The organism is Pseudomonas sp. BCA17 (genome assembly GCF_004519405.1).
Taxonomy (GTDB): domain Bacteria; phylum Pseudomonadota; class Gammaproteobacteria; order Pseudomonadales; family Pseudomonadaceae; genus Aquipseudomonas.
In genome coordinates, this window is record NZ_SGWI01000001.1 from 57672 (window position 1) to 980417 (window position 922746).

Here is a 922746-nt window from a genome sequence, read left to right on the forward strand (position 1 = left end):
GAGTGTTTCAGCCCGAACGTAGGTACCCAACACGAGATCCCACAGCGGTGACGATACCCCGAAGTTCTTTTCGACACCCTGGCGATGGTGCAGATCGTGATTGGCCACCAGCCCTGGAATAAAGCGGTAAGCCCAATGCTCGGGGCGGTGCATCACGTAGTGCACCGAGATGTAAAAGAAGTATCCGCTCACGGCCCCCACAAAAACCGAGGTCAGGCCGGTGAACCAGGCCAGTAGCAACAGCGCGGCAAACGTCGAGCTGGTTTTCCAGCTGGACACGCCGATGTAGGCGAGTACGTCGACATGGTGGGTCCAGTGCTCGCGGCGGTACAACGAATGGAACAGGAAGCGGTGCGCCGAGTACTCCACGAGCGTCCATGCCAACAGGCCCGCGAGTGCCAGGCCGACGTCAAGCGGCGCGAGGTAGAGGGCGAGGAGAACGAAGAGGGGAACGGTAAAGAAATCGAGGTAGTAAGCGACGGACGACATCAGCCATTTATTGGAAGCAGCCATGTGCAGAATATCCCTGTAGTGCCCGATGGTCGGGGGCGCGATTCTCGGGTATCGCGCCGTCGCCGACAACTGTTTCGCGTGGCACTGCGACGCAGGTCTCAGGCTGCGGTGGCCGTGACCTGCCGACCGGGGATGGCGGCAATCAACTCCCGCGTGTAATCGCTGGCCGGCTGAGTGAATATCCGCTCCACCGAACCCTGTTCAACCACCCGGCCATTGCGCAACACCAGCACCTCATGAGCGAAGTTGGCCACCACCGACAGGTCGTGGGACACCAGCACATAGGCAACGCCTATCTCGCGTTGCAGTTCTTCCAGCAGATCAAGAATGTGCGCCTGCACCGAGACATCGAGGGCACTGACCGGCTCGTCCAGCAGCAACACGTCGGGTTTCAACGCCAGGGCCCGGGCTATGGCGACGCGCTGGCATTGGCCGCCGGACAGTTCGCGGGGCAGGCGATCCAGGTAGCTGACCGGCAGGTGTACGCGCGCTATCAACTCCCGCGCCGCCTGTTCGAGGGCCTGGCCCTTGAGCAGACCGAATGACACCAGCGGCTCGACAATGCTCTCGAACACTGTGAAGCGCGGGTCGAGGGCGGCAAACGGGTTCTGTTGCACCAGCTGCAGGCGTTGGCGCAGCGGACGGAAGTCGCGCCAGCTCAGGTCGGTAACGTCCTGTTGTTCGAACCAGACCCGACCCTGTGTCGGTTTTTCCAGGCCCAGCGCAATGCGCAGCGCGGTGCTCTTGCCCGAGCCGGATTCGCCGACGATGGCCAACGTCTGGCCGGAATAAACCTGCAGGTTAAGACCTTCAAGGGCTACGAACGTCGAGTCCTCGCCCTTGACCTTGGGCAGCGCAAACGTCTTGCCCACGTTTTGCAAGCTCAGGATCGGGGGCTGCGCGGGATCTATGCGGGCCAAGGGCGCGCGCCGCCTGGCGAACGCGGGGGCTGCGGCAATCAACGCACGGGTGTAATCGTGTTGAGGCGCACCGAGGATCTGGTGTGGCGGCCCCTGCTCGACGAGTTCGCCTTGTTGCATCACCAGGATCCGATCGGCACGGTCGGCGGCCACGCCCAGGTCATGGGTGATGATCAGCAGCGAAATCCCGCGCTCGCTGACCAGGTACTGCAAGTGGTCGAGGATCTTGCGCTGTACCGTGACGTCCAGGGCGCTGGTGGGCTCGTCGGCGATGATCAACCGCGGGTTGCCGGCCAGGGCAATGGCGATCAGCACGCGTTGGCGCATGCCGCCGGAAAGTTCATGGGGATACTGGCGTGCGCGCAGCACGGGTTTGTCGATGCCCACCTGTTGCAGCAGCGCGACAATGTCGGCGTCCACTGCGGGGTAGCGTTTGCCCTTGGCCAGGATCAGTGCCTCGGCAATCTGCTGGCCGATGCGCAGTGTCGGGTTGAGGCTGACCATCGGGTCCTGGGGCACCAGGCCGACCGTACGGCCGCGCAGGCTGCGCTTCTGGCGCTCATTGGCGTGAGTCAGGTCGTTGCCGTCCACCCATAATTGTCGGGCGTTGATCTGTGCGTTGTCCGGCAGCAGGCCGAGGATCGCATTGGCCAGGGTCGACTTGCCCGAGCCGGACTCGCCGACAATCGCCACCGTTTCGCCTTGGGCGATGGCGAATGACAGCGTGCGCACCGCTTGATTGACGTGCTCGCCGGAGCGGTAGCTGACGCTGAGTTGGCGAACATCCACTAGAGCGCTCATCGCTGGATCTCCTCGAAGGTGCGGGCAATATGGTTGAGGCTGAACACCACGGCGACCAGGAACAACCCGGGCAGCAGTGACACCCACGGGGCGGTGATCAGAAAGTGCCGACCGTTGGCGATCAAGGTGCCCCATTCCGCCGCCGGTGGCGCGGCGCCGAAACCGAGAAAGCTCAGGCCGGCCGTGGCCAGGATGGCCGCGCCAAAGTCCAGGGTCGCCAGCACTGCCACCGGCCCCCAGGCGTTGGGCAGGATATGCCGCAGCAAGGTCCGCCCCCAGCTGGCGCCGCCCAGGCGTGCGGCTTCGACGTAGGGCAAGGTCTTGACCCGCAGCACTTCGGCGCGGGTGGTGCGGGCGAAGCCGGGGATGATCCCGACCCCTACCGCGATGGCGACCGGTACGGTGCCGAAGCCGATCGCGGTGACGATGGCCAGCGCCAGTAACAGGCCGGGCAACGCCAGCAGTACATCGACGATGCGCATGATCAGCGCATCGATGCGCCCGCCGGCAAAGCCCGACAGAATGCCCAGCCCCAACCCGCCCAGCAGCGCGATCCCCACCGCCAGGGAAGCCGCCAGCACTGACAAGCGGGCGCCGTACACCACGCGGGTGAACAAATCGCGGCCCAGTTCGTCGGTGCCGAACCAGTGGGTCAGGTTGGGCGCGCGAAGCTTGTCGACTGGCGCAGTCGCGTAGGGATCGAAGCTGCTGAGCCCATGCGGCAACACCGCCGCGATCAATGCAAACATCAGCACCAGCAACGCCAGGCTGAACCCCGGACGGCGCAACAGCCGCAGCACCCGCGTCGTTGTGCGTTGCAAGCGGCTGCGACGTCGCCACAGGTTAGGGCTGGCCGGTGCAGCTTTACCGCCCAGGTTCTGTTCAAGCATGGTCATGGTCTAGGACACCTTTGGCGTGTGGGAAATACGCGGGTCGAGCCAGGGATAGAGCAGGTCCACCAACAGGTTCACCAGCACAAATGCGGCCGCCGACACGGCGACAATCGCCAGCACCACGGGAATGTCTTGTCGCAGCACGGCTTCCTGGGCCAGGCGACCGATGCCGGAGCGGGCAAAAATGGTTTCCACCAGCACCGCGCCCGATACCGTATTGCCCACCTGCAAGCCGATCAGGGTCAGGATCGGCAGCGCTGCATTCTTGAACCCATGACGTGCCTGCACCTGGCCCCGGCTCAAGCCCTTGGCATAGGCGGTAGCGATGTAGCGCTCTTGCCACACGCCCTGGAAGCTGCGTTGCAACACCTGGGCATACACCGCTGCACTCGGAATCGCCAGGGTGATTGCCGGCAACACCAGGCTCTCAATGCCCCGACTGCCGGTGGCGGGAAACCAGCCCAGGCCGAAGGCAAACACTTGGATCAGCAACAGGCCCATCCAGAACACTGGCACTGAAAACCCCAGGGACGGCAGGCGGGTCAGGACTTTTTTCAACGGTTGCCAGCGAATGTATGCCGTCAGGTAGGCCAGGCCGATGCCGCCGAGTAACGACAGCACGATGGCGAATCCGGCGAGGGACAACGTCTGTGGCAAGCGCTCGGCGAGCAATTCGGCGACCGGACGATTGAGCGAAAGCGATTGCCCGAAGTCACCGCGCAGTGCACCCAGCAGCAGGTCGAAATACTGCTCGAACACGCCTTTATCCAGGCCGTAATACGTCCGCGCCTTGGCCAGGTCCGCCGCCGACAGCGAATCGGCCTCCATGCCCGCGGCGCTGAGCATGATCGACAACGTATCGCCGGGCAGCAGATACAGGATGAAGTAAGTGACGCTATAGGCACCCCACAGCACCAGCAACGCCTGGCCGACACGGCCGATCAGGTAGCGGCTCATGGTGTGCCGATCTCGATATCACCCAGCAGCGCGAAGCCCTCGGCGGTCCAGCGAAAGTTCTTCACTTTGGATGACGTGGCGGCCTGCCAGACCCGTTCGTATATCGGGAACGCCGAGCTTTCATCGATCAGCAGATCCTGCAGGTCGCCATAGGCCGTTGCGCGTTGCGGGCTTTGGGTGGCGGTGATGCCGGCATCGAACAGGGTCTTGGCTTTGTCCAGCACGGCGGGCGAGTAGAGGTTGGTGGCCAGGGTCGAACTGTTGGCGGTGCGTGGATCAAGAATGGTTTGCAGGATGATCGGGTCGGCGCGGGTCATGTAGGTGCTGGTCAGGTCGTAGTTGCCGGCAGAGTTGTTGGCGACCCATTCGGCACGTGTCACCACGCTGAGCTTCAACTCGATACCGACCTTGCGCAGTTGGTCCTGGATCAATACGTCGCCGGCGGTTTCAGCCGGGGTGAGGTTGTAGCTCAGGCTCAGGCGCTTGCCGTTTTTCTGGCGATAGCCGTCTGCGCCCTTGGCCCAGCCGGCTTGCTCCAGCAATTGTTCGGCGCCGGCGGGGTCGTAGGCCAGTTTGGAAGCCTGGCTTTTGAAATAGGGCGTGGTCACATCGAAGAGGCCGCCCACCACCGGGAATTCGGCGTTGTACACGGTGCTGGCGTAGCTCTTGCGGTCGATGGATTTCTGCACGGCCAGGCGTACTTGCGTGTCGGCCAGCGCGCGCTCACCACGGGTGTTGGGGTACAGGTTCAACGCAGGTCCCGGCAGCGATCGGCTCTGGATGGTCGCGCCCTTGGACTGGAGCAGTTTGAGATCCACTTCCGAGAACGGATTACGCGGCCACAGGATGTCGGCCTTGCCTTGCAGGAACAGGCCGTTGCGCACGCTTTCTTCGGGGATGTAGCTGATGTCTACCGCGTCCAGATGCGCCTCGCCCTGGTTTTTCATATTGGCCGAGGCCCAGGCATAGCCTTTGCGTTTAGTCAGGTGCGCACCGACTTCCGGGGTGTAGCTGGCCAGGACGAACGGGCCGGTGCCGATGATCTTGCCCAGGGACCGTTCCTTGACGCTGAGGGCGTAGGAGGCGGGCGCAAGGATCGCCAGGTTGGTGGTGGAAGTGGCTTGCAGGAACCCGGCATTCGGCTTGGCCAACACCAGTTTGATGGTGAACGCGTCGACCACTTCGGCATGGTCATAGCCCGCCAGATACGTCGCGCCGAAGGTGGCCGGCAGGTCGGTGGCCAGGGCCTTGTCGCTGTCGAACGCGATTTTTACCGCCTTGGCATCAAAGCGCTCACCGTTGCTGAAGGTGACGTCGTCGCGCAGATGGAAGGTATAGGTCAGCGCATCGTCACTGACTTCCCAGCTTTTGGCCAGCCAGGGAATGATCTTGCCGGTCGCCGGGTCCTGGTCGGTGAGGGACTCGGCGACATTGCGCAGCAGCACCCGATGCTCAAGCCAATAGACCTGGAACGGATCGACACTGACCAGGGTAGTGTTGTCGCCGAAGAAGGCGATGTTCAGGGTCTTGCTCGCCTGGGTGTCGTTCCCCGGCGAGCAGGCGGCCAGGCTCAGGGCCAATGCGCAAGGGGCCAGCAGACGGCTCATCAAGTTGGAGGTATTCAATGGGTTGCCCTCGTGTGGCGTATCGGGTGCGTGCAGGTGTGGATCAGAAGTCGTAGGCCAGCTTGGTGTACCAGTAGCCGCCGCCCGGATAAAACGGCGGGTTGCCGTAGGGCGCCAGGCCCAGGTTGCTGTAGACGGCATGCCGGTCGGGGCGCACGTCGAAGATGTTGGTACCGCCGAGGCTGACGGTGAGGTGATCGACGAAGGTGTAGCTCACGTCCAGGTCCGTGATCCATTTGGCGCCAAAGCTGCGATCACCCGTCGGGTTCACCGCCAGTGTCTTGACCGCGCCGTAGCGGCTGGTTTGCAGGGTGACGGCCAGGTCCTCGACCTTCCAGTTGGCGCCCAGGATCCATTTGGTCTTGGGTGTGGCGTCGGTGAGGTCGCCTTCGCGATCGCGGCCCACCAGGGTCACGCCGGAGTTGGCCAGCGCGCCGGGAGTGTCGCGGGCGCCTTCGATGGTGGTCTTGTTCCAGTTGAAACCCAGGCTCCAGCGCACATCGCCCCAGGCATCCAGCGGCGTGGTGTGATCGGCGACCACATCCAGGCCACGGGTGCGGGTGTCGAAGGCATTGGTGTAGTAGTTGACCCAAGTGCCGGTGGGCACGCCTTGGGCGGCGAGGATCGCGTTGATCGCGCCATTGCCGCGGTCGTAGATATTGCTCGTCAGGGCAATGCGGTCATCAATATCGATCAGGTAGGCATCGGCTGTGACGCTGGTACGCGGCGCCGGTTGCCAGGTCAGGCCGAGACCGAGGTTGCGGGATTTTTCCGGCTTGAGGTCATCGCCACCCAGGGCTTTGGCCAGGTTGCTGCCGGACGGGGTCAGGCGGGTCACGGCGGGCACCACGTTGCCATTCACGTCGGTGGCCACTCGGTTGTCCGCCACGGTATAGCCGATCTGCGTCAGGGACGGCGCCCGAAAGCCGGTGCCCACGGTGCCGCGCACGGCGACGGTATCGGTCAGGTCATAGCGTGAATTCACTTTCAGGCCGAAGGTGTTGCCCGAATCATCGTCGTAATGCTCGACCCGCCCAGCCACGTCGAGGAACCAGCGCTCGGTCAGGTCAAAGCCAAGGTCCAGGTAGCCCGCATAGTTGTTACGGATCAGGCTGACTTCATCTTCCGGCCGGATCGTCACGGCCGCCTGTGCGCCCGAGGCGGCCGGGTAGGTGCCGGTGATATACGCCGCGGGCTCGCCGGCGAAGGTACTGAAATGTTCCCAGCGATGCTCCAGGCCGGCCGATACCTGCACCGGCGCGGTCAGGTTGAACAGGCTGTCGTAGCGCCGGGTGACGTCCAGGTTGTTGACCCACTGCTCGAATCGGAAGGTCGCCAGGTTGTCGAATCGGGTCGGTGACGCAGTGCCCAGCGACGGGTTGATATTCAGGTCGCTGGAGTGATGGACGTTGTTACGCCCGTAGGTGGTGCTCAGGTCCCAGTTCCACTCGGCCAGTTGGCCCTTGCCGCCGAAGAGCAACTGATAGTCGCGGTCCTTGATGTTGTTGAGCGGGTAGTAGCCGTTGGGAAATACCTGCGGCACGGCAGCGGCGCCGGTGGGCAGGCGAAAGTAGTTGGCCGCTTCGGCATCGCGCTCGCCATAGGTGGAGAACGAATACAGCGTCAGGTCCTCCAGCGGCAGTTCGGCGTTGTAGGCCAGGTTGAACGCCTTGAGGTCGGGGTCGCCGTTCTTGATGGCCACGCGATCCCAGGCCGCCTCCTTGGCCGGATCGTTGAACGCCCTGACGCTGCTGTCTGCCTTGTCGTTCCACGCGGCGTTGCCGCGCTTGCGGGCATCAGCCGAAAAGTGGAAAAAGCCGCCATTACCGAGCTTGAAACCCTGGTCGCCGGCCACCTTGATGGTTTCACCTTGCCCGGAAAACAACTGTCCGTAGCTCGATTCCAGGTGCCCGCCGTTGTCGGTGGCCTTGAGGATGATATTGATCACCCCGGCCACTGCATCCGAGCCGTATTGAGCGGCCGCGCTGTCTTTGAGTACCTCGATATGATCCACCGCGCTCACCGGGATCAGGTCGATGTCCACGGCATTCGCACCGCTGTTGTCGATAGAGCCACGCTGGCCGGTGGCGCCGTTGTGCCTGCGTTTGCCGTTGACCAGCACCAGGGTGTAGGCCGGTCCCAGGCTGCGGTTGCTCAGGGGGCGCGTCACCGAGTTGTAGCCGGCGATATTGGTGCCGAAATTGAATGAGGGCAGCAGCCTGGCGATCGCCTCCGACAGCTCGGCGCGACCGGTCTTGAGCAACTGTTCACTGTTGATCACATCAATCGGTGCCGGGCTGTCGGCCACCGTTCGCGCCTGGCCGCGCAGGCCGGTGGAAATCACGGTGACGGTATCGAGCTTGGCGTCCTCGGCGAAGGAGGGCGCCGCGGCCAGCAGGAGGGAACTGGTCAACAATGACAGATGGAACTTGGGGAGGGGAAAGGCAATGTCTGGCATATCGAGCGAGTTCCCTTAAGCCTGGTTCAGGCTCCTGATGGTCGGAGGTTCGTCCTCCACCAGGTATGGGGTCGGTCTGTGATATGAAGATATTCCTATAAAAAACCTCAGTGAAATTCTTTTTTAGAATAAGCTAATTATCAGATATTGTTATTTTTGGTTTGTTTAAGATTCTTTATTTTTATTATTTTTGCGACGCCTCGGCATGGGTGCAACTGCGGAACGCGCGGTCGCATCCTGTTGGCGGCGCGCCTGCGCAGCACTGCGCCCTTGAGTTTCCATGCGCTGGGTCATCGCCCAGCCGCCTGGACTTCGGCGTGAACGTCGGTTGTTTATAAGGTTTCAAGAACCGTATGATCAGCCCACGCGCCCTATACGGGGCGCGCCGTACCAACCCCTCTGAAGGACAATCGCATGGAAAAGCACTTCGGTAATTCGGGCCTGTTCAAGGTTGCTTCGTATCGCTGCAACGCCTCCCTGGCGAACGGCATCGCCGTCTGGGAACTGAAAAACAGTGCGCTGAATACGAAGGAGTTTTTGATATGTCCAAAGAATTACTCGGAGTTTTTGCTCTAGGGTTGATGGTAATCGGTGAGTTTTGTGCCATTTACAGCGAGGTCGTCACGGCCCGGCTTGCCCAAACGGGAAACGGTTCGCCGGAGGCGTTTGTACTGCCCGTCGTCCTGATGTGCTTTGCAGGTTTATGCCTGCTGGGTGCCTATTGGTTGGGGTATGTCGCGGTGGGCGATATCTGGATCGTCACCGTGGTCTCGGTCACGTCGTTGCTGCTGCTTGAGCCTGTTGTAGTGTGGGCCTTGTTTCACGAGGCGCCGGGGCGGGGTGCATTGATCGGGTTTTGCCTGGGGGCGCTGGGCATGCTGTCCACGGTATTGCTTTGACGCAGTAGCTCGCGGGGAGGCATAAAACCGCATTGGGCGGGCGACCGGCCCCGCCCAATGCCTGACGACCCGATGGGGCTGTGCTTGAATCGATCAAGCCAGCGTGTTCAAGCACACCACCTTGGGCTGGGTCATTTCTTCATAGGCGAAACGCACCCCCTCACGGCCCAGGCTGCCGTATTTGGAGCCGCCAAACGGCATCGCATCGAAGCGATAGTCGGACGAATCGTTGATCATCACACCGCCGGCTTCGATCCGGCGTGCGGCGCTCATGGCCGTGGCCAGATCGCGGGTAAAGATCCCGGCGTGGAGGCTGTATTCGGGTTCGTTGGCCAGTGCGATGGCCTCATCGAAGGATTCAAAACGCTGCAGCACCACCACCGGCGCGAAGACCTCGTTGCGCCAGATCTGGCTGGCGTGATCGACGTTTTCCAAAACGGTGGCGGCGTAGCAGGCGCCTTCGCGTCGATGCCCGCAAAGCAATGTGGCGCCTTGGGCCAGGGCGTCAGCGACCACACGCTCGGCATTCTGTGCTGCTTGTTGAGTGATCATCGGGCCGATATCGGTGTTGGCGAGCATAGGGTCGCCGACCACCAAGGCTTCGGTTTGGCTGACGAAGCGCGCGCGGAACGCTGCATAAATGGACGCATGCACCAATAGCCGCTGAGTGCCGATGCAGTTCTGTCCCGCTGCCCAGAACGCGCCGGACACGCAACTCGCCACGGTGGCCTCAAGGTCACAGTCGTCCATGACTATCACCGGTGCATTGCCACCCAGGTCCATCGCGAGTTTCTTCAAGCCTGCAGTGCGGGCAATCTGCTCGCCGGTGACAAAGCCTCCGGTAAAGGAAATCATGCGCACTTCTCGCGCCGCCACCAGCGCCTTGCCCAGCTCCGCGCCGCCGGTGGCCAGCGTGACCACGGATTCGGGCAAGCCGGCTTCGACCAGGTACGACACCAGTTTTATCGCCGATAACGGCGCCAGCTCGGAGGGTTTGAGAATCACCGCATTACCGCCGGCGATGGCGGGGCCAAGCTTATGCGCCACGAGATTCAATGGGTCGTTGTACGGCGTGATTGCGACGATTAAACCGAGAGGCTCACGGGAGAACCAGCCCTGGCGCGACGCCGAGCCTTCATACGCATCAAAGGGGATCACCTCGCCGGCATTACGCTTGGCCTCTTCGGCGGACAGCTTGAGGGTGTTGACGCAGCGCTTGACCTCTTTTTCGGCCTGCTTGAGGGTCTTGCCGGCTTCCTCGACGATCAGTCGGGCAAATGCCTGAGCATCGCGTTCGACGTGCAAGGCTGTCTGTTCGAGAATCTGCGCCCTGCGATAACGCGGCAACCCCGCACACACCTGCACGCCGTCGCGGCCCCGCGCCAGCAACTGCGGTACCTGTGAGGCACACACATCAGCGACGCTGTCGATCAGCGTACCGTTGTAAGGGTTGAGGACTTGGATCTGGGGTGCCACGACGGCCCGGGCCAGGTTCGATACGTTCATGGGCTTACTCCCGGTTCTGTGCGGCAGCCTGATGCAGGCTGATGATGTCTGACAGCAGCGCGAAGGCTGTTTCCGTACGCCCGGCGCCCGGCCCTGACACCGTCACCGTGCCGATCAGGTCGGTGGTGAACGACACCGCGTTGGTGGCCCCGCCGATGCCGGCCAACGGATGAGCGTTGTCCAGCAGGCGCGGTTCGACGCTGGCACTGACCGAACCGTCGGCCTGACGTGTGGCGGCGCCGATCAGCTTCCAGCGTGCATTGTTCTGGCGGGCCTGGTTGATGTCGTCCAGGGTGAGGGCACTGATACCGCGGCAGCGCACGTCGCTGACACTGAGCTTCGCATCCAGCAGTTCGTTGGCGAGGATCACCACTTTGAGGCGCACGTCATGCCCCTCGACATCCGCTGTCGGGTCGGCTTCGGCATACCCCAGCGCCTGGGCCTGCTCGACCGCTTCGGTAAAACCCAGGCCACTCTCCATGCGGGTCAGGACGAAGTTGGACGTGCCGTTGAGAATGCCCTCGAAACCGCTGATCGTGCTGCCCGCCAGCAACTGCCTGGCCAGGCGGATCACCGGTGTGCCACTCATGACCGAGCCTTCATATTCAAAGGCCACGTGATTGCGCTGTGCCAAGGCTTTCAATTGAGCACCGTGCAGGGCAATCGGCCCTTTGTTGGTGGTCACTACGTGCTTGGCGCTCTCCAGCGCCCAGCGACAAAAGGACGTCGCCGGTTCGCCGTCCACCGGGTTGGTGAATGTCGCCTCAGCGATGATGTCCGCGCCGGAGTCCTTGATCACCACCTCGTTGAGCGCCAATGCGTTGCCACCCGGCAGTTGCGCCAGGGCGCCCTTGACCACCGGCAGACCTGCCAATAAGGCCGCGTCCAGCCCTTGACGATTGATCAGCGAGCCGAGGAACAGGTCGGTGACGCCGACGATTTTCAGGCTGAAGCCCAGTTCGGTTTTCCAGCGCTCATTGCGCTCGGCAATCAATTGCGCCAGGGCACGATTGACACCGCCAAAGCCGACCAGCGCGAGTTTATATTCAGTCATTTTTTTTATTGCCCTTGATCTGGGTGAGGAGGGGTAGGGCTCTAGATTAGGGGCGCGCCCAGGGCAGTGAAATATGCCGATTTGCTCTATTTCATGGGCGTTTTGACCAAGGGAAAGCACGCACGACCGGCATAAAAAAAGCCAACCGGAGTTGGCTGATGCCAGTCAGTTAAGAAGGGGAAAGGCTAAAAAGTAACCTGTGGCGAGGGAGCTTGCTCCCGTTGGACTGCGCAGCAGTCCCATGCTTTGTAAACAAAGAGCGGGGCCGCTTCGCGGCCCAGCGGGAGCAAGCTCCCTCGCCACACATACAGCGTTCACCCTTGACTGGCTGGCATTAACCGGAGTTGGCCTTTTTCCAAGCAAAAACCGGCTCAGACGACGGAGGACAAAACGAACGAAGTCACGGTGTTTTCCACGCCCGCCAGTGCCGAGATCTGAGTCCACACCTGATGCACCCGCTGCGGGCTGGTTGCGCCGACGCGCAGCATCAGGTCGAACTCGCCGCTCATGACATCGCACTGGATCACTTCAGGGATCGCGCGCAGGGCCTGCAGGACGTCCTCCCCGCGCATACGGTCATAGCGATAGACGAAAATCACTGCGTTGATCTGTGAGGAGACGTGTCGTCCGTCGCCCGTCTGGACGGTATAGCCCAGGATCGCACCGTCGCGTTCCAGCCGTTCGATCCGTTGGCGCACGGCGTTGCGCGACAGGTTGACCTTGGCCGCCAGCTCGGCGTGGGCCGCCCGTGCGTTAAGCCGCAGCTCGGCGATGATGCGCTCATCAAGAGGGTCCAGGATGCGCTTCATGGGGCCTCCACTTGCCACGCGTTCAAAGCGTGTCGAGCACGGTAAGAAGGGCGGTGATGTCATCGGGGGCGACCCGATGACATGGTGGGCGTAGCAGTTGCTCGCCCTGGCTGGCCGGCTGCGGGAGGCAGATCCCCAGTTCGGCGAGCAGCGCCGCCGATTTGAGCGGGGAAATTTCCCCCAGCGTAACCATCGGCGCCACCAGGCTGCGCCGGTACAGGCGAGCGGCAATCACGCCGGTGGCCGTGTGCGGGTCGACGATGTAGCCGGTGTCGCGATGCAGCGCGATCATCTCATTCAGGGTTTCCTCATCGCTGACTGCGTAGGAGTCAATGATCATCCGTGCGCGTAACCAGCTTTCGTTGGCGAGGGTGATCTCGCCATGGGTTTCCAGCTCGAGCATCAACGCGCTGACCGCCTGATGATCATGCTCATACACTTCCCAGAGGAAACGCTCCAGGTTGGAGAACGTCGACAGGTCCATCGCCGGTGACCGGGTCTGGTTGGCGCGCAGCCTGGAATAATGGTTCTTCAGGAACAACTGGTGCAGGGCATCGTTGGTATTGGTGGCGACGATAATCTGCGTGATGGGCAAGCCCATCTTCTGCGCTACGTAGCCTGCATAGACTTCGGCGAAACTCGCCGCCGGCACGCTGAAACCGATCGGCCGCTGACCGCCGCCCAGTTGCAGCACCGCGTGGAAATACATCACCAGTTGTGCCAGGACGTTGACCCAGTTGCTGGAGTTGAAACTGATCGCCTCGTACTGGGGGCACGGCCACTGTTTGAACAGGCGGCTGACAATGCCCTGGCACTCGTCGAAGCTGCCGTCGACCGCAAACAGATGCACAGTGGGCCGCGCCACCGCCCACAGCGCGTGCAACTGGTGCTGCGGCACCCCGCGCTCCGGGTAGAGCACTACCAGATGGGCCTCGTCACAGTTTTTGAACGCCTCGATCGCCGCCAGGCCGGTATCGCCGTTGGTGGCGCCGAGCATCACTGCGCGTCGGGCGCGCCGGTGCAGAAAGTATTGCACCAACTGCGCCTGCAACTGCGCGGCAAAATCCTTCGAGGAGCGGGTAGGGCCGTGGAACAGCTCCAGTACCCATTCATTGCGGTCGACCTGATGCAAAGGCGCTACGGCCCGGTGCTGGAAACGGCGGCTGGCCTCTTTGAGCAGGCGCTTGAGATCCGGCTCGGGAATGGCGTCCCCAATGAACGGACGCAAGATCCGATACGCCAATTCGTCGTAGGGCAAGGTAGACCAGTTCGCGATGTCCTGGGGTTCGAATTGCGGCAGGTCCAGGGGGACGAACAGCCCGCCGTCGTCGGCAATGCCGGACAATACGACCTTTTCGAAGTCGACCCGTACGGCGGCATTTCGGGTACTCACATAGTGCATGCTTTGGCTCCGGCCACTATTTGTATCGGTGTGCCTGCTCGACCAGCCAGGTTGAAAACATCACGGCGTCGGGATGCTCGTCGGCGCCTGAACCCCTTACCAGGTAAAACGATTCGCTGGCTTCGATGCGCTGGTCGAAGGGTTCGACCAGGCGCCCGTCCTGAAGCATTTCGTCGACCATCGAGGAGCGTGCCAGTGCAATCCCTTGCCCCAGCTCCGCCATGCGCAAGGTCGAGATCAGCGTGTCGAACTGCAAGCCGCATGACGAATCGACGGTGTCCGCGCCGACCATCTTCAACCAGTAACCCCAACCCTCCTCGTAGCCCAGCACATGCAGCAGTGTGTGCTGGGCTACGTCCTGGGCAGTGTTCAGCGGCGAACGTGCGATCAGGGCGGGCGAGCACACCGGAAACAAGGTGTCCCAGGTCAGGCGCTGTGAAACCAGGCCGGGCCATTGGCCATGGCCCCAGCGAATCTCCATATCGTCTTCGCCATCCAGCTCCTTGACCCAGATATTGCTGATGTAGCGGATATCCACATGCGGATGGGTCTGACGAAAGCCCACCAGTTTGGGCGCCAGCCAGTGCACGAAAAACGCCAGGCTGCCACGCACTTTGATCGGCCGGCGTTTGTGCTGGCCAAAAATCTCATTGGTGCCGACTGCCAGCCGGGTGATCGCATCCTGCACCACCGGCAGATAGGCCTGGCCTTCTTCGGTCAGGCCCAGGCCACGCGGCAACCGCTTGAACAGCGCCACCCCCAGATGGCTTTCCAACTGCCGGATCTGCTGGCTGACCGCACCCTGGGTCAAACACAGTTCGTCAGCGGCGTGAGTGAAGTTCAGGCATCGAGCGGACACCTCGAAGGCCCGTAGCCAATTCAACGGAGGGAGTGGCTTTTGCTTCATGGTCTGTACCTTATCGACGCTGTGCCGAGCACGCTGGGCCACACCGTCGAGCGCGCCTAGAACGCATCGGACGGTCGAACCGTGGAGGCGAGCGACAGGCGTCGCTCGCGGCTGTTGCGGGTAATGTAATACACGAAGTAGCACCAGGCGATGAAGGGCACACCGAAGTACAGCGCGACCCGCTGTTCCGGGTCAAACGCGATCCCCACACACGCCAGGGTGCAGCACACCAACGCGCCCAGCGGAATCCACGGGTAACCGCGCACCCGGAACTTGAGGTCGCGCACATCGCCGCCATTGGCCACATACTGGCGGCGAAAGGCGATCTGGCTCGCGGCGATGCTCATCCAGACCACCACTACCGCCAGCCCGGAAATGGAAACCAGCGCCAAGTACACGGTGTTGGCCGCGAACACACTGCTGAGCAGTGAGGCGCCGCCGCCGACCATGCTCAACACAATCGCATTCAACGGCGTGCCCATGCGGGTCAGTTGGGAGAACTGCTTGGGCAGATGGCCCTGGTCGCTCAAGGTCCAGAGCATCCGCGAGGCGGCGTACAGCCCGGAGTTGGCGGCCGACAACAGCGCAGTAATGATGACAAAGTTCATGATGTCGGCGGAGTAGGGGATGCCGATATAGGTGAATACGGTCACGAAGGGGCTTTCCACCAATCCGGCCTGTTCGCGGGGCAACAGGGTCGCCAGGACGAAAATCGTGCCGACGAAAAAGATCGCCAGGCGTAGCACGGTGGTGCGGATGGCCCGTGGCACATTGCGTTGCGGGTCTTTGGTTTCACCGGCGGCAATACCGATCAGCTCGGTGCCCGAAAATGCGAACGACACGGCCAGCAAGGTCATGGCAATCGACATGAAACCAGTGGGGAACAGGCCTTCGCGGGTGAAGTTACCCAGGCCGATGCTGTGGACCTGATCGATATTGAGCAGCCCGAGAATGGCGCCGCCGCCGATCAAAAGAAACACCACGACCGTCACGACTTTGATCAGGGACAACCAGAACTCGGTTTCGGCAAACAAACGGACCGACACCACGTTGGTGAAAAACACCGCGCCGGCGAACAGCGCACTCCAGATCCATACCGGCGTGTCGGGGAACCAGCGCGTCATCAGGATACCGGCAGCGGTGAATTCCGAACCGATGGCCACCGTCCACGTCAGCCAATACAGCCATGCCACGGTATAGCCGGTACCCGGGCCGAGAAACCGCGTCGCGTAACTGCTGAACGAGCCGGTTTCGGGCATCTGCACCGCCAACTCGCCCAGGCACATCATCACCATGTAGACCATGAGTGCGCCAATGACGTAAGCGATGACCGCACCGAGCGGGCCGGCCTGGTTGACGGTGTATCCGGAGGTCAGAAACAGCCCGGTGCCGATCACTCCACCGAGTGCCAACATGACGATATGGCGGGTTTGCATTTCCTGTTTGAAGCCGGCACGCGTGTTGAGTTTTTCTTCTTTTGTGGACATGGTTGTTCTCATGAAAGTTGTTAGGGCAGGTAGGAACGTTGCCGCTAAGTCTTATTATTATTCCTCTTCATGAAACGCCTCACAGACGGCCCTGTCGTGAGGTTTGAAAGGTCAGTTCGCGGCTTCGGCGCAGGTACTCCGCTGGCTGTTTTCCTCGCGCAGGCAGCGCACAAATGCGAACGCCTGCTTCAAATCATCAAGCAGATCATCGGTGTCCTCGATGCCGACCGAGACCCGCACCAGCCCCTCCGAGATGCCCAGCGCCAGCCGTTCCTCCAGCGTGTTCTCCACATGACTGGTGGTGCGGGCCGGGCCGTAAATGGTTTCCACCGCACCGAGGTTGCCGGCGCAGTGCGCAAATCGCAGGCGTGGCAGCAGTACCTTGACGGTGTCCATGCCGCCGACCAGTACAAAACTGACGATGGCGCCGAAGCCAGCCATTTGCGCGCAGGCCACCGCGTGGTTCGGGTGCCCGGGCAGGCCGGGATAATTGACGGATGACACCAAGGGTTCGGTGCACAAGAACTCCGCCAGGGCACAAGCGCTGCGTTGCTGTTGGCGCATGCGCAGTACCAGGGTTTTCATGCCGCGAATGATCAGGTAGGCCGAGAACGGGTCGAGTGTCGCACCGTTGATTTCGCGGTAATGCCGAACCTTGGCCATCAACGATTCCTTGCCGCAGACCAGGCCGCCCAGCACATCACCATGGCCACTGAGGAATTTGGTGGCGCTGTGGATGACCACGTCCACCCCCAGCGCCAGCGGGTTCTGATTCAGTGGCGTGGCGAAGGTGTTATCGGCAACCACCAGGGCGCCGACGCGCTTGGCCGCCGCGACCAGCCGTTGGATATCGAGGATTTTCAGGGTCGGGTTGGTGGGCGTTTCCAGGTACAGCACCTGACAGCCTTTGGCGATTTCGCGCTCGATCTGCTCATGATCGAACGTCTCGCACAGCGTGACCGCCACGCCCGTGCGCGGCAGGAACTCTTCGAAAATCTTGTTGGTGCCGCCATAGCTGTCCTTGGTGGAGACTACGCGGTCGCCATGGGCCAGGAAGGTGTAAAGCACGCTGCTGATCGCGGCCATGCCGCTGCTGAAGGCAACGGCGGATTCGGCCATTTCCAACTCGCCAATCTTGGCTTCGAGAGTCTCGACCGTCGGGTTGCTCATGCGGCTGTAGATAAAGCCTGGGGCTTTGCCCAATGCAACGTCATACCAGGCATCAATGTCGTCGTAGCCATACGCAGCGCTGGCCACGATAGGGGTTTGGGTGGCGTTGTAAGGGTGGCTGACTTGCTCCCCGCCCCAGACCGCCCGGGTCCCGGCGCCCGCATTATCAAGTCCTGCGCTGTCAGGTTTTTTGTTCATTGAGGCTACTCGCACTGAGGGGTGAACGTTGAGTCATTCACACAGATAGTGCGGGCCAATATAGGGATTGGTGGGGCGCCCGAGAAACGATGTTATCGGTGCCAAAGGGCTGCTTTTTTTAATGGGTGCTGCTGGTGGAGTGATCATTTCTGTTTGTCGATAAAATATTTTATTGACTAAAAAATAATTGCCGGTTAATTATTGCTGCGCATCTGCTCGCATGCAGAGTCACTTCCAGGGTTACACCATGGGTCAGAAAATCACGCGCTCATTGGCCAGTCTGTATGTCCAGACGGTCGAGTCCTTAACCGTGCCTCAGTGGGCACCCGAATTGATGCAGGGCTTTCCGGCTGAGCCGAAACACCGGGTCACGTGGAGCAATTGGATGCGTCCACCCTTCAGCCAGTGGGGGTTCCGTCATCTGGCGCGCCTGCGTCCCACCATCGATGTGCAGGCGGGCACCGCATCTGCGGGGCAACTCAAGCAGGCCCCAAGAGCACTGGACGCGCTGTGTTTCGACAGTGAGTGCGGACTGAGCATCAGCGTTATTGATCACCTTGTCGCCAGCCAGACCGACGCCTTTTTGGTGATGCAGGGTGACACGGTATTGTTCGAGCGTTACTTCAACGGCCAGCGCGCCGATGACCGCCACATCATGTTCTCGGTGACCAAGTCGCTGATCGGCACCCTGGGTGAACAACTGGTCACCCAAGGCGCGCTCAAGCCCGAGTTACCCGCTGCGTACTACGTGCCCGAGCTGGTGGGCAGCGCATTTGGCGATGCGACGGTGCGCCAGTTGTTCGACATGGCGGTGGGCATCGACTACAGCGAGGTCTATGACGATCCCAACTCCGAGAGTTCGCAATACGGTTATGCCTGCGGCTTTCAACCGGCACCCGCGCAGTACGCCCAATTCGAGTCGCTGTATCAATACTTGCCGTCACTCAGGAAGCGCGGGAGCCACGGTGGTTTTTTCCATTACGTGACGGCGACCACCGAAGCATTGGCGTGGGTCATGGAGCGCGCCTCGGGCAAGGCCTGCAGCCAGATGCTGGAGAGGATCTGGGAGCGCCTGGGGTGTGACCGGGACGGCTATTTCATGGCCGACCCGTGGGGGCGGAATGTGGCGGGCGCGGGTTTCAGTGCCACCTTGAGAGACATGGCGCGTTTCGGTCGACTACTGGCCAACGATGGCCGCCATGATGGCTGCGAACTCCTGTCGCCTGAGACCGTGGGGCGCATTGCCGCCGGGTCTGATCCAGCGATCTACGCGCAAAACACCGAGTTCTCCAACTGGACACCGGGTGCCTCCTACCGAAGCCAGTGGTACGTGTTCAATGACCACAGCCAAGCCCTGATGGCCGGCGGGATTCACGGCCAATACCTGTTCATCGACAAACCCTCCGGTGTGGTGATCGTCAAGCAATCGTCGTTGGCGGATGCGGTGAGCCCGTTCGATACCGACAGTGTGCGCATGCTGCGCGCCATTGCCGCTCACCTGAGCCACTGATACACGCCAAACAATAAGAATCTTGCGTTCTATTCACCCGGCCTCGCCGGGTGCTGGCGGCGCGCTGCGTCGCCATTGACTGCCCTGTAACAACAATAATTCCACAGGAGCTTCTTATGGTTTTCACCCCGCGTTTCTCTCGAGCGCTGTTGGCGCTTGGCTTACCCTTGATCCCCCACATCGCGTTGGCGGGCTACACCTTTGAGGACGGTAATCTCAAGGGCGAAGTCAACCTCACCGCAGGCGGCGCGACGCTGTTCACCCGTGGCGTCAACTTCGGCAGCGGTCAAGTCGATTCACGCAGCGGTAAAAATGGCGGCGCGACGATCAACTGGCAAGAGGTCTACGTAAAACCGGGCGTCAAGCTCGACTATGCGCTGCAACCCGACTTCAGCCTGCTGGCGGGCGGTTCCCTGGTGGCAGCCAGCACCTTCGGTGATGGCGATGCAGGCGGCTTCACCCGCAGCTCCGACGGCAAGGCGGCCGTCGAAGAACTCTACGCAGGTTTTCGCGCCGGCGAGTGGACGCTTACCGCAGGTCGCCAGAACTACATGATCGGTACGGGCTTCATCGTGATGGACGGCAATCTCGATCAGCACAAGGACGGCGCCTACTGGCTCGGCCCGCGCACGGCCTTCAAGGACTCGGCGATCCTGGCCTGGGATCACGGCGCGCTGAAATCTCAGGCATTCACCTTGCGCACTGACGATGATCTGGGTGATTGGCGCATGACCGGGGTCAACCTCGATTACAACGTCGATAACCAGGTGACGCTGGGTGCCATGGCCATGAAGGTCAATGCCCTCGGCCCCAGAGGGAGCACGCTGCCACGGCGCCGCGACGGGATGCTGGTATACAACCTGAGGGCGCTCAAGGCCAGTGTGCCCGGCGTGCCGGCACTCACCCTGAATGCCGAGTATGCGCTGGAGCGGGGCAGCGGCGAGGGTGTCGATTACGACGCCAGCGCCTGGTATGGCCAGGCCGACTATGCCTTCAATACCTTGCCGCTGACACCCGTGATCGGCTACCGCTACGCGAGCTTTTCCGGTGATGACAACCTCGCCGATAACCGCCAGAAAGCCTGGGACCCGCTGAGCAAAGGTTTCGTCGACTGGAGCACCTGGCTCGTGGGGGATGTGGTCGGCAACTACCTGCTGTTCAACAGCAACGAAAATGTCCAGCAGTTCTCCCTCAAGACCCACCTCAACGAAACCCTGACCCTCGGCGCGATTCACTACCAGTTCTGGCTGGATCAGAAAAACTACATGGGCGCGACGGTCAGTGACCGGCGTTTTGCCGATGAGAGCGTGGTATTCCTCGACTGGACGCCAACGCCATCGTTCTATACGTCGCTGTCGTACAACTGGGTCAAGCCACTGGCAGCCGCCAAGCAGGTTTTCGGCAACGACCAGCGCTTCAGTGCGCTGGAATTGTATTTCACCTATCGCTATTAAGTGCTGCGAGCCATCGTGGCCGCGCTGGAGTGTTTTTATATGAACAGGTTTTTGCGTAATACCTTGCTGGGCACTGTCGCTTCGCTGTTGATCAGTGGTTTTTGCCTGGCGCAAGAGCGGACCGTGCGGATCTACAACTGGATCGAATACCTGCCGCCGCAAGTGCTCAAGAGTTTCCAGGACGAAACCGGCATTCGTCCGATCTACGATGTGTTCGACAGTGCTGAAACCATGGAGTCCAAGCTGCTGACCGGCAACTCCGGTTATGACGTGGTATTCCCCGGCACCGCCAACCTGGGGCATCTGATCACGGCCGGCGCCGTCCAGCCCCTGGATCGCAAGCAGTTACCCAACTGGCAGCACCTGGACGCGCAATTCATGCACTCCCTGGAGGCTGTGGGGGACACCGGCAATCGCTATGCCGCACCTTACCTGTGGGGCACCACTTTGATCGGCTACAACGTCGACAAGGTCCGCAAAGCCCTCGGCCCCGATGTGCAGATGAACAGCTGGGACATCATCTTCAAGGAAGAAAACCTCGCCAAGCTCGCCAGTTGTGGCGTGGGCTTTCTCGATGCCGGCAATGAAATCCTGCCGATTGCCCTGCACTACAAGGGCCTGGACCCCAACAGCCAGAAACGCGAGGACTACCCGCAGGCCCAGGCCTTGATGATGAAAATCCGCCCCTACGTCACCTACTTCAACTCGTCGCGCTACGGCATGGACCTGGCCAACGGTGATATTTGCATCGGCGTGGGCTGGTCCGGCGGTGTGGCGTTGGCCAAGCGATTGGCGGATGCCGCCGGCAAGGGCGTCAAGGTCGAGATGGCATTGCCCAAGGAGGGCGCGCCGATGTGGTCGGACGTGATGATGATCCCGGCCAATGCGCCTGATCCGGAGGAGGCTCATGTGTTCATCAATTACATTTTGCGTCCGGATGTGATTGCCCGTATCAGCAATCAGATCGGTTACCCCAACCCGAACAAGGACGCCACTGCGTTGGTGGATGCCGGTATCCGCAACAACCCGAACATGTACGTGCCGGACGAGGCACGTAAGACTTTGTTCGCCCTGGAGCCGGTGCCGGCCGCAGTGGAGCGGATCCGTAACCGTACCTGGACGGCCATCAAGACCAACCGTTGATCTGTTGGCACGCTCCAAAGCCTGGGTTCGGCCGACGTGTTCGGCGGGTGCCTTAGATCAAAAGGAAAGCAAACGCAGCACTGCTTTTGCTTTCCTGTAGAAGCCTGCTTAGCTGTGCTCCACAACTTTGAAGTGGCCGTGACCCTGTGGCGAGGGAGCTTGCTCCCGTGACGGCCCGAAAGCCGGCGACTATCCAACTGCCCCTCCGCGAGGGAGGTCGCCCCGGTTGGCGGCCTTTGGGCCGACCAGGATGTTGGAATGGAACGAGTACATATCCATTGCTGCGGTAACGACGACTTAGGGTTCCGCCCTTACGGCGGGTCACTTTGGAAAAGCCCCAAAGTAACCAAAGGGCTCTTGCCCCACCACTCGGCACCTCGCCCAGGCTCGGTGTGCCCGCAATCCGACATTGATTTGGGGGGGCCGCCGCCACGCGCCATCCATGGCGCGGGGCGGCTAAACCGGCATCCCTGCCGGTTTACCCCCCAAATCAATATCGAATTCCGGCCAGCGTGGTTTGACGGGGCGCCTGAGATCAAGATCAAAAGCGACTCGCTTCGCATCGTGATGTGTGTAGATACCATGCTGCATTGCAGCTTTTGCTTGCCTGTGGGAGCTGGCTTGCCTGCGCTACACAACTTTGATGTGGCCATGAACCTGTGGCGAGGGAGCTTGCTCCCGTGACGGCTCGGAAGCCGACGACTATCCAACGGGCCCTCCGCGAGGGGGTTCGCCCCCGTAATCCGATATTGATTTTGGGGGGCCTGAGATAAGGATCAAAAGCGGCTAGCTTCGCATCGTGATTTGTGCAGACAACCATGCTGCGCTGCAGGCACGTCCTATCGGGCCTGCATGCCATAAAACAGTAGCTCGGTGATACGCCTGACCTGCAAGGAGTGCGCCTCGATATCCGGCTGTTCCTGGTTCACCAGCCTGAACAGCTGCAGGTGCGAATAGTCGTTCAACAGGAATGCGGCCAATTCGACATCGAGCTGCGGGCGCAATTTGCCGGCCAGTTGCAGTTCCCGCAGCAGTTGGCTGATTTCGGCCCTGAGCGCGTCGTTCATGGCGCGGTAGCCGGCAGGCAGTTCGTTGTTGCCGCCGAACAGGATCAACGGCAGCAGCTCGCGCCAAAGGCTCGGGTGCATGACTTCCAGGGCGTAGCCCGTCAGCAGCCGCTCCAAATGACACAGCGCTTCAACCGGGTCTTCGATTTCCTGGATCCGGCTGCGGGTGTCGGTAATGGCGCGTTGATCGGCCTGGTGCAGGATTTCCAGGATGATTTCCTGTTTGTTGCCGAAATACTTGAACACCGTGGGCGCCGAGACGCCTGCCTGGCCGGCGATCTGTTCGATGGTGGTGTTCTGAAAACCCTGGCGCTCAAACAGTTCGATGGCCGCCTTGCTGATGGCTTGCCGTCGTTCGGCTTTCTGGCGTTCACGCAGTCCGCTCACTGAAGGTCCTTGTCATGAAAATAAAAAACATGCGTAAGAAAGAGGGCGGTAGTCAGCCCGGTGCCCCTGCAAAATACTTAATTGGATAAAACTTTTAAAGCACTCATTCTCAGGTCAGGCCATTGCTCTCCCGTGCTTGAGGGGTTTGTCGTTGATATTTCTTCAAGCGGTACGCAAATTGCGCACGGCTGAGCCCAACGCGTCTGGCCGCGGCGGCCAGGTTGCCGGCGTGCTGTTGCAGCGCCTCCTGGATCAGGCGCGACTCAAGCCCTTCAATGGAAAAGCCCTGGTCGAGCTGGCCCAGAGTGTCCAGCAGGGCAGGGAGGCTTGCCGGCGCAGTGTTGGACAGGCTGCCGTGGTCGTCCAGGCCATAGGGATTCGCCGGCAGGGGCTCGTTGCGAAACAGATGCACCAGGTCAATGGCTTGGCCTTCGTCACTGGCGATCAGGCCGCGCTCGATCAGGTTTTGCAGCTCACGCACGTTGCCCGCGAAATCGTAGCGCAGCAGTACCTTGAGCGCGCGCATGGTCAAGCCGGCGGGTGTCCGGGCGTATTCCTGGCAGAAGCGCGTCAGGAACGCGTTGATCAATAGCGGGATGTCATCCCGGCGTTCCCGCAGCGGCGGCAGCGCGATGGGGTAGACATTCAGCCGGTAGAACAGGTCTTCGCGAAACGCGCCGTCAGCCACCGCTTTGCGCAGATCGATATTCGTCGCGGCCACCACCCGCACGTCCACCATGATGCCGCGCACGCCGCCGACCCGTTCGATCTCGCGTTCCTGCAAGGCCCGCAGCAGTTTGCTTTGCCCCGCCAGGCTGAGGCTGGTGATTTCATCCAGAAACAGCGTGCCGCCCTGGGCCCGTTCGAAACGCCCGGGACGCGAATGGGTGGCGCCGGTGTACGCGCCACGCTCGACACCGAAGAGTTCGGCCTCGATCAGGTTGTCTGGGATGGCTGCGCAATTGAGGGCCACAAACGGGCTCTCGCGGCGAGGGCTGAGTTGGTGCAGCTGGCGCGCAAACATCTCCTTGCCCACGCCGGACTCGCCGCTGATCAGCACGGTGGCGGGAGTCAGTGCGACGCGTTGCAGGGCTTGCATCGCGGCGTTGAACGCCGCACTGGCGCCTACCAAGGCTTGTGCCTGGCTGACGCCGGCAGGGTTGCCTGCCGGGCTCTGGCGCGCAGGGGCGGTAGTGGGGCCGGCGACGGCCTGGGACACATTCAGGTAGCGCAGGTCCTGCTCGACATCACCCCATTGTCCGGCCGTCTTGCCCACCACCCGGCAACTGCTGTGGCCCATGCCTCGGCATTGCACCTCGCGGAAAATCACCATTTGCCCGAAGAGACCGCTGACGAAACCGATGGCATAGCCCGTTTCAGTCCAGCACACCGGGTCCTGGCCAATTCCGTAGGCGCTCACATGTTCATCGGCCTCGCACGAGTGGTGCCACAGAAACTCGCCTTCATAGAACCCCGAGTCGGCGTCGAATTTAAAGTGCAACGGTTCGACCTTGGTCATGCCTTCCAGAGTGTGCAGGTGGGTGCCGGCGCGAAATACCGCCGCGGCATCGGCCTGGGGCCAGCGTTCACGGATCAAGCGAGCATCCCGCAAGCCCGAGGCATAACCGGTACGTGTGAACAGACCGCGCGCCTGCTCCAGTCCCAGGCGCTCGATGACCTCTGCGCGCAGGGCGACGAAGGCGGAACTGTGCAGCAGCAACATGCGCTGGTCGTTGAGCCAGATGCGACCGTCTTCCGGAGAAAAAAACAGGCAGTCGGTCAGTTCCGCAGGCGTGGGTGAGCTGCTGTCGCTGAGATGACGGCTGTCGCCTCGCGGATGATAGTGCGCAGTGGTCGCTCGGTTGTCGGGCTGCGCGCTATGGGGATTAGTCATTGTTATGCCCCTGCAAAGCGAGTGATCGATATGAGTCACTGCCGAGATAGTTATTAAACATAACCTTATCAATTGAACAAGTGGTGGTGGGGCGGTTTTTGCAATCGATCAGTGGGTGGACGCTGTACGGCACGTGGCAGGTCGCGATCCAGAACCCTCGGCGGTTTATGTCAGCGTCGTCTCGCGCAAGCGGCACAGCCTTTGCTCAAGGCTTGATGCGGCGTCTGCATGCGTGCAGGCGATGACAATTACAAGAACCGGGAGTTGCCATGTCAGTGTCTGAAACCACCCACCTGCTACAGCGGGCCATCGAGTCCGAATGTGTGTTCGATGGCGATTGGGTTCCCGCCTCGGGAACCGTGATCCCCGTGATCGAACCTGCCACCGGCGAGCCCCTGATGCACTGCGCCATGGCCAGCCCGGCCGACATCGCCGTGGCCAGCCGCCGTGCGGCCCTGGCCCAGCCGGCATGGGCCGCACTCGGCCCACGTGAGCGTGCCGAGGTGTTTCGCAAGGCTGCCGAGGTGGCGCAACGGTCATTCGCCGAACTGGCGTTGTATGTCGCTCGGGAAACCGGGGCTGCGCTGTTCAAGGGCGAGCACGAAGTACGTGAGGCGATCGTATTGCTGCACCAGGCGGCGGGCTTGCTGTCCCAACCCCACGGGGTGGTATTGCCCAGCGCGGCGGGGCGCCTGTCCTATGCCCGGCGTCAGCCCCATGGCGTGGTCGGGGTGATTTCCCCCTTCAATTTCCCCCTGGTGCTGTCGCTGCGTTCGGTGGCACCGGCCCTGGCCGCGGGCAATGCGGTGGTGCTCAAGCCCGATCCGCAGACCCCGGTCAGCGGCGGTTTTCTCATCGCCCGGCTATTCGAAGAGGCAGGCCTGCCCAAGGGCCTGCTGCACGTGCTGCCCGGCGCCGCACCGGCCGGTGAGGCGCTGTGTCGCGATCCGAATGTCAGGATGATCGCGTTTACCGGCTCGACGGCGGCGGGGCGCAAAGTCGCCGAGGTGGCTGGTCGTCACCTTAAAAAAGTGGCGCTGGAGTTGGGTGGCAAGAACCCGCTGATCATTCTCGAAGACGCCGACCTCGACCTGGCCGCGAGCAATGCCGCCTGGGGGGCCTGGCTGCACCAAGGGCAAATCTGTATGGCGACCGGGTTGGTGCTGGTGCATGAATCCATCGCCGCCAGCCTGACGCGCAAGTTAGTCGACAAGGCCCGGGCACTTACCGTGGGCAACGCTGCCCGCGGTGAAGCCGCGCTCGGCCCATTGATCAACCAGCGCCAATTGCAGCGCGTGCACGAGATCGTCGGCGACAGCCTGCAGGCGGGGGCGAAGCTGGAGGCGGGCGGTGACTATGACCGGCTGTTCTACCAGCCCACGGTGCTCAGTGGCGTGCGACCGGGCATGCGTGCCTTTGAAGATGAAATTTTCGGCCCAGTGGCGACGGTGGTCAGCTTTGCCTCCGATGAAGAGGCTATCGAATTGGCCAACCGCACGGAGTACGGCCTTTCGGCCGCCATCATCTCGCCGTCGGTGGGGCGTGCCATGGCCATTGGCGAGCGGCTGGACTGCGGCCTGCTACACATCAACGACCAGACCGTGGCTGACGAATGCATCAACCCCTTCGGCGGTCGCGGTGCATCGGGCAATGGCGGCAGCGTTGGTGCGCCGGCCGACTGGGACGAATACAGCCAGTGGCAATGGGTCACCGTGAAAAACGCGCCACCGGCTTATCCGTTCTGAGCCTTGGCTCACGCACGCCTGCATAACAATAAGAGGGCTTGAACATGAATCTGTACAACAAAACCTTGATCGTCACCGGCGTTGCGTCGGGCATTGGTGCGGAAGTGGCGCGACTGGCGCGTTTCCAGGGCGCCACGGTGCTGGGAGTCGATCGCCATGAGCCGCAGTTGACGCTGGATGGATTTTTCCATGCCGACCTGAGCGATCCCACGAGCATCGACGCGCTGGTGGCGCGCCTGCCGGCGCGGGTCGACGCGCTATGCAACATCGCCGGGGTGCCCGGTACGGCACCGGTGCAAACGGTGGCCGAGGTCAATTACCTGGGGTTGCGCCACCTCACTCAAGCGTTGCTGCCACGCCTGCCGGCGGGCGGCAGCATCGTCAATGTCGCCTCGGTGCTCGGCGCGCAATGGCCGCAACGCCTGGCGTTGCACAAAGCGTTGGCGGCCACCGAGAGCTTCCGGGCCGGGCAGCAGTGGCTGGCGGCCAATCCGGTGGAGCAGGGCACCTGTTATCAGTACTTCAAGGAGGCGCTGATTGTCTGGAGTGCGCTGCAATCCCACGCCTGGTTTCGTGATCACTCGGTGCGTATCAACTGCGTCGCGCCGGGGCCGGTGTTCACGCCGATCCTTGGCGATTTCGTCAGCATGCTCGGGCCTGAGCGGGTGGCCCAGGACAGCCAGCGCATGACCCGCCCAGCCTTGGCCGATGAGGTGGCGTCGGTGATCGCGTTCCTCTGCTCGGACGCGGCGCGTTGGGTCAATGGGGTCAATCTGCCGGTGGATGGAGGGTTGGCCGCCACCTACCTGTAAGGGTTGCAACAACGCTTAGCCCCGGTGCGGAGCCACCGTGCCGGGGGTCTTGAACAACAACAAAAATACAGGACATACAAGATGCCCAAGCCTATCTTGCGGACGGTTGCGGCCATGACTTTTGTCGCACTGTCATCGACTGCACACGCTTATGACTTGCCCGGACTCAACCTGGGCACCACCAGCTTCTATGACGGCTCACCTGCACCGGCCGGACCTGGTTGGTACCTGGAGGAATACCTCACGTACTCCCGCGCCAGCCGTTTCAATGATGCCAACGGCAACAAGCTCGCCTTGCCCAGGCAGGATGTGGAAGTGGTGGCGCCGACCACGCAGATCATCTACGTCGGCCAGCCCCTGGCCAATGGTGCGATGCCTGGTTTTACCCTGATCAACACCTCCCTGGCCCATGTGGCGGTTGACGATGGTTTGAATAACGCCGCACTGAGTTCCCGTGCAGGGTTTGGCGATGTGACGTTGGGCGCCTTCCTGCAACTGCCGACCCTGAGCCGCGCTGACGGCAGCCCTTGGTTGGCCCAACGGGTCGAGGCTGATATAGCGGTGCCGGTGGGGGCCTATGACCGCGGGCGCTCGATCAACCCCGGCAGCAACTTCTGGTCATTCAACCCGTACTACGCGGCGACGTACTGGTTCAGCCCGAAGTGGTCGACAAGTGGACGCTTCATGTACCTGTGGAATGGCAAGAATAACGACCCGCAGGCGAGCTTTGCGGATGCTTCCAGCACTCAGGCCGGGCAGGCGTTGCATGCCAACCTGACACTCCAGTACGCCATCGACCAGCAATTGAGCCTGGGCTTGAATGGCTACTGGTTGAAGCAGATCACCGACACCGAGGTGGATGGGCATGCGGTGAGCGGGCGTCGCGAAAAGGTCTGGGCCATCGGCCCAGGCCTGGTCTACGCATTCAACAAGGAAAATATCCTGTCGGTTAACGCGTACTTCGAGCAGCAGGCGCAAAACCGCACCCAGGGCAACAAGTTGGTGCTTAATTGGCTGCACCAGTTTTAGGCGCGGGTGTAGCGGGTAGGTTCAGTGGCGCCGTACGCACCATGACGCTGATGATGGTGAGTGCGGCGATCACGACGCCGGGGGAGGTCGCCAGCAGTACGCCGCTGGTGCCGGCGCCTGCCGCAAGAAGTTGCCCGGCTGCCAGCGGCCCGGCCACCGAGCCCAGTCGGCCGATGGCCACGGACGCCCCCACACCGGTGGCACGCACCGCGGTGGGGTAGGAAGGTGGGGCGCTGGCATACAGCACCAATTGTGCAGCCATCACGAACAAGCCAGCGGCGAAGCCCGCCATGGCCATAGGCACAATCCCCACCGACAGGCCGACACCGGCGAGTGCGGCGAGCAATCCGGCGTACACGAACAGCACCACTTTCAGTGCGTTGCAGCGGTCCAGCAGCACGCCGCCAAGCAGCGAACCGAGGGCGCCGCCGATATTGAAGAGCATCTGCACCATGCCCGCCTGGGGCTTGCTGAAGCCTTGTTCGAGCAGCAACGAAGGCAGCCAGTTAAGCAGCATGTACATCACGGTCAGGGTGAAGAAGTAACTGAGCCACAACGCCAGAGTGATGAGCGCGCGACCCTCGCCGAACAGCGCCGTGCCGGTGGAGGGGCGCAGGCTGCGGGTGTGTTCGGATTGCTGGCGAAAGGCGCTGGATTCGGGCAGCAGCAGGACCATCAACGGCACGACCAACAACGGGACCAGGCCGCCGATGATAAAGGTGGTTTGCCAGTGTTCACTGGAGAACATCGCCACCACCGCGGCCAATGCGCCGCCCAGTGGCACGCCGCAATACATGACGCTGATCGCGGTGCCACGGTTGCGTTCGCTGACCGCCTCGGCGCACAGCGCGATCAGGTTGGGCAGCGCGGCGCCCAGGCCCAGGCCGGTGAGAAAACGCACCAGCAGCAGGCTCGAGTAGCTTTCGACAAATGCCGTGCAGAGGGAAAACAACCCGAACAGCAGTACGGCGCTTACCAGGATTTTCTTGCGCCCAATGCGGTCGGCCACCCAGCCACCGAAGAACGCCCCCGGCAGCAGGCCAATGATCCCGACACTGAATACCCAGCCGAGCATTTTCGGGTCCAGGGCAAAACTCTGACGCAACCCTGCAGCAGCGGTGCCGGCGGCTTGCAGATCGAAACCCTCGATCAGCGCAACGATAAAGCACAACGCGATAGTCAACGTCGAACGACGCGATGGACTGTCCATGGGCAAACCTCATTGTTGTTTTTGTTGTGGTGCGAGCCGCTTGGGCTGCTGGCAATCAAGATAACAAATATAACTATAAAAAGAAGGGCGCAGACTCTGCCTCGGAAATCGTAAAGCAGGCCGTCTAATCCAGGCGTTTGCGATGAGAGCCTGTAGGTGTGATGAAAATAGATAGTTTTATTAACGTTCGATTATCGGTCAGTGTCGGTTGACGATTGCCTCCAGCTGTTTCCATTCTCTGCTCACGAGGCCCACTGGCCACGTGCATATCACCCCAAAAACAACAACAAAAAATGGACATCGAACATGCAAAAACTCCCCACGGGCGCTGTTGCGGCGACCTGCCGTGTGTCGAATCGCACTCCACGCCTGGTCAGTGCGCTGCTGATGTTGAGTGTTCTGCCCACCCCGTCGTGGGCGGCGGGGTTTATCGACGACAGCCATGGCTCCCTGACGCTACGCAATTACTACCTGGACCGAGACTACAAGGACGACGGTGCCAAGACCGCCGCGCGGGAATGGGCCCAGGCGTTTATCGTCAACCTGGAGTCGGGGTACACTCCGGGCACCGTGGGCTTTGGTTTGGATATGCGCGGGCTGATGGGGGTCAAGCTGGACTCTTCGCCAGACCGTAGCGGCACCGAGTTATTGCCGGTATCGGCCGGCGACAAGCGTGCCGCCGATGAATATTCACGGTTGGCGCCGACTGCCAAGCTGCGGCTTGCCCAAACCACGGTAAAGACCGGCGACGTGTCGATCTTTCTGCCGTTCGCCTTTGCCAGCCCGTCGCGCCTGCTGCCGCAGACCTTTCGCGGTACCACGTTGAGCTCCAGGGACATCGACGGGCTGACGCTGAATACCGGTTATATCGACCGTATCAACAAGCGCGACTCCACCGACTACCAGGCCATGACTATCGCGTCGCCCAATCACCGTTTCAACGCGACGGCGACCACCTCGCACCTGGCTTACCTGGGGGGCGATTACCAGGTGAATAAAGACCTCAGCCTGCGTGTCTATCACTCGGCGGTGGCCGACCTCTATCAACAGGACACCTTCGCGCTGCTGCACAACCTGCCACTGGGCGCCGGTGTGTTGACCAGCGATCTGCGCAGTTTTTTCAGCCGCGAGGACGGCAGTGCCAAGGCCGGGAAGGTAGACAACCGCAACCTCTCGGCGCTGTTCGGCTACCGCCTCGGCGGGCACCGTTTCAGCCTTGGCTACATGCATTCCAGTGGGGACACGGCCACGCCGTATATCTCGGGCACCGAGCTGATGGGCATGAGCGAACTGACCATGAGTTCGGACTTTCTCAACGCCAAGGAGCACACCTGGCAGGCCATCTACGACTATGACTTTGCGGCCTCGGGGTTGCCGGGCTTGAAGAGCCGATTGCGTTATGTGCGTGGCGACAATATCGAGTTGGCGGCTTTCAATGCGCAGGACCGCAAGGAGCGCGAGTTCCAGATGGAACTGGGCTACGTGATCCAGAGTGGCCCGCTGAAGAACGTCGGGCTGATGGCGCGCAAGTCGATCTATCGCAACGACTTCCCCGGTGGCGCGGCTTTTCGCGATGAAAACCAGACCCGCTTCCTGGTGCTCTACACCGTGGCGCTCTGGTAGGTCATTGGTCCTGATACACCTTCTTGAGCAAGCGCAACAGCTCTGCACGCTCTTCGACGTCCAGGTTGCTGGTGGCGTCGAGGTCGCTCTGTGCGGCGATTGCCTTGAGTTCCTTGAGCAGGGTTTCGCCAGGCTTGCTCAGGAAGATTCCGTAGGAGCGCTTGTCCGGTTTGCAGCGCACGCGCACGGCGAGGGCGCGGCTTTCCAGCTTGTTCAGCAAGGGCACCACCTGGGGCGGCTCGATGGCCAGGGCGCGCGCCAGGTCGGCCTGCATCAGCCCGGGGTTCTGTTCGATGACCGCCAGGGCCGAGAACTGTGCGGGGCGCAGGTCATGCTCGGAAAGCCGGCCGATCAGGTTCTGGAACAGCTTGAGCTGGGCGCGGCGCATGGCATAACCGATCAGATCGTCCAGCGCAGAGTCCAGCGGTGGCGGTGCCTCGTCGTTGTCGGGCAGGGCCTGGCGAGCGGCGGCGATATTGGAGGGTTTGGCCATTAGCAGTGCAATCCTCAGGAAATGGAGGTTAAGAAACCTATCTAGTTTGCCGGGGTTGGCTTGCCGTGGCTATGAAAGCTTTTCAACCCGTCCGAAAAAAGTACCGGCTACAGGCTGAAAAATATTGGTTATCCAGATTAATAGTTAATTGACATAACTATGTATGCGGTTTAATTTCGAATCATCTTCACACCCAGAACAAGAGCGTACCGCCATGAGCAATTACGAAGGCCGTTGGACCACTGTCAAGGTTGAGATCGAGCAAGGCATCGCCTGGGTCATTCTCAACCGTCCGGAAAAACGCAACGCCATGAGCCCGACCCTCAACCGGGAAATGATCGACGTGCTGGAAACCCTGGAACAGGACCCGGCCGCCGGCGTGCTGGTGCTGACCGGCGCCGGTGAAGCCTGGACCGCGGGCATGGACCTCAAGGAGTACTTTCGCGAAGTGGACGCCGGCCCGGAAATCCTCCAGGAAAAAATCCGCCGTGAAGCCTCGCAATGGCAATGGAAGTTGCTGCGCATGTACGCCAAACCGACCATCGCCATGGTCAATGGCTGGTGTTTCGGTGGTGGCTTCAGCCCGCTGGTGGCCTGCGACCTGGCGATCTGCGCCGACGAAGCGACCTTCGGTCTCTCGGAAATCAACTGGGGCATTCCGCCGGGCAACCTGGTCAGCAAGGCCATGGCCGACACCGTCGGCCACCGTCAATCGCTGTACTACATCATGACCGGCAAGACGTTCGGCGGGCAGAAAGCCGCTGAAATGGGCTTGGTCAACGAGAGTGTGCCGCTGGCCCAACTTCGCGAAGTCACGATTGAGCTGGCGCGCAACCTGCTGGAGAAAAACCCGGTAGTGCTGCGTGCCGCCAAGCACGGTTTCAAGCGTTGCCGCGAGCTGACCTGGGAGCAGAACGAAGACTACCTGTACGCCAAGCTCGATCAGTCGCGCTTGCTCGACACCGAAGGCGGTCGCGAGCAGGGCATGAAGCAATTCCTCGACGACAAGAGCATCAAGCCTGGCCTGCAGGCGTATAAACGTTGAAGTGGGCGGCCTGCGGGCCGCACCGCTGTCACCCTGCTTGAACGTGTTCCCGATAAAGATAATAAAGAGGAATCACCATGCTGGACGTGCCCCTGTTGATTGGTGGTCAGTCGTGCCCCGCGCGCGACGGTCGAACTTTCGAGCGTCGCAACCCGGTAACCGGCGCAGTGGTCTCGCGGGTAGCCGCCGCCACTCTGGAAGATGCCGACGCCGCCGTGGCCGCGGCCCAGGCTGCGTTCCCTGCCTGGGCCGCGCTGGCGCCCAACGAACGCCGCACCCGGTTGCTCAAGGCCGCCGAGCAACTGCAGGCGCGTAGCGCCGAATTTATCGCCGCCGCCGGCGAGACCGGCGCCATGGCCAACTGGTATGGCTTTAACGTGCGCCTGGCGGCCAACATCCTGCGCGAAGCCGCGTCGATGACCACCCAGATCACCGGCGAGGTCATTCCCTCGGATGTGCCTGGCAGCTTTGCCATGGCGCTGCGCCAGCCGTGCGGCGTGGTGCTGGGCATCGCGCCCTGGAACGCCCCGGTTATCCTCGCCACCCGCGCTATTGCCATGCCACTTGCCTGCGGCAACACCGTCGTGCTCAAGGCGTCCGAGTTAAGCCCGGCGGTACACCGGCTGATCGGCCAAGTGTTGCAGGATGCCGGCCTTGGCGATGGCGTGGTCAATGTCATCAGCAACGCGCCGGAGCAGGCTGCCGCGATTGTCGAAAGGCTGATCGCCAACCCGGCGGTGCGGCGCGTCAATTTCACCGGTTCGACCCATGTCGGGCGGATCGTCGGCGAACTGTCCGCACGCCATCTCAAGCCGGCGCTGCTGGAGCTGGGCGGCAAGGCGCCGCTGCTGGTGCTGGATGATGCCGACCTGGACGCGGCGGTAGCGGCGGCCGCCTTTGGCGCGTATTTCAATCAGGGGCAGATCTGCATGTCCACCGAGCGCCTGATTGTCGATGCCAAGGTCGCCGATGCCTTTATCGCCAAGCTGGCGGCCAAGCTTACGACCCTGCGTGCCGGTGACCCTGCTGCGCCGGACTCAGTGTTGGGTTCGCTGGTGGATGTCAGTGCCGGTACGCGCATCAAGGCCCTGATCGACGATGCGCTGAGCAAAGGCGCACGGCTGGTGGCGGGCGGGCAATTGGACGGCAGCATCCTGCAGCCGACCCTGATCGACGGCGTCACCGAACACATGCGCTTATACCGCGAAGAGTCCTTCGGCCCGGTGGCGGTGTTGCTGCGCGGTGACGGCGACGAAGCGCTGCTGCGACTGGCCAACGATTCCGAGTTCGGTTTGTCGGCGGCTATCTTCAGCCGCGACACCGGGCGCGCCCTGGCCCTGGCGCAACGGGTGGAGACGGGCATTTGCCATATCAACGGCCCGACGGTGCATGACGAGGCGCAGATGCCTTTCGGTGGCGTCAAATCCAGCGGATATGGCAGCTTCGGCGCCAAGGCCTCCATTGAGCATTTCACGCAATTACGCTGGGTGACTTTGCAGAACGGGCCAAGGCACTACCCGATCTGAGTAAGCCGCGCGACATAACAATAAAGGCGGCGGCTTTGATCCGCCTTGATGGAGGCATCCTTGTGAGTTCCGAATTCAGACCGCAACCTCAGTCCGAGCAGCACCTGCCGCGATACCGCGCCGTGTCCATCGGCCATGCGCCGGTCGAGGTCACTGAAGAGCAGGGCGTGCTGCATATGCGTTCCCTGGAGCCGTTGGCCGAGCTGCCGCCGCGCTTGCTTGATCGCCTGGTGCACTGGGCTCAGGTTCGCCCTGAGCAGACGTTCATTGCCGCACGCCAGGCCGACGGTGAGTGGCGGCGTGTCAGCTATGGGCAGATGCTCGACAGTGTGCGGGCCATCGCCCAAAGCCTGTTGGCTTACGGGCTGTCGGCGCACAAACCGTTGGCGCTGCTGTCGGGAAACGATATCGAACATTTGCAACTGGCCCTTGGCGCGATGTACGCCGGTATTCCCTATTGCCCGGTATCGCCGGCGTACTCGCTGTTGTCCCAGGATTTCGCCAAGCTGCGGCATGTGTGCGACCTGCTGCAACCGGGGCTGGTGTTTGTCAGCGATGCGGCGGCCTATCAGCGCGCGATCGATGCCGTATTGCCGCCTGAAACGCCGCTGATCAGTGTGCGCGGCCAGGTGCCCGGGCGCACCCATGTCAGCTTTACGAGCCTGCTGCAAACGCCGGGTGGCGCCGAAGCCGAAGCGGCGTTCAATACCACCGGCCCGGACAGCATCGCCAAGTTTCTCTTCACCTCGGGCTCGACCAAACTGCCCAAGGCGGTGATCACCACCCAACGCATGCTCTGCGCCAACCAGCAAATGCTGTTGCAGACGTTTCCGGTGTTCGGTGAGGAGCCCCCGGTGCTGGTGGACTGGCTGCCCTGGAACCACACTTTTGGTGGCAGCCACAACGTGGGCATCGTGCTCTATAACGGCGGCACCTTTTACCTCGACGACGGCAAACCCACGGTCCAAGGGTTTGCCCAGACCTTGCGCAACCTCAAGGAGATTTCGCCCACGGCCTACCTCACGGTACCCAAGGGCTGGGAGGAGCTGGTCAACGCGCTGGAACAGGATGCCGAGTTGCGCGAGTGCTTTTTTGCACGGATGAAGCTGTTCTTCTTCGCCGCCGCCGGGCTGTCGCAAAGCGTCTGGGATCGCCTCGACCGGGTGGCCGAACGGCACTGTGGCGAGCGCATCCGCATGATGGCTGGGCTGGGTATGACCGAAGCCGCGCCGTCCTGCACGTTCACCACCGGGCCGTTGTCGATGGCCGGTTACATCGGGTTGCCCGCGCCGGGTTGCGAGGTGCGGCTGGTGCCTGTGGACGGTAAGTTCGAAGGGCGCTTTCGCGGGCCGCACATCATGCCGGGGTACTGGCGGGCGCCCGAGCAAACCGCCGAGGTGTTCGATGAGCAGGGTTTTTACTGTTCCGGCGATGCAATCAAGCTTGCCGACCCCCAGCAGCCGCAGTGGGGGCTGATGTTCGATGGGCGGATCGCCGAAGACTTCAAGCTGTCTTCCGGGGTATTTGTCAGCGTCGGCCCATTGCGCAATCGCGCCGTGCTCGAAGGCTCGCCCTATGTGCAGGATTTGGTAATTGCCGCGCCGGATCGCGAATGCCTGGGCGCTCTGGTGTTCCCCAGACTCTACGAATGCCGTCGGCTGGCCGGCTTGAGCGCCGACGCCAGCGACGCCGAGGTCCTGGCCAGCGCGCCGGTGCGCGAGTGGTTCGGCGATTGGCTGCAGCGACTCAATCGCGAGGCCACCGGCAATGCCAGTCGCCTGGAGTGGATCGCCGTGCTCGACGAGCCGGCGTCCATCGACCGGGGCGAAATTACCGACAAAGGTTCGATCAACCAGCGCGCGGTATTGCAATGGCGCGCGGCCAGAGTCGAGGCGCTGTATCGCGGTGAAGACCTCACGATCCTGCGCGCCGGGCCCAAGCCTTGAGTCGCGTCGGGCAGTACGCGGCGTTTGCCGATGTGGCGATTTTCGACGCAGTGCGCACGCCCTGGGTCGACCTGGGAGGCGCGTTGTCCCAGGTGTCGCCTATCGACTTGGGGATCAAGGTCGGCCGTGAAGTGCTGGCCCGGGCCGGTATCGAACCGCAGGCGGTAGAAAGCGTGCTGGCCGGCTCCATGGCCCAGGCCAGCTTCGATGCCTATTTGCTGCCACGGCATATCGGCTTGTACAGCGGTGTGCCGCAAGCGGTCCCGGCGCTGGGGGTGCAGCGCATATGCGCCACCGGTTTCGAACTGCTGCGCCAGGCCGCAGGGCAGCTGCGCGACGGTGTGCAACTGGCCTTGTGCGTGGCTGCCGAGTCGATGTCACGCAACCCGATTGCCGCTTACACCCATCGAGGCGGTTTTCGTCTTGGGGGCGAGGTGCAATTCAAGGACTTTCTCTGGGAGGCGCTGTATGACCCGGCCCCGGCGATAGACATGATCGCCACCGCCGATAACCTTGCGCGCCTTTATGGCCTGAGCCGGGAGGCCGTGGACCGGTATGCCTGTGATAGTCATCAGCGCGCGTTGCAGGCGCAGCGTGATGGAACCTGGGCAAAAGAGCTCGTGTCGGTGGACAACCAGGTGTTCGAACTCGAAGGCTATCAACCGAGGCGTATCACCCTGGCGCGCCAGACCAGTGCCGTCCACGAGGACAGCCACCCACGGCCCACCGACCTTGATGCCCTGGCGCGTTTGCGCGCAGTGCATGCCAGTGGGGTGCAAACCGCCGGCAACAGTTGCGCGGTGGTCGACGGTGCCGCAGCGGCGCTGGTAGGGCGTGCCGGCGATTGCGCGCGGCCGGCACTGGCCCGGCTGCTGGCCAGTGCGGTGGTCGGTGTGGCCCCGGAGCACATGGGCATCGGGCCGGCGCCGGCGATCCGCCTGCTGTTGCAGCGCAGCGGGTTGAGTCTGGGCGATATCGGCCGCTTCGAGATCAATGAAGCGCAGGGCGCGCAGGTGCTGGCGGTCGCCCAGGAGCTGGAGCTGGACAGCACTCGCCTCAACGTCCACGGCGGTTCTCTCGCGCTGGGGCATCCATTGGCTGCCAGCGGCCTGCGCCTGGTGATGACCCTGGCCCGGCAACTGCGTCAGCACAACCTGCGCTACGGCATTGCCGCAGCGTGCGTAGGCGGCGGGCAGGGCATGGCGTTGCTGATCGAAAACCCCGTCTATTGCGCTTGAGCGCCCGCTTGTTTTTATTCGATGAGGTGTCCCGATGTGGAGCTATGAGGCGCCCCTGCGCGATATGCAATTTGTGCTTGAGCATTGGCTGCAGGCACCCGATGCGTGGCGCGGCAATCCGGCGTTCGAGGCGTTGGACCTGCCGTTGGCGTTACAGGTGCTGGAGGAGGCGGCACGCTTCAGCCAGGGCGTACTGGCGCCGTTGAACAGCAGCGGTGATCGCCAGGGCTGCCGCTGGCAGGCGGGCCAGGTCAGCACACCGGACGGCTTTGCCGAGGCGTATCGAGCCTATGTCGACGGAGGTTGGCCGGCGCTGGCCTGCACTGAAGCACTGGGTGGGCAGGGCCTGCCGCAATTGCTCGACGCCGCCGTGCAAGAAATGCTCTACGCCGCCAACCATGCGTGGGCCATGTACACCGGCATTGCCCACGGCGCCTACCTGTGCCTCAAGACCCATGCCGCTCCCTGGCTGCAGGCGCGTTATTTACCCGAGATCATCAGCGGCCAAGCCTTGCCCACCATGTGCCTGACCGAGCCCCAGGCCGGCAGCGATGTCGGTTTGCTGCGTTGTCGCGCCGAACCCCAGGCGGATGGCAGCTATCGACTGAGCGGCAGCAAGCTGTTTATTTCCGGCGGCGAGCACGACCTCACGGCCAATATCCTGCACCTGGTGCTGGCGCGCCTGCCCGATGCGCCACCGGGCAGTCGCGGTATTTCTCTGTTCCTGGTGCCCAAGCGCTTGGACGATGGTCAGCCTAACGGCGTGCGCTGTGACGGCATTGAACACAAGATGGGCATCAAGGGCAGCGCCACCTGTTCCCTGGTGTTCGACGCCGCCCAAGGCTGGTTGATCGGCGACCCTCACCGTGGCCTGGCCGCGATGTTCGTGATGATGAATTCGGCGCGCCTGCATGTCGGCCTGCAAGGCCTCGGGCATGTCGATGCGGCCTGGCAAAACGCCCGGCAGTACGCCGCTGAACGTTTGCAAATGCGCGCACCGTCAAGGCCCGAGGCAGTGACGGCCGCGGCCGCCGATCCCATCCGTTATCACCCGGCCATGCGCCGCGTGTTGCTGGAGCTGCGCACCACCAGCGAGGGCATGCGCGCCATCGGTTATTGGGCCGCGCACCTGCTCGATCAGGCTGAGCATCAACAAGACCCGCAGGCCGCCCAGTTGGCCTCGCTGCTGACGCCCATCATCAAGGCGTTTTTTACCGAACAGGGGTTTCGCCAGGCCAGCAATGCGTTGCAGGTCTTCGGCGGTTACGGCTATGTCGCCGAATTCGGCATCGAGCAAACCCTGCGTGACAGTCGCATCGCCATGATTTATGAGGGCAGCAATGAGATTCAGGCCAATGACCTGTTGCTGCGCAAGGTCCTGGGGGATGAAGGCCGGGCTTTTGGCGTATTGCTGGCCGAGTTGCGCGCTGAAGCCGGGCAGGGCAGCCAGACGGTTGAATGCGCAGGGTTCGCTCATGCGTTGGACCGTGTGTGCGACGCATTGGCCAGTGTGGTGAATGCCATACGCGAGAGGTCTGGCGAGGACTGCGAATATCCGTATCGGGCTGCGCCGGATTTCCTCCAATTGTGTGGCGTGGCGCTGTTGGCCTTTGCCTGGGCCCGGGCCGCACGGGTATCCGGGGCATTACCCGAAGAACATCCGTTACGTGCCGCCAAGCTGCAAAGCGCCGGGTTCTTTTTCGATTACCTGCCGTCCCGGTTGGCACAGCACCTGGGCGCAATCGAGGGTGCGCGCGCGGCGCTGGCGTTCGTCTGATTGCACGACGACTTGCGGTACTATGGCAGCCCACGTGTTCTGGAAGTTGCCTGGATGAGTAAGCCCGGTCAATTGGTGCTGATTGCACTGCGCAAGATGATTGCCAGCGGAGAGTTGGCGGCGGGCGAGCGCCTGATGGAAATCCCCACGGCGCAGCGATTCGGCGTATCGCGCATGCCCGTGCGCATGGCGTTTCGTACCCTTGAGCAGGAAGGATTGCTGGTGCCGTCCGGCGGGCGCGGCTATCAAGTACGTTCGGTCAGCCCCGGCGATATTGCCGACGGGGTTGAAGTGCGTGGCGTGCTTGAAGGCCTGGCGGCCCGTCAAGCCGCCGAGCGCGGTTTGTCCGATGAAGCGCGCAGGGCGCTTGAGCGCTGCCTGGTCGAAGGCGATCAACTGTTCGACAAGGGGTATGTGACAGAGGACGACCTTGAGGTCTATCACGACCTGAACATGCGCTTTCACCAGGTCATCGTTGAAAGCAGCCATAACCCGGCGATTGCCGATGCCCTGGCGCGCAACGATCACCTGCCATTCGCGTCGGTGACCGCGCTGGCGGTGGATCGCGGGGACATGGTCCGCGAATACCGGCGCTTCAACTATGCCCACATGCAACATCACTCGGTCTTCGACGCCCTGGTCAGTCGCCAGGGCGCGCGGGCCGAAGCGATCATGCGCGAACATGCCAATGCGACGTTGCGCTATGCCGAAATCTTCAGCTCAGCCACCGCCGACGCACGAATGAAGGTGATTTTGCCCGCGTCGTGACAGGGTTCAGAGATCGAGCACCAGCAAAGGGGTTTTCGAGCGTGAGCAGCAGGGCGTGAACTGGTCATTCAGCGCTTGCTCCTGCTCGGTGAGGAACAGATCGCGGTGCTCCGGCAGGCCCTCCAGCACGCGGGTCAGGCAGGTGCCGCAAATCCCCTGTTCGCAGGACACCGGAATCTCGATGCCGTGGCTTTCCAGGACCTGCACCACGCTCTTGTCGGCGGGGATCTCGAAAACCTCGCCGCTGCTGCCGAGTTGTACCGAAAAACACCCGTCGAGGCTGCCGTCCACCGGGGCCGCGCTGAAGTACTCGCGATGCAGGCAATCTTCCCGCCAACCCAGCGCACGTGCGCTGTCGAGCACATGTTGCATGAACCCGCCAGGGCCGCAGACATACAGGTGCACGTCGTCTGCCGGCGCCGCCAGCACCTCGGCGGCATTCAAGGCCGTGTCGGGCTGTTCGTCGAAATGCAGGAACACCCGCTCGGCAAACGACGACGCCTTGAGACGCTGGACAAACGCCGCGCGTTCGCCGGCACGGGCGCAGTAATGCAGTTCGAAATCGGCACCCGTATGGGCCAGGCGTTCGGCCATGCACAGGATCGGCGTGATACCGATACCACCGGCAAACAACACACTGCGCCGGGCGGCGTGTGCCAGGGGGAACAGGTTGCGCGGTTCGCTGATGGTCAGGCGCGAGCCTGGGTGCACCTGTTCGTGCAGGCTGCGGGAGCCGCCCCGTGAGGCGGGGTCCTTGAGCACGCCGATCAGGTAACGATGACGTTCCTCCGGATGATTGCACAGCGAGTACTGGCGGATCAGCCCGCCAGGCAAGTGCACATCAATGTGCGCCCCGGCGCTGAAGGCCGGCAGCAGGTTGCCATCGACACGGGCCAGTTCATAGCTGCAAATGTCCTGGGCTTCGTTGTTACGGGATACCACCACCACATCGATCATGTTCAGTCCTTCCAGCGTTGGCGTTATTCACGCAGTGGTGGTGGTGATCAGGTCGGGCTCGACGGCGCGTTCCCTGGCGATCAGGCGTTCCAGGATTTTTCGTGACTGCACGCCGCCGGCATCGATATTGAGCTTGAGCAAATTGCGTGTTGGGTGAGCGAGCAGGTTCTGTTGCTGGCGTTCGAGCATCTCCAGGTCTTCGCTGAAAATCTTGCCCTGGCCTTCGCGGATGCTGGCGGTCAGTGCCTCGTCGTGGGGGTTGAAGTTGCGCGCCATGCCCCAGAAGTACCAGATCGAGGTGTCGGTCTGCGGGGTGATGAAGTCGACCACAATGCTCGCAGCCTTATGCTCGGCAGCCGCGTGATATCCGCCTTTGCCGGCGTGGGCCACACCGACCTCGATCAACACATGGCTGGGTGGGGTGAAGCGGCAGATCTGCCAGCGGTCCACGGGCACATTATCGGCAAGGTTGTTGCCGCGCAGGGCCATGCGCCAGAACGGCGGAGCCATGACGTTTTCCATATGCCGGGCGGTAACCACTTCGTCGCCTTCAACGGTGGTCACAGGCGGTGCTTCGTCGATTTCCTTCTGGCCGATGCTGGAGGCATGGACGTAGGTTTCATGCGTCAGGTCCATCAGGTTGTCGATCATCAGGCGGTAGTCACACTGGATATCAAACAACCCGCCGCCATAGGCCCACTCATCACTCACGGCCCATTCCAGATGATGGATCAGCGCGGGATCGGCCAGGGCCTGATCGCCCGGCCAAACCCAGATGAAGCCGTAGCGCTCGACGGCCGCAAACGTCCTGTTGCAGGGAAACCCGCGCACCCGCTGCCCCGGCATGTCCACCGTCTTGCCATCGCCGCCCATCACCAGGCCGTGATAGCCGCAGACCAGGTTGCCATTCTCGACATAACCCAGTGAGAGCGGCGCACCGCGATGCGGGCAGAAGTCCTCGACCGCCACCACGGCGCCTTCCAGGCCACGATAAAACACCATTTTTTCGCCGCAGATCTGACGACCCAAAGGCTTTTGCGCAATTTCATCAGGGGTGCAGGCGACATACCACGTGTTTTTGGGGTACATGACGACTCTCCAGGCAATGCATTATTTTTATTCAGTGGATCCATTAGGCGGGAGGATAATGGGCGTGGTCAATATTTTGCGGTTTATATATGGGCGATTATCGGTCGCCTCACTTTTAATGGATCCATTGTCTGTTTTTTCAGAAATGCTTCAAGATTTGCCCGCCGCGTTGGGTGGAAGGGTGGTGGGATATCAATGTGAAAAAAATGTGAAGAGAGGGTGAGCATTTAATTGACGCCACTATATCGCCACCTTATTATCGCCGCCGATTGATGGCACAGAGCCATGTAGAGGGATCTAGTAATGTGGCGTTTTACACGTCGGACCAGGCTTGCGCTGCTGTCCGCTTTTTTTTGCCTGGGATTTGCCGGCACCGCTCAAGGCGCTGATCCACAGAGCACGCCGGGCGTTACCGACCTGATCCGTGATCGCCAGGATCGCCTGCTCGAAGAGCAACAACGTCGTCTCGAAGAGCTCAAGGACCTGCCCGGCAAAGCCACGACTTCCAGCAAGCCGGCAGCGCCCGTCGACGCGCGCTGCTTTGCGATCAAAACCATTGAGCTCGCTGGTGCCGACGCGCTGTCCGAGGGCGAACGCGCCCAACTGATCAAGCCTTACATCGGCCAATGCCTTGGCGTGCCCCAGCTCAATGAAGTGCTCAAGGTCATCACCGACCGCTACCTGGCCAAAGGCCTGGTCACCAGCCGCGCCTACTTGCCACAGCAGGATCTCTCCAGCGGCCATCTCAAGATCCAGGTGGTCGAGGGCAAGCTGGAAAGCCTGAAGGGCGCCCAGGGCAGCGGCATCACCGACCGCCAGTTGGCGATGAGTTTCCCCGGTAAGAGCGGTGAGCTGCTCAACCTGCGCGAAATCGAACAGATGGTCGACCAGCTCAACCGCCTGCCGTCAAACCAGGCGCAGATGGAGTTGGCGCCAGGCAAGGCCGTGGGTGGCAGCGACGTCCTGGTCAAAAACACCCCGCAGAAACCGTGGCGTGTCGGCTTGTCGCGCCACAACGGCGGCCAGCGCAGCACCGGCGAACAGCAGTGGGGCGCCAGCCTGGATTGGGATAATCCGCTGGGCCTCGCGGATCAACTGTCGCTGCGTGGTGGTCACGATGCGGTCAGCGACCACCAGAAAACCTCGCGCAATTCGATGCTCAACTACAGCCTGCCATTCGGCTGGTGGAACCTCAGTTACAGCTACACCGAGAGCGAATACCGCTCCCAGGCCGAGGCGAATAACTTCAAGTTCAAGCAGACCGGCGACAGCCAGAACCACCAGGTACGCCTGGAGCGCGTGATCCACCGCGATGCCGTCAGCAAAACCTCCCTGAGCACCGGCGTTGCCTATCTGCGCACCAACAACTTCATTGAAGACAGCAAGCTCGCGCTGAGCAGCAACCGTCTCAGCGAGGCCCAGTTCGGCATCAACCACGGACGGCGTATCGGTGGGTCTTTTCTCAACATCGATCTGGGGATGCAAGACGGCATCGGTGCCTTTGATGCCCAGGCCAATCACCATCCGAAACCCGGCCAGGCCGATGCGCGCTATCGCAAATACACGGCCACGTTGAGCTACCTGTATCCCTTCACGTTGTGGGGCGAGTCATTGAGCTTCAGCAGCCTGATGACCGGCCAGCACAGCGAAGACGTGCTGTTCAGCCCGCAGCGCATGAGCCTGGGCGGGCAGTCGTCGATCCGGGGCTACAAAGACCAGATGCTTGCCGGCGACAGCGGTGGCTACTGGCGCAACGACCTGCGCTGGAGTCGCCCGGTGACCTGGGCCTGGTTGCAGCCTGTGCTCAGTGAGTACGGCACCAGCGTCGGTTACGACCAGGGTGTGATCAGCCGCGACCGCTACAACGCCGAGCAGCATGGGCGCATGAGCAGCAACGCGGTGGAGCTGTTTGTCCGTGGCAAGAACGTCGCCGCCAGTGTGACCTTTGCCCACTCTTTGGAACGACCGGCCGCCATCACCGAGCGTGAAGCGCCGATCTATTTCCGTATGGATTTTTTCCTTTAAATTTTTGATCGCCTTCGGGCTCCGAGACATTACATGGACGTTCGTCAGCTCGCCTTCCTCGCGCGTCAGCCTTCTGCTGCCGTAGAAAACCGTTCCCACTTCCTGGGGCTGCCTAAGCGCGGTTTGGCATTGATCCTGGCCAACGCCATGTTCTGGCAACCGCTGCTGGCCCAGGCGGACGGTATCGTGGTCAGTGCACCCGGCACCACGCTCGGGCAAGCGGGCAATGGCGTGCCGATCGTCAATATCGCCGCACCCAACGCCAATGGGCTGTCGCACAACCAGTTCCATGATTACAACGTCGGTGCCAATGGGGTGATCCTCAACAACGCCACCGACCGCACCCAGGCCACCCAGCTCGGCGGCATCGTCGTCGGCAACCCGAATTTTCACGGCAGTGCCGCCAACATCATCCTCAACGAGGTGAACGGTGGCAGCCCCAGCCAACTGCGCGGCTACACCGAAGTGGCGGGGCAGTCGGCTCATGTCATCGTCGCCAACCCGTATGGCATCAGCTGCAATGGCTGCGGTTTTATCAACACGCCGCAAGCCACCTTGACCACCGGCAAGGCCGTGATCGAAAACGGCCAGATCAACCGTTATCAGGTCGACCAAGGCAACGTCGCCATCGAAGGCGCCGGCCTGAATGCGAGTAACGTCGACCAGTTCGAAATCATCACCCGCGCCACCACCATCAACGCGCAGATCCAGGCGAAAAAACTCACCATCGTCGCCGGTCGCAACGATGTGGACGCACGCACCTTGAATGCCACCGCGCGCGCAGCGGATGGCAGCCAGGCACCGGACCTGGCTGTCGACTCGTCGGCGCTCGGCGGGATGTATGTAGGCGCGGTCAAGCTGATCGGCACCGAGGCCGGCGTGGGCGTGCGGTTGTCGGGCGACATGGTTGCCGGTGGTGATATTCAGATTGATACGGCGGGCAATGTGGTGATGGGCACGACCTCGGCGGGCAGCACCGTTAACGTCAAGGCACAGAGTGTCGACGCGAAAGGGCCGGTCCTGGCGGGCAGCGCCCTGACGATGCAGACCCAAGGCGACCTGACCAACCAAAAAAGCCTGGTTACGCGTGATCGTGTGCAGCTGCAAAGCGGTGGTGTGCTGACCAACAACGGCATCATCGAAGCCGGCGTGAACGCGGACCAGACTCGCAATAACCAGGGCGATATCCAGGTAACTGCCGGGCAGTTGAACAACAACGGCAACACGCTCATCGCCAGCCGCGACCTCACGCTCAACGTCGATGGGACCTTGAACAATCAGGGCGGAACCCTGAGTGCGCAACACCAGCTTAAAGCCAGCGCTGCCACACTGGATAACCAGCAAAAAGGCCGCGTACTGAGTACGGCAAGCCTTGAACTCAATGCCGATCGACTGCTCAACTCCGATGCCGGGCTGGTCGCCGGCAACCTTGGCCTTAACGGTCGCGTCGGGCAACTGATCAACCGTAAGGGCGAGCTGTCGAGCCTGGCCGATGTCACCTTGCACGTCGACAATCTGGATAACGTCGCCGGCCTGATCTCTGCGGGCCAGGCGCTGTGGTTGACCGCCAGCGGGGCGATCAACAATCAAACCGGTCGCCTGGTCGCCGGGCAGCATCTGCAGGCGGACGCCGGGCAACTGGATAATAGCCAGTCAGGTGTTGTGAGTAGCCAAGGCAGCCTGGGCTTGAGCGTTGCCGGTACGCTGGATAACCAGCAGCGGGGCCGTATCGAGTCCGGCACTGCCGCGCGGGTCAGCGCCGGTGGTTTCAACAACGGGCAACAGGGCACCCTTACCAGTGGCGGGCCACTTGAGCTGACAGCCGGGCCGGTGAATAACAGCCAAGGTGGCTCGATCACCAGCGCCACAACCCTCAACGCCCGTGTCACCGGCCTTGACCAGCATGACAACGGCCGCCTTTACAGCAATGGTGACGTGAGCCTGGACCTGGGCAGCGGCCACCTCGATAACCGCAGTGGCGGCTTGATCAACGCGGCTGGTCAGTTGACGTTGACGAACCTCAACAGCGTGGATAACCGTAGCGGCGAGATCTCCAGTGCTCGGGGTTTTGAATTTGCCGCCAACAGCCTGGACAACCGCGCGGGTAAATTGCTCAGTGACCAAGCCTTGGGCCTGCGTATTGCTCAGACCCTGAACAATGGTGCCGGCCTGATCGCTGCCAACGGCCTGGATATTGATGTCTCCAGCCTGATCAATGACCAACGCGGGCAAGTGCACAGCCGTGATCGGCTGAGTGCCCGTGTCAGTGGCTTGCTCGATAACCGCGGCGGAAAGCTGAGTGCGGATACCCACGCGCAGTTGACGCTGGGCAGCCTGGACAACCGCAACGGTGCTCAGCTCTTCAGCCAGGGCGACCTGAGCCTGAACCTCAATCGTGGTGATCTGAACAACCAGGGCGGTTTGATCAACTCCCCCGGGCAGTTGCTGTTGACTCAACTCAACCGTGTCGATAACCAAGGCGGGGAAATCTCCGGCGTCCGGGCATTCGAGCTGGTCGCGGATCAACTCAATAACAGCGCCGGCAAGTTGCTCAGCGAGCAAGCCTTGAGTGTGCGCATCGCCCGCGCCCTGGACAACGCCAAAGGTGTGGTGACGGCCAAGGCGCTGGACGTTCGCGCGGGCTCGTTGAACAACCAGGCCGGTGGTTTTACGGCGGTGGACGGCCTCAACGTCCAGGTCGATACCGAACTGGATAATCGCGGCGGCAAGCTGCTGGGCCAGCGCCTTGAACTTGGGCTTGGGGCACTGAATAACGACCAGGGCCAGGTGCAAGCGGACTCGACGCTGGTACTTCGCGCAGGCGGCGCCGTGAGCAACCAGGCCGGTACGTTGGCTGCTGGGCAAGGCATGACCCTGGGCAGCGCGAGCCTGGACAACCGCCACGGTAACGTGACCACCGACGGGGCGTTGACAGCTCGTATCGCCGGGCAGTTGCTCAACCAGGCGGGGCTTTTGAGTGCGGGCACTGAGCTGCAGCTAAGCATGGCTGATCTCGACAACTCGCTCAAAGGCCGGATTGCCGCGCGGCAGGTCCGGGTCACCGGCCAAGGCGTGGACAACAGCGCAGGTGGCAGCCTGTATGCCAAGCAGCAGTTGGATCTGGTACTGGGCGGCCAGTTGAACAACGCCCACGGCGTGATCGGCAGTGATGGTCGGCTGGGCATTGAGGCCGCTGGTTTGAGCAACGATGACGCAACGCTGTCCAGTGCCGATGCGATGCAGATCACCACCGGCACGCTGAGTAATCAGGCCGGGCAGTTGAGCAGCGCCACCCGCTTGGGCGTGACCGTGACCGCGCTGGACAACAGCCGCGCCGGGCATCTTTCCAGCCAAGGCGACGTGAGCCTTGACTTGCAAGGCGGCCACCTCGATAACCGCAGTGGTTTGGTCAGCGCGCCGGGGCAGTTGTTGCTCAAGCAACTGGGCAGCGTGGATAACCAGGGCGGTGAAATTTCCAGCGCGCATGCGTTCGAGCTGGCGGCAACCGCCCTCAATACCACGGACGGCAAGATCCTCAGCCAGCAAGCTCTGGTCCTGCGTGTCGCGCAGGCGCTGGATAACACGCGTGGCCTGATTTCCGCCGCCGCTTTAACGGTCAACAGCGCGAGTCTGAACAACCAGAATGGCAAGTTGAATGCCGCTGGTGAGCTCAGCCTCGGCATCGATGGCGTACTCGATAACCAGCACGGTGAATTGCTGGGCCGGCACTCGACCGTCAATGTGGCTGCACTGGATAACCGTCAGGGCCGCCTCCAAGGTGATAACCGGTTGACCCTGACGAGCGTGGGTGCCGTCAGTAACAACAACGGCACACTGGCGGCTGGGCAAGCGTTGACGGTGACTGCCGCCAGCCTTGACAACAGTGCCGGCAAACTCACCAGTGACGGCGCCTTGACCGCTCGGATTTCGGCCAACCTGCTGAACCAGGCCGGGTTGTTCGCGGCCGGCACCGAGTTGCAGCTCAATGCCGCCAGCCTGGACAACCAGGCCAAGGGTCGCATCACCAGCAAAGGCAATGCACAGCTGCAAGTGGCGAGCCTGGACAACCGAGGGGGCAGCCTCACCTCGATGGGGCAGTTGCAGGTCAAGGGCGATGCGTTGGATAACCGCCAGGCCGGGTTGCTCAACTCAGGCCAGGCCATGGGGCTGACCGTTGGTACCGTGGACAACCGCGGCGGTGAGTTGTCCAGCGTGACCGAATTGACGTTGGCCGGGCGAGAGCTGGACAACAGCAACGGCGGTCGCGTGCTGGCCAACGGCGCACTTCAACTCACGCTCGATAAGCTGAACAACCAGCTCAAGGGCCTGATTTCCGGGCAACAGGACGTCAGCCTGAAGGCCGGCAACCTCGACAACAGCGCTCAAGGCAACCTCTACGCCAAGCGCAACCTTGACGTGAACCTGGCCGAATACATCAACAACACCCAAGGCGTGATGCGCAGCGACGCAGCCTCGCAGCTGCGCAGCGCCAGCCTCGGCAATGACGGTGGGCGTATCAGCAGTGGCGGGGCGCTGTTGCTGAATACCGGCGCGGCCATCAGTAACCAGAATGGCGAAGTGCTCAGCGCCGACGTCCTGACCGTAAGCGGCGCCAGTATCGACAACAGCCAAGGGCACATCATTGCCGACGGTGCATTGCAGCTCACGACCGGTGTGTTGCTCAACCAGCATCAAGGCCGTGTCACCAGCGCTGATCGCCTCAACCTCAAAGCGACCCGCGTCGATAACCGTTTCGAGGGCCGTATTGCCAGTGGCCAGGCGCTCGACGCCAGTGTCACCGGCCTTGACCAGCGCGATGGCGGCGAGCTTTACAGCAACAGCGAGCTGACGCTGGATATGAACCATGGGCAATTGAACAACGCCGATGGCTTTATCAATGCCCCCAACCGGTTGCTGCTCAAGAACCTCAAGGATGTCGACAACCGCAACGGTGAGATCTCCAGCGCCCACGCCTTTACCCTGGCCGCCGAGACGTTGGATAACAGCGGCGGCGACCTGCTCAGTGACCAGGCGTTGACGCTTAAAGTCGAACACGCCTTGCTTAACCTCAAAGGGCTTATTTCAGCGGCCGAGATCGGGCTTGAAGCCTCGCGCCTGGACAACCTCGAGGGCAGCGTCAGCAGCTCTGTTGACACACGCCTGGCTGTCACGGACGACGTGCTCAACGACCAGGGCGAAATCGTCAGCGCTGGTCGCACCGAGCTGACGGCGGCGAGCTTGAGCAACGCCAAAGGGCGTGTGCTCGCTGATGTCAGCCTAGACGCCAAGGTCAAAGGCGCTCTGGCTAATCAGGGCGGCACGCTGGGCGCCGGCACGTCACTGGACGTGCATGCCGCCAGCCTGGATAACCGTCAGGCTGGGCGAGTGGTGAGTAACGGCCAGCTCAACGCAAGCATCGACGGGTTATTCGACAATCAGGCCAAGGGCAGCGTGTTAGCCAAAGGCGCCATGCAACTGCGCACCGGCCAGTTGGATAACCGTGAAGGACGGTTGACGGGCCATGACCTGCTGACACTGCACAGTGCGAAGGTTGATAACCGGGGCGGGGTGATCCTGGCCCAGAAGGACCTTCAACTCACCGTGGGTGAGCTGGACAACCAGCAGGGCTTGCTGAGCAGCAAGGCGGCGGTGGGCTACACCGGGCAAACCCTGCGCAACCAGAAAGGCCTGATCAGCGCCGTGGGCCCACTGCAACTGACAGCCGATAACGTGCAAAACGCCGCTGGCCGTATCGCCAGCCAAAGTGACCTGCAGGCCACCGTCGGTGTGCTGGCTCAGCAGGGCGGTGAATTGGTTGCCCTCGGCGGGCTGAGCTTGAACGGAGCTTCTCTGGACAACCGCGATGGTGGCCTGGTAGGCGCTACAAAAGCGCTGAAACTGACGGTCGACAGCATTGATAACCGCGCCGGCGAGATTTCCAGCCAGAGCAGCATCGCCTTCAACGGTCAGCGCCTGGATAACAGTAGCGGCAAACTGGTGGCTGCGACGGCACTGGAGTTGGCCGTGGCCCACGTGATCAACCAGGCGCAAGGGCGGGTATTTGCCCAGGACAACCGCTTCAATGGCGCGCGCCTGGATAACGGCGAAGGCACCTTCGCCGGGCAACGCTCCCTGAGCATTGCACTGGCGGCCATTCCCGGCACGGAATTGGACGGGCGACTGGCTAACCAACAGGGTCACATCAGCAGCGAAGGTACGCTGCAACTGACCAGTGCCACCCTTAACAACAACGGCGGCGCAATCTCTGCGGCCGGCGCGCTTTCGCTGGTCGCCGCTGGGGCTGTCGACAACCTGGCCGGCCTTGTGGAGACCGATGCCAACCTCGGCCTCAGCAGCGCCAGCCTGGACAACGGCGATAAGGGCAAGCTCAACAGTCGTGGTGCGCTGACCCTGACCACCGGCGCCTTGAACAACAACGGCCGAATCACCAGCGCCGACACTTTGAGCCTGACGGCCGCGCAACTGAGCAACAGTGGGCGTATCGCCAGTGACCAAAACCTCACCGCCACAGTGACCGGCCTGAACCAGCAAGGCGGCGAGCTGTTGAGCAAGACCCGCCTCGATCTGGACCTCAATCACGGCCAGTTGAGCAACATCGGCGGCCTGATCAATAGCCCATTGCTGATGCTGAAAAACCTGGCGGATGTAAAAAACAGCCAGCTCGGCGAAATTTCCAGCCAGCAAGCGTTCACCTTGGCGGCGCGCAACCTCGACAACGGCGGCGCCAAGCTGATCAGTAACCAGGGCCTGACGCTACAAGTGGCAGAGGTGTTAGGCAACGCCAAAGGCACGATCAGCGCAGCCTCACTCAACGCCCACGCCGCCAAGCTGGAGAACAGCGACGGCCTGGTCAGCAGCCATGGCGCACTGGAGGTCTCGGCCGACCAACTGATCGATAACCAGCGCGGTACCTTGATTGCCGACGGCGCAATGTTGCTGAGCACCGCTCAACTCGACAACCGTGGCGGTGACGTGACGGGCAAGGCATTGGTGACCGCCAGGATTGGCCAGGTCAACAACCACGGCGGGCAACTGATCAGCACCTCACAGCTGGATGTGCAGGGCCGCATTCTGGACAACACAAAAGGCTTGGTCGGTGCGGAAAAAGCGCTGAACCTGCAGGTCGACAGCGTCGACAACAAGGGGGGCGAGCTGTCCACCAATGGCGACCTTAGCCTCACCGGGCAGACCCTGGATAACAGTGATTCCGGTCGTGTACTGGCCGGGCAAGCGTTGAGCCTTACCGTGGCGCAGCTGCTTAATCGCAACGACGGCAAATTCAATGCTCAGCGCCTGATGCTCACCGGCCAGGACCTGGACAACAGCAACGGCAAGCTGCTCGCGCAGCAACTGCTGCAACTGGACCTTAAGGGCCAGTTGAATAACACCCAAGGCGTGCTCAGCAGTGAAGGGCGCCTGGCTGTCACCGCTGCAGACCTGATCAACCGTCAAGGCCTTGTCTCCAGCGCTCAAGCGCTGGAGCTGGGGCTGGCAGGCGCGGTGGATAACGACGACGGTCAGTTGGTAGCCGACAGCACTCTCCAACTGCGCAGCACCCGTCTGAGCAACCAGAAAGGTGTGCTCAGTGGCAAAGGTGCGGTCTCGGTGAACACTGGCGCGTTGGACAACAGCAGCGGCCGCCTGAACAGCGGCGACACCCTGGAGCTGAAGGCCGGCTTACTGACCAACAGCGCCGGCAACATCGGCAGCGCCCAGGCCCTGACGGCCAGTGTCGCCGGGCTTGAGCAGCCCGGCGGCAAATTGTTCAGCAACGCCGGCTTGACGCTGGACCTGAACAACGGCCAGTTGAATAACCAGCAGGGCCTGATCAACGCGACCGGGTCACTGGTACTTAACCAACTCAATGGTGTGAACAACCAGGGCGGTGAAATCTCCAGCGGCCAGGCGTTCAACGTGGTGGCACGTGATCTGGACAACAGCAATGGTCGACTGCTGAGTAATCATGGCCTGGCGTTGCGCATCGAGCAGGCATTGACGAACATCAAGGGCCTGGTTGCGGGTGCCAGCCTGAGCGCGAACGCAGCCTCTTTCGATAACAGCGGCGGTACGTTCACCAGCCGCGGCAACCTCGAGCTGACCAGCACGGGCCTGCTCAACAACCAGCAACAAGGCCTGATCAACGCCGCGCAAGCCCTGACGCTGAACAGCGGCAACCTCAATAACCAGGGCGGCAGCCTGCTCGGCACCAGCGCCTTGACGCTCAATGCATTGGCCTTGGACAGCAGCGCCAAAGGCCTGATCAACAGCCAGGGCAGCCTTGCGCTGAATGCCCAGTCGCTGAACGCCAGCGACGACGGCGAAGTGTCGGCCAAGGGCGACATCGACCTCAACCTCACCTCGATGGCCCTGCGCGACGGCAAGCTGATCAGTGATCAACGCCTGACCGTGGACTTGGCCAACGGTGACCTGGACAACCGTAAAGGCCTGATCCTCGCCAAAGGCCCGCTGACCCTGAAGCGTCTGGGCGCCGTAAACAACCAGGGCGGTGAAATATCCAGCCTGAATGCCGTGAGCCTGATGGCGCGTAGCCTGGACAACAGTGCCGGCAAATTGATCAGTCAACAGCTGCTGACGCTCAACGCAGGCGACATGATCAATCGCGGCGGCCTGATGTCGGGATGGCAGGGGCTGAATGTTATCGGCAGTGGCTTGGATAACCGTGACAGCGGCACGCTGTCCAGCCGCAGCGGCGATCTTGATGTACGCCTCAGTGGCAGCCTGCTCAACAGCGGCGCAGGCGCATTGGCCAGCCTCGGTCGGTTGAGCGTCAGCGCGACCAGCCTGGATAACAGTGGCAAAGGCGTTGTCTCCAGCGGCGCGCAGCAGACGCTGAGCGTGACAGGCTTGCTGAACAACAGCCAAGGCGGGTTGATCGACAGCGGGGCCACGCTGGATCTGAGCGCGGCTGACCTTGACAACAGTGCCGGCAGTATTGCGGCCTTGCACGACCTGAACGTGTCCGGCGGCAATCTGGTTAACACCCATGGGTCACTGATGGGCGACGCGCATCTGGTGCTCGACCTGCAAGGCAACCTCGGCAACGTCAACGGCAAGATCGCCGGCACTGAGTCGCTGGCGCTGTTGCGTGCTATCGAGGTGGATAACCGTGGCGGCCAACTGGCCAGCCAGGGGCGACTGTCACTGGCGATGGGTGGCTTGAACAACAGCCAGAGCGGCACCGTCGCGTCCAAGGGGCCACTGGCAATTAACGCCAGCGCTGTCGTGCAAAACAACGCCGATGGCTTGATCTACAGCCAAGACGGCGACCTGCAGATCAACGCCCTTGGCCTGAGCAACGCGCAAGGCAAACTGCAAGGGCAAAACGGCCTGCGTGTCGAGGTCAATGGCGACCTCGACAATCAGGGCGGCAATATCATCAGCCAGACCGGGGACGCGCACCTTAAGGCCGGTAACCTCGACAACCGTGGCGGTGTACTTGCCGCGCTCAAGGGCAACATCGAGGCCGGTGTGGTCGGTGTATTGCGCAACGGCTATGACCTGAGCGGCAATCGCAAGGGCGGCGTGATTCAGGGGCAGCGTCTGCTGCTGAATGCCGGTCAGCTCGACAACCAGGGCGGCTATGTTGGTGCACAGTCCGGTGACGCGCTGCTGACCCTCGCCGCGCTGAATAATCAGCAAGGCGCGTTGTATGCCAAGGGCCTGATGCGGGTCAATGGCGGCAACCTGGATAACACCGGCGGGCAGATCGCCGGTGACCAGATAGCGCTGGGCCTCAATGGCCAACTGACTAACCAGAATGGCCTGATTGAAAGCAGTAATACCCTGGCAGTAACGGCCAATGCCGTCGACAACCAGGGCGGCAAGCTGCGTGCGTTGGGGCGTACAGGCAGCACGCAATTCCAGATCGGCAGCGTGTTCGATAACCGCAATGGCATCGTGGAAACCGCCAACCAGGACTTGAGCCTGGCAGCCGGCAGCTTCCAGAACATTGGCGGGCGCTTGCTGCACATGGGGGAGGGGACTTTCGACATTTCCTTGCCTAACGTGACCGGCGCCGGCGGCACCGTTGTTACCCGTGGCGGCCTGACCTTGAACGCCGACACCTGGACCAATACCAGTGTCATCCAGGCCGGGCGCTTGAACGTCAATGTCAATAACTTCACCCAGACCGAAACCGGGCAGCTGTTGGCGTCCTCGCACTTGGAAGGCAAGGGCGGCAGTTGGGTCAACAACGGGTTGATTGCCAGTGATGGCAGTCTCAATCTGGCGTTGACGGGCTCCTACAGTGGTAGCGGACGCGTCAGCAGCGCAGACACTCTGGGCATCACAGCGGCATCGTTAAGTCTCGATGCCGCCTCAAGCATCACGGGCGGTCGCGCAACGACGGTCAGCGTTGGAGGGCAGTTGACCAATCTGGGGCGTATCAGCTCCATGGGGAATTTGGCAATCAGCGCCGCAACCCTGAATAACTACGGCACCCTCGGCAGCGGTGAGGGGCTACAGGCTGACGCGCAAACATTGCTCAACGAGCGTGGGTCAATCATCAGCGGTGGTGACATGTCATTGCTGACCGATAACTTTACCAATCGATATGGCGACGTTTACAGCTTGGCCACGTTGTGGGTTGGGGGGGATAAGCAAGGGCGCTGGTCCAGCAGTTTGAACAATATCTCCGGCAACCTGGAAAGTGCCGGCGATATGACGCTGCGTGTTGGAACGATAGAAAACAAAAAAGACTTCTTTAATGTTTCCTCAGCACTGGTCTCTGGTGCCATCGGAATGAGAGGTACCGCCCCACGAGCAGGGCATATGGTTCTGATGGAGGAGTATGAGTCGAAGGTAGAGTCGGAAGCTGTTTCCGGCACTATATCGTCAGGCAGGAATTTGGATGTTCAGGGGCGTAGCCTCTTGAATTCCGCTTCGGTTATTTCGGCAGCCGGGAACATCACTGCCGCACTGGAAAACTTCAGCAATGTGGGCGCGACACTCGGCAAGTATTCGGTGCTCAAGTCGTTCAACCTACCGGGGGTTAAAAAAGAGAAAGACATCGCGCGACTCTGGCGTTCGATAATGGAATACAACGCTGCCAATGATCCGTCCTATAGGATTCAAGGCGCTGGTGCGAATCGAGCAGGCACACTGCGCTTCTGGGATGCAAATTGGAACGAGTCAACGGTAACTCCCACCGCGAGGACGGGTGGAACGGCCCAGCGACAAATTAACCTGACGTTTGGCTGGCAAAATTACACCGTATTCAATTTCAACCTCGCCGCACTGTTCCCTGAGCCTGCTTACAGACCGGGCAACAATCCGGCGCTGCCAAGCACGCTGAGCGGCGTCGGCTTCTATGATCAGAAAGTAATAACCAAGTCAGGTAGTGCAGGGTCGGCTCAAGCCATCGTTCAGGCTGGGGGAGCAGTTCAGATCACAGCCAGCAAGAACCTTGTCAACAGTGTTGTTCAAGAGGGGAAACCGGTATCGATCGGTGGCGGGCGAGGGGTTGATCCGACTCGCCCGGTGGCCAACGCTGTTGTAGTGATCGACGTGAATTCGCAGTTGCCACCCGATCTCGCCCAAAAACAAGTCAACCCACTAACCCTGCGCGGGTTCAGCCTGCCAACCGGCACCCACGGGCTGTTCCATCTCAGTTCCCAGGCGGTCGATGGCACCCAGGCTGCACAGGCCAATACCGGCCCGCAAAGCTGGACCATGGGCGGTGCCAGCGTGGGCCTGACGCAACGCCAGGACGTACAACCGGCTCTCGGGCTGCGTACATTCGATGTGGCGAAGGTCGCGCAGGAGAGCGCTGCGACTCGCCAATTGGACCCGATAGCACGCCAGGTCAGCGGCGTCACCGTCAGCACCAAGGCGTTGGACGTTTCCGCGCCAAACGATGTCGACAACGGCGGCGCCTGGACCCCTGGTCAGATCACCACGGGTGAAATCGCCCGCGGCGATAGCATCAACACCCAAAATCCGTCTGCAGGTTCGAACCTGCCAACGGGCAAGGTCACGGCGCCTGGTGACCTGCCGGATCTGGCGCTGACAGAACGCGATACCCGCGTAGCGCTCACTACACCGAGCGACCCATCGCGCCCCACCATCAACATTCCGGGGGTGACCCCGGTGATGCCAGGCATCCAGCCGGTGGTCAGCGTGGCCACCCCACAAAGCCAGGGCAGCCGCCCGACTCAAGTGGCCGCCGTTGTCGCCCAACCCCTGGACGCGGACGCGCAAACCACGCCGGTCGCCAGCCAGACCATCAACCGCGTACAAGGCTTTACGCCGACTGGGCCGGTGCCGCAGCCGCATAAATACTTGATCGAAACCAACCCGGTGCTTACTGAACTCAAGCAGTTCATGAGTTCGGACTACCTGCTTTCAGGCTTGGGCTACAACCCCGATGAGAGTGCCAAACGCCTGGGCGACGGGCTCTATGAGCAACGCCTGATTCAGCAAGCCGTGCAGGCACGCACGGGGCAGCGTTTTATCGACGGTCAGAATACCGACGAGAAACTGTTCAAGTACTTGATGGATAACGCCATCAGCAGCAAGCAACAACTGAACCTGGCAGTGGGCGTGTCCCTGACCTCACAGCAAGTTGCAGCGCTGACACACGACATCGTGTGGCTGGAGCAGCATGAAGTGAACGGTGAGAAAGTGCTGGTGCCGGTGCTTTATCTGGCGCAGGCCGACAACCGCCTGGCGCCGAGCGGTGCCTTGATCGCGGGTAACGACCTGAACCTGATTGCCGGCGAAAACCTGGAGAACGCCGGCACCCTGCGAGCCAGTAACAACCTCTCGGCCAAAGCCGGCAACGACCTGACGAACAGCGGCGTGATCGAAGCCGGTAACCGTCTGGACTTGCTGGCGGGCAACAATATTGTCAACAAGTCCGGCGGCATCATTGCCGGGCGCGATGTCACGCTGACGGCCGTCCATGGTGATGTGCTCAACGAGCGCGCCGTCACCCGTACCGGCGACGGCACGGCGACACGGCGTGATTACCTCGACAGCGTGTCACGTATCGAGGCTGCCAATGACCTGACCCTCAAGGCTGGTCGCGACGTGGCCAATACGGGTGGTGTGCTGCAAAGCGGGCGCGACACCCTGATCACTGCCGGGCGCGATGTGCGTATTGACGCCGTTGAACAGCGCAATGGCTTCGACATGGGCAGCCGCCTGCGCACAGAAACCGTGACACAAAACGGCGCCAGCGTGGAGGCCGGTCGTGACCTTACGGTGTCGGCAGGGCGCGACTTCTCCGCCATCGCCAGCCGCATCGACGCCAAGCGCGACCTGAATATTTCGGCCACCGAAAACCTGAGTGTTTCGTCTGCGGCCGACGAGCAGCATTCCTCCAGCAAATCCAAAAAGGTCACCCAGTCCCAAGACCACATCCGCCAGGTGTCCAGCGTGCTGACGGCCGGTGGCGACGTGTCGTTGAAGGCCGGCAAAGACCTGGAACTGACCGCCAGCCGAATTGCCGGTGGCGGCAACGTCGCGCTCGAAGCTCAGCGCGACCTCAGCATCCTCTCGGCACTCGACGAAGACGCATCGTTCTACTCGAAAAAGAGCAAAGGCTCGTTCGGTCGCAGCAAAAGCGAACAACGCGAAAGCTACGACAGCACCAACGTCGCCTCCGTGGTTGAAGCCGGCAAAGACCTCACCCTCAATGCCAGCAAAAAAGCTGATGGCGGCATGAACATCGAAGGCGGACGTGACGTTACCGTAATCGGCAGCCAGCTGAAGGCCGGCGGCGACATGTTGCTGGGCGCCACGGGCGATATCGCCGTGCTATCGGGTGTCGAGGAGCATGGCTCGTACAGCAAGAAGACCAAGTCCGGGTTCCTCGGGCTCTCCAAAAGCGGCAAGAGCCAGCTGAAAACCACCGCCAGCCAAGTCGGCAGCGAGTTGGAAGCGGGCCATGACGTGGTGGTGGCTGCGGGTAATGACGTGCGGTTGCGCGCAAGTGAGATCAGGGCTGAGAACGACACCGAGCTGCGCGCAGGTCTGGTGAACAGCACCGGCGACATCAACTTGGTTTCGGCAAATGACACCGCCTACAGCCGCAGCGAGGAATACAAGAAGAAATTTGGCTATGTGGAGAGGCCGACTTCGGTAGCGATCTCTTCGGCGAAAAAGGCTGGGCGTGAAGCGCAGAGCAGTACCAGCGTGGGCAGCCAGGTCAGTGCTGACCGTGACGCCACCTTGCAGGCCGAACGCGACATCAACCTGATAGGCAGCGGCATCAGTGCCGGGCGCAACGTCAGTCTGGACGCAGGTCGCGACGTCAACGTGGTCGCGGCTCAGAACACCAGCAGCGAACATAGCTGGGAGAAGAAAAAACAGACCGGCTCAAGTATTTCCAGTAACGGCAATGGCTTCAGCGTCTTTGCGGGCACCGAAGGCACCACGAAAAAAGACCGCCTGGAACACGAGACCGCCGCAGGCAGCCAGATCAGTGCCGGTCAGGACGTTGCGATCAACGCCAAACGCGATATTAACCAGCGCGGCTCCGACCTCAATGCGGTTAATGATATTGACCTGACGGCTGGGAGAAATATCAACATCGATGCAGCGCGTGAAAGCACGCTCACCGAGCAACTGCGACAAAAAGAGAGCAATGGCCTGGGAGCTTCGATCAACCACAACTACGCCAATACCAAGGACGCGGTGAGTGGAGCGGGGAAGGGCGAGGACAATGTCAGCAAGGGTTCCAGTACCCTTAAAGCGATTGATGGTGTCGCTCAGTTCGTCAATGGCCCGACAGCTGATGTGAAGTTTGGCAACAGCAAGCAGAGCTCCAGCGAGCAAGTAATTGAGCAGACCAACCGGTCCTCGACGCTCAATGCCGGCAAAGATCTCAACCTTAACGCTGGCAACGACGTGGTGGTGAAGGGTAGCCAATTGGGCGCCGGTCGCGACATCAACATTAAAGGTCGCGACGTGACCCTTGATATCGCCAAAGGCAGTGTCAGTGAGCAAACCACTAACACCCAGAGTTGGGGCGGTATTCATGGCGGCACCAGTGGCGGGATCAAGGTCGGTGTCGGCGGCAGTTATGGCACCGCCACGGGCGACAGTGCCCAGGGCACCTCTACGCCTACGCAACTTGATGCTGGTCGCGATATCAACCTCAAGGCAAGTAATGACCTCAACCTGATTGGTACACAGGCCAAGGCGCAACGAGATATTGAGCTGAATGCCGGCAAGGATTTGAATATCCGTTCGGCGCATAACGACAGCACCAGCGAGAACAATCGCCACAGTGGTGGCGGGGAGGCGGGTCTTACCTTTGGCTCCGATGGCATCGGCGTCTATGTCAGTGTGAGCTTGGGCAAAGGCAACCTGGAACGAGAAGGCCAACGTCAACAAGAGGCATACCTCTACGCAGGCGACCGCCTGGGGTTCAACAGCGGTAAGGACACCAACATCGGCGGTGCCAACCTACGGGGTGATGAAGTGCTAGGCCGTGTCGGTGGCAACCTCAACGTTTCCTCGGTGGCTGATACCGGCAAGGTCAAGGGCAAAGAGTTTGACATTAGCGTTACGGCTACCATCGGCCCGGGAGCGGGTGTCAGCGGTTCGGTCGGCTATGGCCAAACCACCGGCAAGACCGACTGGGTTGAAGAGCAAACCAGCATCACTGGCAAAAACAAAGTCGATATTCGTACCGAGAACCACACCCAGATCGACGGTGCCGTCATTGCCGCCGACAACGGCAACCTTAAACTGGACACCGGTACGCTGGGCTTCAGCGATATTGCGGGGCAGGACAAAGAGCACGGCTACTACCTGAACGTGGGCGGAACCTACAAAGCCGGGAGCAGTGACAGCAAAGGCAACACCGTACAAGACAGTAGCCAGACAGGTAAGGGCAAGGAAGGCAAGACGGGTTGGAGCGTTGAAGGATGGAACTACGAAAAAGACCGTGAGCAGATTGTCCGTGCAACCGTAGGGACCGGTGAGATCGTTGTACGCAAGGATGCCGAAACAGGTGCTGACTCCACGACCGGTTTGAACCGCGACGTGGGCAAGGCCTATGAAATCACTAAGGATGAAGAGAAACGCACCGATCTGTATGCAAGCAGTTCCTCGATTGATTCAGTGCTTAAACCGGGAGAAACGCTGAAGCAGTGGTCTGACGGACTATTGAACTACAACAAAACCGCCCTGGACAACTTCAACAAGGCGGCGGGGGCACTGAATGCGGTGGTCAATCGCGTGGATACCATGTTGGGCCGCCCCATGGATGCTCGCGCAGAAGCCATGGCCGGTAAAGACTTGGCGGAAAGCACGCTGGAAGCGCTGTTACTCTCTGGAATGAAGCCCAAAGCTGCTATGGCGAAGATGGGAGACCCTGAGTTTATTGATAGCGTTCTCGGGAGCGTGGCGTCGTTAAACGGGATCGAACCTCGCGTTCTTGAAGGTGCCAAGCAGTTGCTTGAGTCGAGCACTTATGTACCCGATCCCCAGGCAATCGTATTGAAAACGCAGGAGGTCAATCCGACCGGGATTGGTGAGCTTCACGATGTCATTCTTCAGCTGGGTGCGATACAGGCTTATAAAAACGCTCACCCTGAAAGTGCCGAAGCGATAGCCTATGTTATGGCTGCTGCTCAAGGGCCAAAAGGGGTTGCTCAATTTATTGTAATGAAGGCCGTAGAGGGGACTGAGGCGGGGCAGGTAATTTCAGACAATATGGACAGGGCAAGCGCTTTCGTAGGGCAAAAGGTCGCCCAAGTTATAGAAGGCACTGAATTAAATCCTGCGTTTGAAAACGACAAATATCTGATTGGCGGTGGTGAGCTGCTTTCCAGCATTTTGTTTGGGGCGATGCCTGCACGCAAAGGTAAGGGAGGGAAAGACTCGGATGTAAAGGATCGACCAGCCGATCACTTTAATGATAAAAAAGCCCCCGAAACTATTTTGGGCGGCGCTCACAAAGACACGAGCAAACCGGTTAATGATAAATTGGACTCTCATCATTGCCCAGCGAAAGGCTGTTATGTCGGGGCCCCGATAAGCTCGAAGGACGGTCCTGCGATAAAAATGGACCCCAAGGATCATGCGGACACGGCTAGCCATGGGCGTTCAAAAGAGGCAGACGCCTATCGTGCAAAGCAAGAAGAATTGCTAGGCCAAGGAAAGCTGAAAGAGGCGATCCAAATGGACGTGGATGATATAAGAGGAAAATTCGGCAATAAATATGATGATGCTATAAAGCAAATGCTCGATTATGCAGATACTTTGAATCCAGATGATTTCAAGAAAAGGTGATAATGTATGATTTTTGATTATTTGACGACGGGTTCAATTGGCCCCCTAGGCGTTGGTATGCCGAGAGCAGAAGTTCGCTCTTGCTTAGGTGAAGAGTTTAGAACGTTCAAGAAAACGTTTTTGTCGTCAAATACGCTGGACGCCTTTGATCATCATGCTGTGCACGTTTATTATGACGATGCTGATCTTGTAAAGGGCGTGGAGCTGTTTTCGCCGATAAACTTTTTCTGGCGTGGGAAAAGACTTTTAGGTGAAAGTTATGCTGAGCTGAAAAAATATTTGGTTCACCAGGGCGTCGTTTTTTCTTCAGATGATTTTGGAGTTGAAGTCGATGCGCTTGGGATGGGGTTCTATATTCCGGATATTAGTGATGATGGTGATTTTGCGACAGTTAAAAGTGTATATATTGACTTGACTGTCGGCTGAGTGGGTAGGCGACGGAAAAGGAAAAGAGAAGATAAATATTGGTAAGACCACGTTTTTGAGTTTTTTAGTTCAGTCGAGTTTTTTTAAAAAATAGGAGTAATGGTGGTCTTACCCTGAGAAATCCTTATGAAAGAATTGTTCGGTCAGCCATACGGTGAGCCCAATCCTTATTGGGCCGTTAAAGGGTATGTTGATAGAATGTATAATGATGGCCACTTCGTTGAAGCGGTCGGCTATATCGTTAAGAGGTGGGGGGTTCAGTACGGATGGGGCGTACTGTAACTTCCCTGATGAAAATAGTCCGTTTAATGAGGAGAATTTTGAGGGGGTTGAATTTGCTTATTGCTATCCGCCTAAAGATGAAGACATAGTTGTCGTGAGTGAAGTTGTTTGCTCTGAATACATTCGATTGGCTTGTGAAAAATATCTTCAACACCATCCTGAAGATGCTGAGAAAGTAAAAGAACTCTTGGATAAGATCTCTTTCTGGTTTCGAATAATAAATAGCCTAGGCCCAGCCGAGGCTATTTAGAAAGAATAGTGGTCTGACCCCTATTTTCGTTCCACAGGTACGACGTATAATCCAGAAATAAAATTCCTGATTGGAAAACCATAATGGACATTAAGTTTGTTGAAGCAATAGTGCGTAATTCATTTGGTCTGTGGATATCGGCTCTTTTCAGTGCCATTGGTTCATTGAATCCTGAACTATCATTCTCTCAGCAAAAAGATGCATTCTTTTCTGTGATCGAATATCTGCTTGTTACTGGAAAAATAAAATTTATCGCGCCAAATGCGGATTGCTATATTTCTTCGGATAATCCGCACCCCAGATTTTCGATTAATGATGAAGAGTCTCACTGGGGGTTGGATGCGAAGCAGATCGTGTCTTACTTGAAAGGTAAGTGGCCGGAAGGTGTTGTGAGTGAAAGTGACGAAGCACTCACACTGTATTTTTATAAAGTGCCAGGCATCATTTGGGTAGACGAAAACGGCTGTTTGTTTGCTTCATAATTTGTTGGTGCAAAAGACACCACTCGCTTCATCGATGACATCAAGGTTGTTGATCAAAAAACTGGTCAGATTCTCCAAGGCACAGTTGATCTTGGCCCTACCTTGGATCGGATAAAGTCAGGTGGATCTTTCCCTCATCGAAACGACGGCTCTATATTCCAGAATCGCGCATCGGATCTGCCGCAGAAACCAGCCGGTTACTACACTGAATACGTCCATCCTACGCCCGGTATTGCAGGATCAGGACCTCAGCGAATCGTCGTAGGTAAAGGCGGCGAAATGTATTACACAGCCGACCACTACAAAACCTTCATCCCGATAAAAAATTGAGGCCTGTCGAAAATGTTACCATTCAAGTTTGTGGATGTCCCGCCTTCATATGACGCGGCTGAGGTTTTTTATGTGCGGATTGACCCCTCCATTGGGATTGCGGAGGAATTGATAAGAGCGCTGTATTATCTACTTTGGCTGCCGGGATATTTTGGATTTAACTGGGATGCCTTATATGATTGCTTAAGAGATCTTAGCTGGATTCCATGCCACAAAATCGTTCTTGTACATGTGACCCTTCCAGAATTGCCAAGAGAGGATCTACAGATATACCTTGAGATTTTACGGGACGCGGTCCTAGATTGGGTTGGTGACGAAGGACACGAGATAGAAGTAGTCTTCAGAGAAATTGATAAACTTACGGTCGAGGATTTGCTAGGGGAATAGATTAAGTCGTTGGTGCAAAAGGAATACCTTCAATCGTGAAACCAAAAATTGCTCAGAGAAATAGGGGGCAGACACTGAGGAATCCCCACAAATCTACTCCAGTCTCTGAGCTTGCCGGTGCACTTCATCGCGCAGCAATAGCTCCATATCCGCCAATTTCGAGCAGGACAATCCGGTGGTGGAACATCTCAAGTCAAAAAATAGGGGTCAGACCACGTTTACGTTGACCACGTTTACGTTATCTAGAGCTCAGCCGATTTGTTATTTAAAACATAGGGGCAATGGTGGTCTGACCCCTATTTTACTCCAAGGTGCAGGAAAAATTACTCTGACAGGTCGCTATGCATCCCCAGAAGGCTCTAAGCTTGGGACAGGTAGTTTTGATAATGTAAATCAGAATTTTTCCTTTAGCTTTCCCGCGACTAAGGAAGGCTTGAGGGATTTTTTAAAAGAGGTTGGACAATGAAGGTTCGTCGAACACTTGAAAAAAGGATGAAAGATGTTGAAGCCTTAGGTCGTGGGTTCTTTCATGAGGAAGCTGAAGATGGTGACATTTTATTTTCTACTGGGATAGAGGGTGGAAGGTTAGATGTATATGTTGACGGTTTTTTCTTTGGAAATAATGAAGTTGCGAATAAGGTGTTGTTTGCTGATATTTCTAGTATTGAAAGTCACCTGACTGTAGAACTTTTTTCGAATTCGAGTCGCTCGGGGGATATTGATTTTTACGTTCCCTTAGATGTGAAATGTGGCTTGTCCAATTTTGCGTTATTTTTACCATTCTTGACTTACTCTAATGTTATGAATATTTTGGTTGGGCTTAGAGAGGATTGGATGAGGCAGATATCTCCTAAAGGATAGTTGGTGCAAAAGGTATTTCTCCGGTTGTCACCGCAGAGGGAAAAATTGGAGATGCGGCATTTACTGATGTAAACCAAACAGCTCGTCCAGTAGCTCAGGCAAATCCAGATGAGCCAACTCTGATAGCTGATCGAGTAACGGCCAAAACTGAAGCAACAGGAAAATCTTTGCCGAATGGAAATATGGCTGACGCTCATGCAGAAATTGGCGTCATACAGCAGGCATATAATGCTGGCAATACTCAAGGTGCTGATATGGTTATGAAGAAATAGGGGGCAGACCACGGTTTTGTAAAGGTAATCAAAATTGCTCTTCGAAACATGTGAATGGTGGTCTGACCCCTATTTCTTTCCTATTTCTTTCCTAGAGTTCTAGACGGCCATAACGGCGGGGCTTGGAAAGCAGCTAAGTCGGTTAAGGATCTTGGCTCTAGAGAAACAAGAACCGGAACGTTTGATGTGAATATGGAGCGCATAGGTGATTGATGTGAGTGAAACTAAAGTCCCAGATTGGGTTACGCGTGGGAAAACTATTTATCAACTAATTAAGGAATTGAAGACCTTTGAAAAATCAAAATTTCATGGTCGAAATTTCCGTTGATGGGGGGGGGCGACTAAGAAACCAATAAGTCTCGTCGGAAAAGAGGATGGTGTGTGTGTCTTATTAAATTGCGAGTCTGAAGAGTAATTAAAATTTAATGTTGCGGGGCGGCTAGAGATAACATGAAAAACGAAGTAAGACCCTGAGAAAAGAAATAGGGGTCAGACTACGGTTTTGTAAAGATAATCAGAATTGCTCTTTGAAATATGTGAATCGTGGTCTGACCCCGTCTCCCTTGCGATATTTCCGTCGAGGTTAGTTTTTTATGAGTTATTCATTTGTGGTAAATATTTTGGAGTCAGTGTTTTCGGTGGATGTTGGGTTTGACGATTTGGAAGCTCAGGCAGCTCTAAAGCGTATTTTGAATGATCCCGCACAGAGAGTTATTATTGAGCGGGAATTACTTTGTCTTTATAATGATGAATCTATTTCCTGGGTTAAACTGTTGGATAATGAAGATTATGTCGTTTATCCAGCGGATGACGACGATGATGCTAAAAGCTATATGACTTCTATATTTTGGAATCAGGTTTTTCCAAGAGGAAATTAGAGTAAAATAAGGGGCAGACCACGTTTTTGCGTTTTTTAGAGTTCAGCCGAGTTGCTCTTTAAAAATAGGAATAATGGTGGTCTGACCCCTATTTTCGCCTTGCTTGACCAAAACCCCTATTAAGCCAAAACAGTAATCCCCCACGGCGAATACAACAGTGCTTTCTTTGTTTTTTCCGTTGCCACGTCATCGTTTCTTTACGCAGGTCTAAAAGTTATTAGTACCAGGCTATATGTTGACACGGCACAGCCCAATAGCAAAAACAACGAGCCGCCGTTGGGCGTTACGACGGCTCGGTACTGCGTTAAAGGCTTAGCTGCCCGCTACTGCTGCCTCCCGCTCCATCAGCTTATCCATCAGCAACACCCCCAACTCACTCAACTGGTGTATTGCCAGCGCTACATCGCGTGGTTTCCCGGTTAGGTCCTCGGACAGGTCAAGCAGCAAGGCGCTGACTGAGGAAAAGGTTTCGTAGCTGTTGGTGATCAGGGTTTCTGAGCTGGTGTCGGGGGCGACACTGAATAACCCCGGCGGCGGCTGAGGTGCAGCCGTTTCTGGATTGAGGTAGTGATCTATGGCGCGATGCGCCGCCTGATTGAGTTTCAGGTCGGGCTTACTTGGAGGATTAGGCGTGACTTTGAACATACTTGGAATTTCCCACTTTAGGGCCGCCACCTCTGAGCTACTAAACTAAGGGGTGGCAGCTGTGCGCAGGTTAGTAGACCGGGGAATTCCAAGAAAGCCGGCGCGCCCGAGGACGCCCTGCACACAGCCACCATAAAGCACGGACGTTGTTGCCCGACAGATGAAGCTTATGCACTGATTGGAATAACCCCAGGCTACTAAACCCGATCGCTGAGTTTTCAGCGACCGAGCAACCTTAGAGACGCCCGCTCAAGCGCACAAGCCGGCGGATTCTGACGCAAGCGTAGGCAAGGGAGCAAGGCGCTGTCGCCTCGGACTTTCCTGTTTCAGGGCTTGTTGTAGGAAATGTACTCATTCGGCAAAACAATTGGGCGATCATTACCCTTTGGCGACACTCACCCGCCACTGCGCCGGCTGCTCCAGCCGCTGCGCCGCGTGCTGCGTGGTGGCTTGCGCGGTATACGCTTGGCTAGCGACTTCACCGATCACTCGCAGTAGTTGGAAAATAGGGGGCATACCACGCTTTTGTGTTCTTTAGAGTTCAACAGAGTTGCTATTTAAAATTATAGAAAGAATGGTGGTCTGACCCCGATTTTATGTACGATTCTGAAGTAGTTAACGGCGAGATAAGTTTTTTGGGGGGGGCAAGAAATGATTAAGCCTAATTCAAAATTGCAAGCGTTTATATTTTTGTTGGTTTATTTGATCTTATTATTTTCGTTGGTTGGTGTTATCGCGAAACTTATGGGGGCTTCAATTAGTTACTATAAGACTGGTGTATGGGGGGGTGGTTGGCCTGATTTTTTTGGTTTGTTTCCGAGTGCTTTGGCTTATGCCGTACCCGTAGGGTTCGGAGTCTGGGTCTTATCATGGCTGAAGAAACGCCACGGAGGCTGAGCGTCTCCCTCCATGGATAAAGGGGACAGATTTATTTAATCTATCAGGCCCAAAAAATAAGGGGCAGACCACGTGTTTGCTTTTTTTAGAGTTCAATGAAAAAATAGGAGGTAGACCCCGGAAAATAGGGGGGAGATCACGATTTTGTGTTTTTTAGAGTTCAGCAGAGTTGCTCTTTAAAAACATAGGAATACTGGTAGTCTGACCCCTATTTTAAGAAATCAAAATGTCAAAGGTGCTAGGCCTAACGTGCATCCAGATTACTAGGAGGGAATATGCGGCCACTTGAAATGAGCTTTGAGGGCATTGAGAAGCTTTCCATTATTTCAGATTTTGATTTTTATAATCTAAACCTCGTTCTGGGACTCAGCTTGCAGCGAGAAAATTTGGGGCACGCAGTTGATACTTACAGGGTTAGCCTGGAGATGCTTTATGAGTCTGAGCAGTCGCCGGCGTTTGAAGTTGTTTTAGGGTTTACAGGGGTTCGTCGTTTAGCAATTCCTGATTTGTGTGGGAGTTTTTACTTGAGCGAAATTGAAATGGATGACGTCTCAGCTGATCAGCTTGAAGGAGTTAAATATAGGCTGAAAGACTATGGAGGCACAGGGTTTGAAGTGCTTGCTCGGGAATTTTCAGTTGTCAGCTGTAAGCAACATTTGTGAAGCGAGTTGAACTCGAAATAGGCGCGAAATTGGGGGGCGCTACGGCTTTGCGTTTTTTAGAGTTCAGAAAATTCGCTCCTTAAAACATAGAGAGAATGGTGGTTCGACTTCTGTGTCCAAAACGAAATAGGGGCCAGACCACGGTTTTTTAAAAGTGATCAGAATTGCTCTTTGAAGTATATGAGTGGTGGTCTGCCCCCTATTTTACTTGACCCCTATTTTGCTCTGCTGGCTACCCTTGTGGTAGAGGCTCCGCGTATCCGATAAAATTCTGATAGGTGAAATATGTTTAAAGAGTATAAGTTTTTGCTGGATTCGATAGGGTCAGAAGATTACTGGTCGGATGTAGGGATTGATATCGCGGCCTCCAAGGTCTCTCAGTTTGATAGTTCAAGCTGGAACGAACTTGAATCGGCTGTTCTGGCGAAGTCTGACGCTTGGCGAGGTAGGTGCGCGGAGTCTCTCGGTGACTCGGATAATGAGGGGGCGTTGCGCGTTTTGCTCATGCTTCTGAAAACTGGAGAGGAGTCGGTTGTCATTCATGCAATTGAATCTATCGAGTCAGTTTTTTTGGCTGGCTGTATTTCTGATAGGGTGCAGGTTATACGCGCTCTAGATGACATAATTGAGGCAGAGAGCAAAACGTCGAAGCTAATGGCGGTTACGTTGGTCAGGAAGTTGAGTGGCGAGTAATTGAGAGATAGGAGTTAGACCAGAATGGCACTTACTTAACAGCCAACCAGCGGATATGGCTATGAAAAGTTAAAAAACTATTCTTGGTCAATGATGACACTTACAACCCACCAACCACTGCCTCAATTTCTATCGAATACCCATGATGCAACCCCGCCACCGGAACCACCGCACGCGCCGGCCGATGCTCTCCCAGATAACACGCATAAACCCGATCAAAAGTGGCCCAGTGTTCTACCCCCACGACATACACCGTCACCTTCAACAGGTCACTCGCACTCCGGCCCGCTGCGCTGAGGATCGCCATCAGGTTATCGAGCGCGATTGAGGCTTGCACCTCAAACGGCTGGTCGGCGCTGTGCTCGCCGTTTGCGCGCACCGGCAACTGCCCGGACACGTATAAAACGCCCTGGTGCAGTACCGCCTGGGAGTAGTGCCCGCCCGGAGCGGCCGCGTTGGTCGTGTGGATCAACTCGATCTTACCAGCCATGCAGGCGACTCCAGGTGTGCACGGCGCCTTCGGCGTCGCAGGCGTGATAGTGCGGGAATTGCGCGCCGGTGGCGCACGCGTGGTTGGGCAGGATGCGCAGGCGGCTGCCGATGGGGAAGCGCGCCGCGATGTCGGTGCCCTGGGCCGCTCCAAGGGTGATGATGCCGTGCTCCTGGTTGGCGCCAGTCACTCGCGCTCCCTCGATCCAGTCGCCCGCTTCGGTACACACCTGTCCGTAACCGAAATCCTTTCGCTGACGCTGAGTGCCGCGGTCACGGCTCATGGCCATCCAGCCGGCGTCGGTGATGATCCAGCCTTTATCTTGCTGATGGCCGATGACGGTGGTCAGCACGCTCAGGGCCAACTCGTCCGCCTGGCAAACGCCGATGTTGTACATGACCAGGTCGAAGAACACATAAACGCCTGCGCGTACTTCCGTCACGCCTTCCAGGCTCAGTGCCGACAGGGCGGTGGGTGTGGATCCGATGCTGACCTCGGGGCATGCGATACCGACTTCGCGGATTCTTTCAGCGGCGCTGACGCAGAGGTGGCGTTCCTGTTCGGCAAGGGTCTGCAGCGCTTGAAGGGTCTCGAGTTCATAGCTGGAGCCGGCGTGGGTCATCACGCCTCGCACGTGCATGCCTCCCTCGACCAGGACCCGTGCGACGTTTATGAGTGCAGGGTCTTCAACGGCCAAGCCTGAGCGATGGCCGTCGCAATCTATCTCGATCCAGACCTCGAATCGTTCGTCGTGTTGCTGTGCGAAGGTGACAATGGCCTGAGCTCCAATGACGCTGTCGGTGAGCAGACTCAGGTTGCAGCCCCGGCGCCGGAGTGCCAGTGCCTGCGCCAATTTGCCAGGCGCTATCGCGACGGCATAAAACACATCGCTGATGCCTTCAGCAAAACAATATTCAGCTTCTTTCAGGGTGGAAACCGTTACCCCACTCGCGCCGGCGGCTATCTGCGCTTTGACCACGGGCAGGCATTTGCTGGTTTTGATGTGGGGGCGCAAACGCACGCCCAAGGTGTCCATGCGTTGCTGCATGCGTTGAATATTGCGCTGCATTCGCGAGGCATCGACTAGCGCGACGGGGGTATCGAGGGAGGCAATCGGGACTGACATGACGGAACTCGGGTGGCTGGATACGGTGGCCACTCTACTCAGCTATCGTAAAGTTGTGGTTCAATCAATGGTCATCAATCATTAAGTAAAACTGAATGATCTCCGTCGAAGATCTACGTCTGGCTGCAACACTGGCGCGCTCCGAGTCTTTAAGTGCTGCCGCCAGGGTGCTCAACGTCTCGCCCCCCGCATTGTCCATGCGTCTGCGCAAGCTGGAGACGTTGATGGGGCTGACCCTGGCCAATCGCGATGCCCGGCGCTTGAGCCTGACTGCCGATGGTGAGCGTTTCTCGCGTGAATGTGCGCTGTTGCTGGAGCAGTTGGAAGCGCTCCCAGAGTCGTTCAAACGGCAGGACGAGCGACTGACTGGCACCCTCAGGCTGGCGGCGCCGTTCGGCTATGGACGCCAGCGCATTGCGCCGCTGCTGGCGCGCTTTGCCAAGTTGCATCCACAGCTGTGCCTGCACCTGGATTTGCGCGAAACGCCGTGGCCTGATCGGCACGACAGCGACGCGGTGATTCACATCGGTCACCTCAATGACAGCCTGTGGGTTGCCAGGCCCCTCACGCAAAACCACCGATGGTTGTGCGCAAGCCCGGCCTATCTGGAACAGTACGGTGTGCCCTCGTCACCGGAGCAATTGGCCGAGCATCGCTGCATTTGCATCCGGGAAAATGACGAAGATGTCACGCTGTGGCATATGCGCAAGGAACAGAAACGTAAAACACTGCGCATCGACCCGGTGCTGTTGAGTAACGATGGCAGCGTCGCACGGCGTTGGGCTGAGCAAGGTTTGGGGTTGGTGCTGCGTTCGCAGTGGGATGTCGGTGATGCAATTGCCAACGGCAGCCTGGTCCGGGTGTTGGCGGACTGGCAATTCGACAGTGCCCCCATCAACCTGTTGGTGCCCTCACGCAAACTGCGCAGCCCGCGGGTGGAGGCATTGGTGGCGTTTCTGGAAGATGCATTGAAAGCATGATCAGATTAGGGCAGCGCAAACCCCTTCATATGAATGACGGTTCGCGCCGTTCTTCAACCTGATGCCCGACCGCTCGTGCAGGGCGAGCGGTCGAGGCGAGCGGGGCAGTGCACAACCGCTATCAACTGAAGCGGATATCCAGTGAGCGAAGATAGGTCTGCAGCCCCGCATCCTGGATCGGGATCAGGAACGCTTCCTGATCCGACTCGTTGAAGTGGGCATGCCAGTAGCCGGGCGGCGTGACAAAAGCCAGCCCCGGGGCCCAATCCACGCGAACCGGGTTACGTATCTGGCCATCGGCATCCAGTTCGGTGCCGACCAGCGTGTAGCATCCTGCGGGGCAATCGACGATGAAATCCAGCGCAATGGACTGATGCCGGTGAGGTTTCTGGATCGAGCCGGGCGGCAGAATTCCATACATTGCCCAGAGCACGTGAGTGACGGTGCGGGTCTGCGGGAAATTGCGATTGCCCAACAAGATGCTGATACGGCTGCGGTCTTGCGCGCGCGGGTCATCGGCCGCTTCACGCAGCTTCGCGTTGGCGGTCTGCGCCGGATACAACGTGGGGATGAACCGGTCAGTGCTGCGGGTCACGCCGAGATAACGCAGCAACGGTTCGTCATGCACGTAGTAGAGGCGGGCATCCTCGGTCGCGCTGAAGCAGGCGCTCAGAAGACCTGGCAGCGCCATGAAGCAGCCTTTGGACCATTCAAGGGTGTGCTCGCCCTGGGTAACTTCGCCAGCGCCGGCAATCACATAAAAAACCTGCGAGGTGGCGTTGGGCTGTAGCGTCAGGCTGTCGCCCGCATTGAGGCGGATAAAGTTTGCACAAAGCCCGGGCCCGGTGGCCGGCCCTTCGCAGCCCAATGCTTCGCTCAGGTCCAGCGGCACGATTCGCGAGGGGCCTGATTCGCAGAGCGACGCTGGAAAGTTGTGGTAGGGAACGCCCGTAATGAGCTTGGCGCTGATCGGATTCGCCGCTTTGCTGTACTCGAAATATTCGGCTTCGCGCTCGTTTGGCGGCACGGCGTCTACTGCATCGATCCGGAATGTGCTGTTCACGGTTATCACCTCGATCTCTGATCCTTTGATGCAGCCTCTGCCGGAGTGCCGTCAGACGCTGCAAGGGTGGGACAACGGGAAGTGCTGACTGAACCAATGTAAACGATGTGCCCGGTTTGTGCCGACGGACCGTGCCCTGGGTGCCTGCTGATTAACCACTCAGGTTACAAAAGACATGAGCGAAAATTGGACGCCAAGATATCGGTGAATAGAGACTTTTTGCCTGCTCAAGATATCCATTGAAGTTCGCGTCCGTTGGCGTCCTGGCGTTATTCCCGCCTTTATTGGAATTGATGAATCAACTCAAAAAAGCGCCGGGGCTGCGACGAGGGTGGCAGATAAATTCTCTGTTTATTCACCTTAGTTGGTACTTTCGTTCAGCTTTCCTGATGTTCGTTTTATTGTTCAATTTTTATGCGAAAAATGTACGTATAAGAAGTTTTTCAAAAAAAGTTATTAACTTTTCATAGCGCTTGCCGATGGCTTTACACGTCAAAGAAGGTAGTAGTTATGAGAAATAATCAACCTGTCACTCAGCGTGAAGTTTCACTCGGGCCGCAGCAGAAACTTATCTCGACGACAGACGCGCGAGGCGTTATCACTTATTGCAATGACGCGTTTGTCGAGATCAGCGGTTTTGATCGTGATGATCTGATCGGTGCTCCGCAAAACATCGTACGTCATCCGGACGTGCCTCCGGCTGTGTTTGCCCACATGTGGAGTGCGCTCAAACAGGGTCGGCCATGGATGGGGATTGTCAAAAACCGCTCCAAAAATGGCGATCACTATTGGGTCAACGCGTACGTCACACCGATATTTGAAGGCAGCCAGGTAGTAGGTTTCGAATCGGTCAGGGTCAAGCCGACAGCGGATCAGGTCCGTCGGGCGCAAACGCTCTATAAGCGCATCAGCCAAGGAAAATCGGCCGTTCCTCAGTGGGAAAGCTTGAAGTGCGCTGTGCAGGATTGTCTGCCGTATCTGGTCACCGGGCTGGCAGGTGCGGTAGGCGGCCTGTTCTTCAGCGCGCCTTTGGCAATCGGTGTGGCGGCAGCTGTGGCGTTGCCGTTCGGCTTGGTTTTTTCACGTTGGCAAAGGCGGGGCACGCTGCGCTTGTTGCAGATGGCTGAACCCTCGACCTCCGACTCATTGATTGCACAGATGTACAGCGATGCCCAGGGCCCGCAAGCCCGCCTGGAAACGGCCTTCGTCAGTCAGGCCGCGCGTCTGAAGACTTGCCTTACGCGCTTGCAAGACACTGCCGAGCAGCTCAGTCACCTCGCCAGGCAATCCGAGGTGCTCGCCACTCAGGGCTCAAAAGGCCTGGATCGCCAGCGTGTCGAGACTGAACAAGTGTCTGCCGCGGTCAACCAGATGGCTGCGACTACCCAGGAAGTTGCCAGGCATGTCCAACGCACCGCGGATGCCACCCAGCAAGCCAACCAACTGACGGGACGCGGTCGTGAGGTGGCGCGGGAGACTCGCGAAGCCATTGAGCGCCTGTCGGCCGTCGTGAGTGAAACCGGCCAGACCGTGGCGCAGTTGGCTCGGGACAGCGACGAAATCGGCACGGTCGTCGATGTGATCAAAGGCATCGCCGATCAGACCAACCTGCTGGCACTCAATGCCGCCATCGAAGCCGCCCGAGCCGGCGATATGGGGCGAGGCTTTGCCGTGGTGGCCGACGAGGTTCGCCAACTGGCACAGCGTACTTCGCAATCGACCATGCAGATCCACCAACTGATTACCACGCTCCAGGTGTCGTCCAGCAAAGCCGTGCAAACCATGGAGAGCGGCTGCCGTCAGGCCGAAGAGGGTGTGGTTCAAGTGCTCGAAGCGGACAAGGCGTTGCTGGGGATCAGTGAAGCCGTCGCTAACATCACCGACATGACCACTCAGATTGCGAGTGCAACGGAGGAGCAAAGTGCGGTAGCCGAGGAAATCAGCCAGAACATCGCCACCATCGCCCAACTGGCCGATCAAACCTCGGAGCAGGCACGCGAATCGGCAGGGCTGAACACAGAGCTGACCAGGACAGCCGCCACGCAATACTCCCTGGTCGAGCGCTTTAACCGATAAGCGTACACATCCGTCCAGGAGGCCTGCCTGATGCAGGCCTTTTTTGTTTAGCCGACTGAGTTCACGCGCCGGGTGGCAGTCGACAAACGCCGCTACAAGTTCCGAAGCCACAAGGGGCGGTGCTGATAAGCCCTTGCTCCAGCACGTTGGTGAGCAAGGGGATGGGCGCTATCAATCACGTTGGACAGGAATGAGCTAGCGTCAGCATAAACATCCCTTGTTAAGACCTGTGCATCTGAAGACTTCAGCGAGCCGCGGTGGGCTTTTTCAGCAAGATGAAGCCTGAAATAAGGATAAGGGCCAGGCCGGCCGCAGTTCGGCCATTGAGTACTTCATTGAACAGCAGGGCTCCCCAGGCGATAGCGAAGATCAGGTAGGTGTAATCGAATGCGCCAATGACAGAGGTCTCGCCGATTTGATAAGCCCGCGCGATGCCGGTACTGACCAGTACCATCAAGACCGCCAGCAGCACCATTACGCCCCAGTCACTGATCGTCATAGGCGACCAGCCGCCCACCAGGAATCGCAGGCCCTCGTTGCCCGGTAGATGTGGGCCGGTCTGTGCGACGACAATGCTACCCACCACCCCCATCAACAGCAGGACAATGTTCAGCGCCAAGGCAAGGTGAATCGGTGACTCATTCGCGCATTTGCCTTTGGTCACGACCGCTGCGAGCGCATAGAAAATCGCAGCGAGAATGGGCAGCAGTGTCCATAAGTTGAAGTCACCCTGGCTTGGCCCGAGTGTGACTACCACCCCGACGAACCCCACCAGAATGGCCAGCCATTTGCGCGGTGTGACATGCTCGTTCAGGGTGATTGCCGAGAACACAGCGATAAACAGAGGTGTCGTATAAATTGCCAATGCGGCAATGGTCAGGCTGATGAAGGGCAGTGCGCTGTAAAAAGCGACCCACATTAACGCGAGCAGCAGGCTTCGTGTGCCGACCCACAAGGGGGACAGGAGCCATTGCTGCGTTGTGTCGCGGCGGTACATCAGCAAAGCGGCGAACATGCCAATGGCCAGGAGCGAGCGAATCACATAGAGCTGCCACATCGACGTCTCGGCACTGGTGGCCTTGATAAGCGCGTCTGACACTGACAACAGGAACACCGAAGCCACGACGATGAGAATGCTTTGTCGGTTTTCGGCGGCGGTAACTGTTGTAGTGGTTGCAGGCATGATGATTCCTTATTTGATCAACCTTGAATCGCCCCAAGGGGCGCTCTCCTAAAACCCAGTCGGCAAGATGTTACGCATTGGCCAACATTACTGCCTGCCTGGACGTTCGCCGTGCAAAAGCTCCCATGATCACCCTAAAGTGCGTACGATCGCGGTCGATAATTCAGAGTACGCATGGATTTTATCCTCCCTTATAACAACACATGCGACGTTCAGCGCTAGCGTTTCCCCTTGCCAAAAACTATAACTCGCGGGTGAAGTCATGAATATCAAGCAGAAGCTGACCTGGGCGTTCGCGGCTATTGCGTGCGTCCCGGTCATCCTGGTCGCCGTTTTGGTAGCGTTGAATCTGCGAGAAGGGGCCCAGGCCAATTTCCTCGAGAGCAGCGGTCGCGAGATCCGCCAGATCGAAAATGGCATGAAGCAGTTTTTCGACGGCATCAGCCAAAACGTCGATTACGTAGCCAAGGATCCGCGCGTTGTCGCGGCCAAAGACCTCAAGAGCTACGCAGGCGCCGACGCCGCGCAAATTCCGCTCACGCAGACCAACAAAGAGCTGCTGGCGATATTCGACCAGTTCGCCAAAAGCCATCCGAGTACGGCTTACCTGTCCCTGGGGCTGAGCGATGGCGGCTACGCCAGCTGGCCGGACGACACCAAACTGAACAACTATGACCCACGTGTACGCCCCTGGTACAAAGCGGCCATCGCCGCGCCAGGCGTCACCGTGCGCACCGGTGCCTATTATTGGGCGCCGGACGATGCGACGCTGATCGGCACGGTGCACACTGTCGCCGATACCGCCGGGAATATCCTGGGAGTGGTTGGGCTGGACGTGTCGCTCAAACAGCTCACCGAGCTGGTGCGCAACATCAAGCTGGGCGACAGCGGCTACCTGATGCTGGTGGAAGCCAACGGTAACGTTTTGGTAGACCCCAGCGACGCCAAGCACAACTTCAAACCCCTGGGCGACCTGGGCGCCAACTACGCCGAACTGGCCAAGCGAGGCGACGGCGTGACCCAGATCGAGATTGATGGCGTGCCCTACATGGCCAACGTGGTCAGTTCCAAAGACCTGGGCTGGCGCTTTATCGGCCTGATCAAGCGTGATGAAGTGATGGCCGCCGCCACCCGCCTGACGTGGTTGATCGCCGCTATTGCCGCGGCATTGGCGTTGGTGTTCGCGATAGTCGGCGCCAGCTTTGCCAGCGTCATCGTGCGTCCGATTCGCGGCGTGGCCGACGGCCTGCAAGAAATCGCCGAAGGAGAGGGCGACCTGACGCGTCAACTCAAGGTGCAGGGCAAGGACGAAACCTCCAGCCTGGCGGGCTGGTTCAACCAGTTCCTGGGCATGATCGCACAATTGGTGCAGCGCATCGGCAACGCCTCCTCCGACCTGCAGGCTGCCGCCACCGACACCAGCGAAGTGGCCAACAACATGAACCAGGCCGCCGGTCGCCAGCGTGAAGCCGTGGAGCTGGTGAGCACTGCGTTCAACGAAATGGTCGCTACCGCCAATGAAGTCGCGCGTTCATGCAGCGCCGCCGCGTCGAGTGCCGACGAAGGCTATCGCGACGTGCATGACGGCCAACAGCACATCGGCGAAGCCACCGGCAGTGTGCTCAAGCTCAGCGAAGACCTGCAAAAGTCTACCCAGACCATGCAGTTGCTGGAGCAGGACAGCCAGAACATCAACACCATTCTCGACACCATCCGCTCGATTGCCGAGCAGACCAACCTGCTGGCGCTCAACGCAGCGATTGAAGCGGCCCGCGCCGGCGACCAGGGCCGGGGTTTCGCCGTGGTTGCCGACGAAGTCCGCGCCCTGGCTCGTCGCACAGCCGACTCCACCGGCGAGATCGACAGCTTGCTGGGCAATCTCGCCCGCCGCACCCAGGAGGTCACGCAACAGATGCAGGGCAGCCTGCAGGTGTCCCACGCCAGTGTGGAACGCATCCAGCAGGCACGTGACAGCTTCGACAAGATCCGTGGTTCGGTGGACTCGATCCGCGACCAGAATACCCAGATCGCCACGGCTGCCGAGGAGCAGCACCAGGTGGCCGAAGAGATCAATCGGCACATCGCGCAGATCCACGCCGATGCCCAACTGGTCGAAGGCTTTGCCCAGTCCTCACAGGCAGGCTCGGGCCGATTGATAGAGATTTCCGGTCAGCTCAAAGGCTTGGTGGGTCGTTTCAAATATTAGTGAATATGAAGGCGCGAACGATGTCCGACCCCGAGAGTAACCCCATCACCGGCGCCGATCTGGGCGCGGGCGTTCAGGGGCAACCAGACGCTTGATGATCAGTACCGCACGCCGCAACGGCGTGTGGTCTTTTTAGGTAGGAAAGGACATGGCATTCTCCCCATCGTCCGCGAGAACTCCGCCTTTGAGGGAATAGCGCATGACAATTCAATCGCGACTCAGCGAATTGACCGAAGCGAGCATGGACGACGCTCAGCGCGCAGTTCTCAAGGACATTATTGCGGGACCACGCGGGAACCTGGATGGTCCATTCCTTGCCTGGATTCAAAGTCCGGAACTGGCCAATCATGCACAGCGCCTGGGGGCGTTCTGTCGGTATGGCACGCGGCTTGAACTACGCCTGACCGAACTTGCGATCCTGTTCACTGCCGCCTGGTGGCAGTCCCAGGCGGAGTGGCAGATTCATGAGCCTATTGCACGCTCTGCAGGCGTTAGTGACGCCGTGATCGAGGCCTTAAAGCGGCAGACGCCGCCGCCGTTTACACGAGCAGACGAGGAATTGGTCTACCGCCTCGGCAAGACGCTTTATGAGACTCGCCGTATCGATGACTCGCTCTACGCGCGGGCAATTTGGGCATTCGGAGAGCCGGCCGTAGTCGAGCTAGTCGGTGTTTTCGGATACTACGCGCTAGTGGCAATGACGCTTAATGTGTTTTCGGTGCGCCGTGATACCGATGCACCGCTGCCATTTGCTGAGCTATGAGTGCGTTGTTGAACTAACGAATGCTCGGGGTTGTGATCAAGCGCGGATAGAAAGTAGCAAGCGAGCGGCTAGGACGTGCGACCGGCTCAAGCTGGACTTTACAGCCGGACGCTTAGCCCTATGCGTAAGTGATAGAACTATAAAATGGGCGAAATCACTGACCCTGCTGGCTCAGCGACCTTCTTCGCCCTTATTGTCCACTAGGTGTTTAACAACACGCCGCTTTGGTCCAATTCGGCGAGAGGTAGGCTTGAATCACCTGGGGTGAGGATGACTTTCCTGCAGTCGTCTTGTTTCTTGTCGAATAACTTATAACCTTCAGCCGCCTGTTCCAATGACATCCGGTGACTGATGATCACCTCCGGGGCCAGGCGACCGGTCTCGATATGCTCAAGTAGTTCTGGCAGGTAACGCTGAACGTGAGTCTGGCCCATCTTGAATGTCAGACCTTTGTCGAACGCATCGCCGAACAGGAAGCCATGGATGAATCCAGCGTACACGCCAGGCACACTCACCACGCCACCGCGTCTGACGGCGGCAATGCACTGACGTAACGCCTTACCGCTGCTGCCTTCCAGTTTGAGCGTCGCAAGGAGGGTTTCGGTGGTGCTCCCTTTGGCCTCAAAGCCTACCGCGTCTACGACGCCGTCAACACCCCGCATGCCCTTGGTCTGACGAATGATAGTGTCCGCCGGGTCGTCGTCCTCATCAAAATTGATTGGAATCACACCGTAGGTTTTTTGCGCGTAAGCCAGTCGATAGGGGTGGTGGTCGACCATAAAGATCTGCTCGGCGCCGAGCATTCGGGCGCAGGCGGCACTCAATAAACCGACAGGGCCAGCGCCGTAGATGGCAATGCTCGAGCCGTTGCCGATACCCGCGTTCGTCACCGCTTGAAAAGCGGTGGGCAATATGTCCGAAAGAAATAACACCTTGTCATCCGAGAGTGCCCCCGGCACTTTGAAAGGGCCCGTATTCGCTTTTGGCACGCGCACGTACTCTGCCTGGCCTCCTGGGATACCGCCATATAAATGGCTGAAACCAAACAGCGCCGCGCCGGGTGGGATGGCCTTTTTATTCATTATCGCACCGCGGCCGGTGTTCGTCGTTTCACAGGCGGCGAACAAATCCATATCACAAAAGAAGCAGTGGCCACAGGCAATGACAAAAGGGATGACGACGCGGTCGCCGGGTCGAACTGCGGTGACATCTGACCCTGCTTCTTCGACGATACCCATAAATTCATGGCCAAAAATATCACCATGCTCCACTGCGGGAATTTTACCGCGGTACAAATGCAGATCGGATCCGCAAATCGCCGTCGCGGTAACTCGGAGAATGATGTCATCACTCTCTTCAATTATTGGATCGGGCACAGTGTCGACTTTAACGCTGTGCGCGCCGTGATAAGTGAGCGCTCTCATATTTTTTTCCTCTGATTAAATGCTGGTAAGTGGGAGAGCAGCGGCATAACGCGGAAGTTCATAGTTATACGGCGTCATGTGACTGACGGTCGCTATCACATGGAGAAAGAAATTCAGTTGTCGGGTGGGGCCGTAACCGCTGCAAAGGTTCAATTTAATCTGAATTTTTGAAATGGTTTCTTGTGATAAAAATAATTTCTGCATGAATTCAACTGCCTAGAACTAAAGGCGAGCGAATCCTAAATATATTGAACTACCTCAATGCAACCGTCGGTCACGTCGCGGGTGAATAAAAGAAATTAATAGTCGCGACACTTTTCACAATTCATACGTGCGGCAACAGACATTTAAGGTTGCCGTGTTCGAGCCTGTTTAGAGGAAGCTATTATGTTTTTACATAACAAACGACTGCAGTACACAGTGCGCGTTGCTCAACCCAATCCTGGGCTGGCGAATTTATTGCTGGAGCAATTTGGTGGTGCGAACGGCGAGTTGGCGGCTGCAGCGCGATATTTCACCCAGGCATTAGCGGAAGAGGACCCAGGGCGCAAAGATCTGCTTATGGACATTGCCACTGAAGAATTGAGCCACCTTGAAATCGTGGGGTCCATCATCGTAATGCTCAACCGCGGTGCCAAAGGTCAGCTGGCGGAAGGCGTCCAGGAAGAAGGGGAGCTTTACCGCGCTATAAATGGCGCCGGCAATGACTCGCATATTACCAGCTTGCTGTATGGCGCCGGCGCTCCGCTGGTGAACTCCGCTGGTGTGCCTTGGACCGCAGCCTATGTTGACTCGATCACCGAGCCCACAGCGGACTTCCGTTCAAATATCGCAGCGGAAGCACGTGCAAAGATCCTTTACGAGCGCTTAATCAACGTCACTGACGACCCTGGCGTCAAGGAAGCCCTCGGGTTTTTAATGACGCGTGAGATTGCGCACCAAAAGTCATTTGAAAAAGCCCTGCATGCCATTCAGCCGAATTTCCCCCAAGGCAAACTTCCCGGCATGCCGGAGTTCACCAGTAAGTATTTCAACATGTCAGGCGAGCCAAATGTTCGTGGCCCGTGGAACGAGGGCGGGGACTGGGAGTATGTTGAAAGTCCGGCACCGGCCGTCGACGGTGGGGATGGGTCGGCGACTGTCGATTTGTCGCCTGAAGATGCGAGCGTATTGGAAGATATGAAAATCAGGACTGCTTCTGATCCGCTCAGCGAGCCTTTAACAGGCGCTGAATTGGGCTCAGGTTTGGTACAGGGTAAAAATGCATAGTCGTTCAGGCGGCCCTTGGCGGGGCCGCCTTTTTGATCTCGAATATAAGCAGTACGGATTGAGCTGCATTGAACATTCATTAATACCACTTATGCCTATAAGTATTTTATAGCCAAACGCTTTGTGATGATGGGAACTTATGCCAATCTTTTGGAGCTGCTACCAGTTCGCCTGATTCAATCTCGTGCGTTTGTAAAGTCCGGGTTCCTCCTTAGTCCGCAGACTTTTTCTGAACTTCACTGTTTTGTCCTTCTCATACATTTAAGCATCCGGCGGTTGTTCGCACGTCTGGGCTATTTGTATTACAGATAAAACGAGTACTGACCATGTCAACTGCCAAACCCAAGACCGCGTTACGCCGAGCCGTGACGGTGCCTATGCTTTATTTGTTTATCCTCGGCGATGTATTGGGGGCGGGTGTATACGCATTGGTCGGGTCTATCGCAGGCGAGGTCGGGGGCGCGATCTGGCTCCCACTGCTGGTTGCGCTATTTTTCGCCATGCTCACTGCGGGCTCTTACGCAGAACTGGTGACCAAATACCCTCACGCGGGCGCTGCGTCTGTATTCGCGGAGAAAGCCTTCCATTCACCGGTGATCTCTTTTTTAGTCGGGTTCTGCATGTTGGCCGCTGCCATTACCAGCGCGGCTGGGCTGGCACTCGCGTTCGCCGGCGACTATCTCGCAGCGTTCGTTGATGTGCCTCCGCACATCGCTGCGCTGGTTTTTCTGGTAGCCGTCGCGCTGCTCAATGCTCGCGGCATTAAGGAATCCCTCAGCGCGAATTTGGTTATGACGGTCATCGAGCTCTCAGGGCTCATTCTCGTGGTCGTAGCGGCTGCTTGGTACTTCAGGACAGGGCAGGGTGATCTTGCCCGTACGATTGAGTTCAAGTCTGGAGTCAGTCCCATACTTGCGGTTCTTGGGGCCGCATTACTCGCATTTTATTCATTTGTAGGGTTTGAGACCTCAGCCAATCTTGCTGAGGAGATTCGAGACGTACGCACCGTTTACCCGCGTGCCTTGTTTGCCGCTTTAATCACAGCCGGGGTTGCCTATATGGCTGTAGGGGTCGCCGCCGCTTCGGTGCTGCCTATCGAAAGGTTGGTGGCAACTTCGGCACCACTTCTGGAAGTAGTGCGAGCCTCTGGATTAAGCATACCACCGCAAGTGTTTGCCTTTATCGCACTGGTGGCGGTAGCCAATGGGGCACTTCTAACAATGATAATGGCTAGCCGTCTCACCTACGGCATGGCCAACCTGGGCTTGCTGCCCGGCGTATTCGGCAGCGTGCTGTCCGAAAGGCGTACGCCATGGGTCGCGATTGTTGCGACCACGGCAGTGGCCATTGCATTAACGCTGACGGGAACCCTTGCGACTCTGGCCGAAACCGTCGTGCTGCTGCTGTTGTTCGTCTTCCTCAGTACCAACGTAGCAGTACTGGTACTGCGTCGCGACCCTGTTGCAGAAGCACATTTTCGCGTGCCCACCTGGGTACCCGTGCTGGCGGTGGTTTCTTGCCTGATCCTGCTCAGCCAGCAAGGCCTGGGTACTTGGCTCCGCGCCGGTGCTCTGGTACTGGTGGGCGTGTTGCTGTACGGCTGCACGCGCTTGGCTACGCGGCAAACCGTAACCTCCGTCTAGGGGCGCGACGCGATTTCGTCCAAGTGATGCAACAAGTCCGACGGGTCTTCGTAAACCCTGAGTGCGCCGGCCCGCTCGAGCTCGCCGATGTCGTAGCCTCCCGACAGCAGACCCACCCCGGTTGCCTTGCAACGCCTGGCGGCGAGCATATCCCAGATGGCATCGCCGACCACCAGGCAGTCTTCGATGGGGACCTCGAGTTTTTGCGCGGCGGCCAGGAACAGATCCGGGTCGGGCTTGCCGTACGTTACGTCATCACGGGTGATGAGGTTGATGTCCTCGGCCGTCAGGCCCAAAGCCTTGAGGTTGATCCGTGCAGTATCAACCCCGCCGCTGGTGGCGATGCACCACTTGATGCCGTCGCGGTCCAGCGTCTGCAGCAACTCCACCGCGCCAGGCAGTGCGATGATCTGACTTTGCAGGGCTTCATAGGCTGAGGCGTGTTTACTGCTCAACCGTTTGGCCTGCTCTTCGCTGATCGACACGCCGGTTTCGCGCGAGAGTGTCTTGAGCATCAGCCCGCCGCTCATGCCTATCTTTCGGTGAATCCGCCACATGGCCAGCGGGATACCTTCCGAATCCAGGGCGGATTTCCAGGCGGCTACGTTCTGGTAGACGCTGTCGGTGAGCGTGCCGTCCAGATCGAAGATGAAAGCTGTTTGAGGTCGCATGTCTGCTCCAAAGGTTGGGTGTTCAAGGATGATGTGAGGTGGCCGTCGGATCGGTGATCTGGATGATGTCGCCGTGTTTCCACGCATCCGCGCCCTGCGCTACGGGCGGCGCGACGATGTCGGCGCGGGCCTGTTTTTTCTTGGCGCTGTCGATGCCGAATCGGTGGTCTCGCTCGGCGACCATGTTCTGGTCGACTTGCCCATCGGCGGTGAACCCCATCATCAGTTGAGGCACCCCCAGCGGCAGGTCTTTGTTGAGGTCGGTATGCCAGGTGTGCCAGGTCTTGCCATAGGTGTGCACGAGTTTTTGCATCAGCGCGTGCTCGGCCACCTGTGGAATGCCAGGGGCGATGAGCTGACCCGATTTCACCTCATGCACGTGGCTGTGCCACAGCGCCTTTTCGGGCTCGGGCAAGCGTGCGAACAGCGGCTCACTGATGATGTATTCCACGCCCATCAGCTTGGCGTCCTTGCGGTTGCCGTCGTAGATCACGCACTGGATGACGTCCTCATTGAGGATTGAACAATAGTGGTGGGCTTCCATTTGTACGTCGGGGTGGCCGTTGTAAAAGTGGAAACCGTCGAGGTAGGCATTCAAGGCCTCCACGGGAGGGCGTGACTGGAGGAGGGCAGCGCCTGCGTCGAGCGAGCGGGTGGCAGGCGTTTTATCGCCGCCGGGCGCGACCACATTCGACGCTGAATTGTTGCCCGCGCACGCCGTGGTCAGGGTGATGAACGCCAGGAGGGAGATTGATCGAGTGGTGTTGAACGTGCTGCTCATTTCCGCTTCCTTTTTGATGAACTGCTTCCAAGCCTCGTTGAAGCTGACTACTGGTAGAAGTCACCAAACGCTACGCGTTCACTAATTTTCAGCCCGGGCCGGTGCGAGGCTCGCGTCGAACCGTCGGTCGCGTGTCGGCCTTTTTTATTAAATCTTTTGCCCGGCACGCGCTTCAGATGGCTATGCGCGCCGCTTCGGTTGTGCCTCATAACCATCAACCCTATGAGAGGTGAAAACATGGCTACCCCTGCATCCAGGTCACGTCCCCGTCCGCGACGCAGCCAGTTCGACAACAGCATCCAGTCGTTCGAACGTGAGGCCGCTGCGCTTGAACGGCAGTTGTTCAACGCAAGCACCAAAACCATTGAGCAGGCTTCACGGCAGCGGAAGGCCTGATGTCCGAGTCGAAAGTCAGCGCCCCATTGCGTAGCTGGATGAAACACGCGTCGAACCATGGATGGACAGGCACATTGTTCTGGTCGGTGTTGCTGGCCGTGACGGTTCTGCTGTTTGCCAGCGGCTACAGCGCTATCGTCGGTGCGGACAAGGCCAACTTGCGCCTCGCCCTGCTGGGCGGCTTGAGCGGGTTTGCAGCTACGGCCCTCGGTGCGGTCCTCGCGGTTGCCCTGCGCGAGATATCGACCCGCACCCAGGACGTCATGTTGGGTTTTGCAGCCGGGATGATGCTGGCCGCCAGCTCCTTTTCATTGATCCTCCCAGGGATCGCGGCTGCGCAAGAGATCAGTGGCAACCAGTTCATGGCGGCAAGCGTGGTGGTGGCGGGGCTGGCCCTGGGCGTGGCGCTGATGGTCGGGCTCGAGCGCTTTGTCCCCCACGAGCATGCCAGCACCGGCCGCAAGGGGCCTGATACCGAGCGCTTCAATCGGGTATGGCTGTTCGTGCTGGCCATCACGTTGCATAACTTGCCCGAAGGCATGGCGATTGGCGTCAGCTTCGCTCATGGCGATCTGAATGTGGGCATGCCGCTGACCACGGCCATCGCCATTCAGGATATCCCCGAAGGCCTCGCGGTGGCCTTGGCCCTGCGTGTCACCGGTGTGTCCGCGTTCAAAGCGGCACTCATCGCGATAGGTTCGGGGCTGATGGAACCCATCGGCGCGGTAGTGGGTTTGGGCATTTCCAGCGGGTTTGCCCTGGGTTACCCGATTGCGCTTGGCCTGGCGGCGGGGGCGATGATCTTTGTAGTGTCCCACGAGGTGATTCCCGAGACCCATCGCAACGGTCATGAAACGTCTGCAACACTTGGCCTGATGCTGGGTTTCGCGGTGATGATGTTTCTGGATACAGCCTTGGGTTAAACCCGTTGAATGCAAAACCCAATACGCCCCCCATGACGATGCCGGGCGTTGCCCGCTCCAGCCATGCCCGCATGGGGAATGCCATGCGTTTCAGTGCGCCAGCATCTTCAGGTGAATGCTGTTCATGATCCATAGCGATAACCCCACCAGCAGCAAAATGATAACCGCCGTAAACACCAGCGCGACCAGGTTCCAGCGTTGCTCGGCGGCGGTATCCAGGTGCAGGAAATACTTGAAGTGGACGAACACCTGGACCACGCCGCTGACCACCACCAGCCAGGAAGTGGTGCTGCGGGGCAGGGTGGGGAAGATCACCATTCCGAACGGGATCAGTGTCAGCACCAGTGACAACACGAACCCGACCAGGTAGATCCGGCTGTTGCCATGGCTGGAGCCGGCAGTACTCTTAACGTCACTTTGGTTATACATCTCAGACCACTCCCAACAGATAAACCACGGTGAACACGCAAATCCACACCACGTCGAGGAAATGCCAGAACAGGCTGAGGCAACTCAGTCGCGTCGCCTGTGTGGTGGTGATGCCTTGGCGACTGACCTGCCACATCAACACCGCCATCCACACGAGCCCCGTGGCGACATGCGCGCCGTGGGTGCCGACCAGAGTGAAAAACGCCGTGAGGAAAGCGCTGCGGCTCGGGCCATGGCCCTCGGCGATCAAGTGGTGGAACTCGTAGACCTCCATGCCAATGAATGCCAGACCCAGCCCGAACGTGATGCCCAGCCAGCGAATCAGCGCTTTTCGGTCATTGCGGTTCATTGCCAGCATCGCGTAGCCATAGGTGATGCTGCTGAACAACAGCAGCAGGGTCTCCATCAGCACATAGGGCACTTCGAAGATGTCGGCTGAAGAAGGTCCGCCAGCCACGCTGTCGCGCAGCACCGCATAGGTCGCGAACAATGTCGCGAACAGAATGCAGTCGGTCATCAGGTACACCCAGAAGCCGAAAATACGCATGGAACCGGCGTCTTCGTGGCCGTGGTCGTGGCTGTGGGCGATGTCTTTGTCCAATACGATGTCTGACATGATCACTCCTGCACCAGGTCGTTGAGCCTGGCGTGTTCGATCCGGGCCACTTCCTGCGCGGGGATGAAATAGTCGGTGTCTGCGTCATTGCTGCGAATGACCAGGGTCACGACCGTCGCCACCAAGCCCAAGATCGCCATCCACCAGATATGCCAGACCAGCGCGAAGCCGCAGACCAAGGTGAAACCGCTCATGATCAGGCCGGCGCTGGTATTGCGCGGCATATGGATTTGCCGATAGTCGGTCAGGCGCGTGACGCGGGTGCCGCGTTCTTTCATGGCCCAATACGCGTCCAGGTCATCGACCGTGGGTTGCTCGGCAAAGTTGTACAGTGGCGGCGGCGATGAGGTGGCCCATTCGAGCGTGCGGCCGTCCCAGGGGTCGCCGGTCTTGTCGCGATTCTTCGCGCGGTGCCTGATGCTCACATACAACTGCAATGCCTGACTGGCGACGCCGCACAGAATGATCCCCACACCGACCAACTCCAGCATCAGCCATGGGCGCCATTCCGGATTATTGAAGTGGTTGAGGCGCCGGGTCATGCCCATGAAACCCAGCATGTAGGAGGGCATGAACGCGAAGTAAAAGCCGATGATCCAGCACCAGAACGAGATCTTGCCAAGCCGGTCGTTGAGGGTGAAACCGAAGGCCTTGGGAAACCAGTACGTCAGCCCGGCCATGTAGCCGAACACCGCGCCGCCGATGATCACGTTATGGAAGTGCGCGATCAGAAACAGGCTGTTGTGCAGCAGGAAGTCCGCGCCCGGCACCGCCAGCAGCACGCCGGTCATGCCGCCGATGCTGAACGTCACGATAAAGCCGAGCGTCCACAGCATCGGTGTTTCAAAGCGGATGCGGCCTTTATACATTGTGAACAGCCAGGTGAAGATCTTCACCCCGGTCGGCACCGCGATGATCATCGTCATAATGCCGAAGAACGCATTGACGTTGCCGCCGGCGCCCATGGTGAAAAAGTGGTGCAGCCACACAATGAACGACAGCACCGTAATCGCGATGGTCGCCCACACCAGTGAGGCATAGCCAAACAGGCGCTTGCGGCTGAAGGTCGCGGCGATTTCGGAGAAAATCCCGAACGCCGGCAGGATCAGGATGTACACCTCGGGGTGTCCCCACGCCCAGATGAGGTTGACGTACATCATCGGGTTGCCGCCGGCCTCATTTGTGAAAAAGTGCATGTCCAGGTAGCGGTCCAGCGACAGCATGAACAGCGTGGCGGTGAGGATCGGAAACGCCCCCAGTATCAGGATCGAGGTGCACAACGCCGTCCAGGTGAAAATCGGCATCTTGAACAGAGTCATGCCCTTGGTACGCATTTTCAGGATGGTCACGAAGAAGTTCAGCCCCGTCAGCAACGTGCCTATCCCGGATATCTGCAGTGACCAGATGTAGTAGTCCACGCCCACGCCGGGGCTGTAGCCGATGCCGGATAAAGGCGGGTAGGCCACCCAGCCGGTCCGCGCGAATTCGCCCACGCCCAGGGAAATGTTCACCAACACCGCACCGACCACGAACAGCCAGAAACTCAACGCGTTAAGAAAGGGAAAGGCCACGTCCCGTGCGCCAATCTGCAACGGCACCACCACGTTCATCAGGCCGACCACAAACGGCATCGCCATGAAGAAAATCATGATCACACCATGCGCCGTGAAAATCTGGTCGTAGTGTTCCGGCGGTAAATAGCCCGGCCCGCCGCTGGAGGCCATGGCTTGCTGGGTGCGCATCATGATCGCGTCGGAAAACCCACGCAGCAGCATGACCAGCGCGGCAATGATGTACATGCAGCCGATTTTCTTGTGGTCCACCGAGGTAAACCACTCGCGCCACAAGTAGCCCCAATAACCTTTCCAGGTCACCCAGGCAAATATACCGACGCCAATCAAGGCGACCACCGCCAGCGTGTACATGATGATGGGTTGTTCGGTCGGGACGGCGTCCCAGCTCAGTTTTCCAAACATATCAACGCTCCTCCGCCATCCGATTTTGAGCAGGGTTGCCCGTTTCGCTTGCTGTGGTGCGCCTGGCTTTATTCATCCCTTCGTATTTGTCGACGATGGCCTGGAACAACCCGTGGTGGACGCTTGCGTAGTACGTCACCTGATGGCCGAGGGTTGGCTTGGCCAGTTCGTTGTAGGTTTTAGTGTCGAGGGTTTGCGGCGCGCTTTTGACGGTGTTCACCCAGGCCTCGAATTCGGCGGGCGTAGTGGACAGGGTGTTGAAGTGCATATCGGAGAACCCGGGCCCGTTGTAATTCGCGGCAATCCCGGGAAATTTCCCGGTTTCGTTGGCGATCAGATGCAGCTTGGTCTGCATGCCGGCCATCGCGTAGATCTGGCCACCCAGCGCGGGAATGAAAAACGAAGTCATCGCGGCGTCGGAGGTGACGGTAAAGCTGACCGGCGTATGCACCGGCAGCGCCAGCTCGTTCACCGTAGCGATGCCGAGGTCGGGGTAAATGAACACCCACTTCCAGTCCGTCGCCACCACCTGCACATTCAGCGGCGGTACATCCGAGTCGAGCGGTCGATAGGGATCGAGTCGGTGTGTGGTTTCCCAGGTGACGACGCCAAGAATGATGATGATCACCAGCGGCACGCCCCACACCACCGCCTCGATCTTGTGGGAGCTGGCCCAGTCCGGCGCATAGTCGGCGTTCTCGTTGGAAGCGCGATAGCGGTAGGCAAACCAGAACATCATCACGATCACTGGGACGACGACGATCAGCATCAATGCCGTTGCCAGGATGATGAGGTTGCGCTCCTCGATCCCGACCTGGCCCTTCGGGTTGAACAGAATGAAGTTGCAGCCCGACAGAAGCAGGCTTGCAAAGGTGATGAATAGGCAACGCTTGAGCGTACGCATCAGTGCTCTACCTCGACCAGAAACGGAAGGCGCCAGGCTCATTCAACCAGGTGCGGCGCGTGTGGAGTGCAGCCACCGGACAGTGGCGCATCCGGGGTAGAGGTCAGGGTGATATCGGATCGCTGGCGGGAAAGCTTTCTTCCAATGCCTGATCGAGTTGCGAATCGCTGACCTTGCGCTGCGAGGTGGCCACGCTTTGCTCGCAGGTGCAATCCACCGCCGGGCAGGGCTGCCCGCCGGGATGCATATCGGCACAGGCCTGGCTGCAAAAGTCTGCGCCGTCACGCGGGTAGACGCGGTCGGAATAAAGCGTGCACGTGCATGTCGAACAAGCGCATCTGAGGGAAGGTTCTGACATTTCTCGTCTCCTTGAAATTAACCGATAACGTCGCGCTGAAGCCCAAGCGCGTTTGCGGTTCACACACTCTTCGAAAGGCGTTGAAATAGTTAGTTGTAATTAAAAACGCCTCGGGAGACGAGCGGTATAACTAGCGAAGCGGCGAGTTCCAGTGATCGGAAGTTTGTGAAAGCTCATGAACTATCCATCGGTGTCCGCTCGTCCAGCCTTTGCAATTTATCTCAAACTTCACGACGTGGGAGTTACTCACAACTACACGAGTCGATGGCTCGTTAACTAACTCACGAGGTGAACTGACATGGCTAACAAAGGCAACGAGAATCCAGGCAACTTTGCGAACGACCCAGAGAAAGCCTCCGAAGCAGGTCGTAAAGGTGGCCAGGCATCGGGCGGCAACTTTGCCAACGACAAGGAGCGTGCGGCCGAAGCTGGCAAGAAAGGCGGTGAAAACAGCCACGGTGGCGGGCGTCAAGCCAGCGAATCTTCGGGCTCCGGCGGGCAGGGCAGCGGCAGCGGCGGCAACTTTGCCCAGGACCGTGAGAAGGCGTCCGAGGCCGGCAAGAAGGGCGGAGAAAACAGCCACGGAGGTGGCCGTAAATCGTAATGCGGGTTGAATGGATCAGGCCTCGTGATGTTGGCGAGGCCTGATCATCTTTAATTAGCTCAGCGTTTTATTGGTTCTGCGATAACTTTTATATATGTAACTAAGCATGCAGCCGGTTAAGACTGCGCACTTGAGTTTATTTTTTCGCTTCCAGCTCGGGGTCTTCGGATCGGGCGAGAAACGCCTCAGTAATTTCAGGCAGATGATCGAGAATCCATTTAGCCATTGCCTTTTCCTGCGGCAATATCTTCTCGCAGGCCGCTTGAGTCTGCTTATCGCCTGCGGCTTTCGCGGCGGCAATCAGCACCGTATAAGTTGCGATCTCGACGTTTTCAAACACGTAGCCGGCCATTGCGCCTTTGACCACTTCGTCGCTCATCAGCGAGCTCAAGCTTCCGGTTTGCCTAAGTTCGATGCAACTCAAGTGGATGCATTTGGTATCCATCGCTAAGAAGAGCGGCGCATTCAACATCTCGTCAGAACGTCACTTCACCCTTGAGTGGCCAGCCTTCAGGCACCAACGCCGGAGGTTTGCTCCAAGGTGCCTCGACCAGAGACTTCTGGAACCAGTCATCCCGTAGATTGGCGTGCTCGGTGATGATGATCTGGAAGCCTGGTACGTCTTCGACCGTGAACTGGTATAGCAGGTTGAACAGCTTGCGCACCGAATCCATGTCTGCATCGGATTGCTCAGTGTTCAATACCGTACCGTCGACCGCTTTGTACGACTCCTCTGAGGGGAAATACACTTGGGTCGGTTGATCGATCACCAAGAATCGCGGCATGGGTCGATTGCTCTTGACGCAGTACCAATGCAGGGCGAGCAGGGCAGAGAGATGATACGCCAGGTAGTTTTCGCCACCGCCTGTCCGAGCCATCGGCACAGAGCGCTCAGGACGATCGAAAATGATGGTCAGCTTCTTCAGGTCGAATCGCGCCGGGTAGGCACTGAATTCAGATTCGAAGCGTTTGTTGTACAGATTGAACTGTGCCGAGATGCTGTTCATGATCGATGCCAGGCGGTCGTCCACATCGACATCTGCCAGTGCCTTTTCAAGCTCCTGTACGCGCATTTCCCGACGACGATAGTCAGCCTCTTGCCGTTTTAGCGCATTGTCTGGGACGAAGCCCTCAAGGAAAAAACTGATGCGTCCCACCACATACTTGGCTGCGTCGCTTTGCTTCTGTGCGTTAGCCAGCACGGTATTGGCGGCGATGGCGGCTGTCAGCTCCGCTTCCTTCTCGACAATTGACTTGGTTGTGTCCTGAAGGCGTTGGTTTTCTTCCGCCAAGTAGCCCTGAATTTGCGGACGTTGCCCCATCACCGTCTGCATTTCTGCTTCCAGGGACGCCAGTTCACCGATGAGCGCTTGGGCTATGGGGGTTTCCATGGCCAGGTTCTTTTCTGCGAAAGGCCACTGCCATTCGCCTGTTGTTGCATTCTTCGGAAGCGACTTGATGGATAAGAGGCGGTCGATGTGTTCCGATGCCTCGCTCTGAAAGCCGCCGGCACGCCGTTCGAATATCTGGCCGGCTTCAATTTTGGATTTGATCTCGCGCTTGGTTTTCCTCAGCTTGGCCAGCTCAGTCTCCAACTTGGGGACCTTGTCCTCAGGCTGGGCGGGCGGTTTGGCGGGAGTCCACTGCGCTGCTGTTTTGAGGGCTGCAATGATCTCCTCGACCTCCCCAATGGAGGACTCTTGAGGGAGTATTCCTACCGCTTTGGCTTCAGTCAGTAGTGTGATGGCCTGGTTTCGGTTGTTGCCCACCGCTTGCTTTGCCTGCTCCAGCAGCTTTGCCTGGGCTCTTAGGTCTCGCTGGGCTGTCCGGAGCCTGGTCTGCAGCTCGTAACGCTCATTGGTTGAAGCGCCCAGCAGGATGGGAAGCGTATCTTTGATCGCCTGGGGTTGGAACGGCTCGTTCTGGCGATAGAAAAGCTGATCCTTATTGGTAACCAGGCCCTGCCTTTGGAACAGGTAGTAGTACGAATGCTTGATGGAGGCTTCGTAGCTATTACGCGTGTGCTCCTCCGCCACCTCTGTGCGGTTTTCCGGAATGCCAAGTTGACGTGACAGCAACGAGGTGACGGCGGTGTCGTCCGTGTTGACCACAAGCTCGGAAAACTCAGGGGGGGGCACAAACTCCCCGGTACGCGTCATAGCCAGGCTGCAGCTCGCGCCGCCTGACCGTGGGGCCGGCTTCGCGACCATGACCTGCACGTCCGGAAATTGATAGATCACTGCGAACCAAGACACCTTGTCCTGAATAACACCATCCGAAACGTTGAAGTTGGATTGGCCCATGCAGTATTCGATGATGTCCGAAAGGGCGGATTTACCTGTCGACGAGCGGCCCGTAATGATGTTAAGTCCGTCGACTTCGAAGTTGACATCGCGTCGCTGGCCGTCGTGGCTGTATACATGGATGGAGCTGATTTTCATGGTCGAATTCCAAAAGCGGTGTACACCGTAACCCTGTCTGCAATTTTAGCGAACTCTCTCCCCAGCAGAGCCGCTGCGCGTTGGCATGCCACTGATTCCTCGGTGCCCTCGATGTCTGCTTTAACCCTCCTGGCTTTCGGGAGAAATCGTCCGTGCGGGGTGACCTCGAAGCAGTCGGTGTAGTGCGCCAACGCAAATGCCTCGAACGTGAATGGCAGCATCTCGGTTACCCGCTCGGCCAGCCCGATTTGCATCTGGGGGTACGTTTCCACCGTCTTGAGCAGGTAGCCCTTGTAGTGCTTGAGCAGCGCGCTTCGAGATTCGTGATGGAGGCTCAGCGGCAATACAAGCAGTGACATCGAAAATGGCATCCCCTTGGGATCTACCACCGCATAGGCCTTGAGTGCACGCATCAGGACTACCGCGCAGAAGGCAGGGTTGAACAGATTTTTGGTCTCAAACGGACGCTCATCCCAGCGCATCATTCGGTCTCTCCAGCAGCCTTGGATAGGCGATCCAGAAGCTGTGGATGCCAGTAAACGGTGGGAAAGGGGCGCTTGTTGGCGAGAATCTGAAAGCTGCCGCGAAGTACGTAAGGCTCTGTCACGCGTGCCCGGATTTTCAGGTGAGCAAGCTTCTGAGCTTCTGTCTCAGCCCAGGTATACAGCTTCTTGCCAACGGCAATCAGTTCCTGGTCAGAGCAGTCCTCGATTGACGCACCAAGTGCATCATCGAATAGGACGTCTTTGGTGCGCTCCCACTCATTCGTCAGCCGGCGTTCATACTTCATGATTTCTTCAGAGCCCACCAAGCGGTGCCTTGCCCAGGCGGAGCGCTGCTCAAATGCTCGGTAGTAGTCCAGGATCGCATTCCGAATGCGGCTGGGGCTCAATTTCAGATCACGGAGTTGACTTACGAACAGCCGGTTATCGTTGCTCGCATCAATGGGGGATATGGGTGTCGCGTCCTCGAAGGTGATCGGAAGATTGTCATCCTTGTACTCCTCACTGAAGTTAAACAGCTTCTCCGAAACGTCTCGGGCATATGCGGGCTCACTCTGCGGGTCGCAGAGCATCTGGATGATTAGGTCATTCCACCATCCCTCCAGGCGCTCAAAGACTGCATCTCTGTGCTCAGCACGGATTGGCCGCATTTTCTGGGCCTTGATGAGTGCTGGGAGATCGCCAATCCGAGGCGTGCTGTCAATAATCGTGATTCTCGATACGAAGTCCTCTTTCTCCAGCGCTGTCAGCTTCGAGAGCAACTCCTTAATCTTGATGAACGATTTCGCCTTGCTGTTGGCGAGCGTGTTCTCTGTTAGTTGCCAAAGGCTGGGCTGAGCTTCCGTTGTATTGGCACCGTACAGAAAGAATCTCAAGAATGAATCCGGTGCGACGGACGAGGTGGTGAACAGAAAAAACTGATAATCAGACTCAACCCGCCCATTGGCTTGGTAACGAGTTAGCCAGATATTTACCGACTTCCAGAAGTCGACAGACAGGTCAGTCAGGCGTTCACCAACAGCCTTGTGCTTGAGAGAGGCCAGTGTCTTCTTTCCAGAGGACTCCAGGAAGTCGAGGTCATCTTCCTTCTCGATGAGGATCGCGGTGTCCTCTGGAAGCTCTAATGCCTGGTACAACGCAAAGCGAGGTTGGAAGATGTAGCCCAGCCCCTGTTCTCCGGCGCTGTAGGGATCGCTATCTTTCTTTTGATCTGCGGAATCGTTGCTTGCTACAGAACTCATAATTCAGCCCATGCTCCAAGATCGTTCATCCCAGGCCTGCTGTGCCAGGAATTGGGGGCGAGCCGATTCTATCGACCGCCTTCTGTTGTGGTCGTACATGCCGCAAGCAACGCCTGATGTGAAGTGGTTGGCTATTACTGTCTGAGTGGCTGCGAGCATTGAGGCGAGGGCTTGCTCACGGTGCCACCATATCTTGCGAGTGAAAGCTTGATGGTGCCGGGTAAGTGTGTGGAGACGACACCGGCACGAGGAGAGATTTGCGTGAGAGGGTATAGGTCGCGCTGGAGTGAAAGTAATTCGGTTGTTGGTGCTTTTACAGCGGGAAGTCGTGGCGCGATGTTTGATGCCAGTGGGGAGGCGCGAGATGAGCGGCGCTGCGACGTATACGCCTAGGGCGAACATTACCCTTGGGCTTTGCGCTCGTGCTGGCATCCTTTCCATGAACAACCTGACCTAACCGAAACTCCTTTGCGCATATTCTGACTTGAGTGATGGCACATGGCAACTACTTGCACCAGGCGCGATGACGTCCTGCCTCTGCCCCCGTAGCTGTGATTCGCCTAGCTCCGTCTTGAAGCTGGTGTAGATATCGCGTTCACCCTCGCTGTTGGTGTCTCGCACGCCTAGGTTTAAGGTTTTCACTGGCTAGGTAGGTTTCGCATAAGATGTCACAAGTTTTTCACTGAATAATAAGAGGGAAGTTAGTTTGCAAGGAGATACTTCTAGCTCCTTCACAAAGCAACTATCCCTCCTTTATCTTTATTTTTTCATTGGGCAGTTACGGGCATCATGACTGCGCCCACTGCAAATACTGCAACGTCTGGCATCCGGACACGTTTGAGCGTTATGCCCGGGTTTGCTGCATACAGAGCATCGATTAACGTTAGGGCAGTTCCGCAGTGTGTGATTACCAGCTCCGCATTGACTACACGACATATCTATACCTCTTGATCAGTTCCTTGGCGGTTTTTTAAAACGGCATTGGCTGCCATTTTCTCTTCGAGCCTGCCCGTGTCGCGCAGTTTCTGTAACTGTGCATCCGGCAAGTCTTGATATGTTTCTTTCAGTTCATTTGCTTCACGTACTTTCTTTACTGCCGAAGTCCCTGCGTAAAGAACGGAGTTGAACAGCCCCTTGCCGAAAAGCTTGGCTCCAGCCAAAGCAGTGTCTTTGGCACCTATCGCTCCAGATACCTCTTGATAAGCATCCTTTAGATCAAAATAGGGAGATTTCGATTTTTTTTCCTGTTGTGAAGCCTCGTCGCTATCCATTGCTAGCTATCCTGCGAGCTACTAAAAGAAGGCGATTTTAACCATTTTGAGATCATGGTGCCACTACCTCGGATTGCAACACACATCCAATAATCGGTGGATGTTGAAGGCACCCCTGGTCGATCTCAAGGCTATCCGAATCCCCCACCTTTATCTGATGGGCTTGGAATACACATCATGATGTCCTTGTATGGATGATGGGGGTTGGCGGCCGGGTGTGTAATAGCAAGCGCAAGCTCACGAACACATCCATTGATGGCTCCAAGCTATCATCATTGTCGAACACTCGATTATCCCCACTTCTTGTAAGGAGGTTCAGCCATTAACCGAGGTGATCGGATAACGCTCTACGACTGCAGGGAACACCAGCGGTGTGATTTTTCGCGAAGGGGGTGTTGGATCTTGAGCTTGTGGCATCCTTTTCAAACCATCCAAAGCATGCCCTCAAATATGCCCCCAAGTGTGGCAATACTCTGGAAGTGAATGGATCTTCATGGCCTATGAAAAGTCAGAAATGATCAGATTGAACAGCCCGCCCGACGACACTTATAGACTATCCGGGTCGCCAAAAAACATCTGAATCCGCGACCGCAACCACCGCTCCCCCGGATCGTTATCCTGTGAGCCACGCCATGCCATGTGCAGCTCGAAGCTGCGCACCGGCAGCGGCGGGTCTTCGGCGCGCAGGCCGCCGGCGGAGGTCAGGGCCTCGGCTGCGTAGTCCGGCACGGTGGCGAGGATGTCGGTGCCTGCCAGCAGTGTGCCCAGCCCGTTGAACTGCGGCACGGCCAGTACGACGTGGCGCTTGCGATCGAGCTTTTCCAACTCTTCGTCGATAAAGCCGCTGAGGTCGCCCGCGAACGATACCAGTGCGTGGGGGCGGGCGCAGAAGTCGTCCAGGCTCAGGGAGCCGGGTACGCTGTCGGCGCGTAACAGTTTCGGCAGGCTGCGGCGCAGTACTTTGCGCTTGGCGTTGGCCGGCAAGTCGGCGGTGTAGCTGACGCCGATGGAGATTTCGCCGGAGGTCAGCAGGCCCGGCATCAGGATGTAGTTGACTCGGCGCACCACCAGCACAATGCCCGGAGCTTCGGCGCGCAGGCGCTTGAGCAGTTGGGGCAGCAGGGCGAACTCGACGTCATCGGACAGTCCGATTCGGAAGACCGCGGTGCTGGTGGCCGGGTCGAACTCGGCGGCACGGCTGACGGCGGTCGAGATCGAGTCCAGGGCCGGGGAGAGCAGTGCGAAGATTTCCACGGCGCGGGCCGATGGTTCCATGCTGCGCCCGGTACGCACGAACAGCGGGTCATCGAACAACCCACGCAGGCGTGACAAGGCTGCGCTGATGGCCGGCTGGCCAAGGAACAATTTCTCGGCGGCGCGGGTCACACTGCGCTCATGCATCAAGGTTTCGAATACGATCAAGAGGTTAAGGTCGACACGACGCAGGTCGTTACGGTTCATCTTGTGTCCTGGAAGAGTCAGCAAACTTGACGAGAGCGGCCATATTCAGAACCTTGGATTCCATTCAAAAGCATGACCGGCATGAATCTTACGGGTAAAGACTGGTACTCTGCACCGGCTAATTGAGTTTCTTACGATCGTTGGGGTCTATTCCTCAGATGCGGAATCAATGGCAGGCATGTTGACTATTAATGGCGACCGGTGGCCTTGCCTGGAAAGCCCAGATAGAGTTCATGGCATTAGAGGTTACTTTGACGAGGTTTGCGATGTCCCGCACGATTCGTTTTCACAAGTTTGGTCCGGCCGAGGTGCTCAAGTGCGAAGAGCATGCAGCCGCACAGCCCGCACCGGGCGAAGTGCAGGTGCGCGTCGATGCGATCGGCATCAGTTGGTACGACATTCTTTGGCGTCAGAACCTGGCGTCTTCCCACGCTCGTCTACCGTCGGGCCTTGGCCATGAGATGGCCGGGGTGGTTGTCGCCCTGGGTGACGGCGTTGACGACCTGGCAGTGGGTGACAAGGTGGCCAGTTTTCCGGCCGAGAGCCCCAACGACTACCCGGTGTATGGCGAACAGATCGTTCTGCCTCGCTCGGCCTTGACCCGCTACCCGGACGTCTTGAGCCCCATTGAAGCCAGCGTGCACTACACGCCGCTGTTGATTGCCTACTTTGCTTATGTGGACCTGGCACGGGTCAAGCCCGGCCAGTTTGCCCTGGTGACTGACGCCAGCCACTGCGCGGGGCCTTCGTTCGTGCAACTGGGTAAAGCCCTGGGTGTGCGAGTGATTGCCGCGACCAAGGACAGCGCGGAACGCGAGTATCTGCTCTCCCTGGGCGCAGAGAAGGTGATCGTGACTGAAGAGCAGGACCTGCTCATGCAGATCAACAAATATACCGATAACCGCGGCGTGGATGTGGTGTTCGATGGCTTGGGTGGCCCACAGATGTCGCTGCTCGGCGATGTACTGGCACCGCGTGGCAGCCTGGTGTTGTATGGCTTGCAGGGTGGCAACCAGACGCCTTTCCCGGCCTGTGCTGCGTTCCAGAAGAACATTCAGTTTTTCGTCCACTGCATCGGTAACTTCACGGGTAAGCCGGAGCTGGGGATCATCCAGGACCAGGTGGCGCTGCAACGTGCGTTGCGCGATATCAACCAACTGACCGCCGACCGCGTGCTGGTGCCGTTGAAAACCACGGTGTTTCCGTTCAGCCAGTTCGTCGAAGCGCACCGCTACATGGACGAATGCCCGTGCCGCGAGCGGGTTGCCTTGCAAGTTGAGGCTGTTTGAGCTGTAGGAGTATTCGCAAATGAGCACGCCTGGGTCCGATTGGATGAGGCAAATACGCCATTTGTCAGGGCTTAACCTGCACCTGGGTTAAGCCTCCCCCGGGCCCTTGCGCCCTGCAAACAATACCTTTGCCCCTTGCGCCGCCCTGAATTCCAGCGCGGCGTTGTTGTGTGGGCGCCATTAAAGTCTGGCCGGTTGATCATCTGAACGGGTTTCTGACGCTCTTCTGTATCTGTTAATCATTATTTGAGTGCCGATAATTGTGCCTTCACTGTCATCTCAAGGACTGAGCAATGATTGACTATCTGAAACTCCCGCGTCGCCTCGTCAAAACTAATGTTGGCCTGCCTGTCTGTATAAAAAGTTTATCCGGGATGCCTGGGCGTTTATTCAGGAGTCGGGTGAGAGGGCAAATTAATATTGGTCGGATATTTCCCTAATCTATTAGTTAAAGGGGAGTAGGACGCTGTCGGAGTATTCCTAGGGCTAGTCCTGTTTTCGTTGTGGGGTGCGCAGGATCGCGGCCTTGCAGGGGGCTGGACTCTAAAGTACCGCCAGGGAAGCTCCGGTGGGTTTGTTGCAGGGTGCTAATGTTGATTCATCCTCATGCCCTGTAATGAGAAATAAACCTACAGATGTAATAGGTCAGGCAGTTGCTCTTGGCAGTTGCTTGAAACTGATATTTCAACTCGGGTAGTAGAGCAATGAGCGCAATTCACGAGCAAGCCATGAACTATGTTTATCATCAAGTTCTGCAACGGTTGATCGGACACTTTACGCGTGCCGAACGTACCGCACTTCAATTACTGATTCAGCGAATTGTGGTGGCCGCCGGCGGCATGGAGCAAGTAGGTGACTACAAGGTACTTGTCGCCCATGGCGGCGGTGCTGTCAGCAGTTACACGCTGGCGCTGCTTCGGGCGGCGCAATTGACCATCGCCGGGCGCGCGCCCAAGACATTTCATCTGCGCGTGGCAACCTTGCGGCATGCGGGCATGACCCAGGCAACCCTGGATACCCTGCAGCAAGGCTACAGCGCGTTGTTCTTCCACGACGACCCTCGCGTAGACCTGCTGCTGGTGGAGAATCAGGAGGTGTTGCCTTTCAATCATCAGCGCCCGGCGTCGAGTGCGGGGCGTGAGGTCAGCCGGCGCAATATGCTGATGATAGGGCACGTGACTACCGGCGATATCAGGGCGACATTGTGTAGCGACACCTACTTGCGCCTGGGGGATTTCTACCAGCGGGCCTCTACGTGGGGCGGTGGCGTGCATGCGGTGGTCAGTGGCGATTCTGCGCGCAAGCAAAGCCAGTACCTTGCCTGGCTCAAAAAGACCGCCATCGCGGCGGGTATCACCGTGGCGCCCGGCAGGCCGCTATCGCTCAATGCGTTGTATGCACGTATGGAAGAGTGGAGTACCGGTTGTTACCGCGAACTCTACGGCGAACAGTATGTGGAGAGCGACAGTGCGGGGCGGAGTGGGCACCGTCATCTGGCGTATATCGGCATCGACGATCTGCTGGAGGGCGTGGACGTTACCTCGGCACCGCTGCTGACGCAGTTCCTGGCCCGTAAACCGGACCCCTTCGCGTTTCATTTCAGTCATCCGGGATTCCCCAATCCTTTGCTGATGGCGCATATGCATGGACTGCAGGCGCAATGCCTGCGAGAGCTTTCCTACGAGGAAGGGGTGGATAGTTTTATCAGACAAGCAATGGACTACATGTACCGGCGACAGATTCCACACCACCTGATTGAGGAGGCAAGCGGTGACGACGGACGTATTCTGTCAGCCACCTATGCCCAGGAGTTTTTTGGCCTGGATGAAGGGCAATTGACTTGCCTGCTGTTCTCGCCATTCATTCACCACGGCGAGCGACTCGAAGGCTACCTGCGCCAATGCCACCCAGGCATGCTGGTGGCGCTCCCCGAACTGCACAACGTGTTGCAAGGCAAGCCTGCCGGCGATGTGTTGCAGCAATGGGCGGTCGACACCAGCGGGTTGCCGTTGCCGTTATTGCAACTCCTCTATCGCAAGCGGCCGATGCAGATCGGGCGGAGTGCCCAACTGTGCGACCGGCATTTGGTCCAGGCGCAGGCTGCACAGTTGTCAGGGCGTTAGCCGCGTGCATCGGTTTGTCAGTTCAGGTAAGCGGCAATGACCCTGCGCGGTGAGCGACAGGCGGATTTCGCTTACCAGGCGGTGTACCGCTACATGATCAACCTGATCAACGAAGTCAGCCTGGAAATACCGGTCAAACTGCCGTCCCTGCGGCAGTTGTCGGCACGGTTGAACGTGTCGATCTCGACGATTCAGTACGCTTACTCATTGTTGGAAAAGGAGGGACGGGTCTACTCGGTGGCCAAATCCGGCTATTTTGCCTGGCCTGTGACGGTCAAGCCGCAAGTGATGACCGGCGCCGATCTGCTTGAGCGGTTGTATGCGGCGGCGCGGCGTCCGGCGATGGTCGTACTCAGCGGTGATGAGCCGGCGCTGCTGGGCTCGCTCGACGGTGCATTGCTGATGCTGGAGCGCCAACTGGTGCGGCGGCATCCGCATCACCTGCAGCCCTGGTTGCAACCCTGCGGCGTCTGGGAGCTGCGCACAGCGTTGGCGGCGCGCTACACCTCGTCGCCCACACGGTGCTGGCAAGCCGATGACGTGTACATCGGCGCAGACTTGCAGGGTGTATTGGAGATCCTGATTGACGCTCTGGGGCTCAAGGGCAGCGTGGTGGTGGTTGAGTCCCCCTGTGATTATCTGATTTTGCGCCTGTTGCAGGCGGCCGGTGTGCGGGTCGTCGAGTTGCCTTGGCAGGCCGGCGGCAGCCTCGACCTGGACACGCTCGAACACTGGCTGCGTCACGAGCCGGTGCACCTGGTGCTGTTGTCATCGGTGGTCAGCATGCCGTCGGGCATTGCCCTGTCGGCCGAGGAGCGGCTGGGCGTGGCCCATCTGCTGGACCACTATGGCTGCTGGTTGCTGGAGAACGATACATTCGGTGAACTGAGCTTCGCGTCGTCCCCGGTCCCCTTGCGAAACCTGGTCAACCCGGAGCGGCTGATCGTGTTCTCTTCATTCGAAAAGGTACTCGGGCCGGAAGCCCCTTTCGGTTATGCCTTGTCACGGCACTTGAGCAGCGAGCTGCAGCGCCAATTCCTGTTGCGCTCATTCAGGCTGTCGTCTATCCGTCAGCGCGCCATTGCCCAGCTTTACCAGGATGGCCGGTTCGACCAGCACCTGCAGACGCTGCGCGAGCACTTGCGCGAGCAGGCACAGGCCATGAGCCAGCGCCTGGATGCGCGCATGGACGGGCGCGTGACCTATCGAATGCCCATCGCCGGCGCCAGCTTCTGGTTACAGTCGGTGGCGGCGGTGGATATGCGCCAGGTGTTCCAACGCATGGTTGCTCAACAGGTCGTGATTGGCCCGGGTGAACTGTTCAGTCTCAGTGGCTTGCACCATCAGCATATGCGGCTGAGTCACACGTTCAATGGGCACCTCAACCTGGATATCACCCTGGATTCCCTGGCGCAGGCACTGCGCGAGGCGCAGACCGACTAGCGTATGAAAAATCTCCAATGATTGTCGGATCGATATCGTCGCGAAGTAGTCCAACTCTCAGTAAACTGTCATTTTTTCCGAATCCTTCTTTTCGAGGTTTATGCATGACTATCAGTCCTTTTGCGGGCAAGCCGGCACCAGCCCAGTTGCTGGTGGATATCCCGCGACTGGTCACGGCCTATTACACCGGCCAGCCTGATGCAGCAATCTCCACCCAGCGTGTGGCTTTCGGCACCTCGGGGCACCGTGGCAGCTCGTTCGAGCTGAGTTTCAACGAATGGCATGTGCTCGCCATCAGCCAGGCCATCTGCCTTTACCGTGAAGCCCAAGGTATCAATGGCCCGCTGTTTGTGGGCTTGGACACCCATGCCCTGTCGACGCCGGCCGGCGCCAGCGCGCTGGAAGTCCTGGCCGCCAACGGCGTGCACGTGATGCTGGCCGAAGGGGATGAATACACCCCGACACCGGCAATTTCCCACGCCATTATTTGCTACAACCGTGGCCGCACCAGCGGCCTGGCGGACGGTATTGTGATCACACCGTCCCACAACCCGCCGCAAAGCGGCGGCTACAAGTACAACCCTCCCAATGGTGGCCCGGCCGATACCCACGTCACCAAGTGGATCGAAGCCAAGGCCAACGAACTGCTGGCCAACAAGCTGGCCGGGGTCAAGCGCATCACCCACGCGCAAGCGCTCAAGGCTGACACCACCCATCGCCATGACTACCTCAACAGCTACGTGGCCGACCTGGTCAATGTGATCGACATGGACGCCATCCGCAGCGCGGACCTGCGTCTGGGCGTTGACCCATTGGGCGGAGCAGGGGTGCGCTACTGGTCGGCGATTGCTGAACACTACCGCTTGAACCTGGACGTGGTGAACACCGAAGTCGACTCCACTTTCCGTTTCATGAGCGTGGACTGGGACGGCCAGATCCGCATGGACCCGTCGTCAAGCTACGCCATGCAAGGTCTGATCGGCCTCAAGGAGCGCTTCGACGTCGCCTTCGCCTGCGACCCGGATCACGACCGCCACGGCATCGTCACCCCGTCCGGCGGCCTGCTGGCACCGAACAACTACCTGGCGGTGTCGATTGACTACCTGTTCCAGAACCGCCCTGACTGGCGCGCCGACGCTGCCGTGGGCAAGACCGTGGTCAGCAGCGGCTTGATTGATCGCGTTGCGGCACGCATCGGCCGTCGCCTGTACGAAGTACCGGTGGGCTTCAAGTGGTTCGCCGATGGCCTGTTCGAAGGCTCGCTGGGCTTTGGCGGCGAAGAAAGCGCCGGCGCTTCGTTCCTGCGTAAAGACGGCAGCGTGTGGAGCACCGATAAGGATGGCCTGATCCCGGCCTTGCTGGCGGCGGAAATGACCTCGCGCAAAGGCCAGGACCCAAGCCAGATCTACCGTGGCCTGACTGACGCCCTCGGCGAACCGTTCGCGATCCGTGTCGACGCCAAGGCCACCCCGGCGCAGAAAGCGCTGCTGGGCAAGCTGTCACCAGAGCAGGTCACGTCCACGCAATTGGCCGGGGAAAGCATCCAGCAGATCCTCAGTCATGCGCCGGGCAACAACCAGGCGATCGGGGGCTTGAAGGTAATGACCGAAAATGGCTGGTTCGCGGCGCGCCCATCGGGTACCGAGGACATCTACAAGATCTACGCCGAGAGCTTTATTGGTGAAGATCACCTCAAGCAATTGGTGGAAGAGGCGCAGGTGCTGGTAGACGGCGCCATTTCCCAGTAACCGCAGTAGCAGTGTGGGAGGGGGCTTGCCCGCTCCCACATTGATGATGACGTGCAGGGATGAGGATCAGGCCAGATCGACCAGGACAATCTCGCTGTCCTCAATCGCCGTCACCCGCAACACCTGCTCATCCTCCACCGCAACGCCGTCTCGAGCGTGTGCGCGCAAGCCGTTGACTTCAATCACGCCGGTAGCCGGCACCAGATAAGCACGGCGTCCGCTGTCCAGCCGGTATTCGGCAGTCTCCCCAGCTTTCAGGTTCGCTGCCACCAGGCGTGCATCCGCACGAATGCGCAGGCTCTCGCTGTCGCCGGCCTTGCCGCTGGCCAGGGTCACAAAACCCTCGCGATCGCCTTTGGGAAACGGTTTGGCTCCCCAGGACGGTGCCAGCCCGGTTTGGTTCGGAATAATCCAGATCTGGAAGATCTTGGTCGGCGTGGCTTCCAGGTTGTATTCACTGTGGGCGATGCCGGTGCCGGCGCTCATCACCTGTACGTCGCCGGCCTCGGTGCGACCCTTGTTGCCGAGGTTATCGGCGTGGCTGATCGCGCCTTCACGCACATAAGTGATGATTTCCATGTCGCGGTGTGAGTGCTGTGGGAAACCGGTGCCTGGCGCGATGATGTCGTCGTTCCACACCCGCAGGTTGCCCCAGTGCATGCGCTCGGGGTCGTGGTACTCGGCGAATGAAAAGTGGTGATGAGCGTCCAGCCAGCCGTGATGGGCGCCGCCCAGGGTGTTGAATGGTCGAAGTTCAAGCATGATCGTCTCCTGTGTATGGCCCTATTTTCCGGGAGTGGATGATCGATAAAAAGCGTAAAAAGTGCCTGATTCCTATCAGCCGATTAGATGGGTTGCGCGCGTTTTGACTTTCACTTCATCGCCTAACTGCATGACGAAAAAGCAATTGGCTGGAACTGAACGCCGATTCCGGCGACCATGGCGCACTTGTCAAAGTCAAGCACATCGCAGGAGTCCGCGTGCCGCAACAAAAGCCCGATCTACCGCCCGAGCTGCGCCCAATAGCTGAAATGCCCCTGCTCAAGCGCCTGGCGGCGCGCCTGTTCGGGCATGGTCTGACCCGTTTGCGCGCCCAGCATCGGTTCTCCTGGCTGCATGGCCAGGCTGATGGTTTTCGCAGCGGGCACGAGGCGGGCGTGGAATACGGCTATCGCGAGGGTAAGGCCGATGGCATCGAAGAAGGCCGGCAAGTCCTGCTGATCCGCGACTTTCGCCCGGACGAGCATCGCGCACCAGGGATAGACGACAGCCTGTTCGATGATTGGCGCCTGCCCCTGACCGCCGAAGTGAAAAAGCGTATGAAGGCCGACGTGGCGCGACTGCTGCCGGAGCATGCCCAGCCCAGCGCGGCGCAATGGAAGATGATCTTCAGCGATACGCCCTCGACCTCGGTCATCGCCGGCGCGGGTGCCGGTAAATCCACCTCTCTGGTGCTGCGTATCCTGCTGCTGACCCATTATCTGGGCTTCGAGCTCAGTTCGATGACCGTGGTGACCTTCACCCGTGAATCACGCAAAGACTTCATTAGCAAGCTCATGGAGATTCTCAGCCTGTGGGGCCAACCCCTTGGCATCAAAGAGGCCCAAGCCGTGGTGCGCACCTTCCACTCGCGTATTCTGCCCATGGTGCGCAGCTTGCCGGGCTTTGAACGGCTGCAGGCTTTCGAAAACCTTGGCAGCGGTGTCGAGGAGGCCGACGGCAACCCGTTCGACCTGCGTATCAGCGATGCGCAGCGCCAACAGATGAATGCCTGCTACCACCGCCTGCATGGCCGCCATGAGCGCTTTCGTGAACTGATCGTGCCGTTGGCGCGCCAGGGCCTGCAACTCAAGGAGCTGGAACGCGATCACCCGGATGTGCAAAAGCGCATGGCGGTGACCGAACTGGCGGCCAAGCGCGATGAAGAACTCTGCGATGTCATCGAAGACCTGTGGTTTCGCGCAGGCGCCTGGCCGATAAAGGGTATCGAACCCAGCCGGCAGACCTTTGAGATCAATGGCGCGCAGTTTCATTGCCATGGCTACATCCCTGAGTTGGATGCCTGGGTGGTGTTGGGCTTCGATTCGCGGGAAAACCCGCAGATAACCCGCCCCAACGCCAAACTGGCAGTGCGCGCGGAATGGGCGGTGAAGCGAACCTTGTTTCAAGCTTTCTGCCGTAAGCCTTTGATTTGGCTTGATAGCTATGAGTCGTCTAAACGGCTTTTGGGCACCCTGGCGGGTGAAGCTACGGCGGGTCCCGGTTTCGACTACAAGGTCAAGGGGGAATTGGTCTCGGCGCCGTTGCTGGACAGCTTTGTCACGGCTGCCGGCTTCATCGAGAACCTTGGCCTGGACGTGCCCACCGCCGTGGGCCGGATGAGCTTCGCCAAGGACGACCCCGACCGGTTCTTCTTCGAAGCCTTGAGCATTTTCTGGAAAGCCCTGGAAGATCACTTGCTCGACCAATCGCCGCCGATCATGACTTACAACCGGATGTTCTCGCTGTTCGGCGAAAATACCCCCGAAAACCTCAAGTTGCTCAGCGACCCGCTGCTGCGCCCGATGTCGCACCTGATGATCGATGAGTTCCAGGACATCTCGCCGCAGATCGTGTCGTGGGTCCGTGCCAGCCTGCGCGAAATCCGCAGCCGCGGCCCGGCGATGCACGTGGGGCGTGGGGCGCAACGTTCTTCGTTATTGTGCGTGGGTGATGATTGGCAGTCGATTTACGGTTGGCGTGGCAGTTCGCCCCAATACTTCATGGCCTTCAACAAGGAATTCCCGTCGCCCACGACCACCCGTGTGATGCTCGGCGAGAACTACCGCAGCCATCAGCACATCATCGACGCCGCCGAGCATGTCGTGCGCAGCGCCCCGGCGATCCCCGGCAAAAAGGCCAAGGCCAGTGGCATCCCCAAGCCCTTGGTGCCGGTAGTGGTGCTGGAACGCGACGACGCGGCGCTGGGGCGTACGCTGCTGGAGCATTACCAAAGGGGCGATTCGGTGTTAATGCTGTATAGAAAAAGCAGCGATAAGCTATTGATTCAAGAGCATATTCAGTCGGTAGTTAATGTAGATTCCAGCTTGCCGCCGGCGGCGCGCAGATTGAAACAGCTGACTTATCACAGCGCCAAGGGGCTGCAGGCGGATGCGGTCTTCCTGCTGGGGGATTGCCAGCACGTCACCAGTTCGCCTTACAAGAACCAAGTCTACCGCATGGCCGGGCTGGGTAATGAGGGTGACAGCGAGCCTTATGACTCGGCGCAAAAAGATGAAGTATTGCGCCTGGCCTACGTCGGCATCACCCGGGCCGTCAGCCACTGCTATTGGTACGTAGAGAAACCGGAAGGCCTGGGTGTGAATGTACCCAGGGCCTCGGAACGGGTGGACGGCAAGAAAGCGTTTTTCGACGATCAGCGTGGATGAGCCACGCAGTGCCGCCCAGGTGCTCCGGCTGATTGACTCAGGCGCGTAAAGACAGCGGTGGTACAAAGGACTCCAACTCATCCTCCACCGCCTCGATAATTCGCTCCACATCGGAAGCATTCATCACGGTGGCGCAGGGGATGCCGGCGATGGCGATCAACGTCTCGCCACTGACCCGGTCGAACAGGCGCACGATCATGCTGCCAGGCGCATCCATGCTGCCTTCGAAGCCCATCGGATGAAAATGCCAGCGCATCAGCTGGCACGCGTTGGGGAACGTCACTTTATTCATGTTGCCCACCTTGTTCATTGAGCGCTTCCTTTAGCTCGCGGCAGGGCCAGGACCGTCTCTGGTCATGGTTGTAGAACTTCAAAATAGCATTCGTTCGCAACTGGCGTGTGACTTTTTTCCTTCCATTCGGCGGTTGTTTTCCGACTCTTTGACATAGATCAAGCCCGGCCTCAAATTAGGCAAAAGGCCACTAGTGATCAGCGCTGATCAACCCTTGAAGGGGTTGCTGAAATTCGGCAATCTCAACCGTTTACCCGCCGCAGAGTCCTAAATGCCCGACATCGCTGCAGCCGATGATTGCCAAAACACCCAGGCCACCGGTGACTTGGTGCTGCGTCACCACTTGTGCTGGCGCCATCGGGACCTGGACGGGGTCATGTCCTACTACCATCCGGACATCCAGTACCACGATTTCTTCCAGAACCGCGTAGTGCGTTACCCCGAACTGCGTGAGTACCTGCAGGCCAGCATGCCCCGTGGGCCGGACGAGGCCATAGAGCACACTGACCGCATTCGCGCCGACGGTGACACCGCCTTCATCCAGTACCGCATCACCTTGCGGGGTGGCCAGGGGTTGGTGTCTTTCCGCACCAGCGAAGCGATCACCGTACGTGACGGCTTGATCTGGCAGGTCAATGAGTACGCGTCGCTGGTGCATGAGCAACCGACCCAGGCCATACGCCCGACCGTCAGTCGCCTGGGCTTGTCGCCCCAGCAACTGGGGCATATGGCCAACGACCTGCAGCACTATTTTGAGCAGCAGCAACCTTATCTGGACCCGGCGCTGGATCTGCAACGGGTGGCCAAGGAATGTGGCTACAGCCGCAATCAGATTTCCTACCTGTTAAACCAGGTGCTGGGGCAGAGCTTCTACCGCTACGTCAACCATGCGCGGCTGCAACACTTGCTGGCCAGCCTGGACAAGGCCGTACCGCCGATAAAAGTCGATGACCTGGCGTTCGCTGCCGGTTTCAACTCGCTATCGGCGTTCTACAGCGCGTTTCGCCAGCACACCGGGCAGTCGCCCAAGGCGTACGTCAAACAAATTTCTCTGCGTGCACGCGCGCAAGACAGCCCATAACGTCACGCTCTAGGATCACCCCTATCGAAACGAGGCAGGGGAGCCTGGCATGCCGGCATGGCGAAATATCAGTTTATGGATGGACCAGTTGGACGACCCGCTGGCGGCGCGGCCGGCCCTGGCCCATGACCTGGACGTCAACGTGGCCATTATCGGCGCCGGTTATACCGGGCTGTGGACCGCGTATTACCTGAAACGCCAGGCGCCCGAGCTGAAAATCGCGATTATCGAGGCACAAACGGCGGGTTTTGGCGCATCCGGCCGTAACGGCGGTTGGCTGATGGGCAATCTGTTGGGTGAAGACCGTTTGTTGGCGGGGCTTCACCCGCAACAACGCCGGGCCTCATTCGATTTGTTGCACGGCATTCCCGATGAAGTGGCCCAGGTGCTGGCCCGCGAAGGGATCGATTGCGACTACCGCAAAGGCGGTGCGCTGTATTGCGCCGCGCGCTACCCCGAACAGGAAGTCAGCCTGCGCCGTTACCTGGATAAGCTTCACGCCCAGGGCCTCACTGAACACGATTACCGCTGGTTGAGCCCGCAACAGTTGGCCGAACAGATCCGTATCGCCAAGCCCTATGGCGGTATCTATGCACCTCATGTCGCGACGATCAACCCCGCCAAGCTGGTGCGCGGCCTGGCGCGGGTCGTGGAGAGCATGGGCGTGACGATCTACGAAAACAGCCCGGTGAGCCACTGGCAGTCCGGCAGCCTGCGTACCGCCCAAGCCAGTGTGCGCGCCGCCTGGGTAGTGCCGGCGGTGGAGGGCTACGCCAACACCTTGCCCGTGCTGGGGCGTTATCAACTGCCGGTGCAGAGTCTGATTGTCGCCACAGAACCGCTGTCCGCCGCCACCTGGGATGAAATCGGCTTGAACCATGGCCAGGCGTTCGGCGAAAGCAGCCGCCAGGTCACCTACGGCCAGCGCTCTGCGGACAATCGCCTGGTATTCGGTGCCCGCGGCGGCTATCAATTCGCCGGAAAGTTACGGCACGACTTCGATTTGACCGACAGCGAAGTCGAGCTGCGTCGTTACCTGTTCGGCGAACTCTTCCCACAGCTGAAGAACGTGCGGATTACCCACTCCTGGGGTGGCAACCTCGGTATGTCACGCAGGTTCCGGCCACACATGTTGTGTGATCACAAGACCGGTATCGCGCTTTCCGGCGGTTATGGCGGGGAGGGCGTCGGCGCCACCAACCTGGGCGGCCGCACCTTGGCTGACCTGATCCTGGGTCTCGACACGCCATTGACCCACCAGCCCTGGGTGATCCGCGAGCGTGGCCTGGACGCGCTCAAGCCCTGGGAGCCCGAGCCATGCCGCTGGCTGGGTTACAACGCGATTATTCGTAGTTTTGTCCATGAAGACCAAGTGTTGGCCAACCCCAAGACCGCGCCTTGGCGACGCAAATGCGCGACCGCTGTAGCCGGTTTCATGGAAGGTTTCATGCACTGATCGTTTCACTCACACGGGGAGTTACATGAGCATCACTCATTTCAAAGACACGCTGAACGCTCACCTGCCGGATGCTTCACCCGTGGCGGTGCCACTGGGCGAGCCCATCGCCATAGCCTCGACCTTGCACGTGGAGCGCGACGACGGCGTCGAAACCGGCATCTGGGAGTGCACCCCGGGGCGCTGGCGCCGGCAAATCAAATCCCAGGAGTTTTGCCACTTTATCCAGGGCCGCTGCACCTTCACCCCCGACAGTGGGGAAGTGGTTCACATACAAGCCGGCGATGCATTGATGTTGCCGGCCAACAGCACCGGGGTCTGGGATATCCAGGAGACCGTGCGCAAGACCTATGTATTGATTCTGTAACGCTTTGATCCTTGATCGCCTGCCATAAAAACAGCCCTAAAACCGCCAGGAAATCGAACCATGAAAGCCATTGCCCTGTTGCCCCTGATGTGGGTGGTCTCTATCAGCCAGGCCGCCGAAACGGTGAAAATCTACAACTGGTCGGATTACATCGCGCCGGACACCACCAAAAATTTCCAGAAAGAAACCGGCATCGGTTTCACCTATGACGTCTATGACAGCAACGAGACCCTCGACGGCAAGCTGATGACCGGTAAATCGGGTTACGACGTGGTGTTTCCGTCCAACCACTTCATGGCCCGGCAGATTCAGGGCGGCGCGCTGAAAAAGCTCGACAGGAGCCAACTGCCCAACTGGAAAAACCTCAACCCGGTACTGCTCAAGGCCCTGGAAAACAACGACCCGGGCAATGCCCACGGGTTTCCGTACCTGTGGGGAAGTACCGGCATCGGCTACAACATCGACAAGGTCAAGGCCGTACTGGGCGACAACGCACCGGTGGACTCCTGGGACTTGATCTTCAAACCGGAAAACATGGCCAAGCTGCAGAAGTGTGGGGTGGCAATCCTCGACAACGGACCGGAACTGCTGCCGGCCGCGCTGAACTACCTGGGTTTGCCGCATCACAGCAAGAAGCCCGAAGACTACAAAAAAGCTGAAAACCTGCTGATGAAAGTGCGGCCGTACGTGGCGTACTTCCATTCCTCGAAATACACCGCAGACCTTGCCAATGGCGACATTTGCGTGGCCGTCGGTTTCTCCGGCGACATTCTGCAAGCCGAAAGCCGTGCCAAGGAAGCCAGGAACGGCGTGAATATCGGCTACAACATTCCCAAGGAGGGCGCTGCGATCTGGTTCGACATGGTCGCCATGCCGGCCGACGCGCCCGACGAAAAAGCCGGCTACGCGTTCATGAACTACCTGCTGCGCCCGGAGGTAATGGCCAGCATCACCAACTATGTGCACTACGCCAATGGCAACAGCGCGGCCGACAGCCTGGTGGACCCGGCAATCAAGGCCGACACCAAGGTGTACCCGAGCCTGGACATGATGGGCAAGCTGTTTGCGCTGGAGGCGATGCCGTTGAATATCGACCGGGTGCGCACGCGGGTGTGGAACACCGTTCGTACCGGTCGATGATCTCTCTTTTTGGGCTCAGGGGTTCTCCAGGTCATGCCCCAGCGACTGGATAAACAACGAAAACAGTTCCGGCTGTGACGAGATATCCAGCTTTGCGTAGAGATGTCGCCGGTGCACCTTCACGGTGTCCGGCGAGATATTCAGGCGCTCGGCCATGGCCTTGGACGAGAACCCGCGCAACACCAGCCGAGCGACTTCCAGCTCACGTTCCGACAGCACGCCGCAACCGAACTGGCTCAGTGCATCCCTGATCTGGCTGTCCATCGCCGGCGCGCGTTGAGTGCTTTGCTGCCAATGCTGCTGCATCAACGGCAGCACCCACGCCGCCAGCAGGGTCATCAGCCCGCTTTCTTCAGAGCTGAACCGCCGCTGCATGCCCAGGGATAGCGACAAAGTACCTGCACCCGGCAGTTGCAGGATGAATTGCACCTCGTCTTCCAATACGTTGTCGTGGAAGTAGTTGAGGAAGTATTCACTCTGGCGAAAATGGTCCGGTGCCACTTCCTCCAGGCGGTACACGCCGCTGGCATAGCCTTCGCGGCACGCCTGGAAAAACGGGTCGAGCAAATACAAGCCATTGAGGTAAACCAGCATCGACGCCGGTTTGCTGCTGGGCTGGGCGTCGTATTCCTCCAGCGCCTGGGGTGGGCCTTCCAGTGGGTAGAAGATCGCCAGGGCGTTATCGAAGGGCAGGCACTCATGCAGCAACAGCACCAGCTGTTTCCAGAACCGCTCGGTGCCGATTTGTGACAGGGTGCGCCCCAGCCCCGCATGCATGCCGATTTCCCTGAACACGTTCATGTAACAGGCTCCCGGCCTCGAATAGTGGGGCCAAGGGTTCGGCTTTTGTCGGGTATCGTCAAGGGGAGTACGCCAATAGGGGAATTGGCTGACATGACCCCAGCCGATACCTTCGAGACCATTCAGCAGGAAACATATCCTGCAAAAGCCCGACTTTTCGTTTCTGCCTCCTACAAAAAACAACGACAGAGGATAACGATATGAGTGCTTCTCCCGCGCCAGACGGCGTGCTCAAGCCCACCTTGAGCGTCTTCGATGTGGTGGCCATCACCGTTTCGGCGGTCACGCCGGCCAGTTCCGTGTTTGTCATCGCGCCCTTTGCCATCCAACAAGCCGGCAGTGGGGTGTTTCTGGCCTTTGTAATGGCGGCTTTGCTCGCGCTGATGTTCGCCTTCTGTTACGCCGAACTGGGTCGTGCCCACAACAGCGCAGGCGGTGAGTATGTGTACGCCAAGCGCGTCTTCGGCGGTATGGCCGGTTATGCGACGTTTTTGACCGTGCTGGTGATGTTGCTGTTTATCCCACCGGTACTGGCAACCGGTGCAGCCACTTACCTGAATAACGCCCTCGGCACACAATTCGACTCGCAAACCGTGGCGCTGGCCATCGTGGTGTGCAGTTATGCCCTGGGCATTCTCAACATTAAGCTCAATGCCTGGATCACTGGCACCTGCCTGCTGTTGGAAGTGGCGGCACTGCTGGTGATCGTGTTTATCGGCTTCGGCAACCCGGTACAACCGGCCAGTGTGCTGTTCCAGCCGCAGATCGTCGAAAACGGCCTGCTGCATCTGGCCCCCTGGGGCCTGGTCATCGGCGCGGTCGGCATCGGCCTGTTTTCGTTCAATGGTTATGGCCCGGCCGTGCTGTTGGCCGAAGACATGAAGTGTGGCGGCAAGGGGGTGCACAAGGCGGTGTTGTGGTCCCTCGGGTTGGTGGTGGTGATCGAGCTGGTGCCGATTACCGCACTGCTGATTGGCGCGCCATCCCTGAGTGCGATGATCAGCAGCCCCGACCCGATCGGCTACCTGTTGACCAGCCACGGTAATGAAACCCTGTCACGGCTGGTCAGCGCGGGGATCTTCCTGTCGGTGTTCAATGCCATCGTCGCCATCGTCATCCAGATTGGCCGCGTGGTGTTCAGCAGTGGCCGCGATGCGCTGTGGACGCCCACCATCAACACATTGTTTACCCGTATCCACCCGCGCTGGGATTCGCCCTGGTTGGCTACGCTGTTCCTGGCCATTCCCTCGGCCTTGCTGAGTTTCAGCTCCAACCTGGCAGACCTGACTTCGTTCAGCGTGTTGCTGATCATGCTGGTGTACCTGGTGGTGGCGTTGAGTGCGTTGATGAGCCGGGTGCTGCTGCGTGATCGCGAGCATCCTTACCGCATGCCGTTGTGGCCGCTGCCGGCTTTACTGGCGGTGCTGGGTGCGGGCTATTTGTTGATGACCTTGATCGCGGCTGCGTCGATCCGGGACATCATGATCATCATCGGCTTGCTGGCCACGTCGGTGATTTTTTATTGCATCAGTGGCCGGTCGAGTCCGGCGTATCAGAAATTGTAAGGAGTGGTTATGCGTGCACGTCAATGGGGTATCACGCTGGGGCTGGGCACGCCCGGCGAATTGAATGCCATCACCGATGTTCCAGGTGTCCGGGTGGGCCATGCCACGCTCAAGACCTGTATCGACGGCAAGCAGGTGCGTACCGGCGTCAGTGTCATCCAGCCGCGGGCCGGGGAGGCACGCCATCAACCGTGCTTTGCCGGCTACCACGTGCTCAATGGCAACGGCGATGCCACCGGCCTTGAATGGATCAGCGAAGCAGGGCTGTTGACCACGCCGCTGGCCATCACCAACACCCACAGCATCGGCATTGTGCGCGACACGTTGATCGCCCTGGAGCGCGAGCGCCTGGAGGACCCGGCCATGTATTGGTGCATGCCGGTGGTGATGGAAACCTATGATGGCCTGCTTAACGATATCTGGGGTCAGCACGTCAAGCCTGAGCATGTGCGCGATGCATTGAATAATGCGGAGTCCGGCCCGGTCCAGGAAGGCGCGGTGGGCGGCGGTACCGGGATGATCTGCCACGAGTTCAAGGGTGGCATCGGCACCGCATCGCGGCGCTTGCCGGCAGAGCAGGGGGGCTGGACCGTCGGTGTGCTGGTGCAGGCCAACCATGGCAAACGCCAGGAGCTGCGTGTGGATGGCTACCCGGCGGGGCGCCACCTGATGGAGATCCCTTCACCGTTCGCCGAGCGCGGTACGCCCGGCATGGGCTCGATTGTGGTGATCCTTGCCACCGACGCGCCGTTATTGCCGCACCAGTGCCGGCGCCTGGCGCAGCGCGCGTCGATCGGTATCGCCCGCACCGGCGGCGGCACCGAAGACTCCAGTGGCGACCTGTTCCTGGCGTTCGCCACCGGCAATCAGGCTATTCCACCGGCCGATTACGGGCGCAAGGACTTGCCGCTGAGCACGCCGTTGCACATGGTGAATAACGACCATATCTCGCCACTGTTCAGTGCCGCGGCGGAGGCGGTGGAGGAGGCGATCATCAACGCCATCCTGGCCGGTGAGGACATGACCACGCAAGCGGGCATCACCGTGCCGGGACTTTCCGGCGAGACACTTCTCAGTGCGTTGAACAAGTCTGGCTGGAGTGTGGCCCGGTAATAGGGGACAAGGCACTTTAATAGCGCGGATAGTGGCTCTTTAATGTTGTAGATGACACCGTGACAATATATTGGATCCATTTAACCAAGTGTGCCGCTCAACTTGAGCGGCTTTACCCCTATTTAATATTTAAATAGCAGAGGGCGACAATTGGTCGCGCAACAGCAATAGCCCCCAATAAATGCTGGAGAGCACTTCCTCGAGTTGAATCTACGTCACATTTTCAGTGCGGAAATATTTGTAGACGAAAGATTTCAAGTTGTGTCAGTTTCGATACGCCTTCAAGAGAGGCGAGTGATAGGACGATCTCGCCCGCGAGGTTCCTATCGAACAAAGACTGATGCACTTGCAAACAAGGAAGTACGTTTATGTCAAAAGTAAAAGACAAAGCTATTGTTTCTGCAGCGCAAACCAGCACAGCGTATTCGCAGATCGATAGCTTCAGCCATCTGTACGACCGTGGCGGCAACCTCACGGTCAATGGCAAGCCGTCCTACTCCGTGGACCAGGCAGCTACCCAGCTGCTGCGGGATGGTGCCGCGTACCGGGACTTTGATGGCAACGGCAAGATCGATCTGACCTACACCTTCCTCACCTCGGCGTCTTCGGCCACCATGAGCAAACATGGTATTACCGGGTTCAGCCAATTCAACACCCAGCAGAAAGCACAGGCCGCACTGGCCATGCAATCCTGGTCGGATGTCGCCAACGTGACCTTTACCGAAAAGGCTTCCGGTGGTGATGCACACATGACCTTCGGCAACTACAGCGGTGGCCAGGACGGCGCAGCCGCCTTCGCTTACCTGCCCGGCACCGGTGCAGGCTACGACGGCACTTCGTGGTACCTGACCAACAACAGCTACACGCCGAACAAGACGCCGGACCTGAACAACTATGGCCGGCAGACCCTGACCCACGAAATCGGCCACACCCTGGGCCTGGCTCACCCTGGCGACTACAACGCCGGGAATGGCAACCCGACCTATAACGACGCGACCTATGGACAGGACACGCGTGGCTACAGCGTCATGAGTTACTGGAGCGAGAGCAACACCAACCAGAACTTCAGTAAAGGCGGTGTCGAAGCTTATTCCTCGGGCCCGCTGATCGACGACATCGCCGCGATCCAGAAGCTCTACGGCGCCAACTACAACACCCGTGCCGGCGACACTACCTACGGGTTCAACTCCAACACCGGGCGTGATTTCTACAGCGCCACGTCCAATGCCGACAAGCTGGTGTTCTCGGTATGGGACGGTGGCGGCAACGACACCCTGGACTTCTCCGGTTTCACCCAGAACCAGAAGATCAACCTCAATGAAGCCTCGTTCTCCGACGTTGGCGGCCTGGTGGGCAACGTGTCCATCGCCAAGGGCGTCACGGTCGAAAACGCCTTCGGCGGTTCGGGCAACGACCTGATCATTGGTAACAGCGCAGCCAACCTCATCAAGGGCGGTGCCGGCAACGACATCATCTACGGCGGTGGCGGTGCGGACCAACTGTGGGGCGGCGCCGGCAGCGACACCTTCGTGTACGGTGCCAGTTCCGACTCCAAGCCGGGTGCTGCGGACAAGATCTTTGACTTCACTTCCGGTTCCGACAAGATTGACCTCACCGGCATCACTAAAGGTGCAGGCTTGAGCTTCGTCAATGCGTTCACCGGGCATGCCGGCGATGCTGTACTGACCTACGCCTCGGGTACTAACCTGGGTACGCTGGCAGTGGACTTCTCCGGGCACGGCGTGGCGGATTTCCTCGTCACCACCGTTGGCCAGGCCGCTGTCACTGACATCGTGGCGTGATGTAAAGCGCGCGGCGCTTCGGCGCCGCGCTCTATAAGGGAGCAGCAGATGCCGCGTTTTTCCCATTTGATCGCCTGTGCTTCGCAGGTGATGTTCGTATTGGCAGGAGCCCAAGCAATGGCGAGCAGTCTCGTGTTACCCACTACCGCCCAATTGGCCGGGCATTGGGAGCTGAAACAACAGGATCAGGTCTGCGCGCTGGACCTGCTGGAACAGGCCAATGCCCTGGCGGGCGACGTCGCCTGCGTCGAGCAGTGGCTGGGCGATAAACCCCTGACTTGGTCACCGACCCCGGACGGTATCTGGCTGATGAATGCCGAAGGCACTGGCATTACTCATTTGAATCGCCAGAGAGAAGGTGAATATAAAGGGCGAACACCGTCAGGTTCGGAAGTTGTATTGCAACGAGCACTTTAGTTAACAGTTATAAGCCTATAACTCGATTTCATAGTTGGCCATCCCTTATCCAGGGCGTGGGCAACTATTGCGCGTCATTCGCTTCAGGGAAGATCAAAAGATATGGCGAAGTCCCATGCGGTTGCGCCCTTATTCAGGGCCTTGGGTGAATACAAAAGTATTTTGATCAGCATCGGCTGTTTCACCGCATTGATTAACCTGCTGATGCTGGTGCCGTCGATTTACATGCTGCAAGTGTATGACCGCGTGCTGTCCTCCCAGAATGAAACCACGCTGGTGATGTTGACGCTGATGGTCGTGGGGTTCTTTGCCTTTATCGGCACCCTGGAAGTGGTGCGCAGTTTTATCGTGATCCGTATCGGCAGCCAGTTGGAACAGCGTTTCAACCTGCGCGTGTACAAAGCCGCGTTCGAACGCAACCTGCAGCGCGGCCAGGGGCATGCCGGGCAGTCACTGGGCGATTTGACGGTTATCCGCCAATTCATCACCGGGCCCGCGCTGTTCGCATTTTTTGATGCGCCGTGGTTTCCCATCTACCTGTTCGTGATTTTCCTGTTCAACGTGTGGTTGGGCGTGTTGGCCACGGCAGGTGCGGTGATATTGATCGCGCTGGCCTGCCTGAACGAATACCTGACCAAAAAGCCGTTGGGCGAGGCCGGCGCGTTTTCCCAGCAGTCGACCCAGTTGGCCACCAGCCATTTGCACAACGCCGAGACGATCCAGGCCATGGGCATGCTCGGTGCGTTGCGCAAGCGTTGGTTCGCCGTGCATGCGCAATTTCTCGGTTACCAGAACAAGGCCAGCGACACCGGTTCGGTGATCACTTCCCTGAGCAAATCCCTGCGCCTGTGCCTGCAATCCCTGGTACTGGGCCTTGGTGCATTCCTGGTGATCAAGGGTGATATGACCGCCGGGATGATGATTGCAGGCTCCATCCTGATGGGCCGCGTACTCAGCCCGATCGACCAGTTGATCGCGGTGTGGAAGCAGTGGAGTTCGGCCAAATTGGCCTACCAGCGCCTCGACGGACTGCTGCGTGAATTTCCACCGGAAGTCGAGCAGATGGCATTGCCCGCGCCCAAGGGCCAAGTGAATTTCGAGCAGGTCAGCGCGGGTCCGCCGGGGCGGCGCCTGCCGACCCTGCATCAAGTCAGCTTCAGTCTCGAGGCCGGCGAAGTACTGGGCGTGCTCGGTGCGTCGGGCTCCGGTAAATCCACCCTGGCCCGCGTGCTGGTGGGTGTATGGCCGACCCTGGCCGGTACCGTGCGCCTGGACGGCGCGGATATTCACCGCTGGGACCGCGATGATCTGGGCCCGCATATCGGCTATCTGCCCCAGGACATCGAATTGTTCAGCGGCAGCATCGCCGACAACATCGCGCGCTTTCGCGATGCCGATCCGGAGCAGGTGGTGAAGGCGGCGCAACAGGCCGGGGTGCATGAACTGATCCTGCGCTTGCCCCAAGGCTACGACACGGTATTGGGCGACAACGGCGGCGGCCTCTCGGGCGGCCAGAAACAACGGGTGGCCCTGGCACGTGCCCTCTACGGCGGGCCACGGCTGATCGTGCTGGATGAGCCCAACTCAAACCTCGACACGGTCGGTGAAGCCGCATTGGCCAGCGCCATCGTGCAGATGAAAGCCCAGGGCTCGAGCGTGGTGCTGGTGACGCACCGTTCTTCAGCGCTGGCCCAGGCTGACAAATTGGCGGTCCTCAATGAAGGCCGGTTGCAGGCATTCGGACCGAGCCAGGAAGTGCTGCGCGCCTTGTCGGGCCAGCAGGAAGCACCACGGGAAAAGGCCGGTGTGAGCCTTAGCCGTCAGTATCAAGCCGCAAGGAACCCAGGCGCATGAGCAGCACGACTTTCGAATCACGTTTCAAGCAGCGAGACGCCGGTTTTTTCGTCAAGATGGGCTGGTTGCTGACGGTCGTCGGCGCCGGCGGTTTTTTCCTTTGGGCCAGCCTGGCCCCACTGGACCAGGGGATTCCGGTACAAGGCACGGTGGTGGTGTCGGGCAAGCGCAAGGCCGTGCAAACCCTGAGCCCAGGTGTGGTCAGCCGGATTCTGGTGAAGGAGGGCGAGGCGGTAAAACAAGGCCAACCGCTGTTTTTGCTCGACCAGACCCAGCATCAAGCCGACGTGCAGTCGCTGCAGGCCCAATACCGCCTGGCCTGGGCCAGCGTTGCCCGCTGGCAGAGCGAGCGTGATAACCAACCCAGCATCACTTTTCCTGCTGAATTGAGCGCGAACCCCGACCCGGCGCTGGCGTTGGTACTGGAAGGCCAGCGCCAACTCTTCAGCAGCCGTCGCGAAGCCTTTGCCCGTGAACAGGCAGGCATTCGCGCCAATATCGAAGGCGCCACCGCACAGTTGGATGGCATGCGCCGTGCCCGCAGCGACCTCACGGCCCAGGCGCAGTCCCTGCGCGAGCAGCTGAGCAACCTGCAACCGTTGGCCGACAACGGCTATATCCCGCGTAACCGTCTGATGGACTATCAGCGTCAGTTGTCCCAGGTCCAGCAAAGCCTGGCGCAAAACACCGGGGAAAGCGGTCGCGTCGCGCAGGGCATCCTCGAGTCGCGCCTCAAGTTGCAGCAGCACCAGGAGGAATATCAAAAGGAAGTGCGCAGCCAGCTGGCCGACGCCCAACTGCGCAGTTTGACCCTGGAGCAGCAACTGACCTCGGCGGGGTTCGACCTGCAGCACAGTGAAATCAACGCCCCGGCCGATGGCATTGCGGTCAACCTTGGCGTGCACACCGAAGGCGCCGTGGTACGCGCCGGTGAAACCTTGCTGGAAATCGTGCCGCAGGGCACGCGCCTGGAAGTGGAAGGGCATTTGCCGGTGCACCTGGTGGACAAGGTGGGCACCCATCTGCCGGTCGACATCCTCTTTACCGCCTTCAACCAGAGCCGTACCCCACGTGTGCCAGGCGAAGTCAGCCTGATCTCCGCCGACCAGATGCTCGATGAAAAAACCGGCGCCCCGTACTACGTGCTGCGTACCAGCGTCAGCGACGCCGCGCTGGAAAAACTCCACGGCCTGGTGATCAAGCCAGGCATGCCCGCCGAGATGTTCGTGCGGACCGGCGAACGTTCATTGCTCAATTACCTGTTCAAGCCGCTGCTCGACCGCGCCGGCTCCGCGTTGACCGAGGAATGAGCATGAAGTCAGTGTTCATCGCCTTGCTGTTGGCCTGCGGCAGTGCCCAAGCGGCCATGGGGCCGTTCGATGTGTACGAACAGGCCCTGCGTAACGACCCGGTATTCCTCGGCGCGATCAAGGAGCGCGACGCCGGGCTGGAAAACCGCACCATCGGCCGCGCCGGGCTGCTGCCGAGGCTGTCGTACAACTACAACAAGGGCCGTAACAACTCCGAGGCGCACCTGCCGGACGGGCGCGGCGGGTCTTATCGGGACGACCGCAACTACAACAGCTACGGCTCCACCTTCAGCCTGCAGCAACCGTTGTTCGACTATGAAGCCTATGCCAACTACCGCAAGGGCGTGGCCCAGGCGCTGTTTGCCGACGAGAGTTTTCGCGACAAGAGCCAGGCGCTGCTGGTGCGGGTGTTGAGTTACTACACCCAGGCGCTGTTCGCCCAGGACCAGATCGACATTGCCCGCGCCAAGAAGAAGGCGTACGAGCAACAGTTCCAGCAGAACCAGCATCTGTTCCAGCAAGGCGAGGGCACGCGCACCGACATCCTGGAAGCCGAGTCGCGTTATGAACTGGCCACCGCCGAGGAGATTCAGGCACTCGACGAACAGGACGCATCCCTGCGGGAACTGGGGGCATTGATCGGCGTGCAGAGCGTCGACATCCACGACCTGGCGCCGCTGAACCAGAGCTTCGCCGCCTTCACCTTGACCCCGGCCAACTACGACACCTGGCACGAACTGGCGATCAGCAATAACCCCACGCTCGCTTCCCAGCGCCAGGCCGTCGAGGTCGCGCACTATGAAGTGGAGCGCAATCGCGCCGGGCATTTGCCGAAGATCACCGCGTATGCCAGCTCGCGCCGACAGGAGTCCGACAGCGGCAACACCTACAACCAGCGCTACGACACCAACACCATCGGCGTCGAATTCAGCCTGCCGCTGTATGCCGGCGGCGCCGTCTCCGCGTCTACCCGCCAGGCCAACCGCGCCATGGAACAGGCCGAGTACGAGCTGGAAGGCAAGACCCGCGAAACCCTGATCGAGCTGCGCCGTCAGTTCAGCGCCTGCCTGTCGGGGGTGAGCAAGTTGCGCGCCTATCAGAAGGCCCTGGTTTCGGCTGAAGCGCTGGTGGTGTCGACCAAGCAGAGCATCCTCGGCGGTGAGCGGGTCAACCTCGATGCACTGAACGCCGAGCAGCAGTTGTATAGCACCCGTCGCGACCTGGCTCAGGCACGTTACGACTACCTGATGGCCTGGACCAAATTGCACTACTACGCCGGCAATTTGCGTGACACCGACCTGGCGAAAGTCGATGAGGCTTTCGGTCCGGTGAAATGAGCGTCTATAAAAACAATAAGGATGGTTTAGATGATCACCGATTCACCGCGTTTCAAACCCTTTACCGCAGGCTCTTTGCTGCTGTTGTCCGTTGCGGCACAGGCGGCCTACACCGAGACCGGCCAACCGGGTAACCCCGCCAGTTGGCGTACGGCCGAGTTCCAGAGTGACTGGGGGCTGGGGCGCATGAAGGCAGATGAAGCCTACGCCGCGGGTATCACCGGCAATGGGGTGAAAATCGGCGCCCTCGACTCGGGCTTCGATCCCAGCCACCCGGAAGCCGCCAAAGACCGCTTCCACCCGGTCACGGCCACCGGCACCTACGTCGATGGCAGCCCGTTCAGCACTACCGGTGCGCTCAACCCCAACAACGACTCCCACGGCACCCATGTCACCGGCACCATGGGCGCGGCCCGCGACGGCGTGGGCATGCACGGTGTGGCCTACAACGCGCAAATCTACGTGGGTAACACCAACGCCAACGACAGCTTCCTGTTCGGCCCCAGCCCCGACCCCAAGTACTTCAAGACGGTGTACAACGCACTGGTCGATTCCGGCGTGCGGGCCATCAACAACAGTTGGGGCAGCCAGCCCAAGGATGTCAGCTACCAGACCCTCGGCGATCTGCACGCCGCGTACGCCCAGCATTACAACCAGGGGACCTGGCTGGATGCGGCGGCGGACGTGGCCAAGGCGGGCGTCATCAACGTGTTCAGTGCCGGTAACAGCGGTTATGCGAATGCCAGCGTGCGCTCGGCGCTGCCGTATTTCCAGCCGGAGCTGGAAGGGCATTGGCTTGCGGTGTCGGGGCTGGACAAGGCGAATAACCAGAAATACAACAAGTGCGGCATCGCCAAGTACTGGTGCATTTCCACCCCCGGCGCGCTGATCAATAGCACCATTCCCGACGGTGGCTACGGCGTGAAGTCCGGTACCTCGATGTCGGCGCCCCATGCCACGGGCGCGCTGGCATTGGTGATGGAGCGTTATCCCTACCTGACCAACGAACAAGCGTTGCAGGTGCTGTTGACCACCGCCACGCAGCTCGATGGCTCGATCACCCAGGCGCCCAACACCACAGTGGGTTGGGGCGTGCCGGACCTGGGCCGGGCCATGCATGGGCCGGGGCAACTGCTGGGCGCGATGAACGTAAGCCTGGCGGCCGGGCAGGGTGATGTGTGGAGCAATGGCATCACCGACCAGGCGCTGATCCAGCGCCAGGCCGAAGACCGTGCCGAGCACGCAGCCTGGCAGCAAACGCTGCTCGACAGGGGTTGGCAAAACGGCGTGGCCGCCAATGCCAGCCAACAGGACAAGACGGACTACGCCATCGGCAAAGCGCGCGACCAGGCCGCCGCCAACCGAGTGTACGAGGGCAGCCTGATCAAATCCGGTGCCGGGCGGCTGCTGCTCAGCGGCGACAGCACCTATCGCGGCGCGACCACGGTCAACGGTGGCTTGCTGACGGTCAATGGTTCGCTGGCGTCGGCGGTGACCGTCAACGACAGCGCTACCCTCGGCGGCTCCGGGCGGATTGCCGCGTTGTCCGTCAATAACGGCGGCAGCGTGGCACCGGGCAACTCGGTGGGTACCTTGCAGGTGGCGGGGGATGTGAACCTGGGGGCCGGCTCTACGTACGCCGTGGAGCTGACACCTGCCGGCAGCGACCGCATTGTCGCGGGTGGTAAAGCCGTACTCGGCGGTGGCAACGTGACCCTGGCCCTGGAAAACAGTCCCACGTTGCTGAGCCAGAGCCAGGTACAAAGCCTGATCGGTCGCCAGTATTCCATCCTCCAGGCGGCGGGCGGTATCCAGGGGCAGTTCGGCCAGGTGCTGCCCAATTACCTGTTCCTGGGTGGCACACTCGACTACGCGGCCAACGGCGTGCAGTTGGATGTAGGCCGCAACAACGCCACGTTCGCCAGCGTGGCCGCCACCCGTAACCAGCGCAATGTCGCCGCTGCCGCCGAGCAATTGGGCGCAGGAAATCCGGTGTACGAAAGCGTGTTGCTGGCGGATTCGGCGGCCACGGCCCGGCAGGGCTTGCAGCAGCTGTCCGGCGAGATCTACCCGGCCATCGGCGCGATGTTGATCAACGACAGCCTGCAATTGCGCGACGCTGTGGGCGAGCGCCTGCGGCATGTGCCGGTCACCGGTGAACGCAACCTGTGGATCAAGGCGCTGGGGGCCTGGGGCAAGACCGACAGCCGCAGCGAAACGGCAGGGGCGACCCGCTCCATCGGCGGCCTGCTGGCCGGTGCGGACGGCGCACTGGATGAGCAGACCCGTATCGGCGTGGTCGCCGGTTACAGCGACAGTGGGTTGAACCTGGGCAACGGCACGCATTCATCGGCGTCCATCGACAGCTATCACTTGGGCGCATATGCCGGTCGGGAGCTGGGTGACTGGCGGGTCAGCGTCGGCGGCGCCTACAGCTGGCACCGTGGCGATGTGAAGCGGGACCTGCAATACGGTGCCGTCAGCGGCAAGCAAAAGACCAAGCTGGAGGCGCGCACGGCGCAGTTGTTCACCGAAGCGGCCTACCGCGTTCAGCTGCAACCCCTGGCACTGGAGCCGTTCGCCAACCTGGCTTATGTGCATCTGGACAGTGACGCCTTCCATGAAAAAGGCGATGCCGCCGCGCTGGAGCGCGGCAGCGATCGGCGTGACGCGGTGCTTAGCACCCTGGGTATGCGCGCGCTGAAAACCCTGCCGCTGAACGATCACCAGCAACTGGAACTCTCTGGCTCGCTGGGCTGGCAGCACAGCCTCACCGCTGTGCAATCCGAAGAACACCTGGCGTTTGTCGCCGGCGGGCCGTCATTCGCCGTGGGCAGTTCGCCGCTGCTGCGGGACGCGGCGCTGGTCGGCGTGCAGGCCAGCCTGGCGTTGAGCCCGTCGACGCGGGTCAACCTGGATTACACCGGCCAACTGGGGGGGCGGGAGACAACCCAGGGCGTGGGTTTGAGCCTCAATTGGCAGTTCTAAGCCCACCACAGATCAAAAAATGTGGGAGGCAACAGGCAACGATCTGATTTCCAGAAAAGTGCACTAAGAAAACTAAGGAAGGTCACCGTGAACAAACGAATCATCGCCACTCACACAGCCCCGGGCTACCCGCTCAAGGCGTTGAGCCGCGTGCCATACGGCGCGTTGCTGTGCTGCCTGGCAAGCCTGGGAACCGCCCAGGCCGCACCCTATGTGGAAACCGGCAAGTCGGGCGACGCCGCCAGTTGGCGCAGCAACGAGTTCAAGGCCGACTGGGGCCTGGGCGCCATACAGGCCGACAGCGCCTATGCCGCCGGTTACACCGGCAAGGGCGTCAAGCTGGGGATTTTCGATCAGCCGGTGTATGCCCAGCACCCGGAATTCGCCAGCCCCGGCAAAGTGGTGACGATTGTCACCGAGGGCATCCGCCAGTACACCGACCCGTACATTCCGGTGAAGGCGGGCGACGCGTTCCGCTATGACGGCACGCCGTCCCAGGATTCCAACGGCAAGCTAGGTAACCACGGTACCCATGTCGGCGGCATTGCCGCGGGTAACCGCGATGGCGGGCCGATGCACGGCGTGGCGTTCAACGCGCAGATCCTCAGCGCCGAAAACGGTGACCCGGGCCCTGAAGACGGCATTATCCTCGGCAACGATGGCGCGGTGTACAAGGCCGGTTGGGATGGGCTGGTGGCCAGCGGTGCGCGGATCATCAACAACAGTTGGGGGATCGGCATCGGTGCGCAATACGCCAAGGGTGGCCGTGATCCGGCGTTCCCGAATTTCACCGTCAACGAAGCTCAGGCGCAGTTTGACACTATCCGGCCGATCCTCGGCACACTGGCCGGGGGGGCTTATCAAGGGGCAATCGATGCGGCTCGCAGCGGTGTGCTGACCATCTTCGCCGCCGGTAACGACTACAACCGCAACAACCCGGATGCGATGTCGGGCCTGGCGTACTTTGTACCGGAAATCGCGCCGAACTGGCTGTCGGTGGCGGCGTTGCAGCAAAACCCGGATACCACGAGTTCCACACCCTATGTGATCAGTACGTTCTCGTCACGCTGTGGCTATGCGGCAAGTTTCTGCGTATCGGCGCCGGGTACCAAAATCTTCAGTTCGATCATCAACGGCACCAACCTGGACAACCTCACCACCGACTGGGCCAACAAGAATGGCACCTCCATGGCCGCGCCCCATGTTGCCGGTGCGGCGGCGGTGCTGATGGAGCGCTTCCCGTACATGAGCGGCGAGCAGGTCTCCACCGTGCTGAAAACCACCGCCACCGACCTCGGCGCGCCGGGCATCGATTCGCTGTATGGCTGGGGCATGATCAACCTGGGCAAGGCGGTCAACGGGCCGGGCATGTTCATCACGGCCGAGGATATTCCCGCCGAGTTCCGTATCAATGGGGCCTATGGCAATGGGCAGTTTGTAGCCGACCTGCCGGGTGTCGGTGCGGTGGTGGATGCCGGTAAACCCACCCAGCGCTTGTGCACCGATATACATTGCGGGCGAGATGTGTGGAGCAATGACATCTCGGGCCATGGCGGCCTGACCAAGCAGGGCATTGGTACGCTGGTGCTGACCGGCACCAATACGTACAGCGGCCCGACCCTGGTCAATCAAGGCTTGCTGGCGATCAACGGCTCGCTGACTTCCGACGTCAGCGTCAGCCAGGGCGGCGTTGTCGGCGGTTCGGGGCGTATCGGCTCGCTGGCCGTGAAAAACGGCGGCACCGTGGCGCCGGGCAACTCCATCGGCACCCTGAATGTGGCGGGCAATGTCACCTTCGACGCTGGCTCGACGTATGCGGTGGAGTTGTCGCCAACCAGCAGTGACCGCATTGTCGCCGGTGGCACGGCCACGCTCAATGGCGCCACCGTGACCCTGGCCCTGGAAAACAGCCCGACCTTGTTGAGTGCGGCGCAGGCCGACAGCCTGATCGGCCGCCAGTACAACATCCTGCAAGCCGCCGGTGGTGTGACCGGTGCCTTCGGTGCGGTACTGCCCAACTACCTGTTTATCGGCGGCACCTTGAACTATGCCGCCACCGGTGTGCAGCTGGACGTGGCACGCACCAACAGCTTCGCCAGCGTCGCCACCACCCCCAACCAACGTGCGGTGGCTGTGGCTGCCGAGCAATTGGGGGCGGGCAATGCGGTGTATGAAAGCCTGCTGTTGGCACCCAACGCCGCCTCGGCACAAGGTGCCTTCCAGCAACTGAGCGGCGAGATCTACCCGGCCCTGCAAAGTGCGCTGATCAACGACAGCCGCTACGTGCGTGAAGCCGTGGGCGAGCGCCTGCGTAACGGCGAGATGGGCGCCAGCAGCAATACCCTCGACAGCCGTGGCAACGTGTGGGTCAAGGCGCTGGGTGCGTGGGGCAAGACCGACAGCCGCAGCGACACGGCGGGCTACACCACCTCTATCGGCGGCATGCTCGCCGGGGTGGATGGCGCACTGGACGAGTCAACCCGTATCGGTGTGGTCGCCGGCTACAGCGACACCTCGCTGAACATGGGCAACGACACCCACAGCCGCGCCTCGGTCGACAGCTACCACTTGGGCGCTTATGCCGGGCATGAAATCGGCGCCCTGCGCCTGAGCGGCGGCGCGGCGTACAGCTGGCATCGCGCCGATGTGAAGCGTGACCTGCAATACGGCGACGTTTCCGGCAAGCAGAAAGCCAAGGTCGACGCCCGCAGTACCCAGGTGTTCGGCGAAGCGGCGTACCGCGTCAACCTGCAACCGCTGGCCCTGGAGCCGTTCGCCAACCTGGCCTACGTGCACCTGGACACCGATGGCTTTACCGAAAAGGGCGATGCCGCCGCGTTGAAAGGCCGCGACGACAGCCGTGACGTGGTGTTGAGCACCTTGGGCGCGCGTGCCTTGAAGACCCTCAACCTGAATGATCACCAGCAACTGGAACTGTCCGGTACCCTGGGCTGGCAGCACAACCTGAGCCGCGTGGGTTCCGAGCAGCACCTGGCATTTGCCTCGGGTGGCCCGTCGTTTGCGGTGCAAAGTGCGCCAATGGTGCGTGATGCAGCGCTGGTGGGGGCACGCGCCAGCCTGGCGTTGAGCAAGGACGCACGGTTGAACTTTGATTACAACGGCCTGCTGGCCAGCAAGGAGAAAGTCCACGGTGTCGGCTTGAGCCTCGACTGGGCGTTCTAAAGGTTTCACCCCTCGCGGGGCGGTGGTGGGCCTGCGTGCTTACCACCGCCCCGCGAGGGGTTACAGGTGTATTGGCTTTCTCTACAAATCCAACAACAGAGAGGCATTACCATGGGTATCTTTGACTATAAAAACCTCGGTACCGAGGGCTCCAAAGCGCTGTTTGCCGACGCCTTGGCGATCACGCTGTATTCCTATCACAATCTGGATAACGGCTTTGCCGTGGGCTACCAGCACAATGGCTTTGGCCTCGGCCTGCCGGCCACACTGGTCACTGCAGTGCTGGGCAGTACGGATTCGCAAGGCGTGATTCCCGGCATCCCCTGGAACCCTGACTCGGAAAAAGCCGCCCTTGAAGCCGTGCAAAAAGCCGGCTGGACGCCTATCAGCGCCAGCACCCTGGGCTACGGCGGCAAGGTCGATTCCCGCGGCACGTTCTTCGGCGAAAAGGCCGGCTACACCACGGCCCAGGTCGAGGTGCTGGGCAAGCACGATGACACCGGTAAGTTGCTGGAAATCGGCATCAGTTTTCGCGGCACATCGGGGCCACGGGAGCACTTGATCAGTGACTCCATCGGCGACCTGATCAGCGATCTGCTCGCTGCCCTGGGACCCAAGGATTATGCAAAGAACTACGCCGGCGAAGCATTCGGCAGCTTGCTCAAGAACGTCGCCGACTATGCCGGCGCCCACGGCCTGACGGGCCAGGACGTGTTGGTCAGCGGCCACAGCCTCGGCGGGTTGGCGGTCAACAGCATGGCGGACCTGAGCAACAGCCGATGGGCGGGCTTCTACAAGGACGCCAACTACGTGGCGTATGCCTCGCCGACCCAGAGCGCCGGGGACAAGGTGCTCAATATCGGCTATGAGAACGACCCGGTGTTCCGTGCCCTGGACGGCTCATCCTTCAACCTGTCCTCCTTGGGCGTGCACGACAAGCCCCATGAGTCGACCACCGACAATATCGTCAACTTCAACGACCATTACGCCTCGACGTTGTGGAACGTACTGCCGTTCTCCATCGTCAACCTGCCGACCTGGCTCTCCCATTTGCCCTTCGGCTATGGCGATGGCATGACCCGCATCCTCGAATCCGGCTTCTATAAGCAGATGACCCGCGACTCTACGGTGATCGTCGCCAATCTGTCCGACCCGGCACGGGCCAACACCTGGGTACAGGACCTCAACCGCAATGCCGAGACCCACAAGGGCAACACGTTCATCATCGGCAGTGACGGCAACGACCTGATCCAGGGTGGCAAGGGCGCCGACTTTATCGAAGGCGGCAAGGGCAATGACACCCTCCGTGACAACAGTGGGCATAACACCTTTTTGTTCAGCGGCCACTTCGGCAATGACCGGGTGATCGGCTACCAGCCCACGGACAAGCTGGTGTTCAAGGACGTGGAAGGCAGCACCGACCTGCGTGACCATGCCAAAGTGGTCGGCGCGGACACGGTGCTCAGCTTTGGCGCCGACTCGGTGACCCTGGTCGGCGTCGGGCATGGCGGCCTATGGACGGACGGCGTCAGCATCGGCTGATCAACGCCAATGGTGCCTCCGCCAGCCGCCGTCCCAGTGCGGCCGGTGGGGGTAGCCATAACCGTAGTAGGGGTGCGGATAGTAGTAGGGCCGCGGGCCGTAGCCCCAATGCCCGTAATAGACCGGTGGCGGTGGAGGCGGCACTACGATCACCCGTGGTGCCTGACGGATGATGATGGTGTCGGCAAACGCCGGCGCACTCGCCAGGGCCGCCAGGGTCAAGGGAATAAGTAAAAGCGCGCGTACCGCTCGGGACATGCGTGCCATGGCCGTGGTTCTCCGTGCTGCCGCCCTCGAAGGTGAAGGCGGCTTATCGGTTAAACGCAGCGGCGTGGAAAATCCTTCGCTGAATAAATCTTTAACTTCCCGTCGCGACGGATCGGCCGGTGCACGCACGTTTAATGGTCAAGCGAGCCGTTTCGCGTGCTGACGTGGGAGGAATCGAACATGTCCCGTTTGCGATTGTTGCTGTGTGCCCTGGTACTGTCGGGGTTGGGCGGGTGTGCGGTGTACCCGGCGTATCCCGCCCCGTGCTGTTATCGCCCGTACTACCACTCGTACTATTACCATCCCTACTATCACCCGTATTACCACCCGTACTACCGGTATTGAGCGGGTGATACCAGTCAGTCAAGGGTGAGCGCTGTATGTGTGGCGAGGGAGCTTGCTCCCGTTGGGCCGCGAAGCGGCCCCGCTCTTTGTTTACACAGCATGGGACTGCTGCGCAGTCCAACGGGAGCAAGCTCCCTCGCCACAGGTTACTTTTTAGCCTTCTCCTTCTTAACTGACTGGCAGTACGCATGGCGGGGCTGTTTTATTGTCATTTCTCTTTGATGACCGTGGCTACATCGGCCGCTTTCACACGGATATGCTTGCCGGCGATGTCGGTGAACTCGTAGAAGCCGTCGGCTGTTTTGGCATTGGGGACGTCCTTGGTCAAATATTGCGTGCCATTTTGCAATGTCACTACGGTTTGCGTCGCGCAACCGGTCAATAGCAGAAAAGTGAGTGCAACCAGCGGCAGACCCAAATTTTTCATGTTCATAACCCTTACCCTTAACCCTGAAAAATCCCGCAGCCATGGGCTGCGGGCCATAAATGTTACGTCATCAACTGAGCTATCTGATCACTTTTATTCAAAAAGTTGCGTGCGCCATTTATCTATTACCGATTGCAACAGCCGTTGGCTGACGGCACTCTGTATGCATAACCAGTACTTGATCAGCGCGTGACATGGCCAACCCCCTCGACGATCCCTTGTATTACCTGCATAACTTCCGCCAAGTACTGCTGTGGCTGGGGCAGCGCTATGCCGATTTGCTCGACGCGGACGAAGTGCATTTTATTCAGCGATTTGACAGCTTGCCCCAAGCATCCCAGGCGCTGCTGGTGCGCATGGTGATGCGCAAGGGCGTGCATTTTCGCGCGAGCAAACTCAATTACCTGGAAATTGGCTGCACCCACACGGCCGCGTTGGCCCTGGTGCAGCAGGGCTGGGTCGACAATCAGCACCCGCTTGGCGTTGAAGCGCTGTTTGGCGTACTGCAAAAAGGCGAAATCCTCGCGGCCTTCAAACCCTGGATCGAGCAACCCAAGGGCAAGAAGACCGACTGGCTGGACGGGTTGGCTGCGCGGTTTACCGAGCCCCGCCATTTTGCCCAATGGTGCCCGGACCTGGACGACACCCTCTACAGCCTCACCGTGATGGAACTGTGCGACCGCCTGCGGCTGATGTTCTTCGGTAATCTGCACCAGGACTGGTCGGAGTTCGTGCTGGCGGACCTGGGCATCTATACCTACGAAAAGGTCGAGTTCTGTGCGCAGTCCCGCGGCTTGCGCCACCGTGATGACGTGCACGGCTTTCTGTTCCTGCACCAGTGCCAACAGGCGTTTGAAGGGGGGGAGGCGCTGGACGCTGTACTGGCGCAAATCGCCACGTTTGCCACCGACAACCCCTGGCTGGAAAAGCGCCGCGCCAAACTGTTGTTCCAGATCGGCCAATATTGCGAACGCAGCGCCGAGCTGGACATGGCACAACGGATCTACCGTCAGTGCGCGCATCCCGGTGCGCGTTCACGGCTGATTCGCGTGCTGGAGCGTCAGGCCGATTATGCCCAGGCCATGGCCCTGGCGTGTGTGGCGCAACAGGCCCCGGAAAGTGCCGCCGAACAGCAACACTTGCTACGGGTGCTGCCGCGTCTGCGTCGCAAGCTGGGAGAGCCGCCCCTGCCTAAGAGCAAACCCCGGGCCATCACCCGCCTGGACCTGGCATTGGCACTCCCCGAACCGCTGATGGCCGTGGAGTATTGCGTCCAGGCCCATCTCAGCGAGCCGGATGCGCCGGTGCATTACGTCGAGAACGGGCTGATCAATTCGCTGTTTGGCCTGTTGTGCTGGGATGCGATCTTTGCGCCGTTGCCGGGTTCATTCTTCCACCCGTTCCAGCGCGGGCCGGCGGACCTGCACAGTGAAGATTTCCACCAGCGCCGCGCAGCGCTGTTCGCCGCGTGTTTCGAGCAGTTGCGGGATGAGCGCTACAAAACCAGCATCCGCCGGCGTTACGTGGACAAATGGGGGGTTCAGTCATCTTTCGTGTTCTGGAACCTGCTCAGTGAAGAACTGTTGGAACAGGCACTGGCGTGTCTGCCTGCCGAACATCTGCGCTACTGGTTCGAACGGTTGCTGCTGGACATCCGTGCCAACCGTACAGGCATGCCGGATCTGATCCAGTTCTGGCCCGCCCGCAAAACCTACCGCATGATCGAGGTCAAGGGCCCGGGCGATCGCCTGCAAGACAACCAGCTGCGCTGGCTGGAGTTCTGCGGCGAGTACCAGATGCCGGTCACGGTGTGCTACGTGCGTTGGGCAGAATCGGCTTGAGCTATAGCGTCGCCGTACGGGCGTTGTGTGAGTTCACGGCCAAGGTCGGCGACCTCGACCTGCGCTTCACGCCGTCACCCAGCGCCCAGGAAGGCATTGCCGGGCATCGCACGGTGGCTTCCCGGCGCAGCGCGCACTACCAGAACGAAGTCGCCCTGGAAGGCGAGTACGCGCAATTGAAGGTACGGGGCAGGGCGGATGGCTACGACCCGGACACCAATCGCCTGGAGGAAGTGAAAACCTATCGCGGCGACCTCGAAGCCCAGCCCGCCAACCATCGGCAACTGCATTGGGCCCAGGTCAAGGTCTACGGTTGGCTGATGTGCCAGAAGCTCGGCCTGCACGAAATCGACCTCGCGCTGGTCTACTTCGACATCGTCGGCGAAGGGGAAACGCTGCTCAACCAGCGTTTCCCGGCGACAGACCTGGAGCAGTTCTTCAACCGTCAATGTGCGCTGTTCCTCGGTTGGGCGCAGCGCGAGATGCAGCACCGCGACGCCCGTAACAGCGCCGCGCAACGCCTGGCATTTCCGCATGCTGCGTTTCGCCCCGGCCAGCGTCCGTTGGCCGAGTCGGTGTACAAGGCCGTCAGCACCGGCCGTTGCCTGATGGCGCAGGCGCCGACCGGCATCGGCAAGACCGTCGGCACGATTTTCCCGGTGCTCAAGTCCCTGGCGCCCCAGCAGTTGGACAAGGTGTTCTTCCTCACCGCCAAGACCCCCGGGCGCAAACTCGCCCTGGACGCGGCCCAGGTGCTCTACGACAGCAGCCCCGATCTGCCGCTGCGCGTGCTGGAGCTGGTGGCACGGGACAAGGCCTGCGAACACCCGGACAAAGCCTGTCATGGCGATGCCTGCCCATTGGCCAAGGGCTTTTACGACCGCCTGCCGGCCGCACGGGTGGCCGCGTCCCAGGTGCGCCTGCTCGATCAGCGCAACCTGCGCGAGGTGGCGCTGGCCCACGATGTTTGCCCGTATTACCTGAGCCAGGAAATGGCGCGCTGGAGCGATCTGGTGGTTGCCGACTACAACTACTATTTCGACTTCGGCGCCATGCTGTTCGGCCTGGCCCAGCTCAACCAATGGCGCGCCGCCGTGCTGGTGGACGAAGCCCATAACCTGGTCGAGCGGGCCCGTTCGATGTACAGCGCCAGTCTTGACGCCTATGCACTCAAGACGCTGCGCGATATTGCCCCCGAGCCCCTGAAAAAGCCGTTGCAGCGCCTCAACCGTGAGTGGAATGCGCTGCACAAGGACCAGCTCGCGCCCTATCAGGCGTATGCGAGCAAACCCGACAAACTGCTGCAGGCCCTGAGCCTGAGTACCAGCGCTATGGGCGAATACTTCAACGACCACCCCGAAGCCCTTTCCGGTGACCTGCAAACCTTCTACTTCGAAGCGCTGCAATTTGCCAAGGTGGCCGAGCTGTTCAACGAACACTTTCTCTTCGATATCAGCAAGCGTCAGTACAGCGGTAAACGCAGCACTTCAACCCTGTGCCTGCGCAACGTGGTGCCCGCCGAATTTATCCGGCCCCGGCTGACCGCCGCCCGTAGCAGCGTGCTGTTTTCGGCGACCCTGAGCCCACGCCACTATTACGCCGACCTGCTTGGCTTGCCGGCGGATACCGCATGGATAGACGTGGAGTCCCCCTTCAAGGCCGAGCAATTACGTGTACGCATCGTTGACCGGATCTCCACGCGTTTCGTGCATCGCCAAGCATCGCTGGAACCGATCGTTGAGTTGATTGCGCAGCAGTTTGCTGCGCAACCGGGCAACTACCTGGCGTTTTTCTCAAGCTTCGATTACCTGCAACAGGTCGCGCAGTTGATGGCCGAGAGGCACCCGCAGGTTGCGTTGTGGTTGCAGTCACGGGGCATGGCCGAGGCCGAGCGGCAGGCGTTTCTCGACCAATTCACCCAGCACAGCCAGGGGGTCGGCTTTGCCGTGCTGGGCGGTGCGTTTGGCGAAGGCATTGATCTGCCCGGCGCACGCTTGATCGGCGCGTTTGTCGCCACCTTGGGGCTGCCGCAACTGAACCCGATCAATGAGCAGATGAAAGCGCGCATGGGCGCGATCTTCGGTTCGGGCTACGACTACACCTATTTGTACCCCGGCCTGCAGAAAGTGGTGCAGGCGGCGGGGAGGGTGATCCGCAGTCGGCAGGACCGGGGTGTGGTGATGTTGATCGATGACCGCTTTGGCGAGGCCCGCGTGCGCCAGTTGTTGCCGCGGTGGTGGGTGGTTGAGTGAGTCCCGTCAACCGCATGCCCGGCCGGTCAACGCATTGATGTCCGGGCTTGCAGGGAGAACGTAAAGGTTGCGCCATAGCCTGGGCGCTCCACCAGTTGGATGCTGCGCCCGTGCAATTGCAGGATGCGGTGCACGATACGCAGGCCCAGGCCACCATCGCGTCGTGCGCCGCCGATGGTGAAGGCGCGCAGGAACAAGCCCTCACGCAATGGCGCGTCGATACCCGGGCCACTGTCGCTGACGGTAACGGCCACGCAATCGGCCCGGGGCGCCAGGATCACTTCGACTTCACCATTCTCCGGCGTGTGGCGCAGTGCATTGTCCAGCAGGTTGGTCAGCACCCGTTCGATCAGGCCCAGGTCGGCCAGCACCGTCGGCACATGGCGCGGCAAGGTCGCGGTAAGGGTAATGGTGCGGGCTTCGGCGGTGAGTTCGAACTTCTGGAAGATGTCCTGTACCAGATCCGGCAGTGAGAACCCTTCGATCACCGGTTGTACGAAGCCATGTTCCAGGCGCACCAGTTCCAGCAGTGACTGGGCCAGGCCGCCGACCTTGCGGCTCTGGTCCAGCGCGATGCCCAGGTAACGCCGGCGTTCTTCGGGGCTGAGGCTGCTGTCCTTGAGGGACAGGGTTTCCAGGTAGCCATGCAGGGAGGCCAACGGGGTGCGCAGGTCGTGGGAGATATTCGCGACCATTTCCCGGCGTTCCTGGTCCTGATGGGTAATGGCGCGCCATTGTTCGCCCAGGCGGTTCTCCATCTGTGCGAAAGCCTGGTCGAGCACGGCGATTTCATCGCTGCTGTCCAGCGCGGGCGCAGGCGTCTGCACCGGTTCAGGCGTGGCGTTGATGTCGAAACGGCCGACTCTATCGGTCAACTGGCGCAGGGGCCTTGTGATCCAGGCGAAGGCAATCAAACCGGCCATCAGGCACAGCAGCGCCACCAGGCCGATGGACCACAGGGCGATTTTCAGGGCCATACCCGTGGCGTCCTTGGCGTCATACACATCGTGGGCTTCACCCAGCAGCACCACGTACAGGAAGCCGATTTGCTGCCCATTGGCCTGCAGCGGCGCCGCGCTGAACACCTTGCGTGCGTCGACACTGCGCGGGTCGTCGCCGAGGATCGGCAACATCGCGCCGCTCAGGAAGCGCCGTATCGGTGCGAGGTCGACGTGATCACGCAGCAGATGCCCGGCGGGTGCGGCATTGCCGACCACGCGGCCGTCGATATCGAGCAAGTACACCTCTACGCTGGGGTTGACCAGCATCAGTTGGCTGAACAAGTTGCGCACGGCATCCGGCTTGAGGCCGTCGGCGTCCATCAGTTGCGTATCGCGGGCGATATGCGTCGCCAGGTCCCGGGACAAGCCCTGCACCACTTCCAGTTCGTGCATGCGGTTGGAGCGTACTTGCAGCCAGGCCGAGGTGCCGCTGCAGATCACCAGCAAGACGGCGAACACCAGTGACAAACGCTGGGTCAGGGTCAGCTTCATGGTGGGCTCTCGGCAAATTTGTAGCCGCGGCCCCATACCGTGAGGATGCGTGCCGGGTTGGCCGGATCGGCCTCGACCTTGGCGCGCAGGCGGTTGATGTGGGTGTTCACCGTATGTTCGTAGCCCTCGTGGCTGTAGCCCCACACGGCGTTGAGCAGGTCCATGCGCGAAAACACCTTGCCCGGCTGGCGGGCGAAGAAGTACAGCAGGTCGAACTCACGGGGCGTGAGCTCCAGGCGTTGGCCGCTCAAGGTGGCGTCGCGGGTCAGCGGGTTGATGAACAACTGGCCGAGGTCGAGGCTGCCGGCGTCCATCTTCAAGTTGCGCGCCATGGCATCGACACGGCGCAGCAGGGCCTTGAGCCGCGCCACCAGTTCCGGCATCGAAAACGGCTTGGCCAGGTAATCGTCCGCCCCCAGCTCCAGGCCGAGGATGCGGTGCATTTCGCTGGAACGCGCGCTGGTGATGATGATCGGCGTATAGCGCGCCATGGCGCGGGCGTGGCGGCAGATTTCAAGGCCGTCCACGCCAGGCAGCATCAGGTCCAGGATCAGCGCGTCCCAGCCGCCTTGCTCCAGCAGGCGCAGCCCCTGGTTACCGTCGGCGCTGTGGACGACGTCGAAGTGCTCGTCGCGCAGGTGCAGGCAGATCAAGTCGGCGATATGCGCATCGTCCTCGACCACCAGCACACGTTTTGGCTGTTCCATGTAGAAAAACCCTAGGAGAAATCTTCACTGTCAGTTCGTGCATTGTGCGGGTTTTGCACGCTTGTAGTTATCACGAATTGTTTAACTCTGCGTGAGGATTTCGCGACCGTCCGCCGCCCAGAATAACTTCATCGCCATGGCGAAAAGCATGTTGTGAAGGAGCTGTTGTAAAGGGTGAACGCTGTATGTGTGGCGAGGGAGCTTGCTCCCGTTGGGCCGCGAAGCGGCCCCGCTCTTTGCTTGCAAAGCATGGGACTGCTGCGCAGTCCAACGGGAGCAAGCTCCCTCGCCACAGGTTACTTTTTTGCCTTTCTCCTTCTCGATGTTTATTTCTACTTATAAGGGACGTTTCAATGTGGCTGCTAGTTCTCGCTTATCTGGGCGGCGTGCTGACTATCGTCAGCCCGTGCATCCTGCCGGTTCTGCCTTTTGTCTTCGCTCGCACCGGGCAGCCGTTTATGCGCAGTGGCTTGCCGCTGTTAGCGGGGATGGCGGTGACGTTCGCCCTGGTGGCAACGCTGGCGGCGGTGGGCGGCGGTTGGGTGGTGCAAGTCAATCAGTACGGTCGCTGGCTCGCGTTGCTGTGCGTTGCCCTGTTCGGTCTGACGTTGCTGCTGCCGCAACTGTCGGAGCGCCTGACACGGCCCCTGGTAGCCGCCGGCAGTCGTTTGTCGCAAGCCGCGGGCGTCGATGCCCAACCGCGGCCGGGTGCCTCGTTTCTGATCGGCGTGGCCACCGGCCTGCTCTGGGCGCCTTGCGCCGGGCCGATCCTCGGGCTGTTGCTCACGGGCGCCGCGCTGCAGGGCGCCAGTATCGGTACTACCTTGCTCTTGCTGGCTTACGCCGCCGGTGCTGCCACCTCCCTGGCCTTGGCGTTGCTGGTCGGCGGTAAAGTCTTTGGTTTCATGAAGCGCTCCCTCGGCGCCGGTGAATGGCTGCGCCGTGGCCTCGGTGCGCTGATGCTGACCGGCGTGGCTGCCATCGCCCTGGGCCTGGATACCGGCGTGTTGTCACGTTTGTCGACGGCTTCCACCAGTGGGTTGGAGCAACGTCTGGTCGAGCGCCTCAGCACACAACCCGAGCAAAAAACGCAGGGCGCGATGGTAATGGCCGCCAACCACACCGACAGCCTGCCGGTCGAAGGTACGCTGCCGTCGCTGGACGGCGCGGTGCAGTGGCTTAACAGCCCGCCATTGAGCGCCGAAGCCTTGAAAGGCAAGGTCGTGCTGGTGGATTTCTGGACCTACTCCTGCATCAACTGCCTGCGCACATTGCCGTACGTCAAAGCCTGGGCCGAGAAGTATCACGACCAGGGGCTGGTGGTCATTGGCGTACATGCCCCGGAATTCGCCTTTGAACGGGATGTGAATAACGTCACCAAGGCCATGCGGGACCTGGGCATCACCTACCCGGTGGCGATCGACAACAATTACAAGATCTGGCGCGCCTTCAACAACCAGTACTGGCCGGCGCATTACTTTGTCGATGCCAAGGGCCAGATCCGTTATCACCATTTTGGCGAAGGCGAGTACGCCGAGTCGGAGCGGGTGATCCAGCAGTTGCTGCGTGAAGCCGGGGCAACCCATGTTGCCGGTGGCTTGATCGAGGCCGACGCCAAGGGCGTGCAACGGGCGTCGGACGTGAACGAGGTGCAGTCGCCGGAAACCTACCTGGGCTTCCTGCGCGCCGAGCACTTCGTCAAGTCCGGCCCTCTGGCCCTCAACGACTGGACCCTGGGCGGCCAATGGAACATCGGTGGCCAGCAGGTCACGCTCGATCAGGCAGGCGGGCATATCGCCTACCGTTTTCATGCCCGTGACCTGCACCTGGTGCTGGGGCCAGGCGCGGATGGCAAGCCGGTGCGCTTCAAGGTCACCGTCGACGGCCAGGCGCCGGGCGATGCTCACGGCTCCGACGTGGCGCCGGATGGCAGCGGCACCGTGACCGAGCAACGCTTGTACCAGTTGGTGCGCCAACCGGGGGCCGTGCAGGACCGTACCTTCAGTATCGAGTTTCTCGACCCGCATGTAGCGGCGTACGCCTTTACGTTCGGCTGAATTGCAACCCGATCAATGGGGCAGGGAACAAGTCCCTCCCTCCGGGTTGACCGCGTTTATTCAATTGCAACGGAGTGAGTTTGATGACACTGCTCAAATATTTGCCCGCTCTTGCTTTCGCCGCCTTCATCGGCCAAAGCTCGGCCTTTTCGTTGGGCGGCGCTGAAGATGCCGTGATGGTTGCGCCGCCTGCCCTGGACCTGCCGGCGTCGGGCAGCCTGCAAACGGCGGTGTTCGCCGGTGGCTGTTTCTGGGGCGTGCAGGGTGTGTTCCAGCATGTGCAAGGCGTGACGAACGCGGTGTCCGGCTACGACGGCGGCGCCGCGAATACCGCCGGGTATGAATCGGTCAGCGAAGGCGACACCGGCCACGCCGAATCGGTGCTGGTGACCTACGATCCGAGCAAGGTCAGCTACGGCAAGTTGTTGCAGATCTACTTCTCGGTGGCCCACAACCCCACCGAATTGAACCGCCAAGGCCCGGACAGCGGCACCCAGTACCGTTCGGAAATCTTTGCGCAGAATGCCGAGCAGCAAAAAGTTGCCCTGGCCTATATCGCGCAGTTGAACGCCGCAAAAGCCTTCGATAAGCCGATCGTGACACAGGTGGAAACGGGCAAGCCGTTTTACCCGGCAGAGGCCTATCACCAGGACTTTCTGACCGAGAACCCGTCTTACCCGTACATCGTGATCAATGATCTGCCCAAAGTGGCGCAGTTGAAGAAACTGTTTCCCGACCAGTATCGCGCGGAGCCTGTCCTGGTAAAAAACCAGTAGCCGCTGCTCAGACGACTTCCAGGTACGAGCTGTGAATTGCCCGCGCCAACTCGCGCACGGTGTCGATAAAGTCCGTCAGGCGGCTGTGCAACCCGTCTTCCAGGATTTCATCGATACCGGTGTAGCGCAGCCGCGCCTCGAACTCCGCCGCCAGGCGCTGCGCCGTACGCCCATAACTGCCGGGCAGGTCCGCGAGGATATGGTTCAGTTCCTCGATGCACGCATGCAGCGAGCGCGGTACATCGCTGCGCAACAGCAGTAACTGCGACACCGAGCGTGCATTCAGCGCATTCGGGTACAGCTCGGTATAGGCCTCGAACGACGACAGCGCGCGGAGCAGGGCGCTCCACTGGTAATAACCGCGAGCCGACAGGTCACTGACTTCTTCCGACTCTTCGCCAAACATCTCGTAGCGCGCATCCAGCAGGCGCAAGGTGTTGTCCGCGCGCTCGACAAAGGTGCCCAGGCGAATAAACCGATAGGCGTCATTGCGCATGATGGTGCCCGACGTCGCGCCTCGGAACAGGTGCGAGCGCTGCTTCACCCAGTCACAGAAGTGGCTGATGCCATGGCGTGCCAGGCCACCGGCGGCGATGCTGCGCATTTCCAGCCAGGTGGCGTTGAGGTTTTCCCACATGTCGGCGGTGATGCGCCCGCGCACCGCATGCGCATTGCCCCGGGCCGCGCGCAGGCAGTTGTAGATGCTGGCGGGGTTTTCCGCGTCGAGGGCGAAGAAGTGCAGCATGCGCTCGGCGTCCAGCTGCTTGTGGCGTTCGAGATAGCTGTCCAGGGTGCCGCTGCTGAGCAACGACATCGCCAGTTCGTCCAGGCCATCGCTGCGCCCGGCCTGGGGCATCAACGACAGCGAATAACTGACTTCCAGCATGCGCGCCAGGTTCTCGGCGCGTTCCAGGTAACGGGACATCCAGTACAGATCTGCGGCGGTTCTACTCAACATACTCAGTCCTCCACCACCCAGGTGTCTTTGGTACCGCCGCCCTGCGACGAATTGACGATCAGCGAGCCTTCCTTCAACGCCACGCGGGTAAGGCCACCGGGCACCAGGCGAGTTTCCTTGCCCGACAGCACGAATGGGCGCAGGTCGATATGCCGTGGCGCGATGCCGTTTTCGACAAAGGTGGGGCAGGTGGAAAGGCTCAAGGTGGGTTGGGCGATATAGGCGTGGGGGCGGGCCTTGATGCGCTGGCGGAAGTCTTCGATCTCGGCGGCCGTCGAGGCCGGCCCCACCAGCATGCCGTAGCCGCCGGACCCCTGGGTTTCCTTCACCACCAGCTCGGCCAGGTTGGCCAGCACGTGGGACAGCTCATCCGGCTTGCGGCACTGGAAGGTCGGCACGTTTTGCAGGATCGGTTCTTCACTCAAGTAGAAGCGGATCATGTCCGGCACATACGGGTAGATCGACTTGTCGTCGGCCACGCCGGTGCCAATGGCGTTGGCCAGTACCACGTTGCCCGCGCAGTACGCCGCGACCAGGCCAGGTACGCCCAGCATCGACTCCGGGTTGAAGGCCTGCGGGTCGAGGAACGCGTCGTCGATACGCCGGTAAATCACATCCACGGCCTTGGGGCCGTCGGTGGTGCGCATGAACACCTTGAGGTCGTGCACGAACAGGTCGGCGCCTTCGACCAGTTCCACGCCCATTTCCCGGGCGAGGAACGCGTGTTCGAAGAACGCGCTGTTGAAGCGCCCCGGCGTCAGTACCACCACATTGGGGTTGTCCAGGCGGCTGGAGCTTTTCAGGGTCTTGAGCAGCAGGTTGGGGTAGTGGTCCACCGGCGCAATGCGCTGCTTGGCGAACACTTCCGGGAACAGGCGCATCATCATCTTGCGGTCTTCGAGCATGTAGCTCACGCCGCTGGGGGTGCGCAGGTTGTCTTCGAGCACGTAGTAGGTGCCGTCGCCGTCGCGTACCAGGTCCACACCGGAAATATGCGAGTAGATGCCTCGATGCAGGTCCAGGTCGACCATCGACTGCTGATAACCCTCGTTGCCCAGTACTTGGTCCGCCGGGATGATTCCGGCCTTGATGATGCGCTGGTCGTGGTAGATATCGGCAAGAAACAGGTTGAGGGCATTGACGCGCTGGATGCAGCCGCGTTCGATCACGCTCCATTCACTGGCGGGGATGCTGCGCGGGATGATGTCGAAGGGGATCAGGCGTTCGGTGCCTTGCTCGTCGCCGTAGAGGGTGAAGGTGATCCCGGCGCGATGGAACAGCAGGTCAGCTTCGCGACGCCTCTGGGCCAGCAGGTCGGGCGGAGTGTTGGCCAGCCAGCGCGAGAACTCCTGATAGTGCGCACGGCACGCGCCGTTTGCGTCATTCATTTCATCAAAGAAAGATCGAGCCATTCCAGTACCTTGTCAGTGCCGAGTAACGCTCGGATGGCACTGCCGCTTCAAAAAACGCATTTTTATAAGGCCGTGGCGCAGAGTGCCAACGGGCCTGGTCCTTACTTTCTTATGGGGTCGGCTCTGGGTCGGGGGGTAACGAAAGCTCCTGTTGGCGAGCGCGGCAGTGGGGTGATGAAAGGGTTAAGCAAAGCCTGTGCCGAAACGGCAGGCAGCGAGCGCACCTGCCTGGGCAGCGGCGCGGACGAGCGTTTGAGCGCCGCGCAAGCCAGCGCGAGCAGGCGCGCTCGCTGCCAGGGCAGGCGGCGTACCAAATTGGTGCATGACAATACTTGAACTTCACCGTCCCACGATTCTTCTAAAGAGACTCGACACCTTATGGAGCACCCCATTGCCCAGAATCATCTCGCCCGATACGCCCGAAGCAGCCCTGTCCGATCACAGCGAACACAACGCCAAGATCTTCGGCTCGCCCAAGGACCGCCTGGATTTCTATCGCCGGGAGATCCAATACGAAACCAGCATCCTCGCCAACCGCACCGATGCTTACCTCACTGCGCAGTCATTTCTGGTGATCGCGTTCGTCTCGGGCATGGGCAACCTCAATCCCGAGTGGGGCAAATTGTTCACCCTGGTAGTGCCGGTGTTCCTCGCCGCCCTGGGCGTGCTCAGCTCGTTGAACGCCTGGCCGGGTATCCGCGCCGCCTACGAAATCATCGACCATTGGCACTACAAGCAGAGCGAACTGCTGCGCAGCGAACCGGTGATGGGGCTCGCCTATGATGATTCGCCGCTGTTCTGCGAGACGGAGTCGTCGCACAAGGGCTACCGCAAGTCGTTGCTGTTTTCGATGCGCGCGCCATGGCTGTTCATGGTGTTCTGGGTATTACTGGGCGCCTATTCGATCTACATCCAGGTAGACAACCCCGTGTCTTGAACCGATGGAACTTCATCGCCCGAGGCGCGACCTTAACTCTACCCAGGTGATATTTTTCCAAGAGGTGACCCATGAACACACACAAACAACCTGCCAGCGGTGCCGACGCTCCCAAGGACCCTACGCCGGCCAAAGACCCCAAAGCCAAGGAAAACGACTACAGTCCAGACTTCAAGCCGGAGCGCGAGCCCAAGCCTGAAACCGATGCCGATATCGATACCCCCGGCGGTTAGAGGAAACAGTCATGTCAAATCACCCTGATGAAGAACCCAACGACCCAGGCAATGAAGACCCTGGGTCGTTGATGGATGATGCTCAAGTGCCACTAACGGAGCCGGATGAAGCGCAGGATGATGGCAATACAGACGATCAGGATTGATCCTGTACGGGTCAGGAATCGATCCAGGAGTGTTCGCCGCCAATCCTGACTCTGAACGTATGGTGAAGCGGGTAGTAATGCCGCTTCAGTTTATCCAACTGTATGCCCAGCGTTTCAGGGGGGACGATGCCCTGTCGGATGTAGTACTGACGGACATCGTTTTCAATATTGACTATCGGGCCGCGTAATTCGAGTTTCCCATTGACCAGCCTCGAGTCCTTGGGGGTGCCATCAAAGCCCAAGTCGTACATGTCAGGTCGTTTCGACTTGAGGACCTGGTTGAACAGCGTTGGACCGACAGTCTCAAAAACCTTCCTCTCGTAGGTAGTGAATTCGGGTGTGTATTGCACCCGGCCGTCAGCGTCCCTGCCCACTGTGGGCCGGTTCGCCGCGAAGTAGGGTTTGTTGGTGGCGAAGCGTTGTTTCATTTCGTCGATCATGGCGGTGATGACCGGATTCCCCGCCTGCGTGCCGAAATTGCTGGTGTTATAGAACGGCTTATCCGTAAGGCTGTGGGCAACCGGTCTGTTGAGCAGCACATCACTCGCGCCGGCATTCACCCCATCAGTGCCGACCTTTGCCTGGATCACATCATCCGTATCGAGATAGAACCCACCGTATTTGTTGACGATGGGGTACCTCGCGACGTCTGAAGCGGCAGCCAGGTTTTTCCCTTGCCCTTGTCGAAAGTAGTCGTACATTTCGTCGCCTTTCAACTGTTTGAAGACGTCATCCTCGCGAAGGTTCTTCACTTCCAGGCCCGGTGCCTTGGTTTCCAGGGTGTGTTTTATCTTTTGGAAAATGGCAGGCGTATCGGCATCCACGTGCAGGATGGACTTGTACCCGGGGGCCTGGGCGGCATTGTTGACCAGGGTGTCCATCAGCTTGGGGGGGATCTCCTGGCCCGCCCAGAAATAGTGAAGGTTTTTGGGGATCGGCTTGATATCGTTCGGGACCTTCACGGCCGAAGGCGGCATGACATCAACGAACGAGTAATTATGTGCATCTGCCTTTCTGGCTTTTACGAACTCGTTGAACGGTCCTCGTTGCCACTTGCCTTTACCGCTTCGCCAGAAGTACGCCGGGTTGAGCGGATCGACACCGGTGGACAGATTGCTTTCTTTCCAGGCTCCCGCCGAACTGTCGAAGATGACGTTATGCGCCACCCCCTTGTAGGTGAGAGTGAAGGGGGTTGTCGAGTTTTCCACGACTTTAATGTCGTCCATGGGCACGACATACGTGCTGTCGCCCAGTTTCCAACGCAAGGGGATGTCACTCATGCCGCCCAGCAAACGTGTAGCCCTGGTGGCGGGTTCCCACCCTGAAGCCCCCAGATCCTTCACCGGAATATCGGGCCCCGTGCCCTTGGGGGGCTGGATGACACGTTGTCCTTCTTTGAGCCGGGACTTGTAAAGCACCCCATCGACCTTCACGTATTCATTTTGGCCACGGCCCACATAGACATTGCCCTGTAAGCCCTTGGCCGCCAGTTCGTCGGCAGCGATGTACTTGGCTTCATAACCCAAGAGCTCTGTGTCCAGGGGGCGGACTTCACCGCCAGCCGCGATGCGGTCAGCGACGAAGTCTTTCAAAGGCGCCCCGAAGGGTTGTTTTTTGATCGCATCGTATCGGTGCCAGTTGCCTTGAAACATGACGGCGATGCCTTCCACCGTCTCGTGTCCAGCCTTGAACCGTCCTTTCGCCGCCAGGCCATGTTGCAGGCCGGCGGTCTTGACCGCATCAGCGCTGCCTATTGCTTGCAAACTGTCGGAGGTGCCGGCGCCGGGAGAATCAGCGATGAAGTTATCCAGCGGTTTGCCGAAGGCTTGCCGGGTGCGAGGGTCAAAGGCGTACCACTGACCTGACGCCTCATCGAATTTGGCCAGGGCTTTGTTTTCAACCGCGCTATTGAGTGCCTTGTAGGTGCCTTCGGCGACGTCCGGCTTTTTGGCCAGCTCAAGCAAGTTGACGCTACGTTGAGCGCGCAGCTGCCTGACGCCGTGGTACGAGACGCCGGCCAGCTGCTTGCCTGCATGCCAGGCGCCGCGCGCCAGGTCATCAAGGCCACTCAATGGGTTCAGCGCTCCCACCGCTGCCCGGCCAACGATCTTGCCCACATGGCCGACTTTCGAAAGGGTTGAAACGCCCGCGATAATGCCTTTGGCGCCTTTGAGCGCGCCACCCACACCGACGGCAAAACCGAACAGATCAACGACGACTTCAACGATGCCTTCCTTGAGGTTGCCGTTGATGATGTTCTCGATCCCTGACTTGAATGGAATCAGGCCCGTGACGATTTGCTCGATCTTTTCGTGCAGCGGTACTTGGGTATCGAAGGTGGTGGCCCCTTTGGCGTAGCGCTCCACCTCGGGCAGGTGCAGGTCGTCGAGCACCGCATCCACGATGTACCGGGTCCTGGCACTGTTGAAACTGTCGGGCGCGCCTCGTGCATCGGTTGTCTCATCCCTGACACCTGCCGGATAGTCACCCGCAGGTTTGATCACGTCGTAGCGCTTGCCGGGGTGAGGGATAGTGCCGTTGGTAGGAGCGTATTCGTGATAGGTCTGCCCGGGCCGGCGGGTGATGGTGCCCTTGCTCCGATCAATCGCATAGTGCATGACCTTGCCGTTGTACTCGGTTTCCACCAACAGCACGCCGTCTGCCACTCGTAGCGGGTGATCCGCCCTGTGGTAGCTGATTTCCTTGCGGATCGTCATTTTCCCGAACTGCAGATGCTGACGGTCCTCCAGCGGCAGTTTGGCCAGCAGGAGCTTGTACTGCGCCGCCGTGGTTTTCTTCAACGCGTTGGAAAAGCCGGAGAATTGTTGCTCGAACAGCTCCTGTGGGCGCGGCAGGCTTTTCAGCCGTTCGCGAACCTCATCGAAGTTGAATGCGCTGGATGAAGAAACCCAGGCGGCCGGCGTTTCATCAGGTTTCTGTTCGTTCTCCCTGGTTTTGAACAAATTGGTGAACTGGCGCGCTTCCTCGCTCCAGAACTCCGCGCGGTTCGGTGTCCAGAACAACGGTCGTCCATCGATGTAGCTGTCCAGTAGCGAATAAGGCCCTGGCAATCGTTTGTGGGCGGGCTGCACGGTGATGCATTTTTCATCGAACAACTTGGGGTCCATGTGCGGCAGGGCTTTTTTCAACTGCTCCAGTGCAATGGCCCGAGTGGTCGGCAGTGCCCCGAGGTCTGTTTGCGCCGCCTCTTTCAACTCGTTGATCTGGGCTGTGAACGCCTTGCGCACTTCGGCCATGGCCGCCTCGGTCGAGGGATATGTCTGGCCGTTGGCGACGGCCCAGGCCTTGAGTGCGTTGGCCTGGGCGGCATACTCCGTGGCGCTTTCCTCATCGCTGACCGGTGCGGTATTGCCTTCAAGCATGATCTGCGCATAGCTCATCGCTGCCGTCGCCCCTGGCGCCTTGGCTTCAATGCGCGCAACCACGGTGGCAAAGCTGACCCAGCTGTGGGTTCCCGGAACGATCGTGTCGGGGATGCCCCGGACCCGGAACTCCGGTGCCAGCCTGGCCAATATCAGATGCGCCTGGAGCATGGCTGTTTCAGGAGAGGATGCCTTCCCGCGGGCAACCAGATGATCGACCAGCTCCTTGAAAACCGTGGCGGCGGTCTTGCCCACATTTTCCGGTGAGACCAGGCGATAACCTTCGATCTTCAAGCCGTCTCCAGCGTCGCTATCCACTTGCAGATTCAACGCCGCCAGCAACCAATCGGCGCCAGTGCCCTTGACGCCGCGCTGCGCAAATACGGCCTGGATGGCTTCCCCCAGGGCTTTCCCCCTGGGGGAGTTAATCAAGGCCTCAATCAGCAGGCGCGGATGGCTGAGTTCGGCGGCAGAGATCGGCCGGTTGTCCAGCAGGTAATCCAAGGCATTGGCGTACGGGCTCAGCGTGATGCCGCCGAACGTGCCGCAGCGGAGATCCGCCTTGAGCTGTTGCAGGCTTTCCTCGTCAAGCCACCTCAAAGCTCCAGCGAGGTTGCCATGTACAGCGGCCTTTGGCGTGGGCGTGGAGAGGGCGGTTGCCAGGTTGACCAGCTCTTCGTGACTGTCGGGCAGGTTCAACCCATGGTCCGTGAGGTATTGCGACAGCGTGACGGTGTTCGACGTGCCGTGCTTTGACGGACGGTAGGCGCTGTCGGATGACAGGTTGAGTGTCCTGGCCTTGATTTCATCCGCAATCTGCCCGCTGTGCGCGCTGCCGTTTTCGACGGACGCCGCCAGGTGCCTGAGTTCACCGGCAGCGCTGTAGCGGTTTTCGATATCACCGATAAACGCTTTTTGCGCCTGGAGTGCTTCCTCGCTTCGCGATTGGATCACCTGTTTCGAGGTGCCTGGGTCGAGCGGGGTGAACCCCTGGTTTCTGTCGATCTCTTTCGCGCGTTCACGCAGCGCAGGCCCGGTGAGGTCCTGCGGTTCGTTGTAAAACCGGCCGATCAACCACCAGGGAACCGGCTCATCTGAAAGACTGGCCGGTGGCCTGAACGTTGTATCGGCGTGGCCCGCGGCAATAACCCTGGCGGCATGCAGAACAGGGCCACTGATAGCCGCCCAGCGCGCATCGTCCTGCCCGACCGTGTGGAGTTTCTGTGCGGGATCAAGTGCACGCTGCAGCGAAAAAGTAATCTGGCCCGACGTTGGGTTGAGCCTGATCGACGTCGTATCGATGCCTTTGTCCCGGACCCACTGACGCACGTCGGGTGACTGAAAGGCGTCATGCAACTGCGTCCACCACTGGCCAAAGGTCGAGTGCGGGGGAATAGTGCCCAGCGTGATGTTTCGCTCCCGATTGGCCGCCCGCAGCAGCGCGCTGTGATACTCCGTTATTGCAAGCTCACGATCACCTTCGGCGCGTGAGCCTTCACGCGGGGTCGAGGGTGCAGGCAACCCGCGCGTTTGCCCGGAGAGCGGCTGCGGATTGGCGGTGGCCAGGGCAAGGGGAAGGCGATGTGGCGTGACATTGGAAAGCGAAACGCTGGTCATGAGAACTGTCACCTGAAAGGGGTGGATGACGCCCGGCATCAACGACTACCGTGGCATTGTCCGTGTGTCGCGATGGGCGCCGTTTTGATTCCGCCCCTCGGTCGACAGCTCCTTTACCTTGTGTTTCCACTCGCACGCCTGGGCTTCACTCTTGTGCATTTGAGCGACTGTCGAGTTTGATCTATGTTGACCGCATCCTTGCGTTTGCACACAGACGCTCCAGCGCTTTTTCTACTTGAAGAGAGACTCAGGCATGCGGTTTTCCCCCTTCGTTAAGCGAATTGCAGGGCAGGGCGTGGCTGCCTGGGACATTCACCATGCCGCGTTCGACGCCGCCAGCCAGGGCGAAGACATCATCATCCTCAGCGTCGGCGACCCTGATTTCGCCACGCCATCCTTCATTACCGAGGCCGCCGTCGGCGCTTTGCGCGAAGGGGATACCCACTACACAGAGATCCCCGGCCGCCAGACCCTGCGCGAGGCCGTAGCGGCGCGCTACAGCAAAAGCCTGTCGCGCGCCCTGGGCGCCGAGAACGTCATCATCGTGCCCGGCGCGCAAAACGCGTTGTTCATCAGTTCACTGTGCCTGCTGCAGGCCGGGGATGAAGTGCTGGTGCTCGACCCGATGTACGTCACCTACGAAGCCACGCTCAATGCCAGCGGGGCGACGCTGGTGCGGGTACCGTGTTTGCCGGAGTCGGGGTTTCGCCCGGATGCGCAGGCGCTCGCCGCCGCGATCACCCCACGCACCCGGGCGATCTTCTTTTCCAACCCGAACAATCCCACTGGCGTAGTGCTGGACCGCCAGGAGCTGCAAGCCATCGCCGACCTGGCCATTGCCCATGACCTGTGGGTGGTGGTCGACGAGGTTTACGAAAGCCTCGTGTTCGACGGCCACTACCACAGCCTGGCCGCGTTACCGGGCATGGCCGAGCGTTGCATCGTGATCGGCAGTTTGTCCAAGTCCCATGCCATGACCGGTTGGCGCATCGGCTGGATCATCGCCGCGCCGCAGATGGTCCTCCACGCGCAAACCCTGGTGTTGAGCATGCTCTACGGGTTGCCTGGGTTTGTGATGCAAGCCGCTACGGCGGCGGTGTTGGCCCATGATGACGTGACCCACAGCATGCGCGAGATCTACCGGCGTCGACGGGATTTGGTGGTAGCCGGGCTGAGCGCTTGCCCGGGCATCAAGGTGCAGGCCCCTCAAGCCGGCATGTTTGTGCTGGTGGATGTCCGTGGCACCGGCCTCAGCTCACTGGATTTCGCCTGGCGATTGTTCCGCGAAGCGGGCGTGTCGGTCCTCGATGCGGCGGCTTTTGGCGAACCTGCCCAAGGGTTTGTGCGCTTGTCCTTCACCCTTGGCGAAGAGCGTCTGGCCCAAGCGTGCCGACGTATCGCAGGCTTTGTGGCCAAGCTGGCCGATGAGCCCCCGGCATTTGTCGGCAAGCCCCAGGGTTCGGTGGCGGCCACGTTCAAAGGTGCGTGATTACCCGACAGCACTGTGAACGGTTGCCGGCCCGTAGGGGCGGCTTCTGGCCGTTCAATATTGCAGAAATTGCACTTTTTGCGCTTGATGAAACGTTTAACCAAACGATAAACGGCACACGCAAGCGCTTGCGTAAGGAAATGTATCTGATCTAGAGTCGGGGCTATTCAACAACAAAAATAATAAATCCAGGAGCTCAGCCATGAGCCTTGATCCCTTGCTTGAGATGCAGGGCATCAGCAAAACCTTCAATGGTTTGCGGGTGCTCAAGAATGTCGGCCTGAAGGTCTACCCCGGGGAAATTCATGCCCTGATGGGTGAGAACGGCGCCGGCAAGTCGACCCTGATGAAAATTCTTTCCGGCGCTTACCAGGCCGATCCAGGCGGTGAAATCCGCATCGACGGCCAGCCCGTCGCCTCCTTCGACCCCGCCACCGCCAAGAACCTCGGCATCGCCGTGATCTACCAGGAACTGAGCCTGTGCCCGAACCTGAGCGTGGCCGAGAACATCTACCTGGGTCGCGAACGCCGGCGTGGCTGGACGATCGACCGCAAGGGCATGCAGGCGGGCTGCGTCGAGGTGCTGCAACGACTGGGCGCCGAGTTCAAACCCTCCACCCGCGTGAGCAGCCTGTCGATTGCCGAGCGTCAACTGGTGGAAATCGCCCGTGCGCTGCATGCCCACGCCAGGATCCTGGTGATGGACGAACCCACCACACCGTTGTCGTCCCGCGAGACCGACCGCCTGTTCGCATTGATCAAACAACTGCGCAGCCAGGGCCTGGCGATCATCTACATCAGCCACCGCATGGCGGAAATCTATGAGCTGTCGGACCGGGTCTCGGTGCTGCGCGACGGCCAATACATCGGCGAATTGACCCGCGAGGCGCTGTCGGCCGAGGTGCTGGTAAAAATGATGGTGGGCCGCGACCTCTCGGGCTTCTACAAGAAGGAACACGCCGCTTATAACCCAGGCGATGTGGTGATGCGCGTGCGCGACATGGCGGATGGCAAGCGCGTGCACGCTTGCAGCTTTGACTTGCACGCCGGCGAAGTACTCGGCATTGCCGGGCTGGTCGGGGCAGGACGCACGGAGCTTGCGCGGCTGATCTTCGGTGCCGACCCACGTACCAGCGGCAGCCTTGAAGTGGTCGGCAAAACCGTGACTCAACTGCGCACCCCGGCGGATGCCATTCGGGCCGGCGTGGTGTACCTCACCGAAGACCGCAAGGCCCAGGGGCTGTTCCTCGACATGAGCGTGGCCGACAACATCAATGTCTGCGCCTGCGTACCGGATGCCCGCGCCGGTGGCGTGCTTGATCGCGGCCGCGCAGCACAGCGCTCTGCCGATGCGATCAAGTCACTGTCGATTCGCGTGGCGTCGGGCAAGGTTAATGTCGGCGCGTTGTCCGGCGGCAACCAGCAGAAGGTGCTGCTGGCACGGCTGCTGGAGGTCAAGCCGCATGTGCTGATCCTCGACGAACCAACGCGGGGCGTGGACATCGGCTCCAAGTCGGAGATCTACCGCATCATCAATCAACTGGCGCTGGCGGGGGTGGGCATCGTGGTGATTTCCAGCGAGCTGCCGGAAATCATCGGCACCTGCGACCGCGTGCTGATCATGCGCGAAGGCGAGTTGGTGGCCGAAGTCGGCGGGGCTTCCGGCCACGCCATTTCCCAGGAACGTATTATTGACCTCGCCACTGGTGGCGATCAGGTGGCTGCCCATGGCTGAATTGACGGTTACAACAACGGATAAAACCGAACGCGTGCGTGAGTTGATGCGCACGGTGGGCATGTTGCCGGTGCTGGTCTTGCTGCTGGTGGGCTTTGCCCTGGCCAGCGAGAACTTCCTCACCGTGCAGAACCTGTCGATCATTACCCAGCAGGCTTCGGTCAATGTGGTGCTGGCGGCAGGCATGACCTTTGTGATTCTGACGGCGGGTATCGATTTGTCGGTCGGTGCGATTCTCGCCGCATCCGCCGTGGTCGCCTTGCAGGCGTCGATGTCGCCGCAGTTCGGCATGTTCGGAATCGCCGCCGGTATCGGTTTCGGGTTGTTGCTCGGACTGGTCAACGGCGGACTGATTGCCTTCATGCGCCTGCCGCCGTTTATCGTCACCCTCGGTGCACTCACCGCTATGCGTGGCCTGGCACGTTTGCTGGCGGACGACAAGACCGTGTTCAACCCCGACTTGCCGTTCGCGTTTATCGGCAATGACTCGATCCTCGGCGTGCCGTGGCTGGTGGTGATCGCCGTGGCCGTGGTCGCGCTGTCATGGTTCATCCTGCGCCGCACGGTGATGGGCGTGCAGATCTACTCGGTGGGCGGCAACCCGGAGGCGGCTCGGTTATCGGGAATCAAGGTGTGGAAGGTGCTGCTCTTTGTCTATGCAATGTCCGGCGCACTGGCCGGGCTAGGCGCGGTGATGAGCGCTTCACGCCTGTTTGCCGCCAACGGCCTGCAATTGGGCCAGTCCTACGAGCTGGATGCAATCGCCGCGGTGATCCTCGGCGGCACCAGTTTCACCGGTGGCGTCGGCACCATCGGCGGCACATTGATCGGCGCGCTGATCATCGCGGTACTCACCAACGGCCTGGTGCTGCTGGGGGTGTCGGACATCTGGCAGTACATCATCAAGGGGATTGTGATCATCGGCGCGGTGGCGCTCGATCGTTATCGCCAGTCCGGTGCGCGGACCTGATTTCACTCACACAACAATCACAAGAGAGACCGGCATGAACTTCAAACGAGTGTTTCCCGTCATTGCCTTGGCTGCCCTGATGTCCCAAGCCGTCGAAGCCCGCGAGCTCAAAGCCCTCGGCATCAGCATGGGCTCATTGGGCAACCCGTATTTCGTGACCCTGGCCGACGGGGCCACGGCCCAGGCCAAGGCGATCAATCCCAGCGTCAAGGTCACCTCGGTGTCGGCCGACTATGACCTGAGCAAGCAATTTTCCCAGATCGATAATTTCATTTCGTCCAAGGTCGACTTGATCCTGCTCAACGCCGTCGACCCATCGGCCATGGCGTCGGCGATCAAGAAAGCCCGTGACGCCGGGATTGTGGTGGTGGCGGTGGATGTGGACGCCAAGGGCGTGAATGCGACCGTGCAGACCGACAATGTCGAAGCCGGCAAGCTGGCCTGCCAGTTCCTGGTCGACAAGCTTTCGGGCCAGGGCAACGTCATTATCCAGAATGGCCCGCAGGTCACCGCCGTGACCGACCGTGTCAAAGGCTGCAAGGCGGCGTTGGCCTCCGCGCCGGGTATCAAGGTGCTCTCGGATGATCAGGACGGTAAAGGCTCGCGCGAAGGCGGCTTGAACGTGATGCAGGGTTACCTGACGCGCTTCCCGAAAATCGACGGGTTGTTCGCGATCAACGACCCGCAGGCCATCGGCAGCGACCTGGCGGCCAAGCAACTGAAACGCAGCGGCATCATCATCACTTCGGTGGACGGTGCGCCGGATATCGAGAACGCGTTGAAGAGCGATACCCAGATCCAGGCGTCCGCCAGCCAGGACCCGTGGGCCATGGCCCAGACCGCGGTGAATGTGGGCAACGACATTCTCAATGACAAGGCCCCGGCCGAAGCGGTGACCCTGCTCACGCCGAAACTGATCACCCGCGACAACATCAGTACGTACAGCGGCTGGTCGAGCAAACATTGATCGACTGAGAAGGGGCAGCGTCGTGGTCACCATGGATGACGTGGCAAGCCGGGCGGGGGTGTCGACCTCGACCGTCTCCCACGTATTGAACGGTACGCGCAAAGTCAACCCGAGCACGGTGCAGGCGGTACAGCGCGCCATTCAGGAGTTGGGTTATATCCCCAACACCCTGGCGCGTTCCCTGGCCCGCTCCAGCACCAGCACGATTGGCGTGGCGATCTCGGCGCTGTCCAACCACTATTTCAGCGAAACCGTGCACGCCATTGAAACCGAGTGTGCCAAGCACGGTTACATGATGTTGTTTGTCGACACCCACGATGACCCGGAGCAGGAGCTGCGCGTGGTCACGGCGCTGCATCATCGGCGGGTTGACGGGATGGTGCTGGCGCCCTCGAACGGCTCCAAGGCGCTGGACTATCTGCGCGCCAACCAGATTCCCACGGTGCTGGTGGACCGCATGATGAGCACGCAGTTTGACCAGGTCGGGGTGGAGAACGCCCAACCGACCCAGGCCCTCATTGAACACCTGATCGCCCATGGCCACCGCCGCATCGGCTTCATCGCCGGGCGCGAGGGCTTCAGCACCACGGATGAACGGGTGGCGGGTTATCGCGCCGCATTGCACGCGGCAGGGCTGGCGTTTGATCCGCAATTGCTGGTCAATGGCGGCTCCAACACGGAGCCGGCGCGCAGGGCCACGGCGCAGTTACTGGGTTTGGCGGCGCCGCCCACAGCGATCATGGCCGGTAATAACTTGATGACCCTGGGCGCCATGCATGCGTTGCGTGACGCGCAGATTGAGGTGCCGGGGCAGATGGCCCTGGTAGGTTTCGACGATTTTGACTGGGCGGATTTTTTTGTGCCGCGCCTGACCTTGATCGCCCAGCCGGTGCAGGCGCTGGGCGCACGTGCGGTCGACCTGCTGCTGCAACGCATGGCTGCGCCCGACGCACCGACCCAGAGCGTGCGGATGGCGCCCACCCTGCAACTTCGTCATTCATGTGGCTGTATTGGATTGGAATAACCCCCGTATGAGCAATCCTGTTTCCCTCGGCATAGACCTCGGCACCTCGGAACTCAAGGCGATCCTGATGGACGCCGATGGCGTCGTGCTGGCCCACGCCGGCGCGCGCTTGAGCGTGTCGCGGCGTCACAGCGGCTGGTCCGAACAGGCGCCGCAAGCGTGGTGGCAGGCCTGCGTGCAGGCGCTTGAGCAGTTGCGTGCCCATGAAGCCTATGCCCGCGTGGCCTGTATCGGCCTGTCGGGGCAGATGCACGGCGCGGTCTTGCTCGGGCAGGACGACCGCGTGTTGTACCCGGCGATCCTGTGGGATGACTCACGGGCCGTGGCCGAGGCCGAACAACTGGGCAGCGATTTTGCCGAAGTGACCGGCAGCCTGCCCATGGCCGGGCTGACCGCCCCCAAGCTGCTGTGGCTGCAACGCCATGCGCCTGAGGTATTCGCGGCGATTGATTGTGTGCTGTCACCCAAGGATTACCTGCGATTGCGCTTGAGTGGCGAGCGTATCAGTGACATGTCCGATGCGGCCGGCACGCTATGGCTGGACGTGGCGCAGCGTGAATGGTTTACCCCGATGGTGCGAGCCACGGGCCTGACGCCGCAACAGTTGCCCAGACTGGTCGAAGGCGGTGCCGCGAGTGCCTGGTTGTCGGCGGCGACGGCGAGCGAGCTGGGGCTGCCACCTGACGTGGTGATCGCCGGCGGCGGCGGTGACAACCCGGTAGCCGCCGTGGGCATTGGTGCAATCCACGCCGGCGACGGTTTCATCACCCTGGGCACCAGCGCGGCCATTGTCGCAATCACGGATCACGCAGCCGGCAACCCGGCTAGTGCGGTGCACAGTTTTTGCCATGCCTTGCCCAATCGCTGGTACACCATGGGCGCCATGCTGGCCGGGGCGAGTTGCCTGCGCTGGGTCACGCGGTTGACGGGCCTGCCGGATGAGCAAGCCTTACTGGACCAGGTCCAGGCGCAATGGCCGATCCAGCAGCCCGTGCCCGTGGATATGCCGCTGTTTCTGCCGTACCTGGCGGGTGAGCGCACACCCCACAACGACCCGCTGCTGCGCGGCGGCTTTATGGGCCTGGGTCACGACTGCACACCCGCCATGCTCGGTTACGCGGTGATGGAAGGTGTGGGCTTCGGCTTGCTGGATGCACTGCACGCGGTGCAATCGGCCGGCGCCCAGGTCGAGCGCTTTGCCTTGGTCGGTGGCGGGGCACGCAGCGAGTATTGGGCACAGCTGCTGGCCAATATTGTGCAGCGGGAAGTCTTCACGCTGCAGGGTAGCGAATTGAGCGCGTGTATTGGGGCGGCGAAGCTGGGGTTCCTGGCGATAGGGCAGGGCGACAAGCTGTTGGAGACCGGCATGCCGGTCAAGGCGCGGTACTGGCCTGACCTGACGCGACAGCCGCTGTTGAGCCTGCGTTATCGCAAGTTCCAAGGGTTGCTGGCGGCCGCCAAGGGGCTGCATAGCGTCAATCAGCCAAAGGCGGCAAACGTCGTTTGACCGGCGTTTTCTTGACGATGGCCGTGTTGGTTTCGGCATAGGCGTTGAGCCGGTCGAGCAGGGTGTCCAGTTGTTCCATGGTGCGTACGTGCAAACGGGCGATAAAGCAGTCATCACCGGTGACCTTGTCGCACTCGGTGAACTCGGGAATGGCCTGGATCTGCCGCTCCACTTCCTGCAATTTGCCGGGCAACGGGCGGATACGCACGATGGCTTGCAGCAGGTAGCCGAAGTGCCTGGGGTCGATGTCGACGGTGTAGTGCGTCAGTACGCCGCGTTCTTCAAGGCGGCGCAGGCGTTCGCCGACGCTGGGCGATGACAGGCCGGTGATGCCCGCCAGGGCCTTGAGGGACAGACGCGAGTCGTCCATCAAGGCGGCGATCAGTTGCTGGTCGATGGTGTCAATCATGAGGTTGGCCTAATAAGTAAAGGTGAATGGGGTATTTCGCCTTTTTTAGTCGCTGGAGCCGCCATCAAGCAGATTGCCATAATTGAGCCTCACTTGAGGAGCCTCAATCATGGATACATCCCTGCGTCGCGGGCCATGGGAAATGGTCGCCGCCATGCTGATTTCCGGCACCATCGGCTGGTTTGTGCTGGTGTCCGGCGTATCGGTCATCGAAGTGGTGTTCTGGCGTTGCGTGATAGGTGGGCTGACGCTGTTGCTGGTGTGCGCATTACTCGGCTATTTGCGCATGGACTTGCTCACCTGGGCCAAACTCGGGCTGGCAATGCTCAGCGGCGTGGCCATCGTCGGCAACTGGCTGCTGCTGTTCGAATCCTATTCCCGCGCCTCCATCGCCATCAGTACGGCGGTGTACAACGTACAACCGTTCATTCTGGTGATGTTGGCGACGGTGTTTCTCGGGGAAAGGATCACCGTGCAGAAACTGGCATGGTTGAGTGTGGCGTTCCTCGGCATGCTGGCGATTGTCAGCGCCCATGGCGAGCAACAGAGCGGCGGCGGTGATTACTTGACGGGCATTGCCCTGGCCTTGGGCGCGGCGTTTTTATACGCGGTTGCAGCGCTGATCATCAAACGGCTGAAGGAAGTGCCGCCACATTTGATGGCATTGATCCAGGTCATCACCGGCGCAGTGTTACTGGCCCCGCTGGTGCCCTGGAACAGCCTGCCGACAACGGGTAATGCGTGGGCGGCATTGGCGACCCTCGGTGCGGTGCATACCGGTTTGATGTATGTGTTGCTTTACGGCGCGATCCAGAAACTGCCAACGGCGATGACCGGCGCGCTCTCGTTCATTTACCCGATTGCGGCGATTTTCGTCGACTGGATTGCGTTCGGGCATCGCCTGGGCTGGCTGCAATGGTTGGGGGTGGCGGCGATTCTGATGGCTGCGGCGGGGTTGCAGCGGGGCTGGTGGTGGCACCGGAAAACCCATGCTCGAATGAAAAGGTGTGATGTGTAGGCCTATCTCTCACGAAGAGATGGAACAGATTCCTACGCAAGCACCACACAGGGTGGCGGATACCAGGCTGCGGGTTCTAACGCAGCCTCGAGAAAATTCCTCACCATGATGATCAACGATGAAAACCACCCTGTTAACTTTTCCAACCCCTGACTACCTGGCCGGGCATGTTCAAGCGGTAGCAGGCCCCAGCAACACCCGTCACGTGCGCGCGGCCGACTCTGCTCCAGCGGTAAAGCCTGAGTTGGCTCAGGCTCCGCCGACGCTGGGCAAAAATTCCATCCGCTGGGTGAATTTCCAGCACGGCGTCAATCTGGCCGAAGCCATCGAGCCGGGCTCGTCGAAGCGGATGACCCAGGAAGAACTGATCGCGTTGCCGGGGAAAATGAGTGCCACGGCCGTGACGCACGAGCAGGCGCTTTTCCTCGCCGCTGCCCGTGTGGGGCCAGCGTTGGAGTGGGCCGTGGCGAATGGAATCCTCGAGGAGAAAACCGAATATTCTCAGGCGGACATTCAAAAAGCCGTTGCCGCACTGGATAAACAGCTGGAGGTCATGGCGGGCGCCGTGAGCAGCCTGTCGACACCCATGCCGATGAGGAAGGACTATTTCATCGGCACGCAGCAGGTGTCCCCCATCAAAGGCCATGCCGACCCGGCTAACCCAACCTACCCGGTGGCGCGGTACGACGACAAACAGTTCGGTGAAGACTTCAAATCCGATCTGGCGACCAAGAAAGCCGCTTACGCCACGATCATCCAACACGTGCTCTCGACCCTGGCCGTGCCGGACCAGATTGCCATCGCCCAGGGTGAAGTCGGCGTGTATGCACTGAAGTCACCGGGCAAGGACGGCGAGTTCGAGCGCCGTACGTTCTTGCTTAAAGCCGTCCATAAGGGCAAGACCACCGTGTATGAGGTCTACCCTGAACAGGGGACGGTGGTTAAACGGGATGACTGTATCGGTGTATTCCAGGGCAACAGTGTCATCGGCAAAAAACGCCTGCCCGACGGTAATTACTCCGAGACGTTCACTGCCTGGGAAAAGCCAAATATTCAAGGCACTCAGTTCCAGGCCAAAGTGGACAAGGGGCCTGGTGCGCAGCCGGACAACACGCCTTTTTCCGCGCAGCTTTACACGCTGGAGCCCCTGGGGGTATTTCCCCCGCCTGTTCAAAGCGCGACACACCCCTCCAGCCCGCAGGCACTCTTTCAGGAGCGCAACCGGCAGATATCAACGGTGGTCGGTGAGAAGTTGTTTTATAGGAGCGATCTGGACTTGCTGCACTGGGCACAAGAGGACCCGGAACGCGTGACTGAGGCCGAGAAAAAGGACAGGGCAAACTATCAGGTATTCAAGGAACAAAGGGAAAACCGTCGCGAAGTGCTTAAAGGCTTTGTGCCTTTCTGGCACGGGGTCGAAGCCATTGTTGCGGGGCGCCCGATAGAAGGGCTCGCGCAAATATGGATCGATATTCTTCTAATGGTGCTGCCGGTCGAAAAAGCTGCTGCCGGTCTGGTAGAGGGTGGCATCCGCCTGCTTAAACCGGTCATTCCGAAATTCCTGAAACCTTCGGGCACCTTTGCCGGTTACACCTTCAACCCTGGCGCGGCAGGCGTCGCATGGGAAGGCGGTGTGCAGGGGGTGAAGTGGGCACCCAATAGCTCGAAGTCTGTAGCCACGGGCATCAACCAGTTCAAGTTCAACGCCACGCCTTTGTCCAGGGCCGGTTCGGGCATGCGCGAGATTGAGTACAACGGTGCCCGGTACTTTGCTGGTGCCAAGCCTGACGCCGGCGACAACGTGCACTATGTGCTGCGGGTACCCGACCCGAAAGACCCGACGCGGCTTGTGAGCAGCGGCATCATCGCCAGGCCGGACGAAACAGGCGTCTGGGCCAGGCGCGGGGTTAAAGGCGGTGAGCGCTCGGGCGCAAAGAAAGGGGAGGCATCGGAGGCAGGCTCGAAAGGTCGGCTCAAGGCGCCCGGCAACGCTGCAGTGAATCAGCGGTTGGTGAACCATCCACATTGGCAATCGGTGGTGGATTCGGGCACGTACAACGGGCAGCCCGTTTATATTCACTACACCAGCAAGGAAGGCGCAGAAGCGATCACCCGGCAGTTGAGCATCAACGATGCCTCGCGTGAAACCACGCGCGCGGGGGCAAAAGGCGGAGTGTACGTTAACCCTCCGGGCCAGCAATTCAATGGGGAGAATGTCGAAACCCTGTTGTTCCTGGGTAACAAACGCTATGAAGGGCGAGGTGACTACATGGTGATCTTCAGCACTGACCAGGTGCCGACGAATCTAGGCCCTGTCACCGCAGGCAGCCCGTTCGTTGAGTTGAAGTTTCAAAAAGGAATAAAACTGACAACGTCGAACTTTGTCTACGCAGGGCCCAACACGTTTGCAAACTACTTTGGTTGAAAGCCTCTGAACCCCCAGGCGTCGGTTTCTTCCGACGCCTGGGGGTTCATCTCGCCGGTTTGACTCAGTGCGGTGCGCGCGGAATGGTCTTGAGCAAGTCATCCGGGCTGATGTGACCGACCACACTGCCAGGCTGCGGCAGGCCGAGGATATGCCCCTTGATCTTGCCCACCACGTGCATCTCGCACGGCTTGCAATCGAACTTCAGCGTCAGCACTTCATCGCCATGGATCAATTGCATCGGCGCTACCTTGGTCTTCACGCCCGTCACACCTTTGGCCTGTTTAGGGCACAGGTTGAACGAGAAGCGCAGGCAGTGCTTGGTGATCATCACCGGCACTTCGCCCATTTCTTCGTGGGCTTCGAAAGCCGCGTCGATCAGCTTTACGCCGTGACGGTGATAGAAATCACGGGCTTTCTGGTTGTAGACGTTGGCCAGGAACGACAGGTGCGCTTCCGGGTACACCGGCGGCGGCGAGGTTTCAGCCTTGCGCCCGCCGCGTGGGTGAGCGGCAACGCGAGCGGCGGTCAGCGCTTCGATCACTTCGCGGCGCAATGCCTTGAGCTGCGAGTTGGGGATGAAGAACGCTTGCGGCGCATCCAGCTGGATGTCGGTGGCGTGGTACTCGGTGGTGCCCAGTTGGCCGAGCAGGTCACGCAAGGTCTCCAGTGCCTGTTCCGGCTTGTTGGCCACGCCGAACGGGCCGGGCAGGGTGACGCTGGCGCTGAGGCCTTCTTCGCTGGTGGCGGTGACTTGCAGTTGGTCCTCACGCAGGCGTGCCACCCACGACAGGCCGATACGGCGCTCGGCCGAGGTCTTGAGCAGTGCCTGTTGCCAGTTATGGTCCAGGTTACGGTTCAGCGGGTGGTTGGGGCGCAGTTGATGCAGACCGGCCGGCATTTCATTCGGTTCGACGCGGTAGCGGTAGCGCTTGGCACCGTCCTCTTCGAACTCGCCTTTAGGCTCGGCAATGTTGGCGCGAAAACCGACCACTTCGCGTTTGACCAGCACATTGAGGCCGTCACCGTTGGACAGCGGCTCATGGGTCACGACCTGCAGGTCGCGCTTGCCGGCTTTTTCCACCACGCCGACCGGCAGGCCGGTGAAGGTTGGGGTGTCGAAGGCACCGATGTCGATCTTGCGATCGCTGACGAAGTAATCGGTGCTGCCACGGTGGAAGGTTTTTTCCGGGTCGGGCAGGAAGAAATGCGCGGTCCGGCCACTGGACGCGCGCGCCAGGTCCGGGCGGTCTTCAAGAATGTCGTCGAGGCGCTGGCGGTAGTAGGCAGTGATGTTTTTCACATACCCCATGTCTTTGTAGCGGCCTTCGATCTTGAACGAACGTACCCCGGCCTCCACCAGGGCACGCAGGTTGGCGCTCTGGTTGTTGTCTTTCATCGACAGCAGGTGCTTTTCAAAGGCCACGACCCGGCCCTGATCGTCCTTCAACGTGTAGGGCAGGCGGCACGCCTGGGAGCAGTCGCCACGGTTGGCGCTGCGGCCATTCTGCGCGTGGGAGATGTTGCACTGCCCGGAGAATGCCACGCACAGGGCGCCGTGGATGAAGAACTCGATGGCGGCATCGGTTTCGTCGGCGATTGCACGGATCTCTTGCAGGTTCAGCTCACGGGCCAATACCAACTGGGAGAAACCGGCCTGGTCGAGAAACTTGGCGCGGGCCAGGGTGCGGATGTCGGTCTGGGTGCTGGCGTGCAGCTCGATGGGCGGAATATCCAGCTCCATCACCCCCAGGTCCTGCACGATCAGGGCATCGACGCCAGCGTCGTACAACTGATGGATCAGTTTGCGCGCAGGTTCCAGCTCGTTGTCATGCAGGATGGTGTTGATCGTGGTGAACACGCGGGCGTGGTAACGCCGGGCGAATTCCACCAGTTGAGCGATATCGCTCACTTCGTTGCAGGCGTTATGGCGCGCGCCGAAGCTTGGGCCGCCGATGTAGATGGCATCGGCGCCATGCAGGATAGCCTCGCGCGCGATGGCGACATCGCGGGCAGGGCTGAGCAATTCCAGGTGATGCTTGGGCAAGGACATAGTTTTTTTAGTCAGGCTTGTCACGGTTGAGGCGCGCATTGTAGCCGTGAAACGCCGGGCGGGCACCTACCATAGGGCTGGTGTGTAAACCACAATCCCTGTGGGAGGGGTTTGCTCCCTCCCACAGGGGGTTACGCGGCGTGCAGCACTCCAGCGCTCTGTCGGCCAGGGTTTTGGCGCTGTCGATCAGGTGTTCAGTGGCGCCGGCCATCTGAAACTGATCACTGCTCAGTGCCTGGCGAGTGGCGGCTGCAGCGACGGAGCGAAGGCTAGCCAGTGAAGTGAGCAGGCGCAAGGCGGTGGGATTGTCTAGGAAACGTCCTGCAAATTAAAGGGATATGACTTGCTGGCCTTTAACAATGCATGTCACCCACGCGGCACAGCTCGAGTGAGGGGGCTTGCTCCCGATAGCGGCTGGTCAGTCAGCTCATTTGCGACTGATGCACCGTCATCGGGAGCAAGCGCCCCCCATTGGGATCCCGCGTACTTTATCGGGGGGCTGCTCAGGCCTTGGCGGCCATCGCGGTGACTTCGACGCGCATGCCTTCTACGGCCAGGGAGGCAACGCCAACGGCCGCACGCACCGGCCATGGCTTGGCGAAAAAGCGTTTGTAGACCTCGTTGAACGCGGCGCGGTCGGCCATATCCGTCAGGTAAATGGTCAGGTGCATCACCCGGTCCATGGAACTGCCGGCCTTCTCCAGGGCGACTTTCAGCGCTTGCAGGGTGCACTCGCTTTGCAGGGTGATATCGCCCAGTTCCAGGCTGCCGTCGGCGCGGGTCGGAACCTGGGTGGAAACCAGGATGCCGTTGAAGCCGACGACGTCGGAGGAGATCGAATCGGCATCCGGATCGGGGGTAAAGTTCAGGTCGTGGTTGGCCATGATGTGCTCGGGTCGAGGAAGGGGGGCGCCAGTCTAAACACTGGCGCTGCACAGGTCACTTCCATGGGATTAATGAGCAAATACTTGGCGTCAATTAATAATTATTTTCTGCGCCTCAAGTCGCTATTTTTTTGCCGATACTACACTCAAGCACCAGTGAAACAGCGCTCGAGTGAGGGTACGTCATGTTCAATAAAGCATTGAAAACAGAACTGGCGGCCAGGACGGCCGAGGTGGCGCAATACAAAGGGTTGTTCAGCGCACTCGAACGCTCCATGGCAGTGGTCGAATTCGACCTGACCGGCAGAGTGCTGCGTGCCAATGAGGCGTTCCAGGCGACCATGGGATACAGCGCAGACCAATTGGTCGGCAAGACCCATCGTGATTTTTGCCTGCCTGAATTGACCGGCAGTCCCGCGTACACGGCGTTCTGGAATGATCTGAGGGCCGGTAAATTCGTCTCGGGTACTTTCAAACGTGTGGACTCCCACGGCAACACTGTCTGGTTGGAGGCCAGTTACAACCCCGTGCTGGATGTAAAGGGCCAAGTGCTGAAAGTGGTCAAGTACGCGCTGAACGTGACGCAAAAAGTCGAACAGGAAGCCGCCACCCGCAGCAGGCTGGTTGCACTGGACCGGGCGATGGCGGCTATCGAGTTCGATTTGAACGGGGTGGTACTCGACGCCAATGACAACTTCCTGCAGGTGATGGGGTATTCACTGCCGGAACTCAAAGGCAAACACCACCGCATGTTCTGCGAGCCGGCACTGGTCAACAGCAGTGAATACAGCGACTTCTGGCGCCGGCTGAACAACGGAGAGTTTTTTACCGGACAGTTCAAGCGTATCGGCAGAAATGGCCGTGTGGTGTGGTTGGAGGCCAGCTACAACCCGGTGTACGACGGCGATGGCAAACTGATCAAAATCGTCAAGTTCGCCAGCGACATCACCGAGCGCGTGGAGAAATTCGAGGAAGACTCACGCGGCGCCTCACGGGCCTATCATATTTCGTCGGAGACCGAGCGCTTTGCCGAGCATGGCACCGAGGTGATTCAAGAGACCGCCGCTGAAATGCGCCGCATCGCCGATAATATCGGTGCCTCGGCACGGCTGGTCGGGCAGTTGGGCGATCGCTCCGAGCAAATCACCGCAATCGTCAATACCATCCGCGGTATCGCCGACCAGACCAACCTGTTGGCGCTCAACGCCGCCATCGAGGCGGCCCGCGCGGGCGACCAGGGCCGTGGCTTTGCGGTGGTGGCCGACGAAGTCAGGCAACTGGCGGGGCGGACCAGCCGCTCCACGGCGGAAATTGCCGAGATGATCGGCATGATCCTGTCGGAAACCCGCGATGCGGTGTCCAGCATGAACGCGACCCAAGAGGGCGCACAGCGCGGCGTCAACCTGGCGGACCAGGCCGGCTCGGTAATTTTGCAGATCCGTACCAGTACCGGCGACGCCGTACGCGCGGTGAGCATGTTTGCCTCGAAACTGGACGAGTCCGAAGTCATTCCTAAAACAGCCGTCGGTTGGGTCGGGTAGTGCCTGGGTACCGTCCGGCCACTTGGCTGGCCGGTGCATTCAGCGGCTACAGTAGGGTGAACGGGTAATCGACGATCACCCGCAGTTCATTCAACTTCCCATCGCCCTGATCGGCGTTGGATGAAACCATGGCGTCACGTATGCGAAACGACAGGTTTTTCGCCGGGCCGCTCTGCAGTACATATTTGGCCTCCACATCGGTCTCGTGGTGGTCACCCTCGGCGCCGTAGTCGCCGGCATAGGCACTGTTGGCCGGCGTGTGCGTGCCATTGATGTCCGAACCGTTGACGTAGCGGGTCATGAAGCTCAGCCCGGGGACGCCGAAGCTGGCCATATTCAGGTCGTAACGGATACCCCACGACTGCTCGCCCGGGCCGTTGAAGTCACCCCACTGTATCGAGTTGGCCAGCAGCACCGAATCGCCGCCTTCGCCCGCGCCATTGTTACCCGTGCCGATGTAGTCGAACGGTGTGTCGCCATGCACTTTCTGGAACGACAGCGTCAGGGTGTGGGCCGCCAGGAACGAGTAGGCCGCGGCAACCGAGTAGGTCGTGTTGTTGATCGCCCCGGCCTTGGCGCTGCCGGTGTCGAGGGTACGGTACAGGTTGCCGTCCAATGCCAACGACTGGTCATTGCCCAGCGCAATGACGTAGTTGAGGTTGGTGTAGTACTGGCGCCAGATATCTTCCAACTCACCCGCATACAGCGTGGCGCTCAACGACGGTGTGAAGGTGTATTTGCCACCGACGAAGCTCGCACTGTTGGCCGCCACGTTGGCGTAGGTGGCGTAGATATCGTGGTCATGGTTGCTGGTCATGCCGCTGTTGGTGCTGGTGAAGTGCCCGGCTTCCAGGTCGAGCCCGGCGATCTCGCTGCTGGTCAGGTCAAAACCGGTGGCGGTCTGCGGCAAAATACGCGTACCGCCGGTAGCGAAGACGGGGGCGGTAGGCTGCATGTCACCGAATTTCAGCTGGGTCTTGGAGACCTTGAGCTTCACCGCTGCGCCCACTGAACCGTAGCCGTTTTCTGGGTCGCCATGACGGTCGGTCGGCAGGTCACCGGTGCCTGCATCGGCGTGCGTAGCGTCGAGCTTCATCGCGCCGTAGGCATAGGCATCCACACCAAAACCAATGGTGCCCTGGGTGAAGCCAGAGGCGTAGTTGAGCATCGCGCCCTGGGTCCAGTCGCGGTTGTCAGCCTTGCCGCTTTGGCGATCGCGGTCAAAGTAATAGTTGCGTAGCAGCCCGGTGAGGCTGCTGCCTTCGATAAACCCTTTGGAATCCGCCTGGTCGGTAACGGACTCGGCAAAGCTGACTTGGCTGATACTGACACCTATCGCCAGCGTTAACAGGCTCCACTTTTTGATCATGTTCTTATTTCCCCGGAATAATGAACGCGCACAGTTACACCGCACTTTATTGAAAAGGTGTACAGGTTTTATGGGCAGGTATTTCAGGTGAGCGCAGTGCCGTTTTTATTGTGTTCGACGTGTTTGTCGAGCTTGATTATCAGCAGATTTTTCGCGGCGCGCAGCCCTGTGCGGGATTAAACTCGATTAATTAAACTTCACATTATTTAATCGGTTACGGGTGTAGCGTGGTCAGGGTCTTAGCCGCTCTGCTTCGACAAACCCTTTGGTTTTCCGCCGCAGGTTCTGCGGCGGATTTTTTATATCCGCTTAACGTAGACGCAGGGTATTGCAGCGCCAACGATGAATGAAGGCAATCTGTGTGCGCCGCTGACGGTTACTCTTTCACATCCATGAATTTTTCAGCCCACGCTACATAGCTTTCCGGCAGCGTGTAGGTATGCGTCAGCTCGGTGGCACTCAGGTTCGAGGTGCTGTGGGTCAGCTTACGCTGGGCGCGCAGGCTGTCGTAGGTGGCCTTGATCGACGCAAAGTAGGCGCCATGGCCGGCCACCACGACACGCACGCCCAGGCTGGCGAGGCGCTCGCTGTCGTTGAGCTGGGGATTGCCGTAGGTCACCAGCATCAACGGCACCGTGAGGTTCGCCGCGATCTGCTCGAGGTGGGCGAAGTCTTTGACACCGACCATGCAGATGCCATCGGCACCGGCTTTTTCATAGGCCTTGGTGCGTTCGATAACGTCTGCGGTCGGCAATACACCGGCGTTGGTGCGGGCGATGATCGACAGTTCCGGATCGACACGCGCCTCAAGCGCCGCCTTGACCTTGCCGATGCCTTCTTCGATGGAGATCAGGTCGGTGGATTTGCGCCCGAACTGCGCCGGCAGCAGGGTGTCTTCAATCGTCAGCGCCGCGACGCCGGCACGCTCGAGTTCCTCGACGGTGCGCATCACGTTCAGGGCGTTGCCATAACCGTGGTCGGCGTCCGCGATAAAGGGCAACTGCGCCACGCGCCCGATACGGGTCGCCTGTTCAACGAACTCACTCAGGGTGATCAGCGCAAAATCGGGGGCGGCGAGTACCTGCAACGAAGCGACCGAGCCACCCAGGATACCGACCTCGAACCCCAGGTCGGCCGCGATACGCGCGGACATGGGGTCGAAAACCGAGGCGGTTTCAACGCACATTTTCTTGGCAAGCAATTCACGGAAGTTGCGGCGCAACGCTGAGTGAGAGATTTTCGGCATGTTCTTTCCTGGCTCTGTCGTCTTCAGTGACGATCAATGTCTATTCATGGTGGCGCGAGATTACCATGCAGACGGGCCGGGCATTATGACGTTTGAGCATGAGGTAGGCGCCGCCAACATGGGGCACCAATTTGGGGCGTAAATTCGGGAAAATCGGACACGCCTCCACGGTTTGCGCGAGACGTGTCATTTGCCCTGCGGAAGAGTCACGGAGCGTTCGCCGGCGCTGCCTCCTGCAGCGATTGCCCCGCGTCGTGAGCGTGCGTGGCCCCCATGAACATGTACATCGCCGGCACCATGAACAGGGTCAACAGCGTGCCGATCGACAAGCCGGCGAAGATCACCAGCCCCATGTCATGGCGCCCCGCAGCCCCGGCGCCGGAAGCCCACACCAGGGGCACCACGCCCAGCACCATCGCTGCCGTGGTCATCAGGATCGGGCGCAGGCGCACGGCGGCCGCTTCTTCAATCGCCTCACGCTTACTGTGGCCGGCGCGCTGCAACTCATTGGCGAACTGCACGATCAGAATCCCGTGCTTGGTGATCAACCCCAACAGCGTCACCAGGCCAACCTGGGTGTACACGTTGATCGAGGCGTAGCCCATGGTGATGAAGGCCAGCGCACCGAAGAGCGCCGGTGGCACGGAGAACAGGATCACCACCGGGTCGCGGAAACTCTCGAACTGGAACGCCAGGGCCAGGTAGACGATCAGGATCGAAAACATCAGTAAGCCGACGAAACCACCCGACTCCTGCATGAACTGCCGCGACTCGCCGGCAAAGTCCGAGGTGTAGCCGGAAGGCGCAACGTTGTTGAGGATTGTGTTCAGTTTCGCCAGCAGTTCACCCTGGGCCACACCGCTGACGCCGCCCAGCGTCGCCGAGTTGAGTTGCTGGAAGTGGTTGATCGATTCTGGCTGGGTCGAGGTCTCGATATGCGCCACCGTGCGTGCCGGGATCATGCTGCCTGTGGGCGTGCGGATGTAGTAATCGAGAATCTGCTCGGGGTTGAGACGGTTGACCTGCAACACCTGGGGAATGACTTTGTACGAGCGCCCGGCGGTGGAAAAGTAGTTCACGTAGTTGCCACCCAAGGCGGCCGACAACGCCGCGCCCACATCGGCCTGGGTCATGCCCAACGCGGCAATTTTCTCCCGGTCGACCACCAGCCTGGCCTGTGGTTTGTCCAGTTTCAAGTCCATGTCGGCGAACCAGAACAACTGTTGTTTGCGGGCCTCGGCCATGACCGCTTGCGCGACTTCGTTGAGGTTTTCCACCGAGTCGGTGGTCGTGATCACAAACTGCACCGGCAACCCCTGGGCGCCCGGCAGGGAAGGCAACGGGAAGGCCGCGATGCTGGCGCCCGGTACCTGGTTCCATTTTTGCTGCAGGTCCAGAATCAGTTGGGCCTGGGAGCGCGTACGGTCGGCCCAGGATTTGAGCAGCACGCCGCCCAGGCCCTGGTTGAGTGCCGGCAGGCCGGTCAGTTGGAACATCTGCGCATATTCGGGTTCTTTGTTGGCGATCTGGAAGGCCTGGTCGGCAATGCGCTCCATCTGCTGGGGCGAGGCTGTCGGCGGGCCTTTGATCTGCATGAACACCAACCCCTGGTCTTCGGTGGGCGACAGTTCGCTCTTGGCGGTCATGCCACTGGCGGCGACCAGCAGGAACAAGATAAAGCCAAAGGTCACCAACACCGGCCAGACGTTCAGCCCGCCGGACAGCACGCGATGGTAGCGCTTGCGAAGCCAGTCAAAGTAATGGTCGAGGCGACGGGCGAAACGGCCTTCCTCCTGGCCGGGCTTGAACAGTCTGGACGTCATCATCGGCGAGAGTGTCAACGCCACCACGGCCGACACGGTCACGGCGCCCGCCAGCGAGAAACAGAACTCCTTGAACAGGGCGCCAGTGAGGCCGCTGCGCAGCCCGATAGGCACATACGCAGCCACCAACACCACGGTCATCGCAATGATCGGCCCGCCCAGTTCGCGCGCCGCGATCAGCGCGGCTTCCAACACGCCTTTACCTTCCTCCTTGATATGGCGATCGACGTTTTCCACCACAATAATCGCGTCGTCCACCACCAGCCCGATCGCCAGCACCAGGGCAAGCAGCGTCAGCAAGTTGATGGAGTAACCCAGCAGGTACATGACGAAGAACGTGCCGACCAGCGACAGCGGAATCGCCACCAGCGGTACGATCACCGCGCGGAACGAACCGAGGAACAGGTAGATGACCACCGAGACGATGATCATGGCTTCGACCAGGGTCTTTACCACCTCATAAATCGACGTGTTGATGAACTCGGTGGAGTCATACACGATCTCGCCGCGCACCCCGCTGGGCAATTGCGATTGCAGCTCGGGGAAAGCCTCGCGCACGCTGTCGGCGACCGTCAGGATGTTCGCCGTGGGCGCCGCTTTGATGCCGATGAATACCGAGCGCTTGCCGGAGAATGCCACGCTGCTGTCGTAACTTTCGGCGCCAAGCGTCACGGTGGCCACATCCTCCAGGTACACCAGCGCATCGCCGTTGTGCTTGATGACCAGGCGCTTGAACTCATCCACCGTGTGCAAATCGGTGCCGGCCGTCAGGTCGATCGTCACCGATTGCCCACGGGTCGAGCCCACCGCAGACAAGTAGTTGTTGTTGGCCAGGGCGGTGGACACGTCCTGCGCGGTGACGTTATGCGCCGCCAGTTTGTCCGGGTCGAGCCAGGCGCGCAGGGCGAACTGGCGACCGCCGAGAATCTCTGCGGTTTGCACACCCTGGATCGAATCGAGCTTGGGTTTGACCACTCGCACCAGGTAGTCCGTGATGTTGTTGGTGGGCAGCGTGTCGCTGTAGAACCCCAGGTACATGGCGTCCGTGGTTTGCCCGACGGCCACCGTCAGCACCGGCTCCTGAGCCTGGGCGGGCAGTTGGTTCTTCACCGAATTGACCTGGGTATTGATCTCGGTGAGGGCTTTGCTCGCGTCGTAGTTCAGCCGCAGGGTGGCGGTAATGGTCGAGACGCCGGTAATGCTCGATGAGGACAGGTAGTCAATGCCTTGGGCCTGAGCGATAGCGGCTTCCAGCGGCTGGGTGATAAAGCCTGCCACGGTGGACGCGTCCGCACCGTAGTAGGCGGTGGTGATGGTGACCACGGTGTTTTCGGTGCGCGGCCACTGGTTCACCGGCAGTTCGAAGATCGAGCGCAGCCCCAGGATCAGGATGAACAGCGAGACCACCACGGCCCAGACCGGCCGGTGGATAAAGGTATCGGTAAGTTTCATGGGACACCTTTAATGTTCTTGGGGAGTCGGAGCGGGGTCGTTCAGCGGCGCGGCGCTGTTGTCGACCTTCACCGGCGAGCCATTCTTGAGCTTCATCTGGCCGCTGGTGATCAACAGATCGCCTTCCTTCACACCGGACACGATCGCCACCTGATCGCCGCGGGCCGGGCCGGTCTTGATGAAGGTCTGTTGCGCGCTGAGCACCTCTTCACCCTTGTCGTTTTTGCTCGAAGTGGCGATGAACACCGTGGTGCCGTAAGGGTTGTAGGTCACCGAGGTCTGTGGAACGGTGAGGTAGCGCTGGGGCGCGCCCGAATTGACCACGGCACGCGCAAACATCCCGGGTACCAGGCTTTGCCTGGGGTTCTCGACGGTGGCTTCGACCGTGACGTTGCGCGTGGCCGAATCGAATTGGGTGTCGACAGTGCTGATCCGGCCCGTAAAGGTTTGCTTGGAGAGGCCGTCGGCAGTCACCGAAACCCCCTGGCCGATGGCAATGGCCTCGAGCTGGGTCTGTGGCACCGTAAAGTCGATATAGATGGGATCGAAGGTCTGCAGCGTGGCAATTTTGTCGCCTGGGTTGAGGTATTGGCCCGGGTTGACGCGGGTGATCCCGATGCGCCCGGCAAACGGCGCGCGAATGGTCTTTTTCGCCACCAGCGCGCGTTGCTGTTCTACCGCGGCGAGTTTGGCCTTCAGGTCTGCTGTGTCGGTGTCGACCTGGGCCTGGGATATCGCATTGACCGCCAGTTGCGCCTTGTCGCGCTTGAGCACGATACCCGCCAGGTCGGCAGTCGCTTCAAGGGAGTGGAGTTGCGCGATGTCGGAGTCGGCATTCAGCTGGACCAGGAGCGCCTGGGCCGCCACCTCTTGCCCGGGCGTGAAGCCGAGGGTACGCACGATACCGCCGACTTCTGTGGTGACGTCGACCCCGCGAACGGCCTTCATCGAGCCCACGGCCGTCACGCTGGGCTGCCAATCGGCATAGGGCACGAGCATGGCGGTGACCACGGCGGCGGGCAAGGGCTGCTTTGACTGGGCGATCAGCGCGGAAATCTGCACGAATTTCACCGCGACGATAATCGCGACAATCACCAGCACTAACGCGAGCATGATCAGCATCGGCCGCCACAGTCGACGTTTGCGCGGTACGCCGGGCTCGGTGGGCAGGGGAGAGGCAGTCTGGACGTCGGCCATGGAGAGTCTCGCTGTTTCAATGATTCGGGGTTCAGTCCAACCACGCCGCTTTGGCGGGCGTAGCGATGGCGCGATGCGCGTTCTGCTTGTCGGCCGGTTTGAGCTCCTGCCACGACGGCAGCCCGAAGCGGTCCGGGTGACCGTGGGTGGCGGGGTCTACATCGGCGCGATTCCACCAGCCGCCGCCCAATGCCTGGAAGAGGGCCGTGGTATCGCTGTAGCGGGCAGCCTGCGCCCTGACGCGCGCCAGTACCGTGTTCTGGTAGGTCTGCTGGGCCGTGAGCAGGTTGATGTAAGCCACTGCACCCAGGCGGAATTGGGCCTGCACCAGGTCCAGGTTGGCTTGCGCGGAACGCTCGGCCGCGACCTGCTGGTTGAGTGTCTCGGCGTCGGCTTCCAACGCGCGCAGTGCATTGGCCACATCCTGGAACGCGGTCAACACGGTGCCGCGATAACGCGCCGCGGATTCGTCATAGGCCGCCACGGCGGCGCGTTTGCGATGCTCGAGGGCGCCGGCATCGAAGATCGGTTGGGCGATCGAACCCGCCAGGCTCCAGACGCCCGAGCCGGCGGAAAACAGCCGGCTCCCGCTCGCCACCGTGGAGCCCACGGAGCCGGTAATACTGAACTGCGGCAACTGATTGGCGACGGCCACACCGATATTGGCGCTGGCCTGATGCAATTGAGCCTGGGCGGAACGCACATCCGGCCGTTGGCCGACAATCGCCGAGGGCAGGCTGACAGGCAGTTCCTGCGGCAGGTGCAGGGAAGCGAGTTGGAAACGTTCGCCCCGGTCCTGATTGGGAAAGCGGCCCAGGTAGGCCATCAGTTGGTTGCGGGTCTGCGCCAATTGCTTTTGCAGGGGCGGCAGGGTGGCGCGGGTCTGGGCCAGTGCGGTCTGTTGGGTGAGCACGTCGGCATTGCCGATGGCACCCAGTTGCCGCTGGGACTGCAACACGTCGAGCTGGTCGCTTTGCAGGCGGATGATGGCCTCGGTGGCCGCCACTTGATCGCGCAAAGACGCCAGGCTCACCGCCGTGTTGACCACATTGGACGTCAGCGTGAGGTAGGTGGCCTCCAGCTGGAAACGTTCGTACTCGGCCTGGGCCGTGGTGGATTCGATCTGCCGCCGGGTGCCGCCGAACACGTCCGGGGCATACGACACGCTGAGCGACGCCGAGCTGACCGTGAGAATCGGCGACGACGGTGCGCCCGTCGTGACGCCGGATACTTTCTCCCGGGCTTTTTGCAGATTGGCGTCGACCGAGGGAAACAGCGATGCCTGGTCGGCGTACACCCGCTCGTTGGCCTGGCGCAAGGCTGCTTGCGCGGCACTCACATCCGGGTTGGCGCGCAGGGCCTCTTCGACCAGGTCATTCAACGTCGGTGAGCGGAACAGCGTCCACCATTGCCCCGGAATGTCCATCCCTGCGATCAAGCGTTGCGCTGCGCCACCGGTGTCGATGTCGGCCTTGGCAGTGGTGGCGAGCTTTTCCCTGGCGTAATCGGCCTCTGCGGGTACCTCGGGGCGGGCAAAATCCGGCCCGACCGTACAACCGGCAAGCACCAGGCACAGCAGGCTAAGCGGAGCCAGAGGATGTGAAACACGCCACCGCGGCTGCTCGTTCATATCGACTCGATTAATCAGTTGGGTCACTGTTTTTTTTGTTGAGCAATGCGTGCAGGTGGATCTAGGCGAGCCATGGAAAAGGCCCTCGGGGCGCTGGATTCAAATCAGTGTAGGTGGTGCAGGGCGCTAAGCAATATCGACGCGTTGTACCGGGCGTATAGACAGATCTGAAAATGCATACTCAGCATTATTGCAGCATTAGGTTATGCGTTATTGGTATTTTACAGGCTGGTGTGAGTCCCCCATCTTGTCGGTCTTACGAACAGGTACTGGAGATAAATGTGCGTTATCCGACAAAACTGGTGGCCGCGATGGCTGCCGCATTGCTGTGTCTGACTGCGCACGCGCAAACGCTGGTGGTGGGCGACCAAAGCTACAACGCTCAGGCCGTGATGGAGGCGGCGGGTGTGCTCGATGACCTGCCTTATCAGCTGGAGTGGAAACAGTTCACGGCGGGCTCGCCGGTCGCCGAAGCGCTCAATGCCAACAGCCTGGATATCGGTTTGCTCGGTGATGCGCCGGTGCTATTCCTGGGCGCGTTGGGCGCGCCGATCAAGGTCATCGCCGTCAGCCGGCAGAACCTCGACGGCGTGGCCATTCTGGTGAGAAAGGATTCGTCGATCCACAGCCTGGCGGACCTGGCGGGCAAGCGTGCAGCCGTTTGGAAAGGGTCCTGGAGCCAGCAACTGCTGCTGACGGCACTGGATAAAGCCGGGGTTTCGCGGGACTCGATGGAGTTGCGCTACCTCAGCGCGCTGGATGCTTCCCATGCACTGGAAGGCGGCTCAGTGGACGTCATCGCTACCTGGGAACCCTATGTCACGCAGCAGGAACGCCAAGGTGCGCGCGTGCTCGCGACGGCTGACGGCCTGATCCCGGCCCAGAGTTTTATTGCCGCCAACGCCAAGGCAGTGGATGCCAAGCGTGCGCCGATCAATGACTTTCTCCAGCGCCTGAAGAAAGCCCGTGACTGGACGCGCCAAAGCCCGGCCAACGCCGATGCTTATGCCGATGCCTGGGCCAAGCGCACCCGGGCCGACGCGGATATCGCCCGGGCCTGGTTTGCCCGGGCGCGCACCACCGTGGAGCCCGTGACAGCCCAATCGCCGGTGGAGGCGCAAAAAACCGTGGACTTCTTCGCCAGCCAAGGCCTGGTCAAGTCCTATCCGGCCGCCAGTCTGTTCGACACCTCGTTCTCGGCGGCCCTGCAACCCACCGTCGCTGAAACACAGCCCTGAATGCCGCAAGGAACACGTCAGACATGACCAAAAGACAGCTCAAACTGGGTGCCCTGACCATGGGGTGTGGCGGGCCGGGTCGCCATAACCTGTGGCTTGACCCGCAACTGCCCGCCGATGCCAGCGTCAACATCGACTGGTATATCAAGATCGCGCAACAGGCTGAAGCGGCGTTGTTCGACTTGATGTTTATCGTCGACAGCCAGTTCATTACGCCCGGGTCGCCATCCCACTATCTCAATCGCCTGGAACCGCTGACGCTGTTATCGGCACTGGCCGTGAGTACGCGGCATATTGGGCTGGTCGGCACCCTGACGACTTCATACAACTCACCGTACAACGTCGCCCGCCGCCTGGCCTCCCTGGATCTGATCAGCAAAGGCCGCGCCGGCTGGAACGTGGTCACCAGCGGAGACGCAGGTACCGCCGGCAATTACAGTCGTGATGAACATTATGACTACGACACCCGCTATACCCGCGCAGCCGAACACGTCCAAGTGGTGCAGGGCCTGTGGAACTCCTATGAGGACGATGCCTTTGTGCGCGACCGCGCCACCGGCCGGTTTTTCGACCCCGACAAGCTGCACAGCCTGAATCATAAAGGCGAGCATTTCTCGGTGGTCGGGCCGCTGAATATCCAGCGCTCCCCTCAAGGCCAGCCGGTGATCTTCCAGGCCGGCGACTCAGAGCAAGGCCGCGACCTGGGCGCCGCCACAGCCGATGTGATCTTTACCCATGCGGCGAGCATCGAGCAGGGCCAGGCGTTTTATCGGGATATAAAGGGCAGGGCGGTGCAGCACGGTCGCGATCCCGAACAGTTACTGGTAATGCCGGGCGCGGAGATCTATGTGGGCGACACCGATGAACACGCCCGTGAAATCGAACGGCACTACCATCAGGCCGACCATAGCTTTGAGTTGGCGTTGAAAGAGTTCGGGCGCAATTTCGGCTGGCATGATTTCAGCCAGTACGACCTCGATGCACCGTTTCCGCAGGAGAGCCTGGAGGCGGCACGCAGCAGCTTTTTCACCGCCGCCAAACGCATTGCCGACCAGGCCCGGGAGAAGGGCTTCACGCTGCGCCAGGCCGTCGAGTTCGGCCGGCAACTGCGCCCGGGGGCCTTTGTGGGGACGGCGGACACCGTTGCGCAGAAAATGGCGGATTGGTTTGGAGCGCGGGCGGTGGATGGGTTCAATATCTATATTGGGCACCCGGAGCAGTTCGAGCGTTTTACACGGGAAGTCATACCGCTGTTGCAGGCGCGCGGTGTGTATCGCACGGCCTATGAAGGGACGACGTTGCGCGAGAGCCTGGGGCTGACGGCGAGCACCTCATCCTTTCATCCATCGGCGAGGTGATCATTTGAGCGTAATCACCACCTTGCCCCTGGCCCGTCCCTGCTCGACGTAAGCCAACGCCTGCGCCGCGGCTTCAAAGGCGAAGGCGCGATCAATCACCGGCCGGATGATTCCGGCCTCAATCAACGCGCTGATGTGTTGCAGTTGTGCGCCATCGGCCCGCATGAACACGAACGCGTAGCGCACGCCCTGTTTGCGCGCCTTGCGCCGGATACCCAAACTCAGCAGGCGCATGACCTGCTGCAGTGGCCAGGACAGCCCTTGCTCCTGAGCGAATTGCGCAGTGGGTGGGCCAGAGATGGAAATGAGTTGCCCACCGCGCTTGAGGACCTTGAGCGACTTCGCCAATACGTCCGCGCCGAGGCTGTTCAACACCACGTCGTAGTCATGCAGGACGCTGTCGAAGTCCTGCTGTGTGTAGTCAATCACCAGGTCGGCTCCCAGCGCCTTGACCCATTCCACATTCGCCGTGCTGGTGGTTGCAGCGACAAAGGCACCGAGGTGTTTGGCGAGCTGGATCGCGAGGCTGCCGACACCGCCCGAGCCTGCGTGGATCAGCACTTTCTGGCCGCGTTGCAATCGGGCGGTTTCGACCAGTACTTGCCAGGCGGTCAGGGCGACCAAGGGGATGGACGCGGCGTGCGCCATGTCGAGATTGGCAGGCTTCAGGGCAATCGCGTTTTCGTTGACCGCGATGAGTTCAGCGAACGTCCCGATCCGTGCTTCAGGCGGGCGGGCGTAGACTTCGTCGCCCGGTTTGAAACGTTGCACGTGCGCGCCCACTTCCACCACGACGCCCGCCAGGTCATTGCCCAGCACCAGCGGAAGTGAGTAAGGCAGGATCAACTTGAAATCGCCTTTGCGGATCTTTGCGTCCAGCACGTTGACGCTGCTGGCATGCACCTCAATCAAGACGTCGTGGGCCCCCACGATCGGGGCGGGCGCTTCGCCAAGGCGACCGGCGCTCTTGCCATAGCGATCTATTACAAAGGCTTTCATCGTGGTGCGGCTCCTGTCGGTGGGTAGCGTCGATGCAGTGTCTGGTGCGCCTGCATCGACGCTTGCGCGTGATCGCAACTCAGTGATCACTGTCAGGGCAGGTAGCGCTGGGCAACCGCAGACTGACGGATGTGCTGAAGCAGGCCCTGACGCGCGGCCTGCAGGCCATCCCAGCGTTCGGCTTCGTGCAGCGGCGGAATAGTCACCGCTTCACGCCGGTCGAAACCGACCAGTGCGGCATCCACCAGATCATCCACCTCCATGATTTCGTTCAGGGTGTTGATGTCAATGCCGGAGCGATCCCAGATCTCCGTGCGGGTTGCGGCGGGCAGCACGGCCTGCACGTACACACCCAGCGGCGAAAGCTCCAGGCTCAGGCCTTGGGAAAGGAATAGCACAAACGCCTTGGTCGCACCGTAGACCGACATGCCGAACTCCGGCGCCAGGCCGACCACCGAACCGATGTTGATGATCGCGCCTTCGCCCGCCTTGGCCAGGCGCGGGGCGATGGCGCTGGCCAGCCGCACCAGCGCGGTGGTGTTGAGAGCGACCAGTTGCGCAACGCTGTCGGTGCTCTGGTCGACAAAGCTGCCGGACAAGGCTGCGCCGGCATTGTTAACGAGGATGCCGATACGGGCGTCGTCGCGCAGGCGGCTTTCCACGGTGGCCAGATCGCCAAGTTGGGTCAGGTCCGCCGGGATGATATCGATGTTGATCTTGTGTTCGTTGCGCAACCGGGCGGCGAGTGCGTCCAGGCGGGCCTGGTCCCGAGCGACCAGTACCAGGTCATGGCCGCGTTGTGCGAAACGTGCGGCGTAAACGGCGCCAATGCCGGTAGAGGCACCGGTGATCAAAACAGTGGGGCGATTGCTCATGGGTTCATCTCTCTTGCGGGAAGTGGGGAACAAAAAGCGCGATCAATGACTGCCCAGCCTGCGCTGGCGCTCGATTCAGCAGGCGTCGGTTGTCGATGCGCGCTGATGGAGGTCCTTGTTGCGTGTTTTTATGATGATGATCGAAATCTAAGCTGTCAACGGTTTTGATTATGACCAACATCAATGTATTATTGGTCGCCTGAACTCCAGCGAACGCGAGGTATTACACGTGAGAGTGACCAAGGCCCAGGCACAGGCCAATCGAGAGCACATCGTTGAAACGGCTTCCGAGCTGTTCCGTGAACGCGGCTTTGACGGCGTCGGCGTCGCGGACCTCATGGCCGCTGCGGGCTTTACCCACGGAGGCTTCTACAAGCATTTCGGCTCCAAGGCCGACCTGATGGCCGAAGCCGCGGCCTGCAGCCTGTCCAAATCGATGGTGGGGGCTGATTCGCTGGATGTTCCAGGCTTCATCAACGTTTATGTGACGCGAGAACATCGGGACAGACGTAGCAACGGTTGCACCCTGGCCGCGTTAGGGGGCGACGCGGCGCGTCAATCGGACGATCTGAGAACGACCTTCGCCGAAGGGATCGAACAGCTCGTGCGCACGCTGGGGGAGAAATATCCGACGGGGCCGGACACCGCGGACGAGGGCAGAAAGCAAATGATCGACCTGCTGTCGCGAGCGGTAGGCGCGATTGTTTTGTCGCGTGCTTGCCCGGACGATTCGGCACTGGCTGACGAGATTCTTGAGGTATGCCGGGCCGAGATGCTGGCCTCGTTACCGGGTGATGAGGTTGTCAGTGACAGTGTTGGCCCTTGATTGATTGGTGTGGGCCAGTGGAGCGTCTTTTTCGCCTGGATTGGTTAAACGACTGATACACAGTGGATACTCGAAAAACAGTTAATGAGAATCAGTGCCAAACAAGAATTATTGATATAAGATCCGCCGAATTCTTGCCAGGCTCACTTTCTCGTCGACTCGTCCACAAGGTCCAGCATCCATGCGTCGTACCCTGATTTCCCTCTGTGTGCTTCAAGCATTCTCCCCACTGGCGTGGGCGGAGGGGACCCCCACTGAAAATACCAGCCTCGAATTGCAGGCGACCACGATCACCGGCGAAATGGACAATGAGACGGCCCAGGGGCCGGTCAAGGGCTACCGTGCCACGCGCTCGGCCAGCGCGACGCGCACCGACACCTCGATTCATGAAACCCCGCAGTCCATCAGCGTCGTTCCCAAAGACGTGGTCGAGGACATTGGTGCGACTCGATTGCAGGAGGCCCTGGACTATGCCGGTGGCGTTGGCCGGGCCAACAACTTCGGCGGGCAAGGGCTGACCAGCTTCACGGTACGAGGCTTTACCACCGCCGAGTTCTATCGCAACGGTTTTCCGATCAATCGGGGTTACCCGAGCATGCCGGACGCCAACGGTATCGAGCGTCTTGAAGTGCTGCGCGGGCCGGCCACCATGCTTTATGGCCGGGGTGATCCTGGCGGTACCTTCAATGTGGTCTCCAAGCAGCCACTGGCCGAGCGCACGGTCACGCTGGGCAGCCAATTGGATGATCAGGGCATGAAACGCGGCACGCTCGATGCGTCCGGCCCGCTGGATGAGCAAGGCCGCCTGGCCTATCGGCTGAACGTGGTGGGTGAGGGCGGCGATACCTTCCGGGACCATGTCTCAACCGAACGCTACGGCGTGACACCGGTGCTGACCTGGCAGGCCACCGATGACACCAAGGTGATCTTCGAAGGCGACTTCATGCGTAACAATCACCCGCTGGATCGTGGCCTGACCCGTTTCGCCAACCAGCGCGGTACGCCGTCACGCGACACCTTCTGGGGTGAAAAATATGCCGGTGACCTGCACAACGACAACAACATGGCCCAGTTGCGTTTCGAGCACCTTCTTAACGACAACTGGACCCTGGCCGGTGGCTTCCAGTGGCTTGACGGTACGATGAAAGGCAATGGCGTTGAGGCGAACAACGCGACGAGCCTGAATGCCGACGGGCGTACCCTGCAGCGCAACTTCAACTACCGCAAGCTGGAATGGACCGACAAGGACTACCAGCTCAACCTGACCGGGCACTTCTCCACTGGGGGCCTGGAGCACACGCTGCTTACCGGCATTGAGTACGAAGACTACGATTACAAGTCAATCATCCAGCGTTCCAGCGCTACGGCTGGGACATTCCCGATCGATATCTTCAACCCGGTCTATGGTCAGCCACGGCCGGCCCTGACCCGTACGCCGACCCACGATAAAGAGAACCTCAAGACTTACGCGGCTTTCGTGCAGGACCAGGTGGCGCTGACCGAGCGTCTGAAGCTGCTGGCGGGCGCGCGCTTTGAGCGCTTCGAGCACGAATACGAATCCTACGTACCGAATGTCAAAAGCTGGAACGCCGCCGACAACGCGGTTACCCCACGGGTCGGCGTCATGTATGACCTCACCGACACCGTCGCGATCTACGCTGATGCCGCGCGCTCGTTCAAGCCCAACACGGGCGCGAGTCGCCAAGGCGGCGGGTTTGATCCGGAGAAGGGCAAGTCCTATGAGATGGGCGTGAAGTGGGAAGCGCTTGACCAGCAGTTGAGCGTCGATGCGGCGGTCTACCAGATCGACAAGAAAAATGTTCAAGGCGTCGACCCCGTTGACTCAGCCTTCAATGTCGCGACAGGGCAGGTGCGCAGTCGCGGCTTTGATCTGAACGTGGCCGGCAACCTGACGCCCGAGTGGCGGGTGATCGGCGGCTACGCCTATGTGGATGCTGAAGTGACCAAGGACACGACCGTTCGCACCGGTACGCGCCTGGCAAACATCCCGCGCAACAGCTTCAGCCTGCTTAACGTTTATGAGTTCCAGGACGGCGCACTTAAAGGGTTGGGCCTGGGCGCCGGGGGCAAATACGTAGCCGAGCGTGCCGGCCAGACTGCCAACAACACGTTCTCGATGGGGTCTTACACAGTCGTCGACCTGCTGGGTTACTACAAGGTCAACGAAAAGGTCAGGCTCAATCTTGACGTGAAGAACCTGTTCAATCGTGAGTACGAAGAAGGCTCGTTCCTGAACTTCTATGCCTATCCTGGTGAACCGCGTACGGTCCAGGTGGGGATTTCCTACACCCTGTAATCACTGGTCAATAGAACACGGCGTGCAATGCGCTGTCTCGGTCAGCGGTTGCCTCGTTGGGTAGCAAATCGATTGTTACGGCGCCAGGAGCATGCCCCCTCCTGGCGCATTCCGTGTGCTATTTGGTAGCACATTGTCTTAACCGCACTCAGCGCTCTTGCCCGACCTTTGCGTTTATTGGCACCAAATCAAACAGTTACCTTCCTCAACGATAGATGGCACGCATTCTGCTTTTGTGTATCCGTGGATAATTGGATACAAAAAACCAAAGGTGCAGCCCATGCAGTTTGCCCCCGCTTACGTTGATCGCCAGCCCCTGACAGCCGAGGAGGAGGCCTACAACTTTCTGCTGGAAGCCATTTGTAACGGCCGTTACCGCAAGGGTGACCGGCTGATTGCCGAAGATATTGCCAGTGAGATCGGCATGAGCCGCATGCCGGTGCGCGAGGCGTTCCGGCGCCTGGATGCCCAGGGCCTCGTCACCCTGCGGCCCAACCGTGGCGCTGTTGTCAGCGGTCTGGATATCGATGAGCTGCATGAGGTATTCGAGATGCGCAGTGCCCTGGAAGGGTTGGCGGTGCGCGTCGCGGTCGGCCATATCGGCGAGCGCCAACTGGCTGCCCTGGAACGCCTGCTGGACGAGATGGACGACTACCGCGACGAGAGCGCTGCCTGGGTCAGCCGCCACCGTGCGTTTCATGAATACCTGTGCAGCCTCAGTGGCCGACCGCGTTTGCTGAAGCAGATTTCGGCGCTGTACTCGCTGGTCGAGGCGCCCATGCGCTTGTGGTTGCAGCACGGTGAAAAACCCCTCAGCGCGCGCCAGGAGCATGCGGTGATCCTTGAAGCGATTCGCGCCGGTGACGCTGCCCGTGCCGAAGCCGTGGTGCGTGAGCACATCGAAGGCACGGTGCCGGCGCTGATTCAATTCCTGCAATCCGAAAAACAATAAAAAAGCTGTCGTGTTTTGACTTTGTGTCCTGCCCCGTTATTCAACGAACTGGAGTGTCTGGTCATGCATAAACGCCGCGTCTTGCTGGTGGCTTTCTCCCTCAGTCTTTTCAGCCAATGGGTGTTTGCCGCGCCCCAGGTGCCGGAACGTCTGCTCAAAGTCGACAAGCTCACTTACTGTTCGGGGATGGACTCTCCGCCCCTGGTGTCTTTCGATGAAACCCAGAAACCGCGGGGGCTGACCATCGATCTGGGCCTGGAAATCGCCAAGCGCCTGGGCAACAAGCAGGTGCAGTGGAAGGTGATTCCGTTCTCGGGGCTGGTGCCGGCACTGCTTGCGCAGCAATGCGACATGATCGTCGACCAACTGTTCGACAAGCCCGAACGGCGCCAGGTGATCGACATCGTCAACTACATGTATTCCAGCCAGTCGGTGGTGGTGCCGAAAGGCAACCCCAAGGGCATCAAGACCCTGGATGACCTGTCGGGGCACAAAGTCGCTGTGCTCAATGGCTCCACCATCAAGACCCTGCTGGATACCCAGAACGACAGCCTGACCAAAGCCGGCAAGCCGCCGATGAAACTGGTGGTCTACAACACCGATACCGATGCTTTCCAGGCCCTGCGCATCAACCAGGTCGACGCCTATGGCACCACCGTGGAAACCGCCGGTTATTACGCGGCAATGGCCCCGGACCTGTTCCAGGAGGGCGTGCCGGCGTTCAGCCGGATTCTCACCGGCCTGGGCATACGCAAGGATGACCCGCAACTGACCGCCGCTGTGCAACAGGTGATCAGCGACATGCGCAGCGACGGCAGCTACGTGCAGTTGCTGAATAAGTGGCATGTCAGCAGCGACACACTCGACTGAGGCACACCTGCGATGAATTTCAATTGGAGTGTGTTCTGGCTGTACCTGCTGCAGCCCAGCGGCGTGTACCTGACCGGGCTCTGGCTGACCTGCCTGATCGCGGTGTCGGCGATGTTGCTGGGCTGTCTGCTGGGGCTGGGGGCGGCGCTGCTGCGGCTGTCGAAGAACCCGTTGCTGCATCTGCCGGTGCGTTTGTATGTGTGGCTGATGCGCGGCACGCCGCTGCTGGTGCAGATCGTGTTTCTGTACACGGCAATGGCGGCGGGAGGGATTTTCCGTTTCGAGGATATCGACCTGTTCGGCCTGGTGATCCCGGGAAATATCCAGGCCGCAATCATAGCCCTGGGTCTGAACGAAGGCGCGTATATGGCCGAGATCATCCGGGCCGGTATCGGCGCGGTGGACAAGGGTCAGTACGAGGCCGGACGCTCCCTGGGCATGGGCTTTGCCAAACTGATGCGGCGCATCGTGCTGCCCCAGGCGTTCCGGGTGATCGTGCCGCCGCTGGGTAATGAGTTCAACGTGATGCTCAAGAACACCACGTTGGTCAGTGTCATCGGCGTGCAGGAGTTGCTGCTCAGTACGCAGATGGTCACTTCAGCGACCTTCCGCGTCTTCGAGCTGTACCTAGTGGTGGCGATCTATTTCCTGATGCTCACCACCCTGTGGGGGTTTTTCCAGCGTTGGCTGGAGGCGCGTTTCGGCCAATCCGACCGGCCCAGCGCGCCGCCGCCGGCATCCAGCCGGATGTTCGGGCGTAGCACCTTGAAATTGCTGAGGGGACGTTAAGCATGGCGCACCAAAGTGAAGAACTGATCATCGAAGCGCTGGACGTTCACAAGTCGTTCGGCGAGCTGCAGATTCTCAAGGGCATTACCCTGCAAGTGCGGCGCGGCGAAGTGGTGGTGCTGATCGGTGCATCGGGCTCGGGCAAGACCACCTTTATCCGCTGCATCAACCTGCTGGAAGACATCCAGGGCGGGCGCATCCGCGTCAACGGCCGCCCCATGGGCTATCGCGAGCGCAGTGACGGCAGCCTGGTACGCGATTCGGAACGCAACATCGCCCGGCTGCGCCGCGATATCGGCATGGTGTTCCAGCGCTTCAATCTGTTCCCCCATATGACCGCCCTGGAAAACATTATCGAGGCGCCGATCCAGGTGCTCGGCACACCGCGTGCCGAGGCATTGGAGCAGGCCCGTGGTCTGCTGGCGAGGGTCGGCCTGGCGGACAAGGCCGGCCATTACCCGTCGATGCTTTCCGGCGGCCAGCAGCAACGGGTTGCGATTGCCCGCGCCCTTGCCATGAAACCCCAAGCCATGCTGTTCGACGAACCCACCAGCGCCCTGGACCCGGAAACCGTCGGCGAAGTGCTGCAGGTGATGAAAGAGCTGGCCGAGGAGGGCATGACCATGGTGATAGTCACCCATGAAATGGGCTTTGCCCGTGAAGTGGCCGATAGGGTGGTGGTGCTCGATCAGGGCGAACTCATCGAGCAGGGCTCCCCGGAACAGATTTTCAGCCGCCCCACCCATCCTCGTACCCGAGCCTTTCTCAGTCGCGTGTTATGAGCATTGCGAGGAAAACCCTGGCGTGCGCACCGACCTGCTGGAAACGATCCAGCGCGTGATGAGGCAGGGAATGGACCTGCATCCAATCCGCCCAATGAATCCAAGCGTCTTTCAAGAGCCTTTGCCATGTTGAAATTTTCTGCTCACGAATACCCTTATCCGTCGCAACGCCAGAGTGTTTTTGCCCGTCGCGGCATGGTCGCGGCGTCGCAACCCTTAGCCGCGCAGGCGGGGATCGAGGTCATGCAAAAGGGTGGCAATGCCATCGACGCCGCTATTGCCACGGCGGCAGCCCTTACCGTGGTGGAACCCACCGGCTGCGGGCTGGGCGGCGATGCTTTTGCGTTGGTGTGGTGCAAGGGCCAGTTGCATGGCCTGAATGGCAACGGTCAGGCACCGGCCGCCCTGAGCATTGAGGCGGTCAAGGCGGCAGGCCATGAGCAGATGCCGCTGTACGGCTGGACTCCGGTCACCGTACCTGGCTGCCCGTCGGCCTGGGCGGAACTGTCGCAACGTTTCGGCAAGTTGCCTTTTGCCGAACTGCTGCAGCCGGCCATCAGCCTGGCGCGAGACGGCTTTCCAGTCTCGCCGGTGGTCGCCCATCAGTGGCAGCTCGCCCTGAATGAATTCACTCGCCATCGGGACGCCGCGATGGACGCCTGGTTCGACACGTTCCTGATCGACGGGCGCGCGCCGCTGGCCGGCCAGCTTTACCGCAACCCGGCCCAGGCACGTACCCTGGAAGAACTGGCCGTTACCCGTTGCGAGAGCCTGTATCGTGGCGCCCTGGCCGAACGACTGGACGCTCATTCCCGCGCCGGCGGCGGTTACCTGCGTGCCGGCGACCTCAAGGATTACCGTGCGCAGTGGGTGGAGCCGATCCACATCAATTATCGGGGGGTCGACGTCTGGGAAATCCCCCCGAGCGGCCAGGGGCTGGTGGCGTTGATGGCCTTGAAGATCCTTGAAGGCTTCACCTTCGATCACCGTGACAGCCAACAGACCTGGCATCGTCAACTTGAGGCGATGAAGGCTGCCTACAGCGACGGCTTACACCACATCACCGACCCCTTGCATATGCGCGTGGCGGTGGCCGACCTGCTGAGCGATGCCTACAGCAGCCGTCGCCGCGACCAGATCGGCGAACACGCGCAATTGCCCAAACCCGGCGACCCCCATGCCAGTGGCACGGTGTACCTGGCCACCGCGGACGCCGAAGGCAATATGGTCTCGTTCATCCAGAGCAACTACCACGGCTTCGGCTCCGGGGTGGTGCTGCCCGACAGCGGCATCGCCCTGCAAAATCGTGGGCAGGAATTCAGCCTCGATCCGGCTCACGCCAACTGCCTGGCGCCCGGCAAGAAGACCTTTCATACCATCATTCCCGGCTTTCTCACCAAAGACGGCCAGGCCCTCGGCCCATTCGGTGTGATGGGGGGCTACATGCAGCCCCAAGGCCATGTGCAGATGGTGATGAACCTGGTGGACTTCGGCCTCAACCCCCAAGCCGCACTGGATGCACCGCGTTGGCAATGGTTGGGCGGCATGAAGGTCGGGATAGAGCAGGGCGCCTCCCGCGACCTGGCCAACGCGCTGATACGTCGCGGCCATGAAGTACAGATTGCCAGTGACCTGACCGACTACGGTCGCGGGCAAATCATCCTGCGCGACCCCGTCAGCGGCGTGCTGTGCGGAGGTACGGAGCCGAGGGCGGATTCGCATATCGCGGTGTGGTGAACAAAGCTTGGCGTGTTCGTTGAACGCTGATGGGCACGTCAGGGATGCAGGGGATGGTGGGTCGTTACGGGTGATCAGGCTCGCTCGCGAAATCCTCGGCGATGGAGAAGCGCGTAAGAATGTACTTCAAACGCTTGGAGCCAGGGCCTCCTGGGTGGCGAGTTGTACTCGATCGCGACCACCGAATTTGGCGCCGTACATAGCGCCGTCCACCCGCCGGATAAAATCATCGAAGGACTCCGTGGGAACCCACGTCGCAACACCAAAGCTGCAAGTCACCTGTCCGGCTTCATCAAATGGCAGGGCATTTATCAGCACACGCAGCTTCTCTGCCAGCGTCCTCGCATCGTTCAATTGGCTATCCGGGCATATCAGTGCGAACTCTTCTCCTCCCGTTCGGCACAGCAGGTCGGTTTTACGTGTTGCCGCACTGATCCGGGCGCATAAAAGCTGCAGGACTTTATCACCGCACAAATGCCCCTTGCGGTCGTTGATGAGCTTGAAGTGATCGATGTCGAACATTATCAGCGATAACGGCCGGCTCTGAGTGTTTGCCTCAACGATCAAGCGCTCCATTGACGCTTCGAAGTAACGTCGGTTGTACGCGCCGGTGAGGTGATCGGTGATATTCATGGTCTGCAATTCTTGCGTGCGCTCCGCAACCAGCGACAGCGCCCGAGTGCGTTGTGTGATCAGCAAGAACACCATTGCGGTCATCAACAGCGTCAACACGGCTCCGAATACAATGATCAGGCTGCGGGAAAATACGTGGCTATTGGCGGCCGAAAAGGCCGGGCCGGGGCGAAATTGCATGACGTAGGTATTGTCGGCGACGTTGAGCAGTCGCCGTTCGTACAATGCTGAAGAGGCTGCTGGAACTGAGCTTTGATAAATATACTCATCGGGCGGCGCGTCAGTTGTCGAGAGCGTCACGTTCAGTCGTAGCATGCTTGCCAATGGGATATTTTGCTCCATCAGGAACGCCAGGCGTACGGTGGAAACAACGTACCCCTCCAGGCCGTCGTCACTATTGAGGGTCGTAGAGGCTGGGGGAAATACAGGGGCAACAAAGAACACGCCGGACTGACCGTTGGACATTTTCAGCGGGTCCGACACGACCATTTGATGGCTCTCGCGCGCCTTCGTGAACAGCGCCTCGCGGCTCGGGCTGGCCATGACGTCCATGCCTGGGGTGATCGTTACATCATCCAGAGACAGGAGGTAGAGCAATATCCAATGTTCGGCCCGTTCAGTGAGGGGGCGCTTCTCGCCATTGAGAGGGTTGACTTCATGATAGGAAAAGTCGGACGTTCCATTGAGCAGCGCGTTGGCACGAAAGGGTTCCAGATCCTTCTGAAGAATCCTTCTGACCCAGCCATAAGTTTCGCCTTCCTCCACCAGCGGCGTGACGAACCCCATAAACTCTTTTTCAGTCACGTCATCGGCATTGATGAAGAACCGCTTTACCGTGTCCAGTTTCAAGTCTTGTACACTGAACCGGCGCTGTACGCGGCTGAATCGCTCGTCAACCTCGAGTTTGAATGCAACGCTGGCTGTCGCTTGCTCGGTCCTTATATAGAAGGTCAGCACCAAGATTGTAACGGCTATTCCGGTGAGGCAGATCAGGGCGCACAGGATCATATCGGAGACCTTGAAAGCACCCAAATGAGAACGCATCTTCTTTGTTGTTCCTTGAACGTCGACGATAGAGCATGAGAAACGGCAATGCTCTATCTATCGGCACTTGCTCAGATTACTTAATCATCCGTGCGCTATGGGTCGTTGTGTTCGCCGCTGAACATCCACGCGCCTGGTTGCGTCAAGGCATTCAGGTAAAAGCGCTCAAGCGTGTTTTCGCTCGAAATTGGCTCTCAGCAGTTTCGTGCTCAAATCTTCCCAATGCTCGACAAAAGCGGCTCGCGCGGTCTCGAAATCCCGACTGCGCAGACACGCTATCAAGTGCTCATGGTCGGCGACGATTTGCTTAGGGTCCTCATAGCAGGGCTGTTGCAGCACCAAAAGGAGTTCAATCTCGCTCTCGAGCATGGCGTAGCTGCGCTGCAAACGTGCGCTGCCACTGGCGCGAATGATTGCACGATGGAAATCACCATCGGAGGTGACAATGTCTGAACGAGGCGCGTCCGGGGCTGCATTGCGCAGTTTTTCCACGGCGTTCAGCGCGTCAACGGGAACTGCGCCATTGAGAATAATCATGCGCACAGCCTCGGTTTCCAGTACGCCACGCAATCGAGCGATATCCACAATGTCATCCGGCCCGAACTCGGGTATGCAGAAGCCGCGATTGGGCACCTTCAACAACAAGCCGAATGACACCAGCAATTGCGCCGCACTGCGAAACGTATTGCGTGCCACCCCGTACTCTTCCGCCATCTTGATGTCCCGCAGGAACTCGCCTGGCTCAAAGTCACCGTTCAGGATCCTGGCTTTGAGCTTTACAGACAAGGCCTCGACCGCCGAGAGCTTTGTTGGGTTCGTATCAGGGATTGCGCTGGGAAAAATCATGTTAATCACGACCAGGGTAGGGGCTCGACAACGCGCGCGATTTTGATGTGCCCGGATCACTGCGCACCTGCAATGCTGCGGGATTCCATAAGCGTTGCGCAATAATTTTAAGCGCATCACGAACCTATCGGCACCGAGCAGCGGCTCATCAACCCGGCCTTTCGGCCTAATGCCAGTCAGCTAAGCGTAAGTGCTGTCTGTAGGAGCGAGCTTGCTCGCGAAGAACGTCAACGATAACGCGTGTTGCCTGAATGAACGCGGCGCCTGTGAGTTTTTCGCGAGCAAGCTCGCTTCGACAAAAAGCCTTTAACCTTTCGGCCCGCATTATGGGGTTAAAAACCTATTTTTCATAAATTGTTCTACAGAGAAAATATAGGCATGAATATGGTTTTTAATTTTTAACCTTATAAATCAAATATATAGATGCATATCACACAACCAAAGCCGAATTTTTTAAAAAACAGCTTTCAATCACAAAAATTGTAGCACAATATCTGCTCATCGACAGCGAGCACTATGTGGCTTGCCCAGGCCAGGAGTGCAACGATGAGCCTTATTCAACAATCCCCATTCGGTGTAGAACTTGCAGCATTGCAAGGCGATTTGGCGACCTCGTTCACCCCCGTATCCCTGGAGGAAGGTGCTCGAATTCTGCTCGAGCAATTTGGGATCGAAGCCGATCTGACGCGCTTTGCGACCGAAAAAGACGACACTTTCCGGTGTGACAGCGCAAGCGGCACATCCTACGTGCTCAAGATCGCTAACCCCCAGGAAGCACCGGTAGAGCTTTCTCTACAAATCGAAGTCATGCGCCACATTGGGCGCAAGGCGCCGCATTTGCCGATCCCCAGAGTGCATCAAGCGTTGGGCGGCGAGTACCTGGCTCAAATCGAAACGACTCAAGGCGAGCTCAGGCACGTGCGGCTGATGAGCTTTTTGCCCGGTACGCCCTTGGACAAAACAAGCGTAAAAGCGCAGGGGCGCGAACACATTGGCGAACTGCTCGCCCGGTTGAGGCTGGCCACCGCCGACTTTTCTCATCCGGGGGAGTCGCGCAAGGTCTGCTGGGACGTCCAGAACCTGGGAATGCTTGAACCGTTGATCAGCTGCGTGGGCGACCCTGGGCGTCGTCAGTTGCTGGAGAGGGCGCTTGAACGTTTTTTCGAGATTGAGCATTTGATCGCCGGCTGTCGAAAGCAGGTCCTGCATAACGACTTCAACACCTCAAACATCGTGGTAGATGCTGAACACCCGCAGTTTGTCAGCGGCGTGATCGATTTCGGCGACACGGTCAAAACGGCCATCGCCATTGATGTGTCCACGGCCATGATGAACCAATTGGGCGCGGTTGAAGATGACAACAACGTCGATATTTTCGCCCCGGCGAAAGACCTCCTGAAGGGGTATTTGCGTGTCGCCGATCTGACCGCTGACGAGCTTTCGCTTATCCCGCACCTGGCGATGGCACGCCTGATCACCAGGGCGCTGATTACGACTTGGCGGTCGCAGCTTTTCCCGCATAACAGCGCCTATATCCTGAGGAACGCCGCTCCAGGATGGCGACAGCTTGACTGGATGTTGAATCGATCACCGTCACATATGTCTTCGCTTCTGATGTCCTTCGCCGAATAACCCATCCTTGCTAGAGGGGATCCAAAATGAGCAACTCAAAAATCGAAGCGGTGCGCGGTGACATGCCCAACGGCTTCAACCCGGCCAATACCGACCATCTGGACACCTCCGCCCGCGAGCATATTCAGCGCCGAGCCAATCTTCTGGCCCCTGGCTATCGTCTCTTCTATAACGAGCCGGTGGGCGTTGTCCGGGCCAAGGGGGCGTACCTGTATGACAAGGACGGCACCGAATATCTGGATGCCTATAACAATGTGGTGTCGGTGGGGCATTGCCACCCGCGCGTCGTGGCCGCGATCACCGAACAAATGAATACCCTGTGCAGCCACACCCGGTATATGCAGGACGGGATTCTTGATTATGCCGAACAATTGCGCGCCACCACTGACGGTGAGATGGCGGCTGACGGCCAGATGATGTTCACCTGCAGCGGTTCGGAAGCGAACGACCTGGCCATCCGCATTGCACGTCACCACACCGGTAACACCGGCGTTATCGTGACGTCCGAGGCTTATCACGGTAACTCGGCCACCGTGGCTGCCTTTTCACCCTCGCTGGGTGTCAACGCCAAGCTCGATCCCTATGTTCGCCGGGTGCCGGCACCCGACTCCTACCGCATTCCGCGCGAGGCGCTGGGGCGCTATATGGCCGACCAGGTGGCGGCGCAGATCAAGGATATCCAGCGCCATGGCGGCGGCGTGGCGGCGTTCATTGCTGACTGCCTGTTTTCGTCCGACGGGCTGTTCTGTGATCCGGTCGATGTGTTCGGACCGATTGCCGAGGTGGTGCGCCAGGCCGGAGGCCTATTCATTGCCGATGAGGTGCAGTCGGGCTTTGGCCGCAGCGGCACGCATTTCTGGGGGCATCAGCGCCATGGGGTAGCGCCGGACATCATTACCATGGGCAAACCCATGGGTAACGGCTACCCGGTTGCGGGGCTGATGGTGCGGCCGGAAGTCGTCGCAAGTTTTGGACGTGACATGCGCTATTTCAACACCTTCGGCGGCAACAGTGTGGCGATCGCCGCCGCGCAGGCCACCCTCGATGTGATTCAGGAAGAGCAGCTCATGCTCAATGCCAATCGCGTGGGCGGCCTGATCATGGCAGGCCTCAATGACTTGGCCAGGCGCTATGAGCAGATTGGCGACGTACGCGGAACGGGTATGTATTTCGCCGTCGAACTGGTGACCGACAAGGCCCGCAAGACTCCCGACATGAAAAGCGCCCTAAGCGTGGTCAACCACTTGCGTGAAAAACGCGTACTCATCTCAGCCACGGGACCTGATGCGAGCATTCTGAAAATTCGCCCGCCATTGATATGGACCGCAAAGGAAGCGGGGCGGTTGCTTGATGCGCTGGAGAGCGCGTTTGACGCCCTGTAGGGCACACCTGAACCGACGCATTATCACCTCAATATCCCATCAGGACCGCACTCATGAGCTTTCTTCGCCCCAAGTACATCACCTTCGACTGCTATGGCACGTTGACCAACTTCAAGACCGCCGCCCTGACTCGCGAACTGTTTGCCGATCGCGTGCCGGCTGAGCGAATGGAGCAATTCATCAAGGACTACGCCGCCTACCGCCTGGACCAAGTGAGGGGCGACTGGCTGCCTTATGACCAGATCCTCAAGACTGCACTGGCACGCACCTGCAAGCGCTGGGGTATCGAATATCGCGAAGAAGGCCAGGCTTATTACGACGCCGTGCCGACCTGGGGGCCACACCCTGACGTGCCGGCGGGCCTCGCGAAAATCGCCGACAAGATTCCCCTGGTGATCTTTTCCAATGCCATGGACGAGCAGATCATGTCCAACGTCGACAAGCTCGGTGCGCCGTTCCACAAAGTCTTCACCGCCCAACAGGCTCAAGCCTACAAACCACGCCTGGCGGCGTTCGAATTCATGCTCGACAGCCTCGGCTGCGGGCCGGAAGACGTATTGCACGTGTCATCGAGTTTCCGCTACGACCTGATGTCGGCACACGACATGAAGATCAAGCACAAGGCTTTCGTGGCTCGCGGGCATGAACAGCCTGCCAACGCCGCCTTCGGCTACCACCAGATCCCGGATATCGGCGGCCTGCCAGGGTTGGTCGGGCTCTGAGGGCGGGGAAGGGGTCGTGAGGCAAAGGAAGGGCAGTGGGCGTGTGTGATTGAATTCCGAGTGGGCCTTTTGACGTGCATTCCTTGCAGAGGGTCTTATCATCGCCTCACACCCACTCTGGCTACAGGCGCTCCATGGACAAGCGAATCGATCCCACCTTAGGCAAGTCAATCTACGAGACGGCGACTGCGTATATGGCGACACTGGCTGTTATCGGGTCTTTTACGATGACATTCGCCGGCATCGCCAAAGCCGTTATCTCTCCAGCGGTAGCACTCACGATTGTCGCCGTCGTGGTTGCTCTCGCTTTTCTGCGTGGCGCTGAATACCGGCGTCGAGTCGACGAGTTCCTGGAGCGCGCAGACCTCATGACGCTTATAGAAATCTGCGCGAAAGCATGGCCATTCTGGCTGTCGACGATGTTTCTGATTGGCGTCGGGCTGGGGATCATCTCAATGATGCAGTACGACACATGGAAGCATGTCATGTCGGTTGGCGGCCTTGTGGCGCTCGGAGGCCAATACCTTGTGGGCCAGGTGTTCAAGTTCTGATTTGGCTGCATTCTGATGCGGCTTGTGCGGGAGGGAAATAGCTTTCGTCACAAGCCGTTCTTTCAGGCAGGAATGAGAACGAGCGAACTGGTTACGCAATTTAACTTATGGGCGGTGTGATACGTTCATAAGAATTGCAAGCCATTGATAGATAGGAAGACCTCGTGCTTATAACGAGCTAGAAGTTCACGAAAGTGTGTTCATAAGTAATCCGTCCTCTGAGCTAAACCCAAGAGCAAAGAGGGCGTTAATAACACCTTTGAGCACCTCGTAGTTTCTTGGCCGCAGCCTGTAATCAATCCCCTTTAATCGGTGATCCGGCGAGCAGTCAACGCCTTCTCCGTAGCTATCGCTGGATCAGCTTGGGCCGAAACACAACCTCTCTCTCATGCGGCGGCCAGCAGACCGCTCTTTATCGCGCAATTCTTGATGGTGTTGTAGAGAAAATCGACAATCTCTTGCGCTTCTTCGGCGGTTTTGTTGAAGACTGCAATCAGCATCTTTTCCACGTCCTCGGCAACATAGCCAACGGCTTGCAAAACGATGGCGGCCTGCTTCCACGCGAGTTTGAAGGTGTCTCTGAGGACCCTACCGATTTGCTCGATCCCTTCAATTCCTTTCAAGATGCCTTGGTAGACATATTCCAACCATTTCTTCGTGTCCTGGAACAATCCGACAAAGAACTGTTTGATCTTGTCCAGCAGGATGCCCGGCAGGTTGCCCAGCGGACCGACGTTGATATCCAGGTCAAAGGCAGCGATGTCATGAGTACTGCTGGCCACTGTGAAGCTGAACGAGGCGTTGGCAAATATTTCCTGTTTTGTGCAGCCAAAATCCAGGGCAGCATTAATGGTGTCGTCTATGGTTAGCGTACCGAGCGGTCCCAGACCGATGGACTGGTCGATGCCGACGCTGGCCGAACCCTGTGCGTTGATTGAATCAATACCGTTGATATCGGCCTGGAGGTTGAAGGTCGAACCGCCGAAAGTGGTGTCCTTGATTTCGAAATGACAACGGTCGGTCTGGATATCGATATCGATTTGCGGGCCGATCCCCAACAGATAAGCCTCGCCTGAGATCCGGAACGCGGGAACTCGATAGTGCGGCTCCGGGTTGTTAGCGTCCGAGAAGGTACACAGCAACACACTAGGGCCACCCAAGCCCTGGGCGCCGGTAAGCTTGAACAGTTTGTCATTGCCGATGACGATTGGCGCCATCTCGACATTGAAGCCGATGCCCTTGTTAGGCATGACCTCAACCTTGATCTGTTCTCGGATCAACAGGAACTGGATGTCGGAAAAGATGTGGAAACCCTGTGGGAACGTCAATGTGGCGATGCTGACTTGCTGAGGTACAACATACAGTTGCGCTTCGAGCGACACTGAGATCTGCTGTCCGTTACGCTGCATTTCATAGTGGTACATCATGGAAAGATCGAGCAGATACCATTCCTGGTCCGGGGTGTTCACGATCAGTTGGATCTGGCCGCTATCGGTAGGCAGGTTGATCCCGCCGGCGGCGAACATCTCGCGGATTTTGGCCAGGTCGTAGTGGTTCAGTGCATCATGGTAAGCCTGCCAGTCACTGTCGAAGCTGTGCAATCCGCCCACGGCTATCCGGGTTAGTACATCGCGCAGAAAACCGGGCAGGTCCGAGGCAACGGCGCCGGTCAGCTCGTCGAATACCTTGGCCAGGCTCAGGTTGCTGATGGCGCCGGCGACCATGGATTGACTAGGTTGCACGGTATCGATGAACACCGCCAAGGAGCTGTCGATGTCGGCGATATCCAGTTCGGCGGCAAATCCGATCGAGGGTTCACCTTCGAAGGAAATGCCAAGCTCGAATGCCAATGCCTTCAGCTTGAATACCGAAAAGTCGATGGTGCTTTTACCGCCTTCCACCACCATGTCGCCCGATACGAATGCTCCGTTTTCCACCACTGCCAAGCTGACATCAAAGCGCACCGATTGCGACTCGATGGTGGTGCGGGCGGTGGCGGTCAAATAGAACTCAACCTCTTCAGCCTGCATCTGCACGCCCAAGGCGCCGCTCAGCATCACCGACTGATTGATTACCGTGCTGATATTAGCGAAGAGCCGTGCGTTGGTGCCGGCATCGGTACCGATAAAGACTCCGGCATCCAGGCTTGTGTCTTGCGAAATGGACAGCATTTTGGCCAGATTCTGCAGGGTCTTGTTTTGATTCAATTGAGTTTGTGCGTAAAAGTAGAAACCTTTTTGCAGTCCGCCCGACCAGGCTGGAATAGTGATTTGCTTCGATTTGATCTGCGGATTTTGGAACAGGTCCAGCGCAGGGAAGGTGAAATCGGACTTCTTCAGCGTGGAAATGATCACCACCTGCTCGCCGGAGATAGGAAAGATATCCAGGAATGCCTGGATAGACGAAAGTCCGGGTAGCGCCGACAGTTTGCACAGGGACAGGTCCAGGCCCAGGGCGAAGCCCCAGGTACCCTGTTGGTCCAAGAGCTCGAAGGCCAGTGAGCCGGCGTTTGCGACCTGGGTCCCGAACGAGAGCTTGAATTGGTCTTCGGTCTTGGTGATCAACAGGGTCGAGTCGGTGAACGGCAAGTCGCCGAGCCCGCTGGGCAGTATGTCTTCGGCGTTGCATAACCAGCCGATCAGTCCGTTCAACGTGACTTGGGGGAGGGCACCACGCAACGCCAGCCCCTGAGTGGGGTCATAGGACATGGCCAGCGTCAGGCTTTCATCGAAGACCAGCCCGCCGGCAAACTGAGCCGAGGTCTTGCCGCTTGATCCGGTCCCCTTCGACAAGCCGAATTGAATGTCCTCGATGGTCAAACTGTGCGGCCCCAGTGGAATCACCCACCCAGGGGATTTGGCCATCTCGGTATAGAAGTTGTAGCCGGCCTGGGCATCGATGTTGACTGACAACTTGTCGATGGTCAGGTCCGTCGGAGGCTGGATCGCCGGCAGGTACTGCGTGACCAGCGCCTGCAGCGGCAGTGTCACCGAATCTTCCAGTTCGCCGGCAATAAAGAAGTCCGGATAACCGGCACTAACGTGAACCTGGGCGGCTTTGCCGATCAGGAACGATGCATCTATCGAAGCGCCAGGTGCTGGAGTGGCAAAGGGCGTGGTGACATAGAACTCGACGGATATGGATTCGAGCAAAAACTCATCGTCCAACAGTTTCCACTGGGCGTCCGGGATACCAACGGTCAAGTAGACGTAGTCGGTGCTAAGGCCGGTGGCCGACCCCGTCAGTGCGATCGCAGCATCCAGCAACTGCATTTTGCCGGCGTCATGCAGGGCGTCTTGCAGCGACTTGGGCAGGTAGTCGATCAACGTCGCGATGCCCGCCAAGTCCAGCAGGTCTGCCAGATTGTTCAAGCTGAAACCGCTGAATTCTCCGGTGATGACCAGCTTGCGAGTGCCCTTGGGAATCTTCGATGACAGCTCGATGGTCAGACCGGCACTGGGTATGGTCAACGCGCCACTGATCGCCATGAATGGCTCGTAGCTGGGGTTGGCCGTCCACCATTGCGCGCTCAATGGGCTGTAGATAGAGAAGATCGTCTGGGTAAGCGCAAGCTTGTCGGAAATGGATAGTTCCAGTCCAAGATCGGTGAACAGGCTGATGCCCGGTGGCGATTTGTGTTCTATCCATGGGAAATTGTTGACGCTGTCGCGCAGCGGAGGCACCTGCACGGTGGGTTCGATAATGTTGCCACCGATCGCGAAGCTATCGTGGACGTCCAGCAGACTCTCCAACGCCAGCAGTATGCCTTTGAGTTCAACGATGCCGGCAAAGCCTAACCCCGCGTCCAACGACACCGGCACTGTGCTGGTGCCCAAATCGATATCAACAGCAATGGCATCGGTCAGTGCATAGAACCACGCCGAGGTCAGTGCGAGGTCATCCAACGCCGAAGTCTGCGGATCGGTCACGCTGGAACTGAAGTCGAAGCTGACCGGCAAATCCGGGAAGCTGTCGGAGAATTTCCAGTTTTGTCCCGCGCCAATCAAGGTGAACATCAGCCGGACGCTGACGTCGCCGCTTTGCGGATCGAGCACAAAGGTGGCCGTTACCGGGGCGTTATCCACTCGGCGAAAAAGCGAGGCGGTGCCGACCCGCTGCACCGTATTGCCGCCGTCGTCGGGACCAGGGCTCGCATTGGAAATTGTCAGTGGTTGATTGTCGAAAATGCTCCCGTAAAAGCTGGCGAATTTCGCCGTGCTCACCGTGTCGGCCACGATGGTTGTCTTCCCGTCATGTCCTATCTTGAGGTTCTCGCGAAGCGTTTGGATATCCATGGCCATTTCTTCATCAGAGAGCGAAGTTCGCTGCGGTTATTCTTCGAGAGTCATTACGATAGGCATGTGGTCGCTGATGATCTTGGCATTCTTCATTGCCAGTTGCAGTTGCATGCGGGTGACAGTCATGAAGGTGAAGCTGTACATGATTTCCTGGAGGATGACGTTGGGAACACAGACCTTGAGCTCCCAATTGGAGGTGATGCCACGGATGAATATGTTGTCGTAGGCGCTTGCCAGGAAGGCGTCGTCAACATCGCCTTGCTGTATCATTTTTTCGCGATTGGCGATGTCATTGACGAACGACTTCAAGGAGGTAAGGGTGGTTTTTTCACCATCGAATACGCCGGAGAACTTCAGGTTGGTCAGAGGCGCATAGGTAGCCGCTTTGGCAGTGTCGTAGTTGAAGTCGCCAGAGATCAAAAAGGTCGCGTTGCCGTTGTTGATCTCGATCTCGGTGGTCAGATCTGCTAGCAGCTTGATGGTCGCATCTTTCTTGTGATACTTGGGTTGTGGGGCGTGCCAGAGCAGGCAGTTGAGCTCCTTGGGTTTGCCAGCGGTTCTGGCCTGCATGTTCCAGAACAGTGGATTTCGGTCAGCGAAGATCACCTTGGTGCTGGCGGCGACGGCCATATTGCTGACGCTGATGTTTGCGTCGTCCCAAAGCAACGCATACTTGTCGGCGCGCCGGGCGAAAGTATGGGCCACTTCAATATTTCGCTGCGACACGTCGTACTTCCACTTACTGCCTGAGCCTACAAGCTTCTTGCGATCGTTGATGGCCTGGGCCAGTACTTGCACGGCCTGTTCGCCTGTGCCCAGCGTTACTTCCATGACACCGATGACACTGGCCTGCATCTCGTCAATCAGCACGGCTATCCAGGCCGCAACGTTGACGTTGCGAAAGACGTCCTTGGCGCACTTCTTCGATGACAGGCTTTCGATATTCCATGACATGTAATCGGCGATTTCGGGCATGGGCGTCCACTCCATGTGATGGCGATTACGGTATCCCGGCGGTGCCTGCGCAGGCACCGCCGGAACATCGCTCAGTAGGCGGTGACGCTGGCGGTGCCTGTCAGCAGGATCTGATTGCCTACGCCCGTGATGTTCAGATTCTGCGGCGACACCTTAAGGGTAATGCCTTCGAAGTTGCCGCTTAGATCAGGGATTTGCAGCAGGCTCTGAGTCAACTGTCCCTGGATCGTTTCCTGAATCTGACCTTCGACTACATCATTGAGGATGGCCAGGGTGATGGCGGAAATTACACCGCCGCCCAACGTCGCCATCCACGCCCAGAAATTGGATGGGGTGATGCTGACCGAGGGGCGGGAAACATTGCCTCCGCTTATACGGATGTTGCGTTGTGCATCCACCACCACTTGCAGCGTCGCGGTGACCGGACTGATGGAGATATCCCAGTCTGCCGGGCCCAAGCTGTACTCACCGCTCAGATTGAGCGTCAGCGTCAGATTGCCGTTATTGACCGAAGCGCTGTAACTGTTCAGGTGTACGACAGCACCGCTGGCCGAGTAGGTCTTTTGTACTGTGCTCCACCACAGATTGGCGACAACCTGCTGGATCAGCGGTTCGGTGAGTACCAGGTTGAAGCCGCCGTCCGCCGGGGGCTGCTTCTGGCTGATCGCGACCGGCGAGCTCAGTCCGCCTGCCGCATAGGCATTCCCGCCTTCGATCAGCAGGGCGTATCCGGCAAAAGTGATACCGTTGATGGGCCCCAACGGTATGGAGATAGCGGATATCAGGCTGTCCACCTTGCTGGCGATATCACTCTTCTTGGCGTTCAGGACCCCGAGCACGAATGGATCGTTTGTGACAAAGCTGATATCGGTAACCGACAAACGCACCACACCGTTGCCATTTATCGTTGCCCGTGCGCTGGCATTGGCGCCAACCGTGCTACTGGTGGGATCCTGGCCGGTCACTGTCACCGTCAGGTCCACTGGCATGCTGACCAGGAAGGTCTGGCCGCTACCGCTGGCGGCTAAAGCGAATTTCGGTGGTGCTGACACGCTCCAGGTCAAGCTGGCGTTTATTTCGGGGATGCTTGTGGTGTCGCCCAGCTTTGGCCCTACAGTGGGAAAAATGGATTCGCTGGCATTGTTCAACAGCGATTGCGAAAGACCCGCGATGAAGTCGGTGGACATGGTCGAGACTCCTTGTCGATCAGATATTGGCCAAGGCCTTGCGGGCCTCTTGGGTGGCGATCTGCGACAGGCTGGCGAGCAGATCGGGATTGGAGATCTCGCTGTTGAGCGCGTCGATGATCTTCTTCTGGTTGGCGTCCTCATTGAGCAACTGGTTGATGGTGGCCTTGAAGACCGTGTCCAGGTCGACGACGATCGTCAGGTTGCCGTTACCGATGACCGGATTGATTGATAACGAGCTGAAGTTGACGACTGTTGTATCGAGCTGTCCATCCACCGCCTCGGTAGCACTGAAGACACCGGTCAAATCATCGACATGGTTGATGGTCAGGCTGATGGTGCCAGGCGGCATGTCGCTGTGGTCCAGCGTGACATGCAGCTCGCCATTGGCCAGAATCTGGTTGGGTACGGTGGCGGGCCGTTGATACCCGTCCTGCGTGTTGGGCTGTTTGGCATGGAAGGTCACCGTGCTGCCGTCGACGACGATCTCGGGGTTGGTTCCACTATCGAACTTCACCTGGCTGTTGCTCAACCCGCGAATATTCAGTTTCTTGATAACGATGTCGATTGGAACCCCTTCGAGCGAGAACGAGCCCAGATCCACTGCGGCGATGGTACGTGGGTCCAGGGCACTACCGTCCGCGTTGTAGAGAATCTTGGACAGGTAGAAGTCGGAAGAGGGCGTCAATAGCATGTTTTCCAGCAGTTGGACGAGTTGACTGTCAGACATGGTGTTCCCCTAGCTGTTGAGTTGGTTGAGGATGGCTTTACGCGCGATTTGGCTGAACTCTTCGGACAGTTGCGGCGCCTGAGCGCTGAGCGCGTTGTTCAACGCGTTGGCAATCTGCGACTGGACTTCGGGTTTCTGGAACAATCTGCCGATGATCTGTTCAAGTGCGGCGTCGTGAGGCGTCAGAGTCACCGACACACCTATCTGGGCGCTGTCCAGACGTGCGCTGATATCGCTGATCGTGAGCGTCAAGTCATTCACGTCGGCGCCTGATGGGGTGATCGTCAGGGCGCTCTGCAAGTTGACCAGGGTCGCGGTCAGGGTGCCCACCAGTGGGACGGGCTTGATGCCTTGCTGGATCAGCGAGAACCCGGCGTTCACTTTAAGCGGCGGCGCCGGCGGAACAGGCTGCCTTACCGGCGGACCTGGCCGATCGAGCTGACGCACCGGCCCTTGCGCCAGCCCGCCGAAATTGAGCGTGGCGGCGATCCGCGGTGTGCTGAGCGTGACCGCCGCCAGCGGGGCTTGAGCGTTTGAACCGCCCGTGAGCGTCAGGTTAGTCAACTGAATGTTGGTGTACTTCAGGCCCCCGAGCGTCTGATCGGGTACATTGACCTGAGGGTTGGAATAAGGCTCCAGCACCGGATCCGACGAGGACGCAAGCTGCCACGGGAGATACCAGTTACTGTCCGCTTCGTTCAACGCCACGCGCATGCGATCGAACAGGAACAGGTCCACGGGTGAGGCCGCGTCCTGGCCACTGTCGTCACCGGGCATGCCCTGGGCAGGGAGTGGTCCGAACACACTGGACATGAGGCTCTCGGTCTGTGTGCCGAGCATGTTGTTGACGCTTTGCAGGTTGGAGGGCGAATTCAACATGTTGCTTAACGTGCCGACCATTGCTGCCTGGCCTTCGGGATCGTTGAGCGCGTCCTTGATCGTTTCAATTAACTGATCTTTGCCCGTAAAGTCGCCATCCAGAGTGAGCTGTGTGAAGTTCAGTTTCACCGGACCGCCCTGCACGCCGGTAACTTGCAGTTCGCTCACCGCGATGGCCAGCGAACGCATTGCGGCGCTGCCTTCGATGGTCAAGCTGGCCTGCGCGTTCAACATGCTTTCGCTGAACACGACACTGAATGCACCGGTGCCGATGATGTCAGTGGTCGAGGTGTTGGGAGCGTCCCCGATCAGGAGGGACTGGTCGATGTGATAGTTGCCGGACATCGTAAGCTGCGGCAAGTCTTTCTGCCCTGAGGAGGCGTTATAGTAATTGAACAGCAATGGCAGGCTGATGGAGTAGCCTTGGCCCGTGAGTGTGGAGGCCGACGGATTGACGAAGATGTTTTGCAAGCCGTCCACCTGTATTGCTGACAGGCTCAGGTGCGGATACTGCTTGTTAGGATCGGGCACGCAATCTTGCTGGTTCACGATGGACCAATTCTCGGCAAACTGCTCGGCGATATAGCTGCCGTTGTCGCCGGTCAGATAGCCCAGATCCTGCTGGTCGGCATGCAGCGGCAGCACCAGATGGCCATCGCTCCCATTCATCTGCGCCAGTTGCCTGGGCAGCCACAACTTGGCATTGGCCGGGTCGTTGAGGCACGGTTGCAGGGTGTCGAGAAAAAAGCTCATCAAAGTGCTCATAGGTGCTCCGTTAGGTGCGGTTTCAGCCGTTCAATGGCCGATCAACGACGTGTAGCGTCAATTCCTCCAGAGCATCGCGATATCGGCCTGGAGGAAATGGCTCGAGATAGAACAACGCCTGCAAGGCTTCGCGCCGGGCGGCCGCGTAGGCCTTGTCGATACAGCCGCAATCACGCAAGTCGTCCAATGCATCGCCCAACAGATGACCACTCAATGGCGTGCCTTCGCGCAGTGATTTGCTGATCGCATGTGTCGGGCCCAGCGTCTCCATCGCATAGACCAGCGGCAGCGACAGTCGCCCCAGTGACAGGTCGATACCTGACTGCTTGCCCGCCGAACTTTCGTACTCCACCACATCGAGCACATCGTCCATGATCTGGAACGCGCGACCCAGGGCGCGGCCGAAGAAGCCGCCGCGGCGCGCGTCACGGCTGCGCCCGCCTGCCAGATCGATACCCCCCTGGCAGGCCAGGCGAAACAAGACCGCGGTCTTGCGGTCGATGGTTTGGTAATAGCGTGCCAGGCGTGCATCGTGATCATCGGGCAGGGTCCGATCCAATTCGTCCAACTCGCCCCGGCAGATATCGAACGCGGTATCCAGCACCAACCGCACCAAGGTCATGTCGCGCTCGGTATCCACCGCCGTGGCAAACCCGCGCAGTGCCTGTACGAATTGCAGATCGCCGATCAGTAGTGCGGTCTTGCTACCGCGAGCCGCCGACACCGATGGCAGCCCGCGTCGCAATTGCGCTTCGTCGACGATGTCGTCATGGATCAAGGTGGCCACATGCAGCATCTCCAGCGATGCCGCGCCTTTGTAGACCTTGTCGGGCAGAGCCCCGTCCTGCGCGATTAGCCGTGCCGACAGCAGCATGACCAACGGACGTATCTTTTTCCCGCCGGCAAACATTTGCCGTTCAACGTCGGTGAGATAGGGCGCCTGTGGTTGCAACGCCAGCTCAACTTCTTGCCGGAAGCGCACGAGGTCTTCGGCCAGTAGTTCTTCGCTGATGCGCGCGTACACTGATGCCGACGATGCTATCGGCCGCTGCGGGATGACAGCGGCAATGGAATTGCTTGCCGACATCATGCCTCCTGGCTGGCCAGCGTTCGCAGTACGCGAGTCAGTTGGCTGGCAATGCGGTCTTCGAGGATGCCTCGGATGAAGTTGGCGTTGCCCAGGCGCGAACGCGCGACCTCACCGGCCTGGCCCTGCCACTGCGCCCTGTCAAGGTCCAGTGTCGGTACGCTCAAACTGCTGCGTTGTAACTTGAGCGTCAGCGCGCCATCAGGCTGCTCGCTGAGGGTGAAGACGAAGCGGCTTTCGGCGAGCGAACTGGAGAATGGTCCGCTATGCAGAGGCAAGCGGCGCTTGGGATCATGCAGACGCAATGATTCGGCATAGATGGCTTGCACACGCACTATTGTGTCGGCGTCCATGATAAAACCGTGCTGGACACATAGATCCAGATCGGTATCGTCATGGCTATTGTCGGCAATCCGCGACAGCGCCTCCCTCAGGCTCTGGGTCTGCGACAGGAGATTTGCCTGACTCACGGGTGGGGCTGTATTGACGGTGTCGTAAACAGAAGCTGCGGTCATCGGCACCACCGTCTGCTGCGTGTTTTGAGTGTTGGTCGAAACTTGTGCCTGAAAGCTCAACGCGGCCAGCGCGGCATCGGGGTAGGGCGTTTGACAAGCGTAATAGACATGAAGCTTCTGCGTGAAAGCATTTCTGTTGTAGGACCACTGCTGAGTACCGAATAGCTTGTCCTGCGGATTTACCGGCATACCCGGTGTATCCAGCGCTAGCGACGTGTAGTCGGACATCTCTGCGGTGGCACCACCCCTTATCCAGGCCGTGCGCAATTGCGAATTGGTATTGAAAATCTCGGTATAGACGTCGTTGTGCTGGTTGAATGTATCCAGCAGCGAGCGACCGTTTGCAGTCTGATTCAATTGGGTGCGCTGATCGTTGGCTTGCTGCAGCTGGTCATACTGTTTCTCGGTGATAGTCGGTGGATCGGTATCATCAGCAGTACCCGCACCAATGGCAAAACTGGTCAGCGGCGCCATCAACCCGCCGGTATCCAATTGCACCCTCGCACTTTCCAGGCCGAACAGGTCATAGGTTCCGCTTAGTTGCATCGGCGCCAGGGTCACCACGATACGACTGGCGTCACGGTCGGGAACGATGGATACCAACTTCACTGGCGACACGGATATGTCGCTGAATGCCAGTAATAATTCGCCGCCGTTGGCATTGCCGGGAATGTCCACGTGGGTGGCCAGCGGATAGGGGCCGCAAGCCGATACCGAAAATTGCCGGGGCAGGGTAGCGGTCAAGGAGGCCGGGCCGGAGGCCGCCGTCAATTTCGGCAGGAAGTCGTCGATAGTAGGCATGCGATGAGTGCTCTCGTAGGCAGATCAGATGCTGGAAGAGGGGGTTGGAGTGGTGATCGCCAGCTTTGCGACGATTTTCAGCATCGGGGTGTTGCCAATGCTGACGCTACCAAAGGTCAGGGCGCTGGGGGCGATGCGGATACCATTGGTATCGTAGTTGGGCACAGAGCCGATGGGCTCGACTTTCCCTTGCAACGCGTCCTTGGGTTTGTCCTTGACCTCTGACGCAATGAGAGTCGCAATGGGATATGCGACTGCGGACAGGATCTTCTGGACCAGGTTTCCAGTCGGCGTCAATTTAAAGGTCAGTGAAGGCACCGACGTTATAGTCGCGCTGATGGCGACGCCATCGACTGCCACGGTCAGGTCGATTTCGGCAGGCGATGGGCTGATAGAGACATCGTAATCAAACATGCTCGACATGCGCGTTGCTCCGGCAAGGATTTTGAGGGTTACAGCAGGGCCGCACCGATGGCACAACCTGCCGCTGCCAGGGCCATGCCTGCCGCGGTGAGGGTGGCCTTCGCATTGAGCGAAGCGCTCAGTTGCGCATTGATGGTCAATGGGGCCACCTGCTTGACTGTGGCCGATAGCGAGGAAATCGAACCGCTGTAGCTCCAATCGGCCAATTTTTTGAAGTCGCCGCTATCGGAGAATGGATGCCCCTGGTAAGGCTGCAAGAAGGTAGCCATTGCCGTGTTGAGTAACGTATTGCTGGCGATCACGAACACGTCATCGGTGGGCCAGGTAACTCCTTCAATATCAAGCGCACTGGTGTTGCTGGTAAGCGTCGTCGCGCCGAGCAAATAACTTGTAGTCAACTGCAGCTGTATAGGATTGAGCGTCACACCTTTCCAATCGAGACTGGGCAGGTGCACGATTGCCAACGCCTGATTCGCAGAGGCGAAAATTTGTGGCAACAGCATCAGGTTGAATATGGCTTTGTCCCACGTGGAGAAACGACTCTCGTCCAATGACACCGCTACCAGGTCGAGTGCCAGTGTTCCCGGAGTAAAGGTGAGCGTTGCATAGACCACCACGCTCGGGGCAGTACCGCCTACGGAGGGCGCACTACCCAGCGTGTAGCTGGCCGTCAGCGTCGGCAAGGTGAGCTGGACCATCGGCAAACTGGGCAAAGGGATGCTCTGGGCGCCATTGGCTTTGCCGTTCGGCGCAAGCGCGGCATTCCAGATATCCAGGGTGGGAGGACCAAAAATAAGGCTAGGCGCAGCACCGACATCCCAAGTCAGCGTCACAGCTCCGAGGTTCGGCAGGGTCTTGGGCAGGCTACCCTTGAATGGGTCGTTGGTGCTAGGGGCGTTCTTGTAATACTCGCCCAACAAGGTGTTGAGCTCCGTCACGCTAATGCCTGCGGCCGCGTCGAAATTGGTCATCCCTGTACCTTCCTAATGTATGTGAGCATCCGTCTCACACTCGAATGTAGCAGGTTTTTAAAAAGCCACCTTTTTCAAACGGGAAAATTCAACTTGTTCTTCTGTAGGCGACGATAGCGGTGCTCATTGGGGCGCACACGAACACAAGATAGCTGTTAAAACGACGCCCGACAGCTGCCGCAACCTCAGTGAACGCAGAGTCAATTCAGAGAAGCACGTAGACGGCTGAGCACCTCGTTTAACATAATATACATTATGCGAACCTAGACAATCTCCTTGTGGGGCTCTTGCTTGATGCTTTTCACCAGATGATCAGGCTGGCCAGGCCGAATTTCTCGCATGCGAGAAAAACACCCTCACGAATACGATGATGGCCGCTGCGCTTCTTCATCTGCATTGATACGGATTTTGGCGCGTGAAACAACGACCATCGCTTCGGCAATGTAAGCCGCGTCACCTGTGTCGTAAGCGTCAGCCAAAAAGACTGTCATGCCTTCTGAATCAACCAGCGAGTCAGCTGGGTCATAATCATAAATCGGCTCTGTCATAACATGCTCCAGGGAAAATCCATTCGTGAAAAAAACGCCTGCGAGAAACTCCACCTCTGACCGATAGCGCCTCAAATTTGAACGGAGTGCTTGCCGGGCATCCGCAGATTTTTCACAGACTGACTGTCAAACTGCTTGGCGGCTATTTGTGCAGACCAACGTCTCAAATCATCCGAGAACCAGGCAAAAATGAATGCTTCACCATCTCATACCAGCATCACAGGTCTACGCCGTGCCGTAGCCATAGTCGGGTTAGCAAATCTGGCCTATTTTTTTGTGGAGTTTGGCGTTGCCCAACGTATAGGCTCAGTTTCATTGTTTGCTGATAGCGTCGACTTTTTGGAAGATGCCGCAATAAACTTTTTAATCTTCGGCGCGCTTGGCTGGTCACTACGTAATAGAGCCCGAATAGGCATGGTCTTAGCTGGCGTTCTCCTGATTCCTGCTCTTGCTCTGTTCTGGACTGCGTGGCAGAAATTTAATGCTCCAACACCTCCCGACCCGTGGGTTCTGTCTATTACAGGCCTTGGCGCGTTGACCATAAACGTGAGCTGCGCTTTTTTACTGGTCAAATTTCGTCACCACAGTGGCAGCCTAAGCAGAGCCGCTTTTCTGTCCGCTCGAAAAGCTGCACGGAATGAACACGCTTCAGCTGAGGCTTGAACATCGCTACTTCTCAAAAGAAATAAACTGTAGTAATAACTCAACTAAACAACCATTTAGTTGAGTTAATCAATAATACAACCCCACACCAATTACTTACTCTCGTCGGCCTTACCCTCCTGCATCTGCACAGAAGACTTGGTTCCACTTGAATTGTTCTTCGTAGCATTATCGGCATTATCAAAACATCCATGCAGCATGAATACACTGCACAAGCCCAAGCACATATAAAGCCTTTTCATAATCGTTCTCCTGATTGTCAGTAAGCTATATAAATTGCCACCGCAACGGTGATGAAGCATTCACACCTCACACCGTGCGGCCCGCAGCCCCCGCCCTCCTCCTTGTAAAAAACAACACCTTGAGGTAGCAGGCCCGCAGTAGTTAACCGTTCGTTTCAAGCTGCAGGCTTGAGTACAACCTTCGTCCAGCCTTCATCACGCGCGTCGAAATGCTTGTAGGCGTCTGGCCCTTCAGCGAGTTTGAGGCGGTGAGAGATAATCTGGGAGGGCTTGGCGCGTCCGTGATGGATGAGTTCGGCCAAGCGACGATTGTAGGCTTTGACATTGGCCTGCCCGGTTCGGATCTGCTGCCCCTTGAACCAGAATGCGCCGAAATCGAAGGCCATCTTGCCCTCCTTCGCCAGCTCGTTTTTTGCACCTGGGTCCTGCGGCACGAACACGCCGACGACGCCGATTCCGCCAGTCGCCTTGGTGGAGGCCACGAGATTATTCATGGTGAGGTGATTGGCTTCATGACCATGGCGGTCGCAGCATTGGTAACCGACGCACTCACAACCACGATCCGTACCTTTACCATGGGTCAGATTCAGTATCTGATCCACCGCTTCCTTTTCGAGCGCATTGATGGGCGTTGCGCCCATCTGGGCAGCCAGCTTCAAGCGATCAGGGTGACTGTCGACCACGAACACCTGGGACGCGCCCTTGATCATGGCTGAGTGGGCGGCCATCAAGCCCACCGGCCCGGCACCGTAGATGGCAATGCTCTCGCCAGGCAGCAGGCCGGCCAACTCGGTGGCATGCCAACCGGTCGGAAAGATATCGGAGAGCATGACGTAATCTTCTTCGCGCTCTTGCGCATCCTCGGGCAGCACCAGGCAGTTGAAGTCGCCATACGGCACCCGAAGCAGTTCGGCCTGGCCGCCCTGATAGGGGCCCATGTCGGCGAACCCGTAAGCGGCCCCTGCACTTCCAGGGTTAGCCGTCAGGCAGAACCCGGTCAGGCCCTTCTCACAGTTTTCACAAAAACCGCAGCCGATGTTGAACGGCAGACACACCCGGTCGCCGACCTTGACTCGATCTACGCCGGCGCCAATTTCAATCACCTCTCCCAGGTTCTCGTGCCCAAATACTCTTCCCGTTTCAAAGGAAGTTCGGCCCTCGTACATGTGAAGATCAGAGCCGCAGATATTGGTGGCGGTAACTCGCACCAGAACGTCGGTGGGCTTCTCGATTTTGGCGTCCGGAACATTTTGCACGCTGACGTCACGCGGACCATTGTAGACGATGGCTTTCATTATGTTCTCCCAGAGGCAAGACGAAAGAAGTTTCGCCAGCACATGTTTAATCTGTCTGAAGAGCAAATCGTATGTTCAAGAAAATCGCGTCATGACTGACGAGCGGTACCTTTTACAATGACTTCATAATTGCAAAAAAACTGAATTATCCGTCCCTGGATATCTCTGTTCAGTATCTGGGCAGCCTTCCCTGCTTTCATCTGTACAGTTGATAAACGAGGAACCTCTATGCCGAACGTTATTAACGCAACTCCACAATCGATCAAAATTGAATACCTGCTGGACACGCTGTTCGGGGTCAATGCACTCACCAGCGAATGCATGGCGCAGATGGTCAGCAAAGCCCCCAGCGTCCAACTACGTCTCACGCCGCCATGGCCGGCGCAACTGAAACATGCCCACAGAATTGCTTTCGAATGGGATGGCAGCGCCTACCGTGGCGTTGTGCAACACGCTGAGCTGATGCCCGGCGGCGACCTGCTGTTGGACATCGACACCGCAGGCCAGTGACCCCTTTCACGCGGTTGCCAGAAACTCCACCAGTGTCGCCGCGCATGCCTCAATCGCGCCCTCCACGATCAGTTCATAACCGTGGGTATTTTCCGTCGGGATGGCCACACAGCCGGCTTGGGCGGAAGTCCCGTTACTCATCACGGCACTCGCGTCCGAAGCAAAATCCACCAACAATGCATATTGCGGGCTGTAGCCGCACCGCTCGGCGGCAGCTGCCAGGTCCGTCACGACGGATCGGGTGTAATAGCCTTTTTGGTCCCCCGTGTTAATGATCGGATCAACGCCCAGGCGTGTGCCGTATTCCTCCATGACGGGCCCCACTTCTACAGCGATGGTGGTATCGCCAGGCAGCGTCGCTGCGGCGTACATGGCGCCCGCATTGCATTCCTCTTCAAGCGTGGTGAATACCAGGTAGATATCGCGGGCAAGCGCATGCCGGCGCGGTTGAAGGCGTTGTGCGGCATGCAAGACGGCGGCGATAGGCGCGCGGTCATCCAGGAAGTGCGCGGCAATCGCATCCCCGACCCGGAAGGGCTCGCGCCAATGACGGCTCAACACCACACGGCTTCCAGGTCGAACGCCCTGCTTGCGCAATGCCTCGACCGTACAACGGGTGATCACATGCACGTCGTTCCAGTGCACGTTGCCCGCCAGCACATCAGCCCCTTGCGCCGTATTTTTGGTGACGTGCATTGAGCCGAATGACAACACGCCCGGGATGATGTGCGCATCGCCCAGGATATCCACGGGGCACATACCAAAGTTGACGGGGTTCGCCCCACCGAGCGCCGTCACCCGCAGCGTGCCATCGGCTTCGACACGCTTGACCACCATGGCGATCTCATCCATATGCGCCATGACTTTAACTGCACGGCCACGGTTGCCATCGCTCTGTTTGCCCTTGATCAAACCGACGACATTCCCCGCTGGATCAACCCAGACCTCGTCACACAGAGGTTGCAGGCTCTCCAGGCAAATGGCACGGACTTCGTCTTCCTGGCCACCCGGCCCGCGTGCACGCAGTAGCCGGGTGAGTAATGCCGAAGATGGATTTTCGGTGTTTTGCATGGGATGACTCCCCTCCTTCGCGGATAAGTGAGTGCGCTGTCAACGCCACGCTAAAGACGACCGTTCAAACCCATCAGTGTTCAAGCGGATGTCGGGGCGCCCCGCAAACCGATAACGCCTGCAACCAAACGCCGATCGACCGCACCACTCGCTCATTTGGATTGAACGATCACGGGCCCGCCCTTCTCTATCGCAACATACGAACTCGGGAGCAACGGCCCGCTTACATGAGGTAACCCAGCATGTCTTACGACTTCCAAGGTACTGCCAGCGTGATTACGGCTTCGCGCCATTTGGGTACGCCCTCTGATGAGCGCCTGAATGAGTCAGTCGAGATCCGGATGACCAGCAGTGGCAAGCCGACCATTGCACGTTTGAACTTCGACACCCCATTGGATTGGCCGGGCCATCCCAACTTTGTCACCGTCAACCTGCCCGACGGCTCGTCTGTCAGCGGTGTCATCGTCGAGATCGAACGACCTGTGGATGCGCCCGGTTGGGTAGCGTTCACCGTGGATGATTGAGGTGGCGTGAGCGCCCGCGCTCACCTATCGAATTGTCGAACAATTACTTTGAATTTTTTTTGACGTCAATTATCTGTAGATCATGAGCATAGGGAGTCCTCATGAAACACAATGATCTATTCACTATCGAGTATCAGCTTCACGGCGAGCCGAAATCATTCATCGTGCGAGCGTCGCAGATGAACAATGCCGAGGCTTGGCATTGGGCAAGTTGCGATGCAGGGGTAGCCATCATCCCCAAATTTGGTCGAAACGCCCTCAAGCGTGTCTCCAAACCCATGGCGGAAAAATACGGCATAACCCAGGTACGCTGGAGCAGTGCGGCGCAGATTCAGTGGGCGGAGGGCTTGACATGATCCACAGCCAGACACTTGGTTACACAACAACACAAGAGCGAGATGACCAAGTCGCGCGCAACAACCAGATGTTTTTCGAAGCCGATCGACTGGATGCGCTAGCGTACAAAATCATTGAGTCCTACAGCGATGATGCGCAGACATGGGCGCGCTTCACCGAAGCCAAGAAGCTCGCGGATGCGCAACGCACTGCGGCGTATCGAGAGTGGATGCGCATCCATCGTACGATGCGAAAGTAACCGTCGTCCTGCCGGTAACGGGGCTGGCGGTCAGCTGACTGTCACGCCCCTGACTCAGGGTCGTTTGAAGGCCCGCCGGGGAGCGACGCCTCCTTGATCGACATCCGTCTCCCAAACACGCTCGACTGTCGGGTCCGCTGATGTGTCGCTGCGCTCAGTCGTCCCAGTTGATGTCGAGCCACGCAGACAGACGGCATCGCCCATCCAGCAATCTACTCGAACCTTTGCATCGCCCCGCCCGTCCCAACTGTATCCAGCCAATGCCCGGGAGCGCCCGATGCTTATCTACCCCAAGAGCCATTTCCAGCCCTACACCAATGCCGCCGGCGGTTGGGGATCGGCCAAGTCGGTGATGCAGATCCTATGGCGGGAACAGGCACTGGCCAAGGCTCCTGCTGCGCTGTTCAAACAAAACAAGCCGGACGGGTTTGCCTGTGTAAGTTGCGCCTGGGCCAAGCCCGGAAAACCCCACGCGCTGGAGTTTTGCGAGAACGGCGCCAAGGCCACCGCCTGGGAACTGACCTCGCTGAAAACAGACCCGTCGTTCTTCGCCGAGCACAGCCTCGGCGCGTTGCGTACCTGGTCCGATTACGCGCTGGAACAACATGGCCGCCTGACCCACCCGCTGCGCTACGACCCCGCCACCGACCATTATCGGGAAACCTCGTGGGAGGACGCCTACCGGGAAATCGGCGCGCAGCTCAAGGCCATGGACCCCGACAGCGTAGTGTTCTATGCCTCCGGGCGGGCCTCGCTGGAGACCTCCTTCATGTACCAGTTGTTCGCGCGCGCCTACGGCACCAACAACCTGCCCGACAGTTCCAACATGTGCCACGAGAGCACCTCGGTGGGGTTGCAGGAAAGCATTGGCGTGCCGGTGGGCACTGTGACTCTGGAAGACTTCGAGCACACCGACTGCCTGTTTTTCTTTGGCCAGAACGTCGGCAGCAACAGCCCTCGCATGCTGCATCAGCTGCAGGACGCGCGCCGGCGCGATGTGCCCATTATTACCTTCAACCCCCTGCGCGAGCGCGGCCTGGAGCGTTTCGTCAATCCGCAGTCACCCAGTGAAATGCTCACGCCCGGCTCAACGTTGATCAGCACCCAGTACCATCAGGTGTCCATTGGCGGTGACTCGGCGGCCATCGTCGGTATTGCCAAGGCACTGCTGGAAATGGATGACCGCGCCACCGAACACGGCACCCCCGCGGTCCTCGACTACGACTTCATCGCCAACCACACCGAAGGCTTCGAAGCCTTCACCACGTATGTGCGCAGCTGTGACTGGACGCAACTGGAACACCAGAGCGGGCTGACGCGCGGCGCACTGGAAGCGGCCGCGACCGTGTATGCCCACAGCCGACGCGTGATGTTCGTGTACGGGATGGGGCTCACCCAGCATCGACACGGCGTGGCCAACGTGCAGATGCTGGTGAACCTGATGTTGCTGCGCGGCAATATCGGCAAGCCGGGCGCCGGGATCTGCCCGGTGCGCGGCCACTCCAATGTGCAGGGGCAACGCACCGTGGGTATCACCGAAGACCCGAAAAAAGTCCCGGTGGACCTGATCGAACAACACTTCGGGTTCAAGGTGCCCGAGCAAATGGGCTTGTGCACGGTGGATGCATGCGAGGGCATTCTCAGCGGTCAGGTACGCGGTTTTATCGGCCTGGGTGGCAACTTCCTGCGCGCGATTCCCGACACCTCGCGCATGGAGCCCGCGTGGCAAGGGTTGCACTTGAACGTACAGATCGCTACCAAGCTAAACCGCACGCATCTGCTGCCTGCGCGTCACTTGTGGCTGCTGCCGAGCCTGGGACGTATCGAAATCGACCGGCAGGACGGAGTGGCGCAAGCCTATACCACCGAAGACAGCACCGGTTGCATCCACAGTTGGCGTGGCAGCAGTGAACCCGTCGGCCCACAGGTGCGCGCCGAAGCCAGCATCGTTGCCGGGCTGGCAATGGCCACCCTCTCCCCTGCCTGCACGATCGACTGGCATGCCTGGAGCACCGACTATGCCAAGGTTCGGGCAGCCATTGGGCAGATCTATCCGCAGATATTCCACGATATGGAGACCCGCATGGCCGAGCCCGGCGGCTTCCATCGCCCGATTGCCGCTGCGCAGCGCAAGTGGCTGACGCCGAGCGGCAAGGCCCTTTTCGTCAAGCCCACAACCCTGGCCGAAGATGACGACGTGAACCTTGCGCAACCGGCACGGGATGTCCTGCAACTGATGACGCTGCGCAGCAACGATCAGTTCAACACCACTGTCTATGGTTATGACGACCGTTTTCGCGGGGTCAGCGGCACCCGCGAGGTAATCTTCATGCACTGCAACGACATCGTGCGCCTGGGTTTTGCGGTCGGTGAGCACGTGATGCTGACCACGGCCATCGAGCCGGAGGTCAAGCGCCAGGTCGGCCCCTTCGAAATCATCGCCTACGACATTCCCGAAGGCTGCGCCGCCGCGTACTACCCTGAATGTAATCCGCTGGTGCCGCTCTGGCACCATGCCGAACGCAGCAAGGTGCCTGCCGCCAAATCGGTACCGGTGCGGCTCAGCGCGTCGCCGACTCACCCAGGATAAACGCCACCATCACCATGCGGCGCTGTGGCGATGAAATACAGGCTCACGAATAACTAAGCCGACGGCGCCCACCAGGTTTCGGAGCGCCGCAGCCGTGTCTTATTTTTTTGCGCTCCCCGCCAGTACGCCGGCCAACACTTGCTTCGCGGCCTGGACGATGACCCCGGCCTCATCCGGGTCGCCCTTGAGTAAGGTGGTGGCGAATTTCTTCGCTTGCTCCAACTTGATATGCGGTGGCAGTGGCGGCACGTTCGGATCGGTCTTGAACTCGATCAGCACCGGCACCTCGGATGCCAGCGCCTGCTCCCAGGCAGCCGCCACGTCGTCCTCGTGGTCGACGAAAATCCCCTTCAAGCCCAGTGAAATCGCAAACAGGTGATACGGCACATCGGGAATATTCTGCGAAGCCTCGAACTTGGGATCGCCTTCCATGACGCGCTGCTCCCAGGTGACCTGGTTCAAGTCTTCATTGTTGAACACCGCGCAGATCCATTTCGGGCTTTGCCACTGACGCCAGTATTTGGCGACGGTGATCAGCTCGGCCATGTTGTTCATCTGCATCGCGCCATCGCCCACCAATGCGATCACGGTGTTCTGCGGATGCGCGAACTTGGCGGCAATAGCATAGGGCACGGCCGCGCCCATGGAGGCCAGGCCGCCGGACAACGAGCACTGCATACCACGCCGGATCTTCAAATCACGCGCGAACCAGTTGGCACAGGAACCGGAATCGCTGGTGATGATGGCGCCATCGGGCAAGCGTGGCGACAGTTCATACACCACCCGTTGCGGGTTGATCGGCTTGGCCTTGACCAGGGCGCGTTTTTCCAGGGTTTTCTCCCAGCTCGCGCGCCAACCCTCGACCTTCCCGCGCCATTTGCGCCGGGTCTTGTAGGTAAGCAGCGGTAACAGCGCCGACAGCGTCTCTGCGGCGTCACCGACCAGGTTCACCTCCATGGGATAGCGCAGGCTCAACATGTCGGGTTGCAGGTCGATCTGCACACCACGGGCCTGGCCTTCCTTGGGCAGGAACTCGGCATAGGGAAAGCCCGAGCCGATCATCAGCAAGGTGTCGCACTCGGTCATCAACTTATAGCTGGGCTCGGTGCCCAACAGGCCGATACTCCCCGTGACCCAGGGCAGATCGTCGGGCAATACCGCTTTGCCGAGCAACGCCTTGGCAACACCGGCGCCCAGCGCTTCGGCAATGGCGATAACCTCGTCGGTGGCCGCCAACGCCCCCGCGCCGACGAGAATCGCAACCTTCTCGCCGGCATTCAGCACATCGGCTGCGCGCTGCAGGTCAGCCGCATAGGGAACCACCCGAGGCTTGGTATAACCGACCCCTGAATGCAGCGTGCCATGCGCCCTGGCGGGCGGCTCGTAGGCCGCCTCCTGCAAATCGTTGGGCAGGATAATCGCCGTCACTCGGCGCTCACCCACCGCCGTACGAACAGCTCGGTCCACCAAGTGACGCACCTGGGAGGGCACCGAAGCCTGCTGCACGAATGCTCCCGCCACATCCTTGAACATCGAGACCAGATCCAGCTCCTGCTGGTAATGGCCGCCGAGTGCCGCCCGGGCCTGCTGCCCGACAATCGCCAGCACCGGCATGTGGTCCAAGCGTGCGTCATACAGCCCGGTGATCAGGTGTGAAGCACCTGGCCCGGAGGTCGCGATGCACACGCCCAGCTCGCCGGTGAATTTGGCGTGGGCCGACGCCATGAACGCGGCCATTTCTTCATGACGTGCCTGGATGAATTCGATCTTGCCCTGCGCCCGGCTCAACGCGCCGAATACGCCATTGATACCGTCGCCCGGGTAACCAAAAATTCGGGTTACGCCCCATTGGCTGAGCCGTTCAACCAGGAAGTCACCTACTGTCGTCGTCATCGGTTGCCTCGCTTGACTCAAAGAATCGGTTTGCCACCCGTCACGCCGTAGCGTTCGCCGGAGATATAGCTGCCCTCATCCGACGCCAGCAGCACGTAGATGGGCGCCACTTCGACCGGCTGGCCAGGGCGTCCCAGCGGCGTGCTGCCACCGAAATTTTTTACAGAGTCCTCCGTCATCGTCGATACGATCAACGGCGTCCAGATAGGCCCGGGGGCTACGCTGTTAACGCGGATACCGCGCTCGCCGAGCATCTGCGCCAGGCCCGCGGTGAAGTTGGCAATCGCGCCTTTGGTCGCCGCATAGGGCAACAAACTGGGGTTGGGCGCGTCGGAATTGACCGAGCTGGTATTGATGATCGAACTGCCCTCGGCCATGTGCGGCAGCGCGGCCTTGCAGATGCGGAACATCGCGGTGACGTTGACGTTGAACGTCTTCACCCAGTCCTCATCAGGGATGTCTTCCAGGGTTTTATAGGTCATCTGGAATGCTGCGTTGTTGACCAGTACATCGATGCGCCCGAACTTCTCCACCGTGTCGTTGACGATCGCGGTGCATTGATCCGCGTTGCCCAGGTCACCGGGCAACAGCAGGCATTGACGCCCCGCTGCCTCGACCCAGCGTGCGGTCTCCTTGGCGTCTTCATGTTCATCCAGATACGAAACCGCGACATCCGCGCCTTCGCGTGCAAAGGCTATGGCCACTGCGCGACCGATGCCGCTGTCGGCCCCCGTGATCAACGCAATTTTATTGGCCATGCGGCCCGAGCCTTTGTAGGTCTGTTCACCACAATCGGGCATCGGGTCCATCTTGCCCTGGTCGCCGGGCACGGGCTGCTGTTGAGGTTTGAAGGGTGGTTTTGGATAGCTGTTCATCGTATTTCCTCCGGATGTGATTATCTTTGCGAGGGTCCGCGGGACGGGGAAGTTCAGACGGATTTGCATAAATCGGATAACAGCGCGGATGCGGCGTGGGCAAAAACAGTCGTGGCGAAAGACCTTGATTGCCGATCAGGCCGTATACGCATCAGGCGTCACGGCTTTCTTCCAGCAACAGGTCAGCCACCGCTTGCCGACCTACCAGGGCAGACGACGCTTGTGCACCGAAGACCCGTAGCTGACGCTCAGCGCTGCTGCCGTCGCGCAGCATTTGCCGTGCCTGGGCGAACACGCCCTCCTCGCCCAGTGCACGGGCGGTTTCGCCCAATTGCTGCTGCGCCAGCACCAGCCATTGTTCAAGCGATACGGGCTCTGTGTCCGGTGCCAGTACAAAGCGCCCGGCGCGGCCCCAGCGCCTCGCTTGAATGCGGTTTTCCTTGAGCAGCCAATGACGTTCAACACAGTATTGGCTGCCGGGTGCCGGCATCTGGCAGGCGTGTTTGACCATCACGCGGAACAGCCCGGCCAGGGCCAGCGCATCGCTCAATCGCGGGCATGCATCGGTCATGCGCAACTCCAGTGTCGGGTAGCTCAACGAGGGTCGGCAACCCCACCAGATATTCGCGTCACTGGCCAATGCCCCGCTACGTCTCAACAGACTCAGGTATCGCTCGAAGCCCAATTCATCCGATAGATATTCAGGAATACCCATGCGTGGCCACTCGTCACACAGCACCTGCCGATAACTGCAATAGCCACTGGGTTGACCCTGCCACAACGGCGATGAAACGCTGAGGGCCAGCAGCATGGGCAACCAGGGCAACACCTCGTTCAGCACGGCGATCCGATCGACCCCCACCGGGATTTCTGCGTGAACATGCAGCCCACTGAGCACGCTGCGCTGCGCAACGATCTGGAACTCATCGAACAAGCGCTGGAAATGCGCCTGGGGTGTCGCGCGTTGCGCTTGCCAGTCGGCCAACGGGTGCGCGCCGCTGCATATAAAACCCAGCCCGTGCCCGGCCAACGCCAGGCTCAATTCGCGGCGGACCCGGCCAAGGTAAGTGGCGGCTTCTGCGGAGCTGTCAAACACCGGCGACGCCACTTCGATCTGGCCCTGGAACATCTCATAGGAGAAGCCCTTGCCAATGGCCTCGCGGCATGCCGCTAGCACATGCGCCGACGGCTCGGCGAGCATGCGCCGCGTGCGCAGATCGGTGATGAAATATTCTTCTTCGATGCCGAAGCGCTGTGCGCGGTCCATAAGCGATCAACTCAGGCGGGTAACAGTAAGCGCCACCGCGGCGATGCGTTCGACGTGCTCATAGCCCGGTTGTTCCAGTTCTTCGCCGAACACATCGGGGTCCAGCTCCTGGTAGGTCCAGCCAAAAGCGTCGCTGGTCAGCAAAGCGCGGGCCGCCTCAAGAAACACATCGCGCCCCTCAACCATGGCTACCCCGGTGTAAAGCAGTAAGGTGCCGTCGCGCTCCAGGCGCGGCAGCGCTTCACGCAGGATACGCAGCGACAGCGCTTCGCCCAGCTCACCGCCGCCGTGGCGATAAGAACGCTGCTGGCTGTCTTTCATATAGGGCGGATTGGCGAGGATCAGGTCAAAGCAACCGTCGACGCTGTCGAGCACATCGCTGTGGTAAACGCTGACGTTCGGTGCCCCGGCCAGTTCCGCATTGACCGCACTCAGGCGCAGCGCCTTGGGGTTAATGTCCACCGCGAGCACCTCGGCGTCGGGACGCGCACGCGCCACCAGCAAGGCAGCGGCGCCCGATCCGCAGCCGATGTCCACGGCGCGGCGTATCGGCGCGAAGCGTTGGCGCAGGCAGCCTTCTATCACACTGGCAAAACGGTAGGTGTCGGGGCCGAAAAACACCGAATCAGCCTCCTCGGTAGGAAACGCCGAATGCGCCAGCAGCAAGGGCCCCAGGGTCGACCAGCGCACCGTGCTGTGCCAGCGGTCGTGGGCCTTGACGATGATTCCGGCCTGCTGCAGTTCCTCCCGTTCGGCAGCTTCGAACACCTGCGTATCGAAGGGCCGCGACCAACCGAAAATCCCCCGCATGTCACTGGCCGCTGCGTTATCCCAACGGGCAATGACCCGCTGGTGGGTCAGCGGCGTGGGCGTGATGAAGCGATAGCCCTGCGCCTGCAGGCGACGGCCCAGGTGCAGCAGCGCGCGGTCGGCTTGCGATTGGGCCGATATCACGGGGGGCGTTGAACACAGCAGCGATTCGAGCATGGTCGGGGTTCCTTGTCGGTCAGCGCAGACCTGCGCGCAATTCGATAAAACGACGGGTCGCAAACAAGCCGGCGGGACGATGATGGCGGTGAGGGCCAAGCCACGGCAGTAACAGGGCCAACTGCTGCTCACCATCGTGTTGTGCCAGTGCGTTGCGCAACGCGCAGGTTTCAGGGTCATCCGGCGTGTGCTCGTTCGCGCCTGACGACACCGGCCGCACTGGGCGTGGCCGTGCACTACTTTTTGCATCGCGCCAATCGCCTGCTATCCAGTCCCGCAGCAGTTGTTTTTCATAGCCGCTGAACACGCCAAACATCGCGGCGCCCGGGCCTTCGATCAGTTGCCAGAAACGACTGTCCTCGGGCGCCTGGTGTCGCTTGATCCAGCCCTTGTCCTCAAGGGCCTGCAAAAAACTGCGGATCTGCCCCGGCTGCGCCAACCATTGGTTGACACTCTTGCCGTCGAAGCGGCAGTAGTCCGAATGCATGTGCTGGGCGAACGGCCGCTTGCGTTCAAGCATGGCCACCACTTCTTCTTCCAGGTCGAACGCCTGGATCGCCGCCGTGGTGCCCTGTCCAAGGTCGTTCAACTGATAACCGCGGCGTACCCGTTGCCAATACTCGGTAGCGTCCATTCCGTTCGGCATCAAGGCCAGGACCGCCTGCACGGCCCGGCGGGCATGGCCGCTGCTGGCGTTGTCGATGGTCACATGGAGGCTGAAATAATAGGGGTCGATCCCCAGTTCCTTGAGCTCGTAGGCGCAGATCAGCAAGTGCAATGGCAACTGCTCATAACCCAGGTTGTAGCCGAGGATCTCCGGCATGTGCGAGGCGCCGCTCTGGCCGAGTGCCAACTGGATGGCGCCCTGGTGAAAATGCTGATCCTGCCAGCCGAAATCACCGTCGCAGCCTTGTTCGGCCAAGAGACGCTGGTATATCGCGACGTGGTTCTGCGTCGGCTCGCCATCGCCGAGCTCTTCCAGGTAAGTGGTCAAAAGTCCGTCATAGCGGTAGTCCCGCCAGTGCGCGAGCACACCGTAGAGCCAGGCACCATCCACCTGTTTGGTCGGCGCCACGCACTGCAGGAAGTACAGGGCGTGGGCTTTGTTCTGGAAATACCGGCGGCCGCCGCCTTGCTGCCGGTCTTGCAAGTACTGCGCATATTCCTGGGCAACGGCGGTGCAGTTGCGTTCGACCCAGTTCATCAGTTGGTCAGGCGACATGGGCAATGCGCTGTCGTCCGCGGCGCCGACGTGATCCAACTGCGCCTGCAGAAACTCCGCCGCCGCTTGCGCGGCCCCGGCGTCCCAATCGGCGAGCAGGCGCTGGTACTGGCTACGCAACGGCCCTTCATGCTGCCACTGAGAAGCACTTTGCAGGGTTTGAAAGACAGTCATGGCAGGCTCCATCTACAAGTTTTTCAGGCCTCGGCGACTGCCAACACCCGTTACGCGACGCTTTTTAGCGCCTCTATAACGAGAGAGCCGATCCTGGCTCAAATAATTCCATCGGCGTGCGCCAAGGTCTGACCAAGGGCACGTTGTCAGGGCTTCAAACGTTTCTCGTCTTCCGGGCCCGGTGTCACCCGCGCGCCTTCACCGTCTGCATTCATATCGCCCTCACCTTCTCTGGACACTCGCTCATCGTCGGTGAGTCCCTGGCCAATGTCTTTTTCCGGCAACTGCGCAGGGGGCTCCGTTGCAGGTTGGCTAGTAGATTGCGTTTTCATAGGCATGGCCTCCTCGGCTGACTCATAGGGAATGATTGAAATTTTTCCATTGCGTTCAAGAGTCGCGAATTTGATCCGGCTGATTTCAACAATGCACTTGGCGGATCGGGATGCTGCAAGAATGTCGTCTTCGTCCAATCGCGCCTGCTTCAGACGCCTGTGAAGCACGAACCCTGCTAACCCTTGCTGTGTTCAGGCGAGGATGGCCCCTTGGTGACACCGCGTGGGCCGGCAATAGCCCATATGGCTGCGCCTAAAAACGGCAACAGCACAACTATTGCAGTCCAGCCTGCCTTTTTCCCCGACCTGTTATCGCTTCGCCAGACGCTGTTGATGATCCACAGATCGAGCAATATGAGGACAACGGCCAAACCTATCCAAAAGTAAGTAGTTTGCATGGGTGCACCTCCGGGTTATGCACTGTTAGGTAATGCATAGACTCGCAGGGTTCATTATTTTTAAGCGCTGCCTCGCGCACTAGCGAAGCGGCGCCATGCCACTACTTCAGCATCACCGGCCGGGCAAAGTTATACGAAGCGGCGTTTTTCAAATGGTTTTGTACAAGTTTAACCATGGGTTTTACCGTTTATCGGCAATTCAGAAACTTCTCAAAACGATTAGCAAATTGGGCTTATCCGAATAGGTGTTCGCTGCACGAATGTGCAACTAGCGAAACGACAACTCATTGTGGAGATCTATCATGACTACCAGCAATAAGAACCCTGGAAATTTCGCCAACGATCAGCAAAAAGCTTCTGAAGCCGGCAAAAAAGGCGGTCAGTCGTCTGGCGGCAATTTTGCCAATGATCGCGAAAAGGCTTCCGAGGCCGGCCGTAAAGGTGGCCAGAATAGCCATGGCGGAGGGCGCAAGTCGTAAGTGATCCAACAGGGGCAGCTTCTGCTGCCCCTTCCTTTCAGCCGGAGAACCCACCATGCGCGCTGCACTCGAACCTCAGCGACACGCCCCCAGCTCTACGACCGCCAGTGACACCCCACCGGCAGGCGCTGCCAAGACATTGCCAAAAGCCCGCTCCTGTTATGAACGAATGGAAACGGTCGAGAACGCCGAAGCGACCATCCGGCCCGAGCAGACGCCTCCCGTTTGCGAACGAACGAGCTAGCACCGCTGTTCATTGACCGGCAGCCATATGTCCTGAACATCCGATCACCCGTGTCAGAGGTGCCTTATGCCTTTACATGTCATCCACTTCACCGGCCCGGTCAACGCCTCGACCTGCAGCCAGCTCATCGAAAAGTCCTCATTGGCTGTCCAGCAGAACGCCACCGGCCTGATCGTGAACATCGCGACCATGGGCGGTGAATGCAGTTATGGCTTCACGATGTACAACTTTTTACTCGCACTCCCGATTCCGGTGCATACGCATAACTTGGGCACCGTGGAGTCCATGGGCAACATTATTTTCCTGGCGGGCGAACGCAGGACGGCGTGCGAGCACAGCAAGTTCCTGTTTCATCCGTTTCATTGGCATGTACAGGGTGCCGTCGATCATTCGCGCATGTCGGAATACGCCATGAGCCTCGACTATGACTTGCAGTTGTACGCGCGCATCGTTGCGCAACGAACCGCACAGGCCGTCGAGAAACTGGACACCGAAAAATACTTGATCGCCGCGCCGCGCATTCTTGATCCACACCAGGCGATGGCCAGCGGCCTGATCCATGCGATCGAATCACCCGTCATCCAGGCGGAGTGTGCATGCAGTTTCATTCACTCCTAGCCAGGGAACATCAGATGCCTGCGAAAAATAAAAATTGGACGAGGAAACCCCATCACTCTCAAGAGGTGTGAAGGAGAGCGGCTTCAAACCCGGACACTTTCTGAGGTGATGACAACATTCAGAAGGAGCTCACATGAAAAACTCTTTATACATTATCGAGTATGAACTTCATCAAGTTCCCAGGTCTTTCATAATAAGAAGCGAAGCCATGTCCAATGAAGAAGCATGGCACTGGGCCTGCTGCGATGCAGGCATTGGCATCATCCCCCGTTCCCGCAACGACAAGATCAAACGAATAAGCAAACCGCTCGCTGAACGCTTCGGCCTTGAAAATGTAAAGTGGCGCCCGTCTGGAAGTATTCCATTTATCGCACAACCCTATATGCCCCCCCCGCCTGAATGAACACAGCGATTCGGTGTTTATATAAAAGCAAAAAAAAAGCCCGTACTCAGTACGGGCAAATCAGGAGTTACCTTGAGACTGCAGGAGTTAACAGACTCAGTATTAAGAAGTTAAAAGCACGGTAATGGTTTGTTTTCTTTTACTTATGACCGACGAACGGCACGACTCATAAAAAAAACGCAGATTTATTCGCGCAAAGGTGCAAATAGAGCACGCCTTGGCCAAGTAGCTGGAGCGCAAATAGAAAAAATGTCCAGCCGGTCCTTGCACTGTGAAACTAAAACTATGAATACGCTGATAATCGCCTTCCTCAACCGCTCTCCCCTGCCAATGCACGCTCGTAGAAATGGGAAAGACATTTCAAAGCGTGTTCTGCAGCGTACATCTGCACCTGCTCACGCGAGCCAGTAAAACGCTCTTTTCTGCTGAATAGGCGAAGGCCCCGAGGGGTACGGTAACCCCAGGCAAAACAGACAGTCCCGGCGGGAATACCCTCTACGTCATCTGGCCCCAGAATGCCGGTGGTGGCAACGGCGACATCGGCCGCGCTATCGCACAACGCACCCTGGGCCATTTCCCTGGCGACCTCGCAGCTGGTCAAGTTGAACGTTTCGATCGTGTATGCACGCACCTTCAACAGCCGCTGCTTCGCTTCGGGCGAGTAGACAATGTAGCCGCTGTCTATAAACGAGCCACTGCCCTCGACCTCTGAAAGCAGCGTGATAATTTTTCCGGCCGTACAGGATTCAGCGGTGGTAATCACCAAACGGTTGGATTTCAGGAACTGGACAGTTGAAGCAGCTATGGTCATTCCGCCCCCCTCGGCATATGCACATATCAACGCAAACGGCGCGGTTGCAGCGCCGCCTGAATGCACCTGCAACGTCACTGTATTCAACGAAGCCAGGTGAGTTGCACATGAAAAATGACAGGGGCATCTGGGCGGTTGTTCAAAATTTCTCCGCTGTTTTCGACGACGTCACCGCTTCCACCTGACCTGGAGTGATTGTGAACTCACGGCACTTGCACGCACTCGGATTAGAAGCCATGTGAACAAAGGAAGAAGGACGCCATGCAGAACCTCAAAATCGCCACGTTCAACATCAACGGCATAGGCGCGCGACTTCCAAACCTGCTGCAATGGCTCGAAAAAGAGCGGCCGGACATCGTTTGCCTGCAGGAACTGAAGGCACAGGACAAGGCGTTCCCCGCCGGCGAGCTTGAGGCGGCAGGCTATGGCTCATTGCATCACGGCCAGGCTGCATGGAACGGCGTGGCTATTCTCGCGCGCGATTCCGAGCCTCTTCTGATTCATAAAGGCTTGCCCGGCGCGCAGGACGATCCGCAGTCGCGGTACCTCGAAGCGGCGGTGCATGGCGTGATTGTCGGCTGCCTGTATCTGCCCAATGGAAACCCGCAGCCCGGCCCCAAATTCGATTACAAGCTCAAGTGGTTCGAGCAATTGATCGCGCATGCCGAAACGCTACAGGCCAGCGAACACCCGGTCGTCCTCGCGGGTGACTACAACGTGGTGCCCACCGACCTGGATATCTATAACACGCGCTCATGGCTCAAGGATGCGCTCCTGCAGCCGGAAAGTCGCGAGTGCTTTCACAGGCTGCTGGACCAAGGTTGGATCGACTCGGTGAGGCATCTGTATCCGGAAGAGCGCGTGTACACCTACTGGGATTATTTCCGTCAGCATTGGCAGAAGAATTCCGGTTTGCGCATTGACCACCTTCTGCTGAACCCGGTGCTGGCTCCTCACCTGAAGAATGCCGGCGTGGATGCATGGGTCCGGGGCGAAGAGCACCCCAGCGACCACGCTCCGACATGGATCGAGGTCGCATCCAGCCTGCCGCGCAAGCGCACAGCCGTGCAGAAGAAACGCTCGGGAAAATCGGCAGTGCCCAACCCTGCCGAGAAGCCCCCCGCGTCCCCTGCCAGGTCGGGACAGCCTCAGCTGACCAATGCCCAACCCTCCGCGCTGCCGGAAAGCCTGAAGCCGGAACTGGCCACGCTGGTGGATTCGGCCCCTGAGGGTGATTGGCGATATGAAGTCAAGTTCGACGGCTACCGCATCATGGCCCGGGTGGATAAGGGCAAGGTGCGCTTGTTTACCCGCAATGGCCATGATTGGACGCACAAGCTTCCTCGCCAGGCGCAGGCCATTGCCGGCCTCGCCTTGACGTCCGCATGGCTGGACGGCGAAATCGTGGTTGCCAATGAGCAAGGCGTTCCTGATTTTCAGGCACTCCAGAATGCTTTTGAGCTGGGCCGCGACGGCAACATTGTTTACCACCTCTTCGACATGCCCTTTCTCGACGGCATGGATTTACGCGAGGTGCCGGTCGAACAACGCCGGGAAGCCTTGTCCAGAGTACTGGAGAGCAATGAAGATGAGGCACTGAGGTATTCGCAGGACTTCGCCGAAACGCCGCAGGCACTGCTGGACAGCGCATGCCAGATGCAAATGGAGGGGCTCATTGGTAAACGCGTTGGCAGTGCCTATGTGTCCCGTCGCAGCGGCGACTGGATCAAGCTCAAATGTAAACGTCGCCAGGAATTCGTCGTCGTCGGCTATACAGAGCCAAAAGGTTCGCGCAGTAAGTTCGGCGCGCTGCTCCTGGGCCTGCACGACGTGGACAGCGGCCAGCTCAAATACGCCGGGAAGGTCGGCACCGGCTTCAACCAGGTAACCCTGAAGACGATCTACGAACAGTTAACCCCCCTCGAAACCGGGAAGCCTGCCGTGGTAAACCCGCCCACGGGTTTCGAGGCCAAGGACGTGCACTGGTTGAAGCCTTCGCTTCTGGCAGAGGTTGCCTTTGCCGAAATCACAAAAGAAGGGTCCGTGAGACAAGCCGTATTCCAGGGGCTACGCAACGATAAACCCGCAAAGTCGATCATTGAAGAACGCCCCGCCCATAGCCCCGACATCGCGAAAAAGCCCGAAAAAAAACCGCCATCTGCGGCGAAGGCCAAAGGTAAAGGCAGCGACGACGGCTCCACCACGATCCGACTCACCCATCCGCAACGGGTGATTGACCCGAGCAGCGGCGCAACCAAACGTGACCTGGCGGATTACTGCATCGGCATCTCTGACTGGTTGCTACCGCAGCTACTCAATCGTCCGGTCGCGCTGGTGCGCGCTCCCGACGGAATCGGCGCAGAGCTGTTCTTTCAGAAGAACGCGGAGCGTCTGGCCATCCCCGGCATCGAAATCATCGGTAAAGCAGAGACCGGCCATCCTGTGATGTTGATCAACAACATAGAGGCGCTGATAGGCGCCATCCAGATGAGCACCATTGAACTGCATACCTGGAATGCCGTTGCCAAGGACCTGCATCGCCCTGATCGATTTATTCTCGACCTCGACCCCGATCCTGCACTGCCATGGAAAAGCATGGTGGAGGCAACCCAACTGACATTAACGGTACTGGACGAACTGGGGCTTAAATCTTTCCTGAAAACCAGCGGCGGCAAGGGCATCCACATTGTTGTGCCATTGACGCCGAAAGCCGACTGGGAGGCGGTAAAGAGCTTTAGCCACGCGATTGTCAGGCATATAGCCAACCTGCTTCCCGATCGGTTCTCGGCGGTTTCCGGTCCCAAGAACCGGGTGGGACGGATTTTCATCGACTACCTGCGCAATGGCCTGGGCGCAACCACCATTTGCGCCTATTCGCCACGTACCCGCGAGGGTTTGCCGGTTTCCGTGCCGATCTTCAGAGATGAACTTAAAGAGATCAAAGGCGCTAACGCCTGGAACATCCACAACGTTCATCAACGTCTGGAAAACCTCGACGTTGACCCGTGGGCGGATATGCCTGGAACAAAGCAGACCATCACCGCCCAGATGCGCAAACGCATCGGTCTCAAGTAGCGCCGTCTCTGCCTCAGTTATCTCGAGACAGGTGATTACAGCCGGAACCGGTCCACCGACTGCGACAGCTTGACCGCCAGGCTGGACAACTCGTCCGTCGTCGAAGCGGTTTCACCGATCACCCGGCTGTTGGTTTGCGACATGCCGGCGATCATCTCCACCTGATGCGCAATTTCATTGCTGGCCAGGCTCTGTTCACCGATGGTGCGGGAGATATCCGTCACCAATTCAGTGGTGTTCAGCGTTGCCTGGAGAATCTCGCGGATGGCCCGTTCGACATCGGCGGTGACGGCCATGCCTTTATCCACTTGAGCGACACCCTCCTCCATACTCGTCACCGCTTCCCGGGTGCTTTGCTGGATTCGTCCGACCATGCTGGCAATTTCCTGGGTTGACGCACTGGTACGCCCGGCGAGGCTGCGCACTTCATCGGCGACAACGGCAAAACCGCGCCCCTGCTCTCCCGCGCGAGCGGCTTCGATGGCAGCGTTCAGGGCCAACAGGTTGGTTTGATCGGCAATCCCCTTGATCACCTGGATGATGCTGTAGATCGCTTCGGACTCCTTGTCCAGCGTACGAATGACCTGGGCCGACTGCTGCGCGGAACGCGCAATGCTGTCCATATCAGTCACCACCTGATGAATCACCTGGCCGCCGTCTTTGGCCAAGGCCTGCGCCTGATTGGCCATGTCCAAGGCGCGTTCGGCATGCCGGGTGATCTCCTCGATGCTGGCGGTCATTTCACTGGCTGCGGCGGCCATGGCGCTGGCGGCGGAGCTTTGTTGCTGGCTGCTGCCGGCTACTTCATGGCAGCCCTGGCTCAGTTGCTCACTCATGCCGTTGACGCCATGGGCGTTGCTGCGCACCACTTCGATCATGCGGCGCAAGTCCTGCTGCATGGTCGCCAGGCTGCGAATCAATGAGCTGGCTTCGTCCTTGCGGTTGGGTTCGACGATCGGCTCGCTCAGGTTGCCTTGAGCGATGCTTGCGGCAATGCGACTGGCCGTGCGCAAGGGCGCCATGATGCTCAAGGCAACCCAACGGCCCTGGGCCAATAGCAGCAACAGGCTGGCGATCAACACCACCGCCAGGGTGAAGTTGGCGTTACGGATGGTCTGACGCGTACCGACGCTGGCTTGTTGGGTATTGTGTTCGATCTGCTCGCTCAGCGTCGCCATCTGTTCTTCGAGCTGGCTGAAGATGCCATTGAATGTCGCCAGTTCTGCGCGTGCGGCCTCTGGGTTTTCCAACGCCAGCGCGACGATGCGCTCGCCGGCGCTGATATAGGTATCCAGGGTGGGTTTGATTTTTTCCAGGTTCGTCCTGAGCCCGTCGTCCAACGGCAACTTGAGGTTGTCGCTCAACACTTGCCGAAAGTGTTCGGCATGCTCCTTGAGGGAGGTATTGACTTCGGCCGGGGTGCTGGCGCTTTTCCCCAGGCCCACCAGCATGGCCGCCAAAACGTCGGCGCGCAGTGCGTCGTGCATCATGTCGGCTTCCATGTGGTTACGCAGCACCGTCATGCTCATTTCGCTGTCCTGCACGGCCCCGGCCATGCGCGTATTCCCCAGGTAACCGGCCAGGCTCATGATCAACGCCGTGAGCAATCCGGTCGCAATCAATAGCACCAAGCGTAATTTGATCGTCATGCTGATATCCCCTCAGGCAACTGCACTAACGTCACTGACCACGTTATCGGCAGCGTTTGTCGTCAGTGAAGACTAAGTTTGCGGATCTGCACGGTTCCTTTAAGCTGACCGGCCTCTGCTTCGCCTGGAACCGCACATGCCCCGTAGTCTTGCCCACCTCGCTTTGTTGCTGGGGTTGATCACCGCCATCGGCCCGTTCGCCATCGACAGCTACTTGCCCGCCCTGCCCACATTGGGTGCCAGCCTGCATGCTTCGCCTGCGGCGGTGCAGATGAGCCTGACTGTGTTCTTCGTAATTATCGGCGTGTGCCAGTTGTTCTATGGGCCGATCAGTGATGTATTCGGGCGCAAACCGCCTATTTATGCAGGCTTGGCGATCTTTGCCGTGGCCAGTGTCGGCTGTGCGCTGGCCCCCACTATCGAAGTGCTGATTGGCTTTCGTGCCTTGCAGGCCTTTGGCGCGTGCGCCGGGATGGTGATTCCCCGGGCGATTGTCCGTGACCTGTATACCGGCCATGAGGCCGCACGCTTGATGGCGTTGCTGATGCTGGTCATGAGTGTTTCGCCGATCCTGGCGCCCTTGGCCGGTAGCGTGGTGATCTCGCTCTGGAGTTGGCGCGAAGTGTTTGCCGTGCTGGCCGTCGTCTCGCTGTTGTGCCTGGTGATGACCATCGTGCAGTTGCCCGAAACCCATCCGGCCGAACGCCGCCTGGGCAGAACCCTGGGCAATGCCATCGGTAGCTATGGGGTGTTATTGCGCGATCCGGTATTCATCGGTTTGTCGCTGGTCAGTGGTTTTGGCCTGGCCACCTTCTTCGTGTTCATCGGCAGCGCACCGTTCGTGTACATCGAGTATTTCGGCCTGACACCGACGCAATTCAGCCTGTGCTTTGCCCTCAATGCCGCTTCGTTCTTTACGATGAGCCAACTCACGGCACGTCTGAGCGCACGTTTTGGGCTGGCGCCGCTGATTCGCTGGTCAGTGATCGCAGTGGCCGGCGTGTTGGGTTTGCTGGCGGTGACCACGGCCTGGAGCAGTAACCTGGCCTTGATGATGAGCCTGTTGTTTATCGGCTTCGGTTTCCTCGGCCTGCTGTTGCCGGCCGCCGGGGTATTGTCGCTCGAGGATCATGGCGCGGTAGCAGGCTCCGCATCGGCGCTGCTGGGAGCCATCCAGATGATCACCGGCGCGGCGTGTATGGCGCTGGTCGGCGTGTTTGCCGATCACACACCAGCGCCCATGTTGGTCGGCATCGCACTCTGTGCGGCAGCTGCGCTGCTTGTCACCTTGTGGACCTTGCGCCGCCTGCCGTCGCACCTGACAAGCGCACGGTCTTGACATCGTTTTCACTGATATCCGCTATCGGCCGGAATCCGTTCAGCCCGTGGGACCAGGGTTTATAGAATGGCGACCTAGTCAAACCACTCCCGATGGGGTTGGAGGTCGCCATGCGTTACTTGCTGATTGCCGTGCTGAGCCTGTTCAGCACCTTCGCCGCCGCCCAGGGTGAATCCGGCCCGGGCGTCAATACGCCGGTCAACCAGGCCGACGATTATTCGCAGGATCTGGACATCGCCAAGGCCGTGCGCAGCACGCGAGCGGCAGCGACCCCTTGCGGCCCGATCAAGGGGCATGTGGTCTACGTCGATAACCAGGGGGTGCGCCATGAACTGGACTACATTCGCGTCGGTGACGCCTGCCCCCACAGTTGACCCGATCTACAGATCGAAGCGATCCACTGCCCGGCGCCGTTCGTTGTCGTCGCGCATGTCATAACTGGCCGTGGTCTGGATATTGGTGTGGTGCGCCAGTTTCTGTGCAATCGACAGGTCATGCTCTTCAATCACACGGGTAATGAAGGATCGCCTGAAATCATGGGGCATGATCTTCACACCCACCTGCTCGCCCCGCTGGCGCGCGATGTAATAAATCGCATGTTTGGTAATGCGCTCCCGGGTGATATGGCTGCCCCGGCGAATGCGGTTGAACAGAAATGCATCGTCCTCTTCCCCTTCCTTGAGTTGCTCGCGCCGAAACGCCAGCCACGCTTGCAGCTTGGCGAAGGCCCAGTCCGGCGCGTACTTGATGAGTTCTTTATTGCCTTTGCCGGTCACGCGCAAGCTGCGTTCGCCGAAATCAACCTGGGCCAGATCAAGGTTGACCGATTCCGACTTGCGCATGCCTGAGCCATACAGAATGCCGATGACCGCGGCGTCACGCAGGCCCTGGGGGCGAGGGTCGGCGGCGCAGACTTCCATCAGTTCGCGGATCAGCGTACGGCGCAGGTTGCGGCCCTGGCCCAGGCGCGTGCCGGATGCGGCCTTGACCGAGCGCATCTTGAGCAGGTGGTCCTGGCTGATCAAGCTCATGCGCCAGGCTTCGTTCATCACCCCCCGCACTGCATTCACATACAGCGACGAGGTGTTCGGCGCATAGCCGTCCTCGCGCAATGCCGCCACCAGGGCGATCACGTGTTCCGGTTGCAGCAGGTGCCAGTCAATCTCTTCGAGGTTGATGTCTTCGAAGCCGAGACGGTCGGCGGCATCCTGCAGCACGTAACGCATGGTCAATTGGCTGGAGGGGGCCAGGCGGGTGAGGTAGACGGTCAACGGGTTGCGGATAGACTCAGTCAAAGCAGTTTAGCCTTTGAATTAAATACCTCTAGCAACCAATTGATTGATAAAGATATTTAGTGAATTGGCAAGGGCTGAGTCTAACGCAGGATCAGCCCTGGCACAAAATCACCGCTATTGTTCGTCCTCGACCGGGTCCTGGGGTTGGGTCTGTGACTGGCTCCAATCGGCATCTTGGGCCTGCATCAGGGCAAACCAATGCTGGCGCATGAATGCCAGGTAGCTGTCCGGCGCCTTGTCGAAGTCCTTCTCGTCGCTGTAACAGCCCGGCAGCGGCAGTTCGGTGCCCTGCTCCTTGTATTGGCTCACCAGCGCCTGTTGTGCGGCAACGCTGCAATCCTTGGGCAGCGGCATGCCGCGCAGCGCACCGGCCTCCTCGTCCCACCAGCTCGCACCCACGCGATCGACGCCGCGCAAACGGTATTTCCGGGATTTACCCGCATGCATGATCAGCTTGAATTCACGGGGGCTGACATCGCTGGTGCAGGTACGCGAATAGCCCACCGTGGCCTGGGTGACGCCGTCACCCGCAAGGTCGGTGACTTTGGTGGCAGCCATGTCAAACCGCAGCCCGGCATCGAACTCGCAATGCTGTACATCGTCGTAGAGCATCCAGACCCGTTTGGGGTGGCTGCCATCCAGCAAATACTGGGCGGCGTAGACAAAGGCCGACTGAGTACCGTCATCGTCCCGCTCGCTGACCTGTTCGGCGAGTACCAGCAGGTTTTTACCCTGGCGGTCGTCCCAGGTAAAAGCGGCGACCTGTTTGCCACGGACCTCGACGCCTTCCGGCACCTGGTCGATCGTGGTAAGCGTGACGCCGTCGTCGGCGCGCACGGTTGTGACACCGGCCACGCTCATCAATAACCCCATCAACGATCCCATCAAGGCGGGCCGTAACCGGCCGCTAAAGAGCTGCACGCTATTCATCCGAGTACCCTGGCAAGAGATGGCTTACTTTACCGGCACTTGAGGGCCAATGCAGAGAAGATTCTTGAATGTCGGTTAAAATCGCCAAGCGATTGCCTTGGGAACCTATCCCTTGGCCTGTCAGCTACTTAGCTGAACCCTGGCTGTCTATTTGTGAAAAAAACGAGTTTTTCATATGCCTTTCATATTCGTTGAACATTTTTCCGCTTAACCTTGGCGCAGGACTTGAGAAAAAACCGCGTTTTTCCCGACTAACCTGTTGATTCGGCTTTACCTTTCATATATTCCGTCTTTACTCTGCTAGCTCATGGAAGAAACTCGTGCCCGTTTTCAGGAAAGTCAAATGAATGCCGCAATCCCACGCTACGTCTAATCTGCCCGCTGTGCATCAGTCCGGATTACTGCTGTTTTCACGCTCCAATTGCTCTAGCCCCGAGGTCTTGAATCTTTGAAACCCTACCCTATTGATCTCGTGTCGATCGTTATCCCGGTCTACAACGAACAAGACAGCTTGCCTGAATTGCTGCGTCGCACGACGGCCGCTTGCAAGCAACTGGCCTATAAATACGAAATCATCCTGGTGGATGACGGTAGTCGTGACAGTTCGGCCCAATTGCTGGAAGACGCCGCCGCTGAAGACGGCAGCAACGTGGTTGCGGTAATCCTCAACCGTAACTACGGCCAGCACGCGGCGATCATGGCCGGTTTCGAGCAGTGCCGTGGCGATGTGGTGATTACCCTCGACGCCGACCTGCAGAACCCGCCGGAAGAAATCCCGCGCCTGGTAGAGCAGGCCGCCCTCGGCTACGACGTGGTCGCGACCGTGCGCAACAACCGCCAGGACTCGGCCTTCCGCCGCTGGCCTTCGCGCCTGATCAACCTGGCCGTGCAACGCTCCACCGGCGTGGCCATGACCGACTACGGCTGCATGCTGCGTGCCTATCGCCGCACCATCGTCGACGCGATGCTGGCCTGCCGCGAGCGCAGCACCTTCATCCCAATCCTGGCCAACGGCTTTGCCCGCCACACCACGGAAATCCTGGTGCACCACGCCGAGCGTGAGCATGGCGAGTCGAAATACAGCGCCATGCGCTTGATCAGCCTGATGTTCGACCTGCTGACCTGCATGACCACCACGCCGTTGCGCCTGCTGTCCATCGTCGGCTTCAGCCTGGCGGCGCTGGGTATGCTGTTTGCCTTCGCGTTGATCTTCCTGCGCCTGGTGTTCGGTGCCGAATGGGCCGGTTCAGGCATGTTCGTGCTGTTCGCCGTGCTGTTCGTGTTCACCGGTGGTCAATTCATCGGCATGGGCCTCTTGGGCGAATACCTGGGACGCATGTACAGTGACGTCCGTGCCCGCCCACGGTTCTTTATCGAAAAAGTGCTGCGCAACCAACCCGCAGCACCTGCTCCGGTCGTCGTGGTCGACGGCCTGGCAACTTCTCACACTTCCACTTCTCCTTCCGATCAGGTTTCGTCATGAATTCAAAAGCTGTTGTCTTCGCTTACCACGATATTGGCTGTGCAGGCATTGAAGCCCTGCTGACCGCCGGCTATGACATTGCTGCCGTGTTCACCCATGCCGACGACCCCAAGGAAAACAATTTCTACGGTTCCGTCGCCCAGCTCTGCGCACGCAATGGCATTCCGGTACACGCTCCGGAAGACGCCAACCACCCTCTGTGGATCGAGCGCATCGCCAAGCTGAACCCGGACTTCATCTTTTCCTTCTACTACCGCAACCTGCTGAGCGAGCCACTGCTGGCCACCGCCAGCAAAGGCGCGTTCAACCTGCACGGTTCGCTGCTGCCTAAATACCGTGGCCGCGCCCCGGCCAACTGGGTGCTGGTAAACGGCGAAACCGAAACCGGCGTGACCCTGCACCGCATGGTCAAGCGCGCCGATGCCGGCGCGATCCTGGCCCAGCAGAAAGTCGTCATCGACCGCACCGATACAGGCCTGACCCTGCACGCCAAACTGCGTGAAGCGGCCACCAACCTGCTGCGCGACGCCCTGCCACAACTGGCCCAGGGCAAATTGACTGAAACCGCCCAGGACGAAAGCCAGGCCACCTACTTCGGCCGCCGCACCGCTGCCGATGGCAAGCTGGACTGGAAAAAGCCGGCTGAAGAACTGTTCAACCTGGTTCGTGCCGTCACTCAACCTTATCCGGGCGCCTTCTGTGCCGTGGGCGAGCACAAACTGATCGTTTGGCAAGCCGATGTGGTCAAGGGCAATGAAGGCCTGGCGCCAGGCCGTGTGATCAGCGTCAACCCGCTGCGCATCGCCTGTGGTGAAGATTCCCTGGTGGTCAAGTTCGGTCAGCGCAACGAAAACGGCCTGTACCTGGCCGGCCCTTCCCTGGCTGACGAATTGGGCCTGGTGGACGGTTCCGTGCTGCGCGGCGCCGAGTCCGGCCGCAAGCCACGTCGTACCCGCGTACTGATCCTGGGTGTGAACGGTTTCATCGGTAACCACCTGTCCGAGCGCCTGCTGCGTGACGACCGTTACGAAATCTACGGCCTGGACATCGGTTCCGACGCCATCGAGCGCCTGCGCAGCCACCCGAACTTCCACTATGTGGAAGGTGACATCAGCATTCACTCCGAGTGGATCGAATACCACATCAAGAAGTGCGACGTGGTACTGCCGCTGGTGGCCATCGCCACGCCGATCGAATACACCCGCAACCCGCTGCGCGTATTCGAACTGGACTTCGAAGAGAACCTGAAACTGGTTCGCTACTGCGTCAAGTACAACAAGCGCGTGATCTTCCCGTCGACCTCCGAAGTCTATGGCATGTGCCAGGACCAGTACTTCGACGAAGACACCTCGAACCTTGTGGTAGGTCCGGTCAACAAGCAGCGCTGGATCTACTCGGTCTCCAAGCAACTGCTGGACCGCGTGATCTGGGCCTACGGCGACAAAGGCCTGAAGTTCACCCTGTTCCGTCCGTTCAACTGGATGGGCCCGCGCCTGGACCGCCTGGACTCGGCCCGTATCGGCAGCTCCCGTGCCATCACCCAGCTGATCCTGAACCTGGTGGAAGGCACCCCGATCCGTCTGTTCGACGGTGGCGAGCAGAAGCGTTGCTTCACTGACATCGCTGACGGCATCGAAGCCCTGGCACGCATCATTGATAACGAAAATGGTGTCTGCGACGGCCAGATCGTCAACATCGGCAACCCGGAAAACGAAGCCAGCATCCGTCAGTTGGGCGAAGAGCTGCTGCGTCAGTTCGAAGCTCACCCGCTGCGTGGCAACTTCCCCCCGTTCGCCGGTTTCCGCGACGTAGAGAGCAAGGCGTTCTACGGTACCGGTTACCAGGACGTGGCACACCGCAAGCCAAGCATCGAAAACGCCAAGCGCCTGCTGAACTGGGAGCCGACCGTGGAAATGAGCGAAACCATCGGCAACACCCTGGACTTCTTCCTGCGTGAAGCCATGCTCGAAATCGCGGACAAAAAGTAATGCAGGCAGGTCTTCGCATTGACGTCGACACCTACCGCGGCACCCGTGAAGGTGTGCCGCGGTTGCTCAAATCCCTGGATGAAGCCGGGGTAAAAGCGACGTTCTTCTTCAGCGTTGGGCCGGACAACATGGGGCGCCACTTGTGGCGCCTCATCCGTCCGCAATTCCTGTGGAAGATGCTGCGCTCCAATGCTGCCGGGTTGTATGGCTGGGATATCCTGCTCGCCGGCACCGCCTGGCCGGGCAAGCCGATCGGGCGTGACCTGGGGCATCTGATGCGCCAGGCCAAGGCCGCCGGCCATGAAGTCGGCCTGCATGCGTGGGATCACCACGGCTGGCAGGCCAATACCGGGCGTTGGAGCGATGCACAGCTGGTCGAACAGATCCGCCGTGGCGTCGATACCCTGAGCGACATCCTGGGCGAGCGCGTCGATTGTTCAGCGGCTGCCGGCTGGCGTGCCGATGAACGCGTGGTGCAAGCCAAACAAAGCTTCAACTTTCGCTACAACAGCGATTGCCGGGGCACCAGCCTGTTTCGACCGACCTTGGCCGATGGCAGCGCGGGCACCCCACAAATTCCGGTAGACCTGCCGACCTTCGACGAAGTCGTCGGGCCGGTAGTGGCTGCCAAAGATTTCAACAGTTTCATTCTTGACCGGTTTTCCCCGTCGAAACTGAATGTCTACACGATCCATGCAGAGGTAGAAGGGATTCTGATGGCTGATGATTTCCGCCAGTTGCTCGCCCAAGCCGAGCAGCGCGGCATCGACTTCAAACCTCTGGGCGACCTGTTGCCTGCGGATGTGACCACCCTGCCCCAGCAACAACTGGTGCGCGGTGTGTTGAGCGGCCGAGAAGGCTGGCTCGGAGTGCAGCAGGCATGATCCGGCGCTGGGCATTGCCCCTGCTCCTGTTGGCGTTTGGCGTGTTTTACCTGATACCGCTGGCCACCCACGGCCTGTGGATTCCCGATGAAACCCGCTATGCGCAGATCAGCCAGGAAATGCTGCTGACCGGCAAATGGGCCTCGCCGCACTTCATGGGCATTCGCTACTTCGAAAAACCCGCCGCCGGCTACTGGATGATCGCGCTGGGCCAGGCGATTTTCGGACAGAACCTGTTCGGCGTGCGTTTTGCTTCAGCCTTGAGTACCGGGCTGAGCATCCTGCTGGTGTATCTGGTCTCGCGTCGGCTGTGGAACGACCCGCAGAAAAGCCTGGTCAGCACCGTGCTGTACATGAGCTTCGTCAGCGTGGCCCTGCTCGGCGGTTATGCCAACCTGGACCCGCAGTTCACCTTCTGGGTCAACCTGACAGGCGCTGCGCTCTGGTTCTGCTTCGACAGCACCACTCGCGCTGGCCGCATGGGGGCCTGGGCCTTGCTCGGTGTCGCCTGCGGCATGGGCTTCATGACCAAGGGCTTCCTGGCGTGGTTACTGCCGGTGCTGATCGCCCTGCCCTACGCCATTTGGCAGAAACGCATGGGCCAATTGCTGGGTTACGGCGTCGTGGCCGTGGTCGTGGCCATCGTCGTCAGCGTGCCCTGGGCATTGGCCGTGCATCTGCAGGAGCCCGACTACTGGAACTTCTTCTTCTGGCATGAACATATCCAGCGTTTTGCCGGTGAAGATGCGCAACATGCAGAACCGTTCTGGTATTACCTGCCATTGATGGTCGCGTTCTCGCTGCCCTGGATCGCCCTGCTGCCGTCCACGGTCAAACAGGCCTGGGTGGAAAAGCGCCTGCCAAAGACTGCATTCCTGCTGTTGTGGCTGTTGATGCCCCTGGCATTCTTCAGCCTGGCCAAGGGCAAGCTGCCGTCCTACATCATGCCGTGCCTGTTACCGCTGGCGCTGTTGATGGGGTCGACCCTGAGCGACAAACTTGCCGCAGGCAAGGCGCGTGCATTGCGTATCAACGGTGGGTTGAACCTGGTCATCGGCTTCGTGGCCTTGCTGGCGATCAGCTGGTTCCAATTGAAAAAGCCGGTGTATGAACCCGGGCAGGAAACCCTCAGCCTGGTGCTGGTGTTTACCTTCCTGTTCGGTTGGATCGTCGTGAACCTGTTGCAAGCCGTACGGCCTTTGACGCTGTGGGCCGCCCCCGTCGTCGGCAGCTGGCTGCTGGTGGCGCTGGTCCCGGCTGCGTTGCCGCATTCGGTGGTTTATAACAAGACGCCGGACCAGTTCATCATCGATCACCTGCAGGAACTGCAACCGACCACCGCATTGCTGAGCAATGACCTGGGCGCGGCCTCGGCCTTGTCCTGGCGCCTGGCCCGCCCGCAAGTCACCCTCTACAACACGGTAGGTGAAGTGAAATACGGCCTTGCCTACCCGGACACCGCCTACCGCAAGATCGACCCCACCCAAGTCCAGCAATGGATGAGTGATGCGCGCAAGCAAGGCGCCGTGGGCGTGGTAATGCGGGTCAAGGGTGAAGACGAAGTCGCCGAAGTCGAGCTGCTGCCCAAAGACGGCAAGCGCTACGAACAAGGCAATATCATGATCATGATCTTCCCTCAGGTCTCGCAATGATCACACTGCTTCTATTGCTGAGCGCCTGTCTGCTCACCTGCATGGGCCAGGTCTCGCAAAAGTTTGCCGTCGAAAGTTGGCGCGATCTGCCAGAGGGTTGGGCACTGAAACTGCGCTCACCGTGGTTGTGGTCGGCGCTGTTTTGCCTGGGCCTGGGTTTGCTGGTGTGGCTGCTGGTTCTGCAACGCCTGGAAGTCGGTATCGCCTACCCCATGCTCAGCCTGAACTTCGTTCTGGTCACGCTGATGGCTCACTTTGTGTTTCACGAACATATCGATGGCCGTCACTGGCTGGGTGTCGCGCTGGTCATCGCCGGCGTTGTATTGCTGGGGCGCCAGGTATGAGCCAGGCGCGTGGTTTTGCCCTGGCCCTGGGGAGCGTCGGCCTGGTCAGCGCAGCCCAGTTGGGCATGCGCTGGAGCATGACACGCCTGCCGCTGCCCACTGAATGGCTGACGGCCTTCAATCACAACGCTATCGACCTTGGCGCCCTGGGTGTGGTGATCCTGGCGATCATCGCCTACGCGCTATCGATGCTCTGCTGGCTCGGGGCACTCAAAGACCTGCCCTTGGGCCGCGCCTATTCGTTGCTCAGTATCAGTTATGCACTGGTGTACTTATTGGCCGCCAGCCTGCCGGTGTTCAACGAACATTTTTCGCTTTCAAAAACCCTGGGGGTGGCGTTGGTCATCCTCGGTGTACTGGTCATCAACTCTCGTCGTGCTAGCAGCATAAGTCCCAGGAATGCCTCATGAAAATCAGTGTATTTGGTAGTGGTTACGTCGGTCTGGTGCAAGCCACCGTTTTGGCCGAAGTCGGTCACGATGTCATCTGCATGGACGTTGACAAGAGCAAGGTCGAATCGCTCCAGAAAGGCCACGTGACGATCTTTGAACCGGGCCTGGCAGCCATGGTCAAGGAAAACCTGGAAAGCGGCCGCCTGCACTTTACCTATGATGAAAAACTGGCCGTTGAACACGGTGAAGTGCTGTTCATCGCCGTAGGCACGCCTTCGGACGAAGACGGTTCGGCTGACCTGAAATATGTACTGTCGGTAGGCGACGCGGTTTCCCGCCATCGTGTGGAGCCGGTGATCCTGGTGGAGAAGTCGACTGTGCCGGTCGGCACCGGCGACACGCTGCGCGCCCATATCGAGAAGAACCTGCGCATTGCCGGCCGCCACCTGGAGTTCGATATCGTCTCCAACCCGGAATTCCTCAAGGAAGGCTCGGCCGTTGCCGACTGCCGCCGCCCGGACCGCATCATCATTGGCTGCGAACGCGAAGAAGTGCGTGAAGTGATGCGCGACCTGTACGCGCCGTTCAACCGCAACCACGACCGCATCATCTTCATGGACCTGCGCAGCGCCGAACTGACCAAGTACGCCGCCAACTGCATGCTGGCCACCAAGATCAGCTTCATCAACCAGATCGCCGAACTGGCCGAACACCTGGGCGCCGACATCGAAGCGGTGCGTTTGGGGATTGGTGCCGACTCGCGCATTGGTTACCACTTCATCTACCCGGGCTGCGGCTACGGCGGTTCGTGCTTCCCCAAGGATATGCGCGCCCTGATCCACAGCGCCAAGGAAGCCAACTGCTCCAGCGACCTGCTTGAAGCGGTGGAAGCCATCAACCAGCGCCAGAAGAGCAAGCTGTTCGAGCGTATCAACGCTTACTTCAAGGGCGAACTGAAGGGCAAGACCTTCGCGTTGTGGGGCCTGGCGTTCAAGCCCAACACCGATGACATGCGCGATGCTCCAAGCCGCGTACTGATGGAAGCCCTCTGGGCCGCCGGCGCCAATGTGCGAGCATTCGACCCGGAAGCCATGCAGGAAACTCAGCGCATTTATGGCGATGAATCACGCCTGACCCTCCTGGGTACCCCGGAATCCGCCTTGAGCGGCGCCGAGGCCCTGATCGTCTGCACCGAATGGCAGCAGTTCAAGGCGCCGGACTTCGATCTGATCCAGCAGCGCCTGAAAAACCCGGTGATTTTCGACGGTCGCAACCTGTACGACGGTGAGCGCCTGGCCCGCAAAGGCTTCAAATATTTCCCAATGGGCCGGGGTGACTCCTGCGAGTTGCCGATTCCCCAGCAAAACTGGGTCCCACAGGCCAAGGAAGGCTGATACGTGAACAAAGCTCAACCGCCCCTGCTGAATGCAACGATCCGTTACCAGTCGCTGGGGCTTGGGCTCTTGGCACTGGTGCTGTTCCTCGCCGGCAATTGGCACCAGGCGATCATCGGTTTCGACTCGCGCTTTGTAGTGTTTGCCCAGGAAATGCTGCGCCATGGGCCGAGCTTTTTCCCCACGACCTACGGCCAGCCGTATGCCGATTACCTGGCGACCTCGACCCTGCTGACCTGGCTGTTGTCCTTGCCGCTGGGCCAGGTCACCAGCCTCACCGCATGGCTGCCGACGGCCGTTGCCTCGGCATTGATTGTCATCCTGGTGTTTCGCCTGACAGCCCCCTACTCCACGCGATGGGGTGTGCTGAGCATTGCGATGTTGCTGCTCAGCAGCACGTTTATCAGCGAAACCCGTGCGGTCTCCCTGGACCAGATGCTCGCCGCTGTCGCACTGGCGGTGTTCTACCTGGGGTACGCCCATGACCATTTCGGCGCGGCGAAACGCCTGTATTGGGTGTTTCCGCTGCTGATCCTCGGTTTTGCCATTCGCGGGCCGATCGGCCTGGTGATCCCTACCGGCGTGCTGTGCAGCTATTACCTGATCAACCGCCAATGGCGGCAACTGTTCAGCTTTGGCCTGTTCGCACTGGCCCTGCTGGGCGCCTGTGTGGGGCTGTTGTTGCTGCTGGCCAAGCTCAGCGGCGGTGAAGTGTTCATGCAGGACGTCATTCGCATGCAGTTCCTCGGCCGCATGGATGGCACCGAAGGTTCCAGCGGCGTGCTGTATTACTTCACCAGTTCCATGGGCAACTACGCCTTGGCTTACCCGGTAGCGCTGCTGGTGCTGTTGGCCATCGTGGCCGGAGGTCGTCGAGCTCCTGACCCGGCGTTGAAGCTGGTGCTCTACTGCGCGGCGGCAGGTTTGCTGGTAATGCTCGGGCTGTCGGTACCGCAAGCCAAAAAAGCACGTTATATCCTGCCGATGTTGCCGATGGCGGCCATCATCGCCGCGTACCCTTTCCAGGTGACTCAAGGACGACTCTTCGCCGGGTTGCGCGGTTTGATGCTGGGCATCTGGACGCTGTTGCCGGCGCTGTTGGCCATCGGCCTGGTGGTTGCACGCAAACGTTACCCGGCGGAGCTGGACAGCCTGGGCCCGATCTTCACAGTACTGGGTGTGCTCCAGGTGTTGGCACTGGTGACGTTGGCCAAGGCTCACCTGCGTCCGTTCGGTCCGGCGCTGGCTGCGGTGCTGGCCATTTGGACGACCTACATTGTGGTGGTCGAGCCATTGGAGCGTTCGCTCTATGACACTCGCAGCTTCACCCTTGCGGCCAAAGCCCGGATCCTGGAGCAACCGGCTCCGCTGGTATTGCATGGCTTGGGTAAAGACGCCAAGGCCATCAAGTTCATGGTCAACTTTGATTGTGACAAGGTGCCGTTGTTTACCCAGCTGCCTGCGGAACTGGCATTGATCCAGGCACCCGCCTGGTTAGTGATGAGCCAGGCGGACTTCGAAAGCTTGACGGAACCACGCCTGCGCTCGATCACGCCGACCTTCATTGGGGCATTCGACAAGAACCCCTATGTGCTGCTGCATCTGGCAAAAACGTCGTCGCCTTGATGACGTTTCCAAAGGTCCCGTAAGAAACAACGCCCACTCCCTGAGGAGTGGGCGTTTTTCATTATGCCCACCAAGAAAACACCTACGGTGCTTTGCGTAACGGCCGGGGCACTGTCCCTTCCGGCGGCTGGGTCCCAAATGTAGACTCGCTTGCCAGGTGCATAACTATCTACTACCCCGCCATCCCGGCATACGGGTCTAAACGCCCGGTATAACAACAAGGACGCTGTAGGCCACTCGACACACAGTGGCGTACTCAATGAGAGGGCAATGCCGTGCGAGAGGATCTATTGCATATACCGGTACCGAGGCTGGACCGGCTGATGGGGCTACGTGATGCGCTGGTGGCGTTGAAAGGGCCGTTGGCCGACGACCCGGTGCTGCGGGAGGACCTGCAAAAGCGCTTGTTCAACGAAGAAGCTTACCGCCGCGTGTTGGGCGGCACCGGTACCCCGGCCGGGTACAAAGCGCCCTCAATCCGTTACGATGAGGTGCTTTGACTGCATTAATTTTGCACTCAACCCTCATCAATATGCATTGGCGACATTGTATCAAGGCAGGCAGACTGCACAGGTTCCTCCCCCACGTTCTGGAACGTTCCGAAGGCTTTTCCTGAAAACCAGGCAGGCCTTTTTTTTCGCCCGCTGTTTATGGACCCATTTTAAATGCTCGCTCGCTGGTTACCCGCTGCAATCAATACCCGACCCGCTGAATGGAGTCGCGCCGCTATCGGCATGGCCCTGGGCACGCTGCTCAGTGTATGGATGTGCGCCCAGGTGTTTGGCATGGACGTCGCCTTGCATCTGCTGGGGCCGCTGGGCGCCTCCGCCGTGCTGTTGTTTGCCGTATCGTCGGGGGCGCTGGCCCAGCCATGGTCAATCATCGGCAGTTACCTGTGTGCCGCTGTCGTAGCGCTACTGGTGGCCCGCGTATTGGGGCGTACGTTGGGCAGTGCCTGCCTCGCGGCGGGCATGACCGTTGTGCTGATCTGCTGGCTGCGCTGCCTGCACCCACCCGCCGGCGGCCTGGCGATGACGCTGGTACTGGCTGACCCGGCCTCCATCGCCCTCGGCTGGCAGGAACTGGGCCCCGTCATGCTCGGCGCGGGCGCGCTGCTGGCGTGCGCACTGGCCTACAACAATGCCACCCGTACGCGTTATCCCAAAGGGTTGGCCGAGTCGCCCATAGCGGTGGCGAGCAGCGCTGCCCAAGTGATCGACCCCATGATCAGCGCGGCAGACCTGAAGCTCGCCCTGGCCGAAATGGAGCAGTTTTACGACGTTGAACCCACTGAGCTTGAACAACTGATTCACGCGGCCCAGAGCCATGCACGACGGCGCAGTATCGGCGAAGTCCTCGCCAATCGCCCGGGGTGATCGCTGCTGCATAAATGCAAAAACGACCTGCAGGATTCCGGGTTGTACTGGGCAAATTTGCACTGGTACGATCACGAGATGGTTCGCCCGCGAATATCTTGATAAAGAACAATAAAAGCAGGGAGTTAGAGATGACTGCTCAGGTTTCATCCGAAGCATGCAGCGCTGATAGTCTTCAGGAAGAGGTAGTGATCGAGGTCCGCAACCACATTGGTCACCTCACCCTCAATCGCCCCGAAGGCTTGAATGCCATTACCCTGAACATGGTGCGGCGCCTGACGTCGCAATTGCAGGCATGGGCCGATGACCCGCAGGTATTCGCCGTGGTACTGCGCGGTGCCGGCGATAAAGCTTTCTGCGCCGGGGGCGACATCCGCTCCCTGTATGACAGCTTCAAGAGCGGCGACACCCTGCACGAAGACTTCTTCGTCGAGGAATACGCCCTCGACCTGGCTATCCACCGCTACCGCAAACCCGTGCTCGCGCTTATGGACGGCTACGTCCTGGGCGGCGGCATGGGCCTGGTGCAAGGCGCAGATCTGCGCGTAGTCACCGAACGCAGCCGCCTGGCGATGCCCGAGGTGGCCATCGGTTACTTCCCGGACGTGGGTGGCAGCTATTTCCTGTCGCGTATTCCCGGTGAACTGGGGATTTACCTCGGCGTCACCGGGATCCAGATCCGCGCAGCCGACGCCCTGTATTGCGGCTTGGCCGACTGGCACCTCGACAGCGCCAGGCTGGCCGAACTGGACCAGCAGCTCGATAACCTGAAATGGCACGACTCCCCGCTCAAGGATCTGCAAGGCGTACTTGCCAAGCTCGCGGTACAGCAATTGCCCGATCCGCCACTGGCGGCCTTGCGCCCCGCCATCGACCATTTTTTCGCATTGCCGGACATACCCAGCATTGTCGAGCAACTGCAAGCCGTGACCGTCGCCGATAGCCACGAGTGGGCGCTGACCACCGCCAACCTGATGCAAACCCGTTCGCCACTGGCGATGGCCGTCACCCTGCAAATGCTGCGCCGTGGTCGTCATCTGCCGCTGGAACAGTGCTTTGCACTGGAGTTGCACCTGGATCGACAGTGGTTCGAACGAGGCGATCTGATCGAAGGCGTGCGCGCCCTGATCATCGACAAAGACAAGGCCCCTCGCTGGAACCCTGCGACACTCCACGACCTGGACAGCCGCCACGTCGAGAGCTTTTTCCACCACTTCATGCAAGTTGCGAGATAAGCCATGCAAGATCTTGAATACACTGAAGAACAAGTGATGATCCGCGACATGGCCCGCGACTTCGCCCGTGGTGAAATCGCCCCGCATGCCCAGGCATGGGAGAAAGCCGGCTGGATCGACGACACGCTGGTGGCGAAGATGGGCGAATTGGGCCTGCTGGGCATGGTGGTCCCCGAAGAATGGGGCGGCACCTATGTCGACTACGTCGCTTATGCCCTGGCGGTCGAGGAAATCTCCGCCGGCGATGGCGCCACGGGCGCACTGATGAGTATCCATAATTCAGTGGGTTGCGGGCCAATCCTCAACTTCGGCACACAAGCACAGAAACAGACATGGCTGCCTGCCCTTGCCAGCGGCCAGGCGATTGGTTGCTTCTGCCTGACCGAGCCGCAGGCCGGTTCCGAAGCCCATAACCTGCGCACCCGTGCTGAATTGCGCGACGGTCAGTGGGTGATCACCGGCGCCAAGCAGTTTGTCAGCAATGGCAAGCGCGCCCAGTTGGCCATTGTCTTTGCAGTGACCGACCCGGACCTGGGCAAGAAAGGTATTTCGGCGTTCCTGGTGCCCACCGATACGCCCGGCTTTGTCGTCGATCGCACCGAGCACAAAATGGGCATTCGCGCCTCGGACACCTGTGCCGTGACGCTCAACCAGTGCACCGTGCCCGAGGCCAACCTGCTGGGTGAGCGCGGCAAGGGCCTGGCCATTGCCCTGTCCAATCTCGAAGGCGGCCGTATCGGTATTGCCGCCCAAGCCCTGGGTATCGCCCGTGCCGCGTTTGAGGCGGCGCTGGCCTATGCCCGTGATCGTGTGCAATTCAACAAAGCGATCATCGAACACCAGAGCGTGGCCAACCTGCTGGCCGATATGCAGACCCAACTCAATGCCGCTCGCTTGCTGATCCTGCACGCCGCACGCCTGCGCAGTGCCGGCAGGCCCTGTCTGTCGGAAGCCTCGCAAGCCAAGCTGTTTGCCTCGGAAATGGCGGAAAAGGTCTGCTCCTCGGCGATGCAGATACACGGCGGGTATGGCTATCTTGAAGATTACCCGGTGGAGCGTTACTACCGGGATGCGCGGATCACGCAGATTTATGAAGGCACCAGCGAGATTCAGCGCATGGTGATTGCACGGGAACTGAAGAACTACCTGCTCTAACCAACACGCACAAAATAATGGGAGCGGGCTTGCCCGCTCCCTCACTCCGCTTGGGTTTCCTCAGGGAAAACCGTATTACTTGTCCTTGAACTCAGGCGCACGCTTGCCCACAAACGCGGCCATGCCTTCCTTCTGATCCTGCGTTGCGAACGCCGCATGGAAGACGCGACGCTCGAAGCGCACGCCTTCGGACAGGCTCACTTCAAACGCACGGTTCACACTTTCCTTGACCATCATGCTGATCGGCACCGATTTGCCGGCAATCAGCGCCGCTACTTTCAGTGCTTCTTCCAACAGCTCATCGGCCGGCACCACACGCGCCACGATCCCGCAACGCTCCGCTTCGACGGCATCGATGAAACGTCCGGTCAGGCACATTTCCATGGCCTTGGCCTTACCCACCGCACGGGTCAGGCGCTGAGTGCCGCCCATGCCGGGCAGCACGCCGAGGTTGATTTCCGGTTGGCCGAACTTGGCGCCGTCACCGGCGAGGATAAAGTCGCACATCAACGCCAGCTCGCAGCCACCGCCGAGGGCGAAGCCGTTAACCGCGGCGATGATCGGCTTGCGGCGGTTGGCCACGCGGTCGCTGTCGCTGAACAGGTCGTCCAGGTAGATCTGCGGGTAGGTCAGCTCGGCCATTTCCTTGATATCGGCACCGGCGGCAAAGGCTTTTTTCGAACCGGTCAACACGATGCAACCAATGTTCGGGTCGGCTTCCAGGCCATCCAGCGCCTGGTTCAATTCGCGGACCAGCTGCGCGTTCAAGGCGTTCAGGGCTTGCGGGCGATTGAGGGTAATCAGCCCGACGCGGCCCTGGGTTTCGAGCAAGAGGGTTTCGTAACTCATGTATCGGCTCCTTAAAGATTGCGTGAGATGACCATGCGTTGAATATCGCTGGTGCCTTCGTAGATCTGGCAGACCCGCACATCGCGGTAGATCCGCTCCAGGGGGAAGTCGCTCAGGTAACCGTAACCGCCCAAGGTTTGCAAGGCGGCCGAGCAGACTTTTTCGGCCATTTCCGAGGCAAACAGCTTGGCCATGGAAGCTTCCACCAACGCCGGCTTGCCACTGTCGCGCAGGGCGGCGGCGTAATGCACCATCTGCCGGGCCACAGCGATTTGCGTGGCCATGTCGGCCAGACGGAACGCCACGGCCTGATGCTCAATCAGCGCTTTGCCAAAGCTTTCGCGTTCACGCGCATAGTCGCGTGCCGCTTCAAACGCAGCGCGGGCCATGCCCACCGATTGCGAGGCGATGCCCACGCGGCCACCTTCGAGGTTGGCCAGGGCGATCTTGTAGCCTTCGCCCTCCTCGCCCAGACGGTTGCCCACCGGAACCTTCACGTCTTCGAACAGGATCTGGCAGGTGTCGGAGGCGTGCTGGCCGAGTTTGTCTTCGACCCGCGCGACCGTGTAGCCCGGTGAATCGGTCGGCACGATGAATGCGCTGATCCCGCGCTTACCGGCGGCCGGGTCGGTGACCGCAAACACGATCACGATGCCGGCGTTCTGCCCGGAGGTAATGAACTGTTTGCAGCCGTTGAGCACGTAATGATCGCCTTCAAGGCGCGCGCGAGTTTTCAGGCTGCTGGCGTCGGAGCCGGCCTGGGGTTCGGTCAATGCGAAGGCGCCGAGCATGGCGCCGCTGGCCAGCGGCTTGAGGAATTGCTCTTTCTGCTGGTCGTTGCCGAACGTGAGAATCGGCACGCAGCCCACCGAGTTGTGCACGCTCATGATGGTCGAGCAGGCACCGTCACCGGCGGCGATTTCTTCCAGGGCCATCGCATAAGCGAGGTAGCCCGTGTCGCAACCGCCCCACTGCTCCGGCACCAGCATGCCGAAAAACCCCAGCTCGGCCATTTCGCCGATGGCCTGCTTGGGAAAACGGTGCTCGCGGTCCCACTCGGCGGCGAAGGGTTTCAAGCGTTCCTGGGCAAATTGCCGGGCCGCGTCGCTGATTTGTACGTGTTCTTCATTGGGCAGCATAGAGCGTCCTCAAACCAGGCATTCGATGGCCATGGCCGTGGCTTCACCACCGCCGATACAGATGGCGGCAACACCACGCTTGAGCCCGTTCTGGCGCAGGGCCGAGAGCAGGGTCACCAGGATCCGCGCGCCGGACGCGCCGATCGGGTGCCCCAGGGCGCAGGCGCCGCCGTGGATGTTGACCTTGCTGTGGGGGATTTCCAGCTGACTCATGGTGACCAGGCTGACCACCGCAAAGGCTTCGTTGATCTCGAACAGGTCGACATCCGCCAGGTTCCAACCGGTCTTGCTCATCAGCTTGCGAATAGCCCCCACCGGCGCCACTGGAAACAATCCCGGCTCATCGGCAAACGCCGCATGCCCATGAATCACGGCCAGCGGCTTGAGGCCACGCTTGTGGGCTTCGGACTGACGCATCAGCAGCAAGGCTGCCGCGCCATCGGAAATCGAACTGGAGTTGGCTGCCGTGACCGTGCCGCCCTCGCGGAACGCCGGTTTCAGGCTGGAGATCTTGTCCAGCTTGGCTTTGGGCGGTTGTTCGTCATGCAGGATGGTTTTCTGTTCTTTGCCCACGGTGACCTGCACCGGGACGATCTCGGCGGCGAAGTTACCACGGGTGATCGCTTCCTGGGCACGGGTCAGCGAGGCGATGGCAAAGGCATCCTGGGTTTCCCGGGTAAAACCGTTGTGCTCGGCGCAGTCCTCGGCAAAGGTGCCCATCAGACGGCCTTTGTCATACGCGTCTTCCAGGCCATCGAGGAACATGTGGTCGAGCACCTTGCCGTGCCCCATGCGGTAGCCACTGCGCGCACGGTCCAGCAGGTAGGGCGCGTTGGACATGCTTTCCATGCCGCCGGCGATTACTACATCGACGCTGCCGGCCACCAGCGAATCGTGGGCGAGAATGGTTGCTTCCATGCCCGAACCGCACATTTTGTTGAGGGTGGTGCAGCGGGTGGCCTTGTCCAACCCGGCCCCCAGCGCGGCCTGGCGCGCGGGTGCCTGGCCGAGACCGGCCGGCAGCACGCAGCCGAACAGCACTTCATCCACTGCATCGCTGGCAATCCCGGCACGCTCGACGGCGGCTCGAATTGCGGCGCTGCCCAGTTGCGGCGCGGTCAGGCCTTTGAGGTCGCCCTGGAAACCGCCCATGGGCGTACGCACGGCACTGACAATGACAATGACAATCGGATCAGTCATGGGAATACTCCTTACTTGGCAGCCATGCGCAAGGCACCGTCGAGACGGATCACCTCGCCGTTGAGCATGCTGTTTTCAATGATGTGACGTACCAGGGCCGCGTATTCGGCCGGTTTGCCCAGGCGCGGCGGGAATGGCACGCCGGCGGCCAGGGAATCGCGGACTTCCGGGGTCATGCCGGCCATCATGGGGGTTTCGAAAATGCCCGGGGCAATGGTCATGACCCGAATGCCGAAGCGTGCCAACTCGCGGGCGGCAGGCAAGGTCAGGCTGGCGATGGCGCCTTTGGAGGCAGAATACGCCGCCTGGCCGATCTGCCCGTCAAAGGCGGCCACCGAGGCCGTGTTGATGATCACCCCGCGCTCACCCTCGGCATTCGCCTCGGTTTCAGCCATGGCCGCAGCAGCCAGGCGCAGCAGGTTGAAGCTGCCGATCAGGTTGACGTTGATCACCTGGGCAAAACTGGCCAACCCATGGGGGCCGTTCTTGCCGAGGATCTTCTCGCCGCGAACCACGCCGGCGCAGTTCACCAGCCCATGCAACTGGCCAAACGCTGCGACGGCAGCCTGCACGGCGGATTGAGCAGCGTCTTCCTGGCTGATATCCGCCACGGCGCAACGGGCGTTATCCCCCAGTTGTCGGGCCTTGGCGGCGACTGCATCGGCGTTCAGGTCGACCAGCATCACCTTGGCGCCGGCCGCGACCAGCATCTCAGCGGTGGCCGCACCGAGTCCCGAGGCGCCGCCACTGACCAGGAATACCTTGTTTTCAATCTGCATTATTGCTTCCTTAAAGTGGATCAAGCGACCCCGGAATAGTCACTCCAGAGCCGCACAGCAGCAATGGTCAAAGCCATCAACCTAGCTGACTGGTTTGGCCAATGATTGATCCCGCTGATCGACCGGTCGGCCCAAGTGATTGGACGTCTTTGCGCGCGGCTTCTAACCTGAGGGCCTGCGCCACCGAAGAAGTCTTGCCGCGATGATCGTGCGTTCCAAACCCAATCTGCTGGGTATCCTGTTTTCCCTCAAAGGCTCAATTGCCAAGCGCATTGCTCTGCGCAGCCTGCTGGTGACCCTGCTGGCCTCCATGATCGTGCTGGTGGAAACCCTGCACCCCGCGTACTTCTCCAAGGTCAATGCCACGCCCTTCACGCTGCTGGGGCTATCGCTGTCGATCTTCATGAGCTTTCGCAACAACGCCTGCTATGACCGTTGGTGGGAGGGCCGCAAGCAGCTTGGGCAAATGATCATTGAGGTGCGCTCGCTGATCCGCGAAACCCAGGTGCTGGGTGACAGGCCGGAGCGGGCCGACCTCTTGCGTGGCGTGTGTGGTTTTGCCCATGGGCTTGTGGCGCGTTTGCGTCGTGAAGATGAAGCCCAGGCGATACAGCCCTGGATGCGTGTGGACGCCAACCACCCCAACGCTCCCGACAGCGTGCTGCAAAGCCTCGGCTCAGGTTTTTCCGAGCTGGCCCGGCGTGGCGTGATCAGCGACTGGCGCTACACCCAGTTGGAGACACGCCTGGTCGGGTTGAGCCAGGTCCAGGCATCCTGCGAGCGGATCAAACACACGCCGCTGCCCTTCCCTTACACGCTGCTGTTGCACCGCACCATCTACCTCTTCTGCATTCTGCTGCCGTTCGCCATGGCCGAACCGCTGGGATGGCTCACGCCGGTGTTCACTGCCATCGTCAGCTACACCTTCTTCGGCCTCGATGAAATCGGTGACGACCTCGAAGATCCTTTTGGCTTCGACGAAAACGACCTGCCGTGCAATGCGCTCGTACGCACCCTGGAGCGCGAGATCCTTGCCGCGCTGGGCGAAACCGACTTACCGCCGGCCCTGGAGCCGGTTGACTATGTGTTGAGCTGATGCGGGTTTGACACCCGCCTTGGTCTGACCGAAGCTGATGGCTTTGCAATAGCTGCCCGGACGCCTGCATGTCAAAGTCACGCCGTTACTCCATCGTCGGCCTGTGCGCCCTGTTGTTGATTGTGTCGATCACCTGGCATTTCTCCCGCACCACTCAGGTCGCCGTGCCGCCTGCGATTGCCCATGGCTATGGCAAAGCGCTGAAACAGGCGCACAACGGTGAACCCGGGGCCGCGCGCGTGTTGTACCAACAACTGGGGCGACCCGACCTCTCACCCGAACGCCGTGCCGCCCTGCACGTCGAACTGCCCAATTACCCCAGCCCCCAGGCGCTGAAGCTCGCCGACAAGGACCTGGCCAATGAATCGCCCCTGGTACGCGAAGCGGCGATTCACAGCATCGTCGGTCTGGTGCCCACCGGCCAGCGCACATTGCTGCTGGGCCCGGTACTCGAAGACCCGGAACAGAGCGTACGTTTTGCCGCCGCGAACGCCTTGCTCGGCCTGTCGCCGGACACCCTGGGCCTCTACTTCGGCCCACTACAGCAAGTACTCGACGAATTCGTGAAACACCTCAAGGCCCAGCCCGAAACGGCCGAAGCCTGGATTCAACTGGCGCGCCTGTACATCCACAGCGCCCTGCTGCCGGAAGCGCAGAATGCCCTGGAACAGGCCATGCGCCTGCAGCCGGACAATCTGCAAGCCGTGGTGGCGCAGATCGAGTTGCTGGACAAGCAAGGCAAAACCGATGAGTCCCGCCAGTTGCTGGCGCGACAATTGGCCGAGCACCCGGAGTCAGCCTACTTGCAACACGCCCTGGGCATGTGGCTGCTGCACCATGGTGAGCGCCCTTATGCCCTACTCGGCTTATCCAAGGCGGTGGAGCTGGAACCGGACAATCAGGATTACCGCTACGACCTGGCCACCACCCTGCACGCCCAGGAGGAACTGGAGGCGGCCCAGCGACAGTTGGAGGAGATCATTCAGCGCCACCCCGCCAACCGTAAGGCGCGGGTGTTGCTGGTCAATTACTGGAAGGAAAGTGGCCAGTTGCAAAACGTCCAGGTGCTGCTGGCACAGCTCGAACAGCAGAACCCGGACGATCCGGCGCTACAGCAAGGCCTCTGACCTGGCAACAAAAATGTGTAAAAACAGCGACTACGTCCACAAATACTTCAAACCGTTGAACCGCCACAGGCCCGCGACGGTCAAGTAAATATCGCGCGCTCAAAGCAGCGCGCACTTACTTGTACGTGACCTGAGGGCAGTCCTTGTCTACATCCAACGCGCTGTTCAGTGAAAAGGCGGCCACTGGCATCGAAGGTCTTGATGACATTCTTGCCGGAGGTCTTTCGCGCAGCCACCTGTTCCTGCTGGAAGGTGAACCGGGCACAGGAAAAACCACCGTTGCACTGCAGTTCCTGCAGGCCGGTGCCAAACAAGGCGAGCGTTCGCTGTATATCACCCTTTCCGAAACCGAGCGTGAATTGCGCCAGGGTGCCGAATCCCATGGTTGGCAGCTGGATGACAATATCCATATCTTCGAACTGACGCCGCCGGAAAGCCTGCTCAATGCCGAGCAACAGCAGAGCCTGCTGTACTCCTCGGACCTTGAACTCGGCGAGGCTACGCGGCAGATCTTCGAGGTGGTCGAGCGCGTCAAACCCTCGCGGGTGGTGATCGACAGCCTGTCGGAGATCCGCCTGCTGGCTCAAAGCTCGCTGCGCTATCGCCGACAGATTCTGGCGATCAAACATTACTTCGTGCACTTTGACACTACGGTCTTGCTGCTCGACGACCTGACCACCGAGGCGCTGGACAAAACCGTGCACAGCGTGGCGCACGGGGTTATCCGCCTGGAAGAACTCAACCCCAACTATGGTGCCGAACGCCGACGTGTCCGGGTGATTAAATACCGTGGGCAAAAATATCGCGGTGGTTTTCATGATTTCACCATCCTGCAGGACGGTGTGCATGTATTCCCCAGGCTGATCGCTGCCGAGCACCGCGCCGGTTATGTACGTCAAACCTTGACCAGCAGCATCAAGGAACTCGATGCGTTGCTGGGCGGTGGTATTGAAACCGGCTCAAGCACCCTGATTCTCGGCCCCTCCGGCACAGGCAAATCGCTGATCTCATTTGTTTTCGCCACGGCGGCGGTAGCCCGGGGCGAGAAAGCGGCGCTGTTTATCTTCGATGAGGAACTGGGCCTGCTATTCGAGCGCATGCGGCAGTTGGACATTGACCTTGAAGCGCTGCAAGCCACCGGCAATCTGTTGATTGAGCAGGTGGACGCCGCCGAACTCACGCCTGGCGAGTTCTCCCATCGCGTACGGCGTTGCGTGGACGAGCGTGGCATCAAGACGGTGGTGATCGACAGTCTGAACGGCTACGAAGCGGCAATGCCGGAAGAGAACGCGCTGATCCTGCACATGCACGAGTTGTTGCTGTACCTCAATCGTCGAGGCGCGGCAACGTTCATGACCGTCGCACAACACGGCCTGGTCGGGGACATGCAGGCGCCGGTGGATATTACCTACCTGGCCGATACCGTTATTTTGCTGCGTTACTTCGAAGCCATCGGCAGGGTTCGTCGTGCTATCTCGGTCATCAAGAAAAGGACCGGCGCCCATGAGTCGACTATCCGCGAGTACCGCATCAGCAAAGAGGGCATGACTATTGGCGCCCCCTTGGACAATTTCCAGGGCGTGCTGCGCGGTATCCCCACTTATGTCGGCACAGCCGGTCCGCTGCTTGAGGATAAGGGCCAGTGACAGGTTCTTCACCGGCCTCGGAGCGCGCGATCATTCTGGCGCCGCTGGGTCGGGATAGTGCATTGGCCTTGCAGATGCTCAACGAGGCCAACTACGGCGGCATTATTGCCGGCAGCCTGGGCGCCCTGTGCGAGGAATTGGAGCAAGGCGCAGGGCTGTTGATCATCGCCGCCGAAGCGCTGCGCGGGGTCGAGCTGGACCCATTGGTGGACTATCTCGCCCGGCAACCGTCCTGGTCCGATTTACCCATTGTGCTGATGACCCACCATGGCGGCAACGAGCGCAATGGTTCAGCGCACTTGAGTGCGCTGTTGGGCAACGTGACGTTTCTGGAACGGCCTTTCCATCCGGTGACCTTGATCAGCCTGGTCAGCGCAGCCTTGCGCGGCCGGCGGCGGCAATATGAGGCGCGGGACCGGCTGATAGAGCTGAGTGCGAGCGAGCGGCGCCTGCAAATCACCCTCGAGTCACTCGAACAGCAGGTGGAAGAACGCACGGCTCAGTTGCGCCACAACGAAGACGCCCTGCGGCAGTCGCAGAAAATGGAAGCGGTGGGCCAATTGACGGGCGGTATCGCCCATGACTTCAACAACATGCTCACCGGCATCATCGGCAGCCTCGAGATGCTGCGCAGGCGCGTTTCCCGGGGCAAGCTGGATGACCTCGACAGCCTGATCGATCTGGGTGTCACCTCAGCCAACCGCGCAGCCAGCCTGACTCACCGCTTGCTGGCTTTTTCCCGCCGCCAATCACTGGACGCCAAACCCGTCGACATCAACCAGTTGGTGAGTTCGATGGGGGAATTACTTAAACGCAGCATTAACGAAAGCATTGTCCTGGACATGCGCCTGTCCACCGACTTGTGGACCGCGGAAGCCGACCCCAACCAATTGGAAAGTGCCCTGCTCAACCTGGTGATCAATGCGCGGGATGCCATGCCAGCGGGCGGCAGGCTAGTGGTGGAAACCACCAATCGCCACCTCGACAGCGTGTTTACCGCCGCGTACGGCACCTTGGAACCCGGTGACTATGTCGAGTTGAGCGTCAGCGACACGGGCTGTGGTATCCCGGAGGGCCTGATTAACCGGGTGTTTGACCCGTTTTTCACGACCAAACCCATCGGCCAGGGCACCGGCCTGGGTTTGTCGATGATTTACGGTTTTGCCCGCCAATCCCACGGCCATGTGACGATTCACAGCGAGGTGGATAAAGGCACGACCGTGAGTTTGTTCCTGCCCCGATTCCTCGGTGAAATCACTCAGGCCGAGGCATCCGACCCTGCTCTGCTGCCGGTTGCCGGCGCGGAAGAAACCGTATTGATTGTCGAGGACGACCCGGCCGTACGTGTGCTGGTCAGCACGGTGCTCAAAGAACTGGGCTACGCCTTTGTTGAAGCGGGGGATGCCCCCAGTGCCCTGCCGATCATTGAGTCGGACCAACGCATCGACTTGATGATCAGCGACGTCGGTTTACCGGGCATGAACGGCCGGCAGTTGGCCGAGATCGGTCGACAGATCAGGCCGGGACTCAAGGTGCTGTTCATTACCGGGTATGCCGAGCATGCCGCGGTGCGTGGCGGGTTTCTCGATCCCGGGATGCAGTTGATCACCAAGCCGTTCACGTTCGACATGCTGACGGCGAAGGTGCGCGAGATGATCAACATCCGGCCCCAGGAGTAGGTCGCGGCTGAGCCCATGACGACAGGACGGTCATCATGGGCAGCGCTTATTGGGGCGCTGGCTGTGAGGTGGCTCCTGCCTGGCAACAGGATGGGTACTAAGCGACGTACCCTTTTATCAAGCCAGCAACTGCTGGATGTGCTCCTGCAGGGTATCGAGGTCGAACGGCTTGGCCAGGATCGGTGCGTTACGCGTGATCGGGCTATTGCAGTCGCGTATTTCCTGCGGGTAGCCACTGATAAAGATCACTTTCAGCTCAGGGCGCAGCTTGATCGCGGGCTCGGCGATCTGCACCCCCGAAATCCCACCCGGCAGACGGTAATCGGTCACCATCAGGTCCAGGTGCGGCTTGGTCGCGAGGATCTCGAAAGCCTGCTCGCCATCGGTCGCTTTCAAGACCCGATAGCCCAGCCCGCCCAGGTATTCACCCAATACGAACATAATGGATTCGTCGTCCTCGACGATCAGAACGACATCTTGCGCATCTTCACTCATGGGAAGCCTTTGTCCGGTCAATTGCTGCAGTTACGACCATGGGGTCACGCAGAGGTTGCGTCGAGGTGACGATTGATTTCATGCCGGCGCTGCCAATGGCAGGCACACACGAAACAAGGCGCCCTCGCCTATCCGGCTTTCCACTTCAATGGCACCGCCGTGCGCCGCAACGATCTGCTCGGAAATGAATAATCCCAGGCCGAGGCCGGCGGCCACCTGGCTGGCCGAGACGCGCTCGAACTGCTGGAAAATACGTTTCTGATTCTCCTCGCTGATACCAATGCCATGGTCGCGCACTTCTACCCGCGCCTCGCCATGCTCGGTGTACACCCGCACCTCTACCGGGCTCTTGGCCCCGTAGCGCAGGGCGTTGGTCAACAGATTGGTGACCACCTGTTCAATGCGGAACTCATCCCAGTTGCCCTCGACGGGCCCTTCACTCACCCATTGCAATGTCGAGCCGGCTGCCGCGACCTGCGGTGCGAAGTTTTCCACCAGGTCGCCCACCAGCCGGGCCAGGTCGAAGCGTGCCGGTCGAATCGAGAGTTTGCCGGTACGGATACGCGACACGTCGAGCATGTCTTCGATCAGGCGAATCAGGCTTTTGATTTGCCGCTCGTCGCGGTCGACCATGGCGTGCATCTTGTCCAGGGTGAACGCATCGGCATTCTCCCGAGCCAGGTGCATCTTGCGCAGCTGGGTTTCCAGGATCAGCCCATTGAGGGGCGTACGTACTTCGTGAGCGACGATCGACATGAAGTCATCACGCATGCGGACCGCCTGCTCCAACTCCGCCTGGGTAGCCTGCAGGCGCGCCAGCAGCAGCTCCTGTTCCCGTCGGCTCTGTTCCAGGGCTTCGACTTGCAGCTTCACGGCCTTGCTCTGGCGGTACAGGTCGACGAACACGTTGACCTTGCTCTTCACCGCATGGATATCCAGCGGCTTGTGCAAGAAGTCCACGGCGCCGCTTTCATAGCCCGTGAAGGCATAGTTGAGTTCACGGCCGGCTGCGCTGACGAACACAATCGGGATGTTCTTGGTCTTTTCGGTGCCGCGCATCATTTCTGCCAGCTCGAAGCCATTCATGCCGGGCATCTGTACGTCGAGAATCGCCAGGGCGAACTCGTGTTCCAGCAGCAGGGACAACGCCTGGTCGGCGTTCAAGGCCTTGAAGACCTGACGGTCCTCACGCTTGATCAGCGCTTCGAGGGCCAGCAGGTTTTCCGGCAGATCATCAACGATCAGCAGTTTGGCCTGGACAGTACTTAACATGAGGATTTTTCCAGGGTAGCCAGCAATGAGCTTATGTGGCTCAAAGTAAGAATATGGTCAGGTGTATGCAGTGACAGGGCCGCCAGGGGCATCACGGCAATCCGTGCTTCCGTGGGGTCCTGTACCACGGTGGTACCGCCCGACCGCTTGACGTGGGCCAGCCCCAGCGCGCCATCCTGATTGGCGCCGGTCAGGAGAATCGCCAGCAGGCCCTTGCCATAGGCGTCGGCGGCCGAGGAAAACAAGTAATCGATGGCCGGCCGGGAGTGGAATACACGGTCTTCCTGGCTCAGTGACAGGCTCCGGTCCTGTTCCACGGACAGGTGGTAGCCGGGCCCGGCGAAATACAACGTGCCAGGCTGGATCATTTCCTTATCCCGCCCTTCGCGTACGGGGATACGCAGGCGTCGCGCAAACACCTCGGCCAATTGGCTGCGACGCTCATCCGGCAGGTGCAGCACGGCGATGATCGGCAGGCCGAAACCCGCGGGTAATTCGCCAAAAATATGCAATAACGCCTCCACACCGCCGGCGGAGGCGCCGACGACGATGGCTTCAATCCCGTGAACCGGGTTGGCGGCAGCGTCGTTCATGATTTCCGGTAGATCCGCTCTTGCTTGACCAACGGCTCGAATTGCTTGCTGTAGGCGGAAAAGTCCAGGGTTTCCTTGCTGCCCAGCACCAGGAAGCCGCGATGACACAGCGACTCATGAAACAATCCAAACGCTCGATCCTGCAATTTTTTATTGAAGTAAATCAGCACGTTGCGACATGAAATTAATTGTGTTTCTGAGAATACACTATCGGTCGCCAAACTGTGATCGGCAAAGGTCACGTTCTCGCGAAGGGTTTTATCGAAAATCGCGTAATCGTAAGCCGCAGTGTAGTAGTCGGCAAATGAACGTTGCCCACCGGCCTGCTGATAGTTCGCCGTATAAGCGCGCACATTCTCCAGGGAGAAAATGCCCTGCTTGGCTTTATCCAGTGAGGCTGGGTTGATATCGGTTGCATAGATGATGGTGCGCTCCAGCAAACCCTCCTCACGCAGCAGGATCGCCATGGAGTACACCTCCTCCCCCGTGCTGCACCCGGCGATCCAGATCTTGATCGACGGGTAGGTTTTGAGTAGCGGCACCACTTCCTGGCGGATCGCCAGAAAGTGTGACGGGTCGCGAAACATCTCGCTCACCGGGATCGTCAGGAACTGCAACAACTGCATGAACGCCGCAGGGTCGTGCAACACCCGCTCCTGCAACGCCGAAATGGTTGCGCAGTCGAACTGGCGCATAGCATGGGCCACGCGGCGTTTGACCGATGCGCCGGAGTAATCGCGAAAGTCGTAGCTGTATTTGAGGTAAATCGCCTCGATCAGCAGGCGCAGCTCAATCTCGCTGCTTTTGTCCAAAAAACTGTGCTCCACTTAAATGCGTTCCATCTTGGGTAGCCACACGCGAATCAGTGAGAACAGGCGATCCAGGTCGATCGGCTTGGCCAGGTAATCGTTGGAACCGGCTGCAAGGCAGCGTTCCTGGTCATCCTTCATCGCCTTGGCCGTTACCGCAATGATTGGCAGCTTCTTCCAGCGCGGGTCCTGGCGGATCAAGGCGGTGGCCTCGTAACCATCCATCTCCGGCATCATCACGTCCATCAGCACCAGGTCGATATCCTCGACTTCATTGAGCTTGTCGATGGCCTCACGGCCGTTACGCCCGATCACCACCACTGCGCCCTTGTGTTCCAGGGCGCTGGTCAGGGCGAAGATGTTGCGCACATCATCGTCCACCAGCAGGATTTTGCGCCCCTCGAAGACCTTGTCGCGGCTGCGGGCGGTCTTGAGCATCTTCTGGCGATCATGGGACAGCTGGGATTCGACTTTGTGCAGAAAGAGTGTGACTTCATCCAGCAGACGCTCAGGGGAGCGCGCGCCCTTGATGATGATCGAGCGCGAGTATTTGCGCAGTTCGGCCTCTTCATCGCGCGTCAGGTTGCGCCCGGTGTAGATGATCACCGGCGGGAACGAGCAGATGTCTTCGGTGGCCATGCGTTTGAGCAACTCGTTGCCGTGCATGTCTGGGAGTTTCAGGTCGATGATCATGCAGTCGTAGATGTTGGTGCGCAGCAAGTCCAGTGCCGCCTGGGCGTAGCCGACATCGGTGATCTCGATGTCATCGTCGCCAATCAGGCGGGCAATGCTGTCGCGCTGCAGATCGTCGTCTTCCACCAGCAACACACGCTTGACCTTCTGGGTCAGCTTGGCTTCCAGGCGTGCGAAGACGTCCTTGAGCTCTTCGCGCGTCGTGGGTTTGACTGCATAACCAATAGCCCCCATGTGCATGGCAGCCTCAACGCGGTCTTCTACGGAAATCACATGCACCGGGATGTGGCGGGTGCTGGCGTGTTCCTTGAGGCGCTGCAGCACCGTCAGCCCGGAATGGTCCGGCAGGCGCATATCCAGCAGGATCGCGTCCGGCGTGAACTCCTCGGCCAGGCTGTAGCCTTCGTCCGCGCCGTGGGCCACCAGGCAGTGGTAGCCCAGTTCGTGGGCCAGGTCGAACAGGATACGCGCGAAATTCGGCTCATCTTCCACCACCAGAATGCACCGCGTGGCAAACGGGGCTTTGTCGCGATCATCGGCGAAGCGCGGAATCTGCTCGGCATCGACCACCGGCAGAGGGGACACCCTGACCGGTACCGGCACAGGTGCAGGCGCCGGCACGGCTTGGCGCAGGGGCTCGATCGGCGGACTGTCTGGCGTGCGTTCCACGTACTGTTCCGGCAGGACCAGGGTGAACACGCTGCCCTTGCCGGGCTCACTGGTCACACTGATATAACCGCCAAGCAAGGTGGCCAGGTCGCGGGAAATCGAAAGGCCCAGGCCGGTACCGCCGTAACGACGGTTGGTGGTGCCGTCGGCCTGGCGGAAGGCTTCGAAGATACTTTCCTGCTGGTCCGGGGCGATACCGATGCCGGAGTCGCGCACGGTGAAGGCAATGCCCTTCCCTGGCGCCTGGGAAACCGACAGGCTCACATCCCCCTGTTCGGTGAACTTGATCGCGTTGGACAGCAGGTTTTTGAGGATTTGCTCCAAGCGCTGGCGGTCGGTGAACAGCAGGGCCGGCGCGCCTTCCAGTATCTGCGCCTGGAAGCCCAACTTTCGATCAGCCGCCAGTGGTTCGAACATCCCACGCAGGCCATCCACCAAGCGAGCAACGCTGGAGCTCTCGGGGCGCACTTCAAGCTTGCCGGCTTCCACCTTGGAAATGTCCAGGATGTCGTTGATCAAGTTGAGCAGGTCATTGCCCGCCGAATAGATCGATTCGGCAAATTTGACCTGTTCGGCGCTGAGGTTTTCCTGGGGGTTCTCGGCCAGCAGTTTGGCCAGGATCAACGAGCTGTTCAGCGGCGTGCGCAGTTCGTGAGACATGTTGGCGAGGAATTCGGACTTGTATCGGCTGGAGCGCAGCAGCTCCTGGGCGCGGTCTTCGAGTTCCACCTGCGCCTGGTTGAGCTCGATGTTCTTGCGGTCCATGGCGTCGCGCTGCTCGGCGAGCGTCTGGGTCTGTTCGGCCAACTGTTCGTTGGTCTGCTCAAGCTCGGCCTGCTGGGTTTCCAGGTGGGCTTGGGATTCCTTGAGGATACGTGACTGCTCCTCCAACTCTTCGTTGGCGGTCTTGAGCTCTTCCTGCTGCACTTGCAGTTCTTCATTGAGCTGCTGGGTCTCCGCCAGCACCTCCTGCAAGCGCTGGCGGTAGCGGGCGGCTTCGATGGACGTGCCGATATTGTCGGCGATCAGTTCCAGCAACTCGATATCACGTTCTTCCAGCGAGCGCAGGAAGCCCAGTTCGATCACGCCGTTGACGCGGTCGTCATTACTGGTCGGCACCACCAGCACGCTACGGGCTGGCCCCTGGCCAAGTCCGGAGTTGACCTTGAAGTAGTCCACCGGCACATCGTCCAGGCGAATCAGGCGATCCAGCTGGGCGGCCTGCCCAACGATGCCTTCGTCGCTGTAAATCGATTGCTCCTGCTCTTCCTGTTCACGAGAAAAGCCATAGGTGGCCACACGCTTGAGGCCGCCGTGCTCTTCGCGCACGTACAGTGCGGCGACCGCAACCCCGGTGTACTGGGCAAAGAACTGCAGGATGTTGCGTCCCAGCATATTCAGGGTCAGTTGGCCGAGTACTTGTTCAGCCAGTTCGGTCTGGCCATTGCGCAGCCAGGCTTGCTGTTCGAGGCGGCGCGCGATCTTATGCTGCGACTCGAGGGTTGCGTTGTAACTCTTTGATAGAGCAACAAGATTTTTACGGCCGATATACGCCAGGAACGCGCTCAGGCCGAGAACAAAGAGCAGATACAGAGAGACACTGATCACCGTAGTACGGGTGACGTCTTCATTACGGGTGATACGGAACTGCTGCTCCATAGCCACCGCGTCGTCGTACTCCTTGCGAATCTCATCGGTCAGGCGTTTTCCACGGCCCGCCTTCACCGCACCGCGAAAGTCACCGCTGGTGCGCTGCATTTCAATCATCGACTGAGCGTATTGGTTCCACTCGATCTGCAACGCCTCAAGACGCTTGAGACGGTCCACCTGTTGGGGGTTGTCCGACACCAGGTCCTGGAGGTTGCGCAGGTCGGCAACGATGCGTGGCTTGGCCACTTCATAAGGGTCGAGGAAATGCTCGTCGCCGGTGATCAGAAACCCACGCATGCCGGTTTCCAGATCAACGGTCAGCTTGGAGGCCTCGTTAAGGTTATTGATGACCCGGTCGGTGTGCTCCACCCATCGAATGACTGATAACAAATAAGTGATCAGACACACGAAGAACACCGCACTGAGCACGCCCACAGCTAAAGGCAGCGCAACGTTTCGGCTCAGGAGGTTACGAAAGCTCTTTTCATCGACGGACGACGCAGGTGTCATGGGCATGCCTTGGCCAAGTGCGGAAAAAACGGGAGTTTGCCCCAAACTTGCCCATGAACGCCATTTTTCTACCGCACAACGACGAAAAGGACGACGCAGCTTTTGGAAAAGTCAGGCCGTCGCCCTGTGCATGCGGCGTTCGTCTTACTTCTCTTCACACTTCTTCGCACTCGGTACGGGAACGTCGACGCCCAGCCATTCCACCCAGGGACGCGCCATGAGAACAGGGAGGCTCCACCGCAAAGGCGCAACTTCATTCCCATAAAGGTGCTCCCAGATGACAACCTCCGTTCAACGTCTGTCACGCGCAACCCCGACGCTCCCCACACCTGTACCTGACAATACGCTGGCGCCCATACCCAGCAACGCGGCAGTCAAGATAAAGCCCAACCTCAAGACAGACCTGGCCGATAAACAAAACCTCCTCACCCTGGGCGATGCGCTGAGCCAACTGGCCAGGAGACTGGGCGCAGACGCCACGGCGCCGATGATAGTGGCGGCGCTGAAAACCACCTCGATGGCGATTGATCCTGACTCGCGCTACCCCCACGACGCCGGTCGCCAGGCCACCCTCGAGGATTTTATCGGCAGCCTCGGCTTACCCTTGCCTGACAGCCATTTCGCGCTCAACGGCCTCTCGGATGCAGTCATCGACCGTGGCCAAGTGCACCCCTTGGGCAATCTGGGCGGCGCGCTGTCGTGGCCGGTGCCGCTGAGCGCGGATGAGCAACGCCGCGTTCGGCTGATTACCATGAGCCATGTCGACCCCCACGGCCAACAACCGCAAGTGATGCAGACCAAGGGCCTGTTGCTGGAGTTTTTGCGACTACGCACGCCGCTCCCCGCGGGTGTACTCAACAATCCGGCCAAAGCGCTGGAAGCGCTGATCAGTTCGCCCGAAGGGCAATTGCTCGGCGAAACACTGCAGAAAACCATGCAGGGTGTCGCCACCGACAGCAGCACGATGGACTATCTGCTCGCCGCCGTGACCTTGCAACTGGACCCGGAGTCCATCATCGCGCCGCGTCGCAAAACGCTCGCCGGCTTCGATCTGGCCAGTGACAAGCACTGGGGCAAGCCGCTGTCCACAGTGGTCGATGGCCTCAAACAGCACCTGGTCGCCCAGGGAAAGACCAGCGCCGCCATGGCCGGCGTCGCTGCGCATGTCTTACTGGCGGGCCGCGCACCGGCCTTGCTGATCAAGGACATCCCGGCCAGCGTCACCTATGGCAGCCTGGCGTGGGTCAACCTGTCGGTGGCGGCGGCCACCATCGAAGCGCAAACGCCCGGCAAGGTCGCGAACATGACGTTCGCCGAAGTCATGCTTGCGGCTCGCAATGCCAGTCTGGCGGACCCCGCCGTGACCGAACGCGTGCAACGCGAAGTCCTGGTGGATTGGGGCGTGGCTAACGGGGTGTTGGCCAGGAAGGACGATCAACGCTATAGCCTCGATGAACTCACCACCCTGCTCCGTGAGTTCAATGCCCGTAGAACGCTGATAGGCACCGCTACACACGCCTTGGATGCAGACATTCCGTCGCGTAAAGCAATGGCGTTGGCCGAGCTGAAAAAACGCTTTCCCGAGCAACAGGCCCTGTTTGAAGAGAAGCTGATTCACATCAGCCGCAAGGAAACCACATCCGACGGCGGCGTTGGCTATCGAACCTTGGAGGTCGGGCCGCACTCGATGCTGGACGTCGCCATGATGGACTTGCCGGACGCTGATCTGGCATTCACCTGCGACGACACGCGCGTGCCGCTGGCGGCCTTGAACGCCAACCCTCGGTTTGGGGTGGCCAAGGCCTTCGAGTCGCAGTTCGCCAGCACCGTCAAAGATAAAAAGGCCGCCATCAACACCTACGTCAAACACTTGATCAGCCAGGCGCCCCTGGCTGTCCGCGAAGATCTCGAATACGGCAAGATCAGCTTCTTCCAGGAGCATTCACGTACCTTGGGGCCAGGGTTCACCGGGTCTACGTCACATCCCAAAAATGAGCAACTGCTGGTCAAGATCGAGCGCGATGGGGTGACCAAGGCCTACGCGATCAGCTTCAACAAAGGCACGATAGAACCGGTCGGGCCGTCGCGGGCAAGCGCCCAGAATCGCCGCGCCGCCAACGTTGTGCACGAAACAAAAGCCTTCACCCCCAAAGGCGACGTCGCCGTCCGTCGTGACGAACAAAAGCGCCCGGATCAATCTCCCCCGGACAGCTTCAACTCAGGGCGTACCGGCCTTATCGCCGACGCCTTCGTACAGCATGTCGACCTGGATGACGATGCGATCAAACAACAGGCCCGCGGCCTCACAACCGCCGACAACAACCGCAGGCGCGGCGAGGCGGTCAGCGAGGCCATACTGGACCTGATTCCCTTTCGCGCGGCGTTCAATAACTTTCGCAAAGGTAATATCGGCGAGGGTTTGCTCGACTTGGGCCTGGACTTGTTCGGCATCGTGACCGCCGGCGTGGGCACCGCCGGCAAGGTGATCAAGATCGCCGGCACCGCCACTTCAACCGCCACCAAGCTGGCACGCGCGGTCAAGGTGATCGGAATGGCGACCTTCAGCTCACTCAATCCTTTAGGAGGGCTGGGTGATGCGGCGCTGGGTGCCACCCGATTAGTCGGCAGCGGGTTCTCGAAGGGTGTCGAGTGGCTCAACCACGTGAGGGGCGCCACCGGTGGCTATGACTTATTAAAGGCTGCCAGCAAGGAACATGGGCCAACCTTGATCGGCACTTACAAGGTGAGCGGGATAGAGACCGAAGGGGTCGCGGTCCTGAAAAATGATCATTGGTATAAATATGACCCCGTCACCAATAAACCCTATGGCATGCCCATCGACGGTTTTTCCCCACGCGGCGCGCCTGAGCTTCATGCCCTGACCGGGGTGACCAGCGAGCCTGCGTATTTAAAGCTGCACAACAACATCGTTAACGCGACAAAAACGGAGAATTACCCTGCCTACAAACAAGGGTATTTGACCGGACGCCTGGAAGAGTTGCCTGGGTATCGGGATGGAATGGGCAGCTCACAACTCAGGAAACTGGCTGAGGCGCCCGGACGCCCGCCGCACGAGGTCGGTATTCTGAGCCGGGAATTGAAGCGTGCCTATGTCAGGGACGGTGAATACACCAGCGCATTACTCCTTCATGATGTGATGGGGCCTGGTGTGTCGGTGCTGCCTTTTTCACAGGCGCATTACAACGCATACGTTGACTTGCCCTCTGTCGGGGAGTGCGCCGGCATTTCCTATGCCATGGCGCTGGCGCTTCACCAGGGGACCGAGGAGCAGCTTGTGAAGAATTTGCTCAAGGTCGCCGAAGACCCTGCGAGTGCCGCCAATGCACCATTCGCAACGCATTTGCGCAACCTCCAGGACGCGGTGAAAAAGCCGAGTTCATTCCACTTCGGCGGGCAGGTGGAAGTCGGATACGACGAAATCATCGAGAAAATGCTCACGTCTGGAACCTCGACGACAATCAGGATCGGCACCGTGGACCATGCGATGCTGGCCGGGGTGCAAATCAAAAACGGTAAGCCGGAGTGGTTTTTTTTCGATCCCAACGCCGGCCTGGTCAAATTCACCAACTTGAAGTCGATGGAAAGAGGCATGGAAGAATTGCTCAACAGTGGCCAATCTGCGGCGCTGCGCAATACGCGCCGGACGCTTACGGGCAAACGAGCCTACAGCATCAGCATATTTGAGCCCGGCCATGTGAATAATCGACCCGGCATTAACCCGGATGTGGTGAGAGATCTCTCCAGTGTTGCGTTGTAAACCATGACGTACCGGGGCATTCTGCGCGCCTGACATCATGCGGCCAGTAAGTTTTTCGGAACTTGCTGGCCGCGTGACTACTCATTAGTTGAGTTGACTCAGCCCTGCCTGACCTCTGTACCTTTACTTTCAGGAATGTTCACTATGCCGTCCCCTGCCTCCACCATCCTTGTAGTCGAAGATGACGCCATCGTGCGCATGCTGATCGTCGATGTGCTTGAAGAGTTGGAGTTCCATGTACTGGAGGCCGCTGACGCCGCCGAAGCGTTGGCAGTGGTCAACACCGACCAAACCATCCACCTGATGATGACCGATGTCGGCCTGCCCGACATGGACGGCAAGGAACTGGCGACCCAGGTGCGTCAATTGCGCCCCACCCTGCCCATCCTCTTTGCCAGTGGTTATGCCGAAAACATTGATGTACCCGCTGGGATGCAAGTGATCGGCAAACCGTTCTCGATCGATCAATTGCGCGACAAAGTCAAATCGATGTTGCCCGACGCTTAACCCTTTCTTCGCGACGCAGTACACCCTAGACAGTGGTTTGCCCTGCATCAGGGCAAACAGGCGCGGCAAGCCTGCGGGCGTGGCGCCGTCTGCTACCCTGCACAACTGCGCCGTACCGTTACCACCCCAATAGTTCACCTGTTTGCTGGGATTAACGTGACGTTCGGCGAATAAAACTGGAAACTCAGCGTTTTAATCTCACGCCCTTTAAAAAGCACTCAGGAAGGACGCAACAACATGATTGGAAAACCGACGCGCCTGCTGTTGGCGAGCCTCTCGATATTGATGAGCACCGGTGCCTGGGCCGACTTCACGGCAACTCCGACTGAAGCCCGCGCCATCGCCAAGGAAGCTTATTTGTACGGCTACCCGGTGGTAGAAATGTACAAAACGCTCTACACCCAGGCCGTTGATAAAGGTGGCGCCAATTTCAAGGCCCCGTTCAACCATATCGGCAACACCGCCCAGGTCGTCACCCCCAAGGACACTGCGATACCCACTCCGAACCCGGATACGCCCTACTCCTTCGTATGGATGGACCTGCGCAAAGAACCCCAGGTACTGACCCTGCCCAAGATCGAAGACAACCGTTACTACTCGGTGCAGTTGATCGACCTCTACACGCAGAACATCGCCTACCTGGGCACCCGCAGCACCGGCAACAATGGTGGTCACTTCATGATCGCCGGGCCGGACTGGAAAGGTCAGCAACCGGTCGACATTGATCGCGTGATCTACAGCGAAAGCAACATTGCCTACGCCCTCTACCGCACGCAATTGTTCGATGAAAAAGACCTGGGCAAGGTCAAGCAGATCCAGAGCGGCTATAAAGTGCAACCGCTGAGCGGCTACGTGAAGCAACCCGCGCCGGCCAAAGTCGCGAAGATCGAATGGCCCAAGCCAATGGCGACCATGACCGAAAGCCCGCAGTTGTTCCGTTACCTGAACTTCATGCTCAGCTTCGCCTCCCCTCAGGACAGCGAAAAAGACCTGCTGGCCCGTTTTGCCAAGATCGGCATCGCGCCGGGCGCACCGTTCAAGGTCAATCAACTGACCGCCGAGCAGCGTAAAGCCCTGGAAGACGGGATCGCCGATGGCAAGGCGGAGTTCGCTGCCTTCAAGAAAGACAAGATCGACACCCACCAGGTCTCCAGCGGCGACCTGTTCGGCAGCCGTGACCGCCTGAAGAACAACTACCTTTATCGCTATGCCGGGGCCAACCTGCACATGTTCGGCAACTCGCCCGACGAAGCCGCTTACCTGACCTACTCCGTTGACAGCGAGGGCAAGCCCGCCAACGGTGCGCGCCACAGCTACACCGTGCATTTCGCCAAGGACCAGTTGCCGCCGGCCGACGCGTTCTGGTCGCTGACGATGTACGAGGCCAAAACCAAACTGCTGGTGCCCAACCACAAGAAACGCTACCTGCTCAATTCGCGGATGCTGCCCAACTTCAAGCTCGACGCCGATGGTGGCCTGACCCTGGCGCTGCAACACCACGAGCCGCCGAAAGCCGAACAAAGCAACTGGCTGCCGGCGCCGCCCGGCCCGTTTTATGCCGTGCTGCGGATTTACCTGCCCAAGCCCGAGGTGGCTAACGGCCAATGGCAGCTCCCACCGTTGACGCCGCTCAAGTAGCTTTTGCATAGGAGCGGGCTTGCTCGCTCCTACCTGCACAGAACTATCAGTGTCTGAACCTGGCGAAGGATTGATGCAGATCCGAGGCCCAACCATCGACGACGCTTTTCACATCATCAGCCTTCATTACCTGTGATTCATTGGACAGGGGCTTGCCGGTGCCTTTGTGTATCACCTGGGTGAGCGGTGAAACTGCACCGGTCATTTCGCGGGCAACTGCGTATGACTAATCCACGGCCGGTGGGTAAGGTGAAGCGACAGTCCTTGTCAGGAGCATCGCATGCGTACCATCGGCCTTATCGGCGGCATGAGCTGGGAGTCCAGCGCCGAGTATTACCGCATCATCAACCAGCGCGTGCGCGACCAGCTCGGCCCACTGCGCTCGGCGCAGCTGTTGATGTACAGCGTGGACTTCGGCCCGGTGGAACGCGCCCAGCATGCCGGGCGTTGGGATGACACCGCGCTGATCCTGGAAGATGCGGCGCGCCGCCTGCAGGCCGGGGGTGCCGACTGCGTGGTGTTGTGTACCAATACCATGCATTTGGTGGCGCCGCGGATCGAGGCGGCGGTGTCGATTCCATTCTTGCATATCGCCGACGCCACCGCAGCCGCAGCACGTGAAGCAGGCACCCTGACGGTAGGTCTGCTGGGCACGGCATTCACCATGGAGCAGGATTTTCTCAAGTCACGCCTGGCTGCCCAAGGCTTGACCGTGCTGGTGCCGGATGCGGACGAACGCAAGGCCGTGCACCGGATCATTTACGAAGAGTTGTGCGTGGGTGTCATCAGCGAAGCGTCCCGTCAGGTCTACCAGCGGGTGATCGACAACCTCGCCGCGCGGGGTGCCCAGGCAGTTATCCTCGGCTGTACCGAGATCTGCCTGCTGATCCAGCCCGAACACAGCGACCTGCCGCTGCTGGACACCACCGAGCTGCATGCGCGGGCTGCGGTGGCGTTTGCTTTGCAGGACTAAGCCGGCGTGCGTATGCGCGCCATGCTCAGCGCGTCGACAAAACCACCATCGCGCACGCCGTAATCGCGCAGACGGCCTTCAACCTCGAAGCCGAACTTACGATACAACGCGTGCGCGGCTTCGTTGTCGGCATAGACCGTCAATTCGACGCGGCGCAGGTTCATCCAGTTGTCAGCCACTTCCAACGCAGCGCTCAATAGCCTGGAACCCACGCCCTTGCCCTGCCACGCGGTAGCGACCCCCATGCCCAACCCCGCGATGTGGCTCTGACGAACGCGGGCATTCTGCTCCATTCCCAGATTGCCGATGACTTCACCGCCATGCATCGCCACCAATTGCAGCCGCCGTTCGTTGTCCATCACCAGGCGCTTGCGCCAAGCCTCCACCGATTGGAAAGGCATTTGCAGCACCTGACGGCAAACGGCCGGGTCGTTATAGAGCGCCGTGACGCCCTCAAGATGGGCTTCGGTAAAGCGCTGGATGACGATATGGGGTTCAGGTGCGTGCATTGTGTTTCATCCTTTGAAAGACAAGTGGCGGGCCAGTGTAGAGGCCAACCGCGCCCACTGGCTAGGGCGCTGGAACTGTCGACCACAGCGACGGCCAATCGCCCGGACCCACCCCGGTGCAGCGCGGCATCATCTGGAACTCACGCAGTTGGAAGGCCTTGCCGTCATACACCCAGACGCCTGCGGCGCCGCAATCGCCGATCCCCCGCTGTTTGTAGAAATAACTCAAGGTACCGGTGGCTTCGTCATACCCAACCGAGCCTTGCAGCGCTGCGCCGTCCAACGGCAACGGTTGGATAGTCAATGGGGTTTCGCCATAAGGGGCCTGACGCTCACGACGGGTGACCTCGTATTCGCAGTTGTAGGCGGCGCAGTCGTAACGCACCACGCTCATGGCTTGAGTTGCACTCAGCGCGCCGACTTCGGCCTGCGGCGCCATTTCGGTGTCCGTGTCCGTGATGGCTTTCAAGGCAGCGGCCGCCAGGGCGGTCTGTTCTTCGGCGGTCAGCGGCGGCGCAACCGGGAACTTGCGCAAGACCGGCACGGGCACGCGCGCCGGCACATGGCTGGCGGCCCCTTTGCCTGGCCGCGCCAGTGCCGTGACGTTATCCAGGCGTCCTTGCACCGCATCCATCAACAGCAGCGAAGCACTCAGGCCTTGGAGTGACACCTGTGCGCTTTTATCGCCCGGCACCTGCAAACGCTGACCATTGCGCAAGCGCTGCAACCACAGGCGAGCCGGTGCTTCTTCGAGCACACCGTAGGACTGTACCTGGTCATCACCGCCCTGATCGTCCAGCTCCACATGCAACGCCTGCGTCAGCTCCAGGCCCAACGGTTGACCATCCAACAGCAACGTAGAAAGGTCCACGGCCTCGCCACGATAATCAAAACGCAAACGCAGCGACGCCTGCGGCCCAGCCTGGTGCCAGATATGCAGGGTCAGAGAGCTGTAGTCCTCCTCATCGACCCCGCTGGGCGCGCTGAGGGCATGGCAATTGCGCAGGTTGTCGCAACCGATGACCCAGTTCTTGATTTCCCGTAGCAAGGGCACGGTTTCGGCGGGGGGTTGAGCGAAGGCTTGTGACGTGGCGCCGGCCAGCGACAGGGCCAGGAATACGGGGCGTAGCATGGGGGACTCTCCGTGTCTGAAAGGCGCGGATTGTCCCATGTTCACTGCATGGCGTCAGCGGCCGGAAGCGGTCCGCCACACCCGCGCGATATCTGCCGCGCGCTCGCGTAACAAGCGCGGCGCTTCACTGCAGGCACGCTCCAGGCTCATCGGTCCGTTCGGCAAGGCGAACGCTGCCGCCACGCCATGGGCGTACATCTGTTCATAGCCGTCGCCCAGGGTGCCTGCGATCACGATCACCGGCACCTGGTGCCGCTGGGCGATACGTGCCACGCCGAAGGGGGTTTTACCGCGCAGGGTCTGGGCATCGAAACGGCCCTCGCCGGTCATGACCAGGTCGGCACCGCGGACGGCATCGTCCAGGCCAACCAGCTCGGCCACTACGTCCACACCGGCACGAAATTGCGCGCCGAGAAACGCTTTGGCGGCAAAACCCAACCCACCGGCTGCGCCGCTGCCGGGTTCGTCGCGCACATCCTTGGGCAGGACCTTGGCGCAGTGGTCGGCGAAGTGGCCGAGGGCTGCATCAAGCTGTTGGACCTGTTCGGGGGTGGCACCTTTTTGCGGGCCGAAAATGGCGGACGCCCCCTGGGGACCGCACAGGGGGTTGTTCACGTCTGCAGCGATGTCAAAACGCACGCGGGCCAGGCGAGGGTCCAACTGTTCCAGGTCGATACGCGCCAGCCCCGCCAGCGCCAGGCCACCGGCAGGCAATGGCTGGCCGTTGCTATCGAACAGCTGCACGCCAAGGGCTTGCATGGCGCCGGCGCCGCCATCGTTGGTGGCGCTGCCGCCAATGGCCAGGATGATGCGCTGGGCGTCGAGGTCCAGGGCGGCACGGATCAACTCTCCAGTGCCGTAAGTGCTGCTGGAGCATGCATCACGCTGTCCCGGGGGGACCAACTGCAGGCCGCTCGCTTCAGCCATTTCGATAATCGCGGTGCGGCTGTCGGCCAACCAGCCCCAGCGTGCCTCTACTGTGCCGCCCAGTGGGCCATGCACCGGTTGGCGACGCAGTTCGCCGTTGCACGCGGCGAGTACCGCGTCCACCGTACCTTCACCCCCATCCGCCATCGGGCATTGGACCAGTTGCGCATCCGGCCAGACGTGGGCGAGCCCTTCGGCAATCGCCCGGGCAACGCCTTCAGCACTCAGGCTGTCTTTGAACGAGTCGGGGGCGATGATGATTTTCATGGGCTTTCTCCGATTTTTATAACGCCCATGCTGCCAGTTGCCTGCGGGGATGACGCCGGTCCGATGCACAAGTGTGAGTGAGGTTTGTTGTTCATTCCGACAAAGCCTGTGGCAACAGCTGTACGCCCAGGTAGAGAGCGAGCATGCCGTCCAGGGTCAGTGGGTCGACGCCGCTGAGTTCGGCGATACGCTCCATGCGATAACGCAAGCTGTTGCGATGGATGCCCAGGGCATCAGCGCACGCCTGGCTTTGGCCGTCGTGTTCGCACCAACTGCGCAAGGTGGCGAGCAACTGGCCATTGCTGTCCTTGGCCAGTACTTTGCGCAACGGGTTGAGCAATTCGTCCAGCGCATCGTCGTTGCGATGCCGCCAGAGCATCACCGGCAGGCGATAACGGTTGAGGGCCAGCAGGCGTGACTGGGGCAATACATCCCGACCGTAGGCCAGCAAATCGCTGACACGACGATAGCAACGACGCAGCCCGGCCAAGCCATCGGCCTGCCCGCCTACGGCCACACGAAGGATGTTCCAACCCAGGCCATCGAGTTTTTCCAGCAGGCGTGGGTTGTCCACCGGCACCGATGCCGGGCGACACCACAACAGGGAGAACTGCGCCGAGCTGACACACCAACTGTCCGGGTAGCGGCTGCTCAGCCAGGCACTCAACGCCTCGGCCGATTGCCCCGGACCCAGCTCGAACAGGTACGGCGTACGTGCCATCTGCGGCTTGAGGCCCAACTGCTGGGCTTCGTCCACCAGTCGCGGTGAGTCGCCGCTGTCGGCCAGCAGCAAGGCGAGCAGATCGTCACACCGCTGGCGGCGCCATTGCTGTTCGGCCTGCTGGTGCCGATGGCTCACCAGCATTTCAGCGGTCATGCGCACCAGTTCGGCGTAGGTGCGCAGCCCTTCGGGTTCGCCGGTGATCCCCAGCACACCGATCAGGCGTTGATCATGCAGCAACGGCAGGTTGATACCCGGTTGCACGCCTTTGAGGTGCTTGGCGGTCTGGCCGTCGATTTCCACCACGCGACCATTGGCCAGCACCAGCTGTGCACCTTCATGGCGGGTATTGATGCGCTCCGGCTCGCCGCTGCCCAGGATCAGGCCCTGGCTGTCCATAACGTTGACGTTATAGGGCAGGATGGCCATGGTGCGATCGACAATATCCTGCGCCAAGTCATGATCCAGCTCGAACATGGGGCTATTTTCCTGAAAAGCGGGTTGTTCAGCGGCACAGCGCAAAGGACGCTTGACTGTGCGCAGGCACAAAGACAGTAGCCCATCCCGTCACCGAGACTGGTTGGGCGATCAACGTTACCCTCGCATCGCGAAAAATCATAATAAAGAGAGAACCCTCATGTCACAGAGCGCCGCTGCCACACTGGCCACCGATGACGATAAAAACGCCATCTATCAGCGCATTACCCTGCGCCTGATCCCCTTCATCTTTATCTGTTATCTGTTCAATTACCTCGACCGGGTAAACGTTGGCTTTGCCAAACTGCAGATGCTCGATGCGTTGAAGTTCAGCGAAACCGTGTACGGCCTTGGTGCCGGGATCTTCTTTATCGGCTACGTATTGTGCGGCGTACCGAGCAACCTGGCACTGACCCGGTTCGGCCCACGGCGCTGGATTGCGCTGATGATGATCGTGTGGGGCACATTGTCCACCTGCCTGCTGTTCGTCACGACGCCGACGCATTTCTACACGTTGCGCCTGTTTACCGGTGCCGCTGAGGCCGGTTTCTTCCCGGGCGTGGTGCTGTACCTCTCGCAGTGGTTCCCGACCTTCCGCCGCGGGCGCATCATGGCGTTGTTCATGTCGGCGATCCCGGTGTCCGGCTTGCTCGGCAGCCCGTTCTCAGGCTGGATCCTCAACCACTTCGCGGCGGGCCAGGGCGGCCTGGCAGGCTGGCAGTGGATGTTCCTGTTGCAGGGCATCCCCACCGTGATTCTGGGTGCCCTCGCCTACTTCCTGCTCAGCGACAACTTCGCCAACGCCAAGTGGCTCAAGCCCCACGAGCGCGCCGTACTGGAAGCCGACCAGGCGACCGATCTGGCGAACAAACCCAAGACCACCAGCGACTCATTGGCCGAAGTGTTCAGGAACCCGGCGATCTGGGCGTTCGGCCTGATCTACTTCTGCATCCAGAGCGGCGTCTACGCGATCAACTTCTGGCTGCCGTCGATCATCAAGAACCTGGGTTTCAGCGATAACCTGGTGATCGGCTGGCTCAGCGCTATCCCGTATTTGCTGGCGGCGGTGTTTATGCTGGTGGTGGGTCGTTCCGCCGATTTGCGTAAAGAGCGGCGCTGGCACTTGGTGGTGCCGATGTTGATGGGCGCGGCAGGCCTGCTGATTGCGGTGAATTTCGCCACCACGCCTGCCATGGCGATTCTTGGCCTGACGATCGCCACCATGGGCGCCCTCACCGGCCTGCCGATGTTCTGGCCGGTGCCCACGGCAATGCTCAGTGCCGGTGCGGCCGCGGGCGGGCTGGCGCTGATCAACTCCATGGGCCAGATGGCCGGCTTCCTGAGCCCGTACATCGTCGGTTTTGTGAAGGATGCAACCGGGTCCACGGATATCGCGTTGTACCTGCTGGCAGCGGTGATCGTCGCCGGCAGCCTGTTGGCGCTGCGCATGACGCGAAGCCTGCGGACCTGACCGCGTATTGCTTCCACGCACACCCGCGCGTGGAAGCCACTCATCAGCAGGTTGCCCGAGGGCGGCCTGGCTGAATCACAAACGCGTTCTACACCCAACTCTGCCCAGGCCTATAACAAGCCACCGCCGTCAATGTCGATGATAGCTCCGGTCATAAAGCCATTCTCCATGGCCAGCACATACCCCGCCGCCACTTCTTCAGCCTGCCCTACCCGCCCAACCGATAAACCCGCGCCCGCCTTGGCGAACATCGCCAGGCGCTGTTCCTCTGCCAACCCGGCATAGGCCGGTGTATCGATCACCCCCGGGCTGACCACATTGACCCGGCGCGGCGCCAGTTCTTTGGCCAACTGCTTGCCCAGCGCTTCGGTCGCGGCATTGATGCCGGTCTTGATGAACTGGCCGGGCGCCAATTTGCGGCCCAGTTGGCCCGAAGTCAGGCTGATGCTGCCGTGCTGATCCAGATACGGCAGCGCCTGTTGGATCGCACGCAAAGCGCCCCAGAGTTTCACGTTGAAATTTTCCTGGGCCTCGATCAAATCCGTCTCGATGAGTGGCTTGGCACGCACCGACGGGCCGGACGTATACACCAGGTGATCAAAGCGGCCTACGGTTTCGAACAGACGCTGCAAGGAAGCGGTGTCGGTGACGTCGACGGGTTCGCTGCGCAGGCCGTCTTCTACACCGGATGTCAGCCGACGCCCGGCCAACACCACCTGTGCACCACGGGCGGCGGCGGCCTTGGCCACTGCTGCACCGATACCGCTGCTGCCACCGATCACGATGACTGTTTTACCGTTGAGGGAAGCGTTCATTGAGAAACATCCAGGTCAGAAAGTGAGCGTTCATCTTCCCAGCTTGGCAATCAGCGAAAAATCCCGGTAAAACGACAAGATCTTTAAAGGATTTTTACAGATGAGCTCGACGCTGGACCTTGAAGTTTTTGTGCGCACCGCCGATAGCGGCAGCTTATCGGCCGCCGCCCGTGGCCTGGGCCTCACGCCGGCCGCTGCGAGTATCGCCCTCAAGCGCCTGGAAACCCGACTCGGCGTCAGGTTGCTCGCACGCTCCACCCGCAGCATGCGCTTGACCGAGGAAGGTCGACGCTATCTGGACAGCGTAAGGGTCGCGCTTGAAGCACTGTCGGAAGGCGAACACGCCATCAAGCAGCAGGGCCAAAGCCTCAGCGGCTTGCTGCAGCTGGCGGCGCCCTCGGATTTCGGGCGTAACGTGCTGCTGGGCTGGTTGGATGAATTCAAGGTGGAGCACCCCAACATCCGCCTGCAACTGCTGCTCAACGACAGCAACGCCGACCTGTTCCGCGACACCGTCGACATTGCCCTGCGCTTTGGCGTCCCCAGGGACTCAAGCCTGGTGGCGCTGCCGGTAGTCCCGGGCCATCGGCGCATCGCCTGCGCCAGCCCCGACTACCTCGCACGTCATGGCACACCGAACAGGCCGACGGATTTGGCGCAGCACAGTACGCTGCGGTACATGCGCCGTGGGCAGGCCAACAGCACGTGGTATTTTCGCCAGGGCACACACCTTCAGGAGGTCGAGGTCACGGGTGACTACCTCAGTGACGACGGTGAAATCGTAAGGCGCTGGGCGTTGGCCGGCCACGGTATTGCGTATAAGGCCAGCCTGGACATCGCTCGCGATATCAAAGCGGGCCGGCTGGTACCGCTGCTCACCGATTGGCAAGGCGAGCCCACCCCGTTCAACCTGATGTGCCCCCATCGCCTGCAAGTGTCGGAACGGGTGAAAGTGCTGCATCGTTTTTTGCAGCAACGCTGCCAGACGTTGCTGGGTGCGTGAAGAAAACGGTGCAGGGCTTGTTCCAGAGCGGCTCAGTCTGGTATTGCAAGGGCTACGTTTCTACGCCACGAGGAGCTTTCCATGATTTACCGCACATTGGGCCAGTCCGGCTTGAAGGTCAGCGCGCTGACGCTCGGCACTATGATGTTTGGTGAGCAGACCAGCACTGAAGACTCGCTGCGCATCATCGACAAAGCCTGGGACCAGGGCATCAACTTTATCGACACGGCTGACGTCTATACCGGCGGGCGCTCCGAAGAGATCGTGGGTGAGGCCATTGCGCGCAACCGCCAGGATTGGGTGGTGGCGTCGAAAGTCGGCATCGGCCCGGCAGAGGGTTTGCCCAACCGCAGTGGCTTGAGCCGCAAACGTATTTTCAATGCGGTGGAAGCCAGCCTGTCACGTCTGGACACCGACTATCTGGATATCTACTACCTGCACCGTGAAGACCACGACACGCCATTGGACGCCACGGTGTCGGCCATGGGCGACCTGGTCCGCCAGGGCAAGATCCGCTACTGGGGCCTGTCCAACTACCGTGGCTGGCGCATTGCCGAGGTGATTCGCGTGGCCGAACGCCTGGGCGTGGACAAACCGATCATCAGCCAGCCGCTGTACAACATCGTCAACCGCCAGGCCGAGGTCGAGCAGCTCACCGCAGCCGCTGCCTATGGCTTGGGTGTGGTGCCCTACAGCCCGCTGGCCCGTGGTGTGCTCAGTGGCAAGTACGCACCGGATGTAACCCCCGAAGCCGGCAGCCGTGCGGCACGCCAGGACAAGCGCATTCTGGAAACCGAATGGCGCGTAGAGTCGTTGCGCATTGCCCAACAGATTCAGCAATACACCCAAGGCCGTGGCGTGGGGATGGTCGAATTCGCGATTGCCTGGGTGTTGAACAGTTCGGTGGTGAGCTCGGCAATTGTCGGACCGCGCACCGAGGCCCAGTGGGATGCCTACACCGGAGCGCTGGGCGTGGAGATCACTGCGCAAGATGAGGCGTTTATCGACTCGCTGGTGACGCCCGGGCATTCATCCACGCCGGGGTTCAACGACGTGAGCCATTTTGTGGCAGGTCGCAGGGCACGTTCTTGATCATCACCCCCTCCAGGAGCGGGCTTGTTCGCCACAACAAGCCCTTGCCCACAGGTAGCACGAGAAAAAATCCATAAAACGCGCCAAAACAGCGCACGCCCTGGCCCAAAAGCACCATAATCTCCGCCTCTTTGTATCAATCTGTTTTCGCGAGGACGGCGTGTCTAAAGGTGTTGCGTTATCGGTCTTGGCCTCGGCGCTGTTTGCCGTGATGTATTACTTCACATCGCTGCTGACGCCCTTGAGTGGCCTGGAGATTTTCGGCTGGCGCATGTTGCTGACCGCGCCCTGTATGACGGTGTTCATGATTGTCAGTGGCGAATGGCGCCGCGTCTGGGACGTGGTTCGCATGTTGGCGGCCAAACCGCGCCTGATAGGCGGCGTATTGTTGTCGTCGGCGTTGCTGGGTGTGCAGTTGTGGCTGTTCATGTGGGCGCCGCTGAATGGGCGCAGCCTGGACGTTTCGGTGGGGTATTTCCTGCTGCCGCTGACCATGGTACTGACCGGGCGCCTTGTGTATGGCGAACACCTGTCGCGCCTGCAGCAGATCGCTGTGGTGTTCGCGGCCCTCGGCGTGCTGAACGAGTTGTATCAGGCGGGCGGTTTTTCCTGGGCGACGCTGGTGGTGATCATCGGCTATCCGGTGTATTTCGTGGTGCGCAAGTACCTGACCACGGATCATCTGGGCGGCCTGTGGTTGGATATGGCGCTGATGCTGCCGGTGGCCTGGTGGTTCGTGCAAAGCGGCGACCAGGGTTTTGGCGTGCTGGACAGCCAACCGAAGCTGTATGCGTTGATTCCCATCCTGGGTTTGATCAGTGCCTCGGCACTGGTGAGCTATATCATTGCCAGTCGCTTGTTGGCATTCAGTCTGTTCGGGCTGCTCAGCTACGTGGAGCCGGTATTGTTGCTGGGGGTGGCATTACTGCTGGGTGAAGGGATCAAGGGCGGGCAATGGTTGACCTATATCCCGATCTGGTTGGCGGTGATGGTCCTGGTGTACGAAGGGTTCAAGCATCTGGTGCGTCAGCGTAGAGCCTGAATGAGGGCCGTGGTGGCCGCAGGTTATCGGGGCGTCCCGCCCCTCTTGCGATGTCTATCGCTGCGGGCTCAAGCGATTTTGACGGCGGTGCTGGCCGGGCGCACGGGGGCTATCGACTCAATCACATCAGCCAACCCTGTCAGTAGTGTTCGAGCACCGCCGTAGTACGGGAGCCGGCTCTGTGCTTGATCACCGATGGTTTTCAGCGCCGCATCCATCGTTTCCTGGCCAACGCCGAATAACTTGCCGAGCCGGTTACCTTTGTTCAGCGCAACGGTGGGCCCACTTCCAGGATTGGTCAGGTGGGTTTCAAGGGCATGCGCCACATCCTCGGAAACACCCAGGGCTACCAACGCCTTTCCAAGGCCATTGCCTGGGTTTCTGAGTTGTCGGAGAAATTCTTCGTAGAGCCCATTCAGGTCATTGGCACCCACGTTGTCGAGCGCAACACTCGTCACCGTTTGGCGGTATTGATCGAACGATATCAATTGAAGCGGTTCGTCATTGTTCAAACCGTTTTTCGTGAAGTAGAAACCGTCCCGGGCCGCGCCATGCAGGTTTCCATAGGCATCGTACTTGTAGATGACCTTCTGGCCATCGGCCCGCGTCCCTATGTAAGTCGCGTCGCCGTCCGGCTCCAGCGTATGAACGTGAGTACCGGTCAAACCATTGACAGGCGCAGGTGGCACTGCACCGGCTTCACTTAAATACGTGAAGATATCGCCCTTTACCTGAACGAAACTGCCCACCACTGCATTGGTATCGTTATCGGCGAATGCAATCAGCTTCTGCCTGACCCGTTCCATCTGCCGGGGAGCCCTGTCGTTGGAGAAATGCCGCACAAAGCTCTCCAGCAACTGGAGATCGCTGGCCACGGTTTTAATCCAGCCCGTCAGGCCCTCGCGGTCTTTGAATTCGTGGAATGCATACTTGCCCTCCTGCGGCACATACAGCATGAAATTGGGACCTTCAGCCGTGGCGGGCACGCGCTTGATCATCACAATGTCATTGGCTTGAATGCCGTCGATTGCAAACGTGGAAACCTGTACGCCGGGCGCCCCGCGCTTGCCCGGATGCACAAGCGCATCCACGAGTTTTTTCCCTTCGACACTCAGGACGTCATCGCGAAATGCTTCATCGGCCTCATCAATAAACCGACGACGGGCCTGATCACTGAGGTGCGTTTTACCGGTGGCGCCAGGGGGCGGGCCAGGCGGTGTGGAATTGGCTGGGGGCATCGAAAGGTAACCAGACAACGCTGCAATATTCATCAGAAAACCTCTTCATCGGATAAAGATTTCTGTACATGGGACGCGAACTTTTGCCTGCGTCACGGCCATCTTTGTGGACTTTCCAATGCAGCCAGTTCCGTTGCCGCAGCCGGCCATTGCCTAGTACACGCGCATGAAAAAGCCCGGCAGAGAACGCTCCCTGCCGGGCTTTCGAGTGTTGCGAGCGAGTAATCAGTCCGCCGTCAACACGCCCCGACGCACTTGGTCGCGCTCGATCGACTCGAACAGCGCCTTGAAGTTACCCTCACCGAATCCGTCATCGCCCTTGCGCTGGATGAACTCGAAGAACACCGGGCCCATCAGGGTTTCCGAGAAGATCTGCAGCAGCAGGCGCTTGTCGCCTTCGATCGACGAACCGTCCAGCAGGATGCCGCGCGCCTGCAACTGGTCGACCGGCTCGCCGTGGTTCGGCAGGCGGCCTTCGAGCATTTCGTAGTAGGTGTCCGGCGGTGCGGTCATGAAACGCATGCCGATCTTTTTCAACGCGTCCCAGGTCTTGACCAGGTCGTCGGTGAGGAACGCCACGTGCTGGATGCCCTCGCCGTTGAACTGCATCAGGAACTCTTCGATCTGGCCGGCGCCCTTGGAGGACTCTTCGTTCAGCGGGATGCGGATCATGCCGTCCGGAGCGCTCATGGCCTTGGACGTCAGCCCGGTGTATTCGCCCTTGATATCGAAGTAGCGGGCTTCACGGAAGTTGAACAGCTTCTCGTAGAAGTTGGCCCAGTAGACCATGCGCCCGCGATAGACGTTATGGGTCAGGTGGTCGATGACCTTCAAGCCCGCGCCTTGCGGGTTGCGGTCCACGCCTTCGAGGTACACGAAGTCGATGTCATAGATCGAGCTGCCTTCACCGAAACGGTCGATCAGGTACAGCGGTGCGCCGCCGATGCCCTTGATGGCAGGCAGGTTCAATTCCATGGGGCCGGTTTCGATATGGATCGGCTGGGCACCCAGTTCCAGTGCACGGTTGTAGGCTTTTTGCGAGTCCTTGACGCGGAACGCCATGCCGCAGACCGACGGGCCGTGTTCGGCCGCGAAATAGGATGCAAGGCTGTCGGGTTCGTTGTTGAGGATCAGGTTGATCTCGCCCTGACGGTACAGGTGCACGTTCTTGGAGCGGTGGGTCGCGACTTTGCTGAAGCCCATGATCTCGAAGATCGGCTCCAGGGTGCCTGGGGTCGGCGATGCGAATTCGATAAATTCAAAGCCCATCAGGCCCATTGGGTTTTCGTATAGATCTGCCATGATTTGGCGCCTCATCATCATTCTTGTGGTCGAGCGGATTTCAATTGCCGGCAAGGATGAGGTGCGAGGGCGGCGCACAAGAGAGGCCTCGCACGCTGCGGGCGAGGAAGTCACCGAAGATGAGGGGGGAGCCGAGTAGCTTCATGGGTACATCAGTCTCTGACGGCTGAGGCTTGCGTGAGCGCAAGTCCATATTCTTGTATGCGTAAATCGATTCTACACAGCGTAACCAGTTTTGTCCTATTCCTTATCAAATCCCTATGCCCGGGTGGTTGCAAGGGGTTTATTGCACAGGTAGATCCCCAGCAGAATCAACCCGGCCCCTGCATACATCGCCGGCGTCAGGCGCTCGTCGAGCAGCAGTGCGCCGCTGACCACGGCAGTCAGCGGGTTAAGCGCAATAAAGGCGCCGGACCGCGTGGCGCCAATCCGACGAATGCCATCGTAATAGCCAACGTAGGCCAGGGCCGAACCCAATACACCGAGGTAAACCAGGCTGAGCCATTGCACAGGCTGGATCGCTGCGAGCCCTCGCGTCGTGAAGGCGCCTGTCAGCACACTCGTCGCGATCAGCATCACAGTGCCCAGCAGGATCGACCAGGTAACGGTCTGCAATGGCCCCAGGCTCTGACTGAGGTTGCGTGAACATAACGAGTACACGCCCCACCCCACCACACAGCCAAAGATCAGAACATCACCCAGCCAGGCATGGGTCGCGCCCTGCAGCAAGTTCGGGTTGCGGCTGACAATCACCAGCCCCGCGCCGCCCAGGCACAGCACAATCCCCGGGGCATTCACACGCTCCTTGAACAACAGCCAGGCCGCCAGGCCGATCACCGCCGGATTCAAGGCGACGATCAATGAGGCACGGGAAGCGTTGATGTAATGCAAACCATAGAAGAAGCAGAGGTTATAGAAATAGATACCGAAAAAGCCCAACGCAGTCAGGCGCATCAGCTGCCTGAGGCTGGGGCGTGCCAGCGGAATGCGCGCTATGGCGAGAAAACCCAGCAACGCCACGCTCGCCAGCACGAAGCGCACGCTCGCAGCCAACAGCGGATCAACGCCGGCTGCCAGGTATCGCCCCGCGACAAAGGTGCCGCCCCAAATGACAGTCACGGCAACCAGTTTCAGGTAGGTCAGGCGATCATTCATACGCGTTCAAGCTCATCAAGTGCATGGATAGGCGTATTCTTCGACTAATGATCAGTCATCGTAAAATGAGTAAACGCTCATGACCCTCACCCAGCTTGAGATATTTTCCCTGGTCGCCGAACTCCAGGGGTTCACCAGCGCAGCCCATCGCCTGGGGATCAGCCAGTCGGCTGTGTCCCATGCGATTCGGTCACTGGAGCAGGAATTGGGCGTCGAGTTGTTACACCGGCATCAGGCCGAGGTGGTATTAAGCGACATTGGCCAGCAACTGCTTGGACGGGCTCGCGCGATGCTCGGGCTGGCCAACACGCTGCGCCAGGAAGCCGCCGACGCTCGGGGCATGCGCACCGGCACCCTGCGTATCGGCTCATTCGGGCCGACGTCATCGATGCAATTGCTACCGAAAATTCTGCAAGGTTATCGCGCGGCTCATCCGGGCATCGAGGTGCATATCCACGAAGGCTCGGACCGGCAAGTGATCCAGTGGCTGGATGAACGGCGGATCGACGTCGGATTCGTGGTATTGCCCCTGGAACGCTTCGATACCTTCGCATTGATGCAGGATCAGATGGTGGCGTTGCTGCCCGCCGGGCATCATCTTGCCAAGTGCCAGGCAGTCAGCCTGGAGCAATTGTGCAGTGACCCTTTTGTCCTGACCGAGGCCGGCTCGACCGAACTGGTCTCACACCTGTTCAGCAGCGCGAAGCTGAGCCCGAACGTGCGTTTTCGTTGCTCGCAACTGATCAGCACGTTGGATGCCGTAGGCCGTGGGGACGGCGTGAGCGTTGTTGCAGAGGCGTCCCTGCCCCTGGCCACCGACAGTCGCTATGTGGCCCGCCCACTCACTCCCCGCGTCCCACGGGAAATCGGCCTGGCCGTGCTGGACCAACGCCAGTCGTCACCGGCGACGCTGGCTTTTATCGAATGGGCCAGGAATACGTTATAGCGCTGCAGATTTTATTCAGGTCCTGCAAGCGTCCACCTGAGTTGCCATCTATCCTCGGCAGTGAATGCCTTATCACTCTGTTACCGGCCATCCCTATGCCCCTGACCGCCAAAGGTCCACGAAATAGAACCACGCGATATTTGATCAGCGGCCTCAGCGCACTGCTCCCCATCTTGCTGGGGGGGCCGATTCTTTATTGGCAGGCCGAACGCACCCTGCAGAAAAGCACCGAACAGACCGCCCAGGAAGCGGTGCGCCAGTTCGACCTGATGCTCGACAATACCGACCTGGCCGCGCGGGCCCTGCTGCCATTGGCCGGCCAGCCGTGTGATAACGGCGTTAAATTGGCATTACGTGAACAAGTCACGCGTCGACCCTTTGTGCGGGCGACCACCTTGTCCTTCCAGCGCACCATTTATTGCAGCTCGTTGTTTGGGGGCGATTACCAGTCGCCGGTCAACCCCGAGGATTACGTCGCAGGGCGGCTTTGGTTGATGAATGGCAACCCGGTCACCCCGGACACCGCCCTGCTGGTGTACCGCCTTACAGACGGCGACAAAGGGGCCTTTGCCTCCATCGACGGCTATCACCTGACCAACGCCTTGCGCCTGATCAGCCGCTACGCAGGGCTGATTCTGCAGGTCGGCCCTAACTGGCTGGCCGCCGATGGCAGTGTCCACGACACGCCGCCACCCACCTTTGCGGTGGCCCATCAGCACCTGGCTTCCCAGCGGTATCTCTACAGTGTGGAAGTCGGCATGCCCGCAGGCGAAGTCCTGCGCTATATGCAAGACCGTTACCCGGCAGTGTTCAGCCTGGTGGTGTTTTTCGGCGTACTGGCGGGCCTCCTCGCGCACTGGTTGCAAAAACGCTCCTCGGCCCCGACCCAGGAACTCCGGCGTGCACTGGATGCCGACGAGTTCGTCCCGTATTTCCAACCCGTCGTACGCGGCGACAGCCTTGAATGGGCAGGTTGCGAAGTACTGATGCGCTGGCAGCACCCGAAAGAGGGCCTGGTGCGGCCCGACTTGTTTATTCCCCTGGCCGAGCATTCCGGCCTGATTGTGCCGATGACCCGCACGTTGATGCGCCAGACCGCCGAACAACTGGCGCCCCATGCCGGCCGCTTCGCCCCGGGCTTTCATATCGGGGTGAATATCACAGCCCGTCATTGTGAGGACCTGGCGCTGGTGGAGGACTGCCGCACGTTCCTCGCCGCGTTTGCGCCCGGTCAGGTCACGCTTGTGCTGGAGTTGACCGAGCGTGAGTTGATCCAGCCCAGCGACATCACTCGCCGCTTGTTTGAAGCCCTGCATGACATGGGCGTGATGATCGCCATTGACGACTTCGGCACCGGCCATTCCAGCCTGGGCTATTTGCGCAACTTCAATGTCGACTACTTGAAGATTGACCAGAGCTTCGTTGCAATGATTGGCCAGGATGCACTCTCCCGACACATTCTCGACAGCATCATCGAACTTTCTGCCAAGCTCGACTTGGGTATCGTTGCCGAAGGCGTGGAAACGACCGAGCAATGTGAATACCTGGCCGCGCAAGGTGTGGACTTCCTGCAAGGCTACCTGTTCGGAAGACCATTACCCGGCGAAGAATTCATTAAATCCATGGGCAGCCATTGATTAGCCATCTAGCACCAGAGTGAAACAATGTTATTTAACCCAAAGACATGATTTACTCGTGATGAATTAACTACTACAATTTTTCCTGCCTGTGCCGAACTCGCAGGAAGGCTTGTTTCTTGAGTCGCTCAACGCTCTTGGCTTATAGCGTTATCTTCAGTTGATATCAGCCAAATACACTAGTGGAGTACATATTTTGTCCAGACTCGCCGAATTTCGCGCAGCAGAAAAAGCCCTTCAAGAGCAGCTCGCCCAGCTGGAATCCCTGAAGAACGATGCTGGCCTGAAGAAAGAAATCGAATTCGAAGAAAAGCTTCAAGGGCTGATGAAAACTTACGGCAAAGGCCTGCGCGATATCATCGCCATCCTCGATCCGAACTTTGGCAAAGGCGCTTCCACTGCTGCCGCTGCCCCTAAACAGCGCCGCGCACGTGTGGTCAAGGTCTACCACAACCCGCACACCGGTGAGCTGATCGAAACCAAAGGCGGCAACCACCGCGGCCTTAAAGCCTGGAAGGAACAGTACGGCGCCGCCACTGTAGACTCCTGGCTTCGCGGCTGATTGAACTGCTCTAACAAAGAGCCCCGCTTATGCGGGGCTTTTTTTTGCTTAACCGTTCGAAAACGAACTTAACCAACATTTCATTTTGTTCACAGTCGAGCGTGCGGCATGCTTAAAGTTTCAGGCTGGCACGCACCGAATTGACCTCCTCCTTGCTCGCTTCGTACACCTGCGCTTGACCGGCAAATGAAAAAACATACGCCTTATCAGTATCTACAGCGCCGACCAAAGTTTGCGAGAGTACGTGGCGCCCATTCTCGGTAATCACGCAAGTAGTCTCCAGTGCCTCGAGGCGGCTCAGTGTTGCCGGGTGCATTTTGCTGCACACGCTTTGATATCCGCCTTGAGCAAAGTCTTTTTGGATGGACTTGCGCATTTCCAGCAGCACGCCTTGAAGATTAACTTTATGGCCCGCTTCTATCGGCGTAGTGGTCAACTCCATCACCATCAAGGTTGAGCCATTTTCATCATTCTTGATCGCGCGCTGCCGCGTTACAGCCGAGGTGCTTATCGGTGCTGCGCCGTCAGGCACCACCTCCTCGACCTGCCAGCCACTGGGCCAATGTATCTCGGGATCAGCCGCCAAGGCCCACGGGCTGCACAACACAAAACACACAGAGCCCAACAGCGTTTTACGAAACTCGATCATTGCAGGAAGTACCCAGGATTCAAGCGTTGAAGTCTGAGCCTCAGCCCTGCGTGTCGCAAGGCCTGCACGGGCTTTTTCATTTGGCGCAGCAGGCACCGCTTGCGTATCATGGGCCGGCTGCATGGATGCTTGCCGCAAGCCAAGGAACCGCTCGGCTCCTCTGACCTCAAACGGGAGTCGAGTTTGCCTACTGCGAGTCAGTTAAGCGACAGAGCGGACAACCAGTAACCCGTGGCGAGGGAGCTTGCTCCCGCTGGACTGCGCAGCAGGCCCAGTCTTTTCAAGCCCAAAGCTGGAGCCGCTTCGCGACCCAACGGGAGCAAGCGCCCTCGCCACAGTGACTATGCTCCTCCTTAACTGACTGGCATTAGTCGAGTTTGCCCCATTTTTTTCTGGAGGGCCCATGAGCCTGCACGAACTGAACACTTTCCCAGGCGTCACCGCCCAACCTGACACCGCCACTTCCAACTTCGTGTTCAACCACACGATGCTGCGGGTCAAAGACATCACCAAGTCGCTGGATTTCTACACCCGCATCCTGGGCTTCTCCCTGGTTGAAAAACGTGATTTTCCTGAAGCCGAATTCAGCCTGTACTTCCTGGCCCTGGTGGACAAGGCTCAGATCCCCGCTGACGCGGCTGAGCGCACCCAGTGGATGAAGTCGATTCCCGGCATCCTGGAACTGACCCATAACCACGGCACCGAAAACGACGCAGATTTTGCGTACCACAACGGCAACACCGACCCACGCGGCTTTGGCCATATCTGCATCTCGGTGCCGGATATCGTCGCGGCCTGCGAGCGTTTTGAAGCCTTGGGTTGCGATTTCCAAAAGCGCTTGAGCGACGGTCGCATGAAGAGCCTGGCCTTCATCAAAGACCCGGATGCCTACTGGGTCGAGATTATCCAACCCGCGCCGCTGTAAAGGTTTCACGCATAAAAAAACCCATGAGTGATCATGGGTTTTTTCATTGGCGCGCCCGGGTTCAGGCCGGAGCGGAGGTGCGGATCAAATGATCGAACGCACTCAGCGAAGCCTTGGCGCCCTCGCCCACCGCAATAACGATCTGCTTGTACGGCACGGTGGTCACGTCACCGGCAGCGAACACGCCCGGCAGTGACGTCTCGCCACGCGCATCGACGATGATCTCGCCACGCGGTGTCAGCTCCACAGTGCCTTTGAGCCAGTCGGTATTAGGCAACAGACCGATCTGTACAAAGATACCTTCCAGGTCGATGGTCTTGAACTCACCGCTGTCGCGATCCTTGTACGCAAGGCCGGTGACTTTCTGGCTATCACCTTTGACTTCGCTGGTCAGTGCACTGGTGATCACGTCGACGTTCGGCAGGCTGTAGAGCTTGCGTTGCAACACGGCGTCGGCGCGCAGTTTGCTGTCGAACTCAAGCAGGGTGACATGGCTGACGATGCCGGCCAGATCGATGGCGGCTTCAACGCCGGAGTTACCGCCGCCGATCACTGCCACGCGCTTGCCTTTGAACAGCGGGCCATCGCAGTGCGGGCAAAAACATACGCCCTTGGCCTTGTATTCCTGCTCGCCCGGCACACCCATTTCGCGCCAGCGCGCACCGGTGGCCAGAATCACGGTTTTGGACTTGAGGGTCGCACCGCTTTCGAAACGGATTTCGTGCAGCTCACCGGCATTTTTCGCCGGGATCAAGCCGCTGGCACGCTGCAGGTTCATGATATCCACGTCGTACTGACGCACGTGAGCTTCCAGAGCGCTGGCCAGTTTCGGCCCTTCGGTTTCCTGCACCGAGATGAAGTTCTCGATGGACATGGTGTCCAGCACCTGCCCGCCGAAGCGTTCGGCGGCAACACCCGTACGGATGCCCTTACGTGCAGCGTAGATGGCGGCCGATGAACCGGCTGGGCCACCGCCGACCACCAGTACATCAAACGCGTCTTTGGCACTGATTTTCTCGGCGGCTTTTTCGGCGCCGCTGGTGTCGAGCTTGGCCAGGATCTCTTCCAGGCCCATGCGGCCCTGGCCGAAGTTCACGCCATTGAGGTAGACACTCGGCACCGCCATGATCTGGCGCTCATCGACTTCGGCCTGGAACAGCGCACCGTCGATGGCGACATGGCGGATGTTCGGGTTGAGCACGGCCATCAAGTTCAGCGCCTGGACCACGTCCGGGCAGTTCTGGCACGACAACGAAAAGTAAGTCTCGAAGCTGAATTCGCCTTTCAGTGCACGAATCTGCTCGATCACTTCGGCACTGGCCTTCGACGGGTGGCCACCGACTTGCAGCAGGGCCAGCACCAGCGAAGTAAATTCATGGCCCATGGGGATGCCGGCAAAACGCAGGCTGATCTCGGCACCCGGGCGATTGATGGAGAACGACGGCTTGCGCGCATCATTGCCATCGGTGTTCAGGGTAATCAGCGTAGTGAGGCTGGTTACGTCCTGCAAAAGAGCAAGCATTTCCTGGGATTTCGCGCCGTCGTCGAGGGAGGCGACGATCTCGATCGGCTGGGTGACCCGTTCCAGGTATGACTTCAACTGAGCTTTAAGATTGGCGTCCAACATACGGGCGATTTCCTATTAATTCGGTTTATTGCAGACAAAAAAACGCCCGAGCGAATCTCGCCCGGGCGTTTTGAGGGGCGGTTGCAGCTTACTGAGTAGGTGCGGATACCCGCCCTTGATACTTCACAGACTTAGATCTTGCCGACCAGGTCCAGGGACGGAGCCAGGGTGGCCTCGCCTTCTTTCCACTTGGCTGGGCACACTTCACCTGGGTGGGCTGCTACGTATTGGGCAGCCTTGATTTTGCGCAGCAGCTCGGAAGCGTCACGGCCAACACCACCGTCGTTCAGTTCGACGATCTTGATCTGGCCTTCCGGGTTGATCACGAAAGTCCCGCGGTCCGCCAGGCCGGCTTCTTCGATCAGTACGTCGAAGTTACGGGAGATGGTCAGGGTTGGGTCGCCGATCATGGTGTACTGGATTTTGCCGATGGCTGGCGAAGTGTTGTGCCAGGCAGCGTGGGCAAAGTGGGTGTCGGTGGACACGCTGTAGATTTCAACGCCCAGCTTCTGGAATTCGGCGTAGTTGTCGGCCAGGTCTTCCAGTTCGGTTGGGCAAACGAAGGTGAAGTCGGCTGGGTAGAAGAAGACTACCGACCATTTGCCTTTCAGGTCAGCGTCGGTCACATCTACGAAGCTGCCGTTTTTGAATGCGGTGGCTTTGAACGGTTTTACTTGGCTGTTGATGATAGGCATCGTTGACTCTCCGTCAGGGGTTAAGAAGTTGATGAAGTGAATCCTACCCACTCTCTCGTTCGATGGCTCATTGGCAAACCTGATGCTGACGATTGGTTTTCCCTATCAGCTGACTGTATTAATAGAAGAAATCTCAAAGAAGCGGTGACGTTGCCAAGGTCATGCCGAGAAAGGGTGTCGCCTCAACATAGCGCATGGCCGATTTCATGTCGCTCCAGCCGACGTAACTCATCAGCGACTTCAAATCCCAACCGCTGCGATGAGCCCAGGTCGCAAAGCCGCGACGCAAGGAGTGGCTGGTATAGGCATCAGCGGCAATATCCGCGCGCTCCAGGGCCTGGCGCAGCAACGGAATCACACTGTTAGGGTGCAGCCCCTCCTCTGCCAGGTTGCCCCAGCGGTCGATGCCGCGAAACACCGGGCCGGCCACCAGGGCCGAGGCACTTAGCCATTCACAGTAGGCCTGCACTGGGCACAGGCGCAGCAGCGCCGGTGTCTGATAGGTCTTGCCAAGGTTATCCCGGTCACTCTTGCTACGCGGCAGATACAGGCTGATGCCCGCCCCCGGCACAGCGTGCACGTGCTGGATTTCCAGGCGGCACAACTCATCGCTGCGAAATCCCCGCCAGAACCCCAACAGGATCAGCGCCGAGTCGCGTTTGGCGCGCAGCAAACGCGGCATGTCCTGGGCATCGCTTGCACACTTCGCCTCTGCCTCAAGAGCGGCGATCACCTGTTCGAGATGTTTGAGTTGCAACGGCTCGGCCTGCTTTTCCCGCGCGGGGTGCACCGCGCGGATGCCTTTGAGCACCTTGCGCACCACAGGCGCTTTTGTAGGGTCCGCAAAACCCTGGCTGGTATGCCACTGCGCCAGTGCCGAGAGGCGCAGCTTCAAGGTATTGATCGCCAGCACGCCGGCATGGGCCACCAGGTAGCGGGCGACGCTGTCACTGGTGGCAGGCAGGAACCCGCCCCAACTGACTTCGAAGTGCTCGATGGCGGCGCGATAACTGCGCCGCGTGTTATCGCGGGTCGCAGCACTGAGGTAACGATCCAGATCGCTCATGAAGGGTCCATTCGTACAGCGGTGGCGCGTTTCAGGGATCAAAACGGCTTTCACACGGGATAATACGCCAATATCCCATCTGTTAAATCATGAATTTAAACAGAAATTCTTCCGTGATATAATATGTATATACATACCATGTACCACATTATCAAATCGACGGAGACCCCATGGCTCGCGGCGGCATAAACAAAGCAGTTGTTCAAACGGCACGCCTGGCCATCCTGGCCCGTGGCGAAAACCCCAGCATCGATGCCGTACGCATCGAAATGGGCAACACCGGCTCGAAAACCACTATTCATCGCTATTTGAAAGAACTCGATGAGAGCGAAAGTCGCCTGACCATTACTGAGGCGCCGCTTGATGACGAACTTGGCGAACTGGTCGCTCGCCTGGCACAACGCCTTAAAGAGAAAGCCCAAGAGCCTATCGACCTGGCCCTGGCACAATTCGAACAGCACAAAGCCGCCCTGCTCACTCAGCTGCAAACGCTTGAAGAAGCGCACAGCCAACTCAAGCAGCAATTCGATATCCAGGGCGCTGCCCTGACCGAAGAAAGCGCAGCCCTGCAAACCGCGCGCACCAGCCTGCAGACCGAGCAAACCCGCAATGCCGGCCTCAGCCAGGCGTGCAACGACTATGAGTTGAGAATCAACGATAAGGACGAACAGATCCGTTCACTGGAGGACAAGCACCTGCACGCACGGGACGCCCTGGAGCACTACCGTAACGCGGTCAAGGAACAACGCGAGCAGGAACAGCGACGCCATGAAGGCCAGTTGCAGCAGCTCCAGGCAGAACTGCGCCAGGCCCAGCAAAGCGCCTTGGTGCGCCAGGATGAGATCACTCAACTGCATCGCGACAATGAACGCCTGCTGATCGAGCACCGGGTCACGACGAAGGAGCTGGCCGCGCAGCAGGAGCAAAACCGTAAGGAGCAGGCCCGGCAGCTCAAACTGAGCGAACAGCTCAGCCTGATCGAAAGCGAACGCACCCTGCTTCAAGAGCGCCTGCGGGTTGCGCTGCTTGAAAGCCAGTCAAGCCAGCAAACGCTCAGCGAATGTCAGCACGCCATCAAAACCCTGGAACTGGACCTTATCAAGGCCCAGGCCAGCATTGAGGCGTTGCAGTCGGCAGCCGCCATTGCAGCGGCACCCCAGGCAACGCCCGACGCCTGATCAGTCAGCCACAGGCGTGCGCATGGTGACGAACTCTTCCGCCGCCGTGGGATGCACGCCGATGGTTTCGTCGAAATGTTGCTTGGTCGCGCCCGCCTTGAGCGCAACCGCCAGGCCCTGGACGATTTCGCCGGCGTCCGGCCCCACCATGTGGCAACCCAGGACTTTGTCGGTGTCGGCGTCGACTACCAGCTTCATCAGGGTTTTCTCCTGGCAATCGGTGAGCGTCAGCTTCATCGGCCGGAAGCGGCTTTCGAAGATCTGCACCTTGTGGCCGCTCTTCTTCGCGTCTTCTTCGGTCAGGCCGACGGTGCCGATATTCGGCAGGCTGAACACCGCTGTCGGGATCATCGCGTAATCCACCGGACGGTACTGCTCAGGCTTGAACAGACGACGCGCCACCGCCATACCTTCGGCCAACGCAACCGGCGTCAACTGCACGCGACCAATCACATCGCCAATGGCCAGAATCGACGGTTCAGCGGTCTGGTACAGGTCGTCAACCGCAACGAAACCACGCTCATCCAACTGAACGCCGGTATTTTCCAGCCCCAGGTTGTCCAGCATCGGGCGCCGGCCGGTGGCATAGAACACGCAATCGGCTTCCAATACGCGACCGTCTTTCAGGGTGGCCTTCAGGCTGCCATCGGCTTGCTTGTCGATACGCTCGATATCGGCATTGAATTGCAGATCCAGGCCACGCTTGGTCAGTTCTTCCTGCAGATGCTTGCGCACCGCACCATCAAACCCCCGCAAGAACAGGTCACCACGGTACAGCAGCGTAGTTTTGGCGCCCAAGCCATGGAAGATGCCCGCGAACTCAACGGCGATATAACCCCCTCCCACCACCAGCACGCGCTTGGGCAACGCCTTGAGGAAAAATGCTTCATTGGAGCCGATGGCGTGTTCACGCCCGGGAATGTCCGGAATCTGCGGCCAGCCGCCCGTGGCAATCAGGATGTGCCTGGCGGTGAAGCGCTCGCCATTGATCTCCACCTGATGCGGATCAACCAAACGCGCATGCCCTTCATGCAGGGTCACGCCGCTGTTGACCAGCAGGTTGCGGTAGATGCCATTGAGGCGGTTGATCTCGCGATCCTTGTTGGCGATCAAGGTCGCCCAATCAAAGTTCGCTTCACCCAACGACCAGCCGAAACCACTGGCCTGTTCAAAGTCTTCGGCGAAATGTGCGCCGTATACCAACAGCTTTTTCGGCACACAGCCGACATTCACGCACGTACCGCCCAGGTAGCGACTCTCCGCTACGGCCACCTTGGCGCCAAAGCCCGCAGCAAAGCGCGCTGCGCGAACGCCGCCGGAACCGGCGCCAATTACATACAGGTCAAAATCGTAGGCCATTTCACTCTCCTCGGCAGGACATCAGCATACCGACTTAGATGGGGCTGAAAAACGAAAAAGCCACCCGGAGGTGGCTTTCTCTTAAAACGGACCGGCTCGTACTGATCAGTAAGCCTTGCCAGTTTTGTAGAAGTGCTCATAGCAGAAGTTGGTGGCTTCGATGTAGCCTTCTGCACCACCGCAGTCGAAACGCTGGCCTTTGAATTTGTAGGCGATGACGCAACCGTCTTTGGCTTGCTTCAACAGGGCGTCGGTGATCTGGATCTCGCCACCCTTGCCCGGCTCGGTTTCTTCGATCAGCTTGAAAATATCCGGAGTCAGGATATAGCGACCGATAATTGCCAGGTTCGACGGGGCATCTTCCGGCGCCGGCTTTTCAACCATGTCACGTACGCGGATCAGGCCATCACCGATATCGTCGCCGGCGATTACGCCGTACTTGTTGGTTTCGGTCGGGTTCACTTCCATGACCGCAACGATGGTGCAACGGTATTTCTGGTACAGCTTGACCATCTGGGTCAGTACGCCGTCGCCTTCCAGGTTCACACACAGGTCATCCGCCAACACCACGGCGAACGGCTCGTCACCGATCAGCGGGCGACCGGTCAGGATTGCGTGACCCAAGCCTTTCATCTGGGTTTGACGGGTGTAGGAGAACGAGCACTCGTCGAGCAGCTTGCGGATACCAACCAGGTATTTTTCCTTGTCGGTGCCCTTGATCTGGTTTTCCAGCTCGTAGCTGATGTCGAAGTGATCTTCCAGCGCGCGCTTACCACGGCCGGTCACGATGGAGATTTCGTTCAGGCCAGCATCCAGTGCTTCTTCGACGCCGTACTGAATCAGTGGCTTGTTCACCACCGGCAGCATCTCTTTGGGCATGGCTTTGGTCGCTGGCAAGAAGCGAGTGCCGTAACCGGCTGCTGGGAACAAGCATTTCTTGATCATATGAGTCCTTACAAAGGGCTGTGCGTACGGAATTCGGCGCAGTCTAATCAGGCCGCAGCCACCTTACAATGGGTCCTGCTGGCATTGCGATGTCAACTAAGAGAAAAAATGTCGGCGTAAGTTCCACTGATCCTACGAAGAGCTTCGCCAACATGCGCTAAAAAAGTCGATGTGCCCATTCTTCAAGGCGCTGCAATCTTTTTAGCACGCTTTTCGACGCCGGGCACTGACCTGCAACAACTTGCGCTGGACGGCGGCATTTGGCGCTATGATGGCCCACTTGAACCAGAACACGAGATGGATAGATGTCAGAACCAAAAGGCGTTAACGGCTACCTGATCACCCAGCGAGCAGACGGCTGGCACTTGATCAACTTCCACGGAGACAGCGTCGCCGGTACCTTTGCGACCGAGCGTGAAGCGATCATGGTCGCCGAAGTGTTTGTGGATGAGGCAGGTCACGCGTCGAGTAAAAAGCCGAAGGGCAAGTAAGCCGCTTCCTGCATAGAGAGCCCATAACATAAAGAGCCCCGTTGAACGGGGCTTTTTTGTTTGTCTGTACCTAGGTGGCAGTTAGCTATAATCTGCTGCCGACGCCCCACGACAGTGTCAGCGCGCCTCCAACCCCCTCGACGACGACCCCACTATGAACAAACTCCTGGCACTGATTGCGGTACTGGCGCTGGCCGGCTGCACGACCACCTCCGACACCTACCTGAAAAACGGCGAACAAGGCTTGACCATCGATTGTTCGGGCGAGGCCAACTCATGGGCCAGTTGCTATGAAAAAGCCGACGCCTCCTGCGCAGGCACCGGTTACCGCATCGTCGGCACTGAAGGCACGCCTTCCTTGAAAGAAAGCGACAAGACACTGGGCAAAGACGTGGGCAACTTCAAAAACCGCAGCGTGGTCGTAGTGTGCAAGTAAGCGGTGCGACTACAAATGGACTTCGGCGAACTTGATCCCCAAACCGCGCAATAGCTCGATCAGGTCATCCAGCCGCGGGAATGACTCGACTTCATCCTGTTCATCGACCAGGAAGTAACTGCGACCGCCGCTTTTCTTGAAGAAAACGATCCACTCCCCCAGGTCGGCTGGGTTCTGGATAACATGGGTGGCCGAAATCTGACCCTCGGCATGGCGGGCCTTGACGTGTTCACGCTTCATAACGGGCTTTCCAGAAAAGACAGGTGCCGCGCAGACCCAACGGTATGCGCGGCATTCTTGCATTGATTACCCGTCAGTTTAACGGATGCCCTGCCCGATCAGCACGCCGTTTACCGTTTGACCGTAAAGATTGACGCCGTCATTGGCGTGAAACTTCTGCCGGGTTTTCTCTATCGAGCCCTCCACCAGTCGCGGATCCTGCGGGCGCTCGTGGCTGTTTACGTACGCCGCCACATCCCAGGCCTGTTGGTCACTCAGGCTGCCGGCCTGGCCCAGCGGCATATTGTGCTTGATGAAGGACGCAGCCGTATTGATTCGATGCATCCCGGCCCCCCAGTTGTAGGAGTCCTTACCCCATAGCGGCGGCATGACAAAACTGTCTCCGACCTTCTGTCCCTGTCCTTCGGCGCCGTGGCATGTCGCACATTGCGCGTTGTAAACCTCTGCGCCATGGGCCACGTTGTAACCGTTGGCCGGTTGCGCCACGTCGGGGTAGCCGCGCCCCGGCAGTTCAACGCCCAAGGGCGCCTTGCCGGCCAGCCAATAGGCGTACACAGAGAGCGCCGTGATTTCCGGGCTATCGGCCGCAGGCGGCAGGCCACCGTTCATGCTGAACTGAAAGCAGCCCTGCAGGCGCTCAGCGAACGTATTGACCTTGTCGTTCTTTTTTCGATAGGCCGGGTACATCGGGTAAGCGGCCCACAGCGGTGCCGAATTCGCCAGACGGCCCTGATCCAGATGGCAGTTGCTGCAATTAAGCCCATTGCCGACGTATTGCGGTGCCAGGCGTTTGGTATCGACAAACAGTGCGTAGCCCTGCCTGACCATCTTGCCGTAGGCATTGTCCGGCAACTCGCTTTCCTGAGGCGGTTGAAACCGGGCAACGGCTGGGTGCGCAGCCGGTGACTGCAATTGGGATTGGTCTTCCATGGCGATCGGAGCGCCATACGCAGGCACTGCCAGCAGCAAACCTGCAAAAATTATGGGCTTCATGGCTTGGCCTCCGGGCTCAACGAGGCGAAATACCGGGCAACGCCCTGCACTTCCTCGGGGGTGAGGGCCTTCGCGACATGCCCCATCAGATCATTGGGATCATTACGACGGCTACCGGTCTGCCATGCCATCAATTGTGCCGCCAGGTACGCAGCAGGTTGACCGGCCAAAGGCGGGAAAGCATCGCCTACACCCACACCGGCCGGCCCATGACAACTGACGCAAGCGGGAACCTGTCGCTCCCAGGCGCCTTGCAGGGCAAGTTTCTGCATCGCGTCAACGGGCATTGCGCTGCGATGCACCGTTGCGGGAGCAGTGAAAGGCATCGCGGCGACGGCTTGGCTCACGGCTGCGATCTGTGCCTCGTCCAGGGCTTTTGCCAACGGCTGCATCACCGGATTGCTGCGCGCGCCGCTGCTGAAATCGGCCAGCTGTTTACGCACATACTCCGCCGGCAAACCCGCCAACCGGGGGAAACCTGCGGCCGCGATACCCAGCCCGTCGGCGCCGTGGCACGCCGCACAGGGCATCGCACCCGGCGGTGAACCGCCTTCGTCGAATATCTTTTTCCCATCCAGCGCGTGGGCATTGCCCAGCAGCAGTAACAACGCGCCGCCTATCAACACTCGTTCCAGAGACATCATCACGGGTCCATCCTTATAGTTATATGCTTAGCGCTTAAACGCATAAGCTTACAAATAGTAGGGTAATGATCCTCCTGCGACAACACCCGACTGCGACGCAAAAAAAAGCCTGACGCTGCAACGGCAACGTCAGGCTTCTCTATCGGGTTCAAGTGTCTGGATAAGCGGCGGCTCAGCCGGAGATGCAATCCTCCCCGGCTTTCTTGATATCGCCCGGGCGGATCGGCACATTGGACATGCTCTCATAGAGCTTGATACTGCTACCGCTTGAGCGCTCTTCAATCTCGAAGATCGCCGAAGGATCGGACGAGAATTTCTGCGGCACAATCACCTGCACGCCATCCTTATGCGGTTCAATCTGCGGCGGCCGGCGAGTGGCAGCCAGTTTGCGCACTACGCAGGCAGCATATTCCGGTGGTTTTTTGCCTGAAATGACGACCAGGGTGGGCGGGGTCTGCTTGATATCTGCAACCGAAGCACACCCACCTAACGCCAAGGCCAGAACCCACACACTCCACTTCATACTTAAACCTCCGATAAAGACCCTACGACAGCGGATATAGGAATTTTCTCCCGCCAGAGTAGGATTTATCCCTAAAAATTCGGTAAATAACTGTTTTAAATTGTCGAAGTCGTCGACGACGGCCCGATAATAAACGCGCTGGGGCTGATAAACTCTATCTTAACCTACGTATCATTCTGATTTTTCAGAAAAAGCCCTTCTGGAGACACCCATGAAATTCATTCACCAGCGCGAGCACCTCAACGAGGGAGACATTGTCGTCATCGAATGCTCGCAGACCTGCAACATCCGCCTCATGAGCGACGCCAATTTCCGCAGCTTCAAAAATGGCGGCCGCCACACCTACCACGGCGGTGCTTTCGACACATTCCCGGCGAAAATCACGGCGCCCAGCACCGGGTTCTGGAACATCACCCTGGATGTCGTCACACGCCGCGCAATCAGCGTTACCCGTAAACCGGCGCTGTCCCACAAGATTCGCATCGTTCGTCGCACCAGCTCCAAACTGAGCTGATCCGGATACCCGACAGGAAAAAGCTGTGACCACCACGACCAAATACGTCATCAAGTACAAGCTCAACGGCGAACGTCGCTTCGAGTTCGCGCAACTGCACAGCAACAGCGTGGAAGAAGCCAAGCAAGCCCTGGCGAAAATCCATGATGCCAGCGATGTCATCACCGACATCAACGTGAGCAAGGCGTTGTAAGCCATGACTGCCGACTTGTTCGCCGATGACGCCCTGCAACAGCCCAAGGGACGCGAACAAATTGGCGCAGAGTCTTATGTGCTCAAGGGCTATGCCCTGCCCTGGATTGATCGTCTGCTGCCTGAACTGCGTCGGATACTGGCGCAGTCGCCGTTTCGAAAAATGGTCACGCCCGGCGGCTTTACCATGTCGGCGGCATTGAGCAGTTGCGGCGAGCTGGGCTGGACCACCGACAGGGCCGGCTACCGCTACAGTCCCGTTGACCCACGCACTCAAACCCCCTGGCCGGCAATGCCCGCGCTCTTGCGCGAACTGGCCGCACTGGCGGCGCTGGAGGCCGGCTTCCACGACTTCGCACCGGATGCCTGCCTGATCAATCGGTATGTGCCAGGGGCCAAGATGTCCCTGCATCAGGACAAGAACGAGCGCCACTACAGCGCCCCTGTCGTCTCGGTGTCCCTCGGGCTGCCGGCGATTTTTCTGTTCGGCGGCCATGAACGCAGTGACAAGACGCAAAAAGTCTCGCTATTCCACGGCGACGTGGTGGTATGGGGCGGCGTCGATCGTTTGCGCTTTCACGGGGTAATGCCGATCAAAGAAGGTGTGCACCCTGTCATGGGCCCGCAGCGTATCAACTTGACCTTTCGCACCGCCGGCTGATTTGACCGCAAGTTTGAGAGTGTCGAGGTGGGGCTACGCCGCTAAGCTGCCCGTGAATCGTCAAGAGTGCAGGTCATGAACAACGAACAAGACCCTCGCTGGGCGGCCATTGTTGCCCGCGATGCCAAGGCTGACACGCTGTTTGTCTACGGCGTGAAAACGACGGGGGTGTATTGCCGCCCCAGCAGCGCCTCGCGTCTCCCGCGCCCGGAAAATATCGAATTCTTCGACAGCCCCGCCCTCGCCGAAGCCGCCGGTTACCGCCCCAGCAAACGCGCATCCGCTGACCAGACCCAATTGGCGGCCCACCATGGGCAACTCGTCGCCGCCGCATGCCGGCAGATCGAACAGGCCGAAACGCCACCCAGCCTTGAAGTGCTTGCCCGCCAGGCCGGGTTGAGCGCCTTTCATTTTCATCGCGTATTCAAAGCGGTCACCGGCCTGACCCCCAAGGGTTATGCCAGTGCGTTGCGCTCACGCAAAGTCCGCAACGGCCTGCAAGGGCCTCACTCGGTAACCGATGCCCTGTATGACGCAGGTTTTAGCTCCAGCAGCCGGTTTTACGAGTCAGCCGACCAACTGCTCGGCATGAAGCCGCGCGATTTCAAAGCCGGTGGCACCAATAGCACCATTCGCTTTGCCGTCGGCCAATGCTCACTGGGCGCGGTGCTGGTGGCGCAGAGCCAGCGAGGGGTGTGCGCCATTTTATTGGGTGACGACCCGGACAAACTGGTTCGCGATCTGCAGGACCAATTCCCCAAGGCCGAACTCGTCGGGGCGGATCGTGATTTTGAACAATTGATCGCCCAAGTCGTGGGCTTCATCGAAGCGCCGGCATTGGGCTTGGATCTGCCTCTGGACTTGCGCGGCACCGCCTTCCAGGAGCGGGTGTGGCAAGCACTGCGCGAAATCCCGGTGGGCACCACCGCCAGCTATGCGCAAATTGCCGAGCGGATCGGCGCCCCCCAGTCTTTTCGTGCGGTGGCCCAGGCCTGTGGCGCCAACCACCTCGCGGTGGCCATTCCTTGCCACCGCGTGGTGCGCAGCAATGGCGAGCTGTCGGGCTACCGCTGGGGCGTAGAGCGCAAGCGGCAGCTGCTGGAACGGGAAACCACGCCTTAATGGATACCGATGTAAATCAGCGCCTGCTCGTCCGCCTGGTAGACCTCGAAGTCAGTCACAAACGCACGAGACTCCACGCCCGGCTGCTCGAAGTAGGCCCAGACCCGTTGCCAGGCCTGGATGATTGCATCCGGCATCGGCCCATTGGCCTCGAACACCAGGTAACGCCCCGGCTCGATCACCAGGCTTTCGAACCCTTGGGCAGGTGCATGGGTCGCGACCCCGGCGGTGACATTGAACAGCCCCTGCGCATCGGACTCATAACCGCTGTACACCCCGTAAACCGGCGACTCCGCTTGCTTACCCGGAATGGCCTGGTAAAGCCCTTCCTCAAAAAACCGTTGCCACATCGGCCCGATTTTCGCGCTGGTAGGCTGCATCTCATCGGCATTGCGTGTCCGAACGCTCAACCCGGACACCCTGATTGCCCCCACCCGTTGTTCCTTGATCGTTTGCACAGCCCTCTCCTTTTCAAGCTTGCGGTTTGCGCATAAAACCACAGGTTGTATGACGGATGCTCACCCTTCATGAAATTTCGCTGACGTCCAGTGAATAAAACAGACTGGCCGGGTGCCAGGCGCCCTGCTAAAACAGCGTAAAGCCTCATCAACGCTGGAGACCTACCCATGAGCACCTGGCCAGATACCCGCATTCTCGACCTGCTGGGCATCGACGTGCCCATCATTCAAGCCCCGATGGCCGTGGGTACCACCACCGCAATGGTCATCGCCGCCAGCCAGGCAGGCGCGCTGGGCTCGATGCCCGCTGCCGCACTGACTATCGAACAATTGCGCGAAGCCTTGACCACCCTTCGCCAGGCCGGCTCGCGCCCTATCAACGTCAATTTCTTCTGCCATCAGCCGCCTGCTGCCGATGAAGCGCGTGATCGCCACTGGAAGGAGTTGCTGGAGCCTTACTACCGTGAATTGGGCGCCGACTTTGAGGCGCCCACCCCTGAATCCAATCGTGCGCCTTTCAATGAGGCGGCATGCAAAGTGGTCGAAGAGTTCCGCCCGGAAGTGGTCAGCTTCCACTTCGGACTGCCGGAAAAGTCTTTGCTTGATCGCGTAAAAGCCACGGGTGCCAAGGTGCTGTCTTCGGCCACTACCGTTGAGGAAGCGATATGGCTGGAACAGCACGGCTGCGACGCGATCATTGCCATGGGCATTGAAGCCGGTGGGCACCGAGGGCTGTTTCTCAGCAGCGACCTCAATACCCAGATCGGCCTGATGGCCCTGGTGCCGCAAGTGGTCGACGCCGTCAACGTGCCGGTGATTGCCGCCGGAGGCATCGCTGATGCGCGCGGTATTGCGGCGGCGTTCGCGCTTGGCGCTTCGGCGGTGCAGATTGGCACTGCGTATCTGTTCACCCCCGAAGCCAACGTCACCGCCTCCCATCACCATGCGCTGCGTAATGCCCAGGCCAGCGAAACGGCGCTGACCAACCTGTTCACCGGCCGCCCGGCGCGCGGCATCGTCAACCGGGTGATGCGCGAGCTTGGGGCGATCAACCCGGCGGCTCCGGCGTTCCCCCGGGCCGGCGGCGCCTTGATGCCGCTCAAGGCCAAGGATGAAGCGGGGTTCAGCAACTTGTGGTCTGGCCAGGCGTTGCGCTTGGGCAAAGATATGTCCGCCTATGAGCTGACGCGCGAATTGGCCGAGAAGGCGCTGGCCAAACTCCAGAGGCACTGACACCTGAGGCAACTTTGCGCTGTACCGGCAATGGCCAACCGCTATATATTCCCGTACATAGCGCTAGAGCCTTCTACCTCTAGTAAGCCGTACAACCAAGGAGCTGCTTCATGATGATCCGCGCCTCTCGCCTGGCCCCCCTTATCGCCGCCGTGGTTTTCAGCTCGGCTCACGCAGACGACGTGCAAGTGGCGGTTGCCGCCAACTTCACCGCACCGATCCAGGCGATCGCCACCGACTTCGAGAAAGACACCGGCCATAAACTAATCGCAGCCTACGGCGCCACCGGCCAGTTCTACACGCAGATCAAGAACGGCGCGCCGTTCGAAGTGTTCCTGAGCGCCGACGACACCACCCCGCAAAAACTTGAAACCGAAGGCGAAACCGTCAAGGGTTCGCGCTTCACCTACGCTGTCGGCACTTTGGCGCTGTGGTCGGCCAAAGAAGGCTACGTGGACGCCAAAGGCGATGTGCTGAAGAAGAATGAATTCAAGCACCTGTCCATCGCCAACCCGAAAGCCGCCCCCTACGGCCTGGCCGCCACGCAAGTACTGGCCAGGGAAGGCTTGACCGACAAGGTCAAGGGCAAGATCGTCGAAGGCCAGAACATCACCCAAGCCTACCAGTTCGTGTCTACCGGCAACGCCGAGCTGGGCTTCGTGGCGCTGTCGCAGATCTACAAAGACGGCAAAGTCACCAGCGGTTCGGCGTGGATCGTCCCGGCATCCCTGCATGACCCGATCAAACAAGACGCCGTGATTCTGAACAAAGGCAAAGACAGCGCAGCTGCCAAAGCCTTGGTCGAATACCTCAAAAGCCCGAAAGCGGCTGCGGTGATCAAGTCCTACGGTTACGAGCTGGCGAACTGAATGCCGCTGTCGAGCGCCGATTTTTCCGCGATCTGGTTGACCATCGAACTGGCGTCCCTGACCACCGTGATCCTGCTGGTCATCGGCACGCCGATTGCGCTATGGCTGTCGCGCACCCGATCCTGGTGGCGCGGTCCCATTGGGGCCGTTGTGGCACTGCCGTTGGTGCTGCCGCCGACGGTGATCGGTTTTTACCTGCTGTTGACCATGGGCCCGAACGGCTATTTCGGCCAGTTCACCCAATGGTTGGGGCTTGGCACCCTGACCTTCAGCTTCGCCGGCCTGGTGATCGGTTCGGTGATCTATTCCATGCCGTTCGTGGTGCAGCCATTGCAAAACGCTTTCTCGGCGATCGGCACGCGGCCATTGGAAGTGGCCGCGACCTTGCGGGCCAATCCGTGGGACACCTTCTTCACGGTCATCCTGCCGCTGGCACGCCCGGGCTTTATCACCGCGTCGATTCTCGGCTTTGCCCACACAGTCGGTGAATTTGGCGTGGTGTTGATGATCGGCGGCAATATCCCCGACAAAACCCGTGTGGTTTCGGTACAAATCTACGACCATGTCGAAACCATGGAATACGCCCAGGCCCATTGGCTGGCGGGCTCCATGGTGGTGTTCGCATTCGTGGTATTGCTGGCGCTCTACTCCAGTCGTAAAACCAAGATGGGTTGGAGCTGATCGCGATGATGGATGTACGCCTGCAACTGAACTATTCGGGTTTTGCCCTGGATGTGGACCTGCACCTGCCTGGCCGTGGCGTGACCGCGTTGTACGGGCACTCCGGTTCCGGCAAGACCACCTGCCTGCGCTGCATCGCCGGACTGGAGCGGGCCGCCGACGGGTTTATCCGCATCAACGACGAAGTCTGGCAAGACAGCCGCAATGGAGTGTTTGTGCCACCGCATAAACGCGCCGTGGGTTATGTGTTCCAGGAGGCCAGCCTGTTCCCGCATTTATCAGTACGCGCCAACCTGGAGTTCGGCCTCAAGCGCATTCCACGTGCACAGCGTCGGGTGGATATGGCCCATGCCACCGAGCTGCTGGGTATCGGTCATCTGCTTGACCGTCACCCGCAACACTTGTCCGGTGGCGAACGCCAGCGCATCGGTATCGCCCGCGCGTTGCTGACCAGCCCCGGGTTGTTGTTGATGGATGAGCCGCTGGCCGCCCTGGACAGCCAGCGCAAAAGTGAAATCCTGCCGTACCTCGAACGCCTGCACGATGAACTGGACATCCCGCTGCTGTACGTCAGCCATGCCCAGGATGAAGTCGCGCGGTTGGCTGACCACCTCGTGCTGCTCAGCGACGGCAAGGCACTGGCCAGCGGCCCCATCGGTGAAACCCTGGCACGACTCGATTTGCCCATGGCCTTGGGTGATGACGCCGGCGTGGTCATCAATGGCGCCGTCAGCGCCTATGACGCGCACTACCAGTTGCTCACCCTGCAACTGCCCGACAGCACCCTGTCCATGCGCGTGGCCCATGCACCGCTGGCGCTGGGCAAACAGCTGCGTATCAAGGTGCAGGCGCGGGACGTGAGCCTCAGCCTGCAGGTCGAAGAGCACAGCAGTATCCTCAACCGCTTGCCGGTGACGGTCACCCAGGATATTTCGGCGGATAACAGCGCCCATGTGCTGGTGCGCCTGGATGCCGGTGGTACGCCGTTGCTGGCGCGCATCACGCGATTCTCCCGCGACCAGTTGCAACTGCACCCCGGCCAGACACTGTGGGCACAGATCAAGGCGGTGGCGGTGTTGGCCTGAGCAACTTTTTGGCACCACCGCAAAGGGCCGCGGTCAATCAGACATACCGGCCTGACCTGTTGCCAAGGAACCTGCACCATGCCCGACTCTGCGCTGCCCGCCGATCTCCCCCGCGACCTGCATTACGTTGACGACAGCCAACCCGGCATCCGTCGGAAGACACTGCGCGGCAAATTCCAGTATTTCGATGCGAAAGGCGAACGCATCAAGGACCCCGACGAGATCAAACGCCTGAACGCGCTCGCCGTACCGCCGGCCTACACCGACGTGTGGATCTGCGCCGACCCGCAAGGCCACCTGCAGGCTACAGGGCGTGATGCGCGTGGCCGCAAGCAATACCGTTACCATCCACGCTGGCGCGAAGTGCGTGACAGCGACAAATATTCTCGACTGCAAGAATTCGGTAAAGCCCTGCCCAAACTGCGCAAGCAATTGGAAGCACAAATCGCCGAACCCGGTTTTACCCGCGAGAAAGTCCTGGCCACGGTGGTCATGTTGCTCGACGCCACACTGATCCGGGTGGGCAACACGCAGTACGCACGGGACAACAAGTCCTATGGGCTGACCACCTTGCGTAACCGTCATGTGGACATCAAGGGCAGCGAAATCCAGTTCCAGTTTCGTGGCAAAAGCGGTGTCGAGCATCAAGTCAGCGTCAAGGACAGGCGCCTGGCCACGGTGGTCAAGCGTTGTATGGAGCTGCCGGGGCAAAACCTGTTTCAATACCTGGATGAAAACGGTGAGCGCCATACCGTCAGCTCCCACGACGTCAACGCGTACCTGCACAACCTCACCGGTGCCGACTTTACCGCCAAGGACTATCGCACCTGGGCCGGCACCGCGCTCGCACTCGCCGTGCTGCGCGATCTTGAATGGCAGCCCGAATCCGATGCCAAGCGGCATGTAGTGAGCATGGTCAAGAGTGTGGCCAAGCAACTGGGCAACACGCCGGCGGTGTGCCGCAAGTGCTACATCCACCCGGCGGTACTGGAGCATTTCAGCCTGGGCGAGTTGTCCAAACTGCCCAAGCCACGGGTGCGCAAAGGCCTCAAGGCCGAAGAGGTCGCCCTGGCCATGTTCCTTGAGCAGTTGGCCGCCGACTTGCCCACGAACACCAAGCCGGGTTAGCCTTTGCGCCTCTTCTGACTGACGGATGACCGCCGACGTGAACAACTAAGCCTTCCAAAATGTACCTGCAACGAGCCGCCTGGCGCGCTTGTTGGCCTGTTCGACATTTTTTTGGAGGTGCTGATGACTGACGTCAACCGGCTGCCCGTACTCGTTTCCTTGCAACACCTGTCTTTCCAGTTCGCCAATGGCGATACCTTGCTGGAGGACATCAATCTCTCCATCGATCACACGCCGACCGGGATTGTCGGGCGTAACGGCCGTGGCAAAAGCATCCTGGCCAAGTTGATCGCCGGTGTGCTCAAACCTTCCGGCGGCACACTCGACGGTAACGCCCGTGTGGCGTATGTCGCGCAGACCCTGAGCGTGCAACCGGACGAGAGCATTGCCCAACTCACCCGCACTGCCCAAGCCCTGGCGGCGCTTGAACGCATGGCGTCGGGCGAGGCCCGTGCCGATGACTTCGACGTGATCGACGAGCGCTGGGACCTCGCCGAACGCCTGCGCGCAGCACTGGATGCGGCGGGCCTGCAGGCGCTCAGCTTCGATACGCCGGCCGATCAACTGAGTGGCGGGCAAATGGCCCGGGTTGCTGTGATCGGCGCCGTGTTGGTGGCGCCGGATCTGCTGGTATTGGATGAGCCCACCAACCATCTCGATAGCCTGGGCCGTGCATGGCTGCTGCGAACCCTGAATGAGTGGCGCGGCGGCCTGGTAGTCATCAGCCATGATCGACAGTTGCTCAACACCTTGGCGCGCATCATCGAGCTTTCGCCGCTGGGCATGCGCGTGTATGGCGGTAACTACGATGCCTACCGCCTGCAACGCGACACCGAACAACATGCGGCGGTTGCAGCGCTGGAGCACGCCAGGCTTGAACGCAGCCGCGAACGCAAACGCCTGCAAAAGGATCATGACAGCCTGCAACGCAATGCCGCCCGCTCACGCAAACAGGCAGAAACCGCCAACGTTGACCGGTTCACCAAGGCACGCTGGAAAGGTGCCGCCACGGAAATCGTTAGCACCGTGCGCAGCGCCCACCGCGCCGAAAAGAACCAACTCGACCAGCAGGTGTGCCAGGCCTACGCACGCGTGGTGGACGACACGCCCACCCTGCTCGCCCTGCCCGGTTCAAAGCTACCCAATGGCCGCCAGGTCATTACGATGGAACAGGCCCAATTGCCGTGGCTCGATCCGCGACAACCCTCTACTTGCATCACGCTGAACCTGATGGGGCCTGTACGCGTGGCGGTGCGGGGGCCGAACGGCTGCGGCAAATCCACGTTGCTCAAGGTGCTTGCGGGGCACTGGCGGGCGAGCGCCGGCGAATGTGCGGTGCACGTCACCAGCGCTTATATCGATCAGCATCTGGCGCTGCTGGACGACCGACGCTCCATCGTCGAACAACTCAACCTGCTCGACACGCCCCTGGCCGAAGCCGAACTGCGCACGCGCCTGGCCCTGCTGCAACTGGATGCGCTGCGCGTCACCCAGCCCACCGGCCAGTTGAGTGGCGGCGAGCGATTGAAAGCCGCCATGGCGATTGCCTTGTGGCGCAAAACCCCGGCGCAACTGTTATTGCTCGACGAGCCCACCAACCATCTGGACCTGGAATCCGTACTCGCCTTTGAACACGCGCTGCAGGGCTTTACCGGAGCCATGGTCGTGGTGTCCCATGACGAGGCCTTTGTGCAGGCGCTTAAGCCGACGCATCGGCTGGATTGGCATTCGGCGGGCTGGCGACTGGAATGTACCTGAGATGATTGCACCAACCCGCAAAGCCTCTTACGGTAATGGCCGAATAATCTCACCGAGGAGCCTGCCCCATGCTGCCTTCGTCCCGCGGCACGTACGCCAATGCCGCACTCGCCCATCGCCAACGTTGGCGCGGTCGGATCGGCTTGATGCTGGTGGCCAGTCTTTCGGTGCTGGCAGGCATGACCGATGCTATCGGTTTCATGGCCTGCGGGGATTTTGTGTCGTTCATGAGCGGCAATACCACGCGCCTGGCCGTGGCAATGGGCGCCGGTGACCTTGGCTTGACCGGACGCCTGCTGCTGTTGGTCGTGATGTTCGTCATCGGCAACGCTTTGGGAGTCGTGGTCAGCCGCCTCAGCCGCCGGCACGCCATGCCCTTGTTGTTGTGCATCGCCGCTCTGTTGAGCAGTGCCGGCTTGTGGCCTTTCGCCGAGACGCTACCGGCGTTACTGGCGGCGATCATCGCCATGGGCATGCTCAACGCGGCGGTAGAAGAGGTCAATGGCCTGCCCGTCGGGCTGACGTATGTAACGGGAGCGCTGTCACGCTTTGGCCGTGGGCTGGGGCGCTGGCTACTGGGCGAACGACGCAACGGGTGGCGGGTACAGTTGATCCCGTGGGCCGGGATGTTTGTGGGAGCGGTGATTGGCGCCGTATTGGAACATCAGTGGGGGCTGAAGGCGCTGCTGGTCAGTGGCGCATTGGCGGCATTGCTGAGTCTGGTATCGCTGAAGATTCCGCGGCGCTGGCACCTGGGCTATATGCCGCGATAGCAGGAAGAGGAGCTCGCTCGACGTTTCGGCCTCGACATCCGTGTACCGGTAAAGAGCCATCACGTCGAGCGAGCGGATGAATCATAAGCCAATGCTCGGCGGCTGTCGCGCCGGGCATTTCCGAATAATGCTAAGGCAGGGGATTACAGACAGGTCGCGAGCGCGGCCTGGCGACGCTTGGCAGGCATCGAATCCTGGGCGGCATAGTAGTTGACGGTGGAGCCGGCACCCGCAGCGCGCACATCTACGAAATAGGCGCCATCGGTGGTGTACACCGTGAAACCACCCGACTCCAGCGGTTCCTTGAAGCCACCGGCGTCAACGCCGAACACCGCCTCGTCCTGCCAGCCGAACTGCACGCATTGGGCAACCACCAGTGGGGCCTTGTCCGACGCCAGGGTCTTATAGGGCTGACCTGCGCGCGCTTCTTTCATCTTCGCGCCCGCGCAACCGGACAGTGCCGCCACCATCATGACGCCCATTACTACGTTACGCATGCCATCGCCTCCTTGGAAAAACCGCGACTGTACCATCGCCGCAGGCTTAACTGACGCGCGCATGAACTTTGTTTCACGGTAAAAGCAAAATGCGCCGTTTATAGTGACCAGGCTCATTTTTAAGAAGTCTCCCTTCGGCCCGCCCTCCCGCGGGCTTTTTTTGCTTGTGCGTCAGAAGAACCAGCGGAACAGATAGAACAGCGCCATGCTCAGCAGCACCGTAATCAGCACGCTGCGCGTCCAGAACATCAGCGCTACCGCGCAGACACCCGCGAGCAGATAAGGGTTGGTCGGGCTCAGGTTGAGCCGGTGCTCCGCTAGAAAAATGATCGGCCCACAAATGGCCGTGAGCATGCCCGGCACCGCAAACCCCAGGAACTCCCGGGCGCCGCGGTTAAGGCGCACCGGCAGGCGTGGTTCGATAAACAGGTAGCGGTTGAGAAATACCACCAGGCCCATGGTCACTATCATGATGTAGATCATGCTTGTCCCACTCCGAGCCGCTTGCACGCATAGCCTGCACTCATCCCCAACAAGCCGGACACCACCACCGCCGACTCCCAATGCAAAAAGCTCAGCCATACCGAGCACAACAGGGAAATCGCCACACACACCACCGTCGGCACATCGCGCACCACCGGCGTGATCAAGGCAATGAAGGTGGCCGCAATGGAAAACTCCAAGCCCAGTTGATCAAGCCCGGGAATACTTTTGCCCAGCACGATGCCGGCCAGGGTAAAGAGGTTCCAGGCGATATAAAACGTCAGGCCAACGCCCAGGGCATACCAGCGGTTGAACGTCTCACGGTCATAGTGGTTGACCAGGGCGAAGAATTCATCGGTCAGCAGGAACCCCAGGCTGATGCGCCAGCGGGTGTTGAGCGAGGACAGTGTCGGGCGCATGTGCATGCCATACAGCAAGTGCTGGGACGTCAGCAGCAGCGTGGTCAGGACGATAGAAATCAGGCTCGCGCCGCTCTTGACCATACCGATCGCCACCAGTTGTGCGGCGCCGGCGAAGACAATAGCGGACAAACCCTGGGCTTGCAGCGGCGTGAACTGCGCGTCGATTGCCATGGAGCCGGCGAGCAGCCCCCACGGCGCACAGGCCAGGGATAAAGGAATAACGGCGATTGCACCGCGGGCGAAGGCGTAATGAGGTAAGGCGGCAGGCATGGAAACGGCTCATCGACAAACATCCGACAAGCATGCCAGCGTCAGACAGGGGTTGTCTTGAACGATCTTGCTCAGGCGAGCTTTACCGACACCTGCTCTACCGAGTCCCGCGCTTCGCGCAGTTCATAGGCGTCCTGGTTGAGCCGGTGAATCGTATTGAGCAGGCGTTGGCGCAGCACCTCATCGCCGAGTTTTTCGACGGCACGCATCAGGTCAAACGCCGCGGTTTCGTTATTGTCCGCGACGGAATCGAGGGTTTTGCGCAGGTTACGAGTGGCACGGGTCACGCGGGATCTTCCTTCATCAGCAATGGGCAGGCACTTTAGGACATTCATGTTTCATTTTAATTTCAAACACTTGTGGTCGATTGCGGTGGATTTGATCCACGTCAATGGTTTCAGGGTTTGACCTTGCACAGGGAATAGCCGTCGGTCTGAACGCGCCTGATTTTTAAGTCCCTGGTCACGCCAGACCGCATCTCCCGCCCTGTTCAAGCACTTGCCTGACACACCCCAGGCGCTGTTGGCGTAATTGTTCCTGCGCGACGGCGAACTTTTTCCCACGCGAACTGATCCATGCCTTGGATTACAAACCGCCATGGTTGCACAGCAACGCACGGCGCCTGGATACAATAGGCCAAACACCACAACAGGCCGGCACCTGCTGCTGAGCCATCGGAGCGTTAATTCATGCTTGTCGCCGTTGCGATCTTTCTCTTCACCATCGTTCTGGTCATCTGGCAGCCCAAAGGTCTGGGCGTCGGCTGGAGCGCCACAATGGGCGCGATCCTGGCCCTGGCCTGCGGGGTGATCAGCCTGGCGGACATCCCGGTGGTGTGGCACATCATCTGGAACGCCACCGGTACGTTTGTGGCACTGATCATCATCAGCCTGTTGCTCGACGAGGCCGGTTTCTTTGCCTGGACAGCACTGCACGTGGCGCGCTGGGGCCGTGGGCGCGGGCGGCGGTTGTTTGCCTATATGGTGCTGCTCGGTGCGCTCGTATCGGCGCTGTTTGCCAACGACGGCGCGGCACTGATCCTCACGCCTATCGTGATGTCGATGCTGCTGGCGTTGCGTTTTTCTCCGGCGGCGACCCTTGCCTTCGTCATGGGCGCCGGGTTTATCGCGGACACGGCCAGCCTGCCGCTGGTGGTGTCGAACCTGGTGAACATCGTCTCGGCGGATTACTTCAAGATCGGCTTCAACGCATACGCCGCCGTCATGGTGCCAGTGAACCTGGTCAGCGTCGCGGCGACGCTGGCGGTGCTGCTGTGGTTCTTCCGGCGCGATATTCCACAGGCCTACGACCCGGCCGACCTGGAAGACCCGGCAAAAGCCGTCCACGATCGTGCGACCTTTCGCGCCGGGTGGTGGGTACTCGGTATTTTGCTGATCGGTTGCTTTGCCCTGGAGCCACTGGGCATTCCCATTAGTGCGATTTCCGCCGCATGCGCCGTGCTTCTGCTGGTCATCGCTGCCAAAGGCCACAAGATCTCCACGCGCAAGGTGCTCAAAGAAGCCCCCTGGCAGATCGTGATCTTTTCCCTGGGCATGTACCTGGTGGTCTACGGGCTGCGCAATGCCGGCCTTACCACCTACCTGGCGACCTGGCTGGACAGCTTCGCCACCTACGGTGTGTGGGGCGCGGCGATGGGCACCGGCGTGCTCACGGCGTTGCTGTCGTCGGTCATGAACAACTTGCCGACGGTGTTGATCGGTGCGCTGTCCATCGAATCCAGCCACGCGGTGGGCGTGATCAAGGACGCGATGATCTACGCCAACGTGATCGGCAGCGACCTGGGCCCGAAAATCACGCCTATCGGCAGCCTGGCCACGTTGTTATGGCTGCATATCCTGGCACGCAAAGGCATCACCATTACCTGGGGTTATTACTTCAAGGTCGGGATCGTGCTGACCCTGCCGGTGCTGCTGATCACCCTGGCCGCCCTCGCCCTGCGCCTGAGTGTCTGAACACTTTCGCAGCCTGGGTCAGCTACGTATGCTAAGGCGCACCCAACTGCAGAGCTGACCCGATGAACGCGATGCAACACGCCTGGCTGGGCAACTACGAACTCATCAGTACCAACTGCACCGGCCTGTCCTTCGCCCGTCACAGTCACGATGAATGCGTGATCGGCGTGAACCTGATCGGCGAAGAGAACGTGTGGCTCGACCGTCGCGAGTTCCAGGCAGGCCCGGGCAGCATCACCCTGTACAACCCGGGCCAGATTCAGGGCGGTGGCGCTGCTGAGGGCGCTCCCTGGCAGTTTGTCAGTGTGTACGCCATGGCCGATCAATTGGCCACCGACCTGGGCCTGGCACAGCTGGAGTTTGATCGTGCACTGTGTTTTCAACCGGAGCTGGCGCAACGCCTCGCGACGACGGTGAAAGGCGCATTGAGTCGCGATGCCTTGGTCCGTGAACTCAATGAAGAAGCGCTGGTACTACTGCTTGGCGAGGTGGTGGGTTGCAGCGGTGTGCGCCTGCCAGGAAGTGCACCGGCAGGGAAACGCATGATCAGCCGCGCCCAGGAGTTGCTCGCGGCGCAACTTCATCAGACGCTGCCTCTGGAACACCTTGGCGATGAGTTGGGACTGTCCAGATTTCATCTCTTGCGCGTGTTTCAGAAAGAGACAGGCCTTAGTCCGCGACAATGGGCCATGCAACTTCGCACCCGGCGCGCCAAAGGTCTGCTGCGCATGGGGCTGCAACCTTGTGAAGTGGCCCAGGACCTGGGTTTTGCCGACCAGAGCCACCTCAATCGGCATTTCCGCGCCGCCTACGGTATCACCCCCGGCCGCTATCAAAATCTGTTGCAGCGCTGAAATCGCAATCTGGTCCAAGACGATAGTTTCCATCCGCTTGCACACTGCCTGCCATCACTCAAGGGAGAGCAGGCATGTTGACTAATGCCAGTCAGTTAAGGGTGAACGCTGTATGTGTGGCGAGGGAGCTTGCTCCCGTTGAGCCGCGAAGCGGCCCCGCTCTCTGTTTACAAAACATGGGACTGCTGCGCAGTCCAACGGGAGCAAGCTCCCTCGCAACAGGTTATTTTTTAGCCTTTCTCCCTCTTAACTGACTGGCATCAGGCATGTTGACGATCTTTTTTTACGCACTGGTATTCGGTTTTGTGTTTTGCCTCTCACCCGGCGCAGTGCTCGCAGAGACGTTGCGCCGTGGTTTGCTCCAGGGTTTCACTCCGGCCCTGCTCGTTCAGTTCGGCTCTCTGGTAGGCGATGCCGTGTGGGCTGTGATCGGCCTGACCGGTATCGCCGTGCTGATCCAGCATGATGCTGTGCGCGTACCGCTGACCGTACTCTGCGCGCTGTACCTGGCCTGGCTGGGTGTGCGCGGCCTGATGGACGCCTGGCACCTGCCGCAAACGCAAGCTGCGCCAGCCCGCTCCGGGCAGAACGCGCTGGCGGTAGGCGCCGCCATTTCCCTGGCCAACCCAAAGAACATTGTGTATTGGGGCGCCCTTGGCAGTGCATTGTCCGGGATCGTCGGCGCCACACCCACTCATGGGCAGACCCTGATGTTTTTTGCCGGTTTCATGCTGGCCTCGGTGCTGTCGTGCTTTGTGGTGGCTACGCTGGTCAACCTGTTGCGCAAGAACGCATCGACGCGCCTGCAACGCTTCAGTTATGGCGCCTGCGGGTTGGTACTGTTGTATCTCGCCTACCTCGCCGCACTTGGCGTATGAAGTTATATATGTCGCAACTTCCCCATGCCTCTTATCTGAATAAACTCTGAACGCCGGGTCATTTAATTAATCATGCGTTGACATTTTGTAACTGGCTGAGTAGATTGCCCCTGCCCGCAACTGGGGCCTTTTTTAAACCTCACAAAAGAAGCCAATGGACACAGTATCTAGTCGCTGTCCGAGCACCGCCTCTGCGGGCATCGGGCGCCAAACCCAGAATATGACAGGACTCGCCTCCCCGGTCCGGTAAGCTGCGCTAGAGCTTGATGCTCCACCGTAACTGCCTCGCCGGTCGCCCGTCCGGTCCCGAGGTGTGTTATGACCCTTCAACCCTTTGTTTTGCCTGATATCCGCTCGCTGGCCTCGGCCCTGCGCGCCAAGCTATGCCGCGTGCCCGCAGGTTTCCCGGCTGCTCGTTCGGCCTTTGCTGCACCCTCCTCCTCCCCTTTACGCCCGGCTCCGATGCTGGCGCATTGGCGTGTCTGCCCAACCACTGGCCAATTGGTTCAGCACTGGGATCACGCCGACCCTCAAGACCCGCAGAGACGGAGCGTTTCCAGCCTCGTTCAAGCGAGCCTGATGCTTAGCCTCTACGTGAGTGCTCGCGCAGCCTGAGCCTGCTGGAAACCACAACTTTCCCGATTAACCGTCTGGAGTTCTTTATGAACAAGTCCAGTAGTAGCCCGCTGCGCGTTAGTTAATTAACGCGCACTAAGCGGGCCCTCTAAAAGTTATCAAGCACTTTATTTAAACCGATCGCGAAGTCCGCGGCTCGGCATGCTTTCGCTCGCCTGCAATCAGGTAAGTACCGGGTATGTTTTGTCGAGAATTGGCGACAGGAGTACAGACAATGAGCGCCGTAAAAAACACGCCTCTGCACAAGAAAAATGGCACCGCAACCGACACCAAGCTGTCGATGCGTGCCGCCCGCGAAGCCCAGAACGGCCTGTCGGCCACCCTCGCCAATGTACGGGCAACCCAGGATGGCCTGACCGAACTGGATGCCTCGGCGCGTCTACAGCGCGAAGGCTACAACGAAGTGGCCCATGACAAGCCGCCTCACGCCATCGTCCAGTTCCTGCAGGCACTGAACAACCCTTTCATCTATGTACTGCTGACCCTGGGCGGCATCAGCTTTGTCACCGACTGCTGGTTACCGATGCAGGCCGGCGAAGAAGCCGACCCGACCAAGGTCATCATTATCATGACCATGGTATTGCTCAGCAGCCTGCTGCGCTTCTGGCAGGAGCACCGCTCGGCCAAGTCCGCCGAAGCGCTCAAGGCGATGGTACGCACCACCGCCACCGTGCTGCGCCGCGAGCAAGTGGGCGCCCAGCCCACCCTGCGCGAAGTGCCGATGCGTGAGTTGGTGGCCGGCGATATCGTGCAGTTGTCGGCCGGCGACATGATTCCGGCAGATATTCGCCTGATCGAATCCCGTGACCTGTTTATCAGCCAGGCGGTGCTGACCGGTGAAGCGTTGCCGGTGGAGAAATACGACACCCTGGGGGATGTGGCGCAGAAGTCAGCGTCTTCGTTGGCGGCTGATCAAGGGAACCTGCTGGACCTGCCAAACATCTGCTTCATGGGCACCAACGTCGTCAGCGGCCGCGCCAAGGCCGTGGTGGTCGCAACCGGGCCGCGCACGTACTTCGGTTCCCTGGCCAAAGCGATTGTCGGCTCCCGCGTGCAAACGGCTTTCGACCGTGGGGTGAACAGCGTCAGCTGGCTGCTGATCCGCTTCATGCTGGTGATGGTGCCAATCGTATTCCTGCTCAACGGTTTCTCCAAAGGCGATTGGGGCGACGCGTTCCTGTTTGCTTTGGCGGTTGCCGTCGGCCTCACCCCGGAAATGCTGCCGATGATCGTCAGCGCCAACCTGGCCAAGGGCGCCACGGCCATGGCCAAGCGCAAAGTGGTGGTCAAGCGCCTGAATGCCATCCAGAACTTCGGTTCGATGGACGTGCTGTGCACCGACAAGACCGGCACCCTGACCCAGGACAAAATCATCCTCGAACACCACGTCAACGCCTTTGGCCAACGTGACGACGCGGTACTGTCCCTGGCCTGGCTCAACAGTTTTCACCAGAGCGGCATGAAGAACCTGATGGACCAGGCCGTGGTGCAGTTCGCCGAGCAGAACCCCAAGTTCCAGGTGCCGTTTGCCTACAGCAAAGTGGATGAATTGCCCTTCGACTTTGTACGCCGTCGCCTGTCGATCGTGGTCAAGGATGCCGCCGGCGACCAGTTGCTGGTGTGCAAGGGCGCCGTGGAAGAGATGCTGAGCATTTCCACCCATGTGATGGAAGGCAGCGATGCAGTGCCACTCGATGACCGTCGCCGCGAAGAGCTGCTGGCGCTGGCCAACGACTACAACGAGGACGGCTTCCGCGTACTGGTGCTGGCGACCCGCAACATCCCCAAATCCCTGGCGCGCCAGCAGTACACCACCGCCGACGAACGCAACCTGGTGATCCAGGGCTTCCTGACCTTCCTTGATCCACCGAAGGAAACCGCAGGCCCGGCAATTGCCGCACTGCAAGAAATTGGCGTGGCCGTAAAAGTGTTGACTGGCGACAACGCCGTGGTCACCGCCAAGATCTGCCGCCAGGTTGGCCTCGAACCCGGCCAGCCGCTGCTGGGCGCGGAAATCGAAGCGATGGACGACGCCACCCTGCTGCGCCGCGTGGAAGAGCGCACGGTGTTTGCCAAGCTGACGCCGCTGCAGAAATCCCGGGTACTCAAGGCCCTGCAAGCCAACGGCCACACCGTGGGCTTCCTGGGTGACGGTATCAACGATGCACCGGCGCTGCGCGATGCCGACGTGGGTATTTCGGTCGACACCGCCACCGATATCGCCAAGGAATCGGCCGACATCATCCTCTTGGAAAAGAGCCTGATGGTGCTGGAAGAAGGTGTGCTCAAGGGCCGCGAAACCTTCGGCAATATCATGAAGTACCTGAACATGACCGCCAGCTCCAACTTCGGCAACGTGTTCTCGGTGCTGGTGGCCAGTGCGTTCATTCCGTTCATGCCGATGCTGGCGATCCACCTGCTGTTGCAAAACCTGATGTACGACATCTCCCAGTTGGCGCTGCCGTGGGACAAGATGGACAAGGAATACCTGGCCAAACCTCGCAAGTGGGATGCGAAAAACATCGGCCGCTTCATGATCTGGATCGGGCCGACCTCGTCGATCTTCGACATCACCACCTTTGCCCTGATGTGGTACGTGTTCAGCGCCAACAGTGTGGAAATGCAGACCCTGTTCCAGTCCGGCTGGTTCATCGAGGGGCTGCTCTCGCAAACCCTGGTGGTGCATATGTTGCGCACCCGCAAGATCCCGTTCTTCCAGAGCACGGCGGCCTGGCCGGTGCTGATGATGACCTGCGTGGTGATCGCCCTGGGGATCTACGTGCCGTTCTCGCCGCTGGGCACCCTGGTGGGCCTGGAACCGCTGCCGCTGGCGTACTTCCCATGGCTGGTCGGCACCCTGCTCGCCTACTGCTGCGTGGCCCAACTGATGAAAACGATCTACATCCGCCGCTTCAAGCAGTGGTACTGATCGCTCCCGCCGTTTAAACGGTGGCGACCGCCCGGTCGCCACCGCGCATCACAAGGATTCGAACATGCGCGTCTTGATCTGTGCAGGTCGTCATTACGCCGACACAAAAAAGTCCCGCCAAGTGCTGGACGCTTACCACCGCCTGCGGCCGATGCAGGTATTAATTCACGGCGGCAACCAGTTCCTCGGCAGTGACATCGAGGAGTGGGCGCGGGAAATCGGCATCGACGTGGTGCGTTACCCGCCCAACTGGCAACGCCATGGCAAACAGGCGGAACGCCAACGCAATCATTTCATGCTGACCGACAGCCGGCCCGACGTGGTCATCGCCCTGCCGGGCGGTGACGACACCTCGGAACTGGTCTGCCAGGCCAAAGCCAGCGGCATTTCGGTGCTGACCGTAGAAAGCTGAATTCAAGCGAGGTGCATCATGCACAAAAAACACACCCCTCATCGTCCTGATGGGTTTGCCAAATATCGCGCACGCCACTATCGGGGGGCTCGTCACACGCTGTTGCTGTTACCGCCGGCCAAGCGCCGCGCATTGCAACGCAACCTGATCTTCATTGGCGCAACCCTGGGCCTTGTTTTGCTCATCGCGCTATTTTCCAAAGCCCAGGCAGCCGGTGGCGCCTACGTGGTCGACGACGGCGCGGTGAACGATCCGGGAACGTGCAATGTCGATGCCTGGTACACCGCCAATCGGCACCAGGGCAACATTCATAACGAAACCCTGAATCCGGCCTGCACATTCAGCGCACTGCCTGCGGTGCAATGGAGTGCCGCGCTGTCCCGCGCCAGCGATGCGGGAGATGCCGAAACGCAGGTCAGCCCGCAGCTCAAAGCGCAAGTGTGGTCACGGCAAGATCTGGGATTGCAACTGGCCATTTCCGCCACCAGCCACTTTGCACTCGACCGCAGCCACGCCTTCGACGGCGCCGATTTCAACGTGCCACTGACCTGGCAACCTGTTGAAGCGCTGCGCTTGAACTTCAATGGCGGCTGGACCCATGCCTATAACGGCGGCGAACAGCGTCACCGGCTGACATGGGGCACAGGCTTCGAATACCAGGTAGCCAATGCGCTCACGCTGATTGCTGAACGCTACGGCCAGGAGGGTGGCGACCAGGCCTGGCAGGCCGGGCCACGCTTTCACGTGGGTGAGCTGGTTGACATAGACCTGGTGGTTGGGCAAAACCTCACCGGTGATCACAACTCATGGTTGACCACCGGCGCCACCCTGCGTTTTTAAGCCTTGGCCTGCTGTTCCAGGTGCAGTTGCAACTGCGGGTCGATTTGCAACTGCGCTGCCAGCTCATCCAGGTAATTGCGCTCGGCGTCTTGTTGATCGTTGACCAGCATCACGCTGGCCAGGTAGATCTCCGACGCCAGTGCCGGGTCACCGGCATATTCGGCAAAATCTACGGCATTCAATGGCTTGGCGACTTCGGCGTCGAGCCATTGTTGCAGTTGAGGGTCATCCGTATGACGGCCTATCTCGGCGGAGATCATCTGCCGCTCCTGCTCATCGATCTTGCCGTCGGCCTTGGCTGCCGCGATCAGCGCGCGCAACACGGCGTGGCTATGGGCTTCGGCATCCGCCCCGTCGAGTTGGTCGACGGTCTGGATCGCCTGTTGCGGCGCAGATGCCTGTTGGCGCTGCCAAGCCTGATACGCCTGGAACGCCGCCATCCCCAACGACGCCAGGGCCGCGTAGTTCATCCCACCGGAACGCTGCTGCGTTGCGTTGCCCGCAGGAGCACCGCCCAACAAACCACCGAGACCGCCAAGCAATCCGCCCAACCCGCCACCCGCCGAAGCAGCATTACCCGTGCCGTTGAGTAACCCACCGAGCAACCCGCCCAGGCCACCGCTTGAAGCGCTGCCGTTTTGCTGTCCCGCGCGCAGCAGTTGTTCCAGTAGATCGCTGGTGTTCATGATGTCGCCCTCCCAGGGCGCGATATTGGGGTCCAACAACCATAGCCCTCCCGTGCCGGAATACCAAGACCGCCGAGCAGGTACGCCTTATGATGGCGCCATCGCGCCGTTGAAGGAGAAAACCGGTGAACCGTATCGAGCACATTGCACTGATGGCGAGCTACAACCAGTGGATGAACCAGAAGGTCTATGCCGCTGCCGGCCAATTGACAGACGCCGCGTTAAGCGCGGATCGGCAGGCGTTTTTCGGCTCGATCCTCGGCACCCTGAATCACCTTGCACTAGGCGATACGGTCTGGCTCAAGCGCTTTGCCCTGCACCCGGCAGGCTTTGCCGCGTTGGCGCCCTTGAGTGCGATCGCAACACCCACCGACCTCAAGCAACTGGCGTTCGCCGATATCCGTGAGCTTTCGGCCCGACGCGCCTGGCTGGATCAACTGATCATCGATTGGGCCAACACGTTGCGCGAGCCTGACCTGGACCATCGCCTGCAGTACCACAACATGCGCGGCATGCCTGCCGACAAGCCGTTCTTCAGCTTGCTGCTGCACTTTTTCAATCACCAGACCCATCATCGGGGCCAGGCAACCACGCTGCTGACCCAGGCCGGCGTGGACGTGGGCGATACGGATCTATTGGCGCTGATTGACTGAAACGAACTCGGCGTAAGCCTGCAACAAGCGGGGAAAGTCCTGGGGCTGCGGCAATTGTGCAAAGCTCTCGACCGCGGGCGTGGAAGCCCAGGGAAGTTTTTCGCTGGTCCAGGTTTCCATAAAAGGTACGTAACCCGCCGCGTTATCCAGCAACGTGGCACGCACGTTGACGAACTCGTCGATGCCGTGGGGGCGTGTAAAGAGCCAGCTCATGCAATGGGGGCAGCAATAGTGGCGGTCCACGCCATGCAGCCCACCGATGACCGGGCAGCCTTGGGTCACGGTGAATCCGCTGGCGGGAATCAAGGCGCTGAGGGAAAACGCGCTGGCGGTCATTTTCTGGCAACCGCTGCAATGGCAGGCCATGGTGATCACCTCGGGCAAGCTGACACTGAAGCGCACCCGGTTACAGCGGCAACTGCCCTCCAGTGGCTGGTTTTCGACGCTCATCATGCATTCCTTTTTATGGTTGACGCCACAGGGTAGCGTGAAGCGAGCGATGAGAAAACCGAGCCCTGCCTTGCAGGCAGTGCCACTTGTTCCCGCCACTCCAGCCCCCTCGGAAAGCACCCTGTCGATCTTTGTAGACTACTGATCTCACAAGCTTTTTTAACCCGGCTTTTAAGTAAGAACCTTGCACCAATGCGCCAGGCTCTATATATTCCCAACCCTGCTACACCGCGCTACCGCCCGAATGGCGAAACTGGTAGACGCATGGGACTTAAAATCCCCCGCTCGTAAGGGCGTCCCGGTTCGATTCCGGGTTCGGGCACCATAGATATCAAGGGCTTGCATGATTTACTTCATGCAGGCCCTTATCTTTTTTGTTCCGCAATTCTGATACCTGTTCCGCAATTCCCGCCCACGGCTTCCTCCGACGAACACCATCCAACACCGCTACGCCCCCTCCCCCTGAATCGCTGTCTGCACAACTCTCGGTAGCCAGGCACTGATGGCTTCAACCAGCTCTTCCTTGCATTCCACCGGTAGCCAATGCCCGCCAGGCAAGCTCTTCACGGTCAGATCTGCGCAGGCCGCACGCATTGGATCGCCCAACTGATTGCCCTTGATGGTGTTCATCGGGTCGTAATCGCCGTTCACAAACAGCACGGGCACGGACAGGCGGCCGCCATTGGGCGCGCGGTGGGCGTAATCGATATTGGCAGCGTCGTTCAAGTACCATGCGCAAGGCGCGCGGAAGCCGTGTTCCTCAAACGCCCGCACCAGTGCGGCGAAGTCTGCCTCGGGCCACAGCGCGAGGTCTGGCCGGGTGGGCGGAGCCCGATGCGCTTCGCCAAATCGCCCTCCTCTGCGGGTCACTTCGGCATTTGCAGCAACCCTGGTGACACTCGCAGGATCGCCTCGTCGATAAATCGACGCCAGCGAATCCGCCTTGTCCGCATCAAGATCAGCGACGGCAGACGCAAAGTGCGTGTTGTAGTAGCGGTAATAGTCCCATTGCCCGTCTGGATATTGATCCGCCGGGTAGATTGCTCGATCAACGAGTGGGACGAGCGTGGGCAACGCGTTCATGGAGGGGAAGTACGGGACCGAAACCAGCACAACACCACGGCTTCGCTGAGGTGCATGAGCGACCAGTTCACCTGCCACAACGCTGCCCCAATCGTGCCCGACCCAGATTGCAGGCATCCCGCCGAGATGGTCATGAAGTTCAACCATGTCTGCGACGATGTTTTCAATGGTGTAGGCATTGACGTCTGCCGGCGCGGAAGAGCGACCATAGCCGCGCATGTCAGGAGCAACACAGTGCCAGCCCCGGGCAGCAAACGCTTCCATCTGCGCACGCCAGACCAGACAGAGCTCCGGCCACCCATGCAGAAACATCATCAGAGGCCCATCGGCAGGTCCCGACTCCACATAATGCGTCGTATGGCGGGGCTTGCTGAAGATGCGCGAAGTCAGCGTGGAAGTGGACACAGGACCTCCTCAAACGACGTCAACCGATAGAAGCAAAGCGACCACAGGCCACCCATACAAAACAGGCGCTGGGGGGGGTCGAAAGCGCAAGCACCTGCCCGTTTCGGTTAGATCTACGCGACTGCGGTCATTCCAGACAGCACATCAAACGCCCCCGGGGGAATCAAGGATCTGCCTGACTTTACGGGCGAGGTCATGTGGCAGATACGGCTTGGAGATCACCTCGAACTCCGATCCGCCGACGTCTGTACGCTCGATGGAGTTCTCTGCGTACCCAGTGGTCAGCAACACCTTGGTACTGGGCATTCGCCGCCTGACCTCTCTTGCCAACATTACCCCATTCATCCCTCCGGGCATGATCAGGTCGGTGAACAGAAGGTCGTACTTTTCACCCGCTTCATATCGCTTCAGCGCTTCGCGTGCATTGAGCGATATTTCAGTGGTGTACCCATAATCCTCAAGCACCATCTTGGCGAGCTCTGCCACGTCCGGCCGATCCTCAACAATGAGTACCCTCTCGGAGCCATCCTGGTTGTCGGATTTGAGCCTGAGTTCATCGGGAGAAACAGAGGCGCTGTCCACTGGAAAGTACAAACGAAGCGTTGTGCCAATCCCCTCCTCCGAGTAGATCCGCGCGGCCCCGCCAGACTGTTTGGCAAATCCATACACCATCGATAGACCCAGGCCCGATCCCTTGCCCTCATCTTTGGTGGTAAAGAAAGGGTCCATCACTCGATCACGGATAGCCGCGGGCATGCCGATACCATTGTCGGTGACAGATAAGCTCACGTAGGAGCCAGGCAGCAAGCCATCATAGGAAGTTGCCAGGTCTTTGATCACGACATTGCGCGTCTCAACGAAAACCTTTGGATCATTGCGTCCGATCAACGCATCCCGGGCATTTATGAAAATGTTGAGCAGCGCCATTTCTGCCTGAGAGGGATCAATCCGGCAGTTTTTCAGCGACTCGTCCAGATCAGACTCGACTTTAACTGCGCTGCCAAAAGTGCGTTCTATTAAAGGCTCTACCGAATGCACGAGCGCATTTAAATTCAAAACCCGTCCCTGTAGCTTCTGCTTGCGGGAAAACGCCAACAGTTGCTTTGTAAGCGTGCTGGCTTTTTCCACTGCAGACTTGGCATGGAACGCGCTTCGCTTGATTCGCTCCAAGCTCGGCTCAGGCTTTTCGACGGCGCTGCCAATCAACTCTACATAGCCGCCGATCACCTGCAGCAGATTGTTGAAGTCATGCGCAATACCACCTGTCAGTTGGCCCAGCGCCTCCATCTTCTGAGCCTGCCTCAGGCCTTCCTCAGCGTCACGGCGACGGCTGACGTCTAACTGCGATGCAAAAAAATAGATCAACTCGCCTTTTTCATTTTGAATAGGAGAAATGAAAAGCGCATTCCAGAAACTGCTTCCGTCTTTCTTATAGTTGAGAATTTCCGTCGAGAATTCCTGCTTGTTTTTTATTGCGTCCCTGAGGGAGTTCACAACCTCTGGATCAGTCTCGGCGCCTTGAAGAAAGCGGCAGTTTTTCCCGACAATCTCCTCATGCGCGTAACCGGTCATTTGCAGAAACGCCTGGTTGGCGAAAATGATCGGGTTGTCCGGTGCATTCGGATCGGTGACGATCATCGGCATACGAGTCGTTTCGACGGCAGCAAAAAATATATCTTTTGGATGGTTGGAAATATCTGCGGAAACGTTGTCGTCTACCCGAAGGGTCTTGTGTGGCATCGCGTGCCTCCAAGCAACATTGGAGATCGTAGGACCCCGCCGTCCGACCCAAATTCCCTTTTACAACGCTATTCAACCCGGCCTCACTACACGAGGCCGGGTCTTACACCCCATCAGGCAACCAGGACGCTCTCACGCGTCACTGCCCAGGGCGCAATCAAACGCTGCGGTGTCTGGCAGCTCTTGCGCTTGAATACGAAGTTGCTGCACTTCTGCGCAAACTGCTGGCGGTTGTGCACCATGTCCAACTCCATCTGGGCCAACTCGTGGTGACGGCAAAGCTCAATCTGTTCGAAATCCATAGCGGCCTTGCGCGCGCGATACGCAGCGTATTTTCCATCAGTCAACGCGCGCTTGGCCTCTTGCAGTAACCAGGCGCCGAACTCACTCGGGCAACGTGGGCCGATCTCCTGCACCATCCCGCATTGCCGCGCCTGGACGGCGCTGATCGGCAGGCATTCTTCGGTAAGTTTGTGCGCCTGTTCACTGCCGACCGCGCGAGGCAGGCTGTAGCTCCAGTACTCGGAACCGTACAGGCCCATGGTTTTGTAATGAGGGTTCAACACAACACCCGCACGAGCGAACACGATGTCGGCCGCCAGCGCCAGCATCACACCGCCCGCACCGGCACTGCCGGTCAGGCCACTGACCACCAGTTGCCGGGACGTCAGCAACTCCTGGCAAACATCGTCGATCGCCTGGATATTGGCCCAGGCCTCCAGCCCCGGCACAGGCGCGGCCTGGATGACATTAAGGTGCACGCCGTTGGAAAAACTCCCGCGCCCGCCCTTGATCAACAGCACCCGTGTATCGCGGGCCTTGGCCCAACGCAGTGCAGCGACAAGCCGCCCGCACTGTTCGGTGCTCATGGCACCGTTGTAGAACTCGAAGGTCAGTTCGCCAACATGATCGAACTCACGGTAGCGAATCGGTTGATAGGCCAACTCATTGCACTCCCGGCCGGCGATTGAACTGTCCAGCACCGGAACATCCACCAACAGCCCGGCCAGCACGTGGCGTGCCGGTAACTTGAAGGTCTCCTCCCCTGGCTGGGCCTTGCGCTTGAGCGAACCGATCCACACGCTCCGGTCGCCGGCGGCAACCAGCACTGCGTCGTCCTGAACCGCAAGAATCTCCCCCGGCAGGCCGCAGCGCGAATCCAGATGCGCGTCGTAGAGGTAATATTGCCCACCTGCGAGACTCGCCAGCACGCCAGGCTGCCCGTCGGCGGCGTCGATGCTGCGCTTGATGAACCGCGCGCAATCGTGCCAGCTGAAAGAGCGGTCGATCTGTTTCATATTCGGCTGCAAACGCCCGACGACATTGGGTTGCGTGTAATCGAGCGGTGTGGGCACGAAACCGCCGGCGAATTTTTCCACCACATCGCGAATGCAATAGATCGCCGCGTCACTCACCGCACCGTTGTACAACTCGGATTTGCGCACATCGCTGGGCATATCGAATTCAAACGTCGACCAGATCGGCCCCGCGTCCATTTCTTCCACCGCCTGCAGCGCCGTGACGCCCCAGCGGCTGACCTGCTGCGTGATGGCCCAGTCCAACGCACTGGCGCCGCGATCACCGACGATACCCGGATGAATGATCACAATCGGTCGATCCGGGTTGCTCCATAGCTGGCGTGGTACCCGGTCCTTGAGGAAGGGACAGATCACGAGATCCGCCGCCGACTCCTCAATTTGCCGGCACACCGTGGCTTCATCCGTGAACACCACCACGCTGGGGTCGTAACCCGATTGACGCAGGTCCAGCCAGGCACGCTGGGTCAAACCGTTGAACGCCGATGACAACAAGATGATCTTCATTGACCGCATGACGGACTCTTCCTTGAGAATGCGCGGCCAGTGGCATTCATTCAGCCTTCCCTGGCCTTTGATGGAGACGCCAGGGTAGAGCCAGAACCGGTGCGATCACCTGATCGAGATCAAGCTTGAGCCGGTTGCCGGAAGAGGCTTGTGCACGAAAGGTCTCAAGTCTGTCTAATTATGACTTGGACGGTCTTGGGAGGTGCGCCTTAGCATGGCCGCCATCGGAGTGATTACACGCTCCCCCTGCCAGGAAAATACCGATGAGCCTCAAATCCCTTATCGCCAACCCGCTGGGTTTTGGCACCGCGCCACTGGGCAATATGTTCCGCAACGTGCCACAGGCCGAAGTGCAAGCCACGGTCGATGCGGCCTGGAACAACGGCGTCCGTTATTTCGACACTGCACCGTTCTACGGTGCCGGCCTTTCCGAATCGCGATTGGGTGAGGCCTTGATGGGCCGCCCTCGCGACGAATACGTGCTGAGCAGCAAAGTCGGCCGGATCCTCCTCGATGAACTGGAAGACCCGGGTAGCCGTGAACTGGGCGAAAAGAGCGGCCTGTTCGAATACGGCAACCGCAACCGTATCGTCAATGACTACAGCGCCGACGCTACCTTGCGCTCGATTGAGGACAGCTTGCGCCGCCTGAAAACCGATCACCTGGATATTGTCTGGATTCATGACATCGCCCAGGACTTCTATGGTGACGAGTGGCTGGAGCGCTTCGAGACTGCGCGCAAAGGCGCGTTCCGCGTGCTGACTCGTCTGCGTGAAGAAGGCGTGATCAAGGCCTGGGGCCTGGGTGTAAACCGTGTCGAGCCAATCGAGTTGACCCTGGACCTGAACGAACCGCAACCCGATGGGTTCTTGCTGGCGGGCCGTTACTCGCTGCTGGACCACGACCGCGCCCTGCAACGCGTGATGCCGCAAGCGCTGGAGCAAGGTGTCGGCATTGTGGTGGGTGGCCCGTACAGCTCGGGTGTGACTGCCGGTGGAGAACACTTCGAATACCAGAAGGCGACCCAGCCGGTGCTGGACAAGCTTGAGCGCATGCGTGAAGCCGCCCGCGCCCACGGCGTCGACGTCAAGGCCGCGGCCCTGCAGTTTGCCCTGGCCCACCCGGCCGTGGTCGCGGCGATCCCCGGGGCCACGCGACCGCTGCACGCCAACGAGGACCACGCAGCACTGAGTGCGCGGATTCCCGCCGCGTTCTGGAACGCTTTGCGCCAACAAGGACTGATCAGCGCTCTGGCGCCTGTGCCAGCTGCTTGAAGTCACGCCATTGACAGGGTCGCCGACGCCTTGAGCGAAGGCGGCCCCTTTGCACGCGACGGCTGGTCAAGCCTGGAACACCCGAGTAAAAGGTAAGGCAATTCCCAGGAGGTACCATGCAAGATCTACGTCAGCTGCGCTATTTTGTCGCCGTCGCCGAATGCGAAAATGTCGGCCGCGCAGCGGAACAACTGCACATATCCCAATCGCCCCTGAGCCGGCAAATCGCCCAGCTCGAAGATCACCTCGGCCTGGCCTTGTTCGAACGACGCAACCAGCGGCTATTCCTCACCGCTGACGGGCGCACCTTCCTGTCCGAGGCCCGTGGGCTGCTCAAGCATGCCGAACGCCTGGAGTCCCTGGGCAAGCGCCTGGGACGTGGCGAGGAAGGTGGCCTGTGCATCGGCTACGTCAATCACGCCATCCATGCCGGCGTGTTGCCAGGCGCCGTGCGGGCAATCCGCGCCGAGCGCTCACAGATCCACATTGCGCTCTACAACATGACCCCACGCGAGCAGTTCGAGGGCCTGCGCCAACGCAGCCTGGACATCGCCCTGGTCTGCGAGCCTGCGCCCGAAAACGACCCTGACCTGCTCGCTCTCCCCGTGCTGAACGACCCCATGCTGCTGGCGATTCCAGCCGAACACCCGCTGGCGGCCAAGGCCGAACTCACCCCCGCCGACCTGCATGAACAGGAATGGATCATCACCGGGAGCCAGCCCGACCAGATCAATAAACGCGACGACTTCATCGCCCGATGCGCCGACGCCGGTTTCGTCCCGCGCTTGTCGCTGGAGGCGACCGACCCATTGAGCGTGCTCGGGCTGGTGTCCGCCGGACTGGGCCTGGCCATGGTGCAAAGCAGCCTGGCCAGCAGCGCAGGCCCGACGGTGGTGTTGCGTGAGCTGGACTGGTTCAAGCCCTGCGTACGGTTGTGGGCCGCGTGGCACCGGGTGGACCTGCGCCCGATCGTGAGGGTTTTCCGCGAGCAGGTCCTGGCACTGGCGGAGCAGCCAAGCCCAACCTGAGCTCAGGTATCGGTCACCGACTCCCGATGCTCAAACGTGGCGCGCTCGACTTTATAAAAGAAATTTTCCTGCGTGCCGTGGGCCAGTTGTTTGATTGACGAGTGGGAGAACTTCCCGCCGATTTTCTCCATGGCGCGTTGCGAACGAATATTCTGCGCCGCGATATGAAACCAGACCGTGTCGACCCACTGGAAGGCATGCCTGAGCATCAGGCGCTTGAGTTCCCCGTTCGCCCCACCGCCCCATTTTTCGCGGGCCAGAAAGGTGTAGCCGATCGCGACCTCGCGTGCCTTCTCGTTGAACTCGTAATAACGCGAGCTGCCGACCACCTGGTGGCTTGAACGGTCGATCACCACCAGCACACTGTCCGACATCAGTGCGTCTTTGAACCATTCGCGAAAGACCGCTTCCTGGTAACGCGTAGGGCTGGGGTGCTGAGCCCAGATCAAAGGGTCGGACGCGACGTGATACAGCGCCTCAAAATCCCCTGGCGCCAGTGGGCGCAGCTCAAGTGACGCGCCAACGATTGGCGCAGCGACAGGCAGCGATTGCATCCATGCTCTCCAGGATCTGAGCGTGCCCAGGCGGGGCACGAGATGTGGCTGATTAAACAGCGCTTGAACTTCCATCGCAAGAACCGGAGTTTTTGCCATGCCAGGGGCGCCCTATTCTGTTTTCACGGCGGCGACACCTGTAACTGCCTTCGAATGACTGGAGCCGGCATGCACCGAATCGACACCCTTGATTGGCACAGTATCCGTGTGGCACTCGACCAGGAAGGCTTTGTCGTGCTGCCTGGATTCCTCAGCCCGCCCGACTGGAAGCGTGAACACCACCCTGCGCTGCTGAACCGCCTCAGGCACGGGTTTTATGCGCCCCTGGCGCAGATCGCAAACCACTGGAACCTGATCGCCGAACGGCCATACGCGTTCCCGCTGCAACTCTGCGACGGCCGACGGGAGGAACCCTCGCAACTGTTGTGCTTGGGTGAAGACGAGTACCTGGAGCTTGGGCAGGATATAGCTGACGAACAGGGTTTTCCGTTTCAGTTGGTCGCGTTGCTGTCCGCTCCAGGCCAGGATTTCACCGGCGGCGAGCTTGTGCTGGTCGAGCAGCGGCCGAGGATGCAGTCACGCCCGATGGTGGTGCCCCTGCGCCTGGGGGATATCGCCATCACCACCACGGCGCAACGGCCGTTCAAAGGCAGCAAGGGCTACTACCGCGTCACGATGAAACGCGCTATCAGCCGGGTAAGAAGCGGCGAGCGGCTTGGGTTTTTCCTGAACTTTCACTGTGCAGCGGAGCGGGTCCATGGATGACCGGCGTGTCTGGATGCTATTGAGCCCAGCAGGTAATCCCTGCCCCAGTAGCCAACCGGGAACGCTGGGCGGCCATCGGCAGGGCAAACGTTACGGCAAGCTCGATTGCAGAGCGGCGCTGCAAGCGATCGCGCATGGAGGCTATGTGAAAAATCGCGTGTTCTTCCTCGACGAACCCAGCGCGATCGCCGCGGGCTATCGCCCTTGCGCCATCTGCATGCCTGCCGAATATCAGCAATGGAAACATCATGAAAACCCAAAATGACCTGATGCTCGAAAGCCCTCTCGTCTGTGGGGCCGACCTGGCCGACCTGGATTGGCAGGTGATTGAAGCGTCACTGATGACCAGCGGATTTGCGCGACTGCCGCTCTTGCTCACCCGCCACACATGCCAGGACTTGGCGGCGCTGTACGCCGATACCGACTGCTTTCGCAGCCGCATCATCATGGAGCGCCACGCCTTCGGCCGAGGTGAATACCAGTATTTCCGTTATCCCCTGCCAGCCCTCGTCGAAGACCTGCGAACCCGGCTGTACAGCCGCCTTGCGCCCATCGCCAACCGCTGGCACTCGGCATTGAAGGCAAGTCAACGGTTTCCCGAGACTCACAGCGCGTTCAAAGCCGTTTGTCATCAGGCCGGCCAATGCAGGCCCACACCGTTGATGCTGCGCTATCGGGAAAATGACTACACCTGCCTTCACCAAGACCTGTATGGCGAGCAGGTGTTTCCTTTTCAGGTGGTGTTTCTGCTGGATCAGCCGGGGCTGGATTTCGAAGGGGGCGAGTTCGTCCTCACCCAGACCCGCGCCAACCGGCCAGGCCAGGTTGAGGTCATCCCGCTCGAGCAAGGCCAGGCGGTCATTTTCGCGGTGAACAGCCGTCCGGCGCGTTCGGCCCGGGGGTTTTGCCGGGTGACGGTTCGCCACGGGGTAAGCCGGCTTCATCGTGGCGAACGCAGAACCCTCGGTATCATTTTCCACGATGCCAGATGAGTGGATGCCGATAGGTCGGGAGCAACTGCCCGCCAATAACGTTGCCAAAGGCAGCGGCAACGCTACCTATCGCCTACGATTAACCGCACCCTCCCCTCGAACGCCAGGAGACGCACCATGCACGCCCACAGCACGGCAATTGTCCTGATCGAATACCAGAACGATTTCACTACGCCCGGTGGCGTCTTCCACGACGCCGTGAAAGACGTGATGCACGCATCCAACATGCTGGCCAACACCGCCGCAACCATTGAACAGGCGCGCAAGCTCGGCGTGACCATCATCCACATGCCGATCCAGTTTGCCGACAGCTACCCTGAGCTGACCTTGCGCTCCTATGGGATTCTCAAAGGTGTCGTCGACGCAGGCGCGTTCCGTGCCGGTAGTTGGGGCGCGCAGATCACTGATGCCTTGAGCCGCGAACCTGGCGATATCCTGGTTGAGGGCAAGCGAGGGTTGGACGCGTTCGCCAGCACCGGCCTGGACCTGGTGCTGCGCAACAACGGCATCCAGAACCTGGTGGTCGCGGGATTCCTGACCAATTGCTGCGTCGAAGGCACGGTGCGCTCGGGTTATGAAAAAGGCTACGACGTGGTCACCCTGACCGATTGCACCGCGACATTCAGCGCAGAACAACAGCACGCAGCCGAAAGCTACACGCTGCCGATGTTTTCCCAGCCACTGCAACACACAGCGTTTCTGGCGGGGCTGAAAGCACAATAAACAAGGGGCGACTCATCAACGAGTCGCCCCCTGTTCAATAAACCAATCGCTCAGCGCTTCGGCACTCAAAGCATCGGTGTATGGCTGACCACCCGCAGCGCCAGGCCCTCGTAGGCATCCAGCGTGAGGGTGAATTCACCCTCGGCGGTGAGGTCGCCCTCGACCCGCTCGTTGATGATGTCTACCACCGGGCCCGGCGCGATATTGGGCAGGTGCAGGGTTTCGGTAATCGGCGTGGCACCGAAGTTGAGTGCCGTAATTTGCGTGCCCTTCCCCGCAGGCAGTTCGTGGACCATCACCAGCAAGCCTGGGTGCTGCACATCCGGCACCAGGATCTGGCGGCTGGCCGCGATGTCATAGGCACGGCGCACCGCAAGGATCTTTTGCAGTTGCGACGCAAACGACTCCGGATCCTGCAACTGTTCGTTCAGGTTGCCGTACAAGGTTCGCGCGCGCGGCATCTGCCCCGCCGACAACTCAGCGTCCGGGTTCAGGTCCACCAGGTCGTAGGCACCGCGATGGATCCAGCGGGTGTCGCCATCCGTCATCAGATGCGCCACCTGCTGCGCCGCCAATGGCAACGCACCCACCAGGTCCCAGCCTGACAAGGCGAACACCCCAGGTTGCATCGCGTTATACATCACCAACAACAGGTGTAGCTGGCGGATCTGCCTGATATCGGCAGCGGTGATCGCCTCCAGATCACGAATGCCCAGGGCGGCAGTGATGATGCTTGCCGTGGTACAGGACACCCCATTCGTCACGAACTTGAGGTTATACGGCGCCTGCTCGCCGGCCAGGCGCTCGTACATCTGCTCGCGGATGTGTTCGCGCAGGATGTTGCCGGGGAAGGTCTGGCCTTGATAGAGGTAAGTGTCATGGGCATGCAGGGTCCAGAAATGCACCAGTTCCAGGGTCAGTTCATCGTGGTTCTGTAACGCGTGGATCAGCGAGCCGGGGTCAATGCCCTGGCTGTGCATCTCGCGCAGCATCAGGCGCAAAAACTCCGTGTCACCCATCAGCAAAGCATGCTGATAGGCCGGCCGGGTGATGAAGTCATAGGACAGGTCCGCACCGCCGTGGGACATGGCGGCAATATCGTCCACGGTCAGGTTCAGTTCCTGGAAGCTGAACCCGCCCGCCTTGCGAATCGCACCACCCAGCAACTGGTTGCCGGTGACGGCCAGCGGATGGCTTTCCGACCAGGCGGTGCCATCGAGCCTGCGCTCCACCCCCAGGAAGCCGTTGGCGTCCAGGCGCAGGATCTTGGAGCCCATCACGTCGATGGCGTGCAAGGCGTCACCAATGATCATTTGTTGCGCGGCGAACGAAGGGTCCAGCCAGTTGAGGGACGGCTGGCCCTCCTTGAAGTAATGCAGGTACACCCAGCGCCGCGGCTTGCCGTCCACGCCCAGCACCACGGGCGTTGCGCTCCAGTCGGTTTCCTTCACCCCCGGCTCGAAGAAGATCACGCGTTGCAGTTGGCCGACGATGTAATGCTTGTCGCGCAATGCGTCGACCTGCGCCGGGCTGAGGTTCTGCGCATCGCGCCCTTCGGCGACCTCAGGCAGCAATGGCCAGTCTTCTTCGCGTATTTCCACCATGTGGTAAAGACCGGGATAATCTTCATAGGCCATCTCGGCCAGGCGAAAATCCGCGCCCTTGCCGGTGTGCGATGGGATGACGTCGTCAATCACCACCGCGTTGTGCGCCGCCGCCATGCGCGTCAATGCCTGCAACTGTGCCTCGGTGCCCAGTTGCGGATCGATCTCGAAGCTGATGCGGTCGAAATTGCCATCGATGGTCGGCGTGTGCCGGGTCCCCGAAAGCCCGCCGGACTTTTTCAACGGCCCGTTGTGAACGCCCTGAATGCCGATCTTCGACAGCGCGTGCCACAGGCTTTCATCCCCCAACGCCTCCAGCACCGTGCCGCCTTCGCGGGTCACAATCGACGCCGGGTACGCGGTGAACCATACAGACGACAACGCGGACGCATCACGGGGCCGGGTCTGCGCGTAGGGCTGCTGCCACAAGCGCCCCTGCCCCGAATAGAGCCTGGCCCGCTGCCGCGCCGCATGCAGCATCGATTGCTCAACCAGCCAGTTCACATGATCGTTGTCTGCCGCCGTCATAAGCCTGATACCTGTGTGGTGGAAAGGGTATTGGTAAGCATAGGAGGGTCAACGGCGGCCATTCGTTGCATTGCGATGGCGGCAACTATTGCAGCTGCCGATATTGGCGTGGGGTGAACCCGGTCGACGCCTTGAATTGGCGAGTGAATGCGCTGTGGTCGGTATAGCCGCATTGCAGCGCCACTTCAGTGATCGGTAATTCGCTGTGCAATAACCGATGGGCATGCTCCAGGCGTACTTTCTGGATCATCTGCCGTGGCGTCAGATGGAATACACGCTTGCAGTAGCGTTCCAGTTGCGCCACGGAAATCCCGGCGATACGCGTCAGTTCGCCCAAGGTGACGCGGCGGTTGAAATGCTGGCGGATGTACTCGTCCACGGCCGCCAGGCGTTGATACGCAGGGTGGGTTTCGCTGGCCGATTGCAGGTCGACGGAAATCCCGGCCAAGCCGATGATCCGCCCTTCCTGGTCATACAACGGCCATTTATGGGTCAGGCACCACCCCGGTTCGCGGGTGCCGTAGAGGTGCAACTCCAGTTGGTCATCCAGCACCAAGCCCTCCTCCAGCACACGCCGGTCCTGTTCGGTATAGCCCGGCCCGAGTTGCGCAGGGAAGACTTCGGCGCTGGTCTTGCCCAGCAGCGGTTGCAGCTGCTTGAGGCCGCAGCGCTGCACCAGCGTGTGGTTGGCGAGTACGTAACGGGCGTCGACATCCTTGATGAAAATCGCAGCATTGGGAATCACGTCCAACATCGGCAGCAGCTGCGCCATACCCGCCAGTAGCTGCTCGATGCTGTGTGGGCGTGCCCCTTGGAGAAGGGCCGTAAACGCGCTCTGCATCATGATTTCAACCGCCCGTTTGTGCTTTGACGCCGAGCAGATTGCGCCATGTTCGCACGGCTGTCGAGCGCGACAAATTGTGCCGAATTCGTCATCCACATCTGCGCAAAACATCAATCGCCGCCCGCGTGATGCGTTCAGGATAGCGCCACTGCATGCCTATCCAATAACTCACAAGAAGGCGCCGCCATGTCTGCTCAAGGCAAGTTCAAGAAACAACTTTCACTGATGGACCTCACCTTTATCGGGCTGGGCGCCATCTTCGGTTCGGGCTGGTTGTTTGCGGCCAGCCATGTGTCTGCAATCGCGGGTCCCGCAGGGATTTTCTCCTGGTTACTGGGTGGTTTCGCGGTGCTGCTGCTGGGCATTGTGTACTGCGAACTGGGTGCCGCGTTGCCCCGTGCCGGTGGTGTGGTGCGTTACCCCGTGTACTCCCACGGCCCGTTGCTCGGCTACTTGATGGGTTTTATCACGCTGATTGCGTTTTCCAGCCTGGTGGCGATTGAAGTGGTCGCCTCGCGCCAATATGCGGCGGCATGGTTTCCCGAGCTGACCAAGGCCAATTCCAGCGACCCGACCACCCTCGGCTGGCTGGTGCAGTTTGCTCTGCTGTGCCTGTTCTTCGTCCTCAACTACCGCAGCGTGAAGACCTTCGCCATCGCCAATAACCTGGTGAGCGTATTCAAGTTCATCGTGCCGTTGCTGGTGATCGGCGTGCTGTTCACCTTCTTAAAACCGGAAAATTTCCAGGTACATGGCTTCGCGCCCTTTGGCCTTTCGGGGATTGAAATGGCCGTGTCGGCCGGCGGTGTGATTTTTGCGTACCTGGGGCTCACGCCGATCATCTCGGTGGCCAGTGAAGTGAAAAACCCGCAACGCACGATTCCCATTGCGCTGATCCTTTCCGTATTGCTCTCCACCGCGATCTACGTATTACTGCAAACCGCGTTCCTCGGTGGTGTACCGACGCACATGCTCGCCGACGGCTGGGCCGGGATCAGCAAGCAGTTGGCGCTGCCTTATCGCGACATCGCCCTGGCACTGGGCGTGGGTTGGCTGGCGTACCTGGTGGTGGCCGACGCGGTGATCTCCCCCAGCGGCTGCGGCAATATCTACATGAACGCCACCCCACGCGTGGTGTATGGCTGGGCGCAGACCGGGACCTTCTTCAAGGTGTTCACGCGCATCGATGAAAAGTCCGGCATCCCGCGCCCGGCGCTGTGGCTGACCTTTGGCCTGTCGGTGTTCTGGACCCTGCCGTTTCCGTCCTGGGAAGCACTGATCAACGTAGTTTCCGCCGCCCTGATCCTCAGTTACGCGGTGGCCCCGGTAACCGTTGCCGCCCTGCGCCGCAACGCCCCGCACCTGGTGCGCCCGTTCCGCGTCAAGGGCATGGCGGTACTCGGCCCGCTGTCATTCATCATTGCCGCACTGATCGTGTACTGGTCCGGCTGGAGCACGGTGTCCTGGCTGCTTGGCCTGCAAATCCTGATGTTCGTGGTGTACCTGCTGTGCGCACGCTGGGTGCCGACCGCGCACCTGAACATCCGGCAGCAAGTGCGTTCGTCGGCGTGGCTGATCGGTTTCTACGCGCTGACCATCCTGCTCTCCAAGCTCGGCAGCTTCGGTGGCATCGGCGCGATCAGCCATCCATTCGACACGGTGGTCGTCGCGGCCTGCGCCTTGGGTATTTATTACTGGGGTGCCGCCACCGGTGTGCCTGCGCACCTCGTACGCCTGGAAAACGACGACGACGAAAGCGAAGCCGTCAGCGACACGCACTACAGCGCCCCACTGTCCCCGGCTACCCATTGATGGAGCTTGCCATGAAACAGTTGCACGTTATCGACTCCCATACCGGCGGCGAACCTACGCGCCTGGTCATGCACGGTTTTCCTGAGCTGGTCGGCGATACCCTCGCCGAAAAACTTGAATACCTGCGTACCCATCACGATCAATGGCGCCGCGCCTGTCTGCTGGAACCCCGTGGCAACGACGTGCTGGTCGGTGCGTTGTATTGCGAGCCGAGCACACCCGGCGCGACGTGCGGGGTGATCTTCTTCAATAACGCCGGCTACCTCGGCATGTGCGGCCACGGCACCATCGGCCTGGTGGCCTCGCTGCACTACCTGGGCCATATCGCGCCCGGAGTGCACCACATCGACACGCCGGTCGGCCCGGTCGCCGCCACTCTGCACGCAGACGGTGCCGTGACCCTGCGCAATGTGCCCGCCTATCGCTATCGCCAGGGCGTGCCCGTGGAGGTGCCTGGATATGGCGTCGTGCACGGCGACATTGCCTGGGGCGGCAACTGGTTTTTCCTGGTGTCGGACCACGGCCATACGCTGCAGATGGATAACGTCGACGCCCTGGGCGATTACACCCGGGCAATGCTCAAGGCCCTGCAGAGCCAGGGCATTTGCGGCGCAGACGGTGCAGTGATCGACCATATCGAACTGTTCGCCGACGACGCCCAGGCGCACAGCCGCAACTTCGTCATGTGCCCCGGCGGCGCTTACGACCGTTCGCCTTGCGGCACAGGCACCAGCGCCAAGCTCGCCTGCCTGGCCGCCGATGGAAAACTCGCCGTGGGTGAAACCTGGGTGCAAGCCAGCATCACCGGCAGCCAATTCGAAGGCCGTTATGAATGGGACGGCGAACACGTACGCCCCTTCATTACCGGCCGCGCCTATATGACCGCCGACAGCACCTTGCTGATCGACGCGCAGGACCCTTTCGCCTGGGGCATCTGAGCCCTCACCTCTTCAACTGAACGGAGCTAAAACAATGAGCGACAACATCTTCACCGGTTGTATCCCCGCACTGATGACCCCGTGCACCCCGGACCGCAAGCCGGACTTCGATGCGCTGGTTGCCAAAGGCCGCGAACTGATCGATATCGGCATGAGCGCCGTGGTGTATTGCGGCTCCATGGGCGACTGGCCGTTGCTCACCGAAGCCGAACGCCAGGAAGGCGTGGCACGCCTGGTGGCTGCCGGCGTACCGACCATTGTCGGCACCGGTGCGGTGAACAGCCGTGAAGCGGTGGCCCACGCGGCCCATGCGGCCAAGGTCGGCGCCCATGGCTTGATGGTGATTCCCCGCGTGTTGTCGCGTGGCGCCAGTGCCACCGCGCAAAAGGCCCACTTCGCGGCGATTCTCAAGGCGGCGCCCAACCTGCCGGCCGTGATCTACAACAGCCCTTACTACGGTTTCGCCACGCGTGCCGACCTGTTCTTCGAATTGCGCCGCGAACACCCGAACCTGATCGGCTTCAAGGAGTTCGGCGGTGCCGCCGACCTGCGTTATGCGGCGGAAAACATCACCTCCAAGGACGATGACGTCACCCTGATGGTGGGCGTCGATACCCAGGTGGTCCACGGTTTCGTCAACTGCAACGCCACCGGCGCCATCACGGGTATCGGCAACGCCCTGCCCCGGGAAGTGCTGCAACTGGTCGCCTTGAGCAAGCAGGCCGCCAAGGGCGATGCCAAGGCCCGACGCCAGGCCCGTGAACTGGAAGCGGCGCTGGCCGTGTTGTCCTCCTTCGACGAAGGCTGCGACCTGGTGCTGTATTACAAGCACTTGATGGTGCTCAACGGCGACCGGCAATACGCCCTGCACTTCAATGAAACCGACGTGCTCAGCGACGCCCAACGTCGTTATGCCGAAAACCAGTACGCACTGTTCCGCCAGTGGTACGCCAACTGGTCGGCCGAACAGAACGTCGCCTGACCTTTACGCGCCGCCGTGACGGCCACGGCGGCCAATCCCCCTTTTAGCAGGACGACTCCATGACTCTGACGGGCAGTATGCTGATCGGTCAGCACGCCGTTTCCGGCAATCGCGAAGCGATCCGGGCCATCAATCCCGCCACCCATACGCCACTGGAACCCGCCTACCACGGCGGCAGTGGCGAACACGTCGAACAGGCCTGCGCCCTGGCATGGGCTGCGTTCGACACGTACCGCGAAACCTCCCTGGAGGCTCGCGCCACGTTTCTCGAAAGCATTGCCGACCACATCGAAGCGCTCGGCGATGCACTGATCGAACGCGCCGTGGCCGAAACCGGCCTGCCGCCTCTGCGCATCCAAGGCGAGCGCGGCCGCACCTGCGGGCAATTGCGCACCTTCGCACGCACCGTGCGTGCCGGTGAATGGCTCGACGTGCGGGTGGACACTGCCCAGCCTGCGCGACAACCGCTGCCCCGGGCGGACCTGCGTCAACGCCATGTGCCGCTCGGACCGGTGGCCGTATTCGGTGCGAGTAATTTCCCGCTGGCATTTTCCGTGGCCGGCGGCGACACCGCCTCGGCCCTGGCGGCGGGATGCCCGGTGATCGTCAAGGCACACGGCGCCCATCCCGGCACCAGCGAGCTGGTCGGACGTGCGGTGGCCCAGGCGGTAAACGCCTGTGGTTTGCCCCCGGGCGTGTTTTCACTGCTGTACGGTTCGGGGCGTGAAGTAGGTATCGCCCTGGTCACCGACGCGCGAATCAAGGCCGTTGGCTTTACCGGTTCGCGCAGCGGTGGTCTCGCCTTGACCCAGGCGGCGCAGGCGCGGCCGGAGCCGATCCCGGTGTACGCTGAGATGAGTTCGATCAACCCGGTGCTGCTGTTTCCTGCGGCACTGCAAGCCCGCGCGCCCGCATTGGCTCAAGGGTTTGTGACCTCGTTGACCCAGGGTGCCGGGCAGTTTTGTACCAACACCGGCTTGGTGATCGCCACTGCCGGCGACGCGCTGGATCGCTTCGTCAGTGCGGCAAGCGCGCAGCTTCAGGAGTGCGCAGCCCAGACCATGCTCACACCCGGCATTTTCAACGCCTATGCAACCGGCGTGGCTGCGCTGGCGGAGCATGCACAGATCGCCGCGCAAGGTTTGGCGGCCACAGGCCCGAACCAAGGCCAGGCGCATCTGTTCATCACCCAGGCCGACGCCTTTCTAGCCAACGAGCAGCTGCAAGTGGAAGTATTCGGGGCCGCCTCGCTGCTGGTGGTGTGCGCCGACGACGAGCAAGTGCGCCAGGTGTGCGAGCATCTGGAAGGCCAGCTCACCGCTACCCTGCACCTGGATGAAGCCGACCTGGCAAGCGCCAAAGCCTTGCTGCCGTTGCTTGAACGCAAAGCCGGGCGCCTGTTGGTCAACGGCTGGCCAACCGGCGTAGAGGTCTGCGACGCCATGGTCCACGGCGGCCCATTCCCGGCGACCTCCGACGCGCGCAGCACTTCGGTGGGCACGGCGGGGATCCTGCGTTTTCTGCGCCCGGTGTGCTATCAGGACTTTCCGGACAGCCTGCTGCCCCGTGCACTTCAGCAGGCCAATCCGCTGCAACTGCGGCGCCTGCTCGACGGCCAGAGAGAGGTGTAGGCCATGTCCGCTTCCAACACGGCCGATATCGCCGTCGTCGGCGCCGGCATTATCGGCGTCGCCTGCGCCCTGCAACTGGCGCGTCAGGGCCGCCGCGTAGTGGTCCTCGACCCACAGGAACCGGGCATGGGTGCCTCCTATGGCAATGCCGGGCACCTGGCGACCGAGCAGGTGTTTCCGATTGCCGATGTGTCGATCCTCAAGCGTCTGCCGGCCATGCTGATGGACCCCATGGGCCCGCTGCGCCTGGACTGGAAATACCTGCCCCGCGCCCTGCCCTGGTTTGTGCGTCTGCTGTTGAACCTGCGCCCGTCCCGCTACCGGCGTACGGTGGCGGGCATTCGTGCGCTCAATGAGGCCAGCCTGGGAGCATGGCAGCGCTTGCTACATTCCATCGGGCAACCGCAGTTACTGCGTGAAGACGGCTCGCTGCTGGTGTATGAGCGCGCCGAGTCCCATGGGTCGATTGAGGCGTTGCGCGAGCGCATGCGGCAGCAGAACGTGGCGGTGCAATTCTGGTCAGGCGACGCGGTACGCCGGGCGGCGCCGCAATTGAGCGATGACATCCGCGGTGCACTGTTTTTTCCCGGCACAGGCCACTTTCTCGACCCCTTTCACGTGGTCGGCGAGCTGGTCAAGGCCACCAAGGCTCAAGGTGTGCAGTTCCTCAAGCAGCGCGTCATGGATGGGCGCATCGAGGGCGATGGTGTTTCGCTGATGACTGACCAGGGCGTGGTAACGGCACGCCAGGTGCTGATCGCCTGCGGTGCGCATTCGGCCCGGCTCACCGCTGCGCTGACCGGCAAAAAAGTCCCGCTGGACACCGAACGTGGCTATCACCTGATGCTGCCCCACGAACGGGACCGCCTGCCCTTCGCAGTCACGTCCTTTGAACGCAAGTTCATCATGACGCCCATGGCCGGTGGCTTGCGCCTGGCCGGTACCGTGGAGTTCGCCGGGCTGGATCGCCCGGCGAATATGCAGCGCGCCTGGCAATTGCATCGCTTGAGCCAGGGCTTGTTTCGCCAGGACCTGAGTACGCAGGACGCCACGCCCTGGATGGGCTTTCGGCCGTCCCTGCCCGACTCCTTGCCGATCATTGATCGCGTCTGCGACGGCAAGGTACTGCTTGCGTTCGGCCATCAGCATCTGGGGCTGACGCAGGCGGCCGTCACAGCGCAAATGGTTGCGCAGTTGCTCGTAACCGATACCGCGCAGCCTCCTTTGCCGGAACTCGCCCCGTACCGGCTGGAGCGTTTTTGAAGCGTCACTCGCAGCGGCTGGCTACTTGACCAGCCGCTTCTCTTTCGACGGCCTGTACCCGAAGTAGGCGCTGTAGCACTTGCTGAAATGACTCGGCGACACAAACCCGCACGCCACCAGCACATCTACTTGTGACAACTCGGTGTGCTGCAACAGACGCCGCGCCTCCGTCACCCGCAACTCCATGTAATAGCGTTGCGGTGTGGTGCCCAACTGCTCCTTGAACAAACGCTCCAGCTGGCGTCGGGAACGGCCGGCATACACCGCCAGTTGGTCCAGTTCGAGAGGTTCCTCCAGGTTGGCGTCCATCAGTTTCACCACTTCGCGCAACGGCGCACTGACGCAGACGTTCTCCGTGGGTTTGATCCGGCGATAGCGCGACTCTTCGAACGCCAGGATGTCTTCGATCCCTTCGACCAAGGCCTTGCCGTGCAGGCTCTTGATCCAGTCGAGCGCCATATGGAAGGCGCCCGATGGGCTGGAGGCGGTCAGACGGTCGCGGTCGATCACGTAGGGCTCGCTCGTGACCTGGGCCGCCTTGGAGACCTCCGCCAGCGCCGGGCGATGTTCTGGGTGAATGGCGCAGCGATAACCGTCGAGCAGCCCCGCGCGCCCCAGGAACCAAGCGCCGTTCCACAGGCCGGCGAGCCCAATGCCTTGTTCGTCGGCGGCATGCAATAGTTGTATCAACTCTTCGCCCGCTTTGAGCTCGGTACGGAAACCGCCACAGATCACCAAGAGATCCAGATCCTGCAATGCCGAAGATTGCAGGGGCGCATCGGGGCGGATCACCAGGCCCAGGTCACTGATGACCTCGGCATCGCTGAAGCCGAAAGTACGCGTGGAAAACAGCTCGGGCCGCAACAGGTTGGCGGTGATCAGGGTATCGAGCGCCTGGGTGAATGCAGGCAGGGAGAAGTGCTCAAGCAACAAAAAGCCGACGCGGGTGCGCGGCGACGGCTGTTGGGAGGAATCATTGAGGTAGCGCAGGTTCTTGCCTTTCATGCCACCGCTGAACTGACGTCTTTCCATCGAGGCTCGGCCCACTTTTTATTGTCGAATGCTGTGGGCGACATCTTAGAGGATTGGTGCAGCAAAGCGGCGAAAACGTGGCATGCGGTGCTGATCTTGATAAACACCACCCATTCCCAAGCCCGCGCCCGTGCAGACGCGGCCTCATCTGATACGGTTTTTTCTTTATCATCTGCGTCTGTATCGAAATCTGCCTCGGGCGGACAATTGCCTCACTCCCGACACCCTTGTCGAGCCTGGCAGGCAGGTGCCTGCCGTTCCCTTCCCTTCGGAGGCGTTATGACCAAGATGGCACTTTTCCTATTCGGTTTTCTGGTGCTGACCATCGGCATCGGCATGCTGGCGACCATATCGCCGGTTTAATGCCGTTCAGCTGCCCGCGAGCATCGGATACAACGACACCACCAACAACGCAGCCATCACCCCGTTGAACAACCGCAACCAGCGCGGCTCGCGCAACACATTGCGCAAGCCGCTGCCACAGCCCACCCAGAGGCACACGCTGGGCAAGTTGACCACGGCAAACACCAGGGCGATCACCAGCACATTGGTGACATAGCCCTCAGCTGGCGTATAGGTGGTGATTGCGCCCAACGCCATGATCCACGCCTTGGGGTTAACCCATTGAAACACCGCTGCCGCCAGGAACGTCATGGGTTTGCCCTGCTCGTCACTGCTGTCGGACATACCGGCGGAAGTCGCAATCTTCCAGGCCAGGTACAGCAAGTAGGTCGCGCCCACATAGCGCAACAGCGTGTAGGCCCATGGGAACAACTTGAACACTTCGCCCAGGCCCAGCCCGACCGAAATCACCAACACCATGAAGCCGACGCTGATCCCCAGGGCGTGGGGCATCGACCGGCGAAACCCGAAGTTCACCCCCGACGCCAGCAACATGGTGTTGTTGGGGCCAGGGGTAATCGAGGACACGAAAGCGAACAGCACAAAGGCTGACAGCAGGCTGGTGGAAATGAACATGGCGCGGCATCCTGGCGATGTGTATGCCTGCGACAGTAGTGGGTTTGCGCCCCTGGCGCCCCGTACAGCTAAGGATGGATCCAGGAATACACTTTGGCGGTGTTGAGGAACTGCGGCAGCGGGCGGAACCGTATGCCGTTCCCTCCTTTTTGGCGCGACTGTAACGCTGGGAAGGGGCGCAAAAAAAATCACGCATGGGTTAAGTTATGCCGATTGGGCACGTCGTGGCATCCAAGGCCCGCGCCCGACGTGCTCGCTCCGGTGTCACGGCGACACTCCAGGCGATGAAACACGCCGGTTTTTTTGAGCAGCGAGCGCACAGGGAATTGTTCAGCATGGAGGGACTGATTGATGCCTGAGATAACCGATCGCACTAGCCAGGCAACCAAAGTCGCCGCCGTCGCACTGCTCATGACCATGGTCATGCTGGGCGTATTCCCGATCGACGTGCTCCTGCCCTCGTTCCCAGCGCTGTCAGTGCACTTCAGCACCACGCCATCGGACATTGCATTGTCCGTCAGCGTGTTCGCTATCGGTATCTCGCTCTCGCAATTGCTGATCGGCCCCTTGTCTGACGCACTTGGTCGCAAGAATCTGCTGCTGGGCGGCATGGCCGTTTCGGTGGTGGGTGCCTTGGGCTGCGTCTGGGCCACGGACTACGCTGCCTTTCTGATATTTCGCGTCACCCAGGCGATAGGTTGCGGTTGTTTTGTATTGTCCCAGGCGTTGGTGCAGGACCTGTTCGTGGGCAAGGAGCGTGACCGGTTGCGCATCCTGATGGTGACGGCCAGCGGGATCTTCATTTCGATCTCGCCGCTGGTGGGCACCGTGCTGCAACAGTGGCTGGACTGGCAGGGCAGCTTTTATGTGTTCGCCGCGATTGCCATCGTGGTGTTTATCAAGGCAAGTGTGTCGCTGCGCAACCCACCAGCCCTGAATGCGGGGGCGAACCTCAATATCTTCAAAACCTACGGGCAGTTGTGTCGCCACTTCAATTTCATCGCGTACTGGGTGATCTGCGCCATTGTGTTTGCCTGCCATTTCTCGTTTATCGTGGTCTCGCCCCTGGTATTCATTGAACAGTTGCACATGAGCAGCTACGAGTTCTCGCTGATGTTGCTGCTCTATGGTGCGGCTTACGTCATGGGCGGCGTGCTCGCCGGTGTACTCAACAAACGCCTGGAATCGGCAACGCAAATAAACACCGGCTTGTGCCTTATTTTCCTGGCGGGGGTGACGATGATGCTGTTGGCAAACCTCTACGGCCTAACGCCCCTAACCGTGCTGGTGCCCATGATGATCTGCACGGCAGGCACGACCATCACGCGGCCCGCCGCGACATCCAGAGCGATGGAGCTGTTCCCGGACAACGCTGGGGCTTCGGCTTCGGCAGGTAATACAATTATTTTCATCGGCGGTGGGTTGATCAGTGCCCTGGTCAATCTCAGTCGTTATGACCTTCAAATGACGCTGGCCATCAGCTTCATTGTCCTGAGCGGTAGCGCGCTGCTTATCAACGAACGCATCAATCGGGCGGCCAGGATACAAAGCCTGGCGTGATGCGCGGTTGACCGGTACACAGCGCATCGCCAATGGTCTGGAAACAGAGGCGTCCGGGAACCGCTGACGTTTCATCGTTGCGATGCCACAAACACAAAAAAAGGCGCTCCTGAGAGCGCCTTTTTTATTACCGCTTGCTTACTGCACACTTACCTCACGCAGGTCGGTATCTTTACCGCCACCAATCGTGATGCGTTTAGGCTTGGCCTCTTCAGGCACCACACGCAACAAGTCAATGCTTAACAGCCCGTTGTTCATCGAAGCGGCGCGCACCTCGATATGATCCGCCAGGCGGAACGACAACCGGAATGCCCGTTGCGCAATGCCCTGGTGCAGATAGGTGACTTCTTTCTCGGTTTCGCGCTTGTCACCCACGACTGTCAAGACGCCCTTCTCGACCTGAATATCCAGATCCGCTTCAGTGAGTCCGGCTACAGCAATGACAATGCGATATTCATCATCACCGTGCTTTTCCACGTTATGAGGCGGATAGGTGTTTGGAGCCTCGCTGCGCAGCGCCGACTCAAACAGGTCATTGAAGCGATCGAAGCCCACGGATTGACGGAACAATGGGGCCAGCGAAAGGGTAGTAGCCATCTCGAAATCTCCTGATTAAATCCAAGTGATTAAGTGCGCGACCCGCATTCGGCGTCGCGTGATGAAAATTTATGTACGCCAAAAAAAATTTCAAGAGGGCAGAAAAATTTTTTTACACACCGACTCAGCGTTGGTTGGAGGCCATAGATCTGGGTGTCTGGGGACCGTTGCGATTGCCGCACCGGATAAACTCCGCAGGCACAAAAAAGCCCCGCAACCTGATGGTTGCGGGGCTTTAGACAGTGGAGGTAGAGGTCGGAATCGAACCGACGCAGACAATCACTAAAGGCCGTATTCGGCTTTCTCTGTGGCGTCACGCTGAAACAGCGGTACACACCATTTGCTGGTGTATACCGGCCAGCGTCGTGTTTCGTTTACTTAGGGGTGCCAGACGCGTCCTGCTCAACCATCAGATCTAACACATAAACCTTCGAAGGGGCGTCGGCTGGCGGATTCTTCCATTCGTATTCCTTGACCCGCAACACGGTACGCACTCCATCATGATGCTCGAAGCCTTCGATAGGCTGATACAGCGGATGCCATGTGTCCTGGGTCGGACGCTGCAGGCCGGCGTCGTCATAGCGCCGCTCGCGCACTTGTAAACATTGATAGTCAGGGATCATCGGATGGCTGCACTTGACGGTCTTGGGCGCTACCTCCAGGAACTTGACCTCACCCTTGCTACCGTAGCGCGTCTCCGGAGTAGCCTCGCCCTGCAGCTTGAGCACCGAACCGTCCGCTGCAGTCAGTTGCAGCATAGGCTCTGTTTTATCTCCGGTGATGACGACGCGCAGATCATCCTTGAAGAATCGACCTACCTGGGCGTCAAGGTCCATCAGACTCTTGTCGCAGGCCATTAGCGTAGAGGCCAGTGGCTGCACCTTTAAAATCCCGTCCTGGTAGTGATAGCCGCCGAACTGGCCATTGCAACCACCGCTGATATTCAGGTTCTTGTCGCTGAAGGAAACGCGCAACTTGCGCTCGATACCTTTGTTCAGAGCAGCGAGCGGTTTGCCCGAAGCATCAGTCGCCGAGACCAGGTTCCAGTAGTAAGCGGGTAATGCTGGCTGGGCTAAAGCAGCTGAGGTCGTAGTAGGCATGGAAGGCGATTCTTCATGGCTTTTGGAGGTGGCGGCACAGCCTTGAATAAGTGCAGCACAGACGGCCACAAGAAGAATATTTTGTTTCATGGTTCACTCTGTCAGCTTTGATGAGTACGGGCGTTATCCTGCGCAGGCAAGAAAAACGCACGCCTAAACCGGAATTTTGAGGTCGTGCGAGGAGTTTGCTGAGTGTAGACCCAATGCCCGCTCGGGCGACCTCGTCCTGTACCGATAGCAGTCGGACATCACCTGCCTCTTTCGGTTTACCGAGCAGGAGCACTGGAGTGTTGCGAAATTTTACATAGTACCCGCAAGCGGGATTATCGTCTTATCGGAGTAGTCGCCCAGCCGTAAAAATGAAGTAGTTTCGGAACTCCCGCACTTGCCGTTGGGCAATAAAAGTAAGCGGAAAGTGAACACGTCTCGCATTTTATCGTCGTGAATTGCAACTCCAGGGATAGGCAAGCAGACCTCTCATCAAGCACGACAAAATGGCTTAAGATCAACGAAGGCTGTAATGGAACACTTCGACTAAAAGGACGTGACACCTTATGGAAATCCCCCTTGCTCAAATCAGGGAGCGTTTGAACAATCGCCGATTTACGGTAGCGGGTAACGCCCACGGGCTATCCGGTGCCGGCACAGTATTTCACTACTATGTCGAAGAAGATTCCATCTGGGGTACTTATCAAGGCGGCCGGATCCGCATGGGGCATCAAGTCGGACGCGTGACTGGCCCCGATACCATTGAGCTTCTTTATCATTGCTTAACTACGGATGGTGAGATTCTTGCTGGTTGGTCTCGTGGCACGGTAGGCGTTGATCACGCAGGACGTACCACTCTGATGTTCGTATGGGGTTGGTTGTCGGGCGCGACTGGAGGTGGGGAATCTAGCTACGTTGAGCTTGCCGCCTAGCGGTTAAGCTTTTTGATTACGCTAACGTCCATTTGTGCGGTAGCAACTCGGAAATATCACTGCCCTGCTGCGTCGGCAAGCGCGTGAGAACATCCTTTAGATAGGCGCACGAGTCATGCCCGGTGAATGGGATCGCCGTGCCGTAGATGGACACGACCCCGAGAGTGGCGCCGTTGGGCATTTGCATGGGTGTTTCCTCTTCTCAGAAATAACAAAACCCGCACAGAGGCGGGTTCATTGGTAAACCGTAGGACCGGTGGGTGCCGATACAGCGGACTAGCTATTCTTCGTAAGGCAACATCCCGGAAACTGAATGTTCTACGTATGAGTAGCACTCGCTGAGTGAAGGACGCAGGTGTTTCAATTTGTCCATCAATCTGGCCTGTCGAGTTTGGAAGCTAACTCGACGTTTATCTCAAACTGCTCACTAACATCGATCAGCGTGCGACTGCTTTTGTCGATTGAGCCTTCATTAGTCCAGAGAAAAGGAAAGAATGAAAAACACTGATCTGCTCTCATTCCCTGCAGGTCATGACGCCAACCATCCCAGCGCAGGCCATCGTAAAAAGTAGCGAGCCGATCGCTCAAGGCCCACCCAATAAAGTCGGTATAACCAATATCCAGTTGCTCCCACCGTAATGTATCGGGTGCCCAGTAATACATCGCTCCTACATCAACGCCCAGACCGCCGCCGTTGATGGAGAAGAACCCTCCAGCAGCATCGTCGGCGACCAGTAAATAACCATCGCCGCGGCCCGTGTTCCAATCAACAAGATTTCGTGACAATTGCGGATGGCCGGAGCCGATCAGGCGTAGCCAGCCGTGATCAATGAGTAGACCACCAGTCCCGTAGGCTATCGCCCCCAGCGCAGATCTAGTTGTAATCTGCAGGCCGGAAAGAACACGAGCTCTATCAGTGGACGGAGGGAGCAACTGATAACCCAAGCTGGCAGCTCCCAACATTTTTTCAATGAGGGGTAGCGCGGGGTCTCGACTGTCTATCAGGTCTTCCAGACTTTTCATCCGCCGGTCCCTGGAAAAAAGAACAGATTATAGCCGCATAGGCAATATCGCGGATTTAGGGTCGGTGGGTACTAACAAACCAGCTATGAGCCGGTATCTGCTCGAAACTCGAAAGAAATCGGAACCAAGTATGTCGCTGCGTCTGTGATTCCCGGCCCCTGCTCTACCGGCGACATGGTGACTCGACAATCACCCTGATCGCTTGAAGCTGGCTGCCCAGATGGGCGCAACGCCCGTCAACGCGCTCGAAAAAGAAGCGGTGGATCAGATATTGAATCTGACCCATGGCAAAGGCACGGATCGCGGTTGTGAGTGCGTCGGTTATCAATGCCGCGACCGCCATGGCCATGAAGCCAATCATCTGACCATGAATAATCTCGTGGCCTCCACCAAGGTGACTGGCGGAATCGGCGTCGTGGGCGATGCCAGCCGTCCCCTTGGACACTCAAAGCAGGAGACCACGAAGAAGATTTACGTCCGCGTCGGTGCTATCGCTAACCCAACAAAATAGAAAACTTTTGGTACGCCTGCCCAAAAGTTTTGGTACGCGCCCCTTTTCACGCAGGCAATAAAAAACCCCGTAGACGCTAATCTACGGGGTTTTCAAGAGTGGAGGCCGAGGTCGGAATCGAACCGGCGTAGGCGGATTTGCAATCCATAATATTTTCTTTATAAATCAATAGGTTGAACCGACAAAAATTCCGCAACGGCGCTAGTTTTAAGTGGCCGAAACTCAAAAGGGCCAAGCTGGCCGCTTTGGGTTGCGGAACTACTTTTATGCACCTCGTTGATTCCCTACCGCCCCTAAGATGCATGCTCAAGGACAGTTCGATCTGGCTGAAAAATACTGTGGACGCGGCCGCATTCGCCGGTTTTCAAGACCGCTAAGCAAATTCCACCGGGCTGCGGCCTCTAAGGCCGCCGCAGTTCCTTTACTTACCATTTCCGCCCAAGCCAAAGATCTCATAAAACAAGGGGGAGGATTTTTCGTTTGGGAACTGTTTTTCTGTACCTCCAGGCTTTCTCTCGCCAAGACGTTCCTCGAGTGCAGTACACCTTAGCGAATGAGTTTATGTTGCGCTTTCGGCATCAAGGCTAAGCAAAAAATTTGCCCGTTGGCTAAAGTCAGGGAGACAAACAGTCAGCTCATCCCACTCGAGGTAGTAAGTACAGAAGTATGTTACTCCGTCATGCTCAAAACTGATTTCTTCTTTCATAGGCAGTCGCTGTACCTGTCGGTATTCAGCCAAGCCATAAAATGCGCTTCATGAGCCTGACAAAATGGGTGGCAATAATCCCGTTAAGAGAAAATCAAATCGATCTAAAAACACAAATCTTCATAGCTTTTTTTCATAAAAGTAAATGCTTCGACAGGTACATAAGAAGTAATTTTTAGCTATGATGGCAAAACCCCATCACGGCATTAGCGCCGAATCTAGCAGAGAATCAAACATGGAAGTTTCAGTAGCTTATGTCCTTGCATCAACGGAAATTGATTCAAATTGTGACAAGATCATAGCGTTACCGTTAGGGCACTTGTCTGAAGATGGCTCTACTTATCATTCGTCCGCTCCCTCAATGGTAAAGTATCTGAACAAAGTAGGAATAAAATGTGATTACTTATCAGAGCCTTCATCACTATTCGAACAAAGAGGTGCAGAATGGTTCGGCCCTACACTCCTTATCGTATCCAGCATTTATAATTCAAATCCTGGTATCTTCAGCGACTTATTAGAAGCTATAAAAAATCATATAACAGGGCTCTACACAACCGATTCCAAGCCACTGATCAAACTCAACATCCGATTACACAAAGATAAAGAAAGCCAATCTGCAGAGGTAATCTTCGAAGGAAACTCAGAGGACTTTCCAAAACTATTAAAAACCTTAGAAAAGACATGGCATTCAAAATGACAGATCATAATAAGTCGCCTCTTTCCTTTGAACAGATAGACAATGCTTTTGAAAAAACGGTACAGAGCTTTTTGAATGATATGTATCCAACAACATCAAGCAACATTCTTTCTAATAGGGCTGAAGATTTAAATCAGATTATAGGCGTCCACAAGGGGTATAAATACCAAGCTATCAGCAAAGAGGTTGAATACGAGGCAAATTGTTTTCTCCTAATGCAATGCGCGCTTTCCTGCCTTCGCTCTACTTTTTTAATGCTAAAAAAGTTTAAAGATCAAGATAACGTAGGGGCGTGGCACAGCCTCATTGACGCTTACGACTACATTGATATTTCTATCAAGGTAATTGACATCTATAGTGGACATCTGGAAGACAAAGAAAAAGAAGAGCTTAAGCAAACTCATGGCATATACATTATAAAACAACGAATAGAAAAACTTGAAAACGCGATTTTCAGGCCACAAAAAATATACAATAGTTCCGGGCTTGTGGAAACAATAGGTAACTGTTCTATTTGTGGAGCCGTCTTCCATAAATGTGACCATAATGAAGGTGACATTATCATGGGAAGACTTTGCAGAAGGGTGAACAGAGAAATCATACGAGCCGACCACGCTGCAATTGTTACCGACCCGAAGGATAGAAGATGTATTTTTACCAGCACATTCGATGAGCACGGTACCTCGATAGATTTTTTCTCTAGGGAACCCCTAATAGAACCGAAGGAGGAAAATACTTACATGGGTATAATGCAGGTATTCAGCGATATTGATATTGATTAACTCTCTCAATCACACTACAACATAAAACAGGGATATTTATGTACGAAAGCCTATTTCGCCGCTACAAGGATCAAGATCCTAAGACTATCTTTGCTCACTTTGGTTGGAAAAAAGACATTGGTGAAACTTGGGAGTCACCATTTCAAAAGCTTGCTGAAAAAGCTAAAAATGAGCAATGGAATTTTGACAAGCCCGAGTTTAAAAAACCTGGGGTAGACTTCCCAATCATAGCAAGCTACCTTAACTACACTTTCTTGCGTCTTCAACAGCAGTCTAAAATCAAATTTTCTTCCGACGGATCTAAGGCCTGTATAAATACTGGCTTACAGACCCCTGAAGGCAAAGATCTATTTGCCACCTTTTATAAAAACCCAAATGCCGCCGAGCGAAGTCAACCGAGCTGGTCACTATTCGGTTACTTTGACGCATATTCCGACAAGGTTAGAGACTTTGAGCCTTTGCCAGACATTGCCACATACATTGACAATCCAAGTGAGTTAGTGTTTGACCATAGACTAGATCTAGAAATAGACTTTAAGCACATCCTCACCGATAATGTTGAACGCCTTCCAGAGGTATTGCAAGGCAACTCGGCACTTGCAAAGAACGCAGTAGACGGGGCAGTTAAACAACTTAAGGAACGTTTAAAGCGAAACTATAAACTGGCAGTTCCGCACTGGTACAATGAGCGCGTTCAATTGCTCTTACCATTAAGCATTACCGACGACAATGAAGCAGATGTAGCTTTGGTTGCAGAAAAAGACATTGGCAGAAATAAGTACATGGTCAGAACCATTCTAACTATGGACATGGCCTACCTGGATGCTCGAATTATTTGCGCTCCTGATAGAATGTGGCTCAACCCATAAGCGCATAATTCCATGCATCGTGCAAGGGTGGGATAACTGACTTTTTCCTTCCCTTGCGCGCCCCCCCATATACCCTGTGCTCATTGATTCTATACGCAGCCTGCTCGTAACATCGAAGTTTATTTCTGCGGATTTTATTCCACAGTGCTGAAGCAATTTCAAGAGAGCACCAATTGAATAGACCACTGCTATGCTTAGCTATTTTCGATGAGGCTGAAAATATGTCAGGGAAATATTCACTCTCAGATTTACTTGAAAGGATGTGCGAGAATCAGCTCGCATTGGAAGAGGCCCTGATGGAGTTGACTCTCGAGAGGGAGAAGCACGGATTGAGTGACGCTGGTAATAACGTACGTGGTGCTCTATTCGTGATCGGTGAAAACGCCGGCTTCATCAAGCAGGGCCTAGCGAAGCTACGAACCAATGGTCTCTGACAAAGCACACCCCGATTGTGTAGGAGTATGTGCGGGTGTTGGGGGATAGCCCCGTGTTTGCGGGCTGTGACGCTCTTTCACGGCAGGTTGCACAAATGCATATTTAGCATGGATTGGCATAGATTGGCATACTGTTTGCCCCATTTATGCCCCACGAGGGCCCGCTGAATCCCGCTTGCCCAGTCAGTCCGATGATGGATTGGGCCTAACCCTCCTCAAACGCACCGGCCAACTTGGCTAACCCGCTGTACCTTCTTTGCCTTGTAGCAATTTCTAAGCAAGTCGTAATTACTGCCTAACACGGACACTGTGCCGGTACTATGCTTGTGCTTTTCTCGAGGTAGCCGATGCCATGCCAAATGATTATTCGCTGTCAGATGTGCTGGAGAGGATCTACGACAACCAGTTGGCTCTGGAGGCGGCCTTGATGGAGTTAACACTGCGGATCGAGCAGACGGATTCAGTAGAGGTTGGTCAAAACGTCCGAGGAGCGCTGGAGACGACTGGTGAAAATGCAGGATATATTAAGCAGGGCTTGGCCAGGTTACGAAGAAGGGACATCGACTAGGGATTGCAGGCTGGCTCCCTGACGGGATTCAGGACAGCCTCAGGGAAGCCGAACGATGGGGAATATGAATTATTCTGACGCGCTGCTTCCGGCGACTAGCTGCCATCCCTGACTGGCAGCGTTCGACCAGAATCGGACGCTCCACGAATACCCTAGCAAGAGTCCACGGTGTTCGGCGTGCAAAGTCAGTTGAAACGCATGCCCAGCAAGGTTGCTGCTGATTCACTTCGGTTTTGCACGCATGTTCTCTTTGGTTTCCTGGTCAATGATATTACGAAGCGTCTCGAAGAGAGGGGCGGCATCTGTGTATTTTTTGCCATAGGCAAGATTGAATTCGTAATCGAAGTCAGGTGGGTTCTTGCCCTGATTGTGCTGGAGCATTGTTTCCAGCTTGTCTAGCGCCTTGACGGCTACTGCCTCGGGCGACAACGCACTTTCGTAGTCATCCCAAAGTGCCAATATCTCGGTTCTTAAAGATTCATCCAGGGCTCTGGTCAAGAGCACGAGATCGCATCTCTCTTGCTCGCTCTTATTGGGAAACGAATTTTTATTGACGGCGGGAATGTCTCCGCTGATGGCCTCTCCCAAGTCGTGGATAAGACACATCTTGAGCATTTTCAGCTTATCGAGTCCCGTCAGATAATCGCTGAAGACAACGGCCATCAGGCAAAGACGCCAGCTATGCTCTGCCGTGCTTTCCGTACGCCCTGAAGAAGTGTGTGCGCTTCTGAGTACATCTTTGAGCTTTTCCGTCTCGCGTAGAAACTCAAGGCGCCCTTTTATTTTTCCGATGTCCATGAACACCCCTGATTCATTCGGCGAGTAAAGTATTGCTCACCTTGTTCAGACCAGACTAAATCTCAAGGCGCTCAGCGTCCACGCATAAAATATGCATGACTACGCAGTCAGAGCGACTCAACCAGGCGTGCCGTTGTTCCGTCCGAAAGAGCGATACGTGTCCAGCGACATAGGCTTTGGCTAATCGGAACGATGGGCGAATCATTGTTACCTGTTAGAAATTCCAGTGCAGGTGGTGCGAAAGCTTCCCGCCAACCCAATTTATCTAGGTCAACTTCCTTGCTAAGGATATTTGGTGTCGCGAAGCGCCATAGTGAGCGTCCTAACAGCTCGCTAACAGGAGTCGCGAACTGGGCTGCTCGCGAAGGTGAGCAGGCAAGCAAACGGTGCGTCAAATCGCAAATGAGATGAACGGGACGCGAGCTTTCACGCACCATTCGGCCCAGCGCTTGATCTGCGGCTGTAGAAAGGCGAGCGGCCAATAATTTCTCAAGCTTTATATGTGCGAGGGGATCCAACGCCAGTGCGCCACTCTCCCAACGTGAGATGGTCGATTGGGTGACGCTGAATAACTCCGCCGCATCAGACTGTTTGACCCTGTGTAACTGACGCCACCGTCTTAGCATGACGCCGGGCAAGGTGGGGTTTGGCCATATGTCAGACATTTCGGAATGCGGAAAGTGGATGGGCGAGCAAGTCTGATCTATGCGGGACACATCTGCAAATGGGCTGGGCTGATTAAAGCTGCATTGATTTCGCGAAAGCTGTGTGTTCCTCCTATGAACGACTGCTCCTCGCCGACGACTGCCAGTAGCGAAGGGCGGGGCGAAAGCGGCAACTTCGCGACTGAGAGTCAAGCTGGCTAGCCGCAAGCCCGGCGATTGCCTATATAACTTTGCGCAGCGCCGTACTTTCAACCAATCGACATCCTGATACCCAAACAGCTCCATGAGTTGGCCTGATGAGGTGCTCTCTTTTTCAGGCAGCTGGAGTTCTTAGTAGGTAGTGCGCTTCCGTCAGCACTCCTCGTAGGGTTTGCTTCCTTGCAATGCCTGGTAGCTGAGGCTCCATTGAACCTTCCACCCCTACAACCATCCCAAGATTGTGGTAAATGCGAATCAAAACCGTCTGTCGACTTCTTATGCATAAATGCATATTTCGATTGATGGGTTAAGCTGTATGGGTATACAGTTTTTGTGACGCTCATGCTCACTACGGCCCAAACCCGCCGTAAGGCCAGATGCGGTCGAACATGAGTCACGCTAACAAAGGGCATCGTCCTTTTTAGGGACAAAACTGTTAATTACGTGGATGGATAAGGATATAAAATCATGGTCGACATAACGCTTCCCCCAATAAACATCACTGCTTCTGAACCTGGCTACCCAGACGTAAATACAAATGGATTGCCTAACCCTGCGCCTAGCCCAGCTGTTATTTTTCTAATGCAACAACAATCACGAAACCCCTACTATGCGCAGGGGTTGTGGCGAGAGATGCTTATTAAGCTCGCCAATGAGCAGCTAGGTTGGAGCCAGGATGGTAACGTTGCGCCGGGTTTCACGTACGATCTGCAAGTTGTTCCCTATGCGGACTACTACATATTTCTGCACCCGGGAAATGACGTCAATGGTGCACTTTATTACGCAAGCACTAATTACGCCTACCTCACGAACGGCGTTTCAGCGTGTCCTGGACTGACAGGTAACCAACTGACACCAGTTGCTGCATTTGGGCATTTTGTATATGGACACGGAGCAGCAGCAGAAACATCCATCGCCAACTTTGGATTAAATTCGTCAAATTTTTCTAGCCCCCTCTTGGATGCAGCCTTAGCAGCCGCTCCGGTGGGCACAGTTACTCCAATTGTTGTGGAAAGCATTCCTGCTGTCGGATCAGTAAGTGATTGGCAACTGTTAACGTGGATTGAGAATACCAGCTTCAAGGTTGAAGGAACTGTCAATAAAGACGCCGTAGGGAACTATCAGTTTGATGGGAAAATTTCTGCGGGAAACATCACTTACAACACCATTCCCGAAAATCTCAAAAGCGCAGTGGGTGAAGCAGCAGCAACTCAGCTTCAGTACGTAGTGCAAAACCTGAACGCTACCCCCTTTGAGATCGTAGTCAAAGGTGATACCCCTGTATCGATTGGAAAGCAGCTGACACCAGATGAGATTGCTGCTGAGCAAGCACGACAAGCAGCGGCAGCAGAAGCGGCGGCCTATAAAGATGCAGTGAGCTTCGTTGCCGACACCAACGAGCGAATTCTCGAAAAATACGGGGCAAACATGAGCAAAATTGCTCAAGACCTCCAAGCTGGAGTATCCGGTAAAAAAGTCAGAAGCTATGCAGAAGCTTTGGCAACCTTCGAGAGAGTGAGTGCCAATCCTAATATCAGGTTGAATGCTCAAGACACTCAGGCTGTCGTTGACGCACTGAATGCACTGGACAAGGCAACCCTTGCAGACAATATTAAACGTCTAGGGAAAGGATTTGGCGTTGTTGGTAAAATTGTTCAAGCTGAAACCGTTGGTGAAAAAGTTATCTCTGGCTATCAAACTGGCGATTGGAAACCACTCATGCTTGAACTTGAGGCAATGGCAATTGGGGCTGGCGCCGGAGCTGTATTGGCAGTTGGTGTAGCGTTTGCTCTTCCTGCTTTTGCTTCCGCTACTGCTGGTATTATTATAGTATCGATAGCGATGGCCGCAGCTGCCTCTTACATAGACGCTGAAAAAGTTGATGAGATAAACAATTTTTTCTTAAATTAGCCAACAACAACCTGGGCGGACTTTTCCGGCCAGGTTATTGAGTAAGGCTGCAAGATTATTAAAAGGCACATCCATATGAAAATTGAAACACCAAAACAAATCATACCCATCCCCTATTTTTTTGTAATAGCAACCCTGCTGCCCATTTTTCTAATCGTTTTTTTGCTACCTGCTTATCCTGACTCTGAATTTTATCTAAAAATAAACGATTTCTTGGATAGTCATTTGCTCGGACAGGTTGGCTATTGGTCGTCAAAATTCCCGTTCAGTTCAAAAGTCGCGGCTAACTACATAAGTGTTGTTGGCCCTGTACTCGCATTAGTTTTTTTTGTAAAAGTCTATCACGGACTTGTCATGGATCCTGAACAATACAAAGATCATACTATTGTAAAATTTATATTCTCAGCAGTGGTCATGCTTAGCTTCATATTTTTCATAGTACATATAAATTATTTTAGCTCGGTGGATTTAGGAGAGCAGAGCAGAAGGTGGCGATATCTTGGCGCGAACGTACTTTCTTATGGGCTCTTTTCGTCGGGATGGCTCTTTGTTTTATATGGAATGACTCTATTTTCGTATGGCTGCTTTATATACTTGCCACGACTTCTGATAAAACGGTACAACAAAAAGTAGTGGAATGTCAGATTGGCGCTACAGCATCGCATCTTCAATGCAGGTTGCCCCGCTCCATCAGCACGCCGACCTAGTGCGCTGCGGGTGACAGTGCCGGCGGCATGGTGGACATCCACGACCGGCGGCTGGTGGTACTGACGCCGGACCTGGCCCGAGAATAGTTGAGCCCGGCCACGCCAAAAGAGCGTGCCGAGCAGATGGTGCTGCACCAGGGCGAGCCGGCCGGGGCCTTTGAATGGTTCAAGGTCAGCACCGCCGGGGGCAACGTGAGAAACAAGGAAGCAGGCTTGATTTGGCCAGAGCCCTAGAACAGCCCACCCAATGCCGCTGGCTCCCAATTCATGATCACCAGCTCTCCGCTGACCTCGGCCTTCCCCTGCCTCTGATTAGCGGTGCTATACCGAACGTCCACAGTTTCAAAGTGAAACCCCTCAAACACCCGTCGGATATCAGGGTGGTCATTGATGCTGACCATCACCTTGCCCTTGCACCGCCGCATGAAGTCGGCCATCCGCTCATAGTTCTCAAACGGAAAGTCCACGCCATAGCCGGCGGTCTGCCAGTAAGGCGGGTCCATGTAATGGAAGGTGTGCGGCCGGTCGTACCGCTCTGCGCATTCAAGCCAGCCCAGGTTTTCGACATAGGTGCCAGACAGCCGTTGCCAAGCTGCAGACAGGTTCTCTTCGATCCGCAGCAAGTTGATGGCCGGGCCAGTGGTCGCGGTACCAAACGTCTGCCCCGTCACCTTGCCAGCAAAGGCATGGTGCTGCAGGTAGAAGAACCGGGCTGCGCGCTGGATGTCGGTGAGAGTTTCCGGGCGGGTCATCTTCTGCCACTCGAACACCTGGCGAGAACTGAGCGCCCATTTGAACTGGCGCACAAATTCTTCCAGGTGGTTCTGCACGACGCGGTACAGCGTCACCAGGTCACCGTTGATGTCGTTGAGGACTTCAACCGGTGCTGCCTGGGGGCGCATGAAGTAGAGCGCGGCACCGCCGGCAAAGACTTCAACGTAGCATTCGTGTGGCGGGAAGAGCGGGATAAGGCGGTCGGCCAGGCGGCGTTTGCCGCCCATCCAAGGGATGATGGGTGTAGACATAAAAAAGCAAGACCTTTGCTGTATGGATAAACAGTGCTAGGCTCGCTCCGCTTTGTGCACGAAGCAGGAGCCTTGGCTGGACTTGCAGGGACGATCTGCGGGGAAGGTGGCCGGGTTGGATGTTGACGCATCCTGCCCGGCCGCTCCTTTTACTTCGGTGTAGAAACTTCTTTTGCGTAAGCCTGACAGGCCCGCAGAGCGATCAATCCTTGGTCGCCGGCATCGGTGATGCCGATAATTCGTTGAGCATGCGCTGGGTCAAGTTGGGCTCTTGCGGTGCCATGAACCACACGGCCGGTGGCGGTGGTGGTTGGCACTGAACAGCTGCCGGTGGTTTCGGTGGCGGCGAGTACGACTGACAGCCGCAGATCAGCAGTAGCCAGGCGATCACGAAGGCGAGCCTGCTTGGTTTGCTCATCGGTCAATTCCTTGTAGTGGGTTTCGTCTTTGTTATGCAGGCGGAGCTCCAGAGCAAGGCGTTTGTCCTGCTCGGTACGCTGCAGAGCAGCAGACGCTTGGGATATTTCATTGAGGGTGTCCGCCTGCAGCCGGGCTTGTCGCTCCAGCACGCGGCCATAACGCCAGTCCTGAGCAGTCCAGGCCAATGCTGCAGATCCTGCGACCACCACCACTAACATCGAGCCGATAGCGGCGATACGGAACTGCGCGGGGATCAGATCGAAGAGACGCATAACACCGCCCTCGCCCTGGCCCATAGCTGCAGCCGATCCTCCAGACCATTGAGCCCCCCATTGATCCGGCGGGTGATGGTATTGAACTGATCCTGATCCGCGAGCGCATTCAGCCCATTCACCGACCAGAACCACGCCGCCGACTCTGCAGCCCATTGCGGCTGCTCGAGCAGCTCGGGGGTGCGCAACAATCGCTCATCGCCGAACAGTGCCAGACTGCAGCGCAGGTAGTTATCGTGCCCGGTAATCTGGATCAGCCCTCGGCCACGATAGCGTTGACCATCACCATCTGCAGCCGGGGTATTACCAAGCTTGGCAGCCAGAGTGCCGGTATCGTATTTACTCAGGTATTGATCCCCGCCCAGTTCGCGGACGTATTGCAGCTGACCAGACTCGTGACCAAGCTGCGCCAGGAAAGCAGCCTGGCGTTTCGCTGTATTGATCTGCCGATGCGCCATTGCCGCGTTCAGGGCAGATACAAAAACGCCCGCTTGGCGGCGGGCGTTTGGCATGATGCGTTGTAGCTGTTGTTCAGTGATGGTCATAAAAACTCCGGACAAAAAAATACCGCACTTAGGCGGCGATGGTTTGCATTACAGCTTCTCGACGCTCACGACCTTGAGCGGCTTCGTTTCTTTCTTTTTCTTACCCTTGGATTTGCCTTTCTTGCCGGCATTGCACTCGACCGTGGTCGACCAGCCAGATTGGGTAAATACCTGCTCCACCGAATCCGCCAGGTATTCGCCATCCAGCCCGACCTTGAAACCCTGAGCGTCGATCAGGCGCTCTGCAAAAATGTCAGTCCGGCCTGGCATCTCGAAACTCACGGCGGCGGTCGAGCGATTGAATGCCGCTAACCGTGCTTTGGCTGCTGACTCAGCAGCGGTCTTGTTCGGATAGATATGCCGATCTGTGTGCACCGCCGGCAAGCCGTCCGGCGCATCATCGTTGTCGATGGTGACCACCACCAACTTGCCATCCTTTTTGTTCTGATGCTTAGTCGCCACGGCCTTGTGCGAATTGCGATCCCCTAAGCTGAACTGCCAGCGACTGAGATCGCTGCGGGTCAACGTGATCGCCCCAAACGTTTTGCCGCTGGCTGTCTGCCCTCCCTGGCGTGGCATCACCAACAATTTGCCATCTGCGACCTTGGCCGTGCAGTCGTATTGCTTAGCCAGGCGCGTGATGAAATTAAAGTCGGACTCATTGAGCTGATCCACACGAGCGACCTTCGTCGCCACCGGGCAGCCTGCCTGCCAACCATTGCGCGCCGCGATGTCTGCCACGATCTTCGACAGCGGCACGTCCTCCCAGCTTCCGCTGCGGACAGTTTTGCCACTGCCGCGCATATCGCTGGCCTTGCCCTTGATCACGATTGTGTCCGGCGGGCCGGAAACTTCGACCGTGTCGACCGCGTAAAGCCCTAAGCGCATCAAAGACGTTTCGGCATAGCCCAGGTGAATCTCGATTGAGCTACCGCGCCGGGGCAACTGCACCTGGCCGTCACGGTCATCGATACGCAATTCAAACTCGTCGGACTCCATACCCGGCTTGTCAGAAGTCCTAAGCAACAACAATCGATCATTGATCTTGGATGTAATATCGGCACCGTCAGCAACGATACGAAAAGTGGGAGTCATGGTTTTTTTCCAAAGAAAAACCCGCACAGGGCGGGCTGAATACAAAGTTTCTTACGCTTAACGCAACGGGCCGCACGGAGTCAGTCCCACAAGCTAATCCCTTCCTCAGTCGGGACTGGCAGGTCCGGTAGCACGATCACCACACCAGCGCGGAAAGGCTGGGCCTCGTCTGCCAGCCCCTGATTGGCATCCAGCACCGCCTCGACGCTGCCGTTCAAATGCCCATAAACGTTATTGCATATGACATCGAGCATGTCCCCGTCAGACGTTCTGCATGTCGTCGCCATAGCGCGTGAACTCCAGAGTGAATACTTGTTTACGCGGAATACCGCCGTGCAGCAGCGCGCCCTGTTCCTCGTTGATGGACTTCAGGCACCAGGTGCCGATCACCTCTCCATAGCCGGTGGTCAGAGTCAGGGGCTGTAGCCGGCCGCCAATGGTGCGCAATGTGTCAAGCTGCTTGAGCCCCCCTTTGAAGCCTGGGTAAATCGTACCTTTGAGTGTGAGCTTTTCATCGCCCATGCCCACGGCCTGCTGCGCCGGTCGCCGCGATAGTCGCTCCTGTGACGCCCAGCGGAATTCGGTCGAGCGACTCAATTCGTCGAACGCCGCTGTATCCAAGTTGAAGTAGTACGGCTGAATTTTGGGATCCCTGGGCTGGATGATCAGCAGGTGCGGAAATGGCTTCACCGCTTCAGGCGCCGGTGTGGCATCCACGGCAAATGCGCTAGTGGGCACGATGTTTGCCAACGACGGGCTGACTTTTCCGGCGACCTTGTTGATCGCCGTCGCTGCTTTTCCCGCCTGCTCCTTCAGCGCCCCCATTCGATCCTGCACTTCGGCGGCGCCCCGTGTCGCGCGACTGTACACAGCCAGCACCTGGCCGGCCTTGGCCTGTGCCGCATCCACGCCGCGCATCACCCGCTGGAGCTTGGCACCGACAGCAGGCCCCACGAACGGGATATTTTCCAGCTCGGCCGCTGCACCCGTTATCTCCCTTATTGCACCGTTGACGGGCCCAAGCATGCCCTCAGCACTACGTCTACCAGCCTCCCCGGCTTCAATCAGGTACTTGAAGCCCGACTGCATCTGTTCCATATAAGCCATAGGTCCTCCTTACAGGTGCGGTTCGTCGTACAGCTTCGCGGCGTTTTGCTTCGCCGCATCAGCCATCATTAACCGCATGTGCGGCATGAGGTCTTGCGCCAAGCGTTGCGGGTCTTTCACATCCCCTTGCACCGTAACCGGCATATTCAGCGAATACTGAAACTGCTGATCCACTTTGGCCGGGACAGGCTTTTCCGGCTCTTTGGGCTGGATCGCTACAGCCGCTGGCTTGGTCGGCGCTGACACGGCTAAAGAACGCGCTACATCACCCAGGACCGGCGCTTGCGGTGCAGTCGCCATCAGCAATGCACCCGAACCGTCCGCCCGGTTGAATGACTTGCCCATGGCGGCCAAGCTTGGAATGGCTGGGCCCGGCCGAGGCGCCATCAACAAAGGCGTAACCGGCAGCGCGGGCTTTTCGTCCTCCCCTCCGAACCACGACTTACCTGCAGCACCGCCCAGCGCCGAACCACCCATGCTGCCTAAGTAAGCGCCTACCAGCCCACCAATAGCAGTGCCGATGATAGGCACCACCGAGCCAATAGCTGCCCCTGCAGCTGCACCGGCCATAGTGCCCGCAAGATTGCCAGCGGCAGCGCCATAACCCTCGGCCTTTTCGTCCTTGGTCTTGGCATTCTCATAGGTGTCAAAGGCCATGGCGCCGGCCTCGATGAGCGAGCCACCAGGTATTGCCTTGGCGGCTTTTCCGATCTTACCGACCGCTTGCACAACCCCGCCCAGTTTCGCTATCGCCCCGCTTGGAATAGAAACTGGTGGGATAGGCGGACGCGGGACCGGTGCTGCAGGCAGTGGTACCGGTGAACGTAGAGCCATTGTTGCAGGCCGTGGCAGCGGCGGACGCGGAACCGGTGCGGCAGGCAGTGGTAACGGCTGACGCGGGACCGGTGCGGCAGGCAGTGGTACCGGCGAACGCGGGACCGGTGCGGCAGGCAGTGGTACCGGCGAACGCGGGACCAGAGCTGCAGACCGTGGAACCGCAGGGCGCGAAACCGGTGCTGCAGGCCGTGGCAGCGGCGGACGCGGAGCCGGTATGGCTGGCCGGGATACAAGCGGACGCGGCGCCGGCACCCGAGCACGCAGCGAGGTCGGCCGACGTCGCGGGATATTACGTCTTGAACCGCGACCACGCCGGCGGCCTTCACCTGGCCCCCCAGCAGGTCCCCCCATTGCACTCAAGTTAACGACGAAGACCTTTTGGACGCCGTCGCCACTCGCCGCAGCATCGTCACCTCTCGCGCCGTCATCGTCAGATACCGCTTCTTTAGCTAGCGAAACCACTTTTAGGCCAGTCGCGACGATGTCTAACTTGCCGGTCTTATTCTCATCCTTTCCCTCCCCATCAGTCGATTCACCCTTGAGAGCGGCTACTGCCTTGAGCCCAGTCTCAACTAACGACAGGGCCTTGCCGGTCTTGCCTTTAGCTTCGCCGCCCTTTCCGACGCCCCCAGAGCCATCCTTGGAGTTGGTCACAAAGACCTTTTGCACTTCGCCGGGTTTGCCACCCAACGATCCCCGTGCGACGTTGAGCAAACCTTTAGCGATTTTGAACGAACTGAGCAGCCCCTTGAGCGCGACAAGCCCTCCACCGACCGCCGCGATGCCCGTCACCACACCTGGTGCGCTGTCAGACAGCGAGGTAATAACCCTGGTGACTTTGGTCAGTCCTTCCGCCACGGTGTCTGTGACCGGCCGCAGGGCATCCCCAACGCTGCGCATGGCGTCATCCATCGACTGAGCCATTTCGGCCCACTTCTGCGACGACGCCTCCCTTCGCTCGCTGAGGTTTTTGTCGAGGATGCCCGTCGCTTCACGCGAATCGTTTTTGAGCTGGCTGTACAGCGCCTTGTTTTGCATATAGGCAGAAAGTGCAGCCTTTACCTGCATATCAGCGAACAGGTCACCGGTGCGCAGTGACTCTTCCAGCGAGGCCATCATGGCCTTGGCTTTCTCCGGGTCCGATTCCTTACTTATCTTCGCCGTCGCCTGGGCCATTGCCGCCGCGCGCTTCGGATCAGTGGCCTGGATGTACTTCTGTGCCAGCGACATGCTGGTTTCAAGCGTGGACATCCCCTTTTGCAAACCGGTCTGCATTGAACCCTTGTAGTCGATACCGGCCTTTGCATACGCCTTGACGGTGTCGCCGGAACCGATTTTGCTCATCCAGTTCTTGAGGTTGTTCGCCGCCTCATCGGCGCCGCCTGCAGACTTCATCTGCACTTGCAGCATGGCCCCCATCTGCGTCACCGCATCCATGCCGGTAATGCCGAGGCTGCCCATATTCGCCAACAGTTCGGGGAACCACTTGGCCATGTCGGCCGCCTCAAAGCTACCAGCCTGCCCTTGGAAGGCGATAGCCTCCAGAGCCTGCTGCATCTGCTTTGGATCAGTAATCTTGGCGTTCTGCCCCAGGGCGTTGATCATCTTCGCGGTATCGACACCGCTTGAGCCTTGACCTACGACAAACTTGGCCGCAACCGGCGCGTACTCCAGGGCCTTGCTCAAATCCATACCCGCGCCGACCAACTGGTTGACCACGTCGGCCACGTCGTTACGCGCCATGCCAGTGTCGAGCGAGGTATCGATGATCTTGCGAGACATCTCCTGTTCTTGCGGTTTGTTAGCAATGCCGGCCTTGATCGCGATGTCCCGAACAATGGCCCCAAAATCCGCGCTGACCTTTGTCGGAACAGCCAGCATGCCGACACCGACGACAGCGGCACCGACAGTGCTTTTCATGCCGTTCTTACCAGCATCCAGTTGCTGATGCCCTCGGGCCTTTAGCTCGGCTTTGTTGGCGGTCTGTCCCATTGAGCGATAGGCCTTTTCCAGCCGGCCGACCTCGATGCCCTGCTTTTTCAAACTGTCGAGATTGGAGTTCAATCGCCCCAGCAGCTTGGAGGCTCCCTCAGAGCCGCTGTCATGGGCTTTCTTCCATTCATCACGCAATCGAATGGTGTCGCCGATAGTGCGCTGCAGAACACGCGCTTTATTGCCTTCCGCCTCAAGGCGCTTGATGCGCCCCGTTACATCTTTAAACGCAGCACCGACAGTCGAACTGACGGCGCCGCCGATCAACAGCCCGAGGGCGATCTTGTTCGCCATGTCACGGCCCTCATTTGCATAGCCTTACCGAAGGCGGCTCAGTCCGTGAGCCACCACACCATTTCCGCGAACGGCATCGACAGAATCTCAGCAGCGGAAAATCCCGTTTCCACCGCCAGACGTTTCGCGGCCATTTTTATGACGTGAGGGTTAAACCCCGTCTTCTTGGTCCATTCGAAAATAGCCAGCCTGCAGGCGGTTAAAATCCGCTAGCTTCAGGCCCTCCAGATCCGCGACAGGCGCACCCGCAAGCGCAGCCAATAAGATCAGCTCCCGCTGTTCGTCATCCCCACCCGCGTCACGATTGGCAGTGCGCACGTCACGCACTGTCGGGGAGCGCAGGGCCAATGTATCGACCGACACGCCATTGATTACGCTCGGACAGGTCAGTGTGACCAAGGCCCGATCAGTGTTAACCGACAGCCACGGAGGGATTGAATCCGAATAGTCGGTATCGGGAACCATGTATGAATATGCGGCCTGAACACGGCGATAGTCCGCTAGCTTGAGGTCTTCAAGATCTTTGATGCCCACCTCTACCAAGCCCGCGAACAACATCAACTCACGCTGTACTTCATCGCTGTTCGAGGCACGGTCGGCCGCCCGAACTTCACGCACGACCGGAGCTCGCAAGGTTAATGTCTCTACCTGCACGCCATTGGCATTGCTTGGGCGCGTGAGCGTCACGACTGCTGCGAGCGCACTTAGAGATAGCCAGGCAGGTACTTCTTCAAGCGTTACTTTATTCATTTGGATCTATTCCCTTACATGCCAAGTGCGGTGCGCACTTCCAGGAGTTGGTCTTTGCCGTCGATCACCTGAACACCAGCGACCATGTCGATTTCGTACATGAGGCGCCCGTCGATTTCGAGCTTGTAATAAGCGACCGCCACGGCGTGCTTGATCTCAGCAGGGTCACCGGCTTTCCAGTCCCCCAGGTCGAGCTCCTTGAGGCGACCGCGCAGGGTAGCGACAACGGCCGTGACAGCGCCTTTCTGCCCCTTGAAGGCACCCCGGAACGTGGCGTTGAAAGCGGTGCCATCGGCCAGACCGAAGTACTTCAACGACTCACGGCGCACGCCCTTGGTAACAAAGGACGCCTCCATTTTTTCCAGGCCTTGGTCCATCTCAATCGCACCGGCCATACCACCGGCGCGATACTCGTCAGTCTTGGTGGTCAGCTTGGGCAGCGTAAGGCTCGGCACGTCGCCAGCGAAGTTCACACCGTCGACAAAAAGGTTCGTGTTAAACAAGGTTTGAGGAATCATTGACTAGGCCCCTTAGGCTGCTTCAAGAACTTCGGTCATCCACTGATCGGTGACTTCGAAAAGGAAATTCGGGTTTTCTGCCGGCGGCACGTCGGTGAAACGGATGCGCCAATAAACTTTGCCCTGAGCGATCTGGTTGGCAGTGTTCAGCTCGGTGTCCGGGAACACCTCAAAATTGATAATCGCGCCCTGGGCTTTGAGATCGCGCATGAAAGCGTCCAGGCCATCAGTCACGTCCTTGACGTACGTCTTGGTGATGGATCGGTCCACAGCCCATTTGTGGCCGGCCTGCACGGCATCCATGAGGATGAAAAGCGTGCGAACGCGCGTGACGAATGCCCACTTTGGATCGCTCGACAAGGTACGGTTGCCCCACAAGCGATAGCCGTCGTCGCGAATGATCGTCGCGATATTGGCGTTGTTCAGCAGATTGGCCCGGCACGTCTCGTCGCCGTCCAGGTACTCGACAGCTCGGGTCGTACCAGTGATGCCGGTGAACTCTTTGTTAGACGGCGAAGCCCAGAAGCCATATTCAGCATCGGTCCAGGCGAACAAACCCGCCGCCCAGGCCGAGGCAGGCGCATCAAGTGTCTTACTGGATTCGGTGTCCCAGTACTGAACGCCCGGATCGACCATGAACAGGTTGCGACTGCCAAAGTTATCGGCATAAAGCATCGCCGCCTCATCCGTGGTGCCAGGGCCATCAAGAATGCCGATTGCTCGCAGCTTCTGCGCCAGGCTATCAAGCGCGGTAGCGACCGCCTGAGTGGCCGTGTGACCTGGCGCAATCAACAGCCGCGGCTGCGCGTTGTACAGGCTTTTGCCATCGAGCAAGGCTTGTAGGCCAGTACGCTGGCCCGAGGCCAGAACGCCGCCAATGATCGCCGAGGTTTGCAGCGCCGAGTCCTCCAGCTTCGGCACGCCGATGGCAACAATCACCGCCTTGGCCTTCGTGTAGATCGCTTTACAGGCCTTGGTTATCGCCGAATCGGCGCCGAAGGCAGCAATGGCCTCGCGCTCGGAAGTAATCAACTTAAGCTCGCCGGCCTTGGCTGTACCACCGCCAAGGCCGCCTGGGGTGAAGGTGTCGCAAAGTCCGATGATGGAAGACGACGGCAAGGAAATAGTGCGCGCGCCCGTCTTGATATCAGTCGTAGTAACGCCGTGAAAGAAACTCATAAAGCTAATGCTCCAGAAACGAAAAAGCCCCGCATAAGCGAGGCCGGGAGGGTGTTTGTGTTACGTGTGACGAAATGCAAAACGCCCCGACAGTGCGGGGCGTTATTGGGCTTGTAGCGCGATCCAGCTTGGTTTTTTTGGTCGGTATTTCTGAACTGGAAATTTTGTTGATTGAGGCCAGTCGCGCAGCAGCTGCATATACGCCAGCAGCTCACCATACTCATCCGTGGTCAATGAAGCCGCACTGCCTAACTCGACCTCATCACGGTGACGCTCACGCAGCCATGCGACACTTTGAAGTTCCAGGTCTCGCCAGCGCCGCTCTTCATTCGCAGCCTCTTCAGCGGTCTTCTCTGGCAAAGTTCGGCCGCCAGCGGCCACCCACTCCAAGTAAGCTACCCAGTCTTTGTTGCCCATATCTTCCGGGATGAAGACGCGGTCAGTCATCCGCCGGACGCCGGCTGGGGTGAATCTATAATCAGTTGTATCCATATTCATCACCTTAAAGTTCCGCTTCGGCGGTCCACTCAATTTGCAGGGTATAGCCAGGAATGGACCCGGCAGGCGGTAGGCATGAAAGCGAAAAGCCTGTTGCCCATAAGCTCTGAATGTTCGTGGCTGTGCAGGGCTTGACGGAGGACTGTGCCCAGATCTCCGACGAGTTCTCACCAGGTGAAAACAATTTCAACGTAGGGACAACGCGTTTCACTTCCCGGAAGTCCATCCGCAGAGCCGACTGTGAGGACTGCGCTGCTGCGGACTGTGTGAAGGTCGCGATACAGGAGGAGGGACCATTATTCGACTTAAGTGGGTGATCCTGCAGGAAGGATTTTTCGAAGTAGCGCAAGCATGCGCGGTACTCTTCCTGGTGCGTCCTGTAATCGTATGGCGTCGCCACGCTGCCGGACTCGATCTGAACATTGGTGATGTCCGTGTAGTGGGCACCCGTTCCCCAGCTGGCAAAGATAACTTCCAGAAAGTCGTTCGCGACACCCTTGTTCTTGTTCACTACGCCGCCCAGGTCGAGAGTCACGACGTATTTTTTGTATACCGTCGTCAACTCCACTGAGGTGCCCACATCGACGTTCGGCTCGGTTGAGTTCACCCCGAAGTTCTGGCGAAGAATCACCGCGCAAGTATGTGGAACGCTGGTTTTCATATAAAACGAAACGGTGACCTTCCCGCCGGCCAGTGTTTCGACGTTCTCGATACGCTGACTGAGGTTCCAGCCCTGGCCTTCACCCTGGCGCGAAAGTCTCAAGGCAAACTTTGCCTCGTTGATATTGGCGTCCTGCTCGAGCGGCAGCTGGCTCCAATTGCAGGTAGCGTTTTTTGGGCTGTAAATCATCCAGCGGTCCGGGCCGAACGCGCTTTCGGGGTCACCGTTGGCTTTCCCAACGACGCCGGACTTGCCTCGCTGCCAAATCTGAAAGGCGCCATTGATCAGCCGATTTTTTCGGAAGACATGTACAGGAAATACCTGCTTGGAGCTTTCAATCTGAGCCCGCACCGATTCGGTATTGGCACTGCGTTTCGACCTGTCATCAACTGCAGGCGTTGGAACGTTTAGCCCTGCAGCCCATTGAAAGATCAGAGGTGAGGCTCCCAGGGCAATCGGGCCATCAGTGATCAGTTGCCAGGTGGTGTCAGCGTTTGCAGCGCCCCGCTCTACCGTCACCATCAGGCCCGGCGATACTTTGTCGCTACTGTCGGCATCAACCGTACGTACCCAAGCATCAGCGCCTACGAGATACAGTCCGTTGTCCTTGGCCTGAACTTGATCTTTAACCAGCACCCGGGAGCCCGCCGGCACTGCGAACCCGTCGATTTCTTGAACGCCTGCTAGCACCACGGGACCAGTAGTTGCGATCAACACCGACTGCTTAAAGTCCATTTTGTTGATAGCGCCGGCAATGGATTCGTCCACGTAGCGGCGCGTCGCCGTCACGACCGAAGGATCGATATTCAGCACCACGTTCGTGGAACTCTTGACGATGAAGTTCATGCGGACGGTTTGCGTCCGGCCGGCGCCCTGGGAAAGCTTCGGCTTGAAGCTTGGCGCGCAGTTTGCCACCGCCACCAGATCCCCGTCTGAGTCGAACAGCCCAAGCTCACGAATCCAGAAACCGCCTTCATCTGACGGGATAATCTGCTCGGCCACAAGAATGCCGGGGTTAGCCCCGTCAGGGCCCAGCATGTTCAGCGGCGCACGCCGGCGTTCATTAATCAACGCCTTCTGCAAGCGATCCGGTATTGGATCAGTGTTATTGGCATCGCCCACGGCCATGTGGGTTAGTTTCCAAGTCATCAACCCTGCATCAGCTTTGACTTGCTTGGCCTCCCCCACGGCCGTCAGGATGGCGAAGAACTGCGAATTGGCATCAATCATGGATATACGTCCAAAAGGTCTATGGAATGTTCGCGGCCAGGAACGCCGACATAGCAATCAACCGAGATAAAGGAAGGTGTCAGCGGATAAACCTCAAGCTCATCTATGCTGTGTTCGCGACCACCACCACCGATAACGCCGGTTGTCTCGATATCCCGGAGTACAGGCGGATAAACATCAATTTCATCGCCGTCATAAGCACTTGCGAAGACGTTTATAGAGCCGGTGGTTTCTAGGCTGATAGCCAGCCCGGTTAGATGCCGGCTAACCGGCTTGGCGTCATCAATCAGTCGCTCCAGCTCCTGATACATTTCCTCAGTGATACCGGTGTCCAGCACCCCGACCTTTAAAGCAAAGGTGCCAGGGACCCCTTCGGGCCTCATGTTGAACCACTCGATTATCTCGATCAGATAGCCCAGAGGTTCGACCACACGACGTAACGCGCCGATGGTGCCTTTGTGGGCATGAATGTAATAAGAAGCCTTGATAGCGGCGCGCTTGGTTGACTCGGTCCATCGGTAGTCCCAGCGGTCGACAGACCACGCCCACGCCAGGTGCGGCAATAGGTGGACCGGGCAGGTATCGGCGTTGTAGAGATCGCGCAACGGGACAACTGTTTTCTCGAAAAACGATGCCTCCATCGCGCGTTCCAGTTGCGTGCTGTTGATCGGCAATAGGCTTTTCATATCAGCCCGCCAGCGCCACGGTGTAGCCGGTACAGAACGCCGCTTGAGCCTTGGTCGGGGCCAGATCCTGCCAGCCGACCAACTCAACCCGAGAAACGCCGGCTACGTGTAACTGAGCGTCTACGCCGGAGCGTGCTACTTCAATGCCGAGCCGCTTGCGCGGATTGATCCATGCAGCCAATCGACTTTTTGCCTCGGCTAAACTGGCATCAGCTTCTGGGCCAGCGCTGGTCATGTGCAGGATCGCTTGAATTTGGTACCGAATCACCTGGGCGCTCTGAACCGTTACCCTATCCCCCACCGGCCGCACATCGTCGTCATTCAGCGCAGTTGCCACCGTTGCGAGCAGCTCTGGTGATGCCTCCCCCTCCCCGTCCAATCCCAGCACCGTTACAGTCACGTAACAAGGCGCCGGGCTTTCGGCGGTGGCATCTGCCACCAGCCCCGAGGCGTTACGCGCATGCAGGATGTAGCTGTTACGCGGGCCGGCCGTGGTCAGTCCCTCATAGGCCAACTGGATGCGCTCTCGGAACGCATCGTCGTCCTCTTTGACTTCGGGAACCGGCGGAAAGGCCAACAGGTCCTCCACTTGAATGACCAGGCGCTTGAGGTTGACGTTGGCCCCCAGGTGATCAAGGTCACCGCGTATGGCGTGCGCCAACAATACCGCTTTGCCGGCGTCATTCACTCGGGCGCGGTTGCCGACCTTGATGTAAGCGCCAACCTCCAGCACCTTAAGCACCGGATCGCTCTCCAGCGCAGCAGTCCAGTTACCGCCCATGTATCCGCGAAAGACGCCCAGCCCCTCCTGAAAAACCTCTTCGAAGTCCAGGGGCTCTAACACGGTCGGCGCCGGTAACGACGGCAGATCCACGATACTCATACGGCCACCTCCAGCGTGACGCTGTCGCCCAGGTACTGCCCGACGATCTTCAGGTTAATTTGCCCGTTGATAACGGAAATGACGCGCACTTGATCCAGCTTCAAACGCGGTTCCCAGCGCCCCAGTGCACGGGCGACTTCCGCCTGTACGGCGCTTTTCCAGCCATCAGTAACGGGTAAGTCAACAAATCGCCGGAGCTTGCTGCCGTAATCCATCCGATGCCGCCGGCTGCCCAACGGCGTGCCCAAAATGTCTGGTACCGATTGCCGCAAGTGTGCGATGCCGGAAATGGGTTGGCCGGTGTGGCGATCCATTCCGATCATTGTGATTACTCCTTCAATTGCTCCAGATCTGGATGCGTTTTCAAGAACGCAAATTGATCATCACCACATGCGGTAACTCGACCAGCAACAACAGGAAGCGTCCCGCCGCCGGGTAGGATCAATGTCCGCGAGGTGAAAACCTTGTCGCGAAAAACACGCGCTGGTCCGATGGACTCAACCGCGTCAGCAGTAACGGGAAAACCCAACGGCGCCGGCTTCAACCCCGGAACCACAGTGGCTTCGGCAGAATCGCCATCGGTTCTAGACTTACTCATAAGGCAGACTCCAGATATGAAAAAGCCCGCACTGGGCGGGCTGTATGCAGGATGAAAATTAATGCGTGTGGTGATTGCTGTTGCCACCGGCGTCGATGATCGCACCAGCACTGGTAATGCCTTTCGTGACGTGTAACGCCCCGTCGATCATCACCGCCGCTTTCAAATTGATGTTGCCGGTGGTCACGTTCACGGCGCTGTCCGTCACGACCACCTCTGTACTGGCGACTTTGATGGTCACCGTACCGCTTGGCAGGGTGATGCTGTAGCTCTTGGCCTGCCAGTCGTAAATCAGCGAGCCGCCATCATCAAAACGCCATACTTCCACATGGTCCCGGTTATCTGGCGGAGGTCCAGCGTTGCCATACAAGCCCGGAATGAACGTCCCTTGTGACACGTCACCGCTGGCACTGACCAATGTCCCCTGCTCGCCAAGAGATGGAGCCCTCCAATGCCTGGCCTTGCCGGCGGCGATGCTGTGCCAACGCACCCAGGCGCTGGTCCATTCGCCGTCCGAAACCCGACATACCGGAGGGGAGGCAGCCAGATCGACCGCCACCACAAAGCAATCCTTGACCACCCCCGCAAGCATGCGGTCGTGCTGGGCAGCAACATAGCCGCTCACAAATCCTCCGCTGGAACAAAATCTTCTTTGACGTCGTTGTTGAAGCCAAACAACAACATGCCGGGCGGCTGATCGGGCCAAGGCCACTCTTCAGGGCCGAGGTACACCTGCTGCGTCCATTCCACCAGCCAGACGGTGTAACCATCCAACACTGGCTGGGTCCAGTCCTGTAGGGCCTGAACGAACTCTGCCGGCTCGACTTCCAGCCCCCACGTCTGAGCCCGGAGTAGGACCGCGAGTTGAGTAGCCAGATGCACGGCCTGTTGCTGATGCAGAGGATAGATAGGGTCAACAACGATACGTGCCTCGAACTTACACACCAATGTTGTTTCACCCGTGCCGATATCGGTACCGGGCTCGACCTCGGCCAGCTCCAGAAAGACCGCCGGTAATGCGATGCGATCCTGAATGTCCGGCCAGGCACTTACCGTCTGGACCCCTGAGAGATGGCGCACCAGGTGTTGCTCGACCGCCCGGTAAAGCTGGTCCAGGCTAAAAGGTTCGTCAGCCATTACCCGACCCTCTTCAAGTATTTCTGTAGTTCGAAGTTAAGTTCTTGCTTCAGGATCTCCAGCAAGCGTTCATCGGCCTTTTGCACCCAGGTCTCAAAATGCGGACGGGCCTGCTCCAGAGACACCTTGGCCTTGGCTAACGGGAAACGATTGCCATGCTCCGCGACCCATCCAGAACTTGCACCGCGACCAGGTGACACCGTGCTATCTGGATAATCATCAGCATTAAAGTGCTTGCTCGCAGTGCGAATCCAAATGTCTGGCTTGTTGCCGTAGACCTTCTTGAGAAACGCGCCTTGATAGCGCCGCCCCGCAACCGAAACACCGCTGCCAGTTTGCCGCGCCCGGCCAATCCGGCTGGACTCGATGGCATTCAAGCCGAACCACAGCTTGCCGCTCGATGCCCCGCCTGACACCGGATAGCTGCGCAACCGCTGACGCACTGCCGCGACAGCAATGCGCTCCTGCCTGCTGACTGCACGGGCAATGTGCGTGCGCAACCAGCCCAACGTCTTGTTGATCGCGCGTCGGTGGGCCGCAGCAGCTGCCTTGGGCACCAGCTTGGCGAAGTCCTGAAACGCCTGCAGGTCCGCGGCTGACGACTGGATAGAAATCATCCCGCCGCTGGCCGAGGGTTTGACGTAGCTACCGATGCTCATGGGCGCAACCTCAGAATCAAGGCGACCAGACCGTCGCCGCTCGGCTCCAGCTGCAGCAAGTCGTAATCGCCGCCGCCATCCAGGGCGGGCAAGTCGACGCTGACCAAAAGCCCGCGTTTTAGGCCCTCCGAATCACTGACGCGGATCTCAAACCGAGGCTCACGCAAGCCGGTATTGAGCTTGCCGAGCTTCGGCTGCAACCAGGGCGCGGCAAACATACCAAGCACCGGCTCTTCGCGGCCCTCGATCCGTGCGCTATCGCCCAGGGTTGCAAAGACCACTTCGTCGATGTCGTCAATCAGATCGCGGAAGGCCACGATCACATCTCCAGCAGGATCTGCGCCCGAGGTCGCGTGCACAGGTGCAGCGGGTTGGACTGCGCTTCACCGGCCACACCTTTGTTGAATGGCAGCGGCTCGATCTTGCTGTAGTACGGAATGCCTTGGGTGTTGACCGTTTCCATGTAGTCGGCCGGCGCAAAGGACGAGATGTACAGATCCGGGACGCCCTCGGGAACCAGCAGCGCCTTGTCGTCGTGGACGAATGCAACGCCGGCAACCTTGCCGCGATAGCGCTCCCAGACGATCCCACCGAACTCGAAGGCTTCACGGGCATCGCCACGCAGTGATGCGGCCTGCATGGTGTTGAGGTAGGTCGTTTTGATCGATTCGTGGTCGAGTAGTTTGTTCCAGAAGTTTTTGCCGCAGAAGGCACGGGAGCCTGTAGTAGTGACACTGCCCAGCGCTTCTTCCTGCATATCCAAGGCTTCGCCACACTTAACACGGACTTTAGTGGCCGGGTTGCCTAGTTCCATGGAAAGCTTCTGTCGCTTCACACCGAAACGGTCATAGGTGTCCAACAGTACCGTCTTGCCATCCGCGTCCAGCACCAAGCCGTTCAATGCACCCATGCGTTGAAATTCGTGGGTGGCATCCAACTGGCGTCGCGCCTTGCCCAGACGTTTGTTAACCACGTCCTGCACAGCCTGCAACTCAGTGAGAGAGCCGAAGGCGCGGATGCCCTGAATTTCATCAGCCTTGATGGTGAAGCGTTCCGGCAGGTGAACGGTGTTGAACGGAATCAAAGTGCGCTTGGTCGCGCCGACCACCAAGCCAGAGGTACCACGCTCACCCGCCGGCACCAGAGCCAGGGTGTCGCCGTCCTTCTCGATCTGCACGGTCAGCGTGCTGATGCCCTCTTCGCGGAACAGGCCAAGGCTGCTGATGCGGCCCGGCAGGTATTCCTGCTCATTGATTGCAGCGGTCAGCGAGGAGACGCTGAATGCATCGTCTTCAAAAATGGCGATATCGGCCATGGGGTACTCTCCAGAAACGAAAAATCCCGCACTCGGCGGGATGGATAAATGAGATGAGCGTCTTAACGGATGATCACGAAATGGGCGGCCAGGGCCTTTTCAGCGGCTGGGTCAAGCCCGGTCAAATGAGCTTCGCTGACTTCGGCCTGACGCACGATGGCGCGGCCGCGACGGACCACATCAGACTGCCCCAGCGGGCCGTAGAGGATCGCGATGGCGTTTTCAGAGCCATCCTCAGCTGTCGGCTGATAGGGTGCAAACTCGCCCGTAGCAGTCACCAGCCCAAGGATCTGGCCCGGCTCCAACGCCTGCCCGGCGGCGACGTTGATTGCCTCGCGGGAAATTGTGCCGGGGCCTTCTGACAGCAAAAACTCGCCCGCGTGCATCGATTCAGTTTTCATGCTCTCACTCCTTTCGAGGTTCCGTTCTGCGCCGCCTGACGGCTAGCCCAGATTGATTGGGTATCGACCTGTTTGGCCTTGATAGTGGGTGCCGGATCATTGTCGAGCGGCAGACTGTTGTTGATTTCAAAACCGCCGCCGCTGCTTACCAGCTTGTCGAACAGGCGCGCCCTGACAGCTGCTTCATCCAAGCCTGCGGCCAGGAACTCACCGGTCAGTTCCGGCAATCGTGCCGCGACACACAAGCCGTGCAGCGCTTTTGCCTTGGTCAGCGCCGCAGTGACTACCGCTTCGCTTTCCAGCTTCGTCGAAGCAAGTATTGGGTCCACCAGGTTGCTGATGCCTGCCGCCGCACACCCCTTGGTAACCATCAACGCCAATCCGGCAGCGTCCAATACGGGTGCTGGATCCGCAGGGTTTACAGGATCAGTCGGCTCGACATTCGGCTCTTCGTCCAACTGGGCAAGCAATTCTGCCGGGGCATTCTGGAAGCGCTGCAACACGCTGCCCTGACCGAGGCAGGCTTTCACCTTCAGCCCGTCGCCCACTTCATCGGCCAAGCCCAGGGCCACTGCTTCGTTGGCCGTCAGCCAGGTTTCGGCGTTGACCATGCGCCGCAGCTCGGCCTCGTCGATGTCCGGCGCTTTGGACTTGTAGGCCGCAATAATCGCTTCCAGCGTCTGGTCCAGCACGTCGGCGACACGCCGGAAGTCCTCGGCATCACCGCCGGTAAAGGTGTAAGGGTTGTGGATCATCAGCATGGCATTGGCCGCGATGACCACCCGGTGAGCGCCACACACGGCAACACTGGCCGCGCTGGCCGCCAGCGCATCAATGCGCCCGGTACAGCGTTCGCCCAAGCGCGACAGTGCGTTGTGAATAGCCAGGCCGTCGAACAGGTCGCCACCGATGCTGTTGAACGCCACAACGACCGGGGAAGCGCCGTCATCCATAGCCCGCAGGTCCTGAACAAACTGATTAGCGCTGACACCCCAAGTGCCGATCTCGCCGTATACAAAGACCTCAATGGTCTGTTGCTCGGCTTCGCCGCTGGCCTGGAAGGTGTACCAACTTTTATCCGCGACTTTTACCTGCTTGCCAGCCTTGTCATAAATGCGCGGGATCGCTTTTTTACTCATGGTTGTTCCTTGTCATCAATCGGCTCAATGGCATCAAGCGTGGTGTAGTTGAGGCCCAGTTCCGTGGACCTGGCGAGGTCGGCCGCGTTTTCCGCGTCGATGGTTTCCGCGTCGTAGCCGTTGCGCAGACACATCTCGCTGCGGGAACCGAAGCCTGCCTGCACTTCCATCCGCCGCGCCTGCACGTCCTGCACCGGCTGAATGTAGGCCCAGCCTTGTGGCACCCAGCGTGTGCGCAGGTATTCGCGCCGACGTTGCGCGTAGTCCTCCAGCACCAGGGCACCGGACAGCACCGCCATGTCCATCCAGGCGGCACGCACCGGGCGACACAGTTGATGCACATACACGCCGAACTGCAGCTGCTCCAGGCGGCGCCGGAACTCGTTGAGTACCACCCGCAGCGCCCGGTCGTTGACCTCTCGCATATCGCCGGTAAGGATCTCGTACGGCGTGCCCGAACCCGCCGCCGCAGCCATCAGTTGCTGACGCATGAAGTCAGGGTAGTTGTTGCCAGCGTCCGGTGGCTTGGAGAACTCCACCTCTTCACCTGGCCCCAGCTCCTGCATGGTGCCGGGTTCTAGGGCGACCATCGGCGTGAAGCCGTCGCGGTCGGTCACCAGCAGCTCCCCGGTCATCGGGTTGCGCGCTTGCGGCCCGGCCTCTGGTGCAGGACGCTTGATGAAGCCGGCAAATAGGTTCGCCACTTCCTGGCGGAACAACACCGCGTCATCGTAGTTGTCCAGACTTCGCAAGCGTTTCAACACCGGGGCCAAGCGTGGGACACCGCGCAGCTGCCCTGGCTCCATCGGTTCGAAGATATGCAGCACCTGCGTCGCCGGCACGCGCACCAGCTGGTTGTAGCCGACGTTTAAGGACGACGAATCGCGAGGGTGCGACAAGTACATCCAGTACGCCACACGTTTGCCGGCCGGATTGAACTCGATCCCGGCGCGGATAACGTTGCCGTTTTTGGCCGTCTCGAACTTGTCATGGGGGACAAACTCAGGTGCCAGCGCCTGCAGTTGTAGCGGCACCGCCAACCCCTCACTCAGGCTGCGCGGCCGCAACCGTACAAAGCACTCACCGGCCGTTTCAACCGTGCGCGCCACCAGGGCCTGCATGCCGTAGAAGTCGGTCAGCTCGTCAGCGTCCGCTTCGTCAACCCAGTCGTCCCACAACTGCTGTTGGAGTTTGCGCAGCTCCGCGTCATCCGTGGTCGGCCTGGGCGTGATACCGGTGCCGATCAGGTTGCTGACGCGCTTGTCGATGACATTGAAAGCGTACGGGTCATTGCGCACCGCCGCCCGTGAACGCGCCCGCAGGTTACGCAGGGCCGGGGTGTTGATGCTGTTGATGCCGTTGTCGGTGGCTTCCCAACTGACCGAGCGTCGGCCCTCACCCGCGCCTTCGTAACTGGCCTTGATGTTCGACGGCAGCAAGAATCCATTACGGGTCAGCGTCGGATAGTGTCGTGCCATTAGAGTCCTTTGCCTCCATGCATGAGCCGAACCACGCGAGAGCGGGGCCCGGCGGCGTTGGTCAGCGACGTACGGATCTCGTCGCGGGCCTTGAGCAGTTCGTCGATGGAACGGTATTCCACCGTGCGGTCGCTGTAGCGCACGGTCTTTTCACCGCGTGCGATGGCGCGCTCGATGGCTTCGAGGTGCTTCGGAGTAAACGACATATCAGCGTCTCTTCAGGTAACCGCTGGTGGAGCTGCGGCGTTGTGGGGGTGCAGCGGGTCGCGGTTGGGCGACCGGGGCAACAGGTTGCGGCGCCTGATGCGGCGTCGCGGGAACCTGCTCGACAACCGTCACACGTTCAGCTGCAATCACTTTTTCATCGAACAGACCGGCCTGAGCCAGCGAATTGCGCACCCGTTCCCAGTCGTGTTCCTGGTACCGATTGATGCCGAGGTAATGCGCCATTGCCAGGCAGTACACCATCAGGTCGAGCGCTTCGTTACGCTCGGCTTTGCCCTTGATCCACTCGATACGCTTGTGGCCCCGCACGTACTTGGCGACCTTGCGCTCGGCCACACACTGGGCGAAGAACTCGTCCGGTAGGTCGTTGGCAAAGTGCAGTGCGCCCGGGCCGGACTCGAATTGGTAGCGGTTGTAGATCCAGTCCTTTGCAGTGTCGGTACCGACAAACCACAGCTCGGCGCCGCCGCGTTCGGTCTGGCCCTTCCAGGTCACATCCACCATGGACGGCCGCTGAGCGATCACCGGCTTACCGGGCTTGCTCGCGCCCTTGATGGCGAAGATGTTGCGCCAGCGTCGTACGCGGCAGAACTGGTAGACCTCGTCGGTGTGGTGACCACCCGAGTCGACGGCAACCGCAAGAATGCCCAGGCCGACACCGCACGGATGCCGGTACCGCTCTTTCAGCAGTTCATCCAGCACCGCCCAGGTGCGTTCGTCCGAAGGGTCACCCGCGATCACACGGTGGTCGATGACCCAGCGCTCCATGCCGACGCCCCAGCCCATTGCCATGAACTCCAGGCGGTCGGCCTGCACATCGACAGCACCGGTGATCATCATCACGGCGGCGGGTATCGCACCAAGGGAGAACCCCTCCCGCCGTGCGCGCTCGATCAGCACCGATGCCTTGGTCTGCTCTTGTGCGCTGTCCCAAACCTTCGCTAGACGAGTGTTGTAGAACACCTGCATAGGTTCCAGGTCGCCCTTTGCCTGAGCTTTTTTGGCCTTTTCGAACTGCCTGGCGAGTGTGCGCCAGTCCATCCAACCAGGAGGGGAATACAGCGCATTCAGATGAAAGCCGACCGTCTCGCCATCGCCTTGTGCCTGAGAACGCCACTCACCCTGGGCCAACATTTGACCCTTGAAGTGTTCTTCAATCAGCACGTCACAGTCCATCCCGGACGCTGCGCACTTGTAATGCACCACACTAAAATCTGCAGAATAGAGAAGGTTTTCCCATTCAAGTACTTGCATGTGACCGCAGTATGGGCATGGAACGTAGTAATACCGCTGGTCGCTGGACTCGAACAGGTCGTTGATACGCGAAGCGCCCTTGATTGTCGGCGAACTGGAGAAATAGAACTTGGCGTTGCGGCCGAACGTGCTGCCCCGCGTTTCTGCCAACTCGATAGGATCGCCCTCTTCGCCTACGTCAACTTCCCACCGGTCGATCTCATCGCCATAGATATAACGCGCCGACAGCTCTGAAAGGTTGGCTGCAGATCCCGCAGTGGTTACATAAAGTGAGCCGCCCTCGAACTCCTTGGTGTCCATGGTATTGCGTGCATCTCGCGACCTGGTGGAAGCGACACGCTTACGCAACACAGGTGTGGCTTTGATGGTTTTGTTGATTCTGGAGGACACCCGTTTTGCCAGGCCCAGACTAGGCAACAGCGCGAGGATATTCGACGGAGCCATATGAATCAGGCCTCCGATCCAATTCAGGCCAATCTGCGTTTTCATCAGTTGCGATGCGACCATAGTGATCACACGCTTGCAGGGATGCGCCGGCGAAAGGCACCGCATGGGTTCACGAGCGTAGGGTGTCCGTGAGGTGCGATACTGGCCTGGCTCAGCAGCCCCGGTATCACGCGGGATCCGCATATACTCATCAGCCCACTGATCAATCCAGACATCCGGATCAGGTTTTAGCCCACGGAAATATGCTTCACGGTAAACCTCTTCACCATCAGGCATTTGCGTATGCATGGGCTTAACTCGTGTTCAGTGCATGTTCAAGGTCGGATGAAGACATACGTTCAGCGTCCTCTAAAGAGCGGCGGATCGCCGCCGTTAAGTGCCTCTCGATTTGCCATGGATCAGTCATCGCTGCCAGCTCAGGCGCGAGCTGTGGAGACATTCCTAGGAGCTGATCCCGCAAAAGACGTCCGGCGTTGTAAGCACCGGTTTCAACAGCTTCGCGCTCGACCAGAGAACCCTGCTGTTTGTGAAAGTTGGCTTGCTCCTGCAGTGCCAGGTAATGCTCACGCAGCGCACGAGACTTTTGAAAGTCTGCCGCCTGCCCAACTTGCGGCACCGCAGGTTCTTCGGCGGCGTTTTGAGCCTCCCTTTGAAGGCGAAGCCGGTTATGGCGGTCCGCGACAGCGGCTTTACTCGGATCAGCAGAGTCAGCGAGCAAAGCCTCGGTGGCTTCTAGGTCGACTTTGCCGTCGTGAGTCAGCACCAGCCGATCCTGATTAGCCAATTTAGAAACATACGATTTGGCCCAACCACGTCGCGCCGCAAACTCCGTTTTGCTGATTATGGTCATGATGGAATGTCCTGTTCACCCAATGAATCCGGGGTAGTTCACCTGTTCACCTCAGTTCACTAAGCTGGTGAACTGTTCGCTAACGCTTTCCCGCGGGTTTCATGCCCCGTGTCCCTCGAATGCCGCCAGGGTCCCCGAGGACTTTTCGGCGCACCATTTTGAAGCGTGCCGCTACAGACCACGTATTTCGTGGCCTCCAGGGCATCATGCCTGACCGCTGCCCGACGGCGGCACATCGCACACGCCCAACCGCTTAGCGGCCCAGCGCTCATACAGCCCGATGGCGACGTCGGCGCCGGCCATCGCGGTGAGGCACCCGATGCTGCCTGCCGCCAGGACCGACATGCCCGAAGCGTGCAGCAACATCATGGTGGAAAGCCCGCAGACCACGCAGGCCCCGGATCGAAGGAGCAAGCGGCGAATCAAGGACCAGCCGCTTACCCCCGCTTTGTCGGCTCGCCATGCCTCGCCGGATATGCCGCCGACCAGGGAAAGTACGATCACCATCCAGATCGGCATATCAATAAGCGCTTGCTGCTCGTTCGTCATCGCCCTACCCCATAAACGCAAAAACCCGGCGCAATGGCCGGGTTCAGTGTGGTGGTGTGTCCCGCTGCTTGCGGTCGCACCTATCGAAGATGGGTACTTTTTACAGGTGGATTTTACTGGCAGCAAGCGGGTTTTAATGCCATAGCGCAATACGGGTGCAATACAGGTAGGACGCGGGTGTAAAGCAGGTACAACGCACTCAATCGGTTATCGCTTCAGGTGCCCTGTCTTACCTGTCCCACTATTCTGAATCGAAGTAAGACAGCTACAGGTCCCTGAATTCAGGGCCCTGCCCTACTGTCCTACCTTTTTTACTTTTCTCTTGTGTATAGAGAGAAAGCTAAAAGCACGCTTGCGCGCCATGGGCGCGACTACGTCCCCGCTATGCTCATGTGTGCGTGAGGCGGGTGAAGGTTGGACAGTAGGACAGCCCAGTAACGGCGCGGCCTGCACCTGTCCAACTGCACTAAATGCGAGTCGGACAAGGTGGGGTAGTAGGACAGTGGCACGAGGAGTGACGCAAAGGGTCATGCAGCTTTTCCCATCAGCATCCCCTGGATGAACACATGCGCGTCATGCAACCGCATGTAATAGGTCCTCGAACTGCAGGCACAGTGCAACAGCTTCTGCGAGAGAAAGCTTTCGTGGTTGCAGTATTGCTCCCACACTACCAGGGCAAGACGAGGCGGCAGGTGTTTCCTGACGATCAGCTCTATGTCGGCCGACTCATCCAGCAACACCCGACTACCACGTGTGCCGCGTATCAACTCACCTTTGCACTCCATCAACATGGCGATCATGTTGCCGCCACTCGGTCCGCCAGCACCGTCTGGCACAGGCGAATGCAGATCCTGCGCCCACAGTTTGAGCATCGCATCGATTCGCTTAATCAAAGCAAGGCTCCTCGATCACCGCCTGCTGCAACGCAGACACACGCCCCCAACCCGCAGGCTTTTCATAAGCCCACGGCCGCACACCGCTTTTTGGCAGAGCAGGCATACGCCGCTTACGCCAGCCCAGCCGGTGCATGATCGCCCCGACCCGCATCTGCTCGGGCTTGCCCCAATGTCCGAAGTCCAGCTTCAGCGCCTGGGTCAGGATCTCGTTGCCGGTGGCGGTTTCGCCGATCTGCGACTCTTCCATCCAAGCCAGGATCGGCCCTTCCCATTCATCCACCACAAAGCGCTCGTCTTGAGCCTCGGCGAACATCTTGGATTCGTCCTTATTCACCCACCAGATATCGCCCGCTTCAAAGCAGAACAGCGCCTCGGCCCACAGCTGATCGCGGATCTCGCGCAGTTGCTCCAGATCGACCTTGTTGCAAAACACCGGCCAGTAACGGCGGTTGCCCGTGGCGTCCTTGAGGTACTCCTCTTGGTTAGTGGTGCCCACGAAAACACACTGGCGTGGCACGTCATTCGTTCTGCGGCCGTAGCTCTCTCGGTAGGTGTCGGTGGAGGCAGAGAAGAACTGTTTGGCCTTGGTGCTTTCCGCCTTGTTGAAGCTGTCCAGTTCACCCAGTTCGACAATCCACTTGCCGCGAATCGCCTGGAAGCTGTCCTTGTCGCCGAGGGCAAAGGGTGTGTCCATGAACCACTCGCCACCGAGCACTCCCATGGCCGTAGACTTACCGGCACCCTGCCCGCCTTCGAGGATCATCACCGAGTCTGCCTTGCAGCCTGGGCGCATCACACGGGCGACCGCCGAGATGAGCCAGCGCTTACCGACCTTGGCCGAGTACTCGCTGGCCTGGACGCCCAGCACGTCGGTCAACCAGGTTTCAACGCGTGGCACGCGATCCCATTCCAACCTCTCCAGGTACTCACGCACCGGGTGGAAGGCGTGGTCGTGGGCAACCACACTGACCGCCTCGATCACATGGGACGCTTTGACCCGCAGGTTGTATTGCTGCGCGAGCCACTTCATCACTCGCATGTCGTCAATGTCGGCCCAGTCGCCAGCACCGCCGCCGAAAGGTGCAGACCGCAGCTTGACGATCTTGGAGCTGAATACGCTGTAGCCGATGACACCGGCCCAGCGTTCGTCATTGCCCAGGATCAGCTCGACGTTTTGCATGTGCGCGATCAGGGAGCCATTTTCGGTGCGAGCCAGTTGGTCCTTCCAGCCTCCAGCTGCAGGAGGCTTGACCACCGCGAGCACCTGGCGGCGCACGGTCTCCAACCCCTCGGCGACGTGAAGGTCGTTGAAGTCGGTCCACTTAATCTCGCGGTCACCGGAGAAAACCGGCGCAACCACCTGACCACCCACGACCAGCGCGGCGTTGCTGGCTTTCTCTTCGCCAGGATTCCAAGGGTCACCGTTGGGGCGCTTGGTTTTCCAGTCGTCATCGCGACAGATGATCAGCGGGCAGCCGGGGAAGCGCTCGCGCATGGCCTTCGAGACCGGCAGTAAGTTGCCCGCGTCGAAGGCGATAGCAACAGTGAGCGAAGTCGCCATGTGCAGACTTGCGCCTGTAGCGTAGCCCTCACACACCAGCACCGGTTCGCCGGGCTCTGGATGGGGGCCGATCAGGTGGAAAGCGCCCTCTTTTGACATACCGGGCGGCCAGTACTGCTTATCCCGACCAGTGTCTTCTTGCTTGGTCGGGAAGATCACCTGCAAGCCGACGATCTGATCGCGCACGTTGCACATGGGCACCAAAAAAGCGCCAGTACGTGGCGCATAGCGAACCTTAAAGCCAACGATCTGCTTTCGATCCAGATAGGCGCTTTTGCCCTTTTCGGGCATTCGCTTAAACAGGCCGGCAGCACGATTAGCCGCTCGGCGTGATGCGTTGGCCGCGATCTCGGCGGCCTTACGCTTGGCATCTTCCTGGCGAGCGCGCATGACTTCGCGCTCCTCGGGGCTCATGCGTCCGGGCTTGACCTTGATCTTTTGGGTATCGCCAGAACGCCAGTCACCGAAGCTGCCGAAGATCAGCGTCTCGTTTTTTTCGGTGCGGTGTTCGTGGATGACGTACCAGCCGTTTTTTTCTTTGCCTTTATCCTGGGTGGTTTTGCAGCGGGTAAGCTTGCCAAATACCAAGGGTTGAGCGGGCTCAAGACCATAGTCCGCGAACTGATTGATCACATCATCGAGCATAACGGGCAGCCCTCTGATCATCGACAGTCTTGCACTCAATACAGAGCGTGCAACCGGGCTGTGCCAAACGACGAGCTTCGGGGATGGGGCTATCGCATTCGTCACAGAACATCAGCGAATGCTGAGCCGTGTTGGACATCAGCGCCAGGCGTGCAGCGACGGCCTGATCGATCCGCTCTTGCACCAGGTCATTTGCGAAATCAGCGATATCAGCCACGTTCCACCCCACAAGTCGTCTGGTTGACGTAGCGGGCGCGGTTGTACATGCCCAACAACCCCTGAATGCCACGAAACACCAACTGACGTATCTCGGCCAACTCGTGGTCATCGACCTTGCCGTCGCCAATGTGCTTGGCCCAGGTTTCGGACAAATCGGCAACCTGCCGGAAAAACATGGCGATACCCGTAGTCAGGGTCTCTGGCATGTCGTTGGTGTACGCCTCAGCCAGCTCCTGCCAGATCGTGTCGCCGACAAGGGCGTGCACCGCATCGAGAATGCGACGGTCCTTGGTCAGTTCTAGGATCTCGCCGAACTCCTGGATGTTGACGGTGTGCGAGGGATGGGTGGGAGATAACTTGTGCTGCAGCGTGGTGGCATTTCGACCGGTGGTGGCGGCGATTGCAGCGGCACCACCGGGATAGTCCCGTGCGGCGTGGTACAGGGATAATTCGAGCGTCAGTACTTCTCTTTGCGCTCGATCAACACAGCTTAAAGCTACTCGGCTCATGGCATTAATCCTACTAAGTTGCCAGTGCCCCGCGACATGTAGTGGTGTTACATTTGCCGCGTGGCTTGAAAGGGCCCAAACGCCGGCCAGATCTTAGGGATCGACACCGGCACCGTGCCGAGGCGAACAATCCGTTGCTCACCTCTGGCGCAACAGCTGCCTAATCTGTGGTGGAAAAGGCAGCAACCCAAGACATCCGTGTCTTGGCAGCGCGATAAAGGGAGGTGGTTTGCATGTGGTGTGCCCTCCTACCTTCGTCACGACCCGACAGCACTGTGGTGGTGTGTGCCGGGAGGAACTGGGCGGCCCTTGGGTCGCCTTTTTTCTATCTATGCTGCAGCTTTCTGCGGGGCCGACGCGGTGAGCAACCAAGCAGCATCAAACGCGTTGCCCTTCTGCTTTGCAGCGGTCGCCAAAAGCGCGGCGTATTGGGTTTCACCGGTGTAATCGGTACGGGGAAGACTGGCAGCCAAGCGCCATTTATTGAGCGCCTGATAGCTCCTTTCACACACCTTGGCGGCGGCACCAATGCCGCCTACTGCTTCAAATGCAAACGCGATGGCGTTCGGAAAATCTGCGGGGTCCAACATGGCAGCCTCCATTTATCAACTCGCGGTTGATATTAACATCAACTGACTATTGCGCAAGCCCTGTGAGAGTATCAACTCATGGTTGATAAGAACGAGTTACGGGCAGCTTTTTCGGCGCGCCTTCACGAAGCACTCGACGATGCCGGTGTACGCACCCGGGGCCGTGGTGTGGATATTCATAATCATCTGAAAGCCGCCGGCGTGACCAAAAGCACTCAGGCGGTCAGCAAGTGGCTAAATGGCGATGCCATAGCTGAGGCTGACAGCATGGTTGTACTGTGTTCGTGGCTAAAGGTGCGGAGGGAGTGGCTCGAATATGGCGTACTGCCCAAAGAGCAAACGGGAGACAGTAACGTCCACCAGTTTGGCATGAGGAACGAGGGTAACGTCAGCGAGGTGACGCGGCGCTTTGGAAAAGTGCCGTTGATCTCATGGGTTCAAGCAGGGGCATGGTGTGAAGCAAATTTTGATCAGCACGACGGTGAGTCATGGCTATCCTGTCCTGTGCCTATCAGTCGAAGCGGCTATGCACTGAAAGTATTAGGGGATTCAATGACAAATCCTGGACCAGGCCGCAGCTACCCTACCGGATGCATAATATTTGTAGACCCCGAAGCAGAAGCCAAGACAGGTGACCGCGTTATTGCGAGGGTTCCACGCACCAACGAAGCCACATTCAAAATACTCGTTGAGGATGCTGGGCGCCAATATTTAAGGCCTATAAATCCGCAATATCCAGTCATTGATATTACGGAGGAAACGCACATCTGTGGAAAGGTTGTAGGTTCATTCATCCCTGAATGATCAAGTAGGCAAGCTATCCCGCAAAATTGATCAGTCAAATACAAAGTTAGAGAGCATGTCTATACGATTCAAAATATTCTCCAGTGAAACACTATTACCATACCTACCATGATGCTGAACCAACTCTAAGACTCTAGTGGCGTGCCTCACCTTTATATCTGGAACTTCCATATGACCTGCTACCTCTTTGAGGTTAGCAATTTTACTATCAGCCCAAGCCTTAGCAGAACGCGATTTTCCTGAAATAATCAGCGCCTCTACGTATTGCCTCGTCCAAATAGCTTGATCGTCCTCGCCAGAAAGCACAACCTCTAAGACGGCTAAAATCTCATCACCACCAACTCCCAACTTAGAGAAGTTAGCGTAAACAGTCGAGTAATTATCTTTAACATATAGCAAGAAAACCACAAACTCAGGATAAAAATATTGATTACTTGGCACAGTCAACGAAATCAATTTAATCTTGGAAAGCAACTGTTCAACACCCCTGAGCGACATCTGCCGCCCCACCATATTCAAAGTATTCAGCAAATGCTCTTTATCGTAGACAGTATCACCAGTATTTCTCGTTGCAAAATAATTATCCAGTTCAAGATGAGCGAATAAATGCTTAATGAAAAAATTCACACCTACAGAAGGTAAAGTAAACTCAACATCAATAAAGCGTTTTAGATACCCCAAAGCATCAAATTCAGCGCCGTAAACAGCTCTGACACTATGGGCTAGCTGGACTTTATCGAGCGCCAAAACAAACACCAACCCCTCAATATCCAATAAATGCTTAATTCGCTCTAACAACTCGATTGCATAAGTTGGCCTACACCGATCAAGCTCATCTACAAACACATAAAGTTTCTCTGCTTCCCCATCACCACCTTTTAAAACCTCAGCAACATTCTTTTTGAATTCGGCAATAGCCTTCTTGTTATTTGAGTAAGCCCCTATAACATCTTTTGAAAGAGCCTCCGTAAACTTTGCGGCCTCATCCTCTAGAAGCTTATCGGCATCTAACAACCCAGCAGTCGCGATTTTTACCCCAACAGGGATTCCTCTTCTCAGAATATGAGCACCCGCCTCCTTTGCCTTGGCCCAGGCTTTACTCTTTTTAGAATCACCCTTTAAAAAACCTGACAGCCCCGAGTTCATCTCACCAAGAAATGCCAACAAAGGATCCACAGCAAAGTCAGTTTCCCATGCGCTAAAGTAAACTGACTTGCAGCTTGAAGCATTTAAATTTGCATGAAGCATTTTTAGATAAGTTGTTTTACCTGCCCCCCATGGGGCATTCACAGAGAGCACAATAGGCGATGAAACATTTTCCAGTAGCCGAGTGAGATTTACAACACTATCACGTCGATTCAACTTGTCATTCTGGAAGATATTATCTTGCGGAATGTCCAAAATAGCATTTTTAAGTTTCAATTATTAAATCCCTCTAATATCTCGATTTTACAGTCGGCTAGAATTAATCCGGCAAATGAGCAATCAATTTTCGACCATATCACTCAGTAGCAGAAAGGGCTATACAAGGATAGCCAAACGCCACACATCAACCAATGGTTGACATATCGCAACCAATAGTTGATATTCGCTTCACTCTTCCACCACAGAGCGAGGCAACACCATGCACACCACAGCCACTTTGCACGTCCACCCGGCCGCTGCTAATCCCCTCCGCATCTTCGAAATTCGCCGCCTGGCGCAAGATTGCGGCTGCACCTTCATCGTGTCCAAACCCAAGGCGAAACAGCGCACCGCGCCCTCACCCTTCGATCCTAATGGCGGAGGGCACGCAGCATGAGCAAGTTCAAACTCGACAACCGTACCCTTGCCCTGCTCCACGCCCAGGTAAATCTCAGCGAGACTTTCAACCACACGTTGCGCACCACACCATGTCGCGATGTGCTGGCATTCCGCTTGAAAGTCGAACGCAGCAAAACAGACACGCACTTCACCGTTGAGCTGGGCACCGAACGCCACACGCTGACCCTGACCAACAGCAAAAAAATGCACCTCAAACTGGCCGACTTCATTGAAGAAATTGCCAACGGCCCGGTCGACCCCAGCACAGCGCCCGAATCACTACCAGCTCTCCACGCAAACCGTCGCTACGGCACGTTTGATGTTGAACACAAGCAACAAGTGTTCGAGCTGGTACGCACCGGCGGCGCGATCAGTCTCGACCTGGGCTTCGAGCAGCCCATTTACCTAGCTGTTCACCGCAACAAAACCCGCTCCGGCATTACCACCATCATGGGCATCGGTGTGAAGTCGCCGCGCACCAAGTGCTTCACGATATATGGGACAGACGTCGAGCTGTACGGCATGGTCGTCGAATCCATCAACCACTTGGCCGCCGCAGCTACACCTGCCGCGCATGCAGCCTAGGGGGCCGTGATGGAACGTAGCCTAGAAAAAGCCGCCAGGTACTTCGGCCTCACCCGCCCAAAGCTGATCGCACTCATGTGTGAAAAGGGCTTGCTCAACGACCGCAACTTGCCGGCCTTCCCCGTCCGTGACCGTGAGTACCTGCGGATCAAGAACGGCAACTGGTACCACGAGACCGCCGGCATGCAGTACAGCCAATCGACCAAGGTTCGACAAGCCGGTATGCCCTGGCTGGCCGAGCAATTGGGTCTCGAACTGCAAGCCATCCCGGCAGACACCCGTGACGCGGCCTAGGGAGTACGCCCGTCAAATCGTCGCCATGCGCACACGCGAGGAGCGCAACTCCGCGCTCCTCGAAGTGCCGGAGCATCTGCGGGAGCTGACTAAGCGCCATTGCATGAATGCCTGGAGCCATCCATCACGACTCAACCGTAAGGAGGCCGCGCCCCATGAGCAATACCAGTCAAACACCACTGCGGCTGCAACCCGCACCGGATAGCGCGACCGTCGAGATGCTGCATCAACTCTTCGGCGACGTGCTTATCCCTCTGGAGAAGCTGCGCGTGCACTACTTCAAGAACCTCAATGAAAAGACATTCACAGAGGCGATCAACAGCGGCCGTATTCAGCTGCCGGTGACCACTCTGGACCACAGCGCCAAGGCATTGAGGTACGCCCACATCAAACACGTAGCCGCCCTAATCGACATCCGCGCTTACCGAGCAGATGAAGACATGCCGCGTCCAGAAACCGAATTGACCGAGCAAGGCCAGTAACCCCCAACGGCTGCCACCACCAGCCAACAACACCAGGAGCACACCACATGACTGCAATTCAAATATACGCACTGATCAGCATCGTTATCGCGCTTGGGATCCTCTACTGGGTCGGCTACAAGGGCGGTTTAACGGATGGTCGAGCTGAGGGCTATGAGGATGGCCACGCTCAGGGCTTTATGGAAGGGGTGGACCAAGGCGAGTCAGCAGGCGCTACCGAACTTGAGCAAGTCACCGAACGATGCCGGCGCCTGCAACTTATCTTGGATCTTCAACCACAAGATCGACTCACTCTGCTGGCTATCGCCGAAAAGCTCAAGCTTGCTGCAGACACTTTTCGAGCAGTGAGATCCGAGAGCCAGGCAACGCAAACACTTGCCTTACGTGACAAGGCACAGAGCATGGCTGCGCTTATGGACCGACTCGCTATTGAACGCCGGAGGAAAGCGGGATGAAGAACCACCAGGACAACATTAGAGCCCTACCCGCTTTGCTCCTCACTCCAGCGGCTGTCGGCAAACTAAAAGCAGCAGGCGATAGCACCTCTTTTAACGCAACTGCCGAGGCACTTATAGCCCACGAAAAACTGCGCGGGACAGCGCTCGCTGATGCAGCGCTAAACGCTCAGGAACGCCGGCTGGCGCAGCCTATATTGGAGTATGCGCAAGCTTTAACGATTGACATCTATCTCCATGAAGGCTTTCTCCAAACTAAGGATGTAAGGATGAAGTACTTCATGGATGGCTTCCAGCTGACATTCAAAATCAAAGCGAAGGTCCAAGCCACACATATCGCGCGGACTAATCATCCCCAAGAAATCGAGAGCTATAAGACGAACATCATAGGTGCTCTTCAACAAAACTTTATCAGAGCGTCCCATTTCCAAAGAACTGAGACGCTGAAGAATGTCCCTCACTCCGATCTCTACAAGAGGAGCTTTCGAGCCAAACACGTTCTCAGAGTCAACTCCTTTATTGAGCAAATGTTTCATTTCTTGAATGAGGCGTCTCAGTTGAAAGCAATCAGCAATTTGTTGCTGCAGCTGGTCCGCATCTTTGCGCTTAGCTTCAATTCGTCGCTGCCAAGCAGGGACAGCGCCAGCAGCCAAAATAGCACCTATAGACCCTATAGCTTGCACCCAGCCCGGAGCATCATCCTGGATGCCGAAATACTTCAACACCACGAACAAACTCCAACCCAAAACGCCCACAGTAAGAAAACCCCATGCCACCCAGACGCTGGCCAGCCCCATCTTCGCCGAAACAGTAAGCCTACTCATATTGCATGGCCTCCTGCCATCAAAAGAGATCGAGCATGCCTATTTCCACGCTTCTCGTCTACAAAGGAGGCCATGTGAATGAGCTGGCTCTTTTCGCAGGCGCTGGTGGCGGGATACTCGGCAGCCACCTGCTGGGATGGCGCACTATCTGCGCCGTTGAGCGTGATGCCTACGCTGCACAAGTTTTGGCGCAACGACAAAACGATGGAGCCCTCCCAGCTTTCCCGATTTGGTCTGACGTTTGCAGTTTTGACGGAAGACCGTGGAGAGGCCTTGTTGACGTGGTATCGGGAGGTTTCCCCTGTCAAGACATCTCCGTCGCAGGTAACGGCATCGGTATTTCGGGCCCCCGCTCCGCCCTCTGGTCACAAATGGCAAGAATTATCGGTGAGGTACGACCTGGGATCGTCGCGCTGGAGAACTCACCGATGCTTGTGGGACGAGGACTTGCACTGGTCGTCAGTGAGCTTACCGAAATGGGGTATGACACGCGCTGGTGTGTGTTGGGAGCAGCTGATCTCGGCGCCCCCCACCAACGATATAGAGTTTGGCTTGTCGCGTTCGACAAAAAAGAGCGAGCGAACGAGGAGGACGTGGCCGACGCCTGTCGCAAGTATGGCCAAAGGATCCTCGGTAAATGCACTCACTCGAAAGTCTGGAGCGAATCGGTCGAACGACCGACTGGATCATGCCGTCATGGCGCACGATGGTGGGCACCTGAACCCGGAATGGGTCGAGTGGCTGATGGGGTGGCCCATAGGATGGACAGACTTAAAGCCCTTGGAAACGGCCAAGTTCCGGCAGTGGCAGCAACTGCATTTTATGACCTTCTCAAGTGAGGCGGCAGCATGACAATCAACTCGAATAGCGCGATGTCACTCTCAAGCGAAACTCTTGCCGACGATGAGCTCGCGCAGATCACCGGTTATCAGATCCCGTCGAAGCAGATTCAGTGGCTGACTCAAAATCACTGGGAATTTGTACTAACTGGAGCCAGGCGCCCAATCGTCGGCCGCGTATATGCAAGGATGAAACTGGCTGGAGTAAAGCCGTCGCCCGCCAACGCGGTGGCTGAAATTTGGACACTAAATTTGGCCAGTGTGAGCTAACCGATGCGCCATAAAAATACAGAAAACCGGGACCTTCCCCCCCGGATGATCAGGCGCACTCGCAAACGAAAAAGCGGTAAAACTTGGCAGGCCTACTACTACAACGGCAGGGATGCCGACGGCAACCGAAAAGAAATACCGCTGGGCAGTGATCTGGACGCGGCGAAGGTCGAGTGGGCTAGGCTGGAACGCCGCGAACCACTAAAGCCCAATCATCTGCTGGGTGCGCTGTTCGACAAGTACGAGAAGAAGATCATCCCAACCAAATCAATTCGTACACAGTCGGATAACCGTAAGGAACTGAAACAGCTGCGGAAGGCATTTGAAGACGCGCCGCTCGACTCAATTACCCCCCAAGTGGTTGCTCAGTATCGAGATGCCAGAACCGCCAAGGTCAGGGCCAACCGAGAGATCGCACTGCTGTCACACATGTTCACTATCGCGCGCGAGTGGGGACTGACCAACAATGCCAACCCTTGCTTCGGCGTACGCCGAAACAAGGAAAAACCACGGGACTACTATGCCGGCGAAGTGGTTTGGAATGCGGTATATGGAGAGGCAGTGCAGGAACTAAAGGATGCCATGGACCTTGCCTACCTGACCGGCCAGCGCCCTGCCGATGTGCTGAAGGTGGCAACTACCGATCTGGCCAACGGCTTCGTAGGGGTACGCCAAGGCAAGGGCGGCAAGCTTCTGCGTATTCGCCTGGACGATGCTGGCGAACAATCAGCGCTTAGTCTATTCCTAGACAACCTGCTCGAACGCAGATCGTTAAACGGGATTAAGACCTCAACGCTTATCACGAACGCGTCCGGCCTTCGGATGAGCCAGCAGATGCTACGCAACCGCTGGGATGAAGCACGGGAGAAAGCGGCCATCAAGGCCGGTGCCGACGGCGATCTCGCCTTGGCTGTACTAATCCGTCAGTTCCAGTTCAAGGACATCCGCCCCAAAGCCGCCAGCGAGATAGACCTTGCGCATGCAAGTCGGCTGCTCGGCCACTCCACTGAGGAGATGACGAAGAAGGTCTATCGGCGCGTCGGTGAGATCGTTAACCCCACGAAGTAACAGGCCAATCACGCCCTCACCCGGCGCTGTTCCGCCCCCCTCATTGCGATCAAAAACGCGTAGGGTTGCGGAACACATCCCATAAGTTGCGGAACACCCCTCAAATCATAGGCAATAAAAAACCCCGTAGATCATTGATCTACGGGGCTTTAAGAGTGGAGGCCGAGGTCGGAATCGAACCGGCGTAGGCGGATTTGCAATCCGCTGCATAACCATTTTGCTACTCGGCCTCAAACAATCAATGCCCTAACTACTGACATTCATCGCATAAAAACTTGAGAGGGCTATAACAGCCTGCCTCTACTCTAACTCATTGAATACATTGAAGTTTTTAATACTTCGTTGCGTTCGATGGGCGCCATTATGTACTCATTTGCTTTTGCCTGCAACCCCTTGATTTCAAAAATATTTCGCATTGGCATCAAGGGGTTGCGGGTCTGGCTTACTCCTTGATGCGTTGCTCGCGGTACTGCGGGTCGGCCTTGATCTGGGCGTCGGTAAACGGCAGTGGGCGCAGTTTTTTATCGGAGAAGGCTTGGGTCTGGTCCTTGGCGTGTGGTGACGCAGGGTCGCTGGATTCGGAGAACGCCAGCAAGCCCAGGGCCTGGGGGCCTTTATCGTCGAAGGTGACGATTTGCAGGTAGCTGGTGCCGCTGATGACTTCGCGTTTGCCGTCGGCACGCGGCACGCTTTGCATGGCGTTGTAGATGCCCAGTTGTTGTGGGCCGCCGTGCATCGGGATCTGGCCGGACACCTGGATGTCGCTCCAGCGGCTTAACCCGAGTTTGCTCACGTCTTGTGTCGATGCAAGCATGGCTTCGCGCAACGCCTTGGCCACCGGCGCGCGGTCGATGGCCAGGCCGCGTGGCGTGGTCAGCGGCTGGGCCGGGTCGAAGGCGACGCGCCAGGCGTCCGGGATTTGCTGCACGTGCTCCACCAGGTTGATGAAGTGCACCAGGCCCAGGCCGCTGTCGAGATTGGCGCGCTGGTCCCAGCTTTGCAGGCTGGTGCACAGTGGCTGCAAGGCGGCAGCGTCGGCGCCGAGGTGCTTGGCACAGAATTCGAGCAGGTCGGGCATCACTTGGCTGGCGAGGTACACCTCGTTGTCCATGACCATGTTTTGCAGGTCGGTCACGCTGATCGGCTGTTTCTCCAGGGCCTGCAGGCGCTGCAAGGCGAAACGGGCACGTGGACCGAGGCCGATGTTGTCCTGGCTGATCACCGGCGAGAACCCCGTCAACGGCGCCTTGGGATTGACCAGCCACGCCGAATCGTTGGAATGCTGCACGTAGTCGCTACGTTGCAGTTGCGGCAGTTGCTCGGCCGGGAAGATGCCGGGCTGCGCCGCGCGCGGGTCGACGTCCCAGGCGCAGGCGCTGTGTGCGCCGTCGAGCATGATCATTTGCAGGCCGGCCCGCGGGTCGCTGCACTGTTTGAGTTTGGCGGCGCTGACGTTGGGCACCACCGACAGGTTCATATACAGGCTTTGGCCCTGGTCGTCGGCGGCCAGGGTGTTGACCCACGGAATACCTTGCAGGGTCTGCACGGAGGTCTGCAGTTCCTTGAGGCTGGCGGCACGGTTCATCGCGTACCACTGCTGCAACACACGCTCATTGCCCAGGTTGGCATCGCGCAGACTGAAGGCGTAGTGGTTGTCCCAGTCCAGCTTGCCGGGCCATTGCACCACGGGGCCGAACTGCGAGCTGTAGACCGTATGCGTCTGCGCCTTGAGGGTGCCGTCGGGCTGTTTGACCTGCACCGTCAGCGTCGTTTTATCCAAGGGGATGGATTTGCCGTCGAGCAGGTAGCGTGTGGAATCCTTCGGATCGAGCGTCAGGCGATACAGGGTGAAGTGCTTGGAGGTGTCGACCGTATGCGTCCAGGCCACGTGCTGGTTGAAGCCGATATTGATCACCGGCAAGCCTGGCAGTGCCACGCCCATCACGTCCAGCTGGCCTGGGATGGTCAGGTGCATCTCATAAAAGCGCATGCCGCCCACCCAAGGGAAATGAGGGTTGGCCAGCAGCATTCCACGGCCATTGAACGAACGGTCACGACCAACAGCCACCGCATTGCTGCCCCGCTCCAGGTTGAAGCGCTGCTGACGGGTAGCGGCCAGTTCAAAGGCGTTTGTGTCCGGTTGCACGCGAGCCGTGGCTTGAGGTGGCGCGGCGCCAACCAGCGCTTCGGCGAATTGGCCGACACCACCTTCCACCAGCAGCCGGCGTGTCAGCTTGACCAGGTCATCCACCACCAGCGGTCGAACCCAGGCGGCCTGACACTGGGCCGGTGCGCCCTGCTCTTTCAGGTAGCGGTTGTAGCCCGCCACATAACCTTGCATGCGTTGCTGCATTTGCGGGCTTTGTGCCTTCCAGAAAGCGCCAACCGCCTCAGGTGTGTTGAGCCAGGTAAAAAACATATCGCTGGCAAGGTTGTTGCGCTCTTCCAGCGTCGCCTGCTCCGGGCCGAAGAACCTGGCGCGCTCGCCGTTTACGGTGACCACTTCATTGGCCAATAAACACAGGTTGTCCTGGGCGTAGGCATACCCGATGCCATAGCCCAGGCCACGTTCGTCATTGGCGCGAATGTGCGGCACGCCGTATGTGGTACGGCGGATGTCCGCCGAGGCCTGCGCCACCGGCTCCCGCGCCGATGCGGCCAGACTCAACCCCAGCAATGCCCCTGCCAGGCACACCCTGGCCCACCCGTTGGAAATAATCACGCAAGCTCCACAGTCAAATTGAACAACTTCACACGCGGGCTCATTCACGACCGCAAGGCCGAAGGCCCCACCGTAAGACGCATACCACCGCGGACAATTTAGCCAGGGCGCGGGTTATCCGCGGCGCTTGACCTGTGACAAACGTGATACCGACAAATTTTCTACATCTGCCGCTTCATGATTTACCTCGCTCGTTCGTCTTATTGACTAAGAGCGCCATCATTTTTCCTGATCAGGCTCTGATAAGGAGTTTTTGCATGTACAACTCGCTACGGCCCACGGACGGACACTCAATGGCTGCCGACGCCAATTTCGGCGCAGGCACCCAAGCGCTTGGCAAATCACCCGAACAGCAAGGCAACCAGCGTATTCGCCATTTGCTCAAGTGCTTCGGCCTGCGCACCAGCCTGATCCGATTGAAAGTCATCGACGCCCTGCTCACGGCTGCAGACAACCAGCGCACCCTGGGGGTACGTGGCGTGCACAGCCATTTGCTCGAGCTGGGCATTCCGTTGTCGTTTCTCAGCGTGCGTGAGGTGCTCAAGCGCCTGTGCAGCGAGGGCGTGATCACCCTCAATGCCGATAAAAGCTACAGCCTCCATGAAGAGGCTGCCAAAGTGCTCGACGGCCGCACTTGAGTCGCGCGTCCCGGATCAGGCCAGATCAGAAATTAGGCTTGACCTTGCGGCGCATGATGCCGTTGATGATCACCACAATCACTGCCACGGCGATGGCGATGTACTGGAAGGTTTTCTCGCTGATAACCCCGGTGTTCTGCAGGTGAGACAAGCCAAACATCGTCGCCAGTACGATCAGGGAAATCAGAATGGAATATTTCAAACGTTGCTTCTGGGTCATGACGGGTTCCTGAACCTTGAGAATGTATCCACGTTGTACCGCCGAGCACGCCAGGCACACCCCGCTGACGGGAGTGAATGGGAAGGTCGGCGAGGCCCTATGTTACAGGCGATGTAAACGTTTGGCTCCCGTCAGCCCGGATTGAACCTGTAAGCCCTTGGATCGCGGTGGCACAGAGTCTGTGCATCGCTGACCCGCCGTGAGATCGGCTCTTACACTCTCACCCGCCGCAAGCTGGAACCCGCGCACCTGTTTTCAACACCTCAAAAGAGTGCCCGACCACAGGAACAGAGCTGTGCAAGGCGCATCTTTCCGGTACGAAAACAGGTGCTAACGCTGATGCTCACACGCCCTTCGTCGCTCTCCCCGCCGGCATTGCCGTCCATGCAATCCGTCACAGGCCAGACACCCCCTCCCCCTGCGCTGACGGTTATTTCCAGTCCAGAGCCACTTGAACGCCCAATGATCGATAGCCGCCTCACCTCCCTCGCGGGTCGGCGCGACATACAGCCACTGGGCAACCTCGGCGGCGCCCTGTCCTGGCCGGTTCCGCCGAGTATCGAACAGCAACGCGCCATTGAAACCCTGGTGGCCGACAACACCCACAACCTGCCTGGCTTCACGCGGCTGGGGCGTGCCGGGGCGCTGGATTACCTGATGAACGTACAGCCGTTATCCGCAGTCGAATCAGCCGATCCGGACAAGGCGTTGGAAACACTGCTCAAGGCACCCCAGGCAGAGGTATTAGGCACTGCCATACAGGCACGGGTTGAGGGCATTGCGACCGATACCAGTGTGGCCGACTACGTGTTGGCGGCCATCCATATTGGCCTTGATCCCGAATCGATCAGCGCGCCCCATCGAAACAAAGTGGCCAATTTCGACCTTGCGAGCGAGCGTCACTGGGGCAAATCCGCAGCGGAAGTGGTCGATCAACTGTCCATCTATCTGGAGCAGCAAGCCAGGACGGCAAAAGGCCGGGGCGCGTTGGCGGCCCGCGTGTTACTGGCAACCAAGGCGCCGCAGTTCCTGGTCAAGGACATCCCCCCTCAGGTGGTCTACGGCAGCCAGGCCTGGGCAAACTTTTGCATCAACGTGGCCACACAGGAAGCTCAAGCCCCCGGCACGGTCCGCAACAAAACCTACGCACAGGTCATGATTGACGCCGAATCGTCGGAGACTGCGCCCGACGAAGCGACGCTACTGACCGTGCTGATCGACTGGGCGGTGTGCAATGGTCACCTGCCAAAGCGAAACGACGACCGCTACGACAGCGAAGAAATAGCCCGTGCGCAAACGGCCTTCAACGATCAACAGCGTGCGCTGAGAACTGCCTCCAGCCGTCTGGGTGACGCACTGCCCAGCCGCAAGGCCATGGCCCTGGCCACGCTCAAGGCGCAATTTCCGCAGGTGGCGGACGACGTCTTTGAGAAACGGGTGCTGTCGATCAAGGACCGCGAGTTCAACCCAGGTGCACGTTCAATGCTCGACATCACCATGGAGGGCCACACACTGCCCCATGGCGAAGCCTGGCAAACCTTTGACAAAGACGTTCCACTCAAGCGCTTCAATACGTTCAGCCAGAGCGCAGACGTAAACACAGTGGATGACTTCAAATCAGCCCTGGACTCGCATAAGCAAATGCACCAGACGCTGGTCAGCTACCTGATCGCCAACCTGCCGCTGGAGGACCGGGAAAACCTTGAGCAGGGAGAGATCGAGTTTTACAAGGAAGGCACTTACAAAATCGGCCTGGGGCTTCTCGATGCGCCCGAACTGACGGCTCAAAAAAACCGCCTGCTGATAAAAGTCACGCGTAACAAACAAAACCATCTTTATGCGCTGGATCCGGAAAAGGGCTTGCTGTCAAAGCGGCCCAATCTCAAAGACCTCGACAGCACCAGAATCAGCAACACCCTCTATAAGACCGAACGGGTCCAGCCGCAGGACAAGCATACGATGGCGCTTCAGGAGGCACGGATAAGCGCCAATGTCCCCAAAAGCTTCGCAAGCGAACGCACCCGACACATCGCCAACGTCTACGTCGAAGCGCTCGGTCTTGAGCAGCAGGCCCGGGGCATCACCTCTTATGACAAAGAACGGGGGCAGCAAGCAGCGCTCACCGATTTTCTGCTTGACCTTATCCCGCTCAGGTCAGCCATCGTCAACTTCCGTGACGGCGACTACGGTGCAGGTGCCCTCGACCTCACGCTGGATATTTTTGCGCTCATCACGGCGGGGCTCGGGGCCGGCGCCAAAACGATCAAGGCGTTGAAGAATACCGGCGCGGCCGCCAACCAACTGCTCAAGGTCGGAAAAATCTTCGGCGCTGCGACCTTGGGTGAACTCAACCCGTTGAGCGGTACCGGCGACCTCTGGGTGGGTGCTGGAAAACTGCTCACCTGCGGGATGAGCAGCGCGGTGCAGGGCATTAAGAAACTGCGCGGCACTGCCATGCCGTTGGATTTGATGGAAGCCGGCGATTACTTTGATTCAGCGGCAAACGGCACGTTTAAAGCGGGCGGGCACACCGTCGAAGGCAGCGCCGTGTTGTTCAACGGTAAATGGTATGCCTTCGATGCACACAGGATGCAGCCCTACGGCTCTCCCCTCGAGGACTTCTCGGCCTTGCAGACGCTGGCGCCGAGCCCCAACACCCACACGCCAGGCACCCATCGGGTGCATCCCTACCATCAGAATGGTCTGCGCCCACGCCCAAGGATCACCCGCAAGGAGTTGCCCGAAGGCAGCTACCCGGAAGCCACGAAAGGAAAACTTGAGGCCGGGCATTTCATTCGCGGTGATGGAAAGGATGAAACCATTAAAAAATTCGTGGATGACATGTTCGAATTTTATGACGAGATAGCGCGTAATCCGGTACCACGCCCGACGATGCCGCCCCTCACGGGAGATGTCGAAATACCCGAGCTGATTTCCCGGTCTCTGCAAGCCGCAGATGGGATCGTGTTTGGAGAGAAGCACGATCAGATGGCCAGTTTCAGATTGCTCGCGCAGCAGGTTGATACGCTCGTCAGCCAAAACGTCAAAAAGGTGTATTTCGAAGGCCTGATCGATTTGCCGCCCTACGGCCTGGTGGACGACGGTATCGGGATGCTCGGGAAAAACCGGCCCCGCACAGGCCCGACATTCGAGGCGCTGAAAAAGCTGTTCGAAAGCAAAGGCATTGAGGTGCTGCCTCTCGACCACTATTACCTGACCCGACACAAGGACGTAAAGGCGTTGTATGGCCCGACGAAGGCGGGTTTTGGCTCGGTGCAACGCCTCCAGGAATTCAACTACCACGCCTCGGAGGTGATCCAGGCAAACTCGGGCACGGAAAAATGGATCGCGCTGGTGGGTGCCTCCCATATGAACACCGCCGAGGGCGTTCCGGGCCTGGCCGAGTTGACGGGCGCCATCGGCATCGGGGTGTTTGACAACCCGGGCGTCGCAAAATCCATCGGCCGCAAAGACACCCGGCAGTTGCCCGATCCCAAGAAGCCCTTGAAAGCCGGAGACATTCCAGGCGACTTCCAGATCTACATAAAACCCTAGTTCAACCCCAGGCCCAAGAGCCTCCCGGGCCTTCGGTTCCTACGGCATCAGCGCGCATGCACCCAGCGCTGATGCAGCCACCGTGCAAACGCATCCAGCGCAAAGCCCAATAGCCCGATCAGCACCACCATCGCCATCAACTCCGAATACGCCAGCCGATCGCGGGTGTCGAGGATGTAGTACCCCAACCCGGCACTGACCCCGAGCATTTCGCAGGGCACCAGCACGATCCACAAGATCCCGATGGCCAGGCGCACGCCAGTCAACACATGCCCCACCACCCCGGGGATGATCACCCGGCGCAACGTCTCCCAGCGCGTGGCGCTCAAACTCTTGCTCAACTGCAACCAGCGCGGGTCCAACTGCCGCACGCCGGCAGCGGTATTGAGCATGATCGGCCACACGGCGGCGAAGGCCAGCAAGAAGTAGATCGGCTGGTCCCCGACGCCCATCAGCATCACCACGATGGGCATCCAGGACAGCGGTGAGATCATCCGCAGAAACTGAAACGCCGGCGTCGTCGCGGCCTCCAGGTTACGCGAACTGCCCACCAGCAAGCCCAGCGGTACCCCCACCAACAACGCCAGGAACAAACCCACGAAGATACGCTTGAGGCTCACCGCAATGTGCAGGTACAAATCACCACGCCCCAGCAACTCCCACAGGCTGTTGAAGGTAGCCGCCAGGGAAAAGCGCGCCGACAACCCGTCGGCCTCGCCAAACACCTTGACGCCCAGCCACCACAGCACCAGCAAACCTGCCAAGCCACTCAACCCGAGCAACCAGCCCGGGATTCTGCGGTTGTTCAAACGCCGATCTCCTCGTGCCGTTCAAAACCATCCGGCAAACCGAACGTCTTCATGCCGCCGACAGCCTCGATGGCGTTGCGCACGAAGCGGTCGTCCACCAGGTCCTTGGCGACGAACGCCGGGTCGAGGTCGGCGAGGAATGTCTTGTCGCCTTCGATCAGGGTGTCCTTCAGGCGGCGCACCAGCTCCTCGGTGTAGCTGGGGAACGGGTAAGGCTGAAAGTCGATACGGTGCTCGTCCCAGTTGGCGTGCCGGATCGCACCGTCGGCCACGTAGGCGGCTCGGTCGGCGGCCTGCGGTGCCAGGACTTTGCTCAGGACCGGTTCGGCGTGGGGCGTGTAACGGTTCGGACCGTCCTTGGACAGCAACTTCACCGCCTCTTCACGATTGTCACGGGTCCACACCTGGGCCTTGACGATGGCGTTCACCACCTTCTGCGACCACTCCGGACGGTTGGCCAGATCATGCTCGTGCATGAACACCACGCAGCACGCGTGGTTACGCCACACATCCCCGGTAAAGCGCTGCACGCGGCCTACCTTGAGGGTTTCCGCCAGGGCATTGAACGGTTCGGCCACGATGTAACCATCGATACGCTTGCTGGCCAGGGCCGGAGGCATGTCGGAAGGCGGCAGGACGATCAGGTTGACCTCGTTGGCGGCGATTGCACTGCCCGCCGCGCGAGCCACGGGGGTCAGGCTGTTGTCGCGGAACAACTGTTGCACCACCACGTTATGGATCGAGTACCAGAATGGAATCGCGACCGACTTGCCGCCCAATTGCATCACGTCGGTAATACCGGGGGCCACGGTCAGCCCGGAGCCACCCACGTGGTTCCAGGCCACCACCTTGGCCGGCACTTTACTGCCGTAGCGCGCCCATACGGTCATCGGCGACAACAGGTGAATCACGTTGACCTGCCCGGAAATGAACGCCTCGATCACCTGCGCCCAACTGCGCAGCAGTACGGGGCGCTCGGCCTTGATGCCTTCGGCTTCGAACAGGCCATTGTTATGCGCGACCAACAGCGGCGTCGCGTCGGTGATCGGCAGGTAGCCGATGCGCACCGGTGCGTCCGGCTCGCTGGCGGCGCGGGCTTGCAGGCTGCTCAGCAGTGGCAAGGCGCCGGCGGCACTGAGCACCGCCGACAGTTTGAGAAAGTCACGGCGCGAGTGGGTCAGGTCATCCAGACACATGGTTCAGCTCCAGAGGTTCAAGGGGGTTGGGTTGAGGGCGGCTCGCCTGCCGTAGGGTTTTCAGAATGTCGATACGCAACGCACCGATGGCCTCCACCTGCTCTTCCCGAGGTTGCGGCAGGTCGATGTGCCATTCACCCAGCGTCCGCGCCGGGCGGTTACCCAGTAGCAGGATGCGGTCGGACAGCAGCAGCGCTTCGTCGATATCGTGAGTGATCAATACCGCCGCCGACCCTTGCTCGCGGTTGACCTTGAGCAACAGGTGCTGCATATCGGCGCGGGTCACTTCGTCCAGGGCACCGAACGGCTCATCCAGCAGCAAGACTTGCGGTTGGCGCGCCAGGCAGCGGGCCAGTGCCGTCCGCTGCGCCATGCCGCCGGACAGCTGTGCCGGAAACTGCTGGCGCGCGTGCTGCAGGCCGACGGCGGCAACGGCATGGTCCACCCGCTGGCGGCGCTGTTCCTGGCTCAACCGTGGCTGACGGTCAAAATCCAGACCAAAGGCGACGTTCTTCTCCAGGTTCAGCCATGGCAACAAGCTGGGGTCTTGAAAGGCCACCGCCACCCGCGGGTGCGGACCGTTCAACGGCTCGCCCAGCACGTTGACACTGCCGCCCTGGGGCGTCTGCAAACCGGCGAGTACCCGCAGCAGGCTGGACTTGCCGACACCGCTGGGGCCAAGGATCGAGACCACTTCGCCGGGTTGCAATTGCAGGTCAAAACCTTGCAGCACCGGGCCACCGGCGTACCCCAGGCAAATGCCCCGGGCGCTGAGTACCGCCTGGCTCACAGGTTGGCCTGACGGTGCAGCTCGGTGCGCAGTTGCACCAGGCTTGGGGTCACGATCGGCACAAAGGCCGACTCTCGCCAGCGCCGGGCGAACCCACTGCCGTGAGCGGTGAGGTAAGCCTTGCCGCCGCTTGCCTGTAACTCAAGCTGCACGGCACTGGCGGCGGTTTCGGCGAGGGCGATGCGCAGCTTGAACAGCGGCACCGGCTCTGCGGCAAAACGCCCGGCGAGCAAGCCATTCTTGAGTTCGGTGACCAGATGATCCAGGGTCACCCGCAGTGCTTCCAACTCGTCGCGCAATACGGTGCGGCTGGCGCCCAAGTGGTGGGCTACCTCTGCCAGCGAGCGACGGGCCAGGCCGATGGACATGCCGCATTGCAGCCCCAGGAACGCCGGGCGTACCGCCGGCAGGAACTTGCGCGCGTCCTCATGCAGCAACCAATCACGACTCAGCACTACGCCTTCCAGGCCCAGGGCAGCCGTGTTGCTCGATTGCAGGCCCAGCAGATCCAGGTCCCGGGACCGCTGCAAACCGTGCACGGAATCAGGGATCGCCAGGATAAACGGCGTACCACCCTGGGCGTGCTCGATGGCCGCCGCTGCGACAAAGCCGTTCTTGCGCAGGTTGGTCACCCAATGCAGGCGGCCGTTGAGGGTCCAGCCGTCATCGGTCGGTTCGGCGCTGATCTGCAGCGCCTCGATGCCCGACAGAAACTTCATCGCATTCGACAACCCGGTGGCCCCGGCCAGCTTGCCGCTGAGCAGGTCCGGCATCAGTTGCTCACGCAGCCGTTCATTCGGGCTCTGCAGCAAGTATTCGATAAAGGAACGCTGGCCCCAGCAGACAAACGCCGCCGCCAGGGAATGGCTGGCGATATTGGCGATCATTTCCACCGCGCCGGCCACATCGCCGCCCAGGCCGCCGAGGTGCTTCGGCACACCGATACGTAACACATCGGCCTGTGCCAGCCGCGGCAGCACTTCCTGTGGATCGCAACTGCCCACATCCAGGGCCTGCGCTTGAACATCGAGCCAACGGCTCAAGATTGGGTCAAGCATGTATGTCTCTCCTTTTACAGCAGGTGGGCCATCGCCAAATTCAGCTTGCCGGTTGTTCCCAGCGGTACTGCGCCAGCTCGGGGTTCAGCGGAGTCCGGGCAAACACGTTGGCGAAATTGCACAGGGTGGCCAGGCTGACCCCCAAAATAACCTCCAGCGCCTGGCCTTGCGTATAACCCGCAGCGAGGAACGCCTCAAAACCGGCATCGCTGACATCCCCACGGCGGTCGATCACTTCGCGGGTAAACGCGGCGAGTGTCTCATAGCGAGCGTTGGGCAGCTCACCGCGCCGGCGCAATGCGTCGATCACCTCTTCAGGTAGCTTGGCCTTGTTGCGCGCCACGGCGGTATGGCCTGCGACGCAAAAATCGCACCCGTGGGTGGTGGCCGCAATCAGTTGCACCACTTCCCGGTCGGCCAGGCTCAGTTCAGCCTTGGCGTTGAGGCCGGACACCGTGATGTAGGTTTCCAGAGCAGCGGGCGCATTGGCCAATACCGCGAGCAGATTAGGGATGAAACCCGAGGCTTTCTGTGCGTTTTCGAGGAAAGGCCTGGCGGCTTCCGGCGCGGTGTCGGGGGTCAACAAGGGTACACGGGACATGGAGTGGTCTCCTGATGGGTTCATGTGACCAGTCTGTTGGTTATAAAAAATCGGCTCAATAGGCTAAAGTAGCGATTACTTGCTCTAGAGTCTTTACCTTAGATGAATTCGTCCAGTGCACTTGTCGATTGGTTATTAGACAGCCTCGAACTCGATACCAGCCTGTTCCATGTCGGTCGCTATTGCGGTGACTGGCATGCGAGTACACACGGGCTGGCCAGCGCAAGTTTCCATTTGATTGTGCAGGGTGAGTGCTGGCTGCACATCGAAGACGACCCCACGCCCCAACACCTGAATAATGGCGACGCGGTGTTTCTCTTGCGTGACCTGGCCTATCGGCTCTCGGGTGAAGCCACGGCCGCCGGCGCGCGGGACTGCCCACGTCGGCCGATGCTGCCGCTGGACAGCACGGCCAACGACGGTGTGGGGCTGGTGTGCGGTTTCTTCCATTTCCAATCCGGCTTGTCGGCCATGATTGTCGACTCCCTGCCCGCCTGGATCATCCTGCGCGCCGGTGACCCGTCGCTGACTGCCGCGCGCAATCTGTTCGAGCTGATCCTGCAAGAATGCCAGCGCACCCCGGCCCCCTCTGGCGCCTTGCTCGAACGTCTGTGCCACCTGTTGTTCCTGTACGTGCTGCGTCAGCAAGTCATCGACAATACCGGTCTCGGCGGCCTGGCTGCGCTGGGGCGGCAGCCGGCGTTTGCCGAGTTGCTGGAACAGTTGATCGCCCGACCGGCAGATCCCTGGACCCTGGAAAGCATGGCCGCCTGCACCGGGCTGTCGCGCTCGGCGTTCTTCAAGCGTTTCAACGAGTTGTGCGGGCAATCGCCGGGGCACGTGCTGCTGATGATGCGCATGCGCCATGCCTGCCAGTTGTTCAAGCAGGACCAGACGGTGGCCGACGTGTCGCTCGCGGTGGGGTATCAGTCGGTCGCCGCGTTTACCCGGGCCTTCCATAAAGTCACCGGCCAGCAGCCAGGCGCCTATCGCCGGGCTCAAGCCTAGCGCCGCAACCCATTACCCGGGCGAGCGCACAGTTCAACCAGCCAGTCGACAAACACCCGCACCCGCAGCGACAACTGGCGGTGCGGCGGGTACAACGCCGTCAAGGCCATCGGCGGCACGGCCAACTGCGGCAGCACTTCTACCAGCGAGCCCTGCGCCAGTGAACGTATCGCATGATAATACGGCGCCTGGATCAGCCCGTAACCTGCCTCGCAGGCGGCGAAATAACCGTCGGCGCTGTTGACTGCAACGGTCTTGGCCAGGTTGATCGGGCGCAGTTCGTCGCCGATCTGGAATTCCAGGCCAAAGCGTTTACCGCTGCTGCTGGAGACGTACTCGACCATCTGATGATCGGCCAAGTCATCAATGCATTGCGGGACGCCCCTGCGTTCAAGGTAATCCGGGCTGGCCAAGGTCAACTGATCAAGCATCGCCAAAGGCCGCGCCACCAGCGACTCATCCAGGGCCGCGCCGCCGCGCAGCACGCAATCCACGCCCTCGCGGATCAGGTCCACCGGGCGGTCGTTGAGGCCGATCTCCAGTTCGATCTGCGGGTAACGTGAGGTAAAGCCCGGCAACGCAGGAATCACGATGCAACGCCCGATACCCGACGGCATATCGATGCTCAAGGTGCCGCGAGGGTTCTGGCGCCGGGTGGAAAACACCGCCTCGGTTTCTTCCAGGTCTGCCAGCAACTGCACACAGCGCTGGTAATACGCCGCACCGTCCAAGGTCGGACTGACCTGGCGCGTGGTGCGTTGCAACAGCTGCACGCCCAAGTGTGCTTCCAACTGTTTGATCAGGATGGTCACTGAGGCCCGTGGCAGTTGCAGGCTGTCGGCCGCCTTGGCGAACCCGCCCAGTTCCACAATCCGTGTAAACACGCGCATCGCATTGAAACGATCCAATGCCCGCCCCTCTTTGATTATTTAGATTTAACGAATAGTGATAGTGCTTTTAGCCGGTTTATCTTGGTTTTGTCGAGGATAACAATGGAGACCTTCCCCAACCAGGAGCTGAACCCATGCACACTCGTCAACTCGGCAAAAACGGCCCCACTGTCAGCGCCATCGGCCTCGGCTGCATGGGCATGACTGATTTCTACACGACCGGCACCGACACCCGGGAAGCCATCGCCACCCTGCATCGCGCCTTGGAGCTGGGCGTCAATTTCCTCGATACCGCCGACATGTACGGCCCGCACACCAACGAGCAACTGATCGGCAACGCCATTGCCGGCAAACGCGACCAGGTGTTCCTGGCCAGCAAATTCGGCATCGTGCGTGACCCGGCCAACCCTGCGCTGCGCGGCGTGAATGGCCGTCCCGAATACATCCGTAACGCCATCGACGGCACCTTGAAGCGGCTGGGCATTGAAACCCTGGACCTGTATTACCAGCACCGCATCGACCCGGACGTGGCCATCGAAGAAACCGTCGGCGCCATGTCCGAGTTGGTAAAACAGGGCAAAGTCCGTTACCTGGGCCTGAGCGAAGCCAGTGCCGCCACCCTGGAACGTGCCCATAAGGTGCACCCCATCAGCGCCCTGCAAAGCGAATACTCACTGTGGAGCCGAGACCAGGAAGACAACGGCTGCCTCGACACCTGCCGCCGACTGGGCATTGCCTTTGTGCCGTACAGCCCACTCGGTCGGGGGTTCCTCACCGGCGCCCTGAAAAGCCCTGACGACTTCGCCGCCGATGATTACCGTCGTTCCAATCCCCGTTTCCAGAACGAAAACTTTGCGAAAAACCTGCTGCTGGTCGAGCAGGTACAGAGGCTGGCGGCGGACAAAGGTGTGACGGCCGGGCAATTGGCGCTGGCGTGGGTGTTGGCGCAGGGTGATTTCATCATTCCGATTCCCGGCACCAAGCAGCGCAAATACCTGGAGGAGAATGTGGCGGCGGTTTCCATCGTGCTAAGCCAGGCTGAGCGTGACGCGTTGAATGCCATTTTCCCGGCCGATGCCACCGCGGGTCTGCGTTACCCCGAAGACGTCATGGCCATGCTCGATATCTGACCCGCCTCACTCGGGAGCGCCGCACGCCGGCGCTCCCACTTTCTTGCACGGGCGTACCTAAAGCTCCGTCATTCCAAGCCGATAGCCCTACGAAGCTCCAATAAAGCCGCGTCGACAATAACGCTTCGTAAGGACGACCCCATGCCTCCACTGCGCTCCATCCAAGCCCGCTATACCCTGTTCCTGGTGCTGTTCGTCCTGGTGTTATTTGTGTTGACGGTCGTGGGTATCGGCCAGTTGGTCGCGCCCAAGCTGCGTCAAACCGAAGAACAGGTGGTACTCAACCGCATCAATGAAGTGGCCGTACAGATCCAGGGCGAGCTGAACAAAGTTCAAGCCCAGCAACGCAGCATCACCCAAACCATTCCCCTGCTCGACAGCGACGCCATTGATAAGGTGCTGCCTGGCCTGGTGGACCAATACGGCGAGTTGAAGGTATTCGGCGGCGGTATCTGGCCGTTGCCCAACCAGCGCACCCCGGGGCGCAATAAACACAGCACGTTCTGGCACCGCGACGCCTCGGGCAAGCTGGCGGTCAACACCTTCTGGAACAGTGATGCGGCGCCCAACTATTACGACCAGAGCTGGTACAAAGGCGGCCTCGCCGCGCCCCGTGGCCTGTGCGCCTGGGTAGCGGCCTACAAGGACGACGCCAGCCAGGAACCGCGCACCAACTGCGCCATGGCGATCCAGCGTGACGGTGCCGCCTATGGCGTCTCCACCATTGACGTGACGCTGGGTTTCTTCAATGACCTGGTGGCCAACAAGGAAAAAGACATCGGCGGGCAGATGCTGATTGTCGAAGGTGACGGCAAGATCATCAGCAACAGTTCACGCATCAGCAGCCCGGTGGTGTTGAAAAACATCAGCGAACTGGCTGGTACGTCGGCGTTCGCCGCCCAGGTCAGCAAGGCCCTCGCCCACCGCGACCAGGCGCTGCAACGCAGTGAGTTCGACAATCAGGGCGTGGCCAGCACGTTCTACCTGCGCCCCATCGAGGGCACGCCGTGGTTCCTCGCCACCGCCCTGCCGACTTCGTTGATTACAGCGCAGCGCGATGACGTGCTCAGCAGCCTGGCCCTGCTGCAGATTCCAATGGTGTTGCTGCTGGTGCTGATGGCCGTGTACGCCATTCGTCAACTGGTGCAACGCATGAAGACGCTGAAAACCAACATCGACGCCTTGTCCGCCGGGGATGCCGACCTGACGCGGCGTATCACCATCCGCGCCGAAGACGAACTGGGCGCCATCGGCCATTCGGTGAACCGCTTTATCGTCTACCTGCAGAACATGATCGGCGAAGTGACCCAGGCCACCGGCGCCATGTCGTCGAGCCTCGAGCGGTTGCAGCAAACCTCGGCCCACACCAATCAGATCCTGATGCGGCATGCCAGCGAGACCGATCAGACCGTCACCGCCATCACCGAAATGAGTTCCACCGCCGACACCGTCGCGCAAAGCGCCGCTGAAACCGCCTCGTTCACCCGGCGCGCCAACGAGCACGCCGACCACTCCCGTGTGGTAGTGGGTGAAGCGTCCAGTAGCGTCAGCGCCTTGATCGACGAAGTCGCCAGCGCCACCCATACGGTGGAGAACATGCGCCAGGACGCTGCGCGCATCACCGAAACCCTCGGCGTGATCGGCGCGATTGCCGGCCAGACCAACCTGCTGGCCCTCAACGCCGCCATTGAAGCAGCACGTGCCGGAGAGCAAGGCCGTGGGTTTGCGGTCGTCGCCGATGAGGTTCGCGCACTGGCGGCCCGTACCCAGGCCAGCACCTCGCAGATCAACGAAATGCTGGCGCGCCTGACCAGTGGTGTGAGTTCGTCGGTGGCCGCCATGGAAAACACCCAGGCCAGCTGCCAATCGGCAGCGGACGCTACGGCGCGAGTCAACACGGGCCTGGATGAGATGGCCGGTTCGGTCAGCCACATCAACAACCTCAGCACCCAGATTGCCACCGCCGCCGAGCAGCAGAGCGCGGTAAGCGAGGAGATCAACCGCAGCATGGTGCAGATCCGACAGATGGTCGAAGAGCTGGTGCAGAGCGGGCATGCCACACAAAGTAATACCCAGAGCCTGCTGGACGCTAATGGCCAGGTGATTGCCTTGATGAGTCGCTTCAAGGTGCGTTGAAAAATCACTGGAACACTCCCGTGCAATGCGCGGGAGTGGGACTATTCTGACAACTCCTAGTGCAAATTCCCGCCACACAGGAGGTGTGTCATGCACGCTGCTGAGCATTCGGTCCGCTTGGAGTTGATCAGTCAGGAACGTTTCATTCACGCCCCCATCGACCTTGTTTACGACTACGTCACCCAGCCGGATCGCTGGCACGAATGGCACCCCACCTCACTCAGCGCCGAAACCGGTATCACCGGTTCACTGCCTGCGGGCGTCCGTTTCACTGAAATCATCGACCTGTTGGGCGTGCGTGTCCCCTTGAGCTACCGGGTACAGATCGCCCGTGCGCCCGCTGAGTTCAAGACCGTGTTCACGTCTCTGGCGGTTGACGGCTCCATTCACTATTTCCTGGCGCCGCATCAAGGCGGCACGCTGTTCAAGCGCGTGTTGACCTATGAAACCGAATTGCAGTTGACCAGCTTGCGTGAGCGCATGATCCAGCTGTCGGCCACTGCGCTCGACCGGCTCAAGCACCGGCTGGAAGATCCGTCCTTCGTATAATTTAGAAACATTACAACGACGTCCCAACAGAAAAAGCAGGGAGAATGCGCGGCTCATCACCCGGTATTGGACGGCACCTCAATGAAAAACCCGTTGCGCTTGGCCCTGCTTGCAGCCCTGTTCACCACCACCCTGGCCCAAGCGGCCGACCTGATCCCGATTGACGTGCACCGTGACGCTCAGTGCGGTTGCTGCAAAAAGTGGATCAGTCATCTGGAAAGCAACGGCTTCAAGGTCAACGACCACGTCGAAGCCGATATGAGTGCCGTCAAACAACGCTTGGGCGTGGCACCGCGCCTGGGCTCGTGCCACACCGCCGTGATCGACGGCAAGTTCGTCGAAGGCCATGTGCCCGCCGAACAGGTGATGGCCCTGCGCAAACGTGACGACCTGCTCGGCATCGCCGCACCCGGCATGCCCCTGGGCTCACCGGGTATGGAAGTCGACGGTCACAGCGAAGCCTATCAAGTGATCGGCCTGACCCGGGACGGCAACGATGTGGTAGTGGCTGATTACCCAGCACGATGATCGCGGGTTACCTGGGGTTGTTCCTGGCGGCCTTTGGCGCCGCGACCCTGTTGCCTTTGCAGTCCGAAGCGGTATTGGTCGGGCTGCTGCTCAGCGGGCACTACAGCCTGTGGCTGCTGCTGGGCATCGCCACCTTGGGCAACGTACTGGGCTCGGTGGTGAACTGGTGGTTGGGCCGCTGGGTTGAACACTTCAAGGCGCGGCGCTGGTTTCCAGTCAGCGCCCAACAACTGGACAAAGCGCGCAGCCACTACGAGCGTTGGGGGCATTGGACGCTGCTGCTCAGTTGGGTGCCGATTATCGGTGACCCGCTGACCTTGGTCGCGGGCGTCATGCGCGAGCCGCTGTGGCGCTTCCTGCTCCTGGTGACACTGGCCAAAGGCATACGCTACGGTGTGCTCGCAGCGCTGACCTTGCAGTGGGTGTTAATCCCCACTTAATCCCCTCCAAACAGCATCCGGGCATCGTATCCGGAGCCCGTCTCATGCCTCTCATCCGCGCTGTTTGCATTACCGGCCTGCTCACGCTTGCTGCCACCCCGGTGTTTGCCGCCACCTACGGGCCTGAGTTGCAAGGCTTCGACTACCCGTACCCGGTAGAACATTTCGACTTCCAGTCCCAAGGCAAAAACCTGCAAATGGGCTACATGGACATACCGGCCAAAGGCCGCGCCAACGGGCGCAGCGTGGTATTGATGCACGGCAAGAACTTCTGCGGCGCCACGTGGGAAGGTTCGATCAAGGCACTGAGCGACGCCGGCTACCGGGTGATCGCGCCGGACCAGATCGGCTTCTGCACCTCCAGCAAGCCCGATCACTACCAGTACAGCTTCCAGCAATTGGCAATCAACACCCACCAGTTGCTGGAAAAGCTGGGCATTCAAAAAGCCACTATCCTCGGCCACTCCACCGGGGGCATGCTGGCAACCCGCTACGCATTGCTCTACCCGGCGCAAACCGAACAACTGGCCTTGGTCAACCCCATCGGCCTGGAAGATTGGAAGGCACTGGGCGTGCCCTATCGCAGTGTCGACCAATGGTATGAGCGCGAGTTGAAACTCAGCGCGGAGGGTATTCGCAAGTACGAGCTGGACACCTATTACGTCGGCCGCTGGAAACCTGAATACGACCGCTGGGTGGATATGCTCGCCGGCCTCAATAAAGGCCCGGGGCATACCCAGGTCGCATGGAACTCGGCGTTGATTTACGACATGATCTTCACCCAGCCGGTGTACTACGAGTTCAAAGACTTGCAGATGCCTACCCTGCTGCTGATCGGCACCGCCGATACCACCGCGATCGGCAAGGACCTTGCGCCCCCGCCGGTCAAGGCGAAGATCGGCAATTACGCCGTGTTGGGCAAGCAGGTGGCCAAGTTGATTCCCCACGCGACCCTGGTGGAATTCCCCGGGCTGGGGCATGCACCGCAAATGGAGGAGCCGGCCCAATTTCACGCAGCGCTGTTACAGGGTTTGAGCGCCCTTTAATCCCACTTGATCGAGGCACGGTGAATGTCGTTACAGATAGCAGTCATTGATGATTGGCAGAATGTGGCCAGTGGTGTGGTGGATTGGTCGGTGCTGTCGTCGGTTGGGCAGGTGCACTTCCTCCACGATTACCCGGCGGACACTGCCACGATGGTCGAGCGTTTGAAGGGCTTTGAAGTGATCTGCGTGATGCGTGAGCGCTCCCTCTTCGATAAGGCGCTGCTGCAGGGCCTGCCCAATCTCAAGCTGCTGGTGACCGGCGGCATGCGCAATGCCGCTATCGACATTCCCGCCGCCAAGGCCCTGGGCATTCAGGTGTGCGGCACCGACAGCTATAAACAGGCGGCGCCGGAATTGACCTGGGCGTTGATCATGGCCAGCACTCGCAACCTGCTGGCCGAAGCCAACTCGCTGCGCGCCGGCGGCTGGCAAGTCGGCCTGGGCGGTGACTTGTATGGCAAAACCCTGGGTATTCTCGGCCTGGGCAGCATTGGTCAGAAAGTCGCGCAGTTTGCCCAGGTGTTCGGTATGCGCGTCATCGCCTGGAGTGAAAACCTTACCCAGGAAAGGGCTGCGCAGTGCGGCGTGACCTGGGTCAGCAAGCAGGCGCTGTTTGAGCAAGCTGACATCCTCACCGTTCACTTGGTACTCAGCGACCGCAGCCGCGGCCTGGTCGACGCCGAGGCGCTGAGTTGGATGAAGCCGAGCGCACGCCTGGTGAACACCGCACGCGGGCCGATTGTGGATGAGCAGGCGCTGGTAGCCGCGCTGGAAAGTGGCCGACTGGCCGGGGCGGCACTGGATGTGTACGGCGAAGAGCCACTACCGGTGGACCATCCGTTCCGCCACCTGCCGAACGTATTGGCCACGCCCCATATCGGCTATGTGAGCGAGCAGAATTACCGGCAGTTCTATCAACAGATGATCGAAGATGTGCAGGCATGGGCTGCCGGAACCCCCATCCGCGCGCTGGGCTGACGCTGTGCGCACCAAACCGGTGAGCGGGTTTGCCCAGTACTGGGGCGTGTAGCGCCCCCAAATCCCGCATCACCTTGAAGCAGGCGACCGTATAGGGGCGTACTCCAGCGCAACGCAAGCCTGCTCCCCTCCTTGCTCATAACCTGCGCATTTGTGGTTACAAGTTTTTTGTCCTACAAAATCTTCCTGAAAACCCTACAGGCTCTGGGATCTGTCCTAAACTCAGAACCGATGGGTCCGTTCCAAAACAAAAACCCCGCAAAAAATCTAAACTTTCCAACTCGGCCACTGGTCAAGTTTTAAGGTACGGCGAGCAAAGTGGATAACACCCCGATGCCCGCCCATCCAATCTATTTCTGCCAACCGCGCAACTGGCATAAGCCTTGCCAGATTTGTACAGCGCTTGTGCGCGTGGCCGCAGGATGCGGTCATCGAAGCTAGTGGCAGCGGGCCACCAGGCGACCCAACACGTGGAGAGAACTATGATCAGTGCCGTTTCAAGTATTCAGGGAGAACGTGTTAGTCAGCCAATCGGCGGGGCGAGCTCCTTGGTTGACATCAACACCGTGCGGCCGGTGGTGAGTCAGAATCCCAATCGAAAAAAAGTATTGTTTGTTACCTCAGAATTCGCCGATCTGGTGAAAACCGGTGGCCTGGGTGACGTGTCCGCTGCCCTGCCCCGCGCCATGGCGCATTTGCACGATGTGCGGGTGTTGATCCCGGGTTATCCGCAGGTGATGGAGAGCGACAACCCGATCCATATCATCGGCGAGCTGGGTGGCCACGCCGCACTGCCGCCATGCAAAATCGGGCGCATGGACCTCAAGGACGGGCTGGTCATCTACGTGCTGATCTGCCCCGAGCTCTACGAACGTGAAGGCACGCCCTACGGCGCCAATAATGGCCGTGACTGGCCGGACAACCATATCCGCTTCGCCCGCCTGGGCCTGGCTGCCGCCGACATCGCGGCCAACCTCGCGCAAATCCACTGGTGCCCTGACCTGGTGCACGCCCATGACTGGCCGGCGGGCCTGGCGCCGGCCTATATGCACTGGCGCGGTTCACGCACGCCTACCCTGTTCACCATTCATAACCTCGCTTATCAGGGCGTCGTCAGCCTGGCCTCCACTCCGGAGTTGGGCATTCCGCCCCATGCCTTGCAACAGGAAGGCATGGAGTTCTACGGCAAGATGTCGTTCCTCAAGGCGGGCATGGCCTACTCCAGCCATATCACCACGGTGAGTGCCACCTACGCCCAGGAAATCACCACCCCCGAATTCGGTTGCGGCCTGGATGGCTTTTTAGCCAGCAAGACCCAACAAGGCTTGCTCAGTGGCATCCCCAACGGCATTGATGAAAGCTGGGAAACCTCTACCGACCCGCACCTGACCCACAACTTCAATATTGGCGACTGGGAAGGTAAGGCCATCAACGCAGCGCACGTGCGCGAACTGTTCGGCCTGCACGAGTCCACCGGCCCGTTGTTTGCCGTGGTCTCACGCCTGGTCTATCAAAAAGGCCTGGACCTGACCGAAGCCGTTGCCAGCTTTATCGTTGAAAATGGCGGTCAGATAGCGATTATCGGTCGTGGCGAGCCGGAGGAAGAACAGGCCATGCGCGAACTGGCCCTGCGGTTTCCCGGCCAGGTAGGCGTGCGTATCGGCTTTAACGAAACCGACGCCCGCCGCATGTTCGCCGGCAGCGATTTCCTGCTGATGCCGTCCCGCTATGAACCCTGCGGCCTGAGCCAGATGTACGCCCAGCGCTTCGGCTCACTGCCGGTGGCGCGTAATACCGGCGGCCTGGCTGACACCATCGAAGATGGCGTAACCGGCTTCCTGTTCAATGAATCCACGGTGGACAGCTACAAGGCCGCCCTTACCCGCGCCTTCAAGGTCTTTGCCTTCCCCGGTTTGCTCAACGCCATGCGCAGCCGTGCTATGACCCAACCGTTCAACTGGTGCCAAGCGGTAGAACCCTACGCCGAGCTGTACGAACAACTCGTGGCCAAGTCCTTGGGGAAATCGGCTAAATAATCAAGTGAGGTATCCACAGATGCCGTCATGGACTCTGGAAACCTGGCCCCACGGCGCAATCATGCTGGACGCGCAACACACGCAGTTTGCCTTGTGGGCGCCAGACGCATTTTATGTCAGTGTTGAATTCAAAGACGGAAAATCCATCCCCATGCTGCCCCAGGCAGACGGCTGGTTCGAAGTAGAAGCCAAGTGCCCGGCGGGCACTTGCTACCGCTACAACGTCGACGGTGAAGCCGATGTCCCCGACCCGGCGTCCAGGGCTCAAGCCTCGGATGTCCACGGTTGGAGCGTGGTCGTCGACCCGCTCGCCTATCCCTGGCAGAACAGCCAATGGCAAGGTCGACCATGGCATGAGGCCGTGATCTACGAGCTGCACGTCGGTGCGCTGGGTGGCTACGCCGCCGTTGAAAAACACCTGCCACGCCTGGCTGAACTGGGCTTCACTGCGATTGAGCTGATGCCCGTGGCGCAATTCCCGGGTGAACGCAATTGGGGCTACGACGGGGTACTGCCCTATGCACCGCAGTCCTCCTATGGCACCCCCGAACAACTCAAGCACCTGATCGACAGCGCCCATGAACACGGCCTGGCGGTGATCCTCGACGTGGTCTACAACCACTTCGGCCCCGACGGCAATTACCTGGGCCAATACGCCAAGGCATTCTTTCAAGAGGATGTGCACACGCCATGGGGCGCGGGCATTGACTTCGATCGTCGGGAAGTACAAGACTTCTTCCTCGATAACGCGCTGATGTGGCTGCTGGAATATCGCTTCGACGGCTTGCGCCTGGACGCCGTGCACGCCATCGACAATCCCGGGTTCCTGCGAGCCTTGGCGCAGCGTGTACGCGAGCAGGTCGACCTTGGCCGACAGGTGTGGCTGGTACTTGAAAACGAGCACAACCAGGCCAATCTGCTGGAGCATGATTTCGATGCCCAATGGAACGACGACGGCCACAATGCCCTGCATGTGCTGCTCACCGGCGAAACCGACGCCTATTACAGCGACTTCGCTGCAGACACCACCGCCAAGTTGGCGCGCTGCCTGAGCGAAGGTTTTATCTACCAGGGGCAGCCCACGCGGCATGACAAGTCCCGCGGCGAGCCCAGCGGCCATTTGCCGCCCAGCGCTTTCGTGCTGTTTCTGCAGAACCATGACCAGATCGGTAATCGCGCTCTGGGTGAGCGCCTGCATCAACTGTGCACACCCCAGGCTCTGAAAGCCGCCACCACGTTGTTGCTGCTGTCACCGATGATTCCCCTGGTGTTCATGGGCGATGAGGTGGCTGCCGAAGAACCCTTCCTGTTTTTCACCGATCATCACGGTGAGCTGGCCGAGGCGGTGCGCGAGGGCCGGCGCAATGAGTTTGCCGACTTCGCCGCCTTCAATGATCCCGAACAGCGTGAGCAGATCCCCGACCCCAACGCCCTGGCAACCTTCCAGCGCTCGATACCTTCGTTTACCGAGAACGAACACACTCAGCTCTACCGCCAACTGCTGAGCCTTCGTCACCAACATATCGCGCCCCACTTGCCCGGCTGCGTGGCCCTGGGCGCGCGGGTGCTGGCAGAGGGTGCCGTCAGCGCCCGTTGGCGACTGGGCAACGGCAGCCTGCTGCAAATCGACCTCAACCTGAGCGCCGAGCCCCTTGCACACGCGGCGCCGCATGCCTGTCTTTTCCAAACGCCGGCCGATCAGGGCGCGCAACTGGCGCCCTTCAGCGCACGCGTCTTCCTTACCCCTGTTGGAGAGCACCCTTGAGCGAAGCGAACCTGGAAATCCTCGCCAGCCGCACAGGCCTGGCCGTCGATTGGATCGACGCCAACGGCCGCCAGCAACATGTCAAACCCGACGCCTTGCGCGCCGTGCTCAAAGGCCTTGGCCACCCGGCCGACACCGATGCCGAGATCGACGCCAGCCTGCTGGCGATTGAGCAAGTGCAACAAGACAAGCACCTGCCTCCACTCATGACCATCGACTCCGGTGAGGGCCTGGACCTGGCGCGCTACTTTGCCCCGGACACTGCCTGCCGCGTCAGCCTGGAACAGGGTGAAACCCTGGAATTGCGCCTCGACGGCAACGCCGTGCTGCCAGGCATCATCGCGTTGGGCTACCACTCTGTACACATCGACGACCAGACCTTCACCCTGGCGGTGGCGCCCACCCACTGCTACAGCGTGGCCGAGGCGGTCGACAGCCGCCCTGCCCGCGCCTGGGGCCTGAGCGCCCAACTGTATGGCCTGCGACGCCTCGGCGATGGCGGCTTCGGCGACACCCTGGCCCTGGAGCACCTGGCGCGCTCCGCCGCCGAGCGCGGTGCCGATGCCCTGGCGATCAGCCCGATGCACGCCATGTTCAGCGCCGACCCCGAACGCTACAGCCCTTACTCACCGTCCAGCCGCCTGTTTCTCAACAGCCTGTATGCCTCGCCGGCGTGCATCCTGGGCGAACGTGAAGTGCGCAACGCCATCGAGGCCGCCGGACTGGCGGACGAGCTGCACGCCCTTGAACAACTGCCCTTGATCGACTGGCCAGCCGCCGCCCGTGCCAAGCAACGGTTACTGCGCACGCTGTATGAAGACTTTCGCCAGGGCGAGCATCCGCAGCACGCCGACTTCCTCAGTTTCCGCCAGTCAGGCGGCGAGTCCCTGGAAAATCACTGCCGCTTCGAAGCCGTACAAGCGGTGCGCGCCGCCGTCGGCGAAGACCTCGACTGGCGCCACTGGCCGCAGGACTGGCGCACGCCGCAAAGCCCTGCCCTGGCGCAGTTCGCCGAGGAACACCACGACGAGATCGGCTATTTCGCCTTCTGCCAATGGCTGATCGCCCGCAGCCTGGAGCGTGCTCAGCAAGCCGCCCGGGGCAGCGGCATGGGTGTCGGCCTGATCGCTGACCTGGCGGTGGGCGCCGATGGCGGCGGCAGCCAGGCGTGGAGCCGTCAGGATGAACTGCTGGCCGACCTCACCGTGGGGGCACCACCGGACATTCTCAACCGCGCGGGCCAGGCCTGGGGCATCTCGGCGTTCTCACCGGAGGGCCTCAAACGCAACGGCTTCCGGGCCTTTATCGAGATGCTGCGCGCCAATTTCGCGCATGCCGGCGGCTTGCGCATCGACCATGTGATGGGCCTGCAGCGCCTGTGGGTGATCCCCAACGGCGCGTCACCGCGTGAAGGCGCTTATCTGTATTACCCGGTGGATGACATGCTGCGCCTGTTGGCCCTGGAGTCCCACCGCCACCAGGCCATCGTCCTTGGCGAGGATCTGGGCACCGTGCCCGACGGCCTGCGCGAAAAACTCATCGGCCGCTCGATTCTCGGCATGCGCGTGCTCTTGTTCGAACAAAATCACGAGGGCCAATTCAAACCGATTCTGGACTGGCCGGATAACGCCCTGGCGACCACCAGCACCCACGATTTGCCCACCCTCAATGGTTGGTGGCACAGCCGCGACATCGAATGGAATATCCAACTGGGCCTGATCGACGCCCCCACTGTCGAGCAGTGGAGCGAACACCGCCTGCGCGAACGCCAGGCATTGCGTCAGGCCCTGAGCCAGGACCCGCAGAACTTCGTCGATGAGATCCGCAATGACACCGACCATATGATCGACGCCAGCGTGCGCTACCTGGGCCACACCCGTGCGCCGTTGGTGCTGCTGCCCCTGGAAGACGCGCTGGGCATGGAAGAACAAGCCAACCTGCCCGGCACCACCGACACCCACCCCAATTGGCGCCGCCGCCTTCCGGGTGAAGCGTCCAGCCTGCTCGACAACGCGGGCGCCGCCCGCCGCCTCGAGCTGCTGGCCGTGGCGCGTAATCAGGCCTACGAGCGTGACCGATGAAAGAACTGTCTCTACGCGCTACCCAACGCCTGCAATTTCATAAAGGTTTCACCCTGGATGATGCGGTGCCGCTGGTGCCTTACTTCGCCCGCCTGGGCATCAGCCACCTGTACGCCTCGCCATTGCTCTGCGCCCGCGCCGGCTCGATGCACGGCTACGACGTGGTCGACCCCACCCGCATCAACCCCGAACTGGGCGGCGAGCCGGCCCTGCACCGCCTCGTTGCCGCACTGCGTGAGCATGGGATGGGGCTGATCCTGGATATCGTCTCCAACCACATGGCCGTGGGCGGCGCCGACAACCCTTGGTGGCTGGACCTGCTGGAATGGGGCCGTTTGAGCCCCTACAGCGAATTCTTCGATATCCAGTGGCACTCCCCCGATCCGCTGCTCAAGGGCCAACTGCTGATGCCCTTTCTCGGCAGCGACTACGGCGAAGCCTTGCAAAGCGGCACGCTGACGCTGCACTTCGACGCGGAACACGGCGCGTTCTATGTCGAGCACTACGAGCATCGCTTCCCGATCTGCCCGCGGGACTATGGCGTGATTCTCGGCACCGATGAATCACTCAAGCCGCTGGCCGACCGTTTCAGTGCCCTCGCCTATCAGGACGATGCCTACGGCGAAGCGGCCGGGCTCAAGCAAGTGCTTGCCGAGCGGGCAACCGAAGTCTTGCCGGCCATCGAACAGCGGCTCGGAGCCTTCGACGGCCGCACACCCGAGGGCTTCGAGCAACTTCACTCGTTGCTTGAACAGCAGACTTACCGCCTGGCCAGCTGGCGTACCGCCGCCGACGACATCAACTGGCGGCGCTTCTTCGACGTCAACGAACTGGGCGGCCTGCGCGTCGAGCGCAGCGCCGTGTTCGAAGCCACCCACGCGAAGATCTTCGAACTGATCAGCGCGGGTCTGGTGGATGGCTTGCGCATCGACCATGTCGACGGTCTGGCCGACCCTCGTGGCTACTGCCGCAAGTTGCGCCGTCGCGTAGACGCGCTGGCGCCCGGACGGCATGTGCCGATCTTCGTGGAAAAGATCCTCGGCGAAGGGGAAACCCTGCGCCAGGACTGGCAGGTAGACGGTACCACCGGCTACGAATTCATGAACCAACTGTCGCTGCTGCAACACGACCCGCAGGGTTTCGAAACGCTGGCACAGTTGTGGACGCGCCATAGCGAGCGCCCTTCGGCATTCATTGAAGAGGCGTGGCTGGCACGCCAGCAGATTCTCAACGGCTCTTTGGCCGGAGACTTTGAAAGCGTCGCCCAGGCGCTGCTGCAAGTGGCGCGCGACGATGTGATGACGCGAGACCTGACGCTGGGCGCGATCCGCCGTGCGCTGCAGGCGCTGATCGTGCATTTCCCGGTGTACCGCACTTACATCAGCGCCCAGGGCCGCAGCCCGGAAGATGACCGCGTATTCCAGCAAGCCTTGTCCGGCGCGCGCGGCATCCTGAGTGAAGGCGACTGGCCCGTACTTGATCACCTGGAAGCCTGGTTGGGCGGCCAGCCATGGCGCAATCGCCCGCGCGGCCGCGAGCGCAAGATGCTCAAGCATGCGTGCGTGCGCTTCCAGCAACTGACCTCGCCGGCAGCGGCCAAGGCTGTGGAGGACACCGCGTTTTATCGTTCGGCAGTGTTGCTCTCGCGTAACGACGTTGGCTTCAGCACCGAGCAGTTCAGCGCCTCACTGGCCGACTTCCATGCCGTCAATCAGCAACGTTTGCAGACCTTTCCCGATAACCTGCTGGCCACCGCCACCCATGACCATAAACGCGGTGAAGACAGCCGAGCGCGCCTGGCGGTGATCAGTGAGTGCGCGCAGTGGTACGCCGAGCAGGTGGAGCAGTGGCGCAGCCTGGCCGCGCCATTGCGGGAGGATGGCAACTGCCCCTCGGCCGGCGATGAACTGATCCTCTATCAGGTGCTGCTGGGCAGTTGGCCGCTGGACGCCAACCCTGACCTTGAGGGCTACCGGCAACGGCTCTGGCAGTGGCAACAGAAAGCCCTGCGCGAGGCCAAGTTGCAGAGCAGTTGGAGCGCTCCGAACGATGCCTACGAGAAAGGTGTTGAAGCCTTCCTGTCGCGCCTGCTGCTCACCCCTGAAGGTCAACCGTTGCGCACGGCGCTGGCTGCGGCCGCCCAGAGAATAGCGCCGGCTGGTGCTTTGAATGGCCTGGCGCAAACCTTGCTTCGGCTTACCGTGCCGGGGGTACCGGATCTGTATCAGGGCGATGAGTTCTGGGACTTCAGCCTGGTGGACCCGGACAACCGTCGCCCGGTGGATTTCAGCGCACGGCAACGGGCGCTGCAAGCACCACCGGACATCATCGAAAGCTTGTCCAACTGGCGCGATGGGCGTATCAAACAAGCGTTGATTGCCCAGGTACTGGCCTTGCGCAAGGCCCAACCCGAAGTGTTCAGCCAGGGCGACTACACGCCGTTGGAAGTCTGCGGCACCCACGCTGAACATGTGGTCGCGTTCTACCGCGAACACCAAGGCAAAACCGTGCTGGTGGTGGTGCCACGCTGGTCCCATCGGCTGCTTGAAAACAGTGATCTGCCTCACATCCCTGCGCAGGTTTGGGGCGATACGCGAGTGAAATTACCGTTTACCGGCACAACGCAAAACTGGAAGGGACTTTTTCAAACGGGCGTAGTCACACCAAACAAGGAGCTGTTGATCAGCACTGCCCTGGGGGGATTCCCGGTCAATGTCTTTATCAATCCTGATGATCAAGAAAGCTGAAAATTTTCTGCGAGGAGCATTGTGATGAGTACTGAAGACAAACGCATACGCGAACTGGCGCATCAGATCTGGGAATCTGAAGGCAAGCCTCACGGCGAAGACGCGCGTCACTGGGAGATGGCTCGCAAGTTGGCGGAAGCCGAAGCACTGACCCCAAGCAAGCCTAAACCGGCCGCCAAGCCAAAGGCTGCGCCCAAGCCGCCGGCGGCAAAAGCCAAACCCGCGGCTGCGAGCAAGCCGACCCCGCCGCCGGCAAAAAAACCAGCAGCGCCGAAAAAGCCCAAGCCGTAACCGCTGTAACGCCATAAGCCTTCTGCCGGCGCAACGGCAGGAGGTGACCTCACTTTCAAATTTCTCAGCTGAACCTTCGTCGGCACGGTTTCGTTCGGCCCGAAAAAAGACCCTTGCAGGAGCAACATTGAATGAGCAAATCCCAAAAGACCCCATCGACGCCGGGCAATGAGCCGTCGCGAGTTCGTGAAGGCTTGCCCTTCCCCCTGGGTGCCACCTGGGACGGTCTGGGCGTCAACTTCGCGCTGTTCTCGGCCAACGCCACCAAGGTGGAATTGTGCCTGTTCGACGACTCCGGCGAGGTGGAGCTTGAGCGTATCGAGCTGCCCGAATACACCGACGAGATCTTCCACGGCTACCTGCCCGACGCCCATCCCGGGCTGGTCTACGGCTACCGTGTGTACGGCCCTTATGACCCTGTCAACGGTCATCGTTTCAACCACAACAAGCTGCTGATCGACCCCTATGCCAAGCAATTGGTCGGCGAGCTCAAATGGTCCGAAGCCCTGTTCGGCTACACCATCGGCCACCCCGACGACGACCTCAGCTTCGACGAACGCGACAGCGCACCCTTCGTACCCAAGTGCAAGGTGATCGACCCGGCGCACACCTGGGGCAACGACCAACCGGTGCGCGTGCCTTGGGACCGCACGATCATCTACGAGACCCACCTGCGCGGTATCAGCATGCGCCACCCTTCGGTGAACGAGTCGCTTCGCGGCACCTGCGCCGGCCTGATGGAAGATGATGTGCTCAAGCACATCCGCCAATTGGGCGTGTCGTCGGTCGAGCTGCTACCCGTGCATGCGTTCGTCAACGACCAGCATTTGCTGCAAAAAGGCATGACCAACTATTGGGGCTATAACAGCATCGCGTTCTTCGCCCCCGACCCACGCTACCTCGCCAGCGGCAAGATCGCGGAATTCAAGGAGATGGTCGCGCACCTGCACGAGCAGAAGCTCGAGGTGATCCTCGATGTGGTTTACAACCACACCGCCGAAGGCAACGAACGCGGCCCGACCCTGTCCATGCGCGGTATCGACAACGCCTCCTACTACCGGCTGATGCCCGACGACAAGCGTTTCTACATCAACGACTCCGGCACCGGCAACACTCTCGACCTGAGCCACCCGTGCGTGCTGCAAATGGTCACTGACTCCCTGCGTTACTGGGCCAACGAGATGCACGTCGACGGTTTCCGCTTCGATTTGGCGACGATCCTGGGGCGCTACCGCGACGGCTTCGACGAACGCCACAGCTTCCTGGTCGCCTGCCGTCAGGACCCGGTGCTGCGCCAGTTGAAACTGATCGCCGAACCGTGGGACTGCGGCCCCGGCGGTTATCAAGTGGGCAACTTCCCACCGGGCTGGGTGGAGTGGAACGACCGCTTCCGCGATACCGTGCGCGCGTTCTGGAAAGGCGATGACGGCCAGCTGGCGGATTTCGCCGGGCGCATGACCGCCTCTGGCGAGATGTTCAACCACCGGGGTCGCCGGCCGTACAGCTCGGTGAACTTCATTACCGCCCACGACGGTTTCACCCTGCATGACCTGGTGTCCTACAACGACAAGCACAACGAAGCCAACGACGAAAACAACCAGGACGGCAGCAACAACAACCTGTCGTGGAACCATGGCGTCGAAGGCCCCACCGAAGACCCGGAAATCAACGCACTGCGTCTGCGCCAGATGCGTAACTTTTTCGCCACCCTGCTCCTCGCCCAAGGCACGCCGATGATCGTCGCCGGCGACGAGTTTGCGCGGACCCAGCACGGCAACAACAACGCCTATTGCCAGGACAGTGAAATCGGCTGGGTCAACTGGGACCTGGATGAGGACGGCAAATCCCTGCTCAAGTTCGTCAAGCGCCTGATCAAGTTGCGCCTGGCCTACCCTATCCTGCGCCGAGGCCGCTTCCTGGTCGGCGATTACAACGAAGACATCGGCGTGAAAGACGTCACCTGGCTGGCGCCTGATGGCAATGAAATGAGCACTGAACAATGGCAAGACAGCCATGGTCGCTGCCTGGGCATGCTGATGGATGGCCGCGCCCAGGAAACCGGGATTCGCCGCCCAGGTGCCGACGCGACCTTGCTGCTGGTCGTCAACGCGCACCACGACATGGTCAATTTCCGCCTGCCGCCGGTGCCTGAAGGTGAATGCTGGACATGCCTGCTCGATACCAACCAAATCGCTGTGCGTGGCCAGGAGCGCTTTGATTTCGATCACGAGTACGCCGTGACGGGGCGCTCGCTGCTGTTGTTCGAACTGCAGCGCGCAAGCGAGGTGTGACATGGCGCTGCATCACTTCCTTCAGGGCTACCGGGGCTATGCGGATGCGCAGGCCCTCGGCCAGGCGCTGAGGGCGCTTCAGGAGGAAGGCCTGGACCAGCTGCCGTTGCCCGGCGGCGGCGAAACGTTAACGCGTTTCAGCTGCCTGGCACAGGTGGCGGGGCACGACTTGCGCCTGTGCAAGTTGTTCGAAGGGCACACCGATGCCTTGGCGATCATTGCCGAACTGCACAGCCCCGCGCCGCCCTTGGGTAGCACCTGGGGTATGTGGGCCGCCGAGCCACCCAACGCGAAAGTGCGGGTGCGGCGCGATGGCCACCGTTTGCTGATCGACGGACGCAAGGCCTGGTGCTCCGGTGCGGCCGTGGTCAGCCACGGGTTACTCACCGCCTGGGATGAGGAGGATCGTCAGCAATTGGTCGCCGTGGCAATGGATCAGCCCAGCATCACGGTGACTGATGAAGGCTGGAACGCGGTGGGTATGGCTGCCACCGGCAGTGTCGAAATCGTTTTCAGCGAAGCCCGGGGCCTCCCGGTCGGAGGCCCCGGCGATTACCTCTCGCGCCCGGGCTTCTGGCAAGGCGGGATCGGCATCGCCGCCTGTTGGTATGGCGCCGCACAGCGCCTGGGCGAGGTGCTGCGTGAGCAGTGCGCAAAACATCCGGAGCCCCATGCCCTCGCCCACCTCGGTGCAGTCGACAGCGCCTTGAACAGCGCCGCTTGTGTACTGCGCGCCAGTGCCGAACAGATCGACCGCCAGCCGACCGCCGATGCGCGACTGCTGGCTCAGCAGACGCGCGCGTGCATTGAGGACACCGTTGAACAGGTGATCCACCATGTGGGCCGGGCCGTGGGTGCCGGGCCTTATTGCAAGGACCCGCACTTCGCCCAACTGATCGCAGATCTGCCCGTGTACGTGCGTCAAAGTCATGCCGAACGCGACCTGGCCGCCTTGGGCGCGCAAGTCGCAGGCGAACCCTCAGGGAGGTGGCGGTTATGAAGCCCAATCCAATTGTCGGCCAAGGCACGCCATTGCATCACTGGCAGGCATCGACGCGGCTGGCTGAGTTGCCGGTTATCAGCGTCGAGCAGTTGGTGCCTGAAGGCCATCGCGCCGTGATTATCGCGCCTCACCCGGACGATGAAGTGCTGGGGTGTGGCGGCCTGATGCAGGGACTGGCCAAATTGGGCCGGCCCATTCAACTGATCTCCGTCACCGACGGCAGCGCCAGTCATCCTGGCTCGCGCCGCTGGCCGGTAGAACGCCTGAGCGTGGTGCGCCCGCAGGAATCGGCCCAGGCCCTGCACCGCCTTGGCCTGCCATTGCACAGTTTGAAATGGCTGCGCGCAGGGTTTGCCGACAGCCAGGTCGCGGCGCGTGAAGCCCAATTGGCGACGTTCATCCAGCGTTACCTCAAGCCCACCGATGTGGTGTTTACCACCTGGCGCGAAGACGGCCATTGCGATCATGAAGCGGTCGGCCGTGCCAGCGCGCAAGCGGCCCAGGCCGTCGGTGCAAGCCTGTTCGAGTTGCCGGTGTGGACTTGGCACTGGGCAACGCCTGAAGACAGTCAAGTACCCTGGGAGCGTGCCCGCAAAGTGCTCTTGAGCCCCGAAACCGTGGCGCGCAAGCGGCACGCTATCCACGCCTTCGCCAGCCAATTGGAGGGCGACCCGCAGATCGGCCTCGGCCCGGTGCTGGCGCCGTATGTGGTGGAGCGCCTGTTGCAACCTTTTGAAGTGGTGTTTGTATGAGCGTGGCAACCCCATATTTCGACCAGTTGTTTGCCGATAACGACGATCCGTGGGCCTTTCGCCAACGCTGGTATGAGCGGCGCAAGCGGGCCCTGACCCTGGCCGTGCTCACACGGGCGCACTACACCTCAATCTTCGAGCCCGGCTGCGCCAACGGCGAATTGAGCGCCGAGCTGGCAACACGCTGCGATCAGCTGTTGTGTTGCGACACCTCAGCGATGGCCGTGGCCCTGGCCAAAACGCGCCTGTCGGCGTTTGCCCATGCCCAAGTGCAGCAAAGTCGCCTGCCCGAACAATGGCCGACCGGCCAGTTCGAATTGGTCGTGCTGAGCGAGTTGGGCTACTACCTGGATGCGGATGACCTAGGCCGCCTGATCGACTGCGCCCTCGCCTCACTGGCGCCCAACGGCCAACTGCTAGCCTGCCACTGGCGACCCCCTATCGACGAATGCCCGCAGACCGCCGAACAAGTACACGCCCTGCTCCAGCAGCGACTGGGCATGCACCGTGTGGTACAGCATCACGAAGATGATTTTCTACTCGACCTGTGGAGCCGTGATGGCGCCTCGGTAGCAAGCCAAGAGGGCCTGCGATGATTGGCATTTTGATCCCGGTACATAACGAAGAAGCGCTGTTGGGCGAATGCCTCAAGGCGGCGATGATTGCGGCCAGTCACCCAGGCTTGCTCGGCGAAGCAGTACAGATCCTGGTGGTGCTCGACAGTTGCACCGACGGCAGCGCAGCGATTGCCCAGGCGTATCAGGTGCAGAGCCTGGAAGTGCAGGCGCGCAATGTCGGGCAGGTGCGCGGCGTGGGTGCGCGGCACTTGCTCAATCAAGGTGCACGGTGGATATCCTGCACAGATGCCGACAGCCGCGTCGCCCCCGATTGGTTGGTGGCGCAGTTGGCGCTGGGGGTCGATGCGGTGTGCGGTACGGTCACCGTGGACGCCTGGAGTGAAGGGTTCGACCCGGCGGCGCAGATTCGCTATCACCAGGCGTACGAAGCCCGGGACGGCCATCGGCATATCCACGGTGCCAACCTGGGCGTGAGTGCCGATGCCTATGTACGAGCCGGCGGCTTCGAACCGCTGGCGTGCCATGAGGATGTACAACTGGTGCGCAACCTCGAACGCTGCGGCGCCTCCATCGCCTGGAGCCATTCGCCGCAAGTGATCACCAGCGCACGCCTGGATTGTCGTGCCCAGGGCGGGTTCGGTGACTATTTGAAAAGCCTGCTGCAGTTTTCGTAAAAAAACGACATTTCAAAATGTGAAAGCGATAAATCCTTGTCTATGCTCATAACGCCTTGCACAGCGTTCCAGGGTTGGAACGCTGCGCACTCAGCGCAGGAGCCTGAGATGAATAAAAGAGAGTCGTCCCATCGACAGGGCACGACCCCGCATCAACCGACAAGGACGTACCTCCCCAATGAAGCCTGCCTCCCTAAGCGAAGGCCGCCGCGGCCCCGCACAAATCTGGAACAGCGCGCCGCAGCTGGCGCAAATCCCCATCATCGCTCTGACCTCACTGGTGCCGCCCGGCGCACGCGTGGTGGTGATTGCGCCTCACCCCGGCGATGAAGTCCTGGCCTGTGGTGGTTTGCTGCAACTGCTCAGCACCCGCGAACACCCTCTGCAATTGATCTCCATCACCGATGGCAGCGCCAGCCATCCCGGCTCCAACGTATGGCCGGCCAGGCGCCTGAGTGTGGTGCGGCCCCAGGAAAGCGTCGAAGCCCTGCGCCGCCTGGGCATGCCGTTGCACAGCCTGAAATGGATTCGTGGTGGCTTCCTCGATAATGCGCTGCCTGCACGCGAACAGCCGATGAGCCAATTCATCGCCCGCTACCTGCAACCCGGCGACGTGGTATTGACCACTTGGCGCAACGACGGCAACGCGGACCACGACGCCGTCGGCCGTGCCAGTGCCAAAGCGTGCAGCCTGGTGGGCGCGCAGTTGTATGAACTGCCCATCTGGGCCTGGCATTGCCCGGCGCGTGAGGGCGCGGTGATTCCCTGGCAGCGCGCGCGCAAGGTGCGCCTGGACAGCTGGAGCGTGGCGCGCAAACTGCATGCCGCCCACGCCTACGCCAGCCAGTTGGCCGGCGACCCGCAAATTGGCCTGGCACCGATGCTGGCCCAGGAGCTGCTGGAGCGGATGCGCGAGCCGTACGAGATTGTGTTTGTCTAGCGAGCCACTCGGCTCTACCGCAGCCGCCATTCGGTAATGCCCCCGAACCCGGTTGATCGTTAGCTGCGGCTTTGTATCGCAGTGTGTACGCCAGCCACTGCGATACATAACCCGCGACTTGCGGCGCATTCAGGACACAGGCCCGATACAGCCAAGCGTTCAACTGAGAGCCAGGCACACATCAAGCCTTAGGAGGCTCGCCATGCACACTCAGTTGAACCGCCGTTCCCTGTTCCTGGCCTTAGCGCTGTCGCCACTCGGAGCCATTGGCGTGGCCAACGCCGAAATGCCGGAAATAAACACCCCACCCGCCATCAGCCACAGCAGCTTTGGCGCGCTCAAACACATCAAGGCCGGCCTGCTGGATGTGGCTTACGCAGAAGTCGGCCCGGCCAACGGCAAGGTGGTGATTCTGCTGCATGGCTGGCCCTACGATATCGACAGCTACGCCAATGTCGCCCCGCTGCTTGCAGCCAAGGGTTATCGCGTGTTGATCCCCTACGCCCGTGGTTATGGCGACACGCGTTTTCTGTCGGATAAAACCTTGCGCAACGGCGAACCTGCCGCACTGGCCCAGGATGTGATCGACTTCATGGATGCGTTGAAAATCCAGCAAGCGGTGCTTGGGGGTTATGACTGGGGCGCACGTTCGGCGGATATCGTCTCGGCGCTGTGGCCGGAGCGGGTCAAGGCACTGGTGTCGGTCAGTGGTTACCTGATCGGCAACCAGGCCAGCGGCAAGAACCCACTGCCGCCCAAGGCCGAGTTGCAATGGTGGTACCAGTTCTACTTCGCCACCGAACGCGGCAGCGCGGGCTATCAGAAAAACACCCACGACTTCGCCAAGCTGATCTGGCAAACCGCCTCACCCCAATGGCAGTTCGACGACGCCACCTTCAACCGCAGTGCCAAGGGCCTGGACAACCCCGACCACGTCGCCATCACCGTGTTCAACTACCGCTGGCGCCTGGGGTTGGTGCAGGGAGAGGCGCAATACAGTGCGCTGGAGCAGCAACTCGCCCAGTCACCGTCCATTGGCGTACCGACCATCACCTTGGAAGGCGACGCCAACGGCGCACCGCATCCGCAACCGGAGGACTACGCCAAGCGCTTCACCGGCAAATACCAGTTCCGCCAGGTCAATGGTGGCATCGGTCACAACTTACCTCAGGAAGCGCCGCAGGCTTTCGCCAAGGCCGTGATCGACGCTGATCATCTGTGATGCAATGGCCGCTGATTGAGGTGGTCGGCACACGCCTCAATCACCCTCCCCTGGATCGACTCAGGCCGTTTGCTTACTGATCCAGCGCCGATACTGGCGGGTACGACAGGCTTCCCCGAGTTGTTGCTGGAGCAACGCACGCAGCGGTGACACGCTCGGGTCGGGCCGCTTATCCAGGCTGAGTTTGCGCAGTTGGAACTTGACCACCGCCATATTGGCCAGGGACGCGATGGTTTTGTTTTTCCAGGTGATCGGCGGCAATTGCGGAGCATTGTCTTTGCCTTGCAGCCAGTCACGGGGCAGATGCGGATCGATGGCCAACGCGGTGCCCATGCCCACCATGTCCACGCCGCTTTGCACCACGCTTTCAGCGACAGGGCGCCGACGCACGCCACCGGTGACCATCACGGGCATCTTGGCAACCGTTTGGATATCACGGGCAAATTCGAGGAAATAGGCCTCACGCGCCAGGGTCCGGCCATCACGTGCCTGGCCTTGCATGGCGGGGGCTTCGTAACTGCCGCCGGACAATTCCACCATGTCCACGTCCAGGTCGTTGAGCAGTGTCACCACACGCTTGGCGTCATCGGCGGTAAAACCGCCGCGCTGGAAGTCAGCCGAGTTCAGTTTGACGGCAACCGCGAAGTCCTTCGACACCACGGCCCTGACTGCCTTGACGATTTCCACAAGCAGACGCGCGCGGTTTTCCAGGGAGCCACCCCACTCGTCCGTGCGCTGGTTAGTCAGCGGCGACAAAAACTGGCTTAGCAGATAACCATGGGCGGCGTGGATTTCCACGCCCGTGAAACCGGCCTGCTCGCCCAGGCGAGCGGAGCGCGCGAAGCGTTGAATCACGTCCTGGATCACGCTGGGCGTCATGGCGTAAGGCGTAGCGAAACGCTTGGACAGGTTGCCCAGGCTCAGCGAAACGGCCGAGGGCGCCCAGGTCTTTTGCCCAAGGTTGGCCTGCATCTGCCGACCGGGATGGTTGATCTGCAACCAGACCTGAGCGCCGCCGGACCGGCTCACCTGGGCCCAGCGCCTGAACTTGGCCAATTGCAGGTCATCCTGCAACACCACCCCACCCGGGCCGGTCATGGCGCGGCCGTCAACCATCACATTGCCGGTGATGATCAGCCCCGCACCGCCATCAGCCCATGCCTGGTAGAGACGCATCAGGTCTGCGGAAGGCGCCTGGTGGGCGTCCGCCATGTTTTCTTCCATGGCCGCTTTGGCAATGCGGTTCTTGATGGTCGAACCGTTGGGCAGTATCAGGGGGCGAACAGGTTCATGGGGATGGTCCTCAGTTGGGGTGGAACCACCATAAGATTGAAGTCAACTTTAAGGTCAACCGTTTTTTGAGGTGTTATTTATCCGTACGAGCTGAAACCGCCGCCCCGCCCTCTTCGCGCAGACGATGCAGGAGCAACTGGGTATTCTCGGCACAAGCCACGCCCTCTGGCTTGCCCTCGACGCCCGCGATCACCCGCAACAGTTGTGCTTTGTTCTGGGCCAACCGCTGCTGCAGCACTTCGATTTCCTCAACCTTGCGTTTTAGCCCGCTCAACAACTCGTCATGCTGCCAACCGCCTGCATTGGACGGCAGCAATTTGCGGATTTCCTCCAGTGAAAACCCGGCGCCCTGCGCGCCGGTGATGAGTTGCAATACCCACTCGGTATCAGGGGCATAATCCCGGTAACCGTTGGCTTTGCGCCCGACCGACGTGATCAGGCCGCTCGCCTCATAAAAGCGGATGCGTGAAGGCGCCAAGCCGGTGAGTTTCGCCAGTTCACCTATTCTCATGTCCTACCCCTACAGCACGATTGACCTTGAAGTTGGCTTTAAAGCTAGTGTGGGCTGGCGACCGAGGCAACCCTGGGTAGTCCATGAAGCCCACGCGCGGCTGTTTGTCTCTGATGAGGGGGAATATATGACGTTCTGACAGGTCGCTATCGGCCTTTCACGATGCCCATTTAAAACGTGCGGACGCCCACCAATGCCAGAACTCAAGATTGTTCCAGCAGACAAACCACCTATTGATAGTGCACCCGAAAATGTTTAGGTCATTTCAACATCACGAATACCCGGAAATATCAGCTTACGCCTCCTAACATCTGGTGGTGTTCCAGCAAGAAGTCAACGAACAATCGCACCCGCACCGGCATTGTTGCGCCGCCGACGAACACCGCATGAATCGGTTCCCGATCCCCGGGGTTGCAGGCTTCCAATAGCGGAATCAGGTAGCCGCGCTGCAGATCCGCGCTCACGCTGAACTCACCGATACGTGCAATGCCGGCACCTTCTCGCGCGAGTTGTGCAAGCGCTTCGCCACTGCTGCATTCGATGTTGCCGCTAACCTTTAGGAAAAACTTTTTTCCATCCCGGATGAACGGCCAGTTGGGTTCGGCACGCCGGAAGTTGAAGCGCAGACAGTTGTGCTGTAACAGGTCCTCCGGTTCCTGGGGGGTGCCGTGCCGCTGCAGATACTCGGGCGATGCCAGTACTACCTGGCCGGTGTCGCCGATCCTGCGTGCGGTCAGCGGGCTGTCGGGCAGATGGCCAAAGCGGACCGCAACGTCGGCCTGCCCGCCGAGAATGTCGACCACTTCGTCGCTGAGGGTAAGGTCGATGACAATGTTCGGGTAACGGGCGCTGAATGCTGCGACCAACGGAACGATGGCCAGCCGTCCATGGCCAAGGGCGGTACTGACCCGCAATCGCCCCCTGGGTACACCTTGGTCAGCGATGGCTTCTTCGACCTCGTCCATGTCGGCCAGGATACGCCGGGCGCCCCGGAGGAACGCTTCTCCCTCGGCAGTGAAGGTGATCGCCCGAGTGGTGCGCAACAGCAGGCGGGTGCCAAGACGTTGCTCCGTACGCGCGATGATCCGGCTGACCGCCGAGGGTGTCAGCCCCAGTGCACGCGCGGCGGCCGACAGGCTGCCTTCCTGCGCCACGGTGGTGAACACGCTCATTTCACCTGACCTTCCGTTGAAATCCACTTGTGCCTCTTACGCAAAGGTGATTGCCAAAAACGCTATCTACTGCCTGATATGACTGGATCGTAGCATTAGCGGCACAGATAAGGAGCCTCTCATGCGTATCAATCCACCACTTGTCGCGCTCGCCATCGGTGCCTTCGGTATCGGCGTTACAGAATTCGCCCCCATGGGCATGTTGCCGGGTATAGCTGCGGATCTGGGCGTTTCCATTCCCGCAGCCGGTCTGCTGGTCAGTGCTTACGCGCTGGGCGTATTGCTCGGCGCACCTCTGATGACCCTGACCACTGGCAGGATTCCACGGCGCTATCTGCTGATCGGGCTCATGGCAATTTTCACCCTGGGAAATCTGATGTCAGCCCTGGCCACCGATTACTACAGCCTCATGGTCGCCAGGGTGGTGACCTCACTGAACCATGGTGCATTTTTTGGCGTTGGCTCCATCGTCGCCGCTAGCGTGGTTGCCCCGGAGAAACGTGCCGGAGCGGTTGCGGCGATGTTCATGGGCCTGACCCTGGCGACCATTGGCGGTGTACCGCTGGCCGCCTGGTTTGGTGAACTGTTAGGTTGGCGCACAGCTTTCTGGGGAATTACCGGCCTCGGCGTGGTGACCATGGCCGCGTTGTGGTTCGCATTGCCTAACCTGAAGACGCCGCAAAGCGCCGGTGTAATGGCTGAAATTCGGGTACTGGGGCGTGGTCCAGTGCTGAGTGCGTTGGCCCTGACCGTAGTCGGATCTAGCGCAATGTTTACAGTGTTCACTTACATCGCGCCGATCCTCAGCAGTGAGACCCATAGTTCCACCGCCTACATCACCGCGATGCTGGTACTTTTTGGTGTGGGGTTGACGCTGGGCAATGTGTGGGGCGGCAAGGCCGCCGACCGCTCGATAGATCGCACCTTGATCGTCTCGCTAAGTGTTCTGATTCTCGTCTTGCTGGCGTTCGCCCTGCTGATGCGTTGGCCGGTGCCGGCTGCTCTGACCATCCTGGTATGGGGTATAGCCAGTTTCGCACTGGTGCCGCCGCTGCAGATGCGCGTCATGGAAGCAGCGAAGGACGCGCCCAATCTTGCCTCTGCGGTGAACATTGGCGCCTTCAATTTTGGCAACGCGATTGGCGCAGCACTGGGCGGAGCGGTGATCAAAGCTGGTCTGGGTTATCCGGCCATTTCTCTGGCCGGAGCGGCGATGGCTGCTCTCGGGTTGCTGATGGTGTTGGCTTCTGCCTGGCGTTCCAGAACGATTGACGCAGCAGTGGTGTGACGAATATGAGGGGGCGTTACCATTGATGCGTCGAAGCAAGAGATAGAATTGCTGCCCTTGGCGAAGGGCGGCAGTCGGCCAAAAGCGGACGACCAACTCGGTTCTGGTTTCGCCCAGCTTGCCTCCTCCGCAAGTGCAAGCTGGCTCACTTCTCTGCCTCTTGGATACGCCTGGTATGTCAAGTCGGCTAAAGGTCACGCCCCCCGATGCGCATTGATTCGGCTCACGTTTAGGTTTGAACTATCCGCAATGTCCGGATAGCCACCTATCGCTGGAATTCTGAATACGCTAAGCTAAAAGGCATCCAATGCTCTACACAGCCCTGCCTTCTCAACAGGCTCGTTTTCAGGTTTTCCAGCTGGGTTTAAGCGCTGCAACGCGACCAGGCACTGGCCACCGTCCAGCAGGATCAGTTCGTAATCTTGCCCGGCCTTGGGGGTGAAGTGAAAGCTTTGCCTGCAGCTATAGGAATTGCCGCCAGAAACATAACCCTCACTCTGGAAGTTCATGGCAAAAGGCTTGTTCGCCGGCACCTTCAGTTCGCTACGCGCGGAGCCTTGCGCCTCCACCCGGCGGTTGCTCTCGGGCATGCCCAGGCTGCGACCATTATTCTGCCCCGCAAAGCCGGACTCGGACACGGCCATCACCCCGGCGCCAGGCACACGCCAGTCGATGCAGTCACGGCCCGGCACGCCGCGCGCCATGCCATTGGTGATCACACGCAAGCGTGCGGTATCCCCGGATGTGGGTTCAACATAGGCCGTATTGTAAGCACGGATATTGGAAATATTGCCGCAGCCACTCACGGCCAGGGCCAGGCCTGCGATCAGAAACGCTCTCATGGAAATCCTTTTTTTGAGGCTTAACGGCAGTGATAAGGGCTTTCGCTGCGCAGTTCCTCGCCGGTGCGGGCATCGCGAATGATTACCGTCGCCCCCGGCGCATTGAGGCAGAACGCATTGCGTATGGGGTAGATGTTATGGCCCTCGGCGGTGAAGGTGCCAAGCTTGGTTAACGGGGCGCCGGAGGCGTCCTGAGCCGTCACGGTGTATTCACCCGACATGGTCAGACAGCCGCTCAGTAACAGCGCCAAGGTGGCGCAGATTGCATATTTCACAGGTGATGTCCCTATCGTGTTGAGTGACGAGCCCTCAAAAAGAAGGCGGTTTTTTTGTGGTTTCATTGCGCCGACTCGCAGGCCTTCAACGGCTCCTTGGGGTGCAATGCACAGATATCGAAACCGTCACGCCGGGTGTAGCCCGCGCGCTTCATGCACACAAATCGCTGGGCCATCTCCTGGAAGCTGGCCTTGGGATCAATGCCGGAACCATTCTTTTCACCACACGCCAACATGGACGCAACCACATCCTGGTGGCTGGCGCCGGGCTTCTCCCACAAGTCGGCATCGGCCGTGGGGGGCTGGAAGGGCTTGCTAAAGCAAGCGCTGACAAAAGGTGCAATCAACACAATTAACGCCAGACGTTTAAGCTGCATCCTGAATTTCCTTATTTGCGCGGGCTCACCGGCACCAGCACGGGCCGACCCTCGGGCCAGTATCGTGTGCAGGCATTTGGGCCATAGGCGTAACAGCTGTGCATTGTCGTCTCGCCCTTCAATACGTTGATAAGCTCTTTGAACAGGCTACTGCCCTGGGGTATCACCCCGCCGGTGCCTGGGTTATTGCCCATGATGAACCACGTACCTACCGGGTCGTAGTTATGGACCTCGTACTTGAGGACCAGGTTCGCCCGTTCGACGGGGTCGGTGACGGCTGCGCGATTTTGCAAATAGGCCAGCTGTTCATCGGCGCGATAGACATTGAATGCACCGCCAAAGTCATACACCGTGGTTTTTCTAAGCATGCCTTGGGCATCCGGTAGATTGGCAATGGAATCTCGCGAGTTGCCGCCGGTCATGGTGCCGCGACTGTGCTCGGTCAGGTGCAAACCGGTGGCACCGTACTTTATCTGTAGCTCCCGGGTGGCGGCGGTGTAATTGGTCAAGCCCCAGAAGTCGTTGTCCATTGCCTTCTGATAGCCGGCCACCAGCAGTTCCGACATGGCATTACCCGCCGTCGGAAACCATAGGAAATATTGGGGCCCGGTAGCATCGGGGTCTCGGTGTTGAGCGGCGTATTTCGCCGCGGCTTTTGCGTCGTTGAAAATACCATTGAGGGCCACGTTAACGACGTTGTTAGCGTCGGCTTGCAGGTTATCCCGCTCGGCGCCCACCACCTCTCGGAATAAGGGTTTATCGTCCGGGCCGTCTTTGACATTGCCTTGCTCATCCATGTCCAGCACAAACATCTGGTCGGGTTTTCTAAACATGGTCTGGTACGCATCATCGGTAAACTGCACCCCTTGGCGATAGGCCTCATTCTTGATCGACTGCTCCGCCTCGGCGGTACGCTGCAGTTTGTCCAGGTCCTGACGCCCGGCGCCGACATGGGAATGGGCGGTGTCACGGTTAAGGCTGGCCACGGTCTGGCTGGCATCACGGCCGGTCAATTGCTGCTGGCGGTAAGCATCGGTAATGAGAATATTGCCGGCACTCACCGCGCTCCGCGTGTTGCCCTCGGACGAGTCCGAAGCCTTGCCTGCATCCAGGTAGTTGCTGAACAAGGCCTTGCTGGCGCCGTACATGCCCTGGCCGACAAAGTCGCTGCTGAGGGTGAGCCCGCTGCTGTCGGCGCTGGCTTTGGCGCTGTTGTGCAGGTCAGCGGTGGTCAATGAGCCGGTACTCAAGCTGTTCTTGCCATCGGCAATCGCCTTGTCGTTGCTGGCGATCACGCCGCCCACCAAGTGGGTGTTGCCCTTGACGCGGATATCAAAACCACCGTCACCGGCCCGAATGCCGCTCTGCTCAGTGACGCTTTCAAAGTTGGATTTCTGAATGCCTTTGTTCTGACTCAACGTGAAGCTCGATGAGCCGATGCAGAATGGCGGCACGCAAATACTCACGCCCACGCCCAGGCTAGTCTGTTTGGCCTTGTAGGTACTGGTGTCCTGCAGGCTTTCGACGCTGAAATCACCGCCCACATCGGCCGTGACTTGCTTGCCGCTCACCACTGCGCCCTTGAGTCGGGTATCGCCACCGGAATCGAGCGAGACCTTATTACCGGCGTCCACATGGGTATTGCTCCAGACCACATCATCGCCATCGGCCTTGCCACGGCTCTGGGACGCCCCGGCGTTAAAGCTGATGCCGGTGGTCTCGCTGCCGATGGCAATACCGATCCCGAGGCTGGCGTTGCTGCCCTTTTCGGTCGTGCGCTGTTGCACCGTGTTTTGCGCGGCCAGCAAGGCAATAGCGCCGTCGGCTTTGAGGTTAACGTCATGGCCGGCGGTGATCTGGCTGCCCTGTACGGTCAGATTGCTGTTCTTGCCGGCGCCGGCCGCGGTAATGTTGACATCACCACCGGCCAACACCGACGAGCTGGCGGCCGAATTGGAGGTCTGCTCGGTTTTACTTTCCTTCTTGCTGGTGCCGGCCGAAATGCTGATATTGATGCCGCCGGCCATGGACGGGTCCTTGTCATACTGGATATAGCCGTTGCCCGCCCCCATCAGGGTATTGACCAGCGCCAGGGTTTTGAGGCGGCCATCATCGGTGCGGTCGGACGCGGTTTTCATGCGCTGGGCGGTCTGCACGGCTTCGATCACCGGGTTGGTCACGGTAATCGTGAGGCCGCCTTGCTTGAACTTGGTCTCCTGGGTGATGTGCTGCTGGTCACGGGCCTCAAGGATATCGACCAAGCGCGCGGCAATGTTCACATCGCCTTTGGGCGCCGTCACTTGGCTGCCGACCTGACGGTAGGCATTGCCGGCCAGGATACTCACGTTGCCATCGGTGGCGCCGATGGTGCTGGCCGTCGCCGTTTCACTGTCGGTACGGTTTTGGTCGCTGCGCTGCTGGCTGCCGATGGTCACCGCGATGGCGCCACCGCTGAACAGCCCGCTCTGCTTGACCTGCTTGAAGTGCTGTTCGCTGAGCTGGTCGGTGGCGGCCACCACATTCACATCGTGCCCGGCCACCAGGGTGGTGCCACTGGTGGAGACTACGTTACTGCCGCGCACATTCAAGTCATTGTCGGCCTTGACCCACGCGGTCTCGCCACTGAGGGTGGTAGCCTGGGCGCGGGTTTCACTCACGGTGTCGCGGGTTGTGGTGGTCTTGCTGGAGAACAGGCTGTTACTGCCGGTGACCTTATGGGCCTCGTCGACAAAGTTGTAGCTCTGGCTGGTGCTTAAATTGACGTCGCGGCCTGTCGAAACGGTGACCCCGCCCTGCTCGCTGACGACCTTGGCGCCTCGGGCATTGAGGTCATTGTCCGCGATCAGGCGTACCTCGCCCTCACCCTGGATAACGCTGCCGACATCGGTGCGGCTCGCGTCCTTGCGCCAGTTACTGGCGTTCCATTGCACGCTTTGTTCACGGCTCTGGGTCACCGTGCCCAGGTTGATATCGTGGCCAGCAACCACCGTGGTCTTGCCGTCCTTGCCGGAACTGACGATCTGCGCCGCACTCAGGTTGATATCGCGCGCCGCGTTCACCACCAGTTCGCCCTTGGCATCGGAGACAAACAACCCGGCAACCCGCGAAACACCCGTGGCGGTGCCCTGGGCACTTTCGGTGTTGCGCGTGGTGGACACCAGGTTGATATCGCGACCGGCAACCGTACTCAAGCGCGTGGTGGCATCGATCAACCCGCCGAGGTTGTTCAAGTCAGTGCGGGCTTTTACCTCCACCTCGCCACCGGACAGGCGCCCGCCCAAGTTCTGCAGGTTGTCGGCGGAAATCGCCAGCACACTGCGCCCGGCGATCGTGCCGCGGTTAACCAGGTCGCCTTGTAGCTTGAGGTCGACGACGTTGCCCGCCATCAGTGCACCGGAGCCGTCCAGGTCGCCGTCGCGCACCCGCACATACACCTGCGGCACCAACGCCTGGGTCACGCTGCCGTCGGCAAGGGTCACGTCCTTCTTGACCAGCCAGACGACATCGCTGGTCAACTGGGCCATTTGCTCAGGGCTGAGCGCCACACCCGGCACCAGGTTCCACTTGCCGGCGTAGGTCAGCGCACTGTCGAGCAACGCGCGGTACTGGGTTTCATCATTGGCGTAGCCGTCGAGGAAGCGTCTGCCGGTGAGTTGGGCAATCTGTTCGCGGATCAGTTTTTGCTCATAGAAACCATCACCCAGCCGCGTAAGGGTCAGGCCCGGATCCAGTTGCAGCCGGTCCAGCATGTAGCTGGAAGACAGCCAGGAACGATAACTGGTGAACCGTGGGTCGCTCTCCACCAGATAGTTGGGGTTGGCCTGGGGGTTGAGGTGGAACAGGCTGTTGTCCGGCACCTGCACATTAAGCCCGCCGGTACGGATTGACTCACCCACGCCTCCCGCCGCCGTCGCTTGCAACGCCGCCACTTCCAGCACCGGGCCAGGCGCTCGGCCATCGCCCACATTGACCTTGGCCGCACTGGCACCGCCGGCAGCCTGATCGACGCTGCTGGTCAGGCGCGTGCCAAGTTGCAAACCGCTGCCGGTATGGGTGGTGTTTTGCAGGTACTGGGTTGGCCGCAGGAAAATATCCGTGACGCTGGCGGCCGGGTTGTAGGCGGCTGTCGAACGGCCCTGACGGTCACGGCCCTTGCGATGGATACGATACAAATGGCTGAACGTGCCACTGTCCGTCACCGTCTGCTGCCCGGTGACTTCGGTGTTGTTGAGCTGTCCGATAGTGCCCACCAACGTGCCGCCGGCGATGATTTGGCTCTTGTCGTTCAACACCGAATTGGCAGTCAACAGCATTGAGCCGCCGGAAAGGATTTCACCCGGGTCCGAGGTGAGGATCTGGGTTTGAGTGGTGGTGCGGGTGTAGTCGTAGCGGTTGTAGTTATCGGACACGCCCTCGGGGCTGACCAAGTGGCTGACTTCGTCGTTGTAGAGTGAGATCTGATCCGGGCGATAGCGATTGGCAGAGCCGGTGTGCTGGAACTCCTGAACGCCTTCGCGGCTGACCTCCACCACTTGCGTGCTGAAGTGCTCGTTGGTATTGCGCAACTCGGCACTGTTGAGGCTCAGCCCACCAAGTGCTTCGATGCTTGCGCTGGCGTTACGCACCAGCCCGGCCTGGCCGGTGGCCTGGCCCTGGGCATCCAGCGCGCCGCCGATCAACAGGTCACCGGCGCTGAAAAGCATGGCGTGCTCCCGGTTGACCAGCGTCCCGACGCCAATGTCCAGGCGTTCGCGCGCGGCGATCACGGCCGCGCGGGCATCTTCCACATCATTGGTCAATTGCACCGCCGCAATGGATACGTGATCACCATAAATACGGCCGCTGCCAAGGTTGTTGAGCACCTGGGTATTGATCCGGTTGATCTGGGCATCGATCACGCCACGGTTGTTCAGGGTATCCCCCACATCGAGGGTCACTTGCGCGGCACTGATCTCGCCATTGGCGCGGTTTTCAACCCCATCGCTCGATACCCGCAACTGCTTGCCGGCCTGAACGCCACCCTGGTTGTCGAGCGTGCCTTGCAGGCTCAGCTCAAGATTACCGTTGGCTTGCACTTTGCCGGTATTGACCAACCCCGAAGCCAGGTTGAGGCTGATATCGCCCAGGCTCAACACGCGGCCATCGCCACTGAGGCTGGCGCTGTTCAGGCCGAGCCGCTCTCCGGCGATCACTGTGCCGGCACTGTTGAGCAGCGCCTGGTCGGCGCGGATCGACACTTGCTTGCTCGACGAGATCAGGCCCGCGCTGTTATCCAACTGCCCAGTAGTGTTGACGCTCAGCAACTGGTCGGCACGCAGGGCGCCCGAGCGATTAAGCAACTGCGCCAGGTTCAGGGCCAGCGACTGCCCCTCCACGCCCTGGTTGCTCCCTTGGGTCTGCTGGTTATCCAACTGCCCTGCATCGACCGTCAAGGTGCCCCCGGCACGCAGCAGACCGCCGACGTTATCGAGGCGACCGCTGCCGATGTCCAGCCGCGCGTTACCCAGGCTCTGCAACTGTCCACCGCGATTGCTCAGGCCGCCCGCCGTCAACAGCAGGCTCTTTTCACTGCTGAGTACACCGGCGTCGAGGTTATCGACCTGCGCGGCATGGATCGCCACGTCGCCTTTGCTGCCGATAAAGCCGGCGCTGTTATTCAGGTTGCCGGTGCGCAGCGTGATATCGGCCTGCCCGAGGATGCCATTGGCACTGCCCGAATCGGTGTTGGTCAACGTTTGCCCATGGGTGTCGAGTGTGATCGCACCGTTACCCTGGATAAGCCCGGCCTGGTTCTTCAGCTCACCACTGCGCAGGTCCACGGTGCCGCTGCCGATGATGGCGCCGCGCTGGTTTGACAGGCCTTGCCCGGCACTGTCGAGCAACAGGGCCGCGCCACTGATCAACCCATCGTCGTTATTCAGGCCCAGGCTGCTAATCGTCACGCCTTGCTGGGCCTGCACCACACCGCCGATGTTATCAAACGCGCCCTGGCTCACCGTCAGCACCAGCGGCCCGCCGACCGAACCCACGGTGCCCTGCCGGTTACTCAGTGCGTTGGCGCTGACACTGAGTGAACCAATGGCCGCCAGCGTGCCGTGGTCATTGTTCACCTGCGCGCCGGACAGCGTGAGGCTGTCGCCTGCTGTGATTTTGCCTTGCGCGTTGAGCAACTGCCCGGTACTCAACTGTGCGCCCTTGGCGGCGGCCAGGGTGCCTGCACTGTTGTCCAACAGAGTATGCGCGGTGACCTTGAGGTTACCGGCCACCGCCGCCTGAACCGTGCCGCCTTGATTGAGCAAGCGATCAGCCGTCAGGCTGATATCACTGTCACTGGCCACTGTGGCGCCGGTGTTGTCCAGCAGGCCCTGGGTGTTGATGCGCAACGTGCCCGCGCCGGTCTGCAGGATGTTGCCCTGGCGGTTGGACAGTTGGTTGGCGTCGATTTGAATCTGCCGGGCCACAGTGGTGGCGCCGTCCAGTACCGCGTCGGCGACGGTGACTTGCAGTAGACCATTGCTCTGCAGGCTGCCTTGGCCCCCCGTGAGCGACTGGCCCTGAAGGGTCAAGGTGCCCGCTCCGGCGTGTTCGATCCGGCCCTTGGCATTGGACAGGGCCGCACCCGACAGGCTCACGTCGGTCGCGTTACTGGCAATGCGCCCGTCGGCATTATCGAGGCTGCCGGTTACGTCGATCACGGTGGTGCCCTTGCCCACCTGTACGATTTCACCTTGATGGTTGGACAGGCTGCCGGCCGCCAGTTGAATGCCTTCAGCATTGACCTTGGCGTTGTCGGTGGTCAGCGCCTGCTGTACCGACGTGTTCAACGTTGCCGTGGCATCCAATGCCGCACCGCTCAAGTCAGCGCCACCCGCGCGGGCAGTGAGCGTGACATTGCGCCCGGCGGTCTCACTCGCCTTGAGCTCGAGGCTCGCCGCGTCCAGGCGCAGATCGCCAGCGGCAATGGCCGAACCTTGATGCTTGAGGGTCTGGCTGGCACTGACGTGCAGCGCACCATTGCCGCTGACCTTGCCGTCGGCCGCCACGCCGGCCCCCAGCACAGATTTGCTGGCGTTGTTAATGGTACGTGCCGTCAGCGCCAAGTCCTGCTGCGCCGCGACTACACCCTGGTTGTTGATATCGCCACCACTGGTCAACGTCGCAGCGCCCTTGCTGTACAGCGAGCCGCTGTTGTCGATGCCCAACTGGCTGTGCACCTGCAGGTTCTGGCTGCTGCTGATTTGCCCGCTGTTGCCCAGCCGGCCGTCGGCGCTGATGACCACGTCGCCGGCACTTGAACCGATTTGCCCGGCATTACGCACGCCCAGCCCGGCTTCGGTGCCCACCAGCTTGATTTTACCGGCGTACATGCCGCCCAATTGCGCCACATCGATCGCGACCTGGGGCTTGTCGCCGGTACCGTTGATGGCCGTCGCCTGGGTGTTTTCGGCATTCACCTGATTGGCGCCAGTGGTGACCCGTAGGTCTTTGGCCCAGACCCCGGCGTTAACCTCGACCGACCGTGCGATCACATCGGTAAAGTCGGTCTGTGAGGCGTCCAGACCCTTGCCGGAGATCACCACCTTGCCGCTTTCGACCCGGTAACCTTGCAGTTGGCCGTCCTGCATTTGCGCAATGCCACTGGTCAAGGTGGCGCGGTTGGCGTTGATAAAACCACAACCGTCACAGGCGATACCCGACGGGTTGGCGATCACCACCTGGGCACGGTCGCCGGCCACTTCGATGTAACCGCGCAGTTGGCTGGGGTTGCTGCTGTTGACCTCATTGAGGATCACCCGCGCCGTGCCGCCGGCCAGGTGTGCATTGCCCTCGATCCAGCCGCCGAGTTGAGTCTGGGTATTGGTGCGCGCGTTATTGAGGATCGCACCTTGGGCATTGACGTCGAATTGGCTGTAGGTGTTACGCGACACCCCCGCCGCACTCGGGGCCTGGATGTTGACTTGGGGCACACCATTGGCAGCATTGATGATCACCGGCTGCTGGCCGACGGGGGCGCCACGGTCGGCGACGATGTCGCCCCAGGCCAGGGGTGAAGCCAGCGTGATCAAGCCCAGTGCCGCCATCAATGCAAACCGCAGGGGGCGCAAGGTCAATTCAGCGCTCAAGACCACTGGGGCAACGGCTGCGCCACGACCTGAGGCTTTTTTGCTCCCCAACACGTTTTCGGCCACTACCATCAGCAGGCCACGGGCTTTATTGAAAACGATCCTGTGGAGGTTTTTGTTCATGACGATCCCTGTGTCTTGAAATGCGTAAAAACGTGACGAGCACTACGGATGGCGAGCAATCGCTGGAATAGGCGGCGACGTGCGCGCCAGGCCGGCACCTTGAAAGCGCTTGATTCGCAACCCGCGCTCATCGCCCCGGTGGTAAAGCGCGCTGAAGCGGCTGTCGGCAAATAAATGGCGCTGTACCAAGCGTGCGAGGCGTGCGCTGTGGCCAAACGGCGCGACCCAGTCCAGGAACCACAAGCGTTCGCCGCTGTTCCAGTCGGGTGCGGGCAGGCTGATGGCCGGGTTTTGCAGGTAGCGCTGCTCGGCCTCGACGCTGAACCAACACCAGGCGGCGTAAAACACCGGGCGCCCCGATTCGTAGCCGATGATGAACTGGCGGTTGGCAATAGCTGGCAACAGCAGCGCGTTCAGGGCGTGCAGCGGCACATCGCGATGGCTCGCCGAGTGCATCCACAGCCATACGGCGGCACCCAGCGCCTGGGCCTCGTTCCATGGCTTTTCGCTGAACGCCGGCGCGATCAGCTCAAGGTTATCGAGTTGCATGGCAAATCCTCACATCGACCACGTCAGGCTGAAACCTGCCGTGGTACTGGCAGTCTCGAAGCCTTTGGGTTTGCTGATCGGTTGACCGACAAACACGTCGTAAGACACTTGCCGGTAGCCACCGCGCAACCCCACCACGTACCCGGCCAGATGATCACCAATGAGGTATTGGCTTGAAGGCCCGCCCACCTTGCCGTAGTCAACACCCAGGTAGGTTTCCTGCCCGGAGTTGCCCAGCGCCAGGCCGAGGTCGTTACGCACCAGCCAACCACGGTCGGCCGACAAAATGTTTTCACCGTCAAACCCGCGCACGCTGTAGCGCCCGCCGATCGAGAAACGATCCTGCGGCACCAACGCCGTGCGGTTCCACTGCGCACGCCAGGCCGCGGTGTAACGCAAGCGCTGCGTGGCAAGGCCAAACGGTACGGAAAATTGCGCGTCGGCGTTGATGATCTGCGAACGCGAGGTCCCTTCGTCAAACGCCTCCTCAGGCGCAGCGATTGCGTTGCGCGCACCTGTGCCCCGGCGATAGCTGGTGCCCAGATCGAGCGTGGCGGTACCGATGAACTCCCGATGACTCAGCCCCAGCGCCCAGCCTGCCATGCGTCGGCGCTGAATTTCGATCTCGGTATCGTCGATATAGTTTTGCGAAGTGCGCGTCCAGCCACTGAGCTTGAGCGTGGTTTTGCGCACGGCATCGCGATACAGCAAGCGAGACGCGCTGATCTCATTGTTTTTGCTTTCTCCGGTGTACTTGTAAGTCTGGTTGGCCCCAGCGACCGTCTGGTGATAGTCATACTCGTTGGACGTGACGCCAAACAGCCAATAACCGTAGGGGACAGAGTAGTGCAAGGTATGGCCCTTGGAACCACGATTACCCGCGTCCCCCCCGCCCAAGTCGTGGTTGAAGCTGGCGTAGAACAAATCGTTCAGGCTCAGCAGGTTGTCCAACGACACCGAAGCCGAACCCAGGTATTTACCTGTGGCGTCGGTTCCCGAATCATCTACCGACACGCTCAAACGCACGGGAAGTGCCTGTTTCCACGCGATAACCAAGTCACTGTCGCCCGGCTTTGCGCCCATCCCCTGGGCCGCGGCGATTTGGATATCCGCCTCAGCCGTGGGCACGCGTTTGAAGTTTTCCAACGCTTGCTCAAGATCACGCAGGTTCAGCAGGTCACCTGTTTTGGCAGGCACCGCGTTCCAGGCATTGGCTCGGGAAGAGGTGCCTTCGGCGAAGCGGATGGAATGAATGCGCCCCGGAATCAGGGTCAGTTGCAGCACACCGCTGTTTAAATCCTGAGGCGGTGCAAGCACGCGTGTCGTGACAAACCCGCGCTCGATGATTGCATTCTGGATTCGCTTCATCGTCAGGTTGATGCCTCGGGCACCCAGACATTGACCGGTGGCCGGATCATTTTTGGGATCGGCGCTGCGCAGTGCCCATTGAAAATCTTCAGCCAACTCGCCGTTCAAGACGACCTGACGAATCAGGAAACAGGGTGATTCGCGCTTCTCGAGCAAAACCCCGGCGGAGGATGAGGGCGGCGCCTCAAGGCGCACATCCGGCGACGGCTCAAGTTGCTCGCGCAACGCTCGCTCGCGGTCCTGCTGCAATAGCAACTGTTGGGCAGGTGCGGGAGGGTCAGCGGCCTGCACGCCGAAACTGCTGATCAAACCGAACAACAATACGGCCACCAAATGAAGAGACGGTGACAGTTTTCTAACAGGCAAATACAACGTACCGAAACGGGCCAAGTACTCCGTAGGCCGAAGACATACTTTCATTTCGCATCCCTGTGAAATCTTCCTGCGGGTGCAGCATGCACCAGAACGGCACGTGATCTGCGAGAATTGCCTCTGACAGGCAACTCCCCTATGAACAACTGTTGCTCATTAAAGTTCAAGGGCGCGTGAGAACTTTCCTACACTTAATTTCCCCCTGGCTCCTTAGCCCCCTCTAAGAGACTACTTTTGGCCGGTGAGCGACCGTCGCTCTGACTAGCCATCCTTGTCTTTTCACACGTGGAGGACTTGTCATGAACATCATCGCTACCCGCAGCTGTCAGCCCTGGAACAAAGGAAAACTAGTCGGGCAGAAAGCCCCACTCCGACTGAGAGATATCTGGGCCATCCGAGTAAGACTTCAAATTGCGGAAAGAACCCGAGATCTGGCCCTCTTCGATCTGGCCATCGACAGTAAGCTTCGAGCCTGCGACTTAACCAAGCTCCGCGTGCGCGATGTCGCCCATGGCGAGCACGTATCATCACGGGCCATGGTTATGCAGCAGAAAACGCAGCGGCCAGTGCAGTTTGAGATCACTGAGCAAACACGGTCAGCTCTCGTGGCCTGGATACATCAGGCACAACTACGCAGCGCGGACTGCCTTTTTCCTGGCCGGCTGCATACCTCAGACCATCTATCCACTCGTCAATACGCTCGTATCGTCAAAGGCTGGGTGAAAGCCGTAGGCCTTGATCCAGCCATGTATGGCACTCACACAATGAGACGTACGAAGGCATCACTAATCTATCGCAGAACGAATAACCTACGGGCTGTTCAGTTGCTGCTCGGCCATACGAAGCTGGAGAGCACTGTTCGATATCTGGGGATTGAGGTTGATGACGCACTGGAGATGGCGGAACAGACTGAGGTTTGATCATGCATAGCGACGGTCGAAGTCAGGCCGTCGCTAACCAGCCAAAAGCAGCCGTTTGGAATAGACTGCTTCTGACCAATTTGGACTTAGTACGCCAATTTGCGCTGCTAGGTCCGCAGCCAATAGTAGAGGTCGTACTTCGACTTCATGTGTTGAGGATGCTGGTTGTCGGAGTCGGGATCTGGAATGGCGACTCGGCGAGTCCAGAGTGGGAACCACTCACCATCCCGCATATCGCTATCGCTAACCATCCGCACATTCTTCAACATGGTTCGCTCGCAGGCACCGAATTGGACGAAATTGACCTGCGCCTCGATCAAACTACATCTATTCGGTCCATCCACCTGGTGAGGGTAATAGAGTTGGAACACGTCATCCTCCCAGAAGCAAATTGGGCAAATGTCGTATGACCCTGGGTGTTCCTCGAAGACTGCATATCCGCAGCATGGGCAGGTAAACATCAGTTTTCACTTATGGGTGGCAGTCTATTCTTGGTCGATTTTAGCCACATGCTGAACGGTTGCAATGGGTCGGTGGCTGCCCTTAATGACAGGCCGCAACCGGCCAGAAGCGGCCACTGGACAGTCCGCCTCCGAATGAGTAGCGTGCAATCGAATATCATCTAGTTAGAGTTAGCTCATGGTTTCTATGGCTGTTCAGGAAGAGGTTCGAAGCCGCCTACGCCGCGCGGAGGACGAGCATGACGTGAAAATGCTTTTAGCGGTTGAGTCTGGCAGTCGCGCCTGGGGATTTGCCTCTCCCAACAGCGACTACGACGCACGCTTCATCTACGTAAATAAACCTGAGTGGTATCTCTCGGTCGGCCTTGAGGAGCAACGCGACGTCATCGAGTATCCGATCATTGACGACATGGACATCAATGGCTGGGATCTACGAAAAGCGCTTAGGCTATTCTGGAAGTCAAACCCAGGCTTTGTGGAGTGGGTGCAGTCGACCATCATTTACGAACACTCTGGATCCTTTCACGAGCGGGCTAAAGAGTTACTACCGCACGTGTATTCGGTAGAGAGTGGCATCTACCATTATCGCAGCATGGCAAAAACCAACTATAGGGGGTATTTGCAGAGCCCTCAGGTACCGCTGAAAAAATACTTTTACGTGCTGCGCCCCTTGTTATCGGTGCGGTGGCTGGAACAGTTTAATACGCCCGCCCCCATAGAGTTTGACAAGCTACGAGGTGTTATCGAAAGAGAGCCCGAGCTTCAGCAAGCTATTGATGACTTACTTGTGATTAAGCGCGCGTCTCCGGAGATGGGCCTATCGCCCCAGATCATCCCCATCCAGCAATTTATTGAGCGTGAACTGCATCGACTTGAAACCATCAAGCCGATCCGTAGCGAACGCAAAGAAGTTGAGCCATTACTTTCCGAACTGTTTCGCTCTGTGCTGAAAGAAACTTGGGGGTGAAGGGGTGTGTCGGAACGCTCTGTAGTAGTCAGGCACGTCTGGTTACCTACTCAGACGACGATGTCTGCCTTCGTATCATAATGATGTCCATTATGGGTCGTCCTCTGCCCGTCGAGAGACGGACGAAAACGACCCAATATAGCCGGTCGACACTGGCAGAAGTGGACCAACAGCGAAATTTATCTGCTGTGACACCAATGACGAACTGGTCTGTGAGGTAGGCTGTAAAAATATGATCACTACAGTGAGCCAAGATGATTGCTTAAGCTATTTCGTCGTCGTGCATGGCGTTGACATTGAGACCTACGAACAACTGGCCGTTCACTTCGAATGTCGTCGTGGCGGTATGCGAGTGACGGACAGAAGCCGGTATATCTCTATCCCGGTCACGATGGCTACCTTAGGGGGCACCCTTGCTTGGGTCAAAACCGAACTCGGCGGGCGGTACTATGAGCTGTATTTAATAGTGTGCGTCGCAACCAAATTATCTTGGAGCGAGGTTGTTATAAACTCTGAGATAGCTTTGCTCGCTGGTCAAGCTGGTGCGGCGATTAAGGTTGCTTTTAAGCGAGCGTGATTTCATTTCTGCAGTATCCACATTGGGTCGATTGCAGCCCCTCACGAAAGGCAGCAATCGGCCAAAAGCTGCCGTCGCATGCCTACGAAACGAGGTGTTCGGTCCACGAACTGCTGGGGGCAGATTGAATACGGCGTTTACATTTAAGGTCACGGGCACGATGTCATAGGCTATGGGTCGACTCCAACCGGCCGAGGGTTAGAGGCTCGGTTTGGATCTAGTGTTATCCATAGCTTCGGTCCGGAAATCAGGTTTTTCCAAGCTGAACGAATGTCAGTAACAGTTGCTTTATTAACAACTTCAAGAAGCTCTTGGCGCGTGCTAAAACTGTAGTCTAGTCGTGATATGTCCGCCCAGTAACCCTCAGTCATTTCCATTAACCCACCGTGATCAAGTTTCAATTTATTAGATGCCCCGCTTTTCAACTTGTTGAGCTGTGTGTCATCCAATTCACAAAACTCTCTATCTAGCGAAGCAAGGAATTCCAAAACTTTAGACTGGATATCGCCACTTCCATAATTGCTAGACTGTATTGATAATATTAAGGCTGGTTTACGCCAGTCACTGCTCGGATATGCAGAAACCGCATAACCTATTTGCTGCTGGGTTCTTATCTTTTGAAAAAAACGGCTAGCAACAAATTGACTGATCAGCATTGAATGGGCCTGCGCGCTGAGCGTACTGCTCGAAAAAGGCACATATGTAATAAGTACGCTATCGTGAGATGATGAACGGACACGAATGGGCGGTAAATTTTCGTCTAAAGTGCGAGGGCCGGAGTAAAGAAAATAGCGGGTCGGTGCTGTGGTTTTCAAAACCTCATGAATCATAAACCCTGTTTTCCGGGCGGTATCCAAGGATAAATTGCCTACAACTAGGGCATCTGAATGTATATCTTCTAGCCATCTATCACGCCAGCGATTAAAACTGTCTATCGAGGCTTTATTGAGTTCAGAAAGGCTTTCATTAGATGGCCAGTTTTCGGGGTATATTGCAATTCGCAGAGCATCATTTGCAGCAGCTAAAGGCATCTTACTCTCTTGAGACCTCCAATACCGCTCCATACGAGCCACGACAGTATTGAACTCATGACGATTTATTGGCTCATTCATTAACGTCCGCAACACCTCCTGCAGGAGCAGATCCTGGTGCTGACGCAAACCATGTAGGCCCACCTCGATACCCTGCTCAGCTATTTTTATTTCACCGAACAAACCTGCGTAAGATGCCTGTTGAAGAACATTTTGCATACGGTAATTCAGCCAAGTTATAAGCAATGCAAGATTTACATGGTCCTCCAGGCCCACTTCAGAATTACTTTTTATAGAAATTCTCCATGCAGTCATCGGCATATTGAACTCTTTTTCGGGGCGATACCAAACTCGGGTTCCAGATTTATTAAAAATTGACAGCGGTTCAGATTCGTTAACGTCAACCAGATTCAAATCATCCACAAGGAACGGATTTTTTTTAGGAAGAGAAAATGTGTAGATTTGAGTATGACTAGGCAACGTGGTGTCTTGTTGGATACTGTAAGGTACATCTAGCCATTTAGAGACGTGATCGGTCGGAGCGGCCTGCGACTCCCATACCAACAGAGTATTGCTAGAGGCCATATCCGACAACAAAGAATCAATCCTTTGGGGGTCGATACCATTCATTCGAAACGGCCCATACAACCAGTCCTCAGGTTCATAGCGTCGCATATTGCTTACTAATGACCTAGCCATAGCCAAGGGGGGCTTTTTCTCTTTATACAAAAAACGTTGCTTGCTCAAAGCAACGAGCTCATCATATCTCCAACGATCTAAACCAGCCGTTCGAACTAACTCAATGGAGTCATAGATAGCCTCTTTGATAGCGCTAATTTCTGGAGGAGTACCGGCAGCCATCTCGATATGGACACCTATTATAGATTGATTTTTGCGCCACTCCATCACGTTAACACTAACCTGTTTCGCCAACCCATGTCTCTGTAGCTGAGATTGCAAGCCCCCCTCGTTTTTTGCATTGAGCAATGAGAGTATAAAGTTAAGCGGCTTGCTGAACTCATCTCCGGCCTCATTTCGAACAGTAAGAATTAACGTTAGCTTGTTCCGTGAATCTTTTGGCTGCACATGTACGATTAGCGGCTCGGCATTTTTTTTCCACAAGTCGATATGATCGGGTGCGGGCAAATTTAAGCCACTATTGAAGCTCAGAAAATTATGCTCGACTAAATGCTGAAGCTCATCTAGAGACTGGGGCCCGCTTACAACTAATTTTATCCTTTCCGAAGAATAGTAGAGCTTGTGAAACCTTGCGACTTCACTTGCGATTTTCTCGGAATCACCACCTAACGTTTTTAAGTTCCCGATTCGAAAGCGCGCCCAAGAATGACGCGGACTAACGGCATTGCCAACTGCTTCCAGAAAACGAAATTTTTCATTGTCTGAGAGCATCCGATATTCTGCATCAATAGCCTTTCGTTCAGACTCAACGTATGTTCTATCAAATAATGGCTCACTCAGAGCAGCAGCCAAATGGGCCATTGCTACGGGTAGTGCTGGTGCTGGAACATGAAAATAATAATCTGTATATTGCCTATTGGTTTTAGCGTTAAAAGTGCCTCCAACAAGGCCCATTAATTTGGAGATTCCACTAGGATCAGGGTAGCGCCTACTGCCTAAAAAGACCATATGCTCGGTAAGGTGCGCCAATCCTGGTAGAGACTCAGGGTCCTGATCGCTACCTGCATTTACTGTTATCGCAATAGCTGACTTAGTTGCAGCATGATCATTCACAAGTAAAGCGATAATGTTATTCTGTAACCGTATCGACCGGTAGTTATTTCTGTCACTCGGCGACTTTATAGGTTCCGGTAATATCTCACCTTTCGCGCCTGCACAAAGACATACTAAAAAAATGGAGAGCAGATAAGTGTGCGCCCTAAAATTCATGTAAAATCCGCCAGTTAAAATCCAGATATCTATCACCACTGAAAACAATAGCAGGCCATTATTTGAGCGATAGATCACACATGTTGCTCTAGCTCAGAATTTTTTACACCCAAGCAGATAACTGCACTAAAATATTCAACAATTTCAACCCAGCTTCCGAACATTACAGCTTTCCGAAGTCGGATCTCATATCCTCCTCGGGAAAAAAAGTTAATTTCTGCTAACGGGATGTATGCATCCCCTTTTAAACCACAAATATAGTTAAATAAAATCCTTGAGATCCTTCCATTACAATCGATAAATGGATGGCATGCGACAAAAGAGATCGATACCATGATAGCTAATAGCAACCGCGACCCCCTCCAATTATCAATGCACTTTTGTATTGATTTCAGAGTGCTTGGTATACTTTCAGGCGAAGGGTATTTAATTCGAACATGATGACTATCTGAGTTAGTATAAACGTCCACAGCGCGAATTTCAGAAGCAGCACCAGATAGTTCTGAGGCTATGGCTAGAATAGTATCTATTAATTGTAAAGAGCAATTTTTATAAAGGTAATCAGAACTTAAGTGGGGCAAGACAGTTAGGATTTTCTTTTCCTCGACAGCCCGCATCGATGGGTACTCTGTATGATTTCTATCAGCATAATATTTGCTCAGATAGTGCTCAAAGCTATAGTCTTGGCAGACTGCTACTGATTTTGCGACTTCAAGCGAATCGGGCCATTTTGCGGATCTAGCTAAAGGTAGGACTTCCGCTGCATGTAGTAACAAAGGCAAACTGCCCAACGCGTCCCAATTAACTGAGTTGGGGTCCAAAGGTTTCCATGCAATGGTATTTAAAGTACGAATAATCACTTTTTTGCATGCTCCACTGGAAAGATAAAACAGATATGTTCTACCTCCGTTTTTGACTTAGCCTTGAGAAACACTATTACAATAATTGTTCGTTTGGAAAGTTGAGTTGCTACTTATCCACTCCTTATCGTCTACTGCAATGCAAGACAGAAAACTAATAATATCTAAATCCACAGACCAATAGCTTAGGAGCCATCTAGAATAAGACAATCTCTGAACCGATGCATGGCTCACTGCAGTGAGCCATGCATTTGAGTCAAAAGCTAACGGTGTCGCCCGGGGACACGTCCCCAGGATCGTGCGCCATGCCGTCATCTGGATGTTCACCTGGATCGTGAGATATATCATCCCCCCAATTTTCATCCGCTCCGTTGGTATCATCACCCCCAGATACCAAAATGAGTTCTTCTGCTGTCAATTCACGCATCTTTATATTCTCACATAATATATAAATTAAAATTGATATTCCATCTGAGTATATTTGGTTTTTACCTCCTCGCCGTATATTGATGAATTAAGTATCTATAGATTGAAGGCCACAATAGAAATTGCCCACCAGGTTAAAGTCTATTTAGGGCATCTAGATCGATCACGCGACTGAAATTATCTTCTAGGTCATCATGAGAGATAACTATTACAGTTTTATCAAGGTTTAATATGTGTTTCAGTATGTTTTTTTTACTATCTAAATCTAAATTGCTAGTTGCCTCGTCAAGCATTAGCACAGGCGCGTCTTCGGCCAGTGCTCTTGCTAATAATATTCTTTGTTTTTGCCCCGCAGATAAGATATTAGCGGCCCCCGAAAGAAGAGTGTTATAACCCATAGGCATTGTAATAATATCATCATGAATACACGCCGCTTCTGCTGCACTAAATACATTGTCAAAGCTTATGTTCGAACGTGAATATATTATATTGTCCAGTATAGTGCCCGATACGATCTGATCGTCTTGCATCATGATGGAAAAATGAGATCGAAATGAATCGGGACCTGTTTCTTCGAGCAGGAAACCGCTTAACATTTGTTTCCCGGAATTTGCCTTTAAATTTCCGCTTAATAAAGAGATTAGTGTGCTTTTGCCTCCCCCCGACTTTCCTCGAAGTAAGATTTTTTCACCGTACTTTATCGAGATATCGCAATTGTACATAATCCATTTCGTTGAAGGTGAATGCCTAAAGCAAACATCTTTCAATGCGATATCGGGTTTCTCAAGCCTGATGCGCCTTCTAAATTGAGTCACTTCAGCTGGGTAACTATATAAATCTTCAAGATTGTCCAGATGATACTGATTTTCGTGCTTGTGGATGAAGTAGTTAGAAATGGAACTCAGGTTAACGAAGAACCTTGAGCTAATAAGCAAATATGCAAAAATCCCACCGATGCTAAGGGAGCCATTGGATATTTGGCCTGCAGCTATCACAACGACGAAAATCCTATGCAGATTCAATAACAAATTTAGCAACCCTACGCTTTTTAGTGTGATGCTTTGGGCGGTTGCATCATAATAGTTATAACTAGAATAATTCGCGAAGAACCTTTCTTTGCTTTCTTCCTGAACCCTGGCAGACTGTATCTGCTTTATATTCCGTATCGTGTCTAGGACTATATTATCTGAGCGAGTTTTCATCTTGCTCTTCTGCCGCAACGCATGTCGTTGGTTTTTCGAGATAAATACTACACTCACCCCATACACAATCCCGAATGCAGCTGTGCACAGCGCTAAGTGGATTGAGATAATTGATGATACTATCAGAGCTGCGACAATCAGCCATGCAGCTACAAGTGCCGCACTACGATATTTGTGTTCAAAACTTACGATAGCTAGAAGGGACGTGAACTTCGAAATTATGTTGTTCGATGTCCTCGTTGAAAAAAACGAAACGGGCAAGCTAACGGCTTTCTGAAACGTTTCATATCCTAAAGAGTCTGCTAATGACCTTGCCGTGTTGACAGTGTTTTTTAGATGGATTGTTTGGAGCAGATATTGAATACAGCATAATGCACCAAATAACATCGCAATAACGAACATAAGGTTTTGGTCATTGCTCTCCATTACCTGATCCACTGCTAGCTGAATATAAAAAGGTGATGCTAGCGTAAGGAGCTCTATTACTATGGGTAACACGTAAATCAGCAACGATTTATCACGTTTGAGCCCGGGCTGAAATTCGCCTACCTTACGGGCTGAGCCTGAAGCCAACTTACAATCTGCTGTGTAAAAAAGCTCAGTAGCTATACCAGTAAAACTTGCTGAAAACTCACTTCTGTTAAACCGATAAACGCCCTCGGCAGGATCATAAATTGTGAATCTATTTTTACTTGCCTTTGTAAGCACAACAAAATGATTCATGCGCCAGTGAAGAATGCATGGCAACTCTAACGTACGAACTTGTTCCAACTCAAGCCTTAGATGTCGGTACCTGAAACCAATCTTAGATAACAAATCTGACAAGTTCTTTAAATTTATTCCGCGTCCCCCTGTTGCAAAGTCAGCACGCAGGGAGTTAAGTGAAATGTCTACTCCATAGTGCTCGCAGATCATTGCTACACATGCCAATCCGCATTCAGATTGTTCTTGCTGGCGTATGAGCTGAAAATTTTTAATATTCATTTAGTTTTCCTTGCCCCGCCTGTACTACAGAATTTATCAATGGGTCAAATATCCATCTGATAAGAGAGTGCTCTTCAAGCATTACTGAGGCTCGGCCGGTAAGTCCGTCTTTTTGGTAGTCTATCTCCAGATTCGAGTTGCTAGATTCAATTATCTTTATAGTCGCTAAATAACCGGGCTCTTCGGCTTGCAAACCTAGCGTACGCAATACGTCTTTCGTGCTGGTTACTGTATTATCAATTTGTATTATTTCCGCCTGAGCTGTTCCGAATTTTGTAAACGGGTAAGCATCATATCGCAGAGTGACTTTCTGTCCGAGATTAGCTAATGCAGCTGCTTGCTTAGGTATTAAAATACGTGCAGTCGGTTCTCCTTTTTCTGCTTCAACCACAATAAGGCTGTCCGATTTCCTGATGCTACTTCCCTTTGAAGCATTCACTGCCGCGACGACGCCATCAAAATCGGCGACAATATATGATAAGATTTGGCTTTCAATATCAATCAGCTCTCGTTCAATCTCTATAGCCTCAAATCTATTGTGGTTGATCTGAATTTCTAGTTCATTTTTATATTGCTTTGCCAGGTTGGGAGCTTCAGAGAGAAACTGCTGCTCCTTTATCAAATTTTGTTTTGCATAATAAGATAAATTGTCGATATTCAAGACTTTATCTTTAAGATCCTGAATATAACTTTCGGCTACAGCGCCCTCAGCCAGCAAATGATTACCTACCACAATTTTTGATTCTAGAATTTTCCGCGCACTGACTAAGCCATGCACTCGGGCCTCCAACTCAGCGGCCCGTAATTCCGAAAATTTAGATTGGAGCCCTAGCTTTTCTATACTAATTTGATAGTTCTGGGAGTTTTTTACAGACAATTCATTTAGCTGTATAAGATTTTGACTAAGAAGATTTCTTTTTTGAAGATTGGTAGAACCGCTCCGTCCGAATTGCTCTCGTGCGTAGGCTATTAGTTTTTGCCCTCGATGAACGAAGTCTCCCTGCTCCACAAATATCTCAGATATCACACCTTCTGATGTAGCCTCAACACGCTGCTTTCCAGACAGTGCTATTGTGATAAAATTTACGTCTACTCTTCTAGTATAGGGTTGCAGCAAAATAAAAAAAACACATAGCATTAAAGCTATCGAAGCTGCCCATGGCTTAATACTGCCAATCCTTTCGGATCTTGCTGCGACGCTCGTATTTTCTAATGTGTTGGGTAGAGATTCTTTTCTAAATAACTTCGCTTGATCTTCCATAATCGACATAGCGGTTCCAAATACCAAGATCCCTAAATGACTAACTATCTTAATGGCAGCTTGCTGCGGATTCCTATCGCACTCTTCAACCTTACTGTTGGATATGTTGCAGCATTATGTCCACAATCTTGCGATTGCATTACAATTGAAGATTTTTTGTATCTATGGCCAGGCCAGCATTGTGATTTATTTGATTTTTATGCGTCGAATGTTTTTTATAGCGGCTTAAGGGCAACGTTCATGAATTCGAGTTGCAGTGTTGTATGCAGATAGGATACCTTGGCTCCCTGGAAGCTCTATTAGTTTTTTGGTGAAGATACAATAAATAGGTGGGGTCATGATTAAGCTTTTAATTGTCACTGTGCTTTTGGGAACAAGCGCATTGTTTTCTCTGTACGCTAGCGCATTGTCTCCTGAGAGACAGGCCGCTATCGATGCATGCAGAGCGGAAACAAAGTTAATTCATGTTCGTATACAGTCTGCACCACGAGCATTTTCAAAGCCTGAGGAGACAATCGCTGTTTTGATTCAGGGCGAAAAGCCTCCTCCATCAATGAAGCATCTCGATGGTGCGGAGCTCTGTTTTTATTCGGTACGAAAAAAGTACGTGCAGCTTATTGAATGGGATGCCTTAGGACGAACTAAAAGGCTGCGCAGTCCGATAGAGCCTAAGCAAGATTTATAGTTTTATTGTTTTTTATCCAATACGTTATTATTGCAAAGTTACTATGTTGATACTCGCGTACCCAGACTATCCAAAGCACACAACACTTTTTGACTGGTTGAAAAGCATCCCCGCTGGTGGCGATAAAACCACACGACTCGCGCGAATTTTCTCTGCGATTCGTACTGAGGCAATCTTGAGCAATGGATTGATGATGCTGATTTACGGCACCAAGAGCGTGGGGATTTTCGATGAACCGGATCCCAAGAAGCCCGACTTACTACTCCGCTCCCTGGGACGAGGCGTTGCTGGGGGCTACTTGAACGCTATTCAGCAAAAGCGGATTGAGCATTTTCTTCAAGAGGAAGCGTTAGCCTTCAGCAGTTGGTTTCGGCCTGTGAGTCCAAATGCTCCACAGACGAGACCGATGCTACCTGATCCTGATGATTCTATTGCTCTCAATCAAGCCCCAGATCCTTATGATGACGATGATCGACCCACGTCCCGGGGCGCCTATCCCAGAGTCTAGAGTGAAGCCTAAATCGTCCCTGGCCTCGTAGGCACCTGGAATGGCGGCTTAGGGTCGGTAGTAGCCTGTAATGAAGCGCTGCTATCGACCCAGAGCAGCCTTTCGGCACCGGCAGAAGTCGGCCGTTTGGCGCTGAGACTGCCTACAGTCATTAGCTGCTGCTAGTATCAAGCGCTCAACCTATCTAGCCCCTGCATCGATTCACGTTTACTATATTTCCAACTCGTATTACTGCGGCTGCTGAACCCGGTACTCACGAGGATATAACGATGAAAAGAACCCGCGCCTAGAGACGTATGCAGGCCCTTAAATGCAGAGGCGACAATATGGTTCGTCCGCTGGAGTGCAAGCCAGAAAAGCATTGGAAACTGATGTACACCCGCGCAGCGAAACTGTACAGAGCACACCAACTCGGGATGAGCTATCCCATTCGCACAACCCGTCAACTACTGGGTCCTACTGCGGAAGCGATCTGGCGCCGTCGTCCCGGCTTTAATGCCCGTTCAGCAGGAACCAGTCCAAATGCACGTAAACCTATCAGCCCAGCGGATATTCGCTGGGCTGATGTGATCTTTGTCATGGAAGGCAAACACCTTAATCGTCTTCAGGCTGAATACGCCCGCCTTCTTGAACACAAACGGCTCCACTCTCTCGATATTCCAGATGATTACCGCTACATGGATCCTGAACTGGTGGGCATGCTTGAAGACATTGTGACGTCCTGCCTCACCACATAGGCTTCATGCGGAAACGACTGTCGCAGGAATGGTCGCGGATAAGCCGGCGGGCCGATCTAGACCTTCTATTGCGTTTAAAGATCAAACTCACACCCATTAGCCGCCATTTGTGAGGGGCCACTTACGGCCAGCAGCAGACTGCCGAGGCACGCACATGGATAGGCTCGCAACGCAGAGATCCGTAATCGAGTTCAGCGCTGCCAAATAACCGAGCGCTTTGTAATGAATCCAAAATGCGTTGGGCCGTCATTGGCGAAGGTTTACATTCCAACGTTCGTGTAAGCACGCATCGGTGCAACTCTTGGCCGAAAGCCCCTCCAGCATCACCCTCTCCCAACCACAGGTGCATGTTCAGCCATCAATTCCATTACCCAGTCTATAAATACCCGCACCTTGGTGCTGACATGACGGTTGGGTGGGAATGCCAGATACATCGGCATCGGTTCCATGTGCCATTCCTCAAACAGCGGCACCAGCTCGCCGCTGGCCAAGTGCGGTTTGGCCATGTACTGCGGTAGCCAAAGCACGCCCAGGCCGGCCAGACCTGCGGCAAGGTATGCGTTGCCATCGTCGATAATCAACAGCGGGCGGCCTTGGACCTCGATGATTTCCTCACCCCGCTGCATCGTGTAGGGCAAGGCTTTGCCTGTGCGCGACCAGAGAAAGCCGACAGTACTGTGCCTGCCATCATCCAGCTCACGTGGATGCGCCGGCTTACCGAAGCGCTGCAGGTAGTCCGGCGCGGCATAGATGCCGACCTTGAGGTCGCCCACATGCCTTGCCACCAGGGACTGATCGGTGATCTCGCCGCCACGTACTACGCAATCGATGTTTTCGCCAATGATGTCGATGATGCGATCGCTCACGCCCATGGTCAGCTGGATTTCCGGGTAGCATGCGTAGAACCCTGGCAAGGCGGGTATCAATACCATGCGCGCCAGCGGGCTGGGCACGTCCACCCGCAATCGGCCGCGTGGTGCAATCGAGGCGCTGGACAAGCTGGTCTCGGCATCGTCCATATCAGCCAGCAGCCGGATGACGCGCTCGTAGTAGGCCGCGCCATCGGCGGTGATGTTGACCTTGCGTGTGGTGCGGTTGAGCAGGCGCACGCGCAGCCTCGCCTCCAGTTGCTGGATCAGTTGCGTCACGCTGGTCTTGCTCATGTGCAGGGTGGCTGCCGCCTTGGTGAAGCTGCCGGTTTCCACCACTCGGACGAAGGCCTGCATCGCATCGAAACGGTCCATTTTACGCCTCAGTAGGTCGGGATAGTTTGGATTCTACAAACAATCATGACCAGAGTTGCTCGTTTATCCAGGCCGGCGGCCTTTTTACAGTGGCTCCATCTTAAACAGCGGGCCGCGATGGCCCTGAAGGAGCTCTGCCATGACCCGTAAACGTGATGTCGTTTCCCCGCCTGACCGCCATGCACTGTACGAACTGCACCGCTACTCGCCGGCGATTCGCTCCAATGGCTTTCTGTTCGTGTCCGGCCAGGTCGGCAGCCGCAAGGATGGCTCGGCCGAGCCGGAGCTCGCGGCACAGGTTCGCCTGGCCTTCGCCAACCTCAACGCGATACTGGCAGAGGCCGGCAGCAGTTTCGACGATGTGGTCGACACGACCATCTTCATGGTCGACCCCGATTTGAAATTCGAAACTATCTGGGCGGTAGCGGCTGAATACTGGGGCGAAGCGCCCTACTCGACAGCAACCGCCATCGGCGTGACCTGGCTGTCCGGCTTCGACTTCGAGATCAAGGTGATCGCCAGGCTACCGGAGTAAGACCGGATCAGCACCACGCCGAACCTCGACCGGAACCCTCTTGTTTTCAAATAAAACGCGCCTCTCACTCTCGGTGGGGTGCAGCCTCCAGTGACTGTTCTCATTTGGCCGATTGCTGCCTCTCACGAAGGTCTGCAATCGGCCAGAACTGCGCTCATCTCAACTCAAACCACAGGATATCTATAGGGCGCAAGACAACCGAGAGCTGATAGGGCACCGGCGGTCGGCCCCTCCTAAAGAACCGCTCTGGCGCGCCGATGACGCAGGTGTTAGCTTGCGCGGCTCCGGCCACGAGCCAGAACCGCAGACAAGGAAGTTTGGACGTCTTTCACGCCAAACCAGGCGTATTTCATTCCTGTCATGAGTATCATCCGATGCTGCAAAAATCCCTGAGAACCCAAATCCTCACGTTGCTGAGCGGCAGCCTGTTGGCAATGTTGCTGATTGCTTTGGCATGCTTTCATTTCCTGTCCAGCGGCGTACAAAACTACGCCAACCTGATCGAAGGTCCGCTGCATACGTCGCAGTTGATCGATGAGGCCAACCTGCAATTCAAGGTGCAGGTTCAGGAATGGAAAAACGTATTGCTGCGGGGCAAGCAGCCGGCAGATCTGGATAAATATTGGAAGCAGTTCGAAGACCGTCAGCGCGACGTACAGGGGATCCTCGGCGAACTGGCCAGTCAGAAAGGCCTGGACGGCCAGCTCAAGACGCGTATCGAACGCCTGCGTGAAGAGCACCGTCAGTTGGGCAGCGCTTACCAGAAAGGTCGCGATGCCTATATCGCCGCCGGTGCAGACCCCACCGCCGGCGACGCTGCCGTCAAAGGAGTGGATCGCGCCACCAGCGATCAGATGAGCGAACTGGTCGGCGAACTGCGCAAGCACGGCACCGAGCAGTCGACGCTGATCAGCGCTGCTGCCCAACGCACGGTGATGCTGGGGATCATCGTGATGCTCGCCTCGGGTCTGTTGATCGGTCTGTTCAGCCTTTGGTTGATCAACCGCAACCTGGTTGACCCCATCCGCAAGCTGATCGACTACGTGGCGCAACTGAGCCAAGGCAAATTCGCCGAACGCGTGGCCAGCAGCCGTGAAGACGAGTTGGGCAAACTGGCCATGGCCGCCAACACGTTGCGCGACTTTCTCGCCGAAACCTTCAACCGCCTGCAGCGCAGCGCCAAGGATCTGGACAGCGCCAGTAGTGAGTTAAACGCCATCGCCGGCCTCATGGCCAGCGGTACCAACGAGCAGTTCAACCGTACCGATCAGGTGGCTACGGCGATGAACGAAATGTCCGCCACTGCCCAGGAAGTAGCTCGTCACGCTGCCGATGCCGCACGCGCCGCCGATGATGCCGACCAGTCCGCGCAGCAGGGCGAAAAAGTCATGCGGGGCACCATTCACACCATCACCCAAATGCGTGGCGAGATCGCCAACACCGCTACGGTCATCCGTCGCCTGGAAACCGACAGCGGCCGCATCGGCAAGGTGCTGGAGGTGATTCGCGGCATCGCCGAGCAGACCAATTTGCTGGCGCTGAACGCGGCGATCGAAGCGGCCCGTGCCGGTGAAGCCGGACGCGGTTTTGCGGTCGTGGCCGACGAAGTGCGCAGCCTGGCCCAGCGTACTGCGGCGTCGATCATCGAGATCAACCAGATCATCCAGACCGTGCAAACCGGCGCGGTGGACGCGGCTCAGGCGATTGAAAGCGGCCAGTCGCGCAGTGAAGAAAGTGTCGCGCAAGTGAATGAGGCCGGCGCCATGCTCGAGCGCATCACCCATGCCGTGGAAGCCATTCGCGACATGAACCGCCAGATTGCCACCGCCGCCGAAGAGCAAACCTCGGTGGCCGAAGACATCTCGCGCAACCTTACCGAAATCACTTCAATTGCCAGCACCAACCTGGACAACATGCAGCGCACCGAAGCGGCAAGCCTCAACCTTCACGGGCTGTCAGGGCAGTTGAATGAAGTGACGGCACGCCTGAGTGCGTAGCCGTATCGTCAGGGAGTAGATCGGTCTCAGGCTGAGCTGCCGGATTGCGAGATCGAGCCCCGTGTTCAGTCATGGACTGATGCGGGGCAGACTCTATAATTCCCGTTCGACCGTGCATCATCCTGTTCGCCACGACCCTGTCTCGGCTTCGAAGTCATAAGTGCAGAGCCCGCCAACCTGCAAAGTGTGCCGTGTGAAATGGAAGTCATCTCATGATCGAACGTAACAAACTGGTTCCGGAGTTAATGGTAAGCAACCTGGAGAGCAGCTTAGCTTTTTGGGTTTCTTGCTTGGGCTTCAACGTAGCTTAACAACGCCCTGAAGATGGATTTGCATACCTTGATTTGAATGGGGCTCAAGTAATGCTTGAGGAGGTTGATTCGGACGCGGGTCAATGGCTGACGGAGCCGTTGACTAAGCCATTTGGAAGAGGCATCAACCTACAATGGAACTGGGCGGAGTAGACTGGCGTGAAGGGCGGATTCAAGCTAACAGCCGGCGTAAGAAAGAATCTTCGCGTAGCAAGTATTAAGGAAGTTTTTATATGGATTTTTTGAGATTTATTAAAATTGAACACCGCTTTTCTGTTTTGAAAGCAACCTCCCCACTCTGCTTCGCTCTCCTCATCGTAGGCTGCGCGAGTTCCAAATCCAACGTCCAAGATCACATCCAGGCCGCGAACTACGATCCGGCAACAACCGCACGGATCCGTTTCATCACCGGCGACACAACCCATGCCGCATACATCAGTGGCCATTCATGCGAAAGCTTCTACGGAGCCCTTAAGACCCAATCGGCAGACCAACTGGGTCAGAAGAATCCCCACGTCGATACGCCGGGGCTGTATCCGTGGCGGGATTCCGACAAGCGCAACATGCTTATTGGCATGCCCAGCAGCAAGAAGTCGATCGCCATCAACAGCACGCTGAAACAGTACGACGAAGTCGTAGTGCCCGCCGGCACGCCCCTCTTGGCATTCTTTGCTGCAGGCGGAAGCCAGTATTCCTGCTGGCCGAAGCCGATTCGCTTCATTCCTGAGGCAGGCCATGATTACGAGCTAGAGCTTGAATACGTGCAAGCCAGCACTTTCAGTGGGGGCTGCATCATCGGCGCACGAGAGCTAAAGGCCGAAGACGGTATTACCAATGAGCGCCCCCTTCCCCGCGATTTCTGTGTCAAAGATCTCGATGGTACCTTCCGTACGGTCTCCCCCTTGACGCAACTGCAGAAGAGCCACGAATAGGCCCAGGCAAGGAAGGGGCCAGGTGCCTGGCCTGAGTGTCGCCGTGAAGACCCGTTCGCCATGCTATGCATTCCGCCGCAGTTGATGGGGGTAGTGCAACAGAATTCTGGGGGGATCGATTCGAGAGGCATTGGAAATGTGGGTCATCAACGAACTTGAGCCTGAACAGGTCAAGCTAAAACAGGCCAAAATGCGATTGGGTGAGAACAATTAGGCCCCAATCTAATGACTGCTTTTGGCCCAGAGTGTGTAAAACGCTTCGCTAAAATTGAAGTGGCGCATCTACGTTAAATCTGAAATTTATGGGCAAGTGAGCAGATACAGATTGTGCGTAGAAACGCCAACCTCAGTCTGGCTTCGGATGCATGCTGCGCTGAAAACGTTTTACACACCCTCAGCCAGAAACAAGCATCATGTTTCCTCGGTGAAGAAAGCCTTAAGTGCACGGGCCAACTCGATCGGAGCTTCTTCAGCCATGTGGTGGCCGCTGTCAATTCCTTCGCCAGTAACCTTCTGTTCGGCCCATGGCTCCCAAACGGAAAGTACGTCACCGTAAAGGGCCTCGAGATCATCCTTTAGCGACCAGAGAACGTGGAGTGGGCATTGAAGCTTGCGACCAGACTGGCGGTCCTCTCTATCATGTAAGTGATCCAGTGCAATGCCGGCCCGATAGTCACCGAGCATCCCAACTACTGTGTCGGGATCGTGAATCGCGGCCTGAAAATCATCATAGTTTTCCTGGCCCATAGCCTCTGCGCTACCGCCATACCAAACTTTTGGGTCTGAAAGGATTGCCCTTTCTGGCATGTCGCGCTGGGCATAGAAAAACCAGTGCCACCATTTCGACGCGAACCGCGCATCACATCGTTCAAGCGCATCGAGAATGGGTACGCCATCCAGGATCGCAAGCTTTAGTATGCGTGACGGATGATCGAGCGCTGTGCGAAAGGCTGAATAACTGCCGCGGTCATGTCCTGCCAAGTAAAATTTATCAAACCCAAGGGTGTCCATGAGAGCCACGCAGTCGCGCCCTTTTGCTCTCTTTGAAAACGCCTCGTAGTCATGCGGATCCGCTGGCTTAGCGGATTTGCCGAACCCCCTCAAATCAGGGCAAACCACCGTAAAGGAGCTTGCGAGCAGCGGTGCAACCTTATGCCACGTCGTATGCGTACGGGGGTGGCCATGAAGCAATAATAATGGCGGGCCTGAGCCACCGAAACGTACGCGTAACGTAGTCTCCGGCAACTCAATCATTTCGAGCTGGAAACCTTCGAACATACTCACTCCCTGATAACACTGCACGATGCAGCCAAGGCTCACAACGGGCGCAAGCACAACCTGTACCTCACCTCTACCAGTGCGGTACCGCCCCTCTGAAGACTGCGCTCACTCCCCGTGTCCTCAACACATCCTGCCCGTCGATAAAATCGGATGGCTCTTTCGTTACCGGCCAAGACCCAAAGGGTTAAACGCTGATAACCTTGCTCCACCAAGTACTGCTGGCCGGCTTTCCACAAGGCAAGCCCGACGCCTGTGTGCCAACACTCCGCTAACACGTAGATGGCCCTGACCTCACCCACATGTTCCTGATCGGTATCTTCATCACGGCTGGCACCGACCGATATCCAACCGACGATTTGCCTGTCCTGCTCAGCAACCCATACGTTCGACTCGCCCGATTCAATCGAGCGGGTCCAAGACGCCTCACGCTGAGCCAGCGTGGCTTGCAACGAGCTCAAGTATTCGGCAGGCATCAGGTCGATGTACGCCTTTTGCCAACTGCTGATATGCACCTGGGCAATGGCCTTTGCGTCGGCCGGTATCGCCTTGCGAATCATTGATGAATTCCTTGTTCGGACACTGAGTGCTTGAGGTAGTGATTAGCCTCAGTATGCCCGCCCATCAGGAAGAAGAGATGACAGCATCGGCCAAAAGCGCTCGACGATAGAAGCACCATCGGTATAAACCTTAGCCTGCATTACCTGAAGTGATCGGGACTTCATCTTCAAGGCTTAACCGGCAGAAACACTAATACGCCAGGTTCGGATGGGCCTCTTCGCACAACCGTCGCTCTAAGCGAAATGTGTGCTTTCCTGCTGGCCAATGCAGGTATTTAGAACGCCCCCTCTGACTTTGAGTCGCGCCGAGGCGACGCAACCCAAAGAGGGAGCAAAGGTAGTTATGTATTGGTTTTCAGCTTGGTCCACAGGCGAGTGGTCAACCGCGCGATGGACGCAGGTAGATCCTCTACGGTGAACAACTTGTCCATGACCGTCTTCGGTGGGTAAATCGCCAGGTCCTGCTTCACCGCCGGCACCACATAGGCATCCGCTGCGGCGTTGGGGTTGGCGTAGTGGATGCTGTTGCTGATGTTGGCAATCACTTGCGGCGTCAGCAGGTAGTTCATGTAGGTGTAGCCGTTCTTCTCATGGGGCGCGCTCTTGGGCATCACCACCATGTCAAACCACAGGGTGGAGCCTTCGTCCGGGATCGAATAGGCAATGTCGATCCCGTTCTTGGCTTCCTTGGCGCTGGAAGCGGCCTGCACGATGTCACCGTTGAAACCGATCACCGCGCAGACGTTGCCGTTAGCCAAATCGCTGATGTACTTGGAGGCGTGGAAGTACTGGACGTACGGCCGGATCTTCAGCAGCGCCTGCTCGGCTTTCTTGTAATCCTCCGGCTCATGGCTGTGATGAGGCAGCCCGAGGTAGTTAAGGGTAATCGGCAAGACCTGCGTCGGGTTGTCGATAATCGCCACGCCGCATTCACTGAGTTTCTTGATGTTTTTCTCGTCGAAAAACAGGCTCCAGGAATGGGTGACGTCGGTGCTGCCGAAAATCGCCTTGATTTTCTCGACGTTGTAGCCGATGCCTGCGGTGCCCCACATATACGGATAGCCGTACTGGTTGCCGGGGTCATTGACTTCAAGTTTTTTCATCAATGCCGGGTCGAGGTTTTTCCAGTTAGGCAATCGGCTCTTGTCGAGTTTCTGGATCGCCCCGGCCTTGATCAGGCGCGACAGGAAGTGGTTCGATGGACTGACCACGTCATAACCGGTGTTGCCCGTCATCAATTTCGACTCCAGCACTTCGTTGCTGTCGTGGATGTCGTAAGTCGCCTTGATCCCCGTTTCCTGGGTGAAGTTGGCCAGGGTGTCGTCGGCGATGTAGCCGTTCCAGTTGGAAATATTGACGGTTTCTTCAGCGTGAGCGCCCGCGCAAAACGTCGAGAGAAGTGCTACCAGGGAAACTGTATTGACGCGCATGTTCAATCACCTTCGTTATGAAGTGCTTTTATTGTGGTTGTTGGCTGGTTTTCAGACTTCTGATCGGGCTCGGGCCGCCTCCACGCGCATGCGCAGCATGGCACCGATGTCGAGGAACGGCTTGGGCGGGAGCCAGCCGGGCTGGGCCCGTTCGATGACTGATTGCAAAATTGGCGAATCGGCGCCGGATGCGAGTTCCACCAGCAGGCGGCCCCACAACGTGCCGCGCGCCACACCGGAGCCATTGCAGCCGGCGACGGCAAACACGCCCTCCTCGACCTTGGCAAAATACGGTTGCCCGGAACGTGAAGCGCTGAGATGCCCGGTCCAGGTGTATTGGATGTCCTGTTCGCCCAACATCGGAAAACGGCGTTGCAAACCCAGTACATGGTGTTGACGGCGCACGGTCAACTCAGCGCGGGACAAGTCGTTCGAGCGATATTCCGCGGTGTTGCGGATCATCACCCGACGATCCGGGGTCAATCGCACCGTGGCCCCCAGTGGCCGGGTGGACAGCACGCCCCAGGGCTCTACCGCGCCGATGGCTTGAAACTCCTCGTCGCTGAGTGGTCGCGTCAGACTGGCGCTGAGTTCCATCGCGAAAGTGCCGCTGTCGCTGACACCGGCGCGGGAGATGAAGGCGTTCAGGCAGATCAGAACCTGCTTGGCTTCAATGTTGCCATTGCGTCCGTTGGCGCGAATGCGGCCGTTGCCCAGACGCTCCAGGCCAGTGATCTCGGTGTTTTCGAAAAGCGTCACCGTATCCGGCAGCGCATCGAGCAAACCCTTCACGTATTTCGCCGGTTGCAGCAGCGCGTTGCCATTGCCGCACCAGATCGCGGCCTGGTAATGCCGGGTTCCCAGTTTCTCGATCAGTTGCTTACCTTGCAGAAATTGCGCGGAGGCACCCACGGCGTGCAGCGTCTGCAATTTGGCCTCGACATTGGTCAGCTTGCGCGGATCGCTGACGGCAAAGAAATAGCCTGACTCGCGCAAATCGCATTCGATGCCATGACGGGCAATGCGCTTGCGGACTTCGTCGCTGGCGGCACGGGAGATCGAGGTGTCCACCTGAAAACCGGCAAACCCGTCGTTGCCTTGCAATTCAGGTGTGGTCGGACGTTCGTAGCCCACGACGAACCCGGAATTGCGCGCCGACGCCCCTTGCGCGGCCCGCTGCCGATCGACCACCACGATGCGCGCCTGGGGATGCAGTTCGGCGATTGAGTGAGCGGCACTCAGCCCGGTTATGCCGGCGCCGATGACCAGCCAATCGGCCTGCTGCTTCCCGCTCAGAGGATCGCGAACCGGTGACTCCCCGGCCTGCGCAATCCAGCCACATACGTTTTCCATGCATCACCTCATCGACTGTCATTCCGCCAGCCCGCCTGCTCACTACGCGCATGTAAAATTCGCATGATTAGTTTCAGATGGCGGCAGCTATGGCTAGAATCTAATGGGTCTTTATGATGACAACCAACGTTATTAAATCATCCAGGTATTCTCAAAACGCATGGATAAAATACGTCACGTGCCTTCGCTGCAAGGCTTGCAGGCGCTGGTCGAAGTTGCGGACTGCGGCAGCTTCACGCAAGCGGCGCAGACGCTCTGCCTGACCCAAAGCGCCGTGAGCCGGAAGATTCAGCAATTGGAGAGTCACTTCGGCACGTCGATGTTCGTCCGCAACAGTCGCAGCCTACGACTGACCCCGGAGGGCGAGCTGGTGCTCGCCAGTGCGCGGCATATCCTCGTACAGCTGAAAACCCTCGAAGACCGCCTCGCGCCACAAAAGCGCCCGTTCCGCATCCGTATGCATGTGTCGCTGGCGGTCCGCTGGTTGCTGCCAAAGTTGAGCGACTTCTACCGGCGTCACCCGGACATTTCCCTATCGATCGAAACCGTCGCGACCGAGGTCGTCGAGCCGGCCAGCGACAGCGACGCCTACATCCTCTATCTGCCCGAGCCGTCGGATGATCCATCCTGCTTGACCTTGTTCGAGGAAGCGCTGGTTCCGGTGTGCGCCCCCGGCCTGGCTAACTCAACCCATCCGCTGGAATCAGTAGACGATCTTGTGCGCTACCCTCTGCTCCATCGTTCCGCCGACAAGCAGGCCTGGATTGACTGGCTGGCAGCCAATAATGGTAAATCGCTGGAAGACTACAGACATATCCCCTTCAACCTCGATGAGTTGGCGCTCGATGCCGCCGCGCGAGGTCTGGGGGTAGCCATGACCGACATAACCCTGGCAGAAGAATCGATAGAACGCGGCGTGCTACTCATCCCGTTCGGCCGCCCCTTGAAGACCCGAGGGGTCTATTCGCTCTGCCCACAACCTTCCGCCGCCTCTCATCCAGCGTGCGCGCTGATCATGCAATGGTTCGCCCAGCAGGCCGAACAGAACGAAAGCGCAAATTGACTTACCAGAGCCAGCCCTTGATTCGAATGTCCGAAGAGGATCGGTCAGCGGCTCCTCACCAAAGGCCGGCCCTGCAGGATTGAATTCACCGATTGCCGTAGCGCCTGCCTATCTCTTACCTTTGTGAGCCCCCCTGCCCGAGTCGACACCGGAGTTCACATGGACCTCGCCACCCTCACCGTCTTCCTCCCGGCCTGCTTTGCCTTGAATATGGCCCCAGGCCCCAACAACCTGCTCTCCGTCAGCAACGCCACGCGTTACGGCTATCGCACCTCCTGCCTCGCCGGCATCGGCCGCCTGCTGGCCTTCGCCGGCATGATCGCCCTCGCCTCTGCCGGCCTGGCGGTGGTGCTGCAAACCTCGGAGTTGTTGTTCTACGCCATCAAGATTCTAGGGGCGGCGTATCTGTTTTATCTGGCGTTCCAACTGTGGCGGGCCAATCCACAGGTGCACGCGCAGGCGAATACGGCCAAGGTGGGTTTGTGGGCGTTGGCACGGCAGGAGTTTCTGGTGGCCGCGGGCAACCCGAAAGCCATTCTGATTTTCACTGCCTTCCTCCCGCAGTTCGTGGTGCCCGGCCAACCTGTCACGCCACAGTTCGCGCTGCTGGGTGTCATGTTCCTGGGGTTGGAGTGGATCGCCATCAGCACTTACGCCTATATGGGCCTGCATATGCGCCGCTGGTTCGCCGAGCCACGGGGCAAGCGGATCTTCAATCGTTGCTGCGCCGGGTTGTTGTCGGCAGCGGCGACGGTGTTGTTGACAGCACACAGGGCATGACAACGTGCGGGAGTTCACAATCGGGGCGAGGTAAAGGACAACAACCTGTACCTCATCCGAGCGCTATACCGGCCCTCTGACGTATCGCGCGCAACCCGTTTTATTCATGGAGGAAAAAGTTGCGGATCTATATCACCGGCGCGTCATGTGCAGGCGTGACGACACTCGGTCGTACCCTCGCCGCTTTGCTAAGCCTTCGCCATCTTGATGTCGATGACTTCTATTGGCTGCCCACCGACCCTCCGTTTACCACCAAACGCCCGCCCAACGAGCGCGTGGTTCTGATCCAGCAACGCTTCGGTGAGGATAATTGGGTACTGACCGGCTCTTGCATGGAGTGGGGAGATGCACTGATCAACCACGCCGAGCTGATTGTATTTATTGCAACGCCAACCCCCGTTCGCCTTGAACGATTGGTCGCACGTGAAACACAGCGCTATGGAGATCGGATCGCGCCTGGAGGCGACATGCACGAGATCCATGTGGCCTTCAAGGAATGGGCTTCGCGGTATGACGACCCGACCTTTTCGGGCCGCAACAGGGCGTTGCATGCGGTGTGGCTGTCGAAGCAAACCGTTCCGGTTGTCAGAGTGGATGGGTTGAGCAGTGCGGAAAAAATGGCGCAGGATGTGATTCATGCGTTGTCCCAATTACCGTCGTAGCTCGGAAGAGCAAAGTCAACGTCTCGTAAAAACTCGAGACCGCCACAAAATGAACCCGATGCCAGGCTGCAGGACGTGTGCAATCGAGATGGGCCTACACCTTCAAGAGGAAACACTCGATGACCCAAACAGAACTCGCCGATCTTTACCACGGCTATATCGACTGCCTCAACCGTCAGGATTGGGCACACCTTGGTGATTTCGTTCACGCCGACGTCACCTACAACGCGACCCTCGTGGGGCTCGCAGGTTATCGCGCGATGCTGGAGCGAGACTTTCGCGAAATCCCCGACCTGGTGTTTCGCATCCAACTGCTGGTGGTCGACCCGCCCACGATTGCCAGCCGACTGAATTTCAACGTCAGCCCCCGTGGGGAGTTTTTAGGGTTGCCGATCAATGGCAAGCGGGTTGTCTTTGATGAAAACGTATTTTACGAAGTCATCGACGGGAAATTTGCGCACGTCTGGTCAGTGATCGACAAAGCGGCGATCGAACGGCAGGTGTGATGGCCTGCGTCGTCTAGACTCCACGCACCCATCAACCGTGGAGAGCTGACATGCACAACAAAAACACGCTATGCCTCTGGTACGACGGCGTCGCCTTGGAGGCAGCGACCTTCTACGCCGCGACCTTTCCCGACAGCCGCGTCGATGCCGTGCACCTGGCGCCGGGCGACTACCCTTCGGGCAAACAAGGCGATGTGTTGACCGTCGAATTCACGGTGATGGGCATCCCCTGCCTGGGTCTCAATGGCGGCCCGGCATTCCCGCATACGAACGCGTTTTCCTTTCAGGTAGCGACGGACGACCAGGCTGAAACCGACCGCTATTGGCACGCCATTATCGATAACGGCGGTCAGGCCAGCGCCTGTGGCTGGTGCAAGGACAAGTGGGGCGTGTCGTGGCAGATCACCCCTCGTGCGTTGAGCGCGGCGATCAGCCATCCCGACCCGGCTACGGCCAAGCGCGCCTTTGACGCCATGATGACCATGACCAGGATCGACGTGGCCACCATCGAAGCCGCCGTGGCCGGGGTTGATCGCTCATGAGTCGGATGGGACGTTTGCGCCGGGGTTGACACATTCCGTCACATCCCCTGAAGATGAACGCCTTATCCAGGGTGTGCCTGCTCATGTCTGCTACGTTTTCCGCTGACCTCACCGTCATTGGCTTGATTGCCAAGGCGCAAGGTTGCGTAGCGCACGCCCTCAAATCGAAGAAACAGTCGCTCATGTGACCGGGGCGCGCTGTCCCGTCAGATGAGCTGACAGGACATTGAGCGCGGACCCACTCCCCCTTCGCACAATTCCCCATGCTCTTCTGACGGTGACTCAAGCGGTCAATCATCAGGAGAAAGTGCATGTCAGCGTTTCAAGGTATCTGGGTTCCCGTGGTCACGCCGTTCCAGGACGGCGCAATCGACTTTATCGGCCTGCATCGACTGCTCGGCAACCTGCTGGAAAAACACGTGGCCGGGATCATGGTGTGCACCACCACCGGCGAAGCCGCAGCGCTGTCCCGCCACGAGCAACTGGCCGTGCTGGATGCCGTGCTGCAGTGGGTCCCGGCGCACCGTGTGGTGATGGGCCTGGCGGGGAATAACCAGGTCGAGTTGCTGCAGTTCCAGAGCGAAATCCTCAAGCGCCCGGTGGCCGGCCTGCTGGTGCCCGCGCCGAGCTACATACGCCCCTCCCAGGCGGGCCTTGAAGATTTTTTCCGTACGGTGGCGGATGCCTCCAGCGTGCCGGTCATTCTCTACGACATTCCTTATCGCACCGGGGCGACCTTTGAGCAGGCCACGTTGCTGAATATCGTCGCCCATGCGCGTATCCAGGCGGTCAAGGATTGTGGCGGCAACCTGAGCAACACCCTGGCGCTGCTGGCCAGCGGCGAGGTGGACGTGCTGTGCGGCGAGGACATCCAGATATTCAACGCGCTGTGCCTGGGCGCCAGCGGTGCAATTGCCGCGTCGGCGCATGTGCAGACAGAGCAGTTTGTCACGCTGTGGCACCAGATACGGGATAACCGGCTGACCGAAGCGCGGGCGACGTTTTTCCGCTTGCGGCCATTGATCGAGACGATGTTCATGGAACCCAACCCGGCGCCGGTAAAGGCAGCGCTGGCCTTGGACGGGGTGATCGGCAGCCACTTGCGGGCACCGATGCAGCAGGCCAGCCAAGCGGTGGTGGCGCGCTGGCAGGCGCTGCTACAGCGCTGATCGAACGGTCGAGTATTTGCCCATGCGCCAAAAAAAGACATCCATCCGACCGGCCGGTTGCGACCCGCCCGATACCGGCCTATGTTCCATGCCATGTTGTGCATTTTGCTGTGCTCCGCCCCAGGTTCCTTCAGTACTCAGGTGACCACATGCCCATACAACCCCGCCCCGCCGTACTTGAACTGATCGGCAACACGCCGTTGGTGCGGGTCAGCCGCTTCGATACTGGCCCGTGCACGCTGTTTCTCAAACTGGAATCGCAGAACCCCGGTGGTTCGATCAAGGACCGTATCGGCCTGGCCATGATCGACGCCGCCGAGCGCGACGGTCGCCTGCGCCCCGGTGGCACGATTGTCGAAGCCACGGCCGGCAACACCGGCCTGGGCCTCGCACTGGTAGGCCGGGCCAAGGGTTACCGCGTGGTGCTGGTTGTACCCGACAAGATGTCCACCGAAAAGGTCTTGCACCTGAAGGCCATGGGGGCCGAAGTGCACATCACCCGCTCCGATGTGGGCAAGGGCCACCCCGAGTATTACCAGGACGTGGCCGCACGCCTGGCCAAGGACATTCCCGGTTCGTTTTTCGCCGACCAGTTCAACAACCCGGCCAACCCCTTGGCCCACGAAACCAGCACCGCGCCGGAAATCTGGGCACAGACCCAACACGATGTCGACGCCATTGTGGTAGGTGTCGGCTCGGCCGGCACCCTCACCGGCCTGACCCGCTTCTTCCAGCGTGTGCAGCCTGAACTGGAGATGGTGCTGGCCGACCCGGTGGGCTCGGTGATGGCCGAGTACAGCCGCAGCGGCCAGTTGGAAACCCCCGGTTCCTGGGCCGTGGAAGGCATCGGCGAAGACTTCGTGCCGTCGATTGCCGACCTCTCCAGCGTGCGCCATGCCTACTCCATCAGCGATGAAGAAAGCTTCGACCACGCCCGCCAACTGCTCAAGGCTGAAGGTATTCTCGGTGGGTCTTCGACCGGCACCCTGCTCGCCGCCGCCCTGCGCTATTGCCGCGAGCAGACCCAGCCCAAGCGTGTGGTCACGTTCGTGTGCGACACCGGCACGCGCTACCTGTCGAAGATCTATAACGACCAATGGATGAAGGACGCAGGCTTGTTGCAATACAAGCACTATGGCGACCTGCGCGACCTGATCGCCCGCCGCTTCGAAGACGGCCGGGTGATCAGCGTCAGCCCCGATGACACCTTGCTCACCGCGTTCCAGCGCATGCGCCTGGCCGATGTATCGCAACTGCCGGTACTGGTGGACGGCAAGGAACTGGTCGGGGTGATCGACGAGTCCGACATCCTGCTGGGGCTGCACCACGATGCCGCAGATTTCAAAATGATCGTCGCCAGCGCCATGACCACCACGTTGCACACCCTGGCCCCCAGTGCCAGCCTGGCGGAACTGCAGGCGGAGCTGGATCGTGGCCTGGTTGCCATTATTGCCGACGATTCGGGCTTTCATGGCCTGATCACTCGCGTCGACCTGCTTAACCACCTACGGAGATCCCTTGCATGAGTCAGTCCGATAGAAGCGCTTTCGCTACCCGCGTGATCCATGCCGGGCAATCCCCCGACCCGACTACCGGCGCGTTGATGCCGCCGATCTACGCCAACTCCACGTACCTGCAAAGCAGCCCCGGCGTGCACAAAGGCTTCGATTACGGGCGCTCCCACAACCCCACGCGGTTTGCCCTGGAGCGCTGCGTCGCGGACCTGGAAGGCGGCAGTCAGGCATTTGCCTTTGCATCCGGGCTGGCGGCTATTTCGACCGTGTTGGAATTGCTGGATGCAGGCGCGCATATCGTCTCCGGGAACGACTTGTACGGCGGCACCTTTCGCCTGTTCGATAAAGTGCGCCAGCGCAGTGCCGGGCACACATTCAGCTACGTCGACCTGAGCAATGTGTCGGCCTTTGAGGCGGCGTTGCAGGCGAACACGCGCATGGTGTGGGTCGAGACGCCGAGCAACCCGTTGCTGAGCCTCACCGACCTCAGTGCGATCGCCCGTATCTGCCAGGAACGCGGGATCATCTGCGTAGCCGATAACACCTTCGCCAGCCCATGGATCCAGCGCCCACTGGAGCTGGGTTTCGACATCGTGGTGCACTCCACCACCAAGTACCTCAATGGCCACTCCGACGTCATCGGCGGCATTGCCGTTGTCGGCCACAACCTCGATTTGGCGGAGCGCCTGGGCTTTCTGCAGAACTCGGTCGGCGCCATCGCCGGCCCCTTCGATGCCTTCCTGACGCTGCGCGGCGTGAAAACCCTGGCGCTGCGCATGGAGCGCCATTGCAGCAATGCGTTGGAACTGGCCACCTGGCTGGAGCAACAGCCGCAAGTGTCACGCGTGTATTACCCGGGGCTGGCGTCTCACCCACAACACGAGTTGGCCCGTCGGCAGATGCGCGGGTTTGGCGGGATGATTTCAGTGGACCTGAACAGCGACCTGGCCGGTGCCACACGCTTCCTGGAAAACGTCAGGATCTTCGCCCTGGCGGAAAGCCTGGGGGGTGTGGAAAGCCTGATCGAACACCCGGCGATCATGACCCACGCGAGTATTCCGGCCGCCACGCGGGCGCAGTTGGGGATTGGGGATGGGTTGGTGCGGCTATCGGTGGGGGTTGAAGACGTAGAGGATTTACGCGCCGATCTGGCTCAGGCCCTGGCCCGTATCTGACGCAGAGGAGGCGCTGATGTGGGAGCGGCAAGCCCGCTCCCACATTGCCCCTTGTGCATCAGGTGGCTATCAACGCGCCGCCGTGATGTTGGCCCGTGCCGCATGCAACTTCTTGTAGCTGTCGATCAAGCGCAGATGCCGGTCCAACCCTTCCAGCTTCATGCTGGTCGGCGTCAAGCCATGGAACCGTACGGTGCCGTTGACCGAGCCAATCACCGCGTCCATACGCTCGTTACCGAACATCCGGCGGAAGTTGGCTTCGTAATCGGCCAGGTCCAGGTCGTCATCCAGTTCCATCTCCAGCACCGCATTCATCGCCTGGTAAAACAGGCCACGTTCAACGGTGTTGTCGTTGTACTGGAGGAACATTTCCACGCACTCCTTGGCCTCTTCATATTGCTGCAGGGCCAGGAAGATCAGTAGCTTCAACTCCAGGATGGTCAGTTGGCCCCAGACGGTGTTGTCATCGAACTCGATGCCGATCAGGGTGGTGATGTCGGTGTAGTCGTCCAGCTCGCTGTCTATCAGGCGCTCGAGCAACGCCTGCAACTCTTCTTCGCTGAGGCTGTGCAGGTTGAGGATGTCGGCGCGGAAGAACAGCGCCTTGTTGGTGTTGTCCCAGATCAGATCGTCCACCGGGTAGATTTCCGAGTAGTCCGGCACGAGGATACGGCACGCGGTGGCGCCGAGATGTTCGTACACCGCCATATACGACTCTTTGCCCATACCGTCGAGGATACCGAACAATGTCGCGGCTTCCTGGGCGTTGGAGTCTTCGCCTTGGCCCGAGAAGTCCCACTCGACGAATTCATAATCCGACTGCGCGCTGAAGAAGCGCCACGACACCACGCCGCTGGAGTCGATGAAGTGCTCGACGAAGTTATTCGGCTCGGTCACCGCCTGGCCTTCGAACGTCGGCTGCGGCAGATCGTTCAAGCCTTCGAAGCTGCGGCCTTGCAGCAGCTCGGTCAGGCTGCGCTCCAACGCCACTTCCAGGCTTGGGTGCGCGCCGAACGAGGCGAATACGCCACCGGTACGTGGGTTCATCAGGGTCACGCACATGACCGGGAATTCACCGCCCAGCGAGGCGTCCTTGACCAGCACCGGGAACCCCTGGGCTTCCAGCCCCTGAATACCCGCCAGGATGCTTGGGTATTTGGCCAGCACCTCGGCAGGCACGTCCGGCAAGGCAAACTCGCCTTCGATGATTTCGCGCTTCACCGCACGTTCGAAGATTTCCGACAGGCACTGAACCTGGGCTTCAGCCAAGGTGTTGCCCGCGCTCATGCCGTTGCTGAGGTAGAGGTTTTCGATCAGGTTGGACGGGAAGTACACCACTTCACCGTCGGACTGGCGCACGAACGGCAGCGAAACAATGCCGCGTTCTTCATTGCCCGAGTTGGTGTCGAACAGATGCGAACCACGCAGTTCGCCCTCACGGTTGTAGATCTTCAGGCAGTAGGCGTCGAGGATTTCCGGCGGCAGCTCATCCTTGCTGCCCGGTTGGAACCAGCGCTCATCCGGGTAATGCACGAATGGCGCGTTGGCCAGTTCCTCACCCCAGAACTGATCGTTGTAGAAGAAGTTGCAGTTGAGCCGCTCGATGAACTCGCCCAACGCCGACGCCAAGGCGCCCTCTTTGGTCGCGCCCTTGCCGTTGGTGAAGCACATCGGCGAATGCGCATCGCGAATATGCAGCGACCACACGTTAGGCACGATATTGCGCCACGATGCGATTTCAATCTTCATGCCCAGGCCGGCCAGAATGCCGGACATGTTGGCGATGGTCTGTTCCAGCGGCAGGTCTTTGCCGGCAATGTAGGTACCGGTCTCGCCAGTGGAACCGGGCATCAACAGCGCCTGGGCGTCGGCATCGAGGTTTTCCACTTCTTCGATGACGAACTCAGGGCCGGCCTGCACCACTTTTTTCACGGTGCAGCGGTCGATGGAGCGCAGGATGCCCTGGCGGTCCTTGTCGGAAATATCCGCTGGCAACTCGACCTGGATCTTGAAGATCTGGTTGTAACGGTTTTCCGGGTCGACGATGTTGTTCTGCGACAAGCGGATATTGTCGGTGGGAATGTTGCGCGTCTGGCAGTACAGCTTGACGAAGTAGGCCGCGCACAACGCCGACGATGCCAGGAAATAATCGAATGGCCCCGGTGCCGAACCGTCGCCTTTGTAGCGGATCGGCTGGTCGGCAATCACCGTGAAGTCATCGAACTTGGCTTCAAGCCGGAGGTTGTCGAGAAAGTTGACCTTAATTTCCATGGGGGCACACCAGAATAACGAGCTAAACAAAATGGCCGCTATTATGAGGATTTTCGCCGGGAAGTCTCCGGGTTTTCCCAATGGCCTGCCGATCGGTTAACGTCCTACCCAATTCCTGCCGAGGCATCCGCCCATGTCCATCGCCGATAACCTGCTTGCGTTCACCTTCGCCGCCACCCTGCTCACGCTCACGCCCGGGCTCGATACCGCATTGGTGTTGCGCACGGCCACGGTGGAAGGTAAGCGCCAGGCGCTGCAGGCCACCCTGGGCATCAATGCCGGTTGCCTGCTGTGGGGCGCGGCCGTGGCGTTTGGGCTGGGCGCGTTGATTGCGGTATCGGAAGTGGCCTATACCCTGCTCAAGTACTGCGGCGCCGCATATCTGGCCTGGCTGGGCGTGAACATGCTGCTGCGCCCGCGCCGTTCCCTGGCGCCGGAACAGGCCGACCGCAAGGCCAGTGGCAATTGGTTCCTCAAGGGCATGCTGGGGAATGCTCTGAACCCCAAAGTGGGGATTTTCTACGTGTCGTTCCTGCCGCAGTTCATCCCCCAGGGCCATTCTCTGGTTGCTTGGACCTTCGGCCTGGTGAGTATCCACGTGGTACTGGGCCTGGTGTGGTCGCTGGTGTTGATTGGCGCGACTCAACCATTGTCCGGTTTCCTGCGCCGGGAAAAGGTGATCCGGTGGATGGACCGCACCACCGGACTGATCTTTGTGCTGTTTGCCGCGCGGCTGGCATTCAGCAAGCGCTGAGGGTCAGCGCAGGCGGATCGACAGTTCGATGTCATCGGCAAACGGCACCGACAGATAACCGTTATCCGGCGAGCGCACGTGCGCCAGGTATTGCGGGCAATAGTCGGTGTTGTCGGCCACCACCAAGGCACCTGGCCGCAAGTGTTTTTCCACCAGGCCCAGCACATCGCCATACAGTGACTTGGCGCCATCGAGCAGCAACAGATCGACGCTTTCCGGCAAACCTGTGGCCAGGGTCACCAGGGCATCGCCTTCGCGAATTTCGATCAGGTCGCTCACCCCGCCTTCAATGAAATGCTCCCGCGCCAGGGCGATCTTCGACGGTTCGAACTCGCTGCCGATCAGCACGCCGCCGCCGTTGTCACGTAAGGCGGCAGCCAGGAACAGGGTGGACAGGCCGAACGAGGTTCCGAACTCGACAATGGCGCGCGCCCCGCTGCTTCGGGCGAGCATGTAGAGCAGGTTGCCGGTGTCGCGGGAGACCGGCAGCCACAGGTCCTTGAGCATCGTGTAGAGCGCCAGGTATTCGGTTTTACTGTGCATCAGTCGGTCGCGCTCTTCGCGCGAGACGCTGTCGACCACAGGGCTGGTAGCGGCATTGGCTTGTGTGTAGAGGCGTTCGATCAATGGCGCCAATGGCGCGGTGGTCAGGATCGTCATGGTTGCTTTCCGTCAGGTTGGGGCTAGGATGCGACTAATTCGTCGCATTAAAAGTATGCGAGTGATTCATCGCCTTCGCTATTCGCATTGGCCCTGCGCCCGGAGCCCCCCATGACCACCCGCCAGACCCCGCGTATTTCCTCGCGCAAACAACCGCAACAGGCGCGCTCCACCGAACTGGTGGCGGCGATCCTGCAGGCTGCTATTCAGGTTTTGGCCAAGGAAGGCGTCACCCGTTTCACCACCGCGCGGGTGGCGGAAAAGGCCGGCGTAAGTGTGGGCTCGGTGTACCAGTACTTCCCGAACAAGGCGGCGATTCTGTTCAGGTTGCAAAGTGATGAGTGGCGGCAGACCACGCAGATGCTGTGCGGCATTCTGCAAAGGTACGATGAGGCACCGCTGGATCGCTTGCGCAGCATGGTGCATGCCTTCATCCAATCGGAGTGCGAAGAAGCACAGATGCGGATCGCGCTGAATGATGCGGCACCGCTCTATCGCGATGCGCCGGAAGCCCAGGAAGTGCGAGCAGCGGGCCAGCAGACTTTCGAGGCGTTCATGCTGGAATTATTGCCTCGGGTAAGCACGCAAACACGCACGCTGGCGTGCGAGTTGATCCTGGCCACGCTCAAGTCGGTGGGCAAGGATTTTTCCGGCAGCCCTCGAACTGACGAAGAAATCGCGGTTTACGCTGACGGCATGGCGGATATGTTCCGTGCCTACGTGATTGCGCTCGACCCTGCCAATGCGCCCCGCTGATTCCTGTTGAGGTGGAATCGCCCGAGGCGCACTCGGCACTGTCCCCCCCTACCCTTGGCCCGACACCGTCATGGCTGTTTCATACAGACTTCGCACCGACAGCCCAATGGGCCGGGAAATCGGCCGAACGAATCGCCGGATCTGATTCCACGATGTCGAGCGTGACCAGTCGATGCGCAACAAATGGGTCTTGCGCCATCATTTCCTGGATGTCCGCCAGCTGCTGGGCATGGGCAAGAATGAACCCACCACTCTCATCTGTCAGCGGGCCGGCGAAGAGTACATTGGCGGACTTGATGTGTTTCACCAGCCAATCTTTGTGCGCGTCCAGATGCTCTCGAATCTGTTCGGGGGGACGGCTATAAGTCAGCGTGATTGCATAAAGCATACGTTCATTTCCTCGGGGCAAAGGTTATAAAGCGGCTGCCGACAGGCGTGCCACGGCATCCGGAATCGCACGCCTGGCAAGCGCTACGCCTTTATCGCGGCTCTGCTCGCCTTTGGAGGCACCTTCGGCACGAACGAACTCGATATCGGTAATGCCCAGGAAGCCAAAGAACGCCTTTAGATAGCTTTCCTGGAAATCCATTTTTTGAAAGGGACCTTCGGCGTAGAAACCTCCACGCGCCGAAACAACGATCACGCGCTTGCCGCCGGCCAAGCCGACAGGTCCGTGTTCGGTGTATTTGAATGTGCGTCCCACCTGCGCAATTCGGTCCAGCCAGGCTTTTAATTGGCTTGAAACACTGAAGTTGTACATGGGGGCACCGATGACCAGCACATCGCTCGCCAGGAACTCGGTGACCAGGGTCTCCGACAGTTGATGCTCGAGCAAAGTGGCTGCCGGAAAATCACTGATCCCGGTTTGCCGGAATCCGGCGGCAATCGAACCGCTCAGATGCCGCACCTCATCATTGGCAAGGTCGCGATACTGCACCTGGGTATCGGGGTGAATGGCCTGAATGCGCGCAACGATGGCTGCACTGAGGTCACGGGTGATGGAGTCGCTGCCCATGATGCTGGAGTCTATATGCAGTACGTTCATGCTTGCTGCCCTCGGTATAAGAAGTCATGGCGTTCAAAAGCGCTATAAAGCGGGCGTCATCGTCCCGACTCGCGGGCCGCGCGATCGATAAGTCTGGCGACAACATCGGGATGAGAAACCAGCGACAAGTGGCTGGAGCGAACGGAGACGGTCGTGGCGCCAATTTGATGCGCGATGGCCTGTTGTACCGGCGGGGCCAAAGCATGGTCGTCAGTGGTCAACAAGTACCAGCTTGGCTTGTCGTGCCACGCCGCATGCTCGACCTTTCCGGCAAAACAGGCGGCGGCAATCGGTTGCTGCACAGCGGTCAGCAAGCGGGCCTTCTTCGCCGACAGGTCCGCCGCCATGACGTGATGAAACTGCGCAGGATCGTCCAACCAGACCAGCCCATCGGCGTCAGGGGCGAGGCCCGTCATCGGCGCCTTCAACCGTTCCAGCAGATCAGCCGCAGACTCGCCGCTGTCCGGGACAAGCGCGGACAGATAAACCAGACCTTTGACATGAGTGGCGTTGCCTGCCTGTGTGATCACCGCGCCGGCCCACGAATGCCCCACCAACAGCACGTCACCGTGTTGCCGGCGAAGGACCCGTTCGGTGGCGAGCACATCATCGCTCAACGAGGTCATCGGGTTCTGCACGGCAGTCACGTGATAGCCCATCGCAGTCAGTCGCTCGATCACCGGTGACCAACTCGAGCCATCGGCGAACGCACCATGTACCAGCACAATGTTGCGTACGGAATGTAAGGGTGCCGCCGCCATTGCGCTGCCTCCAGAGACCAACAGGGACAACCCCAATGCAACGGTGAGTCGAGCTAACCACCTGAGGGGGCTGCGCCGACTTGCATTTTCGCGGGGAACATTGATGGGGGATGGCATCGTCATGCTGAGCGTCTCTGCAATTTGTGCCGCCAGTCTAGGCGTGACCTGCCAAAACCGTGAGGTACCAAACCGGCCATACTTCATGCAAAATTCGCCATCTCGATCATCAGGCAGGATTTACCATGCGCATTGCGATCATTGCCTTAGAAGGCAGCCTGATGTCAGCCATCACCGGCTTGGCTGATCTGTTCTGGATGACCAATCAGGCATTGAGATCGCCCCCGGCAGGCTTGTCATCCGTCTTGAAGCACAGCAGTTTCACTGAGTTCGAAACCGTCATAGTCAGTGCGGATGGCAAGGCGCAGCGGGATGCTCAAGGCCGGCTGATCCCAGTGGATGCCGCATTTGACGACGCAGGTCCGTGCGATGCGGTGCTCGTAACGGGGATGGCGCTGGGGCCGGATCGACTGCCGCCCAGCTCTGCATCCCTCGTGCCAGCCGCGCGGTGGATCAACGCCCATCATCAACAGGGTGTACTTGTCGGAGCAGCTTGCGCAGGTACGTTTGTACTGGGAGAGGCTGGCCTATTGAACAGCCGGCGCTGTACGACAACGTGGTGGCTTCACCATGTGTTCAAACAGCGATTCCCCAAGGCCCTGCCGACATGGGGTTCCGCGGTGGAGGCGCAAGATCGCGTCGTGACTACCGGAGGACCTTTATCCTGGGTTGATCTGGCGCTGTATGTGATCGGCACTCTCGCCGGGAGGGAGGTCGCGAAATTAACCGCTGATATGTCAGTGACGGATAGCTTGCCATTGCCTCAGTCGGTGTATGCACCTCGAGGCTTTATCAACAATGCCGATCCACTGCTGCTGGAAACGGAGCAAATCATCCGACACGGCAAGCCTGGATTGACCGCCGTAGACCTCGCCAAGGCCTTGAACGTGAGCGAGCGCACGCTACATCGACGGTTCAAGAACCTGACAAATGAGTCGCCCAAGGAACTGATCACACGCGTGAGAATAGAAACCGCCTGTGTTCTTCTACAGGTACCCGGCGCCAGCGTTAAACAAGTGGCGCTCAACTGCGGCTACAACGAGGACACCTCATTCCGACGGGCCTTCATACAACTGACGGGGATGACGCCCGCCGATTATAAACGCTGGGCGAAAGGACGCGCGTCTGTGGGAATCGACGCTGGGGCAATCGAGGGTTAGGCATATAAAGGAGTACGCCATGGAAAAAACAATCAGGCTCGCCAATGTGGCCGACATCGAGAGCATTTTTCTGGATGCACAGGTTGTGCTGACAGGTCTCAACCCACACCAGCTAAGGAATGTGCCATGCCCCCCATCGCCACAAACGCCGCACTGCTGATCATCGATATGCAGCAAGGCATGAACCAGCCGAAGCTGGGGCGACGCAATAACCCAGGCGCTGAAGCGCAGATGCAGCAGTTGCTCAAGGCGTGGCGGCAATCGAGTCGCCCGGTCGTGCACATCCGGCATATTTCCCGCGCGCCCGACTCGGTATTCTGGCCGGGCCAGCCGGGGTGCGAATTCCAGCCCGCGCTGCAACCCCTTGCGCACGAACATGTGGTGGAGAAGAACGTCCCGGATGCCTTCACCGCCACGGGCCTGGAGCGCTGGCTGCATGCGCGCTCGATCCGGCAACTGGTGATCGTCGGCGTGATCACCAATAACTCGGTCGAGGCCACGGCACGCTCAGGCGGCAACCTGGGTTTTGAGGTGACGGTGGTTTCCGACGCTTGCTACACCTTCGACCAAACCGATTTGTCCGGGCGCCTGTGGCCAGCCGAAGATGTGCACGCGTTGTCGCTGAGCAACCTTGCGATGGACTATGCAAGGGTGATGGAGACCGACGAAATCCTGGCTCATTGCTGAGCTGAACCGTTATGCGTCGTTATGCGTCAGGCGCGGATAAAGCCTGCGCTTGCAGAAATGCCGTCACTGGCAGCCCTGCAAGCCATTGCCTCTAACGCGCCTGCGCCACCATCGCTCGCCATGCCTGGACACTGGCCCGCTCGTTGACCTTGGCATGCCACCCGTGCAGTGCCTCACATTCAGCCGGTACCGGCAGTTCCACCAGCGCGGCGAAGATCATTGCGCCGAGCAAAGCGATGTCGGCCATGGAAAATTCCTCACCCGCGACATAGGGCCGGTTTTTCAGCACACCGTCGAAGTAGCGCATGCCTCGCACAGCTTTGTCGCGCATGCGCAGGCCCCATTCAGCATTCTGGTAGAGCTCGACGTCCGGCCCGAGCCCTGGGGTTGCGTGGTGGAAGTACACACTCACGGCATCCATAAACTCGATTTCCGCGCGCTTGGTCATCATGTGAATCAGACCTTGCTCGGCCGGTGTTCTGCCGGTCAATACCGGGTTGCCGTCGAGGGTATCCAGGTACTGGGTGATTGCCGTGCATTCGGCGATGAGCGTGCCGTCGCCCAGTTGCAGCACGGGCAAGGTCCCGGAGTAGTTGAGGGCGAGAAACGCGGGCTGCTTGTGCTCGCCGTTCCAAAGGTTGACCGACACGAACTCTACGGTGGGCAGCAGGCCCTTCTCGGCCAGTGCAATTCGCACCCGCGCCGGATAGGGGCCGCTGTACCAATCATAAATTTTCATCATCGGTGTGTGGGATGCGTCGGAATGATGCTGCTGAGTGGTCATGATTCGCTCGCCTACCTGTCAAGTGGTAGGTAGAAATTAGAAGCTCTGTTTCGAACTGTCAACCACTACCTGCCAGTTGGCAGGTAAAAAAATTTCAGCGTAGAATCCTCCCCTCTTCCTACGAACCGAGGAACCTATACGTGAGCGAAAATGCGCGGGAAGCCATTCTGGAAGCGGCCAAAGTCGCCGCCCAGCATTACGGTTACAGCGGCATCAATTTCCGCAGCATCGGCGAAACGGTGGGCATCAAGAACGCAAGTATCTATTACCACTTCCCCAGTAAGGCCGACCTCGGCGCAGCCGTGGCCAAGCGTTACTGGCAAGACACTGCCGGCGCCCTCGAGGCCATACGCGCGCAAAACCCTGACCCGCTGCAATGCATGCGGATCTACCCGAGCATCTTTCGCCAATCGCTCGAAGGCGGCAATCGCTTGTGCTTGTCCAGTTTCATGGCGGCCGAGTACCAGGACCTGCCCGAAGAGGTGAAGAAAGAGGTACTCGCGTTTGCCGATGTCAACGTAGCGTGGCTCACCGAGGTGCTCACGGAAATCGGCAACGGCGACGCAGCGGACACCGAGCGACGCGCCCGTGCCATCTACACCGCCATCGCCGGCGCGCAATTGATTGCTCGCACGCGCGTTGATATTGGCTTGTACGACGAACTCATTCAGAGCTATCAGGACGCAGGGCTTATTCCGACATGACGGGCTGTAGGCCCACCTGCAACAGGTAAGCCTCCAGTTTCTCCAGATGCTCTGACGCAACCATCGCCCCGATGTACCCGTCAGGACGCACCAGCACCCAATCGCCAATAGCCAGTTCATAGGCACGTTGAACATGGTCCTGGTCGTCGTTGACCTCGCCCTCCGGCCCAAACACATGCACATGCATACCGGACCGTGGCTTTACCCTCCCGCGCGTCACGCCATAGCCGAGCAACGTCCAGTGCGTTCCCTGAAACAGCTTGAACAGGCGCAGGCGCTGGCCATCCGCACCCCGTATCGGCGCATCCGGCGCCCGGTCGCCCGCCGTAAAGCCACTGCGCACGGGGTGCTCCAACGCCAGCGAGGACTGCGGGTAGCCGATATCCAGTTGATGCACTTCCCTGCCCCGTCGCAGGTCGCCGCTTTTCATCGCTCCGAGCAATTTCGTCGACAGGCCAAGCACGGAGGCGGCGACAGGCCGGCGCTCCTCCTCATAGGTGTCGAGCAAGCCCTCAGGCGCGCCCCGCACCACCGCCGCCAGCTTCCAGCCGAGGTTATAGGCGTCCTGCACGCTGGTGTTCAGGCCCTGGCCACCGGTGGGCGGATGGATGTGGGCGGCGTCGCCCATCAGCAGCACCCGCCCTGCGCGATATCGATCGGCCAAGCGGGCATTCATGGTGTAGGCCGACGCCCAGGACACGGAACTCACCTGGATATCCGCACGACCGGTGCGCTCGACAACGATGGCCGTGAGCCCTTCGGCGCTGAAGTCGATGTCGACATCAGGCGGGATCGGCCCCTGCAGCTGGAACAGGTCGGTACCGGCCAACGGGCATATCGCAATCTGGCGTTGCATGTCACCTTCGCCAAAGCGGTGCCAGGCATCACGCGTGAGGCCGCTAAGCATCACATCCGCCACCAGGGCGCGTACGCCCAGGGTCTTGCCGGGGAAGCCGATATCCAGGGCATGCCGGACAAAGCTGCGACCGCCATCAGCCCCCACCAGCCAACGTGCACGGATACTTTCTTCGCCACCCTTGCCGACCAAGCGCGCACAGACGCCCTCGGCGTCCTGTTCAAACCCGATCAGCTCACAGCCAAACTCAGGCTGATGGCCCAGTTCCAGCAGGCGCTCGCGCATCACCTGTTCCGTCAAAAACTGCGGCACCATCAACGGGTGCTGATAGGGCTCGGCCGGCGTCGGGGTCTGTGGTGGGGTGAATTCGGCGTCGCTGTAGCTGCCGTCGTCGCGGTAGCGTCGGTCAGTCGGATAGACTCCACCCACAGCCACCAAACGGTCGAGAATCCCCAGGTCTTCGAAGACTTCCTGGGACCTCGGCTGGATACCCTTGCCACGCGAACCGTGGAAAGGTTGATGGTTTTTTTCGATCAGGCGGAAGTCGATACCCCTTCTCGCCAGGTCGATCGCCAAGGTCAGGCCGGCGGCGCCGGCACCACAAATCAGTACATCGACAGCGAATTGCGTTTTCATACTGGATCACCTATATGTGCAATACGCACATATTAAGAGAGGCCAACACCGTGTCAATTAAAAATGTGCAAAAAGCACATATATCCGCCCAACTGCGCGATCTGCATGGCTCGCTGGTTGAGATCGTGGGGGTGATGAATCGCCCGCAACGCGACGAAGCGATGGTCCGCGAAGCCGGTATTGCGCTGGATCGCGCCCTGTTTCCGCTGCTGGTGCTGGTGGAGCGGCTGGGTCCGATTGGCGTGGTCGAACTGGCCGACCGTGTAGGCCGCGACTACACCACGGTCAGTCGTCAGGTAGCGAAGCTGGAAAGCCTCGGCCTGATCTTGCGCCAGGAGAGCAAGCTTGATCGCCGGGTGCGAGAGTCGGTCATCACCGCGAAAGGCAAGGTCATGACCGACCGTGTGGACGAGGCGCGGGAGAGGATCGGCATGTCGATCTTTTCCACGTGGGACGAAGGCGATTTCGACAATCTGGTGCGGCTGATGCGCAAGTTTGCCGAGGACATCAAGGACGATTCGGTACGTGCCATACAAGACAACGACTGACCGGGGTGTTCGCGCAACAACAGTGCTTGGACAGCTTGTGCTGAATCAATACTCGCCCTCTCCCGCCAGAGCAACCGTATCCCATTGAAATAGAAGCTTTTATTCTTATGGCATGGCGCGTGCAAACGCCTTCGTATACCTCCGAAGGATGCACCCATGCCCCAGACATTGCCCCAGGCGCTGTTACACCAAGCACACACCCGTGGGTCGGCGATCGCATTGCGTTACAAACGCCTGGGTATCTGGCACGAGCGCAGTTGGAGCGAACTGGCGCACGACGTCAGCGGCCTCGCCGCGGCCCTCTACACGCTTGGCTTTGGCCGCGAAGACAACCTGCTGATCATCAGCCAGGCGCGTCCCGAAGCACTCTCGCTGACATTGGCCGCGCAGTGGTTGGGCGGCAGCGTCACCTTGCTGGATCCTAACTGCGACAACCGCGCGCTGCTGGCAGACCTCAAGCCAGGCTTCGTGCTGGCGGAAAACCTGGAAGCACTGCAACAACTCCATGAACGCGGTGTGGCGCTGTACCTGGACGGACGCGGCCTGAATCACCCTCAATTTGCCGACGTGATCGCCTATGCTGACTTGGGCACCGACACCCCTGCGCCGGCTTGCGCCCTTGAAGCCACCGCCCCCGCCTTCGTGTTCCACGCCGAAACCACCGTGCAGTTGAGCCATGCTCAATTGCTGACCGGCGCACGCACGCTGGTGACTCGAGAACAATTGAGCGGCGACGAAGAAGCCCTCGCGGCACGGGTGTTCGCCGCGAGCGGTCAAGCGCGTTACCTGCTTGCACCCTGGCTGCACGCAGGCTTTCGGCTGAATTTCCCCGAGGCCCTGGCCACCCGCGACACCGACCGCCGAGAACTTGGCCCGACCCTGGTGATGGGCACTCGTGAATCGTATGCGCGCCTGGAGCAATCAATACACGAACGCCTGCCTCTGCCAGGCACATTCGGGCACCGCTTGTACCACTGGGGCATGCAGCCTACGGCGTCGCGCGTGCGTCGCTGGCTGGGGCATTGGCTGATACGTCGGCCCTTGCTTGATGTGCTGGGTATGAGCCGCCTGCGTGTGCCCTTGCTGATCGGGCCGGCGCTGAGCCCGCAAAGCGCAGCCTTCTTTGGCGCGCTCGGCATTCACCCCGGCAACTGGCAGGAACCTTTCTCCCGCCAGGCATCCACCGACCACTTGCTGCCCCAATCGGTCTGACGAGCCCTCCATGCACACACCCACTGAATCGGTATTACTGCGGCTCGATGACATCTCCCTGTCGTTCAAGGGCATCAAGGCCATCACCTCCATCAGCTTCGACGTGAGAGCTGGCGACATCTGTGGGCTGATCGGCCCCAACGGCGCGGGTAAAAGCTCATTGCTCAACGTAATCAACGGGGTCTATCACCCCCAAAGCGGCAGCATCCGCTATGCCGGCCAGACCCGTCGGCGCATGCGTGCGCACCAGGCGGCCGAGGGTGGTATCGCGCGCACCTTCCAGAACATCGCGCTGTTCAAGGGCATGAGCGTGCTCGACAACGTACTCACCGGGCGCAACCTCAAGCGCCGCGGCAGTTGGGTCGAACACATGCTGCGCCTGGGTCGGGCACCGAGCGAGGACGCGCACCGCCTGCATGCGGAAAAGGTGATCGCCTTTTTGCAGATACATCCCTGGCGCCATGTGCCGGCAGGCACCCTGCCCTATGGCTTGCAAAAGCGTGTCGAACTGGCCCGCGCCCTGGCATCCGAACCCACCCTGTTGCTGCTCGACGAACCCATGGCCGGCATGAACGCCCAGGAGAAGGCACAGATGAGCCAGTTCATCCGCGACATCAACCGTGAGTTCGGTACCACCGTGGTGTTGATCGAGCACGATATCGGCGTGGTCATGAGTTTGTGTGACCACGTAGTGGTGCTCGACTACGGCCGCAAGATCGGCGACGGCACCCCGGCGCAAGTACGCGCCAACCCCGATGTCATCGCAGCCTACCTGGGAACCTGAACATGGAATTTTTCTTTGAGGTGCTGATCGGCGGCTTGCTGGCCGGCGTGATGTATTCCCTGGTGGCGATTGGTTTTGTGCTGATCTACAAGGCGTCGGGCGTGTTCAATTTTGCCCAGGGCGCCATGGTGCTGTTCGCCGCGCTGACCTTCGTCAGCCTGCTGGAGCGCGGTTTCCCTTTCGCAGTGGCCTTCCTGATAACGCTGGCGAGCATGGTGGTGCTGGCGTTGTTGATCGAAAAAGTGGTGTTGCGGCCGCTGGTCAATCGCCCGCCGATCATCCTCTTCATGGCCACCCTCGGGCTGTCCTACATGATCGAAGGTTTCGCCCAGTTCCTATGGGGCGCGCAGGTGCATGGCCTGGACCTGGGCATCGCCGATGAGCCGTTGGAAATTCGCGGCATGCTGCTGTCGCAGTTCGACCTGTTTGCCGCCGGCACCGCCGCCGTGCTGGTGATCGTGCTGTCGCTGCTGTTCAACAAGACGCGGGTGGGCCTTTCGTTGCGCGCGGTCGCCGACGACCCGCTGGCGTCCATGGCGATAGGTATTCGCCTGCCGCGCATCTGGGCGTTGGTGTGGGCGGTGGCAGGCTTTGTCGGGCTGGTGGCGGGGTTGCTCTGGGGCGCGCGATTGGGGGTGCAGTTCTCGCTATCGCTGATCGTGCTCAAGGCGTTGCCGGTGCTGATCATCGGCGGGTTCTCGTCAATCGGCGGTGCGATTGTCGGCGGCTTGATCATCGGCGCGGTGGAGAAGATCGCCGAGATTTACCTCGGCCCCGTCATCGGCAGCGGCATTGAAAACTGGGTGCCCTACGTCCTTGCCTTGCTGTTTTTGCTGGTGCGCCCGGCCGGGTTGTTCGGCGAGCGCGCCATCGAACGGGTCTGATCGCCTTTTAAGGAAACCTGCATGCTGTATCAAGAAACCGGTCAATTCAGTACCTCCTACGCGAAGGAGCGCCGCACCTTTCGCTTGCGCCAGGATCGCATCGCGCTGCGGCTGCTGCTGGGCTTCGCCTTTTTAGCCGTGCCCTGGCTGGGCAACGACTATTGGTTCAGCGCGATCCTGGTGCCGCTGCTGGTGTTATCCCTGGCGGGCCTGGGGCTCAACCTGCTGACCGGTTATGCCGGGCAACTCTCACTGGGCTCGGCGGCGTTCATGGCGGTGGGCGCGTTTGCCGCCTACAACCTGCAACTGCGCGTACCCGGCCTGCCGCTGCTGGTGAGTTTTGCCCTGGGCGGTGTGATCGCCGCGCTCGTGGCGGTGCTGTTCGGTTTGCCCAGCCTGCGCATCAAGGGTTTTTACCTGCTGGTGGCGACGCTGGCGGCGCAATTCGTGGTGGAGTGGGTGCTCACGCGTTTCAGTTGGTTTACCAACGACAACGCCTCCGGGGTCATTACCTCACCACCGCTACTGATTGCCGGATTGGACTTCAGCTCACCCCGAGGTCGCTACCTGTTGACCCTGGCGGTGGTGGTAGCGCTGTTCTGGCTCGGCAAAAACCTGGTGCGCAGCGAACTGGGTCGCAACTGGATGGCGGTACGCGACATGGACACTGCCGCCGCCGTCATCGGCATTCGCCTGTTGAAGGCCAAGCTCTTGGCGTTTGCCATCAGCGGCTTCTACCTCGGTGTCGCCGGCTCGCTGTGGGCGTTCGCCTACCTTGGCACCGTGGAGCCCCACGGCTTTGACCTGAGCCGTTCGTTCCAGGTGCTGTTCATCATCATTATCGGCGGCCTCGGCAGTGTGCTCGGCAACTTCCTGGGCGCTGCGTTCATCGTGCTGTTCCCTATCCTGCTGGGCAATCTTTTCGGGCTGCTGCCCTCCGGGCTGATGGACGCCGGCCAACTGGAAAACATCCAGAAAATGCTGTTCGGCGCGCTGATCGTCGCCTTTCTGATCAAGGAACCGGAGGGGCTCGCCCGCTTATGGCAGCGCTTTCGTCAACGGGCCAGGGTTTGGCCATTGCGTTACTGAACTCAATAACCCCCCGAGGAATCGCCTTCATGACACACCGCTTATCGCTGCGCCGCCTGGCATTGGGCCTGGCCTTGATGACCGTCGGGTTCGCCGCCAGCGCCCAGGCTGCCAACGAACAATACTTCCCCTTGCAGAGCTATCGGGTCGGGCCTTATGCCGCCGGCGGCACAGGCTTCTTCGGTGGTTTCATCGACTACCTGCAATACATCAACTCAAAGGGTGGCGTGAACGGCGTCAAGCTGACCTGGAGCGAATGCGAGACCGAGTACGTGGTAGAAAAAGGCGTCGAATGCTATGAGCGTCTCAAAGGCGGACTCAATGGCTCGCCGGCCGCTGCTACCAACCCGCTGTCGGTGGGCATCGCCTACGCCACGCTGGAACGCTCCACCGCCGATAAGCTGCCACTGATCACCATCAACCACGGGCGCACCGACTCCACCGACGGCAGTGTGTTCCCTTACGTGTTCCCGCTGCAGCTCAACCCTTACTCGGAAGTGTCGGCGATCATCAATTACATCGGCCAACGCGAAGGCGGCGCCGACAAGCTCAAGGGCAAGAAAATCGCCGTGCTCTACCACGGCTCGCCCTACGGTAAGGAAACCAACGGCGTACTCGAAACCCTGGCGAAAAACGCCGGCTTCGAACTGACCTTGCTTGAAGTGCCGCATCCCGGCAACGAACAACAATCGCAGTGGCTGAACATTCGTCGGCTCAAGCCGGATTGGGTGATCCTGCGGGGCTGGGGCGTGATGAACCCGGTGGCGCTCAAATCCGCGCAAAAAGTCGGTTACCCGGCGGATCACATTATCGGCAATATCTGGAGCAACTCAGAAGAAGACGTGGTGCCGGCCGGCGCTGCGGCCAAGGGCTTTATCTCGATCACCACCCACCCTTCGGGCACCGATTTCCCGGTACTGCAAGGCATCAAGGCAAGCGTGGTCGACGCCGGCAAGGGCAACCTGGCCGACCCTAAACGCTTTGGCACCGTGTATTACAACCTGGGTGTGGTCAACGGCATTCTGAACGTCGAAGCGTTGCGCCTGGCCCAGGAAAAATACGGCCAGAAACCGCTGACCGGTGAGCAAGTGCGTTGGGGCTTCGAACACCTGAACCTCGACGATGCACGCTTGCAGGCGCTGGGTGCCAAGGGCTTGGTGCAACCGCTGAAACTGTCCTGCGCCGACCACGAAGGCGGCGGCGCCGTGCGCTTTCAGCAGTGGGACGGCCAACGCTGGAACCTGATCAGTGACTGGGTACAGGCTGACCGCGCGCTGCTGCGCCCGATCATCGAAGCCTCCGCGGCCCAGTACGCGAAAGAGAAAGGCATCACGCCGCGCGATTGCAGCAAGGAGGAGTAAGCGCCGACAGATTCGCAGCCGGAGTCGATGGCATTGAGTCAATGCGAGCATCGCAGCCTGGCTGAAGCTCATATTCAACCGGCTTAGCTTGAAGTCCGCACATCTTTATTGAATGAAGTTTCACTCCCCCACTGCAGAGCCGCGCCGGCCACGCCAACCCTCGGCGGGGTTGGCGCTGCTTCGCGCCATGGAGTACGGGCGGGAGTTCAGCGAGCAGGAGCGTCGCTGTGTGATGAGCACCGATTGGATACAGAACAATCAGCCATTTGTATTGTGTACAAAAAACCCTAAAGATTTACCGACGCCGAGCCGAGACAACAGTGATAGCAATTCGCCGCAAGCCTGTCAGGTGCGCGATGACTTGCGCCGCCCTCTCCGCTGATGGTCGTCTCGATGAAAATAAAAAATAAGCTGGTACTGGCATTCGTCTCCGTTGCGTTCATCCCGGTGAGTCTGGTGGCCGTGATTTCAGTCATGAACACACGTACCCAGGCGGTGGATCAGTTCATCGATGGCAGCACCCGGGAAATCCGCCAGATCGATGGCAATATCCGCCAGTTCTTCGATGGCACGCTGCAAAACGTCGATCAAATGGCCGCCGACCCTGTATACACATCGGTCAACACGCTGAAGAATTACCAGCCCGCCGATGCGGCCAGCCAGCCGCTGCCGGCGGAAGCGCAAGCGGTGATCGACCGCTTCGCGCGCTTTGGCGCCACGCACCCGGCGGCGGCGATCCTGTCCATCGGCCTGGAAGACGGCACCTACGCCAAATGGCCCGATGACCCGCAGTTGGCCAAGTACGATCCGCGCACTCGCCCCTGGTACAAGGCGGCCATGGCCAGCCCCGGCAAGACCGTGCGCACCCCGGCTTACTATTACGACAAAGATGACGTGGCCCTGGTCGGCACCGCACGGGCGTTGCTGGATAACGCCGGCAAGCCCAAGGGCGTGTTCGTGGTCAGCGTGTCGCTGAAGAACCTCACCGAACTGCTCAAGAGCATCAAGCTGGGTGAAAGCGGCTACGTGATGCTGATCGAGGACGGCGTGGTACTGGTCGACCCGCGCAATGCAGCGCACAACTTCAAGCCGCTCAAGGACCTAGGCGCACCCTATGCGCAACTGGCCGACACTCCCCAGGGTTCGACCGAAGTGGTGATCGACGGCGTGCGTTATATGGCCAACGTCTGGACCTCCCCCGGCCTCGGCTGGCGCTATGTAGGGCTGATCGAATACAACGAAGTGATGGCGACCGCCACACGCATGACCTACCTGACCGCCGTGATCGTAGCGGTGCTGGTGCTGATCTTCGGGCTGATTGCCGCGGCGTTTTCCAAGGTGATCGTCAAGCCGATTGGCCAGGTCAGCACCGGCTTGCAGTCGATCGCCCAAGGCGAAGGCGACCTGCGCCACGAGTTGCAGGTGCAGGGCAAGGATGAAACCGCCGAACTGGCCGGCTGGTTCAACAAGTTTCTCGCCGCGATCCGTCAGTTGATCCAGCATATCGGCGCGGCCTCGACCAACTTGCACGACGCCTCCAAGGTCAACAGCGAAGTGGCGCATAACATGAACGAAGCGGCCGGGCGCCAGCGTGAAGCGGTGGAATTGGTGTCCACCGCGTTCAACGAAATGGTCGCCACCGCCAACGAGGTTGCGCGCTCATGCAGCGGCGCGGCGGAATCCGCCGAGAACGGCCATCGGCGGGTGGCCGAGGGCAAGCAGCAGATCGAAGTGACCACTGATAACGTCAACCGCCTGGGTCGCCGCTTGACCGAGTCCTCCCAGGCGATGGTCGAACTGGAAGCCGGCAGCCGCAGCATCAACCAGATCCTCGGCACCATTCGCGCCATCGCCGAACAGACCAACCTGCTGGCCCTCAACGCGGCCATCGAAGCCGCCCGCGCCGGCGATCAAGGCCGAGGATTCGCGGTGGTGGCGGATGAAGTGCGGGCCTTGGCCAAGCGCACGTCCGACTCCACCGGCGAGATCGAACACCTGCTCGGCGCCCTCGGCAGCAAGACCGAAGAAGTCACACAGAAAATGAGCAGTTGCCTGGACCTGTCACGGGCCAGCGTGTCGTCCATCGAAAGCGCGCGGGACAGTTTCGAGGGTATCCAGACATCGGTGAACGAGATCCGCGACCAGAACCTGCAGATTTCCGCCGCCGCCGAGGAGCAACACAGCGTGGCCGAGGAGATCAACCGGCATATCCAGCAGATCTACGACGAAGCGCGACTGGTGGAAAGCCTGGCCAACTCGGCACAGGACGATTCCGGGCGCCTGTCGAATTTGTCGAATGAGCTCAATAGCTTGGTGGGGCGATTCAAGTCCTGAACATTCGTCTATCGGGTTCCTCTGCCAGGTGGTCGACGATCAGCCGGCGGAGGGCGCTATCTGGCGTGATGCTTTTTAGCCGCGACGAAGATTGACTGTGGGAGCTGCTGCTTCCTATCGCTGTGAAGCCATCCAGGCTACAAAAGCTTGAAGTCGAGCCGAGAACTTTTCGCTGTCGGCACTCGGGTTCCGGGCTTCAAACAAGAAGAATGCCACCTGGACAACCATCGTCGGATACTGACGTGCGAACAGCGCAACATGTTCTTCAAGTGTTTGCGGCCATGCCGATGCCTCTTCTGCACACAGTATCTGGGTGGCTCTGATCAGCTTGCGTGACGCTGCACGTTGCAGGCGAAGTCGTTCTTGCTCGGTGTCGGCACGCGCGATGCGTCGAAGGTAAGCTGTCAGCACCGCGTCAAAGTCTCCATTCATGGCCAGGGCGACGTCCATTGACGGCCGAAATCGCTCAAACCGCACGCCCAGATCATTACCCCAGACGCACCGACAATGATGCTTGAGCCAGAAGCCCCAGCTATTCCTGTTTTCGGCGGCCAGTACCTCTGCGCGACTGCCAATATCGAAATCTACCTTGGTCACTTGCGGGTGCCGCAGTTCCAGGTCACACCGGACCCTTTCCAACATTTCCAAGATCGCTGTAGTCGGCGACTCACGCAGCACTAATGTGAGATCAAGATCGGAAATACCTGGGAGCGCCTCGCCGCGCGCGACACTCCCATAGAGGTAAATCCCATCAACCCCCAAGTCTGGCTGCGAGAGCACATTGCAGACATCCTCAAGCAGTGGCTGAAACTCAAGCTGCACGGGGGCTCGGGAAACGGTAAAGATAAAGCCTTCGGCGTCCACGCCCGTGGACCGAGATTCGCTCATGCGTGATGCTTCTCGATCACCAGCCCTTCAGCCTCACTCGGCACACAGAAGTGGCGGGTAATCAGGTCAAACTCGGCATCCGTGGCGGCAAAGTCATGTTCACCCCGGGCGTTGCGCGCATGCAGCCGGGCGCGGCAGGTGGCATCGTCCAGTTCCAGGTAATGCAGGCAGTGCGGAACCTGGGCTGCGCGTGCCAGCCCCAGCAACCATTCGCGGTTGGCCAATGTGTTGGCAGGGAAGTCCAGTACCACGTTGACGCCTGACTGCAGCACATTGATCACCAACGGCCCCAGCACGCCACGAATACGCTGGGCGCAGCTGAGGTAATCGGCAATGGAACTGATTTCACCCGGGTAAAGCGTGGCCAGCCAATGGTCTTCGCTGAGCACAATGGCAGCGTGCTGGGTGGCCAGGGTCTTGGCGAGTGTTGATTTGCCCGAGGCGATCTTGCCGCACAGCAAATGCAAGGTTGGCATGGGTAGAGATCCTTCTTCCAGGTTGAACGTCGATTGAATGCTCATAGCCGGTACTGGCATGCGAAGCCGATGCGAGGGGCATCGAACGGCCTGATGGTAAATGATCTGAGGGGTTCTAGGGGCTCAGGTGGTCAACCCTGCCAAGGGTTCATCCGACAAATTAAGTTGAATCCTCGATTTTGTCGGGGGTCATCTATACCGGAACGACACAAAATGGAGGTGATTATGAACCTTGCAATGACACTCTTCAGTCTGTTCGCCGGTTGGATGGCGATTGTGATGTCGATGATGTGGGGCGTTCTGCGGGTGTTGCGCTGGCATCATGATTAGCACGCCGGATGGACGTTATTTTGTGGTCAAGGGCCAACTGTGGCGCTGCACCAACCCGGCGCTGGATGAAGCCACCCGCCAGCGTCTGGTCCACGCGCTGATGGACGCGCGCCGTGCAGTCAAAGCGGCCAAGGCCTCGAGTGATCCGCAACAGTTGAGTGCGGCGCGGCAGCAGGTGCAATGCGCCAAGGTCGCGCTCGGCGAGCGCGGCCCCGTCTGGTGGGATGACGGCAGCCCCGACTTCAATCGTTATCAGGTGGCCAATACGCCGTATGCCGAGTGGTACGAAAACATCTCGACATGAAACCCCAATGAACTTTCTTACAAACGCTGCGCTCCTTTCCTATGCAAACCCTTCAGGCAAAGCCACCGCGCCCTGAATCCAGGAACGCTGAACGATAAGGAGCAACTGCCCCATGACTACCCTCCCCGCCCACTACGCGACAAGGCCAGGGCCGCTGCATGCGATCTTGCTTGCCGGCAGCGTTCCGTTATTTCTGGGCGCTTTGCTCAGCGATATTGCCTACGGTCAGACTTACCAGATTCAGTGGGCCAACTTCGCCTCATGGTTGATTGCCGGTGCGTTGGTGTTCAGTGGGTTTGCGCTGTTGTTCGCGCTGGTCAACCTGCTTCGGGCGGAGCGTAAATCCGGGCGACCGACTGTTTACTTCCTGTTGTTGCTGGCCGCCTGGGTACTGGGCCTGATCAACGCCTTCCAGCATGCCAAGGACGCATATGCCATGATGCCCGCCGGTCTGGCGCTGTCGAGCATCGTGACGCTTCTGGCGGTGGTTGCAACCTGGGTCGGCCTCACCGATCTGCGTTCGGGAGATGCCAAATGAAGACCTCCAGCACCCTGACGCTATTGAGCGCTGCCTTATTGCTGACCGCCTGCGGTGGCGAAGGTGACAAGACCCAGGCCCACGGCCCCGACCCCAAGTTGCCGGAACAGCAAAGCAGCCTGCTGCCCAGCATGAAAATCGCCGAACCCGCGCCTTGGGGCGCAGAAAAACCTAAGGTGCCCGAAGGCTACAGCGTCACCGCCATCGCCACCGATCTCGCCATCCCGCGTCAAACCCTGGTGCTGCCCAACGGCGACATCCTGGTAGCCGAAGGCCGTGGCGGCAGCGCGGCCAAGCTCAAGCCCAAGGACGTCATCGCCGGCGTGATCAAGGCCCAGGGCAACACCCAGGTCAAGGGGGGTAACCGCCTCACCCTGCTGCGCGATGCCGACGGTGATGGTACGTATGAGCTGAAAACCGTGTTCGCCGACAATCTCAACGCGCCCTACGGCCTGGCCTTCGCCGACGGCAAACTCTACGTGGCCAACCAGGACGCGCTGGTGCGCTTCGACTATGTCGACGGCCAGACCAAAGCCAATGGCCCGCCCGCCACCGTCACCAACCTGCCGGCGCAGATCAACCACCACTGGACCAAATCCCTGGCGGTGAGCGCCGACGGCCGTCAGCTCTATGTCGGCATTGGCTCCAACAGCAACATCACCGAACGCGGCATGGAAGTGGAGATTGACCGGGCGATGGTCTGGCAGATTGATGCCGCCACCGGCGCGCACAGGCCGTATGCCACCGGCCTGCGCAACCCGACAGCCCTGACGATCCAGCCGGGCTCGGGGCAATTGTGGACGGTGGTCAACGAGCGCGATGAACTCGGCCCCGACCTGGTGCCGGATTATCTGACCGCTGTGCGCGAAGGCGCCTTCTACGGTTGGCCGTACAGTTATTGGGGCCAGAACGTCGACAACCGCGCACAACCGCAGAACCCGGCGAAAGTCGCCGCGGCGATCAAGCCCGATTACAGCCTGGGTTCCCATGTGGCGGCACTCGGCGTGGATTTCTCGATACCCGAAATGGGTGCGAAATTCGCCGACGGCGTGTTTGTCGGTGAGCATGGCAGTTGGAACCGTGACAACCCGGTGGGCTACAAGGTGATCTTCGTTCCGTTCAGCAACGGCAAGCCCTCCGGTGAGCCCGTCGACTTCGCGACAGGCTTTCGCGACGCCGATGGCAAGACCCGTGGGCGCCCGGTGGGCGTGACCGTGGACCAGAAAGGCGCGCTGATTATCGCCGATGACCTCGCCAACACCGTCTGGCGGGCGACCCGAAACCGCTAGACAACGGCGTTGACATGCTTGCCTGAGGCAACAATATAATTGCCTCAGGCAAACATTCGAGCGCCATCATGTCTACGATCCTGAGCGAACGCGCCGGCATCATCCGTGCTTTCAACCGCTTCTATACGCACCAGATCGGTGTGCTGCAGGAACACCTGCTGCAAAGCGACTTCTCCCTTACTGAAATACGCGTGATGTACGAGTTGTCCTCCCGAGGCGACCTGACCAGTACCGACCTGTGCCAGATGCTCGGCCTGGACGCCGGTTACCTCAGCCGCCTGATCACCGGGTTCGAAAAAAAAGGACTGGTCCAGAAGGTCCGCTCAGCCACCGATGCGCGCGCAGTGCAGCTGCATCTCAGCGACCTCGGCCGTCGCGTACTCGCTCCACTGGAACAGAAAACCCAGCAAGAAGTCATCGCCTTGCTGCAAGCCCTGCCCGAACCGCAACAACAGCAACTGACTGCCTCCATGCTGCGCATCCAGACACTGCTGCAAGGCCGCGCACCAAGCTATCTGCTGCGCGACCCGCAACCCGGCGACATGGGTCGGGTGGTACAACAGCAAGCGGCGCTGTATGCCCGCGAATACAACTGGAACTGGGAGTTCGAAGCATTGGTGGCGGAGATTGTCGCCAAGTACTTGCGCGAATTTGATCCGACCTGCGAACGCTGCTGGATCGCCGAAAAGGACGGTGAGGTCGTGGGCTCGGTGTTCGTGATACGCCATGACGCGACTACGGCCAAACTGCGCATGCTCTACGTGGACGCCAGTGCACGGGGCATGGGCATCGGCCAGCGCCTGGTGGACGAATGCCTGCGCTTTGCCCGGCAGGCCGGCTACCAACGCATGGTGCTCTGGACCATGAGTGCGCTGACCGATGCATGCAAGCTCTATCGCAAAGCCGGTTTCACGTTGATTGAAGAAGAACCTACCCACAGCTTCGGCAAATCCCTGGTCAGCCAGACCTGGGCGCGTGAGCTGTAGGCCGGGGCCTGGTCACCCAAGCCCCGCACCGCTTACAGGTCGGTGATTTCCTTGTGGCGCGGCACCAGCGCTTTCATCACGCTCCACGCCACCAGGTACGCCAGCGCACAGATCGCAAACATGATCATGTAACCGGTGTGAATGTCATTGACGGACTTGTAGTAGTCGAACACCCAGCCGCCGATCTTGGTCATGACCACGCCGCCCAAGCCACCCGCCATGCCGCCGATGCCTACTACGGACGCCACGGTTTTTTGCGGGAACATGTCGGACACGGTGGTGAAGATATTGCACGACCAGGCCTGGTGTGCCGACGCGCCCACGCCGATCAACAGCACCGGCACCCAGAAGCTCAGGTAACCCAAAGGCTGCGCCAGCAAAACCACCAGTGGGAACAGCGCGATCACCAGCATGGCTTTCATGCGGCCGTCGTAGGGTGCATCGCCACGCGCCATGAAGTAACTGGGGAACCAGCCACCGCCGATACTGCCGACCATGGTCATGCTGTACAGCACGGCCAGCGGCATCACGATGTCCGCGCCTTTCATGCCGTACTGCGCCGACAGGTAGGTGGGCAGCCAGAACAGAAAGAACCACCACACGCCATCGGTCATGAATTTACCGAAGGCGAACGCCCAGGTCTGGCGATAGGTCAGCAACTTGAACCAGGAGACTTTTTTCTCCGCTGTACCGGCAGGCACAGGTGTGAAGGGCTGTAGGGTCTGATCACTGCGGATGTAGGCCAACTCTTCGGCTGAAAGGCGCTTCTGATCCTCGGGTTTCTGGTAAAGCGCGACCCATGCCGCGACCCACACGAAGCCCAATGCACCAATCACGATGAACGCGGCTTCCCAGCCCCATAAGCCCGCGATCAATGGCACACAGATGGGCGCCAGGATCGCCCCCACATTGGCACCCGAGTTGAAAATACCGGTGGCCAGGGAGCGTTCTTTCTTCGGGAAGTACTCCGCGGTGGCCTTGATCGCAATCGGGAAATTACCCGCCTCGCCAATCGCCAACACGGCACGTGACAGCATGAAGCCGGCAATTGACACCGGGATCACCGCCAGGCCTACCGCACCGCTGACCGCTGCGATACCCGCGCCAATCGGCAACGAGAACGCATGCATGATCGCGCCGGTGGACCAGATACCGATCGCCACGACATACGCGGCCTTGGTGCCGATCCTGTCGACAAACCGCCCGGCGAACAACATGGAAATCGCATAAACGAACTGGAACACCGCGGCGATGTTGGCGTAGTCGGTGTTGCTCCAGCCAAATTGCGTCGACAGTTGTGGCGCCAGCAAGCTGAGCACCTGGCGGTCGAGGTAGTTGACGGTAGTCGCGAAGAACAACATCGCGCAGATGGTCCAGCGATAGTTGCCTACCGCCTGGCCAACGCGCTGGGCGTTGAGGGGCTCGTTCAAGTTCATGGCATCACTTTTTATTGTTTTTAGGTAAGACACACGTAACGTCATATGTCGTCGTACAACTATGACTTTTATATCGAGCCACCTGATCACTGTCAATCGTCAAAATAGCTATTTATCGAGGGTATGTGACGGTATCCGACCTATGAGGCAACAGCAGTTGTAGGATGACAAACCCGCAGCACCAGGCTCGGCGCCTTACCCGGCACATCATCAAGCAGGCCGAAAGGCTGCATCCCGAGCTTTTCCAGCACTCGAATCGATGCCACGTGATCCGGCCGTACCAGGCCGAACACCTCGCTCAGGCCAAGGCTGCCAAATGCCAGCGCCAAAGCGTCACGCCCTACCTCGGTGGCATAGCCCTGCCCCCAGGCCTCCACGGCAAATCGATAACCCAGGTTGATACGCCGCTCGTGCAGGTAATTGAGCGGCGCTATTCCGCCAAAGCCGATGATGTGGTCCGGCGCCGCACGCTCTGCGATCGCCCACCAGCCATAGCCTTGCGTCGCCCACTGGTCCAGCCATTGATCCAGAAGCCGTCGCGCAGCATCCGGGCTGGCCAGCGGGCCCGCCGGATTGAACAGGTTGGTCTGCGGGTCGCCGAAGATCGCGAATAATCGCTGCAGGTCGGCAGGCTGTGGCTGACGGTAGATGAGGCGCGACGGCGTGGCAGGCATTTGAATAACTCCTTTGAAGGCTGACGAAGTTCAATCCATCTGCAAAAAAACGCAAACAGTGGTGAATTATTTCGCATGCGCTTGTATCTGAACTGACAGAGCGGTGCCATCGCAACGATGGCACCTCCCCTGTTCAGATTTAGAGTGGCCCGCATGAAATTACGTAAGAAAAGCGTCAAACCCATCGGATTGAAAGACATCACCATCGTCGACGACACCAAGGTCCGCAAGGCAATCACCGCCGCTGCCCTGGGCAACGCCATGGAATGGTTCGACTTCGGCGTCTACGGTTTCGTCGCCTATGTGTTGGGTAAAGTGTTCTTCCCCGACGCTTCGCCCAGCGTACAAATGATCGCCGCACTGGCCACTTTCTCCGTGCCCTTCCTGATTCGTCCCCTCGGCGGCCTGTTCTTCGGTGCGCTGGGCGACAAGTACGGGCGGCAGAAAGTGCTCGCCGCGACCATCGTGATCATGTCCTTGAGTACTTTTGCCATCGGCCTGATCCCCGGTTACGCCTCCATCGGCATCTGGGCACCGATCCTGTTGCTGCTGTGCAAGATGGCCCAGGGCTTCTCGGTCGGCGGCGAATACACCGGTGCCTCGATCTTCGTCGCCGAATACGCCCCCGACCGCAAACGCGGGTTCCTCGGCAGTTGGCTGGACTTCGGTTCGATTGCCGGCTTCGTGCTCGGCGCAGGTGTGGTGGTGTTGATTTCCAGCGTGTTGGGCGAAGAACAATTTGAAGCCTGGGGATGGCGCCTGCCGTTCTTCCTCGCCCTGCCCCTGGGCATCATCGGCCTGTACCTGCGTCACGCGCTGGAAGAAACCCCGGCTTTCCAGCAGCACATGGACAAACTCGAGCAAGGCGATCGCCAGGGCCTGACCCACGGTCCCAAAGTGTCGTTCAAGGAGGTCGCGACCAAACACTGGCGCAGCCTGCTGACCTGCATCGGTATTGTCGCGGCCACCAACGTGACCTACTACATGCTGCTCACCTACATGCCCAGCTACCTGTCGCACAACCTGCACTACAAAGAAAACAGCGGCGTGCTGATCATCATCGCGATCATGGTCGGCATGCTGTTCGTACAGCCGTTCATTGGGTTTATCAGCGACAAGATCGGCCGCAAGCCCTTCATCATTGCCGGTAGCGTCGGCCTGCTGTTGCTGGCGATCCCCGCATTCATGCTGATCACCAGCGGCAAGATCGGCCTGATCTTCGGCGGCCTGTTGATCCTGGCCATTGTGCTGAATTTCTACATCGGCGTGATGGCGTCGACCCTGCCCGCCATGTTCCCTACTCATATCCGCTACAGCGCGTTGGCCAGTGCCTTCAACGTCTCGGTGCTGATCGCCGGCCTCACCCCCACCGCCACGGCCTGGCTGGTAGAAAGCACCGATAACCTGTACATGCCCGCCTACTACCTGATGCTGTTTGCCGTGGTCGGCCTGATCACCGGCCTGACCATGAAAGAAACCGCCAATCGTCCACTGCGCGGCGCCGCGCCGGCGGCCTCGGACATGGAGGAAGCCAAGGAGTTGCTGCGCGAACATCACGATAACATCGAGCAGAAAATCGAGGACATCGATGCCGAAATCGCCGAACTGGAAGCCAAGCGCAAGAGCCTGGTAGAGCAACATCCACGTATCAACTAAGCTACAGGCGTGGCGGCGCTGGCCGCCACGCAACCAGAGTGTCGAACTATGATTCCAAGCATCACCTCACCACACGCATTACTCAGCGCCGACGAGCGTGCTGCCATTGCCGAGATCGAAGCCACCACCAGCATCCTGCAATTGGTGACCCGCCTGACCGGCATGCGCTTTGCCGGGATTGCTAAATTCACTGACCTGGAATGGGTGGTCTGTTCCGCGTATGACACCGCCGACATGGGTATCCACGTCAATGACGTGCTCGACCTGGAAACCACCCTGTGCAGTGAGTTCTGCGTCGACCCCCAGGCGCTGTTCATCCCGCAGATCAGCCAGAATGGCCGCTTTGCCGCACGCCCGGTGGTCAAGCAATTCGCGATTGAAAGCTACGCCGGCGCGCCTATTTTCCTGCCGGACGGCCGCCTGTTCGGCGCGCTGTGTGCCCTGGACTCGCGGGCGATGCTGTTTGACGACCCCAACCTGCCGGAAACCCTGAGCCTGTTTGCGCGGCTGATCGGGTGCATTTTCTTCGCTAACTTAACGGCGGCCGAACAGTAACACCCTGCTTGCCCCGTAGCGCGGCCACATCGCGCTTTGGGGGCACGCCGAACAGTCGGCTGTACTCACGACTGAATTGTGAAGGGCTTTCATACCCCACTTTGAAGGCGGCACTGGACACGTCCTGGTGCTCGTTCAACATCAAGCGCCGCGCTTCGTTCAAGCGCAGCCACTTCTGATACTGCAACGGGCTCATTGCGGTGAGCTGGCGGAAATGATGATGAAACGTGGCCGCGCTCATTTGCACGCGAGCCGCCAATTCATCCACCCGTAAGGGTTCGTCGTAATTGAGCTTCAACCAGTCGATCGCCTTGGCGATGCGATAGCCCTGACCGTCCACGGAACAAATCTGGCGCAGACGCCCGGCCTGATCGCTCTTGAGCAATCGGTAGTGGATTTCGCGTTGAATCAACGGGGCGAGCACCGGTATCGCCTCGGGCTCATCCAGCAACGCAACCAACCGCGCAAACGCCATCAGCAGGCCCTCGGTGACAGTGCCGATTCCTACCCCCTTCATCACTGCCCTTTCTCGGGGCGACGGCAACTCACCCTGAGCGATCAATTCGGCCAGGATCCGCACGTCCAGCTTGAAGGTCAGGCCCAGGCAAGGCAGGGCTGCACTGGCGGCCAGCACCTCGGAGTTGGCCGGAATGTCCAGCGAGGTCAGCAGAAATCGCGAGGTGTCGTAGGGGTAACCCACGCCGCCGACCCACAACTGCTTTGCGCCTTGGGCGACCAGCACGATGCTTGGCTCGACCATGCATACCACCGGCGGCGCCGGCTGCTCACGCCGATAAAAGCCCAGGCCCGGGATAGGCGTTGGGCAGTCACCCGGGGCTGAAACCTGCGAAGCGATGGTGTGGATCAAGCTATCCAGAGACGTTTGATTGATCTTCATAAAGGGCTCTTTTCTCTCGTCATGGAACTTTACCCCGGACAGTTCATGAACGTCCCCGGCAAACGTCAAGACTCAGAGGATCAGGCAAGTAATCCAGTGGAACGCACTACAGAACCACAGGCGACACCGGGAAAATGCCCGGACAAACCTTCTCACGGAACACGCCATGAAAAGCCTCTTGCTCGCCCTGAGTGTGCTGCTGACGTCTTTTTCTTCACTGGGAGCCGATATGTCCAATGGTGCCGACAACTTCTACAAAAGCGACAAGGTGACCGTCGAAAAAGTCACCTTCAACAACCAATATGGCATGCCGGTCGTGGCTAATCTGTTCGTGCCGAAAAACCTTGCGCCGGCCTCCAAAAACGCGGCAATTGTCGTCGGTCACCCAATGGGCGCCGTCAAAGAACAGAGCGCGAATCTCTACGCGACCAAAATGGCCGAACAAGGCTTCGTCACCCTGTCTCTGGATCTGTCGTTCTGGGGTGAAAGCGCAGGCTCGCCGCGTAACGCGGTGCTGCCTGACCTCTACGTTGAAGACTTCAGCGCCGCGATGGATTTCCTCGGCACACGCCCAATGGTTGATCGTGAACGCATCGGTGTGATCGGCATCTGCGGCAGTGGCAGCTTCGCCATTGCCGCGGCGAAAATAGACCCACGCTTCAAGGCCATCGCCACCGTGAGCATGTACGACATGGGGGCGGCCAACCGTAATGGCCTCAAACACGGCGTAACGCTGGAGCAACGCCGGCAACAGCTGCGCCAGGCGGCCAACCAGCGCTACGTGGAATTCCAGGGTGGCGACAGCGTCTACACCGGTGGCACCCCGCACGCCCTCAGCGGCGATACCGTGGGCGATGAGTTCTACGATTTCTACCGCACCCCGCGCGGCGCATTTACCCCTGCCGGCGCATCGGCGCAAACCACGACGCAGCCGACGCTGACCAGCAACGTGAAGTTCATGAACTTCTACCCGTTCAACGACATTGAGACGATCTCTCCGCGCCCACTGTTATTGATCGCCGGCGCTGATGCCCACTCCCGCGAATTCAGCGAGGATGCCTATCAGCGTGCCGCCGAACCCAAGGAGCTGGTGATCATCCCTGGTGCCGGCCATGTGGATCTGTACGACCGAGTCAATCTGATCCCGTTCGCCAAGCTCACCGCATTCTTCAAAGGCAACTTGAAGTGACCGCCGATAACACTCATACGCACGGTTGGGCTGCGGTGTTCGCGATGTCCCTGGCGGCGTTCGCCCTGGTGGCCTCTGAATTCATGCCCGTGAGCTTGCTGACCCCGTTGGCGGCCGACCTGCAGATCTCCGAGGGTCAGGCCGGCCAGGGTATCTCGGTATCCGGGCTGTTTGCCTTGCTCACCAGCCTGGTCATTGCGGCTGTCGCGGCACGGGTTGATCGCAAACGCCTGTTGCTGGGGTTGACCTTGCTGATGGTCCTGTCGGGAACCGTGGTTGCGCTGGCGCCAAACTACCTGGCGTTCATGTTCGGCCGCGCGCTGATTGGCGTGGCCATAGGCGGTTTCTGGTCGCTGTCGGCCGCCACTGCGATGCGCCTGGTGCCATCGGCCCAGGTGCCGCGCGCCTTGGCTATCGTCAATGGCGGTAACGCATTGGCAACAGTGATCGCGGCACCGCTGGGCAGTTTTCTCGGCGGACTGATAGGTTGGCGTGGCGCATTCTTTTGCGTCGTTCCGGTCGCCGTGGTGGCTGGCGTATGGCTGCTGGTGAGCCTGCCGTCGATAAAGACGCCCGCCGCAACCCACTCCGGCAATGTGCTGCGCTTACTCAAAAATGCTTCGGTGGCTCTGGGTATGCTCGCTGTCAGTGTATTTTTCATGGGCCAGTTCATGCTGTTCACTTACCTGCGGCCGTTTTTGGAAAGCGTGACTCAAGTGAGTGTGTCCACCCTGTCATTGATGCTGCTGGTGCTCGGCCTGGCCGGTCTTGCGGGGACGTTCCTGATCGAACGGTTCTTGAAAAACGCTCTTTACCCTGCGCTTATCGCCATCCCACTGTTGATGGCCGTGATCGCCGTGGCGCTGGTGGCATTTGGCAGTTCCCCCATCGGCACCACGGTATTGCTGGGTTTCTGGGGCTTGGTGGCCACTGCCGCGCCGGTGGGTTGGTGGACCTGGCTGTCGCGCGAGCTGCCCGATGACGCTGAGGCCGGCGGCGGCTTGATGGTCGCAATCATTCAATTGGCGATTACTGCCGGTGCCACGGTCGGTGGCCTGGCGTTCGATCACTGGGGCTATCAGGCGACCTTTGCGCTGAGCGCGGCATCTTTGGGCATCGCCGCGCTGCTCGCTTGCCTGGCCGCGCGGCGCGCCTCGTTGACAGCCGTGGACGACCGCCCTAGCGGAAAAACTGACTCGGCGTCTTGCCGAACTGTTTCTTGAACATATTGGTAAAGGCGCTCGGGCTTTCGTAGCCCAGCTCGATCGCCACATCAATGATTTTCTCCCCCACCGCAATGCGCTCCAACGCCAATAACAACCGCGCCTGCTGGCGCCACTGGCCGAAGGTCAGGCCGGTTTCCTTGCGGAACAGGCGCTGGATGGTCTTCTGGTCGAGGTCCAGTCGGTCACTCCAATCCGCCACCGTCGAGGCATCGCCCGCGTCCTGTTGCAACGCCTGGCAGATGCGGTTGATGCGCGCATCGGCGGGCTGCGGCAACGACAGCGGCAGCGCCGGCAGAATCGCCAGCTCGTCGAGGATCAGGTGCATGATCCGCGCATCGCGGGAGTCCTCGGCATAAGGTGGCTTCAAACTCACCGACGCCTTGATCAGCTCACTGAGCAGCGGTGAAATGCTCACCGCCTTGGTTTCGGTGGGCAGATTTGGGAAGGCGTCCGGGCGCACGAATACGCTGCGCATCTTCAACGTCCCTACGCAACGCAGCGAATGCACCTGTCCGCTGGGCATCCAGAAACCGCGATTGGACGGCACCGTCCATTGGTTCTGCGCCGAGTGCACCACCATCACCCCTTCAACGGCGTAGAGTAGTTGGTGCTTTTCGTGACTGTGGTCGGGGATCACCCAGTTTTCGGGGTAATCCGTGGCGGAACTGATGACAGCCCAGTCGCCCTCATCGATCTCCTGCAAAAATTCATCCAGTGGTTTGATCATTTCGCCCTTTTTGCGATAGTTGCCTCCCGATTTTCGCGAGACAGGCATTTGCGCCGAATCTAGCATAAACGCCGAAACAATTTGAAATGGGCAGCCAGCTCAAGTACTGGCAGCCCTGGATCGCTGCCTTGTATGGAATGCCTGCATGTCGACACTGACCGCGTCACCCGCCGCTGCAACCACTGCGCCACAGATAAGCCCCTTGGTCATGCGCGTCCTCGGTGCCTGCGCCCTCGCGCACCTGATCAATGACTTGATCCAGGCCGTGCTGCCGTCGATCTACCCGATGCTCAAGGCCAACTATGGGCTGAGCTTCACCCAGGTGGGCCTGATCACCTTGACCTTTCAATTGACCGCGTCCTTGCTGCAACCCTGGATCGGTTATCACACCGACCGCCATCCCAAGCCGTGGCTCTTGCCGGCGGGCATGGTGTGCACCTTGATCGGCATTCTGATGCTGGCGTTCGTAGGCTCCTTCCCGGCGATCCTGCTGGCGGCGGCGCTGGTCGGCGTCGGTTCGTCGACCTTCCACCCGGAGACCTCGCGCGTCGCGCGCCTGGCCTCGGGCGGCCGCTACGGCCTGGCGCAATCGACCTTCCAGGTCGGCGGCAACACCGGCAGCGCCTTCGGCCCGTTGCTCGCGGCGGCAATCATCATCCCCTACGGCCAAACCCACATCGCCTGGTTCGGGCTGTTCGCCGTCTTCGCGATCCTCGTGCTGTACGGCTTGAGCCGCTGGTACCGCCACCACCTCAACCTGTTCAAACTCAAGCAAGGCACCCAGGCGACCCACGGTTTGTCCAAAGGCCGCGTGACCTTTGCCCTGGTGGTGCTAGCCATACTGGTGTTCTCCAAATACTGGTACATGACCAGCCTGACCAGCTACTTCACGTTCTACCTGATCGAAAAGTTCCAGCTGTCGGTCGCCAGTTCCCAGATGTACCTGTTCCTGTTCCTCGGCGCGGTGGCCGTCGGTACCTTCGCGGGCGGCCCGATCGGCGACAAGATAGGGCGCAAGAAAGTCATCTGGTTCTCCATTCTCGGCGCGGCCCCCTTCACCCTGGCCCTGCCCTATGTCGACCTGTTCTGGACGGCGGTCTTGAGCGTCGTGATCGGGTTTATCATTGCCTCGGCCTTCTCGGCCATCGTGGTGTATGCCCAGGAGCTGGTGCCCGGCAATGTGGGCATGATCGCCGGGATTTTCTTCGGCCTGATGTTCGGCTTCAGCGGTATCGGCGCTGCATTGCTCGGCTTGCTCGCCGACAGCCATGGCATTGAGTATGTCTACAAACTGTGTTCGTTCCTGCCGTTGGTTGGCATCCTGACAGTACTGTTGCCGTCGACCAAAGGCGCCTGACCCGCCGATCATCGGCTGGCAGTACGCCAGCACGATGAATGCTCTGAAAAACCTGCGTGTGCGCTTACAATCCCGGTCTTTAGCGCACACCCAGGCAGACCCGGCACGAAATGACGCTCGACCCTCCCACGATTCTGGCACTCACCGTTGCCCTGGCAGCCGCTGCCGCCCTGTACCTGGCCGTTGAATGGCGCAGCGTGCGCGAACCTTCGTTGTTGTTCTGGAGCGCCGGTTTCGCCACCATCAGCCTCGGCTCCACGCTGGCCCTGCTGCGTGTCAGCGGCTTCTTGACGATTGGTATCTGGTTCGCCAACGGCCTGCTGGTCACCGCACACTTTCTGTTTTTGCTCGGCGTCGCACGCTTTACCCAGCGACAGTTGTCAGCGTTATGGCTGCTGATGCCCATTGTCTGGTTCGGCATGCTGACGCTCCCCGCCGACCTGCCCTGGTCCAAGGCCATGCTGGCCGTGCAATCGCTGCTGGTGGCGCTGCCCACCCTGTGTGCCAGCGCGTTGCTGCGCCCCCATGGCAAATCGTTGAGCATCGGTGCCGTGCAACTGCGTTATGTGCTGCTGATCCACGGCGCGTTCTATGTAGCCAAGGCGCTGTCTGTATTGATCCCCGGTACCATCATTGACCTGACGGCCTTCAAGGGCGAAATCATCCAGGTCTCGCTGGTGGAAGGCGCCATGGCGATCATGCTGATTGCGCTGTCGATGACCGGCTCCGAACGCTACCGCCGCGAACAACAGATCGCCAGCCTCGCCGCCCGCGACCCACTGACCGCTCTCTACAACCGCCGCGCCCTCGACCTGCGCGCGCCGCGCCTGCTTGCCCAGGCCTCACCTGCGCAACCGGGCGCTCTGTTGCTGATTGATATCGACAATTTCAAACTGGTCAACGACCTCTACGGCCATACCGCCGGCGACCGACTGCTGATCGCCTTGAGCGAGATGATTCGCACGGTGGGCCCCGAAGGCTCACTGGCCGCCCGCCTGGGCGGCGATGAGTTCGTGATCCTGCTCAATGACACCTCGACCGACCGTATCGTGGCACTCGGCAGCAGCCTGCGCGCCCAATTCCACCAGTTCGCCTCGCAGTCCTTCACAACACCCGCGCCGATCACGTTGAGTATCGGCGCCAACCTGTTCGACCAGCCGCCGGACAGCCTCGCGGCATTGATAGAACTGGGTGATACCGCACTCTACGAAACCAAGCGAGGTGGGCGTGACAGCATTCGATTGGTGGATCGCACCGGGGCTTGCTAGCGTGCGGGAGGCGAGCGCTCACTCATCCCGGCCACGCTGCTGCAAGCGGGTGGCCTGGGCGATCACCTGATCAACGCCGAAGAGATCCGCAGCCTGGCATGGCAGCGGGCAACCCGCGAAGCGCTGGGCAATCCTGCCTTGGCGACGTTATTGGCGGGCTTACCAACGCCGGCCGGCACAGAACTGCCCGCGTCAATGCCACCGTTGGTGCTGACGCGCATCCGCTCGACCCGTGGCGCGCTGAGCTTCCTGTCGACCTTTACCACCTTCGGCATGCCCCAGGACATCACCCTGACCTCGCTGCGTATCGAGCATCTGATTCCCGCCGACGAGGCTACATGGCAAGTGATGCGTGGCGCCTACGCGGATTATGTGGCGCTGGTCTTGTGAAATATCTGTCCGTAGACTGCCGCCATACCTCCCATCTGAAGGCGGCGAAAAAACGTGATGCAAGTTACCGAAGTTTCCATTGCCCAATTGCGCGCGGCGCTTGAAAGCGGCCAGACCACGGCCGTTGAACTGGTCCAGGCTTATCTGGCGCGGATCGATGCCTATGACGGCCCGCAGACCGCTACGGCCTTGAATGCCGTGGTGGTGCGCAACCCCGCAGCCCTTGAAGAAGCCCAGGCGTCCGATGCGCGCCGGGCGAGAGGCGAAACCTTGGGGCCATTGGATGGCATCCCCTACACCGCCAAGGACAGCTACCTGGTGAAGGGCCTGACGGCAGCCTCGGGCAGCCCGGCCTTCGCTGAACTGACGGCCCATCGCGACGCCTTCACCATCGAACGCCTGCGGGCCGGTGGCGCTATCTGCCTGGGTAAGACCAACATGCCGCCGATGGCCAATGGCGGGATGCAACGCGGCGTATATGGCCGTGCAGAAAGCCCCTACAACGCCGATTACCTCACTGCGCCCTTTGCCTCCGGCTCGTCCAACGGCGCCGGCACCGCGACAGCTGCCAGCTTCAGCGCATTCGGCCTGGCCGAAGAAACCTGGTCGAGCGGGCGCGGCCCGGCATCCAACAATGGCCTGTGCGCCTACACGCCGTCCCGTGGGGTGATTTCAGTACGCGGCAACTGGCCGTTGACGCCGACCATGGACGTGGTGGTGCCGTACGCACGCACCATGGCCGACCTGTTGGAAGTACTCGATGTGGTAGTCGCCGAAGACCCCGATACCCGTGGCGACCTGTGGCGCCTGCAACCCTGGGTACCGATCCCGAGCGTGGCCTCGGTGCGCCCGGTTTCTTACGCTGAATTGGCAGCGACTTCCGAGTCCCTCACGGGCAAGCGCTTTGGCGTACCGCGCATGTACATCAACGCCGACCCCGAGGCCGGCACCAGCGAAAAACCTGGCATCGGCGGGCCGACCGGGCAAAAGATCAACACCCGTGCCAGCGTGATCGACCTGTGGCAGGCGGCCCGCCAGGCGCTGGAAGCTGCTGGTGCCGAGGTGATCGAGGTGGATTTCCCGCTGGTCTCCAACTGCGAAGGCGACCGCCCCGGTGCGCCGACCGTGTTTACCCGCGGCCTGGTGTCCAAGGAATTCCTGCACGATGAATTGTGGGAACTGTCGGCCTGGGCCTTCGATGACTTCCTGCGCGCCAACGGTGACCCGACCCTCAATCGCCTGGCGGATGTCGACGGGCCGAAGATCTTCCCCCATGACCCTGGCACCCTGCCCAACCGTGAAGACGACCTGGCCGCCGGCATGGATGAATACGTGCGCATGGCCGAGCGTGGCATCAAACCGTGGAATGAGATCAGCACCTTGCCCGACGGGCTGCGCGGCCTGGAGCAGACCCGACGGGTTGACCTGGAAGACTGGATGGACAGGCTGGGGCTCGACGCCGTGCTGTTCCCCACCGTGGCTGACGTAGGCCCGGCAGATGCCGACGTGAACGAGGCCAGCGCCGATATCGCCTGGAGCAACGGTGTCTGGGTAGCCAACGGCAACCTCGCCATTCGCCACCTGGGCGTGCCCACCGTGACCGTGCCGATGGGCGTGATGGCGGACATCGGCATGCCGGTGGGGTTGACCTTTGCCGGGCGCGCCTATGACGATTCGCAACTGCTGCGCTTTGCCTGCGCGTTTGAAGCCACCGGCAACCGCCGCGTGATTCCCCCGCGCACACCGCCGTTGCCGGCAGACTGAACACAGTCAACGATGTGGGGTTTGTTGTGGCGAGCAAGCGTGTTCGCCACAACAAGCCCGCTCGAGGTTCGACTGTGTTTCAAACCAACGGCACGGCTATCAGCAGAATGGTCGTGCCGTGGGTGAGCGTGGCGGGCAACACGCCATAACGCATACGCACCCACGCGCAAGCCAGCCCTTCGATCAAGGTGAACAGCAACACCGGCCAGCCCAGCGCAGTGACGCTCAAGGCCAGAAAGGAATGACAGGCGGCAAAGGCCACGCCACTGATCAAGGCCGCACGCATCGGCGTGACCTGCTGTTCCAGATAGCCCTGCAGGAAACCACGAAACAACACCTCTTCCAGCGCATTGCCGCCAAAGGCCAGTACCACCATGCCCGGCAGCCACACCCAGTAGCCGTGGATCTCGGACACGTCGATGCCTTGGTAAACCCGCAGCGGCATACCCATCAGACACCCCACCGCCAAGCCAACGGCCAGGCCAATGGCAGGATGGCCGATGAACCAGCGCACCAGCCGCCACAGCTCTGGGGCTAGCCGCGCCAGCCACATGATCAGCAACACTGAAAGCCCACCCAACGCTGCCAATACAAAGGCGTTGTCGGTGAATGCGATCTGCGCTGAGCTGCCGAGCGACCACATATGCAACGGCGTCATCACATCACGCATCAACACGAACGCCGCCAGCAGAATCAGGATGCGCATCGCGGGCAACGCCCTGGGCGTCAGCGCAAACCACAGTCCGAATAACAGCACGCCGGGTGTCAGGCGGGTTACGTAGTGGGTCAACATCACCATTCCTTCGGCGATCATGGAGGGGTGGGTTCCTTGGAGAGATAAAAGGCGCGCAAGCATAGCCATCTGCCCGTTCTTCGGGAAGATACGCCGACATGATGAGACGTCGTATAAGCTGATAAAGCGCTTATTTTAGGGCGCCAGACAAAATTAACTTTATTTACAGCACCTGATTACGGCATGGTTGTACGACAACATCAGTCACTCACACCCCCACAACAATAAGGAAGCACCCATGCGTAACATCAAAGTACTGATCGGTTTTCTGTGCCTGTTTTCCGGTGTGGTCTCAGCCGCGCCTGCCCCCGCTGAAAAAGAGGTGGCTCAAGCCGTCGACCAACTGACCCAAGCCATGCTCCATCTGGACCTCAAGCAGTTGCACGCGCTGACGTCCGACAAGCTCACCTATGGCCACTCCAGCGGCAAAGTGCAAAACAAGGCGCAATTCATCGCCGACCTGGAAACCCACACCAGCGCATTCAAGACCCTGGAGATGCAGAACCAGACCATCACCCTCGACGGCGACACCGCCCTGGTGCGCAACCACTTCCATGCCCTGGCGGTAAACAGCGGCGTCGAAGTGCCAACCGATATCGACAACTTCCAGGTCTGGCAGAAACAGCACGGCAAGTGGCTGCTGATCGGGCGCCAAGCCTACAAGTACTAAGTCACCACTCCACCACCTTGCGCACCTTGATCAAGGCTTCGCGCAACGCCGGCATTTCCACCGAGCCGAGTGCCAGACGCAACGCGTGGGGCACATAGGCCGAGACCGCAAACGGCTCGGCGGTGGACACCGAGATATGCTCGCGCTGCAAGGTCATGGCGATCTGGTCAGCGCGTGCATCCTCTCCCAGCGGTAGCCATAAAAAGTACGACGATGGGTGACTGATGTAGTCCACACCATTCAACACCTGAGCCGCCAAAGCCTGACGCGCCCGGGCATCCCGGCGTTTTTGCGCCTCCAACTGCGCCACGGTGCCGTCTTCGATCCAGGCCACGGCAATCGCGCTCATCACCCCCGGTACGTTCCAGGTCGTGGCCATGATCCTGCGCTCCAGTCCTTTTACCCAGGCGGGCGGCGCAGCGATGAAGCCGACTCGTAGCCCCGTGGCAACACTCTTGGAAAAACCACCGACGTACACCGTGCGCTCCGGCGCCAGGGCGGCCAGAGGCAATGGCGCGTCGTCGGCAAGAAAGGCGTAGGCCGCGTCCTCGATAATCATCAGATTGTGCTGACGGGCGATCTCGATCAGTTGCTCGCGCTGCGCCAGGCTCAGCACCCAGCCCAATGGGTTGTGCAACGTCGGAATGCTGTACACCGCGCGCACCGGTCGCTGGCGACACAGACGCTGCAAAAACGCCAGGTCCGGCCCGTCGGTGCCGACCGGAATCGCGACGATCTCCAGATGCAGGGTTTCGGCCAGCACTTTGAATCCCGAATACGTGAGCGCGTCCACGGCGATCACATCCCCGGGCTTGAGCAATGCCATCATGCTCACCGCCAGGCCGTGCTGTGCACCGCTGACCACCAGCACCTGTTCAGCGTCCACGGTCAGCCCTCGGCTCAACAGATGCCGCGCCACTGCTGCACGCTCGTGCAGGCGACCGGCATGGGGCTGATAACGCAACAGGGCGTCGAGGTCGCCCGACAGGGCCAGTTGGCGCAACGCCGTGCGCAACAGGTCAGCCTGGCCAGGCAACGAGGGGTAATTGAAGTTGAGGTCGAGCATGCCCGTGGCGACGATCATCTGGCCACTGCCCTGCCCTGGCGGTAACGCGATCTCCCTTACGAAAGTGCCACGCCCGGTTTCACCGCTGACCAGGCCCATGGCTTCCAGCTCAGCGTACACGCGGCTGGCCGTGACCAAGGCCAGGCCATGCTCGGCAGCCAATTGTCGGTGGGTCGGCAGCCGGCTGCCAGGCGGCATTTTCCCGCTGCGGATTTGCGCGGCAAAGGTGTCGACCAGCGATTTATAGCGGGCGCGCGGCATAGGCGATGTATCCATGACAATTCTTTGATTGTCTTAATATTCAACTCTAGGATGCCGGGCACGCAACTTTTCTTTCTCGGGCATTTCCCCATGGAACGTACTTCACGGCTCAGCACCCTCGACACCGGCACCCAGGGTTGGATCAATGGTTTTATTGGCGTGGTGATTTTCAGCGGCTCATTGCCCGCTACACGCCTGGCGGTGATGGCGTTTGATCCAGTGTTTCTAACCATGATCCGCGCCACCCTGGCAGGCTTGCTCGGCCTGCTTTTACTGCGGCTATTCAAGGCGAAACGCCCTGCACGCGATCAATGGATGCCGTTGGTGATCGTCGCCCTTGGCGTGGTCATCGGTTTCCCCCTGCTGACCGCCCTCGCGCTGCAATACGTCACCTCCGCGCATTCCATTGTGTTTATCGGGCTGCTGCCATTGGCTACCGCCGTATTCGGGGTCTTGCGTGGCGGTGAACGGCCCCGCCCGGTGTTCTGGCTGTTTTCAATTCTGGGCAGTGTGCTGGTGATGGGCTACGCCTTGGCCCAGGGCCTGAGCGCTGCACCCGCGGGCGATTTGCTGATGTTGCTGGCGGTGCTGGTGTGCGGGCTGGGTTACGCCGAAGGCGCCAAGTTGTCGCGCAGCCTGGGCGGCTGGCAGGTGATCTGCTGGGCGCTGACGGTGTCGTTGCCGCTGGTGGCACCGTTGAGCATGATCCTGGCACCGCCTGGCTTCAACGGGATCAGCCTGCCCGCCTGGCTGAGCCTGGGTTACGTGTCGTTGTTCAGCATGTTGATCGGTTTTGTGTTCTGGTATCGCGGCCTGGCCCAGGGCGGTATCGCCGCTGTCGGCCAGTTGCAGTTGCTGCAACCGTTCTTCGGCCTGGCGCTGGCGGCTGGCCTGCTGCATGAACAGGTCAGCCTGGGCATGGTGCTGGTGACGGTGGCCGTGATCGGCTGTGTGGCCGGGGCGAAGAGGTTCGCGCGTTAACGTTGCGGCGCGACCATCTTGAATTTGATGTGGATGTCGTTGGACACCACGCTGTTGCCCGCCCACTCCCCCTCGCCGATCTTGTAATCCGCGCGGTTGAGCACGAACTCACCGTCGAACACGCCGATACCGCCCTGCTCCTTGAGTAATACATCGATCACCACCGGTTGCGTGATGCCTTTGATCGTCAGGTGGCCGCTGATCTTGTAGCGGTTGTCGCCCAAGGCAACGGCGCCGCTGGATTCGTACACGCCCACCGGGTAGCTCGCGGTATCGAACCAGGCGGGTTGCTGCAGTTGGGTGTTGGCATCCTGGCTGCCGGCGTCGATGCTGGCCAACTGGATTTTGAGCAACGCATGGGCCGCCTCGGGCCTTTGCGTGTCGAATGTCAGCGTCCCTTCGAAATCACTGAAGGTGCCATACACCCGCTGCCCGAACTGCTGGAAGGTGAAGCTGATCTGGCTCGCCGTGCGGTTGACGTCCTTGTACTCCACGGCCTGGGCACTGGAGAACCCACTGAGCGCAAGCGCGAGCAGGACGGAGGGGAAAGTTCGACAGTTCATGCAACGCTCCGCAAGAAGTAAGGACGCATGGTTCCCATTCTGCCCCTGTGCTGCTAAACAGAGTAGCCGCCTTCAGAACAATAAGGACTTTGCATGCTCACCCCTTCTCTTCAGGACACCACCGCGCCGGAAGGCATCTGCTATGGCTGCGGCGGCAGCAACCCGCATGGGCTGCACATCAAGAGCCGCTGGGATGCCGATGGCATCCACCTGATCGCCGAACATCAACCCCAGGCCCAATACACCGGCTGGCCGGACCTGGTCTACGGCGGCCTGATCGCCATGTTGGTCGACTGCCACTCGAACTGGACCGCCATGGCCCATCACTACCGCGCTGAGCAGCGTGAGCCCGGCACCTTGCCGCGCATCGACTGCGTGACCGGCAACCTGGGGATCAAATTCATCAAACCGACGCCCATGGGCGTGACACTGACTCTGCGCGCGCGGGTCGAGGGCGAAGTCGGGCGTAAAAGCCGCGTGGTCTGCAACGTGTACGCAGGCGAGGTACTCACGGCCATCGGCGACTCGGTGTTCGTGCGCGTCGACACCGGGCAATTGGCCGCCGCCGCCCATGGCCGCGAAGGCTGATCCTGGTCTACATTGAACCTCACCGCTCCCCGAGGACTGCTCCGATGACGCGTCTCACCGCGAAAGACTTCGCCCCCGAATTGCTGGAACTCTATGACGGCTATGCCCATGGCAAGCTCAACCGGCGTGAGTTTCTCGACCGCGCCGCGCTGTTCACCTTCGGCGGCCTCACCGCGTCCGCGCTGCTGGCGGCCTTGAGTCCCAACTACGCGCTGGCCGAGCAGGTGAAATTCACCGACCCGGACATCGTCGCCGACTACATCACCTACCCTTCGCCCAAAGGCAACGGCACGGTGCGTGGTTATCTGGTGCGCCCGGCCAAAGCCAGCGGCAAAGTGCCGGCCGTGGTGGTGGTGCATGAAAACCGTGGCCTCAACCCGTATATCGAAGATGTCGCACGGCGCCTGGCCAAAGCCGGCTTTATCGCCCTGGCTCCGGATGGCCTGACATCGGTGGGCGGATACCCGGGCAACGATGAAAAAGGCGTGGAACTGCAGCAGAAGGTCGACCCCGAAAAGCTGATGAACGATTTCTTCGCGGCGATCGAGTGGTTGATGCGACACGACGCCAGTACCGGCAAGGTAGGCATCACCGGTTTCTGTTACGGCGGTGGCGTCACCAATGCAGCGGCGGTGGCCTATCCGGAGTTGGGTGCGGCGGTGTCGTTCTATGGGCGCCAACCGGAAGCCAAGGACGTACCGCGCATCAAGGCACCGATCATGCTGCATTACGCCGAGCTGGATACGCGGATCAATGAAGGGTGGCCGGCGTATGAAACGGCATTGAAGGCGGCGGGCACGACCTATGAGGCGTATATCTACAAAGGCGCCAACCATGGCTTCCACAATGATTCAACGCCACGGTACGACGACGCGGCCGCGAATCTGGCGTGGGAACGCACCCTCGGCTGGTTCCGCAAGTATCTGGCCTGAATGTCATGAGTCCTGTGGGCGGGCTTGTGTGGCGAGGGAGCTTGCTCCCGTCGACTGCGCAGCAGTCTCCGGCTTTATGGGGGCGCTTCGCCCCCCAGCGCAAGCAAGCTTGCTCGCCACACCTGACCCTGCGTCGCATTTGGATGTCGCCGTTGTCGTGGTCAGTGCTCCAGCGCATACCGGCGGCAATGGTTGAGATAGCCCTGCTCGTGGCTGCCCACCAGTTGCACCACGCTGGTCCATAACCAGGACGGTGCATCCAACTGTTTGGAGCGGTTCTCCTGCAATACCGACATCCACGCCTTGCGTGTGTCGCGGTCCATCTGCCGGGCATGGGCGATCCCGACGACGCGGGCCAGGTAACCTGCAGCGTGCATGGCATCGGTCTCGCTCAATTCGTCGAGTTCCAGCTTCATGTCCTGGGGCAGCAGTTCGCGAATGAAGAAGCCGTGATCCAGGAACCGCGTCGCCACCATGCGCTCACCCAGGCCGGGTGACAGCTGACGTGCGCCCTCCACCACGCGACGCCCGTTATCCCTTGGCATCTTTGCCCGCGACGCACGGGGGGCGGCGGCGCCGACGGCTTCCTTGATATCGATCAGGCAGTATTCCTGGTCGTCCTTGTCACCGACACCCAACAACGCCGCATAACGCAACAAGCCCAGGGAACTGCAGCCCTTGACCCAATAGGCCGAATCCAGCAGCTGCACCTTGGCGTCGTTGGGCCGACCTTTGAGTGAGGTCACCAGTTGCTGGATTTCATCGGAGGCGCAGACGGTTTGCAGGGCATTCTTTTCCGCGCGCGACAACGACCAGAAGTGTTTGCCCAACGGGATGGTTGGCCGCGCATTTTCGATACGCTCGCGGGCCAGGTGCTTCCACGTGCGCTCAACCGCGCTGCGCATGCTTGCCTTGACCTGGGTCGGGCGCGGCGGGGCTTCGTCGGGTTTGTCCTCGAAGGCTTGTTCGTAGCCCACCATCATTTCTTCGAGCATGCGGGCGGTGGTCACCCCCGGCAGGTCCGAACCACGGGCGGCGGTTGCCAGGGACAAGGCCAGGCGAACGATATCGTGGGCTGGATTACCCACCACGGTCTGGTCGAGGTCGCGAATATGCATGTCGATGCGCCCTTTGCTGTCAGCAGTGGGCCCCAGGTTGCCCGCGTGGCAATCGCCGCAGATCCAGATGGCCGGACCGTGAGGCAGGCGCCGACCAGGCTGGCTGTGCAGCCACTCATAGAACTGCACCGTACTGCCGCGTACGTAGGCGTGGGCGGAACGGGCCATCTTCAGGTTGCGCAATTGCGTGAGATGAGGAATACGGTCGGAGGGGCGCGGACTTTTCATAGAGGCACTCGGTACGGGATACGGTAGAGGGTAGCCCGTCACAAATGTTTCATTTTGTTTCAAGAATAAAAATGTCAGCCCAGCCGCGCCGCCTCTTTCAACCAGCCCTTGAACGCGAGCATCGCCGAGGTTTCAGCCCGGGATTGCAGGCGCGTCAGCCAATAGCTACCGGTGGTAATACCGGTTGCGAACGGCTTGCGGATCACGTCACTTTCCAACTGCCGCGAAAACATCATCGCCGGTGCAAGCGCTACGCCAATGCCCTGCAGCGCCGCTTCCATCATGGCCAATGATGAATCGAACATGATGCTGCGCGGCACCACGGTATCGGCGGGCAACCCGGCCGCCTGGAACCATTGGGTCCATTCATCGGCCCGGTAGGAGCGCAACAAGGTGTGCTTCAACAGGTCTGCGGGCACGTGCAACTGCTCGGCAATGTGCGGCACACACAGCACGTTCAGCGGCGCCGCCAGCAGTTCGCAGGCGTCGGTGCCATGCCAGGCACCCGCACCGAAACGGATCGCATAGTCCAACCCTTCTGCCGCGACGTCGACACGATTGTTGTTGGTGGACAGGCGCAGATCAATGAACGGAAAACGGCTTTGAAAATCCGCCAACCGCGGCAGCAACCACCCCACCGCAAAGGTGCCCACGGCGCCGACCGTGAGCACCTCGCGGTAATGCCCGCCTTCGAACTGACCCAGGGTGTGAGCGATGCGATCAAACGACTCGCGCAGCACCGGCAACAGGGTTTCGCCTTCGCTGGTGAGCATCAGGCCCCGTGGCAGGCGTTTGAACAACGTGACACTGAGTTGCGCCTCCAGGCTTTTCACCTGGTGGCTGACCGCTGCCTGGGTCACGCACAGCTCGATGGCTGCGCGCGTGAAGCTCAGATGGCGGGCGGAGGCCTCAAAGGCACGCAGGGCGTTAAGGGGCAAATGGGAACGGAGCATGCTGAGCCCTGAATTTTTCTAATGGCTGGTGCGAAATATGATCGTTTGCCCGGCCGCTAAAATCCACCTAGATTTGCGACGCCTGCGCAGGTATCGATCATCTACAAGGAAGCGAATCAACATGAATCGTAATGTACAAAAAATCCTGATTTCAGCTTTATTGATGGGGGCTGGTACCTGCATGGCGGCGCCGGACATGCGCAAGGTAGTCGACAACAGCGTGGGGCCGCTGATGCAACAGCAAGGCATCGCCGGGCTGTCCGTTGCGGTCGTCAGCAAGGGCCAGGTGCAATACTTCAACTACGGCGTCGCCTCCAGGGAAACCCAAAAACCGGTAACCGAAGACACCCTGTTTGAAATCGGTTCGGTGAGTAAAACCTTCACCGCCACCCTGGGTGGATATGCCCAGGCCACCGGCAAGCTCAAGTTGTCGGACAAGGCCAGTGAACACCTGAGCGCCCTGGCCGGCACCGCCTTCGAGCGCATCAGCCTGCTGCAACTGGCGACGTATACGCCAGGCGGCTTGCCCCTGCAGTTCCCTGATGCAGCCGACAGCAGCGCAACCATGCTCAACTACTTTCAACACTGGAAACCCACCTACGCCCCCGGTGCACAGCGGCTCTATTCCAACCCGAGCATCGGCCTGTTCGGCTACCTCACGGCGCAAAGCCTGGGGCAGCCTTTCAACGTCGCCATGGAAAAAACCCTGCTGCCCAAACTGGGCTTGAAGAACACCCACGTCAACGTCCGCGCCGACAAATCGGGCCAATACGCGCAAGGCTATGACAAGCTGCAAAAACCTGTACGCGTCGGTCCCGGCGCCCTGGACAGCGAAGCCTACGGCATCAAGACCAGCACCCAGGACCTGGCGCACTACGTGATGGTGAACATGCACCCCGAAACCTTGAGCGAGCCTCTGCAACAGGCCATCGCCACGACTCATACCGGTTACTACACAGTCAACGGCATGACCCAGGCCCTGGGCTGGGAATACTACCCCTACCCCATCACACTGCAGGCACTGATTGACGGCAACTCCACGCCGATGGCGATGGAGCCCCACAAGGCTGAATGGTTGAGTTCGCCGCAGACCCAGCCGGCCAACGTGCTGTTCAATAAAACCGGCTCCACCAGTGGTTTCGGTGCCTACGTGGCGTATGTACCGAGCAAGGACATGGGTGTGGTGATCCTGGCCAACAAGAACTACCCGAACGCCGAGCGGGTAAAAGTGGCCCACGCAATTTTGACCGCACTGGACCAATAACACCGGGCGAAAACCCACTGTGGGAGGGGCGTGCGCCCTTCCACGATTTTGACCGCGCTACATTCCCAGCCAGTGCGGCTGGGTAAGCAACTTTCGCTGCGCATTCAAGTATCGAGCTTCGAGGCGACCTGCCGGATGGTCGAGGCAGATATAGGCACCACTCCGGAATCCGCTGCCGTTCGGCACAGCCGCACCCTGCAAATGGTGGCGGACGAACCATGGGCGATTCGCGAACGCAGCCTCATGCTAGGGGAGCTGGACGCCCTGCCCGGCACCATTCGCGCGTTGATCGCTACCTTGATGCCGAAAACCGCCTAAGCTCAAGAGTCACCTTGCCAAGGGAGACTCCCATGCTGTTAGAAGGATCCTGCCATTGCGGCGCTGTGAAGTTCAGTTTGAACAGCGCCCATCCCTATCCCTACCAGCGTTGCTACTGCTCGATCTGCCGCAAGACCCAGGGCGGCGGTGGCTATGCGATCAACCTCGGCGCCGATGCCAAGAGCCTGAAGGTACATGGGCGCAAGCAGATTTCGATCTATCACGCCAAGCTCAAGCCCGAGGGCGCCAGCCGCGCCCATGCCAGCACCGCCGAGCGACATTTCTGTTCGCAATGCGGCAGCGCCCTGTGGCTGTTCAGCCCGGAATGGCCTGAGCTGATCCACCCATTCGCCTCAGCTATCGACACGCCACTGCCGGTACCACCGGAACACACGCACTTGATGCTGGGGTCCAAGGCACCGTGGGTGGAGGTGACGGTGCGCAAAGGGGATTTGCAGTTTGATGAATATCCTGAGGAGTCTATTGCGCAGTGGCATGAGCGGTTGGGGTTGTAGCGACTACGGAGGAGTGATGCGTGTTGGTTGCTGACGTCCTTGTGCCGTGACCTCTATGGCGGAAAAACGAGACCTTCTTTTGTCCTGACCACCTCATCCGTAACATCAGTGATCGCCGTACTCGCAAGTGATTTATCGCCAAAAGAATTGGAGTGGCACATAAAGGTATCTTCATACGAAAAAACACTTGCAGCCTTCCTCACATGCAAATAAGCCCTCGCCCCCAAGGTTTCTTGCGGCACGCCAAAAACATATGAATAACCACTATCTTCAAAACCAAAAAACATAATAAATGTACTTAAGTCAAACCACCGATACAGCTCCCTCCCAAGATGAAACTTCACTTCAAGCTGCACATCGGACGGAGTACCAAATCGATAATAGGCCTCACCCCTATTTTTACTGGAGCAGATCGATACCAACTTTCCTTTTGTCGTCTCGCATGATGCAACCTTCGTTTCGGTCAATGCACACAAGCCTCTCTCCTCGCCTTGAGCCACAGATGAGCAATGCAAAAGAACCAACAAAAAACCATTCAGGCCGTTTCTGATATTCACTTCAGCACCCTCTCGACAAGAGCATACGCAGTCTGTCTTTCAACCAGCCCCGTTAAGCCCCCATTTACAATGCGAGTGACACCATTCACGTCGAGAATTCCACGCCCATAATCTTCAGAGTAGGGAGCTTTGTACAACCAGAACCAAATCGCACTCCTGATTGAATTCAGGGATGAATTAACGAGCTCCGGATATTTAACGGTATCAGGCGCGTCGCCACCCCAATATTTATTGTAATCACGCATATACCCTTGATACTTTTCATGGCCTGTAATCTGTATCAATCCCCTGCCACGAAAGTTATACCCATCACTTGGATGCGCTATTCGGTTCCCGTTCAATCGCTGAAAGTGCTTCCGACCTATTTCTTTCTGGTTTGCCCTACGAACAATTCGCCCACTGGCGTCCTTCAAATGCCCATCCTGCTCCGCCTCCAAAGGTCGTGCGCGATAGTAAGCACTAAATGACTTCAGTACGCCTGGAGAATACTCCCAGCTTTCGGTCACTCCTTTCATAGACGCTCCCACCTCTCCCTTGATCTGGGCGAAAAAGTGCCGTTGCCTAAGCCGGGTATCTAACTTGAACTCCGCTAATCGACCGTTTATTTCATTGAGCACAACATCGATATCGGCATCGTCCGCCAAAGGAAATATCTGCTTTAGCTGCGCTGGGGTAATTGCCAAGGGATTAGCGGCGCAAAACTGCCCCACCAATCCCACCGGATGAAAGTGATACACCGCCCCATTCACAGGCAGCCCAACCTTCGGTGCCACCTCTTCCCACCAACACAGCGCATTGATCCTTTGCTTCTCCGCCAACCAGTTCAAGTGCGGTGTTGCGCCACTGTGGCCAAGCATCTCATCCAGCCCATCCCACTTGATCGGCCGGGACCATTCGCTTTCGGTATGAATGATCAACCGCGAAATCGTCTGTGCGTGAGCCGGCCGGCGAATCGCCGCTTGCAACTCGGTGGCGGTGATTTTTCCATCGCGGTTGCGGTCGATGATGTCGTAGAGACGGCTCTTTATACGGCCCTTGTTACCCTCGTCCGCCACGCGACCAAAACGTACAAGTTGAGCCTCACTGAACCGCCCAAGGTCACGCCAAAACGCGGCAAGCGCGCCAAGAGAAGAATCGACACTGTAGACAATCGCATAGCCCTCCCACGACCAGGGGCTGACCCAGGGTGTAACACCCACGTGTTCACATACCCAGCCGTCGAGCGGATGGTTGTCGGCATCCATGAGCAACCCATCCAGGCGATACCACCTGCAGGCCTTGCCCGAGGTATTCGTGATCTTTCTTTCGGCAGGCAAGCTGTCGAGCAACACCTGGGGAACGAGTAAATCAGCGCCACTGACCGGGCCGGGAGCATCAGATACAGGACTTTGCGCGACACCATAGCCCTCTTGATGCGGGATGACGGCAGTACCCGCCACCAGCTTGAGCCACGTCCTTTCGCTGGCCGGCAACTGCTCTGCCCAAATCCGGCTGGCATCGATAAAACCTTCGACGTCATCACCGCTGAAGATTTCCAGGTGCAGTTTCTTCTCCGGGCCTTCTGCATCGCCGCACTGATACAGCCCGATATGCCCGATCAGCTCGGCAGCCTTGATTGCCACAGGCGCTTGCAGCACGACCACGCCATCCGTTGCCTTTTCAGGCCAGAAAGCGGGTCGAACGCGCGTTGAGTCGTCGCGATAAAACATCCAATCCTGCAGGTGCATATACAGGCTGTAGAGAGTCAGACTGGGAGGCGTATTTGAACGGCCTTCGATATCTGGTGGCCGAAGACGATGGCGAACCAACACAAAGTTGCGCGAAAACGGTTTCGCCACGCAGTGGTCGTCGTCCACGTACGGGGTGGTGGGTAAATGCTCATCGATGCGGTAAGCCACTACCTCACCGTCCGCCACGCAGTAGACCGCCGACTGATCAAGCAGGGCTGCGGTGCCGCTGTCAAAATGCACGCCGCCATGCCACAGGGCATTACGCCCCAAGGGGTAATAACCGGCGCTGGCATGGGCCAGTTGGGTCAACTGCGACAATGGGTGGCTTTGATCCTTGAACGGATGGCTCCAGTTTGTAACATCCATGACCGGTGTCGCTCCTGACTTCACAAGAGCGCAGAGATTAAAGTCTGAATATCCTCTGGAAATGCCGGAAAACTTCCCTTTTTCAGCAAGGGACTTCCCTGATTCTGCCTTGAGTTTTCCTGGCCGCTGATCGTTAACACTCTTTGACAGTTTCTCGACAAAGCTGTCAAAGATTGTTGCCCACCATCGCCCTACCATTCGAGCATCCAACTATCATCCGGGTGCTCTTCATGTTTCGCACGTTGCGCAATCTTCCTCTGCTGGGTTGCCTGCTGAGCAGTATCGGTTGCCATGGGCAGCCGTCTGCGCCGCAGCCGATTCAAAAGGGTGATTACGGTGCAATCATCCGATACCTGCAAACCCGCATTCCGCAGGACATGGCTCGGGATAACGTGGCGGGATTGTCGATTGCCCTGGTCAATGGCCAGGAACTGATCTGGACCCGTGGCTTTGGCATGGCGGACAAGGCGCAGGGTGTACCGGTCACGCCCAACACGGCGTTTCGCGCCGGGGGCATTTCCAAACTGTTGACCGCCACGGCGGCCTTGCAATTGGTCGAGCAGCAGCGCTTGGCGCTGGATGCGCCGATCCAGCACACCCTGCGCGAGTTTTACGTGCGTTCGCGGTTTCACAATGACCAGGACGCGGCTGACCGCGCTATCACCTTGCGCCGCTTGCTCAGCCACCAGTCAGGCCTGCCCAGCGAACACCTGCGCGACCTACGCAGTACCTATGCCATGGGCCAGATGCCAATGCGCGTGACGGGAGTCTGGCTGAGCAACCCGCCGGGCTCCCAGGTGGCCTATTCCAATCTCGGCTACGCCTTGGTCGGTGCGGCCATCGAGCGCAGCACCGGCAAAAGTTTCGAGGCCCGGCTCCAGAGCAGCGTGCTAAAGCCCTTGGCGATGGACCAGTCCAGTTTCGTCGGCACCGGCGCACAGTTGGGTTACCGCGCCAGGGGCTACGAAGACGGCCAGGCCAGCACCGACGCGCAGGTGCGTGACCTGGCGGCCGCAGGGCTGTGGACCAGCCCGAAAGATCTCAGCCACTACTTGCAGATGTTATTCGCCAAAGGCACCTACAAAGACAACCAGGTGCTGGGGAGCGCGTCCATCGAAACGATGTTCACCCAGCAGAACACCGGTAACGCCCTGGACTTCGACTGCCAGATGGGCCTTGGCTGGTTTCTGGCGCCGTGTGGTGACGAGCCGATCGGCCCCGGCATTCGTACCTATCAACATAGCGGCGGCGGCGACGATTTTGCCGCCCAGTTGACCGTGCTGCCCGACCAGCAACTGGCGGTGATCATCATGGCCAACGACAGCAATGCCGAAGAGATGGTGGTGTCGCTGTCCACCGACGCCCTGCGCCTGATGCTCCAGGCACAATCCGGCGTGCCGGTGTGCGCCGACAACTGCCGGTCACCCAATCACGGCTTGAAGCTGCGCCAGGTGCCGGCGGCCGTAGACCGTAAACGTCTGGCCGGGTTTTACGCGACGGCCTGGGGTGTGCTGCGCATCAAGGACGATAAAAATCGCCTGTCCGGCGAACTGGCCGGTTTTGACTTCGAGTTGGTCCGTGACGACCACGGCTGGCTACGCGCGCAGAAAAAAGTGCTGGGTTTCTGGCTCAAGGATCTCGGTGAACTGGGCCGCGTACAGCTTGATGTCGTGACAGTACAGGGCCGCCAGATGCTCACCGCCCGCAGCCATGGGCAACGTATTGCCATCGGTGAGCGCGTTGATCCGCCGCCACTGCCCCTGGCCTGGGCCGACACCATTGGCACCTACCATGTGCTCAACACCCATGAGCCCAACGCACCGCTGAGCGGCATCAGCGTGCGCCTGGAAGAAGGCTTCCTGGTGATTCGCGGCCAACTGCACGACGAGCCGCTGACCGACTACATCCTGCTGCCCGTCGATAACGCCCACGCGGTACTCGCCGGCAATGGCTACGGCCTGGGCGACACGGTCAGCCGTCAGGTCAATGGCCTCAGCGCTTCGGGTTACTCCTTCAAACGCACCCAATCCCCTCGCCCCCCTCTCAGCTTCTAACCAAGGAAGAACGCTCCAATGCGCTCAAACAAACTCTATCTGCCCCTTACCTCGGTGTGCCTGCTCGCTGCCGCCGACAGCGCGATGGCCGAAGACTGGCAATACAGCCTCAAGGCTGGAGTGAGTAATGCGCCCCGCTACAGCGGCAGCGAAGAACGCATGACCGGACCGGACCTGGGCGGCAGGATCATCAGCCCATGGGGCATTTTCCTCGACACCGGCAAGGGCCTGGGCTGGCATTACGAAGGCAGTGCCGCGAAATTCAGCGCGTATGTCGGTGCCAGTGGTTCACGTAAAGATAAAAACCAGACCTTGCATGCCGGTTCCAAACGCCTGGAAGGCATGGGCGAGATCAAGGCACGCCCACAACTGGGAGTTAGCGCCAGCTATAACCTTGGCGGCGTGATTGTGGGCGCGACCCTGGAACATGCCCTCAAGGAAAATGACCCCAAAGACACCGGCAAAGCCTTCACCCACCTGGAGCTGAGCCTGGGCACCAACCTCTACAAAGGCCACTATGGCGCCGTCGACGCCACCCTCAGCAGCCACTTCGGCGACCGTCATTACCTGCAGACCTGGTACGGCGTGACCACCGGCCAGGCAGCGCAAAGCCGCTTCAGGGAATACAACGCCGGAGCAGGCAATATCAGCAATGGCATGAACTTGGTATGGAGCCTGCCAATCAATGAGCACACCCGGTTCTCGACCTTGCTGGATGTGCAGTACCTGGCGGATGAGGCAGGCAAGAGCCCGATTGTGGAGCGGCGGTTGCAGACATCGGTGATGGCTGGGGTGGAATACACCTTCTGACCCCCCCATTAAAATGTAGGAGCGAGCTTGCTCGCTCCTACACAAGGCGGCTACTCGGCGTACGCCCACGTCATCCGGAACAACGCACCGCCCCACTCCGAATCCAGGACTTCCACCTGCCCGCCATGCCATTGGCTGACCCGCTGCACCAACGCCAGGCCCAGGCCGAAGCCACCGGTGCGGCGGTCACGGCTGGAGTCCAGGCGCATGAAAGGTTCGAAGATCTTCGCCCGGCCCTCCAACGGAACGCCGGGGCCATCATCACTGACCCGCACTTCGTAACCCGTGCCGAACTTGACCAGCGACACCTCCACGCGGCGCTCGGCATAACGAATGGCGTTGCGCAGCAGGTTGATCACCGCCCGCGCCATAAAGCGCGGCTCGATCTGGATAACATCCACTTCACAGGTACGCAACGACAGCTGCACGCCTGCCGCTTCAGCTTCGAGGGCCACGCTGCCAATGACACTGTCGAGCCAGCTGTGGGCCTCGATACTTTCGCGGGTGACCTGTGTGGCGCCGCGTTCCAGGCTGGCGTAGGTGAGCAATTCGGAGACCATTTCCTCCAGCTCGCCCAAGTCGGCATACATGTCATTGATCAACTCACGGCTCTGGCGCGGGTCGGCCTGTTGTTTGAGTTGATCGAGCTCGAACGATAACCGCGCAATCGGTGTACGCAATTCGTGGGACACCGCGTTGGTCAGTTCGCGCTGGTTGGCGATCAGGCTTTCGATGCGCTCAGCCATCTGGTTGAAGTGCCCGGCCAATTCGCGCACGGTGGAGCGGCGCGGCAGCAGGATGCGCGAGCCGAGCTGGTTATCACCAAAACGTTGCGCGGCCAAGCGGATATGTTCAAGGTCACGCCAGTGCGGGCGTACCCAGAAATACAGAACCACGGCCAGGCAGACGCCCAGAAAACCGTAGGCCCACAGGTACAGCCACTTGGGTTCTTCCGGCAGCTTGATTTCCAGCAGTTGCGGACCGCCGTCGATGCTGGCGATGAACTCCATAAAGTCCCCGCGCACCACAAGCTGGCCTGCGTCGAGCAGGTGTTGTTCGCGCTCGCTCAATGCCAGTGCATCGTTCTGGACCAGCTTCAGGCGCAATCCGTAATGCGGTTGCAACTCGGCCAGCCGGGCTTCACGCGCAGGCCCTTGCAACGTCCGCAGCTGTTCCACCAAAGCATAAGCCGGGCCGCGCAATGCTTCGCGGTTATAGACCTCGTTAGTTTCAGGCATCAGCTCATCGAGGGTGTAGTTGACCAGCCAGATCGCCCCCGCCAGACCGAGCGCCAGGATCACATACAGGCGCAGAAACAACCGCAGCATCTAAACCTCCCACGCGAAAGGGTTGAACAGGTACCCTTTGCCCCAGATGGTCTTGATACACACCGGTTCCCGGGGGTTGTCATTGAGTTTGCTGCGTAGTTTGCTGATGTAGACATCGACGCTGCGGTTGAGGCCATCGAAGGCAATGCCGCGCATGCGGTTGAGGATGTCGTCGCGGGAGAGAATCTTTCCCGAACTGCTGGCCAGCAACCACAGCAGTTCGAACTCCATGGTCGTCAGGTCGATGGCCTCACCCCCCAGGCTGACCACCCGGCAACTGCGGTCAATCGACAGCCGGCCAAATTCCAGGGAGCCACGCACGGTGGGTTCGGGCACTTGCCGGCGTTGCAGGGCACGCAAACGTGCGAGCAACACCGGCGGCTTGATGGGCTTGATCACATAGTCATCCGCGCCGGACTCCAGGCCCAGAATATGGTCCAGGTCATCTTCCTTGGCAGTGAGGATCACGATGGGTGTGTCAGACACGTTGCGAATCTCGCGACACACATGCAGGCCGCTCTGGCCCGGCAGCATCAGGTCGAGCACGACGATCTTCGGCTTGAAGTCCAGGAATGCCGCCAAGGCCTTATCGCCCCGATGCACCACCCGCACCTCGAAGCCGTGCTGCGCCAGAAAATGCGCGATCAGCCCCGCCAGCTTTTCGTCGTCCTCAACGAGCAGAACTTTGCCCAGACCCAGGTTTTCCATAAATTCTCAGTGCGCAAACGCCGATTGAAGTGCCGCCATTATAGGTGGCAAGCTGTTGGACTGAAGCATCTGGCCATTACCGCCCAACGAAGCTTCATGCTTTTAAGAGTTTTTAACAAATAGCCTGCAATCTTTAACGCCATTCACAGGGAGTTGTATGCGCAGGGATTACCTGGCGTTCTTCGTTTCACTGTTCCTGTCGCGGCTGGCAGACCAGATCCTGTTGTTTATCGTGCCATTGATCGTGTTTCAGACTACCCAGAGCGTGGCCTGGGCGGGTTTCGCATTTTTTGTCGAGTCATTGCCGCGTTACCTGGCCTTTCCGGTGTGCGGGGCGGTATGCGACAAGTTTCCTGCGGTGCGCGTCCTGCATATCAGCCAGGTATACCGGGCACTGGCCTGCGGGGCGGCGGTGACACTGTATGCCCTATTTGACGGCATCTACTGGATCGTACTGCTGTCGGCGGTGTGCGGGGTGTTGACCACCCAGGGCATCATGGCGCGGGAAGTGCTGATGCCGCATATTTTCAAACACTACACCTACACCAAGACCCTGTCCTATTCACAGATCGCCGACCAGAGTGGCTTGGTGCTGGGCCCACTGGCGGCGGCGCTGCTCCTGGAAATCCTGGCCTGGCATTGGGTGGTGCTGGGCGTTGCCGGGCTGTTTTTGCTGGCGGACCTGGCCATGCGGGTCTGGCAACGCACCAGCACCGTAAGCCTGCAAACCTTCGAACAACATGCGGATATCTGGCTGCAACCGTTGCGCATCGCTTTCGGGCATATCCGCAGTCGGGTGGAATTGAGGCGGATCATCACCCTGGCGGTGGGCGTGAACCTGATCGTCGGCGTGACACTCGCCACGTCTGCGGCACTGGTCACCGGCCAGTTTGCCGCCGGCAAGGATGCTTATGCATTGCTGCAAGCGCTGGGGGCACTGGTGACGATCGGCATTCTGTTTTACCTGGCACGGGCAGAGCTGCCGCTGAAGGTACTGGGCGGGCTGTCCTATTCGATGATCGGCGTCGGTGCGCTGATCATGGCCGTCAGCCCAAGCGTGTGGCTGTACGCCGTGGGTTTCCTGCTGGTCAGCGGTTTCGACAAGATGTTCAACGTGTACCTGCGCAGCACCCGCCAGCGGGTCATTCCGGTACAGGACTTCGGCAAGACGGTGGGCGTGATCACGCTGCTCAACAACCTGGCGCAACCCTTGGCAGGGCTGGCGATTGCGCTGCTGGCCGCACCGTTGGGCACGCAAACGGTGATCCTGCTATTGGCAGGCATCACCGCGCTGATCGGCGTGGCGATCGCCTCAGGCTGGCACGCCACTGTGAAAGCGGAACTCGACGTCGGGTGATTCGATCAGCTCCTGCTCGGCCGCCCTCACCCGCTCGATCACTTGGGCGATATCCTTGGCGTCGCCGTACTGATACGCCAGCTTCAAGTAACCCTGGAAGTGCCGCGCTTCGCTTTTCAGCAAGCCGAAGTAGAATTTGCCGAGTTCTTCGTCCAAATGCGGCACCAGTGCTTCGAAACGCTCGCAACTGCGCGCTTCGATAAAGGCACCGACCACCAGGGTGTCCACCAGTTTGACCGGTTCATGGCTGCGTACCACCTTACGCAATCCCGAGGCATAACGGCCGGCGTGCAGCTGGCGCAACTCGACCTTGCGCTTTTTCATCAGGCGCATGACTTGTTCGTGGTGCACCAGCTCTTCGCGGGCCAGGCGCGACATCATATTGATCAAGTCAACATGGCCGTGGTACTTGGCGATCAGGCTCAGGGCGGTACTGGCGGCTTTGAATTCGCAGTTCTTGTGGTCGATCAGCAGGGTTTCCTGATCGGCCAATGCAGCCTGGACCCAGGCGTCGGGGGTGCGGCAGCCGAGGAATTCGTGGATTTCGGGCAGGTTCATCGGGCTCACGGGTAAAAGGATCACAAAAGGCCGCCGATTATACCGACCGCGCCGCAGACCACCAGTCACGGGGCTTGATGTGCATCAACATGACGCCTGGCGGGCAGCAACTATAGTTGTCTCATGCCCCCTCTTACTGGAGATCCCGATTATGCAAGCCATCCGCAGCATTCTGGTGGTCATCGAGCCCGAGCATTCGGAAAGCCTGGCCCTCAAGCGTGCCAAGCTGATTGCCGGGGTCACCGGCGCGCACCTGCACCTGCTCGTGTGCGACAAGAAACACGAGCACTCGGCGCTGCTGAGCCTGCTCAAATCCGGTTTACAGGAGGATGGCTACAACGTGACCACCGAGCAGGCATGGAATGACAGCCTGCATGAAACCATCATCGACGTGCAGCAGGCCGAAGGCTGTGGGCTGGTGATCAAGCAACATTTCCCCGACAGTCCGCTGAAAAAGGCCCTGCTGACGCCCGCCGACTGGAAGCTGCTGCGTTACTGCCCGACGGCAGTCCTGCTGGTCAAGACGGCGACGCCGTGGACGGGCGGCGTGATCCTGGCGGCAATCGATGTCGGCAATACCGACGGCGAGCACCGCTCATTGCACAATTCGATCATCGACCATGGCTTTGATATCGCCAGTCTGGCCAAGGCGCAATTGCACGTGATCAGCGCCCATCCATCGCCGATGTTGTCGGCGGCAGACCCGACTTTCCAGCTCAAGGAAACCATCGAGGCGCGTTATCGCGAGCAATGCAAGGCGTTTCAGGCCGAGTTCGATGTGGACGACTCTCACCTGCATATCGAAGAAGGCCCGGCGGATGTGCTGATCCCCTTCGCGGCCCATAAATGGCAAGCGGCGGTGACAATCATCGGCACGGTGGCGCGCACCGGGATTTCCGGGGCGCTGATCGGCAATACGGCGGAGGTGATACTGGATGCCGTGGAGAGCGATGTGCTGGTGCTCAAGCCCGACACCCTGATGGATCAGTTGCAGGAACTGGCCAGCAAACCCTGATCCGAGCTTTTGAACGATGCAGATCAATACAGGGAGCGGCTTGCGCAGCGGTTATCCGTTGTCAGTCAGAAAAGCCATCCCTGAGGAAACCGGGGGCGATGTAGCGCTGGTAATGGGCCTCGGACAGGATAAAGAACTCACGGTCGATGGCATCACGCAACTCCGGTAACGCCCAATCGCGAAATTCCGGCAGCAGCACCATGCCGTAAGCTTCCAGGTTGGAAATCACCCGTGCGCCCCGGGCGATCAACTGGTAGGCCCAGCAGTACGCGGACTGGTGCGGCACGAAGCGAATCTTGCGCTGCTCCAACTGCCAACGCAGCGTCTTGGGGTCGAAGACCTCCACTTTACCGGCCATCACCTGCACCAACAGTTGTTCAAGTCGGAGCCAGACCGCACGTTTTTCTTCTTCGTCATAGCCATTCCACAGGATCACTTCATGGTGGAAGCGCTTGCAGCCACGGCACACAAGGTCGCCGTAGACCGTGGAGCACAGGCCGACGCAAGGGGTCTTGATGGTTGGGTTGGACATGGGCAATGCACACAGCTCAGCGAAACAATGGGCCATGTTAGCCCTTTGTCTAAGGTTGATCACCCCGCAAACTTGGCCAGGCAACTTACCTTTAGATTTTTTTTGCCGTAGAATCATCCGGCCTTGTAAGGCGCCAATAATCCGCTGGAAGCTGTTTTCAAAGCGTCACGAGCACAGTCGTTCCTTCAGAACGGTGTTGGCGATGGTCAATGACTCGGTAGGTCAAAACCCTCGCCAACCCTCATCAGCTCCGTTCTGCAGGCGTAAAACTTTGAAAGCAGCTTCTGTGAGGAATGCCGGCAGCGCTGGCTTTGCGGCTCAAAAAGCCCCCGAGCGCATGCGTGCCGTTCATTTCTGGATGAGCGTCCCGTGGGACCACTGATGAGGGTAATAACTGTGCTTGAAGCCTACCGCAAACATATCGAAGAGCGTGCAGCACTGGGTATTGTTCCCCAGCCGCTTAACGCCGAACAAACCGCAGGCCTGGTCGAGCTGCTGAAAAACCCCCCGGCTGGCGAAGAAGCCTTCCTCGTTGACCTGATCACCAACCGCATTCCACCAGGTGTTGACGAAGCTGCCTACGTCAAGGCCGGTTTCCTGTCCGCCCTGGCCAAGGGCGAAGCCACTTCTCCCCTGATCGACAAGAAACGCGCCGTTGAACTGCTTGGCACCATGCAAGGCGGCTACAACATCGTGACCCTGGTTGAGCTGCTGGACGACGCCGAACTGGCTCCTGTCGCCGCCGCCCAACTCAAGCACACCCTGCTGATGTTCGATGCGTTCCACGACGTGGCTGAAAAAGCCCGGAACGGCAACGAACATGCCAAGGCCGTGATCCAGTCCTGGGCCGACGGCGAGTGGTTCCGCAACCGCCCTACCCTGGCCGACAAGATCAGCCTGCGCGTATTCAAGGTGACCGGCGAAACCAACACCGACGACCTGTCGCCTGCGCCTGACGCCTGGTCTCGTCCTGATATCCCGCTGCACGCCCTGGCCATGCTGAAAATGGCTCGCGAAGGCATCGTACCGGACGAGCAAGGCAAGACCGGCCCGATGAAGCAGATCGAAGAAATGCGCGGCCAAGGCTTCCCGATCGCCTATGTGGGCGACGTGGTCGGCACCGGTTCGTCGCGTAAGTCGGCAACCAACTCCGTACTGTGGTTCTTCGGCGACGACGTGCCTTACGTACCGAACAAGCGTGCCGGCGGCTTCTGCTTCGGCAGCAAGATCGCCCCGATCTTCTACAACACCATGGAAGATGCTGGCGCATTGCCGATCGAGTTCGACGTGTCCAACATGAACATGGGCGACGTGATCGACCTGTACCCGCATGCCGGCAAAGTCTGCAAGCACGGTACCGACGAAGTCCTGGCCACCTTCGAAATGAAGACCCCGGTGCTGTTGGACGAAGTCCGCGCCGGCGGCCGTATCCCGCTGATCATCGGCCGTGGCCTGACCGACAAGGCTCGCGCTGAGCTGGGTCTTGGCCCTACCGACCTGTTCAAGCTGCCTGAAGCACCTGTCGACACCGGCAAAGGTTTCACCCTGGCACAGAAGATGGTCGGCAAGGCCTGCGGCCTGCCGGAAGGCAAAGGCGTTCGTCCCGGCACCTACTGCGAGCCGAAGATGACCACCGTGGGCTCTCAGGACACCACCGGTCCTATGACCCGTGACGAACTGAAAGACCTGGCGTGCCTGGGCTTCTCGACCGATCTGGTGATGCAGTCCTTCTGCCACACCGCGGCCTATCCAAAGCCAATCGACGTGACCACCCACCACACCCTGCCTGACTTCATCATGACCCGTGGCGGTGTGTCGCTGCGTCCTGGCGACGGCATCATCCACAGCTGGCTGAACCGTATGCTGCTGCCGGACACCGTCGGTACCGGTGGTGACTCCCACACCCGCTTCCCGATGGGCATCTCTTTCCCGGCCGGTTCTGGCCTGGTTGCGTTCGCCGCGGCCACCGGCGTCATGCCGCTGGACATGCCGGAATCGATCCTGGTGCGCTTCAAAGGCAAAATGAAACCTGGCATCACCCTGCGTGACCTGGTTCATGCCATTCCTTACTACGCGATCCAGTCCGGCTTGCTGACGGTCGAGAAGAAAGGCAAGAAGAACGCCTTCTCCGGCCGCATCCTGGAGATCGAAGGCCTGAACGACCTGACGCTGGAACAGGCGTTCGAGCTGTCCGACGCCTCGGCCGAACGTTCGGCTGCCGGTTGCACCATCAAGCTGTCGAAAGAGTCCATCACCGAGTACCTGAACTCCAACATCACCCTGCTGCGCTGGATGATCGGTGAAGGCTACGGCGATGCTCGCACCCTGGAACGTCGCGCCCAAGCGATGGAAGCCTGGGTTGCCAACCCAGAGCTGATGGAAGCCGATGCCGACGCGGAATACGCCGAAATCATCGAAATCGACCTGAACGACATCAACGAGCCTATCCTCTGCGCTCCGAACGACCCGGACGATGCCCGTCTGCTGTCGAGCGTTGCCGGTGAGAAGATCGACGAAGTGTTCATCGGTTCGTGCATGACCAACATCGGTCACTTCCGCGCTGCCGGCAAGCTGCTGGAACAGGTCAAGGGTCAGCTGCCAACCCGTCTGTGGCTGTCGCCGCCGACCAAGATGGACGCTCACCAACTGACCGAAGAAGGCTACTACGGCATCTACGGTAAGGCTGGCGCACGCATGGAAATGCCAGGCTGCTCGCTGTGCATGGGTAACCAGGCACGCGTAGAGCCGAACTCGACCGTGGTGTCGACGTCGACCCGTAACTTCCCGAACCGTCTGGGTGACGGCGCCAACGTCTACCTGGCTTCGGCCGAGCTGGCGGCAGTGGCCTCTACCCTGGGTCGCCTGCCGACCGTCGAAGAGTACATGGGCTACGCAGCCAAGCTGGACACCATGGCCAGTGATGTCTACCGCTACCTGAACTTCGACCAGATCGCCGAGTTCCGTAAAATCGCAGCAAGCGCCAACATCCCGGTGATTCAAGCCTAAGGTGTGTTGACATAAAAACGCCGCGTATCGCAAGGTACGCGGCGTTTTTTTATGCCTGGGATTTGGCTTGTAGTGCCAGTCGTACAGCTTCGTCCACGCTCAAGGCCGTGAGTAACACGCCAGGCGGGGACGCTTCGGGCAAGGCTTGCAATACTTCCAGGGCCCCATGACGTACCCGGGCTAGCACCAGGCGCTTGCCCTCCCCCTGCATCTGCGCGAAAAACGCTGCCAGCGCTTCGATACTGGTGCCATCAAGGTCGGGAGACTCTTCCAGGCTCAGCACCACCGCGTCGACAGGCGACTGGCGCGTCAAGCGCAAAGCCGCCCCCAGGATGCGCTCGGCATTGGCGAAAAACAGCGCCTCGCTGGGCCGCACGATCAACAAGCCCGGCACGGCTACGGCATCGGCATGATGTTGACGATCGACAAAGTCATGACTGTCGCCCAACCGCCCAAGCACCTGGATATCTGCCGCCGACATCTGACGCAGCATCAACACCACGCTGATCGCCACCGCCACCAGCAACCCATCCAGCACGCCCAGCACCAGCACCGCTGCCACGGCACAGATCACCAGCAAACGGTCGCGCCGCCATAGGAAGTAACGCCCCAAGGGCTGCAAGCTCAAGCCACGCCCCAGCGCGTAGATGACGATAGCGGCCAACACCGGCTCGGGCGTCAGCGCGACATAGGGCAGCACCGTCAACACGATGACCAACACCACCAGCGCCGCAACGATCCCTGCCAGCCGTGAGCCGGCACCCGCCGCCTCATTGGCCGACGTCGCCGAATACCCGGCACCGGCCGGCATACCGTGGAACAACCCGGACACCAGGTTGGCCGCCCCCAGTGCCAGCAGGTCGCGGTTGGAGTACACACGGTCACCGTGCTTAAGGGCGAATGAGCTGATGGAGCCATAGGATTCCGCGTACAGGATCATGACCAAGGCAAACGCCAGTTCCCCCAGGCGCAGCCAGTCGGCGAACGGCAAGACCGGGAAATGCCCCAGCTCCAGGCGCAAATCGATCAAACCGATCAGCGCCACGCCATGCGCTTGCAGGTCCAGAAACTGCCCGGCAAAAATGCCCAGAACCACCACCAACAAGCCGCCGGGCAGGCGCGGGATTCGTGCACACAGCCACAACACGGCCACTGCCAGCGCCGCGACTATCGCAGCCGGCCAGTTCCAACTCGGCAACTGCTCCAGCAACTGCGGCAGGAAGCGGATCAGGTTGTTATCGCTCAGGTGCACGCCCACCACACTGGCCAATTGCTTGAGGATGATGGTCAGCGCCAGGCCGAAGGCAAAGCCGCGCAGCACCGGCTTGGCAATAAACGAGGTCACGCCGCCCAGCTTGAATAACCCGGCCAGCAGGAACAGTACGCCGACGATCAGCACCAAACCGAACGCCAGGGACAGCCGCAATGCCGGATCGCCACCCGCCAGGCTGGCGGTGGCTGCGGCTAATACTGCCGCCGAAGACGACGTGGCCGACACAATCGCGAAACGGTTGGTGCCGAACAGGCCGTAGCACACCAGCCCGGCAAACAAGGCAATGACACCCGTCTGGGGTGGCAGCGCGGCGATACTCGAATAGGCCACGGCCTCCGGCAGCAGCAGGCCGGCAATGGATAACCCGGCGAGTATGTCTTGGGTACGGTTGGGCTGGGCAGCAATAAGGCTATCGGTTTCAGTTTTCAATCGGCCCAACCCATCCTGGCAGGTAACGTGCTTCCTGGGTGCGTGCCAGGGTCATCGCCTTATTCAACAGCTTGGCGCTCGGTTGGGCCACCACGTCGCTGCCGATGCGGCTGCGAAAGAAGTCCGCCCACAGGAACTCACTGAACGGCGTCGCGTCTTTGGCGTAACCACCGGCCGTGCGCAACATGCCCGCCAGGCTACGGTAAGGATCATCCTGAAGGTCGGTGATCTTGCGGGGAATCGCTTCGTAACTTCGGCGCAGGCCGCGCGCATCGTAGGGATGTACCCATTGATTGAACGCCATGACATTCCAGAAGGTGCTGCGCTCCACGAAGGACAAGTCCTTGAGCAACAACAGCGACACGCTCTTGACCTCTTCCAGCAACAGGGCCAGCCCGAAGTGGTGATGGTCGGTAATGTAATAGCGCTCATCCGGCCCCAATACGCAAGGAAACCAGTGCTTGTCGAGAGCGGCAGCGCGCTCTTTACGCTTGAGCTTGGTCCAGGCCTCGCGCTTGGTGGCCACTTCAGCCATGCCGACCGTCAATTGAGTGGGGTGCAGCTTTTCCAGCTTGCCTGTAACCAGTTGCGGACGCGGTCGAGCCATGGAGAACTCCAAAAAGGAAGCGATAAGCCGACAGCTTAGCCCTCATTGGTTGCCCAGTTTATTCAGCGCAAAAAAAAGCCGATTCGCGCTGTGCGAATCGGCTTCGGTTCGGCGCTGCCTGGCGTCAGGACAGCAGCGAGTAAATCAACGCAGTAATCGCCACCAGGCCAACGGCCGTGACAAATACATTGGACGCCTGGCCGCGGTACTTGGCCATGGCCGGCACCTTGCGAATGGCGTACATCGGCATCAGGAACAGGATCGACGCAATCACCGGCCCACCTAACGTCTCGATCATGCCAAGGATGCTTGGGTTGAGCGTAGCGACGAGCCAGCACACGATCAGCATGAAGGCTGCGGTCATGCGGTCCAGGGACTTGGCTGCCGGGCGACGGCCGGTCTTGAGCACCAGGCCCTTGAGACCTTCGCTGGCACCGATGTAGTGGCCCAGAAACGACTTGGCAATCGCCACGAATGCAATCAACGGCGCAGCGAAGGCGATGGTCGGGTTATCGAAGTGGTTGGCCAGGTACGACAGGATCGACAGGTTCTGTGCTTTCGCTTCCGCCAGTTGCGCCGGCGACAAGGTCAGCACGCAGCTGAACACGAAGAACAGCACCATCGCCACCATCAACAGGTGCGCACGGGACAGGATCTGCGAACTGCGCTCATCGGCGTGGGCGCCGTACTGGCGCTTCTGATCGACCGCGAACGCCGAGATGATCGGCGAATGGTTGAACGAGAACACCATCACCGGAATTGCCAACCACAGCGTGTTGAGCAGCGCCGACGGTGCCGGCACTTCACTGGCGGTGCTCAGGATGCCGCCGGTCCAGTGCGGGACCAGGTACACCGCCAGGAACAGCAAGGCCACGATGAACGGATAAACCATCAGGCTCATGGCCTTGACGATCACTTGTTCGCCGCAACGCACCACAGCGAGCAGGCCAAGGATCAGCACGAAGGCCAGGATCGCCCGAGGCGGCGGCATGATGTGCAACTGATGCTCCATGAAGCTGCTGACGGTATTGGTCAGCGCCACGCTGTAGATCAGCAGGATCGGGAAGATTGCGAAGAAGTACAACAGGGTGATCAATGCGCCGGCCTTGAGACCGAAATGCTCTTCGACGACGTCGGTAATGTCGGAGCCGTCGCGGCCGGACAGGACGAAACGGGTCAGGCCACGATGGGCAAAAAATGTCATCGGGAATGCCAGCAGCGCGAGGATCACCAGCGGCCAGAAGCCCCCCAGACCCGCGTTGATCGGCAAAAACAAAGTACCGGCGCCAATGGCGGTACCGAACAGGCCGAGCATCCAGGTGGTGTCCTGGCGGCTCCAGCTTGTGAGGGTTGCAGGTGTCGTTGCATAGCGTTCATCGACGCTATTGGCCTGATCATTCATCCGGTCGGATCTCCGCATTTACATGGCCGAGACGAGTCAGAAAAACCTGACAGGCAGCGCCCCAGCCATAACAAGCGCGCGATTCTCCGGGATTCTTTCGAATAAGCAAAGACTTAGCTGAGGAACGGTGTTGCGGTGCAGAAGCTCAAGTGCAGCCATAAGCGGCGGTTTCAGCGGGCTGCAGCACGATACGCGCAATCGCAAGAGCGATCGATTGCTTCCATTGACAGCCAACCGCCCTTCCCAGCATGATCGAGCAATGAACGTTATCCAGTTGCACCTCACCCGCACCACCACCACGACCGCTTTTGGCGGGGCGTGCGGTTGCCGTGGGTGCGTGAGCGAGTAGAGCCCCCCAATACAACCCAAGGCCCCGCCAGCAATGGACGGGGCCTTTTTATTGCCCCGGCATCTGGCAACTGCAAGGAGCAAGACCATGGCAAACGCCCTGTTGATCATCGATATGCAAACCGGTTTATACGATGGGCCGGAACGCCCCTTCGAGCGCGAACGTGTGCTGGGTACCATCAACGGCTTGATTCAGCGCGCTCGCAACGCCAACGCAGCGATCTTCGTTGCTCGCCACACCGGCCCTGCGGGCTCACCGATCGCAGCCGGCAGCCCGCTCTGGCAGCTCTGGCCAGGCCTGGATGTCGACCAGGCCCGCGACTGCCTGTTCGATAAAACCCGCCCGAGCTGCTTTCTCGGCACCGACCTGGCGCAGCGCCTTGCAGCGGCGCAGATCAATGAATTGGTGATCGTGGGCATGAAAACCCAGTTCTGTGTCGATACCACGTGCCGGGTGGCTGGGGAGCTGGGCTTCTCGGTGGTGCTGCCGGAGGATGCGCATACTTGCATGGACACCCCGGCATTGAAGGCCGAGGCGATCATTGAGCATCACAATGCGACGTTGGCGGGCGCGTTTGTGAAGCGCGTCAAGGCACAGGATGTGGTGTTCTAGAAGCACCCCTGCGGGATTTTCTGATCGGACAAATTGTTCTGTCGTGCAAATCCCGCATACTGTCCCCTCAAACCCTTCAGGAAGAGCCTTGCGATGTCCACCACTGTTCTGGTCCTGGTTGAAACCATCAACGACTACCTGTCCATCATCGAGGACAGCGAGTTCCATGTGATCCTGGCGCCGACGCCCACCGAACGCGCCCAGGCGATCAAGACCCACGGTGGGCAGATCAAGGCTGTGCTGACCCGTGGCCCGCTGGGCCTGTACGCCGAGGAAATCGCTGCGTTGCCACTGCTGGAGATCATCTGCGTGATCGGTGCCGGCTACGAGCATGTGGACCTGCAGGCGGCGAGCAATCGCGGGATCGTGGTGACCAACGGCGCCGGGGTGAACGCGCCGTCGGTGGCCGACCATGCAATGGCGTTGCTGCTGTCGCTGGTGCGCGGCATTCCCCAGACCGATGCGGCGGTAAGGCGCAGCGAATGGCCGAAGGTCATGCGCCCTTCCCTGGGCGGGAAGCAATTGGGCATTCTCGGGCTGGGTGCAGTCGGCATGGAGATCGCCAAGCGCGCCTCACTCGGCTTCGGCATGGAGGTGAGTTATCACAACCGCCAGCCCCGCGATGATGTGGACTACACCTACTGCGCAACCGCCGTGGAACTGGCGCGCACCTCGGACTTCCTGATCCTGGCCACACCGGGCGGCGCGAGCACCCGCCACCTGATCGATCGCCATGCACTGGACGCCCTGGGGCCGAACGGCTACCTGGTGAACATCGGGCGCGGCAGCGTGGTAGTCACCGCCGACCTCGTCGCTGCCCTTGAACAACGGCGTATCGGCGGCGCGGCACTGGATGTGTTCGACGATGAGCCCAAAGTGCCCGACGCCCTCAAGCGCCTGAGCAATACCGTGCTGACCTCGCATGTCGCCGGCCTGTCGCCGGAAGCCGCCCATGACACCGTGCAACGCGTGGCCGACAACCTGGTGGAATATTTCGCCGGTCGCCCCGTGTTGACCCCGGTGGCACTGCCGCCACGCAACTAATAGCGATTAGCCAGCCACGCCGTAAAACCCGTCTACACTGCTGACGGGGATGCTCAAGGCGTCGGTGCATGGCCGGCGAAGGAACGCACAATGTTTGGCCACGGACCCGGCCCGGCCCGTCAACGCGGTGCCATCGGTTTGATCGGCGCGGTCACGCTGGGGATCGCGCTGTTGTTTCTGCTATTGGTGGTCGACAGCGGCCGCCTGTACCTGGAAAAACGCAAGCTGCAACGCGTGGTCGACACCGCAGCGCTGGAAGCCGTCAGCCGCGGCGGCAAATGCGTGGCCCCCAATGACAACGCCGCGCAATTCGCAACCCAAAGCGCCCTGCGCAATAACTTCCCGGTCGATGCCGACCGTACGCTGGCCACCGCCTGCGGCACCCTGGCCACCGGCGCGGACTTTATGCGCACCTTCAGCGCCGACCCGACCAAGGCCGACGCCATCCAGGTGATCGCCACCCATCGCGTCGCCACCAGCATCGCCCACGCCCTGCACACGCTGTTTTCGACACAACCCATTAGCCTGACCACACTGCTGAGCGCTACCGCCGTGGCCGCCGCCCCTTCACCACCGGTCGCGACACTCACCGTGCGCAGCACCTTGCTGACGATAGACAGCACCCAGTCCGCCGCCCTCAACGGCCTGATCGGCGGCCTGCTGGGCGGCAAGCTGCAGCTCGACGCGGTGGGTTGGAACGGCTTGATAAACACCGATATCAGCTTACTCAGCTACCTGGATGCCCTGGCCATCCGCCTGAATGTCAGCGCCGGCAACTACGACCAACTGCTCAAGACCGACGCCACCGTCGGTCAGTTGATCCAGGCGGCCATCGATGTGCTCAAGCTGGGCGGCGATGCGGTCAAGGTGGTGATCAATAACCTGGAAACCATCAAGCTGATCGCCCCCGGTACGGAAATCCTGCACCTGGGTGACCTGGTCAAGATCCAGAACGGCACCGACAAAAGCGCGCTGAATGTGGACCTGCAACTGTTCAACCTGATCCAGGGGTTTGTGCAGCTGTCGAACAAGGCCAGCGCAGTGGCCGTCGAGCTGCCGGTGGATGTGCTGGGCTTGCTGAATGTCACGGTCAAGACCCGGGTCATCGAGCCGGCACAGATCTCCGCTATCGGTAACCCTCAACTGATCGCAACCCAGCCGATTTCCGTGCGGACGGCGCAAGTCAGGACCTGGATTTCGTTGAAGCTGCCGGTGATCGACGGCCTCACCAAGGTAATCGGTGTCGTCACCGACCTGGTGGGCTTGCTGTTGGGCAGCTCACTGGACGTCGTGCCCGGTACGCAAATCGATATCGCCCTGGAAGCCGCCAGCGGCAGCAGCTATGTCACCGACTATCGTTGCAACGGGCCTGCCGACACGTCTCTCTCCGTGTCAGGCACCACTTCGGCAGTCAGGCTGATGGTGGGCCGGATCGATCCGAAGAACCTGTTCTCGTCCACTGAGCCCCTGAAAGTCGACGACTTCCCGCTGCTCGACCTTGGCGTCAGGACCTGCAGCAAAGGCGTGTGCGACCCACGGCAACCCTACGCAGTCGGCGGCCTGAGCCTGCGGGTCGACAGCAGTGTCGCCAAGACCACCCGCGCCCATGTTTATGTGTCGCCGCCTGAGGTCAAGCTACCGCCGAGCTATTTCAGCTTCAGCGCCAACAACGTAGTCGGCAGCCTGAGCGACACCCTCAAGGGTATCCGGTTGACCAGCCATACACCGACGCTCACCGGGCTTCTGGGCTTGGTGCTGGGCCTGGTAGTCGATGTGCTGACCGGTGTGCTGAACCTGCTCAGCGGGGTCATTTCCGGCCTGCTCAGCCCATTGCTCGACCCACTGGTCAACAACCTGCTCGCCGGCCTGGGCATCGACCTGGCAAAAGTCGAAATCGGTGCCAACCTGTCCTGTACTCCCGGCGGCCGTGCAGTGCTGGTGATTTGAGCACATCAGGCCCGCTGATCATCATCCAACACGCTAACCTATTAAGCCGCCCCGACCTTGTCGCTGGGCGGCGGTGCGCATTAGATTAGCCAATAGTCCACGGCCTTTAAAATAAGCAGAAGGGATAAGCATGGCGCTTAACGACCAATCGACTCAGATCCGCCCAGGCGAAGAACTGGATGCCAACCTGATCGACCCTTACCTCAAGGCCCACATTCCGGGGCTGAGCGGCACGGTCAAGATCAGCCAGTTCCCCGGTGGTGCGTCCAACCTGACTTACCTGCTGGAATACCCGGGCCAGGAGTTCGTACTGCGCCGCCCGCCGTTTGGCCACAAGGCCAAGTCCGCCCACGACATGGGCCGCGAGTACCGCATTCTCAACCAGTTGAAAGATGGTTTCCCGTATTGCCCGAAAGCCTACGTGCACTGCACGGATGAATCGGTGATAGGCGCCGAGTTCTACGTGATGGAGCGGGTCAAAGGCATCATCCTGCGCTCCGACCTGCCGGCCGAACTGGGCCTGGATGCAACCACGACCGAAGCCTTGTGCAAGAGCTTCATCGACAAATTCGTCGAGCTGCATCAAGTGGATTACGCCGCCTGTGGCCTGGCCGACCTGGGCAAGCCCGAGGGCTATGTAGCGCGGCAGATTCGCGGCTGGAGCGAGCGCTACGAAAAAGCCCTGACCCCGGACGCCCCCCGCTGGGAGAAGGTGCGCCAGTGGCTCAACGACAAGATGCCGGCCGACCACCCGACGTCCAGCATCGTCCACAATGACTACCGCTTCGACAACGTGATCCTGGACCCGCACAACCCCATGCAGATAATCGGCGTGCTGGACTGGGAACTGACCACCCTCGGCGACCCGTTGATGGACTTGGGCAACACCCTCGCCTACTGGATCGAAGCCGCCGACCCTGCACCGGTGCAACTGATGCGCCGCCAGCCGAGCAACGCCCCCGGCATGCTCACCCGCCGTCAGTTTGTCGATTACTACGCTGAACGTTCCGGCATCCGGATCGACAACTTCGACTTTTACTACACCTACGGCCTGTTCCGTCTGGCCGGGATCGTGCAGCAGATCTACTACCGCTTCTTCCATGGCCAGACCCAGGACAAACGCTTTGCGCAGTTCATCCAGATGAACACGCTGCTGGAGCAGATGAGCCTGAATGTCATCGCCAGATCCGCACTCTGATTACTAGAACAAGGAAACCTCATGTCCAAGACCAACCTGTTCGACCTCGATGGAAAGATCGCATTTGTTTCCGGTGCCAGCCGCGGTATCGGCGAGGCCATTGCCAAGTTGCTGGCCCAGCAAGGCGCCCATGTGATCGTGTCCAGCCGTAAGCTGGAAGGCTGCCAGCACGTTGCCGATGCGATCATCGCCGACGGCGGCAAGGCCACCGCCGTGGCCTGCCATATCGGTGAAATGGAGCAGATCACCCAGGTGTTCGCCGGCATCCGCGAGCAATTCGGCCGCCTGGACATCCTGGTCAACAACGCCGCCACCAATCCGCAGTTCTGCAACGTGCTGGACACCGACCTCGGCGCGTTCCAGAAGACCGTCGACGTGAACATCCGCGGCTATTTCTTCATGTCGGTGGAAGCCGGCAAGCTGATGCGCGAGAACGGCGGCGGCAGCATCATCAACGTGGCCTCGATCAACGGCATTTCCCCCGGCGTGTTCCAGGGCATCTACTCGGTGACCAAGGCGGCCGTGATCAACATGACCAAGGTGTTCGCCAAGGAATGTGCGGCGTTCGGCATTCGTTGCAACGCGCTGCTACCCGGCCTGACCGACACCAAGTTCGCCTCGGCGCTGGTGAAGAACGACTCGATCCTGAAGATGGCCCTGGCGCAGATCCCGCTCAAGCGCGTGGCCGATCCCAGCGAGATGGCCGGTGCGGTACTGTTCCTGGCCAGTGATGCATCGAGCTACACCACGGGTGTGTCGCTGAATGTGGACGGTGGTTTTCTGTCCTGACATCGCCTGGGTTTGCTCAGATCGATTTGCGAGTAACCTTGGCGCAGATCGATCTGTCCCAGGATGAAACATGGAATTGCACCTCGTCATCAATGGCCGCAAGGACTTGGCTGCCCAGCTTTACCAACAGTTGCGCGAAGCCATCGCCGCCGGGCGGCTTTCGGCGGGCGCGCAACTGCCCCCCAGCCGCCTGCTCGCCGAGCAATTAGGCGTATCGCGCAAGACCGTATCCGACACCTACGCCACGTTGACGTACGAGGGGTTGCTGGTCGGCAGGATTGGCCGGGGCACCTTCGTCAACGCCTGGGCGCATCAGCCCGACCGCGTGCAGACCGCCGCGGACCTGGCCTGCGCCGCCAACCTGGGCAAATGGGCTGCGTTGCCCTCGCCCATGCACCACCCCACCCCGGACAGAACCCTGCGCTATGAATTTATCGGCGGTGCGACCACACGCAATCAATTCCCCCAGGATGAATGGCGGCGTTGCACCCAGGATGCGTTGCGCCGTATCGCACAACACAACGGTTTTTACAGCCAGCCGGAAGGTTTGCCGGCCTTGCGCGAGGCCATCGCAGGGCATATCGCCTTTTCCCGTGGGGTGAAATGCCACGCCGATGACATCGTGGTCACCAACGGCGCGCAACAGGCGCTGGACTTGATCACCCGCGTGGTAGTGGAACCCGGCACACTCGTGGCCATGGAAGACCCCGGCTACAGCCCCGCCCGCCAGCTGTTCATGGCCATGGGCGCGTGCGTTGCCGACGTGCCGGTGGACTCACAGGGCATTGAGGTCGACAAGATCCCCGACGGCACGCGACTGATCTATGTGACCCCCTCCCACCAGTTTCCCCTGGGCATGCCCATGAGCCTGGCGCGCCGCGAAGCGTTGCTGGCCCGCGCCTTCGCGTTGGGCGCGATCATCATCGAAGACGACTACGACAGCGATTTCCGCTACGAAGGTCGCCCCGCCAACTCCCTGCAAAGCATGGACACGCGAGGATTGGTGGCCTACGTCGGGACCTTCTCGAAATCCCTGCTGCCGGAGCTGCGCCTGGGCTATGCCGTGCTGCCGCCGGCAATTCATAGCGCAGTGCTCAAGGCCAAGCAACTGACCGACCAGCACAGCTCCACCTTGCCGCAATGGGCATTGGCCAAGTTCATCAACGAAGGTTATTTGCTCAAGCATATTCGTCGCTGCCACGCGGTGTACGCCGGGCGCCGCGAGCGCATCCTGCAGCGCCTGGCGGGGGATCTGTCGCCGTGGTTCGAAGCGGTGCCCAGCGTGATCGGGTTTCATATGGCGGCGTTGTGCAAGGTTCCGCTGGATATCGCGTTGCTGAGGCGCCTGGCACGGGAGGCGGAAGTCGGTTTATACCCCTTGGATGTGTTCTTCCATACCGCACCGATGCGCCAGGGCCTGACCATCGGGTTCGGCGCGATCGAACTGCTGGACATCGACCCTGCGCTGGATCGGGTGCGCGATATTCTGCTCCAAATGAGCTAGAGGCCCCCGCCGTGCCTTCACTGTAGGAGCAGATCAGCGACTCACGGGCGTTTGAAGTGACGGCGCAGGTCTTCAATCTGTGGTCGGCAGGCACAGCCTTCCAAGTGATCATTGACCATCCCCATGGCCTGCATCAACGCATACATCGTGGTCGGGCCAACGAAGGTCCAGCCGCGCTTCTTCAGGGCTTTGGACAATCGCACCGAAGCCGGCGAGGTCGGGTTGCCCGTCCAGTAAGCCAGGTCCACCACTGCCGGGCGCTCTTCAGGGCAAGGCTCGAACGCCCACAACCACTGCGCCAGCGAGCCGGTCTCATCCACCAGCTCACACGCCCGGCGTGCATTGTTGATTGTGGAGACGATCTTCGCCCGATTACGCACGATGCCGGGATCATTCATCAGCCGCTCTATATCGGCTTCGCCATACCGGGCCACGCGACGGAAATCAAACCCGTCGAATGCCGCGCGGAACTGCTCGCGCTTGCGCAAGATGGTGATCCAGGCCATGCCCGCCTGAAAACCTTCCAGGCAGATTTTCTCGTACAGCTGGATATCATCCGCCACCGGCACGCCCCACTCGTGGTCATGATAACGGCGATACTCCGGCGCCGAGGTGCGCCAAGTGCAGTAGCTCAGCCCTGTTGCGTCCGTGGTCAGCCCTGGCTCGTCCATCCATCACCTCTCCAATCGAGGCACGGATGATAAGCGAAAAATTTTCCAGCCCGCCAACCGCTCAAGCATCACCCTCACCGACCAACTGGTCAGACCGGGACCAGACAACCCTCGAATTTTTACTTGTGGTTTCAAAAAAACCCGGCGTAGACTGGCCCCGCACTGGACTTACCGGTAATACCACAACAATTAAGCCCTGGAATCACCAGGGCACCGAATAGAGATCCCTCCCATGCTCAGATGGTGCTCGCGTTCGATTTTCCTGCAAGTCGTGATCGGTCTGATGCTCGGCATCATCTGTGGCCTGGCCCTTCCCGAATTCTCCTCGCAACTCAAACCCCTGGGTGACGGCTTTATCAAGCTGATCAAGATGCTGATCGGCCTGATCGTGTTCTGCGTGGTGGTCAGCGGTATTTCCGGCGCCGGCGACTTGAAGAAAGTCGGGCGAATCGGTCTCAAGTCGGTGATCTACTTTGAAGTGCTCACCACCGTGGCCCTGGTCATCGGCTTGGTCATGGCGTTCAGTACCGGAATCGGCCAAGGCGCCAATATCCACTTGGAGCAACTGTCCTCTGCCGGCCTGAATGAACTGGCCGACAAAGGCCATCACATCCGTGGCACCAGCCAGTTCCTGATGGAGCTGATCCCCAATTCGGTGATCGGTGCCTTCGCCGACAACAACGTGCTGCAAGTGCTGCTGTTCTCGGTGCTCTTCGGCAGTGCGTTGAACCTGGTGGGCGAAGCGGCCTCGGGCATCACACGGCTGATCAATGAACTGAGCCATGTGATTTTCCGCATCATGGGCATGATCGTGCGCCTGGCACCGATCGGCGTGTTCGGCGCGATCGCCTTCACCACCAGCACCTACGGCCTGGATTCGCTGCAACACCTGGGCAGCCTGGTGGGTTTGTTCTACCTGACCTGCTTCGCCTTTGTCGCAGTGGTGCTTGGCCTGGTAATGCGCCTGTCCGGCCTGCGCATGCTGCCGTTGCTCAAGTACCTGCGTGAAGAACTGCTGATCGTGATGGGCACCGCCTCCTCCGACGCCGTGTTGCCACAGGTCATGCGTAAACTCGAACACCTGGGCATCGGCAGCTCCACCGTGGGCCTGGTGATTCCGACCGGGTACTCGTTCAACCTTGATGGCTTCTCGATCTACCTGACCCTGGCCATTGTGTTCATCGCCAATGCCACCGGTACACCGCTGTCGGTGACCGACTTGCTGACCATCCTGCTGGTGTCGTTGATCACCTCCAAAGGCGCCCACGGCATTCCGGGGTCTGCACTGGTGATTCTGGCCGCGACGCTTACCGCCATCCCGGCGATTCCGGTGGTCGGCCTGGTGCTGGTACTGGCGGTGGACTGGTTCATGGGCATCGGCCGTGCGCTGACCAACCTGATCGGCAACTGCGTGGCGACCGTGGCCATCGCCCGCTGGGAAAAAGACATCGATATCCAGCGTGCCAACAAGGTGCTCGACGGCCAGCAAGGTTATGCCTTCCAGACCAAGAAACCGGTGCTGCCGACGCACCAGGAGTTCTGATTTTTCGGGCCGGCCGGATGACCGGCCGCACCAACCTTTAAAGGAGCGTACGACGTGATCAGCACCTCAACCGTCGTCAATTCAGTGGTAGAAAAATTGCGCGCCGCCCTCAAGCGCGGCCAGTGGCGCCAGGGCGAAATGCTGCCCGGCCAACGCGAACTGGCCGAACAGATGGGCATCAGCCGCCCCAGCCTGCGCGAAGCGGTGATTGTGCTCGAAACCCTCGGCCTGGTGCGCTCCATGCCGGGCAAGGGCGTGGTGGTGCTCGAAACCAGCGTGAACGAGCCCCAAGCCAGTAACGCCGTGGCCGATGCCAGCCTCGAAGACATCCTGCAACTGCGCTACACCCTCGAACCCTTCATTGTCGGCCTGGTGGCTCAGTCCATCAGCAGCAAGGAAGTCGGCCAATTGCGACTGACCCTGATGGATATGCGCGAAGCCCTCGACGCCGGTGACGCCGAAGCGGGGATGAACGCCTACCTCAACTTCCACGAGGAACTCTTCGCCCTGACCTCCAACCCGATCTTCCAGAACGTGGTGCAACAAACCAGCAATGCCCTCAAGCAGAGTGCCCAGGTACTGCGCAACTCCCCCGAACATCTGGCCGAGCGCCTGCAGGAAAATGAAGCCGTGGTGCGCGCCATCCGCAACAAGAACAGCGCCCTGGCCAGTGCCGAGATGCGCCGGCATATCCTGCAGGAAGGCTTGCGCATGGGCATACGCCTGAATATCCCGGACGACAATCTGGGCAGCTGATTATTGGAGACAGGCCATGAGCGCTCACGCATTACAACGTCACGCAGTCAGCACCGTCCTGCCCGCCATGCGCCTGGTGGCGGGCAAGAAACCTTCGGTGGACGATATCTACCCACGGCTGTTCGACGCGATCCTGGAACAACGCATCGCGCCGGCCAGCCGTTTTACCGAAGAGGGTTTGGGCGAGATCTTCGGTGTGAGTCGTAGTGTGATTCGCAGAGTCCTGGCAAAACTGTCCCACCAACAGGTGATCATTCTGCGCCCCAACCAGCGCGCCCGAGTGGCAACGCCGGATGCCCGACAAACCCGGCAAATCCTTGAGGCGCGGTGCATGACGGAGAGCATGGTGGTGCAACTGGCCTGCGCCGAAGCCACACCCCCTCAGGTGCGCCAATTACGTGAGCTGATTGCCAGGGAGCGCGAATGCATCGAGCGTGATCAACGCGCACCGGCCATTCGGCTCTCCGGGGAATTTCACCTGCAATTGGCGGCAATCGCGGGCAATGCGCCGTTGGCACAATTCCTCAACAGCCTGGTGCCGTTGACTTCGTTGATCATCGCCCAGTACGAAAGCCAAGCGTACAGCTGCTGCACGTGGCAGGAACACATGGCAATCACCGACGCGGTTGAAAGGCGCGATGCAGACCACGCCGTGAACCTGATGACCCAGCACCTGAACCATCTGGCTCATTGTCTGGCTCACTGACGGGCGTGGAAGCGATGTAAAGCCGCTGGCTCAAACAACTGTCCTGAACGGTGTCTTCACTCATCAGGTGCACAATCACAGATTACCCTGATGTACGTAGACTCCCAGGCATTGCTCACACTGCTCACCGGAGGCGTTCCAGTCATTTAGGGTTATTCAACTCATGACGCCCATGGTCATCGCGGGCAGATCCTGCTGAACGCCGAACAGCCCAGCGTTTGTTGGCTCCACAAAAAATCCCCGCATGTTTCCATACGGGGATTTTTGGTTTTCAGTTACGGATCAAGGTTTAAAGCGGCGATTGACCACTCAGCGCCAAATCCAGCAACTCACGGTTGGCCACGGCGTACATCGCATAGTCCGTGCCGACCGCAGCACGGATTTCCAGCATCATCGCGACCCAACGATCAGCCATGTCCTTGTGCTGTTCAAGCCACAGGGCCACGCGGGCTTCCATGTCTTGAGGCGCATCCGCCATTTGCAGGACGGAGATGGTGATCGCCCGTTGCTGCCAGTCCACATCATCGCGGAAGGCTTCGCGAGCCTGGGCCTGCCAGTTGTTGGCCACCGGCAGATCGCTGATCTGCTGCAGGTACCACGGCAAGTCCAGGGCGCTGCCGACGGCAAAGTAAGCCTTGGCCACTTCGGCGGCGTCGTGCCCAGTGACGTCGGCGGCTTCGATGATCGGCAGCAAGGTGTACAGGTGAGTCGTGCCTGCAACCATGCGTGCCAACAGCTCCGGTACGCCGGCGTCGGTGTAGGCCTGGTAGCGGGACTGCCAGCCTTCGCGGGTCGGACCTTCCAGCAGTTCGTCGAGCTTGAGACCGAGCGCGGCCAGGTGCGGACCGAAGTGCGCGGTATCGCGGCCAGCGTCCTGCTCGTTGCGGCGGCTGCGCAGGAACCAGCGCGTAGCGCGACGGCCCAGGCGCATCAGTTCATCCATCAGCTCCAGTTGCACATCAGCCGAAACCTGGTGGTCCAGGGCTTCGATCTGACGGAACCAGTGCGGGAGGTGGAAGATGTCACGCACGATCACATAAGCGCCCGCCACGTTCGCCGGGCTCATGCCGGTCGACTCTTTGAGCCGCTGGACGAAGGTGATGCCCATGTGGTTGACCAGATCGTTGGCGATCTGGGTGCTGACGATCTCGCGCTTCAGACGGTGACGACGCATGGCCTCGGAGAACTTGGCCACCAGGCTCGGCGGGAACGCGGTCTCCATGTCACGGGTCAGGTACTCGTCATCCGGTACCAGCGACTTGAGCAGCGCTTCCTTGAGGTCGATCTTGCTGTACGAGATCAGCACCGACAGTTCCGGACGGGTCAGGCCCTTGCCATTCGCGGCGCGCTCGGTGAGCTGCTCCTCGGTCGGCAGGTACTCGATGGCGCGGTCCAGCTTGCCACGGCCTTCCAGGTCGCTCATCAGGCGCTTGTACTCGGCGGCACGCTCGTAGGCACGGCGCGCAGCCAGGGACAGGGCCTGGGTCTGCTTGTAGTTGTTGCCCAACACCAGGTTGCCGACTTCGTCGGTCATGCTCGCCAGCAACTGGTTGCGTTGCTTGTCGGTCATGTCACCGGCCTGCACCACTTCGTTGAGCAGGATCTTGATGTTCACTTCGTGGTCGGAGCAGTCCACGCCACCGGCGTTGTCGATGAAGTCAGTGTTGGAACCGCCGCCATTGAGGCCGAATTCCACACGACCCAGTTGGGTCATGCCGAGGTTACCGCCCTCGCCCACCACCTTGCAGCGCAGCTCGTTGCCGTTCACACGCAGCGCGTCGTTGGCCTTGTCGCCTACATCGGCATGGCTTTCGGTGCTGGCCTTGACGTAGGTACCGATACCGCCGTTCCACAACAGGTCCACCGGTGCCTTGAGCAAGGCGTTCAGCAGTTCGGTCGGGGTCAGCTTGTCGGCCGAGATATCGAAGCGTTCTTTCATCTGTGGCGAGATGGTGATGCTCTTCGCGCTGCGCGAGAAGATACCGCCGCCTTCGGACATGATGCTGGTGTCGTAGTCGGTCCAGGCCGAACGCGGCAGCTCGAACATGCGCTTGCGCTCGACAAAGCTGGTCGCCGGGTTCGGGTTCGGGTCGATGAAGATATGCAGGTGGTTGAAGGCCGCGACCAGTTGCAGCTTGTCGGACATCAACAGGCCGTTACCGAACACGTCACCGGCCATGTCACCCACGCCGACTACAGTGATGCTGTCTTCCTGCACATTGATGCCGCGCTCGCGGAAGTGGCGCTGTACGCCGACCCACGCGCCCTTGGCGGTGATGCCCATTTTCTTGTGGTCATAACCGGCCGAACCACCGGAGGCGAATGCGTCGCCCAGCCAGAAGCCGTAGTCGATGGCGATACCGTTGGCGATGTCGGAGAAGGTCGCAGTGCCCTTGTCCGCAGCAACTACCAGGTACGGGTCATCGTCGTCATGCCGCACGACGTTGACCGGCGGCACCAGGGCACCGTCCTTCAGGTTGTCGGTGATGTCCAGCAGGCCGGAAATGAAGATGCGGTAGCAGGCGATGCCTTCGGCCGCGATCTCGTCCCGGGTGCCGCCCAACGGCAGGCGGCGCGGCAGGAAGCCGCCCTTGGCGCCCACCGGCACGATCACCGAGTTCTTCACTTGCTGGGCTTTTACCAGGCCGAGCACTTCGGTCCGATAGTCTTCTTCACGGTCCGACCAGCGCAGGCCACCGCGCGCAACGTTGCCGAAGCGCAGGTGCACGCCTTCGACACGCGGCGAGTACACGAAGATTTCAAACTTCGGCACAGGCTTTGGCAGCTCGGGAATGGCACGCGGGTCGAACTTGAAGCTGAAGTACGACTTGTTCTGGCCGTTGGCGTCGGTCTGGTAGAAGTTGGTACGCAGGGTCGCCTTGATCAGGTCCAGGTAGCGACGCAGGATACGGTCTTCGTTGAGCACCTGAACGTCGTCCAGGGCCGTGAGGATCGCTTGTTCCAGGCGTTGCTGCTTGTCTTCCAGGTCGTCGGCGGTGAGCTTGCGCGCCAGGTAGAAGCGCGTCTTGAACAACCGGGTCAACTCGCGGGCGATGTCGGTGTGGTTGTTCAGGGTGCTGGCGATGTAACCCAGGTCGAAGCCCAGGCGGATCTGCTTCAGGTAACGGGCGTAGGCACGCAGCAACGCCACATCGCGCCATGGCAGGCCGGCGGTGAGTACCAGGCGGTTGAACGCATCGTTCTCGGCGTCGCCATGCACGATGTGCACGAACGCGTCCTGCAGGGTGTCGTTGAGCTGCTGGATATCCAGGTTCACGCCTTCGGCGGCAATGAACGCGAAGTCGTGGATCCAGAACTCACGGCCATTGGCGTGACGCAGACGGTACGGGAATTCACCCAGCACGCGCAGGCCGAGGTTTTCCAGGATCGGCAGCACGTCGGACAGTGCCAGCGGCGTGTCGGCGTGGTAGAGCTTGCAGTGCAACTCGCGCTGGCCGGAGACCTGGCCCAGCGGCTGGTAGAAGCTCATCACCAGCGGGTTGGCTTCGGTGAGACTGAGCAGGTGCTGCATGTCGACCACCGCCGAATGCGCGGCAAAGCGCTCGCGGTAGCCGGCCGGGAAGCCTTTCGGGAAGTCGGCCAGCACATTGGTGCCGTGGGCTTCGCCGAAGCTCTCGACGACGAGGCTTGCGTAGTCGTCCTGCCAACTGCGGCAGGCCTGCACCACTTCTTTTTCCAACTGCAGCGGGTCGATGTCGATGCGGTTTTTCGGGTCTACGCGCAGGATCAACTGCACACGGGCCAGCACGGACTCGGAGAAGAAGGTCCAGAACTCGCAGTCCGAAGCCTTCAGGCGATCCATCAGCACTTGCTGGATCTTCTGGCGCACTTCGGTGGAATAGATATCGCGCGGCACATAAGCCAGGCAGTAGCAGAAACGACCGTACGGGTCTTTGCGCAGGAACACGCGGATCTTGTTGCGTTCCTGGATCTGCACGATGGACATCACGGTGTTGAACAGCTCGTCGACCGGGGTCTGGAACAGGTCATCACGGGGCAGCACTTCAACGACCTGGGCAAGCTCCTTGCCCAAGTGCGCCTTGGCCTGGAAGCCCGAACGACGTTCGATTTCCGCGACCTTGCGGCGGATGTAAGGGATGACGCGTACGCTTTCGCCATACACCGAAGAGGTGTACAGGCCCATGAAGCGGTGTTCCTTGATGACCTTGCCGCTCGCGTCGATCTCGCGGATCGACACGTAGTCCGGGTAGGCCGGGCGGTGCACGCGGCTCGGGTGTGCGGCCTTGGCGAACGACAGCACGGTCGGTTCACGCAGGTAAGACACGGCATAGTCTTCGATACGCAGGTCGTCGGCGGTCAGGCCGGCGCGCAGCAACTTGGTCAGACCGAGGAAGGAGTTGGCGTCATATTCGATATGACCACCGTCCTTGTCGTCACGTACCACGAATTCTTCATAGCCCAGGAAGGTGAAGTGGTTGCCCACCAACCACTCCAGGAAGTTCTTGATCTCGGCTTTCTCTTCGCCGTCGATGCTGAACTGGCTGGCGTCGATACCGGCCAGCAGGTCCTGGACCTTGGCTTTCATCGGTTCGAAATCGGCCACGGCCACGCGCACTTCGCCCAGCACCTGCTCAAGCTCTTTGCTCAGCACGTTCAGTTCGGCGGCATTGGCGCAACGGTCGATTTCCAGGTACATCAGCGATTCTTGCTGGATGCCTTCGCCCTGGGTGCCTTTTGGCAGGATTTCCAGCAACTCGCCCTTGCCACCACGGCGCACACTGAGCACGGTGGTCTGCAGGGTGTGGATGCTGTAGCCACGGCGGTTCAGTTCGGTACGGACCGAGTCCACCAGGAATGGCAGGTCATGGTGCAGCACTTCGACCGCGGTGTGGGTCGACTGCCAGCCATGACGCTCGTAATCGGGGTTGTAGACCCGCACTTGCGGCTGGGTATGGTCAAAGCGCTCAAGCAGGCGCCAGGCAGACAGGGTGCAACCGGCCAGGTCGGAAAGACGACGTTGGGTCAGTTCGTCGAGAGAAATGATGCCGAAAAATTGTTCAGCGAACAGCGCCACTTGTGGCAGTGCCTGTTCACTGATGTGCTGCGCCAGTGCCGCTTGCAGTTGATGCTGGAAGTCGGCCTTGCTGGCTGCGGTGAAGAACGCCATCTGTGGTACTCCGCTTGGGCTTGTTATTGATGGAAGCGTCGCGTGTTATCCCCTTGCGGGGAGACCGTCGACTCTGTTCGCAGGTCTACATATAAGCACCATAAACGAATCAGAGTGACAGGTGGGTGAAGCTGGACAAGACAATCAGGTCACATACAACTTCCATAAGATGCGCACCTTGCCGGGTGACGGTACGACGGGCAGGTCAGGCGCCTGGCTCATGCACATCCGTTGCGCAGCTTAACGAGTGTAGGAAGACCGGTGCTTGCAGCGCTGCGACATATTCGGTCATCGGTAAGCAGGCTCGCGGTTGCAACTTGGGCAACCGGTAAAATCCCGTGAAAAAACCGGCTGCCTCACCGACAGCAAGTGCCGAAAGTGACTGATATTGCCCATCAGGTCATGCACTAACTCTGACGCAGGATGCAGCACAAAATTCGCGGCAATGGCACAATTGCCCGCATTACGTCCTCCCCCAGACAGGATTCCTCATGCTGCAACTGAAAACCGACGCCTTGATGGCCACCCCGTGCGACGAAGAAGAAGACAACATGGCCATGCTCTGCTGCCACGGCAAGAATGGCGAAATGTTCATGCTCGCGCGCTACCCGGACGAGGAAGAAGTTGAACTGACCTGGGACTACGAACCCTCGACCCTGGACGGGTTGAAGGTCACGCTGAGCGACACCCGGCTGCTGATCGAACTGGCTGCCGGGGACGCCGACGCGCTGGGCGGCAAGGATCAGTTGGAGATCAGCCACAGCACCGCCGCAGCGGACTTGGCCGAGGTGGAGGAAACCCTGCAGAACATCCTCAAGGGCACCGGCACGTTCATTCGGGCTTGAGAACACCGGCGCTCAAATGTGAAGGGGTGCTTGCCCGCGAGGATGACAAGTCAGTTAATGACCCACGGACTGACACACCACTATCGCGAGTAAGCTCCTCCACATTGACGGCGTACCAACACAAAAATCCTACAAGTTTTGCCAAAAATACCCGTCACGCCGTTAGTCGCCGCACCCCGCGATGCATTAAAGTAAGCGTCCCAAGCCCCGGTGTGGTTGTGCAACGCCCGGGCTCATCTTTCCAGGAACCGTCATCGATGGAACATCGTGAAGCGCTGCTCGCGCTGCGAACCTTTCTTTCTACGCAGATTCTCGGTCAGGAAAAACTCATCGATCGCTTGCTGATCGCCCTGCTCGCCGACGGCCATATGCTGGTTGAAGGTGCGCCGGGCCTGGCCAAGACCAAAGCGATCAAAGAGCTGGCCGAAGGCATCGAAGCGCAGTTCCATCGCATCCAGTTCACGCCCGACCTGTTGCCCGCCGACATCACCGGCACCGAAATCTATCGCCCGGAAACCGGCAGCTTTGTGTTCCAGCAAGGGCCGATTTTCCACAACCTGGTGCTGGCGGACGAAATCAACCGTGCCCCGGCCAAGGTGCAATCCGCCTTGCTCGAGGCCATGGCCGAGCGCCAGGTCAGCGTCGGGCGCAGCACCTACGACCTGTCACCGCTGTTCCTGGTGATGGCCACGCAAAACCCCATCGAGCAGGAAGGCACCTACCCGCTGCCCGAAGCCCAGCTCGACCGCTTCCTGATGCATGTGAAGATCGGCTTCCCGGATGCCGCCGTGGAGCGTCGTATCCTGCAACAGGCGCGTGGCGAAGCGCTGAACGGCGAAACCAAGCCTGAACGCCGGGTCAGCCAGCAAGCGATCTTCGCCGCGCGCAAGGAAATCCTCGGCCTGTACATGGCCGACGCGGTAGAGGAATACCTGGTGCAACTGGTCATGGCCACACGCACGCCGGCCAAGTTCGACCCGGAAATGGCCGAGTGGATCGCCTACGGCGCCAGCCCGCGCGGCTCCATCGCCCTCGACCGCTGCGCCCGTGCCCACGCTTGGCTGGCCGGCCGTGATTTCGTGAGCCCGGAAGATATCCAGGCGGTGCTGTTCGACGTGCTGCGCCATCGCATCATTCTGTCGTTCGAGGCCGAAGCGGCCGGCGTCGACCAAGACCGTGTGGTGCAACGCATTCTCGACGTCGTTGCCGTCGCTTGAACCCCATGAACGCAGGCGATGGCATCCGCGTCACCCTCAGCGAATTGATCGAAATGCGCCATCGCGTGCGGGAAGTGCAGTTGTTTTCCACCCCGAGCCAGCGCAGCCCGTTGATCGGCCTGCACCACTCCAAGCTGCGTGGGCGTGGGGTCGATTTCGACCAGGTGCGCGTGTACCAGGCCGGGGACGATGTACGCACCATCGACTGGCGCGTGACGGCACGCACCCAGGAACCGCACACCAAACTGTTCCATGAAGAACGTGAACGGCCGATCTTTATCATGGTGGAGCAAAGCTGCCGGCTGTTTTTCGGCTCGGGGCAAATGTTCAAGTCGGTGCTGGCGGCGCAGGCGGCCAGTCTGATCGGCTGGGCCGCGCTGGGGCATAACGACCGGGTGGGCGGGCTGGTCTTCGGCGACAGCGAGCACTACGAAATCAAACCGCGACGCAGCAAACAAAGCTTGCTGCAACTGCTCAACCGCCTGGTACGGGTCAACCAGAGCCTGAATACCGAAAGCCGCCCGGAAGCCGACGCCCTCGGCATGGCGCTGCGCCGTGGCCGCGAAGTGCTGCGCCCCGGCAGCCTGGTGATCGTGGTCTGCGATGAACGCGCGCTCACCGAAGGCGCCGAACAACAGTTGAGCCTGCTGTCACGCCATTGCGACCTGCTGCTGCTGCCCATTTCCGACCCGCTGGACCATGCCCTGCCCGCCGCCGGGCTGCTGCGTTTCGCCGAACGCGGCGCCCAGCTGGAACTGGACACGCTGAACTTCGACCTGCGCCAAGCCTACAAGGCCCAGGCCGAAAGCCGCATCGCACGCTGGGAACTGCTCGCGCAAAAGCTGCGGGTGTTGCTGATGCCCTTGAGCACCCAAAGCGAAATGGTCGAGCAACTGCGCGAATACCTCAACCCGCAACGCCCGGTTAAAAAGCAATGAGCAGCCTCGACCAACTGCAACCGCTGATCGCGCCGCCAGCCATCGGTTTCTGGCCACCCGCGCCAGGTTGGTGGCTGTTGCTGGTGCTGATTCCACTGCTCGGTTGGGGCGTGTGGTGGCTGCGCCGCTTCTTGCCTGAAAAGCGCCCCGTGGCCCGTGCCGAGCAACCACTGGACCCGTTGCGCATTGCCGCGCTCGCAGAACTGGCCCTGATGCCCAAACCCTATGATGGCGCCCCGGCCGGGGCCTGGCTGCAGCAGCTCAACGGGCTGCTCAAACGCCTGTGCCGCAACGATTACCCCTACAGCCAAAGCCACACGCTCAACGGCCGCAAATGGCTGGCATTTCTTGACAACCGCTGCCCCGCTGCCGGCCTGACCCGCTGGATGGTATTGGTGGAAGGCGCCTACAAGCCCGAATGCAAACTCGACGACAAGGCCATCGCCGGCCTGACCCAAGCCGTCGACACCTGGATTCGCAAACATGTTTGAGTTCGCCTGGCCGTGGATCTTCGCCCTGTTGCCATTGCCGTGGGTGATGCGCTTTATCCTGCCCGTGGCCGACAGCGGCGAGCCCGCCTTGAAGGTCAGTTATCTCGCCGATCTTGAAGGCCTGGCCCGACGTCGCGCCCGCGTCAACCTGCCGGGCTGGCGCCAGCAAGCGCCATTCGTGGTGCTATGGCTATTGCTGTTGACCGCCGCCGCCCGCCCGGAATGGCTCGGTGAACCGTTGCCGATTGCCGCCAGCGGCCGCGACCTGCTGGTGGCGGTGGACGTTTCCGGCTCCATGGATTTCCCCGACATGCATTGGCAGGACGACGACGTCAGCCGCCTGAGCCTGGTGCAACACTTGCTCGGGGACTTTCTCGAAAGTCGCGAAGGCGACCGCGTGGGCCTGATCCTGTTCGGCAGCCAAGCCTACCTGCAAGCGCCGCTGACCTTCGACCGGCGCACCGTGCGCGTCTGGCTGGATGAAGCGCGTATCGGCATCGCCGGCAAGAACACCGCCATCGGTGATGCCATCGGCCTGGCCCTCAAACGCCTGCGCCAACGCCCGGCGCAAAGCCGTGTGCTGATCCTGGTCACCGACGGCGCCAACAACGCCGGGCAGATTGACCCGCTGACCGCCGCACGCCTGGCGGCCGAAGAAGGCGTGAAAATCTACCCGATCGGCATTGGCGCCGACCCCGAGCAAACCGGCTCCCTGGGCGTCCTCGGCGTCAACCCGAGCCTGGATCTGGACGAGCCCGCGTTGAAGGCCATCGCCAGTGCCACCGGTGGTCGCTACTTCCGCGCCCGCGACGGCGAGGAGCTGCAGAAGATCAAGCAAACCCTGGACCAGCTCGAGCCCGTGGCACAACAACCCACTCAGGCCCGCCCGGCCCAGGCGCTGTACAGCGCGCCATTAGCGCTGGCATTGGTCCTGAGCATGTTGCTGGTGATCCAGGAGCGTTGGCCCAACAACGCCTTGCAACGGGCCTTCAATAAACTCTCGACCCGGGGCATTTTCCTGCAACAGCACCCTGAATGGCGCCAACGCCTCAAACGCCTGCGTTTGCGGAGGCGTCGATGATCGATCTGTGGCCGCACTGGTTCCGCCCCTGGTGGCTGTTACTGCTGCCGCTGCTCGGCTGGTTGCTGTGGCAGCTGTGGCACCGGCAAAAGCGCGCCGGGCGCTGGCAGATGATCCTGCCGCCGGCCTTCCACGCTGTATTGCTCAGTGGCGGCAGCGGGCGCGAGAGCAAATCGCCCTGGGTCGTACTGGGCATCGCCTGGCTGTTGGCGGTAGTGGCTTTGCTCGGCCCAAGCTGGCAAAGAGTCGAGCAATCCAGCCAGAAACCGGCCGACCCGCTGGTGGTGCTGCTGGAATTGACCCCGGAGATGCTCGCCACCGACAGCCCGCCCAACCGCCTGGAACAGGCACGCCGCAAGCTGTATGACTTGCTGCAGGCGCGGGACAATGCACCGACTGCCATCGTGGTGTACGCCGGCAGCGCGCACACCCTGGTGCCGCTGTCGGATGACCTGGGCACCAGCCGCAACCTGCTGGAAGCCTTGCGCCCTTCGATTATGCCCGAGCCCGGCCATCGCGCCGATCTGGCGGTGGACAAAGCCCTGATCCTGCTCAAGCAAGCCGGCCTCGGCCAGGGCCGCCTGCTGCTGGTGGGCTCGTCACTGTCAAAACAGGAACGCCAGGGCATCCGCCTCTTGCTGCAAGGCGCACAGGCGCCGACCTTGTCGATCCTCGGCGTCGGCAGCCGCGAAGGTACGCCGGTCACCCAGGAGAGCGGCGAATTCCTCAAGGACGATCAGGGCGCAATCCTGATGCCGCGCCTCGACAGCCCAACCCTCAAAGCCTTCGCCAGTGAAATGGGTGGCCACTACCGCGCCGCGCGCCTGGATGACAAAGACCTGCGTCAACTCGGCCTGCTCGATGGCCCGCAGGCCCTGCGCAACGACGGCCAACTGCTGCACCTCGACACCTGGGCCGACCAGGGTTACTGGCTGCTCCTGCCATTGTTGCTGCTTGCCGCCTGCGCCGGACGTCGCGGCTGGTTGTTCTGCTTACCTCTGCTGTGGCTGGGTGTCCCGCAACCAAGCTATGCCTTTGAACTCCAAGACCTGTGGCTGCGCCCCGACCAGCAGGGCCAATACCTGCTCAAGCAAAAACGCCCGGCCGAAGCCGCCGAGCGCTTTGAAGACCCGCAGTGGCAGGGCGTGGCGCTTTACGAAGCCGGCAACTATGCCGAAGCGATCAAGCGCTTTGCCGAGGGCAATGACGCCTACTCTCATTACAATCGCGGTAATGCGCTGGCCAGGTCCGGCGCCCTGGAAGCCGCAATCGACGCCTACGAACAGGCCCTTGAGGCGCAGCCCGACCTGCAACCGGCCTTGCAAAACAAGGCACTGGTGGAACGGCTGATCCAGGAACAGGCGCAACCCGAACCGGCGCAGCCTGTCAAAAACGAGGATGACGAAACCACCCAACCCGGCCAAACTGCGCAACCGGGCGCCAGCGGGCAAAGCAACACCGGTGGCGAACAGTCCGCCCAGGGTCAGGGCGAAGCCGGCAATACGGATAGCCAGGCAAACGCTTCACCGAAAGCTGGCGGCAACGAGGTGCCGGGCAGCGAACTGGGCGATGAGCAAACCACCACGCCGCCTTTGCGCCCCACCGATGCCAGCCTCGACGGCGAACATCGCCAGGCCCTGGAGCAATGGTTGCGCGAGATCCCGGACAACCCCGGTGAGCTGCTGCGCCGCAAATTCTGGTACGAACAGCAACAACATCAGGACAAGACTCGATGAGCCGCCGCACCACCCTTATGCTCCTGCTCGCGTTATCGGCAGGCCACGCCCAGGCGGCGAACCTGGTCGCCAGCGTTGATCGCAGCCGTGTCAATTCCGGTGAAACGGTGGAACTGACGGTGGAGTCCAGCGACGTCACCCAATTCGGCAAACCCGACCTTTCGCCCCTCGACGCACAGTTCGAAGTCAGCGGCACGCGCCAGATCAACCAGCTCACCACCCTGGGCGGCGACAACCACGCCACCACGCGCTGGATCATTACCCTGCTGCCCAGGGAAAACGGCACGGTGGTGATTCCCCCCCTGCAAGTGGGCGAGCTCAAGACCCAACCGATCAGCCTGCAGGTGGTGGAAACCGCCAGCCAGAACACCAGCGCCGAACTGGCGCCAGTGTTCATCGAAGCCAACCTCGACCAGAACAGCGTATACGTGCAGGCCCAGGCGTTGTTGACGGTGCGCGTGTACCACTCGGTGTCGCTGTATGACGACAGCAGCCTGACGCCGTTGCAGATTCCCGATGCCCGTATCGAGCAACTGGGCGAATCGCGAACCTACGAGAAAGTCATCAACAGCATCCGCCATGGCGTGATCGAAACCCGTTACGCGATCTATCCGCAGCACAGCGGTGCCATGCTGATTCCGACGCAAACCTTCAGCGCTACGTTGGTGGAATCGCGCCCACCCCAGGAAAACACGCTGCAGGGCACCAAGCCGGGCAAGTTGATCCACGTCAGCTCGGCCGAACTGCCCCTTACCGTCAAGCCCAAGCCGGCGCTGTACCCGGCCGATGCGCCATGGATACCTGCCCGCAGCCTCACCCTGACCGAAGCCTGGAACCCCGAGCCGGATCACGTGCAAGTCGGCGACTCCCTGACCCGCAGCCTCACGGTCAAGGCCGAAGGCCTCTCCAGCGCGCAACTGCCGGCCCTGCCGAGTACCGACGTCAATGCCCTGCGCCGCTACCCGGATCAACCGATACTCGGCAACCAGAGCAACGATCGCGGCCTGATCGGCAGCCGGGAAGACCGCGAAGCACTGGTGCCGACCCGCGCCGGCGCCCTGGAGCTGCCGGCAGTGGAAGTGGTGTGGTGGAACACCCACGAAGACCACCTCGAGCGTACCAGCCTGCCCCCCCGCACGCTCCAAGTGGCGATCAACCCAAGCCTGGTGGTGGATGCACCCGCCACGCCAACCGTCATCACCGCCCCGGACGATGACCGCCTGTGGCTGTGGCAACTGAGCACACTCCTCTTCGCCTGCACCACCCTGCTGGGCTTCGGCCTGTGGTGGCGCGCGCGCCGGCAACCCGCCGTACAGCGCACCGCGCAGACCGGCCCAAGCCCCCGCACCCTACTCGACGATCTCAAACGCGCCACCCAGGCCAACGACCCTCAAGCCACGCGCCAGGCGCTGGATGCCTGGGCGCGGCAACAGCCGGAAACCCTGGCCGACATGGCGGCGCGGTTCGTTCCGCTGTCCGATGCCCTCGACGGCCTCAACGGCGCGCTGTACAGCGAAAGCGGCCAGTATTGGCTGGGCGAGGACCTGTGGCGTGCCGTAAAAGCCATCCCGATGACCGAGCGCGCGCAAGACCCGGCCACCGACACCACCAGCTTACCGCCGCTGTACCCCAAATAGCGGTGGGCGGGGGCTTGCTCCCGATGGCGGTGTATCAGTCACTAACAAGCCGACTGACAGGGCGCTATCGGGAGCAAGCCCCCTCTCACACGTGTCGATAGACATGACTATTGCAACTCGATCTGCGCCGCCTGAGTGACACGCGTTGTCAAAGGCCAGCAAGTCATATCCCTTTAATTTGCAGGACGTTTCCTAGACAATCCCACGGCCTTGCGCCTGCTCACTCCACTGGCTAGCCTTCGCTCCGTCGCTGCATATCAGCGATCGGGTGTGGAAACCTGGAAACTAGTAGGCGTCATGATCGTATGAACACGCTCAACGGCGGCTGTACGCGGGCAGGCTTCGGTCTGGCCGAGTCCTACTACTCGGATTTCCACCCCGCGTATGGCTGCCACCCAATCTGTCGTGTGGAAACGACAACAGGATGGCTCCCCCACTTATTAGTAGGAGCTGCACCCATGAGCAAAATCGTCCCCGACCCACCCCGCTTCAACCCCGACCGCAAAACCTTTGAACGTGCCCTTAGCCACTATCTCCAACCTGCTTCGCCGCCAGCCTTCACCGTCCATCACGACCTCAGCTTCGAAGACGCCATCGTCCAGATCTGCGACCTGTTGCGCTGCGCCGCCGCCACTGCAGCCGCTACCCGCCAGGCACTGAGCAGCGATCAGCCTCACATGGCGGGCGCCACCGAGCACCTGATCGACAACGCCAAAACCCTGGCCGACAGAGCGCTGGAGTGCCTGCACGCCGCGTAATCCTGTGGGGGGGCTTGCTCCCGATGACGGTGTATCAGTCACAAACACGCTGATCGGGAGCAAACCCTAATGTCAGTCAGTTAAGCGATAGAGCAGGCAACGGGTAACCTGTGGCGAGGGAGCTTGCTCCCGTTGGGCAGCGAAGCGGCCCCAGCTTCTGGTTTGAAAATACTGGGCCTGCTACGCAGTCCGACGGGAGCAAGCTCCCTCGCCACAGTGACAGCGTTGCGCCTTACTGACTGTGCATTTGAGCCGGCCCCCTCCCACAGCTTTACAGGTAAACTCCCCTCCTTTTCATCTTTTCATCTCTTCATCTTTTCAACGGAGTTCGCCTTGCGTCTGTTTCATACCTCCGACTGGCACCTGGGCCAGAACCTCCACGGCCAGGAACGCGACTTCGAACACGCCTGTTTCCTCGAATGGCTGCTGGGCCAACTGAAAGCCCATGAGCCGGATGTATTGCTGATCGCCGGCGATATCTTCGATACGGTCAACCCGCCGCTCAAAGCCCAGGAGCGCTTGTATGACTTCATCATCAGCGCCCACGAGCAAAACCCCAGGCTCACCATAGTGATGATTGCCGGCAACCACGATTCCGGTTCGCGCATCGAATTGCCTGCGCCGTTGATGCGCCGCTTGCGCACCCATGCGTTGGGCCGGGTGTTGTGGCTGGACGATGGGCAACTCGACGCCGAACGCCTGCTGATTCCCCTGCCGGATGCCAAGGGCAAGATCGCCGCGTGGTGCCTGGCGCTGCCGTTTTTGCGACCCGCGGAAGTCACCGGTGCCCACCTGGGTGATGATTACCTGCGCGGCATCGGCCAGGTGCATGACTGGCTGATCGCTGCAGCCAAGGCCAAACGCAAAAAAGGCCAAGCGCTGATCGCCATCAGCCACGCGCATATGGCCGGCGGGTCGGTGTCGGAAGACTCCGAGCGCAGCCTGATCATCGGCAATGCCGAGGCGCTGCCCGCCAGCCTGTTCGATGCCAGTGTGGGTTATGTCGCCCTCGGTCATCTGCACAAGCCACAGCAGGTGAATGGCGAGGAGCGCATTCGTTATTGCGGCTCGCCGATTCCGCTGTCGTTTTCCGAAATCGGCTACAAACATCAGATTCTCGACGTGACGTTCCAGGGTGAAAGGCTGGTGAACGTCGAACCGCGCCTGATCCCCCGCGCGGTCAATCTGCAACGCCTGGAGGCCGCGCCGCTGGCCGATATCCTCAAGCAACTGGGCGACTTGCCCGACATTGACCTGCTCGCCGAAACCCAGCGCCAACCCTGGCTGGAAGTACGTGTGCGCCTCGACGAGCCACAGCCGGACCTGCGCCAGCAAATCGAAACCGCCCTGCAGGGCAAAGCCGTGCGCCTGGTACGCATCGCCGCCGAATACGCAGGCCCGGGCAATCGCGAAGACAGCGATACGGATCGCCTGGTCGAACTCGACCAGCTCACACCCCAGGAGCTGTTCAGCCGCGCCTGGCAGGACAGTTACGGCAGCGAAGTGGATGAACAGACCTTGAAGGATTTCGCCGTGCTGCTCCAGGAAGTGCAACAGGAGGATGAACAGCCATGAAGATCCTCGCCATCCGCCTGAAAAACCTCGCTCCCCTGGCCGGCCCGTTTGAAATCGACTTCACCGCCGAGCCCCTGGCCAGTGCCGGGCTATTCGCAATCACCGGGCCGACCGGTGCAGGTAAAAGCACGCTGCTCGATGCGTTGTGCCTGGCGCTGTTTGGCGCTGTACCACGGCTGGGTGACACCGGCCAGGCCAAGATGCCGGACGCCGACAGCGACATCTCCATCGGTGACCCGCGCACCCTGCTGCGTCGCGGCACAGGCGGCGGTTATGCCGAGGTGGATTTTGTCGGTGTCAGCGGCCGTCGCTACCGTGCGCGCTGGGAAGCCAATCGGGCCCGCGACAAGGCCAACGGCAAATTGCAGAACAGTCGGCAAAGCCTGATCGACCTGGACAGCGACCAACTGCTGGCCAGCCAGAAAACCGAATACAAAACCCAGTTGGAACAAGCCCTCGGTCTGAACTTTGAACAGTTCACCCGCGCGGTGTTGCTGGCGCAAAGCGAATTCAGTGCGTTCCTCAAGGCCAACGATAACGAGCGCAGCGAGCTGTTGGAAAAGCTCACCGACACCGCGCTCTACACCCAACTGGGCCGTCGCGCGTTCGACAAGGCCAAGGACGCCAGGGAAGCCCACAAGCAGTTGCAGGATCAAGCCACCGGCGTGGTGCCGCTGGCCCCCGAAGCGCGGGCGGAACTCGATGAACAACTGGCCGAGGCCCAGCAGCAATTCAAGACCCGGCAGGCTCAGCTCAAGCAGTTGGAGTTGCAGCACACTTGGCTCAAGGAACTGCGCGAATGGCAGGAGCGCCGGAAGGCCGCTGTCGAACAGTTGCAGGACGCCGAGCAGCAATGGCATGCGCAAGGCCAGCAACGCCAGGATTTGAGCCGCCTGGATCAATTGGCGGCGCAGCGCCATCATTTTGCCCGACAGGCCGAACTCGGCACCTTGCTGGCGCCCCTCGCCGCGCAGATTCTGCAGCACATCGAGCAGCAAAGCGCGTTGCGTGACCGTCAGGAGCAGGCACACACACAGCAGGCCGCCGCTCAGTCGGCATCGGCCGACGCCCTGAAACACCAGGCCAACGCTGTACCGTTGTTGCGCCAGGCCTTCGAAGAGCAGAGCACCCTCACCCGCCTGAACACAGACCTGGCCAAGCGTACCGAAGACCGGCACTTGCAGGAAACCGCCTGCACCCAGGGCCAGGCCACACTCAATGACTTGTTGGAGAAACAAGCCCAGGTGGGCGCGCGCCTGCAACATCTGGCCACCGAGCTAGAGCGCAGCACAGCCCTCGCACCGCTGAGTGATGCCTGGGGCGCTTACCGCGACCGCCTGCAGCAACTGGTGCTGATCGGCAACCGCCTGAACAAGGGCCAGGCCGAGCTGCCGCAATTGGAGCAGCGCGCCACCGCCGCCGACGAGCAGTTCACCCGGCAGCGCGAGGCGTTGGCGTTGCTGTACCAGGAGGCCGGTGCCGAACCCCACGCCGTGGCCGAACAGATCCAGTTGCTCGCCAGCCTGCTGCAGGACAATCGCAAGCAGCAGCGCGCCTTCGAAGACCTCACGCGCCTGTGGGACAACCAACAACAGTTGCAGCAACAGAGCGATGCGCTGACGCAGAAGCTTGCCCAGGCCCAACAGCAGCGAGAAAAGCTGAACCAGGCCGGCCTGCAAGCCAAGGCTGAACTGGCGGTGGCCGAGCAAACCCTGACGGTGACCAAGCAATTGCTGGAACGCCAGCGCCTGGCCCGCAGTGCCAGCGTCGAAGAGTTACGTGAGCAGTTACAGGACGATCAGCCGTGCCCGGTGTGCGGCAGTCATGAGCATCCGTACCACCAGCCCGAGGCGCTGCTGCAAAGTCTGGGCCGCCATGACGAAAATGAAGAGGCCACGGCGCAGAAAGCAGTCGACAGCCTCAAGGAAACCCTGACCGAGCTGCGCGGCGAAGTGGGCGGCTTGATCGCCCAGCAAAAAGCATTCCTGGAACAGCAGGAACAGTTGGCGGCGCAACAACTCGCACTGAAATCCAGCCTGGAAGCACATCCATTGTCCGCGTCGCTGTTCAATCAGGACGCCGCCCAGCGCAGCACCTGGCTGGCGCAGCAACTCAACCAGCTGACGCAAAGCATCAGCCAGGATGAACAACGCCAGGGCGCCCTGCTCAACCTGCAACAGAATGCCGGGCGCCTGCAGCAACAGCTGCAGGCAGCGCAGGACGCGAGCCAGCAAGCCCGCCAGTTGCTGGCGGACCAGCAACGCGAGCTGGCCAACGACCACGACCGCCTTGAAGAAGAACTCAGCGCCTTCGCCAACCTGTTGCCCACCGCCACCCTGGAGGACCTGCGCCGCGAGCCGGCCGCGACCTTTATGCGGTTGGACCAGCAGGTCAGCCAGCGCCTCGAGCAACTGGGCCATCAGCGTGACGAACACGCCGAGCAGCAGGAACGCCGGCAAGCCATCGAGAAAGAACAGACCTATCAGCAGCATCGCGAGCAACAACTGCAGATGCTGCATCAGCAGGTCACGGAGCTGGCCGCTCAGCAGCAAGCGGCCCAGGAAAAACTCAGCGCGTTGTTGGGCGAGCACCCAAGCGCCGAACAATGGCAACAACAATTGGATCAGGCGGTGGCGCAATCACGCCAACACGAGACCGATGCCAACCAGCAGTTGCAAGACATCCGCAACGCGCTGGTGCAGCTGGACGCCGACCTCAAGGCCCAGCAGGAACGCGAACAGGCACTGACCGCCGAGCAACACACCCTCGGCATACGCCTGGACGAATGGCGCGCCCGGCATCCCGAACTGGATGATGACGGCCTCGCCCGCCTGCTCGCATTTGACGACCACGCAATCAGCGCGCTGCGCCAGCAATTGCAAGACAGCGAAAAAGCCGTGGAGCAGGCCAAGGTGCTGCTGCAGGAGCGCGAACAACGCCTCGCCGAACACCAGGCCCAGCACAACGGCAACCTGGAAGCCGAGCAACTGGACAACGCCCTGGCGGCCCTCAATCAGCAACTGGCCGAGGATGAGAAACACTGCGACGCGCTGCGCGCACGGCAAGTCGAAGACCAGCGACGTCAGGATGCCAACCAGGCGCTGGCCGAACACATTACCAAGGCCTACGACGAATGGCAGCGCTGGGCACGCCTGAATGCGCTGATCGGCTCGGCCACCGGCGACACCTTCCGCAAGATCGCCCAGGCCTACAACCTCGACCTGCTGGTGCACCACGCCAACGTGCAGTTGCGCCAGCTGGTGCGCCGCTACCGCCTCAAGCGCGGCGGCAGCATGCTGGGGCTGTTGGTGATGGACACGGAAATGGGCGATGAACTGCGCTCGGTGCACTCGTTGTCCGGTGGCGAGACATTCCTGGTGTCGTTGGCGCTGGCTTTGGGCCTGGCCTCGATGGCGTCCAGCACCTTGAAGATTGAGTCGCTGTTTATCGACGAAGGCTTCGGCAGCCTCGACCCCGAGTCGCTGCAATTGGCAATGGACGCATTGGACGGTTTGCAGGCCCAGGGCCGCAAGGTGGCGGTGATCTCCCACGTGCAGGAAATGCATGAGCGCATCCCGGTGCAGATCCAGGTCAAGCGCCAGGGCAACGGGTTGAGCACCCTGGAGGTCAAGTGAGCGAGGCGCTGTTGTATTCGTTCCGGCGCTGCCCGTACGCGATGCGGGCGCGTCTGGCCCTGCGTTATTGCGGTGTAGACGTGCGGATTATCGAGGTGAGCCTCAAGGCCAAACCGGCCGAGATGCTGGCGTTGTCACCCAAGGGCACGGTGCCGGTATTGAGTGTGGCTGGCCAGGTGATCGACGAGAGTCTGGAAATCATGCAATGGGCGCTGGCGCAACGCGACCCTGATGACTGGCTGCTGCAAGGCGACGGCGCGGTGCTGGCATTGATTGCCGAGAATGACCAGGTGTTCAAACATCATCTGAATCGATACAAGTACGCCGACCGCTATCCGGAGCACCCGATGGAATATTATCGGGCCGAGGGAGAAGTGTTTTTGCACAAGCTGGAAGGCTTGCTGGCGGGGCATGAGTACTTGCTGGCCGAGCATTTGAGCCTGGCCGACGTGGCACTGGCGCCGTTTGTGCGCCAGTTTGCCAATGTTGACCCGGAGTGGTTTGCCGGATCGCCGTATCAGCGACTTCAGAAATGGTTGCAACGTTTTCTGGAGTCGCCGCTGTTCATCGCGGTGATGGCAAAACACTGATGCATCACCTGGAGCGGGCTTCCTGTGGCGAGCAAGCTTGATTGCACAGGGTGCGAAGCGCCCTGAAAGCCGGTGCCGGCTATGCAGTCGTGCGGGAGCAAACTGCCTCGCCACAGCAAGTTCGCGCTTATTGCTGGGTCTTGTGGTCCAGGGCAGCGTAGAAGTTGGCGCTTTGTTGCAGGTATTTCTGGGTGTAGGCACTGGTGCTGGATTTTTTACCGGTCAATTCCACACTGGCAGCAGCCGGCAGGGCTACGGTGGCGGAAACAGCGGAAGCGGCGATGATCGAGAAGAGATTGAAGTTCATGGCGGTAACCCTCGTGTTCGTTTGATTGAGTGGCCTGGGAAGGCCTTGGAATCAAACTTACGCCCGAGGGTTGAACCTTAGAAATGCTTTGAAACAGTAGCCGCTATCAATAGAATTAATAGAAAGGCTCAGGCCCCGTCGTACGGGGCCTGTGGCTTATTGACGCACCAGGAACTTGAGGTCGCTGGGGGCATCGATCGGCAATTTCTGCACGGTTTTGCCCAATAAACCGGTGTGGGGGTCGCGTTCGACCACCACGATCTCGTTGCTTTTCTGGTTGGCTATCAGCAGGAACTTGCCGCTCGGGTCCAGGCTGAACTCGCGCGGGTGATCGCCTTCCACCGAACGGCGCTGGATCTCCTTGAGGTGCGCAGTAGTCGGGTCCACGCTAAACACCAGCATCTGGTTGGCGGTACCACGGTTGCTCACGTACAGGAACTTGCCATCGGCGGACGCATGCAGCGCAGCACCGGCCTTGTCGGATACCGGTTGCCCGGCGGCGAAATCCACCAGTTGGGTCTGGCTGAGCTTGCCATCGTTGTAATCGAAAACAGCCACTTGTGCGCTCATTTCCGTGGTCAGCCAGGCATGCTTGCCATCGGGGCTGAACAGCAAATGACGTGGACCACTGCCCGGTGGCAGTTGCACCGATGCCGGGTTTGCCGGGGTCAGGGGCAGTTCGTGATTGGCCTTGGGGTCGTAACGGTAGGTAAACACCTGGTCCGCCCCCAGGTCCTGGACAAACACGTACTTGCCATCCGGCGACGACACCACCGAATGCACGTGGTTGGACGCCTGGCGCTCGGGGTTCACGCGGCTGGCCGGGTGCGCACTCAATTGCACCGGTGCCGACAACTTGCCGGCGGCGTCCACCGGCAGGATCGCCAGGCTGCCGCCCGGGTCTGCCAGCACCGAATAGTTGGCGATGAACAGGTAGCGTCCATCGGCCGCCACGCTGGAGTGGGTCGGCTCATTGCCCAGGCTCTGCACCTGGTTGATCAGGGTGAGCTGATGATTCTGCGGGGCGATGCTGTAGCTGCTCACGCGACCGACCGGATCTTTCTGGCCCGGGCCATTCTCATTGACCACGAACAGATACTTCTGGTCCTTGGAGATCGTCAGCCAGGACGGGTTGGCCGTCTTGGCCGCCAGTTCCGGCTTGCCGCTGAACCGGCCGGTGCGGCTGTCGAACTGCAGCCGATAGATACCTTCGCTGGTACCGGCGGTGTAGCTGCCCACCAACAGTTCATAGGTATCGGCCGGTGCGGCCTGCACCGACATCGCCCCCACACTGCCCGCCATCAGCAGTGGCCAGAATTTACGCATCATCATCCGCTTCATCCTCATCGTTGTTGTTGCCGGTAAACGCGCTCAGGCAGACCAGGCGGTGTTCGCCCGACTCACCCGTGAGCGTCCAGCTTTGCAAGGTGCCATCGAAGGTCGCGGCCTGTACCTGCTCCAGGCTGAAGCTCCAGCGTTTTTGCGCACGGCCGTCCATCGCGGTAATCAGCAGGTGGTTGTCGTCCAGCACGAAATCAAAAGCGTGCAAGCCGTCAATTTCCAGCATGTCGGCATGTTCAAGGGCGGTGGTCAGGGTTTCGGCAGTCATGGCAGTCAATCATTTACGGGAAAGCGCCAATGATAGCCCAGGGTTTCAGGGGCAGTGCCGATTTTGCTGGCAGAGCGGCTACAAATACGTCGACACAATCGCGCCCGGCCCACGCCAACCGGGGCGTTGGCAACGGTCTCGCACGGCAGTGGAAACAGTTAATAACGCATTTATGCCGTTCACTGGCCGACAGAACAGTACTTTCGCGGCTCTGGTTTATTTTTCACCCAGCCAAGGAAGCATGCATGCCGTCGATCAACACCCGCCCTCATCATTTCTCCGTTTCACTGCCGAGGGCTCCGCTGCCCTCTGCCGATGAGCCGACAGCGGCTGTGACAGTAACACCGCCCTCCCCACCTTCAAGGCCGATGCGTTCAATCCGGCCGACATCGGGCCTGCAAGGCCGGTCGCTAAATCATGCACAGAGCACCCCGGCTGCCGACACGCCGGCAAGTGCCGTCGCCAACCAATTTGCCACGCGCCCTACGCTACGCGCGGTGGTTGCCGGGCAGTTGGACGCGCTCTTGAACCGGCACTACCCCACGTTGAACTTCGACAGTGCCAACACGTCTCTGGCCGTGCCCATCGCAACGGATTCCTTGCAATACACATTGACGCCGTTGCTGGACCTGGCGCTTGAACATATGGCCAACGGCAGCGAACTGGTGTTCCCGGAAAACGCCAAATGGGTGAAGTCCGACACAGCGGCCAGCCTGAAAGTCGTCGACGCCACCGGCAACCGCGCCGCGCCGCTGGACAGCTATTCCCTGGAACTGGCGATCCGCAGCCTGCGCCCCAACCTGAAGGCCGCCTACGCCGATGCCTTGAGCCATTACTGGGGGCAAGAGGCCTTCACGGGCACCAGCCGCTGGCGCTGGCTCAGTGACACGCTCAACGACACGCTGCGCATCGCGGGCCTCCAGCAACCCGGCCTCAGCGCGATCCAGCGTGAAACCCTGGATCAGGTCACCCGCTATCCCGACGTCAACGAACGCAACAGCCGCTACGGTGAGTCCGCCGCACGCGTGTTCATCGTGGACACGACCCTCCGGCAGTCCGGGGTAACGGCCACCCAGACGAGCCCGGACCTGCTGATCACCCGCGAAGTCGGCGGCCAGACGCTGGTGCTGCATACCACCGCAGCAGGCAAGGTCACGCCGTACGCCTCCCTGGCGGATTTCGCACAGGCGTGGGGACGCCAGCTCAACCAATCCTTCAAGTTCGACCACCTCACCTGGAAGCGCAGGGAACCCGACGGGAATATTTTCGACACCCAGGCGGCCGTGATGCTCGACCGGCAATTGCAAAACCTGGACTCGATACAACTGCCGGCCAACACCCATGCAGCCGACCTGGAGCAGCTGTTTTCCCAGGCCAGCGATACGGCCTCCTGGTTCAGCACCACAACGTCATCCCAGCGCGGCAACCTGCCGGCGTGGCTTACCCGAGCCAGCGACGCCGAACGCTTCGCCTACCAACGCCAGGCCCTGACGCTGGCCGGCAGCGTGCAACGTAACCAGGGTCGCACCTTCCTCACGGATATCCCCGATATCCGCACTTACGCCGAACAACAGCTCAATGCCCATCTGGCAGCCAAGGGCTACGTCGCCAAGGACCTGGAAGTCACCTTCAAGGTCCCGGTCGGGAATATGGGCAGCGGTTACATCGAACCGGTGAAGATGAGCCTGGTGGACATGGCCCTGCAAAATCTTGCGGGCCTGCCCTCTGGCGCCATGGACGTCCGTGTACGCGGGCAACTGATCAAAGACCCCCAACTGCCGCAGATGCTCAAGGACCTGATCACCACCATCGATATCGGCAAACACTACCCCGCACTGCTTGATCAACACCTGCTCAGCGACACCGACGAGGCCAGGGCACGCGCGCACCTGTTCATTGAGCAAGTGCCACTGCAACTGACCATGCAGGCGCTTGAACTCAAGTTAAAGGGCGAAGCCGGCATCACCCATACGGGTTATCGTTTTGTGGAGGCCGTGACCCGGCCCGGCACCGGACCACGGGAGGTCGACGGTCAAGCGATCACTCTGCGCCCTTTGGCATTTGTGCGCAAACCCGGCGCAACACCGGACGTCGTCGCCAATATGTTCCTGATAGAACCGCAAAACCCCGCACACGCCCCCCACCTGCTCTACCGTCCGCAGTTGTCGCCGGTCTTGCAGGAGTTTGCCAGCCGCGATGCGCTGCTCGCCGCGATCCAGGCACCGGGCCCGCTGCAACAGAGCATCCTGGCCTGGCTGCCCAGCGGCAAGGTACGCGCGGTGTATGGCAACGGCGGATTCAAGACGCCCCATATTGCGCGCTACGGCCTCTTCAATGAATTCGATGCGCCTGCCACACCCGCTCCGACGGCCCTGGCAATCGATGGGTATGGCGCGGCCGAAAAACTGCGCAAGGATTTTCGGGACGGCAAGTTGATGCAGTACCTCTTCAACTCCAATGCCCAAAGCCTCATCACGCTCGCTCAAAGCCAGTCCACCTCTGACGCGCAGAGTCGTTGGGCGTCCTATAAGGAATTGGGCTGGCTGCTGTTCAACACTCTGCTGCCGGTGTTGCGCGGCCCTGGCGCCATGGCGGGGTGGCTGCTGCAAATGGCCAGCGTCGAGGACGACATCAGGCAAGCCAGCACCCCGGACAACCCCGACCCCGCAAAAGCGATGGTGAGCCTTCTGGTGAATGTGGCCACGTTGTTAAGCCATGCCACGCCTGTACGCCCACCAGAACGCCCCGTAGGCAATGTACCCTTCAACCAACGACCGGAAGTGTCATCCCCGTTGCGCCGAGCCGCCGGGGATACATCCCAGGTGCCTCAGGCACTGGTCGAGCAAGACACCGCAGCGGTTGTCAAAGGCATGCTCACAAACGATCACACCTTTGACTTTTCGTTTTCCAGCCCGCGCGACTTGACCCCTTCACAACGTGCCTACCTCCAATCGTTCAGCGTACCCAAACCGGCCGGGGCTACCACCGCCATCCGCAGTGGCGCCTGGGCGGGCCTTTACCTCGTCGATGACAAACTTCATGCGTTCATCGAAAACCAGTGGTTTCGCGTAGCCAGGGATCTGGACGGGCCGTTTGTGATCAACGAGCAGAACAAAACCCTCACAGGCCCGCCATTGACTCGCGACGCCAAGGGGCAATGGCGGTTCGATACGCGCCCCAAACTCCGTGGCGGCATGCCCAGGGTTGGCGAACGGGTGAAAGCCACCCTGGATCGCAATATCGAACTCAGCGATGCGATGCTCAGGCAGTACGCAGAGCAAGTCGCGCTCATGCAACCGCTGGTGGGAACCATCGAAACCAGTGACAAACGCTTGAACGAAACCGATGAGTCCCTGCGCAAGTCGAACAAAGCCCTGAGGACCCTGTGGGGGTTGGTAAACAGTGGTGATCGCGGTGCCAGCTTCGTGGAGCAGTACCAACGCGAGTTGAGGCAGAACAGAGACCTGGCGACCTTGATGCGCATGCGCTTTGAGGACGATCAGAAAAACGCCAACACGATGCTCGCCCACAGGCGCCGTGCGATTCAGGCATTGAGCAGCGATAACCCGGCGATGAATTTCAATCTTTTCAGGGAAAAGCGTGGGGACCAGTACAAAGCGATCGCAGCGACCCTGCTTTCACGTGCAATCGATCACCTGTACGTCAACGACCAGTTCACCCACTCAAAGGCCGGTGAGCCGCTCGCAAAGCTGATTGAACGCACCCACCGTAACGAGCCGGACGCCTATAACGATCTGATCGAAAACATGGCTGACCACGTCGAACGCCTCGGGCGCCAGATTCAGGCTGTCGACGCGTATAACCAACTGCTGAACGAATGGAAGAACGACAGCCCGGCCAATAAAAAACGCGCCGAGGCGTTCATCAAGGAGTTCCCGCAGCCATCGGCCAATCAGGTGTTCACCGCCTCCATGGAACGCCTCAGCGCCCTTCGGGAGTTGAGCCTGGACCGCACCACCGAACCACGCTCCCCCCAGGAAGCGTTTTTCCGCGAACGCTTCAACCAGACCGACCTGAACGCCGCCGCGAACTCCCACATCGAGCTGCAGCAACACGAGGGCTACACCGGCGAGGAGCGTATTGCGGTGTTGAGCAACCTGATCGAGAAATATCAGGCCGAATTCAACAATGCGCATGCCTTGCAAGAGACCGGCCCCGACAGCGTTCGCGCGTTCTACGGCAAGCGCTATCTTGAGTGCCTGCAGGAAGTGATCGCCCAGGCGCAGGTCGAGCTGGCGGACCTGATGCGCGAAGAACAGCATTTACCGCCAGTGGCCCCCCGCCGTGACGACAGGGCGCGCAAATCGCTCAACAAGAGGGTCTTCAAGACCCGCGACAAACAGACCCTGGTGGGCACGCTACGTGATGCACAACCCGGCCAGGATATCCCGATTATCGATGTGCTCGACTCCCGTACTGGCCAACCCCTGACCAGTTACAGCTGGCACTCGACTGAGGGCGACTGGGTCCAGATCGTCAATGCAAGGCCGGTCAGCCCCGCCCCTGTGCCGTCCCCCAAGCCCCTGTCGGCGTCCATCGGCACGGCCCGCAAGCTGATGGCAGAGCAGGCAGGCATCGAGCGCTCCATTCAGTTCCAGAAAAAGAAGCTCGATGATCCGGCTCGCCGCGATACCGTCAACCCTCGCGATTGGAGCGACATGCTCGAAGCCCAGGCTGACCAACTTGAGCAAGTCGCACAGGACGCTCAGGCCAACCATGGAGCAGCCAGTGAAACCAAGGCACTGGTAGAAACATGGAAAAGTGCCGCCAAGGCCATGCGCGAGCGCGCGATCACGCACCGTTGTGACGGCTACCTGCGCCAGCTACCCCGAGCGGAAAACATCGACTACTTATGGACCCATGGGCGTGTCGACATCAGCCTCGTCAAGCGCGGCAAAAAGCTCAAGGGCGCAGACTTCCTCACGGAGTACGCTATCCGTGAGAAGAACAGTGTCAATGTGCTCTGGTATGCACACTTCCACTACCCCAACACGACCACCGCGCAAAATGCCTACAGTGCCGCGCACCTGAAACTGCCCGAGCAGCGCTACATGACCCAAAAGGATCTGGTGGAGAATGCCGGGCGCAACAACCAACCTTTCAATAGCATCGTGCGGGCCAAAATCGAACCACCGCTGGACCAGAAGCTGTTTCTCAATCTCTGAGTTGCCTGCACACATGACAACCCTGACTCACCGCCTGCTGGGTTTTTGATCTGCTTTTGATCTGCTTTTGATCTGCTTTTGATCTGCTTTTGATCTGCTTTTGATCTGCTTTTGATCTGCTTTTGATCTGCTTTTGATCTGCTTTTGATCTTGATCTCAAGCGCCCCGTTAAACCACGCTGGCCGAACGCAGGCTTGAATCCGTGGGTAACCCGGCAGGACGCCGGGTTAGCCGCCCCGCGCCATGGATGGCGCGTGGCGGCGGCCCACGGATTCAAGCCTGTGTGCGGGAACACCGAGCCTGAGCGAGGTGCCGAGTGGTGGGGCAAAGGCTTTTTGCTTACTTTTGGGCCTTTCCAAAAGTGAGCCGCTGTAAGAGCGGAACCTTAAGCCGCCGTTACCACTTCAATGGATATGTACTCGGTCTACTCCAACATTCCGGTCGGCTCATAGGCCGCCAAGGGAGCAAGCTCCCTCGCCACAGGCGTAAACAATCCTGATTGGTTGGCAGGCAAGCCCCCACTCGCCCATACCTCAGTGGGCAAACAACGAATTGCCCTTCTGGCCCGCCAGTTTCTCGGGCTTGATCAGGAACCGCGCCAGCGCCGGCAGCAGCCACAGCGCACCGAACATGTTCCACAGCAGCATGAAGGTGAGCATCAGGCCCATGTCGGCCTGGAACTTGATGGCCGAGAAAATCCAGGTGCATACGCCGATTGCCAGGCACAGGCCGGTGAACAGGACGGCTTTGCCGGTAGATTTAAGGGTCTGGTAGTACGCTTCCTGCAGCGGCAAGCCAGCACGCAGGAAGCTTTCCAGGCGGCTGTAGATGTAGATGCCGTAGTCGACACCGATCCCCACGCCCAACGCCACCACGGGCAAGGTCGCGACCTTGACGCCAATGCCCATGAACGCCATCAGCGCGTTGCCCAGCACCGAGGTCAGTACCAGCGGCAGCACGATGCACAAGGTCGCCGCCCAGGAGCGGAAGGTGATCATGCACATGGTGGCCACGCACAGGTACACCAGGATCAGGATGGTCAGTTCCGACTGCTTGATCACCTCATTGGTGGCCGCCTCGATCCCGGCGTTACCGGCGGCGAGGATGAACTCCAGACCCTCCTTGTTGTTTTCCTTGGCGAACTCCTGCACCGCATGTACCGCGCGGTCGAGGGTTTCGGCCTTGTGGTCGTTGAGAAACACCAGCACCGGCGCCAGGGAGCAATTATTGTTGTACAGGCCGTCAGCCCGGGCGATGGAGTTGTTCAACACGTCAGGATTGCGCGACAGGGTTTCCCATTTCAGGTTGCCCTCGTTCATGCCCTTGATCATCTGCTTGGATACCGTCACCAACGAGATCGCCGACTGCACGCCCTCAGTGTTCTGCATCTTCCACATCAACTGGTCGATGGGCGCCATGGCCTCATAACGCGAGCAACCCTCTGCCTTGGTCTTGACCATCACCACCAATACATCGGAGCTGGTGGAGTAGTTGCTGATGATGAAGTTGTTGTCCTTGTTGTAGCGCGAATCCGGGCGCAGTTCCGGCGCGCCTTGGTCGAGGTCGCCGATCTTGAGGTTCTGGCTGTACCAGAGCCCGCCACCGAAGGCGATCAATGCAAGCAGAATCGACACCGGCGCCACTTTGGCGCTGGCGAACCTGGACAGCAGGCGCCAGAACGGATGCTCGCGGTGCGCATCTTTCTTGCTCTTGGCGATCGCCCGCTGGCTGATGCCGACGTAGGAGATCGCCACCGGCAGCAGGATCAGGTTGGTAAACACGATCACCGCCACACCAATCGAAGCGCCGATCGCCAACTCGCGGATGACGCCGATGTCGATGATCAGCAGCGTGATGAAACCCACCGCATCAGCGAGAATCGCGATCATCCCCGGCAGGAACAGTTGGCGGAACGTGCGGCGTGCTGCCGTCAGCGCGTTATCGGCCTCACTGGATTGCAGCGCGATACCGTTGATCTTTTGCACACCGTGGGAAATACCGATGGCGAAAATCAGGAACGGCACCAGCATCGAGTACGGATCGAGACCAAAGCCGAAAAAATGCATCAGCCCCAGTTGCCAGACCACCGCCACCAGTGTCGTGCTCAACACCGCGATGGTGCTGCGCAGGCAATGGGTGAACCACAGCAGCAGAATCAGTGTGATGACGAACGCGATTCCGAAGAACATCACGACCATCACCAGCCCGTCGATCAGGTCGCCGACCTTCTTGGCAAAACCGACAATGTGGATCTTGACGTTGGGGTTCTGCGCTTCGAACTTGTCGCGGATCTTGTCTTCGAGCTCATGGGAGAACTTGCGGTAGTCCAGGGCCAGTAACTTGCCCTGGTCCTGTGGATCCGGGTAGGACTCCAGCAACGGAATATCGACGATGCTCGACTTGAAATCATTCGCCACCAGGCGTCCGACCTGGCCGGACTTGAGCACGTTGTTGCGCAACTGGTCGAGGCTCTCCGGCGAGCCGTTATAGCTCTGCGGGATCACCTCACCACCGGCGAAGCCTTCTTCGGTCACTTCGGTCCAGCGGACGCTGGGGCTCCATAACGACTTGAGGCCCGAACGGTCGACGCCGGAGATATAGAACACCTCGTCGTTGATCTGGCGCAGGGTCTCCATGTAAGCCTGGGTGAAGATGTCACCGTCCTTGGCCTCCACCGAGATGCGCACCGTGTTGCCCAGGTTGGCCAGGTCATTGCGGTGCTCCATCATTTTTTCGATGAAGGGGTGCTTGAGGGGAATCATCTTTTCAAAACTGGTGGAGGGGCGAATCAAGGTCGCCTGCCAGAACAGGAAAATACTCACCAGCAGGCAGATGACAATCACTGCCGGGCGGTTGTTGAAGATCAGGCGCTCAAGGAGGGTCGCTTTATCGTTGTGATGACTGCTCATTCTTTACCCGCCCTTATTATTGTTTTACGAGTTCTGCGCCATTCGGCGTGGCAACACGAACGCCACCCTGCCCGGCTAGAATCAAGTTGCCATTGCCTGCCGCCGTGACGGACGACAGCGAAATGCGGTCCGGACGATTGAACACACTGAAGGTCACGCCGTCGTCATGGCTGACCACCACGCTGCCGCCGTTGCCGACGACGACAAGGGTGCCGTCCTCGAGCAACGTGGCACCCGACAGGCCAAACTCCAACGCCCCACGCGTTGCGTTCAACTCCACCTGCTCCCAGGTGCTGCCGAAGTCGGTGGAACGGTAAAGGTTGCCGCGCAGGCCGTAGGCCAGCAGGGTCTGCGGCTGGGCGGTACCGATCACGCCAAACAGCGAGCCCTGATAGGGGCCTTCGAGTTTTTCCCAGGTCTGGCCGTCGTCGCTGGAGCGGAACATGCTGCCCTGCTCGCCAACAATGAACAGCCCGGCGTCCTTGATCCGGGCGATGGCGTTGAGGTGATATTGGTCTTCGTTGTCGAGGCGGTCGCTGACGTCCTCCCAGGTCTTGCCGCCGTCGGTGGTTTCGATCAACGCCCCGTAGGCGCCGACGGCCAGGCCGTGGTTGGCATCCTTGAACCAGACATCGAGCAGCGGCGCTTCGCGCTTGAGGTCCTGATATTGCTGGGTCCAGGTGGCGCCGCCATCGGTACTGGCAAGAATCTGCGCATCATGGCCCACCGCCCAGCCATGTTTGTCATCGACGAAAAACACCGCCGTGAGCAACTGGCGGGTGGGAACTCTGGCTTGAGTCCAGGTGCTGCCCTGGTCATCGGAATAGAGGATGTGCCCACGGTCACCGACCGCCACCAGGCGCGAGCCGGCATGGACCACATCGATCATCAGGCCCTTGGCGGCCTTGGGGGATTCAATCGCGAACGCCGGCGGTGCGGCGGCATCACTGGCTGCCAGCACCGGTACCGACAACGCAACACCGGCCAGCAACGAGAGCGCTGTGGCCAGCATCGCAACCTTGCGTGCGGCGCGTGGGCGGCAAACAACCCAACCCCTGACAGGCTCACTCATAGACCTTCTCCCATTTATTATTGTTAGGGGCTTTCCCAGGCGCTGAAACCTGCAATCTAGAGCGCCTGGAGGAAGCAGGGGCCATCCTATCGGGCTTTCGAATCGTCTGACAATCGGCGCTACGTTATCTTTTGTTAACTGGCAGCATTTGGTCGTGCGCTGAATATAGCCCCATCATTTGTGTTGATTGGTCCTACACCCTGCACAGGAATAGTCCGAGAATGAATTTTTATTCCACATATTGAGTTTTAGGAATTTTTATTCCATTAATACCGTTCCCGAAAACAATAATTCAAAGGACCACGGCTATGCGTGAACTCGGAATCGGCTTGATTGGCACAGGTTTCATGGGCCGCGCCCATGCATTGGCATTCAATAATGCCCGGGCGGTCTTCGAATTGCCCGTCACCCTCAAGCTGGCCGCCCTGGCCGACGCCGACACCGAACGCGCCCAGGCCTGCGCCACCGCCTGGGGGTTTGCCCAGGCCCATGGTGACTGGCAAGCGTTGATCAACGATCCCAAGGTCGACGTGGTGGCCATCACCACCCCCAACCATCTGCACTACCCCATGGCCATGGCGGCAATTACCGCGGGCAAAGCGGTGTATTGCGAAAAACCCCTGGCGGTCAGCCTGGAACAAGCCGACGCCATGCGCCTCGCCGCCAACACCGCCGGAGTGGTGACACGGGTCGGCTACAACTACCAGCACAACCCAATGATCGTTCTGGCGCGGCAGATGATCGCCAGGGGCGAGCTCGGCGACATCATCAGCTTCCAGGGCGAGTTCAGTGAAGACTTCATGGCAGACCCCGCTTCCCCCTGGTCATGGCGCTGCGAAGTCGCCCATGCCGGCGGCGCCCTGGCGGACCTGGGCAGCCACCTGCTGTCAATGGCGCATTACCTGGTGGGCGATGTGGTCAGCGTGTGTGCCGATACCCATACCGTGCACGCCCGGCGCCCTGTCGCCTCCGGCAGCGGCGAGCAGAGGGGCATTGCGGTGGATGACCAGGTGCATGCACTGCTGCGGTTTGCCAATGGCGCGCGCGGCACAGTCAGCAGCAGTTGGCTCAAACATGGCTACAAGAACCACCTGAGTGTCGAGATCAGCGGCACGCTCGGCACCCTGGTATTCGACCAGGAGCGCTTGAACGAGCTGCGCCTGTTCCGCGTCGGCCAGGACGGTTTCCAACGCCTGCTGGCCGGTCCCGCCCTGCCCGGCTACGCGGCGTTCAGCCCGGCGCCTGGTCACCAGTTGGGCTACAACGAGTTGAAGACACTGGAAGTGCAGGAGTTGATCATGGCCGTGGCCGGCCATGGGGCTGATGGCACTGACTTTGAAGCGGCATGGGCGGTGGAGCGGCTGGCGACGGCAATCCGTATCGCGGCGAAGGAAGAACGCTGGGTCAGCGTGAACACAGTCTGAAAGATAGAGGGAGCAGGCTCCCTCGCACTTTCAGCTCACCGCCGGTCTCGAGTCAGCGCAAGGCCCGGCGCAGCACTTTACCCACCGTGGTCTTGGGCAACTCGATGCTGCGGAACTCCACGTACCTTGGCACCTTGTACCCCGTCAGGTATTCGCGGCAATGGGCAAGGATCTGTTCCTGGGTCAGGTTCGGGTCTTTGCGCACCACGATGATCTTCACCTTTTCCCCTGTCACCGGGTCTTCCACGCCGATGGCCGCTACCTCGGCTACGCCCGGGTGCAGCGCCACCACGTCTTCGATTTCATTGGGATATACGTTGAAGCCCGATACCAGAATCATGTCTTTCTTGCGGTCGACCAAGCGGATATAGCCACGCGCATCCATCACACCGATATCGCCGGTGGACAGCCAGCCTTCGTCATCCAGCACCTCGGCGGTCTCCTTGGGCCGCTTCCAGTAACCCTGCATCACCTGCGGGCCACGCACTTGCAGTTCGCCTTGTTCGCCGATCTCGGCGAGCTCGCCGTCCTCGCGAATAAAGCGCACCCAGGTCGATGGCAGCGGCACGCCGATGCTGCCGGTGAACTCCATTTCGCGCATGTGCGCAATGTCGATGGGGCTGATGCTGACCACCGGCGAGCATTCGGTGAGGCCGTAGCCTTCAATGATCGGCAATCCGGTGACTTCCTTCCAGCGCTTGGCCACGGCCGTGTGAGTGGCCATGCCGCCGGCGATCACCATGCGCAACGCGGAGAAATCCCGTGCACAGAACTCCTTGTTCTCCAGCAAGCCATTGAACAGCGTGTTGACCCCGGCAATCCCGTTGAAACGCTCTTTGCGCAGAATCATCTGCACCCGCTTCACATCCCGCGGGTTGGCGATCAGGATGTTGCGCCCGCCCAGGCACATGAACATCAAGCAGTTCACCGTCAGGGAAAAGATGTGGTACAGCGGCAGCAAAGTGACGTTGGTTTCCTGCCGACTCTGGTCCAGTTGGTCACCGACCCAGGCCTTGGCTTGCAACAGGTTGGCGATGATATTGCGATGGCTGAGCATCACGCCCTTGGCGTCGCCGGTCGTGCCGCCGGTGTACTGCAGGAACGCCAGGTCGTCGAGGGCCATCGCCACCGGAAAATGCTGCTGTGCCCGCCCCTGCCGCAGCACCTGATTGAAACGCAGCGCCCCTGGCAGTTTGAAGGCCGGCACCTGCTTCTGCACGCTGCGCAGGATGAAGTTCATCGCCGCGCCCTTAAAAGTACCGAGCAAATCGCCGATGGCCGCCACCACCACGCGTTTGACGCGACTGCCGTCGATGACCTTTTCCAGGGTGTGGGCGAAATTTTCGAAGATCACTACGGTTTCGGCCTCGCTGTCCTTGAGCAGGTGCTTGAGCTCATGGGAGGTGTACAACGGGTTGACGTTGACCACCACCGCACCGGCCAGGATTGTGCCCAACAGACAGATCGGATATTGCAGGCAGTTGGGCATCATCAACGCCACGCGGTCGCCCTTCTTCACGCCCTGGCCCTGCAGCCACGCGGCAAACGCGATGCCTTGCACCTGCCAGTCGGCGTAGGTCATCTCGGTGCCGATACTGACGTAGGCGACCCGTTCGCGGAATTTTTCCAGGTGCTCCAGGAACACCTCGCGCAGCGACGGGTAGTCCTCAATACCCGCGTCGATGTCTGCCGGCACGCCGGGCAGGTAAGCGTTCAACCAGACCCGTTCGGTTTGTTCCAGGCTTACAGCGTTCATGGCAGTCTCCTTGTTGTTGTTTTTGACAGCACTACTTTTCGACGATGGCAGTAATGCCCAGCCCGCCCGCCGCGCAAATCGAAATCAAACCGCGCCCGCCGCCGTTCTGATCGATCATTTTGGCCAATGCCGCCAACTGCCTGCCGCCCGTCGCGGCAAACGGGTGGCCGCAGCCCAGCGAGCCACCGTTGACGTTCATCCTGGCGCGATCAATAGGCCCCAGGGGCGCCGCCAAGCCTAGACGCTCACGGCAGTAATCGGCGTCTTCCCAGGCTTTCAGGGTGCACAACACCTGGGCGGCAAAGGCTTCGTGGATCTCAAAGAAGTCAAAGTCGGCAAAGCTCAGCCCCTCGCGCTGGAGCATGCGTGGCACGGCATAGGCCGGCGCCATCAACAAGCCTTCGGTGCCATCGACGAAGTTCACCGCGGCGGTCTCGCCGGTGCGCAGGTAAGCCAGCACCGGCAGGCCATGCTCGGCCGCCCAGGCTTCACTGGCCAGCAGCACCACCGAGGCACCGTCCGTCAATGGCGTGGAGTTGCCTGCCGTGAGGGTGCCGTTCTGGCGATCGTACGCCGGGGCCAGGCCGGCGAGTTTTTCCAGGCTGGTGTCGGCGCGCAGGTTGTTGTCCCGCGTGAGGCCTCGGTGGGGGCTGAGCAAATCGTCGAAAAAGCCACGTTTGTAAGCCGCGTCCAACCGCTGATGGCTGGTGAGGGTCAGCTCATCCTGGGCCAGGCGCTTGATCTGCCAGCGCTTGGCCATTTCTTCGCAGTGCTCGCCCATCGACAAACCGGTGCGCGGCTCACCATTGCGCGGCAGCAACGGCTTGAAGAACATCGACGGGCGTACCTTCAGCAACGCCTTGACCTTGTCGCCCATGCTTTTCGCACGGTTGGCCGCGAGCAGGGTATGACGCAACGACTCATTGATGCCGATGGGCGCGTCGGAGGTAGTGTCGGCCCCCCCGGCAATGCCTGCTTCGATCTGGCCCAGGGCGATTTTATTGGCCACCAGCAAGGCGGCTTCCAGGCCGGTGCCGCACGCTTGCTGCACATCGTACGCAGGTGTTTCAGGCGAAAGCGTGGTGGAGAGCAGCGACTCACGCGCCAGGTTGAAGTCCCGCGAATGCTTGATCACCGCACCCGCGGCAAATTCGCCCAGACGCCGGCCATGCAGGTTGTAGCGGTCGACCAGGCCTTGCAGGGCCGCCACCAGCAGATCCTGATTGCTGTCGTGGGCATACACCGTGTTGGAGCGGGCGAACGGAATGCGGTTGCCGCCGATAATCGCCACGCGGCGGGTCGGGGCCGGGTTGAAGCTGTAATCACTCATCGACAGGTCTCATTCCAGATAAACAAGCCACGCATATGGGGTTTATCACCCGCGAAATTGCGCACTTCGAACTCACGGCGTGGGCCGGTCACGGGGCGGCTCCACAGGGCGACCTGGCCGGGCAGGAAGATTGGCAGCTTGAAATCGCAATGGGCTTGCGCCTGATCCAAGCCACCGGGAGGTTGCTGGGCGGCCAGTGCTCGACCCAGGGTCCACATGCCATGGGCGATGGCGCGTCGGAAGCCGAACAGCCTGGCACCGATCACCGAGGTGTGAATCGGGTTGAAGTCCCCCGATACCTTGGCAAAGCGTCGGCCCAGGTCGGCGGGCAGCACCCAGCGCTGAGTGCGCAACAGGCCGTCTTCCTGCAGCGGCAACACGTCGTCCCACGGCTCGCCAACGGGGTTGCTCACGTCGCGGCGCAGGTACAGGCTGTCGCTCTCCCACACCAGGGTGCCCGCACTGTAGGCGCGGGTGGCGATGCTCAGCGCCTGGCCCTTGGCGTGGGCGACCCAGCGCTCGCAGTACACTTCCAGGCGCAGGGCCTGGCCTTCCTCCAACCGCTGATGCTGACGAATGCGATTGGCCAGGTGCACCATGCCGCTGGCCGGGTACGGGAAGCTCGGCCGAGTCAGCAGCATCAAATGCAAGGGAAACGCCAGCACGTGGGGATAAGACAGCGGCACGCCCTGCTCGCGGCGAAAACCGCAGGCGCGACCGTAGGCGGCAATGCCGTTGGCCGACAGCTCCACGGCCGAGCGCACCAAGCGTGCCTGGGGCAGCAACGGTGCGCCATCAAGCTTGGGTTTGCGCAGGGCGCGCACGCCGTCCAGCAACAATTGGGTGCGCGTCGGCGGTGGGTCGATGATCTGCGTCACGTAGTCCATGGCTCAAGCTCCCAGCAGGCTTTGCCCGCACACACGTACGACTTGGCCGTTGACTCCACCGGACGCCGGGTGTGCCAGCCAGGCGATGGTCTCGGCGACGTCAATCGGCTGGCCGCCCTGGGACAGCGAGTTCATGCGTCGCCCGGCTTCGCGAATCATCAGTGGGATCTTCGCTGTCATCTGGGTTTCGATGAACCCGGGTGCGACTGCGTTGACCGTGATCTGCTGCGCGGCCGCCCGTGCCGCAAGGCCTTGCACCAGGCCGATGACTCCTGCCTTGGAGGTGGCGTAATTGCTTTGCCCCAGGTTGCCGGCAATCCCGGATATCGATGAAACGCACACGATACGCCCGCCCGGGTTCAGGCCCTGGCTTTGCAGCAATGCTTCACTGAGTTGCAGCGGGGCTTGCAGGTTGACCGCCAGCACCTCGCGCCAGGCGGCTTCGGTCATCTTGGCGATGGTCTTGTCGCGGGTGATCCCGGCGTTGTGCACCACCACGTCAAAGGCACCGTATTGGCTGGCATGGGCCTGCAGCAACGCGGCGGCATCGGTGGCCGTAATGTCCAGCGGCAAGGCCGATCCGTTGACCCGGGCGGCCGCCTGTTGCAGTGCTTCCTGGGCCTGGGGCACGTCGACACACACCACATGGGCGCCATCGCGGGCCAGCACTTGGGCAATCGCCAGGCCGATACCCCGGGAAGCGCCGGTGACCAAGGCACGGCGACCGGCGAAAGGTGTTTCCCAGTTGACGCTGACGTGCCCTTCCACCGGCTTTTCAAGGCGTACCACTTGCCCCGACACATAGGCCGAGCGGCGCGAAAGGAAGAAACGCAGGCTGCTGTCCAGTGCCTCTTCGGCCCCCGGCGCCACGTAAATCAATTGCACGGTGATCGCCCGCCGCAGTTCCTTGGCCAGTGAACGCACCAACCCTTCCAGGGCGCGTTGGGCGATGGCTTGGGGCAAATCGCTGCAGTGTTCCGGCGCGGTGCCGAGCACCACGACGCGACCGTGCTGGCCGAGGCGCTTGGCGTTAGCGTGGAAGAACAGGTAAAGCTCATCGAGTTGCTGAACATCCACCACGCCACTGGCGTCGAACACCGCACCTTGCACCTTGAGCGTGGATGGCGCCTTGAGGGTCGCCGGGGTGGCGGCGACCGTGTCGGTGGCGCTGAAGATCTGTTGCACCTGTGAGGTCAGGCGCCCTGCCCCGGCGATGATCACCGGGTTGGCCAGGCCTGCCTGGCCGCTGCGATGGCGTTGCAGCGGCAACGGTTGCGGCAGGCCGACGGCCTGGGCCAGGCGCCGTCCCCAGGAAGAATTGACGAACGAAAGGTAGCTGTCACTCATAAAGGTACTCACTCACATGCCCTGTAAACCCGGCCCCTTGTGGGAGGGGCTTGCCCCCTCCCACATCGACCGTGCTTCGCCTAGTTGACCGAGGCGTCTTCGTTTTGGGTGGTGCGGCGCTTGGTCTTGGGTTCCAGCGCTTGCTGGCGCTGCTGCAATGCCTCCAGCAAACCAAAGTCCTGCGGGAAGTCGTCGACCTGGATGCCGTGGTCGGCGTACTCCACATAACGCCCCAGCAAGGCGTCTTCATCGTCGCTGATCAGGTCCAGTGCCCGCGCCTTGACGCGCCAGCCGGTAAACGCCGTGGTGGAAATCGGCATCGGCTCGATCAAGCCCTGCTTGACGGCGGACTTGAGCCGGGCGTCGATCAGCTCGACCTGCGGCAGCAAACGGAAGCCCAACTCGCCATAAGCCAGCTTGTCGATTTCCGGCCGAGGAATGTAGGAATTAGCCAGCAGGCGGTCACGGGTTTCGCCGGGGGTCTGCACCACGTCAGCGACCTGGGCGAGCAAACGGTCCGACGGTTTATGCAGGGGAATACCGAACGGGAAACTCAAGCCCCGCACCACGCTGGCGGCGACTTTGGACGGGTAGTTATCGAGCACTTCGGCCAAGGCTTCGTGAGCGCGCAGCAACGCATCCTGGGCCGCCCAATGCACCAGCGGCAGGTCGGCCTGGGGCCGGTCATCGTCCTCGAAGCGCTTGAGCACGCAGGACAGGATGTACAACTGCGACAGAATATCCCCCAGGCGCCCGGTGATGCTTTCCTTGCGCTTGAGTGCCCCGCCCAGCACCCCCATGGAAATGTCCGAAATCAACGCCAGCACCACCGACAACCGATTGGCCTGACGGTAGTAAGACGCAAGCGCCGGCTCGGTCCGGGCCGGTGCCGAAATCAGTCGCCCACCCGTCAGCGCATGCACCGCGGCGCGTACGGTGTTGGCCAGTACAAAGCTCACATGGCCGAACATCGCGCTGTCGAAGTCTTCCAGCGCCTTGCGCCGGTCCGGGTTGTGCGCCGCTTCCATCTCGCGGAACACGTAGGGATGGCAGCGGATCAGGCCCTGGCCGAAGATGATCAGGCAGCGGGTCATGATGTTCGCGCCCTCCACCGTGATCGCAATCGGGCTTTGCTGGTAGGCGCGGGCCAGGAAGTTGTTCGGCCCCATGCAGATGCCCTTGCCGGCGACGATGTCCATGCCATCGTTGACAATCATCCGCGCACGTTCGGTGACGTGGTATTTGGCGATGGCCGAAATGACCGACGGCTTCTCGCCGGCATCCAGGGACGCGACCGAGACCTTGCGCACGGCATCACAGGCATACAAATGCCCGGCCATCCGCGCCAACGGTGCCTGCACGCCTTCGAACTTGCCGATGGGCAGGCCGAACTGCTTGCGCATCGCCGCATAGGCGGTGGTGCCACGCACCGCGACCTTGCCCAAGCCGACGTTGGCCGATGGCAGGGAAATCGCGCGGCCGGCGGCCAGGCATTCCATCAGCATGCGCCAGCCGTTGCCGACCTGCTCGCGCCCGCCGATAACCCACTCCAGGGGAATGAACACATCCTTGCCGGTGGTAGGACCGTTCTGGAATACGGCGTTGAGTGGCCAGTGGCGTCGACCGCTGTTCACGCCCGGATGGGAGGTAGGAATCAGTGCGCAGGTAATGCCCAGAGAACCCGGTTTGCCGAGCAGCCCGTCCGGGTCTTCGGCACGAAACGCCAGGCCGAGCACCGTGGCGATGGGGCCTAGGGTGATGTAGCGCTTGTCCCAGGTCACCTTGAAACCCAGCACTTCCTCGCCTTCATGCATACCTTTGCAGACGATCCCCAGATCCGGGATCGCCCCGGCGTCGGAGCCCGCATACGGGCTGGTCAGCGCAAAGCAAGGGATGTCTTCGCCCCGCGCCAGCCGTGGCAAGTAGTAATTACGCTGGGCGTCGGTGCCGTAGTGCAGCAGCAATTCCGCCGGGCCGAGGGAATTGGGCACCATCACCGAAATCGCCGCCGCCGAGCAACGCGTCGACAGCTTCATCACCACTTGGGAGTGGGCGTAGTGGGAGAAGCCTTTGCCGCCGTACTGCTTGGGAATGATCATGCCGAGGAACCCGGCATCCTTGGTGTACTGCCAGCCTTCCGGGGACATGTCCTGCCAGACCTGGGTGGTTTCCCAGTCGTTGGCGATGTCACACAGGGTTTCGACCTCGTTGTCGAGGAAGGCTTGTTCTTCGGCGCTGAGCCGGGCCGGCGCGGCTTTGAGCAGGCGCGCCCAATTGGGCTTGCCGCTGAACAACTCGGCGTCCCACCACACGGTGCCGGACTCGATGGCTGCGCGCTCGGTGTCGGACATCGCCGGCATGATCGTACGGAACAGCTTCAGGGCCTTGCTCGACAATAAGCTGCGGCGCAGCGGCTTGATGGCCATCAGCAAAGCGGGCAACACCACCAGCACCGCCGCAACGGTGGCCCCAAACCCTGCCACCACGTTGAACAGGTAACCAATTGCCAGCCAGACGAGGCCAGCGCCAAGCCACAGAACGGCGGCGGCTTGTCGATATGCCAGGGCAATCGCTGCTGCGACACCCACCAATAACCAGATAACCATGGGGATACCTCTACTTGATTCAGGGCACGGCTGTTGCGCTGGCAGATCGAAATGAGCTGCGGCGTAAAGCCACACTACAAACTTGAAAAGATAAATTCAAATTTTGTTTTGAAATTTTTATTTAATGCTTTGCCACAAAAAAACTGGGCTGAGCGAGTCAGCCTTAACGATCAAAGGGATATGAAGGTGAAACGGGGTGCAACGCACTCGTCGCCACGTATGGCCGTGTGGAGCCAGGTAACCAGATGCGCTGGCTACCCTGCTCCACCGCTGTCTTGCGGGCGGCTTAGAACTTGTAAGTCGCCGACAAGCTGACCACATCTCCCGAGGACTCGGCCTGGCCGTCCAGCTGGGCCGCGCCGAGGCGATCCACGTTCTTGGTTCTCAGGTTGACCTTTTCCACAAACTGGTGCGAATACGCGGCGTCCACCGACAGGCCAGGGACGGCCTTGATGTCATAACCTGCACCGAACGACAGGAAGTAGCGATCACCGTCGGGAATCCGCGGGTCACGCGTGGAGTTGCGTGTCGGTGTCTGGTCGTAAGCCACGCCTGCGCGCAGGGTGAGTTCGTCGGTGGCTTTGAAGTCGCCGCCAATCGACGTCATCCAGGCGTTTTTGTAGTTGTAGGGGATGGCGACAATCGTCGAACCCTCGGACTTCAGCGTCAGGTTCTGGAACGAAGACCATTCCGTCCACATAACGCTCACGCCCATGGTCCAGCGGTCGTTGAATTGGTGGACCCAGTCCACCGCTGCGGTCGCCGGAATGTCCAGTTGAGTACTGGCATTCGCGCCATCCGGGAACAACTTGAGGCCCGGATAAGCCATTTCAACCAGTGTTTCGCCGTTCGGGCCAATCGGGTTGGTCATCGCGTTACGCCCGATGGCATCCGTGTAAATGTTGTATTTACCGGTCATCTTGTTTTTGATTTTGGCGTGATAGTTCAAGCCCAGTGTGTCTTGCAGCGTCGGCTTCCAGACAATGCCGGTGAACCATCCTACAGAACTGTTATCGACTTTCACGCGCATCAATGAATGCCCTACACCGGTTGGAAAACCAGTGCCTCCCAACCCGGGAGAGACATCCGCTGCCGCCAGCAAGTCAACGTTCTGGCTCACGAAGCCTTGGCTGCGCTGATAGATGACACCGGCACCGACCGAAAACTCGTCATTGACTTTAAACGAGAGGGAGCCTGTAAGGCCGACCGTTTCGATTTTGGTGTCGACCGCGAAATCTCGGAACTTTGAGTTTTCATTCCAGGTGGTTTTCATCCCCTGGGGTACAACCTGGCTCAAGCCAAAGGCGAAACGGTCGCCGATGGGAACGACCAGGAAACCGGTCGGCAGCCAGGCGGTAAAACCACCTTGCCCGCCATTGTTGGTATTGAGGGTAGGATCACCCAAGGTACCTTGATCATCCAAAACCGGGGTATTGGTCACCGGGTTGCCGTTGTGGTCAAAAGCCTGGCCGGAGTATTTGATCTTGACCCGCGCGTAATCGACCGTCTGCTGCGCAATGGTGGAGTCGATGAACGCCATTGCAGCCGGGTTGTTGTACGCCGCACTCGGATCGTTCTTGAACAGTGAACCGCCCCCGAATGCACGCCCCCAACCAGGTGCCCCGTAGGTAGGCGTGGAAAACCCGCCGGCCTGGGCTGGCGCGGTGGTCATCAAGCCGCCTAGAAGGGCCAGTCCCAGTAACGTCTGAGCGTGTGGTTTCTTATTATTCATGCATTACTCCTTATTATTATCTACGCCCGGCCCCTGCCGGTAATCGATACCCGAACAGGCGCCTCTGACGAGGCGCCCGTGTGTACCGGGGTGATCAGCCCTCAGGAGTTACGACTTACGGGTTAACCGTCAGCGTAGGTGCCACCACGCTCAGGGAAACCACGGTGCAGTTGCCGGAAAGCGACTGGTTGGCCGCCGACAGGGTTTTGCTGCTTGGGTTCCACGCCACCGCAATGGTGGTCGGGCCGCAGTTGGTGGCAGGGATCGACGAGATCTTGTAGCCAACGTTGGTCACGGTGCCGGTGGTACCCGTTGCAGCAGTCAGCACCCATGGCAGGTTGGTCAGTGTCGGCAAGGCGCAGAGGCCGCCGCCGGTCAAGGTGGCGCCATTGATCGAAGCCACGCCGCCGCTGACGTTACCGGTAAAGGTAATCCCACAGGTCACCGCAGCCCCGAAGGAAGATGGCGATTTAACTACGATGGTGCCGGCATTGGTGGAGAACGGACCGTCCGGAGCAACCGAAGCCGCACTCGCCATCGAAGCCGCGCCAAAGCACATTGCAAAAGAAGTTGCACAAACGAGGGTTTTCAAGCTTTTCATTGTTTTTCCTCACATGTTATGGCGAGTCAGTTCGCCAGGGGTAATGGCCATGAACGAGAGGTCACGGTGAAACTGCAGAACTTCCCTTTCCAGCCAAATTTCAATTCGATTACCGCTGCATCTTTTTTCAGTTTGTTTATTCGACAACTTTGAAGTTGGGCGGCATCTTGATCGACACCGCCTTGATCTTGCAGTCTTCGCCAATCGGCACATTGGCCGCTTCCAACTTACCGGTGGCGTTGTCCCACGTACCGTTGGCGGTCGATGGCCCGCACTTTCCGCCCAGGCCGAAGGCGTGGACATCCACGGCAATCTTCGACATGGAACCGCTTTGGGTGTCTTTGGCGACTAAGATCCAGGGCAAGTTGATAGCTTCGACACGGCTGCATTTAAGGCCACCATCGAATTCAACTTTATCGACATTCACGGAAGTGCCATCGGCCGCGACCTTGCCGGCCACCTTGATGGTGCAGTCGGCGCTGATCAAGGCGCCCTTGGAAAAACTGATGGGGCCTTGGGCGGTAAAGGCGCTGCCCGCAGGCTCGATACGAGCAGCCTGGGCCTGGTGATAAACGATCAGGCCCAGGGCGGCCAGGATGATATGGCTGGTAAACTTGGCAGGTGCTTGCATGGTGTACGTCCTTCCCTTGAATTTATTTTTGTAGGGTCAAACCACTCACTTGCATTCAATCGGCAAACCTTGGGTAATCGGAACCTGCGCGATACACAGATCCCGAGTACACCCGACAACAGATTCATTCACATCAAAACGGCGTTGTACCGTTACCGTACTTTTCCAGGTACTTCAGGCGTTGCGACGGTTGAAGATTGCTCAGGCTGATGTCCCCGGCATAATGTTTTAATACCCGATGGTCCATGCGACGTCGCCACAAGTACGGCACATAGGCCCAGACAATCATGCTCGCGTATCCATAAGGAAGTTGCGGTGACTCATCAAAGTGACGCAGCGATTGGTAACTACGCGTTGGGTTGGCATGGTGATCGGAGTGCCGCTGCAATTGGAACAGAAAGATATTGGTGACAATCCGATTACTGTTCCACGAGTGCCGAGGCGAGCAGCGCTCATAACGGCCATTGGGCAACTTCTGGCGTTTAAGCCCATAGTGTTCGACGTAGTTCACCACTTCGAGCAACGAGAATCCGTAGATGGCCTGGATGATCAGGAATGGAATGACCGCCGCACCCAGCCAAGCAATCATCGCTCCCCACAACACCACGCTGTACATCCACGCGCTGAGTACCGCGTTCTTCCAGTGCAAGGCCGGCAGGCCGAGTTTACGCAGGCGTTCACGCTCCAGGTTCCAGGCCGAACGGGCACTGAACCACACCGAGCGCGGCAGGAACGCCCAGAAACTCTCACCCAGGCGCGAACTGGCCGGGTCTTCAGGCGTGGCGACACGCACATGGTGGCCACGGTTGTGTTCGGTGTAGAAGTGACCGTAGAACGTCGGCGCCAGGGTGACTTTGGCGAGGAAGACTTCCAGGGCGTTGGGCTTGTGCCCCAGTTCGTGGGCGGTGTTGATCGCGATCCCGGTCGCGGCGCCGGTGGACATGGCCATGCCCAGGTAAGTGAACCAGCTGACCTCGCCATGCAGTTGTGTACGTGCAGTGATGTAGCTGGCCGCATGGGACAACCCACTCGCCGGGTCCAGGTTACCGACGGCCTGCAACAGGCCACCCCGGATGATCCAGTCAATGCCCCCCGCGGCCAACCAACCGGTGATCACCACCGAAGCAATGACGAACAGCACGCCGGTGTAGACAATCCAGCGGTAGTAGCTTTGGGATTCAAGGTGGCTGACGGCGGACTCGGGCGGGTTGCTGACATCTTCACCGAGCAGGCCGTCGATCAACGGGATCAGGCCGAAGATCACCAGCACGCCGACCCACCACAGTTGTTGTACGCCAGTGGTAATGGCCAGTGCGCCGGACAGCAATGGGGTTGCCAACGGCATGATGCCGAGCCACCACAGGTGGCGCTTGCCGTCGGTCCAGACGCTCGGAGCAGCCAGGGACTGATTCATGGCAACCTCCGCACAAGACCGGAGGTCCGGGAGATCAATTCAGCGGCCAACAGGCTCACCGGGCGCTGACAGCTCCGGGAAACCAACCATGCGTTAAAAGGCGTTTTTTTCATTATTTTATTCGCTCTTAGGCATTTCAAAAATTGTTTCAAATTACACATTGAAATAATTTTTTTAAATAAATAGCGCGGAATCGTTAGGTCGTCAACTAGTTTCTAGGCAGCTTTCCGACGTGACCGGACAGTCTGTTTTTCGGCTCTATGGTCAGGTGTCTAGGGCAGGCGTTGACGCCGCTGTACCGCGGGTTCGATTGCAAATTATTTACTCGCCAGGGCAAAAGGCGGATGCAGCACCGTGGCGCTTTCCGGTGGCCGGACACGCTTGGCAACCTGCTCCACCACCGCCACCACACGCTCGGTAGCGGTGATCGGCAACATATGGCCACGCCCTTCCACCACCTGCAGTTTCAGCCCGGGCACCTTGCTGGCCAGGGCCTGGCCATGCTTCTGGAAGTCGAGCACCTTGTCCCGGGCGCCATAGATCAGCCCAATGGGCAGGCTCAATTGCGGGTAGCGCTTGACCATTTCCGGCAGGTCATCGTTGACCCGGCCGATCTCGGTGGAGGCGGCGTAGAAGTTGTCGGGACGCATACCGAGCAACCCACCTCCGCGCGTGGCGAAGTCCGCCGGCGGGGCGTCCGGGGCGAACACGCCCTTCACCACCGCGCCCTTGGTCAGCAGCCCGATGGGCAGGGTCAGGGTGTGCGCCATCCAGCGACGCAACCAGGCAGGGCGCACCGCCAGTGACAGAAACACCGGAGGCAACATACGTTGAGGATGGGTCAGCGGTGCCACCAGGATCAGGCCGGAGACCGCATGGGGATGATCAAGCGCCAGCGCCAGGGAGATCGCACCGCCCAGGGAGTGCCCGAGCACCAGCGGTTTATCCAGGTCCAGCGTCTTGATGAACGCCGCGATTTGTCGAGCCTGGGCCGGCAGGTCCGACGCAGTGCCGCTGTGTCGGGTGGAATAGCCCGATCCCGGACGATCCACCGTGATCACCCGAAAACGCTCACGCAACTGGCCGGATAATGCGTAGGTCAGGTTGCGACTGCTGCCCATCAGCCCGTGGATCATCACCAGCGGTGGGCCTTTGCCTTCCTCTACATAATGAAAGCGCTCGCCATCGACCTCCACGAAGCGCCCGTTAATCGGAACAGCCGCTTCGATACGCCGCGTCATCCAGGCGCTGAAGCCCCATAGCACCGCACTTGCACCTACAAACACACCCGCAGCGACAACCCATTCGACAGCCATAGCTCGGTCCTCTGCTTCCCTGCTGCTGGCGACCCGACCGGAATTGGTCAAGGCCTCAGCCATCGTCCACACCCTGGACCTAGACTTCATGCAGACCGTACTCGTCCGTCGGACAAGTCGTCTATGCGCAACAAGAGCCTAGCGTAGGCGATTTTTTCAGGTAGATTATTTAAAATCTTTTTTAAAATAATTAATTCAATTTTCCTTTGCAATGGTGTTCTATCCAAAACACACAACAAAAACAGGAGCACAACCAATGCCCACGAAGGACAAGCTATGAATGCCTGCAGCGACACCATCGACATCGCCATCATCGGCTCAGGTTTCGCTGGGCTGTGCATGGCGATCAAACTCAAGGAGGCCGGGATCACCGACTTCCTGGTTGCCGAGCAAGCCGAGACCCTCGGCGGTACCTGGCGTGACAACCATTACCCCGGCTGCGCCTGCGACGTGCAGTCCCACGTGTACTCATTTTCCTTTGCACCCAACCCGGACTGGACGCGGCAGTTCGCCCCGCAGCCGGAGATCCGTGCCTACCTGGAGCAGTGCGCCCGACGTTTCGAGCTGGCGCCATTCCTGCGTTTTGGCATGGGCCTGCAACGCGCCGTTTTCGATGAACAGCAGCAACGCTGGCAGCTCAGTTTCGGCAATGGCCGACACATCAGCGCACGGGTGCTGATATCGGGCATGGGCGGCTTGTCGCGCCCGGCGCTGCCGGATATTCCAGGACTGGAGAGCTTCAAGGGCACGCGCTTCCACTCGCAGCAGTGGGACCACGAGTATTCATTGCGGGGCAAACGCGTGGCGGTGATCGGCACCGGCGCCAGTGCCATTCAGTTCGTTCCGCAGATCGCGTCGCAGGTGGCTCATCTGGATCTGTTCCAACGCACGCCACCGTGGATCATGCCCAAACCGGACCGCGACATTTCGCGTGTTGAGCGCTGGGCGTTCAAGCATCTGCCGTTCACTCAGCGGCTGGTGCGCGGCGCGTTTTACTGGGCGCTGGAAGGACGCGTGGTCGGCTTCGCCCAGCACCCGCGCTTGATGAAAATGGTGCAGAAAATTGCCCTGCGCCACCTGCACAAACAAGTCACCCGCCCTTCCCTGCGCAAAATCCTGACGCCGGATTACACCATCGGTTGCAAGCGCGTGCTGATCTCCAATGACTATTACCCGGCGCTCTCGCGCAGTAATGTCGAGGTGGTGACCCAGAGTGTGCTGCGGATCGAAGCCGACGGCGTCGTCACCAGCGACGGCATCAAGCACCCGGCCGATTGCCTGATCTTCGGCACCGGTTTCCAGGCCACCGATCCGTTGCCACGGGACTGCATCATCGGCCGCAATGGGATCGACCTGATGGACACCTGGCGTGACGGTGCCCATGCCTACAAGGGCACCACGGTGCCGGGCTACCCGAACCTGTTCCTGATCGTCGGCCCCAATACCGGGCTGGGCCATAATTCGATGATTCTGATGATCGAGGCCCAGGTCACCTACATCCTCGATGCGCTCAAACAGATGCAGCGTCATCGCATCGCCACGGTGGACATCCAACCCGCCGTGGAAGAGGCCTACAACCTTCAGTTGCAGGACAAGCTCAAGCGCACCATCTGGAACACCGGTGGCTGCCAGAGCTGGTACCTCGACCCGCGCACCGGCAAGAACACCACCTTGTGGCCCGGTTCGACCTGGCGTTTCAAACAGGTGACCCGGCAGTTCGCCCTCAAGGATTACGCCATCCATCCAATGCCGGTCAGCCAGTCACCCGCCCCGGTTCCGGCACCCCATTCCAGCGCAGAAGGCAGCTTGTCATGAAGTCATTCAACGGCCGCGTGGCGGCAATTACCGGCGCGGCATCCGGCATGGGCCGCGCATTGGCCCTGGCCCTGGCGCGGGAAGGCTGTCACTTGGCGCTTGCGGATAAAAACAGCCAGGGCCTGGAACAGACGCTGGCGCTGATCCGGACCTCAATCTCGTCGCCGGTAACGATCACGACCCAGGTGCTGGACGTGTCCGACCGTCAGGCGGTGGAGGAATGGGCCGCACGCTGCGTCGCCGACCACGCCCAGGTCAACCTGATCTTCAATAATGCCGGAGTGGCATTGTCGAGCACCGTGGAAGGCGTGGATTACGCCGACCTGGAATGGATCCTCAACATCAACTTCTGGGGCGTGGTGTACGGCACCAAGGCGTTCCTGCCACACCTCAAAGCCAGCGGTGACGGGCATGTGATCAACACGTCCAGCGTGTTCGGCTTGTTCGCCCAGCCCGGCATGAGCGGCTACAACGCCTCCAAGTTCGCCGTGCGCGGCTTTACCGAAGCATTGCGCCAGGAACTCGACCTGCAGCGTTGCGGCGTCTCGGCCACCTGCGTACACCCCGGCGGCATTCGTACCGATATCTGCCGCAGCAGCCGCATCGACGCCAACATGACCGGGTTTCTCATCCACAGCGAACAGCAGGCCCGCGCCGACTTCGAAAAGTTGTTCATCACCGACGCCGACCAGGCGGCAAAAGTGATTCTGCAAGGCGTGCGCAAAAACAAGCGCCGCGTGCTGATCGGCCGCGACGCCTATTTCCTCGACCTGCTCGCCCGCTGCTTGCCGGCGGCCTATCAAGCGCTGGTGGTGTTTGCCAGTAAACGCATGGCGCCCAAACCACGCGCGCCGGTATTTGAAACCAACGACGAGCCTCGTCACTGAACAGGAGAACGCACCATGCTGCCGATCCGTCGCGACATCCGCTTTGCCTTGCCCGCCGAGCGCATCAAGAACTGGCATGAACAAGGCCCGTTCATCACCCACTTCTTCAACGCCTTGTCACTGCTGTTTCCCCAGGGCGAACTGTTTTTCATGGACAGTGTGCGCCACTACCGCTCACAGATTGACGATCCTGCCCTGAAGGCCGAGATTCAAGGGTTTATCGGCCAGGAGGCGATGCACAGCCGCGAACACGTGGCCTACAACGATCTGCTGCAAGCGGCCGGGTTGCCGGCACACACCCTCGACCGCCGTCTCAAGTTCATCCTGGATCTGCAAAAAAAACACATGCCGCCCTCGTTCAACCTGGCGGTGACCATTGCCCTTGAGCACTACACCGCGATGCTCGCCGAGATTCTGCTGAGCGACCCGTCGCGTTTTGGCGACTCGCTCCAGGGCTACCAGCAGATGTGGTACTGGCATGCCCTTGAGGAAACCGAACACAAGGCGGTGGCGTTCGACGTGTGGAACACGGTGATCAAGCCCGGCCCGCTGCGTTACCTGCTGCGCACCGGCACCATGCTCACCACCACCGCGCTGTTCTGGCTGGTGGTGTTTGATTTTCACCTGCGCCTGCTACTGGCCGATCGCACATCGGGCGGGCATCTGAAGGGTTTCTGGCGCATGCTCAAGTTTCTGTATGGCCCCAAAGGGGTGTTCCCGCGCATGGTGCGGCCATGGCTGCATTATTTCAAACCGGGCTTTCATCCCTGGGACCACGACAATCGCGCGCGCCTGGCGGGCATCGATAGCCTGCTCGATGAGATAGATCGCACCCGGCGCGGTTACGAGTCGGCCTAGGCTTGCGCCAAGGCTTCGCGTTCGCGCACGAAGTACGGCACCCGGTCGCCGGGCAGCGCTTTGCTGAAATACCAACCCTGGATAAACAGCTCGGTGCCGGTGTTCAAAAAAGCCAACTGCTCGGCGGTCTCCACGCCCTCGACCACCACGCCCAGGCTCAGCGCCTCGCAGAAGCGCAACATGCCGGTCAGCACCTGAGCGCCCTTGGGGTCGCTTTGGGCGACCACAAAACTGCGATCGATCTTGATGAAATCCACGGGAAACTGGTGCAGATAACTCAACGCCGAAAAGCCGGTGCCAAAATCATCGAGATAGACCTTGGCGCCGATCGATTGCAGCTTCTGGATGGTCTGGCGCGTAGCCTGGATATCACCGACCAACGCGTCCTCAGTAATTTCCACCGACACTCGCCCATGGGCCTGTGCAAGGATTTGCACCAGGCGATCACCATAGGCGGCGTGTGTCAGGGTCGAACTGGAAACGTTAATGGTCATCGGCAATTCAAAGCCAACCCTCTTCCATTGCTGGTACTGGCGCACGGCCTGGGATGCTACCCATACATCCACATCCGGCATGAGCCGTGCCTGCGCCAGCCATTGCAGGAACTCCCAGGGTGAATGCACCGTGCCTTGGCTGTCCCGGGCGCGCATCAAGGCTTCACAACCGGTGCACAGGCCGGTACGGATGGAGATTTGGGGCTGGAACTCCAGGTAGAACTCGTAATCGCTGATCTGCTGAATCCGGCTGAACTCGACGGCCTGGCGTGCCGCGCTGCGATGGGACGCCAGCACCGGGTCGAGTTCCAGCAAGCGGCCTTTTTCTTCAAGACCGCGAAAGGTCATGTCCAGGGACTTGAGGTACACCGTACCGCTCTCGCTGGACTGGCGATGCAGCGCGCGCACATAAGGCGCGTACACCAGGGTCCCGAGCCCCAGAAGTGCCAGTTGCAACACCACCGCAGCTATGTCGCCATGGGTACTCAGGTAGGCATTGAGCAATACCGGTGCGGTAAGCGGCACGCTGGCCACCGCCGGCGCCACCCAGCCCATCTGTACCACCGCCAAGGCCACCATGGCGTTGAGCGCCGGCACCAGCAGGAACGGGATGAACAGACGTGGGTTGAGGATGATCGGCAAACCAAACAACAGCACCTCGCTGACGTTGAATAACGACAGCGGTAAGCTGGCAATCGCCAGCAACCGCATGGTGTGGCTCTTGGAAAACAGCAGGATCGCAAACAGCAGGCACAACGCCGCGCCCGAGCCGCCGATAAACGCGAAACACCCCAGCAAACCACTGTTGAGCAGGTATCGGCTCGGCTCACCCGCCGCCAGCGATGCGCCGTTGAGCACCACGGCCTGGTCGAGTACATCGAACAGCGGCTGCATGGCATAGACACCGTGTATGCCGAAAAACCACAACAACGAATTCATCAAGGTCACGAACAATCCGCTGCCGTAGGGGGTCTGCAGCACATCGAGCACCTGAGGCCCCTGAAGCTGCATAACATAGGGAATCTGCAGCAGCGACGACAACACCAACACCAGTGACAGCGCAGTGATCGCGCCAGGCACCACCATGTTGATAGTCCCTTTGAGGTTGTGCCCGACCAGGTCCTCGTTGACCAGGCGCGTCCAACGAAAGCGGTGCAACCAGGCGATGGCGGGCACGTTGATCAAGGGTGACGCAATGGCAATGAACAGCACGAAGGTGGCCGAAGCCCGGGGATAATCGCGCAGGACGAAGGTGGCCACGACCACGTGGGCAAGGCACAGGAAAGCGACCGGCAATTGGGGTAGGCGATACTGAATCGCCAGCATATACCCGATGGACGCGGCGACCAGCAGTGGGATGACCGCGCTGATCTGGTTATGCAACCCCGCCAGAAAGCCCACGACCTGTGGGTCGAGCCCCAGCACACTGGCGCATTCGGACAGGATCAGGAAGCCGGCAGACACCAACAGGCACGGCAGGATCCACAACAATCCCTCACGGATCGCCCGCAACGACTCCGTACTGGCCAGGGCCGCCAGGCGCTGAGTTAGGAAAAGCTTGAACAGCGTTTGCGCCATGACCTGTCCCTCTGCCTGTCACTCGCTGCAACGCTACACGTCCTGATAGCGGGAGCGAAAGCTTTTTGCCACTTTCCAGGGGGGTTTGGGCGGCAGATATCCCCTTGCTACGCTGATCGGCAGATGAATAATAGGAACTTTCCGACGTAACCTGCCCCCTAAGCTGATCTGAGTCGGTATCATCCGCGGCTTTCTGCGCATTAATGGATGCTGCAGCCAGGGTGAAACCCGGGCTACCCACTCAGGGATGCGGTCTAGAACGGAAGCAGGCACTCAGGAGAAGGCTTAACTATGCAAGACAAACGCTCACCAAACACTATGCGTCCCATCTTCGTCACCATTGTGCTGTGGCTGTGCAGCGTTGCGCTGTTGTTCATCATCAAGAACGTGATTGAACTCTATACCGGGCCAGTCGCTGAAACCTGGATAGACCTGACCCTGGTTCTGGCGGCTTACCTGATGTTCTTCCTGCTGGCGCCATTGCAGAGCTGGATTCAGCGCAAGGCCCACAAACGCGCTCGACGTCATCTGAACCGTAACGCCTCCGATACCGAGCCGCGTCGTTCTCACTAAGGTGCACATCTTGTCAGCCCCCGGCGATAAGCATCAACTTGCCCTGGATCGATTCCTGCGCGAACAGCCGCAACTGGTCACCCAGTTGGACAGTCTCAACCCGCTGGCGGCCCAGGCCAGGGGAGAAACCCTTGCGCAATATCGTGCCGAACGCCTGCATGAAGCCTTCGAAGCGGAGGCTGAGCGCCTGAACCTGTTCGCCTGGGAATTGACCCTCAAGCTCACGGCCGAATCCGCCGAAGCCTTCGAGGCCCAGCGCCTCGAAGTGCACAAGGAAGTCGCGCAGATGGCCGGTCTGGGCTGGGCTGAATACTGCCAACTGCATGGCTTGACCGGTTGACCCACGCTACAAGCCCCAACGAGGCCGCTTGCGGCCAATCACCTCGCGCAACTCGGCGGCCGTTACGGTACGGCGTTCCGGGTCTACCGCCAACGCGCAGCGTAGTGCGGGCCAGCAATACCCAGGCAGTTGCCTGGGGCGAGCCAGCTTGTCCATGGGACGACGCTCACCAAGACGTTTGCCATGGGCCAATTCATACAATACACACGCCACACCGTACACGTCGGCAGCGGCGGTCAACGCACCGCCTACCAACAGTTCAGGGGCCGCATACGCGGGCGTCCAGGCATTGAAACGCTCGCGATTCAACGTCGGCAAACCCGCCTTCGCCCACGCCGGCGCATAACCCAGACCAAAATCGAATAAACACACCCCCTCTTCCCCGACCATGACATTGGCCGGTTTCACATCGCCATGCAGAATGTTTTGCAGATGGGTATAGGCCAGCGCATCCAGCAACTGCATGGCCAAGGGTTGCAGCTCCCGCCAGGGCAAACCATCAGGGCACTCCGGCAACAGCCGGTCCAGGGTCATCCCCTGCAACCACTCCATCGTGAAGAACGCGACTTGGCTGTGGGTGTCAACCTCGAACGAAAACATCCGTACCACGCGCTCGTGACGCAGGCTGCGAGACAACGCAAACTCGCTGTACAGCAACAGATGTGCATCGGGGCACTGGGAAAAAGACTCGTCCAACCGCTTGAGCGCAACCCTGGAACAGGGTTCGCCAAACTGTTCATGCAACAGGTCCCGAGCGCCATGCACCACACCCATCCCTCCCCGGCCCAGCACACGCTCAAGGTGATAACGCCCCAAAAGCAGGTCGGGAGGATCAGGCACGGCGTTCAAGATCGCACCACGACAGCGGTCAGGTCATCCTGCGTCGGCCGGCGCAACGCCCTGGCAAACAACTGATCCACCGCGTGCTGTGGCGCATCCACGCTCAACGCACACCCCAGGTCGCCATGGCTGAGCGCCTGGTAAAGGCCGTCACTGCACAATAAAAATACATCGCCCGGGCGGGTGCTCAGTTCCAGCACTTCAAGATGCAACGGCGAGCGCGCACCAACGGCGCGAGTCAAGGCCCTGGCGTCAGGGTGGGCGCGGGCTTGCATCGGGCTCAACTGGCGCTCATCCATCAGACGCTGTTGGAGGGAATGGTCCCTCGACAACAAGTAAAGGCTCTGCTGGCGCCACAGATAACAGCGACTGTCACCCGCCCAGAGACAAGCCGCACGCCCGTTCTCAAGCAACAGCGCAACCACAGTGCTGCCCATCGTGACGTGGCTGCCCGCGACGGGTTCCACTCGCGCATCACCCAACCGTTGATTGACGTCTTGCAAACGTTGACGGACCGCGCCGACCCGCCGATCAAGGCCGCCCTGGGCCGACAACTCAGCCAGGCTGCTGACTACCCATTGGCTGGCCACATCTCCGTGGTGATAGCCGCCCATGCCGTCCGCCACTGCCCAGCAGCCTCGTTGCGGGCAGTCCAGGAAGGCATCTTCATTGCGGGCTCGTGCTCGCCCTTGCTGCGAGTGCCCGGCACTGCGCCATGGGCGCAGTCCCCGGCTCACAGCTGCTCCGGCAAACGGAAAGTGCGCCATGTGTCCATTTCAAACGGGCCAGGCGTACGTAGGCTGGTCAGCAGGTAATTGGCGCGCAAGCCGGCCAGGTTCGCCTTGAAGAGCTGGACGTTGCGTCCATTGGCGGGCTCTTTCTGCAGCAAGTCAAACAACCTGAACAATGACCAGGCCCCGGTATTTTTCTCGAGACCCAATGGGCGCTGCTCAGCCCCTCGCTCCAGCACGAGGCTGCTGCGACCATTATCCGCATCGGTAGGCCACTGGAATGTCATGGGGAGAATCGGCCCGTGGCGATACTCCAACTGCTTATCGCCCACCCGCAGGATCGCCCGGCTGACCGACTGATCCAGGCTATAGGGTGCCAGGGTAAACCGGACTGCCAGCTCCCCCTGTTCTTCAGTAAAAAACCCGCGACGGATCACCTGGGCTTTCGTCAGTTGATCCAGCAGTGCGCGCGAGACCGGTAAATTGCGCCCATCCATGCCTCGTAACCTGTAGCGGTTGCCATCGGCAATGACGAAAGGTCGCAAGTAACTTTCATAAAAACGCACCAGAACGCCCTGAGGTTTGAAGAACTCATGAAAATCATTGAGGGCCACATCGCTGGTTGCGTGGGCATTGAACGGGTAACGCAGGCGGATCGCCTTGGCATACAGGTGATGCACATCACTCTGGTAGCGTTGGTTGACGTGCACATAGGCCTGTTCCAGCAATTGACGCCAACGCTCATCGGCGATGCCCTCGAACCACCCCGCCAGCGGTAGCGGCAAACGGGCAGCCGCATCACGCAGAGCGCCCAGTACATCCTGTTGCCCTTCCATGCGGCGTTTTACCCTGAGAAAAGCCGCCTGCTCCGGTGAACTGTCCCGACTCAGCGCCGCCAATTGCAGATGCAATTCGTCCAGCAAACGCAAGGCCTGGGTCAACTGTGCGCCCGGGTTGAGCTGCTCATCGAGCAATTGATGCCAGGGCTCGAAACGCCGTTGCAACGCACGACGCGCCGCGTCGGGAAAGACCGCCTGCGCGGCGGCCGCCGAGGTCAAGGGGCCCAGCTCACCGGTTTGCAGGGCGACTTTGCCCAGAAGCTCATGCCCCGACAGCAAATGGGTATTTTCACGCAGTTGCAGTAGCAGTTGGATCAACGGGGATTGCGCCGATGTCAGACTCGCCAGTTGCTCGGCACCCTGGCGCAGGTTATCGCTAGGCCGCAGGCTAAGCCGGCCAAGGGCGGCAGCCCAGACATCGGCATATTCACTGAAGTAGCGTTGCTGCAATTGGACCATCAATCGACCTAAATCCATGGCGCCAAGATCAGTGCCCTCCCCCAACACCCAGTTGTCCTGGGCGATAGCGTTCACCAACCGCGGGCCTTGGGTCTCGAAATACTGCACATACCTTTTTGTATAGAAACCCGGGATCGGCGGGTCGATGGCGGCGAATACCTTGCCCTCGGCCAGACGCAGGGGTTCGAGGTTGCGCGACTGCTCGCGCAGCACGCGATAAACCCCATCCGCCAACGACTCACCTCGCAGTTCCTCACGCGCCTGCGCCACCAACTCGTCGTTGAGCGGTGCCGTGAACGGCTGTTCAAGCAAACGCGCCAAATGCTCATTCAAACGCGCCTGCAGCGAAGTATTACCGGCGAAACGTGCGGCCCAATAGCCCGCCACATGTTGCGCCAGCCAGCGGGAATCCCGCCGTTCACGAAGGCTGAGCATCAGGTAGGCACGCAGGTTCTCCAGCAACCGTTCCCGATCACCCAGGCTGGCGCGCACCTGCTCTTCGAGCTGCGCCGTGACCTGAGCCAGAAGTTGCTGTTGCAACGCCTGCTCATAGGCTCGAACCAGCAACGGGCGACTCAACTCTCCCTGATACAAGCCTGCTCGCTCGACCAGGCGGGCGTCCGCCACATCTGGGAAAACCCGGGTTGCCGACAGGCGAGCATCCAATAAGGTCACAAGATGTAGGGCGTCATCGCCACCCTGCGGGGCGGGCGAAAGTGCGGTTGCCAGCGCCGCTACCTGAGCCAGACGTTGCTGGTTCAGCGAGTAGCTATACGTCCACAGCGCCCCGACACCACTGATGACCAGCACTACCGCCAGGGCCTGCAACCCCTGGCGCCGACGCATGCGTTGTTGCTCCTGGGTCTGCAAGCCGGCGAGGTCGGCTTCGGCGAATATCACCCGGCTGAACAGACCTTGGACAAAGTGGTTGCGCCTGCTGTCGGCGCAGGTCAAGTAGAACCCTCGCAACCCATTGACGCGCTGATAGCGATGAGCGGAAAAAGCCAGCTCGATGAACAGACAAAGGCGCTCGCCCATGCGCGCGACCTGCTGGGGGAAACCCAGCATCTGGCCACGGCGGTCGGCATTGCGCTCCTGATGCAGGCGCGCAATCAGCTGGTCGTTCAAACGTTGCAGCAACTGCTCGAACGCCTGGTGAACCTGGGCGACTTCAACCCCCGCCTTACCGGGCTCAAGTGGCTGGCCAAGCACGCTATCGGCACCTTCTCCCAGAGGCGAGTCGAAGAACTCGCCGAACCCCGGCAGCCGATCAGCCTGGGTCAATACCAGATAAATCGGCACATCTACATGCAACGTCTGCTGGACTTCCTGCAAACGTGAATGCACATCCCGGGCATGCTGCTCCAGATCATGCTCGTTGCCGCTTATCAGCCTGTCTACCGAGAGTGTTACCACGACGCCGTTGAGCGGGCGCGCCCGACGCCGCCACTTGAGCATCCTCAACAGTGCCGTCCAACCTGTCACGTCGACAGAACTGTCAGGCTGGCTCAGGTAGCGCCCCGGCGTATCGATGAGTACGCCTTCGTCGGCGAAGTACCAGTCACAATGGACGCCACGGCTCATCGGCGCCGCGCCTGCCTGATCGAGCGGCAAGGGCAAACCGGCGGCGGCCAACAGCTGCGTCTTGCCACTGCCCTGCTCACCGATCAACAGATACCAGGGCAAGTCACGGCGCCAGCGCGGGCTCTGCTCGCCGTAACGCCGGGATGTTCGCAACAGCTGAACGGCTTCCTTGAATCGACCTCGTACATGCCGGTGCTCCTGCTCTACCCATTTCACCGGCTGCCGGTGCGCGCGGCGCCCAGGCTTTTCATGGCCGGCAACCCGGCGCCCGCCCATCAAGGCCATCACAACGCCCCACAGTAGAAACAAGACACTGATGGTGACCAGCCGGGCCGTCGGACCTTGCCAGAACCGATGGTCGTCCACGGCCAATAACGGTCCGATCCACCACACGACAGCAGCGCTGCAGAGCACCAATAACAGGCTCCAGACCCAAACCGTGCCCAGCACAGTGCCCGCGCCCTTGAAGAATGCGTTCATTCATTGCTCCCAGCGTTTACAAGGGCGTCTGGTTCAAACCCGACGCCGACAATTGAAGGGGTTGCAGCGCACTCGCCCGCTCTTTGCCAAGGACCCAGGCAAATCCTGTGTACATCACCAACAAGCAGGCCAAGGTGAAAGCCGCAAACCACGAGGCCGGGATCAGGCGTAATTGCCTGCGGCGTGGCCGTCGATCCCTGGCAGGAAACCCTGGTTCCACCGGCGGGTCACCTCGTACATGGCGGATCTGTCGATACAGGCCGTCGCGCACGGCTTCGAGTTGCAACCCTCCCCGCTCCATGACCCGATATTTGCCTTCAAACCCCAGGCACAGGCACAGGTAGATCAACTCCAGTATCGCCAGGTGTTTTACCGGGTCGCGAGACAAGCGCTCCAGGAGTTGAAACACCTTTTCGCCACCAAAGGTTTCATGGTGAAAACGGCTCAACAGGCTCATCTTCGACCAGTCGCTTCTGGCACCCCATGGGGTGGTGCCCACGGCTTCATCAATAACACTGCACAGTACGTAGCGCGCCGACATGACCTGGCTGCTTTCGATACCGCTCTGCAAGCCGCGGGTTTCGAATCGAGTCACCGCCGCCAACAAGCGCTCGTTGAGCGTGTCCAACTGCTCACGACCGGAGTAGCCCTTGAGTTGAACCAACTCCGACAACAGCTCCCAGGCTGCCGCTACCAAGGGATTGAGACCCACCTTGAAACGCTGTGCACCCAGCAGATGGCCCGCATAGATCATCCGATCTTCCAACTGCTCATAACGCGGCGGTGACGGAAAGTCTGTGATTGGCCCCTGTGCCGGGCCGCGACCTTCACGGTCAAGCAGGACGGTCTTTTCGTCCTGCGGGTATTCACTGTCCATAGTGCTCAATTCCTGATGGCCCATAAGTCGAGTTCAAGCCCGGCAAACTCCCCGCCCGCGTGGAAAGCGAAACCGCCCGACTGTTCCAACTGCGCAATATCGTGAACGCTCATATCGAGCATGAAATAGGTCTTGCCGGCATGAAACGGAATCTGGCGCGGTGCCACAGGCAATGGCCTGACCTTGATGCCTGCCAGATGCAGGTTGACCAGCTCACGTATGCGTTCGACTGGCCCGACTTTCAGATGGGCCGGCAGGCGACTGCGTAGCTCTTCTGCATCACATTGCGCCGTCGCTGCCAGGATGAACGTCGCAGTACCCAGCAATTTCAAGTCGCTCACCGGGCAGACCAATACCCCATATTGACGTGGCTGCAACGGCAGCTCGATGGCGTGCTGTTCGAGTACGACCGACAGCGCGGCACGCACGCCCACCATCAAGCCACGAAAACTGTTGCCTTGGTCACCGTGCTGGTAATGCACCTCCAGGTGGGCACGCTTGCTGTCATGGGTGAACGTTGATAACTCACCCAGCATCGACACCAGTGCCCGGAACACCGTTTCAGGGCGGACCAGAGGCTGGCTCAGGTAATGACGCAACTCCAGCTCGGTGCGATTGATCACTTGCAGCATCAGGAAGTCGCCCACGTGGGTTCCAGCAGCCGTACCCCCGTCGCAGATCCGCGCTGCAATGGCATTCCCGCGGCTGGCCAGCAGGCTGATGACCTCCTTGAGGCATGACGACACGTACCCGCAGCCCTGTACAAAAATGAAAGCCGGCATGAAATCCATATCCAGGCTCAAACCGCCTTCGCCCGTAGAAGCCAACACCTGAGCGACTTTGAGTTTCACGAAGCCCCTGTCACTTTCACCATCCCCCAGCAGCAGGCGCAGATCGGGGCGTGCGCAGTTGATCCGGCAGACATAACCCATGCCGGCGTTCGAATCCCCCACTTCGACTTCACAGCTTAGATAGCGCGCCAGGACGTCGCCCTGGGACGGTTGACGGGTTTCAACCTGATTGCCGGAAGCCAGCGGCAGCGCCAGGTAAACAGCGTGCGTGCCCGAGTTGGCAGGCACGTCCAGCACCAGAGGCTCCATGGCAGTGCTCAGGTCGAATAAACTGCCATCCGGTAAAACGCCACTGGCTTGATTGATCACCAGCTTGCCCAGGTTGAGGTATTGCACATTGAGCTCCAGCGTCAGGAAGCCCCAGGTGTCACTGCCCAGCAAACGCGTGCGGTTGAGCTGCTGCTGGTAATAGCGGTCGTTGTGCTGCAAGTGCTGCGGCCGTAACAGCATGCCTTCTTGCCAGATGACTTTGTGAACCTGCATCACTGCGTCTCCTTGCCGGAAAGCGGGCCTGCAACACGGATACCCGTCTTATCCAGCACCAGGTCGGCACGGGTCAGTTGCCGCGGTGCAACGGGGACCAGCAGCCTCCACTGCACCTGTGGCAAATCCCGATACGCCGCCAGCACACCGACGAAACGACTTTCCGATCCAACACGCAGCTTAAGGGCCAACCGGTCCCCCGGGCGCAGTTCGACCTCCTCACTGCTCACCCAATCCTTGGGCAGCACCTGCTCGGCGTGGTTATACAGGCTGAAGAAGTCAGCATTCTCAAAGGCCACGGCATGACGCAGTTCAACCAGGTGCACCACCACCGGCGAGGGTCGGTCGTGAAGATCGGGGTTCACGTGCTCGGTGGCCGTCAGCACCACATCCAATTTGGTCAGCGTCGACAAAGGTGACACCGCGGTGCAGCCGGCCAGCAGGCTGAACAGGCACAAAATCAATCTGAGGGGTGTTCGAGGCATGAATATCATCCTGGATAATCGAGGTGCAGGGCTGAAGCCAGACGTACCTGCTCCTCATAAGCCCTGGTGAAGTCGCGGCCCAGCAGGTGCTCGGTGAATTGCCCGTCCTCGGCAAGACGTTGGTAGTGGCGCTGGTAGGCCCGCCAATACCCACCGTCGCTGAAGAACCTGGACGGCTTGCCCTGGGACTCGAAGCACAGCAGCAGACGGTCGGGGGCGAAAGCGGCATGTGCGTGACGCAATGCACTGCGACACGCCGTCAGCAAAGCCACTTGATGGATCTGCCAGTCTCGATGGACCTGAACAATGGCCTGCTCGGCAGCCCTTTGATCCAGCGCTCCCGCGCCCAACAGCGCGTTCAATACAGCCGGGGTATCAGCACACGCTACCAAGGGGTTTTGACGCTCCGCCAGCGTGTCGGTCAGTGCGGGTATCAGTTCGTTTTTCAGCGCTGAACGGGTGCGCAGATTGTTCTGCAGCCCCTCGATCCCCACGCGAAAAAGATTCGCTACTTTGATAGCCAGGGCCTCTCGGGCTGACCCGTCAAGGTTGTCCAAGTCCATGCCCAGGGCAGCCGCAAACTGCGTCCAAAAAGCCTCATCAATGGGTGACGTCGATGCGACGGGCGCATCCGGATGGGCCTCCACCACCGGTTCCGCCCGTCGGGGTGTGAGCAGAAACTCCCTGTCAGCCGCGTGCCGCTCCTGCCACGCGCCCGATTCCCCGGCAGGCTCGCTCAACGCCTGCAGCTCATTCGGGGAGACATGTCGCTGGTGTTCCAGGTCCAGCGTATGCAAGGGGTCCAGCGCCAGGAAGGCGTCATCGGGAATCGGTACTCCCGCCGTGACCGGCGCCCCGTCCGGGCAGCGCTGCGATTCCATCAACCCGGCACGCATCATCAGCGCCCCCAGTTGAAATACGTCGCCATTATCGATAGGCCGCGCCTGCCCTTTGCGCAGGCGCTCAGGGCTGCCCACTACGCCAATCCCATTGCGACTGATATCCGTCAGGAAGTAGCGGCCCTCACGGTAGCCGATCAGCCCATGGTGACTGGACAGCAGTCGACTGGGATCGGGAATCACCCAGTCACAACCGGAACCGCGGCCAATCACGCCGCCGACACGGTCAAACACTTTACGGGCCAGAGGCGCGGGCGTACTGCCCTCGCCCCCCGACACTTCAAGCACGAGCTGCATAGTCAGGTGCTCCCACTCACTGGCCACGGGTGGCCGCCTGCGGGTCACCCAGCGGTCGATAATCGGAGTCATCGAAAACGTAGTTGGCGTTACAGCCACCCAGCAAACACAACACAAGCACTACGGCTTGCCACGGACGGTCAGGCATTCGGTTTCTCCCACAATGAAAAGGCAGGCCGGCTCATTTCGATAAAGGCGGCATTAATTCCGGGTCAGGTTCAAGCACATCACTCAGCACTCCTCCCGCGCGTCGCCGTGGGGGATGTTCAAACGAGCAAGTCGGTAGAGCAGCGTGCGTCGGGCGACGCCCAACTCCCGTGCGGTACGCGTTCGATTGCCACGGTTCTTGTGCAGGCAATCGAGCAGGAACACCCGTTCCACCCGCTCCATGCGCTGGCGCAGCGTTACGTCATCGCCAGCCGATACGGCCGGGCTCGGTGGCAGCGACAGGTGTGTCGGCAGAATCACATCGTCGTCACACAGCAGCACGGCGCGCTCGACCAGGCACTTGAGTTCGCGCACGTTGCCGGGAAAGCGGTGACTCACCAGTTGATCAAGGGCCGCATTCGACCAACCCACCGGCGCCCTAGCCAGCGTCGCGCACGCGTTATCCGCGAAATGCCGCGCCAGCAATGGCACGTCGCCGTCTCGCTCACGCAAGGCAGGCAGTTGGATAGGGAACTGAGCGAGCCGGTAGTAGAGGTCTTCACGAAAACTACCCTCGGCAACCATCGCAGCCAGATCGCGATGGGTTGCCGCAATGATGCGTACATCCACCTTGTGAGCCGCACTGGCACCCAGTGGACGCACCTCGCCTTCCTGCAATACCCGCAGCAGCTTGGCCTGCAATGTGAGTGGCATATCGCCGATTTCATCAAGCAACAACGTACCGCCGTGTGCGGCGTCAAATAGCCCGGCATAGTTGCGCTCGGCGCCGGTGAATGCGCCTTTGCGGTAACCGAACAACTCGCTTTCCAACAGCCCTTCGGGGAACGCTGCGCAGTTCTGCACCACGAAGGCTTTGCCGCCACGCGGCCCGGCTGTATGGATGGCACGGGCGACCACTTCCTTGCCGGTACCGGTCTCACCACAGAGCAGCACGGTGTAGGGGGAATGCAGAACCTTGCTGATCAACGCGCAGGTCTGTGCCATTGCCGGGCTGGTGCCGATCAAGCCGTACGCTCCAGCCAGCGGCACAGTACGCCTCGGGACGGTAGCGCCAGGCACAGGTCGTATACGCCGCAGCATCAGCAGTTGGTTCAAGGCAAAGCTGCCCAGTTGTCCCAACGCTGTTGCATGGCCTTGCAGTTGGGCGCAGCGCTGACTGGCGCAAAGAAGTAGCCCCGTGATGCCGCCACGTCGGTTGAACAGCGGCACACTCAAAACGGAACACCAGGGTGTGTCCAAGGCAGGCAAGAAACCGATGTCATAAAGGTTGCTTTGCACCGTATCGAAGCCAAGAGCACGCCCCTGGCTCAAGGTGTAGTGCAGCAACTGCTGGTTTCTCAGATCAGCACACTCGAGCGTGTCGGCCTGCGACGCGCCCCGGGGCAAATGCTGGGCAATGAGCTCAAGCCGACCCGTCACCTCATCGAGCAGGTACAACTGGCTGAGCTCGCACCCGCTCAGTCGCGCAGCGCCTGCGGCACATACATCGGGCAGTGAAGTTTCATCACAGTCGAGCCCCAAGCGTGTGAAGCAATCCAGAAAGGCATCGGTAGCAACCGGCGGATCGGGCAGTTGTGCAGAGCGGTTATCGGTCATTGGCTGAGCTCGCAGGTTGGCCGGCCACTTTCATCCAGACCGGCATGCACCCGGGACAACGGCTCATCCGTGGCCGTAGCGTCGAGAAGACCGTCGACCATCCGCGGCAGCAAATGACGCTCAATCCATTGATCGATATACCGCGCACCGCTGTCCCCATCAGCGCAATGCTCGGCCATATGCGCAACCAACTCGGGTGTGTAAGTGAATGCCAGCTTGCGTTGGTGCAACCGTGACCCCACATTCGCCAGCTTGAGCTTCACCACATCACGCAGCACTTCGCCTGCGATCGGGTAATACGGCACGACACGCATCCGTGCCAACAAGGCGGGCTTGAAGTGATTGCGCAACACAGGGTAGATAGCGTCTTGCAGCGCCTGAGGCTCAGGTCGTTGCCCCTCTGCACACAGCTCACTGATGCGATCACTGCCAAGGTTGGACGTCAGCAGGAGCACCGTATTGCGAAAATCGATTTCCCTCCCTTCGCCATCGTTGGCACGTCCTTTATCGAAGACCTGGTAAAACAGGTTCAAGACCTCCGGGTCGGCTTTCTCCACCTCGTCTAGCAGCACCACCGAATAAGGGCGCTGGCGCACGGCCTCCGTCAGCACCCCGCCCTCACCGTAACCGATATAACCGGCAGGCGCCCCGATCAAACGCGAGAGCGTGTGCTTTTCCTGGTATTCCGACATATTGATCGTGGTGACAAAACGCTCGCCGCCATACAGAAGATCCGCCAGGGCCAGTGCCGATTCTGTCTTGCCTACACCGCTCGGTCCCACCAGCAAAAACACGCCTGCGGGTGCCTCCGCCTTGTTGAGGCCGGCAGCAACGGCACGTAAGGCGCGGTCAAGGGCCTGCACCGCGTGCTCCTGTCCCAGGATGCGTTTGCGCAGGGCGTCGGCAAGGCCAAGGATCTTTTCATTGGGTTCAAGGGCCAATTGCTCGACGGGAACGCCGGTCCAGGCGCTGATCACGCGGGCCACCTGATGCGGGCACACCTCAAGGTTCTGAGCGGGTGGCCCGCACTGCTGCTCCAACGCCTGACGCTGTCGCTCAACGGTGTCCAGGCGCCGGGTCAAGGTGTGCAATATCTGGGTATCCACGGGCAATCCGAGGTCGGCGTCTCGACTTAACGCCCGTTCCATGCGCCGACCTTCGGCCAGCTCCGTGCACAGCGCCTGTAACGCCTCAGGCGGCATTGCCTGGCGCGTGCGAACCGCGGCACAGGCCGTGTCCAGCACATCCACAGCCTTGTCCGGCAACTGCCGCCCCATCAGATAACGAGCGCTCAGGTGCGCCGCAGCAACGACGGCATCATCGCGGACGTAAACCCCATGGCTTTCCTCATAGACGGGCACCAGGCCTCGCAGGATCGACACCGCCGCCTCGACACTGGGCTCACCGACCGACACGGGCTGGAAACGCCGCGCCAACGCCGGATCCCTCTCAATGTATTGCTTGTACTCCGACCAGGTGGTGGCGGCGATGGTGCGCAACGCTCCCCGGGCGAGTGCCGGCTTGAGCAGGTTTGCCGCATCCGAACCGCCCGCCGGGCCTCCGGCACCGGTCAGGGTATGAGCTTCGTCGATAAACAGGATCACCGGCTCAGGCGACGCATTGACTTCATCGATGAGGCCTTTGAGGCGCCGTTCGAACTCTCCCTTGAGGCCGGCACCCGCCAGCAACAGCCCCATATCCAGGGTCAATAGACGAACCCCTTTGAGGGCCGCAGGCACTTGCGAAGCAACGATCTGCAGCGCAAGCCCTTCGACAATCGCAGTTTTTCCCACTCCGGCCTCTCCCACCAGCATCGGGTTGTTCTTGCGCCGTCGTACCAGGATTTCGATCAGTTGGCGGATTTCCCCTTCGCGGCACAGCACCGGATCAATCAGGCCTTCACGCGCCTGCTGGGTAAGATCATGGGTAAAGCGCTGCAGTAACGAATCGGCTGCCACCGGCTCGGCTCCAGCAGGCTGGCTCGTCAGAAAATCACGTACCCGATCGGCATCCAGGCGGCTCAACAGGTGGTGATAGCCGCTGCCCGCGTAGTCCAGTGGATGGCGCAGGAGTGCCAGCAACAACGCACCGTGGTCCACGAAACGCTGCCCCAGCTCAATGTGAGCAACCATCAGCGCCTGCTGCAGCCAGCGCACCAGTAATTCTGCGAAGACCGGGTTACGGGTTGCGCTCTGCTCAGCGCGGGGCTGCAATGCCGCATGCAGCTCACCGGTGTGCACGTTGGCATCAGCCAATGCCTTGGCCATGACCCCGTCGGGATGCTCAAGCAAAGCCAGGAGCAAATCTTCCACTAACACTTCACGGCCGCCGCGCATCACACACCGCTCGGCTGAGCGCTCCAGATCCTGGCGTGCCTGGGGTGTCAGGGTGCGGATCAGTTGTTGCAGGTCCACATTCATCATAACCATCAGTCCCTACTGAAAATTGCCGGTGAGGGTGACCACACCATCGGCGCGCTCGGGTTCCAGCCAGCTGGTCCACCCCAGGCGGCAGACATTGCTTTCACCAAGGTGCAACGCCCGGATCTCCCCTTGCGCCAATACCAGCCGCAGGTCGTATTCCAGTGGGTCGCGCGCGGCCAGGCGCACCAGCGAACATAAGGGCTGGTACGCAGGCCCCATGGGCAGGAACTCGTGAAAACGCTGCCAACACAGCGCCAGGATGTGCACCCTGAATTTGCCGCTGCGGTCGGCGATCCGGTGCCCCAGCACCAGGTCAAAACCGAGCGTGCTGTTGCTGCGCCCCAGGTCGTTGCGCTGTGGGTGGACGACGTCTACCGCGCGCTCAACCCATTGCTCGACCACGATGGGGTCGTGCTTGAAGTAGTAGCGCAGCACCGACTCAATCAATGCGGCCGAGTGGGCTCGCAAGCTCAGAAGCCCCAGGTACGGCAGCAAACGCTTGCAGTCGAGTTGCGTGGCATCACGGATAGCACGGCTGCCCAAACCGATCAGCGCAAACATATGTTCGGAAAAAGCGTCACCGGCACCCGCCTGGAAACACGCCCGATAGCGGTATTTACGCCAGATCGGCAGCATCAGCCGTTGCAGGCGGTGATGAAACAGATCAAGGAAGTCGCGGGTGGGGTTACCATTCGGCTGCTCGCCGAACGCCTGCTCAGCATAAAAGGCAGGTAACGGCGACCCGGCACCGAACAGCCCCAATACGTTGAGGCGCAGGCGAGCACGCAGTTGCCCGTGCTCCACGAAGAACTCCACCCGATCAATGTCGTGCCCCGCAAACCCCAGGCCCGGGTTGGCCTGGAACTCCAGTTGGTCGTACAGCGTGTCGTCATCGAGCAACGGATGAGCATCGCGCAATCGCTCCATCACCTGCAGCACCGCCTGGAACAGCGTGTACTCGCGGATGCCCCGGCAGATCCGGGTCAAATCAAGGGTTGCTGTCCCGTCCGTGATGGCCATAGATACACGTCTCCTTGTGTGCTGATGACTCGCAACTCGTGGTACGAGTTGAGGCTGGCATAAAGTGCAAAGAACTCGTTGAGGACAGACGCAAACACAAACAGGTCGCCCTGCCCCAGAAAGCCCTGGGGGTCGATGGTCAGGTCCACCCGCAAACCCCGCACGGGTAAACCTCGATGCAGTCGGTCAACAGCCTCATGGCTGATAGACCGCAGTGCCCCCAGTCGCTTCTGGCTGATTTTCAACGCTTGCCGGTCGTGGTAACGCGGCAAATCGTAGGTTTCGAGAATCACCTTCAAGGCATTGATATCGGTCAACGACAAATAGTTGAGCGACATGTTGCTGATGACTTTCCACAGGAAGTCCTGGTCCAGGGGCGGCGCAAAACTCGCGGTAGGCGCAGTGATGTTTCGGAACGTCAATGACTCCGGTGTCTGCTCACTGGGCTGATTGATTTCGCCTGCGCGTAACTGCCTTGGCAAGTTGCCGTTAGTGCAAGTCAGTTCGACCGATACGGTTTCATGGCCTTGTTCGCGACGTCGGCCGAATCCCATCCAGGTGTCGAGCCCGGCGTGTTGCACCGACAAGCGCTGACGAATGCTGTAGCTGGGAGACGTCGCGGGAGTCTCGGCATCGATGTCATGCTCGAACGACTCGAACGGTACATACGTTTGATACCCCAACCCACCAGGACGCCAGCCGATGACCCGGTCCACCGCAAACACAGCAGCATTGCCCGGTGTGTAGTCCCCCGGCATCAACAGGTACTCATCCTGTTTGCAATCCAACCGGATAGGGACCGCATCCTGCTTGAACAGATTGATGATGGGAGTGCAGTACAGCTTTACGTTGTCCAGGGTGGGCCGCAGGGACCCGGATGCCTGGGTGCGCAATTCAAAGCGCATGACCATGCCGTGCACCTGTTCCAGCGTCGCTCGTGGGAGCCTGTTCAATACCCCCAACCCTGCGATATCGACAAACAGGTACTTCTCGGGAAACGCAAAATACTCCTGTAAGTGGCGGTAACCACGAAAGGTGTTCTGCGGATAGGGAATCAGCGCCTGCTCCTGCGAAAAGCCCACCGGTTGCACCTGCGCTGCGCCGAGCCTCACAGTCATGGCGTGACCATCAGCGCCTTGGACCGGCGCCCCCTCCTCATCCAACAGCAATAGCTGGATGTCCCCTAGGTGACGCAACAGGTTGAGGTAAAGCGCTTGGCTCACGTAGCGATCGCCGGCCAGATGCAGCCGTAACGAGTCGAACGTCACGTCACTGAAATGCCCTTCGGCACTCATGTCCAGTCGCAGGTCCAACCATGCGCCCGCGCCTTGGCACCGGTACTCCAGGCTACTCAGTTGCAGCGGCATGACATCCGTGGCGTAGCACGTTCGAAATCGGCAGCGCTCGCCGTGGATAGCCGAACTTTCCACTGCCGTATCCCGCGCAACATGAACACTGGGGCCTGCGCGTTTCAACGGGTCAAATTGCAGAATACTGAACGACGGCAAGGGCCTCATGTAGTTGGGCCACAGCAGATGCATCAACGAATGCGTCAGCTCCGGCAGTTCGTCTTCCAGCTTCTGGCGCAAACGGCCGGTGAGGAACGCAAAGCCCTCGAGCAATCGCTCGACGTCCGGGTCCTGGCCCGGCTCTGCGAGAAATGGCGCCAAGGCCGGGTTACGCTCGGCAAAACGCCGTCCGAGCTGACGAAGTGCACTCAGCTCGCTTTGAAAATAACGATTAAAAGCCATCGGCGCCGACCTCTACCCGCCCGGCATCATCCAGACGAGCATGGAACACGACGGGCCGGGTGACACCGTCAATGGCCATCTCGGCCTCGATGGCAAACGCCAAGGCCAAGGGTTCCCGAGCACGGGGTGACACCCTGACGTGTACATTCGCCAGCCGCGGCTCGTACACCCGGATAAAGCGCTCGATCAGCAGGCGCGACCGGGATAGCGACTCATGCAGGCTGAGCCGCATATCATTGAGGTCAGGCAGACCATAATCCGGCAGTGTCTGGACACTGCCCGCGCGAGTGCTGAGCATCTTTCCCAGATGTGCGGCGACGGACGCCACGCGGCACAATCGGCTCGATCCTGCGCATTCCAGACGCTCGAACAGGCTATTGTGGTGGGACATTCCCTGGCCTCTGCTCATTCTTTGTCGAGCTTGCCGACCAGGGACAACGTGAAGTCCGCCCCCATGTACTTGAAGTGCGGGCGCACACTCAAGTTAACCCGGTACCAGCCCGGCTCGCCCTCGACATCGCTGACGACAATGCGCGCTGCGCGCAATGGCCGACGACCACGTACCTCGGCACTGGGGTTTTCCTGGTCCGCCACGTATTGGCGAATCCACTTGTTGAGCTCCAGTTCCAGGTCCGTGCGTTCCTTCCATGCGCCCAGTTGTTCGCGCTGCAGAACCTTGAGGTAATGGGCCAGGCGGTTGACGACCATCATGTAAGGCAGCTGGGTGCCAAGCCGGTAGTTCAACTCGGCGGTCTTGCCCTCTTCACTGATGCCGAAGGTCTTGACCTTCTGCACGGAGCTGGCGGAAAAGAACGCAGCGTTGTCACTGCCCTTGCGCATGGTCAGGGCAATGAAACCTTCTTGTGCGAGCTCGTACTCACGCCGATCCGAAACCAGGACCTCGGTAGGAATCTTGGTTTCGATCCCGCCCATGCTCTGGAAGTGATGCAAGGGCAGGTCTTCCACCGCCCCGCCACTCTGCGGGCCGATGATATTCGGGCACCAGCGAAAACGCGCGAAGCTGTCGGTCAGCCGTGTAGCAAACGCGTAGGCGGTATTGCCCCCATAGGTAATGCTCGTGGCTGTTGACCACGTTTTCCTGGTAGGCGAAGGTTTTGACCGGGCACTCCAGGGGATCGTACGGAGTTCGCAGCAGAAAGCGCGGTACGGTCAGGGCGATGTAGCGGGCGTCTTCGCTCTGCCGGAAACTTTGCCATTTGGCAAACTGCGGACCTTCGAAATGATCCCTGAGGTCCTTCAGATCGGGCAGTCCGGTGAAACTTTCCAACCCAAAGAAACCCGGTCCGGCAGCCGCGATGAAGGGGGCATGGGCCATGCACGCAACACTGGAAACGTATTGCATGAGCTTCACATCTGGCGCGCTGGGCGACAGGAAATAGTTGCCAATGATCGCACCCACCGGCTGACCACCGAACTGGCCGTACTCGGCACTGTAGATATGCTTGTACAACCCCGACTGGGTAATTTCCGAGGCGTCTTCAAAATCATCCAGCAGGTCCATGCGCGAGACATTCAGCAGTTCAATCTTGATGTTCTCGCGGAAATCGGTGCGGTCGACCAGCAGCTGCAGTCCTCTCCAGGAAGCCTCCAGCGCCTGGAAATCCGGGTGATGCAGAATCTCATCGATCTGTTGACTGAGCTTGATATCGATCTCGGCAATCATCCGGTCGACCAGGCGCTTCTTGACCGGCTCTGCACGGTTGTGCGGTTTGACCAGCTCCTCGATAAACGCCGATACGCCGCGCTTGGCGATGCCGTAAGCCTCGTCGTCGGCGCTCAGCAATGTCTGGGCAATGATGTTATCGAGGATGCTGCACGCGTCGGTGGCTTGCAGCGGCTGCGGGTTGCTTTGGGTGGTCGTCATGCGGTCAGTGTCCTTTTACTGAAAATGTCAGGCATCCGGGTTGCTCAACCCGAGCTCGGCCAGAACGCGGGCACGGGAGTCGTCGTCGGCCAATGCCTGTTCGATGGCTTTGCGAAAACTGGGGGTGTTACCCAACGGCCCTTTGAGTGCCATCAACGCTTCACGCAGTACCATGAGCTTTTGCAATGCTGGTATTTGCTCGACGAGGTTTGCGGGATTGAAGTCCTTCATCGAATTGATCCGGACCTGGATGGCCAACGCTTCGACGTCAGCCTCCTCCTGAAGGCGATTGGGCACACTCAACGTCAAGCTGATCGCCTGTTTCGCCAGCACCTCATCAAGGGTGTGCTTGTCTATGCCGATGGGCTTTCGATCCTCCAGTTTGCGCGGGTCTTCGCGTTGGGAAAAATCCCCCAGCACCAGTAGTTTCAGCGGTAGCTCGACTTCCTCCTGGGCACCGCCGACCGCCGGTTTGAAAGTGATATTGATACGTTCCTTGGGTGCTATCGAACCGTCTTTGGCCATGCTGTTTCTCCTTTTTGATCGGGTTTCATTCAAGTACTGCGTCAAGATCGAAGTGGCACAACCGGCGATGGGTGAGTTCCTTGCTTTCGCGCACGGCGCGGCTTTGTGGCAACAGGTCATAGCAGCGATACAGGAGCCGACCGACCTGCAGAGCCAGCTGCGGCTCCCAGCGTTCGAGCCCGGCGCGTTGCAATTCGAGGTCCAATTGCTCCAGCTGGATCCTGCCCAGGTCGTGCTTGCCCGCCCGCATACACAACCTGGCGAGTGCAAGTTGCCAATGGAAACGGGCGCGGTCACCGTACGCCGCTTGCAAGCCTTGCTTGAGTACGGCAACCGCTGCCTTGAGCCCGTCCTTGCGCAGCACCGGCATCACCGCCTGCAAGGCCGCGTCCCAGGATTCGCCTGCCGCATCGGGCATGACGCTGGGTGGCTCGGCCCGTTGCAGGTGGCGCATGACGTGCAGGGTGATCCACTCACAGGTGGCCGGGTCGGCGAACGGAGTTCCGTCGTCGAACCTGTATTCGGGCAAGCTCGGCAGGCGTTGCAGCAACAAGGCGAAATTCATTTCCAGCTCGGTCTTGGCGGGTTCTGCCTGCAACGCTTCAAGGCACTCCCAGGCCATACGCAGCCCGTCGAACCAGAACAATGCACCGGCCAGGCTGACCTCAAGCTCCAGCAGCAGATCAGCGTAATGACCTTGGCCGAGGCGGACCCGACAACGCTTGAGCTTGTCGGCAGAGAGCGGGCGCAGCGCCGTGATGCGCTCACTATTGGCGTCGGGATAGTTGATCAGCGTCAGCCATGCCAAGGTTCGACTCAGGCGCAAGGCGCGCACATCAGTGGCACTCTGGCGCAACCACCAGGCACACAGAGGACGGGCCTGGTCCTGCAGGGCGCGCAGTAATTTGTGCGCGTCTTTTTCGTTATTCACCGCTTGTTCCGGCTTGAGCAATTGAGCGGTCGCCTGCTTGACCTGGGCAATCACACTCACAGCACCGTCAGCTTCAGCGCCGCGTTGGGGGGCATGCGCCAGACGCTCCGACAGTTGCCTGCGGATCGGCAACAACAAGGGTGCATCCGCTCCAAGATGCTGGTCCCATAGCTCATCGAGCCGGGTGAGATGGTCAAGCAACGCCTGGAACAAGGGCCGCTGATCCACAAGCGAGAGGTTCTGCGCAAAGAGCTGCTCAAGCCGCAACACCAGCCACGCCAGCGCGGCAATGCGTGTACGCGGCTTGCCTGGGTAAACCGCTGCCCAGTGCTGCTCACAGAGATGACGCAACAAGCCGAGCCCCGCCAGCAACCCGACAAATGAATCACGCTGATGAAGGGCCCAGGTCAACCAGACGGCCACTCGCAGGTCCTTGGAATGCTCACGCAAAAACTGCTCGCTGAGCTCACTGACCTTTTGCCAATCCGGCAGGCTCGCACCATGAATCGAATGCGCCTTGCCCAGCTCCGCTTCCAGCGCCTCGAACTCGCTCGAAAACCGCATATCACTGCCGGCAAACGCGCTTGGCGAACAAGGTAGCCGCGCCAACTCAAGGTAATAGTCGCAAAGCTTCTTTGAATAATCCATTTGGTGCGTACACAACTATCCATCACAGAAAAAACAAACTAACCGCCATTAAGGTGCGTATCAGAATGCCATTTAACTTACATTCAACGAACAACGAAGTGTGCGAACACTAGCCATGCCAGAGGCAATCATCAAGCAACAGAAAGTCACTTAAGGAATTTCCTACACCCTAATAAAAACAAGGCTTGCGCAATAATTTTCGCAGTCAAACCGTAGAAAAAACCTCATCCCGCCCGGTTGGCTCAACACTTACAGCGCAAACCGCACGAGCAACTAACTGCACGCATCTGCGCAAATAACAACAGCAAAAAACCACCAAACCATCATCACAACTTTCCAACATCTTCCCCCTTGAGTCTTGCGCGCCGTTATTTCATTGAGCTTTCCAACTTCAGGCACGCTTCTTGTTATAGGGACTTGCCCGTCCGGCGACCGTGCCGTTCGGGAATACCTACTTAAATCAGGCAAGGAAACCCGTCATGCCAACACCCGCGTACCTCTCCATTACCGGCGTCAAACAAGGTTTGATTACGGCAGGTACATTTACCCAGGACTCAGTAGGCAACATTTACCAGGAAGGTCATGAGGATCAGATCCTGGTGCAGGCATTTGCACACCAGGTGATCATTCCCCGCGATCCGCAATCGGGCCAGCCGACAGGACAACGGGTGCATAAGCCACTCATGATCAGCAAGATCTTCGACAAATCCTCGCCGCTGCTATTCAGCGCACTGACCTCAGGCGAGGAAGTGTCGTGCCGGCTTGAATGGTTCCGCACATCGTCGGCCGGAACCCAGGAACACTACTTCACCATTGAGCTGGAGGGGGCGACCATCGTGGACGTGCAATCGCGCATGCCCAATTGCCAGGACCCTGAAAACGCCCATTTCACCCATCTGGAGGATGTGTATTTCACCTATCGCAAGATTGTCTGGACCCATGAGGTCGCCGGCACTTCAGGCGCCGACGACTGGCGTAGCCCAGTGGCCAGCTAAGTTCGGATGAGGCTTGAGCGGCTGCCAGGGAAGGCGCCGCTCCTGCCGCTGAAGGGCTACACCATCGCCAATGGATGCTTACGCTTGGGCGCACCAAATACGCGATCGATCGCGTCCAGGTCGTGTTCATCCAATATCAGTTTCGCGGCACCGGCATTGAGCCGCACGTGTTCGGGCGTGACCGCTTTAGGGATCGCAATCACGCCGTCCTGGCGCAGCACCCAAGCCAGGGCGACCTGGGCCGGCGCTACCTCATGACGACGGGCGATCTGCTTGAGCGTGGGGCTGGATAAAAGCTCACCGCCCTGGGCGATCGGACAGTAAGCCATCAAGGGCAAATGGTGTTGCTGCCACCACGGCAGCAAGTCGAACTCGATACCGCGTTCCTCGATGTTGTAGAGCACCTGGTTGGTCGCACAGGCGGGAGATGCAAGGTCCTGCAGGTCGGCGACATCAAAATTGGAGACACCCCAACGCCCGATCTTGCCGGCCTCACGCAGGCGTTCGAACGCTTCAACGGTTTCTTCAAGGGGATATTGACCACGCCAATGCAACAGGTACAAATCGATATAGTCGGTGCCCAGGCGTTGGAGACTGGCTTCACAGGCACGGGGAACGCCTTTGTGGCTGGCATTGTGGGGGTAGACCTTGCTGACCAGGAATACCTGGTCACGTCTGCTGCGGATGGCTTCGCCGACCACCGTTTCGGCGCCACCCTCGCCGTACATTTCAGCGGTATCGATCAGGGTCATGCCCTCATCGATACCCAATTGCAGCGCCGCGACTTCGGCACGATGCTGGTCGGGGTTTTCGCCCATGCGCCAGGTTCCCTGGCCGATGACCGGCACAGGAACGCCAGCCAGATCAATGGTACGCATGACAATCTCCTGATGAGTTCGCGGGTCTACAGTGTGGCACTGGGCGGACAGAAGGGTTCAATCGAAGTATGGTTACTCTTTGCCCACTCGCCAGGAAGATCTCCAATGCTGTTTGTAGTGATGCTCGGGGGCAAGCACCCCAGGGCCAGGATCGAAGTGCACGATGTGGTGTTTACTGTGGCGGATACACTGCAGGCCACTTATCCGCAATTGCGCGACAGTTGGTTCGGCAGCCCGTCAGGTGTGCATATCGATGCGTGGATGGGGGTCGACGGTGTCGATGGCTGGAAAGTGGAAGTGAGCCCTCTGGCGCCGCGCGCCGATGCACACCGTTTGTACTTCATCAACCTCGGCGGCTATGAAGCCGACACTTTCGGTGAGGCTCATCACTACGTGCTGGTGGTGGCGCGCACCCCGCAGGAGGCAAAGGCCAAAGGCAAACGGAAGATGCTGAGCCACTGGTCTCAGGCCCACACCGACTGTGTGCTGGATGTCGACGACTGCCTGCCCATCGATCTGGTGGACGGTCGGTATATTCACCTCGTGCAAGGTACGCATCGCCCCATCATCCAGCAAAACGACTATATCGTTCTGAGCTGAGCGCTGATCGAACGGCTTTATCGTGCCCTTCGGCGACTTGTACGCGGGGGTCACGACTGTTCACGGGCAGGTGCCTGAACAATTACCTGGCACCACTGGGTCATCCGGCAGGAACTTTGCCGGGAAATAACCGCCTGAATCCGGTAGGCTCACCCTTTTCATTCAAGGAGTTACTCCCATGGCCAAAGCCACCGCCCGTCACATCCTCGTGTCCACTGAAGACAAGTGCAACGAACTGAAGGCCCAAATCGAAGGCGGCGCTGATTTCGCAGAAATCGCCAAAGCCAACTCCAGCTGCCCCTCCAGCCGCCAAGGGGGCGACCTGGGTTCGTTCGGTCCAGGCCAGATGGTCAAGGAATTCGACACTGTCGTGTTCAGCGCCCCGGTCAACACCGTGCAAGGCCCGGTGAAGACCCAGTTCGGTTACCATCTGCTGGAAGTCACCAGCCGCCAGGACTGATCCCGTCCGCGCTGATGCTATGAACAACGGCCCGCCTTTTGGTGGGCCGTTGTGCATGTGATGACTGGCGACACGGATGCCGTTAGCGTACAAATCCCTATTCTTCTTCACCCGGCGTTCAAGGCTGATAATGCGATTGGCTTTTTCCAGACTGCTCAGTACCTCCCTGGCCCTGCTGTTGGCCAGTAGCGCCGTGATCGCGGCTCCGCAGACCTACCTGACGGTGTACGGCGAACCGGCCAAGTATCCCGCCGGCTTCAGCCATTTCGACTATGCCAACCCCGACGCGCCCAAGGGCGGCAGCCTGCGGCGCTCCGCCATCGAGATCGGGCGCTTCGACCATGTGCTGCCGTATATCGACAAAGGCATCGGCGTCTCCCAGGTCGACGGCTGGCTCTATGCGCCCCTGGCTCAGCGCTCCCTGGATGAGCCCTATACGGTGTATGGCCTGGTGGCAGAGAAGATGGAGCGCGCCGATGACGGTTTGTCCCTGCGTTTCTACCTCAACCCCAAGGCACGCTTTGCCGATGGCAAGCTGATTACCGCCGAAGACGTGCGCTACAGCTTCGACCTGCTGATGACCCAGGGCAGCCTGCGCTTTCGCACACTGTTCGCCGACGTCAAGCACGTTGAAGTCGAAGGCGAACGCCAGGTGCGCTTCGATTTTTCCAGCAATGAGAACCGCACCCTGCCCCTGGATATCGCCACCCTGCCGGTGTTCCCCGAACATTGGTGGAAGAGCCGCGACTTCGCCAACGGCGGCGGCTACGAAGCCCCACTGGGCAGCGGCCCGTACACCATCAGCAAGATCGACTCCGGCAGCACCATCACCTTTACCCGTGACCCCGACTGGTGGGGCAAGGACCTCCCGGTCAGCCGCGGTCTGTACAACTTCGACCACCTGAGCCTGGAGTACTTCGGTGATACCGAAGTGGCGCGCCAGGTGCTGCGCGGTGGCGCCTATGACTTCAACCGCGAGTTTTCCGCCACCGGCTATTCCATCGGCTACAACGGGCCGGCACTGGACGATGGCCGCCTGCAACGTGCCCATTTGGCCAGGGAGATGCCACAACCGGCCCAAGGCTACGTGTTCAATGTGCAAAAGCCGATGTTCAAGGACCGCCGCGTACGCCAGGCCCTGGCGATGCTGTGGGATTTCGAATGGGCCAACCGGCAGATGATGCGCAATATGTATATCCGCCAGCAGAGTTTCTTCTCCAACAGCCCATTGGCCGCCAGCCAATTGCCGACGAAGGAAGAGCTGGCGATTCTCGAACCGTTGCGCGGGCAAGTGCCCGACGAGGTCTTCACCCAGGTGTTCAAGGCACCGGTTACCGATGGCAGCGGCATGATCCGCGACAAACAGCTGCAAGCGCTGGCCTTGCTGGAGGAAGCCGGCTGGAAACCAGACGGTGACAAGCTCGTCAACGCCGACGGCGAACCGCTGGAGTTTACCTTCCTCAACGCCCAGGCCGGACTGGAGCGCCTGCTGCTGCCGTACAAACGCAACCTGGCGCAGATCGGCATCACCCTGAACATTCGTCGGATCGACGCCTCGCAGTATGTGAACCGGGTGATGGCACGGGACTACGACATGATCGTCGCCGGCTTCCCGGTCACCACGTCCCCGGGCATGGAACTGTACAACTTCTTCGGTTCGGCAGCCGCCCTGGACCCGGGCGCCAACAACTACATGGTGCTTAAGGACCCCGCCGTGGACAGTCTGATCAAGGGCCTGGTCAAGGCCGACACCCAGTCCCGGATGCTCACCTATGCCCATGCCCTGGACCGGGTGCTGCAATGGAATTACCTGTGGATTCCCAACTACTACCCGCCGGGTACCTCGGCGGCCTGGTGGAACCGTTTCGGCCGACCTGCCGTCGAGGCCAAAAATGATGAAGCCCTGGAAACCTGGTGGGAAATCAGCCCGACACCGTTGACCAATGAGCAAATGAACGCCGAATTGAAAAAACGCGGAGGTACCCGCTGATGTTTGCCTACATCGTGCGGCGTCTGCTGCTGATCATCCCGACGCTGGTGATCATCCTGCTGGTCAATTTCGTGATCGTACAGGCCGCGCCCGGCGGCCCGGTGGAACAGGCCATCGCCCACCTGCAAGGGATTGGCGGCGGCGCCGTCGGCGGCTCGTCCGGCGACAGCATCAGCAGCGGCTCCCGTGCCAGCCGTGGCCTGGACCCAAAGCTGATCAAGGACATCGAAAAACAGTACGGCTTCGACAAACCCGCACCGGAACGCCTGTGGCTGATGCTCAAGAACTACGCCCGGCTGGACTTCGGTAACAGCTTCTTTCGGGGCTCGACGGTGATCGACCTGATCCTGGAGAAAATGCCCGTCACGCTTTCGCTCGGCCTGTGGGCCACCTTGATCACCTATCTGGTGTCGATTCCCCTGGGGATTCGCAAGGCGGTGCGCCATGGCAGCAGCTTTGATGTGTGGAGCAGCACCGCCATCGTCATCGGTTATGCGATGCCGGCCTTCCTGTTCGCCATGTTCCTGATCGTGGTGTTCGCCGGTGGCACCTCGCTGAACTGGTTCCCGGTGCGCGGGCTGGTGTCGGAGAACTTCGCGCAATTGAGCCCCATCGGCAAGATTGCCGATTACTTCTGGCACCTGGTATTGCCCGTCACCTCATTGGTGATTGGCGGGTTTGCCACGCTGACCATACTCACCAAGAACTCGTTCCTCAATGAAATCACCCGCCAATACGTGGTCACCGCGCGCGCCAAGGGCTTGAGCGAACGCCGCGTGTTGTACGGCCATGTGTTCCGCAACGCCATGCTGCTGGTGATCTCGGGTATTCCCCAGGCATTCATCAGCGTGTTCTTCGCAGGCTCCTTGCTGATCGAGGTGATTTTCTCCCTCGACGGCCTCGGCCGCATGAGCTACGAGGCGGCCGTGTCCCGCGACTACCCGGTGGTGTTCGGCTCGCTGTTTATCTTCACCCTGTTCGGGCTTTTGATAAAACTCATCGGTGACCTCTGCTACACCTTGGTGGACCCGCGTATCGACTTCGCTGCGAGGAACGCCTGATGTTGAATCTATCTCCGGTGGCCCGTCGGCGTTTCGAGCGGTTCAAGAAGAACCGTCGCGGCTGGTGGTCACTGTGGTTGTTTATCGGGCTGTTTTTACTGACGTTGGGCGGTGAGCTGATCGCCAACGACAAACCCCTGGTGCTCAGCTACAAGAACACGCTGTATTTCCCGGTGTTCAAGCGCTACACCGAACAGCAGTTCGGCGGCCAGTTGCCGTTCCAGGCCGACTACCGCAGTGACTACGTGCAAAAGCTGATCAAGCAGGACGGTGGCTGGATGCTGTTCCCGCCGATCCCGTTCAGCGACGACACGCCCAACTACGAACTGACCCGCCCTGCCCCCAGCCCACCGTCTTCGGTGAACTGGCTGGGCACCGATGACCAGGCGCGGGATGTGCTGGCCCGGGTGATCTTCGGCGCACGGGTGTCGATCCTGTTCGCCCTGGCACTTACTGCCATCAGCGCCGCTATCGGCATTGCCGCCGGTGCGCTGCAAGGCTTCTACGGCGGCTGGGTCGACCTGCTCGGCCAGCGCATCCTCGAGGTGTGGTCCGGGCTGCCGGTGCTGTACCTGTTGATAATCCTGTCGGGCTTCGTCGAGCCGAATTTCTGGTGGCTGCTGGGAATCATGGCGCTGTTTTCCTGGCTGGCCCTGGTGGACGTGGTACGCGCCGAGTTCCTGCGCGGGCGCAACCTGGAGTACGTCAAGGCCGCACGGGCATTGGGGCTGGGCGATGGCAAGATCATTCGCCGGCATATCCTGCCCAATGCCATGACCGCGACCTTGAGCTACCTGCCATTTATTCTGACAGGGGCGATTTCCACCTTGAGCGCCCTGGACTTCCTCGGTTTCGGCATGCCTGCGGGCAGTGCGTCGCTGGGCGAGCTGATCGCCCAGGGCAAGCAGAACCTGCAGGCACCCTGGCTGGGCCTGACGGCGTTTTTCACCCTGGCGCTGATTTTGTCGCTGCTGGTATTTATCGGCGAGGCATTACGTGATGCCTTCGACCCACGTTCATGAGTGATTGCATATGAACCTGATCGAAATCCGCGACCTCAGCGTCGCCTTCAGCGGCCAGACCGTGGTGCGCAACCTGAGCCTGGATGTACGCCCTGGCGAGTGCCTGGCGCTGGTGGGCGAATCGGGGTCGGGCAAGTCGGTGACGGCCCATTCGATCCTGCAACTGCTGCCCGAAGCCGGTACGCATACCACAGGTTCCGTAAAGTATCGCGGCCAGGAGTTGATCGGTGCGTCGGCGGCCACCCTGCAAAAGCTGCGAGGCAACCGCATCGCGATGATCTTCCAGGAGCCGATGACCTCCCTCAACCCGTTGCACAGCATCGAAAAGCAGATCGGCGAAACCCTGTTGTTGCACAAAGGCCTGGGAGGCAAGGCGGCACAGGCGCGCATCCTCGAATTGCTGGAACTGGTCGGCATCCAAAAGCCCCGGGAACGGCTCAAGGCCTACCCGCACCAGCTCTCCGGCGGCCAGCGCCAGCGGGTGATGATTGCCATGGCCCTGGCGTGTGAACCGGAACTGCTGATCGCCGACGAACCCACCACCGCGCTGGACGTCACCGTGCAACGCAAGATCCTGCTGTTGCTCAAGTCCCTGCAGGAACGCCTGGGCATGTCGCTGCTATTGATCAGCCACGACCTCAACCTGGTACGCAGCATTGCCCAACGGGTGTGTGTGATGCGCGCCGGGGAAATTGTCGAGCAAGCCGACTGCCAGACCTTGTTCGACGCTCCCCGGCACCCTTACAGCCGTCTGCTGCTGGATGCCGAACCGGCCGGCGATGCGCTTTGCAGTGATGAGCGCGAAACGGTGCTGCAGGTCAACGACCTGAGCGTGCAGTTCCCTCTCGGCGGCGGCCTGTTCCGACGCAAGACCTACCTGCGCGCAGTGGATGGCATCAGCCTCAGCGTACAGCGCGGCAAAACCTTGGGTATCGTCGGTGAGTCAGGCTCGGGCAAGTCCACTCTGGGCCAGGCGATCCTGCGCCTGCTGGACTCCACCGGCAGCATTCGCTTCCAGGGTGAAGCCCTCGACCCGCTGAATCCTCAGCAGATGCGCCCCTGGCGCAAGCAGATGCAGGTGGTGTTCCAGGACCCCTACGGCAGCCTCAGCCCACGCATGTCGGTGCAGCAGATCATCAGCGAGGGCCTGGAAGTGCACGCGCCGTGCAGCCTGGAAGATCGCGACGCCCAGGTGATCCAGGTGCTCAAGGATGTCGGCCTCGACCCTGAGAGCCGACATCGTTACCCCCATGAGTTTTCCGGTGGCCAGCGCCAACGCATTGCCATCGCCCGCGCCTTGGTGCTCAAGCCTGCGTTGATGCTGCTGGACGAACCCACCTCGGCCCTGGATCGGACAGTGCAGAAGCAGGTGGTGGCATTGCTGCGCGAGTTGCAGGAAAAATACGGCCTGACCTACCTGTTTATCAGCCATGACTTGGCCGTGGTACGCGCCATGGCCCATGACATGATTGTGATCAAGGACGGCAAAGTGGTGGAGCGCGGCGCGAGCCACGAAGTGTTCGATGCACCGCAGCATCCGTACACCAAAGAGCTGCTGGCAGCGGCGCACATCCCCTTGTAGGAGCGAGCTTGCTTGCGAAGAACAGATAGGCGACACGGGGTATCTGGTAGCGCTGCGTTATCGTTGACGGTTTTTCGCGAGCACGCTCGCTCCTACAGGATTCTGCACGCATGAACACCAGCCTCAAGGATTACCAACAGGTTCGCGGCTTGGCTATCCAGTCGCTGTTCGAGATCATCGAACAGTCCAGCGAGGGCACGGTGATTGTCGATCGCGACGCGAATATCGTGTGGATGAATGAGCGCTACGCCAAGCGCTTCGGGCTCAACAGCGCTGACGAAGCCATCGGCCAGCCGTGTGAGAAGGTCATTTCCAACAGCCTGCTGCGCCAGGTGGTGCGCACCGATCTGCCGATTCTGCTGGATATCCAGGACACGCCCAAAGGCCCGCTGGTGGTGATGCGCCTGCCGATCCATGACGATGCCGGCGCGGTGATCGGGGCGATTGGCTTTGCATTGTTCGATGAACTGCGCAACCTGTCGCCACTGATCGAACGCTACCTGAGCATGCAGCAGGAACTGGCGTCTACCCGTTCACTGCTGCGCAAACGCCAGAGCAAGTACAACTTCGCCCACTTTATCGGCACCAGCGCCGCCAGCCTGGAAGTCAAACGCCGCGCGCGCCGCAGTGCAAGTGCCGAGTCGCCGGTGTTACTGCTCGGCGAAACCGGTACCGGCAAGGAGCTGCTCGCCCAGGCGATTCACGGGGCTTCGAACCGGGCGAACAAGGCCTTTGTCAGTATCAACAGCGCGGCCATTCCCACGGATTTACTGGAGGCCGAATTCTTCGGCACCGCGCCCGGCGCGTTCACCGGTGCCGACCGCAAGGGCCGCCCCGGCAAACTACAGATCGCTCAGGGCGGCACGCTGTTTCTCGATGAAATCGGCGATATGCCGCTGCCGCTGCAAAGCAAACTGTTGCGGGTACTGCAGGAAAAGGAATACGAGCCAGTCGGCTCCAACGAGATGCTGCACAGCGATGTACGGGTAATCGCCGCCACCTCGCTGGACCTGGAAGCGGCGATCAAGCGCGGCGAATTTCGTGCGGATTTGTATTACCGGCTCAACGTGCTGCCGATCCAGGTGCCGCCCTTGCGCGAGCGCCTGGAGGACATCCCGGCGCTGAGCGAGGCGATTCTTGAAGAGTTGCTCAGCCGCCACGAACTCGAACCCGAGGCGCTGGGGTTGCTGGCGCAACATGCGTGGCCGGGGAACATCCGTGAGCTGCGCAATGTACTGGAGCGGGCGGCATTGTTGAGTGATGACCTGGTACTGAATGCTGAGGACATTCGCGCGGCAATCGGCACGTTCAGCCCGGTGGAGCGCAGTACGGTTCAAGCCATCGAGGGTGAGTCGTTCAGTGCTGCGCGGGAGCGATTCGATCGGCAGGTTATCGCGGCCGCCTTGAAAGCGTGTGAGGGCAATGTGGTGGACGCGGCCAGGCGGTTGGGGCTTGGGCGCTCGACGTTGTACAAGAAGATGATAGCGTTGGGGATCGCCTAGTCTCGATATAGAGACTTAAATCTCAATAATGAGACGAGGTACTGTGAGTGCTGTTTTCCTCCCGACCGTGCTGTAGCAGGCGATTTGGGCGCTGACTAAACACAACCCCTGGCGCAAGCCCCTCCTACAGCGGTCCCAGCCTGTCTCAATTCAGAGACAAAATTCCAAATAACGGCTCAACAATCAAAAAATCCTCTTAAATATCAATAAGTTAGATTTATGGCACATATCTCGCTATAGCCCTACTCCAAGCATTACCCCACAAAAATAACAATCTGGAGACACACCATGAGTGTGATCATTGCCCTGGCAGCCCTGGCGCTGTTGATGCTGGCTGCCTACCGTGGCTACAGCGTGATCCTGTTTGCCCCTATCGCCGCCCTCGGCGCGGTACTGCTCACTGACCCGTCCGCCGTCGCCCCTGCTTTTACCGGGGTGTTCATGGAAAAAATGGTCGGCTTCATCAAACTGTATTTCCCGGTGTTCCTGCTTGGCGCGGTGTTCGGCAAGTTGATCGAACTGTCGGGGTTCTCGCGTTCCATCGTGGCCGCCGCGATCCGCTTGCTCGGCACGCGCCAGGCCATGCTGGTGATCGTGCTGGTCTGTGCCCTGCTCACCTACGGCGGCGTGTCGCTGTTTGTGGTGGTGTTTGCGGTGTACCCGTTCGCCGCCGAGATGTTTCGCCAAAGCAATATCCCCAAGCGCCTGATTCCGGCGACCATTGCCCTCGGTGCGTTCTCGTTCACCATGGACGCCCTGCCCGGTACGCCGCAGATCCAGAACATCATCCCCAGCACCTTTTTCAACACCACCGCATGGGCGGCGCCGTGGTTGGGTTTGATCGGCACGATTTTCGTATTCTGCGCCGGCATGCTCTACCTGGCGCGCCAGCGCAACAAGGCGCAGCGTGCCGGTGAAGGTTACGGCACCGAGTTGCGCAACGAACCGGAAACCGCCGAAAACCTCACACTGCCCAACCCGTGGGTCGCACTGTCGCCGCTGATTCTGGTGGGCGTGATGAACCTGCTGTTCACTCACTGGATCCCGCAGTGGTACGGCAAGACCCACAGCCTCAGCCTGCCGGGCATGAGCGCGCCGGTGACCACCGAAATCGCCAAGCTCACAGCGATCTGGGCCGTGCAGGCGGCGCTGCTGGTGGGCATCCTGATGGTGCTGGCCTTCGGCTGGTCGGCGATCAAAAGCAAGCTCGCCGAGGGCAGCAAAAGCGCGGTCAGCGGCGCATTGCTGGCGGCGATGAACACCGCATCGGAATACGGCTTCGGCGCAGTGATCGCCTCGCTGCCGGGCTTCCTGGTGCTGGCGGACTGGCTGAAGGGCATCCCCAACCCGCTGGTCAACGAGGCCATTACCGTGACGCTGCTGGCCGGTATCACCGGCTCCGCGTCCGGTGGCATGAGCATCGCCCTGGCGGCAATGTCCGAGAGCTTTATTTCGGCGGCCCACGCGGCCAATATTCCCCTTGAAGTGCTGCACCGGGTCGCGGCCATGGCCAGCGGCGGCATGGACACCCTGCCCCACAACGGCGCGGTGATCACGTTGCTGGCGGTCACCGGGCTGACCCACCGCGAAGCCTACAAGGACATTTTCGGCATCACGATCATCAAGACCCTTGCGGTGTTCGTGGTGATCGGTACTTTCTATGCCACCGGCATTGTGTGAGGTTTTCATGACGACTTTGAATGGCAAGACGGCCCTCGTTACCGGCTCCACCAGCGGCATTGGCCTGGGCATCGCACTGAGCCTGGCCAAGGCTGGCGCCAATCTGATCCTCAATGGCTTCGGCGACGCCAGCGCGGTGATCGCCCAGGTGCAGGCGTTCGGCGGCAAGGTCGGCCACCACCCGGCCGATGTCAGCGACCCGGCGCAGATCGCCGATATGCTCGCCTATGCCGAGCGCGAGTTCGGCGGCGTCGATATCCTGGTCAACAACGCCGGCATCCAGCATGTGGCGGCGGTGGAAGACTTTCCGGTGGAGCGCTGGGATTCGATCATCGCGATCAACCTGTCCTCGGTGTTCCACAGCACGCGCCTGAGTTTGCCGGGGATGAAGGCCAAGGGCTGGGGGCGCATCGTCAACATCGCCTCGGTGCATGGCCAGGTCGGCTCAGTGGGCAAGGCGGCGTATGTGGCGGCCAAGCACGGCGTGATCGGCCTGACCAAGGTAGTGGGCCTGGAGACGGCCACCAGCAATGTCACCTGCAACGCTATCTGCCCGGGCTGGGTACTGACGCCGCTGGTGCAGAAGCAGATTGACGACCGCGCAGCTACAGGTGTCGATCCGCAGCAGGCGCAGCATGATCTGCTGGCCGAGAAACAACCGTCACTGGAATTCGTCACGCCACCGCAATTGGGCGAACTGGTGCTGTTCCTGTGCAGCGAGGCCGGCAGCCAGGTGCGTGGCGCCGCCTGGAATATCGACGGCGGCTGGCTGGCCCAGTAATGCAAATCTAATGGGGTGGGAGCAGGCCCCCACCTTTGATTGATGTCGACTGGCCAATTCACACAAGAATAAGAGACTGTGCCGATGTCCGAAATTCTCTGGCAACCCTCCCCCGAACGCATCGCCAACACGCGGATGGACCAGTTCCGGCGCTTCATCAACCAACGCTATAGCGTGCAGCTGCCCGACTACCCGGCCCTGCACCAATGGAGCATCGACCAGCGCGCGGATTTCTGGCGGGCCATCGTCAGCTACTTCGACGTACAGTTTCACAGCCCGCCCGTGGCAACGCTGATCGAAGACGCCGAGATGCCCAGCGCCCAGTGGTTCCCCGGCGCCACCCTGAACTTCGCCGAGCACCTGCTGCGCCGCCGCGACGAGCACCCGGCCGTGGTCGCCATCAGCGAAGATGGCCGCCGCGAAGTATTGACCTACGCCGAACTCGCCCGCCATGTCGCCGGCTTTCAGCGTAGCCTGCGGGCCGCCGGTGTGACCCAGGGCGACCGCGTCGCCGCGTGCATGCCCAACACCTGGCAAACCCTGGTGGGCATGCTCGCCACCACCAGCCTCGGCGCGATCTGGTCGTGTTCGTCGCCCGACTTCGGTACCCAAGGCGTGATCGACCGGTTCGGCCAGATCGAGCCCAAGGTGTTGATCACCTGCGCCGGTTACCGCTATGCCGGCAAAGACATCGACCAGAGCGCCAAGCTCAATGAAATCCTCGAACGCCTGCCGTCCCTCGAGCAACTGATCATCGTGCCGTACGCACGGCCTCAGGCGCGCGTTGACGACTACCGCAGCCAAGCCAGGGTGACGCTGTGGAATGACTTCTATCAGCCCGGCGGCGACCCCGAGTTTGTCGCCGTGCCGTTCGATCACCCGCTGTACATCCTCTATTCCAGCGGCACCACAGGCGTGCCCAAATGCATCATCCACGGCACCGGCGGCGTGTTGCTCACCCACCTCAAGGAGCACGGTCTGCATGCCGACCTGTCCAGGGATGATTGCCTGTTCTACTACACCACCTGCGGCTGGATGATGTGGAACTGGCTGGTGTCGGTACTGGCCCTTGGCGCCACCGCCGTGCTGTATGACGGCTCGCCGTTCCACCCTGGCCCCGAGCGGTTGATCGACCTGATCGACGCGGAAAAAATCAGCGTGTTCGGCACCAGCCCGAAATTTCTCGCCACCCTGGAAAAAGCCGGGCTGCAACCGCGCCTGAGCCATGACCTGAGCAGCCTCAAGGGGCTGATTTCCACCGGTTCGCCGCTGTCACCCCACAGCTACGACTACGTGTACCGCGACATCAAAAGCGAGCTGTGCCTGGCGTCGATGTCGGGCGGCACCGACATCGTCTCCTGTTTTGTGATCGGCAACCCGGTGCTGCCGGTGCGGCGCGGCGAAATGCAGTGCAAGAGCCTGGCGATGGCCATCGAAGTGTGGAACGACCAAGGCCGGCCAGTGATCGGCGAAAAAGGCGAGCTGGTGTGCACCCGGCATTTTCCGGCCATGCCGATCGGGCTGTGGAACGATCCGGACCAGCAGAAACTGCGCGCCTCGTATTTCAGCCAGTTTCCTGGAGTGTGGGCCCAGGGTGACTACGCCGAGCAACGCCCCAATGGCAGCCTGCTGATCCATGGGCGCTCTGACGCGGTACTCAACCCCGGCGGCGTACGCATCGGCACTGCCGAGATCTATCGCCAGGTGGAAAAAGTCCCGCACGTCGTGGAAAGCCTGGCTATCGGCCAACGCTGGCAGGACGATGTGCGTGTGGTGCTGTTCGTGCGCCTCAATGACGGTGTCGAGCTGGACGATGCCCTGCAACAGCAGATCCGCCAGGTGATCCGCGCCAACACTACGCCACGCCACGTACCGGCCAAGATCCTTGCGGTCACCGATATCCCGCGCACCATCAGCGGCAAGATCGTAGAACTGGCGGTGCGCAATGTGGTTCACGGGGAGCCGGTGAAAAACACGGATGCCCTGGCTAACCCGCAGGCTCTGGACGAGTTTCGCGACCGCCCTGAATTGGCGACCTGAGGAAAAAAGGTTTCAGCCCTGACGCACTCATTTGAAGACAAACGCCCAATGCATGCTATTTTTCGAGGGGTAGTCAGCCGCTCCCGTCTCACGGGATAATCGGCTTTGTCGTATTTCAAAGCGTTATGCGTAGGGCTTTTTCATGAATGGAACATCCACCGACAGCGAAGCAGCAGTCTTGATCGCGCGGCTGGACTGGGCGCAAAGCCCACTCGGTGATGCCAGGGATTGGCCGCAAAGTCTGCGCACCGCCGTCGATATCGTCATCCACTCACCGATGCCGATGCTGCTGCTGTGGGGCAGCCAGCTCACTCAACTCTACAATGATGGCTTCGCCGCGCTCGCGGGCGACAAGCACCCCCAGGCATTGGGCCGACCGGCACATGAAACCTGGCCGGAGCTCGAGAGCTTCACCGCACCGATCTACGAGGCGGTCCTCGGCGGGCAGGCACGCACCTTCAGCGAACAGCGCTTCGTCTTGCAGCGCAACCATCGCGACACCGAAATCTGGCTCGACCTGACCTACAGCCCGGTACGCGATGAACGCGGCACGGTGGCCGGCATCCTGGTCACCGCCATTGAAACCAATGAACGCCGCAGCAAAGCCCTCGAACTGCAGCGGCGCTCCGAAGACAGCCTCAAGGCCCAACACAGCACCGAGCAACGCCTGCAGCTTGCGCTGGCCGCAACCGACGCCGTGGGCACCTGGGATTGGGATATCGGCGAAGACCGTTTTATCGCCGACGCGCATTTCGCCTACCTGCACGGCGTCGACCCGGAAGACGCCGACCTGTTGCCGATCAGCGCTTACCTGCAAGGCGTACACCCCGAAGACCGTGGCACGGTGGCGCGCAGCATCAAGCACTGCATCACCTTCGGCACCGAATACGCCGAGGAATATCGCTTGTTGCAAGCCGACGGCCAGGTACGTTGGGTGTTTGCCCGGGGTCGTTGCTACAAGGATCATCAGGGCCGTCCGGCACGCTTCCTCGGTGCCGCACTGGACCTGACCGAACGCAAGCACACCGAACAGGCACTGCGTCAAAGCCAGACCGAGCTGCAACTGATCATCAACGCCATGCCGGTGCTGATCGGCTATGTCGACCACGAAGAGCGCTTTCGCCTGAACAACAGCGCCTACCTCGACTGGTACGGCCTGACGCCCCAGGAACTGTACGGTAAAAGCATTCGTGAAGTGCTCGGCGACGATGTATACGCCGGGCGCGCGGACAAGATCGCCGCAGCGCTCAAGGGCAAGGCGTGCAGTTTCCTGACCGTCACCCCCCATCGCGACGGCCGGCCGCGCCATGCCTTGATGAAGTACCTGCCGCGTTTCAGTAATGACGGTTCGGTAAACGGCTTCTACATTTTTGTGATCGACGAGACCGAACGCATCCTCACCGAAGAGGCTTTGCGTCACCTCAACGAAAACCTTGAAGAGCGCGTGGCCCAGCGCACCCAGGCGCTGGCCGAGGCCAACCAGCGCCTGCAAAACGAAATGTTCGAGCGCGAGCGCGCCGAAGACGCGCTGCGCCATGCGCAGAAGATGGAAGCGGTAGGCCAGCTCACCGGCGGCATCGCCCACGACTTCAACAATATGCTCACCGGCATCATCGGCAGCCTGGACCTGATGCAGCGCTATATCGCCGCCGGGCGCAGCGACGAAATTGGCCGGTTCACCGACGCGGCGGTGTCCTCCGCTCACCGCGCGGCCGCCCTCACCCACCGCTTGCTGGCGTTCTCGCGGCGCCAGTCGCTGGACCGTCGACCGATCGACCCCAACCAGTTGGTGGCGTCCCTGGAAGATCTGTTCCGCCGTACCAAAGGCGCGCATATCACGCTCAAGGTGCAATTGGGCAAGGACATCTGGCCCGTCAACACCGATGCCAGCCAACTGGAAAACGCCCTGCTCAACCTGGTAATCAACGCACGCGACGCCATGCCCGACGGCGGTGAATTGCTCATAGAAACCGCCAACAGCTACCTGGACGGTACCGATATCACCACACTGGAGCCGGTCAAGGCCGGTGACTACGTGATGCTCGGCGTGTGCGACAACGGCACCGGCATGGCGCCGAAAATCCTCGCCAAAGCCTTCGACCCGTTCTTCACCACCAAACCCATCGGCCAGGGCACGGGCCTGGGGTTGTCGATGATCTACGGCTTTGCCCAGCAGTCCGGCGGCCATGTGACCATTCACAGCGAACCGGGCCAGGGCACCTGCGTGCGCCTGTACCTGCCGCGCCTGTATGGCACCGCGCTGGAAAGCAGCCAGCCCAGCAACTCGAGCGAAGCCCCGCTGGCATTGGCCGGTGAGTCCGTCGTGGTGGTCGAGGACGACCCCGCCGTGCGTATGCTGGTGGTCAATGTGCTGGGTGAACTGGGCTACACCGCGCATCAGGCAGCCGACGCACGCACGGCGCTGCCGTTGCTGGAGTCGGACCTGCGCGTGGACCTGCTGGTGACCGACGTCGGCCTGCCGGGCATGAACGGCCGGCAACTGGCGGAAATCGCTCGCCAGCACCGCCCGGGCGTGCGCGTATTGTTCATGACCGGTTATGCCGAAAAAGCCGCCGAGCGCCAGGGTTTTCTGGAAGACGGCATGGACATGATCGCCAAACCCTTTTCCATCGAATTGCTGGCCACGAAAATCCGCAGCATGATCAGCGTTGACGCCTGAGTTCAGGCATAATCGCGCGCCCTTACGTTCGACCGTTGCAAGGTAACAAGATGAAAGCCCAAGCCCGTCATATCCTGGTGAAAACCAGTGAAGAAGCCGAACAGCTCAAGCAGCGCATTGCCAAGGGCGAAGCGTTTGATGTGCTGGCCAAGAAGTACTCCACCTGCCCGTCGGGCAAGCGCGGCGGTGACTTGGGCGAAGTACGGCCAGGGCAGATGGTCGGAGCGATTGATGCGGTGATCTTCAAGAAGCCGGTCAAGGTGGTTCACGGGCCGATCAAGAGCAAGTTCGGGTATCACCTGGTACAGGTGTTCTACCGCGACTGAGTGTTTGGCTCTCGATCCGCCGACGTTGACCATTCACCCAGGGATCAGTGCTCCTGGCACTTGAATCACGCGACTGGCCAACCGATGCCCAGCCAAGGCCGCCGCCTCAGGCGCACCACCCTTGAGCCGGCTGGCCAGATACGCCGCACTGAACGAATCCCCCGCGGCCGTGGTATCCACCACCGTCTCCACCTTCAACGCCGGCACGGCAAAGCGCTCACCGTCGCAACGAATCAAACACGCCTGCGCGCCGCGCTTGAGCACCACCTCGGCCAGCGTCGGATACGCGGCGAACACCTGCTCACTGTCGGCATAGCCGAACAACGCACGTTCGTCATCCTCGGTCAGCAAGGCGATATCCACGTCGGCCATGACCTGGTGATACGCCGCGCGCGCCGCCTCGACACTGGCCCATAGACGCGGCCGGTAGTTGTTGTCGAAGACCACCTTGCCACCGCGTCGACGGGTGTCGACCAGGGCTCGCAGCAGGTGCCGGCGCCCGACCTCACCGAGTACCGCCAGGGTGATGCCGCTGAAATACACCACATCGTAGCCCGGCAATGCCGCCAGGATCGGCTCGGCCGCCGGTGTGGTGAAGCAATCACGCACGGCGGCTTCGTTGCGCCAATACAGGAATTTACGCTCGCCCTTGGCGTCGGTCTGGATGCAGTACAAACCGGGCAGACGCCCGGGCAAGCGCTGGACCATGCCCAGGCCCACACCCTCTTGCGCCCATTGGGCACACATGGCATCGCTGAAACTGTCATCGCCCAGGGCGGTGACGTAGTCGACACTGCCGGTGTCGCCCAGCTCGCGGCGCAGGTACACCGCCGTGTTCAAGGTATCGCCACCGAAGCTCTGGTGCAGGCTGCCGTCGGCGCGGTGTTGCAGTTCGATCATGCATTCGCCGATCAGGGCGATGCGTGGGGTCTGGCGGGTCATGGCTTCACACTCAGAAACGGGTTTGCAGGGACTCGACGACCTGTAACTGCTCATCCACCAGGCAGCCGACCTGCCACTTGTCGAACGTCAGGCAGGGGTGCGAAGTCCCGAACGAAATAATGTCACCGATGCGCAGCTCGACTCCCGGCGCCACGCTCATGAACGCATGCTGGTCCATCACCGCCGTAACCTTGCACGCGCTCACATCATCGCCCTGTGCCGGCAAAATACCGGCCTGGTAGCGCTTGAGCGGCACCGGCAGGCCGGCGTCATAGGCCACGTCGCGCTTGCCCAGCGCGATCACCGCAAATCCGGGCTCAGGCAACGACTGCACGTGAGCCCAGACTTCCAGGGCCGGACGCAAGCCTTCGTTGAGGTCGCTGCGACGGTCGAGCACGCAGCACTGTGCCTCTTTGTAGATGCCGTGGTCATGGGCCACATAGCTGCCCGGACGCAATACACTGAGGAAACGACCCGCGGCGTTCTGGGTTTCGAAAGACTCGGCGATCAGGTCGTACCAGGCCGAACCGGAAGCCGTCACGATAGGCTTGGGCAGGTCGAAAAAACCGTTGTCCTGCAGGTCCACCGCCAAGCGCACCAGGCTGGCGGCGAACTCGCGGATGCCGCTGATAGCGTGCTCGCCGTGGATCACGCCTTCGTAACCTTCGATACCGGTAAGTGCCAGCGCTGGTTGGGCCTTGATCGCCTTGGCCAGGTCACGCACCTCCTGCTCGCTGCGGCAACCGCAACGGCCGCCGACCACGCCGTACTCGATCATCACGTTCAGGCGCAGGCCGCGCGCGGCGAAGAACAGGCCCAGGTCGGCGACACTGTCCGGATGATCGACCATGCAGTGGAAGTCGAAATCCTTATCGGCCAACAGGTCGGCGATCAGCGCCATGTTCGGCGCGCCCACCAGTTGGTTGGCCATCAACACACGACGCACGCCACCGGCATAGGCGGCACGGGTTTGCACGGCGTTGGCCAGGGTGATGCCCCAGGCGCCTGCCTCGATCTGGCGCTGGAACAGCGCGGGCATCATGCTGGTTTTGCCATGGGGCGCAAGCTCGGCGCCGCTGTTGCTGACAAACGCCTGCATCCAGCGGATGTTGTGCGCCAGGGCGTCGCGATGCAGCACCAGGGCCGGCAGGCTGACGTCACGGACCAGGTGGGCACCCACCGCGGCGGCGCCCTTTTCAACAGCGTTGATGGCAGACATGAAATGCTCCTATTCGTTGATGCGACGGGCCAGGTTGTTGGCGCTTTCGATCAGCACCCGGCGATAGTCGTTGTAATGGGTGATGGCATCGGCACGCGGTGCGACGATGCACAGCGTCGCGATACTGACGCCCTGCGCGTCCCTGACCGGGGCGGCAAAGCAATGCGTAAAGGTGTCGGCGACACTATCGAAAGAAAAGAAACCGTCGAGGGTGGCCTGACGGATTTGTGCCAGGAACGTCTCCAGCGGCAGGCGCTGGCCGTCCGGCAGGATGAAGTCGTCGTGGTCGATCAAGTCGATGATCTGCTGGTCGCTCAGGTGCCCGAGCAACAGACGCCCGGACGCGGTCCATGGAATCGGCGCGTTTTCCCCGATGTCCGATGAAATACGAAAATGCCGCTCGCCTTCGCGCATCAGCGCCACGGTGTATTTGCGCCCGTTGAGCAGGCACATCTGCGCAGTTTCGTGGGTCTGCCTGACGATCTCCTGCAAGGCATGGTCAGCCTCGCGGGTCAGGTCAAAATGACGCAGGTGCGCCTGGCCGAGAAAATACAGCTGGCGACCCAGGTAGACGTGCCCATCCTTGCCCACGGTCTCCAGGATGCGCCGCTCAAGCAAGGACGCGACCAACTCGTAGACGGTGGACTTGGGGCTGCCGATGCCGTTGGCAATATCATTCGGACGCAGGGGCTGGCCGACTTCCTTGAGAAAATCGAGGATATCGAATGCACGGTCCAGGCCTTTGGCGCGGCGTTTGATGGTGTCTTCGGTCATGGCGGTAATCGGTCCCGATAAAGATGTTGCTATCAACACAGTTCCCCGTGGGAGGGGGCTTGCTCCCTCCCACGTTGGATTTACGGTGTTCTTTAGAGTCGGGGCATTTAGCCTTTTTTCTTGTACGCCACGCAATCGATCTCGACCTTGCAGTCGACCATCATGTTGGCCTGCACACAGGCACGCGCCGGAGCGTGTTCCGGGGTGAAGTACTCGCCGAATACCTTGTTGAAACTCCAGAAATCGCGCGGGTCTTCCAGCCATACGCCAACCCGCACCACATCCTTGAGCTCGTAACCGGCCTCCTCAAGAATTGCCACCACGTTACGCATGGTCTGGCGGGTCTGTTCGACGATGCCGCCCGTGATGATTTCACCGTCCACCGCCGGCACCTGGCCCGAGACGTAGAGCCAGCCGTCCGCTTCCACCGCACGCGCAAAAGGACGTGGCTGGCCGCCGCCGGCGGTGCTGCCGGTGCCGTAACGAGTAATGCTCATAAAAATAACTCCTGATTAAAAACGGATGTTCTTCAAAAATTCGGCCAGGCGCGGCGATTGCGGGCGTTCGAAGATGTCCTTCGACGACCCCTGTTCCTCTATGCGGCCCTGGTTCATGAATACGATCTTGTCGGACACTTCATAGGCGAAGCGCATTTCGTGGGTGACCAGCAACATGGTCATGCCCTCTTCCGCCAAGCCCTTGATCACGCTGAGCACCTCACCGACCAGCTCCGGGTCGAGGGCCGAGGTGACTTCATCGAACAACATCAAGCTGGGGTTCATGGCAATCGCGCGGGCAATCGCCACCCGCTGCTGCTGGCCGCCCGACAATTGTCCGGGGAAGTGGTTGCGCCGTTCCAGCAGGCCGACGCGGTCCAGCCATTTTTCGGCCAGGGCCACGGCTTCGTCCTTGCCCATCTTCTTGACCTTGAGCAGGCCAAGGGTGACGTTCTGCAACGCCGTCAGGTGCGGGAACAGGTTGAATTGCTGGAATGCCATGCCGGTCATCGCCCGGTGCTGGGCGATGACGCGCTCGGGGTGGCGCACACGCTTGCCGGCGACTTCGCTGTAGCCGATAGACTCGCCGTCCAGGGTGATCTGCCCGCCCTGGAACTCTTCCAGCAGGTTGACGCAGCGCAACAGCGTGGTCTTGCCCGAACCGCTGGAGCCGATCAACGTCACCACGTTACCGCGCTGCATGGACAGGTCGACGCCCTTGAGCACTTCCACCTGGCCGTATTGTTTGCGCAGGCCACGAATGTCCAGCAGCGGTTGGTTGGTTTGAGGTTGGTTCATGGCAAGGCCACCCGCTTTTCAATGTAGCGCCCGAATAACTCGATGGCGTAGTTGATGACAAAGAACAGAAATCCCGCGAACAGGTAGAACTCCAGGGTCATGAAGGTGCGTGCGATGACCTGCTGGGTGCTGAGCAGCAACTCGGCCACGCCGATCACCGACAGCAAGGTCGAGGCCTTGACGATTTCCGTGGAGGAATTGACCCAGGTCGGCAGGATCTGGCGCAGCGCCTGAGGTAGCAGCACGTAGCCCAGGGACTGGTAGAACGTCAGGCCGATCGCCCTGCCCGCTTCCAGTTGCCCACGAGGAATGGCTTGCAGCGCGCCGCGCACGATTTCCGAGACGTGAGAACCGCAAAACAGCGTCAGCCCGACCGCACCGGCCTGGAACGCGGTGATTTGCCAGCCGAGGGCCGGCAGCATGTAGAAACACGCCAGCACCAGCACGAACACCGGCGTACCGCGGATCAGGTCGACATACAGACGAAACGGCGCACGCATCCAGAACTTGCCGTAGGTCAGGACCAACCCGGCGACGATGCCGATCAGCGTGCCGAAAATAATCGCCAGCGCCGAGCAATACACGCTGGTTTCAAACCCCGCCCAGAGGGTGTCCCGGGCGATCCACAACTCATGCAACCAGCTGGGAGACTCGTACATGGAAACCTCCTTAACGACGGATCGCCAGACGCTGTTCCAGATAACGGAGCAGCATGGCAATGAGGTAACAGGCCGCCACGTAGAGCGCGGTCGTGACCAGCCAGGTTTCGATCACCCGGTAGCTTTCGACGTTGATCTTGCGGGCGTAGTAAGTCAGCTCGGGTACCGCGATGGCGGCGGCGAGCGAGGTGTCCTTGAACAGCGAAATGAAGTTGTTCGACAGCGCCGGCAGCACGTTACGCAGCATTACCGGCACAGTGATGTACGCACGGATGCGCCACTCACCCAGACCAATGGCCAACCCGGCTTCACGCAAGCCCTTGGGTATATTCAACAACCCCGCGCGAAATACTTCGGTGAGGTAGGCACCTGCGTACAACGACAGCGTGATGATGAAGGACGGGATTTTATCCAGGCGTATCCCGAGCGTGGGCAGTGCAAAGTAGATCAACAGGATCAGCACGAGGATCGGCGTATTGCGAATCACCGTGACGTACACCGAGGCGAAGATACGCAACGCACGGTGCCGGGACAGCATGGCAAACGCCATCATCAGGCCGATCACGCAGCCGATGGCGATCGACAGCAGCGCCAGCTCGAGGCCCAGGCCGAGCCCCGCCAGCAAGCTGGGGAAGTCGCGCCACACGGCGGCAAAGTTCAACTGATAGTTCATGGTCGGCAGTACCTGAAACGGGGTGCCGTGGACGGCACCCCCGGTTTACACATCACTTGAATTCAACAGGGAAACCAATCGCCGGCTCTGGCAGGTCTACGCCGAACCACTGCTTGAACGAGGCTTTGTAGGCCGGGAACTCCACGCCGGTCATGGCCTCATGCAGCGCGGTGTTGACGAAGTTCAGCCAGTCCTGGTCGCCACGCTTGACGGCGCACGCATAGGTTTGCGGGCTCCAGGCGTAGGTCGGGCTGCGATAACGACCCGGGTTCTGCACCATCAGGTACTTGACCGAAGACTGGTCGGTGGCGGCGGCATCGGCGCGACCGGAGTTCACGGCCTGGTACATCAGGTCGACGCTGTCGTACTGGTCGACCTTGGCCTTGGGCAGTGCCTGGTGCACCAGCTCTTCGGCATACACGTTTTGCAGCACGGCCACGGTGACGCCGTCGCCGGCGGCCTGTAGGTCTTCGATCTCTTTGTACTTGCTGTTGTTGGGCAACAGCAGGCCCACGCCCTCGCGGTAGTACGGCAAGGTGAAGGCAACCTGCTGTGCACGGCTGGCGGTGACGGTGATGAACTGGCAACTCATATCGACCTTGTCGGTCAGCAGGTTGGGAATACGGGCATCGGACGACTGCACCACAAACTCAACCTTGCTCGGGTCGTTGAACAATCCCTTGGCCACAATGCGACCGATGTCGATATCAAAACCTTGCAACTTGCCATCCGCTCCCTGGAAGTGCCACGGCGCATTGGTACTGCCTGTACCCACGATGAGATGCCCACGCTTGAGCACCCCATCGAGCTTGCTGTCCGCCGCCTGCACTTGGCTTGCGAGGGAAGCCGATGCGGCGAAGAGAAAAACACACGCTTTGAACACGGAAGGTCGGTGATGCATGACAAGCACTCCAGGGGTTGTGTATTCCGCTATACCGGAACTTGGTTTGTAACAACGGAATAGACAGCAGAAAGTGTGCCATACGCGATAACAGAAACCTATGATCGGGATAAATCCTTTATAAATCAGCGCGCTGGTTGAATAGCGATAGAAGGCGTTGCGCCAGCACCCAGGATCTTCTTGCTACCCAATGCCCCACAACGCAGTGATTGCTCCAACCGAGTGCGTCACCAGCGTGTTACCGCGCACCCTTCGAGTGCGCCCACACCGGTGCAAAAAACCCTGCGCTGGACTAGCCTTGGCAGATTCCCGCCCCACAAGGACCGCAGTGATGAAGCTCAGCCTTATTCTGGTTCTGCTCAGCTTTCTGGCCGCCGGCAGCGTTTCAGCCGCCAGCGACCGCCACGAATGCACGCAAGAACTGCAAAAACTCAAGGAAGCCTTCGACACCAACTACACCAGCCAGAATCACCACGGCTATCGCAAGGCAAAGGCCTCTCGGGACAATGAGGAATACCGCAAATGTGCGAGCCAGGCCCGCAAGGAACGCGAGCGACTGGAGCGCGACCGCGACGTGTGAGACGCAGGTACCTGTCAAGGTTGACAGTAGACGCGGCAAATCCCTCGGCTTAGCGTTGGTCCGAAAACCATCCGCCGACAGGGACATCATCATGGGAATCGCTAAAGGCGTCATTCGCAGCAATGAGGACTATCAATCGGTACTGGCCGCGAACCGAACGGTGTTCCTGCTGTTTGTCTCAGAGACTTGCCCGGCGTGCTCGAGCGCCGTGCAGCTTTTTGAGCCCATCGCCAAAGCGTATGAGCGCAGGGTGAAGAGCCTGGTGCTTGATACGGCAACCACCCCGCGGCTTGAGCAGGTGACGGGCACCCCGACCCTGGTCACTCATGTGGATGGCAAACTCAAGGAAGTCGTCAAGGGGTTTGGCCCCTGGGAAACCCAGGAGCAAACCATCGAAGCGATATTCAGCCGCTATGCCCAACCAGGGGTATCAGGCGAACCTGCGTAACCCGGCGCTCCTCCACCGCCGCCACCGTCAAGCGCCAGCCTGCATGCTCCAGGCTGTCCCCCACCGCAGGCAAGCGGTCGAGCAGGCTCATCATCAGGCCGGCCAGGGTCTGATAATCCTCGGTCGCCACGGCATTGAAGCCGGTGCGCTGACGCACCAGGCTCAGGGTCAACGCGCCATTGGCCCGAAAGCTATCACCTTCCTCGACGATGTCCGGCCCTTCGATTTCGCTGGCATCGGGCAATTCGCCGGCAATGGACTCCAGAATGTCGGTCATGCTCAACACCCCCATGAAATCGCCGAATTCGTTGATCACGAAGGCAATGTGGGTCGATTCCTGACGCATCTGCTCCAGGGCGTTGAGGATCGAAAAACTCTCCAGCAAGTTGATCGCACGGCGTGCCAGGTGCTCAAGGTCAGGTTGGTTGCCGGCCAGGTATTCCTTGAGCAACTCCTTCTTGTGCACAAAGCCCAGCGGTTCATCCACAGCACCGTGGCGGATCAACGGCAAGCGCGAGTAGGACGAATGCATCAATTTCAGGCGAGTCGTGTCGGGATCGTCCGCCAGGTCTATACAGTCGACCTTGGCCCGAGGCGTCATCAACGTGCGGATCGGCCGCTCGGCCAGTTGCAGCACACCGCTGATCATCACGCGCTCGCGTCGGTCAAACAACGGACCTTGGGTAGCGTCCGACTCCCCCAACAAATCAGCCACATCGTCATCCATGCCTTCTACGGCCAGGCTGCGGCCACCCAACAAGCGCATGACCGCATGGGCGGTACGCTGACGAACCGGCAGCGTGCCTTGCGCCGACTTCTTGCGACGGGCACGGGCAATCTGGTTGAACAGTTCGATCAGGATCGAGAAACCGATCGCCGCATACAGGTAACCTTTCGGAATATGGAAGCCCAAACCCTCGGCCGTCAGGGCAAACCCAATCATCATCAAGAAGCCCAGGCACAACATGATCACGGTGGGGTGCGTGTTGACGAAGCGGGTCAGCGGTTTGCTCGCCACAATCATCAGCCCGATGGAGACGATCACCGCGATCATCATCACGGCCAATTCGTCAACCATGCCCACGGCGGTAATCACCGCGTCGAGGGAGAACACCGCGTCGAGCACCACAATCTGCGCCACGATCGGCCAGAACATCGCATAGGCGGCATTGCCCGTGCGCTGGGCCACATGGCCTTCCAGGCGTTCGTGCAATTCCATGGTGGCCTTGAACAACAGGAACACGCCTCCCAACAGCATGATCAGGTCACGGCCCGAGAAGCTCTTGCCGAACACCTCGAACAGCGGCTGGGTGAGGGTCACCAACCAGGAAATACTCGCCAGCAAGCCCAAGCGCATCAGCAACGCCAGGGACAGGCCGATCAATCGTGCACGGTCGCGTTGCTCCGGCGGCAGCTTGTCGGCCAGGATCGCGATAAACACCAGGTTGTCGATACCCAGCACCAGTTCCAGCACAATCAACGTCAACAGGCCGAGCCAGGCCGTGGGGTCCGCTAACCATTCCATTTACAGAGTCTCTTGAGCATGTTCAGAAGGCCGGGCACGGCAATACGCGGTCGATGGACCGGGCAAGGTCAAGAGGCGGAATACGGGGTGCTTCAGCGGGAACAGCGGCAGCGGTTGTCTTGGGGAAAGACGACTGGGGGGCTCCGAGAGGGTGTTCATGCAAGTCCTGAAATAACAAAAGGACTTGAATCGTACATTCGGAGCGCAAAATTCCTACAACGCAAAACTATTACAAGATCTGTAATGGCGGCTCAGCGACAACCATGACGACGCTTCGCAGCCCTGTAACGCAATCACCACCCACCCAATGAGGGAGCAGGCTTGCTCCCTCAACGTACCGTCTGCAGGCTCAGAACACGTTACCAGAACCGCTGCTGGGTCAACCGGTTCCACCAGGTCAGCAGCACTCGGTCTACCGAGCCGCTGGCCGCCAGGCCCACACGTTCCTGCAGGCTTTTACGCTCGGCATAGTGCAAATGGAACACCTCGGCGGTCTTGGCCTTGGTAGCCAGGTATTCGTCGCTGGTCTGCAGCTCGTCGACCAGTTGCTTGTCGAGGGCTGCGACACCCAACCACACTTCTCCGGTCGCCACTTCATCAATCGCCAGCTGTGGGCGGTAACGCGAGACGAAGTTCTTGAACAACTGATGGGTGATGTCCAGGTCTTCCTGGAACTTCTCTCGACCCTTTTCGGTGTTTTCGCCAAACACCGTCAAGGTGCGCTTGTACTCGCCGGCCGTCAGCACTTCAAAGTCGATATCGTGCTTCTTGAGCAGGCGGTTGACGTTGGGTAATTGCGCCACCACCCCGATGGAGCCCAGGATGGCGAAGGGTGCACTGATGATCTTCTCGCCGATGCACGCCATCATGTAGCCGCCGCTGGCCGCAACCTTGTCGATACACACGGTCAACGGCACGCCCGCCTGACGAATACGCGCCAATTGCGACGATGCCAGACCATAGCTGTGCACCATGCCGCCACCGCTTTCCAGGCGCAGCACCACTTCGTCCTTGGGCGTGGCCAGGCTCAGCAGCGCAGTGATTTCATTGCGCAGGCTCTCGGTGGCCGAGGCTTTGATATCGCCGTCGAAATCCAGCACAAACACCCGCGGCTTGGCCTCGGGCTTCTTCTTGCTGGTTTTCTTTTCGGTTTTGCTTTCGGATTTGCGCAGGGCCTTGAGCTGGTCTTTGTCGAGCACGCTCGACTCCAGGCGCTCACGCAAGCCCTTGTAGAACTCGTTGAGCTTGCTGACCTGTAAGTGGCCGGCGGACTTGCGACGGCCTTTGCTGCGCAGGGCCGCAAAACTGATCAGTACCACCAGAATAGCGACCACCAGGGTGACGGTCTTTGCCAGGAAACTCGCGTATTCAGCCAGAAAATCCATGTCGCTCCTTCAAGGACAATTATCAAGGACGATTAATTGAATGTGCGCCAAGCGCAGATGCCCTCAGCATACCGACGGCACCGCCTTCGGGCCAGTGCTCAAACCGCCAGCAATGGCCCTCTAACGCACTTTTAAAACAAGCGTATGTTTTTTCATTGACAGCTCGCAGGCATCCTCATAACCTCGCCAGACTTTCAACGTACCGGGAAAACGGACGTGGGCAGCATCTACCTGATTCGACATGGCCAAGCCTCCTTCGGTGCAGACGACTACGACGTCCTGTCGCCCGTCGGGGTGGAACAAGCTCAAGTGCTCGGTCGTCACCTGGCCGACCTGGGCCTGACATTCGACCGCTGCATCGCCGGCGACCTGCGTCGCCAGCAGCACACCGCCCGCGCCACCTTCGAACAGTACGACGCCCTCGGCCTGCCGGTGCCGGCGCTTGAAATCGACAGCGCCTTCAACGAGTTCGACGCCGACGCAATCATCCGCGCCCTGCTTCCCGATCTTCTCGACGCCGAACCCCACGCCCTCGACATCCTGCGCAATGCCGCGCAGAACCGCGGCGAATTCCAGCGCATCTTCGCGTTGATCATCGAACGTTGGCTGGCCGGCACCTACGACCCACCGGGGCTGGAAAGCTGGCTGGGATTTGTCGAGCGCGTCCAGGGTGGGCTGCAGCGCATCCTTGAAGCAGCCGACAACACTCACAAGATCGCCGTGTTTACCTCCGGCGGCACCATCACCGCCCTGCTCCACCTGATTACCCGAATGCCTGCCGCCCAGGCCTTCGAATTGAACTGGCAAATTGTTAACACCTCGCTCAACCAGCTGAAATTCCGCGGTCGCGAGGTGGCACTGGCTTCCTTCAACAGTCATACCCACTTGCAATTGTTGAAGGCGCCGCAGCTCATCACTTTCCGATGAACTGCGGCCAACCGTGACCCCAAGGTCACTGGACTCACCCTAAAGGATCGAAACCATGACTGACGTAGCTAAAGCCGTAGAAGCAATGAAGGCCAAATTCAACCCAGCTGCCGCCGACGGCCTGGACCTGGTGTTCGGTTTCCGTATCGATGACACCCAGAACTTCTCGCTGGTGGTTAAAAACAACACCTGCGAACTGCTGGAAGGCGAAAACCCAGACGCCCAAGTGACCCTGGTCATGGACGGCGACACCATGAAAGGCATCGTCAGCGGCGAGACCGACGGCATGCAGGCATTCATGGGCGGCAAACTGCGCACTGAAGGCGACATGATGCTGGCCATGAAGCTGAGCGAACTGTTCCCTTCCTGAGTGCACTGAAGCGCTATTGTGGGAGGCCCCCCTCCCACATTCAGCCGGTGTTCGGCTGCAGCAGCAACGCCACCAACGCACTCCATCCCGTCTGATGGGATGCGCCCAACCCCCGCCCCGTTTCTCCATGAAAATACTCATGGAACAACACCAGATCCCGGCTGGCCGGATCTGCCTCCAGCTGCGCATACCCCGCCATCGACGGCCGCAGGCCATTTTCATCCCTCAGGAACAGACGGGTCAGGCGCTGACTCAGGCTGTCGGCTACTTCATCCAGGGATGACAGGTAACCACTTCCCGTCGGGTACTCCACCGAGAAGTTATCCGCGTAGTAGCGATGAAACTCGCGCAGCGACTCAATCAGCATGTAGTTCACCGGCATCCACAACGGCCCGCGCCAATTGGAGTTGCCGCCGTAAAGGCGTGAATCGGATTCGCCAGGCTGGTAGCGCGCGCAAAGGGTGTCGCCATTCATCTTCAGCGCCAGCGGCTGTTCGGCAAATGCCTTGGACAGAGAACGCACGCCAAACGCCGAGAGGAACTCATCGTCATCGAGCATGCGTCGCAACAGATCCTTGGTGCGTTCCCCACGCAACAACGCCAGCAACAAGCGGTTGCCCTGCCCCGGTTCATTCCAGCGTGACACCAGCCTGGCCAGGTCCGGCCGATGCTTCATGAACCCCAGCAAGCGCTCGCGCAAACCTTGCAAGCCTTCATGCTCACGCTGCTCCAGCACCAGCACCGCAAACAGCGGCATCAAGCCGACGATGGAGCGCAGGCGCACCGGTTCGTTCTGGCCGTCGGGGCGGTGCAGCACGTCGTAGAAAAACTGGTCCTGCTCATCCCACAAGCCTTCGGCGCTGTCGTCGACGCGGTTGATCGCGCCGGCGATATACAGGAAGTGCTCGAAAAACTTCACGGCGATGTCCACGTACACCGCATTGCGCTTGGCCAACTCCAGACCGATGCGCATCAGGTCCAAGGCATAGGCGGCCACCCAGGCCGTACCGTCGGCCTGGTCCAATTGGTAACCCGGCGGCAGTGCAGCGGAGCGGTCGAACAAGGCGATGTTGTCCAGGCCGAGGAATCCCCCCTGGAACAGGTTGCGCCCCTCGGCGTCCTTGCGGTTGACCCACCAGGAAAAATTCAACAGGAGCTTGTGGAAAATCCGCTCGAGAAAGTCCATGTCGCCCACGCCGGTCAACGCTTTTTCCTGCTGATAGACCCGCCAACTGGCCCATGCGTGCACCGGCGGGTTGGCGTCGTCGAAGCGCCACTCATAGGCAGGCAATTGGCCGTTGGGGTGCATGAAGCGGTCTTTCACCAACAGCAGCAGCTGTTGCTTGGCGTACCCAGGGTCGATCAGCGCGATCGCCACCGCCTGGAAGCCTTGGTCCCAGGAGGCGTACCACGGGTATTCCCAGGTGTCGGGCATGGACAGGATGTCGAAGTTGGACAGGTGCCGCCAATGGGTATTGCGGATATGCAGGCGCTCGGGCGGCGGCGCGGGTTGGGCCGGGTCACCGTCGAGCCATTGGTTCACGTCGAAATAGTAGAGCTGTTTGGACCACAGCAGACCGGCCAGGGCCTGGCGTTGCACATTACGCGCATCCTCATCGGCGATGCCGCGCTGCAAGGCCCCATAGAAGTCATCAGCCTCCTGACGACGCTGTTCGAAGAGCTTGCGCGCATTGACCTCGGGCGCGTCGGTGGGGGCAAAACGCAGGTACAGGACCTTGCTTTCCAGACCCGCTAACTCAAGGACAAATCGCGCCGCGACTTTGGTCCCGCTGTCACGGCGAATCGCCGATTGCAGCGCACCCACCACGTAATCGTTGATGCCATCCTTGAACGGCCCCGAGGCCGCCAGCCCATCCAGCTTGGGGTAGTTGGTCTCGTTTTCGCAGAACAGCCATTCCACGCCCTCCTGGCCCCAGGCGCTGAGGTGGCGATCGGGCAGTTCGCGGTGACAAGCCAGCACCTGCTCACCGGTCAGGGTCAATCGTGGCTTGGGTGCATCCTCGGTCCAGCTCCAGTCATTGCGCGCCCAGAGCTGGGGCAACACCTGCAAGCGCGTCGGCTGGTCCGAACGGTTGTGTACCGTGACGCGCATGAAGATATCGTCGGGTTGGTGCTTGGCGTATTCGACACTGACGTCACAGTAGCGGTTGTCTTCGAACACGCCGGTATCGAGCACTTCGTACTCGGCATCCTCCAAACCGCGCCGGGCGTTTTCGCTGATCAGATCGTCGTAAGGAAAGGCCCCGTGGGGGTATTTGTAGAGCATGCGCATATAGGCATGGCTCGGCACGCCGTCGACGAAAAAGTACAGTTCCTTGACGTCTTCACCGTGGTTGCCCTCGGCATTGTTCAGGCCGAACAGGCGCTCCTTGATGATCGCGTCCCGCTCGTTCCACAGGGCCAGGCCCAGGCACCAGCGTTGCGCCTTGTCGCTGAACCCGGCCAGGCCGTCTTCGCCCCAGCGATAGGCACGACTGCGGGCATGCTCGTGGGGAAAGTAGGCCCAGGCATCACCGTCGGCGCTGTAGTCTTCACGCACAGTGCCCCATTGGCGCTCACTGAGATAAGGGCCCCATTCGCGCCAACGCTCGGCATCCGGGGTCGCCAGGCGCTGGCCTTCCAGGGTTTCAAGGATGTGGGTTGCGGGCATGGCCGTCATTGAATCCTCCATCACTGACACAGTGAGGGGCAGTGTAGAGCCCAGCCGCGCCCGGATGCACATGAAGTCTGGTTTTATGACCGCCAAAAAAAGAGGCCGCTTATCAAGCGGCCTCTGTTTTCCCAGCGCGTTCTTAGAAGATCGCGTACGTATAGTTGAAGATCAGCCGCGTCTGGTCCTGATCCGGCGTACCGGTGTTGTGCCCGTGGTAAGTACCGGTGCGCAAGGTGGTGCCAAAGCCTTTCAGCGGGCCTTCCTGTACCACGTAGTCCAGGCGCAGGTCCGTTTCGTTTTCCTTCTGGTCGGCGCCGCCGGCGACTTTGGACTTGATGCCGGTACCGTCCAGATAAGCCACGGACGCTTTCAGGCCAGGCACGAGGGCCTTGAAGTCATAGGAGTACTGACCGAAGTTGACCTGTTCGCCGGCACGGGAAAACTGGCCGACCACGGCGTCGGTGAACAGGTAGAAGTCGCTGCCGCCCGCGCCCTGTGGGTTCGGGTCGGCGATGCTGCCCTGGTTGACCCAGACAAAGCCACCATCATCGCTCACGCCAATGTGGCCGAGCATCAGGCTGCTGCCGCCCAACTGGTAGGTGAACGCGGCGCTGTAGGTTTTGTTGTCCACTTCGCCGGCGTGCCTGGCGTAGCCGCCATTGTTGTTGAACGCGTAGCCGGCCTCACCGTTCTTGCCGTCGCTGCTGCTGTCGAAATAGCGCAGGTCAGTCTTGAACGATTGATCGTTGCCAATGGGCAGCACGTGGACCAGACCGAAATAGTTCTGTTTGTAGAAGTTTTCCAAGTTGGCGTAGTAGTACTGCAACGTCAGGTTTTTAGCGATGGCGTTGTCGGAGGAGCCAAACGGCTTGTAGTCAAACCCGCCGAATTTGAAGCTGTCACTGTCACGCGTGCCACCGGCCACGCTCAGGCCGGTGGAGTTGCTCGACGCCCGCCCCTCGGCCTTGTTCAACTCACCGGCGGTGATGCTCACGTTCGGGATATCGTTGGAGGTGAGGATGCCGCCGTCAAAGGTCTGCGGCGCCACGCGACTGTCGTTGGAGACCAGGATAGGCAACACCGGCGCCAAGCCGCCACCCACATGCAACTCGGTCTGGGAAATGCGGAACTTCACATTGCCCGCGGCACGACTGAAGGCGTCGGCCGGTTCGGTACCGTTGTTCTTGGTTGGGAAAAAGCTGTTGCCGTTACCCGCCAGGCCTGGGCCCGCGGCGTGGCCATCGCCACCGTCCAGGCGCAACGCGCCGAAGGCCATCACGTCGAAACCGACGCCGAGGGTGCCTTGCGTGTAGCCGGATTTGTAGTCAAAACGCAGTAATGTCGCGGCTTCGCGCAGATCGTTGCTGGTCCCCGAGCGGTTATCGGCGCTGTAGTACATGGTCCGCGAACTGACGGACGCATGGCTGTCTTCAAGGAAGCCACTGTGCCCGTTGCCTGTACCCAGAGAGCCAAGACCAAAATCATCGGCGCTCGCTTGCTGTGCCAGCAACGCGGCGGTGATGGATAACGCCAGTGTAGAAATTTTCATGAATGATGGCCCCTAAATCTATTTTTAATTATCCGGCGTGCAGAACAGCTTTCATCCCTACAAACGTGACGATTGTTTCATGAGGCCACGAGCGCACCTCGTGAAGAATTTGTTAGAAAAGTCGGCGGAAAATGAAATTTCGCTGATGCCATTTTTGTAATATTTACGTCACGTCATTCATTCGCAGAATGAAGTCCTGAAGATTCTTCGTTTGCGCGCCAGCACCCAGCCCAACAAAATCCAGGCAAAGGCCACGCCCCTCTCCATCGTGTTCAGGAATTTTTTTATGCCCAGCGCCGTGCATGTCAGCCCAGACGAGATCCGCAAGGGTTTTTCCAAAGCCATGTCGGACATGTACCGAGATGAAGTTCCGCTGTACGGCGCCTTGATGGCGCTGGTGGCCGAGACCAACAGCCGGGTGTTGAACAACGATTCGGACCTGGCCCGGCAGTTACGCCGCACCGCAGAAATTGACCGCCTGGACATGGAACGCCACGGTGCTATTCGCCTGGGCACTGCCGAAGAATTGGCAACCATCAGCCGCCTGTTTGCAGTGATGGGCATGCAACCCGTGGGGTATTACGACCTGACGCCCGCCGGTGTGCCGGTGCATTCCACCGCCTTTCGCGCTGTGCATGAACGCTCGCTGCAAACCAGCCCGTTCCGCGTCTTTACCTCGCTGCTACGCCTGGAACTGATTGAAGACCTCGACCTGCGCGCCTTCGCTGAAAGCGCCCTGGCCAAACGCTCGATCTTCACCCCAGGCGCCCTGGCGCTGATTGAACAATCTGAACAGGACGGTGGGCTCAACGCTCAGGACGCCGATGAATTTATCCGCCAGGCCCTGGAAACCTTCCGCTGGCACCACACCGCCACGGTCACCGCTGCGCAATACCAGCAATTGAGCGACCAGCACCGGCTGATCGCCGATGTCGTGGCGTTCAAAGGCCCGCATATCAATCACCTGACACCGCGCACGCTGGATATCGATCAGGTGCAGGCCGCCATGCCTGGCAAAGGCATCACCCCCAAGGCCGTGATCGAAGGCCCGCCCCGCCGCCGCTGCCCGATACTGCTGCGCCAGACCAGCTTCAAGGCGCTCGACGAACCCATCGCCTTCACCGATGCCCAGGGCAGCCACAGCGCACGCTTCGGTGAAATCGAACAACGCGGTGTCGCCCTGACGCCCAAAGGCCGCGCCCTGTACGACCAGCTGCTGAATGCCGCCCGCGACGCGTTGGGCGCGTTCCCCAATGAAGGCAACGCCGCGCGTTATGTCGCGTTGATGGAGCAGCACTTCCAGGCGTTCCCCGACGACCATGAACAGATGCGTGAACAAGGCCTGGCGTATTTTCGCTACTTCGCCACCGAACAGGGCTTGGCGGCCCGCGGCCACGCCGATCAACCGCAGGCGCTGGACGCATTGATCGCAGCCGGCCATGTGGCCGTGGAACCGTTGGTATATGAAGATTTTCTACCGGTGAGTGCGGCAGGGATTTTCCAGTCGAATCTGGGGGACGCAGCGCAAAGTCACTACGCTGCGAATTCCAACCGGGCGCAGTTCGAACAGGCGCTGGGGCGTGAGACGATTGATGAATTGAAGCTCTATGAAGCGACGCAGCAGCGTTCCATCGACGAATGCCTGAAAACACTACTGGATTGAAAGGGGGGTGCCCGCCCGGCTCAGCTGCGCATTCCATGCGCTGCAAGAATCCCCAGAGCCGGGAGGACGGGGGGCATCATAGGCAGTAAAACGCCGTCTGTCCCTGAGACAATTCTGAATAAATATTGCCGTCGTTCCTACGCCAGCCGTTGCGCAATTTCGTCTTTGATCAACAACCGCTTCTTCTTCAGCACCTCCACCTGCTCATCGCTGGCACTGGCCGATTCCGCTTTCAGCACCGCCTCGTCGGCAACGTCATATTGGCTGAACAGCACGTCCAGGCGCTTATCGCTCGCCCTACGTTGGTGAACCTCTTCCTTGCTTTTACCCAAGTCCTGAATCAAGTCGTGTTTCACTGGCATGGCGTACCTCTGCACGTTGATCAATGGCCTACGCTCTTGAAACTAGCCCATTGCGCAGGGTCTTGTCATGCTCGAGATCAATATGGCCCCGTTCGTCGCAAGACGGGCAATGCAATCAAACCTTTGCCAAGCCCTGCCCTCCACTTTAGATCGCTACCCGAGGGAGACCGGTTCATGAATCACGCTGCCACCACTGTCGACACCCAGTGCATCAACACGATTCGCACCCTGGCCATGGACGCTGTACAGAAGGCCAATTCCGGCCACCCCGGCACGCCGATGGGCCTGGCCCCGGTGGGCTATACCTTGTGGAGTCGCTTCCTGCGTTATCACCCGGAGCAACCCGACTGGCCCAACCGTGACCGGTTTGTGTTGTCGGTGGGGCATGCGTCGATGTTGCTGTATTCGCTGCTGCACCTGGCCGGTGTGGTCGAGATCGATGCCCACGGCCAACGCTCCGGGGCGCCGGCGATCAGCCTGGACGATATCAAGCAGTTCCGGCAGATGAGCTCCAAGACCCCAGGGCACCCCGAATACCGCATGACCACCGGTGTGGAAACCACCACCGGCCCGCTCGGCCAGGGCTGCGCCAACAGCGTGGGCATGGCCATGGCCGAACGCTGGCTGGCCAAGCGTTTCAATCGTGACGGCCAGGTGCTGTTCGATTACAACGTCTACACCCTGTGTGGTGACGGCGACATGATGGAGGGCATCAGCGGCGAAGCGGCGTCGCTGGCCGGACACTTGAAGCTGGATAACCTGTGCTGGATCTACGACAACAACACCATCAGCATCGAGGGCCACACTGAGCTGGCGTTCAGCGAGGATGTGATCAAGCGCTTCCAGGCGTATGGGTGGCACACCCTGCACGTCACCGATGCCAATGATCTGCAGGCACTGAGTACGGCGTTGGCGACCTTCCAGGCCAACACCGGCGCGCCGACCCTGATCGTGGTCGACAGCGTGATCGGCTATGGCTCGCCCCACAAACACAACACGGCCGCCGCCCATGGCGAACCATTGGGTGAAGAAGAAATCCGCCTGACCAAGGCCGCCTATGGCTGGCCGCAGGACTCCAGCTTCCTGGTGCCCGATGAAGCGCGTACGGCGTTGCGCGACGCGCTGCTCGAACGCGCCGAACCTTTGTTCAGCCAATGGAACCAGACCCTGTCCCAGCTTGACCCGCAGTTGGCCGACGAACTCAAACGCATGCGCGCCGGGGAAATGCCCGCACAGTGGCAGGCCGACCTGCCGGACTTCGCGGCGGATGCCAAGGGCGTCGCCAGCCGGGCGTCGGGCGGCGAGGTGCTGAACGCTTTTGCCCAACACATCCCTTGGCTGCTCGGCGGTTCGGCGGATTTGTCGCCCTCGACCAAGACCAACCTCACCTTTGACGGCGCCGGGCGTTTCAGCGCCGCCGACTACAGCGGGCGCAACCTGCATTTTGGTATTCGTGAACACGCCATGGGCGCCATCGCCAACGGCATGGCGCTCTCGTACCTGCGGCCCTACACCTCGACGTTCCTGGTGTTCAGCGATTACATGAAACCGCCGATCCGTCTGGCGGCGATCATGGAGTTGCCGGTGGTGTTCGTGTTTACCCACGACTCGATCGGCGTGGGCGAAGACGGGCCGACGCACCAGCCCATCGAGCACCTCACGCAATTGCGGGCCACGCCGGGCTTGCTGACCCTGCGCCCCGGCGACGCCAATGAAACCCTGGAACTGTGGAAGGTTGCCCTGGCGCAAACCCACAGGCCCAGCTGCGTGGTGCTGTCGCGCCAGGCCCTGCCGACCCTGGACCGTACGCAGTATGCAAGCGCCTCGGGCGCGGCCAAGGGCGCTTATGTGCTGGCGGGCGCAGACCATCCCGAAGTCCTGCTATTGGCGACCGGCAGTGAAGTCAGCCTTGCGGTGGCGGCCTATGAGCAGTTGAAAAGCGAAGGCATTGCCGCGCAGGTGGTTTCAATGCCCAGCTGGGAACTGTTTGAAGAACAGGACCAACGCTATCGCGACTCTGTGTTGCCACCCGCGGTGAAGGCTCGGGTAGCGATGGAACAGGCAGGCCCCCTGGGTTGGGACCGCTATGTCGGGCAGACCGGGGCCAAAGTGGTGATGAACAGCTTCGGGGCTTCGGCGCCGTTGGCCAAGTTGCAGGAGAAGTTCGGGTTTACGGTGGAGAATGTGGTGAAACTGGCCAAGCAGCAGATCCAACTGGCGCAACGCTGAAATTGGGCGGGACACCGCCTGATGCCAGTCAGTTAAGAAGAAGAAAGGCTAAAAAGTAACCTGTGGCGAGGGAGCTTGCTCCCGTTGGACTGCGCAGCAGTCCCATTCTTTGTAAACAAAGAGCGGGGCCGCTTCGCGGCCCAACGGGAGCAAGCTCCCTCGCCACACATACAGCGTTCACCCCTAACTGACTGGCATTAGGGACACCGCTCCTACAGACGGCGACGTCAGGCGAGTTCCCGTGCCAGGAAAGGTGCGGTACGGCTGGTCTTGCTCCTGGCGACTTTCTGCGGCGTACCGCAAGCCACCACACGCCCACCTTGATCCCCCGCCCCTGGTCCGATATCGATCACCCAATCACTCTGGGCCACCACGCGCATTTCATGTTCCACCACAACTACTGTGTGCCCTGCATCCACCAACTGATTCAGTTGGCTGAGCAACCGGTCGACATCCCGCGGATGCAGCCCGGTGGTCGGCTCATCCAGCACATACAAGGTGGCGCCCCGGGCATTGCGTTGCAACTCGGTCGCCAGTTTGATGCGTTGCGCTTCGCCGCCCGATAACTCCGTCGCCGGCTGGCCCAGGCGCAAATAGCCCAGGCCGATATCCCGCAGCACCTGCAAGGAACGCAACACCCCTGGCTGCTCGGCAAACACGTCCACCGCCTGCTCCACCGTCAGCCCCAGCACCTGGGCGATGTTCAAGCCCTGCCACTGAATCGCCAGGGTCTCCGGGTTGTAGCGTGCGCCATGGCACGTCGGGCACGGCGCGTATACGCTGGGCATGAACAACAACTCGACGCTGACAAAGCCTTCGCCTTCGCAGTTCGGGCAGCGGCCCTTGGCGACGTTGAAGGAAAACTGTCCGGCATCGTAATGACGCTTCTTCGCGGCCGGCGTGGCAGCGAAGAGTTTGCGCACGTTGTCGAACAGCCCGGTGTAGGTCGCCAGGTTGGAACGCGGGGTGCGACCGATAGGTTTCTGATCCACCTGCACCAGGCGGCGAATGTGTTCCAGCCCGCCGGCAATGCGGCCGCCGCTCGCTTGCGGTGTGTCATCTTCCAGGCTCGGTTCTTCGTCGTTTTCCACCACGCGGCCCAGGCCCATGCCCACCAGTTCCAGCAGCGCCTGGCTGACCAGGCTGGATTTACCCGAGCCGGAAATACCGGTCACCGCCGTGAAGCAGCCCAGGGGGAAATCCACGTCCAGCTCGTTGAGGTTGTTGCGTGTCACACCTTCGAGTTTCAGCCAGCCGCTGGGCTCACGGCGCGGCTGACTCGGCGCGCGCCGTTCGGCGAACAGATACTCACGGGTCTGCGACGCCTGCACCTCGGCCAAACCGGCAGGCGGCCCGCTGTACAGCACCTGCCCACCGTGTTCGCCGGCCGCCGGGCCTACGTCGATCAACCAGTCGGCGCGGCGCATGGTTTCCAGGTCGTGCTCCACCACGAACAACGAATTGCCCGCGGCCTTCAAGCGCTCCAATGCGGTGAACAATGCTTCGCCATCCGCCGGGTGCAAGCCGGCCGAAGGCTCATCCAGCACATAGATCACACCGAACAACTGCGAACCCAATTGAGTCGCCAGGCGCAGGCGCTGCAACTCACCGGACGACAGGGTCGGTGTGCTGCGCTCCAGGGACAGATAGCCCAGGCCCAATTCGATCAAGGTGCTGACCCGCTCCAGCAGATCCTCGGCGATGCGCTGGGCAGCCAGGCGCTTTTCCACCGACAGTTTCATCTTGTCCTGCCCCGCCGCTACCGGGCGCAACAGCTCGGCCAACCGGGACAACGACAACTGCGACAACTCACCGATATCCACCCCGGCAAACTTCACCGACAGCGCCGCCTGGTTCAGCCGTTTGCCATCGCACGATGGGCAGGCGCTGCCCTGCATGAACTGCGAGACGCGCTTTTTCATCAGCGCGCTTTGGGTGTGGGTGAAGGTATGCAGAATGTAGCGCCGCGCACCACTGAAGGTGCCCTGATAGCTCGGCTCCAGCTTGCGCTTGAGGGCATCGCGGGTCTGTTCGGGGGTGAAGCCGGCGTACACCGGTACGGTCGGGGTTTCCTCGGTGAACAAAATCCAGTCGCGCTGTTTTTTCGGCAGGTCACGCCAGGGAATATCGACGTCGTAGCCCAGCGTCACCAGGATGTCGCGCAGGTTCTGGCCCTGCCACGCCAGCGGCCAGGACGCTACCGCACGCTGGCGGATGGTCAGCGAGGGATCGGGCACCATCAGCGCCTCGGTCACCTCATACACGCGGCCCAGGCCGTGGCATTGCGGGCAGGCACCCTGGGGCAGGTTCGGCGAAAAGTCTTCGGCGTACAGCATTGCCTGCCCGGGCGGGTAGCTGCCGGCGCGGGAGTACAACATGCGGATCAGGCTCGACAGCGTGGTCACGCTGCCCACCGATGAACGCGCACTCGGCGTGCCACGTTGCTGTTGCAGGGCCACGGCCGGGGGCAGGCCCTCGATGCTGTCCACATCCGGTACGCCGACCTGATCAATCAGGCGCCGTGCATACGGTGCCACTGACTCGAAGTAGCGGCGCTGAGCCTCGGCATACACCGTGGAAAATGCCAGGGACGACTTGCCGGAGCCGGATACGCCCGTGAACACCACCAGGGCGTCCCGGGGAATGTCCACATCGACATTGCGCAGGTTATGTTCGCGAGCGCCACGCACCCGGACGAAGCCAACCTGTTCGGCAAAAAGCCTGGGAGTCTTGTGCTGTGACGTCATGGACAACCTTGTCGGGTGGTGAGCACCGTGCGCACCCGTTGCGTCAGGGCATCGGGGCTGTAGGGTTTGCTCAGCAGGTGAATGTCGGGGCTCAGCAAATGATTGCTGGAGAGGATGTCGCGGGTGTGGCCGGAGGTGAACAGCACCGGCACCGGAGGCTGCTGCGCCTTGGCCCAGTCGGCCAGGTCGGTACTTTTGACCCGACCGGGCATCACCACGTCAGTGAAAATCAGGTCCGGCTGCACACCGCTCTGCAATGCCTGCATCGCCCGGTCACCGTCTTCGGCCGTCAGCACGGTGTAGCCCGATTGCTCGAGCAATTCGACGACCGTCAGGCGCACGCCTTCATTGTCTTCCACCACCAGGATGGTCTCCTGCCCGCCGTCGTGCAGCACCAGCTCATCGTGTGTATCCAGGCTTTCCGGCTCAAGGCTATGGGGAAAATACATCTGCACCACCGAGCCCTTGCCCTCCTCGCTCCACATCTCCACATGGCCACCGCTTTGACGCACGAAGCCGAACACCATGCTCAATCCCAGCCCAGTGCCCTGGCCTTCGCGCTTGGTGGTGAAAAACGGTTCGAAGACGCGCTTGAGCACTTCCGGGGGCATGCCCACGCCGGTGTCGCTGACCGCCAGGCGCACATACTCGCCGGGCTTGATGCTTTTGCCGGCGCAGTCGGCGGGGTTGAGGATGATGTTCTCGCCGGTGATGCGGATCACACCCTCGCCTTGCATGGCATCCCGGGCATTGATTGCCAGGTTGAGCAGCGCATTTTCCAGCTGGTTGCGGTCGACGTTGATGAACCAGGCATCCCGGGGCATCTGCACATCAATATGGATGGTTTCGCCGAGCGCCCGTTGCAGCAGTTCGCCCAAGCCGGCGTAGATACGCTGTGGGTTGTACACCGCCGGCGACAACGGCTGGCGACGGGCGAAGGCCAGCAGTTGCGCCGACAGCTTGGCGCCGCGCTCTACGGCGGCAATGGCCGCATTGACGCGGCGTTGCACATGGGCATTATCCGGCTCATGCCGGGCCAGCAGGTGCAGGTTGCCGGCGATCACCTGCAGCAAGTTATTGAAGTCATGGGCCACGCCGCCGGTCAGGCCACCAATGGCTTCGAGTTTCTGCGACTGGCGCAGTTGCTCCTCGGCGGCGGAGCGTGCCTGCACTTCAGCAGCTACGCGCTGTTCCAGGTTGTGGGTGAGTTCCTGGCGCACCTGCTCGGACTTCACCAGTTCGGTGGTCTCCACCACAATCGCCAGCACGCCGGCCGGTTGCTGGTTATCGCCGGCAACCGGGCTGTAATACAGGTCCAGCCAGACCGTCTCCGGTTTACCATTGCGCAGCAACACCAGGTCCTTGTTGTTGAATGACAAGGTCCCGCCCGCCAGGCAGGTGTCCACCACATGCCGGTTGAAATCAGCGACTTCCGGCCAACCCAACTCCACGGGCGTGCCCAGCAGGTACGGATGGCGGCCACCGGCAAATACCGAATAGCTGTCGTTGTAGATCATGTACCCCGCCCGCCCCCACAGCATCACCATCGGCACCGGCGAGGCCAACATCATTTGCACGGTGCAGGCCAGGCTGGTGGACCAAGAGTCTATGGGGCCCAGGTCGGTGGTTGACCAGTCAAACAGGCGAATCCGCCGTGCCATTTCACCGGCCCAGCCATCGCAGCCATGAGGGTTGGATAAAAATTGCATGGGTTGACTCAGTACGAAAAGAGAACATCGACCAGGTTTGGAGCGCGCCAACGGCAGATCGTTTCACTGCCTTTACACCAAGCGCTAAATGCAACCCACATCGACGGTTTCAGTGAAAATCCCGGCTGCGCACATTGATCCCCTCCAACAACGGCGTCAAGTCGGTCAAACGCCCGGCAATCAAGTGCCGCACGTCACCTACCGCTTCCCAGCGCCCGTCTACCTTGAGCAGCCGCGAGCCCACCAGCGCTTGGCGCTGGCGCTCAGCCAGGTCACGCCAGACCACCACGTTGAGGTTGCCGAACTCATCCTCCAGCGTGACGAAGGTGACGCCGCTGGCCGTGCCGGGTCGCTGCCGCCCCGTGACCAGCCCGGCAACGCTCACGTTACGACCATGTTCGACCACCATAAGCTCATAGGAACTGCGGCAGCGGCGTTTGCGCAACTCATCCCGCAACAAGGCCAAAGGGTGCGGGCCAAGGGTAGTGCCCACGGTGGCGTAATCAGCGTGCAGGTCTTCGCCGATCGAGGGCGCGGGCAATTCCACCACCGCTTCGTCGGGGCTGGGCAAACCGGCGAACAGGCCCAGTTGCTTATGCACCCCAGCCACCTCCCAGCGCGCCTTGTGCCGGTGACCGGCCAACGCGCGCAAGGCTCCGGCATCCGCCAACAACGCCTGGGCCCGCGCGTCCAGCCCGGCGCGTGCGTCCAGATCGGCAATATCGCTGAACGCCTGGCGTTGGCGGGCGGCCTCGATACGGCGCGCATCCTCCTCACGAAACCCCGCGACCATGCGCAAGCCCATGCGAATCGCCGGTTGCGCACCGTCGACAGGTTCCAGGCTGCAATCCCAATCGCTGGCCTGCACATCCACCGGACGGATCTGCAACCAATGGCGCCGCGCATCCTGCAGGATCTGGTCCGGGCTGTAGAAGCCCATGGGCCAACTGTTGATCAGCGCGCAAGCGAAGGCTGCCGGTTCATGACATTTGAGCCAGCAACTGGCATAGGTCAGCAGGGCGAAACTGGCCGCGTGGGATTCGGGGAAACCATAGCTGCCAAAGCCCTTGATCTGCTCGAAAATCTGCGCGGCGAAGGCTTCGCTGTAGCCGTTTTTCAGCATGCCGTCGCGCAGGCGCTTCTGGTGCGGCTCCAGCCCGCCGTGGCGTTTCCAGGCGGCCATCGAGCGACGCAACTGGTCGGCCTCGCCGGGGCTGTAGTCGGCAGCGACCATGGCGATCTGCATTACCTGTTCCTGGAACAGTGGAATGCCCAAGGTGCGCTCCAGCACCTTTTTCAATTTCGGCGAAGGGTAAGTGGCTTCTTCTTCGTTGTTCCGACGACGCAGATAAGGATGCACCATGCCGCCCTGGATCGGCCCAGGTCGCACAATCGCCACCTCGATCACCAAGTCGTAGAAATTCTTTGGCTTGAGCCTCGGCAACATCGACATCTGCGCCCGCGACTCGATCTGGAACACGCCGATGGTGTCGGCCTTGCTGATCATCGCGTAGGTCGCCGCATCCTCCTTGGGGATCGTCGCCAGGGCCAGGTCAATACCACGGTGGCGGCGCAACAGGTCGAAGCAGCGACGAATCGCACTGAGCATGCCCAGGGCCAGAATATCCACCTTGAGCAGGCCGACAGCGTCGAGGTCGTCCTTGTCCCACTGGATGATGGTGCGCTCGGCCATGGCGGCGTTTTCCACCGGTACCAGGGTGTCCAGTGGGTATTCGGAAATCACGAAGCCGCCGGGGTGCTGGGACAGATGGCGGGGAAAGCCGATCAGTTGCTGGGTCAACGCCAGCACCCGGCGCAGGGTCGGGCTTTGCGGGTCAAAGCCGCTTTCACGCAGGCGCTCCAGGGGTGGTGCATCGTCACTCCAGCGCCCGCAACATTCGGCCAGGGCGTTGATCTGGTCCGGCGGCAGCCCCAAGGCCTTGGCCACATCGCGCACCGCGCCGGCCGCGTGATAACAACTGACCACCGCCGTCAGCGCCGCGCGCGTGCGGCCGTAGCGTTGGAACACGTACTGCAACACCTCCTCGCGGCGGTCGTGCTCAAAGTCCACATCGATATCTGGCGGTTCATTGCGTTCCTTGGACAGGAAGCGCTCGAACAGCATATCCGTCAGGCTTGGGTCGATCTCGGTAATGCCCAAGGCAAAACAGACGGCTGAGTTGGCCGCCGAACCCCGCCCCTGGCACAGGATCGAACGGCTGCGGGCGAAGCGCACGATGTCGTGGACCGTGAGGAAATAGCTTTCATAACCGAGGGTGCCGATCACCTCCAATTCCTTGTTGATCTGCTGCAAGGTCTTGCTATCAACCCCCTTTGGCCAGCGCCGGGCGATGCCTTCTTGCGTCACGGCATGCAGCCAGGACGTTGCATCATGCCCCTCAGGTACCAGCTCGCGCGGGTAGTGGTAACGCAACTGGCTCAGGTCAAAAGTGCAACGGCGTGCAATGGCCTGGGTCTCGTCGAGCAACGCTTGGGGGTACAGCGCGGCCAGGGCGCCGAGGTCACGCAAGTGCCGCTCGCCATTGGGGTGCAGCCGCATGCCGGCCTCGGCCACCGGCACGTGATGACGGATAGCGGTCATGGTGTCTTGCAGGGCACGGCGGCCGCGAACGTGCATATGCACATCGCCACAGGCCACCGCCTTGATATTCAGGCTGGCGGCCAGGTGCAGGCGTTGCTCCAGATAGCGCGCATCGCCCTGACCGCAGTGCAGGTGCACCGCCAGCCAGAGGCGTTCGGCGAAGGTGTGGCGCAACCATTGAATCGAAACCTGGGTGTCGCTGTCTTCGGCCATCCACAAGGCCAAAAGGCCCGGCAACGGTTGCTCGAAGTCTTCTTGCAGCAGGCTATAACGGCCCTTTTCGGCCCGACGGCGAGCCAGGGTAATCAAGCGGCACAGGTGCTGGTAGCCGCTCAGGTCTTCCACCAGCAGCACCAGTTTCGGACCGTTTTCGATGCGCACCTCACTGCCGATAATCAACGGCAACTCCACCGCCTTCGCCGCCTGCCAGGCACGTACGATACCTGCCAGCGAGCATTCGTCGGTGATCGCCAGGGCGCTGTAGCCTTGAGCTTTGGCCCGTTCGAACAACTCCAGCGCACTGGAGGCGCCACGCTGGAAACTGAAGTTGGACAGGCAATGCAGCTCGGCGTAACTCATGCAAACCACCCCTGCAACCACAGCCCATCGTGTTCCCCGACGGTACGATAGGCCCAGCCTTGCTGGCCGGCGCGGGTGCGAATCAGGTAATAGTCGCGACGGATATCGGCACCATCCCACCAGCCGGACTCGATGCGTTCCGGGCCCATGAGGATCTGCACGCCCTGCTCGGCCAGCAGGGTCGGCTCGTTCAGCAGCCAACCGGGGCGATGCACGGTGCCCAGGGGCTGGCACGGGTGCTTATCGGCCGCCGCTTGCCAGGCGCATTCGGGACGATGGTCGGCATGAAAGCGCAGACTCTGCACCGCGTCATCCCCAAGGCGCGCACGCAGGCGTTCGCGCAGTTGCTCCCAGGGCAGGGTCTGTTGCGGACGGTCGTCGAACAGGTCCTGGCGCTGCGGTACGAACACCGGCAAGTCCTGGGCGACAAGGCGCACGCCGCGTACCGGCGCGGTGACTTGCACCTGTTCCAGGCGCCCGCGGGCCAGTTCGAACAACATCGAAGGCTCGCGCTCGGCGCTGAGCAGGCCGACCTTGATCACACTGTCGGGCTGCTGGGCGTGCTCCAGGTGCAGGTCAAAGCGCTGCACCCCGCTGTCGCGACCGCAGAGGAAAGCGGACAGGTCGCCGGTCAAACGTCGCAAGGGGAATAGCAGCGCCTGGTGGGATTGCACGTCGAAATTCAACTCGATGCGCGCCTCGAACTGATCCGGCGGCTGATAGAACGCCAAGGCCAAGGGCCGTTGCCCGATCAGTGTGTCCAGGTGCTTGAGCAGGCCCGCCTCAAAACGCCGCGCCAGGGTGTGCCGGGGCAACGCCTGCACCTGGGCCAGTGTGCGCAGGCCCATGCGCGACAACGCGATGGCGGCCTGCGGGTCGAGGCCGGCGCGGTCGATGGGCAGCGGCGCCAGGGCCTGGTTCAAGGCGTCGTCATCCACCGCCAGGCCATCGTGGATGTTCGCCAACACCCGCGCCGCCACAGGGTTGGGCGCGGCAACAATACGGTGGCGAAAACCCAACTCGGTCAGCTCCTTGCGCAAACGCGCTTCGAACTGCGGCCACGGCCCGAACAACCCCAGGCTCGACTCGATCTCGAACAACAAGGCACGTGGGTAGTACAGGCTGACCTGGGAACTGAAACGGTAGGCCCAGGCCGCGAGAAACTGTTGCCAACGCTCGATTTCGGCGGGGTCGTACTCGGCGCAGGCAAAGCTCTTGGTCAGGGCATGGGCCGCCGTCAGGGATTGCCCAGGGCGCAGGCCCAAGGCACGCGCCGCTGCGTTGACGGTTTGCACCACGCGGCGTTGTGGCGTGCCGGCCAGTAGCGCGAGGGGTTGGGCTGGCTCGGGGTGCGCACGCAGCACCCCGTCCAGCGCCAATTGCGGAAAGACAATAGACACCCAACGCATGGCAACCTCAGTGCCCCGCCAACGCAATCGGCGCCGGATGGGCCAACCCGCCCCGGCACTTGAGCACCCGTACTTGCGCAGGCCTTGCCTCAACCGCCAGGCGCAAAGCCGCAGGCGACGCATTGACCGCCTCGCTCAGGGCGCGCCAGGCAAAGGCCAGGGTCTGCCCGGTTTCCGCCGCCACCTGCAAGCGGCGCAACGCTCGATCATCGGCCTTGCGCGGCCAGCACAACACCGCGCCGCAACTGCCGGAACGCAGGCATTGCTCCACCGCCCACAGCGCATCGCGCTCCTCGGCCCGGATCACTGAAAGCTGGCGGACATCCACCCCGGCGTTCTGCCAGGCGTGGGGGTATGGCGTGTAAGGCGGCGCGACCAACACAATACGTTCCCCCGCCGCCGACAAGCGCGCCAGGGTCGGCAGCACCAATTGCAACTCGCCGATACCTTCTTTGGCCATCAGGATTTCGCTCAGGGCCGATTCCGGCCAGCCGCCCGTCGGCAACACCGCATCCAGCGTCGCCAACCCCGTGGGGTGCACGCTGGCCGGTGGCGCAACGGGCCGGCCCTTCCACACGCGCCCGCCATTGAACAGCGCGTCCAGGGCAACCACGGCGCCCATCAGCCTTGCCTCACCAGGCCGCAGAACACCCCTTCAATGGCCAGGTCCTGGTCGGCCCCGACCACGATGGGTTGGTACGCGGGGTTGCGCGGCAACAGGCGTACGCGGTCGCCACTGCGCTCGAAACGCTTGATGGTGACTTCGCCGTCCAGGCGCGCCACTACAATTTGCCCATTCACCGCCTCGGCACTGCGACGCACGCCCACCAGGTCGCCGTCGAGAATGCCGTCTTCGATCATCGAATCGCCTTGCACACGCAGCAAATAATCCGGGGTTTTCGTAAAGGTGGCAGGGTCCAGTTGCAGGCGGCTGTGCACATCGGCATCGGCGCCGATGGGCATGCCTGCGGCCACTCGGCCGAGCACCGGTACATCCAGCCATTCGGCGCGCGCCGGCTGGTTGAGCAGGCGAATGCCCCGGGCCTGGTTGGCATTGACCTCGATAAAACCGGCTTCGGTCAGGGCCACCACGTGTTTGCGCGCAACACTGCGTGAGGCGAAGCCGAACGCCTCGGCGATCTCGGCGAGGCTGGGGGGCTGACCTTGCTGCGCGATGCGGTCGCGGATGAAAGTCAGGATGGCGGTACGGCGAGGAGTGAGAGTCGTCATGGAGTACATTTGTACTCCTGCGGGGAATTTCTGACAATAACCACCAGTCGGGAGGGCTCACCAGCCCTCTTTCAACATCCGCAACTCCAGATACTGCAACAGCATGATGGTCTTGCCATCCACGATCTCACCGTCGCGCACCATCGTCAGTGCCTGTTCAAAGCCCAGCTCCAGCACTTCGATGTCCTCGCCCTCTTCCTCCAGGCCACCGCCCGTACCGACCCGGTCTGCCGGTTGGTATTCGCCGATAAAGAAGTGAATGCGCTCAGTCACCGAGCCGGGGCTCATGAACGCCGAGTAGATTTTTTCCACGTGGCCGACGCGATAGCCGGTCTCTTCTTCGGCTTCCAGGCGAATGCGTTCTTCGGGGCTGGCGTTGTCGAGCAAACCCGCCGCCGCCTCGATCAGATAGCCGTGGTAGTCGTTGACGAAGGTGGGCATGCGGAACTGGCGGATCAGCAACACCGTACGTTGCGTACGGTTGTACAACAGGATGGTCGCGCCATTGCCGCGGTCATACACCTCACGGGTCTGGGCTTGCCAACTGCCGTCCTGGCGGCGCAAGTCGAAACTGTATTTTTTCAGCAGGTACCAGTTTTTCGAGAGGGTTTCTTCGGCAGTAATGCGAACGGGGCTGTTGTCCATGATCGGGCCTCTGTACGTGGGAGCGCGAGCATGTTCCCGCGCGCCGGCCAACGTCAAGGTGGCGCAGACGTCACGGCTTGCCGCGGATACCGCTACAATCGCGCTCCAAGAAGGATCTCTCTCCAGGTCAAGGAAATGATGCTGCACATCCCGACGCTACTGATAGTCGCCGTGTTCGTGTTCGGCCTGATGGGCCTGCTCACGGTGCATGCCTGGAACCGTGGCCGCGAACCGACCCTGGGTTACCTGGGCATCATGCTGCTGCTCGCCTCCCTCGGCACCGGGCTGATCGTGGTACGTGGCGTGGGCATGGACTTTGTCGCGCTGATCCTGGGCAATGTAGTGTTACTGCTCAGCGCGGCGATGAACTGGACCGCCATGCGCACGTTCGCGCAACGCACACCCAGCATGCCCGGCATCTTTGCCGGGGCCGGCGCGTGGTTGATGATGTGCCTGGTGCCGCAGTTCTACGGGTCGCTGTCGGCACGGGTCACCCTGTATTCACTGCTGGCCGCCAGTTACGGCGTGCTGTCGGCCATGGAATTGTGGCGTCGGCGCGACAGCCTGGAGGTCGCCTATACACCCGCGTTGGTGCTGACCCTGTTGCACACGACTTTCTATTGTTTCCGCGCCTTCATCGACCCTGGCCTGCCCCTCAAAAGCGCCCAGGCTCCGGGCGGTGAAGGCGTGCCGTTTTTCTCGTTCATGTTGTTTGAATCGATGCTGTATGCCATCGGCATTGCCTACGTCACCCTGGCGATGGTCAAGGAGCGTGCCGAGTTGCGCTTCAAGGCCGCCGCCCTCAGTGACGCACTGACCGGCATCGATAATCGGCGCGCTTTTATGCTCAAGGGTGAAAAACTGCTGGCCAACAGCGCCCGTCGACACCAGGGCGTAGCGCTGCTGCTGTGCGACCTGGACCACTTCAAGCGTTTGAACGACAGCTTCGGCCACCCCATGGGCGACCAAGCGCTGATCGCCTTCAGCCAAGTGACCCTGGCCGCATTGCGCAAAGGCGATGTGTTCGCACGCATTGGCGGCGAAGAATTTGCCTGCCTGCTGGCTGACAGCGATGAAGCGCAGGCGTTTCAAGTCGCCGAGCGGATTCGCCAGGCGTTTGCCCGGCTCGATCTGTTGGCGCCCGGGTTCCTGAGTGTCAGCATCGGCATTGTCACCACTGACGAGGCCGGCCATGACCTCTCGCACTTGCTGTCACAGGCTGACCAGGCGCTGTACCTGGCCAAGGCGCAGGGGCGTAACCGGGTTCAGGTTGTGGTCGCGGTGTAACACTTTGCAAGCAATGCCCACTCACGGCTGTCGAATTAATTCCTTGCCGGGTTAGCCATCTGGTAAAACCCCAGCTTCGTTTTTGTCCTGGAACCTTCATGTCCTCTCGTTTTCTGTCTCACCTCGGCCTGCGGTGGTTTCCCTTGCTGTGCATGGCGCTGTTGATCGTCGGCCTGCCGGTGGGTTGTGCCGTGCTGCAACACAAAGAGCGCGAGTTGGTGTTTCGCATCGAGCCGGGCACCGCCGGCTGGTATACCGGGCTGCCCAAAGCGGTGCAGGAGTTCGACCTCAAGCCGGCCAGCCTCAAGTCGGGACAGAACATTCACGGCTGGTGGTACCCGGCGGACAAGAAGAATGCCCCGGCGATCCTCTACCTGCACGGCGTGCGCTGGAACCTCACCGGCCAGCTGTTTCGCATCGAGCAATTGCACGCCCTGGGCTATTCGGTGCTGGCCATCGACTATCGTGGCTTCGGCCAGAGCCACGGCGACCTGCCGTCGGAAACCAGCGTATACGCCGACGCCCGCATCGCCTGGGAGCGCTTCCAGGTGCTGCAGCCCGACCCGAGCAAACGCCTGATCTACGGCCACTCCCTGGGCGGTGCGGTGGCGATCGACCTGGCGGCCGAACTGAGCCGGCAAACGCCGATACCCGTGCGTGGATTGGTGATCGAATCTACGTTCACGTCCCTGGGAGATGCGGCGACCGCCGTGGCCAACACCTCACTGCCGGTGCGCTGGTTGCTCTCGCAGAAGTTCGACTCCATCGACAAGATCGCTGACGTCCACATGCCGCTGCTGGTGGTTCACGGCCTTGCCGACCAGTACGTGCCGCCGCGTTTCAGCAAGCAATTATTCGACGCCGCCCGGGAGCCCAAGCGACTGCTGCTGGTGCCCGGCGCCACCCACAACAACAGCATGAGCCTGGCCGGTCGCAGTTATGGCCAGGCGCTGGACAAGCTGATGCAAGCGCAGGCGCCATCCCAGGTCGTCACACACTCCACAGCAGCCAATGGCGACTCTTGAAGCACATTTCGGCACTGAATTCGCGCTTGCGTGTCAAGCGCAAACCCTGCCCATACTGGCCCGCGCCGAAAGTTGATCAAATATTAACCGCAGGTTAAATCGCCAACCCAGCCGGGTCTTCGCAAAGTTATCCACAGAGATACCCACGGTTTTCGTGGACAACTCTTTTTACTTTTTTACGATTTTTTTGCTCGGTAATTCCCTTCGGGAAAGGTTCCAGGCAGCAAAATCTCGCGGTTCACATCGCGTATATCGTTATAGCCACAGAGTGCCATCGATACATCCAGCTCGCGGGCGATGATGTCGAGGGCCTTGGCCACGCCCGCCTCCCCCATGGCACCCAAACCGTACAGATGCGGGCGGCCGATCATCGTGCCCCTGGCACCGAGCGCGACCGCCTTGAGCACATCCTGGCCGGAGCGAATACCGCCGTCGAGCCACACCTCAATCCGATTGCCCACCGCTTCGACAATCGCCGGCAATTGGCTGATGCTCGACGGCGCACCGTCAAGTTGACGCCCACCGTGGTTACTCACCACCAGCGCATCGGCACCGGCGTCTGCCGCCAGGCGCGCATCGTCCACATCGAGGATGCCCTTGATGATCAACTTGCCGCCCCAGCACCGCTTGATCCACTCCACGTCGTCCCAGCTCAGGCGCGGATCGAATTGCTGGGCGGTCCATGACGACAGTGAACTCATGTCCGCCACGCCTTTTACGTGCCCGACAATGTTGCCGAAACCCCGACGCTTAGTGCCGAGCATTCCCATGACCCAACGCGGCTTGGTTGCCATATTGAGGATATTGGTCAGGGTCAACCTGGGCGGCGCCGACAGGCCATTGACCAAGTCCTTGTGGCGTTGCCCAAGGATCTGCAAGTCGAGCGTGAGCACCAGCGCATCCACACCGGCAGCCTTGGCACGCTCGATCAACTGTTCGATAAACCCGCGATCACGCATGACATACAGTTGGAACCAGAATGGCTGGCCGACATGCTCGGCAATGTCCTCCAGCGAACAGATGCTCATGGTCGACAGGGTGTAGCGCAGGCCGAATGCGGCAGCGGCACGGGCGGTGAGAATCTCGCCGTCGGCATGCTGCATGCCCGCCAGGCCGGTCGGGGCCAGAGCCACCGGCATGGCCATGTCCTGGCCGATCATCGTCGTGCGGATCGAGCGCTGGTCGATATTGCGCGCCACGCGCTGGCGGAATTTGATCTGGGCAAAATCGCTTTCGTTGGCCCGATAGGTGCTTTCAGTCCAGGAGCCGGAGTCCGCGTAATCATAGAACATCCGTGGGACACGTTTTTGCGCCAGCTTCCGTAAGTCTTCGATGGTTGTGATCAACGTCATCTAGGTCACCTCTCCCTGAACTGAGCATGCAGAGTAACCGTGCGTCGGCCGCGCAACCAGCCATTGCGTTTACATCGGCCTGGGAATAATCTCGCATAAACCAGCAAAAAGACGCACAAACATGCATAACAATCATCAAGCCATTGACCTGCCTTCTTTGCGCAAACAGAAGATTCTGCTGCTATTGGAGCGCGACGGAAAAGTCACCGCAGCGGAACTGGTCGAGCATTTCGCCGTGTCCCAGGACACCATCCGCCGTGACCTCGGCGAACTGGCCGCCGCCGGCTTGTTGCAGCGTGTACACGGTGGCGCCCTGCCCCGGCCCAAGGACACCGGCAAAGATTTTTTTACGCGTGTCAGCGAGAGCAATGAGGCCAAGCGCCAGCTTGCACAATTGGCGGCGCAACGTGTGGAAGATGGTCAGATCGTGCTGTTCGATTCCGGCTCGACCACCTTGCAGATTGCCCAAGCACTGCCGCGCTCGATTCGCCTGACCGTGGTCACGCCGTCACCGATGATCGCCATCGCCCTGGCCGACCATCCCCATGTGAAAGTGATTCTGGCCGGTGGGCAACTCAACCCGGCCACCCTTTCCACCGGCGGCCACGATGCCGTGCGCCTGATCCAGAGCGTCAAGGCCGACCTGTTGTTCACTGGCGTGTGCGCCCTGCATCCGCAAATAGGCATCACCTCGCTGCACTTCGATGAAGTGGTGGTCAAACAGGCGCTGCTCGACAGCGCCTCCCACGTGGTAGCGGTGACCATGGCCGACAAGCTCGGCGCCGTGGAACCCTTTGTGGTGGCGCCGTGCAACCGTATTCACACGCTGATTACCGAGTGGCATGTGCCGAGTGTCGAGGCTTATGAACAGCTAGGTTTGGAAGTGATGCGAGTGGAGGTCGAGTAGGCACAAGGCATCGGCCGTCGCATGCCCACTGGCGGTGTTATCGAAAATGCACCACGTGGGCACGCCTGCCATAACCGACAGGTTCAGCCCTTGCGCGAACGCTTTCACGCGTTCCGGCCCATAGGCACTGTAGTAGATGCGCGGAGAGCCATGCAGGCGCAAGTAGTGCACGCCTGGCCAACCTGCGCCCATCTCGATGACAGGTGGGTCGGCAATGACCCGGCCTATGTGCAAATCCAGCAGCAGCGACTCGGCATCGCGCCAGCTGGCATGCCGCGGCTCCAACACCACCGCGCCGGAAAAACGCTGGCGCAGCGCAGTGAAAAAAATCGACGCAGCGACCGGGTCATAGCTCAGTGAGGGAGGCAACTGAACCAGCAGGCAGCCGAGCTTTTCACCCAGTTGCAGGCACTGCTCCAGAAATTCATCCAGGGCCGTCTCGCAACGCTGCAAGCGCAGTTCATGGGTGATGCGCTTGGGCATCTTCACCGAAAAACGAAAGCTTGCAGGCACCGATTGTGCCCAGCGTTCGTAGGTCTTGGGCTGATGCGGCCGATAAAACGAACTATTGATTTCCACCGCATTGAAGCGCGATGCATAACGCTGCAAATGGGTGCCCTCGCATGCAAACACCGGCCAGTGTTCACGGGGCAGACTCCACCCCGCACACCCCAGGTACAACGATGCCGTCAAAACAACACCTTAGCGGCATCGCGCATGAAAATCTCTATGGTTTTGGGCCCTACCCCTTCGAACTCACCCAAGCGTTTTTCGAAAGCCGAACGGTTGCCACTGGCGTCCCTTATCTGCGTGATCCTGCCTGCATACTCGGCGTTCAACTTGGCGCTAAGGTCCAATAGCCGCTGCGCGGTGGTTTCGTCATAGCGCACGTAGTGGGCACGCCCCAACATAGTGACCAATTCGCGGGAGGTGCAATGCTGCAATTTGCGCGCAGTATCTCGCCCCTCTTGCTCGACGATCACCCGGTAAGCCTGCGCGGCAATCGGCGCCTGGATACGTTTGCCCATCAGGAAGCTGGCAATGAACCACTTGAACAGGCTGGCATCGTCTTCGGGCGCAAGATCGATACCCAGTTCGGAAGCCGTGATCGACTTGGCCATGCTCAGTTGTCCAACCTGCGCTCGGCCTTGTCGGCCTGCTCGTTGATAGCCTCGGCCTGACGTTCGTTGTCCTTGATCGAGGTCGGCGTGAGCACTTTGTCGATGGTTTCGGTCTTCGGATTCGGATGTTCCAGCGTCTGGCCTTTCGCCGGTTTTTCCGCACCCTTCTGGGCTTGTTCGGAACTGATCGGGTCAGGGGTTTTATCGGCAGTCATGGTCTGTCTCCAGGCTTTTTGAACGCCCGCAATAAAGGCGAGCACTTATGCAGCAGAGCCCGACACATTTCGATAGTTCAAGGAAACTGCCACGCAAAACCACCCAGCCAATAAGCGCAAATTAATTTAAACCTTTAGCGCCCTGCCTTGATCAACTCTCCATATCGACGTTTTAACCCATCCAACAGGAGACTCTCGATCATGAGTTCACAACTGAACGGCAAGAAGATTCTGGTCATCACCTCCAACACCGGCATCGAGCGCGATGAACTGCTCAAGCCACTGGAGGCCTTGCGCGGCTACGGCGCGACCGTGACCCACGGTTCCAGCGAAGGCGGCACCACGCAGACGTTCGTCGGCGACACTGAGAAAGACAAAACCGTGGAGTCCGACGTGAAGCTGTCGGATGTATTGAGCAGCGATTTCGACGCCCTGGTGATCCCGGGTGGCACCGTCAATGCCGACACCCTGCGCCAGGACGCCAGTGCGTTGAAGTTGATCAACGATTTCGTCAAGGCCGGCAAGACCGTGGCAGCGATCTGCCATGGACCATGGACATTGATCGACGCAGGCGTGATCAAGGGTAAGACGCTGACCTCGTATAAAAGCGTGCGTATCGACCTGGAAAATGCCGGAGCCGCCGGTTGGGTCGACGCCGAGGTCAAGGAATGCAAGGCCAACGGCTGGACCTTGATTACCTCGCGCACGCCCGATGACTTGCCGGCGTTCAATGACGCGATTGCCAAGGCGATTGCTGGATAACGCTCATCTACGGACAGCGAGCGACCTGTGACGAGGGAGCGTGCTCCCGCTGGACTGCGTAGCAGTCCCATTCTTTGCAAAGCAAAAGCCGGGGCCGCTTCGCGACCCGGCGGGAGCAAGCTCCCTCGCCACAGTAACTATGTTTCTCATGAGCTGATTGCAGGCGCCTCAAGGGCGCCTGTTCTGCTTCAGCTTCTGCGTTGGTCAGGCATTTCGCGTTTTGGCCCGAACATCGCCCAGGCAATCAGCCCAAACAGCGGCACAAATATCAAAATCACCAGCCAGAAGCCCTTGCTCTCCCACCCCCCGGTACTGCGCAACACGGTATTAATCGCCCACAACTCCACTAGCAACAGAATCACGGCCAGGCCGATCCAGATGTATTCGATTTGCATGTTCACCTCCTAGGTCGTATGCGTTAGGTCAAGCAGACGCCCCAAGGGTTCATTAAAAATTGCGCGGCTGCCGCAGCGCGTCGCCGTCTCAGGGCACCGGCCGCCAAGCGCTGAATTCACCCTGCGCGTTCAGCGGGCTCCAGGCAAAGTCACCGGCAAGCGCCGGCAACGCCTGGTGCTCCGCGCCTTTGATCGGAGCGCCCTTCCAGTCGAACACCGTCGTCCCTTGCCAGCCCAGGACGATGCCTCGCGCCCGGCTGTTGTCCACATGGATCCAACAGGCCGCCGCTGCCGCCATGAACGCTTCGATCGGCTCTTCATCGATCTGCGCACGGTATGTGGAACCCAACAGCCAGCGGCACACATTCAGGTGATAGGTCCAATCCAACGGCGGCTGGTGGTGATACGCCCAGGTCATGAAGCTGCGGAACAGGTTCAAGCCCTCGGGCGGGTCGAGCTTGAGTAACGTCGGGCAGATGTCGAACAAGGTGTGCCAATGAGGCAGCAGGCGCGCATCCAGGTGCACGAAACAACGGGAATTACTCGGGTATTGCGGCAACACCGGTTCCGCACGCAGGCAACGGGACGCCTTGCTGACCAGGCGGCTGGCGCCTGCAGGCAATAAGGAAGTCATCAGATGGACTCACAGTCGTGACGATAGAACGCCTCCTGATCACAGGAAGCCCAAGGCACACGTCAGGCTGCGGGAGAAGCGCGCGGGTTGGCCGAGGGCCAGGAATAACGTGGCGGCGCCTTGCTGCGTCGCTCGTGGGCCGGGCGCGGGGTTTGCTGAAGGCTCAGCAACCAGGCCAGGCCGATAAGAAACACGATGGCCACGGTGATCGCGCTGCACACCGGGCAAGCAAAGTAGTTCGAGATGTTGCTGGACGACGGAACGCCCAACCCTTTATCGGAAAGTGGCGCCTGGCTACCGTCCACCGAGCAGAACGCGCCACCGATGCCGTTGAGCTGCTGGCCCAACATTTGCCCATGGCCCAAACCGCACACGAACACGTTCATCAGCACGCAGAAGTACAGGATCCAGGCGATCAGCGAACGGTCAGAGTGGCTCGATTTCATGGCGGCGACTCTACCACCGAAGCCACAAAAGGATGAAGCGCGGCGCGCCCCTGTGGCAGAACGTCGCAGATTACGCGGGCAGCCCCGGGTTGGTAGACTGTGCGCCCTCCTCGTTTCTACGTTTCAAAGCCTTTCAAAGCCTGATGTGTAGATCCAGAGCCATGCAGGCGCTTCACAGGACGCACAGTTGATGAGTACGTTATTCACCCGCCGCAAAGTGCTGACCGGCATGGGCCTTTTGGGCCTGGGCAGCCTGCTGGGCGGCTGTGACTACAGCCCCAAGCTGAACTTCAAGTACGGCAAGGACCTCAGTGACAAGATCATGGGCCGCACTTTCAAGCTCAAGAATACCGACGGCGAAACCGTCACCCTGAGCTCGTTCCGTGGCCTGATGCCGGTGGTGTTCTTCGGTTTCACCCAATGCCCGGCCGTGTGCCCCACCACGCTGGCACGCGCCGCCCAGGCCAAGAAGCTGATGGGCCGCGATGGCGAGATCATGCAGGTGGTGTTCATCACGCTCGACCCAGAGCGCGACACACCGGAACTGCTCGATCGCTACGTGAAGGCCTTCGACCCCAGCTTCGAAGCGTTGTACGGCACCCCGGAAGAAATCGCCGTGGCCGCCAAGGAATTCGGGATCTTCTATGAAAAGATCCCCGCCGGTGACACCTACACCCTGTCCCACACTTCCACCAGTTTCGTCTTCGACACCCGTGGCAACCTGCGCCTGGGCCTGTCGGCATCCCTTACCGCTAAAGAGTGCGCAGAAGACCTGCTCACCGTCATGGAGGTCTGCTAATGACTGCCGTTCAACACCTCAAACGCGTTGCCTTCGGCCTCACCCTGCTGGGCCTGGCCGCCCACGCCAGCGCCCAGGTACAAGTGACCGATGCCTGGGTGCGTGCCACGGTGCCGGGCCAGCCGTCCAGCGGCGCGTTCATGACGATCACCGCCGACAGCGACAGCCAGTTGCTCAGCGTGGCATCGCCGGTGGCCAAGGACGTGCAGATCCATGAGATGAGCATGAAGGACGACGTGATGAAAATGGGCCCGGTGGATTCGGTCGCCCTGCCCGCCGGCAAAGCCGTCAAGCTCGACCCGGACGGCTACCACGTAATGCTGATGGGCCTCACCGGCCAGATCAAGGAAGGCGACCAGGTGCCGCTGACCCTGACCGTCAAGGACGCCAAGGGTGTTGAACAAAAAGTTGAAGTGAAGGCTGCAACACGCGGTCTGGATGGGATGGACCATAGCCATATGGACCACAGCAAGATGCACTGACCTGATGCAGCCTATGTGGGAGGGAGCTTGCCCTAAGCCAGTCAGTTAGCCGCAAGTGCCGTCTGTAGGAGCGAGCAAGCTCGCTCCTACAGGTTCAGTCGACAATGAAGAGTTTGGCGCCAATGGCCGTCGAGGAGCGATGCCCCTCCATGTCATTGCCCACCTGATAACTCATCCCGGCCGTCAGAGTGAACCGGCGACCATCTTCCAGCTCCGTGTGCAACTCGCCTTCAAGGCACAACAGCACATGCCCTCTCCAGCACCAATGATCCGCCAGGTAACCGGGCGTGTACTCCACCAGGCGCACGCGGGTGGTGCCGAAATGGCAAGTACGCCATAAGGCATTGCCGGTAACGCCAGGATGGGCTGTGGGTTCGAGGGTAGCCCAATCCGTGGTGCCAAACGGGACAGCGGTAAGATCCATGGGACACTCGGTCGTCAGTTAGCGTGGCATGAAACTACCGGGCCGAGGCCGTTGGCGATAGACACAGACCCGACGGTTTTGCGGGATACAGGTGCCTTCGCTTGTCAGGCAATCAAGTGCGGAGATTCCGTAGGGTTTAAACCGCAGCCAGCCGCTTCACCATCGGCACACACGCCAGCGTCAACCCCGACGGCGAGTGATACACCGCCTGCTCCTCGCCCACATACCCGCACGCACGGTAGAAGCTTGCCGCGTTCAACGTGGCGTCCAGCACCACTTCTTCAATGGCCAGTTCCCGTGCCACTTTCTCCAGATGGTCGAGCATCGCCTTGCCGTACCCGCGCCCGGTGAAGGCCGGCAGCACGAACAGCGCGCCGACTTCATTTTTATCGAGGTCGAGCATACCGGTGGCGACCGGCTCACCGTTTACCCAACCCAGGTAAAATGGCTTGTCCATCAACGCGCTGTAGCCGTCTTCGGCCGTGCCGCGTGTCCATAAGGCCATCTGCTCGGCACTGTAGGCTCCGATGCATTGACCGCGAATGGCCTCGCGGCGAATCTCAAACGCGCGCTCGGCGTCGTCTGGCGTGGCTCGTTTTATTTCCAACCGTACACACTCCTTCCATGCCCCTAAACGGCTATTAGCCCATTTGTGCTAATCGACCCTGTCTGCTCGCAGCGCTATATTCCGCAGCACTTCCAACGCTCTGCCAACACCGTGCCGTCAATGCGCGAGGGGTCGTTGCGCGTTGGAAAACCACAACAACCCCAAGGAAGACCTACCATGAAACTCTACCCTCCCACGACTCGCTTCGCCCTGCTGGGTGCCTTGATCATCGGCATCGCCGGTTGCAGCAACATCAAGCCAACCGAAGACCATCTCAAGACGCTGTCGGAAACCAATCTGGGTGAACCGGTCAAGCGTATTTCTAATGTGCGCAACGACTCCATGACGACCTATTACATCGCCAGCACCGCTAGCGGCGATTACAACTGCTCCGTGCCCAGCGGTGCCAGCGGCGGCATGTTTGCCGTGGCCAGCTTTGGCATGATGAAACCGGCCGCTTATTGCCAACCAAAAGGCGCTCGCGGCAATGGCTTGACGCCGTTTAACTAGTCACAGTCTGCTGGCTGAGGTCACGCAGGGCGCCGCGCAGTTCCGCCGGGCGTACCGGCTTGGAAAGAATCGCAATCTGGCGGTCGTGCAACGCGGCCTGGATTTTTTCCACATCATGCCCGGTGAGGATCAGCGCCGGGACTGCCCAGCCGCGCTGCGCCCGCAGGGCATCGATGCACTCGATACCCGTGGCATGGTTACCCAGGTCGTAGTCGGCGACGATGATGTCGCAATCGCTGACCAAGTCGCGCCCTGACAATCGGGCCTGTACCTCGCACCCCCAGCGCTCCAGCAGGGCCTGGGTAGCGAGCAGCACGTTCTGATCATCTTCCACCAGGCAAACTTTCAAACCGGTCAGCAAGCCGACCTGTCGCGCTTCGTCGCGTGGTGCCGTCGCGTACGGCGCGGTTGCCACGGTCAGGCCATAAAGGCTCACGGAGGTGCCATGGCCAACCCGGGAACGCAGACTCACTTGTACCCCCATCAGTTGCCCCAGGCGCTTGACGATGGACAGCCCCAGGCCCACCCCTTCGACGTCTTTGTCACGCTGGTGGCGCACCCGGTAAAACTCTTCGAAGACCTTGGCAAGATGTTCCTCGGCAATCCCCCGGCCCCGATCATGAATCTCCACCGCCAAGCCGCCTTCACGAATGCGCACGCCGATCAGTACAGGCCGATGCGCGCCGTATTTGAAGCAGTTGGACAGAACGTTCTGCACCATCGTCGCCAACAGCGCCGGATCGACCAGCACCCAGTGATCGCAAGGTCGCAGTCGCAACTCCACACCGGCCCAACGCGCGGCCTCGGCATTCTGGCGCACCAGGTCGGCAAGCAACTCGCCCAGGTTCACCGGCTGGTACTTGGGCAGCAGGCGGCCGTTGTCGAGCGTGTAGAGATCGAGAATCGAACGAAACAATTGCGAGACGTTGAGCAGCGAGCGGTCGATGTTATCCACCAGCCGCCGCTCTTCATCGCCCAGGCGGGATTCGCGCAGGCACGCCGTGAACAGGCCGATGGAGTGGATCGGCTGGCGCAAGTCGTGACTGGCCTGGGCGAGGAAGCGGGACTTTTCCAGATTGGCGGCGATGGCTTGCTCAGACGCCTTGCGTGTGCGCTCCAGCAGGATATGCGCGTAAACCGGGATCACTGTGCTGGTGATCATCAGCATCATCACCATGAAGGGCTGTGCCTGCCACACCGGCGTGAGCCGATACACGATCAGCAGCGCCAGCAACGCCAATGCCGTGGCAATCGCCAGGTAGCGCGAGCCATAGCGCATGCCATTGCCCAGGTTGACCCACACCATCACGGCGTATAGCGGCAACGCCGCCTCGCCTCCCACCACCATGCCGAACGAGGTGCCGGTGTAGTCGTGAATCATGCCGAAAATCCGCCGCGCCGGGTAATGCCCCGGCCACCGTGCGATCACTTGGCGCAAGGCAATGGAAGCCAGCAGGAACACCAGTATGTAGAGAATCACCGGCAGGTAGGTGTCCACCGACTGACCGGGCAGGAAGCCCAGCGCGCCGATGTACACGATAGCGATGCTGGCAACCACGATCCGCAGGTTGGCCTGGTCGAGTTCGGAGTTGGTCTCGGCACCCATGGTTTACGTCCTTGTGCGGCAATCATCAAATCCAGCGGACACCCCAGGCAAGCCTCGGGCACGGTGGTAAGGTAGCATGCAACCGCACAACCTTGTTCCAGGCAGGAGCCTCTCATGACCGCTCGCATCATCATCGCCGATGACCACCCGATGTTTCGCGAAGGCATGCTGCGCACCGTACAGCGCCTGCTGCCCGAGGCAATCGTGCAGGAAGCTGGCGACATGGAGGCCGTGCACAGGTTGACCCTCGAAGACGGCGACATCGATACCCTGATCCTCGACCTGCGTTTTCCGGGCCTGACCTGCCTGAGCCAGTTGGCCGACCTGCGTCAACAACTGCGTCGCACCACGTTGATCGTGGTGTCGATGGTGGACGACCCGGCGCTGATCGATCAGGTCATGGCGCTGGGTGCGGACGGTTTTATCGGCAAGAATATCGCCCCCGATGAGATCGGCCAGGCGCTGCTGGCGATCCGCGAAGGCGAGGTGCTGGTCAAGTTCGCACCTTCGGGGCTGTTGCCCCTCGACACCCATACCCTCACCGCCCGCCAGCAGGACGTACTGCGCCTGATCGCCCAGGGCAAGACCAACAAGGAAATCGCCAAAGCCCTGGCTATCTCGCCGTTTACCGTGCGTATCCATGTGTCGTCGCTGCTGCGCAGGCTGGATGTGCCCTCCCGTGCGGCCGCAGCGGTGAAGTACTCCGGGGAGTTCTAGGACAGCTTGAACTACCGCAGCTGGAACCAGGTGGTTTTCAGCTGCGTATACTTGTCAAAAGCATGCAGGGACAGATCACGCCCAAACCCCGACTGCTTACCCCCACCGAACGGCACCGTGACATCCAGGGCGTCGACCGTATTGACCGACACCGTACCGGCATTCAAGGCCCGGGCCACACGGTGCGCGCGGTTGAGGTCATCACTCCATACCGAGGCGGCCAGACCGTAGAGGCTGTCGTTGGCTTGCTGTACCGCCTCCTCTTCAGTATCGAAAGCGGTGATGGCCAGCACCGGGCCGAACACTTCATCACGGGAGAGCGCCATGTGTCGGGTCACATCGGCAAAAATGGTCGGCTGGATAAAGTTGGAGGCCCCATTGATGATCATCTGTTCGCCACCGCACAGCAACCTGGCACCCTCGCCGTGGGCCTGGCTGATGGCTTTCATGATGCGCGCGGTCTGCTCGCCGTCAACGATGGCGCCGGCTGCGCTGCGGGGGTTCAGCGGATCACCCGGCATCCAGGCGCGCGATTTGGCAATCACACGTTCAACGAACTCGTCATGGATGGAACGTTGTACGAACAACCGGGAGTTGGCCGAACACACCTCACCCTGGTTGAAGAAAATGCCAAAGGCGGCCTTCTGCGCCGCCAAGTCCAGATCCTGGCAGTCGTCGAACACCAGGTTCGGGCTCTTGCCACCGCACTCCAGCCACACCTGCTTGAGGTTGGATTGAGCGGAATATTGCATGAAGTATTTGCCGACCTGCGTCGACCCGGTGAACACCAGGCCGTCCACGTCCGGGTGCAGCCCCAAAGCCTTGCCGGCGCTTTCGCCGAGGCCCGGCACCACGTTCAACACACCTTCAGGAATACCCGCCTCCAGCGCCAGTTGGGCCAGGCGCAGAGCGGAAAACGGCGATTGCTCAGCGGGTTTAAGTACCACGCTGTTACCGGCAGCCAACGCCGGCGCCAGCTTCCAGGCCGCCATGTCCAAGGGAAAATTCCACGGCACCACCGCCGCAATCACGCCCAGTGCTTCGCGGGTAATGGTCGCCAGCGCATTGTGTGCCGTGGGCGCGACTTGGTCGTAGAGCTTGTCGAGGGCTTCGCCGTACCAGGCGAACACATTGGCTGCGCCAGGCACATCCACGTTGTAGGCATCCATCACCGGCTTACCCATGTTCAACGAATCGAGCAGCGCCAACTCTTCGCGGTGGGTCATCAGCAACTCGGAAAGCCTGATCATGATTTTTTTGCGCTCCCCCGGTGACATGCGCCGCCAAGGCCCGCGGTCGAAGGTCTGGCGTGCACTGTGCACAGCCTGATCAACCTCCGCTTCGCCACAGGCCGCCACACGTGCCAACAACTGGTTCGTGGCTGGGTTGATGCAGTCGAAGGTAGCTCCGCAGGCTGCGCTTACGGCCCGGCCTGCGATCAAGGCGGTATCGATGAACGTCTGGCGGGCAACACGCTGTTGCCAGTAGTTAAGATCAAGCACGGTGTACTCCCGATGAAGGTCTAGGGATAAGAAGGGTTATTCAGCGATCTGCAGTTCCGGCATCTTCACACTCAGGCCCCGCGTAATACCGAGCAAACACACGAGCCCAAGCCCCATCCAGCACAAACCGATGGTCAAGGACAGGCCCGACAGGCTGGTCCACAACCACAACGTGCTGAGGAACCCCAGGGCCGGCAGCGCGGCGTATAGCAGGTAGTTCCGAGCGCCGCGCAACTTCTGGTCAATCAGGTAATGCTTGATCACTGCCAGGTTCACCGCCGAAAACGCGAACAACGCCCCGAAGCTGATCATGTTGGCCACAGTGTCCAGCGTGATGAACAGGGCAATCAACGAGAACAGGCTGACCAGCATGATCGCCGTGGCAGGCACACGCTTTTTCGTCACCAGTTTGCCGAGTACCCGGGGCAGCGCGCCGTCGCGGCCCATGGCGAACAACACCCGCGACACGCTGGCCTGGGAAACCATCGCCGAGGCAAAACAGCCGGCCACGTAGGTGGCGGTAAAAGCGGTCACCAGCAGCTCGCCCCCCACGCGACGCATGACGTCCACCGAGGCGGAATCCGGATCGACGAAGCTGTTCCATTCGGGAAAAACCATTTGGGCAAAATACGAAACCAGCAGGAACAACAGGCCGCCGAATAGCGACACCACCATAATCGCGAGCGGAATAGTGCGTCGCGGGTCGGGGGTTTCCTCAGCCATGGTCGACACGGCATCGAAGCCGAGAAACGACAGGCACAGCACCGCCGCGCCCGCCATGATCAATGGCGCGCTGAAGCCGTCGTGGTGGAACGGCGCGAGCAACGCAACAGGTGCGGACTGCTCGTTGAGGGTGCGCACCGACAACGCCACGAACACCACAATGAACACTAACTGAGCCACAATCAGTATCCAGTTGACCCGGGTGATGGATTCGATACCGACCAGGTTAAGGGCGGTCACCAGGGCAATGGAGCCGAGCACCCATACGGCCGTAGGCACCCCGGGGAAGTATTCGGTCAGGTAGATACCAATCAGCAAGTAACTGAGCAGCGGCAAGAAGATGTAGTCGAGCAACAAGGTCCAGCCGGCGATGAAGCCGAAATAAGCGCCAAACGCTTTGCGTGTATAGGAATAAACCGAGCCGGAATACGGATGCGCCTGGACCATACGCCCATAGCTGTACGCCGTGAGCAGCATCGCGGCTAGGGTCAGCATATAGGCGGTCGGCAAATGGCCCTTGGTCATCTGGGTCACAAGCCCATAGGTGGTAAACACCGCCAGCGGCACCATATACGCGAGCCCGAAAAGCACCAGCCCGACCAGGCCCAGGGGCTGGCGAAAGCGGCGGGACGATGCGGATTTGGCTGAGGCGTGGTGGGCGGGTGTATCGGTCACGTTTGTTATTGTATTCATGGGTGACTCCTGGAAATGGATGCAGGGCGTCGCGGCAAGCGATCACGTCGCTACCGTTCAGGCCTTGTCTGATGGAGGTTGCCCGCCACCCCGGCCCGGGGTAGTGGGCAGGTCACTTCACAGTTTTCCCGCGATCCTTGCGGTGCGGTCGACCGCGATACGGGTCTTGTCGACCAACTCGTCCAACTCCGCGCGCGTGGCTACCAGGGCCGGCGCCATGATCATGCGCCCGAGGGTCGAGCGAATGATCACGCCCTCTTCAAAACCAAAGGTGCGGCATTGCCAGGCCAGATCGTTTTCATTGTCGAAGCGTTTGCGCGTGCCTTTGTCCTCGGCAAACTGCAAGGCCGCGAGCAGGCCCGTGCCCTGGATCTCGCCAATCAGTGGATGGTTGCCGAACGCCTCGCGCAGGATCTTCTGCAAATACGGCCCGGTGTCGTCCTTCACCTGGCGCACGATGCCTTCATCCCGCAGCGCCTTGAGATTGGCCAACGCCACCGCCGCCGCCACCGGATGCCCGGAATAGGTCAGGCCGTGGGCAAACACGCCACCGCGCTCCACCAAGGCGTCGGCAATGCGTTTGCTCAATACCAGGCCGCCCATGGGCAGGTAACCGGAGGTCAGGCCCTTGGCAATCGCCAACGTATCCGGCTCGAAACCAAAGTGTTGATGGGCGAACCACTCGCCGGTGCGGCCAAACCCACCAATCACCTCATCAGCGCAGAGCAGCACATCGTATTGCCGGCAAATGCGCTGGATCTCGGGCCAGTAGCTTTGCGGCGGGAAAATCATGCCACCTGCGCCCTGGAACGGTTCGGCGACAAAACCCGCAACGTTCTCAGCACCCAGCTCCAGAATTTTTTCTTCCAGTTGCAAGGCACAGCGACGGCCGAATTCGGTCGGCGTCAGGTCGCCGCCATAGGCGTACCAATAGGGTTCGTCGATGTGCGCCACGTCAGGCACCAGACCGCCCATCTCGTGCATGAACTTCATACCGCCCAATGCCGACGCTGCCAGGGTGGAGCCGTGATAACCGTTCCAGCGCCCAATCATGATCTTTTTCTGCGGCTGACCGACCACTTGCCAGTAGCGGCGCACGGTCCGGATCAATACCTCGTTGGCCTCGGAACCCGAGTTGGTGTAGATCACGTGGCTGTAGTGTCCAGGCAGCAGGCTGAACAGCAGTTCCGACAGCTCGATCACCGCCGGGTGGGTGGTATGAAAGAACATGTTGTAGTACGCCAGTTGATCCATCTGCGTGGCAGCGGCAGCTGTCAGATCCTTGCGGCCATAGCCCAACTGGGTGCACCACAAACCAGACATGCCGTCCAGGTAACGCTGGCCTTCACTGTCCCACAAATACAGGCCTTCACCGCGCACCATCACACGCGGGCCTTCGGCATTCAGCGTCTTCTGGTCGACAAAGGCATGAATATGATGGGCCGCATCCGCCTTCTGATAGTCCTCGGTTCGGCGTTGCAGCTGTGCGGATAGGTTCATGGTTTTTCTCTCTTATTAGTGATAACGCAAGGGGGAGCAATGCCGCTCAGCGGCGCTTGCTCAGGTAACTTTCCAAAGGATCTTTGCTCAGCACGCCCTGGGCTACGGCCAGCGAGTCGATAAACAAGGCAAACAGCTCTGACTGCGCGCCGATATCGAGCTTGGTGTAAATGTGTTTGCGGTGTGACTTGATGGTGTCTTCAGAGACATCCAGGCGTTCGGCCAGCGAGCGGGTGGAATGACCACGCAGGATCAGTTGGGTGATACGACATTCACGGTCGGTCAAGATCGACGAACCAAAGTTGTTGAGTGCCGAGTGAATCCGCTGCTCCAGCACGTTTTCGAAGCGCACGCCGTGGGCGTCCAAACCGACAAAATGCTTGCTCAGCGCCGCCAACACCCACGGTGCGATGCGCTTGAATTGCTCGGTGGTGGCGGCATCGAGCTTTTGCGTGAACGCCAGCGACACAGCCAGGCTTGATCCGTTACCCGACTGCAGGATGTAGTTCAGCTCATCCGCCAAGTGCGAGTGGCGATAAAACGACTGGTAGTATTCGCTGAGTTCGAAGTGATCGGGCGCCACGTCGGTCAGGTCGTAACAGCCTGAGCTGATACCTTCGACGCTGGCTCCGTAAAACGGATCGAGCACATAAAAGCCGGACAAGTATTGGCGCACATTGCCTTGCGGCAACCACGGCCCCTCCACCTCGAACAACGCGCTGGGCATGCCGCCACGCGGGTAGAAATACAACGTGGTGGCCTGGATCGGCCGAATGTGACCGAGGGCCTCGAACAAGGTGGCGGCGAACCCCGGCTGCCCGATGCTCATCGTCACCCTGGCCATCTGGTCGAACCATTGCGCAGAAGAAAGCCGGTCGTTTTCCACTTCAAAGACTCGCTCAAAGAACTGCAAGGATGGTCACACAGCCGCCCCGTCACCGGAATCACCCGATAGGGTGAGGCTGCATCCGATATTTATGCTCACTTCCCAGCTTAATAATATTTTATTAAAAACCGCCCTCCCCCTAGCCTTGAAGTCATGCCCAAGCTGAATCCAACTGCATTACGCAAGGACAGACACATGACTGAAGCACTGACAAAAATAGACACGCTGGTAGTGGGAGCCGGTCAGGCTGGCGTGGCCATGAGCGAGCACTTGAGCAAGCACGGCGTGCAGCATCTGGTGCTGGAGCGCAGCCGTATTGCCGAGCGCTGGCGCACCGGGCGTTGGGACTCGTTGGTGGCCAACGGTCCTGCCTGGCATGACCGTTTTCCAGGGTTGGAATTCGATGACGTCGCCGCCGACGGCTTCGCGCCTAAAGAACGCGTTGCAGACTACTTCGAAGCCTATGCGCGCAAGTTCAATGCACCGATACGCACCGGCGTCGACGTGCTCTCTGTGGTACGCAATATCGGCCGCCCGGGCTTTACCGTGCACACCAGCGAAGGCGTGATCGAAGCCAACCGCGTGGTGGCGGCGACCGGGCCATTCCAGAAACCGGTAATTCCGGCGCTTGCGCCCAAAGACACCGGGCTGCACCAGATCCATTCCGCCGACTACCGCAACCCTGCGCAACTGCCGACAGGCGCCGTGCTGGTGGTGGGTGCCGGTTCATCCGGGGTGCAGATCGCCGATGAATTGCAACGCTCCGGGCGTCAGGTGTACCTGTCGGTGGGCGCCCACGACCGTCCGCCCCGTGCCTATCGCAACCGTGATTTCTGCTGGTGGCTGGGGGTGTTGGGCGAATGGGACCAAGCCGCCATGAAGCCGGGCCGTGAGCACGTGACCATTGCCGTGAGTGGCGCCCACGGCGGCAAGACCATCGACTTCCGCGAGCTGGCCCAGCAAGGCATGACCCTGGTTGGCCTGACCCAGTCCTTCAACGGCACCACCGCAAGCTTTCAACCCAACCTGGTGGAAAACCTCGCACGGGGCGATGAGAACTACCTGGCCCTGCTGGATGCGGCGGACGCCTACATCGAGCGCAACGGCCTGGACCTCCCCGAGGAGCCCGAAGCCCGTCGCGTGTTCCCCGACGCCGAGTGCATCAAGCACCCGATCCTGGAGCTGGACCTGACCAAAGCCGGCATCACGTCGATCATCTGGGCCACCGGATTTGCCGTGGACTACAGCTGGTTGAAAGTCGATGCGTTCGACGCCGCCGGCAAGCCGCAGCACCAGCGCGGTGTGGCCAGCGAGCCAGGCATCTACTTCCTCGGTTTGCCGTGGCAATCGCGCCGGGGCTCGTCGTTTATCTGGGGGGTATGGCACGACGCCAAGTACGTCGCCGACCATATCGCCATTCAACGCCAATACCTTGAATACCGCGAAGCCGCCCCGGTGGTTCGCCAGTCCCCTGTCAGCGCCTGATCACTTTTGCCGGAGTTTTTCTGATGTCTATCCACGCCCCCACCCACACTCGCATCCGCATGTTCAACACCAAGGAAACCTACCCCAACCAGAGCCTGGACAACGACCTGTGCCAGGCCGTACGCGCCGGCAACACCGTGTATGTGCGCGGCCAGGTCGGCACCGATTTCGAGGGCAACCTGATCGGTCTCGGTGACCCGCGCGCCCAGGCTGAGCAAGCCATGCGCAACGTCAAGCAATTGCTCGAGGAAGCGGGTTCCGACCTGTCGCACATCGTCAAGACCACCACCTACCTGATCGACCCGCGCTATCGCGAGCCGGTGTATCAGGAAGTCGGCAAGTGGCTCAAAGGCGTGTTTCCGATTTCCACCGGGTTGGTGGTGTCGGCCCTGGGTCAGCCGCAGTGGCTGATGGAAATTGACGTGATCGCGGTGATCCCGGAGTAAGGAGGCAGCCATGACCTTTTCAATCGTCGCCCGTTGTGCGGACACCGGCCAGTTGGGTATCGCCATCAGTTCCTCAAGCATCGCAGTGGGCGCCCGTTGCCCATGGCTGCGGCCCGGTGTCGGCGCGGTATCGACCCAGAACATCACCCTGCCGGCGCTGGGCCCGGACGTGCTCGACCTGCTGGAACAGGGCCTCACGCCTGCCGATGCCATCGACAAGGCCCTGACGCGCAACGGCTACAGCCAGTACCGGCAACTGACGGCGATTGATCACCTGGGCCGCAGCGTGCATTTCAGCGGCAGCGAAACCCTCGGCACCCACTACGCGGTGTCGGGCGAGCAATGCGTGGCGGCGGGCAATATGCTCGCCGAACGCAGCGTGATCGAGGCGATGGTCAGGGCCTTTGAACACGGCGAAGGTCAGTTGGCGGATCGCTTGCTGGCGGCAATGCATGCCGCCATTGCCGCCGGTGGCGAAGCCGGCCCGGTGCATTCCGCCGCGCTGGTGGTGGTGGGTGAACTGACCTGGCCCATCATCAATCTGCGGGTGGATTGGGCCGATGAAAAACCCATCGTTGAGCTGCAAAAACTCTGGGATGCCTACCGCCCGCAGGTACAGGACTACATCGACCGCGCCCTCGCCCCTGATCGCTCGCCCGGCTACGGTGTGGCCGGAGACGACCGATGAGCACCAGCCGCGCATTGCTGCAGACGCTGGTGGGGTTCGACACCACCAGCCGTGAATCCAACCTGCAACTGATCGAGTTCGTGCGCGATTACCTGGCCGGTTTTGGCGTGGCCAGTGAGCTGGTCTACAACGACGAACGCAGCAAGGCCAACCTGTTCGCCAGCATCGGCCCGGTGGAACTGCCGGGCATTGTGCTCTCGGGCCACACCGACGTGGTGCCGGTGGATGGCCAGCCCTGGACCCTGCCGCCTTTTGAGCTGACCGAGCGCGACGGCAAGCTGTTTGGCCGGGGCACCGCCGACATGAAGGGCTATATCGCTTGCGTACTGGCGCTGGTCCCGGCGTTGCTCGAGACGCCGTTGCGCAGGCCGGTGCATATCGCCCTGTCGTATGACGAAGAAGTCGGTTGCCTGGGCGTACGTTCGCTGCTGGCGGAGCTGGAACAGCGGCCGGTGAAGCCGATGCTGTGCATCATCGGCGAACCAACTGAGCTCAAACCGGTACTCGGCCACAAGGGCAAGCTGGCAATGCGTTGCGATGTGCATGGCGAGGCGTGCCATTCGGCCTACGCGCCCTATGGCGTGAATGCCATCGAGCATGCCGCCGACTTGATTGGCGAACTGGGACGGATCGGACAACGCCTGCGGGAGCACCAGGACCCAAGGTTTGACCCGCCCTTCAGCACCGTGCAGACCGGTGTGATCAGCGGTGGCAAGGCACTGAATATCGTACCGGCCGATTGCCGGTTTGATTTTGAGATCCGCGCACTGCCCTCTCAAGATCCGGTCAATGTCGCAGAAGAACTGCAAGCCTATGCCATGCAACAGGTATTGCCGCGGATGCAGGCGGTGAGCGCGCAGAGTGGTATTCGGTTCACCGAGTTGTCGGCCTATCCCGGGTTGGTCACCGATGAGCGCAGCCATGCGGCGGAGTTGATTGCCGCGTTTTCCGGTTCACGGGACTTCGGCACCGTGGCGTTTGGCACCGAGGGCGGGTTGTTTGATGCCGTGGGTATTCCTACCGTGGTGTGCGGGCCAGGCAGCATGGACCAAGGGCATAAACCGGATGAGTTTGTGAGCCTGGAGCAACTGGCGGGCTGCGACGCCATGCTGCAACGCATGCTGGAGTCGATCCGCGCTTGAACTGAACACGTCCCTACCCGCCCCGCCTCCCTGCGCGGCCTGACATTTGAACAGGCCCATGCGCCGTATAGTGCCGACTTAGTTGGGGCCATACGGCGCTTTCGCTATACCAACTTGTCCACTCTCAAATATGAAATGTTCCGCCACACTTGTTGAGTCTTCGACAGGAACCGAAGGACCTTAATAACCACCCATGAAGGCAGTCAACTTGACGGGTTATACCCTGACCAACTTACAGGTGCTTATCATGAGTAGTATTTCATCTTCGCTGACCGCTCCATGGCTGAATACAGATACCCAAGTGCGTGCTGTAGGCTCAAATGAAGCGCATGCCAAACCGACCAACGCTCAGTTCACCGTTAAAGAAGAAGACCATGCCGATGCCCTGGATTTTTTTAACGATGCCGCAAGCTGGAATCGGGTCAAGGTCAAGCTGGAGTCCGATCAGCCCAGCGTGGATGACTTTGGCGGCGGCAAAGGAACCTACCATACGGTCAAATTCAGTTTCGTACCGGACCGGGCAGACGGCACCTTCAGCCCCGAGTACGTCAATAAAACCGAAAGGGCAATACGCATGTTTGAAGGCAGAATGAGCAGTGCGGGCATCACTAACTATGCCCCTGTCGAGTAACCCTCCAGTTACCTGAAAATCCTGACCCATTACAACATTAAACATCGTGAATCCGCAGAACTTCGAGCTGCCGGTCGAGCACATATACCGTGCATAAAACTTGCGGCTCATTAATTCCAAAACATCCATGAGTATTATTATGAACGGCATCCAGTCCTCTACGTTTTCCAACACACTTCAAGCGCCAGAGGCATTGCGCCTGGCCCCCGGCCCCAATACGCCGAACAAGGAATCAAACCGTATCACCGTAGGAGAAAAAGACTACCCGAGGGTCATCGATCTACTGTCTGAAGCCGCCAGGCGCAATGGCACCCAAGTAACGATTGGGCAACCGGAATCGAGCGACCTGGATTATGGCGATGGGCCGATGAAATCAGAGACCTTCAGCTTCAACTTTCATCCTGACAAGGCCGATGGCACCTACAGTCCAAAATATCTGGAAAGCGTGAACAAGACGAACCAGCTGCTTGAAGACTGGATGCGCGTCGAGGGCATCAGGAACTACGCGCCAGAAAGTTGATAGTCAGGGCTTACGCTAGTTAAGGGCGAACGCTGTATGTGTGGCGAGGGAGCTTGCTCCCGTTGGGCCGCGAAGCGGCCCCGCTCTTTGTTTACAAAGCATGGGACTGATGCGCAGTCCAACGGGAGCAAGCTCCCTCGCCACAGGTTACTTTCCAGCTTTCTCCTTCTTAACTGACTGGCATTAGGGCTTACGCTGTTGATCGTTCTCGCGTCCGGCGCGAGAACGATCCTGTCAGCCAAGGAGTCGCGCGAGTTCTTCGCGGCAGTGGTCGACAAACAACTGCACCGGCTTGGTCAACGGCGCCCGCCGCAGCCACACGGCCGACAGACCGGACCCCGTGACCGTTTCCGCCAACGGCACGCACACCACCTTCTGCCCGTCATAGGTGTACTCGGTAAAGGGCTTGGTCACCAGGATCGAAAAGCCGAACCCCCTCCCCACCATGCCGCGTACCATCTCGATCGACGGCGAGCTGAACACAATATTCGGCGTCAACCCACGTTCTTCAAAGATGCTCACGAAGTAGGTCCGGCTGGGCAGCACATCCAGCAAAATCATCGGTTCCAGCACCAGGTCCGCCAACGACACTCTGGCCTGCTGCGCAAAGCGATGATCGGCCGGCAGCAACGCATACGGCTGTTGCGGCGGCATCAGTGGCGTCGTCTCGATGGTGCCGCCCAGGTCATGCTCGAACAGCATCGCCATATCGATACTGCCTGCCGTCAACGCCTGCACCAACTCCTGCTGTTCGCCATCGCGAATGCGGATTTCCACCCCCGGCCAACGCGCCTTGAAGCCGGCGATCAAGCGCGGCAGATACAACGGAGCCACGGTCTCAAAACACCCGATATCGATCTGCCCCGCCACCACATCATTGTCCGCCAGGGCGTTCTGCTCGAACTCATGGGCCACCCTCAACAGCTCCAGCGCCTTGCGATAAAACCGCGCGCCGCTGGGTGTGAGCGACACACCCTGGGCGTGATGGCGGATAAACAGTTGCACGCCAAAGCTGTCTTCCAACTGCTTGATGGCGGTGGAAACCGACGGCTGCGCGATATACAGCTTGCGCGATGCCTCGGCGACGCTGCCGCACTCGGCCGTGGTGACAAAATATCTGAGCTGGCGCAGGTTGTAAGCAGCCATCAGGACCTCCGAAAACGTGGGATTTCGCCCCAAACAAGTGCGTGAAAATCGGCTTTTTTACAAGGATTCACGTGCATGCAACATACCGGAGCAGAATCCGCCGCGAGCTATATTTTTTAAGGTCTATAGCAACAAACTTACTAATTTACCTCCCAACGCCCATTACAGATGATCACTCCAACAACAAAGAAAGCGCCCTCGCTGCGGCGCACTTCGAAGTACGTCAACGTACTCACCTTGCCTTGGAGCTCATCATGGTCACCACTGCAACATCCTCCGCCCCGCTTATCGAAAAACACACGATTGGATACGTGCCCCCGGAAGATCGCCACGGAAAGGTAAGAGACCTGTTCACCCTCTGGTTCGGCGGCAACATCGCGCCGTTGCCGATCGTCACGGGTGCACTCGGCGTACAGCTGTTTCACCTGAACCTGTTGTGGGGCATCGTCGCCATCCTCGTCGGCCACCTGGTCGGCGGTGTGTTGATGGCCTTGCACTCGGCCCAGGGCCCGCAAATGGGCATCCCGCAAATGATCCAGAGCCGCGCCCAGTTCGGCTCGCTCGGCGCGCTGCTGGTGGTGGTGATCGCCGGGGTCATGTACGTCGGTTTCTTCGCCTCCAACATCGTGCTGGCGGGTAAATCGCTGCACGGCGTGGTCGACAGCGTGCCCGTACCGGTGGGTATCGTGATCGGCGCCGTGGGTTCCGGCATTATCGGCATCATCGGCTATCGCTTCATCCACGTACTCAACCGCATCGGCACCTGGGTACTCGGCGCCGGCATCGTGCTGGGCTTTGGCTACATCTTCACCCACGTACAGACCACAGACTTTCTGACCCGTGGCGAATTCAACATCTCCGGCTGGCTGGCCACCGTGTCGCTGGCGGCGTTGTGGCAGATCGCTTTTGCGCCCTACGTGTCCGACTACTCCCGCTACCTGCCGGCCGACGTGCCCGTGGCCGCCACCTTCTGGACCACCTACCTGGGCTCCGCTCTGGGCTCCAGCCTGGCCTTCATCTTCGGCGCCGTCGCCGTGCTCGCCACCCCGGTAGGCATGGACACCATGGACGCCGTCAAACTCGCCACCGGTGCCATCGGCCCATTGATGCTGGTACTGTTCCTGCTCAGCGTCATCAGCCACAACGCTCTCAACCTGTACGGCGCGGTGCTGTCGATCATCACCCTGATCCAGACGTTTGCTTACCGCTGGATACCCACCGCGAAAAGCCGCGCCGTGATCTCGACGTTGGTGCTGGCCGCGTGTGCGATTGCCGCGGTATTCGCCTCGAAAGACTTCATCGGCCACTTCGTCGACATGGTACTGGTGCTGCTGGTGGTGCTGGTGCCGTGGACGGCGATCAACCTGATCGACTTCTATGCGATCCATAAGGGCAAGTACGACATCGCGTCGATCTTCCGCGTGGACGGCGGCATCTACGGCAAGTACAACCCACAGGCGCTGCTGGCGTATGCGGTGGGGATTGCAGTGCAGATTCCGTTCATGAATACACCGCTGTATGTGGGCCCGATTTCCGAGCACATCAATGGAGCGGACTTGTCCTGGGTGGTGGGGTTGGTGGTGACGTCGCCGTTGTATTTCTGGTTGGCGAGTCGGGACAGCGCTTATAAGCGTCGGATGGATGGAGGCAAGTTGGTCGGCGGGGTTTGAGTGAACCGTTCGTTCTGAGAGGCCACAGGCTTGGCGATAGATCACCTATCGCCGAGCCTGCTTACACCCTATTCAAAAAACCTCATCACACTACAAAGCGATTGACCAACTGATTCAGGTTAACCGCCAGTTTTGACATTTCACCGCAGGCACTGGCGGTCTGGCTCGCACCCGCAGCACTCTGGGCGGCCAACTCGCGGATACTGACCAGATTGCGGTCCACTTCACGCGCGACATGCGACTGTTCTTAAGAGGCCGTCGCGATCAACAGGTTACGTTCATTGATCTGCACAATCGCCGTGGAAATCTGATCCAGCGAGGTGCTGGCCTCCTGGGCAACGCCGAGTGATTCGGTCGCCAGGTCCTTGCTCGTGTTCATCGCCTTCACTGCCAGGTCAGAATCGTTCTGGATGCCAGCGATCATTTGCTCAATTTCCTGGGTCGACACCTGGGTGCGATGGGCCAGTGCCCTGACTTCGTCAGCAACCACCGCAAAACCTCGACCTTGCTCGCCGGCTCTTGCGGCCTCGATCGCGGCGTTCAAGGCCAACAGGTTGGTTTGCTCTGCAATCGCCCGAATCACATCCACTACTTTAGTGATGCTCTGCGCACGATCGGACAACCCTTGAATCTGTTCACTGGTATTTTCAACGTTACCGTTGAGCTTCTGAATGGACTGCAGTGTCTGCGCCACACGCGCCAAACCGACCTCGGTATAACCCTGGGTACGCTTGGACTCTTCGGAAGCCGACTCCGCATTACGCGCGACCTCATCCACGGCCGCGCTCATTTCGGTGACCGCCGTTGCCGCCTGATTGACCTCATCGTTCTGCGCCACCAAGCCCCGGCTCGACTCCTCCGTGACCGCCGTCATCTCCTCCGACGCAGACGCCAACTGGGTGGACGAATCGGAAATCTGCATGATGGTGCTGCGAAGGTTCGCCTGCATCTGCGCGAGCGCCTTCAACAAGCGCCCGGCCTCATCCGTGCCGCTGACCAGGACCTCCTTGGACAGATCACTGCCGGCGATACGCTCCGCAACCGTCAAGGCATCATTGATTGGCGACGTGATGCTTCGGGTCAGCAACAGGGCCAATCCCACCGTCAGCACGATAACGCCGGCAATAAGCCCCACGATCAGCCAAAACCCATTGTTATAGACACTGCTGGCATACAACCCGGCCTCCGCTGCGCCATCGTTGTTATAGGTGGTTAACGCATTGATCTGCGTCTCCATCGCATCAGTCAGGGGCCGAATGCCACTCCTCACCAGGCCGACCGCTCCCTCCAGATCACCCTGCCGCATCAGTGGCTCTAGCAGATCCAATTGGCGGATGTACGTATCGGCGCTGGTTTTCACCGCCGTGTATAACGAACGTTCTTTATCGTCCCCAACCAGAGGCTCGTAATTCGCCACGGCCTCGGTGAACGCCTTACGGTAACCCGGGAAGGCTTCAAGAGTTCTTTGAATCGACATGGGGTCAGCCAGACCACGCTGCGTTTCAAGCCTCAAGCGCAGGACCGTGCTGTTCATCAATGCCGTTTGTCGGACGCTGGCCATCCAGTTGAGTTCGACGTCCTTTTCGGAATCCTTCAGCTTGCCCATCTGCATGACCGCGAATACGCCCTGCACAAAGACCAGCACAATAATTAACGCGAAAAAAAGCGCAGCGCGTGGGGCCACGTTGAGATTTCTGAGGCGCATGCGAGATTCCTTTTAGGACGGATATGGAGTCGCTCAACACTGTATCGACTTGGCGTTGGAAAGTTTGAGGGTGGTGGTAGCGCGAGGAGCGATGGTTAGGCGCAAATGGGAAAACTATGGTTTGGGGCTATGTTTGGCGGACTGAGGTGAGGACGTTCTTGCTCAGTGGGGGCTATAACGCGCTCGGTCTGTGGGACGGAGTTATCGTTCAGCTACCTGGAAACAGATCACGTCATTGAAAATCGTGGCCTGAGCCCAATCTTTTCGCGAAGTGCATTCCTGATGGGCATATTTACTATGCTGGCCAGCGCTCTACTCGGTGAGCAGCGACGTAGCGATCATGAGTCCCGACACATCAAACCATCGAGGAAACACTCATGACCCTTCAAGCCGAACTGGACGCTTTCAAGGCCGACTTCGTTGCCGGCAAGCCTCCTTACAACGCCCCCGCGCCTGTTCACGCGGTGATGCACCGCGCCACTGCCGAACTGATCGCCAGTGGTCTCGCCGAACGCGCACTCAAGGCCGGCGATGTGGCACCGATGTTCAGCCTGCCTGATGCTCACGGCAACCTGGTGTCTTCGACTGAATTGCTGGCACGCGGCCCGCTGGTGGTCAGCTTCTATCGCGGCGTGTGGTGCCCGTATTGCAACATGGAGCTGCGAGCACTGGAGCAGGCACTGCCAGCCTTTCAGGAACGCAGTGCCAGCCTGGTCGCGATCTCGCCGCAGACCCAGGCCAACAGCCGTAAATCGCAACGCGAGAACGGCCTTGGGTTTCCCATCCTCAGTGACAGCGGCAATGAAGTAGCGGCCGCCTTCGGGCTGCGTTTCAAGCTGCCGGACTACCTGGCTGAGCTTTATCTGAGCCTGGGCAACAACTTGCCGGTCATCAATGGTGACCAGAGTTGGACCTTGCCGATGCCGGGCCGCTTCGTCATCGGCCAGGACGGCATCATTCTGTATGCGGAGGTCAATCCAGACTACACGTTGCGTCCAGAGCCCACGGAGTTGCTGCCTGCACTACGCGGTTGATAATGCCCCCGCAAGGCCGCTTTCGAACGGCCTTGCTTACTGCCGACTCATCAACCCCTCGACGAAGTCAACGAAGGCCCGCGCCTTGGCGCTGGCCAGGCGTCCGGTAGGGAATACCGCCCACAGATCCAGTGGCGGCAATTGCCACTCCTCCAGCAATGGCACCACTTCGCCACTGGCCAACTCTGCCGCGAACATCCACTGGGACGTCAAGGCCACGCCCAGATGCCCCAGCACCGCCGCGCGCACACCCTCAGCCGCGCTGACCCGTACCCGCCCGTTGACCGTCACCGACTGCACCGTGCTGCCTTGTTTGAAGGCCCAGTGTTCGCCGCCCCCGGCCTGGGCGAAAATCACCGCCTGGTGGTGCGCCAGATCAGTAGGATTGGCAGGCGCGCCATGGGCTTGTACGTAGGCAGGAGTGGCCAGTACCAACCGCTGACATTCACCGATCTTGCGGGCGACCAGGTTTGAGTCGACCAACGTCCCCATGCGCAAGGCAACATCGATGCCTTCTTCGACGAGATTGACGGTGCGGTCATCCAGGACGATGTCGATATTCAGATCAGGGTGCGCATCGAGGAACGCTCCCAGGTGCGGCACCACATGCAGACGCGCGAAGGTCACCGCCGCACAGACGCGCAGAGTGCCATGCAGCCCACTGCCCGCACCGCGTGCCGCGAGATCGGCTTCGTGGGCCTCCTCGATGGCACGCTTGGCACGTTCGTAGTAGGCGGTACCGGCTTCAGTGGGTGTAAGCCCGCGAGTAGAACGCAGCAATAGCCGCACGCCAAGGTGCTCCTCCAGCTGTGCGATGGTTTTCGATACGGCTGGCTGGCCGAGGTTGAGCCGCCGCGCGGCCGCAGAAAACGACCCTGATTCGAGCACGCTGACAAAGGTTTCCATTGCCGCCAATCGATCCATAGTGGTTCGCCTGAAACAGTTAAAAATTCATAGCAAAAAAAGCGAGCGAAGCAGGGGCTTCACTCGCGGCGGGTGGTTTATCTCAACAAGTCGTGCGCAAAGCAACCTTCTCTAGAACGCAGCTTTGCCGATTGATGCTCCGCCATCGACGAACAGCGTCTGGCCAGTAATGAAACCGCTGCTTTCGGACAACAGGAAGGCGATGGCCGCCGCGATCTCCTCGGGTTGACCAAATCGCCCCAGAGGAACGCCTGAGAGGTAGCGCGCTTCACCTTCGCTGCCGGGTGGGTTGTTCGCACGGAACAGCTCGGTCTCGGTAGGCCCCGGCGCAACGGCGTTGACGGTGATACCGGTGGTGGCCAGTTCGAGCGCCCATGATCGAGTAAAGCTGATGAGCGCAGCCTTGGCGGCGGCATAGGCGGTGCGATGGGTGATACCCAGCACCGTCAGGCTAGAGATGTTGACGACTCGGCCCCAGTGACGCGCGCGCATGCCGGGCAGCAGTGCCTGAGTGGCCTGAAGCGCCGAATGCAAATTGACCCGCATCACGGCATCGAAATCGTCCAGATCCACTTCGCCCAGCAGTTGCGGGCGAACCAGGCCGACGTTATTCACCAACCCATCGAAGGCGTATTGCCGGGCTAACGTCGCCAAGGCCTGTTCAGTCGCTTGGCGATCACCCAGGTCGACCGGTACCAAGGTGCCAGGGAAGTCGACACCCTCGGTGTGCCGGGCGATGCCCACGACGTGGTGACCCGCGTTTGCCAGCGCCTGCGCCAGCGCCAGGCCGATGCCCTTGCTGGCACCGGTAATCAAAAAGGTTCGCTTGTGCATGAATGCTCCTGGGACCAGCCCGTGCAGAGGCTGGTCGAGTTAGGCCAAAGACAGGTATCAGACAGGCTTGGTCCATTCGTTGCCTTTCATGAACGGATCCAGCTGGGTGTGTACCAAATGGTTGGTGTAGTTGCTCATGACCTTGGTGGCGACGCCCAGTACGACCTCCAGTACGTTACGACGAGTGAACCCCGCAGCCAGGAAGGCTTCGATACCGGCGTCGTCGACGAAGCCGCGATCACGCACGACGGCGGTGGTGAACACATGCAAGGCTTCCAACCGGGCATCCGGGATCACGCTACCGGCGCGCAGTGCTGCAATGACCTCGGGCGCCATTTCGATCATCTTGGCCAGGGTAGTATGGCCTGCCATGCAGTAGTGGCAGTTATTTTCGAAGTTGGAGGTCAGGTACACCACTTGTTGTTCGTGCGGCGTCAGCGTGCTCTTGCCGAACAGGTCCCAGAGTTGGCTGTAACCGGCCAGCAGCTCGGGCGATTCAGCCATGTTGCCTTGCAGGTTGGGAACGAAGCCGAAGGCACTCTGCACGGCTTCCAGAATGGGCTTGGAAGCAACAGGGGCGGTTTCGATGGTGTAACGAGTGAAAGTAGTCATCGCAGGTTTCCTTGAGTGGGTCAGCAAGAGTGCTGGGGCTATCTTGCTGCTCTTGGCCGGGCTGCGGAACGCAGGGTTCGGGCATATCACTCATGCTCTTCAGGAATAAAGCCGAACTGCGTTGACTGGCCGGCGGTGAAAAAGCTCTGTCAGCAGGAACCTCAAGCGCAGGCTGAAACTGCCTCGCTTGCGACGCCATGAGCGCGGCGGTCACCTGTAGTAGCGGCGAGCCCCCATGCCGTCACCGGCGTGGCGGTGGGCAATGCCATGAATATGGCGACCACCCTCGCCGTCTATGCCAGCGTGTGCAAGCACACCGCACGCCCGTTTGTATTCCCCGGTTCCCACGTGCAATGGGACAGCCTAACCGACATGACCGATGTGCGTCAGTTGGCCCGGCAACAGCTATGGGCGGCCACCACGCCGGCGGCGGCCAACCAGGCGTTCAACGTCACCAATGGCGATGTATTCGCTGGAAATGGATGTGGGCGCAGATCGCCGATTATTTTGGCTTTGGAGTGAAGTAGGGTCAGACCACCATTATCGAAAACGTGGTCTGACCCTGAGGAATCCCCACAAATCTACTCCAGTCTCTGAGCTTGCCGGTGCACTTCATCGCGCAGCAATAGCTCCATATCCGCTAATTTCGAGCAGGACAATCCGGTGGTGGAACATCTCAAGTATTCGAGACCAAGACGCCAGAGTGAGAGCACCGGTTTATGCCTGACGCTGTTGCTCTGGAAGTGACGTGACCGACCTGTCGTTCGAGCCTCAAGACCGGCCAGATACAGTGCATAACAGGCCAACGCGGCGATCAGCAGCAGGATCTCGATACGCCGTGGGCAGCGCGTTCGATGCAGGTTAAAGGCAAAGCCGAAACGCAGACTCTTCATGTCCCGAAAACCTTCCTCAATCTGCATCCGCTTGCGGTAAATACCGACAATTTTCCGAGCCATCCATTGCGGTTGCGGCAAATTGCTGGCGAGCAGCCAGGGTTCTTGTTCACGGCGAGCGTTCTGTCGGCTGAGTTTGCTGCGCGCGATGCTACCCGTCACTCGCCGATGTTTTCTCCCCTTGAGCGGTTGGTGAATGCCGTACAGCGCAACCCGGTACGGTGCGCTACGCGTCATCTCAATTTGGCCAAGCGAACGTGCAGTCGATGTTGTCTGCCGGTAGAGCTGCTTTATAGGTTGCCATTGACCTTGCTCGTTACGATAAAGATCACGATTGCGCACACGTCCCACGTAATACCAACCTTTGGCTTCGACGACCTGGAACCAGGGACGACGAAATCCGGCATCCGTCACCAGGATCGGTACGCACTGCTCGGGAAGCATAAGTTCAAGCGCATCGAGCAACCGCCGCTGCTGCCCGGGGCAACCTTCACGATCATGCACGCTCTCGTAAATAGGGAGCGCTCGGCCAGCCAGCGGAATTGACGCCCGCAGCAGGTAAAGATCAGAAGCGGCATTGATCGGCGACCAATCCACCAAAATCAAGGGATGGCGCAAGGAGCCAATCAGTGCCGTGAGTATTTTCCAGTAGAACAGCGGACGTTCATGTTGCAACTGAACGTTGCCGAGCAGGCGATCCACACGTTTGATCGAATGCTTGACGTAAGCTCTGCTGGGCATAGCTCTGCCCAGATCGGTCAGCGTCAGACGGCGCCCGTACAGCAAAGCGCTGACGCAGCTCATCAGGGCGCTCAGGCGCTTGCGGTGCAGAGTGGGGAGTGCTTGGGAAAATGCCTTGTGTAAGAATCGTACGGCCTGCATGAGTCTCGGGTGATTGGTTTGTTTGGCGACTACCCAACTGCCCGACTCATGCAGGCCAGTTCAAGCTATCTGACTGAGCTGCAAGGAAGTTTTGTGGGGATTCCTCAGGGTCAGACCACGTTTTCGATAATGGTGGTCTGACCCTACTTCACTCTTAGCGAGACCCACCGTGCTGATTAGAGACAACAAAACAGGTAAGTCTTTAAAACTTGAAGGTCCTGTCGATGATGTGATGCAGACGTCAGCTTTAGACTTGTTGATTCAGAAAAATAACTAGCTCCGCACCATATTTGCACTCCCGAGTCGCGCGGCCGACGACGGCACCTCATGTCAGGTGTCAGATAAATACTGTGTTTGTACAAATTTTGCGATGACCTGAGCGCCCAGATCGACTGAGTAGTACATCTGTACTATTGCCTAAAAATAAAAGTTCGCAGAATGTAATCCACACCTATTTCAATAGGTAAGAGTCTGCAAGTTCAACTCAAGATATATAAAATATGAAATAGAGAATCATCAATGCATTTCGGCCTAAAAAACCAAGAGGACTGAACAAGATGAAAAAAATTTCCACGCTTGACCTGTTGTTCGTTGCGATCATGGGTACTTCGCCGGCTGCTTTCGCCGCCGACCTGGTCGATGTGTCCAAACCTCCCAGCCAGGTTGCCCAAGGCGCGCCCGCGCCGGTTAGCCTGCAAGCGGAGCACGGTAGCGACTACGGTCCGCTGATCGCCTGCGGCACCGGGGGGACATCCTCGGTCCGAGGGTTGGAGGAAGTGGGGGGTAGCTGCTCAACTTCGGTCCGAGGTTGAACGCGGCGGGACGGCTCGACGATATGTCCCTTGGGATCGAGTGTCTGCTCTGCGAGGATCAGTTACGCGTTTGCGAATTATTGGATTACTTCTAGGATTGTTACGAGCAATTTCGCTCAGGGAGAGACTTATGAAACTGCGCTATGTCTTTTTTTCCGCTTTGTTAGCTCTTGGCTTCGGCGCTAATGCATCGGCTGCCGGCAAAAATCCTTTCACTGAGCCATGTCGTGCAGATGATGGCTGTACTATTCCTTATGTTCACTGGGAAGAGGGTTAATTTGCAAGTTACCTAACCCCGTGCAGAATCCTGTTTCATCCAGCTGTTTTTGCCTCGGCCAGCTCCGGCCGAGGCAACCCCTCGCAACCTACACTCATCAGGTCGACCTCAGTTGATCGATTTGACCCCATCCCGACCGTCAAAACACCATCAATACTGGTCAACCCGCTTTTGCCCTTAATGGGAATAAATATCGTCTATGGTCACTTATCGACAAAAACGGCCGTGATACTCGCGCCCCCCATAAGTCCTCATAAAAAAGCTTATCAAGACTTTTAAGCGAGAGTGGTCGTATGTCGCCTTTTGAGCCCATGCGCAATTTCTTCCATCGACGGGCAGCCAAAAATATGACCGAGCGGGCAAGGCCCAGTTTTTCCTGCCTCCAGTTTTTCCGTCATTTCAGCCATACACTGACCCGCTGCTCAGTTCCCTCTATAAACACCAAAGCCTCAATCTGACCTGCTTCGATCAAGTCTTGGCGAATGCCTTTTATCATTTCAAGCTGCGCAGCCCTGTCAACCAGTTCGACACGTGCTATCGAAGCCTTCATGGATTGGCGGGCGTCAGATTTTGCTTTGCGAATCGCAGATAGCACGGCACTAACACTCATTAATAAGCCTTCAATAGACGCGTCAGGAGAAACATCCTCCCCTTGCGGCCAAGACGCATTGTGCACTGAACCGCACTTCCAGGTTTGCCAGACTTCCTCACACACAAATGGCAGAAATGGCGCAAGCAGTCGCTGCTGCACGCTCAGTGCATGTGCAAAAGCATTACGGGCCGAATGGCCTTCTGGTCGATAGGCGCGACGCTTGACCAATTCGACATAGTCGTCGCAAAACCACCAGAAGAACCCTTCGATACGCGACAACGCCACGCTATAGTCGTACGCCTCCAGCGCGGAGGTGGCGCCCTGAACTACGCCGTACAAGCGTTTAAGCATGGCCTGATCCAGCGGTTGATCGATATCCCCGTTGTCGTCCTTTGCAAAGCCTTGAATCAACCTTGATAGATTGAACAACTTCACGGCCAAACGGCGACCGATCTTCATCTGCTGCTCTTCAAAGGCTGTATCGCTGCCGAGCCTCCCAGAGGCTGCCCAGTAGCGCACACCGTCACTTCCATACTGGTCGAGCAAGGCTTGAGGGGTGACCACATTACCCTTGGACTTAGACATTTTCTTACGGTCGGGATCAAGGATCCATCCAGAGAGCGCGACATGACGCCATGGCACGCAAGCGTGTTCAAAATGGCTGCGCACCAGAGTCGAGAATAGCCAGGTCCGGATTATGTCGTGACCTTGGGGCCTGAGATCCATGGGGTATACCTTGGCGAACAACGCGTCGTCATCCCCCCAGCCTCCGGCGATCTGAGGCGTCAGGGAGCTGGTGGCCCAAGTATCCATGATGTCCTGTTCGCCAACAAAACCATTGGGCTGACCACGTTGCTCAGGTCGATACCCAGGCGGGGTGTCCAGACTTGGATCAACGGGCAGGCTGTCCTCGCAGGCAATGATCGGCGCGCTGTAGTCCGCTTCACCTTGTGCATCCAGGCTATACCAGAACGGAATCGGTACACCGAACATGCGCTGACGACTGATTAGCCAATCACCGTTCAAACCGCCTACCCAATGTTCGTAACGCCTGAGCATGTGCGGCGGATGCCAGTCCAGCGTCTGGCCAGAGGCAAGCAACAAGTCCCGCAGGCTTGCGTCGCGTCCGCCATTACGCAAGTACCATTGCCGAGTGGCGAGAATTTCCAAAGGCCGGTCGCCTTTCTCGAAAAACTTTACCGCGTGTTGAATAGGTCGGGGTTCATCTTGCATGGCGCCGCAGTCGCGCAGCATCGACACGAGCTGTGTGCGAACCTGGGACAAATTACGACCGGCCAAGTCTGCATAGGCCTGTTGGCTGCGGGGTGTCGTCAACCAGGAGGGCATCTCAAGCAACAGGCGCCCGTCTTTTCCCAATATGGACCGCGTTGGCAACTGCAACTCCCGCCACCAAATCACATCGGTAAGATCACCAAAGGTGCAAACCATCACCACGCCGGTGCCCTTGTCAGGATCACCCAAAGGATGCGCCAGCAGCGGTACGTCCACGTCAAAAATCGGCGAGCGCACGGTTTGCCCGAACCGCGCCTGATAACGAACGTCGTCCGGGTGAGCCACCAGCGCCACGCATGCCACCAGTAGCTCGGGCCGAGTGGTAGCAACCTTCAATGCGGCGCCATCAGTCGTCTCAAAGCTCAGTTCGTGATATGCACCAGCGACCTCGCGCTCTTCAAGCTCTGCTTGAGCTACGGCGGTCTGGAACGTCACATCCCACAGGCATGGGGCTTCCTGGCTATAAAGTTCGCCACGCTGAAAGTTACGAAGCAAAGCGCGCTGACTCGCTCGTTGGGAGCGCTCATCAATGGTGGCATATGAAAGGCTCCAATCAACGGACAAACCCAGTTGCACGAAGAGTGCACGGAATGCTTGCTCATCAATGGCCGTCAGTTCGTGGCACAACTCGATGAAGTTGCGCCTACTTATGACAGTAAAGTCACCTCGCTTTGATGGAATGGGCTCAGGTGGCCTGAAATCAGCCTGATAAGCTGCCAGCGAGTCGCAACGTACGCCATAGAAATTCTCGACCCTGCGTTCGGTAGGCAAGCCGTTGTCGTCCCACCCCATGGGGTAGAACACAGCCTTGCCTCGCATGCGCTGGAATCGAGCGATGATATCTGTGTGGGTATAGCTGAAGACATGACCGACATGCAACGAACCCGAGGCCGTCGGTGGTGGTGTATCGATGGAGAACACAGCGTCGCGTTGGGCTGTGTGGTCAAAGGCATACGTGCCTTCGAGCTGCCAACGTTGGGACCAGCGTGTTTCAAGGTTTTCGAGCGAGGGGGTGACAGTTTGATCGTTTAGTACATCATCACGTTTAACGGTGACATAGCATCCTCCTGTTAATTCCAAAGGGCACAACAGTGAGTGTGCGCCGAGGTAAAATTTATATTGAATCGCCTTTGAAAAGTAAACCCCTAATCGACATTTACCCATCGTAGCTCGATGCAACTGACGGTTCGTCCAAGAGGATGCATCCCGATTTACATTACCTGCGGGATCCATTTATGCGGCAGCAGTTCGGCAACGTAACTTGCATGCTGTGTTGGCAGTCGCGCCAGAACGTCTTTCAAGTTAGCCGATGGATCATGCCTATTCATGCAGGCTGACTGGATCAAGGTCATGATCGCAGCTACCCGCTTACCGCTGCGTAGCGACCCGCCGAACAACCACGATATCAATACCGTCGCCAATACTGCCCGAATCATGGTGCAGGATATGGCGGATGTGTTTGCGGTGATTGAGAAGCGCTGGTCTGATTCGCCTTCTGTTGCTTGATGTGATTTAAGCTGCGAAGAAGCCCGCTTTGGCGGGTTTTCTGGTTTTTGGTAAGTGGCCCAATTGCACCTTGAGCAAACCCGGCTAGGCACGCGCGCCCTCGCTGTAGGCGACTATATCGCCGGCCGCCCCTCCAGAAGTGTCTTCAAGTCTCCGAAACGCCAAACCATCGCCGGAGGAATTCCGTTTTGTCATCTGTGGCGAGATTGACGAGGCTGTGGCGCCAAATGCGTTTGGCGTGCATGAACGCGTCATTCCGGGTGGGCGATGCGTGGTGGTGCGGCATGTGGGGTCGCCGGATCATATCGGTGAAACGATCTATCCGATTTATCGCGATTGGTTGCCTGCCAGTGGCGAGGAGCTTCGCGACCATCCGCTGTTCTTCCATTACCTGAGCGTCTACCCCGCGACGCCGCAGGATCAGTGGCAGACCGATGTTTATGTTCCGCTGAAATAGTGTTTGAAAAGGGGACGAATCTATTTCTGAAGGATGTCCCGTCCCCTTTTCGCTCAAGCCCTGCAAGAAGCCTCGGCGCCTTGCTCCGTTGCCTACAGTTGCGTCAGAATCCGCCGGCTTGTGCGCTTGAGTGGGCGTCTCTAAGGTGGCCCGGTCGCTGACAACTCAGTGATCGGGTTTAGTAGCCCGCGTGACAACATAAAGTGCATGAGCCTCATCGATCAGATGTTCTTGTCTGTACTTGATGGTGGCTGTGCGCAGGGCGCCCTCGGGCGCGCCGGCTTTGTGTGTTTCCCCGGTCTACTAACCTGCGTACAGCCGCCACCCTCTCGTTTAGTAGCGAAAAGGTGTTGGCCCTAACACAGGTACAACACACATGTTCAAAGTCACGCCCAACCCTCCAAACGGTCCCGACCTGAAACTGAATCAGGCTGCGCACCGTGCAATTGATCACTACCTCAACGCAAGCACCGAACGGCCAGAGCCGCCTCCTCCACCTTCGAAGACGCTGTTCAGCGTCGCTGAAGATGCCAACACTGAAGTGCTGATGGCCAATAGCTACGAAACTTTTTCTTCAGTGACTGCGTTGTTGCTTGACCTGTCGGATGAACTGACGGGGAAACAGCGGGACGTGGCGTTGGCGATTCACCAACTCAGCGAGTTGGGCGTATTGCTGATGGATAAGTTGATGACGCGCGAGGCGGCCATCAGCTAGACGCTTCGCCCACCAAAGGTCGCCGACCCGCCTCAGCCTATACAAAGACCCGGCGACCTCTTGCATCTATGGCCGGCGCACGATCTTCTAAAGGCTGTCCCCGTTTCGGCCTCAAGAGCATGATGTGATCCATGAGAGATACCCCCTACACACTGTTCATGCGCTTTCAGACACCCGACCCTGGCATTGCCCCACGCGAACAGGCGCCGATGCTCGCCCAGGAGCAAGCCTGGGCGCGGGAGCACGCATCCAGGCACCGCTTCAGTTGGATCGAAGTGTTAGTGCCGCCGTTGTGCGTTGGCCCGGTTCTGCCGGGTATCGCGTTTTTACTGGGCCTGTTGCTCTATCGCGCGTTATTCGCTCCCGGCCTGGATATTGACCGAATCGTCGGAGCTTCCTTTGGCTGGCTTACCCTCGCGACGCTGCTCTTCATGGCTGTATGGGGGTTACACAACTTCCTGCGCGATGCCCGCGACCCGACCAAACGCTACTGGCGATCCATGCCGGACCAAGGGTTGGCCGAGCTCGAGCACCATAGCCTGGTATCCGGCACCAGCCTGTGGTCCTCCGATTATGATCCGGACTGCAACACCCTCATGCAATGGGCAAACGGCAAGCTTGAATGCGTGCAACACAGCGGTGTGACGCAATGGGTCCTGGCCAGGACGACCGCGGGCCACTGGCTGGTGCTCAAGGAAGAATATCCGGGCAGCTTCAGCTATGGACGGGTTGGGAAAATGCCCCCGCCGGACAAGCAAATGCAGCCCTGCCAGGAACTGACGATCGCCTTTGCCCCCGGCACCAACCTCCCTCTCGGCCGGCGTTTCAGCGGCGCGCCGATGCCATTGGTCGACACGCCGTATTGGGTGTCTGCCGATGAACTCAAGCGTCTTGTCGAGGTTGCCCATCACTGGGCCTTTTCCCCCCCGGACCGTTACGCCGTGGTCAATCACCAGGATGCCGAGTGGGTGCAACGGCTGGCGGACAGGGCGCAAGCCAGCGTCGGCCCCCGGCCGGACGAGACAGCCAGCAATCGGCCAGAAACAGCCCTCTAGACCAGACAGGTCGAGTCGATTTAGAGAGCAGAGGGTGTCGAATAAACTGCCCTGAGGTTTGCAATGAAGTTATCACTCCAGTGCAGCTTGTGGGCTCGCATTCTGTGGCTGAATCTCCACCGGAGTAACAGGTAGTTTTTTGCTCAGCCCGGGGATGTATTGCGGCCGGTTTTCAGGTCATGATGCGCCCCCCAGATCAAGGAAGATAACCCCAATGAAAACCGCCCTGCGCGCCCTGTTCCTGCTGTGCCTGACCGCGCCCGCCTTCGCCGCCGAAAACCCCGTCGGTTTCAAGACCGTCACCCTGCCCGACGCACAAAACAACCGGCCACTCGAACTGGCCGTCTGGTACCCCGCCACCACCACGGCCACCCCCACACTGATCGCCGACAACGCGGTGTTCATCGGTGCCCTCGCTGTGCCCGACGCCCCGCCGGCGGCCGGTGAGCATCCGCTGGTGGTGCTCTCCCATGGTTATGGCGGTAACTGGGGCAAGCAGGTGTGGCTGGCCAGTGCACTGGCGCATCAAGGGTACATCGTCGCGGCGGTCAACCACCCCGGTACCACCACCAAGGATCGCAACCCGCAAACCGCTGCGCAGTTGTGGTTACGTCCGGCCGACCTGAGCCGCGTGATCGATGCGGTACTGGCTCAGCCGAAGGCATTTGGCGCGGTCACGACTGGCCAGATCGCTGCCGTGGGCCATTCCCTTGGCGGCTGGACCGTGCTGGAAATCGCCGGGGCGCGCTTCGACCCCGACCTGTTCAGCCGTGACTGCAGCGCCCACCCCAAGCTCGGCGGCTGCATCGGCTATCAGGCGATGAACCCCGCCGGTACGCCAGCCGGCAAAGCTCGATTGGCCGCTGATTTGAGCGACAAACGCGTCACCGCCATAGTGTCCTTGGACCTGGGCCTGTCACGCGGCTTCACCGACGCGAGCCTGGCGACGCTGCCGGTACCGGCGCTGGTGATTGCGGGCGGCGTGCCTTCAGAGGATATGGACCCGCAGCTCGAATCCGCCGCCATGGTCAAGCACCTGCCTGAAGCAACCACCGATTATGTGGAGATCGCCGATGCCACTCACTTCAGTTTTATGTCGATCTGCAAGCCGGGCGGCATGGCATTGATTGAGGAGAGCTCGCCAGGCGACGGCATGATCTGCCGCGATGGTGAGGGCGCTCGGCCGAGGGCGGTGATTCAGCAACAGGTGGTGGGGCTGATCAGCGCGTTTTTACGCCAATCGTTTCGACATTGATTCCGGCATCGACCTTAAAGCACCTGGGGCGAGACGCATGGATAAGGTTGAACCTCTCCCACGCATAGAGGCTCAGAAACCTTACATCCTCGGGAGAACTTTATGACCATGACCGCATTAGTCGTCGGGGCCAGCGGTATCGTTGGCAGCGCCATCACCCAGTTACTGCTCGACCAACAGTGGCAGGTCGCAGCGCTGTCCCGTCAGCCCTCGAAAGTGCCAGGCGTGATTCCGGTCGCCGCCGACCTGCAGGACCCGGCATCGCTGCAACAGGCCCTGGCCGATTTGAAACCCACCCATGTGTTCATCACCACCTGGTCACGCCAGGCCACCGAAGCCGAGAACATCCGTGTCAACGCGGCCATGGTGCGCAACGTGCTGGACGCCGTGCGCCCCGCCGCAAGCGTGCAACATGTGGCATTGGTCACCGGCTTGAAGCATTACCTCGGGCCGTTCGAAAACTACGGCAAGGGCAGCCTGCCGCAAACGCCGTTCCGCGAAGACCAAGGCCGCCTGGACGTGGAAAACTTCTACTACGCCCAGGAAGACGAAGTGTTCGCCGCCGCGAAAAAGGACGGTTTCACCTGGAGCGTGCATCGCCCCCATACCGTCACCGGCGTGGCGGTGGGCAATGCCATGAACATGGCGACCACCCTCGCCGTCTATGCCAGCGTGTGCAAGCACACCGGGCGCCCGTTTGTATTCCCCGGTTCCCGCGTGCAATGGGACAGCCTCACCGACATGACCGATGCGCGTCAGTTGGCCCAGCAACAGCTATGGGCGGCCACCACGCCGGCGGCGGCCAACCAGGCGTTCAACATCACCAATGGCGATGTGTTTCGCTGGAAATGGATGTGGGCGCAGATCGCCGATTATTTTGGCCTTGTACCCGCAGAGTTCCCGGCCAAACCCTCGCCGCTTGAAAGCCAGATGGCCGATGATCAGGCGGCCTGGAGCGAGATCGCAGCCAAACACGGGTTGAAAGAAACCGACATCAGCCGCCTGGTCTCGCCCTGGCACACCGATGCCGACCTGGGACGCCCGATCGAGGTGGTCACCGATATGTCCAAGAGCCGGAAGATGGGGTTTACCGCCTACCAGGCCAGCGACCAGGCGTTTTTTGATGTATTCGATCAGCTGCGTGAAGCGCGATTGATCCCTTGAAGAAACAGGCCGCCATTCACTGGCGGCCGCTTGTCTTTCAATGGCCGGTCACGGCGGGTTTACCGGCACTGCGGGCTCCCGGTTTGAAGCCATGGACGTGCGCCGCCGCCGTGATCGCCAACGCCACGCCGATCAACACCAGCATCGCCCACGGAAACGCTGCCACCCCCCAGGTGTCCAGCAACACGCCCCCCACCACACCGCTGCCGGCAATCGCGCTGTTCCACGCCACCACGTTCAGTGACAATGCCACGTCCGCGCCATCGCCCGCCGCATCCGCCAGGGCCGTTTGCAGCAAAGTCGCGGCGCCGCCAAAGCTCAAGCCCCATACCGCCACGCCGAGATAAATCACCTGCGGCACATTTCCCAGCAAGCCCAATACCAGGCTGATGAGCGCAAAGCTCGCCAGGCTGGCCAACACGGTCTTGCGCAATAACCGCTCAACCCATTTAGCCGTGATCCAAATCCCCACCAGCGCGGCAATCCCGAATACCAGCAGCACCAGGTCGACGCGCTCCGCCAACCCCGCCGGTGCCACGAACGGTGCGATATAGGTGTACAGAATGTTGTGCGCCAGCATCCAGCTGATCACCACCGCCAACACCGGGCGCACGCCTGGCGTGGTCAGCACCTTGCGCAGCGACACGCGTTGATGGACAGGCTGCGGCGCGTAGTCCGGGACTTTCAGCAGTACCCATGCGATCAGCACCAAACTCACCGCCGACATCAGGCCGAACGTGGTGCGCCAGCCCAGCAGGCCACCGAGCCAGGTGCCCAACGGCACACCCAACGACAGCGCAATCGGCGTGCCGACCATCGCTAGCGCGAGTGCCTTGCCCTGTTGATGGGGCGCAACCATACGCCGCGCGTAACCGGCCAGCAGGCTCCAGGCCAACCCCGCCGCCACCCCGGCAAAGAAGCGCGCCACCAACGTTACGCCAAAGTGGGACGACAGTGCGGTGATCGAGTTGAACAGCAGGAAACCGACAATGGTCAGCAGCAACACATTACGTCGGCGCCAGCCACGAGTGGCAATCGTCATGGGAATCACCGCCAGCACCGAACCCAGTGCGTAGGCGGTGACCATCTGCCCAGCCATCGACGGTGAAATTGCGAGGCCGTCGCTGATCAACGGCAACAGGCCGGCAGGCAGGGTTTCGGTGACGATGCAGATGAAGCCAGTCATGGCCAGGGCGAGCAAAGCGCCGATAGGCAAGCGCTCGGATGCGGCTGATGCGGTGAGTGAGGGGGTCACGGGAAACTCCTTTGATGAGACTTAGATACTGATCGATATAAATGTTGCAGGCGACCGACGTGCGTTGTCAACGACTTCTGTATCGACTAGTATTTATCTCACTTTGCCACCGGAGACCTGACATGGCGCAAATGGGCCGCCCCCGCACCTTCGACCGTGAACACGCCGTCGAACAAGCCTTGCACCTGTTCTGGCAACACGGCTACGACGCCACATCCCTGGCCCAGCTCAAGGCCGGCCTGGGCGGCGGAATCTCCGCGCCGAGTTTCTATGCGGCGTTCGGTTCCAAGGAGGCATTGTTCGACGAGTGCGTGCAGCGCTATCTGACGACCTACGCCCAAGTCACCGAATGCCTGTGGGACGAAAGCCTGCCACCGCGCCAGGCCGTCGAGACCGCGCTGCGTCAGTCCGTACGCATGCAGTGCGAAGACGGACACCCCAAGGGCTGCATGGTCGCGCTGGGTGTGATGAGTGCGCCAAGCCCGGAAAATGCACGGGTGGCAGATGCGCTGACCCAGTCGCGCCTACGCACGCGAGCGGGGATCGTGGCGTGTGTGGAACGCGCGGTGCGTAGCGGCCAGTTGCCGCAACACACTCAGCCTGCGGTGATGGCGAGTGTGTTTGACAGCTTTTTGCAGGGGGTTTCAATCCTCGCGCGGGACAACGTGCCCCACGCCACCCTCGACGCCGCGATCAGCCAACTCCTGATGACTTGGGACATCGCCGCGTCCATCGCCTCCCCTGTGGTTAATCGGGGTTCGCAGCCAAGCTGAGCGCGTGGATCTTGTCGACAATCTGCCGCGAAGCCTTACGGATCGCCGTCGTCGTGTTACCTGCGATATGCGGTGTCAGTTGGGCATTGCCGATGCCTGCGAGTGGCGGGCAACGACATATTCGGCGACCGCTGTCGCGTTGGGGCCTGGCGTATTCAGTAGGGCCACGCCGCACCGCTCAGCCTCTTGTTGGTCGATATGGTTAACGTCTGCACCCGCTTGAGCGATGGCCCGCAGCGGCGTTGGCAGCGCCGGTGATGCAGGGCACGAATCAATTCGCCCTCAATCGGAATATCCAGGCGCGTCTTGATCCCGCTATACCCCCCCGGCCTGAGTTACAGCGTCAAGGAAAGCTTGCCTGTCGTGGCCATTAATCTCGGTGTAGCGGATGCGCTCGCCATAGTGCTTGCGGATACTGCGCTTATCCGTGAAGTAGTAGAGATTGAGCGCGCGCCATATCAAGGATGAATGGGTACTGGCCTTCTCCACCGCCAGCTCGGCGGCGGTGATGCCGCAACTGATGAAGAAACTCGAAACCTACGGCGTGCCGCCTTCGCTGGTGAGCTTTGTGGTGCCGGTGGGTTACTCGTTCAACCTTGACGGCGCGTCACTGTTCCTCGGCATCGGCACCTTGTTCGTCGCCCAGTTGTACGGCATCGACCTGAGCCTGGGCGATCAGGCCTTGTTGGTGGTGACCATGGTGCTCACCTCCAAGGGCGCTGCCGGAGTACCGGGGTTCATGTTCGTGATTCTCTCGGCCACCTTGGCCAGCGCAGGGTTGCCGCTGGAAGGCATTGCGTTCATTGCCGGGGTGTATCGGTTGATGGAAATGCCGACGACTGCGCTGAACGTGTTGGGCAATGCGTTGGCTCCGTTGGTGATTGCCAAATGGGAGGGGCGTGAGGTGCGGGCTGCACAGCCGGCTCCAACCTTTTAGCAGATAGAATAAAGGCGCTCCGAAGAGCGCCTCTATTCATTCCAGCCTTACTGCTCGCTGATGGTTTTCACATCCGCCTTGGCAGCACCGCCAATCGCAATGCGCTTCGGCTTCGCTTCCTCCGGTACCACCCTGAGCAGGTCTATGCTCAACAACCCGTTGGCGAGTTGTGCACCCTGCACTTCAATATGATCGACCAGGCGGAACGACAAGCGGAACGCGCGCTGGGCGATGCCTTGGTGCAGGTAGGTGATGCCTTTGTTGTGTTCACGCTTGCCACCGGCGACGGTCAACACGCCTTTTTCTACCTGGATCTCCAGGTCATCCTCCACAAGGCCAGCCGCCGCGACGACGATCCGGTAATGGTCATCACCGTGCTTTTCGACGTTGTGGGGTGGATAGGTGGTACCGGCCTCGCTGCGAAGCGCCGATTCAAAAAGGTCGTTGAAACGGTCAAAACCAACGGAATGACGGAACAGTGGGGCCAACGAAAGAGTAGCAGCCATTGCAAAATCTCCTGAGGTTTCTCCAAGTGATTTAAGACGCGACCCGTATTCGGCGTCGCGTAAAACCTAAGTAGGTTCAGGGTTTAAAATTTCAAGCGACGCGCGAAAAAAATTTCATGATCGCCAATGCCCTTCCTCACTCCACACCCTCGACCACGCCTTGATCCTCTCCCAGGAAACCGCCGCTCTGGTGATGCCAGAGCCGCGCATAGGTGCCATTTTTTTCGAGCAATTGGGCATGCGTGCCCTGCTCGATGATGCGCCCGTTGTCCATGACGATGAGCCTGTCCATGGCCGCAATTGTCGACAACCGATGGGCAATCGCAATCACGGTTTTGCCTTCCATCATTTCATCGAGGCTTTCCTGGATGGCGACTTCGACTTCTGAATCCAGTGCACTCGTGGCCTCGTCCAGCAGCAGGATCGGCGCGTTTTTGAGCATGACCCGGGCAATAGCGATGCGTTGACGCTGGCCGCCGGAGAGTTTGATCCCCCGCTCGCCCACCAGCGTGTCGTAGCCAGAGTGCCCCTGTTTGTCGCTGAGTTGGCTGATGAACTCATCGGCCTGGGCACTGGCCGCGGCGCTGCGAATCTGCGCGTCGGTCGCGTCGGGGCGTCCATAGGCGATGTTGTCGCGAATCGAGCGGTGCAGCAGGGACGTATCCTGAGTGACCATGCCGATCACGCTGCGCAGGCTTTCCTGTGTGACATGAGCAATGTTTTGCCCATCGATGCGGATCGCCCCCTTGTCCACGTCATAGAAGCGCAACAGCAGGTTGATGAGCGTCGACTTGCCGGCGCCGGAGCGCCCTACCAGCCCGATCTTTTCCCCTGGGCGGATGGTCAGGTTCAAGCCGTCGAGCACCTGGCGTTCGCCGTTGTAATTGAAGTTCACATTGTCGAAGGTCACCTCACCGGCTGCGCTGATGAGCGTGGGTGCGTCGGGGAGATCCTGCACCTTGGGGCCGCGGGTCAGGGTCTGCATGCCATCCTGCACGGTACCGATGTTCTCGAACAACGCAGTCATTTGCCACATGATCCAGTGAGACATGCCATTGATGCGCAATGCCATGGCCGTAATGGCCGCCACGGCACCGGTGCCGACTTCACCCTGGTGCCACAACCACAGCGCATACCCGCCTGCCCCCATGATCAACCCGACCACCAGAGCCTGGTTGACGATCTCGAACTGGCTGACCAAGCGCATCTGACGAAAACCGGTCTGCTTGAAATCCTCCATCGCAGCGCGCGCAAAATGCGCTTCTCGCTTGGAGTGAGAGAACAGCTTCACTGTGGTGATGTTGGTGTAGGCGTCCGAAATCCGTCCGGTCATGGACGAGCGCGCATCGGCCTGTTCCTGCCCGACTTTGCCAAGGCGCGGCACAAAGTACGCCATGGCAAGGCCGAACAACGCCAGCCAGGCAATGAAAGGCAGCATCAACTTGGGGTCAAAGCCGGCGGCCAACGCAATGATCGCGATGAAGTACACGCCAATACCGGGAGCGATTTCGATCAGGGTGAACAGCACCTCGCGCACCGACAGCGCGGTCTGCATCACCTTGGTGGTGACTCGGCCGGAGAACTCATCGGAGAAGAAAGACAGGCTTTGGCGCAGCATCAACCGGTGAAAATCCCAGCGCAGCCGCAACGGCAGATTGATCGCCAAAACCTGGTGCTGCACCATCGTGCGCAAGGCCACCAAGCCGATGCTGGTCACCAATACGATACCGATGCCCCACACCACTCGACTCTCCTGCCCCGACACCTCGCCGCCGGTTTGCCAGGTCGAGAGCAGGTCCACAACCTGACCGAGAAACGAAAACAGCCAGGCCTCGTAAATCGACACACCGGCACTGAGCAGAGCAAGCGCGAGGATATAACCGCGTGCACCTCGCGTGCAGGCCCACAGGAACCGCGCCAGGCCTTCCGGCGGCGGCGGTACCTCGTCAGGCGGGAAAGGGTCGAGTCGTTGTTCAAAGGTGCGCAGCATGAAGCTCTCCAAAATGTTCCAGACAGAGATTCTGGCATTTAAGGGAGACTTTGCGGGGTTTGCATATGTTCCGCTGAAATAGCGCAATGGCAGGCTTGTGCCGTGAGCTGACGCGCATGCAATCAGGGCTGAACGTCGCCGGCCGGATCAACCGCTCAGGAACCGCGCCGAGTGCCCTGGCGCGATGCATCAAGCTGATGTTGTGCGTGGGGGCCTGCCTCCACTTCTTTTGAGGATGCTGAAGCGCCTACCTGTTCAAGGGCAAGGCATTGTGATATCACTGCTTTCAAAGCCGCGGCCTAAAGCGGCTGGTCTGGAGAGCTGGCGATGAGGGTATTTGGCCTGGCAGTACTTATCCCAACATGCGTCGTCAGCTATCTGATCTGTACGGGGGACTCGGCAATAGCGTTGGCGGCCAGCTTCTTGTTTTATCTCAGTACCGTGTTGCTCTACATGTATCCATCGGTCTGCGTCGCCCTCCTCCACCCTAATCCCCCCCGTGCCTTGCTCAAGGTCAATCTCTTCGCGGGTTGGACCGTATTCGGCTGGTTCAAGGCCTATCGTTGGGCGCTTGCCGAACTGCGCCAGCACGACGCAAATGCACTCAAGCGCAGGGATTGAAAGTGATGGCTTGTTGGTGCTTTTTGAAGGCGCACAGGTCAATCGTGCATCACTGCTTGCGTTAGTAACGTCAGCATGCACAGCGGGGAGAAAACATCCGAGCATTCAGCAGCTTGCCGACGAGATAACGTTTGAGGTTGATATGTCCGGGAACAGGAGCGCCGGCCAGCGCTCCATCTACTCGATCACTCTGCTGTGCTGGCGAGGAATACGCCTGCTCGGCGAACAAGCTTCCTCCACTCTCTCCCATTGATGAGGCCGGTGCTTTCCATATCGTCGGCCCTCCTCAGCAATTTGAAATATTTATCCTCAATATCTTCTTCGTTTACAGCCTGGGCATACATTTCAACCCAGTTTTGCACAGCGGAACGCCGCATTAGATGTTGCATTTGAGCACCTGATTATGTCCGCGGAGATAGAGCGGTGCCCTTGAAAAATCGTTCAGTTACGCCACTGGCGATCCGACCAACGGTGGCGCGGGGCCATTACTGATTCCTATACCGAAGAGATGGCGAAATTCCGCAATTTTTCACACAAGCGATTTCCTCAAAGCAAAGCGTTAGCTTCATCAAAACGGGCAGCGACCTTCAAGTAGGTTTCCGCCCTCCCCAGCGGAACAGGCTTTTGTAGTAAGCGGGCTTGCCCGGCTTACTACAGCAATGCCAGAAGCGGGATGTTTCTCTATGATGTGGCCCTTGCCCAACACCCCAGGAAACGCCCATGCCCGCCCTCACCTTCCGCAACCCCCTCCCCGCCGATGCCGCACGTTGCTTTGAAATCGAATCCACCGCCTACGAGGGTGACGAAGCCGCCACGCTGGAGAAGATCGCCACGCGCATTGCCCAGTACCCGCAAGGCTTTTTGATCCTCGAGGCCGATGGCGCCGTGGTGGGTTTCATCAACTCTGGCTGCGCTCATGAAGTGGTGATGTCGGATGAGGCGTTCAAGGAGTTGGTAGGCCATTCGGCGCAGGCGCCGAATGTGGTGATCATGTCGGTGGTGGTCGACCCGGCCCATCAGGGCAAGGGCTACGCCTCACTGTTGATGACTGAGTTTGTGCAACGCATGCGGGCGCTGGGCAAGCAGGAGATTCACCTGATGTGCAAGGAACGGCATGTGCCGCTGTACCAACGCATGGGCTATCAGTACGTGCAACCTTCGCCCTCGGATCACGGCGGAATGGCATGGCATGAAATGAAGATGGCTCTTTAATGGTGACTCGTGGAACTGATAGTGGGGAGCGCCCAACGAGGCACACGAAGCTTTGTAACCAGGCGTATGTCGAGTCCCGAGCCGCTCAAGTCGCGCGTTGTGCCAAAGCATAAAAACCTTGGCGACAGGGGTAAAGTCCGGCGCCCGACTTAGCGCCATACAGGTAAATTCGGACATAGCTGACAGCCCCGCTTGCCACTGTGTGAGCGTGCCCCAACGCGGTCTCAACCCGTTACATCAACGCAAAAGTGCCGCCATTGAATGGTCGCCCCCTGCGCTATAGCCTCCGATGCGACCTGCCCCACCACGCTGGAGTGGGTCCTTTTTTATAGCCATCAGAGAGGTGCGATCATGTCTTCCATCAGTAGCGGCAACCCCTACGCGGCGATGTACCAGGCCTTCGAAACAGGCGGATTCGACAAGGACACCCCCAGGCATAACCCGCTTGACCACACGGCCGGGGATGACGCCGAAACATTCGACCCCACTACGCAAAGCTGGCAACCTACCCAGGCCACCGGACGAGGCCAATTCGTCCCGCTGGGCACGCCCTACCGGGAGGCGATCGACTTCGAGATCAAGTCCGACGGCAACGGCGGATGGCAACGCGCATAACACCACCGAGAAGCGCCCATGACGACTCCCCTCATTGAAATCAGCGATCAACCCAACCCCGATGCCGAGAGCATCCTCGGCCACGGGCTGGCCGCGTTCAATGAGGACGTTACCGGTTTGAACGACCGCCTGCCGCTGACGGTGCTGCTCAAGTGCCCCGACACTCGGCAAACCCTCGGCGGCATCACGGGCAAAACCAGCCTGGGCATGGCCTTTCTCGACCTGTTCCACCTGCCCGAAGCGCTACGCGGTTCGGGCCTCGGCAGCCGGCTGTTACAGGTCTTTGAAGGCGAGGCCCGACGCCGGGGTTGTGCCCATGCGGTGCTGTACACCCTCAGTTTCCAGGCGCCGGAGTTTTATGAGAAACACGGCTGGCTGCGGTTTGGTGAGATCCCGTGTGAGCCTTTGGGCAGCAGCCGGGTATTTCTGTCCAAAGCGCTTTGATGTTTTCTTTGATCTTACAACTGGCAGATGAGGGTTCTTGAGTCGATAGACCAAGGCTTCCGTTCGACGCCAGGCTGCAAACACGCCACGACCATTTTGGTAATGCTCCAACCGCTTATTTTTGATCCAAGGAAGGAACCCTCCCGTGCCCCATGCAGCTCCCCTGACCTTTCAACAGGCCCTGAAAAAAAACCTCAAGCGCGTGCTTACCTTCTGGGCGCCCCTCAGCGTGATATTCGCGGGGTTGGGTACTTTACTGGGGTTCTACACACTGTCGACCTACGCATCGGCTATAGGCCGCCCGGACCTGATGGCCGCCGCGATGGAAGCCAAGTCAGCGCTGGTGCCCTGGCTCGCCACAGTGATCGGCATGCTGGGCGTCTACCTGTTGATTCTGTTGGCGACCACTGTGCTGTTCGGGCTCACGGTGTCGTTGTTCAATGATTTTGCTTCCGAGCAACACAAGCTGGTGGGTGTTCTTTTTGTGCCGGTACTGGTCGGGATCATTGCGTTGTTATGGCAGATCTTTGAAGGACCGCAACTCAGTGACTGGGGGAAGCTGTTCTGGACTGTGGGTTGGCTTGTCGTCTCCTTGCTGGCGTTGCTGCTGGTGCCTGTCTTCAGGGTGGCTGTCGACACCTGTGCGACCATGGCCAGCCCAGGCAAGCCGCGCAGCTGGCCGCTGCGGGTGTGGTTCACGCTGATGGTGGCGTTGCTGCTGGCCGCCACAGTGCTGTCCGCGGTATTCCCTGCCAGCCTGATCCTCAAAGCCTATATCGGTGAAGAAACCCCCGATGCGATAAACCGCCTGATGTATACGTCGATGTTCGCCGCCACTGTCACGCTGTTGCCCGTGGTGGTGTTCTACGTCAGCAAGGCCGACTTGTTCAAACGCTTGATTCTGAGCGTGCTGGCGGTGATCGTGACCGGGGGATTGGTCATCGGTATTTCACCGGGAAGCCCTGCGGCCATCGTGTATTCGGCAGCGTTCGCAATGAACGTCAGAGACCCCGTTGCGGCACACTTCATGCTGACGAAAACCTATGCGAAAGAAGATTTCGACACACAGGTCTGGGGCGACGTCGAGACCGTGCGTGGTCAACCGGTGATCTCGGCGTTCCCCCTGTTTTCCTTTGGCGATGTCTTGTTGCTGTGCCCTGCCGGCCTGATCAACAAAGGGCGCAAGGACTGGCCTGTAGAGTCGGCCTATTGCGTGCTCACCCAAAGCAGCAATGCCCTACGCATGCCGAAAAAATCCATCCCTGCCGCCGGCCGCGAAACTCAAGAGCCTGGCACCTCGAAATGAGCCTGGGTGTGGCCTTCCAAGGCCCGTTCGGCCTGTTCAGCTTCGGCAGCCAGTTGCGCCGGCCCTTTGAGGACGAAATCCGACGCCAGGCTTGCGCCCCTGCGATGCTCTAAACCCCGACTGCGATAGGCTGTAATCCCGCGTGAACCCGCCGACAGCAGCCGGATGTTTCTATCTAAGCCGTTGTGGCGCTCAGGCGTTTACCAAACAACCGATTGCCATGGGTCTCCCCCTGGAAGGTATAGGTCGGCGCTCCCAGCACCGCATACCCACGCCGAGGATAAAAACCCAGCGCACGCTCATTACCCACCCACACAGTCGCCCACAGCATCGACGCGCCCCCTTGCGCTGCAAGTTGCTCTGCCGCTTGCAGCAACCGATGGCCGATGCCCAGGCCGGTGAAGCGTTCCTGGATATACAGGCGCTGCAGCTCGGCGACATCCGGCGCCTCGATCATCGGATGGCCCGCGTTGAGTTTGATCTGAGCGAAGCCGACCAGGTGCTGGTTGACCTCGGCGACCACCAGCGCAGTGCCGGGCTCGGCCATCAGTGCCGTGATTGCATCCGGGGCAAATGCCTGCAATGCCTCGTTGGCAATCGAGCCTCGAATGCCTTGGGTGGCGTAGGTGTCGAGGAACACCTGCATACCCAGCACACCGATACACAAGGCGTCCTCGGCGGTGGCGGGTCGAAGGGTGACGGCAGACATCGAGTTTCCTTACTCAGGGGGTGACGAGTGACGTTTTATCATGAGTGTTGCCACTGCGATTCGTCGCAGTAGGGTGTAGCGCGCCAGCGGCTTTACCAACTGCCCGACGCCCCGCCGCCGCCACTGGAACCGCCACCGCCAGACGAACTGCTGGAGCTGGAGCTGGAGCTGGAACTGCTGGAACTCGAACTGCTCGAACCGCTCGAACCGGAGCCCGAGCCGGCGGTGGTCTTGGTAAAGATGAACAAGGCCACAAACGACGCAATCGGAAACGCCACCAGCCATCCATCACGGCCCGCGTCGGCGATCAACCCGGCCGCCACATACACCGCCACCGCAGCGCACAGCCGTACGGCAAAACCCAGCCGGCTGGTTTTCCAGGCGTCTTTCATGACCACCCACAGCAACAGGTATGCTCCCAGTACCGCGAGTGCGCCCAGCGGCAATGCCAGCCAATGGATAAAGTCGACATCGGCATACCAATGGTCCACCACCAGCAGGCCAATGATGTAAGCCAGCAACCCGATCACACAATAAAACACCGGGCGCGCCATCCATAACGCCCCGAACGTGGCGCCGGCGATCAGCAAAGTCAGCGGCACGATGAACAGGTTCGCCCACCACTCCCGGCCACCGGTTAAAACGGTCACCAGCACCGTCAGTACCAACGTCGCGATCAACGCCCTGCGCCAGCGCAATTTGCCGGCGGCGATCAATACGCCGCCAACCCCGCCAAGCAGGAAAGCGAGCAATACCGCGACAGCTTGAGGGTTCAGACCAGGCCCTGCCACTTTGGCCAAATCGCCGCCGTCCACCAGCACGCTCAGGTCATTGACCGCCTGTCGCACGCCGCCCGCATAGTCACCCTGGCGAAACGCCGGGGTGATGTGTTCTTCAATGATGCGATGGGCCAGCAAGTCGGTGACGGTGCCTTCCAGGCCGTAACCCACCTCGATACGCACCTTGCGATCATCCTTGGCCACCACCAGCAGGATGCCGTCATTGACGTCCTTGCGCCCCAGCTTCCAGGCACGGAACAACTGGTTGGCGTAATCCTCGATGCTCGAGCCTCCAGTGGTAGGCACCATCAACACAGCCACTTGTGCGCCTTTGCGCTGTTCGAGAGCCGCCAGTTGTTGTTTCAGACCAGCGGTGGTGCCTGCGTCGAGGGTGTTGGTGAGGTCAATCACGCGCTGGTCGAGCGCCACGCCGATGGGCGATGTGTCGGCCTGGGCCAGGCTGAGCAGGCCCACGAGCATCAGTGCCATCAGGCTCACAACGGATTGCCGCAAAATCACCACCATACTTTGTTACCTGAAGTTTCTTCCTGAAGGCGCCGACTTTACCTTATCGGCGCTATAAGGCGTGACCCACGGCACGCTACTCACTAAACTCTCGCGCATATAGCACTAAGCCATAATCGAGACCGCACCCATGGACCTAAGCCACCGCAACAACATCAGCGTGATGGGCAACGGTTCCGCGACCCTGGTGTTCTCCCATGGTTTCGGCTGTAACCAGGCAATGTGGAATTACCTGGCCCCGTATTTTCTCGAGCAGTTCAGCGTGGTGCTGTACGACCTCGTAGGCGCCGGTCTGTCGGACCTGGATGCCTTCGACAAAAATAAATACAGCGCGCTGGACGGCTACGCCCGCGACCTCAACGAAATTATCGAGGCTTACGCCCAGGGCTCGGTGATTCTGGTGGGCCACTCGGTCAGCGCAATGATTGGCACCCTCGCCGACCGCCTGGCGCCCGGACGCATTGCCGCTCATGTGATGATCGGCCCCTCGCCATGCTATATCAACACCGATGGCTACGTGGGCGGCTTCAAGCGCAGCGATATCGATGACCTGCTCGACACCCTCGACAGCAACTACCTCGGCTGGTCCAGCGCCATGGCACCGGTGATCATGGGGGCGCCCGACAAACCGGCCCTCAGCACGGAACTGACCGAAAGTTTCTGCCGCACCGAACCGGACATCGCCAAGCAGTTCGCCCGTGTCACCTTCCTGTCGGACAATCGCCAGGACGTGCTCGGCCTGAACGTGCCGGTGCTGATCCTGCAATCGAGCGATGACCTGATCGCACCCGTCGCCGTAGGCGAGTACCTGCACAGCGTGCTGCCCACCAGCACCTATCACCTGGTGGACAACGTCGGCCACTGCCCGCACATGAGTGCACCGCAGGCCTGTGCAGCAGCAATGGAAGCATTCCTGGCGCCTTGGGCGACTGCTGATGCTGTCTGACCTGTTCGACAACGCCGCTTGCGCCTTGGCTGTCACCGCTGAAGACGGAACGATCCTGCACGCCAACGCGCGCTTCGGCGACTGGCTCGGGATGAGCAACGCCGAGTTGTGTGGCCGACGCTTCCAGGATTTGCTGACCATGGGCGGGCGGATTTTCCACCAGACGCACCTGGCGCCCATGCTGCGCATGCACGGCAGCGTCAACGAAGTGAAGCTCGACATCCTGCATCGCGACGGGCACAAAGTGACTGTGCTGCTCAACGGTATCAAGCGCGAACTGGCTGACGGTGCGGTATATGACCTGGCGCTGTTCGGCACCACCGACCGCGACAAGTATGAGCGCGAGTTGCTCAATGCACGCCACATGGCCGAAGCGCTGCTGCAGGAAAAAATCGCCGCTGAAGTTGCCTTGCAGGAAGCCCAGGCTGAGCTGCACGAGGCCTATGCTATCGCCCAGCGGCGTGCATTGTTTGCCGAACAGATGGTGGCGATTGTCAGCCACGACCTGAAAAATCCCCTGACCGCCATCCGCATGGCCTCCGACTTTCTCGGCCGTGGCGAACGCACACCCAGGGAGCAACAACTGCTGGACCATATCAACCAGTCTTCCGAGCGTGCCCAACGCATGATCGCCGACCTGTTGGACTTCACCCAGGCCCGGGTCGGCCAGGGCATCACCATCAAGACGGCGCCGCTGGATTTGCATGGCGTGATTCATCACGCCGTGGATGAATTACGCGTGGCGTTCCCCGCGGCCACACTCGAACACAGAGCCGAGGGCCATGGCGATGCCTGCCTGGACGCCGACCGCGTGCAGCAGATCATCGGCAACCTGGTGGCCAATAGCGTGGCGTATGGCGACCTGCAGCAGCCGATCACCATCACCTCGCGCCTGGGTGATGGCGGCTCTGAAGTGGCGGTGCACAACTATGGCGCGGTGATTCCCGAAACGTTGCTGGCCGGGCTGTTCGAACCCATGACCCGTGGCACCGATGAAGGCAGCGACGTACGCAGCGTGGGCCTGGGCCTGTATATCGTGCGCGAGCTGGCCAAGGTACATGGTGGGGATGTGGCGGTGAATTCCAGTGCGGCCGAGGGCACGACCTTTACCGTGAAGTTTCAAAGCACGTAGACACTGCCCTGCATGATCGGCTCGACGCTGCCGGTCAATATCACCCCGCCCTGCCCGTCCCACTGCACCGTGACGGTGCCGCCGTCGCACTGCACCTCAACCACGGCATCCAGCAAGCCGCGTCGAATACCGTTGACCACCGCCCCGCAGCAGCATGAACCGGACCCCAGCGGCACGCCGCCACCGCGCTCCCAGATGCGCAGGCGGATGTGGTGACGGTCCAGTACCTGCACGAAATGGACATTGGTCCTGGCGGGAAACCACGGGTGAACCTCCAGCGCCGGGCCAACCGCCGCCACGTCGATGGCCGCGATGTCGTCGACAAAATACGTGCAGTGCGGGTTGCCCATGCTGCACGCGGCCGGCTCGCCGTCGATGGCCAATGAGCCGGTGTCCATCGCTGCGGCAAGCGGCACGGCGGCCCAGCCCAGTGACGGCTCGCCCATATCCACCGACACCTGCCGCCCCGGCGCACGTGTGCATGTGAGCAGGCCACGGTCAGTGCGTAACACAATCGACTGCGTACCGGTTTCATGCATCAGGCGGTCGGCCACCCCACGGGTCGCGCTGCCGCAAGTCGCCAGCGGCGTGCCGTCGGCGTTCCAGAATTTGATGCGGGCGGCGGCATCGTCGCAGTCGAGCACCACGGCGAGCTGGTTGAAGCCGATGCCGGTGTGGCGGTTGCCCAGGCGATGGGCGATCCGGGCGGTGATCGGGTCGTCCTGGCCACGCCGGTCGACGATGATGAAATCATCGCCATAGGCGTGCATCTTCACAAACGGCAAGGGCATGAACGGTCCTGTCGGCGAGCGGCGGTGAGCACCAGCATACTGAGTCGAGGGGAGTTTCATCAAACCCGATCCGGTCCCATGCTAGCGTGATCGCGTTGCAGCCCAGCCGAGCGTTTCATGAAAAAACACCTGATCGCCTTAACCGCGGCCCTGGCCGTGTTATCCCAAGGGGCCATGGCGGCCAATCTGTGCCAGCCGCTCGCCGCCAGTCCGAATGCCAAGGCGTTGCTGGCTGCCGCGCAACGGCACTTGGCCGACACCCCCAGCCCGTTGCCCCATGTGCACACCGAAGGCACCTTGCCGAACCAAGGCATCCGCGAGCAGAGCATCGTCGCCGAAAAGGATTGGCCGATCATGCGCCAGGCTGCATTGGCCTGGCGCATGAGTGGCGACCCGCGCTACCTCAAGCAAGTCGATGATTACCTGGCCGCCTGGGCCGACGTCTATCAGCCGGATTTCAACCCGATCGACGAAACCAACCTCGACATGCTGATCGGCGCCTACGCGCTCACCGCCGACCACCTGCGCCTGGAAACCCGCGACGCCAGCCGTCGCCTGATCCAACGCCTGGGCAACGGCTACATCGCGCATATCCAGCAATTCCACGGCGCGAAGAAAGGCACCCAGACCAATAACTGGCAGAGCCATCGCGTCAAGCTGGTCACCGTGGCCGCCGCTGCACTGAATGATCAGCCGATGCTGGAACAGGCTCTGCAACTGTTTAAACAGCAGATCGCCGACAACGTCCTGCCCGACGGTTCGGTGACCGACTTCCAGGACCGCGACGCCCTGCATTATGTGGTCTATGACCTCGAACCCCTGGTGCAGGCCGCACTGGCGGCCAAGCCCTACGGCATTGGCGGTGACTGGTTGAGAATCGGCGCCAACGGCAGTTCCCTGGGGGCTGCGCTGGACTGGCTGGTGCCCTATGCCAACGGCGAGCGCAGCCACCAGGAGTTCGTGCACACCCATGTGCAATTCGACAAGGACCGCGCCAACGCAGGTGAAGCCGGGTACAGCGGCACCTGGCAGCCCAAGAGCAGCGCCACACTGTTCTGGTTGGCGGCGCAGTTGGACAGCCGTTACCTGCCAGTGGCCAAACAGTTGGCAGAGCACCCGGCGGACTGGATTGGCGCCTGCTATTTGAAGTAGACGCCGCTAGACTGGCTGCGCTTACCCCTGCGAAGGATCGACCATGCTTATTGTATTCAGTGGCCTGCCCGGCACCGGGAAGACCAGCATTGCGCAGAAACTGGCACACCGGACAGGTGCGGTTTACTTGCGTATCGATGTGATCGAACAGGCGCTGCGCGAGGCGGCCGTATTGGCCGGCGATGTGGGTGCCGGCGGTTACCACGTGGCGAATGCGCTCGCACTGAGCAATTTGCGCCTGGGGCTTGGGGTGGTCGCCGACTGCGTAAACCCCGTCGAAGAAAGCCGCCAGGCTTGGCGGGAGGTGGCGGTGGCTGCCAACGTCGAGCTGATCAATATTCAGGTGATCTGCTCGGACCGCCAGGAACACCAACGTCGCGTGGAAACCCGGACAGGCGATATCCCAGGGCTGACGCCACCGACCTGGCAATCGGTAGCGGCCCACGAATACGCGGCCTGGGCTGAACCGACGTTGACCCTCGACACTGCGAACGTCACGCCGGCCCAGTCAGTCGCGCTGATCCTCGAACGTCTCAGTCTGGGAAATTAGCGCGTAGCGCCTCGAGCCCACCGCGGTAGACCCCGGCAAACAGCTCTTCTGCCTGCGCGTCCGTGGTACCAGCCACCGGGGTGAACACGCCGGACCAGGTCACCTTCGCCGACGTGTCGGTCAAGGCTTCAACCTGCAAGGTCGCCAGGTAGGCCGACACCGGGAACGGCGACTGCTCGATGGTGTAGCTGTAGGTACGCGCCACGTTATCAAATGTCTGCAAGCGCTCGACGATCACAGCGCCATCGGCGGCTTGCAGATGACGCACGCGACCACCGTCGCGCGCTTCGCTCTTGACGATGAATGGCAGCCAGTCGGGCAGTGAATCGAAGCCACCTATCAATTGCCAGACCTGGTCGGCCGATACCGGGATTTCAATTACAGAAGACGCTGTTGGCACGGGTAATACTCCATTCCAGAAAAAATTCAGATCGCCATGCTGTCGACGACACCACCATCGACCCGCAACGCCGCACCGGTAGTGGCGGACGACAGTGGTGAAGCAATGTACGCCACCAGGTTCGCCACTTCATCCACATTGGCTGCGCGCTGGATAATCGAAGTCGGCCGGGCGTTTCGCACAAACACATCCGCTTCATCCCGGGCACTGCGCCCGGATTTGGCCGTGGCGTCCTTGAGCATATTCTCCAGGCCATCGGTGAAGGTCGGTCCCGGCAGGATCGCGTTGACCGTCACACCGGTGCCCGCCAGGCGTTTGGCCAAGCCATGGGATACCGCCAGGTTGGCGCTTTTGGTCACGCCATAGTTGATCATGTCGGCCGGGGTCGCCACGCCGGACTCCGAAGACACGAAGATTACCCGGCCCCAGCCCTGCGCCACCATGTCCGGCACATAGTGCCGCGCCAGGCGTACACCGGAGATCACGTTGACCTCGTAGAAGCGCGTCCACTCGCTGTCCGGCGCGTCGAAGAAGTCGACGTCGTTGAAGATGCCCAGGTTGTTGACCAGGATGTCGGCACGCGGCTCGGCGGCGAACAGTTTCGCTGCGCCTTCCTCGGTGCCGAGGTCCGCCACCACCCCACGCAGGTCCGCTCCCGGCACATCCTCGCGAATGCTCGCCAGCGCCCCGTCGACCTTGCCTGCGTCACGCCCGATCACCACCACGGTGGCGCCGGATTGCGCCAGGGCCCGGCCGATGCCCAGGCCGATCCCGGCGGTGCTGCCGCTGACGATGGCGACTTTGCCACTCACATCAATGTTCATCATCGAAATCCTCACGTTTGCTCAAACAGGCTCAGGGTCGTTTTGACCATTGAGAAGATCCTAGACGGCGCCCATCGGACCGTCCAAGACATACTTCGACAAACTTGAGTCCCACAAGGTCTAATTATTTACCAGGCCCCGCAAACGCAACCACAGCATGCCCAACGCCAGCAAGGGCGAACGTAACAGCTTGCCGCCCGGGAAGGTCATGTGCGGCACGCGACTGAAAAGGTCCAGGCCCCTGCTCTGCCCGGCGTGAATACCTTCGGCCAACAAGCGTGCGCACCAATGCGTCACGTTGAGCCCATGCCCGGAATAGCCCTGGGCATAGAACACGTTGGGGTACTGCTTGAGCCGCCCGACCTGGGGAAAGCGATTGGCGGTGATGCCGATCTTGCCGCCCCACTGGAACTCAATGGCGGTATTGGCCAACTGCGGGAACACCTTGAGCATCTTCGGTTGCATATAGGCGGCGATGTCGGCCGGGTCGCGTCCCGAATAATGACACGCGCCCCCGAACAACAGGCGACGGTCAGCTGACAAGCGGTAGTAATCCAAACCGATTTTCTGGTCGCACAGGGCCAGATTCTGCGGGATCAGTTGCCTGGCCACTGCCTCGCTCAACGGTTCGGTGGCGATAATGTAGCTGCCCGCCGGCAGTACCTTGCCGCTCAGGCGTGGTTCCAGTTCGTCCAGATGTGCATTGCACGCCAGCACCAGGTGGGAAGCGCGCACGGTGCCGCCCGCGCAACGCACGCGTACCGTGTCGCCGTGGATCAGCTCCAGCACCGGGCTGTGCTCGAAAATCCGCACACCCAGGGCCTCGGCCACCCGGGCTTCGCCCATTACCAGATTGAGCGGATGCAAGTGCCCGGAGCCCATGTCCACCAAGCCCCCGGCATAAGCCGTGGAGCCCACCACCTGCGCCATATCCTGCGGGCCTACCAGACAGGTTTCAGGGGCGTACCCCAGCTTCGCCAGGTTGTCCTGCTCACGCGTGAAGGCGGCGAATTGCGCCGCCGTATTGGCCAACTCGCAAAAGCCCCAGCGCAAGTCGCAATCGATGCCGTGCTCGCGGATGCGCTCACCCACCAGCGCCACCGAATCGATACCGGCCCGTTCCAGGTAACCCACCCCCTCCTCACCGATGTACTTGGCGAACCCCGATACATCGTGGCCGATACCGCGAATCAACTGCCCGCCATTACGCCCGCTGGCGCCCCAACCGATGCGCCGGGCCTCCAGCAGGATCACCGAAAGCCCGCGCTGGGCCAGTTCGATGGCGGTGTTGACGCCGGTGAACCCACCGCCGATCACACAGACATCGGCGTGGAGGTCGGCGGCCAACGCAGGACGCTCAGGCATGGCATTGGCCGTCGCCCGGTAATAGGAGCGGGCGTGTTCACTGGACGGCATCATTTATTGGTCTTCACTTTGCTCCAGGCGCGGGTCATCAGGCGCATGGTCGCCGGGCTTGGCGTGGTGGAAATATAGAGTTTGTCGAGCACTGCCTGGGGTGGGTACACCTCAGGGTTGTTCACCAGCTCCGGAGCCATGAACGGTTTGGCCGCTGGGTTGGCGTTGGCATACCCGACCGAGGCGCTGACCTTGGCGATCACCTCGGGGTCCAGCAGGTAGTTGATGAAGGCGTGAGCTTCTTTCACGTTGCCGGCATCGGCGGGAATGGCCAGCAGGTCGAACCACAGGTTGGAGCCTTCCTTGGGAATCGAATAGGCGATATTCACTCCGTTCCTGGCTTCCTTGGCGCGGTTGGCGGCCTGGAACACGTCGCCGGAATAGCCGAACGCCACGCAGATATCACTGTTGGCCAGGTCCGAAATGTACTTGGACGAATGGAAATAGGTGATATACGGCCGCAGCGTCAGCAGCTTGGCTTCGGCCTCCTGATAATCCTTGGGGTTCTCGCTGCGAGGGTCCTTGCCCATGTAGTTGAGAATCGCCGGGAACAACTCATCCGCCGAGTCGAGGAAAGCCACACCGCACTGGTTGAGCTTCTTGATGTTTTCCGGCTCGAAGAGCACCGCCCACGAGTCGATATGGTCGATGCCCAGCACTTGCTTGACCTTGTCGACGTTATAGCCGATGCCGTTGGTGCCCCACAGGTACGGCACCGAGTGCGCATTGCCCGGGTCGTTTTTCTCCAACAGCGCGAGCAGCTTGGGATCCAGGTTCTTGAAGTTGGGCAACTGCGCGCGGTCGAGCTTGAGGAACGCCCCGGCTTTCACCTGCCGCGCCAGAAAGTGGTTGGACGGCACCACCACGTCATAGCCGGTGCGCCCGGCCAGCAGTTTGCCCTCCAGGGTTTCGTTGGAGTCGAACACGTCGTAGATCACTTTTATCCCGGTCTTGGCCTGGAAATCGGCCAAGGTGGTCTCGCCGATATAGTCGGTCCAGTTGTATACGCTGACCGTCGGCGCGGCCTGGCTTGTGCTGCTGAAAGCGGCCACCAGGGCCAACGGGAGAAGCTTTTTCACAAGACGCATATCGACACCCCTTTTTGGTTTTTTTAGACGCTCAACAGCAGGAATTCACGTTCCCAGGAACTGATCACGCGCTTGAAATTCTCATGTTCGGCGCGCTTGACCGCGACGTAGCCCCGCACGAATTTATCGCCCAGGTACTGCTTGACCGTGTCGCAATCCTCCATCCGCGCCAAGGCATCTTCGAGGGTGAACGGCAGGCGCAGGTTGCGTCGCTCATACGCACGGCCTTCGACCGGTGCGCTCGGCTCAATCTGTTCAACCATGCCCAGGTAGCCACACAGCAAGCTGGCGGCGATCGCCAGGTAGGGGTTGGCATCGGCGCCGGGCAGGCGGTTTTCCACGCGCATGGCGTCGGGGCTGGAGGTGGGCACGCGCAACCCGACGGTACGGTTTTCCTCGCCCCACTCGACGTTGACCGGCGCCGAGGTGTCCGGCAAAAAGCGCCGGAACGAGTTCACGTTGGGCGCGAACATCGGCAGCAGCTTGGGGATGTACTTCTGCAGGCCGCCGATATGGTGCAAGAACAGCGCGCTCATCTTGCCGTCGGCGTCGACAAACACCGGCTTGCCGGTGGCGATGTCGACCACGCTCTGGTGCAGGTGCATGGCGCTGCCCGGCTCGTCGGCCACCGGCTTGGCCATGAAGGTGGCTGCTACGTTGTGCTTGAGCGCAGCTTCGCGCAGGGTGCGCTTGAACACGGTGATCTGGTCGGCCAGGTCAAGCGCGTCACCGTGGCGGAAGTTGATTTCCATCTGCGCCGGGCCGTCTTCGTGGATCAGCGTGTCGAGGTCCAGGCCCTGGGCTTCGCACCAGTTGTAGACGTCCTCGAACAGCGGGTCGAATTCGTTGGCGGCGTCAATGGAAAACGACTGGCGGCCGGTTTCGGCGCGGCCGGAGCGGCCCACGGGGGTTTTCAGCGGCAGGTCCGGGTCCTCGCAACGCTGGGTCAGGTAGAACTCCATTTCCGGCGCGACGATGGGTTGCCAGCCTCGGTCGGTGTAGAGCTGCAGCACCTTTTTCAGCACGTTGCGTGGCGACAGTTCAATGGGGTTGCCCTGCTTGTCGAAAGTGTCGTGGATCACTATCGCGGTGGGTTCAATGGCCCATGGCACGACATAAAAAGCGCTGTACGCCGGGTTGGACACCGGGCGGCACACCATGTCGATATCGGCCGGGTCGAGCAGGTCGTAGTAGATATCGTCGTCGACAAAGTCCCCGGTCACCGTTTGCAGCAGCACACTTTCCGGCAGGCGCATGCCTCGCTCATGCAGGAACTTGTTGGTGGGCGCAATCTTGCCGCGTGCGATGCCAGTCAAATCACTGATCACGCATTCGACTTCGGTAATCTTGTGTTCTTTCAGCCAGGCGGACAGCTGATCGAAAGGGGCGTTCATAAGGACCTCGTCATGGGTTGGCTGCACACGCCGGCTTGTACTCCCGGCGCATTGAGGTCTATCTTGGGCCAGCCTTCAAAGGGCATCTATCCACTTTGCACGAACCACAACGCACCAATAGAGTGCGCCAAGGTTACTCATGACACAGGCGACAGCTTTGCGCGTACAGGCCTTCACCACCGGTGATGTGGCCGCTCAATGCAATGCGACACCCGGCTGGGTGCAGCAGTACCAACAGATGTCCCCGGGGCATTTTGCCGGGCAGGTGCGCTACCTCGACCTGCAAGGTGTGCAGGTCTACGAAGAGTGCATGAACACCCGCGTGGAGCAGCACTTCAATGCCCCGCCGGGCTCGTTGGCGTTCTGTTTCGACGGCAGCGAAAACGTGCTGTACATGCTCAACGGCGAAAGCCGCAACACCTGGATTACCCCGGAAAACTACCGTGAGGTGGCCGTGGTATTCGGCCCGCAGTTCGTGCAGCGCCAAGGGCTGGACGTGGCGAAGTTGGACGGTTTGTTCATGGCGCCGCTGACCTGCCAGCAGAATGCGCTGTTCACCCGTTGGCTCAGTGGCACGCTGACGCGCCTGTCCGCCGTCAGCGACCCCATCAGTCGCGACGCCCTCACCCAACAACTGCTCGACGACTGCCTGTTCATTCTCGACAACGCCTGCGTGTGCCTGGACCGCAGTTCATTGCATCGCCGCAGCGAAGAACGCCAGTTAATGGCCCGCATCGGCGAATGGGCGGCGGACGCACCGGACGAAACCGTCAACCTGCTGGAACTCGCCTGTATTGCAGGGGTGCCGCTGCGTCAATTGCAACAAGGCTTCAAGACCTACACCGGGATGAGCCCGGCACAATGGTTGCGCTTGCGCCGGCTGAACGGGGCGCGGCGGGAGTTGTTGAATTCGCGGGGAACGACCGTGGCCGAAGTGGCAATGAATTGGTCGTTCTGGCATTTGGGGCGGTTTTCCAACAGCTACCGGGCGTTGTTCAAGGAATTGCCGAGCGAAACCCTCAAGCGCCACTGTTGAGTGCTGGAAGAAAACTGTAGGAGCGAGCTTGCTCGCTCCTACAGGGGATGCCCTTCAAAGCTGTGAATTGAGGAAAGCGGCCATCAATTGGTTGACCCGCTCCGCTGCCTCCAACTGCACCATATGCCCCTGCTCCGGCAGGATCTCTACCTGGGCCTGCAGCCCCTCGGCGTGGTTGACCGGGATGATTGCATCGTCACTGCCCCAGATCACCAGGCTCGGTTGCCGCCCCACCACCTTGCGCAGATCCAGCGTCTGCCGGCCACCGTCGAACAGCTTGGCATTGAGCTGGCGCAACGCTTGATCCACCCCTTCCAAGCGCTTGAACCTGAGCATGTCCTCAAGCATTTGTCGCGTCACCAATGCGGGGTCGCTGAACAGTTGGGTCAACTGCGGCTTGAGCGCGTTGCGGTGGCTGGCCTCGGCAAACCCTTGCAGGTAATCGCCATTGATATCCGCCCCCAGGCCGGCGCTGGCGATCAGGGTCAGTGAAGCAACGCGCTCGGGCGCCTGGTCGGCCACTGTCAAGGCGACCAACCCACCCATGGAGTGGCCGGCGAGGTGCACGCGGTCGAGCCCGAGGTGATCGAGCAGCGCCAACACCGCATCGCTCAACTCCTGCGCATCAGCGCTTTGCAGTTGCTTGCCCGACTCGCCATGCCCCGGCAGGTCGAGCGCAATCACACGGCGTTCGGCGGCCAATGCCGGTTGGTTGAACAGCCAGTTATTCAGGTCACCCCCGAACCCGTGGACCAGCACCAACGGTGGGCCTCCCTCGCCCATGTCGAGGTAGCGCAGCAAACGCCCGCCTATTTCAACCTTCTGCGCGCTGGGGCCGGACGCTTGGGCCTCAGCCACGCTGGAGACAAACCCGGCGTTAAAGCTTTCGATCACCGCATCAATCTGCGCGTCGGTCGCCTCACCCTCCACCACGATCCCCAGCAACGCGCCCACCGGCAACGTCTCGTCGCTCAGCGCCAGCACCCGGCGCAGTACGCCATTGAACGGTGCCTCGACGCTGCTGGAAATTTTGTCGGTCTCCACATCCAGCACGGCCTCGCCCTTCTCCACCGGATCGCCGGGTTGCTTGAGCCAGATGTCGATACGGCCCTCGGTCATCGACAGCCCCCACTTGGGCATGGTCAAGGTATGGATCATGCGGCAGCCCTCTTGTCGGCGATCTTCAGCACGGCGGCCTCGATCTTCGCGGCGTTGGGGATGTACAGGTCTTCCAACGCATCGGAAAACGGCACCGGCGTGTGCGGCGCGGTGACCATCTCGATGGGTGCACGCAAGTATGAAAACGCCTGCTGTGCTACCAACGCACTGATATCCGTGGCGATGGAGCAACGCGGGTTGGACTCGTCGATCACCACCAGGCGCTCGGTTTTCTCGACGCTTTCCAGGATGCTGTCTGCGTCCAGCGGGCTGGTGGTGCGCAGGTCCAGCACTTCGCAATCAATGCCTTGGCGCGCCAGGTTGGCGGCGGCTTCCAGAGCGATATGCACCATGCGCCCGTAAGTGACCAAGGTGACGTCCTTGCCTTCGCGCACAAAGTTGGCTTCGCCGAAAGGCACGGTGTACAGCTCTTCCGGCACTTCGCCTTGCAGGCTGTAGAGCATTTTGTGTTCGAGGAAGATCACCGGGTCGTTGTCGCGGATAGCCTGGATCAACATGCCCTTGGCGTCATAGGGCGTGGCCGGGCACACCACCTTCAGCCCGGGGATGTGCGTCCACATTGAGGTGAGCATCTGCGAATGCTGGGCAGCGGCGCGCAGGCCGGCGCCGTACATGGCACGCATCACCAGCGGCGTGGTGGTCTTGCCGCCGAACATGTAGCGGAACTTGGCGGCCTGGTTGAGCAACTGGTCGAGACAACAGCCGATAAAGTCAACGAACATCAACTCGCACACCGGGCGCATACCGCGAGTGGCGGCGCCCACCGCCATGCCCACGTAGCCGACTTCGGACAATGGCGCGTCCAGCACGCGGTCGGGGAATTGCGGATAAAGGCCTTTGGTGACCCCCAGCACGCCGCCCCAGGCATCCTGCTCTCCAGGCGAGCCGGTGCCGCCGGATACGTCCTGGCCGATGATGAATACGCTCTGGTCGCGGCGCATTTCCTGGGCCAGGGCTTCGTTGATCGCCTGCTGATAGCTGATTTTGCGAGCCATAAAGTTCTCTCCACGTCATTGTTGTTATGAGTACGCCACATACACATCGCTGAGCAGGTCGGCGGCCTGGGGCTTGGGGTCGGACTTGGCCAGGCGCACGGCGTCATCAATCAGTTGGGCCACCTCGCCGTCGATGCGCTCGAACTGCGCCGCCTCCAACCAGCCTTCGGCGTTGCAGCGCTGACGGAACAGCGCCAGGCAATCGTGGGATTCGCGCAGGTTTTTCACTTCATCGGGACCGCGATAGGTTTGCGCATCGCCTTCGAAGTGGCCGTAGAAGCGATTCAATTTGACTTCCACCAGGGTCGGCCCCTGGCCGCTGCGGGCACGCGCTACCGCGACGCCGAGCGCTGCGTGCACCGCGAAGAAATCATTGCCATCGACGATCACCCCCGGCATGCCAAACCCCACGGCACGCTCGGCGATGTCCTTGCAGGCCACCGACCAGCCGGAACCGGTGGCCTCGGCATAGCCGTTGTTTTCGGCAACGAACAGGCACGGCAGTTGCATGATCGCAGCCAGGTTCATCGCCTCGAATACCGCACCCTCGTTGGAGCCACCGTCGCCAAAGAACGCCACGGCCACGCCCTGGCTACCCTTGAGTTTGGCGGCCAGCGCCGCACCCGCCGCTAACGGCGCACCGGCCCCGACGATGCCATTGGCGCCGAGCATGCCCTTCTCCTGGTCGGCAATGTGCATGGAGCCGCCCTTGCCGCCACACACGCCGGTTTTCTTGCCGTAGATCTCGGCCATCATGCCGAACACATCCACGCCCTTGGCGATGCAATGCCCGTGACCACGGTGGTTGGAAGCGATGCAGTCATCATCGTTGAGGTGGGCCATGACCCCGGCGGCGCACGCTTCCTGCCCGGCGTACAGGTGCACAAAGCCTGGGATCTCGCCAGTGGCGAACTCCACGTGCAGGCGTTCTTCGAAATCACGGATGGTGCGCATCACGGTGTAGGCATGCAGCAATTGATCGGTGGACAGGTGAGTGGACATCTTGTTGTTCTCCAGGTTGTCTCGACACACATAAGGCTGGCTTCGACCAGCTACAGGCCCTTCAGCACAGCCTGTGCCAATGCCTGTAAAAACCTCGCAAAGCCTTGATCCAGAGCAGCGCCGCAAGCCTGTGCCCATGGCCTTGGCCACCGCACAATGAGACGCGGCGTTGCAACGCAATGGCAGCGTCTCGGGCCGGATGAGACGCTGCGTCTCACACCGGGTATTTGGTCAGGCCGCGCTTGTCGCTCCCGGCGCTTACGCGCTTAATGGCGGGCATAACAACAAAGATCGAGAACCGGAGGCCTTATGCTCGCCGCGAACTCAAGGGGGCTTACCCCCAAGGAGCATGTCGACTGCGTCAGCCGCGTGGTGCGCAATGCCGATCGCCTGCCCCAGGCGCCGGTACCGTCGGTGATCTTCGATTCCTGGCGCCGCTCCATGGAGCAATACCACCTGGACCCAGGTTCGCTGCAAGGGCCACGCATCCTCACCGAACCCTTGCTCAAGGAATGCCGCGAGCGTGCCGAACTGTTCATGCGCATCGCCAGCGAAGCCGTCGGCCAGTTGCACCACCGCGTGCGTCACGCCGACTACTGCGTGATGCTCACCGACGCTCAGGGCCAGACCATCGACCATCGCGTGGACACCACGATTCGCAGCGACTGCCGCAAGGCCGGCCTGTACCTGGGCACTTGCTGGTCGGAAGCCGAAGAAGGCACCTGCGGCGTAGCCACGGTACTGACCAGCCGATTGGCGGTGACGGTGCATAAACGCGATCACTTCCGCGCCGCGTTTATCGGCCTGACCTGCTCCGCCGCACCGATCTTCGATCCCCAGGGCAACCTGCTGGGGGTGATGGACGCCTCAGCCTTGAAGTCGCCGGACGACCGACGCAGCCAGCATCTGGTGCGGCAGATGGTGGCACAGAGCGCCCAGGCCATCGAAAACGCCTTCTTCATGCACAGCGCTCGCCAGCACTGGGTGCTGCAAGCCCACAGCACGCCGGGTTACGTGGACAGCCAGCCCGACCTGCTGCTGGCGTGGGACCAGGACGGTCGCCTGCAAGCCCTCAACAGCAAAGCACGCCTGGCCCTGCGCCGACGCTTCGGCCAGGTGCCGGCCCATATCGGCGAAGTGTTCGACCTGGATGCGTTGCGCGCGGTCACGGACCAACACGCCCAGCAGCTGCATTGGCTGGGGGAACCGGCAGCGCTGCACGTACGCGTCAATGCCCCCCGACGCCCACCGGTACGGGCAGCGGCGGTGCCGCAAGTGGACGCGCGCGTCGAAGAGCATTTGCGCCTGGCCGTGCGCGTCAAGGACCGCAACCTGCCGGTGCTGGTGCAAGGTGAAACCGGCGCGGGCAAGGAAGTCTTCGCCCGCCAGTTGCATGCACAAAGCGCTCGTCGCACCGGCCCTTTCGTGGCGGTGAACTGCGCAGCGATCCCGGAAAACCTGATCGAAAGCGAATTGTTCGGCTACGTGGCCGGTGCGTTTACCGGCGCCTCCAGCAAGGGCATGCCGGGGTTGTTGGTACAAGCCGATGGCGGCACGCTGTTCCTCGACGAAATCGGCGACATGCCGCTGGCGCTGCAAACACGCCTGTTGCGGGTGATGGCCGAAGGCGAAGTGGCGCCGTTGGGCGCGGCAAAGGCGCGCACCGTGGATATCCAAGTGATCTGCGCCAGCCACCGCGATCTGGCGGTATTGGTCAGTCAAGGTAGCTTTCGCGAAGACCTGTACTTTCGCCTCGGTTGTGCGCGCTTCTACCTGCCGCCATTGCGCGAACGTACCGACAAGCTGGCGTTGATCAACCGGGTGCTGGAGCAGGAAGCACGCAACAGCGGCGTTACGCTGGGTATCGGCGAGGCGGCACTCCAAGCGCTGCTCGGCTATGCGTGGCCGGGCAACGTGCGGCAATTGCGGCATGTACTGGCATATGCCTGTGCGGTGTGCGAAGGCGATACCCTTCAATTGGCGAATTTGCCGGTGGAGCTGCGCGGGAAACAGGTTGAGGCGCTGGCACAACAGAGTGCCAGCCCGGAACGGCAGGTGGTGCTGGATGCGCTGATTCGACATCGTTGGAAGCCGTTGCCGACGGCGCAGGCGCTGGGGATTTCGCGGGCGACGCTGTATCGCCGAGTCAACCAGCTGGGCATCGACATGCCCCGCAAGCAATGACGTACACGAACACCATGTGGAAAGCACATCGCAGGGTGGGAGAAAACTGTAGGAGCGAGCTTGCTCGCGAAAAACCTCAACGATAACGCGTGTTGCCTGAATCAACGCAGCGCCTGTGAGTGCTTCGCGAGCAAGCTCGCGCCTGCAAAAAGTCTTGCCTGACTGATATTTGGGCTTGCCCGCCAGCGTATTGCCCCCTAGCTTATGCGCCCCCCCGCCTCGCGCTTTAAGGCCCTGCCCCATGGTTTTGCGTTTTCGTCCCGTCGTCCGTTCTCATTTTGCCCTCGGCTTGCTGCTCAGCGGCGGTATCGGCAATAGCCTGGCGGCTGAAATAGAGCTGCCGGCGGTGCAGGTCCAGGGCCAGGAAGTATCCGGTTACCGCAGCGACACGGCCTCGGTCGGCGGCTTCGCCGAGGCGCCACTGCTGGACACCCCGGCTTCGATCACGGTGATCAACGCCAGCATGCTCAAGGACCAGCAGGCCCGCCTGCTCAGCGAAGTGCTGCGCAACGACGCTTCGGTGGGCGACAGCTATGCGCCCATCGGCTACTACGAAAACTTTGTGGTACGTGGCTTTTCGCTGAACGCGGCGAGCAGCTACAAGATCAACGGGCGCACCGTCACCGGCGAGCAGAACGTCGCCCTGGAAAACAAGCAGCAGGTGGAAGTACTCAAGGGACTGGCCGGGTTGCAGAGCGGCATCTCCGAGCCCGGCGGCGTGATCAACTATGTGACCAAGCGCCCGGAGGATGTGCGTTCGGTCACCGTTTCCAGCGACGACCGGGGCAGCGGTTATGTCGCCTCCGACATCGGTGGCTGGTTCGGCAGCGAACAGCAATTCGGTCTGCGCGCCAACGTGGCCCATGAAGACCTGCACACCTACGTGGAGCATGCCAACGGCCAGCGCGATTTTGTGTCCCTGGCCTTTGACTGGAATATCAGCCCCGATGCCGTGCTGCAACTGGATGCGGAATACCAGAACAAGCAGCAGCGCTCGGTTCCGGGCTATCAACTGCTCGGAGGCACCGAGGTGCCCCATGATGCTTCGCCCAGAAAACTGCTCGGCCATCAAAGCGGCGGCCATCAGGTCGGTATCGATTCGTTGAACCTCAACGGCAAGTTCGCGTACCGCTTCAGCGATCAGTGGACAGGCAGCGTCAGCGCAGCACGCAGCAAGGTGGTGATTGACGATTACAGCGCCTTTGCCTGGGGCGGCGACACGACGGGCGTCGGCAACTATTTCTCGGCGCAAGGCGATTACGGCATCTACGACTACCGCAGCCCCGACGACACGCGCCGCAATGATGAAGTGCAAGCGGACATGACCGGGCTGTTCGACACAGCGGGGCTGGGCCATGAGCTGACCTTCGGCACCAGCGCGTTCCGACGGGTGATCGACAAGCGCGAACCGGTCAACGCGTACATTGGCAGCGGCAATATCAACGAAGAGGCCCCGAGCTTCGCACCCACCGACGCGCCGTTGAACGACAGCCACCGTAACCTCGACAGCCGCCAGTACGGCCTGTTCGTCACCGACCGTATCCGTTTCAACGAACAATGGCAGACCCTCATCGGCGGCCGTGAAGTGCGCCTGGATGAGAAGGCCTTCGACAGCGATGGCAACCAAGCGCGCCATACCCGGCAGTCTGTGTTTCTGCCCCAGGCGTCGTTGATCTATAAACCGATTGAAAACATCTCGCTGTACACCAGCTACAGCAAGGGCCTGTCCCTGGGCGGCACGGCACCGTGGTTTGCGAGCAATGCCTATGAAACCCTGGCGCCGACCACGTCGCGGCAAATCGAAGCCGGTGTGAAGTACGACTGGCGTCGCATCAGCTTCGCCGCCGCCGTGTTCCAGACGCGCCAGGCCTATCAGTACGCCAAACCCGAAGGTGATACGTTCACCTACGTGCAACAAGGTCAGCAACAGAACACCGGGCTGGAGTTGTCAGCCAACGGCTGGGCCACCGACCGTCTGCAAATCGCCAGCAGCGTGGCGGCGATTCGTGCCAGGGTGAACGGCAGCGGCACGCCGGACTATGAAGGTCATCAAGCGATCAACGTGCCCAAGCTGCGCGCCAGTGTGTACGCCGACTATGCCTTGCCCTGGGTAAACGGCCTGGCGGTACTCGGCGGCGTGCAATACAGCGCCAGCAAATACGCCAATCGCACCGGCAATGTGGAGGTGGGGGATTATGCGGTGGTCAACATCGGCAGCCGCTACACCACCCGGTTCGACGGCTATGAAACGGTGTTTCGCCTGAGCGTCGACAACCTGTTCGACAAGCGCTACTGGCGCGACGCGGGCGAGTACATGGGCGATGACTACGTGTTCCAGGGCGCGCCCCTGACGGCGCGCCTGAGTGCCTCGGTCAACTTCTGATTACTTGGGCATCTTGCGAAAACCCACCGCCAGGCGGTTCCAACTGTTGATCGTGTTGATCGCCAGGCTCAGGTCGACCTGTTCCTGCGGGCTGAACTCGGCAGCGAGCGCGGTGTAGTCGGCGTCGGCGGCGTGGGTCTGGCTGATCAGGGTCAGGCTTTCGGCCCAGGCCAGTGCGGCGCGCTCACGTGGGGTGAAGAACGGCGTTTCACGCCAGGCCGACAAGGTGTACAGGCGGCGCTCGGTTTCACCGCCCTTGCGTGCATCGGCGGTGTGCATGTCGAGGCAGAAGGCGCAGCCGTTGATCTGCGACACGCGCAGGCGCACCAGCTCCAGCAGCGGCAGTTCGATGGACAGTTTGCCGACGGCGGCTTCCAGGGCAAGCATGGCTTTCATGGCATCCGGGGACGCGGTGTAGAAATCGGTACGGGCCTGCATGGTGATACTCCGGAACGGTGGGATGGGTGAGCAGATTAGTCACCGCGGCGTCCCGGAGAAATAGCCAATTCGGGCGAAGAACAGGTGACCAATCTACAGCCCACGGTTCCTTAGCCACTGCAGGAATCCGGTCTTCACCGGCGCGACCGGCGTCGCTTGAGTCAGGGTCTGGGCGGCGTGCAGGCGGAAGTCCAGCAACGCTTTCATGGCCTCGCTGATGTCATGCCGCGCATCCAGGCAAGGCTTGAGGTATTCCTTCTCGACGCGATACAGGGTGCAGTAGGTCTTGGCCAGGAAGTCTGCCGGCACCCCTTGATCGGACAGAATCCCCGCCTCGCCAATCACCTCCCCCGGCCCCATGCGCCCGGCTTCGAATTTATGCCCGTCCTTGGTCAGCATGACCGACACCACACCGGAGGCGACGATGAACAAATGGTCGCTGACCTCTCCCGCCGGCAAGATCATCTCGCCGCTGCGGAAGGCGTGCAGGACCATGTTCTGGCTGAAGGTGTCCTTTTCTTCCTGGCGCAAGGTGGAGAAGATCGGCGACCGCTCCAGCAACGCCCGGGCCCCGGAGGCCAACGTCGGCGCGCTGCTTTCGGTGGCGGACAACAGGCTGACACCCGCAGCCTGCAGGTGACGAAACGCCAGGTCATACAGTTGGTTGCGCACGTCACGCTTGAGGCCCATGGCGGGCACAAAACCACTGATTTCATACTCGACGCCACCACTGGTCGAGGTCTTGAACGCGACACTGGGTGCCGGCGTGGCCAGCAACGGCCGGCACCCCAGCATCGCACGCTCCAACGCCTCGATCACAGTTTGCGGGCGCGCATGGGGGCTCACTTGCAGGCTCACTGCCAACCCGAACATGTCCGCCGGGCGTGAAAAATTGATGATCTTGGCCTTGGCCGCCAGGGAGTTGGGGATCACCGCCATGCTGCCCTGGGAGGTTTGCAGGCGTGTGGCGCGCCAGTCGATATCGGTGACACGCCCTTCGGTGCCGTCGATGGAAATCCAGTCATCCAGTTGATAAGGCTTGGTGGTGTTGAGGACGATCCCGGAGAAGACGTCGCTCAAGGTGCTCTGCAGCGCCAGGCCGACGATGATCGCCACCGCGCCGGAAGTCGCGAGCACGCCCTTGACCGGCAGGTCGAGTACGTAGGCCATGGCGGCGATAATTGCGATCAGGAAAATCACCGCGCCCATCAGGTCCTGCAGCAGTCGCCCGGTATGACCGACCCGCTGCATCATCAAGGTGCCGAGCAATACCGTGAGGGTGCGCGCTGCGAACAGCCACCAGCCGATCTGCAGGGCCGTGGCGGCCAGGTGCAAGGCGGTGTCGTCGGCATAGGGGGCCAGTTGCATGGGGTTCATGCCGTCGTTGAACAGCACGGCACTGAAGACTGCGAAGATCACCAACCGCGCCGCCAGCTTCCAATTGGCCAGGTTGACGGAAATAAGCCGCCACACGGCGATGTCGATAAAGATCAGCGCCAACGCGCAGAGCATTGGGTGATCAGCGATAAATGAGGGCATCAAGGCGACTCCAGGGTACATGCCGAGAAGATCGCATGAATTGGAGACGTCGGGTATAGCGCCGGATAAATTGTGAGAGCGGGCTTGCTGTGGCGAGGGAGCTTGCTCCCGTTGACTGCGCAGCAGTCTCCGGCTCTATGGGGGGCGCTTCGCACCCCAGCGCAAGCAAGCTTGCTCGCCACAAAAAAGGCTCCCAGGCCACCACAAGCCCGCTCCCACAAGGGGGTTACTACAGACCGTCAGCGTTGCATTTGCCCAAACTTGCCCGACTGGAAGTCCGCAAATGCCTGGTGGATTTCCTGCTCGGTGTTCATCACGAACGGGCCGTGGCCGACGATAGGCTCGTCGATCGGCTCGCCGCTGAGCAGCAGCACCTTGGCGTCGTCGTTGGCCTCCAGGGTGAGCCGGCTGCCATCGCGCTCGAACAAGGCCAGTTGGCCTTGGCGCGCGACTTCCTCACCGTTGACCAGCACGGTGCCGCGCAGAATCACCAACGCGGTGTTGCGCCCGGCATGCAGGTCCAGCGTGACCGTTTTACCGGCGTTGAGGCGCAGGTCCCACACGTCAATCGGCGTAAAAGTGCGCGCCGGGCCTTGGGTGCCGGCGAATTTACCGGCAATCAGGCGCAATTGCCCGGCACCGTCAGCCAGCGGCAACACCGGAATGTCCCCATCGACGATGGTTTGGTAGCCCGCGTCGGCCATTTTGTCCTTCGCCGGCAAGTTGACCCACAGTTGCACCATCTCCAGCGCCCCGCCGCTACGGGCGAAAGCTTCGGAATGGAACTCCTCGTGGAGGATGCCTTTAGCCGCCGTCATCCATTGCACATCGCCAGGCCCGATTTTGCCGCCGGCACCCGTGGAATCGCGGTGCTCGACTTCACCGTCGTAGACAATGGTCACGGTTTCAAACCCGCGATGGGGGTGCTGGCCGACACCGCGACGGTGTTCGGTGGGGGTGAAATCGGCAGGGCCTGCGTGGTCCAGCAACAGGAATGGGCTGATGTGCTTGCCCAGGGTGTCGTAGGAAAACAGTGTACGCACCGGGAAGCCGTCGCCGACCCAATGGGCGCGAGGGCTGGTGTAGATACCGATCAATTTTTTCATGGTGTACCTCCAAAGTGCATACACCTTAAATCTGATACCAATTGAGCGCTAGATAGCAATTACAGCTCTTACTGTCCTACATATAAGACAATAGATCGGCTTTCTTGGAAAAACGGTAGCGCAAAACAGCGCCTCCATTACGGATGAGCAGTGCAAGCACGGGCTTGGGGCAGCCTTTGTACTGTGCAGTCCGCCGCTGGGTCGGGAGGCGACAGAGGCTATCGAAACATCCCACGCAACCGCCGGATAAGCTCTACTCCCCCGCCCTGAAAACCTCTGCAAAGTCCCTCGCCTGATTTCACAGTGCGAGGGATTGCAGATGGTTGATCGATTGAAGGCTCCAGTTGAAGGGGCTGTGTTTTGAACCCGGCCATCGGCAGGCTCGCCCTGATCCCGAGGGAGGCGCAGACGGTCGATGTTGAAAGCGTATTGCGCGGCTTCCGTGAATGCCTGAATACATTTGACGGTTGGGCTGAGAGCTTCTGGAGCTCAGGGGCGCTGGATGTCGAGCAGGTGTTCAAGGCCGGTGATGAGGTGGCGCTGGTAGCGCCGGCTTCGTCCCAATCACCGAGTTCCACGGTCGCCGTGTGCAAAGCCCAGGGCTCGTTGACCCTGGTGCATATGTTCGAAAGCACGCAGTTCGTGCCTATCGGCAATACCCCCGTGATGCTGCAAGCCATTGCAGCGGATGGCAGCCCGATGGGGCCACCCCTCCACGACACCATCGGCCCCAGCGGCATTCTTGAAGTCACAGGGTGCACCCGCGATCAGCGCTATCAAGTCACCTTCTATCCCAACGTTTCCAAGGATCACGTCAAGACGCTGTATGCGTCTTATCAGTCGGTGGTCGACCGCTTGGAACTTGGCTTGCGCGAACAGTGGACGAGTACTTTTCAGTCCCAGTGGAAAGCCTACACCGACGCCACACCGCTGAACCGGCGCCGGATGGTGGAGGCATCGTTCGTTAATGGCATCGGCAAGGCGCTCTACAGCCTGTGGGACAACATCACCCAGCTCTATGACCTGCTCGCCGACATCCCGCTCAACAGCGAAAAGCTGCTGCATTACCTCTCCCAAGCCGAACTCGATGAACTGCTGAAAGTGGGCAAGGACGCCATTGCCCACGGCCTGCTCGTGCTCAGCGATGAACCGCTTTTGTTTATCTGTCTGTCGGCCATGGTCGCCTGGATACGCATGCTGCCGCCGCCAGACATGTATGAACTGCTGGGTGAAATCACCGGCGAAGTGTTGATCAACCTGTTTTTGATCTGGGCCACCCGGGGCATGGGCGTGAAGCTTCGACTGGGTGCCCAAGTGCTGGGGCATATCAAGTCCGGGCGAGCGCGCAGCTGGCTGCAAACGCTGGCGGAGCAACTGGTGGGACCACGCCTGGAGCCCCACGCCGAAGCGCTGAAGCCGTTGTTGCTGGGCAGTGTGGCGACACCGATCAAGACGGTGCCGGTTGGGCCGCTGAAGGCTGGGGATCAGCTGGTTTCCAACCCGGTTCCGGCGGTTCGCAGTAAGTCGCAAAAGACCGTGCTGGTCAGACAGGAGCCTGTCGACGATGCACCGGTTTCGGCGAAAAACCCACAGGGCGACGCCGCCGCCAGTGCGGACAAGACCGCCTCCCATGGCTGCCCAGTGTCGATGGTCACCGGCGAGGAATTACTGACCCTCACCGATGGCACGCTGGATGGCGTGTTGCCGTTTGAGTGGACGCGGCTGTACCGCACCAGTGCCGTGGAGGTGGATTGCGGGCTGGGGTTTGGCTGGAGCCATGCGCTGGCGCACAGGCTTGCGGTGTCGGGCGATTCGGTGCTGTGGACGGACCATGAAAACCGCTCCACTGAGTTCCCACTGCCCACTGAGTTACGGCCTGCAATCACCAATAGCCTGGCCGAAGCGGCGATCTATCTGGGCGCTCTGCCCGATGAGTTAGTGCTGGCCCAGGCGTTGCGGTTCTACCACTTTCGCGACGGCGTGCTGACCACCATCAGCGATGCGTATGACAACCGGCTGCGCATTGTGCGGGATCGTTCGGGGCGCATTGAGCGGTTGGACAACGGCGTCGGCCGCTCGCTGTGTTTGCGCTATGAGCTGGGCCGCATCGTGGCGGTGGATTATCAGGTTCAGCGCGCCAAGGCGCATGAGTCCTTCGCCTGGGTGACAGAGCAGACCGTTGTTTCCTACGCCTATGACGATGCTGGCCGACTGGTGTCGGCGACCAATGCCGTCGGTGAATGCGAGGTTTACCGGTACGACGATCAGCACGTCATTCTTGAGCGGCAGTTGGCCGGCGGCGCGATTTTCTACTGGGAGTGGGAACGGGCGGGCAAGGCGGCGCGGTGTGTCCGGCATTGGGCAAGCTTCTCGCAGATGGACGCGCGTTACGCCTGGGGTGACGACGGCCAGGTCACCGTGCACAACGCCGACGGCAGCCAGGAAGTCTACGTGCACGACCAGCGCGCACGCCTGGTGCAGCGTATCGACCCGGACGGTGCCGAGCACTTCAAATCCTATGACGCCAAAGGCCGGCTGACGGTCGAGCAGGACCCGCTGGGCGCGGTGACGGCGTATCAGTACGACGATGCCGGACGCTTGGTGGCGATGTTTCCGGGGGATGACGAACCGACGTCCTACGAGCATGACAACGGCTTCGTACGCGTGGTGCGGCGTGGTCAGGCTGTCTGGAAATATGAGCGCAATGATCAGGGCGATGTGACACGTCGGATCGATCCCGACGGCCACATGACCGACTACAGCTATAACAAGCGCGGGCAACTGACGGCGGTTGGGTATCCCGATCACAGTTGTCATCGGCTGGTGTGGAATGAACGCGGGCAGTTGCTGGAGGAGCAATTACCCAATGGCGGGATCAAGCGTTATCGCTATGACGACCTTGGGCGGCAGGTGGCGCGTGAGGATGAGCACGGTGCGCTGACCCAGTACCAGTGGGACAGCGTGGGTCGCCTGGTGCGTGTGGTACTGCCGGGCGGCGCGTGTCGGGAATACAGCTACAACCCCTACGGAAAAATCACCGCCGAACGCGACGAAGTCGGCCACGTCACCCGCTACGAATACGCCGACGGCCTGCACCTGATCAGTAGCCGCCTCAATGCCGACGGCACCCAGGTCAAGTACCGCTACGACAACGTGCGGTTATTGCTGACCGAAATTGAAAACGAAGTCGGCGAAACCTATCAGCTCGATTACCACCCCAACGGCCTGATCCAGCAAGAGGTTGGCTTTGACGGCCAGCGTACGGCGTATGCCTACGACCTCAACGGCAACCTGCTGGAAAAGACCGAGCATGGCGACGATGGCACTCAGCGGGTTACCCGCTACGAGCGCGATCACGCCGGTCGCCTCGTACGAAAAACCCTCCCCGGCGGCGAGGTGGTTGAATACGCCTACGACCGCCAAGGCAACCTGCTCAGCGTTGACGACGGCCACTGGGCGCTGGCCTACGAATACGATGTGCAAAATCGCCTCACCGCCGAGCACCAGGGCTGGGGCACCCTGCGTTACGGGTACGACGCCTGCGGCCAGTTAAAACACCTGCGCCTGCCGGACAACAACCGGCTGGTGTTCAACCACGACAAAGGCGGCCACCTTTCCACCGTCGAACTCAATGGCGCGCTGCTCACCTCACACCTATTTAAAAACGGCCGCGAACACCAACGTCAACAAGGCCAGTTGCTCAGCCACTACCACTACGACGACCAACACCGCCTGCATGCTCATGCCATCACCCAGCAGGAGCATATTCTTTATCAGCGTCAATACGACTACGACAAAACCGGCAACCTCACCCGCCTGCTCGACACCCGCAAGGGCCAGCACGACTACCACTACGACCCCCTTGCCCGCCTGACCCGCGCCAACCACTCGCAAGACGTGCAGGAACGCTTCGGCCATGACCCGGCGGGCAACCTGCTGATGCAGAACCGCCCCCGCCCGGACATCGTTGCCGGCAATCGCCTGATGATCCAGGGCGACCACCACTACGACTACGACGCCTTCGGCAACCTGATCCGCGAGCGACGCGGCAAAGGTCAGCAACTCGTCACCGAATACCGCTACGACTGCCAGCACCGTTTAATTGGCATCACCACGCCCAATGGGCAAACCGCTCTTTATCGCTATGACCCGTTTGGGCGGCGCATCAGCAAAACCGTGGATGACAAAACCACGGAGTTTTTCTGGCAGGGCGACAAGCTGATTGCCGAGCACCATGCGGAGCGCCATCGCAGTTATGTCTACGAACCGGACAGCTTCCGCCCATTGGTTTTGTTGGAGGGCTTTGGCCCAAAGGAAACGAAGCCCTACCACTACCAACTCGACCACCTCGGCACGCCGCAGGAACTCACCGCCGCCGACGGCGAAATCGTCTGGTCCGCGCACTATCGCGCCTATGGCGAAATCGCACGTCTCGATGTCGGCAAAATCGACAATCCGTTGCGTTTCCAAGGCCAGTACTACGATGCGGAGAGCGGGCTGCACTACAACCGTCATCGCTACTACAATCCGGATATTGGTCGGTACCTGACGCCAGATCCGGTGAAGCTGGCGGGTGGGATTAACTCGTACCAGTACGTGCCTAATCCTACAGGGTGGGTGGATCCGCTGGGATTGAGTACGTGTCCTGGTGGGGATGGATGCAAACCTCGAACAGGCCAAGAGAGACCAAATGAGCAGGCAAAGGTAGATGAAAAGGCACCATCACTACCTACCCCAAGTGAAAAGCGGGAGTATCTATATCGTGGCGACGATAGACATCCGGAAGAGATTTTTGAAATTGGATTTGAAAGCAGAGGAACGAGTACAGACCTCTACCTGCACTCACAAAACAATATGAATCCTCCGAGCAACTTTGTCAGCACATCAACCTCGAGAGATGAAGGAATTACATTCGGGACAACTTTTGGGTTAGAGGAAGGCTACCTTTACACTTTAAAAAAAATAGCCGGACGAGACGTCAACAAAGAGCTAGGCAAATTATCCGACTATAAAAGGGAACGAGAAATAGCCATACCAAAGCGAATAGACACAAAAGACATTTTAGGAGCCACACCTCTTAATGACGATGGCACAGATAAAGGCTATTCACTAATCAACCCAAACAGGAAGTAAAATGAAAAAGTTAGAAATATCTATAATCAGGAACTCCCTTCGAGAAAAGGCGATTATTGAGTATGAAAGAAAAACCTCAACCCTTTCAATAGAGTTTTCTGACGGAGTACAAAAGACGTTTACTGAGATAGATGTTTACACATGCTTCGGCTCATTGAGAAAAGAATTCAGCGATGTAAAATTCCTCTGCAAGGGTTCAAAAGTCAATGTATACCCATCAGCGATGGCATCACAAATGTCAGGCGGAGTGGTCGCGTACGAGGTAAGAATTGGGGATCCAAACGCAGAACTCGTAAGAATATTTGACTACGAAGAAAATGACCTCACGAATGATATAAACGAACAAATAGCTTACCGAGCCAAATGGACTGAATCACAATACTGAACCCGAACAGGAGATACCCATAAAAAAACGTGAGATCACCGTAATCAAAAACGGTATAACCGAAAGCGTCACAGTCGAATATGAAGGAGGCAAACCAACTCTTCATTTATTACTAGGCGACGGAACACGAAAGACTTATACAGCTATGGATCTGTATGAAAGCTTCGGCTTACTAAGAGCGGAACTGAAGGATATAAAGTTCTTATGCAAAGGTTCAAAAATCAATGTTCACACTTCCGGTATGTCTTCACACATGTCAAATGGTTTGGTTGCTTATGAGTTAACGATGGGGCAGCCAGAGGGTAAGCCTGTGCATATTTTCTCCTATGAGGAAAGCGACATCACTAACGACATAGAAAAGCAACGTGACTTCTGCCAACGCTGGGCAGATTCAACTTAGGATCAATTGTCACCCGTTGCCCCACAGATTGGAATTTACTCAACCCATCCGTTGGAGGTTTCACAGCAGCGTCAAAGTTCCTATGTTCACTCGAACCGACAGAGCAGCCTCGGTAACTATCCAACTGTAAAAAATTCAATATAGAGCTAACAGCCACAAAAAAATCTAGAAACCACGCACCCTAAATATCACAACACATATAAAAATCTACTAACCAGAAACCTTAAAAAGCCTAAATAGAATGAGAACAAAGATAATCAAAGCCATAGCAAACAACCTAGAGACATACGTTACCTTTAAATACGATTCTACCCGCATAAAGTTAAAGTTTTCCGAAGCAGCCAATTTTTCCAAGGTTTACACTGCGGAAGATATGTATATCTGTTTTGCCAAAGTTAGATCCGATTTCCCCCACATTAAATTTCTTTGCAAAGGCGCAAAAATAAATGTAAGGCCCTCAAGCATGGCCTCACAAATGAGCGGTGGAATGGTTGCATATGAGCTAACCCTAGGGAAGCGCGCAACGCGAGAAGATCTAGTTCATATATTTGACTATGAAGAGCACGACCTCACAAACAATCCGCAGGAGCAGGCCAATTTTTATAAGAAATGGATAATATCAATAGGAGCAGACCGTACTGCCTCTTAAAAATTAAACCATGACAATAACTGAACAAATGGAATTCCCCAAAAACAGAAGTTCCGACAGATCAGAGCAGTCACAGTGAGCAGCACGCCCACTGGACTTCTCATACCACCGATTCGAAACACCAAGCAATTACCCACACCAATAAATCTGCATCATCATTCATAAAAAAAACACTGAGAATAGCCAAATACATACAAAAGGCATTTCAGCATCCAGCCTTTTAATGATAACAAATACATGAATGCCACTCGCAATTCAACACACAGGATAGAGCACGAATTGAAAACAAAAACAGTTTTTGCAATAACAAACAATCAAAAAATAAAAACCACTGTGAAATACGACACAAGAAATTGCTTAATGACATTCTCTGAAGCAGAAAACTTTAGCAAAATTTACTGTGGCAAAGACATCTACAGCTGCCTAGGAAAAGTCAGAGCCGACTTCCCGCAAATGATATTTCTGTGCAAGGGCGCAAAAATAAACGTAATGCCGTCAAGAATGGCGTCACAAATGAGTGCCGGCCTTGTCGCATACGAAATGACCTTAGGCAAACAAGCCACCAACGAAGATATCGTTCACATATTTGACTACGAAGAGGAAAATCTAACAAGCAACCCACAAGACCAAATCGACTTCTTTAAGAAATGGCTAGCTTCACTCGGCGCACAGGACTATGAAAAGTTCAACTAAGCCTCATTCAAATAGTACAACCTAGAACTTACCTCAAACTATCGTACTTCACGTGGCGAGCGAGCTTGCTCGCGCTGGGCCGCGAAGCGGCCCCCCAGGCCCGGCGACGGGTGTTTTCAGTTGAATCGGTATTGTCTGTTTTGGGGCTGCTGCGCAGCCCGGCGCGAGCAAGCTCGCTCGCCACAAAAAAGGGGGGCGATCATCATCTCGATAATGCCCCACCCCAATCACCGCTTCGACAGTTCCATAATCATCCGGCTCAACAAATAAACCCGAGGCACTACGCTCTCCACCTCCGCGTACTCTTCCGGCGTGTGAATATTGCCGCCCACTATCCCGAACCCATCCAGCGTCGGCGTGCCCACACCCGCCGACAAGCTCGCATCCGCCGCGCCGCCACTGCCTTCAATCGTCAAGGTCTTGCCCAACTCGCCGTAGATGCCTTGGGCAATCGCCACCAGTTTGTCCGACTCCGGTGTCTGCGGCATGGGTGGCAAACCACGGTGCAGGCTGGTGGTGACTTCAGTGTCGGGGATCAGTTTGTTGGCCGACACTCGCGCCAGGTCTTTCTCGATACGATCAAACTCTTCCGGCAACGCCGCGCGGACGTCGGCCTTGGCGGTGGCCTGGTCAGGGATGACGTTGACGCGGTCGCCGGCCTTGAGCACCGTGAAGTTGATGGTGGTTTTCTTCTCTTCGTCACCCAGCTTGCCCAGTTGCAGGATCTGGTGCGCGGCCTCCATGGCGGCGTTGCGACCCAGTTCCGGGGCGACGCCGGCGTGGGCGGCTTTGCCTTTGACTTCAACGACGGCGGTGGCGCTGCCTTTGCGCCACACCACCAGGCCGTCGGCTGGGCGGCCGGGCTCAAGGTTCAAGGTCACGTCGTGGGCCTTGGCGGTTTTGCGGATCAGTTCGGAGGCCGCTTCAGAGCCGGTTTCTTCGCTGGCGTCGAGCAGGAAGGTGATTTGCGCGTAATCCTTGAAGCCCTGGTTTTTCAGGACTTTGAGCGCGTAGATACCGGCGACGATGCCGCCCTTGTCATCCATCACGCCGGGGCCATAGGCGCGGCCGTCCTTGATATGGAACGGGCGCTCGGCGGCCGAGCCTTCCTTGAACACGGTGTCCATGTGGGCCATCAGCAGGATCCTGGCCTTGCCGGTACCCTTGAGGGTAGCGATCACATGGCTATTGTTGGCGGCTTTGTCCGGCACCAGTTCAATGCTGAAACCCAGCTGTTTCAGTTCATCAACGGCAATATCACGTACCTGGGTCAGGCCCGGCTCGTAGCCGGAGCCCGAATCGATATTCACCAGACGCTCCAACAGCTTCAACGCCTCGGCCTTGTACTGTTCGGCATCTGCCTGGATCTGTTTATGGGGTTCGGCACTGTAGGCCGGCACAGCGAAGGACAAGGCCAGCGTCGCCGCCAGAAGGGTACGGGAGAAGGTAAAAAGCATGAACCGATCCTTGTTTTTGTTGAGAGGTGCTGCGCTACCCTACCCCACTAAACCGATCGCAACAAACTCCCCTGGGCCGAACTGACGCGGTTACGCCCGCTGCTCTTGGCCTCGTACAACGCCAGGTCGGCGTCATTGAGCCAACTCGTGGAATCGGCGTGGGTCGGTTGATACGGCGCCAGGCCAATACTCAAGCTGGCGCGCAAGGTCGGGTCTTGGGCGTATGCCAAGGCGTTGAAGCGAGCACGCAGGGCGTCCATCACTTCGGTGGCACGGCTGAGTGGCATGTCGGGCAGGATCACACAGAACTCATCGCCGCCATAACGCCCGGCCAGGTCGGTAGCGCGCAGGTTCTGGCGCAGCACTTTGCTCAGTTGGCGCAGCACGATGTCACCGGTCACATGGCCGTAAGTGTCATTGATGGTCTTGAAGTGGTCGATATCGATCAGGGCAATCGCCGCGCCGGCCGGGCCGCGGCGGCAACGTTGAAACTCGATTTCGAGATGGTCTTTCCAGGCGCCGTGGTTGAGCAGGCCGGACAGGCTGTCGGTGCGGCTCAGGGCGAGTAATTCACGCTTGTGCCGGGCCAGGGTCACGGCCTGGCGATAGCAGATCCAGCCCAGGGCCACGGGGTATACCGTGAGGATTGGCAGGCAGGCGTACAGCTGGGCCTCGCTGGTCACGGCAACGAACGCCGGCGCGAACAACAGCAGGGACGCGCCAATGCCCAGCCCTTGCGCCACCCAGCCTGCGAGCATGAAACGCAACCCGCCGATGGCGACGTTGTTCATGGTCATCATCGACAGTGTGGTGACGCTGGGCAACGGGTTGAAGTGCATGGCGCCGACCCAGAAGCCGCCGCAGAAGGAATCGAACAGCAGGTTACGCCGCTCACTGCGCAGCGAATTGCTCGCACGGCGCGACCATTGATAGGCCAAGTGCGGCCAGGCAAAAGCGTTGATCAGCATCCAGGCCCATACCCAGAAGGACGGGTGCAGGGGGTACATAGCGAACGCAACGCACACAAAACCGAGCGTCAGCCCCAGTGCACGGGATTTATATAGGCGCGAAGCTAGCGGAAGTCCCTTTCCTCCGGCGGCTGGCATGGTGTGAGTGCAATCCAGGATAAGTGCCTGGAGTCTATCAGGGCGACGTCAAATCGCCACTACCGCTTATGGGCTAATACTTCAGTGCGAAAACCCGCGCGCCAACATCAACGCAACGCCCACCAGCATCACCGCAGTGCACCGCTGCAACAACACTCGCCGCCTGGGCTCTTCCAGCACGTAACGGATGCGTTGGCCGAAATAGCAATACACGCAACCACTGACAAACTGCAGCAGCAGGAAGGTCAGGCCCAGGATCGCGATATCCGCCGTAGAGTTGTGCTCCCCTGCCCCGGCAAACTGCGGGAACACGGCGCTGAACATGATGAGGGTCTTGGGGTTGGAAAACCCGGTCAACAAGCCCTTGCCGAACAGGCTGCGTGAGCCTTCCATGGCGCCGCCCTGGTCGATCGTCCCCGCACTGCTGGTCCACTGTTTGTAGGCCAGGTAAAGAATGTAGGCCACGCCGACGGACTGGATGGTCTGCGTGATGACAAGGTTGCCCTTGATCAACTGCGAAAAGCCCACGGCAAAAATCAGGATCGAAATCAGGTACGCCACACTGGCGCCGAGCTGCGCCGGGATCGAACGGCGCAGACCGTCCCGCAAACCCAGGCTCAACAGCAGCAAGGTCATGGGGCCGGGGCTGAAGGTCATGGCGGCGCAAAACACTAGAAAATAGAGAAACGAAGACAGCGTTAACGCACTGGTCATGGTCCGGGGCCTTGAAGGGGGATCAGAAGGATTCGAGGTACATCGCCGCCAGGTCAGCCAATGCCTGATGGGGTGAGCGGTGGTGGGCTTCGAGGGTCACCAGGCCCCTCCAGCGGGTTTCACCCATCGCTTGCACCACGTCGGCATAACCGTCGTGGGGGCCGAAAGAAATACCTTTAATCAGAGGGTGATATCGGCGCAGCACGTGCGCCAGCAAACCGCTGTCGATGTTGGGGTAGCCGACGCCAAGGACGAAATACACATTGCGCTGTGCTTGCACACGTTCAGCCACCAAGGCGTATTGCGCTTGATCGGTAAAAATCCGGTAATTGGCGTAGTGCGCCAGGCTTTCCAGGTAGATGTCCGTGCCTTTGCCCTCTGCATACCGTGCCAATTCCTGTACTGATTTGAGGTAGCGCTCCAGAGCAATCTGCTTGGCCATCTGTAGCCGGTCAGGTTCGACCAGGCAGCCGCCGTGGATGATTAACGGCGCGCCCAGTCGGCTGGCGATGTCGATCTCTTTTTTCACGTACTCCACGGCCGCCCCACGGAATGCCTCGACCTCGCTGCCCAGCGGCGCCTTGAAGTTACTGCGATAGAGCGGCGTGACACCCGTGACCGTCATCTGCGCCTGCAGGCTGGCAATACGTGCCTCGGTCCAGTCCTCGACCATCTCGCCGTACAAACTGCCGTCGATGTACCAGTGGGTGCAGCCGTCTTCGTCGGCGGCGTGCAAGCCTGTTTCAGCGCCCTGGTATTTCTGTTGCGCCAACCCGTTGCAGAACAGTACGGCGGGGTTGGTCAATTCGTCGTGCATGGCGTGATTCCCCTCGGTGACTCAATGGCGCGCAGTCTAGGGCGGCGCCATTGCGCAAGGCAGGTAAAGTGATGCCTAATCCGGCCTTACTTCACCGGTAAAATAACCGGCAAACACAAGGAAGGTTCATGTTCGTATCCGCCATCGCCTTTGTGGAAGGCATCCCGAAGGTGCAGCAGATTGTCGAGGCGTTCAGCCAGGCCATCGAAGGCGGCGAGTGGGCGCCCGGCAGCAAGTTGCCGTCGGTGCGTGAATTGACCCAAGTGCTGGGCGTCAGCAAGTTCACCCTCAATGAGGCGTTGGACCGCCTGCGTGGGCGCAACCTGCTGACGTCCAGCCAGGGCCGTGGCTACTTCGTCGCGATGGAGACCGCCCGACCGGCGTCGGTAGCCTGGGTCGATCTGTTGCCCCAGGACTTGCTCAGCGTGCTGCGACGCCCATTGGTAAACGCCGGCAGCGAGCTGCGCCTCGGCAGCGGGCATTTACCGGAAGAGTGGTTGAATACCGAAGCCATCCGCCAGGCCATGCGCAGTGTGGTGCGCGCGCCCTCGCTGCGTATTGCGGGGCTGGGCACGCCGGCGGGCCTGTTGCCGCTGCGCCAGGCCCTGCAGCAAAAGCTGCACACCGAAGGTCTGTCGGTGCCGGTGGAGCAGATCATCACCACCCCCAACACCGTGCAGGGCCTGGACATGCTCATGCGTCTGCTGGTTCGCCCCGGCGACACCGTGCTACTGGACGCGCCGTGCTACTTCAACTTCCACGCCAACCTGGCCCTGCACGGGGTCAAAGTGGTGACGATCCAGCGTCGCCCCGACGGTTTCGACTTCACGGCACTGGAACAATTATTGGCCGAACACCGGCCCAGCCTGTACCTCACCACCAGCGTGCTGCAAAACCCCACAGGCCACTCCTTCAGCCCCAGCCAGGCGTTTCGCCTGCTGCAACTGACCCAGCAGTACCGCTGCCATATCGTCGAAGACGACCTTTACGGCGACCTGCATCCCAACCCTCTCCCGCGCCTGGCGGCCCTGGCCGGGCTGGATCAGGTCACCTACCTGTCAGGCTTCTCGAAAATCCTCAGCGCCAACACCCGTGTCAGCTACGTGGTGGCTGCTGCGCAACTGGCCGCCAACCTGACCCATATGAAGTTGATGAGCGGCGGCGTGACGTCCGAGCTGTTCGAGCACGTTGTGTACCGCATGCTCAGCGAAGGCAGCTACGCCAAGCATCGTAAGCGCACGGTGCAGCGCCTGCAGGAAGCCGGAGGGCGAGTCGAGCAATGGCTCAAGCGCTGCGGCTGCGAACTTCCAATGGCTTATGAGGGCGGGATGTTTATCTGGGCGCGATTGCCTGCGGGAGTGAACGGTGAGCAACTGGCCCAGGAGGCACTGAAACACAGCATGGTGTTGGCGCCAGGCGCGCTGTTCGGTTATGACCCGGCCAACCGCGACTCCATGCGTTTCAACGTGGCGCATACCGATGAGCCACGGGCACAACGGCGATTCGAAACCTTGCTGGCCAAGGCCGCGCGCGCATAACGTCAGGCGTGATGCCTGGCAAGCCTGCCGTACCGTCGACAATGTCGCTGTTTTTTGCGTCACCGTGTATCTGCTTATCGCCAGATACAGTGCAATACAAAGGGCACAAGGCAACCGCGCCCGCAATGGCTAGACTGCGCGGCAATGACATTTTTTGAGGAGCGCAGCATGGAGCATGTCGATCACATCCTGATCGTCGATGACGACCGGGAGATCCGCGAACTGGTGGGCAATTACCTGAAGAAAAACGGCATGCGCACCACCGTGGTCGCCGACGGCCGCCAGATGCGCAGCTTCCTCGACACCACCCCGGTGGACCTGATTGTGCTGGATATCATGATGCCCGGCGACGACGGCCTGCTGCTGTGCCGCGAGTTGCGGGTGGGTAAGCACAAGGCCACGCCGGTGCTGATGCTCACCGCGCGCAACGACGAAACCGACCGCATCATCGGCCTGGAAATGGGCGCCGATGATTACCTGGTCAAACCCTTCGCCGCCCGTGAGTTGCTGGCGCGGATCAATGCGGTGTTGCGCCGTACGCGGATGTTGCCGCCCAACCTGGTCGTCAGCGAAACCGGGCGTTTGATTCGTTTTGGACGCTGGCGCCTGGACACCACCGCCCGCCACCTGCTGGATGAAGACGACACCCTGGTGGCCCTGAGCGGTGCGGAATATCGGTTATTGCGGGTATTCCTCGACCACCCCCAGCGTGTGCTCAACCGCGACCAGTTGCTGAACCTTACCCAAGGCCGTGACGCGGACCTGTTCGACCGTTCCATCGACCTGCTGGTCAGCCGCCTGCGCCAACGCCTGCTGGATGACGCCCGTGAACCGGCCTACATCAAGACCGTGCGCAGCGAGGGCTATGTGTTTTCCCTGCCGGTGGAAATCCTCGGGGCCGCGCCATGAAGTGGCGGTTGGGTTGGCCGCGCACGCTGGCATCGCAGTTGTCCCTGATCTTCTTGATCAGCCTGGTGTGCGCCCATGGCCTGTCGTTCAGCGCGCAGTTCTACGAGCGCTACATCAGCGCCCGCACCGCAATGCTCGGCAACCTGGAAAACGATGTGTCCACCTCGGTGGCGATCCTCGACCGCCTGCCCGCCAACGAACGCGCCGGCTGGCTGCCACGCCTCGACCGGCAGAATTATCGCTACCTGCTCAATGCCGGCGAGCCCGGCGAGCCCATGAACAATGATGATATGCCCATGGCCGCCACATCGATCGCCAGTGCCCTGGGCGAACGGTATGCGCTGACCTTTCGCGACATCCCCGGCCTGCAAAAACACTTCCAGGCGCACGTGACCCTCGCTGACGGCAACCCGATCACTATTGATGTGCGCCCAGCCGCCCTGCCCGTTGCCTACTGGCTACCGGTGGTGCTGGTGTTGCAACTGGCGCTACTGCTCGGCTGTACGTGGATCGCCGTGCGCCTGGCCATCCGCCCGCTGACCCGCCTGGCCCGCGCCGTGGAAACCCTTGACCCGAACGCCCACCCCACGCCCCTGGACGAAAAAGGCCCCACCGAAGTGGCCCACGCTGCTGCGGCGTTCAATGAAATGCAAAAACGCATCGCCGAATACCTCAAGGAACGCATGCAGATCCTCGCAGCGATTTCCCATGACCTGCAAACGCCGATTACCCGCATGAAGCTGCGCGCCGAGTTCATGGAAGACTCCGCCGATCGTGACAAATTGTGGAACGACCTGGGGGAAATGGAGCATCTGGTACGCGAAGGCGTGGCCTATGCGCGTAGCGTCCACGGCGCCACCGAAGCCAGCCACCGCATCGACCTGGACGCGTTCCTGGACAGCCTGGTCTTTGACTATCAGGACATGCATAAAAACGTAAGCCTCACCGGTAAAAGTGCGGTGGTGCTGGACACCCGCCCCCACGCCCTGCGCCGGGTGCTGGTGAACCTGGTGGACAATGCCCTGAAATTCGCCGGCAGCGCCGAGTTGGAGGTGAGTTCGACCGCCGACGGGCAATTGTCGATCAAGGTGCAGGACCGTGGCCCCGGCATTGCCGACGAGGAGCTGGTGCAAGTGATGCAGCCGTTTTACCGGGTAGAAAGCTCACGCAACCGTGGCACCGGTGGCACCGGGTTGGGGTTGGCGATTGCGCAGCAATTGGCGGTGGCGATTGGCGGCTCACTGACGCTGAGCAATCGTGTCGGCGGCGGGTTGTGTGCCCAGGTGCGTATAGCGCTCTGATCAACCGGGCAATGGAATCACGCGCAACGGCCTGACCGACTTGTAGGAAAAGCTCGAATAGATCTCTTTGACACAGGGCAGGGTCTGCAAGACCTCCCGGGCAAACTCGCCGAACGATTCCAGGTCCTTGGCCACGACTTCCAGTAGAAAGTCATAGCGCCCCGACACGTTGTGGCACGCCACGATCTCCGGAATGTCCAACAGCCGTTTCTCGAACGCCCGGGCAATGTCCTGGGTGTGGCTCTCCATCATGATGCTGACAAACGCCGTCACCCCATACCCCAGAGCCTTGGGCGACAAGATCGCCTGATAGCCGCTGATCACGCCGCTGTCTTCCAGGTTCCTGACCCGCCGCCAACAGGGCGAAGTGGTCAGGGCAACCCGGTCGGCCAGTTCGGCGACGGTCAGGCGCGCATTGCCTTGCAATGCGTTTAAAAGGGCTTTGTCGGTACGATCCAGACTGATGGGCATAACGTGCCTCGAATCATTATTTTTATAGGCTTTTCATCCCTTGACGCGGGACTTGGCGGCAAATTTGGCAACGTTCATCTGCGGTTATGAGCATAGCATTGTAGGAAATAAGGAGCGCCCGAGATGAACAATAAACACAATGCATTCGGCTTTTCCACCCGCGCCATCCACCACGGTTATGACCCCAAGGACCATCATGGTGCCCTGGTGCCGCCGATCTACCTGTCGGCCACATTCGCCTTCCCCACCGCCGAATACGGTGCCGCTTGTTTCGCCGGCGAAGCGAGCGGTCACTTCTATACGCGTATTTCCAACCCCACCCTGGCCCTGCTGGAGTCGCGCATGGCGACCCTGGAGAACGGCGAGGCCGCAGTGGCCTTCAGCTCCGGCATGGGCGCGATTGCCGCAACGTTCTGGACCCTGCTGCGCCCCGGCGACGAAATCATCGTCAGTCAAACCCTCTACGGCTGCACCTTCGCCCTCCTGCACCACGGCATCGGCGAGTTCGGTATCAAGGTGCGGCACGTCGACCTTACCGACCTGGCCGCCCTTCGAGCTGCACTCTCCCCCGCCACCCGCATGATCTACTGCGAAACCCCGGCCAACCCCACCCTGCAATTGGTCGATATCGCCGCCGTGGCGCAACTCGCCCATCAACAACCGAATGTCACCGTGGTGGTCGACAACACCTACTGCACGCCCTACCTGCAACGCCCCCTGGAGTTGGGCGCCGATGTGGTGGTGCATTCGGCCACCAAATACCTCAGTGGGCATGGCGACATCACCGCCGGCATCGCGGTGAGCAGCCACGCCCTGGCGCAACGCATTCGCCTGCAAGGGCTCAAGGATCTGACCGGCGCAGTGATGTCGCCGCAGGATGCGTCCCTGTTGATGCGGGGCCTCAAGACCCTGGCCCTGCGCATGGAACGCCATTGCAGCAGTGCCCAGACGGTGGCCGAAGCCTTGCAGGCGCACCCCGCTGTGCAATGGGTGACTTACCCCGGGCTGCGTTCTTTCCCGCAGTACGAATTGGCGGCGCGCCAGATGAAAATGGCCGGCGGCATGATCGCTTTTGAACTCAAGGGCGGGATTGAGACCGGTCGGCGTTTCATGAACGCACTCAAGCTGTTCACCCGCGCGGTCAGCCTGGGCGATGCGGAATCACTGGCCCAGCATCCCGCGAGCATGACCCACTCCTCCTACACTCCGGAAGAACGCGCGCACCACGGCATCAGTGAAGGTCTGGTGCGTTTGTCGGTGGGGCTTGAGGATGTCGCCGATCTATTGGCCGACGTGCAACAAGCCCTGGCCAAATGCACGCGCGAGGCGACACGCCGCGCCTCGCTTGCCGAGCATGCGGTGAGATAAGTCCAAGCTTGGCGTTATCCTTTCCCACAACGGTGGTCGGACTGGTCCGACCGCCGTTATGCCTTTTTATCTGATTTTTTACGGATTGGATCCCCATCCTATTGCCAGGCTGTACTAGCATACGTGCCGACGGGAAGCATTATCATTGCCAGTTACTCGCATCGGCTACCGTCTGATACCCGCCTTTACAAGGCTGAATATCCGCACCTGAAATTCATGGACGAATTTGATGAACTCACACCTGTTCCCCCATATAGGCAAAGTCATCGCCAGCACCGGCAGTCGCCATTTCCCACGCTTGCTGCATGACCTCATCCTCACCCAGCTGTCTGTGGATGCCACCCATATCACGCAATTACAGGTCAGTTGCACCGGGCAAGCCAGCCGCGGAATCAACCCGGTCTATACCGATTCGGTAGTGGCCCTGGACCCCGAACAACCCGCCACCCAGTTACACCTCACGCGCCGCAAGGACAACCTGCGTTACGTGCTGTCGGTGTATCGCTCCCATCAGTCCAAAAGCTTCTCACCGCAGGAACGCAGCATGTTGCGGGACTTTTCCACCCTGCTGCTGCCGATGGTGGAAAACCACATCATCGCGATCCAGCCCTACCGCCAGGACAGCGACCCGCTGGTGCCGGACAACCAAGGCATCGAAACCTTGCGCCTGCGCATTCAAGAGCGCCTTGAGCAGTCGGGGCTGACCTTGTCCAAGCGGGAGCTGGAAGTCTGTGTCGGCCTGCTGGCCGGGCGCACCGCACCGGAGTTGGCGGAGCAATTGGCGCTGAAGGTCAACACCATCGAGAGCTACCTGAAGCGAGCGGCGATCAAGCTGGGGATCAGTGGGCGGCATTCGTTGTTGCGCTGGATGTACGCCACCGAGGATACGCCAGACCTGTAAGCGAACGCCTATGGAACGGTGGGAGGGTGCATGGCCCCTCCCGCCATCATCCATCAGTCCCGGGCCAATGCTTCAATCGGGTCCAGCCGCGCCGCATTCCGCGCCGGCACAAAACCAAACACAATGCCGATCAACGTCGAACAGGCAAACGCGGTGATGATCGAGCCCAGGGAGAACACCATCTCCCACTCCTTCACAAACAGTGAAAACAGATAGCCGATGGCGTAGGACAGCGAAATCCCGATCACGCCGCCGATCAGGCACACCATCACCGCCTCTACCAGAAACTGCTGGCGGATATCCGACTGTCGAGCGCCCACGGCCATGCGAATGCCGATCTCGCGGGTACGTTCGGTGACGGACACCAGCATGATGTTCATCACCCCGATGCCCCCCACCAGTAACGAAATGACGGCGATCAACGACAACAACAGCGCCAGTGAGCGGCTGGTTTTCTGCACCGTCTGCATGATGCTGTCGAGGTTGTTGGTGAAGAAGTCCTTGGTGCCGTGGCGTTGCAGCATGAGTTTATTGACGTTGTCTTCCACCACCTTGCTCGGCTGGCCATCCTTGATGCGCACGGTGATGCTGTCCAGATGACGCTGGCCCAACAGGCGCCCCGCCGCCGTTTCGTAAGGCACCCACACGTTCAGCGAATTGTTGGCGGCGAACATGTTTTTATTCTCGGCGGTCACCCCGATCACCGTGCACGGCAGCTTGCCCACCAGGATCACCTTGCCCAGCGGGTCGACATTCGGCCCGAATAAACGGTGACGCGTGTTGTGGTCGATCACCACCACTTGCGCCTGGCGTCGCGCATCGTTTTCGCTGAACGCAATACCGGCTTCCAGCTTCAGGCCTTTGACCTTGAAATAGCGGTCACTCACGCCATTGACCTGCGCGTCCAGGTCGATATTGCGAAAGCGCAGCAACAGGTTGCGGCCCACCACCGGTGTGGCACTGTCGACGTAATACAGCTGGTTCAACGCCTCCACATCCGCAGGCATCAAGGTCTCGATGGCCGACGCGCGGCTGTCACCAAAACTGGTGCCGGAAAAGATGTCGATGGTGTTACTGCCGATGGCCTGGATGTCCTTGAGCACATAGCGTTTGGCGCCCTCGCCGATAGCTGAAATCGACACCACCGACGTAATCCCGATGACGATCCCGAGCATGGTCAACAAGGTTCGCATGCGATGGGAAATCAGCGCGACCCAGGCCATGTTGAACGCTTCCTTGAACAGCCCCAGGCTCGCCACCAACCGGCGAGCGCCACTGCGCCTGGGTTCGATGGGGGCTTCACCGGGCAGCTCCAGGCCGACACTGTCGTTGGCCTTGTCGCTGATGATTTCGCCGTCGCAGACTTCGACGATACGCTGGGCGTTCGCGGCGACCTTGGGGTCGTGGGTGACGATTATTACCGTGTGCCCGGCCGCGTGCAGTTCAGCGAGGATACGCATCACCTCTTTGCCGCTGTGGCTGTCGAGTGCCCCGGTGGGCTCGTCGGCGAGGATCACCTCGCCGCCATTCATCAAGGCCCGCGCGATACTGACCCGTTGCTGTTGCCCACCCGACAACTGACTCGGCCGGTGGCTGATGTGCCCCGACAGGCCCAGCCGCGCCAGCAACTCCCGGGCCCGGCTATGCCGTGCGGTTTGCGGTGTACCGGCGTAGATCGCCGGCATTTCCACGTTGTGCAAGGCACTCAGATGCGCCAGCAAGTGGTAGCGCTGGAAGATAAAACCGAAGTAGTCCCGACGCAGTTCCGCCAGTTGTTCATCACCCAGGGAACGGGTCTCGATGCCGTTGATTTTGTAGCTGCCGGCCGTGGCGTAATCCAGCCCGCCGAGGATGTTCATCAGCGTGGATTTACCCGACCCCGAGGCGCCGATGATCGCGACCATTTCCCCGGCCTGGATCGTCAGATCGATCCCCTTGAGCGCAATGAATTCACGCTCGCCGGCCATGAAACTGCGAGTGATGCCTTTGAGCTCCAACAGTGGCTGGGTCATGCGTCAGCTCCCCGCCACGGCAGGGGTTGCATCACCGATCACCACTTTATCGCCCTCGGCCAGACCGTCCAGGACCTGCACCTTGACGTTGTTATTGATGCCGATCTTCACGTCGCGGGGCACCGCCTTGCCCTTGGCATCCAGCACACGCAGCGTGTAACGGCCATCGTCGTTGCGCGCACCAAGCGCAGCTACCGGGACCACCAGCGCGGCCTGGGCGGTGTCGAGCACGACGCGCACCTGGGCGGTCATGGAAATACGCAGGCGATGGTCAGGGTTGGGCACCTCGAACAGCGCGTTGTAGAACACCGCCGTGTTCTGCTTCGGCGTCCCCGCGGCCTGGGTTTCCAGGAAGTTCTGCGGCGCCGGTTCCGTGCCGCGCAACTTGGCGTAGTAGCGCTTGTCGGGCTCACCGAGGATGGTGAAATACACCGGCTGGCCGGGGCTGATATGGATCACGTCGGCCTCCGACACCTGAGCCTTGACGGTCATGGTGTCCAGGTCCGCCAGCTTGAGCAGCACCGGCGCCAGTTGGTTGGCGATCACGGTCTGGCCCTCCTGGGTGACGATGCCCACCACGTCACCATCGATGGGCGCAACGATGCGGGTATAGGCCAGGTTGACCTTGGCGGTATCGATCTGGATATGCGCGCTTTTGATCTGCGCATCCAGCGCCACCAGGTTGGCCTGCTGCACTTGGAAGTTCGACTCGGCGTTCTCGAAGTCCTGGCGTGACACCGACTCATCGATCTGCAAGCCTTTGTAGCGCTCATACACCGACCTGGTCTGTTTAAGCTGGGCCACCGTGGCCCGGCGTTGGGCCTGGAGGTTTTCTTCATCTACCTGGGCTTTGCGCAGGGTGTTCTCCAGGATCAATGGGTCGATTTCGGCGAGCCACTGGCCCTTTTTGACCTTGTCGCCGACCTTGACCTTGAGTGACTTCAACTGCCCGGAAACCTGGGCACCGACGTCGACCTGCTTGACACCCTCCAGAATGCCGGTGGCCAATACGGCATTTTCAATATCACCGCGCTCGGCGGGCGCGGTGAGGTATTGCGGGGTGTCGGCGGGAGCTTGCAGCGTGTAGAGGACCAATGCCGCCGCGACGGCCAATGCCAGGCCGAACCCTACTTTGCGAAACGTTGACTTTTCCATAAATGACCATAAAGAAGTGATGAATTCCGTTCTAAAGCGAGCGCGGCTCACTGTGAAAGCGGGCTTGCTTTGACAAGGAGCTTGCTGTGGCCAGAGAGCTCGCTGTAGCCAGGGAGCTTGCTGTGGCGAGGGAGCTTGCTCCCGCTGACTGCGCAGCAGTCTCCGGCCTTATGGGGCGTGCTTCGCACCCCAGCGCAAGCAAGCTTGCTCGCCACAGGAGGCCCGCTCCGCTTGCTGTAGCCAGGGCGCTTGCTGGGGCCAGGGAGCATGCTGTGGCGAGGGAGCTTGCTCCCGCTGACTGCGCAGCAGTCTCCGGCTTTATGGGGGGCGCTTCGCACCCCAGCGCAAGCAAGCTTGCTCGCCACAGGAGGCCCGCTCTCACCTTTGCATCCCCATGCATCAGGGAGATAACCATCACCGCCCCTCTCACCTTTGGATCGATGTACAGTCATCAAGACACCACCTCCCCAATCACCAAGCGCTCAAGCCACCACTGCGCCAACCCGTGGACATTCGGCGCTTTGAGCAAGGTGAAATGATTCCCCTCGCCATACCACACCTCCAGCCCTGCGCCCTGGCGCCGCCAGCCTTCAATCATCAACCCCTGCTCGCGCTGATTCCCCGCCGTGTCCAGGGTCGGGTCCTGCGCCAACACCAACCGCACCACTGCGCGGTACCGCTGCAACGGGCGATACACCGTGCGCAACGCCGCCGCATAGGTACGCGAAGGCCCGTTCATCGCATCCACCGACGCGCGCGCAGGCAGCAAACCGACGCGCACCATTCCCGCATGCAAACATTGCCGCTGGGTCACCTCATCCAACCCGGCAAACGCCAGCGGATCGATCCCCAGTGACTTCCCGGCCGACAACTGCATCGCCTCGATCAACCGCAGCAGCGCCGCCGTCGATGTATACGGCCGCCCCACCACGCCGTTGCCACCGGGCGACTCACTGTCGATCACCGTCAACGACGCCACTTCACGCCCCGCTGCCTGTAAGCGCAGCGCCATCTCCAGCGCGACCCAGCCGCCAAACGAATGACCTACCAAGTGCACCGGTCCCAGCGGGCATTCGTGTTCCAGCGCAGCCAGGTAACACTGCGCCGCCGCTTCCACTTGGCTGTGGGGCACCGCTTCGCCGTCCAGGCCACGGGGCTGCAAGCCATACAGCGGCCAGTCACGCCCAAGCGCTTCACCCAGGCCGACGAACCCGGTGACGCTGTCACCTGCCCCCGGCACGCAAAAGATCGGGGCGTGCCCTGCACGGCCGCTTTGAATGCGCAGCAGCGGTTGATGCGTGGCCTGCGTGACCGGCGTACAGGTCGCCAATGCCTCGCCCAGCGCGCGTCCCAACGCCTGGATATGCGGCGACTGCATCATGCTCTGGTGATCCCCCGGCACCTCCACCCGGCGCAGTTGCCCAGGCGCCAGAGCGTCGCTCCAGCCCAGGGAATCACTGCGTCGCGCCAGCTCGGTGGGCCGCTCCTGCGCGGTGAACAGATGCACCGCCACCGGCAGCGGGAACAGGCTGTAATGCGCCAGCGCATGCCCGTGTCCCACTTCCCGCTCGATGAAATTCAGCAGGTCCGCGTCCGTCGCCGCCGCCATTTGCGCGTATAGCAGACCTTGATCGCGACAGCGTTGCAGCAGGCCCGCAAAGTCCAACTGTCCAATGCCTGCCTCCAATTGCTCAAGACTCGCCAGCTCATTTACACCTCCCTGTGCTTTCCAATACGCGCTGCACTGCAACAGCAAGTGGCGCTTGAGTGCATCCGCGCCGCTCCAGCGCGCCTTGCCTTGGTCGGTCATGCGCGGCACGTAGCTGTCGATCAACCCGAGGAACGCCACCGGCTCGTCCAGCCCCAGCAACTGCATGGCGACTTCATAGGCCAGCACACCGCCAAACGACCACCCGGCAAGCCGGTACGGGCCATGGGGCTGGAGCTCGCGAATCAAGCCGACCAAACGCGCCGCCAACCCTTCCATGGTGTTCAGGTGCGGCTCGCCAAGGGGCACGCCCGGCAGGCCATAGATGGGGTAATCGCCCGGCAGATGCTGGCCCAGCGCCGGGAAGTACACGTCCATGCCACTGAACTCGTGCACCAGGAACAGCGGCGGCTGCGAACCGCCGCTGCGCACCGTGACCACCGACGTCTCACGCACCGGCTCATCGCCACGCTGGCGCAGCATCGCTGCCACCGACGCCACGCTGGCATGCTGGAACAGCTCGGCCAACGACACCGGCACACCCGCCTCTTCCATCAGGTTGACCAGACGGATCGCCAATAACGAATGCCCACCCAACTCAAAGAAGCTGTCATGGCGCCCCACCTGCGCAAGCTTCAGGACGTCGGCCCAGAGTTGCGCCAAGGTGTGCTCCAGGTCATCCACCGGGGCTTCAAACTCGCGCTGGCCGCGCGCCTCTATGTCAGGCACGGGCAAGGCTTTGCGGTCGACCTTGCCGTTGGCGGTCAGCGGCAACTGCGCCAAGGGTACGTACGCCGACGGCACCATGTACTCGGGCAACTGGCCTTGCAGATAGGCACGCACGGCGTCGACGCCGACCGGCTCGCCGGCCCAGGTGAAATACGCGACCAGACGCTTATCGCCCGGCACGTCTTCACGGGCCAACACCACTGCCTCCCGAAGACTCTCGAACGCGCCCAGGCGCGCTTCGATCTCACCCAGCTCAATGCGGAAGCCGCGGATCTTCACCTGGTCATCGTTGCGCCCGATGCACTCCAGCAGGCCGTCCGTGGTCCAGCGCCCAAGGTCGCCGGTGCGGTACATCAGGTTGCCCGGGTTGAACGGGTCATCCACAAACTTCTCGGCGGTCAGCTCCGGTCGGTTCAAATACCCGTTGGCCACGCCGTCGCCACCGATGCAGATCTCGCCGCTCACGCCCACTGGCACCGGCTGCAATTGCGCATCCAGCACATAGATCCGGGTATTGGAAATCGGCCCGCCGATAGGCACGCTGTCGGCGCTTTCAGCCAGCGCACGCACTTCATAGGTGGTGGCGTAGGTGGTGGTTTCGGTCGGCCCATAGCAATGCACCAGGCGCACAGCCGGTGCCCGTGCCAGCAACGTGCGGAAGGCGGCCGGGTCGGCCCGCTCGCCGCCGCACAACAGGATGCGCAGGCCGGCCAGGGCGTGCGGAATCATCTGCACGTACTGGTTGAACAGCGCCGTGGTCACGAACAGCACCGTGACGCCTTCCAGGGCCGCGCCGAACGCGGCCGGGTCGAGTAAGGTGGCATGGTCGATCACCTGCACCTGGCCGCCGTTGAGCAACGCTCCCCATACGTCCATGGTGCTGGCGTCGAATGCCGGGTTGGAGGCGAAGGCTATGCGGTCGCCGGCATTGAAGTCGGCGTAGCCGTTGTTGAGCACCAACCGGGTGATCCCGCGATGAGGCACCAATACGCCTTTGGGCGTGCCGGTAGAGCCGGAGGTGTACATGATGTACGCCACGCTGTCCGAAGCCTGCGACAGGTCCGGGTTATGGCTCGGTTGCGGGTCGAGGACCAGAGTGTCCAGGTCCAGCCGCTGCGCCGAATGCTCGAAGCCCGTGTCGCTGCGGGTCAACAGCCAGGCCGCGCCACTGTCTTGCAGCATGAAACCCTGGCGCTCGGCGGGAGCGTTGATGTCCAGCGGCACGTAGGCGGCTGCGCATTTGAGGATCGCCAGTTGGCTGACCAGTAGATCCATCGAACGCGGCAACAGGATCGCCACAGGGTCACCCGGTTGTACGCCCAGGGCCACCAGGTGATGGGCCAGGCGATTGGCGCGGGTGTTCAAGTCTGCGTAGCTAAGGCGTTGCTCGCCGTGCAGTACCGCCACCGCGTCAGGTCGCGCCTGGGCCTGGGCTTCGAACAGGCGCTGCACCGTGTGTTCACGGGGGAACGTGCGAGTGGTCGCGTTGAAACCCAGCAATTGCTGATGCTCGAGCGCGGGCAGTATCGGCAGGCGCCCGATGGCGATATCGCTGCCCTGCTCCAACGCCTGCACCATGTGCTCAAGGGCCACGTTCAAGTAGTCACAGAGGCGACGGGCGCCCTGCCCCATGGCCTTGAGGCTGAAACCATCGCCCAAGTCATCCACGCTCAGCGACAGCCCGTAGTTGGTCTGCTCCTGCGCCTTGAGCAGTTGAATACCCTGCCACGCCTCGGCGACCCCACCGGCTTGTGGCGCGCTGTGACGGTAGTTGAACAGCACGCTGAACAACGGCGTCCCCACCGGCACACCGCTGCAACGTTGGGCTAAAGCCAGGGGTGCGTGTTCATGGCTGAGCAGTTGGGTCAGACGTGCGTGGGTGGCGCGCAGTGCATCACGCACCGAGTGTTCACCGAGGTCGACCCGCAGCGGCAAGGTATTGATAAACACCCCCATGGCCCGCTCGGCCCCTTCGCCACCTTGCAGACGACCCAACATTACCGTGCCGAACACCACGTGCTCACGGCCCGACACCTTGCCCAACACATGCGCCCAGGCCAGGTGCATCAGGCTGGCCGCGCTGACACCCGAAAGCCGTGCCTGGGCGCGCAGGCGCTGGCTCAATAGCGGCGCCAGCGCCAGGTGCACTTGCTCATCGGGGCCCAGTGGCTCGACTTCAGTCGGCTCATCGATTTCACCGAGCATTTCGCGGAAAAACCCTTCGTGATCCTCCACACCCAGCCGGGTCTGCGCCACGTAGTTGCGATACGGCACGGCCGCCCCCAGGGTGTCCTGCGTCCCCAGCAGAAATGCCTGCAGGTCGTGTTGCAGGATTTCCAGGGCGACGTGGTCCATCACCAGGTGGTGGAACAGCAGCGTGGCGACCACCCCTTGCGACGCCTCGCTGCAAACCAGGCGCATCAGCGGCGCCTGGCCCAGGTCGAGACGATGCGGCAACGCTCCGGTTTCAACACTCAACGAGGCCCTGCGCCACACCACTTGCACCGGCTCGTCCAAGCCATCCCAGTGAAACGACGAGCGCAGCACGTCATGCCGCTGGATCACCGCCTGCAGCGCGTTGACGAAGGCGTCCAGGCGCACTTGGCTGTCAAAGCCAAACTGCGCCTGCAGCACATAGGCGTCAGCGCCTTGCGTCGCACGGTGGTGATAGAGCATTCCGGCCTGCAACGGCGCCAGTGCGTAGATGTCCTGCACATTTGTCGCGCCACCCGGGATGCAGGCGACGATACGGTCGATAGCCGGCTGATCGAGCTGGATCAACGGCAGCATGTCCGGCGTGATATGGCTGCACTGCGCGCCGATCCCATTGGCCGGCACCACCACCTCGCGCCCGCCGCCCAATGCCGCCGCCAGCCCTGACAGCGTCGGTTGGCCGAACAGCACTTTCACATCTGCCGACAACCCCAGGCGCCGCATGCGCCCCATCAGGCTGACCGCCAGCAACGAGTGCCCGCCCAGCTCGAAGAAGTTGTCGTGACGGCCCACGCGCTCCACGTTGAGCAACTCGGCCCACAGGCTGGCCAGGCTGATTTCAGTGTCGCCCTGGGGCGCTTCGTATTCGCGCACCACCACCGAGTCCAGGCCCGGTGCCGGCAGCGCCTTGCGGTCGAGCTTGCCGTTGGGGCTCAGGGGCAACGCCTCCAGATGCACGAAGATGGCCGGCACCATGAATTCCGGCAGGTGCTGCAGCAGATGGGCACGCAGTTGTTCGATGTCGGCCTGCGCACCGGTGTAGTAAGCGATCAGCCGGTCTTCGCGGGCCACCACCGCCGCTTCGTTGACCTGTGCATGCTCCAGCAGACGCGCCTGGATTTCCCCCAGTTCGATGCGCAGGCCACGGATCTTCACTTGGTCGTCATTGCGCCCCAGGTATTCGAGGGTGCCGTCGGGCAAGTAGCGGCCTACGTCCCCGGTGCGATACAGACGCCCGGGGGTGAACGGGTCGTCGAGGAAGCGCTCGGCAGTCAGCTCCGGGCGGTTCAGATACCCCCGTGCCACTTGCACACCGCCGATAAACAGTTCGCCCACCACGCCCAGCGGCACCGGCTGCAATTGCCCATCCAGCACGTACATGCGGGTATTGGCAATCGGCTTGCCGATCGGCGTGTTGTCCGGCGTCACCGGCCCGGCGCAATTCCATGCCGTCACATCCACCGCCGCTTCGGTAGGACCGTAGAGGTTGTGCAACTGGCTGCCCGGCAGTTGCTGCTTGAAGCGTCGGACCAGGCTGCCCGGCAAGGCTTCGCCGCTGCACATCACGCGCACCAGCCCGCGGGCCTGGCTCACATCGCCGTGGGCGAGAAACACGTCAAGCATCGACGGTACAAAGTGCAAGGTGGTGATGCGCTCCGCCTCGATCACTTCACACAGGTACGCCGGGTCTTTGTGCCCGCCCGGGCGCGCCATCACCAGGCGTGCGCCGGTAAACAGCGGCCAGAAGAACTCCCACACCGACACGTCGAAACTGAACGGGGTTTTCTGCAGCACCGTGTCATCGGCGTTCAGGCCATATTCGTCCTGCATCCACAGCAGGCGGTTGACCACCCCCGGATGCTCGTTGATCACGCCCTTGGGCTGGCCGGTGGAGCCGGAGGTGTAGATCACATACGCGGTCTGGCTTGCCACCTGCGGGTTTTCGGCGGGCAGGTGCTGCCAGGTCGGACGGTCCAGGTCGACCACCGGCACCCCGCCCAGCAACGTATGCGTCGTGCCCTGGGCCAGCACCACCAGCGGTGCGCTGTCCTTGAGCATGTAGGCGATGCGCTCCAGCGGGTACGCCGGGTCCAACGGCACATAACCGGCACCGGCCTTGAGGATCGCGTACAGGCCGATCACCATTTCCAGGCCGCGCTCCACACAGATCGCGACCCGCGAGCCCGGTTGTACCCCCAACGCCAGCAGGTGATGGGCCAACTGGTTGGCCTGGGCGTTGAGTTCGGCGTAGGTCAATTGCCGGTCACCGGCCTTGACCGCCACCGCGTGCGGTGAACGCTCGACCTGAGCCTCGAACATCCCATGCAGGGTCTGGTCGAGGTTGTAGTCGACCTGCGTGGCGTTGAAGTCGAACAGCAGGTGCTGGCGCTCGCGTTCATCCACCAGCGGTGCATGTTCCAGCACGGCCTGGTCGTTATCGACCATGGCCTGCAAGACCCGGGTGAAATAGCCGACATAGCGCTGAATCGTCGATTCATCGAACAACGCCACCGCGTATTCCAGCGATCCGATGAGAGTACCCTGCACTTCTCCCAGGTCCAGGGACAGGTCGAACTTGGCAAAGTGGCTGTTCTCCGCAATGCTCTCCAGCGCCAGGTCGCCCAGTGCCAACGCCGGTGCGCTGCTGTCCTGCCAGGTCAGCAGGGTCTGGAACACCGGGCTATGGGCCAGGCTGCGTACCGGACGGGTAATTTCCACCACCTGCTCGAACGGCAGGTCCTGATGGGCCTGGGCCGCCAGCGTCAGGCGCTTGACCCGTGCCAGCAATGCCTCGGTGCTCAACGCTCCCGAGGTATCGATGCGCACCGCCAGGGTGTTGACGAACAGCCCGATCAGCCCTTCCACCTCACTGCGCGTGCGGTTGGCCACCGGCGTACCGATCACCAGGTCCTGCTGCCCGGACAACCGTGACAACAACGACGCCCAGGCCGTCATCAAGGTCATGTAAAGCGTGGTGCCATGCCGTTGGCTCAAGGCCTTGAGCCCGGCAGTGAGGCGTTCATCCAGGCGCACGGCAACGCTGCTGCCGGCGTAGTCCTGCTGCGCCGGGCGCGGGCGGTCCGTGGGCAGTGTGAGCAAGGCCGGTGCACCGTCCAGGGCCTGCTGCCAATAGGTGCTCTGGCGCTGCAGCACTTCGCCGCTCAACCACAAACGCTGCCACACGGCAAAGTCGCCGTACTGGATCGGCAGCGGCGGCAACGGGTCGGGCTGGCAGTGACTGAACGCACGGTACAACGCCATCAACTCACGGGTGAGCACGCCCATGGACCAGCCATCGGAAACGATATGGTGCAGGGTCAGCAACAGCACATGGTGTTCGTCGGCCATCACCACCAGGCGCCCGCGCAGCAACGGACCGCGCTCCAGGTCGAACGGCGCCGAGGCTTCGCCATGGATCAAGGCGTCCAGCGCCTGTTGCGGTTGCGGGTGGCGGCGCAGGTCCTGCACCTGCAGGGGCAACACCTCTTCGGCCGGAACCACCAGCACCTGGGCTTCGTCACCGTGCTGGGCGAAACGGCTGCGCAGGGTTTCATGCCGCGCGACGATGCGGGCCAGCGCCCGCTGCAACGCCTCCACGTGCAACTGCCCGCGCAGGCGCAGGCCAATGGGGATGTTGTAGGCGGTGTTGGCGCCTTCCATCAGCGCCAGGAACCACAGGCGCTGCTGGGCGAAAGACAGCGGAATGTCTTCATCGCGGTTGGCCGGGAGGATATCCGGCAAGGTGCTGCGCCCCGCCTGGGCCAGCACTTCGCCGACGGCGGCAAGCTCGGCATTGGCAAACAAATCCCCCAGCAACAGCTCCACGCCCAGGCGCTGGCGTACTTGGGAGACCATGCGCATGGCCAGCAACGAATGCCCGCCCAGTTCGAAGAAATGGTCACGCCGCCCGACGCGCTCAACCTGCAGCACCTCGGCCCAGATCTGCGCCAGTTGGGTTTCGATTTCGCCGTGGGGCGCCTCGTATTCGCGGGTAAATACCGCCGCCATGTCCGGTGCCGGCAGGGCCTTGCGGTCGAGCTTGCCGTTGGCGGTCAGCGGCAGCGCGTCCAGTTTCACGAAGGCAACCGGCACCATGTAATCCGGCAGGTGAGCCACCAGATGCGCGCGGATGACGCCCACCGTCAGCGGGTCCAACTGTGGACGCTCGGTGAAGTAGGCCACCAGGCGCTCGTCACGAACCAACACGACGGCCTCAAGAACGCCCGGCAGTTGGTTGAGCTGGGTTTCGATCTCGCCCAACTCGATGCGCATGCCGCGGATTTTCACCTGGTCGTCGTTACGCCCCAGGTACTCGAGGTTGCCGTCCGGCAGCCAACGCACCAGGTCGCCGGTGCGGTACATGCGCCCAGGGTTAAAGGGGTCTTGCAGGAAGCGTTCGGCGGTCAGTTCCGGGCGGTTGAGGTAACCGCGCGCCACGCCCTTGCCGCCCACATACAACTCGCCCGCCACACCCAGCGGCACCGGGCGTTGCTGTTCATCCAGCACGTACACCGTGGCGTTGGCGATGGGTTTGCCGATATGCAGCGGCTGCCCCGCCTCGACCTTGCCGGAGGTGGCAACCACCGTGGCTTCGGTAGGGCCATAGTTGTTGATCAAGGCAAAGCGCTGGGCCCGCGCAAACTGGCGCAGGCGATCCCCTCCGATCAGCAAGGTGCGCAGCGTCGGGTGTTCGATCTGCTGGCTGAAGGCGTACTCGGCCACTGGTGTCGGCAGGAAGCACACGTCCAGCGGTTGTGCGCACCACCACGCCAACAACGCGTCGATGTCTTCGCTGCCGTCATGGGCGGGCGCCAGGTGCAGGGTCGCGCCCACACACAGCGCCGGCCACACTTCCCAGGCCATCGCGTCAAAGCCGAATCCTGCCACGCTGGCCGTATGGCGCCCGGCACACAGATCAAAGGCGCTACAATGCCAGTCCACCAGGTTGGTCACGGTGTGGTGTTCCACCATCACGCCCTTGGGCAGCCCGGTGGAACCGGAGGTGTAGATCACGTAGGCCAGGTTCGACGGAGTGACGGCGGTGTTGGGATTACTCGCCGAATGGTGCTGCCAGGTGTAGCGATCCAGGTTGATCACCGGTACGTCCAGCGTCGGCAGGCGGTCGAGCAAAGCGTGCTGGGTCAGTACCGCCACCGGCGCGCTGTCGCTCAGCAGGTAGTTCAAGCGCTCGGCCGGGTGGGAGGGGTCCACCGGCACATAGCAGGCACCCGCCTTGAGGATCGCCAGCAACCCGGCCAGGGTGTCCAGGCCACGGCGGGCGACGATGGCCACGCGGTCGTCAGGCTTAACGCCCAGGGCCAGCAGGTGATGGGCGAGCAGGTTGGCTTGCTGATTCAGCTCGGCGTAGGTGCGTTGCCGCCCCTGGTGCACGGCTGCCACGGCGTCGGGCGTGAGCACGGCCTGGGCTTCGATGCGAGCGTGCAGCGTGGTGCCCTGGGGGAAGTCGGCCTGGGTCGCGTTAAACTGTTCGAGCAGCAGCTGTCGTTCGGCTGCGGGCACTACCGTGATTTGATCGAGCGCAGTGTGTGGCGCTTGTTCCAGCGCCGTCACCAGGTTTTCCAGCGCGGTTTGCAGGTAGGCGCAGACGCGATGCGGGTCCACCAGGTTGCTGGCCAGCAGGCTCAAGCCAAAACGGTCGCCGAGGTCATCCACGCTCAAGGTCAATGGGTAGTTGGTGCGTTCCTCGGCGCTGAGCGCGGCGATGCCTGACCACGCCGATAGCGCCTGCGCACTCGCTGCAGGCGCACTGTGACGATAATTGAGCAAGGCACTGAACAATGGCGTCGGCGCCGCTACCCCACTGCAGCGCTGCGCCAGCGCGAGCGCCGCATGCTCATGACGCAGCAAGGTGGTCAACCGCGCATGGGTAGCCTTGACCCCTTCACGCACGTCCTGGCCGTCCAGGTCCACGCGAAACGGCAAGGTGTTGATGAAGATACCGAGCGCGCGATCGGTGTCATGGCTGCCTTGCATGCGGCCCATCAAGACCGTACCGAACACCACCTGCCGCTTGCCGGCGAGCACGCCCAGCACCTGCGCCCAGCCCATATGAAACAGGCTGGCGGCACTTACCGCCAATTGCCGGGCCTGGGCACGCAAGCGCTGGCCCAGCTCCGGCGCCAACGGCAGGCTGACTTCGGTAATTGCGCGGGCATCACCCTGCACATCCTGCAAGCCGAACGGCAAGGTCGGCTCGCTGATATCGCCGAGCATCTGGCGGAAGAAACTTTCGTGCTCCTGCTCGCTGATTCCCAGTCGCGCCTGGGCTACATAGTTGCGAAACGGCACCGCCTGGCCGAGCGCTCCGCCCTGCCCCAACAGGCATGCCTGCATTTCATGGCACACCACTTCGAGGGCGCTGTGGTCGAGGGCCATATGGTGGAACAGCAAGGTGGCGACAATGCGCGTGTTCACCGGGTCATGGGCACGCACCAGGCGCAGCAGCGGCGCCCGGGTCACGTCGAGGCGATAGTGGCGGGCGTCGAACAGGTCGTGCAACTGTGCCGCGATGTCGCCGTCGGCAGGGTCCAGCTCAAGGGCCTGCACCGGCAGGCGCGCCTGGCGCCAGACGACTTGCGACGGCTCCCGCAACCCCTCCCAGACCACGCCGGTGCGCAGGATGTCGTGACGGTCCATGACCACCTGCAAGGCTTGGGCAAACGCGTCAAACCGTTCAAGGCTGTCGAAGGCGAACTGCGACTGCATCACGTAGGGGTCGCCCTGCTCGGCGCTGACGTGATGGAACAGAATGCCCTCCTGCAACGGCGCCAACGGGTAGATGTCCTGGATGTTCGCGACGCCGCCGTCGACGGTGGCGACGAGGCAGTCGATCTCCTCCTGGCTCAGGGTCGACAGGGTCAACATCGCCGGTGTGATGCACTCGGCGCCCAGCGGGATGCCATTGGCCGGTACCGAGCGTTCACCGGCCTTGGTCGCCGAGTATTCACCGCTTTTGATCAACTCGATCAGCGCCGGTTTGTGTTCGCGCAGCGCGCCCAGAAGCGTCGGGTCTTCCAGGGCTTGTTTATTACCTTGTACCGACAACTGCTCACCCTTGAGCGCCAATTGGACACCCTTGGTTTGCAGCGTCGCCAGCAGTTCGAGAATGCTCACAGGACGATCTCCATTTGTTCGATTACAGCGGCGTAGCCGGCCAGGGTCGGCTGTTCGAACAGCGCCCGCACGTCGGCTTCCATGCCTTCCTGGCGCAAGCGCCCGATCAAGCTCACGGCCAGCAACGAATGCCCGCCCAGTTCAAAGAAATTGTCGTGACGCCCTACCCGTTCCACCCCCAGCAGTTCGACCCAGAGCCGAGCCAACAGGGTTTCGGTATCACCTGCAGGCGCCTCGTATTCGCGCACGCTCAACGCCTCCATGCCGGGCAGCGGTAGCGCCTTGCGGTCCAACTTGCCGTTGGGGCTCAGGGGCAGCGCGTCGAGGTGCACGAACAGGGCCGGGACCATAAAGTCCGGCAGGTGCTGCAACAGATGGGCGCGCAGCTGTTCGATGTCGGTCTGCACGCCGGTGTAGTAGGCAACCAGCCGGTCTTCGCGGGCCACCACCGCCGCTTCGTCGACGTGCGCATGGTCCAGCAGGCGCGCCTGGATTTCGCCCAGCTCGATGCGCAGGCCACGAATCTTCACCTGATCATCGTTACGCCCCAGGTACTCGATATTGCCGTCGGCCAGGTAGCGCCCGATGTCGCCCGTGCGATACAGGCGCCCGTCGGTGAACGGGTCTTTGAGAAAGCGCTCGGCGGACAGTTGCGGACGGTTCAGGTAACCCCGCGCCACTTGCACACCGCCGATGAACAACTCACCGACCACACCCAGGGGCACCGGCTGCAACTGCGCATCCAGTACATACATACGGGTGTTGGCGATGGGTTTGCCGATCGGTGTGTTGTCCGGCACTTCGGGGCGTGCGCAGTTCCAGGCGGTCACGTCCACCGCCGCTTCGGTCGGGCCATACAGGTTGTAGAGGCCGATCCCCGGCAACTGCTGCTTGAAACGCCGCACCAGGCTGCCCGGCAGGGCTTCGCCGCTGCACATCACACGCACCAGCCCGGCGGCTTGGCCGACATCGCCATGGGCCAGGAATACGTCCAGCATCGACGGTACAAAGTGCAACGTAGTGACGTGTTCCGACTCGATCACTTCACACAGGTACGCCGGGTCTTTGTGCCCGCCCGGGCGCGCCATCACCAGACGTGCGCCGGTAAACAGCGGCCAGAAGAATTCCCACACCGACACGTCGAAGCTGAACGGAGTTTTCTGCAGGACCGCGTCATGGGCCTGGAGGCCGTAGGCGTCCTGCATCCACAGCAAGCGGTTGACCACGCCGATGTGTTCGTTGATCACGCCCTTTGGCTGACCGGTAGAGCCCGAGGTGTAGATCACATAAGCCTGGTGCCGGGCGGTCAGGCCCGGCACGTGGGGGTTGGTGACAGGCTGGTGCTGCCAGGTGTCCTGGTCCAGATCCAGCAGCGGCACGTCACCCAGCAACGCGCGGGTGGCAGCCTGCGCCAGCACCACCACCGGTGCACTGTCCTGCAGCATGTAGGCGATACGCTCCAACGGGTACGCCGGGTCCAGCGGCACGTAACCGCCACCGGCCTTGAGGATGGCAAACAGGCCGACCACCATGTCTAGGCCGCGCTCGAGGCAGATACCGACGCGCGAATCCGGCTGTACCCCCAGCGCCCGCAGGTGATGAGCCAGGCGATTGGCGCGCTCATTGAGTTCGTTGTAGGTCAGCTGTTGCTCACCGGCCTTGACCGCCGGCGCATTCGGCGTCTTCGCAACCTGTGCCTCGAACAGCCCGTGCAGGGTCTGGTCGAGGTTGTAGTCGACGTCGGTCGAGTTGAACGTCACCAGCAGTTTGTGCCGCTCTGCGCCGCTCAAAATCGGCAAACGGTTGAGCGGCTGGTGCGGCGCCTGCTCCAAGGCGTCGACCAAGCCCGCCAAGGCAGTCTGCATATAGCCGCACACGCGCTGCGCGTCGAACTGCGCCAGGGCGGTGACCTCGTAGCCATCGCCGAGGTCATCCACGTTCAGCGTCAGCGGGTAATTGGTGCGCCCGTCGTTGACCAGTGTTTGCATGCCTTCCCACGCCTGCTGCGCCTCGGCGGAACGGGTGGCGGCACCGCGATGACGATAGTTGAGCATCGAGCTGAACAACGGTGCCGGTGCCGCCACCCCGCTGCAACGCTGGGCCAGGGCCAGGGACGCGTGCTCATGCCCGAGCAACGCGGTCAGCCGCACATGGGTCGCACGCACCGCGGCGCGTGCGCCTTGCGCATCGATATCCAGACGTAGCGGCAAGGTATTGATAAACACCCCGAGTGCCCGGTCGGCGCCCTCGCCGCCTTGCATCCGACCGACCAGCACGGTGCCGAACACCACGTTGTGACGGCCCGACGTGGCGGCCAGCACTTGGCCCCAGGCCAGGTGAAACAGGCTCGCACTGCTCACGCCAAGCAACCGGGCCTGGGCCCGCAGGCGGCGATTGAGATCGCTGTCCAGGCGCAGGTTGTGTTCCTGAATCTCACTGCCGTCGCCGCGCACATCCTGCAAGCCGAACGGCAAGGTCGGCTCATCGACGTCGCCGAGCATCTCGCGGAAGAAGGCTTCGTGCTCCTGCTCACTGACGCCCAGGCGCGCCTGGGCCACGTAATTGCGGTACGGCATGGGCGCGGCGGTCGGGGCGGCGTGGCCCAGCAAGTAGCCCTGCATTTCCCGCAGCACCACGTCGAAGGCGGTGTGGTCCAGCGCAATGTGGTGATAAAGCAACGCCACCACCACACGCTGGTTGGCGGGGTCGTTGGCGAACATCAGACGAATCAGCGGCGCCTGACGGATATCCAGGCGATAGCGGCGGGCATCGGAGTGTTCGTACAGCCCCGCCAGTACATCGCCGTCCAGCTGCACCTCTTCCAGCGGCAACTCGGCCTGGCGCCACACCACTTGCAGCGGCTGCACCAGGCCCTCCCAGACCACGCCGGTGCGCAGGATATCGTTACGGTCGATCACCCGTTGCAACGCCTGGGCAAAGGCATGCACACGCTCAATGCGGTCAAAGGCCAGGTGCGATTGCAGCAGGTAGGGGTCGCCCTGTTCGGCGCTGAGGTAGTGATAAAGCATGCCTTCCTGCAACGGCGCCAGCGGGTAGATATCCTGCACATTGGCAGCGCCGCCGGGCACCTGGCTGACGACCCGGTCGAGGGTCGCTTGATCGAGTTCGACCAGCGTCAACATGTCCGGGGTGATGCGCATGCAGTCGACGGCAATACGGTTAGGCGGCACCTGCACTTCGCGGCCACTGCCCACGGCGCCGGCCAGTGCGGCCAACGTCGGCTGGCTGAACAACACGCGCACATCGGCGCTCAGGCCGACCTGGCGCATGCGTTCGATCAGGCTGACGGCCAGCAACGAATGCCCGCCCAACTCAAAGAAGTGGTCATGACGACCGACTCGCTCCACCTGCAACACCTCGGCCCAGATCCGCGCCAGGCTGGTTTCGACATCGCCCTGGGGCGCTTCATAGTCGCGGCTGAGCAAGGCGGCTTGATCGGGCTCAGGCAGGGCCTTGCGGTCCAGCTTGCCGTTGGCGGTCAGCGGCCACGCATCGAGCTTGACGTAGGCGACCGGCACCAGTGCATCGGGCAATTGCGCTTGCAGTTGCTCGCGCAGCGTCTCGATGGCCGGCGGTTGCTGCGCGGTGAACCAAGCCACCAGGCGACCGTCACGGACCAGCACCACCGCTTCGGTAATGCCCTCCAGGGCGGCCAGGCGGCTCTCGATTTCGCCCAGCTCGACGCGTACGCCGCGCACTTTCACCTGGTCATCGTTACGGCCCAGGTATTCGATATTGCCGTCGGGCAACCAGCGCGCGAGGTCGCCGGTGCGGTACATGCGCCCCGAGTTGAACGGGTCTTGCAGGAAGCGCTCGGCGGTCAGGTCCGCACGGTTCAGATAGCCCCGCGCCACACCGCTGCCGCCCACGTACAACTCGCCGGCCACACCGACCGGCACCGGGCGCAGTTGCCCGTCGAGCAGGTAGGCGTGGGCATTGGCGATCGGCCTGCCGATGTGCAGCACCTGCCCGGCGCGCACGCGACCGGAGGTGGCAACCACCGTGGCTTCGGTAGGGCCGTAGTTGTTGATCACCGCAAAGCGCCGCTCTTGGGTGAACTGGCGCAGGCGGTCGCCACCGATCAGCAGGATGCGCAAGGTCGGGTGCTGCAGGTTCTGGCTGAAGGCGTACTCGGCCACGGGCGTGGGCAGGAAGCTCACGTCCAGCGGCAGTGCCAGCCACCAGTCGAGCAGCTCGTCGATGTTTTCATTGCCCACCTGGGCGGGCGGCAGGTGCAGGGTCGCACCGGCGCACAGGGCCGGCCAGACCTCCCAGGCCATCGCGTCAAAACCGAAACCGGCGACACTGCTGGTGTGGCTGCGCGCATCCAGGCCGAAGGCTTCGCAATGCCAGTGCACCAGGTTTTCCACGGTACGGTGTTCCACCATGACGCCCTTGGGCTGGCCGGTGGAGCCGGAGGTGTAGATCACGTAAGCCAGGTGCGCGGGTGTCAGGGCCGTCAGTTGCGGGTTGCTGACGGGGTGGTGCCGCCAGCTGTCGCTGTGCAGATCCACCGTGGGCACCGCGCCCAGCAGATCGCGCGTACTGGCCTCGGCCAACACCGCCACCGGAGCGCTGTCCTGCAGCAGGTAGGCGATACGCTCCGCGGGGTATACCGGGTCGATGGGCACATACCCGGCGCCGGCCTTGAGGATGCCGAGTAATCCGACCAGCATCTGTGGGCCGCGACGGCAACAGATCGCCACGCGGTCATCCGGTTGCACGCCCTGTTGCAGCAGGTGATGAGCCAGCTGGTTGGCGCGTTGGTTGAGCTGCTGGTAGGTCAGGGATTCGCCTTCCTGCTGCACGGCAATCGCGTTGGGCTGTCGCTCGACCTGGGCTTCAAAGGCACCATGCACGGTATGCCCGGTGGGGAAATCCGCCGCGGTGCTGTTGAACTCGCGCAGCAGGCTTTCGCACTCCGCTGCCGGCAGGATAGGCAGTTGATTGAGCTCGGTGGTAGCGCCACTTTCCAGGGTCGCGACCAGTTGCTCCACGGCGCTGTGCATGTAGCCGCACAAGCGCTGGGCGCCGATCTGCGGCAGTGCGAGTACGCTCAGGCTGAAGCCTGCGCCCAGATCGTCGACGCTCAAGGTCAGCGGGTAGTTGCTGCGCTCTTCACCGCCCAGCAGTTGCACACCCTCCCAGATGCCATGGCCGTCGCGGGGCATTTCGTCGGGGGTGCTATGGCGGTAGTTGAGCAGCGCACTGAACAGCGGCAGGGACGTCGCCACGCCGCTGCAACGCTGGGCCAGGGCCAACGAAGCATGTTCGTGGCCGAGCAATGCACTCAAGCGCGCATGGGTGGCCTTGACCGCAACGGCGGCGCCGGTGGCCACATCGACCCGCAGCGGCAAGGTGTTGATGAACATGCCCAGCGCACGGTCGGCGCCGTCGCCAGCCTGCATGCGGCCCATCAATACGGTGCCGAATACCATGTCGTCGCGCCCGGACACCAACCCCAGTACCTGCGCCCAGGCCAGGTGCATCAGGCTCGCCGCGCTGACACCCAGCAGGCGCGCCTGTTCACGCACCCGCAACGCCAGTGCGGCGTCCAGAGGTTGCTCGGCCTCCTCGATGTCGCGCCCATCGCCCTGCACGTCCTGCACACCAAAGGGCAAGGTCGGTTCATCGACGTCGGCGAGCATGTCGCGGAAGAACTGTTCATGCTCCGCCACGCTCACGCCCAGGCGTGCCTGGGCCACGTAGTTGCGAAACGGCATGGCTGCGGGCAAGTCATCGGCCTGGTTGAGCAGGCATGCACGCATTTCCTGGCCGACCACTTCCATGGCGGTATGGTCCAGCGCCAAGTGGTGGAACAACAGGATCGCCGCGACTCGGTTGTGAGCCGGGTCCTGGGCGTAGACCATGCGCAGCAACGGTGCCTGGGTGATGTCCAGGCGGTAGTGCCGGGCGTCGAAGCGTCCGTGCAGCTGTTCGATGACGCTGCCGTCCGCCGGATCCAGGGCAACCTCCTGCACCCGCAACTGCGCGTCGCGCCACACCACTTGCACCGGGCTATCCAAACCTTCCCAGACCACCCCCGTGCGCAAGATATCGTGACGCGCGACCACCTGTTGCAGCGCGCTCATGAAACCCTGCAACCGCTCCACGCTGTCGAACGCCATGCGCGATTGCAACAGGTACGGGTCGCCCTGCTCGGCGCTGATGTGGTGATAGAGGATGCCTTCCTGCAGCGGCGCCAGCGGGTAAATGTCCTGCACATTCGCGGCGCCCCCAGGCACGCTGGCGACGATCCGGTCGATAGCGGCCTGGTCGAGTTGCACCAGGCTCAGCATCGACGGCTCGATGCAGGTGCAACGCGATGGGATGCCATTGGCCGGCACCACCACCTCACGGCCACTGCCGACCGCCGCGGCCAACGCCGCCAGGCTCGGCTGGCTGAACAGCACGCGCACATCGGCGCTCAGGCCGACCTGGCGCATGCGTTCGATCAGGCTGACGGCCAGCAACGAGTGCCCGCCCAGCTCAAAGAAATGGTCATGTCGCCCCACGCGCTCAAGCTTGAGCACGTCCTGCCAGATCTGCGCCAGCAGGGTTTCCACTTCGCCTTCCGGCGCCTCGTAGCCACGGCTGAGCAACGCGCTCTGGTCCGGTACCGGCAGGCCCTTGCGGTCCAGTTTGCCGTTGGCGGTCAGGGGCAACAGTTCCAGCCAGACATAGGCCGAGGGCACCATGTAATCCGGCAACCGGGCTTGCAGGTGGGCGCGCAACGCTTCGATCGGCAACGCGGCGTCGGCGGTGTAATACGCCACCAGGCGTTTGTCGCCAGGCTGGTCCTCGCGGGCCATTACCACGACGTCCTTCACCCCGGCGTACGTGGCTAGGCAGGTCTCGATTTCACCCGGTTCGATACGGAAGCCGCGAATCTTCAGTTGCAGGTCATTACGCCCCTGGTACAGCAACGTACCGTCGGCCCGCCAGCTTGCCAGGTCACCGGTGCGGTACAACAGACCGTCACCGAAGGGGTTCGGAATGAATTTTTCGGCGGTCAGTTGGGGCTGGTTCAAGTAACCCTTGGCCACGCCGGCGCCGCCGATATACAGCTCACCGACCACGCCCAGCGGCAGCGGTTGTTGGCGGGCGTCGAGCACATAGGCCTGGGCATTGGCAATCGGACGGCCGATGGGGATACCGCCCTCGCCCACGCGGGTGATCTCGTGGGTCGTGGAGAACGTGGTGGCCTCGGTCGGCCCGTAGCCGTTGAGCAGGTGCTGAGGCTTGCCGTGCTCGAGCACGCGGCCGATCACCAGCGGATCGAGGACATCGCCGCCGACGATCAGGTAACGCAGCTGGCGCAACACCGGCATCAACGCATCGGCGTACTGATGGAACAGCCCGGCGGTCATCCACAACACGCTGACCCGTTGCTCCTGCAACAACGTCGCGAACGCCGCCTGGGACAGCAGCACCGCCTGCTCGACCACCACCACGCAACCACCATTGAGCAGCGGCGCCCACACGTCGAGGGTGCTGGCGTCGAAGGCCGGGTTGGAGGCGAACGCCACGCGGTCGCGCTCGTTGAAATCGGCATAACCGTTATTGAGCACCAGGCGCGAGATGGCGCGGTGCGGCACTTGCACGCCCTTCGGTGCACCGGTGGAGCCGGAGGTGTACATGATGTACGCCACGCTTTCCGAGGTTTGCGCCACCTCTGGATTGCGCGGTGATTGCGCATCCAGGTTCAGGTCGGCCAGGGTATTGAGCACCCGGTGCGCGCCGCTGTCCTGCACCATGAACGCCTGGCGTTCCACCGGGGCATTGATGTCCAGCGGCACATACACCGCCGCACACTTGAGGACCGCCAACTGACACACCAACAGATCGAGGCAGCGCGGCAGGGCAATCGCCACGCTTTCACCCGGCTGCACACCTTGCTGGATCAAGTGATGGGCCAGGCGGTTGGCACGGCGGTTAAGGTCACGGTAACTCAGCGACAACGGGCCGTGCACGGCCGCCACGGCTTCCGGCCGGGCCAGCACCTGCGCTTCGAACAGTTGGTGCACGGTCAGGTGCGACGGGTATTCGCGGCGGGTCGCGTTGAACGTCTCCAGCAGTTGGTGACGCTCGGCGGGCGGCAGGATCGACACCGCCTGCAACGGCGTGGTCGGCGCTTGCTGCAAGGCGCCGACCAGTTGGCGCAATGCGGTGAGCATGTATTCGCCCACGCGTTGCACATCCAGACTGGCCACGCCTTGCACGGTGAGCGCGAAGCCTGTACCCAAGTCATCGACGTTGAGCACCAGCGGGTAGTTGCTGCGCTCTTCGGAACTGAGGATTTCAATGCCCGAAGCGGCGAACGGGCTGTCCCCCGGCGCTTCACCCGGCGCGCTGTGGCGGTAGTTGAGCAGCGTGCTGAACAACGGTAATGAGCCCGGCACACCGCTGCAGCGCTGGGCCAGGGACAACGAGGCGTGTTCATGCCCGAGCAATTGCGCGAGCCGCGCATGGGTGGCGCGTACCGCGGCCTGCACCCCGACGGCGCCGAGGCTGACCCGCAGCGGCAAGGTGTTGATGAACATCCCCAGCGCACGGTCGGCGCCCTCGCCGCCTTGCATGCGGCCCAGCAATACGGTGCCGAACACCACATCCTGCTGGCCGGAAACCTGGCCCAGTACGTGCGCCCAGGCCAGATGCACCAGGCTGGCCGTGCTCACGCCCAGTTGCCGCGCCTGTTCGCGCAGGCCCTGGCTGAGCGCCGGTTCCAGGGGCAAATGGGCTTCGATGATACCGCTGCCATCGCCATTCACATCCTGCAAGCCGAACGCCAGGGTGGGTTCATCGAGATCGCCGAGCATGTCGCTGAAGAACGCTTCGTGCTGCGCCTGGGTGACGCCAAGGCGCGCCTGGGCCACGTAATTGCGGTATTGCACGGGCTCAGGCAGGTGCGCGTCACTGCCGGACAGGCTGGCACTCATCTCCTGCACCAGCACTTGCAGGGCGGTGTGGTCGAGCAGGATATGGTGCAGCAACAGGATACCGGCAAACCCGCCGTCCGCCTGGGTGTAGGCAAAGTGCATCAGTGAGGCGCGCGACAGGTCGAGGCGATAGTGGCGCGGGTCGAAGCGCTGCTGCAGATGGGCCAGGGCATCCAGGCCGTTGGATTCAAGGCGCTCGACGGCCAGCGATGCCTGGCGCAGCACCACTTGCACCGGTTCATCCAGCCCTTCCCAGAGAATGCCGGTGCGCAGGATGTCGTTGCGTTCGATCACGCTGTGCAGCGCCTGGATGAACGCGTCCACCGCCGTTTGATCGGTGAAGCGCAACTGCACCTGCAACACGTAGGGGTCGCCCTCGGTGGTTGCCAGATGGTGGTAGAGGATGCCGGCTTGCAACGGAGCCAGGCCATAGATGTCCTGCACGTTGTGAAGGCCGCCGGGCACGCTGGCGATGATGTGGTCGATTGCCGCCTGGTCCAGGTCCACCAGCGGCAGCATCTGCGGCGTGATGTGGGTGCTGGCGGCCGTGATGAGGTTGGCCGGGACCTGGACCTCGCGTTGCCCGCCCACCGCCGCCGCCAACGCGGCCAAGGTGGGTTGGCCGAACAGCACGCGCACATCGGCACTGAGATCGACCTGGCGCATGCGTTCGATCAACTTGACCGCCAGCAGCGAGTGGCCGCCCAGTTCGAAGAAGTTATCGTCACGGCCCACGCGGTCGAGCCTGAGCAAGTCTTGCCAGAGGCCGGCGATGGTGGTTTCCACGGTGCCCTGCGGGGCTTCGTAGCCTCGGCGCACCAGGGCATCGGTATCCGGCGCGGGTAACGCCTTGCGGTCGAGCTTGCCGTTGGTGGTGAGCGGAAATTTATCCAGCCATACGAAGGCGCTGGGCACCATGTAGTCAGCCAGGCTCAGCAGCAAATGGTCGCGTAAGGCGGCGGTGCTGAGTTCGCCTTCGGCAATCACGTAGGCCACGAGACGCTTGTCGCCCGGCTCATCCTCACGGGCAATCACCACCGCGTCACGCACGCCGTCCGCGGTGGCCAGGCGGGCCTGGATTTCGCCCAGTTCGATGCGGAAACCACGGATCTTCACCTGGTCGTCGTTACGCCCCAGGTATTCAACGCTGCCGTCGGCCAGCAAGCGGCCAAGGTCACCGGTCTTGTACATGCGCAGGCCGGTGAACGGGTCGGCAAGGAAGCGTTCGGCGTTCAGCGCCTCGCGGTTCAAGTAGCCGCGCGCAACACCGGCACCGCCCACATACAACTCGCCCACCACGCCAAACGGCAAAGGCTGGCGATACGCATCGAGGACGTACAACTGCAAGTCGGGAATACGCACGCCAATCGGGCTGACGCCCACCAGTTGGGCATCCGCCGCTTGCAGGGCGCGATAGGTCACGTGCACGGTGGTCTCGGTGATGCCGTACATGTTCACCAGTTGCGTACCGGCGTTGATAGCCCGGGCATACCAAGGCTTGAGCATGCCCGGTTCCAGGGCTTCACCGCCAAAAATCACCTGGCGCAGGGAATGCACGGCGGAGCTGCGAGCCTGGGCGGCGATCAACTGCCGGAACGCGCTGGGCGTCTGGTTGAGGATGCTCACGCCTGCCTCGCAGAGCAGCGTGTAGCATTCGTCCGGCGAGCGGCTGACCAGTTGGGGCACGATCAGCAACTGCCCGCCGTGCATCAGCGCCCCCCAGATTTCCCACACCGAGAAGTCGAAGGCGAAGGAATGGAACAGTGCCCACACATCGTTGGCGTTGAAGCCGAACCAGTGTTCGGTGGCGGTGAACAGCCGCGCCACCTGGCGGTGTTCGATCATGACGCCCTTGGGCAGGCCGGTGGAGCCGGAGGTGTAGATGACATAGGCCAGGTTGGCCGGGCTGAGGTGCAGCCGCGGATTGACGATAGATTCCTGGCGCAGGTGGTTGAGGTCGATCTGCGTCAGTTCGCCGACCAGGTGACGGGTGTTGGCCTGCACCAGTACGGCCAGGGGTTCGCTGTCCTGCAAGGTGTAGGCGATACGTTCCAGCGGGTAGGCCGGGTCGATCGGCACATAACCGGCGCCGGCCTTGAGGATGCCCAGCAGGCCGATAATCATTTCCAGGCCACGCTCGACGCAGATCGCCACGCGGTCGTCGGGGCGCACGCCTTGGGCCAGCAGGCGGTGGGCAACCTGGTTGGCGCGTTCGTTGAGTTGGCGGTACGTGAGATGGCGGTTGTCGAAACGTAGCGCGACCGCCTCGGGGTGGGCGGCGGCATGGGCTTCGACTTGCTGGTGGATCAGGGCGCTATCGGCGTAGTGCGAGGGGCTTTGGTTGAGGTCGTGCAGCAGGGTCTGGCGTTCGGTGTCGGGCAGGATGTTCAGGCCGCTGAGCGGCATATCCGGTCGCTGCTCCAAGGCGTCGGCCAGGCTTTCCAGGGCCGTATGCAGGTAGCCGGCCACCCGCCGTGCGCCGATGGAGGCCGCTACCATCACGGTCAGTGCAAAGTCTTCGCCCAAGTCATCGACGTTGACCGTCAGCGGGTAGTTGGTGCGTTCCTCGGCACCCAACACCTGGATGCCTTGTGCGACTTCAATCACCGCGGCCATATCAGTGGCGGCACTGTGACGGTAGTTGAGCATCGCACTGAACAACGGCGTCGGTGCGGCGACGCCGCTGCAACGCTGGGCCAGCGCCAGGGAGGCATGTTCATGGTCGAGCAAGCCGGTGAGGCGCTCATGGGTCGCCTTGACCCCGGTGCGTACGCCCTGCTCGCCCACATCCACGCGCAGCGGCAAGGTATTGATGAACATGCCCAAGGCCCGTTCCCCGCCTTCGCCCGCGTCCATGCGGCCGAGCATCACCGTGCCGAACACCACCGCGTCGCGGCCGGAGACCACGCCCAGCACACGGGCCAAGGCCAGGTGCAGCATGCTCGCCACACTCACCCCGAGCGGGCGGGCCAAGGCGCGCAGGCGGCGGCTCAGGGCGCTGTCGACGGGTATACGCGCTTCCTCGACGCCCCGGCCGTCACCGTGCACATCCTGCAAGCCGAACGGCAACGTCGGCTCATCGATATCCGCCAGCATCTCGCGAAAGAACGCTTCGTGGGCCTGCTCAGAGACGCCGTGATGCACCTGGGCGATATAGCTGCGAAACGGCACGGGTTCACCGGCCTGGGCTTGTTCGCCGGCCAGGTACAGCTGAATTTCATGGCGTACCACATCGAGGGCGGTATGGTCGAGGATGGTGTGATGGAACAGCAACATCGCCACCACCCGCTGGTTGACCGGGTCGTCTGTGAACACCAGGCGCAACAGCGGCGCCTGGCCCAGGTCCATGCGGTAAGTGCGCGCGTCGTAACGCGCCTGCAGTTGAGCCAGCGCATCGCCGCCGCTGCAGCGGACTTCTTCGCACACCAGCGGTGCTTTGCGCCACACCACTTGCAGCGGTTCGTCGAGGCGCTCCCAGACCATGGACGTGCGCAGGATGTCGTGGCGCTCGATCACCCATTGCAAGGCTTCGGCGAAGGCGTCCAGGCGTGCGCGGCTGTCGAACACAAACTGCGCGTGCAGCACGTAGGGGTCACCGTGCTCGGCCGAAAGGTGGTGATAGAGCATGCCTTCCTGGAGCGGGGCCAGGGGGTAGATGTCCTGCACGTTCGCCGCGCCGCCAGGGATCGCGGCGACGATACGATCGATGGCTTCCTGGTCGAGATTGACCAGCGGCAACATTGACGGCGTGATGCGGTAGGCCGGGCTCAGCCAGTCACCACCGTGCTCGGCCACCAACGCCAGCAGCCGGGGTTTATGGGCGATCAGTTGATCCCACAGTGCGTCGCTCAGGGCTTCGTCGTCGCCCAGGATAATCAGGTCGCCTTCTTCAGTCTGCAGACGGATCGCATGGGTGGAAATCGCTGCCAATAATTCGCTGAACTGCATGGGGTAACCTGCCTGATAAGTCACGGTTAAGGAGAAAGTCCGTTTTCAGCTGCCGCTTGAATCGGGGATGCTGGACGCCCTGAAAAAATAGCGGGCGCAGCCGGAGGGCCTGGAGAGGCTTCCGGCAGGTCTGGGAACTTAAGGGGTTTGGCAGGCAGGGCGTGACATGGGAAGCAGGGACAAGGGTGGCCTTGCGCCGCTCCAGTCGTGGCTTCGCGGGGCATGGGGATCGACATGAGCAAAGGGTTCTTGCCCCACCACTCGGCACCTCGGTGTGCCCGTAATCCGACATTGATTTGGGGGGCCGCCTGAGATCAGGATCAAAAGCGGCTCGCTTCGCATCGTGATGTGTGTAGACAACCATACTGCGCTGCAGCTTTTGCTTTCCTGTGGGAGCTGGGCTTGCCCGCACTACACCAAGTATCTACACAACCTTGGTGTGGCCATGAACCTGTGGCGAGGGAGCTTGCTCCCGTGACGGCTCGGAAACCGCCGACTATCCAACTGGCCCTCCGCCAGAGAGTTCGCCCCCGATTGTTGGAATGGAATGAGTACATATCCATTGCTGCGGTAACGGCGGCTTAGGGTTCCGCCCTTACGGCGGGTCACTTTTGGAAAAGAGCCCCAAAAGTAACCAAAAAGGCTCTTGCCCCACCACTCGGCACCTCGCTCAGGCTCGGTGTGCCCGTAATCCGACATTGATTTGGGGGGCCGCCGCCACGCGCCATCCATGGCGCGGGGCGGCTAAACCGGCATCCCTGCCGGTTTACCCCCCAAATCAATATCGAATTCCGGCCAGCGTGGTTTAACGGGGCGCCTGAGATCAAGATCAAAAGCGGCTCGCTACGCATCGTGATGTGTGTGTGTAGACAACTATGCTGCGCTGCAGCTTTTGCTTTTCTGTGGGAGCTGGGCTTGCCCGCACTACACAGAGTATTTACACAACTTTGGTGTGGCCATGAACCTGTGGCGAGGGAGCTTGCTCCCGTGACGGCTCGGAAACCGCCGACTATCCAACTGGCCCTCCGCGAGGGGCTCGCCTCCGTTGGGCCCTCCCTGGCCCAGGACGGCTAACCCGGCGTCCTGTCGGGTTACCCACGGATCCAATCCTGCGTTCGGCCAGCGTGGTTTAACGGGGCGCCTAGGATCAAGATCTAAAGCAGATCAAAAACACGGCAGGCGGCGCATTCCCATGGAGTGATCGGTCGACTCAACTGGGCGTTACGCCCTGGCCGAAGCGTCGGATCGCCAGGCAGTACCCGACCAGCGCCACGGTCGCCAGCAGCCCGCCCGCCGCGCCGATCCAGGCGAAACCGAAGTGGCTGCCGACCCAACTGCCCATCAGGGCGCCGCCGCCGATGCCGATGTTGTAGATGCCCGAGAACATGGCCATGGCCACGTCGGTGGCGTCCGGTGCAAGCACCAGTACCTTGGACTGCATGGCCAGGCCGAAGCCCATGATTGCGATGCCCCAGAACACGCTCAGGCCGACGAGATAAGACTCTGCGCCACTCAACGGCAGCAGCAAGGCCAGGCATGCCGCCAGCAGGAATACCGCACCGACCACGAACAGATGGGGGTTGAAACGGTGCACCAGGCTGAACAGCAGTGAGCCAATGATGCCGGCGCCGCCGAACACCAGCAGGATCAGGGTGACGGCGTTACCGCTCATGCCCGCCACGCCTTCGACGAAGGGTTCAATGTAGCTGTAGGCGGTGAACTGCGCCGTCACCGTCATGGCGGTGAGCACGTAGAGCGCCACCAGCGCCGGGCGCTTGAACAGCAGCGGCAGGCTACGCAACGAGCCGGAGTTCTGGCTCGGCAACAACGGCAAGGTGCGCGCCAGCCAGAACACCAGGGCGGCCGCGAAAGCGCCGATGACCAGGAACGTGGTGCGCCAGCCCATGGCTTCACCGAGCAGGCGGCCCAGGGGAATGCCTAACACCATCGCCAGGGAGGTGCCGGTAGCGAGCAGGCCGAGGGCCTGCACCTGTTTGCCGGCCGGCGCCAGGCGTACCGCGAGGGACGCGGTGATCGACCAGAACAGCGCGTGGGACAAGGCGATGCCGACACGGCTGAGCATCAGGATGCCGAAGCTGGTGGCGACACTGGAGAGGATATGGCTGGCGATAAACAGGCCGAACAGCACGATAAGCAATTTGCGCCGTTCGACGTTGCGGGTCAGCAGCATCACCGGCAATGACGTCAATGACACGATCCAGGCATAGATGGTGAGCATCAGCCCCACGCTGGCGATGGGCATGTCGAAGCTGCTGCCGATGGCGCTGAGCAGCCCGACGGGGACGAATTCGGTGGTGTTGAATACAAAGGCGGCCAGCGCGAGGGCGATGACCGGTTGCCAGTTGGCTTGGGGGGTTGTGGCTGAAAGGCTCATGGAATGGCGCGGTACTCTGACGGTGATCAAGCGGTCACCCAGGACAAGCGCCGCCGCCGAGTATTCTATAGGTTTCTCGGCGGCCTGTTGACGTTGTTCCTGATCAAACAACCATCAGTTTCATCACGGCGCGGTCAGGGTGACGATGTAGGCCCCCGACTCAATTGGCTTTCCAAGGGCATCCACCAACTGGTACCGCTGGTCGTAATACCGCCCACTGCCGCTGTCGGCCACCAATTTGACATTGGCCACCGCATTGCCCAGTGCCTGTACGGTGCGCACGGGCTGCACATCGAACCGGCTCCCGCGCATAGCCTGCGGGCACCCATTGAGTGCCACTGTCGAGCCGCCCTGCGCAGTCGCTTTGCAACCGGGCTCGACGATACTGCCGTGAAATTGAATGACGCCTGAAGAGGCGGCCATACAAGCCCCCGCCCATACCGCAAGGAAGCCTGTAACCACTGACAAACGTATAACGTTCATGACGACGCCCCTTCTTGGTTGTTAAGAAGGTCATCGTCCGTTCGGACGCAGACTTGAGAGATTTCGTCGCTTTAAGAAATGCCTGATAGCCAGGCGGCGTTACCTCACGGGTCCACTTGCCCCATCAACTCCGGGATGCTTTCCGGCCGTCGGGCATAACGCTGTGCCAATGCCGCGCAGACCATCAACTGAATCTGGTGGAACAGCATCAACGGCAGGATCAGCACGCCCATGGTCGCCCCGGCGAACAACACCTGGGCCATCGGCACGCCCGTCGCCAAGCTCTTCTTCGAGCCGCAGAACAGGATGGTGATACGGTCTTCCTGATTAAAGCCGAACGCCTTGCCCAGCAACGTAGAGGCCACCAGTACCAAGCCCAGCAACACGCAGCAGGCGACCACCAGGCCGCCCAGTTCCCACAGCGGGATCTGGTGCCAGATGCCTTCATTGACCGCTTCGCTGAACGCGCCGTACACCACCAGCAGGATCGACCCCTGATCGACGAATTTGAGCCAGGACTTGTTGCGCCCTACCCACTCTCCGATCCAGCGGCGGGCAATCTGCCCGGCGATGAAGGGCAGCAGCAGTTGCACGCTGATTTTCAGGATGGCGTCGACGGTAGAGCCGCCCTCGCCGTGTACGTTGAGCAACAGCGTCACCAGCAACGGCGTGAGGAAGATACCGAACAGGCTCGACGCCGCTGCGCTGCAAATCGCCGCCGGAATATTGCCGCGCGCCAGCGAAGTAAAGGCAATCGCCGATTGCACCGTGGCCGGTAATGCACAGAGGTAGAGCATGCCCATGTACAGGTCTTTGCCGATCAGCGGCGACAACAAAGGTTTGAGCGCCAGGCCCAGCAACGGGAACAGCACGAAGGTCAGGCTGAACACCAACAAGTGCAGGCGCCAATGGCCGGCGCCGGCGACGATGGCCTGGCGTGACAGTTTGGCGCCATGCAGGAAAAACAGCAGGGCGATGGCCAGGTTGGTCACCCAGCCGAACGCTACGGCGGTTTGCCCGGTGGCGGGCAGCAGCGAAGCGATGATCACCGTGGCTATCAGGGTCAGGGTGAAGTTGTCAGGTAGAAAACGTGGGCGGGTCATGAGCAAGTCGTCCAGGGGTTGCAAAACGCGTCATCGCGACTCTAACGTAATGGCTTGTTACCGACTAACGCCAATGAGCCAGTAAATGCCGCCTAAAGGACACGATAAGACGGTGCGCCGCAGCGTACCCGGGCTGTCCAGCCTGCCCCGACCGGTGTATGGGCGCACCGAATCGCTGCCCAACCGTGCATTGACGCGACGGCACAGCCACCCGTGGGTGCAGCTTTCCTACGCGATTTCCGGGGTGCTGGAAATCCAGACCAGTGCCGGCCGTTTCGTTGCACCGCCCCAGCGCGCCGTGTGGATTCCTGCGGGGGTACCGCACCGGGTGTTCAGTTCGCCGCATACCGAAATGCGCAGCTTATACCTGGATTGCAGCGTCACGACCTGGGCGGCCGAGCGTTGTCAGGTGCTGGAGGTGAGCAGTTTGTTACGCGAGTTGATTCGCAGCTTCAGCGAGCTGCCGGTGGAGTATGCCGAGGACGGGCCGGATGGACGTCTGGCCCAGGTGGTGCTCGATCAGCTCGCCGCCGCCCCGCAGGTGGATTTGATGCTGCCCCTGCCCCATGACCCACGGCTGCGCCAGATCTACCGCAGTTTGAACCTGCACCCGGAGCAACAGACCAAGCTAGGACAGTGGAGCGAAAAACTCGGCGTCAGCGAAAAAACCCTCAGCCGGTCGTTCTTGAGCGACACAGGGCTGACCTTTCGCGCCTGGCGCCAGCGCCTGCGACTGCTGAGTGCCCTGCCCGCCCTGGAACGAGGCGAGCGTGTAACGGATGTGGCGTTGAGTTGTGGATATGAGTCGACGTCGGCGTTCATTGCTGCGTTTCGTCAGCAGTTTGATGCCACCCCAGGTGAGTTCTTTCGCTGACCTGGCTGGGGCCGCTTCGCGGCCCGACGGCAGCAAGCTGCCTCGCCACAATAACTGCGCCTCATCCCACAGGCCGGTCAGCTGCCGTTGCCGCCGTGGGCTTCTTCAAAGAAGTAGTCCTTCCAGCTCGCCGCCTTGTTTTTCAACACGCCCAGCGCCTGGAGTTTCTCGGCGTAGATAAAGGTGCGCTGGGGCACGATGGTGAAATCGATTTCCGGGTCCTGAACGATCTTCTCCACCAGATCCAACGGCAGCTTGGACTGTTCTACACGGATATAGGCCTTGGCGGCCGCGGGTTTGTCGGCCTTGATGATCTGCTCGGCCTCGGCCAGGGCGGCATAGAACGCCTTGTAGGTCTTGGGGTTTTCATCGTGAAATTTCTGCGTGGTGTAGAGCACGTTGAACGACGCCTGCCCACCCAGGATGTCGTAGGAACTGAGCACCTTGTGCACGTTGGGGTTCAACAATTCCTGATACTGGAACGGCGGGCTGGAGAAGTGCGAATTGATCTCTGAACCACCGGCGATCAGCGCAGCGGTTGCATCAGGGTGAGCCAGGCTGATGGAGATGTCGTCGAACTTCTTGTAGTTCGCATCGCCGAACTGCTTGGCGGTCTCGATCTGCAGGGTGCGCGACTGGAAACCTACACCGGCGGCCGGCACGGCGATGCGGTCTTTCTCGGTGAAATCCTTGAGGGTCTTCACGTTGGGGTTGTTGGTCAGCAAATAATTGGGCATCGAACCGAGGGAAGCGATGGCCTTGACGTTCTGCTTGCCCTTGGTACGGTCCCACAGCGTGAGCATTGGCGGCACACCGGCCGAGACCACGTCCAAGGCACCGGCCAGCAGCGATTCATTCATCGCGGTGGCGCCGGAAATGCTGTTCCATTCCACCTGGATATCCAGGCCCTGCTCCTTGCCGTGTTTTTCAATCAGGTGCTGGTCGCGCACCACGTCGAGGATCAGGTAGCCGATGCCGAATTGCTGGGCAATGCTGATCTTGCCTTCGGCCTGGGCGCCGAGACTGATCAAGGCGCTCGCAGCAGCCAGTAGGGTCAGGGAGGAACGCTTGAACGTCATGTAGGAATCTGCCGCGTTTTTAAGAAGGTGATGGAGCGTAGCGGCGATTTTTAAGACGGGAAAAGAATATCGGGATCTATTGTTATGCAAATAATCCCCAAAACCCTGCTCGGCTGGTATTGTTTCGCGCTTTGAAAAACAGCTGCATGCCTGCGAGGAAATCGACGTTGAACACTGACGAAAAAATGACCGGTGACCTGTTCGAGGTGGATAAGCGCCTGTCACTCAAACCCGTGGTGGACTTCAACGCCTATCTGCGCAGCGCGTTCGGCGACGGCCCGTGCACCTGCGTTCGATGCACGGCGGCCAATGGCGATGAAACCGGCTACGCCTTCCAGCACACCTTCGATTTCGACGGCAAACCCACCCACCGCCGTTTCGCCGCTACGGCCGGTAGCGATGTGTTGCAAGTGTTGAAGAAGGCGTGGTTGTCGTACACCAAAGCTGAGTTGCCGCTCAGTGGCATATTGGCACTGGACACGGTGAAGGAGTTTGTCGAGCCGCAACTGCACAAGCGCCTGGCGCCGCTTTTTTTGGCCAGTGGTCTGGTCAAGGAAGTAGAGGGAGCGCTGCAGGTTCAGCCGCAAGCGGCCTGAACGCCCGCCGTCATCTCCATCACGGCATCCGGTACAGCGTATTCAAAGGCGGCCTTGGCGAGCCGGGTGAAAGTCCGGGACGGTGTTCAAGTAATACCCAGGCAACGCCCCTCATCCAGCGCGCCCGCCTGAACGTAAAACGGCACGCAAGCGTGCCGTTTTAGCGTCTTTGCCCAACCGTTACTTACGCGCCGCCTCCCACGACTTGAGCAAGTCGCTGTAAGCCACCGTTTCGCCTTTCGGTTTCTCGTTGGCCAGTTTCGGCTTCGGCGCGCCCGGCTGGTCGAACCAGTATTGCGCGTCGCGCTCGGGGTTCATTTTCGGACCGCACACCGGCTGCACCTTGGAGCGTTCCAGGCGTGTCATGATCGCGTCCTGTTCCTTGGCCAGGTTGTCGAGGGCTTGTTGCGGAGTTTTCTCGCCACTGGCGGCGGCCGCGATGTTGCTCCACCACAGTTGCGCCAGGCGCGGGTAGTCGGGCACGTTGGTACCGGTCGGGGTCCACTCCACCCGTGCCGGACTGCGATAGAACTCCACCAGGCCACCGAGTTTCGGCGCCAGGTCGGTCATGGCCTGGGAGTTGATGTCAGACTCTCGAATCGGCGTAAGACCAACGATGGTTTTCTTCAGCGAGACGGTTTTCGAGGTCACGAACTGGGCGTAGAGCCAGGCCGCGAGTTTCTGTTTCTCCGGCGTCGACTTGAGGAAGGTCCAGGAACCTACGTCCTGATAACCCTTCTTCATCCCCTTCTCCCAGTAAGGCCCCACCGGCGATGGCGCCATGCGCCATTTCGGCGTGCCGTCGGCGTTTACCACCGGCAGGCCCGGCTTGGTCATGTCGGCGGTAAACGCGGTGTACCAGAAGATCTGCTGGGCGATGTTGCCCTGGGACGGCACCGGGCCCGATTCGGAGAAGGTCATGCCCGCCGCTTCCGGCGGCGCGTACGCTTTCATCCAGTCCACGTATTTTTGCGTGGCGAACACGGCGGCCGGGCCGTTGGTGTCGCCGCCACGGGTCACGCTGGAACCGACCGGATGGCAGTCCTCCACACGAATGCCCCACTCGTCCACCGGCAAGCCGTTGGGCAAGCCTTTGTCGCCGCCGCCGGCCATGGAAAACCAGGCATCGGTGAAGCGCCAGCCCAGGGACGGGTCTTTCTTGCCGTAGTCCATATGACCGTAGATGCGCTTGCCGTCGATCTCCTTGACGTCTTCGCTGAAGAATTTGGCAATGTCTTCATAGGCCGACCAGTTCACCGGCACGCCGAGGTCATAGCCGTATTTTTCCTTGAACTTGGCTTTCAACTCCGGACGCTCGAACCAGTCGGCGCGGAACCAATACAGGTTGGCAAATTGCTGGTCAGGCAACTGGTAGATCTTGCCGTCCGGCGCGGTGGTGAAGGAAAGGCCGATAAAATCCTTGATATCCAGGGTTGGCGAGGTGAAGTCCTTGCCTTCGTTGGCCATCAAATCGGTGATGGATTCGGTCTTGCCGTAGCGAAAGTGCGTACCGATCAAATCGGAATCGTTGACCCAGCCGTCGTAGATGTTCTTGTCGGACTGCATCTGGGTTTGCAGTTTCTCCACCACGTCGCCCTCCTGCAGCAGGTCATGGGTCAACTTGATGCCGGTGATTTCGCTGAACGCTTTGGCCAGCACCTTGGATTCATATTCGTGGGTGGTCAGGGTTTCCGACACCACGTTGATCTTCATCCCACGGAACGGTTCCGACGCCTTGATAAACCACTTCAACTCTTCGAGCTGCTGGGCTTCGGTGAGCGTGGACGGTTTGAACTCACTGCCGACCCATTTTTTCGCGGCATCTTCATACGCATCGGCCCACGCCGCAGCGCTCAAACCGCTGAGGGCCAGTACGGCGGCCAATGAAATGCTATGTCGCAGCTTATTGTTTTTATCGAACATAGAGACCTCCTGGTTATTTTCAAACGGGACTTGCGAACACAACATCTGCAGGAGCGGGCTTGCTCGCGAAAAACTCACAGACGCCGCGGGCGACCTGAAGCACCGCGTTATCGTTGACGATCTTCGCGAGCAAGCTCGCTCCTGCAAGGTGCTGGGCCACTAGCCCCAACGCATCACACACAACAGCCACACCAGGGACAGCGCGGTGGCCACCCAGATGCTCCAGCCGGTGACGCCGATTACCAGCAGATGCAGGTAGGCGCTGCCGAGAAGACCGATAAACAAGCGATCACCACGGGTGGTGTTGATCGGTAGAAAACCGCGCCGCGGGATACTTGGCGAGCGCAGCTCCCACGTGGTCATGCCCGCCAGCAGCAGGGCAATCGCCGCGAAGAACAGTGCAGTGGGGGTGGTCCAGGCCATCCATTCCATGATCGACTCCTCAGACCCGGCCCAGGGCAAAGCCCTTGGCCACGTGGTTGCGAACAAACCAAATCACCAGCATGCCGGGCAGGATGGTCAACACTCCCGCCGCTGCCAGCACGCCCCAATCGATACCCGAAGCCGAGACCGTGCGAGTCATCACCGCCGCGATCGGCTTGGCGTTGACCGAAGTCAGCGTGCGCGCCAGCAACAGTTCGACCCAGGAAAACATGAAGCAGAAAAACGCCGTGACACCAATGCCCGAGCCAATCAGCGGGATAAAAATCTTCACAAAAAACTTGGGAAAGCTATAACCGTCGATGTAGGCCGTTTCGTCGATTTCCTTGGGGACGCCGGACATGAACCCCTCCAGAATCCACACCGCCAACGGCACGTTGAACAAGCAATGGGCCAGGGCCACCGCAATATGCGTGTCGAATAGACCGATGGACGAGTACAGCTGGAAAAACGGCAGCAAGAACACCGCCGGCGGCGCCATGCGATTGGTCAGCAGCCAGAAAAACAGGTGCTTGTCGCCGAGGAAGCGGTAGCGCGAAAACGCATAGGCCGCCGGCAACGCCACGCTCAAGGAGATCACCGTGTTCAGGCTTACGTAGTACAGCGAGTTGAGGTAGCCGGTGTACCAGCTCGGGTCGGTGAAAATGACCTTGTAGTTGGCCAGGGTGAAGTCCTGCGGAAACAGCGTCAGCCCACCGAGGATTTCGGTGTTGCTCTTGAAGGACATGTTCAACAGCCAATAGATCGGCACCAGCAGGAACAGGATGTAGATCAGCAGCGGAATAACCTTGCGCTTGCTCATGTTGGCGGCCTCAGCGGTTGGCGTCGGAATGGGTCATGGCGGTGTAGAACAGCCAGGACACCAACAGGATGATCAGGAAATACACCAGGGAAAACGCCGCAGCCGGGCCGAGGTCGAATTGGCCTACGGCCATCTGGGTCAGCGTCTGGCTCAGGAACGTGGTGGCATTACCCGGCCCGCCACCGGTGAGGACGAAGGGTTCGGTGTAGATCATGAAGCTGTCCATGAAGCGCAGCATCACGGCAATCAGCAGTACGCTTTTCATCTTCGGCAACTGGATATGCCGGAACACCGCCCAGGCCGATGCACGATCTATGCGTGCGGCCTGGTAGTAAACGTCCGGGATCGCACGTAACCCTGAGTAGCACAACAGCGCGACCAGTGAAGTCCAGTGCCAGACATCCATGACCAGCACGGTGACCCAGGCGTCCGCCGTGTTGGCCGCATAGTTGTAGCTGATGCCCATCGCGTTGAGGCTGGAACCGAGCAAGCCGATGTCGGCGCGGCCGAATATCTGCCAGATGGTGCCGACGACGTTCCATGGGATCAGCAGCGGAATGGCGAGGATGATCAGCACCAGCGACGACCAGCGGCCCTTGGTCGGCATGGTCAGGGCAATGGCGATGCCCAGCGGGATTTCGATCAGCAGCACACACGCCGAATAGATGAACTGGCGCAGCAATGAGTCGTGCAAACGGGGGTCGAGCAGCACCTGCTTGTACCAGTCGGCACCGACAAAGTAGCGGCTGGACTGGTCAAAGATGTCCTGCACCGAATAGTTGACCACGGTCATCATGGGGATCACCGCACTGAACGCCACCAGCAGGAACACCGGCAGCACCAGCCACCAGGCTTTGTTGTTCTGCACCTTGTTCATGGCTGCACCTCCAGCAGATAGTCATCGGTGTAAACCATCAACCATTGCGCGGGGAAGCTGATGGAGGCCTTGCCTACGGGCACCGGTTTGTCTTCGGCCAGGCGTACCTTGAGCAGTGCGCCGTCGAGGTTGAGGGTCATGATCTTGTAGGTACCGAGGTCTTCGAGGTGAGAGACATCAGCCTGCAGCGCATCAGGGTTGTACTCGTCCCACACGTGGATGAATTCCGGACGAATCCCCACTTGCAGTTTCTTGTAGTCGGTATCGGCAATGCGTTGCTGCAACGCCTCGGCCAATGGCAGTAACGTCCCGGCGAAGCCCACGCCGCCCGCCTCGGCCCGCACTTCGATCAGGTTCATGCCTGGGCTGCCGATGAAATAGCCGACAAAGGTGTGGCTGGGCCGCTCGAACAGCTCACGCGGGGTACCGAACTGCACGATCTGCCCGCCGTACATCACCGCAATCTTGTCGGCAAAGGTCGACGCCTCAAGTTGGTCGTGGGTGACGTAGACCATGGTGATATTGAACTGCTCGTGAATCTGCTTGAGTTTGCGCCGCAGTTTCCATTTGAGGTGTGGGTCGATCACCGTCAACGGCTCGTCAAACAGGATCGCCGACACATCGTCGCGCACCAGGCCCCGGCCCATGGAGACTTTCTGCTTTTCGTCGGCGCTGAGGTTGCGGGCTTTTTTGCTCAGCAGGTTTTGCAAGTCGAGGACTTCGGCAATTTCCTGCACTTTGCTGTGAACTTTCGCCTCGGCCATGCCCTGGTTGCGCAGCGGAAACGCAAGGTTGTCGAACACCGTCATGGTGTCGTACACCACCGGGAACTGAAATACCTGGGCGATGTTGCGTTTTTCCGGGGTGAGGTGATTGACCACTTGGCCGTCAAACAGCACTTGGCCTTCAGACGGGCTGAGCAAACCGGAGATGATATTGAGCAAGGTCGACTTGCCGCAGCCTGACGGTCCCAGCAACGCGTAGGCACCACCCTGCTCCCATACGTGGTCCATTTCCCGAATGGCGTAATCCTCTGGGCCACTCGGCGTAGGGTTGTAGCTATGGGCAAGGCTCTGCAAGTGGATCTCGGCCATCAGGCAACCCTCGCGATACGACGCCCGGGCGCCTGGAGCAGGCGTCCCTGGCCATCGAATACAAACAACTTATGGGTGGGGATATACACGCGGATCGGCGCGTCGACATCGTACTCATGCACCCCCGGCAGGTGCAGCACCAGCAGGAAGTGTTCGCTGCGCACATGCAGGAAGGTTTCCGAGCCACTGATCTCCGCGACTTCCACAGTCACTGCCAACTCCAGATCATCGTCGTTGCTCGGCACCAGGCTGATATGGCTGGGACGCACGCCAAACCGGAACTCGCCTTCACCGAGACCGCGCAGGTCGACGTTCAGCGGGAAGTGCACAAAATGGGCGAAGCTCACCTCGTTGCCGCTGATGCGCCCGGGCATCAGGTTGATCGGCGGTTCGGAAAACAGCTCGGCGGCCAGCACCGTGTGCGGCTGGTGATACACCTCGGCCGCCTTGCCGCTCTGGATCACCCGGCCCTCGTGAAGAATGGTGGTGGTGCCCCCCAGGGCCAGGGCTTCGTTGGGCTCGGTGGTGGCATAAATGGCGATGGTGTGGCGCGCCTTGAACAATTCGCGCATTTCCTGGCGCAGTTCTTCACGCAGTTTGTAGTCCAGGTTCACCAGCGGCTCATCGAACAGGATCAACTCGGCGTCTTTCACCAAGGCGCGAGCCATGGCCGTGCGCTGCTGCTGGCCACCCGACAGCTCCAGCGGGTGGCGTTGCAGGAACTTTTCGATGCGCAGCATCCTGGCGGTTTCCAGCACTTTGCTTTGGATCACATCGTGCGCAATCCCCGCTTGGCGTAACGGCGAAGCGATGTTTTCGAATACGGTCATGGTCGGGTAGTTGATGAACTGCTGGTACACCATCGACACGTTGCGCAAGCGCACCGGCTGGTGGGTGACGTCCACGCCGTTCATCAGGATGCGGCCGCTGTCGGGCTTGTCCAGGCCGGCCATCAAGCGCATCAGGCTGGTTTTGCCGGAGAGCGTGCGGCCGAGCAATACGTTGAACGAACCGGCTTCGAAGCGCAGGTTGGCGTCGTCGATCCAGGTCTGGCCTTCGACGACGCGGGACACATGTTCCAGGGTCAATGACATGACGCGCCCTTTCTTATTATTGGAATGAATCTGTCCGGCTGTCAGAGCGAGATTCGTGCCAGAACGCCAATCGCTTGATGTGCAAGGAAAAGAGCAAAACAGCCTGTTGAGGGTTGAACACAAATGAACAACCCGGGGTTGACAATGAACAGTACTGAACAACACTCTTCGGACTCGATTGAGCGGACAACACCGGCCAATTACCGGAGTGGGCTTGCTCCCGATGGCGATGTGTCAGTCAATTCATGTGGGGCTGTTCCACCGTAATCGGGAGCAAGCCCAGTCCCACCCTTTGATTCGGTTCAACCGTTAGATCGTGCAAGATCCCATAACAATAAAAAGAAGGTCGCCCCATGGCCGAACCCTTGGCTCACGACACGCTTATCCAGGAGTCCTGGCGCCGTTGCCGCGCCTTCGGCCTGGATCACCAGAGCACGCCCAGCTTCGACCTGCTGCCCGCCGAGGGCATCAGCCAACTGCTGGAAAGCCAGCATTCTCTGGTGCAGACCACCCACCAGGAAGTGCTGCCCTATTACGAAAACATCCTCAGTAACTCCAACTGCCTGATCATGCTGGCCGACAATCAGGGCCAGGTCCTGACGTCATGGGGCACCCAGCGCTTCATCACGCCGAAGCTGGCGCGTGGGTTCAACCCTGGTGCCAGTTGGCGGGAAAGCGCCACCGGCACCAACGCCATCGGCACCGCGCTGGCCTGTGCCGAGGCGGTGCATATCGAGCACGACGAGCATTTCCTCAAGGCCAACCGTTTCATGACCGGCTCGGCCGCGCCGATCTTCGATGCCCAGCGTGAAATCATCGCGGTGCTGGATGTGTCCAGTGACAGCTACCTGCCCCCCTCCCACACCCTGGGCATGGTCAAGATGATGAGCCAGACCGTGGAGAACCGGCTGATCCTCAACCTGTTTCGTGGCGAACATTTCCAACTGACCTTCAACACCGGCCTGAACAACCTCGACAGCCAATGGGCCGGCCTGCTGATCTTTGACGAAAGCGGCCAGGTGCTGTCCGCCAACCGCCGCGCGGATAATTTGTTGGGCATCAGTTTGTCGCGAGTGATGATCGACAGTTTGTTCAAAGTGTCGTTGCTGGAGTTGTTGAACCAACCGGAGGGGCTGCCGTTTTCGCTCCAGGCCGCGGGACGCAATCGGTTCCAATGCGTATTGAAACGACCGAAGAAAACCCCGGTACAGGCGCGGTTCTTCAATGCTCCCACGCCCAGTGAAGCGGTACCGGCAAAATCCACCGTGATCGGCCTCAAGGCCCTACACTTCGGCGATAGCCGCGTGGAGAAGGCGGTGCGCCAGGCCGAGCGCTTGCTGGAGAAAGATATTCCGCTGCTGATCCATGGCGAAACCGGCGTGGGCAAGGAAGTGTTCGTCAAAGCCCTGCACCTGGCCAGTTCCCGTAGCCGGCAGGCCTTCATCGCGGTGAATTGTGCGGCGATTCCCGCGGAACTGGTGGAGTCGGAGCTGTTCGGTTATGAAAAAGGTGCCTTCACCGGCGCCAACCAAAAAGGCAGCATTGGCCTGATCCGCAAGGCCGACAAGGGCACGCTGTTCCTCGACGAAATCGGCGATATGCCGCTGCCGACTCAAGCCCGCTTGCTGCGGGTGCTGCAGGAGCGCTGCGTGCAACCGGTGGGGAGCAGCGAGCTATTCCCGGTGGATTTACGCATCATCTCGGCGACTAATCGCGTGTTGAGAGAGTGGGTGCAGGCCGGTCGATTTCGTGAGGACTTGTACTACCGTATTGGCGGCCTGGCCCTGGAATTGCCACCCTTGCGCGAGCGCGCCGACAAGCAGGCTCTGTTCCAGCAACTCTGGCAACAACACCGCGAACCCACCCAGCGCGCCGGTTTGAGCGCTGAAGTACTGAGGTTGTTCGAACAGCACCCATGGCCGGGCAACTTGCGCCAGGCAAGCAGTGTGCTGCAGGTCGCGTTGGCGATGGCTGAAGACCGGCCGGTTCGTCCTGAACACCTGCCGGATGACTTTTTCGTCGACCTGAAAAGCGCTGCGCCGCCGCCCCAGGAATACCTGAGTGACGACCTCGACCTGACGCAACGCTTGAAGGCGGTGGGCGGGAATATTTCCCACCTGGCGCGGGAACTGGGCGTCAGTCGCAATACCCTGTACAAGCGCCTGCGCCAGAACGACGGCTGAGCCGGCGCGGCTTGACTGCCTGCACCTGCGCGCAACAGCCCTGCTCATTCGCGCCTTAGCAGTTCAACGCCAGCTCCATGACACGCCGGTGTAGATGCCACGGCCATCGGCCGGTGTAGACCGCGCCATATCCATGCCTTTGTCGTCGTACCCCGGGGTGACGGTATTGGCATAGCGACGATTGGTCAGGTTGCGCAAGTCGACCCAAGCCTGCCAATCCTGCTTGGGCGCGTCGTAGCCGAAGGTGGCACCCAGTGTGGTGTAAGCCGCGGCATAGTAGGAATTGGCGTAGTCCACCGCCACCCGCGACGCGTGTTCGGTATTGAGGCTGGTGTAGAAACCCGTCGGATGGCTGTAGCGCAGTTGCGCCTGGTAATAGTGCTTGGGGATACCGGGCAAGGTGTTGCCACCGAAACGGTCGTCGTCGCGGTAGTGGAAGTCGCTGAAGGTGTAGGCCTGACGCAGGGCGAGCTGGCCCGCGCGCCCACCGTCCCACAACGCACTGAGCAGGCTCAGTTCCACGCCCTGGTGAATCGTGGGGCTGGCGTTGTTTTCGGCGGTGATGGCATTGGTGGTAGCGGTCTGCGCCTGGGTTTCCACCGTGAGCAGTTCGTGGCGCACTTCGGAGCGGTACAGCGCCAGGTCCCACTGGCCGAACCATTGCTCGCCACGGCCGCCGACTTCCAGGGTGGTGGCGGTCTGGTTTTTCAGGCTCACGCCTTCGCGCTGCAAGCCGGTGGCCGCGCCACTGCCTTTAGGAAAGTATTTGTTGGAACCCCAGATCATCGACCACGCATGCGGCGGCTCCACCGAACGGCTCAGGTTGCCGTATACCTGCAATTGCGGAGAGAAGTCATAACGCAGGCCGATACGCGGTGCGTAGTCCCAATCGTGCTGGCTGAGCGGTGCCTGCCCTTCGGGGTAGGTGACCTGGGTTTCGCGCCGCGTGTAGATCGCCGCCAGGCCGGTGGTCAACCACAGATCGGGGACCAGCTCCAGGTCATTACCGATATGCAGCACGGTGTCGGAGCCCAGATAGCTGTAGTCGCGGGTCTTGGTGCCGGGCGCGTAGCCGGCGGTATTCCCGGCAGGCGTGCGTACATATTCTGAGGCACCGTTGTTGGGCATCGCCTGGGTGGTGCGCAGGCCGAGGGTGGTTTTGCTGTCGTGGCCGAACAGCGTGTCCTGGCGGATGTAGTTGAGGGTACTGCTGATATCGGTGTAGGCAACTTTCAGGCGGTTGGTGCCTTCGCGCAGGTCCATCGGGTAGTCGTGGTAGGCCAGGCCGGCCTCGACCCGGGAATTGTCGTCCAGCTGCAAGGTGGTCTTGTTCGCGATCCAGGTGGAGCCCGGTTGCAAACGCTTGGAATCGCGGGCGGCGTTGAGGCTGTTGGCCGCCTGCGGGTCGTGGCTGATCTGGGCGCGGGTGAGTTTGCCCGGGGTGTCGTTGGTGGTTTCGCGGTAACGGAAATAGAAGCGGGTTTCCAGGTCCGGGTTGAAGCGGTAGCCGAAGTTGGCGGCGACGCCCTTGCCGGTGCCTGCACTCTGGTGCTGGTAGCCGTCGGACTCCGAATCCGTGAGGCTGATGTAGTAATCCGCAGCCCCCAGGACCTGGCCCGAACTGATTTCGCGCTGGGCGTAGCCACGACTGCCCGCTTCATAGCGCACCTGCAGCTTGGGCGCGTCGTAGCCGGTGCGGGTGACGTAGTTGACCGAACCACCGAGAGCCAGCGCGCCTTGATCAAACCCATTGGCGCCACGCAACACCTCGACCCGGCTCTGCCACAACGGGTCCTTGAGTTCGTAGGGTGTGCCGCCAGGGCCGGTCAGTGGCAAACCATCGAGCATTTCATAAAGACCGGAAGCGTGTGCGCCAGGGCTGCGGTTCAGGCCCGAACCGCGAATGGACAGCTTCACGCCTTCGTTATTCGCCGCCTTGGCATACACCCCGGCCTGATATTTGAACACGTCTTCGTTGGTACTGACCCGGCCCTGTTGCACATTGTCCATGTCGATGAAATTGGTGCCGCCGGGTACATTCTTGAGCTCGGCCTGAGCCACTTCGCCGGCGCTGGCTTCATTACTGGTAACTTCGACCGGCGCCAATTGCACCTCTTCGGCGTGCGCGATTGAACTGAAGGCCAGGGCGGCAAAAAGCAGTGGAGGTCGTCGCAACAACATGGGCGTGTCCTTGGAATGCAGGGGCATGAAAGGCCGTGGCCATCACGCGAATAGTGATGGGAAGGCGGGTGGCTCCCTGAGGTCACGTCTGATTAATGCGCCGCCCCCTTCCCTGACCAAGGCCGCAGAGAACCGACGGTTTTACTGCCCTTGAGCAGCAGGGGACGCCAACGCCACCATCAGTTCATCCGCCTCCGATCCCAGTGGAAACCTGAACCCCTGCATTTCATCTTCGGACAGAATTTCGGCGAGGGTGTCGCGTAATTGCGCTTCAGTCGGCGATTCCCGCAGCAACTTGTGTGCGGCCAATAACACACTCGCGCAAACCCCTTGGACACTCGCGGCGTCGATAACGGCAAAGAGGATAAATCGCAGGCGAATCTCGCGATCAGTAGGCCAAACCGTTTTTTGCTTACCCAAAGCACGCACTCGTTTTTAAGAAAAGTCCGAGGCTATGGCCGACGGGGGCGGCGTTTCAAGGGAAGGGGCAGCGGATCGTCCGATTCCTACGCAGGAAAAGGAAACACCGCACTGTCGGATCAATGCATGCTGCGACGGTGCCGGTTACTGCACCGGCAAGAAATTCATCAGCAACAGACTTTGTGCGTAATTGAGCCCGACGCGCCGGTAACGCTCATCGAGCATTTGGGTCAGCAGGTCCAGGCGCGCAACAATCTTGCCGAACTCAACGGCAAAACTGAGGTTGCTGCCCTCCTCCGATATTTCATTGGAAAACAGCAGCAATACGCCATTGGCATCCTGGCGCTGCCCGAGCAGCCAGGTAGCCTTCTCGATGTTGCGCGCGGCATTGCTGACAAACTGCGGGTTGATCGAGTCGGTCATATAAAACTGGGTGCGGCCACCATGGGCGGTCACGAGCATGCTGCCGATCGCATAGATGAACGCGCCAACCCGGTCACCGCGAAATTCCGGGCTCAGCGAATAGCTCAACGCAGCCAGGTCACGACGCGTGCCCAATGCCGGCAAAGGTTGTTGGTTTTCGATGGCCTGGCGAATTTCCCGCGCAGCAGTCACCGCATCCGGATAACCCGATTGGCGCCACTGGTTGGGGTTACGCAGATAGAGCTTGTTCATCAGTAGATAGAGGCTTTGCAGGTTGTCGCGCATGCCCAGCGTCGCCATGCGATCAACACTGGTCTGAAAGAACTCATCGGGCTTGCCATTGCTGAACTGCCTGGCGATATCGCGCCCCTGTTGCTGGCTGCAACCGGTCGCGCACAGCATCCACGCCGTTGCGAGCAGCAGCGGCCATTGGGTGATAAAAACAGTGAGCGATCGATCCATCGGTACCGGGTCAGGTTCTGCGGGCAACGCGCCGAATGCGCGTCGCCGGGACAGTGATAGATCAGGAAAATGCAAAAAAGTGCAGCGCAAAGCGGTACCGAGGCTCAAGTTCCGCTTTGCTCATACCGTTGAACAGGCTGCCGGCCTTGGCAGCCAGTCAGGCCACACCTCAAGTCGCTTTGCATCCGATGCGGGCAGGCAGCTGACCCTGCCTGGACTTCAAAGCGGCTTGAACCGGTTGCGGCAAGTTGCTCCAGAACGTGAGCCCGGATCGCTCCTCGATCTGGTTCACGGTCACCTGATAATCACAAAAAGCCGCGCCCTTCGGGGTTTCCTGATTCATCACGAACGAGGCATAAACACCGTCCTGCGGCGAACTGCCGACGAAGATGATTTTCCAGTAGCCGCTTGGGATGGTGTGGACCTTGTTCGTGCCGGGAAGCGTACCGACAAAGTGCTCGTACAGCGGCCCGGTGACAACGTACACCTGGTCCACGCCGGCCTCTTTGGCGAGGTTTCTCTCCTGGTCTTCCAGGCGCGCCCACGGCCCCTGGTTCAGATCAGACTTCTGCGGGGTAATGTTCGACAGGTAGTTGAGGGTTGGCCAGTCCGCCACACCGGCCATTGACGCCAGGTTGGCCTGATGGCCGCGATCGACCTTGAGCGCGACATTGGCGCCGTTGTAATCCACGGGGTCGAGGGTTTCTCCGGCCGGAATATCCGGGTCCGTCGCCCAGTTGCGCGCCCGCCCGCTCGCCGGTGTGTTCTTGGTGATTCGGTACGATACCCAGTTCGCGAACTTGGTCGAACCGTTGTTGTTCAGGGTATATGCCTGACGATTCAACGTCAGAGGACTGCCGCCGGTAGGGCAGCCTACGCCACAGTTATCGAACGCCGGCGCCTGTCCCGGCATCACCTGGGTGGCAACCGCAGACTCGTGTGTTCTATCGGTGGTGGTACAGGCGGCAACAAGCGGGATCAACAAAAACGCCAGGTGTTTGAACTTCATACTTCCTTGCATGGTGTAGCTCCTTGTGGGTGAAGCAATCGTACCGATCATTCGGAAATCAGCTACAACGGTTCCTCCGTTGTCTGACGTAAGCATTCAACCACAAGAACGTTTCAATGTGAGGGCTGTGATTGCCTCAAGGACAGGTGTCGATCAATGGTGCGCAGGAAATGGCAGCCTGTAGCGCTACAGGCCGCCCTTGGATGTTGAGTCGTCAGTCATCCCGATCGTCGTGATCACGGTGGTAATTGCGGTCATACCTACGATCATCGTAGCGACGGCCTCGCCCTTGATCGTTGTCATCGCCCTGGTCGTAGTACCTGCGGTCATGATCGTAGTGCCTGTAATGATCACGACCGTACCCTCCTCCGTCGTCCCAGAGAGGTACACAACCACCCAGCAAGAGAAGGCCGGTGGTGGCCAAAAGTATTGCTGCTGCGCGTTTCATTCTGAATGTCCTGAAAGCTGGATACGTATGCCCCACCCAATCTGCGGCCTGGCATTTCGCGAACAGCATTTAGTGGGAGGTTGAGATGCCGGCCTTGCTCAATCCCTTGGCGTTGTGATCCCCCGGCGTAGTCGCCGAGATCGCCGTGGCCTTCGATAGCCCTTGGGTTGTTTTAGCGTGCGCTACGCCTGAAGTGGCAAGCCCATGGCCCTGATCATTTTTGAGACCACGGCCAACGTGATTGCCACTCACGCCATGATCTCGAACACCCTTGGCGTCATGGTCGATTTCGTGACCTTCAGCGAGACCTTTACCCGCGGAACCCGCCGAGTGACCAGCACCTGCATGGCCGCCCCCACCGCCGCCATTGCCACCGCCACCGTGCCCGCCACCGTCTTTCGCATAGGCAGAAGCCACGACAGACAGTCCCGCGGGCAGCAAAGGCGCAGCGGCAAACATCATTGCGCACGACACAACGGCAACTAAGGATTTCTTTTTAAAGCGCATGGAGGTATCCATCGGGCGGGGTTGAACTGCATGTCACATCTGACACAGTTCGTTACATTCGGTTCAACGCAGGCGACAAATGGATACGCCGCAATCAGCTAGGACAATCAGGTAGGTTCTGGGCGCTCAATGGCGGTTTTTAACGTAAAAAGCCAGTCATTGATGACTGGCTCATTAGAAGACGCGGAGTGGCAATTTAAGTCGAGCGACCCTCGCCACGATTTTGTTGTTTTTTTACGCCTTTTCCGCTCTTTCGTTCGTATTGATGGTGAATAAACCAGGCGACCAAAAGCAGGCCAGCCAGGGAAAATATGAACAGCAACAGCTCTATTGCAAGACCTTCGTGTGAAAACATCTTTCGTTCCTCATCCTGAAGTCGCACGACCTTGAATGGGTCGAACCCGAAATTATTCGTAACAATTCAAACATTTTCAGGGTAGACGGCAAAAGCGGGTGTGGCAACCCTGAATTGCCTCGTAACTCTTGATCTAGACGGGTTGATGCTCCATCCACTGCTGTGCCAAGGGCACTTCTCAACAAGATCGGGCTGCCCAGATAGCGGAGCGTGGGCGCTTGAGCAGGCTGTGGGAAGAGCATTGCCCGGCTAGCCTCGGTCAGGACGAAGCCTGGAAGATGATGGGGCTGACCCGAGCGCTGTCTGGATTTGCGGCGGCGGTCTATTTGAACCTGGGCATACGGCGTGGGGATGGTTTCGAGCAGATAGAAGGCGTCGTCTAGATCCACGGCAGCGACTTTGAAGCGGCACGCCACAGGCTGTCGTGCGGAACAATCCTGGCGCGGTGCGAGCGCGGCATCGGACCGCAGCCATTCACTTACCACTGACACAACAGCCTAACCCAACCCTCTACATGCCTGGCGGTGAGCGATAGAAAGAACTCGCCCAGGCCAGAAGCAAGTCCCCCGGTTAAGGCTGCTGTAAGATCTGGCTGGGCGAGGCGCAGGACCATAACTAAGGCCTCACTCGAAATATGTAGGAATTTTCCTAAGATTCACAAATAAAACCGCCCAGATTGCTGTCGCAAACTCCATCTTGAAGCTCCTAACCCCCTACGCAGCTGCCAAAATCCGCATGTCGTGGCCTCGTTGGTTTGGTGGGACTGCAGCACTTTTTTTGTGTTGAGGGGGGGCAGATGCAAAAAACCCAGCGCGGGGCTGGGTTTCTTGTATGCAGGCACGACTACTCGGCGGGGCTCCAAATCACTGCCTGCGCCACTACAACGTATTCGCCGTTGAAGGTTGCAGCTGGCGAGCCATAAAGCTGGTAACCCAGCGCGAGGGCTTCAGATACTCGATGACAAAAGGATGCGTCATCCTTGCCTGTCAGTATCCGGTAAATGGGTAAACCTTCGGGAGGTGTGTTCTTCATTGGAGCGCCTACTGGAGTAGTTAAAAAAAGCACGCGGCTATCTGGAAATGCCTCCTCAAGCGTGAGTGACTGTAGCACCGAGGACCAGGTGCAAAAAGCCCGGACAGAAGCCGAAAACAAATCCAGCGTTGAAGACTAAACAGAGGAAAACTCCGCTCGTCAAGCGAGCCGCGATGCAGGCGCTGTCCTGGGACGTTCTCAATGCTGATGGCACCGTTGCGTAAGCGCCACGAAAGAAGGAGCTCTGCGTCAAAGCCGGGCTTTCCAGAAATACAGCGCGGCTTAAGTCGCGCCCCCTTCCAAGTCCTCGCCACTGTGCGGGCTTTTTGCTTTCCACCGTTCGTCCAGTGTGCGGCACTCGCTAACACTTGCCGACTCCCATCTTTAAGCGCGGATATCCTGTGCGTTAGACGGAGAGCCAGCATGGAAATCAATGAGAACGCCCCGGGCAACATTTCACAGCAGGAAGTAACGCGCGGCACGGACAATGAGACAGGGCACGATCCGAAGAGCGATGAGGATGGTATCCCGTTGCCTCCCGACGATGACGCGCCTCTCGAAGAGGACATGTCGGATGTAGACGCTGCTGATTCAGTGGCAAGCGAGCATCCCGATAACTGAAAGCTTGTATTGCATTGAACCCGGCCAGTGCGCCGGGTTTTTTATGGGATGGGATTGTGCGGGCTTGCGAAGAGTCGATGTATTTGGCCAAAACAGGTTTGAAAAATGACCGGTTGAAAATTTATGGAACGATTCGGAAGCCGCTTGCATCTGAGGGTCTCCAAAATCCGTAATTACCTGATTTTCAATACTTATTGGTCATAAAATGAAGAAAATAGTACTCGCTGCTCTCCTGCTTTCTTGTGCATCGTTGAATGTATGCGCTACTGAAATTTCCGGCGCTATTGGTGCGACGAGTCAGAGTGGTTTGACTGCCCGGGCGGCGCTGGGTTTTGGCTGGGATAAGGCTTGGTTGCAAAGCTCGACAGGCAAGCTGACCGGTTATTGGGACCTGGGGTACACGTACTGGGAATCGGGCAAAGAGGCCGGTGCCCGTCATTCTGTTTCCTTCTCGCCAGTTTTCGTTTATGAGTTTGGCCAGGGCGAAATCAAGCCATTCATCGAAGCGGGTGTCGGTGTCGCAATGTTTTCCGGCACTACCGCTGGTGACCAGAAATTTGGATCGTCCTTCAACTTTGAAGACCGGATCGGCGCTGGCTTGAAGTTTGGCGATACGCAACGGGTTGGTATCCGCGCAACTCACTATTCAAATGCAGGCATCAAACAGCCAAATGACGGCATCGAGTCCTACGCCCTTTTCTACAGCCATTCGATTTAAATAGCCCAAAGAAACCCGGCCTAGCGCCGGGTTTTTGCCCGGGGTTCGCAATATTGGGCAGCACTTTGGACGCTATGAACGGCGACGTCCGGATACTGCGGCGTACGGAATCAACACCGGCAGCTCGAGCATCCTCATTTCACTGTGCTTATAAGGTGGCGCGAGACATGAACGATGCGATCAACCTTGAGTTATCGGAGACCGCAAACCCTCATCGGGCGCAAGCATTCACGACACCAGAGATTTTTTCCGACGGCGTCTGCCACGTACGGAAGAAATGGTACCGGACAAGAGATCCAGTCCCTTTCGGATCAACGTCAGCCAGATGCCATGGAATTTCAGGATTTGGTGCTATCACCGTGTATCGAGTACCCGACGTCTGCAATATCCCTCCGAGACTGCCACCTATCAAATCCGTCGCCTGCCACCCATCTCGGATGCACTCGGCAACAGCCTTAGGTGAATGAGGCGAGTCGATTTCAATCAATGCCGGATTTTTTCTGATATCCCCAACACTTGAACACCCAGCCAGCGCACATATCGCTAGCGTCCCGAGAATAATCCGCATGTCGTTCCCTCTTTGGTTTGGTGGGACTGTAACATTGAGGCTTTGACGTCAAAAGCCACGCGAACTGTCCGCACCATCACTCGGCTTTAAAAAGGTCACAGGGAATGAGATCAGCAGAAAAGAGTATTTCACAGCCCACTCGCATAACTATTACGGCAGTAGGCATCGCTCTGGGCCCAGCTGTTGCTGCCTTAATATCTCCAAAAAATGAGTATTTCTTAGCCAACTTTGCGGGTTACTGGTTACCACAAGCAGCAGTTCTTTGCGTAGCTTTTCTTTGCAAGGCACCACGAGGGACGCTGGGTGTAATCGCTGCCGCCATAGCGCTGTACTTGTACTTTTTTGACATATGGGTCACAGAGTCTATGGGCTGGCTTATTTACTTCTTCAGCTTTCCTGGAGTCCTCATAGGAGCATTACTTGCTGTTTTTGTTACTCCTTCACGCAAGCTGTTCGAGGCACCGACTGCCTTTTGCTTGGTAGTTCTAGGCATAGCATTGAATCTGGCAGCCTTCCGGCTCGGGACTTTCTGAGCTTTGCGGGCGCCAGATGCAAAAATCCCGGCTCAGGGCCGGGCTTAACCTTCGCGGCCTACTTGAAGTAGCCGGTTCGGCGCATCCACAGGCTGTAGACCCAAACGGCAATCAGCAAAACCGCTTGTATGATTTCCGGCAGCACAAACCTTACAACTTGTACGTACTGGCTGGCAGGTACACGGAAAATTTCTGGCAGCGTGAGCGGGATCAGCGTCAGCGCGAAAAATAATGAACTCAGCAGGAACCATGATGATTTTGCGCGGCGCCCCCAAAAAAGCACACCGCCCGCAACCAATAAGACGCACGCCAGTGCTGGCGGGAACAGCATGATCAGCGGAAAATCCCCCACCCTGGCCATACCCCAGCCTTCGCTGACAAGCCAGTAGGCGATTTTTACCGCGATAGCTAGGCAGTAGATGACTGCTAGCGTGACCATAACCGGGCGTGCGGGGTTTCGTACCTGAGATGTACTTGTATCCATAAATTCCAGACCTGCCGAAAGGCCGGATCATCCAGCCAAACTCCGAAGTTTACCGGACCTTCGGCGGAATAGAAGCTGCCGTGAGCAGGTTTCAGCGGTGAATAGGCTGGCTCTGCACGGCTCTGAAACATGTCCACTATCCAGTGTGGATGGAATGTCAGAAACAGGGCTTACCGGCGTAGTAGCTTATGCTTTCAGCAAGCCATGCGAGGGAATGACAACGGCACAGGTAACTGCGAACGCGGCATTACACATCACCCAGATCGGAACCACGCTCCTGGGCGATGCCCCGGAGTGGAACAGTGCATACGGAATCGGAGCTCCGGTGCCCGCTTCCGGTATTTACCGCTGCACCGGCTGCTGGGATGAGATCACGTCCAACAAGGGCGATAAATCCCCCCGCAGAACCGACATCAGCACGCCAACTTAAGCCTACGATTTTGTGTGGATTATTAGCTCTGGTGGTAGTTATCTCGGAAGCAGGATTTAAGCTCAATCTACTTCGAGCCATTTTCGGAAAGCGTTTAAACCTGTCCCAAACGCAATAGCGCATCTCGCTAGGAGCCAAGAAATCCGGAGTCCTCTTCGAAATTAAGCGCCACGGTTACGAGATAAGTGAAAGCGTGGCACGCAAATCACAGCAGGGAAATTTTCCGAATCGCTGCGAATGAGTCTTTTCGATGAAGACACTATCGAATAACTCGCGCCATACAAATGCACCCGCTCCGCAGGTATAGTGGATTTGACCATAGGGTCTCAAGTCATATAGTTTCTCGGTTATGTATCTCAAACCGCCCTAATTCCTTGTTCGAAACTGGCCCACTCATGACTGCATCAAACGCATTAACCCACCTAAAACTAACTGAAAAGCACAGAATCGCTTGTCAACGACTTTTGGATTGGTTGCCAACAATTTCAGAACCTAAAAGCGTTGTTTTTGCTGGCAGTATCATCGCAGGAACAGCAGGACCTTCCAGCGATCTTGACGTCGTCGTGCTTCACTCCAGCGGCTGGCGCCGTAGAGTTCAACGCTGGTTCAACGGTACTCCTGTAGAAGTTTTTTTCAATTCAGAAGAGTGGCTACGTCATAGCATTGTCGAAGGTGCTGATCAGGCAACACCTGTCATGGCTCATATGATCGCAACGGGAAAAATAATATTTGATACAGATGGTCTCATGGAGAACATAGCTGATGCCTCAAAGGAGCTATTGAAGCGAGGTCCATGCTGGAGCGCTGAAAAACTGCTATATACACGCTACGCAGCAGCAAGTGCAGTAGACGATGCACTAGATATGAGTGACAAGCCAGGCCCTATTTTTTGGCAGTTACAAGCATTGGCTGTAAACGGATTAGTTAATTATGCCTTCCTTAAGCGAAATATGTATCCTCCGCGACCAAAGCTTCAGCTGTCGGCGTTGGCTTGCATCGAGCCTGAAGCAACGGACAGCCTTTGCTCTGCGATAACAGATGAAACAATCTCTACGGCAGCTCATTCGCTTAAGGACGCATCCCACAAAATCCTCGGAGTGACAGGTTTTTTTGAATGGGACTCGGGACAGGATGACTCACGTCCGAGTAATTAAGGCATGAGGCAAATAACCGGGCCAGTGACTTCTTGAGTTATCCGCGCCACGAAATCGTTATTAGGGCAAACGTGGCACGAGAATTTCATAATCAGAGCTTGGCAGAATTGAAGAGAGACCGGGGGGATGGGGTTATACCTCCAGATCACTCTCCAACGGTACTCCGTGTTTAATGGTACCGAACCACTCGAATTGGCCGATTGTTTCTAAGGCAGTATTCAAAATATCATCAGCAATATCATCGAACTGCTCTACAGAAGGGCAGAGTTCAAAATTGCAACAGCAGCTGTTTGAGTCATAGAACAAGCTGACGACACGGTTTTGTAATTCCTTTTTGGCGATCGCGACGCAGAAGTTAAGCATCTCGGCAAGCTCGTACGCTTTACCATGGCGGGTACAGATGTCGATCCCGTATGCATTCAAAGAATCAACTGAAACATTAGGCTCGCGCATTTTTACTCCTGGCTCCGGCCCATGCCGGTGACAACCGATATACCCCAACCCAAACCAAATTGCCACCGCCTGTCACGAGGGTCTAGACCAACTGATTAACTTTGCGAACTCAGAAAACCTGGCAGCTACCGTAAACATGCTCCCTCTCGGATCCACCCCGTCGAAGCGAACTATCGGCCATGGGGCAGCTCCTCGCAGGTCGAACGCAAACAGCTGCCCACCGCCATCACCGCCGAAAACAAATAAGCCAGATGCTATCTCTTCAAACAGGGCTATCTGTGAAGCGTCAGAGGCTGTTTCAGCTGGATCAAGGCAAAAGTTGAAGAGAGGGTATGTAAGCGGTCCCTCACCACCATTGCTATATGTGAGCAGTTGGTAGTATTCGAAGGGGAGATCTCGAGGCGCTGCAGCACGAAGGGCATTCAGAGCTTCGATAGAGGCTCCCTCATTACCTATCCAGTCTGAGTTGAGTTTCACAGATACGCCTCTTTGATTCGGCTCCATGCCGGTCACCCGTAATACCCCATATCAACGAACCTTGCCAGCCGCCATGCCGTAGCGTCTTCCGTTCGTATCGGCGGACACGCTGTCGATACGGGAGGCAGACGTCGCCAACAAATTTCTGCAGGTGTCCCAGGGCAAGACGTCCGAGGCTGCGAATACGCCTTACCGCTGCCGGCACGCTCAATGACCTGGGCTCCCGGGTTGCAAGACTTATCGAGCAGAGACGTTCGCGAGGAATACGCAACCCTTACCTCATAATCACCGAGGACGGCCGGCAGGTGAAAAAATACATGCTTCGTCTGCGATTAGACGACGCCCGCGACAAAGCGATCGCCATCGGCATCGGCAGAGTGGCTGGCGACGGGGTTCTTGCAACGAGTATTCGGAGTTTCCGTTCCGTGACATTCGACCAAAAGCCGCAAGCGCGATCCTCAACCTAGGCAACGCCAGTCGTCTGCTCGGGCACCCGGACAAGCGCATACCAGAGACGGTTTATCGGCGGGTCGGGAGATCGAAAAGCCAACACGCTGACCGCAATTTGCAATGAGTTGCGCAAACCAACTGAAATGATGCGGAAACGATCAGTAGTTAGGCTGCTTGATTTCTCAACCCCCAGAAACACAAAAGCCCCGCTTTCGCGAGGCTTTCGTTTGAATCTTGGCGGGAAACCAGGGATTCGAACCCTGGGAACGCTATTAACGTTCGCCGGTTTTCAAGACCGGTGCATTCAACCACTCTGCCAATTTCCCTTTTGCATCACAGGATTATTGTAGCCCTTCCTGTCTCAGCGGGCGCCATGATACCCGAATGAAACACACTGTCAAACTCTCGCCATAGCTTGTTACAGAGCGTCTGTTATGATCTTTGCGACTGAACGTTTCAAAACTGAAGGAGTGTCGCCATGCGCGAACAGAATTACGCAGTGAATGGTAACGCGCAGGCTGAGCAGCTTGAAGTCAGCCGCGTGTTGCGCAACACCTACGGCTTGCTCGCCCTGACCCTCGCATTCAGCGGCGTGATGGCGTACGTGGCGCAGCAGATGCGTGTTGGTTATCCAAATATCTTTGTCGTACTGATCGGCTTCTATGGCCTGTTCTTCCTGACCAACAAGCTGCGTGACTCGGCATGGGGCCTGGTTTCTGCGTTTGCCTTGACCGGTTTCATGGGCTTTATCCTCGGCCCGATCCTGAACCGTTACCTCGGCATAGCCGGCGGCGCTGAAGTGGTCAGCTCGGCATTTGCCATGACGGCTCTGGTATTTGGTGGCCTGTCGGCCTATGTGCTGATCAGCCGCAAGGACATGAGCTTCCTGGGTGGTTTCATTACCGCGGGCTTCTTCGTGCTGCTGGCGGCCGTGGTAGCGGGCATGTTCTTCCAGATCAGCGGTTTGCAACTGGCGATCAGCGCGGGCTTTGTGCTGTTCTCCTCCGTGTGCATCCTGTTCCAGACCAGCGCCATCATCCACGGCGGTGAGCGTAACTACATCATGGCGACCATCAGCCTGTATGTATCGATCTACAACCTGTTCATCAGCCTGTTGCAGATCTTCGGCATCATGGGCCGTGATGACTGATTGCTAGCACCCAAAAAAATGCCCCGTATCGCAAGATACGGGGCATTTTTGTTTCAGGGCTCAATACTGGTTGGGTTCCATCTCCAGGTCGACCTTGAAGCGTTCAGCGATATCGCGCTGAATACGCCGTGCCAGGCTTGCAATGTCGTGCCCGGTGGCGGTGCCATAGTTGACCAGCACCAACGCCTGCATTTTATGCACGCCCGCGTCGCCCTCCCGAAAGCCCTTCCAGCCGGCCTTATCGATCAGCCAGCCGGCAGCAAGCTTCATCTGCCCATCTGCCTGAGGGTATGCCACAAGATCCGGGTACTGCGCCTGTAGCTCTGCGGCCAATGCCTGGGACACCAGCGGGTTCTTGAAAAAGCTGCCGGCGTTGCCAAGTACCGCCGGGTCGGGCAGCTTCTCGCGGCGAATGCTGCAGATCGCCCGGCTGACGTCACTGGGTGTCGCCTCAATGATCCCCTGCCCGGCCAAGCGCTGTTGCACCGGGCCGTAGTCGAGTTTCAGGTGAGAGGTTCGGCTCAGGGCAAAGCGCACCCGCAAAATCAGCCAGCGCCCGGTCTCGTGCTTGAACAGGCTGTCGCGGTAAGAGAAGTTGCACTCCTCCAGACTGAACTCCCGCAGCTCGCCGGTATGACGATCCAGGGCCGTCAGGCCGGCAAAGACGTCCTTGATCTCTACACCGTAGGCACCGATGTTCTGCATCGGGGCAGCACCGACGGTCCCGGGGATCAGGCTGAGATTTTCCAGGCCGCAAAAACCATGTTCCAGGGTCCACAGCACAAAGGGGTGCCAGGCCTCCCCGGCCTCAGCTTCCACGACCACACGCTCACCGTCATCGCGCAATACCCGGATACCCTGGGTCGCCATACGCAGCACCAAGGCGGGAATATCCTGGGTCAACAGCAAGTTGCTGCCGCCACCGATCACCAGCAGCGGCACCGCTTGCGCGGCGGCATAGGCCAGCGCATCACGGACATCCGCATTGCTGCGGGCCTCGGCGAACAGCTGGGCACGCACATCAATGCCAAAGCTGTTGAATGGCTTGAGCGACACCTGCGCAAGCACTTGCAAGGTCATAACCGCCCCTTCAATTCAATTACCAATAAATCGCAGGCTCGCTCGATCAGGTCCAGGACCCGCTCAAAACCTTGTTCGCCTTCGTAGTAAGGGTCCGGCACCTCATCGACCTCGGCGTCATACCGGCGCAGGAACAAGTCCAGCTCGGCCTTGCCCTGACCCGAGTGCAACACTTTCAGGTTGCGCAGGTTGCTGTGGTCCATGGCCAGGATCAGGTCGTAGCGCGCGAAGTCGGCGCGTGACACCTGTTGCGCACGCTGGCCCGACAAGTCATAGCCGCGCGCCAATGCCGCACGCTGGCTACGCTGGTCAGGTGGATTGCCCACATGCCATTGGCCAGTACCGGCCGACGCCACCTCAACCTGGCCCGCCAACCCCGCTTCGCGCAATTTGTGGCGCAGTACGCCCTCGGCGGTCGGCGAGCGGCAGATATTGCCCAGGCAGACAAACAGAACCTCCATCAGGCCCCCAGCAGGCGACGGACGCGCTCAAGGTCTTCAGGCGTATCAACACCGGCAGGCGGTGCTTCCAGGGCATCGCCCACATGGATGCGCACGCCATGCCACAGAGCGCGCAATTGCTCCAGGGATTCGGTATTTTCCAACCAGCACGGGCCCCAGCTGACGAAGTCATGCAGGAAACCGGCACGGTAAGCGTAAATGCCGATGTGGCGACGGTACGGCACGCCCTCCGGCAATACTTCGGGGTTCCTGGCGAAGGCGTCGCGAGCCCACGGCAAGGTCGAACGGCTGAAAGTCAATGCCAGGCCATTGATATCGCTGACCACCTTCACCACGTTCGGATTGAACAGGGTGTCGATGTCTTCAATGGGTTCGGCAAGGGTGGCCATGCGTGCTTCGCCATGGGCCGCCAGGTTGGCCGCCACCTGGTCGATCACACTGGGCGGGATCAACGGCTCATCACCTTGCACGTTGACCACGATGGCGTCGGGCGCAAGGCCAAGCTGCGTGGCGACTTCGGCCAGGCGGTCGGTGCCGGAATTATGGTCTTCGCGGGTCAACACCGCTTCAGCGCCAAAGCCCTGGCAGGCCGCGATGATACGCGGGTCATCGGTGGCCACCACCACGCGCTCGGCACTGCTTTTACTGGCCTGCTCCCACACCAGCTGGATCATCGGTTTGTTGCCGATCATTTGCAGCGGTTTGCCCGGCAGACGGGTCGATGCGTAACGCGAAGGAATGACAACGGTAAAGGCGGTGGTCATTTATCCAGGCGCTCATCGGTCGTCAGGGTGCGGGCTTCGCTTTCCAGCATCACGGGGATGCCGTCACGGATCGGATAGGCCAGGCCAGCACCTTTGCTGATCAGCTCGGTTTTATCGGCGCTGAGCTTGAGCGGGCCTTTGCAGATAGGGCAAGCGAGGATGTCGAGCAATTTGGTGTCCATGAGTGTTTCCTGGCAAGAAGCGTTTTAAGGCAAAAGACGGGCAGGCAGCAGGCGCATCAGCTGTGTGTCGAACCAGGCGACAAACGCCGGCGACGGCACCGCATCCACCGCAAGGTACCACCAGTCGGGCTGGGCAAAGGCGCGGCACTTCACCGCGTCTTTCTCGGTCATGACCAGTGGCAATGACGGCGTAAAACTCAAGACCTCGGCGTTGTAGGACGCGTGGTCGGCAAATGCATGGGGTATCGGCTGCCAGTGTAGCGTTTCAAGGGTATTGAAGAAACGTTGCGGGTTGCCGATACCGGCGACCGCGTGCACCGCCTGGCCCATCGAAAAATAATCGAGCGGCTGGCGCTCACCGGTACTCAGGTTGATCAACGCCGTGGGCACCAGACGGAAGGCAAAGCCGTCCTCACGGTCCGCCACGGCGCCGTTGTAAAGCAGCGCATCCACGCTCTGCAAACGCTCCACCGGCTCCCGTAGTGGCCCGGCGGGCAGGCAACGGCGGTTGCCAAGTCCCCGTGCGGCGTCGATCAACACCAGCTCCAGGTCGCGGGCCAGGCGGTAATGTTGCATGCCATCGTCTGAAAGGATCAGGTCCAGGGTTTCACTGGACAACAGTGCTTTAACGGCGCGACTGCGGTCAGGGTCGATCATCAATGGGACGCCGCAACGCTGCACGATCAGCAAAGGCTCGTCACCCGCCACCTCGGCGCTGTGGCTGGCCTCTACCCGCCAAGGCAGTTGCGGCGGCCTGGCACCGTATCCACGGCTGACGACGCCTACGCGCAAACCACTGCGTCGGCAATGCTCAATCAGCCACAGAATCAACGGTGTCTTGCCCGTGCCACCCACGGTGATATTACCGACCACCACCACCGGCACCGGGGACTGATAGATCTCGCCCTCACCCGCCAGGAACCGTGCACGCTTGCGCTGCACCACCCGGCGATACAAAGACTCCAGCGGCCGCAGCAGCGCGAGAGCCGGATGGCCTTCATACCAGGCCTTGAGCAATCGATCGGACATGGGCATCAGGGTGCGCTCGCGGCCTCGACGGTGGACATGCGCAAATGGCTGAAGCCAAGTTTGCCGGCAGCATCCATCGCGGTGATCACCGCCTGGTGCTGGGTCTTGCCATCGGCACTGATCGACAGCGGCATCTTGGTGTCGCCACCGGACTCCTTCTGCAAGGCGTCCATCAGGCTGTTGAGGTCGTTCTTTTCCAGCAATTGGTTATTCACCGAAAACACCCCATCGGCACTGATGGCGATATCCAGTTGCTTGACCTGCTGATCTTCGGCCGGCGAGCCGCTGACCGCTTCCGGCAGATCAACCCGCAGCTCGGTCTGCCGGGTGAAGGTGGTGGTGACGACAAAAAACAGCAGCAGGATAAACACCACGTCGATCAGCGACGCGAGGTTGATATCGACATTTTCCCGTTGCTTGCGGCGAAATTTCACGCTTTGCCCTCGACCAGGTCCACATCGCGATCGCCCTGCACCACTTCCACCAGCTTGATGGCTTCCTGCTCCATGCCAACCACCAGTTCATCTATGCGGCGCTGCAGGAAGCGATGGAAGAACACCGATGGAATACCGACCATCAGGCCCGCTGCCGTGGTGATCAAAGCCTTGGAGATGCCCCCGGCCAGAACCGCGGCGTTGGTGGTCATACCCGAGCCCATGAACGAGCTGAAGATATCGATCATGCCCAGCACCGTCCCCAGCAAGCCGAGCAACGGGGCCATCGCGGCAATGGTACCGAGGGCATTGATGTAGCGTTCCAGCTCATGAATGACCCGGGCAGCAGCCTCTTCGATGCACTCTTTCATGATCTCGCGACCATGCTTGGAGTTGGCCAGGCCGGCGGCGAGGATTTCCCCCAGGGGTGAGTTGGCGCGCAGCTCCTTGAGCTTTTCCTTGTCGAGTTGCTTATTCTTGATCCAGCCCCAGACCTGCCCCAGCAAGTGCTCGGGGGTGACGCGGCTGGCGCGCAGGGTCCACAGGCGCTCGGCAACAATGCCGAGTGCGGCGATGGAGCTGAGGATGATCGGCAACATCATCCAGCCACCGGATTTGACCAATTCCCACACAGTGAATGTCCCCTCGAAAAAGTGCGCCACTTTATCATATAGGTTCGGCGGCGGGGTTCGTCGACCATAGACCCGCCCGTCGCAGGCACCCGCCTTTATAACGCTGGACTAAGGTAACGGTTCGCGCCAGAAACGGCGTTGACTGCGCGCAACAACCGGTGGCTTGAAGGCGCCCAACTGCAGACGCACCGCGCCCTGCTCGGCGCTGTCGTATACCCGACTGCCCAGGGCCTGATAACGTTCCATCACCGAGGCATGAGGGTGGCCGAATGCATTGCCTCGCCCTCTGGAGATCAGCACCGACTTGGGCACCAACCGTTGTACGAAGGGCCAGGATGAAGAACTGCGGCTGCCATGATGGGGGGCTTGCAGCCAATCGGTCGGCTTCGCCAGCGGCGTGTCGAGAAAAGCCCGTTCCGCCGCACGGTCAATATCGCCAGTTAGCAGCAGGCGCTCGCCATTGGCCTGTACCTGTAACACGCAAGACTTGGGATTACCGTCGACAGCGCCAGGCCATTGCCATAATGCGAACGACACGCCGTCCCACGTCCATGCCTCGCCACTGATACAGGGCTGAGTACCGAGAAACGCCGGCAGACCTTCGGTCTCGCCGCCCACTACCCGGCCGATGGGCAGCCCCTCGGCAATCGCAGCCGCACCGCCGGCATGGTCGGCGTCGGCATGGCTGAGCAACATCATGTCCAACCGCTCGACCCCAAGTTTTTTCAACGATGGCAATACCACCCGCGCGCCTAAATCAACCGCGCCGGATCGAGGGCCGGCATCGTAGAGCAAGGTGTGATGACGGGTGCGCAGAACCAGTGCCTGCCCCTGGCCGACATCCAGTTGCACCACTTCCACTCGCCCATGGGGCACCAGCTCCCTAGGGGGAAATACCGCCAACAGGAGCATTGGCCACCCCAGCAGCCGGAACGGCACCCCCTTGGGCAGCAGCAGTATCACCGCGCCCACGAGGCTCACCAGCCAGTACCCCAACGGCACTTCGGCCGGTATCCAGGCGGGCCGTTGTGCGGCCAACAGGGCCAAACCCGTGAACAGCCCATCCAGCGCCCCGCCGGCCAGCCACAGCACACCCTCCCCCACAAAGGGCACCCACAGGAACGCAGTCCCCAGCAACGCCAGGGGCAACACCACCAGACTGATCCACGGCACGGCAAATAGATTGGCCAGCGGTGCACTGAGGCTGATGGGCAGGCCGAGTACCAACAAAATCGGAAACAACCCGATTGCAATCAGCCATTGGGGTCGGGTCCATGCCTGCCAGGGGCTCCAAGGACCCAAACGTGCGCCGAAGGCCAACACCAGCACGGCAACCGCAGCAAACGACAACCAGAACCCCGGTTGCAGACTGGCCAGGGGTTCAAACACCAGTACACCATTAAACGCCAGCAACAAAGGCCACCAACCACCCAGGTGCCGGAACCGCAGACGCCACAGCAGCACCAAGGCGACCATCAGGCAGGCCCGCTGCACCGGTACGCCAAACCCTGCGAGCAGGCCGTAACCCAACGCGCCGGCAAACGCCAAACCGCAGGCCCACGGTAGCCAGGGCAACACGCGGGGCCAACCACCGTAGCGCGCCAACCCCGCCACCAGGCCGTAAATCAAGCCCGCCAGCAAACCAATATGCTGGCCGGAAATCACCAGCAGGTGCACGGTCCCGGTGTCCTGCAACACCCGCCAATCCTGCGCGGTCAGTCCGGAACCGTCCCCCAGCACCAACGCCACCACGGCGGCTTGGCGATTGTGCATGCCCACGCTCATCAGGCGTTGACGCAGGCTATCGCGCCAGGCATCGCGAGCCGGTGCCAGACGCTCACCGTCCTTGACCGACGCCGTGGCGCCAATGCGCTGGGCCAGCAACCACGCCTCGTAGTCAAAACCGTGAAAGTTGAGCAGGCCGGACGGTCGTTTGAGTGTCACCGCCAGGCGCCAGCGCTCGCCACTGCGTACCGGTGGGCCGCCGTGCCAAGACACGCGGATGCGCTTGGGCAACCGCGTATTGCGCGACCGGCTGTCGGTCAGTTCGAAGCGCACGCCGGTGCCCGTCTGCTGCGGCAACCCGCTGACACGCCCCTCGACCCAGCGGGTCTGCCCATCCAGCGCCGGCACCAATCGATCATTCAACGCCCACTGCGCGCTGATGCAGGCCCAGCTCAGGCCCAGCAGAAAAAAAGCCAGCGGGTAGCTCCGCCACGGCAACAACATCAAGGCCAGCACCAGCATCGCCAACAAAGCGCCAGCCGGTGGCAGCGCCGGCAACCAGCGCAACGTCAGCAAGCCGAGTGCGAGCGCGAACATCCCCGTTCTCATGGATCATCCTTTCGAAGTGATCCACTCAGTCTTAGCTGGGCGCCCGGCGCGGCCTATGATGTTTTGTCACAAAGTCTGAATTTTCTGTTTATAGAATACGCGCATACTTGCCCCTCGAACTGACCTGGACCCCTTATGCCCCGGCGCTTATTCAAACGGTACATGCCCGATCCCAGCAGTATCAGGGAACACAAGTCCTTACGATTTCTCGGCACGTTGCTGCATGACCCCAACCTCTGGCACCTGAACCGGCACTCCGTGGCGCGCGCCATGGCGGTTGGGCTGTTTGCCGCGTTTATTCCGATTCCCTTTCAGATGTTATTGGCGGCGGTCCTGTCCATCAGCGTGCGCGCCAATATGCCCATCGCTGTCAGCCTGGTGTGGCTGACCAACCCGATCACCATGCCGTTTGTGTTTGTCGGCACCTATCTGACAGGCGCCTGGCTGATGAATGTGCCGCCACGCAGCCTGCCCGACAACCTGACGTGGGAATGGATCAGCGGCCAACTGAGCACGCTATGGCAGCCATTCCTGTTGGGCTCGGTGGTCTGTGGTTTGCTGCTGGCGGCGCTGGCCTACTGCCTGACCATGCTGTACTGGCGCTGGTGGGTTGCCCACCAATGGAAAAAGCGCAAACAGCGGCGCACCTGAGGGTTAGCGAGCCACGAGTCGCAGATGCACGCGCAGGCCCTGCCCGGTATTTTCCGCCCACAAGCGCCCACCCTGGCGCTGCACGGCGTTGCGGGCAATGCTCAAGCCAAGGCCGAAACCACCGTCCCCGGGGCGTGAACCCTCCAGGCGGGTAAAGGGCGCGAAGATGCGTTCAAGGTCTTGTTCATCAATCCCGCCACCCTGATCTTCCAGCCACAGGTGCCAGTGGTCGCCTTCGCGACAGCCGTCCAGTTGCACCACCCCGTGAGCGGGCGAATGCCGGATCGCGTTGCGCAGGATATTTTCCAACGCCTGGGCCAATGCATTCAGGTTGCCCCGCACCCAACAGTCGACCGCCAGGCGGCACGGCAAACGCGACGCAGGCCAATCGCTTTCATAGCAGGCATTTTCCCGGAGCATGTCCCACAACGCCTGGATCTGGATGTCTTCATTGGGCAAGGGCGTGCGCTCACTGTCCAGCCAAGCCAATTGCAGGCTGTCTTCCACCAGATGCTGCATGCCGTCGATTTCACGGCTCAACCGCTCGCGCAGTTGCGCCAGGTCTTGTTCACTGTCACAGGCCACGCGCAGGCGGCTCAGGGGTGTGCGCAACTCATGGGACATATCCCGCAGCAACTGTTGCTGTAATACCACGGTGCCCTGCAAACGCTCGGACATATGGTCAAAGGCCCGGCTCAACTCGCCCAGTTCATCCTGGCGCCGGGTGGCCTCGCGAGGCATGCGCGCATTCAACTGGTCGGCGCGCCAGGCGTTGGCCTGCTCACGCAATTGATTGAGGGGCATGATCAACAACCGATAGAGGCCAACGCACAGCAGCAGGGTAAACAAGCCGGGAATCACGCCATTGGTCACCACGCGCCAGAACAGCTGATAACGCCCGGGCATGAATCGTTGCGGCAGCTCGATCACCAATGCCCCCGCGCCAGGGTTCACAGGAAACGCAACCTTCAGCCACGGCAGCCCTTTGACATGACGACTGACCGGCCATTCCAGGCCGCGCAGGAACGTCAGGCGCTGGCTCTCCTTGTCGCTCAACGGTGTACTGCTGAGGGATTGCAGATCCTTGCCGATCACCCCGATCCAGGTCGACTCGCGGGTGGTCATCAGTTGCAGCCACGCATCGACACCCGCACGTCCCTGCGTATTCCAGGCCAATTCGGCGCCCGCCGCATAGCCCCGCAGGATCTCGCGGGACTCTTCAGACACGTAGGCGCTTTGCTCCTCCATATACCGGCCCCAGGACCAACTGAGCCAGATCATCAGCAAACAGAAGGCGATCAACAGGCTGGCGAGCTTCCAGAACAGCGAGTGCTTGCCGGGCAAGCGCTCAAAGCCCCTCATCGGCACCGCTCAATACGTAGCCCTTGCCCCATACGGTACGCACTTCGCGCTCGCCGTAGCCGATGACCTTGAGCTTGCGACGAATCTGGCTGACGTGCATATCCAGGCTGCGATCATGGGGCGCATAACCGCGCTGCAACACATGCTGATAAAGGAACGCCTTGCTGAGCACCTCTTCGGCATTCCGGTGCAAGGTTTCCAACAGGCGATACTCACTGCGCGTCAGCCCGGCCCAGCGCGCCTTGTAAAAGACGTCACACACTTCATCCTCAAAGCGCAGGGTATGTGCTTCTTCGCGCGCGGTTATCAGGGCCGCCTGCGGACGACGGTCCAGGGCGACCCGTCGCAGGATCGCCTCGATGCGCACGCGCAACTCGATCATGCTGAACGGCTTGGGCAGATAGTCGTCCGCCCCCAGGCGAAAGCCGCTGATGCGATCCGCCTCGGCGCCCAGGGCCGACATCAGGATCACGGGCACCGCATGGCTCTGGCGTAAATGCGTGAGGATCGATAACCCATCCAGCCCGGGCAGCAGGATGTCCATCAACACCACGTCGAACGCCTGGTCACGGGCCATCTGCAACCCTTGCCGGCCGTTCTGGCACCATGTGACTTCGAAGCCACAGCGGCCCAAATGCTCATGCACATAGGCGCCCAATACAGGGTCATCTTCGATGGTCAGGATACAGGGTGGGCCAACTGCTGCGGGATTCATTAGCGTCTGCAATTCATTCTCAATAACTGATTATTCAAGATTAAACTGTTACAGGCAATCGCCAGATGGCAGCAAATGGCCCGAAGATTGCCGCATGTCATTAATTTACGAGAATCCACGCTGCGCAAATGGCTACACTGCGCAGGTGGCACGGGCCGGATGCCTGTGTGAATGATTGATATCAATGTGGTGGCAGGAGAGTGGCGTGCTTAGAAGAATGGGGATAAAAGGCCGCGTACTGTTGCTGACCTTATTACCGACCAGCCTGATGGCGTTGTTATTGGGCGGTTATTTCACTTGGATGCAACTGTCGGAATTGCAGAGCCAGTTGCTGCAACGCGGCGAGATGATCGCCGAGCAATTGGCCCCACTGGTGGCTCCGCCCCTGAGCAGCAAAAACACGGATCTGCTGGAACGCATCGCCACCCAATCCCTGGAACAACCGGACGTGCGCACCGTATCGTTCCTCGCACCCGACCGCTCGCCCCTGGCCCACGCCGGCCCGACCATGCTCAACCAGCCGCCCACCGGTAACAGCTCACAATTGCTGCAGCGCACCGGCAACGACGCCACACGCTATCTGCTGCCGGTATTCGGCCACCATCGCAACCTCGCCGGCGAACTGATCCCCGATGAGTCCGACCGCCTGTTGGGCTGGGTCGAAGTGGAACTGTCCCACAACGGCATGTTGCTGCGCGGCTATCGCAGTCTGTTCGCCAGCCTGCTGTTGATTGCCATTGGCCTGATCTGCACCGCCGCTCTGGCACTGCGCATCAGCCGCACGATCAACTCACCCATCGGCCAGATCAAACAGGCTGTGGCCCAACTCAAGGACGGCAATCTGGAAACACGCTTGCCACCCTTGGGCAGCCAGGAATTGGACCAACTGGCCTCGGGCATCAACCGTATGGCCGAAACCCTGCAAAATGCCCAGGAAGAATTGCAACACAGCATCGATCAGGCCACCGAAGACGTACGGCAGAACCTGGAAACCATCGAGATCCAGAACATCGAACTGGACCTGGCGCGCAAGGAAGCCTTGGAGGCCAGCCGAATCAAGTCGGAGTTCCTGGCCAATATGAGTCATGAAATCCGCACCCCGCTCAATGGCATCCTAGGTTTCACCCACCTGTTGCAGAAAAGCGAGATGTCGCCACGCCAGTTGGATTACCTGGGCACCATCGAAAAATCCGCCGACAACCTGTTGGGCATCATCAACGAGATCCTCGACTTCTCAAAAATCGAGGCCGGCAAACTGGTGCTCGACAGCGTGCCCTTCAACCTGCGCGACTTGCTGCAAGACACCCTGACCATCCTCGCGCCTGCCGCCCATGCCAAGCAGTTGGAACTGGTCAGCCTGGTGTACCGCGACACGCCACTGGCGTTGGTCGGCGACCCGCTGCGCCTCAAGCAGATCCTGACCAACCTGATCAGCAACGCGATCAAGTTCACCCGCGAAGGCACCATCGTGGCCCGTGCGATGATCGAGGACGAACAGGAAGACAGCGTACAACTGCGCATCAGCGTGCAGGACACTGGCATCGGCCTGTCCAACCAAGATGTACGCGCACTGTTTCAGGCCTTCAGCCAGGCCGACAACTCCCTGTCGCGCCAACCGGGCGGCACCGGCTTGGGGCTGGTGATTTCCAAGCGCCTGATCGAACAGATGGGTGGTGAAATCGGCGTTGACAGCACACCGGGTGAAGGTTCGGAATTCTGGATCAGCCTTAACCTGCCCAAGACCCGCGACGACGTTGAAGACCTGCCCGCCCCGCCGCTGCTCGGTCGCCGCGTGGCCGTGCTGGAAAACCACGAACTGGCGCGCCAGGCCCTGCAACATCAGTTGGAAGACTGCGGCCTTGAAGTCACGCCGTTCAACTCCCTGGAAAACCTGACCAACGGCATCACCAGCGCGCATCAGACCGAGCAGGCCATTGACCTGGCGGTACTCGGCGTCACCGCCAACGACATTCCTCCCGAACGCCTCAACCAGCATCTATGGGACCTCGAACACCTGGGCTGCAAAGTGCTGGTGCTGTGCCCTACCACCGAACAGATGCTGTTCAACCAGGCGGTGCCCAACCCCAACAGCCAATTGCAGGCCAAGCCCGCCTGTACGCGCAAGTTGCGCCGAGCGTTGGCCGACCTGATCAGCCCGCGGCCTTCGCGCAGTGAACCGGGTGAGCCGCTGTCCAGTCGTGCACCGCGTGTACTGTGCGTGGATGACAACCCGGCGAACCTGTTGCTGGTGCAAACCCTGCTCGAAGACATGGGCGCCAAGGTCCAGGCGGTGGAAAGCGGGTATGCCGCCGTCAATGCGGTGAAACAGGAGACCTTCGACCTGGTACTGATGGACGTGCAAATGCCCGGTATGGACGGCCGCCAGAGCACCGAGGCGATTCGCCAATGGGAAAGCGAACGCCACGGTACGCCGTTGCCGATAGTCGCCCTCACGGCCCACGCCATGGCCAATGAAAAACGTGCACTGCTGCAAAGTGGCATGGACGACTACCTGACCAAACCCATCAGCGAACGGCAACTGGCCCAGGTGGTGTTGAAGTGGACCGGCCTGGCCCTGCGCAATCAAGGGCCGGAGCGCACCCCCGAGAATTTGGCTCCAGGCGTGCGACTGCAGGTACTGGACCACGAGGAGGGTTTACGCCTGGCCGCCAACAAGGCCGACCTGGCCGCCGATATGCTCGCCATGCTGCTGGCGTCTCTGGAGGCCGACCGCCAGGCCATCACCGCGGCCCGCGATGCCAATGACAACAACGCCCTGATCGAACGCGTTCACCGCCTGCACGGCGCCACGCGCTACTGCGGTGTGCCGCAACTGCGCGCCGCCTGTCAGCGCGCCGAAACGTTGCTCAAGCAGGACGACGCCAAAGCCATGGCCGCGCTCGACGAGCTGGACATGGCGATTGCGCGCCTGGCCAGTGAAGCACGGGTCAGCGCCTGACCCCTGCAGGCGCTTACCCAATTCGCAATGACAGGGAGTTTTATTTGATGCGCGTCATTCTTTTCAGCAGCCAGCATTACGACCGCGACAGCTTTCTTGGCGAGCCGCTGCCCGCCGGCGTGGAACTGCACTTCCAGCCCGCGCGGCTCAACCTCGACACCGTGGCCCTGGCCGACCATCACGAGGTGGTGTGTGCCTTCATCAACGATGACCTCAGCGCCCCGGTGCTGGAGCACCTGGCCAAAGGCGGCACGCGCCTGATTGCCTTGCGTTCGGCCGGCTATAACCATGTCGACCTTGCCGCCGCCAGGCGCCTGGGGCTGGCCGTCGTACGCGTCCCGGCGTATTCGCCCCACGCGGTGGCCGAGCACGCCGTGGCGTTGATCCTGGCCCTCAACCGTCGCTTGCACCGCGCTTATAACCGCACCCGCGACGGCGATTTCAGCCTGCACGGGCTGACCGGCTTCGACCTCGTCGGCAAGACGGTCGGCGTGGTCGGCACTGGGCAGATCGGCGCAACATTCGCCAGGATCATGGCCGGTTTCGGTTGCCGACTGGTGGCCTACGACCCCTTCCCCAATCCTCAGGTGCAGGCCCTCGGCGCCCGCTACGTAAGCTTGCCCGAGCTGCTGGCCGAGGCGCAGATCATCAGCCTGCACTGCCCGCTCACCCAGGACAGCAAACACCTGATCAACGCGCGTTCCCTGGCACATATGCAACCGGGCGCGATGCTGATCAATACCGGGCGCGGCGGTTTGGTCGACACACCGGCACTGATCGACGCGCTCAAGGAGGGTCAACTCGGTTATTTGGGGCTGGATGTGTATGAGGAAGAAGCCCAGCTGTTTTTCGAAGACCGGTCCGACTTACCCTTGCAAGACGATGTGCTTGCGCGCCTGCTGACCTTTCCCAACGTGATCATCACCGCCCACCAGGCATTCCTGACTCGCGAGGCGCTGGCAGCGATTGCTGGCACCACGCTGGCTAACATTGCGGCATGGGCCAACGGCCTGCCGCAGAACCTCGTCGAGGGCTGATCAGCGGTCACATACCAGGCTCATGATAGGCCGGCACCCGTGATAGGATGCCGCGCCTATTTGGAGGATCCATGGCCGAACACGATTTCCGCTTCAGCTTGCTGAGCCCGCAACACACCCTGATTGAATGCCGTGCCCTGGTGCCTGGCCGTTATCAGATCACCGGCAACGGTGGTTCGATCAAGCATGGCGACGTACTGATCGTCACCCTGCGTGGCAGTAAAACCCTGTCGATGCGCCTGACCGTCGAAGGTGACGCGCGCTATTCCATCCGCCCGGCGGGCCAATGGGTCGCCATGGCCCAGGGGCCGAAATTCGGCGAACTGGAAATTCACACCTGGAAGGTCAACTGCGACAGCTGCGAAAGCGTGCTGGAGTTTGAATTCGCAGTGGAAACCAAGCTGACCAAAGAGCCACTGCAGCCGGCCGCCAACGCGCGTATCAAGGAATTGGGCTGGGCCAGTGAAGGCGACAAGCACCGCTGCCCGAAATGCCAGAAGGCCGCACAATGAGAGCCCCTCTGTTGCTCGCCGCCATCGGCGTCGGCCTGAGCGGCTGCGCCGGCAACACGGCGAAGCTGGAGCAGGATCACAGCTACGTAGTGGAGTGGATTGGTGAGCGGCCATTGATGGACTACGCGCACCTGACCGTGACGCTGGGTGCCGATGGTCGCGCCTATGGCAACGGCGGCTGCAACCACTGGTTTGCGCCGTACACCGTGGATGGCGAGAAACTCAGTTTCGGCAAGATCGGCAGCACCCGCAAGCTTTGCGCCGAAGCCTTGATGGAGCAGGAACAGCGCTTCTTCCAGGCCCTGCAAGGCGTTGAACGCTGGGATATCTCGCCGATCGAACAGACCCGCTTCTGGCCGGCCGAGGGCAAGCCGATTCGCTTGTGGCGGGAAGAAGGCTGACCGGCCTTTATACCGCCCGCACGTGGGATGGGCTTGCCCGCCGATGACAGTCCGTCAGCAATACTGACCACCGCTATCGAGGGCAAGCCGCCTCCCACATTTATCCGCGCAAGGCCTTGAGCTTGGCCAACACGCCTTCTGCCGTCTGCTCGCCCATCAACTGCTCACGCACCTTGCCCTTGTCATCGATGATATAGGTCACCGGCAACGCTTCGCTGCGCGGGATATCGAAGATCCCCTCCGGGTTCTGCGCCAGGACGGTGAACTTGATCCCCAGCTTCTCGCTGGCCGCCCTGAGCTCCTCACCCTGCACATTGTCGAAATTGACGCCGAACACCCCCACATTCTGCCCTTTCAACTGATCGGCCAAGGCATTGAGCTGCGGGATTTCCGTACGGCACGGGCCACACCATTCCGCCCAGTAGTTGACCACCACCCACTGCTTGTCCAGACGTTCGGCCGCCACTTTCTTGCCGTATTGGTCAACGCCGTAGTCATTGCCGCAGCCGCTGAGCAGCAGGGTTGTGATGATCGCGAATGCACCGATCAGTCGCCTAGTCATGGGGTAATCCTTCGTAAAAATGAACATTGGCTGCGACCTAACGCCTCTTACGGTTTAAGAGCGGGCCGCAGCGCAGGTAGAATACCCGCCACCTTACGCAAGATGCGACCCGCACATGACCGATCTGACGCTTTATCACAACCCGCGCTGCTCGAAATCGCGCGGTGCGCTCGAGTTGCTGGAGGCTCGCGGCCTGGCCCCGACCGTCGTGCGCTACCTGGAAACGCCGCTGGATGCCGCGCAACTGAAGGCCTTGCTGAGCAAGCTCGGCATCGGCGCACGCCAATTGCTGCGCACCGGTGAAGACGAATACAAAACCCTCGACCTGGCCGACGCCAACCTCAGCGAAGCGCAATTGATCGCCGCCATCGCCGCGCACCCGAAGTTGATGGAACGCCCGATCCTGGAGACCGCCGATAAAGCCATCATCGGTCGCCCACCGGAGAATGTGTTGGAGATCCTGCCGTGACGACTCCGTATGTGCTGGTGCTGTATTACAGCCGCAATGGCTCGGTCAGCGAGATGGCCCGGCAAATTGCCCGAGGGATCGAACAGGCCGGCCTGGAGGCACGCCTGCGTACCGTACCGGCGATCTCTACCGAGTGCGAAGCCGTCGCGCCGAGCATTCCGGACGAAGGCGCGTTGTATGCCAGCCTCGATGACCTGAAGAACTGCTCCGGCCTGGCGCTGGGCAGCCCGACCCGCTTCGGCAACATGGCTGCGCCGCTCAAGTACTTCCTCGACGGCACCAGCAACCTGTGGCTCACCGGCGCCCTCGTGGGCAAACCCGCCGGGGTCTTCACCTCCACCGCCAGCCTGCACGGCGGCCAGGAGACCACGCTGATGTCGATGCTGCTGCCGTTGCTGCATCACGGCATGCTGATCACCGGCCTGCCCTACAGCGAACAAGCGCTGCTCGACACCCAGGGCGGCGGCACGCCGTATGGGGCCAGTCACCATGCCGGACCTGACGGCAAACGCATGCTTGACCAACATGAAATCACCCTGTGCCGCGCCCTGGGCCTGCGCCTGGCAAACACAGCCTTGCTGCTGGAGAACGGCCGTGGCCAGAAAGCCTAAGGCCCTGCCATCGCAAGCGTGGCTGGAGCCACGGGTCAAAGTGGCGCGGACGCTGAGCCTGTTGGCATTTCTTGGTCTGGTGGGCTTGCTCTGTGTGTACTACCTGTTCATCGCAGACCTGCACGGCGCCCGCCCATGGGTGATCCTGCTGATCGAATGGGTGCCGCTGCTGATACTGGCACCGGGGATGCTGTTGGGCAGTACCCGTGGGCATTCGTGGATGTGCTTCGTGGTGAACCTGTATTTCATCAAGGGTGCGCTGGCGGCGTATGACCCGAACCGGCAACTGTTCGGGGTGCTGGAGATGCTGGCGAGCCTGGCGGTCTTCTGCACCGCCCTGCTCTATGTACGCTGGCGGCATCAACTGAATCGGCGGTTGGCGGCAACCTGATCGAGATGTGTCGCCTCGACCCTAGTGATTCACCGTGTAAGCCAACATCATCGACAGCTGGCACATTGGCCGCCCGCTCTCGGCATGCCACTGGTTGAACGCAGCCTGCACCGCCGCCAGGTCGCGCAGGCTGGTCGGCGCCCTGTCGACGATCTTCTGCGCGTTCAGGGCCGCCACCACGTCATCGCTCGGCACAAAGGTATCCTTGCCCACCATGCGCAAAAAGCGCGGGGCCGATAGACCGCCCAGTTGGTGACCGTGCTTGCTCAGGTACTTCCACAACCCGACGATGTCGGTCACCGGCCAGTCGGCGATAAATGCGCCGAAGCTGCCTTTTTCCTGCTCGATGTCGAGGATCATCTGCGCATTGCGCGGCACACTCTTGAGTTTGCCCAGGTGGCGGATGATGCGCGTGTCCTGCATCAAACGCTCCAGATGTTCGGCGCCCATCAACACGACCTTTTCCGGGTCGAAGCCAAAAAACACCTGCTCGAAGGCCGGCCACTTGGCATCTACCACACTGTGCTTCAAGCCCGCGCGAAACACGCGCAGCGCCAAGGTCGACAGGTAACGGTCATCGCTGATCTTGCGCAATTGCGCCGCGGTCTTGGGCACAGGCAGGTGGGCGTCCAGCTTGGCCGCTGAACCGAAGCGGTTCAGACAATATTCGTGCAGCCATTTGTAATCGCGCATGCCCTCTCCTGGCAATTGAATTGAAAACGGCGCCCGCGAGCGCCGTGTGTCAGAGCATTGAAACGGCTCAGAGGTTCACTACATTGACGAAGCGCGAAGCCGCCGTCTCGTCGATCTTCAAGCTGGTGAAGTCGAACAGGTTGCGGTCGGCCAACTGCGACGGGATCACATTCTGCAGGCTACGGAAGATGCTCTCGGTGCGGCCGGGGGTCTTGCGCTCCCAGTCCACCAGCATTTCCTTGACCACCTGACGCTGCAGGTTTTCCTGGGAGCCGCACAGGTTGCACGGGATGATCGGGAATTGCTTGAGGTCGGAGTAGGCCTGGATGTCCTTCTCGCTGCAATACGCCAGCGGACGGATCACCACATTGCGCCCGTCATCGGCGCGCAGCTTGGGTGGCATGGCCTTGAGCGAGCCGTTGAAGAACATATTGAGGAAGAAGGTTTCGACGATGTCATCACGGTGATGACCCAGCGCCATCTTGGTCGCGCCGATCTCATCGGCGAAGGTATAGAGCGTGCCACGACGCAGGCGCGAGCACAGCGAGCAGGTGGTCTTGCCTTCCGGGATCAGCTCCTTGACCACCGAGTAAGTATCTTTTTCAACGATATGGTATTCGACGCCCAGCTCCTTGAGATAAGCCGGCAGCACGTGCTCAGGGAAGCCCGGTTGTTTCTGGTCCATGTTGACGGCGACGATCTCGAACTTGATCGGCGCGACCTTTTGCAGATGCAGCAGCACGTCGAGCATGGTGTAGCTGTCTTTGCCGCCGGAGAGGCAAACCATGACCTTGTCGCCGTCCTCGATCATGTTGAAATCGGTGACCGCTTCACCGGCCAGGCGACGCAGGCGTTTTTGCAGTTTGTTCTGGTTGACTGTAAGAGTGCCCATGGCGCTTGGATCCGCTTGAGGTGTGTGACGAAAAGCGCAGCATTTTACCGGTAAGCATGGCTGAGTTCCATTACGGAGGGCTGCTTCCCGATAGCAGCGGGCCAGATAGCCATGTTTGGCTGAATACTGCTACCGGGAGCAAACCCGCCGCCCTATCTACCCGCATTACCCTGTACAGACCCTCCCGCGATTAGGGCCAGTGTTTACAGTGCGATTTGCTCTAAAGCCCTACAGTTTTTCCGGTCATCACTTCCTATACTGCGACTTGAGGTCGCATATCTATCCAGACCTTTCAGGCCATATGGCCCGTGAGCGCTCCGATGGGGGGCGATGGTAATAACGACAGGAGTGACTGGCATGATCCATCACGTCGTGGGGCTGTTTACCCATCCCGACCAGGAATGGCGGGAAATCCGTGGCGATAAGGAAGAAAGCATCGGCCACATGTACCTCACTCACACCCTGATTCTTGCGGCGATCCCCGCCGTATCCGCGTTTATCGGCACGACCCGGGTCGGCTGGGTCATCGGCAGCCGCGCCCCGGTGATGCTGACCCAGGAAAGCGCGCTGTGGATGACCATCATGTCGTACGCGGCGATGCTCTGCGGCGTGGCGGTGATGGGCGCGTTCATCCACTGGATGGCCCGCACCTATGACGCCAACCCCAGCATGTCACGCTGCGTGGCATTTGCGACCTACACCGCGACACCGCTGTTTATCGGCGGGCTGGCGGCGCTGTACCCGCATATGTGGCTGGGCATGATGGTGGGCATGGCAGCCATTTGCTACACGGTGTACCTGCTGTATGTGGGGCTGCCGACTTTCATGAACATCGACCCGGACGAGGGCTTCCTTTTCTCCAGTTCGGTACTGGCAGTGGGCCTGGTCGTCCTGGTGGCGATCATGGCGTTTACCGTGATCGTCTGGGGCCTCGGCGTAGGCCCGGTTTACACCAACTGAAATCCGCTTATCGACCTGGGCAAGGCCACCGCAAGGTGGCCTTGTGCGTTATGCATGACCATTCGGCGCCTGACAGATTCGGAAACACCCAGCTTTGCGGCATACTGGTCGTCTCTGGAGATATGTACAGCATGCCCGAGCAACTCAATACCCGCGTCGAAGATTGTTTCCTGCTAGCCGAATCCTTTTTCAAACGAAGCTTCAAACGCCCCCAAGTCAGCCTCAAGCTGCGGGGCCAGAAAGCCGGTGTCGCGCATTTGCACGAGAACCTGCTGCGTTTCAACCCTCAGTTGTACCGAGAAAACAGCCAACACTTCCTGAAACAGACCGTGGCCCACGAAGTGGCGCACCTGATCGCCCACCAGTTGTTTGGCGAGCGCATCCAACCCCACGGCGAAGAATGGCAGTTGATCATGCGCGGGGTTTACGAACTGCCGCCCGATCGTTGCCACACCTATGAAGTAAAGCGCCGTCAGGTGACACGCTATATCTACCGATGCCCTTGTGCGGACAGCGATTTTCCGTTTTCGTCACAGCGCCACGGGCTGGTGAACCAAGGACGGCGGTATCTGTGTCGGCGTTGCCGGCAAACATTGGTGTTTACTGGAGAAACCCGGGTGGAGTGACGAACGTTGCACCGCCCCTCCCCATTTGGGATGTATGGACAGGTCGAATGTATGGGGCGTGCTCCCGATAGCCCCCCCTCAACCGACCACCTTGGCCTGGCGCAACGCCGTTATCCGCTGGGCAGTGAACCCTAACTCAAGCAGCACCTCATCGGTGTGTGCGCCCACGGCCGCGCCGATATGCCGAGGCGCCGGCAAGCCCTCCGAAAACTTCAGAGGGCAGGCTATCTGCGCCTGGGTCGAGCCGTCGTCACGAGGCACCTGGCTGACCAACTGCCTCGCTTTCAACTGTGGATGCTCCACGGCTTCACTCAGGCTGAGCACCGGTTCCACACAAGCATCCACCCCGGCAAACAACTCACACAGCTCATCAAAGCTACGCTTTTCAAACTCGACCTGCAGCGCCAGCTTCAGGGCCTTTTGCTGCTCCGGCCTTGGAGACAGGCCCTGGGCCGCCAGTTCCGGGCGGCCCAATGCCGTACACAATGGCTGCATGAAGGCCGGTTCCAGGCTGCCGACCGACATCCAGCGCCCGTCTCGCGTGCGGTAATAGTCGTAAAAGCTGCCGCCATTGAGTACATGCTTCTCCCAGCCGGGTTCCACCCCACAGGCCAGGTAGCCGGCACCGGCCATGGCGTTCAGGCTGAACGAGCAGTCGGTCATGCTCACGTCCAGGTATTGGCCCACGCCACTCTGCTGCCGGGCAATGACCGCCGCCAGCAACCCGACCACCGCATGCAGCGAGCCCCCACCCACATCCGCCAATTGCACCCCCAGCGGCAACGGCCCACTGTCCTGGCGGCCGGTATGGCTGGCCACGCCCGCCAACGCCAGGTAGTTGATATCGTGCCCGGCGCGGTCCTTGTAGGGGCCGGTCTGGCCGTAGCCGGTGATCGATACATAGATCAGCCGCGGATTGATCGCCTTCAGCGCCTCGTAACCCAAGCCCAGGCGCGCCATCACCCCGGGGCGAAACTGTTCAAGGACGATGTCGTAGTCCTTGATCAGTTCGCGCACGATCTCCAGCGCTTCAGCCTGCTTCAGGTCCAACGCGAGGCTGCGCTTATTGCGGTTGAGGTAGGCATGGCTCGCCGACGTGCCCTGATCATGGGGCGGCAATACGCGTAACAGGTCCACGCGCGTGGACGACTCGATCCGCAGCACTTCGGCGCCCATATCCGCCAGCATCAGCGAGGCAAAGGGGCCAGGCAACAAGGTGGAAAAATCCAGCACTTTGAGGGACGCCAGGGGACCAAACATGGAGACTCCGTTTCCGATTCGACTGCCCACAGACTAGGCAGCCGCACGCCTGACGGCAATCGCCGGAACGATCAGCGGCAGTGACCGTTTTGATCACGGCGGGCTTTTTCGCGGCGGCGGCTTTATCATTGGCCCACGTTTGCTGGCAGAGTGTTCCATGAAGTTCGCGATAGCGCTGTTTTCCGCCGCCCATGCGCCCTCCTCACGCCGCGCCTTGCTGTTCGCCCAGGCGGCGCTGGCGAGCGGGCACGAGATTGTGCGGCTGTTTTTTTATCAGGATGGCGTGTACAGCGCCTCCAACACCATCGTTGCGCCCCAGGATGAGCAAGACATTGCGCGCCAGTGGCGTGAATTCGTCAGCACGCATCAGCTTGACGCCGTGGTGTGCATTGCCGCCGCCTTGCGCCGTGGCGTACTCAACAACGAAGAGGCCATACGCTACCAACGCAGTGCGGTGAACCTGGATGCGCCGTGGGCACTGTCGGGCCTTGGACAATTGCACGACGCTGCCCAGGCGTCCGACCGCCTGATCTGCTTTGGAGGGCCATGACATGTCCAAGTCTTTATTGGTGATCAGCCGCCAGGCACCGTGGGCCGGGCCGAGCGCGCGTGAAGCGCTGGATATCGTGCTGGCCGGCGGCGCGTTCGATCTGCCCATCGGTTTATTGTTCATGGATGACGGCGTGTTCCAGCTGGCGCCGCATCAGGACGCCAGGGCCGTGCAACAAAAAGACCTGAGCGCCAACCTGCAGGCACTGGGGCTGTTCGGTATCGACGAGGTATTCGCCTGCCGCCATAGTCTTGCCGAGCGCGGGCTCACGGCGCCCGCCAGTGCCGAAGCGCTGGGCAATGAAGAACTCTCCAAGCTGATTGACCGTTACGACCAGGTGATTACCCTCTGATGTCGACTTTACATGTGGTGTCGCACTCCCCATTCACCGACAGCCGACTCGCCAGTTGCCTGCGCGTATGCGGTGCCGACGACGCGATCCTGCTCTGCGGCGACGGCGCCTATGGGTTGCACAACCCGACCCTGCCAACCCAGGGCCTGAAGGTGTTCGTGCTGGCCGAAGACATGCAGGCGCGTAACCTGCTTCTGCCGGACTGGGCCGACAGCGTGGACTATCCGGGTTTCGTACAACTGTCGATCGACTACGACAAGGTCAACACCTGGCTATGAACACCCTGACCGTAGGCTCACGCGTCCTCGAACTGGACAAGGACGGTTACCTCGTCGACCTGAACGCATGGTCCGCCGAGGTCGCCAACGCCCTGGCCGCCGCCGAAGCGCTGGCGCTGACGGCGGACCACTGGGAAATCCTCGAACTGCTGCGCGGCTTCTACGCCGAGTTCCAGCTGTCGCCCGCCACGCGACCGCTGATCAAATACACCGCCTTGAAGCTGGGCCCGGAAAAGGGCAACAGCCTGCACCTGAACAAACTGTTCAACGGCACTCCCGCCAAACTCGCCGCCAAGCTGGCGGGCCTGCCCAGACCGACGAATTGCTTATGACCGACTTTGCCCCGCTGACCCTTGAAACGCCTGCCGAACATCCGTTTGCGCAGTTCGTGCGCATCTTGGGCAAAGGTAAGCGCGGCGCGCGCAACCTCACCCGCGAAGAGGCCCGTGAGGCCATGGGCATGTTGCTCGACGAACGCGTCGAAGACACCCAGCTCGGTGCGTTCCTGATGCTGCTGCGCCACAAGGAAGAAAGCCCGGAAGAACTCGCCGGCTTCACCGAAGCCGTACGCGAGCGTTTGAACGCTCCGGCGCTGAACGTAGAGGTCGATTGGCCAACCTATGCCGGCAAGAAACGCCACCTCCCCTGGTTCCTGCTGGCGGCCAAATGCCTGGCACAAAACGGTGTGCGCATCCTCATGCACGGCGGCGGCGCCCACACGGCGGGCCGGTTGTACACCGAGCAATTGCTGGAAGGTTTGCAAATACCGCTGTGCCGCAACTGGCGACAGGTTGAAGCGGCCTATGAACACGGCAACCTGGCGTTTATCCCGCTGGGTGACTGGGCACCGCAACTGCAACGCATGATCGACCTGCGCAACACCCTGGGCCTGCGCTCACCGATCCACTCCCTGGCCCGCCTGCTCAACCCGCTGAATGCGCGCCTGGGCCTACAAAGCATTTTCCATCCGGGTTATCAAGGCGTGCACCGCGATGCCAGCGGCCTGCTGGGCGACAATGTGATTGTGGTGAAGGGCGACGGCGGTGAAATCGAGATCAACCCAGACGCGGCAAGCCATCTATATGGCACCACCGGCGGCGAAAGCTGGGACGAAGAATGGCCCGCCCTCTCCACCCAGCGCCATGTCAAACCGACCACACTCGAACCGGAACACTTGAAGGCGCTGTGGCGCGGCGACGTCGAGGACAGCTATCCGCAACTGGCGCTGATCGCCACCATGGCCCTGGCCTTACGTGGCCTGGGTCATCCCCGGGAGCAGGCATTCGTCCTGGCGCAGCAATACTGGGATGCGCGTGACAAATCGATTTGATCGATAATTAACGCCCGGTCTTTGCGCTTTTAAATCGAACCAAGCCCTTTAAACTGGCCTCCAACGCTTATTAGTCGAGGAGCCAGTCATGGGCTTGCTGATCGAAGGACACTGGAAAGACCAGTGGTACGAAAGTAGCGCAGACGGCGCATTCCAGCGGGAACAGGCACAACGCCGTAATTGGGTGACCACCGACGGCGCACCTGGCCCCAGCGGTGAAGGCGGCTTCAAGGCCGAAGCCGGACGCTACCATCTCTATGTTTCGCTCGCCTGCCCCTGGGCTCACCGCACCTTGATCGTGCGCAAGCTCAAGGGCCTGGAAAGCCTGATCGACGTGTCGGTGGTCAGCTGGTTGATGCTGGAAAACGGCTGGACCTTCGACAAGGCCCACGGCTCGACCGGCGACAAGCTGGATGGCTTCGAATTCATGCACCAACGCTACACCGCCGACACGGCCGATTACACTGGCCGCGTCACCGTACCGGTGCTGTGGGACAAGCAGCTCAAGCGCATTGTCAGCAATGAATCCGCGGAGATCATCCGCATGTTCAACAGTGCGTTCAACGAGCTGACCGGCAATACGCTGGACCTCTACCCTCAATCGCTGCGTACGACCATTGATGCCTTGAACGAGCGTATCTACCCCAACGTGAACAACGGCGTATACCGTGCAGGTTTCGCTACGTCGCAGCAGGCGTATGAGCGTGCGTTCGATGATGTATTTGGCGAGTTGGACCACTTGGAACAACATTTGGGGAAACATCGCTACCTGGCCGGCGAATACCTGACCGAGGCTGACGTGCGACTGTTCACCACGCTGATTCGCTTTGATGCGGTGTATTACAGCCACTTCAAATGCAACCTGCGAAGGATTGCGGATTATCCGAACCTGTCGAACTGGCTAAGGGAACTGTACCAGTGGCCGGGCGTGGCCGAGACGGTGGATTTTGCGCATATCAAAGGGCATTACTACGCCAGCCACCGGACCATCAACCCGACAGGGATTGTGCCGAAGGGACCGCTGCAGGCGTTCGATGGCGAACATGATCGAGAACACTTGAACGGCAGAGGCATACAGCGCTGAGAAAAATCCTGGAGGAGCGAGCTTGCTCGCGAAAAACGTCAACGATAACGCGCTCATCCTGGATGCGCGCGGTGTCCATGAGCTCTTCGCGAGCAAGCTCGCGCCTACAGTGGATCAGACCTGGGATTGGGCGCCTTCAAACCACTTCAGCTTCTCGCGCAACACCACCACCTCACCCACGATGACCAGTGTCGGCGCATGCACTTCATGCTCCGCCACCATCCGCGGCAAGTCGGCCAGGGTGCCGGTGAATACGCGCTGGTTGGACGTTGTGCCCTGCTGGATCAGCGCCGCCGGGGTGTCCGCCGAACGACCATGCTTGATCAACTGTTCGCAGATGATCGGCAAGCCAATCAAGCCCATGTAGAACACCAGGGTCTGCGACGGCCCCACCAGGTCACGCCAAGGCAGGTCCGAAGTCCCGTCTTTCAAATGCCCGGTGATAAAACGTACCGACTGCGCGTAGTCGCGATGCGTCAGTGGAATGCCGGCATACGCCGCGCAACCACTGGCAGCCGTGATCCCCGGCACCACTTGGAACGGAATGCCATGGGCCGCCAGTTCTTCGATCTCTTCGCCGCCACGGCCGAAGATGAACGGGTCGCCACCTTTAAGGCGCAGTACGCGCTTGCCTTGCTTGGCCAAATCCACCAGTTGCTGGTTGATCTGGTCCTGCGGCACGGCATGGTCGGCACGACGCTTGCCGACATACACGCGCTCGGCATCGCGGCGGCACAGTTCGAGAATGGCCGGCGCCACCAGACGGTCATACAGCACCACATCGGCTTGCTGCATCAAGCGCAAGGCGCGGAAGGTCAGCAGGTCCGGGTCACCCGGGCCTGCGCCCACCAGGTACACCTCGCCCGGCGCATAGGGCGGCGCGCCGTTGACCTTTTCAATCAGCAAGCGCTCGGCTTCATCGCCCTGCCCGGCCAGTTGCCGGTCGGCAATCGGGCCTTGAAATACCTCTTCCCAGAACGCCCGGCGTTGCTGCACATCCGGGTACAAACCTTTGACCTGCGCACGAAAACGCGCGGCCAACCCGGCCAATTGGCCGTAGGTCGAGGGGATCCAGGTTTCCAGCTTGGCCCGAATCAAGCGCGCCAGCACCGGCGCATCGCCGCCGCTGGAGACGGCAATCACCAACGGCGAGCGGTCGACAATCGCCGGGAAGATCACACTGCACAGGGCCGGCGCGTCCACCACGTTGACCGGCACGCAACGGCGCTTGGCATCGCTGGACACTTGCGCGTTCAGCGATTCGTCGTCGGTCGCGGCGATGATCAGGGTGCAACCGTCAAGGTCGGCCTCCTGATAACCGCGCACAATCACTTCCCCGCCACTGCCCTGCACCAATTCACGCAACTGGTCTTCGACCTGGGGAGCAACCACCCGCAGCAGCGCACCGGCATCCGCCAGCAGCCGGGATTTGCGCAAGGCAATCTCCCCGCCACCGACGACCAACACACGACTGCCGCGCAGGTTATGAAACAGCGGCAGAAATTCCATTTAGCGGATGACCTCGACACCCGCCATGTACGGCTTGAGCACCTCAGGCACGCGGATCGAACCGTCTGCCTGCTGGTAGTTTTCCAGCACGGCGACCAGGGTACGGCCTACAGCCAGGCCCGAACCGTTGAGCGTGTGTACCAGCTCAGGCTTGCCGGTTTCCGGGTTACGGAAACGCGCTTGCATGCGGCGGGCCTGGAAGTCGCCGCAGTTGGAGCACGACGAAATCTCGCGGTATTTGTCCTGGCTCGGCACCCACACTTCGAGGTCGTAGGTCTTCACGGCGCTGAATCCCATGTCGCCGGTGCACAGCGCCAGGACGCGGTATGGCAGCTCCAGCAATTGCAGGACGCGTTCGGCGTTGGCGGTCAGGCCTTCCAGGGCGTCCATGGAGGTCGATGGCTCGACGATCTGCACCATCTCTACCTTGTCGAACTGGTGCTGGCGGATCATGCCGCGGGTGTCGCGGCCCGATGCACCGGCTTCGCTGCGAAAGCACGGGCTGTGAGCCACGAACTTCAATGGCAGTTGCTTGGCGTCGAGGATCTCGCCGGCCACGATGTTGGTCAGCGACACTTCGGCAGTCGGGATCAGGTAAAGATCGGCTTCGCCATCACGGCTGATCTTGAACAGGTCTTCTTCGAATTTCGGCAGCTGGCTGGTGCCCATCAGCGCCGGCGCCTGCACCAGGTAAGGCGTGTAGGCTTCTTCGTAACCGTGCTCGCCGGTGTGCAGGTTGATCATGAACTGCGCCAGGGCACGGTGCAGGCGGGCCACCGGGCCACGCAGCAAGGAGAAGCGCGCGCCGGACATTTTGGCAGCGGTTTCGAAATCCAGGCCACCGGTCAGTTCGCCCAGGGCGACATGGTCCTTAACCTCGAAATCAAAGGCTTTTGGCGTGCCCCAGCGGCGCACTTCGACGTTGCCGTCTTCGTCTTCACCCACCGGCACGGACTCGTGCGGAATATTGGGGATGCCCAGCAGGATCGAATCCAGCTCGGTCTGGATCCCTTCCAGCTCGACTTTGCCTTCGGACAGCTCAGTGCCCATCCGCTCGACGTCCGCCATCAACGGCGCGATGTCTTCGCCACGCTGCTTGGCCTGACCGATGGATTTGGAACGCGCATTTCGCTCAGCCTGCAGTGCTTCGGTGCGGGTCTGGACGGTCTTGCGCTGTTCTTCCAGCGCTTCGATGCGCGCGACATCCAAGGCAAAGCCACGGGATGCCAGGCGGTCCGCTACGTCCTGGAGGTTGCTACGTAACAGTTTGGAATCGAGCATGTCGGTCTCTCGTTTATCAAAGTTTGGTCAAGGACAGGCCAGCCCAGGTGGCGAGCAGCCCGCCGAACACGCTGATGCCCAGGTAACCGAAGGCTACCAGGGCCTGCCCGCTTTCCAGCAGGCGCAGCGTATCCAGTGAAAAGGATGAAAAGGTCGTCAGACCGCCTACAAAGCCGACAATCAAGCCGGCGCGAATTTCAATCGGCACTTCCGGGCGCAACAGGAACCAGCCGTACAACAGCCCGATGATCAAGCAACCCACCAGGTTGACCGCCAGTGTCGCCGCGTAAAAATGCTTCGGCCAATTGGCGCTCACCCACGTACCGGTGGCGAAACGCAATAATGTACCAGCGATGCCCGCAGCGGACACGGCAAGAATCGTCTTGAGCACTACTTTCTCCGCTGCTTGGGGCTGAGTCGATCAAGTTGAGCGAGGTGATTGAGCTTTTCACCGATCTTCAGTTCCAGGCCACGGGGCACCGGCTGGTAGAAAGGCTGCGGCTCAAGCGCGTCGGGGAAGTAATCTTCACCCGCGGCGTAGGCATCGGGTTCGTCGTGGGCGTAGCGGTACTCATCGCCATAGCCCAGTTGTTTCATCAGTTTGGTCGGCGCATTGCGCAGGTGCAACGGCACCTCAAGGGAGCCGTGTTCGGCGGCGGCACGCAAGGCCGACTTGAAGCCCATGTACACCGCGTTGCTTTTTGGCGCGCAGGCCAGGTACGTAATGGCCTGGGCCACTGCCAGCTCGCCTTCCGGGCTGCCGAGGCGCTCCTGCACTTCCCACGCGGCAAGGCACAGGCTCAAGGCGCGCGGGTCGGCGTTGCCGATGTCTTCACTGGCCATACGCACCACGCGCCGTGCCAGGTACAGCGGGTCGCAGCCACCGTCGATCATGCGCGCAAACCAGTACAGCGCGCCGTCCGGGTTGGAGCCGCGTACAGACTTGTGCAGCGCGGAGATCTGGTCGTAAAACGCTTCGCCGCCCTTGTCAAAACGACGACGGGTGTCGCCAAGCAGGCTTTGCAGCAGGTCGACGCCAATCTCGCTACCGTCTTCGGCCAGGTCGGAGGCATTTTCCAGCAGGTTGAGAAAGCGCCGACCGTCGCCGTCGGCGGCGGTCAGCAAAATCCTGAAGGCTTCATCGCCCACACTCAGGTGACGCGTGCCCAGGCCCTTGTCTTCGCTCAAGGCACGGTGCAGCAGCTTTTGCATCGCCGCTTCATCCAGGCTCTTGAGCACATAGACCCGCGCCCGCGAGAGCAAGGCGTTATTGAGTTCGAACGATGGGTTTTCGGTGGTCGCGCCGATAAAAATCAGCGTGCCGTCTTCGACATACGGCAAAAACGCATCCTGCTGCGACTTGTTGAAGCGATGTACTTCGTCAACGAACAGGATGGTGCGCTTGCCGTATTGCCCCGCCTGCTGCTTGGCGACTTCTACCGCCTGGCGGATTTCCTTGACCCCGGCGAGCACCGCCGAGACCGTTTCGAAGTGGGCATCCGAGACTTTCGCCAGGAGCCGCGCCAGGGTGGTCTTACCCACCCCCGGCGGCCCCCAGAAAATCATCGAGTGCAGCGCACCCTGCTCCAGGGCTTCGCGCAATGGCTTGCCGCGTGCGAGCAAGTGCTCCTGCCCGACGTACTCATCCAGGTTGGTCGAGCGCAAGCGCGCGGCCAGAGGTTGAGCAATCGGGTCACTTCGAAACAGATCCATGGGCAGCGTTTGAAACCTCTGGAAGATTTATTCCTGGATCACGTCGGCACCCTTGGGGATGTCGAACTTGAACTTGGAAGCCGGTACGGGCTGGTTGGCCTTGACGCCGGAGAACAGGATATCGGTGCGCTGGCCGACGCTGTCGACCAGGCGCATGTTGTTGATCACGCCGTTGCCGAATGACAAGGACAGCGTATCAAACAGCGTGTCCTTGGATTTCGGCTTGAGGGTGAACTCGATCACGTTGCTCGTCTGCTTGGAGGTGATGTCGAAGCTGTCGTTGATTTTCGACACATCGCCCGACAGCAGCAGCGCCGGCGTCTGGTTCAGGCGCGGGTCGAGCTTCTTGATGGTCGCCTGTTCCAGGTCCGGGTCCCACAGGGTGACCTTCTGGCCGTCGGACACGATGGTCTGCTCAGACTTCCCTTCCGTATGCCAGTAGAACAGCCCTGGACGCTGCACGGCCATTTCACCTGCGGTCTCCTGCAACTGGGTACCACCGGCATCCAGGGTCAGCTGGGAGAAGCGCGCGGTCAGGGTCTGGGATTTATCCAGCAGGTTCTTCAGGCTGGCGACGGAGGCCGGGTCAGCGTGAGCCGAAACAGCGGTCAGGGCCAGCGCCGGCAACAACAGCATGCGGATAAGACGCATGGGAGTCCTCATTGAGTGTCAGGGCGCGCCGTGTGTCGCCACACGGCGCGGGATCAGTCGCGCATCTGCCCGGGGGCGATGACTTCACGCGAGCCGTTGGTATTCATTGCGGTCACGACACCCGCCATTTCCATGGCTTCGATCATGCGAGCAGCGCGGTTGTAGCCGATTTTCAGTTTACGCTGCACCGCAGAAATCGAGGCGCGACGGCTTTCCAGCACGAATGCCACGGCTTCGTCATAGAGGGCATCGGTTTCAGCATCGTCATCACCACCGCCGCCGCCGTTTTCAAAGCCGCTGCCGGCTTCTTCGACGCCGTTGAGGATGTCGTCGTTGTACTCGGGCGCGCCACGCAGCTTCCAGGCTTCCACCACGCGGTGCACTTCATCGTCGGAGACGAACGCGCCGTGAACCCGGATCGGCAGGCTGGTGCCGGGTGGCATGTAGAGCATGTCACCGTGACCCAGCAGTTGCTCGGCGCCGCCCTGGTCGATGATGGTGCGCGAGTCGATCTTGCTGGAGACCTGGAATGCCATGCGCGTGGGGATGTTGGCCTTGATCAGACCGGTGATCACATCCACCGATGGACGCTGGGTCGCCAGGATCAGATGGATACCGGCCGCACGGGCCTTCTGGGCGATACGCGCGATCAGTTCCTCGACCTTCTTGCCGACGATCATCATCATGTCGGCGAATTCGTCGACCACAACCACGATGGTCGGCAGCTTGGTCAGCAACGGCGCTTCGTCGTGAATGCTTTCGCGCTTGTACAGCGGGTCGGTCAGCGGCGTACCGGCTTCCTGGGCTTCCTTGACCTTGGCATTGAAGCCGGAGAGGTTACGCACCCCCATCTTCGCCATCAGCTTGTAGCGGCGCTCCATCTCGGCGACGCTCCAGCGCAGGGCGTTGGCGGCGTCCTTCATGTCGGTGACCACCGGGCACAGCAGGTGCGGGATGCCTTCGTAGATCGACAGCTCCAACATCTTCGGGTCGATCATGATCAGCTTGGCGTCTTCCGGACCGGACTTGAACAGGATCGACAGGATCATTGCGTTCACACCCACCGACTTACCGGAACCGGTAGTACCGGCCACCAGCAGGTGAGGCATTTTCGCCAGGTCGGTGATCACCGGCTTGCCGCCGATGTCATGGCCGAGGGCCAGGGTGACCGGCGATTTGAAGTTGTCGTATTCCGGCGTCGACAGTACCTCGGAAAAGCGCACGATCTGGCGGTCTTCGTTGGGAATCTCGATACCCACGGTAGTCTTGCCCGGGATCACTTCCACCACACGCACGCTGGTCACGGCCAGGGAGCGCGCCAGATCCTTCGCCAGATTGGCAATGCGGCTGACCTTCACGCCGGCGGCCGGCTGGATTTCGTAGCGGGTAATCACCGGGCCGGGGTGGATAGAGTCCACCGCTACTTCCACGCCGAATTCCTTGAGCTTGATTTCCAGCAGATGGCCGACGGCCGCCAGAGATTCCGGGGAGTAGTTGAGTTGTTTCTTTTCGGCCGGGTCGAGAATCGAGATCGGCGGCAAGGTGCCTTCCACCGCACTGTCGATAAACAACGGCGCCTGTTTCTCTTTCTGCACGCGATGGCTGGGCTCGGGCGCCTTGGGTGGCGCAGGAGCGATCACCGGAGGCACCTGCTTTTCGCGGTCCGACATGTGCTTGCTCAGGGCCTGTTCGCGCTCGATCAGGCGCTCCTTGACCTTGGCCTGTTCACGGCGGTCCGGCGTGCTTGGGGCCACGACTTCATTGACGCGGGTGTCCACCTCGCGCAATTGCGCAACCATGCGCTTGCGCTCGACACGCGCCGCCCACCAGCGGTTGGCGGCGCCCTGGAAAAGTTCGAACAGGTCCAGCGTGATCTTTCCGGTCACGTCCATCACCTTGAACCATGACAGGTCGGTGAACACGGTGAGGCCGAACAGGAACAAGGCAATGAACATCAGGGTGCTGCCCTGGATGTTCAAGGTCCTGCGCGCCAGGTCGCCCAGGCTCTCACCCAGCGCCCCGCCCGCGCCTGCCGGCAGGCCGGTAGGCGCATGGAAATGGATATGGGCCAGGGCCGCGCCGGACAGCACCAGGAACACCAGGCCGATCAGGCGCCAGGAGAACAGCCAGCCGCTCCACTGCCACGGCTCGTGACGTTGGCGGAAGATCTGCCAGGTCTTGATCGCCAGCAGCAACGGGAAGATGTAAGCGAAGTAACCCAGCACCATGAACAGGATATCGGCGCTGTAGGAACCGGCGGGGCCGCCGAAGTTCTGCACATCTTCGATCTTGCTGTTGTGACTCCAACCCGGATCGTCCTTGCCGTACGTGAGCAAGGCCATCATCAGGAACAGGCAGAGCGCGCCGATGGCGATCAGCGCACCTTCCTTGAGTCGATAATGCAGGTGCTGACGCCAGGCCGGCACGACTGCTGCTTTAGGTGTTGCGGCGGATTTCTTCAAAACGGGTCTATTCCTGCGCTTTAGCGCGTCCATCTGTTGAATAACTGTAAATACTGCCCAATCCGAGCAGCTGAAAAATGAACGAATGTCGTTGAATCTACTTTTAACACCGAGCGGTTGCCGGATGAAATGGCGATAACGCCACAATGCCCGCATTGTACGGGTTTGTGCCCCTGATGCCACGCCCTTGCCCGTCACTGGGTAACCTTGCCGGCTCAGGTGTCACAGCCTGTTCAATTTGAGCATGCATTGTCTTTGCTGACAAAGGCTTATGAGATGTTTTTATCAATCCGCACAAGCTTGGCAATTGGCCTGCATGGCACAGACCCGATTACGACCACGCCTCACGCACAGAGTTGCAGAAACACCCGCTTACGCCAAAACACGTCAACGCCCGATTCAGGCTGGCCCCGCAGCGCTGCGTCGATAATAATCACCCCTTGTGCGGCAGGTACCTTACCTGCCTCTCCCCTCCCCTACCGTAAGCCCGGATGCCATGCTGACCTGGTTGCAACGCGACTCCCTGACATTTCCGCCGCTGGCCAAGGCCATGCGCGAACCCAATGGCCTGCTCGCCGCCGGCGGCGACCTGTCGGCTGAACGGCTGATCCAGGCTTATCGCCACGGCTGCTTCCCCTGGTTCTCGCAAGGCCAGCCGATCCTCTGGTGGTCGCCGGACCCGCGCACGGTGATATTCCCCGATGAACTGCATGTTTCCCGCAGCCTCGAAAAGCTGCTGCGCCAACAGCGCTACACCGTAACCTTCGACCAGGACTTCGCAGCCGTCATCCAGGCCTGTGCAGCCCCTCGAGCCTATGCCGACGGCACCTGGATCACCGAAGGCATCCAAAGCGCCTACCTGGCGCTGCATCAGCGCGGAATCGCACATTCGGTAGAGGTATGGGATGACGACAAACTGGTAGGCGGCTTGTACGGACTGGCGATGGGCCAACTGTTCTTCGGCGAGTCCATGTTCAGCCGCGCCGATAACGCATCGAAAGTCGGCTTCGCGACACTGACCCGACGCTTGCAGGCAGGGGGTTTTGTGCTGATCGACTGCCAGATGCCCAATAATCACCTGCATAGCCTGGGCGCCCGGGCCATACCGCGCAGCGAATTCGCAACCTTCCTGCACAACCATCTGGATCAGCCCGGCACTGGGCCGTGGGTTTCCTAGGCGACTTGCGCGCACCTGGCTTACACTTATTTCAAAGCTTATCCCGAGGGTTGATCATGACCGAGCTGGCGCGCTTGAAGTTTTATGCCACTCAAGCCCACTCTTGCAGCTATCTGCCCGATGAGCAGGCCACCACGCTGTTCCTCGACCCCAGCCAGCCCATGGATGTGCATGTGTACGCCGATTTATCGGAAATGGGCTTTCGGCGTAGCGGCGACCATCTGTATCGACCTCATTGCCAGAACTGCAATGCCTGCGTCCCGGCGCGCATCCCGGTTGCGCAGTTTTTGCCGGACCGCAATCAGAAACGCATCCTCAAGCGTAATGCCGACCTGTCGGTGAAAGCGACCAAGCCGCGGTACACCGAAGAATATTTCGACCTTTATCAGCGCTACATCGAACAGCGCCACGCCGACGGCGACATGTTTCCGCCTAGCCGCGATCAGTTTTCCACGTTCCTGGTGCGCGACCTGCCCTTCTCGCGCTTCTATGAGTTCCGCCTCAATGACCGCTTGCTGGCCGTGGCCGTGACCGACCTGTTGCCCAACGGCCTGTCGGCGGTCTACACGTTTTATGAGCCGGGCGAAGACCGCCGCAGCCTGGGACGCTTTGCGATCCTGTGGCAGATCGGCGAAGCATCGCGCCTGGAGCTGGAGGCCGTGTACCTCGGATACTGGATCAAGAACTGCAAAAAGATGAACTACAAGACCCAATATCGGCCGATTGAGCTACTGATTAATCAAAGATGGGTCACGCTTAACTAGAACCCCTTGGCTTAAACACCCTTTTTCGGGCACAATGCACGCCGCTTTTGCCTGGCGCAGTTGCACCGGGCCATTCACTGGACACCGAGGGCTTTACTGCATGTCGAAAGAAGACAGCTTCGAAATGGAAGGCACTGTCGTCGACACCCTGCCCAACACCATGTTTCGCGTGGAGTTGGAAAATGGGCACGTCGTAACCGCGCATATTTCCGGCAAGATGCGCAAGAACTACATTCGTATTCTTACCGGTGACAAAGTGCGCGTCGAGCTGACGCCCTATGACTTGAGCAAAGGGCGCATCACTTACCGCGCTCGTTAAGCTAGTCAATACAAAACGCCCGGTTATGCCGGGCGTTTTTGTGTGTGCGCAATTTATAAGGTCGCAAAACAACTGCAGGAGCGAGCTTGCTCGCGAAGAACTCAAGGGCAACGCAGGCCGTCAGAAAGCATGCGTTATCGTTGACGATCTTCGCGAGCAAGCTCGCTCCCACAGGGTTACAACTATCAAGCCATTTCAGCGGTGGTTTCGAACTCGAAGGTCAACTCGCCATCCTTCAGGTCGATATGCACCACGCCACCATGGTCGGACAACTCGCCGAACAGGATCTCTTCGGCCAATGGCCGCTTGATCTTGTCCTGAATCAGGCGAGCCATTGGGCGCGCCCCCATTGCCGCGTCGTAACCACCTTCCGCCAGCCAATTGCGTGCCGCGTCCGTGACATCCAGCTGTACGCGCTTGTCTTCCAACTGCGCCTGAAGCTCGGTAAGGAACTTGTCCACCACGCTTTTGATGACCTCATGGCTGAGGCGACCAAATTGGATAATGGTGTCCAGGCGGTTACGGAACTCCGGCGTAAAGCTCTTCTTGATCACTTCCATCGCATCGGAAGAGTGATCCTGATGGCTGAAGCCGATCGAAGCGCGCGCAGCCGTTTCGGCACCGGCGTTGGTGGTCATGATAACGATCACATTGCGGAAGTCCGCCTTGCGCCCGTTGTTGTCGGTCAGGGTCCCGTGGTCCATCACCTGCAGCAGCAGGTTGAAGACTTCCGGATGGGCCTTCTCGATCTCATCGAGCAGCAACACACAATGCGGCTGCTTGGTGATCGCCTCGGTCAATAGACCGCCCTGGTCGAAACCGACATAGCCCGGAGGCGCACCGATCAGGCGCGACACAGTGTGACGCTCCATGTACTCGGACATGTCGAAACGCACCAGCTCGATGCCCATGGCCTTGGCCAACTGCCGCGCCGCTTCGGTCTTGCCGACCCCGGTCGGCCCTGCGAACAGGAACGAACCGACAGGCTTGTCCGGCGACTTGAGGCCCGCGCGGGACAGCTTGATCGCCGTGGACAGCGAGTCAATCGCCGCATCCTGACCGAATACGGTCAGCTTGAGATCGCGCTCCAGATTACGCAGCAACTCCTTGTCGGAGCTGGTGACATGTTTTGGCGGAATCCGTGCGATTTTCGCCACGATATCCTCAACCTGAGGCACGTCGATGCGCTTAACGCGCTTCTCGACAGGTTGCAGGCGCTGGTAAGCACCCGCCTCATCGATCACGTCGATAGCCTTGTCGGGCATGTGCCGGTCGTTGATGTAGCGCGCCGCCAGCTCAGCCGCCGAACGCAAGGCTTCATCGGTGTACTCGATGCCGTGATGCGCTTCGAAACGCCCCTTGAGCCCGCGCAGAATGCCGATGGTGTCTTCAACCGACGGCTCGGATACGTCGACCTTCTGGAAGCGACGCGCGAGGGCGCGGTCTTTTTCGAAGATGCCGCGAAATTCCTGGAACGTGGTCGAGCCGATGCAACGGATATCACCCGACGACAACAACGGCTTGAGCAGGTTGGACGCATCCATCACGCCACCGGAAGCCGCACCGGCGCCGATAATGGTGTGGATCTCGTCAATGAACAGGATTGCCTGCGGACGTTTTTTCAGCTCGCCGAGCAGAGCCTTGAAGCGCTTCTCGAAGTCGCCACGGTACTTGGTCCCGGCGAGCAACGCGCCCAGGTCCAGGGAATAGACGACGCTGTTGGCCAGCAGGTCAGGCACCTGGTTATCGACAATGCGCTTGGCCAGTCCTTCGGCAATTGCGGTTTTACCAACGCCCGCCTCGCCGACCAGCAACGGATTGTTCTTGCGACGACGCGCGAGGATCTGCGCTACACGCTCGACCTCAAGCTCGCGCCCCACCAGCGGATCGATCCGCCCCTGGCGCGCCAGCTCATTGAGGTTACTGGCATAGGCATCCAGCGGATTGCCCGAAGAAGAAGACTCACCGCCCTCGTCGTCCTGCATATCCTGTTCACCCTCGGAATGATCGCCGTGCCCAGGCACCTTGGAGATACCGTGGGCGATGTAGTTGACGACATCAATACGGGCAACGCTCTGCTGCTTGAGCAGGAACACCGCCTGGCTTTCCTGCTCGCTGAAAATCGCCACAAGCACATTGGCGCCCGTGACTTCACGCTTACCGGAGCTCTGTACGTGGAAAACAGCACGCTGCAATACCCGCTGAAAGCCCAGGGTCGGCTGGGTTTCACGGTCCTCGTCATGCACGGGGATCAGTGGCGTGGTGGAGTCGATAAACTCCTGCAGATCATGCTTGAGTTTGTCGAGGTTGGCGCCGCACGCACGCAGAACGGTGGCGGCAGCTTCGTTATCCAAAAGTGCCAGCAGCAGGTGCTCGACGGTCATGAACTCATGACGCTTCGAACGGGCCTCCTTGAAGGCAAGATTGAGGGTGACTTCGAGCTCGCGGTTTAACATAGCTTCACCTCATACCCAAGTGGTCGGCGTTAACCGTCCTTCTCGATTTCACAGAGTAGCGGATGCTGGCTTTCCCTGGCGTACTGGTTGACCTGCATGGCCTTTGTCTCGGCGATGTCGCGGGTAAACACTCCACATACTGCCCGTCCTTCTGTATGAACGGCCAGCATTACCTTGGTCGCCAACTCGCGGTTCAGGTTAAAAAACACCTCGAGCACTTCGACGACGAAATCCATCGGTGTGTAGTCATCATTGAACAAAACCACCTTGTACATCGGCGGCGCCTGCAGCGCAGGTTTGGCCTCCTGTACTGCAATCCCTGCAGAACCGTCCTCGTCATGTTCCTGATCCGGGCGATCCTGATTGAATGTTAGTCGAATCTGGCTATTTGCATGCATGGAAAGAAAGGTTCGTCAGTGGTTCAAATACAGTGGTGGGGGCGACCTGCCGGAATTTCAACTCTGACCGCCTGGTCGCCTTGACTATCGGCGAATCGGTGTTACAACCAATAGAACCCACATTGGGTAAAAAAGGTCCGCGCAGTCAACCTTATTTATTCGGGTTAGGACGGATAAACTGGATGATACTCCAGTGATGGAGTCTGGTGCAGAGGGATATGGGCATGACTAGCGGTAAGGTCAAGTGGTTCAACAATGCCAAGGGTTACGGCTTCATTAATGAAGACGACAAGGACGATGACCTTTTTGCGCATTACTCGGCAATTCAAATGGATGGTTACAAAACATTAAAAGCGGGCCAACCCGTGAGCTTTGACATCATTCAAGGTCCAAAAGGGCTGCACGCCGTGAACATCTCTGCAGTTCCGGCCGACACCAGCGCAAAAACCGCCACCGCCACCGCTCAAAAAGAAAAGAAATTAACGGTCTGAATCACCATCGAGCGTGTGAATAGCGATAAAAAACGGCCACCCCAATCACCTTGGGATGGCCGTTTTTTTAGCCTTCGTTACATATGCGAAATCAGTGCATCACCAAAGCCCGAAGACGATACAAGTTTTGCGCCATCCATCAGGCGCTCGAAGTCATACGTCACGGTCTTCGCGGAAATGGCGCCATTGGTGCCCTTGATGATCAGATCAGCCGCCTCGGTCCACCCCATGTGCCGCAGCATCATTTCTGCCGAGAGGATCAGCGACCCCGGGTTGACCTGATCCTTGCCCGCATACTTCGGCGCAGTACCGTGGGTCGCCTCGAACATCGCCACGGTATCGGACAAGTTGGCCCCCGGCGCAATACCGATACCGCCCACTTCGGCCGCCAACGCATCGGAGAGGTAGTCGCCATTCAGGTTGAGCGTCGCGATCACATCGTATTCAGCCGGACGCAACAGGATCTGCTGGAGCATGGCGTCGGCAATGGCATCCTTGACCACCACATTCTTGCCGGTCTTCGGGTTCTTGAACTGCATCCACGGCCCGCCGTCAAGCAAGGTCGCGCCGAATTCTTCGGCCGCCACTTCGTAGGCCCATTCCTTGAAGGCCCCCTCGGTGAACTTCATGATGTTGCCCTTGTGCACGATGGTCAGCGAGTCGCGGTCGTTATCCACCACATATTGCAGGGCCTTGCGCGCCAGACGCTTGGTGCCTTCCTTGGAGACCGGCTTGACGCCAATGCCGCAATCCTGGTCGAAACGGATCTTGGTAACCCCCATTTCCTCCTTCAGGAACTTGATCACCTTGATCGCTTCGGGCGAACCGGCTTTCCACTCGATCCCCGCGTAAATGTCTTCGGAGTTTTCGCGGAAGATGGTCATGTCCACATCCCCCGGCTTTTTGACCGGGCTCGGCACGCCCTCGAACCAGCGCACTGGGCGCAGGCATACGTAGAGGTCAAGTTGCTGACGCAGGGCCACGTTCAACGAACGGATGCCGCCGCCGACCGGCGTGGTGAGCGGGCCTTTGATGGACACCACGTAATCCTTGACCGCGTCCAGGGTTTCCTGGGGCAGCCAGGTATCCTGGTCATAGACTTGAGTTGCCTTCTCGCCGGCGTAAACCTCCATCCAGGAGATTTTGCGCTTGCCGCCGTACGCCTTTTGAACAGCTGCATCGACAACCTTGATCATCACCGGGCTGATATCGACACCAATGCCGTCGCCTTCGATGTACGGGATGATCGGGTTATCAGGAACATTGAGAGAATGGTCTGCATTGACGGTGATTTTGTCGCCGACTGCCGGAACCTGAATCTTCTTGTATCCCATGCTGAACTCCATCTTTGGATTGAACATCTGGCTGCGTTCGAGCCTACTCCAGATAAATGACGACTGAAACCTCACGCCACGCTCATTTGCATCGAAAACAGCATATTTGGTCGCCTACAAGCTTGAAACAAAAGGCAAAATCGCCAAACTTGAGCACATCGCACGACTTTGGTCGCAACGCGGTACCTGCGACCTTTAGACCAATGGACGACGCACCTTTTGTATGAAGGCTCGGCGTAAGCATAGCGACCTATGTATAATGCCGCCGCTGACCCAAGAGTCACGATAGCCGACCGCTCTGGAACAGGTGCCCTCGGCTCGCAAAGCAGGACTATTACAATAGTCCACCCGCTTGACGCTCGACTGATGCAACCCAACATCACCGCGAAGAAACCTCGACATTTCGCTCATGGATGACTTTGAACGAACGCGCTCCACCCGGCGCATCTCGAGTTTCTGCGCACGCTTTCAGCAAAGAAGAGAGTTAATCCGAATATGCCCACCCGCTCGAAGATCATCTATACCTTCACCGACGAAGCCCCAGCCCTCGCCACCTATTCACTGCTGCCTATCGTAGAGGCCTTCACCGCCTCTGCTGATATTGCCGTGGAAACCCGCGACATTTCCCTCGCAGGGCGCATCCTCGCAAGCTTCCCCGAGCAACTGGGCAACAAGGCAATCCCGGACCACCTCGCCGAACTGGGCGACCTGGCCGTGACACCTGAAGCCAACATCATCAAGCTGCCTAACATCAGCGCCTCGACCCCGCAGCTGCAAGCCGCGATCAAGGAACTGCAGGCCCAGGGCTACGCCCTGCCGGACTATCCGGAAACCGTAACCACCGACGCGGAAAAAGAAACCCGTGCACGTTACGACAAGGTCAAGGGCAGCGCCGTGAACCCGGTACTGCGCGAAGGCAACTCCGACCGCCGCGCACCGCTGTCGGTCAAGAACTACGCACGCAAGCACCCGCACAAAATGGGTGCCTGGGCTGCCGACTCCAAGTCCCACGTAGCTCACATGAGCAATGGCGATTTCTACGGCAGCGAAAAAGCCGTACAGATCGAAGCGGCTGACGCGGTCAAGATCGCACTGGTTGCCAAAGACGGTACCACTACCGTCCTGAAAGAAAAGACCACCGTGCAGGCCGGCGAGATCATCGACACTGCCGTGATGAGCAAAAGCGCCCTGCGCACGTTCATCGCCGCCGAAATCGAAGACGCCAAGAAACAAGGCGTGCTGCTCTCGGTCCACCTGAAAGCCACCATGATGAAGGTCTCCGACCCGATCATGTTCGGCCAGATCGTTGCCGAGTTCTATAAAGACGCGCTGGCCAAGCATGCCGCCGTACTTGAACAGATCGGCTTCAACCTGAACAACGGTATCGGCGACCTGTACGCCCGTATCAAGACCCTGCCAGCCGACCAGCAAGCGCAGATCGAAGCCGACATCCAGGCGGTCTACGCCGCTCGCCCTTCCCTGGCGATGGTCAACTCCGACAAAGGCATTACCAACCTGCACGTGCCGAGCGACGTGATCGTCGACGCCTCGATGCCGGCCATGATCCGTGACTCCGGCAAGATGTGGGGCACCGATGGCCAGTTGCACGACACCAAGGCCGTGATCCCGGATCGCTGCTACGCCACCATCTACCAAGCCGTCATCGAAGACTGCAAGGCCAATGGCGCTTTCGACCCAACCACCATGGGCAGCGTGCCAAACGTTGGCCTGATGGCGAAAAAAGCCGAAGAATATGGCTCCCACGACAAGACCTTCCAGATCAAGGCTGACGGCGTAGTTCGCGTCACCGACAGCAAGGGCAACCTGCTGATGGAACAGAACGTCGAAGCCGGCGACATCTTCCGTATGTGCCAGACCAAAGACGCGCCGATCCAGGACTGGGTCAAACTGGCCGTCAACCGCGCCCGCGCCAGCAACACCCCAGCTGTTTTCTGGCTGGACCCTCAGCGTGCGCACGACGGCGTAGTGGTCGAGAAAGTTCAGGCGTACCTGAAAGACCACAACACCGAAGGCCTGGACATCCGCATCATGTCGCCAGTCGACGCGATGAAGTTCACCCTGGAACGCACCCGTAAGGGCCTGGACACCATCTCGGTCACCGGTAACGTTCTGCGCGACTACCTGACCGACCTGTTCCCGATCATGGAACTGGGCACCAGTGCCAAGATGCTGTCGATCGTGCCGCTGATGAACGGCGGTGGTCTGTTCGAAACCGGCGCTGGCGGTTCGGCGCCCAAGCACGTGCAGCAACTGCTGGAAGAAAACTTCCTGCGCTGGGACTCCCTGGGCGAGTTCCTGGCCCTGGCCGCCTCCCTCGAGCACCTGGGCGTGACCTACAACAACCCGAAAGCGCTGGTACTGTCCAAGACCCTGGACCAGGCCACCGGTCAATTCCTCGACAACAACAAGTCGCCATCGCGCAAAGTCGGCAACATCGACAACCGCGGCAGCCACTTCTACCTGGCGCTGTACTGGGCTCAAGCCCTGGCCGCCCAGACCGAAGACACTGCACTGCAAGCGCAGTTCAGCGAACTGGCCAAGACCCTCAGCGACAACGAAGCAACCATCGTTGCCGAGCTGAACGCCGTACAGGGCAAGCCCGTGGACATCGGCGGTTACTACGCGCCGAACCCTGAGCTGACCAGCAAAGCCATGCGCCCAAGCAACACCCTCAACGCGGCGATTGCCAAGTTGAAGTAAGGTTGTAAGGATGCAAAGAAGCCCCGGCCCTGTGCCGGGGTTTCTGTTTCCCGCTGGTGAAACCGGATCAGAAATGTGGAAGCGGGCTTGCTCGCTCCCATACTTGACCGAGTCACACCCCTACATCGAGGCTTCCATGACCTGGCTACCCCACATCACCGTCGCCACCATCGTCGAAGACGACGGCCGCTTCCTCATGGTCGAAGAACTCAAAGGCGGCCGCGCCGTGCTCAACCAGCCCGCCGGGCACCTGGATCCCAATGAAACCCTGACCGAAGCCGCCGTGCGCGAAACCCTCGAGGAGACCGGCTGGGACGTCGAAGCCACCGGCATCGTCGGCATTTACCTGTACACCGCTCCCAGCAATGGCGTGACCTACCAGCGCGTGTGTTTCATCGCCAAGGCGCTGAAACACCACCCGGACTACGCACTCGATGAAGGCATCCTGCGCGCCCGCTGGCTGACCCGCGACGAGTTGATGGCCCTGCGCGACGACTGGCGCAGCGAGCTGATCATCCGCTGTATCGATGATTATTTGAGCGGTCAGCACCACAGTCTCGAATTGATCCGCCCTTCTCTTTAGCCTTAGAGGCTGCGGCCTGTTAGAATCGCGTCCTTTTTCAAGACACCCGTTGAAACCCTATGCGTGATTCAGCCCCTTCTGATACACAAAAGAAGCGCGTCATCGTCGGCATGTCCGGCGGCGTGGACTCTTCCGTTTCCGCCGTTCTGCTCATGGAGCAGGGTTATGAGGTGGAAGGCCTGTTCATGAAGAACTGGGAAGAAGACGATGGAACGGAATACTGCACCGCCATGGACGATCTGGCGGACGCCCAGGCCGTGTGCGACAAAATCGGCATCAAGTTGCACACCGCCAACTTTGCCGCCGAGTACTGGGACAACGTGTTCGAGCACTTCCTGGCCGAATACAAGGCCGGCCGCACGCCGAACCCGGACATCCTGTGCAACCGCGAAATCAAGTTCAAGGCATTCCTCGACTACGCCATGATGCTGGGCGCCGACCTGATTGCTACCGGCCACTATGTACGCCGTCGCGATATCGATGGGCGTACCGAACTGCTCAAGGGCCTGGACCCGAACAAGGACCAGAGCTACTTCCTGCACGCCGTCGGCGGTGAACAGATCGCCAAGACCCTGTTCCCGGTAGGCGAACTGGAAAAGCCCGAAGTGCGCAAGATCGCCGAGAAACACGGCCTGGCTACCGCCAAGAAAAAGGATTCCACCGGGATCTGCTTTATCGGTGAGCGCCGTTTCAGCGACTTCCTCAAGCAGTACCTGCCGGCGCAACCCGGCGAGATCAAAACCACCGAAGGTGACGTGATTGGCCGTCACCACGGCCTGATGTACCACACCATTGGCCAGCGCCAGGGCCTGGGCATCGGCGGTTTGAAAGATGCCGGCGAAGAGCCGTGGTATGTGCTGGTCAAGGACCTGGAACACAACGAGCTGATCGTTGGCCAGGGCAACGAGCACCCGCTGCTGTTCTCGGGCGCCCTGCTGGCGTCGGAGATCTACTGGGTCAACCCGATCGACTTGAGCAGCCCTCGCCGCCTGACGGCCAAGGTGCGCTATCGCCAGAGCGATCAGCCCTGCACCCTGGAAAAAACCGCCGACGGCTATCGCGCCACCTTTGATGACCCGCAGCGTGCGGTCACTCCTGGCCAGTCAGTCGTGTTCTATGACGGTGAAATCTGCCTGGGCGGCGGCGTGATCGAAGTCGCCGAAGCCTGGAGCAGCCAGGCATGAGCCCGACCCAGGAGCAATTGACGGCACTGGGCGGGGTCTTCCTCGCCGCCGTGCTGGTGGACAAGATCGCCAAGACCGGCCAGGTCACCGAGGCAGGCCTGACCTGCATGCTTGGCAGCCTGTTGATCCGCGACCCCAAGGACACCCTGGAAGTCTACGGCGGCGATGATCTAGCGTTGCGTGAAGGCTATCGCGCATTGATCGGCGCCCTGGAACGCGACCCCAGCACCTTGCAGCGCGAACCGCTGCGCTACGCACTGTCGATGCTGGGCCTCGAGCGTCAACTGGCCAAGCGCGACGACATGCTGGAAACCATCGGCAAACGCTTGCCGCAGATCCAGTCCCAGGTGGAACATTTCGGCCCGGCCCACGAAAATGTCATTGCCGCCTGCGGTGCGCTGTACCAGGACACCTTGAGCACGTTACGCCAGCGGATTCAGGTGCACGGCGACATGCGCAACCTGCAGCAACCGAACAATGCCTCGAAGATCCGCGCCCTGCTCCTGGCGGGTATTCGTTCGGCGCGGTTGTGGCGTCAGTTGGGTGGCCATCGTTGGCAACTGGTGATCAGCCGTCGCAAATTGCTCAAAGAGCTTTACCCGTTGATGCGCAACGACTAAGTCGCAGCAACCCCTGTTTTCAAGCATCACGCGTAATACGCCGGTCAGTTGGCGACGGACCGGCGGATTTTTTCATGTATGATACGCGCCCCATTTCGTTGCCCGACTGTCCGAGAACACCCCATGCAGCTTTCTTCGCTCACTGCGGTTTCCCCTGTTGACGGCCGCTACGCCGGCAAAACCCAGGCCCTGCGCCCTATTTTCAGCGAATACGGCTTGATCCGTGCTCGTGTTCTGGTTGAAGTGCGCTGGCTCCAGCGTCTGGCCGCTCACCCCGCCATCAGCGAAGTGCCGGTATTTTCCGCCGAAGCCAACGCTGTATTGAACACCCTGGCGGAAAACTTCTCCCTGGAGCACGCCGAGCGTGTGAAAGAGATCGAGCGCACCACCAACCACGACGTAAAAGCCATCGAGTACTTGCTCAAGGAGCAAGCGGCCAAGCTGCCGGAACTGGCCAAGGTCAGCGAATTCATCCACTTTGCCTGCACCAGCGAGGACATCAACAACCTGTCCCACGCCCTGATGCTGCGCGAAGGCCGCGATGACGTCATGCTGCCGCTAATGCGCCAGACCGCCAATGCCATCCGCGAACTGGCCATCCGTTTCGCCGACGTCCCCATGCTGTCGCGCACCCACGGCCAGCCGGCATCGCCGACCACCCTGGGCAAAGAACTGGCCAACGTCGTGTACCGCCTGGAGCGTCAGATCGCACAAGTCGCCGCCGTACCGCTGCTGGGCAAGATCAACGGCGCCGTGGGCAACTACAACGCCCACCTGTCGGCCTATCCTGAGATCGACTGGGAAGCCAACGCCCGCGCCTTCATCGAAGACGAGCTGGGCCTGGGCTTCAACCCGTACACCACGCAGATCGAGCCGCACGACTACATCGCCGAGCTGTTCGACGCCATTGCACGCTTCAACACCATCCTGATCGACTTCGATCGCGATATCTGGGGCTATATCTCCCTGGGCTACTTCAAGCAGCGCACCATTGCCGGTGAAATCGGTTCGTCGACCATGCCACACAAGGTCAACCCGATCGACTTCGAAAACTCCGAAGGCAACCTCGGCATCGCCAACGCCCTGTTCCAGCACCTGGCCAGCAAGTTGCCGATCTCCCGCTGGCAGCGTGACCTGACCGACTCCACCGTGCTGCGCAACCTCGGCGTGGGTTTCGCCCACAGCGTGATCGCGTACGAAGCCAGCCTCAAAGGCATCAGCAAGCTGGAGCTCAACGAGCAGAAAATTGCTGCCGACCTGGACGCCTGCTGGGAAGTCCTGGCCGAGCCGATCCAAACCGTGATGCGCCGCTACAACATCGAAAACCCTTACGAGAAGCTGAAAGAGTTGACGCGCGGCAAGGGCATCAGCCCTGAAGCACTGCAAACTTTCATCGACGGCCTGGACATGCCAGCCGCCGCCAAGGCCGAGCTGAAACTGCTCACCCCGGCCAACTACATCGGCAACGCCGTAGCCCAAGCCAAGCGCATCTGATCCACGCAAGACCCTTGAGACGCCCGGCCGCGCCGGGCGTTTTTATTCCAGTCTTAAAAGTGCTTTTTTTCAATAGGTTACACATGAATCCTGATATCCCTCTTCAACTTCTGGGCGGCATCACGGCACGGGAATTCCTGCGCGACTACTGGCAGAAGAAACCGCTGCTGATCCGCCAGGCCATCCCTGACTTCGAAAGCCCGATCGACGCCGACGAACTGGCCGGCCTGGCCCTGGAAGAAGAAGTCGAGTCGCGCCTGGTGATCGAGCACGGCGAACGCCCTTGGGAACTGCGCCGCGGCCCGTTCGCCGAAGACGCCTTCAGCACGCTGCCCGAGCGCGAATGGACCCTGCTGGTGCAGGCCGTTGACCAATTCGTACCCGAAGTGGCCGAGCTGCTGGAGCAATTCCGCTTCCTGCCAAGCTGGCGCATCGACGATGTGATGATCAGCTTTGCCGCCCCCGGTGGCAGCGTAGGCCCGCACTTCGATAACTACGACGTGTTCCTGCTGCAGGCCCAAGGCAAGCGCAACTGGAAGATCGGCCAGATGTGCAACTCCGAAAGTCCACTGCTGCAGCACGCCGACCTGCGCATCCTCGCCGAATTCGAAGAGAGCGCCGAATGGGTACTGGAGCCGGGCGACATGCTCTACCTGCCGCCACGCCTGGCGCACTTCGGTATCGCCGAAGACGACTGCATGACCTACTCCGTAGGCTTCCGCGCCCCGAGCGCCGCCGAAGTACTGACCCACTTCACCGACTTCCTCAGCCAGTACCTGACGGACGAGGAGCGCTACACTGATGCTGACGTACAGCCGGTCAGCGACCCTCACCAGATCCAGGGCGACGCCCTCGACCGCCTGAAAAGCCTGCTGGCCGAGCACATGAGCGATGAGCGCATGCTGCTGACCTGGTTCGGCCAGTTCATGACCGAGCCACGCTACCCGGAACTGGTGGCCGGTGAAGAATTGGGCGAGGACGACTTCATCAGCGCCCTTGAAGACGGTGCGATACTGGTGCGCAACCCGAGTGCGCGCCTGGCCTGGTCCGAAGTCGACGACGATGTGCTGCTGTTCGCCAGCGGCCAGAGCCGTTACCTGCCAGGTAAACTGCGCGAACTGCTGAAGCTGGTGTGCTCGGCTGACGCACTGCACAGCGAAAACCTCGGCGAATGGCTCGCGGACGAAGACGGTCGCGACCTGCTGTGTGAACTGGTCAAGCAAGGAAGCCTGGGGTTTGCCGATGAATAAGATTCACGTAAGTGTCGCGGACTGGCAAAAGGATATCGCTGAGATTCGGCGCATTCGTGAAGCGGTATTTATCGCCGAACAATCGGTTCCACCCGAGCTTGAATGGGACGCAGACGACGCCGGCGCGGTGCATTTCCTGGCCTTCGAAGGCGACTTTCCGATCGGCACCGCCCGCTTGCTGCCCAGCGGCGAAATCGGGCGCGTATCGGTGCTCAAGGACTGGCGAGGGCTTAAAGTCGGCGACAAGCTGATGGAAGCCGTGATCGGTGCCGCGGAGCAACGCGGCCAGAGCAAGCAGTTCCTCAGCGCGCAGGTGTACGCTGCGCCGTTTTATGAGCGACTGGGCTTCAAAATCGTCAGCGAGGAATTCCTGGAAGTTGGAATTCCCCATGTCGATATGGTGCGTGAGGGCTAGCCCGAGAGCGCGTCGCGACAGCCATTCAGCAACATCTCAAAATGCCCTGCCATGCAGGGCATTTTGCTGTCTACGATTCAATTTGCAGCCTGCCAGGCCGACAAACTGGCACTATCAAGCCTAAATGACTCGCAGAGATAACGGACATGTCCCTACGCACCCTGCTTACCGCCCTCTTGCTGACCGCCAGCACCTCGGCCATGGCCGACACTGAAGTCGTCAACCTGAACAATCGCACCAGCGCCGACCTGCTGCCCGTGGCACAGAATTTCATTGGCAAGGACGGCAGCGTCAGCGCCTACGGCAACCAGCTTATCGTCAAAGCGGACCCCGGAAAGGTCCAGGACCTGCGCGCGCTCCTTTCGCAATTGGACACACCCGCCAAACGCCTGCTGATCACTGTCGACACCAACGAAAACAATCAGCAAAACACCGGTGACAGCCAGACCCGCATCATCAGCTACGGCACTGCCAGCCGCGACGGCGGTATCCAGCAGGTCCAGGCCAGCGAAGGCGTGCCCGCACTGATCCAGGTCGGCCAGAGCGTACCGCTGACCACCACCCAGCAAGACAGCTACGGTCGCCTGCAAAACCAGACCCAGTATCGCAACGTCACCCAGGGCTTTTACGTCACGGCGAGCGTCACCGGCGAGACCGTGCACCTTGCCATCAGTACCAACCGTGACCGTATGAGCCAGGAACGTCCTGATGTAGTGAACGTTCAGAGTACCGACACAACCGTCAGCGGGCGCCTGGGCGAATGGATTCCCCTGGCCGGCATCAATCGCGACACCCAGGCCGATAAATCCTCCACAACCCGCAGCTACTCTACTCAGGGCCGCGATGACCTGACTTTACGGGTCAAGGTCGACACCCTGAACTGAAGCACCGGAAACTGACTGATGAGTCGTATTAGACCAAAGATGTAGTGCCTTGAAAAAAGCACTACAAATCATTTGACGATCGAAAAAAGCCTGTGCATGATGGCCTCGCTCCCGCTAATCAGGGGCCCTGGCAAGGGCCTTCGGATCGCCGCTCTAAGCTACCCACCTGAGCCGATTCGTGTCTGTACCGCCCACAAGGTGTGTTTGACGAGGTTGCGACTGGAACGAAGTTGTCCCGAGGGACGGAAGCCAACCAGGTAACCCGGCTACACACTGATGGATCGTACAAAGGCCCACGACGCCCGAAGACCGTTCGCAGTTTGCCCTTACCTGCTCAACTCCCCCCCTTGAGCCCATCGTTCATCCCGTCGCCTTCCCCGCCAAGCCACGCTTGACCACCCGAGCTTCTGGTCAGCGAGCAGCCAAAACCACGCACTTACTACGTGGCTGGCAAATGGAATTTTCCACCTAGACCTATGCGACGAGGTTTTTCCCCATGGCACTGACACGCGAACAGCAAATTGCAGCCCTTGAAAAAGACTGGGCTGAAAACCCACGCTGGAAAGGCGTAACCCGCGCTTATTCCGCTGCTGACGTCGTCCGCCTGCGTGGCTCGGTCCAACCCGAGCACACCTTTGCAAAACTCGGCGCCGAGAAGCTGTGGAAGCTGGTCACCCAGGGTGCCAAGCCTTCCTTCCGTCCCGACAAAGATTTCGTCAACTGCATGGGCGCCCTCACTGGCGGCCAGGCAGTCCAACAGGTAAAAGCCGGTATCCAGGCGATCTACCTGTCCGGCTGGCAAGTGGCAGCGGACAACAACTCCGCTGAATCCATGTACCCCGACCAATCGCTGTACCCGGTGGACTCGGTGCCGACCGTGGTCAAGCGCATCAACAACTCGTTCCGTCGCGCCGACCAGATCCAGTGGAAAGCCGGCAAGAACCCGGGCGACGAAGGTTACATCGACTACTTCGCACCGATCGTGGCCGACGCTGAAGCCGGTTTCGGCGGCGTGCTGAACGCCTACGAGCTGATGAAGAGCATGATCGAGGCCGGCGCTGCCGGCGTGCACTTCGAAGACCAGCTGGCTTCGGTGAAAAAATGCGGCCACATGGGTGGCAAGGTATTGGTACCGACCCAGGAAGCCGTGCAGAAGCTGACCGCGGCTCGACTCGCTGCTGACGTTGCCGGCACGCCAACCATCATCCTGGCGCGTACCGATGCCAACGCCGCTGACTTGCTGACCTCGGACTGCGACCCGTACGACAAGCCGTTCGTCACTGGCGAACGTACCCAGGAAGGCTTCTATAAAGTGCGCGCCGGCCTCGACCAGGCCATTGCCCGCGGCCTGGCCTATGCGCCATACGCCGACCTGATCTGGTGCGAAACCGCCAAGCCGGACCTGGAAGAAGCCCGTCGTTTCGCCGAAGCGATCAAGAAGGAATACCCGGACCAACTGCTGTCCTACAACTGCTCGCCTTCTTTCAACTGGAAGAAGAACCTGGACGACGCGACCATCGCCAAGTTCCAGCGCGAACTGTCGGCCATGGGCTACAAGCACCAGTTCATCACGCTGGCGGGCATTCACAACATGTGGCACAGCATGTTCAACCTGGCGCACGACTATGCCCGCAATGACATGACTGCCTACGTGAAGCTGCAGGAGCAAGAGTTCGCTGATGCCGCCAAGGGGTACACCTTTGTGGCGCACCAGCAGGAAGTGGGCACTGGGTACTTTGACGATATGACCACGGTGATTCAGGGCGGCACCTCGTCGGTGACTGCGCTGACGGGGTCGACTGAAGAAGAGCAGTTCCACTGAGTGACTGAGTACACGGCCATTGCGGCCCCACGGAAGACCTAACCGCAATGCCGCATGATCTGACGCCCCGACTGGTTCGGGGCGTTTTTTTTTGGATTTTTTTAAAGCGCTGTGGGTGCGGGTGGAGTGTGTGCATATCCGTTATTTTTGTAACGGCTTCTATTGGTTCCGCTCTTACAGCGGCTCACTTTTGAAGAGCGCAAAAGTAAGCAAAACGCTCTTGCCCCACCACTCGGCACCTCGCTCAGGCTCGGTGTGCCCTCACTCCGGCTTTGGACCGTGGGCCGCCGTCATGGGCCATCCTTGGCCCAGGACGGCTAACCCGGCGTCCTGCCGGGTTACCCACGCTCCAAAGCCTGCGTTCGGCCAGCGTGGTTTAACGGGGCGCCTAAGATCAAGATCAAAAGCAAGAGCACAGCGGCCTACCGGCCGGCTTGAGTGGGGTGAAGCAACAGCAAAAACACACGCGATCCACTGTAGGAGCGAGCTTGCTCGCGAAGGTCGTTAACGATGACGTTGGTTTCCTGATTCAACGCGGCGTTGTCGGGTTTTTCGCGAGCAAGCTCGCTCCTACAGAAAAGCTGCTCTGCTTTTGAGTTGCTGCAGGAACGGATATGTACACAGCCCCCCACCACCAGATTTCGAGCAAAACATTGATCCAGGGCGGTATCCCACTCTGCAAAACCAGTTAAAAGATCCGCTTTACCAACTAGCCTCACCCTCACAAGTAACAGCAACTTCCCGCGCTAAACCCCGAACAGTTGTTTAAAATCCACCCAAACAATATTCATTATCATTTAGAGCATGAGAACTTCTTTACAGCTAAAACAAAACATAATTGGTGAAAAGCCAGCTAATGCCCGCCCCACAAGGGTTACAGCCCCACAAAGGTGCACTATGTGCTTATTCCATCGAATAATTTCGCTATCGGAATTTTACTTGCCCGGTGTTTAGCCATAAAATCACCGCGATTGATTGCAGTGCGACATATCGTCACTGCATCGTTACTTTTTCGAGCTCAGAGACCTTTGCTCTCTGTTAAGGATTTCCAGCATGACCGAAGCGACAGGACTCATGGCCCACAACTGGGGCTTTGCCATTTTCCTCCTCGGTGTCGTCGGCCTTTGCGCCTTCATGCTCGGTGTTTCCAGCCTACTCGGGTCAAAAGCCTGGGGCCGCAGCAAGAATGAACCGTTCGAGTCCGGCATGCTGCCTACAGGTGGCGCCCGCTTGCGGCTCTCAGCCAAATTCTATCTGGTCGCGATGCTGTTCGTGATCTTCGATATCGAAGCCCTCTTTCTCTTTGCCTGGTCTGTGTCCGTCCGCGAAAGCGGCTGGACCGGATTCGTCGAAGCCCTCGTTTTCATAGCAATTCTGTTGGCAGGCCTTGTCTACCTATTCCGAGTGGGCGCCCTTGATTGGGCTCCGGAAGCTCGTCGTAAGCGGCAAGCGAAGCTGAAACAATGAGGCTTTGGCGATGCAATACAATCTCACCAGGATCGACCCGGATGCTCCTAACGAGCAGTACCCCATCGGCGAACGGGAAACCGTTTCCGACCCGTTAGAAGACCAAGTCCACAAAAACATCTACATGGGCAAGCTGGAAGACGTGCTGAGTGGCGCGGTCAACTGGGGGCGCAAGAATTCCCTGTGGCCGTACAACTTCGGTCTGTCCTGCTGCTACGTGGAAATGACCACCGCCTTCACGGCGCCCCATGACATCGCGCGCTTTGGTGCCGAAGTTATCCGGGCATCGCCGCGCCAGGCGGACTTCATGGTTATCGCCGGTACCTGCTTCATCAAGATGGCCCCGATCATCCAGCGTCTCTACGAGCAGATGCTTGAGCCGAAGTGGGTTATCTCCATGGGTTCGTGCGCCAACTCCGGTGGCATGTACGACATCTACTCCGTCGTTCAAGGGGTGGACAAGTTCCTGCCCGTGGACGTCTACGTGCCTGGCTGCCCGCCTCGCCCTGAAGCATTTCTGCAAGGCTTGATGCTGTTGCAGGAATCGATTGGCAAGGAGCGTCGTCCACTTTCCTGGGTTGTCGGTGAACAAGGCGTGTATCGCGCCGAGATGCCGTCACAAAAGGAACAGCGCCGCGAACAGCGTATTCAGGTCACCAACCTGCGCAGCCCCGACGAAGTCTGATCCAGCACCGCTTCTTTTATAGAACGAAAACCTGGCTTCATTCTTTACGTTGACCGAAAGCGATAAAAAACCATGACTACAGGCAGTGCTCGACGCATCCCGCCTTATAAGGCAGACGACCAGGATGTGGTCGTCGAACTCAATAACCGTTTTGGCCCTGACGCCTTCACCGCCCAGGCCACGCGCACCGGTATGCCGGTGCTGTGGGTGGCGCGTGCCAAGCTCGTGGAAGTCCTGACCTTCCTGCGCAACCTGCCCAAGCCATACGTCATGCTCTATGACCTGCATGGCGTGGATGAACGCCTGCGCACCAAGCGCCAGGGATTGCCGAGCGGCGCCGATTTCACCGTGTTCTACCACCTGATGTCGCTGGAACGTAACAGCGATGTGATGATCAAGGTCGCCCTGTCCGAAAACGACCTGAGCCTCCCGACCGTGACCGGTATCTGGCCGAACGCCAACTGGTACGAGCGTGAAGTCTGGGACATGTTCGGCATCGACTTCCCGGGCCACCCGCACCTGTCGCGCATCATGATGCCGCCGACCTGGGAAGGTCACCCGCTGCGCAAGGACTTCCCTGCCCGCGCCACCGAATTCGACCCGTTCAGCCTCAACCTGGCCAAGCAACAGCTTGAAGAAGAGGCTGCCCGCTTCCGTCCGGAAGACTGGGGCATGAAGCGTTCCGGCACCAACGAGGACTATATGTTCCTCAACCTCGGTCCGAACCACCCTTCGGCGCACGGTGCCTTCCGTATCATCCTGCAACTGGACGGCGAAGAAATCGTCGACTGCGTGCCGGACATCGGCTATCACCACCGTGGTGCCGAGAAGATGGCCGAGCGCCAGTCGTGGCACAGTTTCATCCCGTACACCGACCGTATCGACTACCTCGGCGGCGTGATGAACAACCTGCCGTACGTGCTCTCGGTCGAGAAGCTGGCCGGTATCAAGGTGCCGGACCGCGTCGACACCATCCGCATCATGATGGCCGAGTTCTTCCGGATCACCAGCCACCTGCTGTTCCTGGGTACGTATATCCAGGACGTCGGCGCCATGACCCCGGTGTTCTTCACCTTCACCGACCGTCAACGCGCCTACAAGGTCATCGAAGCCATCACCGGTTTCCGCCTGCACCCGGCCTGGTACCGCATCGGTGGTGTTGCCCACGACCTGCCGAACGGCTGGGAGCGCCTGGTCAAGGAGTTCATCGACTGGATGCCAAAGCGTCTGGACGAATACCAAAAGGCTGCGCTGGACAACAGCATCCTCAAGGGCCGCACCATCGGTGTCGCGCAGTACAACACCAAAGAGGCCCTGGAATGGGGCGTCACCGGTGCCGGCCTGCGTTCCACCGGCTGCGATTTCGACCTGCGTAAAGCACGCCCGTACTCCGGCTACGAGAACTTCGAATTCGAAGTACCGCTGGCGGCCAATGGCGATGCCTACGACCGTTGCATCGTGCGCGTCGAAGAAATGCGCCAGAGCCTGAAGATCATCGAGCAGTGCATGCGCAACATGCCGGCCGGCCCGTACAAGGCGGACCACCCGCTGACCACGCCACCGCCGAAAGAGCGCACGCTGCAGCACATCGAAACCCTGATCACGCACTTCCTGCAGGTTTCGTGGGGCCCGGTGATGCCGGCCAACGAGTCCTTCCAGATGATCGAAGCGACCAAGGGTATCAACAGTTATTACCTGACGAGCGATGGCGGCACCATGAGCTACCGCACCCGGATTCGCACCCCGAGCTTTGCCCACTTGCAGCAGATCCCTTCGGTGATCAAAGGCGAGATGGTCGCGGACTTGATTGCGTACCTGGGTAGTATCGATTTCGTTATGGCCGACGTGGACCGCTAAGCATGAACAGCACGCTTATCCAGACAGACCGTTTCACCTTGAGTGAAACCGAGCGCTCGGCCATCGAGCACGAGCTGCATCACTACGAAGACCCGCGCGCGGCGTCGATCGAAGCCTTGAAGATCGTCCAGAAGGAACGCGGCTGGGTGCCGGACGGCGCACTGTACGCCATCGGCGAAATCCTCGGCATTCCTGCCAGCGACGTCGAAGGCGTGGCCACGTTCTACAGCCAGATCTTCCGCCAGCCGGTGGGCCGCCACATCATCCGCGTATGCGACAGCATGGTCTGCTACATCGGTGGCCACGAATCCGTGGTCAGCGAGATCCAGAACAAGCTGGGCATCGGCCTGGGCCAGACCACTCCGGACGGCCGCTTCACGCTGCTGCCGGTGTGCTGCCTGGGCAACTGCGACAAGGCGCCGGCGTTGATGATCGACGACGACACATTCGGTGACGTGCAGCCCGCTGGCGTGACCCAATTGCTTGAGGGCTACCCATGACCCTTACATCTTTCGGCCCGGCCAACCTGATCAAGCGTTCGCCCGAGACTCACCCGCTGACCTGGCGCCTGCGTGACGATGCCGAGCCGGTATGGTTCGACGAGTACCAGGCCAAGAACGGCTACGCCGCCGCGCGCAAAGCCTTCGCCGACATGGCCCAGGACGATATCGTCCAGACCGTGAAAGACGCCGGCCTCAAAGGCCGCGGCGGTGCAGGCTTCCCCACGGGCGTGAAGTGGGGGCTGATGCCCAAGGACGAGTCCATCAACATCCGTTACCTGCTGTGCAACGCGGATGAGATGGAACCGAACACCTGGAAAGACCGCATGCTGATGGAGCAACTGCCCCATCTGCTGATCGAGGGCATGCTGATCAGCGCCCGCGCATTGAAAACCTACCGTGGCTACATCTTCCTGCGTGGCGAGTACACCACCGCCGCCAAGCACCTCAACCGTGCCGTGGAAGAAGCCAAGGCTGCCGGCCTGCTGGGCAAGAACATCCTCGGTTCCGGTTTTGACTTCGAACTGTTCGTGCACACCGGCGCCGGGCGTTATATCTGCGGTGAAGAAACCGCACTGATCAACTCCCTCGAAGGCCGCCGCGCCAACCCACGCTCCAAGCCGCCCTTCCCTGCCGCCGTTGGCGTGTGGGGCAAGCCGACTTGCGTGAACAACGTAGAGACCCTGTGCAACGTGCCGGCGATCATCGCCGACGGTGTGGACTGGTACAAATCCCTGGCCCGCGAAGGCAGCGAAGACATGGGCACCAAGCTCATGGGCTTCTCCGGCAAGGTCAAGAACCCTGGCCTGTGGGAACTGCCATTTGGCGTGACCGCGCGCGAGCTGTTCGAGGACTACGCCGGCGGCATGCGCGACGGCTACACCCTCAAGGCCTGGCAGCCAGGCGGTGCCGGCACCGGCTTCCTGCTGCCCGAGCACCTGGACGCACAGATGTATGCCGGCGGCATCGGCAAGGTAGGTACCCGGATGGGCACCGGCCTGGCGATGGCGGTGGACAACACCGTGAACATGGTCTCGCTGCTGCGCAACATGGAGCAGTTCTTTGCCCGTGAATCCTGCGGCTTCTGCACCCCATGCCGCGATGGTCTGCCGTGGAGCGTCAAGCTGCTGATGGCCCTGGAAAAAGGCGAAGGCCGCGAGGGAGACATCGAGACTCTGCTGGGTCTGGTCGGTTTCCTCGGCCCTGGCAAGACCTTCTGTGCTCACGCACCGGGCGCCGTGGAGCCATTGGGCAGCGCAATCAAATACTTCCGCCCTGAATTCGAGGCCGGCATCGCGCCAACCCGCGCGGGCGAGCTCACTCAGGTGGTATCACCGACCATGGTCGGCGCGTAACGCTTCAAAGAAGCGAAGGGTCCGTGCCCTTCGCTTTCTCATGTGCTGACGCCTTGATGGCTGTGTAGATGCACATGAATAACAAGATTCCATTAGCCACGCCCGCTGACAACGGGCCAACGAAGAACTTTGAACCATGGCCACTATCCACGTAGACGGCAAAGCGCTCGAAGTCGATGGGGCGGACAACCTGTTACAGGCCTGTCTGTCACTCGGTCTCGATATCCCGTATTTCTGCTGGCACCCCGCACTTGGTAGCGTCGGTGCCTGTCGCCAGTGTGCGGTCAAGCAGTACACCGACGAAAACGACACCCGTGGTCGTATCGTCATGTCCTGCATGACCCCAGCCACCGACAACACCTGGATCTCCATCGACGATGAAGAATCCAAGGCGTTCCGCGCCAGCGTCGTCGAATGGCTGATGACCAACCACCCCCACGACTGCCCGGTCTGTGAGGAAGGCGGTCACTGCCACCTGCAAGACATGACGGTGATGACCGGCCACAACGAGCGCCGCTATCGCTTCACCAAGCGTACCCACCAGAACCAGGACCTCGGTCCGTTCATTTCCCACGAAATGAACCGCTGCATCGCCTGCTACCGCTGCGTGCGCTTCTATAAAGACTACGCCGGCGGCACCGACCTGGGCGTATTCGGCGCCCACGACAACGTGTACTTCGGTCGCGTTGAAGACGGCGTGCTCGAGAGCGAATTCTCCGGCAACCTCACCGAGGTCTGCCCGACCGGTGTGTTCACCGACAAGACCCACTCCGAGCGCTACAACCGTAAGTGGGACATGCAGTTCGCACCGAGCATCTGCCATGGCTGCTCCAGCGGTTGCAACATCTCCCCGGGCGAGCGCTACGGCGAACTGCGTCGCATCGAAAACCGCTTCAACGGTTCGGTCAACCAGTACTTCCTGTGCGACCGTGGCCGTTTCGGCTACGGCTACGTCAACCGCGAAGACCGTCCGCGCCAGCCACTGTTGGCCGGCGGCGCCAAGCTGAGCCTGGACGAGGCGCTGGATAAAGCCGCCGACCTGCTGCGCGGTCGCAACATCGTCGGTATCGGTTCGCCCCGCGCCAGCCTCGAAAGCAACTACGCGTTGCGCGAGCTGGTCGGCGCCGAGCACTTCTACTCCGGTATCGAAGCCGGTGAACTGGAGCGCATCCGTCTGGTCCTGCAGGTGCTGAACGACAGCCCGCTGCCGGTGCCGAACATGCGCGACATCGAAGACCACGACGCGATTTTCGTCCTCGGTGAAGACCTGACCCAGACTGCTGCGCGTATCGCGCTGTCCCTGCGCCAGTCGGTCAAGGGCAAGGCCGAAGCAATGGCCGACGCCATGCGCGTGCAGCCTTGGCTCGACGCCGCGGTGAAAAATATCGGCCAGCACGCGCTGAACCCGCTGTTTATCGCCAGCCTGGCTGAAACCAAGCTCGACGACATCGCCGAAGAATGCGTCCACGCAGCACCGGACGACCTGGCCCGCATCGGTTTTGCCGTGGCTCACGCCCTGGATGCCAGCGCGCCTGCCGTCGAAGGCCTGGACAGCGAAGCCGTCGAATTGGCTCAGCGTATCGCCGACGCCCTGCTGGCGGCCAAGCGCCCATTGATCATTGCCGGTACCTCACTGGGTTCCAAGGCACTGATCGAAGCCGCCGCCAACATTGCCAAGGCCCTGAAGCTGCGTGACAAGAACGGCTCCATCAGCCTGGTCGTGCCGGAAGCCAACAGCCTTGGCCTGGCCATGCTCGGTGGCGAGTCCGTGGACGCCGGTCTGCAGGCTGTCATCGACGGCAACGCCGATGCCATCGTGGTGCTGGAGAACGACCTGTTCACCCGCACCGATGCCGCCAAGGTTGAAGCTGCGCTGAATGCGGCAAAAGTGCTGATCGTTGCCGACCACCAGAAGACCGCTACCAGCGACCGTGCCGACCTGGTGCTGCCGGCCGCCACGTTCGCCGAAGGCGACGGTACCCTGGTCAGCCAGGAAGGCCGCGCCCAGCGCTTCTTCCAGGTGTTCGATCCAAAGTACATGGACGCCAGCATCCTGGTTCACGAAGGCTGGCGCTGGCTGCATGCCCTGCGCGCCACCTTGCTGAACCAGCCGATCGACTGGACCCAGCTCGATCACGTCACCGCCGCGACCGCCGCGAGCGCGCCGCAGCTGGCACGTATCGTCGACGCTGCGCCGTCCGCCGCGTTCCGCATCAAGGGCTTGAAACTGGCTCGCGAACCGCTGCGTTACTCCGGTCGTACCGCCATGCGCGCCAACATCAGCGTGCACGAACCGCGTACCCCGCAAGACCCGGACACCGCGTTCAACTTCTCCATGGAAGGTTACTCGGGCTCTGCCGAGCCACGTCAGCAAGTGCCGTTCGCCTGGTCTCCGGGCTGGAACTCGCCGCAGGCCTGGAACAAGTTCCAGGATGAAGTCGGTGGGCATATCCGCGCCGGCGACCCGGGCACCCGCCTGATCGAAAGCGCAGGTGATTCGCTGAACTGGTTCACTGCGGTACCGCGCCCGTTCAACCCGGCCCAGGGCACCTGGCAGGTTGTACCGTTCTTCCACCTGTTCGGCAGCGAAGAGAACTCTTCCAAAGCCGCTCCGGTTCAAGAGCGCATTCCAGCCGCCTACGTATCCGTGGCCAAGTCCGAAGCCGATCGCCTGGGCGTCAACGACGGTGCCCTGCTCAGCCTGAACGTGGCCGGCCAGACCCTACGTCTGCCGCTGCGCATCAATGATGAGTTGGGTGCTGGCCTGGTTGCACTGCCAAAAGGTCTCGCCGGCATTCCAGCGGCAATCTTTGGCAAAACCGTTGATGGTCTGCAGGAGGCAGCGCAATGACTTGGTTCACTCCTGAAGTGATCGATGTGATCATCGCGGTCGTCAAGGCCATCGTAATCCTGTTGGCCGTGGTCGTGGCGGGCGCCCTGCTCAGCTTCGTCGAACGTCGCCTGCTGGGCTGGTGGCAAGACCGTTACGGTCCGAACCGCGTTGGCCCGTTCGGCATGTTCCAGATCGCTGCCGACATGCTGAAAATGTTCTTCAAGGAAGACTGGACCCCGCCGTTTGCCGACAAGGTGATTTTCACCCTGGCACCGGTCGTGGCCATGAGCGCCTTGCTGATCGCCTTCGCGATCATCCCGATCACCCCGACCTGGGGCGTGGCGGACCTGAACATCGGCTTGCTGTTCTTCTTCGCCATGGCCGGCCTGTCGGTCTACGCGGTGCTGTTCGCCGGTTGGTCGAGCAACAACAAGTTCGCCCTGCTGGGCAGCCTGCGGGCTTCGGCCCAGACCGTGTCCTACGAAGTGTTCATGGGCCTCGCGCTGATGGGCATCGTGGTGCAGGTCGGCTCGTTCAACATGCGTGACATCGTCGAGTACCAGGCGCAGAACCTGTGGTTCATCATTCCGCAGTTCTTCGGCTTCTGTACCTTCTTCATCGCCGGCGTTGCCGTGACTCACCGTCACCCATTCGACCAGCCGGAAGCGGAACAGGAACTGGCCGACGGTTACCACATTGAATACGCCGGCATGAAATGGGGCATGTTCTTCGTTGGCGAGTACATCGGCATCATCTTGATCTCGGCCCTGCTGGTCACGCTGTTCTTCGGCGGCTGGCACGGTCCTTTCAACATCCTGCCGCAACTGGCGTTCTTCTGGTTTTTCTTGAAGACGGCGTTCTTCATCATGTTGTTCATCCTGCTGCGCGCTTCCATTCCGCGTCCACGCTATGACCAGGTGATGGATTTCAGCTGGCGCTTCTGCCTGCCGCTGACCCTGATCAATTTGCTGGTGACGGCTGCCGTTGTGTTGTTGAACACGCCAGCCGGCGCGGTTCAGTGAGGATTTGACCCATGTTCAAATATATTGGCGACATCGTTAAGGGTACCGGTACCCAGTTGCGAAGCCTGGTGATGGTGTTCGGTCACGGCTTTCGCAAGCGCGACACCCTGCAATACCCGGAAGAGGCGGTGTACCTGCCGCCACGCTATCGCGGCCGCATCGTACTGACCCGCGACCCCGACGGCGAAGAGCGTTGCGTAGCCTGCAACCTGTGCGCCGTGGCGTGCCCGGTGGGTTGCATCTCCCTGCAGAAAGCTGAAACCGAAGACGGTCGCTGGTACCCGGACTTCTTCCGCATCAACTTCTCGCGTTGCATTTTCTGCGGCCTCTGCGAGGAAGCTTGCCCGACCACCGCGATCCAGCTCACACCGGATTTCGAGATGGCCGAGTTCAAACGTCAGGACCTGGTGTACGAGAAAGAAGATCTGTTGATCTCCGGTCCCGGTAAAAACCCTGATTACAACTTCTATCGTGTTGCAGGTATGGCCGTTGCCGGTAAGCCGAAAGGCGCCGCCCAAAACGAAGCCGAGCCGATCAACGTGAAGAGCTTGCTGCCTTAAGGAAGAAAGATGGAATTCGCTTTCTATTTCGCATCGGGTATCGCGGTTGTGTCCACGCTTCGCGTGATCACCAACACCAACCCTGTGCACGCCCTGCTCTACCTGATCATTTCGCTGATCGCCGTGGCCATGACCTTCTTCAGCCTCGGCGCACCGTTCGCCGGTGTCCTGGAAGTGATTGCCTACGCCGGTGCCATCATGGTGCTGTTCGTGTTTGTGGTGATGATGCTCAACCTGGGGCCGGCTTCGGTCGCCCAGGAGCGCGTCTGGCTCAAACCCGGCATCTGGCTCGGCCCGGTCATCCTCGCCGCCCTGCTGCTGGGTGAACTGCTGTATGTGCTGTTCGCTCACCAGAGCGGCCAGGCCATCGGCCACACCACCGTGGATGCAAAAGCCGTGGGCGTCAGCCTGTTCGGCCCGTACCTGCTGGTGGTCGAACTGGCGTCGATGCTGCTGCTCGCCGCAGCCGTCACCGCCTACCACTTGGGCCGCAACGAAGCCAAGGAGCAATGACGATGCCTGCTATCCCCTTGGAGCATGGTCTGGCGGTCGCCGGCATCCTGTTCTGCCTTGGCCTGGTCGGCCTGATGGTCCGCCGTAACATTCTGTTCGTGTTGATGAGCCTGGAAATCATGATGAACGCCGCGGCACTGGCCTTCATCGTCGCGGGTGCACGTTGGGGCCAGCCGGATGGACAAGTCATGTTCATCCTGGTGATCAGCCTGGCAGCCGCCGAGGCCAGTATCGGCCTGGCGATCCTGCTGCAACTGTATCGTCGCTTCCACACGCTTGATATCGACGCTGCCAGTGAGATGCGCGGATGAACATGATCTTTCTGACTTTCGTATTCCCCCTGATCGGTTTCCTGCTGCTGTCGTTCTCCCGTGGACGCTGGTCGGAAAACCTCTCGGCCCTGGTGGGCGTGGGGTCCATTGGCCTGTCGGCAATCGTTGCCGCCTACGTCATCTGGCAATTCAACGTGGCCCCGCCGGAAGGCGGTCACTACACCCTGGTGCTGTGGCAGTGGATGTCGGTGGAAGGCTTCAAGCCCAACTTCGCCCTCTATGTCGACGGCCTGTCGATCACCATGCTCGGCGTGGTGGTGGGCGTGGGCTTCCTGATCCACCTGTTCGCATCCTGGTACATGCGCGGTGAAGCGGGCTACTCGCGCTTCTTCTCGTACACCAACCTGTTTATCGCCAGCATGCTGTTCCTGGTGCTGGGCGATAACCTGTTGTTCCTGTACTTCGGCTGGGAAGGCGTGGGCCTGTGCTCGTACCTGTTGATCGGTTTCTACTACAGCAACCGCAACAACGGTAACGCGGCACTCAAGGCCTTTATCGTCACCCGTATCGGCGACGTGTTCATGGCCATCGGCCTGTTCATCCTGTTCCAACAGGTGGGCACGCTGAACATCCAGGAACTGCTGGTGCTGGCACCGCAGAAATTCCAGGTCGGCGACTTCTGGATCACCCTGGCGACCCTGATGCTGCTGGGCGGTGCCGTGGGTAAATCCGCGCAACTGCCGCTGCAGACCTGGTTGGCGGATGCGATGGCCGGCCCTACCCCGGTTTCGGCACTGATCCACGCCGCCACCATGGTAACCGCCGGTGTCTACCTGATTGCCCGTACCCACGGCCTGTTCACCCTGGCACCGGAAATCCTGCACCTTGTGGGCCTGGTCGGCGGCGTGACCCTGGTGCTGGCCGGCTTCGCCGCGCTGGTGCAGACCGACATCAAGCGTATCCTCGCCTACTCGACCATGAGCCAGATCGGCTACATGTTCCTGGCCCTGGGCGTGGGCGCCTGGGACGCGGCGATCTTCCACCTGATGACCCACGCCTTCTTCAAGGCCCTGCTGTTCCTCGCTTCCGGTGCGGTGATCGTCGCCTGCCACCACGAGCAGAACATCTTCAAGATGGGCGGCCTCTGGAAGAAACTGCCGCTGGCGTACGCCAGCTTCATCGTCGGTGGCGCCGCCCTGGCCGCCCTGCCGTTGGTGACCGCCGGTTTCTACTCGAAGGACGAAATCCTCTGGGAAGCCTTTGCCAGCGGTAACCAGAACCTGCTGTACGCAGGCCTGGTAGGTGCGTTCATGACCTCGCTGTACACCTTCCGCCTGATCTTCATCACCTTCCACGGTGAAGCCAAGACCGAAGCCCATGCAGGCCACGGTATCTCGCACTGGTTGCCATTGTCGGTACTGATCGTGCTGTCGACCTTCGTCGGCGCCATGATCACTCCACCACTGCACGGCGTACTGCCACAAAGCGTCGGGCATGCCGGCGGCGAAGCCCAGCACAGCCTGGAAATCGTCTCGGGTGCCATCGCCATTGCCGGTATCCTGCTGGCGGCCCTGCTGTTCCTCGGCAAGCGTCGCTTCGTCACTGCCGTTGCCAACAGTGGCATCGGTCGCTTCCTCTCGGCCTGGTGGTTCGCTGCCTGGGGCTTCGACTGGATCTACGACAAACTGTTCGTCAAGCCTTACCTTGCGATCAGCCATGTACTGCGCAAAGACCCGCTCGACCAGACCATTGGTTTGATCCCGCGCGCCGCCAAGGCCGGTCACACCGCCCTGAGCCGCAGCGAGACTGGCCAATTGCGTTGGTATGCAGCTTCCATGGCGGCCGGCGCCGTGTTGGTGATCGGCGCCATCGTTGTGGTAGCGGTCTGATATGAACTTTGCGAACTTGCGAAAGGAAACGAGCCCGTCATGATTCTGCCCTGGCTAATCCTGATCCCCTTTATCGGCGGCCTGCTCTGCTGGATGGGTGAACGCTTCGGCGCCACCCTCCCCCGCTGGATTGCGTTGCTGACCATGTCCCTGGAACTCGCACTCGGCCTCTGGCTGTGGGCCCATGGTGACTATTCATTCGCTCCGGCACCGGGTGTCGATCCAACCTTCGCGCTTGAGTTCAAGCACGTATGGATCCAGCGCTTCGGCATCAACGTGCACCTGGCCCTCGACGGCCTGTCGCTGTTGATGATCCTGCTGACCGGCCTGCTGGGTATCCTCTCGGTACTCTGCTCCTGGAAAGAAATTCAGCGTCACGTGGGCTTCTTCCACCTGAACCTGATGTGGATTCTGGGCGGCGTTGTCGGCGTGTTCCTGGCGCTGGACCTGTTCATGTTCTTCTTCTTCTGGGAAATGATGCTGGTGCCGATGTACTTCCTCATCGCGCTCTGGGGTCACAGTTCTTCGGACGGCAAGAAAACCCGGATCTACGCGGCGACCAAGTTCTTCATCTTCACCCAGGCTTCCGGCCTGATCATGTTGGTGGCGATCCTGGGCCTGGTACTGGTCAACTTCAACAACACCGGCGTGATTACCTTCAACTACGCCGACCTGTTGAAAACCAAGATGTCCCTGACCACCGAGTACATCCTGATGCTGGGTTTCTTTATCGCGTTCGCGGTGAAGCTGCCGGTGGTGCCGTTCCACTCCTGGCTGCCTGACGCTCACGCCCAGGCACCGACTGCCGGTTCCGTGGACCTGGCCGGTATCCTGCTGAAGACGGCGGCCTACGGCCTGCTGCGTTTCGCCCTGCCGCTGTTCCCGAATGCCTCGGCCGAGTTCGCGCCGATCGCCATGACCCTGGGTCTGATCGGGATCTTCTACGGTGCATTCCTGGCGTTCGCGCAAACCGACATCAAGCGTCTGATTGCCTTCTCGTCCGTTTCCCACATGGGTTTCGTACTGATCGGCATCTACTCCGGCAGCCAGCTGGCGTTGCAAGGCGCGGTGATCCAGATGTTGGCCCACGGTGTCTCGGCCGCTGCCCTCTTTATCCTGAGTGGTCAGCTGTACGAGCGCCTGCACACCCGTGACATGCGTGAAATGGGTGGCGTGTGGTCGCGCATCGCTTACCTGCCGGCGATCAGCCTGTTCTTCGCCGCCGCGTCCCTGGGCTTGCCGGGCACCGGTAACTTCATCGGCGAGTTCCTGATCCTGATGGGCTCGTTCGTGCAGACACCGTGGATCAGCGCCATCGCGACATCCGGCCTGGTATTCGGCTCGGTCTACTCGCTGATCATGATCCACCGCGCCTACTTCGGCCCGGCCAAGTCCGACACCGTCCTGCAAGGGATGGATGCTCGCGAACTGATCATGGTGCTCGGCCTTGCGGTCCTGCTGATCTACATCGGCGTGTACCCGCAACCGTTCCTGGACACTTCTGCCGCGACGATGCATGGCGTGCAGCAGTGGTTCGGCACCGCCTTCTCTCAACTCGCTTCGGCCCGGTAAGAGCGCTATGGAATTCACGATCCAACACTTTATCGCGCTTGCGCCGCTGCTGATCACCAGCCTCACCATCGTGGTGGTGATGCTGGCGATCGCCTGGCGCCGCAATCACTCGCAAACGTTCCTGCTGTCCTGTGCCGGTCTGAACCTGGCCTTGCTGTCGATCATTCCGGCCCTCAAGGTCGCGCCACTGGCGGTCACGCCGTTGATGATGGTCGATGACTTCGCGCTGCTGTACATCGCGTTGATCCTCGTCGCGACCCTGGCCTGTGTCACCCTCGCCCACGCCTACCTCGGCGAAGGCGGCACCGGCTACCCGGGCAACAAGGAAGAGCTGTACCTGCTGATCCTGCTGGCTGCGGCCGGCGGTATCGTGCTGGTCAGCGCACAGCACCTGGCCGGCCTGTTCATCGGCCTGGAACTGCTGTCGATCCCGACCTACGGCCTGGTGGCGTACGCCTTCTTCAACAAGCGCTCCCTGGAAGCCGGCATCAAGTACATGGTGCTGTCGGCGGCCGGTTCCGCGTTCCTGTTGTTCGGTATGGCCCTGCTCTACGCCGAAGCCGGCAGCCTGAGCTTCACCGGGATCGGCCACGCCCTGGCCACCACCAGCATGCCTGCGCCGATTGCCCAACTGGGCCTGGCGATGATGCTGATCGGCCTGGCGTTCAAGCTGTCGCTGGTACCGTTCCACCTGTGGACCCCGGACGTGTACGAAGGCGCCCCGGCGCCGGTGGCCGCGTTCCTGGCTACAGCGTCGAAAGTGGCGGTGTTTGCGGTGATGGTGCGTCTGTTCCAGATCTCGCCTGCCGCCAACACCGGCGTGCTGAGCACCGTACTGACCGTGATCGCCATCGCGTCGATCCTGTTCGGTAACCTGCTGGCACTGACCCAGAACAACCTCAAGCGTCTGCTGGGTTACTCGTCCATCGCCCACTTCGGCTACCTGCTGATCGCCCTGGTGGCGAGCAAAGGCCTGGCCGTGGAAGCCATGGGTGTGTACCTGGTCACCTACGTGATCACCAGCCTCGGCGCATTCGGCGTGATCACCCTGATGTCCTCGCCGTTCAAAGGCCGTGACGCCGACGCCCTGTACGAATACCGCGGCCTGTTCTGGCGCCGTCCGTACCTGACCGCCGTGCTGACCGTGATGATGCTGTCCCTGGCCGGCATTCCGCTGACTGCGGGCTTTATCGGCAAGTTCTACATCGTCGCCACCGGCGTTGAAGCTCACGAATGGTGGTTGGTTGCATCGCTCGTACTGGGCAGCGCCATCGGCGTGTTCTACTACCTGCGCGTGATGGTCACCCTGTACCTGATCGAGCCAAACCTGCGTCGTGTGGACGCCGAGCTGCACTGGGAACAGAAAGCCGGTGGTGTAATGCTGCTGGCCATCGCCCTGCTCGCGTTCTTCCTGGGCGTGTACCCACAACCGTTGCTCACCCTGGTGCAGCACGCGGTGTTGGGCGTTTGATCGCTTAGCGACATGCAGTCAACAAAACGGCGCCTTCGGGCGCCGTTTTGCGTTACTGGGAGAGAAAACTCGGGTGATCAACCGGTTGGCTGCGCCCTGATCAGGGGTGCGGATGGATCTCAGATGGACTGAGATTTGCCTGAGCGGAACTGCCCGGCAATCGTTGCGACGCGCACACCGTACAGACGAGCAGTCTCCAGATCCCCCGGCGACATCTCTTCAGGAGACGCATCGGCAGGCGTTTGCGCCATGGGTGCGATATAGGAACCCATGCGATTCGGGTCATCGCGTTTCGATGCCTTGAGGTTCGCCGGCTTGATATCCAGGCCCACCCATATCCCGGCGTGCTGCCCGCAAAGCAGGAAAAAATACTCGAGCGTGTTGAGTTTGTCGCCGTTGATGCTCGCGCTGTTGGTGAAGCCGCCAAAGATCTTGTTTTGCCATGTGCCTTCGAACCAGGGCTTGGAGGAAGCATCTGCGAATTTCTTGAACTGCCAGCTAGGCCCGCCCATATAGGTCGGCGAGCCGAAGACGATTGCGTCTGCGTCAGCGAGGGATTGCCAGGCGTCGTCGGAAATATTGCCCTCTGGGTCGATGGCCACCAGTACGGCACCGGCGCCGGCGCCTTCGGCGACTGCCGCCGCCATGCGCGTGGTGTGGCCATAGCCGGAGTGATAAACGATGACTGTTCGGACAGGGATGGAATTGGCGTTCATGAGGGTTCCCTACAGGTGGTGGAGTTATGGACAACCTGAGCACTACTCTACTGAGTCCAAAATACGCTATAAATCACGCCAATCTGAACGCTCTGTTATCTATTGGGTGAACAATGCCAAATCTCCAGGCACTTATGATTTTCGCCCGCGTTGCAGAAATGATGAGTTTCACGCGTGCCGCTGAAAGCCTGGGAATCCAGAAGGGACGGGTGTCGACGGTGATTCGTGGGCTGGAGCGGGAGGTGGGCGCGACCCTGCTGCACAGAACGACACGCAGCGTGCAATTGACCGAAGACGGACGCGCTTTCTATACACGCGCATGTGACCTGCTGACTGAAGCGCGGGACATGCAGTCCATGTTCGCAAACAACGACGCACCTTTGAGGGGAAAATTGCGCGTCGACATGCCGACTGAATTGGCCAAGACCATCGTGATTCCCGCCCTGCCCCAATTGCTCAATGCGAACCCTGAGTTGCAGCTTGAACTGTCCAGCACAGATCGTCGGGTCGATCTCGTCCAGGAAGGCTTCGATTGCGTAATCCGTCTCGGGCCGATCATCGACGACAGGCTGATCGCCCGCCCGCTGGGCAAGTTGCGCATGATGAACGCGGCAAGCCCAGGTTATCTGGCAAAGCACGGCATGCCGCAAACACTCGACGACCTTCTTATCCAGGGCCACCAGATGGTGCACTACACGCCGACACTCGGCGCCCGAATGGCGGGATGGGAATATCCGGAGGGTGATGGCTATGCATCGCTTGCGCTGCCGGGGGCGATGCAGGTGAATAACGTGCAGACCTATCATGCTGCCGGCCTGGCGGGGATTGGACTGATCCAGGCCGGATACCTGGCCCTCGCACATCATATTAAAAGCGGCGACCTGGTGGAGATCCTGCCCGATCTACGGCCCGAGCCGCTGGCTGCATCGCTCGTGGTCGCGCATCGGCGCAACCTGTCGCAACGCGTTCGGGCCTTCATGGCCTGGATTGAGCATGTATTGGAACCCTACTTCGACTAGCCGTTTGACCGGATGACTTCCCTCACCCGCAGCTGCTTGCAGGACGTGTTGCCCTACTTTGCGATCCGGAAAATCCGGCGCCGCCGGCCACGCTGAACAGATAAACGGCGCAAAAAAAAACGCCCCGAATCACTTCGGGGCGTTTTTTTGTTCAAGTAAACACAGCCACTTGAATCACAGCCTTAGAACACGATACCTACCTTGAACCCGTACTCATCACGCTTGAGCTTGGTGTTGTCGGCGGTAAAGGAGTCTTCGTCGAGCTTGTATTCGGTACGGGTGTAGTACAAGCCCGCCATCACCGGCAGATTACCATTCTGGTTCATCAGCAGGCTGACTTCGGCGTAAGGGTTGGTGCGGTCCTTGAGGTCGACAGTGTCGCTGCCCACGCCATCCACTTTGAGTTTCGCGCGGCCGTCGATGGTACGACGGGCGCCGGCTTCAACGCGCAGGGTCATGTCATCGAACTGGTGGTTGTAGCCCAGGGCCAACTTGGCGAATGGCGACTTGTTGGTGAGCTTGACGTCATAGCCGTTGGTGTCGGGCTCATAGCGGGTCCAGGTGTAGCCACCGCCCACAATCACGTCGACGAAGTTGCGTGCATCAAGCGCGGCGCGCCAGCCGAGGTCCAGGTCAGCCTGACCTTCCTTGAGCTTGTCGTCACTCTTTTCGCCGTATTTGGCTTCGATACCGGCTTGATAGATGAATCCGGATTCGGCAGTCAGCTTATTGCCGAAGTTGTAGAACAAACCGGCTTCAGGCATGTGGCTCTTGTCGCTTTCGCTGCCGCCTTCGAATTTGAAATCGTTGTAGCTGCCCAGGATGCCGAAGGTGGAAATAGGCCCGGTAGGCGGTGCGGCGAGCACCACGGCAGGCGCAGCGACCAGCGCCAACAACGAGGAACCCTTGAGAATTTTTCCGAATAGCTTGGACATCGTTTTACATCTCCTTGTGTGGTGAGCAAATTATTCAGCAACCGCTTCGAACCTCGGCCGAGGCCAAAGGTTCGAATTAATTTGCACCCATTTGGAGATAAAACGGTTCAGCGAACGCTCTAGCTCAATAGTCTGCGGAATTGGCCATTATCAAGCCATCAAGTGTTTCACGAAGCGTGCGATCAGGTGGCAGGTGAATACCAAAGGTTCCGTGCAGGAGTGCCAGCAGTTCATCCGTACTGTCGATCACGCGCTTTTCGCTGGGCCCGTCCAGGCGGTGCACCGCATAGTGGGCGTTGGCCAGGGTGTAGCGCTTGCCCGGCGCCAACCGCGCCGCTTTCAATTGGCCGCGGAAGACCGAGTCCGGGTGTGTGGAGACGTACCAGTTGCCGATCTCGTAGTCGATAGCCGCCTGCACTTGCAGGTCGAACACATACAAGCCGCGCCACTCCTCGGCGACCAGCGCCCACAGGGTGTAACTGCCCTGCCCGTCGAACGTCAGGCGATAAGGTTCGTGTGCCGTGGCCTGCTGCGCCTCGGTGTCCAGTAGCAACGGGCTGCTGGGCACCATGCCGCCAAAGCCGACATCCGTGATATAGCGCACGCCATCCAGCGTCACCAGGCTCAAGCGATGGGTACGTGCGGTGTGCGCATCCGCCGGCCCGCCCAACACCACGCGGCCGGTAATACCCCGTGCGTCGAAGCCGAGCTCCTGCAACAGGGCCAGGAACATCTGGTTCAATTCATAGCAATACCCGCCGCGCCCGTCGAACAGCAGTTTTTGCTCGACGCTGGGCAGGTCGATGGGCACCGGCCTATGCAATAAGGTCGACACGTTCTCGAAGGCAAAGGTGCACACATGACGCAGCTGCAGGGTCTGCAGGGTTTCAAGGGTCGGCGGTGGAGGCGAGTCGAAGCCCAGGCGTTGCAGATAAAGCGGGCTGTGAGTCAGGCGGCTGTCAGAGGGATGGGACATGGCGCGATCCTTGAGCACGTGGCGAAGGCACCACTATGCCGCGCCTTCCAACAACTTGTCATTTTGAATGAACCTTTTTTGACGCCTGCCTATCCATCTATAACAAGACAGGGAGGCAACATGAGTACCGCAAAAATTTACACCATCCGCTATCAGCTGCACGGTCAACCGAAGTCCTTTGTAGTGCGCGCCGAAGTGATGAACAACGCCGAGGCCTGGCACTGGGCGGCGGTAGACGCCGATATAGCCCACGTCAGCCGCATTGGCCGCGTAGGTCACGAGCAGGTGAAGAAAACCACGCGGCCCTGGGCTGAGAAGTTCGGGATCACCGACGTCATATGGATCGCACCGAAGTAAAAAAGCAAAAGCCCCGCCGTATAGAGTGGGGCTTTTTACAGATCGCTGGCCTTTCTTGTTATGTCATTGCAGATCAGATGTTCAGGCTCTTTGTCGGATCCACACGACGAGGCTGGTCGTCTGACAGCCTCGCTGTGAGGACCGCGTTCAACGCCTTGTTCAAGTCTTCAGGTTGCCCAACGGATCATAGGGCGGCTTCTTTCCATCCTTGTCTTTCTTTTCCTTATCCAACGGTGCAATAGCCGGACCGACAGGATCCACCTGCGGGTCCGTCACGTCGGGCGAATCCGGGTCAAAACCCAACTCGTCCTTACCGCTGGAATGCTCGCTCGAACGCGGGCCTTGGGGCGTATTACTCACGGCGATCTCCTTGCTTAAAGCGGGCGGGCTTTGTCGTGGAGGTTTTCCAGGTCTTGTTCGACACGTTCCACATCATCGTCATCCTGGCGCTCCGCCGGATCGTTGGGGCGCAACGCATCGTTGTCGCGCTCCTCTTCACCGGGTGTGCGGTCAGGATTCGGGGTGCCGGGCGGTGGCTGCTTATATTCGGACATGATGGTTCACCTCAAAAGGTCTACGCAGGTTTAGAGAAACCGCCGTGCGTCATCGTTCAACTTGTTTGCCCAAGCGTGAGATGATGCCGGCCCCTCTTGGAGGCATGAACCCGATGTTCGAACTCAAACCCTGCGACCCCGCCACCTTCCGTCAACAGACCCGCCGCAGCACCCTGATCGTCGCGGTGCTGTTCGTAGCCCTGGCCATGTTGCTGTCGAGCCTGGCGGTGATGCTGTTCGGTGAGCCCGGAGGTGACAATTTCCGTTTCAATGTCGGCGGCGTCTTCGCCGGTGTGTTGATCACCGTCGCCCTGGTGCGCGGGCCGTTCTGGCGCCAGCCCTGGCTCGCAGCGGCGGTGTACGGTTGGCAGCTCAAGCGTTGCCTGATGAGCGTGACCAATGTGATGCACACGATCACCGAATGCGTGCAGAACAACGACCCGACCGCGATCAAGGTCCTGCGTTTCTACCACCTGGCGCTGACGCAGATGCATGCACTGGACGCCAACTCCAGCGCCCAGGCGCAACTGGTCGGTGAAGTCGAAACGCATAAAGCGAAGATGCAGGCGCTGGGCATCAACACCGAACAGACGCAGTTCGACCCTAACTGGCTGGACGCACTCAAGCGCGCTTAAGCCGAGCCGGGAGTCTTTGCCCGCCAGCAGAACACCGCGCTCAGCGCAATCGCCGCGCCGGCCAGGCCGAACACCCAGGGTGCCGCGGCCACCGGCAGCAACAGGCCCGCCAGCAACGGCCCAAGACCCGCGCCGATATCCCGCCATACGGCGTTGGAAGCCAGTGCCGACACGCGCATCGAGCCCGGATTGCGCTCCGCGACCAAGGTGGTCACCAACGGCAGTTGCAATGCGCGCAGCACCAGCACCGCCGCCGCGCCGACGATCACCCAATAGCTGCCGAATGCAGCCAGGGCTAAAGCGCTCAGGAACGAAAACAGCAGCAACATCGAGGTCGCGCCGAAACGCTGCGCCGCGCGGCCGCCCAGCGGGCTCAGGAGCATCTCGGAGGCATACCGCAGGGCCATCAATCCACCTGCGATCAGCACCGCATTACCCCCCAGCAACTTCTGCGCCTGGATCGACAGGCCGAAGATAAACAACCCATCCAGCGCCACACCTTCGACAAACGACCAGGTCGCCACGCTGTCGGGCCATTTGAAACGACGCCCCGAGCTGTGCAAGTCATGGCCGACCCTGGGCAGGCCGTGCGCCGCCCACAAGCCCAACAAGCAACTGCCGGCAAGAATCAGAAAGATCGGACGTGGCCCGGCCCATAAGGTCAACCAGCCGCCCAGGGGTAAGGCCAGCATCGGCCCGAGGGCGATCATCGCCCGTGAGCGCCCGGCCCGGCGGGCCGCACCGGCGGGCTCCGAGGTCGCCAGCACCTGGGTCGAGAGGTTCAGCGCGGCGAAACACAGGCCCCAGATCAACCGCAAGCCCAGCAGCGCGGCGAACCCCGACAGCATCGAGTTGCCCAGGGCGCACACCGTGGCCGCCCCCGCCGCGATCATGCAGGTCAACCGGTCGCCATGGCGTGCGTAGAAATTCAACACATGGCGATAGCCGAAAATCCGCACCAGGCGGTTCGCCGCCAGCAACACCCCAGCCTGCGCCAAGGTGATGCCGAAGGCCTGGGATTCCATGGGCAGCAGCAGGTACAGCAACACATCGCTGGGCAGGCATAAAGCCAGGGTCAGCGCGGCGCGGCGAGAGGATACATCAGCAGTACGTTGGGCCTGGGCTGACATAATTCTGAAACATCCCGAAATATTCAGGTGGCCACGGTAGCGTTCCCTACCGGTGTTTTACAACGCCTTATCCGGTCTTTTTGTCATAAGGCAGCAGACGCAAGCCACTGGCCACGGCGCCCACCAGGGCAAACGCGCACCCCAGCCACAGCGCGTACTCAGGGCCACTGCCCTGAGACAGATGGAAACAGAACGCCACCAACGACGCCCCCAGCGTCTGCCCCAGTAACCGCGAAATCGCCACGATGCCGCTGGCGCCGCCGCTGCGGGCCAACGGAGCGCTGGTCATGATGGCCTTGAGGTTGGGGGATTGGAAAAAACCGAAACCGGCGCCGCACAGCGCCATGCGCCATCCAATATCAAAGGCCGAGGCGTCACTGCCCAACGTTGCCAACGCGGCCATGCCCACACTGAGCATCAGCAGCCCGACGCCGCACAACACGCCCAGCGACACCCGATCCGCAAGGCGCCCCGCCACCAGCGCCATCACGGCTACGACTGCCGGCCACGGCGTCATCAGAAACCCGGTTTCCACCTGGCTGTGCCCCAGCACCGCCTGCAGCAGAAATGGCAGCGAAACGAAGGCCAGCCCCTGGGCGCTGAATGCACAGATGGCCGTCAGGGACGACAAGGCAAACACCGGACGCTTGAAAAGGTCCACCGCCAACATAGGTGCCGGATGACCGACCTCGCGGCGCAACAGCAACGCACCGCACACCAGCGCCAAGGCCAACAGGCCCAGGGTCAATGCGCCCTGCGCACCGTGCACGGCGGTGCCCAGCCCCAGCACCAGCAAGGCAAACAACCCGGCACACAGCAGCGCGGCAAGACGGTCGAACGCATGCCCGGTCAATGGCAGTACCGGCAGAGCGCGCAACCCCAACCCCAGCGCCAACAGCCCCAGCGGCACGTTGATCAGGTACAGCCAATGCCAGGTCGCCACCGACAGAATCGCCGACGCGGCGGTCGGCCCGAGGGTAAACGCCAGCCCCACGACCAATGAGTTGTAGCCCAGGCCGCGCCCAAGCATTTTTGACGGGTAGATATGCCGCAGCAACGCGGTGTTCACACTCATCAATGCGGCGGCGCCGAGCCCTTGCGCGACCCGCGCGGCCGTCAAGGTCAACAGTGAGCCGGCCAGCCCACAGAACAGCGACGAGACAATGAACAGCAGCAAGCCACCCAGATACACCCGACGGTGTCCCAGTACATCACTCAAGGAGGCAAAGGGCAGCACCGTGGCGATAATCGCCAGCTGGTAGGCATTGACCACCCAGATCACCGAGGCCGAATCGGTACCGATACCTTCGGCCAGGGTCGGTAACGCGGTATTGACGATGGCCGTGTCCAGGGTCGCCATGCCGATCCCCAGAGACAGGGCGATCACCGCCGGCCAGCGTTTATTGGAGGGCAACCCATCGGCGACAGAAGACATGAACAATCCACACAGGTGACAAGACCGCTAGATTACGGGCTGAGGGAATTTTTTTCAGTGGTCGATTGCGCGGCTGTCAGCATTTTCATGTTTGCAGACCAGTGACTGCCGCCCGCAGGCGACTATCACGACGCTCAAACATGGCCAACCCCCACAATCAACTCACTGCCCAGCCAGCCGGCCAGGTACTCACCGGCCTGCATCACACCGGCTTCTTCCCCCAGGCGCTGCACCAGATACTCACATAACCCGGCAAAACTACCGTCGGTCTGCACCTGCAACAAGGCGTGCAGTTCCAGTTCATCCACCTGGCGCAAGCGCGAGGTGAACTGACGCCGCCACACCAGCAAACCGCCCGCCGCTTCAAGCATCGCCGCCTCGGGTGGCGGGGTGTCTTGCCACAGCGCCGACCAGATGGCCTCGGCATTGGTGATCAGGCCATGGCACCGCAACGACGGCGTCAGCTGCAAGTGGGCAGTGTCCCAATCCACCGCGGCCAGCGCCGCCGGCGGTACCGGCTGAGCATCGGCGGCCACAAAGGCCTCATTCAAGGCGGACTCGATCCAGGCCAGTTCGTGCACATCGGGGTTGTGGGGAAACACGCGCTTCAAGCCGTGGTAGAAACCCTCGGGATAGGCATCCAGCGTCCAGGCGTGGGGTGGCTGCTGGTCGATATAGCTAACGCTGGCCGACAGAAACGCCTCCTCGCCGAGCCAACGGCGCAGGTTGGGAAATGCCTGCTCCAGGCACCCCACCAATTGCGCGCGGTAGTTGTTCTGGTACACCGCCAGGCCGGCGTGGTGATTACCCAGCCGAAGCGCCGCGTCATCCGATGCGCTCACCAGCCAGGTGCGAAAGGTTTGCTGCCACTCGACCAGGTTCATGGCTGCGCTCCCAGCGTCCGGGCCATCGATAATTCCTGCAGCAATTCAGCCAACGGCGGAATCTCATCGTCACGCTCGATCATGGTCGCCACCGGGCCCAGTTTGGCCATGGCCTTGGCATACAACGCCCACACCCCGGCACACACCGGGCTGTCATGGCTGTCGATCAACAATTCGCGGCCCCGGCTATGGCCGGCCAAGTGAACCTGGCGTACTCGTTCGGCGGGAATGCCATCCAGGAACGCCTCGGCATCAAAACCGTGATTGCTGGCGCTCACAAACACATTGTTGACGTCCAGCAACAGCTCGCAGCCGGTGCGCTTGGCCATGGCGTCGATAAATGCCCATTCGCTCATGACCGCGCCATCAAAGGCCAGGTAACTCGACGGGTTTTCGAACAGCATCGTGCGGCCCAGCGTCTCCTGGGCCTGGTGGATATTGGCGCACACAATGTCCAGCGCCTCTTCGGTGTAGGGCACCGGCAGTAGGTCGTGGGCATTGAAGTGACCGCTGCGTGACCAGCTCAGATGGTCGGAGACAAACAGCGGCTCGATCTCATCGACCAGCGACTTGAGACGCCGCAGGTAGTGGGTGTCGAGCCCTTCGGCGGTGCCGATCGACATCGACACCCCATGCAGCGCCACCGGGTGCCGCTCGCGAATCTGGCGCAGGATGTGCCGGGGCTGGCCGCCCGCGACCATAAAATTCTCGGAGATCACTTCGACAAAATCCACGGGCACCGAGGTCTCCAGAAAGTCGCAGTAATGCTCCTTGCGCAACCCCAGGCCGTAGCCTGAAAAGTGAGGATTGTGTGTCGGCATGCCGGGTTCTCCTTGGCCTGCAAGCGCGACCTGGCTGTGACGAGCAAGCTTGCTCCCTCGCCACAGTCAGTTCGCGCCTGCCAGGGGTGGTTATTTCGGTTCAGTCAAGGTGCCACCGGCCTTGAGGCATTCGGACGGTGTCTTGACGATCACGCCTTCGCCTTTGCAGCTGTTGAGGCCCTTGCAGTCGTTCTTGGCGGTAGCGCACAGGCTGGTGCCCTTGCAGGTATTGACGCCGTAGCAGCGACCGGGCTTTTCCTGCTGGTCGGCAGCGCCGGCCGCAGTGGCGAACGAAGCCGAAGACAGGGCAATCAGCGCGGCAGCGGCAGCCAGGCTCAAGCGGGATTTGAGTGCAGTGTTCATGGTGTTTCTCCAGGGTGTCGTGGGTTATTGGATAACGGATGCAGCGTCTTCGATGACCTTCGCCACAGCCTCAGGCTGGGAGATGTACACCGCGTGGCTGGCTTTGATTTCGGTGACCTTGGAACCGGCGCGCTTGTACATCCAGCGCTGCAGGTCGGGGCTCAGGGCGCGGTCTTCGGTGGACACCACCGCGTAGCTCGGCTTCTTGTGCCAGGCCGCGGCCCACACCGTGCCGCCGAACAGTGCGGTGGTGGCCGGTACTTGGGAGGCGGCCATGAAGTCGGTGCGGTTGGTGCTCAGGTCGGCGGCAAAGTCCGCGTTGAATCGGGTGCGATCAAAGAACAGGTGGCCATCGCGTTTCTGCTGGACATCATCGCTGGGGGCCGGCATGGAGCCGATCAACTGGGCCATGTTCTCGCCCACCTCCGGCTGCAACGCCGAGACATAGACCAGCGACTTGACCTTGTCACGGTCCCCCGCAATCGAGATCACCCCGCCAGCGGAACTGTGCCCTACCAGCACCACCGGGCCGACCTGTTGCTCCAGCACCTCGCGGGCCTCTGCCACATCAGCGGCGAGGTTTTCGTGGCCCTGATGCACCACCGTGACCTTGTAGCCCTTGTGAATCAGGATGTCGTGCACCACCCGCCAACCGGAACCGTCGACAAACGAGCCCGGCACGATCACCACGCTCTTGCCGGCGCCGGGTTGTGGGGCATCCGCCGCCTGGGCCAGCGCTGGAACAGTCAAGGCCATGGCAATGGCCAGAGAAGAAAGCATACGCATTGGAAATCTCCATTCAGGTATCGAAAGGTCAGCCACGTTTGGCGAACAGCAGGCGGTCCAGCGACCAGGCTCCGCCGCCATACGCCAGCAGCGGCAGCAGCAGCCCCACCCAGGTCAGGTGCACCGGCCAGGCATCGGGGTACACAAACACCTCGATCACCAGGGTCATGCCCAACAGTGCGGCGGCAGCCGGACGGGTCAGCAGGCCCAGCACCAGCAACAGCGGGAACAGGTGCTCGGCATAGGTCGCCAGGTGCGCGGCCCAGTCCGGTGGAATCAGGGGCAAGGCGTATTCCGAGCGGAACAGCGTGTAGGTCGACGGCTTGAGTTGAAGAAAACCGCTGACCTTGGTCCGCCCCGACAGGAAAAACACCGCCGCAATGCCCACGCGCGCCACCAGCAACAGCAGGGCCTCGGGCAACAGCCGCCGGATCACGAGCGCCGGGGCCGCTCGGCTCATGGCTGCTCCGTCAGGCTGCCGTAGCCTTTAGGGGTCTTGATCTGGGTGCAGGTGCCTTTGTCCACCAGTACCCAGGCGTTGCCCTGGTAGTCGGTGGTGGCGGTGCCTGCACACGAGGTGCCTTTGCCCGCGGCGCAGTCATTGGCCCCTGCGAGAGACACGCCGAAGCATTTTTCCTGGGGCTTGGGCTCATCGGCATGAGCCACGGCCGCAAAGGCGCTGAGGGACAAGGCGAGGGTTGCCGCAAGGGCTGCATAAGGACGCTTCATGGGGGTGACTCTCCTGGTTTGACTGAGTGTGACCAGGGCGCCTTGGGGTCGATGACCGCCTGCGCCAGCTGGTGAACAGAGTTAAAGCCAGGCGTGTATCCGCTCTGTGTCGCGAACGCGATAGAACGTCATGCGGGTGTATCAGGAGGGTGTTCAGATACAACGTGATACACAGCCACAAAAAAAACGCCCTGACCGTTCAGGTCAGGGCGCGTTTCAGGCCGCGGTGCGTGCAGTCAATCAGCGCGCCAGGGCACTCAGGTCCAGATGCCCGTTACTGATCGGCGGGCACCAGTAGTAGCCGCCGGTCAACGGCGTGCTGATGCGATACAGGCCATCGACAATCCCGTCTTCCAGGCCGCTCATGCGCCGCAGTTGCGCTTCGAACGCATCGAAGGAATGGCCAAACGCGAGGAACATCAACCCGGCCTGGCCGTTCTCGGCCCACGGCATCGAGCGGCGTACCACGAAGGCTTCCGGGGTGAAGCTTTCCTGGGCGGTACGCTTGGTGTGGGCGGACGCGGGGGCGTCGTCCAGCTCTTCGTTGTCGCCATGACGGCGACCGATGATGTGGTCGCGTTCCTGGGCAGGCAAGGCGGCGAAGCCGTCGAGGTCGTGTTGCCATTGCTGGAGCGCGGCGAAGCTGGCGCCACTGCCGGTCAGTGCGGCTTCGACCGCTGCGTCAGCGTGGGGGTTTTCGGTGCCGTCTTCATAGTCGGTGAGGTCGAAGCCGGTCTTGTAGCGGAAACCTTCGATCATCTGTACCAGGCGAAACGCCGGGGCCAGGGCTTTTTCGAAGGCACGGCTGCGTAACAGCAACTCACCACGATCCTCACCGTGCAACCACACCCACAACGCCTGTTGGGTCGATGGGTTGTGCGCGCCCGGGCCGCTGATGGCGGGGAATGTGCGCAGCCCTTCAATGTGGGCACCCAGCGCGGCTACCAGCGGTTCACCCAAACCGACCACCGCCGCCGAATTGGCCAGTTGCACCAGTGCGTCCAGCGCAGCAGGTACGGCGCCCAGGGCGTCCACGGCAAAAAACAGATGGCGTGCCTGCAACGGCACCGGTGCGGCAAGAATGCCCGGCTGGTACTGACTCATGTGAACTCCTTCAAGAAAGGCGCAGAGTTTACCCGGCGCACGCCTTTGTGCGTACAGCAATGCGCACAAGCCTTGCCATAGAGCCCGGTGTTGGGTGACTCTCTAGTCATGTTTTGCAACTATTCCAGGGGTAGCGACATGACCACCAGCAACCTGCTCGCCCAGCTGTTTCCTCTCACCGCCCAAGACGTGCCCGAGCAATTCCGCCTGGCGGCTCCCATTGAACAGCGTGATTACCTGGTTGACGGCACATTGCGGGTTTGGAACGGCCCGCTGGCCCGGGTGCAAAGCCCCGTGCAATTGGGGGATGAGCGCGTGCATATCGGCAGCACGCCGCTGCTGGACGCCGACACCGCCCTCACCGCCCTGGATGCCGCCGTACGCGCGTATGACCGGGGCCAGGGCGCATGGCCGACGATGCGCGTCGCTGAGCGTATCCAGCACGTCGAAGCCTTTTTACGGCGCATGCGTGAACAGCGCGATGCGGTGGTCAAGCTGTTGATGTGGGAGATCGGCAAGAACCTCAAGGACTCGCAGAAAGAGTTCGACCGTACCTGCGACTACATCACCGACACGATCAATGCGCTCAAGGAGCTGGACCGCCGCAGCAGCCGCTTCGAGCTGGAACAGGACACCCTCGGGCAGATCCGTCGCGTACCGCTGGGCGTGGCGCTGTGCATGGGGCCTTATAACTACCCGCTCAACGAAACGTTCACCACGCTGATCCCGGCGCTGATCATGGGCAACACCGTGGTGTTCAAGCCGGCCAAGCTCGGCGTGCTGTTGATCCGTCCGCTGCTGGAGGCCTTCCGCGACAGCTTCCCGGCCGGGGTGATCAACGTGATCTACGGCAGCGGTCGCGAAACCGTCAGCGCGCTGATGGCCAGCGGCAAGATCGACATCTTTGCGTTTATCGGCACCAATAAAGCCGCCAGTGACTTGAAGAAACTCCACCCCAAGCCACACCGCTTGCGTGCCGCACTGGGCCTGGATGCGAAAAACCCCGGCATCGTGCTGCCCGAAGTGGACCTGGACAATGCCGTCAGTGAAGCCATCACCGGTTCCTTGTCGTTCAACGGCCAGCGCTGCACCGCGCTGAAAATCCTGTTCGTGCATGAAGACGTGGTCGAGGCATTTATCGAGAAATTCAACGCCAAACTGGCGACACTCAAGCCCGGCATGCCATGGGAAGACGGCGTGTCGCTGACCCCATTACCGGAAGTCGGCAAGGTGGATTACCTCAACGGTCTGGTAGCCGATGCAGCGCAACACGGCGCCCAGGTGGTGAATGCCAATGGCGGTGCCAGTCGCGGTTCGTTCTTCTACCCGGCGGTGCTGTACCCGGTGAACCCGCAGATGCGCGTTTACCACGAGGAACAGTTCGGCCCGGTGGTGCCGATCGTGCCTTACCGTGACGTGGACACGGTGATTGACTACGTGCTGGAGTCGGACTTCGGCCAGCAGTTGAGCATTTTCGGCACCAACCCCGAGGAAGTCGGGCGCCTGGTGGATACCTTCGCCAATCAGGTCGGTCGTATCAATATCAACGCCCAGTGCCAGCGTGGGCCGGATACGTTCCCGTTCAACGGCCGCAAGAACTCGGCCGAGGGCACGCTGTCAGTGCATGACGCGTTGCGCGTGTTCTCGATCCGTACCCTGGTGGCGACCAAGTTCCAGGAGAGCAACAAGGCGCTGGTCAGCGACATTCTGCGTAACCGCGATTCGAGTTTCCTGACCACTGACTACATTTTTTGAGTGGATGCCAATCAAAAATGTGGGAGCGGGTTGGGTGTGGCCACACCCAGCCCGTTCTCACATTTAGAGTGTGCACATCTTTAGAACCAAGGCGATTTTAGTCCTGATGAACCTGCCCCTCTTTGCCCGACGCCTGCTGCGCCCGTTGCTCGACCCGTATCGGCGCTATCGCCATGCCAAGCTGATCCACGCCGTGCGCGTGTCCATCGGCTTGCTGGCAACCATCCTGCTCACCACGGGCATCAACCTGCCCCACGGCGAATGGGCGTCGGTGACCATGCTGATCGTGATCGGCGGGTTGCAGCACCACGGCAATATCGGCAAAAAAGCCGTGGAGCGCGCTTATGGCACCTTGATCGGCGCCAGTGTCGGCTTGGCCTTGGTGGTGCAACAGGCTTGGCTGGGCCAGCCGCTGCTCACCTATCTGCTGATGTCGGTGGTGTGCGGGTTCTTTTCCTATCACGCCATCGGCAAGGGCGGTTATATCGCGCTGCTGTCGGCGATCACGGTGTTTATCGTTGCCGGCCACGGGGACAACCCGATCTCCGATGGTTTGTGGCGCACTGTCGACATTCTGATCGGCATTGTATTGGCGCTGGCCTTCTCCTTCGCCCTGCCGCTGTATGCCGTGTACTCCTGGCGCTACAACCTGGCCAGTGCATTACGCGACTGCGCGGCTATTTACAGCCGGATCATCAATGGCCAGTCGGTCACCGATGATGAGCACCTCAAACTGCTCAATCGCTTGAATGCCGCGATGGTGCAACTGCGCTCGCTGATGCCATCGGTGTCCAAGGAAGTGCGCATTTCGATGACCGAACTGGACGCGATCCAGCGGCACCTGCGCATGTGCATCAGCACGTTGGAAATCTTGGGCAATACGCGGCCGAGCCCGCAGGATGAACCGGCGATGGCGCGGATGCGAATGATGTTGAAGGCCGAACACCGGCAGATCCGCGTGCAACTGGTGGGGATGGCGCGTGCGTTGAAATCCGGGGTGACGGAGCGGTTGGAGCGGGAGGGGAATATCGCGGTCGCCGAGCCCACTCTGGATACGCCGATTTACTCGGGTCTGGATGGTTATCGGTTGTTGACCCTGCAATTGGCGGCGAATGTAGACGTGATGCGTTCACGTTTAGGGCAATGCGCAAAACGCTGGAACATCTGACAACTTTGCGCATCCCCAAACAAAAAAGAGAGGTTCACGACTTATCGTGCCCCTCCCTCTTGCGTCCCTTTAACGCCGTACCCCGCTACCTTAGCCCGACACCATTGAAGTGAGATCCAATGACATGGTCCTTGCCTGCCAATATTTCTCCGGTATTGATATTCAAGCCGTAGTAGTAGTTGATAAAGAAAAAACTGTGGGAGAAGGTCGACGTCCAATAGAACGCATTGCCCATCGGCCACAAATAGCCGAAAACCTGATGCAGCTCGCGGGCTTCATCAAGGCTCGGCAACCGTGCCCCGGCGTTATTCGCAGAAGACCGGATGTTGCCAAGCGTACTGCGTCCCAAACCGACACAACGGACTGCATTGCTTGCATACACGGGGTAACTACGGACTTGTGCAGGCACCGACGAGTCACGCACGCTGATTACCGCACTGCCGTTGCCGCGCATGGTGACATAGCCCGTAGTGGCGTCAACGTGCGCGACGCCAGCATTGGAGGTTGAGTACAGATAAGGCCTGGTCCCCCCGTTTGCCACCCGCTGAATCGAATTCCCGGAGCCGAAAATGGGCAAGACGTTAGGGGAACCGTCCAAAAAGAAGGTTTTCCTATTGAAGTAAACAGCCCCCGAATCAAAGACCAGGGCCGTGGTGTGGGCAATCCTGTACTGAGTCGGCGGAAAGACCACCGCCATTCCCTTATCATTCTGTTGATTAAAGTTAATACGGGGGTCGATCGTCACCGTGCCATTGTTCGGCACGGACATCAGCCAACTGCGTAGCACCTTGATATCGGCGAAACCGTTGCTGGCTTCATTCTCGGAAACCAGATGTTCCACCAGGAGATTCTGCGTCACCGCGCCTGACGCCGACAGGGTTAGCCAGGCAACTTGATCTTTAGCGCTGTAAGGCCACTTGATCATCCTCAGCATCGCATCGCCCGTTAAAGTCGCCGGGTTTATGGACCCCCCATTCGCCACATTGTTGATCAAAGCCCTAGGCAAACTGGCCTGTGGAATTGCCTGAACATGCACCATCTGCACTTCCGACGAACCTTCCCCGCCCCGGCCCAATATCACTTCATACTGCAACTGGATCGTGGTGTTGATACTCACGCCCACCAACTCATTACTGATGTTGAACGTCACCGTGCCACCGTCCAGGCCTGGCTGCGTGCCAACTTCAATCGGCATGCCATCCGCGCCGATCCAGTACAACGTAATCATGTCCGTCCCACCCTGGTTCATATTGGGGTAGGTCACCAGCACCTGGCATTTGTTCTCGACGGTGATCGGGCTGATAACGACTTCCGGCCCACTGGGCGGCGACGAATACCGGATTTCCGGATGGGGGAATACGTTAGGTTCCGTCTGGACCAAATGGTGGCGGGTTTCAAACCACACGATATCGGCAGGATTGTTGGTGTGATTGAAGGTTACCCCGAAGTCAATCGTGAAGGGCGTCCACTCTTTCAAACGGCGCAGCCGGCTTACCGGCGTAAACGGAGCAGGCCCATTGTTGACATCCGCTACCGAGACCTCGCGGCCTACATAGGTTTCCTCCAAATAGGCGGCGTCGGTATCCAGAGTGCCTTCATTACGCAACCACATACGCTGACCAATCTCAATGTATGGCCAGGGAGCAACGCGAGTCTGGTCAAGGTCATCCAACTTGGGTATCTCGAGAATGGCACTTTCACCGATGCTGTCGATTGTCGCTCCAGGCAAATGACTCAGAGTGAGCAGGTTCAACGTAAGCACCGGCGAGTCGGTGGGAACGCCATTGCGGATAACTTTGAACGAGACGTCGATATCTCGTCCCTGAGGGTGGATATTAAAACCAATTGCAGAGGGCGGAACGGCTACTTCGACAAAGGTGTCCCCCCGATTGGCGTCCTTGCTTTCAAAGTGCGTCCCGGCACCCGCCAGACCACGCCAGCAGACCTCGACCTGATCGCCGTCCTTGGGTTGGTCGTAGCGACACCGAACGGTCGCCCCCGAAATAGCAACCAAACGGGGGTCGAGTTCATCCGGCCCTGTTGTAGCCTCCACCACTTCAGGTGGAAACAACTCGCCCAACGCCCGGCCTATGGTGTAGGTCTGCTCTTCGGACAACTCATCAACACCAAATCGCCTGCGCACATAGCTGACACTGAGTGTGCCATCCAGGTTGTCGTCAATCAGCTTTTTGGGAACATCAGCCAGAAAAGGGTTGGAATCAACTGCCAGCAAATATTCAATTGTGGAGCTTGCAGTCACCGAGCCCACATACTTGATGGTGACTTCATCACCCGACCTGAATTCCGCGCGAGCCTCAAAGGTGGCGACACTGCCCACCGTGGCGGGATCAATATTGTTCGTGACATCCGCCTCCTGGATACTCGGCGCAACCAGCGTACGCGCCGGCCGGCCGATCTGGATATACCGACGCTCGGATTCACGTACAGTGACCGGGCCAGTGACCAGGTAGTAAACGCGAGTCCGGAGCAGTCCTTCAAACCGCGCATATTGCGCGTTTACGAAATCGCGGAAGCGGGGATGAACACCCGCCGCCCGGTGACTGAACACACGCTCCACACTACCATCCAGGTGTTCACCCAGAATATTGACTTGCAGATCGTCTCCCGAATTGCCTGGTGGGTCATAGTCAGGCATTGCCGCCGTGATAAAAGGCAAGTCCGGTTCGACAAATGGCCCGTGTCGTTGAAGCACCTCAGGCTCGGGCAACGTGTAGCGAATGCCCGCGACCGCATAGACAGTTGGCCGTGAAGCCAACATCTCTCTTTCCCTGACGTAGGAAATTCTCAGCGTACTCTGGATCAATGACCGGACAATTGCATTGGGAATTGAGAAATCGTTGTAGCTGGCCAGCATCACGGGCAGGCGAAAACTGTAGCTGACCTCTTCCCCCTCTGGCGTGCTGCCCATCACCGTCCAGATAAGGTGATCCCCCGCGACGAAGGCCGGATGATTTCTACGAATGAATACAGACCCGGTGGCCGGCAACCCATGCAATGAGTCGGCGTCCAGAATCAGTAAATCAGGGTCCGCCTCGATAATCTCTGGCTCCTCCAGAAGCGTAGTATTGAGGACGACCTCGACCGGGACCGGCTTGCTCCAGCGATGGCAGGGTCCGGATTCATCGAGCACTTCGTCATACAAATAAAATTGCACGACAAAATGGCCGTCCCCGACGGCGCTCAGAAAATCGGGTGTTATGAGAAAGCTCAGGTCTCGCCCGACTTCGCTTGGCAGGACGGGGGGGAGTTCAAAACGGTGGTTGCCCCAGTAAAACATCACCAGATCATTGACACGCATATTGGCCCACGCACGAATAGTGACATCCACACCCCGTGAGGCAACGACGCTGTCAATAATCGTGTGGGAAAGCGTAAAGGTGAGGCCCGTGTGATAAGTGCCATCACAATTCCCTTCCCCACCTGGCAGTGTGTTCAGTATCAGAATGCGTTGGTGCTCTGAAGTACTGACCGTACCAGCGCCGACCCGCCGCACCTCTCCATGGACGTCGTCGACAAATTGCAGTAACAAGCTCGTCCTGGGAATGACCAGAAAGAATCGTGGGTCGCTTTCATTGGCCGGCGTGACGTTGTCAAAGGCCATCCGAATGCCGTTCATCCAAATTATAAACTCGTCCCCTGCACGGCACTGAGTCCAACGCTCGAAGGCGTAAGTCAAGCCATCCTTGATATGGCGACGGCCAAGACCGTAAGCCGCTCCCAACACAGGGATGACCGACATAGGGATCGAATAGGGAGAGTCCAGGTCCTCAACGACGCTGGGGGAATTCGGCGGAGTACCTGGGCCGCGCTTTTTTTTCGCCGAGGCAAGCGGTTTTTCTGCCGCTTTCTTGATGGTATCAGTGCCGGCTGTTTCTTCCGTTGATTGTGTTACAACGTTTTTTTTAACGCGGGTGGGTTTGGTCGTCATCGTCGTCTCCTGGGCAGGGAATCGCCAGGAGAAATCAAACACCTTGGGACGACCCTCGGTAACCTGTGAGAAATGACAGTCCCGACAAGTGGTCCTAGGCCCGCTTATTGCGAGTGTTCGATCATGCGCAAACTTCACACCTTTTCTTACATTTTTTTCACGTTTTATTCACATCTCCAGCCGTAGTGTGAAGCCTCATCCGTTACAAACGTTGCACATCAAACCCGCCGCCCCAGCGGGTTTTTTTTGCCTGGGATTTGACCTAGCCCGATGCCTTGGCGGCGGGGGTTGCCGCTTGTTCGCGGATGGCCCGTTGGGTATCCAGCACCTTGGCCAGCGCGGTTTCCGCTTCCGGACTCTGCTGCGGCACCCGAATCGCCGCCGACACCAGGGTGATCAACTTAGCCATCACTTCCGCATCCGTGGCCGGGCGACCCAGGCTCATGGAGTTCATCAGCAGGCGCAGTTCAGTGCCGGCCATCACCCCGGAAATCGCCTTGAGCGCAAATTGCAGGCGCACGCCCAGTTCGTTGCGCGGCAGGTCCGGCAAGGCCAGGGCGAAGGCTTCGAAGAAGCGCTGGAACACCGGCTGGTAATGCACCTTGAGGTATTCCTGGATAAACGGTGAGGTGTCGCTGTAGACCCGGCCCAGGAAACGAATGAACGAGCGCCCTTCCCCGCTGGCCGGATCGCTGCGCTCCAGGCCCATGGCCGGCGCGAACAGCACGCCGAGCAAGGTGTCGCAGTCCAGCGGGCCGTCGGATTCGGCCTCGCAGCGCGCCAGCAATTCCAGGCGCTGCTCGTTGAGCGGCTCCAGGCGTTGCTTGAGCAAGGTCTGCATCAGGGAATCCTTGTCCCCGAAGTGGTAGTTCACCGCAGCCAGGTTGACCTGGGCACGCTCGGTAATCTGCCGCAACAAGACCGCGTCATAACCATATTTGATGAAGAGAGCCTCTGTCGCATCCAGCAATCGAGTCTTGGTAACGTTTGGAGCGCTGAGTTTCTTCGCGACCATAAGAGTTCCACAGGGGAAATATTGTTTTAAAAAATAATTTGATTTTTTATACCGGTGCGGCCCATCGAAAGCAAGTAGTGAGACTGCGCCATGCTAACAAAAGCCTGTATAAATGGGGCTATGGAGGCGGTTTCAAGGTTTTTTCGACGGCCTGTAGCGGCCCCCCGCCAAATCGTTTCAAAGCGTTAAACCGCTCTACATCCATGGCTGGCGAAGCGAAGGGAACGCGGTTACTATTCAAACAATATTTTAAAAACAAGAAATAAAAACAGTCCGTGACGCGTACCAGGCAGCTCCCGAACTTGTTACAAAGATTTACGGGCGCAGGCTGGCACCGTCGAGACTGCAGGCGTAGTCATGATGACAGATACCCCCGCGCACCCAGGCTTGATCTCCCTGCAAGGCATCGGCAAACACTATCAGCTCGCCGGGCAGGAACTGTCCATTCTCAATGACGTGTGCCTGTCCATCGCCCGCGGTGACAGCTGCGGCATCCTCGGCGCCTCCGGCTCCGGCAAAAGCACCCTGCTCAATATCCTCGGCCTGCTCGATCTGCCCAACGGCGGGCAATACCACTTTGCCGGGCACGATATCTTCAGCGCCTCGCCCGATGAACTGGCCGCCATCCGCAACCAGCAAATCGGTTTCGTGTTCCAGAGTTTCAACCTGCTGCCGCGCCTCAGCGCCCTCGACAACGTCGCCCTGCCCCTGAGTTACCGTGGCGTATCACGGCATGAGTCGGTGGAACATGCCCTGCACATGCTGGAACAAGTCGGCCTGGCCGAACGCGCCCACCATCGCCCCGCCGACCTCTCCGGCGGCCAGCGCCAACGGGTGGCGATTGCCCGTGCCCTGGTCGGCAAACCCTCAGTGATCCTGGCCGATGAGCCCACCGGCAACCTCGACAGCACTACCGCCCAAGAGATCATGGACCTGCTCCTGGCACTCAACCGCGAGCAGCAGGTGACGCTGGTCATCGTCACCCACGACGCCCACATCGCCGAGCGCCTGGAGCGCAAGATCCTGGTGCGCAACGGCGTGGTGCATGAGGCCGGGCGCCTATGAGCCTGCGGGTCGAACAGAGCCTGAGCCAACTGCTGCATGAAGCATTCGTCAGCCTGCGTACCCTGGGCAAACGCTCGATCCTGGCCTTGCTGGGCATCATCATCGGCAGTTCATCGGTGGTGGCGCTGATCAACATCGGCCATAACGCCGCCACCGACGCGGCAATGATTTTCAAGGACATGGGCACCGACACCCTGGTCGCCCAATTCCCGCCCAAAGGCAACAGCAGCGCAACCATGCGGGCCAGCCTCGACCTTGAAGCGGTGCGCCAGGCGGTGCCAGGCATTGCCCATATCGGCGCGATCACACTGTTCAGCGGCCCGATGGTGTTTCACGGGCGCACCGTCAATGCCAACTTCGTCGGCAGCACGCCGGACCTCAAGGATGCCATGCGCCTGACCCTGCGGGGCGGCCGTTTCCTGTCGGGCTTCGACACCCATGAAACCTACGCGGTCATTGGCGACCAACTCGCCCAGGCCCTGAGCCAACCGGGCGATTCGTTGAACCTGGGCGACCGGGTGCGCATCAACGACTACCTGTTCCTGATCATAGGCATCCTGAACAGCCAACCCCGTTCCCTGCTGATTCCGGTACAAACCAACGAATCCCTGTTCATCCCCGCCGAAGGCATGCGCCGCATCTACGCCAGCCCGCAGATCGGCAACGTGATCATCCGCGCCCTGCCCGGCCAGGACATGGACCGTATCGCGCGGGACGCCGCCGTTGCTCTGAAAGCCCAGTTGACCGACCACGACGTTGACATTCAGGTGCCCCAGCAAATGATCGATGGCATGACTCGCCAAAGCCGCACCTTTGCTTATCTGTTGCTGGCGCTGGGGGCCATCTCCCTGGTAGGTGGCGGTGTGGGTGTGATGAACGTGATGCTGATGAATGTGTCGGAGCGCCGCCGCGAGATCGGCATCCGCATGGCCCTGGGGGCGCGGCAGCGCGACATCCGCAACCTGTTCCTGCTGGAAGCCGTGACCCTGACGGCCGTCGGTGCGCTCTGCGGTGCGGTGCTGGGCATGACAGCCGCCTGGCTTTACGCCTGGCTGTCGGGCTGGGCATTTTCCATGGCGGTTGCCGCCCTGCCACTGGGGGTCGGCAGCACCTTGTTGGTGGGGCTGTTCTTTGGCATCTACCCCGCGGTCTCGGCCTCACGGCTGCAGCCGGTGGAGGCCTTGCGCGATGAGTAAGTGGCTATGGCTGCTGGCGCTGATGAGCCTGCCGGTGATAGCCGCCGACGTGGTGATCAACCCTTCGGCCCCCAGTACGACCCGCAGCGGCTACGACCGGGGCGTATCACTCAAGGCCCAGGTCACCGACATCACCCTGGGCGATGCGGTGTACCTGGGCCTGCGCAATAACCCGGCGATCCGCAGCGCCTACCTGCAACGGGTAGCGCAGAAGTTCGACTTGCGCGTGGCCGAAGACACCTTCAACCCCAAGCTCACCCTCAACAGCTATTACCGCGCCACTCGGGGTTCGGCGGACAATGCGCGCAACGCCAACCTGGCCCCCAACGCGACCTTGCTCGGTGAGTACGGCACCCGGCTGAGCATGAACTGGACCCAACAACTGAACAACGCCGATCGCGCCGGCCGCTACCGCCGCGATGGGCTTGACCTGTCGATTATCCAACCGCTGATGCGCGGCGCCGGCTGGGACGCCACCACTGCGCCGCTGCGCCTGTCGCGCCTGGCGGAACAGGCCAACCGCCTGAACCTCAAGGCCACCGTGGCGCAGACCATCAGCCAGATCATCGCCACGTACCGTGAGCTGTTGCGCGCCCAGGAGCAGTTGAGCATCGTGCAGGACGCGCTCAAGCGTTCCGGCACGCTACTGGAGGTGAACAAGGCGTTGATCAGCGCCGGGCGCATGGCCGAATTCGAAATCGTGCAGACCGAAGCCGATATCGCCACCCAACAACTGGGCGTGGAGGAAGCGCAGAACCAACTCGACACCAGCCGCCTCGCCCTCCTGCGCTTGCTGGCACTGGACCTGTCTACGCCGATCCGTGCCAGTGAAGCCCTGGAAGCCAAACCGATGAGCATCGACCGGCGCCAGGCGTTCAACCTGGCGCAAACCCAACAACCGGAATACCTCGCCGCCCTACTGGGCAGCCAGCAGGCGGACTTGAACCTGGTCATCGCCAAAGACTCCGGGCGCTGGCAGGTCGACCTGGTGGCGGGGGCCAATCAGATACGCGACGCCTACAATAATAACGACAACGGCAACACCAATAATCGCACGTGGGACAGCTACGCCGGGGTGCAGGTGCAGATCCCCATCGGCGACATCAGCACGCGGCAGGCCGAGGTGCGTGCACGGGTCAACGTGGAAGACCAGGAGATTCGTATCACCGACGCCCGCCAGGAACTGGAACGCAGTGTCAACGACGTGGTGCGCGACCTGGGTACCCGCTGGCGCCAATATGAAATCTCCCAGCGTGCCGTGGAGCTGTCGCGCCGCAAGATCGAGATCGAACGCGAAAAACTCAGCGCCGGGCGCTCCACCAACTTCCAGGTGCTGAGTTTCGAGACGGACCTGCGCAACGCCGAAAACGCGCAGCTCAACGCGCTGATCGCTTATTTGAACGCCCAGACCCAGCTCGACTTGACCCTGGGCATGACGCTGGAAAGTTGGGAAATCGCCCTCAATGACTATTAATAAAAAATACCTGATCGGTGCTCTGTCGGTGCTGCTTCTGGCGGGTGCCGGGGTGGCGCTGCGCAGCCCGGGCGCCGACTCGCCCGCCCCCACCGAGCAGTGGCTGGCGGTAAAGCCGGACGCGCTGGTGCACCAGATCGGCCTGGTGGGCAAGATCGAACCCGACACCACCGTGACCCTCACGGCGCCATTCGACGGCAATGTCCTGGCCAATCTGGTCGAGCAAGGCCAACGCGTCGAGGCCGGCCAAGTGTTGCTGCGCATGGACCCGGCCACCCTCGAAGTGCAACTGCGCGATGCCCTCTCCCTCCAGCTCAAGGCGCGGCGCACCGTGCAGGAAATGCAGGATTGGGACAGCAGCCCCGCCGTCAGCCGCGCCCGTCGCAGCCTGCGCACCGCCGAAATGACGGCGGGTAATACCCAGCGCAAACTCACCGAAAGCGAGAACCTGTTCAAACGCGGCATCATCCCGCGCAACGAACTCGATGACCTCAAGCAACAGGCACAACAGCAACAGCTGGACCTGGTCGCCGCACGCAGCGAATTGCAACAAGCGCAGGACCAAGGCAGAGGTGCCTACCGCCAGATCGCGGACATGGAGTTGACCAACGCCACAGTGAAATACGACGCCCTGCACACGCTGCTCGATGGCAAGGAAGTCAAGGCACCGTTCTCCGGCATAGTGGTGCCCGCCCCCGGCAACAACAACTCATCCTCGGGCGGTAACGCCAACACGCCTCCCGTGCAGGCCGGCAGCAAGGTAAACCAGGGCCAGGTGCTGTTCGGCCTGGCCAATATCGAACGACTGAAAATCGTCGCCAAGGTATCCGAACTGGACATCAACCAGCTGCATCAGGGCCAGGCGGTGGAAGTGATGGGCGATGGCTTCGATGGCGAGCGGTTGACGGGCTCCGTCAGCGTGGTCAGCGGCTTGGCGATTGCCAGTGATAGCCAGGGCAGCGCGCAGTTTCCGGTGACCTTGTCGATTCCCAAGCTCACGCCGAAGCAACTGCAACGTGTGCGATTGGGCATGAGCGCGCGGTTGACTATCGTGACGTACAACAATGATCAGGCGATGGTGATTCCAAGCCAGGCGATCCAGCCGGACATGACGGTGGAGTATCGGGCCGCCATGGATAAACCGGTGGAGCGGGTGACGGTGAAGACGGGGCAGTCGACGGCGCAAGGGGTGGAAGTGTTCGGCCTCAAGCCCGGATTTGTGAAGATCGCGCGATAAATGAAGACGCGAACGCAGGAGCAGGTCGGATCGTCGCCCTGCCCCCTTCAGATCTGCGCCAATTTGGCAGCCAATGCCTTGGCCTGAATCGCCACATCCGTCACCGCTGTGCTCTCCCACCACATCCCGCGCAACGGTGGCCCCATGGCGAATAACCGCTGGCTGACCTGACTCTGGGCATCCAGTACCGCACCCGAAGCGTGCGCCGCAATCCCCAGGGCCAACGGCCCAGGCTGGATCAACCCACGCTTGAGCAACTGCTGCGGCAACGGCCGGGCCACGCGGCGCCAGTCGTATTCGATGCCACTGGAGTTGATCAACGCAGCCCCCGAGACCTGAGTGACGACCTGCTCACCTCGTCGGCGCACACCAATGGTCACGCCCTTTTCCGAAGCCAGCAGCCCCTTGAACGACGCCGCCTGGATGCGCAGCCGTCCTTCCTCTTGCAGGCGCGCCACCAACTGCGCACTCAACGGCGGTGAACGGTGATGGTGACTCTCCCACCAAGGTCGCACATGCCGCACGAACTGGCGTTTCTCACGCTCACTGGCCTGGCTCCACAACCGGCCGATATGCGCACGCACGGTGTCCAACGGCGCTTGCCAATCGATGCCCTCATGCTGCGCGAGCCGGCATTGCCTGCGCACCTCGCGCAGCAACTGCCGGGGGCTGCGCAGGCCCGGGTCGGCCGCCAGGAAGTCTATCCAACCCGGCGGCTGCCGACGCACATGGGGCAGCAGCCCGTGGCGCGAGAAGATCTCGATCGGCCCGCGATGGCCGGCCTGTTCCAAGGACACCACCGCATCCACCATGGTCAGCCCGGAACCGATGATCAGCACTGTCGCTTGCGGGTCGATGTGGGTCATGGCCTGCACGTCCCATGGGTCCACCGCCGCGGCGTTCAAACCACTGGACTCGGTCTGTGGCGTGCGCGCCGCCGGGAACATGCCGGTGGCGAGTACCGCGAACCTGCCGCGCAGTTGCTCGCCGTTATCGAGGGTGACCAGGGTGGAGGCGTCCTCGACTTGCAGGTCGACCACTTCGGCACGCACATGCTCCACCGTGGACGCGGACAGCGCCTTGGCTTCGGCCAGTCGCTGTTGCGCGTACACACCAAAAAGCCCGCGTGGCGGGAAGAGTTCGCTGATCGGTACGTGTTGCTCGGCCGACTCCGGCCAACCACCGGCGCCAATGTAGTCTGTGAGCCACTGGGTCAGGTCATCGGCGTTGTCCGGGTCGACGCTCATGCGCGCGGCGTTGCCGTTCAACGTGTGGCCCAGCTCGACCGCGCTGTAGGCCTCGCCACGGCCCAGTTCGGCGCGTGGCTCGATCACGCGTATCTGCCGCTGCCCAGGCAGGCGCAACAGTTGCACCGCCAGCATCGTACCGCTCAGGCCGCCGCCGATGATCAGCACATCGGCGTTGCGGAAGGATTCACTCATGCACATAGGCCCTTACTGTTTGCCCAGATAAATATCCTGCAAGTCACCCCGCGCCAGTAACTCGGCGGCGCTGCCACTCAAGGCTACCCGCCCAGTATCCAGCACGTAGCCCTGGGACGCATAGTTGAGCGCGACGTTGATGTTCTGCTCGGCGATCAGGAAACTCACCTGCTGCTCGCGATTGAGCTGCGCGATGATCTCGAAGATCTCTTGCACGATCATAGGCGCCAAACCCATGGACGGCTCGTCGAGCAGTACCAAAGTAGGACGGGTCATCAACGCCCGGCCGATGGCGACCATCTGCTGCTCGCCGCCCGAGGTGAGCCCGGCGCGGGTGTGGCGCTTGGTCTTGAGCCGCGGAAACCAGGCATACAGACGCTCCAGGTCCCGCGCCATATCCTGGCGGCTCAGGCGCCGCACAAAGCCGCCGCTGCGCAGGTTGTCTTCCACCGTCAGTTGGCCGAACACATGGCGGCCTTCCAACACATGCACCATGCCCTGGCGCACCCGCTGGCTGGGGTCGATACCGGCCAGGTCATGCCCGGCGTATTCGATGGTCCCACGGCTGACCTCGGCGCGCTCGGCCCGCACCAGGCCCGAGATAGCCTTGAGCGTGGTGCTCTTGCCCGCACCATTGGCGCCGAGCAAGGCAACGATGGCGCCCTTGGGTACTTGAAGCGACACCCCGGCCACCGCCAGGATCGCGCCATCGTAGATCACCTCAATATCATTGACGCTTAACAGTGTCGGGCTCGCAGGTTCAGCGGCGGTCTGGCTCATGGTTTATTCATCCCCGGTGCAGGTGCGCGGCGTCAGGCCTTTTTCCTTGGCGAACGCAGCAGATTTTTCATCGATCAACGGGCGCAGCAGCGCACGGTCAGCGGCGATCCAGTCGCTGATCAGCGTCCAGTGGGCACCGTCCCATTGCTGCACCCGCGCCGAGCCGCCGCCTTCGTGGTCGCGGCACGACAGCTTGAGGTTCTGCATCAGGCCCAGGTACCCCATGTCTTTCAAGCGTGCATCATCGATGTTCAGGTGTTCCAGGCCCCAGCGGCCTTCTTCGCCATTGAGCGGGCGCTTGCCGAACTTGGCCTGGGCGGTGCGGATCGCTTCCACCGCCACGGCGGCGTTCACCAGGCCGGAGTTGTAGTAGACGCTGCCGAAATTGCCCAGGTCCTTGAGGTCGCTGTGGCCCTTGTCGAGGACGTACTGCTTGAGGCGTTTGTGAATCTCGAAATCAGCGCCGGCCGGGTACGGCGTAAGCGCCAGGTAGCCCTTGGCGGCAGCGCCGGCAGGCAGCACGTCTTCGCTGGAACTGGCCCAGATGTCGCCGATGATATGGTCTACCGGGAAGCCGAAACGCGCCGCCGTCTTGACCGCCACCGGCGTGGACACCCCCCAGGTACGCAGGAACACCCAGTCCGGGTTGGCCTGGCGTACCTGGCGCCATTGCGCCGATTGTTCGTTGCCCGGATCGGCTACGGGGATCTGGATATTTTCAAAGCCGTACTTCTCGGCCAACAACTTCAACGGGCCGAGGGTTTCGCGCCCATACGCGGAGTCGTGGTAGACCGTGGCAATCTTCTTGCCCTTGAGCTTGTCGAAACCGCCTTCGCGCTGGGCGATGTAGTTCACCAGGGTCGACGCCTCGCTGTAGAAAGTCAGCATCACCGGGAAGTTGTATGGGAACACCGTGCCGTCGGTGGCTTCGGTGCGGCCGTAACCCAGGGTGATCAGCGGGATCTTGTCCACCTCGGCGCGCTCGCTCAAGGCGTACGCCGCCGGTGCGCCGTTGGGCTGGTACACCGCCACCGGCGCGCCCTCCAGGCCATGTTTGAAGCGCTCGTAGCACTCGATGCCCTTCTCCGCCGTCCATTCGGTCTCGCACTCCTGCCACACCAGTTTCACACCGTTGATGCCGCCTTCGACCTCGTTGATATAGCGCAGGTAGTCGATCATCCCGGCCCACACCTGCACGCCGCTGGAGGCATAGGCCCCGACGCGATAGGTCGCCAGGGGAATGAATTGCTGGTCAGGCGCGGCCATCGCGTGGGGGACGGCGCCAGTCAAGGTGGCAAGCGCAAAGGCAGCGCCGGCCAGGGAACGTTTCAAGGTTGCACGCATTGGGATTCTCTTATCGGTTCAGAAACGTAGAGGCCACTGACGCAGCCGGTCGCGAAGGTTGCTCAGCAGGCGAATCAAGCCTTCGGGCTCCTTGATCAGGAACACGATGATCAACACGCCAAAAATGATTTTCTGCAGGTTCTGCAACTGCCCCGCATCTATCGCGCCGCCGAACAACGCCTGCCCGGCATGGCTGAGGAAAATCGGCAGCAGACTGATAAAGGCCGCGCCGACAAAATTACCGGCGATGCTGCCCATGCCACCGATAATGATGATGAACAGGATCTGGAACGAGCGGTTGATATCGAAGCTGCCGGCACTGGCCGTGCCCAGGTAGGCAAAGGCCCACAAGGCACCGGCGATGCCCAGGTAGAACGAGCTGACGGCAAACGCCAGGCGCTTGTAGCGCGCCACCGGAATACCCACCACGGCAGCGGCAGTGTCCATGTCGCGGATCGCCATCCAGTTGCGGCCGATCTGGCTACGTACCAGGTTGACGGCGGCCCAGGTCAACAGCAGCACCGTCACCAGCGCCAGCAGGTAGCGGCCCAGCGGTGTGTTGAGGTCATGGCCGAACAGCGCCAGCTTCGGCGCGGAAATGGTCCCGGAAGAACCGTAGTTGTAGAACCACGGGAACTTGACGAACAGCCACTCCAGGAAAAACTGCGCGGCCAGGGTGGTGACCATCAGGTAGAAGCCCTTGATCCGCGAGCTGGGCAAACCAAACAACAGCCCGGTCAACGCACTGACCACCCCGCCGCCCAACAGGGCCACCGGCAAGCCCAACTCGGGCATGCGCAACAGAAATCCGTAGGTGGCAAATGCGCCGACGGCCATGAAACCGGCTGCGCCGACCGAGGTCTGCCCGGTGTAGCCGGTCAGCAGGTTCAGGCCCAGTCCGGCCAGGGACAGCACCAGAAAAGGAATCAGGATCGCATTGAGCCAATAGTCATTGCCCCACAGCGGCACCACGACAAAGGCCAGCGTCAACAGGCCAATCAGGCCCCACGGGATGCGTCGCTCGGTCAGCAGCAGTGGCGCGGTTTCTTGAACAACAGGTATCGACATGGGTTCAGACTCGCTCGATGGCGCGCTCGCCGAACAGGCCGGCGGGGCGGATATACAGGAAGGCCAGGGCCAATACGTAGGCAAACCACGGTGTGATACCGCCACCGATCAACGGGCCGATGTACACCTCGGCCAGGTTCTCCGCCGCGCCGACAATCAACCCGCCGACAATCGCCCCACCAATCGAGGTAAAGCCGCCGATGATCAGCACCGGCAGCGCCTTGAGCACCACCAGCGACAAGGAAAACTGCACGCCCTGGCGCGCTCCCCAGAGCAACCCGGCGACCAGCCCGACAACGCCCGCCACCGCCCAGACGATCTGCCAGATGCGGTTGAGGTTGATGCCTATGGACAGCGCCGCCGTGGTGTCATCCGCCACTGCGCGCAGCGACACGCCGATGCGGGTTTTGTTGAACAGCAGCGCCAGCATCGTCACCAGCACCACGGCGGCGGCGGCCGCGACCAGGTCGAACTGGCTGAGCATCAGCAGCCCGACGAACAGCGGCACGTCGTCGATACCCAGGTCGAGGGCACGCACCTGCGACCCCATCAAACCTTGGGCCAGCCCCTCGATGATGAACGACAGGCCCAGCGTGGCCATGAACAGGGTGATCGGCGAACGGTTCACCAGCGGCCGTAACACCAGGCGCTCAATCAACAAGGCGCCGACGCTCATCACGAGCACCGTCAACAGCAGTGCCAGGGCAAACGGCATGCCCTGGTCATGCAGGCTGACGAAGGTCAACGCGGCGAACAGCAGCATCGAGCCCTGGGCAAAATTGAACACGCCGCTGGCCTTGTAGATCAGCACAAAACCAATGGCGACCAGCGAGTACATGGTGCCGGCGAGCAGGCCGCCGAGCAGGGTTTCGAAGAAGAACGTCATCCGTGTGCAACTCCCAGGTAGGCCGCGATCACGTCAGGGTTGGCCTGCACCTCTGCCGGCGTGCCGTCGCCGACCTTGCGCCCGTAGTCGAGCACCACCACATGGTCGGACAGGCCCATGACCACGCCCATGTCATGTTCGATCAACACCACGGTGGTGCCGAGGTCGCGGTTCACATCGGCAACGAAACGCGCCATCTCGCGTTTTTCGTCGGCGTTCATGCCGGCCATGGGTTCGTCGAGCAGCAGCAGGCTGGGCCCGGCGATCAGCGCCCGGCCCAGTTCCACGCGCTTTTGCAGGCCGTAGGACAGGTTGCCTACCAGCACCTCGCGATGGGCTTGCAGGTCAAGGAATTCGAGGATGCCCTGGGCGCGCGCACGGAACGCTTCGGCCTCCCGTCGCGCGCGCGGCAGGTGCAGGGCTTGTTCGATAAAGGTCGTGCGCATATGCCGCGACAGGCCGGTGAGGAGGTTGTCGAGCACGCTCATCTTCTTGAACAGCGCGTTGTTCTGAAAAGTGCGACCAATGCCGCGACGGGCGGCGCCCAGGGGATCGATGCGCTGGAAGTGTTGTTGGTCGAATACGATCTCACCGGCATCGAAGCGATACACGCCGTTGAGCACATTGAGCAACGAACTCTTGCCGGCACCATTGGGCCCGATCAGCGCGCAGATCTCGCCGCGCCGCACATCAAAGGACAAGGCGTTGATGGCCTTGACCCCTTTGAACGAAAGCGAGATATCCCGTACCTGCAAAATGGCCTGGCTCATGCAATGTCCCGCTTGAATTCAGCCAGCCATGTCGGCTCGGCGCTGGTTTTGAGGGGTTGCCAGATATAGGCCAGGCGCTGGAAACCCAGCAGCCTGCGCACGCGGTTTTTCAACACGCGGCGCAGGCCGCTTTGCGGATGCGCGATAGCCCAGTCGCACAGGCGACGGCGCCAGGTGCCGAGGGGAGCCAGGCGGCTTTCGATATCGTCGGCCAGGTGTTGCAAACGCGATGGCGACAACAGCAAGCCGGTCGGCGCCACTTCGCTGCGGTCACGGCGGGCCGACGCCGGGCTTTCCGGGAAAGCCAGGCCATGGCCGCTGCTTAGCCATTGTTCCAAGACTACGGCGAGGCCACCTTGCCAGTGGGTGCCCTCCTCGCTCCACAGCGCGGTTTCACCCGTGGGTCGCCACCAACGCTGCACGTGCTGCGCCGGGTCGATCGGGCCGAGCAGTTGGGCGAAATCCAACCGCTGGATGGACTGCCAATGTCGCGCCTGCTGGCGACTTTGCACATAGCCGTGGGTGGGACGAATGCGCCACAGTTGCTGCTGCAGCGCCTCGGGCGGCAGGTCATCGGCCAGGGTCAGTACCGGCGCGCCGACAGACTGGGCAGCCAGGGCAAGCAGCAACAGGTTGGGCTCAAAAGCGCCGCTGAGGGCCAGCCGCGACTGCTCATCGAAGCCCTGCTGACGCAAGCCATCGGCCAGGCGCTCGACATCGCGCAAAGCGTCGATCCAGCGCCAGGCGTACCACTGGCCCTGGCGCTTGTGGCGCAGAGCGGTTTGCAGCGGGGTGATCTGTGCCCAGTGGTGCAGTTGTTCCAGGGCCTGGGGCAAATTACCGAGCGATTCGGCGGGCCATTCCAGGGTCAGCGGACGTGTGAGTTCGTGCACGCTCATAGGGAGTACTCCTATTTGTGTTTAAGCGTGCGGTGGTCCGCTGGCTGAATTTGGATCGACATCCGGCACATCTGGAAAGGGGTTTGCTCCCGATGGCGGTGTATCAGTTGCAGGTTTCTGAATGAACTCCCGCCATCGGGAGCAAGTCCCCTTCCACTTTGGTTTTGTGTACTTCAGATAACTTGCGGTAGCCGGCGCCGGGATGGTTCGGCGCCAACCGCGCGCCCTCACTGAACAACTTCTCGCGCAACGTGCCCTGGGCATAGTCGGCCTTGTACACGCCACGCTTCTGCAATTCGGGCACGAGCAACTCGACGGCGTCGATAAAGGTTTCGTGGGTCAGCGCATAGGCCAGGTTGAAACCGTCCACGTCGGTCTCTTCCACCCACTCCTGCAGCAGATCGGCGACGGTTTGCGGGCCACCGACGAACAGGGGGCCAAAACCGCCGATGCCGACCCAGTCCGCCAGTTCATTGGGCGTCCAGACCTTGTTCGGATCGGCCGTGGAAAACGCTTCCACCGCCGATTGAATGGCGTTGGTGTGCACATGTTTGAGCGGCTCGTCCGGCTTGAATTGGCTGAAGTCGATGCCCGTCCAACCGGAAATCAGCGCCATTGCGCCCTCGTAGCTGACGTAGGCCTTGTATTCGTCGAACTTGGCCTTGGCCTTGGCGTCGGTCTCACCGACGATCACCGTCTGCAAATTGAAAATCAGGATTTTCTTCGGATCGCGCCCGGCCTCGGCGGCGCGACGGCGGATGTCGGCGACGGTCTTTTTCAGCAGCACCTTGGACGGTGCGGCAACGAACACGCACTCGGCCTGCTCGGCGGCGAACTGCTTGCCACGGCTGGACGCACCGGCCTGATACAGCACGGGGGTGCGCTGCGGCGAGGGTTCGCACAAATGAATACCCGGCACCTGGAAGTGCTTGCCGACATGCCGGATCTCGTGGATTTTGCTCGGGTCGCTGAAAATCCGGCGCTCGCGATCACGCAGTACGGCCCCCTCCTCCCAGCTGCCTTCCCAAAGTTTGTAGCAAACCTGCAGGTATTCCTCGGCGTAGTCGTAGCGCGCATCGTGCTCGGTCTGGGCTTTCTGGCCGAGGTTCTTGGCGCCGCTCTCCAGGTAGGAGGTGACGATGTTCCAGCCGATGCGGCCCTTGGTCAGATGATCAAGGGTCGAGAGCCGACGGGCAAACGGGTATGGGTGCTCGAAAGACAGCGAAGCGGTCAGGCCAAAACCCAGGTGTTCGGTGACCAGTGCCATCGGCGCGATCAGCGACAACGGGTCATTGACCGGCACCTGTGCAGCCTGGCGGATCGCCGCGTCACCGTTGCCGTTGTAAACGTCGTAGATACCCAGCACATCAGCGATAAACAGGCCGTCGAATTTGCCACGCTCGAGGATTTTCGCCAGATCGGTCCAGTACTCCAGGTCCTTGTACTGCCACGAGCGGTCCCGCGGATGCGCCCACAGGCCAGGCGACTGGTGGCCCACGCAGTTCATGTCGAAGGCATTCAAGCGAATTTCACGGGCCATCAAAGCACTCCGTTGAGATGGAAATTGCCGACAACCTGGTATTTCCAGCGCAGGGGGTCATCGAGGGTCGACGGCAAGGCGGTGCGCTGGCCGGTCAGTTCGAATTCGGCGTTGCTGGCGGCAATCAGGGCTTCGGCAGCGGCGATTTGCGCTTCGGTCAAAGCGACCGGGCTGGGGTGGGTTTCGGCGCGTTCGAGCAAAGCCGCGGCCACATCGACGCGGATCTGCAGGTCGCCGAAGCGGCTGATCACGTAGGGGTCGTCGCTTTTCTCGACGTGGCGGCGGGTACTGTCCAGCAGTTGGCGCGCCTGATTCAGAACAGGGTTCAGTGCAGTCATGGAAGGCTCCTCAATTCCAGGCGTGGCGCGCAGGTTTCACGCCGTTGAGCACGAAGTTGCCGATCAGGTGGTATTTCCAGCGGGCCGGGTCGTGCAGGGTGTGGGTGCGTGCGTTGCGCCAGAAGCGGTCGAGGTTGTGCTTGCCGGTGACCGAGCGGGTGCCGGCCAGTTCGAAGAGCTTGCTGCTGGCGAGCAACGCGGTTTCGGCGGACAGGACCTTGGCCTGGGCGACCACCAGCGAGGCATTGGCCACGGTGTCTTCATTGGGTTCGGCCAGGGCCAGGTCGACGGCGACCCCCGCCTTGGCGAGGATGGCTTCAGTGCCGTGTACACGCCATTGCAGGTCGCCGATGGCGGCGATAGTGAACGGGTCTTGCCAGCCGTGATCCTGTTGGCTGTCGATCCATGGCCGCGCCTGGCGTGCGTAGATCTTCGCCTGTTCGAGGGCTCCGACGGCGATACCGGTATCGACCGCCGCCTGGATGATCTGCGAGATCGGGCCGCTGGCCGTGGGCTGATCGAAAGCCAAGTGGGCTGGGATTACCGCGCTGACGGGTACGGTCACGCCATCAAGGGTCACGCCGCCACTGGCGGTGGTGCGCTGGCCGAAGCCGTCCCAGCTGTCGATCACCGTCAAACCCTGGGCATCGCGTTCGACAAAGGCGATAAACGCCTGACCGTGTTCGTTGTTGCCGACCGCAGGCACTATGTGGGCGAACAAGGCACCGGTGCAGTAGAACTTCTCACCGTTGATTTGCGCGGTATCACCATGGAAGCGAATCTGCGTGTCGAAGGTGCCGGCGTTCTTACTCTTGGCTTCGGAGAAGGCGTTGCCGAAACGGTAGCCTGCCAGGACCTTGCCGAAGTAATACTGTTTTTGCTCCTCAGTGGCCGTTTGCAGGAGGATGTCCACCACGCCCAGGTGGTTCTGCGGGATCTGTCCCAGTGACGGGTCGGCGGCGGAGATCAACTTGATCACCTCGGCCACGGTCACATACGACACCTCGGCACCGCCGTAGGCTTTAGGCACAGTGATGCCCCACAGGCCGCTGGCGGAGAACTCGTCGAGCTCGGCCACCGGCAAGCGACGCTCACGGTCGCGCACGCTGGCTTCGACGGCAAAACGTGCGGCCAGGCGCGTGGCCACTTCGATGGCTTCCGCATCCGAGCGGATGATATGGGCAGGGTGTTGAGGATGGGCTGACATGGGCCGACTCCAGGCTCCGAGGGGATGACCTGTGCGATTGCAGGAGTCGTGCCTGAATTTAATCGTCAATAAAATCAGGGGATTGCTGCTGATTCAGCGCGGTGGAGCGTGTTTCAAACCAGCAAAGTGCCCGGGTACTGTTGCCTGGCGAACAGTTAGGTCACTCCTTAAATCACTACGGTCCGCACGAAACACACGGCCACGCCACCATCATTGCGATAGCGGTGGGACTGGCGGCTGGCAAACATGAAGAACTCACCCGCCGCGATGTGCTTTTCTTCGTCGTCGAGAATCAGGGTCAGTGCCCCTTCATACACAAACAATTGCACGCTCCAGCCTTCCGGGTCGGGTTCGGGGCTGTAGCGATCACCGGGTTCCAGGCGCATCTCCCACAATTCGACTTCGCGCCGGGCATTGGCCCTTGCCAGCAGCACAGCCTTGCTACCGGGAATATCACCGGCCCAGGCCAGCTCGTTGATGCGGCTGTGGTCACCCGCATCCGGCGCCTGG

782 protein-coding genes, 3 tRNA genes and 28 pseudogenes (2 of these 813 running past the window's edge) are annotated in these 922746 nt (G+C 59.9%); 411 read left to right on the forward strand and 402 right to left on the reverse strand.

From position 1 onward, the window contains the following. From EXW71_RS00255 to EXW71_RS00280, 6 genes are all read right to left on the reverse strand, one after another. On the reverse strand, positions 1-513 hold the 5' portion of the coding sequence (locus tag EXW71_RS00255; RefSeq protein ID WP_134657117.1) for a sterol desaturase family protein. 15 nt of this gene lie to the left of the window's left edge; the window shows 513 of its 528 coding nt (coding positions 1-513); its start codon is at positions 511-513; its stop codon lies off the left edge, out of view. Positions 514-611: 98 nt separating this feature from the next. Beyond that, on the reverse strand, positions 612-2234 hold the full coding sequence (locus tag EXW71_RS00260; RefSeq protein ID WP_134657118.1) for an ABC transporter ATP-binding protein: 1623 nt from the start codon (positions 2232-2234) through the stop codon (positions 612-614). Then, the gene (locus EXW71_RS00265; protein WP_134657119.1) at positions 2231-3130 is read right to left on the reverse strand and encodes an ABC transporter permease; all 900 of its coding nucleotides are present in this window, start codon (positions 3128-3130) and stop codon (positions 2231-2233) included. The genes EXW71_RS00260 and EXW71_RS00265 overlap by 4 nt, the downstream gene beginning before the upstream one ends. 3 nt (positions 3131-3133) lie before the next feature. Further along, positions 3134-4084, reverse strand: a complete 951-nt coding sequence (locus EXW71_RS00270; RefSeq protein WP_134657120.1) for an ABC transporter permease — start codon at positions 4082-4084, stop codon at positions 3134-3136. After that, positions 4081-5691, reverse strand: coding sequence for an ABC transporter substrate-binding protein (locus tag EXW71_RS00275; RefSeq protein WP_134657883.1), 1611 nt, complete (start codon positions 5689-5691; stop codon positions 4081-4083). Before EXW71_RS00275 ends, EXW71_RS00270 begins: the two co-directional genes overlap by 4 nt. A 61-nt stretch (positions 5692-5752) precedes the next feature. Then, entirely contained in the window at positions 5753-8167 is a 2415-nt protein-coding gene (locus EXW71_RS00280; protein WP_134657121.1) for a TonB-dependent siderophore receptor, read from the reverse strand. A gap of 414 nt (positions 8168-8581) precedes the next feature. Between EXW71_RS00280 and EXW71_RS28675 the strand changes: the two genes are divergently transcribed. Both EXW71_RS28675 and EXW71_RS00285 read left to right on the forward strand, forming a co-directional pair. Further along, on the forward strand, positions 8582-8743 hold the full coding sequence (locus EXW71_RS28675) for a hypothetical protein (RefSeq protein ID WP_167659692.1): 162 nt from the start codon (positions 8582-8584) through the stop codon (positions 8741-8743). Between the two features lie 5 nt (positions 8744-8748). Beyond that, complete coding sequence (locus tag EXW71_RS00285) at positions 8749-9066, forward strand: hypothetical protein (RefSeq protein WP_167659695.1); 318 nt, start codon at positions 8749-8751, stop codon at positions 9064-9066. A 93-nt stretch (positions 9067-9159) separates the two neighbouring features. On the opposite strand, the gene EXW71_RS00290 is transcribed toward EXW71_RS00285, so the two are convergent. From EXW71_RS00290 to EXW71_RS00320, 7 genes are all read right to left on the reverse strand, one after another. Further along, the gene (locus EXW71_RS00290; RefSeq protein WP_134657122.1) at positions 9160-10572 is read right to left on the reverse strand and encodes an aldehyde dehydrogenase family protein; all 1413 of its coding nucleotides are present in this window, start codon (positions 10570-10572) and stop codon (positions 9160-9162) included. A 4-nt stretch (positions 10573-10576) separates the two neighbouring features. Further along, positions 10577-11626, reverse strand: coding sequence for a homoserine dehydrogenase (locus tag EXW71_RS00295; protein ID WP_134657123.1), 1050 nt, complete (start codon positions 11624-11626; stop codon positions 10577-10579). Between the two features lie 371 nt (positions 11627-11997). Further along, a complete protein-coding gene (locus EXW71_RS00300; RefSeq protein WP_134657124.1) occupies positions 11998-12435 on the reverse strand; it encodes an Lrp/AsnC family transcriptional regulator in 438 nt (145 codons plus the stop codon). Positions 12436-12457: 22 nt separating this feature from the next. Next, entirely contained in the window at positions 12458-13837 is a 1380-nt protein-coding gene (thrC, locus tag EXW71_RS00305; RefSeq protein WP_134657125.1) for a threonine synthase, read from the reverse strand. Positions 13838-13853: 16 nt separating this feature from the next. Next, a complete protein-coding gene (locus tag EXW71_RS00310) occupies positions 13854-14744 on the reverse strand; it encodes a LysR substrate-binding domain-containing protein (RefSeq protein ID WP_134657126.1) in 891 nt (296 codons plus the stop codon). Positions 14745-14800: 56 nt separating this feature from the next. Then, positions 14801-16231 carry an amino acid permease gene (locus EXW71_RS00315; RefSeq protein ID WP_134657127.1) on the reverse strand — a complete coding sequence of 477 codons (1431 nt, stop codon included), beginning with the start codon at positions 16229-16231 and terminating at the stop codon, positions 14801-14803. A 111-nt stretch (positions 16232-16342) separates the two neighbouring features. Further along, a complete protein-coding gene (locus EXW71_RS00320; RefSeq protein ID WP_134657128.1) occupies positions 16343-17599 on the reverse strand; it encodes a cystathionine gamma-synthase family protein in 1257 nt (418 codons plus the stop codon). Positions 17600-17846: 247 nt separating this feature from the next. On the opposite strand from EXW71_RS00320, the gene EXW71_RS00325 reads away from it, so the two are divergent. The 3 genes from EXW71_RS00325 to EXW71_RS00335 all read left to right on the forward strand — a co-directional run bounded on the left by EXW71_RS00325 (position 17847) and on the right by EXW71_RS00335 (position 21706). Then, complete coding sequence (locus tag EXW71_RS00325; protein ID WP_134657129.1) at positions 17847-19109, forward strand: serine hydrolase; 1263 nt, start codon at positions 17847-17849, stop codon at positions 19107-19109. A gap of 116 nt (positions 19110-19225) precedes the next feature. Next, positions 19226-20563 carry a hypothetical protein gene (locus EXW71_RS00330; protein ID WP_134657130.1) on the forward strand — a complete coding sequence of 446 codons (1338 nt, stop codon included), beginning with the start codon at positions 19226-19228 and terminating at the stop codon, positions 20561-20563. 39 nt (positions 20564-20602) lie between these two features. Next, entirely contained in the window at positions 20603-21706 is a 1104-nt protein-coding gene (locus tag EXW71_RS00335) for a polyamine ABC transporter substrate-binding protein (RefSeq protein ID WP_134657131.1), read from the forward strand. A gap of 839 nt (positions 21707-22545) precedes the next feature. On the opposite strand, the gene EXW71_RS00340 is transcribed toward EXW71_RS00335, so the two are convergent. Further along, entirely contained in the window at positions 22546-23160 is a 615-nt protein-coding gene (locus tag EXW71_RS00340) for a TetR/AcrR family transcriptional regulator (RefSeq protein WP_134657132.1), read from the reverse strand. Between the two features lie 109 nt (positions 23161-23269). Continuing rightward, positions 23270-25054 carry a sigma-54-dependent Fis family transcriptional regulator gene (locus EXW71_RS00345; protein WP_134657133.1) on the reverse strand — a complete coding sequence of 595 codons (1785 nt, stop codon included), beginning with the start codon at positions 25052-25054 and terminating at the stop codon, positions 23270-23272. Between the two features lie 269 nt (positions 25055-25323). Between EXW71_RS00345 and EXW71_RS00350 the strand changes: the two genes are divergently transcribed. From EXW71_RS00350 to EXW71_RS00360, 3 genes are all read left to right on the forward strand, one after another. After that, positions 25324-26799 (forward strand): benzaldehyde dehydrogenase, encoded by a 1476-nt coding sequence (locus EXW71_RS00350; RefSeq protein ID WP_134657134.1) that lies wholly within the window; start codon positions 25324-25326, stop codon positions 26797-26799. Positions 26800-26843: 44 nt separating this feature from the next. Then, the gene (locus EXW71_RS00355; RefSeq protein ID WP_134657135.1) at positions 26844-27611 is read left to right on the forward strand and encodes a coniferyl-alcohol dehydrogenase; all 768 of its coding nucleotides are present in this window, start codon (positions 26844-26846) and stop codon (positions 27609-27611) included. Between the two features lie 81 nt (positions 27612-27692). Then, positions 27693-28640 (forward strand): transporter, encoded by a 948-nt coding sequence (locus EXW71_RS00360; RefSeq protein ID WP_134657136.1) that lies wholly within the window; start codon positions 27693-27695, stop codon positions 28638-28640. Here the strand turns inward: EXW71_RS00360 and mhpT are convergent. Continuing rightward, complete coding sequence (gene mhpT, locus EXW71_RS00365; RefSeq protein WP_134657137.1) at positions 28618-29850, reverse strand: 3-(3-hydroxy-phenyl)propionate transporter MhpT; 1233 nt, start codon at positions 29848-29850, stop codon at positions 28618-28620. The genes EXW71_RS00360 and mhpT overlap by 23 nt on opposite strands. Before the next feature lie 306 nt (positions 29851-30156). Here mhpT and EXW71_RS00370 point away from each other — a divergent pair, with 306 nt between their 5' ends. Further along, positions 30157-31473 carry an OprD family porin gene (locus tag EXW71_RS00370; protein ID WP_134657138.1) on the forward strand — a complete coding sequence of 439 codons (1317 nt, stop codon included), beginning with the start codon at positions 30157-30159 and terminating at the stop codon, positions 31471-31473. 1 nt (position 31474) lies between these two features. Here the strand turns inward: EXW71_RS00370 and EXW71_RS00375 are convergent, their stop codons facing one another. Next, on the reverse strand, positions 31475-31966 hold the full coding sequence (locus tag EXW71_RS00375; protein ID WP_134657139.1) for a MarR family winged helix-turn-helix transcriptional regulator: 492 nt from the start codon (positions 31964-31966) through the stop codon (positions 31475-31477). Positions 31967-32180: 214 nt separating this feature from the next. Between EXW71_RS00375 and EXW71_RS00380 the strand changes: the two genes are divergently transcribed. From EXW71_RS00380 to EXW71_RS00405, 6 genes are all read left to right on the forward strand, one after another. After that, entirely contained in the window at positions 32181-33011 is an 831-nt protein-coding gene (locus EXW71_RS00380; protein ID WP_060752846.1) for a p-hydroxycinnamoyl CoA hydratase/lyase, read from the forward strand. A gap of 77 nt (positions 33012-33088) precedes the next feature. After that, positions 33089-34537 carry an aldehyde dehydrogenase gene (locus tag EXW71_RS00385; protein WP_134657140.1) on the forward strand — a complete coding sequence of 483 codons (1449 nt, stop codon included), beginning with the start codon at positions 33089-33091 and terminating at the stop codon, positions 34535-34537. A gap of 62 nt (positions 34538-34599) precedes the next feature. Then, positions 34600-36483 carry a feruloyl-CoA synthase gene (locus EXW71_RS00390; RefSeq protein ID WP_134657141.1) on the forward strand — a complete coding sequence of 628 codons (1884 nt, stop codon included), beginning with the start codon at positions 34600-34602 and terminating at the stop codon, positions 36481-36483. Beyond that, positions 36480-37721, forward strand: coding sequence for a thiolase family protein (locus EXW71_RS00395; RefSeq protein ID WP_134657142.1), 1242 nt, complete (start codon positions 36480-36482; stop codon positions 37719-37721). Before EXW71_RS00390 ends, EXW71_RS00395 begins: the two co-directional genes overlap by 4 nt. A 34-nt stretch (positions 37722-37755) precedes the next feature. Then, positions 37756-39498 (forward strand): acyl-CoA dehydrogenase, encoded by a 1743-nt coding sequence (locus EXW71_RS00400; RefSeq protein ID WP_134657143.1) that lies wholly within the window; start codon positions 37756-37758, stop codon positions 39496-39498. A 54-nt stretch (positions 39499-39552) separates the two neighbouring features. After that, complete coding sequence (locus EXW71_RS00405) at positions 39553-40266, forward strand: GntR family transcriptional regulator (RefSeq protein ID WP_134657144.1); 714 nt, start codon at positions 39553-39555, stop codon at positions 40264-40266. A gap of 6 nt (positions 40267-40272) precedes the next feature. Here EXW71_RS00405 and EXW71_RS00410 read toward each other — a convergent pair whose 3' ends face one another. Together EXW71_RS00410 and EXW71_RS00415 are read right to left on the reverse strand one after the other, a co-directional pair. Beyond that, a complete protein-coding gene (locus EXW71_RS00410) occupies positions 40273-41223 on the reverse strand; it encodes a PDR/VanB family oxidoreductase (RefSeq protein ID WP_134657145.1) in 951 nt (316 codons plus the stop codon). Between the two features lie 27 nt (positions 41224-41250). Then, positions 41251-42312 (reverse strand): aromatic ring-hydroxylating dioxygenase subunit alpha, encoded by a 1062-nt coding sequence (locus EXW71_RS00415; protein ID WP_134657146.1) that lies wholly within the window; start codon positions 42310-42312, stop codon positions 41251-41253. Positions 42313-42615: 303 nt separating this feature from the next. Between EXW71_RS00415 and EXW71_RS00420 the strand changes: the two genes are divergently transcribed. From EXW71_RS00420 to EXW71_RS00480, 11 genes and pseudogenes are all read left to right on the forward strand, one after another. Then, the gene (locus EXW71_RS00420; protein ID WP_134657147.1) at positions 42616-44337 is read left to right on the forward strand and encodes a ShlB/FhaC/HecB family hemolysin secretion/activation protein; all 1722 of its coding nucleotides are present in this window, start codon (positions 42616-42618) and stop codon (positions 44335-44337) included. Positions 44338-44370: 33 nt separating this feature from the next. Further along, positions 44371-61623, forward strand: a complete 17253-nt coding sequence (locus tag EXW71_RS00425; RefSeq protein WP_256657133.1) for a hemagglutinin repeat-containing protein — start codon at positions 44371-44373, stop codon at positions 61621-61623. Positions 61624-61629: 6 nt separating this feature from the next. Beyond that, positions 61630-62049, forward strand: coding sequence for a hypothetical protein (locus EXW71_RS00430; RefSeq protein WP_134657148.1), 420 nt, complete (start codon positions 61630-61632; stop codon positions 62047-62049). A 205-nt stretch (positions 62050-62254) separates the two neighbouring features. Beyond that, on the forward strand, positions 62255-62581 hold the full coding sequence (cdiI, locus tag EXW71_RS00435; RefSeq protein ID WP_256658197.1) for a ribonuclease toxin immunity protein CdiI: 327 nt from the start codon (positions 62255-62257) through the stop codon (positions 62579-62581). 83 nt (positions 62582-62664) lie between these two features. Further along, on the forward strand, positions 62665-63063 hold the full coding sequence (locus tag EXW71_RS00440; RefSeq protein WP_134657149.1) for a hypothetical protein: 399 nt from the start codon (positions 62665-62667) through the stop codon (positions 63061-63063). Positions 63064-63165: 102 nt separating this feature from the next. Next, on the forward strand, positions 63166-63393 hold the full coding sequence (locus EXW71_RS29250; RefSeq protein WP_167659693.1) for a ribonuclease domain-containing protein: 228 nt from the start codon (positions 63166-63168) through the stop codon (positions 63391-63393). Between the two features lie 12 nt (positions 63394-63405). Continuing rightward, entirely contained in the window at positions 63406-63780 is a 375-nt protein-coding gene (locus tag EXW71_RS00450; protein ID WP_134657150.1) for a barstar family protein, read from the forward strand. 178 nt (positions 63781-63958) lie between these two features. Continuing rightward, positions 63959-64246: a hypothetical protein gene (locus tag EXW71_RS00455; protein ID WP_134657151.1), complete on the forward strand. Its 288-nt coding sequence runs from the start codon at positions 63959-63961 to the stop codon at positions 64244-64246. Beyond that, positions 64243-64641 (forward strand): hypothetical protein, encoded by a 399-nt coding sequence (locus tag EXW71_RS00460; protein ID WP_134657152.1) that lies wholly within the window; start codon positions 64243-64245, stop codon positions 64639-64641. The genes EXW71_RS00455 and EXW71_RS00460 overlap by 4 nt, the downstream gene beginning before the upstream one ends. A 383-nt stretch (positions 64642-65024) precedes the next feature. After that, positions 65025-65126 (forward strand): annotated as a pseudogene (locus EXW71_RS29255) (toxin C-terminal domain-containing protein); the annotation flags it as partial. A gap of 380 nt (positions 65127-65506) precedes the next feature. Continuing rightward, a complete protein-coding gene (locus EXW71_RS00480; RefSeq protein ID WP_134657153.1) occupies positions 65507-65791 on the forward strand; it encodes a hypothetical protein in 285 nt (94 codons plus the stop codon). A 312-nt stretch (positions 65792-66103) separates the two neighbouring features. On the opposite strand, the gene EXW71_RS00485 is transcribed toward EXW71_RS00480, so the two are convergent. Beyond that, on the reverse strand, positions 66104-66436 hold the full coding sequence (locus tag EXW71_RS00485) for a DUF6124 family protein (RefSeq protein WP_134657154.1): 333 nt from the start codon (positions 66434-66436) through the stop codon (positions 66104-66106). 378 nt (positions 66437-66814) lie between these two features. Beyond that, entirely contained in the window at positions 66815-66952 is a 138-nt protein-coding gene (locus tag EXW71_RS28680; protein ID WP_167659690.1) for a hypothetical protein, read from the reverse strand. Between the two features lie 656 nt (positions 66953-67608). Between EXW71_RS28680 and EXW71_RS00490 the strand changes: the two genes are divergently transcribed. Further along, complete coding sequence (locus tag EXW71_RS00490) at positions 67609-67995, forward strand: hypothetical protein (protein WP_134657155.1); 387 nt, start codon at positions 67609-67611, stop codon at positions 67993-67995. A gap of 793 nt (positions 67996-68788) precedes the next feature. Here EXW71_RS00490 and EXW71_RS00500 read toward each other — a convergent pair. Then, positions 68789-69178, reverse strand: coding sequence for a RidA family protein (locus tag EXW71_RS00500; protein WP_134657157.1), 390 nt, complete (start codon positions 69176-69178; stop codon positions 68789-68791). After that, positions 69168-70304: a DSD1 family PLP-dependent enzyme gene (locus EXW71_RS00505; RefSeq protein WP_134657158.1), complete on the reverse strand. Its 1137-nt coding sequence runs from the start codon at positions 70302-70304 to the stop codon at positions 69168-69170. The genes EXW71_RS00500 and EXW71_RS00505 overlap by 11 nt, the downstream gene beginning before the upstream one ends. Before the next feature lie 95 nt (positions 70305-70399). Here EXW71_RS00505 and EXW71_RS00510 point away from each other — a divergent pair, with 95 nt between their 5' ends. Further along, a complete protein-coding gene (locus EXW71_RS00510) occupies positions 70400-71284 on the forward strand; it encodes a LysR family transcriptional regulator (protein WP_134657159.1) in 885 nt (294 codons plus the stop codon). Positions 71285-71405: 121 nt separating this feature from the next. Here the strand turns inward: EXW71_RS00510 and EXW71_RS00515 are convergent, their stop codons facing one another. Continuing rightward, positions 71406-72347: a cupin gene (locus EXW71_RS00515; protein WP_134657160.1), complete on the reverse strand. Its 942-nt coding sequence runs from the start codon at positions 72345-72347 to the stop codon at positions 71406-71408. Positions 72348-72917: 570 nt separating this feature from the next. Between EXW71_RS00515 and EXW71_RS00520 the strand changes: the two genes are divergently transcribed. Next, positions 72918-74423: a methyl-accepting chemotaxis protein gene (locus tag EXW71_RS00520; RefSeq protein ID WP_372241312.1), complete on the forward strand. Its 1506-nt coding sequence runs from the start codon at positions 72918-72920 to the stop codon at positions 74421-74423. Between the two features lie 244 nt (positions 74424-74667). Here the strand turns inward: EXW71_RS00520 and EXW71_RS00525 are convergent, their stop codons facing one another. Next, entirely contained in the window at positions 74668-75606 is a 939-nt protein-coding gene (locus EXW71_RS00525; protein WP_134657162.1) for a DMT family transporter, read from the reverse strand. 262 nt (positions 75607-75868) lie between these two features. Here EXW71_RS00525 and EXW71_RS29260 point away from each other — a divergent pair. The 4 genes and pseudogenes from EXW71_RS29260 to EXW71_RS00540 form a co-directional block, all read left to right on the forward strand. Next, a pseudogene (locus EXW71_RS29260) lies at positions 75869-76951 on the forward strand (cache domain-containing protein); the annotation flags it as partial. Positions 76952-77296: 345 nt separating this feature from the next. Continuing rightward, positions 77297-77812 (forward strand): annotated as a pseudogene (locus EXW71_RS29265) (methyl-accepting chemotaxis protein); the annotation flags it as partial. Next, positions 77806-77907 (forward strand): annotated as a pseudogene (locus EXW71_RS28895) (manganese catalase family protein); the annotation flags it as partial. The pseudogenes EXW71_RS29265 and EXW71_RS28895, both read left to right, overlap by 7 nt. Before the next feature lie 104 nt (positions 77908-78011). Continuing rightward, complete coding sequence (locus EXW71_RS00540) at positions 78012-78575, forward strand: carboxymuconolactone decarboxylase family protein (RefSeq protein ID WP_134657164.1); 564 nt, start codon at positions 78012-78014, stop codon at positions 78573-78575. A gap of 200 nt (positions 78576-78775) precedes the next feature. On the opposite strand, the gene EXW71_RS00545 is transcribed toward EXW71_RS00540, so the two are convergent. Beyond that, entirely contained in the window at positions 78776-79999 is a 1224-nt protein-coding gene (locus tag EXW71_RS00545; RefSeq protein WP_134657165.1) for a zinc-dependent alcohol dehydrogenase, read from the reverse strand. Between the two features lie 387 nt (positions 80000-80386). Between EXW71_RS00545 and EXW71_RS00550 the strand changes: the two genes are divergently transcribed. Together EXW71_RS00550 and EXW71_RS00555 are read left to right on the forward strand one after the other, a co-directional pair. After that, on the forward strand, positions 80387-81268 hold the full coding sequence (locus EXW71_RS00550) for a manganese catalase family protein (RefSeq protein ID WP_123718233.1): 882 nt from the start codon (positions 80387-80389) through the stop codon (positions 81266-81268). A gap of 326 nt (positions 81269-81594) precedes the next feature. After that, the gene (locus EXW71_RS00555; protein ID WP_256657135.1) at positions 81595-82911 is read left to right on the forward strand and encodes an APC family permease; all 1317 of its coding nucleotides are present in this window, start codon (positions 81595-81597) and stop codon (positions 82909-82911) included. Here the strand turns inward: EXW71_RS00555 and EXW71_RS00560 are convergent. Together EXW71_RS00560 and EXW71_RS00565 are read right to left on the reverse strand one after the other, a co-directional pair. Then, positions 82908-83582, reverse strand: a complete 675-nt coding sequence (locus tag EXW71_RS00560; RefSeq protein WP_134657166.1) for an HAD family phosphatase — start codon at positions 83580-83582, stop codon at positions 82908-82910. The two genes, EXW71_RS00555 and EXW71_RS00560, sit on opposite strands and share 4 nt — an antisense overlap. A 22-nt stretch (positions 83583-83604) precedes the next feature. Next, entirely contained in the window at positions 83605-84363 is a 759-nt protein-coding gene (locus tag EXW71_RS00565) for an OBAP family protein (protein WP_134657167.1), read from the reverse strand. Between the two features lie 434 nt (positions 84364-84797). Between EXW71_RS00565 and EXW71_RS00570 the strand changes: the two genes are divergently transcribed. Then, positions 84798-85682 carry a ZIP family metal transporter gene (locus EXW71_RS00570; RefSeq protein WP_372241313.1) on the forward strand — a complete coding sequence of 295 codons (885 nt, stop codon included), beginning with the start codon at positions 84798-84800 and terminating at the stop codon, positions 85680-85682. Between the two features lie 90 nt (positions 85683-85772). Here EXW71_RS00570 and cyoD read toward each other — a convergent pair whose 3' ends face one another. The 5 genes from cyoD to EXW71_RS00595 all read right to left on the reverse strand — a co-directional run bounded on the left by cyoD (position 85773) and on the right by EXW71_RS00595 (position 89965). Then, positions 85773-86111 carry a cytochrome o ubiquinol oxidase subunit IV gene (gene cyoD / locus EXW71_RS00575; RefSeq protein ID WP_123718237.1) on the reverse strand — a complete coding sequence of 113 codons (339 nt, stop codon included), beginning with the start codon at positions 86109-86111 and terminating at the stop codon, positions 85773-85775. 1 nt (position 86112) lies between these two features. Further along, positions 86113-86727 carry a cytochrome o ubiquinol oxidase subunit III gene (cyoC, locus tag EXW71_RS00580; RefSeq protein WP_134657168.1) on the reverse strand — a complete coding sequence of 205 codons (615 nt, stop codon included), beginning with the start codon at positions 86725-86727 and terminating at the stop codon, positions 86113-86115. A 2-nt stretch (positions 86728-86729) separates the two neighbouring features. Further along, the gene (gene cyoB / locus EXW71_RS00585; protein ID WP_134657169.1) at positions 86730-88703 is read right to left on the reverse strand and encodes a cytochrome o ubiquinol oxidase subunit I; all 1974 of its coding nucleotides are present in this window, start codon (positions 88701-88703) and stop codon (positions 86730-86732) included. A 1-nt stretch (position 88704) separates the two neighbouring features. Beyond that, positions 88705-89607, reverse strand: a complete 903-nt coding sequence (cyoA, locus tag EXW71_RS00590) for a ubiquinol oxidase subunit II (protein ID WP_134657170.1) — start codon at positions 89605-89607, stop codon at positions 88705-88707. A gap of 103 nt (positions 89608-89710) precedes the next feature. Beyond that, positions 89711-89965 carry a metallothionein family protein gene (locus tag EXW71_RS00595; protein WP_123718241.1) on the reverse strand — a complete coding sequence of 85 codons (255 nt, stop codon included), beginning with the start codon at positions 89963-89965 and terminating at the stop codon, positions 89711-89713. Between the two features lie 298 nt (positions 89966-90263). On the opposite strand from EXW71_RS00595, the pseudogene EXW71_RS29270 reads away from it, so the two are divergent. After that, positions 90264-90428 (forward strand): annotated as a pseudogene (locus EXW71_RS29270) (general stress protein); the annotation flags it as partial. A 60-nt stretch (positions 90429-90488) separates the two neighbouring features. Beyond that, positions 90489-90569, forward strand: a pseudogene (locus EXW71_RS29275) (KGG domain-containing protein); the annotation flags it as partial. A gap of 136 nt (positions 90570-90705) precedes the next feature. Here EXW71_RS29275 and EXW71_RS00605 read toward each other — a convergent pair. The 6 genes and pseudogenes from EXW71_RS00605 to EXW71_RS00630 all read right to left on the reverse strand — a co-directional run. Then, positions 90706-90954 (reverse strand): annotated as a pseudogene (locus EXW71_RS00605) (DUF892 family protein); the annotation flags it as partial. A 91-nt stretch (positions 90955-91045) separates the two neighbouring features. Next, positions 91046-93010 carry a DUF3732 domain-containing protein gene (locus tag EXW71_RS00610; protein WP_134657172.1) on the reverse strand — a complete coding sequence of 655 codons (1965 nt, stop codon included), beginning with the start codon at positions 93008-93010 and terminating at the stop codon, positions 91046-91048. Further along, positions 93007-93495 (reverse strand): three component ABC system middle component, encoded by a 489-nt coding sequence (locus tag EXW71_RS00615; RefSeq protein ID WP_123718244.1) that lies wholly within the window; start codon positions 93493-93495, stop codon positions 93007-93009. The genes EXW71_RS00610 and EXW71_RS00615 overlap by 4 nt, the downstream gene beginning before the upstream one ends. Further along, the gene (locus tag EXW71_RS00620; protein WP_134657173.1) at positions 93492-94754 is read right to left on the reverse strand and encodes an ABC-three component system protein; all 1263 of its coding nucleotides are present in this window, start codon (positions 94752-94754) and stop codon (positions 93492-93494) included. The genes EXW71_RS00615 and EXW71_RS00620 overlap by 4 nt, the downstream gene beginning before the upstream one ends. Positions 94755-95692: 938 nt before the next feature. Further along, a complete protein-coding gene (locus tag EXW71_RS00625; RefSeq protein ID WP_123718246.1) occupies positions 95693-96025 on the reverse strand; it encodes a hypothetical protein in 333 nt (110 codons plus the stop codon). Between the two features lie 546 nt (positions 96026-96571). Beyond that, complete coding sequence (locus EXW71_RS00630; protein WP_123718247.1) at positions 96572-97486, reverse strand: LysR substrate-binding domain-containing protein; 915 nt, start codon at positions 97484-97486, stop codon at positions 96572-96574. Between the two features lie 266 nt (positions 97487-97752). Here EXW71_RS00630 and EXW71_RS00635 point away from each other — a divergent pair, with 266 nt between their 5' ends. From EXW71_RS00635 to pgm, 4 genes are all read left to right on the forward strand, one after another. Then, positions 97753-98775: a zinc-dependent alcohol dehydrogenase family protein gene (locus EXW71_RS00635; protein WP_123718248.1), complete on the forward strand. Its 1023-nt coding sequence runs from the start codon at positions 97753-97755 to the stop codon at positions 98773-98775. 704 nt (positions 98776-99479) lie between these two features. Further along, the gene (locus tag EXW71_RS00640) at positions 99480-100898 is read left to right on the forward strand and encodes a hypothetical protein (protein WP_134657174.1); all 1419 of its coding nucleotides are present in this window, start codon (positions 99480-99482) and stop codon (positions 100896-100898) included. Positions 100899-100934: 36 nt separating this feature from the next. Further along, complete coding sequence (locus EXW71_RS00645; RefSeq protein WP_134657175.1) at positions 100935-102341, forward strand: PLP-dependent aminotransferase family protein; 1407 nt, start codon at positions 100935-100937, stop codon at positions 102339-102341. Positions 102342-102445: 104 nt separating this feature from the next. Continuing rightward, positions 102446-104089, forward strand: a complete 1644-nt coding sequence (gene pgm, locus EXW71_RS00650) for a phosphoglucomutase (alpha-D-glucose-1,6-bisphosphate-dependent) (RefSeq protein WP_134657176.1) — start codon at positions 102446-102448, stop codon at positions 104087-104089. Positions 104090-104155: 66 nt separating this feature from the next. On the opposite strand, the gene EXW71_RS00655 is transcribed toward pgm, so the two are convergent. After that, entirely contained in the window at positions 104156-104851 is a 696-nt protein-coding gene (locus tag EXW71_RS00655) for a pirin family protein (protein ID WP_134657177.1), read from the reverse strand. A gap of 218 nt (positions 104852-105069) precedes the next feature. Between EXW71_RS00655 and EXW71_RS00660 the strand changes: the two genes are divergently transcribed. Continuing rightward, positions 105070-107517: a UvrD-helicase domain-containing protein gene (locus EXW71_RS00660; protein WP_134657178.1), complete on the forward strand. Its 2448-nt coding sequence runs from the start codon at positions 105070-105072 to the stop codon at positions 107515-107517. A 37-nt stretch (positions 107518-107554) separates the two neighbouring features. Here EXW71_RS00660 and EXW71_RS00665 read toward each other — a convergent pair whose 3' ends face one another. Further along, the gene (locus tag EXW71_RS00665) at positions 107555-107827 is read right to left on the reverse strand and encodes a DUF1652 domain-containing protein (RefSeq protein ID WP_123718253.1); all 273 of its coding nucleotides are present in this window, start codon (positions 107825-107827) and stop codon (positions 107555-107557) included. Positions 107828-108080: 253 nt separating this feature from the next. Here EXW71_RS00665 and EXW71_RS00670 point away from each other — a divergent pair, with 253 nt between their 5' ends. From EXW71_RS00670 to EXW71_RS00685, 4 genes are read left to right on the forward strand one after another with little or no spacing between them, the layout of a single operon-like run. Continuing rightward, entirely contained in the window at positions 108081-108890 is an 810-nt protein-coding gene (locus tag EXW71_RS00670; RefSeq protein WP_123718254.1) for an AraC family transcriptional regulator, read from the forward strand. Positions 108891-108939: 49 nt separating this feature from the next. After that, positions 108940-110346, forward strand: a complete 1407-nt coding sequence (locus EXW71_RS00675; RefSeq protein ID WP_134657179.1) for an FAD-binding oxidoreductase — start codon at positions 108940-108942, stop codon at positions 110344-110346. Positions 110347-110371: 25 nt separating this feature from the next. Then, complete coding sequence (locus tag EXW71_RS00680) at positions 110372-110713, forward strand: cupin domain-containing protein (protein WP_134657180.1); 342 nt, start codon at positions 110372-110374, stop codon at positions 110711-110713. Positions 110714-110773: 60 nt separating this feature from the next. Then, the gene (locus EXW71_RS00685) at positions 110774-111853 is read left to right on the forward strand and encodes a polyamine ABC transporter substrate-binding protein (protein WP_134657181.1); all 1080 of its coding nucleotides are present in this window, start codon (positions 110774-110776) and stop codon (positions 111851-111853) included. Positions 111854-111868: 15 nt separating this feature from the next. Here the strand turns inward: EXW71_RS00685 and EXW71_RS00690 are convergent, their stop codons facing one another. Next, positions 111869-112654: a helix-turn-helix transcriptional regulator gene (locus EXW71_RS00690; protein WP_123718259.1), complete on the reverse strand. Its 786-nt coding sequence runs from the start codon at positions 112652-112654 to the stop codon at positions 111869-111871. Between the two features lie 200 nt (positions 112655-112854). Between EXW71_RS00690 and EXW71_RS00695 the strand changes: the two genes are divergently transcribed. The 10 genes from EXW71_RS00695 to EXW71_RS00740 all read left to right on the forward strand — a co-directional run bounded on the left by EXW71_RS00695 (position 112855) and on the right by EXW71_RS00740 (position 129765). Then, positions 112855-114219 carry an APC family permease gene (locus EXW71_RS00695; RefSeq protein ID WP_123718260.1) on the forward strand — a complete coding sequence of 455 codons (1365 nt, stop codon included), beginning with the start codon at positions 112855-112857 and terminating at the stop codon, positions 114217-114219. Positions 114220-114228: 9 nt separating this feature from the next. Continuing rightward, positions 114229-115332, forward strand: coding sequence for a P1 family peptidase (locus EXW71_RS00700; RefSeq protein ID WP_134657182.1), 1104 nt, complete (start codon positions 114229-114231; stop codon positions 115330-115332). A gap of 368 nt (positions 115333-115700) precedes the next feature. Beyond that, positions 115701-117134 (forward strand): serralysin family metalloprotease, encoded by a 1434-nt coding sequence (locus EXW71_RS00705; protein WP_134657183.1) that lies wholly within the window; start codon positions 115701-115703, stop codon positions 117132-117134. A 48-nt stretch (positions 117135-117182) separates the two neighbouring features. Continuing rightward, positions 117183-117551, forward strand: coding sequence for an AprI/Inh family metalloprotease inhibitor (locus EXW71_RS00710; RefSeq protein WP_123718263.1), 369 nt, complete (start codon positions 117183-117185; stop codon positions 117549-117551). Between the two features lie 102 nt (positions 117552-117653). Continuing rightward, the gene (locus EXW71_RS00715; RefSeq protein ID WP_123718264.1) at positions 117654-119405 is read left to right on the forward strand and encodes a type I secretion system permease/ATPase; all 1752 of its coding nucleotides are present in this window, start codon (positions 117654-117656) and stop codon (positions 119403-119405) included. Next, positions 119402-120715: an HlyD family type I secretion periplasmic adaptor subunit gene (locus EXW71_RS00720; protein ID WP_134657184.1), complete on the forward strand. Its 1314-nt coding sequence runs from the start codon at positions 119402-119404 to the stop codon at positions 120713-120715. The genes EXW71_RS00715 and EXW71_RS00720 overlap by 4 nt, the downstream gene beginning before the upstream one ends. A gap of 2 nt (positions 120716-120717) precedes the next feature. Continuing rightward, positions 120718-122052 (forward strand): TolC family outer membrane protein, encoded by a 1335-nt coding sequence (locus tag EXW71_RS00725; protein ID WP_134657185.1) that lies wholly within the window; start codon positions 120718-120720, stop codon positions 122050-122052. 30 nt (positions 122053-122082) lie between these two features. Next, complete coding sequence (locus EXW71_RS00730; protein ID WP_134657186.1) at positions 122083-125040, forward strand: autotransporter serine protease; 2958 nt, start codon at positions 122083-122085, stop codon at positions 125038-125040. 150 nt (positions 125041-125190) lie between these two features. Then, on the forward strand, positions 125191-128223 hold the full coding sequence (locus tag EXW71_RS00735) for an autotransporter domain-containing protein (protein WP_256657139.1): 3033 nt from the start codon (positions 125191-125193) through the stop codon (positions 128221-128223). Between the two features lie 111 nt (positions 128224-128334). Beyond that, positions 128335-129765, forward strand: coding sequence for a lipase (locus EXW71_RS00740; protein WP_134657187.1), 1431 nt, complete (start codon positions 128335-128337; stop codon positions 129763-129765). Here EXW71_RS00740 and EXW71_RS00745 read toward each other — a convergent pair whose 3' ends face one another. Continuing rightward, positions 129766-130032 carry a hypothetical protein gene (locus EXW71_RS00745; protein WP_134657188.1) on the reverse strand — a complete coding sequence of 89 codons (267 nt, stop codon included), beginning with the start codon at positions 130030-130032 and terminating at the stop codon, positions 129766-129768. Between the two features lie 180 nt (positions 130033-130212). Between EXW71_RS00745 and EXW71_RS28685 the strand changes: the two genes are divergently transcribed. Beyond that, positions 130213-130377: a hypothetical protein gene (locus EXW71_RS28685; RefSeq protein ID WP_167659694.1), complete on the forward strand. Its 165-nt coding sequence runs from the start codon at positions 130213-130215 to the stop codon at positions 130375-130377. A 208-nt stretch (positions 130378-130585) separates the two neighbouring features. Here the strand turns inward: EXW71_RS28685 and EXW71_RS00755 are convergent, their stop codons facing one another. Further along, on the reverse strand, positions 130586-130810 hold the full coding sequence (locus tag EXW71_RS00755; RefSeq protein WP_123718269.1) for a YgdI/YgdR family lipoprotein: 225 nt from the start codon (positions 130808-130810) through the stop codon (positions 130586-130588). A gap of 188 nt (positions 130811-130998) precedes the next feature. Between EXW71_RS00755 and EXW71_RS00760 the strand changes: the two genes are divergently transcribed. After that, on the forward strand, positions 130999-132645 hold the full coding sequence (locus tag EXW71_RS00760) for a VRR-NUC domain-containing protein (protein WP_134657190.1): 1647 nt from the start codon (positions 130999-131001) through the stop codon (positions 132643-132645). Further along, positions 132642-134897 (forward strand): ATP-dependent DNA helicase, encoded by a 2256-nt coding sequence (locus EXW71_RS00765; RefSeq protein ID WP_134657191.1) that lies wholly within the window; start codon positions 132642-132644, stop codon positions 134895-134897. Before EXW71_RS00760 ends, EXW71_RS00765 begins: the two co-directional genes overlap by 4 nt. A gap of 26 nt (positions 134898-134923) precedes the next feature. Here EXW71_RS00765 and EXW71_RS00770 read toward each other — a convergent pair whose 3' ends face one another. Together EXW71_RS00770 and EXW71_RS00775 are read right to left on the reverse strand one after the other, a co-directional pair. Then, positions 134924-136390 (reverse strand): HAMP domain-containing sensor histidine kinase, encoded by a 1467-nt coding sequence (locus tag EXW71_RS00770; RefSeq protein WP_134657192.1) that lies wholly within the window; start codon positions 136388-136390, stop codon positions 134924-134926. After that, entirely contained in the window at positions 136387-137097 is a 711-nt protein-coding gene (locus tag EXW71_RS00775; protein WP_123718272.1) for a response regulator transcription factor, read from the reverse strand. Before EXW71_RS00775 ends, EXW71_RS00770 begins: the two co-directional genes overlap by 4 nt. Before the next feature lie 353 nt (positions 137098-137450). Here EXW71_RS00775 and EXW71_RS00780 point away from each other — a divergent pair, with 353 nt between their 5' ends. Both EXW71_RS00780 and msrA read left to right on the forward strand, forming a co-directional pair. Further along, positions 137451-139154, forward strand: a complete 1704-nt coding sequence (locus EXW71_RS00780; protein ID WP_134657193.1) for a cytochrome c biogenesis protein DipZ — start codon at positions 137451-137453, stop codon at positions 139152-139154. 83 nt (positions 139155-139237) lie between these two features. Beyond that, positions 139238-139930: a peptide-methionine (S)-S-oxide reductase MsrA gene (gene msrA / locus EXW71_RS00785; RefSeq protein ID WP_134657194.1), complete on the forward strand. Its 693-nt coding sequence runs from the start codon at positions 139238-139240 to the stop codon at positions 139928-139930. 7 nt (positions 139931-139937) lie between these two features. Here msrA and EXW71_RS00790 read toward each other — a convergent pair whose 3' ends face one another. Both EXW71_RS00790 and EXW71_RS00795 read right to left on the reverse strand, forming a co-directional pair. Then, positions 139938-140888, reverse strand: a complete 951-nt coding sequence (locus EXW71_RS00790) for an alpha-E domain-containing protein (RefSeq protein ID WP_123718275.1) — start codon at positions 140886-140888, stop codon at positions 139938-139940. A 2-nt stretch (positions 140889-140890) separates the two neighbouring features. Further along, positions 140891-142300 carry a circularly permuted type 2 ATP-grasp protein gene (locus EXW71_RS00795; protein WP_134657195.1) on the reverse strand — a complete coding sequence of 470 codons (1410 nt, stop codon included), beginning with the start codon at positions 142298-142300 and terminating at the stop codon, positions 140891-140893. A 391-nt stretch (positions 142301-142691) separates the two neighbouring features. Here EXW71_RS00795 and EXW71_RS00800 point away from each other — a divergent pair, with 391 nt between their 5' ends. The 3 genes from EXW71_RS00800 to EXW71_RS28900 all read left to right on the forward strand — a co-directional run bounded on the left by EXW71_RS00800 (position 142692) and on the right by EXW71_RS28900 (position 143616). Further along, entirely contained in the window at positions 142692-143237 is a 546-nt protein-coding gene (locus EXW71_RS00800; RefSeq protein WP_134657196.1) for a hypothetical protein, read from the forward strand. A gap of 71 nt (positions 143238-143308) precedes the next feature. Further along, a complete protein-coding gene (locus tag EXW71_RS28690; protein ID WP_167659621.1) occupies positions 143309-143470 on the forward strand; it encodes a hypothetical protein in 162 nt (53 codons plus the stop codon). 11 nt (positions 143471-143481) lie between these two features. After that, a complete protein-coding gene (locus EXW71_RS28900) occupies positions 143482-143616 on the forward strand; it encodes a hypothetical protein (protein WP_256657061.1) in 135 nt (44 codons plus the stop codon). An 11-nt stretch (positions 143617-143627) separates the two neighbouring features. Here EXW71_RS28900 and EXW71_RS00805 read toward each other — a convergent pair whose 3' ends face one another. Beyond that, entirely contained in the window at positions 143628-148616 is a 4989-nt protein-coding gene (locus tag EXW71_RS00805; RefSeq protein ID WP_134657197.1) for a glycosyltransferase, read from the reverse strand. A gap of 253 nt (positions 148617-148869) precedes the next feature. Between EXW71_RS00805 and EXW71_RS00810 the strand changes: the two are divergent. From EXW71_RS00810 to xylB, 6 genes and pseudogenes are all read left to right on the forward strand, one after another. Continuing rightward, positions 148870-150048 (forward strand): annotated as a pseudogene (locus EXW71_RS00810) (pyridoxal phosphate-dependent aminotransferase); the annotation flags it as partial. Positions 150049-150307: 259 nt separating this feature from the next. Continuing rightward, positions 150308-151840, forward strand: a complete 1533-nt coding sequence (locus tag EXW71_RS00815; protein WP_134657199.1) for a sugar ABC transporter ATP-binding protein — start codon at positions 150308-150310, stop codon at positions 151838-151840. After that, a complete protein-coding gene (locus EXW71_RS00820; RefSeq protein ID WP_134657200.1) occupies positions 151833-152810 on the forward strand; it encodes a ribose ABC transporter permease in 978 nt (325 codons plus the stop codon). Before EXW71_RS00815 ends, EXW71_RS00820 begins: the two co-directional genes overlap by 8 nt. Positions 152811-152844: 34 nt before the next feature. Further along, on the forward strand, positions 152845-153777 hold the full coding sequence (locus tag EXW71_RS00825) for an ABC transporter substrate-binding protein (protein ID WP_123718281.1): 933 nt from the start codon (positions 152845-152847) through the stop codon (positions 153775-153777). A 22-nt stretch (positions 153778-153799) separates the two neighbouring features. Further along, positions 153800-154801 (forward strand): LacI family DNA-binding transcriptional regulator, encoded by a 1002-nt coding sequence (locus EXW71_RS00830; RefSeq protein WP_134657201.1) that lies wholly within the window; start codon positions 153800-153802, stop codon positions 154799-154801. A gap of 7 nt (positions 154802-154808) precedes the next feature. Beyond that, positions 154809-156308: a xylulokinase gene (gene xylB, locus EXW71_RS00835; protein WP_134657202.1), complete on the forward strand. Its 1500-nt coding sequence runs from the start codon at positions 154809-154811 to the stop codon at positions 156306-156308. Here xylB and EXW71_RS00840 read toward each other — a convergent pair. After that, positions 156277-156717 carry an Lrp/AsnC family transcriptional regulator gene (locus EXW71_RS00840; protein WP_123718284.1) on the reverse strand — a complete coding sequence of 147 codons (441 nt, stop codon included), beginning with the start codon at positions 156715-156717 and terminating at the stop codon, positions 156277-156279. The two genes, xylB and EXW71_RS00840, sit on opposite strands and share 32 nt — an antisense overlap. A 109-nt stretch (positions 156718-156826) precedes the next feature. Here EXW71_RS00840 and EXW71_RS00845 point away from each other — a divergent pair, with 109 nt between their 5' ends. Together EXW71_RS00845 and EXW71_RS28905 are read left to right on the forward strand one after the other, a co-directional pair. Further along, on the forward strand, positions 156827-157735 hold the full coding sequence (locus tag EXW71_RS00845; protein ID WP_134657203.1) for a DMT family transporter: 909 nt from the start codon (positions 156827-156829) through the stop codon (positions 157733-157735). A 118-nt stretch (positions 157736-157853) separates the two neighbouring features. After that, the gene (locus EXW71_RS28905; RefSeq protein ID WP_256657062.1) at positions 157854-160160 is read left to right on the forward strand and encodes a hypothetical protein; all 2307 of its coding nucleotides are present in this window, start codon (positions 157854-157856) and stop codon (positions 160158-160160) included. Between the two features lie 64 nt (positions 160161-160224). Here the strand turns inward: EXW71_RS28905 and EXW71_RS00855 are convergent, their stop codons facing one another. Then, positions 160225-162213, reverse strand: coding sequence for a U32 family peptidase (locus EXW71_RS00855; RefSeq protein WP_134657204.1), 1989 nt, complete (start codon positions 162211-162213; stop codon positions 160225-160227). 503 nt (positions 162214-162716) lie between these two features. Beyond that, on the reverse strand, positions 162717-163097 hold the full coding sequence (locus tag EXW71_RS00870; RefSeq protein WP_134657205.1) for a RidA family protein: 381 nt from the start codon (positions 163095-163097) through the stop codon (positions 162717-162719). Positions 163098-163282: 185 nt separating this feature from the next. On the opposite strand from EXW71_RS00870, the pseudogene EXW71_RS29280 reads away from it, so the two are divergent. Then, positions 163283-164050, forward strand: a pseudogene (locus EXW71_RS29280) (PAS domain-containing protein); the annotation flags it as partial. 114 nt (positions 164051-164164) lie between these two features. After that, positions 164165-164638, forward strand: a pseudogene (locus EXW71_RS29285) (methyl-accepting chemotaxis protein); the annotation flags it as partial. 46 nt (positions 164639-164684) lie between these two features. On the opposite strand, the gene EXW71_RS00880 reads toward EXW71_RS29285, so the two are convergent. From EXW71_RS00880 to EXW71_RS00900, 5 genes are all read right to left on the reverse strand, one after another. After that, positions 164685-166007 carry an OprD family porin gene (locus EXW71_RS00880; RefSeq protein WP_134657207.1) on the reverse strand — a complete coding sequence of 441 codons (1323 nt, stop codon included), beginning with the start codon at positions 166005-166007 and terminating at the stop codon, positions 164685-164687. 376 nt (positions 166008-166383) lie between these two features. Beyond that, the gene (locus EXW71_RS00885) at positions 166384-167253 is read right to left on the reverse strand and encodes an oxaloacetate decarboxylase (protein WP_134657208.1); all 870 of its coding nucleotides are present in this window, start codon (positions 167251-167253) and stop codon (positions 166384-166386) included. 206 nt (positions 167254-167459) lie between these two features. Then, on the reverse strand, positions 167460-170528 hold the full coding sequence (locus EXW71_RS00890; protein ID WP_134657209.1) for an efflux RND transporter permease subunit: 3069 nt from the start codon (positions 170526-170528) through the stop codon (positions 167460-167462). Between the two features lie 9 nt (positions 170529-170537). Then, on the reverse strand, positions 170538-171650 hold the full coding sequence (locus EXW71_RS00895) for an efflux RND transporter periplasmic adaptor subunit (RefSeq protein ID WP_177421581.1): 1113 nt from the start codon (positions 171648-171650) through the stop codon (positions 170538-170540). A 106-nt stretch (positions 171651-171756) separates the two neighbouring features. Continuing rightward, complete coding sequence (locus EXW71_RS00900; protein ID WP_134657211.1) at positions 171757-173355, reverse strand: efflux transporter outer membrane subunit; 1599 nt, start codon at positions 173353-173355, stop codon at positions 171757-171759. Positions 173356-173636: 281 nt separating this feature from the next. Between EXW71_RS00900 and EXW71_RS00905 the strand changes: the two genes are divergently transcribed. Beyond that, the gene (locus EXW71_RS00905; protein ID WP_134657212.1) at positions 173637-174593 is read left to right on the forward strand and encodes an ABC transporter substrate-binding protein; all 957 of its coding nucleotides are present in this window, start codon (positions 173637-173639) and stop codon (positions 174591-174593) included. A 23-nt stretch (positions 174594-174616) separates the two neighbouring features. Next, positions 174617-175951, forward strand: a complete 1335-nt coding sequence (locus EXW71_RS00910; RefSeq protein WP_134657213.1) for an LLM class flavin-dependent oxidoreductase — start codon at positions 174617-174619, stop codon at positions 175949-175951. Here EXW71_RS00910 and EXW71_RS00915 read toward each other — a convergent pair whose 3' ends face one another. Further along, on the reverse strand, positions 175952-176950 hold the full coding sequence (locus tag EXW71_RS00915) for an NADP-dependent oxidoreductase (RefSeq protein ID WP_134657214.1): 999 nt from the start codon (positions 176948-176950) through the stop codon (positions 175952-175954). A gap of 92 nt (positions 176951-177042) precedes the next feature. Next, complete coding sequence (locus EXW71_RS00920) at positions 177043-177825, reverse strand: SDR family oxidoreductase (protein WP_134657215.1); 783 nt, start codon at positions 177823-177825, stop codon at positions 177043-177045. Between the two features lie 229 nt (positions 177826-178054). Between EXW71_RS00920 and EXW71_RS00925 the strand changes: the two genes are divergently transcribed. The 7 genes from EXW71_RS00925 to EXW71_RS00955 all read left to right on the forward strand — a co-directional run bounded on the left by EXW71_RS00925 (position 178055) and on the right by EXW71_RS00955 (position 186098). Beyond that, a complete protein-coding gene (locus tag EXW71_RS00925; RefSeq protein WP_134657216.1) occupies positions 178055-178651 on the forward strand; it encodes a TetR/AcrR family transcriptional regulator in 597 nt (198 codons plus the stop codon). Between the two features lie 181 nt (positions 178652-178832). Then, positions 178833-180968 carry a TonB-dependent siderophore receptor gene (locus EXW71_RS00930; protein ID WP_134657217.1) on the forward strand — a complete coding sequence of 712 codons (2136 nt, stop codon included), beginning with the start codon at positions 178833-178835 and terminating at the stop codon, positions 180966-180968. A gap of 280 nt (positions 180969-181248) precedes the next feature. Continuing rightward, positions 181249-181920 carry a GntR family transcriptional regulator gene (locus EXW71_RS00935; protein WP_134657218.1) on the forward strand — a complete coding sequence of 224 codons (672 nt, stop codon included), beginning with the start codon at positions 181249-181251 and terminating at the stop codon, positions 181918-181920. A 63-nt stretch (positions 181921-181983) separates the two neighbouring features. After that, positions 181984-182790: an ABC transporter substrate-binding protein gene (locus tag EXW71_RS00940; protein WP_134657219.1), complete on the forward strand. Its 807-nt coding sequence runs from the start codon at positions 181984-181986 to the stop codon at positions 182788-182790. A 12-nt stretch (positions 182791-182802) separates the two neighbouring features. Further along, on the forward strand, positions 182803-183579 hold the full coding sequence (locus EXW71_RS00945) for an amino acid ABC transporter permease (RefSeq protein ID WP_134657220.1): 777 nt from the start codon (positions 182803-182805) through the stop codon (positions 183577-183579). A 2-nt stretch (positions 183580-183581) separates the two neighbouring features. After that, entirely contained in the window at positions 183582-184361 is a 780-nt protein-coding gene (locus EXW71_RS00950; RefSeq protein ID WP_134657221.1) for an amino acid ABC transporter ATP-binding protein, read from the forward strand. A 126-nt stretch (positions 184362-184487) separates the two neighbouring features. Then, positions 184488-186098, forward strand: a complete 1611-nt coding sequence (locus EXW71_RS00955) for a gamma-glutamyltransferase family protein (RefSeq protein ID WP_134657222.1) — start codon at positions 184488-184490, stop codon at positions 186096-186098. 126 nt (positions 186099-186224) lie between these two features. On the opposite strand, the gene EXW71_RS00960 is transcribed toward EXW71_RS00955, so the two are convergent. Next, positions 186225-187775, reverse strand: a complete 1551-nt coding sequence (locus EXW71_RS00960; protein WP_134657223.1) for a diguanylate cyclase — start codon at positions 187773-187775, stop codon at positions 186225-186227. A gap of 165 nt (positions 187776-187940) precedes the next feature. Continuing rightward, on the reverse strand, positions 187941-188621 hold the full coding sequence (locus EXW71_RS00965; protein ID WP_134657224.1) for a GntR family transcriptional regulator: 681 nt from the start codon (positions 188619-188621) through the stop codon (positions 187941-187943). 546 nt (positions 188622-189167) lie between these two features. On the opposite strand from EXW71_RS00965, the gene EXW71_RS00975 reads away from it, so the two are divergent. The 4 genes from EXW71_RS00975 to EXW71_RS00990 all read left to right on the forward strand — a co-directional run bounded on the left by EXW71_RS00975 (position 189168) and on the right by EXW71_RS00990 (position 192908). After that, entirely contained in the window at positions 189168-190253 is a 1086-nt protein-coding gene (locus EXW71_RS00975; protein WP_134657225.1) for a phosphotransferase, read from the forward strand. Positions 190254-190279: 26 nt separating this feature from the next. After that, positions 190280-191635 carry an aspartate aminotransferase family protein gene (locus EXW71_RS00980; RefSeq protein ID WP_134657226.1) on the forward strand — a complete coding sequence of 452 codons (1356 nt, stop codon included), beginning with the start codon at positions 190280-190282 and terminating at the stop codon, positions 191633-191635. Positions 191636-191688: 53 nt separating this feature from the next. Continuing rightward, a complete protein-coding gene (locus EXW71_RS00985) occupies positions 191689-192357 on the forward strand; it encodes a haloacid dehalogenase type II (protein WP_134657227.1) in 669 nt (222 codons plus the stop codon). A gap of 134 nt (positions 192358-192491) precedes the next feature. After that, positions 192492-192908 carry a hypothetical protein gene (locus tag EXW71_RS00990; RefSeq protein WP_134657228.1) on the forward strand — a complete coding sequence of 139 codons (417 nt, stop codon included), beginning with the start codon at positions 192492-192494 and terminating at the stop codon, positions 192906-192908. A 386-nt stretch (positions 192909-193294) separates the two neighbouring features. Here EXW71_RS00990 and EXW71_RS00995 read toward each other — a convergent pair whose 3' ends face one another. The 10 genes from EXW71_RS00995 to EXW71_RS01040 all read right to left on the reverse strand — a co-directional run bounded on the left by EXW71_RS00995 (position 193295) and on the right by EXW71_RS01040 (position 206087). Beyond that, positions 193295-197209 (reverse strand): hypothetical protein, encoded by a 3915-nt coding sequence (locus tag EXW71_RS00995; protein WP_134657229.1) that lies wholly within the window; start codon positions 197207-197209, stop codon positions 193295-193297. A 30-nt stretch (positions 197210-197239) separates the two neighbouring features. Then, the gene (locus tag EXW71_RS01000; RefSeq protein WP_134657230.1) at positions 197240-198181 is read right to left on the reverse strand and encodes a hypothetical protein; all 942 of its coding nucleotides are present in this window, start codon (positions 198179-198181) and stop codon (positions 197240-197242) included. 71 nt (positions 198182-198252) lie between these two features. Beyond that, complete coding sequence (locus EXW71_RS01005; RefSeq protein WP_103494125.1) at positions 198253-199368, reverse strand: hypothetical protein; 1116 nt, start codon at positions 199366-199368, stop codon at positions 198253-198255. Positions 199369-199387: 19 nt separating this feature from the next. Further along, positions 199388-200098 (reverse strand): hypothetical protein, encoded by a 711-nt coding sequence (locus EXW71_RS01010; RefSeq protein ID WP_103494126.1) that lies wholly within the window; start codon positions 200096-200098, stop codon positions 199388-199390. A 9-nt stretch (positions 200099-200107) separates the two neighbouring features. Beyond that, a complete protein-coding gene (locus EXW71_RS01015) occupies positions 200108-201742 on the reverse strand; it encodes a hypothetical protein (RefSeq protein ID WP_134657231.1) in 1635 nt (544 codons plus the stop codon). Between the two features lie 22 nt (positions 201743-201764). Next, a complete protein-coding gene (locus EXW71_RS01020) occupies positions 201765-202829 on the reverse strand; it encodes a polyprenyl synthetase family protein (protein WP_103494128.1) in 1065 nt (354 codons plus the stop codon). Further along, a complete protein-coding gene (locus EXW71_RS01025; RefSeq protein ID WP_134657232.1) occupies positions 202829-204145 on the reverse strand; it encodes a hypothetical protein in 1317 nt (438 codons plus the stop codon). The genes EXW71_RS01020 and EXW71_RS01025 overlap by 1 nt, the downstream gene beginning before the upstream one ends. Before the next feature lie 24 nt (positions 204146-204169). After that, positions 204170-204568: a hypothetical protein gene (locus EXW71_RS01030; RefSeq protein ID WP_103494130.1), complete on the reverse strand. Its 399-nt coding sequence runs from the start codon at positions 204566-204568 to the stop codon at positions 204170-204172. 29 nt (positions 204569-204597) lie between these two features. Beyond that, complete coding sequence (locus tag EXW71_RS01035; RefSeq protein ID WP_103494131.1) at positions 204598-205539, reverse strand: hypothetical protein; 942 nt, start codon at positions 205537-205539, stop codon at positions 204598-204600. Positions 205540-205895: 356 nt separating this feature from the next. After that, positions 205896-206087, reverse strand: coding sequence for a hypothetical protein (locus EXW71_RS01040; protein WP_134657233.1), 192 nt, complete (start codon positions 206085-206087; stop codon positions 205896-205898). A 189-nt stretch (positions 206088-206276) separates the two neighbouring features. Between EXW71_RS01040 and EXW71_RS01045 the strand changes: the two genes are divergently transcribed. Then, positions 206277-206750, forward strand: coding sequence for a cation transporter (locus tag EXW71_RS01045; protein WP_134657234.1), 474 nt, complete (start codon positions 206277-206279; stop codon positions 206748-206750). A gap of 397 nt (positions 206751-207147) precedes the next feature. Here EXW71_RS01045 and EXW71_RS01050 read toward each other — a convergent pair whose 3' ends face one another. Continuing rightward, entirely contained in the window at positions 207148-208287 is a 1140-nt protein-coding gene (locus EXW71_RS01050) for a glutathione-independent formaldehyde dehydrogenase (protein WP_134657235.1), read from the reverse strand. A 228-nt stretch (positions 208288-208515) separates the two neighbouring features. On the opposite strand from EXW71_RS01050, the gene EXW71_RS01055 reads away from it, so the two are divergent. Next, positions 208516-208797 carry a hypothetical protein gene (locus EXW71_RS01055; protein WP_134657236.1) on the forward strand — a complete coding sequence of 94 codons (282 nt, stop codon included), beginning with the start codon at positions 208516-208518 and terminating at the stop codon, positions 208795-208797. Between the two features lie 6 nt (positions 208798-208803). Here EXW71_RS01055 and EXW71_RS01060 read toward each other — a convergent pair whose 3' ends face one another. Further along, positions 208804-209868: a M28 family peptidase gene (locus tag EXW71_RS01060; protein WP_123718371.1), complete on the reverse strand. Its 1065-nt coding sequence runs from the start codon at positions 209866-209868 to the stop codon at positions 208804-208806. Between the two features lie 242 nt (positions 209869-210110). Here EXW71_RS01060 and EXW71_RS01065 point away from each other — a divergent pair, with 242 nt between their 5' ends. From EXW71_RS01065 to EXW71_RS01080, 4 genes are all read left to right on the forward strand, one after another. Continuing rightward, positions 210111-210392: a hypothetical protein gene (locus EXW71_RS01065; RefSeq protein WP_123718372.1), complete on the forward strand. Its 282-nt coding sequence runs from the start codon at positions 210111-210113 to the stop codon at positions 210390-210392. 101 nt (positions 210393-210493) lie between these two features. Continuing rightward, positions 210494-210748, forward strand: coding sequence for a DUF6555 family protein (locus EXW71_RS01070; protein WP_134657237.1), 255 nt, complete (start codon positions 210494-210496; stop codon positions 210746-210748). Beyond that, positions 210745-210987 carry a hypothetical protein gene (locus tag EXW71_RS01075; protein WP_372241298.1) on the forward strand — a complete coding sequence of 81 codons (243 nt, stop codon included), beginning with the start codon at positions 210745-210747 and terminating at the stop codon, positions 210985-210987. Before EXW71_RS01070 ends, EXW71_RS01075 begins: the two co-directional genes overlap by 4 nt. A gap of 277 nt (positions 210988-211264) precedes the next feature. Next, the gene (locus EXW71_RS01080; RefSeq protein WP_134657238.1) at positions 211265-213577 is read left to right on the forward strand and encodes an FdhF/YdeP family oxidoreductase; all 2313 of its coding nucleotides are present in this window, start codon (positions 211265-211267) and stop codon (positions 213575-213577) included. 99 nt (positions 213578-213676) lie between these two features. On the opposite strand, the gene EXW71_RS01085 is transcribed toward EXW71_RS01080, so the two are convergent. From EXW71_RS01085 to EXW71_RS01115, 7 genes are all read right to left on the reverse strand, one after another. After that, the gene (locus EXW71_RS01085; protein WP_123718375.1) at positions 213677-215470 is read right to left on the reverse strand and encodes a thiamine pyrophosphate-requiring protein; all 1794 of its coding nucleotides are present in this window, start codon (positions 215468-215470) and stop codon (positions 213677-213679) included. 17 nt (positions 215471-215487) lie between these two features. Continuing rightward, the gene (locus tag EXW71_RS01090; RefSeq protein ID WP_134657239.1) at positions 215488-216345 is read right to left on the reverse strand and encodes an SDR family oxidoreductase; all 858 of its coding nucleotides are present in this window, start codon (positions 216343-216345) and stop codon (positions 215488-215490) included. A gap of 151 nt (positions 216346-216496) precedes the next feature. After that, positions 216497-217612: a carboxylate-amine ligase gene (locus tag EXW71_RS01095; RefSeq protein ID WP_134657240.1), complete on the reverse strand. Its 1116-nt coding sequence runs from the start codon at positions 217610-217612 to the stop codon at positions 216497-216499. Between the two features lie 6 nt (positions 217613-217618). Next, the gene (locus EXW71_RS01100; protein WP_177421580.1) at positions 217619-218563 is read right to left on the reverse strand and encodes a class I SAM-dependent methyltransferase; all 945 of its coding nucleotides are present in this window, start codon (positions 218561-218563) and stop codon (positions 217619-217621) included. A 55-nt stretch (positions 218564-218618) separates the two neighbouring features. Continuing rightward, complete coding sequence (locus EXW71_RS01105) at positions 218619-219995, reverse strand: iron-containing redox enzyme family protein (protein ID WP_134657242.1); 1377 nt, start codon at positions 219993-219995, stop codon at positions 218619-218621. Between the two features lie 146 nt (positions 219996-220141). Then, positions 220142-220495, reverse strand: a complete 354-nt coding sequence (locus EXW71_RS01110; RefSeq protein WP_134657243.1) for a YetF domain-containing protein — start codon at positions 220493-220495, stop codon at positions 220142-220144. 8 nt (positions 220496-220503) lie between these two features. Beyond that, positions 220504-220725 (reverse strand): PLD nuclease N-terminal domain-containing protein, encoded by a 222-nt coding sequence (locus tag EXW71_RS01115; protein ID WP_134657244.1) that lies wholly within the window; start codon positions 220723-220725, stop codon positions 220504-220506. 302 nt (positions 220726-221027) lie between these two features. Between EXW71_RS01115 and EXW71_RS01120 the strand changes: the two genes are divergently transcribed. The 3 genes from EXW71_RS01120 to EXW71_RS01130 all read left to right on the forward strand — a co-directional run bounded on the left by EXW71_RS01120 (position 221028) and on the right by EXW71_RS01130 (position 222469). Continuing rightward, complete coding sequence (locus EXW71_RS01120; RefSeq protein WP_123718382.1) at positions 221028-221204, forward strand: general stress protein; 177 nt, start codon at positions 221028-221030, stop codon at positions 221202-221204. A gap of 310 nt (positions 221205-221514) precedes the next feature. After that, positions 221515-222066 carry an ATP-dependent Clp protease proteolytic subunit gene (locus tag EXW71_RS01125; protein ID WP_134657245.1) on the forward strand — a complete coding sequence of 184 codons (552 nt, stop codon included), beginning with the start codon at positions 221515-221517 and terminating at the stop codon, positions 222064-222066. Between the two features lie 133 nt (positions 222067-222199). Then, the gene (locus EXW71_RS01130) at positions 222200-222469 is read left to right on the forward strand and encodes a DUF6555 family protein (RefSeq protein ID WP_134657246.1); all 270 of its coding nucleotides are present in this window, start codon (positions 222200-222202) and stop codon (positions 222467-222469) included. Positions 222470-222779: 310 nt separating this feature from the next. Here the strand turns inward: EXW71_RS01130 and EXW71_RS01135 are convergent, their stop codons facing one another. Continuing rightward, positions 222780-223280 carry a CinA family protein gene (locus EXW71_RS01135; RefSeq protein ID WP_134657247.1) on the reverse strand — a complete coding sequence of 167 codons (501 nt, stop codon included), beginning with the start codon at positions 223278-223280 and terminating at the stop codon, positions 222780-222782. 261 nt (positions 223281-223541) lie between these two features. Here EXW71_RS01135 and ligD point away from each other — a divergent pair, with 261 nt between their 5' ends. Beyond that, positions 223542-226355 carry a DNA ligase D gene (gene ligD, locus EXW71_RS01140; RefSeq protein WP_134657248.1) on the forward strand — a complete coding sequence of 938 codons (2814 nt, stop codon included), beginning with the start codon at positions 223542-223544 and terminating at the stop codon, positions 226353-226355. Between the two features lie 35 nt (positions 226356-226390). On the opposite strand, the gene EXW71_RS29290 is transcribed toward ligD, so the two are convergent. Together EXW71_RS29290 and EXW71_RS29295 are read right to left on the reverse strand one after the other, a co-directional pair. Further along, on the reverse strand, positions 226391-227254 hold the full coding sequence (locus EXW71_RS29290; protein ID WP_372241314.1) for a methyl-accepting chemotaxis protein: 864 nt from the start codon (positions 227252-227254) through the stop codon (positions 226391-226393). Then, positions 227249-228004: pseudogene (locus tag EXW71_RS29295) on the reverse strand (HAMP domain-containing protein); the annotation flags it as partial. The gene EXW71_RS29290 and the pseudogene EXW71_RS29295, both read right to left, overlap by 6 nt. A gap of 136 nt (positions 228005-228140) precedes the next feature. Here EXW71_RS29295 and EXW71_RS01150 point away from each other — a divergent pair. Then, entirely contained in the window at positions 228141-229343 is a 1203-nt protein-coding gene (locus tag EXW71_RS01150; protein ID WP_134657250.1) for a multidrug effflux MFS transporter, read from the forward strand. 110 nt (positions 229344-229453) lie between these two features. After that, entirely contained in the window at positions 229454-229717 is a 264-nt protein-coding gene (locus tag EXW71_RS01155) for a DUF2790 domain-containing protein (protein ID WP_123718388.1), read from the forward strand. Positions 229718-229723: 6 nt separating this feature from the next. Here EXW71_RS01155 and xerC read toward each other — a convergent pair whose 3' ends face one another. Then, entirely contained in the window at positions 229724-230638 is a 915-nt protein-coding gene (xerC, locus tag EXW71_RS01160; RefSeq protein WP_134657251.1) for a tyrosine recombinase XerC, read from the reverse strand. A gap of 114 nt (positions 230639-230752) precedes the next feature. Next, a complete protein-coding gene (locus EXW71_RS01165) occupies positions 230753-231568 on the reverse strand; it encodes a M949_RS01915 family surface polysaccharide biosynthesis protein (RefSeq protein WP_134657252.1) in 816 nt (271 codons plus the stop codon). A gap of 448 nt (positions 231569-232016) precedes the next feature. Here EXW71_RS01165 and arnC point away from each other — a divergent pair, with 448 nt between their 5' ends. The 12 genes from arnC (at position 232017) to EXW71_RS01225 (ending at position 245097) form a co-directional block, all read left to right on the forward strand. Further along, entirely contained in the window at positions 232017-233051 is a 1035-nt protein-coding gene (gene arnC / locus EXW71_RS01170) for an undecaprenyl-phosphate 4-deoxy-4-formamido-L-arabinose transferase (protein ID WP_123718391.1), read from the forward strand. Further along, positions 233048-235039, forward strand: coding sequence for a bifunctional UDP-4-amino-4-deoxy-L-arabinose formyltransferase/UDP-glucuronic acid oxidase ArnA (gene arnA, locus EXW71_RS01175; RefSeq protein WP_123718392.1), 1992 nt, complete (start codon positions 233048-233050; stop codon positions 235037-235039). Before arnC ends, arnA begins: the two co-directional genes overlap by 4 nt. Next, positions 235039-235923, forward strand: a complete 885-nt coding sequence (gene arnD / locus EXW71_RS01180) for a 4-deoxy-4-formamido-L-arabinose-phosphoundecaprenol deformylase (RefSeq protein WP_134657253.1) — start codon at positions 235039-235041, stop codon at positions 235921-235923. Before arnA ends, arnD begins: the two co-directional genes overlap by 1 nt. After that, the gene (gene arnT, locus EXW71_RS01185; RefSeq protein WP_134657254.1) at positions 235920-237575 is read left to right on the forward strand and encodes a lipid IV(A) 4-amino-4-deoxy-L-arabinosyltransferase; all 1656 of its coding nucleotides are present in this window, start codon (positions 235920-235922) and stop codon (positions 237573-237575) included. The genes arnD and arnT overlap by 4 nt, the downstream gene beginning before the upstream one ends. After that, entirely contained in the window at positions 237572-237919 is a 348-nt protein-coding gene (arnE, locus tag EXW71_RS01190; protein ID WP_123718395.1) for a 4-amino-4-deoxy-L-arabinose-phosphoundecaprenol flippase subunit ArnE, read from the forward strand. Before arnT ends, arnE begins: the two co-directional genes overlap by 4 nt. Continuing rightward, positions 237916-238329, forward strand: a complete 414-nt coding sequence (gene arnF / locus EXW71_RS01195; protein ID WP_123718396.1) for a 4-amino-4-deoxy-L-arabinose-phosphoundecaprenol flippase subunit ArnF — start codon at positions 237916-237918, stop codon at positions 238327-238329. The genes arnE and arnF overlap by 4 nt, the downstream gene beginning before the upstream one ends. Next, entirely contained in the window at positions 238326-239705 is a 1380-nt protein-coding gene (locus tag EXW71_RS01200; RefSeq protein WP_123718397.1) for a UDP-glucose/GDP-mannose dehydrogenase family protein, read from the forward strand. Before arnF ends, EXW71_RS01200 begins: the two co-directional genes overlap by 4 nt. Positions 239706-239708: 3 nt before the next feature. Further along, positions 239709-241331: a glycosyltransferase family 39 protein gene (locus tag EXW71_RS01205; protein WP_134657255.1), complete on the forward strand. Its 1623-nt coding sequence runs from the start codon at positions 239709-239711 to the stop codon at positions 241329-241331. Positions 241332-241642: 311 nt separating this feature from the next. After that, entirely contained in the window at positions 241643-241831 is a 189-nt protein-coding gene (locus tag EXW71_RS01210; RefSeq protein WP_256657084.1) for a hypothetical protein, read from the forward strand. A gap of 165 nt (positions 241832-241996) precedes the next feature. After that, on the forward strand, positions 241997-242707 hold the full coding sequence (locus EXW71_RS01215; protein WP_134657256.1) for an HPP family protein: 711 nt from the start codon (positions 241997-241999) through the stop codon (positions 242705-242707). A 131-nt stretch (positions 242708-242838) separates the two neighbouring features. Beyond that, positions 242839-243942, forward strand: coding sequence for an enoyl-CoA hydratase/isomerase family protein (locus EXW71_RS01220; RefSeq protein ID WP_134657257.1), 1104 nt, complete (start codon positions 242839-242841; stop codon positions 243940-243942). Between the two features lie 3 nt (positions 243943-243945). Next, positions 243946-245097, forward strand: a complete 1152-nt coding sequence (locus EXW71_RS01225; protein ID WP_134657258.1) for an acyl-CoA dehydrogenase family protein — start codon at positions 243946-243948, stop codon at positions 245095-245097. A 75-nt stretch (positions 245098-245172) separates the two neighbouring features. Here the strand turns inward: EXW71_RS01225 and EXW71_RS01230 are convergent, their stop codons facing one another. From EXW71_RS01230 to EXW71_RS01245, 4 genes are read right to left on the reverse strand one after another with little or no spacing between them, the layout of a single operon-like run. After that, positions 245173-245946 (reverse strand): enoyl-CoA hydratase, encoded by a 774-nt coding sequence (locus EXW71_RS01230; RefSeq protein WP_134657259.1) that lies wholly within the window; start codon positions 245944-245946, stop codon positions 245173-245175. A gap of 11 nt (positions 245947-245957) precedes the next feature. Continuing rightward, positions 245958-247085 (reverse strand): acyl-CoA dehydrogenase, encoded by a 1128-nt coding sequence (locus EXW71_RS01235; protein ID WP_134657260.1) that lies wholly within the window; start codon positions 247083-247085, stop codon positions 245958-245960. 9 nt (positions 247086-247094) lie between these two features. Then, positions 247095-248285 (reverse strand): acetyl-CoA C-acyltransferase, encoded by a 1191-nt coding sequence (locus EXW71_RS01240; protein WP_134657261.1) that lies wholly within the window; start codon positions 248283-248285, stop codon positions 247095-247097. An 11-nt stretch (positions 248286-248296) separates the two neighbouring features. Further along, a complete protein-coding gene (locus EXW71_RS01245) occupies positions 248297-249064 on the reverse strand; it encodes an SDR family NAD(P)-dependent oxidoreductase (protein ID WP_123718406.1) in 768 nt (255 codons plus the stop codon). 202 nt (positions 249065-249266) lie between these two features. Here EXW71_RS01245 and EXW71_RS01250 point away from each other — a divergent pair, with 202 nt between their 5' ends. The 4 genes from EXW71_RS01250 (at position 249267) to EXW71_RS01265 (ending at position 254612) form a co-directional block, all read left to right on the forward strand. Beyond that, positions 249267-250160 carry a bestrophin family protein gene (locus tag EXW71_RS01250; protein WP_134657262.1) on the forward strand — a complete coding sequence of 298 codons (894 nt, stop codon included), beginning with the start codon at positions 249267-249269 and terminating at the stop codon, positions 250158-250160. A gap of 68 nt (positions 250161-250228) precedes the next feature. Then, positions 250229-251287 carry a tetratricopeptide repeat protein gene (locus EXW71_RS01255; protein WP_134657263.1) on the forward strand — a complete coding sequence of 353 codons (1059 nt, stop codon included), beginning with the start codon at positions 250229-250231 and terminating at the stop codon, positions 251285-251287. A 143-nt stretch (positions 251288-251430) separates the two neighbouring features. Further along, positions 251431-252933 carry an ATPase domain-containing protein gene (locus EXW71_RS01260; protein WP_134657264.1) on the forward strand — a complete coding sequence of 501 codons (1503 nt, stop codon included), beginning with the start codon at positions 251431-251433 and terminating at the stop codon, positions 252931-252933. Then, a complete protein-coding gene (locus EXW71_RS01265; RefSeq protein WP_134657265.1) occupies positions 252930-254612 on the forward strand; it encodes an ATP-binding protein in 1683 nt (560 codons plus the stop codon). The genes EXW71_RS01260 and EXW71_RS01265 overlap by 4 nt, the downstream gene beginning before the upstream one ends. Positions 254613-254729: 117 nt before the next feature. On the opposite strand, the gene EXW71_RS01270 is transcribed toward EXW71_RS01265, so the two are convergent. The 5 genes from EXW71_RS01270 to EXW71_RS01290 all read right to left on the reverse strand — a co-directional run bounded on the left by EXW71_RS01270 (position 254730) and on the right by EXW71_RS01290 (position 261303). After that, a complete protein-coding gene (locus EXW71_RS01270; RefSeq protein ID WP_123718411.1) occupies positions 254730-255107 on the reverse strand; it encodes a response regulator in 378 nt (125 codons plus the stop codon). Between the two features lie 78 nt (positions 255108-255185). After that, positions 255186-256379, reverse strand: a complete 1194-nt coding sequence (locus EXW71_RS01275) for a hybrid sensor histidine kinase/response regulator (protein ID WP_134657266.1) — start codon at positions 256377-256379, stop codon at positions 255186-255188. Beyond that, on the reverse strand, positions 256373-256972 hold the full coding sequence (locus EXW71_RS01280) for a chemotaxis protein CheB (protein ID WP_134657267.1): 600 nt from the start codon (positions 256970-256972) through the stop codon (positions 256373-256375). Before EXW71_RS01280 ends, EXW71_RS01275 begins: the two co-directional genes overlap by 7 nt. Further along, a complete protein-coding gene (locus tag EXW71_RS01285) occupies positions 256969-257799 on the reverse strand; it encodes a protein-glutamate O-methyltransferase CheR (RefSeq protein ID WP_177421572.1) in 831 nt (276 codons plus the stop codon). Before EXW71_RS01285 ends, EXW71_RS01280 begins: the two co-directional genes overlap by 4 nt. After that, entirely contained in the window at positions 257800-261303 is a 3504-nt protein-coding gene (locus EXW71_RS01290; RefSeq protein WP_134657268.1) for a response regulator, read from the reverse strand. It abuts the gene before it with no gap. Positions 261304-261580: 277 nt separating this feature from the next. Here EXW71_RS01290 and EXW71_RS01295 point away from each other — a divergent pair, with 277 nt between their 5' ends. The 3 genes from EXW71_RS01295 to EXW71_RS01305 all read left to right on the forward strand — a co-directional run bounded on the left by EXW71_RS01295 (position 261581) and on the right by EXW71_RS01305 (position 267226). Continuing rightward, positions 261581-265081 (forward strand): hypothetical protein, encoded by a 3501-nt coding sequence (locus EXW71_RS01295; RefSeq protein WP_134657269.1) that lies wholly within the window; start codon positions 261581-261583, stop codon positions 265079-265081. A gap of 144 nt (positions 265082-265225) precedes the next feature. Continuing rightward, on the forward strand, positions 265226-265588 hold the full coding sequence (locus EXW71_RS01300) for a response regulator (protein ID WP_123718416.1): 363 nt from the start codon (positions 265226-265228) through the stop codon (positions 265586-265588). 237 nt (positions 265589-265825) lie between these two features. After that, positions 265826-267226, forward strand: coding sequence for a DUF1254 domain-containing protein (locus EXW71_RS01305; protein WP_134657270.1), 1401 nt, complete (start codon positions 265826-265828; stop codon positions 267224-267226). Positions 267227-267272: 46 nt separating this feature from the next. On the opposite strand, the pseudogene EXW71_RS28920 reads toward EXW71_RS01305, so the two are convergent. Beyond that, positions 267273-267404: pseudogene (locus tag EXW71_RS28920) on the reverse strand (DUF3313 domain-containing protein); the annotation flags it as partial. 102 nt (positions 267405-267506) lie between these two features. On the opposite strand from EXW71_RS28920, the gene EXW71_RS01315 reads away from it, so the two are divergent. Further along, positions 267507-268199: an aspartate/glutamate racemase family protein gene (locus EXW71_RS01315; RefSeq protein WP_134657271.1), complete on the forward strand. Its 693-nt coding sequence runs from the start codon at positions 267507-267509 to the stop codon at positions 268197-268199. On the opposite strand, the gene EXW71_RS01320 is transcribed toward EXW71_RS01315, so the two are convergent. The 4 genes from EXW71_RS01320 to EXW71_RS01335 all read right to left on the reverse strand — a co-directional run bounded on the left by EXW71_RS01320 (position 268196) and on the right by EXW71_RS01335 (position 272232). Further along, positions 268196-268708: a GNAT family N-acetyltransferase gene (locus EXW71_RS01320; protein WP_123718418.1), complete on the reverse strand. Its 513-nt coding sequence runs from the start codon at positions 268706-268708 to the stop codon at positions 268196-268198. The genes EXW71_RS01315 and EXW71_RS01320 overlap by 4 nt on opposite strands. A gap of 61 nt (positions 268709-268769) precedes the next feature. Beyond that, complete coding sequence (locus EXW71_RS01325) at positions 268770-269840, reverse strand: DUF1176 domain-containing protein (RefSeq protein WP_134657272.1); 1071 nt, start codon at positions 269838-269840, stop codon at positions 268770-268772. A gap of 54 nt (positions 269841-269894) precedes the next feature. Next, positions 269895-271034 carry a glycerate kinase gene (locus tag EXW71_RS01330; protein WP_134657273.1) on the reverse strand — a complete coding sequence of 380 codons (1140 nt, stop codon included), beginning with the start codon at positions 271032-271034 and terminating at the stop codon, positions 269895-269897. Positions 271035-271125: 91 nt separating this feature from the next. Further along, positions 271126-272232, reverse strand: a complete 1107-nt coding sequence (locus EXW71_RS01335; protein WP_134657274.1) for a sugar diacid recognition domain-containing protein — start codon at positions 272230-272232, stop codon at positions 271126-271128. A gap of 160 nt (positions 272233-272392) precedes the next feature. Between EXW71_RS01335 and EXW71_RS01340 the strand changes: the two genes are divergently transcribed. Then, complete coding sequence (locus EXW71_RS01340; RefSeq protein ID WP_134657275.1) at positions 272393-273703, forward strand: MFS transporter; 1311 nt, start codon at positions 272393-272395, stop codon at positions 273701-273703. A gap of 110 nt (positions 273704-273813) precedes the next feature. Here EXW71_RS01340 and EXW71_RS01345 read toward each other — a convergent pair whose 3' ends face one another. Next, a complete protein-coding gene (locus EXW71_RS01345; RefSeq protein WP_134657276.1) occupies positions 273814-274518 on the reverse strand; it encodes an SDR family oxidoreductase in 705 nt (234 codons plus the stop codon). A gap of 100 nt (positions 274519-274618) precedes the next feature. Here EXW71_RS01345 and EXW71_RS01350 point away from each other — a divergent pair, with 100 nt between their 5' ends. From EXW71_RS01350 to rarD, 3 genes are all read left to right on the forward strand, one after another. Beyond that, positions 274619-275521: a LysR family transcriptional regulator gene (locus EXW71_RS01350; protein WP_123718424.1), complete on the forward strand. Its 903-nt coding sequence runs from the start codon at positions 274619-274621 to the stop codon at positions 275519-275521. A gap of 81 nt (positions 275522-275602) precedes the next feature. Next, positions 275603-276613: an aldo/keto reductase gene (locus EXW71_RS01355; RefSeq protein WP_134657277.1), complete on the forward strand. Its 1011-nt coding sequence runs from the start codon at positions 275603-275605 to the stop codon at positions 276611-276613. A gap of 160 nt (positions 276614-276773) precedes the next feature. Then, positions 276774-277655, forward strand: coding sequence for an EamA family transporter RarD (rarD, locus tag EXW71_RS01360; RefSeq protein WP_134657278.1), 882 nt, complete (start codon positions 276774-276776; stop codon positions 277653-277655). Between the two features lie 68 nt (positions 277656-277723). Here rarD and EXW71_RS01365 read toward each other — a convergent pair whose 3' ends face one another. From EXW71_RS01365 to EXW71_RS01375, 3 genes are all read right to left on the reverse strand, one after another. After that, positions 277724-278926: a dermonecrotic toxin domain-containing protein gene (locus EXW71_RS01365; RefSeq protein WP_256657063.1), complete on the reverse strand. Its 1203-nt coding sequence runs from the start codon at positions 278924-278926 to the stop codon at positions 277724-277726. A gap of 192 nt (positions 278927-279118) precedes the next feature. Further along, complete coding sequence (gene hppD, locus EXW71_RS01370; RefSeq protein WP_123718760.1) at positions 279119-280195, reverse strand: 4-hydroxyphenylpyruvate dioxygenase; 1077 nt, start codon at positions 280193-280195, stop codon at positions 279119-279121. A 258-nt stretch (positions 280196-280453) separates the two neighbouring features. Next, a complete protein-coding gene (locus EXW71_RS01375) occupies positions 280454-281350 on the reverse strand; it encodes a DMT family transporter (protein ID WP_134657279.1) in 897 nt (298 codons plus the stop codon). A gap of 79 nt (positions 281351-281429) precedes the next feature. Here EXW71_RS01375 and EXW71_RS01380 point away from each other — a divergent pair, with 79 nt between their 5' ends. The 3 genes from EXW71_RS01380 to EXW71_RS01390 all read left to right on the forward strand — a co-directional run bounded on the left by EXW71_RS01380 (position 281430) and on the right by EXW71_RS01390 (position 284495). Further along, positions 281430-282296 (forward strand): LysR family transcriptional regulator, encoded by an 867-nt coding sequence (locus tag EXW71_RS01380; protein WP_134657280.1) that lies wholly within the window; start codon positions 281430-281432, stop codon positions 282294-282296. A 95-nt stretch (positions 282297-282391) separates the two neighbouring features. Further along, positions 282392-283933 (forward strand): EAL domain-containing protein, encoded by a 1542-nt coding sequence (locus tag EXW71_RS01385; protein WP_134657281.1) that lies wholly within the window; start codon positions 282392-282394, stop codon positions 283931-283933. A gap of 196 nt (positions 283934-284129) precedes the next feature. Next, positions 284130-284495 (forward strand): histone-like nucleoid-structuring protein, MvaT/MvaU family, encoded by a 366-nt coding sequence (locus EXW71_RS01390; protein ID WP_123718430.1) that lies wholly within the window; start codon positions 284130-284132, stop codon positions 284493-284495. A gap of 112 nt (positions 284496-284607) precedes the next feature. Here the strand turns inward: EXW71_RS01390 and EXW71_RS01395 are convergent, their stop codons facing one another. Next, positions 284608-285144, reverse strand: coding sequence for a DUF4946 domain-containing protein (locus EXW71_RS01395; protein WP_134657889.1), 537 nt, complete (start codon positions 285142-285144; stop codon positions 284608-284610). Positions 285145-285547: 403 nt separating this feature from the next. Between EXW71_RS01395 and gloA the strand changes: the two genes are divergently transcribed. Continuing rightward, positions 285548-286069: a lactoylglutathione lyase gene (gloA, locus tag EXW71_RS01400; protein WP_123718432.1), complete on the forward strand. Its 522-nt coding sequence runs from the start codon at positions 285548-285550 to the stop codon at positions 286067-286069. Positions 286070-286130: 61 nt separating this feature from the next. On the opposite strand, the gene ahpF is transcribed toward gloA, so the two are convergent. The 3 genes from ahpF to EXW71_RS01415 form a co-directional block, all read right to left on the reverse strand. Continuing rightward, the gene (ahpF, locus tag EXW71_RS01405) at positions 286131-287696 is read right to left on the reverse strand and encodes an alkyl hydroperoxide reductase subunit F (protein ID WP_134657282.1); all 1566 of its coding nucleotides are present in this window, start codon (positions 287694-287696) and stop codon (positions 286131-286133) included. 131 nt (positions 287697-287827) lie between these two features. After that, positions 287828-288391, reverse strand: coding sequence for an alkyl hydroperoxide reductase subunit C (ahpC, locus tag EXW71_RS01410; RefSeq protein WP_003191303.1), 564 nt, complete (start codon positions 288389-288391; stop codon positions 287828-287830). A 133-nt stretch (positions 288392-288524) separates the two neighbouring features. After that, the gene (locus EXW71_RS01415; RefSeq protein WP_134657283.1) at positions 288525-289457 is read right to left on the reverse strand and encodes a site-specific integrase; all 933 of its coding nucleotides are present in this window, start codon (positions 289455-289457) and stop codon (positions 288525-288527) included. Positions 289458-289627: 170 nt separating this feature from the next. On the opposite strand from EXW71_RS01415, the gene EXW71_RS01420 reads away from it, so the two are divergent. Further along, positions 289628-290635: a DNA-binding protein gene (locus EXW71_RS01420; RefSeq protein ID WP_134657284.1), complete on the forward strand. Its 1008-nt coding sequence runs from the start codon at positions 289628-289630 to the stop codon at positions 290633-290635. Here EXW71_RS01420 and gorA read toward each other — a convergent pair whose 3' ends face one another. Together gorA and galU are read right to left on the reverse strand one after the other, a co-directional pair. Further along, positions 290636-291994 (reverse strand): glutathione-disulfide reductase, encoded by a 1359-nt coding sequence (gene gorA, locus EXW71_RS01425; protein ID WP_134657285.1) that lies wholly within the window; start codon positions 291992-291994, stop codon positions 290636-290638. Between the two features lie 105 nt (positions 291995-292099). Next, positions 292100-292939, reverse strand: a complete 840-nt coding sequence (gene galU, locus EXW71_RS01430; RefSeq protein ID WP_003173830.1) for a UTP--glucose-1-phosphate uridylyltransferase GalU — start codon at positions 292937-292939, stop codon at positions 292100-292102. Positions 292940-293244: 305 nt separating this feature from the next. Here galU and EXW71_RS01435 point away from each other — a divergent pair, with 305 nt between their 5' ends. Both EXW71_RS01435 and EXW71_RS01440 read left to right on the forward strand, forming a co-directional pair. Next, positions 293245-293430, forward strand: coding sequence for a hypothetical protein (locus EXW71_RS01435; RefSeq protein ID WP_123718436.1), 186 nt, complete (start codon positions 293245-293247; stop codon positions 293428-293430). A gap of 154 nt (positions 293431-293584) precedes the next feature. After that, positions 293585-293866, forward strand: coding sequence for a hypothetical protein (locus tag EXW71_RS01440; RefSeq protein ID WP_123718437.1), 282 nt, complete (start codon positions 293585-293587; stop codon positions 293864-293866). Positions 293867-293875: 9 nt separating this feature from the next. Here EXW71_RS01440 and EXW71_RS01445 read toward each other — a convergent pair whose 3' ends face one another. From EXW71_RS01445 to EXW71_RS01460, 4 genes are all read right to left on the reverse strand, one after another. Further along, complete coding sequence (locus tag EXW71_RS01445; protein ID WP_134657286.1) at positions 293876-294106, reverse strand: hypothetical protein; 231 nt, start codon at positions 294104-294106, stop codon at positions 293876-293878. Positions 294107-294184: 78 nt separating this feature from the next. Then, positions 294185-295036, reverse strand: a complete 852-nt coding sequence (locus EXW71_RS01450) for a c-type cytochrome (protein ID WP_256657085.1) — start codon at positions 295034-295036, stop codon at positions 294185-294187. Between the two features lie 59 nt (positions 295037-295095). Beyond that, positions 295096-295743, reverse strand: coding sequence for a c-type cytochrome (locus EXW71_RS01455; RefSeq protein ID WP_134657288.1), 648 nt, complete (start codon positions 295741-295743; stop codon positions 295096-295098). A gap of 172 nt (positions 295744-295915) precedes the next feature. After that, a complete protein-coding gene (locus tag EXW71_RS01460) occupies positions 295916-296266 on the reverse strand; it encodes a hypothetical protein (protein WP_134657289.1) in 351 nt (116 codons plus the stop codon). 211 nt (positions 296267-296477) lie between these two features. Between EXW71_RS01460 and EXW71_RS01465 the strand changes: the two genes are divergently transcribed. The 4 genes from EXW71_RS01465 (at position 296478) to ada (ending at position 298755) form a co-directional block, all read left to right on the forward strand. Continuing rightward, on the forward strand, positions 296478-296780 hold the full coding sequence (locus EXW71_RS01465) for a DUF1883 domain-containing protein (RefSeq protein WP_034105160.1): 303 nt from the start codon (positions 296478-296480) through the stop codon (positions 296778-296780). A 25-nt stretch (positions 296781-296805) separates the two neighbouring features. Further along, a complete protein-coding gene (locus EXW71_RS28695) occupies positions 296806-296973 on the forward strand; it encodes a hypothetical protein (protein WP_167659622.1) in 168 nt (55 codons plus the stop codon). A 3-nt stretch (positions 296974-296976) separates the two neighbouring features. Beyond that, positions 296977-297633 carry a DNA oxidative demethylase AlkB gene (alkB, locus tag EXW71_RS01470; protein ID WP_134657290.1) on the forward strand — a complete coding sequence of 219 codons (657 nt, stop codon included), beginning with the start codon at positions 296977-296979 and terminating at the stop codon, positions 297631-297633. A 75-nt stretch (positions 297634-297708) separates the two neighbouring features. After that, positions 297709-298755 (forward strand): bifunctional DNA-binding transcriptional regulator/O6-methylguanine-DNA methyltransferase Ada, encoded by a 1047-nt coding sequence (gene ada, locus EXW71_RS01475; protein WP_123718444.1) that lies wholly within the window; start codon positions 297709-297711, stop codon positions 298753-298755. Here the strand turns inward: ada and EXW71_RS01480 are convergent. Further along, entirely contained in the window at positions 298752-299213 is a 462-nt protein-coding gene (locus EXW71_RS01480; RefSeq protein WP_134657291.1) for a GyrI-like domain-containing protein, read from the reverse strand. The genes ada and EXW71_RS01480 overlap by 4 nt on opposite strands. Before the next feature lie 168 nt (positions 299214-299381). On the opposite strand from EXW71_RS01480, the gene EXW71_RS01485 reads away from it, so the two are divergent. The 7 genes from EXW71_RS01485 to EXW71_RS01515 all read left to right on the forward strand — a co-directional run bounded on the left by EXW71_RS01485 (position 299382) and on the right by EXW71_RS01515 (position 306740). After that, on the forward strand, positions 299382-300446 hold the full coding sequence (locus EXW71_RS01485) for a nitronate monooxygenase family protein (RefSeq protein WP_134657292.1): 1065 nt from the start codon (positions 299382-299384) through the stop codon (positions 300444-300446). 110 nt (positions 300447-300556) lie between these two features. Continuing rightward, a complete protein-coding gene (modA, locus tag EXW71_RS01490) occupies positions 300557-301315 on the forward strand; it encodes a molybdate ABC transporter substrate-binding protein (protein WP_134657293.1) in 759 nt (252 codons plus the stop codon). Further along, entirely contained in the window at positions 301316-301996 is a 681-nt protein-coding gene (gene modB / locus EXW71_RS01495) for a molybdate ABC transporter permease subunit (RefSeq protein WP_134657294.1), read from the forward strand. 5 nt (positions 301997-302001) lie between these two features. Then, on the forward strand, positions 302002-303081 hold the full coding sequence (gene modC / locus EXW71_RS01500) for a molybdenum ABC transporter ATP-binding protein (protein ID WP_134657295.1): 1080 nt from the start codon (positions 302002-302004) through the stop codon (positions 303079-303081). Positions 303082-303159: 78 nt separating this feature from the next. Then, positions 303160-304209: a DNA topoisomerase IB gene (locus EXW71_RS01505; protein ID WP_134657296.1), complete on the forward strand. Its 1050-nt coding sequence runs from the start codon at positions 303160-303162 to the stop codon at positions 304207-304209. A 123-nt stretch (positions 304210-304332) separates the two neighbouring features. Beyond that, on the forward strand, positions 304333-305967 hold the full coding sequence (locus tag EXW71_RS01510; RefSeq protein ID WP_134657297.1) for an ABC-F family ATP-binding cassette domain-containing protein: 1635 nt from the start codon (positions 304333-304335) through the stop codon (positions 305965-305967). A gap of 68 nt (positions 305968-306035) precedes the next feature. After that, positions 306036-306740: a YoaK family protein gene (locus EXW71_RS01515; RefSeq protein WP_134657298.1), complete on the forward strand. Its 705-nt coding sequence runs from the start codon at positions 306036-306038 to the stop codon at positions 306738-306740. Positions 306741-306883: 143 nt separating this feature from the next. Here EXW71_RS01515 and EXW71_RS01520 read toward each other — a convergent pair whose 3' ends face one another. The 4 genes from EXW71_RS01520 to EXW71_RS01535 all read right to left on the reverse strand — a co-directional run bounded on the left by EXW71_RS01520 (position 306884) and on the right by EXW71_RS01535 (position 308699). Next, entirely contained in the window at positions 306884-307237 is a 354-nt protein-coding gene (locus EXW71_RS01520; RefSeq protein WP_123718452.1) for a hypothetical protein, read from the reverse strand. Between the two features lie 171 nt (positions 307238-307408). Beyond that, positions 307409-307720: an AzlD domain-containing protein gene (locus EXW71_RS01525; RefSeq protein WP_123718453.1), complete on the reverse strand. Its 312-nt coding sequence runs from the start codon at positions 307718-307720 to the stop codon at positions 307409-307411. Further along, on the reverse strand, positions 307717-308412 hold the full coding sequence (locus EXW71_RS01530) for an AzlC family ABC transporter permease (protein WP_123718454.1): 696 nt from the start codon (positions 308410-308412) through the stop codon (positions 307717-307719). The genes EXW71_RS01525 and EXW71_RS01530 overlap by 4 nt, the downstream gene beginning before the upstream one ends. Before the next feature lie 71 nt (positions 308413-308483). Continuing rightward, on the reverse strand, positions 308484-308699 hold the full coding sequence (locus tag EXW71_RS01535; RefSeq protein ID WP_078742613.1) for a hypothetical protein: 216 nt from the start codon (positions 308697-308699) through the stop codon (positions 308484-308486). 402 nt (positions 308700-309101) lie between these two features. Between EXW71_RS01535 and EXW71_RS01540 the strand changes: the two genes are divergently transcribed. The 7 genes from EXW71_RS01540 (at position 309102) to EXW71_RS01570 (ending at position 316934) form a co-directional block, all read left to right on the forward strand. Beyond that, positions 309102-310385, forward strand: a complete 1284-nt coding sequence (locus EXW71_RS01540; RefSeq protein ID WP_123718455.1) for an arsenic transporter — start codon at positions 309102-309104, stop codon at positions 310383-310385. Positions 310386-310447: 62 nt separating this feature from the next. After that, complete coding sequence (locus tag EXW71_RS01545; RefSeq protein WP_123718456.1) at positions 310448-311239, forward strand: AraC family transcriptional regulator; 792 nt, start codon at positions 310448-310450, stop codon at positions 311237-311239. A gap of 266 nt (positions 311240-311505) precedes the next feature. Then, entirely contained in the window at positions 311506-312117 is a 612-nt protein-coding gene (locus EXW71_RS01550) for a LysE family transporter (RefSeq protein WP_134657299.1), read from the forward strand. A 318-nt stretch (positions 312118-312435) separates the two neighbouring features. Continuing rightward, a complete protein-coding gene (locus EXW71_RS28925) occupies positions 312436-312732 on the forward strand; it encodes a hypothetical protein (RefSeq protein WP_134657300.1) in 297 nt (98 codons plus the stop codon). Positions 312733-312967: 235 nt separating this feature from the next. Further along, the gene (gene mgtA / locus EXW71_RS01560) at positions 312968-315682 is read left to right on the forward strand and encodes a magnesium-translocating P-type ATPase (RefSeq protein WP_134657301.1); all 2715 of its coding nucleotides are present in this window, start codon (positions 312968-312970) and stop codon (positions 315680-315682) included. 64 nt (positions 315683-315746) lie between these two features. Next, a complete protein-coding gene (locus tag EXW71_RS01565; protein ID WP_123718460.1) occupies positions 315747-316094 on the forward strand; it encodes a DUF2493 domain-containing protein in 348 nt (115 codons plus the stop codon). 18 nt (positions 316095-316112) lie between these two features. Then, positions 316113-316934 (forward strand): hypothetical protein, encoded by an 822-nt coding sequence (locus EXW71_RS01570; protein ID WP_134657302.1) that lies wholly within the window; start codon positions 316113-316115, stop codon positions 316932-316934. On the opposite strand, the gene EXW71_RS01575 is transcribed toward EXW71_RS01570, so the two are convergent. Continuing rightward, complete coding sequence (locus EXW71_RS01575) at positions 316931-317620, reverse strand: tellurite resistance TerB family protein (RefSeq protein WP_134657303.1); 690 nt, start codon at positions 317618-317620, stop codon at positions 316931-316933. The two genes, EXW71_RS01570 and EXW71_RS01575, sit on opposite strands and share 4 nt — an antisense overlap. A 125-nt stretch (positions 317621-317745) precedes the next feature. Here EXW71_RS01575 and EXW71_RS01580 point away from each other — a divergent pair, with 125 nt between their 5' ends. After that, a complete protein-coding gene (locus EXW71_RS01580; protein WP_134657304.1) occupies positions 317746-318273 on the forward strand; it encodes a DinB family protein in 528 nt (175 codons plus the stop codon). Here EXW71_RS01580 and EXW71_RS01585 read toward each other — a convergent pair. After that, the gene (locus tag EXW71_RS01585; protein WP_123718463.1) at positions 318253-318723 is read right to left on the reverse strand and encodes a GFA family protein; all 471 of its coding nucleotides are present in this window, start codon (positions 318721-318723) and stop codon (positions 318253-318255) included. The two genes, EXW71_RS01580 and EXW71_RS01585, sit on opposite strands and share 21 nt — an antisense overlap. 238 nt (positions 318724-318961) lie before the next feature. Here EXW71_RS01585 and EXW71_RS01590 point away from each other — a divergent pair. Next, a tRNA-Leu gene (locus EXW71_RS01590) sits at positions 318962-319048 on the forward strand. A gap of 122 nt (positions 319049-319170) precedes the next feature. On the opposite strand, the gene EXW71_RS01595 is transcribed toward EXW71_RS01590, so the two are convergent. The 3 genes from EXW71_RS01595 to EXW71_RS01605 form a co-directional block, all read right to left on the reverse strand. Then, positions 319171-320211 (reverse strand): alpha/beta fold hydrolase, encoded by a 1041-nt coding sequence (locus EXW71_RS01595; protein WP_134657305.1) that lies wholly within the window; start codon positions 320209-320211, stop codon positions 319171-319173. Between the two features lie 144 nt (positions 320212-320355). Next, positions 320356-321951 (reverse strand): histidine kinase famiy protein, encoded by a 1596-nt coding sequence (locus EXW71_RS01600; RefSeq protein WP_134657306.1) that lies wholly within the window; start codon positions 321949-321951, stop codon positions 320356-320358. A gap of 113 nt (positions 321952-322064) precedes the next feature. Then, on the reverse strand, positions 322065-323783 hold the full coding sequence (locus tag EXW71_RS01605) for a hydrogenase maturation protein (protein ID WP_134657307.1): 1719 nt from the start codon (positions 323781-323783) through the stop codon (positions 322065-322067). Positions 323784-324037: 254 nt separating this feature from the next. Here EXW71_RS01605 and EXW71_RS01610 point away from each other — a divergent pair, with 254 nt between their 5' ends. Beyond that, positions 324038-325048: an aldo/keto reductase gene (locus EXW71_RS01610; protein ID WP_134657308.1), complete on the forward strand. Its 1011-nt coding sequence runs from the start codon at positions 324038-324040 to the stop codon at positions 325046-325048. A gap of 116 nt (positions 325049-325164) precedes the next feature. After that, positions 325165-326076 (forward strand): LysR family transcriptional regulator, encoded by a 912-nt coding sequence (locus EXW71_RS01615; RefSeq protein ID WP_134657309.1) that lies wholly within the window; start codon positions 325165-325167, stop codon positions 326074-326076. 2 nt (positions 326077-326078) lie between these two features. Here EXW71_RS01615 and EXW71_RS01620 read toward each other — a convergent pair whose 3' ends face one another. Next, positions 326079-326630, reverse strand: a complete 552-nt coding sequence (locus tag EXW71_RS01620; protein ID WP_134657310.1) for a GNAT family N-acetyltransferase — start codon at positions 326628-326630, stop codon at positions 326079-326081. A 168-nt stretch (positions 326631-326798) separates the two neighbouring features. On the opposite strand from EXW71_RS01620, the gene EXW71_RS01625 reads away from it, so the two are divergent. The 4 genes from EXW71_RS01625 to EXW71_RS01640 all read left to right on the forward strand — a co-directional run bounded on the left by EXW71_RS01625 (position 326799) and on the right by EXW71_RS01640 (position 329110). Further along, a complete protein-coding gene (locus tag EXW71_RS01625) occupies positions 326799-327395 on the forward strand; it encodes a 2OG-Fe(II) oxygenase (RefSeq protein WP_134657311.1) in 597 nt (198 codons plus the stop codon). Beyond that, positions 327388-327660: an Ada metal-binding domain-containing protein gene (locus EXW71_RS01630; RefSeq protein WP_134657312.1), complete on the forward strand. Its 273-nt coding sequence runs from the start codon at positions 327388-327390 to the stop codon at positions 327658-327660. The genes EXW71_RS01625 and EXW71_RS01630 overlap by 8 nt, the downstream gene beginning before the upstream one ends. Before the next feature lie 4 nt (positions 327661-327664). Continuing rightward, positions 327665-328387 (forward strand): 2OG-Fe(II) oxygenase, encoded by a 723-nt coding sequence (locus tag EXW71_RS01635; RefSeq protein WP_134657890.1) that lies wholly within the window; start codon positions 327665-327667, stop codon positions 328385-328387. 117 nt (positions 328388-328504) lie between these two features. After that, positions 328505-329110: a cysteine hydrolase gene (locus EXW71_RS01640; protein ID WP_134657313.1), complete on the forward strand. Its 606-nt coding sequence runs from the start codon at positions 328505-328507 to the stop codon at positions 329108-329110. A gap of 65 nt (positions 329111-329175) precedes the next feature. Here the strand turns inward: EXW71_RS01640 and treS are convergent, their stop codons facing one another. Both treS and EXW71_RS01650 read right to left on the reverse strand, forming a co-directional pair. Beyond that, positions 329176-331242: a maltose alpha-D-glucosyltransferase gene (gene treS / locus EXW71_RS01645; RefSeq protein ID WP_134657314.1), complete on the reverse strand. Its 2067-nt coding sequence runs from the start codon at positions 331240-331242 to the stop codon at positions 329176-329178. Positions 331243-331327: 85 nt separating this feature from the next. Beyond that, entirely contained in the window at positions 331328-332086 is a 759-nt protein-coding gene (locus tag EXW71_RS01650) for an AraC family transcriptional regulator (RefSeq protein WP_134657315.1), read from the reverse strand. A gap of 186 nt (positions 332087-332272) precedes the next feature. Here EXW71_RS01650 and EXW71_RS01655 point away from each other — a divergent pair, with 186 nt between their 5' ends. The 5 genes from EXW71_RS01655 to EXW71_RS01675 are packed head-to-tail and all read left to right on the forward strand — an operon-like array spanning position 332273 to position 338712. After that, positions 332273-333898: an APC family permease gene (locus tag EXW71_RS01655; RefSeq protein ID WP_134657316.1), complete on the forward strand. Its 1626-nt coding sequence runs from the start codon at positions 332273-332275 to the stop codon at positions 333896-333898. Positions 333899-333909: 11 nt separating this feature from the next. Further along, positions 333910-334836 (forward strand): 4-hydroxyproline epimerase, encoded by a 927-nt coding sequence (locus tag EXW71_RS01660; RefSeq protein ID WP_134657317.1) that lies wholly within the window; start codon positions 333910-333912, stop codon positions 334834-334836. A gap of 34 nt (positions 334837-334870) precedes the next feature. Next, the gene (locus EXW71_RS01665) at positions 334871-335818 is read left to right on the forward strand and encodes a dihydrodipicolinate synthase family protein (RefSeq protein WP_134657318.1); all 948 of its coding nucleotides are present in this window, start codon (positions 334871-334873) and stop codon (positions 335816-335818) included. A gap of 59 nt (positions 335819-335877) precedes the next feature. Then, entirely contained in the window at positions 335878-337449 is a 1572-nt protein-coding gene (locus tag EXW71_RS01670) for an aldehyde dehydrogenase (NADP(+)) (RefSeq protein ID WP_134657319.1), read from the forward strand. Positions 337450-337452: 3 nt separating this feature from the next. Further along, positions 337453-338712, forward strand: coding sequence for an FAD-binding oxidoreductase (locus tag EXW71_RS01675; RefSeq protein ID WP_134657320.1), 1260 nt, complete (start codon positions 337453-337455; stop codon positions 338710-338712). 21 nt (positions 338713-338733) lie between these two features. Here EXW71_RS01675 and EXW71_RS01680 read toward each other — a convergent pair whose 3' ends face one another. After that, positions 338734-339744: a GlxA family transcriptional regulator gene (locus tag EXW71_RS01680; protein ID WP_134657321.1), complete on the reverse strand. Its 1011-nt coding sequence runs from the start codon at positions 339742-339744 to the stop codon at positions 338734-338736. A 369-nt stretch (positions 339745-340113) separates the two neighbouring features. After that, positions 340114-340722 (reverse strand): LysE family translocator, encoded by a 609-nt coding sequence (locus EXW71_RS01690; RefSeq protein WP_134657323.1) that lies wholly within the window; start codon positions 340720-340722, stop codon positions 340114-340116. 351 nt (positions 340723-341073) lie between these two features. On the opposite strand from EXW71_RS01690, the gene EXW71_RS01700 reads away from it, so the two are divergent. After that, positions 341074-342282 (forward strand): MFS transporter, encoded by a 1209-nt coding sequence (locus EXW71_RS01700; RefSeq protein ID WP_134657324.1) that lies wholly within the window; start codon positions 341074-341076, stop codon positions 342280-342282. 138 nt (positions 342283-342420) lie between these two features. Here the strand turns inward: EXW71_RS01700 and EXW71_RS01705 are convergent, their stop codons facing one another. Both EXW71_RS01705 and EXW71_RS01710 read right to left on the reverse strand, forming a co-directional pair. Further along, a complete protein-coding gene (locus EXW71_RS01705) occupies positions 342421-342879 on the reverse strand; it encodes an Hsp20 family protein (protein ID WP_123718483.1) in 459 nt (152 codons plus the stop codon). 374 nt (positions 342880-343253) lie between these two features. Further along, positions 343254-344069, reverse strand: a complete 816-nt coding sequence (locus EXW71_RS01710) for an META and DUF4377 domain-containing protein (protein ID WP_134657325.1) — start codon at positions 344067-344069, stop codon at positions 343254-343256. Positions 344070-344533: 464 nt separating this feature from the next. Between EXW71_RS01710 and EXW71_RS01715 the strand changes: the two genes are divergently transcribed. After that, a complete protein-coding gene (locus EXW71_RS01715) occupies positions 344534-344899 on the forward strand; it encodes a hypothetical protein (RefSeq protein ID WP_134657326.1) in 366 nt (121 codons plus the stop codon). 16 nt (positions 344900-344915) lie between these two features. Here the strand turns inward: EXW71_RS01715 and EXW71_RS01720 are convergent. Both EXW71_RS01720 and EXW71_RS01725 read right to left on the reverse strand, forming a co-directional pair. After that, positions 344916-345020 (reverse strand): annotated as a pseudogene (locus tag EXW71_RS01720) (transposase domain-containing protein); the annotation flags it as partial. A 251-nt stretch (positions 345021-345271) separates the two neighbouring features. Next, positions 345272-345922: a DUF2625 domain-containing protein gene (locus EXW71_RS01725; protein WP_134657327.1), complete on the reverse strand. Its 651-nt coding sequence runs from the start codon at positions 345920-345922 to the stop codon at positions 345272-345274. Between the two features lie 181 nt (positions 345923-346103). Here EXW71_RS01725 and EXW71_RS01730 point away from each other — a divergent pair. The 6 genes and pseudogenes from EXW71_RS01730 to EXW71_RS01755 all read left to right on the forward strand — a co-directional run. Beyond that, positions 346104-346433, forward strand: a pseudogene (locus EXW71_RS01730) (hypothetical protein); the annotation flags it as partial. Positions 346434-347374: 941 nt separating this feature from the next. Beyond that, complete coding sequence (locus EXW71_RS01735; RefSeq protein ID WP_134657328.1) at positions 347375-347836, forward strand: hypothetical protein; 462 nt, start codon at positions 347375-347377, stop codon at positions 347834-347836. Further along, positions 347821-348618 (forward strand): hypothetical protein, encoded by a 798-nt coding sequence (locus tag EXW71_RS01740; RefSeq protein WP_134657329.1) that lies wholly within the window; start codon positions 347821-347823, stop codon positions 348616-348618. Before EXW71_RS01735 ends, EXW71_RS01740 begins: the two co-directional genes overlap by 16 nt. A gap of 38 nt (positions 348619-348656) precedes the next feature. After that, on the forward strand, positions 348657-349487 hold the full coding sequence (locus EXW71_RS01745) for a DUF3825 domain-containing protein (RefSeq protein ID WP_134657330.1): 831 nt from the start codon (positions 348657-348659) through the stop codon (positions 349485-349487). A 221-nt stretch (positions 349488-349708) separates the two neighbouring features. Next, positions 349709-349921, forward strand: coding sequence for a hypothetical protein (locus EXW71_RS01750; RefSeq protein WP_134657891.1), 213 nt, complete (start codon positions 349709-349711; stop codon positions 349919-349921). A gap of 352 nt (positions 349922-350273) precedes the next feature. Beyond that, complete coding sequence (locus tag EXW71_RS01755) at positions 350274-350489, forward strand: hypothetical protein (protein ID WP_134657331.1); 216 nt, start codon at positions 350274-350276, stop codon at positions 350487-350489. A gap of 222 nt (positions 350490-350711) precedes the next feature. On the opposite strand, the gene EXW71_RS01760 is transcribed toward EXW71_RS01755, so the two are convergent. Next, a complete protein-coding gene (locus EXW71_RS01760; protein WP_134657332.1) occupies positions 350712-351287 on the reverse strand; it encodes an HD domain-containing protein in 576 nt (191 codons plus the stop codon). Between the two features lie 107 nt (positions 351288-351394). Next, a complete protein-coding gene (locus tag EXW71_RS01765) occupies positions 351395-351952 on the reverse strand; it encodes a helix-turn-helix transcriptional regulator (protein ID WP_134657333.1) in 558 nt (185 codons plus the stop codon). Positions 351953-352618: 666 nt separating this feature from the next. Here EXW71_RS01765 and EXW71_RS01770 point away from each other — a divergent pair. Both EXW71_RS01770 and EXW71_RS28930 read left to right on the forward strand, forming a co-directional pair. Beyond that, positions 352619-354061, forward strand: coding sequence for a lipid II-degrading bacteriocin (locus EXW71_RS01770; RefSeq protein WP_134657334.1), 1443 nt, complete (start codon positions 352619-352621; stop codon positions 354059-354061). Positions 354062-354780: 719 nt separating this feature from the next. Then, a pseudogene (locus tag EXW71_RS28930) lies at positions 354781-355002 on the forward strand (DUF159 family protein); the annotation flags it as partial. Here EXW71_RS28930 and EXW71_RS01780 read toward each other — a convergent pair. From EXW71_RS01780 to EXW71_RS01940, 33 genes are all read right to left on the reverse strand, one after another. Continuing rightward, positions 354999-355793, reverse strand: coding sequence for a DNA adenine methylase (locus tag EXW71_RS01780; RefSeq protein ID WP_134657335.1), 795 nt, complete (start codon positions 355791-355793; stop codon positions 354999-355001). The pseudogene EXW71_RS28930 and the gene EXW71_RS01780 overlap by 4 nt on opposite strands. A 149-nt stretch (positions 355794-355942) precedes the next feature. Next, entirely contained in the window at positions 355943-356485 is a 543-nt protein-coding gene (locus tag EXW71_RS01785) for a lysis system i-spanin subunit Rz (RefSeq protein ID WP_134657336.1), read from the reverse strand. Continuing rightward, positions 356467-357030 carry a glycoside hydrolase family 19 protein gene (locus EXW71_RS01790; protein WP_134657337.1) on the reverse strand — a complete coding sequence of 188 codons (564 nt, stop codon included), beginning with the start codon at positions 357028-357030 and terminating at the stop codon, positions 356467-356469. The genes EXW71_RS01785 and EXW71_RS01790 overlap by 19 nt, the downstream gene beginning before the upstream one ends. A gap of 48 nt (positions 357031-357078) precedes the next feature. Continuing rightward, positions 357079-358125, reverse strand: coding sequence for a phage late control D family protein (locus EXW71_RS01795; protein WP_134657338.1), 1047 nt, complete (start codon positions 358123-358125; stop codon positions 357079-357081). An 80-nt stretch (positions 358126-358205) separates the two neighbouring features. Further along, positions 358206-358412 (reverse strand): tail protein X, encoded by a 207-nt coding sequence (locus EXW71_RS01800; protein WP_134657339.1) that lies wholly within the window; start codon positions 358410-358412, stop codon positions 358206-358208. Then, complete coding sequence (locus tag EXW71_RS01805; protein ID WP_134657340.1) at positions 358387-359232, reverse strand: phage tail protein; 846 nt, start codon at positions 359230-359232, stop codon at positions 358387-358389. Before EXW71_RS01805 ends, EXW71_RS01800 begins: the two co-directional genes overlap by 26 nt. Before the next feature lie 9 nt (positions 359233-359241). After that, positions 359242-362355 carry a phage tail tape measure protein gene (locus tag EXW71_RS01810; RefSeq protein ID WP_134657341.1) on the reverse strand — a complete coding sequence of 1038 codons (3114 nt, stop codon included), beginning with the start codon at positions 362353-362355 and terminating at the stop codon, positions 359242-359244. Between the two features lie 150 nt (positions 362356-362505). Next, on the reverse strand, positions 362506-363105 hold the full coding sequence (locus tag EXW71_RS29210) for a phage tail assembly protein (RefSeq protein ID WP_134657342.1): 600 nt from the start codon (positions 363103-363105) through the stop codon (positions 362506-362508). 14 nt (positions 363106-363119) lie between these two features. Beyond that, positions 363120-363623 carry a phage major tail tube protein gene (locus EXW71_RS01820; RefSeq protein WP_134657343.1) on the reverse strand — a complete coding sequence of 168 codons (504 nt, stop codon included), beginning with the start codon at positions 363621-363623 and terminating at the stop codon, positions 363120-363122. A 12-nt stretch (positions 363624-363635) separates the two neighbouring features. Further along, positions 363636-364802 carry a phage tail sheath family protein gene (locus tag EXW71_RS01825; RefSeq protein WP_134657344.1) on the reverse strand — a complete coding sequence of 389 codons (1167 nt, stop codon included), beginning with the start codon at positions 364800-364802 and terminating at the stop codon, positions 363636-363638. A gap of 102 nt (positions 364803-364904) precedes the next feature. Next, positions 364905-365294: a phage tail assembly chaperone gene (locus tag EXW71_RS01830; RefSeq protein WP_256657064.1), complete on the reverse strand. Its 390-nt coding sequence runs from the start codon at positions 365292-365294 to the stop codon at positions 364905-364907. Positions 365295-365304: 10 nt separating this feature from the next. After that, complete coding sequence (locus EXW71_RS01835) at positions 365305-367191, reverse strand: phage tail protein (protein WP_134657345.1); 1887 nt, start codon at positions 367189-367191, stop codon at positions 365305-365307. After that, the gene (locus EXW71_RS01840; RefSeq protein WP_134657346.1) at positions 367188-367877 is read right to left on the reverse strand and encodes a phage tail protein I; all 690 of its coding nucleotides are present in this window, start codon (positions 367875-367877) and stop codon (positions 367188-367190) included. The genes EXW71_RS01835 and EXW71_RS01840 overlap by 4 nt, the downstream gene beginning before the upstream one ends. A 1-nt stretch (position 367878) precedes the next feature. Then, a complete protein-coding gene (locus EXW71_RS01845; protein ID WP_134657347.1) occupies positions 367879-368760 on the reverse strand; it encodes a baseplate J/gp47 family protein in 882 nt (293 codons plus the stop codon). Then, entirely contained in the window at positions 368757-369083 is a 327-nt protein-coding gene (locus EXW71_RS01850) for a GPW/gp25 family protein (RefSeq protein ID WP_134657348.1), read from the reverse strand. The genes EXW71_RS01845 and EXW71_RS01850 overlap by 4 nt, the downstream gene beginning before the upstream one ends. Before the next feature lie 5 nt (positions 369084-369088). Further along, positions 369089-369358 (reverse strand): hypothetical protein, encoded by a 270-nt coding sequence (locus EXW71_RS01855; protein ID WP_134657349.1) that lies wholly within the window; start codon positions 369356-369358, stop codon positions 369089-369091. A gap of 58 nt (positions 369359-369416) precedes the next feature. After that, the gene (locus EXW71_RS01860; RefSeq protein WP_134657893.1) at positions 369417-369950 is read right to left on the reverse strand and encodes a phage baseplate assembly protein V; all 534 of its coding nucleotides are present in this window, start codon (positions 369948-369950) and stop codon (positions 369417-369419) included. A 29-nt stretch (positions 369951-369979) separates the two neighbouring features. Next, on the reverse strand, positions 369980-370495 hold the full coding sequence (locus EXW71_RS01865; protein WP_134657350.1) for a hypothetical protein: 516 nt from the start codon (positions 370493-370495) through the stop codon (positions 369980-369982). Continuing rightward, positions 370495-371154 (reverse strand): hypothetical protein, encoded by a 660-nt coding sequence (locus EXW71_RS01870; protein ID WP_134657351.1) that lies wholly within the window; start codon positions 371152-371154, stop codon positions 370495-370497. Before EXW71_RS01870 ends, EXW71_RS01865 begins: the two co-directional genes overlap by 1 nt. Then, positions 371151-371471, reverse strand: a complete 321-nt coding sequence (locus tag EXW71_RS01875) for a hypothetical protein (RefSeq protein WP_134657352.1) — start codon at positions 371469-371471, stop codon at positions 371151-371153. The genes EXW71_RS01870 and EXW71_RS01875 overlap by 4 nt, the downstream gene beginning before the upstream one ends. Positions 371472-371473: 2 nt before the next feature. Next, positions 371474-372469: a major capsid protein gene (locus EXW71_RS01880; protein ID WP_134657353.1), complete on the reverse strand. Its 996-nt coding sequence runs from the start codon at positions 372467-372469 to the stop codon at positions 371474-371476. 62 nt (positions 372470-372531) lie between these two features. Beyond that, positions 372532-372870: a head decoration protein gene (locus tag EXW71_RS01885; RefSeq protein WP_134657354.1), complete on the reverse strand. Its 339-nt coding sequence runs from the start codon at positions 372868-372870 to the stop codon at positions 372532-372534. Further along, the gene (locus EXW71_RS01890) at positions 372867-374009 is read right to left on the reverse strand and encodes a head maturation protease, ClpP-related (RefSeq protein ID WP_134657355.1); all 1143 of its coding nucleotides are present in this window, start codon (positions 374007-374009) and stop codon (positions 372867-372869) included. The genes EXW71_RS01885 and EXW71_RS01890 overlap by 4 nt, the downstream gene beginning before the upstream one ends. Beyond that, complete coding sequence (locus EXW71_RS01895) at positions 374006-375487, reverse strand: phage portal protein (RefSeq protein WP_134657356.1); 1482 nt, start codon at positions 375485-375487, stop codon at positions 374006-374008. The genes EXW71_RS01890 and EXW71_RS01895 overlap by 4 nt, the downstream gene beginning before the upstream one ends. After that, positions 375487-375693: a phage head-tail joining protein gene (locus EXW71_RS01900; protein ID WP_056783432.1), complete on the reverse strand. Its 207-nt coding sequence runs from the start codon at positions 375691-375693 to the stop codon at positions 375487-375489. Before EXW71_RS01900 ends, EXW71_RS01895 begins: the two co-directional genes overlap by 1 nt. Before the next feature lies 1 nt (position 375694). Next, on the reverse strand, positions 375695-377701 hold the full coding sequence (locus EXW71_RS01905) for a phage terminase large subunit family protein (RefSeq protein ID WP_134657357.1): 2007 nt from the start codon (positions 377699-377701) through the stop codon (positions 375695-375697). A 4-nt stretch (positions 377702-377705) separates the two neighbouring features. After that, positions 377706-378263 carry a terminase small subunit gene (locus tag EXW71_RS01910; protein WP_134657358.1) on the reverse strand — a complete coding sequence of 186 codons (558 nt, stop codon included), beginning with the start codon at positions 378261-378263 and terminating at the stop codon, positions 377706-377708. Between the two features lie 204 nt (positions 378264-378467). Next, on the reverse strand, positions 378468-378812 hold the full coding sequence (locus tag EXW71_RS01915) for a phage holin family protein (protein WP_043046669.1): 345 nt from the start codon (positions 378810-378812) through the stop codon (positions 378468-378470). 527 nt (positions 378813-379339) lie between these two features. Further along, positions 379340-379705: a hypothetical protein gene (locus EXW71_RS01920; protein WP_134657359.1), complete on the reverse strand. Its 366-nt coding sequence runs from the start codon at positions 379703-379705 to the stop codon at positions 379340-379342. Beyond that, positions 379698-381914, reverse strand: coding sequence for a VapE domain-containing protein (locus tag EXW71_RS01925; RefSeq protein WP_134657360.1), 2217 nt, complete (start codon positions 381912-381914; stop codon positions 379698-379700). The genes EXW71_RS01920 and EXW71_RS01925 overlap by 8 nt, the downstream gene beginning before the upstream one ends. Next, positions 381904-382131, reverse strand: coding sequence for a TraR/DksA family transcriptional regulator (locus tag EXW71_RS01930; RefSeq protein WP_134657361.1), 228 nt, complete (start codon positions 382129-382131; stop codon positions 381904-381906). The genes EXW71_RS01925 and EXW71_RS01930 overlap by 11 nt, the downstream gene beginning before the upstream one ends. Then, positions 382124-382642, reverse strand: a complete 519-nt coding sequence (locus EXW71_RS01935; protein WP_167659623.1) for a phage regulatory CII family protein — start codon at positions 382640-382642, stop codon at positions 382124-382126. The genes EXW71_RS01930 and EXW71_RS01935 overlap by 8 nt, the downstream gene beginning before the upstream one ends. A 329-nt stretch (positions 382643-382971) precedes the next feature. After that, entirely contained in the window at positions 382972-383232 is a 261-nt protein-coding gene (locus tag EXW71_RS01940) for a hypothetical protein (protein ID WP_134657363.1), read from the reverse strand. 78 nt (positions 383233-383310) lie between these two features. On the opposite strand from EXW71_RS01940, the gene EXW71_RS01945 reads away from it, so the two are divergent. Beyond that, a complete protein-coding gene (locus tag EXW71_RS01945) occupies positions 383311-384036 on the forward strand; it encodes a LexA family transcriptional regulator (protein WP_134657364.1) in 726 nt (241 codons plus the stop codon). A 30-nt stretch (positions 384037-384066) separates the two neighbouring features. Here the strand turns inward: EXW71_RS01945 and EXW71_RS01950 are convergent, their stop codons facing one another. Next, positions 384067-385458: a P-loop NTPase fold protein gene (locus tag EXW71_RS01950; protein WP_134657365.1), complete on the reverse strand. Its 1392-nt coding sequence runs from the start codon at positions 385456-385458 to the stop codon at positions 384067-384069. A gap of 375 nt (positions 385459-385833) precedes the next feature. On the opposite strand from EXW71_RS01950, the gene EXW71_RS01955 reads away from it, so the two are divergent. The 4 genes from EXW71_RS01955 to EXW71_RS01975 all read left to right on the forward strand — a co-directional run bounded on the left by EXW71_RS01955 (position 385834) and on the right by EXW71_RS01975 (position 387655). Then, the gene (locus tag EXW71_RS01955) at positions 385834-386424 is read left to right on the forward strand and encodes a hypothetical protein (RefSeq protein WP_134657366.1); all 591 of its coding nucleotides are present in this window, start codon (positions 385834-385836) and stop codon (positions 386422-386424) included. Positions 386425-386433: 9 nt separating this feature from the next. Continuing rightward, on the forward strand, positions 386434-386718 hold the full coding sequence (locus EXW71_RS01960; protein ID WP_134657367.1) for a phage antirepressor KilAC domain-containing protein: 285 nt from the start codon (positions 386434-386436) through the stop codon (positions 386716-386718). 155 nt (positions 386719-386873) lie between these two features. Then, positions 386874-387200 (forward strand): pyocin activator PrtN family protein, encoded by a 327-nt coding sequence (locus tag EXW71_RS01970; protein WP_134657369.1) that lies wholly within the window; start codon positions 386874-386876, stop codon positions 387198-387200. A 47-nt stretch (positions 387201-387247) separates the two neighbouring features. Then, positions 387248-387655: a hypothetical protein gene (locus EXW71_RS01975; RefSeq protein ID WP_134657370.1), complete on the forward strand. Its 408-nt coding sequence runs from the start codon at positions 387248-387250 to the stop codon at positions 387653-387655. Between the two features lie 215 nt (positions 387656-387870). Here the strand turns inward: EXW71_RS01975 and EXW71_RS28700 are convergent, their stop codons facing one another. After that, positions 387871-388479, reverse strand: a complete 609-nt coding sequence (locus EXW71_RS28700) for a hypothetical protein (RefSeq protein ID WP_167659624.1) — start codon at positions 388477-388479, stop codon at positions 387871-387873. 74 nt (positions 388480-388553) lie between these two features. Between EXW71_RS28700 and EXW71_RS01985 the strand changes: the two genes are divergently transcribed. Genes EXW71_RS01985 through EXW71_RS01995 form a run of 3 tightly spaced genes read left to right on the forward strand, consistent with a single transcriptional unit; the run spans position 388554 to position 390656 of the window. Next, on the forward strand, positions 388554-389318 hold the full coding sequence (locus EXW71_RS01985) for a DNA cytosine methyltransferase (RefSeq protein ID WP_134657894.1): 765 nt from the start codon (positions 388554-388556) through the stop codon (positions 389316-389318). Between the two features lie 33 nt (positions 389319-389351). Beyond that, the gene (locus tag EXW71_RS01990; protein WP_134657895.1) at positions 389352-389588 is read left to right on the forward strand and encodes a DUF4224 domain-containing protein; all 237 of its coding nucleotides are present in this window, start codon (positions 389352-389354) and stop codon (positions 389586-389588) included. 3 nt (positions 389589-389591) lie between these two features. Continuing rightward, positions 389592-390656: a tyrosine-type recombinase/integrase gene (locus tag EXW71_RS01995; protein ID WP_134657372.1), complete on the forward strand. Its 1065-nt coding sequence runs from the start codon at positions 389592-389594 to the stop codon at positions 390654-390656. 156 nt (positions 390657-390812) lie between these two features. Here EXW71_RS01995 and EXW71_RS02000 read toward each other — a convergent pair. Next, a tRNA-Cys gene (locus tag EXW71_RS02000) sits at positions 390813-390886 on the reverse strand. 212 nt (positions 390887-391098) lie between these two features. Then, on the reverse strand, positions 391099-393378 hold the full coding sequence (locus EXW71_RS02005) for an acylase (RefSeq protein ID WP_134657373.1): 2280 nt from the start codon (positions 393376-393378) through the stop codon (positions 391099-391101). Between the two features lie 257 nt (positions 393379-393635). On the opposite strand from EXW71_RS02005, the gene EXW71_RS02010 reads away from it, so the two are divergent. Next, complete coding sequence (locus EXW71_RS02010; RefSeq protein ID WP_134657374.1) at positions 393636-394016, forward strand: fe2+ zn2+ uptake regulation protein; 381 nt, start codon at positions 393636-393638, stop codon at positions 394014-394016. Between the two features lie 25 nt (positions 394017-394041). Here EXW71_RS02010 and EXW71_RS02015 read toward each other — a convergent pair whose 3' ends face one another. After that, positions 394042-394236: a hypothetical protein gene (locus EXW71_RS02015; RefSeq protein ID WP_123718492.1), complete on the reverse strand. Its 195-nt coding sequence runs from the start codon at positions 394234-394236 to the stop codon at positions 394042-394044. 462 nt (positions 394237-394698) lie between these two features. Between EXW71_RS02015 and EXW71_RS02020 the strand changes: the two genes are divergently transcribed. After that, positions 394699-397791 (forward strand): membrane-targeted effector domain-containing toxin, encoded by a 3093-nt coding sequence (locus EXW71_RS02020; protein WP_134657375.1) that lies wholly within the window; start codon positions 394699-394701, stop codon positions 397789-397791. A gap of 47 nt (positions 397792-397838) precedes the next feature. Here EXW71_RS02020 and EXW71_RS02025 read toward each other — a convergent pair whose 3' ends face one another. Genes EXW71_RS02025 through EXW71_RS02045 form a run of 5 tightly spaced genes read right to left on the reverse strand, consistent with a single transcriptional unit; the run spans position 397839 to position 402245 of the window. Continuing rightward, on the reverse strand, positions 397839-398600 hold the full coding sequence (locus EXW71_RS02025) for an ABC transporter permease (RefSeq protein WP_123718493.1): 762 nt from the start codon (positions 398598-398600) through the stop codon (positions 397839-397841). Next, a complete protein-coding gene (locus tag EXW71_RS02030; protein ID WP_134657376.1) occupies positions 398597-399796 on the reverse strand; it encodes an ABC transporter substrate-binding protein in 1200 nt (399 codons plus the stop codon). Before EXW71_RS02030 ends, EXW71_RS02025 begins: the two co-directional genes overlap by 4 nt. Next, positions 399783-400586, reverse strand: coding sequence for an ABC transporter ATP-binding protein (locus EXW71_RS02035; RefSeq protein WP_134657377.1), 804 nt, complete (start codon positions 400584-400586; stop codon positions 399783-399785). The genes EXW71_RS02030 and EXW71_RS02035 overlap by 14 nt, the downstream gene beginning before the upstream one ends. Further along, complete coding sequence (locus tag EXW71_RS02040) at positions 400583-401644, reverse strand: acyl-CoA dehydrogenase family protein (RefSeq protein ID WP_134657378.1); 1062 nt, start codon at positions 401642-401644, stop codon at positions 400583-400585. The genes EXW71_RS02035 and EXW71_RS02040 overlap by 4 nt, the downstream gene beginning before the upstream one ends. A 40-nt stretch (positions 401645-401684) precedes the next feature. After that, positions 401685-402245, reverse strand: a complete 561-nt coding sequence (locus EXW71_RS02045; protein ID WP_134657379.1) for a carboxymuconolactone decarboxylase family protein — start codon at positions 402243-402245, stop codon at positions 401685-401687. A 102-nt stretch (positions 402246-402347) separates the two neighbouring features. On the opposite strand from EXW71_RS02045, the gene EXW71_RS02050 reads away from it, so the two are divergent. Further along, positions 402348-403253: an AraC family transcriptional regulator gene (locus EXW71_RS02050; RefSeq protein WP_134657380.1), complete on the forward strand. Its 906-nt coding sequence runs from the start codon at positions 402348-402350 to the stop codon at positions 403251-403253. On the opposite strand, the gene EXW71_RS02055 is transcribed toward EXW71_RS02050, so the two are convergent. After that, entirely contained in the window at positions 403250-404161 is a 912-nt protein-coding gene (locus EXW71_RS02055; protein WP_123718499.1) for a LysR family transcriptional regulator, read from the reverse strand. The two genes, EXW71_RS02050 and EXW71_RS02055, sit on opposite strands and share 4 nt — an antisense overlap. Positions 404162-404277: 116 nt before the next feature. Between EXW71_RS02055 and EXW71_RS02060 the strand changes: the two genes are divergently transcribed. The 20 genes and pseudogenes from EXW71_RS02060 to EXW71_RS02150 all read left to right on the forward strand — a co-directional run bounded on the left by EXW71_RS02060 (position 404278) and on the right by EXW71_RS02150 (position 427330). Beyond that, a complete protein-coding gene (locus EXW71_RS02060; RefSeq protein ID WP_134657381.1) occupies positions 404278-405273 on the forward strand; it encodes an aldo/keto reductase in 996 nt (331 codons plus the stop codon). Positions 405274-405414: 141 nt separating this feature from the next. Then, positions 405415-406548, forward strand: a pseudogene (locus EXW71_RS29300) (cache domain-containing protein); the annotation flags it as partial. A 105-nt stretch (positions 406549-406653) separates the two neighbouring features. After that, a complete protein-coding gene (locus tag EXW71_RS29305; RefSeq protein ID WP_372241315.1) occupies positions 406654-407409 on the forward strand; it encodes a methyl-accepting chemotaxis protein in 756 nt (251 codons plus the stop codon). A 90-nt stretch (positions 407410-407499) separates the two neighbouring features. After that, the gene (locus tag EXW71_RS02070; RefSeq protein WP_134657383.1) at positions 407500-407958 is read left to right on the forward strand and encodes an SRPBCC family protein; all 459 of its coding nucleotides are present in this window, start codon (positions 407500-407502) and stop codon (positions 407956-407958) included. 81 nt (positions 407959-408039) lie between these two features. Then, positions 408040-408486: a DUF411 domain-containing protein gene (locus tag EXW71_RS02075; protein WP_134657384.1), complete on the forward strand. Its 447-nt coding sequence runs from the start codon at positions 408040-408042 to the stop codon at positions 408484-408486. After that, positions 408483-408926 carry a YqaA family protein gene (locus EXW71_RS02080; RefSeq protein ID WP_134657385.1) on the forward strand — a complete coding sequence of 148 codons (444 nt, stop codon included), beginning with the start codon at positions 408483-408485 and terminating at the stop codon, positions 408924-408926. Before EXW71_RS02075 ends, EXW71_RS02080 begins: the two co-directional genes overlap by 4 nt. 44 nt (positions 408927-408970) lie before the next feature. Next, the gene (locus tag EXW71_RS02085) at positions 408971-409972 is read left to right on the forward strand and encodes an alpha/beta hydrolase (protein ID WP_134657386.1); all 1002 of its coding nucleotides are present in this window, start codon (positions 408971-408973) and stop codon (positions 409970-409972) included. A gap of 24 nt (positions 409973-409996) precedes the next feature. Further along, the gene (locus tag EXW71_RS02090) at positions 409997-410950 is read left to right on the forward strand and encodes a D-2-hydroxyacid dehydrogenase family protein (protein ID WP_134657387.1); all 954 of its coding nucleotides are present in this window, start codon (positions 409997-409999) and stop codon (positions 410948-410950) included. Between the two features lie 482 nt (positions 410951-411432). Beyond that, positions 411433-412986: a glycogen synthase GlgA gene (gene glgA, locus EXW71_RS02095; protein ID WP_134657388.1), complete on the forward strand. Its 1554-nt coding sequence runs from the start codon at positions 411433-411435 to the stop codon at positions 412984-412986. A gap of 19 nt (positions 412987-413005) precedes the next feature. After that, entirely contained in the window at positions 413006-414751 is a 1746-nt protein-coding gene (gene treZ, locus EXW71_RS02100) for a malto-oligosyltrehalose trehalohydrolase (RefSeq protein WP_134657389.1), read from the forward strand. Next, the gene (gene malQ, locus EXW71_RS02105) at positions 414748-416832 is read left to right on the forward strand and encodes a 4-alpha-glucanotransferase (protein WP_134657390.1); all 2085 of its coding nucleotides are present in this window, start codon (positions 414748-414750) and stop codon (positions 416830-416832) included. The genes treZ and malQ overlap by 4 nt, the downstream gene beginning before the upstream one ends. Beyond that, entirely contained in the window at positions 416829-419579 is a 2751-nt protein-coding gene (locus tag EXW71_RS02110; protein WP_134657391.1) for a malto-oligosyltrehalose synthase, read from the forward strand. The genes malQ and EXW71_RS02110 overlap by 4 nt, the downstream gene beginning before the upstream one ends. Before the next feature lie 24 nt (positions 419580-419603). Beyond that, complete coding sequence (locus tag EXW71_RS02115) at positions 419604-419870, forward strand: DUF2934 domain-containing protein (RefSeq protein ID WP_123718510.1); 267 nt, start codon at positions 419604-419606, stop codon at positions 419868-419870. 131 nt (positions 419871-420001) lie between these two features. Continuing rightward, positions 420002-422161, forward strand: a complete 2160-nt coding sequence (gene glgX, locus EXW71_RS02120; RefSeq protein ID WP_134657392.1) for a glycogen debranching protein GlgX — start codon at positions 420002-420004, stop codon at positions 422159-422161. A gap of 1 nt (position 422162) precedes the next feature. After that, positions 422163-423161, forward strand: coding sequence for an acyl-CoA/acyl-ACP dehydrogenase (locus EXW71_RS02125; RefSeq protein WP_134657393.1), 999 nt, complete (start codon positions 422163-422165; stop codon positions 423159-423161). Next, a complete protein-coding gene (locus EXW71_RS02130) occupies positions 423158-423916 on the forward strand; it encodes a PIG-L deacetylase family protein (RefSeq protein WP_134657394.1) in 759 nt (252 codons plus the stop codon). The genes EXW71_RS02125 and EXW71_RS02130 overlap by 4 nt, the downstream gene beginning before the upstream one ends. Next, on the forward strand, positions 423913-424512 hold the full coding sequence (locus EXW71_RS02135) for an SAM-dependent methyltransferase (RefSeq protein WP_134657395.1): 600 nt from the start codon (positions 423913-423915) through the stop codon (positions 424510-424512). The genes EXW71_RS02130 and EXW71_RS02135 overlap by 4 nt, the downstream gene beginning before the upstream one ends. Continuing rightward, positions 424509-425168 carry a glycosyltransferase family 2 protein gene (locus tag EXW71_RS02140; RefSeq protein WP_134657396.1) on the forward strand — a complete coding sequence of 220 codons (660 nt, stop codon included), beginning with the start codon at positions 424509-424511 and terminating at the stop codon, positions 425166-425168. The genes EXW71_RS02135 and EXW71_RS02140 overlap by 4 nt, the downstream gene beginning before the upstream one ends. Positions 425169-425346: 178 nt before the next feature. Continuing rightward, positions 425347-426108, forward strand: coding sequence for a PIG-L deacetylase family protein (locus EXW71_RS02145; protein ID WP_134657397.1), 762 nt, complete (start codon positions 425347-425349; stop codon positions 426106-426108). Positions 426109-426310: 202 nt separating this feature from the next. Then, positions 426311-427330, forward strand: a complete 1020-nt coding sequence (locus EXW71_RS02150) for an alpha/beta fold hydrolase (RefSeq protein ID WP_134657398.1) — start codon at positions 426311-426313, stop codon at positions 427328-427330. Between the two features lie 60 nt (positions 427331-427390). Here the strand turns inward: EXW71_RS02150 and EXW71_RS02155 are convergent. The 3 genes and pseudogenes from EXW71_RS02155 to EXW71_RS02165 form a co-directional block, all read right to left on the reverse strand. Continuing rightward, positions 427391-428622 (reverse strand): annotated as a pseudogene (locus tag EXW71_RS02155) (NADH:flavin oxidoreductase/NADH oxidase family protein). Positions 428623-428696: 74 nt separating this feature from the next. Then, complete coding sequence (locus EXW71_RS02160) at positions 428697-429134, reverse strand: MerR family transcriptional regulator (protein WP_134657400.1); 438 nt, start codon at positions 429132-429134, stop codon at positions 428697-428699. A gap of 290 nt (positions 429135-429424) precedes the next feature. Beyond that, positions 429425-430333, reverse strand: coding sequence for a LysR family transcriptional regulator (locus EXW71_RS02165; RefSeq protein ID WP_177421571.1), 909 nt, complete (start codon positions 430331-430333; stop codon positions 429425-429427). 94 nt (positions 430334-430427) lie between these two features. Here EXW71_RS02165 and EXW71_RS02170 point away from each other — a divergent pair, with 94 nt between their 5' ends. Continuing rightward, on the forward strand, positions 430428-431594 hold the full coding sequence (locus EXW71_RS02170; RefSeq protein WP_134657402.1) for an MFS transporter: 1167 nt from the start codon (positions 430428-430430) through the stop codon (positions 431592-431594). 293 nt (positions 431595-431887) lie between these two features. Here EXW71_RS02170 and EXW71_RS02175 read toward each other — a convergent pair whose 3' ends face one another. From EXW71_RS02175 to EXW71_RS02200, 6 genes are all read right to left on the reverse strand, one after another. Then, a complete protein-coding gene (locus tag EXW71_RS02175; protein WP_123718012.1) occupies positions 431888-432436 on the reverse strand; it encodes a hypothetical protein in 549 nt (182 codons plus the stop codon). 20 nt (positions 432437-432456) lie between these two features. Further along, on the reverse strand, positions 432457-432711 hold the full coding sequence (locus tag EXW71_RS02180; protein WP_123718011.1) for a hypothetical protein: 255 nt from the start codon (positions 432709-432711) through the stop codon (positions 432457-432459). A gap of 62 nt (positions 432712-432773) precedes the next feature. Further along, a complete protein-coding gene (locus EXW71_RS02185; RefSeq protein WP_123718010.1) occupies positions 432774-433088 on the reverse strand; it encodes a hypothetical protein in 315 nt (104 codons plus the stop codon). A gap of 11 nt (positions 433089-433099) precedes the next feature. Beyond that, entirely contained in the window at positions 433100-441334 is an 8235-nt protein-coding gene (locus EXW71_RS02190) for a hemagglutinin repeat-containing protein (RefSeq protein ID WP_134657403.1), read from the reverse strand. 42 nt (positions 441335-441376) lie between these two features. Then, positions 441377-441883, reverse strand: coding sequence for a toxin-activating lysine-acyltransferase (locus EXW71_RS02195; RefSeq protein WP_134657404.1), 507 nt, complete (start codon positions 441881-441883; stop codon positions 441377-441379). Between the two features lie 9 nt (positions 441884-441892). Next, complete coding sequence (locus EXW71_RS02200; RefSeq protein ID WP_256657066.1) at positions 441893-443671, reverse strand: ShlB/FhaC/HecB family hemolysin secretion/activation protein; 1779 nt, start codon at positions 443669-443671, stop codon at positions 441893-441895. A 251-nt stretch (positions 443672-443922) separates the two neighbouring features. On the opposite strand from EXW71_RS02200, the gene EXW71_RS02205 reads away from it, so the two are divergent. Then, positions 443923-444543, forward strand: a complete 621-nt coding sequence (locus EXW71_RS02205; protein ID WP_134657405.1) for a tyrosine-type recombinase/integrase — start codon at positions 443923-443925, stop codon at positions 444541-444543. 107 nt (positions 444544-444650) lie between these two features. Here EXW71_RS02205 and EXW71_RS02210 read toward each other — a convergent pair whose 3' ends face one another. Continuing rightward, positions 444651-445004, reverse strand: a complete 354-nt coding sequence (locus EXW71_RS02210) for a CPCC family cysteine-rich protein (protein WP_124386820.1) — start codon at positions 445002-445004, stop codon at positions 444651-444653. Positions 445005-445182: 178 nt separating this feature from the next. Between EXW71_RS02210 and EXW71_RS02215 the strand changes: the two genes are divergently transcribed. Then, on the forward strand, positions 445183-445971 hold the full coding sequence (locus tag EXW71_RS02215) for a nucleotidyltransferase domain-containing protein (protein ID WP_134657406.1): 789 nt from the start codon (positions 445183-445185) through the stop codon (positions 445969-445971). Between the two features lie 747 nt (positions 445972-446718). Here EXW71_RS02215 and EXW71_RS02220 read toward each other — a convergent pair. The 4 genes from EXW71_RS02220 to EXW71_RS02235 form a co-directional block, all read right to left on the reverse strand. After that, positions 446719-449565 (reverse strand): insulinase family protein, encoded by a 2847-nt coding sequence (locus tag EXW71_RS02220; RefSeq protein ID WP_134657407.1) that lies wholly within the window; start codon positions 449563-449565, stop codon positions 446719-446721. After that, positions 449562-450347: a Fic family protein gene (locus tag EXW71_RS02225; RefSeq protein ID WP_134657408.1), complete on the reverse strand. Its 786-nt coding sequence runs from the start codon at positions 450345-450347 to the stop codon at positions 449562-449564. Before EXW71_RS02225 ends, EXW71_RS02220 begins: the two co-directional genes overlap by 4 nt. 560 nt (positions 450348-450907) lie before the next feature. Continuing rightward, complete coding sequence (locus EXW71_RS02230; RefSeq protein ID WP_134657409.1) at positions 450908-452959, reverse strand: peptidase domain-containing ABC transporter; 2052 nt, start codon at positions 452957-452959, stop codon at positions 450908-450910. Further along, positions 452949-454229 carry an HlyD family efflux transporter periplasmic adaptor subunit gene (locus tag EXW71_RS02235; RefSeq protein WP_134657410.1) on the reverse strand — a complete coding sequence of 427 codons (1281 nt, stop codon included), beginning with the start codon at positions 454227-454229 and terminating at the stop codon, positions 452949-452951. Before EXW71_RS02235 ends, EXW71_RS02230 begins: the two co-directional genes overlap by 11 nt. A gap of 328 nt (positions 454230-454557) precedes the next feature. Between EXW71_RS02235 and EXW71_RS02240 the strand changes: the two genes are divergently transcribed. Beyond that, complete coding sequence (locus EXW71_RS02240; RefSeq protein WP_134657411.1) at positions 454558-454905, forward strand: hypothetical protein; 348 nt, start codon at positions 454558-454560, stop codon at positions 454903-454905. A 924-nt stretch (positions 454906-455829) separates the two neighbouring features. Next, the gene (locus EXW71_RS02245) at positions 455830-456150 is read left to right on the forward strand and encodes a low molecular weight protein tyrosine phosphatase family protein (RefSeq protein ID WP_134657897.1); all 321 of its coding nucleotides are present in this window, start codon (positions 455830-455832) and stop codon (positions 456148-456150) included. 323 nt (positions 456151-456473) lie between these two features. Here EXW71_RS02245 and EXW71_RS02250 read toward each other — a convergent pair whose 3' ends face one another. Continuing rightward, positions 456474-457394, reverse strand: a complete 921-nt coding sequence (locus tag EXW71_RS02250) for a LysR family transcriptional regulator (RefSeq protein ID WP_134657412.1) — start codon at positions 457392-457394, stop codon at positions 456474-456476. 139 nt (positions 457395-457533) lie between these two features. Here EXW71_RS02250 and EXW71_RS02255 point away from each other — a divergent pair, with 139 nt between their 5' ends. The 4 genes and pseudogenes from EXW71_RS02255 (at position 457534) to EXW71_RS02270 (ending at position 461169) form a co-directional block, all read left to right on the forward strand. Continuing rightward, positions 457534-457929 carry a RidA family protein gene (locus EXW71_RS02255; RefSeq protein ID WP_134657413.1) on the forward strand — a complete coding sequence of 132 codons (396 nt, stop codon included), beginning with the start codon at positions 457534-457536 and terminating at the stop codon, positions 457927-457929. A 374-nt stretch (positions 457930-458303) separates the two neighbouring features. After that, complete coding sequence (locus EXW71_RS02260) at positions 458304-459926, forward strand: methyl-accepting chemotaxis protein (RefSeq protein WP_134657414.1); 1623 nt, start codon at positions 458304-458306, stop codon at positions 459924-459926. Positions 459927-460138: 212 nt separating this feature from the next. Beyond that, positions 460139-460372 (forward strand): annotated as a pseudogene (locus EXW71_RS28945) (VOC family protein); the annotation flags it as partial. A 98-nt stretch (positions 460373-460470) separates the two neighbouring features. Further along, a complete protein-coding gene (locus tag EXW71_RS02270) occupies positions 460471-461169 on the forward strand; it encodes a hypothetical protein (protein ID WP_134657415.1) in 699 nt (232 codons plus the stop codon). A 411-nt stretch (positions 461170-461580) separates the two neighbouring features. On the opposite strand, the gene EXW71_RS02275 is transcribed toward EXW71_RS02270, so the two are convergent. From EXW71_RS02275 to EXW71_RS02290, 4 genes are all read right to left on the reverse strand, one after another. After that, complete coding sequence (locus EXW71_RS02275) at positions 461581-462447, reverse strand: alpha/beta fold hydrolase (protein ID WP_134657416.1); 867 nt, start codon at positions 462445-462447, stop codon at positions 461581-461583. Positions 462448-462485: 38 nt separating this feature from the next. After that, positions 462486-463007, reverse strand: coding sequence for a GNAT family N-acetyltransferase (locus EXW71_RS02280; RefSeq protein ID WP_134657417.1), 522 nt, complete (start codon positions 463005-463007; stop codon positions 462486-462488). Between the two features lie 341 nt (positions 463008-463348). After that, positions 463349-464437 carry a polyamine ABC transporter substrate-binding protein gene (locus EXW71_RS02285; RefSeq protein ID WP_134657418.1) on the reverse strand — a complete coding sequence of 363 codons (1089 nt, stop codon included), beginning with the start codon at positions 464435-464437 and terminating at the stop codon, positions 463349-463351. A 51-nt stretch (positions 464438-464488) separates the two neighbouring features. Beyond that, positions 464489-465790 (reverse strand): FAD-binding oxidoreductase, encoded by a 1302-nt coding sequence (locus EXW71_RS02290; RefSeq protein WP_134657419.1) that lies wholly within the window; start codon positions 465788-465790, stop codon positions 464489-464491. A gap of 160 nt (positions 465791-465950) precedes the next feature. Between EXW71_RS02290 and EXW71_RS02295 the strand changes: the two genes are divergently transcribed. The 8 genes from EXW71_RS02295 (at position 465951) to EXW71_RS02330 (ending at position 473201) form a co-directional block, all read left to right on the forward strand. After that, positions 465951-466853, forward strand: a complete 903-nt coding sequence (locus EXW71_RS02295) for a LysR substrate-binding domain-containing protein (RefSeq protein WP_134657420.1) — start codon at positions 465951-465953, stop codon at positions 466851-466853. Positions 466854-467012: 159 nt separating this feature from the next. Beyond that, on the forward strand, positions 467013-467633 hold the full coding sequence (locus EXW71_RS02300) for a LysE family translocator (protein ID WP_134657421.1): 621 nt from the start codon (positions 467013-467015) through the stop codon (positions 467631-467633). 119 nt (positions 467634-467752) lie between these two features. Further along, positions 467753-468295: an adenylate kinase gene (locus tag EXW71_RS02305; protein ID WP_134657422.1), complete on the forward strand. Its 543-nt coding sequence runs from the start codon at positions 467753-467755 to the stop codon at positions 468293-468295. A 119-nt stretch (positions 468296-468414) separates the two neighbouring features. Further along, positions 468415-468801, forward strand: coding sequence for an ester cyclase (locus EXW71_RS02310; RefSeq protein WP_134657423.1), 387 nt, complete (start codon positions 468415-468417; stop codon positions 468799-468801). 50 nt (positions 468802-468851) lie between these two features. Then, entirely contained in the window at positions 468852-469343 is a 492-nt protein-coding gene (locus EXW71_RS02315; protein WP_134657424.1) for a VOC family protein, read from the forward strand. 311 nt (positions 469344-469654) lie between these two features. Continuing rightward, complete coding sequence (gene dapA / locus EXW71_RS02320; protein ID WP_134657425.1) at positions 469655-470512, forward strand: 4-hydroxy-tetrahydrodipicolinate synthase; 858 nt, start codon at positions 469655-469657, stop codon at positions 470510-470512. Between the two features lie 149 nt (positions 470513-470661). Then, entirely contained in the window at positions 470662-472038 is a 1377-nt protein-coding gene (locus EXW71_RS02325) for a cystathionine beta-synthase (protein ID WP_134657426.1), read from the forward strand. Then, a complete protein-coding gene (locus EXW71_RS02330; RefSeq protein WP_134657427.1) occupies positions 472035-473201 on the forward strand; it encodes a cystathionine gamma-synthase in 1167 nt (388 codons plus the stop codon). Before EXW71_RS02325 ends, EXW71_RS02330 begins: the two co-directional genes overlap by 4 nt. 69 nt (positions 473202-473270) lie before the next feature. Here EXW71_RS02330 and EXW71_RS02335 read toward each other — a convergent pair whose 3' ends face one another. Next, positions 473271-475472, reverse strand: a complete 2202-nt coding sequence (locus EXW71_RS02335; protein ID WP_134657428.1) for an OsmC domain/YcaO domain-containing protein — start codon at positions 475470-475472, stop codon at positions 473271-473273. Between the two features lie 133 nt (positions 475473-475605). Here EXW71_RS02335 and EXW71_RS02340 point away from each other — a divergent pair, with 133 nt between their 5' ends. After that, positions 475606-476226 (forward strand): LysE family translocator, encoded by a 621-nt coding sequence (locus EXW71_RS02340; RefSeq protein ID WP_134657429.1) that lies wholly within the window; start codon positions 475606-475608, stop codon positions 476224-476226. A 3-nt stretch (positions 476227-476229) separates the two neighbouring features. Here EXW71_RS02340 and EXW71_RS02345 read toward each other — a convergent pair whose 3' ends face one another. Continuing rightward, on the reverse strand, positions 476230-476886 hold the full coding sequence (locus EXW71_RS02345; protein WP_134657430.1) for an O-methyltransferase: 657 nt from the start codon (positions 476884-476886) through the stop codon (positions 476230-476232). Positions 476887-476997: 111 nt separating this feature from the next. Here EXW71_RS02345 and EXW71_RS02350 point away from each other — a divergent pair, with 111 nt between their 5' ends. Then, positions 476998-477642, forward strand: coding sequence for a TetR family transcriptional regulator (locus EXW71_RS02350; RefSeq protein ID WP_134657431.1), 645 nt, complete (start codon positions 476998-477000; stop codon positions 477640-477642). A gap of 79 nt (positions 477643-477721) precedes the next feature. Here EXW71_RS02350 and EXW71_RS02355 read toward each other — a convergent pair whose 3' ends face one another. The 3 genes from EXW71_RS02355 to EXW71_RS02365 are packed head-to-tail and all read right to left on the reverse strand — an operon-like array spanning position 477722 to position 479448. Beyond that, on the reverse strand, positions 477722-478030 hold the full coding sequence (locus EXW71_RS02355; RefSeq protein WP_134657432.1) for a YciI family protein: 309 nt from the start codon (positions 478028-478030) through the stop codon (positions 477722-477724). 24 nt (positions 478031-478054) lie between these two features. Beyond that, positions 478055-478687 carry an FMN-dependent NADH-azoreductase gene (locus EXW71_RS02360; RefSeq protein WP_134657433.1) on the reverse strand — a complete coding sequence of 211 codons (633 nt, stop codon included), beginning with the start codon at positions 478685-478687 and terminating at the stop codon, positions 478055-478057. Positions 478688-478743: 56 nt separating this feature from the next. After that, complete coding sequence (locus tag EXW71_RS02365; RefSeq protein WP_256657067.1) at positions 478744-479448, reverse strand: alpha/beta fold hydrolase; 705 nt, start codon at positions 479446-479448, stop codon at positions 478744-478746. 242 nt (positions 479449-479690) lie between these two features. On the opposite strand from EXW71_RS02365, the gene EXW71_RS02370 reads away from it, so the two are divergent. Next, complete coding sequence (locus tag EXW71_RS02370; RefSeq protein WP_134657435.1) at positions 479691-480725, forward strand: GlxA family transcriptional regulator; 1035 nt, start codon at positions 479691-479693, stop codon at positions 480723-480725. 126 nt (positions 480726-480851) lie between these two features. Then, positions 480852-481412 carry a cysteine hydrolase family protein gene (locus EXW71_RS02375; protein ID WP_134657436.1) on the forward strand — a complete coding sequence of 187 codons (561 nt, stop codon included), beginning with the start codon at positions 480852-480854 and terminating at the stop codon, positions 481410-481412. Positions 481413-481503: 91 nt separating this feature from the next. Here EXW71_RS02375 and EXW71_RS02380 read toward each other — a convergent pair whose 3' ends face one another. Then, on the reverse strand, positions 481504-482196 hold the full coding sequence (locus EXW71_RS02380) for a glutathione S-transferase (RefSeq protein ID WP_134657437.1): 693 nt from the start codon (positions 482194-482196) through the stop codon (positions 481504-481506). Between the two features lie 140 nt (positions 482197-482336). On the opposite strand from EXW71_RS02380, the gene EXW71_RS02385 reads away from it, so the two are divergent. After that, positions 482337-482900 carry a TetR/AcrR family transcriptional regulator gene (locus tag EXW71_RS02385; RefSeq protein ID WP_134657438.1) on the forward strand — a complete coding sequence of 188 codons (564 nt, stop codon included), beginning with the start codon at positions 482337-482339 and terminating at the stop codon, positions 482898-482900. Here the strand turns inward: EXW71_RS02385 and EXW71_RS02390 are convergent. Then, positions 482887-484392, reverse strand: coding sequence for an FAD-dependent oxidoreductase (locus tag EXW71_RS02390; RefSeq protein ID WP_134657439.1), 1506 nt, complete (start codon positions 484390-484392; stop codon positions 482887-482889). The genes EXW71_RS02385 and EXW71_RS02390 overlap by 14 nt on opposite strands. A gap of 50 nt (positions 484393-484442) precedes the next feature. Between EXW71_RS02390 and EXW71_RS02395 the strand changes: the two genes are divergently transcribed. From EXW71_RS02395 to EXW71_RS29315, 8 genes and pseudogenes are all read left to right on the forward strand, one after another. Next, the gene (locus tag EXW71_RS02395) at positions 484443-484940 is read left to right on the forward strand and encodes a MarR family winged helix-turn-helix transcriptional regulator (protein ID WP_248730502.1); all 498 of its coding nucleotides are present in this window, start codon (positions 484443-484445) and stop codon (positions 484938-484940) included. 156 nt (positions 484941-485096) lie between these two features. Then, positions 485097-486152 (forward strand): AMP-binding protein, encoded by a 1056-nt coding sequence (locus EXW71_RS02400; RefSeq protein ID WP_134657441.1) that lies wholly within the window; start codon positions 485097-485099, stop codon positions 486150-486152. A gap of 10 nt (positions 486153-486162) precedes the next feature. Further along, positions 486163-486936: an ABC transporter ATP-binding protein gene (locus EXW71_RS02405; protein ID WP_134657442.1), complete on the forward strand. Its 774-nt coding sequence runs from the start codon at positions 486163-486165 to the stop codon at positions 486934-486936. Between the two features lie 2 nt (positions 486937-486938). Continuing rightward, positions 486939-487820: a branched-chain amino acid ABC transporter permease gene (locus tag EXW71_RS02410; RefSeq protein ID WP_134657443.1), complete on the forward strand. Its 882-nt coding sequence runs from the start codon at positions 486939-486941 to the stop codon at positions 487818-487820. A 21-nt stretch (positions 487821-487841) separates the two neighbouring features. Further along, on the forward strand, positions 487842-488909 hold the full coding sequence (locus tag EXW71_RS02415) for a branched-chain amino acid ABC transporter permease (protein ID WP_134657444.1): 1068 nt from the start codon (positions 487842-487844) through the stop codon (positions 488907-488909). A gap of 29 nt (positions 488910-488938) precedes the next feature. Next, positions 488939-490270: an ABC transporter substrate-binding protein gene (locus tag EXW71_RS02420; protein WP_134657445.1), complete on the forward strand. Its 1332-nt coding sequence runs from the start codon at positions 488939-488941 to the stop codon at positions 490268-490270. A 474-nt stretch (positions 490271-490744) separates the two neighbouring features. Further along, positions 490745-491749, forward strand: a pseudogene (locus tag EXW71_RS29310) (cache domain-containing protein); the annotation flags it as partial. 87 nt (positions 491750-491836) lie between these two features. Beyond that, positions 491837-492604 (forward strand): methyl-accepting chemotaxis protein, encoded by a 768-nt coding sequence (locus tag EXW71_RS29315; protein WP_372241316.1) that lies wholly within the window; start codon positions 491837-491839, stop codon positions 492602-492604. Positions 492605-492718: 114 nt separating this feature from the next. On the opposite strand, the gene EXW71_RS02430 is transcribed toward EXW71_RS29315, so the two are convergent. Continuing rightward, positions 492719-493492 carry a nucleotidyltransferase domain-containing protein gene (locus EXW71_RS02430; protein ID WP_134657447.1) on the reverse strand — a complete coding sequence of 258 codons (774 nt, stop codon included), beginning with the start codon at positions 493490-493492 and terminating at the stop codon, positions 492719-492721. Next, positions 493489-493968: an ATP-binding protein gene (locus EXW71_RS02435; RefSeq protein WP_134657448.1), complete on the reverse strand. Its 480-nt coding sequence runs from the start codon at positions 493966-493968 to the stop codon at positions 493489-493491. Before EXW71_RS02435 ends, EXW71_RS02430 begins: the two co-directional genes overlap by 4 nt. 322 nt (positions 493969-494290) lie before the next feature. On the opposite strand from EXW71_RS02435, the gene EXW71_RS02440 reads away from it, so the two are divergent. The 4 genes from EXW71_RS02440 to EXW71_RS02455 all read left to right on the forward strand — a co-directional run bounded on the left by EXW71_RS02440 (position 494291) and on the right by EXW71_RS02455 (position 497415). Next, entirely contained in the window at positions 494291-494602 is a 312-nt protein-coding gene (locus tag EXW71_RS02440; protein ID WP_372241299.1) for a hypothetical protein, read from the forward strand. Positions 494603-494714: 112 nt separating this feature from the next. Continuing rightward, on the forward strand, positions 494715-495140 hold the full coding sequence (locus EXW71_RS02445) for a DUF2231 domain-containing protein (RefSeq protein ID WP_134657450.1): 426 nt from the start codon (positions 494715-494717) through the stop codon (positions 495138-495140). Further along, the gene (locus EXW71_RS02450; protein WP_134657451.1) at positions 495137-496429 is read left to right on the forward strand and encodes a sorbosone dehydrogenase family protein; all 1293 of its coding nucleotides are present in this window, start codon (positions 495137-495139) and stop codon (positions 496427-496429) included. The genes EXW71_RS02445 and EXW71_RS02450 overlap by 4 nt, the downstream gene beginning before the upstream one ends. A gap of 68 nt (positions 496430-496497) precedes the next feature. Continuing rightward, entirely contained in the window at positions 496498-497415 is a 918-nt protein-coding gene (locus EXW71_RS02455) for a helix-turn-helix domain-containing GNAT family N-acetyltransferase (protein WP_134657452.1), read from the forward strand. 32 nt (positions 497416-497447) lie between these two features. On the opposite strand, the gene EXW71_RS02460 is transcribed toward EXW71_RS02455, so the two are convergent. Next, entirely contained in the window at positions 497448-498851 is a 1404-nt protein-coding gene (locus EXW71_RS02460; protein WP_134657453.1) for an MFS transporter, read from the reverse strand. A 140-nt stretch (positions 498852-498991) separates the two neighbouring features. Beyond that, positions 498992-499525 carry a GNAT family N-acetyltransferase gene (locus EXW71_RS02465; protein WP_134657454.1) on the reverse strand — a complete coding sequence of 178 codons (534 nt, stop codon included), beginning with the start codon at positions 499523-499525 and terminating at the stop codon, positions 498992-498994. A gap of 153 nt (positions 499526-499678) precedes the next feature. Between EXW71_RS02465 and proP the strand changes: the two genes are divergently transcribed. Together proP and EXW71_RS02475 are read left to right on the forward strand one after the other, a co-directional pair. Beyond that, positions 499679-501181: a glycine betaine/L-proline transporter ProP gene (gene proP / locus EXW71_RS02470; RefSeq protein ID WP_123718556.1), complete on the forward strand. Its 1503-nt coding sequence runs from the start codon at positions 499679-499681 to the stop codon at positions 501179-501181. Between the two features lie 48 nt (positions 501182-501229). Beyond that, complete coding sequence (locus tag EXW71_RS02475; protein WP_134657455.1) at positions 501230-501736, forward strand: GAF domain-containing protein; 507 nt, start codon at positions 501230-501232, stop codon at positions 501734-501736. Here the strand turns inward: EXW71_RS02475 and EXW71_RS02480 are convergent. Then, the gene (locus tag EXW71_RS02480; RefSeq protein ID WP_134657456.1) at positions 501711-502634 is read right to left on the reverse strand and encodes an AraC family transcriptional regulator; all 924 of its coding nucleotides are present in this window, start codon (positions 502632-502634) and stop codon (positions 501711-501713) included. The two genes, EXW71_RS02475 and EXW71_RS02480, sit on opposite strands and share 26 nt — an antisense overlap. A gap of 166 nt (positions 502635-502800) precedes the next feature. Here EXW71_RS02480 and EXW71_RS02485 point away from each other — a divergent pair, with 166 nt between their 5' ends. Together EXW71_RS02485 and EXW71_RS02490 are read left to right on the forward strand one after the other, a co-directional pair. Further along, entirely contained in the window at positions 502801-503823 is a 1023-nt protein-coding gene (locus EXW71_RS02485; protein WP_134657457.1) for an alpha/beta hydrolase, read from the forward strand. Between the two features lie 44 nt (positions 503824-503867). Beyond that, positions 503868-505046: an MFS transporter gene (locus EXW71_RS02490; protein ID WP_134657898.1), complete on the forward strand. Its 1179-nt coding sequence runs from the start codon at positions 503868-503870 to the stop codon at positions 505044-505046. On the opposite strand, the gene EXW71_RS02495 is transcribed toward EXW71_RS02490, so the two are convergent. Further along, positions 505003-505824, reverse strand: a complete 822-nt coding sequence (locus tag EXW71_RS02495) for a helix-turn-helix domain-containing protein (protein WP_134657458.1) — start codon at positions 505822-505824, stop codon at positions 505003-505005. The two genes, EXW71_RS02490 and EXW71_RS02495, sit on opposite strands and share 44 nt — an antisense overlap. Before the next feature lie 97 nt (positions 505825-505921). Here EXW71_RS02495 and EXW71_RS02500 point away from each other — a divergent pair, with 97 nt between their 5' ends. The 4 genes and pseudogenes from EXW71_RS02500 to EXW71_RS02515 all read left to right on the forward strand — a co-directional run bounded on the left by EXW71_RS02500 (position 505922) and on the right by EXW71_RS02515 (position 510555). Then, positions 505922-507133, forward strand: coding sequence for an MFS transporter (locus tag EXW71_RS02500; protein WP_123718561.1), 1212 nt, complete (start codon positions 505922-505924; stop codon positions 507131-507133). Positions 507134-507243: 110 nt separating this feature from the next. Further along, the gene (locus tag EXW71_RS02505; RefSeq protein WP_134657459.1) at positions 507244-508401 is read left to right on the forward strand and encodes a GGDEF domain-containing protein; all 1158 of its coding nucleotides are present in this window, start codon (positions 507244-507246) and stop codon (positions 508399-508401) included. A gap of 33 nt (positions 508402-508434) precedes the next feature. Next, positions 508435-508791: pseudogene (locus tag EXW71_RS02510) on the forward strand (transcriptional regulator); the annotation flags it as partial. A 54-nt stretch (positions 508792-508845) separates the two neighbouring features. Next, a complete protein-coding gene (locus EXW71_RS02515; protein ID WP_167659625.1) occupies positions 508846-510555 on the forward strand; it encodes an amidase in 1710 nt (569 codons plus the stop codon). A gap of 79 nt (positions 510556-510634) precedes the next feature. Here EXW71_RS02515 and EXW71_RS02520 read toward each other — a convergent pair whose 3' ends face one another. Further along, complete coding sequence (locus EXW71_RS02520) at positions 510635-511369, reverse strand: CPBP family intramembrane glutamic endopeptidase (protein ID WP_134657461.1); 735 nt, start codon at positions 511367-511369, stop codon at positions 510635-510637. A gap of 217 nt (positions 511370-511586) precedes the next feature. On the opposite strand from EXW71_RS02520, the gene EXW71_RS02525 reads away from it, so the two are divergent. After that, positions 511587-512018 (forward strand): nuclear transport factor 2 family protein, encoded by a 432-nt coding sequence (locus tag EXW71_RS02525; RefSeq protein ID WP_123718567.1) that lies wholly within the window; start codon positions 511587-511589, stop codon positions 512016-512018. 1 nt (position 512019) lies between these two features. Here EXW71_RS02525 and EXW71_RS02530 read toward each other — a convergent pair whose 3' ends face one another. Next, positions 512020-513345, reverse strand: coding sequence for a PLP-dependent aminotransferase family protein (locus EXW71_RS02530; protein WP_134657899.1), 1326 nt, complete (start codon positions 513343-513345; stop codon positions 512020-512022). A 90-nt stretch (positions 513346-513435) separates the two neighbouring features. On the opposite strand from EXW71_RS02530, the gene EXW71_RS02535 reads away from it, so the two are divergent. Continuing rightward, on the forward strand, positions 513436-514326 hold the full coding sequence (locus EXW71_RS02535; protein ID WP_134657462.1) for a DMT family transporter: 891 nt from the start codon (positions 513436-513438) through the stop codon (positions 514324-514326). Here the strand turns inward: EXW71_RS02535 and EXW71_RS02540 are convergent. Beyond that, complete coding sequence (locus EXW71_RS02540; protein ID WP_134657463.1) at positions 514323-514889, reverse strand: YceI family protein; 567 nt, start codon at positions 514887-514889, stop codon at positions 514323-514325. The two genes, EXW71_RS02535 and EXW71_RS02540, sit on opposite strands and share 4 nt — an antisense overlap. Before the next feature lie 93 nt (positions 514890-514982). Between EXW71_RS02540 and EXW71_RS02545 the strand changes: the two genes are divergently transcribed. Both EXW71_RS02545 and yghX read left to right on the forward strand, forming a co-directional pair. Beyond that, positions 514983-515477, forward strand: coding sequence for a PaaI family thioesterase (locus tag EXW71_RS02545; RefSeq protein ID WP_134657464.1), 495 nt, complete (start codon positions 514983-514985; stop codon positions 515475-515477). 44 nt (positions 515478-515521) lie between these two features. Continuing rightward, positions 515522-516409 (forward strand): YghX family hydrolase, encoded by an 888-nt coding sequence (gene yghX, locus EXW71_RS02550; RefSeq protein ID WP_134657465.1) that lies wholly within the window; start codon positions 515522-515524, stop codon positions 516407-516409. 161 nt (positions 516410-516570) lie between these two features. On the opposite strand, the gene EXW71_RS02555 is transcribed toward yghX, so the two are convergent. Then, a complete protein-coding gene (locus tag EXW71_RS02555) occupies positions 516571-517755 on the reverse strand; it encodes a DUF2252 domain-containing protein (RefSeq protein WP_134657466.1) in 1185 nt (394 codons plus the stop codon). Between the two features lie 74 nt (positions 517756-517829). Continuing rightward, positions 517830-518708, reverse strand: a complete 879-nt coding sequence (locus EXW71_RS02560) for a LysR family transcriptional regulator (RefSeq protein WP_134657467.1) — start codon at positions 518706-518708, stop codon at positions 517830-517832. 121 nt (positions 518709-518829) lie between these two features. On the opposite strand from EXW71_RS02560, the gene ampC reads away from it, so the two are divergent. The 3 genes and pseudogenes from ampC to EXW71_RS02575 all read left to right on the forward strand — a co-directional run bounded on the left by ampC (position 518830) and on the right by EXW71_RS02575 (position 520805). Further along, entirely contained in the window at positions 518830-519972 is a 1143-nt protein-coding gene (gene ampC, locus EXW71_RS02565) for a class C beta-lactamase (protein WP_134657468.1), read from the forward strand. A 39-nt stretch (positions 519973-520011) separates the two neighbouring features. Then, positions 520012-520290, forward strand: a pseudogene (locus EXW71_RS02570) (LysR family transcriptional regulator); the annotation flags it as partial. A gap of 32 nt (positions 520291-520322) precedes the next feature. Continuing rightward, the gene (locus tag EXW71_RS02575; protein ID WP_134657469.1) at positions 520323-520805 is read left to right on the forward strand and encodes a GFA family protein; all 483 of its coding nucleotides are present in this window, start codon (positions 520323-520325) and stop codon (positions 520803-520805) included. Positions 520806-520858: 53 nt separating this feature from the next. Here EXW71_RS02575 and EXW71_RS02580 read toward each other — a convergent pair whose 3' ends face one another. Together EXW71_RS02580 and EXW71_RS02585 are read right to left on the reverse strand one after the other, a co-directional pair. Then, the gene (locus tag EXW71_RS02580; protein WP_134657470.1) at positions 520859-521362 is read right to left on the reverse strand and encodes a hypothetical protein; all 504 of its coding nucleotides are present in this window, start codon (positions 521360-521362) and stop codon (positions 520859-520861) included. Continuing rightward, positions 521359-523458 carry a hypothetical protein gene (locus EXW71_RS02585; protein ID WP_134657471.1) on the reverse strand — a complete coding sequence of 700 codons (2100 nt, stop codon included), beginning with the start codon at positions 523456-523458 and terminating at the stop codon, positions 521359-521361. The genes EXW71_RS02580 and EXW71_RS02585 overlap by 4 nt, the downstream gene beginning before the upstream one ends. 230 nt (positions 523459-523688) lie before the next feature. On the opposite strand from EXW71_RS02585, the gene EXW71_RS02590 reads away from it, so the two are divergent. Together EXW71_RS02590 and EXW71_RS02595 are read left to right on the forward strand one after the other, a co-directional pair. Then, positions 523689-525512: a serine hydrolase gene (locus EXW71_RS02590; protein WP_134657472.1), complete on the forward strand. Its 1824-nt coding sequence runs from the start codon at positions 523689-523691 to the stop codon at positions 525510-525512. Between the two features lie 18 nt (positions 525513-525530). After that, positions 525531-526322 (forward strand): MipA/OmpV family protein, encoded by a 792-nt coding sequence (locus tag EXW71_RS02595; protein ID WP_134657473.1) that lies wholly within the window; start codon positions 525531-525533, stop codon positions 526320-526322. 50 nt (positions 526323-526372) lie between these two features. Here the strand turns inward: EXW71_RS02595 and EXW71_RS02600 are convergent, their stop codons facing one another. Together EXW71_RS02600 and EXW71_RS02605 are read right to left on the reverse strand one after the other, a co-directional pair. Beyond that, complete coding sequence (locus EXW71_RS02600) at positions 526373-527650, reverse strand: ATP-binding protein (RefSeq protein WP_123718578.1); 1278 nt, start codon at positions 527648-527650, stop codon at positions 526373-526375. After that, positions 527651-528358: a winged helix-turn-helix domain-containing protein gene (locus tag EXW71_RS02605; RefSeq protein ID WP_123718579.1), complete on the reverse strand. Its 708-nt coding sequence runs from the start codon at positions 528356-528358 to the stop codon at positions 527651-527653. It lies immediately after the preceding gene. Between the two features lie 157 nt (positions 528359-528515). Between EXW71_RS02605 and EXW71_RS02610 the strand changes: the two genes are divergently transcribed. After that, entirely contained in the window at positions 528516-529715 is a 1200-nt protein-coding gene (locus tag EXW71_RS02610; protein ID WP_134657474.1) for an MFS transporter, read from the forward strand. On the opposite strand, the gene EXW71_RS02615 is transcribed toward EXW71_RS02610, so the two are convergent. Further along, positions 529671-530273, reverse strand: coding sequence for a tRNA-(ms[2]io[6]A)-hydroxylase (locus tag EXW71_RS02615; RefSeq protein WP_123718581.1), 603 nt, complete (start codon positions 530271-530273; stop codon positions 529671-529673). The two genes, EXW71_RS02610 and EXW71_RS02615, sit on opposite strands and share 45 nt — an antisense overlap. A gap of 151 nt (positions 530274-530424) precedes the next feature. Here EXW71_RS02615 and EXW71_RS02625 point away from each other — a divergent pair, with 151 nt between their 5' ends. Next, the gene (locus tag EXW71_RS02625) at positions 530425-531288 is read left to right on the forward strand and encodes a universal stress protein (RefSeq protein WP_123718583.1); all 864 of its coding nucleotides are present in this window, start codon (positions 530425-530427) and stop codon (positions 531286-531288) included. A 61-nt stretch (positions 531289-531349) separates the two neighbouring features. On the opposite strand, the gene EXW71_RS02630 is transcribed toward EXW71_RS02625, so the two are convergent. After that, a complete protein-coding gene (locus EXW71_RS02630) occupies positions 531350-531820 on the reverse strand; it encodes a DUF1289 domain-containing protein (protein ID WP_134657476.1) in 471 nt (156 codons plus the stop codon). A gap of 396 nt (positions 531821-532216) precedes the next feature. Here EXW71_RS02630 and acnB point away from each other — a divergent pair, with 396 nt between their 5' ends. After that, positions 532217-534826, forward strand: a complete 2610-nt coding sequence (acnB, locus tag EXW71_RS02635) for a bifunctional aconitate hydratase 2/2-methylisocitrate dehydratase (RefSeq protein WP_123718584.1) — start codon at positions 532217-532219, stop codon at positions 534824-534826. Between the two features lie 49 nt (positions 534827-534875). On the opposite strand, the gene EXW71_RS02640 is transcribed toward acnB, so the two are convergent. From EXW71_RS02640 to EXW71_RS02650, 3 genes are all read right to left on the reverse strand, one after another. After that, complete coding sequence (locus EXW71_RS02640) at positions 534876-536528, reverse strand: SulP family inorganic anion transporter (protein WP_256657068.1); 1653 nt, start codon at positions 536526-536528, stop codon at positions 534876-534878. After that, positions 536518-537135, reverse strand: a complete 618-nt coding sequence (locus EXW71_RS02645) for a ParB-like protein (RefSeq protein ID WP_134657477.1) — start codon at positions 537133-537135, stop codon at positions 536518-536520. Before EXW71_RS02645 ends, EXW71_RS02640 begins: the two co-directional genes overlap by 11 nt. Positions 537136-537259: 124 nt before the next feature. Then, a complete protein-coding gene (locus EXW71_RS02650) occupies positions 537260-538537 on the reverse strand; it encodes a serine/threonine transporter (RefSeq protein WP_134657478.1) in 1278 nt (425 codons plus the stop codon). 436 nt (positions 538538-538973) lie between these two features. Between EXW71_RS02650 and EXW71_RS02655 the strand changes: the two genes are divergently transcribed. From EXW71_RS02655 to EXW71_RS02680, 6 genes are all read left to right on the forward strand, one after another. Further along, the gene (locus tag EXW71_RS02655; RefSeq protein WP_134657479.1) at positions 538974-539498 is read left to right on the forward strand and encodes a cysteine hydrolase family protein; all 525 of its coding nucleotides are present in this window, start codon (positions 538974-538976) and stop codon (positions 539496-539498) included. A gap of 93 nt (positions 539499-539591) precedes the next feature. Then, entirely contained in the window at positions 539592-540542 is a 951-nt protein-coding gene (locus EXW71_RS02660; RefSeq protein WP_123718588.1) for a 2-hydroxyacid dehydrogenase, read from the forward strand. 90 nt (positions 540543-540632) lie between these two features. After that, on the forward strand, positions 540633-542489 hold the full coding sequence (locus tag EXW71_RS02665; RefSeq protein ID WP_134657480.1) for a pilus assembly protein TadG-related protein: 1857 nt from the start codon (positions 540633-540635) through the stop codon (positions 542487-542489). 130 nt (positions 542490-542619) lie between these two features. Then, a complete protein-coding gene (locus EXW71_RS02670; RefSeq protein WP_134657481.1) occupies positions 542620-543687 on the forward strand; it encodes a phosphotransferase family protein in 1068 nt (355 codons plus the stop codon). Between the two features lie 21 nt (positions 543688-543708). Continuing rightward, positions 543709-544476: an SDR family oxidoreductase gene (locus EXW71_RS02675; RefSeq protein ID WP_016971825.1), complete on the forward strand. Its 768-nt coding sequence runs from the start codon at positions 543709-543711 to the stop codon at positions 544474-544476. A 70-nt stretch (positions 544477-544546) separates the two neighbouring features. Next, a complete protein-coding gene (locus tag EXW71_RS02680; RefSeq protein WP_134657482.1) occupies positions 544547-545980 on the forward strand; it encodes a PLP-dependent aminotransferase family protein in 1434 nt (477 codons plus the stop codon). Positions 545981-546021: 41 nt separating this feature from the next. Here EXW71_RS02680 and EXW71_RS02685 read toward each other — a convergent pair whose 3' ends face one another. Further along, positions 546022-546651: a DNA-3-methyladenine glycosylase I gene (locus EXW71_RS02685; protein WP_134657483.1), complete on the reverse strand. Its 630-nt coding sequence runs from the start codon at positions 546649-546651 to the stop codon at positions 546022-546024. 232 nt (positions 546652-546883) lie between these two features. Between EXW71_RS02685 and EXW71_RS02690 the strand changes: the two genes are divergently transcribed. From EXW71_RS02690 to EXW71_RS02700, 3 genes are read left to right on the forward strand one after another with little or no spacing between them, the layout of a single operon-like run. After that, a complete protein-coding gene (locus EXW71_RS02690) occupies positions 546884-548194 on the forward strand; it encodes a C4-dicarboxylate transporter DctA (protein ID WP_134657484.1) in 1311 nt (436 codons plus the stop codon). Positions 548195-548248: 54 nt separating this feature from the next. Continuing rightward, positions 548249-548950, forward strand: coding sequence for a FadR/GntR family transcriptional regulator (locus EXW71_RS02695; RefSeq protein WP_134657485.1), 702 nt, complete (start codon positions 548249-548251; stop codon positions 548948-548950). A gap of 16 nt (positions 548951-548966) precedes the next feature. After that, positions 548967-549656, forward strand: coding sequence for a GntR family transcriptional regulator (locus EXW71_RS02700; protein ID WP_134657486.1), 690 nt, complete (start codon positions 548967-548969; stop codon positions 549654-549656). A 289-nt stretch (positions 549657-549945) separates the two neighbouring features. Here EXW71_RS02700 and EXW71_RS02705 read toward each other — a convergent pair whose 3' ends face one another. Then, positions 549946-554805: an NAD-glutamate dehydrogenase gene (locus EXW71_RS02705; protein ID WP_134657487.1), complete on the reverse strand. Its 4860-nt coding sequence runs from the start codon at positions 554803-554805 to the stop codon at positions 549946-549948. Positions 554806-555296: 491 nt separating this feature from the next. Between EXW71_RS02705 and EXW71_RS02710 the strand changes: the two genes are divergently transcribed. The 11 genes from EXW71_RS02710 (at position 555297) to EXW71_RS02760 (ending at position 569308) form a co-directional block, all read left to right on the forward strand. Beyond that, on the forward strand, positions 555297-555650 hold the full coding sequence (locus tag EXW71_RS02710) for a hypothetical protein (RefSeq protein WP_134657488.1): 354 nt from the start codon (positions 555297-555299) through the stop codon (positions 555648-555650). A 257-nt stretch (positions 555651-555907) separates the two neighbouring features. Continuing rightward, positions 555908-556867 (forward strand): MoxR family ATPase, encoded by a 960-nt coding sequence (locus tag EXW71_RS02715; RefSeq protein WP_123718598.1) that lies wholly within the window; start codon positions 555908-555910, stop codon positions 556865-556867. A gap of 5 nt (positions 556868-556872) precedes the next feature. Next, positions 556873-557805, forward strand: a complete 933-nt coding sequence (locus tag EXW71_RS02720) for a DUF58 domain-containing protein (protein ID WP_123718599.1) — start codon at positions 556873-556875, stop codon at positions 557803-557805. Further along, the gene (locus EXW71_RS02725; protein ID WP_134657489.1) at positions 557802-558296 is read left to right on the forward strand and encodes a DUF4381 domain-containing protein; all 495 of its coding nucleotides are present in this window, start codon (positions 557802-557804) and stop codon (positions 558294-558296) included. Before EXW71_RS02720 ends, EXW71_RS02725 begins: the two co-directional genes overlap by 4 nt. Then, entirely contained in the window at positions 558289-559377 is a 1089-nt protein-coding gene (locus EXW71_RS02730) for a VWA domain-containing protein (protein WP_123718601.1), read from the forward strand. The genes EXW71_RS02725 and EXW71_RS02730 overlap by 8 nt, the downstream gene beginning before the upstream one ends. Next, positions 559374-561113 carry a tetratricopeptide repeat protein gene (locus EXW71_RS02735; protein ID WP_134657490.1) on the forward strand — a complete coding sequence of 580 codons (1740 nt, stop codon included), beginning with the start codon at positions 559374-559376 and terminating at the stop codon, positions 561111-561113. Before EXW71_RS02730 ends, EXW71_RS02735 begins: the two co-directional genes overlap by 4 nt. After that, a complete protein-coding gene (locus tag EXW71_RS02740; protein WP_134657491.1) occupies positions 561110-562750 on the forward strand; it encodes a BatD family protein in 1641 nt (546 codons plus the stop codon). The genes EXW71_RS02735 and EXW71_RS02740 overlap by 4 nt, the downstream gene beginning before the upstream one ends. A gap of 458 nt (positions 562751-563208) precedes the next feature. Beyond that, positions 563209-563508, forward strand: coding sequence for a DUF6124 family protein (locus EXW71_RS02745; protein ID WP_134657492.1), 300 nt, complete (start codon positions 563209-563211; stop codon positions 563506-563508). Positions 563509-563841: 333 nt separating this feature from the next. Further along, entirely contained in the window at positions 563842-565083 is a 1242-nt protein-coding gene (locus EXW71_RS02750; RefSeq protein WP_134657493.1) for an exonuclease SbcCD subunit D C-terminal domain-containing protein, read from the forward strand. Then, positions 565080-568718 carry an AAA family ATPase gene (locus tag EXW71_RS02755; RefSeq protein ID WP_134657494.1) on the forward strand — a complete coding sequence of 1213 codons (3639 nt, stop codon included), beginning with the start codon at positions 565080-565082 and terminating at the stop codon, positions 568716-568718. The genes EXW71_RS02750 and EXW71_RS02755 overlap by 4 nt, the downstream gene beginning before the upstream one ends. Next, positions 568715-569308 (forward strand): glutathione S-transferase, encoded by a 594-nt coding sequence (locus tag EXW71_RS02760; protein WP_134657495.1) that lies wholly within the window; start codon positions 568715-568717, stop codon positions 569306-569308. Before EXW71_RS02755 ends, EXW71_RS02760 begins: the two co-directional genes overlap by 4 nt. 127 nt (positions 569309-569435) lie before the next feature. Here EXW71_RS02760 and EXW71_RS02765 read toward each other — a convergent pair whose 3' ends face one another. The 3 genes from EXW71_RS02765 to EXW71_RS02775 all read right to left on the reverse strand — a co-directional run bounded on the left by EXW71_RS02765 (position 569436) and on the right by EXW71_RS02775 (position 571224). Beyond that, positions 569436-569615, reverse strand: a complete 180-nt coding sequence (locus EXW71_RS02765) for a hypothetical protein (protein ID WP_024075918.1) — start codon at positions 569613-569615, stop codon at positions 569436-569438. Positions 569616-569771: 156 nt separating this feature from the next. Further along, a complete protein-coding gene (locus EXW71_RS02770; RefSeq protein ID WP_134657496.1) occupies positions 569772-570947 on the reverse strand; it encodes a lactonase family protein in 1176 nt (391 codons plus the stop codon). After that, entirely contained in the window at positions 570934-571224 is a 291-nt protein-coding gene (locus EXW71_RS02775; protein WP_123718608.1) for a DUF5629 family protein, read from the reverse strand. The genes EXW71_RS02770 and EXW71_RS02775 overlap by 14 nt, the downstream gene beginning before the upstream one ends. Positions 571225-571592: 368 nt before the next feature. Here EXW71_RS02775 and EXW71_RS02780 point away from each other — a divergent pair, with 368 nt between their 5' ends. Next, entirely contained in the window at positions 571593-576410 is a 4818-nt protein-coding gene (locus EXW71_RS02780; RefSeq protein ID WP_256657069.1) for a dermonecrotic toxin domain-containing protein, read from the forward strand. A 533-nt stretch (positions 576411-576943) separates the two neighbouring features. Here the strand turns inward: EXW71_RS02780 and EXW71_RS02790 are convergent. Together EXW71_RS02790 and EXW71_RS02795 are read right to left on the reverse strand one after the other, a co-directional pair. Continuing rightward, positions 576944-579319 carry an RND family transporter gene (locus EXW71_RS02790; RefSeq protein ID WP_134657497.1) on the reverse strand — a complete coding sequence of 792 codons (2376 nt, stop codon included), beginning with the start codon at positions 579317-579319 and terminating at the stop codon, positions 576944-576946. Positions 579320-579335: 16 nt separating this feature from the next. After that, positions 579336-580391, reverse strand: coding sequence for a YCF48-related protein (locus tag EXW71_RS02795; RefSeq protein ID WP_134657498.1), 1056 nt, complete (start codon positions 580389-580391; stop codon positions 579336-579338). A gap of 308 nt (positions 580392-580699) precedes the next feature. Here EXW71_RS02795 and EXW71_RS02800 point away from each other — a divergent pair, with 308 nt between their 5' ends. After that, complete coding sequence (locus EXW71_RS02800) at positions 580700-581815, forward strand: Gfo/Idh/MocA family protein (RefSeq protein WP_134657499.1); 1116 nt, start codon at positions 580700-580702, stop codon at positions 581813-581815. Between the two features lie 52 nt (positions 581816-581867). Here the strand turns inward: EXW71_RS02800 and EXW71_RS02805 are convergent, their stop codons facing one another. The 10 genes from EXW71_RS02805 to EXW71_RS02850 form a co-directional block, all read right to left on the reverse strand. After that, positions 581868-583571 (reverse strand): AMP-binding protein, encoded by a 1704-nt coding sequence (locus EXW71_RS02805; RefSeq protein ID WP_134657500.1) that lies wholly within the window; start codon positions 583569-583571, stop codon positions 581868-581870. Between the two features lie 31 nt (positions 583572-583602). Next, the gene (locus EXW71_RS02810; RefSeq protein WP_134657501.1) at positions 583603-584901 is read right to left on the reverse strand and encodes an acetyl-CoA C-acetyltransferase; all 1299 of its coding nucleotides are present in this window, start codon (positions 584899-584901) and stop codon (positions 583603-583605) included. Beyond that, positions 584898-585788 carry a MaoC/PaaZ C-terminal domain-containing protein gene (locus tag EXW71_RS02815; RefSeq protein WP_123718613.1) on the reverse strand — a complete coding sequence of 297 codons (891 nt, stop codon included), beginning with the start codon at positions 585786-585788 and terminating at the stop codon, positions 584898-584900. Before EXW71_RS02815 ends, EXW71_RS02810 begins: the two co-directional genes overlap by 4 nt. 3 nt (positions 585789-585791) lie before the next feature. Continuing rightward, positions 585792-587135 carry a 3-oxoacyl-ACP reductase gene (locus tag EXW71_RS02820; RefSeq protein WP_134657502.1) on the reverse strand — a complete coding sequence of 448 codons (1344 nt, stop codon included), beginning with the start codon at positions 587133-587135 and terminating at the stop codon, positions 585792-585794. Between the two features lie 80 nt (positions 587136-587215). Continuing rightward, positions 587216-589741 (reverse strand): acyl-CoA dehydrogenase, encoded by a 2526-nt coding sequence (locus EXW71_RS02825; protein WP_134657503.1) that lies wholly within the window; start codon positions 589739-589741, stop codon positions 587216-587218. A gap of 286 nt (positions 589742-590027) precedes the next feature. Continuing rightward, positions 590028-591473 (reverse strand): outer membrane protein transport protein, encoded by a 1446-nt coding sequence (locus tag EXW71_RS02830; RefSeq protein ID WP_134657504.1) that lies wholly within the window; start codon positions 591471-591473, stop codon positions 590028-590030. A 115-nt stretch (positions 591474-591588) separates the two neighbouring features. Further along, positions 591589-592074 (reverse strand): alkane oxidation protein activator PraB, encoded by a 486-nt coding sequence (praB, locus tag EXW71_RS28955; RefSeq protein WP_248730562.1) that lies wholly within the window; start codon positions 592072-592074, stop codon positions 591589-591591. A 136-nt stretch (positions 592075-592210) separates the two neighbouring features. Further along, a complete protein-coding gene (gene praA / locus EXW71_RS02840) occupies positions 592211-592705 on the reverse strand; it encodes an alkane oxidation protein activator PraA (RefSeq protein ID WP_134657505.1) in 495 nt (164 codons plus the stop codon). Between the two features lie 133 nt (positions 592706-592838). Continuing rightward, positions 592839-594119, reverse strand: a complete 1281-nt coding sequence (locus EXW71_RS02845) for an alkane 1-monooxygenase (protein WP_134657506.1) — start codon at positions 594117-594119, stop codon at positions 592839-592841. Positions 594120-594436: 317 nt separating this feature from the next. After that, positions 594437-595435, reverse strand: a complete 999-nt coding sequence (locus EXW71_RS02850; protein ID WP_177421570.1) for an alpha/beta fold hydrolase — start codon at positions 595433-595435, stop codon at positions 594437-594439. A gap of 276 nt (positions 595436-595711) precedes the next feature. Here EXW71_RS02850 and EXW71_RS02855 point away from each other — a divergent pair, with 276 nt between their 5' ends. The 3 genes from EXW71_RS02855 to EXW71_RS02865 are packed head-to-tail and all read left to right on the forward strand — an operon-like array spanning position 595712 to position 598995. Continuing rightward, entirely contained in the window at positions 595712-597250 is a 1539-nt protein-coding gene (locus EXW71_RS02855) for an NAD(P)/FAD-dependent oxidoreductase (RefSeq protein ID WP_134657508.1), read from the forward strand. Continuing rightward, positions 597247-598137 (forward strand): SDR family oxidoreductase, encoded by an 891-nt coding sequence (locus EXW71_RS02860; protein ID WP_134657509.1) that lies wholly within the window; start codon positions 597247-597249, stop codon positions 598135-598137. Before EXW71_RS02855 ends, EXW71_RS02860 begins: the two co-directional genes overlap by 4 nt. A 15-nt stretch (positions 598138-598152) precedes the next feature. Beyond that, entirely contained in the window at positions 598153-598995 is an 843-nt protein-coding gene (locus EXW71_RS02865; RefSeq protein ID WP_123718622.1) for a metal-dependent hydrolase, read from the forward strand. Here the strand turns inward: EXW71_RS02865 and EXW71_RS02870 are convergent. Beyond that, complete coding sequence (locus tag EXW71_RS02870; protein WP_123718623.1) at positions 598992-601067, reverse strand: PTS sugar transporter subunit IIC/EAL domain-containing protein; 2076 nt, start codon at positions 601065-601067, stop codon at positions 598992-598994. The genes EXW71_RS02865 and EXW71_RS02870 overlap by 4 nt on opposite strands. Positions 601068-601358: 291 nt before the next feature. On the opposite strand from EXW71_RS02870, the gene EXW71_RS02875 reads away from it, so the two are divergent. Together EXW71_RS02875 and EXW71_RS02880 are read left to right on the forward strand one after the other, a co-directional pair. Further along, positions 601359-601640, forward strand: a complete 282-nt coding sequence (locus EXW71_RS02875) for a hypothetical protein (protein ID WP_123718624.1) — start codon at positions 601359-601361, stop codon at positions 601638-601640. Between the two features lie 10 nt (positions 601641-601650). Further along, positions 601651-601980 carry a DUF6388 family protein gene (locus tag EXW71_RS02880; RefSeq protein ID WP_134657510.1) on the forward strand — a complete coding sequence of 110 codons (330 nt, stop codon included), beginning with the start codon at positions 601651-601653 and terminating at the stop codon, positions 601978-601980. 6 nt (positions 601981-601986) lie between these two features. Here EXW71_RS02880 and EXW71_RS02885 read toward each other — a convergent pair whose 3' ends face one another. The 16 genes and pseudogenes from EXW71_RS02885 to tssA all read right to left on the reverse strand — a co-directional run bounded on the left by EXW71_RS02885 (position 601987) and on the right by tssA (position 621752). Next, positions 601987-602829: a serine/threonine-protein kinase gene (locus tag EXW71_RS02885; protein ID WP_134657511.1), complete on the reverse strand. Its 843-nt coding sequence runs from the start codon at positions 602827-602829 to the stop codon at positions 601987-601989. Then, positions 602826-603557, reverse strand: coding sequence for a PP2C family serine/threonine-protein phosphatase (locus EXW71_RS02890; RefSeq protein ID WP_256657070.1), 732 nt, complete (start codon positions 603555-603557; stop codon positions 602826-602828). The genes EXW71_RS02885 and EXW71_RS02890 overlap by 4 nt, the downstream gene beginning before the upstream one ends. Further along, entirely contained in the window at positions 603554-606913 is a 3360-nt protein-coding gene (gene tssM / locus EXW71_RS02895; RefSeq protein ID WP_134657513.1) for a type VI secretion system membrane subunit TssM, read from the reverse strand. Before tssM ends, EXW71_RS02890 begins: the two co-directional genes overlap by 4 nt. Before the next feature lie 16 nt (positions 606914-606929). Next, a complete protein-coding gene (gene icmH / locus EXW71_RS02900; protein ID WP_134657514.1) occupies positions 606930-607790 on the reverse strand; it encodes a type IVB secretion system protein IcmH/DotU in 861 nt (286 codons plus the stop codon). Between the two features lie 5 nt (positions 607791-607795). After that, the gene (tssK, locus tag EXW71_RS02905) at positions 607796-609124 is read right to left on the reverse strand and encodes a type VI secretion system baseplate subunit TssK (RefSeq protein ID WP_134657515.1); all 1329 of its coding nucleotides are present in this window, start codon (positions 609122-609124) and stop codon (positions 607796-607798) included. Continuing rightward, positions 609124-609609, reverse strand: coding sequence for a type VI secretion system lipoprotein TssJ (gene tssJ / locus EXW71_RS02910; RefSeq protein WP_134657516.1), 486 nt, complete (start codon positions 609607-609609; stop codon positions 609124-609126). Before tssJ ends, tssK begins: the two co-directional genes overlap by 1 nt. Positions 609610-609614: 5 nt before the next feature. Continuing rightward, positions 609615-610805 (reverse strand): type VI secretion system-associated FHA domain protein TagH, encoded by a 1191-nt coding sequence (gene tagH / locus EXW71_RS02915; protein ID WP_134657517.1) that lies wholly within the window; start codon positions 610803-610805, stop codon positions 609615-609617. 16 nt (positions 610806-610821) lie between these two features. Further along, a complete protein-coding gene (locus EXW71_RS02920) occupies positions 610822-610953 on the reverse strand; it encodes a type VI secretion protein (RefSeq protein ID WP_123718632.1) in 132 nt (43 codons plus the stop codon). 83 nt (positions 610954-611036) lie between these two features. After that, positions 611037-612569 (reverse strand): sigma-54-dependent Fis family transcriptional regulator, encoded by a 1533-nt coding sequence (locus EXW71_RS02925; protein WP_134657518.1) that lies wholly within the window; start codon positions 612567-612569, stop codon positions 611037-611039. Then, entirely contained in the window at positions 612566-614992 is a 2427-nt protein-coding gene (locus tag EXW71_RS02930; RefSeq protein ID WP_134657903.1) for an AAA family ATPase, read from the reverse strand. Before EXW71_RS02930 ends, EXW71_RS02925 begins: the two co-directional genes overlap by 4 nt. Before the next feature lie 12 nt (positions 614993-615004). Further along, on the reverse strand, positions 615005-616012 hold the full coding sequence (gene tssG / locus EXW71_RS02935) for a type VI secretion system baseplate subunit TssG (RefSeq protein WP_134657519.1): 1008 nt from the start codon (positions 616010-616012) through the stop codon (positions 615005-615007). After that, positions 615976-617763, reverse strand: coding sequence for a type VI secretion system baseplate subunit TssF (gene tssF, locus EXW71_RS02940; protein ID WP_134657520.1), 1788 nt, complete (start codon positions 617761-617763; stop codon positions 615976-615978). Before tssF ends, tssG begins: the two co-directional genes overlap by 37 nt. After that, positions 617753-618154, reverse strand: coding sequence for a type VI secretion system baseplate subunit TssE (gene tssE, locus EXW71_RS02945; RefSeq protein WP_123718637.1), 402 nt, complete (start codon positions 618152-618154; stop codon positions 617753-617755). The genes tssF and tssE overlap by 11 nt, the downstream gene beginning before the upstream one ends. A gap of 14 nt (positions 618155-618168) precedes the next feature. Further along, a pseudogene (gene tssC, locus EXW71_RS02950) lies at positions 618169-619648 on the reverse strand (type VI secretion system contractile sheath large subunit). A gap of 27 nt (positions 619649-619675) precedes the next feature. Beyond that, the gene (tssB, locus tag EXW71_RS02955; protein WP_123718639.1) at positions 619676-620173 is read right to left on the reverse strand and encodes a type VI secretion system contractile sheath small subunit; all 498 of its coding nucleotides are present in this window, start codon (positions 620171-620173) and stop codon (positions 619676-619678) included. Positions 620174-620198: 25 nt separating this feature from the next. Beyond that, positions 620199-621752 (reverse strand): type VI secretion system protein TssA, encoded by a 1554-nt coding sequence (gene tssA, locus EXW71_RS02960; RefSeq protein ID WP_134657521.1) that lies wholly within the window; start codon positions 621750-621752, stop codon positions 620199-620201. A gap of 479 nt (positions 621753-622231) precedes the next feature. Here tssA and EXW71_RS02965 point away from each other — a divergent pair, with 479 nt between their 5' ends. Further along, entirely contained in the window at positions 622232-622747 is a 516-nt protein-coding gene (locus tag EXW71_RS02965) for an Hcp family type VI secretion system effector (RefSeq protein ID WP_134657522.1), read from the forward strand. Positions 622748-622803: 56 nt separating this feature from the next. Here EXW71_RS02965 and EXW71_RS02970 read toward each other — a convergent pair whose 3' ends face one another. Further along, complete coding sequence (locus EXW71_RS02970) at positions 622804-623625, reverse strand: aldo/keto reductase (protein ID WP_134657523.1); 822 nt, start codon at positions 623623-623625, stop codon at positions 622804-622806. Positions 623626-623730: 105 nt separating this feature from the next. Here EXW71_RS02970 and EXW71_RS02975 point away from each other — a divergent pair, with 105 nt between their 5' ends. The 12 genes from EXW71_RS02975 (at position 623731) to EXW71_RS03030 (ending at position 639349) form a co-directional block, all read left to right on the forward strand. After that, positions 623731-624225: a DUF1543 domain-containing protein gene (locus EXW71_RS02975; RefSeq protein ID WP_134657524.1), complete on the forward strand. Its 495-nt coding sequence runs from the start codon at positions 623731-623733 to the stop codon at positions 624223-624225. 178 nt (positions 624226-624403) lie between these two features. Further along, on the forward strand, positions 624404-624685 hold the full coding sequence (locus EXW71_RS02980; protein ID WP_005788801.1) for a peptidylprolyl isomerase: 282 nt from the start codon (positions 624404-624406) through the stop codon (positions 624683-624685). A gap of 130 nt (positions 624686-624815) precedes the next feature. Beyond that, complete coding sequence (locus EXW71_RS02985) at positions 624816-626675, forward strand: extracellular solute-binding protein (RefSeq protein ID WP_134657525.1); 1860 nt, start codon at positions 624816-624818, stop codon at positions 626673-626675. Then, positions 626675-627736, forward strand: coding sequence for a microcin C ABC transporter permease YejB (locus EXW71_RS02990; RefSeq protein ID WP_123718644.1), 1062 nt, complete (start codon positions 626675-626677; stop codon positions 627734-627736). The genes EXW71_RS02985 and EXW71_RS02990 overlap by 1 nt, the downstream gene beginning before the upstream one ends. Next, entirely contained in the window at positions 627736-628758 is a 1023-nt protein-coding gene (locus tag EXW71_RS02995; protein ID WP_167659626.1) for an ABC transporter permease, read from the forward strand. Before EXW71_RS02990 ends, EXW71_RS02995 begins: the two co-directional genes overlap by 1 nt. A gap of 10 nt (positions 628759-628768) precedes the next feature. Further along, positions 628769-630340: an ABC transporter ATP-binding protein gene (locus tag EXW71_RS03000; RefSeq protein ID WP_134657527.1), complete on the forward strand. Its 1572-nt coding sequence runs from the start codon at positions 628769-628771 to the stop codon at positions 630338-630340. Between the two features lie 110 nt (positions 630341-630450). After that, complete coding sequence (locus EXW71_RS03005) at positions 630451-631842, forward strand: sigma-54-dependent Fis family transcriptional regulator (protein WP_134657528.1); 1392 nt, start codon at positions 630451-630453, stop codon at positions 631840-631842. Positions 631843-632130: 288 nt separating this feature from the next. Further along, positions 632131-633522: a GntP family permease gene (locus EXW71_RS03010; protein WP_123718646.1), complete on the forward strand. Its 1392-nt coding sequence runs from the start codon at positions 632131-632133 to the stop codon at positions 633520-633522. Between the two features lie 7 nt (positions 633523-633529). Further along, positions 633530-634303 (forward strand): 3-hydroxybutyrate dehydrogenase, encoded by a 774-nt coding sequence (locus tag EXW71_RS03015; RefSeq protein WP_123718647.1) that lies wholly within the window; start codon positions 633530-633532, stop codon positions 634301-634303. 84 nt (positions 634304-634387) lie between these two features. Next, on the forward strand, positions 634388-636343 hold the full coding sequence (locus EXW71_RS03020) for an acetoacetate--CoA ligase (protein WP_134657529.1): 1956 nt from the start codon (positions 634388-634390) through the stop codon (positions 636341-636343). Between the two features lie 142 nt (positions 636344-636485). Then, positions 636486-639023 carry a PAS domain-containing sensor histidine kinase gene (locus tag EXW71_RS03025; protein ID WP_134657530.1) on the forward strand — a complete coding sequence of 846 codons (2538 nt, stop codon included), beginning with the start codon at positions 636486-636488 and terminating at the stop codon, positions 639021-639023. A 50-nt stretch (positions 639024-639073) separates the two neighbouring features. Further along, positions 639074-639349, forward strand: a complete 276-nt coding sequence (locus EXW71_RS03030; protein WP_003174397.1) for a peptidylprolyl isomerase — start codon at positions 639074-639076, stop codon at positions 639347-639349. Positions 639350-639382: 33 nt separating this feature from the next. Here the strand turns inward: EXW71_RS03030 and EXW71_RS03035 are convergent, their stop codons facing one another. The 8 genes from EXW71_RS03035 to EXW71_RS03070 form a co-directional block, all read right to left on the reverse strand. After that, the gene (locus EXW71_RS03035) at positions 639383-640291 is read right to left on the reverse strand and encodes a sugar kinase (protein ID WP_134657531.1); all 909 of its coding nucleotides are present in this window, start codon (positions 640289-640291) and stop codon (positions 639383-639385) included. Positions 640292-640301: 10 nt separating this feature from the next. Next, positions 640302-641510: an amino acid deaminase gene (locus EXW71_RS03040; protein ID WP_134657532.1), complete on the reverse strand. Its 1209-nt coding sequence runs from the start codon at positions 641508-641510 to the stop codon at positions 640302-640304. Positions 641511-641519: 9 nt separating this feature from the next. After that, on the reverse strand, positions 641520-642284 hold the full coding sequence (locus EXW71_RS03045) for an IclR family transcriptional regulator (protein WP_134657533.1): 765 nt from the start codon (positions 642282-642284) through the stop codon (positions 641520-641522). 107 nt (positions 642285-642391) lie between these two features. Next, on the reverse strand, positions 642392-642781 hold the full coding sequence (locus EXW71_RS03050; RefSeq protein WP_123718653.1) for a RidA family protein: 390 nt from the start codon (positions 642779-642781) through the stop codon (positions 642392-642394). A gap of 15 nt (positions 642782-642796) precedes the next feature. Then, the gene (locus EXW71_RS03055) at positions 642797-643579 is read right to left on the reverse strand and encodes an amino acid ABC transporter ATP-binding protein (protein WP_134657534.1); all 783 of its coding nucleotides are present in this window, start codon (positions 643577-643579) and stop codon (positions 642797-642799) included. Further along, positions 643576-644238 carry an amino acid ABC transporter permease gene (locus EXW71_RS03060; protein ID WP_123718655.1) on the reverse strand — a complete coding sequence of 221 codons (663 nt, stop codon included), beginning with the start codon at positions 644236-644238 and terminating at the stop codon, positions 643576-643578. Before EXW71_RS03060 ends, EXW71_RS03055 begins: the two co-directional genes overlap by 4 nt. Positions 644239-644248: 10 nt before the next feature. Continuing rightward, positions 644249-644911: an amino acid ABC transporter permease gene (locus EXW71_RS03065; protein ID WP_123718656.1), complete on the reverse strand. Its 663-nt coding sequence runs from the start codon at positions 644909-644911 to the stop codon at positions 644249-644251. 52 nt (positions 644912-644963) lie between these two features. Continuing rightward, positions 644964-645812, reverse strand: a complete 849-nt coding sequence (locus EXW71_RS03070) for a transporter substrate-binding domain-containing protein (RefSeq protein WP_123718657.1) — start codon at positions 645810-645812, stop codon at positions 644964-644966. A 331-nt stretch (positions 645813-646143) separates the two neighbouring features. On the opposite strand from EXW71_RS03070, the gene EXW71_RS03075 reads away from it, so the two are divergent. Beyond that, entirely contained in the window at positions 646144-646392 is a 249-nt protein-coding gene (locus EXW71_RS03075) for a hypothetical protein (protein WP_123718658.1), read from the forward strand. A gap of 91 nt (positions 646393-646483) precedes the next feature. Further along, entirely contained in the window at positions 646484-646840 is a 357-nt protein-coding gene (locus tag EXW71_RS03080; protein WP_134657535.1) for a co-chaperone YbbN, read from the forward strand. Here EXW71_RS03080 and EXW71_RS03085 read toward each other — a convergent pair. After that, positions 646797-648365 (reverse strand): TerC family protein, encoded by a 1569-nt coding sequence (locus EXW71_RS03085; RefSeq protein WP_134657536.1) that lies wholly within the window; start codon positions 648363-648365, stop codon positions 646797-646799. The genes EXW71_RS03080 and EXW71_RS03085 overlap by 44 nt on opposite strands. Before the next feature lie 359 nt (positions 648366-648724). Beyond that, on the reverse strand, positions 648725-649750 hold the full coding sequence (gene sohB, locus EXW71_RS03090; protein ID WP_134657537.1) for a protease SohB: 1026 nt from the start codon (positions 649748-649750) through the stop codon (positions 648725-648727). Positions 649751-649966: 216 nt separating this feature from the next. On the opposite strand from sohB, the gene EXW71_RS03095 reads away from it, so the two are divergent. Both EXW71_RS03095 and EXW71_RS03100 read left to right on the forward strand, forming a co-directional pair. Further along, positions 649967-650677, forward strand: a complete 711-nt coding sequence (locus EXW71_RS03095; protein ID WP_134657538.1) for a histidine phosphatase family protein — start codon at positions 649967-649969, stop codon at positions 650675-650677. 55 nt (positions 650678-650732) lie between these two features. Further along, positions 650733-651047, forward strand: a complete 315-nt coding sequence (locus EXW71_RS03100) for an SCP2 sterol-binding domain-containing protein (protein ID WP_027608648.1) — start codon at positions 650733-650735, stop codon at positions 651045-651047. Positions 651048-651087: 40 nt separating this feature from the next. Here the strand turns inward: EXW71_RS03100 and EXW71_RS03105 are convergent, their stop codons facing one another. Beyond that, entirely contained in the window at positions 651088-653727 is a 2640-nt protein-coding gene (locus EXW71_RS03105) for a glucosidase (protein WP_134657539.1), read from the reverse strand. 133 nt (positions 653728-653860) lie between these two features. Beyond that, positions 653861-655270 (reverse strand): OprD family outer membrane porin, encoded by a 1410-nt coding sequence (locus tag EXW71_RS03110; RefSeq protein WP_123718663.1) that lies wholly within the window; start codon positions 655268-655270, stop codon positions 653861-653863. Between the two features lie 286 nt (positions 655271-655556). Here EXW71_RS03110 and EXW71_RS03115 point away from each other — a divergent pair, with 286 nt between their 5' ends. Continuing rightward, complete coding sequence (locus tag EXW71_RS03115; RefSeq protein ID WP_134657540.1) at positions 655557-656933, forward strand: VOC family protein; 1377 nt, start codon at positions 655557-655559, stop codon at positions 656931-656933. Positions 656934-657070: 137 nt separating this feature from the next. Here EXW71_RS03115 and EXW71_RS03120 read toward each other — a convergent pair whose 3' ends face one another. After that, complete coding sequence (locus EXW71_RS03120; RefSeq protein WP_123718771.1) at positions 657071-657295, reverse strand: YdcH family protein; 225 nt, start codon at positions 657293-657295, stop codon at positions 657071-657073. Between the two features lie 174 nt (positions 657296-657469). Between EXW71_RS03120 and tkt the strand changes: the two genes are divergently transcribed. Next, on the forward strand, positions 657470-659524 hold the full coding sequence (tkt, locus tag EXW71_RS03125; protein WP_134657541.1) for a transketolase: 2055 nt from the start codon (positions 657470-657472) through the stop codon (positions 659522-659524). A gap of 227 nt (positions 659525-659751) precedes the next feature. Here the strand turns inward: tkt and uvrA are convergent, their stop codons facing one another. The 7 genes from uvrA to EXW71_RS03160 form a co-directional block, all read right to left on the reverse strand. After that, positions 659752-662271 carry an excinuclease ABC subunit UvrA gene (gene uvrA, locus EXW71_RS03130; RefSeq protein WP_134657542.1) on the reverse strand — a complete coding sequence of 840 codons (2520 nt, stop codon included), beginning with the start codon at positions 662269-662271 and terminating at the stop codon, positions 659752-659754. Next, positions 662268-663980 carry an ATP-binding protein gene (locus tag EXW71_RS03135; RefSeq protein ID WP_134657543.1) on the reverse strand — a complete coding sequence of 571 codons (1713 nt, stop codon included), beginning with the start codon at positions 663978-663980 and terminating at the stop codon, positions 662268-662270. The genes uvrA and EXW71_RS03135 overlap by 4 nt, the downstream gene beginning before the upstream one ends. Positions 663981-664089: 109 nt before the next feature. Beyond that, entirely contained in the window at positions 664090-667161 is a 3072-nt protein-coding gene (locus tag EXW71_RS03140; RefSeq protein ID WP_134657544.1) for an error-prone DNA polymerase, read from the reverse strand. Then, on the reverse strand, positions 667158-668570 hold the full coding sequence (locus EXW71_RS03145) for a DNA polymerase Y family protein (RefSeq protein ID WP_134657545.1): 1413 nt from the start codon (positions 668568-668570) through the stop codon (positions 667158-667160). The genes EXW71_RS03140 and EXW71_RS03145 overlap by 4 nt, the downstream gene beginning before the upstream one ends. A gap of 7 nt (positions 668571-668577) precedes the next feature. Then, positions 668578-669192, reverse strand: coding sequence for a translesion DNA synthesis-associated protein ImuA (gene imuA, locus EXW71_RS03150; protein WP_134657546.1), 615 nt, complete (start codon positions 669190-669192; stop codon positions 668578-668580). Next, positions 669192-669809, reverse strand: a complete 618-nt coding sequence (gene lexA, locus EXW71_RS03155; RefSeq protein ID WP_123718671.1) for a transcriptional repressor LexA — start codon at positions 669807-669809, stop codon at positions 669192-669194. The genes imuA and lexA overlap by 1 nt, the downstream gene beginning before the upstream one ends. A 48-nt stretch (positions 669810-669857) precedes the next feature. Continuing rightward, the gene (locus tag EXW71_RS03160; RefSeq protein ID WP_123718672.1) at positions 669858-670445 is read right to left on the reverse strand and encodes an NUDIX domain-containing protein; all 588 of its coding nucleotides are present in this window, start codon (positions 670443-670445) and stop codon (positions 669858-669860) included. A gap of 135 nt (positions 670446-670580) precedes the next feature. On the opposite strand from EXW71_RS03160, the gene EXW71_RS03165 reads away from it, so the two are divergent. Together EXW71_RS03165 and EXW71_RS03170 are read left to right on the forward strand one after the other, a co-directional pair. Further along, positions 670581-671732, forward strand: a complete 1152-nt coding sequence (locus tag EXW71_RS03165; RefSeq protein ID WP_134657547.1) for a diguanylate cyclase — start codon at positions 670581-670583, stop codon at positions 671730-671732. Between the two features lie 98 nt (positions 671733-671830). Then, entirely contained in the window at positions 671831-672757 is a 927-nt protein-coding gene (locus EXW71_RS03170; RefSeq protein ID WP_134657548.1) for an alpha/beta hydrolase, read from the forward strand. Between the two features lie 176 nt (positions 672758-672933). On the opposite strand, the gene EXW71_RS03175 is transcribed toward EXW71_RS03170, so the two are convergent. After that, a complete protein-coding gene (locus tag EXW71_RS03175; protein WP_134657549.1) occupies positions 672934-674109 on the reverse strand; it encodes an alpha-hydroxy acid oxidase in 1176 nt (391 codons plus the stop codon). A 121-nt stretch (positions 674110-674230) separates the two neighbouring features. On the opposite strand from EXW71_RS03175, the gene EXW71_RS03180 reads away from it, so the two are divergent. After that, positions 674231-675016: a DeoR/GlpR family DNA-binding transcription regulator gene (locus EXW71_RS03180; protein ID WP_123718676.1), complete on the forward strand. Its 786-nt coding sequence runs from the start codon at positions 674231-674233 to the stop codon at positions 675014-675016. Here EXW71_RS03180 and EXW71_RS03185 read toward each other — a convergent pair. From EXW71_RS03185 to EXW71_RS03195, 3 genes are read right to left on the reverse strand one after another with little or no spacing between them, the layout of a single operon-like run. Beyond that, entirely contained in the window at positions 674981-675709 is a 729-nt protein-coding gene (locus EXW71_RS03185) for a DUF72 domain-containing protein (RefSeq protein WP_134657550.1), read from the reverse strand. The genes EXW71_RS03180 and EXW71_RS03185 overlap by 36 nt on opposite strands. Next, a complete protein-coding gene (locus EXW71_RS03190; RefSeq protein WP_134657551.1) occupies positions 675706-676137 on the reverse strand; it encodes a DNA methylase in 432 nt (143 codons plus the stop codon). The genes EXW71_RS03185 and EXW71_RS03190 overlap by 4 nt, the downstream gene beginning before the upstream one ends. A 2-nt stretch (positions 676138-676139) precedes the next feature. Continuing rightward, positions 676140-676352, reverse strand: a complete 213-nt coding sequence (locus tag EXW71_RS03195) for a hypothetical protein (RefSeq protein ID WP_134657552.1) — start codon at positions 676350-676352, stop codon at positions 676140-676142. A 201-nt stretch (positions 676353-676553) separates the two neighbouring features. On the opposite strand from EXW71_RS03195, the gene EXW71_RS03200 reads away from it, so the two are divergent. Then, complete coding sequence (locus tag EXW71_RS03200; RefSeq protein ID WP_123718680.1) at positions 676554-677114, forward strand: type 1 glutamine amidotransferase domain-containing protein; 561 nt, start codon at positions 676554-676556, stop codon at positions 677112-677114. A gap of 188 nt (positions 677115-677302) precedes the next feature. Here EXW71_RS03200 and EXW71_RS03205 read toward each other — a convergent pair whose 3' ends face one another. From EXW71_RS03205 to EXW71_RS03215, 3 genes are all read right to left on the reverse strand, one after another. Continuing rightward, entirely contained in the window at positions 677303-677509 is a 207-nt protein-coding gene (locus EXW71_RS03205) for a PLDc N-terminal domain-containing protein (RefSeq protein ID WP_134657553.1), read from the reverse strand. Between the two features lie 88 nt (positions 677510-677597). Further along, positions 677598-678143 carry a putative natural product biosynthesis protein gene (locus EXW71_RS03210; RefSeq protein WP_134657554.1) on the reverse strand — a complete coding sequence of 182 codons (546 nt, stop codon included), beginning with the start codon at positions 678141-678143 and terminating at the stop codon, positions 677598-677600. Positions 678144-678205: 62 nt separating this feature from the next. Next, complete coding sequence (locus tag EXW71_RS03215; RefSeq protein ID WP_123718683.1) at positions 678206-678589, reverse strand: DUF2946 domain-containing protein; 384 nt, start codon at positions 678587-678589, stop codon at positions 678206-678208. 190 nt (positions 678590-678779) lie between these two features. On the opposite strand from EXW71_RS03215, the gene EXW71_RS03220 reads away from it, so the two are divergent. Together EXW71_RS03220 and EXW71_RS03225 are read left to right on the forward strand one after the other, a co-directional pair. Next, complete coding sequence (locus EXW71_RS03220) at positions 678780-679388, forward strand: SCO family protein (RefSeq protein ID WP_053255622.1); 609 nt, start codon at positions 678780-678782, stop codon at positions 679386-679388. Next, positions 679388-679870, forward strand: a complete 483-nt coding sequence (locus EXW71_RS03225; protein WP_123718684.1) for a copper chaperone PCu(A)C — start codon at positions 679388-679390, stop codon at positions 679868-679870. Before EXW71_RS03220 ends, EXW71_RS03225 begins: the two co-directional genes overlap by 1 nt. Before the next feature lie 94 nt (positions 679871-679964). Here EXW71_RS03225 and EXW71_RS03230 read toward each other — a convergent pair whose 3' ends face one another. Continuing rightward, positions 679965-680294, reverse strand: coding sequence for a DHCW motif cupin fold protein (locus EXW71_RS03230; RefSeq protein ID WP_123718685.1), 330 nt, complete (start codon positions 680292-680294; stop codon positions 679965-679967). A 136-nt stretch (positions 680295-680430) separates the two neighbouring features. After that, positions 680431-680901 (reverse strand): GNAT family N-acetyltransferase, encoded by a 471-nt coding sequence (locus EXW71_RS03235; RefSeq protein WP_134657555.1) that lies wholly within the window; start codon positions 680899-680901, stop codon positions 680431-680433. A gap of 177 nt (positions 680902-681078) precedes the next feature. Between EXW71_RS03235 and EXW71_RS03240 the strand changes: the two genes are divergently transcribed. Continuing rightward, positions 681079-681411 carry a hypothetical protein gene (locus EXW71_RS03240; protein ID WP_134657556.1) on the forward strand — a complete coding sequence of 111 codons (333 nt, stop codon included), beginning with the start codon at positions 681079-681081 and terminating at the stop codon, positions 681409-681411. Here the strand turns inward: EXW71_RS03240 and EXW71_RS03245 are convergent. Continuing rightward, on the reverse strand, positions 681404-683017 hold the full coding sequence (locus tag EXW71_RS03245) for a HAMP domain-containing sensor histidine kinase (protein WP_134657557.1): 1614 nt from the start codon (positions 683015-683017) through the stop codon (positions 681404-681406). The two genes, EXW71_RS03240 and EXW71_RS03245, sit on opposite strands and share 8 nt — an antisense overlap. 114 nt (positions 683018-683131) lie before the next feature. On the opposite strand from EXW71_RS03245, the gene EXW71_RS03250 reads away from it, so the two are divergent. Beyond that, complete coding sequence (locus EXW71_RS03250; protein WP_134657558.1) at positions 683132-683734, forward strand: response regulator transcription factor; 603 nt, start codon at positions 683132-683134, stop codon at positions 683732-683734. An 11-nt stretch (positions 683735-683745) separates the two neighbouring features. On the opposite strand, the gene EXW71_RS03255 is transcribed toward EXW71_RS03250, so the two are convergent. The 4 genes from EXW71_RS03255 to EXW71_RS03270 all read right to left on the reverse strand — a co-directional run bounded on the left by EXW71_RS03255 (position 683746) and on the right by EXW71_RS03270 (position 688996). Then, complete coding sequence (locus tag EXW71_RS03255) at positions 683746-685236, reverse strand: aldehyde dehydrogenase (RefSeq protein ID WP_134657559.1); 1491 nt, start codon at positions 685234-685236, stop codon at positions 683746-683748. A 36-nt stretch (positions 685237-685272) separates the two neighbouring features. Beyond that, on the reverse strand, positions 685273-686652 hold the full coding sequence (locus EXW71_RS03260; RefSeq protein ID WP_134657560.1) for an APC family permease: 1380 nt from the start codon (positions 686650-686652) through the stop codon (positions 685273-685275). 117 nt (positions 686653-686769) lie between these two features. Then, complete coding sequence (locus tag EXW71_RS03265; protein WP_134657561.1) at positions 686770-688152, reverse strand: aspartate aminotransferase family protein; 1383 nt, start codon at positions 688150-688152, stop codon at positions 686770-686772. A 46-nt stretch (positions 688153-688198) separates the two neighbouring features. After that, complete coding sequence (locus EXW71_RS03270) at positions 688199-688996, reverse strand: helix-turn-helix transcriptional regulator (RefSeq protein WP_134657904.1); 798 nt, start codon at positions 688994-688996, stop codon at positions 688199-688201. A gap of 195 nt (positions 688997-689191) precedes the next feature. On the opposite strand from EXW71_RS03270, the gene EXW71_RS03275 reads away from it, so the two are divergent. The 6 genes from EXW71_RS03275 to EXW71_RS03300 all read left to right on the forward strand — a co-directional run bounded on the left by EXW71_RS03275 (position 689192) and on the right by EXW71_RS03300 (position 693950). Continuing rightward, a complete protein-coding gene (locus EXW71_RS03275; protein ID WP_372241302.1) occupies positions 689192-690523 on the forward strand; it encodes a flavin-containing monooxygenase in 1332 nt (443 codons plus the stop codon). A 23-nt stretch (positions 690524-690546) separates the two neighbouring features. Next, positions 690547-690969 (forward strand): RidA family protein, encoded by a 423-nt coding sequence (locus EXW71_RS03280; RefSeq protein WP_134657563.1) that lies wholly within the window; start codon positions 690547-690549, stop codon positions 690967-690969. Positions 690970-690979: 10 nt separating this feature from the next. Continuing rightward, a complete protein-coding gene (locus EXW71_RS03285; protein WP_134657564.1) occupies positions 690980-691657 on the forward strand; it encodes a DUF1028 domain-containing protein in 678 nt (225 codons plus the stop codon). After that, positions 691654-692799, forward strand: a complete 1146-nt coding sequence (gene argE / locus EXW71_RS03290; protein ID WP_134657565.1) for an acetylornithine deacetylase — start codon at positions 691654-691656, stop codon at positions 692797-692799. Before EXW71_RS03285 ends, argE begins: the two co-directional genes overlap by 4 nt. 193 nt (positions 692800-692992) lie before the next feature. Next, positions 692993-693430, forward strand: a complete 438-nt coding sequence (locus EXW71_RS03295) for a hypothetical protein (protein ID WP_134657566.1) — start codon at positions 692993-692995, stop codon at positions 693428-693430. 139 nt (positions 693431-693569) lie between these two features. Next, entirely contained in the window at positions 693570-693950 is a 381-nt protein-coding gene (locus tag EXW71_RS03300; protein ID WP_134657567.1) for a hypothetical protein, read from the forward strand. Positions 693951-694184: 234 nt separating this feature from the next. Here the strand turns inward: EXW71_RS03300 and EXW71_RS03305 are convergent, their stop codons facing one another. Then, complete coding sequence (locus EXW71_RS03305) at positions 694185-695096, reverse strand: LysR family transcriptional regulator (RefSeq protein WP_123718696.1); 912 nt, start codon at positions 695094-695096, stop codon at positions 694185-694187. Between the two features lie 254 nt (positions 695097-695350). Here EXW71_RS03305 and EXW71_RS03310 point away from each other — a divergent pair, with 254 nt between their 5' ends. Beyond that, on the forward strand, positions 695351-696766 hold the full coding sequence (locus tag EXW71_RS03310) for a cytosine permease (protein ID WP_134657568.1): 1416 nt from the start codon (positions 695351-695353) through the stop codon (positions 696764-696766). Positions 696767-696851: 85 nt separating this feature from the next. Here EXW71_RS03310 and EXW71_RS29320 read toward each other — a convergent pair whose 3' ends face one another. The 3 genes and pseudogenes from EXW71_RS29320 to EXW71_RS29330 all read right to left on the reverse strand — a co-directional run. Continuing rightward, positions 696852-696989: a hypothetical protein gene (locus EXW71_RS29320; protein WP_372241303.1), complete on the reverse strand. Its 138-nt coding sequence runs from the start codon at positions 696987-696989 to the stop codon at positions 696852-696854. Between the two features lie 24 nt (positions 696990-697013). Further along, the gene (locus EXW71_RS29325) at positions 697014-697715 is read right to left on the reverse strand and encodes a methyl-accepting chemotaxis protein (RefSeq protein ID WP_372241317.1); all 702 of its coding nucleotides are present in this window, start codon (positions 697713-697715) and stop codon (positions 697014-697016) included. Beyond that, positions 697710-698471, reverse strand: a pseudogene (locus tag EXW71_RS29330) (MCP four helix bundle domain-containing protein); the annotation flags it as partial. The gene EXW71_RS29325 and the pseudogene EXW71_RS29330, both read right to left, overlap by 6 nt. 377 nt (positions 698472-698848) lie before the next feature. On the opposite strand from EXW71_RS29330, the gene EXW71_RS03320 reads away from it, so the two are divergent. Beyond that, positions 698849-699505, forward strand: a complete 657-nt coding sequence (locus EXW71_RS03320) for a peroxiredoxin-like family protein (protein ID WP_134657569.1) — start codon at positions 698849-698851, stop codon at positions 699503-699505. A gap of 36 nt (positions 699506-699541) precedes the next feature. On the opposite strand, the gene EXW71_RS03325 is transcribed toward EXW71_RS03320, so the two are convergent. The 3 genes from EXW71_RS03325 to EXW71_RS03335 form a co-directional block, all read right to left on the reverse strand. After that, positions 699542-700429 (reverse strand): LysR family transcriptional regulator, encoded by an 888-nt coding sequence (locus tag EXW71_RS03325; protein WP_123718699.1) that lies wholly within the window; start codon positions 700427-700429, stop codon positions 699542-699544. 111 nt (positions 700430-700540) lie between these two features. Further along, complete coding sequence (locus EXW71_RS03330) at positions 700541-701263, reverse strand: SDR family oxidoreductase (RefSeq protein ID WP_134657570.1); 723 nt, start codon at positions 701261-701263, stop codon at positions 700541-700543. Between the two features lie 57 nt (positions 701264-701320). Beyond that, on the reverse strand, positions 701321-701875 hold the full coding sequence (locus tag EXW71_RS03335) for a carboxymuconolactone decarboxylase family protein (RefSeq protein ID WP_134657571.1): 555 nt from the start codon (positions 701873-701875) through the stop codon (positions 701321-701323). Positions 701876-702106: 231 nt separating this feature from the next. Here EXW71_RS03335 and EXW71_RS03340 point away from each other — a divergent pair. Further along, positions 702107-702387 (forward strand): annotated as a pseudogene (locus tag EXW71_RS03340) (NAD-dependent dehydratase); the annotation flags it as partial. A gap of 69 nt (positions 702388-702456) precedes the next feature. Here the strand turns inward: EXW71_RS03340 and EXW71_RS03345 are convergent. Next, on the reverse strand, positions 702457-703650 hold the full coding sequence (locus EXW71_RS03345) for an IS4 family transposase (protein WP_134657572.1): 1194 nt from the start codon (positions 703648-703650) through the stop codon (positions 702457-702459). Between the two features lie 557 nt (positions 703651-704207). On the opposite strand from EXW71_RS03345, the gene EXW71_RS29335 reads away from it, so the two are divergent. From EXW71_RS29335 to EXW71_RS28705, 3 genes and pseudogenes are all read left to right on the forward strand, one after another. After that, positions 704208-704462: a hypothetical protein gene (locus tag EXW71_RS29335; protein ID WP_134657573.1), complete on the forward strand. Its 255-nt coding sequence runs from the start codon at positions 704208-704210 to the stop codon at positions 704460-704462. Continuing rightward, a pseudogene (locus EXW71_RS29340) lies at positions 704450-704524 on the forward strand (hypothetical protein); the annotation flags it as partial. The gene EXW71_RS29335 and the pseudogene EXW71_RS29340, both read left to right, overlap by 13 nt. A 68-nt stretch (positions 704525-704592) precedes the next feature. Beyond that, positions 704593-704739: a hypothetical protein gene (locus tag EXW71_RS28705; RefSeq protein ID WP_167659627.1), complete on the forward strand. Its 147-nt coding sequence runs from the start codon at positions 704593-704595 to the stop codon at positions 704737-704739. Between the two features lie 394 nt (positions 704740-705133). Here the strand turns inward: EXW71_RS28705 and valS are convergent, their stop codons facing one another. Both valS and EXW71_RS03365 read right to left on the reverse strand, forming a co-directional pair. Beyond that, positions 705134-707788, reverse strand: a complete 2655-nt coding sequence (gene valS / locus EXW71_RS03360) for a valine--tRNA ligase (protein WP_256657071.1) — start codon at positions 707786-707788, stop codon at positions 705134-705136. A 47-nt stretch (positions 707789-707835) separates the two neighbouring features. Further along, positions 707836-708027, reverse strand: a pseudogene (locus tag EXW71_RS03365) (transposase domain-containing protein); the annotation flags it as partial. Here EXW71_RS03365 and EXW71_RS03370 point away from each other — a divergent pair. The 6 genes and pseudogenes from EXW71_RS03370 (at position 707951) to EXW71_RS03395 (ending at position 712776) form a co-directional block, all read left to right on the forward strand. Beyond that, on the forward strand, positions 707951-708130 hold the full coding sequence (locus tag EXW71_RS03370; RefSeq protein ID WP_372241321.1) for a hypothetical protein: 180 nt from the start codon (positions 707951-707953) through the stop codon (positions 708128-708130). The pseudogene EXW71_RS03365 and the gene EXW71_RS03370 sit on opposite strands and share 77 nt — an antisense overlap. Positions 708131-708302: 172 nt before the next feature. Next, positions 708303-708587 (forward strand): annotated as a pseudogene (locus EXW71_RS03375) (GyrI-like domain-containing protein); the annotation flags it as partial. A 376-nt stretch (positions 708588-708963) separates the two neighbouring features. Next, the gene (locus tag EXW71_RS03380) at positions 708964-709302 is read left to right on the forward strand and encodes a DUF6124 family protein (protein WP_134657574.1); all 339 of its coding nucleotides are present in this window, start codon (positions 708964-708966) and stop codon (positions 709300-709302) included. 131 nt (positions 709303-709433) lie between these two features. Continuing rightward, entirely contained in the window at positions 709434-710357 is a 924-nt protein-coding gene (locus EXW71_RS03385) for a hypothetical protein (RefSeq protein WP_134657575.1), read from the forward strand. Positions 710358-710571: 214 nt separating this feature from the next. Beyond that, the gene (locus EXW71_RS03390; RefSeq protein ID WP_134657576.1) at positions 710572-711612 is read left to right on the forward strand and encodes an alpha/beta fold hydrolase; all 1041 of its coding nucleotides are present in this window, start codon (positions 710572-710574) and stop codon (positions 711610-711612) included. A gap of 102 nt (positions 711613-711714) precedes the next feature. Next, entirely contained in the window at positions 711715-712776 is a 1062-nt protein-coding gene (locus EXW71_RS03395) for an SDR family oxidoreductase (RefSeq protein ID WP_134657577.1), read from the forward strand. Between the two features lie 37 nt (positions 712777-712813). On the opposite strand, the gene EXW71_RS03400 is transcribed toward EXW71_RS03395, so the two are convergent. Then, entirely contained in the window at positions 712814-714031 is a 1218-nt protein-coding gene (locus tag EXW71_RS03400) for an MFS transporter (protein WP_134657578.1), read from the reverse strand. 122 nt (positions 714032-714153) lie between these two features. Here EXW71_RS03400 and EXW71_RS03405 point away from each other — a divergent pair, with 122 nt between their 5' ends. Further along, positions 714154-714804, forward strand: a complete 651-nt coding sequence (locus EXW71_RS03405) for a TetR/AcrR family transcriptional regulator (RefSeq protein ID WP_123716305.1) — start codon at positions 714154-714156, stop codon at positions 714802-714804. Between the two features lie 75 nt (positions 714805-714879). Here EXW71_RS03405 and EXW71_RS28965 read toward each other — a convergent pair whose 3' ends face one another. Then, positions 714880-715080, reverse strand: a complete 201-nt coding sequence (locus EXW71_RS28965) for a hypothetical protein (protein WP_305955825.1) — start codon at positions 715078-715080, stop codon at positions 714880-714882. A gap of 175 nt (positions 715081-715255) precedes the next feature. Between EXW71_RS28965 and EXW71_RS03415 the strand changes: the two are divergent. Next, positions 715256-715741, forward strand: a pseudogene (locus tag EXW71_RS03415) (cation:dicarboxylate symporter family transporter); the annotation flags it as partial. A gap of 47 nt (positions 715742-715788) precedes the next feature. Here the strand turns inward: EXW71_RS03415 and EXW71_RS03420 are convergent. Both EXW71_RS03420 and EXW71_RS03425 read right to left on the reverse strand, forming a co-directional pair. Then, the gene (locus EXW71_RS03420; RefSeq protein WP_123716306.1) at positions 715789-716247 is read right to left on the reverse strand and encodes an Hsp20 family protein; all 459 of its coding nucleotides are present in this window, start codon (positions 716245-716247) and stop codon (positions 715789-715791) included. Between the two features lie 136 nt (positions 716248-716383). Then, positions 716384-718237, reverse strand: a complete 1854-nt coding sequence (locus tag EXW71_RS03425; RefSeq protein WP_134657579.1) for an ABC transporter ATP-binding protein — start codon at positions 718235-718237, stop codon at positions 716384-716386. A gap of 423 nt (positions 718238-718660) precedes the next feature. Here EXW71_RS03425 and EXW71_RS03430 point away from each other — a divergent pair, with 423 nt between their 5' ends. Beyond that, the gene (locus EXW71_RS03430) at positions 718661-718858 is read left to right on the forward strand and encodes a superinfection immunity protein (RefSeq protein WP_167659628.1); all 198 of its coding nucleotides are present in this window, start codon (positions 718661-718663) and stop codon (positions 718856-718858) included. 185 nt (positions 718859-719043) lie between these two features. Here the strand turns inward: EXW71_RS03430 and EXW71_RS03435 are convergent, their stop codons facing one another. Continuing rightward, positions 719044-719247 (reverse strand): hypothetical protein, encoded by a 204-nt coding sequence (locus EXW71_RS03435; protein WP_134657581.1) that lies wholly within the window; start codon positions 719245-719247, stop codon positions 719044-719046. A gap of 331 nt (positions 719248-719578) precedes the next feature. Here EXW71_RS03435 and EXW71_RS03440 point away from each other — a divergent pair, with 331 nt between their 5' ends. The 4 genes from EXW71_RS03440 to EXW71_RS03455 all read left to right on the forward strand — a co-directional run bounded on the left by EXW71_RS03440 (position 719579) and on the right by EXW71_RS03455 (position 722435). Then, the gene (locus EXW71_RS03440; protein WP_123716308.1) at positions 719579-720070 is read left to right on the forward strand and encodes a GNAT family N-acetyltransferase; all 492 of its coding nucleotides are present in this window, start codon (positions 719579-719581) and stop codon (positions 720068-720070) included. Between the two features lie 351 nt (positions 720071-720421). Then, the gene (locus EXW71_RS03445; protein ID WP_134657582.1) at positions 720422-720685 is read left to right on the forward strand and encodes a hypothetical protein; all 264 of its coding nucleotides are present in this window, start codon (positions 720422-720424) and stop codon (positions 720683-720685) included. 18 nt (positions 720686-720703) lie between these two features. Beyond that, on the forward strand, positions 720704-721129 hold the full coding sequence (locus tag EXW71_RS03450) for an N-acetyltransferase (protein WP_134657583.1): 426 nt from the start codon (positions 720704-720706) through the stop codon (positions 721127-721129). Between the two features lie 145 nt (positions 721130-721274). After that, the gene (locus EXW71_RS03455; RefSeq protein WP_134657584.1) at positions 721275-722435 is read left to right on the forward strand and encodes a hypothetical protein; all 1161 of its coding nucleotides are present in this window, start codon (positions 721275-721277) and stop codon (positions 722433-722435) included. A gap of 175 nt (positions 722436-722610) precedes the next feature. Here EXW71_RS03455 and EXW71_RS03460 read toward each other — a convergent pair whose 3' ends face one another. Both EXW71_RS03460 and EXW71_RS03465 read right to left on the reverse strand, forming a co-directional pair. Then, positions 722611-723144, reverse strand: a complete 534-nt coding sequence (locus EXW71_RS03460) for a GNAT family N-acetyltransferase (protein ID WP_134657585.1) — start codon at positions 723142-723144, stop codon at positions 722611-722613. 92 nt (positions 723145-723236) lie between these two features. Continuing rightward, positions 723237-724448 (reverse strand): YgcG family protein, encoded by a 1212-nt coding sequence (locus tag EXW71_RS03465; protein ID WP_134657586.1) that lies wholly within the window; start codon positions 724446-724448, stop codon positions 723237-723239. Between the two features lie 130 nt (positions 724449-724578). Between EXW71_RS03465 and EXW71_RS03470 the strand changes: the two genes are divergently transcribed. Further along, positions 724579-725394, forward strand: coding sequence for an alpha/beta fold hydrolase (locus tag EXW71_RS03470; protein ID WP_134657587.1), 816 nt, complete (start codon positions 724579-724581; stop codon positions 725392-725394). After that, positions 725384-726526 (forward strand): PAS domain-containing sensor histidine kinase, encoded by a 1143-nt coding sequence (locus EXW71_RS03475; protein ID WP_134657588.1) that lies wholly within the window; start codon positions 725384-725386, stop codon positions 726524-726526. The genes EXW71_RS03470 and EXW71_RS03475 overlap by 11 nt, the downstream gene beginning before the upstream one ends. Here EXW71_RS03475 and dapF read toward each other — a convergent pair. After that, complete coding sequence (gene dapF / locus EXW71_RS03480; protein WP_134657589.1) at positions 726514-727317, reverse strand: diaminopimelate epimerase; 804 nt, start codon at positions 727315-727317, stop codon at positions 726514-726516. The genes EXW71_RS03475 and dapF overlap by 13 nt on opposite strands. 117 nt (positions 727318-727434) lie before the next feature. Between dapF and EXW71_RS03485 the strand changes: the two genes are divergently transcribed. Beyond that, complete coding sequence (locus EXW71_RS03485; RefSeq protein ID WP_134657590.1) at positions 727435-728469, forward strand: alginate lyase family protein; 1035 nt, start codon at positions 727435-727437, stop codon at positions 728467-728469. A gap of 43 nt (positions 728470-728512) precedes the next feature. After that, on the forward strand, positions 728513-729019 hold the full coding sequence (locus EXW71_RS03490) for an AAA family ATPase (protein WP_134657591.1): 507 nt from the start codon (positions 728513-728515) through the stop codon (positions 729017-729019). Here the strand turns inward: EXW71_RS03490 and EXW71_RS03495 are convergent. The 5 genes from EXW71_RS03495 to EXW71_RS03515 all read right to left on the reverse strand — a co-directional run bounded on the left by EXW71_RS03495 (position 729003) and on the right by EXW71_RS03515 (position 734141). Beyond that, on the reverse strand, positions 729003-729419 hold the full coding sequence (locus EXW71_RS03495) for an SRPBCC family protein (protein WP_134657592.1): 417 nt from the start codon (positions 729417-729419) through the stop codon (positions 729003-729005). The genes EXW71_RS03490 and EXW71_RS03495 overlap by 17 nt on opposite strands. A 26-nt stretch (positions 729420-729445) precedes the next feature. Then, positions 729446-730243 carry an SDR family NAD(P)-dependent oxidoreductase gene (locus tag EXW71_RS03500; protein WP_134657593.1) on the reverse strand — a complete coding sequence of 266 codons (798 nt, stop codon included), beginning with the start codon at positions 730241-730243 and terminating at the stop codon, positions 729446-729448. A 120-nt stretch (positions 730244-730363) separates the two neighbouring features. Then, a complete protein-coding gene (locus EXW71_RS03505) occupies positions 730364-731662 on the reverse strand; it encodes an FAD-binding oxidoreductase (protein WP_134657594.1) in 1299 nt (432 codons plus the stop codon). Continuing rightward, positions 731659-732747, reverse strand: coding sequence for a polyamine ABC transporter substrate-binding protein (locus EXW71_RS03510; RefSeq protein WP_134657595.1), 1089 nt, complete (start codon positions 732745-732747; stop codon positions 731659-731661). The genes EXW71_RS03505 and EXW71_RS03510 overlap by 4 nt, the downstream gene beginning before the upstream one ends. A gap of 23 nt (positions 732748-732770) precedes the next feature. Beyond that, the gene (locus EXW71_RS03515; protein ID WP_134657596.1) at positions 732771-734141 is read right to left on the reverse strand and encodes a glutamine synthetase family protein; all 1371 of its coding nucleotides are present in this window, start codon (positions 734139-734141) and stop codon (positions 732771-732773) included. 139 nt (positions 734142-734280) lie between these two features. Here EXW71_RS03515 and EXW71_RS03520 point away from each other — a divergent pair, with 139 nt between their 5' ends. Continuing rightward, positions 734281-735177 (forward strand): helix-turn-helix domain-containing protein, encoded by an 897-nt coding sequence (locus EXW71_RS03520; protein ID WP_134657597.1) that lies wholly within the window; start codon positions 734281-734283, stop codon positions 735175-735177. A 54-nt stretch (positions 735178-735231) separates the two neighbouring features. Here the strand turns inward: EXW71_RS03520 and EXW71_RS03525 are convergent, their stop codons facing one another. From EXW71_RS03525 to EXW71_RS03535, 3 genes are read right to left on the reverse strand one after another with little or no spacing between them, the layout of a single operon-like run. Then, positions 735232-736335 carry an acetoin dehydrogenase dihydrolipoyllysine-residue acetyltransferase subunit gene (locus tag EXW71_RS03525; RefSeq protein WP_134657598.1) on the reverse strand — a complete coding sequence of 368 codons (1104 nt, stop codon included), beginning with the start codon at positions 736333-736335 and terminating at the stop codon, positions 735232-735234. After that, on the reverse strand, positions 736332-737351 hold the full coding sequence (locus tag EXW71_RS03530; protein ID WP_134657599.1) for an alpha-ketoacid dehydrogenase subunit beta: 1020 nt from the start codon (positions 737349-737351) through the stop codon (positions 736332-736334). Before EXW71_RS03530 ends, EXW71_RS03525 begins: the two co-directional genes overlap by 4 nt. A gap of 24 nt (positions 737352-737375) precedes the next feature. Continuing rightward, complete coding sequence (locus EXW71_RS03535) at positions 737376-738353, reverse strand: thiamine pyrophosphate-dependent dehydrogenase E1 component subunit alpha (protein ID WP_134657600.1); 978 nt, start codon at positions 738351-738353, stop codon at positions 737376-737378. Positions 738354-738662: 309 nt separating this feature from the next. Between EXW71_RS03535 and EXW71_RS03540 the strand changes: the two genes are divergently transcribed. Further along, entirely contained in the window at positions 738663-740537 is a 1875-nt protein-coding gene (locus EXW71_RS03540; protein ID WP_134657601.1) for a sigma-54-dependent Fis family transcriptional regulator, read from the forward strand. A 241-nt stretch (positions 740538-740778) separates the two neighbouring features. Next, a complete protein-coding gene (locus tag EXW71_RS03545; protein WP_134657602.1) occupies positions 740779-742920 on the forward strand; it encodes a TonB-dependent siderophore receptor in 2142 nt (713 codons plus the stop codon). On the opposite strand, the gene EXW71_RS03550 is transcribed toward EXW71_RS03545, so the two are convergent. From EXW71_RS03550 to EXW71_RS03560, 3 genes are all read right to left on the reverse strand, one after another. After that, a complete protein-coding gene (locus tag EXW71_RS03550) occupies positions 742921-743358 on the reverse strand; it encodes a carboxymuconolactone decarboxylase family protein (protein ID WP_123716329.1) in 438 nt (145 codons plus the stop codon). It lies immediately after the preceding gene. Positions 743359-743451: 93 nt separating this feature from the next. Further along, positions 743452-744897, reverse strand: a complete 1446-nt coding sequence (locus EXW71_RS03555; protein WP_134657603.1) for a mechanosensitive ion channel domain-containing protein — start codon at positions 744895-744897, stop codon at positions 743452-743454. A 239-nt stretch (positions 744898-745136) separates the two neighbouring features. Next, entirely contained in the window at positions 745137-746003 is an 867-nt protein-coding gene (locus EXW71_RS03560) for a pirin family protein (protein ID WP_134657604.1), read from the reverse strand. A gap of 360 nt (positions 746004-746363) precedes the next feature. Here EXW71_RS03560 and EXW71_RS03565 point away from each other — a divergent pair, with 360 nt between their 5' ends. From EXW71_RS03565 to EXW71_RS03585, 4 genes are all read left to right on the forward strand, one after another. Further along, positions 746364-751136: an RHS repeat-associated core domain-containing protein gene (locus EXW71_RS03565; RefSeq protein ID WP_134657605.1), complete on the forward strand. Its 4773-nt coding sequence runs from the start codon at positions 746364-746366 to the stop codon at positions 751134-751136. 1 nt (position 751137) lies between these two features. Further along, a complete protein-coding gene (locus EXW71_RS03570; RefSeq protein WP_134657606.1) occupies positions 751138-751521 on the forward strand; it encodes a hypothetical protein in 384 nt (127 codons plus the stop codon). 145 nt (positions 751522-751666) lie between these two features. Then, complete coding sequence (locus EXW71_RS03575; protein WP_305955815.1) at positions 751667-751921, forward strand: hypothetical protein; 255 nt, start codon at positions 751667-751669, stop codon at positions 751919-751921. A gap of 886 nt (positions 751922-752807) precedes the next feature. Further along, on the forward strand, positions 752808-753263 hold the full coding sequence (locus tag EXW71_RS03585) for a hypothetical protein (protein WP_256657073.1): 456 nt from the start codon (positions 752808-752810) through the stop codon (positions 753261-753263). Between the two features lie 227 nt (positions 753264-753490). Here EXW71_RS03585 and EXW71_RS03590 read toward each other — a convergent pair whose 3' ends face one another. The 4 genes from EXW71_RS03590 to EXW71_RS03605 form a co-directional block, all read right to left on the reverse strand. Beyond that, the gene (locus tag EXW71_RS03590; RefSeq protein WP_134657609.1) at positions 753491-754720 is read right to left on the reverse strand and encodes a M20/M25/M40 family metallo-hydrolase; all 1230 of its coding nucleotides are present in this window, start codon (positions 754718-754720) and stop codon (positions 753491-753493) included. A 47-nt stretch (positions 754721-754767) separates the two neighbouring features. Beyond that, on the reverse strand, positions 754768-755826 hold the full coding sequence (locus tag EXW71_RS03595; RefSeq protein WP_134657610.1) for a diguanylate cyclase: 1059 nt from the start codon (positions 755824-755826) through the stop codon (positions 754768-754770). Between the two features lie 81 nt (positions 755827-755907). Beyond that, positions 755908-756540 carry a LysE family translocator gene (locus tag EXW71_RS03600; protein WP_134657611.1) on the reverse strand — a complete coding sequence of 211 codons (633 nt, stop codon included), beginning with the start codon at positions 756538-756540 and terminating at the stop codon, positions 755908-755910. A 22-nt stretch (positions 756541-756562) separates the two neighbouring features. Then, on the reverse strand, positions 756563-757357 hold the full coding sequence (locus EXW71_RS03605; protein WP_134657612.1) for a TIM barrel protein: 795 nt from the start codon (positions 757355-757357) through the stop codon (positions 756563-756565). A gap of 128 nt (positions 757358-757485) precedes the next feature. On the opposite strand from EXW71_RS03605, the gene EXW71_RS03610 reads away from it, so the two are divergent. The 3 genes from EXW71_RS03610 (at position 757486) to EXW71_RS03620 (ending at position 761105) form a co-directional block, all read left to right on the forward strand. Further along, complete coding sequence (locus tag EXW71_RS03610; RefSeq protein WP_134657613.1) at positions 757486-758895, forward strand: PLP-dependent aminotransferase family protein; 1410 nt, start codon at positions 757486-757488, stop codon at positions 758893-758895. Positions 758896-759063: 168 nt separating this feature from the next. Continuing rightward, the gene (locus EXW71_RS03615) at positions 759064-759804 is read left to right on the forward strand and encodes a response regulator (protein ID WP_060755575.1); all 741 of its coding nucleotides are present in this window, start codon (positions 759064-759066) and stop codon (positions 759802-759804) included. Continuing rightward, on the forward strand, positions 759801-761105 hold the full coding sequence (locus EXW71_RS03620; RefSeq protein WP_134657614.1) for an ATP-binding protein: 1305 nt from the start codon (positions 759801-759803) through the stop codon (positions 761103-761105). Before EXW71_RS03615 ends, EXW71_RS03620 begins: the two co-directional genes overlap by 4 nt. Here EXW71_RS03620 and EXW71_RS03625 read toward each other — a convergent pair whose 3' ends face one another. Continuing rightward, positions 761106-761576, reverse strand: coding sequence for an Lrp/AsnC family transcriptional regulator (locus EXW71_RS03625; RefSeq protein WP_123714408.1), 471 nt, complete (start codon positions 761574-761576; stop codon positions 761106-761108). A gap of 123 nt (positions 761577-761699) precedes the next feature. Between EXW71_RS03625 and EXW71_RS03630 the strand changes: the two genes are divergently transcribed. Both EXW71_RS03630 and EXW71_RS03635 read left to right on the forward strand, forming a co-directional pair. Next, the gene (locus EXW71_RS03630; RefSeq protein ID WP_134657615.1) at positions 761700-762944 is read left to right on the forward strand and encodes a methionine gamma-lyase; all 1245 of its coding nucleotides are present in this window, start codon (positions 761700-761702) and stop codon (positions 762942-762944) included. A gap of 229 nt (positions 762945-763173) precedes the next feature. Then, complete coding sequence (locus tag EXW71_RS03635) at positions 763174-763845, forward strand: LuxR C-terminal-related transcriptional regulator (RefSeq protein ID WP_134657616.1); 672 nt, start codon at positions 763174-763176, stop codon at positions 763843-763845. Between the two features lie 53 nt (positions 763846-763898). Here the strand turns inward: EXW71_RS03635 and EXW71_RS03640 are convergent, their stop codons facing one another. From EXW71_RS03640 to EXW71_RS03675, 7 genes are all read right to left on the reverse strand, one after another. Next, positions 763899-765857, reverse strand: coding sequence for a MacB family efflux pump subunit (locus tag EXW71_RS03640; RefSeq protein WP_134657617.1), 1959 nt, complete (start codon positions 765855-765857; stop codon positions 763899-763901). 3 nt (positions 765858-765860) lie between these two features. Continuing rightward, a complete protein-coding gene (gene macA, locus EXW71_RS03645) occupies positions 765861-767012 on the reverse strand; it encodes a macrolide transporter subunit MacA (protein WP_123714412.1) in 1152 nt (383 codons plus the stop codon). 451 nt (positions 767013-767463) lie between these two features. Next, entirely contained in the window at positions 767464-778797 is an 11334-nt protein-coding gene (locus EXW71_RS03650) for a non-ribosomal peptide synthetase (RefSeq protein ID WP_134657618.1), read from the reverse strand. Beyond that, positions 778794-791705, reverse strand: coding sequence for a non-ribosomal peptide synthetase (locus tag EXW71_RS03655; protein WP_134657619.1), 12912 nt, complete (start codon positions 791703-791705; stop codon positions 778794-778796). The genes EXW71_RS03650 and EXW71_RS03655 overlap by 4 nt, the downstream gene beginning before the upstream one ends. Before the next feature lie 1210 nt (positions 791706-792915). Then, the gene (locus EXW71_RS03665; protein ID WP_134657621.1) at positions 792916-794100 is read right to left on the reverse strand and encodes a sugar transporter; all 1185 of its coding nucleotides are present in this window, start codon (positions 794098-794100) and stop codon (positions 792916-792918) included. Positions 794101-794223: 123 nt separating this feature from the next. Further along, the gene (locus EXW71_RS03670) at positions 794224-794583 is read right to left on the reverse strand and encodes a type 1 fimbrial protein (RefSeq protein WP_123718188.1); all 360 of its coding nucleotides are present in this window, start codon (positions 794581-794583) and stop codon (positions 794224-794226) included. Between the two features lie 104 nt (positions 794584-794687). Next, positions 794688-795686, reverse strand: coding sequence for a bile acid:sodium symporter family protein (locus tag EXW71_RS03675; protein WP_134657622.1), 999 nt, complete (start codon positions 795684-795686; stop codon positions 794688-794690). 85 nt (positions 795687-795771) lie between these two features. On the opposite strand from EXW71_RS03675, the gene EXW71_RS03680 reads away from it, so the two are divergent. Continuing rightward, positions 795772-796560 (forward strand): helix-turn-helix transcriptional regulator, encoded by a 789-nt coding sequence (locus EXW71_RS03680; RefSeq protein ID WP_134657623.1) that lies wholly within the window; start codon positions 795772-795774, stop codon positions 796558-796560. 77 nt (positions 796561-796637) lie between these two features. On the opposite strand, the gene EXW71_RS03685 is transcribed toward EXW71_RS03680, so the two are convergent. Beyond that, entirely contained in the window at positions 796638-797639 is a 1002-nt protein-coding gene (locus tag EXW71_RS03685; RefSeq protein WP_134657624.1) for an ABC transporter substrate-binding protein, read from the reverse strand. Positions 797640-797806: 167 nt separating this feature from the next. Between EXW71_RS03685 and EXW71_RS03690 the strand changes: the two genes are divergently transcribed. Continuing rightward, positions 797807-798235 carry a hypothetical protein gene (locus EXW71_RS03690; RefSeq protein ID WP_134657625.1) on the forward strand — a complete coding sequence of 143 codons (429 nt, stop codon included), beginning with the start codon at positions 797807-797809 and terminating at the stop codon, positions 798233-798235. Between the two features lie 180 nt (positions 798236-798415). On the opposite strand, the gene EXW71_RS03695 is transcribed toward EXW71_RS03690, so the two are convergent. From EXW71_RS03695 to EXW71_RS03720, 6 genes are all read right to left on the reverse strand, one after another. Next, positions 798416-800158 (reverse strand): ABC transporter substrate-binding protein, encoded by a 1743-nt coding sequence (locus tag EXW71_RS03695; protein WP_123717731.1) that lies wholly within the window; start codon positions 800156-800158, stop codon positions 798416-798418. Positions 800159-800317: 159 nt separating this feature from the next. Next, positions 800318-800590, reverse strand: coding sequence for a DUF2160 domain-containing protein (locus tag EXW71_RS03700; protein WP_134657626.1), 273 nt, complete (start codon positions 800588-800590; stop codon positions 800318-800320). A gap of 10 nt (positions 800591-800600) precedes the next feature. Next, positions 800601-801401 carry a carbohydrate ABC transporter permease gene (locus EXW71_RS03705; RefSeq protein ID WP_003174634.1) on the reverse strand — a complete coding sequence of 267 codons (801 nt, stop codon included), beginning with the start codon at positions 801399-801401 and terminating at the stop codon, positions 800601-800603. A 10-nt stretch (positions 801402-801411) separates the two neighbouring features. Continuing rightward, entirely contained in the window at positions 801412-802278 is an 867-nt protein-coding gene (locus tag EXW71_RS03710; RefSeq protein ID WP_123717733.1) for a carbohydrate ABC transporter permease, read from the reverse strand. Next, positions 802275-803372 (reverse strand): ABC transporter ATP-binding protein, encoded by a 1098-nt coding sequence (locus EXW71_RS03715; RefSeq protein ID WP_134657627.1) that lies wholly within the window; start codon positions 803370-803372, stop codon positions 802275-802277. The genes EXW71_RS03710 and EXW71_RS03715 overlap by 4 nt, the downstream gene beginning before the upstream one ends. Beyond that, the gene (locus EXW71_RS03720) at positions 803372-804466 is read right to left on the reverse strand and encodes an ABC transporter ATP-binding protein (RefSeq protein WP_123717734.1); all 1095 of its coding nucleotides are present in this window, start codon (positions 804464-804466) and stop codon (positions 803372-803374) included. Before EXW71_RS03720 ends, EXW71_RS03715 begins: the two co-directional genes overlap by 1 nt. 353 nt (positions 804467-804819) lie before the next feature. On the opposite strand from EXW71_RS03720, the gene EXW71_RS03725 reads away from it, so the two are divergent. Further along, the gene (locus EXW71_RS03725; protein WP_134657628.1) at positions 804820-806649 is read left to right on the forward strand and encodes a sigma-54-dependent Fis family transcriptional regulator; all 1830 of its coding nucleotides are present in this window, start codon (positions 804820-804822) and stop codon (positions 806647-806649) included. A 63-nt stretch (positions 806650-806712) separates the two neighbouring features. On the opposite strand, the gene EXW71_RS03730 is transcribed toward EXW71_RS03725, so the two are convergent. The 6 genes from EXW71_RS03730 to EXW71_RS28715 all read right to left on the reverse strand — a co-directional run bounded on the left by EXW71_RS03730 (position 806713) and on the right by EXW71_RS28715 (position 812454). Continuing rightward, positions 806713-808830, reverse strand: coding sequence for a TonB-dependent receptor domain-containing protein (locus tag EXW71_RS03730; RefSeq protein ID WP_134657629.1), 2118 nt, complete (start codon positions 808828-808830; stop codon positions 806713-806715). A 141-nt stretch (positions 808831-808971) separates the two neighbouring features. Beyond that, positions 808972-809250: a hypothetical protein gene (locus tag EXW71_RS03735; RefSeq protein WP_134657630.1), complete on the reverse strand. Its 279-nt coding sequence runs from the start codon at positions 809248-809250 to the stop codon at positions 808972-808974. Between the two features lie 144 nt (positions 809251-809394). Continuing rightward, positions 809395-810135 carry a hypothetical protein gene (locus tag EXW71_RS03740; RefSeq protein WP_134657631.1) on the reverse strand — a complete coding sequence of 247 codons (741 nt, stop codon included), beginning with the start codon at positions 810133-810135 and terminating at the stop codon, positions 809395-809397. A gap of 169 nt (positions 810136-810304) precedes the next feature. After that, complete coding sequence (locus EXW71_RS03745) at positions 810305-811156, reverse strand: DNA/RNA non-specific endonuclease (RefSeq protein ID WP_134657632.1); 852 nt, start codon at positions 811154-811156, stop codon at positions 810305-810307. Positions 811157-811661: 505 nt separating this feature from the next. Then, a complete protein-coding gene (locus EXW71_RS28975) occupies positions 811662-812099 on the reverse strand; it encodes a hypothetical protein (protein ID WP_134657633.1) in 438 nt (145 codons plus the stop codon). A 196-nt stretch (positions 812100-812295) separates the two neighbouring features. Further along, positions 812296-812454 carry a hypothetical protein gene (locus EXW71_RS28715; RefSeq protein ID WP_167659630.1) on the reverse strand — a complete coding sequence of 53 codons (159 nt, stop codon included), beginning with the start codon at positions 812452-812454 and terminating at the stop codon, positions 812296-812298. 218 nt (positions 812455-812672) lie between these two features. Here EXW71_RS28715 and EXW71_RS28720 point away from each other — a divergent pair, with 218 nt between their 5' ends. Beyond that, a complete protein-coding gene (locus EXW71_RS28720; RefSeq protein WP_167659631.1) occupies positions 812673-812837 on the forward strand; it encodes a hypothetical protein in 165 nt (54 codons plus the stop codon). Between the two features lie 460 nt (positions 812838-813297). Here EXW71_RS28720 and EXW71_RS03760 read toward each other — a convergent pair whose 3' ends face one another. Beyond that, positions 813298-813486, reverse strand: a complete 189-nt coding sequence (locus EXW71_RS03760) for a DUF1737 domain-containing protein (RefSeq protein WP_134657634.1) — start codon at positions 813484-813486, stop codon at positions 813298-813300. Between the two features lie 423 nt (positions 813487-813909). On the opposite strand from EXW71_RS03760, the gene EXW71_RS03765 reads away from it, so the two are divergent. After that, positions 813910-814107 carry a hypothetical protein gene (locus EXW71_RS03765; protein WP_134657635.1) on the forward strand — a complete coding sequence of 66 codons (198 nt, stop codon included), beginning with the start codon at positions 813910-813912 and terminating at the stop codon, positions 814105-814107. Between the two features lie 205 nt (positions 814108-814312). Continuing rightward, the gene (locus tag EXW71_RS03770) at positions 814313-814825 is read left to right on the forward strand and encodes an acyloxyacyl hydrolase (protein WP_123717741.1); all 513 of its coding nucleotides are present in this window, start codon (positions 814313-814315) and stop codon (positions 814823-814825) included. A gap of 1159 nt (positions 814826-815984) precedes the next feature. On the opposite strand, the gene EXW71_RS03780 is transcribed toward EXW71_RS03770, so the two are convergent. Then, positions 815985-816410, reverse strand: a complete 426-nt coding sequence (locus EXW71_RS03780) for a hypothetical protein (RefSeq protein ID WP_134657637.1) — start codon at positions 816408-816410, stop codon at positions 815985-815987. An 825-nt stretch (positions 816411-817235) separates the two neighbouring features. Here EXW71_RS03780 and EXW71_RS03790 point away from each other — a divergent pair. Continuing rightward, positions 817236-817994 carry a nucleotidyltransferase domain-containing protein gene (locus tag EXW71_RS03790; protein ID WP_134657638.1) on the forward strand — a complete coding sequence of 253 codons (759 nt, stop codon included), beginning with the start codon at positions 817236-817238 and terminating at the stop codon, positions 817992-817994. Positions 817995-818126: 132 nt separating this feature from the next. On the opposite strand, the gene EXW71_RS03795 is transcribed toward EXW71_RS03790, so the two are convergent. The 3 genes from EXW71_RS03795 to EXW71_RS03810 all read right to left on the reverse strand — a co-directional run bounded on the left by EXW71_RS03795 (position 818127) and on the right by EXW71_RS03810 (position 819700). After that, entirely contained in the window at positions 818127-818447 is a 321-nt protein-coding gene (locus tag EXW71_RS03795; RefSeq protein WP_134657639.1) for a hypothetical protein, read from the reverse strand. Positions 818448-818519: 72 nt separating this feature from the next. After that, positions 818520-818951, reverse strand: a complete 432-nt coding sequence (locus tag EXW71_RS29345) for an SMI1/KNR4 family protein (RefSeq protein ID WP_134657640.1) — start codon at positions 818949-818951, stop codon at positions 818520-818522. A 658-nt stretch (positions 818952-819609) separates the two neighbouring features. Beyond that, positions 819610-819700: transfer RNA gene (locus tag EXW71_RS03810), tRNA-Ser, on the reverse strand. A gap of 152 nt (positions 819701-819852) precedes the next feature. Between EXW71_RS03810 and EXW71_RS03815 the strand changes: the two genes are divergently transcribed. Beyond that, positions 819853-820524: a Bax inhibitor-1/YccA family protein gene (locus EXW71_RS03815; RefSeq protein ID WP_134657641.1), complete on the forward strand. Its 672-nt coding sequence runs from the start codon at positions 819853-819855 to the stop codon at positions 820522-820524. Positions 820525-820584: 60 nt separating this feature from the next. Here EXW71_RS03815 and murB read toward each other — a convergent pair whose 3' ends face one another. From murB to EXW71_RS03855, 8 genes are all read right to left on the reverse strand, one after another. Then, positions 820585-821604, reverse strand: coding sequence for a UDP-N-acetylmuramate dehydrogenase (gene murB / locus EXW71_RS03820; protein WP_134657642.1), 1020 nt, complete (start codon positions 821602-821604; stop codon positions 820585-820587). After that, entirely contained in the window at positions 821601-822065 is a 465-nt protein-coding gene (locus tag EXW71_RS03825; protein ID WP_134657643.1) for a low molecular weight protein-tyrosine-phosphatase, read from the reverse strand. Before EXW71_RS03825 ends, murB begins: the two co-directional genes overlap by 4 nt. Further along, a complete protein-coding gene (gene kdsB, locus EXW71_RS03830; RefSeq protein WP_134657644.1) occupies positions 822065-822829 on the reverse strand; it encodes a 3-deoxy-manno-octulosonate cytidylyltransferase in 765 nt (254 codons plus the stop codon). Before kdsB ends, EXW71_RS03825 begins: the two co-directional genes overlap by 1 nt. Then, on the reverse strand, positions 822826-823011 hold the full coding sequence (locus EXW71_RS03835; protein ID WP_003174668.1) for a Trm112 family protein: 186 nt from the start codon (positions 823009-823011) through the stop codon (positions 822826-822828). The genes kdsB and EXW71_RS03835 overlap by 4 nt, the downstream gene beginning before the upstream one ends. 24 nt (positions 823012-823035) lie before the next feature. Continuing rightward, positions 823036-824046 carry a tetraacyldisaccharide 4'-kinase gene (gene lpxK, locus EXW71_RS03840; protein WP_134657645.1) on the reverse strand — a complete coding sequence of 337 codons (1011 nt, stop codon included), beginning with the start codon at positions 824044-824046 and terminating at the stop codon, positions 823036-823038. Further along, positions 824046-824474: a biopolymer transporter ExbD gene (locus EXW71_RS03845; protein WP_123717749.1), complete on the reverse strand. Its 429-nt coding sequence runs from the start codon at positions 824472-824474 to the stop codon at positions 824046-824048. The genes lpxK and EXW71_RS03845 overlap by 1 nt, the downstream gene beginning before the upstream one ends. Beyond that, entirely contained in the window at positions 824471-825106 is a 636-nt protein-coding gene (locus EXW71_RS03850; protein ID WP_090370297.1) for a MotA/TolQ/ExbB proton channel family protein, read from the reverse strand. The genes EXW71_RS03845 and EXW71_RS03850 overlap by 4 nt, the downstream gene beginning before the upstream one ends. 108 nt (positions 825107-825214) lie before the next feature. Continuing rightward, positions 825215-827440: a DNA internalization-related competence protein ComEC/Rec2 gene (locus EXW71_RS03855; protein ID WP_134657646.1), complete on the reverse strand. Its 2226-nt coding sequence runs from the start codon at positions 827438-827440 to the stop codon at positions 825215-825217. A gap of 135 nt (positions 827441-827575) precedes the next feature. On the opposite strand from EXW71_RS03855, the gene EXW71_RS03860 reads away from it, so the two are divergent. Then, a complete protein-coding gene (locus EXW71_RS03860; RefSeq protein WP_134657647.1) occupies positions 827576-828091 on the forward strand; it encodes a DUF2062 domain-containing protein in 516 nt (171 codons plus the stop codon). 3 nt (positions 828092-828094) lie between these two features. Here the strand turns inward: EXW71_RS03860 and EXW71_RS03865 are convergent, their stop codons facing one another. Both EXW71_RS03865 and EXW71_RS03870 read right to left on the reverse strand, forming a co-directional pair. Continuing rightward, complete coding sequence (locus tag EXW71_RS03865) at positions 828095-829453, reverse strand: sensor histidine kinase (protein ID WP_134657648.1); 1359 nt, start codon at positions 829451-829453, stop codon at positions 828095-828097. Continuing rightward, positions 829440-830168 (reverse strand): response regulator transcription factor, encoded by a 729-nt coding sequence (locus EXW71_RS03870; protein WP_134657649.1) that lies wholly within the window; start codon positions 830166-830168, stop codon positions 829440-829442. The genes EXW71_RS03865 and EXW71_RS03870 overlap by 14 nt, the downstream gene beginning before the upstream one ends. A 205-nt stretch (positions 830169-830373) precedes the next feature. On the opposite strand from EXW71_RS03870, the gene EXW71_RS03875 reads away from it, so the two are divergent. From EXW71_RS03875 to EXW71_RS03890, 4 genes are all read left to right on the forward strand, one after another. Then, positions 830374-833127, forward strand: a complete 2754-nt coding sequence (locus EXW71_RS03875; protein WP_134657650.1) for a response regulator — start codon at positions 830374-830376, stop codon at positions 833125-833127. Positions 833128-833174: 47 nt separating this feature from the next. Then, the gene (locus tag EXW71_RS03880) at positions 833175-834164 is read left to right on the forward strand and encodes a 2-hydroxyacid dehydrogenase (RefSeq protein WP_134657651.1); all 990 of its coding nucleotides are present in this window, start codon (positions 833175-833177) and stop codon (positions 834162-834164) included. Between the two features lie 71 nt (positions 834165-834235). Then, positions 834236-834676, forward strand: a complete 441-nt coding sequence (locus tag EXW71_RS03885) for a hypothetical protein (RefSeq protein WP_134657652.1) — start codon at positions 834236-834238, stop codon at positions 834674-834676. Continuing rightward, a complete protein-coding gene (locus EXW71_RS03890) occupies positions 834673-835077 on the forward strand; it encodes an META domain-containing protein (RefSeq protein WP_134657653.1) in 405 nt (134 codons plus the stop codon). The genes EXW71_RS03885 and EXW71_RS03890 overlap by 4 nt, the downstream gene beginning before the upstream one ends. Before the next feature lie 100 nt (positions 835078-835177). Here EXW71_RS03890 and EXW71_RS03895 read toward each other — a convergent pair whose 3' ends face one another. Beyond that, positions 835178-835639 carry a TlpA disulfide reductase family protein gene (locus EXW71_RS03895; RefSeq protein WP_134657654.1) on the reverse strand — a complete coding sequence of 154 codons (462 nt, stop codon included), beginning with the start codon at positions 835637-835639 and terminating at the stop codon, positions 835178-835180. A gap of 115 nt (positions 835640-835754) precedes the next feature. Between EXW71_RS03895 and arsC the strand changes: the two genes are divergently transcribed. The 3 genes from arsC to EXW71_RS03910 are packed head-to-tail and all read left to right on the forward strand — an operon-like array spanning position 835755 to position 837110. Beyond that, positions 835755-836108, forward strand: a complete 354-nt coding sequence (gene arsC / locus EXW71_RS03900; protein ID WP_134657655.1) for an arsenate reductase (glutaredoxin) — start codon at positions 835755-835757, stop codon at positions 836106-836108. Continuing rightward, positions 836105-836719, forward strand: coding sequence for an NAD(P)H:quinone oxidoreductase (gene wrbA, locus EXW71_RS03905; RefSeq protein WP_060755635.1), 615 nt, complete (start codon positions 836105-836107; stop codon positions 836717-836719). The genes arsC and wrbA overlap by 4 nt, the downstream gene beginning before the upstream one ends. After that, positions 836703-837110 (forward strand): DUF2069 domain-containing protein, encoded by a 408-nt coding sequence (locus EXW71_RS03910; protein ID WP_134657656.1) that lies wholly within the window; start codon positions 836703-836705, stop codon positions 837108-837110. Before wrbA ends, EXW71_RS03910 begins: the two co-directional genes overlap by 17 nt. 21 nt (positions 837111-837131) lie before the next feature. On the opposite strand, the gene EXW71_RS03915 is transcribed toward EXW71_RS03910, so the two are convergent. Together EXW71_RS03915 and ttcA are read right to left on the reverse strand one after the other, a co-directional pair. Further along, the gene (locus tag EXW71_RS03915; protein ID WP_134657657.1) at positions 837132-837803 is read right to left on the reverse strand and encodes a DNA-3-methyladenine glycosylase I; all 672 of its coding nucleotides are present in this window, start codon (positions 837801-837803) and stop codon (positions 837132-837134) included. 67 nt (positions 837804-837870) lie between these two features. Further along, entirely contained in the window at positions 837871-838695 is an 825-nt protein-coding gene (gene ttcA, locus EXW71_RS03920) for a tRNA 2-thiocytidine(32) synthetase TtcA (protein WP_134657658.1), read from the reverse strand. A 357-nt stretch (positions 838696-839052) separates the two neighbouring features. Here ttcA and EXW71_RS03925 point away from each other — a divergent pair, with 357 nt between their 5' ends. Continuing rightward, positions 839053-839655, forward strand: a complete 603-nt coding sequence (locus EXW71_RS03925) for a Yip1 family protein (RefSeq protein WP_123717763.1) — start codon at positions 839053-839055, stop codon at positions 839653-839655. Between the two features lie 131 nt (positions 839656-839786). Further along, a complete protein-coding gene (locus EXW71_RS03930) occupies positions 839787-840281 on the forward strand; it encodes a SprT family zinc-dependent metalloprotease (RefSeq protein WP_123718722.1) in 495 nt (164 codons plus the stop codon). A gap of 78 nt (positions 840282-840359) precedes the next feature. On the opposite strand, the gene EXW71_RS03935 is transcribed toward EXW71_RS03930, so the two are convergent. Further along, positions 840360-841541: a CaiB/BaiF CoA-transferase family protein gene (locus EXW71_RS03935; protein WP_134657659.1), complete on the reverse strand. Its 1182-nt coding sequence runs from the start codon at positions 841539-841541 to the stop codon at positions 840360-840362. A gap of 157 nt (positions 841542-841698) precedes the next feature. Between EXW71_RS03935 and tusD the strand changes: the two genes are divergently transcribed. The 6 genes from tusD to EXW71_RS03965 all read left to right on the forward strand — a co-directional run bounded on the left by tusD (position 841699) and on the right by EXW71_RS03965 (position 845135). Next, positions 841699-842091 carry a sulfurtransferase complex subunit TusD gene (gene tusD, locus EXW71_RS03940; protein WP_134657660.1) on the forward strand — a complete coding sequence of 131 codons (393 nt, stop codon included), beginning with the start codon at positions 841699-841701 and terminating at the stop codon, positions 842089-842091. A 1-nt stretch (position 842092) separates the two neighbouring features. Next, positions 842093-842443, forward strand: a complete 351-nt coding sequence (gene tusC, locus EXW71_RS03945; protein ID WP_134657661.1) for a sulfurtransferase complex subunit TusC — start codon at positions 842093-842095, stop codon at positions 842441-842443. After that, complete coding sequence (gene tusB, locus EXW71_RS03950) at positions 842443-842721, forward strand: sulfurtransferase complex subunit TusB (RefSeq protein ID WP_134657662.1); 279 nt, start codon at positions 842443-842445, stop codon at positions 842719-842721. The genes tusC and tusB overlap by 1 nt, the downstream gene beginning before the upstream one ends. After that, positions 842718-843053, forward strand: a complete 336-nt coding sequence (locus EXW71_RS03955; protein ID WP_134657663.1) for a TusE/DsrC/DsvC family sulfur relay protein — start codon at positions 842718-842720, stop codon at positions 843051-843053. The genes tusB and EXW71_RS03955 overlap by 4 nt, the downstream gene beginning before the upstream one ends. After that, positions 843050-844051, forward strand: a complete 1002-nt coding sequence (locus EXW71_RS03960) for a glycosyl transferase family protein (RefSeq protein ID WP_134657664.1) — start codon at positions 843050-843052, stop codon at positions 844049-844051. Before EXW71_RS03955 ends, EXW71_RS03960 begins: the two co-directional genes overlap by 4 nt. Positions 844052-844139: 88 nt before the next feature. Further along, positions 844140-845135, forward strand: coding sequence for a glutathione S-transferase family protein (locus tag EXW71_RS03965; protein ID WP_134657665.1), 996 nt, complete (start codon positions 844140-844142; stop codon positions 845133-845135). Between the two features lie 114 nt (positions 845136-845249). Here EXW71_RS03965 and cysG read toward each other — a convergent pair whose 3' ends face one another. The 6 genes from cysG to EXW71_RS03995 are packed head-to-tail and all read right to left on the reverse strand — an operon-like array spanning position 845250 to position 852751. After that, the gene (gene cysG, locus EXW71_RS03970) at positions 845250-846644 is read right to left on the reverse strand and encodes a siroheme synthase CysG (RefSeq protein ID WP_123717771.1); all 1395 of its coding nucleotides are present in this window, start codon (positions 846642-846644) and stop codon (positions 845250-845252) included. Then, a complete protein-coding gene (gene serS / locus EXW71_RS03975; RefSeq protein ID WP_134657666.1) occupies positions 846645-847925 on the reverse strand; it encodes a serine--tRNA ligase in 1281 nt (426 codons plus the stop codon). Positions 847926-847941: 16 nt separating this feature from the next. Continuing rightward, on the reverse strand, positions 847942-848316 hold the full coding sequence (gene crcB / locus EXW71_RS03980; protein ID WP_003232122.1) for a fluoride efflux transporter CrcB: 375 nt from the start codon (positions 848314-848316) through the stop codon (positions 847942-847944). After that, positions 848316-849638, reverse strand: coding sequence for a replication-associated recombination protein A (locus tag EXW71_RS03985; RefSeq protein WP_123717773.1), 1323 nt, complete (start codon positions 849636-849638; stop codon positions 848316-848318). Before EXW71_RS03985 ends, crcB begins: the two co-directional genes overlap by 1 nt. A 27-nt stretch (positions 849639-849665) precedes the next feature. Continuing rightward, positions 849666-850289 (reverse strand): outer membrane lipoprotein chaperone LolA, encoded by a 624-nt coding sequence (gene lolA / locus EXW71_RS03990; protein WP_060755651.1) that lies wholly within the window; start codon positions 850287-850289, stop codon positions 849666-849668. Positions 850290-850342: 53 nt separating this feature from the next. After that, complete coding sequence (locus EXW71_RS03995) at positions 850343-852751, reverse strand: DNA translocase FtsK (protein WP_123717774.1); 2409 nt, start codon at positions 852749-852751, stop codon at positions 850343-850345. A gap of 496 nt (positions 852752-853247) precedes the next feature. Between EXW71_RS03995 and aat the strand changes: the two genes are divergently transcribed. The 3 genes from aat (at position 853248) to infA (ending at position 855011) form a co-directional block, all read left to right on the forward strand. Further along, entirely contained in the window at positions 853248-853928 is a 681-nt protein-coding gene (aat, locus tag EXW71_RS04000; protein ID WP_134657667.1) for a leucyl/phenylalanyl-tRNA--protein transferase, read from the forward strand. A 56-nt stretch (positions 853929-853984) separates the two neighbouring features. After that, the gene (locus tag EXW71_RS04005; protein WP_123717776.1) at positions 853985-854692 is read left to right on the forward strand and encodes an arginyltransferase; all 708 of its coding nucleotides are present in this window, start codon (positions 853985-853987) and stop codon (positions 854690-854692) included. Positions 854693-854792: 100 nt separating this feature from the next. Continuing rightward, positions 854793-855011 (forward strand): translation initiation factor IF-1, encoded by a 219-nt coding sequence (infA, locus tag EXW71_RS04010; protein ID WP_002553999.1) that lies wholly within the window; start codon positions 854793-854795, stop codon positions 855009-855011. A 185-nt stretch (positions 855012-855196) separates the two neighbouring features. On the opposite strand, the gene clpA is transcribed toward infA, so the two are convergent. Together clpA and clpS are read right to left on the reverse strand one after the other, a co-directional pair. After that, the gene (gene clpA / locus EXW71_RS04015; RefSeq protein WP_123717777.1) at positions 855197-857467 is read right to left on the reverse strand and encodes an ATP-dependent Clp protease ATP-binding subunit ClpA; all 2271 of its coding nucleotides are present in this window, start codon (positions 857465-857467) and stop codon (positions 855197-855199) included. 29 nt (positions 857468-857496) lie between these two features. Further along, a complete protein-coding gene (gene clpS / locus EXW71_RS04020) occupies positions 857497-857865 on the reverse strand; it encodes an ATP-dependent Clp protease adapter ClpS (protein WP_060755656.1) in 369 nt (122 codons plus the stop codon). A gap of 218 nt (positions 857866-858083) precedes the next feature. On the opposite strand from clpS, the gene cspD reads away from it, so the two are divergent. Continuing rightward, on the forward strand, positions 858084-858356 hold the full coding sequence (gene cspD / locus EXW71_RS04025) for a cold shock domain-containing protein CspD (RefSeq protein WP_123717778.1): 273 nt from the start codon (positions 858084-858086) through the stop codon (positions 858354-858356). 77 nt (positions 858357-858433) lie between these two features. Here cspD and icd read toward each other — a convergent pair whose 3' ends face one another. Then, a complete protein-coding gene (gene icd, locus EXW71_RS04030) occupies positions 858434-859690 on the reverse strand; it encodes an NADP-dependent isocitrate dehydrogenase (protein ID WP_123718723.1) in 1257 nt (418 codons plus the stop codon). A 495-nt stretch (positions 859691-860185) separates the two neighbouring features. Here icd and EXW71_RS04035 point away from each other — a divergent pair, with 495 nt between their 5' ends. The 22 genes from EXW71_RS04035 (at position 860186) to nuoN (ending at position 886659) form a co-directional block, all read left to right on the forward strand. Continuing rightward, positions 860186-862411 (forward strand): NADP-dependent isocitrate dehydrogenase, encoded by a 2226-nt coding sequence (locus tag EXW71_RS04035; protein ID WP_123717779.1) that lies wholly within the window; start codon positions 860186-860188, stop codon positions 862409-862411. Positions 862412-862547: 136 nt separating this feature from the next. Next, a complete protein-coding gene (locus tag EXW71_RS04040) occupies positions 862548-862994 on the forward strand; it encodes an NUDIX hydrolase (protein ID WP_134657668.1) in 447 nt (148 codons plus the stop codon). A 59-nt stretch (positions 862995-863053) separates the two neighbouring features. Then, entirely contained in the window at positions 863054-864178 is a 1125-nt protein-coding gene (gene mnmA, locus EXW71_RS04045) for a tRNA 2-thiouridine(34) synthase MnmA (protein WP_123717781.1), read from the forward strand. Continuing rightward, positions 864175-864798 carry a high frequency lysogenization protein HflD gene (gene hflD, locus EXW71_RS04050; RefSeq protein WP_123717782.1) on the forward strand — a complete coding sequence of 208 codons (624 nt, stop codon included), beginning with the start codon at positions 864175-864177 and terminating at the stop codon, positions 864796-864798. The genes mnmA and hflD overlap by 4 nt, the downstream gene beginning before the upstream one ends. A 123-nt stretch (positions 864799-864921) precedes the next feature. After that, a complete protein-coding gene (purB, locus tag EXW71_RS04055; protein WP_134657669.1) occupies positions 864922-866292 on the forward strand; it encodes an adenylosuccinate lyase in 1371 nt (456 codons plus the stop codon). Positions 866293-866375: 83 nt separating this feature from the next. Then, a complete protein-coding gene (locus tag EXW71_RS04060) occupies positions 866376-867542 on the forward strand; it encodes a cupin domain-containing protein (RefSeq protein ID WP_134657670.1) in 1167 nt (388 codons plus the stop codon). Beyond that, the gene (locus EXW71_RS04065; protein ID WP_134657671.1) at positions 867535-867957 is read left to right on the forward strand and encodes a GNAT family N-acetyltransferase; all 423 of its coding nucleotides are present in this window, start codon (positions 867535-867537) and stop codon (positions 867955-867957) included. The genes EXW71_RS04060 and EXW71_RS04065 overlap by 8 nt, the downstream gene beginning before the upstream one ends. A gap of 146 nt (positions 867958-868103) precedes the next feature. Next, positions 868104-868841 (forward strand): secretin N-terminal domain-containing protein, encoded by a 738-nt coding sequence (locus EXW71_RS04070; protein ID WP_134657672.1) that lies wholly within the window; start codon positions 868104-868106, stop codon positions 868839-868841. 496 nt (positions 868842-869337) lie between these two features. After that, positions 869338-870663: an isocitrate lyase gene (aceA, locus tag EXW71_RS04075; protein ID WP_060755664.1), complete on the forward strand. Its 1326-nt coding sequence runs from the start codon at positions 869338-869340 to the stop codon at positions 870661-870663. Between the two features lie 1053 nt (positions 870664-871716). Continuing rightward, positions 871717-872130, forward strand: a complete 414-nt coding sequence (locus EXW71_RS04085; protein ID WP_003219575.1) for an NADH-quinone oxidoreductase subunit A — start codon at positions 871717-871719, stop codon at positions 872128-872130. Between the two features lie 10 nt (positions 872131-872140). Next, a complete protein-coding gene (locus EXW71_RS04090; protein WP_123717788.1) occupies positions 872141-872815 on the forward strand; it encodes an NADH-quinone oxidoreductase subunit B family protein in 675 nt (224 codons plus the stop codon). 72 nt (positions 872816-872887) lie between these two features. Then, complete coding sequence (gene nuoC, locus EXW71_RS04095; RefSeq protein ID WP_123717789.1) at positions 872888-874672, forward strand: NADH-quinone oxidoreductase subunit C/D; 1785 nt, start codon at positions 872888-872890, stop codon at positions 874670-874672. A 2-nt stretch (positions 874673-874674) separates the two neighbouring features. Further along, a complete protein-coding gene (gene nuoE / locus EXW71_RS04100; RefSeq protein ID WP_003174721.1) occupies positions 874675-875172 on the forward strand; it encodes an NADH-quinone oxidoreductase subunit NuoE in 498 nt (165 codons plus the stop codon). Continuing rightward, positions 875169-876527 carry an NADH-quinone oxidoreductase subunit NuoF gene (nuoF, locus tag EXW71_RS04105; protein WP_123717790.1) on the forward strand — a complete coding sequence of 453 codons (1359 nt, stop codon included), beginning with the start codon at positions 875169-875171 and terminating at the stop codon, positions 876525-876527. Before nuoE ends, nuoF begins: the two co-directional genes overlap by 4 nt. Positions 876528-876663: 136 nt before the next feature. Further along, a complete protein-coding gene (nuoG, locus tag EXW71_RS04110) occupies positions 876664-879378 on the forward strand; it encodes an NADH-quinone oxidoreductase subunit NuoG (protein WP_134657673.1) in 2715 nt (904 codons plus the stop codon). After that, the gene (nuoH, locus tag EXW71_RS04115; protein ID WP_123717792.1) at positions 879375-880382 is read left to right on the forward strand and encodes an NADH-quinone oxidoreductase subunit NuoH; all 1008 of its coding nucleotides are present in this window, start codon (positions 879375-879377) and stop codon (positions 880380-880382) included. Before nuoG ends, nuoH begins: the two co-directional genes overlap by 4 nt. 11 nt (positions 880383-880393) lie before the next feature. Beyond that, positions 880394-880942: an NADH-quinone oxidoreductase subunit NuoI gene (gene nuoI / locus EXW71_RS04120; protein WP_003174725.1), complete on the forward strand. Its 549-nt coding sequence runs from the start codon at positions 880394-880396 to the stop codon at positions 880940-880942. Between the two features lie 9 nt (positions 880943-880951). Continuing rightward, positions 880952-881455: an NADH-quinone oxidoreductase subunit J gene (gene nuoJ, locus EXW71_RS04125; protein WP_134657674.1), complete on the forward strand. Its 504-nt coding sequence runs from the start codon at positions 880952-880954 to the stop codon at positions 881453-881455. 2 nt (positions 881456-881457) lie between these two features. Then, positions 881458-881766, forward strand: a complete 309-nt coding sequence (nuoK, locus tag EXW71_RS04130; protein WP_003174727.1) for an NADH-quinone oxidoreductase subunit NuoK — start codon at positions 881458-881460, stop codon at positions 881764-881766. Next, on the forward strand, positions 881763-883616 hold the full coding sequence (gene nuoL / locus EXW71_RS04135; RefSeq protein ID WP_123717794.1) for an NADH-quinone oxidoreductase subunit L: 1854 nt from the start codon (positions 881763-881765) through the stop codon (positions 883614-883616). Before nuoK ends, nuoL begins: the two co-directional genes overlap by 4 nt. Positions 883617-883655: 39 nt before the next feature. Then, positions 883656-885188 carry an NADH-quinone oxidoreductase subunit M gene (gene nuoM, locus EXW71_RS04140; RefSeq protein WP_016974046.1) on the forward strand — a complete coding sequence of 511 codons (1533 nt, stop codon included), beginning with the start codon at positions 883656-883658 and terminating at the stop codon, positions 885186-885188. 7 nt (positions 885189-885195) lie between these two features. Next, positions 885196-886659, forward strand: coding sequence for an NADH-quinone oxidoreductase subunit NuoN (gene nuoN / locus EXW71_RS04145; RefSeq protein ID WP_123717795.1), 1464 nt, complete (start codon positions 885196-885198; stop codon positions 886657-886659). 119 nt (positions 886660-886778) lie between these two features. On the opposite strand, the gene EXW71_RS04150 is transcribed toward nuoN, so the two are convergent. Beyond that, a complete protein-coding gene (locus EXW71_RS04150; protein ID WP_123717796.1) occupies positions 886779-887375 on the reverse strand; it encodes a flavodoxin family protein in 597 nt (198 codons plus the stop codon). 134 nt (positions 887376-887509) lie between these two features. Between EXW71_RS04150 and EXW71_RS04155 the strand changes: the two genes are divergently transcribed. Beyond that, positions 887510-888394, forward strand: a complete 885-nt coding sequence (locus EXW71_RS04155) for a LysR family transcriptional regulator (protein ID WP_256657074.1) — start codon at positions 887510-887512, stop codon at positions 888392-888394. 182 nt (positions 888395-888576) lie between these two features. On the opposite strand, the gene EXW71_RS04160 is transcribed toward EXW71_RS04155, so the two are convergent. Both EXW71_RS04160 and EXW71_RS04165 read right to left on the reverse strand, forming a co-directional pair. Then, entirely contained in the window at positions 888577-889329 is a 753-nt protein-coding gene (locus tag EXW71_RS04160) for an outer membrane beta-barrel protein (protein ID WP_134657676.1), read from the reverse strand. A gap of 124 nt (positions 889330-889453) precedes the next feature. Next, entirely contained in the window at positions 889454-890305 is an 852-nt protein-coding gene (locus EXW71_RS04165; RefSeq protein WP_134657677.1) for an arylamine N-acetyltransferase, read from the reverse strand. A gap of 120 nt (positions 890306-890425) precedes the next feature. Here EXW71_RS04165 and EXW71_RS04170 point away from each other — a divergent pair, with 120 nt between their 5' ends. Then, entirely contained in the window at positions 890426-890662 is a 237-nt protein-coding gene (locus tag EXW71_RS04170; RefSeq protein WP_134657678.1) for a DUF6555 family protein, read from the forward strand. Between the two features lie 159 nt (positions 890663-890821). Here EXW71_RS04170 and EXW71_RS04175 read toward each other — a convergent pair whose 3' ends face one another. Then, complete coding sequence (locus EXW71_RS04175; RefSeq protein WP_123717801.1) at positions 890822-891022, reverse strand: DUF6021 family protein; 201 nt, start codon at positions 891020-891022, stop codon at positions 890822-890824. 14 nt (positions 891023-891036) lie between these two features. Continuing rightward, positions 891037-891216: a hypothetical protein gene (locus EXW71_RS04180; protein ID WP_123717802.1), complete on the reverse strand. Its 180-nt coding sequence runs from the start codon at positions 891214-891216 to the stop codon at positions 891037-891039. 113 nt (positions 891217-891329) lie between these two features. Here EXW71_RS04180 and EXW71_RS04185 point away from each other — a divergent pair, with 113 nt between their 5' ends. Continuing rightward, positions 891330-891851, forward strand: a complete 522-nt coding sequence (locus EXW71_RS04185; protein WP_134657907.1) for a DUF3087 family protein — start codon at positions 891330-891332, stop codon at positions 891849-891851. On the opposite strand, the gene EXW71_RS04190 is transcribed toward EXW71_RS04185, so the two are convergent. The 9 genes from EXW71_RS04190 to EXW71_RS04230 all read right to left on the reverse strand — a co-directional run bounded on the left by EXW71_RS04190 (position 891848) and on the right by EXW71_RS04230 (position 899103). Beyond that, positions 891848-892981, reverse strand: a complete 1134-nt coding sequence (locus EXW71_RS04190) for an MFS transporter (RefSeq protein WP_134657679.1) — start codon at positions 892979-892981, stop codon at positions 891848-891850. The two genes, EXW71_RS04185 and EXW71_RS04190, sit on opposite strands and share 4 nt — an antisense overlap. 67 nt (positions 892982-893048) lie before the next feature. Then, positions 893049-894416, reverse strand: coding sequence for an MFS transporter (locus EXW71_RS04195; protein ID WP_134657680.1), 1368 nt, complete (start codon positions 894414-894416; stop codon positions 893049-893051). Between the two features lie 134 nt (positions 894417-894550). After that, positions 894551-895300, reverse strand: a complete 750-nt coding sequence (locus EXW71_RS04200) for a DNA-binding domain-containing protein (protein WP_134657681.1) — start codon at positions 895298-895300, stop codon at positions 894551-894553. Continuing rightward, positions 895297-896121, reverse strand: a complete 825-nt coding sequence (locus tag EXW71_RS04205; protein WP_134657682.1) for a DUF692 domain-containing protein — start codon at positions 896119-896121, stop codon at positions 895297-895299. Before EXW71_RS04205 ends, EXW71_RS04200 begins: the two co-directional genes overlap by 4 nt. A 90-nt stretch (positions 896122-896211) precedes the next feature. Then, a complete protein-coding gene (locus EXW71_RS04210; RefSeq protein WP_123717806.1) occupies positions 896212-896484 on the reverse strand; it encodes a hypothetical protein in 273 nt (90 codons plus the stop codon). A gap of 24 nt (positions 896485-896508) precedes the next feature. Then, positions 896509-897270, reverse strand: coding sequence for an alpha/beta fold hydrolase (locus EXW71_RS04215; protein WP_134657683.1), 762 nt, complete (start codon positions 897268-897270; stop codon positions 896509-896511). Between the two features lie 28 nt (positions 897271-897298). Further along, positions 897299-897730: a DoxX family protein gene (locus EXW71_RS04220; protein ID WP_134657684.1), complete on the reverse strand. Its 432-nt coding sequence runs from the start codon at positions 897728-897730 to the stop codon at positions 897299-897301. Next, positions 897727-897999, reverse strand: a complete 273-nt coding sequence (locus tag EXW71_RS04225; RefSeq protein WP_025859258.1) for a DUF2282 domain-containing protein — start codon at positions 897997-897999, stop codon at positions 897727-897729. Before EXW71_RS04225 ends, EXW71_RS04220 begins: the two co-directional genes overlap by 4 nt. A 240-nt stretch (positions 898000-898239) precedes the next feature. Further along, a complete protein-coding gene (locus EXW71_RS04230; RefSeq protein ID WP_134657685.1) occupies positions 898240-899103 on the reverse strand; it encodes a Dyp-type peroxidase in 864 nt (287 codons plus the stop codon). Positions 899104-899241: 138 nt separating this feature from the next. On the opposite strand from EXW71_RS04230, the gene EXW71_RS04235 reads away from it, so the two are divergent. After that, the gene (locus EXW71_RS04235; RefSeq protein ID WP_134657686.1) at positions 899242-900858 is read left to right on the forward strand and encodes an NADP-dependent glyceraldehyde-3-phosphate dehydrogenase; all 1617 of its coding nucleotides are present in this window, start codon (positions 899242-899244) and stop codon (positions 900856-900858) included. Positions 900859-900964: 106 nt separating this feature from the next. After that, positions 900965-902026: an FUSC family protein gene (locus tag EXW71_RS04240; RefSeq protein WP_134657687.1), complete on the forward strand. Its 1062-nt coding sequence runs from the start codon at positions 900965-900967 to the stop codon at positions 902024-902026. Positions 902027-902111: 85 nt separating this feature from the next. On the opposite strand, the gene EXW71_RS04245 is transcribed toward EXW71_RS04240, so the two are convergent. Beyond that, positions 902112-905975, reverse strand: a complete 3864-nt coding sequence (locus EXW71_RS04245) for a hypothetical protein (RefSeq protein WP_177421569.1) — start codon at positions 905973-905975, stop codon at positions 902112-902114. A 262-nt stretch (positions 905976-906237) separates the two neighbouring features. Then, the gene (locus tag EXW71_RS04250; RefSeq protein WP_090370218.1) at positions 906238-906990 is read right to left on the reverse strand and encodes a TetR/AcrR family transcriptional regulator; all 753 of its coding nucleotides are present in this window, start codon (positions 906988-906990) and stop codon (positions 906238-906240) included. A gap of 357 nt (positions 906991-907347) precedes the next feature. On the opposite strand from EXW71_RS04250, the gene EXW71_RS04255 reads away from it, so the two are divergent. The 4 genes from EXW71_RS04255 to EXW71_RS04270 are packed head-to-tail and all read left to right on the forward strand — an operon-like array spanning position 907348 to position 911962. Further along, the gene (locus tag EXW71_RS04255) at positions 907348-908055 is read left to right on the forward strand and encodes an ABC transporter ATP-binding protein (RefSeq protein WP_134657688.1); all 708 of its coding nucleotides are present in this window, start codon (positions 907348-907350) and stop codon (positions 908053-908055) included. Continuing rightward, the gene (locus tag EXW71_RS04260; protein WP_134657689.1) at positions 908052-909251 is read left to right on the forward strand and encodes an ABC transporter permease; all 1200 of its coding nucleotides are present in this window, start codon (positions 908052-908054) and stop codon (positions 909249-909251) included. The genes EXW71_RS04255 and EXW71_RS04260 overlap by 4 nt, the downstream gene beginning before the upstream one ends. Then, complete coding sequence (locus tag EXW71_RS04265) at positions 909244-910725, forward strand: TolC family protein (RefSeq protein ID WP_123717814.1); 1482 nt, start codon at positions 909244-909246, stop codon at positions 910723-910725. Before EXW71_RS04260 ends, EXW71_RS04265 begins: the two co-directional genes overlap by 8 nt. Beyond that, on the forward strand, positions 910715-911962 hold the full coding sequence (locus EXW71_RS04270) for an efflux RND transporter periplasmic adaptor subunit (RefSeq protein WP_134657690.1): 1248 nt from the start codon (positions 910715-910717) through the stop codon (positions 911960-911962). The genes EXW71_RS04265 and EXW71_RS04270 overlap by 11 nt, the downstream gene beginning before the upstream one ends. A 47-nt stretch (positions 911963-912009) precedes the next feature. Here EXW71_RS04270 and EXW71_RS04275 read toward each other — a convergent pair whose 3' ends face one another. The 11 genes from EXW71_RS04275 to EXW71_RS04325 all read right to left on the reverse strand — a co-directional run. Next, on the reverse strand, positions 912010-913404 hold the full coding sequence (locus EXW71_RS04275; protein ID WP_134657691.1) for an FAD/NAD(P)-binding protein: 1395 nt from the start codon (positions 913402-913404) through the stop codon (positions 912010-912012). A gap of 12 nt (positions 913405-913416) precedes the next feature. Further along, positions 913417-914184, reverse strand: coding sequence for an ABC transporter ATP-binding protein (locus tag EXW71_RS04280; RefSeq protein ID WP_123717817.1), 768 nt, complete (start codon positions 914182-914184; stop codon positions 913417-913419). Positions 914185-914187: 3 nt separating this feature from the next. Continuing rightward, entirely contained in the window at positions 914188-915528 is a 1341-nt protein-coding gene (locus tag EXW71_RS04285) for an ABC transporter substrate-binding protein (RefSeq protein WP_134657692.1), read from the reverse strand. Between the two features lie 18 nt (positions 915529-915546). Next, positions 915547-916596: a branched-chain amino acid ABC transporter permease gene (locus EXW71_RS04290; RefSeq protein ID WP_134657693.1), complete on the reverse strand. Its 1050-nt coding sequence runs from the start codon at positions 916594-916596 to the stop codon at positions 915547-915549. 4 nt (positions 916597-916600) lie between these two features. Further along, a complete protein-coding gene (locus tag EXW71_RS04295) occupies positions 916601-917482 on the reverse strand; it encodes a branched-chain amino acid ABC transporter permease (RefSeq protein WP_134657694.1) in 882 nt (293 codons plus the stop codon). Next, positions 917479-918252: an ABC transporter ATP-binding protein gene (locus EXW71_RS04300; protein WP_134657695.1), complete on the reverse strand. Its 774-nt coding sequence runs from the start codon at positions 918250-918252 to the stop codon at positions 917479-917481. Before EXW71_RS04300 ends, EXW71_RS04295 begins: the two co-directional genes overlap by 4 nt. Then, positions 918249-919151, reverse strand: a complete 903-nt coding sequence (locus tag EXW71_RS04305) for an AMP-binding protein (RefSeq protein WP_123717821.1) — start codon at positions 919149-919151, stop codon at positions 918249-918251. The genes EXW71_RS04300 and EXW71_RS04305 overlap by 4 nt, the downstream gene beginning before the upstream one ends. A gap of 103 nt (positions 919152-919254) precedes the next feature. Next, positions 919255-920691: an LLM class flavin-dependent oxidoreductase gene (locus tag EXW71_RS04310; protein WP_134657696.1), complete on the reverse strand. Its 1437-nt coding sequence runs from the start codon at positions 920689-920691 to the stop codon at positions 919255-919257. Further along, positions 920691-921029, reverse strand: coding sequence for an acyl-CoA dehydrogenase (locus EXW71_RS04315; RefSeq protein WP_134657697.1), 339 nt, complete (start codon positions 921027-921029; stop codon positions 920691-920693). The genes EXW71_RS04310 and EXW71_RS04315 overlap by 1 nt, the downstream gene beginning before the upstream one ends. Positions 921030-921039: 10 nt before the next feature. Then, entirely contained in the window at positions 921040-922236 is a 1197-nt protein-coding gene (locus tag EXW71_RS04320; protein WP_134657698.1) for an SfnB family sulfur acquisition oxidoreductase, read from the reverse strand. Positions 922237-922403: 167 nt separating this feature from the next. Continuing rightward, on the reverse strand, positions 922404-922746 hold the 3' portion of the coding sequence (locus EXW71_RS04325; protein ID WP_134657699.1) for a helix-turn-helix domain-containing protein. The gene runs 221 nt beyond the window's last position; only the last 343 of its 564 coding nucleotides appear in the window; its start codon lies beyond the right edge, outside the window; the stop codon is at positions 922404-922406.

Excerpts from the sequence above, each read along its gene's own strand:
- EXW71_RS00260 (WP_134657118.1), bottom strand. The coding sequence starts at position 2,234 with ATGAGCGCTCTAGTGGATGTTCGCCAACTCAGCGTCAGCTACCGCTCC.
- EXW71_RS00265 (WP_134657119.1), bottom strand. The coding sequence starts at position 3,130 with ATGACCATGCTTGAACAGAACCTGGGCGGTAAAGCTGCACCGGCCAGC.
- EXW71_RS00270 (WP_134657120.1), bottom strand. The coding sequence starts at position 4,084 with ATGAGCCGCTACCTGATCGGCCGTGTCGGCCAGGCGTTGCTGGTGCTG.
- EXW71_RS00275 (WP_134657883.1), bottom strand. The coding sequence starts at position 5,691 with ATGAGCCGTCTGCTGGCCCCTTGCGCATTGGCCCTGAGCCTGGCCGCC.
- EXW71_RS00280 (WP_134657121.1), bottom strand. The coding sequence starts at position 8,167 with ATGCCAGACATTGCCTTTCCCCTCCCCAAGTTCCATCTGTCATTGTTG.
- EXW71_RS28675 (WP_167659692.1), top strand. The coding sequence starts at position 8,582 with ATGGAAAAGCACTTCGGTAATTCGGGCCTGTTCAAGGTTGCTTCGTAT.
- EXW71_RS00285 (WP_167659695.1), top strand. The coding sequence starts at position 8,749 with ATGGTAATCGGTGAGTTTTGTGCCATTTACAGCGAGGTCGTCACGGCC.
- EXW71_RS00290 (WP_134657122.1), bottom strand. The coding sequence starts at position 10,572 with ATGAACGTATCGAACCTGGCCCGGGCCGTCGTGGCACCCCAGATCCAA.
- EXW71_RS00295 (WP_134657123.1), bottom strand. The coding sequence starts at position 11,626 with ATGACTGAATATAAACTCGCGCTGGTCGGCTTTGGCGGTGTCAATCGT.
- EXW71_RS00300 (WP_134657124.1), bottom strand. The coding sequence starts at position 12,435 with ATGAAGCGCATCCTGGACCCTCTTGATGAGCGCATCATCGCCGAGCTG.
- thrC (WP_134657125.1), bottom strand. The coding sequence starts at position 13,837 with ATGCACTATGTGAGTACCCGAAATGCCGCCGTACGGGTCGACTTCGAA.
- EXW71_RS00310 (WP_134657126.1), bottom strand. The coding sequence starts at position 14,744 with ATGAAGCAAAAGCCACTCCCTCCGTTGAATTGGCTACGGGCCTTCGAG.
- EXW71_RS00315 (WP_134657127.1), bottom strand. The coding sequence starts at position 16,231 with ATGTCCACAAAAGAAGAAAAACTCAACACGCGTGCCGGCTTCAAACAG.
- EXW71_RS00320 (WP_134657128.1), bottom strand. The coding sequence starts at position 17,599 with ATGAACAAAAAACCTGACAGCGCAGGACTTGATAATGCGGGCGCCGGG.
- EXW71_RS00325 (WP_134657129.1), top strand. The coding sequence starts at position 17,847 with ATGGGTCAGAAAATCACGCGCTCATTGGCCAGTCTGTATGTCCAGACG.
- EXW71_RS00330 (WP_134657130.1), top strand. The coding sequence starts at position 19,226 with ATGGTTTTCACCCCGCGTTTCTCTCGAGCGCTGTTGGCGCTTGGCTTA.
- EXW71_RS00335 (WP_134657131.1), top strand. The coding sequence starts at position 20,603 with ATGAACAGGTTTTTGCGTAATACCTTGCTGGGCACTGTCGCTTCGCTG.
- EXW71_RS00345 (WP_134657133.1), bottom strand. The coding sequence starts at position 25,054 with ATGACTAATCCCCATAGCGCGCAGCCCGACAACCGAGCGACCACTGCG.
- EXW71_RS00350 (WP_134657134.1), top strand. The coding sequence starts at position 25,324 with ATGTCAGTGTCTGAAACCACCCACCTGCTACAGCGGGCCATCGAGTCC.
- EXW71_RS00355 (WP_134657135.1), top strand. The coding sequence starts at position 26,844 with ATGAATCTGTACAACAAAACCTTGATCGTCACCGGCGTTGCGTCGGGC.
- EXW71_RS00360 (WP_134657136.1), top strand. The coding sequence starts at position 27,693 with ATGCCCAAGCCTATCTTGCGGACGGTTGCGGCCATGACTTTTGTCGCA.
- mhpT (WP_134657137.1), bottom strand. The coding sequence starts at position 29,850 with ATGGACAGTCCATCGCGTCGTTCGACGTTGACTATCGCGTTGTGCTTT.
- EXW71_RS00370 (WP_134657138.1), top strand. The coding sequence starts at position 30,157 with ATGCAAAAACTCCCCACGGGCGCTGTTGCGGCGACCTGCCGTGTGTCG.
- EXW71_RS00375 (WP_134657139.1), bottom strand. The coding sequence starts at position 31,966 with ATGGCCAAACCCTCCAATATCGCCGCCGCTCGCCAGGCCCTGCCCGAC.
- EXW71_RS00380 (WP_060752846.1), top strand. The coding sequence starts at position 32,181 with ATGAGCAATTACGAAGGCCGTTGGACCACTGTCAAGGTTGAGATCGAG.
- EXW71_RS00385 (WP_134657140.1), top strand. The coding sequence starts at position 33,089 with ATGCTGGACGTGCCCCTGTTGATTGGTGGTCAGTCGTGCCCCGCGCGC.
- EXW71_RS00400 (WP_134657143.1), top strand. The coding sequence starts at position 37,756 with ATGTGGAGCTATGAGGCGCCCCTGCGCGATATGCAATTTGTGCTTGAG.
- EXW71_RS00405 (WP_134657144.1), top strand. The coding sequence starts at position 39,553 with ATGAGTAAGCCCGGTCAATTGGTGCTGATTGCACTGCGCAAGATGATT.
- EXW71_RS00410 (WP_134657145.1), bottom strand. The coding sequence starts at position 41,223 with ATGATCGATGTGGTGGTGGTATCCCGTAACAACGAAGCCCAGGACATT.
- EXW71_RS00415 (WP_134657146.1), bottom strand. The coding sequence starts at position 42,312 with ATGTACCCCAAAAACACGTGGTATGTCGCCTGCACCCCTGATGAAATT.
- EXW71_RS00420 (WP_134657147.1), top strand. The coding sequence starts at position 42,616 with ATGTGGCGTTTTACACGTCGGACCAGGCTTGCGCTGCTGTCCGCTTTT.
- EXW71_RS00425 (WP_256657133.1), top strand. The coding sequence starts at position 44,371 with ATGGACGTTCGTCAGCTCGCCTTCCTCGCGCGTCAGCCTTCTGCTGCC.
- EXW71_RS00430 (WP_134657148.1), top strand. The coding sequence starts at position 61,630 with ATGATTTTTGATTATTTGACGACGGGTTCAATTGGCCCCCTAGGCGTT.
- cdiI (WP_256658197.1), top strand. The coding sequence starts at position 62,255 with ATGATGGCCACTTCGTTGAAGCGGTCGGCTATATCGTTAAGAGGTGGG.
- EXW71_RS00440 (WP_134657149.1), top strand. The coding sequence starts at position 62,665 with ATGGACATTAAGTTTGTTGAAGCAATAGTGCGTAATTCATTTGGTCTG.
- EXW71_RS00450 (WP_134657150.1), top strand. The coding sequence starts at position 63,406 with ATGTTACCATTCAAGTTTGTGGATGTCCCGCCTTCATATGACGCGGCT.
- EXW71_RS00460 (WP_134657152.1), top strand. The coding sequence starts at position 64,243 with ATGAAGGTTCGTCGAACACTTGAAAAAAGGATGAAAGATGTTGAAGCC.
- EXW71_RS00480 (WP_134657153.1), top strand. The coding sequence starts at position 65,507 with ATGAGTTATTCATTTGTGGTAAATATTTTGGAGTCAGTGTTTTCGGTG.
- EXW71_RS00485 (WP_134657154.1), bottom strand. The coding sequence starts at position 66,436 with ATGTTCAAAGTCACGCCTAATCCTCCAAGTAAGCCCGACCTGAAACTC.
- EXW71_RS28680 (WP_167659690.1), bottom strand. The coding sequence starts at position 66,952 with ATGCCCCCTATTTTCCAACTACTGCGAGTGATCGGTGAAGTCGCTAGC.
- EXW71_RS00490 (WP_134657155.1), top strand. The coding sequence starts at position 67,609 with ATGCGGCCACTTGAAATGAGCTTTGAGGGCATTGAGAAGCTTTCCATT.
- EXW71_RS00500 (WP_134657157.1), bottom strand. The coding sequence starts at position 69,178 with ATGGCTGGTAAGATCGAGTTGATCCACACGACCAACGCGGCCGCTCCG.
- EXW71_RS00505 (WP_134657158.1), bottom strand. The coding sequence starts at position 70,304 with ATGTCAGTCCCGATTGCCTCCCTCGATACCCCCGTCGCGCTAGTCGAT.
- EXW71_RS00510 (WP_134657159.1), top strand. The coding sequence starts at position 70,400 with ATGATCTCCGTCGAAGATCTACGTCTGGCTGCAACACTGGCGCGCTCC.
- EXW71_RS00525 (WP_134657162.1), bottom strand. The coding sequence starts at position 75,606 with ATGCCTGCAACCACTACAACAGTTACCGCCGCCGAAAACCGACAAAGC.
- EXW71_RS00540 (WP_134657164.1), top strand. The coding sequence starts at position 78,012 with ATGACAATTCAATCGCGACTCAGCGAATTGACCGAAGCGAGCATGGAC.
- EXW71_RS00545 (WP_134657165.1), bottom strand. The coding sequence starts at position 79,999 with ATGAGAGCGCTCACTTATCACGGCGCGCACAGCGTTAAAGTCGACACT.
- EXW71_RS00550 (WP_123718233.1), top strand. The coding sequence starts at position 80,387 with ATGTTTTTACATAACAAACGACTGCAGTACACAGTGCGCGTTGCTCAA.
- EXW71_RS00555 (WP_256657135.1), top strand. The coding sequence starts at position 81,595 with ATGTCAACTGCCAAACCCAAGACCGCGTTACGCCGAGCCGTGACGGTG.
- EXW71_RS00560 (WP_134657166.1), bottom strand. The coding sequence starts at position 83,582 with ATGCGACCTCAAACAGCTTTCATCTTCGATCTGGACGGCACGCTCACC.
- EXW71_RS00565 (WP_134657167.1), bottom strand. The coding sequence starts at position 84,363 with ATGAGCAGCACGTTCAACACCACTCGATCAATCTCCCTCCTGGCGTTC.
- EXW71_RS00570 (WP_372241313.1), top strand. The coding sequence starts at position 84,798 with ATGAAACACGCGTCGAACCATGGATGGACAGGCACATTGTTCTGGTCG.
- cyoD (WP_123718237.1), bottom strand. The coding sequence starts at position 86,111 with ATGTATAACCAAAGTGACGTTAAGAGTACTGCCGGCTCCAGCCATGGC.
- cyoC (WP_134657168.1), bottom strand. The coding sequence starts at position 86,727 with ATGTCAGACATCGTATTGGACAAAGACATCGCCCACAGCCACGACCAC.
- cyoB (WP_134657169.1), bottom strand. The coding sequence starts at position 88,703 with ATGTTTGGAAAACTGAGCTGGGACGCCGTCCCGACCGAACAACCCATC.
- cyoA (WP_134657170.1), bottom strand. The coding sequence starts at position 89,607 with ATGCGTACGCTCAAGCGTTGCCTATTCATCACCTTTGCAAGCCTGCTT.
- EXW71_RS00595 (WP_123718241.1), bottom strand. The coding sequence starts at position 89,965 with ATGTCAGAACCTTCCCTCAGATGCGCTTGTTCGACATGCACGTGCACG.
- EXW71_RS00610 (WP_134657172.1), bottom strand. The coding sequence starts at position 93,010 with ATGAAAATCAGCTCCATCCATGTATACAGCCACGACGGCCAGCGACGC.
- EXW71_RS00615 (WP_123718244.1), bottom strand. The coding sequence starts at position 93,495 with ATGATGCGCTGGGATGAGCGTCCGTTTGAGACCAAAAATCTGTTCAAC.
- EXW71_RS00620 (WP_134657173.1), bottom strand. The coding sequence starts at position 94,754 with ATGAGTTCTGTAGCAAGCAACGATTCCGCAGATCAAAAGAAAGATAGC.
- EXW71_RS00625 (WP_123718246.1), bottom strand. The coding sequence starts at position 96,025 with ATGGATAGCGACGAGGCTTCACAACAGGAAAAAAAATCGAAATCTCCC.
- EXW71_RS00630 (WP_123718247.1), bottom strand. The coding sequence starts at position 97,486 with ATGAACCGTAACGACCTGCGTCGTGTCGACCTTAACCTCTTGATCGTA.
- EXW71_RS00635 (WP_123718248.1), top strand. The coding sequence starts at position 97,753 with ATGTCCCGCACGATTCGTTTTCACAAGTTTGGTCCGGCCGAGGTGCTC.
- EXW71_RS00640 (WP_134657174.1), top strand. The coding sequence starts at position 99,480 with ATGAGCGCAATTCACGAGCAAGCCATGAACTATGTTTATCATCAAGTT.
- EXW71_RS00645 (WP_134657175.1), top strand. The coding sequence starts at position 100,935 with ATGACCCTGCGCGGTGAGCGACAGGCGGATTTCGCTTACCAGGCGGTG.
- pgm (WP_134657176.1), top strand. The coding sequence starts at position 102,446 with ATGACTATCAGTCCTTTTGCGGGCAAGCCGGCACCAGCCCAGTTGCTG.
- EXW71_RS00655 (WP_134657177.1), bottom strand. The coding sequence starts at position 104,851 with ATGCTTGAACTTCGACCATTCAACACCCTGGGCGGCGCCCATCACGGC.
- EXW71_RS00665 (WP_123718253.1), bottom strand. The coding sequence starts at position 107,827 with ATGAACAAGGTGGGCAACATGAATAAAGTGACGTTCCCCAACGCGTGC.
- EXW71_RS00670 (WP_123718254.1), top strand. The coding sequence starts at position 108,081 with ATGCCCGACATCGCTGCAGCCGATGATTGCCAAAACACCCAGGCCACC.
- EXW71_RS00675 (WP_134657179.1), top strand. The coding sequence starts at position 108,940 with ATGCCGGCATGGCGAAATATCAGTTTATGGATGGACCAGTTGGACGAC.
- EXW71_RS00680 (WP_134657180.1), top strand. The coding sequence starts at position 110,372 with ATGAGCATCACTCATTTCAAAGACACGCTGAACGCTCACCTGCCGGAT.
- EXW71_RS00685 (WP_134657181.1), top strand. The coding sequence starts at position 110,774 with ATGAAAGCCATTGCCCTGTTGCCCCTGATGTGGGTGGTCTCTATCAGC.
- EXW71_RS00690 (WP_123718259.1), bottom strand. The coding sequence starts at position 112,654 with ATGAACGTGTTCAGGGAAATCGGCATGCATGCGGGGCTGGGGCGCACC.
- EXW71_RS00695 (WP_123718260.1), top strand. The coding sequence starts at position 112,855 with ATGAGTGCTTCTCCCGCGCCAGACGGCGTGCTCAAGCCCACCTTGAGC.
- EXW71_RS00700 (WP_134657182.1), top strand. The coding sequence starts at position 114,229 with ATGCGTGCACGTCAATGGGGTATCACGCTGGGGCTGGGCACGCCCGGC.
- EXW71_RS00705 (WP_134657183.1), top strand. The coding sequence starts at position 115,701 with ATGTCAAAAGTAAAAGACAAAGCTATTGTTTCTGCAGCGCAAACCAGC.
- EXW71_RS00710 (WP_123718263.1), top strand. The coding sequence starts at position 117,183 with ATGCCGCGTTTTTCCCATTTGATCGCCTGTGCTTCGCAGGTGATGTTC.
- EXW71_RS00715 (WP_123718264.1), top strand. The coding sequence starts at position 117,654 with ATGGCGAAGTCCCATGCGGTTGCGCCCTTATTCAGGGCCTTGGGTGAA.
- EXW71_RS00720 (WP_134657184.1), top strand. The coding sequence starts at position 119,402 with ATGAGCAGCACGACTTTCGAATCACGTTTCAAGCAGCGAGACGCCGGT.
- EXW71_RS00725 (WP_134657185.1), top strand. The coding sequence starts at position 120,718 with ATGAAGTCAGTGTTCATCGCCTTGCTGTTGGCCTGCGGCAGTGCCCAA.
- EXW71_RS00730 (WP_134657186.1), top strand. The coding sequence starts at position 122,083 with ATGATCACCGATTCACCGCGTTTCAAACCCTTTACCGCAGGCTCTTTG.
- EXW71_RS00740 (WP_134657187.1), top strand. The coding sequence starts at position 128,335 with ATGGGTATCTTTGACTATAAAAACCTCGGTACCGAGGGCTCCAAAGCG.
- EXW71_RS00745 (WP_134657188.1), bottom strand. The coding sequence starts at position 130,032 with ATGGCACGCATGTCCCGAGCGGTACGCGCGCTTTTACTTATTCCCTTG.
- EXW71_RS28685 (WP_167659694.1), top strand. The coding sequence starts at position 130,213 with ATGTCCCGTTTGCGATTGTTGCTGTGTGCCCTGGTACTGTCGGGGTTG.
- EXW71_RS00755 (WP_123718269.1), bottom strand. The coding sequence starts at position 130,810 with ATGAACATGAAAAATTTGGGTCTGCCGCTGGTTGCACTCACTTTTCTG.
- EXW71_RS00760 (WP_134657190.1), top strand. The coding sequence starts at position 130,999 with ATGGCCAACCCCCTCGACGATCCCTTGTATTACCTGCATAACTTCCGC.
- EXW71_RS00770 (WP_134657192.1), bottom strand. The coding sequence starts at position 136,390 with ATGAAGCTGACCCTGACCCAGCGTTTGTCACTGGTGTTCGCCGTCTTG.
- EXW71_RS00775 (WP_123718272.1), bottom strand. The coding sequence starts at position 137,097 with ATGGAACAGCCAAAACGTGTGCTGGTGGTCGAGGACGATGCGCATATC.
- EXW71_RS00780 (WP_134657193.1), top strand. The coding sequence starts at position 137,451 with ATGTGGCTGCTAGTTCTCGCTTATCTGGGCGGCGTGCTGACTATCGTC.
- msrA (WP_134657194.1), top strand. The coding sequence starts at position 139,238 with ATGACACTGCTCAAATATTTGCCCGCTCTTGCTTTCGCCGCCTTCATC.
- EXW71_RS00790 (WP_123718275.1), bottom strand. The coding sequence starts at position 140,888 with ATGTTGAGTAGAACCGCCGCAGATCTGTACTGGATGTCCCGTTACCTG.
- EXW71_RS00795 (WP_134657195.1), bottom strand. The coding sequence starts at position 142,300 with ATGGCTCGATCTTTCTTTGATGAAATGAATGACGCAAACGGCGCGTGC.
- EXW71_RS28690 (WP_167659621.1), top strand. The coding sequence starts at position 143,309 with ATGAACACACACAAACAACCTGCCAGCGGTGCCGACGCTCCCAAGGAC.
- EXW71_RS28900 (WP_256657061.1), top strand. The coding sequence starts at position 143,482 with ATGTCAAATCACCCTGATGAAGAACCCAACGACCCAGGCAATGAAGAC.
- EXW71_RS00805 (WP_134657197.1), bottom strand. The coding sequence starts at position 148,616 with ATGACCAGCGTTTCGCTTTCCAATGTCACGCCACATCGCCTTCCCCTT.
- EXW71_RS00815 (WP_134657199.1), top strand. The coding sequence starts at position 150,308 with ATGAGCCTTGATCCCTTGCTTGAGATGCAGGGCATCAGCAAAACCTTC.
- EXW71_RS00820 (WP_134657200.1), top strand. The coding sequence starts at position 151,833 with ATGGCTGAATTGACGGTTACAACAACGGATAAAACCGAACGCGTGCGT.
- EXW71_RS00825 (WP_123718281.1), top strand. The coding sequence starts at position 152,845 with ATGAACTTCAAACGAGTGTTTCCCGTCATTGCCTTGGCTGCCCTGATG.
- xylB (WP_134657202.1), top strand. The coding sequence starts at position 154,809 with ATGAGCAATCCTGTTTCCCTCGGCATAGACCTCGGCACCTCGGAACTC.
- EXW71_RS00840 (WP_123718284.1), bottom strand. The coding sequence starts at position 156,717 with ATGATTGACACCATCGACCAGCAACTGATCGCCGCCTTGATGGACGAC.
- EXW71_RS00845 (WP_134657203.1), top strand. The coding sequence starts at position 156,827 with ATGGATACATCCCTGCGTCGCGGGCCATGGGAAATGGTCGCCGCCATG.
- EXW71_RS28905 (WP_256657062.1), top strand. The coding sequence starts at position 157,854 with ATGAAAACCACCCTGTTAACTTTTCCAACCCCTGACTACCTGGCCGGG.
- EXW71_RS00855 (WP_134657204.1), bottom strand. The coding sequence starts at position 162,213 with ATGTCCTTGCCCAAGCATCACCTGGAATTGCTCAGCCCTGCCCGCGAT.
- EXW71_RS00870 (WP_134657205.1), bottom strand. The coding sequence starts at position 163,097 with ATGGCCAACCACGACCTGAACTTTACCCCCGATCCGGATGCCGATTCG.
- EXW71_RS00880 (WP_134657207.1), bottom strand. The coding sequence starts at position 166,007 with ATGATCAAAAAGTGGAGCCTGTTAACGCTGGCGATAGGTGTCAGTATC.
- EXW71_RS00885 (WP_134657208.1), bottom strand. The coding sequence starts at position 167,253 with ATGCCGAAAATCTCTCACTCAGCGTTGCGCCGCAACTTCCGTGAATTG.
- EXW71_RS00890 (WP_134657209.1), bottom strand. The coding sequence starts at position 170,528 with ATGAAACTTACCGATACCTTTATCCACCGGCCGGTCTGGGCCGTGGTG.
- EXW71_RS00895 (WP_177421581.1), bottom strand. The coding sequence starts at position 171,650 with ATGCTGATCATGCTCGCGTTAGTGCTGGTGATTGTCGCGATTATCGTC.
- EXW71_RS00900 (WP_134657211.1), bottom strand. The coding sequence starts at position 173,355 with ATGAACGAGCAGCCGCGGTGGCGTGTTTCACATCCTCTGGCTCCGCTT.
- EXW71_RS00910 (WP_134657213.1), top strand. The coding sequence starts at position 174,617 with ATGACCAAAAGACAGCTCAAACTGGGTGCCCTGACCATGGGGTGTGGC.
- EXW71_RS00915 (WP_134657214.1), bottom strand. The coding sequence starts at position 176,950 with ATGAAAGCCTTTGTAATAGATCGCTATGGCAAGAGCGCCGGTCGCCTT.
- EXW71_RS00920 (WP_134657215.1), bottom strand. The coding sequence starts at position 177,825 with ATGAGCAATCGCCCCACTGTTTTGATCACCGGTGCCTCTACCGGCATT.
- EXW71_RS00930 (WP_134657217.1), top strand. The coding sequence starts at position 178,833 with ATGCGTCGTACCCTGATTTCCCTCTGTGTGCTTCAAGCATTCTCCCCA.
- EXW71_RS00935 (WP_134657218.1), top strand. The coding sequence starts at position 181,249 with ATGCAGTTTGCCCCCGCTTACGTTGATCGCCAGCCCCTGACAGCCGAG.
- EXW71_RS00940 (WP_134657219.1), top strand. The coding sequence starts at position 181,984 with ATGCATAAACGCCGCGTCTTGCTGGTGGCTTTCTCCCTCAGTCTTTTC.
- EXW71_RS00945 (WP_134657220.1), top strand. The coding sequence starts at position 182,803 with ATGAATTTCAATTGGAGTGTGTTCTGGCTGTACCTGCTGCAGCCCAGC.
- EXW71_RS00950 (WP_134657221.1), top strand. The coding sequence starts at position 183,582 with ATGGCGCACCAAAGTGAAGAACTGATCATCGAAGCGCTGGACGTTCAC.
- EXW71_RS00955 (WP_134657222.1), top strand. The coding sequence starts at position 184,488 with ATGTTGAAATTTTCTGCTCACGAATACCCTTATCCGTCGCAACGCCAG.
- EXW71_RS00960 (WP_134657223.1), bottom strand. The coding sequence starts at position 187,775 with ATGCGTTCTCATTTGGGTGCTTTCAAGGTCTCCGATATGATCCTGTGC.
- EXW71_RS00965 (WP_134657224.1), bottom strand. The coding sequence starts at position 188,621 with ATGATTTTTCCCAGCGCAATCCCTGATACGAACCCAACAAAGCTCTCG.
- EXW71_RS00975 (WP_134657225.1), top strand. The coding sequence starts at position 189,168 with ATGAGCCTTATTCAACAATCCCCATTCGGTGTAGAACTTGCAGCATTG.
- EXW71_RS00980 (WP_134657226.1), top strand. The coding sequence starts at position 190,280 with ATGAGCAACTCAAAAATCGAAGCGGTGCGCGGTGACATGCCCAACGGC.
- EXW71_RS00985 (WP_134657227.1), top strand. The coding sequence starts at position 191,689 with ATGAGCTTTCTTCGCCCCAAGTACATCACCTTCGACTGCTATGGCACG.
- EXW71_RS00990 (WP_134657228.1), top strand. The coding sequence starts at position 192,492 with ATGGACAAGCGAATCGATCCCACCTTAGGCAAGTCAATCTACGAGACG.
- EXW71_RS00995 (WP_134657229.1), bottom strand. The coding sequence starts at position 197,209 with ATGGCCATGGATATCCAAACGCTTCGCGAGAACCTCAAGATAGGACAT.
- EXW71_RS01000 (WP_134657230.1), bottom strand. The coding sequence starts at position 198,181 with ATGCCCGAAATCGCCGATTACATGTCATGGAATATCGAAAGCCTGTCA.
- EXW71_RS01005 (WP_103494125.1), bottom strand. The coding sequence starts at position 199,368 with ATGTCCACCGACTTCATCGCGGGTCTTTCGCAATCGCTGTTGAACAAT.
- EXW71_RS01010 (WP_103494126.1), bottom strand. The coding sequence starts at position 200,098 with ATGTCTGACAGTCAACTCGTCCAACTGCTGGAAAACATGCTATTGACG.
- EXW71_RS01015 (WP_134657231.1), bottom strand. The coding sequence starts at position 201,742 with ATGAGCACTTTGATGAGCTTTTTTCTCGACACCCTGCAACCGTGCCTC.
- EXW71_RS01020 (WP_103494128.1), bottom strand. The coding sequence starts at position 202,829 with ATGTCGGCAAGCAATTCCATTGCCGCTGTCATCCCGCAGCGGCCGATA.
- EXW71_RS01025 (WP_134657232.1), bottom strand. The coding sequence starts at position 204,145 with ATGCCTACTATCGACGACTTCCTGCCGAAATTGACGGCGGCCTCCGGC.
- EXW71_RS01030 (WP_103494130.1), bottom strand. The coding sequence starts at position 204,568 with ATGTCGAGCATGTTTGATTACGATGTCTCTATCAGCCCATCGCCTGCC.
- EXW71_RS01035 (WP_103494131.1), bottom strand. The coding sequence starts at position 205,539 with ATGACCAATTTCGACGCGGCCGCAGGCATTAGCGTGACGGAGCTCAAC.
- EXW71_RS01040 (WP_134657233.1), bottom strand. The coding sequence starts at position 206,087 with ATGACAGAGCCGATTTATGATTATGACCCAGCTGACTCGCTGGTTGAT.
- EXW71_RS01045 (WP_134657234.1), top strand. The coding sequence starts at position 206,277 with ATGAATGCTTCACCATCTCATACCAGCATCACAGGTCTACGCCGTGCC.
- EXW71_RS01050 (WP_134657235.1), bottom strand. The coding sequence starts at position 208,287 with ATGAAAGCCATCGTCTACAATGGTCCGCGTGACGTCAGCGTGCAAAAT.
- EXW71_RS01055 (WP_134657236.1), top strand. The coding sequence starts at position 208,516 with ATGCCGAACGTTATTAACGCAACTCCACAATCGATCAAAATTGAATAC.
- EXW71_RS01060 (WP_123718371.1), bottom strand. The coding sequence starts at position 209,868 with ATGCAAAACACCGAAAATCCATCTTCGGCATTACTCACCCGGCTACTG.
- EXW71_RS01065 (WP_123718372.1), top strand. The coding sequence starts at position 210,111 with ATGTCTTACGACTTCCAAGGTACTGCCAGCGTGATTACGGCTTCGCGC.
- EXW71_RS01070 (WP_134657237.1), top strand. The coding sequence starts at position 210,494 with ATGAAACACAATGATCTATTCACTATCGAGTATCAGCTTCACGGCGAG.
- EXW71_RS01075 (WP_372241298.1), top strand. The coding sequence starts at position 210,745 with ATGATCCACAGCCAGACACTTGGTTACACAACAACACAAGAGCGAGAT.
- EXW71_RS01080 (WP_134657238.1), top strand. The coding sequence starts at position 211,265 with ATGCTTATCTACCCCAAGAGCCATTTCCAGCCCTACACCAATGCCGCC.
- EXW71_RS01085 (WP_123718375.1), bottom strand. The coding sequence starts at position 215,470 with ATGACGACGACAGTAGGTGACTTCCTGGTTGAACGGCTCAGCCAATGG.
- EXW71_RS01090 (WP_134657239.1), bottom strand. The coding sequence starts at position 216,345 with ATGAACAGCTATCCAAAACCACCCTTCAAACCTCAACAGCAGCCCGTG.
- EXW71_RS01095 (WP_134657240.1), bottom strand. The coding sequence starts at position 217,612 with ATGGACCGCGCACAGCGCTTCGGCATCGAAGAAGAATATTTCATCACC.
- EXW71_RS01105 (WP_134657242.1), bottom strand. The coding sequence starts at position 219,995 with ATGACTGTCTTTCAAACCCTGCAAAGTGCTTCTCAGTGGCAGCATGAA.
- EXW71_RS01115 (WP_134657244.1), bottom strand. The coding sequence starts at position 220,725 with ATGCAAACTACTTACTTTTGGATAGGTTTGGCCGTTGTCCTCATATTG.
- EXW71_RS01120 (WP_123718382.1), top strand. The coding sequence starts at position 221,028 with ATGACTACCAGCAATAAGAACCCTGGAAATTTCGCCAACGATCAGCAA.
- EXW71_RS01125 (WP_134657245.1), top strand. The coding sequence starts at position 221,515 with ATGCCTTTACATGTCATCCACTTCACCGGCCCGGTCAACGCCTCGACC.
- EXW71_RS01130 (WP_134657246.1), top strand. The coding sequence starts at position 222,200 with ATGAAAAACTCTTTATACATTATCGAGTATGAACTTCATCAAGTTCCC.
- EXW71_RS01135 (WP_134657247.1), bottom strand. The coding sequence starts at position 223,280 with ATGACCATAGCTGCTTCAACTGTCCAGTTCCTGAAATCCAACCGTTTG.
- ligD (WP_134657248.1), top strand. The coding sequence starts at position 223,542 with ATGCAGAACCTCAAAATCGCCACGTTCAACATCAACGGCATAGGCGCG.
- EXW71_RS29290 (WP_372241314.1), bottom strand. The coding sequence starts at position 227,254 with ATGCAGCAGGACTTGCGCCGCATGATCGAAGTGGTGCGCAGCAACGCC.
- EXW71_RS01150 (WP_134657250.1), top strand. The coding sequence starts at position 228,141 with ATGCCCCGTAGTCTTGCCCACCTCGCTTTGTTGCTGGGGTTGATCACC.
- EXW71_RS01155 (WP_123718388.1), top strand. The coding sequence starts at position 229,454 with ATGCGTTACTTGCTGATTGCCGTGCTGAGCCTGTTCAGCACCTTCGCC.
- EXW71_RS01165 (WP_134657252.1), bottom strand. The coding sequence starts at position 231,568 with ATGAATAGCGTGCAGCTCTTTAGCGGCCGGTTACGGCCCGCCTTGATG.
- arnA (WP_123718392.1), top strand. The coding sequence starts at position 233,048 with ATGAATTCAAAAGCTGTTGTCTTCGCTTACCACGATATTGGCTGTGCA.
- arnD (WP_134657253.1), top strand. The coding sequence starts at position 235,039 with ATGCAGGCAGGTCTTCGCATTGACGTCGACACCTACCGCGGCACCCGT.
- arnT (WP_134657254.1), top strand. The coding sequence starts at position 235,920 with ATGATCCGGCGCTGGGCATTGCCCCTGCTCCTGTTGGCGTTTGGCGTG.
- arnE (WP_123718395.1), top strand. The coding sequence starts at position 237,572 with ATGATCACACTGCTTCTATTGCTGAGCGCCTGTCTGCTCACCTGCATG.
- arnF (WP_123718396.1), top strand. The coding sequence starts at position 237,916 with ATGAGCCAGGCGCGTGGTTTTGCCCTGGCCCTGGGGAGCGTCGGCCTG.
- EXW71_RS01200 (WP_123718397.1), top strand. The coding sequence starts at position 238,326 with ATGAAAATCAGTGTATTTGGTAGTGGTTACGTCGGTCTGGTGCAAGCC.
- EXW71_RS01215 (WP_134657256.1), top strand. The coding sequence starts at position 241,997 with ATGCTCGCTCGCTGGTTACCCGCTGCAATCAATACCCGACCCGCTGAA.
- EXW71_RS01220 (WP_134657257.1), top strand. The coding sequence starts at position 242,839 with ATGACTGCTCAGGTTTCATCCGAAGCATGCAGCGCTGATAGTCTTCAG.
- EXW71_RS01225 (WP_134657258.1), top strand. The coding sequence starts at position 243,946 with ATGCAAGATCTTGAATACACTGAAGAACAAGTGATGATCCGCGACATG.
- EXW71_RS01230 (WP_134657259.1), bottom strand. The coding sequence starts at position 245,946 with ATGAGTTACGAAACCCTCTTGCTCGAAACCCAGGGCCGCGTCGGGCTG.
- EXW71_RS01235 (WP_134657260.1), bottom strand. The coding sequence starts at position 247,085 with ATGCTGCCCAATGAAGAACACGTACAAATCAGCGACGCGGCCCGGCAA.
- EXW71_RS01240 (WP_134657261.1), bottom strand. The coding sequence starts at position 248,285 with ATGACTGATCCGATTGTCATTGTCATTGTCAGTGCCGTGCGTACGCCC.
- EXW71_RS01245 (WP_123718406.1), bottom strand. The coding sequence starts at position 249,064 with ATGCAGATTGAAAACAAGGTATTCCTGGTCAGTGGCGGCGCCTCGGGA.
- EXW71_RS01250 (WP_134657262.1), top strand. The coding sequence starts at position 249,267 with ATGATCGTGCGTTCCAAACCCAATCTGCTGGGTATCCTGTTTTCCCTC.
- EXW71_RS01255 (WP_134657263.1), top strand. The coding sequence starts at position 250,229 with ATGTCAAAGTCACGCCGTTACTCCATCGTCGGCCTGTGCGCCCTGTTG.
- EXW71_RS01270 (WP_123718411.1), bottom strand. The coding sequence starts at position 255,107 with ATGAGTGAAGATGCGCAAGATGTCGTTCTGATCGTCGAGGACGACGAA.
- EXW71_RS01275 (WP_134657266.1), bottom strand. The coding sequence starts at position 256,379 with ATGTTAAGTACTGTCCAGGCCAAACTGCTGATCGTTGATGATCTGCCG.
- EXW71_RS01280 (WP_134657267.1), bottom strand. The coding sequence starts at position 256,972 with ATGAACGACGCTGCCGCCAACCCGGTTCACGGGATTGAAGCCATCGTC.
- EXW71_RS01290 (WP_134657268.1), bottom strand. The coding sequence starts at position 261,303 with ATGACACCTGCGTCGTCCGTCGATGAAAAGAGCTTTCGTAACCTCCTG.
- EXW71_RS01295 (WP_134657269.1), top strand. The coding sequence starts at position 261,581 with ATGACAACCTCCGTTCAACGTCTGTCACGCGCAACCCCGACGCTCCCC.
- EXW71_RS01300 (WP_123718416.1), top strand. The coding sequence starts at position 265,226 with ATGCCGTCCCCTGCCTCCACCATCCTTGTAGTCGAAGATGACGCCATC.
- EXW71_RS01305 (WP_134657270.1), top strand. The coding sequence starts at position 265,826 with ATGATTGGAAAACCGACGCGCCTGCTGTTGGCGAGCCTCTCGATATTG.
- EXW71_RS01315 (WP_134657271.1), top strand. The coding sequence starts at position 267,507 with ATGCGTACCATCGGCCTTATCGGCGGCATGAGCTGGGAGTCCAGCGCC.
- EXW71_RS01320 (WP_123718418.1), bottom strand. The coding sequence starts at position 268,708 with ATGCACGCACCTGAACCCCATATCGTCATCCAGCGCTTTACCGAAGCC.
- EXW71_RS01325 (WP_134657272.1), bottom strand. The coding sequence starts at position 269,840 with ATGCTACGCCCCGTATTCCTGGCCCTGTCGCTGGCCGGCGCCACGTCA.
- EXW71_RS01330 (WP_134657273.1), bottom strand. The coding sequence starts at position 271,034 with ATGAAAATCATCATCGCCCCCGACTCGTTCAAAGACAGCCTGAGTGCT.
- EXW71_RS01335 (WP_134657274.1), bottom strand. The coding sequence starts at position 272,232 with ATGTTCGAGCTGGATCATGACTTGGCGCAGGATATTGTCGATCGCACC.
- EXW71_RS01340 (WP_134657275.1), top strand. The coding sequence starts at position 272,393 with ATGTCACAGAGCGCCGCTGCCACACTGGCCACCGATGACGATAAAAAC.
- EXW71_RS01345 (WP_134657276.1), bottom strand. The coding sequence starts at position 274,518 with ATGAACGCTTCCCTCAACGGTAAAACAGTCATCGTGATCGGTGGCAGC.
- EXW71_RS01350 (WP_123718424.1), top strand. The coding sequence starts at position 274,619 with ATGAGCTCGACGCTGGACCTTGAAGTTTTTGTGCGCACCGCCGATAGC.
- EXW71_RS01355 (WP_134657277.1), top strand. The coding sequence starts at position 275,603 with ATGATTTACCGCACATTGGGCCAGTCCGGCTTGAAGGTCAGCGCGCTG.
- EXW71_RS01365 (WP_256657063.1), bottom strand. The coding sequence starts at position 278,926 with ATGAATATTGCAGCGTTGTCTGGTTACCTTTCGATGCCCCCAGCCAAT.
- hppD (WP_123718760.1), bottom strand. The coding sequence starts at position 280,195 with ATGGCAGATCTATACGAAAACCCAATGGGCCTGATGGGCTTTGAATTT.
- EXW71_RS01375 (WP_134657279.1), bottom strand. The coding sequence starts at position 281,350 with ATGAATGATCGCCTGACCTACCTGAAACTGGTTGCCGTGACTGTCATT.
- EXW71_RS01380 (WP_134657280.1), top strand. The coding sequence starts at position 281,430 with ATGACCCTCACCCAGCTTGAGATATTTTCCCTGGTCGCCGAACTCCAG.
- EXW71_RS01385 (WP_134657281.1), top strand. The coding sequence starts at position 282,392 with ATGCCCCTGACCGCCAAAGGTCCACGAAATAGAACCACGCGATATTTG.
- EXW71_RS01395 (WP_134657889.1), bottom strand. The coding sequence starts at position 285,144 with ATGATCGAGTTTCGTAAAACGCTGTTGGGCTCTGTGTGTTTTGTGTTG.
- gloA (WP_123718432.1), top strand. The coding sequence starts at position 285,548 with ATGAGCCTGCACGAACTGAACACTTTCCCAGGCGTCACCGCCCAACCT.
- ahpF (WP_134657282.1), bottom strand. The coding sequence starts at position 287,696 with ATGTTGGACGCCAATCTTAAAGCTCAGTTGAAGTCATACCTGGAACGG.
- ahpC (WP_003191303.1), bottom strand. The coding sequence starts at position 288,391 with ATGCCTATCATCAACAGCCAAGTAAAACCGTTCAAAGCCACCGCATTC.
- EXW71_RS01415 (WP_134657283.1), bottom strand. The coding sequence starts at position 289,457 with ATGAGCGATCTGGATCGTTACCTCAGTGCTGCGACCCGCGATAACACG.
- EXW71_RS01420 (WP_134657284.1), top strand. The coding sequence starts at position 289,628 with ATGGCTCGCGGCGGCATAAACAAAGCAGTTGTTCAAACGGCACGCCTG.
- gorA (WP_134657285.1), bottom strand. The coding sequence starts at position 291,994 with ATGGCCTACGATTTTGACCTGTATGTAATTGGCGCCGGTTCCGGCGGC.
- galU (WP_003173830.1), bottom strand. The coding sequence starts at position 292,939 with ATGATCAAGAAATGCTTGTTCCCAGCAGCCGGTTACGGCACTCGCTTC.
- EXW71_RS01435 (WP_123718436.1), top strand. The coding sequence starts at position 293,245 with ATGTCAGAACCAAAAGGCGTTAACGGCTACCTGATCACCCAGCGAGCA.
- EXW71_RS01440 (WP_123718437.1), top strand. The coding sequence starts at position 293,585 with ATGAACAAACTCCTGGCACTGATTGCGGTACTGGCGCTGGCCGGCTGC.
- EXW71_RS01445 (WP_134657286.1), bottom strand. The coding sequence starts at position 294,106 with ATGAAGCGTGAACACGTCAAGGCCCGCCATGCCGAGGGTCAGATTTCG.
- EXW71_RS01450 (WP_256657085.1), bottom strand. The coding sequence starts at position 295,036 with ATGGAAGACCAATCCCAATTGCAGTCACCGGCTGCGCACCCAGCCGTT.
- EXW71_RS01455 (WP_134657288.1), bottom strand. The coding sequence starts at position 295,743 with ATGATGTCTCTGGAACGAGTGTTGATAGGCGGCGCGTTGTTACTGCTG.
- EXW71_RS01460 (WP_134657289.1), bottom strand. The coding sequence starts at position 296,266 with ATGAAGTGGAGTGTGTGGGTTCTGGCCTTGGCGTTAGGTGGGTGTGCT.
- EXW71_RS01465 (WP_034105160.1), top strand. The coding sequence starts at position 296,478 with ATGAAATTCATTCACCAGCGCGAGCACCTCAACGAGGGAGACATTGTC.
- alkB (WP_134657290.1), top strand. The coding sequence starts at position 296,977 with ATGACTGCCGACTTGTTCGCCGATGACGCCCTGCAACAGCCCAAGGGA.
- ada (WP_123718444.1), top strand. The coding sequence starts at position 297,709 with ATGAACAACGAACAAGACCCTCGCTGGGCGGCCATTGTTGCCCGCGAT.
- EXW71_RS01485 (WP_134657292.1), top strand. The coding sequence starts at position 299,382 with ATGAGCACCTGGCCAGATACCCGCATTCTCGACCTGCTGGGCATCGAC.
- modA (WP_134657293.1), top strand. The coding sequence starts at position 300,557 with ATGATGATCCGCGCCTCTCGCCTGGCCCCCCTTATCGCCGCCGTGGTT.
- modB (WP_134657294.1), top strand. The coding sequence starts at position 301,316 with ATGCCGCTGTCGAGCGCCGATTTTTCCGCGATCTGGTTGACCATCGAA.
- modC (WP_134657295.1), top strand. The coding sequence starts at position 302,002 with ATGATGGATGTACGCCTGCAACTGAACTATTCGGGTTTTGCCCTGGAT.
- EXW71_RS01505 (WP_134657296.1), top strand. The coding sequence starts at position 303,160 with ATGCCCGACTCTGCGCTGCCCGCCGATCTCCCCCGCGACCTGCATTAC.
- EXW71_RS01510 (WP_134657297.1), top strand. The coding sequence starts at position 304,333 with ATGACTGACGTCAACCGGCTGCCCGTACTCGTTTCCTTGCAACACCTG.
- EXW71_RS01515 (WP_134657298.1), top strand. The coding sequence starts at position 306,036 with ATGCTGCCTTCGTCCCGCGGCACGTACGCCAATGCCGCACTCGCCCAT.
- EXW71_RS01520 (WP_123718452.1), bottom strand. The coding sequence starts at position 307,237 with ATGCGTAACGTAGTAATGGGCGTCATGATGGTGGCGGCACTGTCCGGT.
- EXW71_RS01525 (WP_123718453.1), bottom strand. The coding sequence starts at position 307,720 with ATGATCTACATCATGATAGTGACCATGGGCCTGGTGGTATTTCTCAAC.
- EXW71_RS01530 (WP_123718454.1), bottom strand. The coding sequence starts at position 308,412 with ATGCCTGCCGCCTTACCTCATTACGCCTTCGCCCGCGGTGCAATCGCC.
- EXW71_RS01540 (WP_123718455.1), top strand. The coding sequence starts at position 309,102 with ATGCTTGTCGCCGTTGCGATCTTTCTCTTCACCATCGTTCTGGTCATC.
- EXW71_RS01545 (WP_123718456.1), top strand. The coding sequence starts at position 310,448 with ATGAACGCGATGCAACACGCCTGGCTGGGCAACTACGAACTCATCAGT.
- EXW71_RS01550 (WP_134657299.1), top strand. The coding sequence starts at position 311,506 with ATGTTGACGATCTTTTTTTACGCACTGGTATTCGGTTTTGTGTTTTGC.
- EXW71_RS28925 (WP_134657300.1), top strand. The coding sequence starts at position 312,436 with ATGACCCTTCAACCCTTTGTTTTGCCTGATATCCGCTCGCTGGCCTCG.
- mgtA (WP_134657301.1), top strand. The coding sequence starts at position 312,968 with ATGAGCGCCGTAAAAAACACGCCTCTGCACAAGAAAAATGGCACCGCA.
- EXW71_RS01565 (WP_123718460.1), top strand. The coding sequence starts at position 315,747 with ATGCGCGTCTTGATCTGTGCAGGTCGTCATTACGCCGACACAAAAAAG.
- EXW71_RS01570 (WP_134657302.1), top strand. The coding sequence starts at position 316,113 with ATGCACAAAAAACACACCCCTCATCGTCCTGATGGGTTTGCCAAATAT.
- EXW71_RS01575 (WP_134657303.1), bottom strand. The coding sequence starts at position 317,620 with ATGAACACCAGCGATCTACTGGAACAACTGCTGCGCGCGGGACAGCAA.
- EXW71_RS01585 (WP_123718463.1), bottom strand. The coding sequence starts at position 318,723 with ATGAGCGTCGAAAACCAGCCACTGGAGGGCAGTTGCCGCTGTAACCGG.
- EXW71_RS01600 (WP_134657306.1), bottom strand. The coding sequence starts at position 321,951 with ATGCCACACAAGACCCTTCGGGTAGACGACAACGTTTCCGCAGATATT.
- EXW71_RS01605 (WP_134657307.1), bottom strand. The coding sequence starts at position 323,783 with ATGCGGTCAATGAAGATCATCTTGTTGTCATCGGCGTTCAACGGTTTG.
- EXW71_RS01610 (WP_134657308.1), top strand. The coding sequence starts at position 324,038 with ATGAGCCTCAAATCCCTTATCGCCAACCCGCTGGGTTTTGGCACCGCG.
- EXW71_RS01615 (WP_134657309.1), top strand. The coding sequence starts at position 325,165 with ATGCAAGATCTACGTCAGCTGCGCTATTTTGTCGCCGTCGCCGAATGC.
- EXW71_RS01620 (WP_134657310.1), bottom strand. The coding sequence starts at position 326,630 with ATGCAATCGCTGCCTGTCGCTGCGCCAATCGTTGGCGCGTCACTTGAG.
- EXW71_RS01625 (WP_134657311.1), top strand. The coding sequence starts at position 326,799 with ATGCACCGAATCGACACCCTTGATTGGCACAGTATCCGTGTGGCACTC.
- EXW71_RS01630 (WP_134657312.1), top strand. The coding sequence starts at position 327,388 with ATGGATGACCGGCGTGTCTGGATGCTATTGAGCCCAGCAGGTAATCCC.
- EXW71_RS01635 (WP_134657890.1), top strand. The coding sequence starts at position 327,665 with ATGCTCGAAAGCCCTCTCGTCTGTGGGGCCGACCTGGCCGACCTGGAT.
- EXW71_RS01640 (WP_134657313.1), top strand. The coding sequence starts at position 328,505 with ATGCACGCCCACAGCACGGCAATTGTCCTGATCGAATACCAGAACGAT.
- treS (WP_134657314.1), bottom strand. The coding sequence starts at position 331,242 with ATGACGGCGGCAGACAACGATCATGTGAACTGGCTGGTTGAGCAATCG.
- EXW71_RS01650 (WP_134657315.1), bottom strand. The coding sequence starts at position 332,086 with ATGATGCAGAGCGCGTTTACGGCCCTTCTCCAAGGGGCACGCCCACAC.
- EXW71_RS01655 (WP_134657316.1), top strand. The coding sequence starts at position 332,273 with ATGTCTGCTCAAGGCAAGTTCAAGAAACAACTTTCACTGATGGACCTC.
- EXW71_RS01660 (WP_134657317.1), top strand. The coding sequence starts at position 333,910 with ATGAAACAGTTGCACGTTATCGACTCCCATACCGGCGGCGAACCTACG.
- EXW71_RS01665 (WP_134657318.1), top strand. The coding sequence starts at position 334,871 with ATGAGCGACAACATCTTCACCGGTTGTATCCCCGCACTGATGACCCCG.
- EXW71_RS01670 (WP_134657319.1), top strand. The coding sequence starts at position 335,878 with ATGACTCTGACGGGCAGTATGCTGATCGGTCAGCACGCCGTTTCCGGC.
- EXW71_RS01675 (WP_134657320.1), top strand. The coding sequence starts at position 337,453 with ATGTCCGCTTCCAACACGGCCGATATCGCCGTCGTCGGCGCCGGCATT.
- EXW71_RS01680 (WP_134657321.1), bottom strand. The coding sequence starts at position 339,744 with ATGGAAAGACGTCAGTTCAGCGGTGGCATGAAAGGCAAGAACCTGCGC.
- EXW71_RS01690 (WP_134657323.1), bottom strand. The coding sequence starts at position 340,722 with ATGTTCATTTCCACCAGCCTGCTGTCAGCCTTTGTGCTGTTCGCTTTC.
- EXW71_RS01700 (WP_134657324.1), top strand. The coding sequence starts at position 341,074 with ATGCCTGAGATAACCGATCGCACTAGCCAGGCAACCAAAGTCGCCGCC.
- EXW71_RS01705 (WP_123718483.1), bottom strand. The coding sequence starts at position 342,879 with ATGGCTACTACCCTTTCGCTGGCCCCATTGTTCCGTCAATCCGTGGGC.
- EXW71_RS01710 (WP_134657325.1), bottom strand. The coding sequence starts at position 344,069 with ATGAAACAAAATATTCTTCTTGTGGCCGTCTGTGCTGCACTTATTCAA.
- EXW71_RS01715 (WP_134657326.1), top strand. The coding sequence starts at position 344,534 with ATGGAAATCCCCCTTGCTCAAATCAGGGAGCGTTTGAACAATCGCCGA.
- EXW71_RS01725 (WP_134657327.1), bottom strand. The coding sequence starts at position 345,922 with ATGAAAAGTCTGGAAGACCTGATAGACAGTCGAGACCCCGCGCTACCC.
- EXW71_RS01735 (WP_134657328.1), top strand. The coding sequence starts at position 347,375 with ATGGAAGTTTCAGTAGCTTATGTCCTTGCATCAACGGAAATTGATTCA.
- EXW71_RS01740 (WP_134657329.1), top strand. The coding sequence starts at position 347,821 with ATGGCATTCAAAATGACAGATCATAATAAGTCGCCTCTTTCCTTTGAA.
- EXW71_RS01745 (WP_134657330.1), top strand. The coding sequence starts at position 348,657 with ATGTACGAAAGCCTATTTCGCCGCTACAAGGATCAAGATCCTAAGACT.
- EXW71_RS01750 (WP_134657891.1), top strand. The coding sequence starts at position 349,709 with ATGTCAGGGAAATATTCACTCTCAGATTTACTTGAAAGGATGTGCGAG.
- EXW71_RS01755 (WP_134657331.1), top strand. The coding sequence starts at position 350,274 with ATGCCAAATGATTATTCGCTGTCAGATGTGCTGGAGAGGATCTACGAC.
- EXW71_RS01760 (WP_134657332.1), bottom strand. The coding sequence starts at position 351,287 with ATGGACATCGGAAAAATAAAAGGGCGCCTTGAGTTTCTACGCGAGACG.
- EXW71_RS01765 (WP_134657333.1), bottom strand. The coding sequence starts at position 351,952 with ATGTCTGACATATGGCCAAACCCCACCTTGCCCGGCGTCATGCTAAGA.
- EXW71_RS01770 (WP_134657334.1), top strand. The coding sequence starts at position 352,619 with ATGGTCGACATAACGCTTCCCCCAATAAACATCACTGCTTCTGAACCT.
- EXW71_RS01780 (WP_134657335.1), bottom strand. The coding sequence starts at position 355,793 with ATGTCTACACCCATCATCCCTTGGATGGGCGGCAAACGCCGCCTGGCC.
- EXW71_RS01785 (WP_134657336.1), bottom strand. The coding sequence starts at position 356,485 with ATGCGTCTCTTCGATCTGATCCCCGCGCAGTTCCGTATCGCCGCTATC.
- EXW71_RS01790 (WP_134657337.1), bottom strand. The coding sequence starts at position 357,030 with ATGACCATCACTGAACAACAGCTACAACGCATCATGCCAAACGCCCGC.
- EXW71_RS01795 (WP_134657338.1), bottom strand. The coding sequence starts at position 358,125 with ATGACTCCCACTTTTCGTATCGTTGCTGACGGTGCCGATATTACATCC.
- EXW71_RS01800 (WP_134657339.1), bottom strand. The coding sequence starts at position 358,412 with ATGGCGACGACATGCAGAACGTCTGACGGGGACATGCTCGATGTCATA.
- EXW71_RS01805 (WP_134657340.1), bottom strand. The coding sequence starts at position 359,232 with ATGGCTTATATGGAACAGATGCAGTCGGGCTTCAAGTACCTGATTGAA.
- EXW71_RS01810 (WP_134657341.1), bottom strand. The coding sequence starts at position 362,355 with ATGGCGAACAAGATCGCCCTCGGGCTGTTGATCGGCGGCGCCGTCAGT.
- EXW71_RS29210 (WP_134657342.1), bottom strand. The coding sequence starts at position 363,105 with ATGAATAAAGTAACGCTTGAAGAAGTACCTGCCTGGCTATCTCTAAGT.
- EXW71_RS01820 (WP_134657343.1), bottom strand. The coding sequence starts at position 363,623 with ATGATTCCTCAAACCTTGTTTAACACGAACCTTTTTGTCGACGGTGTG.
- EXW71_RS01825 (WP_134657344.1), bottom strand. The coding sequence starts at position 364,802 with ATGAGTTTCTTTCACGGCGTTACTACGACTGATATCAAGACGGGCGCG.
- EXW71_RS01830 (WP_256657064.1), bottom strand. The coding sequence starts at position 365,294 with ATGGATACAACTGATTATAGATTCACCCCAGCCGGCGTCCGGCGGATG.
- EXW71_RS01835 (WP_134657345.1), bottom strand. The coding sequence starts at position 367,191 with ATGATTGATGCCAATTCGCAGTTCTTCGCCATCCTGACGGCCGTGGGG.
- EXW71_RS01840 (WP_134657346.1), bottom strand. The coding sequence starts at position 367,877 with ATGAAAAGCCTATTGCCGATCAACAGCACGCAACTGGAACGCGCGATG.
- EXW71_RS01845 (WP_134657347.1), bottom strand. The coding sequence starts at position 368,760 with ATGAGTATCGTGGATCTGCCGTCGTTACCGGCGCCGACCGTGTTAGAG.
- EXW71_RS01850 (WP_134657348.1), bottom strand. The coding sequence starts at position 369,083 with ATGATCGGAATGGATCGCCACACCGGCCAACCCATTTCCGGCATCGCA.
- EXW71_RS01855 (WP_134657349.1), bottom strand. The coding sequence starts at position 369,358 with ATGAGTAAGTCTAGAACCGATGGCGATTCTGCCGAAGCCACTGTGGTT.
- EXW71_RS01860 (WP_134657893.1), bottom strand. The coding sequence starts at position 369,950 with ATGCTTGCGGGGGTGGTCAAGGATTGCTTTGTGGTGGCGGTCGATCTG.
- EXW71_RS01865 (WP_134657350.1), bottom strand. The coding sequence starts at position 370,495 with ATGGCTGACGAACCTTTTAGCCTGGACCAGCTTTACCGGGCGGTCGAG.
- EXW71_RS01870 (WP_134657351.1), bottom strand. The coding sequence starts at position 371,154 with ATGAGCATCGGTAGCTACGTCAAACCCTCGGCCAGCGGCGGGATGATT.
- EXW71_RS01880 (WP_134657353.1), bottom strand. The coding sequence starts at position 372,469 with ATGGCCGATATCGCCATTTTTGAAGACGATGCATTCAGCGTCTCCTCG.
- EXW71_RS01885 (WP_134657354.1), bottom strand. The coding sequence starts at position 372,870 with ATGAAAACTGAATCGATGCACGCGGGCGAGTTTTTGCTGTCAGAAGGC.
- EXW71_RS01890 (WP_134657355.1), bottom strand. The coding sequence starts at position 374,009 with ATGAGTAAAAAAGCGATCCCGCGCATTTATGACAAGGCTGGCAAGCAG.
- EXW71_RS01895 (WP_134657356.1), bottom strand. The coding sequence starts at position 375,487 with ATGGCACGACACTATCCGACGCTGACCCGTAATGGATTCTTGCTGCCG.
- EXW71_RS01900 (WP_056783432.1), bottom strand. The coding sequence starts at position 375,693 with ATGTCGTTTACTCCGAAGCACCTCGAAGCCATCGAGCGCGCCATCGCA.
- EXW71_RS01905 (WP_134657357.1), bottom strand. The coding sequence starts at position 377,701 with ATGCATACGCAAATGCCTGATGGTGAAGAGGTTTACCGTGAAGCATAT.
- EXW71_RS01910 (WP_134657358.1), bottom strand. The coding sequence starts at position 378,263 with ATGACCATAATCAGCAAAACGGAGTTTGCGGCGCGACGTGGTTGGGCC.
- EXW71_RS01915 (WP_043046669.1), bottom strand. The coding sequence starts at position 378,812 with ATGACGAACGAGCAGCAAGCGCTTATTGATATGCCGATCTGGATGGTG.
- EXW71_RS01925 (WP_134657360.1), bottom strand. The coding sequence starts at position 381,914 with ATGCTCGATGATGTGATCAATCAGTTCGCGGACTATGGTCTTGAGCCC.
- EXW71_RS01935 (WP_167659623.1), bottom strand. The coding sequence starts at position 382,642 with ATGAGCCGAGTAGCTTTAAGCTGTGTTGATCGAGCGCAAAGAGAAGTA.
- EXW71_RS01940 (WP_134657363.1), bottom strand. The coding sequence starts at position 383,232 with ATGTTGGACCCCGCAGATTTTCCGAACGCCATCGCGTTTGCATTTGAA.
- EXW71_RS01945 (WP_134657364.1), top strand. The coding sequence starts at position 383,311 with ATGGTTGATAAGAACGAGTTACGGGCAGCTTTTTCGGCGCGCCTTCAC.
- EXW71_RS01955 (WP_134657366.1), top strand. The coding sequence starts at position 385,834 with ATGAGCAAGTTCAAACTCGACAACCGTACCCTTGCCCTGCTCCACGCC.
- EXW71_RS01960 (WP_134657367.1), top strand. The coding sequence starts at position 386,434 with ATGGAACGTAGCCTAGAAAAAGCCGCCAGGTACTTCGGCCTCACCCGC.
- EXW71_RS01970 (WP_134657369.1), top strand. The coding sequence starts at position 386,874 with ATGAGCAATACCAGTCAAACACCACTGCGGCTGCAACCCGCACCGGAT.
- EXW71_RS01975 (WP_134657370.1), top strand. The coding sequence starts at position 387,248 with ATGACTGCAATTCAAATATACGCACTGATCAGCATCGTTATCGCGCTT.
- EXW71_RS28700 (WP_167659624.1), bottom strand. The coding sequence starts at position 388,479 with ATGAGTAGGCTTACTGTTTCGGCGAAGATGGGGCTGGCCAGCGTCTGG.
- EXW71_RS01990 (WP_134657895.1), top strand. The coding sequence starts at position 389,352 with ATGTCACTCTCAAGCGAAACTCTTGCCGACGATGAGCTCGCGCAGATC.
- EXW71_RS01995 (WP_134657372.1), top strand. The coding sequence starts at position 389,592 with ATGCGCCATAAAAATACAGAAAACCGGGACCTTCCCCCCCGGATGATC.
- EXW71_RS02010 (WP_134657374.1), top strand. The coding sequence starts at position 393,636 with ATGTACAACTCGCTACGGCCCACGGACGGACACTCAATGGCTGCCGAC.
- EXW71_RS02015 (WP_123718492.1), bottom strand. The coding sequence starts at position 394,236 with ATGACCCAGAAGCAACGTTTGAAATATTCCATTCTGATTTCCCTGATC.
- EXW71_RS02020 (WP_134657375.1), top strand. The coding sequence starts at position 394,699 with ATGATCGATAGCCGCCTCACCTCCCTCGCGGGTCGGCGCGACATACAG.
- EXW71_RS02030 (WP_134657376.1), bottom strand. The coding sequence starts at position 399,796 with ATGTGTCTGGATGACCTGACCCACTCGCGCCGTGACTTTCTCAAACTG.
- EXW71_RS02040 (WP_134657378.1), bottom strand. The coding sequence starts at position 401,644 with ATGCTTGACCCAATCTTGAGCCGTTGGCTCGATGTTCAAGCGCAGGCC.
- EXW71_RS02045 (WP_134657379.1), bottom strand. The coding sequence starts at position 402,245 with ATGTCCCGTGTACCCTTGTTGACCCCCGACACCGCGCCGGAAGCCGCC.
- EXW71_RS02050 (WP_134657380.1), top strand. The coding sequence starts at position 402,348 with ATGAATTCGTCCAGTGCACTTGTCGATTGGTTATTAGACAGCCTCGAA.
- EXW71_RS02060 (WP_134657381.1), top strand. The coding sequence starts at position 404,278 with ATGCACACTCGTCAACTCGGCAAAAACGGCCCCACTGTCAGCGCCATC.
- EXW71_RS29305 (WP_372241315.1), top strand. The coding sequence starts at position 406,654 with ATGCGGCATGCCAGCGAGACCGATCAGACCGTCACCGCCATCACCGAA.
- EXW71_RS02070 (WP_134657383.1), top strand. The coding sequence starts at position 407,500 with ATGCACGCTGCTGAGCATTCGGTCCGCTTGGAGTTGATCAGTCAGGAA.
- EXW71_RS02075 (WP_134657384.1), top strand. The coding sequence starts at position 408,040 with ATGAAAAACCCGTTGCGCTTGGCCCTGCTTGCAGCCCTGTTCACCACC.
- EXW71_RS02080 (WP_134657385.1), top strand. The coding sequence starts at position 408,483 with ATGATCGCGGGTTACCTGGGGTTGTTCCTGGCGGCCTTTGGCGCCGCG.
- EXW71_RS02085 (WP_134657386.1), top strand. The coding sequence starts at position 408,971 with ATGCCTCTCATCCGCGCTGTTTGCATTACCGGCCTGCTCACGCTTGCT.
- EXW71_RS02090 (WP_134657387.1), top strand. The coding sequence starts at position 409,997 with ATGTCGTTACAGATAGCAGTCATTGATGATTGGCAGAATGTGGCCAGT.
- glgA (WP_134657388.1), top strand. The coding sequence starts at position 411,433 with ATGATCAGTGCCGTTTCAAGTATTCAGGGAGAACGTGTTAGTCAGCCA.
- treZ (WP_134657389.1), top strand. The coding sequence starts at position 413,006 with ATGCCGTCATGGACTCTGGAAACCTGGCCCCACGGCGCAATCATGCTG.
- EXW71_RS02110 (WP_134657391.1), top strand. The coding sequence starts at position 416,829 with ATGAAAGAACTGTCTCTACGCGCTACCCAACGCCTGCAATTTCATAAA.
- EXW71_RS02115 (WP_123718510.1), top strand. The coding sequence starts at position 419,604 with ATGAGTACTGAAGACAAACGCATACGCGAACTGGCGCATCAGATCTGG.
- glgX (WP_134657392.1), top strand. The coding sequence starts at position 420,002 with ATGAGCAAATCCCAAAAGACCCCATCGACGCCGGGCAATGAGCCGTCG.
- EXW71_RS02125 (WP_134657393.1), top strand. The coding sequence starts at position 422,163 with ATGGCGCTGCATCACTTCCTTCAGGGCTACCGGGGCTATGCGGATGCG.
- EXW71_RS02130 (WP_134657394.1), top strand. The coding sequence starts at position 423,158 with ATGAAGCCCAATCCAATTGTCGGCCAAGGCACGCCATTGCATCACTGG.
- EXW71_RS02135 (WP_134657395.1), top strand. The coding sequence starts at position 423,913 with ATGAGCGTGGCAACCCCATATTTCGACCAGTTGTTTGCCGATAACGAC.
- EXW71_RS02140 (WP_134657396.1), top strand. The coding sequence starts at position 424,509 with ATGATTGGCATTTTGATCCCGGTACATAACGAAGAAGCGCTGTTGGGC.
- EXW71_RS02145 (WP_134657397.1), top strand. The coding sequence starts at position 425,347 with ATGAAGCCTGCCTCCCTAAGCGAAGGCCGCCGCGGCCCCGCACAAATC.
- EXW71_RS02150 (WP_134657398.1), top strand. The coding sequence starts at position 426,311 with ATGCACACTCAGTTGAACCGCCGTTCCCTGTTCCTGGCCTTAGCGCTG.
- EXW71_RS02160 (WP_134657400.1), bottom strand. The coding sequence starts at position 429,134 with ATGAGAATAGGTGAACTGGCGAAACTCACCGGCTTGGCGCCTTCACGC.
- EXW71_RS02170 (WP_134657402.1), top strand. The coding sequence starts at position 430,428 with ATGCGTATCAATCCACCACTTGTCGCGCTCGCCATCGGTGCCTTCGGT.
- EXW71_RS02175 (WP_123718012.1), bottom strand. The coding sequence starts at position 432,436 with ATGAGAGCGTTTCTGATCGCAGGCCTGGCCCTGGCCGTGAGTGGCTGC.
- EXW71_RS02185 (WP_123718010.1), bottom strand. The coding sequence starts at position 433,088 with ATGCAGCTTAAACGTCTGGCGTTAATTGTGTTGATTGCACCTTTTGTC.
- EXW71_RS02190 (WP_134657403.1), bottom strand. The coding sequence starts at position 441,334 with ATGAACAAAAACCTCCACAGGATCGTTTTCAATAAAGCCCGTGGCCTG.
- EXW71_RS02195 (WP_134657404.1), bottom strand. The coding sequence starts at position 441,883 with ATGCAACTCGATAACCTTGAGCTGATCGCGCCGGCGTTCAGCGAAAAG.
- EXW71_RS02200 (WP_256657066.1), bottom strand. The coding sequence starts at position 443,671 with ATGAAAGTATGTCTTCGGCCTACGGAGTACTTGGCCCGTTTCGGTACG.
- EXW71_RS02205 (WP_134657405.1), top strand. The coding sequence starts at position 443,923 with ATGAACATCATCGCTACCCGCAGCTGTCAGCCCTGGAACAAAGGAAAA.
- EXW71_RS02210 (WP_124386820.1), bottom strand. The coding sequence starts at position 445,004 with ATGTTTACCTGCCCATGCTGCGGATATGCAGTCTTCGAGGAACACCCA.
- EXW71_RS02215 (WP_134657406.1), top strand. The coding sequence starts at position 445,183 with ATGGTTTCTATGGCTGTTCAGGAAGAGGTTCGAAGCCGCCTACGCCGC.
- EXW71_RS02230 (WP_134657409.1), bottom strand. The coding sequence starts at position 452,959 with ATGAATATTAAAAATTTTCAGCTCATACGCCAGCAAGAACAATCTGAA.
- EXW71_RS02235 (WP_134657410.1), bottom strand. The coding sequence starts at position 454,229 with ATGTCGATTATGGAAGATCAAGCGAAGTTATTTAGAAAAGAATCTCTA.
- EXW71_RS02240 (WP_134657411.1), top strand. The coding sequence starts at position 454,558 with ATGATTAAGCTTTTAATTGTCACTGTGCTTTTGGGAACAAGCGCATTG.
- EXW71_RS02245 (WP_134657897.1), top strand. The coding sequence starts at position 455,830 with ATGAGCTATCCCATTCGCACAACCCGTCAACTACTGGGTCCTACTGCG.
- EXW71_RS02250 (WP_134657412.1), bottom strand. The coding sequence starts at position 457,394 with ATGGACCGTTTCGATGCGATGCAGGCCTTCGTCCGAGTGGTGGAAACC.
- EXW71_RS02255 (WP_134657413.1), top strand. The coding sequence starts at position 457,534 with ATGACCCGTAAACGTGATGTCGTTTCCCCGCCTGACCGCCATGCACTG.
- EXW71_RS02260 (WP_134657414.1), top strand. The coding sequence starts at position 458,304 with ATGCTGCAAAAATCCCTGAGAACCCAAATCCTCACGTTGCTGAGCGGC.
- EXW71_RS02270 (WP_134657415.1), top strand. The coding sequence starts at position 460,471 with ATGGATTTTTTGAGATTTATTAAAATTGAACACCGCTTTTCTGTTTTG.
- EXW71_RS02275 (WP_134657416.1), bottom strand. The coding sequence starts at position 462,447 with ATGTTCGAAGGTTTCCAGCTCGAAATGATTGAGTTGCCGGAGACTACG.
- EXW71_RS02280 (WP_134657417.1), bottom strand. The coding sequence starts at position 463,007 with ATGATTCGCAAGGCGATACCGGCCGACGCAAAGGCCATTGCCCAGGTG.
- EXW71_RS02285 (WP_134657418.1), bottom strand. The coding sequence starts at position 464,437 with ATGCGCGTCAATACAGTTTCCCTGGTAGCACTTCTCTCGACGTTTTGC.
- EXW71_RS02290 (WP_134657419.1), bottom strand. The coding sequence starts at position 465,790 with ATGGAAAACGTATGTGGCTGGATTGCGCAGGCCGGGGAGTCACCGGTT.
- EXW71_RS02295 (WP_134657420.1), top strand. The coding sequence starts at position 465,951 with ATGGATAAAATACGTCACGTGCCTTCGCTGCAAGGCTTGCAGGCGCTG.
- EXW71_RS02300 (WP_134657421.1), top strand. The coding sequence starts at position 467,013 with ATGGACCTCGCCACCCTCACCGTCTTCCTCCCGGCCTGCTTTGCCTTG.
- EXW71_RS02310 (WP_134657423.1), top strand. The coding sequence starts at position 468,415 with ATGACCCAAACAGAACTCGCCGATCTTTACCACGGCTATATCGACTGC.
- EXW71_RS02315 (WP_134657424.1), top strand. The coding sequence starts at position 468,852 with ATGCACAACAAAAACACGCTATGCCTCTGGTACGACGGCGTCGCCTTG.
- dapA (WP_134657425.1), top strand. The coding sequence starts at position 469,655 with ATGTCAGCGTTTCAAGGTATCTGGGTTCCCGTGGTCACGCCGTTCCAG.
- EXW71_RS02325 (WP_134657426.1), top strand. The coding sequence starts at position 470,662 with ATGCCCATACAACCCCGCCCCGCCGTACTTGAACTGATCGGCAACACG.
- EXW71_RS02330 (WP_134657427.1), top strand. The coding sequence starts at position 472,035 with ATGAGTCAGTCCGATAGAAGCGCTTTCGCTACCCGCGTGATCCATGCC.
- EXW71_RS02335 (WP_134657428.1), bottom strand. The coding sequence starts at position 475,472 with ATGGAAATTAAGGTCAACTTTCTCGACAACCTCCGGCTTGAAGCCAAG.
- EXW71_RS02340 (WP_134657429.1), top strand. The coding sequence starts at position 475,606 with ATGTCCATCGCCGATAACCTGCTTGCGTTCACCTTCGCCGCCACCCTG.
- EXW71_RS02345 (WP_134657430.1), bottom strand. The coding sequence starts at position 476,886 with ATGACGATCCTGACCACCGCGCCATTGGCGCCATTGATCGAACGCCTC.
- EXW71_RS02350 (WP_134657431.1), top strand. The coding sequence starts at position 476,998 with ATGACCACCCGCCAGACCCCGCGTATTTCCTCGCGCAAACAACCGCAA.
- EXW71_RS02355 (WP_134657432.1), bottom strand. The coding sequence starts at position 478,030 with ATGCTTTATGCAATCACGCTGACTTATAGCCGTCCCCCCGAACAGATT.
- EXW71_RS02360 (WP_134657433.1), bottom strand. The coding sequence starts at position 478,687 with ATGAACGTACTGCATATAGACTCCAGCATCATGGGCAGCGACTCCATC.
- EXW71_RS02365 (WP_256657067.1), bottom strand. The coding sequence starts at position 479,448 with ATGGCGGCGGCACCCTTACATTCCGTACGCAACATTGTGCTGGTACAT.
- EXW71_RS02370 (WP_134657435.1), top strand. The coding sequence starts at position 479,691 with ATGCGCATTGCGATCATTGCCTTAGAAGGCAGCCTGATGTCAGCCATC.
- EXW71_RS02375 (WP_134657436.1), top strand. The coding sequence starts at position 480,852 with ATGCCCCCCATCGCCACAAACGCCGCACTGCTGATCATCGATATGCAG.
- EXW71_RS02380 (WP_134657437.1), bottom strand. The coding sequence starts at position 482,196 with ATGACCACTCAGCAGCATCATTCCGACGCATCCCACACACCGATGATG.
- EXW71_RS02390 (WP_134657439.1), bottom strand. The coding sequence starts at position 484,392 with ATGAAAACGCAATTCGCTGTCGATGTACTGATTTGTGGTGCCGGCGCC.
- EXW71_RS02400 (WP_134657441.1), top strand. The coding sequence starts at position 485,097 with ATGCCCCAGACATTGCCCCAGGCGCTGTTACACCAAGCACACACCCGT.
- EXW71_RS02405 (WP_134657442.1), top strand. The coding sequence starts at position 486,163 with ATGCACACACCCACTGAATCGGTATTACTGCGGCTCGATGACATCTCC.
- EXW71_RS02410 (WP_134657443.1), top strand. The coding sequence starts at position 486,939 with ATGGAATTTTTCTTTGAGGTGCTGATCGGCGGCTTGCTGGCCGGCGTG.
- EXW71_RS02415 (WP_134657444.1), top strand. The coding sequence starts at position 487,842 with ATGCTGTATCAAGAAACCGGTCAATTCAGTACCTCCTACGCGAAGGAG.
- EXW71_RS02420 (WP_134657445.1), top strand. The coding sequence starts at position 488,939 with ATGACACACCGCTTATCGCTGCGCCGCCTGGCATTGGGCCTGGCCTTG.
- EXW71_RS29315 (WP_372241316.1), top strand. The coding sequence starts at position 491,837 with ATGAACGAAGCGGCCGGGCGCCAGCGTGAAGCGGTGGAATTGGTGTCC.
- EXW71_RS02430 (WP_134657447.1), bottom strand. The coding sequence starts at position 493,492 with ATGAGCGAATCTCGGTCCACGGGCGTGGACGCCGAAGGCTTTATCTTT.
- EXW71_RS02435 (WP_134657448.1), bottom strand. The coding sequence starts at position 493,968 with ATGCCAACCTTGCATTTGCTGTGCGGCAAGATCGCCTCGGGCAAATCA.
- EXW71_RS02440 (WP_372241299.1), top strand. The coding sequence starts at position 494,291 with ATGATTAGCACGCCGGATGGACGTTATTTTGTGGTCAAGGGCCAACTG.
- EXW71_RS02445 (WP_134657450.1), top strand. The coding sequence starts at position 494,715 with ATGACTACCCTCCCCGCCCACTACGCGACAAGGCCAGGGCCGCTGCAT.
- EXW71_RS02450 (WP_134657451.1), top strand. The coding sequence starts at position 495,137 with ATGAAGACCTCCAGCACCCTGACGCTATTGAGCGCTGCCTTATTGCTG.
- EXW71_RS02455 (WP_134657452.1), top strand. The coding sequence starts at position 496,498 with ATGTCTACGATCCTGAGCGAACGCGCCGGCATCATCCGTGCTTTCAAC.
- EXW71_RS02460 (WP_134657453.1), bottom strand. The coding sequence starts at position 498,851 with ATGAACTTGAACGAGCCCCTCAACGCCCAGCGCGTTGGCCAGGCGGTA.
- EXW71_RS02465 (WP_134657454.1), bottom strand. The coding sequence starts at position 499,525 with ATGCCTGCCACGCCGTCGCGCCTCATCTACCGTCAGCCACAGCCTGCC.
- proP (WP_123718556.1), top strand. The coding sequence starts at position 499,679 with ATGAAATTACGTAAGAAAAGCGTCAAACCCATCGGATTGAAAGACATC.
- EXW71_RS02475 (WP_134657455.1), top strand. The coding sequence starts at position 501,230 with ATGATTCCAAGCATCACCTCACCACACGCATTACTCAGCGCCGACGAG.
- EXW71_RS02480 (WP_134657456.1), bottom strand. The coding sequence starts at position 502,634 with ATGAAGATCAATCAAACGTCTCTGGATAGCTTGATCCACACCATCGCT.
- EXW71_RS02485 (WP_134657457.1), top strand. The coding sequence starts at position 502,801 with ATGAAAAGCCTCTTGCTCGCCCTGAGTGTGCTGCTGACGTCTTTTTCT.
- EXW71_RS02490 (WP_134657898.1), top strand. The coding sequence starts at position 503,868 with ATGTCCCTGGCGGCGTTCGCCCTGGTGGCCTCTGAATTCATGCCCGTG.
- EXW71_RS02495 (WP_134657458.1), bottom strand. The coding sequence starts at position 505,824 with ATGCCTGTCTCGCGAAAATCGGGAGGCAACTATCGCAAAAAGGGCGAA.
- EXW71_RS02500 (WP_123718561.1), top strand. The coding sequence starts at position 505,922 with ATGTCGACACTGACCGCGTCACCCGCCGCTGCAACCACTGCGCCACAG.
- EXW71_RS02505 (WP_134657459.1), top strand. The coding sequence starts at position 507,244 with ATGACGCTCGACCCTCCCACGATTCTGGCACTCACCGTTGCCCTGGCA.
- EXW71_RS02520 (WP_134657461.1), bottom strand. The coding sequence starts at position 511,369 with ATGATCGCCGAAGGAATGGTGATGTTGACCCACTACGTAACCCGCCTG.
- EXW71_RS02525 (WP_123718567.1), top strand. The coding sequence starts at position 511,587 with ATGCGTAACATCAAAGTACTGATCGGTTTTCTGTGCCTGTTTTCCGGT.
- EXW71_RS02530 (WP_134657899.1), bottom strand. The coding sequence starts at position 513,345 with ATGCCGCGCGCCCGCTATAAATCGCTGGTCGACACCTTTGCCGCGCAA.
- EXW71_RS02535 (WP_134657462.1), top strand. The coding sequence starts at position 513,436 with ATGGAACGTACTTCACGGCTCAGCACCCTCGACACCGGCACCCAGGGT.
- EXW71_RS02540 (WP_134657463.1), bottom strand. The coding sequence starts at position 514,889 with ATGAACTGTCGAACTTTCCCCTCCGTCCTGCTCGCGCTTGCGCTCAGT.
- EXW71_RS02545 (WP_134657464.1), top strand. The coding sequence starts at position 514,983 with ATGCTCACCCCTTCTCTTCAGGACACCACCGCGCCGGAAGGCATCTGC.
- yghX (WP_134657465.1), top strand. The coding sequence starts at position 515,522 with ATGACGCGTCTCACCGCGAAAGACTTCGCCCCCGAATTGCTGGAACTC.
- EXW71_RS02555 (WP_134657466.1), bottom strand. The coding sequence starts at position 517,755 with ATGAAAAGTCCGCGCCCCTCCGACCGTATTCCTCATCTCACGCAATTG.
- EXW71_RS02560 (WP_134657467.1), bottom strand. The coding sequence starts at position 518,708 with ATGCTCCGTTCCCATTTGCCCCTTAACGCCCTGCGTGCCTTTGAGGCC.
- ampC (WP_134657468.1), top strand. The coding sequence starts at position 518,830 with ATGAATCGTAATGTACAAAAAATCCTGATTTCAGCTTTATTGATGGGG.
- EXW71_RS02575 (WP_134657469.1), top strand. The coding sequence starts at position 520,323 with ATGCTGTTAGAAGGATCCTGCCATTGCGGCGCTGTGAAGTTCAGTTTG.
- EXW71_RS02585 (WP_134657471.1), bottom strand. The coding sequence starts at position 523,458 with ATGGATGTTACAAACTGGAGCCATCCGTTCAAGGATCAAAGCCACCCA.
- EXW71_RS02590 (WP_134657472.1), top strand. The coding sequence starts at position 523,689 with ATGTTTCGCACGTTGCGCAATCTTCCTCTGCTGGGTTGCCTGCTGAGC.
- EXW71_RS02595 (WP_134657473.1), top strand. The coding sequence starts at position 525,531 with ATGCGCTCAAACAAACTCTATCTGCCCCTTACCTCGGTGTGCCTGCTC.
- EXW71_RS02600 (WP_123718578.1), bottom strand. The coding sequence starts at position 527,650 with ATGCTGCGGTTGTTTCTGCGCCTGTATGTGATCCTGGCGCTCGGTCTG.
- EXW71_RS02605 (WP_123718579.1), bottom strand. The coding sequence starts at position 528,358 with ATGGAAAACCTGGGTCTGGGCAAAGTTCTGCTCGTTGAGGACGACGAA.
- EXW71_RS02610 (WP_134657474.1), top strand. The coding sequence starts at position 528,516 with ATGCGCAGGGATTACCTGGCGTTCTTCGTTTCACTGTTCCTGTCGCGG.
- EXW71_RS02615 (WP_123718581.1), bottom strand. The coding sequence starts at position 530,273 with ATGAACCTGCCCGAAATCCACGAATTCCTCGGCTGCCGCACCCCCGAC.
- EXW71_RS02625 (WP_123718583.1), top strand. The coding sequence starts at position 530,425 with ATGCAAGCCATCCGCAGCATTCTGGTGGTCATCGAGCCCGAGCATTCG.
- EXW71_RS02630 (WP_134657476.1), bottom strand. The coding sequence starts at position 531,820 with ATGTCCAACCCAACCATCAAGACCCCTTGCGTCGGCCTGTGCTCCACG.
- EXW71_RS02645 (WP_134657477.1), bottom strand. The coding sequence starts at position 537,135 with ATGGCTCGACCGCGTCCGCAACTGGTTACAGGCAAGCTGGAAAAGCTG.
- EXW71_RS02650 (WP_134657478.1), bottom strand. The coding sequence starts at position 538,537 with ATGAATGATCAGGCCAATAGCGTCGATGAACGCTATGCAACGACACCT.
- EXW71_RS02655 (WP_134657479.1), top strand. The coding sequence starts at position 538,974 with ATGGCAAACGCCCTGTTGATCATCGATATGCAAACCGGTTTATACGAT.
- EXW71_RS02660 (WP_123718588.1), top strand. The coding sequence starts at position 539,592 with ATGTCCACCACTGTTCTGGTCCTGGTTGAAACCATCAACGACTACCTG.
- EXW71_RS02665 (WP_134657480.1), top strand. The coding sequence starts at position 540,633 with ATGTTTGGCCACGGACCCGGCCCGGCCCGTCAACGCGGTGCCATCGGT.
- EXW71_RS02670 (WP_134657481.1), top strand. The coding sequence starts at position 542,620 with ATGGCGCTTAACGACCAATCGACTCAGATCCGCCCAGGCGAAGAACTG.
- EXW71_RS02675 (WP_016971825.1), top strand. The coding sequence starts at position 543,709 with ATGTCCAAGACCAACCTGTTCGACCTCGATGGAAAGATCGCATTTGTT.
- EXW71_RS02680 (WP_134657482.1), top strand. The coding sequence starts at position 544,547 with ATGGAATTGCACCTCGTCATCAATGGCCGCAAGGACTTGGCTGCCCAG.
- EXW71_RS02685 (WP_134657483.1), bottom strand. The coding sequence starts at position 546,651 with ATGGACGAGCCAGGGCTGACCACGGACGCAACAGGGCTGAGCTACTGC.
- EXW71_RS02690 (WP_134657484.1), top strand. The coding sequence starts at position 546,884 with ATGCTCAGATGGTGCTCGCGTTCGATTTTCCTGCAAGTCGTGATCGGT.
- EXW71_RS02700 (WP_134657486.1), top strand. The coding sequence starts at position 548,967 with ATGAGCGCTCACGCATTACAACGTCACGCAGTCAGCACCGTCCTGCCC.
- EXW71_RS02705 (WP_134657487.1), bottom strand. The coding sequence starts at position 554,805 with ATGGCGTTCTTCACCGCAGCCAGCAAGGCCGACTTCCAGCATCAACTG.
- EXW71_RS02710 (WP_134657488.1), top strand. The coding sequence starts at position 555,297 with ATGCTGCAACTGAAAACCGACGCCTTGATGGCCACCCCGTGCGACGAA.
- EXW71_RS02715 (WP_123718598.1), top strand. The coding sequence starts at position 555,908 with ATGGAACATCGTGAAGCGCTGCTCGCGCTGCGAACCTTTCTTTCTACG.
- EXW71_RS02720 (WP_123718599.1), top strand. The coding sequence starts at position 556,873 with ATGAACGCAGGCGATGGCATCCGCGTCACCCTCAGCGAATTGATCGAA.
- EXW71_RS02725 (WP_134657489.1), top strand. The coding sequence starts at position 557,802 with ATGAGCAGCCTCGACCAACTGCAACCGCTGATCGCGCCGCCAGCCATC.
- EXW71_RS02730 (WP_123718601.1), top strand. The coding sequence starts at position 558,289 with ATGTTTGAGTTCGCCTGGCCGTGGATCTTCGCCCTGTTGCCATTGCCG.
- EXW71_RS02735 (WP_134657490.1), top strand. The coding sequence starts at position 559,374 with ATGATCGATCTGTGGCCGCACTGGTTCCGCCCCTGGTGGCTGTTACTG.
- EXW71_RS02740 (WP_134657491.1), top strand. The coding sequence starts at position 561,110 with ATGAGCCGCCGCACCACCCTTATGCTCCTGCTCGCGTTATCGGCAGGC.
- EXW71_RS02745 (WP_134657492.1), top strand. The coding sequence starts at position 563,209 with ATGAGCAAAATCGTCCCCGACCCACCCCGCTTCAACCCCGACCGCAAA.
- EXW71_RS02755 (WP_134657494.1), top strand. The coding sequence starts at position 565,080 with ATGAAGATCCTCGCCATCCGCCTGAAAAACCTCGCTCCCCTGGCCGGC.
- EXW71_RS02765 (WP_024075918.1), bottom strand. The coding sequence starts at position 569,615 with ATGAACTTCAATCTCTTCTCGATCATCGCCGCTTCCGCTGTTTCCGCC.
- EXW71_RS02770 (WP_134657496.1), bottom strand. The coding sequence starts at position 570,947 with ATGATGATGCGTAAATTCTGGCCACTGCTGATGGCGGGCAGTGTGGGG.
- EXW71_RS02775 (WP_123718608.1), bottom strand. The coding sequence starts at position 571,224 with ATGACTGCCGAAACCCTGACCACCGCCCTTGAACATGCCGACATGCTG.
- EXW71_RS02780 (WP_256657069.1), top strand. The coding sequence starts at position 571,593 with ATGCGTTCAATCCGGCCGACATCGGGCCTGCAAGGCCGGTCGCTAAAT.
- EXW71_RS02790 (WP_134657497.1), bottom strand. The coding sequence starts at position 579,319 with ATGAGCAGTCATCACAACGATAAAGCGACCCTCCTTGAGCGCCTGATC.
- EXW71_RS02795 (WP_134657498.1), bottom strand. The coding sequence starts at position 580,391 with ATGAGTGAGCCTGTCAGGGGTTGGGTTGTTTGCCGCCCACGCGCCGCA.
- EXW71_RS02800 (WP_134657499.1), top strand. The coding sequence starts at position 580,700 with ATGCGTGAACTCGGAATCGGCTTGATTGGCACAGGTTTCATGGGCCGC.
- EXW71_RS02805 (WP_134657500.1), bottom strand. The coding sequence starts at position 583,571 with ATGAACGCTGTAAGCCTGGAACAAACCGAACGGGTCTGGTTGAACGCT.
- EXW71_RS02810 (WP_134657501.1), bottom strand. The coding sequence starts at position 584,901 with ATGAGTGATTACAGCTTCAACCCGGCCCCGACCCGCCGCGTGGCGATT.
- EXW71_RS02815 (WP_123718613.1), bottom strand. The coding sequence starts at position 585,788 with ATGGACTACGTGACGCAGATCATCGACCCACCGCCGACGCGCACCCAA.
- EXW71_RS02820 (WP_134657502.1), bottom strand. The coding sequence starts at position 587,135 with ATGAGTGACAGCTACCTTTCGTTCGTCAATTCTTCCTGGGGACGGCGC.
- EXW71_RS02825 (WP_134657503.1), bottom strand. The coding sequence starts at position 589,741 with ATGGTTATCTGGTTATTGGTGGGTGTCGCAGCAGCGATTGCCCTGGCA.
- EXW71_RS02830 (WP_134657504.1), bottom strand. The coding sequence starts at position 591,473 with ATGAATAATAAGAAACCACACGCTCAGACGTTACTGGGACTGGCCCTT.
- praB (WP_248730562.1), bottom strand. The coding sequence starts at position 592,074 with ATGAAAAGCTTGAAAACCCTCGTTTGTGCAACTTCTTTTGCAATGTGC.
- praA (WP_134657505.1), bottom strand. The coding sequence starts at position 592,705 with ATGCAAGCACCTGCCAAGTTTACCAGCCATATCATCCTGGCCGCCCTG.
- EXW71_RS02845 (WP_134657506.1), bottom strand. The coding sequence starts at position 594,119 with ATGAATCAGTCCCTGGCTGCTCCGAGCGTCTGGACCGACGGCAAGCGC.
- EXW71_RS02850 (WP_177421570.1), bottom strand. The coding sequence starts at position 595,435 with ATGGCTGTCGAATGGGTTGTCGCTGCGGGTGTGTTTGTAGGTGCAAGT.
- EXW71_RS02855 (WP_134657508.1), top strand. The coding sequence starts at position 595,712 with ATGAATGCCTGCAGCGACACCATCGACATCGCCATCATCGGCTCAGGT.
- EXW71_RS02860 (WP_134657509.1), top strand. The coding sequence starts at position 597,247 with ATGAAGTCATTCAACGGCCGCGTGGCGGCAATTACCGGCGCGGCATCC.
- EXW71_RS02865 (WP_123718622.1), top strand. The coding sequence starts at position 598,153 with ATGCTGCCGATCCGTCGCGACATCCGCTTTGCCTTGCCCGCCGAGCGC.
- EXW71_RS02870 (WP_123718623.1), bottom strand. The coding sequence starts at position 601,067 with ATGGCGCAAACGCTGTTCAAGCTTTTCCTAACTCAGCGCCTGGCGGCC.
- EXW71_RS02875 (WP_123718624.1), top strand. The coding sequence starts at position 601,359 with ATGCAAGACAAACGCTCACCAAACACTATGCGTCCCATCTTCGTCACC.
- tssM (WP_134657513.1), bottom strand. The coding sequence starts at position 606,913 with ATGAACGCATTCTTCAAGGGCGCGGGCACTGTGCTGGGCACGGTTTGG.
- icmH (WP_134657514.1), bottom strand. The coding sequence starts at position 607,790 with ATGGACAGTGAATACCCGCAGGACGAAAAGACCGTCCTGCTTGACCGT.
- tssK (WP_134657515.1), bottom strand. The coding sequence starts at position 609,124 with ATGCAGGTTCACAAAGTCATCTGGCAAGAAGGCATGCTGTTACGGCCG.
- tssJ (WP_134657516.1), bottom strand. The coding sequence starts at position 609,609 with ATGCCTCGAACACCCCTCAGATTGATTTTGTGCCTGTTCAGCCTGCTG.
- tagH (WP_134657517.1), bottom strand. The coding sequence starts at position 610,805 with ATGCAGCTCGTGCTTGAAGTGTCGGGGGGCGAGGGCAGTACGCCCGCG.
- EXW71_RS02920 (WP_123718632.1), bottom strand. The coding sequence starts at position 610,953 with ATGCCTGACCGTCCGTGGCAAGCCGTAGTGCTTGTGTTGTGTTTGCTG.
- EXW71_RS02925 (WP_134657518.1), bottom strand. The coding sequence starts at position 612,569 with ATGACCGATAACCGCTCTGCACAACTGCCCGATCCGCCGGTTGCTACC.
- EXW71_RS02930 (WP_134657903.1), bottom strand. The coding sequence starts at position 614,992 with ATGATGAATGTGGACCTGCAACAACTGATCCGCACCCTGACACCCCAG.
- tssG (WP_134657519.1), bottom strand. The coding sequence starts at position 616,012 with ATGGCCATCACGGACGGGACAGCAACCCTTGATTTGACCCGGATCTGC.
- tssF (WP_134657520.1), bottom strand. The coding sequence starts at position 617,763 with ATGGCTTTTAATCGTTATTTTCAAAGCGAGCTGAGTGCACTTCGTCAG.
- tssE (WP_123718637.1), bottom strand. The coding sequence starts at position 618,154 with ATGTCCCACCACAATAGCCTGTTCGAGCGTCTGGAATGCGCAGGATCG.
- tssB (WP_123718639.1), bottom strand. The coding sequence starts at position 620,173 with ATGGCCAAAGACGGTTCGATAGCACCCAAGGAACGTATCAATATCACT.
- tssA (WP_134657521.1), bottom strand. The coding sequence starts at position 621,752 with ATGGATTATTCAAAGAAGCTTTGCGACTATTACCTTGAGTTGGCGCGG.
- EXW71_RS02965 (WP_134657522.1), top strand. The coding sequence starts at position 622,232 with ATGCCAACACCCGCGTACCTCTCCATTACCGGCGTCAAACAAGGTTTG.
- EXW71_RS02970 (WP_134657523.1), bottom strand. The coding sequence starts at position 623,625 with ATGCGTACCATTGATCTGGCTGGCGTTCCTGTGCCGGTCATCGGCCAG.
- EXW71_RS02975 (WP_134657524.1), top strand. The coding sequence starts at position 623,731 with ATGCTGTTTGTAGTGATGCTCGGGGGCAAGCACCCCAGGGCCAGGATC.
- EXW71_RS02980 (WP_005788801.1), top strand. The coding sequence starts at position 624,404 with ATGGCCAAAGCCACCGCCCGTCACATCCTCGTGTCCACTGAAGACAAG.
- EXW71_RS02985 (WP_134657525.1), top strand. The coding sequence starts at position 624,816 with ATGCGATTGGCTTTTTCCAGACTGCTCAGTACCTCCCTGGCCCTGCTG.
- EXW71_RS02990 (WP_123718644.1), top strand. The coding sequence starts at position 626,675 with ATGTTTGCCTACATCGTGCGGCGTCTGCTGCTGATCATCCCGACGCTG.
- EXW71_RS02995 (WP_167659626.1), top strand. The coding sequence starts at position 627,736 with ATGTTGAATCTATCTCCGGTGGCCCGTCGGCGTTTCGAGCGGTTCAAG.
- EXW71_RS03000 (WP_134657527.1), top strand. The coding sequence starts at position 628,769 with ATGAACCTGATCGAAATCCGCGACCTCAGCGTCGCCTTCAGCGGCCAG.
- EXW71_RS03005 (WP_134657528.1), top strand. The coding sequence starts at position 630,451 with ATGAACACCAGCCTCAAGGATTACCAACAGGTTCGCGGCTTGGCTATC.
- EXW71_RS03010 (WP_123718646.1), top strand. The coding sequence starts at position 632,131 with ATGAGTGTGATCATTGCCCTGGCAGCCCTGGCGCTGTTGATGCTGGCT.
- EXW71_RS03015 (WP_123718647.1), top strand. The coding sequence starts at position 633,530 with ATGACGACTTTGAATGGCAAGACGGCCCTCGTTACCGGCTCCACCAGC.
- EXW71_RS03020 (WP_134657529.1), top strand. The coding sequence starts at position 634,388 with ATGTCCGAAATTCTCTGGCAACCCTCCCCCGAACGCATCGCCAACACG.
- EXW71_RS03025 (WP_134657530.1), top strand. The coding sequence starts at position 636,486 with ATGAATGGAACATCCACCGACAGCGAAGCAGCAGTCTTGATCGCGCGG.
- EXW71_RS03030 (WP_003174397.1), top strand. The coding sequence starts at position 639,074 with ATGAAAGCCCAAGCCCGTCATATCCTGGTGAAAACCAGTGAAGAAGCC.
- EXW71_RS03035 (WP_134657531.1), bottom strand. The coding sequence starts at position 640,291 with ATGACCCGCCAGACCCCACGCATCGCCCTGATCGGCGAATGCATGATC.
- EXW71_RS03040 (WP_134657532.1), bottom strand. The coding sequence starts at position 641,510 with ATGTCTGCCATCAACGCTGTTGAAAAGGGCGCCGCCGCGGTGGGTGCC.
- EXW71_RS03045 (WP_134657533.1), bottom strand. The coding sequence starts at position 642,284 with ATGACCGAAGACACCATCAAACGCCGCGCCAAAGGCCTGGACCGTGCA.
- EXW71_RS03050 (WP_123718653.1), bottom strand. The coding sequence starts at position 642,781 with ATGAGCATTACTCGTTACGGCACCGGCAGCACCGCCGGCGGCGGCCAG.
- EXW71_RS03055 (WP_134657534.1), bottom strand. The coding sequence starts at position 643,579 with ATGAACCAACCTCAAACCAACCAACCGCTGCTGGACATTCGTGGCCTG.
- EXW71_RS03060 (WP_123718655.1), bottom strand. The coding sequence starts at position 644,238 with ATGTACGAGTCTCCCAGCTGGTTGCATGAGTTGTGGATCGCCCGGGAC.
- EXW71_RS03065 (WP_123718656.1), bottom strand. The coding sequence starts at position 644,911 with ATGAACTATCAGTTGAACTTTGCCGCCGTGTGGCGCGACTTCCCCAGC.
- EXW71_RS03070 (WP_123718657.1), bottom strand. The coding sequence starts at position 645,812 with ATGCATCACCGACCTTCCGTGTTCAAAGCGTGTGTTTTTCTCTTCGCC.
- EXW71_RS03075 (WP_123718658.1), top strand. The coding sequence starts at position 646,144 with ATGAAGCTCAGCCTTATTCTGGTTCTGCTCAGCTTTCTGGCCGCCGGC.
- EXW71_RS03080 (WP_134657535.1), top strand. The coding sequence starts at position 646,484 with ATGGGAATCGCTAAAGGCGTCATTCGCAGCAATGAGGACTATCAATCG.
- EXW71_RS03085 (WP_134657536.1), bottom strand. The coding sequence starts at position 648,365 with ATGGAATGGTTAGCGGACCCCACGGCCTGGCTCGGCCTGTTGACGTTG.
- sohB (WP_134657537.1), bottom strand. The coding sequence starts at position 649,750 with ATGGATTTTCTGGCTGAATACGCGAGTTTCCTGGCAAAGACCGTCACC.
- EXW71_RS03100 (WP_027608648.1), top strand. The coding sequence starts at position 650,733 with ATGACTGACGTAGCTAAAGCCGTAGAAGCAATGAAGGCCAAATTCAAC.
- EXW71_RS03105 (WP_134657539.1), bottom strand. The coding sequence starts at position 653,727 with ATGACGGCCATGCCCGCAACCCACATCCTTGAAACCCTGGAAGGCCAG.
- EXW71_RS03110 (WP_123718663.1), bottom strand. The coding sequence starts at position 655,270 with ATGAAAATTTCTACACTGGCGTTATCCATCACCGCCGCGTTGCTGGCA.
- EXW71_RS03115 (WP_134657540.1), top strand. The coding sequence starts at position 655,557 with ATGCCCAGCGCCGTGCATGTCAGCCCAGACGAGATCCGCAAGGGTTTT.
- EXW71_RS03120 (WP_123718771.1), bottom strand. The coding sequence starts at position 657,295 with ATGCCAGTGAAACACGACTTGATTCAGGACTTGGGTAAAAGCAAGGAA.
- tkt (WP_134657541.1), top strand. The coding sequence starts at position 657,470 with ATGAATCACGCTGCCACCACTGTCGACACCCAGTGCATCAACACGATT.
- uvrA (WP_134657542.1), bottom strand. The coding sequence starts at position 662,271 with ATGACGTCACAGCACAAGACTCCCAGGCTTTTTGCCGAACAGGTTGGC.
- EXW71_RS03135 (WP_134657543.1), bottom strand. The coding sequence starts at position 663,980 with ATGCAATTTTTATCCAACCCTCATGGCTGCGATGGCTGGGCCGGTGAA.
- EXW71_RS03140 (WP_134657544.1), bottom strand. The coding sequence starts at position 667,161 with ATGAGTTACGCCGAGCTGCATTGCCTGTCCAACTTCAGTTTCCAGCGT.
- EXW71_RS03145 (WP_134657545.1), bottom strand. The coding sequence starts at position 668,570 with ATGCGTTGGGTGTCTATTGTCTTTCCGCAATTGGCGCTGGACGGGGTG.
- imuA (WP_134657546.1), bottom strand. The coding sequence starts at position 669,192 with ATGGGCGCCGTGGTTGCCCTGGACGCGCTGTTCAATGGCGGGCGCGTG.
- lexA (WP_123718671.1), bottom strand. The coding sequence starts at position 669,809 with ATGTACTCCATGACGACTCTCACTCCTCGCCGTACCGCCATCCTGACT.
- EXW71_RS03160 (WP_123718672.1), bottom strand. The coding sequence starts at position 670,445 with ATGGACAACAGCCCCGTTCGCATTACTGCCGAAGAAACCCTCTCGAAA.
- EXW71_RS03165 (WP_134657547.1), top strand. The coding sequence starts at position 670,581 with ATGATGCTGCACATCCCGACGCTACTGATAGTCGCCGTGTTCGTGTTC.
- EXW71_RS03170 (WP_134657548.1), top strand. The coding sequence starts at position 671,831 with ATGTCCTCTCGTTTTCTGTCTCACCTCGGCCTGCGGTGGTTTCCCTTG.
- EXW71_RS03175 (WP_134657549.1), bottom strand. The coding sequence starts at position 674,109 with ATGACGTTGATCACAACCATCGAAGACTTACGGAAGCTGGCGCAAAAA.
- EXW71_RS03180 (WP_123718676.1), top strand. The coding sequence starts at position 674,231 with ATGCATAACAATCATCAAGCCATTGACCTGCCTTCTTTGCGCAAACAG.
- EXW71_RS03190 (WP_134657551.1), bottom strand. The coding sequence starts at position 676,137 with ATGGCCAAGTCGATCACGGCTTCCGAACTGGGTATCGATCTTGCGCCC.
- EXW71_RS03195 (WP_134657552.1), bottom strand. The coding sequence starts at position 676,352 with ATGACTGCCGATAAAACCCCTGACCCGATCAGTTCCGAACAAGCCCAG.
- EXW71_RS03200 (WP_123718680.1), top strand. The coding sequence starts at position 676,554 with ATGAGTTCACAACTGAACGGCAAGAAGATTCTGGTCATCACCTCCAAC.
- EXW71_RS03205 (WP_134657553.1), bottom strand. The coding sequence starts at position 677,509 with ATGCAAATCGAATACATCTGGATCGGCCTGGCCGTGATTCTGTTGCTA.
- EXW71_RS03210 (WP_134657554.1), bottom strand. The coding sequence starts at position 678,143 with ATGACTTCCTTATTGCCTGCAGGCGCCAGCCGCCTGGTCAGCAAGGCG.
- EXW71_RS03215 (WP_123718683.1), bottom strand. The coding sequence starts at position 678,589 with ATGAAATCGAGCCACTCTGACCGTTCGCTGATCGCCTGGATCCTGTAC.
- EXW71_RS03220 (WP_053255622.1), top strand. The coding sequence starts at position 678,780 with ATGAGTACGTTATTCACCCGCCGCAAAGTGCTGACCGGCATGGGCCTT.
- EXW71_RS03225 (WP_123718684.1), top strand. The coding sequence starts at position 679,388 with ATGACTGCCGTTCAACACCTCAAACGCGTTGCCTTCGGCCTCACCCTG.
- EXW71_RS03230 (WP_123718685.1), bottom strand. The coding sequence starts at position 680,294 with ATGGATCTTACCGCTGTCCCGTTTGGCACCACGGATTGGGCTACCCTC.
- EXW71_RS03240 (WP_134657556.1), top strand. The coding sequence starts at position 681,079 with ATGAAACTCTACCCTCCCACGACTCGCTTCGCCCTGCTGGGTGCCTTG.
- EXW71_RS03245 (WP_134657557.1), bottom strand. The coding sequence starts at position 683,017 with ATGGGTGCCGAGACCAACTCCGAACTCGACCAGGCCAACCTGCGGATC.
- EXW71_RS03250 (WP_134657558.1), top strand. The coding sequence starts at position 683,132 with ATGACCGCTCGCATCATCATCGCCGATGACCACCCGATGTTTCGCGAA.
- EXW71_RS03260 (WP_134657560.1), bottom strand. The coding sequence starts at position 686,652 with ATGAATACAATAACAAACGTGACCGATACACCCGCCCACCACGCCTCA.
- EXW71_RS03265 (WP_134657561.1), bottom strand. The coding sequence starts at position 688,152 with ATGAACCTATCCGCACAGCTGCAACGCCGAACCGAGGACTATCAGAAG.
- EXW71_RS03270 (WP_134657904.1), bottom strand. The coding sequence starts at position 688,996 with ATGGCCAGGGTGACGATGAGCATCGGGCAGCCGGGGTTCGCCGCCACC.
- EXW71_RS03275 (WP_372241302.1), top strand. The coding sequence starts at position 689,192 with ATGCCCAAGCTGAATCCAACTGCATTACGCAAGGACAGACACATGACT.
- EXW71_RS03280 (WP_134657563.1), top strand. The coding sequence starts at position 690,547 with ATGTCTATCCACGCCCCCACCCACACTCGCATCCGCATGTTCAACACC.
- EXW71_RS03285 (WP_134657564.1), top strand. The coding sequence starts at position 690,980 with ATGACCTTTTCAATCGTCGCCCGTTGTGCGGACACCGGCCAGTTGGGT.
- argE (WP_134657565.1), top strand. The coding sequence starts at position 691,654 with ATGAGCACCAGCCGCGCATTGCTGCAGACGCTGGTGGGGTTCGACACC.
- EXW71_RS03295 (WP_134657566.1), top strand. The coding sequence starts at position 692,993 with ATGAAGGCAGTCAACTTGACGGGTTATACCCTGACCAACTTACAGGTG.
- EXW71_RS03300 (WP_134657567.1), top strand. The coding sequence starts at position 693,570 with ATGAACGGCATCCAGTCCTCTACGTTTTCCAACACACTTCAAGCGCCA.
- EXW71_RS03305 (WP_123718696.1), bottom strand. The coding sequence starts at position 695,096 with ATGGCTGCTTACAACCTGCGCCAGCTCAGATATTTTGTCACCACGGCC.
- EXW71_RS03310 (WP_134657568.1), top strand. The coding sequence starts at position 695,351 with ATGGTCACCACTGCAACATCCTCCGCCCCGCTTATCGAAAAACACACG.
- EXW71_RS29325 (WP_372241317.1), bottom strand. The coding sequence starts at position 697,715 with ATGCAGGCGAACCTTCGCAGCACCATCATGCAGATTTCCGATTCGTCC.
- EXW71_RS03320 (WP_134657569.1), top strand. The coding sequence starts at position 698,849 with ATGACCCTTCAAGCCGAACTGGACGCTTTCAAGGCCGACTTCGTTGCC.
- EXW71_RS03325 (WP_123718699.1), bottom strand. The coding sequence starts at position 700,429 with ATGGATCGATTGGCGGCAATGGAAACCTTTGTCAGCGTGCTCGAATCA.
- EXW71_RS03330 (WP_134657570.1), bottom strand. The coding sequence starts at position 701,263 with ATGCACAAGCGAACCTTTTTGATTACCGGTGCCAGCAAGGGCATCGGC.
- EXW71_RS03335 (WP_134657571.1), bottom strand. The coding sequence starts at position 701,875 with ATGACTACTTTCACTCGTTACACCATCGAAACCGCCCCTGTTGCTTCC.
- EXW71_RS03345 (WP_134657572.1), bottom strand. The coding sequence starts at position 703,650 with ATGCAGGCCGTACGATTCTTACACAAGGCATTTTCCCAAGCACTCCCC.
- EXW71_RS29335 (WP_134657573.1), top strand. The coding sequence starts at position 704,208 with ATGAAAAAAATTTCCACGCTTGACCTGTTGTTCGTTGCGATCATGGGT.
- EXW71_RS28705 (WP_167659627.1), top strand. The coding sequence starts at position 704,593 with ATGAAACTGCGCTATGTCTTTTTTTCCGCTTTGTTAGCTCTTGGCTTC.
- valS (WP_256657071.1), bottom strand. The coding sequence starts at position 707,788 with ATGGGTAAATGTCGATTAGGGGTTTACTTTTCAAAGGCGATTCAATAT.
- EXW71_RS03370 (WP_372241321.1), top strand. The coding sequence starts at position 707,951 with ATGCAGGCTGACTGGATCAAGGTCATGATCGCAGCTACCCGCTTACCG.
- EXW71_RS03380 (WP_134657574.1), top strand. The coding sequence starts at position 708,964 with ATGTTCAAAGTCACGCCCAACCCTCCAAACGGTCCCGACCTGAAACTG.
- EXW71_RS03385 (WP_134657575.1), top strand. The coding sequence starts at position 709,434 with ATGAGAGATACCCCCTACACACTGTTCATGCGCTTTCAGACACCCGAC.
- EXW71_RS03390 (WP_134657576.1), top strand. The coding sequence starts at position 710,572 with ATGAAAACCGCCCTGCGCGCCCTGTTCCTGCTGTGCCTGACCGCGCCC.
- EXW71_RS03395 (WP_134657577.1), top strand. The coding sequence starts at position 711,715 with ATGACCATGACCGCATTAGTCGTCGGGGCCAGCGGTATCGTTGGCAGC.
- EXW71_RS03405 (WP_123716305.1), top strand. The coding sequence starts at position 714,154 with ATGGCGCAAATGGGCCGCCCCCGCACCTTCGACCGTGAACACGCCGTC.
- EXW71_RS03420 (WP_123716306.1), bottom strand. The coding sequence starts at position 716,247 with ATGGCTGCTACTCTTTCGTTGGCCCCACTGTTCCGTCATTCCGTTGGT.
- EXW71_RS03425 (WP_134657579.1), bottom strand. The coding sequence starts at position 718,237 with ATGCTGCGCACCTTTGAACAACGACTCGACCCTTTCCCGCCTGACGAG.
- EXW71_RS03435 (WP_134657581.1), bottom strand. The coding sequence starts at position 719,247 with ATGCAACATCTAATGCGGCGTTCCGCTGTGCAAAACTGGGTTGAAATG.
- EXW71_RS03440 (WP_123716308.1), top strand. The coding sequence starts at position 719,579 with ATGCCCGCCCTCACCTTCCGCAACCCCCTCCCCGCCGATGCCGCACGT.
- EXW71_RS03445 (WP_134657582.1), top strand. The coding sequence starts at position 720,422 with ATGTCTTCCATCAGTAGCGGCAACCCCTACGCGGCGATGTACCAGGCC.
- EXW71_RS03450 (WP_134657583.1), top strand. The coding sequence starts at position 720,704 with ATGACGACTCCCCTCATTGAAATCAGCGATCAACCCAACCCCGATGCC.
- EXW71_RS03460 (WP_134657585.1), bottom strand. The coding sequence starts at position 723,144 with ATGTCTGCCGTCACCCTTCGACCCGCCACCGCCGAGGACGCCTTGTGT.
- EXW71_RS03465 (WP_134657586.1), bottom strand. The coding sequence starts at position 724,448 with ATGGTGGTGATTTTGCGGCAATCCGTTGTGAGCCTGATGGCACTGATG.
- EXW71_RS03470 (WP_134657587.1), top strand. The coding sequence starts at position 724,579 with ATGGACCTAAGCCACCGCAACAACATCAGCGTGATGGGCAACGGTTCC.
- EXW71_RS03475 (WP_134657588.1), top strand. The coding sequence starts at position 725,384 with ATGCTGTCTGACCTGTTCGACAACGCCGCTTGCGCCTTGGCTGTCACC.
- dapF (WP_134657589.1), bottom strand. The coding sequence starts at position 727,317 with ATGCCCTTGCCGTTTGTGAAGATGCACGCCTATGGCGATGATTTCATC.
- EXW71_RS03485 (WP_134657590.1), top strand. The coding sequence starts at position 727,435 with ATGAAAAAACACCTGATCGCCTTAACCGCGGCCCTGGCCGTGTTATCC.
- EXW71_RS03490 (WP_134657591.1), top strand. The coding sequence starts at position 728,513 with ATGCTTATTGTATTCAGTGGCCTGCCCGGCACCGGGAAGACCAGCATT.
- EXW71_RS03500 (WP_134657593.1), bottom strand. The coding sequence starts at position 730,243 with ATGAACATTGATGTGAGTGGCAAAGTCGCCATCGTCAGCGGCAGCACC.
- EXW71_RS03505 (WP_134657594.1), bottom strand. The coding sequence starts at position 731,662 with ATGATGCCGTCCAGTGAACACGCCCGCTCCTATTACCGGGCGACGGCC.
- EXW71_RS03510 (WP_134657595.1), bottom strand. The coding sequence starts at position 732,747 with ATGCGTCTTGTGAAAAAGCTTCTCCCGTTGGCCCTGGTGGCCGCTTTC.
- EXW71_RS03515 (WP_134657596.1), bottom strand. The coding sequence starts at position 734,141 with ATGAACGCCCCTTTCGATCAGCTGTCCGCCTGGCTGAAAGAACACAAG.
- EXW71_RS03520 (WP_134657597.1), top strand. The coding sequence starts at position 734,281 with ATGACACAGGCGACAGCTTTGCGCGTACAGGCCTTCACCACCGGTGAT.
- EXW71_RS03525 (WP_134657598.1), bottom strand. The coding sequence starts at position 736,335 with ATGATCCATACCTTGACCATGCCCAAGTGGGGGCTGTCGATGACCGAG.
- EXW71_RS03530 (WP_134657599.1), bottom strand. The coding sequence starts at position 737,351 with ATGGCTCGCAAAATCAGCTATCAGCAGGCGATCAACGAAGCCCTGGCC.
- EXW71_RS03535 (WP_134657600.1), bottom strand. The coding sequence starts at position 738,353 with ATGTCCACTCACCTGTCCACCGATCAATTGCTGCATGCCTACACCGTG.
- EXW71_RS03540 (WP_134657601.1), top strand. The coding sequence starts at position 738,663 with ATGCTCGCCGCGAACTCAAGGGGGCTTACCCCCAAGGAGCATGTCGAC.
- EXW71_RS03545 (WP_134657602.1), top strand. The coding sequence starts at position 740,779 with ATGGTTTTGCGTTTTCGTCCCGTCGTCCGTTCTCATTTTGCCCTCGGC.
- EXW71_RS03550 (WP_123716329.1), bottom strand. The coding sequence starts at position 743,358 with ATGCAGGCCCGTACCGATTTCTACACCGCGTCCCCGGATGCCATGAAA.
- EXW71_RS03555 (WP_134657603.1), bottom strand. The coding sequence starts at position 744,897 with ATGCCCTCATTTATCGCTGATCACCCAATGCTCTGCGCGTTGGCGCTG.
- EXW71_RS03560 (WP_134657604.1), bottom strand. The coding sequence starts at position 746,003 with ATGAAAAAATTGATCGGTATCTACACCAGCCCTCGCGCCCATTGGGTC.
- EXW71_RS03570 (WP_134657606.1), top strand. The coding sequence starts at position 751,138 with ATGAAAAAGTTAGAAATATCTATAATCAGGAACTCCCTTCGAGAAAAG.
- EXW71_RS03575 (WP_305955815.1), top strand. The coding sequence starts at position 751,667 with ATGGATCTGTATGAAAGCTTCGGCTTACTAAGAGCGGAACTGAAGGAT.
- EXW71_RS03585 (WP_256657073.1), top strand. The coding sequence starts at position 752,808 with ATGAATGCCACTCGCAATTCAACACACAGGATAGAGCACGAATTGAAA.
- EXW71_RS03590 (WP_134657609.1), bottom strand. The coding sequence starts at position 754,720 with ATGCTTTTTACCTTCTCCCGTACCCTTCTGGCGGCGACGCTGGCCTTG.
- EXW71_RS03595 (WP_134657610.1), bottom strand. The coding sequence starts at position 755,826 with ATGCCAGCCGCCGGAGGAAAGGGACTTCCGCTAGCTTCGCGCCTATAT.
- EXW71_RS03600 (WP_134657611.1), bottom strand. The coding sequence starts at position 756,540 with ATGACCAGTGCGTTAACGCTGTCTTCGTTTCTCTATTTTCTAGTGTTT.
- EXW71_RS03605 (WP_134657612.1), bottom strand. The coding sequence starts at position 757,357 with ATGCACGACGAATTGACCAACCCCGCCGTACTGTTCTGCAACGGGTTG.
- EXW71_RS03610 (WP_134657613.1), top strand. The coding sequence starts at position 757,486 with ATGTTCGTATCCGCCATCGCCTTTGTGGAAGGCATCCCGAAGGTGCAG.
- EXW71_RS03615 (WP_060755575.1), top strand. The coding sequence starts at position 759,064 with ATGGAGCATGTCGATCACATCCTGATCGTCGATGACGACCGGGAGATC.
- EXW71_RS03620 (WP_134657614.1), top strand. The coding sequence starts at position 759,801 with ATGAAGTGGCGGTTGGGTTGGCCGCGCACGCTGGCATCGCAGTTGTCC.
- EXW71_RS03625 (WP_123714408.1), bottom strand. The coding sequence starts at position 761,576 with ATGCCCATCAGTCTGGATCGTACCGACAAAGCCCTTTTAAACGCATTG.
- EXW71_RS03630 (WP_134657615.1), top strand. The coding sequence starts at position 761,700 with ATGAACAATAAACACAATGCATTCGGCTTTTCCACCCGCGCCATCCAC.
- EXW71_RS03635 (WP_134657616.1), top strand. The coding sequence starts at position 763,174 with ATGAACTCACACCTGTTCCCCCATATAGGCAAAGTCATCGCCAGCACC.
- EXW71_RS03640 (WP_134657617.1), bottom strand. The coding sequence starts at position 765,857 with ATGACCCAGCCACTGTTGGAGCTCAAAGGCATCACTCGCAGTTTCATG.
- macA (WP_123714412.1), bottom strand. The coding sequence starts at position 767,012 with ATGGAAAAGTCAACGTTTCGCAAAGTAGGGTTCGGCCTGGCATTGGCC.
- EXW71_RS03655 (WP_134657619.1), bottom strand. The coding sequence starts at position 791,705 with ATGCAGTTCAGCGAATTATTGGCAGCGATTTCCACCCATGCGATCCGT.
- EXW71_RS03665 (WP_134657621.1), bottom strand. The coding sequence starts at position 794,100 with ATGAGCCTTTCAGCCACAACCCCCCAAGCCAACTGGCAACCGGTCATC.
- EXW71_RS03670 (WP_123718188.1), bottom strand. The coding sequence starts at position 794,583 with ATGAACGTTATACGTTTGTCAGTGGTTACAGGCTTCCTTGCGGTATGG.
- EXW71_RS03675 (WP_134657622.1), bottom strand. The coding sequence starts at position 795,686 with ATGACCCGCCCACGTTTTCTACCTGACAACTTCACCCTGACCCTGATA.
- EXW71_RS03680 (WP_134657623.1), top strand. The coding sequence starts at position 795,772 with ATGCCGCCTAAAGGACACGATAAGACGGTGCGCCGCAGCGTACCCGGG.
- EXW71_RS03685 (WP_134657624.1), bottom strand. The coding sequence starts at position 797,639 with ATGACGTTCAAGCGTTCCTCCCTGACCCTACTGGCTGCTGCGAGCGCC.
- EXW71_RS03695 (WP_123717731.1), bottom strand. The coding sequence starts at position 800,158 with ATGTTCGATAAAAACAATAAGCTGCGACATAGCATTTCATTGGCCGCC.
- EXW71_RS03700 (WP_134657626.1), bottom strand. The coding sequence starts at position 800,590 with ATGGAATGGATGGCCTGGACCACCCCCACTGCACTGTTCTTCGCGGCG.
- EXW71_RS03705 (WP_003174634.1), bottom strand. The coding sequence starts at position 801,401 with ATGAGCAAGCGCAAGGTTATTCCGCTGCTGATCTACATCCTGTTCCTG.
- EXW71_RS03710 (WP_123717733.1), bottom strand. The coding sequence starts at position 802,278 with ATGAACAAGGTGCAGAACAACAAAGCCTGGTGGCTGGTGCTGCCGGTG.
- EXW71_RS03715 (WP_134657627.1), bottom strand. The coding sequence starts at position 803,372 with ATGGCCGAGATCCACTTGCAGAGCCTTGCCCATAGCTACAACCCTACG.
- EXW71_RS03720 (WP_123717734.1), bottom strand. The coding sequence starts at position 804,466 with ATGTCATTGACCCTGGAACATGTGTCCCGCGTCGTCGAAGGCCAGACC.
- EXW71_RS03725 (WP_134657628.1), top strand. The coding sequence starts at position 804,820 with ATGGCCGAACCCTTGGCTCACGACACGCTTATCCAGGAGTCCTGGCGC.
- EXW71_RS03730 (WP_134657629.1), bottom strand. The coding sequence starts at position 808,830 with ATGTTGTTGCGACGACCTCCACTGCTTTTTGCCGCCCTGGCCTTCAGT.
- EXW71_RS03740 (WP_134657631.1), bottom strand. The coding sequence starts at position 810,135 with ATGGATCGATCGCTCACTGTTTTTATCACCCAATGGCCGCTGCTGCTC.
- EXW71_RS03745 (WP_134657632.1), bottom strand. The coding sequence starts at position 811,156 with ATGCAAGGAAGTATGAAGTTCAAACACCTGGCGTTTTTGTTGATCCCG.
- EXW71_RS28975 (WP_134657633.1), bottom strand. The coding sequence starts at position 812,099 with ATGCGCTTTAAAAAGAAATCCTTAGTTGCCGTTGTGTCGTGCGCAATG.
- EXW71_RS28715 (WP_167659630.1), bottom strand. The coding sequence starts at position 812,454 with ATGTTTTCACACGAAGGTCTTGCAATAGAGCTGTTGCTGTTCATATTT.
- EXW71_RS03760 (WP_134657634.1), bottom strand. The coding sequence starts at position 813,486 with ATGAAGAACACACCTCCCGAAGGTTTACCCATTTACCGGATACTGACA.
- EXW71_RS03765 (WP_134657635.1), top strand. The coding sequence starts at position 813,910 with ATGGAAATCAATGAGAACGCCCCGGGCAACATTTCACAGCAGGAAGTA.
- EXW71_RS03770 (WP_123717741.1), top strand. The coding sequence starts at position 814,313 with ATGAAGAAAATAGTACTCGCTGCTCTCCTGCTTTCTTGTGCATCGTTG.
- EXW71_RS03780 (WP_134657637.1), bottom strand. The coding sequence starts at position 816,410 with ATGGATACAAGTACATCTCAGGTACGAAACCCCGCACGCCCGGTTATG.
- EXW71_RS03790 (WP_134657638.1), top strand. The coding sequence starts at position 817,236 with ATGACTGCATCAAACGCATTAACCCACCTAAAACTAACTGAAAAGCAC.
- EXW71_RS03795 (WP_134657639.1), bottom strand. The coding sequence starts at position 818,447 with ATGCGCGAGCCTAATGTTTCAGTTGATTCTTTGAATGCATACGGGATC.
- EXW71_RS29345 (WP_134657640.1), bottom strand. The coding sequence starts at position 818,951 with ATGGAGCCGAATCAAAGAGGCGTATCTGTGAAACTCAACTCAGACTGG.
- EXW71_RS03815 (WP_134657641.1), top strand. The coding sequence starts at position 819,853 with ATGCGCGAACAGAATTACGCAGTGAATGGTAACGCGCAGGCTGAGCAG.
- murB (WP_134657642.1), bottom strand. The coding sequence starts at position 821,604 with ATGACCTTGCAAGTGCTTGCGCAGGTGTCGCTCAAGCCATTCAACAGC.
- EXW71_RS03825 (WP_134657643.1), bottom strand. The coding sequence starts at position 822,065 with ATGGAGGTTCTGTTTGTCTGCCTGGGCAATATCTGCCGCTCGCCGACC.
- kdsB (WP_134657644.1), bottom strand. The coding sequence starts at position 822,829 with ATGACCACCGCCTTTACCGTTGTCATTCCTTCGCGTTACGCATCGACC.
- EXW71_RS03835 (WP_003174668.1), bottom strand. The coding sequence starts at position 823,011 with ATGGACACCAAATTGCTCGACATCCTCGCTTGCCCTATCTGCAAAGGC.
- lpxK (WP_134657645.1), bottom strand. The coding sequence starts at position 824,046 with ATGCCCATGTCCGATCGATTGCTCAAGGCCTGGTATGAAGGCCATCCG.
- EXW71_RS03855 (WP_134657646.1), bottom strand. The coding sequence starts at position 827,440 with ATGAGAACGGGGATGTTCGCGCTCGCACTCGGCTTGCTGACGTTGCGC.
- EXW71_RS03860 (WP_134657647.1), top strand. The coding sequence starts at position 827,576 with ATGCCCCGGCGCTTATTCAAACGGTACATGCCCGATCCCAGCAGTATC.
- EXW71_RS03865 (WP_134657648.1), bottom strand. The coding sequence starts at position 829,453 with ATGAGGGGCTTTGAGCGCTTGCCCGGCAAGCACTCGCTGTTCTGGAAG.
- EXW71_RS03870 (WP_134657649.1), bottom strand. The coding sequence starts at position 830,168 with ATGAATCCCGCAGCAGTTGGCCCACCCTGTATCCTGACCATCGAAGAT.
- EXW71_RS03880 (WP_134657651.1), top strand. The coding sequence starts at position 833,175 with ATGCGCGTCATTCTTTTCAGCAGCCAGCATTACGACCGCGACAGCTTT.
- EXW71_RS03885 (WP_134657652.1), top strand. The coding sequence starts at position 834,236 with ATGGCCGAACACGATTTCCGCTTCAGCTTGCTGAGCCCGCAACACACC.
- EXW71_RS03890 (WP_134657653.1), top strand. The coding sequence starts at position 834,673 with ATGAGAGCCCCTCTGTTGCTCGCCGCCATCGGCGTCGGCCTGAGCGGC.
- EXW71_RS03895 (WP_134657654.1), bottom strand. The coding sequence starts at position 835,639 with ATGACTAGGCGACTGATCGGTGCATTCGCGATCATCACAACCCTGCTG.
- arsC (WP_134657655.1), top strand. The coding sequence starts at position 835,755 with ATGACCGATCTGACGCTTTATCACAACCCGCGCTGCTCGAAATCGCGC.
- EXW71_RS03915 (WP_134657657.1), bottom strand. The coding sequence starts at position 837,803 with ATGCGCGATTACAAATGGCTGCACGAATATTGTCTGAACCGCTTCGGT.
- ttcA (WP_134657658.1), bottom strand. The coding sequence starts at position 838,695 with ATGGGCACTCTTACAGTCAACCAGAACAAACTGCAAAAACGCCTGCGT.
- EXW71_RS03925 (WP_123717763.1), top strand. The coding sequence starts at position 839,053 with ATGATCCATCACGTCGTGGGGCTGTTTACCCATCCCGACCAGGAATGG.
- EXW71_RS03930 (WP_123718722.1), top strand. The coding sequence starts at position 839,787 with ATGCCCGAGCAACTCAATACCCGCGTCGAAGATTGTTTCCTGCTAGCC.
- EXW71_RS03935 (WP_134657659.1), bottom strand. The coding sequence starts at position 841,541 with ATGTTTGGTCCCCTGGCGTCCCTCAAAGTGCTGGATTTTTCCACCTTG.
- tusD (WP_134657660.1), top strand. The coding sequence starts at position 841,699 with ATGAAGTTCGCGATAGCGCTGTTTTCCGCCGCCCATGCGCCCTCCTCA.
- tusC (WP_134657661.1), top strand. The coding sequence starts at position 842,093 with ATGTCCAAGTCTTTATTGGTGATCAGCCGCCAGGCACCGTGGGCCGGG.
- tusB (WP_134657662.1), top strand. The coding sequence starts at position 842,443 with ATGTCGACTTTACATGTGGTGTCGCACTCCCCATTCACCGACAGCCGA.
- EXW71_RS03955 (WP_134657663.1), top strand. The coding sequence starts at position 842,718 with ATGAACACCCTGACCGTAGGCTCACGCGTCCTCGAACTGGACAAGGAC.
- EXW71_RS03960 (WP_134657664.1), top strand. The coding sequence starts at position 843,050 with ATGACCGACTTTGCCCCGCTGACCCTTGAAACGCCTGCCGAACATCCG.
- EXW71_RS03965 (WP_134657665.1), top strand. The coding sequence starts at position 844,140 with ATGGGCTTGCTGATCGAAGGACACTGGAAAGACCAGTGGTACGAAAGT.
- cysG (WP_123717771.1), bottom strand. The coding sequence starts at position 846,644 with ATGGAATTTCTGCCGCTGTTTCATAACCTGCGCGGCAGTCGTGTGTTG.
- serS (WP_134657666.1), bottom strand. The coding sequence starts at position 847,925 with ATGCTCGATTCCAAACTGTTACGTAGCAACCTCCAGGACGTAGCGGAC.
- EXW71_RS03985 (WP_123717773.1), bottom strand. The coding sequence starts at position 849,638 with ATGGATCTGTTTCGAAGTGACCCGATTGCTCAACCTCTGGCCGCGCGC.
- lolA (WP_060755651.1), bottom strand. The coding sequence starts at position 850,289 with ATGCGTCTTATCCGCATGCTGTTGTTGCCGGCGCTGGCCCTGACCGCT.
- aat (WP_134657667.1), top strand. The coding sequence starts at position 853,248 with ATGCTGACCTGGTTGCAACGCGACTCCCTGACATTTCCGCCGCTGGCC.
- EXW71_RS04005 (WP_123717776.1), top strand. The coding sequence starts at position 853,985 with ATGACCGAGCTGGCGCGCTTGAAGTTTTATGCCACTCAAGCCCACTCT.
- infA (WP_002553999.1), top strand. The coding sequence starts at position 854,793 with ATGTCGAAAGAAGACAGCTTCGAAATGGAAGGCACTGTCGTCGACACC.
- clpA (WP_123717777.1), bottom strand. The coding sequence starts at position 857,467 with ATGTTAAACCGCGAGCTCGAAGTCACCCTCAATCTTGCCTTCAAGGAG.
- clpS (WP_060755656.1), bottom strand. The coding sequence starts at position 857,865 with ATGCATGCAAATAGCCAGATTCGACTAACATTCAATCAGGATCGCCCG.
- cspD (WP_123717778.1), top strand. The coding sequence starts at position 858,084 with ATGGGCATGACTAGCGGTAAGGTCAAGTGGTTCAACAATGCCAAGGGT.
- icd (WP_123718723.1), bottom strand. The coding sequence starts at position 859,690 with ATGGGATACAAGAAGATTCAGGTTCCGGCAGTCGGCGACAAAATCACC.
- EXW71_RS04035 (WP_123717779.1), top strand. The coding sequence starts at position 860,186 with ATGCCCACCCGCTCGAAGATCATCTATACCTTCACCGACGAAGCCCCA.
- EXW71_RS04040 (WP_134657668.1), top strand. The coding sequence starts at position 862,548 with ATGACCTGGCTACCCCACATCACCGTCGCCACCATCGTCGAAGACGAC.
- mnmA (WP_123717781.1), top strand. The coding sequence starts at position 863,054 with ATGCGTGATTCAGCCCCTTCTGATACACAAAAGAAGCGCGTCATCGTC.
- hflD (WP_123717782.1), top strand. The coding sequence starts at position 864,175 with ATGAGCCCGACCCAGGAGCAATTGACGGCACTGGGCGGGGTCTTCCTC.
- purB (WP_134657669.1), top strand. The coding sequence starts at position 864,922 with ATGCAGCTTTCTTCGCTCACTGCGGTTTCCCCTGTTGACGGCCGCTAC.
- EXW71_RS04060 (WP_134657670.1), top strand. The coding sequence starts at position 866,376 with ATGAATCCTGATATCCCTCTTCAACTTCTGGGCGGCATCACGGCACGG.
- EXW71_RS04065 (WP_134657671.1), top strand. The coding sequence starts at position 867,535 with ATGAATAAGATTCACGTAAGTGTCGCGGACTGGCAAAAGGATATCGCT.
- EXW71_RS04070 (WP_134657672.1), top strand. The coding sequence starts at position 868,104 with ATGTCCCTACGCACCCTGCTTACCGCCCTCTTGCTGACCGCCAGCACC.
- aceA (WP_060755664.1), top strand. The coding sequence starts at position 869,338 with ATGGCACTGACACGCGAACAGCAAATTGCAGCCCTTGAAAAAGACTGG.
- EXW71_RS04085 (WP_003219575.1), top strand. The coding sequence starts at position 871,717 with ATGACCGAAGCGACAGGACTCATGGCCCACAACTGGGGCTTTGCCATT.
- EXW71_RS04090 (WP_123717788.1), top strand. The coding sequence starts at position 872,141 with ATGCAATACAATCTCACCAGGATCGACCCGGATGCTCCTAACGAGCAG.
- nuoC (WP_123717789.1), top strand. The coding sequence starts at position 872,888 with ATGACTACAGGCAGTGCTCGACGCATCCCGCCTTATAAGGCAGACGAC.
- nuoE (WP_003174721.1), top strand. The coding sequence starts at position 874,675 with ATGAACAGCACGCTTATCCAGACAGACCGTTTCACCTTGAGTGAAACC.
- nuoF (WP_123717790.1), top strand. The coding sequence starts at position 875,169 with ATGACCCTTACATCTTTCGGCCCGGCCAACCTGATCAAGCGTTCGCCC.
- nuoG (WP_134657673.1), top strand. The coding sequence starts at position 876,664 with ATGGCCACTATCCACGTAGACGGCAAAGCGCTCGAAGTCGATGGGGCG.
- nuoH (WP_123717792.1), top strand. The coding sequence starts at position 879,375 with ATGACTTGGTTCACTCCTGAAGTGATCGATGTGATCATCGCGGTCGTC.
- nuoI (WP_003174725.1), top strand. The coding sequence starts at position 880,394 with ATGTTCAAATATATTGGCGACATCGTTAAGGGTACCGGTACCCAGTTG.
- nuoJ (WP_134657674.1), top strand. The coding sequence starts at position 880,952 with ATGGAATTCGCTTTCTATTTCGCATCGGGTATCGCGGTTGTGTCCACG.
- nuoK (WP_003174727.1), top strand. The coding sequence starts at position 881,458 with ATGCCTGCTATCCCCTTGGAGCATGGTCTGGCGGTCGCCGGCATCCTG.
- nuoL (WP_123717794.1), top strand. The coding sequence starts at position 881,763 with ATGAACATGATCTTTCTGACTTTCGTATTCCCCCTGATCGGTTTCCTG.
- nuoM (WP_016974046.1), top strand. The coding sequence starts at position 883,656 with ATGATTCTGCCCTGGCTAATCCTGATCCCCTTTATCGGCGGCCTGCTC.
- nuoN (WP_123717795.1), top strand. The coding sequence starts at position 885,196 with ATGGAATTCACGATCCAACACTTTATCGCGCTTGCGCCGCTGCTGATC.
- EXW71_RS04150 (WP_123717796.1), bottom strand. The coding sequence starts at position 887,375 with ATGAACGCCAATTCCATCCCTGTCCGAACAGTCATCGTTTATCACTCC.
- EXW71_RS04155 (WP_256657074.1), top strand. The coding sequence starts at position 887,510 with ATGATTTTCGCCCGCGTTGCAGAAATGATGAGTTTCACGCGTGCCGCT.
- EXW71_RS04160 (WP_134657676.1), bottom strand. The coding sequence starts at position 889,329 with ATGTCCAAGCTATTCGGAAAAATTCTCAAGGGTTCCTCGTTGTTGGCG.
- EXW71_RS04165 (WP_134657677.1), bottom strand. The coding sequence starts at position 890,305 with ATGTCCCATCCCTCTGACAGCCGCCTGACTCACAGCCCGCTTTATCTG.
- EXW71_RS04170 (WP_134657678.1), top strand. The coding sequence starts at position 890,426 with ATGAGTACCGCAAAAATTTACACCATCCGCTATCAGCTGCACGGTCAA.
- EXW71_RS04180 (WP_123717802.1), bottom strand. The coding sequence starts at position 891,216 with ATGTCCGAATATAAGCAGCCACCGCCCGGCACCCCGAATCCTGACCGC.
- EXW71_RS04185 (WP_134657907.1), top strand. The coding sequence starts at position 891,330 with ATGTTCGAACTCAAACCCTGCGACCCCGCCACCTTCCGTCAACAGACC.
- EXW71_RS04190 (WP_134657679.1), bottom strand. The coding sequence starts at position 892,981 with ATGTCAGCCCAGGCCCAACGTACTGCTGATGTATCCTCTCGCCGCGCC.
- EXW71_RS04195 (WP_134657680.1), bottom strand. The coding sequence starts at position 894,416 with ATGTCTTCTGTCGCCGATGGGTTGCCCTCCAATAAACGCTGGCCGGCG.
- EXW71_RS04200 (WP_134657681.1), bottom strand. The coding sequence starts at position 895,300 with ATGAACCTGGTCGAGTGGCAGCAAACCTTTCGCACCTGGCTGGTGAGC.
- EXW71_RS04205 (WP_134657682.1), bottom strand. The coding sequence starts at position 896,121 with ATGCCGACACACAATCCTCACTTTTCAGGCTACGGCCTGGGGTTGCGC.
- EXW71_RS04210 (WP_123717806.1), bottom strand. The coding sequence starts at position 896,484 with ATGAACACTGCACTCAAATCCCGCTTGAGCCTGGCTGCCGCTGCCGCG.
- EXW71_RS04215 (WP_134657683.1), bottom strand. The coding sequence starts at position 897,270 with ATGCGTATGCTTTCTTCTCTGGCCATTGCCATGGCCTTGACTGTTCCA.
- EXW71_RS04220 (WP_134657684.1), bottom strand. The coding sequence starts at position 897,730 with ATGAGCCGAGCGGCCCCGGCGCTCGTGATCCGGCGGCTGTTGCCCGAG.
- EXW71_RS04225 (WP_025859258.1), bottom strand. The coding sequence starts at position 897,999 with ATGAAGCGTCCTTATGCAGCCCTTGCGGCAACCCTCGCCTTGTCCCTC.
- EXW71_RS04230 (WP_134657685.1), bottom strand. The coding sequence starts at position 899,103 with ATGAGTCAGTACCAGCCGGGCATTCTTGCCGCACCGGTGCCGTTGCAG.
- EXW71_RS04235 (WP_134657686.1), top strand. The coding sequence starts at position 899,242 with ATGACCACCAGCAACCTGCTCGCCCAGCTGTTTCCTCTCACCGCCCAA.
- EXW71_RS04240 (WP_134657687.1), top strand. The coding sequence starts at position 900,965 with ATGAACCTGCCCCTCTTTGCCCGACGCCTGCTGCGCCCGTTGCTCGAC.
- EXW71_RS04245 (WP_177421569.1), bottom strand. The coding sequence starts at position 905,975 with ATGACGACCAAACCCACCCGCGTTAAAAAAAACGTTGTAACACAATCA.
- EXW71_RS04250 (WP_090370218.1), bottom strand. The coding sequence starts at position 906,990 with ATGGTCGCGAAGAAACTCAGCGCTCCAAACGTTACCAAGACTCGATTG.
- EXW71_RS04255 (WP_134657688.1), top strand. The coding sequence starts at position 907,348 with ATGATGACAGATACCCCCGCGCACCCAGGCTTGATCTCCCTGCAAGGC.
- EXW71_RS04260 (WP_134657689.1), top strand. The coding sequence starts at position 908,052 with ATGAGCCTGCGGGTCGAACAGAGCCTGAGCCAACTGCTGCATGAAGCA.
- EXW71_RS04265 (WP_123717814.1), top strand. The coding sequence starts at position 909,244 with ATGAGTAAGTGGCTATGGCTGCTGGCGCTGATGAGCCTGCCGGTGATA.
- EXW71_RS04270 (WP_134657690.1), top strand. The coding sequence starts at position 910,715 with ATGACTATTAATAAAAAATACCTGATCGGTGCTCTGTCGGTGCTGCTT.
- EXW71_RS04275 (WP_134657691.1), bottom strand. The coding sequence starts at position 913,404 with ATGAGTGAATCCTTCCGCAACGCCGATGTGCTGATCATCGGCGGCGGC.
- EXW71_RS04280 (WP_123717817.1), bottom strand. The coding sequence starts at position 914,184 with ATGAGCCAGACCGCCGCTGAACCTGCGAGCCCGACACTGTTAAGCGTC.
- EXW71_RS04285 (WP_134657692.1), bottom strand. The coding sequence starts at position 915,528 with ATGCGTGCAACCTTGAAACGTTCCCTGGCCGGCGCTGCCTTTGCGCTT.
- EXW71_RS04290 (WP_134657693.1), bottom strand. The coding sequence starts at position 916,596 with ATGTCGATACCTGTTGTTCAAGAAACCGCGCCACTGCTGCTGACCGAG.
- EXW71_RS04295 (WP_134657694.1), bottom strand. The coding sequence starts at position 917,482 with ATGACGTTCTTCTTCGAAACCCTGCTCGGCGGCCTGCTCGCCGGCACC.
- EXW71_RS04300 (WP_134657695.1), bottom strand. The coding sequence starts at position 918,252 with ATGAGCCAGGCCATTTTGCAGGTACGGGATATCTCGCTTTCGTTCAAA.
- EXW71_RS04305 (WP_123717821.1), bottom strand. The coding sequence starts at position 919,151 with ATGAGCGTGCACGAACTCACACGTCCGCTGACCCTGGAATGGCCCGCC.
- EXW71_RS04310 (WP_134657696.1), bottom strand. The coding sequence starts at position 920,691 with ATGGCCCGTGAAATTCGCTTGAATGCCTTCGACATGAACTGCGTGGGC.
- EXW71_RS04315 (WP_134657697.1), bottom strand. The coding sequence starts at position 921,029 with ATGACTGCACTGAACCCTGTTCTGAATCAGGCGCGCCAACTGCTGGAC.
- EXW71_RS04320 (WP_134657698.1), bottom strand. The coding sequence starts at position 922,236 with ATGTCAGCCCATCCTCAACACCCTGCCCATATCATCCGCTCGGATGCG.